Source organism: Burkholderia sp. 22PA0099 (assembly GCF_047497165.1).
GTDB lineage: Bacteria > Pseudomonadota > Gammaproteobacteria > Burkholderiales > Burkholderiaceae > Burkholderia.
The window spans coordinates 1,601,593-2,517,113 of the sequence record NZ_CP163164.1 but is presented as its reverse complement, the minus strand read 5'-3'; the positions used below and the strand labels follow the sequence as shown (position 1 = coordinate 2,517,113).

The 915,521-nt window shown below is 65.8% G+C and carries 818 protein-coding genes, 4 tRNA genes, 20 pseudogenes and 4 riboswitches (2 of these 846 only partly in view); of the genes and pseudogenes, 372 read left to right on the top strand and 470 right to left on the bottom strand.

Annotated features, from left to right (window positions below; genetic code table 11):
• Positions 1-826: the 3' portion of an alkene reductase gene (locus tag AB4851_RS11230; protein ID WP_414447260.1), read on the top strand. 236 nt of this gene lie to the left of the window's left edge; 826 of the gene's 1,062 nt are visible here — the last part of the coding sequence; its start codon lies off the left edge, out of view; its stop codon occupies positions 824-826.
• A 238-nt stretch (positions 827-1,064) separates the two neighbouring features.
• Positions 1,065-1,937 (top strand): DMT family transporter, encoded by an 873-nt coding sequence (locus AB4851_RS11225; RefSeq protein ID WP_414447259.1) that lies wholly within the window; start codon positions 1,065-1,067, stop codon positions 1,935-1,937.
• 26 nt (positions 1,938-1,963) lie between these two features.
• Here the strand turns inward: AB4851_RS11225 and AB4851_RS11220 are convergent, their stop codons facing one another.
• Together AB4851_RS11220 and AB4851_RS11215 are read right to left on the bottom strand one after the other, a co-directional pair.
• Positions 1,964-2,554 (bottom strand): hypothetical protein, encoded by a 591-nt coding sequence (locus AB4851_RS11220; RefSeq protein ID WP_414447258.1) that lies wholly within the window; start codon positions 2,552-2,554, stop codon positions 1,964-1,966.
• A gap of 15 nt (positions 2,555-2,569) precedes the next feature.
• Positions 2,570-3,481 carry a LysR substrate-binding domain-containing protein gene (locus AB4851_RS11215; protein WP_414447257.1) on the bottom strand — a complete coding sequence of 304 codons (912 nt, stop codon included), beginning with the start codon at positions 3,479-3,481 and terminating at the stop codon, positions 2,570-2,572.
• 197 nt (positions 3,482-3,678) lie between these two features.
• Between AB4851_RS11215 and AB4851_RS11210 the strand changes: the two genes are divergently transcribed.
• The gene (locus tag AB4851_RS11210) at positions 3,679-5,013 is read left to right on the top strand and encodes a carotenoid oxygenase family protein (RefSeq protein ID WP_414447256.1); all 1,335 of its coding nucleotides are present in this window, start codon (positions 3,679-3,681) and stop codon (positions 5,011-5,013) included.
• 81 nt (positions 5,014-5,094) lie between these two features.
• Here the strand turns inward: AB4851_RS11210 and AB4851_RS11205 are convergent, their stop codons facing one another.
• A complete protein-coding gene (locus AB4851_RS11205; RefSeq protein WP_414447255.1) occupies positions 5,095-7,380 on the bottom strand; it encodes an NADP-dependent malic enzyme in 2,286 nt (761 codons plus the stop codon).
• 139 nt (positions 7,381-7,519) lie between these two features.
• On the opposite strand from AB4851_RS11205, the gene AB4851_RS11200 reads away from it, so the two are divergent.
• Positions 7,520-8,518: a LysR family transcriptional regulator gene (locus AB4851_RS11200; RefSeq protein WP_414449170.1), complete on the top strand. Its 999-nt coding sequence runs from the start codon at positions 7,520-7,522 to the stop codon at positions 8,516-8,518.
• Between the two features lie 98 nt (positions 8,519-8,616).
• Here AB4851_RS11200 and AB4851_RS11195 read toward each other — a convergent pair whose 3' ends face one another.
• Positions 8,617-8,751, bottom strand: a complete 135-nt coding sequence (locus tag AB4851_RS11195; RefSeq protein WP_414447254.1) for an entericidin A/B family lipoprotein — start codon at positions 8,749-8,751, stop codon at positions 8,617-8,619.
• 265 nt (positions 8,752-9,016) lie between these two features.
• On the opposite strand from AB4851_RS11195, the gene AB4851_RS11190 reads away from it, so the two are divergent.
• Complete coding sequence (locus tag AB4851_RS11190) at positions 9,017-10,309, top strand: aspartate carbamoyltransferase (RefSeq protein WP_414439585.1); 1,293 nt, start codon at positions 9,017-9,019, stop codon at positions 10,307-10,309.
• A gap of 150 nt (positions 10,310-10,459) precedes the next feature.
• On the top strand, positions 10,460-12,271 hold the full coding sequence (locus AB4851_RS11185; protein ID WP_414447253.1) for a peptidoglycan D,D-transpeptidase FtsI family protein: 1,812 nt from the start codon (positions 10,460-10,462) through the stop codon (positions 12,269-12,271).
• A gap of 25 nt (positions 12,272-12,296) precedes the next feature.
• Here the strand turns inward: AB4851_RS11185 and AB4851_RS11180 are convergent, their stop codons facing one another.
• Positions 12,297-13,133: an AraC family transcriptional regulator gene (locus AB4851_RS11180; protein WP_414447252.1), complete on the bottom strand. Its 837-nt coding sequence runs from the start codon at positions 13,131-13,133 to the stop codon at positions 12,297-12,299.
• Positions 13,134-13,303: 170 nt separating this feature from the next.
• On the opposite strand from AB4851_RS11180, the gene AB4851_RS11175 reads away from it, so the two are divergent.
• Complete coding sequence (locus AB4851_RS11175; RefSeq protein WP_414447251.1) at positions 13,304-14,002, top strand: O-methyltransferase; 699 nt, start codon at positions 13,304-13,306, stop codon at positions 14,000-14,002.
• A gap of 18 nt (positions 14,003-14,020) precedes the next feature.
• Here the strand turns inward: AB4851_RS11175 and AB4851_RS11170 are convergent, their stop codons facing one another.
• Entirely contained in the window at positions 14,021-14,182 is a 162-nt protein-coding gene (locus AB4851_RS11170; RefSeq protein WP_414447250.1) for a hypothetical protein, read from the bottom strand.
• Between the two features lie 108 nt (positions 14,183-14,290).
• Positions 14,291-14,554, bottom strand: a complete 264-nt coding sequence (locus tag AB4851_RS11165; RefSeq protein WP_414447249.1) for a hypothetical protein — start codon at positions 14,552-14,554, stop codon at positions 14,291-14,293.
• A gap of 545 nt (positions 14,555-15,099) precedes the next feature.
• Between AB4851_RS11165 and AB4851_RS11160 the strand changes: the two genes are divergently transcribed.
• Genes AB4851_RS11160 through fliD form a run of 3 tightly spaced genes read left to right on the top strand, consistent with a single transcriptional unit; the run spans position 15,100 to position 18,519 of the window.
• Positions 15,100-15,678 (top strand): flagellar hook assembly protein FlgD, encoded by a 579-nt coding sequence (locus tag AB4851_RS11160; RefSeq protein ID WP_414447248.1) that lies wholly within the window; start codon positions 15,100-15,102, stop codon positions 15,676-15,678.
• Between the two features lie 56 nt (positions 15,679-15,734).
• Entirely contained in the window at positions 15,735-16,979 is a 1,245-nt protein-coding gene (flgE, locus tag AB4851_RS11155) for a flagellar hook protein FlgE (protein WP_414447247.1), read from the top strand.
• 16 nt (positions 16,980-16,995) lie between these two features.
• The gene (fliD, locus tag AB4851_RS11150; protein WP_414447246.1) at positions 16,996-18,519 is read left to right on the top strand and encodes a flagellar filament capping protein FliD; all 1,524 of its coding nucleotides are present in this window, start codon (positions 16,996-16,998) and stop codon (positions 18,517-18,519) included.
• Positions 18,520-18,705: 186 nt separating this feature from the next.
• Here the strand turns inward: fliD and AB4851_RS11145 are convergent, their stop codons facing one another.
• On the bottom strand, positions 18,706-20,439 hold the full coding sequence (locus AB4851_RS11145) for a cation:proton antiporter (protein WP_414447245.1): 1,734 nt from the start codon (positions 20,437-20,439) through the stop codon (positions 18,706-18,708).
• Between the two features lie 359 nt (positions 20,440-20,798).
• On the opposite strand from AB4851_RS11145, the gene AB4851_RS11140 reads away from it, so the two are divergent.
• The gene (locus AB4851_RS11140) at positions 20,799-24,530 is read left to right on the top strand and encodes a type III effector protein (protein WP_414447244.1); all 3,732 of its coding nucleotides are present in this window, start codon (positions 20,799-20,801) and stop codon (positions 24,528-24,530) included.
• An 83-nt stretch (positions 24,531-24,613) separates the two neighbouring features.
• Here the strand turns inward: AB4851_RS11140 and AB4851_RS11135 are convergent, their stop codons facing one another.
• From AB4851_RS11135 to AB4851_RS11115, 5 genes are read right to left on the bottom strand one after another with little or no spacing between them, the layout of a single operon-like run.
• Complete coding sequence (locus AB4851_RS11135; protein ID WP_414447243.1) at positions 24,614-24,865, bottom strand: PAAR domain-containing protein; 252 nt, start codon at positions 24,863-24,865, stop codon at positions 24,614-24,616.
• Positions 24,862-25,350: a hypothetical protein gene (locus tag AB4851_RS11130; RefSeq protein ID WP_414447242.1), complete on the bottom strand. Its 489-nt coding sequence runs from the start codon at positions 25,348-25,350 to the stop codon at positions 24,862-24,864. The genes AB4851_RS11135 and AB4851_RS11130 overlap by 4 nt, the downstream gene beginning before the upstream one ends.
• A complete protein-coding gene (locus tag AB4851_RS11125) occupies positions 25,347-27,239 on the bottom strand; it encodes a LysM peptidoglycan-binding domain-containing protein (protein WP_414447241.1) in 1,893 nt (630 codons plus the stop codon). The genes AB4851_RS11130 and AB4851_RS11125 overlap by 4 nt, the downstream gene beginning before the upstream one ends.
• 3 nt (positions 27,240-27,242) lie before the next feature.
• Positions 27,243-27,806 (bottom strand): hypothetical protein, encoded by a 564-nt coding sequence (locus tag AB4851_RS11120; protein ID WP_414447240.1) that lies wholly within the window; start codon positions 27,804-27,806, stop codon positions 27,243-27,245.
• Entirely contained in the window at positions 27,790-30,579 is a 2,790-nt protein-coding gene (locus tag AB4851_RS11115; protein WP_414449169.1) for a type VI secretion system Vgr family protein, read from the bottom strand. Before AB4851_RS11115 ends, AB4851_RS11120 begins: the two co-directional genes overlap by 17 nt.
• Before the next feature lie 453 nt (positions 30,580-31,032).
• Here AB4851_RS11115 and AB4851_RS11110 point away from each other — a divergent pair, with 453 nt between their 5' ends.
• Both AB4851_RS11110 and AB4851_RS11105 read left to right on the top strand, forming a co-directional pair.
• Positions 31,033-32,412, top strand: coding sequence for an aspartate aminotransferase family protein (locus AB4851_RS11110; protein ID WP_414447239.1), 1,380 nt, complete (start codon positions 31,033-31,035; stop codon positions 32,410-32,412).
• A 100-nt stretch (positions 32,413-32,512) separates the two neighbouring features.
• Positions 32,513-33,028, top strand: a complete 516-nt coding sequence (locus AB4851_RS11105; protein ID WP_414447238.1) for an Lrp/AsnC family transcriptional regulator — start codon at positions 32,513-32,515, stop codon at positions 33,026-33,028.
• Positions 33,029-33,071: 43 nt separating this feature from the next.
• On the opposite strand, the gene AB4851_RS11100 is transcribed toward AB4851_RS11105, so the two are convergent.
• The 11 genes from AB4851_RS11100 to AB4851_RS11050 form a co-directional block, all read right to left on the bottom strand.
• Entirely contained in the window at positions 33,072-33,533 is a 462-nt protein-coding gene (locus AB4851_RS11100) for a helix-turn-helix domain-containing protein (RefSeq protein WP_414447237.1), read from the bottom strand.
• Between the two features lie 13 nt (positions 33,534-33,546).
• Entirely contained in the window at positions 33,547-34,764 is a 1,218-nt protein-coding gene (locus tag AB4851_RS11095; RefSeq protein ID WP_414447236.1) for an NAD(P)/FAD-dependent oxidoreductase, read from the bottom strand.
• The gene (locus tag AB4851_RS11090; RefSeq protein ID WP_414447235.1) at positions 34,761-36,143 is read right to left on the bottom strand and encodes an FAD-dependent oxidoreductase; all 1,383 of its coding nucleotides are present in this window, start codon (positions 36,141-36,143) and stop codon (positions 34,761-34,763) included. Before AB4851_RS11090 ends, AB4851_RS11095 begins: the two co-directional genes overlap by 4 nt.
• Complete coding sequence (locus AB4851_RS11085; RefSeq protein ID WP_414447234.1) at positions 36,122-36,433, bottom strand: (2Fe-2S)-binding protein; 312 nt, start codon at positions 36,431-36,433, stop codon at positions 36,122-36,124. The genes AB4851_RS11090 and AB4851_RS11085 overlap by 22 nt, the downstream gene beginning before the upstream one ends.
• An 8-nt stretch (positions 36,434-36,441) precedes the next feature.
• Positions 36,442-37,230 carry an amino acid ABC transporter ATP-binding protein gene (locus tag AB4851_RS11080; protein WP_414447233.1) on the bottom strand — a complete coding sequence of 263 codons (789 nt, stop codon included), beginning with the start codon at positions 37,228-37,230 and terminating at the stop codon, positions 36,442-36,444.
• Positions 37,231-37,237: 7 nt separating this feature from the next.
• Positions 37,238-37,897 (bottom strand): amino acid ABC transporter permease, encoded by a 660-nt coding sequence (locus AB4851_RS11075; RefSeq protein ID WP_414439606.1) that lies wholly within the window; start codon positions 37,895-37,897, stop codon positions 37,238-37,240.
• Between the two features lie 131 nt (positions 37,898-38,028).
• Positions 38,029-38,784, bottom strand: coding sequence for an ABC transporter substrate-binding protein (locus AB4851_RS11070; RefSeq protein ID WP_414439607.1), 756 nt, complete (start codon positions 38,782-38,784; stop codon positions 38,029-38,031).
• Between the two features lie 73 nt (positions 38,785-38,857).
• A complete protein-coding gene (locus AB4851_RS11065) occupies positions 38,858-40,135 on the bottom strand; it encodes an NAD(P)/FAD-dependent oxidoreductase (RefSeq protein WP_414447232.1) in 1,278 nt (425 codons plus the stop codon).
• Positions 40,136-40,186: 51 nt separating this feature from the next.
• Positions 40,187-40,855 carry a haloacid dehalogenase type II gene (locus tag AB4851_RS11060; RefSeq protein WP_414441998.1) on the bottom strand — a complete coding sequence of 223 codons (669 nt, stop codon included), beginning with the start codon at positions 40,853-40,855 and terminating at the stop codon, positions 40,187-40,189.
• 180 nt (positions 40,856-41,035) lie between these two features.
• Positions 41,036-42,529, bottom strand: coding sequence for an aldehyde dehydrogenase family protein (locus AB4851_RS11055; RefSeq protein ID WP_414447231.1), 1,494 nt, complete (start codon positions 42,527-42,529; stop codon positions 41,036-41,038).
• 463 nt (positions 42,530-42,992) lie between these two features.
• Positions 42,993-43,604 (bottom strand): helix-turn-helix domain-containing protein, encoded by a 612-nt coding sequence (locus tag AB4851_RS11050; RefSeq protein ID WP_414439610.1) that lies wholly within the window; start codon positions 43,602-43,604, stop codon positions 42,993-42,995.
• 281 nt (positions 43,605-43,885) lie between these two features.
• Between AB4851_RS11050 and AB4851_RS11045 the strand changes: the two genes are divergently transcribed.
• The 4 genes from AB4851_RS11045 (at position 43,886) to AB4851_RS11030 (ending at position 47,104) form a co-directional block, all read left to right on the top strand.
• On the top strand, positions 43,886-44,770 hold the full coding sequence (locus tag AB4851_RS11045) for a GNAT family N-acetyltransferase (RefSeq protein WP_414447230.1): 885 nt from the start codon (positions 43,886-43,888) through the stop codon (positions 44,768-44,770).
• Positions 44,771-44,776: 6 nt separating this feature from the next.
• Complete coding sequence (locus AB4851_RS11040) at positions 44,777-45,700, top strand: 2-hydroxyacid dehydrogenase (RefSeq protein WP_414447229.1); 924 nt, start codon at positions 44,777-44,779, stop codon at positions 45,698-45,700.
• Between the two features lie 64 nt (positions 45,701-45,764).
• Complete coding sequence (locus tag AB4851_RS11035) at positions 45,765-46,763, top strand: M14 family metallopeptidase (RefSeq protein ID WP_414447228.1); 999 nt, start codon at positions 45,765-45,767, stop codon at positions 46,761-46,763.
• Complete coding sequence (locus tag AB4851_RS11030) at positions 46,760-47,104, top strand: cupin domain-containing protein (protein ID WP_414439614.1); 345 nt, start codon at positions 46,760-46,762, stop codon at positions 47,102-47,104. The genes AB4851_RS11035 and AB4851_RS11030 overlap by 4 nt, the downstream gene beginning before the upstream one ends.
• A gap of 89 nt (positions 47,105-47,193) precedes the next feature.
• On the opposite strand, the gene AB4851_RS11025 is transcribed toward AB4851_RS11030, so the two are convergent.
• The 10 genes and pseudogenes from AB4851_RS11025 to AB4851_RS10980 form a co-directional block, all read right to left on the bottom strand.
• Positions 47,194-48,327, bottom strand: a complete 1,134-nt coding sequence (locus AB4851_RS11025; protein WP_414447227.1) for a DUF484 family protein — start codon at positions 48,325-48,327, stop codon at positions 47,194-47,196.
• Positions 48,328-48,512: 185 nt separating this feature from the next.
• Positions 48,513-50,255: a ShlB/FhaC/HecB family hemolysin secretion/activation protein gene (locus AB4851_RS11020; RefSeq protein ID WP_414447226.1), complete on the bottom strand. Its 1,743-nt coding sequence runs from the start codon at positions 50,253-50,255 to the stop codon at positions 48,513-48,515.
• 32 nt (positions 50,256-50,287) lie between these two features.
• A complete protein-coding gene (locus AB4851_RS11015; RefSeq protein ID WP_414449168.1) occupies positions 50,288-50,779 on the bottom strand; it encodes a contact-dependent growth inhibition system immunity protein in 492 nt (163 codons plus the stop codon).
• Between the two features lie 173 nt (positions 50,780-50,952).
• A pseudogene (locus AB4851_RS11010) lies at positions 50,953-51,192 on the bottom strand (hemagglutinin repeat-containing protein); the annotation flags it as partial.
• A gap of 101 nt (positions 51,193-51,293) precedes the next feature.
• On the bottom strand, positions 51,294-51,551 hold the full coding sequence (locus AB4851_RS11005) for a hypothetical protein (RefSeq protein ID WP_414447225.1): 258 nt from the start codon (positions 51,549-51,551) through the stop codon (positions 51,294-51,296).
• 403 nt (positions 51,552-51,954) lie between these two features.
• Positions 51,955-52,773, bottom strand: coding sequence for a polymorphic toxin type 22 domain-containing protein (locus AB4851_RS11000; RefSeq protein ID WP_414447224.1), 819 nt, complete (start codon positions 52,771-52,773; stop codon positions 51,955-51,957).
• A 58-nt stretch (positions 52,774-52,831) separates the two neighbouring features.
• The gene (locus AB4851_RS10995) at positions 52,832-53,218 is read right to left on the bottom strand and encodes a hypothetical protein (protein WP_414447223.1); all 387 of its coding nucleotides are present in this window, start codon (positions 53,216-53,218) and stop codon (positions 52,832-52,834) included.
• 13 nt (positions 53,219-53,231) lie between these two features.
• Positions 53,232-53,375, bottom strand: coding sequence for a hypothetical protein (locus AB4851_RS10990; RefSeq protein ID WP_414447222.1), 144 nt, complete (start codon positions 53,373-53,375; stop codon positions 53,232-53,234).
• Positions 53,376-54,001: 626 nt separating this feature from the next.
• Positions 54,002-62,887 (bottom strand): hemagglutinin repeat-containing protein, encoded by an 8,886-nt coding sequence (locus AB4851_RS10985; RefSeq protein ID WP_414447221.1) that lies wholly within the window; start codon positions 62,885-62,887, stop codon positions 54,002-54,004.
• A gap of 195 nt (positions 62,888-63,082) precedes the next feature.
• Positions 63,083-64,003 carry a LysR family transcriptional regulator gene (locus AB4851_RS10980; protein WP_414447220.1) on the bottom strand — a complete coding sequence of 307 codons (921 nt, stop codon included), beginning with the start codon at positions 64,001-64,003 and terminating at the stop codon, positions 63,083-63,085.
• A 159-nt stretch (positions 64,004-64,162) separates the two neighbouring features.
• Between AB4851_RS10980 and AB4851_RS10975 the strand changes: the two genes are divergently transcribed.
• Positions 64,163-64,423, top strand: coding sequence for a DUF2798 domain-containing protein (locus AB4851_RS10975; protein ID WP_414439620.1), 261 nt, complete (start codon positions 64,163-64,165; stop codon positions 64,421-64,423).
• 111 nt (positions 64,424-64,534) lie between these two features.
• On the opposite strand, the gene uvrA is transcribed toward AB4851_RS10975, so the two are convergent.
• Together uvrA and AB4851_RS10965 are read right to left on the bottom strand one after the other, a co-directional pair.
• Entirely contained in the window at positions 64,535-70,507 is a 5,973-nt protein-coding gene (gene uvrA / locus AB4851_RS10970; protein WP_414447219.1) for an excinuclease ABC subunit UvrA, read from the bottom strand.
• 377 nt (positions 70,508-70,884) lie between these two features.
• Entirely contained in the window at positions 70,885-71,283 is a 399-nt protein-coding gene (locus tag AB4851_RS10965; protein WP_414439622.1) for an FKBP-type peptidyl-prolyl cis-trans isomerase, read from the bottom strand.
• 300 nt (positions 71,284-71,583) lie between these two features.
• Between AB4851_RS10965 and AB4851_RS10960 the strand changes: the two genes are divergently transcribed.
• Positions 71,584-73,317, top strand: a complete 1,734-nt coding sequence (locus AB4851_RS10960; RefSeq protein ID WP_414447218.1) for a diguanylate cyclase — start codon at positions 71,584-71,586, stop codon at positions 73,315-73,317.
• Between the two features lie 68 nt (positions 73,318-73,385).
• Positions 73,386-73,784 carry a PaaI family thioesterase gene (locus tag AB4851_RS10955; protein WP_414447217.1) on the top strand — a complete coding sequence of 133 codons (399 nt, stop codon included), beginning with the start codon at positions 73,386-73,388 and terminating at the stop codon, positions 73,782-73,784.
• Positions 73,785-73,827: 43 nt separating this feature from the next.
• Here the strand turns inward: AB4851_RS10955 and AB4851_RS10950 are convergent, their stop codons facing one another.
• Both AB4851_RS10950 and AB4851_RS10945 read right to left on the bottom strand, forming a co-directional pair.
• Positions 73,828-74,904, bottom strand: coding sequence for a hypothetical protein (locus tag AB4851_RS10950; protein ID WP_414447216.1), 1,077 nt, complete (start codon positions 74,902-74,904; stop codon positions 73,828-73,830).
• Between the two features lie 474 nt (positions 74,905-75,378).
• Positions 75,379-76,704, bottom strand: coding sequence for an LLM class flavin-dependent oxidoreductase (locus AB4851_RS10945; RefSeq protein WP_414447215.1), 1,326 nt, complete (start codon positions 76,702-76,704; stop codon positions 75,379-75,381).
• 203 nt (positions 76,705-76,907) lie between these two features.
• On the opposite strand from AB4851_RS10945, the gene AB4851_RS10940 reads away from it, so the two are divergent.
• Genes AB4851_RS10940 through AB4851_RS10930 form a run of 3 tightly spaced genes read left to right on the top strand, consistent with a single transcriptional unit; the run spans position 76,908 to position 79,581 of the window.
• Complete coding sequence (locus AB4851_RS10940; protein ID WP_414447214.1) at positions 76,908-77,945, top strand: aliphatic sulfonate ABC transporter substrate-binding protein; 1,038 nt, start codon at positions 76,908-76,910, stop codon at positions 77,943-77,945.
• A 2-nt stretch (positions 77,946-77,947) separates the two neighbouring features.
• Positions 77,948-78,826 carry an ABC transporter permease gene (locus tag AB4851_RS10935; RefSeq protein ID WP_414447213.1) on the top strand — a complete coding sequence of 293 codons (879 nt, stop codon included), beginning with the start codon at positions 77,948-77,950 and terminating at the stop codon, positions 78,824-78,826.
• Positions 78,823-79,581, top strand: coding sequence for an ABC transporter ATP-binding protein (locus tag AB4851_RS10930; RefSeq protein WP_414447212.1), 759 nt, complete (start codon positions 78,823-78,825; stop codon positions 79,579-79,581). The genes AB4851_RS10935 and AB4851_RS10930 overlap by 4 nt, the downstream gene beginning before the upstream one ends.
• A 160-nt stretch (positions 79,582-79,741) precedes the next feature.
• On the opposite strand, the gene AB4851_RS10925 is transcribed toward AB4851_RS10930, so the two are convergent.
• The 5 genes from AB4851_RS10925 to AB4851_RS10905 all read right to left on the bottom strand — a co-directional run bounded on the left by AB4851_RS10925 (position 79,742) and on the right by AB4851_RS10905 (position 83,885).
• Positions 79,742-79,981 (bottom strand): hypothetical protein, encoded by a 240-nt coding sequence (locus AB4851_RS10925; protein ID WP_414447211.1) that lies wholly within the window; start codon positions 79,979-79,981, stop codon positions 79,742-79,744.
• Between the two features lie 4 nt (positions 79,982-79,985).
• Complete coding sequence (locus AB4851_RS10920) at positions 79,986-80,720, bottom strand: ABC transporter substrate-binding protein (protein ID WP_414447210.1); 735 nt, start codon at positions 80,718-80,720, stop codon at positions 79,986-79,988.
• A gap of 283 nt (positions 80,721-81,003) precedes the next feature.
• On the bottom strand, positions 81,004-81,801 hold the full coding sequence (locus AB4851_RS10915) for an AraC family transcriptional regulator (RefSeq protein WP_414447209.1): 798 nt from the start codon (positions 81,799-81,801) through the stop codon (positions 81,004-81,006).
• Positions 81,802-81,831: 30 nt separating this feature from the next.
• The gene (locus AB4851_RS10910; protein ID WP_414447208.1) at positions 81,832-82,797 is read right to left on the bottom strand and encodes a LysR substrate-binding domain-containing protein; all 966 of its coding nucleotides are present in this window, start codon (positions 82,795-82,797) and stop codon (positions 81,832-81,834) included.
• Positions 82,798-82,985: 188 nt separating this feature from the next.
• On the bottom strand, positions 82,986-83,885 hold the full coding sequence (locus tag AB4851_RS10905; RefSeq protein WP_414447207.1) for a LysR substrate-binding domain-containing protein: 900 nt from the start codon (positions 83,883-83,885) through the stop codon (positions 82,986-82,988).
• A gap of 635 nt (positions 83,886-84,520) precedes the next feature.
• On the opposite strand from AB4851_RS10905, the gene AB4851_RS10900 reads away from it, so the two are divergent.
• From AB4851_RS10900 to AB4851_RS10870, 7 genes are all read left to right on the top strand, one after another.
• Positions 84,521-85,027: a MarR family winged helix-turn-helix transcriptional regulator gene (locus AB4851_RS10900; RefSeq protein WP_414439635.1), complete on the top strand. Its 507-nt coding sequence runs from the start codon at positions 84,521-84,523 to the stop codon at positions 85,025-85,027.
• Between the two features lie 206 nt (positions 85,028-85,233).
• Positions 85,234-86,064 (top strand): p-hydroxycinnamoyl CoA hydratase/lyase, encoded by an 831-nt coding sequence (locus AB4851_RS10895; protein ID WP_414447206.1) that lies wholly within the window; start codon positions 85,234-85,236, stop codon positions 86,062-86,064.
• 31 nt (positions 86,065-86,095) lie between these two features.
• Entirely contained in the window at positions 86,096-87,544 is a 1,449-nt protein-coding gene (locus tag AB4851_RS10890) for an aldehyde dehydrogenase (protein WP_414447205.1), read from the top strand.
• Positions 87,541-89,436, top strand: coding sequence for a feruloyl-CoA synthase (locus AB4851_RS10885; protein WP_414447204.1), 1,896 nt, complete (start codon positions 87,541-87,543; stop codon positions 89,434-89,436). The genes AB4851_RS10890 and AB4851_RS10885 overlap by 4 nt, the downstream gene beginning before the upstream one ends.
• Positions 89,437-89,643: 207 nt before the next feature.
• Positions 89,644-90,849 carry a 3-(3-hydroxy-phenyl)propionate transporter MhpT gene (gene mhpT, locus AB4851_RS10880; protein WP_414447203.1) on the top strand — a complete coding sequence of 402 codons (1,206 nt, stop codon included), beginning with the start codon at positions 89,644-89,646 and terminating at the stop codon, positions 90,847-90,849.
• A 67-nt stretch (positions 90,850-90,916) separates the two neighbouring features.
• Positions 90,917-92,065 (top strand): porin, encoded by a 1,149-nt coding sequence (locus AB4851_RS10875; RefSeq protein WP_414447202.1) that lies wholly within the window; start codon positions 90,917-90,919, stop codon positions 92,063-92,065.
• A gap of 28 nt (positions 92,066-92,093) precedes the next feature.
• Positions 92,094-93,815: a tannase/feruloyl esterase family alpha/beta hydrolase gene (locus AB4851_RS10870; RefSeq protein ID WP_414447201.1), complete on the top strand. Its 1,722-nt coding sequence runs from the start codon at positions 92,094-92,096 to the stop codon at positions 93,813-93,815.
• 103 nt (positions 93,816-93,918) lie between these two features.
• Here AB4851_RS10870 and AB4851_RS10865 read toward each other — a convergent pair whose 3' ends face one another.
• Positions 93,919-96,069 (bottom strand): glycoside hydrolase family 28 protein, encoded by a 2,151-nt coding sequence (locus AB4851_RS10865; RefSeq protein WP_414447200.1) that lies wholly within the window; start codon positions 96,067-96,069, stop codon positions 93,919-93,921.
• Positions 96,070-96,900: 831 nt separating this feature from the next.
• On the opposite strand from AB4851_RS10865, the gene AB4851_RS10860 reads away from it, so the two are divergent.
• From AB4851_RS10860 to AB4851_RS10830, 7 genes are all read left to right on the top strand, one after another.
• Positions 96,901-98,628 (top strand): pectate lyase, encoded by a 1,728-nt coding sequence (locus AB4851_RS10860; RefSeq protein ID WP_414447199.1) that lies wholly within the window; start codon positions 96,901-96,903, stop codon positions 98,626-98,628.
• A 415-nt stretch (positions 98,629-99,043) separates the two neighbouring features.
• Positions 99,044-100,378, top strand: a complete 1,335-nt coding sequence (locus AB4851_RS10855; RefSeq protein ID WP_414447198.1) for an NAD(P)/FAD-dependent oxidoreductase — start codon at positions 99,044-99,046, stop codon at positions 100,376-100,378.
• 34 nt (positions 100,379-100,412) lie between these two features.
• Positions 100,413-101,138, top strand: coding sequence for an amino acid ABC transporter ATP-binding protein (locus tag AB4851_RS10850; RefSeq protein WP_414447197.1), 726 nt, complete (start codon positions 100,413-100,415; stop codon positions 101,136-101,138).
• 80 nt (positions 101,139-101,218) lie between these two features.
• Complete coding sequence (locus AB4851_RS10845; RefSeq protein WP_414447196.1) at positions 101,219-102,037, top strand: substrate-binding periplasmic protein; 819 nt, start codon at positions 101,219-101,221, stop codon at positions 102,035-102,037.
• 53 nt (positions 102,038-102,090) lie between these two features.
• Complete coding sequence (locus AB4851_RS10840; RefSeq protein WP_414447195.1) at positions 102,091-102,870, top strand: amino acid ABC transporter permease; 780 nt, start codon at positions 102,091-102,093, stop codon at positions 102,868-102,870.
• A 41-nt stretch (positions 102,871-102,911) separates the two neighbouring features.
• Positions 102,912-104,249 carry an NAD(P)/FAD-dependent oxidoreductase gene (locus tag AB4851_RS10835; protein ID WP_414447194.1) on the top strand — a complete coding sequence of 446 codons (1,338 nt, stop codon included), beginning with the start codon at positions 102,912-102,914 and terminating at the stop codon, positions 104,247-104,249.
• A gap of 19 nt (positions 104,250-104,268) precedes the next feature.
• Positions 104,269-104,976, top strand: a complete 708-nt coding sequence (locus AB4851_RS10830; RefSeq protein WP_414439649.1) for an SDR family NAD(P)-dependent oxidoreductase — start codon at positions 104,269-104,271, stop codon at positions 104,974-104,976.
• A 156-nt stretch (positions 104,977-105,132) separates the two neighbouring features.
• Here AB4851_RS10830 and AB4851_RS10825 read toward each other — a convergent pair whose 3' ends face one another.
• From AB4851_RS10825 to AB4851_RS10815, 3 genes are read right to left on the bottom strand one after another with little or no spacing between them, the layout of a single operon-like run.
• Complete coding sequence (locus AB4851_RS10825; RefSeq protein WP_414447193.1) at positions 105,133-105,447, bottom strand: DUF6587 family protein; 315 nt, start codon at positions 105,445-105,447, stop codon at positions 105,133-105,135.
• Positions 105,444-107,312, bottom strand: a complete 1,869-nt coding sequence (gene feoB / locus AB4851_RS10820; protein WP_414447192.1) for a ferrous iron transporter B — start codon at positions 107,310-107,312, stop codon at positions 105,444-105,446. The genes AB4851_RS10825 and feoB overlap by 4 nt, the downstream gene beginning before the upstream one ends.
• Positions 107,312-107,551, bottom strand: a complete 240-nt coding sequence (locus AB4851_RS10815; protein WP_414439652.1) for a FeoA family protein — start codon at positions 107,549-107,551, stop codon at positions 107,312-107,314. Before AB4851_RS10815 ends, feoB begins: the two co-directional genes overlap by 1 nt.
• Positions 107,552-107,817: 266 nt before the next feature.
• Here AB4851_RS10815 and AB4851_RS10810 point away from each other — a divergent pair, with 266 nt between their 5' ends.
• The 3 genes and pseudogenes from AB4851_RS10810 (at position 107,818) to AB4851_RS10800 (ending at position 109,915) form a co-directional block, all read left to right on the top strand.
• Entirely contained in the window at positions 107,818-109,167 is a 1,350-nt protein-coding gene (locus tag AB4851_RS10810) for an MFS transporter (protein ID WP_414447191.1), read from the top strand.
• A gap of 14 nt (positions 109,168-109,181) precedes the next feature.
• Positions 109,182-109,283 (top strand): annotated as a pseudogene (locus AB4851_RS10805) (peptidase M19); the annotation flags it as partial.
• Between the two features lie 59 nt (positions 109,284-109,342).
• A complete protein-coding gene (locus AB4851_RS10800) occupies positions 109,343-109,915 on the top strand; it encodes a LuxR C-terminal-related transcriptional regulator (RefSeq protein WP_414447190.1) in 573 nt (190 codons plus the stop codon).
• Between the two features lie 30 nt (positions 109,916-109,945).
• On the opposite strand, the gene AB4851_RS10795 is transcribed toward AB4851_RS10800, so the two are convergent.
• Complete coding sequence (locus AB4851_RS10795; RefSeq protein WP_414447189.1) at positions 109,946-111,130, bottom strand: sugar transporter; 1,185 nt, start codon at positions 111,128-111,130, stop codon at positions 109,946-109,948.
• A gap of 168 nt (positions 111,131-111,298) precedes the next feature.
• Positions 111,299-112,330, bottom strand: coding sequence for an AraC family transcriptional regulator (locus AB4851_RS10790; RefSeq protein WP_414447188.1), 1,032 nt, complete (start codon positions 112,328-112,330; stop codon positions 111,299-111,301).
• Between the two features lie 357 nt (positions 112,331-112,687).
• On the opposite strand from AB4851_RS10790, the gene AB4851_RS10785 reads away from it, so the two are divergent.
• From AB4851_RS10785 to AB4851_RS10765, 5 genes are all read left to right on the top strand, one after another.
• Positions 112,688-113,626 carry a 3-keto-5-aminohexanoate cleavage protein gene (locus AB4851_RS10785; RefSeq protein ID WP_414439657.1) on the top strand — a complete coding sequence of 313 codons (939 nt, stop codon included), beginning with the start codon at positions 112,688-112,690 and terminating at the stop codon, positions 113,624-113,626.
• A gap of 101 nt (positions 113,627-113,727) precedes the next feature.
• Positions 113,728-115,095: an MFS transporter gene (locus AB4851_RS10780; RefSeq protein ID WP_414447187.1), complete on the top strand. Its 1,368-nt coding sequence runs from the start codon at positions 113,728-113,730 to the stop codon at positions 115,093-115,095.
• Between the two features lie 36 nt (positions 115,096-115,131).
• Positions 115,132-115,872: a 3-oxoacyl-[acyl-carrier-protein] reductase gene (gene fabG, locus AB4851_RS10775; protein WP_414439659.1), complete on the top strand. Its 741-nt coding sequence runs from the start codon at positions 115,132-115,134 to the stop codon at positions 115,870-115,872.
• A gap of 23 nt (positions 115,873-115,895) precedes the next feature.
• The gene (locus AB4851_RS10770; protein ID WP_414447186.1) at positions 115,896-116,894 is read left to right on the top strand and encodes an SMP-30/gluconolactonase/LRE family protein; all 999 of its coding nucleotides are present in this window, start codon (positions 115,896-115,898) and stop codon (positions 116,892-116,894) included.
• 44 nt (positions 116,895-116,938) lie between these two features.
• Positions 116,939-117,730, top strand: a complete 792-nt coding sequence (locus AB4851_RS10765) for an SDR family oxidoreductase (protein WP_414447185.1) — start codon at positions 116,939-116,941, stop codon at positions 117,728-117,730.
• Between the two features lie 36 nt (positions 117,731-117,766).
• Here the strand turns inward: AB4851_RS10765 and AB4851_RS10760 are convergent, their stop codons facing one another.
• Entirely contained in the window at positions 117,767-118,399 is a 633-nt protein-coding gene (locus AB4851_RS10760; RefSeq protein ID WP_414447184.1) for a TetR family transcriptional regulator, read from the bottom strand.
• 125 nt (positions 118,400-118,524) lie between these two features.
• On the opposite strand from AB4851_RS10760, the gene AB4851_RS10755 reads away from it, so the two are divergent.
• On the top strand, positions 118,525-119,181 hold the full coding sequence (locus tag AB4851_RS10755; protein WP_414447183.1) for an O-methyltransferase: 657 nt from the start codon (positions 118,525-118,527) through the stop codon (positions 119,179-119,181).
• 402 nt (positions 119,182-119,583) lie between these two features.
• On the opposite strand, the gene AB4851_RS10750 is transcribed toward AB4851_RS10755, so the two are convergent.
• The 3 genes from AB4851_RS10750 to AB4851_RS10740 form a co-directional block, all read right to left on the bottom strand.
• Positions 119,584-120,768 (bottom strand): arabinose transporter, encoded by a 1,185-nt coding sequence (locus AB4851_RS10750; RefSeq protein WP_414447182.1) that lies wholly within the window; start codon positions 120,766-120,768, stop codon positions 119,584-119,586.
• 272 nt (positions 120,769-121,040) lie between these two features.
• Positions 121,041-122,021, bottom strand: coding sequence for a 2-keto-3-deoxygluconate permease (locus AB4851_RS10745; protein WP_414447181.1), 981 nt, complete (start codon positions 122,019-122,021; stop codon positions 121,041-121,043).
• 198 nt (positions 122,022-122,219) lie between these two features.
• Positions 122,220-123,743 (bottom strand): UxaA family hydrolase, encoded by a 1,524-nt coding sequence (locus AB4851_RS10740; protein ID WP_414447180.1) that lies wholly within the window; start codon positions 123,741-123,743, stop codon positions 122,220-122,222.
• Between the two features lie 184 nt (positions 123,744-123,927).
• On the opposite strand from AB4851_RS10740, the gene AB4851_RS10735 reads away from it, so the two are divergent.
• Complete coding sequence (locus tag AB4851_RS10735) at positions 123,928-124,641, top strand: FadR/GntR family transcriptional regulator (protein ID WP_414447179.1); 714 nt, start codon at positions 123,928-123,930, stop codon at positions 124,639-124,641.
• A 51-nt stretch (positions 124,642-124,692) separates the two neighbouring features.
• Here AB4851_RS10735 and AB4851_RS10730 read toward each other — a convergent pair whose 3' ends face one another.
• The 3 genes from AB4851_RS10730 to AB4851_RS10720 form a co-directional block, all read right to left on the bottom strand.
• Positions 124,693-126,084, bottom strand: coding sequence for a GntP family permease (locus AB4851_RS10730; protein ID WP_414447178.1), 1,392 nt, complete (start codon positions 126,082-126,084; stop codon positions 124,693-124,695).
• Positions 126,085-126,203: 119 nt separating this feature from the next.
• Positions 126,204-127,511 (bottom strand): histidinol dehydrogenase, encoded by a 1,308-nt coding sequence (gene hisD / locus AB4851_RS10725; RefSeq protein WP_414447177.1) that lies wholly within the window; start codon positions 127,509-127,511, stop codon positions 126,204-126,206.
• A 166-nt stretch (positions 127,512-127,677) separates the two neighbouring features.
• Positions 127,678-128,751 (bottom strand): LacI family DNA-binding transcriptional regulator, encoded by a 1,074-nt coding sequence (locus AB4851_RS10720; RefSeq protein ID WP_414447176.1) that lies wholly within the window; start codon positions 128,749-128,751, stop codon positions 127,678-127,680.
• A 393-nt stretch (positions 128,752-129,144) separates the two neighbouring features.
• Between AB4851_RS10720 and AB4851_RS10715 the strand changes: the two genes are divergently transcribed.
• Positions 129,145-129,579: a response regulator gene (locus AB4851_RS10715; RefSeq protein ID WP_414447175.1), complete on the top strand. Its 435-nt coding sequence runs from the start codon at positions 129,145-129,147 to the stop codon at positions 129,577-129,579.
• A gap of 24 nt (positions 129,580-129,603) precedes the next feature.
• On the opposite strand, the gene AB4851_RS10710 is transcribed toward AB4851_RS10715, so the two are convergent.
• Positions 129,604-130,386, bottom strand: a complete 783-nt coding sequence (locus AB4851_RS10710) for an N-acyl homoserine lactonase family protein (RefSeq protein ID WP_414447174.1) — start codon at positions 130,384-130,386, stop codon at positions 129,604-129,606.
• Between the two features lie 44 nt (positions 130,387-130,430).
• Positions 130,431-131,363: a fumarylacetoacetate hydrolase family protein gene (locus AB4851_RS10705; protein WP_414447173.1), complete on the bottom strand. Its 933-nt coding sequence runs from the start codon at positions 131,361-131,363 to the stop codon at positions 130,431-130,433.
• Positions 131,364-131,532: 169 nt separating this feature from the next.
• Here AB4851_RS10705 and AB4851_RS10700 point away from each other — a divergent pair, with 169 nt between their 5' ends.
• Positions 131,533-132,129 carry a helix-turn-helix domain-containing protein gene (locus tag AB4851_RS10700; RefSeq protein WP_414447172.1) on the top strand — a complete coding sequence of 199 codons (597 nt, stop codon included), beginning with the start codon at positions 131,533-131,535 and terminating at the stop codon, positions 132,127-132,129.
• 40 nt (positions 132,130-132,169) lie between these two features.
• Here the strand turns inward: AB4851_RS10700 and AB4851_RS10695 are convergent, their stop codons facing one another.
• Positions 132,170-133,768, bottom strand: a complete 1,599-nt coding sequence (locus AB4851_RS10695) for a methyl-accepting chemotaxis protein (RefSeq protein WP_414447171.1) — start codon at positions 133,766-133,768, stop codon at positions 132,170-132,172.
• A 373-nt stretch (positions 133,769-134,141) separates the two neighbouring features.
• Between AB4851_RS10695 and AB4851_RS10690 the strand changes: the two genes are divergently transcribed.
• Positions 134,142-136,094 (top strand): thiamine pyrophosphate-binding protein, encoded by a 1,953-nt coding sequence (locus tag AB4851_RS10690; protein WP_414447170.1) that lies wholly within the window; start codon positions 134,142-134,144, stop codon positions 136,092-136,094.
• A 12-nt stretch (positions 136,095-136,106) separates the two neighbouring features.
• On the top strand, positions 136,107-136,745 hold the full coding sequence (locus AB4851_RS10685) for a c-type cytochrome (RefSeq protein ID WP_414447169.1): 639 nt from the start codon (positions 136,107-136,109) through the stop codon (positions 136,743-136,745).
• On the opposite strand, the gene AB4851_RS10680 is transcribed toward AB4851_RS10685, so the two are convergent.
• From AB4851_RS10680 to AB4851_RS10670, 3 genes are all read right to left on the bottom strand, one after another.
• The gene (locus tag AB4851_RS10680; protein ID WP_414447168.1) at positions 136,742-137,380 is read right to left on the bottom strand and encodes an isochorismatase family protein; all 639 of its coding nucleotides are present in this window, start codon (positions 137,378-137,380) and stop codon (positions 136,742-136,744) included. The genes AB4851_RS10685 and AB4851_RS10680 overlap by 4 nt on opposite strands.
• 75 nt (positions 137,381-137,455) lie before the next feature.
• Positions 137,456-138,505: an alpha/beta fold hydrolase gene (locus AB4851_RS10675; RefSeq protein WP_414447167.1), complete on the bottom strand. Its 1,050-nt coding sequence runs from the start codon at positions 138,503-138,505 to the stop codon at positions 137,456-137,458.
• Between the two features lie 8 nt (positions 138,506-138,513).
• Entirely contained in the window at positions 138,514-139,932 is a 1,419-nt protein-coding gene (locus AB4851_RS10670) for an amidase (protein WP_414447166.1), read from the bottom strand.
• 125 nt (positions 139,933-140,057) lie between these two features.
• On the opposite strand from AB4851_RS10670, the gene AB4851_RS10665 reads away from it, so the two are divergent.
• On the top strand, positions 140,058-140,636 hold the full coding sequence (locus tag AB4851_RS10665) for a TetR/AcrR family transcriptional regulator (RefSeq protein ID WP_414447165.1): 579 nt from the start codon (positions 140,058-140,060) through the stop codon (positions 140,634-140,636).
• On the opposite strand, the gene AB4851_RS10660 is transcribed toward AB4851_RS10665, so the two are convergent.
• Positions 140,606-141,232: a GNAT family N-acetyltransferase gene (locus AB4851_RS10660; RefSeq protein ID WP_414447164.1), complete on the bottom strand. Its 627-nt coding sequence runs from the start codon at positions 141,230-141,232 to the stop codon at positions 140,606-140,608. The two genes, AB4851_RS10665 and AB4851_RS10660, sit on opposite strands and share 31 nt — an antisense overlap.
• A 232-nt stretch (positions 141,233-141,464) precedes the next feature.
• Between AB4851_RS10660 and AB4851_RS10655 the strand changes: the two genes are divergently transcribed.
• On the top strand, positions 141,465-143,069 hold the full coding sequence (locus AB4851_RS10655; RefSeq protein ID WP_414447163.1) for an ABC transporter substrate-binding protein: 1,605 nt from the start codon (positions 141,465-141,467) through the stop codon (positions 143,067-143,069).
• 35 nt (positions 143,070-143,104) lie between these two features.
• Here the strand turns inward: AB4851_RS10655 and AB4851_RS10650 are convergent, their stop codons facing one another.
• The 7 genes from AB4851_RS10650 to AB4851_RS10620 all read right to left on the bottom strand — a co-directional run bounded on the left by AB4851_RS10650 (position 143,105) and on the right by AB4851_RS10620 (position 151,540).
• Positions 143,105-143,860 carry a lipoate--protein ligase family protein gene (locus AB4851_RS10650; RefSeq protein ID WP_414447162.1) on the bottom strand — a complete coding sequence of 252 codons (756 nt, stop codon included), beginning with the start codon at positions 143,858-143,860 and terminating at the stop codon, positions 143,105-143,107.
• Positions 143,861-143,893: 33 nt separating this feature from the next.
• Positions 143,894-144,961, bottom strand: coding sequence for a 2,3-butanediol dehydrogenase (locus AB4851_RS10645; RefSeq protein ID WP_414447161.1), 1,068 nt, complete (start codon positions 144,959-144,961; stop codon positions 143,894-143,896).
• A 69-nt stretch (positions 144,962-145,030) separates the two neighbouring features.
• Entirely contained in the window at positions 145,031-146,143 is a 1,113-nt protein-coding gene (locus tag AB4851_RS10640) for an acetoin dehydrogenase dihydrolipoyllysine-residue acetyltransferase subunit (protein WP_414447160.1), read from the bottom strand.
• Positions 146,143-147,159 carry an alpha-ketoacid dehydrogenase subunit beta gene (locus tag AB4851_RS10635; protein ID WP_414447159.1) on the bottom strand — a complete coding sequence of 339 codons (1,017 nt, stop codon included), beginning with the start codon at positions 147,157-147,159 and terminating at the stop codon, positions 146,143-146,145. The genes AB4851_RS10640 and AB4851_RS10635 overlap by 1 nt, the downstream gene beginning before the upstream one ends.
• A 66-nt stretch (positions 147,160-147,225) precedes the next feature.
• Complete coding sequence (locus AB4851_RS10630; RefSeq protein WP_414447158.1) at positions 147,226-148,227, bottom strand: thiamine pyrophosphate-dependent dehydrogenase E1 component subunit alpha; 1,002 nt, start codon at positions 148,225-148,227, stop codon at positions 147,226-147,228.
• A gap of 15 nt (positions 148,228-148,242) precedes the next feature.
• Entirely contained in the window at positions 148,243-149,289 is a 1,047-nt protein-coding gene (locus tag AB4851_RS10625; protein ID WP_414447157.1) for an ATP-NAD kinase family protein, read from the bottom strand.
• Between the two features lie 256 nt (positions 149,290-149,545).
• Positions 149,546-151,540, bottom strand: coding sequence for a sigma-54-dependent Fis family transcriptional regulator (locus AB4851_RS10620; protein ID WP_414447156.1), 1,995 nt, complete (start codon positions 151,538-151,540; stop codon positions 149,546-149,548).
• A gap of 299 nt (positions 151,541-151,839) precedes the next feature.
• Between AB4851_RS10620 and AB4851_RS10615 the strand changes: the two genes are divergently transcribed.
• From AB4851_RS10615 to AB4851_RS10605, 3 genes are all read left to right on the top strand, one after another.
• Positions 151,840-152,739 (top strand): hypothetical protein, encoded by a 900-nt coding sequence (locus AB4851_RS10615; protein ID WP_414447155.1) that lies wholly within the window; start codon positions 151,840-151,842, stop codon positions 152,737-152,739.
• A gap of 197 nt (positions 152,740-152,936) precedes the next feature.
• On the top strand, positions 152,937-154,580 hold the full coding sequence (locus tag AB4851_RS10610) for an HAL/PAL/TAL family ammonia-lyase (protein ID WP_414447154.1): 1,644 nt from the start codon (positions 152,937-152,939) through the stop codon (positions 154,578-154,580).
• A gap of 14 nt (positions 154,581-154,594) precedes the next feature.
• The gene (locus tag AB4851_RS10605; RefSeq protein ID WP_414447153.1) at positions 154,595-155,248 is read left to right on the top strand and encodes a GntR family transcriptional regulator; all 654 of its coding nucleotides are present in this window, start codon (positions 154,595-154,597) and stop codon (positions 155,246-155,248) included.
• A 233-nt stretch (positions 155,249-155,481) separates the two neighbouring features.
• Here the strand turns inward: AB4851_RS10605 and AB4851_RS10600 are convergent, their stop codons facing one another.
• From AB4851_RS10600 to AB4851_RS10585, 4 genes are all read right to left on the bottom strand, one after another.
• The gene (locus AB4851_RS10600) at positions 155,482-156,789 is read right to left on the bottom strand and encodes an MFS transporter (protein ID WP_414447152.1); all 1,308 of its coding nucleotides are present in this window, start codon (positions 156,787-156,789) and stop codon (positions 155,482-155,484) included.
• Positions 156,790-156,883: 94 nt separating this feature from the next.
• Positions 156,884-157,864 carry a 4-hydroxythreonine-4-phosphate dehydrogenase PdxA gene (locus AB4851_RS10595; RefSeq protein WP_414447151.1) on the bottom strand — a complete coding sequence of 327 codons (981 nt, stop codon included), beginning with the start codon at positions 157,862-157,864 and terminating at the stop codon, positions 156,884-156,886.
• Between the two features lie 100 nt (positions 157,865-157,964).
• Entirely contained in the window at positions 157,965-158,891 is a 927-nt protein-coding gene (locus tag AB4851_RS10590) for a LysR family transcriptional regulator (RefSeq protein WP_414439696.1), read from the bottom strand.
• A gap of 172 nt (positions 158,892-159,063) precedes the next feature.
• Complete coding sequence (locus AB4851_RS10585) at positions 159,064-159,720, bottom strand: MOSC domain-containing protein (protein ID WP_414447150.1); 657 nt, start codon at positions 159,718-159,720, stop codon at positions 159,064-159,066.
• 262 nt (positions 159,721-159,982) lie between these two features.
• Between AB4851_RS10585 and AB4851_RS10580 the strand changes: the two genes are divergently transcribed.
• Genes AB4851_RS10580 through AB4851_RS10565 form a run of 4 tightly spaced genes read left to right on the top strand, consistent with a single transcriptional unit; the run spans position 159,983 to position 162,504 of the window.
• The gene (locus AB4851_RS10580; protein ID WP_414447149.1) at positions 159,983-160,294 is read left to right on the top strand and encodes a DUF2282 domain-containing protein; all 312 of its coding nucleotides are present in this window, start codon (positions 159,983-159,985) and stop codon (positions 160,292-160,294) included.
• A 56-nt stretch (positions 160,295-160,350) separates the two neighbouring features.
• A complete protein-coding gene (locus AB4851_RS10575) occupies positions 160,351-161,208 on the top strand; it encodes a DUF692 domain-containing protein (protein ID WP_414447148.1) in 858 nt (285 codons plus the stop codon).
• Complete coding sequence (locus AB4851_RS10570) at positions 161,198-161,980, top strand: DNA-binding domain-containing protein (RefSeq protein ID WP_414447147.1); 783 nt, start codon at positions 161,198-161,200, stop codon at positions 161,978-161,980. The genes AB4851_RS10575 and AB4851_RS10570 overlap by 11 nt, the downstream gene beginning before the upstream one ends.
• A 32-nt stretch (positions 161,981-162,012) precedes the next feature.
• Positions 162,013-162,504 (top strand): DoxX family protein, encoded by a 492-nt coding sequence (locus AB4851_RS10565; RefSeq protein WP_414449167.1) that lies wholly within the window; start codon positions 162,013-162,015, stop codon positions 162,502-162,504.
• A 69-nt stretch (positions 162,505-162,573) separates the two neighbouring features.
• Here the strand turns inward: AB4851_RS10565 and AB4851_RS10560 are convergent, their stop codons facing one another.
• The 4 genes from AB4851_RS10560 to AB4851_RS10545 form a co-directional block, all read right to left on the bottom strand.
• Complete coding sequence (locus tag AB4851_RS10560; RefSeq protein WP_414447146.1) at positions 162,574-162,807, bottom strand: tautomerase family protein; 234 nt, start codon at positions 162,805-162,807, stop codon at positions 162,574-162,576.
• A gap of 176 nt (positions 162,808-162,983) precedes the next feature.
• Positions 162,984-163,148 (bottom strand): SDR family oxidoreductase, encoded by a 165-nt coding sequence (locus tag AB4851_RS10555; RefSeq protein ID WP_414447145.1) that lies wholly within the window; start codon positions 163,146-163,148, stop codon positions 162,984-162,986.
• Between the two features lie 140 nt (positions 163,149-163,288).
• Positions 163,289-163,711, bottom strand: coding sequence for a VOC family protein (locus tag AB4851_RS10550; protein WP_414447144.1), 423 nt, complete (start codon positions 163,709-163,711; stop codon positions 163,289-163,291).
• A 233-nt stretch (positions 163,712-163,944) separates the two neighbouring features.
• Positions 163,945-164,850 (bottom strand): LysR family transcriptional regulator, encoded by a 906-nt coding sequence (locus AB4851_RS10545; protein ID WP_414447143.1) that lies wholly within the window; start codon positions 164,848-164,850, stop codon positions 163,945-163,947.
• A gap of 133 nt (positions 164,851-164,983) precedes the next feature.
• Between AB4851_RS10545 and AB4851_RS10540 the strand changes: the two genes are divergently transcribed.
• Positions 164,984-166,363 (top strand): NAD(P)H-dependent oxidoreductase, encoded by a 1,380-nt coding sequence (locus tag AB4851_RS10540; RefSeq protein WP_414449166.1) that lies wholly within the window; start codon positions 164,984-164,986, stop codon positions 166,361-166,363.
• Between the two features lie 31 nt (positions 166,364-166,394).
• Positions 166,395-167,855 carry an MFS transporter gene (locus AB4851_RS10535; RefSeq protein ID WP_414447142.1) on the top strand — a complete coding sequence of 487 codons (1,461 nt, stop codon included), beginning with the start codon at positions 166,395-166,397 and terminating at the stop codon, positions 167,853-167,855.
• 57 nt (positions 167,856-167,912) lie between these two features.
• Here the strand turns inward: AB4851_RS10535 and AB4851_RS10530 are convergent, their stop codons facing one another.
• Complete coding sequence (locus tag AB4851_RS10530; protein ID WP_414447141.1) at positions 167,913-168,845, bottom strand: carbon-nitrogen hydrolase family protein; 933 nt, start codon at positions 168,843-168,845, stop codon at positions 167,913-167,915.
• A 55-nt stretch (positions 168,846-168,900) separates the two neighbouring features.
• Positions 168,901-170,217 carry an MFS transporter gene (locus tag AB4851_RS10525; protein ID WP_414447140.1) on the bottom strand — a complete coding sequence of 439 codons (1,317 nt, stop codon included), beginning with the start codon at positions 170,215-170,217 and terminating at the stop codon, positions 168,901-168,903.
• A 117-nt stretch (positions 170,218-170,334) separates the two neighbouring features.
• On the opposite strand from AB4851_RS10525, the gene AB4851_RS10520 reads away from it, so the two are divergent.
• Positions 170,335-171,330 (top strand): LysR family transcriptional regulator, encoded by a 996-nt coding sequence (locus AB4851_RS10520; protein ID WP_414447139.1) that lies wholly within the window; start codon positions 170,335-170,337, stop codon positions 171,328-171,330.
• A gap of 14 nt (positions 171,331-171,344) precedes the next feature.
• On the top strand, positions 171,345-171,485 hold the full coding sequence (locus AB4851_RS10515; protein WP_414447138.1) for a hypothetical protein: 141 nt from the start codon (positions 171,345-171,347) through the stop codon (positions 171,483-171,485).
• Between the two features lie 154 nt (positions 171,486-171,639).
• Here AB4851_RS10515 and AB4851_RS10510 read toward each other — a convergent pair whose 3' ends face one another.
• The 6 genes from AB4851_RS10510 to AB4851_RS10485 form a co-directional block, all read right to left on the bottom strand.
• The gene (locus tag AB4851_RS10510; protein WP_414447137.1) at positions 171,640-172,131 is read right to left on the bottom strand and encodes a MaoC/PaaZ C-terminal domain-containing protein; all 492 of its coding nucleotides are present in this window, start codon (positions 172,129-172,131) and stop codon (positions 171,640-171,642) included.
• The gene (locus AB4851_RS10505; RefSeq protein ID WP_414447136.1) at positions 172,124-172,981 is read right to left on the bottom strand and encodes a fumarylacetoacetate hydrolase family protein; all 858 of its coding nucleotides are present in this window, start codon (positions 172,979-172,981) and stop codon (positions 172,124-172,126) included. The genes AB4851_RS10510 and AB4851_RS10505 overlap by 8 nt, the downstream gene beginning before the upstream one ends.
• Before the next feature lie 34 nt (positions 172,982-173,015).
• Entirely contained in the window at positions 173,016-173,696 is a 681-nt protein-coding gene (locus AB4851_RS10500) for a hypothetical protein (RefSeq protein WP_414447135.1), read from the bottom strand.
• Positions 173,697-173,718: 22 nt separating this feature from the next.
• Positions 173,719-174,534 carry a shikimate dehydrogenase family protein gene (locus AB4851_RS10495; RefSeq protein WP_414447134.1) on the bottom strand — a complete coding sequence of 272 codons (816 nt, stop codon included), beginning with the start codon at positions 174,532-174,534 and terminating at the stop codon, positions 173,719-173,721.
• Positions 174,531-176,138, bottom strand: a complete 1,608-nt coding sequence (locus tag AB4851_RS10490; protein ID WP_414447133.1) for an acyl CoA:acetate/3-ketoacid CoA transferase — start codon at positions 176,136-176,138, stop codon at positions 174,531-174,533. Before AB4851_RS10490 ends, AB4851_RS10495 begins: the two co-directional genes overlap by 4 nt.
• A gap of 134 nt (positions 176,139-176,272) precedes the next feature.
• On the bottom strand, positions 176,273-176,587 hold the full coding sequence (locus AB4851_RS10485) for a hypothetical protein (protein WP_414447132.1): 315 nt from the start codon (positions 176,585-176,587) through the stop codon (positions 176,273-176,275).
• Between AB4851_RS10485 and AB4851_RS10480 the strand changes: the two genes are divergently transcribed.
• The 3 genes from AB4851_RS10480 (at position 176,586) to AB4851_RS10470 (ending at position 180,632) form a co-directional block, all read left to right on the top strand.
• Positions 176,586-177,542, top strand: a complete 957-nt coding sequence (locus AB4851_RS10480; protein WP_414447131.1) for a substrate-binding domain-containing protein — start codon at positions 176,586-176,588, stop codon at positions 177,540-177,542. The two genes, AB4851_RS10485 and AB4851_RS10480, sit on opposite strands and share 2 nt — an antisense overlap.
• Before the next feature lie 340 nt (positions 177,543-177,882).
• Positions 177,883-179,157, top strand: coding sequence for an MFS transporter (locus tag AB4851_RS10475; protein ID WP_414447130.1), 1,275 nt, complete (start codon positions 177,883-177,885; stop codon positions 179,155-179,157).
• A 434-nt stretch (positions 179,158-179,591) separates the two neighbouring features.
• Positions 179,592-180,632, top strand: a complete 1,041-nt coding sequence (locus AB4851_RS10470) for a LacI family DNA-binding transcriptional regulator (RefSeq protein ID WP_414447129.1) — start codon at positions 179,592-179,594, stop codon at positions 180,630-180,632.
• Between the two features lie 12 nt (positions 180,633-180,644).
• Here the strand turns inward: AB4851_RS10470 and AB4851_RS10465 are convergent, their stop codons facing one another.
• From AB4851_RS10465 to AB4851_RS10450, 4 genes are read right to left on the bottom strand one after another with little or no spacing between them, the layout of a single operon-like run.
• Positions 180,645-181,118: a MaoC family dehydratase gene (locus tag AB4851_RS10465; protein WP_414447128.1), complete on the bottom strand. Its 474-nt coding sequence runs from the start codon at positions 181,116-181,118 to the stop codon at positions 180,645-180,647.
• Positions 181,115-181,552, bottom strand: a complete 438-nt coding sequence (locus AB4851_RS10460) for a MaoC family dehydratase (protein WP_414447127.1) — start codon at positions 181,550-181,552, stop codon at positions 181,115-181,117. The genes AB4851_RS10465 and AB4851_RS10460 overlap by 4 nt, the downstream gene beginning before the upstream one ends.
• A gap of 17 nt (positions 181,553-181,569) precedes the next feature.
• Positions 181,570-182,772, bottom strand: a complete 1,203-nt coding sequence (locus AB4851_RS10455) for a CaiB/BaiF CoA transferase family protein (protein ID WP_414447126.1) — start codon at positions 182,770-182,772, stop codon at positions 181,570-181,572.
• Between the two features lie 46 nt (positions 182,773-182,818).
• Positions 182,819-184,102, bottom strand: coding sequence for an MFS transporter (locus tag AB4851_RS10450; RefSeq protein WP_414447125.1), 1,284 nt, complete (start codon positions 184,100-184,102; stop codon positions 182,819-182,821).
• 367 nt (positions 184,103-184,469) lie between these two features.
• Here AB4851_RS10450 and AB4851_RS10445 point away from each other — a divergent pair, with 367 nt between their 5' ends.
• Together AB4851_RS10445 and AB4851_RS10440 are read left to right on the top strand one after the other, a co-directional pair.
• Positions 184,470-185,558, top strand: a complete 1,089-nt coding sequence (locus AB4851_RS10445; protein WP_414447124.1) for a glycoside hydrolase family 88 protein — start codon at positions 184,470-184,472, stop codon at positions 185,556-185,558.
• Positions 185,555-186,373: an enoyl-CoA hydratase/isomerase family protein gene (locus tag AB4851_RS10440; RefSeq protein WP_414447123.1), complete on the top strand. Its 819-nt coding sequence runs from the start codon at positions 185,555-185,557 to the stop codon at positions 186,371-186,373. The genes AB4851_RS10445 and AB4851_RS10440 overlap by 4 nt, the downstream gene beginning before the upstream one ends.
• Positions 186,374-186,481: 108 nt before the next feature.
• Here the strand turns inward: AB4851_RS10440 and AB4851_RS10435 are convergent, their stop codons facing one another.
• On the bottom strand, positions 186,482-187,405 hold the full coding sequence (locus AB4851_RS10435) for a LysR family transcriptional regulator (RefSeq protein ID WP_414447122.1): 924 nt from the start codon (positions 187,403-187,405) through the stop codon (positions 186,482-186,484).
• A gap of 111 nt (positions 187,406-187,516) precedes the next feature.
• Here AB4851_RS10435 and AB4851_RS10430 point away from each other — a divergent pair, with 111 nt between their 5' ends.
• On the top strand, positions 187,517-188,500 hold the full coding sequence (locus tag AB4851_RS10430) for an SMP-30/gluconolactonase/LRE family protein (RefSeq protein ID WP_414447121.1): 984 nt from the start codon (positions 187,517-187,519) through the stop codon (positions 188,498-188,500).
• Positions 188,501-188,581: 81 nt separating this feature from the next.
• Here AB4851_RS10430 and AB4851_RS10425 read toward each other — a convergent pair whose 3' ends face one another.
• Entirely contained in the window at positions 188,582-189,577 is a 996-nt protein-coding gene (locus tag AB4851_RS10425; protein WP_414447120.1) for a LacI family DNA-binding transcriptional regulator, read from the bottom strand.
• 194 nt (positions 189,578-189,771) lie between these two features.
• On the opposite strand from AB4851_RS10425, the gene AB4851_RS10420 reads away from it, so the two are divergent.
• The 3 genes from AB4851_RS10420 to AB4851_RS10410 all read left to right on the top strand — a co-directional run bounded on the left by AB4851_RS10420 (position 189,772) and on the right by AB4851_RS10410 (position 193,637).
• A complete protein-coding gene (locus tag AB4851_RS10420) occupies positions 189,772-191,178 on the top strand; it encodes an amidase (RefSeq protein ID WP_414447119.1) in 1,407 nt (468 codons plus the stop codon).
• 14 nt (positions 191,179-191,192) lie between these two features.
• The gene (locus AB4851_RS10415; protein ID WP_414449165.1) at positions 191,193-192,605 is read left to right on the top strand and encodes a YfcC family protein; all 1,413 of its coding nucleotides are present in this window, start codon (positions 191,193-191,195) and stop codon (positions 192,603-192,605) included.
• A 105-nt stretch (positions 192,606-192,710) separates the two neighbouring features.
• A complete protein-coding gene (locus AB4851_RS10410; RefSeq protein ID WP_414447118.1) occupies positions 192,711-193,637 on the top strand; it encodes a LysR family transcriptional regulator in 927 nt (308 codons plus the stop codon).
• A 48-nt stretch (positions 193,638-193,685) separates the two neighbouring features.
• On the opposite strand, the gene AB4851_RS10405 is transcribed toward AB4851_RS10410, so the two are convergent.
• The 6 genes from AB4851_RS10405 to AB4851_RS10380 form a co-directional block, all read right to left on the bottom strand.
• Positions 193,686-194,666, bottom strand: coding sequence for a D-2-hydroxyacid dehydrogenase (locus AB4851_RS10405; RefSeq protein ID WP_414447117.1), 981 nt, complete (start codon positions 194,664-194,666; stop codon positions 193,686-193,688).
• 51 nt (positions 194,667-194,717) lie between these two features.
• Positions 194,718-195,494 carry an HpcH/HpaI aldolase family protein gene (locus AB4851_RS10400; protein WP_414447116.1) on the bottom strand — a complete coding sequence of 259 codons (777 nt, stop codon included), beginning with the start codon at positions 195,492-195,494 and terminating at the stop codon, positions 194,718-194,720.
• A 74-nt stretch (positions 195,495-195,568) separates the two neighbouring features.
• Positions 195,569-197,068 (bottom strand): M81 family metallopeptidase, encoded by a 1,500-nt coding sequence (locus AB4851_RS10395; RefSeq protein ID WP_414447115.1) that lies wholly within the window; start codon positions 197,066-197,068, stop codon positions 195,569-195,571.
• Positions 197,069-197,118: 50 nt separating this feature from the next.
• A complete protein-coding gene (locus tag AB4851_RS10390; RefSeq protein WP_414447114.1) occupies positions 197,119-197,955 on the bottom strand; it encodes an isocitrate lyase/PEP mutase family protein in 837 nt (278 codons plus the stop codon).
• 76 nt (positions 197,956-198,031) lie between these two features.
• The gene (locus tag AB4851_RS10385) at positions 198,032-199,366 is read right to left on the bottom strand and encodes an MFS transporter (RefSeq protein ID WP_414447113.1); all 1,335 of its coding nucleotides are present in this window, start codon (positions 199,364-199,366) and stop codon (positions 198,032-198,034) included.
• A gap of 281 nt (positions 199,367-199,647) precedes the next feature.
• Positions 199,648-200,565 carry a LysR substrate-binding domain-containing protein gene (locus AB4851_RS10380; protein WP_414439719.1) on the bottom strand — a complete coding sequence of 306 codons (918 nt, stop codon included), beginning with the start codon at positions 200,563-200,565 and terminating at the stop codon, positions 199,648-199,650.
• Positions 200,566-200,666: 101 nt separating this feature from the next.
• On the opposite strand from AB4851_RS10380, the gene AB4851_RS10375 reads away from it, so the two are divergent.
• Both AB4851_RS10375 and AB4851_RS10370 read left to right on the top strand, forming a co-directional pair.
• A complete protein-coding gene (locus tag AB4851_RS10375) occupies positions 200,667-201,452 on the top strand; it encodes a transporter substrate-binding domain-containing protein (protein ID WP_414447112.1) in 786 nt (261 codons plus the stop codon).
• 65 nt (positions 201,453-201,517) lie between these two features.
• Positions 201,518-202,642, top strand: a complete 1,125-nt coding sequence (locus AB4851_RS10370; protein ID WP_414447111.1) for a succinylglutamate desuccinylase/aspartoacylase family protein — start codon at positions 201,518-201,520, stop codon at positions 202,640-202,642.
• A gap of 176 nt (positions 202,643-202,818) precedes the next feature.
• Here AB4851_RS10370 and AB4851_RS10365 read toward each other — a convergent pair whose 3' ends face one another.
• Positions 202,819-203,574 (bottom strand): superoxide dismutase, encoded by a 756-nt coding sequence (locus AB4851_RS10365; RefSeq protein ID WP_414447110.1) that lies wholly within the window; start codon positions 203,572-203,574, stop codon positions 202,819-202,821.
• Between the two features lie 318 nt (positions 203,575-203,892).
• On the opposite strand from AB4851_RS10365, the gene AB4851_RS10360 reads away from it, so the two are divergent.
• The 3 genes from AB4851_RS10360 to AB4851_RS10350 all read left to right on the top strand — a co-directional run bounded on the left by AB4851_RS10360 (position 203,893) and on the right by AB4851_RS10350 (position 207,078).
• Positions 203,893-204,603: a DJ-1/PfpI family protein gene (locus tag AB4851_RS10360; protein ID WP_414447109.1), complete on the top strand. Its 711-nt coding sequence runs from the start codon at positions 203,893-203,895 to the stop codon at positions 204,601-204,603.
• A gap of 226 nt (positions 204,604-204,829) precedes the next feature.
• Positions 204,830-205,177 carry a DUF485 domain-containing protein gene (locus AB4851_RS10355; RefSeq protein ID WP_414447108.1) on the top strand — a complete coding sequence of 116 codons (348 nt, stop codon included), beginning with the start codon at positions 204,830-204,832 and terminating at the stop codon, positions 205,175-205,177.
• Positions 205,174-207,078 carry a cation acetate symporter gene (locus AB4851_RS10350; protein ID WP_414447107.1) on the top strand — a complete coding sequence of 635 codons (1,905 nt, stop codon included), beginning with the start codon at positions 205,174-205,176 and terminating at the stop codon, positions 207,076-207,078. Before AB4851_RS10355 ends, AB4851_RS10350 begins: the two co-directional genes overlap by 4 nt.
• A gap of 40 nt (positions 207,079-207,118) precedes the next feature.
• On the opposite strand, the gene AB4851_RS10345 is transcribed toward AB4851_RS10350, so the two are convergent.
• Positions 207,119-208,474, bottom strand: coding sequence for an aminotransferase class I/II-fold pyridoxal phosphate-dependent enzyme (locus tag AB4851_RS10345; RefSeq protein ID WP_414447106.1), 1,356 nt, complete (start codon positions 208,472-208,474; stop codon positions 207,119-207,121).
• Between the two features lie 49 nt (positions 208,475-208,523).
• Here AB4851_RS10345 and AB4851_RS10340 point away from each other — a divergent pair, with 49 nt between their 5' ends.
• The gene (locus AB4851_RS10340) at positions 208,524-209,792 is read left to right on the top strand and encodes a M20 family metallopeptidase (RefSeq protein ID WP_414447105.1); all 1,269 of its coding nucleotides are present in this window, start codon (positions 208,524-208,526) and stop codon (positions 209,790-209,792) included.
• A 241-nt stretch (positions 209,793-210,033) separates the two neighbouring features.
• Here the strand turns inward: AB4851_RS10340 and AB4851_RS10335 are convergent, their stop codons facing one another.
• Positions 210,034-210,579, bottom strand: coding sequence for a TIGR00645 family protein (locus AB4851_RS10335; protein ID WP_414447104.1), 546 nt, complete (start codon positions 210,577-210,579; stop codon positions 210,034-210,036).
• Positions 210,580-210,762: 183 nt separating this feature from the next.
• Positions 210,763-212,151 (bottom strand): phosphatidylinositol-specific phospholipase C domain-containing protein, encoded by a 1,389-nt coding sequence (locus AB4851_RS10330; protein ID WP_414447103.1) that lies wholly within the window; start codon positions 212,149-212,151, stop codon positions 210,763-210,765.
• A gap of 228 nt (positions 212,152-212,379) precedes the next feature.
• On the opposite strand from AB4851_RS10330, the gene AB4851_RS10325 reads away from it, so the two are divergent.
• From AB4851_RS10325 to AB4851_RS10315, 3 genes are read left to right on the top strand one after another with little or no spacing between them, the layout of a single operon-like run.
• Positions 212,380-213,228 (top strand): DUF1223 domain-containing protein, encoded by an 849-nt coding sequence (locus AB4851_RS10325; RefSeq protein ID WP_414447102.1) that lies wholly within the window; start codon positions 212,380-212,382, stop codon positions 213,226-213,228.
• Positions 213,229-213,253: 25 nt separating this feature from the next.
• Complete coding sequence (locus AB4851_RS10320) at positions 213,254-215,380, top strand: protein-disulfide reductase DsbD family protein (protein ID WP_414447101.1); 2,127 nt, start codon at positions 213,254-213,256, stop codon at positions 215,378-215,380.
• Positions 215,377-215,703, top strand: a complete 327-nt coding sequence (locus AB4851_RS10315) for a hypothetical protein (RefSeq protein WP_414447100.1) — start codon at positions 215,377-215,379, stop codon at positions 215,701-215,703. The genes AB4851_RS10320 and AB4851_RS10315 overlap by 4 nt, the downstream gene beginning before the upstream one ends.
• A 28-nt stretch (positions 215,704-215,731) precedes the next feature.
• On the opposite strand, the gene AB4851_RS10310 is transcribed toward AB4851_RS10315, so the two are convergent.
• Positions 215,732-217,168 carry an MFS transporter gene (locus AB4851_RS10310; protein ID WP_414447099.1) on the bottom strand — a complete coding sequence of 479 codons (1,437 nt, stop codon included), beginning with the start codon at positions 217,166-217,168 and terminating at the stop codon, positions 215,732-215,734.
• A 142-nt stretch (positions 217,169-217,310) separates the two neighbouring features.
• Here AB4851_RS10310 and AB4851_RS10305 point away from each other — a divergent pair, with 142 nt between their 5' ends.
• On the top strand, positions 217,311-218,168 hold the full coding sequence (locus AB4851_RS10305) for a LysR family transcriptional regulator (protein WP_414439775.1): 858 nt from the start codon (positions 217,311-217,313) through the stop codon (positions 218,166-218,168).
• A 206-nt stretch (positions 218,169-218,374) separates the two neighbouring features.
• Here the strand turns inward: AB4851_RS10305 and AB4851_RS10300 are convergent, their stop codons facing one another.
• Positions 218,375-218,539, bottom strand: a complete 165-nt coding sequence (locus AB4851_RS10300) for a UTRA domain-containing protein (RefSeq protein ID WP_414447098.1) — start codon at positions 218,537-218,539, stop codon at positions 218,375-218,377.
• 10 nt (positions 218,540-218,549) lie between these two features.
• A pseudogene (locus AB4851_RS10295) lies at positions 218,550-218,997 on the bottom strand (amidase family protein); the annotation flags it as partial.
• 209 nt (positions 218,998-219,206) lie between these two features.
• Here AB4851_RS10295 and fliE point away from each other — a divergent pair.
• Positions 219,207-219,545, top strand: a complete 339-nt coding sequence (gene fliE / locus AB4851_RS10290) for a flagellar hook-basal body complex protein FliE (RefSeq protein ID WP_414447097.1) — start codon at positions 219,207-219,209, stop codon at positions 219,543-219,545.
• Between the two features lie 59 nt (positions 219,546-219,604).
• A pseudogene (locus tag AB4851_RS10285) lies at positions 219,605-219,967 on the top strand (transposase); the annotation flags it as partial.
• 154 nt (positions 219,968-220,121) lie between these two features.
• On the opposite strand, the gene AB4851_RS10280 reads toward AB4851_RS10285, so the two are convergent.
• A complete protein-coding gene (locus AB4851_RS10280; RefSeq protein WP_414447096.1) occupies positions 220,122-220,970 on the bottom strand; it encodes a FadR/GntR family transcriptional regulator in 849 nt (282 codons plus the stop codon).
• 236 nt (positions 220,971-221,206) lie between these two features.
• On the opposite strand from AB4851_RS10280, the gene AB4851_RS10275 reads away from it, so the two are divergent.
• From AB4851_RS10275 to AB4851_RS10230, 10 genes are all read left to right on the top strand, one after another.
• Complete coding sequence (locus AB4851_RS10275; RefSeq protein WP_414439780.1) at positions 221,207-222,415, top strand: ABC transporter substrate-binding protein; 1,209 nt, start codon at positions 221,207-221,209, stop codon at positions 222,413-222,415.
• Between the two features lie 63 nt (positions 222,416-222,478).
• On the top strand, positions 222,479-223,339 hold the full coding sequence (locus AB4851_RS10270) for a branched-chain amino acid ABC transporter permease (protein WP_414439781.1): 861 nt from the start codon (positions 222,479-222,481) through the stop codon (positions 223,337-223,339).
• Positions 223,336-224,388 carry a branched-chain amino acid ABC transporter permease gene (locus AB4851_RS10265; protein WP_414447095.1) on the top strand — a complete coding sequence of 351 codons (1,053 nt, stop codon included), beginning with the start codon at positions 223,336-223,338 and terminating at the stop codon, positions 224,386-224,388. The genes AB4851_RS10270 and AB4851_RS10265 overlap by 4 nt, the downstream gene beginning before the upstream one ends.
• On the top strand, positions 224,385-225,152 hold the full coding sequence (locus tag AB4851_RS10260) for an ABC transporter ATP-binding protein (protein ID WP_414447094.1): 768 nt from the start codon (positions 224,385-224,387) through the stop codon (positions 225,150-225,152). The genes AB4851_RS10265 and AB4851_RS10260 overlap by 4 nt, the downstream gene beginning before the upstream one ends.
• Entirely contained in the window at positions 225,149-225,850 is a 702-nt protein-coding gene (locus AB4851_RS10255) for an ABC transporter ATP-binding protein (protein WP_414439784.1), read from the top strand. Before AB4851_RS10260 ends, AB4851_RS10255 begins: the two co-directional genes overlap by 4 nt.
• Positions 225,851-225,882: 32 nt before the next feature.
• Complete coding sequence (locus AB4851_RS10250; RefSeq protein WP_414447093.1) at positions 225,883-227,190, top strand: Zn-dependent hydrolase; 1,308 nt, start codon at positions 225,883-225,885, stop codon at positions 227,188-227,190.
• Positions 227,190-228,677, top strand: a complete 1,488-nt coding sequence (locus AB4851_RS10245; RefSeq protein ID WP_414447092.1) for a M81 family metallopeptidase — start codon at positions 227,190-227,192, stop codon at positions 228,675-228,677. Before AB4851_RS10250 ends, AB4851_RS10245 begins: the two co-directional genes overlap by 1 nt.
• Positions 228,678-229,039: 362 nt before the next feature.
• Complete coding sequence (locus AB4851_RS10240) at positions 229,040-230,227, top strand: thiolase family protein (protein ID WP_414449164.1); 1,188 nt, start codon at positions 229,040-229,042, stop codon at positions 230,225-230,227.
• 271 nt (positions 230,228-230,498) lie between these two features.
• Positions 230,499-231,278 (top strand): 2-keto-4-pentenoate hydratase, encoded by a 780-nt coding sequence (locus AB4851_RS10235; protein ID WP_414447091.1) that lies wholly within the window; start codon positions 230,499-230,501, stop codon positions 231,276-231,278.
• Positions 231,279-231,371: 93 nt separating this feature from the next.
• Positions 231,372-232,547, top strand: a complete 1,176-nt coding sequence (locus AB4851_RS10230) for an aminotransferase class I/II-fold pyridoxal phosphate-dependent enzyme (protein ID WP_414447090.1) — start codon at positions 231,372-231,374, stop codon at positions 232,545-232,547.
• A 20-nt stretch (positions 232,548-232,567) separates the two neighbouring features.
• Here the strand turns inward: AB4851_RS10230 and AB4851_RS10225 are convergent, their stop codons facing one another.
• From AB4851_RS10225 to AB4851_RS10205, 5 genes are read right to left on the bottom strand one after another with little or no spacing between them, the layout of a single operon-like run.
• A complete protein-coding gene (locus AB4851_RS10225; RefSeq protein WP_414447089.1) occupies positions 232,568-233,116 on the bottom strand; it encodes a nuclear transport factor 2 family protein in 549 nt (182 codons plus the stop codon).
• Between the two features lie 52 nt (positions 233,117-233,168).
• Positions 233,169-233,573: a winged helix-turn-helix transcriptional regulator gene (locus AB4851_RS10220; protein ID WP_414447088.1), complete on the bottom strand. Its 405-nt coding sequence runs from the start codon at positions 233,571-233,573 to the stop codon at positions 233,169-233,171.
• A gap of 32 nt (positions 233,574-233,605) precedes the next feature.
• The gene (locus tag AB4851_RS10215) at positions 233,606-234,589 is read right to left on the bottom strand and encodes a zinc-dependent alcohol dehydrogenase family protein (protein ID WP_414447087.1); all 984 of its coding nucleotides are present in this window, start codon (positions 234,587-234,589) and stop codon (positions 233,606-233,608) included.
• Positions 234,586-234,978: a hypothetical protein gene (locus AB4851_RS10210; protein WP_414447086.1), complete on the bottom strand. Its 393-nt coding sequence runs from the start codon at positions 234,976-234,978 to the stop codon at positions 234,586-234,588. Before AB4851_RS10210 ends, AB4851_RS10215 begins: the two co-directional genes overlap by 4 nt.
• Positions 234,979-235,006: 28 nt before the next feature.
• Complete coding sequence (locus AB4851_RS10205) at positions 235,007-236,071, bottom strand: 12-oxophytodienoate reductase (protein WP_414447085.1); 1,065 nt, start codon at positions 236,069-236,071, stop codon at positions 235,007-235,009.
• A 405-nt stretch (positions 236,072-236,476) separates the two neighbouring features.
• Here AB4851_RS10205 and AB4851_RS10200 point away from each other — a divergent pair, with 405 nt between their 5' ends.
• The 3 genes from AB4851_RS10200 (at position 236,477) to AB4851_RS10190 (ending at position 239,419) form a co-directional block, all read left to right on the top strand.
• Positions 236,477-236,821 (top strand): MarR family winged helix-turn-helix transcriptional regulator, encoded by a 345-nt coding sequence (locus AB4851_RS10200; protein ID WP_414447084.1) that lies wholly within the window; start codon positions 236,477-236,479, stop codon positions 236,819-236,821.
• A 138-nt stretch (positions 236,822-236,959) separates the two neighbouring features.
• A complete protein-coding gene (locus AB4851_RS10195; RefSeq protein ID WP_414447083.1) occupies positions 236,960-237,976 on the top strand; it encodes an aldo/keto reductase in 1,017 nt (338 codons plus the stop codon).
• 87 nt (positions 237,977-238,063) lie between these two features.
• Positions 238,064-239,419, top strand: a complete 1,356-nt coding sequence (locus AB4851_RS10190; protein ID WP_414447082.1) for a pyridoxal phosphate-dependent decarboxylase family protein — start codon at positions 238,064-238,066, stop codon at positions 239,417-239,419.
• A gap of 99 nt (positions 239,420-239,518) precedes the next feature.
• On the opposite strand, the gene AB4851_RS10185 is transcribed toward AB4851_RS10190, so the two are convergent.
• From AB4851_RS10185 to AB4851_RS10175, 3 genes are all read right to left on the bottom strand, one after another.
• On the bottom strand, positions 239,519-240,772 hold the full coding sequence (locus tag AB4851_RS10185) for a ketopantoate reductase family protein (protein ID WP_414447081.1): 1,254 nt from the start codon (positions 240,770-240,772) through the stop codon (positions 239,519-239,521).
• Between the two features lie 35 nt (positions 240,773-240,807).
• A riboswitch (glycine riboswitch) is annotated at positions 240,808-240,899 on the bottom strand.
• A 4-nt stretch (positions 240,900-240,903) separates the two neighbouring features.
• Positions 240,904-240,993, bottom strand: a riboswitch (glycine riboswitch).
• 140 nt (positions 240,994-241,133) lie between these two features.
• Positions 241,134-242,231, bottom strand: coding sequence for a threonine aldolase family protein (locus tag AB4851_RS10180; protein WP_414447080.1), 1,098 nt, complete (start codon positions 242,229-242,231; stop codon positions 241,134-241,136).
• Between the two features lie 78 nt (positions 242,232-242,309).
• On the bottom strand, positions 242,310-243,146 hold the full coding sequence (locus tag AB4851_RS10175) for an AraC family ligand binding domain-containing protein (protein WP_414447079.1): 837 nt from the start codon (positions 243,144-243,146) through the stop codon (positions 242,310-242,312).
• Positions 243,147-243,527: 381 nt separating this feature from the next.
• Here AB4851_RS10175 and adh point away from each other — a divergent pair, with 381 nt between their 5' ends.
• Positions 243,528-245,048: an aldehyde dehydrogenase gene (gene adh / locus AB4851_RS10170; RefSeq protein ID WP_414447078.1), complete on the top strand. Its 1,521-nt coding sequence runs from the start codon at positions 243,528-243,530 to the stop codon at positions 245,046-245,048.
• Positions 245,049-245,115: 67 nt separating this feature from the next.
• On the opposite strand, the gene AB4851_RS10165 is transcribed toward adh, so the two are convergent.
• Both AB4851_RS10165 and AB4851_RS10160 read right to left on the bottom strand, forming a co-directional pair.
• A complete protein-coding gene (locus AB4851_RS10165) occupies positions 245,116-245,556 on the bottom strand; it encodes a tautomerase family protein (RefSeq protein WP_414447077.1) in 441 nt (146 codons plus the stop codon).
• Positions 245,557-245,710: 154 nt separating this feature from the next.
• The gene (locus AB4851_RS10160) at positions 245,711-246,199 is read right to left on the bottom strand and encodes a MarR family winged helix-turn-helix transcriptional regulator (protein ID WP_414447076.1); all 489 of its coding nucleotides are present in this window, start codon (positions 246,197-246,199) and stop codon (positions 245,711-245,713) included.
• A gap of 192 nt (positions 246,200-246,391) precedes the next feature.
• On the opposite strand from AB4851_RS10160, the gene asd reads away from it, so the two are divergent.
• Positions 246,392-247,507, top strand: a complete 1,116-nt coding sequence (gene asd, locus AB4851_RS10155) for an aspartate-semialdehyde dehydrogenase (protein WP_414447075.1) — start codon at positions 246,392-246,394, stop codon at positions 247,505-247,507.
• A gap of 77 nt (positions 247,508-247,584) precedes the next feature.
• Here the strand turns inward: asd and AB4851_RS10150 are convergent, their stop codons facing one another.
• The 4 genes from AB4851_RS10150 to AB4851_RS10135 form a co-directional block, all read right to left on the bottom strand.
• Positions 247,585-248,070 carry a winged helix-turn-helix transcriptional regulator gene (locus AB4851_RS10150; RefSeq protein ID WP_414447074.1) on the bottom strand — a complete coding sequence of 162 codons (486 nt, stop codon included), beginning with the start codon at positions 248,068-248,070 and terminating at the stop codon, positions 247,585-247,587.
• 150 nt (positions 248,071-248,220) lie between these two features.
• Positions 248,221-248,742, bottom strand: a complete 522-nt coding sequence (locus AB4851_RS10145; protein WP_414447073.1) for a DUF302 domain-containing protein — start codon at positions 248,740-248,742, stop codon at positions 248,221-248,223.
• A 26-nt stretch (positions 248,743-248,768) separates the two neighbouring features.
• Positions 248,769-248,945, bottom strand: coding sequence for a hypothetical protein (locus AB4851_RS10140; RefSeq protein WP_414447072.1), 177 nt, complete (start codon positions 248,943-248,945; stop codon positions 248,769-248,771).
• A gap of 68 nt (positions 248,946-249,013) precedes the next feature.
• The gene (locus AB4851_RS10135) at positions 249,014-249,202 is read right to left on the bottom strand and encodes a hypothetical protein (RefSeq protein ID WP_414447071.1); all 189 of its coding nucleotides are present in this window, start codon (positions 249,200-249,202) and stop codon (positions 249,014-249,016) included.
• Between the two features lie 445 nt (positions 249,203-249,647).
• On the opposite strand from AB4851_RS10135, the gene AB4851_RS10130 reads away from it, so the two are divergent.
• From AB4851_RS10130 to AB4851_RS10120, 3 genes are all read left to right on the top strand, one after another.
• Positions 249,648-250,394, top strand: coding sequence for an SDR family oxidoreductase (locus AB4851_RS10130; protein ID WP_414449163.1), 747 nt, complete (start codon positions 249,648-249,650; stop codon positions 250,392-250,394).
• Positions 250,395-250,543: 149 nt separating this feature from the next.
• Positions 250,544-251,407 carry a DJ-1/PfpI family protein gene (locus AB4851_RS10125; protein WP_414447070.1) on the top strand — a complete coding sequence of 288 codons (864 nt, stop codon included), beginning with the start codon at positions 250,544-250,546 and terminating at the stop codon, positions 251,405-251,407.
• Between the two features lie 117 nt (positions 251,408-251,524).
• Entirely contained in the window at positions 251,525-252,031 is a 507-nt protein-coding gene (locus AB4851_RS10120; RefSeq protein WP_414447069.1) for a YybH family protein, read from the top strand.
• 31 nt (positions 252,032-252,062) lie between these two features.
• Here AB4851_RS10120 and AB4851_RS10115 read toward each other — a convergent pair whose 3' ends face one another.
• The 4 genes from AB4851_RS10115 to AB4851_RS10100 all read right to left on the bottom strand — a co-directional run bounded on the left by AB4851_RS10115 (position 252,063) and on the right by AB4851_RS10100 (position 257,576).
• Positions 252,063-253,010 carry a GlxA family transcriptional regulator gene (locus tag AB4851_RS10115; RefSeq protein ID WP_414447068.1) on the bottom strand — a complete coding sequence of 316 codons (948 nt, stop codon included), beginning with the start codon at positions 253,008-253,010 and terminating at the stop codon, positions 252,063-252,065.
• A 331-nt stretch (positions 253,011-253,341) separates the two neighbouring features.
• A complete protein-coding gene (locus AB4851_RS10110) occupies positions 253,342-254,388 on the bottom strand; it encodes a porin (protein ID WP_414447067.1) in 1,047 nt (348 codons plus the stop codon).
• A gap of 90 nt (positions 254,389-254,478) precedes the next feature.
• The gene (locus AB4851_RS10105) at positions 254,479-255,993 is read right to left on the bottom strand and encodes an OprD family outer membrane porin (protein WP_414447066.1); all 1,515 of its coding nucleotides are present in this window, start codon (positions 255,991-255,993) and stop codon (positions 254,479-254,481) included.
• Between the two features lie 425 nt (positions 255,994-256,418).
• On the bottom strand, positions 256,419-257,576 hold the full coding sequence (locus AB4851_RS10100; protein WP_414447065.1) for a LysR family transcriptional regulator: 1,158 nt from the start codon (positions 257,574-257,576) through the stop codon (positions 256,419-256,421).
• A gap of 60 nt (positions 257,577-257,636) precedes the next feature.
• Here AB4851_RS10100 and AB4851_RS10095 point away from each other — a divergent pair, with 60 nt between their 5' ends.
• The 9 genes from AB4851_RS10095 to AB4851_RS10055 all read left to right on the top strand — a co-directional run bounded on the left by AB4851_RS10095 (position 257,637) and on the right by AB4851_RS10055 (position 265,435).
• On the top strand, positions 257,637-258,470 hold the full coding sequence (locus AB4851_RS10095) for a cysteine hydrolase (RefSeq protein WP_414447064.1): 834 nt from the start codon (positions 257,637-257,639) through the stop codon (positions 258,468-258,470).
• A gap of 13 nt (positions 258,471-258,483) precedes the next feature.
• On the top strand, positions 258,484-259,533 hold the full coding sequence (locus AB4851_RS10090) for an ABC transporter substrate-binding protein (RefSeq protein WP_414447063.1): 1,050 nt from the start codon (positions 258,484-258,486) through the stop codon (positions 259,531-259,533).
• Between the two features lie 41 nt (positions 259,534-259,574).
• A complete protein-coding gene (locus tag AB4851_RS10085) occupies positions 259,575-260,366 on the top strand; it encodes an SDR family NAD(P)-dependent oxidoreductase (protein ID WP_414447062.1) in 792 nt (263 codons plus the stop codon).
• A gap of 11 nt (positions 260,367-260,377) precedes the next feature.
• Entirely contained in the window at positions 260,378-261,853 is a 1,476-nt protein-coding gene (locus tag AB4851_RS10080) for a dihydroorotase (protein ID WP_414439797.1), read from the top strand.
• Between the two features lie 47 nt (positions 261,854-261,900).
• Entirely contained in the window at positions 261,901-262,776 is an 876-nt protein-coding gene (locus AB4851_RS10075) for an ABC transporter ATP-binding protein (protein ID WP_414439798.1), read from the top strand.
• Positions 262,773-263,555, top strand: a complete 783-nt coding sequence (locus AB4851_RS10070; protein WP_414447061.1) for an ABC transporter permease — start codon at positions 262,773-262,775, stop codon at positions 263,553-263,555. Before AB4851_RS10075 ends, AB4851_RS10070 begins: the two co-directional genes overlap by 4 nt.
• Complete coding sequence (locus AB4851_RS10065) at positions 263,552-264,157, top strand: TIGR00730 family Rossman fold protein (RefSeq protein WP_414447060.1); 606 nt, start codon at positions 263,552-263,554, stop codon at positions 264,155-264,157. Before AB4851_RS10070 ends, AB4851_RS10065 begins: the two co-directional genes overlap by 4 nt.
• 45 nt (positions 264,158-264,202) lie before the next feature.
• Positions 264,203-264,628, top strand: a complete 426-nt coding sequence (locus AB4851_RS10060) for a DUF3830 family protein (RefSeq protein WP_414447059.1) — start codon at positions 264,203-264,205, stop codon at positions 264,626-264,628.
• 570 nt (positions 264,629-265,198) lie between these two features.
• Positions 265,199-265,435, top strand: a complete 237-nt coding sequence (locus tag AB4851_RS10055) for a hypothetical protein (protein WP_414439801.1) — start codon at positions 265,199-265,201, stop codon at positions 265,433-265,435.
• 242 nt (positions 265,436-265,677) lie between these two features.
• On the opposite strand, the gene AB4851_RS10050 is transcribed toward AB4851_RS10055, so the two are convergent.
• From AB4851_RS10050 to AB4851_RS10040, 3 genes and pseudogenes are all read right to left on the bottom strand, one after another.
• Positions 265,678-265,800, bottom strand: a complete 123-nt coding sequence (locus AB4851_RS10050; protein ID WP_414447058.1) for a hypothetical protein — start codon at positions 265,798-265,800, stop codon at positions 265,678-265,680.
• 82 nt (positions 265,801-265,882) lie between these two features.
• Positions 265,883-266,221 carry a hypothetical protein gene (locus AB4851_RS10045; protein WP_414447057.1) on the bottom strand — a complete coding sequence of 113 codons (339 nt, stop codon included), beginning with the start codon at positions 266,219-266,221 and terminating at the stop codon, positions 265,883-265,885.
• Positions 266,222-266,740: 519 nt separating this feature from the next.
• Positions 266,741-267,353, bottom strand: a pseudogene (locus AB4851_RS10040) (Crp/Fnr family transcriptional regulator).
• A 472-nt stretch (positions 267,354-267,825) separates the two neighbouring features.
• Between AB4851_RS10040 and AB4851_RS10035 the strand changes: the two are divergent.
• Both AB4851_RS10035 and AB4851_RS10030 read left to right on the top strand, forming a co-directional pair.
• Positions 267,826-268,146 carry a hypothetical protein gene (locus AB4851_RS10035; protein WP_414447056.1) on the top strand — a complete coding sequence of 107 codons (321 nt, stop codon included), beginning with the start codon at positions 267,826-267,828 and terminating at the stop codon, positions 268,144-268,146.
• A 249-nt stretch (positions 268,147-268,395) separates the two neighbouring features.
• Positions 268,396-269,733: a sigma-54-dependent transcriptional regulator gene (locus AB4851_RS10030; protein WP_414447055.1), complete on the top strand. Its 1,338-nt coding sequence runs from the start codon at positions 268,396-268,398 to the stop codon at positions 269,731-269,733.
• Between the two features lie 452 nt (positions 269,734-270,185).
• Here the strand turns inward: AB4851_RS10030 and AB4851_RS10025 are convergent, their stop codons facing one another.
• On the bottom strand, positions 270,186-270,491 hold the full coding sequence (locus AB4851_RS10025; RefSeq protein WP_414447054.1) for a hypothetical protein: 306 nt from the start codon (positions 270,489-270,491) through the stop codon (positions 270,186-270,188).
• Positions 270,492-270,707: 216 nt separating this feature from the next.
• On the opposite strand from AB4851_RS10025, the gene AB4851_RS10020 reads away from it, so the two are divergent.
• Positions 270,708-271,205 (top strand): ferritin-like domain-containing protein, encoded by a 498-nt coding sequence (locus tag AB4851_RS10020; RefSeq protein ID WP_414439806.1) that lies wholly within the window; start codon positions 270,708-270,710, stop codon positions 271,203-271,205.
• Positions 271,206-271,355: 150 nt separating this feature from the next.
• Positions 271,356-272,225 carry a manganese catalase family protein gene (locus AB4851_RS10015; protein ID WP_414439807.1) on the top strand — a complete coding sequence of 290 codons (870 nt, stop codon included), beginning with the start codon at positions 271,356-271,358 and terminating at the stop codon, positions 272,223-272,225.
• A 101-nt stretch (positions 272,226-272,326) separates the two neighbouring features.
• Here AB4851_RS10015 and AB4851_RS10010 read toward each other — a convergent pair whose 3' ends face one another.
• Complete coding sequence (locus AB4851_RS10010) at positions 272,327-272,704, bottom strand: response regulator (protein ID WP_414447053.1); 378 nt, start codon at positions 272,702-272,704, stop codon at positions 272,327-272,329.
• A gap of 398 nt (positions 272,705-273,102) precedes the next feature.
• Between AB4851_RS10010 and AB4851_RS10005 the strand changes: the two are divergent.
• The 7 genes and pseudogenes from AB4851_RS10005 to AB4851_RS09975 form a co-directional block, all read left to right on the top strand.
• A pseudogene (locus tag AB4851_RS10005) lies at positions 273,103-273,675 on the top strand (zinc-binding dehydrogenase); the annotation flags it as partial.
• Positions 273,652-274,188 carry a chemotaxis protein CheB gene (locus AB4851_RS10000; RefSeq protein WP_414449162.1) on the top strand — a complete coding sequence of 179 codons (537 nt, stop codon included), beginning with the start codon at positions 273,652-273,654 and terminating at the stop codon, positions 274,186-274,188. The pseudogene AB4851_RS10005 and the gene AB4851_RS10000, both read left to right, overlap by 24 nt.
• Positions 274,175-274,321, top strand: coding sequence for a hypothetical protein (locus tag AB4851_RS09995; RefSeq protein ID WP_414447052.1), 147 nt, complete (start codon positions 274,175-274,177; stop codon positions 274,319-274,321). Before AB4851_RS10000 ends, AB4851_RS09995 begins: the two co-directional genes overlap by 14 nt.
• Positions 274,308-274,481, top strand: a pseudogene (locus tag AB4851_RS09990) (chemotaxis protein CheB); the annotation flags it as partial. The gene AB4851_RS09995 and the pseudogene AB4851_RS09990, both read left to right, overlap by 14 nt.
• Positions 274,482-274,588: 107 nt before the next feature.
• Positions 274,589-275,020: a CheR family methyltransferase gene (locus AB4851_RS09985; protein ID WP_414447051.1), complete on the top strand. Its 432-nt coding sequence runs from the start codon at positions 274,589-274,591 to the stop codon at positions 275,018-275,020.
• Positions 275,021-275,361: 341 nt separating this feature from the next.
• Positions 275,362-275,618: pseudogene (locus AB4851_RS09980) on the top strand (integrase); the annotation flags it as partial.
• 62 nt (positions 275,619-275,680) lie between these two features.
• Positions 275,681-275,794, top strand: a pseudogene (locus tag AB4851_RS09975) (transposase); the annotation flags it as partial.
• A gap of 208 nt (positions 275,795-276,002) precedes the next feature.
• Here the strand turns inward: AB4851_RS09975 and AB4851_RS09970 are convergent.
• A complete protein-coding gene (locus tag AB4851_RS09970; protein ID WP_414449161.1) occupies positions 276,003-276,683 on the bottom strand; it encodes a LysR substrate-binding domain-containing protein in 681 nt (226 codons plus the stop codon).
• 105 nt (positions 276,684-276,788) lie between these two features.
• Positions 276,789-276,920: pseudogene (locus AB4851_RS09965) on the bottom strand (LysR family transcriptional regulator); the annotation flags it as partial.
• 138 nt (positions 276,921-277,058) lie between these two features.
• Here AB4851_RS09965 and AB4851_RS09960 point away from each other — a divergent pair.
• Positions 277,059-278,228 (top strand): CaiB/BaiF CoA transferase family protein, encoded by a 1,170-nt coding sequence (locus tag AB4851_RS09960; RefSeq protein WP_414447050.1) that lies wholly within the window; start codon positions 277,059-277,061, stop codon positions 278,226-278,228.
• 193 nt (positions 278,229-278,421) lie between these two features.
• On the opposite strand, the gene poxB is transcribed toward AB4851_RS09960, so the two are convergent.
• The 5 genes from poxB to AB4851_RS09935 form a co-directional block, all read right to left on the bottom strand.
• Positions 278,422-280,140 carry a ubiquinone-dependent pyruvate dehydrogenase gene (poxB, locus tag AB4851_RS09955; protein ID WP_414447049.1) on the bottom strand — a complete coding sequence of 573 codons (1,719 nt, stop codon included), beginning with the start codon at positions 280,138-280,140 and terminating at the stop codon, positions 278,422-278,424.
• A gap of 12 nt (positions 280,141-280,152) precedes the next feature.
• Positions 280,153-281,484: an acetyl-CoA hydrolase/transferase family protein gene (locus AB4851_RS09950; RefSeq protein WP_414447048.1), complete on the bottom strand. Its 1,332-nt coding sequence runs from the start codon at positions 281,482-281,484 to the stop codon at positions 280,153-280,155.
• 14 nt (positions 281,485-281,498) lie between these two features.
• Complete coding sequence (gene ripB, locus AB4851_RS09945; protein WP_414447047.1) at positions 281,499-282,026, bottom strand: (R)-specific enoyl-CoA hydratase RipB/Ich; 528 nt, start codon at positions 282,024-282,026, stop codon at positions 281,499-281,501.
• Between the two features lie 36 nt (positions 282,027-282,062).
• Complete coding sequence (locus AB4851_RS09940; RefSeq protein ID WP_414447046.1) at positions 282,063-282,917, bottom strand: HpcH/HpaI aldolase/citrate lyase family protein; 855 nt, start codon at positions 282,915-282,917, stop codon at positions 282,063-282,065.
• A gap of 156 nt (positions 282,918-283,073) precedes the next feature.
• A complete protein-coding gene (locus AB4851_RS09935) occupies positions 283,074-283,964 on the bottom strand; it encodes a LysR family transcriptional regulator (RefSeq protein ID WP_414439818.1) in 891 nt (296 codons plus the stop codon).
• A gap of 488 nt (positions 283,965-284,452) precedes the next feature.
• Between AB4851_RS09935 and AB4851_RS09930 the strand changes: the two genes are divergently transcribed.
• The 4 genes from AB4851_RS09930 (at position 284,453) to AB4851_RS09915 (ending at position 288,619) form a co-directional block, all read left to right on the top strand.
• Entirely contained in the window at positions 284,453-285,643 is a 1,191-nt protein-coding gene (locus AB4851_RS09930) for a CaiB/BaiF CoA transferase family protein (RefSeq protein WP_414442005.1), read from the top strand.
• Between the two features lie 27 nt (positions 285,644-285,670).
• The gene (locus tag AB4851_RS09925; protein WP_414439819.1) at positions 285,671-286,645 is read left to right on the top strand and encodes a hydroxymethylglutaryl-CoA lyase; all 975 of its coding nucleotides are present in this window, start codon (positions 285,671-285,673) and stop codon (positions 286,643-286,645) included.
• Between the two features lie 2 nt (positions 286,646-286,647).
• A complete protein-coding gene (locus tag AB4851_RS09920) occupies positions 286,648-287,031 on the top strand; it encodes a VOC family protein (protein WP_036033441.1) in 384 nt (127 codons plus the stop codon).
• Between the two features lie 142 nt (positions 287,032-287,173).
• Positions 287,174-288,619, top strand: a complete 1,446-nt coding sequence (locus AB4851_RS09915) for an MFS transporter (RefSeq protein ID WP_414439820.1) — start codon at positions 287,174-287,176, stop codon at positions 288,617-288,619.
• Here the strand turns inward: AB4851_RS09915 and AB4851_RS09910 are convergent.
• On the bottom strand, positions 288,614-289,519 hold the full coding sequence (locus tag AB4851_RS09910; protein WP_414447045.1) for a LysR family transcriptional regulator: 906 nt from the start codon (positions 289,517-289,519) through the stop codon (positions 288,614-288,616). The genes AB4851_RS09915 and AB4851_RS09910 overlap by 6 nt on opposite strands.
• Positions 289,520-289,741: 222 nt before the next feature.
• On the opposite strand from AB4851_RS09910, the gene AB4851_RS09905 reads away from it, so the two are divergent.
• Complete coding sequence (locus tag AB4851_RS09905) at positions 289,742-290,752, top strand: D-2-hydroxyacid dehydrogenase (RefSeq protein WP_414447044.1); 1,011 nt, start codon at positions 289,742-289,744, stop codon at positions 290,750-290,752.
• A 42-nt stretch (positions 290,753-290,794) separates the two neighbouring features.
• Positions 290,795-291,091 carry a GNAT family N-acetyltransferase gene (locus tag AB4851_RS09900; RefSeq protein ID WP_414447043.1) on the top strand — a complete coding sequence of 99 codons (297 nt, stop codon included), beginning with the start codon at positions 290,795-290,797 and terminating at the stop codon, positions 291,089-291,091.
• A gap of 106 nt (positions 291,092-291,197) precedes the next feature.
• Here the strand turns inward: AB4851_RS09900 and AB4851_RS09895 are convergent, their stop codons facing one another.
• A complete protein-coding gene (locus AB4851_RS09895) occupies positions 291,198-292,709 on the bottom strand; it encodes a sensor histidine kinase (RefSeq protein WP_414447042.1) in 1,512 nt (503 codons plus the stop codon).
• A 158-nt stretch (positions 292,710-292,867) separates the two neighbouring features.
• Between AB4851_RS09895 and AB4851_RS09890 the strand changes: the two genes are divergently transcribed.
• The 6 genes and pseudogenes from AB4851_RS09890 to AB4851_RS09865 all read left to right on the top strand — a co-directional run bounded on the left by AB4851_RS09890 (position 292,868) and on the right by AB4851_RS09865 (position 300,198).
• Positions 292,868-294,211, top strand: a complete 1,344-nt coding sequence (locus AB4851_RS09890) for an MFS transporter (RefSeq protein ID WP_414447041.1) — start codon at positions 292,868-292,870, stop codon at positions 294,209-294,211.
• 311 nt (positions 294,212-294,522) lie between these two features.
• Positions 294,523-294,936, top strand: a complete 414-nt coding sequence (locus AB4851_RS09885; protein WP_414447040.1) for a carboxymuconolactone decarboxylase family protein — start codon at positions 294,523-294,525, stop codon at positions 294,934-294,936.
• An 83-nt stretch (positions 294,937-295,019) separates the two neighbouring features.
• Entirely contained in the window at positions 295,020-295,991 is a 972-nt protein-coding gene (locus AB4851_RS09880; protein WP_414449160.1) for a D-2-hydroxyacid dehydrogenase family protein, read from the top strand.
• 72 nt (positions 295,992-296,063) lie between these two features.
• Complete coding sequence (locus tag AB4851_RS09875) at positions 296,064-296,735, top strand: GntR family transcriptional regulator (protein WP_414447039.1); 672 nt, start codon at positions 296,064-296,066, stop codon at positions 296,733-296,735.
• Between the two features lie 855 nt (positions 296,736-297,590).
• A pseudogene (locus tag AB4851_RS09870) lies at positions 297,591-298,152 on the top strand (DUF932 domain-containing protein); the annotation flags it as partial.
• Between the two features lie 879 nt (positions 298,153-299,031).
• Complete coding sequence (locus AB4851_RS09865; protein ID WP_414447038.1) at positions 299,032-300,198, top strand: porin; 1,167 nt, start codon at positions 299,032-299,034, stop codon at positions 300,196-300,198.
• Between the two features lie 243 nt (positions 300,199-300,441).
• Here AB4851_RS09865 and AB4851_RS09860 read toward each other — a convergent pair whose 3' ends face one another.
• The 14 genes from AB4851_RS09860 to AB4851_RS09795 all read right to left on the bottom strand — a co-directional run bounded on the left by AB4851_RS09860 (position 300,442) and on the right by AB4851_RS09795 (position 315,520).
• Positions 300,442-301,593, bottom strand: a complete 1,152-nt coding sequence (locus AB4851_RS09860) for a porin (protein WP_414447037.1) — start codon at positions 301,591-301,593, stop codon at positions 300,442-300,444.
• Positions 301,594-301,761: 168 nt separating this feature from the next.
• Positions 301,762-302,463 (bottom strand): dienelactone hydrolase family protein, encoded by a 702-nt coding sequence (locus AB4851_RS09855; RefSeq protein WP_414447036.1) that lies wholly within the window; start codon positions 302,461-302,463, stop codon positions 301,762-301,764.
• Positions 302,460-303,602: a branched-chain amino acid ABC transporter substrate-binding protein gene (locus tag AB4851_RS09850; RefSeq protein ID WP_414447035.1), complete on the bottom strand. Its 1,143-nt coding sequence runs from the start codon at positions 303,600-303,602 to the stop codon at positions 302,460-302,462. Before AB4851_RS09850 ends, AB4851_RS09855 begins: the two co-directional genes overlap by 4 nt.
• 135 nt (positions 303,603-303,737) lie before the next feature.
• Positions 303,738-304,388, bottom strand: coding sequence for a glutathione S-transferase family protein (locus AB4851_RS09845; protein ID WP_414447034.1), 651 nt, complete (start codon positions 304,386-304,388; stop codon positions 303,738-303,740).
• Complete coding sequence (locus AB4851_RS09840; protein WP_414447033.1) at positions 304,385-304,768, bottom strand: RidA family protein; 384 nt, start codon at positions 304,766-304,768, stop codon at positions 304,385-304,387. Before AB4851_RS09840 ends, AB4851_RS09845 begins: the two co-directional genes overlap by 4 nt.
• A 2-nt stretch (positions 304,769-304,770) precedes the next feature.
• On the bottom strand, positions 304,771-305,124 hold the full coding sequence (locus AB4851_RS09835) for a RidA family protein (RefSeq protein WP_414447032.1): 354 nt from the start codon (positions 305,122-305,124) through the stop codon (positions 304,771-304,773).
• A 23-nt stretch (positions 305,125-305,147) separates the two neighbouring features.
• Entirely contained in the window at positions 305,148-305,924 is a 777-nt protein-coding gene (locus tag AB4851_RS09830; RefSeq protein ID WP_414447031.1) for an amino acid ABC transporter ATP-binding protein, read from the bottom strand.
• Positions 305,925-305,936: 12 nt separating this feature from the next.
• Positions 305,937-307,025, bottom strand: coding sequence for an amino acid ABC transporter permease (locus AB4851_RS09825; protein WP_414447030.1), 1,089 nt, complete (start codon positions 307,023-307,025; stop codon positions 305,937-305,939).
• The gene (locus AB4851_RS09820) at positions 307,025-308,101 is read right to left on the bottom strand and encodes an ABC transporter permease subunit (RefSeq protein WP_414447029.1); all 1,077 of its coding nucleotides are present in this window, start codon (positions 308,099-308,101) and stop codon (positions 307,025-307,027) included. The genes AB4851_RS09825 and AB4851_RS09820 overlap by 1 nt, the downstream gene beginning before the upstream one ends.
• 104 nt (positions 308,102-308,205) lie before the next feature.
• Complete coding sequence (locus AB4851_RS09815; protein ID WP_414447028.1) at positions 308,206-309,516, bottom strand: NAD(P)/FAD-dependent oxidoreductase; 1,311 nt, start codon at positions 309,514-309,516, stop codon at positions 308,206-308,208.
• A gap of 56 nt (positions 309,517-309,572) precedes the next feature.
• Entirely contained in the window at positions 309,573-310,787 is a 1,215-nt protein-coding gene (locus AB4851_RS09810) for a pyridoxal phosphate-dependent aminotransferase (RefSeq protein WP_414447027.1), read from the bottom strand.
• A gap of 18 nt (positions 310,788-310,805) precedes the next feature.
• Positions 310,806-311,744, bottom strand: a complete 939-nt coding sequence (locus AB4851_RS09805; RefSeq protein WP_414447026.1) for a fumarylacetoacetate hydrolase family protein — start codon at positions 311,742-311,744, stop codon at positions 310,806-310,808.
• Positions 311,745-311,766: 22 nt separating this feature from the next.
• Positions 311,767-313,452 (bottom strand): hydantoinase B/oxoprolinase family protein, encoded by a 1,686-nt coding sequence (locus tag AB4851_RS09800; RefSeq protein ID WP_414447025.1) that lies wholly within the window; start codon positions 313,450-313,452, stop codon positions 311,767-311,769.
• Between the two features lies 1 nt (position 313,453).
• Entirely contained in the window at positions 313,454-315,520 is a 2,067-nt protein-coding gene (locus AB4851_RS09795; RefSeq protein ID WP_414447024.1) for a hydantoinase/oxoprolinase family protein, read from the bottom strand.
• A gap of 218 nt (positions 315,521-315,738) precedes the next feature.
• Here AB4851_RS09795 and AB4851_RS09790 point away from each other — a divergent pair, with 218 nt between their 5' ends.
• The 3 genes from AB4851_RS09790 (at position 315,739) to AB4851_RS09780 (ending at position 318,555) form a co-directional block, all read left to right on the top strand.
• Positions 315,739-316,509: an SDR family NAD(P)-dependent oxidoreductase gene (locus AB4851_RS09790; RefSeq protein WP_414447023.1), complete on the top strand. Its 771-nt coding sequence runs from the start codon at positions 315,739-315,741 to the stop codon at positions 316,507-316,509.
• Positions 316,510-316,568: 59 nt separating this feature from the next.
• The gene (locus tag AB4851_RS09785) at positions 316,569-317,624 is read left to right on the top strand and encodes a transporter substrate-binding domain-containing protein (protein ID WP_414447022.1); all 1,056 of its coding nucleotides are present in this window, start codon (positions 316,569-316,571) and stop codon (positions 317,622-317,624) included.
• Between the two features lie 175 nt (positions 317,625-317,799).
• Complete coding sequence (locus tag AB4851_RS09780) at positions 317,800-318,555, top strand: IclR family transcriptional regulator (RefSeq protein WP_414447021.1); 756 nt, start codon at positions 317,800-317,802, stop codon at positions 318,553-318,555.
• 198 nt (positions 318,556-318,753) lie between these two features.
• On the opposite strand, the gene AB4851_RS09775 is transcribed toward AB4851_RS09780, so the two are convergent.
• The 3 genes from AB4851_RS09775 to AB4851_RS09765 form a co-directional block, all read right to left on the bottom strand.
• Positions 318,754-319,776, bottom strand: coding sequence for a malate dehydrogenase (locus tag AB4851_RS09775; RefSeq protein ID WP_414447020.1), 1,023 nt, complete (start codon positions 319,774-319,776; stop codon positions 318,754-318,756).
• Between the two features lie 110 nt (positions 319,777-319,886).
• The gene (locus tag AB4851_RS09770; protein ID WP_414447019.1) at positions 319,887-320,900 is read right to left on the bottom strand and encodes a substrate-binding domain-containing protein; all 1,014 of its coding nucleotides are present in this window, start codon (positions 320,898-320,900) and stop codon (positions 319,887-319,889) included.
• 24 nt (positions 320,901-320,924) lie between these two features.
• Positions 320,925-321,488 carry a DsrE family protein gene (locus tag AB4851_RS09765; protein WP_414447018.1) on the bottom strand — a complete coding sequence of 188 codons (564 nt, stop codon included), beginning with the start codon at positions 321,486-321,488 and terminating at the stop codon, positions 320,925-320,927.
• Between the two features lie 300 nt (positions 321,489-321,788).
• Here AB4851_RS09765 and AB4851_RS09760 point away from each other — a divergent pair, with 300 nt between their 5' ends.
• Entirely contained in the window at positions 321,789-322,880 is a 1,092-nt protein-coding gene (locus tag AB4851_RS09760; RefSeq protein WP_414447017.1) for a TQO small subunit DoxD, read from the top strand.
• 51 nt (positions 322,881-322,931) lie between these two features.
• On the opposite strand, the gene AB4851_RS09755 is transcribed toward AB4851_RS09760, so the two are convergent.
• The 10 genes from AB4851_RS09755 to AB4851_RS09710 form a co-directional block, all read right to left on the bottom strand.
• Positions 322,932-323,600 carry an SDR family NAD(P)-dependent oxidoreductase gene (locus AB4851_RS09755; protein WP_414447016.1) on the bottom strand — a complete coding sequence of 223 codons (669 nt, stop codon included), beginning with the start codon at positions 323,598-323,600 and terminating at the stop codon, positions 322,932-322,934.
• Positions 323,601-323,785: 185 nt separating this feature from the next.
• Positions 323,786-325,234 carry an NAD-dependent succinate-semialdehyde dehydrogenase gene (locus AB4851_RS09750; protein ID WP_414447015.1) on the bottom strand — a complete coding sequence of 483 codons (1,449 nt, stop codon included), beginning with the start codon at positions 325,232-325,234 and terminating at the stop codon, positions 323,786-323,788.
• 30 nt (positions 325,235-325,264) lie between these two features.
• Positions 325,265-326,599, bottom strand: coding sequence for an MFS transporter (locus AB4851_RS09745; RefSeq protein ID WP_414447014.1), 1,335 nt, complete (start codon positions 326,597-326,599; stop codon positions 325,265-325,267).
• A gap of 63 nt (positions 326,600-326,662) precedes the next feature.
• A complete protein-coding gene (locus tag AB4851_RS09740) occupies positions 326,663-327,841 on the bottom strand; it encodes an acetyl-CoA C-acyltransferase (protein WP_414447013.1) in 1,179 nt (392 codons plus the stop codon).
• Positions 327,838-328,245: a hypothetical protein gene (locus AB4851_RS09735; RefSeq protein ID WP_414447012.1), complete on the bottom strand. Its 408-nt coding sequence runs from the start codon at positions 328,243-328,245 to the stop codon at positions 327,838-327,840. Before AB4851_RS09735 ends, AB4851_RS09740 begins: the two co-directional genes overlap by 4 nt.
• Positions 328,221-329,966, bottom strand: coding sequence for a 3-hydroxyacyl-CoA dehydrogenase NAD-binding domain-containing protein (locus AB4851_RS09730; protein WP_414447011.1), 1,746 nt, complete (start codon positions 329,964-329,966; stop codon positions 328,221-328,223). Before AB4851_RS09730 ends, AB4851_RS09735 begins: the two co-directional genes overlap by 25 nt.
• Before the next feature lie 46 nt (positions 329,967-330,012).
• On the bottom strand, positions 330,013-330,831 hold the full coding sequence (locus AB4851_RS09725) for a crotonase/enoyl-CoA hydratase family protein (protein WP_414447010.1): 819 nt from the start codon (positions 330,829-330,831) through the stop codon (positions 330,013-330,015).
• Positions 330,828-331,646 (bottom strand): enoyl-CoA hydratase-related protein, encoded by an 819-nt coding sequence (locus tag AB4851_RS09720; protein ID WP_414447009.1) that lies wholly within the window; start codon positions 331,644-331,646, stop codon positions 330,828-330,830. The genes AB4851_RS09725 and AB4851_RS09720 overlap by 4 nt, the downstream gene beginning before the upstream one ends.
• Positions 331,636-332,865, bottom strand: coding sequence for a CaiB/BaiF CoA transferase family protein (locus AB4851_RS09715; RefSeq protein WP_414447008.1), 1,230 nt, complete (start codon positions 332,863-332,865; stop codon positions 331,636-331,638). The genes AB4851_RS09720 and AB4851_RS09715 overlap by 11 nt, the downstream gene beginning before the upstream one ends.
• A gap of 151 nt (positions 332,866-333,016) precedes the next feature.
• Positions 333,017-333,856 carry an IclR family transcriptional regulator gene (locus AB4851_RS09710; protein WP_414447007.1) on the bottom strand — a complete coding sequence of 280 codons (840 nt, stop codon included), beginning with the start codon at positions 333,854-333,856 and terminating at the stop codon, positions 333,017-333,019.
• A 131-nt stretch (positions 333,857-333,987) separates the two neighbouring features.
• Here AB4851_RS09710 and AB4851_RS09705 point away from each other — a divergent pair, with 131 nt between their 5' ends.
• From AB4851_RS09705 to AB4851_RS09690, 4 genes are all read left to right on the top strand, one after another.
• Positions 333,988-335,154, top strand: a complete 1,167-nt coding sequence (locus AB4851_RS09705) for an iron-containing alcohol dehydrogenase (protein WP_414447006.1) — start codon at positions 333,988-333,990, stop codon at positions 335,152-335,154.
• Positions 335,151-335,597, top strand: coding sequence for an acyl-CoA thioesterase (locus AB4851_RS09700; RefSeq protein ID WP_414447005.1), 447 nt, complete (start codon positions 335,151-335,153; stop codon positions 335,595-335,597). The genes AB4851_RS09705 and AB4851_RS09700 overlap by 4 nt, the downstream gene beginning before the upstream one ends.
• A gap of 197 nt (positions 335,598-335,794) precedes the next feature.
• Positions 335,795-336,925 carry a porin gene (locus AB4851_RS09695; RefSeq protein WP_414447004.1) on the top strand — a complete coding sequence of 377 codons (1,131 nt, stop codon included), beginning with the start codon at positions 335,795-335,797 and terminating at the stop codon, positions 336,923-336,925.
• Between the two features lie 436 nt (positions 336,926-337,361).
• Entirely contained in the window at positions 337,362-338,210 is an 849-nt protein-coding gene (locus AB4851_RS09690) for an SDR family NAD(P)-dependent oxidoreductase (protein WP_414447003.1), read from the top strand.
• A gap of 414 nt (positions 338,211-338,624) precedes the next feature.
• Here the strand turns inward: AB4851_RS09690 and AB4851_RS09685 are convergent, their stop codons facing one another.
• The 10 genes from AB4851_RS09685 to AB4851_RS09640 form a co-directional block, all read right to left on the bottom strand.
• Positions 338,625-339,416, bottom strand: coding sequence for an amidohydrolase family protein (locus AB4851_RS09685; protein ID WP_414447002.1), 792 nt, complete (start codon positions 339,414-339,416; stop codon positions 338,625-338,627).
• The gene (locus tag AB4851_RS09680) at positions 339,406-340,242 is read right to left on the bottom strand and encodes an HpcH/HpaI aldolase family protein (RefSeq protein WP_414447001.1); all 837 of its coding nucleotides are present in this window, start codon (positions 340,240-340,242) and stop codon (positions 339,406-339,408) included. Before AB4851_RS09680 ends, AB4851_RS09685 begins: the two co-directional genes overlap by 11 nt.
• Positions 340,243-340,358: 116 nt before the next feature.
• Positions 340,359-341,192 (bottom strand): hypothetical protein, encoded by an 834-nt coding sequence (locus AB4851_RS09675; protein WP_414447000.1) that lies wholly within the window; start codon positions 341,190-341,192, stop codon positions 340,359-340,361.
• Positions 341,192-342,088, bottom strand: coding sequence for a hypothetical protein (locus AB4851_RS09670; RefSeq protein ID WP_414446999.1), 897 nt, complete (start codon positions 342,086-342,088; stop codon positions 341,192-341,194). Before AB4851_RS09670 ends, AB4851_RS09675 begins: the two co-directional genes overlap by 1 nt.
• Positions 342,078-343,154, bottom strand: a complete 1,077-nt coding sequence (locus tag AB4851_RS09665) for an alpha/beta fold hydrolase (RefSeq protein ID WP_414446998.1) — start codon at positions 343,152-343,154, stop codon at positions 342,078-342,080. The genes AB4851_RS09670 and AB4851_RS09665 overlap by 11 nt, the downstream gene beginning before the upstream one ends.
• Positions 343,151-343,975 (bottom strand): NAD-dependent epimerase/dehydratase family protein, encoded by an 825-nt coding sequence (locus AB4851_RS09660; RefSeq protein ID WP_414446997.1) that lies wholly within the window; start codon positions 343,973-343,975, stop codon positions 343,151-343,153. The genes AB4851_RS09665 and AB4851_RS09660 overlap by 4 nt, the downstream gene beginning before the upstream one ends.
• A 2-nt stretch (positions 343,976-343,977) precedes the next feature.
• A complete protein-coding gene (locus AB4851_RS09655) occupies positions 343,978-344,835 on the bottom strand; it encodes an ABC transporter permease (RefSeq protein WP_414446996.1) in 858 nt (285 codons plus the stop codon).
• Entirely contained in the window at positions 344,786-345,607 is an 822-nt protein-coding gene (locus tag AB4851_RS09650; protein ID WP_414446995.1) for an ABC transporter ATP-binding protein, read from the bottom strand. The genes AB4851_RS09655 and AB4851_RS09650 overlap by 50 nt, the downstream gene beginning before the upstream one ends.
• A complete protein-coding gene (locus AB4851_RS09645) occupies positions 345,604-346,698 on the bottom strand; it encodes an ABC transporter substrate-binding protein (RefSeq protein ID WP_414446994.1) in 1,095 nt (364 codons plus the stop codon). Before AB4851_RS09645 ends, AB4851_RS09650 begins: the two co-directional genes overlap by 4 nt.
• Before the next feature lie 120 nt (positions 346,699-346,818).
• Positions 346,819-347,985: a porin gene (locus AB4851_RS09640; RefSeq protein WP_414446993.1), complete on the bottom strand. Its 1,167-nt coding sequence runs from the start codon at positions 347,983-347,985 to the stop codon at positions 346,819-346,821.
• Positions 347,986-348,204: 219 nt separating this feature from the next.
• Here AB4851_RS09640 and AB4851_RS09635 point away from each other — a divergent pair, with 219 nt between their 5' ends.
• A complete protein-coding gene (locus AB4851_RS09635; RefSeq protein ID WP_414446992.1) occupies positions 348,205-349,014 on the top strand; it encodes an IclR family transcriptional regulator C-terminal domain-containing protein in 810 nt (269 codons plus the stop codon).
• 379 nt (positions 349,015-349,393) lie between these two features.
• Here AB4851_RS09635 and AB4851_RS09630 read toward each other — a convergent pair whose 3' ends face one another.
• From AB4851_RS09630 to AB4851_RS09600, 7 genes are all read right to left on the bottom strand, one after another.
• Entirely contained in the window at positions 349,394-350,245 is an 852-nt protein-coding gene (locus AB4851_RS09630; RefSeq protein WP_414446991.1) for a fumarylacetoacetate hydrolase family protein, read from the bottom strand.
• A gap of 83 nt (positions 350,246-350,328) precedes the next feature.
• Positions 350,329-351,933: an amino acid ABC transporter permease/ATP-binding protein gene (locus tag AB4851_RS09625; protein WP_414446990.1), complete on the bottom strand. Its 1,605-nt coding sequence runs from the start codon at positions 351,931-351,933 to the stop codon at positions 350,329-350,331.
• 49 nt (positions 351,934-351,982) lie between these two features.
• Positions 351,983-352,816, bottom strand: coding sequence for a transporter substrate-binding domain-containing protein (locus AB4851_RS09620; RefSeq protein WP_414446989.1), 834 nt, complete (start codon positions 352,814-352,816; stop codon positions 351,983-351,985).
• Between the two features lie 120 nt (positions 352,817-352,936).
• Complete coding sequence (locus tag AB4851_RS09615; protein WP_414446988.1) at positions 352,937-354,094, bottom strand: porin; 1,158 nt, start codon at positions 354,092-354,094, stop codon at positions 352,937-352,939.
• A 111-nt stretch (positions 354,095-354,205) separates the two neighbouring features.
• Positions 354,206-355,753: a gamma-glutamyltransferase family protein gene (locus AB4851_RS09610; protein ID WP_414446987.1), complete on the bottom strand. Its 1,548-nt coding sequence runs from the start codon at positions 355,751-355,753 to the stop codon at positions 354,206-354,208.
• 45 nt (positions 355,754-355,798) lie between these two features.
• Complete coding sequence (locus AB4851_RS09605; RefSeq protein ID WP_414446986.1) at positions 355,799-356,290, bottom strand: RidA family protein; 492 nt, start codon at positions 356,288-356,290, stop codon at positions 355,799-355,801.
• 44 nt (positions 356,291-356,334) lie between these two features.
• Positions 356,335-357,387: a hypothetical protein gene (locus AB4851_RS09600; RefSeq protein ID WP_414446985.1), complete on the bottom strand. Its 1,053-nt coding sequence runs from the start codon at positions 357,385-357,387 to the stop codon at positions 356,335-356,337.
• Positions 357,388-357,776: 389 nt separating this feature from the next.
• Between AB4851_RS09600 and AB4851_RS09595 the strand changes: the two genes are divergently transcribed.
• From AB4851_RS09595 to AB4851_RS09580, 4 genes are all read left to right on the top strand, one after another.
• On the top strand, positions 357,777-358,499 hold the full coding sequence (locus AB4851_RS09595) for a GntR family transcriptional regulator (protein WP_414446984.1): 723 nt from the start codon (positions 357,777-357,779) through the stop codon (positions 358,497-358,499).
• A 381-nt stretch (positions 358,500-358,880) separates the two neighbouring features.
• Positions 358,881-360,056 (top strand): Gfo/Idh/MocA family protein, encoded by a 1,176-nt coding sequence (locus AB4851_RS09590; RefSeq protein ID WP_414446983.1) that lies wholly within the window; start codon positions 358,881-358,883, stop codon positions 360,054-360,056.
• Positions 360,057-360,157: 101 nt separating this feature from the next.
• Positions 360,158-361,486, top strand: coding sequence for a Rieske 2Fe-2S domain-containing protein (locus AB4851_RS09585; RefSeq protein ID WP_414446982.1), 1,329 nt, complete (start codon positions 360,158-360,160; stop codon positions 361,484-361,486).
• Between the two features lie 119 nt (positions 361,487-361,605).
• The gene (locus tag AB4851_RS09580; RefSeq protein ID WP_414446981.1) at positions 361,606-362,598 is read left to right on the top strand and encodes a PDR/VanB family oxidoreductase; all 993 of its coding nucleotides are present in this window, start codon (positions 361,606-361,608) and stop codon (positions 362,596-362,598) included.
• A gap of 492 nt (positions 362,599-363,090) precedes the next feature.
• On the opposite strand, the pseudogene AB4851_RS09575 reads toward AB4851_RS09580, so the two are convergent.
• The 8 genes and pseudogenes from AB4851_RS09575 to AB4851_RS09540 all read right to left on the bottom strand — a co-directional run bounded on the left by AB4851_RS09575 (position 363,091) and on the right by AB4851_RS09540 (position 371,512).
• Positions 363,091-363,932: pseudogene (locus AB4851_RS09575) on the bottom strand (helix-turn-helix domain-containing protein).
• 118 nt (positions 363,933-364,050) lie between these two features.
• Positions 364,051-364,479: pseudogene (locus tag AB4851_RS09570) on the bottom strand (tyrosine-type recombinase/integrase); the annotation flags it as partial.
• A gap of 177 nt (positions 364,480-364,656) precedes the next feature.
• Positions 364,657-364,732, bottom strand: a tRNA-Ile gene (locus AB4851_RS09565).
• Between the two features lie 175 nt (positions 364,733-364,907).
• Positions 364,908-367,322, bottom strand: coding sequence for an RNA polymerase sigma factor RpoD (gene rpoD, locus AB4851_RS09560; RefSeq protein WP_414439828.1), 2,415 nt, complete (start codon positions 367,320-367,322; stop codon positions 364,908-364,910).
• Positions 367,323-367,418: 96 nt separating this feature from the next.
• On the bottom strand, positions 367,419-369,302 hold the full coding sequence (gene dnaG / locus AB4851_RS09555; RefSeq protein ID WP_414446980.1) for a DNA primase: 1,884 nt from the start codon (positions 369,300-369,302) through the stop codon (positions 367,419-367,421).
• A gap of 65 nt (positions 369,303-369,367) precedes the next feature.
• Positions 369,368-369,814: a GatB/YqeY domain-containing protein gene (locus AB4851_RS09550; protein WP_414446979.1), complete on the bottom strand. Its 447-nt coding sequence runs from the start codon at positions 369,812-369,814 to the stop codon at positions 369,368-369,370.
• A gap of 188 nt (positions 369,815-370,002) precedes the next feature.
• Entirely contained in the window at positions 370,003-370,215 is a 213-nt protein-coding gene (gene rpsU, locus AB4851_RS09545) for a 30S ribosomal protein S21 (protein ID WP_414439831.1), read from the bottom strand.
• A 79-nt stretch (positions 370,216-370,294) separates the two neighbouring features.
• Positions 370,295-371,512, bottom strand: coding sequence for an NAD(P)/FAD-dependent oxidoreductase (locus AB4851_RS09540; protein ID WP_414446978.1), 1,218 nt, complete (start codon positions 371,510-371,512; stop codon positions 370,295-370,297).
• 137 nt (positions 371,513-371,649) lie between these two features.
• On the opposite strand from AB4851_RS09540, the gene tsaD reads away from it, so the two are divergent.
• Positions 371,650-372,690 (top strand): tRNA (adenosine(37)-N6)-threonylcarbamoyltransferase complex transferase subunit TsaD, encoded by a 1,041-nt coding sequence (tsaD, locus tag AB4851_RS09535; RefSeq protein ID WP_414446977.1) that lies wholly within the window; start codon positions 371,650-371,652, stop codon positions 372,688-372,690.
• Positions 372,691-372,785: 95 nt separating this feature from the next.
• Here the strand turns inward: tsaD and folE2 are convergent, their stop codons facing one another.
• From folE2 to AB4851_RS09515, 4 genes are all read right to left on the bottom strand, one after another.
• Entirely contained in the window at positions 372,786-373,592 is an 807-nt protein-coding gene (gene folE2, locus AB4851_RS09530) for a GTP cyclohydrolase FolE2 (RefSeq protein WP_414446976.1), read from the bottom strand.
• A gap of 170 nt (positions 373,593-373,762) precedes the next feature.
• Positions 373,763-375,667: a 1-deoxy-D-xylulose-5-phosphate synthase gene (gene dxs / locus AB4851_RS09525; RefSeq protein ID WP_414439834.1), complete on the bottom strand. Its 1,905-nt coding sequence runs from the start codon at positions 375,665-375,667 to the stop codon at positions 373,763-373,765.
• A gap of 84 nt (positions 375,668-375,751) precedes the next feature.
• Positions 375,752-376,636 carry a polyprenyl synthetase family protein gene (locus tag AB4851_RS09520; protein ID WP_414446975.1) on the bottom strand — a complete coding sequence of 295 codons (885 nt, stop codon included), beginning with the start codon at positions 376,634-376,636 and terminating at the stop codon, positions 375,752-375,754.
• Entirely contained in the window at positions 376,633-376,926 is a 294-nt protein-coding gene (locus AB4851_RS09515; protein ID WP_414439836.1) for an exodeoxyribonuclease VII small subunit, read from the bottom strand. Before AB4851_RS09515 ends, AB4851_RS09520 begins: the two co-directional genes overlap by 4 nt.
• A gap of 277 nt (positions 376,927-377,203) precedes the next feature.
• On the opposite strand from AB4851_RS09515, the gene AB4851_RS09510 reads away from it, so the two are divergent.
• Both AB4851_RS09510 and AB4851_RS09505 read left to right on the top strand, forming a co-directional pair.
• Positions 377,204-378,310 (top strand): aromatic ring-hydroxylating oxygenase subunit alpha, encoded by a 1,107-nt coding sequence (locus AB4851_RS09510; protein ID WP_414439837.1) that lies wholly within the window; start codon positions 377,204-377,206, stop codon positions 378,308-378,310.
• Positions 378,311-378,412: 102 nt separating this feature from the next.
• Positions 378,413-379,282 (top strand): sulfurtransferase, encoded by an 870-nt coding sequence (locus AB4851_RS09505; protein ID WP_414446974.1) that lies wholly within the window; start codon positions 378,413-378,415, stop codon positions 379,280-379,282.
• 15 nt (positions 379,283-379,297) lie between these two features.
• Here the strand turns inward: AB4851_RS09505 and AB4851_RS09500 are convergent, their stop codons facing one another.
• The 3 genes from AB4851_RS09500 to polA form a co-directional block, all read right to left on the bottom strand.
• On the bottom strand, positions 379,298-380,170 hold the full coding sequence (locus tag AB4851_RS09500; RefSeq protein ID WP_414446973.1) for a dienelactone hydrolase family protein: 873 nt from the start codon (positions 380,168-380,170) through the stop codon (positions 379,298-379,300).
• A 326-nt stretch (positions 380,171-380,496) separates the two neighbouring features.
• Positions 380,497-381,822, bottom strand: coding sequence for an NAD(P)/FAD-dependent oxidoreductase (locus AB4851_RS09495; RefSeq protein WP_414446972.1), 1,326 nt, complete (start codon positions 381,820-381,822; stop codon positions 380,497-380,499).
• Positions 381,823-382,023: 201 nt separating this feature from the next.
• On the bottom strand, positions 382,024-384,786 hold the full coding sequence (gene polA, locus AB4851_RS09490; RefSeq protein WP_414446971.1) for a DNA polymerase I: 2,763 nt from the start codon (positions 384,784-384,786) through the stop codon (positions 382,024-382,026).
• Between the two features lies 1 nt (position 384,787).
• On the opposite strand from polA, the gene AB4851_RS09485 reads away from it, so the two are divergent.
• Entirely contained in the window at positions 384,788-385,555 is a 768-nt protein-coding gene (locus tag AB4851_RS09485) for a TIGR00730 family Rossman fold protein (RefSeq protein WP_414439842.1), read from the top strand.
• A gap of 120 nt (positions 385,556-385,675) precedes the next feature.
• On the opposite strand, the gene AB4851_RS09480 is transcribed toward AB4851_RS09485, so the two are convergent.
• Entirely contained in the window at positions 385,676-387,826 is a 2,151-nt protein-coding gene (locus AB4851_RS09480) for an FUSC family protein (RefSeq protein ID WP_414446970.1), read from the bottom strand.
• Positions 387,827-388,393: 567 nt separating this feature from the next.
• Here AB4851_RS09480 and AB4851_RS09475 point away from each other — a divergent pair.
• Entirely contained in the window at positions 388,394-388,630 is a 237-nt protein-coding gene (locus AB4851_RS09475) for a hypothetical protein (protein ID WP_414446969.1), read from the top strand.
• A 105-nt stretch (positions 388,631-388,735) separates the two neighbouring features.
• On the opposite strand, the gene AB4851_RS09470 is transcribed toward AB4851_RS09475, so the two are convergent.
• Complete coding sequence (locus AB4851_RS09470; protein ID WP_414446968.1) at positions 388,736-390,262, bottom strand: AMP nucleosidase; 1,527 nt, start codon at positions 390,260-390,262, stop codon at positions 388,736-388,738.
• A 160-nt stretch (positions 390,263-390,422) separates the two neighbouring features.
• Between AB4851_RS09470 and AB4851_RS09465 the strand changes: the two genes are divergently transcribed.
• The 3 genes from AB4851_RS09465 (at position 390,423) to AB4851_RS09455 (ending at position 392,705) form a co-directional block, all read left to right on the top strand.
• Positions 390,423-390,818, top strand: a complete 396-nt coding sequence (locus tag AB4851_RS09465) for a hypothetical protein (protein ID WP_414446967.1) — start codon at positions 390,423-390,425, stop codon at positions 390,816-390,818.
• 91 nt (positions 390,819-390,909) lie between these two features.
• Positions 390,910-391,908 (top strand): homoserine kinase, encoded by a 999-nt coding sequence (locus AB4851_RS09460; protein ID WP_414446966.1) that lies wholly within the window; start codon positions 390,910-390,912, stop codon positions 391,906-391,908.
• Positions 391,899-392,705 (top strand): BPSS1780 family membrane protein, encoded by an 807-nt coding sequence (locus AB4851_RS09455; RefSeq protein ID WP_414446965.1) that lies wholly within the window; start codon positions 391,899-391,901, stop codon positions 392,703-392,705. Before AB4851_RS09460 ends, AB4851_RS09455 begins: the two co-directional genes overlap by 10 nt.
• On the opposite strand, the gene AB4851_RS09450 is transcribed toward AB4851_RS09455, so the two are convergent.
• On the bottom strand, positions 392,666-392,815 hold the full coding sequence (locus tag AB4851_RS09450) for a hypothetical protein (RefSeq protein WP_414446964.1): 150 nt from the start codon (positions 392,813-392,815) through the stop codon (positions 392,666-392,668). The genes AB4851_RS09455 and AB4851_RS09450 overlap by 40 nt on opposite strands.
• Here AB4851_RS09450 and AB4851_RS09445 point away from each other — a divergent pair.
• The gene (locus AB4851_RS09445) at positions 392,814-393,266 is read left to right on the top strand and encodes a MarR family winged helix-turn-helix transcriptional regulator (RefSeq protein WP_414446963.1); all 453 of its coding nucleotides are present in this window, start codon (positions 392,814-392,816) and stop codon (positions 393,264-393,266) included. The two genes, AB4851_RS09450 and AB4851_RS09445, sit on opposite strands and share 2 nt — an antisense overlap.
• A 117-nt stretch (positions 393,267-393,383) precedes the next feature.
• Entirely contained in the window at positions 393,384-393,803 is a 420-nt protein-coding gene (locus AB4851_RS09440; RefSeq protein ID WP_206125439.1) for an organic hydroperoxide resistance protein, read from the top strand.
• A gap of 181 nt (positions 393,804-393,984) precedes the next feature.
• Here AB4851_RS09440 and AB4851_RS09435 read toward each other — a convergent pair whose 3' ends face one another.
• Positions 393,985-394,161: a DUF3563 family protein gene (locus AB4851_RS09435; protein ID WP_414439850.1), complete on the bottom strand. Its 177-nt coding sequence runs from the start codon at positions 394,159-394,161 to the stop codon at positions 393,985-393,987.
• Positions 394,162-394,256: 95 nt separating this feature from the next.
• A complete protein-coding gene (locus AB4851_RS09430; RefSeq protein WP_414446962.1) occupies positions 394,257-395,348 on the bottom strand; it encodes a PHB depolymerase family esterase in 1,092 nt (363 codons plus the stop codon).
• Between the two features lie 236 nt (positions 395,349-395,584).
• On the opposite strand from AB4851_RS09430, the gene AB4851_RS09425 reads away from it, so the two are divergent.
• Positions 395,585-396,277, top strand: a complete 693-nt coding sequence (locus AB4851_RS09425) for a phosphatase PAP2 family protein (protein WP_414439852.1) — start codon at positions 395,585-395,587, stop codon at positions 396,275-396,277.
• Between the two features lie 40 nt (positions 396,278-396,317).
• Here AB4851_RS09425 and AB4851_RS09420 read toward each other — a convergent pair whose 3' ends face one another.
• Positions 396,318-398,018 carry a CHAD domain-containing protein gene (locus AB4851_RS09420; protein WP_414446961.1) on the bottom strand — a complete coding sequence of 567 codons (1,701 nt, stop codon included), beginning with the start codon at positions 398,016-398,018 and terminating at the stop codon, positions 396,318-396,320.
• 126 nt (positions 398,019-398,144) lie between these two features.
• On the bottom strand, positions 398,145-398,528 hold the full coding sequence (locus AB4851_RS09415; RefSeq protein WP_414439854.1) for a tautomerase family protein: 384 nt from the start codon (positions 398,526-398,528) through the stop codon (positions 398,145-398,147).
• 112 nt (positions 398,529-398,640) lie between these two features.
• On the opposite strand from AB4851_RS09415, the gene AB4851_RS09410 reads away from it, so the two are divergent.
• The 4 genes from AB4851_RS09410 (at position 398,641) to AB4851_RS09395 (ending at position 402,786) form a co-directional block, all read left to right on the top strand.
• Positions 398,641-399,498, top strand: a complete 858-nt coding sequence (locus AB4851_RS09410; RefSeq protein ID WP_414446960.1) for a LysR family transcriptional regulator — start codon at positions 398,641-398,643, stop codon at positions 399,496-399,498.
• Positions 399,499-399,536: 38 nt separating this feature from the next.
• The gene (locus AB4851_RS09405; protein ID WP_414446959.1) at positions 399,537-400,457 is read left to right on the top strand and encodes a DMT family transporter; all 921 of its coding nucleotides are present in this window, start codon (positions 399,537-399,539) and stop codon (positions 400,455-400,457) included.
• A 120-nt stretch (positions 400,458-400,577) separates the two neighbouring features.
• Positions 400,578-401,366, top strand: coding sequence for a sensor histidine kinase (locus AB4851_RS09400; protein ID WP_414446958.1), 789 nt, complete (start codon positions 400,578-400,580; stop codon positions 401,364-401,366).
• 79 nt (positions 401,367-401,445) lie between these two features.
• On the top strand, positions 401,446-402,786 hold the full coding sequence (locus AB4851_RS09395; protein ID WP_414446957.1) for a hemolysin family protein: 1,341 nt from the start codon (positions 401,446-401,448) through the stop codon (positions 402,784-402,786).
• Between the two features lie 102 nt (positions 402,787-402,888).
• Here AB4851_RS09395 and AB4851_RS09390 read toward each other — a convergent pair whose 3' ends face one another.
• The gene (locus AB4851_RS09390) at positions 402,889-403,797 is read right to left on the bottom strand and encodes an NAD-dependent epimerase/dehydratase family protein (RefSeq protein ID WP_414446956.1); all 909 of its coding nucleotides are present in this window, start codon (positions 403,795-403,797) and stop codon (positions 402,889-402,891) included.
• A gap of 105 nt (positions 403,798-403,902) precedes the next feature.
• On the opposite strand from AB4851_RS09390, the gene AB4851_RS09385 reads away from it, so the two are divergent.
• On the top strand, positions 403,903-404,814 hold the full coding sequence (locus tag AB4851_RS09385) for a LysR substrate-binding domain-containing protein (RefSeq protein WP_414446955.1): 912 nt from the start codon (positions 403,903-403,905) through the stop codon (positions 404,812-404,814).
• Positions 404,801-405,415, top strand: coding sequence for a thiamine phosphate synthase (locus tag AB4851_RS09380; RefSeq protein WP_414446954.1), 615 nt, complete (start codon positions 404,801-404,803; stop codon positions 405,413-405,415). Before AB4851_RS09385 ends, AB4851_RS09380 begins: the two co-directional genes overlap by 14 nt.
• A 42-nt stretch (positions 405,416-405,457) precedes the next feature.
• On the opposite strand, the gene AB4851_RS09375 is transcribed toward AB4851_RS09380, so the two are convergent.
• Both AB4851_RS09375 and AB4851_RS09370 read right to left on the bottom strand, forming a co-directional pair.
• Positions 405,458-407,095, bottom strand: coding sequence for a DUF3459 domain-containing protein (locus AB4851_RS09375; protein WP_414446953.1), 1,638 nt, complete (start codon positions 407,093-407,095; stop codon positions 405,458-405,460).
• 215 nt (positions 407,096-407,310) lie between these two features.
• A complete protein-coding gene (locus AB4851_RS09370; RefSeq protein WP_414449159.1) occupies positions 407,311-407,718 on the bottom strand; it encodes a VOC family protein in 408 nt (135 codons plus the stop codon).
• Between the two features lie 150 nt (positions 407,719-407,868).
• Between AB4851_RS09370 and AB4851_RS09365 the strand changes: the two genes are divergently transcribed.
• Positions 407,869-408,540, top strand: coding sequence for a glutathione S-transferase family protein (locus tag AB4851_RS09365; RefSeq protein ID WP_414439864.1), 672 nt, complete (start codon positions 407,869-407,871; stop codon positions 408,538-408,540).
• Positions 408,541-408,587: 47 nt separating this feature from the next.
• Here the strand turns inward: AB4851_RS09365 and AB4851_RS09360 are convergent, their stop codons facing one another.
• The 5 genes from AB4851_RS09360 to AB4851_RS09340 all read right to left on the bottom strand — a co-directional run bounded on the left by AB4851_RS09360 (position 408,588) and on the right by AB4851_RS09340 (position 412,771).
• The gene (locus tag AB4851_RS09360; protein WP_414446952.1) at positions 408,588-409,244 is read right to left on the bottom strand and encodes a DUF1345 domain-containing protein; all 657 of its coding nucleotides are present in this window, start codon (positions 409,242-409,244) and stop codon (positions 408,588-408,590) included.
• A gap of 94 nt (positions 409,245-409,338) precedes the next feature.
• The gene (locus AB4851_RS09355; RefSeq protein WP_414449158.1) at positions 409,339-410,046 is read right to left on the bottom strand and encodes an RES family NAD+ phosphorylase; all 708 of its coding nucleotides are present in this window, start codon (positions 410,044-410,046) and stop codon (positions 409,339-409,341) included.
• A complete protein-coding gene (locus AB4851_RS09350; protein ID WP_414439866.1) occupies positions 410,037-410,462 on the bottom strand; it encodes an MbcA/ParS/Xre antitoxin family protein in 426 nt (141 codons plus the stop codon). Before AB4851_RS09350 ends, AB4851_RS09355 begins: the two co-directional genes overlap by 10 nt.
• A gap of 323 nt (positions 410,463-410,785) precedes the next feature.
• Positions 410,786-411,706 (bottom strand): metal-dependent hydrolase, encoded by a 921-nt coding sequence (locus AB4851_RS09345; RefSeq protein WP_414439867.1) that lies wholly within the window; start codon positions 411,704-411,706, stop codon positions 410,786-410,788.
• A gap of 327 nt (positions 411,707-412,033) precedes the next feature.
• Positions 412,034-412,771: a winged helix-turn-helix domain-containing protein gene (locus tag AB4851_RS09340; RefSeq protein WP_414446951.1), complete on the bottom strand. Its 738-nt coding sequence runs from the start codon at positions 412,769-412,771 to the stop codon at positions 412,034-412,036.
• A 324-nt stretch (positions 412,772-413,095) separates the two neighbouring features.
• On the opposite strand from AB4851_RS09340, the gene AB4851_RS09335 reads away from it, so the two are divergent.
• A complete protein-coding gene (locus tag AB4851_RS09335) occupies positions 413,096-414,877 on the top strand; it encodes an ATP-binding protein (protein ID WP_414446950.1) in 1,782 nt (593 codons plus the stop codon).
• Positions 414,867-415,631, top strand: coding sequence for a response regulator (locus AB4851_RS09330; RefSeq protein ID WP_414446949.1), 765 nt, complete (start codon positions 414,867-414,869; stop codon positions 415,629-415,631). The genes AB4851_RS09335 and AB4851_RS09330 overlap by 11 nt, the downstream gene beginning before the upstream one ends.
• On the opposite strand, the gene AB4851_RS09325 is transcribed toward AB4851_RS09330, so the two are convergent.
• From AB4851_RS09325 to AB4851_RS09300, 6 genes are all read right to left on the bottom strand, one after another.
• The gene (locus tag AB4851_RS09325) at positions 415,628-416,332 is read right to left on the bottom strand and encodes an AAA family ATPase (protein WP_414446948.1); all 705 of its coding nucleotides are present in this window, start codon (positions 416,330-416,332) and stop codon (positions 415,628-415,630) included. The two genes, AB4851_RS09330 and AB4851_RS09325, sit on opposite strands and share 4 nt — an antisense overlap.
• Positions 416,329-417,222: a sugar phosphate isomerase/epimerase family protein gene (locus AB4851_RS09320; RefSeq protein WP_414439872.1), complete on the bottom strand. Its 894-nt coding sequence runs from the start codon at positions 417,220-417,222 to the stop codon at positions 416,329-416,331. The genes AB4851_RS09325 and AB4851_RS09320 overlap by 4 nt, the downstream gene beginning before the upstream one ends.
• Complete coding sequence (locus tag AB4851_RS09315; protein ID WP_414446947.1) at positions 417,219-418,283, bottom strand: ABC transporter permease; 1,065 nt, start codon at positions 418,281-418,283, stop codon at positions 417,219-417,221. Before AB4851_RS09315 ends, AB4851_RS09320 begins: the two co-directional genes overlap by 4 nt.
• Entirely contained in the window at positions 418,280-419,296 is a 1,017-nt protein-coding gene (locus AB4851_RS09310; RefSeq protein WP_414446946.1) for an ABC transporter permease, read from the bottom strand. The genes AB4851_RS09315 and AB4851_RS09310 overlap by 4 nt, the downstream gene beginning before the upstream one ends.
• Positions 419,289-420,824 (bottom strand): sugar ABC transporter ATP-binding protein, encoded by a 1,536-nt coding sequence (locus AB4851_RS09305; protein ID WP_414446945.1) that lies wholly within the window; start codon positions 420,822-420,824, stop codon positions 419,289-419,291. Before AB4851_RS09305 ends, AB4851_RS09310 begins: the two co-directional genes overlap by 8 nt.
• A 68-nt stretch (positions 420,825-420,892) precedes the next feature.
• Positions 420,893-421,885 (bottom strand): substrate-binding domain-containing protein, encoded by a 993-nt coding sequence (locus AB4851_RS09300; RefSeq protein WP_414446944.1) that lies wholly within the window; start codon positions 421,883-421,885, stop codon positions 420,893-420,895.
• A 188-nt stretch (positions 421,886-422,073) separates the two neighbouring features.
• Here AB4851_RS09300 and AB4851_RS09295 point away from each other — a divergent pair, with 188 nt between their 5' ends.
• The 3 genes from AB4851_RS09295 to AB4851_RS09285 are packed head-to-tail and all read left to right on the top strand — an operon-like array spanning position 422,074 to position 424,355.
• Positions 422,074-423,156 (top strand): LacI family DNA-binding transcriptional regulator, encoded by a 1,083-nt coding sequence (locus AB4851_RS09295; RefSeq protein WP_414446943.1) that lies wholly within the window; start codon positions 422,074-422,076, stop codon positions 423,154-423,156.
• Between the two features lie 59 nt (positions 423,157-423,215).
• The gene (locus tag AB4851_RS09290) at positions 423,216-423,557 is read left to right on the top strand and encodes an FKBP-type peptidyl-prolyl cis-trans isomerase (protein WP_414439878.1); all 342 of its coding nucleotides are present in this window, start codon (positions 423,216-423,218) and stop codon (positions 423,555-423,557) included.
• Between the two features lie 45 nt (positions 423,558-423,602).
• Positions 423,603-424,355 carry a helix-turn-helix domain-containing protein gene (locus AB4851_RS09285; RefSeq protein WP_414446942.1) on the top strand — a complete coding sequence of 251 codons (753 nt, stop codon included), beginning with the start codon at positions 423,603-423,605 and terminating at the stop codon, positions 424,353-424,355.
• 19 nt (positions 424,356-424,374) lie between these two features.
• On the opposite strand, the gene AB4851_RS09280 is transcribed toward AB4851_RS09285, so the two are convergent.
• From AB4851_RS09280 to AB4851_RS09235, 10 genes are all read right to left on the bottom strand, one after another.
• Positions 424,375-425,544 (bottom strand): glycosyltransferase family 4 protein, encoded by a 1,170-nt coding sequence (locus AB4851_RS09280; protein ID WP_414446941.1) that lies wholly within the window; start codon positions 425,542-425,544, stop codon positions 424,375-424,377.
• The gene (locus AB4851_RS09275; RefSeq protein ID WP_414446940.1) at positions 425,544-426,782 is read right to left on the bottom strand and encodes a glycosyltransferase family 4 protein; all 1,239 of its coding nucleotides are present in this window, start codon (positions 426,780-426,782) and stop codon (positions 425,544-425,546) included. The genes AB4851_RS09280 and AB4851_RS09275 overlap by 1 nt, the downstream gene beginning before the upstream one ends.
• Entirely contained in the window at positions 426,779-428,230 is a 1,452-nt protein-coding gene (locus AB4851_RS09270; RefSeq protein ID WP_414442009.1) for an O-antigen ligase family protein, read from the bottom strand. Before AB4851_RS09270 ends, AB4851_RS09275 begins: the two co-directional genes overlap by 4 nt.
• An 85-nt stretch (positions 428,231-428,315) precedes the next feature.
• A complete protein-coding gene (locus AB4851_RS09265) occupies positions 428,316-429,455 on the bottom strand; it encodes a glycosyltransferase (RefSeq protein WP_414446939.1) in 1,140 nt (379 codons plus the stop codon).
• Between the two features lie 80 nt (positions 429,456-429,535).
• Complete coding sequence (locus AB4851_RS09260) at positions 429,536-430,483, bottom strand: glycosyltransferase family 2 protein (protein WP_414439883.1); 948 nt, start codon at positions 430,481-430,483, stop codon at positions 429,536-429,538.
• A gap of 40 nt (positions 430,484-430,523) precedes the next feature.
• Entirely contained in the window at positions 430,524-432,746 is a 2,223-nt protein-coding gene (locus AB4851_RS09255; RefSeq protein WP_414446938.1) for a polysaccharide biosynthesis tyrosine autokinase, read from the bottom strand.
• Between the two features lie 58 nt (positions 432,747-432,804).
• Complete coding sequence (locus AB4851_RS09250) at positions 432,805-433,983, bottom strand: polysaccharide biosynthesis/export family protein (protein WP_414442011.1); 1,179 nt, start codon at positions 433,981-433,983, stop codon at positions 432,805-432,807.
• Positions 433,984-433,988: 5 nt separating this feature from the next.
• Positions 433,989-434,429 carry a low molecular weight protein-tyrosine-phosphatase gene (locus AB4851_RS09245; protein ID WP_414446937.1) on the bottom strand — a complete coding sequence of 147 codons (441 nt, stop codon included), beginning with the start codon at positions 434,427-434,429 and terminating at the stop codon, positions 433,989-433,991.
• A gap of 40 nt (positions 434,430-434,469) precedes the next feature.
• The gene (locus AB4851_RS09240) at positions 434,470-435,906 is read right to left on the bottom strand and encodes a UDP-glucose dehydrogenase family protein (protein WP_414446936.1); all 1,437 of its coding nucleotides are present in this window, start codon (positions 435,904-435,906) and stop codon (positions 434,470-434,472) included.
• Positions 435,907-435,997: 91 nt separating this feature from the next.
• On the bottom strand, positions 435,998-437,374 hold the full coding sequence (locus AB4851_RS09235; protein ID WP_414446935.1) for an undecaprenyl-phosphate glucose phosphotransferase: 1,377 nt from the start codon (positions 437,372-437,374) through the stop codon (positions 435,998-436,000).
• 426 nt (positions 437,375-437,800) lie between these two features.
• Here AB4851_RS09235 and AB4851_RS09230 point away from each other — a divergent pair, with 426 nt between their 5' ends.
• The gene (locus AB4851_RS09230) at positions 437,801-439,354 is read left to right on the top strand and encodes a mannose-1-phosphate guanylyltransferase/mannose-6-phosphate isomerase (protein ID WP_414446934.1); all 1,554 of its coding nucleotides are present in this window, start codon (positions 437,801-437,803) and stop codon (positions 439,352-439,354) included.
• A gap of 405 nt (positions 439,355-439,759) precedes the next feature.
• Here the strand turns inward: AB4851_RS09230 and AB4851_RS09225 are convergent, their stop codons facing one another.
• Positions 439,760-440,920 (bottom strand): transposase, encoded by a 1,161-nt coding sequence (locus AB4851_RS09225; RefSeq protein WP_414446933.1) that lies wholly within the window; start codon positions 440,918-440,920, stop codon positions 439,760-439,762.
• 465 nt (positions 440,921-441,385) lie between these two features.
• Here AB4851_RS09225 and AB4851_RS09220 point away from each other — a divergent pair, with 465 nt between their 5' ends.
• Positions 441,386-441,556: a hypothetical protein gene (locus tag AB4851_RS09220; protein WP_414446932.1), complete on the top strand. Its 171-nt coding sequence runs from the start codon at positions 441,386-441,388 to the stop codon at positions 441,554-441,556.
• 81 nt (positions 441,557-441,637) lie between these two features.
• Here AB4851_RS09220 and AB4851_RS09215 read toward each other — a convergent pair whose 3' ends face one another.
• Positions 441,638-449,656, bottom strand: a complete 8,019-nt coding sequence (locus AB4851_RS09215) for an autotransporter-associated beta strand repeat-containing protein (RefSeq protein WP_414446931.1) — start codon at positions 449,654-449,656, stop codon at positions 441,638-441,640.
• Positions 449,657-449,727: 71 nt separating this feature from the next.
• Between AB4851_RS09215 and AB4851_RS09210 the strand changes: the two genes are divergently transcribed.
• Positions 449,728-450,069: a hypothetical protein gene (locus tag AB4851_RS09210; RefSeq protein ID WP_414446930.1), complete on the top strand. Its 342-nt coding sequence runs from the start codon at positions 449,728-449,730 to the stop codon at positions 450,067-450,069.
• Positions 450,070-450,177: 108 nt separating this feature from the next.
• Here the strand turns inward: AB4851_RS09210 and AB4851_RS09205 are convergent, their stop codons facing one another.
• From AB4851_RS09205 to rrtA, 5 genes are all read right to left on the bottom strand, one after another.
• On the bottom strand, positions 450,178-451,473 hold the full coding sequence (locus tag AB4851_RS09205; protein WP_414446929.1) for an RNA polymerase sigma factor: 1,296 nt from the start codon (positions 451,471-451,473) through the stop codon (positions 450,178-450,180).
• Positions 451,470-451,886: a VOC family protein gene (locus tag AB4851_RS09200; RefSeq protein WP_414446928.1), complete on the bottom strand. Its 417-nt coding sequence runs from the start codon at positions 451,884-451,886 to the stop codon at positions 451,470-451,472. The genes AB4851_RS09205 and AB4851_RS09200 overlap by 4 nt, the downstream gene beginning before the upstream one ends.
• A gap of 86 nt (positions 451,887-451,972) precedes the next feature.
• The gene (locus AB4851_RS09195; protein WP_414446927.1) at positions 451,973-452,380 is read right to left on the bottom strand and encodes a YciI family protein; all 408 of its coding nucleotides are present in this window, start codon (positions 452,378-452,380) and stop codon (positions 451,973-451,975) included.
• A 132-nt stretch (positions 452,381-452,512) separates the two neighbouring features.
• Positions 452,513-452,866: a YciI family protein gene (locus AB4851_RS09190; RefSeq protein ID WP_414446926.1), complete on the bottom strand. Its 354-nt coding sequence runs from the start codon at positions 452,864-452,866 to the stop codon at positions 452,513-452,515.
• Positions 452,867-452,936: 70 nt separating this feature from the next.
• Positions 452,937-453,578, bottom strand: a complete 642-nt coding sequence (gene rrtA, locus AB4851_RS09185) for a rhombosortase (RefSeq protein ID WP_414446925.1) — start codon at positions 453,576-453,578, stop codon at positions 452,937-452,939.
• A gap of 164 nt (positions 453,579-453,742) precedes the next feature.
• Here rrtA and AB4851_RS09180 point away from each other — a divergent pair, with 164 nt between their 5' ends.
• From AB4851_RS09180 to AB4851_RS09165, 4 genes are all read left to right on the top strand, one after another.
• Positions 453,743-455,692, top strand: a complete 1,950-nt coding sequence (locus tag AB4851_RS09180; protein ID WP_414446924.1) for an ExeM/NucH family extracellular endonuclease — start codon at positions 453,743-453,745, stop codon at positions 455,690-455,692.
• Between the two features lie 486 nt (positions 455,693-456,178).
• Positions 456,179-456,574 carry a DUF883 family protein gene (locus AB4851_RS09175; protein ID WP_414442012.1) on the top strand — a complete coding sequence of 132 codons (396 nt, stop codon included), beginning with the start codon at positions 456,179-456,181 and terminating at the stop codon, positions 456,572-456,574.
• Between the two features lie 57 nt (positions 456,575-456,631).
• On the top strand, positions 456,632-457,219 hold the full coding sequence (locus AB4851_RS09170; protein WP_414439897.1) for a YSC84-related protein: 588 nt from the start codon (positions 456,632-456,634) through the stop codon (positions 457,217-457,219).
• 204 nt (positions 457,220-457,423) lie between these two features.
• Positions 457,424-458,476, top strand: coding sequence for an AI-2E family transporter (locus AB4851_RS09165; RefSeq protein ID WP_414446923.1), 1,053 nt, complete (start codon positions 457,424-457,426; stop codon positions 458,474-458,476).
• Between the two features lie 92 nt (positions 458,477-458,568).
• On the opposite strand, the gene AB4851_RS09160 is transcribed toward AB4851_RS09165, so the two are convergent.
• From AB4851_RS09160 to AB4851_RS09125, 8 genes are all read right to left on the bottom strand, one after another.
• A complete protein-coding gene (locus tag AB4851_RS09160; protein ID WP_414439899.1) occupies positions 458,569-458,997 on the bottom strand; it encodes a hypothetical protein in 429 nt (142 codons plus the stop codon).
• A gap of 205 nt (positions 458,998-459,202) precedes the next feature.
• On the bottom strand, positions 459,203-461,302 hold the full coding sequence (locus tag AB4851_RS09155) for a TonB-dependent receptor (protein WP_414446922.1): 2,100 nt from the start codon (positions 461,300-461,302) through the stop codon (positions 459,203-459,205).
• 592 nt (positions 461,303-461,894) lie between these two features.
• Positions 461,895-462,911, bottom strand: coding sequence for an NADP-dependent oxidoreductase (locus tag AB4851_RS09150; protein WP_414446921.1), 1,017 nt, complete (start codon positions 462,909-462,911; stop codon positions 461,895-461,897).
• Positions 462,912-462,960: 49 nt separating this feature from the next.
• The gene (locus AB4851_RS09145; RefSeq protein ID WP_414446920.1) at positions 462,961-463,755 is read right to left on the bottom strand and encodes an SDR family oxidoreductase; all 795 of its coding nucleotides are present in this window, start codon (positions 463,753-463,755) and stop codon (positions 462,961-462,963) included.
• A 51-nt stretch (positions 463,756-463,806) separates the two neighbouring features.
• Positions 463,807-464,577, bottom strand: a complete 771-nt coding sequence (locus AB4851_RS09140; RefSeq protein ID WP_414446919.1) for an SDR family oxidoreductase — start codon at positions 464,575-464,577, stop codon at positions 463,807-463,809.
• Between the two features lie 54 nt (positions 464,578-464,631).
• Positions 464,632-465,345: a histidine phosphatase family protein gene (locus AB4851_RS09135; RefSeq protein ID WP_414446918.1), complete on the bottom strand. Its 714-nt coding sequence runs from the start codon at positions 465,343-465,345 to the stop codon at positions 464,632-464,634.
• Positions 465,342-466,418, bottom strand: coding sequence for a phosphotransferase family protein (locus AB4851_RS09130; protein WP_414446917.1), 1,077 nt, complete (start codon positions 466,416-466,418; stop codon positions 465,342-465,344). The genes AB4851_RS09135 and AB4851_RS09130 overlap by 4 nt, the downstream gene beginning before the upstream one ends.
• Positions 466,415-467,653: an acyl-CoA dehydrogenase family protein gene (locus tag AB4851_RS09125; RefSeq protein WP_414446916.1), complete on the bottom strand. Its 1,239-nt coding sequence runs from the start codon at positions 467,651-467,653 to the stop codon at positions 466,415-466,417. The genes AB4851_RS09130 and AB4851_RS09125 overlap by 4 nt, the downstream gene beginning before the upstream one ends.
• Before the next feature lie 133 nt (positions 467,654-467,786).
• Here AB4851_RS09125 and AB4851_RS09120 point away from each other — a divergent pair, with 133 nt between their 5' ends.
• Positions 467,787-468,731 (top strand): LysR family transcriptional regulator, encoded by a 945-nt coding sequence (locus AB4851_RS09120; RefSeq protein ID WP_414439907.1) that lies wholly within the window; start codon positions 467,787-467,789, stop codon positions 468,729-468,731.
• A gap of 92 nt (positions 468,732-468,823) precedes the next feature.
• Complete coding sequence (locus AB4851_RS09115) at positions 468,824-469,225, top strand: OsmC family protein (RefSeq protein WP_414446915.1); 402 nt, start codon at positions 468,824-468,826, stop codon at positions 469,223-469,225.
• A 105-nt stretch (positions 469,226-469,330) separates the two neighbouring features.
• Here the strand turns inward: AB4851_RS09115 and AB4851_RS09110 are convergent, their stop codons facing one another.
• Entirely contained in the window at positions 469,331-470,215 is an 885-nt protein-coding gene (locus tag AB4851_RS09110) for a Dyp-type peroxidase (RefSeq protein ID WP_414439909.1), read from the bottom strand.
• Between the two features lie 531 nt (positions 470,216-470,746).
• On the opposite strand from AB4851_RS09110, the gene AB4851_RS09105 reads away from it, so the two are divergent.
• Positions 470,747-472,675, top strand: coding sequence for an ABC transporter ATP-binding protein (locus AB4851_RS09105; RefSeq protein WP_414446914.1), 1,929 nt, complete (start codon positions 470,747-470,749; stop codon positions 472,673-472,675).
• A 516-nt stretch (positions 472,676-473,191) separates the two neighbouring features.
• Entirely contained in the window at positions 473,192-474,127 is a 936-nt protein-coding gene (locus tag AB4851_RS09100; protein WP_414446913.1) for a lysostaphin resistance A-like protein, read from the top strand.
• 41 nt (positions 474,128-474,168) lie between these two features.
• Here AB4851_RS09100 and AB4851_RS09095 read toward each other — a convergent pair whose 3' ends face one another.
• The 15 genes from AB4851_RS09095 to AB4851_RS09025 form a co-directional block, all read right to left on the bottom strand.
• Positions 474,169-475,473 (bottom strand): chloride channel protein, encoded by a 1,305-nt coding sequence (locus AB4851_RS09095; protein ID WP_414446912.1) that lies wholly within the window; start codon positions 475,471-475,473, stop codon positions 474,169-474,171.
• 83 nt (positions 475,474-475,556) lie between these two features.
• A riboswitch (Fluoride riboswitch) is annotated at positions 475,557-475,625 on the bottom strand.
• Positions 475,626-475,772: 147 nt separating this feature from the next.
• On the bottom strand, positions 475,773-475,958 hold the full coding sequence (locus AB4851_RS09090; protein ID WP_414439913.1) for a CsbD family protein: 186 nt from the start codon (positions 475,956-475,958) through the stop codon (positions 475,773-475,775).
• A gap of 182 nt (positions 475,959-476,140) precedes the next feature.
• Positions 476,141-477,757, bottom strand: coding sequence for a PAS domain S-box protein (locus AB4851_RS09085; protein ID WP_414446911.1), 1,617 nt, complete (start codon positions 477,755-477,757; stop codon positions 476,141-476,143).
• A 248-nt stretch (positions 477,758-478,005) separates the two neighbouring features.
• Positions 478,006-479,049 (bottom strand): chemotaxis response regulator protein-glutamate methylesterase, encoded by a 1,044-nt coding sequence (locus AB4851_RS09080; RefSeq protein WP_414446910.1) that lies wholly within the window; start codon positions 479,047-479,049, stop codon positions 478,006-478,008.
• A complete protein-coding gene (locus AB4851_RS09075) occupies positions 479,046-481,523 on the bottom strand; it encodes a hybrid sensor histidine kinase/response regulator (RefSeq protein ID WP_414446909.1) in 2,478 nt (825 codons plus the stop codon). The genes AB4851_RS09080 and AB4851_RS09075 overlap by 4 nt, the downstream gene beginning before the upstream one ends.
• The gene (locus AB4851_RS09070) at positions 481,520-482,227 is read right to left on the bottom strand and encodes a chemotaxis protein CheW (RefSeq protein WP_414446908.1); all 708 of its coding nucleotides are present in this window, start codon (positions 482,225-482,227) and stop codon (positions 481,520-481,522) included. Before AB4851_RS09070 ends, AB4851_RS09075 begins: the two co-directional genes overlap by 4 nt.
• Positions 482,211-483,809: a CheR family methyltransferase gene (locus AB4851_RS09065; RefSeq protein WP_414446907.1), complete on the bottom strand. Its 1,599-nt coding sequence runs from the start codon at positions 483,807-483,809 to the stop codon at positions 482,211-482,213. Before AB4851_RS09065 ends, AB4851_RS09070 begins: the two co-directional genes overlap by 17 nt.
• On the bottom strand, positions 483,806-484,336 hold the full coding sequence (locus AB4851_RS09060; RefSeq protein ID WP_414449157.1) for a chemotaxis protein CheW: 531 nt from the start codon (positions 484,334-484,336) through the stop codon (positions 483,806-483,808). Before AB4851_RS09060 ends, AB4851_RS09065 begins: the two co-directional genes overlap by 4 nt.
• A 20-nt stretch (positions 484,337-484,356) precedes the next feature.
• Positions 484,357-486,033 (bottom strand): methyl-accepting chemotaxis protein, encoded by a 1,677-nt coding sequence (locus AB4851_RS09055; RefSeq protein WP_414446906.1) that lies wholly within the window; start codon positions 486,031-486,033, stop codon positions 484,357-484,359.
• Positions 486,034-486,314: 281 nt separating this feature from the next.
• Positions 486,315-487,409, bottom strand: a complete 1,095-nt coding sequence (locus AB4851_RS09050) for a response regulator (RefSeq protein ID WP_414446905.1) — start codon at positions 487,407-487,409, stop codon at positions 486,315-486,317.
• Positions 487,410-487,735: 326 nt separating this feature from the next.
• Positions 487,736-489,172 carry an aldehyde dehydrogenase family protein gene (locus AB4851_RS09045; RefSeq protein WP_414439921.1) on the bottom strand — a complete coding sequence of 479 codons (1,437 nt, stop codon included), beginning with the start codon at positions 489,170-489,172 and terminating at the stop codon, positions 487,736-487,738.
• Between the two features lie 70 nt (positions 489,173-489,242).
• Entirely contained in the window at positions 489,243-490,883 is a 1,641-nt protein-coding gene (locus AB4851_RS09040) for an acetolactate synthase large subunit (RefSeq protein WP_414446904.1), read from the bottom strand.
• 262 nt (positions 490,884-491,145) lie between these two features.
• Positions 491,146-491,580 (bottom strand): hypothetical protein, encoded by a 435-nt coding sequence (locus tag AB4851_RS09035; protein ID WP_414446903.1) that lies wholly within the window; start codon positions 491,578-491,580, stop codon positions 491,146-491,148.
• 84 nt (positions 491,581-491,664) lie between these two features.
• Complete coding sequence (locus tag AB4851_RS09030) at positions 491,665-493,248, bottom strand: Na+/H+ antiporter (RefSeq protein ID WP_414446902.1); 1,584 nt, start codon at positions 493,246-493,248, stop codon at positions 491,665-491,667.
• Between the two features lie 275 nt (positions 493,249-493,523).
• Positions 493,524-494,813, bottom strand: coding sequence for a DUF445 domain-containing protein (locus AB4851_RS09025; protein WP_414446901.1), 1,290 nt, complete (start codon positions 494,811-494,813; stop codon positions 493,524-493,526).
• A gap of 417 nt (positions 494,814-495,230) precedes the next feature.
• Between AB4851_RS09025 and AB4851_RS09020 the strand changes: the two genes are divergently transcribed.
• Positions 495,231-496,934 carry a phospholipase D family protein gene (locus AB4851_RS09020; RefSeq protein ID WP_414446900.1) on the top strand — a complete coding sequence of 568 codons (1,704 nt, stop codon included), beginning with the start codon at positions 495,231-495,233 and terminating at the stop codon, positions 496,932-496,934.
• A gap of 22 nt (positions 496,935-496,956) precedes the next feature.
• On the opposite strand, the gene AB4851_RS09015 is transcribed toward AB4851_RS09020, so the two are convergent.
• The 9 genes from AB4851_RS09015 to AB4851_RS08975 form a co-directional block, all read right to left on the bottom strand.
• Positions 496,957-497,376, bottom strand: coding sequence for an HIT family protein (locus tag AB4851_RS09015; protein ID WP_414446899.1), 420 nt, complete (start codon positions 497,374-497,376; stop codon positions 496,957-496,959).
• Between the two features lie 207 nt (positions 497,377-497,583).
• Complete coding sequence (locus AB4851_RS09010; protein ID WP_414446898.1) at positions 497,584-498,840, bottom strand: ATP-binding protein; 1,257 nt, start codon at positions 498,838-498,840, stop codon at positions 497,584-497,586.
• Complete coding sequence (locus tag AB4851_RS09005; protein WP_414446897.1) at positions 498,824-499,561, bottom strand: response regulator; 738 nt, start codon at positions 499,559-499,561, stop codon at positions 498,824-498,826. The genes AB4851_RS09010 and AB4851_RS09005 overlap by 17 nt, the downstream gene beginning before the upstream one ends.
• 265 nt (positions 499,562-499,826) lie before the next feature.
• Entirely contained in the window at positions 499,827-500,168 is a 342-nt protein-coding gene (gene cyoD / locus AB4851_RS09000; RefSeq protein ID WP_414439929.1) for a cytochrome o ubiquinol oxidase subunit IV, read from the bottom strand.
• Positions 500,169-500,780, bottom strand: coding sequence for a cytochrome o ubiquinol oxidase subunit III (cyoC, locus tag AB4851_RS08995; RefSeq protein ID WP_414439930.1), 612 nt, complete (start codon positions 500,778-500,780; stop codon positions 500,169-500,171).
• Positions 500,780-502,795, bottom strand: coding sequence for a cytochrome o ubiquinol oxidase subunit I (cyoB, locus tag AB4851_RS08990; RefSeq protein ID WP_414446896.1), 2,016 nt, complete (start codon positions 502,793-502,795; stop codon positions 500,780-500,782). The genes cyoC and cyoB overlap by 1 nt, the downstream gene beginning before the upstream one ends.
• A gap of 2 nt (positions 502,796-502,797) precedes the next feature.
• Entirely contained in the window at positions 502,798-503,688 is an 891-nt protein-coding gene (gene cyoA, locus AB4851_RS08985) for a ubiquinol oxidase subunit II (protein ID WP_414446895.1), read from the bottom strand.
• Positions 503,689-503,926: 238 nt separating this feature from the next.
• Positions 503,927-505,480, bottom strand: coding sequence for a complex I subunit 4 family protein (locus AB4851_RS08980; protein ID WP_414439933.1), 1,554 nt, complete (start codon positions 505,478-505,480; stop codon positions 503,927-503,929).
• A 535-nt stretch (positions 505,481-506,015) separates the two neighbouring features.
• A complete protein-coding gene (locus AB4851_RS08975) occupies positions 506,016-508,049 on the bottom strand; it encodes an FAD-dependent oxidoreductase (protein WP_414446894.1) in 2,034 nt (677 codons plus the stop codon).
• Positions 508,050-508,153: 104 nt separating this feature from the next.
• On the opposite strand from AB4851_RS08975, the gene AB4851_RS08970 reads away from it, so the two are divergent.
• The gene (locus AB4851_RS08970; RefSeq protein ID WP_414446893.1) at positions 508,154-509,191 is read left to right on the top strand and encodes an AraC family transcriptional regulator; all 1,038 of its coding nucleotides are present in this window, start codon (positions 508,154-508,156) and stop codon (positions 509,189-509,191) included.
• Between the two features lie 378 nt (positions 509,192-509,569).
• A complete protein-coding gene (locus AB4851_RS08965) occupies positions 509,570-509,758 on the top strand; it encodes a hypothetical protein (RefSeq protein WP_414446892.1) in 189 nt (62 codons plus the stop codon).
• Between the two features lie 72 nt (positions 509,759-509,830).
• Here AB4851_RS08965 and AB4851_RS08960 read toward each other — a convergent pair whose 3' ends face one another.
• The 5 genes and pseudogenes from AB4851_RS08960 to AB4851_RS08940 form a co-directional block, all read right to left on the bottom strand.
• Entirely contained in the window at positions 509,831-510,979 is a 1,149-nt protein-coding gene (locus tag AB4851_RS08960; RefSeq protein WP_414446891.1) for a betaine/proline/choline family ABC transporter ATP-binding protein, read from the bottom strand.
• Entirely contained in the window at positions 510,976-511,629 is a 654-nt protein-coding gene (locus AB4851_RS08955) for an ABC transporter permease (protein ID WP_414446890.1), read from the bottom strand. The genes AB4851_RS08960 and AB4851_RS08955 overlap by 4 nt, the downstream gene beginning before the upstream one ends.
• 13 nt (positions 511,630-511,642) lie before the next feature.
• Complete coding sequence (locus AB4851_RS08950) at positions 511,643-512,512, bottom strand: glycine betaine ABC transporter substrate-binding protein (protein ID WP_414449156.1); 870 nt, start codon at positions 512,510-512,512, stop codon at positions 511,643-511,645.
• Between the two features lie 131 nt (positions 512,513-512,643).
• Positions 512,644-513,360, bottom strand: a complete 717-nt coding sequence (locus tag AB4851_RS08945) for an ABC transporter permease (protein ID WP_414446889.1) — start codon at positions 513,358-513,360, stop codon at positions 512,644-512,646.
• 763 nt (positions 513,361-514,123) lie between these two features.
• Positions 514,124-515,652, bottom strand: a pseudogene (locus AB4851_RS08940) (amino acid permease).
• A gap of 202 nt (positions 515,653-515,854) precedes the next feature.
• On the opposite strand from AB4851_RS08940, the gene AB4851_RS08935 reads away from it, so the two are divergent.
• From AB4851_RS08935 to fnr, 3 genes are all read left to right on the top strand, one after another.
• Positions 515,855-516,487, top strand: coding sequence for a transcriptional regulator (locus AB4851_RS08935; RefSeq protein ID WP_414446888.1), 633 nt, complete (start codon positions 515,855-515,857; stop codon positions 516,485-516,487).
• 138 nt (positions 516,488-516,625) lie between these two features.
• Positions 516,626-517,042 (top strand): response regulator transcription factor, encoded by a 417-nt coding sequence (locus AB4851_RS08930; protein ID WP_414446887.1) that lies wholly within the window; start codon positions 516,626-516,628, stop codon positions 517,040-517,042.
• A 4-nt stretch (positions 517,043-517,046) separates the two neighbouring features.
• Entirely contained in the window at positions 517,047-517,793 is a 747-nt protein-coding gene (gene fnr, locus AB4851_RS08925) for a fumarate/nitrate reduction transcriptional regulator Fnr (RefSeq protein WP_414449155.1), read from the top strand.
• 30 nt (positions 517,794-517,823) lie between these two features.
• On the opposite strand, the gene AB4851_RS08920 is transcribed toward fnr, so the two are convergent.
• The 3 genes from AB4851_RS08920 to AB4851_RS08910 all read right to left on the bottom strand — a co-directional run bounded on the left by AB4851_RS08920 (position 517,824) and on the right by AB4851_RS08910 (position 521,187).
• Entirely contained in the window at positions 517,824-518,213 is a 390-nt protein-coding gene (locus AB4851_RS08920; protein WP_414439945.1) for a cytidine deaminase, read from the bottom strand.
• A gap of 98 nt (positions 518,214-518,311) precedes the next feature.
• On the bottom strand, positions 518,312-520,510 hold the full coding sequence (locus AB4851_RS08915; RefSeq protein ID WP_414446886.1) for a pyridoxamine 5'-phosphate oxidase family protein: 2,199 nt from the start codon (positions 520,508-520,510) through the stop codon (positions 518,312-518,314).
• A 41-nt stretch (positions 520,511-520,551) separates the two neighbouring features.
• A complete protein-coding gene (locus AB4851_RS08910; protein WP_414446885.1) occupies positions 520,552-521,187 on the bottom strand; it encodes a glutathione S-transferase family protein in 636 nt (211 codons plus the stop codon).
• Positions 521,188-521,335: 148 nt separating this feature from the next.
• Here AB4851_RS08910 and AB4851_RS08905 point away from each other — a divergent pair, with 148 nt between their 5' ends.
• The gene (locus tag AB4851_RS08905; protein ID WP_414446884.1) at positions 521,336-522,235 is read left to right on the top strand and encodes a LysR family transcriptional regulator; all 900 of its coding nucleotides are present in this window, start codon (positions 521,336-521,338) and stop codon (positions 522,233-522,235) included.
• Positions 522,236-522,362: 127 nt separating this feature from the next.
• Here AB4851_RS08905 and AB4851_RS08900 read toward each other — a convergent pair.
• Positions 522,363-522,989 (bottom strand): annotated as a pseudogene (locus AB4851_RS08900) (TetR/AcrR family transcriptional regulator); the annotation flags it as partial.
• Positions 522,990-523,090: 101 nt separating this feature from the next.
• Here AB4851_RS08900 and AB4851_RS08895 point away from each other — a divergent pair.
• The 4 genes from AB4851_RS08895 (at position 523,091) to AB4851_RS08880 (ending at position 527,110) form a co-directional block, all read left to right on the top strand.
• Positions 523,091-523,999, top strand: a complete 909-nt coding sequence (locus AB4851_RS08895; protein ID WP_414446883.1) for an SDR family NAD(P)-dependent oxidoreductase — start codon at positions 523,091-523,093, stop codon at positions 523,997-523,999.
• The gene (locus AB4851_RS08890; RefSeq protein WP_414446882.1) at positions 523,996-525,597 is read left to right on the top strand and encodes a flavin-containing monooxygenase; all 1,602 of its coding nucleotides are present in this window, start codon (positions 523,996-523,998) and stop codon (positions 525,595-525,597) included. The genes AB4851_RS08895 and AB4851_RS08890 overlap by 4 nt, the downstream gene beginning before the upstream one ends.
• A gap of 15 nt (positions 525,598-525,612) precedes the next feature.
• Entirely contained in the window at positions 525,613-526,599 is a 987-nt protein-coding gene (locus AB4851_RS08885; RefSeq protein ID WP_414446881.1) for an alpha/beta fold hydrolase, read from the top strand.
• A 97-nt stretch (positions 526,600-526,696) separates the two neighbouring features.
• Positions 526,697-527,110 (top strand): hypothetical protein, encoded by a 414-nt coding sequence (locus tag AB4851_RS08880; RefSeq protein WP_414439953.1) that lies wholly within the window; start codon positions 526,697-526,699, stop codon positions 527,108-527,110.
• A gap of 34 nt (positions 527,111-527,144) precedes the next feature.
• Here the strand turns inward: AB4851_RS08880 and AB4851_RS08875 are convergent, their stop codons facing one another.
• A complete protein-coding gene (locus AB4851_RS08875; RefSeq protein ID WP_414446880.1) occupies positions 527,145-528,353 on the bottom strand; it encodes an aminotransferase class I/II-fold pyridoxal phosphate-dependent enzyme in 1,209 nt (402 codons plus the stop codon).
• A gap of 99 nt (positions 528,354-528,452) precedes the next feature.
• Here AB4851_RS08875 and AB4851_RS08870 point away from each other — a divergent pair, with 99 nt between their 5' ends.
• From AB4851_RS08870 to AB4851_RS08825, 10 genes and pseudogenes are all read left to right on the top strand, one after another.
• Positions 528,453-529,304: a LysR substrate-binding domain-containing protein gene (locus AB4851_RS08870; RefSeq protein WP_414442016.1), complete on the top strand. Its 852-nt coding sequence runs from the start codon at positions 528,453-528,455 to the stop codon at positions 529,302-529,304.
• 235 nt (positions 529,305-529,539) lie between these two features.
• Positions 529,540-531,072, top strand: coding sequence for a diguanylate cyclase (locus AB4851_RS08865; RefSeq protein WP_414446879.1), 1,533 nt, complete (start codon positions 529,540-529,542; stop codon positions 531,070-531,072).
• A 113-nt stretch (positions 531,073-531,185) separates the two neighbouring features.
• The gene (locus AB4851_RS08860) at positions 531,186-531,665 is read left to right on the top strand and encodes a zinc-finger-containing protein (RefSeq protein WP_414446878.1); all 480 of its coding nucleotides are present in this window, start codon (positions 531,186-531,188) and stop codon (positions 531,663-531,665) included.
• 319 nt (positions 531,666-531,984) lie between these two features.
• Positions 531,985-532,350, top strand: coding sequence for a hypothetical protein (locus AB4851_RS08855; protein WP_414446877.1), 366 nt, complete (start codon positions 531,985-531,987; stop codon positions 532,348-532,350).
• A 334-nt stretch (positions 532,351-532,684) separates the two neighbouring features.
• A complete protein-coding gene (gene otsA / locus AB4851_RS08850; RefSeq protein WP_414446876.1) occupies positions 532,685-534,091 on the top strand; it encodes an alpha,alpha-trehalose-phosphate synthase (UDP-forming) in 1,407 nt (468 codons plus the stop codon).
• Positions 534,092-534,368: 277 nt separating this feature from the next.
• On the top strand, positions 534,369-536,516 hold the full coding sequence (locus AB4851_RS08845) for a collagen-like triple helix repeat-containing protein (protein WP_414446875.1): 2,148 nt from the start codon (positions 534,369-534,371) through the stop codon (positions 536,514-536,516).
• A gap of 136 nt (positions 536,517-536,652) precedes the next feature.
• On the top strand, positions 536,653-537,921 hold the full coding sequence (locus AB4851_RS08840) for a methyltransferase family protein (RefSeq protein WP_414446874.1): 1,269 nt from the start codon (positions 536,653-536,655) through the stop codon (positions 537,919-537,921).
• Between the two features lie 548 nt (positions 537,922-538,469).
• Positions 538,470-539,795, top strand: a pseudogene (locus AB4851_RS08835) (molybdopterin-dependent oxidoreductase); the annotation flags it as partial.
• A 220-nt stretch (positions 539,796-540,015) separates the two neighbouring features.
• Positions 540,016-540,396 carry a hypothetical protein gene (locus tag AB4851_RS08830; RefSeq protein ID WP_414446873.1) on the top strand — a complete coding sequence of 127 codons (381 nt, stop codon included), beginning with the start codon at positions 540,016-540,018 and terminating at the stop codon, positions 540,394-540,396.
• An 80-nt stretch (positions 540,397-540,476) separates the two neighbouring features.
• Positions 540,477-540,857, top strand: a complete 381-nt coding sequence (locus AB4851_RS08825) for a hypothetical protein (RefSeq protein ID WP_414446872.1) — start codon at positions 540,477-540,479, stop codon at positions 540,855-540,857.
• 75 nt (positions 540,858-540,932) lie between these two features.
• Here the strand turns inward: AB4851_RS08825 and AB4851_RS08820 are convergent, their stop codons facing one another.
• The 32 genes from AB4851_RS08820 to AB4851_RS08665 all read right to left on the bottom strand — a co-directional run bounded on the left by AB4851_RS08820 (position 540,933) and on the right by AB4851_RS08665 (position 568,713).
• Entirely contained in the window at positions 540,933-541,727 is a 795-nt protein-coding gene (locus AB4851_RS08820) for a patatin-like phospholipase family protein (protein WP_414446871.1), read from the bottom strand.
• Entirely contained in the window at positions 541,724-542,188 is a 465-nt protein-coding gene (locus tag AB4851_RS08815; protein ID WP_414446870.1) for a hypothetical protein, read from the bottom strand. Before AB4851_RS08815 ends, AB4851_RS08820 begins: the two co-directional genes overlap by 4 nt.
• A 338-nt stretch (positions 542,189-542,526) precedes the next feature.
• Positions 542,527-542,982: a glycoside hydrolase family 73 protein gene (locus AB4851_RS08810; RefSeq protein ID WP_414446869.1), complete on the bottom strand. Its 456-nt coding sequence runs from the start codon at positions 542,980-542,982 to the stop codon at positions 542,527-542,529.
• Positions 542,979-543,464 (bottom strand): hypothetical protein, encoded by a 486-nt coding sequence (locus AB4851_RS08805; protein WP_414446868.1) that lies wholly within the window; start codon positions 543,462-543,464, stop codon positions 542,979-542,981. Before AB4851_RS08805 ends, AB4851_RS08810 begins: the two co-directional genes overlap by 4 nt.
• Before the next feature lie 70 nt (positions 543,465-543,534).
• On the bottom strand, positions 543,535-543,843 hold the full coding sequence (locus tag AB4851_RS08800; protein ID WP_414446867.1) for a hypothetical protein: 309 nt from the start codon (positions 543,841-543,843) through the stop codon (positions 543,535-543,537).
• A 9-nt stretch (positions 543,844-543,852) separates the two neighbouring features.
• Complete coding sequence (locus tag AB4851_RS08795) at positions 543,853-544,563, bottom strand: hypothetical protein (protein ID WP_414446866.1); 711 nt, start codon at positions 544,561-544,563, stop codon at positions 543,853-543,855.
• Positions 544,564-544,846: 283 nt separating this feature from the next.
• Positions 544,847-548,467: a host specificity protein J gene (locus tag AB4851_RS08790; protein WP_414446865.1), complete on the bottom strand. Its 3,621-nt coding sequence runs from the start codon at positions 548,465-548,467 to the stop codon at positions 544,847-544,849.
• The gene (locus AB4851_RS08785; protein ID WP_414446864.1) at positions 548,464-549,057 is read right to left on the bottom strand and encodes a tail assembly protein; all 594 of its coding nucleotides are present in this window, start codon (positions 549,055-549,057) and stop codon (positions 548,464-548,466) included. The genes AB4851_RS08790 and AB4851_RS08785 overlap by 4 nt, the downstream gene beginning before the upstream one ends.
• Positions 549,054-549,803 carry a C40 family peptidase gene (locus AB4851_RS08780; RefSeq protein WP_414446863.1) on the bottom strand — a complete coding sequence of 250 codons (750 nt, stop codon included), beginning with the start codon at positions 549,801-549,803 and terminating at the stop codon, positions 549,054-549,056. The genes AB4851_RS08785 and AB4851_RS08780 overlap by 4 nt, the downstream gene beginning before the upstream one ends.
• A gap of 1 nt (position 549,804) precedes the next feature.
• A complete protein-coding gene (locus AB4851_RS08775) occupies positions 549,805-550,488 on the bottom strand; it encodes a phage minor tail protein L (RefSeq protein WP_414446862.1) in 684 nt (227 codons plus the stop codon).
• A complete protein-coding gene (locus AB4851_RS08770; RefSeq protein WP_414446861.1) occupies positions 550,485-551,606 on the bottom strand; it encodes a tail fiber domain-containing protein in 1,122 nt (373 codons plus the stop codon). The genes AB4851_RS08775 and AB4851_RS08770 overlap by 4 nt, the downstream gene beginning before the upstream one ends.
• 2 nt (positions 551,607-551,608) lie before the next feature.
• Positions 551,609-551,950 carry a phage tail protein gene (locus AB4851_RS08765; protein ID WP_414446860.1) on the bottom strand — a complete coding sequence of 114 codons (342 nt, stop codon included), beginning with the start codon at positions 551,948-551,950 and terminating at the stop codon, positions 551,609-551,611.
• Positions 551,943-555,593: a phage tail tape measure C-terminal domain-containing protein gene (locus AB4851_RS08760; protein ID WP_414446859.1), complete on the bottom strand. Its 3,651-nt coding sequence runs from the start codon at positions 555,591-555,593 to the stop codon at positions 551,943-551,945. Before AB4851_RS08760 ends, AB4851_RS08765 begins: the two co-directional genes overlap by 8 nt.
• Complete coding sequence (locus tag AB4851_RS08755; protein ID WP_414446858.1) at positions 555,583-555,990, bottom strand: HK97-gp10 family putative phage morphogenesis protein; 408 nt, start codon at positions 555,988-555,990, stop codon at positions 555,583-555,585. The genes AB4851_RS08760 and AB4851_RS08755 overlap by 11 nt, the downstream gene beginning before the upstream one ends.
• A gap of 2 nt (positions 555,991-555,992) precedes the next feature.
• Positions 555,993-556,289, bottom strand: coding sequence for a DUF4035 domain-containing protein (locus AB4851_RS08750; RefSeq protein ID WP_414446857.1), 297 nt, complete (start codon positions 556,287-556,289; stop codon positions 555,993-555,995).
• Positions 556,290-556,303: 14 nt separating this feature from the next.
• Positions 556,304-556,675 carry a hypothetical protein gene (locus AB4851_RS08745; protein WP_414446856.1) on the bottom strand — a complete coding sequence of 124 codons (372 nt, stop codon included), beginning with the start codon at positions 556,673-556,675 and terminating at the stop codon, positions 556,304-556,306.
• 6 nt (positions 556,676-556,681) lie between these two features.
• Positions 556,682-557,110, bottom strand: a complete 429-nt coding sequence (locus AB4851_RS08740) for a phage tail tube protein (RefSeq protein ID WP_414446855.1) — start codon at positions 557,108-557,110, stop codon at positions 556,682-556,684.
• 63 nt (positions 557,111-557,173) lie between these two features.
• A complete protein-coding gene (locus AB4851_RS08735; protein ID WP_414446854.1) occupies positions 557,174-557,524 on the bottom strand; it encodes a DUF3168 domain-containing protein in 351 nt (116 codons plus the stop codon).
• Positions 557,511-557,735, bottom strand: coding sequence for a hypothetical protein (locus AB4851_RS08730; RefSeq protein WP_414446853.1), 225 nt, complete (start codon positions 557,733-557,735; stop codon positions 557,511-557,513). Before AB4851_RS08730 ends, AB4851_RS08735 begins: the two co-directional genes overlap by 14 nt.
• Before the next feature lie 10 nt (positions 557,736-557,745).
• Complete coding sequence (locus AB4851_RS08725) at positions 557,746-558,105, bottom strand: phage head closure protein (protein WP_414446852.1); 360 nt, start codon at positions 558,103-558,105, stop codon at positions 557,746-557,748.
• A gap of 2 nt (positions 558,106-558,107) precedes the next feature.
• Positions 558,108-558,647 (bottom strand): head-tail connector protein, encoded by a 540-nt coding sequence (locus AB4851_RS08720; protein ID WP_414446851.1) that lies wholly within the window; start codon positions 558,645-558,647, stop codon positions 558,108-558,110.
• Between the two features lie 12 nt (positions 558,648-558,659).
• Positions 558,660-559,028 (bottom strand): hypothetical protein, encoded by a 369-nt coding sequence (locus tag AB4851_RS08715; RefSeq protein WP_414446850.1) that lies wholly within the window; start codon positions 559,026-559,028, stop codon positions 558,660-558,662.
• Between the two features lie 54 nt (positions 559,029-559,082).
• Positions 559,083-560,366 carry a phage major capsid protein gene (locus AB4851_RS08710; protein WP_414446849.1) on the bottom strand — a complete coding sequence of 428 codons (1,284 nt, stop codon included), beginning with the start codon at positions 560,364-560,366 and terminating at the stop codon, positions 559,083-559,085.
• A 64-nt stretch (positions 560,367-560,430) separates the two neighbouring features.
• A complete protein-coding gene (locus AB4851_RS08705; protein ID WP_414446848.1) occupies positions 560,431-561,192 on the bottom strand; it encodes a head maturation protease, ClpP-related in 762 nt (253 codons plus the stop codon).
• Positions 561,161-562,435 (bottom strand): phage portal protein, encoded by a 1,275-nt coding sequence (locus AB4851_RS08700; protein WP_414446847.1) that lies wholly within the window; start codon positions 562,433-562,435, stop codon positions 561,161-561,163. The genes AB4851_RS08705 and AB4851_RS08700 overlap by 32 nt, the downstream gene beginning before the upstream one ends.
• Positions 562,432-564,075, bottom strand: coding sequence for a terminase large subunit (locus AB4851_RS08695; protein WP_414449154.1), 1,644 nt, complete (start codon positions 564,073-564,075; stop codon positions 562,432-562,434). Before AB4851_RS08695 ends, AB4851_RS08700 begins: the two co-directional genes overlap by 4 nt.
• Positions 564,076-564,119: 44 nt before the next feature.
• Positions 564,120-564,623, bottom strand: coding sequence for a hypothetical protein (locus AB4851_RS08690; protein ID WP_414446846.1), 504 nt, complete (start codon positions 564,621-564,623; stop codon positions 564,120-564,122).
• Between the two features lie 185 nt (positions 564,624-564,808).
• Positions 564,809-565,186: an HNH endonuclease gene (locus AB4851_RS08685; RefSeq protein ID WP_414446845.1), complete on the bottom strand. Its 378-nt coding sequence runs from the start codon at positions 565,184-565,186 to the stop codon at positions 564,809-564,811.
• Between the two features lie 136 nt (positions 565,187-565,322).
• Positions 565,323-565,733, bottom strand: a complete 411-nt coding sequence (locus AB4851_RS08680; protein ID WP_414446844.1) for a hypothetical protein — start codon at positions 565,731-565,733, stop codon at positions 565,323-565,325.
• Between the two features lie 12 nt (positions 565,734-565,745).
• Positions 565,746-566,819, bottom strand: coding sequence for a helix-turn-helix domain-containing protein (locus AB4851_RS08675; protein ID WP_414446843.1), 1,074 nt, complete (start codon positions 566,817-566,819; stop codon positions 565,746-565,748).
• A 3-nt stretch (positions 566,820-566,822) separates the two neighbouring features.
• The gene (gene dnaB / locus AB4851_RS08670; protein WP_414446842.1) at positions 566,823-568,184 is read right to left on the bottom strand and encodes a replicative DNA helicase; all 1,362 of its coding nucleotides are present in this window, start codon (positions 568,182-568,184) and stop codon (positions 566,823-566,825) included.
• A gap of 22 nt (positions 568,185-568,206) precedes the next feature.
• Complete coding sequence (locus AB4851_RS08665; protein ID WP_414446841.1) at positions 568,207-568,713, bottom strand: phage regulatory CII family protein; 507 nt, start codon at positions 568,711-568,713, stop codon at positions 568,207-568,209.
• A 92-nt stretch (positions 568,714-568,805) separates the two neighbouring features.
• On the opposite strand from AB4851_RS08665, the gene AB4851_RS08660 reads away from it, so the two are divergent.
• Positions 568,806-569,018 (top strand): hypothetical protein, encoded by a 213-nt coding sequence (locus tag AB4851_RS08660; protein ID WP_414446840.1) that lies wholly within the window; start codon positions 568,806-568,808, stop codon positions 569,016-569,018.
• Here AB4851_RS08660 and AB4851_RS08655 read toward each other — a convergent pair.
• Positions 568,991-569,260, bottom strand: a complete 270-nt coding sequence (locus AB4851_RS08655; protein ID WP_414446839.1) for a hypothetical protein — start codon at positions 569,258-569,260, stop codon at positions 568,991-568,993. The two genes, AB4851_RS08660 and AB4851_RS08655, sit on opposite strands and share 28 nt — an antisense overlap.
• A 74-nt stretch (positions 569,261-569,334) precedes the next feature.
• Between AB4851_RS08655 and AB4851_RS08650 the strand changes: the two genes are divergently transcribed.
• From AB4851_RS08650 to AB4851_RS08580, 15 genes are all read left to right on the top strand, one after another.
• Entirely contained in the window at positions 569,335-569,811 is a 477-nt protein-coding gene (locus AB4851_RS08650) for a helix-turn-helix domain-containing protein (protein ID WP_414446838.1), read from the top strand.
• 426 nt (positions 569,812-570,237) lie between these two features.
• Positions 570,238-570,561: a hypothetical protein gene (locus AB4851_RS08645; protein ID WP_414446837.1), complete on the top strand. Its 324-nt coding sequence runs from the start codon at positions 570,238-570,240 to the stop codon at positions 570,559-570,561.
• Between the two features lie 70 nt (positions 570,562-570,631).
• Positions 570,632-570,868, top strand: coding sequence for a hypothetical protein (locus tag AB4851_RS08640; protein WP_414446836.1), 237 nt, complete (start codon positions 570,632-570,634; stop codon positions 570,866-570,868).
• Between the two features lie 523 nt (positions 570,869-571,391).
• Positions 571,392-571,952, top strand: a complete 561-nt coding sequence (locus AB4851_RS08635; protein WP_414446835.1) for a PRTRC system protein E — start codon at positions 571,392-571,394, stop codon at positions 571,950-571,952.
• An 11-nt stretch (positions 571,953-571,963) separates the two neighbouring features.
• A complete protein-coding gene (locus AB4851_RS08630) occupies positions 571,964-572,350 on the top strand; it encodes a PRTRC system protein C (RefSeq protein WP_080757241.1) in 387 nt (128 codons plus the stop codon).
• Between the two features lie 4 nt (positions 572,351-572,354).
• The gene (locus AB4851_RS08625) at positions 572,355-572,540 is read left to right on the top strand and encodes a hypothetical protein (protein WP_186159308.1); all 186 of its coding nucleotides are present in this window, start codon (positions 572,355-572,357) and stop codon (positions 572,538-572,540) included.
• The gene (locus tag AB4851_RS08620) at positions 572,537-573,610 is read left to right on the top strand and encodes a PRTRC system protein F (protein WP_414446834.1); all 1,074 of its coding nucleotides are present in this window, start codon (positions 572,537-572,539) and stop codon (positions 573,608-573,610) included. Before AB4851_RS08625 ends, AB4851_RS08620 begins: the two co-directional genes overlap by 4 nt.
• Entirely contained in the window at positions 573,607-574,335 is a 729-nt protein-coding gene (locus AB4851_RS08615) for a PRTRC system protein B (protein ID WP_414446833.1), read from the top strand. The genes AB4851_RS08620 and AB4851_RS08615 overlap by 4 nt, the downstream gene beginning before the upstream one ends.
• 1 nt (position 574,336) lies before the next feature.
• Positions 574,337-575,149, top strand: coding sequence for a PRTRC system protein A (locus tag AB4851_RS08610; protein WP_414446832.1), 813 nt, complete (start codon positions 574,337-574,339; stop codon positions 575,147-575,149).
• Positions 575,146-575,526 (top strand): hypothetical protein, encoded by a 381-nt coding sequence (locus tag AB4851_RS08605; protein ID WP_414446831.1) that lies wholly within the window; start codon positions 575,146-575,148, stop codon positions 575,524-575,526. Before AB4851_RS08610 ends, AB4851_RS08605 begins: the two co-directional genes overlap by 4 nt.
• Positions 575,526-576,299, top strand: a complete 774-nt coding sequence (locus AB4851_RS08600; RefSeq protein WP_414446830.1) for a PRTRC system ThiF family protein — start codon at positions 575,526-575,528, stop codon at positions 576,297-576,299. The genes AB4851_RS08605 and AB4851_RS08600 overlap by 1 nt, the downstream gene beginning before the upstream one ends.
• A gap of 2 nt (positions 576,300-576,301) precedes the next feature.
• Positions 576,302-577,123 (top strand): ParB/RepB/Spo0J family partition protein, encoded by an 822-nt coding sequence (locus AB4851_RS08595; RefSeq protein ID WP_414446829.1) that lies wholly within the window; start codon positions 576,302-576,304, stop codon positions 577,121-577,123.
• Positions 577,116-578,744 carry a hypothetical protein gene (locus AB4851_RS08590; protein WP_414446828.1) on the top strand — a complete coding sequence of 543 codons (1,629 nt, stop codon included), beginning with the start codon at positions 577,116-577,118 and terminating at the stop codon, positions 578,742-578,744. The genes AB4851_RS08595 and AB4851_RS08590 overlap by 8 nt, the downstream gene beginning before the upstream one ends.
• Positions 578,741-578,995 (top strand): hypothetical protein, encoded by a 255-nt coding sequence (locus AB4851_RS08585; protein WP_414446827.1) that lies wholly within the window; start codon positions 578,741-578,743, stop codon positions 578,993-578,995. Before AB4851_RS08590 ends, AB4851_RS08585 begins: the two co-directional genes overlap by 4 nt.
• Positions 578,992-579,297 (top strand): hypothetical protein, encoded by a 306-nt coding sequence (locus AB4851_RS08580; RefSeq protein ID WP_414446826.1) that lies wholly within the window; start codon positions 578,992-578,994, stop codon positions 579,295-579,297. Before AB4851_RS08585 ends, AB4851_RS08580 begins: the two co-directional genes overlap by 4 nt.
• On the opposite strand, the gene AB4851_RS08575 is transcribed toward AB4851_RS08580, so the two are convergent.
• Positions 579,294-580,307: a tyrosine-type recombinase/integrase gene (locus AB4851_RS08575; RefSeq protein WP_414446825.1), complete on the bottom strand. Its 1,014-nt coding sequence runs from the start codon at positions 580,305-580,307 to the stop codon at positions 579,294-579,296. The two genes, AB4851_RS08580 and AB4851_RS08575, sit on opposite strands and share 4 nt — an antisense overlap.
• Positions 580,308-580,473: 166 nt before the next feature.
• Between AB4851_RS08575 and AB4851_RS08570 the strand changes: the two are divergent.
• The 6 genes and pseudogenes from AB4851_RS08570 to AB4851_RS08545 form a co-directional block, all read left to right on the top strand.
• Positions 580,474-582,912: pseudogene (locus AB4851_RS08570) on the top strand (nitrate reductase subunit alpha); the annotation flags it as partial.
• Positions 582,909-584,435, top strand: a complete 1,527-nt coding sequence (gene narH, locus AB4851_RS08565; RefSeq protein WP_414446824.1) for a nitrate reductase subunit beta — start codon at positions 582,909-582,911, stop codon at positions 584,433-584,435. The pseudogene AB4851_RS08570 and the gene narH, both read left to right, overlap by 4 nt.
• Positions 584,432-585,163, top strand: coding sequence for a nitrate reductase molybdenum cofactor assembly chaperone (gene narJ / locus AB4851_RS08560; protein WP_414446823.1), 732 nt, complete (start codon positions 584,432-584,434; stop codon positions 585,161-585,163). The genes narH and narJ overlap by 4 nt, the downstream gene beginning before the upstream one ends.
• Before the next feature lie 42 nt (positions 585,164-585,205).
• Positions 585,206-585,889, top strand: a complete 684-nt coding sequence (gene narI, locus AB4851_RS08555; protein ID WP_414446822.1) for a respiratory nitrate reductase subunit gamma — start codon at positions 585,206-585,208, stop codon at positions 585,887-585,889.
• A 9-nt stretch (positions 585,890-585,898) separates the two neighbouring features.
• Complete coding sequence (locus tag AB4851_RS08550; RefSeq protein WP_414446821.1) at positions 585,899-586,699, top strand: peptidylprolyl isomerase; 801 nt, start codon at positions 585,899-585,901, stop codon at positions 586,697-586,699.
• 19 nt (positions 586,700-586,718) lie between these two features.
• Positions 586,719-587,996 (top strand): MFS transporter, encoded by a 1,278-nt coding sequence (locus AB4851_RS08545; protein ID WP_414446820.1) that lies wholly within the window; start codon positions 586,719-586,721, stop codon positions 587,994-587,996.
• 78 nt (positions 587,997-588,074) lie between these two features.
• Here the strand turns inward: AB4851_RS08545 and AB4851_RS08540 are convergent, their stop codons facing one another.
• Entirely contained in the window at positions 588,075-588,488 is a 414-nt protein-coding gene (locus AB4851_RS08540; RefSeq protein WP_414446819.1) for a DoxX family protein, read from the bottom strand.
• A 173-nt stretch (positions 588,489-588,661) separates the two neighbouring features.
• Positions 588,662-589,387 carry a pirin family protein gene (locus AB4851_RS08535; RefSeq protein WP_414446818.1) on the bottom strand — a complete coding sequence of 242 codons (726 nt, stop codon included), beginning with the start codon at positions 589,385-589,387 and terminating at the stop codon, positions 588,662-588,664.
• A gap of 138 nt (positions 589,388-589,525) precedes the next feature.
• On the opposite strand from AB4851_RS08535, the gene AB4851_RS08530 reads away from it, so the two are divergent.
• From AB4851_RS08530 to AB4851_RS08500, 7 genes are all read left to right on the top strand, one after another.
• A complete protein-coding gene (locus AB4851_RS08530; RefSeq protein ID WP_414446817.1) occupies positions 589,526-590,434 on the top strand; it encodes a LysR substrate-binding domain-containing protein in 909 nt (302 codons plus the stop codon).
• Between the two features lie 137 nt (positions 590,435-590,571).
• Positions 590,572-590,648, top strand: a tRNA-Val gene (locus tag AB4851_RS08525).
• Between the two features lie 145 nt (positions 590,649-590,793).
• Positions 590,794-590,870: transfer RNA gene (locus tag AB4851_RS08520), tRNA-Val, on the top strand.
• Positions 590,871-590,911: 41 nt separating this feature from the next.
• Positions 590,912-590,988, top strand: a tRNA-Val gene (locus AB4851_RS08515).
• A 223-nt stretch (positions 590,989-591,211) separates the two neighbouring features.
• Entirely contained in the window at positions 591,212-592,450 is a 1,239-nt protein-coding gene (locus AB4851_RS08510) for an MFS transporter (protein ID WP_414446816.1), read from the top strand.
• Positions 592,451-592,579: 129 nt separating this feature from the next.
• Complete coding sequence (locus AB4851_RS08505) at positions 592,580-593,464, top strand: LysR substrate-binding domain-containing protein (RefSeq protein WP_414446815.1); 885 nt, start codon at positions 592,580-592,582, stop codon at positions 593,462-593,464.
• 136 nt (positions 593,465-593,600) lie between these two features.
• Positions 593,601-594,533, top strand: a complete 933-nt coding sequence (locus AB4851_RS08500) for an AEC family transporter (RefSeq protein ID WP_414446814.1) — start codon at positions 593,601-593,603, stop codon at positions 594,531-594,533.
• Between the two features lie 75 nt (positions 594,534-594,608).
• Here the strand turns inward: AB4851_RS08500 and AB4851_RS08495 are convergent, their stop codons facing one another.
• Positions 594,609-595,076 carry a YaiI/YqxD family protein gene (locus tag AB4851_RS08495; RefSeq protein ID WP_414446813.1) on the bottom strand — a complete coding sequence of 156 codons (468 nt, stop codon included), beginning with the start codon at positions 595,074-595,076 and terminating at the stop codon, positions 594,609-594,611.
• A gap of 69 nt (positions 595,077-595,145) precedes the next feature.
• The gene (locus AB4851_RS08490) at positions 595,146-596,174 is read right to left on the bottom strand and encodes a zinc-dependent alcohol dehydrogenase family protein (protein ID WP_414446812.1); all 1,029 of its coding nucleotides are present in this window, start codon (positions 596,172-596,174) and stop codon (positions 595,146-595,148) included.
• Positions 596,175-596,296: 122 nt separating this feature from the next.
• On the opposite strand from AB4851_RS08490, the gene AB4851_RS08485 reads away from it, so the two are divergent.
• On the top strand, positions 596,297-597,208 hold the full coding sequence (locus tag AB4851_RS08485) for a LysR family transcriptional regulator (protein ID WP_414446811.1): 912 nt from the start codon (positions 596,297-596,299) through the stop codon (positions 597,206-597,208).
• A 28-nt stretch (positions 597,209-597,236) separates the two neighbouring features.
• Here the strand turns inward: AB4851_RS08485 and AB4851_RS08480 are convergent, their stop codons facing one another.
• The 6 genes from AB4851_RS08480 to urtA form a co-directional block, all read right to left on the bottom strand.
• Positions 597,237-598,781, bottom strand: a complete 1,545-nt coding sequence (locus tag AB4851_RS08480) for an amidase (protein ID WP_414446810.1) — start codon at positions 598,779-598,781, stop codon at positions 597,237-597,239.
• 98 nt (positions 598,782-598,879) lie between these two features.
• On the bottom strand, positions 598,880-599,569 hold the full coding sequence (gene urtE, locus AB4851_RS08475; protein WP_414439976.1) for an urea ABC transporter ATP-binding subunit UrtE: 690 nt from the start codon (positions 599,567-599,569) through the stop codon (positions 598,880-598,882).
• Between the two features lie 2 nt (positions 599,570-599,571).
• On the bottom strand, positions 599,572-600,309 hold the full coding sequence (gene urtD / locus AB4851_RS08470; RefSeq protein WP_414446809.1) for an urea ABC transporter ATP-binding protein UrtD: 738 nt from the start codon (positions 600,307-600,309) through the stop codon (positions 599,572-599,574).
• Positions 600,306-601,448 (bottom strand): urea ABC transporter permease subunit UrtC, encoded by a 1,143-nt coding sequence (urtC, locus tag AB4851_RS08465; RefSeq protein ID WP_414446808.1) that lies wholly within the window; start codon positions 601,446-601,448, stop codon positions 600,306-600,308. Before urtC ends, urtD begins: the two co-directional genes overlap by 4 nt.
• Positions 601,449-601,451: 3 nt before the next feature.
• The gene (urtB, locus tag AB4851_RS08460; protein ID WP_414446807.1) at positions 601,452-602,351 is read right to left on the bottom strand and encodes an urea ABC transporter permease subunit UrtB; all 900 of its coding nucleotides are present in this window, start codon (positions 602,349-602,351) and stop codon (positions 601,452-601,454) included.
• A 62-nt stretch (positions 602,352-602,413) separates the two neighbouring features.
• Positions 602,414-603,607, bottom strand: coding sequence for an urea ABC transporter substrate-binding protein (gene urtA / locus AB4851_RS08455; protein ID WP_414446806.1), 1,194 nt, complete (start codon positions 603,605-603,607; stop codon positions 602,414-602,416).
• A 377-nt stretch (positions 603,608-603,984) separates the two neighbouring features.
• Here urtA and AB4851_RS08450 point away from each other — a divergent pair, with 377 nt between their 5' ends.
• On the top strand, positions 603,985-605,151 hold the full coding sequence (locus tag AB4851_RS08450; protein WP_414446805.1) for a transporter substrate-binding domain-containing protein: 1,167 nt from the start codon (positions 603,985-603,987) through the stop codon (positions 605,149-605,151).
• Positions 605,148-605,756: an ANTAR domain-containing response regulator gene (locus AB4851_RS08445; protein ID WP_206127918.1), complete on the top strand. Its 609-nt coding sequence runs from the start codon at positions 605,148-605,150 to the stop codon at positions 605,754-605,756. Before AB4851_RS08450 ends, AB4851_RS08445 begins: the two co-directional genes overlap by 4 nt.
• 18 nt (positions 605,757-605,774) lie before the next feature.
• On the opposite strand, the gene AB4851_RS08440 is transcribed toward AB4851_RS08445, so the two are convergent.
• On the bottom strand, positions 605,775-606,476 hold the full coding sequence (locus tag AB4851_RS08440; protein WP_414446804.1) for an SDR family NAD(P)-dependent oxidoreductase: 702 nt from the start codon (positions 606,474-606,476) through the stop codon (positions 605,775-605,777).
• A 148-nt stretch (positions 606,477-606,624) separates the two neighbouring features.
• Here AB4851_RS08440 and AB4851_RS08435 point away from each other — a divergent pair, with 148 nt between their 5' ends.
• A complete protein-coding gene (locus AB4851_RS08435) occupies positions 606,625-607,533 on the top strand; it encodes a LysR family transcriptional regulator (RefSeq protein ID WP_414446803.1) in 909 nt (302 codons plus the stop codon).
• 16 nt (positions 607,534-607,549) lie between these two features.
• Here the strand turns inward: AB4851_RS08435 and AB4851_RS08430 are convergent, their stop codons facing one another.
• Together AB4851_RS08430 and AB4851_RS08425 are read right to left on the bottom strand one after the other, a co-directional pair.
• Positions 607,550-607,954, bottom strand: coding sequence for an SDR family NAD(P)-dependent oxidoreductase (locus tag AB4851_RS08430; protein ID WP_414446802.1), 405 nt, complete (start codon positions 607,952-607,954; stop codon positions 607,550-607,552).
• Between the two features lie 867 nt (positions 607,955-608,821).
• A complete protein-coding gene (locus tag AB4851_RS08425) occupies positions 608,822-609,775 on the bottom strand; it encodes a hypothetical protein (protein ID WP_414446801.1) in 954 nt (317 codons plus the stop codon).
• Positions 609,776-610,664: 889 nt separating this feature from the next.
• Between AB4851_RS08425 and AB4851_RS08420 the strand changes: the two genes are divergently transcribed.
• From AB4851_RS08420 to AB4851_RS08410, 3 genes are all read left to right on the top strand, one after another.
• Positions 610,665-612,533 carry a S8 family serine peptidase gene (locus AB4851_RS08420; RefSeq protein WP_414446800.1) on the top strand — a complete coding sequence of 623 codons (1,869 nt, stop codon included), beginning with the start codon at positions 610,665-610,667 and terminating at the stop codon, positions 612,531-612,533.
• Between the two features lie 1,119 nt (positions 612,534-613,652).
• Positions 613,653-614,174 carry a gamma-glutamylcyclotransferase family protein gene (locus AB4851_RS08415; RefSeq protein ID WP_414446799.1) on the top strand — a complete coding sequence of 174 codons (522 nt, stop codon included), beginning with the start codon at positions 613,653-613,655 and terminating at the stop codon, positions 614,172-614,174.
• Complete coding sequence (locus AB4851_RS08410) at positions 614,171-615,595, top strand: competence protein CoiA family protein (RefSeq protein ID WP_414446798.1); 1,425 nt, start codon at positions 614,171-614,173, stop codon at positions 615,593-615,595. The genes AB4851_RS08415 and AB4851_RS08410 overlap by 4 nt, the downstream gene beginning before the upstream one ends.
• Before the next feature lie 182 nt (positions 615,596-615,777).
• On the opposite strand, the gene AB4851_RS08405 is transcribed toward AB4851_RS08410, so the two are convergent.
• Positions 615,778-616,239: a hypothetical protein gene (locus AB4851_RS08405; protein WP_414446797.1), complete on the bottom strand. Its 462-nt coding sequence runs from the start codon at positions 616,237-616,239 to the stop codon at positions 615,778-615,780.
• Positions 616,240-616,805: 566 nt separating this feature from the next.
• Here AB4851_RS08405 and AB4851_RS08400 point away from each other — a divergent pair.
• From AB4851_RS08400 to AB4851_RS08375, 6 genes are all read left to right on the top strand, one after another.
• A complete protein-coding gene (locus AB4851_RS08400) occupies positions 616,806-617,360 on the top strand; it encodes a hypothetical protein (RefSeq protein ID WP_414446796.1) in 555 nt (184 codons plus the stop codon).
• 444 nt (positions 617,361-617,804) lie between these two features.
• Positions 617,805-618,401, top strand: a complete 597-nt coding sequence (locus tag AB4851_RS08395) for a DUF1837 domain-containing protein (protein ID WP_414446795.1) — start codon at positions 617,805-617,807, stop codon at positions 618,399-618,401.
• Positions 618,376-619,517, top strand: a protein-coding gene (locus AB4851_RS08390) for an IS3 family transposase (protein WP_414446794.1) whose coding sequence is annotated in 2 segments (ribosomal slippage) — positions 618,376-618,622 and positions 618,622-619,517 — 1,143 coding nt in all. Because the reading frame shifts where the segments join, the coding sequence is not laid out codon by codon here. The genes AB4851_RS08395 and AB4851_RS08390 overlap by 26 nt, the downstream gene beginning before the upstream one ends.
• Before the next feature lie 49 nt (positions 619,518-619,566).
• Positions 619,567-619,896 (top strand): Hachiman antiphage defense system protein HamA, encoded by a 330-nt coding sequence (locus AB4851_RS08385; RefSeq protein WP_414446793.1) that lies wholly within the window; start codon positions 619,567-619,569, stop codon positions 619,894-619,896.
• Complete coding sequence (locus tag AB4851_RS08380) at positions 619,887-622,013, top strand: DEAD/DEAH box helicase (protein WP_414446792.1); 2,127 nt, start codon at positions 619,887-619,889, stop codon at positions 622,011-622,013. The genes AB4851_RS08385 and AB4851_RS08380 overlap by 10 nt, the downstream gene beginning before the upstream one ends.
• Before the next feature lie 288 nt (positions 622,014-622,301).
• A complete protein-coding gene (locus AB4851_RS08375) occupies positions 622,302-622,859 on the top strand; it encodes an exonuclease domain-containing protein (RefSeq protein ID WP_414446791.1) in 558 nt (185 codons plus the stop codon).
• A gap of 71 nt (positions 622,860-622,930) precedes the next feature.
• Here AB4851_RS08375 and AB4851_RS08370 read toward each other — a convergent pair whose 3' ends face one another.
• The 3 genes from AB4851_RS08370 to AB4851_RS08360 all read right to left on the bottom strand — a co-directional run bounded on the left by AB4851_RS08370 (position 622,931) and on the right by AB4851_RS08360 (position 625,647).
• Positions 622,931-623,341 (bottom strand): Mov34/MPN/PAD-1 family protein, encoded by a 411-nt coding sequence (locus tag AB4851_RS08370; RefSeq protein ID WP_414449153.1) that lies wholly within the window; start codon positions 623,339-623,341, stop codon positions 622,931-622,933.
• A 68-nt stretch (positions 623,342-623,409) separates the two neighbouring features.
• A complete protein-coding gene (locus AB4851_RS08365) occupies positions 623,410-625,092 on the bottom strand; it encodes a ThiF family adenylyltransferase (protein WP_414446790.1) in 1,683 nt (560 codons plus the stop codon).
• Between the two features lie 9 nt (positions 625,093-625,101).
• The gene (locus AB4851_RS08360; RefSeq protein WP_414446789.1) at positions 625,102-625,647 is read right to left on the bottom strand and encodes a hypothetical protein; all 546 of its coding nucleotides are present in this window, start codon (positions 625,645-625,647) and stop codon (positions 625,102-625,104) included.
• A gap of 201 nt (positions 625,648-625,848) precedes the next feature.
• Between AB4851_RS08360 and AB4851_RS08355 the strand changes: the two genes are divergently transcribed.
• Positions 625,849-626,805, top strand: coding sequence for an IS110 family transposase (locus AB4851_RS08355; protein WP_414446788.1), 957 nt, complete (start codon positions 625,849-625,851; stop codon positions 626,803-626,805).
• Between the two features lie 730 nt (positions 626,806-627,535).
• Here the strand turns inward: AB4851_RS08355 and AB4851_RS08350 are convergent.
• From AB4851_RS08350 to AB4851_RS08330, 5 genes are all read right to left on the bottom strand, one after another.
• Positions 627,536-629,068 (bottom strand): SAVED domain-containing protein, encoded by a 1,533-nt coding sequence (locus tag AB4851_RS08350; RefSeq protein WP_414446787.1) that lies wholly within the window; start codon positions 629,066-629,068, stop codon positions 627,536-627,538.
• A 120-nt stretch (positions 629,069-629,188) separates the two neighbouring features.
• Positions 629,189-630,691, bottom strand: coding sequence for a lysozyme inhibitor LprI family protein (locus AB4851_RS08345; protein ID WP_414446786.1), 1,503 nt, complete (start codon positions 630,689-630,691; stop codon positions 629,189-629,191).
• A 5-nt stretch (positions 630,692-630,696) separates the two neighbouring features.
• Positions 630,697-631,380: a hypothetical protein gene (locus AB4851_RS08340; RefSeq protein WP_414446785.1), complete on the bottom strand. Its 684-nt coding sequence runs from the start codon at positions 631,378-631,380 to the stop codon at positions 630,697-630,699.
• Positions 631,381-631,890: 510 nt separating this feature from the next.
• The gene (locus tag AB4851_RS08335; RefSeq protein ID WP_414446784.1) at positions 631,891-632,196 is read right to left on the bottom strand and encodes an H-NS histone family protein; all 306 of its coding nucleotides are present in this window, start codon (positions 632,194-632,196) and stop codon (positions 631,891-631,893) included.
• A 791-nt stretch (positions 632,197-632,987) separates the two neighbouring features.
• On the bottom strand, positions 632,988-633,455 hold the full coding sequence (locus AB4851_RS08330) for a hypothetical protein (protein WP_414446783.1): 468 nt from the start codon (positions 633,453-633,455) through the stop codon (positions 632,988-632,990).
• Between the two features lie 256 nt (positions 633,456-633,711).
• Here AB4851_RS08330 and AB4851_RS08325 point away from each other — a divergent pair, with 256 nt between their 5' ends.
• Genes AB4851_RS08325 through AB4851_RS08305 form a run of 5 tightly spaced genes read left to right on the top strand, consistent with a single transcriptional unit; the run spans position 633,712 to position 636,268 of the window.
• Complete coding sequence (locus tag AB4851_RS08325; RefSeq protein ID WP_414446782.1) at positions 633,712-634,110, top strand: PAAR domain-containing protein; 399 nt, start codon at positions 633,712-633,714, stop codon at positions 634,108-634,110.
• Positions 634,107-634,607 carry a DUF4123 domain-containing protein gene (locus AB4851_RS08320; RefSeq protein WP_414446781.1) on the top strand — a complete coding sequence of 167 codons (501 nt, stop codon included), beginning with the start codon at positions 634,107-634,109 and terminating at the stop codon, positions 634,605-634,607. Before AB4851_RS08325 ends, AB4851_RS08320 begins: the two co-directional genes overlap by 4 nt.
• On the top strand, positions 634,600-634,947 hold the full coding sequence (locus AB4851_RS08315) for a hypothetical protein (protein ID WP_414446780.1): 348 nt from the start codon (positions 634,600-634,602) through the stop codon (positions 634,945-634,947). Before AB4851_RS08320 ends, AB4851_RS08315 begins: the two co-directional genes overlap by 8 nt.
• A complete protein-coding gene (locus AB4851_RS08310; RefSeq protein WP_414446779.1) occupies positions 634,947-635,522 on the top strand; it encodes a restriction endonuclease fold toxin 5 domain-containing protein in 576 nt (191 codons plus the stop codon). The genes AB4851_RS08315 and AB4851_RS08310 overlap by 1 nt, the downstream gene beginning before the upstream one ends.
• Positions 635,523-635,524: 2 nt before the next feature.
• Positions 635,525-636,268: a hypothetical protein gene (locus AB4851_RS08305; protein ID WP_414446778.1), complete on the top strand. Its 744-nt coding sequence runs from the start codon at positions 635,525-635,527 to the stop codon at positions 636,266-636,268.
• A gap of 432 nt (positions 636,269-636,700) precedes the next feature.
• Here AB4851_RS08305 and AB4851_RS08300 read toward each other — a convergent pair whose 3' ends face one another.
• Both AB4851_RS08300 and AB4851_RS08295 read right to left on the bottom strand, forming a co-directional pair.
• Positions 636,701-636,904 carry an HNH endonuclease gene (locus tag AB4851_RS08300; protein WP_414449152.1) on the bottom strand — a complete coding sequence of 68 codons (204 nt, stop codon included), beginning with the start codon at positions 636,902-636,904 and terminating at the stop codon, positions 636,701-636,703.
• A 752-nt stretch (positions 636,905-637,656) separates the two neighbouring features.
• A complete protein-coding gene (locus AB4851_RS08295; protein WP_414446777.1) occupies positions 637,657-639,846 on the bottom strand; it encodes a P-loop NTPase fold protein in 2,190 nt (729 codons plus the stop codon).
• Between the two features lie 276 nt (positions 639,847-640,122).
• Between AB4851_RS08295 and AB4851_RS08290 the strand changes: the two genes are divergently transcribed.
• Positions 640,123-640,365 (top strand): excisionase family DNA-binding protein, encoded by a 243-nt coding sequence (locus AB4851_RS08290; protein WP_414446776.1) that lies wholly within the window; start codon positions 640,123-640,125, stop codon positions 640,363-640,365.
• Between the two features lie 234 nt (positions 640,366-640,599).
• Here the strand turns inward: AB4851_RS08290 and AB4851_RS08285 are convergent, their stop codons facing one another.
• The 4 genes from AB4851_RS08285 to AB4851_RS08270 form a co-directional block, all read right to left on the bottom strand.
• A complete protein-coding gene (locus AB4851_RS08285) occupies positions 640,600-641,157 on the bottom strand; it encodes an HAD domain-containing protein (RefSeq protein ID WP_414446775.1) in 558 nt (185 codons plus the stop codon).
• Positions 641,154-641,555, bottom strand: coding sequence for a hypothetical protein (locus tag AB4851_RS08280; protein WP_414446774.1), 402 nt, complete (start codon positions 641,553-641,555; stop codon positions 641,154-641,156). The genes AB4851_RS08285 and AB4851_RS08280 overlap by 4 nt, the downstream gene beginning before the upstream one ends.
• A gap of 166 nt (positions 641,556-641,721) precedes the next feature.
• Positions 641,722-642,042: a hypothetical protein gene (locus AB4851_RS08275; RefSeq protein WP_414446773.1), complete on the bottom strand. Its 321-nt coding sequence runs from the start codon at positions 642,040-642,042 to the stop codon at positions 641,722-641,724.
• Positions 642,043-642,215: 173 nt separating this feature from the next.
• Complete coding sequence (locus AB4851_RS08270; protein ID WP_414446772.1) at positions 642,216-642,734, bottom strand: DUF6471 domain-containing protein; 519 nt, start codon at positions 642,732-642,734, stop codon at positions 642,216-642,218.
• Positions 642,735-643,684: 950 nt separating this feature from the next.
• Here AB4851_RS08270 and AB4851_RS08265 point away from each other — a divergent pair.
• Genes AB4851_RS08265 through AB4851_RS08245 form a run of 5 tightly spaced genes read left to right on the top strand, consistent with a single transcriptional unit; the run spans position 643,685 to position 651,523 of the window.
• Entirely contained in the window at positions 643,685-645,079 is a 1,395-nt protein-coding gene (locus tag AB4851_RS08265; protein WP_414446771.1) for a hypothetical protein, read from the top strand.
• Entirely contained in the window at positions 645,076-646,503 is a 1,428-nt protein-coding gene (locus AB4851_RS08260; RefSeq protein ID WP_414446770.1) for a TnsD family Tn7-like transposition protein, read from the top strand. Before AB4851_RS08265 ends, AB4851_RS08260 begins: the two co-directional genes overlap by 4 nt.
• Positions 646,504-646,519: 16 nt before the next feature.
• Positions 646,520-648,070: a hypothetical protein gene (locus AB4851_RS08255; protein ID WP_414446769.1), complete on the top strand. Its 1,551-nt coding sequence runs from the start codon at positions 646,520-646,522 to the stop codon at positions 648,068-648,070.
• On the top strand, positions 648,070-649,077 hold the full coding sequence (locus AB4851_RS08250) for a hypothetical protein (RefSeq protein WP_414446768.1): 1,008 nt from the start codon (positions 648,070-648,072) through the stop codon (positions 649,075-649,077). The genes AB4851_RS08255 and AB4851_RS08250 overlap by 1 nt, the downstream gene beginning before the upstream one ends.
• Positions 649,078-649,123: 46 nt before the next feature.
• Positions 649,124-651,523: a hypothetical protein gene (locus AB4851_RS08245; RefSeq protein WP_414446767.1), complete on the top strand. Its 2,400-nt coding sequence runs from the start codon at positions 649,124-649,126 to the stop codon at positions 651,521-651,523.
• Positions 651,524-651,737: 214 nt separating this feature from the next.
• Here AB4851_RS08245 and AB4851_RS08240 read toward each other — a convergent pair whose 3' ends face one another.
• Together AB4851_RS08240 and AB4851_RS08235 are read right to left on the bottom strand one after the other, a co-directional pair.
• On the bottom strand, positions 651,738-652,070 hold the full coding sequence (locus AB4851_RS08240) for an SDR family NAD(P)-dependent oxidoreductase (protein ID WP_414446766.1): 333 nt from the start codon (positions 652,068-652,070) through the stop codon (positions 651,738-651,740).
• Positions 652,071-652,182: 112 nt separating this feature from the next.
• Positions 652,183-652,941 (bottom strand): SDR family oxidoreductase, encoded by a 759-nt coding sequence (locus AB4851_RS08235; RefSeq protein WP_414446765.1) that lies wholly within the window; start codon positions 652,939-652,941, stop codon positions 652,183-652,185.
• A 102-nt stretch (positions 652,942-653,043) separates the two neighbouring features.
• Here AB4851_RS08235 and AB4851_RS08230 point away from each other — a divergent pair, with 102 nt between their 5' ends.
• Together AB4851_RS08230 and AB4851_RS08225 are read left to right on the top strand one after the other, a co-directional pair.
• Positions 653,044-653,958 (top strand): AraC family transcriptional regulator, encoded by a 915-nt coding sequence (locus AB4851_RS08230; RefSeq protein ID WP_414446764.1) that lies wholly within the window; start codon positions 653,044-653,046, stop codon positions 653,956-653,958.
• A gap of 192 nt (positions 653,959-654,150) precedes the next feature.
• Positions 654,151-654,684 carry a flavin reductase gene (locus tag AB4851_RS08225; RefSeq protein WP_414439987.1) on the top strand — a complete coding sequence of 178 codons (534 nt, stop codon included), beginning with the start codon at positions 654,151-654,153 and terminating at the stop codon, positions 654,682-654,684.
• 103 nt (positions 654,685-654,787) lie between these two features.
• Here AB4851_RS08225 and AB4851_RS08220 read toward each other — a convergent pair whose 3' ends face one another.
• Positions 654,788-655,675 carry a LysR substrate-binding domain-containing protein gene (locus AB4851_RS08220; RefSeq protein WP_414446763.1) on the bottom strand — a complete coding sequence of 296 codons (888 nt, stop codon included), beginning with the start codon at positions 655,673-655,675 and terminating at the stop codon, positions 654,788-654,790.
• 135 nt (positions 655,676-655,810) lie between these two features.
• On the opposite strand from AB4851_RS08220, the gene AB4851_RS08215 reads away from it, so the two are divergent.
• Positions 655,811-656,569 (top strand): TerC family protein, encoded by a 759-nt coding sequence (locus AB4851_RS08215; RefSeq protein WP_414439989.1) that lies wholly within the window; start codon positions 655,811-655,813, stop codon positions 656,567-656,569.
• 94 nt (positions 656,570-656,663) lie between these two features.
• On the opposite strand, the gene AB4851_RS08210 is transcribed toward AB4851_RS08215, so the two are convergent.
• The gene (locus AB4851_RS08210; protein ID WP_414446762.1) at positions 656,664-657,353 is read right to left on the bottom strand and encodes a hypothetical protein; all 690 of its coding nucleotides are present in this window, start codon (positions 657,351-657,353) and stop codon (positions 656,664-656,666) included.
• 414 nt (positions 657,354-657,767) lie between these two features.
• Here AB4851_RS08210 and AB4851_RS08205 point away from each other — a divergent pair, with 414 nt between their 5' ends.
• Together AB4851_RS08205 and AB4851_RS08200 are read left to right on the top strand one after the other, a co-directional pair.
• Positions 657,768-658,025, top strand: coding sequence for a hypothetical protein (locus AB4851_RS08205; RefSeq protein ID WP_206127907.1), 258 nt, complete (start codon positions 657,768-657,770; stop codon positions 658,023-658,025).
• Positions 658,026-658,161: 136 nt separating this feature from the next.
• On the top strand, positions 658,162-659,310 hold the full coding sequence (locus AB4851_RS08200) for a hypothetical protein (RefSeq protein ID WP_414446761.1): 1,149 nt from the start codon (positions 658,162-658,164) through the stop codon (positions 659,308-659,310).
• Here AB4851_RS08200 and AB4851_RS08195 read toward each other — a convergent pair whose 3' ends face one another.
• Positions 659,311-659,988, bottom strand: a complete 678-nt coding sequence (locus AB4851_RS08195; RefSeq protein ID WP_414446760.1) for a pyridoxamine 5'-phosphate oxidase family protein — start codon at positions 659,986-659,988, stop codon at positions 659,311-659,313.
• 93 nt (positions 659,989-660,081) lie between these two features.
• Here AB4851_RS08195 and AB4851_RS08190 point away from each other — a divergent pair, with 93 nt between their 5' ends.
• The gene (locus tag AB4851_RS08190; protein WP_414446759.1) at positions 660,082-661,578 is read left to right on the top strand and encodes a PLP-dependent aminotransferase family protein; all 1,497 of its coding nucleotides are present in this window, start codon (positions 660,082-660,084) and stop codon (positions 661,576-661,578) included.
• Between the two features lie 159 nt (positions 661,579-661,737).
• Positions 661,738-662,604, top strand: a complete 867-nt coding sequence (locus AB4851_RS08185; protein WP_414446758.1) for an alpha/beta fold hydrolase — start codon at positions 661,738-661,740, stop codon at positions 662,602-662,604.
• Between the two features lie 74 nt (positions 662,605-662,678).
• On the opposite strand, the gene AB4851_RS08180 is transcribed toward AB4851_RS08185, so the two are convergent.
• On the bottom strand, positions 662,679-663,455 hold the full coding sequence (locus tag AB4851_RS08180; RefSeq protein ID WP_414439995.1) for an alpha/beta hydrolase: 777 nt from the start codon (positions 663,453-663,455) through the stop codon (positions 662,679-662,681).
• A gap of 79 nt (positions 663,456-663,534) precedes the next feature.
• On the opposite strand from AB4851_RS08180, the gene AB4851_RS08175 reads away from it, so the two are divergent.
• Both AB4851_RS08175 and AB4851_RS08170 read left to right on the top strand, forming a co-directional pair.
• The gene (locus tag AB4851_RS08175; RefSeq protein ID WP_414446757.1) at positions 663,535-663,669 is read left to right on the top strand and encodes a hypothetical protein; all 135 of its coding nucleotides are present in this window, start codon (positions 663,535-663,537) and stop codon (positions 663,667-663,669) included.
• A gap of 86 nt (positions 663,670-663,755) precedes the next feature.
• Positions 663,756-664,550 carry an SDR family NAD(P)-dependent oxidoreductase gene (locus AB4851_RS08170; protein ID WP_414446756.1) on the top strand — a complete coding sequence of 265 codons (795 nt, stop codon included), beginning with the start codon at positions 663,756-663,758 and terminating at the stop codon, positions 664,548-664,550.
• A 184-nt stretch (positions 664,551-664,734) separates the two neighbouring features.
• Here AB4851_RS08170 and AB4851_RS08165 read toward each other — a convergent pair whose 3' ends face one another.
• From AB4851_RS08165 to AB4851_RS08155, 3 genes are all read right to left on the bottom strand, one after another.
• The gene (locus AB4851_RS08165; protein ID WP_414442017.1) at positions 664,735-665,106 is read right to left on the bottom strand and encodes a hypothetical protein; all 372 of its coding nucleotides are present in this window, start codon (positions 665,104-665,106) and stop codon (positions 664,735-664,737) included.
• Positions 665,107-665,268: 162 nt separating this feature from the next.
• Entirely contained in the window at positions 665,269-666,339 is a 1,071-nt protein-coding gene (locus tag AB4851_RS08160) for an AI-2E family transporter (RefSeq protein WP_414446755.1), read from the bottom strand.
• Positions 666,340-666,605: 266 nt separating this feature from the next.
• Positions 666,606-667,049, bottom strand: coding sequence for a rubredoxin (locus AB4851_RS08155; protein ID WP_414446754.1), 444 nt, complete (start codon positions 667,047-667,049; stop codon positions 666,606-666,608).
• Between the two features lie 89 nt (positions 667,050-667,138).
• Here AB4851_RS08155 and AB4851_RS08150 point away from each other — a divergent pair, with 89 nt between their 5' ends.
• From AB4851_RS08150 to AB4851_RS08140, 3 genes are all read left to right on the top strand, one after another.
• Positions 667,139-667,717, top strand: coding sequence for a TetR/AcrR family transcriptional regulator (locus tag AB4851_RS08150; RefSeq protein ID WP_414446753.1), 579 nt, complete (start codon positions 667,139-667,141; stop codon positions 667,715-667,717).
• A 349-nt stretch (positions 667,718-668,066) separates the two neighbouring features.
• A complete protein-coding gene (locus AB4851_RS08145) occupies positions 668,067-669,071 on the top strand; it encodes a beta-propeller fold lactonase family protein (RefSeq protein WP_414446752.1) in 1,005 nt (334 codons plus the stop codon).
• 11 nt (positions 669,072-669,082) lie between these two features.
• Positions 669,083-670,093, top strand: coding sequence for a sterol desaturase family protein (locus tag AB4851_RS08140; protein ID WP_414446751.1), 1,011 nt, complete (start codon positions 669,083-669,085; stop codon positions 670,091-670,093).
• An 88-nt stretch (positions 670,094-670,181) separates the two neighbouring features.
• Here AB4851_RS08140 and AB4851_RS08135 read toward each other — a convergent pair whose 3' ends face one another.
• From AB4851_RS08135 to AB4851_RS08115, 5 genes are all read right to left on the bottom strand, one after another.
• Complete coding sequence (locus AB4851_RS08135; protein ID WP_414446750.1) at positions 670,182-671,636, bottom strand: nicotinate phosphoribosyltransferase; 1,455 nt, start codon at positions 671,634-671,636, stop codon at positions 670,182-670,184.
• 94 nt (positions 671,637-671,730) lie between these two features.
• On the bottom strand, positions 671,731-672,771 hold the full coding sequence (locus AB4851_RS08130; RefSeq protein WP_414446749.1) for a bifunctional nicotinamide-nucleotide adenylyltransferase/Nudix hydroxylase: 1,041 nt from the start codon (positions 672,769-672,771) through the stop codon (positions 671,731-671,733).
• 147 nt (positions 672,772-672,918) lie between these two features.
• Complete coding sequence (egtD, locus tag AB4851_RS08125; RefSeq protein ID WP_414446748.1) at positions 672,919-673,914, bottom strand: L-histidine N(alpha)-methyltransferase; 996 nt, start codon at positions 673,912-673,914, stop codon at positions 672,919-672,921.
• Entirely contained in the window at positions 673,898-675,163 is a 1,266-nt protein-coding gene (gene egtB / locus AB4851_RS08120; RefSeq protein WP_414446747.1) for an ergothioneine biosynthesis protein EgtB, read from the bottom strand. The genes egtD and egtB overlap by 17 nt, the downstream gene beginning before the upstream one ends.
• A gap of 146 nt (positions 675,164-675,309) precedes the next feature.
• Positions 675,310-675,693: a DUF427 domain-containing protein gene (locus AB4851_RS08115; protein WP_414446746.1), complete on the bottom strand. Its 384-nt coding sequence runs from the start codon at positions 675,691-675,693 to the stop codon at positions 675,310-675,312.
• Between the two features lie 469 nt (positions 675,694-676,162).
• Here AB4851_RS08115 and alr point away from each other — a divergent pair, with 469 nt between their 5' ends.
• The 3 genes from alr (at position 676,163) to AB4851_RS08100 (ending at position 678,317) form a co-directional block, all read left to right on the top strand.
• Entirely contained in the window at positions 676,163-677,293 is a 1,131-nt protein-coding gene (gene alr, locus AB4851_RS08110) for an alanine racemase (RefSeq protein ID WP_414446745.1), read from the top strand.
• A gap of 449 nt (positions 677,294-677,742) precedes the next feature.
• Positions 677,743-678,099 (top strand): hypothetical protein, encoded by a 357-nt coding sequence (locus AB4851_RS08105; RefSeq protein WP_414446744.1) that lies wholly within the window; start codon positions 677,743-677,745, stop codon positions 678,097-678,099.
• A complete protein-coding gene (locus AB4851_RS08100; protein ID WP_414440008.1) occupies positions 678,099-678,317 on the top strand; it encodes a hypothetical protein in 219 nt (72 codons plus the stop codon). The genes AB4851_RS08105 and AB4851_RS08100 overlap by 1 nt, the downstream gene beginning before the upstream one ends.
• Before the next feature lie 135 nt (positions 678,318-678,452).
• Here AB4851_RS08100 and AB4851_RS08095 read toward each other — a convergent pair whose 3' ends face one another.
• The 3 genes from AB4851_RS08095 to AB4851_RS08085 form a co-directional block, all read right to left on the bottom strand.
• Positions 678,453-679,658 (bottom strand): porin, encoded by a 1,206-nt coding sequence (locus AB4851_RS08095; protein WP_414446743.1) that lies wholly within the window; start codon positions 679,656-679,658, stop codon positions 678,453-678,455.
• A 627-nt stretch (positions 679,659-680,285) separates the two neighbouring features.
• Positions 680,286-681,947 carry a rhodanese-related sulfurtransferase gene (locus AB4851_RS08090; protein WP_414446742.1) on the bottom strand — a complete coding sequence of 554 codons (1,662 nt, stop codon included), beginning with the start codon at positions 681,945-681,947 and terminating at the stop codon, positions 680,286-680,288.
• Between the two features lie 41 nt (positions 681,948-681,988).
• Positions 681,989-682,594: a cysteine dioxygenase gene (locus tag AB4851_RS08085; protein ID WP_414446741.1), complete on the bottom strand. Its 606-nt coding sequence runs from the start codon at positions 682,592-682,594 to the stop codon at positions 681,989-681,991.
• 62 nt (positions 682,595-682,656) lie between these two features.
• Here AB4851_RS08085 and AB4851_RS08080 point away from each other — a divergent pair, with 62 nt between their 5' ends.
• Entirely contained in the window at positions 682,657-683,568 is a 912-nt protein-coding gene (locus tag AB4851_RS08080; RefSeq protein ID WP_414446740.1) for a LysR substrate-binding domain-containing protein, read from the top strand.
• Positions 683,569-683,612: 44 nt separating this feature from the next.
• On the opposite strand, the gene AB4851_RS08075 is transcribed toward AB4851_RS08080, so the two are convergent.
• Positions 683,613-683,819, bottom strand: a complete 207-nt coding sequence (locus tag AB4851_RS08075; RefSeq protein ID WP_414446739.1) for a hypothetical protein — start codon at positions 683,817-683,819, stop codon at positions 683,613-683,615.
• A gap of 265 nt (positions 683,820-684,084) precedes the next feature.
• On the opposite strand from AB4851_RS08075, the gene AB4851_RS08070 reads away from it, so the two are divergent.
• From AB4851_RS08070 to AB4851_RS08045, 6 genes are all read left to right on the top strand, one after another.
• Positions 684,085-685,170 carry an LLM class flavin-dependent oxidoreductase gene (locus AB4851_RS08070; RefSeq protein WP_414440014.1) on the top strand — a complete coding sequence of 362 codons (1,086 nt, stop codon included), beginning with the start codon at positions 684,085-684,087 and terminating at the stop codon, positions 685,168-685,170.
• A gap of 119 nt (positions 685,171-685,289) precedes the next feature.
• Positions 685,290-686,129, top strand: a complete 840-nt coding sequence (locus AB4851_RS08065; RefSeq protein WP_414446738.1) for a class II aldolase/adducin family protein — start codon at positions 685,290-685,292, stop codon at positions 686,127-686,129.
• 132 nt (positions 686,130-686,261) lie between these two features.
• The gene (locus AB4851_RS08060; protein ID WP_414446737.1) at positions 686,262-687,338 is read left to right on the top strand and encodes an ABC transporter substrate-binding protein; all 1,077 of its coding nucleotides are present in this window, start codon (positions 686,262-686,264) and stop codon (positions 687,336-687,338) included.
• Between the two features lie 4 nt (positions 687,339-687,342).
• On the top strand, positions 687,343-688,428 hold the full coding sequence (locus AB4851_RS08055) for an ABC transporter permease (protein WP_414446736.1): 1,086 nt from the start codon (positions 687,343-687,345) through the stop codon (positions 688,426-688,428).
• Positions 688,422-689,255: an ABC transporter ATP-binding protein gene (locus AB4851_RS08050; RefSeq protein WP_414446735.1), complete on the top strand. Its 834-nt coding sequence runs from the start codon at positions 688,422-688,424 to the stop codon at positions 689,253-689,255. Before AB4851_RS08055 ends, AB4851_RS08050 begins: the two co-directional genes overlap by 7 nt.
• 27 nt (positions 689,256-689,282) lie before the next feature.
• Positions 689,283-690,491 carry a c-type cytochrome gene (locus AB4851_RS08045; RefSeq protein WP_414446734.1) on the top strand — a complete coding sequence of 403 codons (1,209 nt, stop codon included), beginning with the start codon at positions 689,283-689,285 and terminating at the stop codon, positions 690,489-690,491.
• A 26-nt stretch (positions 690,492-690,517) separates the two neighbouring features.
• Here AB4851_RS08045 and AB4851_RS08040 read toward each other — a convergent pair whose 3' ends face one another.
• Together AB4851_RS08040 and AB4851_RS08035 are read right to left on the bottom strand one after the other, a co-directional pair.
• Positions 690,518-690,772 carry a hypothetical protein gene (locus tag AB4851_RS08040; protein ID WP_414446733.1) on the bottom strand — a complete coding sequence of 85 codons (255 nt, stop codon included), beginning with the start codon at positions 690,770-690,772 and terminating at the stop codon, positions 690,518-690,520.
• A pseudogene (locus tag AB4851_RS08035) lies at positions 690,753-691,031 on the bottom strand (tlde1 domain-containing protein); the annotation flags it as partial. The gene AB4851_RS08040 and the pseudogene AB4851_RS08035, both read right to left, overlap by 20 nt.
• A gap of 413 nt (positions 691,032-691,444) precedes the next feature.
• On the opposite strand from AB4851_RS08035, the gene AB4851_RS08030 reads away from it, so the two are divergent.
• A complete protein-coding gene (locus tag AB4851_RS08030) occupies positions 691,445-692,425 on the top strand; it encodes an ABC transporter substrate-binding protein (protein ID WP_414446732.1) in 981 nt (326 codons plus the stop codon).
• Positions 692,426-692,508: 83 nt separating this feature from the next.
• A complete protein-coding gene (locus AB4851_RS08025) occupies positions 692,509-693,378 on the top strand; it encodes an MOSC domain-containing protein (protein WP_414446731.1) in 870 nt (289 codons plus the stop codon).
• Between the two features lie 24 nt (positions 693,379-693,402).
• Here AB4851_RS08025 and AB4851_RS08020 read toward each other — a convergent pair whose 3' ends face one another.
• Positions 693,403-694,821 (bottom strand): sensor histidine kinase N-terminal domain-containing protein, encoded by a 1,419-nt coding sequence (locus tag AB4851_RS08020; RefSeq protein ID WP_414446730.1) that lies wholly within the window; start codon positions 694,819-694,821, stop codon positions 693,403-693,405.
• Positions 694,818-695,519 carry a response regulator gene (locus tag AB4851_RS08015; protein WP_414446729.1) on the bottom strand — a complete coding sequence of 234 codons (702 nt, stop codon included), beginning with the start codon at positions 695,517-695,519 and terminating at the stop codon, positions 694,818-694,820. The genes AB4851_RS08020 and AB4851_RS08015 overlap by 4 nt, the downstream gene beginning before the upstream one ends.
• A gap of 138 nt (positions 695,520-695,657) precedes the next feature.
• On the opposite strand from AB4851_RS08015, the gene AB4851_RS08010 reads away from it, so the two are divergent.
• From AB4851_RS08010 to AB4851_RS07980, 7 genes are all read left to right on the top strand, one after another.
• On the top strand, positions 695,658-696,776 hold the full coding sequence (locus tag AB4851_RS08010; protein ID WP_414446728.1) for an ABC transporter substrate-binding protein: 1,119 nt from the start codon (positions 695,658-695,660) through the stop codon (positions 696,774-696,776).
• A gap of 122 nt (positions 696,777-696,898) precedes the next feature.
• Positions 696,899-698,668 carry an ABC transporter permease gene (locus AB4851_RS08005; RefSeq protein WP_414446727.1) on the top strand — a complete coding sequence of 590 codons (1,770 nt, stop codon included), beginning with the start codon at positions 696,899-696,901 and terminating at the stop codon, positions 698,666-698,668.
• Entirely contained in the window at positions 698,661-699,728 is a 1,068-nt protein-coding gene (locus AB4851_RS08000) for an ABC transporter ATP-binding protein (protein ID WP_414440026.1), read from the top strand. Before AB4851_RS08005 ends, AB4851_RS08000 begins: the two co-directional genes overlap by 8 nt.
• A gap of 385 nt (positions 699,729-700,113) precedes the next feature.
• A complete protein-coding gene (locus AB4851_RS07995; RefSeq protein ID WP_414446726.1) occupies positions 700,114-701,208 on the top strand; it encodes a porin in 1,095 nt (364 codons plus the stop codon).
• Between the two features lie 263 nt (positions 701,209-701,471).
• Positions 701,472-701,912 carry a homoprotocatechuate degradation operon regulator HpaR gene (gene hpaR, locus AB4851_RS07990; protein ID WP_414446725.1) on the top strand — a complete coding sequence of 147 codons (441 nt, stop codon included), beginning with the start codon at positions 701,472-701,474 and terminating at the stop codon, positions 701,910-701,912.
• Between the two features lie 311 nt (positions 701,913-702,223).
• Positions 702,224-702,586: a DUF3564 family protein gene (locus tag AB4851_RS07985; protein ID WP_414446724.1), complete on the top strand. Its 363-nt coding sequence runs from the start codon at positions 702,224-702,226 to the stop codon at positions 702,584-702,586.
• Positions 702,587-703,100: 514 nt separating this feature from the next.
• Positions 703,101-703,505 carry a winged helix-turn-helix domain-containing protein gene (locus AB4851_RS07980; protein ID WP_414440030.1) on the top strand — a complete coding sequence of 135 codons (405 nt, stop codon included), beginning with the start codon at positions 703,101-703,103 and terminating at the stop codon, positions 703,503-703,505.
• 205 nt (positions 703,506-703,710) lie between these two features.
• Here the strand turns inward: AB4851_RS07980 and treA are convergent, their stop codons facing one another.
• Complete coding sequence (treA, locus tag AB4851_RS07975; RefSeq protein ID WP_414446723.1) at positions 703,711-705,405, bottom strand: alpha,alpha-trehalase TreA; 1,695 nt, start codon at positions 705,403-705,405, stop codon at positions 703,711-703,713.
• 366 nt (positions 705,406-705,771) lie between these two features.
• On the opposite strand from treA, the gene AB4851_RS07970 reads away from it, so the two are divergent.
• Entirely contained in the window at positions 705,772-707,169 is a 1,398-nt protein-coding gene (locus tag AB4851_RS07970) for an MFS transporter (protein WP_414446722.1), read from the top strand.
• Positions 707,170-707,403: 234 nt separating this feature from the next.
• Here the strand turns inward: AB4851_RS07970 and AB4851_RS07965 are convergent, their stop codons facing one another.
• Complete coding sequence (locus tag AB4851_RS07965; protein WP_414446721.1) at positions 707,404-708,204, bottom strand: Fic family protein; 801 nt, start codon at positions 708,202-708,204, stop codon at positions 707,404-707,406.
• 322 nt (positions 708,205-708,526) lie between these two features.
• On the opposite strand from AB4851_RS07965, the gene AB4851_RS07960 reads away from it, so the two are divergent.
• Together AB4851_RS07960 and AB4851_RS07955 are read left to right on the top strand one after the other, a co-directional pair.
• Positions 708,527-708,898, top strand: a complete 372-nt coding sequence (locus tag AB4851_RS07960; RefSeq protein ID WP_414446720.1) for a hypothetical protein — start codon at positions 708,527-708,529, stop codon at positions 708,896-708,898.
• A 179-nt stretch (positions 708,899-709,077) separates the two neighbouring features.
• Positions 709,078-710,292 carry a winged helix-turn-helix domain-containing protein gene (locus tag AB4851_RS07955; protein ID WP_414446719.1) on the top strand — a complete coding sequence of 405 codons (1,215 nt, stop codon included), beginning with the start codon at positions 709,078-709,080 and terminating at the stop codon, positions 710,290-710,292.
• A 45-nt stretch (positions 710,293-710,337) separates the two neighbouring features.
• Here AB4851_RS07955 and AB4851_RS07950 read toward each other — a convergent pair whose 3' ends face one another.
• The 3 genes from AB4851_RS07950 to ftrA form a co-directional block, all read right to left on the bottom strand.
• Complete coding sequence (locus tag AB4851_RS07950) at positions 710,338-710,559, bottom strand: DUF1653 domain-containing protein (RefSeq protein WP_414440036.1); 222 nt, start codon at positions 710,557-710,559, stop codon at positions 710,338-710,340.
• Between the two features lie 288 nt (positions 710,560-710,847).
• Positions 710,848-712,299, bottom strand: a complete 1,452-nt coding sequence (locus tag AB4851_RS07945) for a M20/M25/M40 family metallo-hydrolase (protein ID WP_414446718.1) — start codon at positions 712,297-712,299, stop codon at positions 710,848-710,850.
• A gap of 148 nt (positions 712,300-712,447) precedes the next feature.
• The gene (gene ftrA, locus AB4851_RS07940; protein WP_414446717.1) at positions 712,448-713,404 is read right to left on the bottom strand and encodes a transcriptional regulator FtrA; all 957 of its coding nucleotides are present in this window, start codon (positions 713,402-713,404) and stop codon (positions 712,448-712,450) included.
• A 105-nt stretch (positions 713,405-713,509) separates the two neighbouring features.
• Here ftrA and AB4851_RS07935 point away from each other — a divergent pair, with 105 nt between their 5' ends.
• Together AB4851_RS07935 and AB4851_RS07930 are read left to right on the top strand one after the other, a co-directional pair.
• Entirely contained in the window at positions 713,510-713,902 is a 393-nt protein-coding gene (locus AB4851_RS07935; RefSeq protein ID WP_414440039.1) for a rhodanese-like domain-containing protein, read from the top strand.
• A 135-nt stretch (positions 713,903-714,037) separates the two neighbouring features.
• Complete coding sequence (locus tag AB4851_RS07930; protein WP_414440040.1) at positions 714,038-714,364, top strand: superinfection immunity protein; 327 nt, start codon at positions 714,038-714,040, stop codon at positions 714,362-714,364.
• Between the two features lie 382 nt (positions 714,365-714,746).
• Here the strand turns inward: AB4851_RS07930 and AB4851_RS07925 are convergent, their stop codons facing one another.
• The 4 genes from AB4851_RS07925 to AB4851_RS07910 form a co-directional block, all read right to left on the bottom strand.
• Positions 714,747-715,010, bottom strand: coding sequence for a YodC family protein (locus AB4851_RS07925; RefSeq protein ID WP_414440041.1), 264 nt, complete (start codon positions 715,008-715,010; stop codon positions 714,747-714,749).
• A gap of 335 nt (positions 715,011-715,345) precedes the next feature.
• Entirely contained in the window at positions 715,346-716,206 is an 861-nt protein-coding gene (locus AB4851_RS07920; protein WP_414442019.1) for a MurR/RpiR family transcriptional regulator, read from the bottom strand.
• Positions 716,207-716,309: 103 nt separating this feature from the next.
• Complete coding sequence (locus AB4851_RS07915) at positions 716,310-716,618, bottom strand: hypothetical protein (RefSeq protein ID WP_414446716.1); 309 nt, start codon at positions 716,616-716,618, stop codon at positions 716,310-716,312.
• A 498-nt stretch (positions 716,619-717,116) separates the two neighbouring features.
• The gene (locus AB4851_RS07910; RefSeq protein WP_414446715.1) at positions 717,117-717,407 is read right to left on the bottom strand and encodes a hypothetical protein; all 291 of its coding nucleotides are present in this window, start codon (positions 717,405-717,407) and stop codon (positions 717,117-717,119) included.
• A 147-nt stretch (positions 717,408-717,554) separates the two neighbouring features.
• Here AB4851_RS07910 and AB4851_RS07905 point away from each other — a divergent pair, with 147 nt between their 5' ends.
• Positions 717,555-718,409 (top strand): alpha/beta hydrolase, encoded by an 855-nt coding sequence (locus AB4851_RS07905; RefSeq protein ID WP_414446714.1) that lies wholly within the window; start codon positions 717,555-717,557, stop codon positions 718,407-718,409.
• An 11-nt stretch (positions 718,410-718,420) separates the two neighbouring features.
• Here AB4851_RS07905 and AB4851_RS07900 read toward each other — a convergent pair whose 3' ends face one another.
• Positions 718,421-719,722: an MFS transporter gene (locus AB4851_RS07900; protein ID WP_414446713.1), complete on the bottom strand. Its 1,302-nt coding sequence runs from the start codon at positions 719,720-719,722 to the stop codon at positions 718,421-718,423.
• A gap of 70 nt (positions 719,723-719,792) precedes the next feature.
• Positions 719,793-721,268, bottom strand: coding sequence for a M20 family metallopeptidase (locus tag AB4851_RS07895; RefSeq protein WP_414446712.1), 1,476 nt, complete (start codon positions 721,266-721,268; stop codon positions 719,793-719,795).
• A gap of 121 nt (positions 721,269-721,389) precedes the next feature.
• On the opposite strand from AB4851_RS07895, the gene AB4851_RS07890 reads away from it, so the two are divergent.
• Positions 721,390-722,286: a LysR family transcriptional regulator gene (locus AB4851_RS07890; protein WP_414440046.1), complete on the top strand. Its 897-nt coding sequence runs from the start codon at positions 721,390-721,392 to the stop codon at positions 722,284-722,286.
• A gap of 59 nt (positions 722,287-722,345) precedes the next feature.
• Here the strand turns inward: AB4851_RS07890 and AB4851_RS07885 are convergent, their stop codons facing one another.
• From AB4851_RS07885 to AB4851_RS07870, 4 genes are all read right to left on the bottom strand, one after another.
• Positions 722,346-722,834: a VOC family protein gene (locus AB4851_RS07885; RefSeq protein ID WP_414446711.1), complete on the bottom strand. Its 489-nt coding sequence runs from the start codon at positions 722,832-722,834 to the stop codon at positions 722,346-722,348.
• Between the two features lie 451 nt (positions 722,835-723,285).
• The gene (locus AB4851_RS07880; RefSeq protein WP_414446710.1) at positions 723,286-723,540 is read right to left on the bottom strand and encodes a hypothetical protein; all 255 of its coding nucleotides are present in this window, start codon (positions 723,538-723,540) and stop codon (positions 723,286-723,288) included.
• Positions 723,541-723,688: 148 nt separating this feature from the next.
• Complete coding sequence (locus AB4851_RS07875) at positions 723,689-725,971, bottom strand: glycogen debranching N-terminal domain-containing protein (protein ID WP_414446709.1); 2,283 nt, start codon at positions 725,969-725,971, stop codon at positions 723,689-723,691.
• Between the two features lie 141 nt (positions 725,972-726,112).
• Positions 726,113-727,147 carry a rod shape-determining protein gene (locus tag AB4851_RS07870; protein ID WP_414446708.1) on the bottom strand — a complete coding sequence of 345 codons (1,035 nt, stop codon included), beginning with the start codon at positions 727,145-727,147 and terminating at the stop codon, positions 726,113-726,115.
• A 321-nt stretch (positions 727,148-727,468) separates the two neighbouring features.
• Here AB4851_RS07870 and AB4851_RS07865 point away from each other — a divergent pair, with 321 nt between their 5' ends.
• Positions 727,469-729,898, top strand: a complete 2,430-nt coding sequence (locus AB4851_RS07865; RefSeq protein WP_414446707.1) for a patatin-like phospholipase family protein — start codon at positions 727,469-727,471, stop codon at positions 729,896-729,898.
• A 19-nt stretch (positions 729,899-729,917) separates the two neighbouring features.
• On the opposite strand, the gene AB4851_RS07860 is transcribed toward AB4851_RS07865, so the two are convergent.
• Positions 729,918-731,072, bottom strand: coding sequence for an ATP-binding protein (locus AB4851_RS07860; RefSeq protein WP_414446706.1), 1,155 nt, complete (start codon positions 731,070-731,072; stop codon positions 729,918-729,920).
• The gene (locus tag AB4851_RS07855; protein ID WP_414446705.1) at positions 731,059-731,766 is read right to left on the bottom strand and encodes a winged helix-turn-helix domain-containing protein; all 708 of its coding nucleotides are present in this window, start codon (positions 731,764-731,766) and stop codon (positions 731,059-731,061) included. Before AB4851_RS07855 ends, AB4851_RS07860 begins: the two co-directional genes overlap by 14 nt.
• Positions 731,767-732,226: 460 nt before the next feature.
• On the opposite strand from AB4851_RS07855, the gene AB4851_RS07850 reads away from it, so the two are divergent.
• The 5 genes from AB4851_RS07850 (at position 732,227) to AB4851_RS07830 (ending at position 737,967) form a co-directional block, all read left to right on the top strand.
• Positions 732,227-733,141, top strand: coding sequence for a glutaminase (locus AB4851_RS07850; protein ID WP_414446704.1), 915 nt, complete (start codon positions 732,227-732,229; stop codon positions 733,139-733,141).
• Positions 733,142-733,424: 283 nt separating this feature from the next.
• Positions 733,425-734,582 carry a porin gene (locus AB4851_RS07845; RefSeq protein WP_414446703.1) on the top strand — a complete coding sequence of 386 codons (1,158 nt, stop codon included), beginning with the start codon at positions 733,425-733,427 and terminating at the stop codon, positions 734,580-734,582.
• A gap of 10 nt (positions 734,583-734,592) precedes the next feature.
• A complete protein-coding gene (locus tag AB4851_RS07840; protein WP_414446702.1) occupies positions 734,593-735,288 on the top strand; it encodes an ABC transporter ATP-binding protein in 696 nt (231 codons plus the stop codon).
• 64 nt (positions 735,289-735,352) lie between these two features.
• On the top strand, positions 735,353-736,255 hold the full coding sequence (locus tag AB4851_RS07835; protein ID WP_414440057.1) for an ABC transporter substrate-binding protein: 903 nt from the start codon (positions 735,353-735,355) through the stop codon (positions 736,253-736,255).
• Entirely contained in the window at positions 736,255-737,967 is a 1,713-nt protein-coding gene (locus AB4851_RS07830) for an ABC transporter permease (RefSeq protein WP_414446701.1), read from the top strand. The genes AB4851_RS07835 and AB4851_RS07830 overlap by 1 nt, the downstream gene beginning before the upstream one ends.
• A gap of 77 nt (positions 737,968-738,044) precedes the next feature.
• Here AB4851_RS07830 and AB4851_RS07825 read toward each other — a convergent pair whose 3' ends face one another.
• The 3 genes from AB4851_RS07825 to AB4851_RS07815 all read right to left on the bottom strand — a co-directional run bounded on the left by AB4851_RS07825 (position 738,045) and on the right by AB4851_RS07815 (position 740,157).
• On the bottom strand, positions 738,045-738,917 hold the full coding sequence (locus AB4851_RS07825; protein ID WP_414446700.1) for a hypothetical protein: 873 nt from the start codon (positions 738,915-738,917) through the stop codon (positions 738,045-738,047).
• A gap of 171 nt (positions 738,918-739,088) precedes the next feature.
• Positions 739,089-739,706: a glutathione S-transferase family protein gene (locus AB4851_RS07820; RefSeq protein ID WP_414440060.1), complete on the bottom strand. Its 618-nt coding sequence runs from the start codon at positions 739,704-739,706 to the stop codon at positions 739,089-739,091.
• A 22-nt stretch (positions 739,707-739,728) separates the two neighbouring features.
• Positions 739,729-740,157: an ACT domain-containing protein gene (locus tag AB4851_RS07815; protein ID WP_414446699.1), complete on the bottom strand. Its 429-nt coding sequence runs from the start codon at positions 740,155-740,157 to the stop codon at positions 739,729-739,731.
• A 169-nt stretch (positions 740,158-740,326) separates the two neighbouring features.
• On the opposite strand from AB4851_RS07815, the gene AB4851_RS07810 reads away from it, so the two are divergent.
• Positions 740,327-741,214, top strand: coding sequence for an FG-GAP repeat protein (locus AB4851_RS07810; RefSeq protein WP_414446698.1), 888 nt, complete (start codon positions 740,327-740,329; stop codon positions 741,212-741,214).
• 19 nt (positions 741,215-741,233) lie between these two features.
• Here AB4851_RS07810 and AB4851_RS07805 read toward each other — a convergent pair whose 3' ends face one another.
• A complete protein-coding gene (locus tag AB4851_RS07805; protein ID WP_414446697.1) occupies positions 741,234-741,551 on the bottom strand; it encodes a hypothetical protein in 318 nt (105 codons plus the stop codon).
• Positions 741,552-741,634: 83 nt separating this feature from the next.
• On the bottom strand, positions 741,635-742,288 hold the full coding sequence (locus AB4851_RS07800; protein WP_414446696.1) for a DUF2278 family protein: 654 nt from the start codon (positions 742,286-742,288) through the stop codon (positions 741,635-741,637).
• Positions 742,289-742,655: 367 nt separating this feature from the next.
• Here AB4851_RS07800 and AB4851_RS07795 point away from each other — a divergent pair, with 367 nt between their 5' ends.
• A complete protein-coding gene (locus AB4851_RS07795; protein ID WP_414446695.1) occupies positions 742,656-742,823 on the top strand; it encodes a hypothetical protein in 168 nt (55 codons plus the stop codon).
• Positions 742,824-742,854: 31 nt separating this feature from the next.
• A complete protein-coding gene (locus tag AB4851_RS07790; protein ID WP_414446694.1) occupies positions 742,855-745,122 on the top strand; it encodes a phosphocholine-specific phospholipase C in 2,268 nt (755 codons plus the stop codon).
• 84 nt (positions 745,123-745,206) lie between these two features.
• On the opposite strand, the gene soxR is transcribed toward AB4851_RS07790, so the two are convergent.
• The gene (gene soxR, locus AB4851_RS07785; protein ID WP_414446693.1) at positions 745,207-745,656 is read right to left on the bottom strand and encodes a redox-sensitive transcriptional activator SoxR; all 450 of its coding nucleotides are present in this window, start codon (positions 745,654-745,656) and stop codon (positions 745,207-745,209) included.
• Positions 745,657-745,760: 104 nt separating this feature from the next.
• Between soxR and AB4851_RS07780 the strand changes: the two genes are divergently transcribed.
• Positions 745,761-747,248, top strand: coding sequence for an MFS transporter (locus AB4851_RS07780; RefSeq protein ID WP_414446692.1), 1,488 nt, complete (start codon positions 745,761-745,763; stop codon positions 747,246-747,248).
• 109 nt (positions 747,249-747,357) lie between these two features.
• Here the strand turns inward: AB4851_RS07780 and AB4851_RS07775 are convergent, their stop codons facing one another.
• Entirely contained in the window at positions 747,358-747,963 is a 606-nt protein-coding gene (locus AB4851_RS07775; protein WP_414446691.1) for a GNAT family N-acetyltransferase, read from the bottom strand.
• Between the two features lie 172 nt (positions 747,964-748,135).
• Complete coding sequence (locus tag AB4851_RS07770; RefSeq protein WP_414446690.1) at positions 748,136-749,314, bottom strand: porin; 1,179 nt, start codon at positions 749,312-749,314, stop codon at positions 748,136-748,138.
• Between the two features lie 196 nt (positions 749,315-749,510).
• On the opposite strand from AB4851_RS07770, the gene AB4851_RS07765 reads away from it, so the two are divergent.
• The 4 genes from AB4851_RS07765 (at position 749,511) to AB4851_RS07750 (ending at position 752,267) form a co-directional block, all read left to right on the top strand.
• Complete coding sequence (locus AB4851_RS07765; RefSeq protein ID WP_414446689.1) at positions 749,511-750,044, top strand: GbsR/MarR family transcriptional regulator; 534 nt, start codon at positions 749,511-749,513, stop codon at positions 750,042-750,044.
• Positions 750,045-750,124: 80 nt separating this feature from the next.
• Positions 750,125-750,547 carry a hypothetical protein gene (locus AB4851_RS07760; RefSeq protein ID WP_414446688.1) on the top strand — a complete coding sequence of 141 codons (423 nt, stop codon included), beginning with the start codon at positions 750,125-750,127 and terminating at the stop codon, positions 750,545-750,547.
• Complete coding sequence (locus AB4851_RS07755) at positions 750,544-751,800, top strand: SDR family oxidoreductase (protein ID WP_414446687.1); 1,257 nt, start codon at positions 750,544-750,546, stop codon at positions 751,798-751,800. Before AB4851_RS07760 ends, AB4851_RS07755 begins: the two co-directional genes overlap by 4 nt.
• On the top strand, positions 751,797-752,267 hold the full coding sequence (locus AB4851_RS07750; protein WP_414446686.1) for a DUF2269 family protein: 471 nt from the start codon (positions 751,797-751,799) through the stop codon (positions 752,265-752,267). Before AB4851_RS07755 ends, AB4851_RS07750 begins: the two co-directional genes overlap by 4 nt.
• A gap of 191 nt (positions 752,268-752,458) precedes the next feature.
• Here the strand turns inward: AB4851_RS07750 and proP are convergent, their stop codons facing one another.
• Entirely contained in the window at positions 752,459-753,997 is a 1,539-nt protein-coding gene (gene proP / locus AB4851_RS07745) for a glycine betaine/L-proline transporter ProP (RefSeq protein ID WP_414446685.1), read from the bottom strand.
• Between the two features lie 578 nt (positions 753,998-754,575).
• Here proP and AB4851_RS07740 point away from each other — a divergent pair.
• The 3 genes from AB4851_RS07740 to AB4851_RS07730 all read left to right on the top strand — a co-directional run bounded on the left by AB4851_RS07740 (position 754,576) and on the right by AB4851_RS07730 (position 758,526).
• Entirely contained in the window at positions 754,576-755,667 is a 1,092-nt protein-coding gene (locus AB4851_RS07740) for a GlxA family transcriptional regulator (protein WP_414446684.1), read from the top strand.
• A gap of 384 nt (positions 755,668-756,051) precedes the next feature.
• Positions 756,052-756,981 (top strand): helix-turn-helix transcriptional regulator, encoded by a 930-nt coding sequence (locus AB4851_RS07735; RefSeq protein WP_414446683.1) that lies wholly within the window; start codon positions 756,052-756,054, stop codon positions 756,979-756,981.
• 390 nt (positions 756,982-757,371) lie between these two features.
• Positions 757,372-758,526, top strand: coding sequence for a porin (locus AB4851_RS07730; protein WP_414449151.1), 1,155 nt, complete (start codon positions 757,372-757,374; stop codon positions 758,524-758,526).
• Between the two features lie 60 nt (positions 758,527-758,586).
• Here the strand turns inward: AB4851_RS07730 and AB4851_RS07725 are convergent, their stop codons facing one another.
• Positions 758,587-759,747: an NAD-dependent formate dehydrogenase gene (locus tag AB4851_RS07725; RefSeq protein ID WP_414446682.1), complete on the bottom strand. Its 1,161-nt coding sequence runs from the start codon at positions 759,745-759,747 to the stop codon at positions 758,587-758,589.
• A 210-nt stretch (positions 759,748-759,957) separates the two neighbouring features.
• Positions 759,958-760,743: an SDR family NAD(P)-dependent oxidoreductase gene (locus tag AB4851_RS07720; RefSeq protein WP_414440078.1), complete on the bottom strand. Its 786-nt coding sequence runs from the start codon at positions 760,741-760,743 to the stop codon at positions 759,958-759,960.
• Between the two features lie 193 nt (positions 760,744-760,936).
• On the opposite strand from AB4851_RS07720, the gene AB4851_RS07715 reads away from it, so the two are divergent.
• Positions 760,937-761,860 carry an AraC family transcriptional regulator gene (locus AB4851_RS07715; protein ID WP_414446681.1) on the top strand — a complete coding sequence of 308 codons (924 nt, stop codon included), beginning with the start codon at positions 760,937-760,939 and terminating at the stop codon, positions 761,858-761,860.
• 119 nt (positions 761,861-761,979) lie between these two features.
• Here AB4851_RS07715 and AB4851_RS07710 read toward each other — a convergent pair whose 3' ends face one another.
• Entirely contained in the window at positions 761,980-762,732 is a 753-nt protein-coding gene (locus AB4851_RS07710) for an SDR family oxidoreductase (RefSeq protein ID WP_414446680.1), read from the bottom strand.
• 612 nt (positions 762,733-763,344) lie between these two features.
• Between AB4851_RS07710 and AB4851_RS07705 the strand changes: the two genes are divergently transcribed.
• Positions 763,345-764,931 carry an aldehyde dehydrogenase (NADP(+)) gene (locus AB4851_RS07705; protein WP_414446679.1) on the top strand — a complete coding sequence of 529 codons (1,587 nt, stop codon included), beginning with the start codon at positions 763,345-763,347 and terminating at the stop codon, positions 764,929-764,931.
• 109 nt (positions 764,932-765,040) lie between these two features.
• Here AB4851_RS07705 and AB4851_RS07700 read toward each other — a convergent pair whose 3' ends face one another.
• From AB4851_RS07700 to AB4851_RS07690, 3 genes are all read right to left on the bottom strand, one after another.
• Positions 765,041-765,442 carry a DUF3597 domain-containing protein gene (locus AB4851_RS07700; protein ID WP_414446678.1) on the bottom strand — a complete coding sequence of 134 codons (402 nt, stop codon included), beginning with the start codon at positions 765,440-765,442 and terminating at the stop codon, positions 765,041-765,043.
• Between the two features lie 157 nt (positions 765,443-765,599).
• Positions 765,600-766,028 (bottom strand): hypothetical protein, encoded by a 429-nt coding sequence (locus AB4851_RS07695; protein ID WP_414446677.1) that lies wholly within the window; start codon positions 766,026-766,028, stop codon positions 765,600-765,602.
• 31 nt (positions 766,029-766,059) lie between these two features.
• The gene (locus AB4851_RS07690; protein WP_414446676.1) at positions 766,060-767,082 is read right to left on the bottom strand and encodes a LysR substrate-binding domain-containing protein; all 1,023 of its coding nucleotides are present in this window, start codon (positions 767,080-767,082) and stop codon (positions 766,060-766,062) included.
• 108 nt (positions 767,083-767,190) lie between these two features.
• On the opposite strand from AB4851_RS07690, the gene AB4851_RS07685 reads away from it, so the two are divergent.
• The 3 genes from AB4851_RS07685 (at position 767,191) to AB4851_RS07675 (ending at position 771,757) form a co-directional block, all read left to right on the top strand.
• Positions 767,191-770,232: an FAD-binding and (Fe-S)-binding domain-containing protein gene (locus AB4851_RS07685; RefSeq protein ID WP_414449124.1), complete on the top strand. Its 3,042-nt coding sequence runs from the start codon at positions 767,191-767,193 to the stop codon at positions 770,230-770,232.
• A 77-nt stretch (positions 770,233-770,309) separates the two neighbouring features.
• Positions 770,310-770,900 (top strand): TetR family transcriptional regulator C-terminal domain-containing protein, encoded by a 591-nt coding sequence (locus tag AB4851_RS07680; protein WP_414449123.1) that lies wholly within the window; start codon positions 770,310-770,312, stop codon positions 770,898-770,900.
• 116 nt (positions 770,901-771,016) lie between these two features.
• Entirely contained in the window at positions 771,017-771,757 is a 741-nt protein-coding gene (locus AB4851_RS07675; protein ID WP_414449122.1) for a cysteine hydrolase family protein, read from the top strand.
• Between the two features lie 22 nt (positions 771,758-771,779).
• On the opposite strand, the gene AB4851_RS07670 is transcribed toward AB4851_RS07675, so the two are convergent.
• On the bottom strand, positions 771,780-772,943 hold the full coding sequence (locus tag AB4851_RS07670; RefSeq protein WP_414449121.1) for a M20 aminoacylase family protein: 1,164 nt from the start codon (positions 772,941-772,943) through the stop codon (positions 771,780-771,782).
• Between the two features lie 156 nt (positions 772,944-773,099).
• Here AB4851_RS07670 and AB4851_RS07665 point away from each other — a divergent pair, with 156 nt between their 5' ends.
• The gene (locus AB4851_RS07665) at positions 773,100-773,576 is read left to right on the top strand and encodes an Lrp/AsnC family transcriptional regulator (RefSeq protein WP_414449120.1); all 477 of its coding nucleotides are present in this window, start codon (positions 773,100-773,102) and stop codon (positions 773,574-773,576) included.
• A gap of 210 nt (positions 773,577-773,786) precedes the next feature.
• On the top strand, positions 773,787-774,218 hold the full coding sequence (locus AB4851_RS07660; protein WP_414440090.1) for an organic hydroperoxide resistance protein: 432 nt from the start codon (positions 773,787-773,789) through the stop codon (positions 774,216-774,218).
• Positions 774,219-774,475: 257 nt separating this feature from the next.
• On the opposite strand, the gene AB4851_RS07655 is transcribed toward AB4851_RS07660, so the two are convergent.
• Positions 774,476-775,777: an aspartate aminotransferase family protein gene (locus AB4851_RS07655; RefSeq protein WP_414449119.1), complete on the bottom strand. Its 1,302-nt coding sequence runs from the start codon at positions 775,775-775,777 to the stop codon at positions 774,476-774,478.
• Between the two features lie 127 nt (positions 775,778-775,904).
• Between AB4851_RS07655 and AB4851_RS07650 the strand changes: the two genes are divergently transcribed.
• Together AB4851_RS07650 and AB4851_RS07645 are read left to right on the top strand one after the other, a co-directional pair.
• Positions 775,905-776,801 (top strand): LysR substrate-binding domain-containing protein, encoded by an 897-nt coding sequence (locus AB4851_RS07650; protein WP_414449118.1) that lies wholly within the window; start codon positions 775,905-775,907, stop codon positions 776,799-776,801.
• Positions 776,802-777,036: 235 nt separating this feature from the next.
• The gene (locus tag AB4851_RS07645) at positions 777,037-777,405 is read left to right on the top strand and encodes a hypothetical protein (protein WP_414449117.1); all 369 of its coding nucleotides are present in this window, start codon (positions 777,037-777,039) and stop codon (positions 777,403-777,405) included.
• 28 nt (positions 777,406-777,433) lie between these two features.
• On the opposite strand, the gene AB4851_RS07640 is transcribed toward AB4851_RS07645, so the two are convergent.
• On the bottom strand, positions 777,434-778,969 hold the full coding sequence (locus tag AB4851_RS07640) for a PLP-dependent aminotransferase family protein (RefSeq protein ID WP_414449116.1): 1,536 nt from the start codon (positions 778,967-778,969) through the stop codon (positions 777,434-777,436).
• Positions 778,970-779,062: 93 nt separating this feature from the next.
• On the opposite strand from AB4851_RS07640, the gene AB4851_RS07635 reads away from it, so the two are divergent.
• From AB4851_RS07635 to AB4851_RS07620, 4 genes are all read left to right on the top strand, one after another.
• Entirely contained in the window at positions 779,063-780,334 is a 1,272-nt protein-coding gene (locus tag AB4851_RS07635; RefSeq protein ID WP_414449115.1) for a multidrug effflux MFS transporter, read from the top strand.
• Positions 780,335-780,515: 181 nt separating this feature from the next.
• A complete protein-coding gene (locus AB4851_RS07630; RefSeq protein ID WP_414449114.1) occupies positions 780,516-781,226 on the top strand; it encodes a response regulator in 711 nt (236 codons plus the stop codon).
• A 129-nt stretch (positions 781,227-781,355) separates the two neighbouring features.
• A complete protein-coding gene (locus AB4851_RS07625; RefSeq protein ID WP_414449150.1) occupies positions 781,356-783,545 on the top strand; it encodes a 7TM diverse intracellular signaling domain-containing protein in 2,190 nt (729 codons plus the stop codon).
• 110 nt (positions 783,546-783,655) lie between these two features.
• Positions 783,656-784,297, top strand: coding sequence for a DUF1109 domain-containing protein (locus AB4851_RS07620; protein WP_414449113.1), 642 nt, complete (start codon positions 783,656-783,658; stop codon positions 784,295-784,297).
• A gap of 51 nt (positions 784,298-784,348) precedes the next feature.
• On the opposite strand, the gene AB4851_RS07615 is transcribed toward AB4851_RS07620, so the two are convergent.
• From AB4851_RS07615 to AB4851_RS07555, 13 genes are all read right to left on the bottom strand, one after another.
• Positions 784,349-785,683 carry an MFS transporter gene (locus tag AB4851_RS07615; RefSeq protein WP_414449112.1) on the bottom strand — a complete coding sequence of 445 codons (1,335 nt, stop codon included), beginning with the start codon at positions 785,681-785,683 and terminating at the stop codon, positions 784,349-784,351.
• Positions 785,684-785,749: 66 nt separating this feature from the next.
• Positions 785,750-786,193: an acyl-CoA thioesterase gene (locus AB4851_RS07610; protein ID WP_414449111.1), complete on the bottom strand. Its 444-nt coding sequence runs from the start codon at positions 786,191-786,193 to the stop codon at positions 785,750-785,752.
• Between the two features lie 82 nt (positions 786,194-786,275).
• A complete protein-coding gene (locus AB4851_RS07605; RefSeq protein WP_414449110.1) occupies positions 786,276-787,097 on the bottom strand; it encodes an acetoacetate decarboxylase family protein in 822 nt (273 codons plus the stop codon).
• A gap of 63 nt (positions 787,098-787,160) precedes the next feature.
• Entirely contained in the window at positions 787,161-787,679 is a 519-nt protein-coding gene (locus tag AB4851_RS07600) for a cupin domain-containing protein (RefSeq protein ID WP_414449109.1), read from the bottom strand.
• A gap of 2 nt (positions 787,680-787,681) precedes the next feature.
• A complete protein-coding gene (gene maiA / locus AB4851_RS07595) occupies positions 787,682-788,338 on the bottom strand; it encodes a maleylacetoacetate isomerase (protein ID WP_414449108.1) in 657 nt (218 codons plus the stop codon).
• 2 nt (positions 788,339-788,340) lie between these two features.
• On the bottom strand, positions 788,341-790,242 hold the full coding sequence (locus AB4851_RS07590; RefSeq protein ID WP_414449107.1) for an FAD/NAD(P)-binding protein: 1,902 nt from the start codon (positions 790,240-790,242) through the stop codon (positions 788,341-788,343).
• Entirely contained in the window at positions 790,239-791,114 is an 876-nt protein-coding gene (locus tag AB4851_RS07585; protein WP_414449106.1) for an N-acyl homoserine lactonase family protein, read from the bottom strand. The genes AB4851_RS07590 and AB4851_RS07585 overlap by 4 nt, the downstream gene beginning before the upstream one ends.
• Positions 791,111-792,502 (bottom strand): KamA family radical SAM protein, encoded by a 1,392-nt coding sequence (locus tag AB4851_RS07580; RefSeq protein ID WP_414449105.1) that lies wholly within the window; start codon positions 792,500-792,502, stop codon positions 791,111-791,113. The genes AB4851_RS07585 and AB4851_RS07580 overlap by 4 nt, the downstream gene beginning before the upstream one ends.
• A gap of 138 nt (positions 792,503-792,640) precedes the next feature.
• Entirely contained in the window at positions 792,641-793,282 is a 642-nt protein-coding gene (locus AB4851_RS07575) for a CoA transferase subunit B (protein WP_414449104.1), read from the bottom strand.
• Between the two features lies 1 nt (position 793,283).
• Positions 793,284-793,988 (bottom strand): CoA transferase subunit A, encoded by a 705-nt coding sequence (locus tag AB4851_RS07570; protein WP_414449103.1) that lies wholly within the window; start codon positions 793,986-793,988, stop codon positions 793,284-793,286.
• Positions 793,989-794,065: 77 nt separating this feature from the next.
• Positions 794,066-795,739, bottom strand: a complete 1,674-nt coding sequence (locus AB4851_RS07565; protein WP_414449102.1) for a flavin-containing monooxygenase — start codon at positions 795,737-795,739, stop codon at positions 794,066-794,068.
• A 105-nt stretch (positions 795,740-795,844) separates the two neighbouring features.
• Positions 795,845-797,101, bottom strand: a complete 1,257-nt coding sequence (locus tag AB4851_RS07560) for an MFS transporter (protein ID WP_414449101.1) — start codon at positions 797,099-797,101, stop codon at positions 795,845-795,847.
• A gap of 348 nt (positions 797,102-797,449) precedes the next feature.
• A complete protein-coding gene (locus AB4851_RS07555; protein ID WP_414449100.1) occupies positions 797,450-798,376 on the bottom strand; it encodes a LysR family transcriptional regulator in 927 nt (308 codons plus the stop codon).
• Positions 798,377-799,174: 798 nt separating this feature from the next.
• Between AB4851_RS07555 and madL the strand changes: the two genes are divergently transcribed.
• The 4 genes from madL (at position 799,175) to AB4851_RS07535 (ending at position 802,371) form a co-directional block, all read left to right on the top strand.
• Positions 799,175-799,558, top strand: a complete 384-nt coding sequence (gene madL / locus AB4851_RS07550; RefSeq protein ID WP_414449099.1) for a malonate transporter subunit MadL — start codon at positions 799,175-799,177, stop codon at positions 799,556-799,558.
• A gap of 12 nt (positions 799,559-799,570) precedes the next feature.
• On the top strand, positions 799,571-800,338 hold the full coding sequence (madM, locus tag AB4851_RS07545; protein ID WP_414449098.1) for a malonate transporter subunit MadM: 768 nt from the start codon (positions 799,571-799,573) through the stop codon (positions 800,336-800,338).
• 66 nt (positions 800,339-800,404) lie between these two features.
• A complete protein-coding gene (locus AB4851_RS07540; RefSeq protein WP_414449097.1) occupies positions 800,405-800,842 on the top strand; it encodes a hypothetical protein in 438 nt (145 codons plus the stop codon).
• A gap of 470 nt (positions 800,843-801,312) precedes the next feature.
• A complete protein-coding gene (locus tag AB4851_RS07535) occupies positions 801,313-802,371 on the top strand; it encodes a helix-turn-helix domain-containing protein (protein ID WP_414449096.1) in 1,059 nt (352 codons plus the stop codon).
• A gap of 52 nt (positions 802,372-802,423) precedes the next feature.
• Here the strand turns inward: AB4851_RS07535 and AB4851_RS07530 are convergent, their stop codons facing one another.
• The 3 genes from AB4851_RS07530 to AB4851_RS07520 all read right to left on the bottom strand — a co-directional run bounded on the left by AB4851_RS07530 (position 802,424) and on the right by AB4851_RS07520 (position 805,086).
• Positions 802,424-803,446, bottom strand: a complete 1,023-nt coding sequence (locus AB4851_RS07530) for a hypothetical protein (protein WP_414449095.1) — start codon at positions 803,444-803,446, stop codon at positions 802,424-802,426.
• A gap of 112 nt (positions 803,447-803,558) precedes the next feature.
• Positions 803,559-804,374, bottom strand: a complete 816-nt coding sequence (locus AB4851_RS07525) for a hypothetical protein (protein WP_414440106.1) — start codon at positions 804,372-804,374, stop codon at positions 803,559-803,561.
• Positions 804,375-804,498: 124 nt separating this feature from the next.
• Positions 804,499-805,086, bottom strand: coding sequence for a tetratricopeptide repeat protein (locus tag AB4851_RS07520; protein WP_414449094.1), 588 nt, complete (start codon positions 805,084-805,086; stop codon positions 804,499-804,501).
• 667 nt (positions 805,087-805,753) lie between these two features.
• Between AB4851_RS07520 and AB4851_RS07515 the strand changes: the two genes are divergently transcribed.
• From AB4851_RS07515 to AB4851_RS07500, 4 genes are all read left to right on the top strand, one after another.
• Complete coding sequence (locus AB4851_RS07515) at positions 805,754-806,596, top strand: hypothetical protein (RefSeq protein WP_414449093.1); 843 nt, start codon at positions 805,754-805,756, stop codon at positions 806,594-806,596.
• A gap of 107 nt (positions 806,597-806,703) precedes the next feature.
• Complete coding sequence (locus tag AB4851_RS07510; RefSeq protein ID WP_414449092.1) at positions 806,704-808,077, top strand: DHA2 family efflux MFS transporter permease subunit; 1,374 nt, start codon at positions 806,704-806,706, stop codon at positions 808,075-808,077.
• Between the two features lie 200 nt (positions 808,078-808,277).
• The gene (locus tag AB4851_RS07505; protein WP_414449149.1) at positions 808,278-809,405 is read left to right on the top strand and encodes a branched-chain amino acid ABC transporter substrate-binding protein; all 1,128 of its coding nucleotides are present in this window, start codon (positions 808,278-808,280) and stop codon (positions 809,403-809,405) included.
• A gap of 95 nt (positions 809,406-809,500) precedes the next feature.
• A complete protein-coding gene (locus tag AB4851_RS07500) occupies positions 809,501-810,418 on the top strand; it encodes a LysR family transcriptional regulator (RefSeq protein WP_414449091.1) in 918 nt (305 codons plus the stop codon).
• Positions 810,419-810,470: 52 nt separating this feature from the next.
• On the opposite strand, the gene speB is transcribed toward AB4851_RS07500, so the two are convergent.
• From speB to AB4851_RS07485, 3 genes are all read right to left on the bottom strand, one after another.
• Entirely contained in the window at positions 810,471-811,466 is a 996-nt protein-coding gene (gene speB, locus AB4851_RS07495; RefSeq protein WP_414449090.1) for an agmatinase, read from the bottom strand.
• Positions 811,467-811,660: 194 nt separating this feature from the next.
• Entirely contained in the window at positions 811,661-812,896 is a 1,236-nt protein-coding gene (locus AB4851_RS07490) for an NAD(P)/FAD-dependent oxidoreductase (RefSeq protein WP_414449089.1), read from the bottom strand.
• Between the two features lie 157 nt (positions 812,897-813,053).
• Positions 813,054-813,770: an HAD family hydrolase gene (locus AB4851_RS07485; RefSeq protein WP_414449088.1), complete on the bottom strand. Its 717-nt coding sequence runs from the start codon at positions 813,768-813,770 to the stop codon at positions 813,054-813,056.
• 496 nt (positions 813,771-814,266) lie between these two features.
• Here AB4851_RS07485 and AB4851_RS07480 point away from each other — a divergent pair, with 496 nt between their 5' ends.
• The 3 genes from AB4851_RS07480 to AB4851_RS07470 all read left to right on the top strand — a co-directional run bounded on the left by AB4851_RS07480 (position 814,267) and on the right by AB4851_RS07470 (position 817,240).
• On the top strand, positions 814,267-815,118 hold the full coding sequence (locus AB4851_RS07480) for an alpha/beta fold hydrolase (RefSeq protein ID WP_414449087.1): 852 nt from the start codon (positions 814,267-814,269) through the stop codon (positions 815,116-815,118).
• Positions 815,119-815,271: 153 nt separating this feature from the next.
• Entirely contained in the window at positions 815,272-815,958 is a 687-nt protein-coding gene (locus AB4851_RS07475) for a response regulator transcription factor (RefSeq protein ID WP_206125961.1), read from the top strand.
• On the top strand, positions 815,945-817,240 hold the full coding sequence (locus AB4851_RS07470) for a sensor histidine kinase (RefSeq protein ID WP_414449086.1): 1,296 nt from the start codon (positions 815,945-815,947) through the stop codon (positions 817,238-817,240). Before AB4851_RS07475 ends, AB4851_RS07470 begins: the two co-directional genes overlap by 14 nt.
• A gap of 1 nt (position 817,241) precedes the next feature.
• On the opposite strand, the gene AB4851_RS07465 is transcribed toward AB4851_RS07470, so the two are convergent.
• Together AB4851_RS07465 and AB4851_RS07460 are read right to left on the bottom strand one after the other, a co-directional pair.
• The gene (locus tag AB4851_RS07465) at positions 817,242-817,922 is read right to left on the bottom strand and encodes a Fe2+-dependent dioxygenase (RefSeq protein WP_414449085.1); all 681 of its coding nucleotides are present in this window, start codon (positions 817,920-817,922) and stop codon (positions 817,242-817,244) included.
• A 37-nt stretch (positions 817,923-817,959) separates the two neighbouring features.
• A complete protein-coding gene (locus tag AB4851_RS07460; RefSeq protein WP_414449084.1) occupies positions 817,960-820,404 on the bottom strand; it encodes a TonB-dependent receptor in 2,445 nt (814 codons plus the stop codon).
• A 203-nt stretch (positions 820,405-820,607) separates the two neighbouring features.
• On the opposite strand from AB4851_RS07460, the gene AB4851_RS07455 reads away from it, so the two are divergent.
• The gene (locus tag AB4851_RS07455; protein WP_414440119.1) at positions 820,608-821,324 is read left to right on the top strand and encodes a flavin reductase family protein; all 717 of its coding nucleotides are present in this window, start codon (positions 820,608-820,610) and stop codon (positions 821,322-821,324) included.
• 107 nt (positions 821,325-821,431) lie between these two features.
• Complete coding sequence (locus AB4851_RS07450; RefSeq protein ID WP_414449083.1) at positions 821,432-822,529, top strand: alpha/beta hydrolase; 1,098 nt, start codon at positions 821,432-821,434, stop codon at positions 822,527-822,529.
• A gap of 85 nt (positions 822,530-822,614) precedes the next feature.
• On the opposite strand, the gene AB4851_RS07445 is transcribed toward AB4851_RS07450, so the two are convergent.
• From AB4851_RS07445 to AB4851_RS07410, 8 genes and pseudogenes are all read right to left on the bottom strand, one after another.
• Positions 822,615-823,607 (bottom strand): sodium:calcium antiporter, encoded by a 993-nt coding sequence (locus AB4851_RS07445; protein ID WP_414449082.1) that lies wholly within the window; start codon positions 823,605-823,607, stop codon positions 822,615-822,617.
• 141 nt (positions 823,608-823,748) lie between these two features.
• Positions 823,749-823,855: riboswitch (yybP-ykoY riboswitch) on the bottom strand.
• Positions 823,856-823,941: 86 nt separating this feature from the next.
• Entirely contained in the window at positions 823,942-824,712 is a 771-nt protein-coding gene (locus tag AB4851_RS07440; protein ID WP_414440123.1) for an SDR family NAD(P)-dependent oxidoreductase, read from the bottom strand.
• A gap of 62 nt (positions 824,713-824,774) precedes the next feature.
• On the bottom strand, positions 824,775-825,632 hold the full coding sequence (locus tag AB4851_RS07435) for an NmrA family NAD(P)-binding protein (protein ID WP_414449081.1): 858 nt from the start codon (positions 825,630-825,632) through the stop codon (positions 824,775-824,777).
• Between the two features lie 237 nt (positions 825,633-825,869).
• Positions 825,870-826,541, bottom strand: coding sequence for a maleylacetoacetate isomerase (gene maiA / locus AB4851_RS07430; protein WP_414449080.1), 672 nt, complete (start codon positions 826,539-826,541; stop codon positions 825,870-825,872).
• Positions 826,534-827,889, bottom strand: coding sequence for a fumarylacetoacetase (gene fahA / locus AB4851_RS07425; RefSeq protein ID WP_414449079.1), 1,356 nt, complete (start codon positions 827,887-827,889; stop codon positions 826,534-826,536). Before fahA ends, maiA (AB4851_RS07430) begins: the two co-directional genes overlap by 8 nt.
• Entirely contained in the window at positions 827,886-829,223 is a 1,338-nt protein-coding gene (gene hmgA, locus AB4851_RS07420) for a homogentisate 1,2-dioxygenase (protein ID WP_414449078.1), read from the bottom strand. Before hmgA ends, fahA begins: the two co-directional genes overlap by 4 nt.
• A gap of 290 nt (positions 829,224-829,513) precedes the next feature.
• A complete protein-coding gene (locus AB4851_RS07415; protein WP_414449077.1) occupies positions 829,514-830,314 on the bottom strand; it encodes a YkgJ family cysteine cluster protein in 801 nt (266 codons plus the stop codon).
• Between the two features lie 380 nt (positions 830,315-830,694).
• Positions 830,695-831,045 (bottom strand): annotated as a pseudogene (locus tag AB4851_RS07410) (transposase); the annotation flags it as partial.
• Between the two features lie 215 nt (positions 831,046-831,260).
• Between AB4851_RS07410 and AB4851_RS07405 the strand changes: the two are divergent.
• Together AB4851_RS07405 and AB4851_RS07400 are read left to right on the top strand one after the other, a co-directional pair.
• Positions 831,261-833,618: an ATP-binding protein gene (locus AB4851_RS07405; protein WP_414449076.1), complete on the top strand. Its 2,358-nt coding sequence runs from the start codon at positions 831,261-831,263 to the stop codon at positions 833,616-833,618.
• 67 nt (positions 833,619-833,685) lie between these two features.
• The gene (locus AB4851_RS07400; RefSeq protein ID WP_414440130.1) at positions 833,686-834,126 is read left to right on the top strand and encodes a response regulator; all 441 of its coding nucleotides are present in this window, start codon (positions 833,686-833,688) and stop codon (positions 834,124-834,126) included.
• Positions 834,127-834,193: 67 nt separating this feature from the next.
• On the opposite strand, the gene AB4851_RS07395 is transcribed toward AB4851_RS07400, so the two are convergent.
• The 8 genes from AB4851_RS07395 to AB4851_RS07360 form a co-directional block, all read right to left on the bottom strand.
• Positions 834,194-835,933 (bottom strand): PAS domain-containing sensor histidine kinase, encoded by a 1,740-nt coding sequence (locus AB4851_RS07395; protein WP_414449075.1) that lies wholly within the window; start codon positions 835,931-835,933, stop codon positions 834,194-834,196.
• Positions 835,872-836,456 (bottom strand): biliverdin-producing heme oxygenase, encoded by a 585-nt coding sequence (locus AB4851_RS07390; RefSeq protein WP_414449074.1) that lies wholly within the window; start codon positions 836,454-836,456, stop codon positions 835,872-835,874. Before AB4851_RS07390 ends, AB4851_RS07395 begins: the two co-directional genes overlap by 62 nt.
• Before the next feature lie 338 nt (positions 836,457-836,794).
• Positions 836,795-837,160: a response regulator gene (locus AB4851_RS07385; RefSeq protein ID WP_414449073.1), complete on the bottom strand. Its 366-nt coding sequence runs from the start codon at positions 837,158-837,160 to the stop codon at positions 836,795-836,797.
• A gap of 6 nt (positions 837,161-837,166) precedes the next feature.
• Complete coding sequence (locus AB4851_RS07380) at positions 837,167-838,708, bottom strand: RAD55 family ATPase (protein ID WP_414449072.1); 1,542 nt, start codon at positions 838,706-838,708, stop codon at positions 837,167-837,169.
• Positions 838,709-839,114: 406 nt separating this feature from the next.
• Complete coding sequence (locus AB4851_RS07375) at positions 839,115-839,456, bottom strand: hypothetical protein (RefSeq protein WP_414449071.1); 342 nt, start codon at positions 839,454-839,456, stop codon at positions 839,115-839,117.
• 31 nt (positions 839,457-839,487) lie between these two features.
• Positions 839,488-840,048 carry a hypothetical protein gene (locus AB4851_RS07370; protein ID WP_414449070.1) on the bottom strand — a complete coding sequence of 187 codons (561 nt, stop codon included), beginning with the start codon at positions 840,046-840,048 and terminating at the stop codon, positions 839,488-839,490.
• 14 nt (positions 840,049-840,062) lie between these two features.
• A complete protein-coding gene (locus AB4851_RS07365) occupies positions 840,063-840,413 on the bottom strand; it encodes a hypothetical protein (protein ID WP_414449069.1) in 351 nt (116 codons plus the stop codon).
• A gap of 105 nt (positions 840,414-840,518) precedes the next feature.
• Positions 840,519-840,833, bottom strand: a complete 315-nt coding sequence (locus tag AB4851_RS07360; protein ID WP_414440138.1) for a hypothetical protein — start codon at positions 840,831-840,833, stop codon at positions 840,519-840,521.
• 395 nt (positions 840,834-841,228) lie between these two features.
• On the opposite strand from AB4851_RS07360, the gene AB4851_RS07355 reads away from it, so the two are divergent.
• Both AB4851_RS07355 and AB4851_RS07350 read left to right on the top strand, forming a co-directional pair.
• Positions 841,229-841,816, top strand: a complete 588-nt coding sequence (locus AB4851_RS07355; protein ID WP_414440139.1) for a TetR/AcrR family transcriptional regulator — start codon at positions 841,229-841,231, stop codon at positions 841,814-841,816.
• Positions 841,817-841,926: 110 nt separating this feature from the next.
• Positions 841,927-842,631: an SDR family oxidoreductase gene (locus AB4851_RS07350; RefSeq protein ID WP_414449068.1), complete on the top strand. Its 705-nt coding sequence runs from the start codon at positions 841,927-841,929 to the stop codon at positions 842,629-842,631.
• Between the two features lie 120 nt (positions 842,632-842,751).
• Here AB4851_RS07350 and AB4851_RS07345 read toward each other — a convergent pair whose 3' ends face one another.
• Complete coding sequence (locus AB4851_RS07345) at positions 842,752-843,465, bottom strand: response regulator (RefSeq protein ID WP_414449067.1); 714 nt, start codon at positions 843,463-843,465, stop codon at positions 842,752-842,754.
• A 269-nt stretch (positions 843,466-843,734) separates the two neighbouring features.
• Here AB4851_RS07345 and AB4851_RS07340 point away from each other — a divergent pair, with 269 nt between their 5' ends.
• Positions 843,735-844,877, top strand: coding sequence for a porin (locus AB4851_RS07340; RefSeq protein ID WP_414449066.1), 1,143 nt, complete (start codon positions 843,735-843,737; stop codon positions 844,875-844,877).
• 201 nt (positions 844,878-845,078) lie between these two features.
• Here the strand turns inward: AB4851_RS07340 and AB4851_RS07335 are convergent, their stop codons facing one another.
• Both AB4851_RS07335 and AB4851_RS07330 read right to left on the bottom strand, forming a co-directional pair.
• Positions 845,079-846,644: a methyl-accepting chemotaxis protein gene (locus AB4851_RS07335; protein ID WP_414449065.1), complete on the bottom strand. Its 1,566-nt coding sequence runs from the start codon at positions 846,642-846,644 to the stop codon at positions 845,079-845,081.
• A gap of 428 nt (positions 846,645-847,072) precedes the next feature.
• Positions 847,073-848,080 carry a P63C domain-containing protein gene (locus AB4851_RS07330; RefSeq protein ID WP_414449064.1) on the bottom strand — a complete coding sequence of 336 codons (1,008 nt, stop codon included), beginning with the start codon at positions 848,078-848,080 and terminating at the stop codon, positions 847,073-847,075.
• A gap of 550 nt (positions 848,081-848,630) precedes the next feature.
• Between AB4851_RS07330 and AB4851_RS07325 the strand changes: the two genes are divergently transcribed.
• The 10 genes from AB4851_RS07325 to AB4851_RS07280 all read left to right on the top strand — a co-directional run bounded on the left by AB4851_RS07325 (position 848,631) and on the right by AB4851_RS07280 (position 857,752).
• Positions 848,631-849,356, top strand: coding sequence for a (2Fe-2S)-binding protein (locus AB4851_RS07325; RefSeq protein ID WP_414449063.1), 726 nt, complete (start codon positions 848,631-848,633; stop codon positions 849,354-849,356).
• Entirely contained in the window at positions 849,356-850,336 is a 981-nt protein-coding gene (locus AB4851_RS07320; RefSeq protein ID WP_414449062.1) for an FAD binding domain-containing protein, read from the top strand. The genes AB4851_RS07325 and AB4851_RS07320 overlap by 1 nt, the downstream gene beginning before the upstream one ends.
• 49 nt (positions 850,337-850,385) lie before the next feature.
• Entirely contained in the window at positions 850,386-852,617 is a 2,232-nt protein-coding gene (locus AB4851_RS07315) for a xanthine dehydrogenase family protein molybdopterin-binding subunit (protein WP_414449061.1), read from the top strand.
• 28 nt (positions 852,618-852,645) lie between these two features.
• Complete coding sequence (locus tag AB4851_RS07310) at positions 852,646-853,698, top strand: XdhC family protein (RefSeq protein ID WP_414449060.1); 1,053 nt, start codon at positions 852,646-852,648, stop codon at positions 853,696-853,698.
• A gap of 232 nt (positions 853,699-853,930) precedes the next feature.
• Positions 853,931-854,527, top strand: coding sequence for a TetR/AcrR family transcriptional regulator (locus AB4851_RS07305; protein ID WP_414449059.1), 597 nt, complete (start codon positions 853,931-853,933; stop codon positions 854,525-854,527).
• Between the two features lie 50 nt (positions 854,528-854,577).
• Complete coding sequence (locus AB4851_RS07300; RefSeq protein WP_414449058.1) at positions 854,578-856,032, top strand: MFS transporter; 1,455 nt, start codon at positions 854,578-854,580, stop codon at positions 856,030-856,032.
• 198 nt (positions 856,033-856,230) lie between these two features.
• Entirely contained in the window at positions 856,231-856,467 is a 237-nt protein-coding gene (locus AB4851_RS07295; RefSeq protein WP_414449057.1) for an antitoxin, read from the top strand.
• Entirely contained in the window at positions 856,467-856,919 is a 453-nt protein-coding gene (locus tag AB4851_RS07290) for a type II toxin-antitoxin system VapC family toxin (RefSeq protein ID WP_414449056.1), read from the top strand. Before AB4851_RS07295 ends, AB4851_RS07290 begins: the two co-directional genes overlap by 1 nt.
• A gap of 68 nt (positions 856,920-856,987) precedes the next feature.
• Positions 856,988-857,293, top strand: a complete 306-nt coding sequence (locus tag AB4851_RS07285) for a hypothetical protein (protein ID WP_414449055.1) — start codon at positions 856,988-856,990, stop codon at positions 857,291-857,293.
• Positions 857,294-857,299: 6 nt separating this feature from the next.
• Positions 857,300-857,752: a hypothetical protein gene (locus AB4851_RS07280; RefSeq protein ID WP_414449054.1), complete on the top strand. Its 453-nt coding sequence runs from the start codon at positions 857,300-857,302 to the stop codon at positions 857,750-857,752.
• An 18-nt stretch (positions 857,753-857,770) separates the two neighbouring features.
• Here the strand turns inward: AB4851_RS07280 and AB4851_RS07275 are convergent, their stop codons facing one another.
• On the bottom strand, positions 857,771-858,709 hold the full coding sequence (locus AB4851_RS07275; protein WP_414449053.1) for a LysR family transcriptional regulator: 939 nt from the start codon (positions 858,707-858,709) through the stop codon (positions 857,771-857,773).
• 255 nt (positions 858,710-858,964) lie between these two features.
• Between AB4851_RS07275 and AB4851_RS07270 the strand changes: the two genes are divergently transcribed.
• The 4 genes from AB4851_RS07270 (at position 858,965) to AB4851_RS07255 (ending at position 862,338) form a co-directional block, all read left to right on the top strand.
• Positions 858,965-860,077, top strand: coding sequence for an NADH:flavin oxidoreductase/NADH oxidase (locus AB4851_RS07270; protein WP_414449052.1), 1,113 nt, complete (start codon positions 858,965-858,967; stop codon positions 860,075-860,077).
• A gap of 212 nt (positions 860,078-860,289) precedes the next feature.
• The gene (locus AB4851_RS07265; protein ID WP_414449051.1) at positions 860,290-860,850 is read left to right on the top strand and encodes a carboxymuconolactone decarboxylase family protein; all 561 of its coding nucleotides are present in this window, start codon (positions 860,290-860,292) and stop codon (positions 860,848-860,850) included.
• Positions 860,851-860,878: 28 nt separating this feature from the next.
• Positions 860,879-861,550, top strand: coding sequence for a peroxiredoxin-like family protein (locus tag AB4851_RS07260; RefSeq protein WP_414449050.1), 672 nt, complete (start codon positions 860,879-860,881; stop codon positions 861,548-861,550).
• A gap of 71 nt (positions 861,551-861,621) precedes the next feature.
• Entirely contained in the window at positions 861,622-862,338 is a 717-nt protein-coding gene (locus tag AB4851_RS07255; RefSeq protein WP_414449049.1) for an SDR family oxidoreductase, read from the top strand.
• A gap of 138 nt (positions 862,339-862,476) precedes the next feature.
• On the opposite strand, the gene AB4851_RS07250 is transcribed toward AB4851_RS07255, so the two are convergent.
• Together AB4851_RS07250 and AB4851_RS07245 are read right to left on the bottom strand one after the other, a co-directional pair.
• Positions 862,477-863,379, bottom strand: a complete 903-nt coding sequence (locus AB4851_RS07250; RefSeq protein ID WP_414449048.1) for a LysR family transcriptional regulator — start codon at positions 863,377-863,379, stop codon at positions 862,477-862,479.
• Positions 863,380-864,032: 653 nt separating this feature from the next.
• Positions 864,033-864,944, bottom strand: a complete 912-nt coding sequence (locus tag AB4851_RS07245) for a LysR family transcriptional regulator (RefSeq protein ID WP_414449047.1) — start codon at positions 864,942-864,944, stop codon at positions 864,033-864,035.
• Between the two features lie 117 nt (positions 864,945-865,061).
• Here AB4851_RS07245 and AB4851_RS07240 point away from each other — a divergent pair, with 117 nt between their 5' ends.
• Entirely contained in the window at positions 865,062-866,015 is a 954-nt protein-coding gene (locus tag AB4851_RS07240) for an NAD-dependent epimerase/dehydratase family protein (protein ID WP_414449046.1), read from the top strand.
• Positions 866,016-866,030: 15 nt separating this feature from the next.
• Here the strand turns inward: AB4851_RS07240 and AB4851_RS07235 are convergent, their stop codons facing one another.
• From AB4851_RS07235 to mdh, 6 genes are all read right to left on the bottom strand, one after another.
• Positions 866,031-866,690 (bottom strand): HAD family hydrolase, encoded by a 660-nt coding sequence (locus tag AB4851_RS07235; RefSeq protein WP_414449045.1) that lies wholly within the window; start codon positions 866,688-866,690, stop codon positions 866,031-866,033.
• Positions 866,691-866,918: 228 nt separating this feature from the next.
• The gene (locus tag AB4851_RS07230) at positions 866,919-868,889 is read right to left on the bottom strand and encodes a sigma-54-dependent Fis family transcriptional regulator (RefSeq protein WP_414449044.1); all 1,971 of its coding nucleotides are present in this window, start codon (positions 868,887-868,889) and stop codon (positions 866,919-866,921) included.
• Between the two features lie 91 nt (positions 868,890-868,980).
• The gene (locus AB4851_RS07225; RefSeq protein ID WP_414449043.1) at positions 868,981-869,298 is read right to left on the bottom strand and encodes a toxin-antitoxin system YwqK family antitoxin; all 318 of its coding nucleotides are present in this window, start codon (positions 869,296-869,298) and stop codon (positions 868,981-868,983) included.
• A gap of 64 nt (positions 869,299-869,362) precedes the next feature.
• Complete coding sequence (locus AB4851_RS07220; protein ID WP_414449042.1) at positions 869,363-869,830, bottom strand: hypothetical protein; 468 nt, start codon at positions 869,828-869,830, stop codon at positions 869,363-869,365.
• Positions 869,831-870,268: 438 nt separating this feature from the next.
• Positions 870,269-871,795: an aldehyde dehydrogenase family protein gene (locus tag AB4851_RS07215; RefSeq protein WP_414449041.1), complete on the bottom strand. Its 1,527-nt coding sequence runs from the start codon at positions 871,793-871,795 to the stop codon at positions 870,269-870,271.
• 127 nt (positions 871,796-871,922) lie between these two features.
• A complete protein-coding gene (gene mdh, locus AB4851_RS07210; RefSeq protein WP_414449040.1) occupies positions 871,923-873,095 on the bottom strand; it encodes an iron-dependent methanol dehydrogenase in 1,173 nt (390 codons plus the stop codon).
• A gap of 724 nt (positions 873,096-873,819) precedes the next feature.
• On the opposite strand from mdh, the gene AB4851_RS07205 reads away from it, so the two are divergent.
• Positions 873,820-874,926, top strand: a complete 1,107-nt coding sequence (locus AB4851_RS07205) for an SAM-dependent methyltransferase (RefSeq protein ID WP_414449039.1) — start codon at positions 873,820-873,822, stop codon at positions 874,924-874,926.
• A gap of 111 nt (positions 874,927-875,037) precedes the next feature.
• Here the strand turns inward: AB4851_RS07205 and AB4851_RS07200 are convergent, their stop codons facing one another.
• The 8 genes from AB4851_RS07200 to AB4851_RS07165 all read right to left on the bottom strand — a co-directional run bounded on the left by AB4851_RS07200 (position 875,038) and on the right by AB4851_RS07165 (position 884,059).
• Positions 875,038-876,375: an aminotransferase class V-fold PLP-dependent enzyme gene (locus tag AB4851_RS07200; RefSeq protein WP_414440190.1), complete on the bottom strand. Its 1,338-nt coding sequence runs from the start codon at positions 876,373-876,375 to the stop codon at positions 875,038-875,040.
• Between the two features lie 58 nt (positions 876,376-876,433).
• Positions 876,434-877,321, bottom strand: a complete 888-nt coding sequence (locus AB4851_RS07195; protein ID WP_414449038.1) for an EamA family transporter — start codon at positions 877,319-877,321, stop codon at positions 876,434-876,436.
• 112 nt (positions 877,322-877,433) lie between these two features.
• Complete coding sequence (locus AB4851_RS07190; RefSeq protein WP_414449037.1) at positions 877,434-878,702, bottom strand: ATP-grasp domain-containing protein; 1,269 nt, start codon at positions 878,700-878,702, stop codon at positions 877,434-877,436.
• Positions 878,703-878,717: 15 nt separating this feature from the next.
• Positions 878,718-880,052 carry an ATP-grasp domain-containing protein gene (locus AB4851_RS07185; RefSeq protein ID WP_414449036.1) on the bottom strand — a complete coding sequence of 445 codons (1,335 nt, stop codon included), beginning with the start codon at positions 880,050-880,052 and terminating at the stop codon, positions 878,718-878,720.
• Between the two features lie 3 nt (positions 880,053-880,055).
• Entirely contained in the window at positions 880,056-881,402 is a 1,347-nt protein-coding gene (locus AB4851_RS07180) for an ATP-grasp domain-containing protein (RefSeq protein WP_414449035.1), read from the bottom strand.
• A 10-nt stretch (positions 881,403-881,412) separates the two neighbouring features.
• Positions 881,413-882,165, bottom strand: coding sequence for a hypothetical protein (locus AB4851_RS07175; protein WP_414449034.1), 753 nt, complete (start codon positions 882,163-882,165; stop codon positions 881,413-881,415).
• 29 nt (positions 882,166-882,194) lie between these two features.
• Positions 882,195-882,500 (bottom strand): 2Fe-2S iron-sulfur cluster-binding protein, encoded by a 306-nt coding sequence (locus AB4851_RS07170; protein WP_414440196.1) that lies wholly within the window; start codon positions 882,498-882,500, stop codon positions 882,195-882,197.
• Positions 882,501-882,805: 305 nt separating this feature from the next.
• A complete protein-coding gene (locus AB4851_RS07165) occupies positions 882,806-884,059 on the bottom strand; it encodes an MFS transporter (protein ID WP_414449033.1) in 1,254 nt (417 codons plus the stop codon).
• 122 nt (positions 884,060-884,181) lie between these two features.
• Between AB4851_RS07165 and AB4851_RS07160 the strand changes: the two genes are divergently transcribed.
• Positions 884,182-884,634 (top strand): winged helix-turn-helix transcriptional regulator, encoded by a 453-nt coding sequence (locus AB4851_RS07160; protein WP_414440198.1) that lies wholly within the window; start codon positions 884,182-884,184, stop codon positions 884,632-884,634.
• A 62-nt stretch (positions 884,635-884,696) separates the two neighbouring features.
• On the opposite strand, the gene AB4851_RS07155 is transcribed toward AB4851_RS07160, so the two are convergent.
• Entirely contained in the window at positions 884,697-886,112 is a 1,416-nt protein-coding gene (locus AB4851_RS07155) for a purine-cytosine permease family protein (protein ID WP_414449032.1), read from the bottom strand.
• 664 nt (positions 886,113-886,776) lie between these two features.
• Between AB4851_RS07155 and AB4851_RS07150 the strand changes: the two genes are divergently transcribed.
• Positions 886,777-887,700, top strand: coding sequence for a LysR family transcriptional regulator (locus tag AB4851_RS07150; RefSeq protein WP_414449031.1), 924 nt, complete (start codon positions 886,777-886,779; stop codon positions 887,698-887,700).
• A gap of 84 nt (positions 887,701-887,784) precedes the next feature.
• Here AB4851_RS07150 and argE read toward each other — a convergent pair whose 3' ends face one another.
• The 5 genes from argE to AB4851_RS07125 are packed head-to-tail and all read right to left on the bottom strand — an operon-like array spanning position 887,785 to position 891,910.
• On the bottom strand, positions 887,785-888,987 hold the full coding sequence (argE, locus tag AB4851_RS07145; protein WP_414449030.1) for an acetylornithine deacetylase: 1,203 nt from the start codon (positions 888,985-888,987) through the stop codon (positions 887,785-887,787).
• On the bottom strand, positions 888,980-889,657 hold the full coding sequence (locus AB4851_RS07140) for a DUF1028 domain-containing protein (RefSeq protein WP_414449029.1): 678 nt from the start codon (positions 889,655-889,657) through the stop codon (positions 888,980-888,982). The genes argE and AB4851_RS07140 overlap by 8 nt, the downstream gene beginning before the upstream one ends.
• 10 nt (positions 889,658-889,667) lie before the next feature.
• Positions 889,668-890,105, bottom strand: a complete 438-nt coding sequence (locus AB4851_RS07135; protein ID WP_414440203.1) for a RidA family protein — start codon at positions 890,103-890,105, stop codon at positions 889,668-889,670.
• A 33-nt stretch (positions 890,106-890,138) separates the two neighbouring features.
• The gene (locus tag AB4851_RS07130) at positions 890,139-890,573 is read right to left on the bottom strand and encodes a RidA family protein (protein ID WP_414449028.1); all 435 of its coding nucleotides are present in this window, start codon (positions 890,571-890,573) and stop codon (positions 890,139-890,141) included.
• Positions 890,573-891,910 (bottom strand): flavin-containing monooxygenase, encoded by a 1,338-nt coding sequence (locus tag AB4851_RS07125; protein ID WP_414449027.1) that lies wholly within the window; start codon positions 891,908-891,910, stop codon positions 890,573-890,575. Before AB4851_RS07125 ends, AB4851_RS07130 begins: the two co-directional genes overlap by 1 nt.
• Before the next feature lie 588 nt (positions 891,911-892,498).
• Here AB4851_RS07125 and AB4851_RS07120 point away from each other — a divergent pair.
• Positions 892,499-893,314: a hypothetical protein gene (locus tag AB4851_RS07120; protein ID WP_414449026.1), complete on the top strand. Its 816-nt coding sequence runs from the start codon at positions 892,499-892,501 to the stop codon at positions 893,312-893,314.
• A 62-nt stretch (positions 893,315-893,376) separates the two neighbouring features.
• On the opposite strand, the gene AB4851_RS07115 is transcribed toward AB4851_RS07120, so the two are convergent.
• The 4 genes from AB4851_RS07115 to AB4851_RS07100 all read right to left on the bottom strand — a co-directional run bounded on the left by AB4851_RS07115 (position 893,377) and on the right by AB4851_RS07100 (position 898,448).
• Positions 893,377-894,564 carry a M20 aminoacylase family protein gene (locus tag AB4851_RS07115; protein ID WP_414449025.1) on the bottom strand — a complete coding sequence of 396 codons (1,188 nt, stop codon included), beginning with the start codon at positions 894,562-894,564 and terminating at the stop codon, positions 893,377-893,379.
• Positions 894,565-894,631: 67 nt separating this feature from the next.
• Positions 894,632-895,966, bottom strand: coding sequence for a DUF3100 domain-containing protein (locus tag AB4851_RS07110; protein WP_414440223.1), 1,335 nt, complete (start codon positions 895,964-895,966; stop codon positions 894,632-894,634).
• Positions 895,967-896,013: 47 nt separating this feature from the next.
• Positions 896,014-897,522 (bottom strand): aldehyde dehydrogenase family protein, encoded by a 1,509-nt coding sequence (locus AB4851_RS07105; protein WP_414449024.1) that lies wholly within the window; start codon positions 897,520-897,522, stop codon positions 896,014-896,016.
• 53 nt (positions 897,523-897,575) lie between these two features.
• Positions 897,576-898,448, bottom strand: coding sequence for an NAD(P)-dependent oxidoreductase (locus tag AB4851_RS07100; RefSeq protein ID WP_414449023.1), 873 nt, complete (start codon positions 898,446-898,448; stop codon positions 897,576-897,578).
• A 157-nt stretch (positions 898,449-898,605) separates the two neighbouring features.
• Here AB4851_RS07100 and AB4851_RS07095 point away from each other — a divergent pair, with 157 nt between their 5' ends.
• Entirely contained in the window at positions 898,606-899,514 is a 909-nt protein-coding gene (locus AB4851_RS07095) for a LysR family transcriptional regulator (protein ID WP_414440226.1), read from the top strand.
• Positions 899,515-899,594: 80 nt separating this feature from the next.
• The gene (locus AB4851_RS07090) at positions 899,595-900,326 is read left to right on the top strand and encodes a YceH family protein (RefSeq protein WP_414449022.1); all 732 of its coding nucleotides are present in this window, start codon (positions 899,595-899,597) and stop codon (positions 900,324-900,326) included.
• Between the two features lie 21 nt (positions 900,327-900,347).
• Here the strand turns inward: AB4851_RS07090 and AB4851_RS07085 are convergent, their stop codons facing one another.
• Entirely contained in the window at positions 900,348-901,604 is a 1,257-nt protein-coding gene (locus tag AB4851_RS07085; RefSeq protein ID WP_414449021.1) for an MFS transporter, read from the bottom strand.
• A 443-nt stretch (positions 901,605-902,047) separates the two neighbouring features.
• Between AB4851_RS07085 and AB4851_RS07080 the strand changes: the two genes are divergently transcribed.
• Entirely contained in the window at positions 902,048-904,675 is a 2,628-nt protein-coding gene (locus AB4851_RS07080; RefSeq protein WP_414449020.1) for a GH92 family glycosyl hydrolase, read from the top strand.
• A 10-nt stretch (positions 904,676-904,685) separates the two neighbouring features.
• Here AB4851_RS07080 and AB4851_RS07075 read toward each other — a convergent pair whose 3' ends face one another.
• Both AB4851_RS07075 and AB4851_RS07070 read right to left on the bottom strand, forming a co-directional pair.
• A complete protein-coding gene (locus AB4851_RS07075; RefSeq protein ID WP_414449019.1) occupies positions 904,686-905,582 on the bottom strand; it encodes an amidohydrolase family protein in 897 nt (298 codons plus the stop codon).
• Between the two features lie 60 nt (positions 905,583-905,642).
• A complete protein-coding gene (locus tag AB4851_RS07070) occupies positions 905,643-906,908 on the bottom strand; it encodes an MFS transporter (protein WP_414440237.1) in 1,266 nt (421 codons plus the stop codon).
• Positions 906,909-907,053: 145 nt separating this feature from the next.
• On the opposite strand from AB4851_RS07070, the gene AB4851_RS07065 reads away from it, so the two are divergent.
• The 5 genes from AB4851_RS07065 (at position 907,054) to AB4851_RS07045 (ending at position 913,157) form a co-directional block, all read left to right on the top strand.
• Positions 907,054-907,995 (top strand): LysR family transcriptional regulator, encoded by a 942-nt coding sequence (locus tag AB4851_RS07065; RefSeq protein WP_414440238.1) that lies wholly within the window; start codon positions 907,054-907,056, stop codon positions 907,993-907,995.
• Positions 907,996-908,355: 360 nt separating this feature from the next.
• Positions 908,356-908,754, top strand: coding sequence for a hypothetical protein (locus AB4851_RS07060; RefSeq protein ID WP_414440239.1), 399 nt, complete (start codon positions 908,356-908,358; stop codon positions 908,752-908,754).
• A gap of 66 nt (positions 908,755-908,820) precedes the next feature.
• Positions 908,821-911,136 (top strand): outer membrane protein assembly factor BamA, encoded by a 2,316-nt coding sequence (bamA, locus tag AB4851_RS07055; protein WP_414440240.1) that lies wholly within the window; start codon positions 908,821-908,823, stop codon positions 911,134-911,136.
• A gap of 111 nt (positions 911,137-911,247) precedes the next feature.
• A complete protein-coding gene (locus AB4851_RS07050; RefSeq protein ID WP_414449018.1) occupies positions 911,248-912,300 on the top strand; it encodes a lysozyme inhibitor LprI family protein in 1,053 nt (350 codons plus the stop codon).
• A 593-nt stretch (positions 912,301-912,893) separates the two neighbouring features.
• Positions 912,894-913,157 (top strand): hypothetical protein, encoded by a 264-nt coding sequence (locus AB4851_RS07045; protein ID WP_414449017.1) that lies wholly within the window; start codon positions 912,894-912,896, stop codon positions 913,155-913,157.
• Here the strand turns inward: AB4851_RS07045 and AB4851_RS07040 are convergent.
• Both AB4851_RS07040 and AB4851_RS07035 read right to left on the bottom strand, forming a co-directional pair.
• Positions 913,134-913,286, bottom strand: a pseudogene (locus AB4851_RS07040) (integrase core domain-containing protein); the annotation flags it as partial. The gene AB4851_RS07045 and the pseudogene AB4851_RS07040 overlap by 24 nt on opposite strands.
• A gap of 16 nt (positions 913,287-913,302) precedes the next feature.
• Positions 913,303-914,079, bottom strand: a complete 777-nt coding sequence (locus tag AB4851_RS07035) for an SDR family oxidoreductase (RefSeq protein WP_414449016.1) — start codon at positions 914,077-914,079, stop codon at positions 913,303-913,305.
• 216 nt (positions 914,080-914,295) lie between these two features.
• Between AB4851_RS07035 and AB4851_RS07030 the strand changes: the two genes are divergently transcribed.
• The gene (locus tag AB4851_RS07030) at positions 914,296-914,502 is read left to right on the top strand and encodes a hypothetical protein (protein WP_414440244.1); all 207 of its coding nucleotides are present in this window, start codon (positions 914,296-914,298) and stop codon (positions 914,500-914,502) included.
• Between the two features lie 376 nt (positions 914,503-914,878).
• Here AB4851_RS07030 and AB4851_RS07025 read toward each other — a convergent pair whose 3' ends face one another.
• Positions 914,879-915,521, bottom strand: the 3' portion of a protein-coding gene (locus AB4851_RS07025) for a GGDEF domain-containing protein (protein WP_414449015.1). Its footprint extends 503 nt past the window's final position; 643 of the gene's 1,146 nt are visible here — the last part of the coding sequence; the start codon falls outside the window, past its right edge; its stop codon occupies positions 914,879-914,881.

The following is a 915,521-nucleotide window of genomic DNA, read 5'->3' as shown; positions in this document are numbered from 1 at the left end:
GGGCTGGAAGCTCGTGACGAAGGCCGTGCACGACGCGGGCGGACGCATCGTCATGCAGTTGTGGCACGTCGGCCGCGTGTCGGACCCGATCTTCCTGAACGGCGACCTGCCGGTGGCGCCCAGCGCGATCGCGGCCGGCGGCAACGTCAGCCTGGTGCGCCCGGAGCGCGCCTTCGTCACGCCGCGTGCGCTCGAACTCGACGAAATCCCAGGCGTCATCGCGGCCTATCGCAAGGGCGCCGAAAACGCCAAGCTGGCCGGCTTCGACGGCGTGGAAATCCACGGCGCGAACGGCTATCTGCCGGACCAGTTCCTGCAGGACAGCACCAACCATCGCACCGACGCCTACGGCGGCTCGATCGAAAACCGCGCGCGCCTGCTGCTCGAAGCCACCGACGCGGCGATCGACGTGTGGGGCGCATCGCGCGTCGGCGTGCACCTGTCGCCGCGCGGCGACGCTCACACGATGGGCGATTCGAACCCGGCCGCCACGTTCGGCTACGTCGCCCGCGAACTCGGCCGCCGCAAGATCGCGTTCATCTTCGCGCGCGAGAGCCTCGGCGAGAACCGCCTCGGCCCGCAACTGAAGCAGGCGTTCGGCGGCGCGTACATCGCCAACGAAGCGTTCACGCTCGACAGCGCGCAAGCCACGCTTGCGGCCGGCGAAGCCGACGCCGTGGCCTGGGGCAAGCTGTTCATCGCGAACCCGGATCTGCCGCGCCGCTTCGAGATCGGCGCCGAGCTGAACGCGCCGGTGCCGTCCACGTTCTATGCCGAAGGCGAAACGGGCTATACGGATTACCCGCCGCTGGCGAAGGTCGCCTGACGCCGACGGCCCACGGCACGGGGCGCCCGCCCCGTCTCGACGCGCCATGACAAAAACGGCCGCCGCTTCGCGCTCCGCTGCGCGGACGGCGGCCGTTTTGACTGTGGCGCGCCCCCTGTCAAATCAGATTTCCTGAACCGTACGTCAGCCAAACTCGTTTGCCGCCCCCCGCGCGTTCGCGTCCAATCGTGTCATCGACAACCATCGGCATGACGAAGCATCGCGGAGAACCACAACGATGAATACGATCCGGCTCGTGACGCTGGCCGCCATCTGGGGCGCCTCGTTCCTGTTCATGCGGATGGGCGCGCCGCATTTCGGCGTGGTGCCGCTGATCGCGTTGCGGGTGGCGATCGCGGCCGTGCTGCTCGCGCCGGTGTTGCGCGATGCGGGCGCGCGCCGCGAATTCCGCACGCACTGGCGGCCGCTCGCGGTGGTGGGCGTGATGAACTCCGCGCTGCCGTTCTGCCTGCTGACGTTCGCGGCGCTGTCGCTGACGGCCGGCGTCGATTCGATCCTCAACGCCACCACGCCGCTGTGGACGGCGATCGTCGCGTTCGTCTGGCTGCACGCGCCGATGAAGCGCCAGCAGGTGGCGGGCCTCGCGCTCGGCTTCGTGGGCGTGCTGATCCTCGCGGGCGGTGAGTTCGGTCACGGCGGCACGCTGCCGGCGGTGGCCGCCGCGCTGCTCGCCACGCTGTCGTACGGCTTCGCCGGCAATTACTCGAAGCGCACGCTCGGGCAGGTCCGGCCGTTCGTGTCGGCGTTCGGCAGCCAGGTGTTCGCGGCCGTGGTGCTGGTGCCGGCGGCGATCCCGTTATGGCCGGCCGGGCCGCTCGCGCCGCTCGACTGGCTGTCGGTCGCGCTGCTCGGCACGGTGTGCACGGCGCTCGCGTATCTGCTGTATTTCCGGCTGATTCAGGATGCCGGCGCGCAATACGCGGCGTCGGTCACGTTCCTGATTCCGGTGTTCGGCCTCGTGTGGGGCGCGATCTTCCTGCGCGAGGCGATTACGGCGCAAGCCGTGGCCGGCTGCGCGGTGATCCTGCTCGGCACGGCGCTGGCCTCGGGCAAGCTCGGCGGCCGGCTGCCGCTGGCCTCGCGGCGCTGAATCTCACGCTCGCGTTTGCATCCGCCTCACGCGCGCCGCACCAGCACCACCCGCTCGGCCTCCGCAACCTTGACGAAATCCGACGGCAGCTTCGGCAGCAACAGCGCGGGCGCGGCCAGCCATGAACACAGGGAGTTCCTGGAGAAGCAATCGCGCACGACATCCGAGATGCCGTCCTCGGATTCGCACTCCAGCTCCCACCCGCCCGCCACCACGAACGCACTGGCATAACGCGCCGCCAGATCGCGCGCACGCAGCACATGCGCCTCCAGTTGCGCATCCGGCGTATCGATCGGCAACGGGAACGACAGCGTGATCCGGCTGCCCGACTCGCTCTCCTCGATGCCCACGCAACTGCGCGCGCCGGCCGATTCGCCGAGCCATTCGCCGTACAGGAACAGCAGTTCGTGCTCGGGCTCCAGGTCCTGCAACAGCGCCTCGCCTTCGGGCCAGGCCAGGCTTTCCCATTCTTCCGTCTCGTAGCTGAACAGGCTCGCCTCCTTGAACTCGCCGAACAGCGGCAAATATGTGTCGCGCACGGCGAACGCGAGCGCCACGCGCTCCTCGTGGTTCAGCGCGCGGCTCAGGACGATGGGGATATTGAAACGTTCGGACATGATGTAAGGCTTCCTTCAAGGCATTCGGTTGGATGGCTCGCCCGCGGGCTCGCTGACCTGCTGGAGCCACTCGCGAAACGCGACGATCTTCCATTCGTCGCGTCGCGCCGCATCGCACACGGCGTAATAGGCAAAGCGCGTCGGCCACGGCCGCTCGATCACGCGCACGAGCCGCCCGGCGGCCACGTCGTCGCGCGCATACACGTCGCGCACCAGCGCGATCCCCTGCCCGGACAGCGCGGCGCGAATCAGCAGCGTGTCGTCGCTGTAGCGCGTGCCGCGCGAGGCGCGCGCATCCTCGGTGCCGAACGCGCGCAGCCACAAGGTCCAGTCGGCGCGGTCGGCGTCCTGCAACAGCGGATACGCAAGGCAATCGGCCGGCTCGTGCACCGGGCGCGACGAGTCGAGCAGCGCCGGGCTGCACACCGGCCACAGCTCGGGCGCCCACAACGGCCAGACCGCATGGCCGGGGTAATCGCCCAGGCCGTGGCGGATCGCGATGTCGGCATGGCCGCGCCGCAAATCCACCAGCGCCGCGCCGCTGTCGATCTCGATGTCGAGTTCGGGGTACGCGGCCTGGAACGCGGCCAGGCGCGGAATCAGCCAGTTGCCGGCGAACGACGCGGTGGTGGTCACGTTCAGGCGTGCGCCGCGGCCCGGTTCGCCGCGCAGCGCATCCCACGCGCCGCCGATCTCGAGAAACTGCGGTGCGATGCGCGCGTAGAAAGCGCGCGCGGCATCGGTCGGCGTCAGCTCGCGCGCGCCGCGCACGAACAGCGGCATCGCCAGCCGCTCCTCCAGGTTGCGGATCTGCTGGCTGACCGCACCCGGCGACACGCACAGCGCCTCGGCGGCCTGCTTCATGCTGCCCGCGCGCACCACCTCGACGAAGGTATGCAGCGCGGCAAGCGGCAGCGACGAACTCATGAAGGTGGAATCTCCGCAGGGAACAGGGATAACGAACCAGGCAGGGTGAGCGCGAATTATCCGTCAGCGCCGCGCCGGATGCGACAGCGACGCGCACGCGCCAGCCTCAATTTATACCCGGACAATATTGACAGGTAATTTACACCCGGATATAAATACGATCCTTCGCCGCCCGAGCGGCCCATGGAACCTGCCCGATGCCCTCCCCGTTCGATCTCAACGCCGGCGCGCTCGCGCCGGTTTCCCACGAATCCGATCTCGCCGAGCTGCGCGTGACCGGCACGATCCCGCCCGACCTGAACGGCCGGCTGGTCCGCAACGGGCCGAACCCGCTCGATGGCCGCTACACCGGCCAGGACCTGCTGTCGTGGTGGCCGGAGGCGGCGATGCTGCATTCGGTCGGCTTCGCGAACGGCCGCGCCACCGGCTACCGCAACCGCTGGCTGCGCACCCGCCGCTGGGCCGAACGCAACGCGCCCGAACGCGCCGCCGAGGCGTTCGACACCAATCCGAACGTCAACCTGATCCACCACGCGGGCGTCACGCTGGCGCTGGCCGAAGGCGGCATTCCACTCGAAATCGGGCCGACGCTCGACACGCTCGGCGGCCCGCGCCGCCACCCGGCATTTATCGACGGCACCAACGCGCATCCGAAACCCGATCCGCGCACGGGCGAATTGATCGGGTTCCGCGCACATTGGGCGCCGCCCTATCTGCGCTATCAGGTGGCCGGCCCGGACGGCGCGACGCGCGTCGATCAGCCGATCGACCTGCCGCGCGCGGCGATGATTCACGATCTGGCGATCACGGCGACGCACAGCCTGCTGCCCGATCTGAACGTGATCTACGATTTCTCGATGCTGCAACGCGGCCACCGCATGCCGCTGCGCTGGGACGACAGCCGCCCCGCGCGGATTGGCATCGTCGCGCGCGGCGGCGGCGCGCCACGCTGGTTCGAGATCGCGCCGTGCTTCATCCAGCACACGATCAACGCCTACGACGCCGATGCCTCGACGATCGTGCTCGACGCGATCCGCTACCCGTATTTCCTGCGCCTCGCGCCCGGCGGCGCTGCGTTCGACGCGAACCCACCCGGCGTGCCGTGGCGCTACACGTTCGATCTCGATAGCGGCGAGGTGGAGGAAGGGCCGCTGTCCGGGGTGGCGATGGAGCTGCCGCGCATCGACCCGCGCCTGACCGGCCGCCCGTACCGCTTCTGCTACGCGGCCGAGCAACCCAACGTGGACGAGATGCGCGGCATCGTGCGGCTCGACGTGAAGACCGGCGCGATCGTGCGCCACGCGGTGCCGCCCGGCGACCAGAACAGCGAGCCGGTGTTCGTGCCGCGCGCCGGCGGCCAGGGCGAGGCGCACGGCTGGGTGCTGGCCTGCGTCTATCGCGCGGCCAGCGCGACCAGCGACGTGGTGATCCTCGATGCCGAGCGGCTCGACGCGGGGCCGGTGGCCAGCGTGCATCTGCCGGTGCGGATTCCGGCCGGCTTCCATGGCGCATGGCTGCCGAACCACGCCTGAAACGACAACGCCCGGCGCTGTGCGCGCCGGGCGTTGTGTCATTGCATCGAAGCGGCCGAGTCAGCCGCTATTGCAAGCGGGTCAGTCGCGGTTGGCCTGCAGCACCGTCAGCGCGGCCATGTTGACGATCCGGCGCACCGTCGAGCTGGAGGTCAGCACGTTGACCGGCGCGTTGACGCCCAGCAGGAACGGCCCCACTGCCACGTTGCTGCCGGCGCTGGTCTTCAGCAGGTTGTAGGCGATGTTGCCGGCGTCCACGTTCGGGCACACCAGCAGGTTCGCCTCGCCCTTCAGGCGCGAGTGCGGCAGGATTCGCGAGCGCAGCGCCTCGTCGAGCGCGCAGTCGCCATGCATTTCGCCTTCGATTTCCAGATCCGGCGCCTGTTCGCGCACCCGCTCCAGCACCTCGCGCATCTTCGAGCCCGACGCCGAGCTGCCCGAGCCGAAGTTCGAGCGCGACAGCAGCGCCACCTTCGGTTGCAGGTTCAGCCAGGCCATCTGCGAGGCCGCGGCGATCGTGAATTCGGCGATCTGCTCGGCATCGGGGTTGTCGTTGACGTGCGTGTCGACCAGCGCCACGGTGCGCTTGTCGAGCAGCAGGATGTTCATCGCCGCGTAGGTGTTCGCGCCGGGCTGCTTGCCGATCACCTCGTCGACGAAGCGCAGGTGGTCGTGATACCGGCCCACCGTGCCGCACACCATGCCGTCCGCGTCGCCGAGCTTGACCATCATCGCGCCGATCAGCGTCAGGCGGCGGCGCATCTCGACGCGCGCCATTTCCTTGGTGATGCCGTCGCGGCAGCGCATGTCCCAGTAGGTCGTCCAGTACTGGTGGAAGCGTTCGTCGTATTCGGGGTTGGTGACCTCGACATCCTCGCCCAGGCGCAGGCGCAGGCCGAATTTCTCGATGCGCGCGAGCAGCACTTCGGGGCGGCCGATCAGGATCGGGCGCGCCAGCTTCTCGTCGACCACCACCTGCACGGCGCGCAGCACGCGCTCTTCCTCGCCCTCGGCGAACACGATGCGCGACTTGGCACCGTCGCGCACGAATTGCTTGGCCGACGAGAACAGCGGCTTCATGAACGCGCCGGAGTGATAGACGAACTGCTGGAGCTGGTCCGTGTAGGCGTCGAAATCGGCGATCGGGCGCGTGGCCACGCCGTCTTCGATCGCGGCCTTCGCGACGGCCGGTGCGATGCGCAGGATCAGGCGCGAATCGAACGGCTTCGGAATCAGGTATTGCGGCCCGAACGACAGGTCGTAGGCGCCGTAGGCGGCGGCCACGGCCTCGTTCGCTTCTTCCTCGGCCAGCCCGGCGATCGCGTTGACGGCGGCGATCTCCATGTTCCGCGTGATGGTGGTGGCGCCCACGTCGAGCGCGCCGCGGAAGATGTACGGGAAGCACAGCACGTTGTTGACCTGGTTCGGGAAGTCCGAACGGCCGGTGGCGATCACCACGTCGTCGCGCGTCGCATGGGCGAGTTCCGGGAAGATTTCCGGCGTCGGGTTCGCGAGCGCGAGGATCAGCGGCTTGGGCGCCATCTTCTTCAGCATCTCGGCGCTCAGCACGTTGCCGGCCGACAGGCCGAGGAACACGTCCGCGCCCTCGATCACGTCGCTCAGCGTGCGCGCCGAGGTGTCCTGCGCGAAGCGCGCCTTGTCCGGGTCCATCAGCGTGGTGCGGCCCTGGTAGACCACGCCTTCGATGTCGGTCGCCCAGATGTTTTCGAGCGGCAGGCCCAGGTCGACCATCAGGTCGAGGCAGGCCAGCGCGGCCGCGCCGGCGCCCGAGGTGACCACCTTGACCTGCTTGATGTCCTTGCCGACCACCTTCAGGCCGTTGATGAACGCGGCGCTGACGGTGATCGCGGTGCCGTGCTGGTCGTCGTGGAAGACCGGGATCTTCATCCGTTCGCGCAGCTTGCGCTCGACCGTGAAGCACTCGGGCGCCTTGATGTCCTCGAGGTTGATGCCGCCGAACGTGGCTTCCAGGCTGGCGATGATGTCGACCAGCTTGTCCGGATCGGTTTCGGTGATCTCGATGTCGAACACGTCGATCCCGGCGAACTTCTTGAACAGCACCGCCTTGCCTTCCATGACCGGCTTCGAGGCCAGCGCGCCGATGTTGCCGAGGCCGAGCACCGCCGTGCCGTTGGTGATCACGCCGACCAGGTTGCCGCGGCTCGTGTAGTTGAACGCGTTGGCGGGGTTCTCGACGATCTCCTCGCAGGCCACCGCCACGCCGGGCGTGTAGGCGAGCGCGAGGTCGCGCTGGGTTGCGAGCGGCTTGCTCGCGGTGACGGAAATCTTTCCGGGCGTCGGGAACTGGTGGTATTCCAGGGCGGCTTGGCGGTCGGTCTTGTTCATCGTCTCCACTCGGTCTAGGTGCGCCGGGCGAATCCCGGCGGGCAGTACGAGGAAACGATTCTAGGCAGCCGCAAACGGCGTCCTATTTTGAATTAGTATGGGCGCATCACATTTTCATGATGACCAGGAAGCCGGCAACGTGGCCTTCGATACGGAAGAAGTAATCCGGCGGCTCAGTACCCGCCTGAAGATCCGCCACCTGATCCTGCTGCTGCAGATCCGCCAGCACGGGTCGCTCACGCGCGTCGCCGAGCAGATGTCGAGCAGCCAGCCGGCCGTCACCAATGCGCTGTCCGAGCTGGAGAGCATGTTCGGCGGCCCGTTGTTCGACCGCACCCCGCGCGGTATGACGCCCACCCTGCTCGGCAAGGTGGTGCTGGCCCGTGCGCAGGCCATGCTGCACGATCTCGACCACCTGACGCGCGACATCGAGGCCGTGGTGGCCGGCCATGCCACGCGCATCCATGTCGGCGTGATCCCGTTCATTTCGGGCCGCACGCTGGCCGCCGCGATCCGCCAGACCCAGGCCGAGGTGCCGCAGCGGCTGACCATGACGATCCACGAAGGCACCAGCGAAACGCTGATCGCGCAGTTGCGCGAGCATCAGCTCGACGTGGTGATCGCGCGCGCCACCTCCACGGTCGATCTGTCGGAGCTGCATTTCGAGGTGGTCTATCAGCAGAAGCCCCGGCTGATCGCGAGCCGCCGGCTGGCCGCGCGGCTCGCACGCAGCAAGCTGGATTGGCAGAAGCTGGTGGAGCTCGACTGGATCCTCGGCGCGCCGCACACGCCGATCCGCGAGCAGATTTCCGACCTGTTCCTGCGCGCGGGCGCGTCGCCGCCCGTGCCGATCGTCGAAAGCTATTCGTCGCGGCTGATCGGCGAAATCATCGCCTCCAACGAGAACGCCGTGTCGATCGTGCCGGCCGACATCGCCGAGGAACTCGTGCATATCGCCGGCGTGGCGATCGTTCCGTACACGCTCGACTGGACCTTGCCGCCGGTGGCCATCCTGACGCGCGACGGCGCGCCGCGCGAGGTCGATACGCTGCTGGCCCGGGCGCTGCGCTCGCACTATCAGGAAACCGAGGCCAGCCGCGCCGCCGCGCCCGCGCGCGCGGACCACGACGAAACCTGACGGCCCGCTCCACTCGGCGCCGTAAACGACGACGGGCTGCCTGACCGGCAGCCCGTCGCACTTCTCGGCCCGCGCCCCGAAGGCGCGGCGCGTCAAACTTACTTGGCCTTTTCGGCCGTGTTCGAGATGGCGCTGCCGCCACTCGAAATGTCCTGCCCTGCACCGGCAATCGTATTGCAACCGGCAAGCGCAGCCGTCAGAACCAGCAGAACAGCAGCAATCGAACGCGTCATGGTGAGTCTCCTAGGAAGTCGAACCCGCACGGGGCGGGCACATCGTACCGTGTCGAATTGCCTCCACCCCTGACGAGGCGGGGGACGGTCCCGATTATACAAATGCCGCACGGCGCCGCCAGCAAATGATTGCGGGGACGTAGCGGGCGCGGTACAGCAGCGGCGGCACGCCGCGCGTCCATCCGCCCCTGCATCGATACGGCTTGACTTTGGCCAACGGCGAACTATTATACGCAACGCGTATATTTTCGACTCCGAGGCCGCCATGACCGTACCCCAGCAAGCCTTCCTGCGCGACGCCATGCGCCGCCTGAACATGACCCGCGAGGCATTCGCCAATCGCATCGGCGTGACGCGGCGCGCGCTCGACACCTGGCTGCTGCCCGACGATTCGCAGGAATCGCGCTCGATGCCCGAGATCGTCGAGCGCTACGTGACGGAAATCGTCTCGCGCGGCAGCGACGAGGCGGGCTATACGCAAAGCGTAGAATCGTCGCCGCTGTCGAGCCAGATCCTCTACGAAGGCCGCCCGCAGTTGCTGTCGGTCGACCAGTTCTCGCGCGACTCGGTCGAGGCGCTGTTTCGCGTGGCCGACGTCATGCAGCCGATCGCGCGCCGCCGCAAGATCTCGCGCGTGCTCGAGGGCGCGGTGCTCGGCAACCTGTTCTTCGAGGCCAGCACGCGCACCCGCGTGTCGTTCGGCGCGGCGTTCTGCCGGCTCGGCGGCTCGGTGTGCGACACCACCGGCTTCACGTTCTCGTCGATGGCCAAGGGCGAATCGATCCACGACACCAGCCGCGTGATGGCCGGCTACGTGGATGCGCTCGTGATCCGCCACCCCGAGCAAGGCTCGGTGGCCGAATTCGCGCGCGCCATCAACCTGCCCGTGATCAACGGCGGCGACGGCCCCGGCGAGCATCCGAGCCAGGCGCTGCTCGATCTCTACACGATCCAGCGCGAGTTCTCGCGGCTCGGCAAGATCGTCGACGGCTCGCACATCGCGTTCGTCGGCGACCTCAAATACGGCCGCACGGTGCACTCGCTGGTCAAGCTGCTGGCACTGTATCGCGGCATCCGCTTCACGCTGGTCGCGCCGCCCACGCTCGACATGCCGCGCTATATCGTTGAGCAGATCTCGAAGAACGGCCACGTGATCGAGGAGACCGCCGACCTGGCCACGGGGCTGGCCGGCGCGGACGTGGTGTACGCCACGCGCATCCAGAAGGAGCGCTTCACCGACGAATCGTTCGAGGGCTACACGCCCGATTTCCAGATCAACCAGGCGCTGATGGATGCCGTCTGCAAGCCCGACACGCTGATCATGCATCCGCTGCCGCGCGACAGCCGGCCCGGCGCGAACGACCTCTCGACCGACCTGAACCGCGACCCGCGGCTCGCGATCTTCCGCCAGACCGACAACGGGATTCCGGTGCGCATGGCGATCTTCGCGGTGCTGCTCGGCGTCGATCACCTGGTGCAGCACTCGATGCGCGACGCCACCTGGCGCGCGCCCGTGCATCTCGGGCCGGAGGATGCGGTGTTCCACGGGATCGACTGAGACGGCGGCGGCCGCGCTGCGCCCGCCGTCTCCCCGAAAACCCTGCCCCATGCGGCTTCTCGCGCTTTTTATCGCGACCTGCCCGGACTTTCATTACAATTTGCCTGTCATTTCTTTCAAATGTCATAGATAAACCCGTCACCACCGCCCATGTCATTGAAAAAGAAGACGAAATTCGACCCCTATGTCGCCGTCTCGCGCAGCCCGATGCTCGGGTCGCGGCTGCCGATGTGGCGCTCGAAATTCGTCCTCATCGTGATCTCTCTCGCATTCGCCGCGCTGATCGGCCGCGCGTTCTGGGTGCAGGTGGCAAATCAGGATTTCTATATCGGCCAGGGCGAGAAGCGCTACCAGCGCACCATCGAACTCAACGCGATGCGCGGCAAGATCGTCGACCGCAACGGCGCGATGCTCGCCGTCAGCCTGACCAGCTTCGAGATCTGGGCCGACCCGAAGCAGGTCGATCCGGTGGCCTACGGGCCGCTCGCCAGGCTGCTCGAGCTGCCCGAAGCCGACCTCCGGCGCCGGCTCGGCAGCGACAAGCAGTTCGTGCTGCTCAAGCGCCAGGTCGATCCGGACACCGCCGCGCGCATCGACAAGCTCAATCTCGCCGGCCTCACGCAGATCGCCGATTCGAAGCGCTTCTACCCCGAAGGCGAATCGGCCGCGCACGTGGTGGGCTTCACCAACGTGGAAGACAGCGGCCAGGAAGGCGTCGAGCTGGCGGCCAACGAGCAGTTGCTCGGCACGGCGGGCCAGCGCGAGGTGATCCGCGACCGGCTCGGCCGGATCATTTCCGATACGCATCCGCTGGTGCCCGCGCAGCATGGCGCCACCGTCGAACTGACGGTCGACCGCCGCGTGCAGCAACTGGCCTACTCGCAACTGAAGGCGGCGGTGGTCGCCAATCGCGCGCAGGCCGGCAGCGTGGTGGTGCTCGACGCGCAGAGCGGCGAGATTCTCGCGCTCGCCAACTACCCCACGTTCGACCCCAACGACCGCAGCCGCCTGACCGGCGCGCAGTTGCGCAACCGCGCCGTGATCGACACGTTCGAGCCGGGCTCGACCGTCAAGCCGCTGGTGGTCGCGCTGTCGATCGACGCCGGCAAGGTGCGCCCGCAAACCCTCATCGACACCTCGCCCGGCACCTGGAAGATCGGCCCCGCCGTGATCCACGACACCTCGAACCACGGCACGCTGACCGTCTCGCAGGCGTTGCAGAAATCGAGCAACGTCGCGCTCGCCAAGCTCGCGCTGAACCTGCCCGCGCAAACCATCTGGGACAAGTACCAGGAATACGGCATCGGCCATGCGCCGGAGCTGACGTTCCCCGGCGTGGCGTCGGGGCGGCTGCGCGCGTGGCAGCGCTGGCGGCCGATCGAGCAGGCCACCATGGCGTACGGCTATGGGCTGTCGATGTCGCTGTTGCAGATCGCGCAGATGTACACCGCCTACGCGGGCGACGGCACGATCCACCCGGTGCGGCTGCTGCGCGACGGCCAGTCCGCCGCGCAGCAGGGCCATCGCGTCACGCGCCCGGAAACCGCCGCCGCGATCCGCTCGATGCTGGAGATGGCCGTGGACGAAGGCGGCACCGGACGCGCCGCGCGCGTGGACGGCTACCGGATCGGCGGCAAGACCGGCACCGCGCGCAAGCAGGTCGGCGCCTCGTACGCGCAGGGCAAATACCGCGCGCTGTTCGCCGGCATGGCGCCGATGAGCCGGCCGCGCGTGATCGTCGCCGTGATGATCGACGAACCGGGCGGCAAGGGCTATTACGGCGGCACCGTGGCCGGGCCAGTGTTCTCGTCGGTGATGGGCGGGACGCTGCAACTGCTCGGCGTGCCGCCCGATGCGCCGGTGGCCGCCGATGCCGTCAAGCCCGGGGGTGCCGCGAAGCCGGCTATGAAGCAGGCTCTGAAGCAGGCTCCGAAGCCGGCCGCACCCGGCGCGCGCTCCTGAGCCGCTCGATCTTTCCCGCGTCGCGCTACGCCCGCTCCGCCATGTAACGCGCCGGCGGCGAACCGAGCTTGCGGCGGAACATCGACACGAAACTGCTGGCGCTCTCGTAGCCCAGTTCGTCGGCCACCTGCTGCACCGATTTCCCCGCCCCCAGCCACTGCACCGCCAGCATCAGATGAAGCTGCTGCCGCCAGCGGCCGAAGCTCATGCCGGTTTGCGCCGCGAGCGCGCGGGCCAGCGTGCGCTCGCTCATGCCGACGCGCCGCGCCCAGCTTTCCATCGTGCCGCGCTCGGCCGGATCGGCCGTGATCATGTCGACGATGCCGCGCAGCCGCGGGTCGGACGGCATCGGCAGATGCAGGTTGCCGAGCGGCGCGATCGCGATTTCATCGAGCAGCAGCGTGACCAGATGCGATGCCATGCCGCCTTCCGGATACAGCATCGGCAGGCTGGCCGAGCGGATCAGCAGCTCGCGCAGCAACGGCGTAGTCGACAGCGCGCAGCACGCCTGCGGCAGATCGGACGCCGCACCCGGCTCGACGAACGCCACATAGCATTCGAGCCGCCCCGCCGCCACGAACTTGTGCACCACGCCGCCCGGCACCCAGATCGCGCTGTGCGGCGGCACGATCCACAGGCCACCGTCCACCTCGCAGGTCAGCACGCCGCGCATCGTCAACAGCAGTTCGCCCTTGCGATGATGGTGGAAGCCCATTTCCTTGCGGTCGCGATAGACGGCGAGCGCCTTCTCATCGAGCTGCTTCATGTCGATGCCGGCCGCGCCCACCGTCACCAGCGGGCGCGGCACGTCGTCGGGATCGAGCCATTCGGCGGGATCGGAGGTGGGGCTGACAACCGGCATGACGTGGTTTCCAGGATTGGCAGGAATTCCACATATTCTGGCCATATTCCCCGATGCCGCCAAGCCGGCATTTACTTAGCATGCCTACGGGTGGTGACGGATGCGTGGCGCGGCAGCCCGGCCGCACCTGCCGTCTCCCCATCCCGAACCCTTTCAGCGCGGATCACATCATGAATTCATTGAGCAGCGGGCGCGTCGCCCAGACCTTGCAGCGGATGCTGGCGGAAGCCGAACAGGCCGACGCGGCCCTGATGGCGCAGTTCAGCGGCACGGACCACAGCGAGCAGTTGCTGGCCGACGCCGTGGCCGAGCATTTCGCCGAGGAAAGCCGCGACCTGCGCGGCTTCTATCGCGGCTACGCCGACAACTTCCTGAACGTCGCGCCCGAGTACGGGCGCTTCCTGTATCAATGCGCGCGCGCCGCCAAGGCGCAGCGGATCGTCGAATTCGGCACGTCGATGGGCGTCTCCACCGTCTATCTGGCCGCGGCGCTGCACGACATGGGCGGCGGCCACCTGATCGGCACCGAGCTGGAACCGAGCAAGGCCGCCCGTGCGCGCGCCAACCTGGAAGCGGCCGGCCTGGCCGAGCGGGTCGAGATTCGCGTGGGCGACGCGCGCGAGACGCTCGCCGACCTGCCGGACGACATCGACCTGGTGCTGCTCGACGGTGCGTTCAGCCTGTATCTGCCGGTGTTGAAACTGCTCGAACCCAGGCTGAAAAGCGGCGCGCTGATTCTCGCGGAGAATGCATTCGAGCATGGCAATGCGTATCTGGACTACGTGCGCGATCCGGCGAACGGGTATCTATCGCAGCCGATTCCGATCAGCCCGGGGCGCGGGAACGAGATGTCGGTGGTGACGCGGTGAAGCTTGCCATGGTTCGCGTCACGCCGATTGCCGTTCGATGCGCCGAATCCGCACCTGCCGGCTGATCGCCACCCCCAACCCGATCAGCACGAACATCGCCGTCTCGCCCCAGATCAGGATCGCCACGCCTACCGGTTGATCAGGAATCCTGCCCATCAGCGACGTGTCGCGCTTGAGCACCGCCGTCCACGGCCCGACGTCGTAGCCCTCGCGCTGGAACGCGGCGGCGATGTCGTCGCGCGGGCCGCCGCCGACGTGCCGACCCGCCGCGTGCGGTGACGCGGAGGTTTATCTCGCATGCGCATCTCCCGGCGATGCCTTCCATCGGTGGTCGGCCGGCTTGCCGTGCGTCGCGAACCAGGCCTCGACACGCCCGGCCTCGGGAAACAGGTTCGGGAAATGGATGACGTCGCCGCTCGTGACGTTGCACGACCCGGTGCGCATATCGCCCGATGCCCGCAGGGCCGACATCAAGCGCTCGACATGGTCCGCCTGGGACGGCGGTGTCGGCAAAGGCGAAAGCAGTTGGCGGAAGCGGTCGGGCAGGCCCATGGTCGGATTGGTTGTCGGATTCGTTTTTATCGGGTCGCCGGGTGGCGAGAGCGCGCGAATCGGCGCCGTCTCCCACGTTGGCCGGCCATTTTCCTCGATTCCGAAGGCTGGCGTCCACCTGCGACACCGCCATCGCGCCACGAGCCCGGAAGCCCCTGCCTCCGTCAGTCAGGAATGCGATCCTTTTCGTCGCCCGCCACGCCAACCGCCCCCGCCCCCGCCCGAAACACGGCGACAAGAAAACGCCACACTGCGTGACACGATGGCGTAATACGAGGGGAATACGTCCGTGCCGCGCACACGTTTCCCACGTCCATCGCCTCTCGTCAACCCCGGGCCTCACCGCCCGCCCCTATCCATCGCATACCTAACCACGCGACGCCACGGGCACTGACAAAACAACACATCCCGAAAACCGACCAGGCGCTACGCTCTCGGCACGCCATCGACAACAGATGGCGATCGATTACACAACGCGCTTCGACCATCGGGGACTGTCGACCGGACGGCGCGCGCCTGCCAGCCCGAGAAAGGACACCCGCCTCATGAGCGCCTCCAGCACGACGATCGGCAATAACGGAACCTCGGTCAACACGCTGCCGCCCGATACGATGGGCAGCAAGGGCACCTCGAAGCAATCGGCGGCCGACCTGCAGCAGACGTTCCTGAAGCTGCTCGTCACGCAATTGCAGAACCAGGACCCGACCAGCCCGGTCGACAGCGCGCAGATGACCTCGCAGCTCGCGCAGATCAACACGGTCAGCGGCATCGCGCAACTCAACGCCTCGCTCACGTCGCTGGCCTCGCAGGTCGCGGCCGGCCAGTCGACGCAGGCGGCGGCGCTGGTGGGCGCCAACGTGCTCGCGCCCGGCAGCACGCTGCCGGTGGCGAAGGGCGCGCCGGTGGGCTTCGGCGTGCAACTGACGAGCGCCGCCTCGAACCTGACGATCACCGTGAAGGACGCCACCGGCAAGGTCGTCAACACGCTCAACGAAGGCCCGCAAAAGGCCGGCACGATCCCGCTCACCTGGACGCCCGTCGATTCGAACGGCACGACGGTCGATCTGGCCCACCTCGGCGCGATTTTCCCGCGCACCTCGGGCGGCAACGGTTCGCATTCCTGATCACGCCAGCAACGAATAAACCAAACCAATCCGGCCACACACCAACGGGGATCACCATGGGCTATCAACAAGGCTTGAGCGGCCTGCAAGGCGCATCGAACCATCTGAACGTCATCGGCAACAACATCGCGAACGCGAACACGGTCGGCTTCAAGGCGGCCGTCGCGCAGTTCTCCGACGTCTACGCGAATTCGGTGTCCACCGCCGTCTCGAACGGCATCGGCGCGGGCACCCAGCTTGCCGAAGTCGTGCAGGTGTTCCGGCAAGGCTCGCTGACCAGTTCGCAGAACCCGCTCGATATCGCGATCTCGGGCAACGGCTTCTTCCAGGTATCGAACCACGGCACCACCACCTACACGCGCGACGGCCAATTCCACGCAGACGCGCGCGGCAACATCGTCAACAGCGCCGGCGCGAACCTGATGGGCTACGGCGTCAACGCCGACGGCTCGATCGACACGGCTTCGCTGCGCGCGCTCACCGCGCCGCAAGGCAACATCGCGCCGAAGGCCACCACCGCCATCACCGGCCAGTTCAACCTGAGCCAGACCGACAAGACCCAGACGCACACGCCGTTCAACACCACCGATTCGACCACGTATACGTTGCGCCAGCCGGTGCAGGCCCACGACTCGCTCGGCAACCAGCAGAACGTCAACCTGTACTTCGTGAAATCGGCGACGGCCGGTACCTGGAACGTGTATGCGGGCGCGGACGGCACGCCGCCCGCGAACCTCGGCACACTCACGTTCAACGCGTCGGGCAAGCTGACCGGCTCGACCGATGCCGGCGGCGCGGCCACTGGCTCGATCGGCAAGTTCTCGTTGAGCCTGACCAACACCACCGGCGCGGCCACGCCGCAGGCGATCGCGCTCGACCTGTCCAGTTCGACGCAGTTCTCGACCAGCAAGAGCGCGTCGTCGAACCTGGTGGCCGACGGCTATGCCACCGGCTCGCTGACTTCGTACTCGGTCGGCGTGGACGGCTCGGTCAGCGGCATCTATTCGAACGGCAAGACCATGACGCTGGGCCAGGTGGTGGTGGTCAACTTCAACAACCCGGGCGGGCTGACCAGCATCGGCGGCAACCAATACATCCAGACGGCCGCCTCGGGCGTGCCGCAGATCGGCGTGGCGGGCACCACCCGTCACGGCGCGCTCAAGGGCGGCACGACGGAGGCATCGACCACCGACCTGACCGGCGAACTCGTGAACCTGATCACCGCGCAACGCGATTACCAGGCCAACGCGCAGACGATCAAGACCCAGCGCACCGTCGATCAAACGCTGATCAACCTTTAATTCCGGGAGCCTCCGCATGTCGATCCCCTCGACCGCCAACAACGCCATCTCCAGCAATTCGGCCCTGCAAAAAGCCGCGCAATCGATCATCAGCGGTGCCACCGGCAATTCCACGATCGACGTCAACACGCTGGTCACGGCGCTGGTCAATTCAAAGACGGCCGGCCAGAACGCGATCCTGTCGACCGCCATGGCGCGCGACAACAACCGGGCCGCCGCCTACACGAGCCTGCAGACCGCACTCACCAACCTGCAAGGCGCGGTGGCCGCGCTGTCGGACGGTTCGTTCGGGCAGACCTTCACCGCCACCACGGTGGGCGGCACCGGCTTGAGCGCGACGGCCGGCAACGGCGCGGTGACCGGCTCGTATCAGGTGAGCGTCAACCAGATCGCGCAATCGCAATCGCTGACCTCGCCGCCGTTCGCCGCCGCCAAGGCGCTCGGCACCGGCTCGATCACGTTGAGCGGCAACGGCCACGCATCGACGATCGCGATCGATGCCGGCAACAACACGCTGTCGGGCATCGCCGCCGCGATCAACAAGCAGCGCGACAACCCGGGCGTGACGGCCAGCATCGTGACCGGCAGCGACGGCGCGCATCTGGTCCTGCGCAGCAACAACAGCGGCGCGGCCAACACGATCGACGTGCAGGTGGCCGCCACCGCCGACAACGGCCTGTCGGACCTCGCGGTCACCTCGACGCCGAGCACCACGGGCGGCCAATCGACGATCGGCGCCGGCGGCAAATGGGCGCAATCGTCGGCCGCGCAGGACGCCTCGGTCACGGTCAACGGCGTGACCAACCTCAACGCGACCAATGCCGTGAGCAACGTGATCGCCGGCGTCACGCTGAACCTCACGCAGGCGGCCGTCACCTCGCCCGCCACCACCCAAACGCTGGCGATCGCCACCGACACGGGCAAGCAGGCCACCGCGATCACGAAGTTCGTCGACAGCTACAACACGCTGGCGCAGACGATCGCCACGGTGGGCGCGTTCGATAACTCGCAGCCGGCCAAGCCGCTGGCCGGCCCGCTGTTCGGCGACTCGACGCTCAATACGATTCGGACTCAGATGCAATCGATCCTGGGCAGCGCCGTCAACCACAACGGCGTGGGCGCCACGCTGCAGCAGCTCGGCATCACGGTGGCCGACGGCACCAAGAGTACGCAGCCGGCCGGCACGCTGATCGTCGATCAGGCCGCGCTGACGCGCTCGCTGGCCAACCAACCGACCGTGGCCGCCACACTGTTCGACAAGACGGCCGGCCTCGGCGCGCAGATCAACCACGCGATCACGTCGTACACGGCAACGCACGGCATCCTGACCAGCAGCGCCAGCGGCGTGCAGACCGATATCAAGGGCCTGACGGCGCAGCAAGCCACGTTGCAGACCTATGCCGCCGCACTGAGCACGCGTTACAACGCGCAATTCACCGCGCTGAACAACGTGATGTCGCAGATGAACCGTCAACAGAACTATCTGACGGCGCTGTTCGGCGGCACCAAGAGCGCCGGCGCGCTCGCCACCAACAAGTAAGGCCGGATCGGCGCTGATTCCGGATTTCCGAGACACTGTCTCGGAAATTGCCCCCTTGGGGTATGCAACGAAGATCCGGCGACCCATCTGAAGCAAAAAAAACGGCGCCGCGATCCAGCCGGCGCCCCAAATACCCACCCCTCTCAGACAAGCTGCCGCGCGCCGCCAGGCGGCGCTTGACGCATTTCAATGCGACGCCGCCGCCGCGCGCGCCTTTTCCTTGCTCCCGCCGCCCATGCGCGTCAGCACATGCTCGGTCATGCCGCGCGCCAGCTCCGTCTCGCTGATGAACACGGTGCCGACGCCTTCGCTCGTCAGCAGCGCCGCCTCTTCACCGCTGTGCGTGCACAGCGCGATCTCGATCGACGGGTTCAGCGTGCGCGAAATCTCGACGATCTGGCGCACGTCGAACGTGTCGGGCAGCGTGACGACCAGCATGCCGGCGCGCGCGATATGCGCCTGCACCAGCACCACCGGCTCGATCGCGTCGCCGCTGACCGCCGCGATGCCCTGCTCGCGCAGCTTCTCGACCGTTTCGCGATTCTGTTCGACCACCACGCAGGCAATCCCGCGCTCGCCGAGCGCCTGCGCGATGCGCGCGCCGACACGCCCGTAGCCCACGATCACGACCTGGCCGGTCAAGTGCGTTTGCGGCGTGGACATCGGCAGCGCGGCCAGCGGATCGTCGCGCGATTCGAGGCGGCGCGCGAACGCCGAATGCTTGCGAATCCACACCAGCGCCGGCTCGATCGTCGCGAACAGCAGCGTGTTCATGGCGATGGAGATCAGCGCGACCGCCAGGATCAGGCTCTGCCCCTCGGCGGACAGCAGCCCGAGCGAGCGGCCGAGGCTGGCCAGAATGAAGGAGAACTCACCGATCTGCGCCAGGCCCGCGCCGACCGTCAGCGCGGTATTGAGCGGATAACGGAACGCCAGCACCAGCGCGACGGCGGCCAGCGTCTTGCCGATCACCACGATCAGCGCCACCTCGATCACGTGCAGCGGCTGCTCGACCAGGATCGTCGGGTCGAACAGCATGCCGACCGAGATGAAGAACAGCACCGAGAACGCGTCGCGCAACGGCAGGGTGTCTTCAGCCGCGCGCCGGGCGAATTCCGATTCGCGCATCATCATGCCGGCAAAGAATGCGCCGAGCGCGAACGACACGTCGAACAGCTTGGCCGCGCCGAACGCCACGCCCACGGCGGCCGCGATCATGCACAGCGTGAACAGCTCGCGCGAGCCGGTGCGTGCCACCAGCCACAGGATGCGCGGGAACACGCGCTTGCCGACCACCAGCATCAAGGCGATGAACGCGGCCACCTTCAGGAACGTGATGGCGAGCGTGCTCCACAGGCTGCCGCCCGCCTCGGCGGCGTGGCCGGGCGCGCCGCCAAGCAGCCCCGCCAGCGGCGGCAGCAGTACCAGCACGAGCACCATCACGAGATCCTCGACCACCAGCCAGCCCACCGCGATCCGGCCGTTGACCGTCTCGACCAGGCCGCGCCCTTCGAGCGCGCGCAGCAGCACCACCGTGCTGGCCACCGACAGCGCCAGCCCGAACACCAGCGCCGCGCCGATGCTCCAGCCCCAGGCCAGCGCCAGGCCGCCGCCGAGCGCGGTGGCCACCGCGATCTGCACGATCGCGCCGGGCAGCGCGATCTTGCGCACCGCGAGCAGGTCGCCCAACGAAAAATGCAGGCCGACGCCGAACATCAGCAACATCACGCCGATCTCGGCCAGTTGCTGCGCGAGCGCCAGATCGCCGACGAAGCCGGGCGTGCCGGGGCCGATCACGATGCCGGCCAGCAAATAGCCGACCAGCGGCGGCATCTTCAGCAGCGAGGCGAGATAACCGAACACCATCGCAAGCGCGAAACCGGCCGCGAGCAGTGCGATCAAGCTGACGTCATGCGGCATCCATCCCCCTTTTGAATGTAATGAATTCGAAAGGACACAAGGATACGGGATGTCGGCGATGCGAGGGGTGGATCGGGTAAAAAAAGCTGGGAAAAGACGTGGGGAAATCGACGGTGCGCGGCCCACTCGACCGGTCTTCGGCAAAGCCGCGCATCCACGCTGCCGGAATTTCCCGCAGCCGGCGCCCTTCGCGACTTCGTCTGCCCGTCCGCCGCTTCGCGCGTCGTCGGGGTGGCCCATTAACGGCTGCATAGCATCCTCGAACTCGGCACGCCGAAGCGCAGTCGTGGGAGCGACCGCCTGCTCGGGCGATTGACGTGCAGAAAATCAAGAAGATCAACATCGAGCCGGAGTCTGCCATGAAGCCGAATCACATCGCTCGCGGGCCCTTGCGGGCCGAGCCTCAAGACGAATCCGCGACGCCCGCGCCCTTGCAGACCCTCGAACGGCGCGCCGGCCAAAGCTCGGTCATGCCGGAGCGGCTGCGCAATCTGGCGGACAAGGTGAGCGCGCGCAAGCAGGCGAATGCCGCCAGCAGCCTCAGCGATCAGGAACTCCTGCTGGCGGCTCGCAACCCGAACCTGAACGGGCGGGGTGTGCGTGCGCTGCAACGCGAGGTCGCGCATCGGCGCAGCGCCGCGACCGTACCCGGCACCACCGCGCCGCCGCCGCCCGCCGCTGCGCCCCGGACCTCGGTCCTGCCGAACCCGATGCGCGAGATGCTCGATAAGGTCACCGGGCGCAAGCAGACCGCCAGGGCCGCGGCGCTCAGCGACGCGGAGCTGGCGCATCGGCTTGCCGGCCCCGCGCCGCAGGTGCAGCGCGACGCGCGCGCGTTGCAGCGCGAAGCGGCGAAGCGGCAGGTGCAGCGCCCCGATACCGTCGGCGAGGCAGCCGCTGGCGATGCCCGAGTGACGATCGACCCATCCAGCTCGATCACGGCGCCAGCGCCGAGCGCCATCACCTTGCCTGCCGGCCCCGTGATCGATATCGACTCCGGCGCCCTCGACCTGCGCCACCTGGAACAGACGGTCGCCGCGCTGGCCCGGGCGCTGCCCGAGCTTCCCGTGACGGGCTCGGCCACGCGTCTGCGCGCGCGGCTCGCGGACGAACTCGCCGGCATCGGCGCGACGGCGGCCAATATCAATCTCCGGCCGGACCAGCGTGGCCTCGCCGTTCGCGACGGCTTCGCTCGCGCGGCGCGCACCGCACGCGTGCTGGCGCGCTACCTCGATCGCGACCATGTCAACCACGGCGCCGGCTCGGGCGGGATGACGGCCCGCGAGTGCGCCACGTCGTATTTTCTGATCGCTGGCCTGATGACGGAGCTCAAGCGCACCCACCTGAGCGCGGCGGCGCCGGACCTGATGGCGCACTACGCCGAACGCGAGGTTGCCCGGCTCGAACGCGTCGCGCCCGGCATCGGCCAGGGCGTGTCGGGACCGAACGTCGCGACCAGCACCGGCGCGAGCCTCGAGTATTCGGTCGGCGTCGGCAACGTGGCCGGCAGCGCGTCGGCGGGCCGGACCTTCTTCTCCGACGACGATCGCGACATCGATTTCTGGACGTCCTGCGGCATCGCGCTGCAGGGTGGCGCGGGCACCACGCTCGCGAACTGGGCCGCCAAGCTGAACGGCCAGGCCGCGTACGCCGCGGGCGGCACCTACTTCGAGCATGACGACCTGCGCGAACTCGTGAAGCTGGTCGCCAACATGGATGCGAACCGCTCGTGGATCACCGCGTCCGGCCCGAAGACGCGCAAGCTCGTCCATGGCTGGGAACACCTCAAGGACAAGGTGTCGCTGGGCGTCAACCGCAACTATGCGCCGGCGCCGGAACGGCCGTATTTCCTGACCGACCGGAAGCTCGCCAAGGGCTTCAACGGCGTGAAGGTCGCGCTGCTGGCGATGATGCTCGACGAGGCGCAGCAAGCCCACGGCGGCCGGCCGGTATTCGATGCGATCGTCTCGCAGGCCTACCCCGCCGCTGGCGACGTGCTGCGCCAGCGCCTGGCGGCCCGGCAGCCGCTGCCGCCCTCGACGCGCCGGGACGTGCCCGACTCCGTCGCCTACGCCGATGGCCGCGTGGCGTTCAGCGAGGCGACGCTCGCCGTGGACGCCAGCCTCGGTCGCGCCACCCGCGACAACCCGAACCTTGGCGCCGGCGGCAACTTCGACCTGCTCGTGCGCGGCGACCTGCTGCAGTTCTTCACCGAGACGGCCAACGCCCCGCACCAGATCCTCGATCCGGCGCATCACAAGGATCTGAAGGCGACACTGGCGATCCACCGCCAGCTCGACGCCTCGTACACCGATGCGCCGCCGGCCGCCCTGCGCCTCTACCACCTGATGCGCAGCCGCCTGCAGGGCGCCGACGCCCCGCTGCCGCCGCTCGAAGCGGGCGTCGCCGCGCTGTATGGCGAGGCCGCGTCGATCCCGGCGCAGTTCCGCAACGCGATCGCTCGCCCCTCGGTCGAGCAGTTGGGCCAGGTTGCGGCCGAGGCCGATGGCCTCAAGCACCTGTACCTGAACTTCATCGAGGACGCCGCCACACTGCTGGCGCGCAGCGACCGCGCGCTGCCCAAGCCGGCGCGCGAGCAGTTGAACACGCTGCGCGCCGAGGCCTTCGAGCGGGTCAATGCGGAAGTCTGGCATGGCGGCTACTCGCGCGCCGACGCGCTCGCCGATCCGGAAAAGTTCGTCGCGGCCAGCCAGGCGAGCGTCAGTCTCGCGCTTGGCGCGGTCGGCACGCATCTCGGCGTCGTCAAGGAGCGCCTCTCGCACGGCGATACCGAGCACGCGCACGCGGCGCAGCAGGCCGACCGCGGCTACGCGGAGGTGCGCGAGCTGCTCGACCGCCTCTACCTGCCGATGAAGAAGCACGACGTACAGAAGAATGGGCCGCTCAAGGAGCGGGCGCTGTGGCAGCGCTGGGACGTGCTGGTGCGCGGCACCGCCTCGGGCGGCGCGCAAGTGAACGCGCTCGGCGCGCTGCTTGGCCATTGGCAGAAGTCGCTCGGGCCGGTCGGCATCGCCAGCGACACGGGCGGCCTGACGCTCAGCGCAGAGGCGAAATTCCTCTACGCCGACCATCAGATCAACCCGAGCCGGGTCGGCAAGTTCTGGCAGATCACGCTGACCGCGAACGCAGGCAAGCCGCTGGCGGGCGTTGCGTTGCAGGCGGCCGTGCGCGCCGCGGTGGGCCGGCTCAACGAGGCGCTCGCCACCGACCAGCCGAAGATCGACAGCGCCGAGATCGCACGGCAGATGCAGGGGCTCGTGTTCGACGCGTCCGAGGGCAGTTCGATCGTGATGAAGTTCAGGCAGCCGCCGGGGCTCGGCATCCAGTCGACGCACCTGCAATACGTGCGCGTGCTCAACAACCAGAACGCCGGCCTCAATCTGTCGGTGACGGTGCCGACGCACGTCGGCCTGTTCACGCCGGGTATCTCCCATACCGACTCCGCACAGGGTTTCGAGGGCGAGATCATGGGCTCGGACCTCAGCTACCTGATGCTGCAACATCCGAAGCTCGCCGCGCTGCTCGACCATCCGGACGCCGCCACGCCCGAGGGGCTGGCGGCGCTGTTCGACGCCAATCCGCGCGTGCGCAACGGCTACTTCGCCACCGCCTCGACGATCGTCGACACGGTGCAGCGCTACGCCGACTTCCTCGGCGCGAAGGCGCAGGCCGCGCAGGGCGGCACGCCGATCGCGGACGCGCCGAAAACCAACGAGTTCTTCCGGTATTACGCGTCGGCGCCCTTCCAGCGCGTGGCCGAAACGGCGCGCCAGGTGCAGCGGCACGCGCCCGGCTCGACGGCCGCCCCGGCGGCGCCGGCCGGGCCCGCGTCGCTGGCGGAGGAGGTGAGCCTGGCGGGCGTCGATCTGGCGGCCGCGAAGGCGCGGCTCGAGGGCGCGCGCTCGATCCGCGAGCGCACGGCCTACCTGTGCGGCGAGGGCCGGCCGCTGCTGGACGCCTTCGCGGCCATCGTCGGCAGGACGCGCGAGATCAATGCGAGCGCGATGTTTCATGCCGAGTCGCGCGACATCGGCTTCCAGACGGTGTTGCGCGATGCGTCGCGTGGCTGATGCAGGGACGAGAGGCCGCGGCGCGGCCTCGCTCAAGGGCGTCAACGCCCGATTCGGCGGTTCGGCAGGTAGTCGGAGCGCATTCAGGCGATGCTGGTGATCAGCCGGCAGCCGCAGCTCGCCTGATGGCCGTTGCGCGCGCACGGCACGCCGTGATCGGTGATCGCGGCGTCGCCCTGGGCAATTTCATTTGGATGAACGTCCGGATGACGCTGGCACTTGACCGCGTCGCCCAGGCGCGCCACCGGCCGGCCGCCGTAGCGCATGTCGGCCGAGGCGGCGAGCACCTCGCCGCCGTGTTCGAGCGTGTCGCCGAGCCGGATCAGGTCGATCACGATGCGTTGAAAACCTGGCTGCACGGCAGCTTGGGGCCGCCATCGATGCTCAGGTCGAAGTACGGCTTGCGGTCGAAATGCCGTGCGTCGGCATCGGGATCGGGGATCGCGCGGGTGCGCTGGAACACCAGCGTCTTGCCGCTTTGCAGGCGGATCGACATGAACGTGGCGGACGCGTCGAAGCTCGGCGCACCCCACGACGCCTCGATCTTGCCGCCCGTGCCATGCGACAGATAGATCGACAGCACCTGGTCCCACTGCGCGCGCGGCACGGCCTTCATCTGATCGTTGTCGGCCTGCGGCATGCCGACGTTGAGGTTCAGCGTCTTGCCACCGGGTTCCTTGCAGGCGAACGACTGGTTGCCGCCGAAGCGGCTCTGGAACGCGCCGAACGGGTCCGGCGCGCCCGGGGCCGCCATCGCGGCACCCGCCATGCAAGCGAGCAGCACCGCCAATGCGGCCGCTCCGCGTTTCATCGACTTCATTTGACCCACACTCCTATGACCTTTCTGCCCTTCCCGATCAGGGTGGGCGGTTCGTTCTTGCGCATCACGCGGCTGTTCGGGCTGATGTAGTCGCTCGCGAACTGGTGCCCCGGCAGCACGATCTCGGCGTGCCCATGGTGGGTGCCGTCGGTCGTGTCGTAGACGATCACCGAGCCTTCCGGCGCATCGTAGGGGCTGGCGATGTGATAGGCGGGATCGGACAGCACGTTCCGGAATCCTGCCTTTTTCAGATCGTTGCCGGCATCCTTGGCTTCGGCGCTGGCGGGGTAAGAATCCACCATGCCCGAGGCCAGCAGCGCAATCTTCACATACTTCCAGCACTCGCCGGTCGAGACGTTCGGCGCCTTGCTCACGTTGTAGATCGGCTGGCCGAGCTTGGCCTTGTGCGCGGCGGCCGGCCCGCTGAAGCTCGCCTGCTTCTTGCCGTACTTCGCGTCGGCGCGCGCGATCTCGTACATCTTCTGCTTCGGATCGCCGGACGGCGGCGCAACGTCGGCGGCCTGCGCCACGGCGACCGGGTGGCCGTTGTCGTTGCGGGCCATCGTGACGGGCGCCGGGGCCTGGGGCGCGGCCGGGGCAGCCGGGGCGGCGGCGGGCGCGGAAGCCGGGGCGGCGGGCGTGGCCGGTGCCGGCGCGGATGGCGCAGCCGAAGCCGGTGCGCTGGCCACGGCCCCGGCGGAGGAAGCCGGTGCCGGTGCAGACGCCACGGCAACCGGCGAGGCAGACGCGGGCGCCGATGCTGCCGCCGCCGAACCGACAGCCGCATGCGAAGACGCCGCCGGCGCAGCCGTGGGCGAGGCCTGCCCTGCCGACGGTGCCGCCGAAGTCGAACCACTGCCCGTGCCGCCGGCCGGCAATTTGATCTGCTGCCCCGGCGCGATCAGATTGCCGTCCAGCCCCGGGTTCGCGCGCCGCAGCTCGGCCACGCTGGTGCCGTGCTGGTGCGCGATCTTCCACAGCGAATCGCCGGGCTTGACCGTATAGGTGCCGAGCTTGCTGTTGCGGCGGTGGTCGCCGGGTGCGCCCGGGTGCGTGTCGGTCCTGGCGGCCACCTTGCTGTGCGGGCTGGTCAGCGTCAGCGTCGAATGCGAACTCGACAGCGCGCCGCTCCAGGCCATCGCCAGGTTCGCCTCGACTTCCTTCACCCACACCTCGAGCGTCTGCGTGAACGGCACGTTCTTCACCGGCGCGGCGATCTTGCCCGCCGCGTCGCTATGCCCCTCCTGCACCACCTTGCCGCCCGCCTTGACCTGATACTGCACGCCGGCCACCGGCTGCTTCTTCTTGTCGACGAACTGCACGCCGAGCCCGCCCGAGCAGCAGCCGAGGTCGTAGTCGTTGAACTTCGCGATGTAGTCGGACACCGACGTGCCGTTCGCATCCTCGGGATCGGTCGCGCCGTTCGAGCTCAGGAACTGCATGACGCCCGGGTGCTTCTCGGTGCCGAAGCCCTTCAGGTGGGCCGCGCCGATGATGCCCGAGTGCGTGATCGTGATGCCGCCGATCACCTTGCCTTCATATTGGTTCGCGCCGTAGTGCTTGGCGCGCGAGCACAGCAGCCGCACCCAGGCCACGGCCGCCACGTCCTGCTCGTCGGGCGAATTGCGGAAATCGTCGAGGCTCTTGATGCCGTCCTTGCCGGTCCAGGTGCCCTTCCACTGATAGAGGAATTTCTTGTGGCCGTCCGGCTGCTTGATCAACGGCGAGGTGCCGTCCGACACGTAATAGCCGAGGTCGCTCAGCGCCGATTCGCCGAACTGGTACTTGCCGACGTAGCCGTATTTGTTGATGACCTTGTACTGCGTCCCGCCGCCGCCCTCGCTCTTGAACAGCGCGCTCAGGAAATCGCGAATTCCGCCCTTGCTCATGGTTTATTTCTTCTTGCAAAAGATCGCGGCATCGTCGGCATCGATCGATACCGGATACTGCTTCTCGATCAGCGCCTTTTCCGTGTCGCCGGGGTTGCCGAGCCATTGCGTCGCGCAGCGGTACACGAGACGGCCGGCGGCGCGGTGCGATTGCTCGTCGTAGAACATCGCCACGTTCGTCACGTTGCACTGATTCGCCTGGCAGATCTGATAGAGCCATTCGTGCGACGCGCCGATCCGCCAGAGCGCGCCCTGCACGGCCGGGCCACTCAGCAGCCGCTTGCGGAGCAGCTTCGGGTCCTGCCCCGCTTGCCCGAGCAACTGGTCGAACGCGGCCGACACCTGACGCCCGGCCAGCGATCCGTACTGGTTGCCGTCCGGATCGACCAGATTGAAAAGCTCGGTCTTGTAGACGGAACTGGCCGGCGTGATGTCGGCCGGCGCGGCGGCCTGCCCCTGCGCCTCGGCCTTGCAACCGAACGCCGCCAGGCACAGCAGCAGCGCACCGGCACGGCGCGCGAGCGGGGCGCGGCCCGGACGCATGAACAAGTCAGGACTGCGCTTCATTGCTTTCTTCCTCGTCGCCATCGGCGAACAAATCATCGTTGACCGTATCCAGGTGGTGCGTCCAGTCGCCGTGGCTCACGCTGACCTGCACGTCTTCCGCCTGTTCCGTGAACACGCGCCCCGTCATGCCATCGTCGTCCAGCGTGCCGTAATAGCGCGGCTGATCGCCCACCTTGACGGTGTACGCGGCATTGTCGAGGATCTCGCCGTCCGCCAGCGCGCCCGACAGATCGAAGCGCAGGCTGTATTCGCCGGCGCTTTGCGGCACCGGCATCAGCGGCGCGGGCATGCGCGCCGAATCGGGGCCGGGCACGTCCCAGCTCGCGCCGCGCTCCAGGATCGGGCCGGGCGAACCGTTGACGATCCCGCTGCCGTCGATCCGGATATACGAGCCGCCCGCGCCAATCCAGATTTCCTTGGCGGCCGTGATCACGACCTTGCCGTCGGTACTGCTGATCGTCACGTCCTTGAGCGCGGCGAGCGCCATCTCGTCGCCCTGCGCCTGAATCTCGACCTTGCCCTTGGCCGCGAACAGCTTCATGCCGGCGTTCTGCACGAACAGGCTGATCTTCTCCGTCACGCTGGCGATCAGCGATTTGCCGCTGGCGAGGAACAGGTTGCGGCCGCTGACCAGATTGGTTTCGAGGTCGCTCGACACGTGCACCGACTGCTGCGTCGATACCGCCACGCCCGACGGGCTCGCAAGCAGCATCACCGGCGCGGTGAACGCATTCGCGCCACCGGTGCCGCCGCCCCCCGTGCGCCCGCCCGGCTGCGCGCCCTGCACGCTGCTCTGGGTCGCGTCGGTGAAACTCTTCAGCGCGGCGTGGCCGTCGGCGAGGCCTTCGGCCTGATGCTTCAGGCTTGCGTTCGACAGCGTCTCCAGCGTCGATTCGGCATTGATGAGCTGCTGCTGCGCCTCGCGCGCGTCGAGCTGCTGGCTGTTCGCCTGCTTCGGATGGGTGGTGACATACAGCCCGCGCGCGGCGCGCACCGCGCCGTACGAATCGGTCTTCAGGTCGAAGCCGGAGCCGAGGAACGCGCCACGCGCATTGCCCGTCTGGTCGATCAGGTAGCCGAGATGCAGCAGGCTGTTCGCCGTGCTGCTGAACAATCGCGCGCGGTTCTGCCCGGTCGCGTCGTCCAGCACCATTTCGTTGAAACCCGCGCCCGCGTACTCCTTCGAGCGATAGCCCGACAGGATGCCGTTGCTGTGCCACTGCGGCTGGACCTTGCCGTTGTATACGCGATGCAGCACGATCGGGCGGTCGCAATCGCCGCCCACATAGCCGATCAGCACTTCCTCGCCCACCCGCGGCACGTGCACGCTGCCGTAGCCGCCGCCGGTATCCGACTGCGCGACCCGCACCCAGCACGATGCGCTCGCGTCGCCGGGGTTCTGGCGATCCCAGACGAACAGCACCTTGACCCGGTTCAGTTCGTCCGTATACACCTCCTCGCCCGGCGGCCCGACCACGATCGCCGTCTCCAGATGCATCTCCGGCTTGGCGTGCTCGAACGGGCAGCGATACGGCACCGTGGTGCGTTGCGCCTCGACCTCGACGCGATAGAAGCCCGGCGAGCCGTCCGCATGCAGCAGGCCGGAGGCCGCGATCGCAGCCGACGCGGCGCCGGAACGCGCGGCCTTGGCTTGCGCCAGCACGTCCTGCAGGCTGTGCGGGAAACTCGCTTCGTGATCCGAAGCAGGCAGGTTGTTTTCGATGTAGCGGCTCACCTTGATCGCCGCGAACCTGCGCTGGCTGGCGGAATCGCGATCGTGCTCGGGATGGCCGTTCAGCTCGAAACTGCGCCCGGCGTCGATACCGCGCGCCCCGCCCGATGCATGGAAGCGCTTGGCGCGCGATTCCCATTCCTCCAGGTGCACGCGCGACAGCGATTCGCCGCGCGCCTGATCCTGATAGGTGTACGCGCCGGTGTACTCGTAGACCTCGGCCTGCTCGGGCAGGCTGCCCTGGTTGGCCATGGTCGGCAGCGCGGTGGCCTTCGGGTTCGCGATCGACGACGGCGCCTTGTAATCGAACGTGCGCGTGCTGTGCGAGGCGCTTTGCAGCGTGCGCGAGCCGGACCAGTGCGTGAAGCCGTCGGTCTCGCCGCCCGCGGCCGAGCGATGGAAGCGCAGCGGGCCGGACGGCACGGCGTCGAGCGCGTAGATGTCATCGGTCACGACGAACGTGTGTGACTTGCCGTCCGGCGCGTGCCGCCAGAAGCCGAACAGCCCCTCTTCCTCCATCAGCCGGTGCACGAAATTCCAGTCGGTTTCGCTTTGCCGGCAATACGAGCGCGGCGGCAGCGCGCGGCGCAGCGAAAACTGGAATTGGCCGCGCGCCTGCGGATGCGCATTGAATACATCGGCAATCACCGCATCGGCGCTGCAATCCTGCCAATACCGCAGGTCCTTGCGAAACTTCAGGAAATGCAACCAGGAGGCATAAGCGATTTGATAACTGGACAGGCTGCCGTCGGCGCCGAGCCGGCGCGCGGTATGGATATAACCGTTGATCGGCAGATACGATTGATCGGCCTGTTGAATCCACAGCGTAATCGGCTGGGCAATCAGCGTTTTCAGTTCGATATCGCCGGCGGTCGACACCATATCGAGCGTGACGCTGAAATCGCGGCCCAATTCGGCGTGCGTGACCGCCCGGCGCGGCACCAGCGCATCATCCGGCAACGCCGGAATATCCGTCTTGATCAAGCGGCTCTGCTGAACCACGCCCCCTCGGATTACCCGAGCCAGTTCGCTAGGATTCATTGTTTGCTGTTCGTGTTCTTGTGTATCGCCAACGGCCTGCCCATGCACGCTCGATGCCCCCGACAGCATGGCCCCCGATGCAGCGCGGCCAGATTTTAATTTTATGGAATGCGAATCGTCAATCTTGCGGATAGCGAAATACGTGGAATGGGGATTCGAATGCCGCATCGCTGAAAACCGTCAATTACATTTTTCAATCTTTTTAATTTCAATTGCATGACAATTCATTCTTAAAATCGCAGGATAATGCAATTATTTCCGATTTTTAATCAAGCCTCGATTATTCGAGGTAATAATTTCAGCCCCTCCCCGGCACAAGATTTCGGCATACCCCACCGAAACGGCATTTCCTGTCGTTTGCCCCGACGATTTCCGCACCCGCTCCGGCTATCGGCTGGCTACCATCGAGACATCGCCGTACCCGTCCCACCCACTTCCCATGAGGCCCCGACCATGTCCAGCTCGCCGCTCATCGACGCCGACCGCCGCCACCTGATCCACCCCGTCATCAACTACCGTGCCCACGAAGCGCGCGGCACCACCGTGCTCGAATCGGGCCACGGCGCCTACCTGCGCGACACCGACGGCAACGAGCTGCTCGACGCGTTCGCGGGCCTCTGGTGCGTGAACGTCGGCTACGGCCAGCAGAGCATCGTCGAGGCCGCGACGCGGCAGATGATGAAGCTGCCCTACGCGACCACGTATTTCCATTTTTCGTCGGAGCCCGCGATCGAACTGGCCGAGAAGCTCGTCTCGCTCGCGCCCGCCTCGCTGCAGCACGTGTACTTCACGCTCGGCGGCTCGGACGCGATCGATTCGGCCGTGCGCTTCATCACGCATTACTACAACGCCACCGGCCGGCCGTCGAAGAAGCAGATGATCGCGCTGGAGCGCGGCTATCACGGCTCGTCGTCGATGGGCGCGGGCCTGACCGCGCTGCCGGCGTTCCATCGCCACTTCGACCTGCCGCTGCCGACCCAGCATCACCTGCCCTCGCCGTACGCGTACCGCAGCGAGCACGGCGCCGATGACGCCGCGCTGATCGCCGCGTCGGTGGCCGCGCTGGAAGCGAAGGTGGCCGAACTCGGCGCCGACAACGTGGCCGCGTTCTTCTGCGAGCCGATCCAGGGCTCGGGCGGCGTGATCGTGCCGCCGCGCGGCTGGCTGAAGGCGATGCGCGACGCGTGCCGCCGCCTCGGCATCCTGTTCGTGGCAGACGAGGTGATCACCGGCTTCGGCCGCACCGGCCCGCTGTTCGCCTGTGCCGACGAACAGGTCGAGCCGGACCTGATGACGGTGGCCAAGGGCCTGACCTCGGGCTATGTGCCGATGGGCGCGGTGCTGATGTCGGACGAGGTGTACCAGGGCATCGCGGGCGACGCGGCCGATACGGCAATCGTCGGCCACGGCGCGACGTATTCGGCGCACCCGGTCAGCGCGGCGGTCGCGCTCGAAGTGCTGCGCCTCTATCACGAAGGCGGCCTGCTGGCGAACGCGCAGGCGCAGGCGCCGCGCTTCGCGGCCGGCCTCGACGGCCTGCTCGACCATCCGCTGGTGGGCGATTCGCGCCATCGCGGCCTGCTCGGCGCGCTGGAACTCGTGGCGAACAAAACCACGCGCGCGCGCTTCGATCCGGCGCTGAAGCTGTCCGAGCGCATCGCGGCGTCGGCGTACCGCAACAAGCTGATCTTCCGCGCGTTCGGCGACAACATCCTCGGTTTCGCGCCCGCGCTTTGCTACGGCGAGACCGAATTCGGGCAATTGTTCGAACGCCTGAAGAAGACGCTCGACGAGGTGCTGGAAGACCGCGAGGTGCGCGCCGCGCTCGGCTGACGCGGGGCCGCCCGGCGGGGTGGCGCGTGCTAACATCGGCCTGCTTGCGCATGCGGGGCGCCCTTTCGGCGCCCCGCCCGCATTTTCACGGCACACCGCGATGATCCTCCCCGCCCACAGCAAGCTGGACCGTATCGACCTGCGCATCCTCTCGCATCTGCAGAAGAAGGGGCGCATGACCAACGTCGAACTGGCCGAGGCCGTGGATCTCTCCCCCAGCCCGTGCCTCGCGCGCGTCAAGCGCCTGGAAAAAGCCGGCTACATCGCCGGCTACGGCGCGCAGGTTCAGGTCGAAAAGCTCGGCGACGTGCAGATCGTGTTCACCGAGGTCACGCTCGCCGATCACCGCCGCGAGGATTTCGCGAAGTTCGAGGCGGCCATCCGCCCGGTGGACGAGATCGTCGAATGCCACGTGGCGAGCGGCGGCTACGACTATCTGCTGAAGTTCGTCACGCGCAGCGTGCATCACTACCAGAGCGTGATCGAGGGGTTGCTCGACCGCGAGATCGGCATCGAGCGCTACTTCAGCTACGTGATCATCCGCACGCCGTTCGTCAAGCACGGCTGGCCGCTCGACGCGCTGTTCGGCGCGCGGCAGGACACGCCGCCGGGCTGAACCGCGCGGCGCACGGCGTGCGCATCGGCACGCAAACCATCCATCAGGAAACCGGAAGATTGCCGGCCGGCGCGCCGGCACTGAGCCATTCGCGCGGCGTATGGCCGAGCACGCGCTTGAAATGACGGCACAGGTGGCTCTGGTCGAAGAAGCCGACCTCGGCCGCCACCACCGACGGCGACACGCCGCGCCGCAGCAGCCGCTGCGCATGGCGCACGCGCACGATCCGCACGTATTGCTGGGGCGACACGCCGATCTCCATGCTGAAACGCGCCGCGAAACGCGACACGCTGAGGCCGGCGGCTTCGGCCAGATCGGTCAGGCTGATCGGCTCGGCGAAACAGGCATGGATGAAATCGAGCGCGCGCTGCACGGCGCGCGTCGCGCCGGCCTCGCCCTGCGAAGGCGAGGCGGCGGCCGAAGCAGTGGGAGAAGCGGCGGACGCGCCCGTGGACGACGCGCCGGGCGGCGCGTCGGGGCGATGACAAGCCGGGGCGGTCTGCATCGCGTGCACCGGCTCAGGCGGCCGGCGCCGATTGCGGGCCGGGCACCATGGGCACGGCAGGCACGACGGGCGACGTTGCGGCAACGGCCTGAGCGGCGGCGCCCTGGCCCGCGAAGCGGCGGATATCGAACGGCTCGATCGGCGTGACCGTGGCGCCGGTGGCGATCAGCTCGGCCATCGTGTCGCCCACGCCGGGCCCAAGCTGGAAGCCGTGCCCGCAGAACCCGAACGCATAGAACAGGCCGCTCGTGGTGCCGCTCGCGCCCATGATCGGCCGGTCGTCGGGCATGTAGCCCTCGACGCCGCTCCAGGTGCGGATGATGTTCAGGCGCTTGAGCGCCGGCGCGACGCGCTGCGCCTCGCGGAACTGCAGCAGCGGGCTGGTCGGCAGCACCTTGGCGCGGCGCGCGTCGAGAAACGCCGGGCCGCGCGCACAGCCGCCGATCACGATGTTGCCGCGCTTCACCTGCCGGAAATACACGATCTCCTCGAGGCGCGGCGACGACACGCCGATCGCCGGCCCGATCGCATACGGCACCGGCTCGCTCACCGACATCTGCGGGCCGTGCACCGCGATCGGCACCGGCTCGCCGAACTGCGCGCTCAACTGGCTGCCCCACGCGCCGGCCGTGATCAGCAAGGTGCCCGCATGGAAGCTGCGGCCGTCGGCGGCCGTCGCGCGAAAGCCGTTGCCTTCCTTCTCGACCGAAACGATATCGGTGTTCTCGTGGATCTGCGCGCCGAGCCTGGCCGCTGCGCGGCCGAACGCGGGGGCGGCGAGCCGCGGGTTCGCGTGGCCGTCGACCGGCGCGTACGAACCGGCCAGCACCTCGGGGCCGATGTACGGAAACCGGCGGCGCAGCGCATCGCCGTGCAGCATCTCCAGATCGAGGCCGTAATGCTTCGCGTCGCGCGCATAGGTTTCGAACATGTCGGCCTGCTCGCTGCGGTAGCACACGCGCAGATGGCCCGACATCAGGAATTCGGCGTCGTGCCCGATCAGCTCGGGCAGCCGCAGCCAGATTTCTCTCGACCGGTTCGCCAGCGGCAGTTGCGGCAGGAAGCGCCCCTGCCGGCGCACGTTGCCGAAGTTGGTGCCGCTCGCCTGCTGGCCGATCAACTGGCGTTCGAGCAGCGTCACGGACAGCCCGCGGCGGCGCAGGAAAAACGCGGAGGACGCGCCCATGAAGCCGCCTCCCACGATCAATACATCGGCATCTTCGCGCTTCACGTCGGTTCCTCCACGCTCACCGTCGCCATCGCGAGCGGCTTGACGGGCGCCTGCCCGCGCAGCCGGCCCACCTGTTCGAGCGGCACGCACGCGGCGGCCGCGATGATTTCGGCGGCCGCATGGCCGCAATAACGGCCCTGGCAGCGGCCCATGCCGACGCGCGACAGCGCCTTCGCACGGTTCGCTTCCTGCGCGCCTTCCTCGCGCGTCACACGGCGCAGCTCGCCGGCCGTGATGCCTTCGCAGCGGCACACGACGGTGTCGTCGGGCACGCTGGCGGCTTGCTTCGCAGGCCAGACGAAGGCCTCGGCCAGCCCCTGGCGGAAGCGGTCCATGCGTTGCTGATCGCGCTTGAGCGCGGCCAGCGCCGTGCTGTCCACCTCGCGGCCGAGGTCGAGCAGGGCTGCATAGGCCGCGAGCCGGCCCGCGTTTTCCGCGCCGTCGGCGCCGAGCACGCGCACGCCGTCGCCGGCCAGATACACGCCCGGCTCGCTGCTGCGGCCCAGTTCGTCGATCTGCGGCAGCCATTGGCGCGTGGGCGCGTCGAAGCGGAACGCGCAGCGCGCGAGATCGGCCAGTTGCGTTTCGGGGCGCAGGTGATAGCCGATCCCCACCGCATCGCAGTCGATCTGCTCGATCGCGCCGCGCGCCGTCCGGAACCGCACGGCCTGCACGCCATCCTCGGGTGTCCCGACGATCTCGACCGGCTCCACGCCGTTGCGCATCGTCACGCCGGCGCGCTTCAGCGCGCTCACCAGCACCCGGCCCTTGCGCAGCACGTCGAAGCGCGCCAGCAGCTTCGGCAGCGCGCGCAGCCGCGCGCCGGCCGGCGAGGTGTCGAGCACCGCCGCCACCTGCGCGCCGGCCTGCACGTACTGGCTCGCGACCAGATACAGCAGCGGCCCGGTGCCCATGAACACCACCCGCCGCCCGATCGCGCAAGCCTGCGATTTCAGCGCGATCTGCGCCGCGCCGAGCGTGTAGGTGCCCGCGTATTGCCAGCCCTTGACCGGAATCAGCCGGTCGGTCGCGCCGGGGCACAGGATCAGCGCGTCGTACGGCAACGCGCTCGCCTGGCCGTCGCGTACCACGTGCACATGGCGATCCCAGATGGTCCAGGCCAGCGTTTGCGGCCGGTAGTCGAGTTGCCCGCGCAGTTGCGAGAACGTGTCGTGCAGGTCCTGCGCGCGCGGCGCTTCGGTGCCGTACAGCTTCGCGTACGGCCGCGTGAAGCCTTCCGGCTGACGCCGGTAGATCTGGCCGCCGTCGCGGCGGCCTTCGTCGATCAGGGTGGGCCGAAGGCCCGCGGCCAACAGTGTTTGCGCGCAGCGCACGCCTGCCGGCCCGGCCCCGACGATCACGATGCGAGGTTCGCCCATTGCGCCTCCGGTTCGGCAGTCACGATCCGCATCCCCGCCTCGACGACGGTGGTGCACGCACGCAGGCGCTCGCCCGCATCGGTCCAGACCCAGCAATCCTGGCACGCGCCCATCAGGCAATGGCCCGCGCGCGCCTCGCCGCCGAATTCGGAATGGCGCACCTGGCGCACCGAACACAGCAGCGCGGTCAGCAGCGTGTCGCCTTCGAGCGCCGCCACCTCCTGCCCGTCGATCGCGATGCGCACGGTGTCGCGGCCAGTCTCGGCCAGCCGCACGAAACGTCCGGTCATGCTTGCGCTCATGCCGCGGCCCCTCCCGGATTGGCGTTCGCGCCTTCGCGCTCGCCCAGCACTTCGGCAGGATTGCCAAGCACATGGCGCAGGAATTCGCGGGTGCGCGCCTCGCGCGGCGAGCCGAGCACCTGTTTGGCGGTGCCCTGCTCGATGATGTGGCCGCCGTGCAGGAAGCACACGCGATCCGCCACCTCGCGCGCGAAGCCCATCTCGTGCGTGACGACCAGCATCGTCATGCCTTCCTTGGCCAGCGTGCGCATCACGTTCAGCACCTCGCCCACCAGTTCCGGATCGAGCGCCGAGGTCGGCTCGTCGAACAGGATCGCCTTGGGCTTCATCGCCAGCGAGCGCGCGATCGCCACGCGCTGCTGCTGGCCGCCCGACAACTGATGCGGGTAGTAATGCAGCTTGTGGCCAAGGCCCACCTTGGTCAGCAGTTCCTCCGCGTTGCGCTGCGCGTCGTGGCGCGGTTCCTTCTTCACATGCAGCGGCCCTTCCATCACGTTTTCGAGCGCCGTGCGGTGCGGGAACAGGTTGAAGCGCTGGAACACCATGCCCACTTGCGTGCGCAACTGGTTGATGTTGCGCGCGCGCTGCTCGACGCGCTCCCCGAGCAGCTTGATCTCGCCCGCATCGTACGATTCGAGCGCGTTGATACAGCGCAGCAGCGTGGATTTGCCGGAGCCGGACGCGCCGATCAGGCACACCACCTCGCCCTGCTCCACGTTCAGCGAGATGCCGTTGAGCACGGACACGCTGCCGAAGCTCTTCTGGACGTTGGAAATTTCGATCATCGCAACCTCACTTCTTGGCCTTGTGCTTGCCGAAACGGCGCTCGAGGTACTTCGTCATGCTCATCAACGGCAGGCTCATCAGCAGATAGCCGATCGCCACCAGCGTATACACGGTGATGTTCTGGAACGTCGAGGCGGCGATCAACTGCCCCTGGCGCGTCATCTCGGCCACCGTGATGGTGGAGGCCAGCGACGAATCCTTCAGCATCATCACCAGCGTGTTCGCGTACGGCGGCAGCGCCACCTTGATCGCCTGGGGCAGGATCACGCGCACCATGGTCTTCACGCGGCCCATGCCGATCGATTGCGCGGCTTCGTACTGGCCCGGGTCGACCGACTCGATGCCCGAGCGGATGATCTCGGCCACGTAGGTCGAATAGCCGAAACTGAGCCCGATGATGCTCGCCTGCAGCGCCGACACCTCGATATGGATGTCCGGCAGAACGAAATAAATATAGAACAGCAGGACGATCATCGGCAGGCCGCGCACCACGTTGATCAGCGCGCTGACCGCGGTGACCAGCGCCGGGTAGCGCGACATCTTGAGCAGCGCCCACACGAGGCCCAGGGCGGTGCTGAGCACCAGGCAGCCGATCGTGATGATGATGCTCATCGTGGCGCCCTGCAGCAGGATCGGAACAAAATCGACTATGTCGTGCCAACGCATGGGATACCTTGTACAGTCGTTCGCGATTGCTCGCTGTGATTGCGGCGCGCCGTGCGGGCGGGCCGGCTCGGCGCGCGGCGGCCGGGGCCGGGGAACGCCCGCCGTGCCGCGTCCGGTCGTTCAGTGGCGGATCAGCTCGCCAGGTGCCACTTCTTCAGGATCTTGTCGAGCGTGCCGTCGGCCTTCATCTTGGTCAGCGCGTCGTTCACCTTCGCCAGCAGCGCCGCGTTGCCCTTCTTCACGCCCACCGCGATGTCGAACTTCTGCATCGGCACGTAATCGTCGTCCACCCGCGTGCCGGCCATCGCGCCCGCGGCTTCCTGCGCCTTCAGGATCGGGTAATCGTTGAAACCGGCCACGATGCGGCCGATCGCAACGTCGCGCGTCATGTCGGCCGGGCTGTCGTACATCTTCACTTCCTTGAAGATGCCGAGCTTGACGAGCTGGTCGGCGTAATCGGTGCCGGTCGGCGCGCCCACCGTCATGCCCTTCAGATCCTGGATCGAGCGGTAGTTCGTTTTGTTGGAATCCTTGACGATGATGCCTTCGCCGAACGCCGTGACGGGCTGCGAGAAATCCACCACCTCGGCACGCTTCGGGGTGGGCGTCATGCCGGCCACGATGATGTCGATCTTGCCCGACACCACCGCCGGAATCAGCGCCGAAAACGGCACCGCCTGGTACGACACGTTGAAGCCCTCGCGCTTGCCGATCTCGCGCACGACTTCCGGCATGATCCCCTCGATCTTCTGTGTCTTGACGTCGAGGTAGGTGGTGGGCGCGCTCGACGGCGGCGAGCCGGCCGTCAGCGTGGGCTGGTCGGCACGGGCGGCGGTGGCGCCGAGCAGCAGCGACAGGGCAACGAAAGCAAGGGTGGTACGCGTCATGGTCTGATTTCCTTCTGGATGTCGAAATATCGGTGCGTCGTTGCCGTCTCGAACGACGGCGCACGGCATCGGTTCAGTGAAGCACGTCCTGCAACCGGTAATACGCGCCGACGAGCGGCAGGAACCACGCGCGCCCGAAATGTCCGGGAATCGCAGGCCAGTCGAGCGTTCGCCACGGGTTGCGCGTGGCGGCGCCGAACATCACGTCGGCCATCACGCGGCCCATGTGCACCGACATCTGCACACCGTGGCCGCTGTAGCCCATCGAATAGAACAAACCCTCATGCTCGCCGGCGCGCGGCAGCCGGTCGGCCGTCATGTCGACCAGGCCGCCCCAGCAGTAATCGATGCGCACGTCCGCGAGCTGCGGGAAATACGCGAGCATGCCGTCGCGCAGGATCTGGCCGCTCTTGGCGTCCGAGCGCGGATTCGACATCGCGAAGCGCGCCCGCCCGCCGAACAGCAGCCGGTCGTCCTGGGTCGGACGGAAGTAGTTGCCGATCTGGCGCGTGGTGACGTACGAGCGGCGCGTCGGCAGCAACGCGTCCATGCGCGCGCGGCCGAGCGGCTCGGTCACCACGATGAAGCTGCCGACCGGCGCGATGCGGCGGCGGAACCACTGCAGCGGGCCGGACTGCGACGCGCCGGTGGCGATCAGCACGCGGTCCGCGCGCAGCGTGCCGCGCGCGCACTGCAACTCATGGGCATGGCCGCCGAGCGGCTTGATGCCCGTCACCGGCGTGTCCTCGAAGATCGACGCGCCGTGCCGCATGGCCGCTTCGGCGAGCCCCGCGCCGAACTTGCCCATGTGCATCTGCACGCCGTTGTTCTGCACCAGGCCGCCGTAGAAGCCGTCCGAGGCGATCTCGTCGCGGATGCGCTCGCGGGAAATCAGCTCGACGTCGGCATCCACCGAGCGGCGCAGCGCGTCGTAGGTCTTTTCCAGCGACGCGAAGTGATGCGGCTTGGCGGCCAGCTTGATCTTGCCGCTGCGGCGCAGGTCGCACGCGATGCCTTCCTGCTCGACGATCTCGGCCACGCTCGCCACCGCATCGGCATAGGCGCGATAGAACTGCGTGGCGCGCTCCACGCCGAGTTTGGCCGACATGCCCGCGAAGTCCTGCGCGATGCCGGTGTTGCACTGGCCGCCGTTGCGCCCCGAGGCCTGCCCCGCCGCGCGCCCCGCTTCCAGCACCGCCACCGACACGCCACGCTTGGCCAGCGCCAGCGCCGCCGACAAGCCGGTGAAACCGCCGCCGACGATCGCCACGTCCACGCGGGCGGGCAGCGCCGCATCGGTGGGCTGCGTGAGGCGCGGCGCGGTATCGAGCCAGTACGAATCGAGCTTCATGGTGTTGCGTTCCGTGGGTATCGTGGGCAATCGGGGCGAACCGCTCGCGGCTTACAAGCCGAGCTGTTCGGCCAGATGCGGCAGGCTTTTGACTTCGTTGACCTGGTAATACGGCGTCAGCGGTTCGTGGCCGCGATTCACGAACGCCTTGTGCTTGATGCCCATGTCGTAGGCCGTCATCAGGTCGTAGCGGAAGCTCGACGACACGTGCAGCACGTCTTCCGGGTTGCAGTCGAGCTGGTCGAACATGTATTCGAACGCCTTGCGCAGCGGCTTGTACGCCTGCGCCTGCTGTGCCGTGTAGACCTGGTGGAACGGCGCGCCGAGCTTGGCGACGTTGCTGTCGATCTGCTCGTCGGCGGCGTTCGACAGGATCACCAGCTTGTATTTCGACGCGAGGCGCGACAGGCCTTCCGGCACGTCCGGATGCGGGCCCCAGGTCGGCACGGCTTCGTAGATCTTCAGCGCGGTGGCCTCGTCGAACGGCACGCCGGTACGCTCGCAGGTGCGGCGGATCGAGTTGATCACCACCTCGCGGTACGGCTTCCATGCACCGAGGATTTCGTCGAGCCGGTAGCCGCGGAAGAATTCGACGAACTCGTCCATCTTCGCCGGGGAAAGCTGCTCGCCGTAAAGCTGGCGGGCCGTCTCGCCCATCTGGAAACGGGTCAGCGTGCCGTAGCAGTCGAAAGTGATGTACTTCGGCTCGAAATCGATCATGGTCTGCATCCTGTCGTCGTGGCGAACCCGTGGCGGGTTCTGTTCAAAATGAGCGCGGCGGGCGGCGCACGTCGCGCGATCCATCAGGGATACTGATTAAATTCGCGCGGCCCGCGGTTACGGTGAAGCGTGCTGCGGCGCCCCGCGCCGCCGAGCCGGCGGCATGCGGGACACATCGGGTCAGACGGTGTCGAAATCGATCAGCACGCTCTTGTGACGCATGCTCGCTTCCAGCGCCTGCCGGCCCAGGTCCTTGCCGATGCCCGACTGCTTGAAGCCGCCGGTCGGGATGATCATGTCGCCGCTGCGGCCATACCGGTTGATCCACACCGTGCCGGCCGCGATGCGGCGCATCGCGCGCAGCGCCTGGCCGATGTCGCGCGTGTGCACGCCGGCCGCCAGGCCGTAGGTCGGGTGACCGGCCAGCGCGATGCCTTCGTCCTCGTCGTCGAAGGTCTGCACCGTCAGCACCGGGCCGAACAGTTCCTCGCGCACCGCTGCCGTCTCGGCCGTCACGTTGGCGAGCAGCGTCGGGCGATGGAACCAGCCATCTTCCGTGCCTTCGAAGAAGCCGCCGCCGCAGATCAGCTCCGCGCCCTGCCCGCGGCTCTCGTCCACCAGCGCCGCGATCCGGCGCGCCTGGCCGCCGCTGATGATCGGCGAATAACGCGTGGCGGCCGACCACATCGGCCCCGGCGCGATGCCGGCCAGTTCGCGCTGCACCGCCTCGATCAGCGGCTCGGCCAGCCGGCGATGCACGATCAGCCGCGTGCCGGCCACGCAGGCCTGCCCGCCGTTGGCCGTGAAGCCGCGCGCCACGCAGCGCGCCGTGTGCGCGAGGTCGTGCACGTGCTCGAACACCAGTTGCGGGCTCTTGCCGCCGAGTTCCAGCGTGACGGGCTTGGTGCCGTGAAACGCCGCCTCGCTCATGATCGCCGCGCCGGTGCGCGTCGAGCCGGTGAAGCTGATCTTGGCGATGCCGGGGTGGCGCGTGATGGCCGAACCGGTGGTCGCGCCGCGGCCGTTCACGACATTGAAGATGCCGGGCGGCATGCCCGCCTCGATCGCCAGTTCGGCGAGGCGCAGCGTGGAGAACGGCGTCATTTCCGAGGGTTTCAGCACCACCGCGTTGCCGGCCGCGAGCGCCGGGCCGCATTTCCACGAGCACATCGACAGCGGGAAATTCCACGGCGTGATCGCGCCGATCACGCCATAGGGCTCGGACGCCACGAAGCCGAGGCTGTCCTGCCGCGTGGCGGCGATGTCCCCGCCGAGCTTGTCGGCCAGTTCCGCGAAGAAGCGAATCGCCTCGGCCGTGAACGGCACGTCCGACGCATACGCCTCGGCCACCGGGCGCGTGGAGCTGACGGCCTCCAGTTGTGCGAGCGCCACCGCGTTCTCGTCGATCAGTTGCGCCCAGCGCGTCAGCACGCGGGCACGTTCGCGCGGCGAACGCGTCGCCCAGCCGCTCGTCTTCACTGCTTCGAGCGCGTTCGACACGGCCTCGTCGACGGTGGCCGCGCTCGCGTCCGGAACATGGCCGAGCAGGCGACCGTCGGACGGGCGATGCACCGCGATCGGTTCTTCATCGGTGTGACGATAGACGCCGCCGATGAAGTGCCCCTGCGGCAGCGCAATGGCGGACGGATCGAAATCCAGTGACGGTGTAGTCATGCTCGGCCTGTTCGAGAAACATGGGGTGGTTTCCGCCTCAGCGGCAGAATGAACAACCACGCGATGAAGTTCATTATAGTGAACGACCGATGTTTTCCTAGTGATCAAAAATAATTCTGCAAAAAACTTCCGGGCCTGGTTTGCCACGCGAGAAACGGGCCAGGCCGGTGCCGCGCCGCAGCCTTTTATAGGGGGTTGCGCGCGCCATGCAGCGTGCATGGATGCGCTTGAAGCACACGCCGCCGAGCTGCAAGCATGGCGCGCCACTGAACGCGGGCGCAGCAAAAATGAAACCGAAATGAACCGGACATCACGCGGAAATGAAGCGAACGCCACATAGCGTGCCGAAGCACGCCGAGCGCTCAGGGTAAAAACGGAGAGAAAAAAGGCAGGAGGACGAAGCGGTGAAGCGGCGCGGCGCGCGCGATACGCGCGCCGGCGACAGGGAACGGCAGGCGGAAAATCAGAGATGAATCACGGGCGGGCGCGTGTTCATCACCCACAACAACCTGGCGGGCTTGCTGCTTTCGTTGCGCACGCTGTGCGGCACGGTGCTCTTGAACTGGAAGCTGTCGCCCTCGTTGAGCAGGCAGCGCTGGTCGCCCACGTTGAGCACGACCGAACCTTCCATCACCATCCCGCACTTCTCGCCCACGCCCACCAGCACTTCTTCCGAGCCGGCGCCGGCCGGCAGCATGATGAACATCATCTGCAGATCGTGGTCGCCGTGCGGCGACAGCAACTCCTTCTGCATATGGTTCTTGCCGACCTCGAAATGCGGGCGGTCGGCCGCGCGGCGCACGAAATCGGCGGTGGCCGGATCGATCAGCGCGTTGTCTTCTTCCAGCAGCGCGCTGAGCGGCACGTCGAGCGCAATGCGCAGGCGCTCGAGAATCCGCACCGACGGGTTCGCCTTGTTGCGTTCGACCTGGCTCACGGTGCCGACCGATACGCCGGCGCGCAGCGCGAGTTCGTTGACGGACAGGCCGCGCGCATTACGCAGCGCGCGCAGCCGCGAGCCGACATCCGCCTGGCTCGCGGGCGCCTCGACCTTCTTCTTGGACTGGGTTCGCATGGGATTCCTGTTGAATTCGGTGCCGGGCGCTCGAAGCCGGTTCATGCTCCACCGGTTCGGCACGGTTTCGGTGCGGGACCGGCGGCTTCGCGCCCTGTGCGCCGCCCTGGTAGCGCGCACGACAGCCATCATTATATTGAAACTTTTTTGAATGCGATGAACAATCAAAAAAGCCGCGACGTCGCGCGCCACGCGTTCGCAAGTCAGGAAGATCGTCCTATGAAGCGTCCGGGGCGCGTGCGACAGTCGAATCTGAACATGTCGTCCATCAGGAGTCCGCTGTGTCCGAAACCGCCGTCAAGCCCGAACTTCACTACCGCCGCTTCACCGCCGAGGACGTCGCCGCCGCGCACGGCCTGTCGGTGGCCGTGCGCTGGCCGCATCGCCCCGAGGATTGGCGCTTCGCCGCCGAAGCGGGCGGCGGCTTCGTCGCCGTCGAAGGCGACGCCGTGATCGGCACCGCGCTGTGCTGGACGTTCGGCGCGGACCGCGCCTCGCTCGGCATGGTGATCGTCTCGCCCGATCAGCAAGGGCGCGGCATCGGCCGCAAGCTGATGGAACTCGTGCTGGACGCGCTCGGCGATCGCGTGACGTTTCTGCACGCCACGCCCGCCGGCCAGCCGCTCTATGAAAAGCTCGGTTTCGCCGCGTGCGGCGCGCTCACGCAACATCAGGGCACCGTGGCCGCCGCGCCGGCCGTCGAGCTGCCGGCCGGCGACACGCTGCGCGCGGCCACCCCGGCCGACCTGCCGGCGCTGATCGAACTGGCCTCGCGCGGCTGCGGGCTCGACCGCAGCGCTACGCTGCCCGCCCTGCTCGAAGTCGCGCAGGCGGTAGTGCTAGAACACGAAGGCACGATCGCCGGCTTCGCGATCGCGCGCCGCTTCGGCCGCGGCTTCGCGATCGGCCCGGTGGTGTGCGCGCCCTCGGACGATCACGCGCGCGCCAAGGCGCTGGTGGCCTACTGGCTCGCGCGGCATGTCGGCGATTTCGTGCGCATCGACGTGCCCGCCGGCGCCGGCATCGAGGCCTGGCTGCCGAGCGTCGGCCTGGTGCCGGTCGATACGGTCGTCAAGATGGTGCGCAACGCGCCGGCCGCCGAACACAGCGGCGAGCCCGATGCCGCGTGGCGCGCCTACGGCATCATCAACCAGGCGATGGCCTGAGCCGCGATGAGCGTTCTCTACAAGGCCGACCCGGTTCGCGGCGCGCAATGGGCCGAACTGTTCGCGCAACGCGCGCCCGAGGTGCCGTTCCGCGTCTGGCCCGACCTCGGCGATCCGGCCGCAATCCGCTACCTGGTGGCCTGGCAGCCCGGCGATCTCGCGCACACGCTGCCGAACCTCGAAGCGGTGTTCTCGGTGGGCGCCGGCGTCGATCAGCTCGATCTGGCGAGCCTGCCCGCGCATCTGCCGGTGGTGCGCATGATCGAGCCGGGCATCGTCGAGGGCATGGTCGAATACGTGAGCGAGGCGGTGCTCGCGATCCATCGCGACCTGTTCGACTACGCGCTCGCGCAGCAGGCCCGCGAGTGGAAGCCGCTGCCGCTCGTGCCGGCCCGCGAGCGCCGCGTCGGCGTGCTCGGGCTCGGCCAGCTCGGCACCGCAGCGCTCGAGCGGCTGCGCCTGTTCGGCTTCGATTGCGCCGGCTGGAGCCGCTCGCCGCGCACGCTCGACGGCGTCACGTGCTTTGCCGGCGAGGCCACGCTCGATGCGTTCCTGGCCCGCACCGACATCCTCGTCTGCCTGTTGCCGCTCACGCCCGACACGCGCGGGTTGCTGTCGCGCCGCGTGTTCGACGCGCTGCCGCGCGGCGCCTCGCTGGTGCACGTGGGGCGCGGCCCGCAACTCGACAGCGATGCGCTGCTCGCGGCGCTGGCCGATGGCCGCTTGCGCAACGCCGTGCTCGACGTGACCGACCCGGAGCCGCTGCCGCCCGAGCATCCGCTGTGGGCCACGCCGCGCGTGCGGATCACGCCGCACATCGCCAGCGCCACGCGGCCCGACACGGCCGTGAGCAGCCTGCTCGACAACTTGCGCCGCCATCGCGCGGGCGAGCCGATGATCGGCCTGATCGACCGCAGCCGCGGCTACTAGGCCGGCCACTTTCAGGCATCCTCGCCATGACGCATTCACCCGCCCCACCCTGGAACCCCGCCGCATGAGCCTCGACGCCTATCCGATCGAAGTCGCCTTCCCCGACCTCACCGCCCACGCCGAGGGCAATACCGGCATCGCCTACGTCCACAGCTTCGATTCCGGCGTGGCCGGCCCGCACGTGATGGTCAACGCGCTGACGCACGGCAACGAGGTGTGCGGCGCGATCGTCGTCGATGCACTGCTGCGCGCCGGGTTGCGCCCGCGCCGCGGCCGCCTGACGCTGGCGTTCGCGAACATCGACGCCTACGCGCGCTTCGACCCCGCGCAGCCCGACCGCGCGCGCTTCGTCGACCAGGATTTCAACCGCGTGTGGACCGCCGCCACGCTCGACGACACGGCCCGCCGCTCGGTCGAACTCGATCGCGCCCGCGCGATGCGGCCGGTGATCGACACCGTCGATCTGCTGCTCGACCTCCATTCGATGCACGAGAAAAGCGCCCCGCTGATCGTGGCGGGGCCGCTCGACAAGGGCATCGCGCTGTCGGCGCAAGTGGGCGCGCCGGCCACCGTGATCTGCGACGAGGGCCACCCCGAAGGCCGCCGCATGCGCGATTACGCCGGCTTCGGCGACCCGGCCAGCGCCCGCAACGCCCTGCTGATCGAATGCGGCCAGCACTGGGAAGCGCGCGCGGTGGATGTCGCGCAGGACAGCACCGCGCGCTTCCTGCTGAACGCCGGCACGATCGACGCCGCCGATCTGCCGGACGGCTGGCTGCTGCCGCTGCCCGCGCAGATGACGGTGGTGCGCGTGACCGAGCCGGTGGTGGCGAGCAGCATGGATTTCCGCTTCGCCGGCCCCTACACCGGGCTCGAAACCTTCGACACGGCCGGCGCCACGATCGGCTGGTCGAACGGCGAACCGGTTCGCACGCCTTACGACGACTGCATGCTGGTGATGCCGTCGCTGCGCCAGCTCCGGCCCGGCGTGACCGTGGTGCGGCTCGGCCGCATCGAACAACGCTTCGACCATTCGCAACGCCAACAGGAACATCTTTCGTGAAAGTCCAGCAGATCAAGCAGGCCGTGCAGGCCACCGGGTTCGAGGATTGGGGCACCGCCGGGCTGCCCGGCACCGAGCCGGTGCGCGTCAGCGGCCGTCAGGTGGTGATTCCCGGCGCGGAGCCGATCGACACCGGCGTGTTCGAGTGCACGCCCGGCACCTACCGCCGTTCCGTCAAGCAGGCCGAAGTGATGCACTTCCTGGCCGGCTCGGGCAGCTTCACGCCCGACGGCGAGGACACCATCCGCTTCGAGGGCGGCGACACGCTGTTCTTCGAGGCCAATACGGAAGGCTTGTGGCAGGTCGAGCAGACCATGCGCAAGATCTATGTGATTTTCTGAGTGGCGCGGGCCGCCTTGGCGTAGCCCTTCTTGCCCTTGCAGCACTCACGGCGGCTCGGCGGCCGCCCTGCCGCCGCCCGCCCGCGCGCTCAGGCGCCGGTCGGCCGGTGCAGCTTCACGCGGTTGCGGCCGCCGCGCTTGGCGGCATAGAGCGCCTGATCGGCGTGCGCCAGCAGCCGGCGCGCCGCGTCGGCCGCGCTGGCCGGATCGCTTTCCACTGCCTGCGCCGCATCCAGTTCCCCCACCGCCACGCCGATCGACACCGACAGCGTCAGTATCCGCTCCGGCGGTTCGGCCGCCTCCAGCGCTTCCGCCACCGACAGCACGGCCACCGCCGCGCGCACGCGCTCGGCCACCGTGGCCGCCAGCATCGCGTCGCCGCGCACCAGCACCACGAATTCCTCGCCGCCGTAACGGGCCACCGTATCGCTGTAGCGCACGGTGCTCCGGATGCACGCGCCGATCGCGGCCAGCACCCGGTCGCCGACGGCATGGCCGTAGGTGTCGTTGATCTGCTTGAAGTGGTCGACGTCGATGAACAGGCAGGCCATCGGCGAGCGCGATTCGGCCGAGTGCTGGATCTCGTCGTGGATGCGGCTGTCGAAATAGCGGCGGTTCGGCAGGTTGGTCAGCGTGTCGGTCATGCCGTAGCGCGCCACCTGCTCGCGGTGCGCGACGTTGACCACGCCGGCGCTCACGTACGACGCGAAACGCTCGATCAGGTCGGTCGCCTTGCCGGCCGTGAAGCGGGCCGGGTCGCGGCTGCCCAGGCACAGGTAACCGTTGATGCCGTGCTCCTGGTGCAGCGGCAGCACCGCGACGCTCGCCGGCACCTCGGCATCGTCGTAGAACGCCGTGAGCGCCGCCGCCCCGAGCGCCGCCCCGGCGCCGAGCCACGGCTGGCCGGCCTCGCCCGGAATCGCGTCGCCCAGCTCGACCAGGCGGCCGCGATGCAGCACGCGGCCGTCCGGCCGGGCGGCGCGCGACACCGATTCGAGCATCTCGTGGATCAGCGAGATGTCGTCGTTGAGCCACAGCGTGACGAACGGCAGGTCGAACGCCTGGGCCAGCTCGCGCACCAGCGTGTCGTAGAAGGCGGTGAAATCCGGGGCACTGACCAGACGCAATTCGATTTGCTGGAAGCGTTGCAGTACCCGCTCGTTATGGCGAACGGTGTCGAGCAGGGCATGCAGACGGCTTACGGTCGAAGGGTCTTCGGTCACAGGCAGGATCAAATCGAGTGGGCCTTCTCCATATCGGCAACTTTTCGATTTTCTTGATGGGGAAATGGTGGAGGACAACATCGGTGGCGCAACCCGGCATTGTGTGGGGCGGTTTTCGGTTGCACCGAAGCGGGGCACCGCGCTCGCGACGGCGCCGGCCCGAGCGCCCGATCACGCCCGCGTCATCAGAGCTGCGCCGTGACTTGAAAGCCCACCGTCACGCGTGCCGTGGGAAACCCGGAAGGCTTGTAGATCGGCGTGCCGGCGAACAGGTCGTAACCGCAGGCACCCAATCGCGTCGCAATGCTGCCCTTCACGCCGATCACCGCGCCTGCCAGTTGCGTGCCGACCAGCGCGATCGGCTGCGCGCCCCACACGCGGCCGTAGTCGATGCCCGCATAGATCGCCTGCCCGGTCCGGGCGATCGACGCCTGCAGTTCGTTGCGCCAGAAAAAGCCATGGGAAGCGGCCAGCATCGTCTCCCCGTCGAATCCGCGTACGGTATAGCGGCTGCCGATCGTCAGGTCGTCGATGTAGTACAGCGAACTGCCGGTGTACTGGCCATGGAACGTCGTCACGTAGCGCAACGGCTGCTGCGCGATCGCGAACGGCACCGACAGGTTCGCATCGAGCACCGCCATCTTGTAGCGATAGGTCGGGCCGCCGTCGGCTGCCAGGCTGTCGTCCTGCGCGCCGAACGCGCCGATGCCCTGCCGATACGCCAGCGTTCCGTCGAACTGCGCGTTGCCGAAATAGTGGCGATCGGTCAGGCCGAACTCGACGAACGTGTTGTTGCGGCGCTGCTGCGGAATTTCGGTGTCCTCGATGAAGCTTTGCCCGAAGCGGCGCGACAAGCGGAACTGTGCACCGAGCATGTTGTTCCGGCTGCGTAACAGCACGCGGTTCAGCTTGAGATCGATCGTCTTCGAATTGCCGCTCGCGACGAACGTCTGGTTCACGCCGGCGATCTGCTGGTAGTACGTGTTGGTGTACGCCGACAGCGTTGCCGTCCAGTAACCCCACGGGATCGAGTAGAAGCCGTTCCAGCCATGCGAGCCGAGGCGCTTGTCGCCGAATTCGAGATCCTGGCTCGCGCCGATATTGAAGATGTCGTTCAGGCCGAGCGGGTTGTCGATGCCGAGCGCAAGGTTGCCTTGCAGGCGCCCCGTCGCGCGCGTGCCGGCGTTATCGATCGAGGCGACGACCGTCCACGGTTTGCCGCGCTTCACGTCGAGCACGACGTCGCTTTCGCCCGGTACGTCGGCAGGTGCGATCTGCATCGATACCGCCTGGCTCGATACGCGCTTCATTTGTTCGACGCCCTGCTCGACGTCACGCAGGTTCAGCAGTTCGCCGTCGCCTGTCGGGAACGCGGTTTTCCAGGTGCCGCGCTGTTTGTCGTTGGTGAAGCGGATGTGGCGGATCACGCCGGGGATCAGCGAGAGCTTGAGCGTGCCGGTCGACAGATCCTGTGCGGGCAGCAGCACGCGTGTCGTGACGTAGCCGCGCGCGAGGATGGCTTGCGACAGGCCACTGACGAGCATGTCGAGGCCCTGCTTTCCGACGCATTGGCCGGTGTAGTGCTCAAGCCATTCGCGCACGAAGGCAAAGCGGTCCATCGGCAATACCGACGCGCCTTGCGCTTTCACGGCAGCGGGCAGCGCATCGGGGACGTCGAGCGTGAAGCGCTCGATGCGGAAACAGGGCGTTTCGGAAGGCAGCGTCGGATAGGCGGCGCTTGCCGTTACGCCCGAACGTACGCCGGGTGCGGAGACGGCCCGTTCGCGTTCGCGGGTTTCTTCCTGTTGTCGGGTTTGCTGGTCATTGCCCGGGATGATCGTGTTTTGCGGGGTTCTCTGTGCTGATACGTTCACTGCCACTGTCAGCAGCAGGGCCGCAATGCCCATCCCCCGTCGGTTGATACTCATGGATGTTGTTCTTAACGATTGGGTTGGTTGATTTATGGAATGCAGCGGTCCAGGGCGACTCGCAAAGCAACGCCGATTTCGGCTTCTGGCGAATTGGACGGCAGGACGACTTTTGTGTTGTCGCCCAACCCATCCCACGCTGCGAGCTTGTCGTGGCGGCTTGGATCGAGCGTCAGGACACCGTCAACGACTTTTGCGTGGCACAGGATCATTTTTTTGAACAGCACTTGCTTGGTTTTGTACCCGAACCGGGCAAGAAGGCTATCCGCCCATTTTTTATAGTTTTCTCCGACCAGTCGGAAATCGAAAAAGAGTGGATTTTCTTCACGATGCTGTGGGGTGATGAAACGGCTTGCCAGCAGCGCGTCGTTAAGACAACGGCCGAGCGCTTCGTCGTGGGCAGCCATGTCGAGAAAATGCACGCTGCCATCCGGATCTGCGATTGAAACGCGGTGTCCTGATTGCGTTTCAATGAGAATGAAATCTGGATTTCGATATATGGCCGCGCGTTGCCAAGGATTCACTTCGCTCAATTCGGTTCCTTTTTACTGTTGCTGCAAGAATCGTGACGACGGGGCTGTCAGCGTACTGGATAGTTCGATTGAGTTGTTACGGCTGCGGTGGGGTTTTTTGATCTAGTCTTGGGTTTGGTTTTTTTGTGACTGATAAACGTCTTCAGTTTCTTTTCTCTCCGTTGAGCACATTTCACATGGTTGTTGTTCTGTGTCGCCAAGTCGCTGTTGGCTTTCGACATCGCCGTAGAAACGCCGAACCCGCCCGTGCCGATCAATACGCCCACGCTCGCGCTCTTTGATTCGTTCGTAGTCCGTGTCGAATCGGTGTCGGTCGTGTTGACGATATCGATCTGGTTTTTTGCTGCCAAGATCACGTCGTTTGAGTTCACGTTCGAGCCGGCGATCGTCAGATTGGCGTTGCCTGATCAGACGACGAACATTTGTAGAGTCGCAAAAAATAGAGCACAACTTGGGCGACGGAAAATCTGCCTTCGGTCATGGCAGTATCAAATTTTTAATTAATTCATTCTTCCTCACCCTGATTTTTATTTTTTATTTCGTAGCTGTCGCGTGCCTTTTGGTAGCTACTGCCGAAGGGTTTGATACCTAATTGGTGAGCTTTGCTAGCATATCCACCGACGGCCGCGATTCCTAGCCCCACCGACATAAACAAAAGCGACCGATACCATACAAAACCAATAAAAACAATTCCGGCACCAAATACAATTAACAAAAATCTAACCAAAGAAGAAAAATTTCCATCATCAATAAATTTCATCATGATTACCTCATTTTTCCTGAGACGAATTCTTCAAATGCCCAGCCCACCCGGAGTTTTTTGCAGCTTCGCCCATTTCAGTAAAAAATGGCCCAATCAGCGGGTAGCGATCTGATCCATAAAAACAGGTTCTGTATGTCGGGGAGTTTGGCGACGGTGCCGTTCGTATCCGTCGTGTCGCGATTCAAGCTCGCCACATCCTGCTTCTGGTTCGCCGAATCCGTAATCGTGACCGTCCCCGCACTGACTATCTTCCAAATTAAGCTAATTAATTATAAATTTTTTAATCAGAAAAACAAAAAAAACGATCCAAAATACGACCACAGCACCTGTATATGTGACTTTTGAAGCCTTACTCATCTTTGCCCATGTCTTATCATCGGGCCCGCCTGGCGCGACCATATTATTACTCCTTTGATCCAGAGATCGGGATGGAATGACTGAAGGGCGAAATGCCGAACGAAGTAGACCCCGGATTACTAACGCCGATTTCAATTGCAGCATTTCCACCATATGCATGAGTAATCGCAAGAAACGCATTCACACTAAACGGCATTGGAATCGAAACAAACCCCTGCACCCCATCTCCATTCATGAATGAATTTGTTCCCAATGCGCTTCTATCTCGGAATATCCAACCAAACGAAGCCACCCCGCCAGGCCTTACCGATATTGACCTTGGATTACTCTGAGCAACCCCTCCGGCTACATACATTGTTCCGTCATGCAGATTCACACTTACCCCTGCACTTGCTGATAGCGATCCCGAGCCAACCACAGCATAGTCCGGCGCAATTCCACGCCCATACTCCCCAAACCCAGCCGAATAATCTCCCGTGTTATAGCCAAGATAGAAGGGTCCGTAAGAGTCAACATTTGGCGTTACCGCCGAAGTGCTTGGCTTGCCCCAACTATAAGGTGAACTTTCGCCACCTGTGCTCTCTGTGATTAGATTTTGTATTTCTATTGACGGAGTGGCCAGCATGGACAAATCTTGCACAAGGTAGTTTCCCGTACGGTCTATCGCCAGCTTCATGCCCGTCGTATCGTAGATCGCACTCTTAGGCGTATCCGCCTTCAACGGCACCACTATGCCCGTCGAAGCGTATTCATCGTACTGACTATTGTTCGCCGCACGCATCGCATTTTCGATTTGCGCTGCAGTGATTGGCGAACCATCGGCATTCGCCAACCCTTGAGCCTTCGATTTTTCCTCCAGATGCAACTGCCGATTAAACCGACCTAATGATCGCCACACCGCCGAATGGTCAAAGCGTTATAAGTCATGCTAATCCCGTACATCGCCTTACCATCACCATACTCGATGTCTCTATGTACTTTGGCACGAATGCCATCTTTACAAAAAAAATATCTCCTTCATAGCCTCGCTCTTTCCATCCAAGCGCCAACAAACCCTTGCTGTAACTATCAGCCAAAATTGGCGACCAAGACTTAGCGTCAATGCCTGCATAATAGTAGGCACTTCCATATTTACTGTTGCAGGAATCCGTTACCACAACACCCCCATTAATCAAAATCACACGCACATCGTGGCGCATTACATGAAGCTTCTTCGCCGTATCGGTCGGATTGTTTTTAATCGCAATAGCCATAAAAATCACTCCAGACATCGCAATAACTACACCCACTCGCCTATCTAATTTTTTCATGGATTTTAATTAGTCAATTTCTCTTAGGCTGCATTCCTGGAAGCGTGCCAACTGGAAAACTGAAGCCTGTCGAACCACTTCCACCAAGATTGATAGGACGGGTGAATCCACCAAAACCTACGCCAAATCCTTTAAAATTCATTTTCATCACTTGCATTTGAAAAATTTTAATTTTAAATATCTAATGACAATCAAAATCCAAAACACAAGCGCCATAAGCGAGCCACGAATTATCACGAATTGCGTGCCCCCTCCCAATGATAGCTCACCCCATAAAATGCGATCGCCATCAGCATGGAAGTTATCTTAATTGCCAGCAAACATAGCAAAGACGAGACATACACCAAAACAAACAAAATCGCGAGACGGATCATTTATTATCCCCCAACTGGTTTTTAACGCTATTTACTGTCGCAGCAGCAGCCTCCAATCCAAAGCAACCTGCAATACCGGACCCAATAGCGTGCTGTAGTTCATCACGCCATCACCGGTTGTCCCGCCTGCGCTGAATCCGCTCGATTTCGCGTCGCAGTACGACTGATTCCGCATGTCCGCGAAAGACAATGAACCCATCGTCAACGTGTTCTTTGACGCATTGGCATTTTTGGCGGCACAATAATTCAAAGTAGAATTTTTATTACCTCAATAATTTTTCAAATACAGCCTCCCCTATCACTAGCGCGACCACACCGACAAATATCCAGTAAATAATCTTTTGCCTTTTGCTCATGCGCGCCCACTGTTCGGGCGTTGGCCCTCCGCCAGCCGCCATACCAACCTCCCTTAATTTTTACCCACAGATTCAGAATGCCCCCAAGGCATTACTCCAATCGATTTTCCACCAAGTGAGCCGAATCCAACTTCAATCGCAGTACCCCCACCATAAGCATGAGAAATCGCAGCGAACGCACTAACACCAAAAGGTGTTGGCACTGAAACAAAGTATTGACTACCGTCACCATTCAAAAAAGAATTGGTTGCGCCTGCATTATTCGCACCAAATATCCATCCCAGCGTTGCAGTACTGCCTGGCATCCACGAAATTGCCGACGGATTGATCATCGATATCCCACCACCAACATACCGTTGCCCGTCATACAAATTAACTGAAAATGTTCCATTAACCGATAATACGCTTCCATTGACAGTCGCGTAATTTGGCTGAAGGCCGGCAGCAGCGGCGTCTCCATTTGCCATCTGGGCCTGGATCGCCGCCTGCAATACAGCATCGCTACACTGTGCCCCTGCAGGACACACCTGCGTGACAAAGTCTTTTTTCTTTGTAGCAAGATCATTTTGCTCATGATTCTGCCGATTAAACCGATCAACGTTGTACCCAGAGAACGCCCCCGACTCCCCACCTACAGCCGCACCCGCCCCCGTCGCCAACGCATTCGCCGCAATATTGCCCAACGCCTGATTCATATCGCTGTTACCCGTCGGATCGGATGAAGCAATCGCGCTACTCAATTCATTCAACTTGCCCGAAGCGATCGACGCAATCGCTGCACCGGCTGCCCCACCTACCGCATTTCCACCCGCTATTCCCGCCATCAACGCCGCGCCGGCACCCTGTATCAGCGCCCGGTTCGCGCCGCCTTCCTTCCACGCGTCGACGCCTGCTTGATCTCCGTTCGCCGCAGCATCCTTCTTCATCTTGTCCGCGTAGTCCCCGATTCGGCGCGACACCGCTTCGCCTGCCGCACTCGCAGCCGCCATCATGTCCGCCTGATTGCTCAACAGCTTCTGCGTGTCGGGGAGTTTGGCGACGGTGCCGTTCGTATCCGTCGTCTCGCGATTCAAGCTCTCCACGTCCTGCTTCTGCTTCGCCGAATCCGTAATCGTGACCGTGCCCGCACTGACGCCGCTTTTCGTCGTCGCGCTATCGCTGCCGGTTTCGCTCTGGCCAAGCATCGGCGACACACCGCCGGCATTCTTTCCCGACGTACTGCCGTGCGTGCTGTAGTTCATCCCGCCATCACCGGTTGTCCCACCCGCGCTGAAGCCGCTCGATTTCGCGTCGTAGTGCGACTGATTCTGCATGTCCGCGAAAGACAATGAACCCGTCGTCAACGTGTTCTTCGATGCATCCGCGTCGCTCGCAATCAGCCCGCCTTTCAGATCGGTATTGCCGCCGACGTTGATATTGAACCCGCCGTCTCCCGCCTGAATCCCGGCCTGCTCATTGACGCCAGCATAGCTGCCCGACGCCTTGCCCTTGCTGTGACTGAAGCTCGCACTGGCACCACCACTCTGGCTGACACTGAAGCCACCGCCCGTACTCGACTGATGCGCCGCGCTCGACAACGTGTCCTGCACGCTCGCGATGTTCAGGTTTCCGCTCACATCGGCGTTCACCTGATTGCCCTTCACGTTCGCGCCGATGAGGTTCGTATCACCGCTCGAGATGATCGTCACGCCGTTGGTCGCATTCACGTGGCTGTTGTTTTGCGTCGCCAGATCGCTGTTGCCGTCGCCGTTGGCTTTCGACATCGCCGCGGAAACGCCGAACCCGCCCGTGCCGACCGATACGCCCACGCTCGCGCTCTTCGATTCGTTCGTAGTCCGTGTCGAATCGGTATCCGTTGTATTGACGATATCGATCTGGTTTTTCGCCGCGAGAATCACATCGTTTGCGTTCACGTTCGAGCCGGCGATCGTCAGATTGCCGCTTCCTGGTTGGGTGGCCCCCGTTGCAGCAAACGCCGCCGTTCCACCTGCTGTGACGCTGGAACCGCGATTTGTCACGCTGTCTTCCGAAAACGCGCTCTTGCTGCGACTGCCGCCGACGCTGATCTCCACCTTGAACTGGGGCGCTTCGCCTGCGGCCAGTGACTTGACCAGATCACCCGCAACCATGTTCGCATCCCATGCCGCGCTGGCCGCCGCTATCCCGTGCAGCGCTGCTGCGCGGCCATCCTGGCTATTGCCGGACGCGCGCGATTGATCCACGGCGTTCGATATCGCGTCGATCACGGGTGCTTTCAATGCCAACGTCAGGCCGCTCTTCGAGACTTTCTGCGTTTCACCACGGTGGTTCGTGTCCTGCGCTGCATCGATCGTGACGTTCGCGCCTGTTCCGCTGAGATTCTTCGCTGCGATCAGTTCGCTGCCGGTCACGTGCAGATCGTTGCCGGCCGTCATGCCGACGTTGCCGTTCAGCGAACCGATCGTGCTGCCGGTGTTCGATACCTCGGTTGTCTGACTGGTCGTTTTCAGCGCGCTGCTGCCCACCGATAACGACAATCCACCGCCCGACGTCAGCCCCGATTCCTTCTTGTCGTAGTAGCTCGACGACTGCAAGGTGTCCTGCGACGTCGTCACCGTCACGTCGCGTGCGGCTGTCAGTGTCACGTCGTTCGTTCCGACGATAGTGCTGCCCTGAACATGGACGTCCTTTCCGCTAGCGATGTTCACGCCGTCTGCCGACACCAGACTGCCGCGATTGAGGGTCGCTGCTTGGTCGATCCCGCTCGCAATCTTCACGCCGCTCACGACATTGTTGTGGCTGTGCGTTTCGTGCGAATTCAGCTCGTGCGTTTCGGTTGCTGCACCGATATTCACATCGCCGGCTGCCAGCAGGTTCGCGTTGCCCTGGTCGAGGCTGATCACGCTGCCGCTGACGGTGACGTCCTTGCCCGACACGATATTGACCGTGTCGCCACCCTTGAGCGTCGTGCCGGTGAGCGCCTGATCCGACGTGTGAAGCGTTTCCGCGTAGCGGCCGTGGCTATCGCTGCCTGAACTATTGCTGTTCACGGTCGACGTCGCGCTCGCCGCGCCGAGCGTGACGTTGCCCTTGGCGGCGATCGTGCCGCCCTGGCCAAGATCGATTTGCGCGCCCTTGGCGGTAAGGTTTCCGCCGACGCCGATGCTCGATTGCCCACCGACCCTCACCGAGCTTCCGGTCACCTTGTTGATGTCGGTGTTCGACACACCGTGCGCGCGCTGCACGATCTTGTGCTCGCCGGTCTGTGCCGCGCCGAGATTCCAATCGCCGCCGACATTCATACCGAGGTTGCCGCCGACCACTAGATTGCCCGCGTTTTGCTGGAGGTTGCCACCGGTGACAATCGACGCGTCGCCTGCAACATCCAGTTTCGCGGTCGGCCCGAGCGTCGTCACCACGCTCGTCGCGCCGTCGCGGCTCACGTGTGTGTTCGTCTTCGTCGCCGCGTCGAGAATCAGGTTCTTTCCGGCGTTCAGTTGAAGGCTGCCAGCTTTCACGTTTGCCGACGTCAGATCGATGTTGTTCTCGGTCTTCAGCGACATCAATTCTCCGCTTTGCAGCGCGCCGAATGCGTTGTCGATCTGTTTGCCCTGGATCGCCAGCGTGTTGTCGGCCTTGATCGTGCCGCTGTTCGCGAATGACTCTGCGTTCTGCAAATCGATGTTCGTCGCGCCGATCAACGGGCCATCTATGTTCTGCTGACTGACCTTCGCGAGATACACGACCGGCACGAGCACCGACTGCCCGTCGACCACGCGCGTTTCCATCAAGATCACGTTGCTGGTCAGCTTCGATACCTGATCGGGCGACAGGCTCGCACCCACGGCCAGATCGAGCGACTTCGACAGATCGGCACCGGCAGCCATCAGCGCTTGGTACATCGTCTGCAGGTCCGCATACGGTCCAAGCACGGCCTTGCCGGTCAGCGATGTGATTTCATTGCGCACGAGTTGTTGTTCGTAGAAACCATCACCGAGACGCTTCGGGATATGCGTGAGATCGACGCCGAGCTGGCCGAAAAAGTAGTCGCTCGAAATGAATTGCTTCTGGCTCGTGAACGCAGGATTCGTTTCGATCACGTAGCTCGCGTTCGGCACGGTGGTCGGCTTGAACAGGCCGCCCTGTGGAATCGTGAGGTTGTTAAGCACGTTCAGCGCGGTTGCGCTGGCGATGATGGGATCAACCGGCGCGGGCGTTCCGCTTTGCACGGACGACGCTTCGGACTTCGCACCATTCGCATTCCCGCTCAAGTTCGTCGGCGTGAGGCACGGCACGGACTGCCCCGGCAGCAAGCCGAGCGACGGAATCGACGAATCAGCCGCCGTGTTGCTGACGCTGACGCCCGTGCCCGAGATCGTGCCGTTGGAACTCAACGTCGAGAAGTAACCCGGCAGCTTGTAATCCCTGACGTCAGCCGGCGCCGCCTGCGTGAAGCCGCCGGGATGGCCGCCAACGAACGGCGCATTGCCGAATGGCAACTGCCAGTCGTGTTTGCTGTTGTCGTAGTTGTTGTAGTGGTATTGCCCTGAATAGGAAACCGAAACACCCGGAAGCTTCTGGCCGGATGCGGCCCAGCCATCGGCGTCGTAATGCGCCGGCATCGTGATGTCGCCAACCGCTGCGATGTTGCTCCAGTAGTTCTGCAGCGTGTCAACCGACGACGCATCGATCTTGCCACCCGACACGATCTGCGCGGCCGGGCTAAAGCCGGTCACGGTCGTTGCCGTTGCGCTGTCGGCGTAGTAGGTCGTGAACTGATAGGTGCTGTTCCATTTACCGCCATGCGGTGGCTCGGTGTAGACGCCGCCAATGCTGTCCGGATTCTTCACGCCAACTTGGCCCGTGCGGCCGTTGATCGGGATGCCGAACTGTCCGAGCAGCGATGGATCGATTGCGCTGGTCGAGGTTGTCATCGCGCGGCGCGTGCTTGTCACCTTGTCGGCGCGCAATTCCATGTCGCCTGCGGACTGGATCAGGGCCGATACGTTATTGACCCGCGCCGCGTTCGTGTAGTTGCCGTTCGCGTCCTTGCCGCCTGCCAGCACGACTCTGCCCATGCCGAAGAAGGCGGTTGTCGCCATTGAATCGGTGGCGGTCGTGTCGTCGCGGTTCTCGATGTTGGGCGCGAGGACCTCGAGCGTGCCATTGCTGTCCGATGCACCCATCAGCGCGGTCGGGCCGAGATTCGAGATCGTGCTCGTTGCATTGAGCGAAGCGCTGGCGCCGACGAGCGCGCCTGTGTTGATCAAGGTGATCGATTGCGTGTGCAGCAAACCGCCAGCTGTCAAGGCGCCAACATTGATGATCGTGCCGGCGTTGACGCTCAGGTCATTGACAGATTGAAGGTCCGCGTTGTTCGTGAAGGTGCCGGGCAACGTAAACGCAAGATCGTGGCCGACGCTGAATTGCGTGTCGGATGCCGCCGTGTAATCGCCCAAGAGTCTTAAGTTGGCGTTATGCGTCGCGCTATAGGTGCCACCGCCTTGCAACGTAGCCGCCGCAACCGACAAGTCATGCGTCGAACCGATCTGGCCGTTCGTGTTCGTGATTGCGCCGGCTGTCGTGACGCTCACGTCGCCGTTCGAATGCGTGACGTTGCCAATTCGGCCACCGCTGTTGTCAACGGTATCTGCATTGACGTGCAGCGAGCCACCGCTGAGTTGGCCGCCCTGTGTGTTGTTGACCGACGCTGCCGTAATCGTTACGTCGCCATTGCCGGTCATCGCGCCCATGCCCGCTACACCATCGGCATGGCTGTTCGCGATCTGGCTGCCGCCTTGTACCGACATCCTGCCCGCACCGAGGTCGACAATAGCGCCGTCTGCGTTATCGATCGAGGCTGACTGAATATCGAGCGTGCTGGTGTCGTCGTTGGTCGATTGCCCCGCCTGGATGTGGCCGCCATGGTTCGACAGCGTTCCGCCGCTCTTCAATGACAACGACACATCCGATCGCAGCAGGCCCTGTGCATTGTTCACGTCGCCCGCAATCGTGGCGTTGACGCCGCGCTGTGCCGCAAGGACACCGCTCGCGTTGTTCAAGGAAGCCGCGATAACAACCGCTTGCCCCTTCGTCACGACGGTGCCCGACGCGTTGTTCAATGCGCTCGATCCATTGCCCGAGGCAATCGTCAGCATGCCCGTGCCGGCATGCGTAATCGTGCCGCCCGCGTTATTCAACTCGGCGGGCGCGAGCGTCAGGTCCGTGCTGTTGGTCTGGATCACGCCGGCTGCCGAGTTATCGAGCGTGCCGCCGACATTGAGGCCCATTGCCGACGAGCCGTATTGCGTGATCGTGCCGCCGTGATTGACGAGGTTGGCGGCCGTCAATGCAAGCTGATTGGCTTCGAGGTTGCCGCCGCTGTTGTCGAGTATCGAATTGGCGGTGAACGACAGATTCGGCGCGACAATCGAACCACCGTGATTCGTCATGGAGCCGGTGTGGATCGTCGCGTTCGCGCTGGAACCGATCTGGCCACCGTCGTTCGCCAATGTGCCGCTGGCGATACCCAAATCCGTGTTCGACAACAGCTTGCCGTTTGCGTTGTTCAACGCGCCGCCGATGCTTGCCGTCAATCCAGCCTGCGCGTTGATCGAGCCTGAGGTGTTGTCCAGCGCGCCGGCTTGCGCGACAACGCGCCCGTTACTCGCGATCGAACCACCTACGTTCGATACCGAACCAGATCCACCGCCAAGCGTCAGCGTGCCATTGCCTGCATGCGTGATCGTGCCGCCGTCGTTGACGAGCGATGCCGACTTGAGCGTGAGGTCGGCACTGTTGGTTTGCAGCGTGCCGCCGTTGGAATTGTCGAACGTGTGCGACACGTTCACATTCATCGCACCGGAGCCGGTCTGTGTGATCGTGCCGCCGTGATTCGTCAGGTCCGTCGCATTTAGCGAGACCTGATCGGCCTGCACGGCACCGGCGTTGTTATCGAGCGTCGTCGCGCTGACCGTTGCCGTCTGGCCGACAATCGAACCGCTGTTGTTCCTCAGGTGCGCACCGGCGTCCACCGCAACGTTCTGCTCGGCCTGCAGCGAGCCGCCGCTGTTATCGACCGATTGGCCCGCAACGTGGAGATTCTTATTGGATGTGATCGCGCCGCGATTGACGACGTTTGCGCCGCTGACCGAAACAGCACCATTGCCGCCGATAACACCGCCTTGCGCGCCGTTCGCCGCCGTACCGGCGGCATTGGTCAATTGACCGCTCGTCGTCACAGACAGGCCATCGCCATTGAGCGAGGTGAGTCGGCCTGCCGTGTTGTCCAGCGATGCACCGGCCACCTTCATGCCGCCCGCGCTTTGCAGCGTGCCCTGATTGTTCGCGATTGCGCCGCCGTGCATGTCCACCGTGCTCTCGGACACCATCTCGCCAGACTGGTTGTCGACCCGGCCAGCGACATTCACCGACAGCGGACCTTGCGACGACACCTTGCCGCCCTGATTCGAGAGCGCACCGCCAACCAGCATCGTGCCGCCGCCGCTCGACAGGCTGCCGTGATCGTTGATTACCGTCCCGGAAGCTTTCGCGTGAATGGTGCCTTGTGCGCTCGTCGTCGCGTTCGACAAGCTCACATCGCCAGCCGTCGCGTTCAGCGAGAGATCGCCGTTCGCCGCCGTCCGACTGCCGGCGAGATTCACATTCGCACCGGTCAACGACGCATCACCACCCGCCAAGTTCTGGCCGGTCGCACGCAGTTGACCCGAAGCCGTCAGGCTCAAATCGCCGCCATGCCCCACCGATCCATCGTCATTCACACCCGCGCCGAGCGTGCCGGTCGAATTGACGCTGCCGGCATTCACCGACGTATCCCGCTGCGCCGCGAGCGTCCCGCTGTTCGTAACATCGGCACTTGTGCTGGCCGACAGCGATTGCTTCGCGTACGTCGTGCCGCTGTTTTCAATGCCATCCGCAGCCGACAACGCAAGATTGCCGCTCGCGGTCGTCGTGCCCGTGAGCACGATCCGGCCATCCGCCTGCAGCGTGAAATCACCGGCCCCCGCTCCGATCGTGCCGGCGTTGGCCACCCCCACACCGTGCTCGTTCGAGACGAGAAAGATCTGATTGCTATACATGCCGCCCAACAGCGCCACGTCGATCGCAATCGACGGAGCGGGGCCATCGCCGGAAATTGGCGTTGCGGCAAGCGTGTCGTGGTTAACCTGGCTGGCACCGGCAATCACGTTCAGTTTCTTCGCGTAGATCGCCGCGTTCAGCTTCACCGCGCGTGAAATCAAATCGACCTGATCGATATTGTCGACATTCAAGCCGGAACCGGCGACAGTCACCAGCCCGCGATTGACGTTGTAACCGGCCAGCGACCCATCCGCGCCATAAAACGGCACGCCGGTTGTCAGGGTTGCGCGGCTGGTATTGAGGAAGCCACCACCATCGACAAAGATCCCCGACGGGTTGGCAATGACGAGTTCAGCGCGAGCGCCCGCGACTTCCAGCGCGCCTCGGATCGAAGAAGGATTCGGGCTATTGACCTGATTGACGATGATCCGCGCGGCCTGTCCGGCGTTGTAATTCGGGTTGCCGTTGATCCAGCCCGCCTGCTGGGTCTGAACCATCGCAGCCGAGTTATTCAGGATCGCGCCGGGCTTCTGGACATCGAACTGATGATAGGTGTTGACCGATACACCCGCGCCCGAAGGCCGCGCCACATTCACTTGCGGCAAACCATTCGGCGTCTGAATCACCTGCGTGCTGGTGCCTGGCGTCGGCACAATCTGCGCATCGGACAAAGCGGGCAGCATGCCGAGCACAGCGACGCCCGCCACAACCACGCGAACACAAACGCCCGACGCCAACGCGCACGGCCGCGCACGCGCCTCGCCCGTTGCCGATTTCCCTTGGGCCGTTGCTGTCTCCGCAACGGCCACCACCGTCTCCCGAAGCCTGGAATACACCAGGCGATGCGCATTCTTGTTCATTCTCGTCGGCGCGGCCTGCGCCCATGCAGTTATTGGGCGCGAGAATATCGAAACACCAGAAAATGACGATCAAAAATGATCAGGTAGTTGACGAGAATCCAAAAACCTAGGGTTCCAGATTCTTCTGATTGACATACACCGACAACATTTTGGGCCACATAGTTACCCGGCGAGTCTCACTAGATCGCCGGTGTTTCAGGCGACCGCTTCACCCCGCAACGCCTCCTCCACGAACTCGATAAACACCCTCGCCCTCGCATTCATCGCCGATCGCTCGGCCACGCAGGCATACAGCTCCATCGGCTCCGGCTCTGCCTGCACGACACCCCGATCGCGCGGCTCGAACAGCGTCACCAACTTGCCGCTGTCGATCAGCGGTTGCGCCACGAAACTCGCGAGCCGCGCGATGCCGCCACCGTTCGCGGCGATTTGCGCGAGCATGTCGATGTCGTCGCAGATGAACGCCGGGTTGACCGGCGCGTCGAAGCGCTGCCCGTCGCGCACGAATCCCCACGGTAAAAACCGGCCATCGGTCGGATATCGAAACACGATGCAGGCGTGATGTTTCAAGTCCTCGGGCGTGAGCGGCAGGCCCGCACGGTTCAGATACGCACGCGACGCGCAGAACAGAAACGGCCTCGACGCGATGCGCCGGGCGATCAGCCGCTCATCGAGTTGCGCGGCGATCCGGATGCTCACGTCCACCCCCTCCAGGCGGTGATCGACGGCCCGGTCGGTGCTGATCAGTTCGAGATCGATACGCGGGTAGGCATCCTTGAAGCCGGGCATCAACGGCGCCAGCACGTGGCGGCCGAACGCGGCCGTCGTGGCGACGCACAGCGGCCCATGCGGCGCCGCCTCGACGGTCGCGGCCTGCGAGGCCTGATCGATATCGCCGGGAATATGGCGCACCTTGGCGTAGTAACGCGCGCCGCTTTCAGTGAGCGCCATGCTGCGCGTGGTGCGCGACAGCACGCGCACGCCCAGATGCGTTTCGAGCCGCGCGATGCTCTGGCTCACGGCCGCGGCGCTGACGCCCTGCGCGCGTGCCGCGCCCGCAATGCTGCCGGTCTCCACGACGCGGATGAAGCAGTTGATCAACCCGAGAATATCCATCGTCCTTTGCCGTGCTCAGTGACGTTTATCGTCACGTTTATCGATCATTTCGTAAATTTTACTTAAAAATGAATCAAGCATCCGCCGGCTTCCGACGCGCACCCCGGCTTGTTACGCTGGCCGTCCCATCACGCAGCCCAAACCGGAGAGATTGAACCCATGACCGTCACCACGCCGCAAAACCGCCGAATCCGCTTCCCGACCTCGTCCACCCCGTATGTTTTCGCACTGTACATGGCCACCATCATGGCGTTTCTGATGTGCCTCGTGATCACAGTCGCCGAGTTCGGTGTCGACGGGCATTACTTCGGAAATGTGATGAATGCGTATCGGGTGGCGATGCCGTCGGCGTTTGTCTGCGTGCTGATCGTGCGCCCCGTGGTCGCCCGGCTGGTGGCGTTGACGGTGCACGCGCGTTGAGCCTGCCCTGAACGCAGCCCCGCGCGAAAATCCGAAAAAACGAACCCGAAAAAAAGCCCCGATGTCTCACGACACCGGGGCTTGGCTCGTTCACGCAACGGCAACGCCCGCTCAATCCACCGAAACGGCCTCCGCCTCCGCGCTCGCCGTGCGCGCCAGCACCGGCACCAACGCCTGCCCGGTATGACTGGCCCGCACGCGCGCCAGCGCTTCCGGGCTCGCCGCCGCCACGATCGTGCCGCCCGCCGTGCCGCCTTCCGGCCCGAGATCGATGATCCAGTCCGCCTCGGCGATCACGTCGAGGTCGTGCTCGATCACCACCACGCTATGGCCGCCGTTCACGAGCCGGTGCAGCACGCGAATCAGCTTCGCCACGTCGGCCATGTGCAGCCCGACGGTGGGCTCGTCGAGCACGTACAGCGTGTGCGGCGCCTTCTGGCCGCGGCGCGTGACGTCGTCGCGCACCTTGCTCAATTCGGTGACGAGCTTGATGCGCTGCGCCTCGCCGCCCGACAGCGTGGGCGACGGCTGGCCGAGCGTCAGATAACCGAGGCCGACATCCTTCATCAGTTGCAGCGGATGCGAGATGTTGGAGATGGCCGAGAAGAACTCCACGGCCTCGTCGATCTCCATGGTCAGCACGTCGCCGATGTTCTTGCCGCGCCACGTCACGGCCAGCGTTTCGGGGTTGAAGCGCTGCCCGTGGCAGACGTCGCAGGCCACCTTCACGTCGGGCAGGAAGCTCATGCCGATGGTGCGCACGCCCTGCCCCTCGCAGGCCGGGCAACGGCCGTCGCCGGTGTTGAACGAGAAGCGCGAGGCGGTGTAGCCGCGCGCACGGGCTTCGAGCGTATCGGCGAACAGCTTGCGGATGGTGTCCCACACGCCGATATAGGTGGCCGGGCACGAGCGCGGCGTCTTGCCGATCGGCGTCTGGTCGACTTCGAGCACGCGGTCGATCGGTTCCCAGCCGCTGATCGCTTGGCAGCCCTGCCAGGCATGCGTGACATCGAGCGCGGGCCGCGGCGCGCTGCGCGCCAGCACGCTGCTGCGGCTGCGGGTGGACGGCGCGGCGGCTTCGGCGGTCTTGCGCGCGCGGCGCGTGGCGGGCGAGGACAGCACCGAGCGCCCCACGGCGTCGAGCAGGTTGGTCATCAGCACGTCGCGCGCGAGCGTGGATTTGCCGGAACCGCTGACGCCCGTCACGGCAACCAGCCGCGCGAGCGGAATGCCGACCGTCACGTCGCGCAGGTTGTGCAGGTTCGCGCCGTGCACGGTGAGCCATTGCTCGGGCGTGGCGGTCTCGCGCCTGGCCGTGACGGGCAGCACCTCGCGGCGCGCCTGCAACGGATGCACGATCGGGTGCGCGAGGAAGCGCCCGGTCAGCGAATCGGGCTGCGCGGCCAGGTCGGCCACGCTGCCCTGCGCCACCAGCGCGCCGCCGCGCTTGCCGGCGCCGGGGCCGATGTCGATCACGTGATCGGCGCGGCGGATGGTGTCCTCGTCGTGCTCGACCACCACCAGCGTATTGCCCTTGTCGCCGAGCTTGCGCAGCGCGTTGAGCAGGATCTGGTTGTCGCGCGGATGCAGGCCGATGGTGGGCTCGTCGAGCACGTAGCACACGCCCTGCAGGTTGCTGCCCAGTTGCGCGGCCAGCCGGATGCGCTGCGCCTCGCCGCCCGACAGGCTCGGCGCGGCGCGATCGAGGCTCAGGTAGCCGAGGCCCACTTCCTCCAGGAACGCGAGGCGGCTGCCGATCTCGCTGACGATGTCGCGGGCGATCTGCGCGTCGCGGCCGTCGAGCTTCAGCCCGTCGATCCAGCGGCGCGTGTCGGTCACGGTCCATTGCGCGACGTCGGTGATCGACTTGCCGGCGAAGCCGACCGCGCGCGCCGCCGGGTTCAGCCGGGTGCCGTGGCAATCGGGACACGGCGTGTCGCCCATGCCGTCCGGTTCCTGCTCCTCGGACGGCAAGGTCTGCTCGCGGCCGCGGTTGTCGTCCGCCAGCACGGTGTCGTCGTAGGCGGCGCGCTGCTCGCGCGTGAGCGCAAGGCCGGTGCCGACGCAACTGGTGCACCAGCCGTGCTTGCTGTTGTACGAGAACATGCGCGGGTCCAGCTCGGGGTAGCTGGTGCCGCACACCGGGCAGGCGCGCTTGACCGACAGCACCTTGACGGTGCCGATGCGCGCCGTCGAACGCTCCTTGCTCATCGCGCCCACCAGGCCGTCGAGCGGCGCGAGCAGGTGCATCACGCCCTTGCCGAGTTCGAGCGTCTCGTTCAAGCGCTGACGCAGTTCGGCCTCGTGATCGGGCGACACCACCAGGTCCGCCACCGGCAGCTCGATGGTGTGCTCGCGGAAGCGGTCGAGCTTCGGCCACGGGTCCACCGGCACGAATTCGCCGTCCACGCGCAGATGCGTGCTGCCGCGCGCCTTGGCCCACTTCGCCAGGTCGGTGTACACGCCCTTGCGGTTGACGACCAGCGGCGCGAGCAGCCCCACGTGTTCGCCGCGATGATCGCGCAGCAGTTGCGCGACGATCGAATCGACGGTTTGCGAGGTGACCGGCGCGCCGTCGTGGATGCAGTGCTGCAGGCCGAGCTTCACGTACAGCAGGCGCAGGAAGTGCCACACCTCGGAGGTGGTGGCCACCGTGCTCTTGCGGCCGCCGCGCGACAGGCGCTGCTCGATCGCCACGGTAGGCGGAATGCCGTACACGGCGTCCACCTCGGGGCGGCCGGCGGGCTGCACGATCGAGCGCGCGTAGGCGTTCAGCGATTCGAGGTAACGGCGCTGGCCCTCGTGGAACAGGATGTCGAACGCCAGCGTGGATTTGCCGGAGCCGGACACGCCGGTGATCACGTTGAAGCGGCCGTGGGGGATATCGACGTCGAGCGCCTTCAGGTTGTGCTCGCGCGCGTTGACGATGCGCACCACGTCCTCGCCTTCCACCGCGCGGCGCTCGCGCATCGCCTTCAGGCGCGCCTGCAACGGCACGCCCTCGTCGGCCAGCGTGGCCGGCCGGCCCATGGTGCGATCGTATTCGAGCAGCGCCACGCCGGTATGCGAGCCGGCGCAGGCCTTGACGTCGTCGGGCGTGCCGGCGCACAGCACCAGGCCGCCGCCGTCGCCGCCTTCCGGGCCGAGATCGACCAGCCAGTCGGCCGCGCGGATCACGTCGAGGTTGTGCTCGATGACGATCAGCGAATGGCCGGCCGCGAGCAGCTTGCCGAACGCCTGCATGAGCTTGGCGATGTCGTCGAAGTGCAGGCCGGTGGTCGGTTCGTCGAACATGAACAGGCGGCCTGCCGTGGCCGCCTTGCCGGCCTTCTCGGCCTTGGACGACTTCGCCGCGCCGGCCTTGGCGGATTTCGCGGATTCCGCCGACTTGGCGGCCTTCTCGGCCGCGCTGATCGCCACCGCCGATTCGGCCAGGAAACCGGCCAGCTTCAGGCGCTGCGCCTCGCCGCCCGAGAGCGTCGGCACCGGCTGGCCGAGCTTCACGTATTCGAGGCCGACGTCGACGATCGGCTGCAACACGCGCAGCACCTCGGCATCGGCCGCGAAGAACCCGGCGGCCTCGCTGACGGTCAGCTCCAGCACGTCGGCCACGTTCAGCGCGCGGCCGTCGCGCTCGATCCGCACTTCGAGGATCTCGTCGCGGTAGCGCTTGCCGTCGCAATCGGGGCAGCGCAGGTACACGTCGCTCAGGAACTGCATCTCGACGTGCTCGAAGCCCGAGCCGCCGCAGGTCGGGCAGCGGCCGTCGCCGGTGTTGAAGCTGAACACGCCCGCGCCGTAGCCGCGTTGCAGCGCGAGCGGGGCCTTGGCGAACAGCTTGCGGATCTCGTCGAACGCGCCCACGTAGCTGGCCGGGTTCGAGCGCGTGGTCTTGCCGATCGGGGATTGATCGACGAACACCACGTCGCTGACCTGATCGGCGCCGCTCAGGCGGCGGAACGCGCCCGGTGCCTCGGTGGCCTTGCCGAAATGACGCGACATGGCCGGATACAGCACGTCCTGCAGCAGCGTGGATTTGCCCGAGCCGGACACGCCGGTCAGGCACACCAGCCGTTGCAGCGGAATCTCGACCGTGACGTCGCGCAGGTTGTGCTCGCTCGCGCCTTCCAGCACGATGCGCGGCGTGTTCGCGTCCACCGGGCGGCGCGCCCAGTTCGATGCATGCGCGACGTGGCGGCGGCCGCCCAGGTAGGCGCCGGTCAGCGTATCGGCGGAGCGGATGTCGGCCGGCGTGCCGTCGTAGACGATCGCGCCGCCGCGCTCGCCCGGCCCCGGCCCCATGTCGATCAGGCGGTCGGCGGCCAGCATCACGGACGGATCGTGCTCGACCACCACCAGCGTGTTGCCCGCGTCGCGCAGCCGCTGCATCGCCTCGACGATCCGGTTCAGGTCGCGCGGATGCAGGCCGATGCTCGGCTCGTCGAGCACGAACAGCGTCTTGGTCAGCGAGGTGCCGAGCGCGGTGGTCAGGTTGATGCGCTGCACCTCGCCGCCCGACAGCGTGCGGCTCTGGCGATCGAGTGTCAGGTAGCCGATGCCGACGTCGCACAGATACTTCAACCGCGTGCGCACCTCGGCCAGCAGCAGCTTCAGCGCGTCGTCGAGCAGCGTGCTGGGCAACGCGATCTCGTCGAAGAAGCGGCGAATGCGCTCGATCGGCAGCAGCATCAGGTCGTGCACGGTCAGGCCCGGCAGCGCTTCCAACTGCTCGCGGCGCCAGCCCACGCCGCGCGGCAGGAAGCGCGCCGACGGCGCGAGCACGGCGTCGGCATTCTCGCGCGAGCCGAGCCGCCACAGCAGCGATTCGGTCTTCAGGCGCGCGCCGCCGCAGGTTTCGCACGGCGTGTAGCTGCGATATTTCGACAGCAGCACGCGGATATGCATCTTGTAGGCTTTCGTTTCGAGATAGCCGAAGAAGCGTTTGACGCCGTACCAGTGCGTCTGCCATTTGCCGTTCCAGTCGGGCGAGCCGTTGATTACCCAGTCGCGCTCGGCGTCGGTCAGCTCGGCCCACGGCGTGCCGCGCCGAATGCCGGCCTTGGCCGCGTAGCGCATCAGGTCGTCCTGGCACTCCTTCCAGGCGGGCGTCTGCATCGGCTTGATCGCGCCTTCGCTGAGCGTCTTGCGCGCATCGGGGATCACCAGCCCGAGATCGACACCGATCACGCGGCCGAAGCCACGGCAGGCCTCGCACGCGCCGTAGGCCGAGTTGAACGAGAACATCGCCGCTTGCGGCTCGGCGTAGCGCAGGTCGCTGTCGGGGTTGTGCAGGCCGGTGGAGAAGCGCCAGAGCGTGGGTTCGGGTTGGGCGGTCGGTGCGGCCGGTGCGCCGTCGCCGGCGTCGCCGGCATCGTTCGGCAGCACGTACACGCTGAGGCGGCCGCCGCCGCGCTTGAGCGAGGCCTCGATCGCCTCGACCACGCGCGCCTTGTCGACGCGGCTCAGGCGAAAGCGGTCGGCCACCACGTCGAGCAGCTTGCGCGCGCCGGTGGGCGACGCCACCTCGCGCTGCGCCTGCACGCGCGTGTAGCCGCTGGCCGACAGCCACTGCTCGACTTCCTCGGGCGTGACCGTGTCGGGCAATTCCACCGGGAACGTCAGCACGAGGCGCGGATCGTCGGCCTCGGCACGCGCGGCCAGCTCGGCGTAGATGGTTTCGGGCGTGTCATGGCGCACCGGCTCCGCGTTCTCGCGGTCGAACAGTTGCGCCGCGCGCGCGTAGAGCAGCTTCAGGTGATCGTTCAGCTCGGTCATGGTGCCGACCGTCGAACGCGAGCTGCGCACCGGGTTGGTCTGGTCGATCGCGATGGCCGGCGGCACGCCGTCCACGCGGTCCACCTGCGGCCGGTCCATCCGGTCGAGGAACTGCCGCGCGTAGGCGCTGAAGGTTTCGACGTAGCGCCGCTGCCCTTCCGCATACAGCGTGTCGAACACCAGGCTCGATTTGCCGGAGCCGGACGGGCCGGTCACCACGGTCATCTCGCCGGTGCGCAGGTCGAGATCGACGTTCTTGAGATTGTGCTGGCGTGCTCCGCGAATGCGGATCAGATGGCTGGATGACAATTGGCCTGTCCGTATGAAGAAGTTGAGCGGCGGGTTGGGCGGCGGGGCTGGCGAGCTTCGCCGGGTCGACGCGCGAGGCAGACACTATACTGTATATTCATACAGCTTTCACGGCGCGGCTTCGGGCGTGTCCGGAAACGCTTCGATTCAAAGCGCGCGCCGTCGTTCCTGCGCGGCGATCCGGCAAACGGCCGCACCGGTCGTACCCGGCAAGCGGCAAAAACCGGTCCCGGCCCGGGCACGGCGGCCCCGGTGCGAAGGTGGCGACAGGGGCCAAAACGGAAAACGCGGCGCGAAACGCCACGCCGCGAAACTGCCGGCCGCCGCGTTGCACGGCGGCCCGCTTGCGCCAACGCCCGGCTCGCCGGGCGTCAGGCTTACTTGCTGATACTGAGCAGTTCGACTTCGAACGTCAGGTCGCTGTTCGGCGGGATCGAGCCGACGCTGCGGCTGCCGTAGGCGGTGGCCGCCGGGCAGGTCAGCTTGGCCTTGCCGCCCACCTTGATCTTCTGCACGCCTTGCGTCCAGCACGGGATCACCTGCCCGAGCGGGAACGTGGCCGGGCCGCCGTGCTTGGCCGACGCGTCGAACTCGGTGCCGTTCGCGAGCGTGCCGCGATAGTTGACCGTGACCACGTCGCTGGCCGTCGGTTGCGCGCCGGTGCCCGGCTTGAGCGTCTCGACCGTCACGCCGGACGGCAGCTTCTCGACGGGGTTGGCGGCGAACGCGGCCGTTGCGATGGTGGATGCGACAAGTACGGCGATCACTGATTTCATGCGATGTCCTCGTTGAATGGCGCGACGATTATATCGGCATCGCGTGACGCATCGCTGCGCATCGCGCCGCCGCCGGGAGCGCCCCGCTTCAGGCATCGCCGCTTACCACCGTCGCGGGCCTGCCGCATCCACCGCATTGCGCCGCATCGCACGGCAGCCACGACGGCGCACGGAAACCTCCCTGCGCCGTCGCCACATGGCCATCCCGTCATCAAACCGCTTTATGATTAGCGAGCCTAAACAAGTCGGCAGCGTGCGATGGGCGCTCGCGCCGGCCTGGTTGCATCAGGGGCTTTTCGTATGCCGATTTCCGAAACCGACGAGATCGCGGTCGCGCCCGCGGACGGCCCGCCGGTCAATACCGAATGTGCCGCGCTGCTGCGTCTGGCACGCGCGCATTTCGGGGCGGATGCGGCGTTGATCGTGGTATCGGCGGCCGAGGGCCCCTATCTGTTCGGCATCGAAGGCACGCTGCCGGCCCCGTTGCCGTCCGACCCGTTCGCCACCCGCGCGAGCCACGCACCCGATATCGAACGCTCCACCTCGCGCGCCGCCTGCGCGTTGCGCGCCGCCGACGGCACGCGCCTCGGCGCCCTGCTGCTGATCTCGCCCGCCCCGCACACGCCGAACACCCTCGCCGCCCTCGACGATTTCACCGCGCTCGCCAGCGCCGCGCTCGAACGCGCGCTGCGGGAACCCGCCTGCGCGCCCCCCGGCGCCGAACCGGTTGCATGCGCACCGTTCGCCCACGACCTCGTCGCGCTGGCGCTGAACGGCAGCGGCACCGGCATCTGGGATCGCGACATCGCCACCGGCGAGATCCGCTATTCGCCGGAATGGAAGGCGATCCTCGGCTACGCGCCGCACGAACTGAGCACGCGCATCGAGGACGCCGTGGACCGCCTGCATCCCGACGATCGCGCCTACGTGCAGGCGCAGATGCGCCAGCATTTCGAGGGCGGCTCCGACCGCTACGAGGTCGAGCACCGCATTCGCTGCAAGGACGGCCGCTACAAGTGGATCTGCAGCCGCGGCAAGGTGGTCAGCCGCGACGGCGCGGGCCGCGCGCTGCGCATGGTCGGCGCGACCACCGACATCACCGCGCTGCGCGAAACCGCCGCGCGGCTCCAGCAGAGCATCGACCTGATCACCAACCTGACCGACGAGGTCGACGGGCTGGTGTTCCAGTATCGCGAGCCGGCCGACGGCCACCCGCAGTTCAGCTACGTGAGCCGCGGCATCGAGCAGATCTACGAACTCGATCCGGCGCAAGCCGCGATCGACGCCGAGTCGGTCGACGCACGCATCGACCCGCGCGACCGGGCGATGTACCGGCAATCGCTGCGCGAATCGGCCGCGACGCTCGCGCCGTGGCGGCTCGAATACCGCGTGCTGCTGCCGCGCCAGGGGCTGCGCTGGCGGCACGGCGAGGCGCGTGCGCAGCGGCTGCCCGACGGCGGCACGCTATGGCACGGCTTCGTGTCCGACACCACCGAGCGCAAGCGGATCGAGGCCGAGCTGCACGAGCTGGCCACCATCGATCACCTGACCGAGCTGGCGAACCGGCGCGATTTCCTCGCGCAGAGCGCCGCGGAGCTGGAGCGCCTGCGGCGCGCGGGTCACGGCGAGGCCGCCGTGCTGATGCTCGACCTCGACCACTTCAAATCGCTGAACGACCGCTGGGGCCACGCGCTCGGCGATCACGCGCTGCGCCATTTCGCGCGCCTGATGCGCGACGCGGCGCGCAGCGCCGATATCGTCGGGCGAATCGGCGGCGAGGAATTCGCGATCGTGCTGCCGGGACTCGGCATCGAGGCGGCGATGGCGTTCGGGCTGCGGCTGCAACGCCACATCGGCGCGTCGCCGCTCGAATTCGCGGGACAGTGCGTCGGGCTGACCGTCAGCATCGGCGTGGACCGCATGACGGCGGCCGACCTCGGCGTCGATCAGGTGCTGTCGCGCTGCGACAAGGCGCTGTATCGGGCCAAGGCGCGCGGACGCAACCGGATCGAGCTGCACGGCGAGCCGGAGTAAGCGGCGCGGACGATCGCCTTACAATGGCCCACCGTCCGATTCACCCGCTCACCTCGCCGTCACCGCCCATGTCCCGACTCTTCGAAGACAACCCGTTCCTGGAATCCCTCTGCGCGCAACTCGACGCCTGGCGCGACGGCTATGCCGAAATCAGCATGCCGATCGACGGGCGCAAGCTCAACCGGCAAGGCGTGCTGCAAGGCGGCGCGATCGCGACGCTGCTCGACGCCGCCGCCGGCTATGCCGGGCTGTTCACGCCGCCGGACACGCCCATTCGGCACGGCTTCACGCTGTCGCTGACCATCAACTACCTCGACAAGGGGCTCGGCTCGCGGGTGGTCGGCAAGGGCATCCTGGAGCGCGCGGGCCGCTCGATTTTCTTCGCGCGAGCCGAGGCCTGGGTGGATGGCACGCTGTTGATCGCCAGCGCGCAGGGCACGTTCAAGTATGTGAACGCGCAGCGGTGAGGAGAGCGGAAACGTCGACGCCCGGAATCCCCTTCACGATGTGTCACGCATGCTGTTGCGCCACGGCGGCCCGCACGCGCGCCGGCACCACGAGCGCCGGGGCGAGCACGGCCGGCGCATCGAGATCGGGCGACGGCAATGCGTGATCGTCGCGCGTGACCACCGGGCCGCGAGACAGCCGATGGCGGCGCGCCTGACCGTGCAACCGGTGCGCGGTTTGCAGTGCGAGCGGGGCGGCGGCGGCATCGTCGCCGCTGTCGTTGCTGCTGTTGGCATTGCCGTTCGCGTTGCCGGAGAGGCTGCTGCAACTTCCGCAGCCGGCGCCCGGCGAGCACGACATCTCGGCGCCGATCCCGCTGGCGACCGGCGCGGGCGGCGCCACGCCCGCGCCGCCCGCCTCCAGCGCGGCGATGCCGGACGCCACCACCAGCACGTTCAGCGCGCGCCGCATCGACACGCGGTGGCTGTGACGCTGCAAATCGGCGTCGTAGCGTTCGAGCGCCTCGGCGCCGCGCGGCTGCACTTCGAAACCGCCCGCCTCCGTCTTGCGGATGAAGCCCGACGCCACCAGCACGGCGAGCGTGCGGTCGAGATAGCGATGCCGCTCGTCCACCGCCGCGTCGCGCGGCACCTGGGGCCAATCGGCCAGCGCCAGCAGCGCGCGCGGCGCCACCGCATCGGACAGCTCGGCCGACAGTGCCGCGATGCGCGCCAGCACTTCCATGCGCGCCGCCCGCAGCGGGTTGGCGAGCCAGAAGCCGCGCAGCCGCAGGTCGCCGAGCCAGGCGGCCAGACGGTAGGTCTGCAGCCGCGTGCCGAGCACCACGCGCCAGGCGCGGCGCTCGTGGAACATGTGGCGGCGCACGTGCACCACGTAGCGGATCTTGCGGCGCGCCGCCTCGGGCAGCGCCATCGACACCGGTTGCGCCGCCTCGCTCGGCTGCTCGCCGCCAAGCGCCGCCACCGTATCGCCGCTCAGGCCGGTCACCAGCATGCGCGGCCCGGCCGTGGCCCGTTCGGCCAGATAGGCGATCACCTGGGGGCGGCCGACGCGATCCGCCGTGCCGACCTGTCGCGTGCAGGCGATGGCCAGTGCGCGCCGCAAAAACCACTCGTTCATGAACATGGCGGATTCCGTTGACTGATGGGGTCGAGGGCCGGCGTCGGCCGCACGCGCGTAAAAAATACAAACGCGTCGCACGGCAGCGACATTCCTGCACACCGGCTCGGGCCGGCGCGCCCCGGCGCACCGCGGTTGGACGGTGCGGGCCGGTTTCGCGGAGCACTACCGTGCAAAAAGCGGGCCATGCGGTCGAGCCTTGCGCGCCGCCGCCACGGCGCGCGCTCGCGGGCCATTTCGGGGTGCGGATGTGCCGGATCGGCAACCCGTCGGCTGTCGGGCTGCCTGGCTACCGCTCACCCGCTGCCGGACCTCATCCCGTCGGCTATCAATCCGCTCGACACTCGCACGCCGACGGCCGGATCTCATCCGGCCGGCTATCAGTCCGCCAGATTCGCGCTCACCGGCGGCCGGACTTGCCACCACCGACAACCCGGCCGCAGGAATCCCCCCTCAACGTCAATCCGCCCAATTTCACCCCGGGAAAAACCGGTTCTCCGGCCTCGGCAAGCCCAGATGCTCGCGCAGCGTCGTGCCTTCATACTCGCGCCGGAAAATCCCGCGCCGCTGCAGCTCGGGCACCACCTTCAGCGCGAAATCGTCGAGCCCGCCGGGCAGGTACGGGAACATCACGTTGAAGCCGTCCGAGCCTTCCTCCTCCAGCCACTGCTGCATCGAATCGGCGATATCGGCCGGCGTGCCGACGAATTCCAGCCCCGAATAGCCGCCCACCCGCTGCGCCAGCTCGCGCACGCTCAAACCGCCAGCCGCCAGGTCGAGCACGCGCTGCCGCGACGTGTGGCTCGCATTGCTTTCGGGGATCTCGGGCAGCGGCGCGTCGGGATCGAAGCCCGACACGTCGTGGCCGAGCGCGATCGACAGCGAGGCGAAGCCGCTGTCGTCGTGCACGAGCGTGTCGAGAAACGCGCGCTTCTCGCGCGCCTCGTCGAGCGAATCGCCCACCACCACGAACGCGCCGGGCAGGATCTTCAGGTGATCGCGCGGCCGGCCGAGCCGGTCGAGGCGGCCCTTCACGTCGGCATAGAAGCGCTTGCCGGACGCCAGCGACGATTGCGCCGTGAACACGGCCTCGGCCGTCTCGGCCGCCAGTTGCTTGCCGGCCTCCGACGAGCCGGCCTGCACCACCACCGGCCAGCCCTGCACGGGCCGCGCGATGTTCAGCGGCCCGCGCACCGCGTAATGCTCGCCGCGATGGCCGAGCACGTGCAGTTTCTCCGGGTCGAAGTACAGGCCGCTGCCCACGTCGCGCACGAACGCGTCGTCGGCCCAGCTATCCCACAGGCCCGTGACGGCATCGAAGAATTCGCGCGCGCGGCGGTAGCGCGCGTCGTGCTCCAGGTGCTCGTCGAGGCCGAAGTTCAGCGCGGCGTCGGGGTTCGAGGTGGTCACGAGGTTCCAGCCCGCGCGCCCGTCGCTCAGATGGTCGAGCGAGGCGAAGCGGCGCGCGACGTGATACGGCGCCTCGAAGCTGGTCGAGGCGGTGGCCACCAGCCCGATCCGCTCGGTCACCATCGCCAGCGCCGACAGCAGCGTGAGCGGCTCGAACGAGGTCACGGTGTGGCTGCGCTTGAGCGCCTGCGTGGACATGTTCAGCACGGCGAGGTGATCGGCCATGAAGAACGCGTCGAACTTCGCGCGTTCGAGCGTCTGCACGCAATGCACCAGGTGCCTGAGGTTGAAGTTCGCGTCGGGCCAGGCATCGGGATGGCGCCATGCGCCGGTATGCAGGCTCACCGGGCGCATGAAGGCGCCCAGGTGCAGTTGTCGTTTGCGGGTCATCGTCGGTCGCCGCGCGCGCGGCGTCGGGTTGGCGGAGCGCTCACGATACCGTGCCGCCGGCGAATCTGCTGGCGGCCGCCCTTATCACGCGGTGCGCTTTCCTAGCGACGATTTCTTGGTTCGCGCAGCGCCCGCGCTTGCGTACATTGAAAGGTCATCCTGCTTGATCAGCGGCATCCCGCCGCCCGCCCGGAGACCATTCCATGAAGCTGTCCTGGACTCGCGCGCTGCGTCGCGCGGCCCTGACGATCGGCGCGTTCGCCGCCCTTGCCGCCCTCGGTTCGATCGCCGCCGCCCCGGCCGCGCAGGCCGCCGACGTGGCCGCGAAACCCGCCGCCGCGCCTGCCGAAATCCGCGTCGACTACGCCTACTATTCGCCCGAAAGCCTCGTGATCCGCCATTTCGGCTGGCTCGAAGACGCATTCAAGCCCGACCACACCGAGATCCGCTGGGTACTGAGCCTCGGCAGCAACCGCGCGCTCGAATACCTGAACAGCGGCGCGGTGGATTTCGGCTCGACGGCCGGCCTCGCGGCCGTGCTGGGCCGCGCCAACGGCAACCCGATCCACGCCGTCTACGTGTTCTCGCGGCCCGAGTGGACCGCGCTGGTGGTGCGCAAGGATTCGCCGATCAAGACGCTGGCCGACCTCAAGGGCAAGAAGATCGCGGCCACGCGCGGCACCGATCCGTTCCTGTTCACGCTGCGCGCGCTGCACACGGTGGGCCTGTCGCGCGACGACGTCGAACTCGTCAACCTCCAGCACCCGGACGGGCGCACCGCGCTCGCCAACGGCCAGGTGGACGCCTGGGCCGGCCTCGATCCGCACATGGCCGCCGCGCAGGTGGACGACGGCGCGCGCCTGCTGTATCGCAACGTCGGCTTCAATACCTACGGATTCCTGAACGTGCGCGAGGCGTTCGCGAGCCAGTATCCGCAGGCCGTCACGCGCGTGCTGAAGGTGTACGAGAAGGCGCGGCTGTGGATCGTCGCGCATCCGGACGACACCGCGAAGATCGTCGCCGACGAATCGAAGGTGTCGCTGCCGGTGGCGAAGCTGCAACTGCAGCGCAACGATTTCAGCGATCCGGTGCCGGGCGACGTGCAGCGCGTCGCGCTGAAGGCCGCCGCGCCGGTGCTGACCGACGAGCAACTGGTCAAGCCCGGTGTCGATCCGGCGAAGATCGTCGATGCGCTGATCGATCCGTCGTTCGCACGTCCGCTGGTCGCGGCCGCGCATTGACGATGCGCGACACCGCCGCTCGCCGCGACACGCTGGCGACCCGCGCGCCGGCCGAACCTGCACAGGCTGTTGTTCCCACCACTCCGGCAGCCCGGCGCGATCCGCTGCGCGCCTGGCGCTTCGCCGGCATCGCGCTGCCGTTCGCGGCGCTCGCGCTGGTGGAACTCGCGGTGCGCGCCGGCTGGCTGCCCGATCACTTGGTGCCCGCGCCCAGCGAGATCCTCGCCTCGCTCGAGCAGATGGGCCTGGCGCGCGTGCTGCGCCACGTGGGCGCGAGCAGCCTGCGCGTCGCGCTCGGCTTCGCGGCCGGCTCGGCGCTGGCGCTCGCGATCGGTGCGGCGATGGGCCTGAGCCGCCGCATCGACGCGCTGCTCGAACCGAGCTTCCAGGCGCTGCGGTCGATCCCGTCTTTGGCCTGGGTGCCGGTGCTGCTGCTCTGGCTCGGCATCGACGAAGCGCCGAAGATCGTGCTGATCGCGATCGGCGCGTTCTTTCCCGTGCATCTGGCGGTGGTGGCCGGCATTCGCGGCGTGGACCGCAAGCTGGTCGAACTCGGCGCGGTCTATCGGCTCGGCGGGTTCGCGCTGTTCCGCCGAATCCTGCTGCCGGCCGCGCTGCCGCAGATCGTCACCGGGCTGCGCACCGGCCTGAGCCTCGCGTGGATGTTCATGGTGGCGGCCGAGCTGATCGCCGCCACGCGCGGGCTGGGCTTCCTGCTCAGCGACGGCCGCGAAACCGGTCGGCCGGACCTGGTGTTCGGCGCGATCCTGTTGCTCGCACTGCTCGGCAAACTGACCGACGGCGCGATGCGCCGCATCGAGACACGCTGGCTGGCCTGGCGCGACAGTTTCGACGGCGCGCCGCGCCGGGAGGCGCGATGAGCGCCGCCCCGCTGCTCGACGCGCGCGTGGCGCGCAAGCATTACGGCGCGCGCGCCGTGCTGGCCGACGTGCCGTTGCAGGTGGCGCGCGGCGAGATCGTCTGCGTGGTCGGCCCGAGCGGCTGCGGCAAAAGCACCTTGCTGCGGATCCTGGCCGGCCTCGACGGCGATTATCGCGGCAGCGTGCGGCTCGACGGCGCACCGCTCGACGGGCCGTCGGCGCGAATCGGCGTGATCTTCCAGGAGCCTCGGCTGCTGCCGTGGCTGACGGTGGCCGACAACGTCGGCTTCGCGGCCGGCCTCCACGGCGGGCGGGCGCCCGAGGTGGCGCGCCTGCTCGCGGAGGTCGGGCTGGACGGTTCGGCGGCGGCCTTGCCGGCCGCGTTGTCGGGCGGCATGGCGCAGCGCGCGGCGATCGCGCGCGGGCTGTTCGGCGAGCCGGACCTGCTGCTGCTCGACGAGCCGTTCAGCGCCGTGGACGTGCTCACGCGCATGCGCCTGCAAACGCTGCTGCTCGACGTCGTGCAGCGGCACGGCATGGCGGCGGTACTGGTCACGCACGATCTCGACGAGGCGTTGTATCTGGGCGACCGCGTGGTGCTGCTGGCGGCCAATCCGGGACGGGTGGAGGATGCGTTCACGGTGGATCTGCCGCGCCCGCGTGACCGCCGAGGACCGGCGCTGGCTGCGTTGCGTGATCGGCTGCTCGGCGCGTTCGAGCGTTTTCAGGACAGTGGTGCGGTCGGCGCCGCATAACTCGGCTTGGCGGCTTGGCTTGGTTCGGCTTGGCCGCTTGGCCGCTTGGCAGTTCGGCAGTTCGGCAGTTCGGCAGTTCGGCAGTTCGGCAGTTCGGCAGTTCGGCAGTTCGGCAGTTCGGCAGTTCAGCGGTTCAGCGGTTCAGCGGTTCGCTACTCGTCTAAACAGCGCTGCCCGACGGCAACGGCCGCACCTCGCCACGCGCGGGCGTGGCGTTCTCGTGGAACAGGTCGCCGAGATACTGCGCCAGTTCGTCGGCCTCGATGAACGCCGGGACCTCGAAATCGGCGCGCCGCCGCTTGCCGTCCGCGCCCAGATCGAACGCACGCCACACGCCGTCCTGCCGGACGATCGCGACATGCCGGCCGAACACGTCGAAGCCGTAAGCCGAATCGCTCATGGCGTTACACCAACGGCGCAACCGACGCGCCCTGAATGCCGTGACGCGCCAGCGCCGCTTCGACGAAACCCGAGCGCTTGTGCGCCTCCACGAAGCGGCCCAACGCCTCGGCCGCCCGCTCGCCGCGTGCACGCGCCACGCCCATCGCCTGCCGGATCACCATGAAGCGCTCGTCGAGCAAACGCACGCCCGACAGATGCGCCGCATCGGCTTCCAGTTGCTGCTTCACGCCGGCCGCCACTTCCAGGTCGCGATCGAGGAAGGTCTGCACCACGGCCGGCGAGGTGGGCGCACGCACGATCTGCGCGGCCTTCAGCTCGCGCGTGAGGAACAGGTCGTAGGCGCTGCCCTGCCCCACGGCCACGCGATGCTGCGCCCGATCGACGTCGGCGTTGGTGCGGATCGGCGAGGCGTCGCGCACCAGATACCATCCTTCGATCAGCACGTAAGGCTCGGTGAACGCGATCGTCTCGCCGCGCTTCGGATCAACCGCGAAGAAGCCGAAATCGGCGCGCCCGTCGCTCACGGCCTCCACCGATTTGCCAGCCGCATCGAACACCACGAGTTCGAGCGGCACGCCCAGCTCCGCCGCGAACGCGCGCGCCAGATCGACGGACACGCCGACCGGTTCGCCGGTCGCCGCATCGCGGTTCGCAAGGATCGGGTTGCCGAGGTTGATGGAGGCGCGCACGGTGCCGGTGGGCGCGAAGGCGGTCACGAGATCGGGATCGAAGGGCATGGCGGTGTCGGGCGTCAAAGGGCTGGGGAAATCGAAGCGGCTTGCGCTGAGGTTTGCACGAGGCGGCGTTCAGGACCGGAGGGTCGCACCGCCCGGCCTCGGCAACGTGGACTCGAGCAGCGTTTCCACGGCCACGCGCGCTTCGACCGGGTCGATTCTGCCATCGGCGCGCATCGTGCGCACGGGGGATCGCGCGGTGCGCGGTACAGGGTACGGCGCGATGCCATCGTTCGCGAACCCGGCGTTCGAGATCGCACCGTCAAGCACGCCGTCAAGCGCCCCATCACTCACGCGTCTTGCGCGGCAAATAATGCCCCGGCGTACGCCCCAACGCATTCTTGAACATCGTGATGAACGCATTGACCGATTCATAGCCCAGCTCGGCCGCCACGCGCTGCACGGGCATGCCGGCCGACAGCTTCTGAATCGCCGTCACGATATGCAGCTGGCGGCGCCAGCGGCCGAACGTCATGCCGGTTTCGGCCAGCACCAGCCGCGCGAGCGTGCGCTCGCCGAGCGCCACCTGCCGCGCCCACTCGCCCACCGTCGCGCGGTTGGCCGGGTCCTTGACCAGCGCGGTGGCGATCTTGCGCAACTGCCGCTTCGGCGGCATCGGCACATGCAGGTGCTCGACCGGCATCGAGCCGAGCTGTTCGAGCAGCACGCCCGCCACGCGGCCGGTGGCGCTGTCGGGCTCGTAGTCGTGCGGACGCGCCGCCAGATAGGCGATCAACTCGCGGATCAGCGCCGGAATCGCGAACGTGCAGCAGGCATCCGGCATGCGCGCCGCGCCCGGCTCGACGAACAGCAAGGCGATCTCGCCGTCGGCCGCCACGCGGTTGCTGTGCGGCATGCCGCCCGGAATCCACACGCCGCAGCCATGCGGCACGACCCACACGCCGCGCTCGACCAGGCAGGTCACGAAGCCGCGCCGCGCGATCACGAGCTGGCCGCGCCGGTGGCGGTGGAACGGCTGCTCGATCTCGTTGTCGCGCACGTCCACTTGCATCGCCACCGCGCTCGCTGTGTAGTAGTCCGGATCGAATCCGGCCGGAAGCTGCGCGTAAGCGGGTTGCCTCATGACGGCCGACGTCCGGCCGCGCGGCGGCGCTCAGGCACGCGCGACGGCCTCCGGGCCGCCGGTGTCGCCGCGCAACGCGTCGGCATCCTGCGCCAGCCGCGCCGAGAGCCGCTCGGGCAGGAAATCGAGCCACGCGTTCAGCGGCGCATTGAGCAGCCGGTGCGGCGTGCTGGCGATATCCACGCTCATCGACGCCATCGTGTAGCCCGGCAGCAGGCGGCGCAGCGTGCCGTCGCGCAGGCCGTTCAGCGCGAACGAGGCCGGCAGCAGGCCGATGCCCATGCCCTCGCGGATCGCCACCGTCATCGAATCGGCCACGTTGATGACGAACGGATAGCGGTCGAACTGCACGCGCTCGACGCCGTCGGGGCCGTCGAAGCGCCAGTCGATCGCCGGAATGCCCGGCGCGCGCAGTTGCAGGCACGCGTGATCGCGCAGGTCGGAGGGCCGCTCGGGCGTGCCGTGCTCATCCAGATAGGACGGCGCGGCGCACACGATGCAGGCGATCTCGCCGAGCCGCTGGGTGCCCGGGCCGGGCTCGGGCAGCACGTTCGAGACGATGAACGCGCAGTCGTGCATCTCGTCGAGCGAATCCACCGGCTGCTGGGCCAGCGTCAGGTCGATCCGCACGCGCGGAAAGCTGCGCGAAAACTCGGCGATCAGCGGCACCAGGTAATGCGTGCCGAAGCTCGTCATCGAGTGAATCCGCAGCGGGCCGTCCGGGATCGGCGCGCGCTGCCCGGTCAGCAGCTCGGCCTCGGCGAATTCGAGGTCGGCCAGGATCTTCCGGCAATGCACCAGGTAGCGCTCGCCGGCCTCGGTCAGCGACATGCGCCGCGTATTGCGTTGCAGAAGCCGCGTGCTCAGGTGCTGCTCCAGATCGGAGATGGCGCGCGACACCTGCCCGGTGGAGGTGCGCAACATCGTGGCGGCCGCCGTGAAGCTGCCGGTTTCGGCCACCCGCACAAAGACGCCCATGTTCTGCGTCGTATTCATCCCCGTTCCCGATGCGAATGTGATGAGCGGCAGTATCGCATCGGGCGGCGCCGGCGGCACAAAGCTTGGCTGTTTTTAGGGATATGTTGGCCGACTATCCCTATCGACGCGCGGCGCACCGGTTCGAATAGGTATGCGCAGCATTTCGTCAGACGTTTTCGCGGGCGCTTCGATCGCCCGCCGCGCCGCTACCGCAGCCCCCGCACGATCTTTTCCATGCGCGCGTGCGCCATCGCCAGGAACGCGCGCACCACCGGCTTCTCCTGCTGCCACTGCGAGCACACCGTGAAGCCGCGAAACACGATGTCCTTCGAGAACGGCCGGAACACGATGCGCGCCGGGTTGGTGTCCTCCACCGCCAGCGGGTTGACGATGCCGATGCCCAGCCCGCGCGCGACCAGCGCGCAGATCGTCGCGCCGTAAGGTGTTTCGATCGCCGCCACCTGGTCGGCGCGCGCCCGGCGCAGCACGCGATCGACGGCCGCGCGCGTGTCGTCGGCATACGACGGCAGGATCAGCCGCTCGCCGCGCAGATCGGCAGCGGCAATCCGCTTGCGCGCTGCCAGCGCGTGCCCCGCCGGCAGCGCACACAGGCCGGGCAGCCGGTACAGGTCGGTGCTGGTCACGCCGACCACGTCGGGCAGGGTGGTGGAGAAACCGATATCGCAGTTCGACGACGAGGCCCAGCGCTGGATCGTGCTTTCGCTGCGCATTTCGAGCGACACCGCCACGCGCGGGTGCTCGGCCAGGAAATCCTCGATCACGCCCGGCAGGAACGACAGCGCCATGATCGGCGCCGCCACCAGCCGCAACCGCCCGCTGCCGAGCTGGTTGATCTCGCGGGCGGCCTGCACCAGCTTCTCCAGCCCGACGAAGCTGCGCTCGACCTCGTGATAGAACGCCGTGCCCGCATCGGTCGCGCGGATCCGCCCGCCCTGCCGCACGAACAGCGCGAGCCCGGTGGCCGCCTCCAGCTCCGCGATCAGCCGGCTCACGCTCGGCTGCGAGGTGCCCATCTCGTCGGCGGCAACCGTCATCGAGCCGCGCAGCATCACCAACCGGAACGCCTCGATCTGCCGTTGATTCATGTGCCGTTCTCGCCGTCCAAAAAAAGTCCCGACTTTTTGCCCCATGTTCTTCTGGGCACTCATCGCACTCTAGCATTCGCAAAAAAACTGAAAGTCACGACCTTTCTCAAACATCCAGACGTATCGGATCGTAAAGATCGGAGAGGCAGAGACCAGATGCTCGCGCCTCTTGCTCTTCATTTTTTTGCATCCCATTGCGCTTGCATGATCTGGGGATCGGCCTCGGCGCGCTGCGCGCTCTCGCAGGCAACAATTAACGCGGCGCCGGCCCTTGCCGGTTGTCTCCATGATGCGGCTCAGGTCGCACTGACATCGATTTCGCGTTAATCAGCGAGCGTCTATGCATCCAATCAATTGGACCGGTTCGTTACATGCTGTCCTGCGACGCACCCCGTTCGTCGAGCACCCCATGCGAGAGACGCTGGTCGCGTACTTGCGCGAGCAGGTGGCGATCTGAGTGTCGCGGCGTCCGCCGCCGCCCATCGCGACATGTTGATAGCGCTCAGGTCGTGCGGCTCAGGGCGCCGGCGCCGGCCAGCGAACCGCGCTCGACGCGTCATCGATGGCGAATCTGCGCCGCGAGCCCGGGCAATCCCTGCTGGTAAGATGGCTCGCAACCCCACCCTGCCCGCCCCATGAGCTCCACCTCGACCAAACCTGCGAACCCGAAGCGCACCGCGAAGACCGCCACTCAGGCAGCAGCCGGCGACAAGCCGAAGGCGCGTATCCCGCAGCGCCTGACCTACGCGATCGGCGCTCTCGACCGGCTGCTGCGCCGCCACATGACCGACGCGCTCGCGCCGCTCGGCATCACGCTTGCACAATACACGGCGCTATCCGTGCTCGAAGCACGTGGCGCATCGTCGAACGCACAGCTTGCGGAGCGCTCGTTCATCACGCCGCAATCGGCAAATGAGGTGATGAGCGTGATGGCGCGCCGCGGCTTCGTCACGCGCGAGGCCGATCCGTCGCACGGCCGCGTGATCCTGCTGACGCTGACCGACGCAGGCGCGGCCATGCTGCGCGAATGCGAAACCGTGCTGCGCCCGCTCGAAACGACCATGCTCGGCGATTTCTGCGCCGACGACGCCGTGCACGTGCAACGCGTGCTGGAAATCTTCGCGCGCAACCTGCGCGGCTGACCTTCCCGCCGGCAACGGCAGCCCCTCTCCCCTTCATCGCAACTGCCGGGCGCCTGTTCGCGCCCGCCTTCTCCATGACATCCCGATACGGGTTTACACCGCCGCGAATACCGCTTGATATATCAGGTAGCCTGATATTAAATGAAGCCGTCCGCAGCAGGAATGCTGCGTGCCGAATCGCACAGCAACGCAAACCAGGAAAACACATGAGCAAGTACGACAAGCGCTGGCAGACCGTCGAAGTGAAGGTGGAGGCCGGCATCGCGTGGGTCACGCTGAACCGCCCGGAAAAGCGCAATGCAATGAGCCCGACGCTCAATCAGGAGATGCTGCAGGTACTCGACGCGGTCGAGTTCGACGACGAGGCGAAAGTGCTCGTTCTCACCGGAGCCGGTGCCGCCTGGACGGCCGGCATGGACCTGAAGGAATACTTCCGCGAGATCGATGGCGGCCCGGAAGCGCTGCAGGAAAAGGTGCGGCGCGACGCGTCGGAATGGCAATGGCGCCGCCTGCGCATGTACGGCAAGCCCACCATTGCGATGGTGAACGGCTGGTGTTTCGGCGGCGGCTTCTCGCCGCTCGTCGCGTGCGATCTCGCGATTGCCGCCGACGAAGCCGTGTTCGGGCTGTCGGAGATCAACTGGGGCATCCCGCCCGGCAATCTTGTCAGCAAGGCGATGGCCGACACGGTCGGGCACCGCCGCGCGCTGCATTACATCATGACCGGCGACACGTTCACCGGCGTGGAGGCGGCCGACATGGGGCTCGTGAACAGCAGCGTGCCGCTCGCCGGGCTGCGCGACGCGACGATCGCGCTCGCCGCGCGGCTGATGGACAAGAATCCGGTCGTGCTGCGCGCGGCCAAGCACGGCTTCAAGCGTTCGCGCGAGCTGACGTGGGAGCAATGCGAAGATTATCTGTACGCGAAGCTGGACCAGGCGCAACTGCGCGATCCGGAACAGGGGCGCGAACAGGGGCTCAGGCAGTTCCTCGACGACAAGACGATCAAGCCCGGCCTGCAAGCGTACAAGCGCTGACCCGACCGGAAGAGACAGGGCAGGAGACGACATGACCGACAGATACATGCTGATCGCCGGCGAGCGGTGCGCCGCACGCGACGGCCGCACCTTCGACCGGCTCGATCCCGCGACGGGCGCGCTCGCATCGCGCGCCCCGGCGGCCGGCCTGGCCGACGCCGACGCGGCAGTCGACGCCGCGCATCGTGCCTTTCCCGCATGGGCGGCGCTCGCGCCGACAGCGCGCCGCCGGTTGCTGCTGAAGGCCGCCGACCTGATGGACGCGCGCATCGACGCCTTCGTCGCGGCCGGCGTTGCCGAAACGGGCGCGACGCCGGGCTGGATCGGCTTCAACGTCACGCTCGCGGCGAACATGCTGCGCGAGGCTGCGTCGATGACCACGCAAATCGCCGGCGACGTGATCCCGTCCGACGTGCCCGGCAATCTGGCGCTCGCGATGCGCGCGCCGTGCGGCGTGGTGCTCGGCATCGCGCCGTGGAACGCGCCGGTGATCCTCGGGACGCGCGCATTGGCGATGCCGCTCGCCTGCGGCAACACGGTCGTGCTGAAGGCGTCCGAAGCGTGCCCCGGCGTGCATGCGCTGATCGGCGCGGTGCTCGACGAGGCGGGACTCGGCGCGGGCGTCGTCAACGTGATCACGCATGCGGCGGCCGACGCGCCGGCGCTCGTCGAGCGGCTGATCGCGCATCCGCACGTGAAGCGCATCAATTTCACCGGATCGACCCACGTCGGGCGCATCATCGCGCGCCACGCCGCCGCGCACCTGAAGCCGGTGCTGCTCGAGCTGGGAGGCAAGGCGCCCGTCCTCGTGCTGGACGATGCCGATCTCGACGCGGCGGTCGATGCGATCGCGTTCGGCGCGTTTTTCAACCAAGGGCAGATCTGCATGTCGACCGAGCGCGTGATCGCCGCGCGGCCGATCGCCGATGCGCTCGTCGAGCGGCTTGCCGCGAAGGCGCGCCTGCTGGTCGCGGGCGATCCGCGGGCAGGCCATCCGCTCGGCACGATGGTCGATGCGTCGGCGGCCGAGCGCGCAGCGGCGCTGGTCGAGGACGCGCGTGCACACGGCGCGCGGCTGCCGCTAGGCTGTCGCGTCGAAGGCGCGACGATGCAGCCCGCGATCGTCGACGGCGTGACGCCCGAGATGCGTCTGTACCGCGAGGAGTCGTTCGCGCCGGTCGTCGCGATCCTGCGCGCGGACAGCGATGACGCAGCGGTCGAGCTTGCGAACGACAGCGAGTTCGGGCTGTCCGCGAGCGTGTTCAGCCGAGACGTCGCACGCGCCATGGCGGTGGCGCGACGGATCGAGTCGGGGATCTGCCACATCAACGGCCCGACCGTGCACGACGAAGCGCAGATGCCGTTCGGCGGCACGAAGGCGAGCGGCTATGGCCGCTTCGGCAGCCGCGCGTCGATCGCCGAGTTCACCGAGCTGCGCTGGATCACCGTGCAGACCACGCCGCGTCACTATCCGATATGAGCGACGCGACGATGAACGTATCCCAAGCTCCTCACGACGCCGCGCGCGGCGCGGCCGATGTGCGCTACCGCGCGGCGGCGGTGGCCGAAGGCGCCGCCGACATGCACCGCTCCGAGGACGGCACCTGGCACCTGCGTGCGCGCGAACCGCTCGGCGCCTACCCGGAGCGGCTGACCGACTGCCTGGTCAACGGCGCGCAGGCCTACCCCGACCGCGTGCTGGCCGCGCGACGCGACGACGGCGGCCGCTGGATCGAGATCACGTACGCGCAGATGCTCGAACGCGCACGCGCGCTCGGGCAGGGCCTCGTCGATCTCGGCCTGTCGGTCGAGCGTCCGCTCGCGGTGCTGTCCGGCAACGATCTCGAACACCTGCAGCTGATGTTCGCGGCGATGCTGGCCGGCGTGCCGTACGCGCCGATCTCTCCCGCCTACTCGCTGGTGTCCACCGACTACGGCAAGCTGCGCCACACGCTCGACGTGCTGCGGCCGGGCGCGGTGTTCGTCGCCGACCGCGCGGCGTTCGCCCGCGCACTCGACGCGGCGCGGCCGGCCGACGCGACGCTGATCGTCGGGCGCGATGCCGACGCGACGGACCACGCCGTGCCGCTGTCGCGTCTGCTGGCTACCGAACCGCGCACGATAGACGCGCGCCATGCGGCGATCGGCCCCGACCATCTTGCGAAGATTCTGTTCACGTCGGGGTCGACCAAGCGGCCGAAGGCCGTGCCGACCACGCACCGGATGCTGTGCAGCAACCAGCAGATGCTGCGCCAGACGATGCCCGAGCTGACGCGCGAGCCGCCGGTGCTGGTCGACTGGCTGCCATGGAATCACACGTTCGGCGGCAGTCACAACCTCGGCATCGCGCTCTATAACGGCGGCACGCTGTATATCGACGACGGGCGCCCGGTGCCCGGCCGCTTCGACGAAACGGTGCGCAACCTGCGCGAGATCGCGCCGACGATCTACTTCAACGTGCCGAAAGGCTGGGAAGAACTGACTGCCGCACTCGAGCGCGATGCCGTGCTGCGCGACACGTTCTTCTCGCGCGTGAAACTGTACTTCTTCGGCGGTGCGGGGCTGTCGCAGGCGGCCTGGGACCGGCTCGACCGTGTGACCGGCACGCATTGCGGCGAGCGGATCCGGATCATGGCCGGGCTCGGCATGACCGAAACGTCGCCGTCGTGCCTGTTTACGACGGGGCCGCTGATGCGCTCCGGCTATATCGGCCTGCCCGCGCCCGGTTGCGACGTGAAGCTCGCGCCGTCCGGCGGCAAGCTCGAGCTGCGCTTCAAGGGGCCGAACGTGATGCGCGGCTACTGGCACGCGGACGTCGATCCGCGCGATGTGTTCGACGACGAAGGCTATTACCGCAGCGGCGACGCGGCGGTGTTCGCCGATCCGGGACGGCCGGAATTCGGGCTGCAATTCGACGGGCGGCTGACGGAGGATTTCAAGCTCGGCAGCGGCACGTTCGTCAGCGTCGGGCCGTTGCGCGCGAACGCGGTGTCGAGCGGCGCCCCGTACGTGCAGGACGTCGTCGTGACGGGCATCAACCGCGACGACATCGGCCTGCTCGTGTTTCCGCGCCTGGACGCCTGCCGCGCGCTCGCGTCGCTCGGCGCCGATGCGGCCGCGGCCGACGTGCTGCGCGCGCCAGCCGTGCGCGCCGCATTCCGGACCTGGCTCGCGGCGCTGAACCGGCACGCGAGCGGCGGATCGACGTTCGTCGCGCGCATCCGGTTGATGGACACGCCGCCGTCGCTCGATCTCGGCGAAGTGACCGACAAGGGCTCGCTGAATCAGGCCGCCGTGCAGCAGCATCGCGCGGCGACGATCGACGCGTTGTACGACCCGGCGCGCAGCGATCCCGACGTGATCTACGCGTAGGCACGCGGTTGGCGGTACCCGCGGCAACCTGCCGGAGGCGATCGGCGGGATTTTTTACGATCAGTGAATCAGGCTGCCTGATAAAAAGGGCAGCCAATCGAGCGCCGGCCCGCCCCGGGGCAGGCGCTCGACGCGCACGACAAGCGGCCCGGCGAGGCTCGCCGACGACAAGACAACAAGGACAAGACAACAAGGATTGGAGACACGATGAACACCTACGTTGCCGAAAGGCAGACCGTTGCGACCACACTCGCGCTGTGTTTCGCGATCGCGCTGCTCGAAGGGCTCGACCTGCAGTCGGTCGGCGTTGCCGCGCCACGCATGGCGCGCGAATTCGGGCTGACCGTCTCGCAGATGGGCATTGCGTTCAGCGCGGGCACCTTCGGGCTGCTGCCGGGCGCGATGCTCGGCGGGTGGCTCGCCGACCGGATCGGGCGCAAGCGCGTGCTGATCGCATCGGTTGCGCTGTTCGGGCTGCTGTCGATCGCCACCGCGCAGGTATCGAGTTTCGCGATGCTCGTCGCGGTGCGCGTGCTGACCGGCATCGGCCTCGGCGGTGCAATGCCGAACCTGATCGCGCTGTCGTCGGAAGCGGTCGCGCCCCGCGCGCGCAGCGCCGCGGTGGCCGCGATGTATTGCGGAATCCCGTTCGGCGGCGTGATCGCGTCGCTGATCGGCGTGCTGCTGGCGGGCGACGCCGAGTGGCGGCACATCTTCTACGTCGGCGGCGCGGGGCCCCTGCTCCTGCTGCCGTTGCTGGCGTTGCGGCTGCCGGAATCGCGCGCGTATCTCGACGTCGCCGACACGCCGGCCGCGCGTGCCGGCATCGCTCGAACGCTGTTCGGCGACGGCCGCACGGTATCGACGCTCGCATTGTGGATCAGCTACTTCTGCACGCTGATCGTCCTGTATTTCCTGCTGAACTGGCTGCCGTCGCTGATGGCCGCGCGCGGGCTCGACCGCGAGCACGTCGGAATCGTGCAGATCGCGTTCAACGTGGGCGGCGGGCTCGGTGCGCTCGGCATCGGCGCGGCGCTCGACAGGATGCGCGCGTCGCACGTGGTCGGCGGCATGTACGTCGGAATCGTGCTGTCGCTCGCCGCCCTGGCGGCGGCGCCCGGCTTCGCATCGCTGGCGGCGGCCGCGTTCGCGGCCGGCATGTTCGTGATCGGCGGCCAATCGGTGCTGTATGCGCTCGCGGCGATCTACTACCCCACCGCGATGCGCGGCACGGGCGTCGGCGCGGCGGTGGCCGTAGGCCGGCTCGGCTCGGTCGTCGGGCCGCTCGCCGCCGCGACGCTGCTGGCCGCCGGCCGCAGCGCACCGGTCGTGATCGGCGCGAGCATCCCCGTCACGCTCGTCGCGGCCGGCGCCGCGCTGCTGCTGATCCGCCGTCCGCGTGCGCGCGACTGACATTTCCCGGTTTTTCAATGCGCGCCGTCAGAGCGTGCAATCACCTGAGGTCTGGAGACACAACGACATGAAGAAGAACACCAGGAATGGCCTGCTGGCCGCCGGCGCATGCTGTGCGCTCGTCGCGCCGGGCGCGCGCGCGCAGTCGAGCGTGACGCTGTACGGGATCATCGATACGGGCGTCGAGTTCGTGACGCATGCGAACGCGGCCGGCGATCACGTGGTGCGCATGCCGGCCGTGACGGGCGAACTGCCGTCGCGCTGGGGGCTGCGCGGCGTCGAAGAGCTCGGCGGCGGGTATCAGGCCGTCTTCACGCTCGAAAGCGGCTTCAACGTGCGTGGCGGCGATCTCGGCCAGGGCGGGCGGCTGTTCGGCCGGCAGGCCTTCGTCGGGCTGAAGGGCGGCTTCGGCACGCTCGCGTTCGGCCGCCAGTACACGATGACCTATCTCGCGCTGCAGGGTGCGGACATCATCGGCCCCGACATCTACGGGCTCGGCTCGCTCGATGCGTACGTGCCGAACGGCCGCGCCGACAACGCGGTCACCTACATCGGCGCCTATCGCGGCGTCACGCTCGGCGCCGCGTATTCGTTCGGCCGCGACGGCGCGGGCACCGGCAACTCGCCGGGGCAAGGTACGTGCGCCGGGCAGGTGCCGGGCAATGCGGTCGAATGCCGCGAATGGTCGGCGATGCTCAAGTACGACAGCGCGTATTTCGGCGCCGCCGCCTCCTACGAGGAGCAGCGCGGCGGCGTGGGTGCGGCCGCGAACTTCTTCGACGGCGTCGCGCCGGCCGCCTTCACGAGCAGCGCGGGCAAGGACGCGCGCGTGCACGTGAGCGCATACGCGCAGGCGGCGGGCGCGCGGATCGGCGCGGGCTGGATCGGCCGGCGCGTGTCGAGCGGTTCGCCGGCCGTGGCCGGCGCGCGTTCCGACCTGTTCTTCGTCGGCGCGTCGTATGCGATGAAGCCCGATTTCATCGTCGACGGCGAAGGCTACCGGATCGTCAACAGCGCACACGACACGCGCGCGACGATGGCAACGCTGCGCGCAACCTACCTGCTGACGAAGCGGACCTCGGTCTACGCGCAATCCTCCTACCTGTGGAACAGCGCGCATGCGCGCTACGCGGTCAGCGGCGGCGGGGCCGGCACGACGCCCGGCGAGGGAATGGGCCAGCTCGGTGCGATGGTCGGTATCAAGCACATGTTCTGACCCGGCAGATCGACGAACGGAGGTTATCTTGAACAGACATTCTGCATTCCTCTTCATTGCGCCGATTTCCGCAATCGTGCTCGCCGGTTGCGGCGGCGACGATTCGGTCAGTTCCGCGCCCACTCACCTGAGCGCGGCCACGCCGGCCGCGATGGCGCAGACCTGCGACGCGCTCGCCGCGAAGCTCGCGTATGCGAGCACGTCGTTCACGTCGGTGACGACCGCGGCCGCCGGCGCGCTGACGGTGGCCGGCCAGCCGATCGCCGAACACTGCGTGATCGAGGGAAAGATGAACGAGCGCGTGAGCGCGGTGGACGGCAACACCTATGCGATCGGCTTCGAGATGCGCCTGCCGAAAGCCTGGAACGGCCGCTTCTTCTACCAGGCGAACGGCGGGCTCGACGGCAACGTGGTGACCGCCACCGGCGAGATCGGCGGCGGCGGCCCGCTGAACGACGCGCTGAACATGGGCTTCGCGGTGATCAGCTCGGATTCCGGGCACAGCGCCGCGCAGAATCCGCTGTTCGGCATCGATCCGCAGGCGCGGATCGACTACGGCTACGGCGCCGTCGACGCGCTGACGCCGATGGCCAAGCAGGTGATCCGGCTCGCGTACGGCAAGGCGCCCGACCGCAGCTACTTCGACGGCTGCTCGAATGGCGGCCGTCACGCGATGGTCACGGCCGTGCGCAACCCGGCCGACTACGACGGGATCATCGTCGGCGATCCGGGCTTCCATTTGCCGAAGGCCGCGATCGGCGAGATGTACGGTGCGCAGCAGTTCGCGAAGATCGCGTCGGCGACCGGCACGAACGGGTTGCCGGACATCCGCAGCGGCCTCACCGACGCGGAGCGGCAGTTCGTCGGCGCGAAGATCCTCGAGAAATGCGATGCGCTCGACGGCGCGGCCGACGGCATGGTGCAGGACGTCGCCGCCTGCCAGGCGCACTTCGGCATCGATGCCGATATCCCCACCTGCGCGAACGGCACGCGCACGGGCGCCTGCCTGACGCCTGCGCAGAAAACCGCATTGGAGAACGTGTTCGCCGGTGCGCGCAACAGCGCGGGCACGGCGCTGTACGCGAGCTTTCCGTACGATCCGGGCGTGGCCGGCAGCGGCTGGGCCGCATGGAAGCAGTCGAATTCCGTCAGCCTGGATCCGGCCGCGATGGCGTTCACGTTCATGACGCCGCCGAAAACCGCCGCGACGCTCGCGAACCTGCCCGGTTTCGCGCTCGGCTTCGACATGGACAACGACGCGCCGGCAATCTTCGCGACGAACGGCGTGTACACGCAATCCGCCTGGTCGTTCATGACGCCGCCCGACGAGACCAACCTCTCCGCGCTGAAGTCGCGCGGCGCGAAGCTGATCGCCTATCACGGCTCGGGCGACCCGGTGTTCTCGTTCGACGACACGCGCGATTGGTACGTGAAGGTCGCGCAGGCGAACGGCGGCGACGCGTCGGATTTCGCCCGCTTCTATCCGGTGCCGGGGATGAACCACTGTTCGGGCGGGCCGGCGACCGATCAGTTCGACATGCTGACGCCGCTTGTCGCGTGGGTCGAGCAGGGGCAGCCGCCGGCCGCGATCGCGGCCGCCGCGCGCGATGCGACGAACGCCGTGCCGAACGCGGACGTGCCGACCTCGTGGGGGGCCGGCCGCACGCGGCCGCTATGCCCGTATCCCCAGGTTGCACGCTACAACGGTTCGGGCGACGTGAATTCGGCAGCGAGCTTCAGTTGCCGTTGAGATCGCGCCGTCACCAAAGGCGGCCAGCGCGCGCCTTGGCAACATCCGGGTGCGGACCGTCGATCAGCGCGCGAGCCGGATACGCTCCGTCTCGCGCGCTCGATTACAACGAAGGTGCCCAGGTCGTGCCGAACGGATTCGACTGATCGATGCCAGGGAAGTCGACGAACGCCTTACTGCAATCCAGCACGCCGCTGCTGGTCAGCGCGTGGTTGGCAACGCCATTCACCGTGACGCGGTTCGCGGTCGAGGCGAAGATCGGCAGGTTCACGTTCTGCAGTGTGAGGTTGGCGTCCGACGAGATCACCGAGATGTTGTCCGGCGAGTCCGCTACCACGTTGGTGAGCTTCATCACAAGCGGGAAGGCCGGCTCGCCGAAACCGCCCGTATTCGCCTCGAAGCCTTGCAGCTTGACACCGGCCGACCCGGTGATCACCACATTCGAGATCGAGATGTCGTGGAAATTCGGATACAGCGGACCGCCCGCCGGCAGCGCCTTCGTGCTGTAGTACGGCGTAAAGAGCAGCGCGTTGGTCGCGTCCCGGATACAAATGTTCGCGTAGTTGATATTGCTTACCTCGCCGCCGCGTGCGTAGTCGGACTTGATGCGCAGCCCCTCTTCCGAGTCCCAGAAGGCGTTGTCGTAGACCTGCACGTTCGTCACGCCTGCGTTCGTCTCGCTGCCGATGGAAATGCCGTGTCCCCAGTAGATGTGGTTGTGAGCGATCACGATGCCCCATTTACGGTCCGCGCGGACGTTGCGGTTGCCATCCACGCCAAACAGGCCCGAACCGGCTGGCGACGGGTTGTTGCTGCCCTTGAGCGCAATGTCGTCGTCGCCGGTGCTCACGTAGTTATAGGCAAACACGAAATTCTTCAGGTAGCCGTCGAACGAGATCGCGCCGGCGGCGGAGTTCGTCGTGCTACCCGTCGAGAGGGCGACCGAGGTGGCCTTCGAGGCCGAGCCCGGATCGAATGCGTCGGTGTTCTTGACGTTGTCCTCCCCGAAGGTCTGGCCCGTGTAAAGGGGATTGCCATTTCCTGCAGGATTCGCGAACGCGGCCAGCGTCGGGGTTTGCACCTTCACGCCCCAGATCGTCAAGCCGTCGACACCGCTCGGCACCACGTGGAAGTTCGGGCTGTTGTTGAGCGTGATGCGATACAGCGTCAGGTTCTTCGCGTAGTTGAACACCATCAGCCGGAAATTCGACTGCGAAGCCGTACCGGTGGTGCCGTTCTGCACCATGTTGCCGAGGTACGCCAGATCCCACCAGCTCATGTTGCGCACCGACGATTTCGAATCCACCATCGTGCCGCCGTCGTCGCAAGGCGTACCGTCGGGCGCCACGGTGCCGGTTTTGTACGCGGCATAGGTATTCGAGCAGGTAAGGTCCACCTTCATCAGCGGATATTTCGCATCCGAGGTGACGATTTCCGCGTAGCCGCGGCCGTCGATGCGACCATCGCCGACGACCGCCGAGTTGACCAGGTTGGTGCCTGTGATGAGCGCCAGGCAGTTCGACGAGCTCCCGCTCTTCGTGGCGCTGACGGCGGTATTGGCGCAGTACGGGCCGGCGAGTGCGGGCGCATAGGCCTTCACGTCACGCGAGGCATACAGCGTGACGCCTTTGTCTATCCACAGCGTCACGCCCGAAGGCAGCGTCAGCGGGCCGCTGATGAAGCTGTTGCCGCCGCCGCTGCTGTTGACCACCAGGCGCACGGCGAATTTGCTGGCGTGGTATGCGGGCTTGGCCAACGCCTCGCCGGATGCCCCCGCGATGTTGACATTCGCAATGGCCGCGGCCTTCTGCGCGGCAGTGGCCGAGGCGTCCGCCGCCGCGATGGTCGCCCCCACTTCCGCATCGACCGCGGCCCCGCAGGCGTCGAGCGCCGCCTGAATCCGCGCCTGGTCGGGGTTGGCCGTGGTCGGCGACACCGCCTTGCCCACGCCTGCCAGGGAGGGATCGGCCTCGGGCGGCAGGGAGCCATCCGGGCGGCTCACGAGCGTATTGCTGGCTTCGAGCGTGCTGCACACCTGAGCATCGGCGGGCAGGCTCGGCTCTGCCGGCAAGTTCGCGTCGGACGTCGTTGTCCCAACCTGGAACACGGCATTGGCAGTGGACGGGCTGCCGGTGCCGATGGAGGTGGGTGCGTCCGAATCGCCGCCGCACGCGCTCAGCGTGGCGGCCGTCGCGATCGAGGCTGCGAGCAGGCACAGCAAGCGTGCCCCACGCGTCCGTGAAGAAGCTCTCATGAAGGTGTCTCCTGTCTGGTCATCGTGCGTCGACGATGCCGGGTTGGTGTGTCGATGAATCGATTTTTTTGGTCAGTCATCCTATAACGGACAACGAAAAAGTGAAAGGTCGCACGGATGCTTGAGTCCGCGATTTCGTTTCACCCAAGATCGGACGAGCGACAAAAGCGGAAAATCGTTTCGTTAATCGAATCCGGCATGGCACGGGGTTTTCCAATATCCGATCCCCGGCCCCTCCATTCACTATGACTTACGGGTATATACCCATTCGATCAACTTTTTATTGAAATGTTTTGGAAAGGTATGTGATCTGATGTCCGATATTAAAATGCTGTCCCGTACTACGCGCCCGGACGGTAGGAGAACGGACATCATCCGTAAAAAATCGCCATGGCCAGGGTTTTTGAGCTGATCTACGGCTAGGGAAAGCCCGAGCTTGTTGCCTCGACTTCGCGACTTATACGATTTCCGTTGTCAGATGTTTTTCAGAAGACGGGTGATACATCGCGCCCTCCCTCTTGCAAAACTCACGACGGGCGACATGTCCACATCCGCGCATAGCGCACCTGCACTCGCACCTTTTTCACCCCATCGTTTTACTTTCGGCGTGTATTCCGAGTGAATCGCTCGCAATCAAGAGGAGCGGAACGGAAGAGCTCGAAGCGGCTATGTCGCGCCACTCCAATTTCACTCCATGTTGTATGACGTCGCAACACATAAGCGATGAAAAACCGCTGGAGCGCATGGATCGAGGCAGCGCTTATTGGGCCCAGTTAGTTGGCATGACGAACAATAAACCGGGCCGCGGCCCGCAGACGGGAGCAGAGATCCATGACGCAATTCTTGTCGACACACAAACGCTGCTGGCAACTGTGCGCGGGCATCGCACTGACAGCCGCGGCGACAGCATGCGGCGGCACGGATTCCGCGCCGACCTCGGCCATCGGCACCACGCCCGCCGTCGGGTCCGGCTCCGCGGCCGCCACGGCGACAGCCTCGTTCGTTCCGGCCAACGGCGAGACCGCCGCCTATGCGGACACGCGCCTGTCGATCACGTTCGACGCCCCTCCGACGCTCGGCGCCGCGGGACAGATCAAGGTGACGCGCGTTTCGGATGGCAGCCTGGTCGACATCATCGACATCAGCGGCGCGCCAGTCACCGCCGGCGGCGAAAGCCAGACCTACATGCCGGCCGCCAACACCGAAGTCGACAAGCTCGGCAACAACGTGGGCTCGCTCACGCAATGGCGCTATGTCTACTACACGCCGGTCACGATCTCGGGCAACACCGCGACGGTGCGCCTGCACGACGGTGTGCTCGCCTACGGCACGCGCTATTCCGTGAGCATCGACAACGGCGTGCTGAACGGCAAGATCGCCGGCCAAGCCTTCGGCGGCATCGGCACCCCGACCGCGTGGTCGTTCCAGACCAGACCCGCGCCGAGCTCCCCTACTGCCGTGACGGTCGGCGTCAGCGGCACGAGTGACTTCCGAAGCGTCCAGGGCGCGCTCGACTGGATCATGCAAAATGGCTGCGTAACGTGTATCAACGCGAATGACGCCAAAACCATCACGATCGAGAACGGCAGCTACCACGAGCAACTGTTCCTGCGCAACGTGAACAACCTGACCATCGCGGGCCAAAGCCGCACGGGCGTGGTCGTCTACGACGACAACTACGAGTCCTACAACCCGTCCACCGGCGGCAGCAAGACGGCCCCGCAAACCACGCTGACGACGGAGGGAAGCGGCACGCGGCGCAGCCTCGGCGGAGGCCGCTCGGTGCTGCTCGTGGAAGGCGCCGACCTGTTGAAGCTGACGAACTTCACGCTGCAGAATTCGCACGTGAAAAGCGCTGTCGACAACAATCAGGCCGAGGCGATCTATTACAACAGCGCGACGCTGAACGGCAGCCGTCTCATGGCAACGCAGATGACCTTCCTGAGCGCGCAGGACACGCTGCAGCTCAAGGGCTGGGCGTGGTTCTATCAGTCGCTGATCGCCGGCGACGTCGATTTCATCTGGGGCTCCCCCTACGCAGCCCTGTTCGAGCAGAGCGAATTGCACACGGTCGCCGATCCTGTCACGCCCACCTCCGGCGGCTATGTATTCCAGTCGCGCGCGGCCTACGGCTTCCCGGGTTTCGTCGTGCTCAACGGCACGCTGACTGCCGATGCAGCGGTGCCAGCCGGCGCCACCTATCTGGCGCGCTCGGGCGGCCTGAGCTCGCCGACCTACTGCACCACCGCGTACACAGGCAGCGGCAGCTTCGGGAACGCGAACCTCGGCTGCGACGACGTGGCCTACGTGGGTACGCAGATCGGCACGCACGTCGCGACGGCCGGCTGGTACACGAACCCGGCGCCCAACCCCGCGTCCCCCACTGCCGTGGCAGGGTGGCGCGAGATGGGCAGCCTCGATGCGTCGGGCAACGCGCTGCCCACGAACGGACGCACCGGGACATACGCGACGACAAGTGCCGACCTAAGCGGATTGAATACGCGTGCGAAGGTGTTCGCCTCATGGAACAACAACGCGGGCTGGGTACCTTCGCCGTGACGGCGCCATGAACCCTGGCGTGTCCACGGTTGCCATAAACCATGGCTTGAAGCGGCCAGCATGAACAGCAAGCGATACACGAATAAGTTCAAGATCGAAGCAGTCAAGCCAGCCGCTATGCCTGGCCGGCGAAATTCGGCGGGCCGGACGAGAACGGTCATCAGATCCGGTGATCACCGAATCAAAAAAGACTATTGGCGCGGCGACGTCCCCTCGCCTTGCCAGAAATCTCCAGTCTTCGCCGCTACGGTTTTTCGGGAGGAGCTCAACGTCTCCTGTCGGGCCGATGTCGATCGCTTCGGATTCCCGACCAGATTGCCATATCAAAAATGAATGGAAGGTGTTTTTGTCGCTATTTGACCGGATGCGCGCCGCAAACCTAGACTGGTTTCAACTTGAGCACCCGGGAAATCCGATGCGCCCCGACACCCTGCTGTTTCATGACGCGTTCCGCGTTGCACCGTACTGGTGGGATGCCGCGCCGCCCGAAACCGACCACTCGCCGTTGCCGGCCTCGGTCGACCTGCTGATCGTGGGCAGCGGCTACTGCGGCCTGTCGGCCGCCGCCGAAGCGGCGGGCCACGGCCTCTCGACGGCGGTGATCGATGCGGAAGAACTGGGCGCCGGCGGCAGCACGCGCAGCGGCGGCATGGTGTCGAGCGGCCAGAAGCTCGCGCTGACCAATGCGATTCGCGGCGTGTCGGCCGAGCGCCTGCAACGGCTGATGCGCGAATCGATCGCGAGCTTCGATTTCCTCAAGCACCTGGTGGCCAGCGAGCGGCTCGATGCGGACCTGCACATCAGCGGCCGCTTCTTCGGCGCCTACACCACGCAGCACTTCGACACGCTGCGCGCCCAGGGCGAACTGCTGCGCGAGAAAACCGGCGTGACCGTGCACGTGATTTCGCGCGACGAGCAGCGCGCGCTGGTCGGCACCGATTACTACTACGGCGGCATCCTGATCGACGAGTACGGCGGCCTGCATACCGCCAAGTACCACCGCGCGCTGCGCGAACTGGCGCGCCGCCGTGGCGCGACGCTGCACTCCCACGCCGCCGCGCAAAGGATCGAGCGCATCGGCAACGCCGGCGCGGCCCGCTTTCGCGTGCACACCGCGCGCGGCACGATCCTGGCCGGCCGCGTGCTGGTGGCGACCAACGGCTACACGGGCGACCTGCTGCCGTTCCTCGCGCGCCGCGTGCTGCCGGTGGCCAGCTACCAGATCGCCACCGAGCCGCTGCCGCCGGGCCTGATGGACGCGCTGAACCCGGGCCGCCGGATGGTCAGCGATTCCAAGCGCAACCTGTTCTACACGCGCCCGTCGCCCGACGGCACGCGCATCCTGTTCGGCTCGCGCCCGGCGATCCGCGAGCTCGACGAGCGCGACGCCGCGCGCCGGCTCTACGCGAAGCTGGTGACGCTGTGGCCCGCCCTGCGCGACGTGCGCCTCACGCATGCCTGGAAAGGCTTCGTGGCGATGACGAACGACCGCCTCGCGCATCTGGGCGAGGCCGACGGCATCCACTACGCGGTGGGTTGCAACGGCAACGGCGTGGCGCTGATGACCTGGCTCGGCCAGCGCATCGCGCGGCGCATCGTGGGCGCGGCGGCCGAGGCCGGCCCGTTCGCCGAGGGCGGCTTTCCGCTCGACCCGGCCTCGCTGGCGCGCCCGCTCGCGGTGCCGGTCGGGGCGGCGCTCTACGAATTCAACGATTATTGGAGCGGCCGCCAGCGCGCCGCACTCGCCTGATTCTCCTTTCCGTTCCCATTCGCAGGAGTCCGCAATGATCACGTTGCGCAAGGTATCGAAATGGTATGGCGAAAACCGCGTGCTCGACGACTGCTCGGCCAGCGTCGCGCGCGGCGAGGTGGTGGTGATCTGCGGCCCGTCCGGCTCCGGCAAATCCACGCTGATCAAGTCGATCAACGGGCTGGAATCGATCCAGCAGGGCGAGATCGAGATCGACGGCCGCCCGGTGGGCGGCAGCGCCGCGCAACTGAGCGCGCTGCGCGCCACCGTCGGCATGGTGTTTCAGCACTTCGAACTGTTTCCGCACCTGACGGTGCGCGAGAACCTCGAACTGGCGCAGGTCAAGGTGCTCAAGCGCCGCCGCGACGAAGCGGCCGAGCGGGCACGCACGCTGCTGCGCCGGGTGGGCCTGCATGCGCACGAGGATCGATTCCCGTCGCAACTCTCGGGCGGTCAGCAGCAGCGCGTTGCGATCGCACGCGCGCTGTCGATGGACCCGATCGCCATGCTGTTCGACGAGCCGACCTCCGCGCTCGACCCGGAGATGGTGCATGAAGTGCTCGACGTGATGACCGAACTGGCGCGCGACGGCATGACCATGCTGTGCGTGACCCACGAGATGGGCTTCGCGCGGCGCGTGGCCGACCGCATCCTGTTCATGGATCGCGGCGCGATCGTCGAGGACGACACCAGCGAACGCTTCTTCGCCCAGCCCCGTTCCGAGCGCGCCCGGGATTTCCTGTCGCGCATCCTGCATTGATCCGGGCCGTGCCCGGCCCGCCCCTGGTTTTGCCCTCACGTTTCATTGTTGCGTCCACCTCGAGAAGAAGGAGTTCCGTCATGCGCTTCCGCCAGTTCCTCCGCGCCATTGCCGTCGCCGTGCCGCTGTCCCTCGCCGCCGCTTCCGCCGCCCATGCCGACGACCTCGGCACGCTGACGCCGGGCCAATTGATCGCCGGTGTCGACGCCAACAACAAGCCGTATTCGTACGTCGACAACGGCCAGATGACCGGCTTCGACGTCGAGCTGCTGCGCGCGATCGGCGCCAAGCTCGGGCTGAAGGTGGAATTCCGCGCGCAGGACTTCGCCGGCATGTTGCCCGGCGTGGCGAACCGCCAGCTCGACGTGGCGGCCGGCTCGATCTCGATCACCACCGAACGCCTGAAGATGGTGGACTTCTCCGAGGGCTACCTCACCGGCCTGCTCAGCGTCGCCACGCTGCCGGGCAGCCCGATCACGTCGGACATCGCCTCGGTCAAGGGCAAGCGGATCGGCGTGATCCAGGGCACCATCGAGGACACCTATTCGGATACCTACATTCCGGGCGCGCAAGTGGTGCGCTTCCCGAACCTGAACGCGGGCTTCCTGCAACTGCGCTCGAAATACATCGACGGCTACTTCATCGACAAGACGCTGGCGGTGGGCCTGCAGGCCAAGTACCCGCAGATGAACCTGCAGGACAAGCTCGACATCTCGGCGGTCAACCTGCCGGCCGGCTTCCCGATGCGCAAGGGCAACGCCAAGCTGGAGGCGGCCGTGAACCAGGCGATCAATGCGCTGGTGGCCGACGGCACCTGGCTCAAGCTCTACAAGCAGTTCAACCCGACCTACCCGACGCCGACCAGCCTGCCGCCGTACGCCATGAAGACGGGCGGCTGATCGCCCTCGCCCGACCGTCCACCCGGCCCCGCCACTTTCACGAGGAGTCCATCATGCAGGCGTTCATCGAGAACTTTCTCGACTGGCAGTTGCTGACGTCGTCGCTGCCGTCGCTGCTTTATACCGGCCTCGTCAACACGCTGGTGTTGTCGGTGTTCTCGACGCTGCTCGGCATCGTCGCGGGGCTGTTTCTCGCGCTGCTGCTGGTGTCGCCGACGCGCTGGCTGACGGTGCCGGCGCGTGTTTACGTGGACGTGTTCCGCGGCCTGCCCGCCGCGCTCGTGATCCTGGTGGTCGGCCAGGGGCTGGCGCCGATCGGGCTGGCGCTGTTCGGGCCGAACCCCTACCCGCTCGCGATCGTCGCGCTGGCGCTGATCTCGTCGGCCTATATCGCCGAAATTTTCCGCTCGGGCATCCAGAGCGTCGGGCGCGGCCAGCTTTACGCGTGCCAGGCGCTCGGCATGACGTACTGGGCCTCGATGCGCTACGTGATCGTGCCGCAGGGCATCCGCCGCATTTTGCCGGCGCTCGCGAACCAGTTCATCTCGATCGTCAAGGATTCGAGCCTCGTGTATTTCCTCGGCCTGCTGACTTCGCAGCGCGACCTGTTCACGATCGGCCAGAACTCCGCCGTCAACACCGCGAACCTGTCGCCGCTGGTGGCGGCCGGCGCCGTCTATCTGCTGATCACGGTGCCGCTGACCCACGCGATCAACCATATCGACCGCTGGACCAACCGCCACGCCAACCCGGGCTCGCAACGCCCGGACCGCAAGGCCGGGATGCGGCGCGCGGTGCGCGCGGCCGTCTCGCGCCTCTCGACGCGTCACTGAACATACCGCCAACCCAACGCTCACCAGGAGACGTCTCCAACATGGGACCGACAGTCGACACCGTAGCCAGCGATACCCGAGTGCCCGCGCAAGCGGACGTGGTGGTGATCGGCGGCGGCATCATCGGCGTCAGCACGGCGCTCGCACTCGCGGACAAGGGCTTGTCCGTGGCGCTGTGCGAGAAAGGCCATATCGCCGGCGAGCAGTCGAGCCGCAACTGGGGCTGGGTGCGCGTCACGCGGCGCGACCCGCGCGAGCTGCGGCTGGCGATCGAGAGCCTGAAGATCTGGCGCACGCTCGACGCCGCCATCGGCGCCGATACCGGCTTCCGTCAATGCGGCATCCTCTACATGTCGGAGGACGAGGCGGCCATCGAGGATCACCGCGACTGGCTGCGCCGCGCGCGCGACGAGGCCGGCGACACGTTCGACACGCGCGAGGTGGGCGCGGCCGAGATCGCCCCGCTGCTGCCCGGCTCGACGGTGCGCTACAAGGGCGGCCTGTACACGCCGAGCGACGCGCGCGCCGAGCCGCAGAAGGCCGCGCCGGCCATCGCCAACGCGCTGCGGCGGCGCGGTGTGTCGATCCTCACGCCGTGCGCGGCGCGCGGCATCGAAACCAGCGGCGGGCGCGTCAGCGCGGTGGTAACCGAGCACGGCACGATCCGCTGTTCGGCCGTGGTGGTGGCGGGCGGCGCGTGGACCCGCTATTTCTGCGGCAGCCTCGACATCGAACTGCCGCAACTGCTGGTGCGCGCCTCCGTGCTGCGCACCGAGCCGCTCGCGGGCGGCCCCGAGGTCAGCGGCAGCAACAAGCATTTCGCGTTTCGCAAGCGCCACGACGGCGGCTACACGATCGCGGCCGGGTTTCGCACCTGGACCGACCTGACGCCCGACGCGTTCAAGCTGTTCTTTCAGTACCTCGAAGCATTGAAGAGCCAGGGCGGCGCGATGCGGCTCGGCATCGGCCGGCGCTTCCTCGACGAGCTGCGCCGCCCGCGCCGCTGGGCGCTCGACCGGCCGACCGAATTCGAGCGCGTGCGCACGCTCGACCCCGAGCCGATCGCGCGCTACGTCGATCCGGGGCTGGCCGAATTCATGCGGGTGTTTCCACACCTGAACGGCGCGCGCATCGCGCAGCGCTGGGCCGGCTACATGGACGTGACGCCCGACGCGATTCCGGTGATCGCGCCGGTCGAGCGGATTCCGGGCGTGTTCATCGGCACCGGCTTCTCGGGCCACGGCTTCGGCATCGGCCCCGGCGCGGGGCGGCTGATGGCCGACCTGGTGACCAACGACACGCCGCTCGTCGACCCGCGCGCGTTCCGGCTCACGCGCTTTTCCGATGGCACGAAGATCGTCATCGACGCTGGATTCTGAACCCCGGAGGCTCACGATCATGGACAAGGTGGCAATGATTTCCGGCGCGAACCGCGGCATCGGGTTCGCCATCGCCGACGAGTTGCGGCGGCGCGGCTACCGGCTGTCGCTCGGCGTGCGCGAGCCGTCGAGCGTGGCCGCGGCCTGGCCCGACGCGCGCGACGACGACCCGAACCTGCTCGCCGCGCGCTACGAGGCGCGCGACCCGGACGCCGCGCGCGGCTGGGTGGACGCCACGCTGGCGCGCTTCGGCCGCATCGACGTGCTGGTCAGCAACGCCGGCATCTGCCGCGCGATCAGCTTCGACGAGGGCACCGATGCGCTGCTCGACGAAACGCTCGACATCAACGTGAAGGCGCCGTTCCGGCTGGTGCAGGCGGCGCTGCCGCACCTGCGCCGCGCCGGCAACGCGCGTTTCGTGCAGATCGCCTCGCTGTCGGGCAAGCGGGTGCGCAACGACAACGTCGGCTACCAGATGTCGAAGCACGCCACCGTGGCGCTGACCCACGCGGTGCGCCGCGCCGGCTGGAACGACGGGCTGCGTGCGGTGGCGGTGTGCCCCGGCTTCGTCAACACCGAGATGGCGGCCGGCATCGCCGACCTGGCGGCCGAGGCGATGACGCAGCCCGAGGACATCGCGCGGCTCGTCGCCAATACCATCGAGCTGCCGAATTCGGCCAGCATCGCCGAGTTGCTGATCAACTGCCGGCACGAGGATTTGTTCTGAGGGAGGGGTGAACTCGAGCGTCTCGCGCCCTCCCGGGGCCGTACGCCGAGTGGCTCGTGGGCGAGGGATCGCTCAGGTGAGGTGCATTCGCCTCGCGTGAGTCGGAGCGATATCGATCGCAACACGCCGAGGGCGCCGATGCTGGACGCGATCCGATCAGTTCGAGTCGCGCCCCGCGCGCGGCTGAAACGTCAGCGGCGCTTCTTCGGGCGCTGACGCATCGGCGGCGGTGCCGCAACCGCCGCAAGTCGAACACCCCGACCCGCAGCCTTGCGCCGCGCCCGCCGAACGCGACAGGCGCCGGCCGAGCCAGCGCGCCCACGCCGCGCGCTGCGGCTCGACCAGATGCGCGGCCACCCGCTCGATGCCACGCGCCGACCATGCCGGCGCGAGCTTGCGCACCATCACGCCGCAACTGGCGGCCACCACCGCGCCGATCACGCAGTACTGCAGAACGAGGCCGGTACTCATGCCAGCCACCGTGCAAGCTGATACGTGACGAACGAAGCCGCGTAGGCCATCACGAACATGTAGCCGAACGAGATCGCGACGTTCTTCCACGAGCGCGTCTCGCGCCGGATCACGGCCAGCGTCGACATGCACTGCGGCGCGAATGCAAACCACACCAGCAGCGACAGCGCGCTCGCCAGCGAGAAGTTGGCCGTCAGCGCATGGGCGAGGCTGGTGATGTCGCTGTCGCCGCCGCCCACCGCGTACACGGTGGCGAGCGCGGCCACGGCGGTTTCGCGCGCGGCGAACGCCGGGATCAGCGACAAACTGATCTGCCAGTTGAAGCCTAGCGGCGCGAAGATCACTTCCAGCCCGCGGCCCAGATAGCCGGCGATGCTGTAGTCGATCGCGGGGCCGGTGGCGCCGGCCGGCGGCGACGGGAACGTCGAGACGAACCACATCAGCACCGTCAGCGCGAGGATCACGCCGGTCAGCCGCTTCAGGAAGATCGAGCCGCGCTCCCACAGGCCCAGGCCGATGTCGCGCGCACGCGGCACGCGATACGAGGGCAACTCCATCAGCAACGCCTGCTCGTCGCTGCCGCCGCGCAGCTTCTTCATGATCCAGCCCACCAGCATTGCGCCGCCGATGCCCGCCGCGTACAGCAGGAACAACACGATGCCCTGCAGGTTGAACACGTAGGCCACCTTGCGCATCGGGATGAACGCGCCGATCAGCAGCGCATACACCGGCAGCCGCGCCGAACAGGTCATCAGCGGCGCGACCAGGATGGTCGCGAGCCGGTCGCGCGGGTTGGTGATGCTGCGCGTGCCGAGCACGCCCGGAATCGCGCAGGCGAAGCTCGACAGCAGCGGAATGAACGAGCGCCCCGTCAGCCCCACCGACAGCATCATGCGATCCAGCAGGAACGCCGCGCGCGGCAGGTAGCCCGACTCTTCCAGCACCAGGATGAAGAAGAACAGCACCAGGATTTCGGGCAGGAAGCCGAGCACGGTGCCGAGGCCGGTCAGCAGGCCGTCGGTGACGAGGCTGTGCAGCGGGCCGTCCGGCAGCCACGCGCCGACGATCGTGCCGAGCCAGTCGAAGCCGTCGCCGATCGCGTCGGTGATCGGCTTGCCGACCGAGTACACCGCCTGGAACACCACGAACATCACCAGCGCCAGGATCAGCAGGCCGAACACGGGGTGCAGCGTCCAGCGGTCGAGCCGGTCGTCGCGCTCGTCGGTCGAGCGCGGCATCGTCACGGCCGCGGCGAGCAGCGCGCGCACCTGGGCGTGGACGTCGGCGCTTGAAGCGGCCGGGGGGGTGGCATGGTTGGCCTGCATCGCTTGCGCGGGTTCGGCCGCAACCGGCCGGTGCGCATCGATCGCCGCGATCAGCGCGCCCGCGCCCTGCTTCTTGATCGCCACCGTCTGGATCACCGGCACGCCCAGCTCGCGTTCGAGCGTCGGCACGTCGATCGCGATGCCGCGCCGCGCGGCCTCGTCCATCATGTTCAGCGCGACCAGCACCGGCTGCCCGAGCTGCCGCACCTCCAGCACGAAGCGCAGGTGCAGCCGCAGGTTGGTGGCGTCGACCACGCAGACGATCAGTTCGGGCCGCGCCTCGCCCGGATAGCGGCCGAGCAGCAGGTCGCGCGTGATGCGTTCGTCCGGGCTGGCCGAATCGAAGCTGTAGGCGCCGGGCAGGTCGAGCACCTGCACCGTGCGCCCCGACGGCGCCTGGAACTGCCCTTCCTTGCGCTCGACGGTCACGCCGGCATAGTTGGCGACCTTCTGTCGCGCACCCGTCAATTGATTGAACAGCGCGGTCTTGCCGCAGTTCGGGTTGCCGACCAGGGCGATGCGAAGCGACGGAGCCCTCATCAGCGAACGCCCTCGACCGTCACGCGCGCGGCTTCGGTGCGCCGCAGCGCGAAGCGCGTGGAACCAATCTGGATCAGCACCGGATCGGCGCGCCACGGGCCGTGCGCCACCACGCGCACGGCTTCGCCGGAGACGAAACCGAGATCGCGCAGGCGCTGGGCAATGGGATCGGGCTGGGTGACATCGGCGACGGCGACGACGGTCGCGGAGGCATTCTTGGGCAAATCGGAAAGGAGCATTGCGGCAGGGAACATAAATAATAATAATTCTCAATATCATGCCCGAACCGCCCCGCAGCGCCAACCCGGAACACGGGGTTACCCTGCGCCACCTTGTCGCACACAAACGGCTGACGGCCGGTTTCAACAGGCCGACCGGCCAGCTTGACCGCATCGATCTGCACCTGAATACCTAGGTAATTGACACGTATGGACCTAGGTATTTTGAGTCTCTACCCTCGTTTTTGATATCGGACCACACCGACATTTACAGGGGAAGAAGCACCATGTCAGCTCAGGCCACCCAGGACGTCGACACCCGGACGCTGCGCCGCGTCATCGCGGCCGCGTCGATCGGCAACTTCGTCGAATGGTTCGATTTCGCCGCCTACGGCTTTCTCGCCACCATCCTCACGCGCGAATTCTTCCCGAGCGGCGACCCGACCATCGGGCTGCTGAAAACCTTCGCGGTGTTCGCCGTGGCGTTCGCGTTCCGCCCGCTCGGCGGCCTGTTCTTCGGCGTGGTGGGCGACCGCATCGGCCGCAAGCGCACGCTGGCCTTCACGATCCTGCTGATGGCCGGCTCCACCACGCTGATCGGCCTGTTGCCGACCTACGCCGGCATCGGCTGGTGGGCACCGCTGCTGCTCACGGTGATCCGCTGCGTGCAGGGCTTTTCGGCCGGCGGCGAATACGCGGGCGCCTGCGCCTACGTGATGGAGCATGCGCCGCGCGACCGGCGCGCGTTCTTCGGCAGCTTCGTGCCGGTGTCCACCTTCTCGTCGTTCGCCTGCGCGGCCGTGGTGGCCTACCTGCTCGAAGCGTCGCTGTCGTCGCAGGCGATGATCGACTGGGGCTGGCGCGTGCCGTTCCTGATCGCAGCGCCCGTGGGCCTGATCGGCGTGTACCTGCGCGTGAACCTCAACGAAACGCCCGCGTTCCAGGCGCTCGAAGGCAAGCACGAGGTGGCGCACGCGCCGCTGGCCGAAACGCTGCGCTCGCAATCGTGGAACATCGTCAAGCTCGGCGCGTTCGTGTCGGTCACGGCGCTGTCGTTCTACACGTTCACCACCTACTTCGCGACCTACCTGCAAGTGGCTGGCCACCTGTCGCGCAGCACCGCGCTGCTGGTGACCGTGCTCGCGCTGCTGTTCGCCGCCGCGCTGTGCCCGCTGGCCGGCTGGTTCTCGGATCGCGTGGGCCGCCGCGCCACCATCGCCACCACCTGCGTGTTCATCATGGTGTCGGTGTATCCGGCGTTCTCGCTCGGCGGCTCGGGCGTGCTGGCGCAATCGCTGCTCGGCGTGGCGCTGCTGGCGATCGGCGCCGTGCTGTCGGGCGTGGTGACCGCGCCGCTGATGTCGGAAGTGTTCGCGACGAAAACCCGCTACACCGCCTCGGCCATCACCTACAACCTCGCGTACACGATTTTCGGCGGCACCGCGCCGCTGGTCGCCACCTGGCTGATCGCCACCACCGGCACCAACCTGTCGCCCGCGTATTACCTGATCGCGATCGCGATCCTCGCGATCGTGGGCGGCCTCGCGCTTCGGGAAACCTCGAAGAGCGCGCTGGAAGACGTCGGCGCCGCGAGCCCCGCCGCGTCGGCCCGGCATCCCCTCGGACGCACCCTTTGACGGAGGCACGGAACATGAGCACGCTTCACGATTCGAGCATCATCATCGATGGCCTGAACATTTCGAAGTTCGAACGATCGGTGTTCGAGGACATGCGCAAGGGCGGCGTGACCGCGCGTTAGAATCGCGCAGCGCCCGGCACCCTGCCGGGCCTCGCTCATCCCCCTTGCCCGCCATGCCGACTCCCGCCGACACGATGCCGAGCCTCGATTACGAGAGCGTGTTCCTGCATCTGCCGGTGGCCGTCATCGTGGCGCGCGAGCGCATCATGGTCGAATGCAATGCGCGCGCGCTGGAGCTGTTCAGGGCGACGCGCGCCGACATCGTCGGCCAGTCGTTTTCCAAGCTGTATCCGAAGCAGAAGGATTTCACCGCGACCGGCCAGCGCCTCGGCCCGCTGATCGCCAAGCGTGAAGGCTTCAGCGACGAGCGCATCATGCGCCGTGTGGACGGCAGCCACTTCTGGGTGACCGTGTGCGGCTTCGGCTACAACCCGAAGCGGCCGTTCGAGCTGGCGATCTGGACGTTCACCGATTTGTCGGACGGCGCCAAACGCGCCGATGCCGCCGGCACGCTGACCGACCGCGAACGCGACGTGGCCGCGCTGGTCGTGCACGGCCTGACCAGCAAGGAAATCGGCAAGGAGCTGAACATCAGCCCGCGCACCGTCGACATTCACCGCGCGAGCCTGCTGCGCAAATACGACGTGCGGGCCACCGCCGACCTGATCGACCGGCTGCTGGCCTGAAGCCTGCGCAGCCCGCGTTCGAACGCCCGATCACCCCGCCGCGCGGCGCTGGCTCAGCGTCATCGACAGCCAGCAGATCCCCACCGACAGCACCGCCAACGCGCCGCCGAACGTGCCGAGCCACTGCAGGCCGAACTGGTTCGCGATGTGGTTGCCGAACAGCGCGCCGGCGCCGATCCCCACGTTGTACAGCGCGGACAGCAGCGACACGGCCAGATCCGTGGAATCGGGCGCGAGTTCGAGCACCTGCGACTGGATCGCCAGGCCGAACGAAATGATGAAGCCGCCCCACAGCAGCACGTGCAGCGACAGCGTGCCGATCGACAGCGAGAACGGGAACAGCATGAACAGCGCCGCCGCCAGCATCGCGACCACGGCCAGCAGGTAGCGCTCCGGCTGGCGCGTGTAGAAGCGCACGAAGCACATCGCGGCCGGCAGGCCGGCGATGCCGAACAGCACCAGCAGATAGGTGATGCGGTCGTTGCTGGCGTGCACCACCTGCCGCACGAACGGTTCGAGATACGTATACACGGCGAAGTGCGCCGACACCGTGATCACCGTGATCGCGTACACCGCCATCAACTTGGGATTGCGAAGCAAGGTGGGCAGGCTGCGCAGCGAGCCGGCCCGTTCGCTCGGCAGCGGCGGCAGCGTCACCCACAACACGCCCATCACCACCGTCGCCGTCGCCGCGATCACCTGGAACGTCAGCCGCCAGCCGAGCGCCTCGCCGATCATCCGGCCGATCGGCACGCCCGCCACCAGCGCCACCGAGGTGCCGACCGACAGGAAGCCGAGCGCGCGGCTGCGATCGTCGGGCGGCACCAGCCGCGTGACCATCGCGGCCGAGATCGACCAGAAGATCGCATGGGCGAACGCGATGCCGACCCGCCCGATCATCAGGATCGTGAAGTTCGGCGCGATGCCCGTCACGACATGGCTGACGATGAACAGCGCGAACACGCGCATCAGGAGCTTGCGGCGCTCGATCCGGCTGACGATCAGGATCAGCGGCAGCGAGGTGAGCGAGACCGTCCACGCGTAGATCGTCAGCATCAGGCCGACGTCGGTCGGCTGCATGTGCAGGCTTTCGGCGATGTCGCTGAGCAGGCCGACCGGCGCGAACTCGGTGGTATTGAACACGAACGCGGCGGCCGCCAGCGCGAGCACGCCCCACCAGGGGCGCTTGAAATTCGAAAAGTCGTAGCTTGCCATCGATGGATCACGGGGAGCGGTTGCAGGGGCAGCAGCACGGTCCACGGAAGATGAAGAGGACTGCGTTTCCGGGGCACGCCGGAGAAAAACGGGCGCAAAACGCTGTCCATGATACTGCGGGTGGGGGTTGGGGGGCGTTGAAAACAGCCCGAAAGTCGGCCGCCCCCCTCACTCCCCGTTCCGAATCTCCCCCGGCCCCTTCCCCGTCCAGCGCTTCAGCGCCCGCCGGAAATTCGCCGTATCGCTGAAGCCGATCAGCATCGCCACGTCCTCGGTGCTCATCCTGGTCGTCTTCAGATATTCGATGGCGAGCGAGCAGCGCACGTCGTCGACGATCGCCAGATACGACGTGCCCTCGCCATCGAGCCGCCGCCGCAGCGTGCGGCTGGTCATTTTCAGCCCGGCCGCCACCGCCTCCATGCTCGGAAACTCGCCGGGCTTGCGCATCAGCAACTGGTAGACCTCGCCGGCCGCGCCCGACGAGGTCTTGGTCTGGCCGATCAGGCGGTCGCAGGTTTCCTGCAGCAGCGCGGCCGAATGCCGGTGCGCCAGTTGCGGGCGAAACTCGAGGATGGCGCTGTCGTAAATCAGTTCGCACTGCGTGGCATCGAATTCGCACGGGCAGCCGAGGTACTCGCGATAGAGCGCGGCGTGCGGCGGCGCCGGATAGGCGAAGCGCGCCAGCATGGGCGGGCAGCTTCGCCCGGCCACGTCCTGCAGATGCGTGACGTGCTGCGTGTACTGCTGTTCGAGCAGGAATTGCTGCACATCGTGCGGCAGATCGGTGGCAAACGCGTCGGGGAAGGTCCAGACGGCGCGGTCCGGATGCTCGGCCCATTCGATCGTCACGGTCGGCGTGGCGAGCCGGTGATATTTGACGCCGAGCCGGAAATAATCGCGCAGCGACAGGCACGACATCAGCGCATAGCCGTACATGCCGTAAGCGGCCAGATGCAGCCGCGAGCCGGTGCGAAACGGCGTGGCCGGATCGGCCGACAGCGCCACCGCGTTCCGGCACACGGCCGCGTACTGGCGCACCGAGGTCTGCACGGCGGCGTCGTAGATCTGGCCCGGCGCGATGCCGCTGCCCTTCAGGGCGGCCTCGGCCGCAATGCCCTGCTCGGCCAGCACCTCCACCAGCGCGGCGATCTTGTAAGGCGCGTAGATGCGCTCGTTCAGCAACGGCAATCGCGACGACATCGCCCCTCCTTTCGGATGTCCGCGAAAGACATCACTCTGTCCGAAATTGACCTTACGCGGCGCATCGTAGCTCACTATGATTCACAGAACAACAGAAGCCCCCGCCACCGGCCCGGTGCTTCGCCAACGTATCGGAGACACGCATGACCCGCCCCGTTCCCCCGCCGCCGCGGCCCCGCCGCCGCCTCGTGCGCGGCATCGCGCCGGCCGACGCCCGAGCGCCTGTTTAGCGCCCGCTTGGCACCCGCTCGGCGCCGGTTCACACGCCGGCCGCACCGAGATCATCCGGGCCGCCACGCCACGCCATCGCGCCGCCACCCTGCCCCGCTCCGCTTCATCAGCAAGGATTCCCAAATAATGAGCAAGCCCCAAGCCAAGGTCATCATCACCTGCGCCGTGACCGGCTCCGCGCATGTGCCGTCGATGTCCGAACACCTGCCGATCACGCCGGCGCAGATCCGCGACCAGGCCATCGAGGCCGCCGAGGCCGGCGCGGCGATCCTGCACCTGCACGCGCGCGACCCGGAGAACGGCCGCCCGACGCCGTCGCCCGAGGTGTTCCGGCAGTTCGTGCCGGCCATCGCCGAGCGCACCGACGCGGTGATCAACATCTCGACGGGCGGCAGCACGCGCATGACGCTCGACGAACGGCTCGCCTATGCACGGCTCGCGAAGCCCGAGATGTGCTCGCTGAACATGGGTTCGATGAATTTCTCGCTGCATCCGATCGCGGCCCGCATGAGCGACTGGCGCTTCGACTGGGAGAAGGATTACCTCGAAGGCATGGAAGACATGATCTTCCGGAACACGTTCCGCGACATCCGCAACATCCTCACGGAGTTCGGCGACTACGGCACGCGCTTCGAGTTCGAATGCTACGACGTCGGGCACCTGTACAGCCTCGCCCATTTCGTCGATCTCGGCCTCGTCAAGCCGCCGTTCTTCATTCAGGCGGTGGTGGGCATCCTCGGCGGCATCGGCCCCGACCCGGAAAACCTCCAGGTGATGCGCGCCACGGCCGACCGGCTGTTCGGTCGCGACCAGTACCACTTCTCGGTGCTCGGCGCGGGCCGGCACCAGATGTCGCTGGTCACGCTCGGCGCGATCCTCGGCGGCAACGTGCGCGTGGGGCTCGAAGACAGCGTCTACCTGTCGAAAGGCGTCAAGGCGAAGAGCAACGCCGAGCAGGTGCGCAAGATCCGCCGGATTCTCGAGGAACTCTCGTTCGAGATCGCCACGCCCGACGAGGCGCGCGCCATGCTCGGCCTGAAGGGCCGGGCCGGCATCACGCCCTGAACCCTGCCCCCCAACGCCATCCCCATGACCTGCCACCCGCACGCGGCCTCGCCGCATGCAGGACACCGAACAAAACCGGCAGGCCCACACCCGGAGACACGATGAAACCCGCAACCGTTGACGAACCCGCAGCCGGCCTCCTGCATCGCCTGGCCACCCGCAAGGCGATGGCAAGGCTGCTGCCCCTGATGTGCGCGATCTATTTCCTGTCGTTCATCGACCGCACCAATGTCGCGCTGGCCAAGGCCGCGCTGGCCGCCGACCTCGGCATCGGCGCGGCGGCCTACGGGCTCGGCGCCGGCATCTTCTTCATCGGCTACGCGCTGCTGGAAGTGCCGAGCAACCTGGCCGCGCACCGGATCGGGCCGCGCCGCTGGATCGCGCGCATCGCCGTGACCTGGGGCTTGCTGTCCACCGCCATGCTGTTCGTGCGCGGCGAGTGGTCGTTCTACGCGCTGCGCGTGCTGCTCGGCATCGCCGAGGCGGGGCTGTTCCCGGCGCTGATGTACATGATCACGCTGTGGTTCGCGCCGAAGGATCGCGCAGTGGCGGTCGGCTGGATCTACACCGCGCCGTCGATCGCGCTGATCGTCGGCAGCCCGCTCGGCGCGGCGCTCATGCAGCTCGGTGGCATCGGCGGCCTGCGCGGCTGGCAGTGGATGTTCCTGATCGAAGGCGTGCCGACCGTGATCGCGGGCATCGTGCTCTATTTCAAGCTGCCGGACCGGCCCGCCGACGTGCGATGGCTCACGCCGCAGGAGGCGCGCTCGCTCGAAGCGCACGCGGTGATCGACACGCACGGCCACGCCGAGCTGTTCTCGTCGGACTGGTTCGCGGCGATCAAGCGCCCCACCACGCTGCTGATCGCGCTGATCTACTTCCTGAACCAGGTGGCGTTCGTCGGCCTGTACTTCTTCACGCCCGCGATCGTCGCGCAGATGCATGTCACCTCGCCGCTGGTGGTGGGCCTGCTGTCGAGCAGTGTCGGCATCGGCTTCCTGCTCGGCGTGCTGATCCTGCCGCGCCTCCATCGCCGCGTCGAGGCCGATTGCACATTCCTGGGCATCCTGACGGCCGGGCTCGTGATCAGCGGCATCCTGTTCATCGCGGCGGGCAACCGCAGCCTGCAGATCACGCTGCTCGGCGCGACCGGCTTCTTCGCGGGCGGCGTGCTGCCCTCGTACTGGTCGGTCGCGATGAAGCGCCTGCAGGGCATCCAGGCCGCGGCCGGCCTGGCGTTCATCAATACCGTGGGCCTGCTCGGCGGCTTCGCCGGCCCCTACCTGTTCGGCCTCGCCGAAACAATCAGCGGCCGCAGCGACGCGGGCTTCAACGTGATCGTGGGCGCGTCGGCCATCGGCTTGTGCCTGGTGCCGCTGCTGGCCCGCGCGATCCGCGCCGAAACGCGGCCGGCCGCCGGCGCAGGCACGATCGCCGGCGCGCCGGCCGGCATCGATTATCCGGGCTGACAGCCCAAGCTTCGACGTTATCCAAAGAGGGCAAGCATGAGATTGAACCAGCAGGTCGCCATCGTCACGGGCGCGGGTCAGGGCATCGGTGCCGCCACCGCGCTGAAATTCGCGCGCGAGGGGGCCATCGTCGCGGTATGCGACATGAACGCGGAATCGGTGCGGGCCGTGGCCGGCGCGTGCCGCGAGGCCGGCGCGCGCGCCGTCGGGTACGAGCTGAACGTGACCGATCGCGGCGCGGCCGACGCGGTGGTCGAGCAGGTGCTGCAGCAATTCGGGCGCGTGGACGTACTCGTCAACAACGCCGGCATCACGCGCGACGCACGCCTGCAGAAGATGAGCCTGCAACAGTTCGACGATGTCATCGACGTGAACCTGCGCGGCGTGTTCCATCTGGCGCAGGCCGTGCTCGAACCGATGCTCGCGCAAGGCGCGGGCGTGATCCTCAACGCGAGTTCGGTGGTGGGCCTCTACGGCAACTACGGCCAGACCAACTACGCGGCCGCCAAGTTCGGCGTGATCGGCTTCACCAAGACCTGGAGCCGCGAGCTGGGGCCGAAGGGCATCCGCGTGAACGCCGTCGCGCCGGGCTTCATCGACACGCCGATCCTGTCCACCGTGCCGGACGACGTGCTGCGCAAGATGCGCGAGCAAGTGCCGCTGCGCCGGCTCGGCAAGCCCGAGGACGTGGCCAACGTCTACGCGTTCCTGGCCAGCGACGAGGCGGCCTATATCAACGGCGCGGTAATCGAGGTGTCGGGCGGCATGACGTTGTAGTCACAACCATCAGGAGGCGACCCATGAATCCCATCCACGGCTTACGCATCGATCCGGCGGCGGTGCGCAGCGTCGGGCACGATCTGCAACGCCCCGAATGCATCCTGGCCCGGCGCGACGGCACGCTGCTGGTGGCCGACGCACGCGGCGGCGTCATGCGGATCGACGCATCGGGCGCGCAGGCACTGATCCTGCCGAACGACGCCGCCGCCCCGGCCGCATCCGACGGCCTGACCAGCGGCTCGCTGCCGAACGGCCTCGCGCTCGATGCCGACGGCCATCTGCTGATCGCCAACATCGGCACCGACCGCCTCGAGCGGCTGACGCTGGCGGGCGAGCGGCAGGTGCTGCTGGACCGGCTCGACGGCAAGCCGCTCGGCAAGGTCAACTTCGTGCTGCGCGACAGCCGGGGCCGGCTGTGGATGACGGTCTCGACGCGCGTGACCCCCTGGCCGAACGCGGTGCGCTCGACGCTCGCCGACGGCTATATCGTGCTGATCGACGCGCGCGGCGCGCGCATCGTGGCGGACGGCCTCGCGTTCGCCAACGAGATCCGCTTCGATGCCGACGAAACCTTCCTGTACGTGGCCGAAACCACCGCGAAACGCGTCAGCCGTTTCCGCGTCGATGCCGACGGCGCGCTCGGGCCGCGCGAAACCTACGGCCCCGATTCGCTCGGAGCAGGCCTGATCGACGGCTTCGCGTTCGACGCGTTCGGCAACCTCTGGTGCGCGATGATCTTCTCCGACCGGCTGGTCGCCATCGATCCGTCGGGCGCGACGCACACGCTGCTGGACGACGGCGACGCGGCCGCCACGGCGCGCTTCGAGGCGGCCTTCGCCACCGGCGAAATCGTGCCGATGCCGGTGATCGAGCAGACGGGCGGCACGCTCGCGCCCTGGCTGACCAGCGTCACGTTCGGCGGCCCCGAGCTGCGCACCGTCTATCTGGGCAGCCTCAAGCGCACCTCCATCCCCTGCTTCACCGCCCCGGTCGCGGGTTTGCCGATGATCCATTGGTGAGCATTCCGAACCGACCTTCGCGACTCCCTTTCCTCAAGGCCAGCATGAACACCTACGAGCTTCTGAAACCCGTGCCCGGGTTGCGCGTCTTCATTTCCGGCGCGGCCTCGGGCATCGGCGCGGCGATCGCCGACGCCTTCCTGCAGGTGCAGGCCCGCGTGCATATTTGCGATGTCGATGCGGCGGCCGTCGAGCGCGCGCAGGCGCGCCACCCCGATCTGCACGCCGCCGTGGCCGACGTGTCGGATCGCGCGCAAGTGGACCGCGTGATCGACGAGGCCGCGAACCGGCTCGGCGGCCTCGACCTGCTGATCAACAACGCGGGCATCGCCGGCCCTACCGGCGCGATCGAAACGATGGCGCCCGACGACTGGGACCGCACCATCGCCACCAACCTGAACAGTCAGTACTACTTCCTGCGCCGTGCCGTGCCGGTGCTCAAGGCCAGCGGCGGGCAGGCGGGCATCATCGCGATGTCGTCGGTCGCCGGGCGGCTCGGCTATGCGTATCGCACGCCGTACGCATCGACCAAATGGGCCATCGTCGGGCTCGTGAAATCGCTCGCGATCGAACTCGGGCCGAGCAATATCCGTGTGAACGCGATCCTGCCCGGCGTGGTGGAGGGCGAGCGCATGGACCGCGTGATCGCCGCGCGCGCGGCGGCGGCCGGCGTCAGCACCGAGGCGATGAAGGACGAGTACCTGCGCAAGATCTCGCTGCGCCGGATGGTCAGCGTCGACGACATCGCCGCGATGGCGCTGTACCTCGCCTCGCCCGCGGGCCGCAACATCTCGGGGCAGGCGATCAGCGTCGACGGCAACGTCGAATACCTGTAAGCCCCGCTGCGGCCCGGCTCGCGCCGGGCGCGGGCGTCAGCGGTGCCCCAGCTCCCGCAAATACGCGCTCAACATGTCGGCCATCGCATCGGCGTACGTGCGAATCTCGGCCGCCGTGCGCGGCTTCTCCGAAAACTGCTTGCCGACCGTGGTCAGCGTCGCCACCACCAGTTCACCCGCCAGCGCGAGCCGGGCGGGCGGCGCGTCGGGCAGGGTTTCGCGCATGAACGCCTCGACCACGCCCTCGCCGGAAGCCCGCACTTCGCGCGCTTCCGGCGCATCGCGATAAAGCGGCTCGGCGTCGTTGAGCGCGATACGCATGTCGGCCTCTTCGCATTCCGAACGGATGAACGCATGCACCAGCTTGCGCAGCCGCACCAGCGGCGCATCGCGCACGTCCTCCAGGATCGCGCGCAGCATGTCGGCCGTGCGCCGCCATTCGTCGGACTGCAGACGAAACAGGATGGCCGCCTTGTTCGGGAAATATTGATAGACCGAGCCGACGCTCACGCCGGCCTTCTCCGCCACGCGCGCGGTGGTGAAGCGCGACGCGCCTTCCTTGGCCAAAACCTGAATAGCCGCCTCCAGGATGGCCGCGACCAGCTCGGTCGAACGGGCCTGCTGCGGCGCCTTGCGCGCGGAAATACGGGGGGAACGGGAGGTTGTCATGGCGTGCCTGGAGCGTCGAGACAATGCGAATAGAAAATGCGACGAAGCCGTCGTATTCTGAATGCGACAAATTCATCGCATTTTACCGATGCGCCATCCGGCGCTCAATCGTTCCCGGAGCCTTCATGACGACCCTGACCCAAGCCCCGCTCGCCCCGCTGCTCGACCGCATGTTCGAGCAGGCCGCGGCGGCCACCAGCCCGGCGCTGGCGCAAACGCCGAAAGCCGAACGCGATCGCCTGTTGCGCAGCAAGACCGAATACCGCGATCTCTACACGCGGCTGAAGGACCTGTGGCTGCCCGTCTCGCGCGAAACCGGCACGCTGCTCTACATGCTGGCGCGCAGTTGCCGCGCGACGGACATCGTCGAATTCGGCACCTCGTTCGGCATTTCGACGCTGCACCTGGCCGCCGCGCTGCGCGACAACGGCGGCGGCCGCCTGATCACCAGCGAATTCGAGCCGGCGAAAGTGCTGAAAGCCCGCGAGCATCTGCGCGCGGGCGGCCTGGACGATCTCGTGGAAGTGCGCGAGGGCGACGCGCTGGAAACGCTCGCCACCGGCCTGCCCGAGCGCATCGACCTGCTGCTGCTCGACGGCGCGAAGGCGCTCTACAACGACGTGCTCGATCGCGTGGAAAGCCGCCTGCGGCCCGGCGCGCTGATCGTCGCCGACAACGCCGATTTCAGCCCCGACTATCTGGCGCGCGTGCGTGCGCCGTCGAGCGGGTATTTGTCGACGCCGGTCGGTGAGGATGTCGAACTGTCGATTCGACTCGGTTGAGCCTCGCCCACTCGCTCGCTGCGCGATCCCCGCCCGGGGGTCGCGAATCCGCCGCCCTCCTTCAACCGGTTCAGCCGCGCATGCTCGCTTCGCCGGCGTCCGTCATCCGCTCTCCCACTCGACGCCCGTCGCCGCCAATGCATCGGCCATCGCATCTCGATGGTCAGGCTTGCCGACATCATCCGGCTCAACCACGCATGTTCGCTTCGCCGGCTTCCGCCATCTGTCAGCCGCTTCCCTATTCGAACCCGCTGCCAATGCATCGCAATGGCCGGGCTTGTCGACATCCGCGCCGACGATGACGGATCGATGCGCGCGCAACGAATCGGATTCGGGACGACGCTGCGGATGACCGGGCGCGGCGGCGCAAAGCATCGTCCGCCCACGCCCCGCCACGCTCGCTTACTGCATCACGCTCACGCGCACACGGCGCAGATACATCGCGATCAACAAGCCAATCAAGGCCGCCACGCCGCCCGTGAAGAACACCCCGCCGTAACCGCCGTGGTCCGCCAGCAAGCCGGCCAGCGGCCCGGTCAGGCCGTAGGCGAGATCCTGGAACGCCGCGTAGGCGCCCATCGCCGTGCCGCGCAGGTTCGGCGCAACCAGATGCACGACCTCGCGCCCCATCGACGGAAACACCATCGAGCAGCCCAGCCCGGTCAGGAACGCGCCGGCCAGCGCGAGCGCCGGTTCGTGCGCGCCCCAGATCAGGAACTGGCCGAGCGTCTCGACCGCCAGCGAGCCAATCGCCACCGGCAGGCCGCCGACGCGGTCGGGCAGATGCCCGAACAGCACGCGCACCAGCACGAAGCCGACGCCGAACGCGCTCAAGCCCAATCCTGCGTACTGCCAACCGTTGTGCAGGAAATCGAGCGCGAAGAACGCGCCGATCGCCGCGAAGCCGATGCCTTGCAGGCACACCACCAGGCCGTGCAGCCAGATCCGGCCGACCACGCTGAAGAAGCCGGGGCGCTTGCCGTGCGGATGCGGCGCGATGCCCGGCAGCGCGGCTATCACCGCCAGCCCGAGGCACGGCAGCAGCGCGCTGACGGCCATCGTGCCGGCAAAGCCGATCCGGCCGAACAACAGCAGGCCGAGCGGGCCGCCCACCGCGAACGCCCCGTAGATGGCCGCGCCGACCAGCGCCAGCACCTGGCCCGAGCGCGCCGGGCCGACCAGGCCGACGCCCCACGTGATGATGCCCACGCCGCCCAGGCTCTCGCCAAGGCCGAGCAGCAGCCGGCCCGCGACCAACACGCCGAACGCGGCCGGCGGCGCGTCGATCAGGCCCGCGATCAACGTGACGGCCGCGCCCGCCGCATACAACAGCAGGCCGCGCACCACGGCGGTTTTCGCGCCGCGCCGGTCGGTCAGGTTGCCCGCGTAGCCGCGCGTCAGGATGGTGGCCAGAAACGCCACGCCCACGCCGAGGCCGGCCCAGACGTTGTCGAGGCCGAGGCGATGCGTGACGAACACCGGAATCACCGGCAGCGGCATCGCCACGCACAAGTAGGAAACGAACAGGACTGCCGCGATCAGGTACAGCCGCCGTCGCGAGGTATCGGGTTGGGTCGAGGTGGACATGCGTTCAGCCGGTAACGTGAAGGTTGGAAAATGTGACGGATTCGTCGCAATAAAGAATACGATCGATTCGTCGCGTTTCCTATTCGCGTTGGGAGGGGCGGTTACCGGGAGTGAACGAGAGGGCCGGTGAGCCTTGCCGCGTAGGGGTGCGGCACGCGTTTCAGTGTGCTTTTGGTTGCGCCCGCAACGGCATGCCGGCCGGGGGCATTCGCATTGGCGACGGCAGCGGCCGTCACACCACACAGCGCGCCGTCATCCGGCGCGCCCTGTTTTCAGGCATCCACCGCCGCCCCTTCGGCCTGCCGTACTTCCCGCCGCGCCGCGCTGCGGCGCGTGTGCCAGCGCGCATAGGCGGCAGTCGCCAGCGGCGCCAGCAGCGACGTGACGATGGTCGAGGCCGCGATCTGCGGCGTGGCCACCGCCACCAGCGCGCCGAGCCGCGGGTCCACCGCCGCGATGGCGGTGGGCGTGGCCACGGCGTTGCCGGCGGTGGTCGCGGCCGCCATGCCGCCCACCCCGGTGCCGCCGGCCAGCCGCGAGGCCAGCACGTTGAACACCGCGCCGGCGGCCAGCGTGATCAGCCCGAGCACGATGCCCGACAGGCCCGCGCCGAGAATCGCATGCAGGTTGATCTGCGCGCCGAGGCCGAACGCGAAGAACGGAATCAGCAGGTCGCCGCCCGACTTGAGGAAGCGGCGCATGTCCGGGTCGAGGTTGCCGAGCACCATGCCGATCACGATCGGCAGCACGGTCGCCACCAGGTCGATCACGGGGATCTTCGCGAGCCCCGACAAGCCGAGCGCCACCATCGTCACGAACGGCCCTTCGAGGATCGACAGCACGGCCAGCGCGCCGCGATCCATGTCGTCGCCGAACTGGCGCGTCAGCGCCGCGTACAGGCCCATGTTGGCGTTGGTCACGGCGGCGATCACGGCCATGCCCGACAGCCCGAACAAGCCTTGCGGGCCGCACAGCTTGCTGACCGCCAGGCCGATCAACACGCCGCTGGCAAGCTTCGCCAGCGTGATGACGGCGCCGTTGCGCAAGGCGCGCGGCGCGGTGCGCAGTTGAATTTCCGCGCCCATGCACACGAAGAACACGGCGAGGATCGGCAAGGCGCCGTGCGCAAGCTGGGTGGAAAAGCTGCCGATCGACAGCACATGCGGGGCGAACGTGTTGAGCACGCTGCCCCAGAGCAGCGGAATCACCATCATGCCGCCGGGAAAGCGCTCGAGGGCCTGTTTGATCTTCATGCGGAGTCTCCGTCCGGATCGGGCGCGCAGCGTGGCGCCTCGCCGGAATCTGATTGGTATTGCCGATCGATTCAGCCGTGCAACGACAACGGCTGTCGTGCCTATCGTGTGTAGCCTGCGTATTCTGCGTGCCGGGCGACGGCGGCGTGAGCGGTGGTCACGCACAATGCTTGCGTGCGCGCCGCCGCCCTGCCGCGCTTACATCTGCGCGCCGATCATCCAGGGCACGAATTCCTCGTTGCCCACGCCGAGCGCCTCGCTCTTGCTCTTGCCGCCCGAGGCCACCTCCACGATCATCCGGAAGATTTCCTCGCCCTTCTGCTCGACCGTTGCCGCGCCGTCCATGATCTCGCCGCAGTTGATGTCCATGTCGTCCACCATGCGCCGGAACATCGCGGAGTTGGTCGCGACCTTGATCGACGGCGCGGGCTTCGCGCCGAAGCACGAGCCGCGCCCCGTCGTGAACACCACGAGGTTCGCGCCGCTGGCGATCTGGCCGGTCGCGCCCATCGGGTCGTAGCCCGGCGCATCCATGAACACCAGGCCATGCGTGTCGACCGGTTCGGCGTAGCGGTACACGCCCATCAGCGGCGACGAACCGCTCTTGGCCACCGCGCCCAGCGATTTCTCGAGGATGGTGGTCAGGCCGCCGGCCTTGTTGCCGGGCGTCGGGTTGTTGTCGATGCTGCCCTTCTCGCGCTCGGCATACGACTCCCACCAGTGAATGCGCTCGACGATCTTCTCGCCCACCTCGCGGCTCACGGCGCGGCGCGTCAGCAAATGCTCGGCGCCGTAGATCTCGGGCGTTTCGGTCAGGATCGCGGTGCCGCCGTGGCGCACCAGCAGATCCACCGCCGCGCCGAGCGCCGGGTTCGCGGTGATGCCGGAGTAACCGTCGGAGCCGCCGCATTGCAGCGCCACGCTGATGTGCGACACCGGCAGCGGCTCGCGCTGCGCCTGGTTCGCCACCGGCAGCATGCGCTCGACGGCGGCGATCGCGGCGTTCACCGTCTTCTGCGTGCCGCCCTCTTCCTGCATCACCAGCGGCACCAGCAGCGGCCCCGGCTCGACGCCCTCGGCCACGAACATCGCGCCCATCTGGTTGGCTTCGCAGCCCAGACCGATGATCACCACGCCGGCAAAGTTCGGATGCCTGACGTATCCGCCGATCGTGCGGCGCAGTTGCTGGATGCCTTCGCCGTTGTGATCGATGCAGCAGCCGAAGCTGTGCGTGATCGGCACGATGCCGTCCACGTTCGGGTAGGCGTCGAGCGCGCCCGGCGCGCTGAAGTGCTGGGTCACGAGCTTGGTGACGGTGGCCGAGCAATTGACGGTGCTGATCACGCCGATGTAGTTGCGCGTGGCCACCCGGCCGTCGGCGCGCCGAAAGCCTTGAAAGCTCAGGGGTGCGGCGGCGGGCGAGACGGGGTGCATGTCCTCGCCGAACGCGTAGTCGCGGTTGAACTCGCCGATCGACAGGTTGTGGACGTGCACGTGATCGCCGGCGCGAATCGGCTGCGTGGCGAAGCCGATGATCTGCCCGTAGCGGCGCACCGGCGCGCCTTGCTCGACATCGCGGCAGGCGATCTTGTGGGCGGGGGGAATCTCGGCGCTTGCGACAAGATCGTCGAATTCGGCGAGAATCGTTCCCGCGGCAAGCGCGCCGCGGGCGATCAGCACGTCGTCGTTGTCGTGCAGTTTGATGGCGAGCGTGGCGCTCATGTCATGCCTCCTGATTGTGGGGTCGGGCTGCCGGGCCGCGCTTGTCATGTCGAACGCCGCATGCGCTGGGCCGGGGTGCACGCATCATGCGGCGGGCCGCGCGGCCCGCGCAAATTGGTCAGGCCACTTTTTCGGCAGGCCGGCACATACGCAGAAACACACGCAGAACCAAGGTGGAAATCGCATGAAAAGCACGGGTGCGCTGAATCAGACCGTCCGGCAGATCGAGACAGGCATTGCGGAAGGACGCTGGCTGGCGGGCGGACGCCTGCCGGCCGAGCGCGCGTTGGCCGAGGCGTTCGGCGTGTCGCGCGCGACGGTGCGCGAGGCGATCGCGCGCCTGGTCAGCAAGGGGCTGCTGGAAACGCGGCACGGGAGCGGCGTGTATCTGCTCGGCAACAAGCCGGTGGGGATCGCCGCGCCATGGATGCAACTGATCGCGGAAACGCCGCCGCTGCGCTCGGAAACGCTTGAATTCCGGCTGGTGTTCGAATGCGCGGCCGCGCGCTTCGCGGCGCAGCGCGCATCGGCGCGGCAGATGGAGCAGTTCGAGGCGATTCTCGAACGGATGCACGGCGCCGTGCATCACGCCGACGTGGACGAGGAAGCGCGCACCGACGGCGAATTCCACGCCACGCTGACAGCCGCCTCGCACAACCGGCTGCTCGACCAGTTCTATGCGGGCGTCATCACGATGCTGCGCGAACACATCGCAAGCAATACTTACGATGCCACCGTCAACAACGCGAACGCGGCCGTGCAGGCGCGCGACCGCCTGTTGCAGCACGAAACCATCTATCGCGCGATTCGCGACCGCAACCCCGACGCGGCACAGGACGCGATGTTCGTGCACATCGATTACGTGGGCCGGCAGTTCAACGTCGAATCGGCCGGCTGAACGCCACGCGAGCGAGGGTCGGACGAGGCGCGATGCGCCCCGCCCCTGTCGTCACACCAGCCCGGTGGTATAGAACACCGCGATCGCCAGGAACGACGCCGCCACCTTGATACCCGTCATGAAGAAGATGTCGCGATACGACTCGCGATGCGTGAGCCCCGTGACGGCCAGCAGCGTGATCACCGCGCCGTTGTGCGGGAGCGTATCCATGCCGCCGGCCGCCATCGAGGCCACCCGATGCAGCACCTCCAGCGGAATGCCGGCCGCGTTGGCCGCATCGATGAAGCGGTCGGACATCGCCGCCAGCGCGATGCTCATGCCGCCCGACGATGAACCCGTGATGCCCGACAGCAGGTTGATCGTCACGGCCTCGTTGATCAGCGGGTTCGAGATCGATTGCAGCGCGTGGGCCACCGTCAGGAAGCCCGGCAACGCCGCGATCACCGCGCCGAAGCCGTATTCGGAGGCGGTGTTCATGGTCGCCAGCATCGCGCCCGCCACGGCCGCCTTCGAGCCGTCGGCGAACTTCTCCCGGATCGACGCGAAGCCGAACGCCAGCACCACCACGATGCCGCTGCACAGCGCGCCGAGCACGGCCCAGATCGCGACGATCTTGGCCGTCTCGACCTGAATCGGCGTGCTCATGCCGGGCAGGCTCACGTTGAAGGTGGGCGCGTACCAGTGCGGGATCAGGCGCGTCAGCAGCAGGTTCACCACGCCCACCACCACCAGCGGCGCGAGCGCCACGAGCGGATGCGGCAGGCGCATGTCGGCCGGCGTTTCCGGTTCGTTGCGCAGGTTCGTGCCGTAGCCCTCGCCGCGCCGCGCGGCGCGACGGCCCTGGTATTCGAGGTAGGCCACGCCCGCCACGAAGATGAACAGCGAGCCGATCAGGCCGAGCCACGGCGCGGCCCACGAGGTGGTCTTGAAGAACGTGGTGGGAATGATGTTCTGGATCTGCGGCGTGCCCGGCATCGCGTCCATCGTGAACGTGAACGCGCCGAGCGCGATGGTGGCAGGCATCAGCCGCTTCGGGATGTTGCTCTGGCGGAACATCTCGGCCGCGAACGGATAGACGGCGAACACCACCACGAACAGCGACACGCCGCCGTAGGTCAGCAGCGCGCACACGATCACGATCACCGGAATCGCGCGCTCGCGGCCGAGCACGCCGATCACCGCCGAGACGATCGAGCGCGACGCGCCCGACAGCTCGACCAGCTTGCCGAACAGCGCGCCGAGCAGGAACACCGGGAAATACAGCTTGATGAAGCCGACCATCTTGTCCATGAACAGGCCGGTGAAGATCGGCGCCGTCATCGACGGGTCGGTGAGCAGCACGGCGCCGAGCGCCGCGATGGGGGCGAACAGGATCACGCTGTAGCCGCGATAGGCGGCCAGCATCAGGAAGCACAGCGCGGCGAGAGCGATGACGACACTCATGAAGGTCTCTTCTGTTTTTCGTTGTGCGCCGGGTGGGGAAACCGGCGGCATGTAGCGGCGCAGCGCACTGCCGCACGATGCGGCGCGCGCTGCGCGATCTCCTCCTGCGGGCGGGGGCCTTACTCGGCCGCGCCGCCGTACGGCACGTCCTTGCGGCCGTAGCGGCGCACGCGCACGTTGGCCTGCTCGCCGTGGCCGGCGAAGCCTTCGAGCGCGCACAGGCGCGACGTGTATTCGCCGATCATCGCCGACGCCTCGTCGGTCAGCACCTTCTGGTACGTGCAGGTCTTGAGGAACTTGCCGACCCACAGGCCGCCCGTGTAGCGCGCCGCCTTCTTGGTCGGCAGCGTGTGGTTGGTGCCGATCGCCTTGTCGCCATAGGCCACGTTGGTGCGCGGGCCGAGGAACAGCGCGCCGTAATTCGTCATGTTGGCCAGGAAGTAATCCGGGTCCTTGGTCATGACCTGCACGTGCTCGAACGCGATCTGGTTGGCGATCCGAACCATTTCCTCGTCGCTCTCGGCCACGATCACCTCGCCGAATTTCTGCCACGACTGGCGCGCGATGTTGGCGGTGGGGAGAATTTCGAGCAGGCGCTCGACCTCGCGCATCGTGTCGCGCGCAAGTGCCTCGGAGGTGGTCAGCAGGATCGCCGGCGAATCGGGGCCGTGCTCGGCCTGGCCGAGCAGGTCGGTCGCGCAAATTTCGCCGTCCACGCTGTCGTCGGCGATCACCAGCGTTTCGGTGGGGCCGGCGAACAGGTCGATGCCGACCCGGCCGAACAACTGGCGCTTGGCTTCCGCCACGAACGCGTTGCCGGGGCCGACCAGGATATCGACCGGTGCGATGCGCTCGGTGCCGATCGCCATCGCGCCCACCGCCTGAATCCCGCCGAGGCAGTAGATCTCGCTCGCGCCGGCCATGTGCTGGGCCGCCACGATCGCCGGCGCGGGCTTGCCGTTGAACGGCGGCGCGCAGGTGATGATGCGCTTGACGCCCGCCACGCGCGCGGTGATCACCGACATGTGCGCCGACGCCAGCAGCGGATACTTGCCGCCCGGCACGTAGCAGCCGGCCGCGTTGACGGGGATGTTGCGGTGGCCGAGCACCACGCCCGGCAGCGTTTCCACCTCGATGTCGCGCATCGATTCGCGCTGATGGCGCGCGAAGTTCTCGACCTGCGTTTGGGCGAATTCGATGTCCGAAATATCGCGCTTCGACAGTTGCGACAGGCAATCGTCGATCTCGCGCTGCGTCAGCCGGTAATCCTCGCGATCGAGCTTGTCGAAGCGCACCGACAGGTCGCGCACGGCCGCGTCGCCGCGCGCCTCGATGTCGGCGAGCGTCGCCTCGACGGTTTCACGTACTTCCTTCGCGGCGGACTTGATCACTTCCGCTTCCGCGCCTTGCTTGAGCCAGACAGCCATGGGGCACCTTTAGAGTCAGTTCGAGGGGAATTTGCATACGTATGCAAATCAGGATGCATACGTATGCAATTGCCGCCAATGTACGAGAATCGGCTCGCGCAGGCGAGCTATCGTTAACCCGGAATCGTGGGAAAAACCGGCGCGCGGCCCGCGCCGGCGGGGGAGATCAACCGACTCGGCCGACCCAGACGCGCCGCCCGTCGCGCGCCTCCAGCCCCGAGGCCGGCAGCCGCGCGGAATCGCGCACGATCAGTTCGCCGGCCACCACTTCCTGCACCGTGGGAGCCTGCGCGTCGGCCAGTTGCTGGAGCACGAGGCGCGCGGCGCGCTCGACCATTTCGTCGAGCGGCTGGCTGTAGGTGGTCAGGCCGAACAGCGGCCAGCGGCCCATGTCGATATCGTCGAAACCGACGATCGACACGTCCTCGCCCACCGTCAGCCCGAACTCGGCGCGCGCGACGCTGATCGCGACCAGCGCCATGTGGTCGTTCGCGCAGAAGATCGCATCGGGCGGCCGCTTCGCGCCGAGCAGCGCGCGCGCGGCGCGCTCCGCGCCGTCGGCCGAGTAATCGCCGGCCTCCTGCTGGATGCGCTTCACGCCGTGGCGCGCGAGGCCGGCCTTGAAGCCCTCCTCGCGGTCGCGGTTGGTCGACGATTGCGCGAGGCCGGCCAGATAGGCGAAGCGCGCGTGGCCGCCCGCCACCAGGAATTCGGCGAGGCGTTCGGCGCCGTCGCGGTTCTGGCCCGTCACGCTCGACGCGGCCGTGCTGTCGGTCTTGCGGTTGAACATCACCACGGGCAGGCCGATCTGCAGGCATTCGTCGGCGAAGCGCGACGAGAAGCTGGTCGAGATCAGCACCAGCGCGTCCACGCGATAGCGCAGCACGTCTTCGAGAATGGGATCGGCGCCGGCCCGGGCGTCGGTGGGGAACAGCAGCGCGCGGTAGCCGGCCCGGGCGAACGCGGCGGACAGGCGTTCGAGCGCGCGCTGGTAGAACGGATTGCCGTTGGCGGGCACCACCACGCCGATCACGTTCGAGCGGCGCGTGATCAGCGAGCGCGCCACCAGGTTCGGGCGATAGCCGAGCTGCCCGGCGGCCGCGATCACGCGCTCGCGCGTGGCCGGCGCGACGCTCGCGCCCGGCGTGAACACCCGCGACACCGCCGATTGCGAGACGCCGGCCAGCCGCGCCACCTCGTGCGCGGTTGCCGGACGACGGGGCGAAGTTCCCTCGGCCATACCTGTTGTCACCTTCCGTTTGGCATCCCGCATGACGAATCGCGGACGCCGCGGGGCGCATCCGGTGCCGGCGACAATAATCGACGGCCAGTGAGGCTGTCAAATCGGCGCGCTGCGTCGGCCTCGGGCGCGCTGCCCTCCGTGCACCCGTACCGCCTCGCCGGCCGCGCGAACGCCGTGTTGCGCCGGTCGCGGGTCGCTCGATTATCCGGCGCGGCCGATCCCGCCGTGACAATCACGAATCAAACGTCCACACATTTGGCACAATTTTTCCGCGCGTTGACGTCACCATGAGCTGGTGCGAAATGGACAGCAAGCGAGGATGGAATGAGCCATCAAGTCTCCGTGATGTGCTCGGCGCGGAAAATCAACGGGTCGGGCGGACGGCGGCGGGTGTTGGTCGTCGACGATTACCTGGACGGCGCGGAAGCGATGGCGCTGTATCTCTCCGTGCTCGGCTTCGACACGCGCTTCGTGACCGATGCGCACGAGGTATATCGGGCCGCCGAAATCCACATGCCGCACATCGTGCTGCTCGATATCCGCATGCCGGGCATGGACGGCTTCGACGTGGCGCGCAACCTGCGCACCTCGCCGCACGCCAGGCCGACCATCATCGTTGCCTATACATCGATGGCCTGGTCCGAAATCGAGGCGCAGGCGCTCAGTGCGGGCTTCGACGGGTACTTTCGCAAGGCAGCCGACATTTCGGTGCTGCTGGCGTTGCTGGCCGGGTATGAAGAAACCGTCCAGGTCGAGGCCGAGCCCGCGCGGCCCGACACCCGAGCGACGGAGATCAGCGCGTTCGGCCGAAACCTTCAGGCGTAACGGCCGGCCCGGCCCGGCGCGGGATCACGTGATCCACGCCGGCGCATGCGGCAACGCCGCGTTCTGCTCGATATCGTGATTGATCCACAACGTCGCGTGCTCCTCGCGCAGCAACGTGTCGACCTTCTCGATCGAGGCGACCGTGGCGAGCTTGTCGGCATTGAACGACGGCACGCACCGGCAGCGGTAATTGGTGCGGTTGTGCGCGATATCGCCGCTCAACAGCACCGGCCCCGAATCGGGCAGGCGCACCAGCAGCGAACAATGGCCGGGCGTGTGGCCCGGTGTGGACACCATGCGCACCGCCCCGTCGCCGAAGATGTCGTGATCGCCATCGACGAGCTGGAGCGGGTTGTCGCGCAGCGACGCGTACAACTCCGGCAGGAAGCCGAAGCTGCCCGGATCGCTGCCGAACATCGCGTCGTACTCGGCCTTCTGCGCGACCCACCGCGCGCGGCGGAACAGCCCGCAATTGCCGACGTGATCGTAATGCGCGTGCGAGATCGCGAGCCAGCCGATCTCGTCGGGCGTCACGCCGAGCTCCGCCAGTTGCGACCCCAGCGTGCGGCGCAGCGAGCCGCGAATGCCGTGCGCGATGATGCGGCCGTCCGGTTCGCCGATCAGATCGTCCTGCGTGCCGGTGTCCCACAACAGCCATTCGCCGCGATGGCGGATCAGGTAGGCGTTGCAACTGAGCGCCATCGGCACGCCGACGTTGACGCCGGGCGAGTAGATTGAGGCATCGTCGACGCGGGCCAGCCCGCCGTCGAGGATGCAGAGCTTGTCCACGCTTGCTGGAAGGTTCATCGAGGATTCCTCAGGATTGCGGGGGTTGCAGGGGTGACAGCAGTTCAGGCCAGCGTCACGCGCAATTCGCCCAGCCCTTCGACCGACGACACCACCACGTCGCCCGGCTTCAGCCATTCGCGCGCGTCGAGCGGCGTCTTCTCGCCCCAGATCACGCCTTCGGGCGTGCCGGTAAACAGAATGTCGCCGGGCTTGATCGTCATGAAACTCGACACGTAGGCGATGATCTGACGGCAGTTGAAGATCATGTCGCGCGTGGTGCCGTCCTGCTTCTGCCGGCCGTTGACCCAGGTCTGCACGCGCAGCGCATTCGGATCGGGCACGCGCTCGCGCGTCGCGAGCCACGGGCCGACCGGCGCGAAACCGTCCGAGGTCTTGCCCGCCATGAATTGCGTCGTGAGGTTCTGGAGATGACGCGCGCTGATGTCGTTGCCGGTGGCATAGCCGGCCACCACGTCGAGCGCCTCGGCTTCGGGCACGTCGCGGCATTCGCGCCCGAACACGATCACCAGCTCGGTTTCATAGTCGAACTGACGATCGGCCCGGGTCGGCAGGCGCACGCTGCCCTCGTGATGATTGAGCGCGTTGTTGAACTTGCCGAACACGGGCGGCGCCTTCGGCACCGGCGTATTGGTTTCTGCCGCGTGCTGCCGGTAGTTGAAGCCCACGCAGATGATCTTCTCCGGGCGCGTGACCAGCGGCGCGAACGCCAGCGCGGCCGGCTCGACGATGCGGCGCGCATCACTGCGCTGCGCCACGGCGTCGAGCACCGCGCGCACCTCGCCGGCCCGCCCTTCCTGCAGCAGCGCATCCATGTCCTGCGGCACCGGCAGCCCGAGCGCGGCGGCGCTCGCCACCAGGTCGAGCACGCCGTGCTCGGTTTCCGCGCCCAGCGTGGGCCGTCCGCCCACCCGCAGGTTGGCGAGCCGAAGCCCCAATCGACCGACGTCCTGATCCCGTTGATCCGTTGTCTGCATGTTTTCTCCTGGCGGTGAGTGCGCGAAGCCGGTGTCGCCCCGCATCGATTTGAAGAATATATCTTCGATGGGAGAATTTATCAAGAAATTGGCTCCTTTGGTAGAATTCGCGCCAACGCCAACCATCGGCCCGCTGCACGTGGCCGGTTATCCACACAGGGAACGATTGATGCCGAAGCCGGACCTCGACAGCGCCGAACCGGGAGACGAGCTGGCGCTCGTCTTCGGCGCGGCCGTGCGCAAGCTGCGCGATGCGGCCGACATGACGCTGGAGCAGTTGTCGCGGCAATCGGGCGTGAGCCGCGCGATGCTGTCGAAGGTCGAACGCGGCGAGAAAAGCCCGACGATCGGCATCGCCACGCGCATCGCGCACGCGCTCAATACCTCGTTGTCCGAACTGGTCGGCGGCAGCGACGCGCGCGGCAAGGTGGTGATCTCGCGCCGGGCCGCGCGCCCGGTGTTTCGCGATCCGGCCAGCGGCTTCGAGCGGCATATCGTGTCGCCTGCGCCGGGCGGCACGCGGGTCGAGCTGCTGTATCACCATCTTCCGGCGGGCGTCTCGACCGGCGTGCTGCCGGCCTATCCGCTCGGCACCGAAAAGCACGTGACGGTGATCGAGGGCACGCTGGTGGTGGAGATCGACGGCATCGACCATACGCTCGAGCGCGGCGACGCGATGTTCTTCCAGGCCAACGTCGATCACACGTTCAGGAATGCGACGGATGCGCCTTGCGGGTATTTTCTGGTGGTTTCGCGGCAGGCCTGAGCGGCCGGCGATTCACGGGTAGCGCTTCCCTCTCGGCGCCTCAGCCTGTCAGCGCCAGCCTCGCACGCGGCGCGAACGACGCGGCAGCTTCGCGGCCGCCCGCCGGTTCCGTCCGGAAGCCGTTCACGATCTCGCGCAGCCGCTGGGTCTGATCTTCGAGCGACAGCGCAGCAGCCGCCGCCTGCTCGACGAGCGCCGCGTTCTGTTGCGTGACGCCGTCCATCTGCGAAATCGCCTGGTTCACCTGCTCGATGCCACGGCTCTGTTCGTGCGAAGCCTCGGCGATCTCGCCGACGATATCGTCCACGCGCACGATCGACTGGCGGATGTCCTCCATCGTTTCGCCGTTGCGCACCACGAGTTGGTTGCCCGCCTGCACGCGCTCGGCCGACACGCCGATCAGTTCCTTGATCTCCTTCGCGGCCGTGCTGGAGCGCTGCGCCAACGAACGCACCTCCGAGGCCACCACCGCGAAGCCGCGCCCGTTCTCGCCGGCGCGCGCCGCTTCCACCGCGGCGTTCAACGCCAGGATGTTGGTCTGGAACGCGATGCCCTCGATCACGCCGGTGATGTCCGCGATCCGCACGGCGCTCTCGCTGATGCCGTTCATGGTCCGCATCACCTCGTCCACCAGGCGGCCGCCGGCCAGCGTCACGTCGCGCGCCGTGGACGCCAGTTGCCGCGCCTGCTGCGCGTTGTCGGTGTTGTGCCGGACGGTGGACGTCAGTTCCTCCATGCTCGCGGCGGTTTCCTCCAGCGAGGCCGCCTGCTCCTCGGTGCGCGCCGACAAATCCTGATTGCCGGCCGCCACTTCGCTGGTGGCCAGCGCAATCGCCTCGCTGCTTTGCAGCAGGTCGCGCATGGTCTGGCGCAGGCGCGCCTGCATGTCGGCGATGCCCGTCAGCAAACGCCCCATTTCGTCGTGCGACGCCGCCGCGATCGGCCGCGTCAGGTCGCCTTGCGCGATGTGGTCGAAATGCGCGAGCGCTTCGCCGAGCGGTCCCGCGATCGCGCGGCGCAGGCTCAGGAAGCTGCCGACGGCGCACAGCAGGCCGAGCGCCAGCGCGGCGAACGTGACGGCGCGCAGCAGCCCGTAGCGGCGCTGCCCGGTTTCGAATTCGTCGCGCGCCTCGCTCACCTGCCACTCGCGCAGCTTCACGCTGCTGTCGTGATAGCGGGCGTACAGCGTGTTGTTGTCGAGCGCGGCGCGCATGATGCGCGGGGCGTCCTTCGACAGCAGCGCCTGCGCGAATGCGTCGAGGCCCGTATCCATGGCCGCGCGCTGCGCCAGCAGCTCGCGCGCCAGTTCGGCCTCGTGCGCCGATTGCGGCAGCAACATGTAAGCGTCGAGCGCCTTGCGCGCCATCGCGCGAAACGCCTTCTCGTGCGCGACGGTGTCGCCGATGTTCTGGTCCGACGAGGTATCGATCGCGCCGCGCAGCAGCGCCGTGCGTTCGCGTTGCAGGCTCAGTTCCGCCTCGCCGATGAGGTTCGCGCTCGGCAGCTTGTTCGTATAGGTATCGAGATTGCCGTCGTTGCTGTAGGTCATGCCGGCAATGCCGAACAGGCCGACCGCGAGCAGCAAGGCGGACAGCAGGCCCATCGTCAATGCGAGGCGTGCTTGGATGGAAAGACGCATCACGGTATTCCTTGAAGGCGAATGTCTCGAATCTGGTCACCGGCAGGTCGGGCCGGGTGCGCGAGCGCCGCTGTTCGGGCACGCGCGCTTGGGAATGAAGCCGGGCGTCAATGTAAGCGCTTTGTAGAGGAATGCCTAATATGTACTGCCGTGCACGCCATAAGTTTTCGTTAAGCTCAGGGTTTCCGCATAGGGCTCCTGAATACCCGGCAAGCGCGCCCCGAACGCCATATGCAAAAACCCGTAGCTTAACCAGAATTTATGGCCGGCGACGCAGTTCATATTGAGCCGCGCCAGCGGCGCTCGCTTACATTGACGCTCATTCGATGCGGTGTTCGCAAACATCGAACCATCCCGAAGAGGAGCGGAGACAATGGCAGGACGACGTAGGTTTCTGAAGGAAGCGCTGGCCACCGGCACGGCCGCCGTGTTGGCGAAACCGGGGGCCGGCATCGCGCAGGACAGCACCGCCGCCCGGCCCGGCCCGGCGATCGGCAAACCGTCCGCCGCGCTGGTCGCCGCCGAAACCGAAGCGTCCTCGCTCGACGAAGCGCCCGCCACCGACGCAGCGCATGTCGGCAACCCCGGCTCCGACTTCATGGTGGATCTGCTCAGGATCGCCGGCATCGATTACGTGGCCGCGATGCCGGGCTCGACGTTTCGCGGCATCCACGAATCGATCGTCAATTACGCGGGCGATCGGCAGCCGCAATTGATCGTGTGCACGCACGAGGAAGCGTCGGCGGCCATCGCGCACGGCTACGCGAAAGTGGCCGGCAAGCCGATGGCATGCCTCGTGCACAGCACGGTGGGCTTGCAGCATGCCTCGATGGCGATCTACAACGCGTGGTGCGACCGCGTGCCGGTGATGGTGCTGGCCGGCAACATCGCCGATGCGGCCAAGCGGCGGCCCGGCGTGGAGTGGTATCACACGGCGCAGGACCTCGGCGCGCTGGTGCGCGACTACACGAAATACGACGATTACCCGGTGTCGCTCCAGCATTACGCCGAATCGTTCATGCGCGCGCAGGCGATGTCGGTCACGCCGCCGATGGCGCCGGTGCTGATCGTGGCGGACGCCGAGTTGCAGGAGCAGGCGATCAGTCATCCTCATGATCTGCGTGTGCCTCCGCTGCGCGTCGTGTCGCCGCCCGTGGCCAGCCCCGAGGCGCTGGCCACGGCCGCCGCGATGCTGTGCAACGCGGCCTCGCCGGTGATCGTCGCGGATCGCGCGGTGCGCGACCAGGCGGCGATGGAGATGCTCGTGAAGCTGGCGGAAACGCTGAACGCGCCGGTCGTCGATCTGCTCGCGCGCATGAATTTCCCGACCAACCACTATCTGAATCATTCGTCGCGGCAGGCGCGGCTGCTCGCGCAGGCCGACGTGATTCTCGCGCTCGAAGTGGGCGACGTGTGGTCGCTCACGGGCACGGTGCCCGACACCATCGAACGCCCGGCAAAGCCGCGCGCGAAACCCGGCGCGGCGCCGGCGAACGTGATCAGCCTCTCCACCGCCTACCTGTACGGCAAGTCGAACCTGGGCGACGCGGAGCGCTTCTCCGCGCCCACGCTGCCGATCGGCGCCGATGCGCAGGCCTCGCTGCCGGGCCTGCTGCAAGCCGTGCAGGCCGCGCTCACGCCGGCGCAGCGCCAGGCCGCCGCCGCGCGCCGGCCCGCCATGCAGCAAGCGTTCGACACGATGCGCGCCAGCGCGCGCGACGCCGCGACGCGCGGCTGGGATGCCTCGCCGATCAGCACCGCGCGCCTGTCGGCCGAAGTCTGGCAGGCGATCCGTCACGAGGATTGGGCGCTCGTCTCGCCGACCGGCGCGATCAGCCAGTGGCCGCAGCGTCTGTGGGATTTCACCAGGACGTACCAGTTCATCGGTGCGGGCGGCGGCTACGGCGTGGGCTACGCCGCGCCGGCCGCCGTGGGCGCGGCCATCGCGCATCGCGACGCGGGGCGCATCGCCGTCAGCATCCAGACAGACGGCGACCTGATGGTGCTGCCCGGCGTGCTGTGGACGGCCGCGCATCACGGCGTGCCGCTGCTGTCGGTGATGCACAACAATCGCGCGTGGCATCAGGAGACCATGCATATCCAGCGCATGTCGAGCCGCCGCGACCGCCACCCCGAGCGCGGCACGATCGGCACCGTGTTGCAGGACCCGCCGATCGACTACGCGGCGATGGCGAGAAGCATGGGCGTCTGGGCCGAAGGCCCGATCGCGAACCCCGCCGATCTCGGCCCGGCCCTGGCGCGCGCGATGGCGGTCGTCAAGCTTGGCAAGCCCGCGTTGCTCGACGTGTTGACCCAACCCCGCTGACGAGGCCGCACGATGAACCGCTACACCCGCACCAACCTGCGTGCCGCGATGGCGCTTGCGATCCTGTTTGCCGCTGCACTCGCCTGCGTGATGCCGGGCGTATCGTCGGCGGCCGGCCGCGCGCTGTTCATGAAGAACGGTTGCTACGAATGCCACGGGATCGTCGGGCAAGGCAGCATCTCGACAGGGCCGGCGCTCGCGCCGCATCCGCTGCCGCTCGCGGCGATGCAGGCCTACGTGCACGCGCCGGCCGGGCAGATGCCGCCGTTCAGCGAGAAGATCCTCTCGAACGCCGACATCGCGCGCATTCACGCCTACCTCGCTTCGATTCCGGCAAGCCCGGCGGCGGCCGATATCGCGTTGCTGAACGACGGCGCGCCATCCACGCGTGTGGCGGCCAACGCGGCAACCAGCAGCGCGGGCGCCGGCCACGGCGCGTCGCTCTACGCCGCGAATTGCGCCGGCTGCCACGGCGGGCAAGGCCAGGGCGGCGTGGGGCCGAAGCTTGCCGGCATCGGCGCGCGGCTCTCGCTCGACGGCGTGGCCGCGCGCATTCGCGAGCCGTCGGGCATCATGCCGAAGCTGTATCCGAAGCCGCTCGATGCGAACGACGTGCGGGAGGTGGCGGGCTATGTGTTGTCGCTCGATTAGGGCAGCGCATGCACATCCAGCGCGCGGCGGTTGGAATCGTAGATGTTGTCGCCGGCCACGTGGTGTGGATTCCGAAGATTCTCCACCCACTCGCGCGTCGTCATGGTGGCCGCGTAAGCCGATTCCATGATGATGGTGACGATCCGATGCATCTCCTCGGCGCTCGCATGGCCCGCCTTGTTCCGGTACGGCAGCAAGCCGGCCGCGTCGGGCAGGAATTCCACGCGGTATCCCTTGTGCATCGCCTCGCGCATGGTGGCGTCGTTGCAGTTGTGCGTCATGTAGCCGACCACGGTCAGCGTATCGATCGCGTAGTCGGCCAGCCAGTCTTCAAACCCGGCCGCCGAAAACACGCTCGGCAGGGTCTTGTCGACGACCCAATCGTGCGGGCGCCGCGCCACCGTGGCGTGCAGTTCAACGCCCGCGCTACCCTCGGCGAAAATCGGCGCGCCGGCCGGCAGCACATGCCTGACAAGCACGACGGGCACGCCGTTCAGGTTGGCCGCATCGATCGCGGCGGCGATGTTCGACAACGACGATTCGACCGGTGGATAGGCGATCCGGAAATTGCCGTCGACATATTCGTTCTGCACGTCGATGACGATCAACGCGCGGCGGGGTGCGGCTTCGGACATGATGCGACCTTCGAAGAAAGCCGTCGGCGAGCGACGGCGGTTGAATGACGAGCCGGCCCATGGCCGGCCTGCCTGCTACAACGCGACAACCTGCAACACCGCCTCGGCGAACGCCTGCGGCGCTTCCTGTGGCAAGTTGTGGCCGATGCCGCCCTTGACCTCGCGATGCCGGTACTTGCCGGTGAACTGCCTCGCATAGGCCGCCGGCGGCTGATGCGGCGCGCCGTTCGCGTCGCCCTCCAGCGTGATGGCGGGCACGGCGATCGCCGGCGCGCGGGCAAGCTGCTGCTCCAGCGCGTCGTACCGCGGCTCGCCCTGCGCCAATCCCAATCGCCAGCGATAGTTGTGGATCACGATGGCAACGTGATCGGGATTGTCGAAAGCCTCGGCCGTGCGCAGGAACGTGGCGTCGTCGAACCGGAATTGCGGCGAGGCACGCTGCCACACCAGCTTGTTGAAGCCGTTGCGATCGCCGGCATAGCCGGCCGCGCCGCGTTCCGTTGCGAAGTAGTACTGAAACCACGCCTGCAGTTCGAGTTGCGGCGGCAGCGGCTTGCGGTTCGCGGCCTGGCTGGAGATCAGGTAGCCGCTGGCCGACACCAGCGCGCGGCAACGCTCGGGCCATAGCGCGGCGACGATGTTGGCCGCGCGGCCGCCCCAGTCGAACCCGGCCAGCACCGCGCGCTCGATCTTCAGCGCGTCCATCAGCGCGATCAGGTCCGCCGCGAACACCGCCTGCTGGCCGTTGCGCGGCGCATCGCCGGCCACGATGCGCGTCGAGCCGTAACCGCGCAGGTAAGGCACGATCACGCGGAAGCCGGCCGCGGCCAGGATCGGCGTCACCTCGGCGAAGCTGTGGATGTCGTGCGGCCAGCCGTGCAGCAGGATCGCGACCGGCCCGTCGGCCGGGCCAGCCTCGGCATAGCCGATGTTCAATCCGCCGGCCTCGACCTGGCGGATCGGGCCGAACGAAGCGGCGGCCACCGCCGCCCGGCCGGGCGGCCAGGCGTAGCGCGACGAGGCCTGCGCCGGGGCCGCGCCGGCCAGCCCCAGCAGCGGCAGCGCGGCCAGCGCCGAGCCGCCGCCCAACAACCGGCGGCGCCGGTGATCGAGTGAAGAGGTCATGGCCACGCTCAAAGCTTCGACAGATCCGGGTTCAGGCCGCGCACCGGGCTCACGCTTTCGAGCAGCGCGGCCAGATGCAGGAGCGTCGATTCGGCCAGCCACGGCCCCACCAGCTGCACGCCGATCGGCAGGCCGTCGCTGCTGGTGCCGAAGCGCATCGACAGACCCGGCAGCCCCGTCACGCTGAACGGCGCGGTGGTGTGCATCACGTGCAGCGACGACACGCTCTGGCCGTTGATGACGAACTCCGCCGCATCGTGGCCGTGCCCGGCCACCGGCGTCACCGGGCAGATCAATGCATCGTAGTACTGAAAATATTGGGCAAAACCATCGCGTAGCGCCTCGGCTTGCTGCTCGGCCGCGACGAAATCGGCGATCGGCGTGTCCGGCGTGTCGTACACGCCCTGCACGTGCTTGAAGATCTTGTCTTCGTGGCCGGCGGTTTCCTTGCGGAACGCGGGCTTGGTTTCCATCGCCTGCAGCTTCCAGAGCACATCGAGCGCATCGACCTGCTCCAGCACCGGAATGCCGACCGGCTCGACGATCGCGCCGGCCGCCTTCAGCGCCTCGGCCGCCGCCTGCACGGTCTTGCCGACCTCGTTGTCCACCGGGCCGAAATAGCCCTGATCCACCAGCCAGCCCACCCGGATCGGCCGGCCGAGGCCCGCGCCCACCCCGGCGTCGAGCGCCAGCGGGCTGGTCGAGAAGCCGTCCGCGCCGTCGGGCCCGGCCAGCAGCGAGTAGGCCAGCGCGACGTCGCGCACGGTGCGCGCCATCGGGCCGACGTGCCAGAAGCGGCGCGGCACGCGCGGCCACAGGCCGGTCATCGGAATCCGGCCGTGGCTGGCCTTGAGGCCGACGATGCCGGTCAGCGCCGCCGGGCCGCGCACCGAAATCGCCACGTCGCTGCCGATCCCGATCGGCGACATGCCCGCCGCGATCGCGGCCGATTCGCCGCCGCTGGAGCCGCCCGGCGTGCGATCGAGATTCCACGGATTGCGCGCGCGGCCCGTCAGCAGATTGTCGGTTTCGATCCAGTACGAGAACTCCGGCAGATTCGTTTTCGCCAGCAGGATGCCGCCGGCCTGCTTCATGCGCGCCACGGTGGTGGCATCCGCGTCGGGCACCCGGCCCGCGAAGATCGGCGAGCCGCGCTGGGTCTTCACGCCGGCCGTGTCGATCGAATCCTTGGCCGTGAACGGCACGCCGTGCAGCGGCCCGAGCGCATCGCCGCGCATCACGGCCGCCTCGGCCTGCCGCGCCGCGTCGAGCGCGTGATCCGCCAGCGTGACGATCGCGTTGAGCTTCGGATTCACCGCGTCGATGCGATCCAGGTGCGCCTGCACCACCTCCACGGGCGATACCGCCTTGGTGCGGATCAGTTCCGCGAGCGTGGTTGCATCCTGATAGAAGAGTTCGGATTTCATGGCCTGCCTTTCAAATGAGTCGATGGGGAGCAGACAAAGTCAGGACAGAAGGCTACCTAACGTTTGTTAGGTAGAATCCTAGAAGGTTATACTTCGGCTCGTCAACACTATTTTCGGGGCAAGCGATGAAGGACCAGACGGGCCAGAACTCCAGCGACAGGATCCTGGCGGCGGCCACGCGGATCGCGCAGGCGCATGGCTACGGCGGATTGAACGTGCGCCTGCTGGCGGAGGATGTCGGGATCAAGGCAGCGAGCCTCTATCACCATTTTCCGAGCAAGGCCGACCTGGCGGCGGCGGTGGCGAAGCGCTACTGGGAAGGCGCGGCCGCGATCCTCGACGACCTGTCGGCCGAGATCAACGATCCCGCTGAATGCCTGCGCCGCTATCCGGCCGTGACGTTTCGCCCCTCGCTGGAGAACGGCAACCGGATGTGCATGGCGAGCTTCATGAGCGCCGAGCACGACGATCTGCCCGAGATCGTGCGGCACGAAGTGCAGGCCTTCGCCGACGTCAATATCGAATGGCTGCGCAAGACCTTGCTGGCCGCGAAACTCGCCGGGCCGAAGGAGGCCAAGGCGCGCGCGCGCGCGATCTTTGCCGCGGTTTCCGGCGCGCAATTGATGGCGCGCGGCCGTGCGGATATCGCATTGTTCGATACGTTGATCGACAGTTATCGCGCCTGCGGGTTGTTGCCGAAGTGAGCGGGATGCGGTGATGCCCGGCGAGACAATATCCAATAAGACCGCCCCGTCACGGCCTCGAAGCAATCGGCCTCGTGCGCGAAGCCAAGCCGTTCGTAGAACGGAATGCTCAACGGATTGAACGTCTCCAGAAAGCAGGTTTCCCCGAGCCGATCCGCACGGGCCAGCGTCGGTTCGAGCATGGCCTGCGCAAGCCCGCGGCCCCGCGCGTCGGGCCGCACGCCGAGAATCGACAAATACCAGGTGTTCGCCAGATGTGCCGGCACGCGCGCCGCCATCGCCTCGCAAATCCGCGCGTAGTTGCCATGGCCGTCCGGCCCGAGCAGCGCCGCGAGCGCGCGGTTCCTCGCCGCGCCGTGCAGCGCGACATCGGCGCCGCTTGCTTCGTTCGTCATCCAGATGGCCGCGCCATCGTCTCCCGACAGTTGAATCTCGCCGACCGCACGCCCTTCCTCGATCGCCAGCGCGAAATACCGGGCCAGCGCCTGCTGCCGGCGCGCGGCGTCGGCCTCGAATGCCACCGTCACCGCGCGATAAAACGGATCGTCGACAAAGGCCTGCGCAAGCGAGCCGCAAACCGCGGGGAAGGAAGGCATCGGATGGGATGAAGCGGGAGAATGCATGAGCGTGGAATGGGCCGGTTCGTGGATGACGACGAAGCATGCCGATCATACCGCCGCCCTCCGCCGTTATTCCCGCACTACGTTTCGATATACGAATTCGTCGTTTCCCGATCCGTTCGTTTCACTCTATCGTGCACGCCGAGCCAGCCCGCCGCGCTCGGCGTGCCGGGCGCAGACACAGTGGTTTGACAAGGACCGGCACCCGATGACGCGCTTGAACCGACGCAATTTCCTGATTTCCACGGGCGCGACGCTCGCCTCCGCCGGCATGGCCGCGCCGGCCTTCGCGCAGGGCACGCCCGCGACCCGGCAACGCGGCGGCACGCTGAACATGCTGATCAACCCCGAGCCGCCGGTGCTCGTGTCGATCTTCCAGACCACCGGCCCCGCGCTCGTCGCCAGCTCGAAGGTGATCGAGGGGCTGCTCGCCTACGACTTCGACCTGCATCCGCGCCCGCAACTCGCGACCGCCTGGAACGTGTCGCCGGACGGGCTCAAGTACACGTTCACGCTGCGCCGCAACGTCAAATGGCACGACGGCCAGCCGTTCACGTCGGCCGACGTGGCGTTCTCGATCGAGCTGCTGAAATCGATCCACCCGCGCGGCAAGAGCACGTTCGCGAACGTGGTGCGCGTCTCGACGCCCGACCCGCTGACGGCCGTGATCGACCTGTCGAAGCCCGCGCCGTATCTGATCAAGGCGCTGTCGGCCGGCGAATCGCCGATCGTGCCGAAGCACCTGTACGCCTCGGGCGACCCGCTGACCAATCCGCACAACAACGCGCCGATCGGCACCGGGCCGTTCCGCTTCAAATCGTGGACGCGCGGCGCGAACATCGTCTACGAACGCAACCCCGACTACTGGGATGCGGGCAAGCCGTATATCGATTCGCTGGTGTTCAAGGTGATCCCCGACGCGGCCGCGCGCTCGGCGGCGTTCGAGACGGGTTCGCTGGACCTGGGCGGCGAGAACCCGGTGCCGCTGTCGGACCTGCCGCGCCTGATCCAGTTGCCGCAACTGACGCTCGAAACGCGCGGCTACCGGTTCCTGCAGCCGCAGGGCGAGATCGATTTCAACCTCGATCATCCGATCCTCAAGGACCTGCGCGTGCGTCAGGCGATCGCGCACGCGATCAACCCGGAGATCGTGCAGAAGACGATCGCCTACGGTTACGCCGATGTTTCCCCCACGCCGATCACGCCGGCCTCGCCGTATCACGACGCCACGCTCAAGCCGTACGCGTTCGATCTCGCGCTCGCCGAGCAACTGCTCGATGCGGCCGGCCATCCGCGCAAGAACGGCGGCGCGCGCTTCGCGCTCACGCACGACTATCTGCCGTACGGCGATACGCACCGGCGGCAGGCCGAGTACGTGAAATCGGCGCTCGCACGGATCGGCATCGAGGTGACGGTGCGCGCGCAGGATCTGCCGTCGTTCCTGAAGCGCGTCTATGCGGACCGGCAGTTCGATTTCACGAGCATCGGCGTGAACACGCTGTTCGATCCGAGCGTGGGCGTGCAGCGGCTGTACTGGTCGAAGAACTTCCGGCCCGGCGTGCCGTTCTCGAACGCGCCGCATTACAGCAATCCGCAAGTGGATACGCTGCTCGAAACGGCCTCGGTGGAAACCGACGACGCGAAGCGCACGGCATTGTTCCGGCAATTCCAGCAGATCGTCTATCGCGACCTGCCAATCCTGAACCTGGTCGCGCCGCGCATGGCCACGCTCGCGAACCGGCGCGTGCACGATCACACGGTGTCCGCGCAAGGGCTGGAAGGGAATCTGGCGGATGTGTGGGTGAGCGCTTGATGGCGGGATAGCGTTTCCGGACGACTACGTTTCGTTCAGTCATCCTCATCGGCGGGCGGCGGCGCGGCCATCACCCGCGTGCGCAGCGCCGACATCACGTCCGCCATCAGCCGGCCGCGCGGCGGTGTACCCGCCGCGTTCAGCGCCTGCCGCACGCTCACCACGCGTCGCGCATCGTAGCGCCGTCCGCTGTCGATCGCGCGCTCGAACGCATTGGCGCGCGCGTTGATCTCGTCGGGATCGGCGTCGACCAGCAGCACCGCGTGCGCCAGCACGGCATACAGCGGCGCGTCAGTACCACCAAGCGATTTCACGCCACGCCAGTATTGCGCGGTGCCCGCGATCTTGCGCGCATCATCGGGCGGCCCCCAGGCGAGGTTGAAGCGGCCGTCGCAAAACGAACCGTCCACGGCCTGCCAGTGCGTGTGCAGCCCGAACGTGCCCAGCGCATCGCGCAGGATGCCGCACAGGTGCCGGTACACCGCCTCGGACAGCGCGCCCACCGTGCCGCGCACCGGGTAGGCCAGGCTCAGGTTGAGAATGCCCGGCCCCTGCGGCACAAGCCCGCCGCCGGACAGGCGCAGATGCACCGGGCAGCCGCGCGCGGCGAACTCGGCGCGCGCACGTTCCAGCGCAGCGAAGCGCCGGTAGCTGCGCGGCACCACCAGCGAAGGCGGCGCCTGCCACATATGCGCGACGCAACCGCCCGCCTCGGCCCGCGGCAGCAACGCCGCCTCGGCCGCGAGCGGGTCGGTTGCGCCCGCATCGAGTTCTATCCACTCAAACGGCATCGGTCGGCCACGCTCCGATCGCGCCGCCCCGGTTCATGTCAGCCTCGGCTGGACGACGATCTTCACGGCCGACTCGTTGTTGTGGATCAGCGTGTCGAAGCCCTGCGAAACCAGGTCGTCCAGTTGAATGCGCTGGGTGATGAACGGCGCGAGATCGATCCTGCCCTCCTCGACCAGCCGGATCGTGGCCTGATGGTCGTTGCAATACGCAATCGTGCCGCGCACGTCCAGCTCCTTCATGACCACGCTGTGCACGTTGATCGTCGCCGGATGGCTCCAGATCGACACGATCACCACCACCGCACTCGCCGAGCAGGCCGCCACCAGCGTGTCCAGCACCTTGTTGACGCTCGAACATTCGAACGCCACATCCACGCCCTTGCCGCTCGTGAGCTTCATCACCTCGGCCACCACGTCCACCTCGCTCGGGTCGAGGATGTGATCGGCCACGCCCGATTCGCGCGCCTTCGCCTTGCGCGCCGCACTCAGTTCCGTGACGATGACGGTCAGCCCCGACGCCTTCAGGATCGCCGACAGCAGCAGGCCGATCGGGCCGACGCCGCCGACCAGCGCCACGTCGCCGGCCTTCGCGCCGCTGCGCGTGAACGCATGATGGCCCACCGACAGCGGCTCGATCAGCGCCGCCTGGTCGAGCGGAATCGCGTTCGAGATCGGATGCACCCAGCGGCGCTTGACGGCGATCTTTTCGGACAGGCCACCGCCCCGGCCGCCGAGGCCGATGAAGTTCATGTTCGGCGACAGGTGATACTTGTCGCCCGGCCCGGTCGGCACGTCGTCGGCCACGATGTACGGCTCCACCACCACATGCTGGCCGATCGCGAGATCGGTCACGCCCTCGCCCACCGCATACACCACGCCCGAAAACTCGTGGCCGAGCGTGACGGGCGCGGCTTCGCCGGAGATCGGATGCGGGTGCCCGCACGGCGGGATGAAGATCGGCCCTTCCATGAACTCGTGCAGATCGGTGCCGCAAATGCCGCACCACGCCACGTCGATGCCGACGGTGCCCGGCGCGACCACCGGCTCGGGGATGTCTTCGATGCGGATGTCGCCTCGGTCGTAAAAACGTGCTGCTTTCATCGTTCGCATTCCTTCAGGTGTTTCGAATGAGTCCCAGCGGGCGCGGCGGGAACGGCCGCGCCCACAGCGTCAACGGCCCAGGTGCTCGCGCAGCAGCGCGTTGACGTCGTTGGCCTTTTCCATCTGCGGCATGTGGCCCGCGCCGTCGAGCAGCGCCACCTTCGCGCCCTTCGGCGCGGCCTGGGCGTGGCCGCTCGGGATCACCCGATCCTCGCGGCCCCACACCACCAGCACCGGCTTGCCGAAGCCGCCGAGGTCCCGGCCCGGCAACTCGCGCTGCCGGCCGCCCGCGAACAACTGGCTGCCGAGCGCGTCGAGCGCCTCGGTCACGCCGTCGAGGCGCTTGTACTTGAGCAGATCGTCGAGCATCTGGCGGCTGACCAGCGCGGTGTCGGCGAACAGCAGCTCGGCCACCGGCTTCAGATCGCGGCGCGAATCGGCCTTCACGAAGCCTCCGGTGTAATCGGCATTGACCTCCTCGCCGAAGCCCGCGCTGTCGATCAGCGCCAGCGACGCCACCTTCTGCGGCTCGGCCACGGCCAGTTGCGCGGCGATCCCGCCGCCCATCGAGTGGCCGACCAGATGCGCCGACGGCACGCCGACCGCCTCCATGAAGCGGCCGACGAACGCGGCCTGCGCCTCCAGCGTGGCGCCGGCCAGCTTCACGGTGGATTGCCCGTGCGCCGGCAGGTCGAGCGCGATCACCGGGTGCCGCTCGGCCAGCGCGTCGAGGTTGAACAGCCAGTTGTTCAGGTCGCCGCCGAAGCCGTGGATGAACAGCACCGGCGTGCCCGCTTCCGGCCCGCGCCGCGCGTAGCGCACGCGAATGCCGTCCACCTCGACGAAATCGAACGCCGGGCCGGCGTCCTCGTCGTCGGCGCCGGCGGCCGGCACCTCGAACGCGGCGACATAGGCGTCGATCTCGGCGTCGCCGACTTCCAGCTCGGCCAGCACGCCGAGCAGCGCCTTGACCGGCAGCGTCTCGCCGCTTTGCGCGACGATGCGGCGCAACAGCCCCGCATCCGGCGCTTCCACGGCGTTCGAGATCTTGTCGGTTTCCACGTCGACCAGCGCGGTGCCGACCTCGATGCGCTCGCCTTCGCGCACCAGCCAGTCCTGCACCGTGCCCTCGCGCATCTCCAGCCCCCACTTGGGCATCACGACCGGGGTAATGGCGGCCATCAGTGCGTCCCTCCGTTCATGGTGCGTCGCGCGGCGTCGGCGATCTGCGCGGCGCTCGGGATATACAGGTCTTCCAGCGTCGGCGAGAACGGCACCGGCGTGTGCGGCGGGCAGACCATCTCGATGCCCGCCTTCAGCGCGCCGAACGCGCGCTGCGCGACCTGCGCGGAAATGTCGGTGGCGATGTTGCAGCGCGGGCTGGCCTCGTCCACCACCACCAGGCGGCCGGTGTGCTCGACCGTTTCGAGCACCGTATCGATATCGAGCGGCGACAGCGTGCGCAGGTCGACGATCTCGGCCTCGATGCCTTCCTTGGCCAAGGTTGCCGCGGCCTCCAACGCGCGGTGCACCATCAGGCCGTAGGTGACGATCGACACGTGCTTGCCGTCGCGCACGATGTTCGCCTCGCCGAACGGGATCGTGTACGACGCCTCCGGCACCTCGCCTTCGAAGCCGTACAGGTTCTTGTGCTCGCAGAAGATCACCGGATCGTTGTCGCGGATCGACTGGATCAGCAGCCCCTTGGTGTCGTAAGGCGTGGACGGGCACACCACCTTGAGGCCGGGGATGTGCGTAAACAACGGCGTGAGCATCTGGCTGTGCTGGGCCGCCGCGCGGAACCCCGCGCCCACCATCGCGCGGATCACCACCGGCGTTTCGGCCTTGCCGCCGAACATGTAGCGGAACTTCGCGGCCTGGTTGTAGATCTGGTCGAAGCACACGCCCATGAAGTCGATGAACATCAGCTCGGCGATCGGCCGCATGCCGCACGCGGCCGCGCCGATCGCCGCGCCCACGTAGGCCGATTCGGACAGCGGCGTGTCGAGCAGCCGGTCGCCGTGCTTGGCATACAGGCCCTTCGTCACGCCCAGCACGCCGCCCCAGGCATCCTTCTCGCCGTTGGCGCCGGAGCCGCCGACGATATCCTCGCCCAGCATGATCACGGTGGGGTCGCGGGTCATTTCCTGGTCGATCGCTTCGTTGATCGCCAGCTTCATGCTCAATTTGCGGGCCATATTCACGTCTCCTGATTGTTTGATCGCATCGGTTGCCTTGGTCGCATCGGTCGATAAGCGGCGGGGTCAATAACGGACATAGACATCCGCGAGCAGATCCTCCGGGCCGGGCAGCGGCGCGGCCTTGGCCTCCACCACCGAGCGCTCGATCAGCTCGGCCACCTCGCGATCGATCGCCGCCAGCGCGTCGCGCGCAATCACCTCGGCGCGCGTGACCGTCTGCACGAACTTCTTGATGCAATCCTTGTTGCTGCGGATGTCGTCGAGTTCGCCGGGCGCGCGGTAGGTTTGCGCATCGCCCTCGAAGTGGCCGTAGAAGCGCACCGTCTTGCATTCGAGCAGCGACGGCCCGCCGCCTTCGCGCGCACGCCGGATCACCTCGCCGGCCGCCTCGTGCACGGCGAAGAAATCGGTGCCGTCCACCGTCACGCCCGGGATGCCGAAGCCGGCCGCGCGGTCGACGTAACTATCCACGGCGGTGCCGTATTCGCGCGCGGTAGCCTCGGCGTAGCCGTTGTTCTCGATCACGAAGATCACCGGCAAATTCCAGACCGCCGCGAGGTTCAGGCTTTCGAGGAAAGTGCCCTGGTTCGACGCGCCATCGCCGCAGAACGTGATGCCGATCTCGCCCTTGCCACGAAACTTCGCCGCCAGCGCCGCGCCGCAAATCAGCGGTGCGCCCGCGCCCAGAATGCCGTTGGCGCCCATCATCCCCTTAGACAGATCGGCGATATGCATCGAGCCGCCCTTGCCGTTGCACGAGCCGCCCTTGCGCCCGTAGATCTCCTTCATCATCGCGACCGGATCGACGCCCTTCGCGATGCAGTGGCCGTGCCCGCGGTGCGTGCTCGCGATCCGGTCGCCGTCGCCGAGGTGATGCAGGATGCCGACGCCGGTCGCCTCCTCGCCTGCGTACAGGTGCACGAAGCCGGGAATGTCGCCGCGTCCGAAATCGACGTGCAGCCGTTCCTCGAACTCGCGGATCGTGCGCATCCTGCGATAGACCGAAAGCAGCGCCGCCTGGTCGAGCGGCAGCCGGCCCGGGCCTGCTGCGATGTCTGTTGCCATGCTTGTCTCCTTGTTTCAGGTGGGGGTGGGGTGGGTGCGGAACCCGGATGCGGGCGGGCATGCGCCCGCGCCGCCGCGCATCACCTGCGCGAGCGCCGCGTGACGCATGCAGGCGGCCACGTCGATGCTGCTGAAGGCGTTTTCCTTCAGGGTGACGAACACTTCGTCATGCGAATCGAAGGCCAGCTCGCGTTCGCCGTCGAGCGCGACCACGCCCGCGCGCTGCCGCACGCGATGCGGCACGCCGTGCGCGATGCGATGCCACGCCGCGATCGGCACCGGCTCCAGCAGCCCCGGCGCGATCGGCGCAAGCAGCTCGAACGCGCAGCGCCCGGGCTGGCCCAGCTCGATGGCCAGGCCGCCGCGCTCGTCGCGGCCGATCGGTTCGAGCAGGCCGCCGATGGCGGACAGGCCGATCGCCTGCGGGCTCGCGTACGACACGTACACCGCGCTCAACGTGTCGGCCTTCCACACGGCGCGCGCGCCGATATAGCGCTCGCGCGAGATCACGGCGTCCACCAGCGCGAGGTCGCGCCGCCACGCCCCGCCCGGCTCCCGAATCGTCACGTCGAGGCACTTGTTGCTCGCCAGCGCGCGCGAGGCGGGAATGCGCCCCGTCGCGAACAGGCCGGTGGCCAGCCCGGTGATGGTGGATTCGCGCATCTCGGGGAACGCGTTGTTGGTGCCGGTGGACAGGCCGACGATCGGCACCTCGCCGCATTCGCGCACCACGGCGCGATGGGTGCCGTCGCCGCCGAGCACAACGATCGCCGCCACGCCCGCCTCGCGCATGCGCCGCGCGGCGAGCAGCGTGTCGTCCACGCTGCCGGCCACCGGCATGTCGAGGTAGTCGATCTCCGCCATCGCCGCGCCCGACGCCTGCGCGCGAGCCAGATGGCGTTGCAGCATGACGCGCAGCCCCTCGCGGTCCGGCATCATCAGCACGCGCTCGATACCGCCGCCGGCCAGCCCGGCCAGCAGGCGCAGCACGATGTTCGCGCGGTCCGCCAGTTGCAGGCTGTTCGCGTTGGCGATGACGCGGCGAATGTCGCGCGCCGACACCGGGTTGGCGATGATGCCGACCCGGGGGAACGAACCGGAACGGGTTCGTGCATGCCTGTCTCCGATGTGCTTGTTCTGACAGCAGCGATAACGCAACTGCCATGCCAGTGCCGCATCGGCCCGCAGGCATGAAAAAACGCGAGAAATTTAGGGGAATACCCCGGCAAACCGGGCGGGAAATACGAGGCGGCGGCCCGCCGCCGTGACAGGTGTCACAGCGGCAGGTGCATCAGGTGGGACAGGCGTATCGGTGCGCTCAGTGCGTGTCGCGCGCGCCGGTATCGGTGCGGTTCGGCGACTGGATGCCGTAGCGCGCCATGCGGCGGTACAGCGTCATGCGGCTGATGCCGATCTGCCGCGCGACGGCGCTGAGGTTCCAGCCGGCCGCGCGCAGGTATTGCATCAGCAGCGCGGCTTCGGGCGGCAGCGTGTGACGGTCCTCGGTGTGATCGACGTGGTCGGCAAGTAATGGCCGCGACGCGGCTTCGCCGGCATGCGTGTCGCCAATCCCCTCGGGCAAGTCGCGCGCCTCGATATGACGGTGATCGCACACGGCGCGCGCATATTCGAGCGCGTTGCGCAGCTCGCGCAGGTTGCCCGGCCAGCGATGGCGATGCAGCCGCTCGCGCGCCGCCGCCGACATCGTGTAGCCCGGCTCGCCGTCCGGCACGGCGAGCAGCTTGCGCACCAGCCAGTCCAGATCGCCGCGCTCGCGCAGCGGCGGCAGCGCGAAGCGCGCGCCGTTGAGCCGGTAGTACAAATCCTCTCTGAACAGGCCGCTGCCGATCAGCCGGTCGAGCGCATGATGCGTCGCGGAAATCACGCGGATATCGACCGGCACCGGGCGCGACGCGCCGATCGCCAGCACCTCGCCTTCGGACAGCACGCGCAGCAGGCGCGATTGCAACTCGCGCGGCATGTCGCCGATCTCGTCGAGAAACAGCGTGCCGCCGTTCGCTTCCTCGATCAGCCCGCGCTTGGGCCGCGAACCGGCGCCCGAGAAGCTGTTCGGCAGGTGTCCGAACAGTTCGCTCTCGATCAGCGTGTCCGGAATCGCCGCGCAATTGACCGCGATGAACGGGCCGTGGCGGCGCGCGCTGGCGCGATGCAGCGCCTTCGCCAGAAACTCCTTGCCGCTGCCCGTCTCGCCGTTGATCAGCAGATTGATCGGCGAATCGATCAGCTTCGCGGCGCGCTGCAACTGCTGCTGCAACGCCGCATCGCCGCCGCACAGCGCGGCCAGTTCGGCCGGCAGCGGCGGCGGCGTGCCGTCGCGCATCGCGGGCGGCAGGCTCGGCGCCGGCGGCATGACGCTCAGGTAGAGCGCGCGCCCGCCGTGATTGAGCCGCACCACGCGCTGCTCGCTCGGCCGCGAATAGACGAAGCGCCCCAGTTCCTCGGTCCGGGCGTCGAACAGCGCCTCGAAGCGCTGGCCGAGCAGCGGCGGCACGTGCGGATCGTGCGGATCGGTGCCGGCCGCGAGCGCCTGTTGCGCGCGGCGGTTATGGCCGGCGATCCGGCCGTCGGCGTCGAGCGCGATCAGGTAGTCGGGGCTGACTTCGAGGAACTCGGGCGCGGGGCTCAGTTTAAGCACCCAGTCCTGGCGGTGACGGCGCAGGAAATAGGCGTCCTCGATCTGGCTGGCGTACATGCGCACCAGTTGCAGCGCGAGCATCTGGCTGTACCGGGCTTGCGGCGAACTGAGCGCGGAGATGTCGAGGATCGCCGTGAGCCGGCCGTACGAATCGAACAGTGGCGCGGCGGTGCAGGTCAGCGGAATGTGGGTGGCGTCGAAGTGATCGGCCTGATGCACCGTGAGCGCCTGCCCGGCCGCCAGCGCGGTGCCCACCGCGCAGGTGCCGGCGCCGTCCTCGCTCCATTCCGCGCCGAGATACAGGCCCGCGCGCCGCAGCGCGGCATCGGCATTGGCATCGCCGAGGTAATCGACGGTGACGCCGTCGGCATCGGTCAGCAGTACGACGTAACCCATGCCGGCCACCTGGCCATGCAGGGTTTCGAGGCCGTGACGGGCGATGCGCGTGAAATCGTCGATGCGTTGCTGGTGTTCGCGCAGGCGGATTGGCGGCAGGATGCGCGCCTCCTGCATGCGGGCCGGATCGAGCCCGTATTGATGGACGCAGCGCCGCCACGAACTCTGGATCAGCGCATCGTGTGTGCGCATGGCCGCCGGTAACTCGCCGGTGGTGGCCAGGACCACCGTTTCGATGTGATCGCGTTGCCGCACGTCCATCGTTGTCTCCTGTTTCCGCGCCGCCTGCTGTGGTGCGACGCGGGGCCGGCCCGCGTGCAACGCCGGCTGGCGATCAGGTGGCGCCCCTGCCATTTTCCAGACTGGGTGATTAATGTAGCCGACGGTACGGGATGCCGCAATACGATGGCGGCGGGGCGGCGTCGGGCGGTTTCGGGACGCGTCGGTAACCGAAACCAAACCGCTGCTTCGCGCACCGGCACCCTGCTTCGTACTCGTGAGCGGCAGACCTGCCGGCACGCGGAATGATGACGGCGTATCGCTCAATCAGGGTCAATTGCATGGACGTCCGCCGTACCGGCTCCCACACGCCAGCCACTCAATCCGATAACGATCACCAGCCTGAAAACGGGCATCGCGGGCATCGCGACCACCGCGCCGCGCCGAACACGGCGCAGGCGAGCCAGGTCGTCAGCGGGCCGTTGCAGGATCTGGCCCGCCGGCGCAGGCAGGCGAGCGCCGAATCGGGCCGTGGCGTGATCGAAACCGATTCCCGCCTGGCTGCCGCCCCAAGCCTGTTTCAAAGCCTCGATACCGCCGTGGCGAGCCTGTCGCGCAACGCCCCGCCGCCTGCGGCGCCGCGCGCGCCGGGCGGCGGCAACCGGCCCCCGCGCGCACCGTTGCCCCGTGCCGGCTTGCCGCGCGCGCCAGCCTCCCCGGCCCGCGCCGACCCACGGCAGCACCTGATCGAAGGCGCGGCTGCGCCAGGCTGGCGCGACCATGTCTTTCAGAGTTTCGACGCGATCATGAATGCATCGCCCGCGAGCCTGAACCTCGGGCCGACAGCACCGCCGTCTTCGGCGGTGCTGTCGCGCGGCGATCAGCGCTCGCCCGAGGAACTCGCTCACACGGCGAACATTCATCAAGCGCGGCCGAGCCTCGGGCTCGACGATCTGCAGGCAAACCGGCAAACACTGGGCCGGGGCACGCCCGATCAAATCGCGCGTGGCCGCACGTATATTCCGCGCCTCGCGCAAGCCGAAACGCTGATTCGCACCTACTTCGGCCAGGACGGCGAGCATCGCGACGAACGCGCGCTCCAGCCGTTTCGGGCGCTCGCTCAAGAAATCGGCGCGGACGCGGCCAGCGAACACGATGACGAACTGATTTCGGCCGGCGATTACCTGACGGTCATGGACCATCTGGGCGTGATGTTTCGGCGCGTGCCCGACGACAACTGAACTCGCCGCATCGCGATTTTTGCCGGCTGCCCAAGCATTCCTGAACGCCGCCGGCCCATGAGGATCGCCAGGGCGGCCTGCCGAACAGGCCTGGCCGCCGATCCCACTCTTCCCTAACCAGCCCCAAACATCCCGTCTTGTGCCGCCCAAATTTTTTATAGATAATAGATAAAATACACAAACGGAGTTCGCCCCCCATGTCCCAGCCCTCTCGCATCACCCTCACCGGCAACGACCTCACGCTCACCCAGATCGTCGACATCGCCCGCCACAACGCCCCCGTCTCCCTCGGCGACACCGCCCGCGCCAACCTCGCCGCCACCCGGCAATTCATCCACGACAACTGGCTCGTCGACGACGCCCCGCTGATGTACGCGTTCAACACCGGCGTCGGCGCACTGAAGAACCAGCGCATCGGCGCGCTCGACATCGCGCGCTTCCAGCGCAACCTGATCCATTCGCATTCGGCCAGCACCGGCGAGCCGATGCCGCCCGAAACGGTGCGCGCGATGATGGCGATCCGCGTCAACACGTTCGCGCGCAACCATTCGGGCATTCGGGTGGAGGTGGTGGAACGGCTCGTGGCGATGCTGAACCTGGGCATCACGCCGGTGATCGCGGCCAAGGGCAGCGTGGGCGCCAGCGGCGATCTCGCGCCGCTGGCCTTGATGAGCGGCGCGTTGCTGGGCCTCGATCAATCGGTGGTCACCTACCAGGGCAACACCATGAGCGCACGCGCCGCGTTCGAGCGCGCCGGCCTGCCGCCGACGTTCGATGTCGAGGCGAAGGACGCCACCGCGCTGATCAACGGCTCCACCGCGTCGCTGGCCTACGCGGTGCTCGCCGCGTTCGATGCGCGGCAACTGCTGTCGGGCGCGACGATCTCGCTGGCGATGTCGCTGGAAGCGATTCGCGGCGAACGCGCCTGCTTCGAGGATCGCGTGATGCTGGCGCGGCCGCATCCGGGCCAGCGCCGCGTGGCGCAGGCGGTGCGGCGCCTGCTGGAAGGCAGCGCGCGCTGCACGCACGAGGCCCGCGCATTCGCGCCGCCCGGCGCCACCGAAGCCGAAGCGCTGGCGGCCGCGCAACCGCGTATTCAGGATGTCTACTCGTTTCGCTGCTCGCCGCAGGTGTACGGCCCGGTGCTCGACGCGCTCGACTACATCGACGGCATCCTCACCACCGAAATGAACAGCGCCACCGACAACCCGCTGATCTTCGCCGCCGACCAGCGCTACGACATCGTGTCCTGCGGGCACTTCCACGGCCAGTACGTGGCGCAGGCGATGGACCTGCTCGCGCTGGTGACGACCGACCTCTCCGCGATCTGCGACCGCCGCAACAACCTGTTGATCGACCCCGCTTATAATTTCGGCCTGCCACGCAACCTGATCGCCCGCGAGCCCGGCATCAACACCGGCTTCGCCGTGGTGCAGAGCATGGGCACCGGCCTCGTGCTGGAGAACATGGGCCTGTGCGCGCCGGCCAGCGTGACGAGCCTGCCGGCCAAGGGCAATCAGGAAGACCACATCAGCAATGCCTGCTTCGCCGCGCGCCGCACGCGCACGGTGGTGGAGAACGCGCAGGCCGTGGTCGGCGCGGAAGTGCTGATCGCGGCGCAGGCGCTGTCGCTCACGCAGCAGGCTTACTCGGCGTTCCCGCTCGGACGCGGCGCGCAGGCCGCGCTCGAACGGGTGCGCGCCGAGGTGCCGGCGATGCTCGGCGACGATCGCTGGGTGCACGACGACGTCGAGGCGGTGCGAGCGCTGGTGCGCAGCGGCGCGCTCGCGCAAGCCGTGACGGCCGCCTGCGGCGACATGTGGGGCCCCGCAACACCCTAAAGGACAGATCGAACGTGGTTCTCGACAATTCGGATTCCCTGCCGGCACGGATTGCCGCCGGCCTGGCGCAACAGATCATTCGCGGCGAGCTGAAGCCCGGCGATCGGGTTCGCCAGGACACGGTCGCCGCCGACTTCAACACCAGCCACGTGCCGGTGCGCGAAGCGTTCCGGCGGCTCGAAGCGCGCGGGCTGCTGGTGTCGCGCGAACGCAAGGGCGTGTACGTGCCGGCGCTGGATCAGGCTTCGATCGTCGAGATCACCCGCATGCGCTCGGCGCTCGAAGTGCTGGCGCTGCGGCATGCCATTCCCAACCTGACCGAAGCCGACCTCGCCCTGGCCGAAGACGCCATCGCGCAGGCCGAGCAAAGCCGCGACATCGCGGCGTGGGAAGAAGCGAATCGCCACTTCCACGCGAGCCTGTACCGGCCGTGCGGCATGCCGCGCCTGCTGTCGGACATCGACAGCCTGCACGAGGCGCGCCTGCGCTACATGTACGCCACGGCGGCGATGATCGACTGGAATGCGAAATCGGAAGCCGAACACATCGCGCTCGTGGCGGCCGCGCGGCGTGGTGATGTGGCGCTCGCCTGCTCGCTGCTGGAACAGCACGTGAGCGACGCCGGGGACATTCTGGTGGCCGCCGTGGGGACATTGCCTGCGGCGTAAGTCGCGGGCGACCGGATGTTGGCACGATCGAACGAGCCGAGGCGGTTCGCGGCGGCTCGGATTCCGGTGGCGGCCGTGGGAACATCGAGCGCGGGGTGAGCCGCGGGCGACCGGACGTTGGCACGCTCGAACGAGCCGAGGCCGTTCGCGGCGGCTCGAAGCTTGAGCCTCCGCGCCACCGAGGCGGCAGCGTCAATGCCGCCCTCCACAGTCCCGGAACCCGCGCCGCCTGCCTACGACGGACGCAGCTTCCCCTCGCGCGCCGCATCGGGTTCCACGTCGATCGTGCGATCGGGATGGATCTTCAGCGTCATCAGCGTGCCGATCAGCAGGAACAGCAGCGAGCCGGCGAACGGCAGGTTCCAGTTGCCGGTGCGGTCGATCACCGCGCCGAACACCACCGGCGACACGATGGTGGCGAGCGCCGCGCCGGTGTTGAGCATGCCGCTCGCGGTGCCGGCATGTTGCGGCGCGACGTCCATCGGCACCGCCCAGATCGGGCCGATCGTCAGTTCGAGCATGAAGAACGCGCCGGACAAGCCCAGCGTGACGACCGTGAGGTCGTGGCTCAGCATCACCGGGATCATGCAGGCAAACGCGCCGAGCAGACTGAACGCGATCACGCCCTGCCGCGCCAGCCGGATGCTGCCGGTGCGCTTGAGCACCCGGTCGCTGATCACGCCGCCGAGCACGTCGCCCACCACGCCCGCCAGGAACACGCCCGAGGAAAAAATCGCGGACTCCTTGAGATTCAGCCCGTAGCCGTGCAGAAAATACAGCGGCACCCAACTGAAGAACAGCGTGTTGCTCCACACCTGGCAGAAGTACACGAAGATCGACGGCGACATGCGCCCGGCGATGCGCCGCCACGGCGTGGCCACGCGCGCCTGCGCGTCGGCGGCCACCCTCACCGGCAATTGGGCGAGTTCCGTTTCATTCACACGCGGATGCGCCCGCGGATCGTCGCGGTAATACAGCACCCAGACGACGATCCACAACGCCGTCATCACGCCCACGATGATGAACGACAGGCGCCATGAATACAGCGTCGCCAGCAAGGCCACAAGCGTCGGTGCGACGGCATTGCCGAGCCGCGACGAGGAATGCGTGATGCCCTGCACGAAGCCGCGATCCTTGGCCTGAAACCAGTTCGCGATCGCCCGCGCCTGGGCAGGCAGCGCGGCGCCCTCGCCCACCCCGAGCAGCAGGCGCGCGGCGCACAGCGACGCGAGCCCGCCGACCATGCCGGTGGCAATGGTCGCCACCACCCAGATCGAGCCGCACAACAGCAGCGTGCGGCGCGCGCCCATGCGGTCGGCGAGCCATCCGCCGATGATCTGGAAGATCGCGTAGGTATAGCCGAACGCGGAGAACGCGAGGCCCAGCGTGGTGTTGGACAGGCCCAGTTCGGCCTTGATCGGCCCGGCCGCGGCGGCCAGGTTGACGCGATCCAGATACAGGATGAACGACATCGCGCACAGCAGCGCCAGGATGGCCCGCTGTACGTGAGTGCGTCCCGAACGCCGCAATAGCGAATTCATGTCTCCTCCGACTGCGAGGTCCGCGGCGGCCTGCGCCACCGTCGGCCTCTGTTCGATTTCGGTTCGATTTCGGTTGGTTCGATGCCGGCGCCGCTCAGGCGAACGCGGCCGACTGCGAGCGCGCCATGCGGCAGGCCAGGTCGAAGGCATGCGCCATCGCCGTGGCGCTCGCGCGGCCCTGGCCGACGATGTCGTAGGCGGTGCCGTGAGCCGGGGTGGTCACCGGCATCGGCAGGCCGCCCTCGACGGTCACGCCCACCTCGAAGCCGAGCAGTTTGGTGGCGATCTGCCCCTGGTCGTGATACATGGTCACGATGCCGTCGAGTTCGCCGGCCCGCGCGCGCAGGAAGATCGTGTCGGCGGGATACGGCCCGGTGGTCGCGAAGCCGCGCTCGGCGGCCAGCGCCATGCCCGGCTCGATCACTTCGCTTTCCTCATTACCGTAGTTGCCGTGGTCGCCGTTGTGCGGATTCAGGCCGCACACGCCGATGCGCGGCACCGCCACGCCCGAGGCGCGCAGCGCGCCGGTCAGCATGCCGATCGCATCGGCCACCGCCTCGGGCGACAGGTGCGCGGACACCTCCCGCAGCGGAATATGCGAGGTCACGCGCGCCGTCCACAGCGGATCGAGCACGTTCAGCTCGCCGCACACGCCGCGATGGTCGAGCAGGCCGGCGAACCAGCGCATCTCGTCCTCTTCCTGCATGCCGCCGAGGCGCAGCGCGCTCTTGTTCAGTGGCCCGAAACATACCGCGTCGGCCAGGCCATCCTGCACACGGCGCACCGCGAGCCGCAGCGAATCGAGCATGAAGCGGCCGCTCGCTTCCGAAATGACGCTCGGCGCGAATACCGCGTCGCTGCCTTCCCAGTGCAGGATTTCCAGCCACGGCGCGGCTTGCGGGATCGGCACGCCTGCGGCCGCCGCGCCGCGCGCGAGCGCCTCGCGGTTGCCGATCAGGGTGATGTGGGCTTTCTCGGCCGTGGCGGGGTCCGCCAGCAGGCGCGCGATGATTTCTGCGCCGACGCCGGCGGGGTCGCCGATGCTGAGTGCAATTCGAACGGGTGACTGAGACATGGTGCTCCGAGCGCGATGATCATGGGGACCGCTGCGTTCGATGCGAGCGGTTCGGCCTCAAGATAAGGACGATCGCGCCGGCCGGCCATCGCTCATTGAGCTATTCAGGTTTCGTGTTTTGCGAAACCGGCCCGCAAAGCAGGTCGAGCACGGACAGCGTGGACGACGACAGCGCCTCGGTGGGCAGGTGGCAGAGCAGGAACTGGCGGGTGGCCCAGTTGCCCTCGATGGGCAGGATGCGGAACGGCGGGCCGCCGGCCAGCGCGCGCGCCACGCCCTCCGGCATCACCCCGATGCCGACGCCCGCGGCCACCATCGCCGTCATGCTGTCGAAGCTGCCGACGCGAATCCGCATGCGCAGCGTCTGATCCCGCGCGTTCGCCAGGCGCGCGAGCGCCACCGAAATGGCCGAGCCTTCCGTGAGGCCGATCACGTCGCAGGCCAGGATGTCGTCCGCGGTCGCGCGCTCGCATTCGGCCAGCGCGTGATCGGCGGCCGTCACCACCACCAGTCGATCCTCGCGATAAGGGCGCGTCGGGAAATCGAGCCGCCCGAGCGACGCTTCGTAGATGCCGATATCGACCACGCCGCGCGCCAGCGCCTGCATCACGCCGTGGCTGTTGAGTTCCTGCAGGTCGATATCGATGCCGGGGTGGGCGGCGTGGCTGCGCTGCACGTCCTGGGCGAGAAACTGCAACACCGCCGACGTGCAGGCGGCGATCTTCACGATGCCGCGATCGCCTTGCCGGAACGCGGAGGCATCGTCGGCCATGCGCGCCGCCGAGTGCAGCATGCTGCGCGCATGCGCGAGCAAGGCGCGGCCGGCATCGGTGAGCGTCATGCCGTGCGGCCGGCGCTCGAACAGCGCCACGCCGAACTGCGTTTCCAGTTCGCTGATGCGGCGCGACGCGGCGGCGGGCGCGAGCGCGACACGCTCGGCCGCCTTGGTGACCGCGCCGAGTTCGGCGGTGGCCTCGAACAGGCGCAGCGTCGTCAGATCGAAATGGATACGGTTGGCGCGACGCATCGGGTGGGGGAAATGGGGAGAATGCGCGAAATTCTATCCCGTTGGGGGTTCGTCGAGAAAAAGCCGTCGGTCTCGCCCGACGACGCATGCTGCTCGGCCACGGCGCGCGTAACGGACCAACGCCGCGCTCGTCATTGCGTCGGCCCGTTGCTCAAGCGATATCGACGATGCCTCAACCGGCGTGCGAGCGCAGCCACTCCGCGCGATGCTGCAAGCGCTGCACCCATTCCGGCGCCAACCCGTCGGCGGCGGCCAATGCCGACACCGCGTCGATGCGCGGCCGGTGCGCCATCTGGATTTCCCAGAAGCGCTCGATCGAAAACGCCGCATCGGGCCGCTCGATCAGGTCCATCGCATCGCCCACCGCGAGCTTGCCGGGGCGCAGCACGCGGTAGTACCAACCGGTGATGCCCGTTCGCGCAATGAAGGCCGCCACACCACTGGCGCCCAGGCGATGATCGATCTTCCAGCAGGGCCGGCGCGGTTGCGACACCTGCAGGATCGCCGTGCCGGCCTGATAGACATCCCCGATGCAGACGCTCGCTTCGGTCAGCCCCGGCGCGCAAATGTTCTCGCCCACGCAGCCGGCCAGCAGCAACGGCTCGCAATCGGGAAACTGCCGCCCGAGCGCCGGATAGTTTTCGAACGCGTATTGATGAACCGCCTTCTCCGGCCCGCCATGCACACGCCGGTCGGCCTGCTGGTCGCCGCGAATGCCGGACACCTCGATATCGGCATCGGCGATCCGCGTTTTGTAAATGCCCGTGAGATGCCCTTCCGGGCCCAGCTCGGTGATACCACCCGCAAACAGATGTTCGACTGTCGGCATCGCGCCCGTCCTGACGATTTGAACCTGCACACTGTGCCGCCGATGGCGCGCAACGTCCATTGATCATTGAAGATCGTACGCATCACTGAACGTGATTGCGACCGCCGCGCGAGCGAAAAACACATGCAGACACACCGGCATCTTGCTTCGGATGAAAACGCGGCGCAAAAAATTTCGCATCGGCTGTAACTCACGGCGTGGAGGCAGCGAATTGATGAGCGTACCCAATGTGGGTGCGCCCACTTCAAATCCGGAGAACCTCATGTCCACGAATACCAAGATCACGTCCGCCCTGCTCGCCGGTGCCGTCGCCAGCCTGCTCGCTTCGGTTGCGCATGCCGCCCCGCTGACCAAGGCCGAAGCCGGCGCAGCCGTCGCCGCTCACAAGGAGCAATGCTACGGCGTCGCGCTCAAAGGCCAGAACGATTGCGCGGCCGGCCCGGGCACGACGTGTCAAGGCACGTCGACGGTCGATTTCCAGGGCAATTCGTGGAAGTTCGTGCAAGGCGGCACCTGCGCCAACATCCAGGTGCCGGGCGGTGGCCACGGCTCGCTGACGCCGATGAAGTCCTGACCCACCCCCAGCCCATCAGAGGAGCGGGGATGGCGCCTGACCATCCCCGGTTAGCGATGACGGAATTCCCCCCGCTTGCCGGCGTCAGCTTCAAGCACGACCATCTCGCCGCGATAACCGAGCAACGGCCTGCAGGCCTGTTTTTCGAAGTGCACGCCGAGAACTACATGGGCGACGGCGGCCCCGCGCACCGCGCGCTCGGTGCGATACGCCGCAACCATTCGTTATCCGTGCACGGCGTCGGCATGTCGATCGGCGGCCCCGGGCCGCTCGATGCACGCCATCTCGCCCGGCTGCACGCGCTGGTCGCCCGCTATGAGCCGATGCTGGTGTCCGAGCATCTGGCGTGGTCGTCGCATGGAGGCACGTTCTTCAACGACCTGCTGCCGCTCCCCTATACGGAACAGACGCTCGCCACGGTCTGCGCGCATATCGATCAGGTTCAGGACACGCTGCAACGACGCATCCTGCTCGAAAACCCTTCGACGTACGTAGCATTTTCCTCTTCGACGATGCATGAGGTCGATTTCCTGCGCGCGGTAGCCGAACGCACCGGCTGCGGGCTGCTGCTCGACATCAACAACGTGTTCGTGTCCGCGTGCAACCAGCGCGGCTCGGCCGAGGCCTACCTCGCCGCGTTTCCGCTCGAACACGTCGGCCAGATTCACCTGGCCGGCCACAGCGAGCAACGCGACGACGAGGGCGAACCGCTGCTGATCGACAGCCACGACCGCTCGGTGGCCGACCCGGTCTGGGCGCTCTATGCGACCACCATCGCCCGCACCGCCGGCATCCCGACGCTCGTCGAATGGGACAGCGCGTTGCCGGCCTGGCCGATACTGCACGCCGAAGCGCGGCAGGCAGCCGAGGTCATGCGCGGCGCGTCCATCCAGGAGCACGCTCATGCGTCATGACGCACACGCCGCCGGCGCATCGATGCAAGATTTCGCGGCCGGGCTGCTCGACCCCGCCTGCGCGCCGCCCATCGACGCGATCGCGCCGGACCACAAGGGCGTCGAGCAGCGCTACAACGTCTACCGGAACAACGTGACGGTGAGCCTGATCGACGCGCTCGCGGCCATCTACCCGGCCGTGCAGCGCATCACGGGCGTCGATTTCTTCCGGGCGATGGCGCGCTTTCACGTGCGCGAAACGCCCCCGCAATCGCCGCTGCTGTTCGAATACGGCCACGCGTTCGCGCCGTTCATCGAGCGCTACGAATACGCGTCCGAGATGCCGTGGCTGGCCGATGTCGCGCGGATCGAGCGCGCCTGGCTCGACGCGTATCACGCCGAGGATCAGCCGCACCTGAGCGCCGCCGCGCTGGCGCAGGTCGCCCCCGACGCGCTGATGACGCTGCGCTTCGTGCCCCACGCCGCCGCGCGCATCGCCACCTCGCGGTTTCCCGCGGTATCGATCTTCGTCATGAATCGCGACGACGACGCCACCACCACGCTCGTATCGAGCACGCCGGAAGACGCGCTGATCACGCGCGTGGATGACGCGGTGACCGTCTCGCGCCTGCCGCCGGGCGGCGCCGCGTTCCTGCGCGCGCTGTTCGACGGCGAGCCGTTCGGCTCGGCCGCCGCCCATGCACTCGAAGCCGATCCGGCCTTCGACCTGCCCGCCAATCTTGCCGGCATGATCGCCGCCGGCGCCTTTACCTCGATTCGTACAGGAGCTTGACCATGATCTCGGATTCACGGAGCCAACCGCGCATGCCGCTCGCCACGCTTGCCCGAGGCGTCGGATGCGCTCGCCGGGTGGTCGAGCGCATCGCCCAGCCGTCGCTCGTGCAACTGGTGCTGCGCATTGCGCTGGCGGTGCCGTTCTGGAAATCGGGCATCCTCAAATGGAGCGGTTTCCTGCAACTCAACGACACGGCGGTCGACCTGTTCACGGATGTCTTCAAGCTGCATCTGCCGGGCGGCCCGTATCCGTTCCCGATGCCCGCCGTGTTCGCGTTCCTCTCGGGATGCGGCGAGGTGGGGTTTCCCGTGCTGCTGGTGCTCGGGCTCGGCACCCGCTTCGCCGGGCTCGGCCTGCTGCTGATGACCTGCGTGGTCGAACTGACGGTGCCGGACGGCTGGCCGATCCACCTGACCTGGGCGGCCATGGCGCTCGGCGTCGCCGCGTGGGGGCCGGGCAAGATCTCGATCGATTACCTGCTCGGCGACCGGCAAGCGCGTTCGTCAAGCATGCCGAAGTAAATCGCACGAGCCCGCGTCGCCTCTCCGTTTTCCGGGGTGGTGACACTCGAAAATGGTCAGCGCCGCGGCCTATTTCTTGCCGGCTTGCTGTTCGCGCCATTCCGGGGTTGTGACGCCGCCCACTCCCCAACTGTCGAGGTCGACTTCATCGATCACGACGAACGTCGTGTGATGCGGCTTGCCCATGACGTCGAACAGCAGATCGCTGACGCCCTTGATCAGCGCCTTCTTCTGCGCCGGCGTCGTCGCCGATTCGCCCGGCGCGGTGCCTTCGCGCGTTACCTTGATATTGACGTACGGCATACCACCCTCCCATGGTGAAAGGCATTGCGCCGCACGGTCTGCCAACCTGCGGCGCCAATCTTCGGGCCGAGGCACCGGTTCAGCCGAAGGTCAAACCGACATCGACGTGGCCACGCGTTGCATTCGCGTAAAGACACTTGGCGGAGGACGCCTCGCGACGCCCACCGTGCGTCGATTTACCAGCGGCCGGCGTGCTGACCGCCATCCACGTTCAGGGTTTCGCCCGTCACGAACTTGGCGTTTTCGAGGTACAGCGCGGCTTCCACGATTTCCGACACCTCGCCCATGCGGTCCATCGGGGGCATGCCGTTGAGCACGGCGTGCGTTGCTTTCGGGTGCATCGGGGTCTTGATATCGCAAGGATCTGCCGATTCGAACCGTGGCGGAGTATGTCGCGCGCGTTCGACGAAGCGCGTCCGCTATTCGAAGCGTGATGCGCGTGGCGTCATGGCGTTGCCGCCATGCCGCCACGTGCACCGAATTACTTCGCCGCCACACCCGTGTCGTAGTCGAACTCGATGCGGATACCGCCCGGCTCGTACACCATTGCATGGCGCTTGGTGCCCTTGCCAAGCGGCTCGGGAGCGAATTCGACGCGCGCGCCCGGCCATGCGGACACCCGCTCGAACACCGTATTCAACGCTTCTTCGCTGGCGACACGCAGCGCCAGATGGTGCAGCCCGACGTTGCGTTTGCGGTCGAATTCGACGAGCGCGTTCCGCTCCGTCACCTGCCACAGCGTCAGCGTGACGTGCCCGTCCGACACGAAGGCGGCCGGGTATTCCGGCCGCTCGCCGACGACGTTCCAGCCGAGGCATTGCTCGAAGAATTGCCGGGTCGAGGCGAGATCCCGAACCGCCAGGCCGAGATGGTCGATGCCGCAGGTAAGCGCTTGGTTGGACATGGTGGGGAGGTTCCTTCTGGTTGAATGAGGGCCGGCAGCGGCGGGTTCGCCTCGACGCCGCCGAACTTCCGGTTCACGGCATTCGGTGCATCGGGCATCGGGACCAACCCGGGCAACGCCTCGATCCGCGCCAGCCAGCGCCCAATGCTCGGGTAAGGATAGAACGAAACGGCGCAATCCTCCGAAGCCGATACCAGGCGGCAAGTCGAATCAACGGCCAGCCCACATCGCGCTCACGCCTGCCAGAAGGTCCGGCCATCCGGCGCATCGTCGATTTCGGCTCGCAGGAAATCGTGCATCAGACGCACGCGGGCGACGTCGCGGGTGTCGGCATGCGTGACCAGCCAATAGCTGCGCGTCAGCTCGATGTCGTCGGGCAAGACGCGCACGAGTTCGGGTTCCGAGCGCGCAATGAAGCACGGCAGCACGCCAAGCCCCACCCCGCCCCGGATGGCGCCCGCCTGGCTGATCACGTTCGAAATCCGCGTGCGGGCCGCAATGCCGGCCGACACCTGCGGCAGATAATCCAATTCGGAAGTCCACATCAAGTCGTCGATATAACCGACCCAAGGGCGGTCGACCATATCGCGCCGGCGTCGAATCGGCGGCGTGGCAGCGAGATAGCGGCGCGCGGCGTAAACGCCCAGCGTGTAGTCGACCAGCTTCTCGGCATAAACACGCCCCTGCGCCGGCCGCGACATCGTGATCGCGATATCCGCCTCGCGCTTCGACAGGCTGAACAACCGAGGATTGGCGACCAGCTCGATGTCGAGATTGGGATGGGTGGCCGTCAGGCGCGCGAGCCGTGGCGCCAGAAAATACGTGCCGAACCCCTCCGGGGTGCCGATTCGCACGGTGCCCGTCAAGCCGATCGAGCGGTCGTCGAAGCGCTCGCGCATCTTCAGCGTCAGGCTTTCCATCGCTTCGGCATCGTCGAGCAATTGCTCGCCTTCCGGCGTCAACACGAACCCCACGCTGCGCCGATCGAACAGCCGCGCGTTCAAGGCCCGCTCCAGCGCCGCGATACGGCGGCTAAGCGTCGAATGATCGACGCCCATTTGCTGCGCCGCAACGGTCAGCCTGCCCGCGCGGGCCACGGCGAGAAAGGCCTGAATGTCATCCCAGTCGAAACCGCGCATGTGATTTTGTGCACAGAGCATGTGTAGATTTGCGCATTCTATTGCAAAAAACGCGGTGCTATCTTGGTTGCGTCCGACGATGCACGGTTCATCGCATCGCCATCCGATCGCCCCAAAAACACAGGAGACAAGCATGTCCTTGATCGCAAAACTTTCCGCCCGCGCCGAAGCCGGCAACCCCGTACGGGTCGGTTTGATCGGCGCCGGGAAGTTCGGCTCGATGTATCTCTCGCAGGCACCGCGCACACCGGGCATTCATCTGATCGGCGTGGCCGATCTGTCGCCGGCACGCGCGCGCGCCTCGCTCGAGCGCGTGGGCTGGGACGCCGCGCGCTATGCCGCCACCTCGTGGGCCGACGCGCGCAAGCACGGCACCACCTTCATCACCGACGATGCCGACGCGATGATCAAGGGCGACGACGTCGACATCGTCATCGATGCGACGGGCAGCCCTGCGGCCGGCATCCACCATGCGTTGCTGTGCTGCGAATACAAGAAGCACATCGTGATGGTCAACGTCGAGGCGGACGTGCTGGCCGGGCCGCTGCTGGCGCGGCGCGCGCAGGAAGCCGGCATCATCTATTCGATGGCATCGGGCGATCAGCCCGCCTTGATCGCGGAAATGGTGGACTGGGCGCGCACGATCGGCTTCGAGGTGGTGTGCGCCGGCAAGGGCACGAAGTACCTGCCCGCCTACCATCAATCGACGCCCGATACGGTCTGGGGGCATTACGGGTTCACCGAGGAACAGGTCGGCTCGGGCGATTTCAACGCGCAGATGTTCAACTCCTTCCTCGACGGCACCAAGTCCGCCCTGGAGATGGCGGCCGTCTCGAACGGCTGCGATCTGCGCCCGCCGTCGGATGGCCTGAGCTTTCCGCCGTGCGGCGTCGACGATCTGCCGAGCATCCTGCGCCCCACGGGCGACGGCGGCATTCTTTCGCACAAGGGGAATGTCGAAGTCGTGTCGTCGCTGGAGCGCGATGGGCGGCCGGTGTTTCGCGATCTGCGCTGGGGCGTGTATGTCGTGTTCGAAGCGCCGTCGCAGTATGTCAAGGACTGCTTTGCACAATACGGCTTGAAAACCGATGCCAGCGGCCGCTACGCCGCCATGTACAAGCCGTATCACCTGATCGGGCTGGAATTGGGCGTATCGATCGCCAGCATTGCCGTGCGCGGCGAGGCGACGGGGGCCACCGGCATGCTGCATGGCGACGTGGCCGCCACCGCCAAGCGCGATCTGCGCGTTGGCGAACGGCTGGACGGCGAAGGCGGCTTTACCGTCTACGGCAAGCTGATGCCGGCCGAGGATTCGCTGATGCGCGGCGCCCTGCCGATCGGGCTTGCTCACAACATGGTGCTGCAGCGTCCGATCAAGGCAGGCCAGACCGTGTGCTGGAGCGATGTGAGTTTCGATGCGAACAAGGAAGCCGTGCGGGTACGCCGTGAAATGGAAACGATGTTCCGCCGCGAGATGAACATCGTGCTGCCCGCCGAGAAAATCGCATCCTGACGCATCACCCGGATCGCCGCGGCGATCCTGCTTGACCGATCGAACTCGTTCGTACCGTCGGCAACTCCGGTTGCCGACGGCAGCGCCGCATCGGCGCACGGGCCACCAGGCGCGAAGATACGCGCGGGCCCGTGGAGCGAGGGGAAAACATGACAAGGCGTATCCACAGGAGGCAGGAGACATGAGTTCCTACGACAGCACCGTCGACCCTCGCGCACGCGATCATTCGAAGGTCGATGTTTACCGAAAGATCAGTTGGCGCATCATGCCGTTCATCGTGTTTTGCTATCTCTGCGCGTATCTGGACCGCGTGAATGTGGGTTTCGCGAAATTGCAGATGTTGTCCGACCTGAAATTCAGCGATGCCGTTTACGGGTTTGGCGCCGGCATCTTCTTTATCGGCTACTTCTTCTTCGAAGTGCCAAGCAATCTCGCCTTGCACAAGATCGGCGCGCGCCGGTGGATCGCGCGCATCCTGATCACCTGGTCCATCATCTCGGCGTTGACGCTGCTGGTGAAAACGCCTGCGCAGTTCTATCTCGTGCGCTTCCTGCTCGGTGTCGCCGAAGCGGGCTTTTCGCCGGGCATCATGTTGTATCTCACCTACTGGTTTCCCGCGAAAAAACGCGGCTTCGCACTCGGCCTCTACTACATCGCCATTCCGTTGGCCGGAGTCGTGGGCGGCCCCGCGTCCGGCTGGATCCTGCATTCGTTCGCCCATTCGAGCACGATGGCGGGATGGCAATGGCTGTTCCTGCTGGAAGCCTTGCCCGCCTTCTTTGCCGGCTTCGCCGTGCTCGTGCTGATGGTCGACCGGCCGCACGATGCACGCTGGCTGACCGAGGCGCAAAAGCATGAAGTGACGACAGCTATCGCGCTCGAAGATGCGCAGAAAACCGAGCACGGCAATGCGAAGGCGTTTCTCAAGGATCGCAATATCTGGAAGTTGTGTGCCGTTTATTTCTGCCAGATCATCGGGCTCTACGGCATCAGCTTCTGGTTGCCGTCGATCATCAAGGACAGCGGCATACGCGACGTCGAGGTGATCGGCTGGCTGTCGGCGATTCCGTATCTCGTGTCGGTGCCCGTGATCGTCCTGACGGGCATGAGCGCGGATCGCTTCCGCTCGCGTCGCATGCACTTTTCCGTCGCGCTGGTGATCGGCGCCGCGGCGTTCGCGGCCAGCGGCGCCGTCACCGGGCAGCCGATGTGGACGGTCGTCGCGCTCAGCGTGGCCGCCTCGGGCATTCTCTCGGCGCTCTCGTTGTTCTGGGGGATTCCCTCGGCGTTTCTCGCCGGCACGTCGGCCGCGATCGGGATTGCCGCCATCAACTGCATCGGCAACCTGGCCGGCTTCGTCTCGCCCTATATGGTCGGCCTGTTGAACGTCTGGACGCACGACAATCGGTTTGGCCTCTATGCCGTGGCCGTCTCGATGGCGCTCGGCGCGGTATTCGTGCGTTCGATTTCCGGCAAGCTGGCGGACCGTTGATTCGCGTGGCGCGGGCGGGCCGTTGCGCGACGCGCGCAACGGCCCTCCCGGCTCGGCTTACTCCGCCGAGAACGTCACCGGCGCCATCGGTGCGGTATTCACGCTCAGTTTGAAAATGTCGGGGCGCGAGTAATGGCCGACCGCGTCGAAATCGAGGTTGCTGGCGCGGCCCACCGCGGTATCGATGTCGGCGTAGAGAATCGTTTCCGTATCGAACACCGGGCCGGCCAGCACCTTGCCCAGCGGATCGACGATCATGCTGCCGCCGTGCATGATGTAATCGGCTTCGCCCGCCTCCAGATGGAAATCGTCGCGGAAGAACGCCGGGTATTCGTCCAGACGAATCGCCTGGCAGGCGCTCAGGACGTGAACGCGCCCTTCGAGCGCGATATGGATCATCGACGGCGCCCAGCTCGCGCGATCGTCCGCGGTCGGCGCGCAATAGATCTCCGTGCCTTGCGAATACATGGCCTGGCGCAACGCCGGCATGTAGTTCTCCCAACAGATCACCGTGCCGATCGAGCCGATGTGCGTCTCCACCGGCGCGATGGTCGAGCCATCGCCGAAGCCCCAGATGATCCGCTCGGTTCCGGTCGGCATCAGCTTGCGGTGATAGCCGGCCACGCCCTTGCCCGGCGCGAGCGTCACGCCCGTGCAATACAGCGTGCGCCCCGAGCGCTCGATCACGCCGATCACCACGTGCACGCCCGTTTCGGTCGACACGTCGGCCAGCAAGGTCAATTCCGGGCCGTCGAGCGTCACCGCGCCTTCCAGATACTTCAGGAAGTGCGCGCGGCCGCCATCGGTGCGACGGCCGACCAGGGTGCCGAACGCCGCGCCTTTCGGATAGCCGCCGAGGAACGCCTCGGGAAACACGGCCAGCGTCGCACCTTCGCGAGCGGCGCTACGGATCAGGCCGGCGGCCTTCTCCGCGCTTTTCATCGGCTCGAACGGAACGGATGCGGCTTGTACGACAGCAGCTTTGAACATCGTGCAACTCCAATTTTTAAGGTTGGTGATAGGGACAAACATGCACGGCTTCAGATCAACCTTGCGCGATGTCCCGCTCCTTCGTCTCCGGCAACATGAAATAGAGGATGACGAAGCAAACGAATGAAATGCCGGCCAGGTACCACGCCGGGATGTTCGGGTTGCCGGACCAGCGAATCAGCGCGGCGGCCACGAACGGGCCGGGGCCGGCCAGCACGGCCAGCGCGAGGTTGTGGCCGACGGCGGCCCCGGTCGAGCGGATCGACGCCGGGAACACTTCCACCAGCAACACCACGTCCATCACCGCCGTCACCGCCACCAGCGCGGCCAGCACGATCAGGCCGGCCAGGATCGCGAGGTAGTTGCCGGTATTCATCAGCAGGAAGATCGGATAGGCGAGCACCGTCAGGCCGAGCGCCGAGGCCAGCACCAGCGGGCGCCGGCCGATCCTGTCGCTGAGGCGGCCCACCAGCGGCTGGAAGATCGTGTAGAGCACCAGGGCCACGCTGCAAAGCCACAGCGATGCCGTCTTCGACAGCCCGACCGTCTGCGTCAGATGGTTGTTCGCGTAGGCGATGAAGTAGTAGAGCGAAACACCGAACAGCGCCGAGAACGCGAACGTGATCACCATCGCGCGCCAGCGCTCGCCCTTCGGCACGGCTTCGACTTCGTTCATCGCGCGCTTGCGCTGCACTTCCTCGTACACGGGCGTGTCGCCCAGGCGGCGGCGGATATACATCGCCACCACGGTCATGAACACCGAGGCGACGAACGGCAGGCGCCAGCCCCACGACGCCAGATCGGCATCGCTCAACCACATCGACAACAGCGCGGCGATGAACGTGCCGATCAGGAACGCGGCGGCGGCCGTGCCCGTGATGACGCTCGCGGCGAGCGCGCGGCGCGCTCTCGGTGCGCTCTCGACGATGTAGATGCCCGCGCTCGACCACTCGCCGCCCACCATCATCCCTTGCAGGAAGCGCAGCACCACCAGCAAGGCCGGCGCGGCCAGGCCCAGCGTGGCATAGCCCGGCAGCAAGCCGATCAGCGTGGTCGACACGCCCATTCCGAACACGGTCGCGATCAATACCGCGCGGCGTCCGAGCCGATCGCCGATCGGCCCCAGCACCAGCGCCCCGAGCGGTCGCGAGATGAACCCCACCGCGAACACCGCCAGCGCGGAGAGCAGCGAGATGCCGGGCGCGCTCGACGGAAAGAAGGTCTTGCCGATGATCGACGCGAAATAGCCGTAGATCGCGAAGTCGAACCATTCCATGAAATTGCCGATACCCACGGCAAGCGAGCGTTTGCGCAAGTCGACGCGCTCGTCGTCGGCCACCTCGCCGTGCATCGCGACAGCAGTGTTCGTCATACGATTTCCCCTGTTGATCCGGGTTCCAGCCCCGATAGATTGGTTGCACGCGCAGTTGCATGACGTGCCGGCGCCAGTGTTAAATGAGCCCTTGCTTTAATCAAACGATTGATAAAAATGAGCGTCATTAACGTGGCTAATATCAGCCGCCTGGACCTGAACCTGCTGGTGGTGTTTCAGTGCGTGATGGGCGAGCGCAGCGTGACGCGTGCGGCCGAGATCCTGAATCTGACGCAGGGCGCGGTCAGCTCGTCGCTGCGGCGGCTGCGCGAGAATTTCGGCGACGAGTTGTTCGTGCGCGGCGAAGGCGGCATGATCCCGACCCGGCGCGCCCTCGAACTGGCGCCCAAGGTGACCGAAGCCTTGGCCGCGATCGCGGTCATGATCGACGGCAAGACGCCGTTCGCGGCGGAAACCTCGGCGCGCGTGTTCAACATCGCGCTGTCCGACGATATCGAAAGCTGCGTCTCGCCGATGCTCGTCAATGAAGGGGCCGCGCGCAATCTGTCGATCAGCCTCGCGTTCCTGCAAACCAACAGCACGCTGTGGAAATCGGCGCTGGCCGACGACGCGGTGGATCTGGCGCTGGTGTCCGAGCCGAAGGCGCTCAGTTCGCACTACTCATCGCAGATCCTGTTCTCGTCGTCGTACTCGTGCCTGTACGACGGCCCGCGTCTTCACATCAAGAGCCCGATCACGCGCGATGAGTATCTGGCGCATCCTCATGTGCGCGTGTCGCGCGACGGCCGGCGCGGCTTCGTCGACGACCTGCTGGAAAGCGAGGGCATTCCGCGCCGCGTCAGCGCGTCGTTCACGCACTTCTCGGGCGCGCTCGCTTCGCTGGTTTACTGCGACGCGATCGCCACACTGCCCACCTTCGCCGCGCACGCCTATGCACGCATCGCGCGGCTCACCGTCAGCCCCGTCCCCATCACCACACCGGCATTTCGGGTGTTCATGGTGTGGAAGGCCTCGCGCAACGACGATCCGCAAAACGCGTGGCTGCGGCGCTTCATTCTCGACACGACCCGAGAGTTGCAATACGAAGGCACGCGCACGGCCGCGGCGGCCGGCGCGCGCGCGCAGACACGCAGGAAACCGGCAACCGGGTGACCCGGAGCAGAAGCATGAAGCTCGTGGAGATGTGGCAGTTGGCGGGCAATGACGGGCACCAGGCCGATTTCTATCTCGCCTCGTTCGAACTTGGCGAAGCGACGCGGTTGCCGCGTTCGCCCGGAAAGCCGGCATGGGCCGCACGGGCTGATTAGATGTCCGAGACGCCCTGCACGTGGCCCGGCACCACGCCGGCGCTCGGCAGCGGCAGGCCGCAGTGGCTGCCGCGTTGAACGCGGATCGTACCGAATCGGGCGATTCGGTACGTGACGATGGGATGCCCTGTCAAAGCCGCAGCCGTGACAAGAATCAGGCAGACTGCTCGACCGCCGCGAGCGGCGCTTTCGAACAGAGCAGCGCCTTGGTGCCGCGCTGCACCACCTCGCCGCTCTGATTCACCACTTCGACGTCGAACAGCGCAACGGCCTGCGTCGGCTTCGATTTGCTGTCGCGCAATTCCCGGATCGTATAGTTGACGAACATCGTGTCGCCAACGAACAGCGGCGCGGCGAACTTCCAGTCGTTGATGCCGAGAAACGCAATGGCGGTTTCTCGAAGCTCGCCCGTGCGCGCCCACATCAGGCCATGCGCATAGGCGAGGCCCAGCATCCCGTGCGCCACGCGCCGCCCGAACTGGCTGTGCTTCGCATAGACGTCGCTCGTGTGCAGTTCCGAGAAATCGCCGGTCAAGCCCGCGAAGCCGACCAGATCGGCATCCGTGATGGTTCGGCCAGGACTGCGAAACGTCATGCCCACATAGAGATCGTCGAAGCGGTATCCGTTGCGTCTGGCCTCAGTCATGCTGGTCACCCCAACGGCCTACCGTCTGTTGCTGGACACCCAGCCCTTCCACACCGAGCTTCATCACGTCACCCGGCTTCAGGTATTTTTCCGGCTTCATGCCGAGGCCCACGCCCGGCGGCGTACCGGTCGTGATCACGTCACCCGGTTCGAGCATGACGAATTCGCTGATATACGAAACCAGCTTGCGGATCGGGAAGATCATGTCCGACGTCGAAGAGTTCTGAATGCGCTCGCCGTTCAGTTCAAGCCACAACGGCAGGTTCTGCACGTCGTCGATTTCGTCCGCGGTAACGAGCCACGGCCCGAGCGGGCCGAACGTCGGCGCCATTTTGCCCTTGACCCATTGGCCGCCCTGCTCGAGCTGGAACGCACGTTCCGACACATCGTTGCACACGCAATAACCGGCGACGTAATCCAGCGCATCGCTTTCGCCGACGTTGTGCGCGCGCTTGCCGATCACCAGCGCGATTTCCACTTCCCAATCCGCTTTGGTCGATTTCAGCGGCAGCAGCACCTTGTCGTTCGGCCCCACGATGCACGAGGGGGCCTTGTTGAACAGGATCGGCTCTTGCGGAATCGGCGCGTTGGTTTCGATGGCGTGCTGCACGTAGTTCAAACCCACCGCGATGAAATTCCCCGGGCGCGCGATGCACGAGCCGTGACGCGGCGTGCCGCCGACGATCGGCAGCGCGGTCAAATCCAGGCTGCGGAGCTTGGCGATGCCGCCGCCGGCAAAGAACGACGGATCAAAATCGCCGCAATGCTGCGACAGGTCGCGAATGTTGCCGTCGGCATCGAGCAGCCCCGGCTTTTCCTGGCCGACGGGACCAAACCGTACCAATTTCATGATGAAACTCCATTAGATTGAGGTTGACCAGCGATCAGAGCGACTTGCTCAGATGGCTGATTTCGAGCGTATAGACCTGCGGCGCGGCGCACGTCACGCCAATGCTCGACCAGTCGGCATCGCGCATTTCTTGCGCCGCCGCGCGCGCACCGTCCTCGGTCGTGCACTCCACCACGGCGACGCGAGCCGGCAGATCGCCCGCGCCGCCCCGCCGTTTCGCTTCGTGGGTTTCGACGTTGCTGGCATCGAGATCGGTCGCGAACACGTGGGCGGCGACCACGTCGGCCCGGTCGAGCACGGCGGGAAACACGCAGGTGGCGACGAAGCCCTTCAGATCGCCGCTGGCCGCGGCGTCCTGCTTGAGCCGCATGGTCACGGCGTAGGCGCCGCTGCTTTCGCCCACCGAGTATTCGATCCGGCAGAGCGATCGCGTGGTGTTCCGGAAATGCTCGACCGTGGCCAGCGTAGCCGGCGTCGGGTTGTTCAGGCGCGCAAGATAGGCCGCGCCGGTCAGCACGCCCAAATCGGCCGCTTCATACACGGTCAACCATTCCGGGGAAGCATCCGCGCCGCGATAGCGTCTGCCGCGCATGAAACCCTTGAGCGCAAGGCGCTCGGGAATGTGCTCCTTGTTGTGCCATTCATAAAACTGGCCGCGCGCACTATCGATGACGTCATTCCAGATCAGAACGACGGCCGAACCGAGAATCGACATGGTCGGGTTTTCCCAAGATGGATCAAGCGGCACGAATGCCGAAAAAATCGAGGATCGCGGCGATCTGACCGGTGTGCATGTCGGTGCCGGTCACGACGGGGCAGCCATATTGCTTTGCATGCCTGATCAAAGCGGTCGGATGATCCGCCGGACGCAGCACGACATCGCCCACCAGCACGTCGGCGGCCAGCGGCCCCAGCTCGGCGGGCAGGCCATCCGAATTGCGCATGCCGACCACCGATGCGTTGACGATCAGGTCCTTTCCGACGACATCGGCGCTTCCTGCCATGACTTCGCACACGCCGGCATCGTTCGACAAGCGTTGCGCGACGCTCCGCGCACGCTGTTCGTCGGGGTCGAACAGCGTGAGCGCGCCGACACCGGCGTCGATCAACGCCCCGGCGATGGCCGCGCCCGCCCCGCCGCATCCGAGCACCAGCGCACGCCGCCCCTTCACCGCATGGCCATGGGCGAAGATGCCGCGCACGAAGCCTTCGCCGTCGAACATGTCGCCGAACCACTGGCCATCCGCACCGCGCCGCAACGCGTTGACCGCGCCCACGCGCCGGGCGCGCGGATGCACATCGGCGGCGATCGCGTTCGCGTCGGCCTTGAACGGCGCGGTGACCAGCACGCCATCGAGATTCTTCAGCTTGAGCAAGGCAGGCAATACGTCGTGGATCTCGCCGGATGCGATATGCATGGGTACCAGCACCGCATCGACACCCGCGTTCGCGAACGCCTCGCAATACACCTGCGGCGAGCGCACCTGCTCGATCGGGTCGCCGACGATCGCGTACAAACGCGTGCGGCCGGTGATCGACGAGGCCGGGCTCATTCGTGGCTCCGATACCATTGCGCGACGCGCTCCGATCGATAGCGGCGTTCGCGGCGCAAGGTCTCACCGGCAATGCCCATCAGGTCGGCTGAAAACAGGCGCGCGTCCATCTCGCGAACGTCCCGGGCGATGGGCGTGCGGAAATCCATCTGAGCAAAGATGTCGCGTTCGATATCGATACCGGGCGCCACTTCGATCAATTCCAGGCCTTCGGCATTGACGCGGAACACCGCGCGCTCCGTGACGAACAACGCCGTATTGCCCTTGCCGTGCGCGAGCGCCGCGCTGTAGCAGATCTGCTCCAGCGAATTGACGAATTTCCGATGCTTGCCTTCCCGAACGATGTGCGTGCGGCCGCCTTCCCACTGCACATCGAGATCGCCCGCGGTCAACGTGCCGCTGAAAATCACGCGCTTTGCGTTCTGGCTGATATTGATGAAGCCGCCCACGCCGACGATCTTGTCGCCGAACCGGCTGACGTTCACGTTGCCCTTCGCATCGACTTCCGCGAACGACAGGAAGGCGAGATCGAGGCCGCCGCCGTCGTAGAAATCGAACTGCGAGGTCTGCTCGATCATCGCGGAGAAATTCTGCGCGCCGCCTGAATCGCGGCCCGTGATCGGTGCGCCGCCGATCAGGCCTTGCTCGTTGGTCAGGACTACCGAATCCAGCAGCCCCTCTTCCGCGGCGATGGTCGACAGCCCGGTGGAGACGCCCGCCCCCAGATTGCATACCGCCCCCGGATACAGTTCCATCGCCGCGCGACGCACGATCACCTTGCGCGCGCCGAACGGAAGCGCCTTGATTTCGTTGAGCGGCACGCGCAATTCTCCGGCGTAGCTCGGATCGTAGTCCGTCGCATAGGTCTGGCGCTGCGCGGGATCGACCACCACGAAATCCACCAGGATGCCGGGAATCTTGACCTGCTTCGGCGGCAGCGTGCCCCGGCAGGCCATGCGCTTGACCTGCACGATGACGACACCGCCTGCCCTGCGGGTGGCTTGCGCCATCGCGATCATCTCGCCGAGCACGGCCTCCTGCTCCATGGTGACGTTGCCGTCCTCGTCGGCGGTCGTGCCGCGCAGGAACGCGACATTGATCGGGAACGGCTTGAAGCGCAGCCATTCCTCGCCCTCGAGCTCGATCACCTCGACCAGCGGCTCCTCGGTCATCGGGCTTTGACGCGCACCTTGCTGGCGCGGGTCGACGAAGGTATGCAAGCCGGTTTTCGTGATCAGCCCGGGCCGGCCGCCCGCCATTTCCCGCATCAGTTGCGAGAGCACGCCTTGCGGCAGCGTGTAAGCCTCGATCCGATTTTCGGCGGCCATCTTCAGCAACCCCGGCGAATCGATCAAGGCCCCGGTGATGGCCCGCTTCAGCAGGCCATCGTGCGCGAGGTGGCAGGCGCCCAGCGAGACACGGTCGCCGATGCCCACGACGCTGATGGAGGTCAGGGCGCGCGGCTGCCGTTCGTTCTGGAAGCGTCGCTCGACCGCTGCCAGCAAGGCCTCGGGCACGGCATGGCCGCCGCCCGATCCGCTGATGAGAAGTGAATCGCCAGTGCGCAGCAGCGCTGCGGCTTCGTCAGGTGTAATTCGTTGCATAGGGCGTTGAATGGCTGATTGACCGGGACCGACGTGCGGCATGTCGGATGCAATGTAACCGGTCTCAAATACGTGTTCAAGTATTTATCTCCGAGCCGAGGGATAACCCTGAACATTCGAGCCATCAGTGCCTTTTAACGCTTCAAAGCCACCATCACGGAAAAAATCCCAAGTTGGACGGCTATTTTGTAACCGGTACCTTTTATTCTCGATTCACCTCCACACCGCTCCACCGGCAGCAGCAGCCCGCCACCGAAACCACCGCCCGAGCGCAGATTCGGCTCGTTATAATCGGGGCCAACCGCGAAATCGCCCGGGCCATGCATGACCAAAGAAAAATCGACGACTGAAGCCGCAACGGAATCGAGAAAGCCTCGATCCACCACCAGCGTCACCCTCCGCGACGTCGCGAGATTCGCCGGCGTCTCATCCGCGACGGTCTCGCGCATGATGAATCGCCCGGAAGCCGTCTCGAACGAGCTCAGGGAACGCATCGCGGCGGCCATCAATCATCTGGGCTGGGTGCCGCACGCCGCGGCGCGGGCGCTCGCCACGCAGCGGACCGGCACGATCGGCGCGGTCTTTCCGACCGTTTCCAACGAGCACTTCGCCACCGCCATTCAGGAACTGCAGGAAGCGCTCGAATCCGCCGGCTATACGCTGCTGCTCGGCTGCTCGCAATACGACACGCAACGCGAGTACAACCAGATCCGCAACATGCTCGAACGCGGCATCGATGCCGTCGTGCTCGTCGGCGAATCCCATCATCCCGATCTTTACGCCACGCTCGCCCAGCGCGGCGTGCCGTACGTCAATACGTTCACCTATCGAAAGGACAGCGAACATCTTTGCGTCGGCATCGACAATCGCCGGGCGTTCTTCGAATTCACGACCTATCTGCTGGGCCTGGGGCACCGCCGCTTCGCCATGCTGTCGCAAACCGCGGATTCCAACGACCGCGCGTGGGCGCGCCGCGAGGGCGTGCGCGATGCGCTTGCCGAGCACGGGCTCGGCATTTCCGCGGCGCACATGGCCGAGGGATTCTGGGGCGTCGGCGTCGGCCGCAAGCTGTTTTCGCAGATCATGAGCACGCCGCAGCCGCCCACCGCGATCATTTGCGGCAACGGCACGTTCGCGATCGGCGCGATGCTCGAAGCCGCGAAATCGGGCTACGACGTGCCGAACGAATTGACGATCGCCGGCTTCGACGATTTCGAAGTCATGTCGGAACTGCCGATTCCGATCACGACGGTCAGCGTGCCGAGCGCGGAAATCGGCCGCAAGGCCGCGCAGATGATCCTCGAATCGCTCTCGGGCGCAGGCACCCCCGCGAGCATCGAGTGCGATGCCGAAATCATCATCCGGGCCTCGTCGGCCCCGCCGGCGGCTCTCGCCAGCCGCTGACAGCGATGCACGAAGCGGCGACGTGAACGCCGCTTTTCCCCGCGACATCCGCACGGCCGCCCCGCCGACTGCGCTATCACATCGATCCGACCTGCCCCGGCGGCCGCCGTCCTGGGTATCGATCACGCAAAAAATCCTACGATTGAAATCGGTACCAATCGAGCATCACCCCGCCTCATCAGCAAATTTCAATTTTTTATCCAAATGATTCAATAGGATAGGTATCTACCCTAGGTCCCATGCATTTGGCTTGCAGACGCATTGATTCTCGATTTGAGACCGGTTACATTTCTCGCACACCAACATCGCACAGGGAGACACCATGCCTTCGGAAATCGCTTTGGATCGACGAACCAGGAGCAAGACGCGCTGGTATCGCGAGATCACCGGCGCGCAATGGCGCGTCCTGATCGCCGCGTGGGGAGTCTGGGTCAACGACGCCCTCGACTTCCTCGCCATCACGTTCGTCCTGAAGGATATTGCCCATGCGTTCAATGTGGCGCTGTCGACAGCGTCGCTGCTTCTGCTGGCGACCTACGGCGTGCGCTGGATCGGCGGCCTCGCGTTCGGCGGCCTGAGCGACCGAATCGGCCGCAAGATCCCGTTGCTGATTACGTTGGCCTGGTTCACCGCCGGCGCGGTCGCGACCGGGCTGTCGTGGAGCTTCGCTTCGCTCGCGGTGTTTCGCCTGTTGCTCGGTTTCGGCATGGCGCCGGGTTTTTCGCTCGGCGCCGCGATGGTGGCGGAGTCGTGGCCAGAGAAATACCGCGCGATCGGCATCGGCATTCTCGACACCGGCTGGGGGCTGGGCACCATCGGCGCGGCGCTCGCGTACGAGTTCGTCTACCCGACGTTCGGCTGGCGCGGCATGTTTTTCGTCGGGCTGCCTCCCGCGCTCATCCTCGGGCTGTTCATCATTTTCTGCGTACCCGAATCGGAAGCGTGGAAGCAGGCTCAAGCGACGGCCGCTCATCAAACCAGGAAGAACCCCATCGTCAAGCTGTTCACCGAATACCCCGGGCGCGTCTTTTACCTCGCAATCCTGATGTTCGTGCTCTGCTTCGGGAACTGGCCGTTTCAAGCCTTGCTGCCAACGTACCTGCGCAACATGAATCTTCCCGCCTCGTTCGTCAGCGGCGTGGCCATGGCGTCGGCGATCGGCCAGATTCTGGGCTTCATCGCGAGCGGCTTCATCGCGGAAAAGCTCGGCCGACGCTGGGCGATTTCCACGATGATCGGCATCGGCTCGGTGAGCGTTGCCGGGCTCGTGCTCACCACGGGCAATACGGCATTGGCCTATATTTTCGCGTTCCTGAGCGGGTTCTTCCTGGTTGGCGCATCGGGCATCTGGGGCACGATTCTCACCGAGAATCTGCCGCGCGACGTGCGGGCATCGGGCGTGGGGTTTCTGTACAACTTCGGCGTGATCGGCGGCGGCCTGGCGCCCTTCATTACGCTCACCACCATGAATTACCTGGCGATCTCGATGTCCACCTCGATCATCGTTTTCTCGATCGCGGCGGCATTGCTCGGCGGCATCCTGCTGTATTTCTCGCGCGAAACGAAGGGCATGAATCTGAGTGAAATCGACGAAGAATCGCTCAGGAATCCGTAAAGCCTTTCCTCGCTCGCCTGCCATGCTCGGCTCGTCGAGCAAGCCACCACGGCGCCGGCCGGCGAGCCATTCCCTCCGGCCGAAAATCGTCGCGCCCTGCGGCGATGGCAAGCACGCCATGAACCGTGAGGATGCCGACACATCGGCATCCCGATAGGTCGCGCAGCGCCGCCCTGTCCTCACGATGTTCCCCACCAGCAGGACGTCGATTTCCCCGATAACAAAGCGATCAGTCAGCCGAATTCGGTCTCAAAATCAATTGATAACGTTGCCACAAATGTCACTCAAACTCACTGCCAGCGGATGCACTCATGGTAATCTGCAAGCACTTTGGGGCGGCATTATCCTTTGCAGATACCTACATTGCCATGCAATGACCCGGGCAACCCATTCGATATGCGGCAACATCCATTCAGACAACGATTGCAAGCACCATGGCTTCCGTAAATCTACACGACGTCGCGCGCGCGGCAGGCTGCTCGCCCTCCACGGTGTCCCGCGTCCTGCGCACGCCCGATGTGGTGCGCGACGAAGTTGCGCAGCGCGTGCTGGCCGCCGTGCACAAGCTCGGCTACACGCCGAACAATGCCGCCCGTGCATTGCGTTCCCGTCGAACCCGCATGATCGGGGCGGTGCTCCCCACGCTTGAACATGCAATCTACGCGCGCCTGGCCAATACGTTGGAAACCGAACTCGCCCACGACAGTTATTCGCTGATCGTGACCACGTCGGGATTCGATACGCGCAAGGAGCTGGAGCAAACGCAGCTCATGATCGAACGCGGCGCCGAGGGCATCGTGCTGGTCGGCGACGCGCACGATCGCGCGCTTTACGAATTCCTGCAGTTGCGCAACGTTCCCTATATCAATACGTACGTCTACACGCCCCAAGCCACGCACCCGTGCGTGGGGTTCGATAACAAGAAGGCGGCGAAACAGGTCACCGAATATTTGCTGAGCCTCGGCCATACCCGCATGGCGATGCTGACCGGCGTGCGCAAGGATAACGACCGGGTGCGAGCCCGTATCGAAGGGGTCGAGGAAACCTTGAACGAGAACGGCCTGACAATTACGCCGGAACACGTCATAGAAGGCCCCTACGCCATCACGGCGGGACGTAACGGCATGCGCAAGCTGCTGAACCTCTCCCCGCGTCCCGAGGCGATCATCTGCACCAGCGACATTCTCGCGTTCGGCTGTCTCGCGGAATGCACTGCGGCCGGCATCGCGGTGCCGGGCGACATGTCGATCACCGGTTTCGACGATCTCGATTTCGCCGCGCATCTGAACCCGCCTCTCACCACCATGCAGGTTCCCGCCATCGAAATGGGCGCGCAGGCCGGGCGCTTTCTGATCGACATGCTGGAAGAAAAATCGCCGCTTGATCGGGTCGAACTCGAGGCGCGGCTGATCATTCGCGGCACCACAGCTCGGCCCGCTGCTTCACAACACCGCCCGGCCATCCATCAGCATTAACCGCGAACGATGCTACGGGCTGCTTCGACGCAGCATCATCGTGGTGGTTTTTCCCGACTGCACACATTCCCCGCGCTGATTGAAGACGTCGATGCCCAGAATCACGATGCCCCGATCCCGCCGCTTCGTCTCACGTTTCGATTCCACGCGCATGCTTGCCGTGATGCGGTCGCCGCTGACCACCGCCTGCTTGTAGTCCCATGTCAGGGACAGCGTGGCGACCGCCTGCAAACGCCACGCACAGCGCATTTTCATGGCGTCGACCAACGCCACGATCAACAAGCCATGCGCGATGCGACGTTCGAAGCCGAGTTGTCGCGCGGCTTCGTCGTCTGTGTGAACCTCGTAGAAATCCCCACCGACACCCGCGAACGCGACGATGCTCGCATCGGTGATGGAGATACCACCCAGATCGATCGCATCGCCGACATTCAGGTCGTCGAAATAACATCCCGTGAAGTTCGTCGCTTGATTCACTGTATTCATGACACCGCCACCCATTTCAAAATGTGCTCGGCCACGCACACCAATTCCCCAGCCTGATTGACGATACGAATCTCCGCCACGGTCCGGCGCCGTTTCGTGTCGACCTCGCGAACCGTGTATTCCAGCCGGATCGAATCCCCGGCGAACACGGGCTTCAGGAAACGGATGCGATCGTAGCCGAGCGACACCGGTGTTTCGCTATCGCGCACGCCTTCCACGCGTTCGACGATCGCCGTCGAACAGGCGGACATGTACGCCACCAACAACGCACCATGCGCAATCATGCGGCCATAGGGGCTGCCAGCCATCACCCGCTCGTCGACATGATTGGGCGAATGGTCGCCGCTGAGATCCGCGAAGGCGCGAATGTCGTTCGCGCCGACGTGCCGTTCGAGCGAGACGCTATCGCCTGCGCTCAGGTAGAAATCGCTCACTGCCGGGCGCGCGTCCATCAAGCCGGCACGGCCGCTTGCGCGAGACCACGCCCCGACACCACGCCGGCATCCACCAGCGCTTGGATCCGCTGCGGCGCGTAGCCGAGCTCCTCCAGGATCTGCCGCGTATCGTGACCGATCTCGATCGCCAGATGCCGCACCGCCGGCACCTCGCCGTCGTAACGCAGCGGATGATTGATCAGCGTGGCCTGGCCGTTGCGCACCTCGACGGTTTCGAACACGCGGTTGTGCTTCGCCTGCGGATTGTCACGCAGGTCGCTGTAGTCCTGAACCGGCGCCCACCACATCGCCTTGGCGTCGAGCGCCTCGGTCAACGCATCGAGACGGTAGCGTCCGACCGCGTTCGCCGTGGCGCGTGCATACGCGTCACGCTCTTCATAGGGATTGCAACCGGCGAGCGCGCGCAGGCCGTCGTCGTCGAGCGCTTCGGCGAACGTGGCCGGATCGTTCAGCGAGATCGCCACCGCCCGATCGTCCGCGGTTCGATAAATGCCGTAAGGCGCCTGGTGAAACCACGTCGAGAGATGGGCATCGCGCTCGAACACGGCCGGGTTCTTCTCGGCGGTCAGATAGTTGGTGATCGCTTCGGCCTGCAGATCAATACCGGCGTTGAACAGATTGCCTTCCACGCGCGTGCCCGCGCCCGTTTTCAAGCGCTTCACATAGGCGCCGAGAATGCCCATCGCCAGCAGGGCCCCGCCGTGCTGATCGCAGATCGCGGCACCCACCGCCGTCGCGCCGCCACCGGACGCCGCCACCAGCCCGGTGCGCGCCTGGATCATCAAATCCTGCCCCGGCATGTCGCGCATCGGCCCCGACCCGCCAAAACCGCTCGCCGACGCGTAAATGATCTCGGGCTTGCGCGCCTTCACGGCCTCATAGCCCAGGCCGAGGCGGTCGAGCACACCGGGCCGGAAATTCTCGACCACGGCATCCGCCTCGTCGATCAGCTTCATCGCGATCTCGATGCCTTCCGGCGACTTCAGGTTCAGCGCAACGACGCGCTTGTTGCGGTTGGCGCACAGAAAGAACGCGCTGACATCCTCGATGAACACGCCCGCGCCGGACCAATGCCGCTCGTAAGCACCGTCTCTCGCCTCGATCTTGATGACGTCCGCCCCCATGTCTGCGAGATATTGCGTGGATGCCGGACCTTGCAGATAGTGGCAAAAGCTGACGATGCGCATACCTTCGAGCATGACATTCTCCATTTGAAAATAGTTTGAAGCCGCGTTTAAAGCCGCGTTACCGGGCCGAGCCGGCGGCCATCGGAATCGAGGCAGCGCGCGGGCGGCGTCGCACGCTGCCAGCCAGCACCACGGCCACGATCAACGCGCACCCCATGAACAGATAGGACGAGGCGGGGTCGCCCGTCAGCCCGGTCAGATACCCCACCGCATACGAACCGAGGAACGAGCCGAGCGCACCCACGCTGTTGATCAAGGCCAACGCGCCGCCCGCCACCGTTCGCGGCAACACCTCGGGCGCGATCGAGAAGAACGGCGGGAACACCACGTACATCGAAACGCCCGCCAGCGTCAGGAGAACGAATGAAACCCAGAAGTTCGACGCGCCGACGAAATACAGCGCGAAGAACGACAAGGCGGCGATCGCGAGCGGCACGGCGACGAACAGCTTGCGGTTCTGCAGCCGGTCGGACATCCATGCGACCGGCAGCATGCACAACACCGCACCGAAGTACGGAACCGCGGACAGCCAGCCGGTATTGACCATGCTCAGTGTCGCGCCGTGCCTCAGGATCGACGGCAGCCACAGCAGGAACCCATAGAAGCCGAGGCTCTGGAAGAACAGCACGCCCGCGAGCTTCCACACCGTGGGCGTCACGAATGCCTCGCGATAGTTCTTCACCGGCGCGAGATCCTTCTGCTCGTCGGCCAGCGTGCTTTCGAGCGCGGCCTTTTCCTGGTCGGTCAGCCAACCGACCTGCGCAGGCTTGTCGCGCACCACCACGATCCAGACAAACGCCCACAGCACCGCCGGCAGACCTTGCGCAATGAACATGACGCGCCAGCCCCACGATTGCACCAGGTAGCCGGACACCACCGACATCCACAGGATGGTCGCGGGATTGCCGAGCAGGAATATCGTGTTGGCGCGCGAGCGTTCCCGCTTCACGAACCAGTTGGAGACGTACACCAGCATGCAGGGCATGACGGCCGCCTCGACGATCCCCAACGCGAAACGCACCGCCATCAGCATCGGCACGCTGCGCACCACCCCCGTCAGCGCCGCGAGCCCACCCCATGCAATCAGGCTGAAGAAGATCAGGCGGCGCACGCTGCGCCGTTCCGCGTACATCCCGCCGGGAATCTGGAAGAAGAAGTAGCCGAGAAAGAACAACGAGCCGAGCAATGACGAGGTCGAGCGGCTCATGCCGAGATCGTGATCGATGCCGGCGGCCGCCGCAAAGCCGTAGTTCGCCCGATCCAGATAGGCGAGGCTGTACGTGATGAACGCGACCGGCAGGATGATCCACCATCGCTTGATGGGAAGGGGGTGTGCGGCCATGTCATGTCTCCTTGTGTTTGTGTTTGCCGCCAAGGTGTCCACCCAAGGCAGCCAGCAGCCGATGTCCGGCACTTTTATGACAACGATTGCAAACAAGATATTTCCTATATGGCATCGTTGTCAACGAGAGACCTGATAATTTCTCGGGCTCGTAAACCCTGAATCCCGGCCGTTTTTCATCATATCAGTTCGACTTTTCCGCGCCTTCATGCCGACCATGCCGCTGCCATGGCACTTGCATTCGAGAAAAAATTGACGCAGAGTGACAACGTTGTCAAACAACTTTCCTCGGCGTGGTCATCATGCCGAGCGTATCTGCGGAGGAGAAAACATGAACGATTGGCTGACCGACGGCATCGAGACGGCCGTGCTCAAGGTCGAGGCACAGGCGCGTCGCGGCGGCGACTTTCCCCATATCACCGAGCACGGCGAATGGCGCACCACGCCCGACGGCGTATGGACGGGCGGATTCTGGGCCGGCCTGCTCTGGCTCGGTTACGAGGCGCGCAAGAGCCCCGCCCTCCTCGACGCCGCCACGTCACTGACCGATCGGCTGCTGCCCCGCGCCGCCGACGCCATCAACCATGATCTCGGTTTCATGTTCTACCCGAGCGCGATCAAGGGCTGGCGCATCACGGGGGACGAGCGCTATCTGAACGCGGCGCTCACCGCCGCCACGAGCCTTGCCGCGCAGTTCAACCCGCAGGGCGGCTTCATTCCCGGCTGGGGTTTCTTCGGCGCGGAGAATTGGTCGGGATCGGTGTTGATCGATACCTTGATGAACCTGCCGCTGCTCGTGTGGGCCACCCAGCATGGAGCGGACAAGCGCCTCCTCGACGTGGTGCACCGTCATGCCCGGACCGCGCTCGCCCACCATCAGCGCGCCGACGGCTCCGTCTTCCACGTCTACCGATTCGATACGACGAACGGCGCGCCGATTGCCGGCGATACCTACCAGGGCCTCGACGCATCGAGCGCGTGGTCGCGTGGGCAAGGCTGGGCGCTGGGCGGGTTTGCGATGCTGGCCGACATGACCGGCTCGCAGGACTATCTCGCCGCCGCGCGCCGCGTTGCGGACTACGTGGAACAACACCTGCCGGCCGACTTCGTCCCGCCGTGGGATTATTTGGCGAGCGCGCCGGCCGTCAAGGATTCGTCGGCCGGCGCCATCACCGCGTATGGCCTCATGCGGCTCTGGGATTTGACGGGCGACGCACGCCATCTCGAACTGGCCGAAACCATGCTCGAGGCGCTGTGCTCGCACTGCCTGATCCGCGACGAGCGTGCCGCGATCCTCGCGCATGCGACGGCCGACCTGCCTCATGGCCTGGGCATCGACGAGTCGACCATCTACGGCGATTATTATTTCCTCAAATCGCTGATGGCGCTGCGTGCCATCAAGGAACAGCCCGCACGCGATCGAGGCGGCTTGCTCATGCCGGCGTCCGCCGAGTGATCGTCGCGAAAACTTCGAGCATCAACCTGGAACGCATCATGGAAACGATCAGGACCGAACGGTTCGGGGCGGTCGCCCTGCTCACGCTCGAACGCCCGGAGCGCATGAACGCACTGAGCAAGCCGCTGCTGCAAAGCCTCGACGCCGCGTTCACCGCGCTCGGCCACGACGACGACACGCGCGTCGTCGTGCTGACGGGCGCGGGGGCGAAGGCGTTCTCGGCCGGGGCGGACATCAACGAGCAGCGCGACTTCTCCCCGGAGGACGCGTATGCCCACATGCGCTGGGGCCAGGCCATCTTCGACCGGATCGAGGCGTGCCCGAAGCCAACCATCGCCGCGATCAACGGCGTGGCGTTCGGCGGCGGCCTCGAACTGGCGCTGGCGTGCGACTTGCGAATCGTCGCGGACACGGCCCGCCTCGGTTTGCCGGAAATCACCCTGGCCAGCTTTCCCGGCTGGGGCGGCACGCAGCGCCTGCCGGCCATCATCGGCGTGCCTCGCGCCTTGCGGATGATGCTGGCGGGCGATCCGGTCTCACCAGAGTGGGCGCTGGCGGCGGGGCTGGTCAACGAGGTGGTCGAGGCCGATGCGCTGCTCGACCACGCCCTGGCGCTGGCCAGCCTGATCGCCCGGAATTCGGGCGAGGCGCTCGCCGCCGTGAAATCGGTCGTGCGAACGGGTGTGCATGAAGGCCGGGCGGCCGGGCTCGAGGCTGAAGCGCGAGGCGTGGGTGCGCTGTGGGGCACGCCAGCGCAGAAGGCGGCGCAGGATGCGTTTTTTGCTCGACGCAATCGGGGGCGTCGGATGCCTTGACGGGCAATCGTATAAGCCCCGCGAATGTCAGTGCCACGGCTGAAATGCAGGCTCGGTGCTACATCTCGTCCGCGGGCCGGCAAAGCCGGCCCATCCGACACGCTTTCTTCACGACTGCGACGATCGATCCCAATAAGGCGGGTTACCGATGTGCGCGCCGATATGCTCGACGAACAGCCGTGCCCGGGTCGCATGCGAGCGGCCAGGCAGGCGTACCGCGTAGATCGCCGGCGCGTCGCTCATCTTGCGGCCGTCATCGAGCGGGAACAGCGAGACGAGCTTGCCGTCCCGCAACGCGTCGTTGACCAGCCAACTGGCGAGATGAACGACCCCCAGCCCGGCGACGGCGGCATCGAGCAAGGTTTCGGTGTCGTCGCATTGAAACCGGCCCTGGACCGGCAATGGCGCGCCTCGATTCACCCCCGGAAAGGTCCAAACTCCTTGCGGCGTCGGCCGCGACGACACGCTCAGGCATTCGTGATCGAGCAAGGCCTTGAGCGTGTCGGGGCGTCCGGCCCTCACCAGATACGCGGGGGCCGCGCATACCAGCCGACGCAACGGTGCAAGCTTGGTGGCAACCAGGTCGCCATCGGCAGGGCGGCCGATCCGGATCGCAACATCCGCTCGCTCGACCGACAGGTCGATCACGGTTTCGCTCAACTGAAGCTGGATTTTGATTTGCGGGTATTTCAGCAGAAACGACCGCACCGCGGGCGCGATATGCCGGCGCCCGAATGTCGCCGGCGCGGCGACCGTCAATAAACCGCTCGGCTCGGCATCGGTGTTCGCCAGGGCGTCGCGCACCTCGGACAGCTCCAGCAGAACGTGGCGCGCGGTGCCGAGGAACCGCTCGCCGGCATCGGTCAGAACCAGCTTTCGCGTGCCGCGCCGAAACAGCGGCAGGCCCAACTCCGCTTCCAGCGCGTCGACCCGGCGTGTCACCGACGACACCGCGACGTTCAACTGCCATGCCGCCGCCGAGAAGTTTCCGGCTTCGACAACCGCGACGAATATCTCCAGGTCTTTCAGCATCTCGATATCTTAAGGATTGCGAAGATCGCAAGCCAGCTTTGCGACTTCGCGGATTGTTCGACACCTACCTCACACGCACAATCTCGCCACCCCATCGACGGCGTGATACCCATGAATGAATCGGCAATCAAACCCCGCAACCGCCTCTGCTACGCGCGCAAACTGACGATCGGCGCCGCGCTGCTGGCCGCCTCGCTGATCGCGGATATCGCAGCCGCCGCGGATCTTCGCTTTACCGCTCATCAGCTTTATCCGGAAAGCGTGACGTGGTCGGCCCGGCAGCAGGTTTTCATGGTGGGCTCGGTCCAGCATGGCACGGTCGGCAGGCTCACGCCGGACGGCCATTACACGGCCTTCATTCGGGACCCGCGCCTGATATCGACGCTCGGGCTGCTGGTCGACGATCGGCGCAACACGCTCTGGGTCACCAACTCGGACCCGGGTGTCGGCGAACACACGTCCGCCACCACCAACGGCAAGCTGGCCGCGGTGGCGACCTACGACGCCAGCACCGGCAAGCCGCGCGCCTATTTCGATCTCTCCCGCCTCGAACCCGGTGCGCACCTGGCGAACGATCTGGTGCTCGACGCGCACGGAAACGCCTATGTCACCGACAGCTTCGCGCCGGTGATCTTCCGTATCGACACCGAAGGCAAGGTTTCGGTATTCGCACGGGATGCACGCTTCTGGACCCGCGAAGGCTTCAACCTGAACGGAATCGCGATCCATCCCGACGGATATCTGCTGGTCGGAAACTCCAACTCGGGCGAACTGTTCCGAATCGACCTCGACGATCCATCGAAAATCTCGCCGGTCAAACTTCCGGAGACGCTCATCGGGGCTGACGGTTTCGATCTGATCGACGCGCACCATTTGATCGTGGTGCAGAACGCCGGCATCGACCGGACCGTCGAGCTCGTGTCGACCGACGGCTGGCAAAGCGCAACGATCCTGCGCACGCAAAAGAGCAAGGAATCGAAACCAACCGCAGCGGTGACCAAGGATGGCACGGTGTATGTGCTGAACTCTCGCCTCGATACGCTTCCCGATCCCAAGGCGCCGAAGGTCGATCGATATCTGCTGCAGCCGTTTTGACCATCGCATGCGCCAGCCGCAAACCACGCTACCGGCACCAATCGGCAAGCCTGACGATCCGGATGGTGCCGGCCGCCCCGTTCACGGCGAACTGCTCTCGCGCACCTGCAAGGCCGGCGCAAGCAGGACGGCACGTGGCGCCGCGCCCGCCAGTTGCTCGAGCAGCAGCTCCACCGCGAGCCCGCCCATCTCGAACATCGGCAGCCGCACACTGGTGAGGGGGATCGGCAATTCGGCGGCCAGCGGCGTGTCGTTGTAACCGACGATCGCCACGTCGCGGCCGATCCGCAGGCCGCAGTCGCGCGCGACGCCCATCGCGCCGATCGCCAGGAAATCGTTGACCGCGAAGATGGCTTCGGGCGCAACCCGCCCCCGCATCAATCGGGAACCGAGCTCGCGGCCTGCGTGCGTGTCGAAATGGCCATGCAGCACCGAACCCGCGTCCAACTCGATGCCCTGCTCGCGATAGAACGCCAGAAAACCGCGCGTACGATCCGCACCGGTCGACGCATGCTTCTCCCCGGCCAGGACCGCCACGCGGCGATGGCCACGCTCGAATAGATGACGCGCGACCATCCTGCCGCCCAGTTCGTCGTCGCAACTCACGCCCGGGTAGGACGCCTGCGCCCTGCTCACCAGCACGAACGGCACGTCGCGTCGGCGCAGTTCGTCGAGCAGCGGTTGATCCTCGCCGATGTGCGCATCGCCGATCACCAGGCCGGCCACACGCCGCCGCAACGCCTCGTCGGCGCGCGCGCGCTGACGTTCGGGATCGTCGAGCGTGTTGGCGACAAACGCGAGGTAGCCGGCTGTCGCGGCCGCATCATCGATGCCTTCATAGATCGTCGCCATCACGAGATCCGACAGGCGCGGCATCAGCACCGAGATTTCGCGCGTGCGACGTGTCTTCAACGCACTGGCCTGCACGTCGGCACGGTAATCGCGCTGCGCGGCGAACGCACGAATCCGCTCGACCACCTCGGGCGATGCGGCCTTGCCGGCCTCGCGCGGATCGCCGTTGAGCACGCGCGAGACGGTCGAGACATGCAAACCCAGCGCCTCGGCGATGGATTTCAAGGTAATGGGCCTCGGTCGAACAGACATGGGAGTACGGGGTAGGAGCGACGATGCCCGCGATTCTACCGCCCCGCCAGCGCTTGACAAGGGAAATTGGCACGATTAGATTTCGCAAAACCCAAACGTTTGGGTTTATTTTTTGACACGCAACCCAAACGTTTGGGTTACTTATTCAGCATCACGGCGGATTGAACATGGAAGCACGCATGAATGGTCGAGACGACAGCGCAGCGACACCGGCGCCGGCCCTCGAATCGGCCTCATCGCTGGCGGCGGATTTGAGCCGTGGCGTCATCACCAGCACGGCATTGGTCGAACGCTGTCTCACGGCCATCGAAAGCCTCAACCCTCGCGTCAACGCCTTCGTCCACCTCGACCCCGAGGCTTCGCTGCGCGCCGCGCACGCCGCCGATCGGCACCTCGCCAGCGGCCGGCCGACCGGGCCGCTGCATGGCCTGCCGGTCGCCGTGAAGGACAACATCGACACATTCGACATGCCCGCCACCTGCGGCTCCGCGCACTTTGCAGGCAGGCAGGCCGCGCAGGATGCCGATTGCGTGGCTCGTCTGCGCCGCGCCGGAGCCATCGTGATCGGCAAGACGCTCACGCACGAATTCGCCTACGGCCCCACCGGAGATCGCTCGCTGCAGGGCGCCGCCCGCCACCCGAAGGACCCGACCCGCATGACGGGCGGATCGAGCGCGGGCAGCGCCGCGGCGGTCGCGGCCGGCATGGTGCCGCTCGCGGTCGGCACCGACACCGGCGGCTCGGTGCGAATCCCGTCGGCGCTGTGCGGCACGGTCGGCTTCAAGCCGAGCGCGGGCGCGATCTCTACCGAGGGCGTGTTTCCGCTGTCGATCAGCCTCGATCACGTCGGACCGATCGCGCGCACGGTGGGCGACGCCCTGCTGATGTTCCAGGCGATGCGCCTGCCCGGCTTTCCGGCGCGTCCCGATCGTCCGATCCCGCAGCGGATATTGCGCGTCGGCTGGATCGAGAGCGATGCATTCGGCCCGGCGGACCCCCGCGTGGGCGAGCGCGTCCGGCATTTCGCCGACCAACGCTTCGAAGCCGCCGGCGCCGTGGTCGAGGCCTATCAGGGGATCGCCGCGCTGGTGCCGCGCCTGCATGCCGGCGTGATGGCGTTGCAACGCGCCGAGGCCTATGAGGTGCACGCGGAACGCATGCGCGACGCGCCGCAGGCGTTCGATACGGAGGTTCGCGAGCGGCTCGCCGTGTCCGCCCGGGTCAGCGGCTGGGAATACGTTCGGGCGCGACGCGAGCAACAGCAGTTGCGCGAATCGGTCGACCCCGCGTTCGAACGCTTCGATGTGCTGATCATGCCGACCACGGCGATCGTCGCACCGGTGCTGGATGTGCGTTCGGTGACCTTCGACGGGCGGCAGATGGAAGTGCGCGGCGCGCTGCTGGATCGCACGAGCCCGTGGAATCTGACCGGCTTGCCGGCGCTCAGCGTCCCCGCGGGCGAAGTGGACGGGTTGCCCGTCGGCCTGCAGATCATCGGCCGGGCGGGCACCGATATCGCCCTGCTGGAGGCGATGCAAGCCGTCTTCGATACGCCGTCGCTGCAACAGAACTGATTTCGGAGCCTTCCATGACCCTCATGCATTCCAGCCCCGATAACGCTGGTCCCGCTCGCCCAGACAAGCCGGCCACGAGCCCTTACGTGCTGCTGTTCTGTGTGCTGATGGTGGCCGCGCTCGCCACCTGGGTCCTGCCGGCGGGCGAATTCGATCGGGTGGTGCGAGACGGCGTCAAGTTCGTCGTGCCGCATTCGCTGCATGCGGTGCCGCAGCACGGTATCGGCCCCGCCGGCATGTTGATGGCCATCAGCAAGAGCGTGACCGACACGGCGGCCGTGATTTTCCTCATCATGTTCACCGGCGGCACGTTCTCCGTACTCGAGAAAACCGGTGCGGTTCAAACCGCGGTGGCACGGCTCGGGGCACGCTCGGGCGGCAACAACCTGGTGGGCGTCGGGGCCATCTGCATCGTGTTTTCCGTGCTCGGCACGATGGGCGCGGTCAGCAACGCGGTGGTGGCATTCGTGCCGCTCGGCATGCTGATCGCCCGCTCGATGCGGCTGCCCGCCGAGTTTGGCGTCGGCCTGATCTATCTCGGCACCTACGCGGGATTCAACGCGGCCGTGATGAATCCGACCACCACCGGGGTTTCGCAACGCCTAGCCGAACTGCCGATATTTTCGGGGCTCGCGTTTCGCGCCGCCGTGTTCGTGCTGTTCGTGGCGGCGGCGGTGCTTTTCCTGATTCGCGTGGCCGTGCGCCAACGCGACAGCGGCGAGGCGCCTCGGCCAGGCATCGCCTCGCCCGCGGATGAGTCGGCAACGCCCGACGCACCCACCCGCCGCCAATGGCTGGTGCTGGCGTTGACCGGCGGCGGGCTAGCCGTCTTCATCTACGGCGCGGCCCGGCTCGGCTGGGGCGAGAGCGAAATGATGGCGACCTTCGTGGCGATCGCGATCGGTGCGGGCTTCGCATGCCGGCTCGCGCCGTCGGCGCTCGCCAACGCCTTCATCGCGGGCTGCGGGCAACTCGCCAGCGGCGCATTGATCGTCGGCCTCGCACGCGCGATCTCGACCGTGCTGGCCAACGGCCACATCCTCGATCCGCTCGTGAATGCGCTCGCCGACCTGCTGGCCCCGCTCCACCCGATGGCCGCCGTGATCGGCATGTTCTTCAGCTCGGCGGCCATTCACGTCGCCATTTCCTCGGGATCGGGAGAGTCGGCCGCGCTGATTCCGATCTTCGCCCCGCTCGGCGATGCCCTGCATCTGACGCGCCAGGTGACGGTGCAGACCGTCTTGCTCGGCGAGGGCATCATGAACTGCATCAACCCGACGTCGGGCGTGCTGATGGCCGTGCTCGTCACCGCCCGGATTCCGTTCGGCCGCTGGGTGAAATTCGTCGCCCCGCTCACGCTCGCCTGGCTCGTCATCTCCATCGCGTCGTTGCTGGTCGCGGTCGCCATCCATCTGGGTCCGTTCTGAACCCGGCCTGATCCCGAGTTCGCCGCCCGCGTTCCCGACATGCCTCACCGCCACGCGGGCGCTCCCGGAATTCCCGCCGCGCGGCACACGTCATGGGGAAACACCTTGAATCCTTCCGCTCGCGCCATCAACGAAAACCGCCTGCGCTATTTCTTCGAAGTCGTGTCGTGCGGATCGATCCGTGGCGCGGCCGAACGGCTCGACGTCGCGGCATCGGTCGTCACGCGGCAGATCCAGCAGCTCGAGCGCGAGCTGGGTTGCCGGCTGCTCGAGCGGCGCGGGCGCAACGTCGCGCCGACCGAGGCCGCCGCGCTGGTGCTCGATCACTGCCGCGAGCGCTGGGCGAGCGAGGACATGCTGCTCGCTCGTCTCGACGAATTGCGCGGGCTGCAGCGTGGCGAAATCAGCGTGGTGGCGGGTGAAGGCTTCATCGACGAGGTCAGCCGCAACCTCAGCTTCGCGTTCTGCCGGCGTTATCCGGATATCAACCTGAAACTGGAGCAGGTCGGCAGCTATGACGTGATACCGATGGTATTGCGGGACGAAGCGCATATCGGGATTTCGTATTGCGCGCCGGCCGGCGGCGCGATTCGCGTACTCCGGGCACGGCGGCTTCCCGTCGGGCTGGTCGCGTGGCCCGATCATCCGCTGGTCAAGGCTGGCGGCCCGATCGCGTTGAGCGACGTCCTGCCCTACCGGGTCGCCCTGATGCGGGAGCAATTCGGCGTGCGCAAACTACTGACCGCCGCCGAATATGCCGATCGGATTCAGTTCACGCCGCATTTCACGTCCAATTCATTGGCCGTTCTGAAAAACCACGTCAAGGCGCGCATGGCGGTCACCTTCATGTCGGCGCGGGCAGTCGCCCGCGAAGTGGCGGCGGGCGAACTGGCCACGGTGCGCATCGAGAACGCGGTGATGGAATCGGCGGAAATCCAGTTGATCGTGCGCGCGGGACGCGTTCCGTCCGCCGCGCTGGTACAAGTGCAGCGCTGCCTCGGCGAATTGCCGTTGTTCGCCGCCGATGCGTGAGGTTCCGCGATCGGTCACGAAGCCGATCGCGGGATCGCCCGCAAGCCGCTACGCTGCCGCGACGAGATTCGTGGGTTTGCCCTGGACGAACGACGCGATGTTGTCGATCAGTTGATCGGCGAGCGCCTGAATGGCCTCGTTGCTGGCCCACGCCACATGCGGCGTGAGGATGAAGCCCGGATGCGTGAGGATCGCCTCGAACGGGTGGCCCGCCGGCAACGGCTCTTCGGTGACGACGTCGAACCCGGCACCGGCGATCTGCCCGTTCGACAGGGCACGGACCAGGGCGACCTCGTCCACCAGCCCGCCGCGCGCGGTGTTGATGATGATGGCGTGTCGCTTCATCACCGACAGTTCGGCTGCGCCGACCAGACCACGGGTTGCCGCGTTCAGCGGGCAATGCAGCGTAATGACGTCCGATTCCGCCAGGACCTGCTCGAACGGCGTGTAAAGCCCGCCCATGCCCGAGCGGCCCTTGAACGCGGACATCAGGACTCGCATCCCGAGGGCCTTGGCGATGTGGGCGGTTTCCCGGCCCAGCGCGCCGTCGCCGATGATCCCGAGGGTCGCGTCCTTCAGGTCGCGAATCGGATGATCGAAAAAACAGAACTGCCCGGCTTCCCGCCAACGGCCGGCCTGTACCGATTCACGATAGGCGACCAGATTTCTACGCAACGCGAAAATCAGTGCGAACGTGTGTTCCGGCACCGTGGTGAGCGCGTAATTCCGAATATTGCAAACCGAGATTCGACGATCGTGGCAAGCGCCGATATCGACGTTGTCGCTGCCGGTCGCCGCGATCGCCACCAGGCGCAACCGCTGCGCGTGATCGAGGTCCCGCGCGCTCAGTTTCGCCTTGTTCGTCACGACCACGTCGGCGTCGCGAATCCGCTCGCCGACCTGCTCGGGCGCCGTGCGGTCGAACACGTGAAGTTCATGCGGAAACGGCAACGGCTTCAGATCGATGTGAGGTGGAATGGTGCCGCGATCGAGAAATACGACCTTCAGCGGATGCGAGGTAGCAGACATGTTGTTCCGGCTTGATCTGTTTTGGAAAGGGCGAATCGGTTTCCGGCCGTCTTATTGCGAGTGCGGGTGGCTGGCGAAGCGCTTGACCAGATCCCGTGCGCCCCGCGTGATGAGCGCGGTATCGCTCGTGATGCCGAACACGTCGATCGCGTCGTGCAGGCGTCGTTCGCGCTCCACCTCGTTGACGGCGAGAAAGCCGCTCGGTTTGCCGAGCCTGCGCAAGGTGGCGAGTGCCTCGTCGATCGCGGCGACGACGGCGGGATGGCCGGGTTCGCCGAGATGCCCCATCGACGCGGCCAGATCGGCCGCGCCCAGGAAGATGCCGTCCACGCCGGGGATTTCGGCGATGCGTTCGAGATTGGCCAGCCCGTCGACGCTCTCGATTTGCAGCAGCAGGCAGACGTTCTCGTCGGCGCGTCGCAGGTAGCCGGCATCGAGGCCGAAGCGCGCCGCCCGCGAATTGCCCGACACGCCGCGCCGGCCGAACGGCGGGTAGCGCGTCGCGGCGACGATCTGGATCGCCTCGTCGACGAAACGCACGTCGGGAACCAGCAAGTTCTCGACGCCGATATCGAGCAGACGCTTGAGGTAGATCGGGTCGTGTGAAGGCGGTCTGACAATCGCGCTGGTCGGAGATGCGGCCAGGATCTGAAGCTGCGCCACGATGTCCGGGGTCTCGCTGGGCGAGTGCTCGGTATCGATCAGTATCCAGTCGAACCCGCAGGCGCCCAACAGCTCCAACAGCAGGCCGCCTCCCAGGGTTGAAAACATGCCGATCTGCGCGCGCTTGCCGAGTTGTTCCTTGAAGCGGTTGTGCGTGGCTTGCATGGCGGAGCACCTCTTTGAACAAAAAAGATGAAATGGGTGCCGACGACGACGTGCCGCCGCCGTTCGGCAGTGCGTCAACGCGTTGAAAACGCCGGCCCGTTCGGACCGGTGCGCATCGACGGCGCGAGCCGTTGCCAGGGTAGATCCGTGGGGTCAGCCGCCATCGGACCGGGCGCCTTGGCCACCAGCACCGCCTGCGCGATCGGTTCGAAATCGGCCCGAAAATGCACCGAGCTTTTCACCACGACGATGCGCATGCGCTCCGGCTCGATACCCACCGCGCGAAACAGATTCCGGTCGATCATCTGCGCTTTCAGCGATGACACGCCGATCCGCACGCCGTCGATCTCCAGCCCCACGGCCGGCCCGATGCGGGTCCACAGGCCGTGCTTCATGGGGCCGCCGTAACGCAGTCGGCCGTCGGAAAGATGCGTGACCTTGAACGTCGCCTCGAGCGGCGCGTCGCCCGGGATGCCCGAGCGGCCCCCGAGCGCAAGCGTGATGGATGCACCGACCCCGGCCTGATGCGCGCGGCGCGCGGCCTCCGGGTCCCAGATCAGGCCGACGGCCGCGTCGCGCGCACCGGCTGCGAGCAGCGCCCGCACCATGCCCATGGTGTTCGAGTCGGCGCCGGCGCCGGAATTGTCCTGGGTATCGGAGATCACGACCGGCCGCGTCGCGTCATGCGCCAGACGCAATGCCTCGGCGACGGCCTCGTCGGCGCTCGACAAGCTCACCGCCCAGGCGGGCTCGTTGCCGACCACCTGGTCATACAACGCGTCCACCGCGCCAGCGAGGCTGGCGGCATCCTCGCCGTATCCCCACACCACCCCGCCACACTCCGGAAAATCCGCCGCCGGGAACCCTGGCGCAAACGACAGGCTCGCCAGGCCGCCCGCCTCCTGCCGATCGAGCAGTGCGTATGTGCTCCGCGCCGGCTCATGCTGCGTGACCATCGCGTTGATTGGAATCAGGAACGGGATGCGACGCGAGTAACGTTGCAGCGGCGCCGCGTGCCCAGACAGAAGACGGTGCAGCAGATGCGCCGCGCGCGTACCGGTCGCGGCCATGTCGACGTGCGGATAAGTACGGTAGGCGATCAGGCCGTCGGCATGATCGAGCATGGCCCGGGTGACGTTCGCATGCAGGTCGAGCGACGCGACGATGGGCACGCCCGGGCCGACCACCTCGCGCAGACGGCGCAGCAGTTCGCCCTCGGCATCGTCGATCGATTCGCACACCGCCGCGCCGTGCAGATCGAGATAGATGCCGTCGGGCTTCAGTTCACGCGCCCCCTCGACCATCTCGCCCGCGATGCGCTCGAACGCATCGTCGGTCACGTGTGCCGACGGGCACGCGCCGGCCCAGATCACGGGCTGCAGTCGATACGCGAATGCTTCGATCCCCTGAAGAAAGCCACCGATCGGCAAATTGACGTCGCGCAGCTCGAACAGCGCCTCGCCACGCCGCATCGCCGGAAAGCTTTCGCCGTCGACGAAGTTTTGATAAGTGGCCCGGGTGGACGCGAAGGTATTGGTTTCGTGCTGGAAACCAGCAATCAGAATGCGTTTCAAGCGAAGGTCTCCCAGAGTCGTGCCTCGGCCGGCGAGGCCGTGCGGATTGCCTATGTCCGATCCGAAGGACACTGCCGCTGCGCCATGGCGCGGGCGCGCGCTTCATAGCGTCCGTAGCCGAGCGTCTCGAACAGCTCGGCACGCGCAAACGGCACCGGCCCGTCGATCCGGCCCGCGGCCAGCGCCTGCAATGCCTGGCGCATGCCTTCGATCACCGGCGTGAGGGTCGCGAACGGAAACGTGGCGAGCTTCACCCCCAGTTCCCGCGCCCGCTGCAACGAAACCGGCGCGCGCGCGTTCTCGCCCGTCATCGCGCAGAACAGCGGCCGGCCCTGCGCGGCTTCGACCGCAAGCCGCACTTGCGCGTCGTCGGCTGGCGAATCGAGCATCAGGATGTCCGCTCCTTCCTCGACGAACAGGGCGATCCGCGCGAGCGCCTCGTCGATGCCCAGCGAGGGCCGGGTATCGGTGCGCGCCAGCACCAGCATGCCGGATTCGCGCGCCGCACCGACCGCCGCGCGGACGCGGATGCGGGCCTCGTCGCGCGTCACACAGGGCTTGCCTTGCGCGAGCAGCGGGCGTGGCGAGAGCTTGTCCTCGATCATCACGGCCGCGGCTCCGGCGCGGCCATAGGCCTGCACCGTGCGCTCGACGTTCATGGCATTGCCGAAGCCATGATCACCGTCGGCAATCACCAGGGCTGTCGGCACGGCGTCGCGCACCATGCGCAACGCGTCGATCATCTCGGAGAACGTCAGCAGGTCGAGATCGGGACCGCCGAGCCGCGCGGCGGCCAGGCACAGGCCGGAGAGGAACAGCGTGTGGAAGCCCGCCTCGACACTCAAGCGGGCGCTCAGGCCATCCCATACGGACGGCGCGGCGATCAAGCCGGCGGCGGCGAGTTGCGCCCGCAGCGCTTGAGGCGGCGTGGGTTCGGCGCTCACCGGCCGGGATACGACAGCATCAGACATCATTCAAAGCCTCCACACGTTGCCCAACCGGCAACCGATTGAGCAGGATCGATACGCCACCCGCGAGCAGGATCGCGGCCATCACGAACAGGCCGCTTTGCATCGAGCCGGTGGTGCTCTTGAGCCAGCCGATCAGCGAGGGGCTGAGAAAGCCCCCGAGCAAGCCGATGCTGTTGATCAACGCGATCCCGCCCGCCGCCGCGGTGCCCTTCAGATAGCCGGTGGGAATCGACCAGAATACCGCGTAGCCGAGATAGATACAGACGGCTGCCGCACTCATCACGGCCAGCGTGCCCGCCACGCTGTGCTCGACAAGCGGCGCGAGCAGCACCAGGGCCGCACCCGCCAATACCGGCAACGCACTATGCAGACGACGCTCTCGCGTACGATCCGAGTGGCGCGCAAGCCACGGCACCAGCAGCAGCACCGCGAGATAGGGCACGGCGGCATACCAACCGAGCACCGTATTGCTCACGCCGGCCGCCTTCAGCATGGTCGGCAACCAGAAACTGACGGTGTAGATGCCGCAGATCAGGCAAAAATAGCTGAATGCCATGGCGTAGGCGCGCGGATCTTTCAGCGCCGCACTGAAAGCGTGATGGCGTGTGCCCGTTTCGGTCGCGCGAATATGCTCGGCAAGCACGGCCCGGTCGCCATCGGTGAGCCAGTTGGCGTGTTTCGGGGTGTCGTCGAGATAGGCCAGCGTCAACACGCCGAGCAGCACGCTGGGCACGCCTTCGCAGAGGAACAGCCACTGCCAGCCGGCCAGCCCGTGCGCACCGTTGAACGTATTCATCACCATCGAGGCCAGCGGGCCGCCGATCAGGCCGGCCAAGGGGCCGCCCATCAGCACGATCGCCATGACCCGCGCGCGGCGGGCGTCCGAATACCAGAACGTCAGGTACAGGATCATGCCGGGTGCGAACCCGGCTTCGAATACGCCGAGCAGAAAACGCAGGAAATAGAAGCTCCTCGCATCGTGCACGAACAACATGCACGACGAGGTAATGCCCCACAGGATCATGATCCGGCTGATCGTCTTGCGTGCGCCGACCCTGCCCAGCATCAGATTGCTTGGCACTTCGAACAACATGTAGCCGAGAAAGAACACCCCCGCGCCAAGCCCGTAGACGGCGTCGCTCATGCCCAGCGCCGGCTGCATCTGCAGCTTCGCGAAGCTGATGTTGATACGGTCGAGGGAGGCCATTACGTAGCACAGCAGCAGAAATGGCAGGAGCCTCCAGTTCACGCGCCGGTATAGTGCGTCGAGCGTGGAGCCGGGCTCGGCGAACACGGTGTCGCCGAGTGCGACGCGAGGCGATTTCATGGCGCTCTCCCTGAGTCTCGATGATTGTTTTCGAACACGATGGCGGCGGCGCGTTTTCCAACGAAACGCGGCCAGACGATCGAGTCATTGTGCAGGGAGGGATCGGCGGAAACAATATGACTCGCCACGCGTTTTCGTTGCCCGACGGGCAACGATGGATCGCGCCGTGCGGCGGTCCTGACGCGCATCTCGACGATTCGCCGGACCGGGAGGACGTGTCGCCCGATCGTCGAATCGACGCGTCCGGCTTCCGTGAAATGGCGGCCCGCTTCAGGCGCGCTTCAGGCCCGCGTCATCCGCGCATAGGACGCGATCATCGTCGCCAGCTCCTGCGCGGCGGGGGTCAGCGGAACACTGGCCCGCTGCAGCAGGCTGACGGTCGATGCGGCGGCCCGCTCGGCAATATCGATCGACGCAAGCTCACCGCCGAACAGCCGATGCCGCGTGACGATCGACGGCTCCAGCGACAGCCAGTCGGTTTCGACGATCAGATGCAGCGTGTCGAACAGCGCCTCGGTGGTGGCCACGATGCGCGGCGGCGCCAAACCCTGCGCGGCGAACATGTCGGTCAGCCGATTGACGGGCGGCGCCGTGGTCGCCCCTGGCTGACGCGTCGCGATCCAGTCGCACCGCGCCAGCTCGGCGAGCGTGCGGGCATGCCGGAGCGGATGCTCGCGCCGGCACACCACCACCGGGTCGGCCGGAAACAGCGCGGTGACCGCCAGGTCCGACGCGTCCGTCCTGGCGCCGACCAGCGCCACCGCGAAATCGAGCGTGCCGTCGCGCAACCACGAGATCATCTTGCGCGAGGTGCCATTGACCAGATGAATCGACACGCGCGGAAAGCGCTCGCAGTATTGCGTGAGCACCGGCGCGAGGGTCTGGATCATCGGCTCGGTGGTCATGCCGAACGTCACGCTGCCGGTGAATTCGCCCCGCAATTGCCGCATCTCGTCCTCGGTGCGCTCGCATTCGCCGAGGATCGCGCCGGCCCGCGCGAGCAGGCGCTCGCCGAATACGGTCAGGCCGATGCCGCGGTTGGTGCGCGTCAGCAGCGGCGCGCCGAGCTCGAGCTCCAGATTCTGCAATTGCTGGGTAATGCTGCTCTGGGCCAGATGCAGCGCGCGCGCCGCGCCGCGCAGGCTGCCCTGCTCGGCCACCGCCGAGAAGATGCGCAATTGCGCGAGCGTCATGGGCATGGTTCAGTGATCGGAAAAAACGATCATGATAGCGACATCCGCACTTTTCCCGGCATTTTGCACGCCATAGGATCGGGGCCTGTTCCAAGGAGAGCCCCACCATGAACCCGTTTCTTCGCGCCGCCCTGGGCGGCCTGTTCGCAATCAGCCTGCTCGGCGCGGCGGGCGTGGCGCAGGCGGCCGACCCGGGCGTGCTGCGCTTCGGCATCGATCCGACCTATCCGCCGATGGATTCGAAGGCGCCGGACGGCAGCGTGCAGGGCTTCGACGTGGATCTCGGCAACGAAATCTGCCGGCGCCTGAATGCGCGCTGCAAGTGGGTGGAGCTGGAATTCTCGGGGATGATCCCCGCGCTGGCCGCGCGCAAGATCGACGCGATCCTGTCTGCGATGGCGATCACCGACAAGCGCGCCCGGCAAATCGCGTTTTCGTCGAAGCTCTATCAGTTCAAGTCACGCCTCGTGGCGCGCAGCGGCTCGGCGCTCGGCACCGATACGGCCTCGCTGGCCGGCAAGCGGATCGGCGTGCAGTCGGGCACGCAGTTCGAAAGCTATGCGCTGGCCAACTGGGCGCCGCATGGCGTGAACGTCGTGCAATACAAGAGCCAGGACGACGTGTTCGCGGATCTCGTGGCCGGACGGATCGACGGCGCACTGCTGGGCATGGTCGAGGCCGATCAGGGCTTCCTGCGCACGCCGCAAGGCAAGGGCTTCCAGCTGGTCGGCCAGCCGCTGTCGATGGGCGACCACGGCGTGGGCATCGGCCTGCGCAAGGACGATGCGCCGCTCAAGGCGTCGATCGATGCCGCCATCGCGTCGATGCTGGCCGACGGCACCTACGCGCGCATCGCCCATCGCTATTTCTCGTTCGATCCGCGCGGCGACTGAGCACGCTGCATCACGTCACGTCACGCCATCGCCATCCCATTCGCTTATTTCGCATTCCTCACGCCATGTACACGCAATCGACCCCGTTGATCTCGCCCGCGATCGGCACGCGCCGCGAACTCGAGAGCCTGCATTTCGGCCCGCTCGAAGCCGCCGACGCCGGGCAGAAGATCTATATCCAGGCCGCGCTGCACGCCGACGAAACACCGGCGATGCTGGTGGCCGTGATGCTCCGGCGCCGCCTGATGGAACTGGATGCCGCCGGCGAAATCGCGGCGCAGATCGTGCTGGTGCCGGTGGCCAACCCGGTCGGCCTGGCCCAGCACGTGCTCGGCCAGTTCATCGGCCGTTTCGATCTGGCCAGCGGGCGCAACTTCAATCGCAGCTTCCCGGCGCTGGTCGACGACGCCTCGTCGCTCGACGGCAAGCTCGGGCCCGATGCGCAGGCCAATATCGCCGCCGTGCGGAAACTGATGCGCGAGACGCTGGCGCGGCAGACGCCGCGTACCGAGTTCGAATCGCTTCAGCATGCGTTGCTCGAACTGTCGCTCGACGCCGACGTGGTGATCGATCTTCATTGTTCACTCGAAGCCACCCTGCATCTCTATACGAGCGACGAGGCGTGGCCGCAGTTCGAGCCGCTGGCCCGCTACCTCGGCGCGCAGGCCTCGCTGATCGCGACGGATTCGGGCGGCCAGGCCTTCGACGAGGCGCACAGCCTGCCGTGGTGGACGCTGCGTCAGGAACTCGGCAGCGCCACGCCGCTGCCGCCCGGCACCGTCGCCACCACCATCGAATGTCGCGGCCAGCGCGACGTGAGCTACGAGACGGCCGCGGCCGACGCCGAAGCCATCATCGATTTCCTGCGTGCGCGCGGCGCGCTGCGCGGCGAGGCGAAGCCGCTGCCGCCGCTCGTGCAGGCGCCGACGCCGCTGGCCGGCAGCGAGCAGTTCTACGCACCGGTCAGCGGCATCCTGGTGCATCGCGCGGCCACCGGCGACCGGATTCGGGTGGGCGATCCGCTGTTCGACATCGTCGATCCGCTGAACGACGCAACGCACACCGTGCACAGCGGCACCGAAGGCGTTTTCTACATGCGCCGCGCGATCCGTTTCGTCACGGCCGGCGCGCCGCTCGGCCGCGTGACGGGCACCCGCCCGATCCGAACCGGGGTGCTGCTCGGCGCGTGACGATGACGCGGGACGCCGGGTGCGCCGGCATACGCCGGTGAGCTTGGCGGCGGCCTGCGGGCCGCCTGCACGATCGGCAACGGCATGCCGACGACGATCGCGCCGCCGTGCTCGTCGAAGCGAAGCTCGCGAACCTGCAACGGGTCTCGAAACCCCGCCGCGGTTACCGCCCTTCCTCAGATCCGCGCATAGTTCGCCGACGCGAAATTCCAGTTCAGATGCTGCCCGATCGTTGCCGCGAGATAGTCGGGGCGACGATTCTGGTAGTCGAGGTAGTAGGCGTGCTCCCACACGTCGATGGTGAGCAGCGGCAGTTGACCGCCACGGGTGTACGGCGTTTCGCCGTTGCTGGTCTTGACGATTTCCAGCTCGCCACGATCCGCCACGAGCCACCCCCAGCCACTGCCGAACTGCGATGCCGCCACCGTCATCAATTGCTTCGACATCGCCTCCACCGAGCCGAACTTGCTGACGATCGCAGCCTTGAGCTTGTCGTCCGGCTCGGTTTTCGTGGGGCTCAGCGATTTCCAGTAGAAGTTGTGATTCCACGCCTGCGCGGCGTTGTTGAATACGTCTTCGAGATCGCTGCGGCCGTGCGATTCGAGCACGATCTGCTCGAGCGACAGGCTGGCCAGCGGCGTGCCGTCGACGAGCTTGTGCAGGTTCTCGTAGTAGGCGCGATGATGCTTGCCGTAGTGAATGCTCAGGGTCTTCGCCGAGATCACCGGTTCGAGCGCGTTCTGGGCGAACGGCAGCTCGGGCAAGGCCAGCGGCGATGCGCCGAGATAGGCGAGGATCGAGGCATCGTCCAGTTTGGTCGCGCTCGCGCGTGGTGCGGTTGCCGCGACACCGAGACGGGACACGAAGAAGCCCGCGGCACCGATCGAACCCGTGGCGAGCAGTTGGCGGCGGGACAGTGTGGTTTGTGACATTGTTGACTCCGTAGTGTGGGGTAACGAGAGCGACGCGTGCACTCTCCCACCGAAAACGGCTGACCTCAACGTCTTATTCCATGCCGATCAAGATAAAAAACCGTTGATCCCGACCTGCCGCGAAGGGGGTGGCCCGGATCGGCGCAGCCCGTTTCATGACACCGGCTACCGGACCTTCCGTTCAGCACGACGCTTACGACCCATCCGAGCGGGCGCCCGCACCTCGATTCGAACCCGCCACGTCTTGACACCCCCGCAAGTTCAGCTATATTTGTACCTTCGTATTACAATTTTTGTACCAATACAAAGGACAAACATATGACGATCCCATCGGATATTCACCTCAAGATCGGCGGCATCATCTTTCCCGACATGGACCAATGCGATTTCACCGGCCCGTTCGAGGCGCTCGCCCGCGTACCCAATTCCAGCTTCTTCACCCTCTGGAAGGACAAGAACCCGGTACGCGACCTCGCCGGCATGCGGCTCCTGGCGGACACCACGTTCGACGAGGCGCCCCAGCTCGACGTGCTGCTGGTGCCCGGCGGATACGGCCAGGAAGCGCTGATGAACGACGAGACCCTGCTCGGCTTCATCCGCAAGCAGGCCGAAGGCGCCCGCTACGTCTACTCGGTGTGCACCGGCGCGCTGCTTTGCGGCGCGGCCGGCCTGCTGCAAGGACGCCGCGCCACCACCCACTGGACCGCGATGGACGTGCTGCCGCTGTTCGGCGCGACGCCCAGCGACGAGCGCGTCGTCATCGACGGCAAGTTCATCAGCGCCGGCGGCGTCACGTCCGGCATCGACGGCTCGCTGATCGTGGCGTCGCTGCTGCGCGGGGAAACGGTCGCCCAGGAACTGCAGTTGTACATGGCCTACGATCCGAAGCCGCCGTTTCAGGCAGGATCGCCCGCCACGGCGCCCGCCTCCGTGCTCGCCACGGTGACCGAACGCGCCCGGGCCATTACCGAAAAGCGCCTGGCGACCGGCCTGGCCTACCAGGCAGCCCATGCGGGCGTAGGCGCCTGATCTCCTCGCGTGCGAGCGCGCCCTGCGCTCGCACCGCCCCCCGCCTCGAAGGCCGATATCCGATTCAGCGATATCGCCCCCCCTTTGGAAGCGCCGTTCTCCACGCAGGTTTACCCCAATTTTTTTCCGATTGACCGATCGTTTCGACATGCTTACATTGACTAGGACATATATTTTTACGTACCAGTACAAATTGCATTCGATCCCTGTCGATCTGGAGAAATGAATGGCTGCGCGCATGAAATTTTCAAACCCCATCGCCCCGACGTCGCCGTCGAAGCGCCTGCCCGGTACGTTCGACGCTTGTGTCGCGTCGAAGCACCGCTTGCTGGTCTGCCTTACCGCCGCTTTTTTTGCCTGGTACTTCGCATTGCTGATCGGTGACGGCTGGTTTCGCTCGCTGTTCGCCATCCGCATCGCCGGCACGCTGAACGTCGGCATGCTGTTTACGTTGTCGCAGTACCTTTTCGGCGCGGGCCTCGCCATCGTCTACGCCCGTCGCATGCGCACCATCGACATGCAATTCGCAGCGATGGCGGCAGCGGCAGCCGACGCGCACGGAGCACAACGATGAAACGCCATGCACGCTCGAACCTGTTGCCGTGGATGGCCACGTGCACCGCTGCCCTGCTGTTCCCCGCCCTCGCACATGCGGCCGACGTGGTGCCGCGCACCTACCGGCCACACGCCTTTGCCATTTTCGCCGCCGTCATCGCGCTCACGCTGATCATCACCGGGTTCAGCGCGAGACGGCGCAAGAGCGCCACCGAGTTCTACACCGCCGGCGGCGGCATCTCGGGCTTGAAGAACGGCCTGGCGATCGCCGGCGACTATCTGTCCGCCGCCGCGTTTCTCGGCGTGTCCGGCCTGATCGCGCTGTACGGGTACGATGGCATGCTCTATCTGGTCGGCTTCTTCGCCGCGCTGATTCCGGTGCTGCTGCTGGTCGCGGAGCCGTGCCGCAACCTCGGGCGCTACACGTTCGGCGACATCCTGGCCTACCGCCACAGCTTCAGGACGTCCAAGGTGCTGGCCGCGTTCTCCAGCGTCATCGTCGCGATCTTCTACATGATTCCGCAGATCGTCGGCGGCGCCGTGCTGCTCTACGCCTTGCTCGGCGTGCCGTACGAAGTCTCCGTGCTGGCCGTCGGCGGCCTGATGCTGCTGTATGTGACGGTGGGCGGCATGCGCGCCACGACCTGGGTGCAGATCATCAAGGCGGGGCTGCTGCTCGGGATGTGCGGCCTGCTGGCGATGCTGGCCATCGCGCCGTTCGGCTTCAACGTATCGGCGCTGCTCGACGGCCTGTCGCATCAGGCCGCCTTGCACGACTGGCTGCTCGCGTCGCACCGCATGACGGCCGGCGACGGCACGCTGCTTGCCCGCACGTTTTTCGAACCCGGTCTTTACCTCAAGGACCCCGTCGAGCTGCTGTCGCTGGGCCTCGCGCTGACGCTCGGCACGGCCGCCATGCCGCACATCCTGATGCGCATGTTCTCGGTGAAGAACGCGCAAACCGCCCGCAAATCGGTGCTCTGGGCGATGTTGTGGATCGGCGGCTGCCATATGCTGATCATCGTGATCGGATTTGCAGCGGCCTATTACGTCGGCGCGGCCAACATCTCCGCGGCCGACAAGGGCGGCAACCTCGCCGCGTTGTTGCTCGCTCAACACCTCGGCGGCGGCGCCTCGACGGCCGGCGGGAACCTGTTGCTCGGCGTCATGGCCGCGATCGCGTTCGTGACCATCGTCGCGGTGGTGGCCGGGCTGACGCTGGCGGCGGCCTCGTCGCTGGCGCACGACGTGTATGTCGGCGCGCTGAAGGGCGGCCATGCCTCGGACCGCGAACAGGTGATGGCCGGCAAGGTGGCGTCGGTGCTGGTGGCGTTCATCGCCACGGGCGCGGGTTTGTTCGCCAAAGGCCAGAACGTCGCGCATCTCGTCGGGCTCGCCTTTGCCGTGGCGGCGTCCGCCAACCTGCCGGCGCTGCTCGCCACGCTCTACTGGAAGCGCTGCAATACCACCGGCGTGGTCGCCAGCGTGGTCGGCGGCGCGATCGTCACGATCTCGCTCGTGCTGGTGTCGCCCAACATGCAATATCCGCTCGCCGTTCGCACCGAGGCGAGCCGCGCACTCGCCGCCTCCAGCGCGAAGCTCGCGGCCCTCGAAGCCGAAGGCGCGGCCCGCTACCGCGGCATGGGGGAATTCAATGCGGCACGCGATGCCGCGCGCGCGAGCCGCGACGCGGCGCAAGCCACGCTCGATACGATCGGCTCGCGCACCACCAGCCTGGTCGGTTTGCGGGAACCGCTCGTATCGCTGCGCAACCCGGGGATCGTGTCGGTGCCGCTCGGCTTTCTATTCGTGGTGATCGGTTCGTTGCTCGGACGCCGGCGCGGGTCCGACGCCGGATGGAGATCGCTGGTGTTCCGACGGGACAGCGGAACCGATGTCGCCCATGCGATCGATCATTGACGCACGGCCGCCACGTCGTTCGATGCCCTGCCGCGCCGGCTCAGGCGGCCAGGGTGGACGACGCGGTGCTGCGTACCCTCACCAGTGTATCGACGAAGTCGAGCGTCTGGGCCGGCATCATCCGTGTCACCGTCACACGAATGCCGTGCTGCCCGCCCAGGGTGAACTCGCCGCCCGACCGCACGAGCCAGCCGGCCGCGAAAAGCCGCTGCGCGATCTCCTGTTCGTCCGGAATCGGCACCCAGACGTTCAGGCCGGCGCCGGGCAGCACGTCGAAGCCGCGCTTGCTCAACGCGGCCGTCAGCAACTGATGGCGCTCGCGGTACGCGGCGCCTGCCGCCACGATCTTTTTCTGCACCGAGGCCGTCGTCACGAGCCCGAACACGAGGCGCTGCACCAGCGTGCTGACCCACCCCATCCCCACGCTTTGACGCTGTTCCAGATGCCGAATGGTCTGTTCGTCGCCAGTGGAGAACGCAATGCGATAGTCCGGCCCGAGCGCCTTCGACAGCGATCGGACCGTCAGCCAGCGCTGCGCGCCGGTATGCCACGCATGGTAAGGCGCAATGCGCAGCATGTTCGTGTGGTCGTCGTCGATGAACAGCACGTTCTCATTGCCGGCGACGAGCTTTTTCAGCTCGGCCGCGCGTGCGCGCGAGGTCACGATACCGGTGGGATTATGGGCGCGCGTCGTCGTGATGACCGCCTTTACGCCGCTCCTGAGCGCCTTGCGCAGGCTTGCCGGCGTAATGCCCGCCGGGTCGATCGTGAGCGGTACCGCATCGAGGCCCATCGCGCGCACGAGGGCATGCACGCTGATATAACCCGGATCCTCGATCGCAATCTTGTCCCCTGCCCGGATGCCCGCGACCGTGAGCGCCCGTTCGATCAGATCGAGCGCGCCGGCCGACACGAAGATCCCGCCCGCCACCTCAATGCGATCCTCGACGAACTGCGTGCGAGCCCATTCGGCAAAAGCATCGTCGTTCCGGTGCTCGCCATAGAGCCGCGGTTCGACGCTCATGCGCGCCATCGCATCGCGAAGCTCGGCCTCGTCCGGAAGCAAGGCCATATCGGGATTGCCGTCCCTCACGAAGTGGGTCTGCACGGGGCGGCCCGCCGCGTCGCGTGCGCCCGTTGCCGAAGCGTGACGGTTGACCGTCGACCCCTTGCGGCCCTCCCCGGAAATCAGGCCGCCGTCCCGAAGCTGCCGGTAGGCAACCGCCACCGTGTTCTTGTTGATGCCGAGGCTGTCCGCCAGCGCGCGCACCGTCGGCAGCGTATCGCCGGGCTTCAGGCGATCTTCGAGTATCGCCCGCTCGATCGCGTGCCTGATCGCGTCGGCCTTGCCTTCGGACGGGCTGATGTTGTCCAGATCGATGACGAGCGTTTCCATGAGATCCCCTGTGCTTATTAAGACATAGTTTATCCGACAATGGGACAACTTGAATATCTCCGCCGCGCCGCTTGCCGATTCGTGTCGGCACGGCCGCCATGAGGTGTTTTTTCCCCGGACAGACTCCGGCTTCCGACCCACACGTAACCATCCACGATCCGACAACGCCGTCATGAACGAAACCCTTTTCGACCCGATCCTTCTGACCCAGCATATGGTGCAAACCCGGACGGTCAACCCGCCCGGCGATGAGCTGGCTCTCGCCACCGACCTGAAAGGCTTGCTGGAGCAATTAGGACTTCATACCGTGGTTCAGGACGTGGCGCCCGGCCGCGCGAACCTGATTGCATGGAACACCGGCACGGGCGGCCCGCGCCTGTGCTTTACCGGGCATCTCGATACCGTTCCGTTCGGCGTGGCCAGTTGGCGCGCTGCGCCGTTGAGCGGCCATATCGACGGCGACCGGCTTTATGGGCGCGGCGCATCCGACATGAAAAGCGGCATCGCGGCGTTCGTGTCCGCGCTCAAGCGTTACCGGGACCAGCATCAAACGCTGCCGTGCATCCTGGTGGTCCTGACCGCGGGCGAGGAGACCGGCTGCGAGGGCGCGAAACGCCTGAGCGAACTGGACGTGCCGCCGCTGAACGTGGGCGCGATGATCGTCGGCGAGCCGACCGCGAATCAATGCGCGGTCGGCCACAAGGGCGCGCTCTGGCTGCATGCGCATACGTCCGGCCGCTCGGCTCACGGCGCGATGCCCGAACTCGGCGACAACGCGATCTATCACGCGGTCGATGCGATCCGGCAGTTGCGGATCTTCGACTTCGAGGCGCCCGATGATCCGTTGCTCGGCCATCCATCGCTGAATGTCGGAACGGTCTCGGGTGGCGTGAATATCAATTCGGTGCCCGATGCCGCGACGTTCTCGATCGACATTCGCACGGTAGGCCGCACGCCGCACGATGCGCTGGTCGATCGCCTCGGCAACTATCTCGGGCAGAAGGTACGGTTATCCGCTTCGGTCGACGTGCCCGCGCTGACCAACCAACTGGAGAACCCGTGGCTCGGCTACGCGATTGAAACGACCCAGGCCGTGACCGGTGTCCGGACGGGGCACACGACGGTGGCCTACTTCAGTGACGGCCCGGTATTGAGAGCGTGGCTCGGCGAAGTCCCGACCGTGATCCTCGGGCCGGGCGAGCCCTCCCAGGCGCATCAAACCGACGAATGGTGCAGCGTGCAGCGCATTCTTGAATGCACCGAGATCTATTTCGAGTTGATATCGGGCTGGGGGAAATCGGGGGTGGCTGGTTGGTAAGTGCACTTTGCGACGGCGGCACGGATTTATTTCGGAGTATTGAAGATGTGTCGTCGCAGGAATTGATCAATACCCCGCCCCCGCGCGCGGCGAAACCGTTCCCGGGTCAGTACATGACTGGAGAGACACGATGAACGACGGTATATGTCATGCCGGACCTGACCGCAACACGCGGTCGGCTGTCCGCACCAACCATGGCGATGCCCGCAAGAGCCAAGGCACCCGAAATCAAACCCGCGCCTCACTTGAGTATCCGAGTTTTCGCCGTGATCCAGTCCATCCCCGCGAGCAAGACCGCGGACACGACAAACGTCATATGCACGGCGATCCCCCATACGATCGTTTGAAGGCCAACCCGATCGATCGACAAAAACCCTCGCAGTACCTCGATGGCCGATATCGCCACGATCGACGCCATCAACTTCAATTTGATGTCGGTGAACCCTACGTGCCCTATCCATTCCGGCGTATCTTCATGGCCACCCAGCTTCAGTCTCGACACGAAACTCTGATAGCCACCGAAGATAATCATGAGCAACAGGTTGGCCATCAGGGATAGATCAACCAGCGACAGCACGCCCAGGATGACGTCTTCCACCTCGCTATCGAGCAAGGTCATGGCGAGATGCCAGAATTCCTGGCAGAACTTGACCAGCAGCATGACCATGCCGAGCGCCAGGCCAGCGTAGATGGGAGCCAGCACCCAACGACTCGCAAACAGGCCGTGTTCAAACAGCCTCTCGACAACATTCGAAGCGTGGCCTTCAGTTTTTTCAGTGGGTCGCATGATCTTCCTCGATGCCGGGTGAGCCGGCGTTTTCCTGGGTGCCGGCAGTGCCGCGTCAGGGTCGAGCGACAATCCGCTCTGCTCTGCACGGCACCGCCGATTCATTACCGACTTCCCACTGGGCACTCGCACGAATCAGGCCGCGTCGAATGGCCGACAGGCAAATCGAGCGCCGCCCGCTCGTCAGAAGTTACTGTTGATCATCAGGTCGATCAAGATCTCCTCGGGCGGGTTGCCGACGTAATCCATGGGAATGGTGCCGTATCGGCCCTTGCCGTGGGTGATCAGATAGGTGACGAGCGCGGCATTGATGCCGTCCTCTCCCACCGCAAAGGCCCGGGGATCGTCCCACCCATGCCCCGACGCCGTGCAACTCGTGAAATTGACGAACCATGCGTCCGGCAGCTTGTTCCTGGCGTAATCCAGATACTTCACGATCAGTTCGACCTTGCTGGCCATCATCCGGGTTTGAAGGTCGTACCAATCCTGAATGGCAAAAGGCAGATTGCCCGGTTGCTGATGGACGACGTTGCCGTCACCGAACTGGTCGAACGTGTCCGAATTCTTCGGCCAGGGATGGATGTTGCCATTTGCATCCTTGAATTCCGTCAGCCCGACGCCGGAATTCGGATCGCCGACCTTGTTGTGATTGGTCGCCGGGTCGATCCAGTAGCGGCGCAGCAGCACGAGTTTGCCTCTCAAATCGCCCAGCGTGGGAGGAACCTGACTGGTGGAGACGTGCGACACCACATCCTGATAAGGTGCCTTGGCGAAAAAATCCAGGATGGCGTCGTGGAATCCGTCGGTGGAGCCGTGCTCGTCCTTCACGCACATCACGACCACTTCGTGCGAATTGGCCTGAAGAAATTCCACCACGGGGCGCACGCAATCGTTCCAGAACCACAGGGCCGTTGGCGTGGATTCGTGCATGATTTCGAACCGGAGGCTTTTATTGATCCGGATGTCGAGAAAACGAATGCCCGCGGCAAGCTGCTGCGAAATGCTCAGGCCCTGGCAGATTCTCGATCGCGCGACGGCGTCGTCTTCCCGGGAAGTAATGGCCGCCGTCCCGGTATCGTGCGACCCCGGCAGCGTCAGTTCGTGGAGCCGGACGCTATCGGGAAGCCGCGATATCCAGCTTCTCGTATCGGCTTTCGGCATGACGACCACCGTCAGGTGTCGCCAATTCCAGGAATAAGTGTCCCAAGGCTGTTTGTCGTATTGGGCTTCGATCATCCAGCACCGGCCGGCTGCCTGCCCGTACGCAGCCAGGCAGCCCTGCCGCTTGCCGCCGTCCACCACCTGTCGGGCGTCGACCCAGGCTTCCACCGCCTCGCCGTTATCGAAGCGAAACGTGACCAGAAATTTCGCACTGCTCTGGCCGTTCGCGATTTCGGCATGGACTTCATGCCGCCCGTTCCCCGCGAGCGCCAATCCGTTCAATTGCGTGGGCGCCGCCACCGGGTTGCCCTGGTTATCCAATTCCCAATCATTCTTGTTTTCCAGCGACACTTCGACTTTCACCGATTGCGTCCCCAGATTGACAACACCGATCTGACAGCCGTAACTCATTTTGATTTCCCCCGTCGCAGGTTCACGTTATCCGAATCCGGCCTCGGCCGTTACGGATGGGCTCGATTACTTTGAGATTTTCTACAAATCGATTCGTCGATACGGTTTCACCAGAAACGTGTCACCTGTCGAGTTGGAGCGCCGCTACGCGCCAGACAGCTCGTGAGTGCCTGTTAATCTCTGGTCGGGCCATTCTAGTTTTTTTAGTCATGTATCACACGCCCGAGCATGGCCGGATTCCGCCGCAGGTCACGATCTCTTCGCACCACCCAATATTTTCAAGCCCGCTGCGACGAAGCGGGTGTAACCGGCCGGCACCCGACGACGAACTACCCATCACGTTCGTCACTGGAGTCCGACATGCTGCCCCGTTTCCTTCTCGCCCTGTGCGCCGGTTCCGCCGTGCTCGCCAGTTCCCACGCGTTCGCCGCGGCGCCCCGCCCCGTGGTCGTCGAACTGTATACCTCGCAAGGTTGCTCGTCGTGCCCGCCGGCCGATCGCTTCCTCTCCGAGCTTGCCGATACGCGCGCCGACGTGCTGCCGCTCGCGTTTCACGTGACCTACTGGAACCAGCTCGGCTGGAAGGACCCCTATTCGCTCGACGTCGCCACGGACCGACAGGCGCGCTACGCCCAGCGCTTCGGCGACGGCTCGTACACGCCCGAGATGGTGATCGACGGCGCGGCCGGCGTGGTCGGCTCCGATCGCGACGCAGCCAATGCCGCCATCGCGAAAGCAAGGACATCGAGCGTGACTGCCGCCTCCGTCGACGCGAGCCGCAACGGCGGCACGGTCACGGTATCGGTGGGCGCAGGCGCCGGGCGGGCGCGTGTGCTGCTGGTCGGTTATGACACGCGCCATGCCACGTCGATCGGACGCGGCGAAAACTCCGGCCGCACACTGACCGAATCGAACATCGTGCGCGGCTTCATGCCGATCGGCGAATGGTCGGGCACCGCGCTGGCGCTCAAGACGGCTCCCGTGGCGGGCGAACGGCTGGCGGTGCTGCTGGAAGCGCCGGACGGCAGGATCGTCGGGGCCGCGCGCGTCGCGGACGCCGGCGCGAGCCCGCTCTGAGCGGCCTGCACACCGGGAGACGGCAATGCGAAAACTGGGCAAGCGGCTGGGCGGAATACTCACGGCGGCACTGTGCGCGGCGGCGCTCGGTCAGGCGAGCGCGGCCCACGCCGCCGCATCCGAATGGGTCGGCGACGCGCGTGCGCAGGTGCGCCTGGTCACCGCCGTCGACGCGGTGGCCGGCGCGTCGCTGCAGGCCGGCATCGAATTTCATTTCCCGCGCGGCTGGCATGGCTACTGGCGCACCCCCGGCGATGCCGGCGTCGCCCCGCATCCGGACTGGTCGCACGCGCCGGACGTGGCATCGGCCACGCTGCAGTGGCCGGCGCCGACGCGGCTCGTGATCGACGGACTGCAAAACGCGGTGTACCGCGACAACGTCGTGTTGCCCCTGACGATCGAGCTTCGCAAGGCCGGTGCGCCGGCGCATCTGAACCTGACGCTCGACTACGCGACCTGCTCGAATGTCTGTGTTCCCGAGCATGCGGATTTGGCGCTCACGCTGCCGGCCGCCACGGTGCCGCCGCCGGCCTCGGCAGAAGCCGCCGAACTCGACGCGGCACGACGCGCTGTGCCGGCTCCAGCCGCGCAGGCCGGTATCTCCGTGGTCTCTGGCGAAATTTCGATGCGCGCAGGCGTCCGCAACCTCGACATCCATCTACGCAGCAGCACGCAGCCGTTCACGGCTCCCGACCTGTTCGTCGAAGGCGCGGGTAGCGGGCTGCCTGCGGCGCCGGTGGTCCGGCTATCGAACGATCGGCACGACGCACAACTGGACGTTACGCTGCCCGACTCGGCCGGCAACGCACAATCACCGGCCCTGACGCTCGTCGATGGCGCCCGCGCCGTCGAAATCGGCCCGGTGAGCGCGAACAGCCGCTCGTCGTCTTCCCGGCCGATCCTGTCGCTGCTGTCGATCCTGCTCACCGCGTTCGCGGGCGGCCTGATCCTCAACCTGATGCCGTGCGTGCTGCCGGTCCTGTCGCTGAAGGCGTTCGCCCTGCTGAAAACTGCCGGCACCTCGCGCCGGTCCACGGCCCGGCTTGCCGCCGCGTCCGTGCTCGGCACCCTTGCCGCGTTCGCCTTGCTGGCCCTGGCGTTGAGCGCGCTGAAGCTCGGCGGCATCGCGATCGGCTGGGGCATCCAGTTCCAGCAACCGTGGTTTCTCGCGAGCATGGCCGTGGTGACCGCGCTCTTCGCGGCGAGCCTGTTCGACTGGCTGGCGATCGGCCTGCCACGGGCGCTCGCCGATCTGGCGGGCGCCTCCACCCCACGTGGCCCGCTTGCCGAGGCGTTTCTCTCGGGCGCGTTCTCGACCTTGCTGGCCACGCCCTGTTCCGCGCCGCTGGTCGGCACGGCGATCGGCTTTGCGCTCGGGCGCGGCCCCGTCGAGATCTTCGCCGTGCTGCTCGCGATGGGGCTGGGCATGGCATCGCCATTTCTAGCGATCGCGATCGCCCCATCGCTGGTCGCCTGGCTGCCGCGTCCGGGCCCGTGGATGAACCGTGTACGAACCCTGCTCGGGCTCTTGCTGCTGGCGACGACCGGATGGCTGCTGGTGTTGCTGGCGAGCGCCACCGGCGTGCGCATCGCGCTCGCGGTCGCGCTGGTGATTGCCGCGCTGCTCGGCATGCGCGCGCTGCTGTCCCGGGCCGGCACGGCACCGGCATCGCGCTGGACGACCCCGCTGCTTGGCGGGCTCGCGATCGGCGCGATCGTCGTCGCGGCGCTGCCGGGGAACGACGCGGCACCGGACGCGGCGGCTGCGGCGGCTGCGAGCCGCGATGCCGCTCCCCCTGCCGGCGACGGCTGGCAAGCATTCGATCCGGCCCGCATCGCAACGCTGGTGGCGAACGGCAAGACGGTGTTCGTCGACGTCGACGCCACCTGGTGCCTGACCTGCAAGGTCAACGAGCTGACCGTCCTGCGCCGCCCCGAAGTGCAGCGCGCGCTTGCGGCGCCGAACCTCGTGCGCATGCGCGCCGACTGGAGTCACGCCGATCCCGGCATCGCGCGCTACGTGGAAAGCTTCGGTCGCGCCGGCATTCCGCTCGACGTGGTGTACGGGCCAGGCGCGCCGAACGGGCGGGCCCTTCCCGAGTTGCTGAGTACCGCCGCGATCCTCGATGCGCTCGACCGGGCGCGCACGTGATGCGCCGACGCGCCCTGGAGCATGGCGATGTCGGGCTGGCCTCTTGGCTGCCTCGCCGCCTCGACGACGGCATTGCCCGTCACGGCAATGGGCATCCGCGCGCGAATCCGCTGCGGCTCGACGGCGTCATTTCCTGCGCGAACGAGGCGCTTCGACTGCTGTCGTCCCGACTCGAGCGCCCGACCATCAAGGCCCGGCACCTGAGCATTCCGGCCGTTTTTGTCGAACGCGCCTCGGCGCGCGTGGCCGATTCCGATCCGACCATGCAACGCCAGGCGACGGCGCGCGACATGGCCGCGAAGCACGGGAGCGACGTTCCCTGAGCGCATCGCCGTCCGGTTGCGGCCTGCCTCAGCGCGCTCGCCGCTGATCCGGCAGAAACAGTGAAAGCACGCCACCGACGGCCAGCAACCCCACATTGCAGCCGAGCGCAATGGCAAATGCATGGTCGTACGCCGCCGTTCCGTCTCCGGCGCCGAGCGCGGCATAGAACACGCCACCGATGACCGCGACACCCAGCGCCGAGGCGATCTGGAACGTCGACATGACGACCCCGGACGCCAGGCCCGCATGCTTGGGCGCGACTCCGCCAATGATCGCCTTGATGACGGAAGGCATGACCGTGCCGAATCCCAGCCCCGCGATTGCCAGGCCGATATCGCGTCCGTCCGGCAGCGCGTTCGCCACGGCGACGAGCGTGATACCGAAGCCGACGACCTGCAGGGCGAACCCGATCGTCAGCGCGAACTTGCCGAGCTTCCCCATGACATGAACCGAGGCAAGCGACGCCACGAAATAGGCGATCGCGTAGGGCAACGTCGCCAACCCGGCCTGCAACGGCGAGAGATGCAGCCCCGCTTGCAGGTACACGGAGAAGGTCAGATAGAACGACGAGAGCATGTACAACGCGAAGGCCATCGCCACGCCAACGGACAAGCCCGGCGCCTTGAAGAGCTCGAAGTCGACAAGCGGAGCACCGCCTCTCCTGGCCAGGCGCTGCTCGAAACGCACGAACAGCGCGAAGGCAAACGGCGCGGCAATCAGCATCGCAACGATCCACCTCGGCCAACCGGTTTCCCGCCCTTCCACCAGCGGATAAACGAGCAAGCCCAGCGCAGCGCAAAGCAGCACGACACCGCCGAAATCGAGACGTTGCGCGTGATCGGCCCGCGAGTCGCGCAAAAACATCCCGCCCCCGACGAAGGCAACCAGACCGATCGGCACGTTGATCAGGAAGATGGCCTGCCAGCCGAATCCCAATGGGTGGAACGACATCAGCACGCCGCCGAGGATCTGGCCGCAGATGTTCGCGAGGCCAAAGGTCGCGCCATAAAGGGCGAGCGCGCGGCCCTGCTCTTTCGGACCAAACAGGACGCGGATGCACGCCAGCACCTGCGGTGCCATGACGGTGGCGGTGAGACCTTGCAGCACGCGCGCCGCGATGAGTGCGGAGGCGGATGGCGCGAGCCCGCACATCGCCGAGGCCAGCGTGAAGCCGGCAACGCCGGTCACGAACATGCGCTTGCGCCCGAACAGGTCGCCAAGCCGTCCGCCGGTGATGAGGAACACGGCATAGGTGGCGGCATAGGCCGAAATGATGAATTCGATCTCGCCCGAGGTGGCGCCGAGGTCGAGGCGGATGGCAGGGAGCGCCAGGTTGACCACGTTGAAGTCGAGGATCGGCAGGAAGGCCCCCGTCAGGAGCACGAGGAGCGCCAACCAGCGCCGCGGGTCGGCTGTGTCCGTGTCGGGCGAAGCAAGCGGGTGCGCCTTGTCGAGTGTGTTCATGAAATGGCCATTCGTCGAATGCGTTCGGAAGCCGGAAGGCCCGTCCGAACCGGTGGTCGGTGATGGCGACTATGCGTTACCCTCTCTCATAACTCAATGTCATGCATGAACGTATCAGTGATAACAGATTAGGATGATTGATATGCCAACACTCGATGTCGACGCGGTGCGTGCCTTTACGCTCGTCGCGGATCTTCAGAGCTTCACGCGCGCCGCCGAGGCGATGGACACGACGCAGGCGGCGATCAGCATGAAGCTGAAGCGGCTGGAGGCGCGGCTGGGCGACAAGCTCATCGAACGCACGCCGCGCCTGGTTCGGCTTTCCGCGCGCGGCGCCGCGTTTCTGGACGTGGCGCGCGAGTTTGTCGCCGCGCACGAACGTGCGCTGGCGGGGCTATCGGGCGCCACGCGGCGCTTCGCGCTGGGCTTGAGCGACCATGTTGCGGGGCCCGACCTGCCGACGATGCTCGCGCGATTGAATGCTTACGATCCCGCGCTGGTGATCGAGGTTCAGATCGGCTCGTCGCGCGAGCTGCTCGACGGGTTCGAACGCGGCAAGCTCGACGCCGCGATCCTGCGTCGCGAGGACGATCGAAGAACCGGAGAAGTGCTCGCGCTGGAACCGCTGGGCTGGTTTGCATCGCCGGGCTTCGTGCATCGTGAAGGCGCGCCCTTGAGGCTCGCATCGCTTTCGGCGTCGTGCGGCATACGCGGCATGGCAACGCGCAAGCTGGACGCAAACGGCATTGCGTGGACGGAGGTATTCATCGGTGGAGGAACGGCGGCCGTCACGGCGGCCGTGTCGGCCGGCCTCGCGGTGGGCGCGTTCGCGCATCGGGTCGCGCCGCCGGCTATTGTCGAAGTCGGGGCAGCGCTCGGGTTGCCGGCACTGCCCGCGTCGGAAATCGTATTGCACTCGAGCCTGTCCGACCCGAAATCGCGCGAGGCGCTACGCGTGATCGCCGCGGCGTTCCGGGAGCATAGGCCTGCGATTCGATAAGCGGTTTCGGAGGAGGCATCCGCCAGAACAGCCCCGAGATCGACTGGCGGGAATGGCGCGAGCGCCTCGGTTTGCCGGCCGATTTTGAATCGAAGGTGGTCCGCTACGGCAGCTTCAACCCGATGCGGAAAACGCGGGTGGCGTACTTGCACGAGCAGGTAGCGGCCTGATTGTCGCGGCGGCCGACGCCGCCGGACACTGGCACGTCACCCCACCAGCTTGCCCTCGACGCCGCTCGTCACGACAAATTCATAGCGCTCCGGCCGGATGTGAAACACGGTGGCCTCGCACACCCGACCATCATCCAGCCGCGTCGTGCGCCGCACGACCAGAAGCGGCGAACCGATCGCCACGCCGAGATGCTCGGCCACACCGCTTTGCCACGGTCAGCGCAAACACCGGTGCAGCATCGAAACTGCGGTTGCAGTAGACGAACCCCGTCGTATCGATGCGCCCAGGCGTCGGCTTCAGGCCGACGATGTTGTTGCACGCCGCGGGCACGCGCCCCGACCCGCCGGTGTCACTGCCGATCGAGAAAGCCACCTGCCCTTTGGCAACCGCCACGGCCGAGCCGGAACTCGACCCGCCCGGTACGTGCGCCGCATTGAATGCGTTGCGGCAATGGCCCCCACGCTACGCGTGCCGACCAGACCGGTGGCGAACTGATCGAGGTTCTGCTTGCCGATGAAGATCGCGCCCGCGGGGTCGAGCCGCGCGACGAGCGCGGCACTTTCCGCCGGTGTGTAGGCGAAGGCCGGCAGCCGGCGGTGGTCGGAATGCCCGCCACGTCGATGTTGTCCTTCATGCCGTACGGCAAGCCGAATAAAGGAGGCAGCCCATCCTTCGATTTTCTTGTGATTGATTAGCGATCCTTGACGTCTCAACAGGACGTGCCGGAAATCTCCCGCTTTTGCTGCTACGGTTTTTCAGGGGAACATCGAGCTCCAAGCCGCATCGGACATTCGACCGATACCGCGACATCGAAAAATTTGCGATTTTAGCCAGTGTGTCTACACGCAAGCGAATCGAGAGGTCACGATGATCCCGGTAAATCCGCTCGCATCTGCGCTGCACCAGATGCAGGCGATGGCCAGCCAGGCTGCCAATGCAGAACCCCCTGATTCATCCACCGCGGCTTCAGCCGGCGCCGGCCCGACGAACTTCGCGCAAGCGCTCCAACAGTCGATCAAGGATCTCAACGTCAGGCAGGCGCAGGTAGGTGGCGAGGCGCAGGCATTCGAACTGGGCGCGCGCAACGTATCGCTTCATGCCGTGGCGATTGATGGTGCAAAAGCCAATATTCAACTTCAGTACGCCTTGCAGATTCGAAACAAGCTGGTAAGCGCTTATACCGACATCATGAAAACATCGTTGTAGCACCGAGATATCTGCCGTGCGTACGATGCCGCTTTTTTAACCATGCCAGGCATGAAGTGATGGACGTATCGATCGAACGAGAACGACGGCGGCGCTGGATGGCAGACCAAAAGATTGCCATGGTGCACGAGAGCTTCGAGCCAGGAAAATCGGTTTCGACGATCGCGCGCGAGCATGGCGTGAATCCCAACCAGCTCTTCCACTGGCGCAAGCAATACCTGGACGGGAGCCTGTCGACGGCCAGGACGCGCGAAGACAGGGTCATGGCCTCGAAGTTGGCCGACGCGCTCAAGCAGATTCACGAGTTGCAGCGAAAGCTGACCAAGAAAACCGTGGAGAACGAAATTCTTCGCGAAGCCGTGGAGTATGGCCGAGCCAATGAATGGATCGCGCACTTTCCCTGGCTACCCGGAGATGACCCGTGAAACGAGGGAGTGGCGTTCTCTCGGCGTATTGCGCGGCAGGGAGGTGTCGGAATGCACGACCGGCTACGATGCCATCGAAGCAGTCGATGATGGCCGACAGATACGCCTTCAGTGACACGCCCCGAAGATCCCTGCAACGGTACGACGAACATCAGCGTTCCTCATCGCCGTCCTCCACAGGCATGGCCATCCGCGCCCTCACGCGCTTGCGAATTTCCGAATCGAGGATCAGCCGCCCGCGCAGCTTGCCCTTCATGCGCTTCACATGCTTGGGCGCCTCGGTCATGTGCTCCACCATCAGCGCGCGTACCTTCTCCACGTCGCGTGCCCGCGCGGCCTCGGTGATGGCGCGGTGGATCGCCACGTTGGCCTCGCCGAAGCGCTTGTGCTCCACCAGCGGCGTGTCGTTCCGGAATTCGATCAACTGCCGGATCATCTCGTTGATCAGTTCGCAGGTGAAGCGCAGGAACGGGTTCGGGTTGGCCGCCGCGAGGATGTCGTGGAAGGTCACGTCCTCCTGCCGCTGGCGCACCAGGTTGCCGCGATCGTGCGGCCCGGCCGAACCGTCGCAGCAGGCGATGTTGGCCTCCAGCGCGGCGAGGTCGCGCTCGCTCAGGTGCGGCACCGCGCCGGCCGCCAGCTCCGGCTCCAGCAGCTTGCGCACCGTATAGATGTCGTCGATCGACACGTCCTTGAAGAACAGGTAGTTCTGCAACAGCTGCAAGGTGCGGTCGAGCGGCACCTCCACCACCATCCCGCCACCGCCCGGGCCGGTGGTCACCTTGATGAGCCCCTGCACCTCGAGCGACTTGAGCGCTTCGCGCATGGTGCTCTTGCTGACCGAATAGAGCTGCTGCAGCTCGGCTTCGCGCGGCAGTCGATCGCCCGGCTTCAAGTCCTTCTCGGTAATCAGCCGCTTGATTTCCTCGGCGACCAGATCCGCGCGCTTCTGCTGCTTGATCTCGACCGCGACAGCCGCTTTCGCTCGATCCATGCCCATCTTCCTGACTCCCTTCCTGTTCTGACGGCGCCTGCCGGCCGCGTTGCGCGCGATGGCGGTGGCCGGTTCGCGGTAGCGAATTTTGCCTGATTGACAGCGGATTCTGACATACCTAGGATCATGTTCATCCTATTTATCATGATAAATAGGATGAACCGGTGGCCGCCCGAGCGAGGCGGCCCGAGCGATCGGCAGCCGGCCGGCTCGCCAGCGTCCATCCCCGAAGGAGCATCCACTTGAATCGCCGTGAACTGTTGAAACTGGCCGCCGCGTCGGCCATGCCGGGTGCGCTCGGCGCCCTCGCCTCCCGCACCGCATTCGCCGCCGGCGCGCCGCTCGAGCTGGCCTGCCCGGTGCCGATGTCGGGCCCGTTCGCGGCGAACGGCAAGTACGCCGACCTGGGCATGAAGCTGGCCGTGCAGCAATACGGCCAGGTGCTCGGCTCGCCGCTGTCCTACGTCACGCTCGACACCGAAGGCAAGCCGGCCACGGCGGTGCGCCGGGTGCAGGAAGTCGCGCAGCAAAAAGGCGTGCGCTACTTCGCGGGCGGCATCCTGTCCTCCGAATCGCTGGCGATGGGCAAGGAGGTCGAGAAGGCGGGCGGGGTGTTCATCACCACCGCGGGCGCCGACGAGATCACCGGCAAGGACTGCAACAGCGCCACCTTCCGCTGGTCGGTGCCGACCTACGGCGCGATCGAGCAGACCGTGCGCCCGCTGATCAAGATGCTGCCCAACGCGAAGCGCTGGTACACCATCACGCCGCAATACGTGTTCGGCGAGGGGCTCCTGTCGGCCGCCAAGGCGATCTTCCAGGAAGCGGGCATCCAGCACGTCGGCAACAGCTATCACTCGCTGGCCGAGAAGGAATTCAGCGGCTACCTGACCAATGCCGTGGCGGCCAAGCCCGACGTGCTGCTGATCCTGAACTTTGGCTCGCAGTCCTCGGACACGCTGCGCCAGGCGATCAGCTTCGGCATGAAGCGCAACTGCACGATCCTGATGGCCTGGGCCTCGGGCCTGGAGCAGTTCGAGACGCTCGGCGCGGATCTCTGCGACGGCGTCTATTTCGGCGCGCAGTATTGGCACGGCATCGATTCGCCGCTGAACCGCGATCTCGTCAAGCGCGCCAACGCGGCCTTCCACGCCAACCCGAACTACAGCCTGGCCGGCTCCTATATCTGCACCAAGATCCTGCTCGACGGCATGCTCAAGGCCGGCACCACCGATCCGAAGAAGGTGATCGCCACGCTGGAGGGCATGAAGTACGACGGCCTGACCGGCCCCGAGGAAGTGCGCCGCGCCGATCATCAAGTGCTGAAGAACTACTACCTGCTCAAGGGCAAGGCCAAGAACCGCATGAAGAACGCCGACGACTATGCCGACATCGTCAGTTCCGGGCAGTCCTTCCTGGCCGCCGACAAGACCGGCTGCAAGCTCGGCTGACGCCGACCACGCGACGACGGAGGCGCCCGGCGCCTCCTTCCTCTTCTGCGGATTCTTCCTGCCATGAATGTCTATCTGCTGCAGATCGTCAACGGCATCGGCGTCGGGATGCTGTACTTCCTGCTCGCCGTCGGCCTGTCGATCGTGTTCGGCCTGCTGCGCTTCGTGAATTTCGCGCACGGCGCCTTCTACCTGCTGGGCGCCTATTTCTGCTATCAGGCGCTGCAATGGGAAGCGAACTTCTGGGTCGCGCTGCTGGTGGTGCCGCTTGCGGTGGGCGCCTTCGCCTGGCTGGTCGAGAAGCTGGTGCTGCGCCACGTCTATGCGCAGGCCCATGAATTCCACATCCTGGTTACGGTCGGCCTCGCGCTGGTGCTGCAGGAATGCGCGATCCTCATCTGGGGCCCGCTCGGCGACAACGTGCCGGTGCCGGCTTCGCTCGACGGCGTGGTGATCTGGGGCAGCTTCGTCTACCCGAAGTACCGGCTGTTCGTGATCGGCTTCACCGCCGTGCTGGCCGCCCTGCTCTGGTGGCTGCTGGACGGCACGCGGCTGGGCAGCACGGTGCGCGCGGGCAGCGAGGCGGCCGAGATGGTGTCCCTGCTCGGCATCAACGTGTCGCGCGTGTTCAGCCTGGTGTTCGCGCTGGGCGCCGCCACCGCCGCGCTGGCCGGCGTGCTGGCCGCGCCGATCCGCGGCGTCGATCCCTTCATGGGCATCGAGGCGCTCGGCGTCGCATTCGTGGTGGTGGTGGTCGGCGGCATGGGCAACTTCCTCGGCGCGCTGGTGGGCGGCCTGCTGGTCGGCATCGTGCAGAGCGTGATGAGCACGCTGTGGCCGGAAGGTGCGCGGCTGATGATCTACGTGGCGATGGCGGCCGTGCTGCTGCTGCGCCCCAACGGCTTGCTCGGGAGGGCCGCATGATCGAGGGTTCGAAACCGCTGGTCGCCGCGCCGCGCCCGGACGAGGCGGCCGGGATGGCCGTCGACGGCACGCCCCCGCGCGGCATCTGGCGCCGCCATTACGAGACCTGGCTGGCGATCGCGGTCGCCTGCGCGCTGCCGCTGGCGCTGAACTCCGGCTCGCTGGCCACCGAGGTGCTGGTCTATGCGCTGGCCGCCCTCGGCTGCAACCTGCTGCTCGGCTACACGGGGCTGCTCTCGTTCGGTCAGGGCATCTTCTTCGGCCTGGGCAGCTACACCGCGGGTATCGTGCTGACGCGCTTCGCGCTGCCCTTGCCGCTCGCGCTGGCCGCCGCGATCGCGGTCGGCGCGCTGGCCGCCGCCGTGGTGGGCTGGTTCTCGATCCGCCAGCGCGGCACCTATTTCGTGATGCTGACGCTGGCCTTCGGGCAGTTGTTCTACTTCCTCGCCTACACCACGCCCGACCTCACCGGCGGCGACAACGGCCTGCTCGACATCCCGCGCCCGGCACTGTCGATCGCCGGCCACACGCTGCTGCCGCTGGCCACGCCCTGGCAGTTCTACGGCTTCGTGGCGGTGCTGTTCGTGGCGGCGTTCTGGCTGCTGCGGCGCGTGACGCGGTCGGTGTTCGGCCGCACCTTGCTGGCGATTCGCGACAACGAGGCGCGCGCCGCCGCGGTCGGCTACGACGTGCCGCGCTTCAAGCTGCTGGCCTTCGTGCTGTCGGGTGCGGTAACCGGCCTGGCCGGCGCGCTGCATGCGCTGATGACAGGCATCGCGCCGCTGTCCAACATCGACTATCACACCAGCGAGATGATCCTGGTGACCACCGTGATCGGCGGCACCGGCAAGCTGTTCGCCTCGGTGCTCGGCGCGGTGTTCTACGTGTTGTTCTCGGACTGGCTCTCGACGCTGTGGCCGCGCTGGCTGCTGCTGCTCGGCCTGGTGCTGATCGCCGTGAGCCTGTTCATGCAGCGCGGCCTGTGGGGCCTGGGCGAGCGCATCGTGGCCGCGCTGCGCGGCCGCAAGGATCAAGGGAGGCAAGCATGAGCGAGGCGATTCTCGAGGCGAGCGGCATCGTCAAGCGCTACGGCAAGTTCACCGCGCTGGGCGGCGTGGACCTGCGCATCGCGCCACGCACCGTGCATTCGGTGATCGGCCCGAACGGCGCCGGCAAGACCACGCTGTTCCATGTGCTGACCGGCACCGTGCCGATCAGCGCCGGCCGCATCCTGTTCGACGGCGCCGACGTCACGCGCGAGCCCGATCACCGCCGCGTGCGGCGCGGCATCGCGCGCTCGTTCCAGGTCACCAGCCTGTTCCCGAACCTGTCGGTGCGCGAAAACCTGCGCATCGCAGCACAGGGCGTCGAGGCGCGTCGCGCCTTCAACGCCTGGACACCGCCGCACGGCGCGCTCGCGCAGCGCGAGACGATCGACGCGGTGATCGAGCGGCTGGCGCTGCAACGCTTCGCCGGCAGCGCCGCCAGCGCGCTCTCGCACGGCCAGCAACGGCGGCTCGAGGTCGGCATGGCGCTGGCCGCGAAGCCGCGCGCGATCTTTCTCGACGAACCCACCTCCGGCATGGGCATCGACGACCTGGAAGACATGAAGACGCTGATCCGCGGCCTGCGCGACGACTACACGGTGGTGCTGATCGAGCACAACATGGGGATCGTGATGGACATCTCGGACACCATCACGGTGATGCAGCAGGGCCGCGTGCTGGTGGAAGGCAAGCCCGACGCGATTCGCGCCGACGAGCGCGTGCGCCGGGCCTATCTCGGCAACATGATCACGGGAGGCCGCGCATGATGCTCGAACTCGACGCGGTGCACGGTTATTACGGCAAGAGCCATGTGCTGCAAGGCGTGTCGATGACGATCGGCGAAGGCGAGACGGTCACCCTGCTGGGCCGCAACGGCGCCGGCAAGTCCACCACGCTGAAGGCGATCGCCGGCGTGGTGGCGCCACGCGAGGGCCGCGTGAGCTTCGACGGCGCCGCGCTGGCCGGCCTCGCGCCGCACCGGATCGCCGCGCGCGGCGTGTGCTTCGTGCCGGAGCATCGCGGCATCTTCCGGCTGCTGACGGTCGAGGAGAACCTGCGGCTCGGCGCGCGGCGCGATTCGCCGTGGCAACTGGAGGACATCTACCGGATCTTCCCGCGCCTGAAGGAGCGGCGGCGCAATGGCGGCGCGCAGCTTTCGGGCGGCGAGCAGCAGATGCTGGCGATCGGCCGCGCGCTGATGAACCGGCCGCGCCTGCTGATGCTCGACGAGCCGGTCGAAGGGCTGGCGCCGGTGATCGTCGAGGAGATCGTGGCCCAGCTCAAGCTGATCAAGGCGGCCGGCGTGGCCATCCTGCTGGTCGAGCAGAACCTGGAAGTCTGCACCCAACTGGCCGATCGCCATTACGTGATCGAACAAGGCGCGATCGTCTACCAGGGCGACAACGCGGCCTTTCTCGCGGACCAGTCGGTGCGCGACCGTTACCTGGGCGTCGGCGTCGCCTGAGCGACGCCGCCCCGCCAACCGAGGACACATCGATGCAAGTTCTGGATACGACCCGCGGCGCGCGCGAAGGCGCCGCGCCGGCCCTGCGCGTGAACGGCGCGCGGCTGTGGGACAGCCTGATGCAGCTCGCGCAGATCGGCGCGACCGACAAGGGCGGCGTGTGCCGCCTCGCGCTGACCGAGCTCGACCGGCTCGCGCGCGACCGTTTCGCGGCCTGGGCCGCAGAGATCGGCTGCACGGTGCGCGTGGACGCGATCGGCAACGTGTTCGCGCGGCGCGCCGGCCTGCGCGAGGACCTGCCGCCCGTGATGACGGGCAGCCATATCGACACCCAGCCCACCGGCGGCAAGTTCGACGGCAATTACGGCGTGCTGGCCGGGCTGGAGGTGCTGCGCACGCTGGCGGAGGCGGGCCTGCGCACGCTCGCGCCGCTCGAGGTGGCGGTCTGGACCAACGAGGAGGGTTCGCGCTTCGTGCCGGTGATGATGGGCTCGGGCGTGTTCGCCGGCGCCTTCACGCTCGATCACGCGCTCGACCAGCGCGACCGCGAGGGCGTGTCGGTACGCGAGGCGCTGGCCGCGATCGGTTATGCCGGCGAGGCCGCCGGTCCGCATCCGGTGGGCGCGTATTTCGAGGCGCATATCGAACAGGGGCCGGTGCTGGAGGCCAACCGGACCACCATCGGCGTGGTGCGGGCCGCGCTCGGCCAGCGCTGGTACGACGTGACGATCCACGGCATGGAGGCGCATGCCGGCCCGACGCCGATGGAGCTGCGCCGCGACGCGCTGCTGCCGGCCGCCGCGCTGATCGCCGCGGTCAACCGCATCGCGCGATCGCACGCGCCGCATGCGCGCGGCACGGTGGGCTGGGTCGACGTGCATCCGAATTCGCGCAACGTGATTCCGGGCCGCGTGACCTTGACCGTCGACCTGCGCGCCCCCGACGACGCCACCCTGAGCGCGATGGACGCCGCGCTGCGCGAGGCGTGCGCGCAGGCCGGCGCCGAGGCGGCGCTGACGATCGACGTGGAGCAGGTGGTGTATTTCCCGCCACAGCCCTTCGACGCGAAGCTGGTGGGCGCGGTGCGCGAGGGCGCGGCGCGGCTCGGGCTGTCGGCGATGGACATCGTCAGCGGTGCCGGCCATGACGCGGTGTACCTGGCGCGTGTGGCGCCGGCCGCGATGATCTTCGTGCCCTGCAAGGACGGCATCAGCCACAACGAGATCGAGGACGCGAGCCCCGAGCACCTGGAAGCCGGCTGCAACGTGCTGCTGCACGCGATGCTCGAGGCCGCCGGCCTGGCTCCGGCCGAGGCGGCCGCCGGCGTGGAGGGCGCGTGATGCGAATCCTGATCGCGCGGATGAACCACGAGACCAATACCTTCTCGCCGGTGCCCACGCCGCTGGCCGCGTTCGGCGCGAACGGGCCGAGCTACGGCGCCGAGGCGTATCGCGACAACAAGGGCATGCGCACCGCGATGGCGGCCTTCATCGACGCCGCCGAGGCTGCCGGCGCCGAGGTGGTCACGCCGATCTCCGCCGGCGCGAACCCGAGCGGGCCGGTGGCGGCCGAGGCCTATGCCGCGATCTGCGAGGCGATCGTGGCCGCCGCGCCGGGCTGCGACGCGGTGATGCTCGACCTGCACGGCGCGATGGTGGCCGAGAGCACGCCCGACGGCGAGGGCGAACTGCTGGCGCGCGTGCGTGCCGCGCTGCCGGGCGTGCCGATCGCCGTCGCGCTGGACCTGCACGGTAACGTCACGCAGGCAATGATCGATCACGCCGACATCATCGTCAGCTTCAAGACTTATCCGCACGTCGACATGTACGAAACCGGCGAGCACGCGGCGCGGCTGCTGTTCGACTCGCTCGCCGGCCGCGCCCGGCCGGTGCTGGCCTGGCGGCGCCCGCCGCTGCTCAGCTCGACGCTGCGCAGCGCCACCGCCGAGGGCGCGATGCGGCGCGCGGTGGCGGCGGCGCGCGCGGCCGAGGCCGAAGGCATGCTGGTCGTGTCGATCCTGGCCGGCTTCTCGCTGGCCGACATCGCCGCGCCCTGCATCAGCGTGGTGGTGGTCGGCAACGGCGACGCGGCGCAGGCCGAGGCGGTGGCCGCGCGGATCGCCGCCGCGATCTGGGACGAGCGCGATGCCTTCGTCTACCGCAGCCCGCCGCTGGCCGAGTCGGTGGCCGAGGCGCTGGCGCTCGCGCAAGGCGCCGACAAGCCGGTGCTGCTGCTCGACCACGGCGACAACTGCATGTCGGGCGGCACCTGCGACACCATGGATCTGCTCGAGGCCGCGCTCGCGCAGGGGCTCGACGGCCTCGTCAGCGGGCCGCTCTGTGATCCCGAGGCGGTGGCACTACTCCGGGAGGCCGGCGTCGGCGCCAACGTCACGCTGCCGGTCGGCAACAAGCGGCCGGCGCGCGACGGCTCGCAACGCGCGCCCTTCATGGCCCGGGGCACGGTGCTCGCGCTGACCGACGGCGAATACACCATCACCGGGCCGACCTATACCGGCCAGCGCGCGCACATGGGCCGCGCGGCCGTGCTCGACACCGGCGCAGCGGTGCTGGTGATCACCGAGCGCACCCACGAGCCCTGGGATCTCGGCGTGTTCGAGAGCGTCGGCGTCGATCCGCGCCGCGCCCGCTTCCTGCTGCTGAAGTCGCGCATGTACTGCCGCCCGGTGTTCGTGCCGATCTCGGCGGGCCTGGTCGAATGCGACAGCCGCGGCGTGACCGGTTCGGACTACGGATTGTTCGACTATCGGCACCTCGATCGGCCTGTCTATCCGCTCGACGTGGAGACCGGCTGGGCGGCGCGCTGAGCGTCGTCCCGGGCCGGCGCGAATTCGCGGCCGGCCCGGGAAACCGTTCATCCGGGATGCACCGACTTGGCCCCGACGTCTCGCCGCCCCTCCTCCGACTGACCTGCTTCCTCCTCCCTCGACAATGACCGCTCGGCGCCCATAGCGTCCGGGCGCTGGCAGCGGCGTGGGCATGCGCAATGTTTCGCACGCCATTCTGCGATCCGCACGGGAATGCACGCGCGCCCGATTTTCGATACCATTATGATAGTAAATTATCGTCCGCTGCGGGCATGACGACGGTCGCAACGTGTCGCACCGTACGCGGCATTGCGGCCCGGGCATCCACGCGAACTGCCTGCACAATCAGGAGAGCCAACAGCATGAAAATCGCACGAGAAGTCGTTCTAGCCGCGCCGGTGCGCACCGCCATCGGTACGTTCAACGGGTCCTTGAAGGAAGTGCCGGCCACGGACCTCGGCGCGCATGCCATCCAGGCCAGCCTGTCGCGCTCACGAATCGAGCCGGCGCGGGTCGCCTCGGTCGTGATGGGCAACGTGGTGCAGGCGGGCAATCGCATGAACCCGGCGCGTCAGGCCGCGATGGGCGCGGGCGTCTCGCATGAAGTGCCGGCCTTGACGGTCAATCGCGTCTGCGGATCGGGCGCGCAGGCCATCGTCTCGGCCGCGCAGGAGGTCCTGCTCGGTTTGGCCGACGCCGCGATCGCCGGCGGCATGGAAAACATGGATCGGGCCCCGTACCTGTTGCCGGGCGCGCGCCACGGCTATCGGATGGGCGACGCCCAGGTTCTGGACAGCGTGCTGCTCGACGGTCTTTTGGATGCCTTTTCCGGTGAACACTCGGGCTGGCATACCGAAGACCTCGTCGCGCGCGAGGGAATTTCCCGTGACGCCCAGGACCGCTGGGCCGAGCGGTCGCAGCAGCGATTCGCGGCGGCGCAGCGTGCCGGCCATTTCGTGGCCGAGATCGAACCGATCGAGGTTCGCCTCGGCAAGCGCACCACCCGCTTCGACCAGGACGAGCACAATCGCCCCGACACGACGCTCGACAAGCTCGCGACCTTGCGTCCGGCATTTCGCGAAGGGGGCACCCTCACGGCCGGCAACGCGCCGGGCCTGAACAGCGGTGCGGCCGCCATGCTGGTCGTGGAGCGCGGCCTGGCCGACCGGCAGGGTATCGAGCCGTTCGCGCGGCTCGTCTCGTGGGGCGTGGCCGGCGTCGAGCCGGGGCTGTTCGGCCTGGGGCCGGTTCCGGCGATACGCCAGGCCCTGGATCGGGCCGGCTGGCGCCTCGGCGACATCGACGCGCTCGAAATCAACGAGGCATTCGCCGCAGTGCCGCTCGCCGTGATGGGCGCGCTCGGCCTGCCGGCCGATATCGTCAATATCGAGGGCGGCGCCGTCGCCCACGGGCATCCGATCGGCGCAACCGGCGCGATTCTGGCCACGCGTCTGATGCATGCGATGCGTCGCAACAACCAACGGCGCGGCGTGGTGTCGTTGTGCATCGGCGGCGGCCAGGGGATCGCGCTGGCGCTCGAACGAATCTGAACAGGCGGGTTTGAGGCAGGCAACAGCTTTTCCTGGGCGGGCAGGAAACGGGCGAAAGCAGATGTCGTTGAGGACAACGTAATTGGGCAAAGCCGATGTCCTTGACGACGAAGTGCCGGGCCAGTACCAGTTGTGTCACCAGGTGCAGCGATTGTTCCTCCTTGTCGTGTAATTAAATCGGCCCTAATCTGCTTTCCTGCGTGTTCCCTGGTAGAGCGCATTCGATGCGATCGTCGACCACACGATACGTCGATCACGAGATAACTTGTTGATGACTTCACGCCTTGAACTTGCAGCGTCAGCGCTGCGGCAAGCCCGACTGACCAGCACTCCTATCGATCCTGTTTCACGCACACATGGCATCGACGATATCGAGACGGCTTATGCAGTTGCCGCAATCAATGTTGACCATGCTATCGCGGCAGGACGGCGCATCGTGGGACGAAAGATCGGTTTGACTTCCTTTGCCGTCCAGCAACAGCTTGGGGTCGACCAACCTGATTTCGGCACGCTATTTTCCGACATGGAATATGGTTCCGGGCAGACGATTTCAATTGATCGGCTGATTCAGCCAAAGGTGGAAACCGAGATAGCACTGATCCTAGGCTCGGATTTGCAGCCGGAGAGCCTCACTCGGGAAATATTCGTCAGGAACATCGAGGCAGCGATTCCTGCCTTCGAAATCGTTGACAGCGCCATTGCGAACTGGGACATCACCATAGCCGACACGATCGCGGACAATGCATCTTCCGGGCTATATGTGCTCGGAAAAACGGCGCGTAGCTTCGACGAAACCGAGTTGGCGACATGCCGAATGCAGTGCACGATGGACGGAACTGTTGTGTCGACGGGGAGCGGCGCAGCATGCTTGGGGAATCCGTTAAACGCGGCCTGGTGGCTCGTGAAGACGCTGACCTCGCTCGGACAGACTTTGCACGCTGGCGACATCATTTTGACGGGCGCACTCGGACCCATGGTGCCGCTGGAAACCCACTCGGAATTCGCAGCCGAAATTGAGGGATTCGGCACCGTTCAATTCAGAACGTCTTAACGTCCCTTCTTATTCTATTGTCAACGTGTCTGACCAGACGGCCGGACGCGCGACTGTCTCATCCCGAGCTACAACGATACGGACCTATCAAACATGCAGGATTCCTTGCGATTTACCCGACGCGCCACCGAACTGCAGCCTTTTCGCACCTTGCACCTGTTGTCGCGGGCCAAGGAACTGATCGCGGCGGGCCGCGACATCATTCGACTCGACGTCGGCGAGCCCGATTTCGGTACGCCCGCGCCGGTCCTGGCCGCCGCCAGGCAGGCCATCGACGCCGGGACGGGCCGCTATACCGAGGCGGTCGGCAGGCCCTTGCTGCGTGCGGCGATCGCCGATTTCTACCGCAAGAAATACGGCGTGTCGATCGATGCCCGTCGCGTCATCGTCACCACCGGCTCGTCGGCCGGCCTGATGTTGATCATGGCGGGCTTCGTCGACGCCGGCGAATCGCTGCTGAGTGCGGTGCCCGGTTATCCGTCGCATCCCGTGTTCGCCAGCGTGGTGAACGGCGACATCGTCGGGGTGAAGGCCTCGCAGCCCGGCGCCCTGTGGGCGAGCGCGAGCGAATACGAGCAGGCCTGGTCGGAGCGGACCCGCGGGATTCTGGTCGGTTCGCCGTCCAATCCGACGGGAACCGTCATACCGTGGGATGCGGCGCGTTCGCTGATGGATCTGTCGGCGCGACGCGGCGGCCTGTATATCAGCGAGGAGCTGTATCACGGGCTGAACGACGGCAGCCGCGAACACTCGGCGCTGGAGCATTCCGACGACGCGTTCGTCGTCAACAGCTTTTCGAAGTATTTCGCGATGACGGGGTGGCGACTCGGATGGATCGTGGTGCCGGAACGCGTGGTCGATCGGTGCGAGATGCTGGCGCAGCACCTTTACCTCTCCCCGCCCGACATTTCCCAGGCGGCGGCGCTGGCCTGCTTCACCGACGAGGTGGACGAGATCGCCGCGCAACGCCGGACCGAACTCGAAGCGCGTCGCGACACGATGCTGACGATGCTCGCGGAGTGCGGCTTCGAGATCGCCTATCCGCCCGACGCCGGATTGTTCGTGTTCGCCGATGCCGGCCGATTCACCGACGACAGCTATCGGTTCTGCCAGCGCCTGCTCGAGGAAGCGGGTGTGTCGGTGGCGCCGGGCATCGATTTCGGCGACTTCCCGACGCATCTGCGATTCGGGCTGTGTACCTCGCGCGAGCAACTGATTCTCGCGATGCGGCGCATCCAGGCCTTCGTCAAGGATGCGCCACGCCGATAGCAGTGAGCCGGTCGCGCCGATCAACGCTCCCCGAGCGTTGGCATAAAGGGCGCGACGGCATCGGCGGCCTTGTCCTTCGGCGTCCAGACGCGATTGGTGGTCGAGCCGCCGATATAACGCTCGTGAATTTTCCAGCCGCTGGCGGTACGGCGCAGCCGATCCCGCATCGGCGAGTAGATCCACAGGCTCGGCAGCCCCGTGTCGCTCTCCATCACCTGCCCCGCGCCGAGGCTGCGCGCCTGCTCGGGCAGCGCGTGGCGCACCAGCAGGTTCTGATATCGGACCGACACGCCGTCTTCGTCGGCATCCACGATGTGATTGGTGGCGTGGCGGCTGACGCCGGGAATCAGATACGGATAGTCGTGCTCGAAGAAATGGCGCATGGCCTCGCGCCCGCGGATCGTGCCGTGGAAGTGATAGGCCACGCCCTCCGGCAGGAACGCATCGACCATCGCATCGACATCCCAGGTTTCGAACAGCCAGTTCAGGCGATTGACGAAATCGACGGCACTCGTCCAATCGGCGGCATCGACCGTGCCGAGCGCGGGGATGGGAGGAAAGGCAAACATGGGCATGCTCCAAAGGAATGAAACGAGCAATCGGTCCGGCCGATCTCACGGCTCAAACCGAACGCTCGCGATAGCGCTCGCGCGCCTGCTTGATTTCGCCGTGGCTTTGCTCGGCCCAGGCGATCAGCATGGCCAACGGCGCCAGCATCGATTCGCCGAGCGTCGACAGCCGATACTCGACGGATGGTGGCTTGGTGGGAAACACCTCGCGGATGACGATTCCGTCTTCCTCGAGATTGCGCAAGGCATGGGTCAGCGAGCGCTTCGAGATGTCGGGCACGGCCCGCATCAGCTCGGCGAAGCGGCGCGGCCGCTCGGCCAGCGCCATCACCAGCAGCGTGCTCCATTTCTCGCCGAGGCGATCGAGCACGTCGCGCACCGGACATTGAGAGGCGATCACCGGCATGGCAAGCCAGCGGCGGTAGCTGTCGACAACCACATCATGGGTATCCGGCATGGCTCATCCCGCGGGTAAAAACAGCACCGACATCACACGCCCACCTCGTTCGCGGCATCCAGCTCGATCAGGACTTTTCCGCCGCGCATCGCATGGGCCACCGCATCGCGGATTGCTGCAAGCGGATAGACCGCCGCGACGGGCTGACGTATACCGTCCTGGCCCAATGCATCGAGCACCGAGGCGAGCACGGCCGGGACGCGGGCCGCGTTGCCCGGGCGGCCTTCGAAGAACCCGTGAACCGCGATCCGCTTGAAGATCAGATGCTGCGCCGAAATGGCCATCGGCTGATGGCTCGCCGCGCCATAGGCCACCAGCGTGCCGTCGGGCGAGAGCATCTGCGCGAGCCGCCCCGACGAGGCGCCGCCCACGCCATCGAGCGCGAGCCTGACCCGCAAGCCGGCGGGCAGGCGATCCGCCGATACGCTGGCGTCCTCGTCGAGCAGCACCAGCTCGCAACCCGCTTGCCGCACGCGTTCGACGTCCTCCTGCCTGCGCACCAGCCCGATCGTACGAAGCCCGCGCCGCGACGCAAGGCCGGCCACGCAGCAACCCAGCCCGGAGTTCGCCGCGTTGTACACGATCGCATCGCCGGGGGCGAGATCCACGTACTCGTCGAGCAGCATCTTCACCGTCACGAGATTGATGGTGGCCATCGCCGCCTGCTGCAAATCTACGCCCGGCGGCACGGGGGTAAGTTGATCGGCACCGACAACGAGCCGTTCGCGCCAGCTCCGCGCCATGAACGGCACCACCACCGGCGTGCCCGGCGCCAAGCACGTGACGTTTGAACCGCAGGCGAGCACCACGCCAGCGCCCTCGTTGCCCAGTACCTCCGGCAACACGGGCTGCCAGTCGTAGATGCCAAGCGCCACCATCAGATCGCTGACATTGATCGGGGCGTAGCGCATCTGCACCAGCACGTCGTCAGGCCCTAGCTGCGGCGGCTCGGCGATCTCGTGCAGTTCGATCCCCGTGACCGGATCGCCATAGGAGATCAATCGCGCGGCTTTCATGCCTCGCCCCCCGGCGGCAGGAACCAGGCTGCGTCGCACTCGGCGCCGAGCCGATCGCGCATGCCGCTCGCCATCGACAGCACCGCATCGAGCGGGCTGAACGCGATATGCAACTGCGTCACGCGTCCGTGCGCGTCGCGCAGCATCGACACGAGGCCCGACGCCGCGACGCCGTCCACCAGCCGGGCGTCGTATTCGAAGTAGCTGCGCTCGCCCACGGCGCCGAGAAATCGCGGTGTCTGACTGGCATAGTGGGCCGCGCCGGCCTTGACGATCCGGGTGACCGTCTCGCGCCCCCGCACGGGGCAACGCAACACGGAACTGATCAGGACGACGTCCTCGTCGAGATCGTCGAGAAACGGATGGCGTTTGGGTGCGGTATCGGTCATCGTGGGCGTCTCCCTTGGCTGGTCCGCATCATGCATTGCCGGCGATCGCATCGGCGGCAACCGGCAATGCCGTGGCCGGATCGCTGATCACGAGGCTGCCCAGCGAGGCCAGGTCGAATCCGCGCAAGTCTGCCAAGCGCCCTTCCCGCACCTTGTTCGGCCACGCCGGATCGGTCAGCAACGCACGACCGACGGCAACCAGATCGAACTGGCCCTCGTCGATGCCCTTGCGCAGCGCGTCGAGGCCGGCCGGGCCGGCGTTGCCGCCATTGCCGGTCAGGAGATCGGTGATGTCCGGACCGTCCAGCCCCACCGAGCCGACCGTCATGGTCGGCTTACCGCTCAAGCGTCGTGCCCAGCCGGCGAGGTTCAGCGGTGACGGCTCGAACGCGGGCTCCCAGAAGCGACGCTGCGAGGCATGGAATGCGTCGACACCGGCGTCCGACAGCACGTTGAGAATGACGCCGAATTCGTAGGGGTCCTTGGCGATCCTGGCGTCGAAGGCGCGCTGCTTGAACTGAGAGATCCGGAACAGGATCGGGAACGACGGCCCCACCGCACGACGCACTGCGCGCACCACCTCTCCGGCAAATTTCGTGCGGGCGAGCACGCTGCCGCCCCAACTGTCGCTGCGGGTATTGCGCCCTTCCCAGAGAAACTGGTCGATCAAATTGCCGTTCGCGCCGTGGATTTCCACCGCATCGAATCCCAGCGCGCGCGCCGTGGCCGCCGCTTCGCCGAACGCCGCGATCGTGGCCTCGATATCCGCCACGCTCATGCTGTTCGGTTCGTCGTTCGGCACGTCCGGCGCCCCCATCTGCGCGGCATCGCGCAACGCACCCGCATGGTGCAACTGCGCCGCGATCCTGCCGCCTTCCGCGTGTACCGCCTTCACGACGGCGGACCATCCGGCGCGCGCCTCGACCGTGTGAAAGACGGGGATGCCAGGCACCTCCGCCGCCGCGGCGCGCTGCACCGCAACGGCCTCGGTGATGATGAGGCCGACTCCGCCCGCCGCGCGGGCCCGGTAATACGCGAGCACATCGTCGCCGGGCACGCCGCCGGTGCTGAAACCGCGCGTCATCGCCGACATCACGATGCGATTCGGAATCGTCAGCGCATGGATCGTGAACGGAGTGAAAAGAACGTCGCTCATGGAAATTTCCTTAGTCATACAAAATGAATGTCATCCGAAACCGGCTCGGCATCCGGCCCCCGCCGTGACGGCATCGCCGGTGAGATTGGTCAACGTGTCTTCGACGGAGACTCGGTCTCATGTCGATACCTGGGGAGCTTAGAGCGCCGGATGGCGAATGCCAAGGAGGCAGATTACTTGCACCTGGTAACGTTGTTTGCACCTTCAAATCCGCAACGGATCGCATGACGCGATTGCTTTTTCAAAAATTGCGGGTATATACTCGCATCCATGAATACGCCCTGCTTCTGCACCGACCTTCGTCGCGCCTCGCGAAAACTGACCGAGGCCTACGACGCCGCATTGGCGTCGTTCGACATCAACATCGCCCAATATTTTCTGCTGCGAACCATCGCCGATCACCAACCGGTCAGCCTGACTCAACTGGGCGTGCTCGTCGATCTCGACCGCTCCACGATCGGCCGAAACGTGAAGGTCCTCGAAAGCCGCGAGTTGACCCATATCGGCGTCGATACCGGCGATCAACGCGAACGCGTCGTGTCGCTGACTTCGGACGGCAAGGCCTTGCTGCGTCGTGCCACGCCGGCCTGGGATCGCTGCCAGGTTTCGGTGGTCGAGAAGATCGGAGCCAGGAAAATCGAAGCGCTGCGGACGATGCTGGCCGAGTTGGGCGAGGCAATCGGTTAAGCGGCACGGCCGAGGCGCATCCAAGGTTCGTTGGGGAAGGGGCGCGCAACATGCCGCCCGCCCCTCCGCGTCGACGGGGTATCGAATTTTTCACCAATACGGGCATATGCCCGTATTTTTCGCGAAAGGAAAGCGTTGATGAAATACCAGAATTTCGGGCGCACCGGCGTGTGCGTGTCGCAGATCGTCCTGGGTACGGCCAATTTCGGCACGCGCTGGGGCCACGGCGCCGACCAAGCGCAAAGCGCCGCCCTGTTCGAGACCTATGCCGAAGCCGGCGGTAATTTCATCGATACGGCCGATGTCTATCAATTCGGCCAGTCCGAGGAATTTCTCGGATCGTTGTTGCAGGGCCGGCGCGACTCTTTCTTCCTCGCCAGCAAATTCTCGAGCGGCGCCAGCCCGACCCCCGACCGTCTCGTGACCGGCAATAGCCGCAAGGCGATGATCGCGTCCGTGGAGGCGAGCCTCAAGCGCCTGAAGACGGACCGCATCGATCTGCTGTGGGTACATCAGCCGGACGCATTCACGCCGTCGGAGGAAATCGTGCGCGGGCTCGACGACCTCGCGCGCGCGGGCAAGATCGTCTATGCCGGCTTGTCCAACTTCCCGGCATGGCGCCTCGCCCGCGCCGTCACGCTCGCCGAGATCACGCGCGCGACGCCGATTGCCGCCGCGCAGTTCGAATACAGCCTCGTGCATCGCGAGCCCGAGGCCGACGTGTTCGTGGCCTGCCGCGCCCTGGGCCTCGCGACGCTCACCTGGTCGCCGCTCGGCGGCGGGATGTTGACCGGAAAATATCGGAACGGCGAAGCGGGTCGACGCGAAGCATTCGGCGGCGCCGTGTTCCAGGCCGAAGATTCGCGACAGCGCTCCGATGTGCTCGACACGGTGCTCGACATGGCTCGCGAACTGCAGGCCACGCCGGACCAGGTCGCCATCGCCTGGGTCGCCGCGCACGGCGGGCTGCCGCTGATCGGGCCGCGTTCGCTGCCGCAGCTCGTCAGCAACCTCGGTGCGGCGAATCTGACATTGAGCGCCGAGCAGCTCGCCCGACTCGATGCGGTCAGCGCCCCCGCGGTCAAGGCCGCCACGGTCGCCGCGGTATCCGACTCGAACACCGATACCGCGCTGCCGCTCCTCCCGGTTGCCTGACGCAGCGCGTTCGGCGCCCTCCCATCCTGCTTCGTTTTCCTGAACAATATGAACACTCACCTTCCGGCCCCGGGCAGCATCGCCGACATGAAAGCCGGCGAAATTGCCCTGCTCGCCGACGCCGATCAGCGCGCGGCTCACTATCTCGAGTCGGTCGAAACCCGGCGTGTCTTTCCCACGCCGGAGGCGCTCGCGGCCTTGGCCGCGTTCGACGAACCGCTCCCCGAACAGGGACGCTCCGCGCACGATACGCTGGCGCTGCTCGACGACATCGGCTCGCCCGCCACGGTGGCCTCGAACGGGCCGCGCTATTTCGGTTTCGTCGTGGGAGCGTCGTTGCCGGGCGCGGCCGCGGCCGAGCGGCTGATGATGGCGTGGGATCAGGGCGCGCCGCTGGCCATGGCATCGCCCGTCAGTGCGCGCATCGAGGCAGTGGCCGGCAACTGGCTGCTCGAGGCGCTCGATCTGCCGCGAGGCAGCGCCGTCGGCTTCGGCACGTCGGCCACGGCATGCGGGCTGAGTTGCCTGGCGGCCGCGCGGCGCGCCTTGCTCAAGCGGGCCGGATGGGATCTCGACACGAAGGGGCTGTACGGTGCGCCGCAAATCCGCGTGGTGGTATCGGCGCGGATTCACGTGGTGGTGCTCAAGGCGTTGCGGGTGCTCGGCTTCGGCACGGAGCAGGTCATTCCGGCGGCCACTGACGCGCACGGCCGCGTCGATCCCGAGCGCCTGCCCGAACTCGACGCCAACACCATCCTTTGCCTGCAGGCCGGCGAGGTCAACACCGGCGAATTCGATCCGTTCGCAGCGCTCATTCCGAAGGCAAAGGCGCAAGGCGCATGGGTACACGTGGATGGCGCGTTCGGCTTGTGGGCGCGGGCATCGCAGGCGTTGCGGCACCATACGGACGGTGTGGAACTCGCGGACAGCTGGACCACGGACGGGCACAAGTGGCTGAATACGCCCTACGACTGCGCGATGGCGATCTGCCGCGATCCCGACGCATTGGCGGAAACCTTGAGCAGCGATGCCGTCTACGCCACCGGCTCGCGCCTGGCCCAGAAGAACCTCACGCTCGAATTCTCCCGACGCCCTCGCGGCATCACGATTTGGGCCGCGCTGCGCACGCTCGGCCAGCAAGGCGTGGCCGCGATGGTGGAACGTCATTGCGCCCAGGCGACCAGATTGGCGCACGGGTTGCGCGATGCCGGTTTCGACGTGCTGAATCGCGTTGTCCTCAACCAGGTATTGGTTCGGGGAGAAAACGATGCGCAGACTGCTGCGATCCGGCAGGCCGTTGAAAGCTCGGGTGAAGCCTGGTTCGGGCCGGCGGTGTGGGACGGGCGCCCTGCATTCCGCCTCAGCGTATCGTCGTGGCGCACCGAAGATGCGGATATCGACAGGACCATCGCGCTGCTTCGGAGCGCACGCGACACGGCCTGATCACCGGCAAGTCATGCGGCGCTACCGCCCCTGCTCAATCACCGGGCGTATCGACGAGGCGACAATGCCGACCGCGACACGCCCGAATGACCGCACGCCTCAGTTCGTACCCTGAAGCGCATAAGTTTGCAGATGTGCAAAGGCGGTTCGCAAATACGGTGTCTCGATCCGATGGCGCGCCGCGCGGGCGATCATGTCGCCCACGATCGCGTCGGACTCGATGCGCGGCGCGCGCCGCGCGATGTCGCGCATCATCGACGCGGCCCAGGTCGAATCCGGGTCGAGCAGGAAACCGCGAACGCCGCTCACCGCCTGCTCGCCGAGGCCGAACCCCTCCGCCGCGGCCACGGCAAGCGATTCGTCGAGCAGCGCCTCGATCACGCCCTTGCCATCCGCCGTCCGCAAGATATCGCACAAGCGCCCGCGCATCAGGCAGGTCGCGGCGGCGCCCGAGCACAACATCACCCACTTCTGCCATAGGTCGGCTTCGACCCGCTCCGACGCCACGCGCAAACCCGGCGTGGATGCGATCGCCGCGTGGAAGCGGCGCACCAGATCGCGCTGCAGCGGATGGCGCGCACCGACAATCAGTTTGTCCTGACTGCCGGTGTGCACGACATGGCCGTCCTCTGCGAGCGACGCGGCGATATAGGACACGCCGCCCAGCACCCGTTCCCGCCCGACGCGACGGTCCAGCGTGTCGTACACCGCCATGCCGTTCAGCAATGCGAGCACACCGGTCGTGCCGGCGAGCGCGGGCGCCAGCGAATCCAGCGCGTCGTCGAGGTCGTAAGCCTTGCAGGTCAGCAAGACCAGGTCGTAGCCCGGCTCCACCGCATCCGCGGTCACGGCATTGACCGCCGCACCGAAATCCCCCAGCGCGCTCGACACGCGCAGGCCATCGCGAACCAAGGCGGCCGCGCGGTTCGGGCGCACGAGAAACGTCACGTTCGCGCCCGCCTGGATCAGACGCGAGCCATAGTAGCCGCCCAGCGCGCCAGCACCGAGGATCAGAACCCGAAGCCCTTCATGATGATTGCTCATATCTCCGCCATCGAATCGTTGTCCTGTACGCAGCCGGTATGCCGGACAGCGTGACATGCGGCTTGGCGCTCGCTGCACGGCTTCGAGCGCGATCATCGCCGCGGCTGGAATACTACTATTAAAGTAGTATTCCAGCCAGATATCGGAGACATGCCTAGCCGTCGATGTCTTCAACAACGACATGTGCGGTTCAATCAATCGGCGCCGATCACCGACGCGATAGCGGTGCCGCTCGAATCGTGACGCCGGTAATGCCGGCGCCGATGATGGCGATTCGTGACATGTGATGGTCCAGATCGAATTGAGCATCGCCGACGACAACCGCCGCCGGCGCCGATGCCCCATCTGTCCATTTACCTGAGAGTTTCGCCACCGCCCGGATTGCGCCACGGCGGTGGCTCCCCTTCGGTGGGCGGGCGAGGCGCCACTCTCCAGAGCGTTCTTGCATCACGGTCTTTTTGCTTGAGAGTTTCCGGGGCGGTTGCTCCGTCGGTGCCGCTCGCTCAAGCGGTCTCTCCCGTGATGCACGAATAGAACGATTGCCAATTTACCCTGAACGGCGTGCGCCATAATTCGGCAACGGGAAATCCATTACCGCGTGTCGGTTCCACCCCCAATCTCAAGTATTCCTATTCAAATAGTCGTTCAGTCGTGCCTCTCGACCGCCGGGTCAGTATCCGGCGCGTGACGATACGTTGTCGCGGGCGACGTTGCCGCCGGCCGTATGCGCATTGGCCTGCGCGACGGCCGAGATAATATCGATCGCCTCCTGCACCTGATCGCGGGTGATGTTCAGGTAAGGGATCGCGCGAACGCCGTCCGCACCGGACGGCAGGACATGCAGCCCCTTTTCGTAAAGCCGCTCGACGAATTCACCGGCCGGGAGCGACGATATGCCGAACCTCACGATGTTCGTTTCGACCGTGGACACATCGAGGGAAATGCCGGGTTGGCCCGCGATGCCGTTGGCCAGCATGCGCGCATGTTCGTGATCCTCATGAAGCCGCTCACGGTGATGGCGCAGTGCGTGCAACGCGCCGGCCGCGACGATCCCGGCCTGGCGGAACCCGCCACCGATCTGCTGCTTGAAACGACGCGCGCGCGCGATGAAATCACGAGAGCCAGCCAGCGCCGAACCCACGGGCGCGCCGAGCCCTTTCGAAAAGCACACGCTGACCGAGTCGAAATGGCGTGCGTATTCGCGCTCGGGAATCCCGGTGGCGGCTGTCGCATGCCAGAGCCTCGCGCCATCCAGGTGCAGTGCGAGGCCGCGCTGCCGGCCAAGCTCGCAAACGGCCTGCAGCTGCTCGATCGGCCACACCTTGCCGCCACCGATGTTGTGGGTGTTTTCCACACAGAGCAGCTTGATCGGGGCAGGAATCGTGGTGGGGAAAAATCGATGCGACACGCCGAGCGCATTCGCTACGTCGTCCGGCGTGAAGACGCCGCGCACACCGGGCAGCAGGCGCGGGAGTACCCCGGAGAACGCTGCCGGCGCGCCGCCTTCAAGAATATAGACGTGCGCATTCTGATCGAAGAGAACCGCGTCGCCCGGTTCCGTATGGGTGCGGATCGCGACCTGATTGGTCATCGTGCCGGTCACCATGTACACCGCGTCTTCCTTGCCCAGCAATTCCGCGACTTCTCGCTCAAGTGCCTTGACGGTCGGATCGTCGCCATACACGTCGTCGCCGACCGGCGCGTTGGCGATGGCCTGACGCATGGCCTGAGTCGGCTGGCTGCAGGTGTCACTTCGTAAATCGATCATGCTGTGCTCCCGGATAAGGTGGATGGTGAGCACAGCTTCGGCCACGCACCGGCCGGCGATTTGGACAAACTTGCTGATTTACTGCCGGGCGATACCGGGCGGCACGCCGAAAAAACGACTGAACTCCCGACTCAAGTGCCCTTGATCGCAGTAGCCGACATCGATGGCGACCTGTCGCAACGGTACGCCACGGAGCACGCGATGTTTGGCCAATGCAACACGACGCTGCACCAGATACGCATGAGGCGCGACCCCGACCGACTTCTTGAACTCGCGCAGCAGGTGATAAGCGCTCATACCCGCCACCTGGGCGATGGCATCGAGCGACGGGTTATCCACGAAATGGGCATCGATATAGTCGCGCGCCCGGCGCACTGCCCCGGGCATCGCGCCCCCGGCGGATGGCCGATGCGTCGCCGACGCGTGTCTCAGCACGAGTTGGGCCATCGCGGCGGTAAGCCGGGATGTTCTTTCAAGCTGGCTGGCGTCATCGGATTCGGAGCAAATGTGCGCAGCGCGAAACAACCGCATCGTGTCGGGGTCGTCCATTACGACGTCGGGAAAATGCACGGACCGCTGTGGCGCACCGTCCGCGTCCCGCAACAGTCCGAGCAGGCCCGACGTCGATACATACACCATGCGGTAATCCCAACCGCCTTCGACCGCTGGACGCCCCTCATGAAGCTGCCCCGGATTGATCACGCAGATCGCGCCCTGCGGCATGATCAGCCTTCGGCCACGGCCCTCGAGAAACGCCTGTGCACCGCGTTCGATCACGCCGATCGCAAACTCGTCGTGCGCATGCGGCGGGAACCGATGCGTGCGATAGCTGGCTGTCATCAGTTCGGCGTCGGCAAAGCCAGGCTCGCGCCAAAATTTTGCCTGGTTCGATCGGGATGGATGTGCTGTATCCATGGTCGTGACCCATAGTCGGTGGTGTCCGGGGATCATCCGGCAGGAACAGGTGCCGCGGTGCATTCGCGCCTTGCCCTGTCGAGCAAACCGGACGCATTGATTGTAGCTACATCTAAATAATCGTCAATGCTGCGAATCATGGGCTCATCACGCCCCTAACGGCGGCACGCGGCCCCGTTTTTTGTACAAAACCGCAATTTTGTCCATCTCCTATCACTTGGAAGCCGCGACGATACCTGGACGGCCGCGCTTCGATGCGCGTGCGCCGCTCCACGCAACCGTAACGGACGGCCCCCGACTACGACCTGGCACCGCTTTAAGCAGGCCGTGGCACGGACGGTTTCTGTCCAGCGTCCCTCTCATTCCAAGCGAGACACTTCCATGAATCATGCTGACCTCGAACACCTGACGACCTCGTTCCCATACCGGCGCAAGTATGACAATTTCATCGGTGGACAATGGGTTCCGCCCGTTGCCGGTGAATACTTCACCAATGTATCCCCAATTACCGGCCAGCCGCTTTGCGACGTACCACGCTCTCAGGCAGAAGATGTCGAACTGGCGTTGGACGCAGCGCACGGTGCCAAAGCGGCTTGGGCGGCGATCTCACCCGCCGAACGCGCACTGGTATTGCACCGGATCGCCGACCGGATGCAGGACAATCTCGAACGTCTCGCGGTTGCGGAAACGATCGACAACGGCAAGCCGATCCGTGAAACGCGCGCAGCCGACTTGCCGCTTGCGATTGACCACTTCCGTTATTTCGCCGGATGTGTGCGTGCGCAAGAAGGTACGCTCGCCGAAATCGATCAAGATACCGTTGCATACCATTTTCACGAGCCGCTCGGCGTCGTCGCGCAGATCATTCCTTGGAATTTCCCGCTGCTGATGGCCGTTTGGAAGCTCGCGCCTGCGCTCGCAGCCGGCAATTGCGTGGTACTGAAACCGGCCGAACAGACGCCCGCGTCGATCCTGGTGCTGATCGAGCTGATTGCCGATCTGCTTCCGCCAGGGGTCGTGAACATCATCAACGGCTTTGGCGTGGAGGCAGGCAAGCCGCTTGCGTCGAGTCCGCGCGTGGCGAAAGTGGCATTCACCGGCGAGACCTCGACCGGCCGTCTGATCATGCAATACGCGAGCAAGAATCTGATCCCCGTCACCCTCGAACTGGGCGGAAAAAGCCCGAACATCTTTTTCGACGATGTCGTCAACGCCGATGACAGCTTCTTCGACAAGGCGCTCGAGGGCTTTGCGATGTTTGCCCTGAATCAGGGCGAGGTCTGCACCAGCCCGTCGCGTGTACTGATCCAGGAATCTGCATACGACAAGTTCATGGAACGCGCAGTGAGTCGCGTGGCCGCGATCAAGCAAGGACACCCGCTCGATCCCGACACGATGATCGGTGCCCAGGCTTCATACGAGCAGTTGTCCAAGATCCTGTCATACCTGCAGATCGGCAAGGAGGAAGGCGCCACCTGCCTGATTGGCGGCGAGCAAAACCGGCTGGACGGCGACCTGCGGGACGGTTATTACGTGAAGCCGACCATCTTCAGCGGACACAATTCGATGCGAATTTTCCAGGAAGAGATTTTCGGCCCCGTCGTTTCCGTCACCACCTTCAAAAACGAGGAGGAAGCGCTGGCGATTGCGAACGACACGCTCTACGGCCTCGGGGCCGGCGTCTGGACGCGCGACGGCAATCGTGCCTATCGATTCGGCCGCGCGATCCAGGCGGGTCGCGTCTGGACCAACTGCTATCACCTGTACCCCGCGCATGCCGCGTTCGGTGGCTACAAGCAATCCGGTATCGGGCGCGAGAACCACAAGATGATGCTCGACCATTATCAGCAGACGAAGAATCTGCTCGTCAGCTACAGCGCGAAGCCGCTCGGCTTCTTCTGATCCCGGCAAGCTGGCGCGACCGAGGATCGCTCGTGCGCGCCAGGCTTCGCGCCTGACGGTGCGCCGATTAACGGCCCACGCCGGTCAGATAATCCCGGTCCTCCTGCGACATCGCCTCCAGCCACGCAGCCTCGCCGCCAGGCGCAGGCAGCAACTTGCCGTACTCCACCATCTGCGCGGCGGGCAGTTCGGCCAGGTAGACCCAAACATATCGGCTGTCGGTGTTCGCGGCACGCGCCACGACGCCCACGATGCTGTCGAGAAGGCCCCGTTTCTGCTCGTCGGTCCTCCCTGCCCGAATCTGCCCGTGCACGAAGATGTGATCAGCCTTCAGTGGGGCACCGCCGAGAAAGTGATCACCCGTGGCCACCGGGGTGAAGATGACCTGTGCAAAGAAACCCTGCGCACCGGTCGCACCGCTGTGGGCCTGCGTGATTCCCCTTGCGATCTCGCCTTTTTCCTCGGCGGTGAAACGGCCCTCTGCGGCCGTCACGACGTATGTCGGCATTGCACACTCCCTAAATAAATGTAGGTACAACTTTTTGGGGGAAAGAGCGGAACGACCGCCCGCTCTATCGAGTCAGCCACCGGCATCGCAAGTGGATGTAGGTACATCTTATTCGACGCCACTGTTCGTTGCCATGACGGATTAACCCTTGCAGCTAACCGACGTCGGCGCGCTGCAGCGATTCCAGCGCCTCGAGCAGGTGCTCCTTGGCTGCCCCCTTGATGAATTTCCGAACCTCCCCCTCGACACGCTTCTGGGCACGTCTCCAGTAGGGCTCCGCGCTGCGCAGTTTGGCGGCGCCTCGCTTGCTCAGGCGCGCAACCTTGACACGGGCGTCGGCCTCAGGCGTTACCTCAACCCATCCGGCATCGATCAAAAGCTTGAGGTTGCGAGAAATCGTCGTCTTGTCGAGCGCGACTTCGACTGCAACTTCCGTGTAGGTCGCGGCCTCGAGACGCTCCAATGCGCGCAGAAGCGAAAATTGCGTGATCTTCAAGCCGACGGGCCGCAGCGCGTCGTCGTAGATGCCGGTCAGTGCATTGGCCGAGCGCCGGAATTGCGTGCAGTAACAATCAGTGAACATGATGGAATCGATGAGCTCCGATGGACACACCAGCCCGCTGCCGCGAGGAGGATTGAGCAAGCGACAGTATATCGAAGCGCCGGTGGCCGGCGGCCCGTGTACGCCCCGCCTTCGCGAGATCGTCAGGAACCCATAACGTATGCCGATAAGCGCAATTTTGTCCAAAACCCGACAGCGATATGGGTGGAGAGTCATCCATTTACAGCCCTCATGGGCATGCATGCAGGCGATGCCTGTCGGGAAACCCGGAATATGAAAAAAGTGGGACTGGTCGGATGGCGGGGCATGGTTGGCTCTGTCCTGCTCAAGCGCATGCGCGAGGAAAACGATTTCGCGCGCCTCTCGCCGATCTATTTCAGCACCTCCGCAGCCGGTCGGCGTGTGCGCGATCATCGAGGCAATGAGCACACGTTGCGCGACGCGACGTCCGTCGAGCAACTCGCGGACATGGATATCATCGTTACATGTCAGGGCGGCAGCTATACGCAGCCGATCTATCCCGCGCTGCGGGCAAGCGGCTGGGATGGCTACTGGATCGACGCGGCATCGGCAAAGCGCATGGACAGCGACTCGCTGATCGTGCTCGACCCGGTCAATCGAGCGCAGATCGATACCGCGATCGCGTCGGGCGTGAAGAACTACATCGGCGGCAATTGCTCGATCACGTTGTCGCTGGTCGGCCTCGCCGGCCTGTTTCAAGCGGGACTCGTCGACTGGATGTCCGTGATGACCTATCAAGCCGCATCGGGCGCCGGCGCCGCCCATGTGACCGAGCTGCTCGGGCAGATGTCGGCGCTGTCGGAGCGCACACGAGCGGCGCTGGCCGACCCGGCGACGCCGACCCTCGACGTGCTGGAGCTCGCCCGCCGCGCCGCATCGGGCGACGATTATCCGATCAGCCGGTTCGGCGTGCCGCTGGCAGGCAGCATCATCCTGTGGATCGACTCGGATCTCGGCAACGGCATGAGTCGCGAAGAATGGAAAGGCGAGGTGGAGGCCAACAAGATACTCGGCCTCGCGCCCGGCACGATCCGCGTGGATGGATTGTGCATAAGGGTGGCGGCGTTGCAGAGTCACTCCGCGGCGATCACGCTCAAGCTGAAGGAGGAGCGCGATGCCAGCAGCCTGGCGACCCTCATCGGCAATGCACACGAATGGGTGGATTTCGTGCCGAATATCCGAGAGGAGTCCATACGGCGCCTGAGCCCGGCCGCCGTCAGCGGGTCGTTGAAGGTTGCGGTCGGCAGGCTGCGCAAGCTGAATCTCGGTAACGGCATCTACAGCGTGCTGACCACCGGGGATCAGTTGCTATGGGGCGCGGCCGAGCCGCTGCGTCGTGTGCTCGGCATCATCCTGAGCGCAGCCTGACTGGGGCGCCGGGCGGGCGCGCCGGCATCGGCAGTTCATGGCGCGACGTGACGTGACGTGATGACGTGACGCTGCGCTCAACGCTCGAGCGGTTTCAACCGCTTGAGCGTTGCCTCGGAAGGATATCGCCCGGGAACGAACGCGTGATCGTTGCGACTGATCGCCTTGCCCGTATTGCGATCGATCAGCATGGGATCGACCGCCTTGCCGGTTTCCCGATCAACGAAATCGATACCCCAGCGGTGGCCTTTGACGTGGCGTCTCCCCCATGCGAACAAGGCGATCAGCACCGGAGAAAGGTCCCGGCCCTTCGCTGTCACGCGGTACGCATCCCGCCCGGCTTCCGGCGAATCCCGATAACGCTCCAGCAGCCCTGCATCGACCAGGTCCGAGAGACGTTTCGACAGGACGGTGGGCGAAATGTCCAGGCTGTCGCGGAACTGTTCGAAGCGCGTCGAACCCTGTAATGCGTCGCGTATTATCAACAGGCTCCACCACTCGCCAACCTGCTCCAACGCCAGTGCAACCGCGCAGTCCATATCGGCAAAGCTCTTTCGCTTCATATCGGCTCCCGTCAAATAGGCCATCCACGACGGCGGACAGAATCCCGCACGGCGCGGCGAGTGCGCCGTCGGTATGCGAGCCGACAGCTACCGCCTGGCGGCCGGTATTGTAATGGATGTCGCCTATCGATCCGGGACGACCGGAAATCGCTATCCGTGGTTGATCAGCGCGATGCTCACAAGGTCGGCGAGTTTCTCGTCGAGTGCTTGCGCCGCCTGCTTCAGCAGTGGTTGATCGTCTATCGCGATGAGCGTCGATGGCTGCACATACGTGATTTGCGCCGTACCGTCGGCGCACTCCGACACCAACAGCTCGACCGGCGCGAACAGCCCCGCCGACATGTCGTGCTGCATCATCGTGATCGCAATGAGCGGATTGCCGAGAATCACGCGTGTCAGTGCCCGCCGATAGCCATACACACGCAACCAGCTCGCATGGTCGATTTCGGCGAAGATCATGAACCCGCTCGTGCCGACATGTTTCGCTTCGACGGCCTGCGCGAAATCGTCGGCGGTTGCGGCTCGGGACGCCAACTGCGCCAAGTCGGGTATTGTCGCGCGGCCGCAAGCGCTTCGTATGTTTTCCATTACGCGCTGGTGCGAGGCGCGGGTATTCCAGCTTATCCGTACACCTTCAAACGATTTCCGGGTTGCGAATCCATGTTCAGACATGAGGACCTCCTATTCACCTGAGACAATCAGGAATGCCGCTCGACGAACCGCCGCCGAGCGGCATCACACCAAAATACCGCGACGAACGCCAAGGTGCCGGCGGCCAGGAAGGCCAGCGCGAAGGACGGCGACGGCAACGCGATCGCCATGACCAATAGGCTCGTGCCGAGCGTCGTGCCGAAAAATCGGCTGACCGACAGCACGGCGCTACCGGTGGAGGCCTGATCGGGTGCAAGCCCCGACACCCCGACGGCAAACAGGTTCGGAAAGCTCAGGCCGACACGTCGAGCGGCACATTGCCCATTTGGCTGCCGATCGAGTTCAGCGCGACGTTGACGACAAACATGTCCAGTGTCGCCATGAACACGGCCAGACTGACCACGAACGTTACGGCAGTCGCGTTGAATTGCTCGGTGCCAGCCCGCTCTGTAGCCGGATTCGACGGAATAGGTTGTCTCATTGGCCGCCATTGGTTAGGTAAGCGAATTTCTTATTGATACTATCATGACAGTATCAATAAGAGCCCTTGCCAAGGGCAACCGGTTGGCCTGTTTCGACCCGCAGCCGACCGGCGCGACTACTCTCGACTCGATGAATGTGTAAGGAGATGAACCATCATCTCGGCTATCCGCCCGGCACTCCCTAGCCACCTGAAGCAGGCAACTCACGCAACGACAAGGGTGCAACGACGGTCCTGACCGAGGGCGGCCCGGACCGGGCATACGTGCGCCCGCCGACCTGACGACGCCGCCCGTTAGTGACTTTTTTTGAGGGTTATACGACCTTTTAGCCATTCCATCCAGGTTCCATAATTTGCGCAGGCATCAAGCCGGAACACCAGCACAAACGCGATGGCGTCCTGTGCTGCCGGTTCGATCAATTTCGAGCAAACAAAGGAAGCGAAGATGAGGCTTAAAAACAAGTCGGCTTTGATTACGGGCGGCACCAGCGGCATCGGTCTCGCGACCGCCAGGCTTTTCATCGCAGAAGGCGCTCGGGTCGCGGTGACGGGCCGCGATACTGCCGCACTGGAGCGCGCGAAGGCCGAGCTTGGCGAGAACGCGTTGGTTCTCAAGGGCGATGTCCGCTCGATCGAGGACATGCGGGCCATTGCCGCCGAAGTACAGGAAAGGTTCGACGGCCTGGATGTCGTGTTCGCCAACGCCGGCTGGGCCTTCCCCTCCGCACTCGGCGACATCGACGACGATCTCTACAGCGAGATCATGGATATCAACGTCAAGGGCGTCGTGTACACGCTCAAAGCGGTGCTGCCGAGCTTGCGAGAGGGCGCCTCGGTCATTCTCAATACATCGTTCGTCGCCCAGACCGGCAAACACGGCATATCGCTGACCGCGGCAGCGAAGGCCGCCGTACGCTCGCTTGCCCGTAGTTGGTCCTACGAGTTTCTCGATCGCAAGATCCGGTTCAACGCAATCGCGCCGGGTGGCATGGACACGCCTCTGCTCGGCAAGTGGGGGATGTCGAACGAGGACGTCCGCCACTTCAAGCGCGAATTCGCGAAGAGCATCCCGGTTGGGCACATGGGCAAGGCAGAAGACATCGCCTACGCGGCGCTCTATCTCGCGAGCGACGAATCGTCCTACGTCGTCGGCAGCGAACTGATTGTCGATGGTGGCGCCTCGCAGCTTTAAGCCTGCGCTTTTCGATTCAAGAGCCCTGTCCGTCCTCCCCAGGGTTCATCCATACCTTGATTCCCTGTCCACCACGCTTGTTCGTGGTGGTGACTTTCAATCCGGCCCAACCTGACTGCACGCACCGAGGGGCCGAAGCGCAAGGAGAAATGATTTTGACCAACCATAGCGAAAAAAATAAGGAATCCGGAAAATCGCTCACCGGATCAGGTCGTTCGCGCCGCGAGATGCTCAAGTTCGGCAGCATCGCCACGCTGGGCGCCGTGCTGGGTGGCACGGCCCTGCTTGGCCACACCGCGCCCGCTCTCGCGCAGGCAGCCGGCCGGGCGGAACTGGCTCCGAGCGACCCGCTCAACATTCTGATCGTCAATTACGACGGCGGAACGCTGCTCGACTTCGCCGGCCCCAGCGAGATTTTTCACCGCTTGCCCAATACCCACGTTCGCTATGCGAGCCTCGATGGCGGCAACGTCACGCTCGAATTCGGGGTGGTGTATGGCAAAACCGAGCGACTGGCCGATATCGAGAAGACCGACCTGATTCTGGTTCCCGGCGGCTCCGATTTGACGGCGCCGATGCGGCCCGCGTATCAGGCGCAAATCCGGCGTCTGGCGGAAAGCGCCAAACACGTGACGTCCGTGTGCAACGGCTCGCTGGTGCTCGCCGCGACGGGCATTCTCAAGGGCAAGCGAAGCGCCTGCCATTGGGCCTTCGTCAACAAGCTGTCCGAATATGGCGCGATCCCCGTGCCGGATCGATTCGTGGAAGACGACAACGGCCGCTTCATGAGCGGCGGTGGCGTGACGGCGGGCATCGATTTCGCACTGCGCGTCGCGGCGAAGCTGCGCGGCCAACAGGCTGCCGAATTCACGCAACTCGCGATCGAATACGACCCCGCCCCGCCGTTCCATTCCGGTCATCCCAGAGACGCACGGCCGGAAGTCGTCGCGATGGTCGACAAGGAACTGCCCGGTGCATCCAAAGGACTCGCGCGAATCCCGGGCGTTCGCTGAAATGCCCGCAAGCGATGCCGGAGGAGCCCTGCGCGAGTGTCGATCGCTCCACCTTCGGCATCGCTTGCCCAATCCCGCCCAGCCCCATCGATTTAAACCCTGAACGGAAATTCTCACATGCAACAGATTCGCCGCTTTGCTGCTGCTTCTGCAGCCTGCTTTTCATTTTTCGCGTTTGCCGCGCCAGCAATGGCGGATGGCCCGCAGCCTCGAACCGAAGCGGCCATCAAGGCCGAAAACGCGCGATGGGCGGATGCCTTTGCGCGAGGGGATTATCAGGCGATAGGCCGCCTGTACACCGCCGATGGTGCACTCATGCCGCCCGGCGGCGACAGGGTGACGGGGGGTAGCGCGATTACCGCGTACTTCGTCAAGGGGTATTCCGGGACAAAACCCGGCACCGTATCGTTCAGCCATGAGGAGTTCTACGGCAACGACCAGAGCGTAACGGAAGTCTCGGATGCGGAAGTCCGTGATCACGACGGAAAGCTCATCTATCGCGGCAAGCAGACCCTGCTCTTTCTGAAGCAAGGCGGCACGTGGAAATTGCATCGCGACATGTGGAATGACTCCCCCGCCCGGAAATCCGATGGCGGTCGAGCGGCCGGCGATACAGCGAGTTAAATGGCGCGAGCGCCACAAGGCTGGCGCTCGATCAACGCGCACCGTTCGATCGGCTCTCGCGCCGGATCGCCTGCGGAGGGTGGCCATGCAGTTTGATGAAAGCCCGCCGCATCCGCTCCGGATCCGTGAATCCCACGGCGAGCGCAATTTTTTCGATCGGTTCGCTACCATCCTGCAGGCGCAGCCGCGCGGCTTCCACGCGCAAGCGTTCGACCGCCTTGGCAGGTGTCTCGCCGGTTTCCCGGCGAAATGCTCGTCCGAACTGTCGCGGACTCAACCTGGCGACTTCGGCGAGCCGCTCCACCGGTAGCGCTTCAACCAGGTGTTCTCTCGCGAAGTTCAGGGCAATGCGAATGCGGTCCGACTCCGGTTCCATCTGCGACATGGCGGAGAACTGGGATTGGCCGCCCGGCCGACGATACGCCACCACCAGAAGCCGGGAAACACCGCGCGCCACTTCGGCACCCATATCTCGTTCAATCAAGCCGAGCGCCAGGTCGATTCCCGAAGCAATGCCCGCCGACGTCCAGATGCGGCCGTCGGCGATATAGATACTGTCGCTCTCGACCCGGGTGCGAGGAAAGCGCGACTGCAGCAGCGCAGCGTATCGCCAGTGGGTGGTTGCTTTCAACCCGTCCAGCAAGCCGGTTTCCGCCAGCAGAAACGCCCCCGTACAAACGCTCGCCACCCGCGAGGCCTTGGCGCTCAATTTCCTGGCGGCCGCGATGTTCTCCTGCGTCTGCATGGGATCGATATCACCGCCCACGAAAATGACGGTATCGAACGCGCGCCTTCCGGCCGGCTTGGTCTCGATCACAAGACCCGTATTGCCACGAACCGGGCCTCCGGCATGCGAGATGACATGAAGATCGTACGGAGTATGGCCAGCTGCCGTGGCTACCTGATTGAAAGCCGACAGTGGCCCGCCCAGATCGAGAGGGTCGTGGCCACCGCAAACAAAGAGTCCGATTCGATGCATGGCGAGAGAATGAGCCGACAATCCTGGAGTGGCTCATTCTACATAAAACCCTCAATTATCGTCAGATCGCTGTAACGGGGAAAACGAGGTATCGCTATCAAAAATATCGATGTTCATTGCGCAGTCACCCTCTCGCGCATGCCGACTACAAAAGGTCCACTCACCGCCATTCGAAAACAGCACCGTCCGGCACGGTTCGATGGCAGTCAGCCTTGAAGGCATGGCGATGCGACGCACAGGGTCGCGGTTGAGGGGCGCAATACCGGAAGTGATTTGCCAGACCAACGCCCCTACCCAGGCAGCAAGACCTCTCACGAAGACACGCGAAGCATCAAAACGAATGCACGATCCCGATCTGGGCGCCCGTTACGCCCCCGCCCGCGGCAGGCGAATTGGACGTGATCGGGCCGTTCGCCAGCAACGCATACGTTGCGCCATGCTTGTTGATCAGCCGCTCGACCGTGCCATAAAGCATCGTGCGCTTGCTGAGTGAGTAGAACGCGCCGAGGCTCGCTTCGCCGGCGTTGTCGTGCGCGCCGGAACTGTCCTGGGCCCAACCCACGCCTGCACTGATCTTCAGCGCCGGCGTGAAGTTGTAGGCGGCCGAGGCCGAGTACACGCTGTGGTATTTCCCGGCCACGTTCGTAGCGGTATTCGAACCAAGCACGTTGCCTCGGTAGTAGCCCAAATACCCGGTCAGCTTGCCGAACTGATAGCTGCCGCCCGCGAAGGTCGCCTTGGTGAGATTTCGTCCATCGGTGCTGTTCTGCTCTACGTGGTTCGCACCCAGATAAAGCGGGCCGCGCGAATATTCCAGCGACACGAGATAGGCATTGAGCCCGTCATGCGGGCTGGTCTGCCCACCGAGGCTCACACCTGCGCTCAGCTTGAAACCGTATATCGATGGCGACCAATACGTGATCATGTTGTCGAAGCGAAACGTGTAAGTCCCCGCGTTGTTCAGGAACGAACCGTACGTGCCGCCCGCAAAGGCGTCCATTTTCCCGAGCATGTACAGCTGAATCTGGTTCTGTCGTCCGAAGCGGATTTCGCCATACTGATTCGCGAGTCCTACCCATGCATTGCGATTGAATGCACGCGAGGCGTCGGCGGCCGCCCCCGAATTGGTTTGAATGCCGTTTTCCAGATTGAACGTCGCATGCAGGCCGCCGCCGAGGTCCTCGTCGCCGCGCAGGCCGATCCGGCTTGCCGCGAGACCTCCGCTCTGCATCGCGGTGGCGGCCCCCTTGCCATCGGCATTCGTGTAGCCGACATAGGTATCGAGGAGTCCGTACAACGTCACCGAGGCATGCGCGGGCAGCGAGCATGCACCGGTCAGCGGCAGCGAGAGATTCAACAGCTTGATTCGATTTTTCATGATTTTTCTTGTTGATTTTTTTCAATGGAGAGAAGGACCTCCCTCCATCAGGTGCGAGTGAATTCGAAATACGGTTTTCACCAGGTTCGACTAGATTTGCGGCCCCCACGCGTATTGAAGCTGCAGCCGGTTCTGCACGAACGTGCGGCCCTTGACGGGGGAGGTTTGCACGGCGAAAAAGTCGGCGGCACTGAACCCCTTCAGCTGTCCGCTGAAGTTGTAGATCGCATAGGCAAGGTATTCCGACCCGTCGAGGCTCGGGCCGTCGGCACTCGCCTTCAGATCCATGAACGAATAGCGGGCGCCGATGAACCAGTTGCCGGTCGGGGCGCCGCTGATGTCGATTGCATAGGCGTTGCCGGCACCGAGATCCTGCGTGCTGGTCAGGAACGGCTGCGCAAACAGCGGGCCGCCCGACACATCGTGGGCATACGGCGTGACCAGCGAGCCATTGAGATAGGCGTTGCGATGCGGGGCGATGAAGTCGTAGCCGAAGCTCAACGTCATCGAGTTGTGCTTGACGCCGAGCTGCATGCCGTACACCTGGCTGTCCACGGGACCGAGCAGTTCGCGCCCGTCGCCGGTTTCGTGGAAGTACTGCAGGCCTGCGAACGGCTTCCATGCCCCGCCGGTGCGGCTCACCTGCCCTTCCACGTAGGCCAGGTCGGCGTAGTCCTGATAGGTCTGATACCACCCCTGGGCACGCAGCGTGACGGCATCGAGATCGAACTTGTGCGCCGCGCCCACGCCCCAGAAACCGTTGGTCGTCGGATTGCCGATGCCGGCGTATGGGTCGAAGCTTTCGTCGTAATTGGTTTTCTGCGAGAACCCGTTGCCGGTGTACGACTTGAACCGGAACATCTTGAAGGCCGTGACGAAATTGTCGGCGTCGCCGTATTTCGCATCGATGCCCTGATACAACTGCGGAGCAATACGCCAATCGTACGTCGAGGCAAACGGCACGTTGAGCGCCTGATTGCCCACCGTGACCTGCACCTGGTCGTGCTCCCATTTGACGTAGGCCTCGCCCAAGGTCGCGAGGTTCGGGCCGAGGTAGCTGTCCACGCGGTTCGGGTTGTCGGAATGCCCGATGCCGCGCTGCAGATAGCCGCTCACGCCCACGGAGAACCCGTAGAGCGGCGCGCTCACGTAGCCAAGCTCGCCACCGTAGCTGACCGTGTTCTGGTTCGCGCCGGGCGAGAAAAAGGCGTTGCGCGACGCATAGTAGAAGGTGCGGATGTTGCCGAAGAACGTTCCCTTCGTGATCATCTCGCCGACGTTGTGTGCCTCCGTCCCATGGTCGGACACGCTTGCCGCTGCGGACGTTTCGGCCGCCGCGTCCGGCTGGGACGGGCTGAGCGTTGCGCCATGCGTATCGCCCTTGCTGGCAGCCTGAGTCTGCACCGCGGCAGCCGCGGCGGCATCCTTCTTCTTGCGCGCATCCTTCGCGGCGCTGGCTGCCGAGCTGTCGCCGGTTGCGGCGGTATCCTGACCGCTTGCGGTTGCGCTTTGCGCGAACGCGTAGTCAGGCGCGACGAGCGCCGCGGCAATCATCGCAATATGAATAAGGTGTACTGATTTAAATTCGAAGGGAATCTGATTCATGATTTTGTCGGGTCGCTGAGTCCGGGGCGGGCGGGAATTCGGTATGGGTTGCTGCGCCCGTGCATCGTTCAACTGGTCTGTATTGCGCGGACGGATGCCACGTTAAGTGATAAAAAATATCGCCTCAGGCACTTTTTCGGCACCTGCGCGTTGCCATCGCGGCAACGCAAAGCGCGTTCGACCCAATCGTGGTTCGCCCCGGCGCGGCGATGGCCGTGGTTGCCGTTTCGGCAACGGCTCGATGCCGAAACGGCCGCCTTTTCTTTTTTTGATTCGAATTATCGTTTTCGGTCGAATCGGCGCGGGAGCGCATACCGATCGCGGAGGCGTCGCCTGCGGGCGCCCTTCAGGCAGGGTGTGGCGGGAGAATGAATAAAGGCGCCGCTCATCGGCGGCGCCTTCATCGTAGTGAATAACGGAAATATCTAGAGGGCCAGCGCCGCGCTCTCCTCGAGCCCCTGCTTCAGGTGCTCGATGAACGAATAGGCGATCACGGGCAACTGGCGCCCGCGCAGGCTCGCCAGTGCCAGCGTGCCTTTCGGAAACCCGCGGTCCTCGATATCGCGCGACACGTATTCGCCGCTCTCGCTCCCGGCACCGATGTGGATCTGGAAGCTGAGCGCTTGTTCGTAATGCAGGTAGCCGCGCAGGAACTCGAAGCTGTTGCATTCGACCACCGGGTGAAGACGGAACGAGCGCCGCGACAAAAATCGATCAAGCAGCTGTCGGCCTCCGATTTCCCGATTCGGCATTACCAGCGGATAGTCGCCGCAATCACGCAGCCGGATCGGCCCGGCTTCGGATGCCAGCGGATGCGTGCGATGCATGATCACGCAAAGCCGCTGCTCGAATTCGGCGATCCGTTCGATATCGGGTTCGTCCGACAGGTTGAAGACCAGCGCGAGATCCGTATCGAACATCCGCAGCGCGTTGAGTGCCTGCACGTGATCCGTCACGCGAATCTGAAACCCGACCAGCGAGTGACGCTTGCGAAACGAGGCAACCATCTTCGGCAGAAACGCCGACGCCACGGCCTGGCTCACGGTCAATCGCACCAGCCCCCTGCGCAAGCCCTGGAGATCCTCGATCTCGGATCGCACACGCTCCAGCTCGGCCAGACGCGTACGCACGTACTGAATGAACAGCTCGCCTGCCGCGGTCAGCCGCATGCCGCGCGGCAACCGCTCGAAAATCGGCGTGCCGAGTTCGTCCTCGATATCCTGGATTCGCCTCAATACGGCGGACGGCGCCACATGCAGCCGCTCCGAGGCCTGCCTGACCGAGCCGGTACGTGCGACCTCGTCGACGTAGGAGAGAAAACGCAGATGATTCATGCAAGCGTGCTCCAGATGCGGAAGGTCAACTGCAGCGCACCGCGACGGGGCGCGGCACGCATCATTTCGGGAATGGGGCACCGTATGCGAGCGCGGCGTGGTTCGGTTCGCGCCCTGCGTCGAACCAACGCCTGAGCGGCACCGGCCGAAACTGCCGCAGCCCCGCCAAAACACACGACCGCCGCAGGGAATACTCCGCCCCGGTGCGACTGTGAGTGCCTCGAACCGTTGCCGTTTCGGCAACGCCATCGTGCCTAAATGGCTACTTTGGTGGACAAAGTATGGCATAGATGCTGCATTGAACGTGGCATGAAAAAGAAATCGCCCCCCTCCATGCCGCGCACGGATCATGCCTCCGACGCCGCGATATTCGGTCCCGCCGCGCACAACGCGTGGACCGTATCCGGCTCGGTGGCCAGCCTGGTGCGTCGCGTGATGAAACCGCGCCCGCTGACGATCGACGCCGCGCCCCAGAACCTCGAGATCGACGTCGCGCGCAGTGCAGTCGTCGTGATCGATATGCAGAACGACTTTTGCCACCCGGAAGGATGGTTCGCGCAGAAAGGCGTCAGCGTGAAGGCAGCCAGAAAGCCGATCCCGGTGATCGCTGAGCTGCTGCCCGCCTGGCGTGGTGCGGGGGGCCGCGTGGTGTGGCTGAACTGGGGGATTCGCGCGGATCTGGCCAACCTGAGCGCCACGATCCATTTCAAGGGCAAGCGCTCGGCCGACGGCGTCGGCTATGGGGAGCCGTCGCCGAACGATCGCGGACCGTCGCTCGTTCGTGGCGCCTGGGGCGCGCAAGTCGTCGACGAGTTGACGGTCGATGCGTCGGACATGTGCGTCGAAAAGCATCGACTCAGCGGCTTCTGGGACAACGAACTCGATTCGGTATTGCGCAATCTCGGCATCACCACGCTGCTGTTCGTCGGAATCAATACCGACCGGTGCGTGTTCTCCACGCTGCAGGACGCCGCCTTCATCGGCTACGACTGCATCCTGCTCGAGGACGCCTGCAACACGTCTTCGCCGGCCTATGTCACACGGGCCATCCATTTCATCGTTCAGCAACTGCATGGCTTCGTCGCCCGCGCCGACAGCCTGATCGCAGCCCTTTCCGGCCTGCCCGGCCGGACCCAACGCTAGGAGTCGCATCGTCATGTTGAGTCAAATTCGTCGCCTGAGCGCGGCAGGCATGCTCGCCGGTTTCGCCGCCTTCGGCATCGCCCTGGTCGCCGCGCCGGCGCAAGCCCGCGCGGACACGCCCATCAAGGTGGTCCTGAACTGGAAATACGAAGGCCCGCAAGCCTGGTTTTTCCTCGCGCAGGATCGCGGCTATTTCAAGGCCCAGGGGCTCGATGTCCAGTTCGACCAGGGCGAGGGTTCGAGCGCGTCGATCCCGAAGGTTGCCGCCGGCGCCTATCAGGCCGGTTTTGGCGATCTCAATGCGCTCGTGGAACTGGCGGCGAAAGAGCCGGCACAGGCGCCGATCGCCGTCGACGTGCTCTACAACACGCCGCCGTTTACGGTCGTGGTCAAGTCGGGCAGCCCGATCCACACGCCCAGGGATCTCGAAGGCAAGACGGTCGGCGCCCCCGCCAACGACGGCGCGCTGAAGCTGTTTCCCGCGTTCGCGAAGCTGGCAGGCATCGATGCCGCGAAGGTCCACATCACGAACATGGCGCCGAATCTGCGCGAGCAGATGCTGATGCGCGATCAGGTCGATGCGGTGTTCGGCTTCACGACCACGATCATGTTCAGCGCCAAGGCGATGGGCGTGAATCCGGCTCGCGACCTGCGCTTCATCCGTTACGGCGACTACGGCATGGACCTGTACTCGAATGCGGTGTTCTTCTCGCGCGCATTCGTCAAGTCGAACCCGCAGGCCGTGCGCGGATTCCTTGCCGCGTTGAATCATGGAATCCGCGACGTGATCGCCAATCCGGACGCAGGCGTGGACGCCGTGATGAAGCGCGAGCCGCTGCTCAATCGCGAAGTCGAGAAGGAAAAGCTGTTGGCCACGATGCATAACGACATGAGCGCACCCGAAATCGCCCGCATCGGTTTGGGTGCGGTCGACGAGGCACGCCTGAAGCGCGACATCTCGATCATCGTCGAGGCCGCCAGGCTGCCGCGCAGCCCGGCGCCCAACGAAGTGTTCGATGGCCAGTTCCTCCCGCCCCGAGCCGACCGTCCGTCGGCCATGTAAGGCGGCGCATTTTCTCCGATACCTATAAATCAGGATTGCGTATGAATTTGAATCTGAAAGACAAGGTCGTGGTGATCACCGGCCCGGCAAAAGGCATGGGGCGCGCGGTGACGCTGGCGTTCGCGGCCGAAGGCGCAAGACTGGTGCTGACCGGTCGAGACGTCGCGGCGATCGAACCGGTGGCGGCCGAAGCGCGTGCGATGGACGCGGAAGCGATCGTCGTGGCGTGCGACCTCACGGTTGCCGCCGACACCGATGCACTGGCTCGGCAGGCGCTCGCCGCCTATGGCCGGATCGACGTGCTGGTCAACGTGGCCGGCGGCTCCGGCCCGATCGGCAAGAAAGGCTGGGAAACCACCGAAACGGAATTCGACGATATCGTCCGCGTGAACATGACCGGCGCATTCAACGTGGTGCGCGCCGTGATGCCCGCCATGATCGAGCGTCGCTACGGCAAGGTGATCAACGTCGGCGGAACCTTCGGCATGCGCGGCCGCGCCGGACGCATGGCCTATTCCGCATCGAAGTGGGGCCTGCGCGGCATCACCAAGAGCTTCGCGCTCGAAGCCGGCCCGCACAACATCAACGTCAACTGCGTGGCGCCCGGCATGGTCGACGGGCCGCGGTTCCGCGAAAAGGTTTGCGCGGACATGGCGCGCGCTCACGGCATTTCGGTCGAGGAAGCCATGCTGCGGCATGCGGAGGACTACGCACTGAAGCGCGTGTCGACCGACGACGACGTGGCACACGCCTGCCTGTTTCTCGCAAGCGATGTATCCAGACAGATCACGGGTATCGACCTGCCGGTGGACGGCGGTTGGGCCATGCTTTAAGGGGAAGCAAAATGAGTCAAGTCGATTTGGTGATCCGCGGTGCCCGGATCGTTTCGCCTGAACAGATCATCGAGGCATCCGTCGCCATCGATGGCGAGCGCATCGTTGCGGTCGGACACGACGACGTCATGCCATCCGCGCGCGAGGAAATGCGCGCCGACGGGCTGTATCTCCTGCCCGGTGCGATCGACAGCCATGTGCATTTCCGAGACCCGGGGTATCCGCACAAGGAAACCTGGCAGACCGGTTCGGCGGCCGCCGCGTGCGGCGGCGTGACCACCGTGTTCGAAATGCCGAATACCAACCCGGCCACCGGCACGCTCGAGGCACTGCGCATCAAGCAACGTGCGGCGGAATCGTCGTATGTCGATTTCGGCATTCACGGCCTGCTCGGCGACGATACCGTGGAGCGTCTCGAGGAACTGCTCGACGGCGGCGTGACGAGCTTCAAGGCGTTCGTGGGCAATACCTTCGGCAACCTGCCGGCGCCGACCGACGGCGCCCTGCTCGAAGGGTTCGAGAAGCTCGCACCGCTCGGCATCCGGACCGTCGTGCATGCGGAAAACTCGTCGATCCTGTTTCGTCGGCAGAACCGCATGAGCGACGCCGGCCGAATCGACGCCATGGCGCATCTGGCCGCGCGCCCCGCGGTGGCCGAAATCGAGGCCATCACGCGCGTGCTGACGCTGGCCGAGTGGACCGGCGCCCGAGTGCACATCGCGCATCACAGCTCGGCCGATTCGCTGTTCGTGCTGCGCGATTTCAAGGCACGCGGCGTGGACGTGACGGCGGAAACCTGTCCGCAATACGTTCTGCTGAACACCGATCACATGAGCAAGCTCGGCGGCATCATGCGGCTGAACCCGCCGATTCGCGAAGCGCGCAACAACGATCCGCTCTGGAACGCGCTGCTGGATGGCACGCTCGACATGATCGCCACCGACCATGCCCCGCACTCGCCCGAAGAAAAAACGCGGCCGAATATCTGGGAATGCGACTGCGGTTTCCCGGGCGTCGAAACGCAGATGGCCCTGATGCTGACCGAGGTCAATCGCGAACGCGCCACCTTGATGGATTACGTCCGCTGGAGCGCGGTCAATCCGGCCAAGGCATGGGGCATCTATGGCCCGAAGGGCGTCATCGCGCCGGGCGCGCATGCCGACATCGCGATCGTCGACATGAATCGCACCGGCATCCTCTCGCAGAACCAGTTGCAAAGCATCAGCAAGATCTCGCCCTGGCACGGACGCGCCGTGAAGGGCTATCCGCTGCACACGCTGGTGCGCGGCCGCTTCGTGATGCGCGACGGCAAGCTGGTGAAGGACGCGGCCGGTTGGGGACGCTCCGTGAAAAGCGTGCAGGCGATGCCGGCTGCCAAGCCGCGCAACACCGAGCACTACCTGAGCGCGATCCTCGAGACGCCGGACGGCGTGCGTCCGACCGCCGAGCCGGTCGATATCGATAGCGTGTTCGGCAACGAACAGTAATCGCGTCCGCTCGCGTCGATGCGAGCGGTATATACGAAGGAGTCTTCATGAATCCCCCCCTGATCGACCTGTCGGATGTCGGCGTTCGCTACGGCGGCGACAGCGGAACGATCGCTCTCGATCGCACGCGCCTCGAAATCGAACAAGGCGATTTCGTTGCGCTGGTCGGACCGAGCGGCTGCGGCAAGTCCACCATCCTGAAGCTGGTGGCGGGCCTGATTCGCCCGACATCCGGCGCGGTGATCGTCGGAGGCCGCGAAGTCGGCGCCCCGGGCACCAAACCGATACGCATCGGGCTGGCGTTTCAGAATCCGACCATGCTGCCGTGGCTGACCATCCGCGAGAACGTGATGGTTCCGCTCAAGATCGTCGAACCATTCCGGTCGCAATTTCGCCAGAAGCGCAAGGGCGAGTTCGCGGATCGCGCCGACGCCCTGCTGGCCCAGGTCGGCCTGAAGGAGTTCGGCCACAAGCGCCCGTGGCAGTTGTCGGGCGGCATGCTGCAGCGCGCGTCGCTGTGCCGGGCGCTGATTCACGAGCCGGAGCTGTTGCTGCTCGACGAGCCGTTCGGCGCGCTCGACCAGTTCACCCGGGAAGAGCTGTGGGACATCATGCAGACGCTGTGGATGAAGCGCAGGCCCACCGTGCTGCTCGTCACCCACGACCTGCGCGAATCGGCTTATCTGGCCAACCGGATCTGCGTGATGAGCTCGCGCCCGGGACGCATCCTCGAGGATCGCCATGTGACGTTCGACCGGCCGCGCACGCTCGAAGCGAGCTATGCCCCCGAATTTGCGACGCTGGTCCAGCAACTGCGCATGCGCATCGCGCAAGCACGTTCATCCGGGGTCGTCGCGGCCCGCGGGGCGTCGCCGGCCATCCCGATCGACACGCCGACATTCGAAGCAACGGAGCAAGCATGAGCCTCGGAACCGTGCGGCTTCGCCGCAACCTGTTGTCGTTGAGCGCACTAATCGGCTTTTTCGCGGCGTGGGAGCTTGCCTGCATCGCTTTCCACGTTTCCGACCTGGTCTTGCCGCGGCCCAGTCAGATCCTCGTCGTCATGGTCACCAAAATGCCGCTGCTGTGGCCGCACGTCGTGCAGACCGTGACGACCACGCTGATCGGCTTCTTCCTGGCCGTCGTGTTCGGCGTGCTGATCGGTGTGGTCATCGGCTCGTCGCGGCTTGCCTACGACACGGCCTATCCGCTGCTCGTGGGCTTCTCCAGCATTCCCAAGGTTGCGCTGGTGCCGATTTTCGTGGTCTGGTTCGGTTCAGGCACGGTACCGGCGATCCTCACGGCGATGGTGATCAGCGTGTTCCCTGTCGTGGTCAACGTGGCGACCGGCCTGGCCACCACCGAACCGGAACTGGAAGACGTGTTCAGGGTGCTCGGCGCAAGCCGCTTCGATGTGCTCCGCAACGTGGGCCTGCCGCGTGCGATGCCGTATTTGTTCGCATCACTGAAGATTGCCATCACGCTCGCCTTCGTGGGCGCGGTGCTGTCCGAGACAGTCGCATCGAACAAGGGAATCGGCAACGTGATGATGATCGCGAGCGGCAATTTCGACGTGCCGCTGGTGTTTGCCGGCCTGTTCATTCTCGCGGTGCTGGGCGTCGTGCTGTATGCCATTTCGGCGCTCGTCGAGCGCCGGCTGACCGGCTGGACTCAGCGCAAGACCGACGGAGCCGTGTCGTGACCGGCCCCATATCGCCGACGATTTACAGCGTCGCCGTGTTCTGCGGTTCGAATTTCGGAACCCGTGCCGACTATGCCGAAGCCGCTCGCGAATTGGGCGATGCGCTCGGCCGGCGCGGTTGGCAACTCGTGTATGGCGGAACCGACAAGGGCCTGATGGGCATCGTCGCGCAGGCCGCGCTGGCGGCCGGCTCGCCCGTGCACGGCGTCATCACGCGGCGTCTGGCGGATCGGGGCCATCTCGCGCCCGGACTCACGCGGCACGAGATCGTCCCCGACATGTCGGCACGCAAACGGCGCATGGCCGCGCTGGCCGATGCGTTCATCGCATTGCCTGGCGGCCTCGGCACGTTCGAGGAATTATTCGAAGCCGCCACGCTCACTCAATTGGGCGAACATGCCAAGCCATGTGGCGTGCTCGATGTGTCGGGGTTTTTCGCGCCGATGCGCGCGTTGCTCGAACACGCAACGGCCGAGGGCTTTCTCAAACCCGAACATCGAGACATGATTGTCGCAACGTCCAATCCGGACGACCTGCTGAACCAACTCCAAACCTGGACGCCTCCTGTCGTGAGCAAATGGATCGATCAACCCGACGCCTGATCACGGCTGCCATCCTGCCACCCCAAACCTGACCCATCATTCACCATGACTCGACTTCGCATTACTGCTGCCGGCCATATTTTCGAGGCGGAAACGCATCCGGATGCCCCTGAAACGGTTCGTGCCTTTCTCAAGCTGCTGCCTTATCGCCAAAAACTGATCCACGTGCGTTGGAGCGGCGAAGGATGCTGGGTACCACTTGGCGATTTCAAGCTGGAAAACGACGCAAAAGCGGTCGGATTCGAGAATCATACGAGCCACCCTTCCGTGGGCGATGTCCTTTTTTATCCTGGTGGATACAGCGAGACCGAAATCATTCTCGCCTACGGATCATGCTCGTTCAGCAGCAAGATGGGCCAATTGGCCGGCAATCATTTTCTGACGATCACAAAGGGGCGGGAAAACCTGCGCACGCTGGGCGTGGAAGTCCTGTGGAAGGGCGCACAAGATATATTGATTGAAATGATATGAAATCGCGATACGAGCTTGTCTGGCTGGCGATGGCGATCGACGCCAATGTACCGCCCGACCGGGTGTGAATCGCGCGGGCCGTCAACGCCTTGTCGATACCTGACGCCGCAGCGGCATGTGCCGTTCATCGCGCCAAGGCAAAACCCTTCATGGTTGGCCGACGCCACCTCGTACCATGCCGTACTGCAGAAAGCACTGTCTCGTAGCGGACAGACACGCCACGCATTCGCAGGCAGCATCGTTGTCGGGCCACACTGGCAAGCCGCGCATTGATGCGCGTGATTCAGGCCATGCCAATACCGTTAAAAATAACAAGCCGGCGCCTCGCCGGCTTCGACATCCGCCTCGCCAGGGCGGCTCCGCGCGCTGTTTGAGCGTGGAGAGGTTGGACGGTATCGGGTATCGAGCAGGCAACCCGGACAGCATTTGAATCGCGGTTCATCGCCGCGCTTCCTTCGCGCGGCGTTTCTCCATTCAAGCAGCACCCGGATGCGATCGCATGACAGGCACCATGGCCCACGCCGTCCGACGCGGATGGTGTTAGGCTCCGCCAATGACAGAGAGGTGTTCATGCAGAGGACGATCGCGTATCGCGGCTTTGAGATTCATGTCCAATTGACGCCAGCCGATCGGGATACGTTCGATGTGAGCTTCCAGATCAAAGGCGGCACAAACCTCGAAGTGCTGGGCGCGCGAGGAGGCCTGATCCCGGTGCACAACGGCCCCTTCACTTCTCGATGGGCTTACCTGGTCGCCGAAATCGCGGGCCAGGCGGCCATCGACGTGATCCTTGGTCCAGCCGGATGAGTCCTACGTTTCGCCCCGCCCACCTCCGCGTTACCGTTTCGGTTCGTCATGCCGACCAAGCGCTGCCCGGTGTTCATCCGGTTCTGAAAGCTGTCGACGACATCCGGGCTTCCTGGCGGGCGCCCCCGGCCGAGGCATCGCGATGATGCATCGTCCGATCGCGGGGCAGGCCGACGAAAATGGGCGCGGTTGCCGCGCGCAACATCCGATACTCGACAACGACGATTCTGGACTCGACCGCATCAACATACCGTTGCCATCGCAGGATGCGTCACGGCCCACTCCATGAATTCCGCGCCTGATGGCGCTTTTTCAACATCGAACAGAAGACGTGGGGCTTCGACAATTCGCGTGAAATCATCCATTTGATTTCATGATCGGCAGGCTTGCTCCCGTAACGCCTCCCGATCGAGCCATACACGCGCCAAACCACGGTCTTGTGAACGATTATTCATCCATCGCGTGCATGCCGAGCCGCTTTCGAGATTCGCAAATATGCTGACCCGGACTGCGGGCGACGGGGACTTCCCACCATATCGGCTGCGCAACAGGCATACCATCATCGGTCGAACGCGCATCCGCCTCGATCTGTTGCATGATGTCGTCCTTCGTCGTACGGGCCAGCTCCTTTTCCATCCAAATACGCCTTATTAACAATAGCCGGCTCACGCCCGCGATATTCGGCCGTCCCGCTTGTGCAGGGGAAATACGGCCGCTGCCGTTGAACGTACTCGCCGTTCTCGCCAGAGAGCTCATGTCAAAGGGTGTCGTCGAATCGTATTTCATCGCGCTCTCGAAACAGGGAATGGGGGGAGATCTCGTGCCTACATGGCGTCACAAGCAGCATGAGTCAGATTGGCGCAGCAGTGTCTTGCCGTCGACAATGTCCGCGCCGAATTGCGCGGATGGAGTCGGGGCGGCGCGGAACCCTTGATACGTTGAACAGACCGGGCCAGCCTGCGCGCTTCGCTACCGATAAGCAAGAACAAATCCGGTCGGAAGCTGCGCACATGTTTTGCATCGAGATGCGAAGAGGGCCGAACGGCGCGACAGCCGGCATGCCCTCCGATCGTTCGGAGACCGTGGATACCCTTTCCGCGTCACGCGCCGGTACCTCCATCAATCCGAGGAATTCGTACGATGCCGTACCGATTCAACGACCGGGTGCGCGCACAGTCGTTACTGAGCCTGCATGCGCCCGCGTTCGACAAGAACCCATGGCCGTTGATGGTCGACCTCGAGTGGGGCCGCCAGGTGCACGCGTATTATCAGCGCCGCCCTTACTGGCTCGCTGCCACACTTGGATCACCATGGCGACAGCAGCCGATGGCTTTCCTCGCGCACCAACTGATAGCACTCGCACACATGATGCTCCAGCGCGGCGCGATCGAGCACTTCGATCTTGCCGCGCGACTGGCGGATCAGGCCCGCCTCCTGGAGCTTTCTCGCGGTTTCCGTCACGCTTGCACGGCGCACGCCGAGCATGCCGGCGATCAGTTCCTGGGTCATCTGCACATCGCTTGAATCGAGCCGGTCGAGGCTCGGCAGCAACCAGCGGCAGAACTGCTGCGAAATCGAATGGTGCCGGTTGCAGACGGCCGTTTGCGCCATTCGCGTGACGAGCGCCTGCGTGCAGCGCAGGAACAGGCGCTGCACCGCACCGCCACGTGCGAATTCATCCTTGACGACCTGCCCGCCGAGTTTGAACGCATCGCCCCCGCTCTGGACGATCGCGCGATTCGGCATCGTCTCGCCCCATGAACAGCGCCGCCCCCACGAGACCGTCGCGCCCCACCACCGCGATCTCGGCCGACGCGCCGTTCTCCACCACGTAGCGCATCGAGATGATCGCGGTGGTCGGCAGGGCGATATGGCTGAGATGGTCGCCCGATTCGTAGACGACATGCCCGAGCGGCATCGTGATGGGCGCCAGATGCGGCTCGGTGCGCCGACGCGCGTCGCCGGGCAGCACGGCCAGCAGATGATTGAGCTGCACCGACGGATCGCCGATTTCATACGGCGCCCGGCCTTCCTGTTCGTGGTAATCCCGGCTCGGCAGCAGGCTTTGCACCGACGTTCGCAACGTGTCATGGCCGAGTGCAGCCCGAGACTTTCCGCCACCTGTGCATCGCTTGCGAATCGCCCTCCGCGCTTCAATTCGTCGAACGTTTCAAACCAATCGAATTGCATGAGCCGATCATCAAAATGAAGTCAAATACATTTGACATCATTCTCTGAATCAAACGCAATCAAGGAGCGCTATCGGCGTGTCAAATGCGTGGGCCATAGGTAGTCCATGCGCCTTTGTTCGCCACGCCGCTTTTGCGCGCACGTCGCGTTCGTGCATATTTTGAGATTCATGCATGAGCGATCCTCTTTCGTATTTCCGTTTGCCCGCCTCGTTGTCTCGGCAAACCGTTGCAGCCGTTCCCGCACCGATCACCGACGACGAATTTTCCGCATCCCAGGTCGATTTCATCCATAACGTCTTCGCCTACGCGGAACATCTGCGCGAGCATGGACGGTCCACCCCGCTCTCCGATGCCTTCCTCGGCGCGTTCGTAGGCCTGCTCGAAGTCATCGACATGAATTCGCGCGAAGACGCGGTGCGCTGTACGTCCCAATTCCGCGAGATCGTCGCACTGCTCGTGCCGGATGCGACGCCCGATGCCGAGCCGGCGGGCGCACCGCCCGCTCCGCCGTCGAAATAACCCGCTCCCCCGCGCTGCTTGCCCGTTGACGTCACGATGCGGCGACTTCATCGGCACCGCCATCATTCACACATACCGTACAGAACTCGCGCGCACACCCGCACACACTCACGTCGTACTCCCCACCCGTGGCTGCCAACCGAAGCACGGCCGCATCGCGGTCGATGCATGTCGCGCCGTACGTGCATTTAATCGGGACCGAATTCCGCTTGGTCGAGGCAGCCAGCCCCTTCCCGAACGAGCTCCCGCATGCCCCATATCTTGGTGGTCGACGATGATGAATCCACACGCGCGGCGATGTTCACGCTGGCTCATGCCCAGAACCTTGGATGTGACACGGCCGCCACGCTAGCCGAAGCCCGACTGCGGATTGGCGAACGCCATCCGAGTCTGGTGCTGTGCGACCTGATGCTGCCCGACGGCAACGGCATGGCGCTGTTTAATGAATTAACCAAATTCGGCTGCGAGGTCGTGGTGACTACCGGCCATGCCTCGCTCGATTCGGCAATCCGCGCGCTGCGGCTGGGCGCCTCCGATTATCTGGTCAAGCCCGTCAACATGGAACGGCTGCAGGCCTTGCTCAACCGCGTGTCGCGCCACACGTCGCGCAACGACATCCTGGTCGGACTCGCCACCGAGGTGCGTGAGACATCGCGCTTCGGTTTGATGCTCGGCCGCTCCGAATCGATGCTCGCCGTGTACGACGCGATTACGCGCGTCACCTCGACCAGCGCGTCGGTATTGCTGACCGGCGAATCGGGCACGGGCAAGGAACTGGCGGCGCAGACCATCCACGCATTAAGCCCGCGGCGCGACGGACCGTTCATCGCGATCAACTGCGGTGCGCTGCCGGCGCGACTCATCGAGAGCGAGATGTTCGGTCATGAACGCGGTAGCTTTACCGGCGCCGATCGCGATCATCGCGGTTTTTTCGAACGCGCCGACGGCGGCACGCTGTTTCTAGACGAAATCGCGGAGATGCCGGTGGATCTGCAGGTGCGCTTGCTGCGCGTGCTGGAAACGCGTCGCGTGCGGCGGCTGGGTGGCTCGCACGAACGCGAGGTGGACGTGCGCATCGTGGCCGCCACCAACCGCGACCCGCTCGCGGCGGTCGACCTCGGCTTCCTGCGCGCCGATCTCTATCACCGCATCAACGTATTTCCGATCCTGCTGCCGCCATTGCGCGAACGCGGCTGCGACGTAGTGCTGCTCGCCGACGCGTTTCTCGCTCGGCTCAATGAGACGAGCGGCAGGTGCCTGCGCTTCTCGGAAGCGGCGCAGCGCGCGATGACGCAGCGCAACTGGCGCGGCAACGTCCGCGAGCTGCGCAACCTGGTGCAGCATGCAGCGATATTCTGCGAGGGCGACTGCATCGATGCGTTGCCGCTCCCCATTCTGGACGAGGCGTCGGATACATCGAGCGAGGTTGGCGAATCGGTGTGGGTGCCGTTGGCAACGCCGCTCGACGAAATGGATCGCCGCCTGGTAGCCGCCACGGTGGCGCATTGTGGCGGCGTCAAGTCATACGCAGCCGACATGCTCGGCATCAGCCTCAAGACGCTGTACAACCGGCTCGCCAATCCGTAACGAACGCAATGCAGTTGGCGGGCGACACATGGCCGTCAAGCGTGACATGCGCCTGCCGCATCTCGGTGACCATCGAGATACCGCAACATCGAGCACCGTGGCAATCGCCGCGTCCTGGTCCACAAGACCGTCGCGGCCAGGGCTGTGCCGCAACGACGAACGGTCTGCGCGCTGCAGACCTTCCGGTTCGGCCAGCAATCGTCATGAGCACGCCGATCGGCCTCTCGAACTCAATGAGCGGCGCTGCGGCACCGCTGGCCTCCCCGACATCTCTTGTTGCTGGTTCCGTGCGGTTTCGCAGCGCCTCGGAGCCCGATGCCTGTATGCCTTCCGATTCGATGCGACGTTCCGGAAAAGGAGAATTGACACAAGCAAGTAAAAACGCTCTGCCAAACAGGCCCGACAAACGGGGCCGGCCCCAGCCACATCGTCAAGCGTGAGCACGTTCCCGCTCAGGCAGCAGGTTTCTCCCGCGAGGCACATCCAGCGGGCGTCGCGAGCAGCACCGCGCAGCCGAATGCCGAATCGTCGAGATGCGGCGGGACCACGAACAGGGGCGAACGTCCACCGGGCTCCGGAGCCGCCGCAGCCGCAACGAGCGACAGTGGCGCGGCCAGCCAGTCCGGCGCGACACGGCTGTCGGCATCGGTGAAGGCCGGCCAGCGCGCGCCGAGCTGCAACAGGTGCTCCGCGCTGGCGGCGCGCGCCACGCCGACGTTGCGAGCCTCGACGCTCAAGGCCAGCACGTCGAACGCCACCGCGAGCCGCGCCGAGCCGTCACTGCAACCGACAACGCACCGGCACCCGATACGTACTGGCGCTGATACCGCACGACTCGTGGCCAACCTCCTGAAACAGCCTCTAGCCGAGGGACGACGGGTGCGTCAGTTCGCTATCGCACCAAGCCGCGAACCACGGCCGGGCATGCCCCGTGCGCCATTCATGGCGTCCCCATACGCCGAGAGGAGCTTGTCATGGCACACCGTAAAACCGTGGACGATCTGTTCATCCACATGCTGTCCGATATCTACAGCGCCGAGAAGCAACTGACACGCGCGCTGGCGAGACTGTCTCGCGCGGCAACCGAGCCGGAACTCGTCGAGGCCTTCAAGACGCACCTCGAGGAAACCCAGGGCCAGGTGCAACGTATCGACCAGGTGGTCGAGACTTGCGGCCTGCGCCTGAAGCGCATGAAATGCGTCGCGATGGAAGGCCTCATCGAGGAAGGCCAGGAATTGATCGACGAGATCGAGAAGGGCCCGGTGCTGGATATCGGCCTGGTGGCGGCCGCGCAAAAGGTCGAGCACTACGAGATCGCCGCCTACGGCAGCCTTTGCGCCCTGGCCCGGCAACTCGGGCTCGACTCGGCGGCCACGCTGCTGGCCGAGACGCTCGAGGAAGAGAAGGCGGCCGATCTCAAGCTCACGAAGTTCGCCCAAACCTCCGGCAACGCCAAGGCGGTCGGTACTTGAGCTCGACCGCGCCTGCCGGCACGCATCCTGCGCAGCCGGCCCAGGTACCCCGCGCGACATCGACGTTCCGCCCGGAGCGCCGCAATCCCCAACGTATCACCGCCGGTTGACGATGGCCGGCGCTCCCTACAGTACCTGCCCGGAGGGCATATGTTCAGCCATCACTCGAAGCTGCAATACACCGTGCGCGTCGCCACCCCGAACCCGGGGCTGGCCAACCTGCTGCTGGAGCAATTCGGCGGACCGCAAGGCGAACTCGCCGCGGCCATGCGTTATTTCACCCAGGCCATCACCGAGGAGGACCCGGGCCGCAAGGACCTGCTGCTCGACATCGCCACCGAGGAACTGAGTCACCTGGAGGTGATCGGCTCGATGGTCGCGATGTTGAACCGGGGGGCGAAGGGCGAACTCGCGGAAGCGGTGGACACCCAGGCCGAGGCATACCGCAAGCTTCACGGGGCCGGCAACGACAGCCATCTCACGCAGGTGCTCTACGGCGCCGGCGCCCCGCTGACGAACTCGGCGGGCGTGCCTTGGTCGGCGGCCTACCTCGACACCATCGGCGAACCTACCGCCGACCTGCGTTCGAACATCGCGGCGGAGGCGCGCGCCAAGATCATCTACGAACGCCTGATCAACGTCACCGACGACGCTGGAGTGCGCGATGCGCTTGGCTTCCTGATGACGCGCGAAGTCGCGCATCAAAAGTCGTTCGAGAAAGCGCTGTACGCGATTTCCGCGAACTTCCCGCCCGGCAAGCTGCCGCCGGTGCCGCCATACGACCGGCTCTATCTGCGCATGTCGATCGACAGCCCGCCGGATCCGGGGCCCTGGAATAGCGGAGAGGAACTCGAATGGCGCTTCGGGGAACCGGCCATCGACGGCGGCGACGGCAGTGCTTCCGTCGATCTCGATGCCGAACAGGCCGCAGCGCTCGAAGCCATGGCCGCCCGCCTCGAATCGGATCCCGACTCGGACCCGATGACGGGTGCCGACCTCGGCGAAGGCAAGACGGCGTAAGCCCGCGGCGGCGCAGGCGCCTCGTGCCTGTGCCGCCGCCTCCGTGGTGCCTGCACGGCACCCGTGGCGAGCATGGTGCGGCGCGTCCTGCCCATCTTTCCCTACCGCTCCGCCGCGCCGCGACCGCGATCCACCGTGCGTCGCAAGGCGACCAGGATTCGCGATGGCGCCAGCGGCTTCGCACAATGCGCATCGAATCCTGCTTCGCGGGCCGTCGCCATGGCGGCACGCGACGTGACCCCGGACCACGCGATCAGGATCGCCGACCGGGGATCGGCGCTGCCTCTCAGGCGACGCGCCACTTCGTAACCGTCGATGCCGGGCATCGCGACATCGAGCACCACCGCGAACGGCTGCCACTCGCGGACTGTCTCGCACACCTGGTGCGCATTCGTCACGACGCGGCATTCGAAACCCATCGCCTGTGCCAGGAATTGCCACGCCTCGGCCGCATCCCGATCGTCATCGACGACCAGCATGCGCGCGTGGGAAGCGTGAATCGTGTCGGGAGAACGCCACCAGACAAGGTCGTCCTCCGCATGCTCGAAAAACGATAGGCTCATCTCGCTCCTCATCAATGGATGTGCATCGCGTGGCCGCGCCCGGCACCGTCACGGGCCGCAATGCCTGAACAACGAGCACCGATCGCACCCGGGTAGGCACGGCGTCCGTGGCGTGCGCCGAAGCCACCCGCGTCGGCGTGGCGCGCCGCCGGACCTCCAAACTACAATCCAGCGTAAAAAAGCGCGCTTCGCCGCGTCCGGTATTAATCAGGTTTCCAAAATATTTCCGGTACACGCCTTGCGCAACAAAGGGAACGTCGCGTCCGCCCCCCGTTGCCGCAGTCGGGAGACACGCATGAGAACTTTCCGCTGGCACGGTCACGATCTGGGGCACCGGCCCGGTCGGACAAATGGCGACACGCAGCGCCGTGCTGCTAGGCGCCAAGCAGGTGGTGTAGATCGACCGCGTGGCGGAACGGCGCCCCATGGCGCATGAAGGCGGCGCGATCGCGATCGACTTCGACAACGAGGACGTGGTGGCTCGCCTGGCCGAGCTGACCGGAGGGCGCAGCCCCGAAAAGTGCCTCGATGCCGTCGGAATGGAATCGCACGCCACGCGCTCGGCCGATGCCCTTTACCACCACATCAAGCAGGCCTTCATGCTCGAAAGTGATCGCCCCCACGTGCTGCGCGAGATGATCTATGTATGCCGTCCGGCCGGCCTCCTGTCGATTCCGGGCGTATACGGCTGCCTGATCGACAAGATCCCGTTCAGAGCGGCGATGAACAAAGGCCTGACATTCCGCATGGGCCAGACGCATGTGAATCGCTGGACCGACGATCTGCTTACCCGCATCGAACGGGGCGAGATCGATCCGTCGTTCGTGATCACCCATTCGGTCTTGCTCGAAGATGGTCCGGACATGTACAAGACGTTTCGCGACAAGTTCCGTCGCGCCCTGCCGTCGGGCGCGACGGGTCGGCAAGGCGGAAACAGTGCGTGCACCCGCCGCACGATCGTTGCCCCGCCGGGGTTTGAGTGTCTCGCCGACCCGCTGCCCGGAGCCGGCTTCGGCCTCGCGCGGGTCCCGAGCGTTCGGGCAGGTGCGCAGATAGCGGTTGAAACCCGGCGCGCGGGCGAGCATGCTGTGCCGCGTGTCCTGCTCAGGATGCGAGCACGCTCGAGGCTGCCGTCGCGGTGGCGGATCGACTTCGAAGCGCCGCTCTCCCTCGACCAAGGACGATTCGTGACCCACTTTCCCGACACCGAGCACCGCACTCGCCGCTTTCCCATGGTAGGGATCGGCGCATCGGCGGGCGGCCTTGAGGCTATCTCCGAACTCATTTCGGCGCTGCCGTTCCCCAGCGGCATGGCGTTCCTCGTGGTTCAGCATCTGGACTTCGCGGCCGAGCCTGCTTGTCGAAATCCTGGGCAACCACACCGCGATGCCGGTGGTTGAAGCCACCGAAGGACTGGCGGTAGATCCCGATCGGCTTTATGTGATTCCGCCGAACACCCGCATGTCGATCGAACAGGGCCGCGTGAAGTTGCACCCGCGCGGCGAGCCGCTCGCCCCCCATGCCTGTCGATGACCTGCTCGAATCGCTGGCGTGCGATCGCGGCGTCGATGCCATTGGCGTGATTCTGTCGGGAAGCGGCTCGGACGGGGCGCTGGGCCTGCAGACCCTGCAGAACGAGGGAGGCATCACGTTCGCGCAGGATCTCGACTCGGCCCGCTTCACCGGCATGCCTCAGGCCGCGATCCACTTGGGCTGCGTCGATTTCGTGCTCGCTCCCGCCCGCATCGCGCGGAAGCGCTTGTCGGTATCGGGCGCCAGCAGCAATCCGATGCCGATACGGTGGAGAACAACCTGCGCCCGATCTTCCGGTTGCTGCAGAAAACCTGCGACATCGACTTCACGCACTACAAGCGCGGAACCATCGAGCGCCGGCTCGCGCGCCGCATGGCACTGCGGCAGGTGCAGTCGGTGGCCGACTACACGGCGGAACTCGATGGAGATCCCGCGGAAGTCCTGGCGCTGGGCCGGGACCTCCTGATTCGAGTCACGTCGTTCTTTCGCGACGCGGAGTCGTTCGATGCGCTCACGCAAACGGTGTTTCCGCGGATACTCGCCGACCGCGAGGCGGAAACCCCGATCCGGATCTGGGTGGCCGGCCGCTCGACCGGCGAGGAGGTCTACTCGATCGCGATCTGCCTCGTCGAGTATCTGGGCGAGCGTGCCAACGACATCCCAAAAACGAACAGTGCTTCGACAAGGCCAATCATTTAACGCCCTTCTTGCTGCAAAAATGCAAGTTACCCGAGTAGCGCACAGGACCAAACTGCTTCTCCGTCGAAGTAATACGCGGCTCACACAGCGCGTAGCTTGACAGTGCAAGCTCCTGACGGCGCCCCATGACGCACGCACGAGAATGAAAATCCGACGTGCATCAAGATGCACCCCTATCGCTAACAAATATTATCGATAGGGGTGCATTTTTTAATCAAACATCCAATTTGCGAAACGCGCCACGCCCGACCGTCACGCCGCTGTCATCCTGCGGTTCATAATTTTCGGATGCCTGATCTTCCGAGCTCGCTATCCTTTCCCGACCGTCCCCGTGCTGCATCAGCGCACGTCATATTGAAAGCTTCTTTGCCGCCCACCCGGGGCTCACCGAACGCGCCCGCGCGCTGATCGTGGGGGCGACGCCAGAGCCCGTGGTGCCGTGGGAAAACACCCGCATGACGTCGACGGTTCGAACGGCGGCTTGCGCGCGCCGAAGCCCATGTGTGCGCTTGAGGCCGATAACGACTATCAGGCGATCGGCGCCTGGCTCGAACGACACGAAGCCGCCGAAACTCAGCACGCCTATCGCCGGGAGGCGGTGACCTGCTCCCCGCGGTTGCTACGGTGACGGTGTAGAGTCCGTTCCAGAGAGGAACGACAATGAAGAAGCGATTCAACGAAGAACCAATCATCGGCCTCTTGAAGGAAGCCGAACCTGGCCTGAAGCCGGCAGAGCTGTGTCGCAAGTACGGCATTTCGGAAGCCACGTACTACATCCTCAACGCAGCGGGAATGACGAAGATCGTGGCGGAATAGGCCCTCCTTCATCGCCGACTTTGACCGGCGATTTGCCAAGCCGCCGGCGAACGCTCACGGCGCAGTACGACCGCGTGATGTACTTGTTGCAGGACTCGGCGGAGAAGCGTCGCCTGATCCATCAATACGTTGAAATCGTCGAGTATCCCGGCGTCACGATCGAGGTTCAGGTTGACAGCCCGGTATTGCCATACACGGAACTGGGTCCGCATAGGGTTGACAGTAAGCGGTCACGGAATGGATTGACCGCCTCCCCGTTTCGCAGGACACACACACGAAGATCCCGCCGTGCCCAAGTGTCGGAAAGCCGGACCACCGAAACGACGGAATTCGTGCCATCGTCCATTGCCGAGCGCGCCACGATTCCGATCCCGGCCCCCGAGGAGACCAGCTTCACGATAGCCCCGTAGCTGGACACCTGGACTCGCACGTCGAGCCTTCCCCCTAGCGCGTGAGCATGGTTCATCAGGAAAGTATGCAGCGCGGCTCCGGGCTGCAGGCTGATAAATGGACGACTGAGACAGTCGGCGAACGTGATCGTCTCTCGCCGGCCGACATCGCTTCCCCGTGGGGCCACCACCACCAATTCATCCTCACGATACGGGATGAAGTCCAGATCGGGATGCACGGCTTCCAGCGCGACGATCCCCAGGTCCGCGCGTCCCGAAGCAACGGCCGACACGATATCGTGGCTGAGCCTTTCCTCCAGCGAGATCCGCACCTGCGGGAATACCTCGAAAAACCGCGCAAGGTCGTCGGGCAGATGAGAGCTGATCGCGTTGTTGTTCGCGAACAGGGTCACGTGGCCGATCAGCCCGTTCGTAAATGGCAACAAGTCAGCGTTCATCTGTTCCATTCGGGCAACACAGTGCCGGGCGTGCTCCATTACGATGCGTCCCGCAGCAGTGGGTGCCACGCCGCGGGCGAACCGCTGGAGCAAAACAACTCCGACTGTCTCCTCCAAGCCCTTGACTCGCAGGCTGACTGACGATGGCGCGAGATGACAGCGTTGCGCACCGCGCGTAACGCTACCCTCTTCCGCCACTGCGAGAAATACCTCCAGATCTGTCAGATCAAAGCGCATTGCCCTTCCCCCGGTTCGACGTGAATTGTGCTGTCTGCATTCGCGTTTGGCAAACGCCGAGTTTGAATCTTCTCGATGGTCCATCCGGCGAGTAAAACGGATACTCGCCTCACATCGACCGATTGGATGAAAACGAACATGAACAGCGACACCCGCACCGGCCAGCCATTGCCGCTCGCCGGCCTCACCATCGTGACGATCGAACAGGCGCTTGCTGCACCGCTCTGCACGAGTCGACTGGCGGACATGGGCGCCAGAGTGATCAAGATCGAGCGAGCCGAAGGCGATTTCGCGCGAGGATACGACGACGCCGCCAACGGTGACTCTTCCTACTTCCTCTGGACCAATCACGGCAAGGAGTCGATGGTGCTCGACTTCAAAAGACCGGAGGATGCGGCCCTGCTCCGCCGCATGATCGAACGCGCCGACGTATTCGTGCAAAACCTCGCACCGGGTGCACTGACACGCGCGGGATTCGACAGCGCGGCACTTCGCCAACGACATCCCCACCTGATTACCTGCGATATCACCGGCTATGGCGACAGTGAGGCGGTGGGGGCACTCAAGGCATACGACTTTCTCGTGCAATGCGAAAGCGGCCTGGTGGGCATCAGCGGCGCGCCGGAGGCCATCGGGCGCATCGGCGTATCAATCTGCGACATTGGTGCCGGCATGAACGCGACCATTGCGGTACTGTCGGCGCTGGCGTTACGCGCCCGCACCGGCAAAGGCTCCGGCGTTTCGGTATCGCTGTTCGACGGTGCGGCCGATTGGATGACCGTGCCCTATGTACACGAACGCTACGGTCGAGGGGCGCCGTCACCGCAAGGACTCAAGCATCCTTCGATCGCGCCATACGGCGCTTACGGCACGAGCGACGGACGCCAGATCGTCATCAGCATCCAGAACGAGCGCGAATGGCGTCGATTCTGCACCGTGTTTTTGGGCGACGAGGCACTGGCAGACGACCCGCGCTTCGCCTCGAATAACGCACGGGTCAGCTATCGCGCGGAACTCGACGCACGGATCGGCGAGGCCTTCGCGCGCCGCTCGCTCAACGAGGCGCTCCAGCTCCTGGGCGAGGCAAACATTGCATATGGCCAGCTGCGCAATATAGCGGAACTGATCGAGCATCCGGCGCTGCGCACCTGGCCGATGCAGACCGACGGAGTGGAACTGCAGATGATCGCGCCACCCGTGCGTGCCCCCTGGGATGCGCAGCGCTTTGCTCGGGCGCCTCGCCTTGGAGAGCACACGGATCGGCTTCGCGCGGAATTCGCGAACACCAATAACGATATGCCTGTTTGAGCCGCACTGATTCTCGGCAAGCTGCGCGAATGGACCAGCAAGACCATCGTCGGCAAGTTTCGGGGTTCTTTTATCTGATATCCGGTATGGCGCGGTGGACCGAAAGCGCCGGACATCGTCGATCATCGTCCGCAGCGGCGTAAAGGCCGGCCCCGAATCGGCGCCGGCCTGGACCAAGTCGTGAGAGCCGGCCTCAGCGGAATAGGGTCGTCGCCAGTTCCACCACCTCGCTGCCCTTCGCGTTCAGCACGGCCTTCAGCATGTAGAGGCTGAAGCCCTTCGCCTGCGCCCATTCGATCTTCGGCGGCAGCGCGATCTCCTGGCGCGCGATGCGCACGTCCACCAGCACCGGATGCGGACGCGAGAACGCATCCTTCAGCGCCGCCTCCAGTTCCTCCGAACGCTCGACGCGAATCCCGTCGATGCCGGCGCCGCGCGCGATCGCGGCGTAGTCGGTATCGGCCAGGCGCGTATCGTTGTCGAGATAACCGCCGGCCTTCATCTCCATCGACACGAAACCCAGCGAGCTGTTGTTGAACACCACCAGCGTGAGCGGCAGCTTCAACTGGCGCGCCGTCAGCAGCTCGCCCATCAGCATCGAGAGGCCGCCGTCGCCGCACAGCGCGACCACCTGGCGCCCCGGAAGCGCCGCCTGCGCGCCGAGTGCCTGCGGCAATGCATTGGCCATCGAGCCGTGGTTGAAGGAGCCGAGCAGCCGGCGCTTGCCGTTCATCTCCAGGTAGCGCGCGGCCCATAGCGTCGGCGTGCCGACGTCGACGCTGAACACCGCGTCGTCGGCCGCCAGCTCGCTGACCAGCCGCGTCAGGTATTGCGGATGGATCGGCGCGTCGCCCGGCGAGGGCCGCGCGAGGCTGTCGAGCCCCTCGCGCGCGTCGGTATAGTGCTTGCGCGCGGCTTCCAGGAAGTGGCGGTCGGTCTTGCGCGCGAGGCGACCCTGCAAGGCCGCGAGCGTCGCCTTGACGTCACCGACCAGGCCCAGGTCGACCGGCACGCGCTTGCCGATCGCCGCGCCGTGATGGTCGATCTGCACCACCTTGGCGTCGGCCGGGTAGAAATTGCGATACGGGAAATCGGTGCCGAGCATCACCAGCGTGTCGCAGGACTTCAGCGCGTGATAGCCCGAGCTGAAGCCGATCAGGCCCGTCATGCCGACATCGAACGGGTTGTCCCATTCGACATGCTCCTTGCCGCGCAAAGCATGGACGATCGGCGCGCCGAGCGTGTCGGCCAGCGCCACCACCTCGTCGTGCGCGCCGGCACAGCCGCTGCCGCACAACAGCGCGACGCGCTCCGAGCCTTCGAGCAACGCCGCCAGCGCGTCGAGCCGGGCCGCCGGCGGCACGCTCGCCGTGACCTCGTAGCTGACCTGGCCCGGCGTGGCTTCGGGTACCGCCTCCAGCGCGATGTCGCCGGGCAGCACGATCACGGCCACGCCGCGTTCCTCGATCGCGGTGCGGATCGCCCGATCGAGCACGCGCGGGAACTGCTTCGGGTGGCTCACCAGCTCGACGAAGTGGCTGCATTCGCGAAACAACTCCTGCGGATGCGTTTCCTGGAAGTAGCCGAGCCCGATCTCCGAGGACGGGATGTGCGCCGCGATCGCGAGCACCGGCACATGGTTGCGCTGGCAGTCGAACAGGCCGTTGATCAGGTGCAGGTTGCCTGGGCCGCAACTGCCCGCGCAGACGGCGAGCTTGCCCGTCACCGCGGCTTCGGCGCCGGCCGCGAAGGCGGCGGTTTCCTCGTGACGCGTATGCGACCACGTGATCTTGCCGAGCCGGCGCAGGCTGTCGGAGAGTCCGTTCAGGCTGTCGCCCGTGACGCCCCAGATCCGTTCGACGCCAGCGTCGGATAGCGTTTTCGCCAAGTAATCGGCGATGGTTCGTACCATGGCAGCCTCCGCTCAGATAAGGTGAAGTTCTCGAGCCTGAGCCTGCAGCGCATCCCGGAAATCGGGGTGCGCTAGCCGGATCAAGGCCATCGCCCGCTGGGTGGACGACAACCCCTTCAGGTTCGCAACGCCATGCTCGGTGACCACGAGGTGAGTATCCGTACGTGGTGTCGTGACTGGGCCCGCCAGGCGACCGACGATCTTGGAGACGCGGCCGCCCGCCGCCGTCGAGGAAAATGCGATGATCGACTTGCCGCCGCGCGAGGCATAAGCCCCCCGAACAAAGTCGAGCTGGCCTCCGCTGGCACTGAATTGATGCCCATGGAGATGCTCGGAGTTGCAGGCACCAGTCAGGTCCATCTCGATGGTTGAATTCACGGAGATCATGTTGTCGTTGCGCGCGATATTGGCAGGGTCGTTGACGTAATCGACCGGATGACTCTCGATCGCGGGATTGTCGTCCATGAAGTCGTACATCGCGCGATCGCCCATGGCGAACGTGAACACCGATTTACCGCGATCCAACGCCTTGCGGCTGTTGTCGACCACCCCGCGCCGGACGAGTTCGACAAGCCCAGGGGTCAGCAACTCGGTATGGATCCCGAGGTGACGATGATCGGCGAGCGCGCCACATACCGCATTCGGCAAGGCTCCGATGCCCATTTGCAGGCACGCTCCATCCGAGACCAGCTCGGCAATGCGCTCGCCGATCGCCTGTTCCAGCACCCCGGCCGGTTTGGGGTGAAGTTCCGGCAGGGGATCATGCGACTCGACGATCGCGTCGACTTCCGATATATGCAACAGCGACCGGCCGAACACGCGAGGCATGTTGGGATTGACTTCCACGATCAAGCGACGCGCGGATCGCGCCACCGTGCTCGTATAATCGTTGTTGGTCCCGAACGTGAAATAGCCGTTGCGGTCCATCGGCGACACCATCACGAGCATCGTATCGACCGGAATGTGATCCGCGAACAGGCGTGGAGCCTGGCTGAAAGAATTCGGTACGAAGAACACCACCTTGCGGCCGCCGTCCTTCTCACCCAGCTCGATCAGTTCGCGTTCGGGTTCGCCCATGAACATGCAGTGCGGAACAATGCGACCCATCAGCGAATAGCGCAGCAGGGACGTCCTGAGAAAGGACTCGGCGTGAAAGTAATAAACGTCGAGGTCGTCCACATCGCCGGCTTCCGCCCGCGCAGCCAGGGCGGTGAGCAGCGCCGGCGGCTGGGCCATGGCCATGCCCAGCGCGACGGTCGAGCCACTGCGCAACGACGAAACGGCTTCGGTCGCTGACGTGAGCTTCGCCACATAGGCGCCTTGAATGGAATCATTGCGTTTCATGGTGCCGTCCTCCATCAGTAATTCGCCTCGGACTCGGGCGAATGATCACGCTTGTAGACCAGCATGGTGCGTTCGAACGTCATCACGCCGACGCCATCCTGATTCACCCCCTTGGTTTCGACAGTGACGATGCCCTGGGTCGGACGGCTGCGCGATTCGCGACGCGACAGGACCGTCGATTCGGCATACAGCGTGTCGCCGGCGAACACCGGAGCGGTAGCTCGCACCTTGTCCCAGCCCAGATTGGCGACCACTTTCGCGCTGACGGTTCGCACGCTCATGCCGGTGAGCAAGGCGAGCGTGAAGGTGCTGTCCACCAGCAGTTTCTTCCACTCGGTCTTGGCCGCATAAGCGGCATCGAAATGAACCTGCTGCGTGTTCATCGTCAGCAGCGTCATCCAAATATTGTCGACGTCGGTGATGGTCCGCCCCGGCCGATGTTCATAGATGTTCCCGGGCTCGAAATCCTCGAAGTACAAACCCGAGGTTTCGCGGTAGCGCTGCGCACCGATCCGACGATAGGCTGAAATGTTTTCACTCATGATCGACTCCTGTTTCATATAGGGTTCAACAAGTTCTTATCCGGCCGCGGCGAGCACCCGCCGCGCCTCTCGCGCGATCGCCTCGTCGACCATTCGACCGTCGACGATGGCGACCCCTTTCGCGGCCGCGTCAACGACTCGACGTGCCCAGTCAATGCGTTCGGGCAGGACCGAAAAAATCTCGTTGATGGCGGCCAGATGGGAGGGATGAATCGCCGCCTTGGCAAGAAAGCCGTTGTCGGCGGCAAATCGCAGGTCATTGCGCAAGGCCTCGGGATCGCCGAGCGCGAAGCACGGGGCGTCGATCGCGAGACGCGCATTCGTCACACAAGCCGCCGCCACGCGGCTGCGAGCAACTTGCAGCGCGAAGGCGCCCGGCTGGGCCCCGACATCGGATGCGAAATCGGCCGCACCGAACATCAGTGCCGACACCCTCGGCGCGGCAACCGCGATCGCGGCCGCGTTATCGACGCCCGCGGCGGACTCGATCATCGGCACAATGTTGGAAACGAGCCCGGCATCAGCGAACAAGGCCGCAATCTGTTTGACCATTTCCGCGGACTCGACCTTGGGCACCAACACGAAACGCGGCGCCGCGGGTGCCTTGACCAGCATCAGAAGGTCCGACAAGCCCTCCGTCGAGGACGGTGAGTTGATACGAACCGCCAGGCACCGCAAGGGCACCGTGTCCCGGCCGTCCTGCCGACTCAGCACGCTGCTCACGTTGTTTCTCGCTATCGCCTTGTCGCTGGCTGGAACCGCATCCTCGAGATCCGCAATCAACACGTCCGCGCCGGAGGCCAGCGCCTTGGGGAATCTGTCCGGACGCGTGGCGGGAGTAAACAGCCAGCTACGGGACTGAATCGTGGGGATGCCATTGGAAGAAGACATGACCGTTGTTCCTATTGGTGAAAGCAACGGGTTCATTGTCGGCACGGCGCAGTGGACGAACAATGCGGCATTGCCGATCGCCACCTTTGGCACATCCATAGGCTCGGGCTGTCGACGCCATCGAACCGCCGCGTGCGGCAGCGAACATCGGGCAAGTCAATGCGATGGCACCAGATGCTCCAGCAACAGGCGGGCATAAGCCGGCATTGCATCGCGGTCAGCCACGCAAACGCGCATTTCCCTGACGGCCCAGTCGTCGAGCAACGGCAACAACCGGATCGACATCGTGCGCTGACAGCGACGCGCGGCGGACTCCGGTACGACCGAAACGCCCACACCGTTTTCGACAAGCCGGCAAATCGCGTCGAAGCTGCTGAGCCTGATGCGCGGCTCGATACGACGATGTAGGGCGCGAGCGTGGTCCTCGAGGTAGGTCTGGAGCGCCGATGCGGCCGCGTAAGCGATGAAGTCGTGGTCGAGGATGGTATTGAATGCGATGCCGCGCAAGGATGCGAATGCCGGCTCGGCCGATGGAACCACCGCGCACAACCGGTCGTTGGCAAAGGCAAAGGTTTGCAGATCACCCGTGCTGGCGCCCGTGGCCACGACGCCGATGTCCGCCACGCCGTCGATCAACGCGGCGACGATATCGGCGCTGAGCCTTTCCTCGAGCGCGACATTCACGTTGCGATGCCTGGCGAGAAAATGAGCGATCGGATCGGGCAGGAACTCAGTCATCGCGTTGGTGTTGGCAAGCACGCGCACCGTGCCGCGCAGGCCCCTGGCGAACTGGCCAAGATCATCGGTAAGGCGCTGCATTGCCAGCAAGGTCGAACGCGCATGCTGCAGCAAGGTATGACCGACTTCCGTCGGCTTTACGCCCAGACGCTCGCGTGTGAGCAGCGGCACGCCTGCCGTCTCCTCCATCTGTCGCACACGAGCGCTGGCCGAGGGCAGCGAGAGATTCACGCGCGCAGCGCCGTGCGTGATGCTGCCGGCCTCCACCACGGCGACGAACAAACGCAAATCTGTCGTATCGAAGCGCACCGCTGTCTCCCCACGCGTTCGGGCTGCTGGTTTTCGCGATCGCCATGCCCGCCGAAACGACCCGCGCAAATCTCGCGAGCTGGAGCACGGCGAGTTCTCGATATTGCCGAGATCGTGCGTCGTTGGCTTTCCCTGGCGGGCTCGAGTCGCGATGTCGGGATGGACGGCGTCGGCGCCCCTGCCTCGTCGCGAAGCATTGCATTTGTCCAAGTATCGCTGCTCGACCGCTCGCCTACCATCGGGACGATGCAAATGAAGCATTCGCCAAATGCGAATGCTCGCGGGTCATACCCGGGCGCCGGCACCTCGCAGAAGCCAGCATCTTGCGATAGGGGCCAGATTTTTTCGACAAGGCCGGCCTGGGCGGCGGCCCAATATCGTTGCGCCTTTCTCGACAGGAAAGGGTGCTTGAACAAGCAAAGATTATCAACATGGCCGGAAAGCCGCACCATGTCGAGCAGACTTTGAACATGGATGGAGATACGCAAATGCAGCGACCGCTAGAAGGCATACGCGTCCTGGAATTGGGGCAGTTGATTGCCGGCCCGTTCGCAGGACGGCTGCTGGCCGAATTCGGTGCGGAGGTCATCAAGATCGAGCCGCCGTCGGCTGGAGATCCGTTGCGGAAGTGGCGAATGCTGCACCAGGGCACTTCCGTGTGGTGGGCTGTGCAGTCGCGCAACAAGCAGTCGATCACGCTGGATTTGCGTGCACCCGAGGGACAAGACGTGGTGAGGCGCCTGGTAGCCGATTGTGACGTGCTGATAGAAAATTTTCGGCCCGGCACGCTGGAGGGCTGGGGCCTCGGCTGGGAGGCCCTATCGTTGATCAATCCCGGCCTCGTGATGTTGCGGGTGTCCGGCTACGGCCAATCCGGGCCTTACCGCGATCGCCCCGGCTTCGGCGTGATTGCCGAGGCGATGGGCGGGCTGCGTCATCTCAGCGGCGAGCCCGGCCGCACGCCGGTGCGCGTCGGCGTCTCGATCGGCGATTCGCTGGCCGCGCTGCATGGCGTGATCGGCATTCTGCTGGCACTGCGACACCGGGAGCAACAAGGCGGCACGGGCCAGGTGGTCGATGTCGCGCTCTACGAAGCTGTTTTCAACATGATGGAAAGCCTGCTGCCGGAATATTCGGCGTTCGGCGCTGTGCGGCAGGCAGCCGGCAGCAGCTTGCCGGGCATCGCGCCCACCAATGCCTATCGCTGCGCCGACGGCCGCTATGCGCTCATCGCGGGCAATGGCGACGGGATCTTCCGGCGCCTGATGGACATCATCGGTCGAGCCGATCTTGGCGAGGATCCGGCGCTTGCGCGCAACGACGGGCGGGTGGCCCAGGTCGAGCGGATCGACGCGGCGATCGGCGACTGGACCGCTCGACACCCGCTCGACACGGTGCTCGCGGCCCTGCACGAAGGCCGGATCCCCGCCGGGCGCATCTATGACGTCGCCGATATCGCGACGGATCCACATTATCAGGCTCGCGACATGATTCTGGACACCGCGCTGCCAGACGGGACCCCCGTCCAGGTGCCCGGCATCGTGCCCAAGCTCGGTGCCACACCCGGTGCCGTCACCGCTCCCGCGCCCGAACTCGGGGCGGATACCGATACCGTGCTGGCCGGACTCGGCATCGACGCCGGCACGCGAGCCGACTGGCGAACGCGCGGCATCCTTTGATCCCGGATTCTCGAACAAGAGGCGAACATGCAAGCATCTCCCCGGCGTGTCTACATCCAGGAAGTCGCTACACGCGACGGCTTTCAGAACGAGGCACGCTTCGTCGACACCGACCAAAAGATCGCGCTCATTGATCGGCTGAGCCACTGTGGCTACGCCAAGATCGAAGTGACTTCGTTTACCTCACCGCGCGCCATTCCTGCACTGCGCGACGCCGAGGCCGTCATGCATGGGATCGCGCGCGCGCCCGGTGTCGTATACACAGTGCTGGTTCCCAACGTTCGCGGCGCGGAGCGCGCTTTGTCATGTCGTGTCGACGAGGTCAACCTGGTGATGTCGGTCAGCGAGACTCATAACCTCACGAACCTGCGTATGACGCGCGAGCAATCGTTCGCACAACTGGCCGACGTGATCCGGGTGGTCGCGCCGACCGGCACGGCAATCAATGTCTCGCTGTCGACCGTGTTCGGCTGTCCGATGGAAGGCGAGGTATCTGCCAATACAGTGCTGGCCTGGATGCAGCGCTTCGCTGAGCTGGGGGTACATGGCTTCACGCTCTGCGACACGACGGGAATGGCCTACCCTTCGCAGGTGGCCGCGCTGAGCCGACTGGCAGCCGACACCTTTGCGTCCCACGAGCTGACGCTCCATTTCCACAACACGCGCGGCATGGCGCTGGCCAATACGCTAGCCGCCCTGATTGAGGGTATCGACCGCTTCGACGCATCGCTGGGCGGCCTTGGTGGCTGTCCTTATGCCCCCGGCGCGACCGGCAACGTCTGCACCGAGGAGTTGGTGCATATGCTTGCCCTCGACGGCTACCAGACCGGCGTGGATCTCGCCGCCACGCTCGCGGCGGCCTCACTATTGCCGGACCTGGTTGGTCACGACGTACCGAGCCAGTTGCTCAAGGCCGGCCGCCGCCTCGATCTTCATCCGATACCGCGCAACGGAGCCGATGGTCGGCCCGAGCAGCGCGGTTGCATTGCCCAGGGAGCCTGACCATGCCTTTGATTGACCATCTTGACCATCTGGTGCTGACCTGCGTTGACCCCGACGCCACCCGGCATTTCTATACCGAGGTGCTGCAGATGCAGCTCGAAACCTTCGGTGCCGGGCGTCTGGCGTTCCGTTTCGGCAACCAAAAGATCAACCTTCACGTTCGCGGCGCCGAGTTCGAGCCGAAGGCTCACGTACCGGTTCCGGGCGCGCTCGACCTCTGCTTCATCGCCGCGGTGCCGCTGGCTCAGGTGATCGCACATCTGGAGCGCATGAACTGGCCGATTGTCGAGGGACCGGTGGAGCGCACCGGCGCGACTCAGAAGATCCGCTCGGTCTATGTACGCGATCCCGACCTGAATCTGATCGAGATTTCGGAACTGCTGTAAGCCCTAGCCGGCTGGCACCGACCTGGTGCCGCCGGCCATCGTCGTACCTCACGACATCGAGAAGACAAGCCGCCGGACCGGGCGTGAGCGGATGCACAGACATCCAGCCCGGCATACCGCGCGGTGATCCAGGAGACAAGACATGAACGGCAATCCGATCGGCATCGGCGGCCACGGCGCGGCGCCACCACACCTTTCAGCAAACCCACTTCCGGACACGGCCCGTGCGCCTGCAGCAAGCCTGGGCCAGGCAATGGACGACATGCCGGTCGGCAAGTTGCACCGTTTCGTGGTGCGCGTAATCGGTATCGGTCTGTTCTTCGACATGTTCGAGATCTTCCTGGTGAGTTCAATCGGGGTAGCCCTGCAAAACGAATACGGGCTCGATAGGCATAGCGTCGACTTCAAACTGCTACTGGCCTCTGCCTTCATCGGGATGTTCGTCGGCTCCTTGTGCCTGGGTAGCCTGGCCGACCGCATCGGGCGCCGACGCGCCTTCGTGCTGAACCTCGTCTGGTACAGCGCGTTCTCCCTGCTCGGCGCGTTCTCCGTCAATCCCGAGATGCTGGTCGCTTGCCGCTTCCTGACCGGCATCGGTGTCGGCGCGCTATATCCGGTGGCCGACACCTTTCTGTCGGAGATCCTGCCCAGGAATTACCGGGGGAGACTGGCGGCTTGGGCATATACGCTCTCCTATGTCGCGGTACCGGTGGTGGGTTTTCTCGCCGTATGGCTCAACCCGATCCATCTTGGCGCGGTCGCCGGCTGGCGCGTGATCCTCGCCCTCGGCAGCCTGGGCGGCTTGTTCATACTGCTGGTGCGGAACCGGCTGCCTGAAAGTCCACGCTGGCTACTCGCGCAAGGTCGGGTCGATGAGGCCATGGAGATGCTGCGCCGTTTCGCCGACGGCTCCGGCGTCGTCTTGCCGCCAATCACCCATGCCCTCGGGGGACGGGAGACCACGGCAACCGGCTTCCGGGAGCGGCTGGCAATCCTGCGTATGCCCTTGTATGGTCGCCGATTCGCGATGCTCGGCGTGTTTCACCTGTTGCAGGCCTTCGGGTATTACGGGTTCGGGACTTTGGCAAGCTTGGTGGTCAAGAGTCGCGGCTTCGACGTGACAGACAGCACGCTGTTCATGGCGCTGTCCTTTCTCGGTTATCCGGTCGGCTCGCTGCTGTCCATCCCGTTGCTGAACCGGATCGAGCGGCGCACCCTGGTGATCGCCGCGATCCTCTCGATCGCGGTATTCGGAATCGGCTTCGCCTATTCGAACCATACCGCGCTGATCATCGGGTTCGGCGTGTTGACCACCTGTGCCTCGAACGTTTTCAGCAATGCCTATCATGTCTACCAGGCCGAGATCTTTCCGGCGCGTGTGCGATCGACGGCGATCGGCAGCACCTATGCCCTGTCGCGTATCGTCAGCGGCGCGCTGCCGTTCATCCTGCTACCGGTACTCAATGACTATGGTGCAGGCGCCATGTTCGGCACCATCGCGGCCGCCCTGCTCACCGTGGCAATCGTGGTGCGCGCGCTGGGGCCGCTGACGACCCGGCGTAGCCAGGAAGAAATCAATCCGCTATGAGCGCGAGACTTCGGTAAGAAAGGCAACCAGCCTTGCCGCCTCCGGGGGCAAGGCATCAAACCTTCGGGCACCCAGCCACAGAGATCGGCGCGCCCATGAATCGGCCAGGCGCACCAAGGCCAGACCGGCAGCCACGCTTTCCTGCCTGACGGCCGCGCGAGGCAGGATGCCGATGCCCAGGCCTGCCTCGATCATGCGGCAGATGCCATCGAAGCTCGAGACCTGGATGCGAAGTTTCAAAGGCCGCCCCGCGTCGAGCGCGGCATGCGTCATCAGGTCAAGCAGCGAACTGCCGGCATTCAGGCCGACATAATCCTCGTCCAGGGTGGCCGCGAACGTGATGACGTCCAGCCCTGCCAGCCGGTGGCTGCGGGGCACCAGCAGCACCAGTTCGTCGTCGCGATAGTGGCGTCGCTCAATGCCCGGCGTGGCGACATTGCCGGCGAAAAGCCCGAGATCCGCATCAGCGTTGCGCAGCGCCTCGACGATCTCGCCGCTGAGCTTTTCCTCTAGGCTGATGCGAATGGTCGGATGAGCGGCCAGGAAAGATCCGAGATCCCATGGCAGGAACTGGACGATGGACGATGTATTCGCCCACAGGCGAACATGGCCCCGCACGCCGTTCGCGTAGTCGCCAAGCTCGCTGGCCATCGCATTCACCTGGTTCAATACCCGGCTCGCATGTTCATAGAGACCCCGGCCGGCCGGCGTCGGCATCACGCCGCGAGGATGGCGTATGAGCAGCCGGCAGGCTGCCACGTTTTCGAGTTCGGCGATGCGCTTGCTGATCGCCGACAACGTCAACTGCCCGGCCTCGGCGGCCTTTGTCAGGCTGCCGTGTTCAACCACGAGCAGGAACACCCGCAAGGATTGCAAATCGATATGGAGAGGATTGACCATGGGCGCAGTGGGTGGCTAGCGAGCTTCGCCACTCGGAAATCCAGCCGGTACCCGCGATGGGCGGTCCGGCGTGGGCTCGCAGGCAATCAGTCTAATCCACCGGCGCACGCCCGACTTTCCATTACGAAAAGCGGGCTTGAACAGAGGGCAAGCATGAGCCCAACGGATCTCGGCACAATGACCGGGAACGATTTCTCTTCCATGCCTCGATGACAGCGCCCAATGACCTCTCCTGACTCCCCGCTTCAGGTCGTCTTCCTCGATCGCGAGACGCTCCCCCCCAACGCGGTGCTCGCCGAGTTGCCCTTTCCTCATCGTCTGATCATTTATCCACGCAGCACCGCCGACGAAGCGGTATCACGGATCCGCGAGGCCGATATCGTGATCACCAACAAGGTCAGGATCGACGCCAAGGCCATCGCGGCCGCTGCGCGGCTGGCAATGATCGCGGTTGCAGCCACTGGAACGGACAACATCGACCTGGATGCCTGCGCGGCCCGCTCCATCGTGGTGAGCAATATCCGTGGCTACGCTGTCCACACGGTGCCTGAACACACGTTCGCCATGATCTTCGCGCTGCGCCGCAGCCTGCTTGCCTACCGCGACGCCGTGAGATCGGGGCGCTGGCAGGCTTCGGGGCAATTCTGCTTCTTCGATTTTCCAATCAAGGATCTGCACGGCGCAACGCTCGGTGTGATCGGCGACGGCGCGCTGGGACGCGCGGTTGCGGAAATCGGGCGCTCGCTGGGCATGCGCGTACGACTCGCCGCGCGCAAGCACCGGCCCTGCCCCGACGATGGGCTTCATGTGCCATTCGAGGAGGTGATTTCGCAATCGGACGTCATCACCCTGCATTGCCCGCTGAACGACGCCAATCACCACCTGATCGGCGCGGCCGAGTTCGCGGCCATGACGCGCCGGCCGTTGATCATCAACACGGCGCGAGGCGGACTGGTAGACGAAGCAGCCCTGGTACTCGCGCTCGCGAGCGGAATGATTTCCGGCGCCGGCTTCGACGTGGCGAGCGAGGAGCCGATGCCGGCCGGACATCCGTTCCATAGCCTGGCCAACCATCCCGGCTTCATTCTCACGCCTCATGTGGCCTGGGCCAGCGAAGAGGCCACCCAGACGCTGGCCGATCAACTCGTGTCCAACATCTGCGCCTTCGTGCGCGGCTCGCCGGTCAATGTGCAGACGCCGAATCGAGACTCGGCCACCCATTCCGGCGCTTGAGCCCGGCCATCGGCGCGGCAACACCACGAGGACCTCGATCGCATGTGCATCGTGGAATGCGCGGGCGAGTATGCGGGTTACAGCTTTGGGGAAATCCATGCAAAGACCGCGGTACTCGCCTCGATCGAGGTGATACCTGAATGCCGCCGAACTGGCTTGGGACAGTTGCCGCTCAAGAAGTTCGTCTCGGACGCGAGGGCCAGCGGCATAACCGAAATATCGCTCGGCGCGAAGGCCGGCGACCCCGCGCGATACTTGTACAAGCAATCAGGATTCCTCCATAACCACGACGAGCGTGGTTATTGTCACTACACGCTGCCAATCGAGCGCGAAACCTGAGGCATGCCAGGGCGGCGGGGGATTGCCGTCCTCGCTGCGTCGAGCCGGAAGCCGACGTGCCGGCGTACGCGACGGGAACGGCTTGGGTGACGCTCGACACGGGTGTTCATGCCCGGCATTCGATCCGCATGACGGTGCCGATGCCCCCCGGCCCCTCTTCGATCCGCAGCGAGAATGCATGCAGTTCCAGGATTGCCGCGACGAGGCAGAGCCCAAGTCCGGTTCCCGGAATGTGGCAGGTACGCTCGCCCCGATAGAATCGACTCAGCACCTTCTCGCGCTCATGTGCGGGGATGCCGGGCCCTTCGTCCGAGATCGACAGTATCGGGCCAGCCGTTCCTGCGCGGAGTGCTATGCCGACCGCGCCACCAGGCGGGGAATACTTCACGGCATTGTCAAGCAGGTTGCCCACCGCCTCGAACAGCAAGTCACTGTCGCCGTGCAGCGGCATGACGGCATCGATGGCGGTCTGCCATCCGATACCGCGGTCTTCGGCCAGCGGTTCATACAATTCGGCGACGCTGCGCAGAAGTTGGGCAAGGTCGACAGTTCCGAAACCGTCGCGACGACGCGCACCGATTTCCGACATTCGGAGAATGGCGTGGAATCGCTGCAGCAACATGTCGACGTCCGCCAGCGCCTCTCTTACCAAGACTCGCTCCCGGGCATCGATCCCCGTGCCCTGCTCCTCCTGATTCGCCACAACGCTCGCAAGCCGGATGCGCATGTGCGCCAACGGTGTACGCAAATCATGCGCGATGCCATCACACGCACCCTTTACCTCGCCCATCAGATTTTCGATCTGGTCGAGCATTCGGTTCACGAGATGCGCCAGCATGTCGAATTCGTCGTCGCCCCCCGTCGGTAAGCGTCGCGCGAGATTTCCTCTTGCGATCTCGAGCGTCGACTGGCGCATCGACAGAAATCGCCGCCACTGCCGATAGCTGAGCCCGGCTCCGAGAGCAAAAGTACCCAACAGATAAGCGCTGCCTCCGCCGATCAACGTATCCAGCATGGCGCGCCTGATCGACCTGAGTTGCGTCATGTTCCGGGCAATCACAAATGTGCTCCCGTCGGCGCGTCGCTCCGCACTGGCTCGAACAACCGGAGCGCCTGGATGCCTGTCGATGCGAAGTCCTTGCGTGAGCGTGCGCTTTTCCCCGTCCGCAGGCAGGGAGCCTGGCCACTCGGAAATGTTGCCGGCCAGCCGTCGCCCGTCCGCCGCGAAAAGTCCGTAGTAATTCTGCTCCGGTGCGTCACGAGCGATACGGTCGGCGATCGCCTCCGGCAGTTTTTCGTCCTGAATGGAATGGAAATACATCCGCTCCCAGTGAAGGGAGGAATCGCTGACATCGTCGAGACGATGCGCGACCGTCCCGCCGACCAGTTCCGCCAATGCAAGCATCGAGAACGCGAACATCCCGGCGTAGATCGAGAGCCAGCGAAAAGTCGTGAAATGCCACGCATGCTCGGGTGCGTCGCCACGGCGGGCAGGTCGCGCAGGCGCTGCGCATCCGGCGCGATGTTCGTCATTCAACCGTTTCCGCCGAGCGACGCGCAACCAGGGGCCCAGCATCACCAATGGACGAAGCGCAAGCGTATTGGGCAGAACAGGCATAGGAGATTCAGAAGAAGACATTCGACCAACGGTATGACTGACGCATATCGTCCCATTGACAGATTGTATGACAAACAGATAATGTACGCGACACGAAGACGTGGCAACGAACTCATGCCATGCGTTCCGGATCTCATCTTTTCAGAGAGGACAGGCAGATGGACAGAAGTTCGGCCGCCGCAAGCGGCAAGCTCCGATGGACTGACGGGCTCACCGCGATGCACTGGCGAACCTTATTCGGCAGCTTCCTCGGCTGGATTTTCGACGGCTACGAGGCCATGGCGCCGATCCTGGTGATGGCGCCGTTGCTGCACTCGGTGCTGACGCCGAGTCAAGCGGGAAACGCCGCCGTCTATGCGGGCGGTGTCCTCGGAATTGCCCTGGTTGGCTGGGGCGTCGGCGGATTGATCGGCGGCGTGGCCGCCGACTACTTCGGCAGGAAACGCGTCATGCTGGCCTCGGTTTTGCTATACGCCCTGTTTTCCGGCGCCACCGCGTTCGCGCACAGCTTCGAGATGCTCGGCGCGATGCGATTTCTGACGGGGATCGCGATGGGCGGGGAATGGAGCACGGGGATCGCGCTCGTGTCTGAAAGCTGGCCTGACCACGCACGCGCAAAGGGCTTGAGTTTCCTGCAATCCGGCTATGGTTGGGGCACCCTGCTCGCCGCAGCGATCTGGTATGCGCTATCGCGTTACGCCCCGTCCTCACAGGACAACTGGCGGATCATGTTTCTGATCGGCGCGCTGCCAGCCCTGTTCGTTCTTTACCTTCGACGCGGCGTCGACGAGTCCGAGAAATGGGCAGTCGCGATACGCAATCGTCAATGGTCGCAAACGGGCCCCGCAGGCACGCTCACGACAACCACGTCGCGACCGTTCCCGCTCAGGCAGTTGCTGGCATCCAGCGATACGCGCTCCCGCATGCTGCTGTCCCTGCTGCTCTCGATGGTCACGTCCACAGGGCTGTGGGCCGTGTCTTCCTGGTTGCCGGCACAGACCACCGCATTGGCAAAAGCCGCGGGGCTTCAGGATCCTGCCTTGTGGGGAACCAAGGTCTCGCTCGCATTCACGCTCGGCGCGATCGTTGCATACCTGATCGCAGGCTTCATCATCGACAGGATCGGCCGTCGCGCCTTCGTGTGCATGACGTTCACCGGTTCCTTGATCATGACGATCGTCTCGTATCGGATCGCGAGCAATGCGCTGCAGCTCATGTGGCTCGCCCCGATCGACGGCTTCTTCACCCTGGGTTGCGCTTATGTGTGGATGGCAATCTATCCCGCGGAGCTATTCGTGTCTTCGGTACGGGCGAGTGCGATCAGCTTCATCTTCAACGGCGCCCGGTTGATCATCTGGGTATTCCCGATCGCGGCCGGTGCATTGGTACACCGACTCGGAGGTATTCCTCATGCCGCGTTGGCAATGAGCAGCATCTACCTGCTTGGTGTGATAGCCCCCTGGTTCCTGCCTGAAACCCGCGATCTGCCGTTTCCTGACTGACCCCGGAGAAATCAATGACGCAGCCAATCGGCTTCGCCGGTCTTGGTGCCACGGGCTGGCCCATGCCGGCGGCGCCGGCGATACCGAAGACTCGGTCATCACCGTGCCGCAATACCGGGCTGCCATCGAGGTTCACTTCGGCGTTTCGGCGCCATCATCGAAATAGAACACGTTCGACAAGGCTATGCGACGAAATTTCCGGCGGCGGTCAGGCGCACCAGCGATCGTGCAAACCACTTTCATCATGGCGGCAGGCATACGGCCTCAAAACCCGGTGCACCGCTTCATTTCGTTGTTGAGGAAAACGCAACATGCCAATGCCTTCTGAATTTGATACTCCGCAGTTCGCAAAGGGACTTGCCGTGCGCCGTGAGGTACTGGGCGCCGCGTACGTCGACAGGTCGGTCAATCAAGTCGAGGACTTCATGAAGCCGATGCAGAAGATCGCCACGGAGTGGTGCTGGGGCGAAATCTGGACGCGCGAAGGGCTGGAGCGCCGGGTACGCAGCATGATCAACCTCGCAATGCTCACGGCACTCAATCGTCCACACGAAATCGCGCTGCACGTGCGCGGCGCATTGAACAATGGCGTCACCGTCGAAGAGATTCAGGAGGTGTTGCTGCAAGCATGCATTTACTGCGGCGTGCCGGCCGCGCTGGATGCATTCAAGGTTGCCGCTGACGTGGTTCGACAGTACCGCCACGATCCCGTGGATGGGCAATGAAACCGGGGCATTCAATGCGCTTCCATACAAACCGGATCGATAACCGAAACAATATGAACATACAAGACCAGGCGCCCACCGCTTTGCGAATCGCGATTCTCGACGATACGCAGGATGCGGTCAGACATCTCGATGCCTTCCGAAAACTCGCGGGGCATACCGTAAGCATCCACACCCGATCGGAGAGAGACCCCGCTGCACTGGCCGCTCAGATCGGCAATGTCGACGTGCTGATTCCGATCCGGGAGCGAACCGTGATCAATGAAGCCCTGCTGAGTGCGCTGCCTTCGCTGCGCCTGATCAGCCAGACGGGAAAAGGCGTCTCGCATATCGATACAGTCGCCTGCACGCGCCGGGGTATCGCCGTCGCGGCGAGCGGCGGCAATCCATATGCCCCGGCTGAATTGACATGGGCGCTGGTGCTCGCCTCCATGCGGCGACTGCCGTGCGAAGTCGAGAACGCGCAACGCGGAAAATGGCAGGCGGGCTCACTTGGCACGCAGTTGCGCGGTCGCGTTCTCGGCATTCTCGGCTATGGCACGATTGGCGCCATCGTCGCGCGTTACGGCGCGGCGTTCGGGATGCGCGTGATCGTATGGGGCCGCGACGGCTCGCTCGCTCGCGCGACAAGCGATGGCTTCGAAGTGGCGGCGAGCCGCGAGGCGTTCTTCAGCCAAAGCGATGTGTTGAGCGTGCATCTGCGGCTGACCGCGGACACCCGCGGCTGCATTCGTGCAGAGGATTTCGCGCTGATGAAATCCTCATCTGTTTTCGTGAACAGCAGCCGGGCGGAACTGGTTGAACCGGGCGCGTTGCTCGCCCAATTGCGCAGGGGCAATCCGGGCTTCGCGGCACTCGACGCCTACGAGGTCGAACCTGCTTACGCGGATCCATTGTTCGCTCTGCCGAACACCATTTGCAGCCCTCATCTGGGATATGTGGAGAAAGACACCTATGAGATTTTTTTCGGTGGAGCTTTCGACAATGTGCTGGCGTTTTCCGCAGGCCAACCAACCAATCTCGTCAATCCCGACGTGATTACGTCGCGAACGTAGGGCTTTTACATGGTCGGGCATGGCGGTTTATCATGTCGCTTTATCTGATTGTCAGACAGGGAGACATTCGACATGTCCGACAAAGTAGGCTTGCTCCGGCCAGAGACATTGCGACAGCAGGTCGAAAATGCGTTGCGCCAAGCGATCGTGTCCGGCCAGTTTGCGCCAGGAGCGCGACTGGTCGAAAGAGAACTCTGTGATTTGCTCGGAGTCAGCAGAACCTCGATCCGCGAAGCTTTGCGCAAGCTCGAAGGCGAGAAACTGATCAAGATCTTCCCGCACAAAGGACCAGTCGTCTCCGTCATGTCAAGACAAGAGGCGGCCGACATATATGCGATTCGTGCTTTGCTGGAAGGTCATGCCGCTGCAGGGTTTGCCCGTTTTGCCAGCGACGACCAGCTGAATCGCTTTAGCGAACTCATGCGCGTCTTGAAGGCCGCGGCGAAGGCCAACGACACCTCCGCCATACTGAAGGCCAAGACGGATCTATACGATACGCTGCTAGAGCATTGTGGCAACGCACTAGCCAAGGAGATGTTGCTGAGCCTGTACTCGCGTATCACCCTGCTACGTGCAACGTCGCTGATGCGGATCGAGCGCCTTCCAGCTAGCCTGCGCGAGCTCGATAAATTGCATAAGGCACTGAAGGAACGCGATACTGAGGCTGCCGAGCTGGCCGCACGTCGGCATGTAGAGGCGGCGCAGAAAGCCGCCATGCAGATGTTGCCCGCGAATTCCGAATAACGAGATACTCGCGACGGCATACCGCTCGCCCGAGTATTGAGTTGCCCGCCGCTCTCTGGAGGCATGTCGGGCTGTAGTGGTTACAAAATTCCAGCGCAGGTAAGGGCCTCTATTGGTTAACCAAAAACAATCGCCGGCCTGCTCAATCGGCCTCAGCTGCATCGTTCCCTTCTGATGAACATGGCGACGTGAACGAGCAAGCAGCAGAAGCTGCGTATGCGCGGCACGCTTTCGATACGGCATACGACGAGTTCGACGAAGCTGACGATGTCAGTTTCCACTTCGAGCGGCACAAGACAATGTCGCCGTCGTTTCGATCCGACAATAGCGCTCGCGACAACCCCTTCGACTCCACCCCGGATCTCCGGTCTTCGGACCGGCAACGCAAGAGTCATCGGCTTCCAATGTGGCACCTCGCGCGCCGGCGACATCGGTGCTCCGCTGCCCACGCTGTTTGTCATCGCGTATCGACACGCGGAATCGAGCTCGCAAAGCAGGCAGCACGATCGGCAGCGTCGCAGGAGCAACCGGCGGCATGGCAGCGGCCCTGGCAGGGGCCGAAACCGGCGCGATCGTCGGGTCGGTGGCAGGCCCCATCGGGACCGTATTCGGCGGCCTGGCCGGCGGCTGTCCTTGCCGGACTCGTCGGCAACGCAGCAGGCTGTGCGGCGGGCTCAGCAGTGGGCGGCGCCATCGACGACAACGTGCTCGACAACCACCTCTGCCTCGCCTGCGGTCACGCCTTCAGCGCCACGTCCAACTAGACGCCGCCCACCTTCGCTTTTCCCCGACCATCATTTTCGTCCGGCGATAGCCGGGCTGTATGCCCTCGCCTATTTCCCATCAGCAGCACAGATGCATCTCGTTCACACCATGACCTACACCGACCAAGAACCTTGGCACGGCCTCGGCAATCGCCTCGCCCCCAACCAACCGATCGAAGTCTGAGCCGACAGCGCCGGCATGGAACTGGACCATCGAATCATCCGAAGTTCGCTTCGTAACGAGTGCCGCCGGCATCGGAGCGATTCACGCGTTTCCTGATCAAAAGGTGCTCTACCGCTCCGACAACAAAGCGCCGCTGTCGGTTGTCTCTGCGCGATACCTGGTCGTGCAACCCCGAGAGATCCTCGAGTTTTATCGAGACCTCACCGAGATCGGCGGCTTCAAGCGCGAAATGCGACGTATGCTCACCTATCCCACGACCAACGTGGTCGATCGCGACGCACTTGCCGTGAACGAGCGGGCGATCAAGGCCGTCGCTCAGTTGTACGCTGGCCGAGGCAAAGGTTCCGATCTCGTATCGGCATCGAACACCGCCTGGGGCTTGGTAAATGCAGTGATCGAGTTTGTGGACCGTCACCGGCGCGCACGCAGCGGTAACCATCGTCGCGACGCGGCCTGGTTCGGCGCCGGTTCGCCTGCCGGGCCTTTCTCTTTTGGAGACTCCATGAGTGCGACTCCAACCAATCATGGCGGATCGCGGCGTGGCGCAAATATCGAAGGCTTACGTCCGCGGCGAGCAGCTCGACCGCACCAAGACCAACGTGGGGCACGCTTGGTCCGCCTGTCCTGACCACCTACTCGAAATGGATCGATGGAAGCCAGAACGACGTCGAGATGGATCGTCTCGAATCGTCGCTATCTTCCCGCCAATCTCCCCAGAAGGAAAGCGGATCGATGTAACCGATTGAGCTAAAAGGGAAAGGTATGGTGGGCCCGGCGGCAATCGAATTTGGCCGTCAATCCTTTACATGACAAGGAGCATTGGTGGAGACAATGAAAAGTTGCCCCCAATGTTGCCCCCACATTTTTTTGCTCGTACTGAGCTGTCAGGTCGACTTCGACCGGACGAATTCACCGCTCTCGAAAACACAAATCCGGCCAGAGATTGTCGCATTTCGACAACGATCTTCTAAGAACGCGAGCGGGCCAAGTCTAAACAGACAGCCGTCACGTTGGGGGCAACCAGGAATCGACAACTGACTCATTGCTTGAGTGGCTACAAAATATCCCTGCATGTCACATCCCTCGCGCATTTCTTCCTGTTCATGCGTGTTCAAAACCGGCCCATCGGGTCGGCACATTCCTATCCGAAAAAGAGCACGAAAAAATTAAATATCCTTAATGTTCGCATTGGAATACACGTCATCCGGCTCGCGTCTTACGCAGACGATCGTATCCAACAATGCTTGCCGATATGGCCACAGCGTTGCGATCGTACATAGGTATGCCTCGGCAAGAACTTGCCGGACAGACCAGACTAATAAACAAGAGCCTTATGGAGACACGAAACGTGAAGAAAAAGATGCTGTTGCTGACGGTACTATCCCCCTTCGTTCATACCGCCTACGCTCAGAGCAGTGTCACGCTCTACGGTCTGATCGACGAAGGCCTGGAGGCCGTGAGCAATGTACAAAACGGCGCGCAATCGGGTGGGCGCGCATATCGTCTTGACGGGACATTTGGTTTAAATAGCTCTCGATGGGGATTGCGCGGCACGGAAGATCTCGGTGGTGGTCTTAGTACGGTGTTTGATCTGGAGAACGGCTTCGAGCTCAACAATGGTCGCCTCGGGCAAGGCGGCGCGGAATTCGGGAGGCAGGCGTTTATAGGCTTGAAGAGCAAGGATCTCGGCACCATCGTCCTTGGTCGACAGTACGACAGCGTGGTGGATTACGTGGGCAAGTTCGAGTTCGGCGATTCGAACGTCGGCACGGCACATTCGGCCCATCCGTCGGACGTAGATAACTTCAATAATGGCCGCCGCACCAACAATGCGATCAAATATCGCAGCCCGGATTATCGAGGCTTCAGCGTCGGGGGCCTATACAGCTTGGGCGGCGTACCTGGATCATTTTCAAAAAATCAGGTTTACTCGGTGGGGGCCGGCTATGCTGACGGAGCAGTTGCGCTCGGCATCGCGTATCTCAACGTCCGAAATCCAGCCTCATCTCTGTTCGGAAGCAATCCGAATGAAACCGCGACATCGAATGGACTCAGCTCGTCCCCTGTATTTAGCGGATACGCCAGCGCAAACACGTATTCGGTACTGGGCGCGGGCGGCAGCTATTCGATAGGCCCTGTCGTTCTGGGCGCAACCTATTCGAATATCCGCTTCGACAAAATCAGCGCTCTGGGCGGCATGTCGGAACAATTCAACGATTTGGAAGCAAGCCTGCAGTACCACGTCTCGCCCCAACTTCTGACAGGTGTCGCATTCAACTACTTGCATGGCAGTCAAGCCAACAGCCTCGTTGGCGGCGCACACTACAACCAGGTCGCGGCGGGTGCGACCTATACGCTTTCCAGTCGAACCGATGTCTACTTGGCAGGCGTCTACCAGGTTGCAAGCGGACGCGATTCCACGGGTGCTACTGCCGTCGCTTCCCTGAGCGGTGAAACAGCATCCTCGAACGGACACCAGATGGTCGCTCGACTCGGCATTCGCCACCGATTCTGACTTCCGCATTGTCCCAACGTACGGAAAATCGGCGAGCACTGAATCCGCAACGGAAAGTGAACATCGCATCGTCTTCGGTCTGAGCATCGACGACTGGCAATACACGTTCGATACGATCTGCCGGTTCGGATTTCCACAAGGAAGAGACATGGGGCCTCGTGCAGCAGCACGAGGCCCCATGCCATGATTTCCTTCATGCTTCGAAGTGGTATGCCTTACTCCGACTGGTTCACCATATTCAACTCAGAACTTATGACGAATACCGAGACTGACAACCGCTTGCGAGCGTGACGCCGAATTGAAGCCGTAATCGGCCACCGCCGCGAATACACCATCTCCGCCAGCGTGCTGATAGGCGCCTACCAGGTAGAGTTCGGTACGCTTCGAGAGGGAGTAATCGGCGCCGGCGGAGATCTGGTGATACGTCTGCGACCGGTTGCCACTACCATGCATATACACATAACCGATGCCAAGTATCACGGCCGGGGCGACGCGGTAATCTAGAACGCCTGCACCAATGTCGTAACGCTGCGTCGAGGAGAACGACGAGAACGCGTCGGGCGTGTACTGGACGTTACTGTAACGCAGCCCCGCCGTCACGGGGCCTGCTGCATATTGGGCCGCAAACGATGCGATCTTGCGCGCCTTGGCTGACGCGAATTGCGAGTTGATCTGCGACCCGAAATTGCCATCCGACGTGGCAGTCGAACCCCAGGCATTTGCACGCGCCGCCGCCGAATTCGCATTGTTGTACACCACGTAGCCGGCAGCCAGGCTGAAGGGGCCTGTTGCATAGCTTGCCGCAAGCGACCAAGTCTGCCCTGAGCCGGCTGCACCCGGCACGCCACCAAGCCCATAGAATGCCTCGAAACGCAAACCCGACGTGACGGGCGACACGTACTTGACGGAATTGTTGGTCCGCGTGCTGTTGTCGTTGTTGTCCAGATCGCCGGGTGTCGTGAACGGGCTGCCCCACAGGTAGTCGGATGTCAGGGGCTGAATCATGTCGACGAGCGGATCGTACTGGCGACCCAGCGTCAGCGTGCCGAGATGCTCGTCGGCAAGGCCCACGTATGCTTGGCGACCGAACATACGCCCGCCCTGACCCAGGCTCCCATTGCTGGGACTGAAACCGCTTTCGAGCCGAAAAACCGCCGAACGGCCGCCACCCAGATCCTCGATGCCTCGCAGTCCCCACCGGTTGCCGGAAAGATTTCCGCCGCCCAGGCCGATGAAATTCTTATTATTGGCGTTCGCGTGACTGGCGTACTGAATCGATTGATCGATCACTCCATAGAGCGTCACACTGCTCTGTGCATTGGCGTTGGCGCCGAATGCACATAGGAATCCTAAGCTAACAATCGATTTCTCAGCGTGTGATTTAATCTTCACCATTTCCCCCTTCTTTTGCGTGTAAAGACTGCGGTTGCCTACGAAACTATGAGTCGCCCATTGGATGGGATCGCTGTTGCGAGTGTGCCGAACAAAGTCCTAACCGAAGCGCGGCGCGGCCTGAGAAGCGGACCCCGCGACGAAGCAAGCGTGGCGAGGTCCTGCTGATTTTCAACGATGCTGCCGCAGAAACCTCAACGCACGTTCATGCGCAAGCGCCGCCGCACCTTGATCGTACGTCTCACGTTCCCAACAGTTGAACCCGTGGTCAGCACCCGCGTAGGTATGCACCTCGGCATCGCGTCCTGCAAATCGCTCCTTCAGGGCTCCAGCGAGCGCAATCGGCACATGTGGGTCGCTCTCACCAAAATGGAACTGCATGGGTGCGACGATCCGCTCGCAGTCGTCGAGTTGATTCTGGATGCCGCCTCCGTAATAGGAGATGCCGATGTCGATCGTTTTCTCGGCGGCGGCCGCGAAAGTCAGCCATCCGCCGAAGCAGAAGCCGACCGCACCGACCTTGCCGATCACTTCGGGCATCGCTCGCAGGCGATCGGCCGCTGCGCCCACATCGCTGACGGCGAGCGGCTTGTCGAGTTGCTCGTCGTACAGGCGATTCGCGCGTATCCGATCTTCCCCGTGATAACCGATTTCCATGCGCGGCGCGATCCGCCAGAACATGTCCGGCGCGAGCACGACGAAACCTTGTGCTGCATATTGTTCGGCAATCCCGCGAATATGCTCGTTCACACCGAAAATCTCCTGCAGCACGAGCAATCCCGGACCGCGCCTAGCTGGCGGCAATGCGAGATACCCTTGAAAGCGGCCGCCATCGCGCGCTTCAATTTCAATCCACGAGTTGGAAGTGGTCATAACGTCACCATGTCGAGAATCATTTTCTTACCGGACTTATAGGTGTAAAGCGTGATGACGCCATGCGATAGATCTCCATGCGCATCGAAACTGATTTGTCCAGTGATGCCACTGAAGTTCGTATTCGGCATTGCCGCCAGAATCTTTGCCGGGTCGGTTGAACCTGCGCGTTTCATCGCATCGACGACGATGTAGACGGCGTCGTACGAGAACGGTGCGTATATCTGGATCGGCTCGCCAAACCGTTTCTGGTACTTCGCTGCGAAAACCGCACCCTGCGGCATTTTTTCGAGCGCCTTGCCTGCCTCCGAACACACGACATTGTCAGCGGCGTCGCCAGCGAGAGACGGCATTTTTTCGGTGCACATGCCGTCGCCGCCGAGAATTTTGGCACGCAGCCCGAGCTGCTTCGCCTGCCTGGCAAAAGGGCCGCCGGTCGGATCCATCCCGCCGACCATGATCGCATCGGGATTTTCGCCTTTTATCTTCGTAAGAATCGCGCGGAAGTCGACCGCCTTGTCGTTGGTAGCGTCATGTGACAGCACTTTCATGCCCAGCGCCGCCGCTGCCTTCTGAAACTGATCTGCAAGGCCTTGGCCGTACGCCGTCGAATCGTCGACGATCGCGATCGTCTTCACATTCAGCGGCCCCGCCGCATATTTCGCGAGCGCCGGCCCCTGCTGCGCGTCGGTGCCGACCATCCGGTATGTTGTCTTGAAGCCTTGCTGCGTGTAGGCCGGGTTGGTTGCCGACGGCGAAATTTGCACGATGCCGGCATCGCTGTATATCTTCGAGGCAGGAATCGTTGTGCCGGAATTCAAGTGGCCAACTACTGCCACAACCTTGTCGTCGACGAGTTTCTGCGCGACCTGGGTTGCCTGCCGCGGATCGCCCGCATCGTCCTGTGCGTCGAGTTGCAGCGATATCTTCTGTCCGCCGATCACCAGCCCCTGCGCATTGATTTCCTCGACAGCGAGCCGAGCCCCATTCTCATTGTCCTTGCCGACATGCGCCATCCCCCCCGTCAGCGGCGCGACGTTGCCAATCTTGACGACCGTCTGTGCCTGCGCGCTGATCGATGCCGCACTCAAAAGAAGCGTCAGCGAAGTCCAGCCCTTCGGAATCCGTGTGATTTTCATCCTCATCTCCTATCGTTTTCTTGAATTGCAGGTAATACAGGCCGAGTCACAACCGACATCCGTGCGGATCCATCGTCCACGGCACCGCCACCAGGCATACGCGCTACGCTGGGCCGCCAATCTCGACGCTCGGGTTCAGGGGAGCGGCAATGCCTCCCGCTCGAGCGCGCGTCGTACCGCGTCGCGTTGTGCGATGCGCTTCGCGAGCGCAGTCCACACCGGAAAATCGCGTGGCATGTCGTATTGCAGCGTCTTCGCGCGTCCCCAGATCCAGAACGTCAACAAGCACGCGTCGGCAACCGAATACTCCGTACCGGCCGCCCAGGGATCGTGCGACGACGCGAGCTTGCGCTCCACGCCCTCCCATACGACGCGCGACGACGCCCGGCCCTTGTCCGCCACTTCGCGGCGCGCCGCATCGCTATCGGCGAAGCGCTCCGGCCGGCGCAGATGGCCGAACGTCTCGTGCAAGCCGGACGCGCACCACGCGATCCACTCGGCACAGCGCGCCTGATCCTGCACATCCTCGGGCCATAGCCGCGCGTGCGGAAACCGCCGTGCGATATACAGCAGAATCGCCGGCAACTCCGTCACGACGAAACCGTTGTCGACCAGCACCGGCACGCGCCCCTTCGGATTGATCGCAAGATACGCAGCCGAACGTTGCTCGCCGTCGGCGAGCGCGACGCGCACCGGCTCGAACGCCTCGCCTGTCTCTTCCAGCGCGATATGCGCGGCAAGAGAGCACGCTTCAGGCGAGTAATAAAGGCGCGGAATCGGCATCATTCGTCGTCGAGCACGGCGATTCCGTCGATCTCGATCAGCACGCCCGGTGCGAGCCGTGCGACCTCGACCGCGGTGCTGGCCGGCATCGGCGGTTTCAAATAGCGGGCACGCACTTCGCGAACGCTGGCCATCGCATCGATATCCGTTACGTGCACGGTCAGCTTGACGATATCGGCAAGCGTCGCACCCGAGGCTTCAAGCGTACGCGTCAGGTTCTCGAATGCCTGCGCGGTTTGCGCCTCGATCCCGCCATCGACGACCGCGCCTTGCGCATCGCGCCCGACGTGGCCCGCAAGATAAATCGTGTTGCCCGCCTTCACCGCATACGAATACGTAGGCGCCGCGTGCGTGCCCTGCGGCACGATGAACTGCTTTTTCATCGTCATGCTCCCGTCGCGGCAATCACGATCAGCTCCACCAGCAAGCCCTTCGCTGCGAGCTGCGCCTGCAGCGTCGATCGCGACGGCGCGTTGTCCTTGTCAACCCAGGCATCCCATACTTCGTTGACGGCCTCGTAATCGGCAACGTCGGCGAGGATCAGCGTCGTATTGAGAATGCGCGATTTGCTGCTGCCGGACTGCGCAAGCAGTGCTTCGACCTTTGCGAGAATCTCGGTCATTTGCTCGGCGGCGGATTTCCCGGCGGTACCGACCTGTCCCGTCAGATACACGGTTCCGCCGTGCACGACGCTCATGTGAATACGCTTGCGGAAGTCGAATCGCTGAATATCGCTCATGGTAAATATCCTTTTTAAAAAAATCAGTGCATCAATTGACCGAGAAAATCACGGGTCCGCTCGTGAAGCGGGTTCGAGAAAAACAGTTCGGGCGCTTGGTCCTCGACGATCGATCCTGAGTCCATGAAGATGATCCGGTCGGCAACGCGGCGCGCGAAACTCATCTCGTGGGTAACGCACAGCATCGTCATGCCCTCCTCCGCGAGCTCGACCATGGTATCGAGCACTTCCTTGATCATTTCCGGATCGAGCGCCGAGGTCGGTTCGTCGAACAGCATCACCTTCGGGTTCATGCACAGCGCCCGTGCGATCGCGACGCGCTGCTGCTGGCCGCCAGACAGTTGGCCAGGAAACTTGTCGGCTTGATGAGGAATCCTCACGCGTTCCAGGTAATACATGGCGCGTTCGCGCGCCTGTTCCTTCGACAGCCGCCTCGTGCGAACCGGTGCGAGCATGCAGTTTTCAAGCACCGTCATGTGCGGAAAGAGATTGAAACTCTGGAACACCATGCCGACTTCACGCCGCACTTTCTCGATGCTTTTCGTCGCGCCGGACAGCTCGACGCCGTTCACGACGATCGTGCCTTGCTGGTGTTCCTCGAGCGCATTGATACAGCGGATCATCGTCGACTTTCCGGAACCGGAAGGCCCGCAGATCACGATGCGCTCGCCGCAACGCACGGAAAGATTCACGTTCTGCAATACGTGAAAACGGCCATACCACTTGTTGACACCGTGCAGTTGAACAGCCGTCTGCGTGCCGTCCGGACAAGCCGGCGGCAATGCATTGAGTTGGGACATGAAAGCGCCTTTCTAGCGAGGAGTTTGAAAACGCCGCTCGACGTACTTGCCGTATTTCGACAGGCTGAACGATCCGATGAAATAGATCATCGCGACGAACACGTATACTTCCGTGTGATAGGCCGTCCACTGACCGCTGTGGTACGCGGCTTGCGCCGATGCCATCAGATCGAACAGCCCCACGATGATCACCAGCGAGGTTTCCTTGAACGTGATGACGAACTGGTTGATCGTCGCGGGCATCGCGATACGAAATGCCTGCGGCAAGGTGATCAATGCGGTCGTCGACCAGTAGCTCATGCCCAGCGCTTGCGAGGCCTCCACCTGCCCGCGTCCCACGGCCTGCAAACCGCCGCGCACGATTTCGGACTGGTAACACGCGAAGAAGAAAGTGAAGCCGACCAGCGACCGTACGAGTTTGTCACCTTGCAACACATGCGGCAGCATCAACGGAATGATCACGGTCGCCGAAAACAGAATCGTCAACAGCGGCAGCGAGCGTGTGACGTCGACGACGAACGCGGTCAGGCCACGAAACACCGGATAGCGGCTCTGGCGCAGAAGCGCAAGCCCGATCGCGATCGGCAGACCGAAGGCGATCACCGTGATGTAGATGAAAAGCGTCAGCGTCAAGCCGCCCCAACGCGACGACGACACGACATCGAGGCCGAACACACCGCCGTGAATGAACATCAGGAACAGCAAATAGCCGCCGAGAAGAATCGGCATCATCCGGGAAGCGCTCCACATGCGCGGCACGCACGCCAGTGCGAGCGTGCCGATTGCGATGACCGAAGCCATTGCGGAACGCCACTGCTCGTCGATCGGGTAGAGACCGAACAGGATCACGCGCCAGCGCACGCGAATCACCGACCAGCATGCGCCGGCCGCATCCTCGCAACTCTGCGGCGTCGTGCCGAATACGCCGTGCACGACGGCCCAGGACAGCACACGCCAGAGAACGAACGCGAACAACAACGTGCCAAGCGTCGAAAGCAGGAGGTCGCCGGGTTTGATCGGCGTCCGCCCGGCCGATGGCGGGCCATCGTTCGTGGGCGGCGCCGTGTTTCCGGACAGTGAAAGACGATGGGCCTTGTTCATCACCGGTTCCCCTTGAAAGCGATCGTGCGGTTCAGCACGTTCATCGCGAGCGTCAACGAATAGTTCAGCACGAAGTAAATGAGCATCATCGCGATCAGGAATTCGACGGCCTGGCCGGTCTGGCTGATACTGATCACGGAAATGGAATACACATCCGCGTAGCCGATCGCGCTGCCGATCGCCGTCGCCTTCACGATGAATAGAAAGATGTTGCCGAGCGCTGGCACCATTGACCGCAACGCGATCGGGAAGCGCACCGCCCCAAAGACCGACCCCGCCGGAAGGCCAAGTGCCTGAGCCGCTTCGATCAACCCGCGTGGCACGGACTGCAATCCGCCCCGTACGATCTCGCCGATATACGCCGCGGAAAACAGCACCGTGGCCAGCACCAGCGCGATCAACTCCAGCGGCACATCCCAGCCGCCTTGAAAACTGAAGCCCGTCATGCGAGGCGCGTCGATGACGATCGGGCCGACGCGCAGCACGATGACCGTCAGCACCACGAACGCCACCGCACTCGCCGCCAGCGCCGCATTGATCCTCAGCCGCGACGAAGCGGAGTGCCGCCGCATGACACACACGCAGAGCGCGACGAGCGCGGCGATCCAGAGCCATCCCAAGCCTCGCACGCCGAGTTGAATCGATGGCAGAAACAGCCCTTGATTCGTGACGTAGATCGAGTCGAACAGCGACGGAGGATTGGCACGCGGCGCCGGCAACGTCGTTAGATTCGCGTACCAGAACAGCGCCTGCAGCACGAGCGGAACATTGCGAAAGATCTCGACGTAAGCGCGAAACACCTGCGCCACGACTCGATTCGGCGCGATCAGACCGATGCCGATCACGACACCCAGCCCGCAGGCAAGCACGATGCTCATCGCGCTCGCACCCAGCGTATTGACGAACGCAACGACAAGCGTCCACCAGTACGGATCGTCGGCGGTCTGATCGAGGAACGGCGAGTTGATTTGCCAACCGGTCGCGCGATCGAGCACGCCGAATCCGTGCGCGATGCCTTGCGCCTGCATGCGGTGCCACGCCGTGTCCATCGACCAGCCGATCAGCGCGGCCAGCACGGCCACCACACCGATCTGTAGCGCCCAGGCGGCGACCTGGTTCCGCCGATAAGCATTAGTACGATTCATTGCGATACCTCTCAAACGTATCAACGTCGATCAGGCTAGATCGCGCGAGCCAGTCCCTTCGGACGATCCGCCCACGCGTAGTAGTTCAATAGCAGCGGCATCGTCCATCGATTTCGAGCCGGCAGCGGCAGCGCCGGAAAGTCCGCGTTATCGAACAACGTGTGGGCTTCGTCATCACGGCCGAGCATGCGCGCGGCGGCCTTGCGCGCGAGATACGGCCCCATCGCGTTTCCGGAAAAGCAGTAACCGAGTGCGTAGTGCATACCCTGTGGAGTGATGCCGACGCGCGGAAACAGGTCGCGCGTGCCCGCGCATCGGCCCGTCCATCCATGAGTGATTCGCACGTCGGCAAGCTTCGGGAAGATGAAGCGCAGGTCGCTCGCGAGCGCAGCGAGCGTGCGGCGCATCGTCAAGGGGTCGTTGCCGGTTCTGCCGCCAAACAGAAGTCGCGTACCGTCCGGCGAGAACGTCATGAAATGCGAGCGGCGTCGATTGTCGTGATAGGTTCGACGATGCGGCAGAACTTCACGCCATGTCGCCGCATCCAGCGATTCGGTTGCGAGCATGTACGAGTTGATCGGTGCAAGACGATGCCGGAACCAGCCGAGCGCATCACCCGCGCACATATCCGTATATCCGTTCGTCGCGATCAGCACGTCACGGCACGTCGTCGCGCTGCGCCCGGCATGCACCTCGAAGCCGTCGCGCGTGCGCTCGATCCGCGTGACAGGCGTGTGACCGATAACGCGCGCGCCGGCACGAAGCGCCCGTTGCAGCATGAACTCCGTATACAGGCCTGGATGGATTGCGCCGTTCTCGATCACCCGCACGCCGCCGACATAAAGCGACGAGCCGATTTCATCGGCGACGCGCGCGCGATCGAGCACGTCGATCTCCTCGCCGAGCAACCGCGCGCGCCGCTCGTATTCGCGTACGAGACACGCGAAGTGGGACTCGCTCATCGCGCCGATCACGCGGCCGCATTTTCGCCAGCCGATTGCATCGCCGGCTTGCTCGCCGAGTGCCGCGAGTGCGTCGTATGCCGCACGCAGTTCACCAAAATAGCGGATCGCGACAGATTCGCCGAGCGTCTCGCACAACTCACCGAATGCGTGCTTGAAATTTCGCCCGACCTGGCCGCCGTTGCGCGAACTCGCGCCAGCGCCAGGACGGCCCGCATCGAGTACAAGCACATCGCGGCCGGCCTCGGCAAGCACGCGCGCGGCTTCGGTCCCCGTCAATCCGGCACCGACGATCACCACGTCACATTGTCTCGGCAACGGCGCATGTGCATCGACGGCCGCTTCGTTCGGGCGGGCGTCGGCCCAGTAGGGACGCAATTGCATGACATCGGCGCCGCCCCCGGACGAAGCCGCGTTGCAAAGCGGATCGGATGGGCGTGTCATTGGAGATCTTCGCAAAACTGTTGCAGCCGGCGACACGCTTCGTCGAGCACATCCTGCGACGCGGCGTACGAGACTCGGAACTGCCCTGGACTCCCAAACGCCGAACCGTGTACCGCGGCAACTCCCGCCGTTTCCAGCAGTTCGCGCACGAAATCCTCGTCGGTATGAAGAACCGCGCCGTTCGCTGTCGAGCGACCCAAAAATGCGCTGCACGACGGAAACGCGTAGAACGCGCCATCCGGCGTCGCGCACTCCACGCCAGGAATCGCTCGCAGCGCAGCGATCAGGCGGTCACGCCGCATGCGAAACGACGCGCGGCATTCGGTGACGAAATCTTGCGCCCCCGTGAGCGCGGCCGCCGCCGCGAACTGCGCGATCGACGAGGCGCCGCCGGTCAGTTGGCTTTGCACCAACTCCATCGCCTTGATCAGCGGCGCCGGGCCGCCCGCGAAACCGATCCGCCAGCCGGTCATCGCATAAGCCTTCGATACGCCGTTGACCGTCAGCGTGCGATCGGCGAGATCGGGACACACCTGCGCCAGCGTCGAATACGGTTGATCGGTGTAGATCAGATGCTCGTAGATGTCGTCGGTCAGGATCCAGACGTTCGGATGGCGGCGCAGGACCTCGCCAAGCGCTTCGATCGAACGGCGATCGAGCACTGCGCCGGACGGATTGCTCGGCGAGTTCAAGATCAGCCAGCGCGTTTTTGGCGTGATCGCGGCGTCGAGCGCTTCGGGACGCGGCAGGAAGCCGTCCGCCGCGGAAGTCGGCACGAACACCGGGGTCGCGCCGCACAACTGCGTGAGCTGCGGATACGACACCCAGTAAGGCGCCGGAATCAGCACTTCGTCGCCGGCGTTCAGCGTCGCCAGCATCGCGTTGGCGATGACCTGCTTGGCGCCCGAGCTGACGATGACCTGATTGAGCGTGTAACGCAGGCCATTGTCGCGCGCGAATTTCTCGGCGACCGCTTCCTTCAGCGCGGGCACGCCGGACACCGGCGGGTAGCGCGTGCTGCCCGCCGCGATGGCCCTGCGTGCAGCCTCGCACACATGCTCGGGCGTATCGAAGTCCGGCTCGCCGATCGACAGAGACAGAATATCCTTGCGCCCTGCCGCGCGCAGATCGCGCGCTTTCTGCGTGATCGCGATGGTCGCCGACGGGCTGATGCGCGAGAGCGCCGCGGAGCGTGTAAATACGTTCGACATGTTTGCTGTGCCTCCGTCTCAGATCGCGCGAATCGGATTGCTCATGCGTCCGATGCCTTCGATGCTCACATCGATCGTGCCGCCGTATTTGCGCAGATCGATGGTCGCCATCTTCCACGGCTCGACCGCGGGCACCGTGCCGATCGACACGATGTCGCCCGCTTCCAGCGTATGCGCCGCCGACAGATATTCGATCAGCTCCGGAATGCGGTACACGACATCCGACGAATGCCCTTGCTGGACGAGGTCGCCGTTCAGATGCGCGTCCATCGCAAGCGCATGCGGATCGGCCACTTCGTCGGGCGTGACGAGAAACGGCCCCATCGGCGAAAACGTGTCGTAGTTTTTCCAGCGGCCCGGATACGTGAGCTGCTCCTCGCTGCCGTCCTTGCGGCGAAGGCGGATCCATTCCGACGTCGCGCGCAGGTGGTGCGCGGTCAGATCGTTGTGAACCGTGTAGCCGAAGATATGGCGACGCGCATCGGCGGCGGCGATGTGCTTGCCGCCCTTTCCGATGATCAGCGCGAGCTCCACTTCCGGCCCGACACAGCCGATGTCGGGCAGCTCGATCGGATCGAACGGACCGGTGATGCAGGTCCGCAGTTTGATGAAGTACTGCGGACGCGGGTTTTCCGGCTTGATCGAACGCTCCCAGTTCGCGCGACCGTTGATGGCGATCGCGAAGAACTTCGGCGGCTCGGTGACGGGCGCCCGCAGATGCACCTGATCCAGCGCGAGAGCACCGAGTTCGTGGGCCTGCTTCTCGTCGAGACCGGCGAGTCGGGATTGCAGCGCGACAAGATCGATGTCGCCGCTGCCGACGAGTTCGATGAATTCCACCATCGATTTCAGCGGCCTTGCGAGCAGCTTCGACACATCGATGACGAAGCCGCTCGGCAGATACGCGCCGACACGGCAGCGCGGCGAATCCGGCGTGTCATATTGACAGAAACGCATGACGTTGAATTCCTTTGAAAGATCAGGCTGCGCGCACAAGCTTGCCGTTCGCGTCACGAGCGACGCCGTAGGCGGCGACCGCTGCGTCCCAACTGATCAGGTAGCGCTGCAAATCCGCTTCGATCAGCTCAAGCGGCCGCTCTTCGGGCTTGCCGAAACCACCACCACCCGGCATGTCGAGCACGACGCGCTCGCCCGCCGGAATCACCTGACGCCCCTTCGGCTTCAGCAGTTCGCCCGATTCGAGCCTCAGCACGCCATTCGCGCCGTCGCTCCCGCCCGCGCGTCCGCGCGGCGCGTTGTGGACACGATCGAAGGTGGCGAGAATCGCGAATGGTGCGTCTTCGCGGCTGCCGACCACCATCGTCTGGCCGAGGCCACCGCGGAACTTGCCGACACCGCCGGAATCCTGGCGCAGCTCTTTCTTCCAGATCACGAGCGGCGTGATGGCTTCCGTCACTTCGACCGGAATGTTTTTCACGCCACTCGGAAACGGCGTCGCCGACAAGCCGTCGCAACTCGATCTCGCGCCCATGCCGCCGCTATGCAGGCTCATCATCATGAAGCTCGTCTGCTTGCCGCCGCTCGCTGGCGTGAGACCCATGCCCGCACCCGCTTTCACGCCCCACAGCGAACCCGCACCTTCGGCGGGCGCACGGCCGGGCAGCAGTTCGTTGATGGCGCCGAACACGACATCGGGAACCAGATGGCCGATCACGCTGCGCACTGCGACCGCCGACGGGAACAGCGCATTGACGATGGTGTTTTCCGGCGCCGTCACGACGATCAGATCGAGCGACGCGGAATTGTTCGGCACTTTCGGTGCGACCACGCATTTCACTGCGAACGATGCGTAGGCCGCCGTGTAGCACAGCGGGCAATTGATGCCGAAATCCGATACCGGCGAGCTGCCGGAGAAATCGACGACGATGCGCTCATCCTCGAACGCCACCGTGCATGCGAGATCAACAGGCTTGTCGTAGCCGTCGGTGCGCATCGCGTTGCTCGCCGTCCTCTTCGGCAGCGCCTTGAACGCGTCCAGCATCGCCTGGCGCGTGTTTTCGAAAATATGGTTGCGCACCGCGTCGAGCGAATCGATGCCGTACTCGCGCATCAAACCCTTCAGCGATTTCACCGCGTTGTCATTGCACGCGGCGAGCGCGTACATGTCGCCGACCACCTGCGTCGCTTCGCGCACGTTGTTGCGCACGATCTCGATGAGCCATTCGTTGGTCACGCCCTGATCGGCAAAACGCATGATCGGTACGCGCAAGCCTTCGTGGTAGACCGTGCGCCCTTCCGGCGAAAATCCGACGCCGCCGATATCGACGACGTGCGACGTGCAGGCGAAGAACGCGACGACTGTGTCGTTCACGAACACCGGCGTGACGAACGTGAAATCGTGCAAATGGCCGGTACCCTGCCACGGGTCATTGGTCAGGAATACGTCGCCCTCTTTCATTTGCGAGGGCGGAAATGCCCTGACGAAATGCGGCACGGCCATTGCCATCGAGTTGATGTGGCCCGGCGTACCCGTCACGGCCTGTGCGAGCATGCGGCCCTCGGCATCGAACACACCGGCGGATACGTCGCCGCCTTCGCGCGTTGACACGCTGAAAGCAGTGCGGATCAGCGTCTGAGCCTGTTCCTCGACGATCGCGAGCAGGCGACTCCACATCACCTGAAGCTGGATCAGATCGGAATTCATATCAGTGCTTCCTTTCAAGCTGGATGTAACCGGATTGCAGGATCAACGCATCGAAATTGCGGCCGACGAGCGTCGATGTTTCGTCTTCGACGATCACCGCCGGGCCCTCGACCACCATGCCGGGCGCGAGTTCGCGACGCACATGGATGCCGTGTTCGAGCACGTCCATCAACTCGGGATCGAAGATCGCACGTCGCGACGATGGCTCCGCCTTGCCCACGCGCGGCGTCGCCGGCAGCGTGCGCGGAGCGGGAACCGGAATGTTGGCGGCGAGACTCCACGTCATCACCTCGACGCCGAGGTTCGGGATCGTGCGGCCGAACAGCGCTTCATAGCGTTCGGCGAAAAGCCGTTCCATCAGCGGCTTGTCGTCCGCAGTCAAGGCGCGCGACGGCAACGCGACATCGATTTCGTGGCCTTGCCCGCGATACCGCATGTAGGCAACGCGTGTTTCCTCGACCACGCCCTTCGCGCTCGCCTTGCGAATCGCGGCGACGGCTTCGGCGCTCATCGATGCAAAGAGATCGTTGACCGCATGCGGATCGAATTCGTCGAGACTCACATAGCGCGAGCGCGTCACGTGATAGCCGATGGGCGCCTGCAGGAAGCCGATCGCCGAACCGACGCCCGCGCCGGTCGGAATGACCACCTTGCGAATCCCGCACTTGTCGGCCAAGCGCGCGGCGTGCAGCGGCGCCGCGCCGCCGAACGCAATCATCGTGCGCTCCTGCAGGTTCTTGCCCCACTCGATCGCGTGCACGCGCGCCGCGTTCGCCATGTTCTCGTCGACGATCTCGCTGATGCCGGCCGCCGCCGCACGTTCATCGATACCCAATGGCTGACCGATCACCGCGTCCAGCACGCTTGCCGCCGCGTCGGTCGACAGGCGGATTTGACCGCCGGCGAAGCGATCGGGATCGAGTCGGCCAAGCACCAGATCGGCGTCGGTAACGGCCGGACGCTTGCCACCGCGGCCATAACACGCCGGCCCAGGCACCGACGATGCGCTTTCGGGACCGACCGTGATGCGCCGCAGTTCGTCAAGGCCAGCCAGCGAGCCTCCACCCGCGCCGATCTCGACCATCTCGATGACGGGAATGCGCAGCGGATAACCGCTGCCTTTCAGGAAGCGATACGCGCGCGCGACTTCGAAGGTGCGCGACTGGAGCGCGCGGTAATCGTCCACGAGGCAGATCTTCGCGGTCGTGCCGCCCATGTCGAACGACACGACACTGGTTTCGCCGAGTTCCTGAGCCAGATTGCTGGCGAGCACCGCGCCGCCCGCCGGGCCTGATTCAACCAGGCGAATCGGAAATTCACAGGCGGTCTGCAACGTCGTCATCGAGCCGCTCGACGTGATCATCAGCAGGCCACAAGCGAAGCCGCGCTCGGCGAGCTGCGTTTCCAGGCGCTGCAGGTAGCCCTGCATCTGCGGACGCACATAGGCATTCGCCACGGTGGTCGACACGCGATCGTATTCGCGGATTTCCGGGCTGACCTCGCAGGAGAGCGAGATCGGCACGCCCGGCAGCAGGCGCGCAAGCGCGGCGCCGGCCCGGCGTTCGTGATCGTCGTTCGCGTAGCTGTGCAGGAAACAGACGGCGACGGCTTCGATGCCGGCCTCCTTCATCTGCTGCGCAACGGTTTCGAGCGCGGCTTCGTCGAGGGCAATGAGTTCGCTGCCATCCGAAGCCAGACGCCCCTCGACACCCCAGCGATGCTCGCGCGGCACCAGCGGTTCGGGCCGGACCATATACAGATCCGATTGCTCGAAACGATGTTCGTAGGCGATTTCCAGCGAATCGCGGAAGCCTTCGGTCGTAACGAGCCCGACCTTCGCGCCCTTGCGTTCGATGATGGCGTTGGTCGCGAGCGTCGTGCCGTGCACGATCGCACCGACATCGGCGGCCGCGACGCCAGCCTTGGCAAGCGCGGCCTGCGCGCCTTCGAGGAAACCCTGCTCCGGGTCGCTCGGCGTGGTCAGTACTTTCGCCGTGTGGCGCGTACCGTTCACGTCGAGTACGACGTCGGTGAACGTACCGCCTATGTCTACAGCCAGTCGAATCACAACGTTCTCCTTCGGTCTGGCAGCCGCACGACGTCATATCGTGCTGCCTGCTGCCGTGTTTCGATATACAAACGATTGGATCAAATAATAGGACAACAAAATTCGCGATGTCACATGGGGTAAATACCGACACGCTGTCCTGATATTTGGAACATAAATTTGTATAATGATCCCAATCCGGCGCTTTCGAGCCGGCAATCCATCTCAAGGACTTTCAAATGGAACGCTTCAAGGACAAGGTCGCACTCGTTACGGGTGCGGCTCAGGGGATCGGTCTCGCGTGCGCGCAACGGCTTGCGGCGGAAGGCGCGCTGGTCGTCGGCGCCGATCTGCAGGACACCGTGATTGAGGAAATGAAAGCGCTCGGTGGGATCGGCATCCAGGCCGACATGTCGTCGCAGGACGACATCACCCGCCTGTTCGACACGGCGCTCAAGGAAGCGGGCAAGCTCGACGTGCTGGTGAACAACGCCGCGGTCACAAGCCCGGCCGAATTCCTCGACTACAAGCTGGAAGATTTCGAGCGCGTGCTGCGCATCAACCTGACGTCGGCGTTTTCCGCCTCACAGCGCTTCTCGCGCGAACTCGTCGCACGCGACGCGCCCGGCGCAATTGTCAATATGTCGTCGATCAACGGCCAGGTTGCACTGCCCAACCAGACTGCCTATGTGACGTCCAAAGGTGGACTGAATCAGTTGACGAAGGTGATTGCGATCTCGCTCGCGAAGTACGGCATTCGCGCCAATGCGATCGGACCGGGCACGATCCTCACCGAGATGTCGAAAGCGCGCGTGCTCGCGACCGAGGAGTCGCGCCGCCGCATCCTTTCGCGCACGCCGCTCGGCCGACCGGGTGAAGTCTCGGAAATCGCGTCGGTGGCGGCGTTTCTCGCCAGCGACGACGCCTCGTACATGACCGGCCAGATCGTCTATGTCGAAGGCGGCCGGCTCGCGCTGAACTACACCTGCGACGTGCCGTCGGCAGCCTGATTTCACTTTCGGACGTACCGGCGCGTCGGCGCCTCAACCTGGCTACGGGAATCTTCGCCATGAAACGCATCCTCAAACAGGCGCTTTCGATCGCGGGCGCGGCTGTTGCGCTGGCTGTCTTCGCCACGCCGCCCGCCTCCGCGGCCGGTCCGAGTTCGCCCACGCTCGATCGCATCCGCGCGCGCGGCAACCTCATCTGCCCAGTGCCGACGTCGCCGTATCTCGGCTTCTCGGAGGTCGGAAACAACGGCAGTTGGCATGGCCTCGACATCGACATCTGCAAGTCGATCGCGACCGCAATCCTCGGACCGAACCCCAAGGTGAGTTTCTCGGCGGTGAGCTGGGCAGACCGCTTCCCGGCGTTGCAATCCGGCTCGCTGGATCTGATCGCAATGTTCACCAGTTGGACGCGCAGCCGCGACGCGAAACTCGGCCTGCAGTTCAGCAACCCGTACCTGTTCTCCGGCGTGCGGCTGATGGTGCCGGCTTCGCTGAAGATCAAATCGGCGAAGGAACTCGATGGCGCGACGATCTGCGCGGTCGCGGGTTCGACGGGCGACAAGCAGCTCGTGAACTACTTGCGCTCGCTGAATGTGAAGTACAAGATGCTGACCTTCGAGAACTTCACGGATGTCGTATCGGCGTACAAAAACCGGCGCTGTGACGCGCTGTCGGCAGCGGGGCCCGGACTGGCGGTATTGCGCGCAGGCGAGCTCAAGACGCCCGAACAGGTTATCCTGCCCGACATCGTGTCGATGGAGCCGATCAGCGTCGCGGTACGGCAAGGTGACGACGCGTTCCTCGACGTGATCAACTGGACGTTCGGCGCGCTGATCGAAGCCGAGCGTCTCGGCATCACGCAGCAAAACGTGGAAGCGAAGCGCGCGGATAAGAATAGTTCGGCAGAAGTGAAGTACCTTCTCGGCGTAACGCCCGGAGTCGGGGAAGGGCTCGGTCTGCCGGACAACTGGGCATACAACGTGATCAAGCAGATGGGCAATTACAACGAGATCTATGCACGGAATCTCGGCGATAAAAGCCCGTACAAATTGCCGCCCGGCCAGAACGCGCCGTGGTCGCAAGGCGGATTGCTGTTCTCGCCGACGTTCGATTGACCGCTGACAGAACCTCATGGGGCCGGCTGTGGCCTCATGAGGGATTGACTATAATTTCCAAGCTGCCGCCATCGCTGGCGGCATGTTCTTTTGGCAGCCGCCAATGATGACGGAAAGACGCGAGGCCGCGCGTCTTGTTTCGTCGGCGGCCTAGTTTCACATCCTATCCGTACCTATGGACACAACGATTCTAAAGGGACTGACCGTGCTGGAACGGCTTGCTGAAAGCGAGCAGCCACGCGGCGTCACCGAACTGAGCCGCCAGATCAATCTGACCAAGAGCAACGTCCAGCGTGTGCTGAGTACGCTGGTGGAACTCGGCTACGCCCAGAAAGACCCGGTCACCGGCCGCTACGGCCCCACGCTGCGGATGTGGGAGTTCGGCTACAAGACCTTGTCGCGCGATCGCGTGCGGCTCGCGGCCGCCTCGCAATTGCGCCGCCTGCACGAGCAATCGGACGAAACCGTGTTTCTCTGCATGGGCGACGGGCTCGATATCATCTATGTCGACAAGATCGAGAACAACGACGCCAACCGTGTTTTCTGCATGATCGGCATGCGGCTTCCCGCGCTGCGGACGGCGGCGGGCCGGGCGATCCTGGCCTTTCATGATGAATCGATGTGGGAACAAGCCATCGCGACATCAAAGAGTGCGGATCCTCAGTGGATGACCGATGAAACGGCTGCGGAAATGCGGCGGCGCCTGACACAGGTGCGCACCGACGGTTACGCGACTTCGATCGGCGAATTTCGCACGGGGACAAATAGCCTGGCCGCTCCGGTCTGGAATGCAGACGGCAAGCCGATTGCTTCAGTCGTGCTAAACGGAACCAGCGACCGGCTGGACGCCGAGCGCGTGGCTTTGCTGGCCTCCGACGTAGTCGGCACCGCAACACGGATCTCGGAGACGCTCGGTTATCGTGGCAACTGACATGTATGGGTAACCATACCGGCTGCCCGCCCACCCGTCTTCCGGCGGAGCAGCCATGCCGGACGCCGTGCCAAGGCGTCGCCGGCAGCCGGTACGAACAGCGCGGCATTCCGCAACATCGATGCGATCGCTCCGAGCGGTATGTCCAATGCTTGCCATGGTCTTGCCCATCGCATCGGGCCGGAGCACGGGCCTCAATCAGATCCCGAGGATGGCCGACACGGCCTCTCGCTCCTCGAGCAGTTCCGCAGCAGACGCGTCAATCTGTGCGCGCGCGAAATCGTCGATATGTAACCCCTCGACGACAGCATACCCCCCATCGCGACACGTGACGGGAACGCCGAACACCAAACCCGGCGGCACCCCGTATTCACCGCGCGATACGATGCTCATCGACACCCACCGCTCCCCCGCGCCGAGCGCCCAGTCGCGCATTTGGTCGATAGCCGCGTTCGCAGCCGATGCGGCCGACGACGCGCCGCGCGCTTCGATGATCGCGGTGCCGCGGCGCGCAACCTCGGGCATGAACACTTCGCGATTCCAGCCTTCATCGGACAACACGGCCCTCGCCGAGTCTCGTCCGACGAGCGCGTAACGGTAATCCGGATACATCGTCGGCGAGTGATTGCCCCAGACGACCATCCGGCTCACTGCGTCGACCGAGACCCGGCAGCGCGCCGCCAACTGGGATACTGCTCGGTTGTGATCGAGCCGGATCATCGCAGTGATTGCATCGTCGGGTAAATTCGGCGCGAATTGTCGAGCAACCCACGCGTTCGTGTTCGCCGGGTTGCCGACCACGAGGGCTTTCACCTGACGGCTTGCGACATCGTTCAACGCTTGTCCTTGAGTGCGAAAGATCGCCGCGTTGGCCGCCAGCAAATCCCGACGCTCCATTCCCTTGCCACGCGGCCTCGATCCGACGAGTAAAGCGTAATCGGCGTCACGAAACGCAACGCGCGGATCGTCACTAATCTCGACCGACTCCAGCAACGGGAACGCGCAGTCCTCAAGCTCCATGACAACACCGCGCAGTGCGTCTATCGCAATGGGCAATTCGAGCAGTTGCAGCCGGATCTTCTGATCAGGACCGAGCAGGTCGCCTCTAGCGATACGAAAAAGCAGCGAGTATGCAATCTGCCCGGCCGCACCAGTTACGGCAACGCGGCGCGAAGCAGTGTCCGCACGCGTGGAACGGGAGATTTGCGATGTTACCGACATGATGTGCTCCAGTAAGTTATGAAGTCAGGAATCAGCGACTGCGCCACGAAAAACGATCCGGGGTTCAGGCCGTCCGCGCCGGCGCCCTGTTCAATCGGCCATGCCGATGCTCAGCTCGCCGCGCCCGTGTAAGGTTTGAAACCGTAGTGCGCGAAGATGCCCAGCGCCTGCGGCGACCGAATGAAATCCAGCCAGCGCCGAGCGGCTTGCGGATGGGGGGCGTGCGTAACCATGCCCGCGGCATAAACGGCAGTGGTATTGTCGGCGGCGGGTATCTCGACCTGAGCGATCGGATGACCGGCCTGCTCCTGAAACACCGCTTCGGACTGCCAGGTCACGCCGGCCTGCACCTTTCCCTGCATGATCCAGAGTGGCGTCTGGCGGTGATGAATATGCGTCAGCAATGTCGTGCCGTCGATCACCTTGGCGTCGTACACCTCGCGCACCAGGGCATCGCCGCCGACCTTCGCGAGCGACGCCTTCACCTGCCGCGCGATTCCTTCGAACGCCGGATTCGGCATCGCAAGCGTCAGCTTGCTCCGACCAAGGTCGGCGAGCCCACCGATATGGGCGGGATTGCCCTCGGGCACCATGATCGTCAGCGTATTCGTGACGTAAGGCACGGCGGGAGCCAGCAGACTTCCAGCGTCAATTTGCTTCTGAACGGTCTTCAGGCCGGCCAGATAGACATCGGGTTTCACCGTCCAGGTCATATTGCCGACCGTCACGGTGCCCCCCGCCTCCATCTGCTTGATCAGCAGTCCTGGAGGAAGCGTCTCCCAGTAGACATGCCCTCGATACTCCGGATACATGCTCTCGAACGCCTGGACCAGCGGCGCCATCGCAAAAAAATAATTCCCGCCCACGTATAGCGACAACAAGGGCGCTTCCGGATCGCCATGGAAGTCGGCGAGATTGTCCGCGTCCGGTTCGGTGAATGGAAGACCGCGGCGAGCCGTGTCGATATCGTCGTTCGCACCGTGCTGCCATGGCGGCGGCACGCTGAACGACGCAGCAGCGGGACTTGCCGGCCGTGCCTCGGTCGAGGCCTGCGCGAGCGACATCGCCAGCGTACTAAGAACGCCTGCCAGAGAGGCGCCGAAAATCTTGCCGATACGTATCATGGTCGAGGTCCGTTGGATCGAGAATCAGAGAGGCATGAGCGCATAGCCTTGCGTTTCCAGGGTGGTAACCGTTGTCAGTCCCGACAGCGCGAGCGTCACCTCCGGCGAGATCCAGTCGTAGGCGTAGTGATGCTCGGCCACCGCCTGCCCACAGACAGCGATCGTGAGGCCGGCGCGCTTCAGTAACGCAATCAGCGGCAGATTGGGGTTCGCGACGCCATAAACGCTGCGGTAGTGCGTATCGTCGAGCATGCTCGGCGTAGCCTCCCCATAAGCCACGGCGACGAATTTCAGGTGCGAGAGCGGCACCCCCGCAGCGGCATACAGGTTCACCGTCCGCGCCACGTGGTCAAGCGCCGGGTTCACCTTGTCGGGCGACTTCGCGCCTTGGGTAAGCGCGAACACGATGCGATACGACTGGTTCGGATCCGGCTTGAAAGCAGCATCCGGCAAGTCATGGATCGGGCCGTAGCCCGAAATTGCGGGCGTCGTCCAGAAGTCCCGCGTGTCGTTCGGCTGCTGCGCGCCTGCGGCCGACGAGAGACCGGAGGCCAAAGCTGCCACGGCGAGTGCGTTGATGATCTTCATGTCGGTTTTTTCAGCGATGCAAGTTGGCTCATGATGATTCCGAGGAGGTCGGCCAGTGCCTTGCAGTGTACGAAGCGGGGAGCTCGGGGAAAAATACCGGCTTGATATCGCTGCCATGCCTTGAACATATGGCTTGGCGGCCGGAACGAATCCGATAAGAAAAAAGCATAGATCGAATGCCAGCAAGATATTTTTCCCGGCGCGCGATGATCGATACGCTGCGTTTATCCCGTCGTTCGCACCGGTGCCGCCAAGCATCGTGCGATCGGGCCCATCCCCCTCGACCTGACCGACACAGCGATGACTTCAACAACGTTCCCCAGCTCCCAATACCAGCCGCACTCGCCGGACGCCGTCGCGAGCAGGACGGCCGTCCGGGCAAGTGCTCTATCGATGGTCGCAGTGCGCGTCATTCAGGGCTTCATCTACTGGGGCGGCGGATCACGACGCTTCATCTACGCACCCAGCAAGCTCGATCCCAACGCCACGCACTGGATGGCGAACAAATTCCAAACGGCGCTGCCCGGTGCGCTGCTCGGCATGGACCATGTGATCGGCTACATGCTCCATCACTTTGTCGTCCTGTATGCGGGCGTGATCGTGTTCAGCGCGGCCGAACTCATCGTCGGTTTGATGTTGATGGCCGGGCTCTATACGCGTGCGGCCGCGCTGGCTTCGATGGGATTTTCTGTGCTGCTGATGCTGATGTTCGGCTGGCAAGGGGCGACCTGCATCGACGAATGGACCATGGCTGCCTGCAATCTCGCCATGGGGGCAACGCTGCTGCTGGGTGGTGGGGGCGCCTATGCACTGGACAACATACTGTTGCGCCGCCGGCCGTCACGCGCCCAGAGCGCGCCTTTTCGCTGGGCTTCGGGTGCCCTGCCGCTGCCGATCGGCGATCGTGGCATGCGAAAGCTCGCACTGGCCGTGCTCGCTTTTGTCGTCGTGTTCGATGTGAGTACCTACAGCTACTATCGCGGCTCCGTCGTGACGCCGTTCCACAGCGGTCCGGTAAGCCCCACTGCGCACCATGTCACGCTGAGCCAGGTCTCGCTGACGCCGAGCGGGTTGCGATTCCATGCAACGCTCGACGCCGGCACGCCGGAAGCGCCGGTGCATATCGTTCAGGCCATCGTGCTCGACGCCAGTGGCCAGGTACTCGTTCGATGGGACGCGGACGCACTCTCGCACGTTCCCAAGTCGGCCTTCACGAACGACTATGCGTACAACCAGTTTGGGCCAGGCCCCTTCGGGCTGCGTGCTCCGATGGGCGCAGCGGCATCCATCACACTGCCCTTGCCCGCCGGACATGCCGCCGATCTCGCAAGCGCAGCCACGCTGCGCCTAGTCGATGTCGATGGGCGCAAGTTCGAGCGTGCAATCGGGTAAAGCAGGTTAGCCGGCAGCCATGCACGGACTGCCTGCTGCACTCTCGAATCATCAAGACAAGGAGCGACCACCATCAATCGTGATGGTTTGACCGGTCATGAATTTCGGTGCCTCGCTCGCAACCCAGACGATCGCATCGGCAATCTCCCCGGGCTCCCCCAGGCGATTCAGCGGGATTTGCGGCAAATAGCGTGACATCGCGTCATCCCAACTCTCCCCGGGCCGCAGGAACTTCTGGAACATCGGTGTTTTGAGCGACCCCGGCGCAATCGCATTGACCAGGATACCGTCGGCGGCCAACTCCAGTGCAAGCGTCTGCGTCAGCGAGGTCGCGGCGGCCTTTGCTGCGCAATAGGCGCTCATGCCCGGCCGTGCACGCAGACCCGAGACCGATGTCACGTTCACGATTCGACCATCGCGACGCCGCCGCATCACGGGTGCCACGGCCGCACATAAATTCGCGATGCCACCCACGTTGACGTCGAGGATGTCCCCCCACATCGTGGTATCGACCTGCTCGAACGGCAGGTTGGTTTGGGGCAGCCCGGCGTTATTGACCAGCACGTCGATACGTCCATAACGCGAATCGATCGCCTCGATCACCTGAACGGCTGCCTCGCGATCGCGAACGTCGAGTTCCCAGGCCACGGCGGTTCGACCGGCGGAATCCAGTTGATGCGCCAGTTCGTCCGCCGTGGGGAAGGCGATATCAAGCAACATCACGGCAAATCCCTTGCCATGCAATCGCCGCACGGTCTCCGCGCCCACCCCGCTTCCCCCCCGGTGACAACCGCGACCCGGTCCTTGCATGCCGCATCGGCTGCACCGAGCGATTTTGCTACGTTCATCTATGACACCTCGTCGAATTATTTTCCGTCACCTTGGTCGCCCCAGCGGGCACGTCCCTATGCGCTCCGCAGCGGAGCATGCTGAAGGATTGCCTTACGGCGCAGATAAGCCTCGAGTCCCTCGACGCCCGATTCGTAACCGTGGCCCGACGCCTTGATACCGCCGAACGGCGTTTCGGTGCGCGACAGCACGACGGTATTGACGCCGACCATCCCGGCCTCCAGCGCATCCGCAACGCGCGTCGCGCGATCGAGCGACTCCGTGAAAACAAACGAGCCGAGTCCGTAGGTCGTGTCGTTCGCCCGGCGAATCACGTCCTCCGTGTTGGAAAATCGCGCGATAGGCACGATGGGGCCGAAGACCTCGTCGGTCATCACGCGCGCATCGTCGGGAACATCGGATATCACTGTCGGCGCGAAGAAAAATCCATCGCCTGCCGGGCAAGTTCCTCCCTCATGGACGGTTGCGCCGCGTGAGCGCGAGTCGTCGATGAAAGCCTGCATGACATCGAGTCGTCGACGATTGGCAAGTGCGCCCATGCGTGTTTCCGGGTCGATGCCGGGGCCCACGCGAAGCGCAGCGGCGAACGCCACGACGCGCGCCACGAAACGGTCGGCGACGCGCTCGTGCACGTAGAAGCGGCTGGGGACATTGCAGACTTGCCCCGCGTTACGGAACTTCGCGGTGGCGCAAGCCTCGGCGACCGCGTCGATATCCACGTCATCGAACACGATGACCGGCGCATTGCCCCCCAACTCCATGGTCGTGACCAGATCGTGGTCGACCGCCAGATGGCCGAGGACACGACCGACACCGATCGAACCCGTCAGCGAAACCTTCCGAATGACGGGGCTCGACAGTAGTTGCTCGGATATCTGCGCGGGAACGCCGAGTACCAGATTCGCCACCCCGGCCGGCACACCGGCCTGCGCAAAACATTCGAACATGACGCGCGCGGACGCCGGCGTCTCCTCGGACGCCTTGATCACAATCGTGCAACCGGCCGCGAGCGCACCGCCGACTTTTCGAGCAATGGTCGTGGCGGGGAAATTCCAGGGCGTGAACGCCGCTACCGGACCGATCGGCTCGGCCGTCACCATGAGCCGCGTGCCGGGCGAGCCGGGCACGATCCTGCCATAGGCACGTCGTCCTTCCTCGGCGTACCAGTCGAGAATATCGGCGCTACCCGCGAACTCCGCGCGGGCCTCCGCGATCGGCTTGCCCTGCTCGAGACTCAGCAAGGGCGCGGCCGTCTCGATTCGTGCGCGCAGCAAGTCGGCGGCACGCCGCAGGATCCGATAGCGCTCGTCGGGTGGGGTGTTCCGCCAGCGCATGGCGCTGCGCTCGGCGGCATCCAGTGCAGCGTCGATATCGGCCGGACTCGCATGGGCATATTCGCCCAGCACGCCGGCCGTGGCGGGATTCAGCACGGCTTCGATGCTGGCGCCGCCACCGTGGCGCCATTGACCATCAATGAATTGACAAATTTCTGGATAGATTGACATCTGTAGCTTCGCTCTCTGAGATTCTCGGATTTACATCACCGGCAACGGACGATTGGCGGTTTCCTTCAGCCACAAAGCGGCGCACAGCGAGACGGCCGCCGCCACGATCAACATCCAGGCGGGTGCCTTTGCGTTGCCGGTCTCGGCGATCAGCGCAGTGGCCAGATAGGGCGCCGTGCCACCCGCAAGAATCGAGGCGAGGTTATAGCCGAGGTTGAAGCCGCTCGCGCGCACACGAGCCGGAAACTGTTCGCAATAAGTCGACAGGATCACGCTCATGTAGAGCGCCTCGAGTTGACCGAGCAGAATCTGGGCGACCACCGCGAAAGCCGTTGAATACGACATCACCAGGAACGCCGGATAGGCCAGCAGCAGGTCCGCCAGACAAACGGCGATCAAGAGCGGACGCCGCCCGACCCGATCGGACATTCGTCCCCAGAACGGAATCACGAGCATCGCGAGCACCAGCGTGACGGTGGTCGACCAGGCGGCAGCCGTGCTCGACATCACCCCCTGTCTCTGAAAATAAGTCGACATGTAGGTGAACGTCAGGTAATACGACATGAACGAGACCAGCGAGAGACCGCAAACGATCAGCACGCCGCGCGGACTGGAGCGCAACGCGTCGAATGCAGGCACCTTCGAGACGGCTCCGCTCTGTTCAAGCCGCTCGAACTGGCGCGACTCCTCCATTCGCGAGCGCAGCATCAAGGTAATGACGCCGAGCGGCAGCGAGATCAGGAACGGCAATCGCCAGCCCCAGGCAAGCAAGGCCTCGTGGGACAGCGTGATATGCAGCACGGCGACGCATGCGGAGCCAAGCATGGTGCCGATCATCGTGCCCAGGTTCATGGTGCTGGTCATTCGCCCACGCTGCGAATCCGGCGCGACCTCGGCGACGTATGATGCCGCGCTGCCCAACTCCCCTCCGGCGGACAGCCCCTGCACGCAACGCAGCACGAACAGCAGCACCGGCGCCGCGACGCCGATCGATGCATAGCTCGGCAGCAGACCTATCGCGGTGCTTGCGAACGCCATGCCCGCCACCGAGATCGTCAAGGCCGGTCGTCGACCATAACGATCGCCGAGATGGCCAATCAAAATGCCGCCGAGCGGGCGCAGCACAAAGGAAGCGCCGAACACGCCGAGCGTATAGAGCAAAGCGGCCGTCGGGTCCCCCTTGGCGAAAAACACATCGGCAATGGTCGTGGCGAGGAACGCGTAGACGCTGAAGTCGAAATACTCGACGATCGTGCCGAACGCGCCCGCGGAAATGATCCGACGAAACCGCCGGACAGCGTCGCGTTCGGTCAGCGGGCTTGACGCGGCGCCATCGGGCGTCGCGAGTGATCGAGTCTCGCTCATTTGCTTGTCTCCTGTTTCCGTCATGGTTATAAGTTGTCGACGGTGCCTGCAAGACACCACTCGTCAAAGCACTTCGAACAACCCCGCGGCCCCCATCCCGCCGCCCACACACATCGACACCACCACGAAGCGCACGCCGCGCCTGCGCCCTTCCAACAGCGCGTGGCCCGCCAGTCGAGCCCCCGACATGCCATAGGGGTGGCCGAGCGCGACCGCGCCGCCATTGACGTTCAGTCGTTCATCGGGAATACCGAGTCGATCGCGGCAATGGATCACCTGCACCGCGAATGCCTCGTTGATTTCCCAGAGGCCGATGTCGTCAATGGACAGGCCATGCCGGGTCAACAGCCTCGGGATCGCGTGGACAGGACCCACCCCCATCTCATCGGGCTCGCAACCGATCACCGTAAAGCCGCGAAACAGCCCGAGCGGCTCGATTCCGCGCTGTTGGGCGAGCCTCCCATCCATCAACACGCAGGCGGCGGCGCCATCGGAAAGCTGGCTGGCATTGCCTGCCGTCACGCTACCGCCTTCGAGCACCGGACGCAGCCTCGACAGCCCGTCGGCGGTGGAGGCGCGAATGCCCTCGTCGGCGTCGAACCGATGCGGCTCCCGGCGTGTCGTGCCGGTTTCGCGATCGGTCACCCATCGCTCGACCTCGATGGGAACGATCTCATCGGCGAAACGCCCCGTCTCCTGCGCGTCACGCGCTCGCTGCTGGCTGCGCAAGCCGAATGCATCCTGGCGGTCCCGATCGATACCGTAGCGACGCGCCACGACTTCCGCGGTGTCCAGCATGGTCAGGTAGATCGACGGGCAATGCGTCGCCAGCCACGGGTCCTGATCCATGTGTCGGTTCATGAACTCGTTTTGCACGCACGAGATGGAGTCGAGCCCCCCGGCGACCACGATCGAGGCGTCGCCGGTCTGGATCGTGCGAGCACCCATCGCGATCGTCTGCAAGCCCGAGGAACAAAGACGATTTATCGTCACGCCGGGCACCGAGATCGGCAGGCCGGCACGCAGGGCCACCTGCCGGGCGACGTTTTCGCCGGCGGTGCCTTCAGGGCGACCGCAGCCGATCAGCACGTCGTCGATCTCGCAAGGCTCGATGCCGGCACGCTCGATCGCGTGCCGTACCACGTGAGCACCCAGCGTGGGCGCATGCGTGGCGTTCAGTGACCCGCGATACGCCTTGCCAATCGGCGTCCGTGCGGTAGATACGATCACGGCTTCGTTCATCGGCCCGTTCCTTGACAATGACGTTCGGTGGCCGGGGCGGCCGGAGCAAACCCCGAAATGCGTTGGCCAGAGTCGGCCAAATCGAGCAGCAGCGCGGGCGGCTGCCAAAAAGTCGGCTCGTCGAGGCCAGCCTGCGCCTGCATGGTCGCGATCACGCGATGCAGTCCGAGCGCGTCGGCATGGAACAACGGACCGCCACGGTGGCGAGGAAATCCATATCCGTTGAGCAGCACGGCGTCGATATCGGAGCCACGCTGGGCGATCCGTTCGACGAGCAGGCGGGTGCTCTCGACGATCATCGCGTGGGTGCACCATCGAACGATTTCATCGTCATCGAATTCACGCGGCACAATCCCCGCCTCGACTCGCGTGGCGGCAATCAATGCGTCGACATCGAGGTCCACCGCGCCGCCACGGGTGCCCGTGTCGTAGCGATAAATGCCGCTCCCCCCTTCTGGCCGACACGCCCCGTTTCACTGACGCGATCGAGCCAGACTGGCCATCGTCGCTCCGGCATATCGCGTTGCTGCCGCTGACGAATCGCATAGCCGACGTCCAAACCGGCCAGGTCCGCAACACGGAATGGCCCCATCGCAAACCCCCATTGTTCAAGGGCTCGATCAACTTGATGCGGCGACGCGCCGAGCTCCACGATGCGCGCGGCCTGGCGCAAATACTGATGCCATACGCGGTTTCCAATGAAGCCGTCACAGACGCCCGAGACGACACCCACCTTGCCGAGCCGGCGCGCTAGCGCCTGGGCGCCGACGATCACGTCGGGTGCGGTAGCTTCGCCCCGGACGATCTCCAGCAACTTCATGACGGGCGCCGGACTGAAGAAATGCAGACCGAGTACATCACGCGGCCGGCTCGTGAACCCTGCGATGACGTCGACATCGAGCGTCGAAGTATTGGTGGCGAGAATCGCCCCCGGACGCAACACCTTGTCGAGAACCGCGAACACTTCGCGCTTGACTGCCAGGTCTTCAAATACGGCCTCGATCGCGAGATCGACCGCGGCCAGTTCATCGGCTTGCGTAGCAGCCTTTACGCGGGCCACGCAACGCTCGGCTTCATCAGGTGCGAGCCGGCCCTTCGCCGCCTGCTGCTCGAAATGATGTCGAATCGACGCGATTCCGCGGTCCAGCGAGGCGGCATTCGAATCGAATAGCAAAACCGGAAACTTGGCGCTCGCCAAGCAGATCGCGATTCCCGCGCCCATCGTGCCGGCACCAACCACTCCGACCGTCGCAATGGCTCTCGGAGAAGCAGAGCGCAGCGTGGGATCGTCGAGCGTCGCCGTTCGTCGCTCGCCAAGGAATGCGTAGCGCAGCGCGACGGATTCCGGCCGGTCCACCAGCATCGAGAACAATGTCTGCTCAAGCGCCAGACCCTGCTCGAACGGCAACGCGCCGGCCGCCTCGATCGCGCGGTCGATGGTGTCCAACGGCAACACGTAAGCGCCGGACCGCCGCATTGGCTGGCTCACTGGCGTATCGCTCGAAGCCGGCAAGAGCCGTTCGTCGGTTCTCGGCAAGACATCGCCGCCCTTGATGCGCTCGACGAGCCAATCCACCGCGCGCTCGACAAGATCGCCGTCGAACACCGCGTCGACGATGCCGGCCGTCAGCGCCGCCTCGGCGCGTACCGGCTTGCCTCCTGCAATCAAAGCTCGCGCCGCGTCGCGGCCGATCAAGCGCGGCAGTCGCTGAGTCCCTCCCGCACCGGGCATCAGGCCCAGACCGATTTCCGGAAGGCCGAGACTGGCTCCCGTCGACACAAGGCGCGCATGGCAACCGAGCGCCAGCTCCAGTCCGCCCCCCAATGCGAAGCCCGCGATCGCCGCGACCACCGGCACGCGAGCGCGCTCGATTCGCTCGATCAGTTCCCCGAGAGACGGAAACGCAACGCTTGCAGCCGCACCGAATTCGGCAATGTCGGCGCCGGCCGAGAAGGCGCGCGTACCGGCCCCCGCCAGCACCATGCCGCGCACTCGGGAATCGTCCAGTGCGACGCCGATCCGTTCATACAGCGCGGTGCGCAAGGTGTGACCGAGCGCGTTCACTGGCGGAGCATCGATCGTGATGATCGCGATTCCGCGCTTCAATTTAAACGAGGCATTCATGATAGGGATTCTTTTTCCGTTAGATGCTCAAGCGGCACCCGGCAGCTCAACCGAGACGCGAAACGATTTTCGCCACACGCTCGCGATGCTCGGCCGTAGCGTGCGCGAGCGCCTGAAACGCGGCCGACATCTCCAGCACGGTTTCAAGCCGAGCGTTGGCCGACTCGCGCATCAGGCGCTTCGACATCCTCAGTACGTGCGAAGGATTCACCGCGATCCGTGCCGCCAGCGCACGAGCCTCGTCAAGCAACTGGTCGTGCGGTACGACTTTCGAGACCAGACCGTAGGCCAGCGCAGTAGCCGCATCGATGGTGTCGCCAGTAAAGGTCATCTCGGCGGCGCGCGCGGGACCGATTGCACGCTGCAGCAACCACGCCCCTCCGTCCCCGGGGATGATGCCGACCTTCACAAAACTCTCCGCAAAACTCGCCTGCTCGCTTGCGATCCGGATATCGCACATGCACGCCAGGTCAAGTCCAGCGCCGATTGCCGCGCCGTTGACTGCCGCGATCAACGGCACTTCGAAACGGTGCAGCGCAAGCGTGACGCGATGAATACCTTCCAGATAGCGGTAGCGATCGTCGATCGGTTCGATGGACGTGTCCTGGGCGCGGCGATGCATGAGCTTGACATCGCCCCCCGCGCTGAACGCCTTGCCGGCGCCGGTGAGGATGGCCGCCCGGATCTCGCGGTTGCGATGCACCCGGTCAAACAGAGTCTCGATATCGCTGAAGTCGGCATCCCCACTCATCGCGTTGCGTGTATCCGGCGAATTCAGCGTGATCAGCGCGATGCCGTCGTGCACCTCGCAGACAACGAAGGGCTGGCGCGACGTCGCCTGGGCGTTGTGATCGATGAGGCTCAAGACGGATCTCCTTCCATGCGCTCCGCGAGACGTGAGAAGTGCGGAGGACGTTTTTCCAAAAATGCGGATTTGCCTTCGATGAAATCGTCACCGGAGCGCGCGAGTTGCAAGGCGCGGTGACTGGATCCGATAGCCTTGAGCAAGGACTCCTCGGGTGCCGCGTTCAATTGCGCCTTGATGGTCGCCATCGAGCGTGGTGCGCAACGCTCGACAATCGCGGCCAGGTAGGCGTCGACATGCGAGACGAACGCCGCCTCGTCGGCCACCTGATCGACGAGCCCGATGCGCAGGGCCTCGGGCGCATTGACGAGGCGTCCCGACAGCAACAAGTCGCGGCTCGCCCCTTCGCCAATCAAACGCGGCAACCACCAAGCCAGGCCGTATTCGGCCACGAGTCCCACTCGAGTGTAGGTAAAGCCGAGCCTTGCACCGCTCGCGCAGATCCGCACGTCACAAAATGAAGAGAGCACGAGACCGACACCGATGGCCGCACCATTGATCGCGGCAACCACCGGCTTGCGCGCCGTGCGCAGATATGCAAAGCGGAACGCTTCAAGCGTCGTGGGATCCGGTTCGTAAGCGGCCGTCCGATTCATCTGGGTCGGCACGCCGAGGTCGGCGCCCGAACAGAAACCCCGGCCGGCTCCGGTCACGCAAATCACGACGCAGTCACGGTCGCGGTCCGCTCGGCGCACACTGTCTCGCAGCGCGTCGTCCATGGACGATGTCATCGCATTGAGTTGGTCGGGCCTGTTCAGCGTGATCCAGGCCACGCCGCGCTCGATCCGGTACAAGACCTCCGGTTCATTCGCCATGGCGCTTCCTCGTGCGACGCACCACGCCGCTTTCCTCGAGCGCCGCAATATCACCGGGCGTCAACTGCAGCTCGGCCAGGATCTCGTGCGCATGCTGATTGTATTCAGGGGGCGGCGTGCGCACACTGCCCGGTGTACGCGACAACTTCACCGGAATCCCGGTGCTGCGATACTCGCCGAGTTGCACGACCATCTTGCGATGCAGCGTGTGCGGGTGGGTAAGCACGCTGTCGACGCTCTGCACCGGCCCCCCGCCCACCCCGACGTCCATCAATTGCTTGCAGAGCGTCTCGCCATCGAACTCTCGCAACCTGGCCTGGATCGCTTCGGCCAGTACCTCTCGATTCTCGACGCGCAGCGCATTGCTGCGAAAGCGCGGGTCGCTCGCAAGCTCGGGAGCGCCGATGGTTTCGCAGAAACGCTCGTACTGGCGATCATTGCCCACCGTCACCAGCACGGGTGCGCCCGCCGTCTCGAACAGGCTGTAAGGAGAAATGGTCGGGTGATCGTTGCCCGTCAGGCCCGGGACTTTTCCGGACAGAAACCAATTCGGTGCATGCGGATGCAGCAGGCTCACACCGGTGTCGTAGAGCGTCAGGTCCACGTGCTGACCACGTCCCGAACGCTCTCGCTCGTATAACGACATCGTGATGCCGATCACCGCGTTGGCGCCGGTCATCATGTCGATGATCGGCATGCCGATTCGCAGCGGCCCACTCGCCTGCGAACCATTGATCGATACCAGGCCGGTCCAGGCTTGCGCCATCAGGTCATAACCAGGATAACCGCCGAACGGGCCATCCTTGCCGAATCCGGTCACGCTCGCGTAGACGAGGCGCGGGAACCGTTCGGCCAGTTGCTCGTAGCCGAGCCCCCACTTTTCCATGGTGCCGGGCTTGAAGTTCTCGATGATCACGTCCGCCGTCTCGAGCAGACGCAGCAATACCGCACGGCCCTCATCGCGCGACAGGTCGAGCGACAATGCGCGCTTGTTCCGGTTGACGTTGAGAAAATACGCCGAGGCGTCGCCCTGGAACGGCGGCCCCCATTCACGTGTTTCATCACCCTGCGGGGGTTCGACCTTGACCACGTCGGCGCCATGGTCGGACAGAATCTGGCCGGCCAATGGGCCGCCAAGCACGCGCGACACGTCGATGACGCGAACGCCTTTGAGTGCGCCGGTCACGCCGCTCGCGGCGGCGGCATTGAAACTACTCATTGTTGCGTCTCCATAATGACTTTGCCGCAGGCGGGGCAATGCTCGAATGCCTGCGTTCGGAAATCATTATGGTTGCGACACGGTAGATTCTCGAGACATCAATTCCATTCTATGGAATTGATGTCGATAACGGGCGTGGCCGCCGTGGCCGCTACGCGGATGCCCGCGTGGCCTCGAACGCGTTCCTCACGCGCTCCACCAGTTCGCACAGCAAGGGCGCCAGCGCGGTACGCATCGCCTCGCGCGTGAAATCCTCGGTCGCGTAGCTGATGTTGAAGACGCAAGGCGGCAGATGTGACAGACCGAGCGGCATCGCGATCGAGGTGATGCCCGTCTGCCACGACACGACGCAATAACCATTGGCGCGGAGATCGGCAAGCGAGCGCTCAATGTCGGCAAGTACGGTCGGCCAGTCCTGGGGATGTCGTCCGCGCGCCATTGCCAACCAGGACGTCCGCTTCTTCGCTTGAAGCGTCGACAGATAGGCACGCCCCAGCGAGGTCAGCTCGATCGGCACACGCGAGCCGCTGGTCACATGCCGAAACAGTTCACGCCGGTTCCGCCGCACCGATTCCAGATAGACCATCTCGCCCTGGTCCGCGACTGCAAGGCCCACATTGATACGGTGGTTCTCGGCGGTCTCACGCATCACGGGCAGCGCGAAATTCAGTACTACCGATTCAAGACGCAAGGCGTGCGCAAGACTCAGCACCGGCGCACCGAGTCGGTAGCCGCCACTCTCCTCGTCGTAGTCCAGAAAGCCGTTTTCGGCCAGCGTTTGCGTGAGCCGACTGACTGTCGAGCGCGCGAGGCCAGTACGTTCAGCCAGTTCCATATTTCCGAGCAGGCCGACTCCTGGACGAAATGCACGCAGGATCTGCAATGCGCGCTCGACTGAACGATTAGATGGGGACAGGCGGTCATCGAGAGGATGGACGGGCATCGCGGCTCCGATGTGATCAGAAAGGAATTGGACTTTCGCGGCATGCATCTACGTCACCGACTCCGTCAATTCTACACAGTGGAATTGACGGATAGCCGACGTGGATGCGTTTTCGCACAATTCAGCCACCCCACCTCCGCGCGCCGTTCGCGACGCCGGCTGCCTTCGTAAGGAGACCGATGAATCCGTTTCAATTCCATGCACCCTCGACGCTCGTCGTCGAAACGGGTGCCGCAGCACGTCTCACCGAGATCCTGCAAGCGCTTCGCTCGCTGCGCGGGCCATTGCGCCGCCTGTTCGTCGTGTCCGATGCCGGAGTCGAACGCGCAGGTCTGCTCGATGCACCGCTTGCTGCGCTGCGCGAGCATGGCATCACGGTCACGATATTTTCCGACGTGGAAGCGGACCCCTCCTCAACGACCGTCGAAACGGCCTCGCGTGCTGCGATCGAGGCCCAGGCGGACGCGGTGATGGGCTTTGGCGGTGGTAGTCCGATGGACGTCGCGAAGCTCGTTGCGCTGCTGGCAGGAAGCGGCGAGACGCTCGACGCCGTGTATGGCGTCGGTCTCGCAAAAGGGCCACGCCTGCCGCTCGTGCTGGTGCCCACCACCGCCGGAACAGGATCGGAAGCAACCGCGGTAGCCATCGTCACGACCGGCGAGGGGCAGAAGAAAGGCGTCGTGTCTCCGTTGTTGGTGCCCGACTGCGCCGTGCTCGATGCCGCGCTCACAATCGGCCTGCCACGCGCGGCCACCGCGGCGACCGGCATCGACGCGATGGTCCACGCGATTGAATCCTATACCAGCAAGCGATTGAAAAATCCGCTGTCGGATAGCCTTGCGCGAGACGCAATGCGGTTGCTGTCGCGACATATCGAGCCAGCCTGCCATGACGGAACGCATTTACCCGCACGTGAGGCCATGCTGCTCGGTGCATCGCTCGCCGGCTTGGCATTCGCCAACGCGCCGGTGGCGGCAGTGCATGCACTTGCTTACCCGGTAGGTGCGCGTTTCCATGTCCCCCATGGCTTATCGAACTCGCTGGTACTGCCGGCGGTGATGCGCTTCAATCTGCGCGAAGCAGTCGCGCCTTACGCCGAACTCGCCGCGATCGCCGTGCCCCAGGCTCGTGGTACGGATCGAGAACGGGCACAAGCGCTGATCGACTGGCTGAGCATGCTGCCAGGCGAACTCGGTCTGCCTACTCGACTGTCCGAGGTCGGCATCAAGGCTAGCGATTTGCCGACTCTCGCGTCCGATGCCATGCAGCAGACGCGGTTGCTTGTGAACAATCCGCGTGCCGTTGCATTCGATGACGCCCTTGCGCTTTATGCGGAGATGTTATGACAGTCCGCGAGCAACCGTTGCCGCGAGATGCGTTCCCGGTGCTGAAACCGATGGAGACGCGCTGGATGGACAACGACATGTATGGCCACGTCAACAATGTCGTCTATTACGCGTTTTTCGACACGGCCGTGAACGCCTGGCTGATTGAACAGGGCGTGCTTGGACCCGCCGCTACGCACAATGCAATCGGCTTGGTGGTCGAAACGAATTGCCAGTATTTCAGCGCAGTCAGTTTTCCGGATCGCGTGACCGTCGGCATACGAGTGGAACGCATTGGCACCAGCAGTGTTCGTTACCTGCTCGCCGTGTTTCGCAACAACGAGCTGCAGGCATCGGCTCAGGGGCGCTTCATCCACGTCTACGTCGATCGAGAAACTCGTCGCCCTGTAGATGCCCTGCCTGACGGACTCAACGAACGTCTACGTTCGATCTTCAGCAAATAAGTACCTGGACGCCCATAAGTACATCGATCAAGGGCGAATCCAAAAAATCCTTTCATTCGATCGATTGAGCTAATCGATTAACGGTAGATCCATGCATATCGATTGAGGATCGATATGCCGCTTCGTGCCATAGCAAGCCGCAACGACAACAGCATCACACGCCGAAATTAAAACAGACAATATCAGGAGACGATCTCATGAACATCACTACGACTTTACTGTCTGCAACCCTGCTCGCAGCGGCGTCGACGAGCGCATTCGCGCAGGGCAGCGTCACGCTCTATGGAATTCTTTCCGAAGGCGTCGCATGGGTCAACAACGATGGCGGCCATGCCAGCGCGAAGACAGTGACCGGCCCAAACCAGAACAACCGGGTAGGCTTTCGTATCAGCGAGGATCTTGGCAGTGGCAATCGTGTGGTGGCGACGCTGGAGAATGGCTTCGACATCACAAGCGGCAAGCTTCAGCAAGGCGGCCGGATGTTCGGCAGACAGGCCTACGTCGGTCTATCGAACGATCACTGGGGTACGCTCACACTGGGACGTCAATACGACATGTTCTGGGACTACTTCACGCAGATATCCTCGGCAGCCGCAACCAGCGGCCTGGCAGACCATCCGGGTGACTCGGATAATTTGATCGGTAGTTGGCGCTACAGCAATACGGTCAAATACGTCTCGCCCACGGTGAACGGCATGAATGCCGAAGCGATGTATTCATTCAGCAACGCAGCAGGCGCGTTTACCCAGAATCGGGCGTTCGGCGGTGGTATCGGCTACAGCCGTGGCCCTGTGATGCTTGCGGCCGCCTATGTCGAACTCGATCAGCCTGGCACGCTGAACGCAAACGGTGCCGTAAGCGACGACTTTCAAGGTGCGTCGTTCTTGATGTTCCGCTCCAGCCCGCTCAACAGTGCGATCGGCACGCTCAAGCAACGTAACGCGGGAGTTGGCGGCTATTACGATTTCAGTGCTCATCTGCGTCTTAACGCGATGATCGATACCATCCGGTACGCCTATCGCGACGGCACGAACTTCAGGCTGGATAACTACGACGTGTCGATCGATTACAAGCTGGCGCGGAGTCTCGTACTAGGTGCCGCCTACGTCTTTTCAGCGGGCAAGTATGGCGGCATTTCGGCAAACCCACATTGGCATACGGCTGCGGTCAGCCTTGATTATTTTTTGTCGAAACGAACCGACGTGTTCATCTTCGACGATTTTCAACGTGTATCGGGCCCGCACGCAGTGGCCGCGCTCTACCTCGATTCGCCATCCTCGACAGGTTCTCAGAACATGGTGGTGATCGGCATGCGCCACAAATTCTAGCGTGCGATCGCGCTTCCGGCTGACGTTATGGCGTTTGAACCGGGGCGCCTCGTTGCCGGCGATGCGTCTGCGCTGCGCCACGCACGAACGGCCATTGAAGTCCTGCCGCATCTTTGGCCGAAATGCGTGCAAGCAAGTGCCTCGTCGGGTGGCCAGTTCTCCAAGTCTGCAAGCAGCCGATGTCGGTCAATCATGCGTACACCGAATGTCGGGAACCCTACCAATCTGACCAATAATCGGGAGGCCCAATTGTCCGCCATGCGGACCAATGTCCGCATAGTTGACGTTTTTGACACCGGAGCCTACCATTTCCTCCTCAACGTCCGTTGACGCGAGTCGAGGCGTTCGCTCTTTCCAGCCAGAAACAGGGTTTCTGTCTTGTGAAACGATTTTTATTAGTTGTCTTGAATTTTGTGGGTACCGTTCGGAGAAAGCTATGAGTAAAGATCTTGGTGTTTGGTTCGTGACCGGCTCGGGGCGCGGCCTTGGTCTGGAAATCGCGAAAGAGGTCCTGCAACGGGGAGGCTGCGTCGTAGCCGCGGCGCGTAATCCCGACATGGTGGTTGAAGCCTTCCGGCAACACCCGGACTATGCCGGCCGACTTCTTCCGCTCCAGATCGATCTCTCGTCGGAATCGAGCGTAACGCTGGCGATTCAAACCGCAATCGCACGATTCGGCCGAATCGACACGCTCGTCAACAACGCCGGCTACGGCTTGCTGGGCGCCATCGAAGAAGCGTCCGACGAGGAAGTCGAGGCCATTTTCCACGTGAATGTCTTTGGCACACTGAGGCTTACCCGCGCCGCGCTGCCCGAGCTCCGCGGGCATGGCGGACACGTCATCAATGTCTCGTCGCTGGGTGGATTTGCTGCCAGCGCAGGCTGGGGCATCTATAACGCGACGAAATTCGCTGTCGAGGGTCTGTCCGAAGCGTTGGCGCTTGAAGGAGCCGCCATGGGCGTCAAAGTCATGATCGTCGAGCCGGGATCATTTCGCACAGGTTTTCTTTCCAATGGTTCCATGCAGTCCACCCGGCGTGTGCTTGCGGAGTACGAAACCAGCGCGGGAAAAACACGATCGGTTGCGCAACAACGTGCCGGCAATCAAGCGGGAGACCCTGCAGCGGCAGCACGATTGATCGTTGACGCTACCTGCTCGGCCGCCCCCCCGCTGCGACTAGTTATCGGCGAAGATGCCATCCACCGCATCGAAGGCAAGCTTCGCCAGGTGCAAGCCGATATCGATGCGTGGAGACAGCAATCCGTCCAGACCGCATTTGAATGAAATCGGCGCGGCCTTCACAGCGCAAGCGCACCAGAAACCGGTGTGAACCCTGGCTCGGGGTTGATGGTTGCACTTGAGGATGTGCACATTCCTCTGACCGAAAAAATCTCTCGACGGCGCTGTCCTGACGATTTCCACGCCGGCTCGTCGAAAAGTCGAGCCGGCGTGTTTCGAGGATGCGCCGCCTCTTGCCAGCGTCGCCAAGCAGGATTGATTCGACACGCTTCAAAGGCCCTTTCATGGCCGGAAATGAGACGGAATCGCTCAGAACAGGTTTCGACCATAAAGGAGCGCCGAGGCAACGTGGTATCGCCAAAATAATGAGAGACGCCAGCCCACATCATCGGCAAAATAAAACACGTTGCGATCACATTGATGTGCTCAGATCGATGCCGCACCTGTTCCCACCACATGCTATCTGTATAGCCTCGATGGATTTTCGGTCAGTATTTTATTTTTTTCGATCCGATTGAAGCCCCACACATCCAAGGCGCGAAGCAAGGACCTTTCGTCTACCGCAGCGGAAACATTCGGGTGAGGCCAGTCAGTTCCCCAAAGAATCATTTCCGGATTCTTATCGAAAAACGATCGAGCCACGCCCCTCATATTTCGATAGCCATCATCCATTTCCGAAAAATGATAGGGAGCGGAAAATTTAATCCAGGCAACACCAGACTCCAGCAAATCGAATACAACTCTCAATGACGGATGATTTTCCGACAAACCCGGATCGACCCTGGAAAAATGGTCAAACACAATGGGCACGCCGGTACGAACCAGACGTTTTGCAATACCTGGCAACGCCTCAATATCGGCATAAACTTGAATATGCCAATCGAATTCCCTCAAAACGGGTGCCAACTCGATAAGCTGTTCCAATTCACCACCCTGCTTTAATCGTGGCGCATATCTCAAACCACGCACCCCGCGATCATGCCACTCTGCCGGGTCGAACTCCTTGCCGTCCTGCGGGAGGACAGCCACGCCGCGCGCGCGTCCTTCCATGGCGTTCAGCGCATCGAACAAAACCGAGTGATCAGTCGCCAAACGACTGGGTTGAACCAAGACAAGTCGATTGATTTCCAACGGCTTCGCGACTGTTGACAGGTAATCCCGCAAGGCATGCCCGGAAACGCCCCCCTCATTGGCAACAGATGCAGGAAAAGCATGCAAATGACAGTCCCAGATTTCGTCGTCACCGCTCACCACGTACGCCCTCCTCAGTGGAAATCGCCACACTTTTCTTCTCACTTCCGAATTCGGGATTTTTCAGATTTTTAATTGTTTCCCTCGCGGCATCACGAAGATATGCCTGATCGGATCCGACCACCGCGACTGTCGCGCCAAGGTCCAAAAGTGCTCTTGCGTCTTTCGCCGATGCAGCAAAAATCAATGCTGATTTATTTAAATTCGCGCAAACTCGGCAAATGTCCTTTACGACTTCCATGACACGCTGACTTGATGCTGACGCCTCTCCCAAGGACACTGCCAGGTCGGCACGCCCGATCAGAACGCCATCGACGTCGTCACAAGCAAGTATGCCTTGAAGGTCGTGCAACGCCTCCTCATCTTCGATCTGGACAATAAGGCTGGTCGCCAGATTTGACTGATCGATCGCCTCCGTCATGGTCCGACTTCCGTACCCCGCGCTGCGCGTGGCAGCAGAGAAACCCCGGCCACCAGGGCGATACTTGCACGAAACCGCGATCTGCCGAGCCATCTCGCCAGAAACAACATGCGGCACGACCACCCCCGCAGCTCCGCTATCAAGTGGCGACAACAGGGTAGCCGCAGAAGCATCATTGACACGAACCAGCGCAGGAATACCTGCGGCCTTCGCGGCAAGGCAAAGTTGATCTACTTCCCGGCGCCCCAGCGGGGCGTGCTCCGCATCAATGATGACAAAATCGAATCCCAGTGCAGCAACAATTTCTACATTTTCCGACGTCGGGGATTTTACAAATGTCCCATACAAACGATCTCCGGAACGGATTCGATTTCTAAAATTGATTAGCTTATTTTCATATTCCATAGAATTCCCCACCGAACAAAAAATTCCACCTCACCCAGAAATTCAACTCGGAATGCACTCAAGCGGCCTGCTGGAGACCCCAACATGCCATCATCCATGACGAGGAAGACCAGGCTTTAAGATTTCAGATCCAAATAATCGGATGAATTCAGAATCTGATTTTTTGCAATGAAATCGCGCCGAGGCGGCGAAAAAATATCAATCAAGACATGCTTCACATCACCAATTCCTTCCGTGGTGTGAACAATTCCAGGCGGGATGACGGCAATCGATCCGGCGCTGCATTGTTCATGCATATCGTCGCGCCACGCGTTGGCATCCTTGACCCATGGAGTTCGAAGATGATGGATAAAATCACCTTCCAAAGCGAGCGAACCCTGCTCGATATCGTCGTGCAAATGCGGAGACAATTGGGTTCTGTCTCTCGGCCCTTGGTATTCAACCCAATTTATGCTGATCACCGCCGATTGAAATAGTTTTGCCCTTGGCATTCCCGGAGAGTTCGGATAGTCATCCAAAGGATATACAGATGGAGACAGACCGCCATTCTTGCGAAAAAATCCGGCCACATTACTTTTCAAAGCCGGCCCATCAGCGTCTGTATCAAGCCCGAGATGCTGCAATTTCTCTGGAATTGAGGCATGGAGTCGAATGACGCGCCCGGCTCTCGGAATATCGATCTCGTACCGCCCCCGAGGCAAGACAACGATGGACCTGGAGGTAGCGGAAATAACGCCACCATCCCATCGGACGTCGACCCCAGTATCAGGAAGAAGCATCATGACTTCTTCATCGCAATCTTCGTACACCGAACATGCATCGAATGCGTGAGTCATCGCCACCAGGAATGAGCGTGCTCGAACATAGCTTGTCGTGCTCACGGCATCGTTTTCATTCGATCGCGCTGTATCGAACAATACGACGTTCGGCGCTGGCTGATTACTTTTCATTACTTGAACCTCACTTGTAACGTGACTGACTTCTCTCCAAGTCCTTTCCACTCGGTGTCCATCACCGTGCCTTTCTTAGGGCGCACCCGTGACATCGCACCCAGGCCCAATTTATCGCCTGCATGAAGCATTACTCCGCGTGAATTTTGATCGTGAATGATCCAAAGCACTGCTTTTAGAGGATCGCCCATAATCGAACTTCCCGGCTCGGTTTCTATGATCTTTCCATCGCCATCCCGAGTGGTGACGATCATGCCTCTAAGCGATTTTTTCAACTCTTCGGTGGAATTGAACTGAATGGCCGGTCCATTAAGCACCGCGCGAGTGCCTACGTTGTATACAGTCAAAATAGGGCCGGTCAGTTTCTGATCCGGCCTGACAAGACTGTCGCCCAATTCGATCGAAGGAACCACATACGCAATGTGCTCGGCAACGTCATCAACGGTTTTGGCCAAATTGATTCCGTCATCTTTCACCGTGACCATCAATTTCGCCTCGACAATCGGACGCGAAGCGTAATTCAATGGAATAACGACGTCGCTATCGGAATCCAGCATCCGGAACATGCCGGCGAGATAAGTCGCGCTCAAGGGATCCCGCACGCCGAGATCGCGCTGTGCGGGTGGCGTAACCGCTGCGACCTTGTAGCCAACCGGCGGTCCGAGCAACGGCTGCAATTGCTTGAGGAATTCGGTTCGAGCACACTCCGCCTGTGCCATCGTCAATGTCGTGTCGATCAATGGCAGCGAGGTACGTGCCATCCAATGCTGTGCGGTGCTTCGCCCCAGGCTTTGGCAGTTCTCCAGTTCTGAAGCCATGATGTTGCAATTCCACAATGACGTCATCATCAGGGTCGCCACGAGCGTTACCGATTTCTTCTGGAATTTAATTTTCATGTTGCACTCCTTTTTTACGTATCCCACACGCAGGAAAATCTGATGACAAATAGTCGTCAAGCGCCGCATAGACCTGATGGCGTGATTTTTCGAAAATCATGTAATGCGTGCCATCGCCGACAATCAGCTCTCGTCGGCCGCAGCTCTGAGAGAAATGCGTGACCATTCCGATATCGGAGAAATTATCGGCATCGCCATGAATGACGAATGTAGGTGCGATGACCTTCGACGCATCGTAAATAGGGCGGCCACTGAAGATCTCGAACAGATCGACGATTGGCCCGAGCGGACGACGTATCGCTGTCGCTGACGGCCGCCCGGCGTCCGACTCCAGAAATACCTTTGAAACTGCCTCGGCTACTTCGGGCTGGCGTAACGCATCGGCCGACAGGCCAGTCGTGCTCAGCATCCCGTTCCATTGATCAGCGATAGCCTGCACCGGCACGATATTGTAGGAAGGCAGGTTCGGATTCACTTTGTCGGGATTCGTTGGATCCGCAAAGAGTTTAGTGATGGACGGCACATGCAACGAGTACATGCTGTCAACCAGAATCAAGCGTCTGAGAGCGGTGGGTTGAGTCGATGCCCACATGGCCGCCACAACACCACCCCACGACCAGCCGATAACATCGACTTGGGTGCCGGGACAAACGGATTGAACGTAGTCGACAGCCCTGGTGACATCGCTCAGGACGTCGGCGGCCCGGATGAGCGGCTTGCCTGCAATCGGTGCGCCATTCATTTCCGGCGGACGTTGTGACTTTCCGAAACCAGGCAAATCGACAGCAAAGCTCGTGCGCCCGGTCTGCGCCAGATGCTCCATCAAGGAGGCACCTTGGACATCAAATGCCATCGCCGTCGGCACGCCATATCCATGCAACAGCAGAACCGGCGGCTTGCCGCACAAATTGGATGCGTGACGTTCGTGGACGTGCAATCGATAATCGCCGGGTTGTCCAGGCTCAATCCAACGTTCGACGGCGGCGGGCACCTTGGGAGCGGCGTCGGCGCCACCCGCGACAATAGTCGTCATCACCATAGCAGCTACACTCAAGAATGCCTTCATGTACTTACCTTGCCTTGATCTGCCGAATAACCATCTGCTGCCCACGGTCCACCCTGGAACTGAGCGCTGACGGACTCATCGCCTTGTGGATGAAGAACGGACTCCAGAGCCACGAGTTCATCGGCAAAGTCATCGGCTCGTGAAAGCGGCTCATAGCCAAGATGGTTCGCCCCGCTGTTGTCCCACCACGCCTGGCTGTTATTGGAGATCCCGTAGACGACGCGATACTGAACACGCTCTGCGGTAATGGATGCCCAGATCAATCTATTGAGATCCTCGTAGCTAATCCAGGTGCTGAGCTGACGCTGGTTCAAAGGACGCTCAAGCGCAGAACCAATCCTCAAGCAGACGCTCTCGATGGCGTGCTTATCCCAATGCAGCCTGGCTACCGCCTCGCCGAACACCTTGCTTGCACCGTAAAGCGTATCGGGACGAGCAAGCGAATCGGCATCAAGACGTTCCCCAACTCGGTAGAATCCAACTACATGGTTAGTACTACCGAAAATAACCCGCTTTACCCCTGCCTCTCGTGCTGCCTGATACACGTTCCATGTCGCGACGAGATTGGCAGCAGCAATGTCCTCGATTGGCGCCTCGCGAGGGATGCCGGCGAGATGAACCACGACTGACGCTCCAGCAAAAAGCTTTCGAGTGGCGTCGAGATCGGTCAAATCACAAACGACAACCTCCTCATCTCCTTCTGGAGAGTCCATCGCAACAATGTCGGCGCTGCGAAGCAAGCATTTCCCCTTCAAATACTGCCTGACACGTTTTCCGATCTTCCCGGACGCCCCCGTCAGTACAACTAAATGCTTTTCCACAATTAGACCTCCTTGGCATCGCTCGCGCTCAGAATCCCGGGACGGCGCTCCCAAAATACGACCTTCCGCTGAATTTCCTGAATCACCTTGGTTGATACCAGGCCGATCACTGCGAGAATCACCAGCGCCGCGAACATCCCCGGTGTGTCGAGATTCGATCGGGTCGCCTCAATGACAATTCCCATGCCGGAATCTGATCCGATGAATTCGGCCACCAATGCACCGATCAGTGCCAACACCACGGACACCTGAAGACCGGCAAAGATCGAACTAGCCGCGGATGGCAATTTGACGTGAATGAAGATCTGCGAGCGCGATGCCGCCATCGCGTGAAGCAAAGTCACTCGATCGGGGTCGGCCGCCGCGATCCCTGTCATTGCATTGACAAGCAAAGGAAAGAAACACAACAACGCCACCGTCACCGTCTTCGACAACATACCGAATCCGAACCACATTACAAAAAGTGGCGCGAGCGCAATCTTCGGCAGCGATTGCAACGCAACGATGAGCGGATAGAACAAACGCTCTAGCACCCTGTATTCGGCAAGGATTGCCCCGAGTGCAATGCCGGCTACACATCCGACCACATAACCAAGCGCTGTCGCGCTCAGCGTAGAGGCAAGGTCACGCCCATACAAACCGTCTCGAATGCCATCGACGAGCGCAACGAAGATTTGGCTCGGCGCAGGCAGGATGAGCGTAGGCGTGTTGGTTGCACGAACAGCACACTCCCAAATGATCAGCAATGCAATGAAGGCTTGGAATGGCTGCGTAGCACGGTTAATTTTCTGAAAGTTCATCATCACCTCGTCAATCGATAGCACCGGACACTTGAAACAAGCTCCGGAGATGGGCTGCATACTCACCGAACTCTTTCGTTGCCATGATGGAAAGCGACCGTGGACGCGGCAGCTTGTTCTCGATGACCTCGACAACTTTCCCCGGCCGCGACGACAACACGACAATCCGATCCGACAATAGAACCGCCTCCGGAATGCTGTGAGTAATGAACAAGATGGAAGTGCCGCTTTCCGCCCAGATACGGGCAATTTCTTCATTCATCCGTTCACGCGTCATTGCATCGAGAGCGCCAAACGGTTCATCCATCAACAGCACATTCGGATCGTTGAGCAGCCCCCGCGCAATGCCGGCACGTTGCCTCATGCCTCCCGACAACTCAAACGGAAAGCGCTTCGCGAAGTCTTGCAGTCCGACCATCTGCAGCAAGTTGTCGGCGCGCGCCTCTATCTCGCGCCCTTTCAACTTCGCAACCGTCGCTGGAAGCATGACGTTTTGTCGTATTGTTTTCCAAGGAAGCAGCGTAGGGTCTTGAAAAACAATACCGACATCAGGACGAGGTCCAACCACCTCTTTACCACCGACCTTCACGGTTCCGCGTGAAGGAGGCATAAGCCCGCCAAGGACACGCAGCAACGTGCTCTTCCCACAGCCGGATGGCCCCAAAACCGCGACAAATTCACCTCGTTTTACTTCGAGGGAAATATTGTCCAATGCACGAACACGTCCCTGACCACCGTTTGAGGCATATTCCACAGTAACGCCATCCAGCGACACTACCGTGGCGGGGCCTCGATCCTGAACAGCTGAAACCTCGCGCATCACTGCATTCATTTTGCACTCCTATTTTTTGCGAGTGCGACAACACGCGCATGATCAAAATTGTTTGCGTCGTTGATCAAGTCGTTCGTGTAAAGACTATTGACATCAACGGGCGCACTGATCTCTCCCCCGTCACGAAGCAGCTTGACATAGGCATTCCAGCCCGACGGCAGATATCGACCATACTGTCCGTTCTGTTCAGGTCGAAGTGTCATATCTGCCAACACCGCCTTTAATACAGCCATCGACGTCGCCATTGCCTTAGCGGGATCACCCGATGGGCGAAGCGTGGGAACGGCCTTCCATGACAAGCGAACACACTCCTCGGGATTCGTCTGGCAGAAAAGCGTCCCCATGGCCATCGCACGAGCAACCGCTACCATGATTGCCCTACGTTTTGGATCGCGTAGATTGTCTTCATGCGTCAAAAAACCGGGCCCATGCAACTGATCAACGAGTTGACTCGTCGGTAGCAACCTGAGATTTTCGCCCATCGCCTCGAACGCGGCATGCTGGACTTCGGCTTGCGCAGAGACATCCGTTTGCCCGCTTCGCAATGCCTGCAAAGCTCCCGCCCCCACACCAACGACGCGAATCTGCATATCCGTCGCTGGATTCACTCCCGCGCTTCTTGCCAGGGCGCGAAGTTGTGGCAAGTACGCAGCTTGGCTGGAAAACACGCCGACTTTCTTTCCGCGAAGATCTGCAAAAGATTTGATAGGGCTATTCTCAGGTACTGCGTACTGCCAAATATTCCTGGGAAAACCTAGATAGAAGAACCGCAGCGGAAGCGGTTGCCGCCCTTGCTGCTTTCCCACGATGAGCAGTTCGTTTGCAGATGGATACGTGATGTCGATGCTCTTGTTGAGAGTCTGCTGGATGGCATTTGCTCCACCATTCAGCACGACCCACCGAAGATCGATGCCCTGTTCCTTAAAGAAGCCAAGTTCACTCGCCGCCAGCCATGGCGCAGTCACCAGCGACATCGCGCTTGATGCGTACCCTAGCTTGACCTGGACTAGATCCGCGTGGGCATTCGAACTGAAAAGCGCTATTCCGGCGATGCTCGAACATGCGTAGCGCCACCATTTTTTGACCACCATGTAAATCTCCTTAGCTTATTGCTCGTCTCCCTAGTTGCGAATGTTAGACGCCGACATAGAAAACGTCAACTATGCGGACATACGTCCGCATTACGGACAAACCCGAAGGGAATTTGTAGGCTAAAACCTCTGTCGCAGCCCGATTCGAACGAGCGCTGCATCGGCGGAACTGGACGGGCTCAAGCCATTGATCGCCGCCACTGCGGAACGCCCCGTCGAATCGCGCCCTGCGGCGTGCTGGTACACGCAAGCGATGTAGACATCGGTGCGTTTGGAAAACAGAAAATGAATGTCAGCCGCAACCTGCCGATAGCGTGCGCCGACTGCCCCGCTTGATGAGCCGCCATCGGTGAACAGATAGGCAGCACCCAACAACCAAGATGGCGAGGGGCGGTACTGCAAGTTCACTTCATACGTATCAAACGTTGCGCTTCCCGTGAGATGCGCGGGATTTGGCCCAGATGTCAGATCGCCTAGCCCGAGAAAGCGAGTATGTGAGTAAAGTGCACTGAGCGTAACGTCTCCAAGTGCATAGGCAGCACCCGCGGCCAGCCCTTTGTAGGCGCTTGCCGACATAAGACCACTAATCACGGGGGACGTGACGTTGGCTGATGACGATGCCTGTGGAGTAGCCGATGCGCTTCCCAACAAACCTATGTTCGGGTTCTTTGCATCCAGGTAACCGACACCCGCCGACGTTGCGCCATTCGAATAGCTCAGCGCCAGTGACCAGATCTGCGCGCCCGTGAAGTTTCCAGGTTGCCCACCCACCGAGTACTGTGCACTCGCAGTGATGTCCTGCAAGGGGTTGCTCGTGAACTTGATCGAGTTGTTGCTTCTATACGTGTAGTTCGTATTGTCCAGATCAGCCGGATGAGCGGCCGCGATCGAGGCTCCCTGATTCGCTGCAGCAAATTTTAGAACCGCATCAAGATGCGAGTCGTATTGGCGCCCAAATGTCAGTACTCCGAATCGATTTGACAAACCGACGAACGCTTGCCTGCCAAACAGCAGGCCGCCTTGCCCCGCCCTGCCGCTCGTGATATCGAAACCGTTCTCCAACTGGAAGATCGCCTTCATTCCGCCGCCCAGGTCTTCCGATCCCAAAAAACCCAACCGGCTTCCTTGCATCATGCCGCTGTTCTGAGCGTAGGCAGCATGACCTTGAACGTTACTCTGAATATTGATACCCACATCGGCAACGCCATACAACACCACGGAACTCTGAGCGTATGCCACCGATGAGCACGCGCCGAAAGTGGCACCTGCCAGAAGTAACTTTTTCATTTGTCTCCTTTATTTAGTTCGTTCTACTAATATTTTTTCCCAACGCTATTAGGATTTTTTCCTATCGATCTAGCTCTGCCGGGCAAACCAATGGTAAGGTGCAAACGGTCGATGGTCAACATGCGGACAATTGTCCACAATGCGGACAATCAATGTATTGACAATTCTCCCCCTGGATCCTCAAAATGTCCGCAATGCGGACATTTTTGGAAATAAGTTATGACGAAAGTAGAATCAGTGCCGGATGATGGCCCTACTCAACGCAACCGCCCTGCTTACTTCGTTCAGAGTTTGGAGCGCGGATTCGAGATCCTGCGAGCTTTTGGAAAGGAGCACGCGTCGATGACCGTCAGCGAGGTAGCAAGAGAGACCGGCCTCACTCGAGGAACGGCTCAGCGCTTCCTGCTGACAATGATTGACCTCGGGTATGCCGAAACGGATGGAAAGCGCTTCAGCCTCCGCCCGCGCGTACTAGATTTGGGCTACTCGTACCTGGCGTCGCATGACGCGTGGGACATTGTCGAACCGTACGTTGAACAAGTTGTCGCCGAGTTAAACGAGTCCTGCACCGTAGGCGTTCTCGATTGGCCAGACGTTGTCTATGTGTGCCGCGTGCAGGCTCGCCGCGTGGTGAATGCAACACTCAACGTCGGCTCGAGAATTCCCGCCAACGCTTCGTCTCTCGGTCACGTCCTGTTGGCGAGCCTCGACCAGGAAACACTCGACACGTACCTCGACAGCACGCCATTGAAAGCAAGAACGCGCAACACGATTACGGACCGCGCAAGGCTTTTACAGGTTCTCGATCAAGTACGCACCAATGGTTGGGCTCTTGGAGACCAAGAATATGAAGAGGGGGTGAGGTCGGTGTCGGTACCGTTGTTTGATCGACATCGCAAAGTGATTGCGGCGATCAAGATCGTGGCGCCCGCCAACCGTGCGAGTAAAGAAGACATGGTCGAGCGGTTTCTTCCGGTGCTCCAGAACGCCGCCGATCAAGCAAATTTGGCACTGAAGTCGCGCAAGTGAAGTAAATGCGAGAACGGCCGGTGTCGACTGGTGCCGTGACCAACGCGAGCGCGCCCGCGCTTGGGGAGTTCTCGGTTTGCGACTGGGCACCGACTCGAAGAAGCTTGAGCTGATGGCGCTGCCAGCCGATGCGGCAAAGACTCGCGGCGAGACATCTACGGCGTTCATTGACGAGGTGGCGCTCCGCCAGCAGTTGTCGAGACAACCGAGGCCACCGAGGCCACATCCCTTTGGAGGGCTGATGCGACCGTGACTTCCGGAATCAAACCGGACGTTATAAGTCTCCGATCAGTAAAGAAGCTCTGCTGCGAATAAAGCGCGGACTGGCCTATCCGACCAATCCGCCACTTTGCGCTTCAAAGATACCGGTCACGCATCTCTATGCCTCATCGACCACCACATTTCGCAACGTTCCAATCCGCGAAATCTCTACTTCAACTACATCGCCGGCTTTCATCCATAGAGGCGGTTCACGGAACGCGCCCACCCCTCCTGTCGTGCCCGTGATAATGACGTCACCTGGCTGCAGCGTGCAGAAGGTCGAGCAGTATTCGATCAGTTTAGGTATCGGGAAAATCAAGTCGTCGGTAGTAGCCTGTTGCATAACCTCGCCATTCAGACGCGTGATCAGAGAAAGCTGAGCGGGATCGCCGACTTCATCGCGCGTGACGAGCCACGGACCGAATCCGCCCGTTTGCGGAAAGTTCTTTCCAGGCGTGAACTGAGATGTATGGCGCTGCCAGTCGCGCACGCTGCCGTCGTTATAGCAGGCGTAACCGGCGACCACATCGAACGCGTCCTCCGCCTTCACGTGACGCGCGCGCTTGCCGATGACGACAGCAAGCTCGCCCTCGAAGTCGAGTCGTTCCGATACCAACGGACGAATGATCGGTGCTTCGTGCGCCGTCTGCGAATCAGCAAAGCGCACAAAAAGCATCGGCTTGTCCGGCACCTCGCGCCCGGTTTCCTTGACGTGCGACAGGTAGTTGATGCCGACACACAGGATTTTCTGAGGATCGGGAATCACAGGCAGCAGTTCGATGTCGTTGAACGCAAGCTTGGCGCTCTGGCCCGCTGCATAGTCGGCAAGCGCGCCGACCGAATCGCGCTCCAGCGCCTCTTTCAGAGTGGCACCCAGGGCCGAAGCACGCGGTGCGGCGTCGACGATGCCACCGTCAACGACTACACCGTACGACGCGCGCCCCAAATGTCGGAAGCTGACGAGTTTCATAAGAACAATCTCCTTCTCCAGCGCTTGATCCACCAGCCGCAACGCTGGCGATGGCAATCTACCTGGTGGGATGAGGTTAAAGGTCAGGCGCTGCCGAGCGCCCCTTGATTGACGACGGAATCGGGATTGGCGACATCCAGCCGAGGCACCGATCGCGCCGATTGCTGCGACTCGTGCGCGTCGCCCGCACCGATGAAGCGCCGGACACGCTCGGCATCCGGGCGCAGGCGGATCTCGTCGGGCGAGGCTGCCATCTTCACCACGCCGTCTTCCATGAACACGATGCGATCGGAAATCGACATTGCGAAATCCATTTCGTGCGTGACGATCAGCATCGTCATCCCCTCGTCGGCCAGCGTGGAAATCACTTTCAACACTTCGCCGACGAGCTCCGGATCGAGTGCGGAGGTCGGCTCGTCGAACAGCATGACAGCCGGCTCCATCGCTAGCGCCCGGGCGATGGCCACACGCTGCTGCTGGCCCCCCGACAACTGGTGCGGGTATTTGTCCGAGTGTGCAAGCAGTCCAACCTTGTCCAGCAGGCGAAGCGCCTGCGCACGCGCCTCGGCCTGATTGCGGCGGCCGTGATAGCACGGGGCGAGCATCACGTTCTCGGCGATGGTTCGATGCGGAAACAGATTGAAGTTCTGGAACACCATCCCGACGTTGAGCAGCCCGGCCCGCCGGACCACAGCGTTGCCGCGCTTGCCCGCCGCGAGGAACGGCTCGCCGAACAGTGCAACTTCGCCTTCGTCGAGCCCTTCGAGCGCGTTGATCGTGCGAATCAGCGAGGTCTTGCCCGAGCCGGACGGACCAATGATCGAGACGACTTCGCCCTGCCGCACCTGCAAGTCGATGCCTTTGAGTACGTGATGATTGCCATAACGCTTGTGCAGCCCTTTCAGGACGAGCGCCGCCGTCGCATCGTTACGCGGGACGACCGGCGCCGCCGGCAACGGCGCGAGTCCGTCGCGCAACAGGTTGGTCTGCGCCACGTCCAGCGCGACGGGCTTGCGCATGGACAGGTCGACGCGCTTTTCCACGTAGTGGATGATCCAGCCGAACACCGTCACGATGCCGACGTAGTAGACGGTGATTGCGAACAGCGTCTCCATCACCAGCAGGTTTTGCGCATATAGCTGCTGTCCGACCAACAGCAATTCGCTCAGCGAGATCACCGAGATCAGCGACGTCAGCTTCACGCACGCGATGTACTGGTTCGCGAGCGTCGGCAGCGCGATACGCAGCGCCTGCGGAATCACCACGAGCCGCTGGATGCCGACCGGCCCAAGGCCGAGCGCCACGGCTGCCTCGGACTGCCCTCGCGCAACGGCGCCCAGGCCGCTGCGATGAATTTCGGCCATGTACGCCGTTTCGGTCACCACGAGCGCCACCGCTCCAGAGAAAAACGGATGCGAGAACCACGCCCCCGTCGCCGGAAACATCTGCGGCAGGTTGTAGATCACGATAGTTGCAACCAGCAGCGGCACGCTCCGGAAGAACCAGATGTAAAGGCGCGCCGGCGTTGACAACCAGGCATGACGCGACAGCCTCGCGCAGGCGAGAGGAAAACCCAGCACCACGGCAAGAAACCACGACAGCGCGCTGAGTTCGATCACCGTCAGTGCCGCGCGCCAAAGCTCCGGCATCGCAAACAGCGACAGCATGTAGGGCAGGTCAAATTTCATAAGCTTCTCTCATCACGCGAAAACCACACATGCAAACCGACCACTGCATTCAACCGCCGCTCGGCGGAGCCATGAACAGATGGTTCGCCTTGAGCCACTTGTCCAGCTCACCGCTTTTCTTCATCCCTTCGATGCCTTTGCTGATCGCCGCGATCAATGAGGCGTTGTCCTTGCGTATGTAGATGCCGATTACCTGCGGGTAGATCAGATCGGTCGATGAAACGACGATGCGCCCGTTCGACTTGGCAGCCAGCGTATAAGCCGTGTTCGCGACCTGCATGCCTGCCTGCACATTGCCGGACAGCATCGCCTGGATCGCTTCCGCCGTCGTCGGATATTCGCTGATCTGCATGGCGCCCTTGCCCGAGCTCGTACAGTAGCCAGCCGACAACGCGCGCAGTTTCGGCAGATAAATCGTGCCCGAGACAATGCCGACATGCAGGCCGCACAGATCCTCGGGCTGCTTCGGCTTGAGGCCGCTAGCCGCCGATACGAGGATGGCGCTCGAGGTCTGCGCATAAGGAACTGCGGCCGCCTGGGCGGTGCGCTCCGGCGTGATGTACATGCCGGAGATGATCGCGTCGTAACGGCGCGCGGTGAGCCCGAGAATCAGCGTCGCGAACTTCGCATCCTCGAAGGACACCGTCGTACCGAGCTGCTTCGCGAGAAGCGTGCCGAAGTCCGGGTCCGAACCCACAATCGTGCCGTTCTGTATGGATTCAAACGGCGGATAAGTGGCCGCCATCGCCACTTTCAAATGACCGGGCGCGATTGTGCCAATGTCGGATGTCTGAGCTTGCACCGGGACGGCCGACGCGAGCGAGACGCCCGAACACAGCAGGCCCGCGACAAAGCGGCGACGCCAGGCGTTAAGGAATGACATGGTTATTCTCCAAATGCGGTGATGTGAGCCATTGATCGAGCGTATCGCATATCTTTTTTTTAAAGCAGGCGGGACGGACCCGGATGAACATTTCCGCGTCCGTCCTCTGCGGCCGACGGGTTAGAACCGATGAATCATTCCTACGCGTGCCACCACTTGGTTCTCGCTGGAGGATCGGCCTGCGCCAGGCGTGGTCTGCGCGAAATCGAACGCCGTACCGGTCTTCGCGCTGATGAGATGTTGCAGGGTGCCCTGTACATAAACCGACGTGCGCTTCGACAGGTCGTAGTCGAGCATCAGCGCAATCTGATGCCACTTCGGCGAGAAGTTGCCCACCGTCGAATCCAAATGACCACGGGTGAACGTATACGCCGCGCCGATCCACCAATCCGGCCGAACGTAGTACTTGCCGTTCAGTTCGAAGTTGTCGAACTTCCAGGAATTCCAGCTACCGCCGGGCGGCTGTGTGACGTTCGCGGCAAAGCCGGTCAACGCCGTGGGATCGTAGGCCTCGGTCCGCGAATACGCGACGCCTACCTGCCCCTTGGCGAATTTGTATGCCACGCCTGCATCGATGTTCTGCTGGTGCGACGCAACGAACAACGAGTCCGTGCCGATCGCGCCGTTGCTGTTCGACGAGCCCGCATGGTTCGCGCGCAGATAGGCGACGGCCGCAAGGATCGGGCCGTTCGCATACGACGCGGCAAGGCTGTACGCGCGGTTGTCGGCGAATGCCCCGGCTTCGTTCGAAAACCCGTACAGCCCTTCGAACGTGAAGCCCGAAATAGTCGGGCTCGTGTACTTGACCGAGTTCTGAATACGGTAGTTGTAGTCGGAATTGTCGTTGTCGTACGGATGATTGGCGATGTCGCCGGCCCAGTTTCCGGTTGCCGTCAGCGGGCTCCACAAATCGATGGTCGGATCGTACTGGCGCCCCATCGTGACCGAGCCATAATCACGCGATGCAATGCCGACCGACGCTACTCGGCCGAACAGCCGACCACCCTGGTTGATTCCGCCGGTGTTCACATTGAAGCCATTCTCCAGCCGAAATACGGCCGAGAGCCCGCCGCCGAGATCCTCGACACCGCGCAGCCCCCAGCGGCTGCCGTACGTGCTGCCGCTCACTGCCTGCCAGGCCTTGTGACCACCGGCATTACTGGTGAAATTGATCCCTTCGTCGATAAGACCGTAAAGCGTGACGCTGCTTTGAGCCTGAACATGAATCGACCAGCAAGCCGAACATAGCGTGGCTATCGCAATCTGATAAGGGCGCATCTGCTTTCCTGAGAGTGGGTTTCCGAAGACAGCTATCGTTATCGAATGAAGCTAAAGACCAAACCTGTGTTGCCTTTTAATTTTCCTGCAGGTACTGCGAGCTGCAGCTCTTTACTCGACCATTGCGCTCGCTTCGCGGCGCTGATCAGCAGATGCTTCCAGAACACCGCCTTGGTGCAAACGAACAGCCTTCAGTGATCCGAAATAAAATGGGTGAAGCGAATCGCGCGTCACGGCGATACCCTGCGACTCGAGCCTGGCAATGACGTTCGCCGGAAAGCCGGGTTCGCAAAGAATGTTGCCATCGCGAGACAGGCTCCAGCGAGGTGCATCGATCGCGTCGGACAACGTCATGCCGCGATCGAGCACGTTGCTTAAAAACTGCACGCCGGTCGTCGTCTGACTGACACCACCCGGAGAAACCGCGCACCATGCGGGTCGACCTTCACGCATCACGATGTACGGATTGAGCGTATGAACCGGCCGCTTACCGGGGGCCAGCACGTTGTGCTTTGACGGGTCGAGACTGAACTCGTGAAGACGGTTGTTCATGAGAATGCCGGTCGACGGATCAACGCAACCGCTGCCGAACGGCTGAAATACACTTTGCAGCATCGTGAGCGCGTTGCCTTCAGCATCGGCAAGTACGATGCCCGCGGTATCGCCCGGTTCGTGCCCCCCCGCCGCCGGCGCCCGCTTCTCGTCGGCACGGTCAGCATCCAGTGGCCACTGCTCGGTCGGGTTGGCGACCCGGTCATGCAAGCGCCCGAGCCTCTCGCGTGCAATGAGGATCTGCGCCAGCGTCGCATCGTCGGACGTCGCGTATCGTGACGTGTACGAGTGCGAAAGCTGCGCGAGCATCAGCACCCCGACTGAATTCGGCGGCATCACGTTCACTTCATGCTCGCCGAAAACCTGCCGAACGGGTTCGCTCCAATCAGCATCGAAACCGCAAAAATCTTCGTATGCGAGGAGTCCGCCATGGGCCCGGGAGAAATCGGCCAGTGCATGCGCGATCGGTCCGCGATAGAAGGCACTCGCACCCTGCTCCGCGATCTGTCGCAACGTTCCGGCCAGCGCGGACTGCCGATAACGTTCGCCCGCCGCGCGATCTCGCCCGTCAATCTGAAATGCTTGTGCGAAACCCGGTTGCTCACGGACCTCGGGCTTGGCGAGCACGAGATTGCGTGCAATCTCGCTTGAGAAGCCGATGCCATCGTCAGCCTCGGCAATCGCATCGGCAAACAGCGTGTGCCATGCCAGGCGACCAAAGCGCTCGTGCGCTCTGGCCCATAGCGCAACGAGTCCCGGTACGACCCAACTGCGCGGCCCCCGTGCGTCGATCGCCGTCTGCGCCGCGAAACGCGACGGGATCGCAGCAGCCGGTGCGGTCCCCGACCCGTTCAGCGCGAAAGTCTGCTTCGACGTTGTATCGTGAAAAAGCATCATTGCGCAGCCGCCGAGCGACGTCGCATGAGGCAGCGCGACGGTCAGCACCGCCGACGCGGCGATCATTGCGTCGACGAGCGAGCCTCCGCGCGCGAGCGTCGCCATTGCGGTGCGGCTCGCGAGGTGATGGCCGGTCGCCGCCGCGCGGCGCGTGCCGAAGCTGCGCGCGCGCGAGCGCTGTTGCGACGTGACGTTCGAGGTAGCGCTCACGACGCCACCTCACCGGCGATTTCGACGGTCGGGGTCATGTCGTCCTCAGTCGATCTCGACGACCATTTCCAGTTCGATCGGCATATCGAACGGCAGCGCGGCAAAGCCCACCGCACAGCGCGCATGCACGCCGGCCTGGCCGAACACGGACGTCAGCACGTCGGACGCGCCGTCGATCACTTCCGGCTGTCGATGGAAATTCGGCGCCGATGCGACCATGCCGAACAGGCGCACGACGCGCTTCACACGCGACAGCTCGCCGATCTCGGCCTTCAGCGACGCAAGCGCGCTGACCACCGCATTGCGTGCGCCCACGTAACCGTCCTCGACCGATACCTCGGCGCCAAGCTTGCCTTTGTGCGTCTGCGTCGCTCCGATGAAGGTGCCGTGACCGGCGACGAACACGAGCTTTCCGGTCGTCACCGCGCCGCAATAGTTGCCGACAGGCTTGCGGGTTTCCGGCAGCGTGTGGCCCAGTTCAGCGAGGCGAGCTTCCGGCGTCGTGCCCTTGAGCGTTTCGAATACAGCGATCGTCATTTGAACTCCGTGATTGAAGGGATGAAGTTGAAACTCGTGGAAAATCAGCGGCTGTTGCCGCGCTGGATACGCAGTTGCGTCTGCGCACCGGCAGTCAGCAATGCATGGATTCCAAAGCGGTCCCGCAACGCATCGAAGTCGGACGCGGCCAGCGCCGCGCGCTCGTCGTCAGTGAGTGAGAAGTCGTCGCAGTAGGCAGCGGGATCGTTAAGGAAGCGGGACGCGGCGGCGCCGTCGACACGCAAGGTCTGCACTGCACGCACCAGTCCGACGCGCTCCTGCGGCAACGCGGGATAAATGAACGGGACCCGCTCAGGCACCGAGCTCAGGTCCCAGCCGAGCACCGCGTAGGTGTGATGCCACGACGGCTCGAATTCGGCGATGAACGGCTCGCGCTGACCCGTTGCCGGGATCGCGCCGGCGGCGACGAGCGTCATCCGCAGCTCGACGTTGCCGGTCGCATCAAGCGCATCTTCGTCGTAGGCGAGCAAATGCGCGAGATGGCCGGCTTTCATATGCTCGAACATCACTCGGTCGGTCTCGACGTCGGGTTTCGGGTAATGCACGGTGCCGGGATAATGCGAAAGCCCGCCGCTCGCGATCAGCACCGCTCGCCGCCCCATTCGTTTGACTGCGCGCGCAAGCGCCTGACCGAATGCATGGCAGCGCAGCGGCGACGGCTGCGGTGGCACATAGGCGTTGACGAAAATCGCCGTCATCGGCGTATCGCGTCCGAACCCCATGAACTCGTAGGGAATCGTGAACGAAGTGGGAATCTTCGCGTCGAGCGTGAACGCAAGATCAAAGCCTTCCTCGTCCATCGCGCGCACCAGCGGATACGCGAGCGGAGCATCAAGCGTCCAGTCGCCACGATGCTTGTGCATGCCATCGGCGCTCGCGGCGGCGTGCACGCAGAACGGAGCGATCGAATGCGTGACGAAGTGATCGCCGTGATCGTTCGACAGCACGATCACGCAATCCGGTTCGAGCGCGCGCAGCCGCTCACCGAGGGCGGCCATCGCAACGCGCACACGCTCGACCTGCGCGTGATCCTCGGTCTCCGGCATCGACAGAAATTGCGGCGCGTGCGGCACCACGGCGACGCCGACGATGCCCGCGCGGCCGCTCGAATCGCCGCGATGTTGCTGCTGGGTCATGACGCTTCCTTATTCATCGTTTCCAGAACGGCCCCGCCTTCACCACGCGCCCGAAGCTTGATTTAGGTCAAGTAGCGAGGCCCCAAAAAGTAGCCTTAAATCAAATTTGGTATACTTTATTGAAGCCCAGAATACCAAAGACAAAAACCTCGTCAAGCGGAAATTCTGCCGAGATCTGGTTTTTGTGAGGTATTTACGGGTAAACCCATTCTCTTTTCGTGTTCTGTAAGGAAGTCGACGGACAACGAAGATTGTCGTCAGATATACTTCTACTTCCTTGCAGATACTATGAGAGTGCGGTCCTCAAAGACCGACATACCAGGAGAGATATGGCAGCGCTGCAATCCCACGCCGGCGATGCGGGCGTCGCAAACCCGCTCGACACGCCACCGGAAGGTGTGTACGACGCGCTCTTCCGCGAAATCGTCACTGGCAAGCTGGCCGGCGGCGAGCGGCTGATGATCGACGAACTCGCCGAACGCTTCGGCGTCAGCAAGATTCCCGTACGCGAGGCGCTCAAGGCGCTCGAAGCGAAGGGGTGGGTCGAATCCGCACCGCGCCGCGGCACCTATGTGCGGGCGCTATCGCTCAGCGAGTTGCACGAGCTGTTCGAACTGCGGATGATCGTCGAGCCAGAAACCACTGCGCTGGCCGCGCACCGGCGCCGCACCGTCCATCTGCAGCAGCTCGCGGCGCTGATCGAGGAAAGCGAGACCGCGATCAAGGTCAACGACTTCGTCACCAGTTCGCGCGTGAATCTGGAATTCCATTCGCTGATTGCGCAGGCGGCCGGCAACCGGCTAGCCTACGACGTGATTCGTGATATCGAGCTCCGCTTGGCACGCTACTTCTTCGAATCGGAGTGGAACGAGCGTTCCGAGACCGCGCATGAACACCTCGCAATTTACGAGGCGATCCGCGACCAGCGCGCCGACGACGCCGCTACGATTACGCGCAACCACCTGCGCCACACCGAGGCAATGGCGGCACGCTCGATCAAGGACGGCAAGTCCAATCTGAAAATCGAAACGCTCGCGCGCCCCGTGCGATAAATAAAGCGCGGCGGCCCGACGCGCCGCCGCCGCAGCCATCTGCGGCCGCCCCCCTGCTTGTCGCCACGATCGAAACCTCAAAGATCGCACCCGCGGCGACGCTTCAGCTGTTCACCCCTGCCCCCAGCCTTTTCCGAGCCTCCCCGCACATATCCGTGTGGGGCCCAGGTGCGTGCACTCCATTTTTTTGACTTTGAGGTTGACGATTTCCTCAAATTTAGTATCCTAGCAACACGTTAAGTATACTTAACTGGAAAAACACCTACCTTTCTGGCGAACAAGATACGAGCGACCAGCAAGCTTTCTCATGGGAAACGCCTCGCTCGCATCGCCGTGGTGTCCCTTCAACGCACGCTGACGCAGCGTGGGAGCACACAAGTCATGCAACGATTGCGCTTTGGTATTTGTGGATTGGGTTTTGCGGGTTCGGTACTCATGGCGCCCGTGATGAAACAGCATCCGAACGCGGAAATCGTGGCGGCGTGCGACCCGAATCCTGAAACCCGTGAGGCGTTTGGCAAGGACTACGGAATCGCGACCTATGGCGACCTGCCCGCGATGCTGGACGGAGCTGAGCTAGACGCCGTCTACATCGCGTCGCCTCATCAATACCACTGCGAACAGGTCGTGCTTGCAGCGTCTCGTGGCAAGCACATCATCGTCGAGAAGCCGCTCACGCTGACCGACGATGAAGCTCAACGCATGGTGGAAGCCGTGCAGCGTCACAACGTGCAGATGGTCGTAGGTACATCGCGCAGTCACGACCCCGTCGTCAAGACCATGCGGGACATCATCGGCAGCGGCAAAATGGGCCGCCTCGCAATGATCAACGCGTGGAATTACACCGACTATTTGTATCGGCCGCGTCGCCCTGAAGAACTGGATACGGCGCAAGGCGGCGGCATTCTATTCAGCCAGTTGCCACATCAGCTCGACGTCATCAAGACGATCGCCGGCGCAACCGTCGTCTCGGTGCGAGCCGTGGCCGGACAGCTCGATGCGCAGCGACCAACGGAAGGCCATTGTGCCGCCTTCATCACGCTCTCGAACGGCGTATTCGCCACACTGGTGTACAGCGGATACGACCACTTCGACAGCGACGAGCTTCAGTTCTGGATCGCAGAAAGCGGCCGCGAAAAAAAACCAAATCATGGCGGTGGCCGCAGGCTGCTGGCAGCACTCGCGCCCGGCGAGGAAGCCGCGTTCAAGACACAGCGCCTCGGTTATGGCGGTCCAGTCGCGAAGCACTACGCAGCGACCGAAGCCGATCGCAAACAACCGCACTTCGGCATATTCATCGCGACTTGTGAGCGCGGCGACCTCCGCCCCTCCCCGGACGGGGTACTGGTCTACGGCGACGACGGCCCGCACACCGTGCCCGCACACGTCGGTCGAGGCGCATACGGCCAGGGCGACACGATCGACGAACTCTACGACGCGGTAACCGGCGCCCATCCACCAGTGCGCACCGCCGCGTTCGGACGAAACACGGTGCTGGCCTGTCTCGCCATTCTCAAATCGTCGAAAACCGGCCGCGAAGTCGCGGTGCGTTCCTGACCGCTGGCGCGACTACCGCGCCCTCGATCGACCGCTCGACACAACGACACCTGCAACCCAACACGACTTATCCAGCCCCGATATAGACCCAGGAAAACATCATGACCGAACGCGAAGACCCGTACCGTATCCTGACGGCAGTCGGCCCCGGCACGCCGATGGGCAATCTGTTCCGCCGCTTCTGGCTGCCGGCCTTGCTAACCGAAGAATTGCCGAAGGCCGATTGCCCGCCCGTCCGGATCCGGCTGCTTTGCGAAGACCTCGTCGCGTTTCGCGACAGCAAGGGCCGCGTCGGCATCGTCGATGCCTATTGTCCGCACCGCAGAGCACCGCTGTTCTTCGGGCGTAACGAGGACTGCGGCCTGCGCTGCGTTTATCACGGCTGGAAATTCGACGTCAATGGCGAATGCGTCGACATTCCGAATATCGTCCCGCCGGACAACTTCGCGGCACTCAAGCAGAAGGCGAGCATCAAGAGTTATGCCGTGCGGGAAAGCGGTGGCATCGTCTGGGTCTACATGGGCCCGAAGGAACTGATGCCCGAACTGCCCGCCATGGAATGGCTCGGCCTGCCCGACAATCAGGTCAAGTGCTCGCGGTGGCTCCACCGCAGCAACTGGCTGCAAGCCGCCGAAGGCGAAATCGATACGTCTCACATCAGTTTCCTGCACAGCCGGGTCAACGTCACACGAGATTCGCCCGACTGGCAGAGACTCGCCCAGGATGGCGCGCCGCAAATCACGCTGCGAGAGACCGATTACGGCTTTGTCTACGGATCGCGTCGCGAATTCGAAGGCCAATACTTCTGGCGCGTTACGCAATGGATGCTGCCGATGTGGAGCGCGGTGCCTCGCTCGATTGGCGACCCGATCCTCGCCGGCCGTGCATGGGTACCGATCGACGACTACACGACGACCGGTTTCGGCTACATCTATGCGGCGGAGCGCCCCCTTTCCGCCAAGGATCACGATGAAGTCGCGTCGGGCGAGCGCTTTCCTCCGCGCATGAAAAAAGGAACGTTCCAGCTTCCGCACGGTTATGTAATCGACACCTATCTGCCTGACGCGAACATCGGCAACGACTTCCTGATCGACCGCGAACTGCAGGCCACCACCAACTTCACCGGCATCCTCGGCGTCAACGAGCAAGATCGCGCACTGCAGGAATCGATGTTGAACATTCCTGGCCATGTAGGCATCGTCGATCGCTCCCAGGAGCGTCTCGTCAAGTCGGACCTGCCCATCATGACCGCGCGGCGCATGCTCACGAAGCTCGTCAAGGACCTTGCCCAAGGCATTGAGCCGAAGGCAGCCTCCAGCGCAGATCAGTACGGCGTGCGAGGCATCGCTACGTTATCCCCGATTGGCGATTTTGATGAGTTCATGACGGTGCACGGACAATCGATGAAGCCCATCGAACCCTCCCTGTAAGCGCTGTCACTTTGCAGGGCTGCCGGTGCCTTCGGGTCAACGGCGGCCCGGTTCGCTGTAAAGGCATCATCGGTAGTAATGCGTAACCAACGCTTCGGAGAGGCGTGAACGAGGCACACATGAAAGATCAAACCGCGACGATCAACTCAACGCCGCAAAGCAAGTCCGTCCATCTCGACGCCGTCCTTCATTCAATCACCTGGGCAGCGAAGCACATCTGCCTGTTTGATCTTCGGCCAGAGCGCGGTCAGCATTTTCCTGCGGTGCAAGCCGGTGCACACGTCGACATACATCTCGCAAACGGGCTGATCCGAAGCTATTCGATCGTCAATTCGCAGGATGAAGGTGATCGCTACCTTATTGCGGTAAAAAATGAGGTGACGGGCCGGGGCGGCTCCCGCTTCATTCATACGGAGTTGCGTGTAGGGCAGCACCTCAGGATCGGGGCGCCACGTAATAATTTTCGCTTGTGCGAAGACGCGAGCCACTCTGTTTTTATCGCCGGCGGCATCGGAATCACCCCGCTCTACAGCATGATTCAACGTCTCCAGAAACTGGGGCGGTCGTGGGAGCTGCACTATGCAGCCGCGAATCGTGAATACGCAGCGTTTGTCGAGCAGTTGGCGAAATTGGGATCAGGCGTTCACTTCTATTTTGGGAGCGATGAGCCCAATGCAGGTGTGCTGAACATCCGGGAGACAATCGATGCCAGCAACAGCGACTCCGATTTTTACTGTTGCGGCCCGGCGGGCATGCTGGCCGATTTCGAAGCTGCTACGGCTTCGATCCCCTCCAGCCGTGTGCACGTCGAGTACTTCAACGCACGCGACGAGCCTGCGATCGAAGGCGGCTTCGAAGTGGTGCTGCAGCGTTCGGGCGAACGGTTTACCGTCGACTCCGGCGAAACCATTCTGGATGCACTGATCAAGCGCGGCGTTGACGTGCCCTACTCATGCATGGAAGGCGTATGCGGCAGTTGCCAGGTCGGCGTTATCGAAGGAACGCCCGATCATCGCGATCTGATCCTTAGCAAGGAAGAGCGTGAAGCGAATGACCGCATGTTGATCTGCTGCTCAGGCTCGAAGTCGGCAAAGCTCGTGCTTGATTTGTAACGCACCGGCGTCTGGAGGGTGGTCGGGAATGTAGGCGAGCAATCTGCCGCCCCCGCTCGGACACCAAGAGGCGCTTGGAACCTGAGAGAAGTGTCGGGAATTTCATATGCCATAGGTATGACCCGACGGTCCCGGTGCATGTCGGTTCCCCCAAGCCAGCCGAGAAACGCAATCAGGAACGCTGCGCGGGACTGGCTTGAAGCCGCCGACATCACTTCAATCTGCTCGGCGAGCAGATTGAAGTGCGCTTGCAGTGCACGATTCCATTACCCGCAGCTGCCCCTGCGTCACCCCACGAGTGTCGAGATGTCAACACCCCTAGTCGACGCCAGGCGTGACGTTATCGATTGCGGCGATGAGCGTCTCAACGTCGTCGACCGATGACACATGACCGATATAACCGTCCGGCCTGATGAGGAATATGGTGTCGGTCGTAATTTGTAGAAGTCGCGACCCGATCTGACAGTTACCCGTTCCGACGGTGCGTGACTGTCAGATCAGATTCAGGTGGCTCACTTTCTCCTTCCACACCTCCTTGCCCGCGATGAGCGTTTGCAGAGGCGTGCGACCACAACACATCTTACCTTGATGGGTCCGCTCGCCGTTGTAGTACATCAGCCAGGCATCGAGATCGACCTGCAGCTCCGCCAGCGTCAGATAGAGCTTGCGGCGGAACGCGACCTGATAAAACTCCTGCAGGATGGTTTTGTGGAACCGCTCGCAGATGCCATTCGTCTGCGGATGTCGCGTCTTGGTTTTGGTGTGCTCGATGTCGTTCAGCGCCAGGTACAGCTGATAATCGTGCGATTCCGGCTTGCCGCAATACTCCGTGCCTCGATCGGTCAGCATGCGGATCACACCCATGTTGTGCTCCTCGAAGAACGGCAGCACCCGGTCATTGAGCAGATCGGCCGCCGTGATCGGCGTCTTGGTGGTGTACAGCTTGGCCATGGCCACTTTGCTGTACGTGTCGACGAAGGTCTGCTGGTAGATCCGGCCTACGCCCTTGATCGTGCCCACGTAGAACGTGTCCTGCGAGCCCAGATAGCCGATTCGTTGCTGACCCGAACCTGCCCGTGGGCGGGCTGCTCCATGGCATAGGCCAGCACGGCGATTTCCGTCGATTCATCGACGCGATTCTTGGGATTCGGTTTGCGCCGATTGCTGTCGAACAGGGCATCGACGCCGCCCTCGGCCACGGCGTTTTGATAACGGTAGAACGTATCGCGCGACAGCTCCATCACCTTGCAGGCTTTCGACACGTTGCCCAGCTCGGCGGCCAGATTCAGCAGACCGATCTTGTGGCGGATGACATTTTGGTTGAGACTACTCACGGGGTTACTCCTTGGCGCTTGCGCGCTGTTTTGATGAAGATTCGCACCTCTATCAAAACGGGTAACCCCACCTCTTGGCAAGGCCTTACTGTCAGATCAAGTCTGAACTTCTACACATTAGCGTCGCGACAGATGTTCTACCAACCCACGGGAAAACGTCTGCCTCAAGTCGCGCAAGGTTTCTGGTTGCGTGACTTCGAGACCACGTTGGCAAGTATTTCGCGTACCACTCAAGCGCTATCGCTTCGAAGGAATTGCCAGCATCCAACCGGCCAGTGAGCTTTTCCGCTTTCCTCGCAACGCCAGGGTCAACCCCATCAGCCAACTGAGTGCGGGCACTGTCTCTCTTGGCTCTAGCGTCTTTGAGGCTTACCTCAGGATACACACCGAGTGAGAGGCGCTTCTCTTTCCCTGCGCTTCGATATTTCAATCGCCACCACTTCCCTCCAGCGGGAGAAATTTCGAGGTATAGACCACCGCCGTCAAACATGCGGATGGTTTTGTCGGCAGGCTTAGCATTCTTGATTGCGACTTCGGTCAGGGGCACGTCATAGCTCCATTGGGGGCAACAGCTGAATCAGTAGCAGCTGTTGCCCCCAATGTTGCCCCCACTTGCACTTGGCTGTCTATAAACAACACCGGATCGAAATGGACGATCAAAATCCGCAAACCCTTGTGGAACAAGGGTCAGCGAGACATCACTGGACATCTTCGGAAGGGAATTTGGTGGGCCCGGCGGGGTTTGAACCCGCGACCAATCGATTATGAGTCGACTGCTCTAACCGCTGAGCTACAGGCCCGGAGGTGCTGCTGACTGAACTGCCTGGATGGACGGCGACGCAGTGCAAACACTGAACCGAGACGCGCGCCTCGAATGCCGCTGAGGGCACCGGGGACGGCATTGTACCGAACAATTGGGGAGACAAGAACCGCCGCCGGTCATGCAACCGGCGGCGGCCGGGACAGCGCCTTCGATCAGTTCCCTTCGAGGAACGACTTCAGCTTGTCCGAGCGGCTCGGATGACGCAGCTTGCGCAGCGCCTTGGCCTCGATCTGGCGGATCCGCTCACGCGTGACGTCGAACTGCTTGCCGACTTCTTCCAGCGTGTGATCGGTGCTCATCTCGATACCGAAACGCATGCGCAGCACCTTCGCTTCGCGCGGCGTCAGCGAATCGAGCACGTCCTTCACGACATCGCGCATGCTGGCGTGCAGCGCGGCATCGGCCGGCGCGACCGTGTTCGAATCCTCGATGAAGTCGCCCAGATGGGAATCGTCGTCGTCACCGATCGGCGTTTCCATCGAGATCGGCTCCTTCGCGATCTTCATGATCTTGCGGATCTTGTCTTCCGGCATTTCCATCTTCTCGGCCAGCGTTGCCGGATCCGGCTCGAGGCCGGTTTCCTGCAGGATCTGACGCGAGATGCGGTTCATCTTGTTGATCGTTTCGATCATGTGAACCGGAATCCGGATGGTACGTGCCTGGTCCGCGATCGAACGCGTGATGGCCTGACGAATCCACCACGTCGCGTAGGTCGAGAACTTGTAGCCGCGACGGTATTCGAACTTGTCCACCGCCTTCATCAGGCCGATGTTGCCTTCCTGAATCAGATCGAGGAACTGCAGGCCGCGGTTCGTGTACTTCTTGGCGATCGAGATCACGAGACGCAGGTTGGCCTCGGTCATTTCACGCTTGGCCTGACGCGCCTTCAGTTCGCCGGCCGCCATCTGGCGGTTGGTTTCCTTCAGGTCCTTCAGCGGCAACACCACGCGCGCCTGCAGATCCAGCAGGCGCTGCTGCTGCTCGTGGATCGCCGGCACGTTGCGTTCGAGGATCGCACCGTACGAATGGTTTTCGCTCGCGAGCTTTTCGGCCCACGTCAGATCCGTTTCGTTGCCCGGGAAGCGCGTGATGAATTCCGAACGCTGCATGCCGCACTTGTCGACCACGATGTGCAGGATCTGACGCTCGACCTGACGCACTTCGTCGACCTGCGCACGCAACGTGTCGCACAGACGCTCGACCGTACGCGCCGTGAAGCGGATCGACATCAGTTCGTTCTGGATCGTTTCCTGCGCCTTCAGGTAGGACTTCGACTTGTAGCCTTCCTTCTCGAACGCGCGGCGCATCTTGTCGAACCATTCGCTGATGAGCGCGAACTTCTCGAGCGAGGTGCGCTTGAGGGCTTCGAGCTGCGCCGCGTTGGCCGTAGCCTGGGCCGCGCCGTCGTCGTCCTCTTCTTCCTCGCTCTCGCCCGATTCCTCTTCCTCGGCATCCGCGGCTTCGGCTTCTTCCGCTTCCTTCGCGTTGAAACCGTCGGAATCCTCGGCGTTCGGATCGTTCAGGCCGTCGACGAGCTCGTCGACGCGGATTTCCTCGTTCGCCACGCGCTCGGCCATCGCGAGGATGTCGGCGATGGTGGTCGGGCACGCGGAAATCGCCATCACCATGTGGCGCAGGCCGTCTTCGATACGCTTCGCGATTTCGATTTCGCCTTCGCGCGTCAGCAGCTCGACCGTGCCCATTTCACGCATGTACATCCGGACCGGATCGGTCGTGCGACCGAATTCCGAATCGACGGTGGACAGCGCGACTTCCGCTTCTTCCTCGACTTCGTCGTCCGACGAAGCCGCCGGCGCGTTGTCGTTCAGCAGCAGCGTTTCGGCATCGGGCGCCTGCTCGTAGACAGCCACGCCCATGTCGTTGAACGTGCCGATGATCCCTTCCAGGGCTTCCGTTTCCGTGAAGTTGTCCGGCAGGTGATCGTTGATTTCGGCGTAGGTCAGGAAGCCACGTTCCTTACCCAGCTTGATCAGCGCGCGCAGCTTGACGCGTCGCTCCTCGAGTTCCTCGGCGGTGCCGGGCTGGCTCGTGGCGAACGCTTCCTTCAGCAGCATCTTTTCTTTTGCGCGGCGATCACGCGCCTTGGTCTTCTCCTTACCCGTTGCAGCGGTCGGCTGCTGCTCGTCGCTCTGCGTTGCGTCGTCATCGACGGATACTTCGTTCAACTTTTTCGTCATGGAGTTCGCCGTACCGGCTAAATCGACTCGCGGCTGCTGGACAACAGCCTCTTGAACCGTGGATGCATGAGTAGTGCGCACTGCCGTTTCGTCCGCGGCGGCAGCCGCTGCCCTTGCGCTATTCGCACTCGCCCGCCTCACCGACGGCTTGGGCGCCGTGCGGGATGCGGATTTCGCGACGGCTCTTGATGCGCGAACCGTCGGTGCCGGCGCAGCCTTCGCGGTGCCGGCGGCGGTGCGTTTTCCGCCAGTGGGCGATGCGCCGGCAGACAACCGGGCGGAAGATAGAGTCTTGGCTTTCGTGACCTTGTTGGTCGGCTCGTCGGAGCCCTTGCCCACTGCTCTTTTCCCGCCTGTCGTCTTTGCCATTGCGAATTTCGCCTCTGTGCTTAGAAAACAAACCGCTGAAAACCTTGTATTATAGCACGTCGGGGAAAGCCTCTAGCTGCCCCCGTTGTTCCTCGTTTACAGCCCGAGTTTTGCCTTCATTTCCGTGCGTGCCCGGTTGAGGGCCATCAGCTCGCTCAACTCTTCAGGGGTATGCGTGGATTGCCGCGACAACTGGTTCATCCGGTCGTTGCAGGCGTCGTAGCGCATCTTGAGCACCGCCGCCTTGAATTCCGCGCCGGCGATCCGCTCGCGCTCCTGCATCGCTTCCTGTCCTGCGTCGTCTTCCGGGCTCTGCATCAGCAGGTCACGGACGTTTTCATCATAGTCGAGAATTTCGCGGAAGATTTCGTCATACGTTTCCGCGTTGGTCGAATTGCGCAGAACGTCGGACAACATCCGGAATTCGGCCGTATCGCCCAATTCGCGCGCGATCGTGAAGATCTCGTCGAACAGTTCCCCATTTCTCGGCAACGCGCGCAACGTGTCGATCTCGTCGGCATCGAGCAGCGCCACGATGCGCGGGTGCATGACCAGGTTGCGCAGCGCACGCTTCTCGTTGTCGGTCACGCGGCGGCGGTCGGCGCGCGCGGGCGCCTGGCGCACCGGCGCGGCGATCCGGGCATCCACGTCACTGAGCCCCGCCACTTCCTCGAACGGGATCTTCAGCCGGTCGGCGAACATGTGCATGATCTGCGCACGCAACGCGTTGGCCGGCAGCGCCTGCAACAGCGGCTTGGCCTCGAACAGCGCCTTCGCGCGCCCTTCCGGCTGGTCCAGCTCCTTGCCCGCGATCGCCTCGTTCAGCAGGAACTGCGACAGCGGCATGGCCCGTCGCACCTGATCGGAAAAGCCGTCCGCGCCGAATTCGCGCACGTAGCTGTCCGGATCGTGCTCGGCCGGCAGGAACAGGAAGCGGATCGTGCGATTGTCGGCCGCATGCGGCAAGCAGGCCTCCAGCGCGCGACGCGCCGCGCGGCGGCCGGCCGAATCGCCGTCGAAGCTGAACACCACCGTATCGGTCTGCCGCAGCAGCTTCTGCACATGGACCGGCGTGCAAGCCGTGCCGAGCGTGGCCACCGCGTTCGGGAAGCCGAGCTGCGCCAGCGCCACCACGTCCATATAGCCTTCCACCACCAACGCGTACTTGTGCTCGCGGATCGCCAGGCGCGCCTCGAACAAGCCGTACAACTCGCTACCCTTGTTGAATAGTGGCGTTTCCGGCGAATTCAAGTACTTCGGCTCGCCCGAATCGAGCACGCGGCCGCCGAAGCCGATCACATTGCCCTTCACGTTGCGGATCGGGAACATGATCCGCTCGCGGAAGCGGTCGTAGCGGCGCGACGTGCCGGCCGCATCGGTTTTTTCGCTGACGATCACGAGCCCGGCCTCGACCAGCGTATCGGCCTTGTAATCCTCGTAGGCGGATTCAAGGTTCTGCCAGCCATCGGGGGCGTAACCGAGCCCGAAGCGCATCGCGATCTCGCCGGTCAACCCGCGCCGCTTCAGGTACTCGATCGCGTTGGGCGCGCCGCGCAACTGCTTGCGGTAGTACTCGTTGGCGGTATGCATGACGTCGGTCAGCGCGGTGGTGACCGATTTCGACGCGGCCGGCACCCCACCGCCCTCGCCCGAATAGCTGCCGCCACCGCCGCCACGCAGTGGCGAAGGCTCGTGCGGCACCGTCATGCCGACCGATTGCGCCAGATCCTGCACCGCCTCGGGAAAACTCAACCCGGCGTGCTCCATCAGGAAGCCGATCGCGGTGCCGTGCGCGCCGCAACCGAAGCAGTGATAGAACTGCTTGGTCGGGCTGACCGTAAACGACGGGCTCTTTTCGTTGTGAAACGGGCAGAGCCCCATGAAATTGGCGCCGCCCTTCTTCAACTGGACGAAGCGGCCCACCACGTCGACGATATCGACGCGGTTCAGCAAATCCTGCAGGAACGAACTCGGGATCACGTAATGGCGGCTTGGGCAGCGTGGAGCAAAGCCGGCGGCGCACACGGCGCCGGGCGGCAGGCGGCTTACTTCGTGAGCGCGGCCTTGACCAGCGCGGACACGGCGGTCATGTCGGCCTTGCCGGCCAGCTTGCCCTTCAGCACGGCCATCAACTTGCCCATGTCCTGCGGGCCGCTGGCGCCGGTGGCCACCACGGCTTCCTGCACGGCATCGGCCACTTCGGCTGCCGACAGCTGCGCGGGCATGTAGGCGACCAGCACGTCGATCTCGGTCTGCTCCTGCGCGACCAGATCGTCGCGGCCGGCGGCCTGGAATTGCGAGATCGAATCCTTGCGCTGCTTGAGCATCTTGTCGATGACGCCCGTGATGGCCGCGTCGTCGAGCGTGATGCGCTCGTCGACTTCGCGCTGCTTGATCGCGGAGAGCAACAGGCGGATCGGGCCGAGCCGCGCGGTATCCTTCGCGCGCATCGCGGCCTTCATGTCTTCGCTGATCTGGTCTTTCAAACTCATCGCTTCACCCGGAAAGAAAAAAACGTCGATGCCCGGAAGCCGGACATCAATACAAAAACCCGCTTGAGGGCTTGCTCAAGCGGGTTTGCTCGAATCCGGCATCGACAGCCCGCTGGATGGGACCACCGCTGCGCCGCCCGACAAACCTTGCGGCGCCTCTAAAGAGGGTTGAGACAGAAACAGGATGCTCAGTAGAGCTTCTTCGGCAGCGTCTGGCCACGGATGCGCTTGTAGTGGCGCTTCACCGCGGCAGCCTTCTTGCGCTTGCGTTCGGCCGTGGGCTTCTCGAAGAACTCGCGTGCCCGAAGTTCGGTCAGCAGACCGTTCTTCTCGATCGTCCGCTTGAAGCGGCGCATGGCGACTTCGAAAGGCTCGTTTTCTTTTAAGCGAATGATCGTCATGACCCGTCACTGAAAAAGTAAAAACCGCGAAGAAAGGGTTCCGAGTATAGCAGACAGGCTGCACAAACGCACTACCGAGTCAAGCACTTCCGGCCTGCGCGGCCGCGGCCTGCCCGGCGGCCACGCCCGAGGCCCACGCCCACTGGAAGTTGTAGCCGCCCAGCCAGCCGGTCACGTCGACCGATTCGCCGACGAAATAGAGGCCCGGCACGCGCGCGCTCATCATCGTCGACGACGACAGCTCGCGCGTATCCACGCCGCCCTTGGTGACTTCGGCCTTCTTGTAGCCCTCGGTGCCGTCGGGCACCAGGCTCCAGCGCGACAGTGCGCCGCCCACCTGGCGCAGCGCCTTGTCGGGCAGATCGGCGAGCCGTGCGTCGTGGGCCAGCTTCTGCCCGTCGAGCCAGGCCTGCGCGAGCCGCGACGGCACCCACTCCGACAACAACGCGCCAATCTGGCGCTTCGAGCCCGATTTGGCGGCCAGCAGCGCTTCGGTGGCGTCCTCGCGCGGCAGCAGGTCGAGGTGGATCGGCTCGCCCGGCTTCCAGTAGCTCGAAATCTGCAAAATGCCCGGCCCGGACAGCCCGCGATGGGTCAGCAGCAGATCCTCGACGAATTCGCCGCCGTCCTTCTTGCCGCCGGTCGAGACGCGCACCTCGAGCGACAGGCCCGACAGCGCCGAGAACGGCGCCCAATCGGCCGCGGCGAAGGTCAGCGGCACCAGCGCCGGGCGCGTATCGATCAGCTTGTGGCCGAACTGCTTGGCGAGCCGGTAGGCAAAATCGGTCGCACCGATCTTCGGGATCGACAGCCCGCCGGTCGCAATGATCAGCGCCTTCGCACCGATCGCGCCGGCACTCGTGTCGAGCGTGAAACCCACGCCGTCGGCATGCCGCACCGCCTCCACCGATACCGGCCGCCGCCAGGCGATGCGCCCTGCATCGCACTCGGCCTTCAGCACGTCGATGATCCCTTCGCTCTGCTGGTCGCAGAACAACTGGCCCTTGTGCTTCTCGTGCCAACTGATGCGGTGGCGCTTCAGCAGATCGAGGAAATCGCGTGGCGTGTAGCGCGCCAGCGCCGAGCGGCAAAAGCGCGGGTTCTGCGACAGATAGTTGTCCGGCCCCGCCTGCAAGTTCGTGAAGTTGCAGCGCCCGCCGCCCGAGATGCGGATCTTCTCGGCGAGCCGCGGCGCATGATCGATCAGCACGACGCGGCGCCCGAGCTGCCCGGCGACGGCCGCGCTCATCATGCCGGCCGCGCCGGCGCCGATCACGGCGATATCGAAATTTTCCATGGCGCGGATTGTAACCGCGGAATGGCGCGGTATCGGCCGGATGGCGGCGGCCCTGGCCGTCAGGCCGAGGGGCGGCCCCGCTGGTATACTGTCCGGTTGCCATTGCTTATCCGGCCGCACGGCCGCCCCACCGAACCATGCTTGTCCTCGGCATCGAAAGTTCGTGCGACGAAACCGGCCTCGCGCTGTACGACACGCAGCGCGGCCTCGTCTCCCACGCACTCCACTCGCAGATCGCGATGCACCGCGAATACGGCGGCGTCGTGCCCGAGCTCGCCTCGCGCGACCATATCCGCCGCGCGCTGCCGCTGCTCGAACAGGTGTTCGCCGAGGGCGGCGTCGAGCGCGAGCAGATCGACGCGATCGCCTTCACGCAAGGCCCCGGCCTGGCCGGCGCGCTGCTGGTGGGCGCGAGCATCGCCAATGCACTCGCGATGGCCTGGGACAAGCCCACCGTCGGCATTCACCACCTCGAAGGGCACCTGCTGTCGCCGCTGCTGGTCGATGCGCCGCCGCCGTTTCCGTTCGTCGCGCTGCTGGTGTCGGGCGGCCACACGCAATTGATGCGCGTGACCGACGTGGGCGTGTACGAAACGCTCGGCGAAACGCTCGACGACGCGGCCGGCGAGGCGTTCGACAAAACCGCCAAGCTGATCGGCCTGGGCTACCCGGGCGGCCCTGAAGTGTCGAAGCTGGCCGAACTCGGCACGCCGGGCGCGGTGGCGCTGCCGCGGCCGATGCTGCATTCGGGCGATCTCGATTTCAGCTTCAGCGGCCTGAAAACGGCGGTGCTCACGCAGATGAAGAAGATCGAGGCCGGCGGCGCGACGGGCGCGGCGCTCGATGCGGCCAAGGCGGACCTGGCACGTGGCTTCGTCGATGCGGCGGTCGACGTGCTGGTGGCGAAATCGATCGCGGCGCTCAAGCAAACCAAGCTCAATCGGCTGGTGGTGGCCGGCGGCGTGGGCGCAAACCGCCAACTGCGCGCGGCGCTGTCGGCCGCCGCGAAGAAGCGCGGCTTCGACGTCCACTACCCCGATCTGGCGCTCTGTACCGACAACGGCGCGATGATCGCGCTGGCCGGCGCGCTGCGCCTCGAACGCTGGCCCGATCAGGCCAATCGCGATTACGCGTTCACGGTCAAGCCGCGCTGGGATCTGACCTCGCTCTCGCGCTGAACGCAGGCGGCCCTCGCGCGCCAAGCCCGAAAAAATGAAACCCCGCGTCGCTTTCTGCGACGCGGGGTTTTTTATCGACCCGACTCGAACGCGGCTCAGGCCGCGCGCTTGTCGCGCTCGATCAGCGCATAGGCGCTGTGATTGTGGATCGATTCGAAGTTCTCGGCTTCCAGCACGTAGGCGACGATCCGCGCATCGGCGTCGAGCCGCTGCGCCACATCGCGCACGAGATCCTCGACGAACTTCGGGTTCTCGTAGGCGCGCTCGGTCACGAACTTCTCGTCGGGCCGCTTGAGCAGGCCCCACAGCTCACACGAGGCTTCTTCCTCGGCGATCCGGATCAGTTCCTCGACCGGCACGTCGCCGTTCAGCTCGGCGTCGATCGTCACGTGCGAGCGCTGGTTGTGCGCGCCGTATTGCGAGATCTTCTTCGAGCACGGGCACAGGCTCGTGACCGGCACCAGCACCTTCAGGAACAGCCGCGTCGCACCGTTGCGCACGTCTCCGGCCAGCGTGACCTGGTAGTCGAGCAGGCTCTTCACGCCCGACACCGGCGCGGTCTTGCTGACGAAATACGGAAACGACACCTCGATCCGGCCGGCTTCGGCCTCCAGCTTGCCGAGCATCGACGCGAGCAGGCCACGGAACGTCTCGGCCGTCAGCGGCTCGCGGTTGTCTTCGAGCAGCGCCACGAAGCGCGACATGTGCGTGCCCTTCTGCTCGGCGGGCAGATGCACATCGAGGTTCCACGTGCCGACCGTCGGCTGGATCTCGCCGGCTGCGGTGCGCACGGTCAGCGGATGCCGGACCGCGCGCACGCCTACGCGCTGGATCGGGATCTGCCGCGTGTCGACCGTGCTCTGCACGTCGGGCATCACGAGGCCGGAGTTCATCTGGTTCATCTGTTCGGTCCTTGTCTTCACGCGCCGCGCCGTCGCCGGCTCGCGCGCCACCGCTCGAAGCGGGTGCCCGGAAACGCAACATGGGCCCGCAGGCCCATGTTTTCCGTTCCGGATAATCGGGAAAGCCGCCCGGTTGCAAGCTACGCAATCGGGCGGCGCGCGACGTTCGGTCAGGCCACGCGCTTCGCCTGATCGGCGACGCTGTCGGGCTGGCTCAGGAAACGCTCGCGGATCGACTTCGCGATGCCGGCGGCATCGAGGCCGCACTGCGACAGCAGCTTGGCCGGATCGCCGTGATCGACGAAGCGATCGGGGAGGCCCAATTGTAGTACGGGCCGGATAACCCCACTTTCCATCAGGGATTCGACGCAAGCCGAACCGGCGCCGCCTTGCAGGCAGCCCTCTTCGACCGTGACCAGATAGTCGTGCGTCTGTGCGAGTTCGCGGATCAGATCGGCATCGATCGGCTTCACGAAGCGCATGTTCGCCACGGTGGCGTCGAGTTCCTCGGCAGCCGCAAGCGACGGCGCGACCATCGTGCCGAACGCGAGGATCGCGACGCGCTTGCCTTCCGGCTGGGCCGAACGGCGGCGCACTTCGCCCTTGCCGAGCGGGATCGCCGTCATCGCCTTGACGGTCGGCACGCCGCCGCCCGCGCCGCGCGGATAGCGCACGGCCGTCGGGTTCGGCTGCTGCACGGCCGTGTAGAGCATCTGGCGGCATTCGTCTTCGTCGGACGCGGCCATCACCGTCATGTTCGGGATGCAGCGCATGAACGCCAGATCGTAGGCGCCCGCGTGCGTTGCACCGTCGGCGCCGACCAGGCCCGAACGGTCGATCGCGAACACCACCGGCAGGTTCTGCAGCGCGACGTCGTGGATCAATTGATCGTAGGCGCGTTGCAGGAACGTCGAGTAGATCGCGACGACCGGCTTCAGCCCTTCGGTGGCCATGCCGCCGGCGAAGGTCACCGCGTGCTGTTCGGCGATACCGACGTCGTAGTAGCGATCCGGGAAGCGCTTTTCGAATTCGACCATGCCCGACCCTTCGCGCATCGCCGGCGTGATGCCGACCACGCGCGCGTCGAGTTCGGCCATGTCGCACAGCCACTCGCCGAACACTTGGGTGTAGGTCTTCTTGGCGGGCGTCGCGGCCGGCTTGATGCCTTCGGCGGGATTGAACTTGCCCGGGCCGTGGTAGAGCACCGGATCGGCTTCGGCGAGCTTGTAGCCCTGGCCCTTCTTGGTGACCACGTGCAGGAATTGCGGGCCGCGCAGTTCCTTGATGTTCTGCAGCGTCGGGATCAGCGAATCGAGATCGTGACCGTCGATCGGGCCGATGTAGTTGAAGCCGAATTCCTCGAACAGCGTGGCCGGCACGACCATGCCCTTCGCGTGCTCTTCGAGCTTGCGCGCCAGTTCGAGCACCGGCGGCGCGACGCTCAACACCTTCTCGACGCCGGCGCGGGCAGCCGCGTAGAAGCGGCCCGACATCAGGCGTGCGAGGTGGCGGTTCAGCGCGCCGACCGGCGGCGAAATCGACATGTCGTTGTCGTTGAGGATCACGAGCAGCTTCGCGTCCTCGGACACACCGGCGTTGTTCATCGCCTCGAAGGCCATGCCGGCCGTCATCGCGCCATCGCCGATCACGGCGATCGAGAAGCGGTCGTCGCCGTTGAGCTGGCTGCCGATCGCCATGCCGAGCGCGGCCGAGATCGAGGTGCTCGAGTGCGCCGTGCCGAACGTGTCGTAGTTCGACTCCGAGCGGCGCGGGAAGCCCGAAATGCCGTCCTGCTGACGCAGCGTCGCCATCTGGTCGCGGCGGCCGGTCAGGATCTTGTGCGGATACGTCTGGTGGCCGACGTCCCACACGATGCGGTCGTTCGGCGTATTGAAGACGTAATGCAGCGCGATCGTCAGTTCGACCGTGCCGAGATTGGACGACAAGTGGCCGCCCGTCTTCGACACGCTGTCGATCACGAACGAGCGCAGCTCATCGGCGAGCGGATGCAGTTGGCGACGATCGAGGCGGCGCAGGTCCGCCGGGTCGTCGATGGTTTTCAGCAAGTCGTACATCGTCGTTCCATTGTAGGAAATCAAACGCGCCCGCACTCTTGGTGCACGCTCCCGGGAGCCGAAGCGCGGCGGCGGGCTTTCGCGTCAGCTGACCCGGTTCACTACCAGGTCGGCGAGTTCGGCAAGGCGCTGCGCGCGCACGCCGAACGGTTGCAACGCCGCATGCGCATCCGCACGCAGTTGCGCGGCCAGTTCGCGCGACGCATCGAGACCGATGATCGACACGTACGTGGGCTTGTTGGCCGCCGCATCCTTGCCCGCCGTCTTGCCGAGCGTTGCGGAATCGGTCGTTACGTCGAGAATGTCGTCCACCACCTGGAAGGCGAGGCCGACCGCGTCGGCGTATGCATCGAGCGCGCGCATCGTCTCTTCCGACGGCGTTTCGCCGGCCAGCGCGCCCATGCGCACCGCCGCGCGCAGCAACGCACCGGTTTTCTTGCGGTGCATGGTTTCGAGCTGCTCGCGCGTGAGCATCAGGCCCACGCTGTCGAGGTCGATCGCCTGGCCGCCGGCCATGCCCACCGAGCCGCTCGCCAGCGCGAGCTCGCGCACCAGCGCCGCCTGTTGGACGGCGGTGAGCGCAGCAGCATCGGTCAGGGCGACGAACGCCTGCGATTGCAGCGCGTCGCCGACCAGCAGCGCGGTCGGTTCGTCGTACTGAACGTGAACCGTGGGCTTGCCGCGGCGCAGCGCGTCGTCATCCATGCAGGGCATGTCGTCATGCACCAGCGAATAGACGTGGATCATCTCCAGCGCGGCCGATGCGGCGTTGCGCGCAGCCTCCGTGGCGCCCGTCAGTTCGCCCGCGGCATGGCACAGCAGCGGGCGAACCCGCTTGCCGCCGCCCATCACCGCATAGCGCATCGCTTCGTGCAGCTTGCCGGGCACCACCGTCTCGGCCGGCAGATAGTGGCCGAGTGCGTCTTCGACGCGCGCCAGCACCGCGCGCATCCATTGTTCGAATGTCATAGATCGTCGTCTTCGCCGTCCGTGGCGGCCGCTCCTGTGGAGTGCGGTTTCAGCGTGGCCCCGTCGAGCACTCGCACCTGCTGCTCCACCTTATCGAGTTGCTGTTGGCAAAACGCAACAAGGGCCGCGCCGCGCCGATAGGCCGACAGCGAGTCCTCGAGGCTCAACGTTCCGCCCTCCATTCTCGCGACCAGCGTCTCGAGCTCCTCGAGCGCCGTTTCGTAGGAAGCCGGCAGCGATTCGGAGCCGGCACCCGACGCCGCAGCGCCCGGAGTTGCGTTTTTCGCCATGGAACGAGGGGAAATTTAAAAACAAGTCGGACATTCTACGGCAAAAGCGGATTCCAGCACCTGTCGACGTAATGGCCCCACCACCGCGGACGGTGCCAAGCACGCCGCGAACATGCCGACACGAGGCGGAATGCCGCACATCACGCATGGAAATTTGACACAAATCAGGCACTTATCCACCCCCATCGCTACAGTTTCAGGTATAGTAGAAGGTTCCCCTAAATCGATTTTTCGATGGTTGGGTTGTTCACTGCTTTCACGATTTCCGGGAGTGGGAATGTCCAATCTGAGCGACGCTCTGCAATTGAAGTCGGCATCGAGCCAACTTCCTGTCACCGCTTACTTCGATGAGGCGCTTCTCGCGCGCGAAGTCGAAACCCTGTTCAAGAAAGGTCCTCGCTACGTCGGGCACGAATTGATGGTGCCCGAGGCGGGAGATTATTTCGCCCTGCCTTCCGAAAAGGAAGGCCGTGTGCTCGTGCGCAACCAGCAGTCGCGCATCGAGCTGCTGTCGAACGTCTGCCGCCACCGGCAGGCGATCATGCTGAACGGCCGCGGGCACACGAACAACATCGTGTGCCCGCTGCACCGCTGGACCTACGATCTCGACGGGCAACTGCTCGGGGCGCCGCACTTCCCCGACAATCCGTGCCTGAACCTCGACAAGGCGCCGCTGCAGAACTGGCAGGGCCTGCTGTTCGAGGCCGAGGGCCGCAACGTCGCGCAGGATCTCGCGAACCTCGGCACGCGCCATCACTTCAACTTTTCGGACTACCTGTTCGATCACGTCGAAGTGCACGAATGCGACTACAACTGGAAGACGTTCATCGAGGTCTACCTCGAGGATTACCACGTCGTCCCGTTCCATCCGGGCCTCGGCAGTTTCGTGTCCTGCGACGATCTCAATTGGGAGTTCGGCGACTGGTACAGCGTGCAGACGGTCGGCGTGCACAATGCGCTCGCCAAGCCGGGCAGCCCCACGTACCAGAAATGGCACGAGCAGGTGCTGCGCTTCCGCGATGGTGTACCGCCCGAGTTCGGCGCGATCTGGATGGTCTACTACCCGGGCCTGATGATCGAGTGGTATCCGCACGTGCTGGTGGTGTCGTGGCTGATCCCGCGCGGCCCGCAGAAAACCACCAACATCGTCGAGTTCTATTACCCCGAGGAAATCGCGCTGTTCGAGCGCGAATTCGTCGAGGCCGAACGCGCCGCCTATATGGAAACGGCCGTCGAGGACGACGAGATCGCCCTGCGCATGGACGCCGGCCGCCGCGCGCTGATGGAACGCGGCGAATCCCAGGTCGGGCCGTACCAAAGCCCGATGGAAGACGGCATGCAGCACTTCCACGAATTCCTGCGCCGCAAGCTCGGCAGCATCTGATGCGGGCCGGCGCCTGCCGGCGGCACCCTCAAAAGACGAGCTGCGGCTCGTCTTTTTTTGTTTAGACTGGATGATTCGGCCGTTTCCTCAGCAGGAGCCATCATGCCCCACACTCACTACACGACGCTCATCTCGGCCGGCAACCTGGCCGAGCGCCTGGCTGCCGCGCCGGACAGCGTACTCGTCTTCGATTGCCGTTTCGACCTCGCCGCGCCCGACGCCGGCACGCAAGCCCACGCGGCCGGCCATCTGCCGGGCGCCGTCTACCTGCATCTCGATCGTGATCTGTCCGGCCCCAAGAGCGGCACCAACGGGCGCCATCCGCTGCCCGCGCGCGACACGCTCGTCGCTGCCCTGGCCGCGAAGGGCCTGCGCGCGGGCCAGCAAGTGGTGGCGTACGACGCGCAAGGCGGCATGTATGCCGCGCGTCTGTGGTGGCTGCTGCGCTGGCTCGGCCACGATTCGGTGGCGGTGCTCGACGGCGGCCTGGCCGCCTGGCAGGCCGCCGGCCAACCGCTGACGCCCGACGTCCCGGCGCCGAAAGCCGGCGATTTCCGCGCGCAGGCGCCGCTCGCGACCGTGGTGGACGCCGCCGCCGTGGTGGCGAATCTCGCGTCGAAATCGCGTCTGGTGGTCGATGCCCGTTCGCCCGACCGCTATCGCGGCGAAAACGAAACGCTCGACCCGGTCGGTGGCCATATCCCCGGCGCGGCCAACCGTTTCTTCAAGGACAACCTGAACGCGGAAGGCCGCTTCAAGAGCGGCCATGAACTGCGCGAGGAATGGACGGGCGTGATCGGCCAGCAGCCGGCGAACAACGTGATCCTGCAATGCGGCTCGGGCGTGACCGCCTGCCACAACGCACTGGCGATGGAGATCGCCGGGCTCCACAATCCGCTGCTGTATGCAGGCTCGTGGAGCGAATGGAGCGCGGATCCGTCGCGGCCGGTGGCGACCGGCCCGAACCCCTGAGCCGCGCGGGCAGCGTTACAGCACGCCGTATTTGCGGAACCACGCGAGCGCGCGTTTCCAGCCGTCGTCGGCGTCGGGCTTGATGTAGCTCGGCCGATAGTCGGCGAAGAACGCGTGCCCCGCATCCGGATACGCGAGGATTTCCGATTCGCGCGCGGCCTTGTCCGGGCTGGCCAGCAGCTTGCCGCGCATCTCCGACAGCGTCGCCTGCGGAATGCTGTCGTCCTTCGCGCCATACAGGCCCAGCACCGGTGCCTTCAGTTCGGCCACGTGATCGATCGGGTTCGACGGCGTCATCTCGTTGCGATCGCCCACCACCTTGCCGTACCACGCCACCGCCGCACGCACATGCGGATTGTGCTCGGCGAACAGCCACGCCTGGCGGCCGCCCCAGCAGAAGCCCGTCACGCCCAGGCGCGTCAGATCCCCGCCGTTCTTGCCGGCCCACATGACCGTGGCGTCGAGATCCTCGCTGACCTGACGGTCCGGCACCTTGCTAACGACGGCGGCGTACAGCTCGTTGATGGTCGGGTACTTCGACGGATCGCCCTGACGCGAATAAAGGTTCGGCGCGATCGCCAGATAGCCGAGCTTGGCGAAGCGGCGGCAGACGTCCGCGATATGCGCGTGCACGCCGAACACTTCATGGATCACGATGATCACGGGCAGGTTGCTCTTGCCTTCCGGCTGCGCGCGGTAGGCCGGCACGCTGGCGTCGCCCGAGCGGATCTCGACCGTATCGCAATCGAGGCCGGCGCTGTCGGTGGTAATCGTCTGCGCGGAAACGGGCAGCACGGCGGCGGCGAACGAACCGCCGAGCGCCTGCACGAAGCGACGGCGATTGAACGGGACGTGCGGGACGAGGCTGTCCACTTCGGGTTTCAACATGCAAGGCTCCTTGAGATTCGACACGGCGACGCCAAGGCACGAGGCGACACCGGCAATACGGACGACGGGAGCGGACCGCCGCGCGGCAATCGGCTCGCAGCGGGCTCGACACACCGGCCCGGGCGCGGAATCCGCCGCCTCCAGCGACCCGGAACCCGCACACGATGCCGAAACTTACAGGTCGCCGTCAACTGTTTCGCACGCGACACCGGCGACTCGCCGCAATCGGCCAGCCCGATGTCAGCGGCGCGTCAGGCAGCCGTCATTCCTGAGCCACGTTCGGCACGCCGGCCTGCTTGCCGCTGAGATGCGACCTCGCCACGCCCTCAATGCAGCTTCACGCGCGGCAGCGTCGAGCGCCGCAACCAGTGCGCCACCGTGTCGAGCATCATGCGCGGATAGCCGTGCAGCGCCGCGATATGCAGGCGATACAGCGACATGTACATGAAGCGTGCGAACAGCCCCTCGATCAGCATGTTGCGGCCGATCAAGCCGCCCATCAGGCTGCCGACCGCACTGAAATGCCCGAGCGAGACCAGCGAGCCGAAATCGCGATAGGCAAACGACGGCAGCGGCCGGCCATCGAGCCGGCAAGCCAGCGCGCGCAGCAGGAAGCTGGCCTGCTGGTGCGCGGCCTGGGCACGCGGCGGCACGTTGCGATCGGTGCCGGCCCACGCGCAGGCGGCGCAATCGCCGAGCGCGAAGATATCGTCGTCGAGCGTGGTCTGCAGCGTCGGGCGCACGGCGAGCTGGCCGAGCCGGCTCACCTCCAGGCCGTCGAGTTGCGACAGCACGGCCGGCGCCTTGATGCCGGCGGCCCACACCGTCAGGTCGGCGCGCACCGCCGCGCCGCTCGCGGTATGCACGACGCCGGGCGCCACCTCGGTCACGCGCTCGCCCAGCATCAGCCGCACACCGAGCTTGTCGAGCAGTTCGGCGGTGGCCGTCGAGACGCGCTCGGGCAGCGCCGGCAAGATGCGCGGCCCCGATTCGATCAGCACGATGCCCACGTCGTGCTTCGGATCGAGCTTGTGCAGCCCATACGCCGACAGCACCTGCGCGGTGTTGCGCAATTCCGCCGATAACTCCACACCGGTTGCGCCGGCGCCGACGATCGCCACCTGGATCGGCGGCTCGCTCGACACCGTGGCGGCAGGCGGACGATGCTCGGCGCGAATGCAGGCAGCGATCAGGCGCTTGCGGAACCGCTCCGCCTCGCCCACCGTGTCGAGCGCGATCGCATGCTGTTGCGCGCCCTCGGTGCCGAAGAAATGCGTGGTGCTGCCGATCGCGATCACGAGCGTGTCGTAGTCGAGCGTGCGCTCGGGCATCAGTTCGAGGCCATCGCTGTCGAGCACCGACGCCACCACCAGGCGCTTCGCGCCGCGATCGACCGACGTCAGCGCGCCCTGCTGGAATTCGAAACCATGCCAGCGCGCCTGCGCCGCATATTCGAGCTCCTGCGTGAACGGGTCCATGCTGCCGGCCGCCACCTCGTGCAGCAGCGGTTTCCAGATGTGAGTGGGGTAACGATCGACCAGCGTGATCAGTGCACGGGCTTCGCGCTTGCCGCGCGCGCCGTAACGATCGCCGAGCCGGGTCGCAAGTTCGAGCCCGCCGGCACCGCCGCCTACGATGATGAAACGATGCATTCGATCCCCCGCGTTGATTTCAGGAGTGCATACGATTGTGCGCGCGGCGATGTCAGAATTCGAGATAAATCCGAGAAAAGACATCGCAAGACGACTTCACCGCTGCGGCATGCTTGTGCATGCATGCCCGACACGGCGGGTGGCTGCGCGCGCGAGCCGCCAAGCTGACCGCGCGGCGCGCAGCACGCGCCGCGCATCGGGTCAGTGCGCTTCCTCCCAATTGCTGCCGGCGCCCACTTCGGCCACCAGCGGCACCTTCAGCTTGGCCACACCGGCCATCATCTCGGGCAGCTTCTTGCGCACCGTCGAGAGTTCTTCCTCGGGCACTTCGAGCACCAGTTCATCGTGTACCTGCATGATCATGCGCGAGCGCAGGCCATCGCGATCGAGCCAGCCGTCGACGGCGATCATCGAGAGCTTGATCAGGTCGGCCGCGGTGCCCTGCATCGGCGCGTTGATGGCCGCGCGTTCGGCAGCCTGACGGCGCGGGCCGTTGCCGCCGTTGATCTCGGGCAGCCAGAGCCGGCGGCCGAACACGGTTTCGACGTAGCCGTTTTCCTTGGCCGATAAACGCGTGGTGTCCATGTAGTTCGCCACGCCTGGATAGCGTGCGAAATAGCGGTCGATGTAGAGCTTGGCCGCATCGCGCGTGATGCCGAGGTTCGCGGCGAGGCCGAACGCGCTCATGCCGTAGATCAAGCCGAAGTTGATGACCTTGGCGATGCGGCGCTGATCGTTGCCGACTTCGAGCGGCGTCACGCCGAACACTTCGGCAGCCGTCGCGCGGTGGATGTCCTCGCCCTGCGAGAACGCGCGCAACAGCGATTCGTCGCCCGAGATGTGCGCCATGATGCGCAGTTCGATCTGCGAATAGTCGGCGGACACGATCTTGCAGCCCGGCGACGCGATGAACGCCTCGCGAATGCGTCGGCCCTCGGCCGTGCGCACCGGGATGTTCTGCAGGTTCGGATCGTTCGACGCGAGGCGGCCCGTGACGGCCACGGCCTGCGCGTAGTTGGTGTGCACGCGCCCGGTGCTCGCGTTGATCATGCGCGGCAGCTTGTCCGTGTAGGTGGACTTCAGCTTCGACAGGCCGCGATGTTCGAGCAGCAGCTTCGGCAGCGGGTAATCCTCCGCGAGCTTCTGCAGCACTTCCTCATCGGTGGACGGCGCGCCGCTCGGTGTTTTCTTGACGACCGGCAAGCCGAGCTTCTCGAAGAAGATCTGGCCGATCTGCTTCGGCGAGCCGAGGTTGAATTCGCCACCGGCCAGTTCGTAGGCCTCGCCCTCGAGCTGGATCAGACGCGTCGCGATCTCGCCGCTCTGCTTGGCGAGGCGCTCGCTGTCGATCAGCACGCCGGTGCGCTCCATCTTGCGCAGCACCATCGCCACCGGCAGTTCGATCTCGGCGTACACCCGCTTGAGCCCCGCGTCGCGCGCCACCTGCGGATACATTGCGCGATGCAGTTGCAGCGTGATGTCGGCATCCTCGGCCGCATAGGCGGCGGCCGCGTCGAGCGCCACTTCGTCGAAGCCGATCTGCTGCGCGCCCTTGCCCGCCACCTCCTCGTACTTGATCGTCTTCACGCCGAGATGGCGCAGCGCGAGGCTGTCCATGTCGTGCGTGCGATGCGATTCGAGCACGTAGGATTCGAGCAGCGTGTCGTGCTCGATGCCGTTCAGCGCAATGTCGTAGTTCGCCAGCACCTGCGCGTCGTACTTCAGATGCTGACCGACCTTCTTGCGCTCGGCGCTTTCGAGCCACGGCTTGAGCTTCGCCAGCACTGCGTCGCGCGGCAGTTGCTCGGGCATGTCCGGGCCGCGATGTGCGACCGGGATATAGGCCGCGCTGCCCGGCTCGGTCGACAGCGAAATGCCGACGACCTGCGCGACCATCGGATCGAGCGAGGTGGTTTCGGTATCGAACGAGGTCAGTTCGGCGGCCTCGATCTTCGCGAGCCAGGCGTCGAACTGCGGCCAGGTCTGCACGGTTTCGTAGTTGCGTTCGAGGGCTGCCGCGGCCGGCACCGGATCGGCGCTGCCGTCGGACGGCTCGCCGCCGTTGGCGTCGCTCCCTGCGGGCGCGGCTTCCAGCTCGCGCCGCCAGGTCTTGAAGCCGTTCGCCTCGAAGATCGGCAACAGCGCATCGCGCGCCTCGGCGCCGGTCGCGAGCGACGCTTCGATCGTTTCCACTTGCGGCTTCAGCTCGCAGGCCGTCTCGACCGTCACGAGCTTGCGCGCGAGCGGCAGGAAATCGAGCGCGCGGCGCAGGTTGTCGCCCACCACGCCCTTGATCTCGGCCGCGTGCTCGACGATGCCGTCGAGCGTTTCGTATTGCGCCAGCCATTTCACGGCCGTTTTCGGGCCGCACTTCTCGACGCCCGGCACGTTGTCCACCGTGTCACCGATCAGCGACAGGTAATCGACGATGCGCTCCGGCGGCACGCCGAACTTGCCGATCACGCCGTCGCGATCGAGCACTTCGTTGGTCATGGTGTTGACGAGCGACACGTGGCCCGTCACCAGTTGCGCGAGATCCTTGTCGCCGGTGGAGATCACGACCTTCATGCCGCGCGCTTCGGCGGCATGCGCGAGGGTGCCGATCACATCGTCGGCCTCGACGCCTTCGATCATCAGCAGGGGCCAGCCGAGCGCGCGCACGGCTTCGTGAATCGGCTCGATCTGCAGCGCGAGATCGGGCGGCATCGACGGGCGGTTCGCCTTGTATTCGGTATAGAGATCGTCGCGGAAGGTTTTGCCCTTCGCATCGAACACGCACGCGCTATACTCCGCTGTAACTTCCTTGCGCATGCGGCGCAGCATGTTGATGATGCCGTAGAGCGCACCGGTCGGTTGACCGTCCGGCCCGCGCAAATCGGGCATTGCGTGGTAAGCCCGATAGAGATAGCTCGAACCATCAACCAACAGCAGGGTCTTACCTTCCAGGTTCTGTTCTTCAGGCATTATGAATAAGAGAAAAGTGATTCCGAGCTTGCGTTCGCTGGCAGATCAAGAACGCGCGACAGCAAAGAAAGCCCGCGCTTCGTGGCAGATGTTCACGATTATGGCAGAGTTTATCGAGGCGACCGAGTACCTCTCGGAGATCCGCCCGGCCGTCAGCATCTATGGTTCAGCGCGTCTGAAAGCCGAGTCGCCGCACTATCAGTTGGCCGCGCAAATCGCGCGCAAGCTGTCGGACGCGGGCTTCGCCGTGATCTCCGGCGGCGGCCCCGGCATCATGGAAGCCGCCAACAAGGGCGCCCATGCGGGCAAGGCCCCGTCGGTCGGTCTGAACATCGAATTGCCGCACGAACAATCGGGCAACAACTACCAGGACATCTCGCTGCGCTTCCGCCATTTCTTCACGCGCAAGGTCACGTTCGTGAAGAACTCCGACGCGGTGGTGGTGATGCCGGGCGGCTTCGGCACGCTCGACGAACTGTCCGAAGTGCTCACGTTGATCCAGACCAAGAAATCGCGCCTCGTGCCGATCATCCTGGTCGGCAGCGAGTTCTGGCAGGGCCTGCTGCAATGGTTCCGCGACCAGTTGATCCCGATGGGCCTGATCAATCCGGACGACATGGATCTGATGCAGGTGATCGACGATCCCGACCAGGTGCTCGAAGCCGTGCTCGCGTTCTATGAAGATACCGGCGAGGAAGGCGAAGCGCAGGAAGCGCCGCAGCAGGAACGCGACGATCGCCGCGACGACGACCGCATGTTCTATCTGTAAGCCGTCGCGCCGCGCGGCGCGGCAATGCAAAACGGGCGACGCCGAAAGCGTCGCCCGTTTCGTTTGATGCGCAATGTTTCGCAGTGCTTGTGATGTGGCGAGTGGATTCCGCCCGCGCGTTCAGCTCGCGCGGCGCACCGCAGCGACATTACGCCGCGCGAGCGGGCCGTCGTCGCCCTGCAGGTCGCCGATCAGGCGTTGCAGCAGCGCGATCTGGCCGACCGCATCCATTTCGAGTTGCGCGAGCTTCTCGCGCGGCGGCAGCGGATGGCGCGCCGGCACGCGGCCGGTCGCCAGCATCACATCGATGTCGTCGCTGGCCGACTCCACCCACTCCACAAGATCCACTTCCATGCGCGGACCGTGCACGCTGAGCCGCAAATGCGCCGCCGTGCCGGCCATGCGGCGCAGCAGGCCGAGCACGGTCGAGGCGGCGGTATCGAAACGCGTGTCGTCGAGCCGTTCGAGGCGGATTCGGTTGAACGCTTCCTCCGCGTTGTTGCTGGCCAGCCCGGCCTCGCGGCGCAGCCGCTCCGCCTCGCGGTTCGTGCGCCCCGGCGCCTCGATCGCATCGACCAGATAGCGCAGGTTCGCCGAGATCGCCGACGCCAGTTGGCCGCGAATGTCGATCTGCTCGCGCGTCGGCCACAGCAGGAAGGTTGCGACCAGCGCGATCACGCAGCCGAGCACGTTGTTGCCGAGCCGCGTCAGCGCGTAGGTGAGTTCGCTCGCGGCCGGCGTGGCGAAGTCGGCCACCAGCACGAAGGTGGGCGTGAGGAACAGCACGAACAGGCTGTAGCTGACCGGGCGCAGCGCCATCGTCGCGCACACCAGCGGGAACACCGCGAGCGAAATGCCGATCGGCGAATGCACGGCCAACCCGATCGCGGCCGCCAGCAGGCCGCCGATGATGCTGCCCGCCGCGCGCTCCACGCTGCGCGGCCAACTGCCCGCGATCGACGGTTGCAGGATCAGCAGCGTCGCCATCGTCGTCCAATAGCCGAACGGCACGCCGAGCAGCCGCACCACCAGGAAGCCGAGCGTGGTGGCCACCGCGACGCGCGCCGCGTGGCGCAGCCCGATCGATTTCCACGACAGGTTCGCGCGCAACGTCACCCAGGCGCGCGCCAGCACCGTGCGCAGCGCGCGCGTCCAGCGCAATTGCTGGCGCGGCGCCTGCGTCACGTCGGCCGGATCGGGTTCGAGCTGCAGGGCCATCGTCATCGATTCGCCGAGCGCCGCATCGAGGCCCCGCGCGAAACGGCGCAGCCGGCGTTGCAGCACGTCGGGGCGCTCCCACGGCGCCGCATCGATCGCGTCGCCGACACGCCGCAACAACTCGGCAATGCCGGCCAGCACGCGCGCCGCCCGCGCCGGATCGCGCAAGGTCTGACGGCCGCGCTGGCAAACGCCCGCCACCGCGATCAGATGCGCGAACCAACGCTCGCCCTCGGCCACCGCGATCAGCAGGTTCGCATACGACTCGCGGCGGTCGGTCTTGGCCACCGGCATGCGCGCCAGCGTGCGGCGCGCGGCTTCGAGCGCGGCGCGCGCGTCGGAGCGGTATTTCGAGGCATGCATTTCCCAGGCACGCTGGGTCTGCGCCGGTTCCGACAGCAGCCGCGAGGCGTCGTGCGCGATATCGGCGAGCCGCACGTACACGCCGCGCACGGCCGCGCGCCCCTGCGCGAACGGATGGATACGCCACACGGTCAGGCTCAACACGATCGCGAACACGCAACCGCCGAAATACACGCCGAGGAACATCAGGCCCGCGCGCCAGTCGTGCATCGGGCGATCGGCCATCACCACGCAGGCGGTGGCCGCGAGGATCGTGACCTGCGCCGTGGCCGCCCCCCAGATGCGGCCGAGCGCGCCGAGCGAAGTGAACACCAGCACGGCGAGCAGCGCGATCAGCGTGCCGGAACCCGAGGCGAACGCGGTCGCCCCGCCGCACACGGCCGACAACACCGCGAAACTCGCCATCGATGCGAAACGCGTGCGGTTCGAGCCGGCCGCATCGGCCAGGCAGGTCCAGAACGCGCCGATTGCGGCCCAGGCGAACTCGGGTTCGTGCAGCAGGTTGCCGATCACCAGCATCGCCGTGGAGGCGCAGGCCGCGCGCAACCCTTCGGACAGGCTTGCGTCGTTGACCGCGAACGACACCATCCACAACGGCCGCCGGCGAGACCACGAGCCCGCGAGCACATTGAGATTGTTCAGGCGGGCCGCGACGACGTGCCTGAGGCGATGGTGAAGGTGGCGAAGCATTGCGAATTCGATGATGAGACGGGTGGAAACCAGGAAACAGCGGGGAGCCGCATGACTAAACAACGTCCGACCGGCCGAAACGATGATAAGGGAAAACCCTTGCTTTACATAAATAAGTGTCGGATTGAAGGCGAAATGTCGGGAAAAACCGGTGCCGAGCGCCGACATCGACGCGCCAGCAGCGCGTTCAACGCCGTTCGCCCCCCGAAGGCTGCCCATCGTAGCGGAGGTCCAAGGCGTTTTCATGAGCCGGCCGCTGCAACACTTGCCGCGATTCGTAACGATCGGTATCAGCGCCGGCCGACGCCAGACCAACGTTTCCGCCATCGAAACGGCCCGAATCGCGCCATCAAAAAGGAGATTCGGGCCAGATCACGGTGCCCTGCCCGGCGGCCCGGCGCCCGCACCGCTGCCGAATCTAAGGTTACAAATCCATACGCCAATTAATCTTCCCGATCGCCAGACTGCAGTCATGCCGTGACCGACGCGGCACCGCACGGCCGGTTCGCCGACGTCGATGCGAAACGTGACGGACACCCTGATTCACCCTTTCGAGGAGAAGACCACATGAAACGCCTTCTGATCGCTACGCTGCTCGCCGGTTTTGGTGTTGCCCTGTCGGGCGCCGCAAACGCCCAGGTTATCGTCGCCGGCGGCGGCGGCCCGGCCATCGTCATCGGCTGGCACGGCGACCGCTATTACGACGGCCACCGTTACTGGCAGCGCGACGAGTGGATGCAACATCACCGCCACGACCGCCCGCACTGCCCGCCGGGGCATTGGGGCCACAATGAGTGCCGTTAAGGCATGACGGCCGGCCCGCGAGTCGGGCCGGCGCCGTCAAGCAGAAAGGGCCGCCTGGTTCACGGGCGGCCCTTTCTTGCGTTGGCGTCGATGCGCGGCGCGTTCTTACTGGAACGCCACCTCCGCAAACCCCCGCAGCTTCCGGCTGTGCAGCTTCGCCAGCCCGTTGGTGCGCAGGATCTCCATCGCCAGCACGCCGATCTGCAGATGCTGATCGACCTGCGCGCGGTAGAACTGATCGGCCATGCCCGGCAGCTTCAATTCGCCGTGCAGCGGCTTGTCCGACACGCACAGCAGCGTGCCGTACGGCACCCGGAACCGGAAGCCGTTCGCGGCGATCGTCGCGCTTTCCATGTCGAGCGCCACCGCGCGGCTCTGCGACAGGCGCTTGACCGGCTCGCGGTGATCGAGCAATTCCCAGTTGCGGTTGTCCACGCTGGCCACCGTGCCGGTGCGCATCACGCGCTTCAGGTCCGTGCCGTCGAGCTCCGTGACCTGCGCCACGGCGCGTTCCAGCGCCACCTGCACCTCGGCCAGCGCCGGGATCGGCACCCACAGCGGCAAGTCGTCGTCGAGCACGTGATCCTCGCGCACATAGCCGTGCGCCAGCACGTAGTCGCCCAGGCGCTGCGTGTTGCGCAGCCCCGCGCAGTGGCCAAGCATGACCCACGCGTGCGGGCGCAGCACGGCGATGTGATCGGTGATGGTTTTCGCGTTCGACGGGCCGACGCCGATGTTGACCATCGAGATGCCGCTGCCGTCGGCGCGCTTCAGGTGGTACGCCGGCATCTGCGGCAGGCGCGGCGACGGCGCGCCTTCGACGGGCTCGTTACCGAGGTTGGCGTTGTAGGTGACCATGTCGCCCGGCTCGACGAACGCGATGTACTGGCTGCGATATTCGCGCACGGCCGGATCGTCGCTGGCCGACATCAGCGTGCGGCCGAGTTTCACGAATTCGTCGATATAGAACTGGTAGTTCGTGTACAGCACGTAGTTCTGGAAGTGCGCCGGCAGCGTGGCCGTGTAGTGGCGCAGCCGGTGCAGCGAGAAATCGACGCGCGCGCCGGTAAACAACGCCAGCGGCTGCGGCGCGTCGGGCGGTACCTCGTGGGTGCCGTTGGCGATCCGGTCGTCGAGATTTGCCAGGTTCGGCACGTCGAACACGTCGCGCATCGCGAGCAGCCGGTCGCGATCGAGATCGCCCTCCAGGTGGATGCCCTCCGAGAACGCGAAATGAATCGGAATCGGCTGGTCCGACACCCCCACCTCGATCGCCACGCTGTGATTCTTCGACAGCAGGCGCAATTGCTCGCGGTAATAGCTCGCGAACAGGTCCGGCCGCGTCACGCTGGTTTCGAACACGCCGGGGCCGGCCACGAAGCCGTACGAGCGGCGCGAATCGATGTTGGTATTGACGTCGGTGCTGACCCGCACGAACGGGTAGAACGCACGCACGCGGCCGCCGATCGGCTCGTTGCGGCGATAGCGTGCAAACGCATCGCGCAGGAACGCGGTGTGGGTTTCGTAGATCGAGGACAGGCGCGCGACCGCCGCGACGGGGTCGTCGAAGGATTCGACGGGCGGGCACTCGGGCGTGAGCGGACGATGCTGGCGATGGATGTCGTTGTTCATTGTCGGTTGCCTCCAGAATTGCGTCCGACATTATCACGGGCGCACCACCGTGGCGCGTCGGCCACGCCGCCCCGCCGACGCTGCGCCGCCACAGCGCAGAGAACGCCGTATCGGCCGGCCCCGGTTTTGCTAGAATCGTGCGGTTAATTCGGAGAAACCCATGAAGCCGCTCTTTTTCGCCGCCGCGCTTGCGACGGTCGTCCTCGCCGGACCTGTGTTCGCCGAGGGCTCGCCGCCGAGCGACGACGCACGAGCGCGCGCCGCGCAGGACGAAGCCGCAGGTCTGCCCGACCTCACCAAGATCAACCGCCCCGGTGCGGAAGTCAGCTCGAAGGTCGAGTTCGACGACATCACGCGCACCCCGAGCTTCCACAACAAAAGCGTCAGCGGCACCGAAGTGACCGAATACCGCGATCGCGGCAAGCCCGTCGAGATCGACGTGCGCTCGAACTTCGGCACCCGCTACCAGATGAGCTCGACCCCCGATATCTCGCCGCGCCCGCATCAAGGCAACGTGCCCGTCACGCGCGTGCCGTCGATCAACCTGCATTATTGATCCATCCCCCTCGGCGGGGCGGCCCCGCCGCCCTCCCGCAGCAAGCCGCCGGTCCCGCCCGGCCCGCCCACCCCGTTCGACGCTTTCCCGCATGGCCGTTTTCACCGCAATCTCCGATTCCGATCTCGCGCAATGGATGCGCTACTACGATCTTGGCGAAGTCGTCGCGTTTCGCGGCATTCCGTCCGGCATCGAGAACAGCAATTTCTTCCTGACGACGACCCACGGCGAATACGTCCTGACGATCTTCGAAAAGCTGACGGCCGAGCAGTTGCCGTTCTACCTCGAACTGATGCGCCACCTGGCGCATCACGGCGTGCCGGTGCCCGACCCGGTGGTACGCGCCGACGGCACGCTGTTCGGGGAGCTGCACGGCAAGCCGGCCTCGATCGTCACCAAGCTCGACGGTTCGGCCGAACTCGCGCCGGGCGTCGAGCATTGCGTGGAAGTGGGCCAGATGCTCGCGCGCATGCACCTCGCGGGCCGCGATTACGCGAATCACCAGCCGAACCTGCGCAGCCTGCCGTGGTGGCAGGAGAACGTGCCGGCCATCGTGCCCTTCATCGACGGCGAGCAGCGCGCGCTGCTGGAAAACGAGCTGGCGCATCAGGCCGCGTTCTTCGGCTCGGCCGAGTACGCCGCCATGCCGGAAGGCCCGTGCCACTGCGACCTGTTCCGCGACAACGTGCTGTTCGCGCACGCGTCGCCCGACACCGGCCACACGGTGCGCCTCGGCGGTTTCTTCGATTTCTACTTCGCCGGCTGCGACAAATGGCTGTTCGACGTGGCCGTCACCGTCAACGATTGGTGCTCGGACCTCGCCACCGGTGCGCTCGACGCCGAACGCGCCGATTCACTGCTGCGCGCCTATCAAACGGTGCGCCCGTTCAGCGACGCCGAACGCCGCCACTGGCCCGACATGCTGCGCGCCGGCGCGTACCGGTTCTGGGTGTCGCGCCTGTATGATTTCCACCTGCCCCGCGCCGCGGAGATGTTGAAGCCGCACGACCCGGGCCATTTCGAGCGCATCCTGCGCGAGCGCATCGCACACGCGCTGCCGCTCTCCGAACGACACGAACCATGCAACTGATCGAAGTCCCCGCCAAGACCGGCTACGTCTGGTTTCGCCAGGGCGTCTGGCTGTTCCGGCGCAATCCGCTGGCTTTCATCACGCTGTTCTTCACGTACCTGCTGGCGATGATGATCGTCTCGCTGGTGCCCGTGATCGGCGCGGCCCTGCCGCTGCTGTTCATCCCGGGCATCTCGGTCGGCTTCATGGCCGCCTGCCGCGACGCCGTGGCAGGCAAGCCCGTCATGCCGACCATCCTGCTCGACGGCTTTCGCAGCTACGGCAACGTCACGACGCAGCGGCTGTTTACGCTCGGCGGCATCTACATCGTGTCGATCGCGGTGGTGTTCGCCTGCTCCGCCTTCGGCGACGGCGGCACGCTGCTGCGGATCATGTTCGGCCTGAGCCCCGAATCCATCGACCCGAACGTGATCATCTCGACCGACACGCTGGTCGCGCTGCTGATCTCGGCCGTGCTCTACGTGCCGGTCTCGATGATGTTCTGGTTCGCGCCCGTGCTGACGGCCTGGCACGACATCCCGCCCGTCAAGGCGCTGTTCTTCAGCATCGTGAGCTGCTGGCGCAACCGCTGGGCCTTCACGCTGTACGGGCTGCTGTGGATCACGGTCGTGATGGGCATTACGTTCGGGCTGGCCGCGCTGCTGCACGCGATCGGCGTCGGGGCCTATGCGATGACGCTGATGATGCCGGTGTCGGTGGTGATCACCGCCGCGCTGTACTGCTCGTTCTACGCGACGTATCGCGGCTGTTTCGGCATTCAGGAGCCGGGCAGCACGCCCGCGCCGCCCGCGCGCTGATACCCGGCGAGCGGTGGCCGCCAAGCGCCGCCGCTCGCCAGCCCGGCCAGATCGGCGCACAATCGTTCACGTACGAATTTTTTGTGCCCGACAGACAGGCCGACGATCATGTCCGATCTCCCCCCCTTCCCCGCCACACTCGACGAACAGCTCTGCTTCGCGCTGTATTCCACCTCGCTGGCAATGACCAAGGCGTACAAGCCGCTGCTCGAACGGCTGTCGCTGACCTATCCGCAATACCTGACGATGCTGGTGCTGTGGGAAACCGACGGTATCGCCGTCAAGGACATCGCCGCGCGGCTGCATCTCGATTCGGCCACCGTCACGCCGCTGCTGAAACGGCTCGAGGCGCTCGGCTACCTCGAACGCACGCGCAGCACCACCGACGAGCGTGTGGTCTACATCAAGCTGACCGACACCGGACGCGCGCTGCGCGAGCAGGCGCGCTCGGTGCCGGCCGATCTTTTTTGCGCAATGCAGCAAACGCCGGACTTTCTCGTGCAACTCCGCGAAGAACTTCGGCAACTTCGCGACGCCCTCGCCGATCACAACGACGATTGACCACGCCGATGGCCCCGGCTTCCGCTTCGTACAAAATATAATTTGCACACTAATCATTAGTTCGATATATTTAACCCAGCTTCTCCTTCCCCCTCACCGACACGAACAGGAGTCATCATGAACATTCTCTACAAGACGAGCGCGACCAGCACCGGCGGCCGCGACGGCCGGGCGGTTTCGGAAGACAACAAGCTGGACGTGAAGCTGGCGGCGCCGCGCGAACTCGGCGGCACGGGCGCGGAAGGCACGAACCCGGAACAATTGTTCGCGGCCGGCTATTCGGCGTGTTTCCTGAGCGCGATGAAATTCGTCGCGGGCCAGGCCAAGCAGGCGCTGCCGGCGGACACGACGGTGACGGGGCAAGTGGGCATCGGCCCGAACGACAAGGGCGGCTTCGCGCTCGACGTGGAACTGCGCGTGTCCTTGCCCGGCCTGGAACCGGAAGCGGCGAAGGCGCTGGTGGACAAGGCGCATGAAGTCTGCCCGTATTCGAACGCAACCCGCAACAACGTGCCGGTGCGTATCGTCATCGCCTGATGGCCAGGCGATCGGGCCGTTGACCGAGTCATGGGCCGCGCGCCCGGCAATCCGGGCGCGGGAAATGAAATGATGCAAGACAGCAGGAAGCAGAGACAGCAAGGCGTGGCGACCGAGAGGCCGTCACGCCTTTGTCGTTGCGCGCGAACGATGCGGCAACGATGAACGACTCAGGCAGCGTTTAGCGTGCGGCCATCCAGGCCGGCGTACGCTGCACGGCGTCGTGGTCGAGCTTGCGGATGCGGAATTCGAGGTCGTACAGATCGGTTGCGTCGGCAAGATACGCATCGGAGCGTTCTTTCGAGATCTGTTCGGAGGATTTCGTCAGGAACAGGAACAGGCGGCTCAACAGGTACATGGTCGTATTCTCCAAATCCAAGGGTTATCGCTTAAGTGTTAACCCGAATTATAGGGAAAACCCTAGCACCCGCCAAGCGTTTCAAAAATACTGATTCACCTTGTCGCACCCTGCCGACACTGCTCGGCAAAAAAGCCCCAGATCATCGCGCTGGCGTCGGGGCCGGTGGCCGCGTGGTACGGCACGGTATCGTCGCCGCCGGCCCAGGCGTGGCCGAGCTGCGCGACGTGGCAGACGCGCACCACCGGCTCGCCGCCGCGCCGATACTCGATCAACCGCGCATCGCCGATATCGGTCTCGCTGTGTTCGACGCCTTCCGGCACGCCCGCCGCGTCGGCCAGGCCGTTGAGCCGCAGGAACTCCACCGCCAGTTGGTCCGCATTGGCCGACGCCACCACCGGGTCGTCGTCGCCGTGCACGATCAGCACCGGCATGCCCGGATAGCTGCCGGGCGCCGCGTAGCTGTCGGCGATCTCGGCCGGATTGCGGTGCACGCCGCGCCGCATCACGTCCATCGCGGTGATGCCCGAATGCGCGTCGCCGAACGCCGGCCCCGAATGCAGCGCGATCGCCGCGAAGCGTTCCGGGAAGTGCAGCGCCAGCAACGTCGCCAAGCCCGCCCCGGCCGACAGACCGGCAGCATAGACGCGCGACGCATCGAAACGACGCGCCTCGACGAGCGTATCCACCAGGTCGACGACGGCCTGCGCCTCGCCGCGCCCGCCGCGCTCGGTATCGTCATACCAATGCCAGCAACCGTGCGAATGCGCCTGCGTCGACTGCTCCGGATACAGCACCGCGAAACCGTGGCGATCGGCCAGCAGGTTCATGCGGGTGCCCTGCGCGAATTGATCGGCGTCCTGCTGGCAGCCGTGCAGCATCACCACCAGCGGCGCGCCGTCCGGCAGGCCGTTCGGCACGTAGAGCGCGTAGCCGAGATGGCTGACGAAACGCCCGATCACGAGCGGCAGCGGATGATCGCCGCGAGTCCATTCGCCACCGGCCCAGGCCGCCGCGCGCGGCCGCACGCGCGATTCGCGCGGCGTGGCGGCGGGCATGGCTTCCGGCGCTTCGGCAACCGGCGCAGGGAAGGCGGGCAGCGGCGTGCTCACCACGCCGTGCGGCAACGACGTGCCCATCATCTTCTTCATACCGCCCAGCCAAAGCTTCGTCAGACTTTTGGTCATCGATCAGGCTCGCAGTGGAAATCGGGCACCTGAATAGGTGCCACGAGGTTAATTTGTGCATTGCACAATAGCATTGTTTCCACGGTTTGACCGGGGGCCGGATCGTGCCGAGGTCATGCCGAGGCGCGAATTGCCCCGTTATACTGCTGAACGATCGCCGTCCGTCGCGCGGCGTCGCCCACCCCGGGCGTCGCGCGGCCGGATCTGTCTCCCCGCCTCACTCAGCCGCCGTTTCGATGTACGACCTGCCTCTTCAACTCTGGAACTGGATCACCTACTTCGGCAGCGCGGGCATCACGCTGCCGCTGGCGGCGACGCTCGCGATCTGGCTCGCGCTCGGTTATTCGCCGCGCCTCGCGATCGCTTGGCTCGCCGTGCTCGGCGTGGGCATTGCCGCCGTCGCGTTGACCAAGGTGGCGTTCCTCGGCTGGGGCATCGGCATCCGGGCCTGGGATTTCACCGGCTTCAGCGGCCATTCGATGCTGTCCACCTCGGTCTACCCGGTCGTGATGATGATCGCGATGACGCGCGCGCACCCGGCGCTGCGCATGGCCGGCGTGGCGTTCGGCATCGCGCTCGGCGTGGCGGTGTCGCTGTCGCGCGTGGTGCTGTCCGCGCACTCGCCGTCCGAGGCGATCACCGGCTGCGTGGTCGGCGCGCTCACCGCGCTGTCGTTCGTGGCGATCGCCTGGCGCGCGCAGCCGCACCGGTGGTCGGTGCCGGCCGTGGTCGCAAGCCTGGCGGTGGTGACCGTGGCGCTGCATGGCGTGCCGGTGCCGTCGCAGCGCTGGGTGACCGAAGTCGCGCTGAAGATGTCGGGCCACCAGCACCCCTACGTGCGGGCGCGCTGGAAGGCCAATCCGAACTATCGGCCGGCCTCGCGGCCGGCGGCGGCCGTGTTCCAGCCCGCCGAGATGCGCCGCATCTGAACGCCGCCAGCGCACCTTCGCGGCGGCAGAACGCCGCCCCTCAACCTCGAATTCTAGGACGCCGCAGCTTGCGCAGCTCCGCTTCGGCCGCCACCGCCGCATAGCGCTGCGCGGCGGCTCCATAGCCGCGCGCGAACCCGAGCTGCTCGGGCGGCGCCGACAGGCGTTCGAGATGGCGCAAGCCCACCTCGGCATCGTTCGCGTCGCCCAGCGTGCCCTGCACGCGCGACAGCGTCTTGACCAGCTTGCCGCGCGTGCTGCGCGCCGCGATCGACGTGAAGAACTCGAGCGCGTAGCGCAGCCGTTTCGCGTCGATGCGTACGCGATGGCGCCTGTCGGGATCGAGCGTGGTCAGCTTCGGCACCGTGTAGAGCCGCGCGAACAGCTTGTCGACGCGCTTCACGACATGCCGCTTCAGCGAGCGCCGCTGGCGACGCGATTCGCCCTCGCCGCCGCGCAGCGACAGCAGGCACAGCCACTCGATCCAGCCCAGCACCAGCCGCGCATAACGCGCCGACGCCACCGCCTGCCGCAGATCGCCGCGCGCGATGTCGCGCTGACCGGCGGCGGCGTCAAGCGTCGCGGCCCAACCCGGTTCGCCGGCCGGGTCGGGATCGGCGTCGCGCAAGCCCGGCAGCGTTTCGCTGACGCACACATCCCAGTCGCGCACCACGCCGAGCTGCGCGCCGAACCAGGACAGGTCGGCGGCGAATGCATCGCGATAGGCGTCGTCGGCGAAATCGTGGAACAGACGCATCAGCGTGCGCAGCCGGCGCAGCGCCACGCGCATCTGATGGACGAATTCGGGGTCGTTGCTGTCGCGCACGCCGGCATCGTTGCCGAGCCATTGTGCTGCCACGTTCGCGCCAAGCACGAACAAGGCCTCGCGCTGCGAACGAATGCCATGCAGTTCGGACAGCTCGGCGCGCGCCGGGCCGGTGGCCGCATCGGGCAGCAGGCCGGCGCAGGCCTGATCGACCAGCGAGGCCGGCTTCAGGAACGCGGGCCACGCGCCGCTCAGTTCGCGCGCGGCGTCGAACAGCGCACGGAGCGCCAGCGCCCGGCCCTCGGCGTCACCCGGATCGGCCACGGCGAGGCGCAGCTCGCAGGTGCGGCCGGTGCCGGTCGAGGTGGTCCAGCTCAGATCGTCGAGCGTCAGGTCGACGGGCACGCCGTCGTCGCGCTGCCAACGGCCCCGACGGCGCTCGCAATCGAAGCCGAACGGCAAGGCTGCACGCGTCGCGTCGACGGACGGCTCGCCCGCTTCGGGCAGCGCCGCTTCGAGCACGGGCGTGGCCGCGGCGTGCCCGGCTTCGATCTCGAACAGCGGCACCGCGTCCGTATCGAGCGCGCGGCGCACGGCGGCAGTCAATGCATCGTCACCATCGGCCGCCGCGCTCTCGGCGTCGGCAACCGTGGCCGGCGCATCGAGCCACTCGCGGATCGCCACGCCCGGCGCGAACGCCTGCACCCGCGCCGCCGCCACGCGGCCGCCCGACGGCCCCGCCTCGCGCCACGCGCACCAGCCGGCCGCCTTCGGCACCGCCTCGGCCAGCGCGAGCGGCCGGATCGCGAGCCGCTCGTGACCGCGCTTCATGCGCACCGGCGGGCAGATCCGCCACGCGCGCACCAGCTCCATGCCGAAGTCGCGCACGGCCCGTGCGGTGCCGCGCCTTCGCGGGGCAGTCGCGTCGCCCGAGGGCAACGGCAGGGCAAGCACGATTTCGAGGACACGCGTCATGACACCTCCGCTCCAGCCTGTCCGCCGCGCCGCTGCGGCCGTCGACGGCTGTCGATGCCGAACATGGTACATGGCGCGGCACACGGCGAGCAGGGGCGGCGCACGGCCGGTTCGGCCGCGCGGGGCTCAGGTCGCGTACTGCGCAATACCCATGCCGAACGACCAGTTGTCGACCGACACTTCGACCAGATTGACGAGCACGTCTTCGGGCCGCACGCCCGGCGACGCGCCCAGCTCCTCGACGATCAGCCGGTACAGCTCGCGCTTCTGTTCGAGCGTGCGCGTGTTGTTCGCGGTGATCTGGATCATCACCAGATCGTCGCTGCGCTCGATGCCGAGGTAGTGGCGGCCGTAGACGAAATCGTCGGCGCCGTGCTGCGTGAGGGTCATGAAGATGTCGTCCTCGGGCACGTTGAACGCGCGCTGCAAGGCACGGTGGATGCCGGTGAACAAGGCGCGGCGATCTTCGGCGGAACGACCTTCGCGGATGGCGATGCGGGTGATGGGCATGACAGGCTCCTGAGGGGTGGATACGCGGTTGAAAACACCGACACCCCCAGCGTAGGGCGGCTCATCTATAATGAACAGATATCACTCCATATATCATTCATTTTCATCTGAAATGAAACCCCTCGATCTCGACGCCGTTCGCGCGTTCGTGCTGGTGTCCGACCTGGCCAGTTTCACGCGCGCCGCCGACGCGCTCGGCACCACCCAATCGGCCGTCAGCCTGAAGATCAAGCGCCTGGAGGCCCACTTGGGCCGCGCGCTGCTGGAGCGCACGCCGCGCGTGGTGCGGCTCGCCGCCGACGGCGACGCGTTCCTGCCCGCCGCGCGCGAGTTGCTCGACGCCCATGCGCGCGCGCTCGGCGCGGTGGCGGCCGAGCCGCGCCGGCTCGTGCTCGGCATCAGCGAGCACGTCGCGGTGCCGGATCTGCCCGCGCTGCTGGCCAGCCTGAACCGGCACGACCCGGCGCTGGCGCTCGACCTGCACCTCGGCTCGTCGAACACCCTGCTCGGGTTGTACGACGAGCGGCAGCTCGATGCGGTCCTGATCCGCCACGAGCCGGGCGAGGACGCCCCGCGCGAGGGCGGCCAATTGCTGTTCACCGAGCCGCTGGCCTGGCTCGCCGCGCCCGATTGGGCGCCGCGCGCGGGCGAGCCGCTGCCGCTGGCGGTGCTGTCCGGTTCGTGCGGCGTGCGGGCGGCCGCGCGGCGTGCGCTGGAACGCGCCGGCCTCAGTTACCACGAGCGCTTCACGAGCGGCGGCGTTGCGGCGGTGGCCGCCGCCGCGGAGGCCGGCCTGGCCGTGTGCCCGCTCGCGCGTCGCGTGGGGCCACGCACGCTGGTCGAGGTCGGGGCGCGCTTCGGCCTGCCCGCGCTGCCGGTGTCGGAAGTGATCCTCTATTCACGGGTGCGCGACACGCGCTCGGCCGACACGCTGCGCCGATTGACGGCGAGCCTGTCCGCTTCGGCATAAACTGTCCGGCTGCCCACCTTCCCCTCGATGCCCGACCGATGACGCCCGCCGCCCGCCAACACCTCCGCGCGAACCTGCTGATGCTGGGCGCCGCCGCGATCTGGGGCTCGGCCTTCGTCGCGCAGCGCCTCAGCCTGTCGGTGATCGGTCCGTTCCTCTATACCGGCCTGCGCTTCCTGTTGGGTGCACTGGTGCTGGTGCCGCTGCTGCTCGCGCGCCGTTCGGCGCGCGCCGAATTCGCCGCGCTCGCGCAACGGCCCGCCGGGCTCGTGCCGGGCCTGGTGCTCGGCACGCTGCTGGCCGTCTCGATCTCGCTGCAGCAGGTGGGCCTGCAATACACGAAGGTCGCCAACGCCGGCTTCATCAGCTCGCTCTACGTGGTGCTGGTGCCGCTGATCGGCGTGGCGCTGCGCCATCGCGCGGGCCTCGGCACCTGGCTCGGCGCGACGCTGGCCGCGATCGGCCTGTATTTCCTCAGCGTCGACGAGCATTTCTCGGTGATGTACGGCGACGGTTTCCAGTTGGCCGGCGCGGTCATCATCGCCGTGCATGTGATCGCGGTCGGCCATTTCGTGCGACGACGCGACCCGCTGGTGCTGGCGTTCCAGCAGTTCGTCGTGTGCGGGCTGCTGTGCGGCGCGGTCGGGCTCGCCGTCGACACGCTCGACACAGCCACGCTGCTGCGTGCGCTGCCGACGCTGCTGTACGGCGGCGTGCTGTCGGTCGGGGTGGCCTACACGCTGCAGGTAGTCGCGCAACGCGACGCCGCGCCCGCGCACGCGGCCGTGATCTTCAGCATGGAAGGCGTGTTCGCGGCCATCGCGGGCTGGGCCGCGCTCGGCGAGACGCTGAGCGTGCGCGCGCTCGTCGGCTGCGCGCTGATGCTGGCCGGGCTGCTGGTCTGCCAGTTGTTGCCGGGCCGCGCCGCCGCGCGCGAGGATGGCGGCCTGCCCGCTTGAGCATGCGCCGACAACGGCGAAAAAATAGGACCCGATCGATTGACAACGGTGCGCCGCGTGTGCGACGCCGGCGAATTCGATCCCTATAATGTCGGTTCCCTTCCTTTCCGCACACGCCTCGTGAGCCTTTCCGCCGCCGACCTTTCCGCCGCCCTGCTGCGCGAGCGCGCCGCCCGTTATGCGGCCGAAGCCGCGCTGTTCGCGCGCGATCAGGCGCTGTCCGTCGCATCGCACGATCTGCGCAGCCCGCTCAATGCGATGCACAGCTGGGCCTACGTGCTCGAACGCCAGTTGCCGCCCGGCGACGTCTCGCTGCAGCGCGCGCTGGGCGGCATCCGCACCGGCATCGAACAACAGACCAGGCTGATCGAAACGGCGCTCGACGCGCCGCGCGCCGATACGCGCGCGCTGGTGGTGGTGCCCGCCGGCTTCGCGCTCGCACCGTTCCTCGACGATTGCGCCGCGCTCGCCCGCGCCGCGCTCGGCGACGCGCGCGGCACGACGCTCGTGCTCGAAGCCGGCTCGGCGCGCGACACCTCGCTGTTCGCCGATGCCGAACGGCTCTCGCAGGCGCTGTGGGCGCTGACGGTGTTCGCCATCGAGGCCAGCGCCCCCGGCGCGACCGTCACGCTGCGCTGCGACGCGCTCGGCTCGGCCGACAGCGTCACGTTCGAGGCGGCGTTCACGGCCGATCCGGCCGCCATCGTCGACCCGGCGCTGCCGCACGCGCTCGACGCCGGCGCGCGCCGCGAGGCGCTGCTCGAACGCGACGGCCGCCGCCCGCCGTGGGCGATCGCACTGTGCCACCGCGTCGCCCTCGCGCACGGTGGCAGCTTCACGCCGCCCGTGCTCGAAACCGGCGCGCCGGCACGCTGCGCGCTGACGCTGCCGCGCAAGGCCACCACATGAGTTTTTTTCCGGAACGCCAACTTTACGTCCGGCTTTCCGCCCCTATACTGGCGTTTCCTTCACTTCCGGAGTTGTTTCGTTGATACAGATCATCGCGCTGATCGGCGCGTTGTTGCTGGTGGCGCTCAATGGCTTTTTCGTCGCCGCCGAATTCGGTCTCGTCAAACTGCGCGCCACGCGCGTCAAGACGCTGGCCCGCCAGCACGGCCTTCGCGGCCGCATCCTGCGTGTCGTCCACGCCCGCCTCGACGCGTATCTTTCCGCCTGCCAGCTCGGCATCACGCTGGCCTCGCTCGGCCTCGGCTGGATCGGCGAGCCGGCCTTCGCCGAACTGCTCGCGCCGTTGCTCGGCGCACTCGGCGTCGATTCCCCGCAACTGGTGCATGCGATCTCGCTGGTGTTCGCGTTCACGGTGATCTCGTTCCTGCACATCGTGGTCGGCGAACTCGCGCCGAAATCGATGGCGATCCGCCAGCCCGAGCAGGTCGGCCTGTGGCTCGCGCTGCCGCTCTACGCGTTCTACTGGGCGATGTATCCGGCGATCTGGGTGCTCAACAACAGCGCCAACGCGGTGCTGCGCATCGTCGGGCTGACGGCCGAGCACGGCGGCGATTCGCACTACTCGACCGACGAACTGAAGCTGATCCTGCGCAGCCGCCGCAACGCCGTCGGCGCGAGCAAGGCGCCCGTCGCCACCTACAGCAACGACGAGTGGAACACGCTCGCGCACTCGCTCGATTTCTCGTCGATGACGGTGTCGGACCTGATGCGGCCGGCCAACGAAATGATCGGCCTGCGCCGCGACCTGCCGCTGCTCGACAACATGGGGGTGGTGGCACGCCACCGCTTCAGCCGCTACCCGCTGTTCAGCGACGCCGCGCGCGAGCAGGTGATCGGGCTGATCCACCTGAAGGACCTGCTGCTCGCGCGTCACGCCGGCGCGGCGCTGGAGGATCTGTCCGACTACGTGCGCCCGGTGCAGTACGTGCGCCCCGATACGCCCGCGCTCGAACTGTTCCGGCGCTTCCGCAAGGGCGCGCCGCACTTCGCGCTGGTCGGCAACAAGCATGAGAAGCCGATCGGCTTCCTGACGCTCGACAATCTGCTCGGCGCGCTGGTGGGCCAGATCCACGACGAATTCCGCCAGGGCGACGCCGATTGGGCGCGCCTCGACGACGGCACGCTGATGGGCAAGGGCAGCCTGCCCGTGGTGTCGCTCGAACAGGCGCTCGGCATCGATATCGACGAAGGCCGCGCCGAATCGGTCGGCGGCCTCGTGATCCAGGCGCTCAGCGATCTGCCGAGCGAAGGCCAGCGCGTCTCGTTCGACAACTTCGACGTGGTGGTCAAGAAGATGAACGGCCCGCGCATCGTGCTGGTGCGCGTGTATCCGAAGGACGTCAAGGAAGCGGACGAGTAAGCGCCGCGCCCCGGCATTCGCTTCACGATCCGCAGCAAAAAAAGCCCGCGCGCGCACCTTGCGGTGTCGCGCGCGGGCTGCCCTGCGCCGCCGCTGCTGTTATCAGGCGCGCTCGGGCTGCATGTCGTTGGCAATCCATTCGATCACCGAGCGATGCTTCGGCTGCCAGCCGAGCAGGCGCCGGGCGCGCTCGCCGCGCACGCGGCTGTTCGAGCCGAGCCCGTAGTTCGCCATCTCGTAGCCCCACTCCGCCTCGGCATCCTCGAGCGGCCAAGCCTGCGCCGCGCCCAGGCCCATCGCCTTCGCGATCGCGGCCGACATCTCGCCGAACGCCGCCTCGCCGCTTTCGACGAAGTAGAACGTGCCCTCGGCCGGCGTGCGTTCCAGCGCAAGCTTGTAGAGCGCGACCACGTCGTCGATATGCACGTTCGACCAGATGTTGCGGCCCGGGCCGACGTGGCGCACCACGCCGCTCTTTTGCGCCTGGCGAATCAGGCGCGGCAACTGCACGCTCTCGCGCGGCAGGCCCAGCCCGTGGCCGTAGATCAGCGTGTTGCAGAGCACGGCAGCGCGAATACCGTGCTGCGCCGCGCTCAACACCAGCGTGTCGATCGCCACGCGCGCCGCCTTGTCGGCGGTCGGCTCGGGGAGCTTGTCTTCCTCGTAGATCCGGTCACTGCCCTCGCCGCCCGACGCGTCGCCGACGATGCTCGATCCGCTCGTATGCAGCAGCACCTTGCCCGAATCGCGCAGGCCGTCGATCAGTGCCTCGACCGCGCCGCGATGGTCGCTGTCGGCCGCGTTGATCACGGCGTCGGCCGCCTGCGCCTCGCGAATCAGCAGCGCGCGATCGTCGAGCGAACCGATGCGCGGCTCGACGCCGATCGCGCGCAATTCCTCGGCCTGCGCCTCGCGCCGCACCAGCCCGACCACCTGATGCCCGTCGGCGGCGAGGCCTGCCGCGATCGACCCGCCGATGAAACCGCCCGCACCCGTGATGAACACCTTCATGTCGTACTCCTTTCAAACGATTCGTGGAATGACAGCGAGTGTGGCCGCAATCGAAGCCCGCAAAAACCGTGTTAGCCTCAAGTCATTCTTGAATCCGGATCAACAATGAAAACCTCGACCGAAGAGTTGCAGACCTTCGTCGCGATCATCGACAGCGGCTCGATCACGGCCGCGGCCGAGCAACTGGGGCAGACGGTATCGGGCGTGAGCCGCGCGCTGAACCGGCTCGAACGCAAGCTCGGCGTGACGCTGCTGCGCCGGACCACGCGCAGCTCGCAACTGACCGACGAGGGCGAACTGCTGCTGGCCCGCGCGCGCGACATCCTGCAATCGGTGGAGGAAGCGGAAACCGCTGTTTCGCTGGGCCGCGTGAAGCCGGCCGGTCGCCTGCGCGTGGATGCGGCCACGCCGTTCGTACTGCATGCGATGGTGCCGCACCTGCCGGCCTTCACGGCGCGCTACCCCGATATCCAGCTCGAACTGACCAACAACGAACGTTTCGTCGACCTGATCGAACAGCGCATCGACATCGCGATCCGGATCGGCACGCTGCCCGATTCGACGCTGCACGCGCGCCCGCTCGGCTCGGCGCCGCTGCATATTCTCGCGAGCCCGGCCTATCTGGCCGAACACGGCACGCCGCGCAGCGTGGCCGATCTCGCGCGGCACCGCACGCTTGGCTTCAGCGACATCGAAACACTGAACCGCTGGCCGCTGCGGCGCGGCGCCCGCAATGGCAACGGCGCGGACAACCACGACGGCGTGACGATCCAGCCCGCGCACACCGCCTCGAGCGGCGAGACGATCCGGCACCTCGCGCTCGCGGGGCTCGGCATCGCGTGCCTGTCGGATTTCATGAGCGCCGACGACATCGCGACCGGCCGGCTGGTGCCGGTGCTGACCGAACACATGACGGGCTACCGCCAGCCGATCAGCGCCGTCTACTATCGCCACGCGGCGCTGACCGGACGCGTGCAGGGCTTCCTCGATTTCCTGAGCCAGCATGTCAAGTTCTGACGCCGCGCTGCCGCCCATCTACCTGATCACGCCCGAGCCGGCATCAGCCTCGACGGTCGATCTCGATGCGTTCGTCGCGCGGCTCGATGCGGCATTGGCCAGCGGCATCGCGCTCGTGCAACTGCGCGTGAAATCGATCGATACGGAATCCTTCGCATTGTTGGCGGCGCGCGTGATCGAGCACGCCCATCGCGCGAACGCGCGCGTGATCTGCAACGGCCCGCTCGCGCCAAGCGACGCGCTCACGCTGGGTGCCGACGGCGTGCATCTGAGCCAGGCCGCGCTATTGGCCACGCAAGCGCGGCCGGTGCCGGCGGCAGCGCTGCTGTCTGCCGCCTGCCACGACCGCGCCTCGCTGCTGCATGCGCAGCGGATCGGCGCGGACCTCGTCACGCTGTCGCCAGTCAAGCCGACGCTCACGCACCCGGGCGCGCCCGCGATGGGCTGGACGCATTTCGCCGCGTGCGTGGCGGCCCTTCCTCACGGTGACGCGATGGTGGCCATCTACGCGCTAGGCGGCATGACGCGCGCCGACCTGCCGCAAGCGCGCGCGCATGGCGCGCACGGCGTGGCGGGCATTCGGGGTTTCGGAGGGGATTGAACGAGCCGGCGCCTGCATCGAGCAAGCGCCGGCTCGCGACGCTCAGGCCTCGCAGGCCTGCTCGTCGACCGGATAGACGCGCGTGTCGTGCGTCAGCGCATAGCCGTTGACGTCGCCCGTCAGCCAGGCCATCAGCGAGTACGGCGGCAACTGCCCGAGCAGCACGGTGTCGCGCGCGCGCGGCGGTGTCTCGAACACCACGGTGCCGCCAGGCACATGCTCGAACGGCAGCGGCTCGGGCGACAGGTTCAGCGCGAGGCTCAATACCTCGCCGTCGCCGAGCGACCAGACGGCCAGCAACGCATCGGCCTCGCTGCCATCGCCCAATTGCAGCAGATCGGCCGATTGCGGCCGCGAGTCGGCCAACCGCGGCGCGATCAGCTTGGCGCGCACGGCCAGCGCGGAGCGGATGAAACGCTCGCTGGCCTCGTCGGGCGCAGCCTCGGCGAAGATCAACGGAATTTGCGGCGTGAGCAGCGACAGCGCCAACGCGGCCAGCCCGGCCTGGCGCGTGGCCGGCGACGGGCGGCTCGCGCCGTCGGACAGCACCAGCGACGTCATCGCCAACGCGCCATCGGCCGCACCGCGCTCGTCGCCGCGTTGATAGGCCGAGCCGCCGGCCGTCAGCGCGCGCGCCAACGTGTGGATGGTCTGGCGCGTCGAGATCGCCTCGCGATACGGATGCGCGGCGCGCCCCGTCAGACGATGCAGCGCGCGTTCGCCCGATTCGTTCCATTGCGCATCGAAATGCGTATCGCCCAGATGCGACGGATGACGCTGGCTGCCGAGCACGAAATGCACGAGCCGGTCGTTCGATACGGCCGCGCGTGCGCGATCGGCGATCTCGCGCAGGCCGGCATTGTCGATGCGGTCCGCGTCGCGCAGGCGCACGCCGTCGCAGCGATATTCCTCGATCCAGTAGAGCGCGTTGTCGCAGAAGAAATCGCACACCTCGGGGTGTTCGAGCGCGAGCGGCGCGTGCTGCGGATCGTCGCGCAACTGGTAGAACGGCGCGGCGTAGCGCTGCAGGTCATCGTGGCCATTGCCGAAGCGCGCGTAGTCGAGATCGAGCAGCACCGCGAGGCCGAGACCGTGCGCATCGTCGATCAGCGCCTTCAATGCGTTCGGGCCGCCGTAGGCGGCCACCGGCGCGAACGGCAACGCGTCGTGCAGCGCATCGGGCGAGGCCAGCAATTCAAGCGCGGTCACGCCGAGCCGCGCGAGTTGCGGCAAGCGTTGCCGCACCGCTTCGTAGCCGCCCACCGCGCCGGGCTGGATCGCGTAGAACGCCATCTCCTCCCACGGGCGCCCGCGCCAGAACGTATTGCGCCACACGAATTCGCGCGGATCGATCACCTCGCTCGCGCCGCCGATGCCGTCGGGCTGCGAGCGCGACGCGGGATCGGGAATCAGCAGCGTGTCGTCGAGCCGATAGCGATAGCGCGTGCCGGGGCCGCATTGCGCGAAGGCCTCGAACCAGCCCTGGCCGGCATGTTCCATGTCGATGGCGGGCTCGGCCGAGCCGTCGATGCCGAATTCGAGGCGCACTTCGGCGCTGACGGGGGCCCAGAGGCGGAAGTGGGTGCGGAGCGTGGCGGCGCTCTCGCTGCAGGGCTGCGCGCCGAACGCCAGGCAGTGCGTGTAGCGGTGCGCGTGAGGGTCGTGCGGACAATCGGACATGTGATGCGCTCCTCGCGATTGCGGAAGGCATCCGGCACCTGCAAACTACGTGCCGGGGCGGTGGAGTGGCTCAGTATGCGCTGAATCGTCCGATGAAGCGAGCATCGGGGTCCGTAATTTTTAAATGCGAATCGACCCCGGCAGAGCGGGTCGAGGCATGAATTTCGCTACCGCGATTCGATAGGAGAGCCAAAGGATTGGCGCCACCGCCAGCCTCAATCGGCCGCCGTTTCGGCGGCGTCGGCCTGCATCAACTGGAACACGTTGCCTTCGGGATCGACGCCATCGCAGAGGCGATACGGAAAGCCCGCATGGCGCTTGACGCCGCGCATCGGCACACCGGCGCGCACGAGCGCGTCGTGCGAGGCCTCGATGTCGTGCGTCACGCGAAACACGAACTTCGCGTTCGAAGCGTGAGTGCGCATCGCCGCGCCCCCTTCCCCATCGACGCGATATGCCTCGCCGACGCGATGCAGCGCCATCTCCACGCCGCCCGCATCGAGCACCACCCATTCGCCGTCGATCTCCTCGCGCAGCGGCAAGCCAAAATGCGTTTGGTAGAAAACCTTCAACTGGCGCACGTCGTGCGTGTATAGAATCACCCGGGTCATCGGAAGCGGCATCGGCATGGTTTTTTTGATTTCTCGGTCGGATCGGCGCAATGGACGGGCGCCCCCGCGAGAATAACCCGGCCGCCGCGCTCCGGTCCGCTCGTCCGGTGCCGCCGCGAGCGGCGCGCGCCGCGCGGAAGGCGGCCTCCACTCCCCAGGCCCATGCTGACCGTCCATCATCTGAACAACTCGCGCTCGCAGCGCGTGCTCTGGCTGCTCGAAGAACTCGGCGTGCCCTACGAACTGAAGCGCTACCAGCGCGACCCGCGCACCATGCTCGCGCCGCCCGAACTGCGCGCCGTGCACCCGCTCGGCAAATCGCCCGTGATCACCGACGACGGCCTGACGCTGGCCGAATCGGGCGCCATCATCGAATACCTGATCGATCGCTACGGCGAGGGCCGTTTCGCGCCCGCGCCCGGCACGCCGGAGCGGCTGCGCTACCGGTACTGGCTGCATTACGCGGAAGGCTCGGCGATGCCGCCGCTGCTGCTGAAGCTGGTCGCGCAGCGGATCGCGCAGGCGCCGATGCCGTTCTTCGCCAAGCCGATCGCGCGCAAGATCGCGGCCACGCTGCAATCGAGCTTCGTCGATCCGCAACTGAAGCTGCATCTCGGTTATATCGAGGCGGAACTCGGCGCGACCGGCTGGTTCGTCGGCGATGCGTTCAGCGCCGCCGACGTGCAGATGAGCTTCCCGCTCGAAGCCGCCGCCTCGCGCGCCGACACGGTGGCGCAACTGCCGGCGATCCGCGCGTTCCTGGAGCGAATCCACGCGCGGCCGGCTTACCAGCGCGCGCTCGAACGCGGCGGCCCGTACGGCATGGTGAGCTGACGCCGCCCTCCGCACCATGCCGCGCAATACGGACCACAAACGGGCCGCTAACTGCCGAGCAGCCCCGCCGCGACGTTGATCGACAGCCCGAGCACCGCCATGTTGAAGTAGAATGACAGGATCGATTGCGCAAGCCCCGCGCGGCGGATCGATCGATTGTTCAGCATCACGTCGGAGGTTTGCGAGGCCACCGCGATCGTGAACGAGAAATACAGGAAATCCCAGTAATCGGGCTCGACGTCGCGATCGGGAAACTGCAGCGCGCGCGCCTTCTCGGGCGACTGGTAGTAGAGCCGCGCGTAATGCAGCGTGAAGATGGTCGGGATCAGAAACCACGCGCCGAACAGCGTCGCGCCCGTCACCGCGTAGTGCTCGATGCCGGCGCGCAGGCCCACGCTCTTGGCGCTGGCCAGCTCCACCGCAATGGCGGCCACGCTCGCCACCGTCGCGACGCAGATGATGGTCAGCACCGTCGTGGCGCTCTCGTCCTCGCGCCTCGCGATCTCCTGCACCTTGTCGTGATGCGCGCGCGTCATCTGCCACCACATCATCGCCAGATACAGCCAGACGGTGATGTCCCAGCCCACCAGCACGCGCGGGAAGCGGCCGTGCACCATCGGCAGGCACGCCGCGCCCAGCACGCCGAGCAGCAGCGCCACCCACATGCGGGGCCGGTTGCGCACCAGCATCGGAACGTTCGTCATCGACACCTCTTCAGAGGAAAACGGACGGCGCGACCGCGCCGGGCAAAGGGATCAAGCAGGATCAAGCGGAATCATGCGGGATCGGATGGCAAGCTCAACCGACCTGGTTCAGTTCGAACACGACGTCGACCGCCGAGCCGTTCCAGTTGTATTCGAGATACGCCGCGTGATGACAATCGCGCAGCATCGTGGTGCGGAACGCGGCCAGGCATTCGCCGCCGCGATCGCGCACCGACGGATAGGCCAGGCCCGCGAAACCGGCGCCGCGCACCATGCGGCCAAACGCGCGGCCCGCCGAGTAATCGGTGCGGTCGAGCAGGGCCGGATCGCGCGCATCCCAGGCGCGGATGTCGGCCACTTCGCCGTGCGCGGCCACCGTGTAGAGCCGCATCTGCTGGCGCAGCGGCTTTTGCCGGGTGGCGGCGAGAAACAGGCTGGTGTGATGGCGCGTTTCGGCGATCGCCGTCTGCCGCGAGCGCGCGCAGTAGAACACGCCGTAGCTGCCGTCCGAGAAGCGGCTGCCCTGCGGGTTCAGGTGCGTGAACGCGGCCATGATCGGCCCGTAGCCGGGGCCGAAACGGCGCTCCGAGAACGGCACCAGATCGAGCTGGCCGACCTCGGCGCGCACGCGGTCGTTGGTCATCGCCTCGAGCGCGTAGAGCGCGTCGAAATCCTCGGGCGAGGCCACGCGGTCGAACAGGTTGATGGCGGGAAAACGGGTGGGAATGATGCGGTAGGCAGGCGCCCAATCGAGCGTGGAAACGGGCCAGCGGGTCGATCGTTCGGCTGATGTCACGCCCAGCCCCCCCGCACGGCGTCGAGATACTGGCGCACCGCCACCAGGTCGCTGACGTTGCCGGCCAGCATCCGGTCGAGCGCGCGGCGGCCGTTGAACGGCGCGGCGTCGTTCTTGCGCTTGACCCAGCCGTCGGCCGCCTCGGGCGGCAGCAGGATCTGCAAGGCCTTGTAGATGCCGAGCATCAGCGACAGGCGTTCGAGCGTGTCGCGCGCGAGCCGCGCCGTTTGCGGCGAGGCCTTCCATTTGAAGAACGTCGAGCGGCCCGGCGAACCGAGCAGCACGATCTGCTCGTCGGTCGACAGGTCCCAGTCGTTCGCGATGTTGAAGAACGCGCGCAGGCCGGCGGCGGACATCTGCGCGGTGGTGGCTTCGGGAATGGCCGGCGAGGCCGGAAGCGGGGTCGAAGCGGGTAGAGACATGGCCGTTAGTCTCAAAGTGAATTGACTAACAAGATTAGTCTATTTCGGGATGAATGCAAGGGTCCGATACCGAACGGCGTCTGTCCAGGCCGCCGGCACCGTCGCCGGACGCGGGCTGGCGGGGCATCGCGGGCGATTGTCGCAGCGCATCGATGACGGCCGTCCCCGCGCGCATCGTGCGCCGATCCGATCAGGGCCGCGCGGCGAAATGTCGGACGAATCGCCAAGGCAATAAAAAACGGTGGCGACGCTTGCACGTCGCCACCGCCGCTTTTCCGCCCCCGCCGATTACGCGCGGTTCGGCCTGCTTTTCAGGCCGCCTTTCACGCCACCGCGCCCAAGCGCCGCCGCACCGCCGACACCTGCGGCTCGCCGCGTACGGCCTGTCGTGCATCATTTTCGGCGACGATCTGCGCCACCCGCGCCAGATGGCGGCGATTGTCGTGATCCCACGGATGGAAGCCCGGCCGGAAGAAACTCAGCCATTCGCGCGCGATGCGCGGAAACACGCCGTGACGCGGGCCGTACAGGAACTGGATCACGCGCAACATGCCGCGCACGCGCTGGCCGGAGGTGCGATCCGAGCGGATCAGCCGCGTATGGAGCAGGAACACGGTGGGCCAGAACGTCAGCGTGGTCATCAGGTACGTGCCGACGCGCATCAGGTAGCGCTTCGCGCCCGGCTCCATGACGGCGTTCCACACGTCGAACGACACTGCCTTGTGCTCGGTTTCCTCCAGCGCATGCCAGATCCACATCTGCTTGTAGCCGGCCTCGGCGCCATCCATGCGCGACGCATCGTCGAGCAGCAGGCCGGCCAGCATCGCCGTGTAGTGCTCGGCGGCCACCGTGTGCGCGAGCTGCATCGAATGCGGCATGACGCGCTTCATCCAGCCCAGCACCTTCCAGATGCGCTGGTCGAGCTTGCGGGCCGGCAGCCGGTTGGCCTGCAGCGCCTCGTTGTACTCGATGTGCTCGCGCGTGTGCATCGCTTCCTGGCCGATGAAGCCGATCACCTGCTGCTTGAGCACCGGATCGTCGATGCGGTCGCGATAGTTGCGCACCGAATCCATGAAGAAACGCTCGCCGGCCGGAAACAGCAGCGACAGCGCGTTGAAGAAATGCGTGACGGCCGGCCCCTGGCCGTGCCAATCCTTGGCGCGCTCGACCGGCAGCGTGAAGTGCAGATCCCGGCGCACGGGCATGATGTCGGCCGCGACGGCGGCTGCGGACGGATGGGACATCGCTGATGCTCCTTGACGGATCGTGCGGCGCAGAATGCGTCGCACCCCGAATGATTACATTGAACGATGTAACGATACGGGAAGGTGTCGCGGCCGCGCAAGCCCCGCGCTAGTGGCGCGCTTCCAAACACCGGACGCGCGCGGCGCGGTCCGCCGGGCCGGCAACGCACGCCCGGCTTGAAACCGGGCATGTCTGAGGAATGACGAAGGAAGGCGATGCGGCACGCCCCGCGGCGTCGAAAAAACTTTGAAAAATCCTCGGATGAGGACAAAAAACGACGGCGATGCGCGGGTTGTCGATGGGGTCGAAGCGGAAACGGCGAACGTTCAGGCGGCCACGGCGCCAGCCATCGCGCCGTGTTCCTCGGGCGGCGGCACGAAGATATAGCCGCGCCCGCGCATGGTCTGGATATGGCGCGGCTGGTCGCGGTTGTCCTCGATCAGCGCGCGCAACCGGAACACCAGCACGTCGAGGCCACGCTCCGAGCGCGATTCGTCGCCGACCTGCAACAGTTGCAGCAGCGTGGCGCGCGACAGCACCTGCAGCGGATGGTTGACGAAGGCCTTGAGCAGCGCGAACTCGCTGGGCCGCAGGCCGAGATCGCGGCCGCGCTTGCTGGCGCGCCGCGCGGCGAAATCGATCTCGATATGGCCGATCACACGCGGGCGCGGCACCTGGATCACGTTCGCGGCCGCCCCGACCGGGCGATGCACGATGGTGCGGATGCGGGTGGACAGTTCGAGCAGGTTCAGCGGCTCGGACAGGAAATCGTCGGCGCCGAATTCGAGCGCGAGCACCTTGTCGCTGACGTCGGGCTCCTCGCCGATCAGCACCACCGGCATGTCATAGCCGGCCGCACGCAACTGACGAAGCGATGCGTAGGTATCCGAATAGCCGGGGCCGGCGCGCATCACGATCGCCGACGGGCGCTCGCGTTCGACGCGCTCCACCAGCGTGGCGGCCGAATACCAGACGGACATCTCCATCCGGTGCTTGCTGAAATGCGTGCGCATCGCGTCGCGCACGGTTTCGTTCGGTTCGATGACTAGGACGTTGAGGCTCATGGACAATCCGCAAGATGGGCGTCGATCCGGAGGCTGGGCGGCATTGGCCTGCGCCGCGGCCGCGCGCCGCCGTCCGGGACGATGCGCGATGCCCCGAGACTAAGCACAGAATGCGCATCAAAAATGGGGGAATTAAGGAGAAAATGTGGAACCGCCCCGCGCACCGGCACGCAGCGCGCGCAAAGGACGGACAATCCGCCGCTGGCGTCGGGCGAGCCGGCCACCGCGCGGCACCGCTCCGCCCTTTAAGCCCTTTAAGCCCTTTAAGCCCTTTACGTTCCATTACGCCCTGCGCGGCATCTCCCCTGGCCATCCTGTCCCGGTATGAAAGTCGGCATCACCTCGAAACTGTTCCTCGCGATCCTCGTCACCTGCGTCGCCGTTGCCGTCGCGATGGGGGCAGCGATGCGCTACAGCTTCGAGAACGGCTTCGTGCGCTATCTGGTGGGCCGCGACGACGAGGAAGTCGCACGCGTGACGAAGGCGCTCGAAAGCCGCTACGCGACGCACGGCAACTGGGATTTCATCACCGCCACGCCCGAAGCGTGGCCCGCATTCGTGCGCTCGGTCGCGCCGATCTTCCCGCACGACGGCATGGGGCCGGACGGCTGGGCGCACGGCAATCCGCCCGGCGCGGGGCCGCGCGGCGACGGCGATCCGTTCTGGCGCGACGGCGGCTTCGGCGGCCCGCCACGCGGCAGCGACGGGCGCTGGCGCGGCCGTGGGTCGTGGGACGGCGCGGCATCGGATGCCGAGGGCGGCGAGCGCGGCATGCAGGGCGACCGCGACGCACGCTGGCGCCACGAGCGCGCGCAGCGCGACGCCGAGGCCTCGGCCGGCTCAAATGCAGGCTCAAGCGCTGTACCAAGCGCCAACTCAAACGCCGCCCCGGACAACATCCCCCGCCATCGCGCCCCCTGGGACGACCACGCCGGCAGCGCCGCCGACGCCGCTCGCCACGACGGCTACGGCATGCCGTACGACGGCTGGCGCGACCGTCCGCCCGGCTTCCGTCACCTGCCGCCGATCGCGCTGTTCGACGCCGCGCGGCATCGCCTCGCCGGCTACCCGCCGCCGCCCGACACGCCGCTGCATGCGCTGCGCGCGGGCGGCAAGGTGGTCGGCTGGCTGTCGATCGCCAAGCCCGGCGGGCTGTTCTACGCGGCCGACCAGCGCTTCCAGATGCAGCAGTCGCGCGCCACCTGGGTCATCGTGGTGGCGGCGGCCGTGCTGTCGGCACTGGTGGCGATGGTGCTGGCGCGGCTGATCCTCGCACCGGTGCGCCGCATCGTGCGCGCCACCCATCGGCTTGCCGAGGGCCAGTACGCGGTGCGCGTGCCCGAGCGCGGCAGCGACGAACTGAGCCAGCTCGCGGTGGACTTCAACAAGCTCGCCGCCTCGCTGGCCGCCGCCGAGCGCGCGCGGCGCGACTTCTTCGCGGATATCTCTCACGAGTTGCGCACGCCGCTCGCGGTGCTGCGCGGCGAAGTGGAAGCGCTGGAGGACGGCGTGCGCCGCCCCGACGCCGCCACCTTCGCCTCGCTCCAATCGGAGATCGCCCTCCTCAGCAAGCTGATCGACGACCTGCACGAGCTGTCGCTGGCCGACATCGGCGCGCTGTCGTTCGAGATGATTCCGGTGGATGTGGCGCGCGTGGTGGAGATCACCGCCGAATCGTTCGTCGAGCGGCTCGGCGCGAAGCGCATCGCGCTCGACACGAAGGTGCCGGCCGAGCCGGCGCTGATGTCGGGCGACCCGCACCGGCTCGCGCAACTGCTGCAGAACCTGCTGGAAAATTCGCTGCGCTATACCGATCCGGGCGGCGCCGTGCAGGTGGCCGTCACGGCGCGCGGCGAGCAATGGCAGATCGACGTGCTCGATTCGCACCCGGCGGTGCCCGACGCGATGCTCGCGAACGTGTTCGACCGGCTGTTCCGCGTTGACGTCTCGCGCAGCCGCCAGAGCGGCGGCTCGGGCCTCGGCCTGGCGCTGTGCAAGCATATCGTCGAGGCGCACGGCGGCACGATCGCGGCGCGCCGCTCGCCGCTCGGCGGCCTCTGGATCATGATGCTGTTCCCCTCGTTGAAGCCGGACCATGAACACTGACCGCCCCGGGCCGACCATCCTGATCGTCGAGGACGAGCCGAAGCTCTCCGCCCTGCTCGCCGATTATCTGCATGCCGAAGGATTCGGCACGGCGATCGTGGCCGACGGCCGCGAGGTGGTGCCTTACGTGCAGGCGCACGAGCCGGCGCTGGTGCTGCTCGACCTGATGCTGCCGGGGCGCGGCGGCCTGGACATCTGCCGCGACCTGCGCGGCTTCTCGATCATTCCGGTGATCATCCTGACCGCGCGCGTCGACGAGATCGACCGCCTGCTCGGCCTCGAACTGGGCGCCGACGACTACGTCTGCAAGCCGTTCAGCCCGCGCGAGGTGGTGGCGCGCGTGAAGGCGATCCTGCGCCGCATCGACCAGGCCGCCCGGCCGAAACCGGCCGGCGAAGAAGCCGGTGCAAGCCCGGGCGGCCCGGGCGGCCCGGGCGGCCCGTTCGCGATCGATCCCGAGCATCACCTCGCGCAACTGCACGGCCGCAACCTGCACCTGACGCCGGTGGAGCTGCGCCTGCTCGCGCTGCTGGTGGCGAACCCGGGCCGTATCTATTCACGCGATTTCCTGCTGCGGCGGCTCTACGACGACCATCGGGTCGTGACCGACCGCACCGTCGACAGCCATGTGAAGAACCTGCGCCGCAAGCTGCAGGCGGTGCAGCCCGAGCACGACTACATCCGCTCGATCTACGGCGTCGGGTATCAGTTCGAGCCCGACGCGAACGCGACGGGCGGCGGCGCACTGCGCTAGACGTTCTTCACGCGGAAATCGGCGCGCACGCAACCGGTCAGCACGCGATCGACGTTCGGCAGGTCGTTGCCGTCGAGCTTGGCGAGGATCGCGTCGGCATCCATGCCGTAGCCGTGCCAGCGCGCCGACAGGCGCTCCACCAGCACCGCGCGCGGCACCTCGAGCATCACGGTCGCATCGAAGAAGCGGCGCAGCGGCGCCCACGCCGGGTCGTCGAGCAGCAGGTAATTGCCCTCCACCACGATCGTGCGCGCGGCCGGCGCGATGATCTCCGCGCCGGCGCGGGCGATCTCGACCGAACGATCGAAGACCGGCACGGCGATCTCGCGGCCGTCGTCGGCCGCCAGCCGCGCGAGCATCGCGGCCAGCCCGTCGATGTCGAACGTATGCGGCGCGCCCTTGCGCGGGCGATCGCCACGCGCGTTCAGCACGCGGTCGTCGTAGTGGTAGCCGTCCATCGCGAGCAAGGCCGCGCGGCCCGGCCGGCCGTCGCACAACGCCGCGCACAAGCGCGCGGCGAACGTGCTCTTGCCCGCGCCGGGCGGCCCGGCCACGGCGACGATGCGGCGCGCGCCGCGCCCGGCCGCATCGTTCATTGCGTGCGCCGCATCCATCGCGCGCAACGCGGCGGCCAGCGCCTCGAACGTCACCTCGCGCGCCGCGACCTCGCCCTGACCGTGAAGCTGGCCTGCCACGCTCATGGCAGGCGGCTCCGCTCGGCCTGCTTGAGCGCTTCCTGCGCCGATTTCAACTGCGCACGCGTGTACAGCAGCGCATGCGAGGCCAGGTCGCGACTGTCTTCCCAGAGATTGCGCCACACCGCGAGGATGCCTTCGAGCGGCTGCCCGACCACGCGCGACGAAAAACTCTCGAACGTGATCGGCCCCGTGTAGCCCGAAAACACCAGCGCGCGGAACACCTCGGAAAAATCGATGCTGCCCGAGCCCAGATAGCCGCGATGCGAATCGCCGGTATGGAAATAGCCGAGATGCGCGCCGGTCTCGCGTATCGCCGTCATCACGTCGGATTCCTCGATATTCATGTGGTAGGTGTCCAGATGGACCTTCACGTTCGGCAGGCCGATCCGCTCGCACATCTCGACGCCTTGCGACGCCGTGTTCAGCACGTTCGATTCGTAGCGGTTGACCACTTCGAGGCCGAGCATGATGCCGCTTTGCGCGGCGGTTTCGGCCACCTGCCCGATGATCTCGGCCGACATCGCCACGCCGGCCGGCGTGGTCGGCACGAAGTTCTTCTGGAAGGCGGAATAGAGAATACCGCAGACATGCCGCGCGCCGCAGTCGCGCGCCACGCGCAGCGCGTCCTCCAGCTTGCGCTTGCCGCGCGCGGCCTTTTCCGGGTCGCCGCTCGAGATATCCGAATCGGCGTCGAGGCCCAGCGAGAAACTGCAACCGATGCCGGCGCGCTCCAGTTCGCGCCGCGTGAACGCGGTATCGATCGAGGCCGGGTCCAGCGCCGGAATCTCGATGAAGTCGAAACCCACTTCGGCCGTGTTCGCGATCGCGCGCGCGGCTTCCTCGTGGCTCCACCCGGCCTCCCAGACCAGTGCATGTACGCCCAGCTTGTTCATTCGCTCTCCTTGTGTCGACGGGGTGCGGGCGCGGCCACCGGCGGCCGGGGCGCGCGCTCGCGGAACAGGTGCTGCAGGACGCCGTGCGCCCAGATCCAGCGGGCCAGCATCACGGCGAGCAGGAACGCGCCCCACAACGCCGTGGCCAGATGCTGGTTCGCGCCGAGCAGGTTCAGGCCGGAGGCGATCACCTGCAGGATCACCAGGGCGATCACCACCGGCACCACGCGGCCGAACCCGCCGAACGGATCGACGCGGCCCAGGAAGCAGGCCAGCACCGAGATCAGCAGGAACGCCTCGCCGTGGCCGACGCGCACGGAATTGAAACTGCACAGCATCACCACCCCGGCGACGCCGCACATCAGGCCCGACAGCATGTAGATGCGCGTGATCGCGCGTGCCGTGGCGATGCCCGAATAGCGCGTGGCCTCCAGGTTCGAGCCGACCATCCGGGTGGCGAAGCCGAGCCGCGAGCGCGTCATCACGACATGCCAGATCAGCGCGCAGCCGATGAAGATCCACAGCGGCACCGGCACGCCGAGCCACAGCCCGTTGCCGAGATAGCGCACCGAAGCCGGGAAGCCGGAAATATCGCCGCCGCGCGTGAGGAATTCGCCGAGCCCGCGCAGGAAGATCATCGCGGACAGCGACACCAGGATCGGGCTCGCGCCGGTGTAGGCGATGATCGCGCCGATCATCGCGCCGGCCGCCGCGCCGGTGGCCAGCGCCGCGACGATGCCGAGCAGCACGATGCCGAGGCTCGCGTCGGCGCCGCCGTGAGACTGGATCACCCAGGCCATCGCCAGGCCGGCCATGTTGGCCGTGAACGTGACGGCCAGGTTGAAGCCGCCGGAAATCAGCGGCATCAGCATCGCCAGCGTGAACAGGCCCAGCTCGGGCAACTGGAACGCGATCGATTCGAACGTGCCGAACGTCATGAAGCGGTCGGAAGCCACGCTCAACGCGATCACCACCACGGCCAGGAAGCCGAGCAGCCCGGCGACGTCGGCCGGCACCGCGAACGCGGCGCGCCAGCCGGATGAACGGGATGACGTGTTCATGAGCCCACCTTTGCGCCGCGCGCGGCCCAGCGCGTGCCCACCAGCCGCGCGACGCCGTCGCTCGACAGCGTGATGGCCGCGAGGATCACCGCGCCCACGATCATCTTGTAGGCGTACGAGGAAATGCCGAGCAGGTTCAGGCCGTTGGCCGTGACCGACACCAGCAGGATGCCGAGGATCGCGCCGAGCACCGTGCCGCGCCCGCCGCCCAGCCGCGCGCCGCCGAGCACCACGGCGGCCAGCACGTCCAGCTCGCGGCCGTACATCGCGTTCGGCACCACCTCCTGCACGTAGTGCGCCTGCATCAGCCCGGCGATGCCGCTCATCATGCCGAGCCAGCCATACGCGAGGTAGTGCATGCGGCCGAGCCGGATGCCCACCCGCCGCGCCGCTTCCGGGTTGTCGCCGGTCGCGTAGAGCTGGCGGCCGGCGGTCGTGCGGCGCAACAGGAACCAGGTGGCCGCCACGCACACCGCCATCACCGCCACCGGCAGCGCGAGCGTGGCCACGCCGCTCGCCGTCTGCCATTGCAGCAGCGCGACGCGGTTCATCCACCAGTCGGGCAGGTCGTAGATCGACACGCCGCCCGTCACGAACATCAGCCCGCCGAAGAACAGGTTGAAGGTGGCGATCGTCACCACGATCGAGACGATCCGGAAGCGGTAGATGATGGTCGCGTTCAGCGCGCCGAGCAGGAAGCCGAAGCCCATCGCCGCCGCGAAGCCGAGCGCCCAGTTGCCGCCACCGAGCCGAGCCACGGCGAGCGCGGTCAGGTACTGCGTGACCGACGCGCCCACCGCGAACGAGATGTCGATGCCGCCCGCGATCAGCACCACCAGCAGGCCGACCGCGAAGATGATGTTGACCGCGCTCTGGTTCAGCAGGTCGAACAGGTTGGACAGCGTCAGGAACGTCGAGGTGGTGAGGCCGAGGCCGGCCGCCATCACGGCGAGCACGGCGATCAGCAGCGCCTCGATCGAGCCGATGCCGGTCTTGCGGAGCAGGTCATGCATGGACGTCTCGCTCGATGGTGTCGATCGGAATCTCGCCCGGCACGTATTCGGCCACCAGGCGGCCGCCGCGCATGTGCAGGATCCGGTCGGCGTTGAAATAGACCTCGGGAATCTCGTCCGAGATCAGCAGGATCGCCATCCCCGCCTGCGCCAGCTCGCGGATGATCGCGAAGATGCCGGCGCGCGCGCCCACGTCCACGCCCACCGTCGGCGAATCGAGGATCAGCACCTTCGGTTGCGTGGCGAGCCACTTGGCCAGCACCACGCGTTGCTGGTTGCCGCCCGACAGCGTCGAGACGGCATCGTCGGGATGGCCGATCTTGACGGCGAGCTTCGCGACCCAGTCGCGCACCAGCGCCTCGCGGCGGCGCGTGGAAATCAGCCGGGTGGCGTCGAGCAGGCCGTCGAGCACGGAGATGGCGGTGTTGTCGGCGATCGATTGCGGCTGCACCAGGCCCAGTTGCAGGCGGTCTTCCGACACGTAGGCGATGCCGGCGCGGATCGCGTCGCGGTTCGAGCGCAGCGCGAGCCGCCGGCCGTCGAGTTCCACCGTGCCCGCGTCGGGCCGCGTCATGCCGAACAGCGACAGCGCCAGCTCGGTGCGGCCCGCGCCGAGGCGGCCGGTCAGCCCGAGAATTTCACCGCGCCGGATCGTGAAATCGAGCCCGGCGTATTCGCGCCCGCGCGACAGCCCGGCCACCCGCAGCACCACCGGCGCGGCCGACAGATCGGTGCTGCGCACCGCGTAATCGAAGGTGCGGCCCGTCATCAGTTCGGTCAGGCGAGTTTGCGTCATGCCGGCGGTCGGATAGGTGCCGACGTAGCGCCCGTCGCGCATCACCGTCACGCGCGTGCAGACATCGAGCACCTCGGCCAGCCGGTGGCTGACGAACACCACGGCGATGCCGTCGGCCGACAGCCGCCGCACGATCGCCAGCAGCGCCTCGGTTTCGGCGTGGCTCAACGAGGCGGTGGGCTCGTCCATGAACACCAGCCGCGCCTCGGCCACCAGCGCCCGCGCGATCGCCACGATCTGGCGCTGCGCGATGGACAGCTTGCGCACCGGGCGATCGAGATCGAGCGCCACGCCGAGCCGTTCGAGAATCCGGCGCGCGGCGGCCTGCATGCGGCCGTAATCGACCCAGCGCAGCCGCTCGCCGAGGTTCTGTTCGAACGCGATGTTCTCGGCCACCGTCATCTCGGGAAACAGCGCGAGGTCCTGCCAGATCACCTGCACGCCGAGCCGGCGCGCGGCGGCCGGATCGAGCGCGGCGAGCGGCTCGCCGTCGAAGCGCATCTGCGCGCCCGGCTCGGGTTGATAGACGCCGCTGACGATCTTGATCAGCGTGCTCTTGCCGCAGCCGTTCTCGCCGGCCAGGCACAGCACCTCGCCCGGCATCACGTCGAAACGCACCTGCTGCAAGGCCTTCACGCCGCCGAACGTCTTCGAGATGTTCTCGAGATGCAGCAGCGCGGGGGCCTGCGCCGGCGCCCGGTCGGCGGCCGGCGCGGAGGAAGCGGGAATCATGGAAGACATCTCCCTTGCGTGAGCTTGAGGCAGCGCGCGAGTGCCGCGCGCTGCCTCTCGGGGAACGGTCAGAGGCCGAGCTTGGCGAGATCGTCGACGGTCTTGTCGTTCAGGTCGACGAGCTGGTCGACGATCAGGTTGTGGCCGCTCGGATGCACCACGCCAAGGCCGGGGATCGTCATGCCGTCCTTGACCGGCTGGCCCTTCGCGACCATCGTGCCGAGCGTCACGAACACCTCGCCCGCCTGCTCCGGGTTCCACATGTAGCCGCCCGTCAGCACGCCGTCATGCACGAGGCGGCGGCCCTGGCCCGGCGAGAACGGCCCGAGCACGATCACCTTGCCCTTCAACTGGCGCTCGGCCACCGCGCGCGCCGCGCCGATCGGCCCCTGGCTGCCGAATGCCAGGATCGCGCGCAGGTTCGGATGGGCGCGCATCAGGTCGAGCGCCGTCTGCCGCGAGGCGTCGACGTTCTCGGCCACGCCGTAGCGGTCGCCCACCAGCGTCATGCCCGGGTCGTGCGCCTTCAGGTAGGCGATCGCCGCATCGGCCCAGGCGTTGTGCAGCGGCACCGTCAGCGAGCCGACGAACACCGCGTATTCGCCCTTGCCGCCGGTCAGGTCGGCCAGCCGCTTCGCATAGGCCTCGCCGAAGCCCTTGGCCGAGGCCAGCTCGAAATCCCAGTCGGCGTTCTTCTGCTGCGGCGATTCGTGCGTGATCACCTTGATGCCGGCCGCGCGCGCCCGCTGCAGCACCGGCTCCAGCACCTGCGCGTCGTTCGGCACCACGCCGATCACGTCCACGTGCTGCGCGATCAGATCCTCGATCGCGCGCACCTGCAGCGCCGGGTCGGCGCTGGTCGGGCCGACCATGAAGGCCTTCACGCCGAGCTGATCGGCGCGCTTCTTGATGCCCGCCTCCATCGCGTTGAACCACGGAATCCCGCCGACCTTCACCACCACGCCGATCACCGGCTTGTCGGGCGACGCGAGCGCGAGGCCCGTCGTCAGCGCCAGGGCAACCGCACCCGCGCAAAGCGTGCGCATCCAGTTCCTTGCCATGTCTCCTCCATCGAGTGAAGTGAAGGCCGCGCTTGCCCGACGCGGGCGGCGGCGTGAATTACATTTTGTTTTCTCTGCTAAATCCATTCAGCAAAGAAAGTTCGTGTATGCTGAATCCATTCAGCGAAGACGGGAAGCACAGGAAAACCCTGATAAGCGCCGCCGAGTCGCGCAGCGGGACCTCACTCATGACATCCACGCCCAGCAGCAAGAAATCCACCATCTACGACATCGCCAAGGCCACCGGCGCGTCCACCTCCACCGTCAGCATGGTGCTGAACGGCACCTGGGCGCGTTACCGGATCAAGGAGGACACCGCGCGGCGCATCCTCGATTGCGCGCAGGCGCTCGGCTACCACGTCAACCAGAGCGCGCGCGGCCTGCGGCTGTCGCGCTCGGGCCTGGCCGGGATGATCATTCCGCACTACCGCAACCGCTTCTTCGCGGGGCTGGCCGAAACCTTCGAGGAACGCGCCAAGGGCCGCGCGCTGTGCCCGATCGTGGTAGGCACCAAGCGCGATCCGGCGGTCGAACTGAGCGTGACGAAAACCCTGCTGTCGCAGCGCGTAGAGTTGCTGTTCATCGCCGGGGTACGCGATCCGGGGCCGCTCAACGCGCTGTGCACCGATGCCGGCGTGCCGTCGGTGAACCTCGACCTGCCCGGCGACGGCGCGCCGTCGGTGGTGTCCGACAACCGCAGCGGCGCATGCACGCTGACCGACATGCTGCTCGACAAGATGCTGGCGCGCGGCGCGGCGCCGGATGAGCTGCTGCTGCTCGGCGGCATCGCCCACGAATACGCCACCGAGATGCGGATCGCCGGCTTTCGCGACGCGTTCGCCGCGCGCGGCCTGCCGCCGCCCGCGCCCGAAGCGATCGATTGCTGCGGTTACGGCCCGGCCGCCACGCGTGAAGCGCTCGCGCGTCGCGTCGCGCAACTCGGCCGCCTGCCGGCCGGCATGCTGATGAATTCGATCACCGCGTTCGAGGGGCTGGTGCAATACGCGGCCGATCTGCCGCTGCCCGAATGGCAGCGCGCCGTGGTGGGCTGTTTCGACTGGGACCCGTTCGCCGTGCATCTGCCGTTCGACGTGACGATGCTGCGGCAGGACGTGCAGACCATGATGGGCGAGGCGTTCGCGCTGGTGGACGCGGCCGCGGCCGGTGGCGGCAGCGTGCATCCGCATCCGAGGATCGTCGTGCCGACGCGCTTCGGCGAGCGGTTCGACACCCACGACGCGGAGCCGTCCGTCGTCGCGCAGGAGCGCTGAGAAAGGCCGCGCGGGGCAGACTACAATAGCGTTTTTCCCGTTCCTTTCAGGAGTAGCAGATGACTGTCGTGACCACCGATTCCGGTCTCAAGTATGAAGAACTGACCGAAGGCACCGGCGACGAAGCCAAGGCCGGCCAATCCGTCACGGTGCACTACACCGGCTGGCTGACCGACGGCCAGAAGTTCGATTCGAGCAAGGATCGCAACGATCCGTTCGTGTTCGTGCTCGGCGGCGGCATGGTCATCAAGGGCTGGGACGAAGGCGTCCAGGGCATGAAGGTCGGCGGTGCGCGCCGCCTGACGATCCCGCCGCAACTCGGCTACGGCGTGCGCGGCGCGGGCGGCGTGATTCCGCCGAACGCCACGCTCGTGTTCGAAGTGGAACTGCTGAAGGTCTGAGGCGGTTTTCGCCGCTTGGCCCGCTGAAGCCCCCACCGCTCTCTCATGACCGCCCGCCCTATCGCCCCCTCGCTGTCGCTGCGCCGTTACGGCGTGGACGAAGCCTCGGACGTGCACGACTTCCATCAGGTCGTGCTCGGCGTCGCGGGCGAAATGGTGATGTCGGTGGACGGCGTGGCCGAGCGGGTCGATGGCCGTCACGCCTGGCTGATTCCGGCCGGCGCACGGCACGATTACGCGGGCCTCGGCCCGAATCGCCAGTTGGTGCTCGATCTGCCGGTGGCCTCGCTGGCGGTGCCCGAGCGGTTGTTCGCGCGCGGCCGGCCGATCGCGGTGGCGCCGGCGCTCGACGCGCTGGTGCACGAACTGGCCGCGCTCGATACGCTGGGCACCTCGCGCACGGCGCAATGGCAGGCTGCCGCACGGCTTTGCGACGCGCTGGTCGGTGCGCCCGGCGATACGGCAGGCGGCAGCCCCGCCGGCCTCGATTTCGCTCGCATCGACCGCTGGTTGCGCGCGCGCCTCGCCGAACCGCTGCGCGTGGCCGACCTGGCCGCGCATTGCGGCTTCGGCCTGCGGCGCTTCCATCAGGTGTTCGTCGAAGCGTTCGGCGAAACACCGCATCGCTACCTGCTGAAGCTGCGGCTCGATACGGCCGTGCTGCTGCTCGCCGATCCACGGCGCGCGCTGGCCGACATCGCGGCCGACGTCGGCTTCGCCGATCAGAGCGCGCTCACGCACGCGTTCACGCGCCGCTTCGGCATCGCGCCGGGGCAATGGCGGGCCGGGCGGCATTGAAGCCCTGGGGCCTCCCCCCTCACCCCAACCGAATCGCCTCGTCATACACCCGCGCCACGCGCCGCGCGATCACCGCGTTGTCGAAATGCTCGCGCGCATAGCGGCGGCATTCATCCGAATCGGGCAGCTTGCGCTGGCCCGACAGCGCCTCCGACACGCCCTCGGCGATCGCCTCCACGCCCGTGCCGCGCAGCACCAGCTCCTGCGACAGCCCCGACACGGCTTCCGGCAAGCCACCCACCGGCGTGACCAGCACCGGCGTGCCCGAGGCCAGCGATTCCACCGTGATCAACCCGAAGCCTTCCAGCGCGACGGTCGGCACCACGCTGAGCGTGGCCGCGCGATACAGCGCGGCCAGATGCGCGTCGGGCACGAAGCCGAGCAGCTTCACGTGATCCTCCAGGCCGGCATCGTCGATACGCTGCTGCAGTTCCTCCGCGAGCCGCCCCTTGCCGGCGATCAGCAGCAGCACGTCGGGATGACGGCGGCGCACCACGTCCACGGCGGCGATCAGATCCTCCAGCCCCATGCGCCGCACCAGCCGCCGCACCGCCAGGATGATCGGCCGGCCCTGCGGCAGTTGCAGCTTCTGGCGCGCCTCGGCCTGCGTGATCGGCAGGTCGAACTGCGCGGTGTCCACGCAGCCCGGCACGATCCGCACCTTGTCCTGGGCAATGCCGTAGCGCGAAGTCAGGATCTCGGCGAACGCGCTGGACAGCACGATCAGCCGCGACGAGCGCGCGTACACCGTCTGTTCGAGATAGCGCTTGGCGCGCTGGCCGAGCGAATCGGCGCCCTCCACCTGGCTCTCGTCGGCCCACGGCCCCTGGAAATGCGAGACCTGCGGAATGCCGCGCATGACGTCGAGCCCCGGGAACGTATAGAGCGCGAAGTGCGACGACACCACGTCGGGCCGCTCGCGGCTCACCACCTCGCGCAGCGCGCGGCGCGCGGCCATCATGCGGCGCGGCAGCGATTGCGAGGCCGGGCCGAAGCCGCGGATCGCGCCGTCGGTATCGGCCGCGACGCGGCCCGAGCCGGCCACCACGCCGCGCACCGCGACGCCCGCGCCCGGCAGCGCGCCCACCAGCGAGTAGTACATGCGGTCGAGGCCGCCGGCGCGTTCGGGGAACCAGTGCATGCCGATCTGCAGCGACTTGATGCCGGTCGATTGGGGAAGTGTGCTCATTACAAAGGCTCCTGCGTGGGGACGGGTCCCGGTCCGGGCCGGGGAGCGGGCCGCGGGCTGGCCGCCGGCACGGCGGCCGTGGCCGGCCCGCCGAGCGCGGACGGTTGGGACAGGGAATTCAGTTGGCGGTACAGCGCCAGGTATTGCGCGCCCATCTGCGACCAGCCGAAGTCGTTCATCAGCGTGCGCGCGGCGGCACCCATCTCGCGGCAGCGCTCGCGCGAGCGCGCCAGTTCGCCGATCGCGCCGGCCAGCGCGGCCGGATCGTCGGGGTCGTCGAGCACGATGCCGCAGTCGGCATGGATGATCTCGGCACCGCCCGCCGTGCGCGCCGTGACCACCGGCAGGCCGGCCGCCATCGCCTCCAGCAGCGACAGGCTCATCGCCTCGTAGCGCGACGGAAACACATAGGCATCCACCGACGACATCAACTGCGGCATGGTCTTCACCAGGCCGAGGAAATGCACGCGCGAGGCAATGCCGAGCGCGCGCGCCTCGTCGGGATACGGGCTGCCCGGCAGGAAGCCCGCCACCGCCAGATGCACATGCTCGGGCAACTGCGTGAGCGCCTTCAACACGGTGCCGAGGTTCTTGCGCGGCGTGCGCAGGTCGCCCACGAACAGCAGCATGAACGCGCCCTCGGGCAGCCCGTAGGCCACCCGGTCGGGCCGCGCGCCGCTGAACGCCTGCGCATCCACGCCGTTGTAGATCACGCCGATGCGCGACCCGTCGATGCCGATCCGGCGGATCTCGTCGGCCACCTTGCCCGACACCGCGACGATCGCGCGCGAGCGCCGGTAGGCCCAGCGTTCCAGCACGGTATTGGCGCGCGTGTAGATGTACTGATAGGCCGACCACAGCCCCTTGGTCAGCGAGAACGGGTAATAGCGGCTCGCGAACCAGCCGCCGTGCACGAAGTGCGCGGTGTTGACGTCGGCGCGCACCCACGAAATGAAGCCGTTCACGTGCAGCACGTCGAATTCGTTGCGATGGCGGTTGATCCACAGCGCGCTCTTGAGCGCGAACACCTGCTGGCGCAGCAGGTTGCTCGGCCAGAACCGCGCCGGCTGCACCGGAATCCAGCGCACCCGCGGATGGTCGAGCAATTCCTGCGCGACGTGCGATGCGATCAGCGTCACCTCGCATTGCTCGGCAAGCGCCGCCCGGGCAATTTCGTAGTTGACGCGCCCTTGTCCGTCGTTGTGACGAACCGTATGCGTGACGATGGCTATTCTCACAGTCCTGCTCCCCGTATGCGTTTGGCGGCCGCGCGCTGGATTTTTTGCCAATGTGACGCGGCCAGGATCGAAAACAAACTCATGAACAGCAACAAGCCTCCCGTGCCGATCAGGGAATTCGTGAACACCAGCATCGCGAAGATCGAGATCGCGAGGCTCACGCAGGCCGCTACATATTTATCGTCGCGCATCCGGAACGACACGCGCAGCGCACGTGCGAGCAGCCACAACGTGCCGGCCAGATAGAGCAGCGAGCCGGGCCAGCCGAGCACGAACGGCACGTTCATCACGCCGCTGTCGAAGCTGCCGTACTTGCCGAGTTCGCCGCTGTCGCTCGACAGCTTGGTGGACGCACCGGTGGCGCCCATGCCCTCGCCCGACACGTCGGTGAACGCGGTCTGCGCGAAGCTGGCGTAGAACTTGTTGCGGTCGTCGTAGCTGCGGTCGTCCTTCAGATTCGTGATCGACTGGAGCCGCTGGCCGAGGCGGTCGGCCACCGGCCCCACCGTCAACAGCGGCACCGACAGCCCGGCCAGCACCATCGCGCCCACCAGCATGCGCACCCGCACGCGGTTCGACGATTTGGCGAGCTGCACGATCAGCGCGATCACCCAGCCGCCCCAGGTGGAACGCACCAGGCACAACATGAACGCGATGAAGCCGGCCGCACCGGCCAGCCAGCGCACCCGCTGGGTGGCGGCCAGCATGAACACCAGCGCGCCCATCATCGCGAACGCGAACGGCCCCGACGAATTCATCGTGCTGAACACGCGCACGCCGTACGGCACCGGCTCGCCCTGCGAGGCCATCTGCGAGCCGACCATCCACAGCACGTCCCAGGCCGGCATGATGAAGAACTGCACCATCCCGTAACCGCCCATCACCAGCATCCCCCAGACGAAGGTGGAGACGATGGTGTCGCGGTATTCGGGGTAATCGCGCGCGTTCACGGCGATGTGGAAACCGATCAGGATCGGGTAGACCCAGTTGGCCAGATCGTAGGTGGCGGCCAGCAGCCCCGACGACACCAGCCCGACGAAATACGCATAGGCCAGGCCGAGCAGCATCATCAGCATCGGCAGGCCGCGCCGCTGCGCGAGCACGCGGTAATGGCGGATCAGGCCGAGCCCGCAGATCATCGTCACGGCCAGCGGCGCGATTTGAATCAGGCTGGTGGGCGTGTACGCCCCGCGCGACCAGTCGGCGAGCCGCCGCACCTCGGGCGCGAGGAACCACAGCCACCAGACGAAGCCCACGTAGCGCGCCGGGCTGCGGAAATACAGCCACAGCCCGGTGGCGATCGACAGCGCCGGAAACGCGAGCGTCAGGATCGAGCCCTGGTGCGCGAGGATCAGCAAACCGGTCAATGTCCACAGGCCGGCCTGCGCGGCCCAGTGCTTCGGCTCGGCCCCGAACCGGCGCTTGCGGCGCTTGGCCGGCCGGCGCATGCCGATCGGCGGCGGCTGCGGCGGGGCCGGCGGCCCGACGGGCGGTTGGGACGGAAAGGCGGGCGTACTCATGATCCGGCGCGCCTCAGTTCGACGTGGTGCGCGAATCGGCGAGCGGCAGCGCCGCCGCGCCGTCGGCCGTCGCGGCGCGCCCGCGTTGCAGCAGCTCGCGCGTGATGCGCACATGCTGCGCAGCGAACGCCTCGGTGCTCAGGTCGCGCTCGACGAGCCGGGCGGAGGCCGCCTGCGCCTGCGCCAGCGCACGGGCCGGCTGCGCCAGCATGCGATCGGCCGCGCCGCGCATCGCGCCGGCATCGAACGCCGGCACGTAGGCCGCGCAATCGGTCGGGAAATAGTCGCGCAGGCCGCCCACGTCGCTGACGATCATCGGCTTGCCGACCGCCGCCGCCTCCAGCATCACGGTAATGCCCGACGCATGATGGTTCGGCCGCAGCGGCACCACGATCACGTCGGCCCAGTCGTAGAACGCGCGCTGCTGGGCCATGCCCGACACCGAGGCGATCTCGACGTTGTCGCGATGCAGCGCCGGGGGAATCCGGCGCCGCGTGGCGAGCTTGACCTGGTAGCGCGGCAGGCCGCCGAACGCCTCGATCAGCGTGGTCCAGTCGCGGTCGCGATCGTTGCCGATCGCGGCGATCCGCAGCGGCCGGTTCGGCGTCCAGCTTTCGGGCCGGCGCACCGGGAAATCCTGCAGGTTGAGGCCGTAATAGACCTGCACGGCGTCGCGTTGCAGGTAGTCACGGCACAGCACGGCGTTGTCGCGCGCGAGCGTGGTCAGCACGTCGGCGCGCGCGAGCAGCTTGCGGTAGACCCAGCGGCGCAGCGCGCCGAACTGCGGCCAGCGGTCGAGCAGCCACACGCTCTGCGCGAGCAGGCGCGGATGCGTGCCGCGCTCGCCGGCCAGCTTGAGAATCAGCGCGGCGGCCAGGTGCTCCTGCTCGGTGTGCGTCCAGATCACGTCGGCGGCCAGCAGCGCCTCGCGGTTGCGCCAGGCGTGGATCGCGTCGAAGCCGAGCGCGGCCTTCAGCGCGCGGCGCGCGAGGCTGACCGGGCGTGATTCGCGACCGTCGCGCGAATAGCTCATCGCGAACTCGTCGGAGGCCGCGTGGTGATAGCCATACAGGCAGCCGATGTTGTCGCCGGCGCGGTAGGTACGCGGGTCGGCGCCATGAAACAGATGAACGTGGACCTGGGTGGCGGTCATGCAAAGCTCCGGGTTCGTGATTCGGGATGCGTGCGCGAGGCGAGTGGTTCGGTTGGTTCGGGCGGCTTGGGCACCGTGCCTCAGGCCGCCGCCAGCGGGCCGCCGGACGGCGCGGCGCGGCGGGCCGCCTGCGCGCCCTCGCGCACCGCGCGCCAGCGTTCGCGCACACGCTCGCCGCGCGACGAGCCGATCGACAGCAGCACGTGCGCGAAACCCGGATACACGCGCGTGCCGACCAGCGCATACCACCACCAGGCGATCTCGCGCTTGGGCGCCGGCAGGTGATCGCGCAACGTCAGGTGCAGGTTGTAGGCGGCGTTGACGATCGCGCTGCGCGAGGCGGCGTCGCGCCGGTCCTCGTCGAAGCGCTCGGCCGGGTAGTGATCCACCGCCACGGCCGGGTCGTACACCAGCTTCCAGCCGCGCCGCTTGACGGCCATGCTGAACGCCATGTCGTTGTGGGTCTGCGCGCCGGCGCCGCGCAGGCGCGTGTCGAAGCGCAGCCCGGCGATCGCGGCGCGCCGGTAGATCATGTTGGCGCCCTTGAGCATGTCCACCTCGCGCGCGTCGCCCGCGCCGAGATGGTGGTTGCCGATCAGCTTGCCCGACAGCGTCACGCGGCCCACCACGGGCTGCTCGCCGTCCACCACCCGGCCCTTCTCGTGCACCCAGTCGCGGCCGCCGAGCGCGCCGAGCTTCGCGTCGCCCGCGAACGCGGCGTCGATCCGTTCGAGCCAGTCGGGATGCGGCGCGGCGTCGTCGTCGGTGATCGCGACCACGTCGCCCGATGCCGTGTCGAGCCCCAGGTTCAGCGCGGCCACCTGCCCGCCCACCTCCACCGGCGCGATCACCAGCGGCAGCGCGCCGCGCACGCGCGGGTCGGCCAGGCATTCGTGGGTCGCGTCGTCCTCGGGGCGCGCCACCACGATCACCTGATCGGGGGCGCGGCGCTGACGCTGCAACGCGTTCAGGCAGCGGGCGAGATCGGCGGGACGCCGGTAGGTCGGAACCAGTACGGAAAGTTTCATCGGTGCTTCACCTCGTCTTGGGCCGGGGCGCTCGCGCGCCTCAGGCATTCAGATATTCGTGGACCGACGCGTAGCCGCGCCCGTAGCCCCGCGCGCGCGCCGGCACGCCGTTGAAGATGCCGCCCTGCAGATGCACGCCGGCCGTGCGCAGGCGCTTGATCGAATCGCTGATCTCGCCCTCGGTATGCATGCCCGAGCGCAGCACCAGGAAGGTCGCGCCGGCCAGCACGCCGAACAGCGTGGCGTCGGTCACGGCCAGGATCGGCGGCGAATCGACGATCACGGCGTCGTAGCGCTTGCCGAGGCCGTCCAGATACAGCGCGAGGCGCGGCGACATCAGCAGCTCCGACGGGTTCGGCGGGCGCTGGCCGGTCGGGATGAACGACAGCCCCGGCACCTGCGTCTCGCGGATCGCATCCTCCAGCGCCACCTGCCCGCTCAACAGCTCCGACAGCCCGTTGCGGCGCGACACGCCGAAGTAGCGGTCGAGCGCGCCGCGACGCATGTCGGCGTCGATCAGCAGCACGCGCTTGCCCGAATGGGCCAGCAGCGCGGCCAGGTTGACAGTCAGGAAGCTCTTGCCGATGCCGGGCGTCGGGCCGGTCAGCACCATCACGCGGTTCTTCGCGTCCATCAGCGCGAACTGCATGGCGGTACGCAGGCTGCGCAGGCTCTCGACGCTGAGATCCTTGGGCCGCGCGACGGCCAGGATCGGCCGCATGTCGCTGCCGCTCTTCTGCGCGGCGGCGTCGAGCTTCTCGAGTTCGACGCTCCGCGGCACGAGGCCGTACATCGGCAGGTTGAACATGCGCTCGACGCGCTCCGGATCCTCGATGCCCTTGAACAGGCTGCGGCGCAGGAACACCACGCCGGTGCCGACGATCAGGCCCAGGATCACGGCCGCCGACAGGATCAGCGCCTTCTTCGGCTTGACCGGCACGCCGGGGCGCAGCGCGGCGTCGACCAGGCGGATGTTGCCGCCCGTGCCGGCGCGCTGCACCGACAGCTCCTGCACGCGGTTCAGCAGCAGCACGTAAATGTCCTCGGCCACCTTGGCGTTGCGTTGCAGCGCCACGGCCTTGACCTCGGTGGCCGGCAGGCTGCGGAACTTGTCGGCGTACTTGTCGCGTTCCTTTTCAAGCTGCGAGAGCTGCTGGTTGGCCGCGATCACCATCGGGTGCTCGGGCGTGAAGCGCTGGCTCAGGGAGGCGATCTGCAGGCGCTGCGCGGCGATCTGCTGCTCGTACTGCACGCTGCCTTCCAGGTAGACCTTCGCCTCGTCGCTCGCGTTGATCGAGCCCGACGTGCTCTGGTATTCGGTCAGCGCGGCCTCGGCGCGTTCCAGGTCCGATTTCAGGCGCGGCTCCTCGCTCTTGAGGAAGTCGAGCATCTTGTTGGCTTCGGCCTGCTTGCTGACCACGTGCTGGTTCAGGTACGACTGCGCGAGCGCGTTGGCGATCATCGCCGTCTGGTCCGGGTCCTTGCCTTCGAGCGAGATCTGGATCACGCCCGTCTGCTTGCCCTGCTCGGCGACCTGGATGCCCGCCTGGAACGCCGTGATCGCGTCCAGGTCGTTCTGGCGCACCACCGTGAATTGCGTGCCCGGACGCGCCACCAGCTTCGACACCGTCAGCGCTACGCCGTTGCCCTCGGCGCGCTCGCCCACGCGGCCGCGCAGCAGCAGGCCGCCGTTCGGATCGGTCAGCGAATACGCGCCGCCCTCGCCGGCCGTCAGCGTCAGTTGCTTGCCTTCGAGCGACTGGGTCACGTCGATCGAATCGACCGCGGCCGCCTCGCCGCCCCAGGCGTACGACTTCATGCCGAACCACGGCGCGGCGAGCTTGCCCGGCGTGGCCACGCGCGCGGCGATCGCGCCGAAAAACGGCAGCGTCTTCGGCGAGACCGAGAAGTTCAGCTTGCACTGCTCCACCACCGGGCCGACCACGCCGCGGCTCTTGATGATCTCGATCTCGGCGTCGGTGGCGGGCGAACTCGGGCCGCTGTTGATCACCGCGCCGGTCTGCGTCTGCGTGAGCGCCTGCGTGGTGTTGTCGGAGGCCTCGACACGCACGTGCGCATCGGCCGAATACACCGGCTTCGCGAGGTAGCAATAGACGCCCGCGAGCGCTATCACCACCGCGGCGATACCGAGCAGCAGCCAGATGTCGTCGAGCACGACCTGGATCAACTGGCCGAGGACGACGTCTTCCTCGTCCGGCTTCGCGGCCAGATCCGCGTAGGGATGTTTGACTTGCGTATTCACGGTGGCTATCCGCCTCAGGTTCGGTGGGCCGGCGTCGGGCGACGCCGGCCACGCCAGATCAGTGCGTGATCTGCTTCATGTAGTAGACCGACTGGATGGTCGGGAAAATCTGCTGCAGCAGGCGGTTGAACTGCACCGAACCGGCCGTGCCCACGTAGACGACATCGAGCGGCTTCAACTGGAACCGGCTCGACAGCATCAGCGCCTCGGGCTGGGTCATGTCCAGGCGGTAGATGTCGGGGGCGGTCGGGTTGTTCATCATGTCGCGCAGCACGTAGATCTGACGCGGGTTGGCGTCGGTATCGAGCAGCCCGCCGCCGGCCGTCAGCGCATCGGCGATGGTCAGCCGGCCCTTGAGCATCGGCACCGTGACCGGCTGCTTGACCTCGCCCATGATGAACACGCGGCTGTCGGTGCGATCCGGCACGTTGACCACGTCGCCCGGCTGCAGCATCACGTCCTGCGAGGTGTTGCCCTTGTCGAGCATCGCGTTCGCATCGAGCACGTAGTACTGGCCGTGGCGGGTCAGGCGCACGCGCTGCAGGTCGGCCTCGCTGGTGGTGCCGCCCGAGCGCGTGATCGCGTCGACCAGGCGCAGCGGCACGTCGGTGATCGCCAGCGGGCCGGGCGTCTTGACCTCGCCCGTCACCTGCACCTTCTGGCTGCGGTACGACAGCACGCGCAGGTCCACCTGCGGGTTCTTGACGTAGCGCGACAGCTTGGCGGCCAGCTCCTCGCGCACCGATTGCGCGGTGCGGCCGGCCACCAGCAGGCGGCCCACGAACGGGAAGTAGATCGTGCCGTCCGGGCCGACCGTCTGGCCGTAAGGGTCGGCCTGGCCCGGCAGCGCGTTGGTGTAGGGCTGCTGCAGCGCGCCGGCGATGGTTTGCGTGGTGTTGCCGCCGGCCGAGAACGACTGCCCTTGCGGCGTGGTCAGTTCCGGGTGATCCCAGACGGTCACGCCGAGGATGTCCTGCGACTCGATCTTGTACACGTACTGGGTCGGGTCCGGGAACAGGTCGGGCGGCAACGGCCGCTGCACCTGCGAGGCGGCCAGCGCCTGCTCGGCCACCAGTTGCGGCGTGATCATGTGGACGTCGTAGTGCGTGTCGGGCATCGCGCCCTTCTCGTCGAGCCGCGACGTGTTCAGGTAGTTGCCGGGCGCGGTCGAGCAGGCCGACAGCAGCGCGGCGATCAGCAGCGGCGCGCAACGCGCCGCGAGGGAGCGCGGAAACAGGCGTGTCAGCATAGTTTGTGCAGCCATCCTTGAACCAGACGTTCGATCAATTCGCAGCTTTCGCGGTAGGCCGCTTCGCTGTGCCCGTGCGGATCGGCGATCTCCGCGTCTTCCCACTTGCCGAGCAGGAACACCTTGCCGCGCGCGCACGGGTCGACCGCCTCGATCGCGTCGATCTGGCGGCGCTCGGTGGTCAGCACCAGGTCGGCGTCGCGCACGATGGCCTGGCTCAGGCGGCGCGAGCGGTGCGTCGAGGCATCCAGGCCGCGCTCGGCGAGCAGCGCCTGCATCACGGGATCGATGTTGTCGCCGTCGTTCGCGTGGATGCCGGCCGAATGGAAGGCGCAGCTTTCCAGCGCCTCCTGGCCATGCGAGCGAAACAGCATCTCGGCGGTCGGGCTGCGGCACACGTTGGCGTGGCAGACGATCAGCACATTGCGGAACATCGCGTTTTCCTCCTCTGCGTCGGTTGCGCGGCGGCGGCGCTCAGGCGCGCGCCTTGTCGGTGGACTTGCCCACGCGCGCGGCCGGCTTGGCGGCAGCGGCCGGCCGGGCCTGCACCGCGTGCGCGCGGCCGATCGCGTGGTATTCGATGCCAAGCTCGCGCATCGCGAGCGGCTCGTAGAGATTGCGGCCGTCGAAGATCACGGCCGACTTCCAGCGCGCGGCCAGCGCCGCGAAATCGGGGCTCTTGAACGCCTTCCATTCGGTGACGATCACCAGCGCGTCGGCGTCCTGCGCCACCTCGCCGGCCTCGTCGACGAACGTCAGCCGTTCGAGATCGTGCTGGCGCCCGGCCAGGTCGAGCGCCAGCACGCGCTGCGCTTCCCGGGTGGCGACCGGGTCGTAGGCGCGCACACTGGCGCCGCGCGCCAGCAGGTCGGCGATCAGCGCGCGGCTCGGCGCCTCGCGCATGTCGTCGGTGTTCGGCTTGAACGCCAGGCCCCAGACGCCGAACGTGCGGCCCGTCAGGTCCTCGCCGAAGCGCGTCGTGATCTTGCGCGCCAGCACCTGCTTCTGCGCGGCGTTGACGTCCGACACGGCGCGCAGGATCTGCAGCGACTGGCCGCTCGCGTCGGCGGTGCGGATCAGCGCCTCGACGTCCTTCGGGAAGCACGAGCCGCCGTAGCCCGCGCCGGCGTACAGGAAGTGATAGCCGATGCGCGGATCGGAGCCGATGCCGCGGCGCACCGCCTCGATGTCGGCGCCCACGCGGTCGGCGAAGTTCGCCAGTTCGTTCATAAACGAGATGCGCGTGGCCAGCATCGCGTTGGCCGCGTACTTGGTGAATTCGGCCGAGCGCACGTCCATGTAGAGCGTGCGGTCGTGATTGCGGTTGAACGGCGCGTACAGCTTCTTCATCAGCTCGCGGGCCTTCTCGCCCGGCACGTCGTCGTCGCAGCCGATCACGATGCGGTCGGGGCGCGCGAAATCGTCCACGGCAGCGCCTTCCTTGAGGAACTCCGGGTTCGACACCACCGAGAACATGGTGTCCACGCCGCGCGCGGCCAGCTCGGCGGCCACCGCCTCGCGCACGCGCTCGGCCGTGCCGACCGGCACCGTCGATTTGTCGACGATCACCTTGAAGCCGGTCATGAACTTGCCGATGTTGCGCGCGGCGGCCAGCACGTATTGCAGGTCGGCCGAGCCGTCCTCGTCGGGCGGCGTGCCCACCGCGATGAACTGCACGTCGCCGTGCGCGACCGCCGACGCCACGTCGGTCGAGAAGCGCAGGCGGCCCGCGGCGCGGTTGCGCGCGATGATTTCCTTGAGGCCCGGCTCGTGGATCGGCACGCCGCCGTCGTTCAGGACGGCGATCTTCGCGGCGTCCACGTCGAGGCAGAACACGTCGTGGCCGATGTCGGCGAGGCACGCGCCCGTGACGAGTCCCACATAACCGCTGCCGATGATAGTCAGGTTCATTTTTTCAGCCCTTGCGACCGGTGAAGGTCGTTCGCGTTGATCGGAAAAGTGCGGCGGCGCCGGGTGCGGCGCGCCACGGTAAGCGTCAAGCTCAGTACGCGTTGCTGCCGGTGAAGCCCTTCCAGAGCGTCAGCACGACGATCTTGATGTCGAGCCAGAACGACCAGTTCTGCATGTAGTACAGGTCGAGCTTCACGCGGCCGGACATCTTCTCGACGCGGTCGGTTTCGCCGCGAAAGCCGTTGATCTGCGCCCAGCCGGTGATGCCCGGCTTGATGCGGTAGCGGAACATGTAGCCGCGCACCAGATCCTTGTAGATGTCGTCGTGTTCGAGCGCGTGCGGACGCGGCCCGACCACCGACATCTCGCCCTTCAGCACGTTGATGAACTGCGGCAGCTCGTCGAGGCTGGTGCGGCGCAGGAAGCGGCCCACCGGGGTGATCCGCGCGTCGCCCTTGCGCGCCTGCGTGACCTGCCCCTTCACCTCGTTGTGCATCTTCATCGAGCGGAACTTGTAGATGCGGAACTCGTTGCCGTCGATGCCCTTGCGCGTCTGGCGGAAGAACACCGGGCCGGGCGAGGTCAGCTTCACCATCGCCGCGATCATCAGCATGATCGGCGCCAGCATGGTCAGCGCCGCCAGCGCGAACATCCGGTCGAACACGAACTTCGGCAGAATGCGCACGTCGGTGATCGGCGAGGCCGCCAGGTTGATGGCCGGCACGCCGAGCAGCTCCACCACCTCCTGGTTGAAATACGACAGGCTGCGCACGTCCGGAATCAGCCGGATGTTGACGAAGTCGTGCTGGAACTCGGTCACGATGCGGTGGATCTGCTGCTCCTCGGTGATCGGCAGCGCCAGCCACAGCTCGCGCAGCGCGCGGCCGCGCACCAGCCGCACCAGCTCGGAGAAACGCCGCTCGACCGGCACGCCCTCGCATTCGCGCGTCTCCACCTGGCCGGTCACGTCGAACACGCACGACGGCGTGAAGCCCGCCTCGGGCCGCGCCCGCATCTGCGCGATCAGCCGGCGCGTCACGCCGGTGTCGCCCACGATGCCGACCGCCTTGTGGTTGTAGCCCTCGCGGCGCAGGCTGCGCAGCACCCAGTGCACGCTGGCCTTCGACGCCACCAGCAGCGCGGCGGTGATCACGCCCCAGTAGCCGAGCCACAGCCGCGACAGCTCGCCCGAATGGTGGAAGCTGAAGCTCATCAGGATGCCGGCGCCCTCCACCACGCACCAGGCGCTGGCCACGCGCCACAACAGCGCGCGCACCGGCTTGCCGCGCCAGGATTGGTAGATCCCGAACGCGGGGAAAAACGCGACGATCAGCATGCCGTTGAACAGCACCATCGAACGCTGCAGATCGTCGAGCGCGACGAAGCCGCCGCGATGCAGCGCGGCCGCGATCAGCGCACCCAGCAACGCCATCGCGATATCGATCACTCTCGCCAACACGCTCAACATGGTCGCTCCTTCAGCCTGGACAAATGATCGGGTCGCAGCGCGATACGACACCGTGTCGCTGGCTGCAGGCGCTATTGAAGCGGCAAGAAAATTGTTGCTGCAAGCGCGCAAGTATTTCTAAAAATATTCGGAAAGTTTTGCATTTTTCTGTCGATTTTTTCTGAGCAAATTTTTCCGAATTTAAAGATCATTTGCAGGCACCTGAAATCAGTAAAACGTCGTGACTTGTTTAAAATCAATGACATATCGTTCATTTCATCCTATTCTTTACACTTTTTACGCAGACGAATTTTGATGACGTCACTGACATAATTTTTTATATTTTTACGCCGGGCGGCGATCGTGCGGCGCAGCAAAACGCTTTTATCGATTAATTATGTCGTGCTAAAAATATTCGGACCGATCCACCGTCTCGAGGAGTGCCCAATGAACCCTCCGTCCGTCGTCGGCGCCACGCCGAACGTCGTCTCCCCCGCCACGCCCGCTCCCGCAGCCAGCCGCGATGCCGCCACGCCGGCCGCCACCCGCGTGGCCGTGCAGCCGGTCGTGCTGGCGGGTGGTTCCGGCACGCGCCTCTGGCCGATGTCTCGCGAACAGTTCCCCAAGCAGTTGATCGGCTTGCTCGGCAGCGAATCGCTGCTGCAATCGACCACGCGCCGCCTCGAAGGCTATGAAGGCGATCTTCCGGTCTCCGAACGAATCATGGTGGTGTGCGGCGACGATCACCGCTTCACCACGGCCGAGCAGCTGCGGCTGGTGGGCAAGGACGCGTCGATCGTGCTCGAACCGTTCGGCCGCGATACCGCCCCGGCACTGACGATCGCCGCGCTGCGCACGATCGCCGAAGGGGGCGACGCGGTGCTGACGGTCATGCCGGCCGATCACGCGGTGGCCGACCTCACGCGCTTCCAGGCCGCCATCGACGCCGCGATCCGCCACGCCGCCCAGGGCCGCATCGCCACCATGGGGATCCTGCCGACCCATGCCGAAACCGGCTACGGCTACATCCGCGTCGGTCAGACAGTCGACGACGGCGGCAAGCTGGCGGTGCGCAAGCTCGAACGCTTCGTCGAGAAGCCGCACCTCGAACTGGCGCAGCAATATGTCTCGTCGGGCGATTACCTCTGGAACAGCGGCATTTTCGTGGTGCGCGCATCGGTGTGGCTGAAGGCGATCAAGCACTTCCAGCCGCTGATCCATGCGGCCTGCGAACGCGCGGTGGCCAACGGCACCGACGACGGCACGTTCTTCCGCCTGCACCGCGAGAGCTTCGGCGAATCGCCGTCGAATTCGATCGATTACTCGGTCATGGAGCCGCTCGTCAACGCGCCGGAGCTGTGCGAAAGCGTGGTGGTGCCGCTCGATGCGGGCTGGTCGGATGTGGGCTCGTGGGATGCGATCTGGCAGATCTCGGAGAAGGACGACGGCGGCAACGTCGCGCGCGGGCGCGTGATGTTCGAGGGCGCGTCGAACACGTTCGCGCATTCGGAAGGCCGGCTGATCGCCTGCGTCGGCACGCGCGACATGATCGTGGTGGAAACGCCCGACGCGGTGCTGGTGGCCGACAAGGCGAACGTGCAGGACGTCAAGAAGATCGTCAAGCAACTGAAGGCCGAAGCCGGCGCCGAAGCCACCAACCATCGCAAGGTGCATCGCCCGTGGGGCCATTACGATTCGGTCGACATGGGCGAGCGCTTCCAGGTCAAGCGGATCGTCGTGAAGCCGGGCGCGCAGCTTTCGCTGCAGATGCACCACCATCGCGCCGAGCACTGGATCGTGGTGAGCGGCACGGCGCGCATCACGCGCGGCGACGAAACCTTCCTGCTGTCGGAAAACGAATCGACCTATATCCCGCTCGGCACCACGCACCGGCTCGACAACCCGGGCAAGATGCCGCTCGAACTGATCGAGGTGCAATCGGGTTCGTATCTGGGCGAGGACGATATCGTCCGCTTCGACGATACCTACGGCCGAGGCTGATGCGCGGCGGCTCGATGCCGCGTTGAATCGAACACGAAGGTCCGCCTCGCGGCGGCCTGTTGCGTACCGGCAAGGTGCGTGGCAGGCCGCCGCGTTTTTGTTTGGGTGTGCGTAGTGTTGGCGGTGGCGCTTCGGCGGTGGCGCTTCGGCGTTGGCGCTTCGGCGGTAGCGCTTCGGCGTTGGCGCTTCGGCGTTGGCGCTTCGGCGTTGGCGCTTCGGCGGTGGCGCTTCGGCGGTAGCGCTTCGGCGTTGGCGCTTCGGCGTTGGCGCTTCAGCACTTCGTCATCCTGACGGATAACGAAGCGCCGGCTGCATGAAAAACGCCGACGGCCCGAAGGCGCCGGCGTGTGGCCCATCATGCTCCGCAACAGAGCCGCCTGAGAAAGCGCGGCAGCCCGGTGCGATTTATCCGATCTGGTAAGCGAATTCGCGGTGCGGCAGGTCCAGCGAACGCGCCGCAGCCTCACCCAATTCGTCTTCGGTGGGATTCAGGCGTTCGCTGCCGAAGTGACGAATGTTGTTGCGGTCGTTCGGCACGAGCGTCGACAGCGTGGCGAGCGCGGCCGACACCGGGTGCACGGTGCGCAGCTTCGGCAGCGACACCGGCTCGTGATTCGCGAGCGGCACCGAGGCCGGTGCGGCCACCGTCGCGGTCGGCAGTTCGGCATCCGCCTCGAGCACGCGGTGCTGGTCGACCCAGTCGCGCGCCCAGGCGATCGCGAAACGCTCGGCCGCCTCGGGATCGGAGAAGCGCGGGCCGATCAGGCCCGAGCGTTCGACGCGGCGGCCGTCCTGCGCGATCTCGGCCCAGGCGCGATACATCATGTTCTGCACCGGCTGCGCGGTGCCGTACAGCGTGAAGCCACAGTACGGCTCCGATTGCGGCGCGACGGTCGCGAAACGCACCGACACGGGCCGCGGATGGTCACCCTCCGCATTCGCTTCGGATTCCGCAGGATTGGCGGCACGCGCGGCCGGCTCGGCGTGCAGCGCCACGGCGGCGGCCTGCACGGGCGGCAGCAGTTGCGCGAGTTGCCGCGCTGCGGGTTGCGGCTGCACGGCCAGCGGCGTGGGCGGCTCGATCGACGCGGCCACCGGTGCTTCGCGCACCGTCTGGCGCATGCCGGCTTCGTCTTCCTCGTCGCACCAGGTGTCGGCCTCGGCCACCGGCAGGCGCCACGATTCGGGGTTCTGCCAGAACACGCCGCGCAGCCGATCGTTATTGACGACCGGCTCGTCGCTCGCGGCAGGCACCACGAGTTCGGGCGGCGGTGGCGGCACGTAGGCGAACGTGCGGCGGCTCATGTCGGTCAGCATCGCGACCATCTCGCCGAGCGTGCCGCTTGCCAGCCATTCCTCGAAACGGCGGCGGCAGGTGGGGCCGGACGGATAGCGGCCCGGCAGCTTGGACCAGGGTTCGCCGGTGGTCAGAATCCACAGGATCGCGTTCGCCACCACGCGCGTTTCCGCGCGCGGGCGCCCGCGACGATTCAGCCGGATCGGCTCGTCCGCGATCAGCGTCGATACGCGTGTCCATTCTTCATCGTTCAGCTCATCGAAGAACATAGATATCTCCACACGCAGCCGGGCCGGGGCTGCGATCGGGGCGACATGACCGTGTGGCATGCACGATCATGGCCGGGTTGCACATTGGACGATTACCGGGTGTGCCGTACCGATGCATTGCGCACTGAAGCGGTGCTGCAATTCACGGCATCGATGCACGAAACCCCTTTCGCTATGGGATGCGGAATTTAATGTGCATGAAGCATACCACCATCAGGGTTTGCCTCAATATGACAATCTCGTATTGTTACCCGCTGAAACAAGGAATGGATTCAGCCACAAAATGGTAATCCATGCCGCCTCTAAACACGCCGCCCCATCGCGCTAAAACCCTTTGCCAGCATGGATTTCGTGGATTGTCATATTTGCTTACGATTTGTTTCAGGTCGCGATAACGAATTAGAAAAGGAATGATTTTCCGACTGTGATCTGAAATCGGTAAATTAGCCGGAAATTGATCGACAAATGTCGCAATTCAATTGCAAACCGTGCAATCAATTGATGGAGTGGTTCGCCGTTTCGATCGCAATAACCCCGCTCGCCGGAATACCGCGCATCAAACGGCGATGCCCGCTGGCCGCGGGCGGCAACCCTGACCGGGAACACGAACTGCTCGCGAAGGCCGCAGCCCCCTGATACGCGACGATTGCATCGTCGGCAAACTTCGGGATGCGAACGGATGCGCGGGCATCCGTTCGCGTAGGGCCCTGCTGGCGCTTAGAACTTCCAGAGCAGGTTGCCGAGCACCGCGTTGTCGCGCACGCCGCTGCCGTATTGGCCGCTGTACGTCAGGCCCAGCTTCAGGCGCTGCGTCAGGTTCGCATCGATGCCCAGCTCCACCACCGCCGCGTCGCGCGCGATCGGCACGCCGGCCACCTGGAACGCGCCACCGCCGCTGACGAACGAGAACGTCGAATTCGGCGTGGTCGAGCCGAACGCGTGACGCCAGCCCGCCATCGCGCGCGCCGTGAAGCCGCCGTTCGACATCACGCTGAACTTGGTCGCCGCGCGCAGGCCCGCCGTCGAGAAGCCGATGTTGTTCGACGCGCTGTTGCCGCGCAGCGCCGAGGCCCCACCCGTCTCGCTCAAGGCGTCGGTATGCAGATTCACGTAAGCGAGGTTCAGGAACGGCTCGAGCGCGATCGGGCCGGCCGGCAGCGCGTAGCCGACTTCGCCGAACACCTGCGCCGTCTGCGCGTCGAGGCTGCTTTGCGCGTGATCCGAGAAGCCCGCGAACGACGGATAGCGATCGCCGTCGATGCGGTGCCACGTGTAGGCCGCACCGCCGCGCACGCCGAGCGCGCCGAACTGGCCGCCGCCGTACAGCGACACCGAGTAGCTGTCGGCGCTGGCCGACGATTGCGTGTCGTTGTCGAAGCTGCTGTGCGTGACGCTGCCGGCCAGACCCGCGCGCCAGTGGTCGCCGAGGCCCATGTCGGCGCCGGCGATGAAGCCCGTCATGCTGCGCGAGAGGGAGGACGCGTTGCCGTCGCCATCGAGCCGGCTGCGGCCGCCGAACGCCTGCCCCCACACCACCGGTTGATACGGCGCGGCCTGGCAGCGCTGCTGCGCGGCCGCGGCGCCGGCCGGGCCGGACAGCACCGAATTCGCGTCGCCGCACACCGATGCGCCGCCCGAGGCGAGCGCCGCCAGCGGCCCGCTGGCGGCGCCGAGGCCCTGGCGCACGCGATCCGTTACCGCATCGCGCACGTAACGGCTGTCGGTCAGCAGCACGCTCTTGATGCTCGCGTACAGCTCGCCGTCGAGCGCGTTGAACGCCGCGCGCGCGTTGTTCGCGTCGCTCGACAGCACCACGCTGTAGATCGGATTGCCGACACCGAGCGTGCCGATCGCGTTGGCGACCTGACGCTGGTTGCCGGTTTGCGCGATATCGGCAAACGAGGTGCCGTTGGTCACCAGGCTCAACACGACACGGTTGGCGTCGTAGCCGAGCAGCGGCTTCAGGAACGCGAGGTTGCTGTTGACGCCGCTGAACGTGCCGTTCACGCCGCCGCCCGCGTTGACGATGGTGTAGCGCGTGAGCGGCGCATACGTGCCCGTGTTCGCCAGCACCTGCACCGTGCCGCCGTCGAGCTGCGCGCTGCCGGTGGCCGCGACCGAACCGCTTTGCTGCGGCGTGGCGGCGACCTGCAGCGTCGAGCCGGGCTGGAACGTCACGTTGCCCGCCACGTTCAGCGCCGAGCCGGGCTGGTTCGCGGCCGCCGTCGCGCCGCTGTTGACCACCAGCCCGCCGAGGGTGCCCGAGCCGGTGACGGTCGCGCCGTTGTTGACGGTCACGGTCGATTGCGCCAGCGAGCCGGCCACGTTCAGCGTGCCGGCCGCCACCGTGGTGGGGCCGCTCAACGTGCTCGTGCCGGTCAGCGTCAACTGGCCGTTGCCGGCCTGCGTCAGCGAGCCGGTGCCGCTGATCGCGCCGTCGTACGTGATGTTGTCGCCACGCGCGAACAGCAGGCGGCCGAAGTTGACGACATTGCCTTGGATCGAACCGGCGCTGCCACCGTCGCCGATCTGCAGCGTGCCGCCACCGATCGTGGTGCCGCCCGTGTAGGTGTTCTCGCCGGTCAGCGTGAGCGTGCCCGCGCCATTCTTGGTCAACGAGCCCGCGCCCGTCAGCAAACCGCCGTAGGTGCCGCTGCTGGCCGTGAGGCCGCCCGTGCCGGTGTCGATGGTGCTGCCGGCCGCGCCGTTCAGCGCGTCGAGCGTCAGCGCGGTGGTGCCGAGCAGCAGGCTGCCGCCGTTGACCGTGAGCGAGCCGACGCCGAGCGCCTGCGCGTTGCCGAGCGAGAGCGTGCCCGCGTTCAGCGTGGTGCCGCCGCTGAAGGTATTCGCGCCGGTGAGCGTGAGCGCCGCGTTGCCGTTCTTGACGAGGCCGCCGGTGCCCGACACCGTGCCGGCCAGCGTCAGATCCTGAGTGCCGGCGATGGTCGCCGTGCTGCCCAGGCTGACGGCGTTGTTTAGCGTGACCGCCGTGGACGCATCGAGCGTGGCCGGGGCCGTCACGTTCAACGCGCCGGTGCCGAGCGCGCCGTTCGATCCCACCACCAGCGTGCCGCCCGTCACGGTCGTGCCGCCGCTGTAGGTGCTGTCGGACGCCAGCGTCTGGGTGCCTGCACCGGCCTTGAAGAGGCCGCCCGTGCCGCCGATCGCACCGCCGAAGCTGGCGTTGCCCGCGCCGCCGAGCGTCAGCGTGTTGCCGCCCAGCGCCACCGACGAACCGGCCGCGCCGTTCAGGCCGCCGATGGTTTGCGGCGTGGTCGCGCCGCTCAGGTCGAACGTCGTGCCCGCGTTCGCGAGGTTGACATCGCCCGCGGGGGCCAGCGAACCGCCCGCGCCGATCGCCAGCGTGCCCGCGTTGACGGTTGCGCCGCCGGTGAAGGTGTTGGTGCCGGTCAGCGTCTGCGTGCCGGCGCCTTGCTTGACGAGGCCCCCGGTGCCGCCGATCGCGCCGCCGAACGTGGCGTTGCCCGCATCGCCGAGGTTCAGGGTGTTGGCGCCCAGCGACACGCTCGTGCCGGCCACGCCGTTCAGGCCGCCGATGGTTTGCGGCGTGGTCGCGCCGCTCAGGTCGAACGTCGTGCCCGCGTTCGCGAGGTTGAGGCCGCCGCTTGCGGCGAGCGACCCACCCGCGCCGATCGCCAGCGTGCCCGCGTTGACGGTGGTGCCGCCGGTGTAGGTGTTCGCGCCGGTCAGCGTTTCCGTGCCGGCGCCTTGCTTGACGAGGCCGCCCGTGCCGGCGATCGTGCCGCCAAAGGCTGCGTTGCCGGCGTCGCCGAAGCTCAGTGTGTTGGCGCCGAGCGCGACCGTCGTGCCGGTCGCGCCCGTCAGGCCAGCGATCGTCTGCGGTGTGGTCGCGCCGCTCAGATCGAACGCCGCGCCCGAGTTCGCGAGGTTGAGGCTGTTGCCCGCTGCGAGCGAACCGCCTGCGCCGATCGCCAGCGTGCCGGCATTGACGGTCGCGCCACCCGTGAAGGTGTTGGCACCCGTCAGCGTTTCGGTGCCGGTGCCTTGTTTCGTGATGCCGCCCGTGCCGGTGATCGAACCGCCGAACGTGGCGTTGCCGGCATCGCCGAGGCTCAAGTTGTTGCCGCCCAGCGCAACCGTGGAACCGGCCGCGCCGCTCAGGCCGCCGACGGCCTGCGGCGTAGTCGCGCCGCTCACGTCGAACGTCGTGCCCGCGTTCGCAAGGTCGAGGCCGCCGCCTGCCGCCAGCGAGCCGCCTGCGCCAATGGCCAGCGTGCCGGCGTTGACGGTCGTGCCGCCCGTGTAGGTGTTGGCACCCGTCAGCGTTTCCGTACCCGTACCGATCTTCGTGATGCCGCCCGTGCCCGAGATCGTGCCGCCGAACGTTTCGCTGCCCGCGTCGCCGAAGCTCAGGCCGTTGCTGCCCAGCGACACGCTCGTGCCGGCCGCGCCGCTCAGGCCACCGATCGTCTGTGCTGCGCTCGCACCGCTGATATCGAAGCCCGCGCCCGAATTCGCGAGATTGACGCGGCTGCCGGCCGCGAGCGAACCGCCCGTGCCGATCGCCAGCGTGCCGGCATTGACGGTCGCGCCGCCGGTGAAGGTGTTGGCACCCGTCAGCGTCTCGGTGCCGGTGCCTTGTTTCGTGATGCCGGCCGTGCCCGTGATCGCGCCGCCGAACGTTGCGTTGCCCGAATCGCCGAGGCTCAGGCCGTTGCTGCCCAACGACACCGTCGTGCCGGCCGCGCCGCTCAAACCACCGATCGTCTGCGGCGTGGTTGCGCCGCTCAGGTCGAGCGCCGCGCCCGCATTCGCGAGGTTGACGCCGCCCGTCGCGGCCAGCGAACCGCCTGCGCCAATCGCCAGCGTGCCCGCGTTGACGGTCGTGCCGCCCGTGTAGGTGTTGGCACCCGTCAGCGTTTCGATGCCCGCGCCAAGCTTGGTGACGCCGCCCGTGCCCGCGATCGTGCCGCCAAAGGTTTCGCTGCCCGCGTCGCCGAAACTCAGGTTGTTGGTGCCCAGGGTCACGTTCGTACCGGCCGCACCGCTGAGGCCACCGATCGCCTGCGGCGTGGTCGCACCGCTCAGGTCGAGCGCCGTGTCGGCATTCGCCAGGTTGACGCTGCCGCCGGCCGCGAGCGAACCGCCCGCGCCGATCGCCAGCGTGCCTGCGTTGATGGTGGTGCCCCCCGTGAAGGTGTTCGCGCCCGTCAGCGTTTCGGTGCCGGTGCCTTGTTTCGTGATGCCGCCCGTGCCGACGATCGCGCCGCCGAACGTTTCGTCGCCCGTATCGCCGAAGCCCAGGTTGTTCGCGCCGAGATTGACCGTGGAACCAGTCGCGCCGCTCAGGCCGCCGAGGCTTTGCGGCGTGGTTGCAGCGCTCAGGTCGAACGTCGTGCCGGTATTGGCGAGGTCGAGGTTGCTGCCGGCCGCAAGCGAACCGCCTGCGCCGATCGCCAGCGTGCCCGCGTTGACGGTCGCGCCACCGGTAAAGGTGTTCGCGCCCGTCAGCGTTTCCGTGCCGGCGCCTTGTTTCGTGATGCCACCCGTGCCGGTGATCGAACCGCCGAACGTGGCGTTGCCTGCATCGCCGAGGCTCAAGTTGTTGCCGCCCAGCGCAACCGTGGAGCCGGCCGCGCCGCTCAGGCCGCCGATCGTCTGCGGCGTGGTCGCGCCGCTCAGATCGAGCGCCGCCCCCGTATTCGCGAGGTTGACACCGCCCGTCGCGGCCAGCGAACCGCCCGCACCGATCGCCAGCGTGCCCGCGTTGATGGTCGTGCCGCCCGTGTAGGTGTTGGCACCCGTCAGCGTTTCCGTGCCCGTACCGATCTTCGTGATGCCGCCCGTGCCCGAGATCGTGCCGCCGAACGTTTCGCTGCCCGCGTCGCCGAAGCTCAGGCCGTTGCCGCCCAGCGACACGCTCGTGCCGGCCGCGCCGCTCAGGCCGCCGATCGTCTGCGACGTGCTCGCGCCGCTGATATCAAACCCCGTTCCCGCATTCGCGAGGTTGACACTGCTGCCGGCTGCGAGCGAACCACCCGCGCCGATCGCCAGTGTGCCCGCGTTGATGGTCGCGCCGCCGGTGAAGGTGTTGGCGCCCGTCAGCGTTTCCGTGCCGGTGCCTTGTTTCGTGATGCCGGCCGTGCCCGTGATTGCGCCGCCGAACGTGGCATTGCCCGCATCGCCGAAGCTCAGGCCGTTGCCGCCCAGCGCCACCGTCGTGCCGGCCGCGCCCGACAGGCTGCCGATCGTCTGCGCCGCCCCCGCAGCACTGATATCGAAACGCGCCCCCGTGACGCCGAGGTTGACCGTGCCTGTCGCCGCCAGCGACCCGCCCGCGCCGAGCGCCAGCGTGCCGGCGTTGATGGCGGTGCCGCCCGTGTAGGTGTTCGCGCCCGTCAGCGTTTCCGTGCCGCTGCCTTTCTTCGTGACGCCGCCCGTGCCGCCGATCGTGCCGGCGAAGGTGGCGTTGCCTGCACCGCCGAGGCTCAGGCTGTTGCCGCCCAGCGCCACGGCCGAACCGGCCGCGCCGCTCAGGCTGCCGATCGACTGCGGCGTGCTCGCGCCGCTCAGGTCGAGCGCCGTGCCGGCATTCGCCAGGTTGACGCTACCCGTGGCCGCGAGGGAGCCGCCCGCGCCGATCGCCAGCGTGCCCGCGTTGACCGTGGTGCCGCCCGTGTAGGTATTCGCGCCCGTCAGCGTTTCCGTGCCGGTGCCCTGCTTGACCAGGCCACCGGTGCCAATGACCGCGCTGCCGAGCGTCTGGTTGGTGGCGTTGCCGAATGTCAGCGCGTTCGCGCCGAGATTGACCGTGGTGCCGGCCACGCCCGACAGCGCACCGACCGTCTGGTTCGCACCCGCGCCGCTGATATCGAAGCTCGCGCCGGCCGAGCCGAGATTGACGCTGCCGCCGGCCGCGAGCGAACCGCCCGCGCCCAGTGCCAACGTGCCGCCGTTGATGGTGGTGCCACCCGTGTAGGTGTTCGCGCCCGTCAGCGTTTCCGTGCCGGCGCCCTGCTTGACGACCGCGCCCGTGCCGCCGATCGTGCCGCCGAACGCCTGATTGGTCGCGTCGCCGAACGTCAGCGCGTTCGCCCCGAGCGCGACGGTGGTGCCGGCCGCGCCCGACAGCGCACCGATCGTCTGGTTCGCGCCGGAGGCGCTGATGTCGAAGCCGGCGCCCGCGCCGCTCAGGTTGACCGCGCCTGTCGCCGCCAGCGAACCGCCCGCGCCGAGCGCCAGCGTGCCCGCGTTGATGGTGGTGCCGCCCGTGTAGGTGTTCGCGCCCGTCAACGTGACGGTGGCCGCACCGTCCTTGGCCACACCGCCCGCACCGGAGATCGCGCCGCCCAGGTTCATCGCGTTGCTGCCGCCCAGATCGAGCGTGGCACCGGCGTTTACCGCGATCTGGTTCGACAGCGAAACGGCCTGGCTGCTGTCGAGCGTCGCGTTGCCGCCCACCGTCACCGTGCCGGTGCCGAGCGCCGCGTTGTTGCCGACCACCACCTTGCCCGCATTCAGCTTGGTACCGCCCGTGTAGGTATTCACGCCGGTCAGCGTCAGCGTGCCGGAACCCGCCTGGGTCAACGCGCCGCCGCCCGAGATCGTGCCGCTCAAGCCGAGCCCCGACGCGCCGCTCACGGTCAGGCCGTTGCCGCTCAGGCCGATCGCGTTCGAGAGCGTCAAGCCCGGCGTGGCCGCCTGGATCGCGCCGCCGTTCGAGCTGATCGTGCCGGTGCCGAGCGAGGCCGCATTGTCGACCACGGCCGTCGCGCCGTTGCCGAGCGAGGCATCGGCCACGCTCGACGCGCCGCTCAAGGTCCAGGTGCCGCTCTGCACGTCGAGATGGTTGAAGTTGACGTAGCCGCTGTTGCTGATGCTGCCCGTGGCCGAGGTGCCCTGCTGCAGCGACAGCGTGTTGTTGCCGCCCGCGCCGCCATCCACCGTGCCGGTTGCCGCGAAGCCGATCGTGACCGCGCCGATCCCGAGATTGACCGCCAGGCCCGTGCCGCCCGCCGCGTTGACCGACGAATCGGTGGTGGCAATGAACTGGTTCGTGCTGTTCTGGCCCATCGACACGCTGCCGTTCACGGTGCCGGAATTCGTGAACGTATTGCCGCCCGCCGAACTGCCCAGCGCGACCCGGCCCGTGATCGTGCCCGAGTTGTTGACGTTGACCTGCCCGCCACCGTAGGCCGCGATCACGCCCGCATCCGGCCCGAGCAACGTGGCGCCGATGATGCCGCTGGTGGCCATCGTGCCGGTATTCGTGATGTTGGTGGTGCCGCCCGCACCGTTCTGCACCGCGAGCGCCATGCCGGTCAGGCCGATCGACAACCCGGTGGTGCCGTTCATGGAGCCGTTGTTGGTGACCGTCTGCGTGCTGGCCGACGTATTGCCCATCACCACGCCCGAGGACAGCACGCCGAGCCCGGTGCCGAGCAGCGTGGGATCGATCCGGCCGTTGTTGGTCAGCGTGTCGTTGCTGCCGGTCAGCGTCATCGCGTTGCCGCCCACACCCAGCAGCACGCCCACGCTGCCGCCCGGGTTCACCGTCACGTTCAGGTTGTTCGCACCGTTCGAAAAACTGGGGGCAAGCGGGTTGGCCGCGCCGCTGCACGTGACGTTGCTGCCCGCGGTCGTACAGGCCGCGTGAGCCGGAATGATCCCGGCCCCGACCAATGCGAGGAATACGCCCATCGCGGGCAGGATTTTCGGCACATCAGATTCATGCGGATCGCGAGCGCGGACCATTCTTTATTCCCCAATCATGTTTGAGCGGATACGGATTTTTTGGGTTTCTGATCGATCATCGGAAAAAACCAATGGCACCGATCTATATCGCCATATTCGATCGCCGCCCGGCTGCCGGAAAACGGCGCGCACGCGCCGTCACGCGGCGACACGGCGTAACGAATATTCACCACGGCAACACGACAACGGGAAAACGCAACGCCAGCGTGGCAAACCACGCCAACGCCACCGCCCGCCTTGTCAGGCAAGCACCATCCGAACCGACGATCCACGCCCGGCGTTTCTCGATACGCGAACCGCTATATCGAGTGCCTCAAACGGGAAATTTGCCTCCCGCCTATGTTTGTTATTTTTCAGGTCGAGTCAGATTCTATCTATTTATTGATCGAATTATCCTTACCCTGAAACCCTAATTTCGAATTTTTATTAGGCGATCGTTTCGACTTGAGATTCAGTGAAACTGAAATGAACGCATGAGTAACCAATCGGCAATACCGGGATCAATCAACGCACACGCAATATCAGTCGCGAGGGAAATCGGGGCCGAGCGGCAACGCGCCGGCGCGTTCGAGCAGCAAGGCGCGTTCGCGGGCGTTGTGGGTGAGCGCGGCCGCGTGCATGAACGCCGCACGCGCCGCTTCGTGGCGCCCGAGCCGGGCCAGCAGATCGGCCCGCACGCCCGGCAGCCACGGGTAATGCGCGAGCGCCGGATCGTCCGCCAGCGCATCGACGAGCGCCAAGCCAGCGGCCGGCCCCGCCATCATCGACACCGCCACGGCGCGATTGAGCGCGACCACCGGCGACGGCGCAGCCTCGGCCAACGCATCGTAGAGCGCGACGATCTGCGCCCAGTCGGTATCGGCCGCCGTGCGCGCCCGTGCATGGCAGGCCGCCAGTGCGGCTTGCAAGGCGTACGGGCGGCGCCCCCCGCCCAACGCCTGCGCGCGTTCGAGCGCGGCCAGCCCGCGCCGGATCAGCAATGAATCCCAGCGGCCGCGATCCTGTTCGGGCAGCAGCACCGGCCGCCCCTGCGCATCGGTACGCGCATGCATGCGCGAGGCCTGCAGTTCCATCAATGCAAGCAGGCCGTGCACCTCGCTGTCGCCGGGCGCCAGCTCGGCCAGCACGCGGCCGACGCGGATCGCCTCGTCGGTCAGCGCCGGCCGCATCCAGTCGTCGCCGGCCGTGGCCGAATAGCCTTCGTTGAAGATCAGGTAGATCACTTCGAGCACCGAGCCGAGCCGCGCCGCACGCTCGCGCTCGTGCGGCACCTCGAACGGCACGCGCGCCGCCGCCAGCGTGCGTTTGGCGCGCACGATCCGCTGCGCGACGGTCGGCTCGGGAGCAAGGAACGCGCGGGCGATCTCGCCGGTCGACAGCCCGCCGAGCAGCTTCAGCGTGAGCGCCACGCGCGCATCCTTCGAAAGCACCGGATGACAGGCGATGAACACGAGCCGCAGCAGGTCGTCGCCGATCACATCCTCGCGCGCGGCCTCCAGCGTGTCGGCGACGTCCGGCACCGCCCACGCGTCGAGCGCATCGAGTTCCTGGCCGATCTGCGTGTGCTTGCGCGCGTGCCGCGCTTCCTGCCGCAGCCGGTCGAGCGCGCGCCGTTTGGCGGCCGTCATGAGCCATGCACCGGGGTTGTCGGGCACGCCCTCGCCGGGCCAGTGTTCGAGCGCGGCCACCAGCGCATCCTGGGCGACCTCCTCGGCCGCGCCGACGTCGCGCAGGATGCGCACGAGGTACGCGACGATCTTCGCGGCCTCGATGCGCCACACCGCCTCGATCGCGCGCTGTGCGGCCGTGCCGCTCACGCGGCGGCTCCCGCGCCCTCCCCGGCCACCGGCATGTACACCAGCTCCCACACATGCCCGTCCGGATCGGCGAAGGCCGCGCCGTACATCGGCCCCTGCTGCTGCGCGGGGCGCGTGGCCGCACCACCCGACTGCGCCGCCACCGCAACCAGGTGATCCACTTCCTCGCGACCGTCGCACGACAGGCACAGCAGCGTTTGCAGACGCTCGGCCGGGTCGCAGATCGCCTTGTCGGTAAAGCTCGAAAAGAACGGATGCGACAGCAGCATCGCGAAGATCGTTTCGCCGATCCGCACGCACGCGGCATCGTCATTGCTGAATTCGGGCACCGGCATGAAACCGAGCGCGGTATAAAACGCCCGGGAGCGCGCCACATCGCGCACGGGAAGATTGACGTAGATCTGGCGATGCATCGTGAGCCTCCTGATTCGATCGGCGGGGCCGCACGGCCCCTTGGGAAACGGTGTGGAACGCGCAGCAAAAAACGGCAGGCGCCCCCTCAAGCCCGGTGCGCAAGCTTCTCGGGGCCGAGCAGGCCGCCCGGTTCGAAATCCTCCGGCTCGTACAGTTGCCGGACCTCGATCGTGCCGTGTTCCAGCGCGCCGAACGGCGACGGAAAGCGCCGCGTCCATTCGAGCGCCTCGTCACGCGAGCGCACCTGGATCAGCGTGTAGCCCGCCACCAGCTCCTTGGTTTCGGCGAACGGCCCGTCGATCACGCGGCGCTTGCCGCCCTCGTGCTCGATGCGCCAGCCGTGCGAGGTCGGCCGCAGCCCGGCCGCATCGAGCAACACGCCGGCCTTCGCCAGCTCGTCGTGAAAGGCGCCCATCGCCTCCATCAGGGCATCGTCGGGCCGGCAACCGGCCTCGCTGGCGGGCGTGGCCCGCACCAGGATCATGAATCGCATGGCGTTCTCCGTCGGTTCGGTGGCGGAGCCGCGGTTCGCCGGCTCCTGACACGACGACGTTCGACACGCGGCGATTTCGACATCGATCTGGCGATCGACGGGTCAAGCCCTCGATTTACAGCGCCGGGGCGATCAAAGAAAGCACGGCCCGACCTCGCGAACCTCGACCGTGCACCACTCGGCGGCCGGGCACGCCTTGGCGATCGCCACGGCCTCGCCCTCGGTCGCGACATCGAGCAGGAAGAAGCCGCCGATCATTTCCTTGGCCTCGGCATACGGCCCGTCGACGACGCGCGACTCGCCGTTGCGGATCTGCACGCGCGTGGCCTTCTCCTCGGACACCAGCGATTCGGCCACGCGCAGCACACCGCGCGATTGCAGATCGCCGGCGAAGCGCAGCATCCGCTCGTACAGCGCGCGGCCCTCGTCCTGCGTGCGTTGGGCGCGCTGGCCCACGGGTTCGGCAATCAGAAGCACAAAAGCCATATTCCTCTCCGGTAATCGAACAACGGTGACGACGAAACAGCGTCGAAGACAACGGCAAGAACAATGCCACTCATTCTGAGCGCGCGGCGGATGAGCGTCCATCGACGCCCGGCAGCGGCTCGAACGGCTCCAACGGTCCACCTTGCCCCGGCCCGCCACCGCGCCGGCTTGCCACGACCGCCGCCCCGCCGAGCCACAGCAGGCCCGCCGCGAGGCCGGCCAGATGCCCTTCGGCGGCCACCGGGCCGCCGAGCCAGACGGCCTCGGCCGGCGGCGCACCGGCCACGAGCTGCCAGCCGACGCGCACGAACAGCGCGGCCAGCAGCCCGCGCCCGAGCCAACCGCGCCGCGCCAGCGGCGCGAGCCCGAGCACCGCGAGCGCGTAGATCACGCCCGACAGCCCGACGTAACGCTCGACACCGGGCGCAAAGGCCCACAACAGGCCGCCCGTGAGCGCCGCCAGCCCGACCAGCACCGGGCCGGCGCGGTGCCGCCGCGCCACGAGCGGCGCGCATACCGTCAGGCACGCCAGGTTCAGCGCCGCGTGCCGCCAACCCAGATGCACGCAATGCGCGCTGACGAGCCGCCAGAGCTGCCCGTCGCGCAGCGCGGCGCGATCGAATGCCAGCGCGTCGCGCCACGCGGCCGGCAACGCCTGCACGGCCACCAGCGCCAGCGCCGCCACGCACCAGCCGGCCCGGTGCGCCGTCATGCCGTTGTTCCTTGCATCGATAGCTCCCCGACCCATGACGCCAGCGTACCCGCGCGCGGCAGCCGGCACACCCTGGCCGGATGGCCAGGTTTCGTCTGTTCATTACATTTCACTGTCAATATTCGTCCGTAATCTTACTAATTCCTTCAACGACGAAAACTGCCATGAACCTAGCCATTCCGCGTTTCGTTCTCGTGTCGCTGGCCGCTGCGGTGGCGGCGCTTCCCGCGCACGCCGCCGCCGTCAGCGCCGGTTGCGGCGGTGCCGCCACGCCGATTGCCGAAATCCAGGGCAACGTCGCGCCGTCGCCGTTGAACCTGCAAACCGTCTCGATCGAGGCCGTGGTCACGGCCGATTACGGCGGCACGGATGGCTTCGGCGGCTTCTTCGTCCAGCAAGCCGATGCGCAGCGCGTCAACCAGCCCGGCGTGTCGGAAGGCCTGTTCGTCTACGCGCCGAAGCTGCGCGCCACCGCGGGCGATCTGGTTCACCTGACCGGCAAGGTCGAGGAAAAATATGGGCAGACGCAACTGACGCTGTCGGGCGCGATCGCCGTGTGCGCGAGCGGCCAGCACGTCACGCCGGCCACGCTCACGCTGCCGGTGGCGAACGCCTCCGCGTTCGCGGCGGTGGAAGGCATGCTGGTGCGCGTGCCGCAAAAGCTGACGGTCAGCGAAGTCTACGAACTGGGCCGCTACGGCAGCGTGCTCCTCAGCAACGGCCGCCTGTCGGTGCCCACCAACGCGGTCGCGCCGGCCGAGGCGAAGGCGCGCGCCGCCGCCAATGCGCTGAACCGCCTGATCCTCGACGACGGCTCGAACCGGCAGAACCCGGCCAGCGTGCCGTATCCGGCGCCGGGCCTGTCGGCCGCGAACCCGATACGGGTCGGCTACACGGTCGAGAACGTCGAGGGCGTGATGGAGATGCGCTACAGCGCGTGGCGCCTGCAACCGGTGCCCGGCGCGGCCGTGCCGGCCTTCGACGCGTCGGCCAACCCACGCGGCCCGGCACCCGCGCGCCATGCGCAGGCCGACGTGCGTGTGGCCTCGTTCAACGTGCTCAACTATTTCAACGGCAACGGCCAGGGTGCCGGCTTCGACGCGCCCGACAACCGCGGCGCGCCCACCTACGCGGAATTCCAGCGCCAGGAAGCGAAGATCGTCAGCGCGATCACGGCACTGCAGCCGGACGTGATCGGCCTGATGGAAATCGCCAACAACGGCTACGGCGACCTGAGCGCGGTGCGCCAGCTCGCGGCACGGCTCGGCGACCAATGGCGCGTGGTCGATCCCGGCGGCGACAAGCTCGGCGGCGACGCGATCAAGGTCGCGCTGCTCTACAACAGCCGCTCGGTCGAGCCGATCGGCAAGGCCGCCACGCTCGCGATCGACAACAAGAACCGCCAGCCGCTCGCGCAGACCTTCCGCCGCATCGGCGGCACACGCCCCGTGACGGTGGTGGTCAACCACCTGAAGTCGAAGGGCTGCACCGACGCCACCGGCCTCGATGCGGACCAGGGCGACGGCCAGAGCTGCTGGAATCCCACCCGCTTGCGCGCGGCCGGCCTGCTGGCCGACTGGCTGGCCGGCAACCCCACCGGCGTGGAAGGCGCGGGCGTGCTGCTGATCGGCGACATGAACAGCTACGCGAAGGAAGACCCGATCGCGCTGTTCGAGGCGCGCGGCTATACAAACCTCGCGGCGCGCTTCATCGGCGAGAACGCGTACAGCTATGTGTACAGCGGCGAAACGGGCTATCTCGATCACGCACTCGCGTCGGCCGCGCTGCTGCCGCGCGTGAAGGCCGTGCACGAATGGCACATCAACGCGGACGAGCCGATCGCGCTCGAATACACCTACGCCTACAAGAGCACCGCGCAGCGCACGAGCTTCTACGCGCCCGATGCGTATCGTTCGTCCGATCACGATCCGGTGGTGGTCGATCTGGCGCTCGCCGACTCTGCGGTGCCGGTGGACGACAGCAGCAGCGGCAACCCGGGCGGCTCACCCGCGACGGGCGGCGGTGCGAGCGATGCCTGGTTGTTGCTCGCGCTCGGTGGCGGCGCGGCGTTGGCGGCATGGCGCGCAAAACGCAAAACATGCACGCCGGGCTGACGCCACGGCGGCGGCCGGCTGGCCGGCTGCTAACGGCAAAAACTACAAGCCGCCCCGCCGCTTCGTGCAAAAAAGCATCAATCGCACGGCATTTCGGTGCCATCGCAAAATCGGGAGAAAAAGCGCCCTGCGGTGCACGGAATCGCCGGTTTTCGCGGCCTTGAACGCCTCGCGGCCGATTTCCGCCGAGCGCAAGCCCCGCAACGCTTTGCGGGGTGTCGCAAGGGTCGCTCCCGGGTCGCTCATGCCATTTTTACCGACACGCACATCGCGAGAATCGGCAAATTTCACCGCATTCCGAAGCCGTTACGAACGCAGCAAGAGATTTTGTTTCAATTGCGCAACCCCCTGTCCCGAAAGGACTTTTTAGAGATAGGGACCGACCTGGCACGCGAGTTGCGAAACTTGGGCCGAGAATGCGAATCTGATTCGGGCATGTCTCGTATCACCGACCCTTTTTTCTCGATCTCAAGGAGAACGACCACCATGGCACTCACGAACAGCATCGAAGACAAAATCGACCGAGGCATCACGGAACTGCGCCGCACCGGCCGCCGTGTTGCACGCGATACGCGCCACAACGCACACAACCTCAACTCGGACGTGAAAGACGACGTCCGCTCGCTCGTCGGCGAACTCGAGGACCTGCTGAAGAAGGAAGACGCGGACGTCGAATCGCTGCGCAAGCGCCTGAACAGCCGTCTCGAGGAAGTGCGCGGCACCCTCGACGACGCCACCGAAGACGCCCTGTACCGCCTGCGCTCGCATGCCCGCGAGCAGGCCGACCGCGTCTCGCAAGTGGTTCACGAAAACCCGTGGCAGACGGCTGGCGTGGTCGCCGGCGTCGCCTTCATCGCCGGCCTGCTGCTCGCACGCCGTTGATCCGAATCTGATTTACCCGCACGCACATAATCCAACTTGCAACGAGGAGAAAAAACCATGCGTCAAGCACTCATGATGAAAGCCGCAGCAGCCGTCGTCGTCGGCAGTTTCGCCCTGGCAGGCTGCACGACCACGCCGCCGAACGAGCCGCAAAGCGCAGCGGCCAATTCGTCGAAGCGTCAGGCGATCAATTCGAGCGTCGACGCGACGCTCTCGCGCCTGTATTCGACGGTGCCGGGCTCGCGTGAGCTGGTGGCGAAGTCGCGCGGCGTGCTCGTGTTCCCGAGCGTGCTGCAAGCCGGCTTCATCGTTGGCGCACAGACCGGCAACGGCGCCCTGCGCGTGGGCGGCAGCACGGTCGGCTACTACAACACCTCGTCGCTGTCGTTCGGCCTGCAGGCCGGCGCGCAATCGAAGGCCGTGGTGTTCCTGTTCATGACGCAGGACGCGCTCGACAAGTTCCGCAGCACCGACGGCTGGTCGGCCGGTGCCGACGCCTCGGTCGCCGTCGTGAAAATCGGTGCGAACGGTGCGGTCGATTCGAACACGGTCACGTCGCCGGTCGAAGCCATCGTGCTGACCAATGCGGGCCTGATGGGCGACCTGTCGGTCAACGGCACCAAGGTCTCGCGCATCAACCCGTAAGCGCGCCCGGCCCTTCGGGGCCGCCACGCCGGGAAGCGCCGCGGCTCGCGCCGCGGCGTTTTTTTGTCTGCGCGCAGGATAAGCCCCGGCGCCACGCTACCCGCCCTCGCGAGTTGCAGGCATACTCGCGGCATTCCGGGCACCACTGGATGTCGGCGCCGCCGGCGCGCGTCCACCCTAATTACAAGCCGTTCGAGCGACCTCATGGAAAGCGGGAAAGACCACCAAAAATTCTTCCACCTGTTGCTGGCCATCGTCACGATCGGCTTCTGCTGGATCCTCGTGCCGTTCTTCGGCGCGATCTTCTGGGGCACGATTCTGGCGATCCTGTTCCAGCCGGTACAGCGCTGGTTCGCCGCGCATTTCGGCAAGCGCCGCAATCTCGCCGCGCTCGTCACGCTGTCACTGATCGTGCTGATCGTGATCATCCCGCTGACCTTCGTGGCCGGCACGCTGGTGCAGGAAATCGGGCTCGCCTATCAGCAGATCAAGGCCGCGCAGCCGAACATGACGGGCTGGTTCCAGGAGATCGTGCACGCGCTGCCCGCGTCCATTCAGCGCATCCTGCGCAGCTACGGCCTGACCGACATCGGGAGCGTGCAGAAGAAGCTGACCGATGGCGCGGCGGCAATCAGCCAGTTCGTCGCGACGCAGGCCTTCAGCATCGGCCAGAACGCGTTCCAGTTCGTGGTCAGCTTCGGCATCATGCTGTACCTCGTGTTCTTCCTGCTGCGCGACGGCGGCGAGATCGGCCGCCGCGTGCGGCGCGCGCTGCCGCTCGACGAAGATCACAAGCAACTGCTGCTGACCAAGTTCACCACGGTCGTGCGCGCCACCGTGAAGGGCAACATCGCCGTGGCGCTCGTGCAGGGCGCGCTCGGCGGCTTGATCTTCTGGATTCTCGGCATCGACGGCGTGTTGCTGTGGGGCGCGCTGATGGCGTTCCTGTCGCTGCTGCCGGCAATCGGCGCGGGCCTCGTGTGGGCGCCGGCCGCGATCTATTTCGGCGTGACCGGGCAGATCTGGAAATGCGTGATCCTGGTGGTGTTCTGCGTGGGCGTGATCGGCCTGGTGGACAACCTGCTGCGCCCGATCCTGGTCGGCAAGGACACCAAGATGCCCGACTGGGTGGTGCTGATCTCGACGCTCGGCGGCATGGCGCTGTTCGGCATCAACGGCTTCGTGATCGGCCCGCTCGTCGCGGCGCTGTTCATGGCCACCTGGGACATCTTCGCGCGCGCCGATCAGAACCCCTGATTCACGCGCCCGCGACTCACCCAAACGAAAACGGCGCGAGCATCCTCGCGCCGTTTTCATATCGGCCGGCATCGCGCCGGCGGCAATCCAGCTCAGTCGAACTTGAAGCGCATGTCCTTCACGACCGTCTGCTGGCCCCAGAGGAACGTGCAGGTGCGGCCCGTTTCGGCGACCACCGCATCGTTGCCGCTGCCCTGCGTTTCGTCCACCGGACGGCAACCGCCCGTGATCGACACGGTGCGCGTGCCCTGCTTCGACAGCGGGAATTCGTTGCTGTCGTCGTCGGGCACCGCGTGCGTGAGCGTGACGCTCTCGACGTAATCGTCGGGCAGCATGAACACCGGCGCGTCGTCCACCCACAACGTGTAGTAGTCGTGCTTGAACGGCGTCTGCTCGATGCAGAGCTTCGATTTGTGCGTGCCTTGCGTCTGGGTCTGGCAAAGCGGCGCGGCGTGGGCCGCGGCGGCAGCGCACAGCAGCGCCGCCGCCAGGCCCGCGCGCAACGCGAGTCGTGTCGTCATGTCTGTTTCTTCCCGGAATATGAGGCGGAGTGGAATAGTCTGGCGCGGCGCCGATGCACGAGATTGCGCATCGATGCCGGCCGCTGCCGTGATCCGCTTTCGGCGCGTGCCATCTTACTAAACTCCGGACACCTGATGAAAAAAGCCCGGCCGGGCTCGTGCTCGGCCGGGCCTGATTTCCCGGTGTGAACGACTCGGCAGCGCGTCAGAACGTCGTGCGCAGCCCCACCATCACGCTGCGGCCGCCTTCGGGCGCGATGTCGCGCACCACCGAGCTGGCGTAGCGGATGTCCTGGTTCGTCAGGTTGTCGCCGCGCACGTAGGCCAGCCAGTGCGTCGCGCCCATCCGGAAGCGGTAGGTCAGCACCAGGCCGAGCGACGTGTAGCCGTCGGTCTGCAGGTCGTTCTCGGGCACGCGATGCTGCGCCCAGGCATGCGTGAGCTGCGCACGCGCGCCGAACGGGCCATAGCCGTAATCGGCGGCCAGCGTGGCGCGCAGCGGCGAAATGCGCGGCAGCGGCTCGCCCGTCTCGGCGTTGCGCGCGTGCGTGTAGTCGCCGCTCAGTTCGAAATCCAGACGATGCGCGCCCTTCTGGAACGCGCGCCACTTGCTGTCCCATTCGATGCCGTAGAACTCGGCGCGCACGCCACGGTAATTGGCCTCGCTGAGCGCGTCGGCGGTGCCGGGGGCGACCGGTTCGCCGTCGTCGTCGACCAGGCGGCCGGTGTTGAACTCGGTCAGGTAGTTCGTGAAGCGCGTGTAGAACACGCCGATGCTGCCTTTGTTCGGGCCGCTCGCGTAGCGCAGCGAGAGGTCGGTCGAGATCGCCTTCTCCTTCTGCGCGGCGGGGTTGCCGATCAGGTACTGGCCGGTGGCGTCGTGCGGGCCGTTCGCGTACAGCTCGTAGAAGGTCGGCGCGCGCTCGGTGTACGACACGCTGCCGGCCACCGACCACACCGGGTTCAGCTTCAGCAGCGAGCCGAACGACACGCTGCCCGCGTTGAAGGTGCGCGCGCTCGCGCCGGCGAAGCGTTCGTTGCCGGCCGGCGTCGGATCGACCTTGATGTGCTCGATGCGCCCGCCCAGGCTGAACCTCAGCGCCTCGGTGGCCTGCCACTCCTCCAGGCCGAACAGCGCGACGTTGGTGGTTTGCGTGGTGGGCACCAGCGCTTCCTCGCCGAGCGCCGAAAACGTGTTCTGCGAGGCCTGCACGCCCAACGCGCCCTCGAACGGGCCGATCTTGCGATGACGCGCCTCGATGCGCATTTCGTAGCCGTGGTTGCGGAACGTGGTACCGGTCTCGCCGTTGTCGATTTCCTTGTGTTCGTAGTCCGTATAACCGAAGTCGAACTTCAGTTGCGAGATCGGGCCGGCGATGTTGCGGATCTCGGACGATGCGGCCAGGTGCTGCTGACGCATGCGCAGGCGCACGTCGCTCTTGGCCACCGAGCCGTAGTTCGATTCGAAGCCGCTGTACGACAGGCCCGCGTAGCCGTCGGCCCAGGTGTAGGCGCCGCCCACCGCGCCGCCATGCTGGCGGCCATCGCTGTTGGGGATGTTGCCGGAGGTCTGCTCGGCGTCGGGGCCGTCGAGCGCGCGTTGGCGATCCGAATGCGCGTAGCCGGGAATCCGCAGCTTGCTGGTTTCGCGATCGAACGCATCCACGTGAAACGCGAAGCGGCCGTTGCCGCCCTCCACCATCGCGGCCCCGGCGCGTGCGTCGTTCGCGCCGCCATAGCTGGCGTCGACCGCGCCCGACACGCCCTTGATCACCTCGCGCGGAATCCGGTTGTCGATGCTGTTGACCACGCCGCCGACCGCGTTGCCGCCGTACAGCAGCGCGGCCGGCCCGCGCACGATCTCGACGCGCTCGACCGTCAGCGGGTCCTGCGGCACCGCGTGGTCGTACGACAGCGACGACGCGTCGAACGCGGCCACGCCGTTGCGCAGCAGGCGAATGCGGTCGCCGTCCATGCCGCGGATGATCGGGCGGCCGACCAGCGGCCCGTAGGTGGTGGTCGACACGCCGGGCAGGCCGTCGAGCGAGCCGCCGAGCGAATCGGCGCGACGCAGCGCGAGTGCGTCGCCACCGATCGAGGCGGTCGGCGAGATCAGCTCGGTGTCGCCGGTCGGGTTCGCGGTGACGAACACGGGGTTCAACGAGAGCGCCGGCGTAGGCGTGGCAACGGCTGGGGCGGAGGTGGCCGCCGACTGCGCATAGGCCAGGCTGGCGACGAACATCAGGGTCAGGGGCGGCAGCCCGCGCGCGGCGGACAGGGAACGGGAACGGACGGAGTCGCGCATGGTGAACGGTGGTGGTGTCGTGAAATGAAGGCCGAACCCGAGCCGACACCGCGGTATCACCCATCAATACGTCACGTTATAACGTATCATTTCGGCCGCGCAATGAGCCGTCACGAATCGACGACCTCCACGCGACCCGGCCGGGCGGCACGCGCGGGGTCGAAATCAAGTTGAAAACAAACTGATTGGGATATGTTATATCATTTCAGTTTGTAACAACAAGCACGGCAGCCGAAAGAATCTGCGGAGAGGTTTTGTCAGGCAGGGAAATGGCACGTGGCGCTTCGTTGCGAAGCGCCACGTGCCGGTCATGGCCGGCGACGGCAGACGCCTTGGGGCACCGCGCACGCGCCCAAGCAGGATGAAAGCCGGTGAAAGCGGATGATGGGCAAGACTTCGTAAGCGTCTTTAATCGCGCTTAATCGCCCGAAATTGACTCTGCGGCACCGCACCAGAACAATGGGAACTGTCTCGCGATCGCCTTCCGGCAACCCCGGTTCCAGGTGGTCAGAGGCGGCCAGACTCCAGTCGGACTCCCCCTCTAGACTGGAACATTGCGAGCCACGGAGCGATCCGTGGCTTTTTTTTGCGCTCAGGCGTCGGCCGCCACGCGCAGCACGAGCTTGCCGCGATGGCTGCCGTCGAACAGGCGGTTCAGCACGTCCGGCGCGTTCTCCAGCCCGTCGGCCACGGTTTCCTCGGCCTTGATGCGCCCGTCGCGCAACCAGCCGGCCAGTTGCTGCACGGCTTCGCGGTTCTTGCGGTAATCGAGGATCAGGAAGCCGCGCATCGTCAGCCGCTTCGAGATCACCACGCCGAAATCGTCGCCGGCGCGGCCCTGGCTGTTGTAGTTCGAGATCACCCCGCACATCGCCACGCGCCCGCCGATCACCATCCGCGACAGCACCGCGCGCATCACCTCGCCGCCCACGTTCTCGAAGTCGACGTGCACGCCGTCGGGCGTGGCCGCCTTCAGCGCCTGCTTCCAGTCGGGCGCCTTGTAGTCGACGGCCGCGTCGAAGCCGAGCGTGTCGGTCAGGTAGCGGCACTTGTCGGGGCCGCCCGCGATGCCGACCACGCGCGCGCCGTGGATCTTGCCGATCTGCCCCGCGATCGAGCCGACCGAGCCGGCCGCCGCCGACACCACCAGCGTCTCGCCCGGCTGCACCGGCGCGATGTCGGTCAGCCCGTAATAGGCCGTCAGCCCGCTCATGCCGCAAGCGCCGAGCAGCGTCGGCAGCGGCAGCCCGAGCTCGGGCAGCTTGAGCAGCTTCGGCGCGTCCTCGGCCGTCACATGCGCATAGTCCTGCCAGCCCACCAGGCCCTGCACCAGATCGCCCACGGCGAACTTCCCGGCGCGCGAGGCCACCACGCGGCCGATGCCGAGCGCGCGCATGGTTTCGCCGATCGCCACCGGCGGCAGGTATTGCGGGATGTCGCTCATCCACACGCGGTTGGTCGGGTCCATCGACAGATACAGCACGCGCACCAACAGTTCGCCATCGTGAAGATCAGGCAGCGGCGTCTCGACGAGCGAGAAATGTTCGGCGCCGACGCGCGCTTCGGGGCGCGCCTTCAGGCGCAACTGGCGGTTGACGGTATCAGGCATGGTGTCTCCTCGATAAGGGGAAAAGCGGCGGATCGGGCCGGCCGCGCGCTCACATCGCGCACAGCCCGCCGTCGATCACGAGTTCGGCGCCGGTCACGTAGCGGCTCTCGTCGGACGCGAGATAGATCGCGGCCCAGGCCACGTCGTCCGGTTCGCCGAGCCGGCCCATCGGCACGCCGCGCGCGAGCTTGCGGGTGGCCGCGTTCTCGCCGAGCTGCTGAAAGAACGGCTCGACGATGCCGGTGCGGATGAACGACGGATGCAGCGAATTGCAGCGCACGCCGGTTTGCTTGCGCGCGCAATCGACGGCGATCGATTTGGTCAACGAAGCCACCGCCGCCTTCGACGCGTTGTAGGCCGTGTATTCCGGTTCGTGCTTGAAGGCCGCGACCGACGACACGTTGATGATCGACGCCGGCTGGCTGTCGCGCAGGAACGGCAGCGCATGGCGCACGCCGAGCACGATGCTTTCGACGTTGATGTCCATCACGCGCCGCCATTCCTTCTGCTCGATCTGCTCGACGGTGCCGAGCGACCCCACGCCCGCGTTGTTGACCAGCACCGACAGGCCGCCCATCGCCGTGTTCGCTTCGGCGGCCAGCGCCTGCCAGCGCGCGTCGTCGCGCACGTCCTGCTCGGCGAACCACGCCATGCGGCTACCGGCCGCCGCGTTCAGCTCGGCCACCAGCGCTTCGAGCGCGGGCTGCTGCGCGGCCACGTCGGTCAGGAACAGCTTCGCGCCATGTTCGGCCATGCGCGCCGCCATCGAGCGGCCCAGCCCGCCCGTCGCGCCCGTGATGAAGGCATGTTTGCCCGCGAGCCGCGGCGTTCCGATCGTCGTCATGCTTGCTCCTCGAATTCGTTGCACACGGCGCCGCTGCGCCGCGCGTCGCCACTATACCGACAGATATCCACCGTCGACGTTGAGCACCGCGCCCGTGGTGTAGCTCGCCGCCGGCGAGGCGAGAAACAGGATCGCGCCGGCCATTTCCGACGGCGCGGCCACGCGGCGCATCGGCACATGCGCGAGCACCTGTTCGAGCACGGCCGGATTCTTCGTCAGCGCCGACGCGAATTTGGTGTCGGTCAGGCCCGGCAGCAGCGCGTTGCAGCGCACGCCGCCGGCCGCGCATTCGACCGCGAACGCCTTGGTCATCGAGATCACCGCCGCTTTCGTGATCGAGTAGATGCCCTGCTTGTCGCCCGGAATCACGCCGTTCACCGACGCGACGTTGACGATCGCGCCGCCGCCGTTCGCGGCCATCCGGCGCGCGCCGTGCGTCGACATGAAGAAGTAGCCGCGAATGTTGACGTCGACGGTCTTCTGGAACGCGTCGAGCCCGGTGTCGACGATCGGGCCGTAATACGGGTTCGCGGCGGCGTTGTTGACGAGGATGTCGAGCCGGCCATGCCTCGCGTCGAGCGCGGCGTAGAGCGCCTCGATCTGCTCGGGCTCGCCGATATGGCAGGCGGCCGGCTCGGCCGAGCCGCCGTCGGCGACGATCGCGTCGGCCACCCGGCGGCAATCGTCGATGCGCCGGCTCGACACGATCACATGCGCGCCGCAGGCGGCGAGCAGGCGCGCGGCCTCCTCGCCGATGCCGCGGCTCGCACCGCTGACGAGGGCGATCCTGCCGGACAAATCGAACAGATCGGGTGCGGTCATCGTGATGGATTCCTCTGGATAATAACGAAGGGATGCGGCCTGGCTCGGCGGCACTCAGCGATGCGTGACGAGCGCGGCGTCGGCCGCTGCGTCGAGATGTGGCCAGGCGTTGTAGGTAATGAGCCGCGCGCCGCTGCGGCCCGCATGGATGCGCGACACGCTGGTGTTGACGAGCGGCCAGGCGAAATCGAAGCCGCGCTGCGGCGGCGCGCCGGCCAGATGCGCGACGATCGCGCCGATCGGCCCGCCCGACGACACCACCCAGGTTTCGCCGTCGCGCGCGGCCCCGGCCTCGGCCCCGGCCTCGCGCAGCAGCGTGTCCCACGCGTCGAGCACCGCCGCGCGGAACGCCGGCCACGGTTGCGCGTAATCGGCGTCGGCCTCGCCCGAAGTCCAGCGCGCGACGGCGCCCGAGAACAGCGCCTGGAACGCGCGGCGCGGGTCGGCGGCGCGCGCCAGCTCGGCCAGCAGCGCGTCGCGCGAGGCGAGCGCGGGCCGGTAGCGCGCGATCAGTTCGTCGGAATCGAGTTCGTCGAGGCCGGGCAGCACGCGCAGCGGCGGTGCGACGCCGGCCGCCTGCGCGCAATGCAGGGCGGTTTGCGCGTGCCGGCGCAGCGTGCCGGTCACGATCGCGGCGGGCTGCGCGCCGCGCGCGGCCATCCATGCACCAAGCCGCGCCGCCTGCGTCTCGCCGCGCGCCGACAGGCAATCGTAGTCGGCCGCCTCGAAGCTGGCCTGCGCATGGCGGATCAGGACGATCTCGCTCATCGCGCGGCGCCCCCGGCGGCGATGCGCGCGCGGCAGCGCTGCGTCAGGTAGCGCACCGCGTCGCCGAAGCCGGCGAACGCCGGGTTGGTGGTCTGCCCGAGCACGTAGCGGCGGTAGATCTGCTGGATGATGCCCATCAGCCGGAACAGCCCGAACACCTCGTAGAACGCGAAGCCGCTCACGTCGGTGCCGGTGCGCGCGCCGTAATAGGCCACCACCTCGTCGCGCGTCATCATGCCGGGTGCGTGGGTGGGCTGGCGGCGCATCGCGCGGAACGGCGCGTCGTCGTCGGCCTGCACCCAGTAGGCGAGCGAGCCGCCGAGATCCATCAGCGGGTCGCCGAGCGTCGCCATCTCCCAGTCGAGCACGCCGACGATGCGCAACGGATCGTCGGGGTCGAGCACCACGTTGTCGAAACGGTAATCGTTGTGGATCACGCAGAGCCGGCCGTCGTGCGCGGGCTGGTGCGCGTCGAGCCAGCCGGTCACGTCGGCGGCCGGATCGGTGCCGTCGGTCAGCGCGCGCTGCCAGCGCTCGCGCCAGCCGCTCAGTTGCCGCGCGACATAGCCCTCGCCGCGGCCGAACGCGGCTATTGCCGGCGCGGTGGCATCCACCGCATGCAGCTCGATCAGCCGGTCGACGAAGCGCTCGCAGAGCCGGCGCGTGCCGGCCGCGTCGAGGCCCAACTCGGGCGGCAGATCGCGGCGCAGGATCACGCCGGCCAGCCGCTCCATCACATAGCATTCCGAACCGGTCACGGCCGGGTCGTCGCAGCGCGCGACGATCGCCGGCACCCACGGGTAGGCGGGCTTCAGCGCGGCCATCACGGCCGCCTCGCGCAGCATGTCGTGCGCCGAGCCGGCCTTCGCGCCGGCCGGCGGGCGGCGCAGCACCAGCTCGCGGCCCGGGTAGGCGATCAGGTAGGTCAGGTTCGACGCGCCGCCGTGGAACTGGCGGATCGTCGGCTCGCCGGCCAGGCCCGGCACCTGCGCCTTGAGAAACGCGTCCACCTTGACGGCGTCGAGCCGGTCCTCGTCGCGCACTTCGCGGGCGGCATCGATCGGCGCGCTCATGCCGCCGCTCCCGCCAGCGCCTGGGCCTGACGCTTGAATTCGAGCCGCGCCACCACGCCGCGATGCACCTCGTCCGGCCCGTCGGCCAGCCGCAGCACGCGCGCATAGGCATACAGCGCGGCGAGCGGCACGTCGTCGGACACACCCGCGCCGCCGTGGATCTGGATCGCCGCGTCGGCCGCCTGTTGCGCGACGGCCGGCACCGCCACCTTGATCTGCGAGATCAGGCTCAAGGCGGCCTTCACGCCGTGCGTGTCGATGGTCCAGGCGGCCTTCAGCGTCAGCAGACGCGCCTGCTCGATGGCGATGCGCAGGTTCGCGACGATGTCGGCGTTGCCGCCAAGCGCCGCCAGCGGCTTGCCGAACGCGCTGCGCGCCTCGGCGCGGCGGCACAGCAAAGTCAGTGCGCGTTCAGCCGCGCCTAGCGCGCGCATGCAGTGATGGATGCGGCCCGGCCCGAGCCGGCCCTGCGCGATCTCGAAGCCGCGCCCCGGCCCGAGGATCACGTTCGAGGCCGGCACGCGCACCTGGTCGAAACGCACCTCGCCGTGGCCCGACGGCTCGTCGAAATGATGGAACGCCGGCAGCATCCGCTCGATCGTCACGCCGGGCGCGTCGAGCGGGCACAGCACCATCGTGTGGCGGCGATGCGGCTCGGCATCCGGGTAGGTCAGGCCCATGAAGATCACGACGCGCGCATGCGGATGGCCGATGCCGGTGGACCACCACTTGCGGCCGTTCAGCACGAACGCATCGCCGTCTTGCACGGCGGTGGCCTGCATGTTGGTGGCGTCCGACGAGGCCACCTCGGGCTCGGTCATGCAGAACGCCGAGCGGATCTCGCCGGCCAGCAACGGCGCGAGCCAGGCGCGCTGCTGCTCGGGCGTGCCGTAGCGCGCCAGCACTTCCATGTTGCCGGTGTCGGGCGCGTTGCAGTTGAACGCCTCGGGCGCGATGAACGAGTGGCCCATGATCTCGGCGAGCGGCGCGTATTCGGCGTTGCTCAGGCCCGCGCCGCCCAGTTCGGTTTCGGGCAGGAACAGGTTCCACAGGCCCGCCTCGCGCGCCTTGCGCTTGAGCGCCTCCATGGTGGCCGGCTGCCGCCAGCGCCGCCAATCCGCGCCACCGGCCAGCTCGGCCGCATAGCGGGCCTCGGCGGGCGCGATCTCGTCGTGCATGAAGCGCGTCAGCCGTTCGGCGAGAGCCTGGCTGCGAGCGGTCGGCGTGAAATCCATGAGATCGTCCCCCGTTTGAAGTGACGCCCAGCCTACGCCGATCGCACCGATCGATGAAATGAATGTTCTTCATGGCAGGTCATCAGCCAAAGTAATATGCTGGCTTCCCGCCTTTCGCCGCGCCGCCCCGCCCGTGACTTCCGACCTGCGACTCGACCTGAACCTGTTCCGCGTGCTCGACGCGATCTACGTGCACGGCGGCATCAGCGCGGCGGCCCGCGCGTTGCATCTGACCCAGCCGGCCGTCACGCACGCGCTGAACCGGCTGCGCGCGCATTTCGGCGATCCGCTGTTCGTGCGCCAGGGCAATCGCGTGACGCCCACCGAGCGCACCCGCGCCGTGATCGCCGACGTGCAGCGCCACCTGAAGGGCCTGCAGGCCGCCGCGCACGTGCAGGCGCATTTCGATCCGGCCAGCGTCGAGCAGCGTTTCGTGGTGGGGATTCGCGACGTGCTCGAATCGATCGCGCTGCCGCAACTGGTCGAACGGCTCGCGCGCGAGGCGCCGCGCATCACGCTGGTGAGCCGCCGCGTGGCGCTGGCCGAGGTGGGGCGCGAGATCGCCAGCGGCCAACTCGATCTGGCGATCGAGCGGCGCGTGCCGGCCGGGCCGCAGGTGGTGCGCGAGACGCTGGCCGACGACGCGCTGTGCGTGGTGCTGCGCCGCGATCATCCGCTCGCCGCGGGGCCGCTGCGCCGCGCCGATTACTTCGCCGCGCGCCACGTGACCGTCTCGCCGCTCGGCGAGCCGAATTCGCTCGATGTGCTGCTGGCCGCCGATGGCCGCTATCGCCAGATCCAGCTCGTCTGCCAGCACTATTTCGCGGCCTGCCAGATCGCGGCGGCCGGCGACCTGCTGCTGACGCTGCCGCGCTCCTACGCACTGCGAATGACCGGGCTGCTGCCGGTGGTGGCGATGCCGCTGCCGCTGCGCGTGAAGCCGTATGCGATCCACGCGTACTGGCACGAATCGCGCGATGCCGATGGCGCGCACCGCTGGTTTCGCGAACGGGTCGCGACGATCGTGCGCGCCGCCGCGCTGGGCGGCGGCGAGGAGCCGGCGATCGCCAACGCCTGAGCGCGCGGCACTCAGGTTCGACAACTCGCTTAACAACGAGCGGCACGCAACCCGTTTATGCTGTCGACACGCCCCACCCGCCGAGGAACCTCATGCCCCTGATCCACGCCGCAGCCGAACTGGCTGCCGATGCCCCGAACTACGTCGTCGACATCCAGGCCGGCGCCCATCGCTTCCAGGGCGACGAAGCCGAACGCGAAGGCGGCCGCGGCGTCGGCCCCGCGCCGTTCGAACTGCTGCTCGCGAGCCTCTGCCAATGCACCGCGGCCACGCTGCGCATGTACATGCAGCGCAAGGAATGGCCGGCGGTCAAGCTGCACGTCCACGCCGAGCTGCACGCGGACCACGACGGCACGCAATACGTGCGCCGCACCATCACGCTCGACGGCGAACTCGACGACGCGCAACGCACGCGGCTCGGCGAAATCGCCGAGAAAACGCCGGTCACGCTGTTCATCAAGCGCGGCACGCGCATCGACACCACGGTGCGCTGAAGCCGCCGCAACCGTCACGCACAACGCCGCGCCCATAAAAAAACCGCGCCCCGGCCGTCACTGGCCGGGGCGCGGTTTTTGCTGGCGCGCTTGAATCGGTTCCGCTCAGATCCCGAGCGCCGACAGGTCGAGCCGGTCGTCGGCCGAGGCCGGCGGGCACCAGAAGAACGCGCCCGTCACCGGCTGCGTGAAGCGGAACAGGCCGTCGAGCACGCCGTCGGTCGCACCGACCATGCGGCGCATCTGCACCTCGAACGCGCGGAACGAATGGCCGAACGCCACGAAATACAGGCCCGCGCGGCGCTCGTCGGCCCACGGCGCGGAGCGGCGCAGCACCTTGGCCTCGGGCGTGAAGCTCTCCTGCTCGGTGCGCTTCACGTGCGCATAGGCCGGCGCATCCTCCAGCTCCTCGTTGTCCGACTTGCGGCGGCCGACGATGCGATCCATCTCGTCGCCCTCGATCGCGTTCATCGCGGGGAAATCGTGCACCCATTGCTGCACCGCGACGAAGCTCGCGCCGTCGAGGCCCGCGCCCTTGCCGGTCACGAACGCGGTCTCCACCGCCTCGTCGCCCTTGGGGTTTTCGGTGCCGTCCTCGTAACCGGACAGGTCGCGGTCGTCGGCGTAGCGGAACGCGTTGGCGGCGCTGTCGAGCACGAAGGCCGGCGCCAGCAGCGTCTCGATCGCGCGCGAGCGCAGCGTGATCTCGCCGTGATCGTCGCCGCGCAGCCACACCCACAGCGCGACCTGCGTGGACGGCACCGGCGCGCCCGGCTTCGACAGGTCGGGGAACGGCTTCAGGCCGTCGATCTTGCGGTCGAGCGCCTGCACAAGCGACGGGCCGACGCCCACCACCGTGCGCGCCGCGTCGGTGGCGTCGCGCAGCGCGGCCAGCGCGCGCGGCACGTCGGCGGGGTCGGCGATCTGGAGCGACAGGTAACGGTTGGCCGGCGGCAGCGGCGACAGGATGCCTTGCTGGATGGTGCTCATCGTGATGTGCGTCAGTGGCGGTTGCGGTGGGGACGGGAATCGAGGGCCGGATTGTCCCATACGCGACGAGCGGGCCATGCGACATGGCGACCGTCGCCGTGTCGATTCGGCAACAGCTTGGCATTACCTCCCGGGCGCGATTACAATCCCGTAATCGGGCGGGTTTTCGCCCGACGGTGATGCGGCGCCCGCCGCCTCGCCCTCATCCACGCTCCATCGCTTACGTTCAAGGGAGGTCAAACGATGCGTCACAAGCCATCACACTGCGGCTTCCCGGACGTCATGCCGCAAGGCGCGAACTAGCTTCGTGCCCCCCGCGGCGGGCTTCCGAGGCCCTTCCGCCCGCTGTACTTCCCGGCCGTCTTCCGTCATTGATCTGCTTCACCGGCGCGCTCCGCTCGTTGCGGTTGTCGCGCCACCGCCACGCATGCATCGTCACGATGCCGCAGTGGCACCGACGGCCCGTCGTTTCGCCGATTCATCGACCACCGACAAGTCCTGGCGCACACCATGCCCACCAGGCCAAGACCCATGATCCAACACACCGATCGTCACGGTAGCCGTCCGTTCAACGACGTGCTCGGCTTCACCTTCCGTCACTGGCGCCGCCAACCGGCGCGCACCCTCGCCGTCGTCGGCTGCGCGATGCTGTCCGCGCTCGGCGACGTGCTCACCCCGATGTTCGCCGGCCACCTGGTGGACGCGGTCACGCTCGGCCTGCACGACCGCGCCGCGGCCTGGAACGCGGCGCTGCACGCGTTCGGCGTGCTGCTGGCGCTCGGCGTGACCGTCACGGTGCTGCACCAGGCGATGTACATGAACGTCATCACGCTGACGCTGCGCATGATGAGCGAGATCTCGGCCGGCGCGTTCCATCGCGTGCAGCGCTTCTCGACCGACTGGCATGCGAACAGCTTCGCCGGCTCGACCGTGCGCAAGATCACGCGCGGCATGTGGGCGCTCGACATGCTCAACGACACGCTGCTGCTGGCATTGCTGCCGTCGGTCATGATGCTCGGCGGCGCGACGCTGCTGCTCGGCTGGCATTGGCCCGTGATGGGGCTGGTGGTGGGCACGGGCTCGGTGCTGTACATCGCGGTCACGGTGGCGCTGTCGCTCGGCCTGATCGCGCCGGCCGCGCGGCTCGGCAACTTCTGGGACACGCGGCTGGGCGGCGCGCTGGCCGATTCGATCAGTTGCAACCCGGTGGTCAAGGCGTTCGGCGCGGAAACGCGCGAGGAAGCGCGGATCGGCCGCGTGATCGGCAAATGGCGGCAGCGCACGCGCCGCACCTGGGTGCGCGGCACGCTCAGCGGCGGCGTGCAGGGCGCGATGCTGGTGCTGATGCAGGCGGCGATCCTCGGCGCGGCGCTGTGGCTGTGGTCGCAAAATCGCGCGAGCGTCGGCGACATCGTGTTCGCGCTGACCATGTTCTTCATGCTGCAGGGCTACCTGCGCGACATCGGCATGCATATCCGCAACCTGCAGCGCTCGGTCAACGACATGGAAGAACTGGTCGCGCTCGAGCGCCAGCCGCTCGGCATCGAGGATGCGCCCGGCGCGCGGCCGATCGCGATCGGCAAGGGCGAGATCCGCTTCGATCATGTGACGTTCCGCTACGGGCCGCGCCAGGCGCCGCTCTACTCGGATTTTTCGCTGCGCATCGCGCCGGGCGAGCGGATCGGCCTGGTCGGCCATTCGGGCTCGGGCAAGACCTCGTTCATCAAGCTGATCCAGCGGCTCTACGACATCGAGGGCGGCCGCATCCTGATCGACGGGCAGGACATCGCGCAGGTCACGCAGCAATCGCTGCGCAGCCATATCGCGATCGTGCAGCAGGAGCCGGTGCTGTTCCACCGCTCGCTGGCCGACAACATCGCCTATGCGCGGCCCGGCGCGAGCCGCGAGGAGATCGTGCGCGCGGCCATGCAGGCCAGCGCGCACGGCTTCATCAGCGAGCTGCCGGAAGGCTATGACACGCTGGTGGGCGAGCGCGGCGTGAAGCTCTCGGGCGGCGAACGGCAGCGCGTGGCGATCGCGCGCGCGTTCCTGGCCGACGCGCCGATCCTGATCCTCGACGAGGCCACCTCGAGCCTCGACAGCGAAAGCGAGCTGCTGATCCAGCAGGCGATGGAACGGCTGATGGTGGGCCGCACCACGCTGGTGGTGGCGCATCGGTTGTCCACGGTGCGCGCGCTCGACCGCCTGCTGGTGCTCGAACGCGGCCGGGTGATCGAGGAAGGCGATCACGACGCGCTGATCCGGCTCGAAGGCGGGGTTTACCGGCGGCTGTTCGAGCGGCAGGCGCTGGAACTCGCGAAGGGGCTGATCGAGCAGACGGGCGGTTACGGCATCGAGGCGCTCGATTCGCTCGATGCGGCCGATTCCGCCGGCAAGGCCGACGCGCAGCGGGCCGACGACACGAGCCGACTGCAAGGCACGGCGTTCGGCACGTCGTAAGCATCGGGGCGGCGGACGCGATCCGCCGCCCCGCTTTTTCTGGCGCGGGAGCGCCGTCGTGCACATGGCCGATATTTCGCGATTCGGCTTTCAATTGTCTTGCCGTAACGAGGCGGCAATGCATCGGTCAAAACAATAATCAAATTTGCACATTTCAACGACAATAATGCACGCATTTTACGCAAGGCTTTGCCATTAGCTTGCCATTCAGTTTCATCTCGCTTTCGACTTTATAAATATCCCGAAAATAATGCCAAACCCTTGCCCGGGTTCGACAGCGCATTGGCTATCGGGCGCCGGATCTCCTAAAATTTTATCGATGCGCGCGCAAGTCATGCGTCGCAAGGACGATACGATGCCACGTAAATCCAATTTGATTTGCGCTGCGCTATACCCAGCGGCGCAGATAATCCACATAATCACGGAACTCGCCGATTCGCAATCAAATGCCTTCAAAATGCCTACACGCGAATCGATTGCCGTTAACACTGCATTCAAAAGACAAGGTCATTACCGGTGAAAGACGTGATGCACGCCGACCGACCCAGCGCCATCCCGCCGTTCCGCTTCCGACACCTGTGGTTCGGCCCGCAGGGGCTGCGTGCGGGCTGGGCCGCGCTGCTGTATGCCGCGATCGTCGCCGTGCTGATGCTCGGCGTGGATGGCGCCGCGCGCGGCCTCGACCTGCCGTTCCGGATGGAAGGCGAGCTGACCGCCGGCCAGCAATTCGCGTTCGAGCTGGCGATGTGCGCGGCCGTGCTGATCGCCACCCGCGTGATGAGCCGCATCGACCGCCGCTCGTGGCTCGATGTCGGCCTGCGCGCACCCCAGCGGCTGCGGCACCTGTTGCTCGGCGGCGCCTGCGGGCTGGTCGCCGTGGCCATCATCATGACGCTGCTGGCCTCGACCGGTGGCGCCACGCTCGTCTATTCGGGCATGAGCCCGCTGGCCGCGCTCGAAGCCGGGCTGGTGTGGGCGCTGGCGTTCGCCGTGGTGGCCGTGGCCGAGGAACTGGCGTTCCGCGGTTATCTGTTCTTCCGTCTCGCGCGCGGCCTGCATCCGTCGGCCGCCGCCGTGCTGACCTCGGTCGCGTTCGGGCTGTCGCACATGTTCAATCACGGCGAGAACATGGCCGGGATCGTGCCGGTGGTGATCTACGGGTTCGTGGCCTGCCTCGCGATCTGGCGCACCGGCTCGCTGTGGTGGGCGTTCGGCATGCACGCCGGCTGGGATTGGTCCGAATCGTTCCTGTTCGGCGCGCCCACCAGCGGCCTGCTCCCGAACGTCAGCCTGTTCGAGAGCCATGCGATCGGCCCGGTGTGGTGGAGCGGCGGCACGGTCGGGCCGGAAGGCAGCGTGCTGGTGTTTCCGGCGCTCGGCGCGCTCGCGTGGGTGGCGTGGCGCGTGCTGCCGGGCACGGGTGAAGAGGCGGCGGCTCGGCGCGTGGGGTGATTCGTTGATGAACATCGGCCGCCCCGCCTCCCCCCGCCCGCTCACCCCTTCCCGCCCGCCTCGGGCTTCGCGCTCGCGCGCTGCAACGCCAGATCGGCCAACCGCCCGCCCGCACTGAGCCACGGATGCTTGGCGTGGCCGATCCGCTGCGCGCGATAGATACCCGTGTGCCCCGAGAACAGATACGCCACCACGCAGGCTAGCGCCGCGAACACGCCGATCGGCGCGCCGAACAATTCGACCGCCATGATCGTCGAGGCGATCGGCGTATTGGCCGCGCCCGCGAACACCGCGACGAAGCCGAGCCCCGCCAGCACCGGCAACGGCAGGGCCAGCAGATGCGACAGCGCGTTGCCGAGCGTCGCGCCGATATAGAACAGTGGCGTGACCTCGCCGCCCTTGAAGCCCGACGCCAGCGTCACCACCGTGAACGCGAACTTGCCGGCGAAATCCTGCACCGGCAGCGGCCCGCGAAACGCGGCCTCGATGGTCGGGATGCCGAGGCCGAGATACTGCGGCACGGCCAGCCCCACGCCGGCCAGCGCGACGATCGCGCCGCCCAGCACCGGCCGCAGCGGGCCGTACGGAATCCAGCGCTTGAAGCGCGCGCCGAGCGCGTGCGTCGCATCGGCGAACAGCATGCCGACCACGCCGAACGCGATGCCGGCGACGATCGCCGAAGCCGCCGTCGCGATGCCGACGGCCGGCACGAACGGCACCGGATACACCGGATGACGAATCCCCCACAGATGGCACACGGCATCGGCCACCACCGCCGCCGCGAGGCACGGGAACAGCGCGTCGTAGCGCAAGCGGCCGATCGCCAGCACCTCCAGCCCGAACACCGCGCCCGCCAGCGGCGTGCCGAACACCGACGAGAAGCCCGCCGCGATCCCCGCCATCAGCAGGATGCGCCGCGTGTCGGCGTCCACCCGCAGCACGCGCGCGACGCGATCGGCCAGCGCGCCGCCCATCTGCACGGCGGTGCCTTCGCGCCCCGCCGAGCCGCCGAACAGATGCGTGACGACGGTGGCGAGCATCACCAGCGGCGCCATGCGGGTGGGCACCGCGCGGGCCGGATCGTGGATCTCGTCGATCAACAGGTTATTGCCGGCCTCGACGCTGCTGCCGATGCGCAGGTAGATCCAGCCGGTCACGAAGCCGGCGGCCGGCAGCAGCCAGATGAGCCAGGGATGCGCGAGCCGGGTGCCGGTGGCGAGATCGAGCAGGGCGAGGAACAACGCGGATGCGCTGCCCGCGAGCCCGCCAACGAGGGCCGACAGCGCGATCCAGCGGCCGAGCGCGCGCAACATGGCGAACTGCTCGACGGATTCGAATGCTTTCATGGGGTTCAGGTTCGACAGGACATCAAACCCGGGCGACAGGACGCCGCTTGTGCTCAAGACGGCCTACGACCTCCTGTACCCAGGAATCCGCAGGCATCATCAGCCGGCTGACCGGCGGTTGGGAACGGAGGCATGCCATCTCCGGCAAGCGCAGATTCTACGCGAGCCGACTTTCGGAATGCTTACCTTCGCGACCCGATTCGGCATGCATGGCCACCTCCGCGCCAATCAAAACGGCCCCGCCTCGCAAACCATCGCGAGGCGGGGCCGTTTCGTTACTGCGGAACGACGCGGATGCGTCAGTGCAGATTCGTGTGCTTGCGGATCGCGTCGGCGGTTTGACCCGCCTTTTCCTGCAACTTGCCTTCGGTCTTTTCGGCGACGCCTTCCGCTTCGGTCCTGCGATCGCCCGTCACCTTGCCGAGCGCTTCCTTCACCGAGCCCTTGACCTGCTTGAGCTTGCCGTCGATGCGATTCTTGTCCATGGTTGCCTCCTTGAGGGAATCATCGGAACCGGCGCGCTGCCGTGGCCGCGCGCCGGGAACCCCCATCTTCGCGGCTGCCGCGCCGCCCCGGCAGGTGCAGATGGGCCAGGGCCGCTAGTGCATTCGTACCGGCCCGGCCGAGACGAATCGTCAGCCGAAACCCGGCCGAAACGGCCCCACACTCAGGCCGCAGGCCGCTTGCGGGCCGCGCGGCCGGCCCGGGCCGAAGCCACCGAACCGCCCGGCGTCGCCGCCCCCGACGCATCGAGCGCACCGGCTGCCGGAGCCGGCTCGGCCGCGCCGACGATGCCGCGCTCGCGCGCCCACACGATCGCCTCGCCGCGACTGTGCACATCGAGCTTGTTGTAGATGGTCGAGACGTGATTGCGCACCGTGTTCGGCGCGAGCCCGAGCCGGTTCGCGATCTCCTTGTCGGGCAGCCCGTGGCACAGCAGGTCGAACACGTCGCGCTCGCGCGAGGTCAGATCGGACAACTGCCCGCCCGCGTCGGGCGCCTTGGCGCGGCGCACGTTGGCGAGCTTTTCGATCAGCGTGCGGCTGAACCACGACGCATCCTGCATGGCCGTCTCGATCGCCTGGATCAGCTCCATCTCGGTACGCTTGCGATCGCTGATGTCGAGCAGCGCGAGCAGCAGGCAATCCTGCGCGTGGATCGCCACGGCGTCGGCCGACACCACGCAGTCGCGCACGTCGCCGTCCTGGGTCGACACGCGCACGTCGTGCATGCGCACCATGCCGTCGCGCGCCAGCGCATCGGCGATCTCGCGCTGCGCGCCCGGCTCGGCCCACAGGCCCAGCTCGTCGGCCGAACGGCCCAGCAGGTCGGCCTGCGCGTGGCCCGTCATCGCCACGAACGCGTCGTTGCAGTCGAGCAGCTCGAAGCGCCCGGCGGTCAGCATCGCCATCGCCACCGGCGCCATCCGGAACGCCTTGGCGAAGCGCTCCTCGCTCTCGCGCAGCGCGATCTCGGCCAGCTTGCGCGGCTGCAGATCGGTGAACGTGAACAGCATGCAGGCGTCCTCGCCCATGTCGATCGGCTGGCCCGCCACGATCACCGCGTGGTCGCCGCCGTCGGCGCGCCGCAGCAGCGCCTCCATCGGCGGGATCGTCATGCCGTCGCCGAGCCGCTCGATCGCCAGCTCGCGGCGCTCGGCGCGGTCGAACACGTCGAGTTCGTAGACCGAGCGGCCGATCACGTCGTCGAGCGGGTGGCCGATCATGTCGAGAAAGCCCTGGTTGACCTTCACGTAGCGGAAATCGCTGAGGCGGCAGATCGCGGCGGGCGCGGGATTGGCGTTGAAGGTGCGCTCGAAACGCTGCTCGGCGCTGGCCCATTCGGTCGCGTCGTGCAGCACCAGCGCGAGGCAATCGGGCTCGCCGGCCGCGTTGGTCAGCACCAGGCTGCGGATTCGATGCACCCAGCGCAGCGAATCGTCGGCGGCCGATTCGACCTCGACCGTCACGTCGCTGAACTGCTCGCCGCTGATCACGCGATCGATCGGATACTGGCCCTGGCGCACCGGATCGTGATTGGTGTCGCGCAGCCGGAAGCGCTCGCGGTACTCGGTCACGTCCGCGCCCAGCTCGGCCAGCGTGGCCACGCCGTGCATCGCGAGCGCGGCCTCGTTGGCCCACACGATGCGTTGATCCGGCTCGACCAGGATCACGCCCTCGGTCAGGCCGGCGATGATCTGGTGCAACTGGCGGCGGTCGGTGTGCGTCTTCAGCGCCTGCTCGTCGGCAGGCGCGGGGCGCGGCTCGTTGGCGGCTTCGTTCATCGGGTCGGGTTCCGTTCGTGCGCCGCGGCGGCCGGCTGCGCCGACCCGATCGGCGGCGCGCGGCGGCTTCCGTGCGGCTGAAAAAGGCGGGGCGATGCGGATCTGCTCCGCATCGCCCCGTTCGTGCTTTCTGACCATCGCGCGGCGGCCCGGTTCGCGAAATCCGGTTCGAATTCGTAACCGAATCTGTTGCCGGCCGCCGCGCGGTTGTTGCGTGGCGCTGTTGCCTCGCTCCGACGTTCGCCGCGTCAGCGGTCCTGCCGGGCGCCCGTCAAGGCGCGCGCGCCGCGCGGCAACTGCATCGCGATCCGCTCGGCAATCCGATCGAGCGGCAGGATCGCGGTGGCCGCGTCGATCGCGGCCGCCGCCTTCGGCATGCCGTAGACAGCGCTGGTGGCCGCGTCCTGCGCGATCGTGTAGAAGCCCTTGCTGCGCATCGCCTTGAGGCCGAGCGCGCCGTCGCGGCCCATGCCGGTCAGCAGCACGCCGATCGCATCGGCGCGCCAGTGGTCCACCACGCTCTGGAAGAACACGTCGACCGACGGCCGGTAAGGCGTTTCGGCCGGATGCGGCGTGTAATCGAGCAGGCCGCGCGCGGTCAGGTGCAGGTGATCGTTGGTGGCGGCCAGCAGCACCTCGCCGCGCTGCGGTGCGCAGCCCTGCCGGGCGATCCGCACCGGCAGCGCCGTGTAGCCGTCGAGCCATTCGGCCATGCCGATCGCGAACGCCTGGTCGACGTGCTGGACGATCACCACCGCGGCCGGGAAATCGACCGGCAACGGCTTGAGCAGCGCGGCCAGCGCGGTCGGCCCGCCCGCCGAGGCGCCGATCGCCACCAGCGGCGTGGCCCCCGACGCTGGCGCCATCACGCCCACCGGCGCCGGCACCGGCCCGCGCGTGGCGAGCAGCCGGCCGATCTGGTCGATCTTGGCCAGCAACGGCTGCGACGCGTCGGCCAGCATGCCCTGCGCGAGCGTGGGCGTATCGACCGCGTCGAGCGCACCCGCGCCCATCGCCTCGTAGATGCTGGCCTTGTTGGCGTCCACGCTGGCCGTCACGATCAGGATCGCGCACGGCGAGCGCGCCATGATCTGGCGCGTCGCCTCCACACCATCGAGACGCGGCATCACCAGATCCATCAGGATCAGATCGGGCGGGTTCGCCCCGCAGAAATCGACCGCCTGCTCGCCATCGGCGGCCACCCACAGCACGCGGTGGTCGGGCCGGTGCGAGACGGCGCGGCGCAGCGCCGCCACCGCGAGGGGCAGATCATTGACGATTCCGATTTTCATGAGGCGGCGTCTCCAATCAGATCGTGCACGGCATCGAGCAGCACCTCGTCGTGGAAGCTGCCTTTCGCCAGATAATAATCCGCGCCGGCATCGAGGCCGCGCCGGCGGTCCTCGTCGCGATCCTTGTACGACACGATCATGACCGGCACCCCCTTCAACGCCGGGTCGCGCTTGATCAGCGTGACCAGCTCGATGCCGTCCATGCGCGGCATGTCGATGTCGGTCACCACCAGGTCGAAGCTCTCGCCGCGGATCGCGTTCCAGCCGTCCATGCCGTCCACCGCGATGGTCACGGCGTAGCCGCGCTTCTCCAGCAGCTTGCGTTCGAGTTCGCGCACCGTCAGCGAATCGTCCACCACCAGCACGTGCTTGCGGCGCTGCGCGAGCGTGTGCGCGGCATCGCGGCGGATCTTGGTGAGCTGGCCGCCGCGAATCAGCTTGTCGATCGAGCGCACCAGGTCTTCCACGTCGACGATCAGCACCGGATCGCCGTTCTCCAGCAGCGCGCCGGCCGCGATGTTGCGGATCTTCTGCAGGCGCGGATCGAGCGGCTGCACCACCAGCATGCGTTCGCCGAGGAAGCGGTCGACCGCCACGCCGTAGGTTTCCGGCTCGTTGCCGATCACCACCACCGCCGTGCGCGAACTCGCCGCGTCGGGCTCGCCGGCATCGAACAACTGATGCGCGGTGACCAGCCCCACGCGCCGCCCGTCGAGCGCGAAATGCTGCTGCCCTTCGAGCACGTCGATGCCGTTGCGTTCGAGTTCGAGCGCGCGCCGCACGTGCACCAGCGGGAACGCATACGGCTCGCCGCCGACCTCGACCAGCAGGCTGCGGATCACCGACAGCGTCAGCGGCAGTTGCAGCACCATCCGCATGCCCTGCCCCGGCTCGTTGAAGATCCGCACCGCGCCGCGCACGCGCTTGACCATCTCGTGCACGGCGTCGAGGCCCACGCCGCGCCCCGACACGTCGGTCACCTGCTCGCGCATCGAGAAGCCGGGCAGCAACAGGAATTCGAGCACCTCGGCGTCCGACAGGCGCGCGGCGGTGGCCTCGTCGGTCAGCCGCTGCCGCACGATCGCGGCGCGCACAGCGGTCAGATCGGCGCCGGGGCCGTCGTCGGACACGCTGACCAGCAGCGAGCCGGCGCTGTGGCGCGCCTCCAGCGTGACGCTGGCCTCGGCCGGCTTGCCGCGCGCGAGGCGCACCTCGGGGGTTTCCACGCCGTGGTCGAGCGCGTTGCGCAGCAGGTGGCCGAGCGGCGCGTCGAGCATGTCGAGGATGTCGCGGTCCACCTGGGTCGATTCGCCGACGATCGAAAAGCGCACGCGCTTGCCGAGCGAGCGCGCCAGATCGCGCACCACGCGCGGGTAGGCGCGCGTGGCATCGCCGAACGGCCGCATCCGGCATTGCAGCGCCTCGTCGTAGAGCTGCTCGGCGATATGCGAGCTGCGCCGCTCGAAGCGGTCGAGATCGTCGATGCGCGCGGCGAACGCGCGTTGCAGATCGTTCAGCATCTGCCGGACTTCGTTGATCGCGGCCTCGTGGTTCGGGTCGAGATCGTCCGCCAGTTTGTCGTAGAGCGAATCGAGCGCGCGCGCCGCGTCGTGTTGCGAGCGACGGATGCGCAGCATCGAATCGGCGAACGGCTTGAGCCAGCGCGATTCCACCAGCGATTCGCCCGACAGGCTCAACAGCCGGTTCAGGCTGTCGGCACGCACGCGCCGCATCTGGCCGGCGTCACCGGTGTCGTACGGCTCGGGCGTGGACGGCTCGGGGAGCGGCTCGGACGGTGCGATGGAGGCCGCAGCCGGCACCGGTTCGCTCAAGCGCAACTGCGCGGCGAGATCGGGCGGCACCGACGATTCGAACGGCGGCTCCGAGGCATACAGGCCGCCGTGCTCGCCGAGGCCGCGCGGCGCATCGGGCACGAGCGGCGCGTCGAGCCGCAATTGCGCGGCCAGGTCGGGCGGCACCGACGAGGTGTACGGATCGAGCGGTTCGCTGAAATCGAACGGCCCGCCCGGCAGCACGGACGGCACCGGCGGCGGCGCCGGCGCAAACGACGCACCACCCGCCTCATCGGCATTGGCCAGCGCCACGGCGAACGTATCGATCTCGGCCGGCGTGACCGATGCCGCCGTGCGCGGATCGCCGACCCGCACCAGCAGATCGACGCCCATCAGCAGCGCATCGATATGGCTCGCGCCGAGCACGCGCTCGCCGCGCTGCGCGCCGACGAAGCAATCCTCCATGCGCCCGGCGATCTCCACGCCCTGCGGCACGCCGACGATACGCGCCGCGCCCTTCAGCGAATGCGCGGCGCGCATGCAGGCCTCGAACGCGGCCGCGTCCTGCGCACCGTGTTCGAGCGCGAGCAACTGGCGCGACAGCGCCTCGGTCTGGTTCTCGCTTTCCTCGCGATAGAGGTCGAGCAGCGATTGCCGGCTCAGATCGTCGTCTTGACTCATCGCAGGCTCCGCAACAGCGTATCGAACAGGCGGTCTTCGTCGAGCAGACCGATCATGCTGCCGCGCCAGGCGAACATCGCGCTGGTGAGCGCGACGCCCGCCCGCGAAACGGTGGCCGGCGGCGGCGTGCGCTCGGCCGCGCTGAAACGCAGCACGCCCTCCACTTCGTCGACCGGGAACACCACCGGCTCGCCGCGATGCGCCACCACCAGCATCCGCGTGAACGTGGAGCGCACGGTGTCGACGGCACGCGGTGCGGCGGAGGCATCGAGTTCGAGCAGCCGGGCCAGCGAGACGGCAATGCGCAGCGTGCCGCGCACGTTGACGATGCCGAGCACGGCGCGGCTGCGCCGGTCGGGCAGCGAATGCACCGGGCGGTCGTCGACGATCTGCCGGACCACCGGCGTGGGCAACGCCAGCCATTCGTCGCCAACCCGGAACGCCAGCACCGACTGCTGGGCGTCGCCCTCGGGCCGGGCCTGCCGCGACGGCGCGGCGGCATCGCGCCGCGCGGCCTGGGCCAGCTCGTCGCGAGACAGCGGGCGATCGAGCAGACGCGCGGCGTTGCGCGCGTAGACGGGGCAATTCAGGCAGCGCCCGACTTCGGCCAATCGTTCGCAGGACTGATCACCGCGCACGCCGATGCGGTTCCAGCAATCGTCGAACGCCCCCGCCGGGTGCGTCGAATCAACGGCGTCGTGCATGCGCGCGTCCTCCCGGTTGGGCGTGGCCGGCCGCTTGCGCGTCGGCACGGCGTGCGCGTTCCTTCAGCCAGCGCGCGCCGTCGTGATCGCCGGCGATGTCGAGCAGCGTCGCGAGATGCGTGAGCGCCTCGCGGTGGGTGGGCGCCAGATAGAGCGCCTTGCGGTAATGCTCGGCGGCGCTCGGCCGCCCCTGCGCGTCGTCGATCAGGCCGAGCAGGTAATAGGCGTCCGCGCTCGGGCCGGCGGCGCGCAACACGTCGAGCACGGCGCGTTCGGCGGCGGCGAAATTGCCGGCATCGGCCAGGGCGCGCGCGGCGTCGAGCGGGTCGGCGGCGGGGGTGGTAACCGCACGGGAAGCGGTGGCGGCAAAAGCGGGCGCGGCAGGGACGGCCGGGCGCGGCGCAGAGGTTGCGCCGGCCGGCGTGGGCCGGTTGGCGGCACCGAGGCCTGCGCTCGCACCGCCAGCGGGCGCCAGCCCCGGCCGGCCGATCACACCGGCGGCACCCGACGCGAACGCCGTGCCGATCGCGGTGCCCGATTGACCCGATGGGCTCGATGGGCTCGATTGGCCCGTCTGACTCGCCGCGCGCTCTGGCTGCGCGCGCCGCCAGAGCGCGGTCGCGTCGCCGGCCGGCTTGCCGGCCACGCCGATGCGCCCGGCGCCGGCAACCGGCGCGGACGGCGACGGCCGGTCAACCAAACCGCCCGACAGCAACGACAAACCCTCGCTCTCCCGCGCACGCCGAAACGCGAACGCGAGCGGAATCCGGGCCGAACTCATGGCCTGGCGCATCACCACGCCGGTTTCGGCCGGGCCGACGAACAGCAGGCCGTCGTCGGCCAGGCGCGCGTCGAGCGCACGCATCGCGCGCTCCTGCGAACTGCGGTCGAAATAGATCAGCACGTTGCGGCAAAAAATGAAGTCGTAGCACGTGTCGCCAAGGCTGCCCGGTTCGAGCAGGTTGGCGCGGCGGAACTGCACGCAGGCGCGAATCCGCTCGTCGAGCCGCCAGCCGTCGGCGATCGACTCGAAATGGCGTGCGCGGAATTCGAGCGCGTGGCCGCGAAACGAGTTGCGGCCATATTCGCCACGCCGCGCATGGGCGATCGCGCGGGCGCTGATGTCGAGCGCGTCGATCCGCAGCCGGGCCGGCTCGATGCCGGCATCGATCAGCGCCATCGCCGCCGAATACGGCTCCTCGCCGGTCGAGCACGGCGCGCTCAACACGCGCACCGGCTGAAGCGGCTCGGCGCGCAAGCGTTCGAGCGCCTGCGCGGCCAGCGTCACGAACGCCTCGCGCTCACGGAAGAACCAGGTTTCGGGCACCACGCACTGCTCGATCAGCGCGCGCTGCTCCTCGGCCGAGCCGATCAGCAGGCTCCAGTAGGCGTCGAGATCGGCGTCCGACAGGTTGCGCGCGCGCTGCGCCACCAGCAACGCATCGGTTTGCGCGCCGCCGAGCATCACGCCGATCCGTTCGGCCAGCGCGCGCGCGACGAAATCGGCGCCGAGCGAATCGGGATCGATGCCCGTCTCGCGCAGCAGCCACGCGTGGAAACGCAATTCGAGTTCGTTGATCATGCGCGTTCTCCGGGCACGCCATGCCACGGCGCATCCTCGCCGGCGTGCGCGGCAGCCGCGAACAGCAGCGCGCGCGCCTCGGCGCCGAGCAGGTGCCGCACCGCGACCCACTGCACCACGCCGTCGGCATGGTCGATCACCGGGCCGAGCCAGCGCGCGTGCGGGGTATCGATGCCGCCGTCGCGGAACGCCGCCCGCTCGAAGCGCAGGGTTTGCGTGGCGTGCTCGACGAGCAGCCCGAGCAGGCGCTCGCCCTCGGCCGCAGCGGGCTCGGCATCGCCGTCGAGCGGCATGCGCACGCGCACCACCACCAGCCGCGTCGAGCGCAGTTGCGCGGCCGGCCGGCCGAGCGCGAGCTGCGACACGTCGATCACCGGCAGCGGCTCGCCACGATGGATCAGCACCCCGGCCACCCAGGCCGGCGCGCCCGGAATCGCCTTGGTTTCGGCGAGCGGCAGCACTTCGGCGACGTCGTTGACGTCGAGCGCGTAGCGCGCGCCATCGAGTTCGAACAGCAGGAACAGCATCGCGTGGCGGGCCTCGGCGCTCACGCCTCGACCTTGAAGCGCGACACGCTGGTGCGCAGGCCGCTGGCCACGAGCGTCAGGTCGTCGATCGCCTGCGACGACTGGCGCAGCGATTCGGCCGTCTGCTGCGCGGCCTCGGACAGTTGCGACAGCGCCTGCGTGATCTGCTCGGCGCCGCTCGCCTGGGTCTGCATGCCCTCGTTGACGAGCACGAAGCGCGGCGCGAGCGTCTGCACCTCGTTGATGATCTGCGAGAGCTGCGAGCCGACCTGCTGCACGTCGAGCATGCCGCGCCGCACTTCCTCGGAGAATTTGTCCATGCCCATCACGCCGGCCGACACCGCCGACTGGATTTCCTTGACGGTCTGCTCGATGTCGTAGGTGGCCACGGCGGTCTGATCGGCGAGGCGGCGGATTTCGGTGGCGACCACCGCGAAGCCGCGGCCGTATTCGCCGGCCTTCTCGGCCTCGATCGCCGCGTTCAGCGACAGCAGGTTGGTCTGATCGGCGACCTTGGTGATGGTGGCCACCACCTGGTTGATGTTGAGCGCCTTCTCGTTGAGGATCGCCAGCTTGGCGTTCACCGAACCGGCCGCGTCCATCACGCTGCGCATGGTTTCGCCCATCTGCGTGAGGCCGGCCTGGCTCATGCCCGCCAGCGAGGCCGATTGCTCGGCAACCGACGACACTTCGTTCATCGTGTGCAGCAGATCGCGCGAAGTGGCGAAGATCTCGCGCGAGGTCGCGCCGATCTCGGTGGTGGTGGCCGCCGTTTCGTTGGCGGTGGCCTGCTGTTCGCGCGAAGTGGCGGCGATCTCGGCCACCGAGGTGGTGACCTGCAGCGACGATTTCTGCGCCTGCGAGACCAGCGTGGTCAGTTCGTCGGCCATCCGGTTGAAGCCCGTCTCGATCATGCCGAACTCGTCGCCGCGGCGCAGGTTCAGGCGCTGGGTCAGGTCGCCCGTGCGCATCACGTCGTGCACGCCCACCAGTTCGAACATCGGCCGCATCACGGCGCGGTACAGCAGCCAGCCGAGCAGCAGCGAGGTGAGCAGCACGATCGTCACCACCGTCGCCAGCGTGACCTGGGTGCTGAACACCGATTCGCGAATCAGTTGCGCCGAGCGGTCGGCGAACGAGCGGTTCTCGGTCACCAGCACGTTGGCGCTGCGAATCACGTCCTCCCACACCGGCGTGACGCGCCCGTAGGCGGCCACCGCGTCGGCGTGCGAGCCGCCGCGCGCCTTCTGCACGGAATCGGCCAGCAACGGCAGGTAGCGCTCGTACACCGCGCGGAACGCGCCGAAGCGGGCGCGGTCGTCCTCGCGGTAGGTCGATTTCTGGTATTCCAGCGACAGCTTCTCGAACGATTCCAGCATGCCCGGAATGCGGTCGAGATCGCGATAGGCGGTTGCCGTATCGGGATCGACGAAGATCGCACGCTGCATCGCCGTGTACGACTCGTTCGCGGCGGCGCGCAGCGAGGTGGCCAGGTACACGCCCGGCAGCGAATCGCGTTCGATGTTGATCGTCTCTTCGTCGATCAGACGCAGCTTCGTATAGGAGAAGCCCGCCATGATCAGCATCAGCACGAACAGCACGCCGAAACTGAGCAGGATCCGATTGCCGAGCGTGATCCGCGAGCCGGCGGACGGGGAGGAAGTCTCGGTGCTTGCGCGGGGCGACACGTTGGCCATGTTTTCGATGTGGGTTGTCAGCAGATACGTTCAGGAGCCGGCGCGGCGCGGGCGGCCCGATGGCGGCCGCCGCGCCGGGGCGGCGCGAGCCAGCACGAGTGTACTGTCTTTATCGCCCGTGAAACAGCCCGGACCGGCCCGCCGTGGTGGCGGCGCAGCGCCTGACGGGGCGGGCGGTTCGAAGAAGGGGGCAGATGATTGCGGGGGACAACGAAGGATGGGCGACGGCCCGGAAGGCGACGCCCGAACGCGGCCCGGGTCGGGCGGGTCGGGCCGCCACGTCAGGACGCCGGGCGCACCTTCGGCAACGCCAGCCCGGTCATGAAACCGCGCGGCGTGTAGCGCATCAGGATCTCGCCGCGATGCTTGGTGGCGGTGGCGCGCACGAACGCCAGGCCGAGCCCGAAGCCGCCGCGCTGGGTGCCCGGCCCGCGCGTGAGCCGCACGAACGATTCGGTCGCGCTCGCGCGCAACTCGGGCGCGATGCCCTCGCCTTCGTCTTCCACGCCCACCAGCCAGGCGTCGCCGTCATCGGCGATCAGGCAGCGCACTTCCGCGCCGGGCGGGCCGTACTTGAGCGCGTTGTCGATCAGGTTGGCCACGGCGCGCGTCAGCATCATCCGGTCGCCGATGCACAGGCATTCGATCTCGGGCACGTTGGCGCTGATCCGGCTGCCGGTGTTGCCGGCCTTTTCCCAGAGCTGGTCGGCCGCATCGAGCAGCACCTCGTTGAGGCTGACGATTTCGGTCAGCAACTTGCCCGACTGCGCGCGGGTGAGCTGGATGAAGCCGTCGGCCAGCGCCAGCGCGCGGCGTGCGTGCATCTCGATGCGCTCGAACAGCAGCGGCACCTCGCCATGCGTGGCACGGTAGGTGTCGAGCAGCGAGAGGATCGAGCTTTGCGGCGCGCGCATGTCGTGCGACAGGAAATCGAGCACCTCGTCGCGCTGGCGCAGCATGCGGTAGGAATTCGAGTGGTAGCGAATGCGCGCGATCAGTTCGATCGGGTCGGGCAGCTTGACGAGGTAATCGTTGGCGCCGGCGAGGAACGATTCGCGCTTGGCCACCGGATCGTCGTTGATCGACAGCACGATGATCGGCACCTGCGCCGTGGCCGTATCGGAGCGCCAGGCCCGCACCAGGTCCAGCCCGTCGGTATCGGGCATCACCAGATCCTGCAGGATTACGGTCGGCCGCACCGCGCGGGCCACCTCGAGCGCCGCGTGCGCGTCGACGCAGACATGCAGCGCGATGTCCGTTTCGGCAGCCAGCAGGCGGCGCATCACCTCGCCGACGAACGCCTGATCGTCGACGAGCAGCACCGAAATACCCGGCTCCTGCGACTCGTCGTGGTGCGTATCTGTTGTTCCGTTCATTGCATCCCGTGTGCCGTCACATCCCGCCCGGAGAAACCACTACGGCGCGACGCCGGGCAGCCGTCCGTTCTTCCCTGAACCACTCCTGAGAGTGAATCATCGAAATTAGACGACATTGTTTCTTATTGGGAAATATAAGCTAATGATTTTAAATGATTTTTATGAATTTAGCTTGCTTGGGAGATGAATCGGGCACGCGATATGCAAAGCGCGGTTGCCGCCGGGCGGCCCGCCCGGGCGAAAAAAACCGCGCCGGGCATTCGCCACGGCGCGGCTGCGGGTGCGCGCTCCCCGGTGCGGCCGGAGCGTCAGGACCGTCAGCACCGTCAGGACGGCTTGCGGATCACCATCAGGCGCAGTTCGGTCATGTCCTCGATCGCGTAGCGCACGCCCTCGCGGCCCAGGCCCGAATCCTTGACACCGCCATACGGCATGTTGTCGACCCGGAACGACGGGATGTCGTTGATCACCACGCCGCCCACGTCGAGCTCGTCCCAGGCGCGATGCGCGTGCGACAGCGAATCGGTGAACACGCCGGCCTGCAGGCCGAAATCGCTGTCGTTGACGCGCGCCAGTGCCTCGTCGAAATGCTCGAACGGTTCGAGCAGCGCCACCGGGCCGAACGCTTCCTTGCGATACAGGTCCTGATCGCGGCCGACCTGTTCGAGCAGCGTGGCCTCGAACATCGCGCCGTCCACCTTGCCGCCCGCGATGATCTTCGCGCCGGCCTTGACCGCCGCGTCCATCCAGCCGGCCAGCCGGCGCGATTCCGATTCGGAGATCATCGGCCCGACGAAGGTGTCGGGCTGCTTCGGGTCGCCCATCTTCAGCGCGCGCGTTTTCGCCACGAGCTTCTCGCGCAGCGCGTCGTAAAGGCTCGCGTGCACCAGGATGCGCTGCACGCCGATGCAGCTTTGCCCCGACTGGTAGAACGCGCCGAAGATCAACCGATCCACCACGTAGTCGAGCCGCTCGCCCTGGTCGGCATCGACGATCGCCGCCGCGTTGCCGCCCAGCTCCAGCACCACCTTCTTCTTGCCCGCCTTCTTCTTCAGATCCCAGCCCACCGCCGGCGAACCGGTAAACGACAGCAGCTTGAAGCGTTCGTCGGTGGTGAACAGGTCCGCGCCGTCGCGATGCGCGGGCAGGATCGAGAATGCGCCCTTCGGCAGATCGGTTTCGGCCAGCACCTCGCCGATGATCAGCGCGCCGATCGGCGTGCGGCTGGCCGGCTTCAGCACGAACGGGCAGCCGGCCGCGATGGCCGGCGCGACCTTGTGGGCCGCCAGGTTGAGCGGGAAGTTGAACGGCGAGATGAACGAGCACGGCCCGATCGGCACGCGCTTCGAATAGCCGGAATAGCCTTGCGCGCGCTTCGCGATCTCAAGCTCGATGATCTCGCCGCCGATCCGCACCGATTCCTCGGCCGCGACGCGGAACGTGTCGATCAGGCGCGTGACCTCGCCCTTCGAATCGTTGATCGGCTTGCCGGCCTCGATGCAGAGCGCATCGGCCAGCTCGTCGAAGCGCTCGCGAAAGCGCGCGACGCAGTGATCGAGCACGGCCTGGCGGCGAAACGCGGGCCACGCCGCGAACGGCTTGTGCGCCTCGACGGCGGCCGCGATGGCCGCGTCGATCGTTTTCGCGTCGGCCAGCGCGACGCGCGTGGCGACCTTGCCGCTGTATTTGTCGGTGACTTCGAGATCCGTGTTGGCATGCACGGCCTCGTTCGCGAGGTAATACGGATAGGATTCCTTCAGCATGGCGACGCCTCCGGTGGGTTCTGACGGGGTTCGGTACAAGGGATGCGGCGCGCCGCAGCGCGCCGTGGGATCACAGTTGCGCGGACAGGCGCGGGATCTCGCGATTCAGAATGCGCTCGTTGTCCGAATAGTCGATCGGCACGTCGACCAGATGCACGCCCGGCGTGGCGAAGCAGTGTTCGAGCAGCGGCGCGAGCGCCTCGGCCGATTCGGCGCGATGGCCCTGCGCGCCATAGCTTTTCGCGTAGGCGACGAAATCGGGGTTGTCGAGCGTCATCGCGTAGTCGGGGAAGTTCATGTTCTCCTGCTTCCAGCGGATCATCCCGAATGCGTCGTCGCGCAGCACCAGCACCACCAGGTCGAGCTTCATGCGCACGGCCGTTTCCAGCTCCTGCGAATTCATCATGAAGCCGCCGTCGCCGCAGATCGCCACCACCTTGCGCTCCGGGTGCACGATCTTGGTGGCGATCGCCGACGGCAGGCCCGCGCCCATCGAGGCCAGCGCGTTGTCGAGCAGCATCGAGTTCGGCTCGTGCGCGCGCCAGTAGCGCGCGAACCAGATCTTGTACATGCCGTTGTCGAGGCAGGCGATGCCGTCGTGGGGCAGCGTGCGGTACAGGTCGTTGACCACCCGCACCGGGTGCAGCGGAAAGCGCGGGTCGTCCTCGCCCTTCTTCAGGTGCGCGTCGAAGCGCTCCTTGATCAGCATGAAGCGCGAGAAATCCCAGTGCGGCTGCTGCGCCAGCGCCTGCTTCATCTGCCACACCGCGTTGGCGATGTCGCCCACCACTTCGATCTGCGGGAAATACACGGGATCGACCTGCGCGCCGAGGAAGTTCACGTGGATCACGGTTTTATCGCCGCTGCGCATGAAGAACGGCGGCTTCTCGATCACGTCGTGGCCGACGTTGATGATGCAGTCGGCATGATCGATCGCGCGGTGCACGAAATCGCCGTCGGACAGCGTGGCGTTGCCGAGCCAGAGCGGGTGCGTCTCGTCGATCACGCCCTTGCCCATCTGGGTGGTGAAGAACGGGATGCCGGTGGCATCCACGAATTCGCGCAGCATCCGCGCGCTGGTCTTGCGATTGCCGCCCGCGCCGATCATCAGCAGCGGATGACGCGCCTGGTGAATCGCCTGCACGGCGCGCGCCACCGCCTTTTCCTCGGCCACCGGACGGCGGCTGTAGCTGGCCGGGATCGGCTTGCCGTCGCCTTCCTCGTGCGCGATGTCCTCCGGCAGTTCGAGGTGGGTGGCGCCGGGGCGCTCGTCCTCGGCGCGCCGGAACGCCTCGCGCACCGCCGACGGGATGTGGCCGATCGAGACGATCTGGCGGGTCAGCTTGGTCAGCGGCTGCATCATGTCGACCACGTCGACGATCTGGAAATGGCCCTGCTTGCTGCTCTTGATCGGCTTCTGGCCGGTGATCATCAGCATCGGCATGCCGCCGAGCTGTGCGTAGGCGGCGGCCGTCACGAGGTTGGTCGCGCCGGGGCCGAGCGTGGACAGGCACACGCCGGCCTTGCCGGTCAGCCGGCCATAGGTGGCGGCCATGAACCCGGCGGCCTGCTCGTGACGCGTGAGCACCAGCTTGATTCGCGAATGGCGGATCGACTCGAGCAAATCGAGGTTTTCTTCGCCGGGGATGCCGAACACATATTCGACGCCTTCCGCTTCCAGCGCCTTGACGAATAAATCGGATGCTTTCATGGGGACTCTCGGTGGATGCCGCGTGGCCGGCTTCCGGCGCGTGCGGCGTGGCAAACGCCCGCGACGGCCTACGGCGCGAACGGCTCAAACCCTTCAGATGACCAATGCAAAAGCATGCCGCCGAGCCTGCGAAGGCGGGCATGGCGGCCAGCGATGGAAACGATTGTAGGAGATCGAACGCGACGCTGCAGTGAACGCGGCTGACGCTATGGAAGGGATTTCGTCAGGATGACGGCGCCGCGGCGCGATGCGCGGCCCGGCATCACCACTTGCAGGGGCCGCCGCCGTCCGGAAACGCGGAGAGATCGTCGGCGAACGCAAACGTGCGGCGCGGCGAGAATTTCGTGTAGGTCATCGAGTTGACGATCGCGCCCTGGCTGTCCATGACGTACTCGCCCGTCACCTTGCCGTCGACGATCTCCACCCAGGTGCTCACCACGTCGTCGGGCCGGCCCGGCGCCATTTCAGTGGCCTGCTCCGATTTCAGCACGATCGGGATCACCTGTTTCGCGCCCTTGTAGCGCACGTAACCGCCGGACCAGTTGGAATCCGAATCGGAGAAGATTCGGAATTCGAAGCGAATCGGCGACGCGCCGTCGCCGCTCGTGAAGCAGCGCAGGTCCTGGTCGATCCTGGCGTGCGCGGTGCCGGCGCAGAAGGCGGCCAGCAGGCCGGCAATGAAGGCGGTTCGTTTCATGGTGGTCGTGGTTGGGGGTACCCGCAGGCGGCCGTGAAGAGCACGCCGCATACCTGCCGGCGCCGCGCCACGCCCGCATGTGTTTCATTCGATCGCGTAGCGCGCCGCCACTTCCTGCTGGTCGAGTTCGCGTTCGAGCAGGTGCAGCAGCTCGTCGTGAATCTCACCGGCTCGATGCATGCGCAACATTTCGGCGCGGCCGGCCGACACGGCCGCCAGCACCACGTCGTAGTGCGCGTGGATGTCCTGCACCGGGAACGCCGGCTCGTGCTCGAAGCGCTCGGCCATCGACACGCGGTACGCATATTGTTCGAGCAGGCGCGGGTGGATCACCTGGCCGTCGGCGTCGTGCGCGAGCGGCTCGACCGCCTTCAGTTGCGCGCGGCTCACGCGCGCCCAGGCCTGCGGCTCGGTCAGATGCCGCGCGTCCGGCGTATGGCCGTCGTGCGGCGCGACCAGCCGGATCAGCGGCCCGATCGTGGTGCCCTGCAGCAGCACCGTCACGAGGATCACGGCGAACGCCGCCACCAGGATCATGTCGCGGCCGGGCATCGCCTCGGGCAGCGACAGCGCGATCGCCAGCGTGACCACGCCGCGCATGCCGGCCCAGCTCATCACGGTGGCCGCGCGCCAGTCGGCGTGCAGGCTGCCGCGGCCGAGCCAGCGGCGCGGCAGCTTGAGAAATTCCACCGCGAAGATCCAGATGAAGCGCGAGCCGATCACGGCCGCCAGCACGGCCAGCATCATCGGCATCATCGTCGAGAACACCTGTTCGAAGCCGCCGAGGCGCACCATCACGCCGCGCAGCGACAGGCCGATCAGCACGAACACCAGCGCCTCCAGCAGGAACACCATCACCTGCCAGAACGCGGTGGCGCGCACCCGCACGGTGGCCGTGAACACTTCGTGCTGGTGCCAGCCGAGCATCATGCCCATCGTGACGGTGGCGATCACGCCCGACACCTCCAGCGTTTCACCGGCGATATAGCTGACCCAGCCGCCGAGCACCACCGAGGTCACGATCAGGTAATCGTCGGACAACAGCTTGATGAAGCGCGTCAGCGCCCAGCCGATGATGAAGCCCACCGCCACGCCGCCCAGGCCGAGTTCCGCGAAGCGCACCGCGGCGCTCTCGAAGCTGAACGCGCCGGTCAGCGCGGCGGCCACCGCGAAGCGGAACAGCACGAGGCCGGCCGCGTCGTTGAGCAGGCTTTCGCCTTCGAGCAGCACCATCAGCCGGCGCGGCAGCGCCACGCGTTCGAGCACGGCCTTGGCCGCCACCGCGTCGGGCGGCGAAACGATCGCGCCGAGCGTGAAGCAGGCCGCCCACGGCAGCGACGGCACCGCCCAGTGCACCGCCAGCCCCACCGCCAGCGTGGTGAACACCACCGCGCCGATCGCCAGCATCATGATCCCGCCGAGGTTGCGCTTGAACTCCTCCCACACCGAGAAGTAGGCGCCATCCACCAGCAGCGGCGGCAGGAACACGATCAGCACCAGGTCGGGATCGAGGTTGATCGGCGGCAGGCCCGGCACGAACGCGATGCCGGCGCCGCCCACCAGCAGCGCGGCGGCAGGCGGCAGCTTCAGCCGCTTGGCGGCCAGCTCCAGCACGACGATCGCGGCGAAGGACAGCAGGATCAGCTTGAAAACCGATACGGGAGACATGAAATCGCCTTCTCGTTGGAGGAAATAACGGGTGATGAACGGGCTCGCGCACCGGGTTCGAACGGTCGCGCGATTAGACCACGAGCGTTTGCGCGGCGTCGAGCCTGCGGCCCGGCCGCGGCGGAATTGCTGTGCAGTGCCAAGGATAGGCGACGGCGCGAATCGATGCGCTTAGTGGCGAGCGGCCTGCCGAATCAACCCGACAAGGCCGCTCGGCGGGATGGTTCGGTTCAGCCGCTGGCCGAGGCTGCCGGGGCGTCGCCCGACGCGGCAGTTCAGTGCGGCAGCGTCCACGCGCCGGCCCAGCGCGCGAGGCAGGTCACGAGGTAAAGCGCCAGCCCGATCATGCCGCCCACCACGGTGCCGTTGATGCGGATGCTTTGCAGATCCTTGCCGATGTTCAGTTCGACCTGACGCGACATCTCCCCGCTGTCCCAGTTCTTGACCGTGTCGCTGATATGACGCGTCAGGAACGCCGCGAACTCGGGCGCCATCTCGGCGGCGGCCTTCTCGACGTGCTCGTTCATCGAGTCGCGCAGCGCCGGGCTTTCGGCCAGTTGCTCGCCGAGCCAGCCGCCGAGCGAGGCCGCCTGGCGGTGCAGCAGCGAATCCTCGTGCGCCAGATCGGCCTTGAGCCAGTCGCGCAATTGCGTCCAGAGGTCGACCACGTAGCCGTTGAAGGCTTCGCCGTCGCGCAGGTAGCGTTTCAGTTCCTCGCCCTTCTCGATGAAGACGGGATCGTGCTTGAGGCGCTCGACGAGTCGCTCGGCGGTGTCGTCGAAGCTGCGGCGCAGTCGGTGGTCGGGATCCTCGCCGATCTGCACGAGCAGCCGCGTGACCGCGTTGGCGATCAGCTCCGCGCCGTGCTCGCTGATCCAGACGGTCGGCATCACGCGCTCCATCTTCGGGTATTCGCCCTTGAGCCAGTCGACGATGTAGGAGGCGATCGCGGCACGGTGGTCCGGCTCGCGCAGCAGCGCGACGAACTGCGCGATGCCGTCGTCGAGCAGTTGCTGGTGGCGGCCGTCGCGTGTCAGCGTGTCGAGGATCGCGCCCGTGGCACGCGACAGGTCCACCTTGTCGAACACGGCGCGCAGCGCGTCCTTGATGAAGCGCTGGATGCGCGCGTCGTCGGTCATGTCGAGCGCGAAGCCGATCAGCCTGACCGCGTAGCCGCCCAGCACGGCCGTATTGGCCGGCACCACCAGCCATTGCGCGAGCCGCGCGGCCGGATCGTGACGCCGGATCAGCGCGATGATCGAGGCCGGATCGAGAAAGCGCTCGTGCACGAACAGCGCGAGATTGTCGGCGATGCGGGCCTGGTTGCGCGGCACGATTTCGGTGTGGCGCGAGACGATCGGGATCGGCACGCGCCGAAACAGCGCCGCCACCGCGAACCAGTCGGCCAGCGCGCCGACCATCGCGGCCTCGGCCACGGCCTTCACGCCGTCGATCCAGATGCCGCCGGGAAAGAACAGCGTGACGACGAACACGGTCGTCACGCCGATCAGCAGCGCCAGCGCGCGCCGCTTGCTGGCCTTCAGTTCGGCTGCCTTGTCGCGCATCGGATCGGTATGCCTCGTCGGGTCGGGTGCCTCCGGAGCGGGGCACGGGATGGAGGATGGCCGGGCGGACCGCTCGGCGCGGCGGATTCTGGTGTTGCGGTGTTGCCGTGTTGCCGTGTTGCCGTGTTGCCGTGTTGCCGTGTTGCCGTGTTGCCGTGTTGCCGTGCTGCCGTGCTGCCGTGCTGCCGTGCTGCCGCCGTGCTGCCGTGCTGCCGGCCATGGTGCAGCAGCGCGGCGGCGTGGTGGCCATGGCGAGCCGCACGATGGTACACCGGCTCGATGACACGGGCGCCTCATACTCCCGCAGCGCCAACGGCCCGGAGCGCCCCCAACCCGGCCGATCCCGCCGCGGCCGCTCGTGCCCGCGCAAGCCGGTTGCCGCATCGGAGGCGCCCCCGTAGAATCGTTGCGCACACGATGCCCGGCACGTCACCCGCCGGCTCGCCCGTCGTTCCCCCCGATTACGAAGGAGTCCGCAGCGTGCCGGCCTTATCCGTCCGATACCAGCCCGGCGTTCCGCGCCCGGCGCGTGCCGCGCTCCCGCTGCTCCGCTTCGCCCTGGCCGGCCTCGCCGCGCTCTGGCTGGCCGGCTGTGCCACTCACCCGCCCGCCACCTCGCTGCCGCGCAACGTCACGCACGCGCTGCCGCAAACCACGCCCACGCCGCTCGGCGCAGCACTTGCCGCGCCCGAACTCGCGCACCCGGGCGAATCCGGCTTCCGCCTGTTGCCGGTGGGCACCGACGCGCTGCAGATGCGCATCGCGCTCGCGCGCGCCGCCACCAAGACGCTCGACATGCAGTACTACATCGCCACCGAGGACACCACCGGCAAGCTGCTGCTGGCGGCCGCCCTGTCGGCGGCGGATCGCGGCGTGCGCGTGCGGATGCTGGTGGACGACCTGAACTTCAAGGACATCGATCAGGTGATGGCCTCGCTGAACGCGCACCCGAACATCGAGATTCGCGTGTTCAACCCGTTCGGCGCGGCGCAGCGCGGTGTGTTCGCGCGCACCGCCGACCTCGTCACCAAGATCGATCGCTTCACGCGCCGCATGCACAACAAGGCGATGATCGCGGACAACCAGCTCGCGATCGTCGGCGGACGCAACCTCGGCGACGAGTATTTCAGCGCCAGCCCCACGCTGCAGTTCCGCGACATCGACGTGCTCGCGGCCGGCCCCGTGACGGCCGACATCTCGTCGAGCTTCGACGCCTATTGGGCCAGCGTCAGCGCTTACCCGCTGCGCGTGCTCAACCATCAGCGCTTCGATCCGCAGGATCTCGACCGCACGCGCGACGCGCTGCGCCAGCACTGGCGTGACAACGCCGGGCAATACGACGCCAAGCCGCTGAACGCGACGCCGCTGGCCGCGCAGATCGCCGGCGATCAATTGGGACTGGTGTGGGCCAAGGCGGAATTCGCGGCCGATGCGCCCGAGAAGATCTCGATGGCGCGCGGCACCTACCAAAGCCCGCCGATGCAGCGGCTCGCCGAACTGAGCAAGGAAGCGCAGCGCGAATTCCTGGTGTTCTCGCCGTATTTCGTGCCGCACGATGCGGGCGTCGCGGCGCTCGGCGCGCTGACCGCACGCGGCGTGCGCGTCGCGATCCTCACCAATTCGCTGGCGGCCACCGACGCCGTGGCGGTGCAGGCCGGCTATGCACCGTACCGTGTGCCGTTGCTCGAACGCGGCGTGGAACTCTACGAATTCCGGCCGCAGCAGCCGCCCACCGCGCGCGTGCGGATGTTCGGCTCGCGCTCGCGCGCCAGCCTTCACGCGAAGGCCTACGTGATCGACCGGCGCACGCTGGTGATCGGCTCGCTCAATCTCGACCCGCGCTCGGCCTACCTCAACACCGAACTCGCGCTCGTGATCCGCAGCCCGCAACTGGCCGGCGAGGTGGCGACGCTGTTCGACCACGTCACGCAGCCGACCGAAAGCTATCGCGTGACGCTCGCCGACCCGTCGCCGTCGGCAGCCGGCTGGCATTCGCCGCTGGTCTGGACCGACGAGGAGAACGGCCAGACGCGCACTTACGGCGTGGACCCGGGCGCGGGCCTGCTGCGCAACGTGCTGACCGGGGTGTTCCGGATGCTGCCCGTGGACGGGCAGCTATAACGGCGGGGGCTTGCGGCGCGGCTTACTTCAGCGCCGCGCGAATGCGCTCGGCCATCGTCTCGAGTTCCTTCGGATCGGCCACGTCGCGCGAGTGCGCGCCAAGCGGCTGGGTCGCCCAGCGCGGAATCAGGTGGAAGTGCAGATGCGGCACGGTCTGGCCGGCCGCCGAGCCGTTGAACTGGCCGACGAACAGGCCATCCGGCTGCAGCGCGTCGCGAATCGCCAGCGCCACGCGCTTGGTCATGCGGATGGTTTCGGCCGCGGCCTCGTCCGACAGATCGTAGAGCATCTCGGCCGGCTCCTTCGGCAGCACCAGCGTGTGGCCCGGCGATTGCGGCATGATGTCCATGAACGCAATCGTCGTGTCCGTCTCGCACACCTTGGTGCAAGGCAGTTCGCCGCGCAGGATCTTCGCGAAAATGTTGGTGTCGTCGTAAGCCATGGTGTCGGTCGTCGTCAGGGGTAAACGGAACGACGATTCTCGACGCTCGCGTGCGAACGCGCAAGCCGCAGGCGCGACGTTCGGGCGGACAGGCGGCTCGCACGGGCCGCGAATCCGGTTGGCCGATCCGGCCCGCATGCTCCGCCAGCGCCCGCAGCCGGCCCGATCGGGCCGCCATCGAGCCCGCTTATTCGGCCGCATCCCTCATCAGGCCGCCGGTTCCGCCGGGAACGTCATCGTCACCATGAAGCCGCCATCCGCCGCGTTCGAGGCGACGAACGTGCCGCGCTGCTGGCGCACCAGCCGCTTGACGATCGCGAGGCCCAGCCCGCAATGCGCATCGCCGCCGCGCGCCGCGTCGAGCCGCACGAACGGCCGCAGCGCGCGCTCGAGTTCCGCCTCGGGAATACCCGGCCCGTGGTCGTACACCGTCAGGCGATAGCCCTGCGGCACCGCCTGCGTGACGATCGCCACCGGCGGCTCGCCGTAGGTCATCGCGTTCTCGATCAGGTTCGACAGAATCCGGTCGAGCATCACGAGCGGCAGCCGGAAGCCCTCGCCCGCGCGCAGATCGACGCTGACGAGCGTGTCGTCGAGTTCACCGCCGTAGTGTTGCCAGCAGTGCGCGTCCACGCCCGCCACCGGCGACGGCTCGCCGCCCTCCCCCGCGAAATCGAGAAACTGCGTGACGATTCGCGACAACGCCTCGGCGTCGCGCAGGAAGCCCCTGCGCGTGGCCGCGTCGGGCAGCAGATCGGCGCGCACCTGCATGCGCGTGATCGGCGCGCGCAGATCGTGCGCGAGCCCGGCCAGCATCACGGCGCGTTCCTGCTCGCCCTGCGCCAGCTCGCTGACCATCTCGTTGAAGTTCGCAATCACGTCCTTGACTTCGCGCGGCCCGCCGACCGGCACCGCGGTCGGCCGGTTGCCGAGCCGGAAATCGCGCGCGGCCTGCGCGAGCCGCCGCAGCGGCCGCTGGATTCGCCACGCGCCGAAGATCGCGAGCACCACCCCCACCACCATCGTCAACGACGACGCGCCGATAAAGCGCTTCACCGACGGCATGGTGGACGGCAGCGTGATCCAGTATTTCGCGCCGGCGTAGCGCGCCCACAGCGTGCGCGTGTGGCTGTCGGCCACCACGTGCGTGCCGGGCGGCATCACCGAGCGCAGATGCTGCTCGAACGGACCAAACGTATCGGTGCAGGGCTTCGGGCAGCCGAACGACACCGCGTCGTTCGCCTCGACGAACGAGGTGCCGAGCATCGCACTGACGGCCAGCCCCAGCGCGCTGCCGCTCGCCTGCGCCTGGGTGGACAGCGCGATCACGCGGCGGGTCTGCTCGACCTCGAGCCGCAGCCGTTCGCGATCGAGCAGCACCAGGCCGATCGCATGCACGACCAGCACGAGACCGATCGACATCAGCGCCAGGCGCGCGAACAGCGTGTCAAAGCGGAGCTTCATCACCCTCGCCGGGCACGAACATGTAGCCGACGCCGCGCATGGTCTGCACGTAGCGTGGTTGGGCAGGATCGTCTTCCAGCAGCCGGCGCAGGCGCCAGACCGGCACGTCGATGCCGCGCTCGGTCAGGTTCGAATACGGCCCGTGCAGCATGTCGAGCAGTCGCGTGCGCGACAGCGTCTCCATCGGATGCGCGGCGAACACCTCGAGCAGCGCGTATTCGCCGCCCGTCAGCTTGAGCGCCTCGGTGTCGCGGTACAGCGTGCGCGTCGCGAAATCGAGCCGGAACGGCCCGAAACGCAGTGCCTCGCGCCGGTCGGACGCGGACCGCACCCCGACGCTGGCCGGCATCTGGCGGCGCAGCACCGCGTGGATGCGCGCCAGCAGCTCCTGCGGCATGAACGGCTTGCCGAGGTAATCGTCGGCGCCGAGTTCGAGGCCGATCACGCGATCGACCCCGTCGGCGCGCGCCGTGAGCATGATCACCGGGATCGGGTCGCCGTTTGCGCGCAATTGCTTGAGCACCGTCAGGCCGTCCACGCCGGGCAGCATCAGGTCGAGCACGATGACCGACGGCCGCTCGCGTTCGAGGCGCCGCTCCAGCGTGGTGGCGTCGTGAAGCACGGAAATTTCGAGGCCGCGTTGCTGGAAAAAAGTCCGGAGGAGATCGCGCAGCGCGGCATCGTCATCGATCAGCAGGACCTGAATGGGCGTGTCGGACATGGTCTGGCGAATCGGTACGGTAAGGGAGGAAAACGAGGGACAGGTCGGGCGGGCATGACCCGGCAACGATCCGACGACTATAAGCGAAGCCGGCACGGCGTGGCTTGCACGATCTTGATTTGCCTTACCGATTCTTACTTGTCGGCCGGCGCCTGCGAGAACCCGGCGAAGCGCACTCTCAAAATGAGCAGGCAAAGAAAAAGCCGCCTTGCGGCGGCTTTTTCGGTACTTCGTCGAGCCGGGCCTGCCGGAGCAGGCCGAAGCATCAACGCGACATCATGTTCACGGCGACGTTGTGCATGATCCACACCGAGCCGACGATCAGGATGATCACCGTCAGCACCGTGTAGGCAAATGCCGTCACGTTCCAGCGCTGGCTGGACGACGCATTCATGTGCAGGAAGAAAATCAGGTGCACGACGATCTGCACGGCGGCCAGAGCGGCCAGCGTCAGGATCATCGTTTCGTTCGACGAGAACCAGCCGCCGAGCACCACGCCGAACGATGCGCCCGTCAGGATCACCGACAGCACGAAACCGACCAGGTAGCTGCTTACGGTGCCGTGCGATGCGTCATCGTGGCTGTCATGGGTATGCGAATGGGCCATTTAGATCACACTCACCAGGTAGACAAAGGTAAACACGCAGATCCAGACGATGTCCAAGAAGTGCCAGAACAGCGACAGGCACGTCAGGCGACGGATGTCTTGCTCCGACAGCGTCGGGTTACGCGCGATCTGGCAAATCAACACAACCATCCAGATCAGGCCCATCGTCACGTGCAGACCGTGGGTGGCCACCAGCGTGAAGAACGACGACAGGAAGCCGCTGCGATCCGGGCCTGCGCCTTCGGCGATCAGGTGCGCGAACTCGTTGATTTCCATGTACAGGAACGACGCGCCCAGCAGGAACGTCACGATCAACCAGCCGAACACGGCAGCGCGATTCTGGCGGTGCGCGCCGATCATCGCGAAGCCGTACGTGATCGAGCTCAGCAGCAGCGCTGCCGTTTCGTACATCACGCCCTTGATTTCGAACAGATCCTTCGCCGTCGGGCCGCCTGCGAACTCGTGCTGCATCACTGCGAACACGGCGAACAGCGTGCCGAACAGAATACAGTCGGTCATCAGGTACAGCCAGAAACCGAACACCGAATGCGACGGCGGATGGTGATGCTCTGCCGCGTGATGGTGATCGGCAGTCAGGGTGCTTTGTGCCATCAGTTGGCCTCCAGTTCCACTTGTGCCGGACGCGGCGACTTCGTCAGTGCGCCGGTACGCTGCGATTCGATCTTCCGGACCGTTTCGGCCGGAATGTAGTAGCCCTCGTTCTTCTGCGAGCTATAGATGATCGCAGTCGCGACGATGCCGACGAAGCCGACGATGGCCATCCACCAGATGTGCCACACGCCTGCAAAACCGAGCACCAGGGCAAACATGCCGACGAAGAAGCCTGCGCTCGTGTTCGAGGGCATGTGGATATCTTCGTATTGCTGGCCTTCGTCCAGGCCGAAGCCCATGCCGCGTTCCTTGCGATACGACACTTCGTCCAGTTCGTGGATCGTCGGGATGATCGCGAAGTTGTACGACGCCGGCGGCGATGCCGTCGACCATTCGAGCGTATGACCACCCCACGGGTCGCCCGTGACGTCACGGTTGCCCGGCAGGTTGCGATCGCGGATCGACACGTACAGTTGCAGCAGTTGGTGGACGATGCCGATCAGCACCAGCACGGCGCCAACCCAGGCAATCTGCATCCACGGGTGCCATGCGGCATTGTCGTAGTGGTTCAGACGACGCGTGGCGCCCATGAAGCCGAGCACGTACAGCGGCGTGAAGGCAACGATGAAGCCGATCTGCCAGAACCAGAATGCACGCTTGCCGAGCTTCTCGTTCAGCTTGAAGCCGAACACCTTCGGGAACCAGTAGTTGAAACCGGCCAGATAACCGAACAGCACGCCACCGATGATCACGTTATGGAAGTGAGCGATCAGGAACAGGCTGTTGTGCAGCACGAAGTCCGCACCCGGGATCGCCATCATCACGCCGGTCATGCCGCCGACCGTGAACGTGACCATGAAGCCGAGGGTCCAGAGGATCGGTGCCGTGAATTCAAGACGGCCACGATAGATCGTGAACAGCCAGTTGAAGATCTTCACGCCGGTCGGAATCGCGATGATCATCGTCGCAATGCCGAAGAACGCGTTGACGTCGGCGCCCGAACCCATCGTGAAGAAGTGGTGCAGCCACACGAGGAACGACAGGACCATGATCGCGCAGGTTGCGTAGACCATCGTCTTGTAGCCGAACAGCGGCTTCTTCGCGTACGTTGCCACGACTTCCGAGAACACGCCGAACGCCGGCAGGATCAGGATGTACACCTCGGGGTGACCCCAGGCCCAGATCAGGTTCAGGTACATCATGACGTTGCCGCCACCGTCATTCGTGAAGAAGTGCATCCCCAGATAACGGTCGAAGCCGAGCAGCGCGAGCGTGACGGTCAGGATCGGGAACGCCGCCATGATCAGCACGTTCGTGCACAGGGCCGTCCAGGTGAACACCGGCATCTTCATCAGCGTCATGCCGGGCGCGCGCATCTTGATGATGGTCACGAAGAAGTTCACGCCGGTCAGCAACGTACCCACACCGGAAATCTGCAGCGCCCACAGGTAGTAGTCGACCCCGACCCCCGGGCTGTATTGCAGCTCCGACAGCGGCGGGTAAGCCAACCAGCCCGTTTTCGCGAATTCACCGACGAACAGCGAGATCATCAGCAGGATCGCGCCGACGGCCGTCATCCAGAACGACAGCGAGTTCAGCATCGGGAACGCCACGTCGCGCGCGCCGATCTGCAGCGGCACCACGATGTTCATCAGGCCCACCATGAACGTCATCGCCATGAAGAAAATCATGATGACGCCGTGCGCGGTGAAAATCTGGTCGTAATGGTGCGGCGGAAGGAAACCCGGCGCGTTGTACGCCATCGCGAGCTGGGTACGCATCATGATTGCGTCGGCGAAGCCGCGCAGCAGCATGACCAGCGCAACGACGATGTACATCACGCCCAGGCGCTTGTGGTCGACGCTCGTCAGCCACTCGGACCAGAGATATTTCCACTTACCGAAATAAGTGACGAGGCCCAGCACGAGTGCCCCGAAGATACCGACGCCGAGCGCCGTGATCACGAGGATTGGCTCGTGATACGGAATCGCGTCGAGTGTAAGTTTTCCGAACATGCTTACCCCTTCGTCGTACTACACGCCGCGTCATTGAACTGCATGACGTGACCGTTGTTGTACTTGCCAACGATGTTATTGAACAGGCGCGGATCGATGGTCGAGAAGAACCGGACCGGATCCTTTTCGCTCGGCTTCGCGACCGTCGCGTACTCGGTCATGTCGAGGCTTTGCTGCGAGGCACGGACCTTCTGGACCCATGCATCGAAGTCACCCTGCGATTGAGCGAGCGTGCGGAACTTCATGTCGGAGAAACCCTGGCCGCTGTAATTGGCGGACAAGCCGGCGTAGTCACCCGCTTCGTCGGCGATCAGGTGCAGACGGGTCTGCATGCCGGCCATCGCGTAGATCTGCGTGCCAAGCTGCGGGATGAAGAACGAGTTCATCACCGAATCCGACGTGATGCGGAAATTGACCGGCGTCCCGACCGGGATCGCAAGCTGGTTCACCGTTGCAATACCCAGATCCGGGTAAATGAACAGCCATTTCCAGTCGAGCGCGACGACTTCGACGTTGATCGGCTTCACATTCGACTCGAGCGGCTTGTACGGATCCAGCTCGTGCGAAGTATTCCAGGTGAGGATGCCGAGATACAGAATGATCAGCGTCGGAATCGTCCAGATCACGACTTCGATCGCGGTCGAGTGCGACCATTTCGGCGCGTAGGTTGCGCTGCGGTTCGACGCGCGATACCGCCACGCAAAGAACAGCGTGAGCAGGATCACCGGGATCACGACGATGAGCATCACCCAGGTCGAGGTCCAGATCAGTGCCTTCTCGGCGACGCCGACGCTACCCTTCGGGTCGAGAACGTCCATGTTGCAACCGGATAGACAGACAAGCAATCCGGCGCCCAATAAAAGCAATAAGCTTCTAAATGCCTTTCTATTCATCACATTTGCCTGATTTATGCGTGGTCGATTGAAACGAACCGGCTAGCCCCGATTCGTGCAAGCGCACGCATCATAAGTCCAACGAAGTGGGAAAAAGCGGTGAATCTTAGCAAATCATCGTTACTAAAACCCACCGTGCGACACGTTGCCACATTTGGCAACCTGTCGACCACCGCCCGAAAACCCGGAGCGGTGGCTCGCCACGCCCGCCCGGCAAGGGCTGGCGTGGCATCGGCGCTCAGGCCGGCGTGCGCGGAGTACGCGCATCCGACTGTGCACTGACGTTGGCCGCCGACGGTGCGGCGTTTGCGCCATCGTCCGCCGGTTTGGTGCGTTCGAGCTGCGCGACGATATTCGCCGCCGCCGGATCGATCACATCGGTAAAGGGCTTAGGGTAAATCCCGATCGCGAGGACGATCGCCGCCAACACCGTGAATACCACCGACTCGCGGCGGCTCAGGTCGATCAGCTTGCCGACGCGATCGTGCTTGATCGCGCCGAAGATCACCCGCTTGAGCATCCAGAGCGTGTAGGCGGCACCGAGAATCAGCGTCAGCGCGGCAATCGCGCCGATCCAGAAATTCACGCGCACGGCGCCCATGATCACCAGGAATTCACCGACGAAGCCCGAGGTGCCCGGCAAACCGACGTTCGCCATCGCGAACAGCACGGCGAACAGCGCCAGGCGCGGCATGGTGTTCGCCACGCCGCTGTAGTCGGCGATGGCGCGCGTGCGGGTGCGATCGTAGAGCGCGCCCACGCAGAGGAACATCGCGCCGGCCACGAAGCCGTACGAGATCATCTGGACGATCGCGCCCGTGATGCTCATCTGGTTGAACAGGAACACGCCGAGCGTGACGAGACCCATGTGCGCGACCGACGAGTAGGCCAGCATCTTGGCCATGTCCTTCTGGGCCAGCGCCAGCAGGCTCGCGTAGATCACCGCGATCAGCGACAGGCCGATCATGACCGGCGCCAGATAGTGGGCCGCGTCGGGCGTGATCGGCAGCGCGAAGCGCAGGAAGCCGTAGCCGCCGATCTTGATCATGCCGAGCGACACCGCGGCGCCCGTCGGGCCGTCGGTATAGACATCCTGCAGCCAGGTGTGCACCGGCCACATCGGCACCTTCACCGCGAACGCCGCGAAGAAGCCGAGGAACACCAGCAACTGCGGCGCGAAGCCGAGGTGGGTTTTCTGCCAGACGGCCATGTCGAACGTGTGGGTCACGCCGAACAGGTAGAGCATCGCCGCCAGCATCAACAGCGAGCCGGCGAACGAAATGAAGAAGAACTTGATGGCCGCGTAGGCGCGGTTCGCGTGGCCCCAGGTGCCGATCAGCACGAACAACGGGATCAGCGTCGCTTCGAAGAACACGAAGAACAGCATGCCGTCGAGCGAGGTGAACACGCCGATCATCAGCCCCGACAGGATCAGGAACGAGCCGTGATACTGCGCGACGCGGGTCGTGATCGATTCCCACGATGCGATCACGATCACCAGCGTCGTGAAGGCCGACAACACCACCAGCCAGAGCGACAGCCCGTCGACGCCGAGGCGCCATGCCGAACCGAATGCGGCAAGCCAGGGCTTGTATTCGGTGAACTGAGCCGCGGTATTGTGGGCGTCGAAACCGGCCACCAGCGGCACGGTAAGGAGCAGGCCCACGATCGCGCCGATCAGGGCGAGCCACCGTGCACGATGCGGATAACGATCCGATCCGATGCGCAGGACGGCCACGCCGAACACGATCGGGGTCCAGATCGCGAGGCTCAGGAATGGTACAGATTGCATGGCGGCAACACCCTATGAAAACCCGGTCAGAGAGTCGGTCGACTGAGACGAAAGAAACGTAAGTTTTGTAATTTTGACCATCGAAATTCGATGATCCGCCCGCGGCGTAATGTTATTGAAATCTATGTAACAAAAGACATCGCACCGCGCCGGGTTAACGAGGATAAAGGTAAGTGCGGCGTTTTGCATCGCAACATTCTGTTGCATTTTTTCCGTCGAATCGGAGCGTTGATTTTATTGATTTTTTTTGAGCATACCCGACGACGTACGATCGGCCAACCTGCATCAAAGAGGGGCTTGACAAATTGAAATTTGCTTCAATTTGGTGATTCAAGCACAAAAATGAATCGCTGCAGCGCCCCGCCAAACCTTTCAAATATCTTTCATTTTTACTTACCAATTGCTTTCATTTTTGAGAAAACGGCGGGCATGCACCCCTGATTGATCGAAATGAAAATGAAAGCTTTTCGGCCTGATTTGTCAGCGGCTCGGGCAGCATAACGCCGTTCTCGCGGCACGGTCCACCCCCGGCACATCACAGCCGGGCGGCCAACCGTGCGCCCTGATCGATCGCGCGTTTCGCATCGAGTTCGGCGGCCACGTCCGCCCCGCCGATCAGGTGCACCGTCACCCCGGCTTCCGTCAGTGCGGCTTGCAGGTCGCGGCGCGGCTCCTGCCCGGCGCACAGCACGATGGTGTCGGCTTCGATCAGCGTCGGGCGCTCGCGCTTTTCGCCAAACGTGACGTGAAGGCCCCGCGCGTCGATCCGCTCGTAGTTGACGCCGCCGATCATTTCGACCGCCTTCATCTTCAACGTGGCGCGGTGAATCCAGCCGGTGGTCTTGCCCAGGCCCTTGCCGAGCGGTGCGGGCTTGCGCTGCAGCAGCGTCACGCGGCGCGCGGCCGGCGCCACGGTGGCCGGCCCTACCCCGCCGCGCGCCACGGCCGGGTCGGTCACGCCCCACTCGGCTCGCCAGGCGGCCGGGGCGAGCGCCGTCGACACGCCCTCGTGCACCAGGAACTCGGCGACGTCGAAGCCGATCCCGCCCGCCCCGACCACCGCCACGCGCTCCCCCACCGGCTTGCCGCCGGCCAGCACGTCCACGTAACTCAGCACGTTCGGGCCGTCGCCGCCGGGAATGCGCGGGTCGCGCGGGCTCACGCCGGTTGCCAGCACCACCTCGTCGTAGCCGCCCGCAATCAGGTCGGCCGCCCCGACGCGCCGCGACAGATGCAGTTCCACGCCGGTCAGCTCGATCTGCCGCCCGAAATAGCGCAGCGCCTCGTGGAACTCCTCCTTGCCCGGCACCCGCTTGGCCAGATTGAACTGGCCACCGATCTCCGCCGCCGCCTCGAACAGCGCCACCCGATGGCCACGCTGCGCCAGCAAGGTGGCGCAGGCCAGCCCGGCCGGCCCCGCGCCCACCACCGCGATGCGCTTCGGGCGAACCGTCGGGCGATAGTCGAGCAGAGTTTCGTGGCATGCGCGCGGATTGACGAGGCAGGACGCGATCCGGTTCTTGAACGCGTGATCGAGGCAGGCCTGATTGCAGCCGATGCAGACGTTGATCTCGTCGGCGCGGCCGCTCGCGGCTTTCGCGACGAACTCGGGGTCGGCCAGGAAAGGGCGCGCCATCGACACCATGTCGGCACAGCCGTCGGCCAGCAGTTGCTCGGCAACGTCGGGCCGGTTGATGCGGTTGGTCGTCACCAGCGGAATGCCGACCTCCCCTTTCATCTTCTGCGTGACCCAGCCGAACGCGCCGCGCGGCACCGAGGTGGCGATGGTCGGCACGCGCGCCTCGTGCCAGCCGATGCCGGTGTTGATCAGCGTCGCGCCGGCCCGCTCGACGGCCTTCGCCAGTTGCACCGTTTCGGCCCAGTCGCTGCCGTCGGGGATCAGATCGAGCATCGACAACCGGTAGATCAGGATAAAGTCGGGGCCGACCGCCTCGCGCGTGCGCTCGACGATTTCGACCGGAAAGCGCATGCGGTTCTCGTAACTGCCGCCCCAGGCATCGTCGCGGTGGTTCGTATGGCGCGAGATGAATTGATTGATCAGGTAGCCCTCGGAACCCATGATCTCCACGCCGTCGTAGCCGGCCTCGCGCGCGAGCATCGCGCAACGCACGAACGCGCGGATCTGCCGCTCGACGCCGGCCGCCGACAGCGCGCGCGGCGTGAACGGCGAAATCGGCGATTTGATCCGCGAGGGCGCGACGACCAGCGGGTGATAGCCATAGCGGCCGGTATGGAGGATCTGCAACGCGATCTTGCCGCCTTCGGCCTGCACCGCGCGCGGAATCGCGCGATGCCGCCGCGCCGCGCCCGTACTGGCCAGCGTGCCGCCGAACGGCTTGGTCCAGCCGGCCAGGTTGGGCGCAAAGCCGCCCGTCACGATCAGGCCCACGCCACCGCGCGCGCGTTCGGCGAAATAGTCGGCCAGGCGCGGCAGCGTCTTGCCGCTGTCCTCCAGGCCGGTGTGCATCGAGCCCATCAGGACGCGGTTGCGCAAGGTGGTGAAGCCGAGATCGAGCGGGGCGAGCAGGTGCGGGAACGGAGTCGTCATGATGGCGGGGGCGCTTGGAATGCCCTCGATCCTAGGCGGCATGCGGCTTGAGCGTGAGGGGTCAAACAGCCATAATGCTTGTCATTTGTGGCCAAATCGACTCAATGACACGCGCTCCGTCCAAGGACAGCCTGGGCTTGCGGCGGCCGACCATCCCGGTCGCCTACCCGCGCCTGCTGCTGCAGGTATTCGCCGAGCGCGGCCTCGAAGCCGACGCGGTACGGGCCGGCACCGGCCTGCGCGACGCCGTGCTGGCGCAGCCCGATGCACGCGTCGCGCCGTCGCAATGGGCGCGGCTCGTGCTGAACGCGATCCGGCTGACCGGCGACGAAGGGCTGGGCTTCGAGCTTGGCGCGCGGCTGCGCCCGTCGGCGCACGGCTTTCTCGGCTACGCGACGATGACGGCGCCCGACCTGCGCACCGCGTTCGCGGTCAACGCGCGCTACTTCCGCACCCGCAACCGGCAATACACGCTCGCCTATGCCGAACAGGGCGACGGCGCGACGCTGACGCTGTCCGGCGTACAGGCCAGCCCGGTGCTGCGCCATCACACGATGTTCGAATTCGTGCTGACCGGCCTCGCCCAGAGCCTGCCGCTGCTGACGGGCCGCGGTGCGGCGCCGCTCGAATTGCGCTTCGCGTGGCCCGAACCACCGTGGTTCGCCCGCTATCGCGACCGGCTGCCGCCGGTGCGCTTCGATTGCGACGCCTGCGCGCTGTGGGTCGCCCGCGAGGCGCTCGATTGGCCGCTCGCGATCGCCGACGAGGTCGCGCACCGGCAAGCGCTCGCGCAGGTCGAGCGCGAATACGCGGCGGTGCGGCAGGACGAAGGGGATTGGCTGGAGCGCGTGCGCGCTGAGCTGGTGGCCGATGCCGATGGCTACCCCGGCCCGGATGCGCTCGCACGGCGGCTGCTGGTTTCCACGCGCACGCTGCGCCGACGGTTGGACGAAGCCGGCGCCGGCTACCGCGAGCTGCTCGACGAAGCGCGCTACCGCGACGCGCGGCAACTGCTGCACGCCTCCGACCTCGATTTGAAGACGATCGCCGAGCGCCTGCAATTCAGCGACCCGGCCAACTTCACGCGGGCGTTTCGCAAGTGGGCCGGCATCACGCCGAGCGCGTACCGGCGCGAGCGCTGACCCGCCTCGCGCGCTTACTCCGGCGGCATAAAAAACGCCGCCCGAAGGCGGCGCCAATACGATGCACTACGGGGATAGTGCGTCGTCATGTCAACAACACGGAGATGCCAAGCGCAACAAAAAGCCGTCACGTGACAGGCGTTAGTGTCCGGGATCGCACGCGTGCGCGCCATGCGAAAAATCCGATTTTTAGATGAGGAGCTTTCGCGATGCTTCGAGCGCGACGCTCGCCGCCCCCAACAAAAAGCCAACGCCAGGCACAGATTCGGAATCGTCCAATTGCCTGGCACCCGGCGCTTGCCGAAAATCTGACGCTGTCTGTATTCCACTGCGCCCCTCGGCGTGCCCCTCCCCTCGCATTTCCAAGGCCCGAAACCGATGCCCAGCTCTCACGACCGCCCGCCCCGGGACAGCGCCCGCCGCACCTGGAATCAGGCACCTGGCTGGGTCGACTGGAATCCCTCGCGCGACGTGCCGAACTGGACCGGCGGCCGCGTCACGCTCGACGGCCGCTTCAGCGCCGACGAACTGCTCGCGATCCTCGCGCTGGCCCGCCACGCACAATAAACAACCCGCATGAAAAACGCCCCGCTCGACAGCGGGGCGTTTTTCGTTGCTTGCCGCCGCGCCAGGCAAGCGTCAAGCGCGCGCAGTCGCCGGCTGGCCCGTTTGCTGACGCGAGCGGCCAGAGCTCAGATAATCGGCGATCGAATCCTGCGTGACCTCGCCCACGTACGCGCCGTCCGGGTCGAGCACCGGCATCCACGACGACCGGAACTGATACATCTTCGACAGCACGATCCGCAGGTTTTCCTCACCCGACACGGTCGCCGGAAATGCCACGAGGCGCTCGCCGCACGTACCGGCTGCGCCGCGCGCCGTGCGCCGCGCCACGAAGCCGAGCGCGCGCTGCGCATCGTCGACCACGGTCAGATAGCGGCTGTCGTTCTCGTCCATGATCGTGAACGCGTCGGCCAGCAAGGTATCCGGGCGCGCGGTGGGTGGCTGCGTGGCCGCATCGCCGGCCTTCACCAGCAGCAGGCGTTTGAGCGTGCTGTCGGCGCCGACGAACTGGCCCACGAACTCGTCCTTCGGATGCGCGAGCAGCGTGTCCGGGTGCGCGTACTGCACGAGCTGGCCGCGCCGGAACACGGCCACCCGATCGCCGAGCTTGATGGCCTCGTCGATATCGTGGCTGACCATGATCACGGTCTTCTTCAGTTGCCGCTGCATCTGGAAGAACTCGTTCTGGATCGATTCGCGGTTGATCGGATCGACTGCACCGAACGGCTCGTCCATCAGCAGCACCGGCGGATCGGCGGCCAGCGCGCGCACCACGCCGATCCGTTGTTGCTGGCCGCCCGACAGCTCGCGCGGATAGCGCTTCAGGTAAAGCTTCGGATCGAGCGCGACCATCGACATCAATTCGGTCGCGCGCTCGCGGCAGCGCTTCTTGTCCCAGCCGAGCAGGCGCGGCACGACCGTGATGTTCTCCTCGATCGTCATGTTCGGGAACAGCCCGATCTGCTGGATCACGTAGCCGATCTGGCGGCGCAGATCCACTTCGTTGAGCCCGGTGGTGTCCTCGCCGTTGATCAGCACGCGGCCCGAGGTGGGCGCGATCAGGCGGTTGATCATCTTCAGCGTGGTGGTCTTGCCGCAACCGGACGGCCCGAGGAACACGCAGATTTCGCCTTCCGGCACGGTCAGGCTCACGGAATCGACGGCACGCACCGGCTGGCCGCCCTTCTGCGAGAAGGTCTTCGTCAGTTGGTCGAGTTCGATCATGTTTTCTGCACTCCCTTCGGTGTCAATGCGCGCTGCAGCCATTGCAGCAGCAAGTCCGCGACGATCGCGAGCACGCTGACCAGCACCGCGCCCACCAGCAGCTTCATCATGCTGCTCTGTCCGATCGCCCGGACGATCAAGGTTCCCAGGCCGCCCGCGCCGATCACGGCGGCAATCGTCATCACGCCGATGTTCATCACCACGGCGGTTCGCACGCCGCCGAGAATCACCGGCACGGCCAGCGGCAAATCCACCAGCCGCAGCCGCTGCCACGAGGTCATCCCGATGCCGATGCCGGCCTCCTTGATGCCCGCGTCGACGTTCTTCAGCGCAAGGTAGGTATTGCGCATGATCGGCAGCAGCGAATAAAGAAACACGGCGGTGATCGCCGGCACCGCGCCGATGCCCTGGCCGAAGCGCGAGAACACCGGAATCATCAGCCCGAACAGCGCGATCGACGGCAGCGTCAGGATCACGGTGGCCACGCCCAGCAGCGGCGCGGCCAGCCATTCGTGGCGGTTGATCACGATGCCGAGCGGCACGCCGGCCAGGATCGCGCAGCCCACCGCGATGCCAACCAGGTAGATATGCTGCAAGGTCAGTTGAATCAGCTCCGGCCAGTTGGCAGCCAGATAAGCTTGAAGCGTCATGGTCGCCTCCGGATCACGGTAAGGGATGCGTGTGCAGGAAGTCGGTCGCGACCTGTTGCACCGACACCCCATCGATATCGACACGCTTGTTCATTTCCAGCATCACGTCGCTGTCGAGCGCCGCCGACAGCGCGTTCAACTGCGCGGCCAGCTTCGGATTGCGCTGGAGCACGGACTCGCGCACCACCGGGGTGGCGTTGTACGGCGGGAAGAAATGCAGATCGTCTTCCAGCGGCACGATGCCGAAGCCCTTCACGCGGCCGTCGGTGGTGTAGACGAGGCCGATCGTCAACTGGTTGTTGTGGAGCGCCGTGTACACGAGGCCCGAATCCATCTGCTTGGTTTCGGAGCGGCTGAAATGCAGGTGGTAGGCGGCTTCCAGCGGCACCAGGCCGTCCGGGCGGTTGGCGAACTCGGCATCCATTCCGAACGTGTGGCGCGTGCCCTTCGGGTCGCCGGCCAGCTTCGCGGCGAGTTGCGAGATGGTTCGGATACCGGTCTTTTTCGCGGTCTCGGCCGACAGCGCCAGCGCGTAGGTATTGTTCAACGGCGACGCGTTGAGCCACACCAGGCCGCGCGGCGCATCCAGCGCCTTGACGCGTCGATAGGTTTCATCGGGCGAGAGCTTCTCCTTGATCTTGTCGTAGACCGCGGCGGCCGTGCCCGTGTAATCCCACATCACGTCGATCTGGCCGTTCTCGAGCGCGCTGCGCAGCAGCACCGAGCCGAGGCCGGTGCGCGTCTCGATCGTGTAGCCACGCGAGCGCAGATACTGCGTGGTGATCTCGGCCAGCACGTATTGCTCGGTGAAGTTCTTGCCGCCGACGTTCAGCGTCTGCGCATGGGCCGGCGTGCCGACCAGCGCGCCGAGCGGCGCCAGCATGGCGATCGCCGCGAACTTGCGAGCCGAGGCGAAACGCGCGGCGGTGCCCGCGCGTCGCGCCGGGAGAATCGATGCGGACTGCGTAGCAAGCGCGAGCCTGCGCAACAGCGTGCGAATGCGTATCAGAAAGCTCATGCCGCACCTCCGTTACGCGCGATCACATGCCGGCTGCCGGCCGCGACGATGCCATCGAGCAGCAGCGCGAGCACGGCGGTGGACGCCGCCCCGAGCAGCAGCATCTGCTGGTTGTCGAGATAAATGCCCGGGAAGATCAGCGTGCCGAGGCTGTCGGCGCCGATCAGGTAGGCGAGCGGCGCGGTGCCGACGTTGATCGCGAGCGCCGTGCGCACGCCGCCGACGATGATCGGCAGCGCGTTCGGCAGCTCGACGCGCATCAGCGATTGCCACGGCGTCATGCCGAGGCCGCGCGCCGCCTCGCGCAACGAGGCCGGCACGTTGCGCATGCCTTCGTAGGCGTTGCGCGTGATCGGCAGCAGCGACGCGAAGAACAGCGCGATGATCGCGGGCACGTCGCCGATGCCGAAGATGCCGAGCGCGATCGCCAGCACCGCCAGCGACGGCACGGTATTGCCGATGTTGAACACCTGCATGAAGCGTTCGGCCTGGCGCGCCAGCGCCGGGCGGCTCAACGTCACGCCGGCGGGAATGCCGACGAGAATCGCGAGCGCCATCGAGTAGCCCACGAGCATCAAATGCCGGCCCGTGTAGTACACGAGATCGCCCGAGTGCTGCCGCCAGGTATCGATGCCGATCGCGTTGGCGATCCAGCCGATCAAGGCGACGGCGATTAACAGGCTGCCCGCCAAACGGACAGTGCGTCGAGTCATGAGATACGCCTCCTTTTCGAAACGGCGCACGCGAATGGCCGCGCGCCGCGAGCACGCCAAAAGGCGTCGCGAATGGAAGGTACGGATCCCGGTCATGCCGGGATCGAACCGACAAAAACGGCATCGGAGCCGAACGGCGCAAACCGTTAGGCATCCTGCGTGAACGCAACCGCGTTCGTTAGATTGTCATGTTCAGCACGGATAGCGCGCGTGCGCTGCCCAGGCCAAAGGCACCATCTTGCGATGGCAGGGATGCGGCCGCACGAACGTGCCGGCACCGCAGGAGCAGGACGCTCCGATCGATGGGAAGGATGAACCGACTTTCACACTTGCTGCGATCGTGCACTTATCGGTGTGCAACGCGCTGTGAAAGTCGAAAACCTGGACCGCAGTATAAGGGCAATTTCGAGAAAGCGTCTACCCTTCGGGGTCCGATCCCGTAGGATCGGCACCGTCGCGAAGCGGCGTGCGCAACGGCCTTGCGGTGCTCGATCGCGCCGAAATATATAATGAGGATAGCCAACCAAATTGCCTGAAATGCCTTCAGTGGCAAGGCATTCGGGATTGTCCCTGGTGCTCGGGAGGGGCGGGCCTCGCAGCAGGCACGCCGCCGTACGTTACGCGCGAAAACAGCGGCAAACGATGAGGAAAAAATTTCGCGATGCGAAGCGGCAACACGCGAAAAAATCGCCAAAACCACGGCTTGGCCGCATGCTGCAAGGCTGCGACCCAGCCGGGAACGCGCATTGCTTGTGCATCGGATTCAGATATTTTCGGCCGGATCGTTGCGCAGCGCTTCGCGACGCGCGCCGCCATCGAGCCAGGGCGCGATCTCCATGTCCTCGTAGCGCACCAGGCGGCTCTTGCGCAGCAGCCGGTAGCCGAGCCAGATCGCCAGGAACAGTGGAATGCCGACATAGGTGGCGATCACGCCGACCCAGTCGATCCGGCTCGACAGGAAGGCCTGATAGTCCTGGCCGAGCGCGATCACGATGCAGAGCACGAACGCGAAGATCGGCCCGTAGGGGAACAGCTTCGAACGATACGGCAACTGCCCGGGCGCGAAGCCCTGCTTCTCGAAGCCCTTGCGGAAGCGATAGTGGCTGACCGCGATGCCGAGCCACGCGATGAAACCCGTCATGCCCGAGGTGTTGAGCAGCCACAGGTACACGGTCTTGTCGCCGAACAGCGAAGAGAGAAACACAGCGCGCCCACCGCCGTGGTGGCATACAGCGCGTTGCGCGGCACCCCGCCCTTCGACAGCTTCGCGAACACGCGCGGCGCGCGGCCCTCGGTGGCGAGGTTGTAGAGCATCCGCGTCGACGCATACATGCCCGAGTTGCCGGCCGACAGCACGGCGGTCAGGATCACCGCGTTCATCACACCGGCCGCGAACGCCAGGCCCGCGTGACGGAACACCAGCGTGAACGGGCTCACGCCCACGTCGGTCACGTCGCTCTTGAGCAGGCTCGGGTCGGTGTACGGCACCAGCATGCCGATCACGAAGATCGCGAACACGTAGAACAGCAGGATGCGCCAGAACACCTGACGCACCGCGCGCGGAATGGTGGTGCGCGGGTTCTCCGATTCGCCGGCCGCGATGCCGATCAACTCGGTGCCCTGAAACGAGAAGCCGGCGATCATCGCCACCCCCATCATCGCCGGCAAGCCGCCCGCGAACGGCGCGTCGCCGATCGCGAAATTGGCCCAGGCCGGCGACGGGCCGCCCGTCAGGATGCCGAAGATCATCAGCAGGCCGGTGGCGATGAACGCCAGCACCGTGACCACCTTGATCAGCGCGAACCAGTATTCGGCCTCGCCGAAGCCGCGCACGGTCATCACGTTGAGCAGGAACATCAGGCCGAGGAACAGCGCGCTCCACCAGATGCCGGGCACCTGCGGGAACCAGTAATGCATGACGAGCTGCGCGGCCACCAGTTCCACCGCGATGGTCACCGCCCAGTTGTACCAATAGTTCCAGCCGAGCGCGAAACCGAAACCCTCGTCCACGTATTTCGCGCCGTAGGTGGCGAACGAACCCGACACCGGCATGAACGCGGCCATCTCGCCGAGGCTCATCATCAGGCAGTAAACCATCACGCCGATCAGCAGATAGGCGAGCATCGCGCCGCCGGGGCCGGCCTGCGAGATCGACGCACCGGACGCGACGAACAGGCCGGTGCCGATCGAGCCGCCGATCGCGATCATCGTGAGGTGGCGCGCCTTGAGGCTGCGCTTGAGCTGGGGGGTGGACGCGGAGGGAGACGTGGAGTGCGGTGCGGGTAATGACATATCGAACTGGCAAGGGGCAGGCGGGCGGCGCCCCGCTTGGCCGGCCGCAACCGCCCGGATGGGGCGGCCGGGCCGCCGGCAGGCGCCGGCGCGGCTCGCGCGCGGCTCGGATTCTACCCGAATCGGGATGCTTGCCGCCCTGCCTTGCCGCCGCGCCCCGCGTGGTTACAATACTCGTCAAATCCCGGATAAAACGTCCAATATGACCCAGAAGTCCTCCCCGTCCGAACAGGCGTCGCTGATCGAGCAGATCAACACGATCGCGCAGGGGCTTGGCGAGATGTTCGCGCCGTTCACCGAAGTGGTCGTCCATGACCTGCGCACGCCCGAGAATTCGATCGTCGCGATCCACAACAATCTGTCGGGGCGCGCGGTCGGCGATCCGACCACCGAGCTGGGCCTCGCGCGCATCGCCGACGACGATTACCCGTCGGTGCTGGCGAACTACGCGAACCGGTTCGCCGACGGCCGCACGGCCAAGAGCACCTCGATCGGCATCAAGGACACCCAAGGCCATTACGTCGCCGCGCTGTGCCTGAACGTCGACGTCACGCTGTTCCGCGGCATCCAGGGCGTGCTGAACCAGTTCTGCCAGACCGGCGCCGACCCGGTTGGCGAAACGCTCGACCCGGCCAATGCCGACGCGATCCGCGAGCGGATCGACCGTTTCGCGATGACGCTCGCCACCACGCCGCGCTCGCTGAAGACCGAGCAGCGTCGCGCGCTGATGCAGGTGCTGAAGGAAGACGGCTACCTGGAAGTGCGGCGCGCGATGGAGATCATCGCGCAGCACCTGGGCGTGTCGCGGGCGACCGTCTATAACGACGCAAAATGAGCCTCGGCCGGGCGCGTCGCCGCATCGTTATGATTTTGTAAGACTGTAGGAATCTGCCTACATCTTTAAGCGAATCACCTACCCCACTTTCGTCTGACGCCGATTTCACCGGCTCCCCCGGCTCGGCATACTCGTCAGATGGATTCCAATCTCCTCCGCGTATATGTCGTCGAGCCGGCCGTTGCGATCCGCAAGCGGATCGCCGCCCTGCTCGAACCGTTGGCCGGCGTCGCCGTCGTCGGCGAATCGGAAGATCACGCGGTGGCGTTTGCCGGGATCGTCTCGAGCCATGCTCACGTCGCCGTCATCGAGCTGCGCCTGCCGTCCGGCAGCGGGCTCGAACTGCTCGGCACGCTCGCGCGTTTCGCGCCGCACGTCGTCACGGTCATCCTCACCAATCTGTCCGGCCCCGCCTTTCGGGCCGCGAGCCAGAAAGCCGGCGCCCATTACTTCTTCGACAAAACCACCGAGTTCGAGCTGGCCTGTCGCACCATCGACACGCTCGCCCACGCGCGCCGCCGCCAACCTCTTCGCCGAGCCAACTATGCTGACTGATACGATGCCCGCTACGAACGCTCATGAGCCGCCCACGGCGTCCGTCCAGTTCGATGCGCCGAAGCAGCCGGGCGCACGGTGCTCGAGTTGCGCGACCCGCAACGTCTGCATGCCTGCGACGTTCACGAATGCCGAATACCGGCGGCTCGACGCCATGATCTGCACCACGCGCCACGTCAAGCGCGGCGATGCGCTGTTCCGCGCACACGATCCGTTCACGAGCCTCTATGCGGTGCGCACCGGTTCGTTCAAAACCCTCGTCGTGCATCGCGATGGCCGCGAGCAGGTCACCGGCTTCCAGATCACCGGCGATACGCTCGGCCTCGACGGCGTCAGCGAAAGCGAGCATCACTGCAACGCGATCGCGCTCGAAGACAGCACCGTCTGCGTGATTCCATTTGCCCAGCTGGAAGCCGCCTGCCGCGAAATGCGGCTGCTTCAGCAGCATGTGTATCAGATGATGAGCGGCGAGATCGTCCGCGAATCGCGCGTCATGATGCTGCTCGGCACGATGACGGCCGAACAGCGTGTGGCGTCGTTCCTGCTCAATCTGTCGGCACGCTTCAAGGCACGCGGCTATTCGGCGGCCGAATTCAATCTGCGCATGACACGTGAGGAAATCGGCTGCTATCTCGGCATGACGCTCGAAACGGTCAGCCGCATGTTGTCGAAGTTTCAGCGCAACGGCCTGATCGATTCGCGCGGCCGGCAAATCACGATTCACGACGCGCAAGGGCTGGTGCAGGTCTGACGTCCGCCTCGGTGCGTTGCGCGGCGCCTCTCAAAGCGAGAACGCCCCGGGCAACAGCGCCTGCGCCGTCGTCTGCCGCACATCGCCGCGCAAGTTCGCCAGCACCACCGGCAACGCCGGCCCACCCAGCTCCATCATCACCTGCCGACAGGCGCCGCACGGCGCGATCGGCCCTTCCGTCTCCCCCACTACCGCCAGCGCCGTGAAATCGCCGGGCCGACAACCGGCCGCGATCGCCGCGAACAACGCCGTGCGTTCGGCACAATTGCACAGCCCATACGCGGCGTTCTCCACATTGCAGCCATGAAAGATCCGGCCGTCGTGCGTGGCCAGCGCCGCGCCGACGCGGAACCGCGAGTAAGGCGCGTAGGCGTGCTCGCGCGCCTGCGTGGCCGCGTCGATCAAGGTTTGGGGGTCCATCATCTCGATTGCCTCTCGTGTCGGGCACGGCGGGGCTTGCCGTGCCCCGCATCGTAACGGCTGCGATACGCGAACGCACGTCGTCCGGCAACGGCACGCTAGAGGTCGAGCACCACGCGCACCGGCGCATCGCCGGCCGCGCAGGCCGGCCGGGCCACGCAGGCGAGCGCTTCGCCCGGCCCGACGTCGGCGTCGGGCGGCTGCGGGTAGCACACGCCGCCTTCGAGCACGCGCACCGTGCAGGTGCCACACGCGCCGACCCGGCAACTCGACAACGCGTCGATGCCGCGCGCCTCGGCCAGTTCGAGCAGGGAACCGTCCGACGGCGACCAGTCCGCCGTCACACCGCTGCGGCGGAATTCGACGACAGCCGACGAGGCCGATGCCGCTTCGGCTGCCGGCACGTCAGCCGCGACCGCAGCATCCGGCGTGCGGGCGCGCCGCGGCACGCTCGACGGCCCGAACGCCTCGTAATGAATTCGCGCCTCGGGCACTTCGAGCGCGCGCAGGCCTTCGACCATCTCGGTCATGAACGCCGACGGGCCGCAAATATGGAAATCGTAGGTATCGAACGGCAGCAAGCGGCGCAGCGCATCAATGCCGAGGCGGCCGGCATGATGGCCATCGCCACCGGCCGGCGCGGGCTGGCTGTCGAACAGATGCACGGTCAAGGTCGGATCGCGGCGCGCACAATCGGCCAGTTCGTCGACGAACGGCCGGTCCGCCGCATGGCGCGCGCCGTGAAAGAACACCACGCGCGGCGCAACGGGCCCTTGCGACGCCGCCGCGCGTTCGCGCAGCATCGCGAGCATCGGCGTGATGCCGATCCCGGCCGACAGCATCACAACCGGCCGCGCGCCGGCGCGATCGAGCCGGAAAGTGCCGCCCGGCCCGCGCGCCTCGATCCGGCTGCCCATCTGCAACATCTCGTGAAGCCGCGACGAGCCGGCGCCATCGCGTTTCACGCTGATGCGCCAGGTCGGGCCGCCTGCCGCGTCGGACAGCGTGTAGCTGCGCACCAGCGGCGCAGCCTCGCCCGGCATCGGAATACGCAGCGTCAGGTGCTGGCCGCCGTCGTGGCGCGGCAGCGGCGCGCCGTCGGCGCGTTCGAAATGGAACGAGCGGATACCGGGGGCCTCGTCGCGCGTCGCGACGACGCGCAGGGTGAACCAGGCGGTTGCCTGGGTCGCCTGGGTCGCCTGGGTTGCAGCGGCCGCTTGTGTCGCGGCGGTCGCCCGCGTCGACACATCGACCGCACCCGCTTCCGCCTTGGCCGGCGCGGCAACCCGCGCCACCGCAGCGCTCGCGAACTGCGGCGCCAACTCCGCCTCCGACCACCGGAACGGCAACGCCGCCTCGCTGCGCCGCACCTCGCGCAACCGGTAGCGCACGAGCCGCTGCGCGCCCTCGAACGCGGCCAGATCCGGCCCATCCCAGACGATCTCCGCCTCCGCCGCCACATAGAGCAAGTCGCCGCGCGCGAAATCGACGAACAGCAACCCGGCGCGCGGATTCGACACGAAATTGCCGAGCGTGTTGAAGAATCGGTTGCCCGCGTAATCGGGCACGGTCAGCGTGCGTTCGTCGTCGACGCGCACGAAGCCCGGTGGCCCGCCGCGATGCGAGACATCGACGCCGCGCGCCACCCGCGCATCGGCGTCGAGATTGGCGCTGGCCACGAAGAACGTATCGGCCCGCGCGATCAGCTCGCGCTCGGCCTCGCCGAGCCCCTCGGCACGGCGCAGCGGCGGCGCGCGATGCGGCAGCTCGACCGGTTCGGGTGTGCGGCGCTGGATGTACTTCGGGCAATTGCCGAAACTTTGCGTGACGGCAATCGACATGGCAGTGCCGTCGATCGAGGCGACCGTGCCGTTGACGCGATTGCGCCGCCGCGTCGGCAGCTCGATGCCGAGCCCGCCGAACGGCGCGCCCGGCTGCCACGCGTCGGCTAGCGGGTCGTCGCGCAACGCGCCGCCCTGCAGGCGCAGCGTCCGCGCATCGGGCGAATCGACGAAACCCGGCTCGCCCGCGCGCAATGTGGCCCAAGGCTGACCGTCGCGATCGATGCCGCCCACCACGAACCACGGCAATTGCGCGTAGAAGGTCCGGTGTTGATCGGGCATGAACGCACGAATGCCGACCCGTCCCGCCGCATCGGCGAACTCGTCCACCCCGGCCTGCCGCTGCACGGCCAGCTCGCCGGCATGAAACGGCGAGCCGTCCGGTGAACCGGCGGCCTCGCGTCGCGCGTCGGCGGCAGCCGGCGTACGTTCGATCGTGCTGGTGGCATCGCTCATCGCACTGGCTCCCGGTCAATGAACTCGACGCGCGGCGCGGCTCAGGCCAGCGCCGGCGACTTGCGCATGCCGACGAAGCCCGGCAGCGCCTCGACGCGTTCGAGCCAGGCACGCACGTTCGGATACGGCGCGAGCGACACGCCGCCTTCCGGTGCGTGGGCGATATACGAATAGCCGGCCACGTCCGCGATAGTGCGCGTCTCGCCGAACGCGAAGCGCCGGCCGGCCAGTTCCTTGTCGAGCGTGACCAGCAGCTTCTCGGCGGTCCCGACGGCTTTGGCGTGATCGAACGGCGCGTTGAACAGTGTCGCCAGCCGCGCGGCGCACGGGCCGTACATGATCGGCCCCGACGCGAGCGCGAGCCAGTGCTGCACGGCAGCCGCGCCGGCCGGGTCGTCCGGCAGCCACGACGCGTCGCCGTAGCGCTTGGCCAGATAGACGAGGATCGCGGTGGAATCGGCCAGCACGACATCGCCATCGACGATCACCGGCACCTGCGCGAACGGGTTCAGCGCGAGAAACGCGGCCGAATGCTGTTCGCCCTCGGCCAGATTGACGTCGATCAGCTCGTGCGGCAGGTCGAGCAGCGACAGCATCAACTGGGCGCGATGGGCGTGGCCCGAAAGCGGTGCGCGGTACAGGCGGATCGGGGCGGCGGGGCGAGCGGCGGACGACATGACAACTCCATGGGATAGACGATTCGGTTCGTGGGTCGCGGTGGGCTGAACCTCCCCTGCGACGTGTAGCGACAGACTAAGCCGGCTGCGTCGTTCATGAAAGATGGATAATCAGCGAAATACAATCCATCAAGACTGGACAATCACCGTGATCGACATCCGCAACGTGAATCTGAACCGGCTGGCGGTGTTCGCGGCCGTGGTCGAAACCGGCTCGCTGACGGCCGCCGCCACGCGGCTCGGCATCGCCAAGACGATGGTCAGCACGCACATGCAGCGGCTGGAGGCCGAAACCGGGGCGAACCTGCTGGTGCGCACCACGCGGCGGCTCAGCGTGACCGAGGCCGGGCGCACGCTCTACGAGGCGACGCGCGAGATCCTCGGCACGGCCGAAGCCGCGTTCAGCGCGATCGCGGGCGACGCCGGGCCGCTGCGCGGCGGCCTGCGCGTCAGCGCGCCGATCGATTACGGCGCGCTGGTGGTGGCGCCGGCGCTGGTCGCGCTGAACCACACGCATCCCGAGCTCGATATCGAATTGATTTGTGAAGACCGGCTCGTCGATCTGGTGGCGGAGCGCATCGACCTGGCCGTGCGGCTAGGCAAGCTGTCCGATTCGAACCATCGCGCGGTGCGGATCGGTGGCTTCGAGCGCTGGATGGTGGCGAGCCCCGCCGCGATCGCCCGCTTCGGGCTGCCCCGGGAACCGGCCGCGCTGCTCGACTGGCCATATGCGACGCTATCCTCGATGCAGCGGCTCGAACTGCCGCTGCAGCACGACGACGGCACGCGCATGCGGCTGCGCTGCCGGCGGCGCTTCGCCTCGAACTCGACGCCGGCCGTGCGCGCCGCGCTGCTGGCCGGCTGCGGCTTCGGCACCGCCACCAGCTTCGCGGTGGAACACGACGTGGCGACCGGCGCGCTGGTGCGGCTGCTGCCCGACTGGTCGCTGCCGAAGGCCGATATTCATGCGATCTACCCGTCCACGCATCATCCGTCGGCGAAGGTGCGCGCGGTGATCGAGGTGCTGAAGACACGGCTCGGCGGTTGAAGCGGCGCGCCTCAGTTGCCGGCCGGTTCCGCCTCCTTGCCCGCGCCGCCATCCGCGCCATCAATCGGGCCGCCAACCTGGCCGCCCTGCGTTCCCCCTCCGCTCCGCGATCCGCATCGAACATCGCCAGCGTGCCGAGCAGCACGCGGCGGCAGTTGCGCACCATCCGCTCCTCGGGATCGCGATAGCCGGTCAGCAGCCACGACGCACCGGCGTTGGTCATCGCGCCCACCAGCGCGAGGCCGGTCAGCCGTGCATCGGCGCGCTGCTCGGGGTCGTCGGGATCGGTCACGCGCGCGACCGCGACGATCTGCCGGCCGAATTCAAGCAGGTTGCGCTGGTACGTGATGTCGGTTTCGGCGCTGACGCCCATCACTTCGAGCAGCAGCACGCGCGCCGCGCAGGTGTCGCGCAGGAACGCGAAGAACGCGCGCAAGCCGGCGTCGACGCGCACCTCCAGCCCGTCACCGGCCGCGTCGAGCGCCGCCGCCACCGCCTCGCGCAAGCGCACCGCGTGATGCTGATAGGTGGCCTGCAACAAGGCGTCGGTGCCGTCGAAGGCCGCGTAGAAGTAGCGGTCGTTGAGCTTCGCCTCCTGGCAGATCGCGCGCACCGTGGTCTTGCGAAAGCCGAGCGTGCCGAACAGGCGCGTGCCGGCCCCGATCAGCGCGTCGCGCCGCTCGGCGGCTCGCGCCTCGGGCGCCACGCCGCCATACGGGCGGCCCTTCCGGCCGGTTTCGAGGGGTTTCTCCATTCCGTTATTTGACATCATTCACTGTCATCATTAAATTGGTGACGCTCAACACCACATTTAAGCCGCGATTCGGCAGGGCGGCAAGCCCCGGGAGGCAAGCGATGAAGGATTTTTCGAACAAGGTTGCCGCGATCACCGGGGCCGGCTCGGGCATGGGGCGCAGCCTCGCCGTGGAGCTTGCCCGACGCGGCTGCCATCTCGCCCTGAGCGATATCAATGAAATCGGCCTCGCGCAGACGGTGGCGCTGTGCAATGCGCACGGCGTGCGCGTGACCTCGCAACGGCTCGACGTGGCCTCGCGCGAGGCCGTGTTCGCCTGGGCCAAGGCGACGCGCGAGGCGCATGGCCGCGTCAACCTGGTGTTCAACAATGCGGGCGTGTCGTTGGCCGCGCCGGCCGAAAGCGTGTCGATCCAGGATTTCGAATGGATCATGGGCATCAATTTCTGGGGCGTGGTGCACGGCACCCAGGCCTTCCTGCCGTACCTGCACGAATCGGGCGACGGCCACGTGATCAACACCTCCAGCCTGTTCGGGCTGATCGCGATGCCGACGCAAAGCACCTACAACGCCAGCAAGTTCGCGGTGCGCGGTTTCACCGAGGCGCTGCGCATGGAACTGGAGCTGGAGCGCGCGCCGGTCAGCGCGACCTGCGTGCATCCGGGCGGCGTGGCCACCAATATCGTCAACGCGTCGCGCGTCGATGAACGCATCCACGCGCTGACCGGGCAGGACCCCGACACGCACCGCCGCGCCTCCAACAAGCTGATTACCGCCACCACGGCCGACGCGGCCGCGCAGCAGATCCTGGCCGGCGTGGAGCGCAACGCGCGGCGCGTGCTGGTGGGCGCCGACGCGCGCCGCCTCGACCGCCTGTCACGGCTGTTCGGCTCGGCCTATCAGGGCTTCGTGCTGCGTTTCGTGCGTAAATCGCGGGATCGCAATCTGCAGCGCCACGGCGCGGGCCGCACCGGCGCCGCCTCGTCCAACACCACCAGGGATGCCGCATGAACACCACCACCGGCTGGCAGCCGTCCGCGACGGCCCACGAGAACGCGCCCCCCGCGTCGCGCACCGCGAGCGGCGGCGAAGCACCGGCGTCGCAGCGCACCGATTTCGATGTGCTGATCATCGGCGCCGGGTTGTCCGGCGTGGGCGCGGCGTGGCACCTGCGCGAGCGCTGCCCGTGGGCCAGCTACGCGATCCTCGAAAGCCGCGACGCGATCGGCGGCACCTGGGACCTGTTTCGCTACCCCGGCGTGCGCTCGGATTCCGACATGTTCACGCTCGGCTACAGCTTCCGCCCGTGGCACAGCGACAACGCCATCTCCGACGGCGCGACCATCCTCGACTACATCCGCGACACGGCGCGCGAATCGGGCATCGACCGCTCGATCCGCTACCGCCACCGCGTGACGGGTGCGAACTGGAATTCGGCGGCGGCGCGCTGGCTGGTGGACGTGACACGCACCGACGGCGACCACACCGAAACGCTGCGCTTCACCTGCCGCTTCCTCTACATGTGCAGCGGCTATTACGACTACGAGAACGGCCACGCGCCGAGCTGGCCCGAGATGGACAGCTATCGCGGCCGCATCGTCCATCCGCAGCACTGGCCGCAGGATCTCGATTACGCCGGCAAGCGCGTGGTGGTGATCGGCAGCGGCGCGACCGCCGTGACGCTGGTGCCGTCGATGGCGCAGCAGGCCGCGCACGTGACGATGCTGCAGCGCTCGCCGACCTACATCGTGTCGATGCCGGCGCGCGACAAGCTCGCGATGCGCCTGCGCCGCTGGCTGCCGGCCGGCCTCGCGCACCGGCTGGTGCGCGCCAAGAACGTGATGCTCGCGATGTACGTGTATCGCGTGGCGCGCAAGCGCCCGGACGCCGCCAAGCGCTTCATCCTGCGCGCGGCCCAGCGCCAGTTGAACCCCGGCTTCGATATCGGCAAGCACCTGACGCCGCGCTACAACCCGTGGGACCAGCGCCTCTGCCTGGTGCCCAACGGCGATCTGTTCAAGGCGCTGCGCGGCGGCAGCGCGTCGATCGTCACCGACGAGATCGACCGCTTCACGCCGGGCGGCCTGCAACTGAAAAGCGGCGAGACGCTCGACGCCGACGTGATCGTCACGGCCACCGGCCTCAAGGTGCGCATGCTCGGCGGCGCGACCGTGAGCGTGGACGGCCGCCCGGTCGAGTTCGGCGAGGCCGTCTCGTACAAGGGCATGATGGCCAGCGGCGTGCCGAACCTCGCAACCTCGTTCGGCTACACCAACGCATCGTGGACGCTGAAGGCCGAGCTGATCGCGCTGTACGTGTGCCGGCTGCTCAACCACATGCGCGAGAAAGGCTACGACAGTTGCACGCCGACGCTCGACGCCGCCGCGATGTCGCTCGGCCCGGCGGTCGACCTCAGTTCCGGCTATATTCAGCGGGCCGCCGCGCTGCTGCCGCGCCAGGGCGCGCGCAACCCGTGGAAATCGCATCAGAATTACGCCCGCGACCTCGCGCTGCTGCGCTTCGGTTCGCTGACCGACAGCGCGATGCATTTCTCGCGCCGGCCGGCCGAGCCGGCCACCGGCCGCACCGCTTCCGAATCCGTCCGATAAGAAAAGGGGATTGCCGTGATTGCCGAACTGATTGCCATCGTCGTCGCCGTGTTCGCGGTGCTCTGCGTGTTCACGCTGTTCACCGCGAGCCAGGTGCGGCGCCGCTTCCCGCCCGAAGGCCAATTCATCGATATCGACGGCGACCGCCTGCATTACGTCGATTACGGCAGCGGCCCGCCGATCGTGCTGGTGCACGGCCTGTGCGGCCAGTTGCGCAACTTCGCCTACCTCGACCTGCCGCGTATGGCCCAGTCGAACCGCGTGATCCTCGTCGATCGCGCCGGCTCGGGCCGCTCGACGCGCGGGCCGGCCTCGCAGGCCAACGTGTATGCGCAGGCGCGCACCGTCGCGCGCTTCATCGAGACGCTCGGCCTCGACAAGCCGCTGCTGGTCGGCCATTCGCTCGGCGGCGCGATCTCGCTGGCGGTGGCGCTCGATCACCCCGATGCGATCAGCCGCATCGCGCTGATCGCCCCGCTCACGCACACCGAAACCACGCCGCCGCCCGCGTTCAAGGGCCTGGCGCTGCGCCCGGCCCCGCTGCGCCGCTTCGTGTCGCTGACGATGGGCATCCCGGTGATGATCCTGCAAAGCCGCAAGGCGATCGACGCAATCTTCACGCCGGAGCCGGTGCCGCGCGACTTCCCGATCAAGGGCGGCGGGCTGATGGGCCTGCGCCCGGACGCGTTCTACGCCGCGTCGTCCGACCTGGTGGCCGCGCCCGAGGATCTGCCCGACATGGAGCGCCGCTATCCGACGCTCGGCGTGCCGGTCAGCGTGCTGTACGGCCGCAACGACGGCATCCTCAACTACCGCAAGCACGGCGAAGGCCTCAAGCAGAAGCTCGACAGCGTCGCGCTGACGCTGGTGGACGGCGGCCACATGCTGCCCGTCACGCAAGCGGCGGCCACCACCGACTGGATCCTCGGCGAAGCCGCGCAAGCCGCGACTGACGCGCCGGACCTGTCGCAGCCCGCGGTGCGCGCCGCCACCGGGCGCTAGCCGCTCCCGCGCGGCACCGGCCGGCCCCGGCCCGGCCACGCCGCGCGCGCGATCCGATTACAATCGCGCACTTCGATCCAGAACCGGGACCCGCACCATGAAGCATCTGATCGCATCGGCCCTTGCATCAGCCCTTGTATCGGCCTGCGCCTTGTTCGGCACGGCCGCGCTGGCCGACACCGCCGCAAGCGGCGCCGCGGCCGAACCCTGCGCGATCGGCACCGCCAACGGCGTGGCCGGCACGCCGGCCAGCCTGCGCGAATACCTGAAGCTGCCCCAGAGCGACCAGTTCCGCTACCTGATGACGAACCAGATCACCTGCAAGATTTCCGACGAAGGCCGCGCCTCGGGCTGCGCCGGCCTGACCAGCCTGCGGCACGACCGCGTCAGCGTCTACGACGACAGCGACAGCGCCGTCACCACCGTGGTGGCGCGCGTCGATCTCGATCAGGGCACCTATCCGATCATGATCGACGTGCCGAAGGCCAACCTGAAGTGCGAAACACACTGAGGCACTGATCGGCGGACGGGCGCTGCCCGCCCGTTCAACCCATCTCCAGCGCCCGCCGCACCGACACGGCAATCCCGTGCGCCGCCGCGCGCACCGCGTCCGGCGACGGGAACGACGGCGCGATCCGCAAATGCCGGTCGAGCGGATCGTCGCCGAGCGGAAACGCCGCGCCGGCCGGCGTCAACACCAGCCCGGCCTCGCCCGCCAGCGCCACCGCGCGCTTCGCATGCCCGGGCGGCAAGTCGAGGCTGATGAAATAGCCGCCCTCGGGCCGCGTCCAGTTCAGCTCCGCAATCCCGCCGAGCCGCTCGGCGAACACCGCCTCCACCGTCTCGAACTTCGGCCGCAGCAGCGCCCGATGGCCTGCCATCAACGCTTCCAGCCCGGCACGGTCGCGCAGCGCGTGCACGTGCCGCAACTGGTTCAGCTTGTCCGGCCCGATCGAGCGCACACCCGCGTGGCGCAACCACCAGCCGACATTGCGCACCGAGCCGGCCAGGAACGCCACGCCCGCGCCGCCGAACGTGGCCTTCGACAGCGACGCGAACACGAGCGCGCGATCGGGATGGCCCGCCGCCTCGCAGGCCGGCAGGATGTCCGGCACGGCGCGCGGCGCGTCGGTCAGATGGTGGAAACGGTAGGCGTCGTCCCACATCAGCCGGAAATCGGCGGCGGCGGCCGGCAGCGCTGCAAGCCGTCGCACGGTGTCGGCCGAGTAGACCGCGCCGGTCGGGTTGCTGTAGCGCGGCACGCACCAGATGCCGCGGATCGAGGCGTCGTTGCGCACCAGCGCCTCGACCACATCCATGTCGGGGCCGTCGTCGCGCATCGGCACGGCGATCATGCGGATGCCGAGCGCCTCGCAGATCGCGAAATGCCGGTCGTAGCCCGGCACCGGGCACAGCATCGCCACCTCGCCGCCGCGCCACGGGCTGCCGCCCGGCAGGCCGTGCAGCACGGCGAACGCGAGCACGTCGTGCATCAGTTCGAGGCTCGAATTGCCGGCCGCGACCACCTGCTCCGGGGCCGCGTCGAGCAGCGCCGCGCCGAATTCGCGCGCTTCGGGCAGGCCCGCGCCGAGGCCGTAATTGCGGCAATCCGCGCCGTCGCGCGCCAGCCAGCCGGGGTCGCCGGCCTCGGCGAACAGCCGCGTCGCGAGGTCCAGCTGCTCGGGCGCGGGCTTGCCGCGCGACATGTCGAGGCGCATTCCCTGGCGCCGGAATTCGTCGTAATCCGCAAACATCCTTGCATCTCCGCTGTGAAGGCGAAGCCAGTATGCGCAGCGCCTTCCAATCAGACAAACGCGTTATATTGATCACTTTGATCAGCTTTTCTGATGGCGATGAAATCCTTCGATCTCGATGTGCTGGCGATGGCGGTGGCCGTGGCCGATGCGGGCAGCTTCGTGCGCGGCGCGGCGCGCGTGCACCGTTCGCAGTCGGCGTTGAGCATGCAGATTCGCGCGCTGGAGCAATCGCTCGGCAAGCAGTTGTTCGTGCGCGGCGCGCGCAACGTGACCGTCACGCCCGACGGGGAAACCCTGATCGCCTACGCGCGCCGCCTGCTCGCGCTGCGCGAGGAGGCCTGGGCGGCGATCGTCCACCCCGAGGTCAAGGGCCGCGTGACGATCGGCGTGCCCGACGATTACGCCTCGTCGCTGCTGCCGCCGGTGCTGCGCAAATTCTCGGCGCGCTACCCGAAGGTCGAGATCCAGGTGGTCGGGCTGCCGAGCCGCGCGCTCGCGCCGCTGCTCAAGGACAACAAGATCGACCTGGCCTGCGTGACGCGCATGCGCGGCCTGAACGGCGCGTTCGTGCGCGCCGAGCCGATGGTCTGGGCCGGGCCGCCGTCGGGCGGCGCGGTGTGGGACGAGCGGCCGCTGCCGGTCGCGCTGTTCGGCGCGGGCAGCGTGGCGCGCGCCAACGCGATCCGTTCGCTCGAAGCGGCCGGCATCGCGTTTCGCACCTCGTACGAAAGCCCGAGCCTGATGGGCCTGTTCAGCATGGTGGAGGCCGGGCTGGCGATCGCGCCGCTGGCGCGCTGCGCGGTGCCGGCGCATTTCTCCCAGCAGGGGCCGGCGCACGGGCTGCCGGCGCTGCCCGATCTCGACATCGTGCTGGCCCGCAGCGCGCGCTCGAACCGGCCGCCGTGCGATTTCCTGGCCGATCAGTTGCTGTCCGATCTCAGTATCTGAACGGAATCGGCAGACGGACGCGGCGGCGATCCGTGCCCGCGCAACCATGCTGCGTCGCATCACGGCCCGTGCTGTTTCGCGCGCGCCACTGATTCGGGACGAGGTCGACACTGTCACGCACGAAGCACCGATTTCCTCCGATAATCTCGTTACATGCCGCCGCGCGCCCGTCGCCGGCTGCTGCGAAGCGTCACCCCGTCCGCCCTGCCCAGATATCGTTCCGCCCGACATCCTGATGCCCGCCGACCGACTGCCCGATCCGACGCCCCGCTCGTGGAAGCTTGCCGCCTCACGCCTGCTGACCCCGGCCGGCGTTTTGCTGGCGGGCGGCGTGCTGCTGGTGTTCTTCTGGGCGCTCAGCGCGCTGGTGCTGTTCCAGTCGCGCTCGGACGCCTACCAGCGCGCAGCCGGCAATGCCCGCAACCTGGTGCTCGTGCTCGAACGCGACATCGCCCGCAGCGTCGAACAATACGATCTGTCGTTGCAGGCCGTGGTGGATGGCATGCGCCAGCCGCAGGTGATGGCGCTGCCGCCGAAGCTGCGCAACCTCGTGCTGTTCGACCGCGCCACCACCGGGCGCTACCTCGGCACGATCTACGTGGTCGACCCCGGCGGCAACATCGTGCTCGATTCGCGCTCCGACACGCCGCCGGTGGCCAACCTGCTGGATCGCGAAGACATCGCGATCCACCGCAGCCATCCCGAGATCGGCCTTTACATCAGCAAGCCCTACGCGTCGCCGCTGCACGGCGGGCAGGCGATGCTGACGCTGTCGCGCCGCATCGACAACGCCGACGGTTCATTCGGCGGCGTGGTGGTGGGCGCGCTCAGCGTCGACTATTTCCGCTCGCTGCTCGACGGCCTGTCGGTCGGCCCGCACGGCTCGGCGGCCGTGCTCGGCACCAACGGCGCGCTGATCACCCGGCTGCCGTTCGACACCAGCATGGTGGGCCGCGACGTGAGCCGCTCCACCGTGTATCTCGATGCGATGCGCCAGCCCGAAGGCGCCGTGTCCGGCCTGGCCTCGCTCGACGGCACGCGGCGGCTGTATGTGTACAAGCGGCTGCCGGCGCTGCCGATCATCGTCGACGTGGCGCCGGCGGAGAGCGACATCTATCTCGAATGGCGGCATCGCGCGGAACGGCTCGGCGCGATCGTGGCGGTGTTCTCGCTGGTGGTGGCGGCCGGCTCGATGCTGCTCGCGCACGAGCTGCGGCTGCGCCAGCAGGTCGAGCAGCAGCTTTACCGGCTGACCCGCACCGATGCGCTGACGGGCCTCGGCAACCGGCGCGCGTTCGACGCCACGCTGCATGGCGAGTGGTTGCGTGCGCAACGAACTGGCCGGCCGCTGGCGCTACTGTTCGTCGATATCGATCAATTCAAGGCTTATAACGATCACTACGGGCACCCGGCCGGCGACGAGGTGCTGCGCGAGGTCGGCCGCGTGCTGGCCCTGTGTGCGCGCCGCGCGACCGACAGCATGGCGCGCTACGGCGGCGAGGAGTTCGTCGTGACGCTGCCCGACACCGATGCACAGGGCGCGGCCCGGTTCGGCGAACAGGTGCGGCGCTCGATCTACGATCTGGCGCTGCCGCATGCGACCAGCGCCTATGGGCGCGTGACGGTCAGCATCGGCATCGTCACCACGCGCGAGGCGTCCGCCGCCAGCGACGCCGCGTTCGTCAACCTGGCCGACACCGCGCTTTATCACGCGAAAACGGCCGGCCGCAACCGGATCTGCGACCCGCAGGGCGTGGTGCTGGCCTGACGCGGCGGGCGCGGCGCGCTGCCGCGCCGGCACGCCGGGATGGCAGGCGGCGCGGCGAGATCCTTATACTGTGCGCTGATTCCACTTCGATCCCGTTCGCCGATCTTTCCGTCATGCGCGTTGGCCGCCCCGTTCCCGCCCTGCCTCAACCCGTCTGCGACTATTGCGGCGAGAAGGCGCAGCTTGCGCGTTTCGGCGATGCCGCCTACCCGTATCGCGACGAGCACGGCGAGCTGTGGGTCTGCCCGCCGTGCGATGCCTGGATCGGCGTGTTTCCGCGCAGCCGCCGCCACGTGCCGCTCGGCCGGCTCGCCAACGCCGAGTTGCGGCAGGCGAAATCGGATCTGCACGCGGCGCTCGAACCGCTGGTGGCCGCCAAGATGCGCCGCGACGGCTGCAACGCGTTCGAGGCGCGCGCCAAGGGCATCCGCTGGCTCGCCACCCAACTCGGCCTCGATCCGGCCAACACGATCCACGCCCTCGATCTCGACGCCTGCCGCGCGGCGATCGTGCTGGTCAACGATTTCGTGGCGAACCGCCAGCGCGGCGACGCGGCCGGCGCCACGGCGGCCGAACCGGGCTACGACGCATGATGCCGCGCGCCCGGGCCTGATCCCCGGCGGAACCGGCCCTTTTTGGTTTTATTTCAGGCACGCGGATTGCTGCACCGCATCGAATTCGCAGGCCGGCAGCGCGGTGGTTCTCGCCGATTCCGCCGCCCGCCGCGCTCCGACCACTTCCGCCATTTGCTCCGTCATCGCACCCGGGCGCACCGGCCACATCGGCCCGCGCGCACCACCCGGCCGGCCGCTTGCCGCTTCTTTGCCGCGCGCGCCGATATTTTTGCGAGACGTTTACGCGCCCCGGCGTAACGTGAAGCCATGTTCGTTACCGCGGCTCGCCGCCGACATCATGCCCGTCTCCCGCAGTGCAACGTCCGTCACGCCGATCTCCCGCCAGCTTCGCCCGGTCGCCTCGATCGGCCCGGTGCGCGCGGCACGCCAGCTCGCCCGCCGCACCACGCCGGCCGACCGCGAGGACAGCCCTCGTGTGCTGCTGCCGATCACGCTCGAAGGCGCCGCCGATTATCTGTGCGCGCAGCGCCGCGCGCTGCTGCGCTCGCCGCTCGGCGTCTATGTATCGCATATCGACGCGCATCGCGAACGGATGGCGGTGTGGTTCGACCTCGCGCGCGCGGATGTCGGCTTCGCGATTCATACGCTGCTGTCGACCGTGCCGAATGCAACATTAGGCAGCTTGCGCCAACGCGCATCCTGAACACACGCCTTATTGATGGTGTACGCTGGGCTCGTTCGTCGTCCGGCCCAGCGCCACGCACGACGCCCGGCAGCGCCGCCGTGCGGCCTTGCCTCGGCGTGCTTCACGCCGTGCCCGGTATCCCGTCTCGCCGCGTGCCCGCGCGAGATGCGGCCCACGCCGAACCGCGTCACCGTCCTGTCCGATCCTCCTGCGCCGGGTTCGTATCGGCCAGCGCCCCCCTTGCTCCTTCAGGCGCGCTGACCGATGCCTGCCCGACCGTTGCCCGGCCCGCCGGCGCAGCGGCGTCGCGAGGCGGATCGCGCCTTCCATCACCGTTCATCAGGAGAGTTTCGTGAGCCGTCTCATCGTCGTATCGAACCGGACAGCCGATCCGGACAACGAAGCACCCGGCGGCCTGGCCGTCGCGCTCAACGAAAGCCTGCAGCAGCGTGGCGGCATCTGGTTCGGCTGGAGCGGCAAGCTCACCGAAGCCGACCCGTCCACCCAGGACGTGCAGATCCGCGACGCCGGCAACATGAAGCTCGCGACCATCGATCTGTCGCAGCGCGACTACGACAACTACTACCTCGGCTACGCGAACAACGTGCTGTGGCCGGTGTTCCACTACCGGCTCGATCTGGCCAACTTCGACGTGCAGTTCGGCGACGCCTACCGCCGCGTGAACCGCCTGTTCGCGCAGAAGCTGATGCCGCTGCTCCAGCCCGACGACGTGATCTGGGTGCACGACTATCACCTGATCCCGCTCGCCACCGAGCTGCGCGCGCAAGGCTGCCGCAATCGGATCGGCTTCTTCCTGCATATCCCCGTGCCGCCGCCGCTCGTAATGGCCGCGATCCCCGAACACGAATGGCTGATGCGCTCGCTGTGCGCGTACGACCTGGTGGGCTTCCAGGCGCATACCGACGTCACGCATTTCGTGCGCTACGCCGAAGCGGAGGCCAACGCCGAGTTCGTGGACGGCGAATACCTGCGCGCGTTCGGCCGCAACGTCCGGGTGGGCGCGTTCCCGATCGGCATCGACGTGGACGGCTTCTCGCAGATGGCCACCGACGACGACGGCCTGAACGTCTACGAACAGATGCGCGACGAATACTCGCGCCGCAAGCTGTTGCTCGGCGTGGACCGGCTCGACTATTCGAAGGGGTTGCCGCAACGCGTGCAGGCGTTCCGCGAGATGCTCGACCGCTACCCCGAGATGCGCAAGAGCGCGACGCTGATCCAGATCGCCGCGCCAAGCCGCGAGGACGTGGACGCCTACGATCATCTGCGCCAGGAAATGGATTCGCTGTGCGGCTCGGTCAACGGCGACTACGGCGAGCTCGACTGGATGCCGGTGCGCTACATCCACCGCAGCCTCGATCGCACCTCGCTGCCGGGCCTCTACCGCGCGAGCCGGGTGGCGCTCGTCACGCCGCTGCGCGACGGCATGAACCTGGTCGCCAAGGAGTTCATCGCGGCGCAGGACGCCAGAGATCCGGGCGTGCTCGTGCTGTCGCGTTTCGCGGGCGCGGCCGAGCAGTTGACCGACGCGCTGCTGGTGAACCCGTACGACATCCAGGGCACGGCGCGCGCGATCCACACCGCGCTGACGATGCCGCTGGAAGAACGCGTGGAGCGGCACACGGCGCTGCTCGCCGAGATCCGCAAGTACGACGTGCACTGGTGGACGGCCGGTTTCCTGGGTGCGCTCGACGATGCGCCGATTCCGCCGACGCGACGGCCGGCCGGGCTGGTCTGACGGTTGCGCGGGCGGGCGTCGGTGCCCCCTTCCTTGTGCCCCTTGTGCCCCCTGCGCCCCGCGTGCCGTTACGCGGTCGTGCGGGGGGCGTAACGTAGCACGCCGGAACATTCGGATTTTGGCGTTGAGGATTTTCCGGAATCGTCGCGTTTAAATCGAATTAATTACCTTACTTCGATCGATTTCTCTCCAATTTCACGATTTTCGTGAATCCGCCCGCGTGGCCCGGAATTTGCAGCCTGCCCTTACAGAACATTACTTTTTCTGTGAGGACATCATGCGCACGCTATTCAAGAAGACCGCGATCGCCATCGGCGCTTCGTCGCTGCTCGCGTTGCAGGGCTGCGGCGGTTCGGACGGGTTGTATACGCCTGCGGGTGGCGGCCTCGGGATTCAGAGCACGTCGGGGACGTCGGGCGGGTCGTCTGGTGGGTCGTCGGGGAGTTCGGGTACTTCTGGGACGTCGGGAAGTTCTGGGACGTCGGGGACTTCTGGGACGTCGGGGACTTCTGGGACGTCGGGTACTTCCGGCACGTCGGGTACTTCCGGCACGTCGGGCACTTCCGGTACCTCGGGCACTTCCGGCACCTCGGGGACTTCCGGCACCTCGGGGACTTCCGGCACCTCGGGCACTTCCGGTACCTCGGGTACTTCCGGCACCTCGGGTACCTCCGGCACGTCGGGTACTTCCGGCACCTCGGGTACTTCCGGCACGTCGGGTACTTCCGGCACCTCGGGCACATCCGGTACCTCGGGTACTTCCGGTACCTCGGGCACTTCCGGTACCTCGGGCACATCCGGCACGTCGGGCACCTCGGGCACCTCGGGCACATCCGGCACGTCGGGCACCTCGGGCACCTCGGGCACGTCGGGCACTTCCGGCACCTCGGGTACTTCCGGTACGTCAGGCACTTCCGGCACATCGGGTACCTCCGGTACGTCGGGTACTTCCGGCACATCGGGTACTTCGGGTACTTCGGGTACTTCGGGTACTTCGGGTACTTCGGGTACTTCGGGTACTTCGGGTACTTCGGGTACTTCGGGTACGTCCGGCACTTCCGGTACGTCAGGCACCTCCGGCACGTCAGGCACCTCAGGCACCAGCTCCAGCCCCCTCGGCACGATCATCCAGCAGCTCGGCAACGTCGTCACCGCCACCGGCACGACCGTCGCCGACACCGGCACCCAGGTCGCCGTGGTCAACCCCGCACTGGCCGGCGGCACCACGGCCGGCGTAGGCGTCGCGGTCAACAGCCTCGGCAACGGCATCGTCTCGGTCGGTCAGGGCCTCGCCAACGGCCTCGGCCAGATCGGCACCTCGGCCAACCCGCTCGGACCGACGCTCGCCTCGACCGCCACGCTCGTCTCGAACGCGTCGAACGCCGTCCAGTCGCTCGGCAGCGCGGTGAGCGCCCTCGGCGGCGGCCCGCTCGCGCCGCTGGCTCCGGTCACGCAGGCGCTCGGCTCGACGGTCGGCACGCTCGGCGGCGTGGTGGGCAACGTCGGCACGGGCCTCGGCACCGTGCTCGGCAGCGCACCGGTCCAGCAGATCGAAACGCAGGTCGCCACGCTGATCAACCCGATCACCAACGGCCTGACCAACGCCACGCAGACGATCGGCGCGGCCACCGGCCTCGGCGCCCCCGTCAACACGCTGCTCGGCACGCTCGGCTCCGGCCTCGGCAGCGCCGGCTCGGCGATCTCCAACGCGACGGGCAACCAGATCGGCAAGGACCTCGGCAACGTCGTCACCACGCTCGGCAACACGGTGACGGCCACCGGCGGCCTGCTCAACGGAACGAGCGGATCCAGCGGCACCGGCACCACCAACCCGCTCGGCCCGCTGCTGAACCTGACCGGCTCGCTCGGCCTCAACCTCGGCCTGGGCGCTTCGATCGGCGGCAGCTCGGGCAGCAGTTCGTCCGGCTCGACGTCGTCGGGCACGTCCGGCACCTCGGGCGCGACGCCGGTGGCCGGCCTCTCCGCGCTGCTCACGCCGGTCACCAACCTGCTCGGCGGCCTGTCGGGCAGCGCGACCGGCACGGCGGGCGGCGCCGCGTCGGCCGGCGGCCTGCTCTCGCCGGTCACGAACCTGGTCGGCTCGCTGACGGGCGGCCTGCAAGGCTCGGTCGGCAGCGGCGGCGCGACGGCCGGCCTGAGCGGTACCGTGTCCGGCGCGGCCGGCTCGCTCGGCAACGTCACCGGCGCCGTAACCGGCGCGCTGTCCGGCACCACGACGGGCGCCGCGGCCGGCACGACCGGCTCGGTGGTCAGCTCGGTCGGCTCGGTCGGCACCGCCGCCAACGGCGCGGTCAACGGCGCCACCGGCGCGCTGACCGGTTCGAGCACCGCCTCGGGCAGCACGGCGGGCCTGCTGGCGCCGGTCACCAACCTGGTGGGCGGCCTGCTCGGCGGCAAGAAGTAAGCAACAAGCAGGACGAAGCAAACATGCTGCACCGGCCGCCGTTCACGCGGCAACCGGTGCGACATGAACGGCAGCCGGGCACCGATAATTCGACAGCCCGGCGCCGAATCGCCAGATGTCTTTTACGAGGCATGACATGAATTCGACTTTCGACACCGTCTCCACGGCCCGGGCCCGGCCGCCCCGCTCCGCCACGCCCTTCAGCGTCGGTCTCGCCGGCATCGCCGCCGCGCTCGCCACGCTCTGGTTCTCGCGCGACGGCACGCTGCTGAGCGGCGCCGAGCGCGGCTTCGCCGCCTGCCTCGCGATCATCGTAGTGGTCGGCGCCTACGAACTGTTCGTCGCGCGCGCCTACCTGCGCCCGAGCGCCGGCCTGATGCCCAACGCGGTGCGCCCCCTCAGCTTCGCGCGCGTGGCGATGCGGCTCGCGGCGCTCGGCGCGATCTACGCCGGCATCGCGCTGATCTACTGGCTGCTGCCCGAATATCACGGCGATTTCTACCAGCCGTTCTGGAGCCTGTGCGCGCTGCTCGCGCCGTATTTCGCGGTGGGCGCGCCGCTCTATTTCGCGTGGATGGATACCCGCCAGCGCGACGAGAACGACGCCTACCTGAGCCTCGCGCACCTGCTGCTGCGCGGCCAGCGGCCCGCGCAATGGGCACCGCTGCGCGAGATGCTCGGCGGCTGGGCCGTGAAGGCTTTCTTCCTGCCGCTGATGTTCGTCTACGTGTCGACCAACGCCGACCACCTGACCGCGTCGCTGGCCGCGATGTCCGGCGCCCCCTACTCGCTCGCCACGTTCCGCTTCTTCTACGAGCTGGCGTTCACGATGGACCTGCTGTTCGGCTCGGTCGGCTACCTGTGCACGTTCCGCGTGCTCGACAGCCACGTGCGCACGGTCGAGCCGACCGCGCTCGGCTGGATCGCCGCGCTGATCTGCTACCAGCCGTTCTGGTCGCTGATCTCGGAGCGCTACATCCGCTACGAAGGCACGCTGTTCTGGGACAACTGGCTCACGCACGTGCCGGCGATCCAGTTCGTGTGGGGCCTGGCGATCATCGCGCTGGTGATCGGCTATGCGCTGTCGACGATCTCGTTCGGGCTGCGTTTCTCGAACCTCACGAACCGCGGCATCATCACGTCCGGCCCGTACCGCTTCACCAAGCACCCGGCCTACCTGACCAAGAACCTGTCGTACTGGCTCGTGTCCGTGCCGTTCGTACCGGCGCTCGGCTGGCAGGTCGCGATCGCGCATTGCGCGGGGCTGCTCGCGGTGAACGGCATCTACTTCCTGCGCGCGAAGACCGAGGAGCGGCATCTGATGCGCGATCCGGACTATCGGGCCTATGCGGAATGGATCGCGCAGCACGGGATGTTCGCGCGGGTGCGGAAGTGGTTCGGGTGAGACCGAAGCCGCACGTATCGCGCGGAATCGATCGCGACAGTTCGTCGCGCAATCACGCCGCCGGCGCATAAAACATTCGCAGTTCGGAGTTTTGCCTTCGGACGCCGCATCCCACTCGATCGGCCGAAGCCCATTGCCGCGTTGCCATGCGCAAGGCAACGCGGCATCTCGCACGTCCACCTCGTCAGCCTTCCGCACCAAGCCTCTGCGCGCGGCACCTGCCCGTCTGTCGTTCGGCCCCAATCGAAATATCCATCGAAATACGGCGAACACGTCCGGCTTCGCGAAACGCACTCCGGCGCGCCTCGGGCGCATTTGAAAATTGTCGGAAACTCCGGAAGCCGCGTTCCCGCTCGATGGATACAAGCCGTTGAACACTTGATGCAGGTCGCATCGCACCACGAAGGCCGTCGCTAAGATGGCCTCGCTCGATCGCCCGGCCTCCGGCGCGATCGAGCCGCGGGCGCGCCAAGCGTTCCGCCGCAATCCCGACATGTCAGAACGACAAGCACGACAGTTCGGCCAAACGCCCCCAACGCGAGGTTTCGATGAGTCACTTCCTCGACCGGCTACGGTATTTCACCGCGGCCCGGCAATCCTTTTCCGACGGTCACGGCACCGTCACCGACGAAGACCGCAAATGGGAGGACGGCTACCGGCAACGCTGGCAGCACGACAAGATCGTCCGCTCCACGCACGGCGTGAACTGCACCGGTTCCTGCTCCTGGAAGGTCTATGTGAAGGGCGGCATCGTCACCTGGGAAACCCAGCAGACCGACTACCCGCGCACCCGCCCCGACATGCCGAACCACGAGCCACGCGGCTGCGCACGCGGCGCGTCGTACTCCTGGTATCTGTACAGCGCGAACCGCCTCAAGCATCCAATGGTGCGCAGCGCACTCGTGCGCCTGTGGCGCGACAAGCGCCGCACGCTGGCGCCGGTCGAGGCCTGGCGCGCGATCGTCGACGACGACAAGGCGCGCCGCAGCTACCAGAGCCGCCGCGGCCTCGGCGGCTTCGTGCGGTCGAGCTGGGACGAAGTCAACGAAATCATCGCCGCCGCGAATGTCCACACCATCAGCCGGCATGGGCCGGATCGCGTGGCGGGCTTCTCGCCCATTCCCGCGATGTCGATGGTGTCCTATGCGGCGGGCTCGCGTTACCTGGCGCTGATCGGCGGCGTCAGCCTGAGCTTCTACGACTGGTACTGCGACCTGCCGCCCGCCTCGCCGCAAACCTGGGGCGAGCAGACCGACGTGCCGGAATCGGCCGACTGGTACAACTCCACGTTCATCATGATGTGGGGCTCCAACGTCCCGCAAACACGCACGCCCGACGCGCACTTCCTGGTGGAAGCGCGCTATCGCGGCACCAAGGTCGTCTCGGTGTTTCCCGATTACGCCGAGGGCGCGAAGTTCGGCGACCTCTGGCTGCACCCGAAGCAGGGCACCGATGCCGCGCTCGCGCTGGCGATGGGCCACGTGATCCTCAAGGAATTCCATCTGGCCGGCCGCGCCGATTACTTCATCGACTACTGCCGGCGCTACACCGACATGCCCTGCCTCGTGCGGCTCGTGCCGCATCGCGACGGCGGCTACGTGCCCGAGCGCGTGGTGCGCGCCTCCGATTTCGACGACGCGCTCGGCGAAACCGACCGCACCGAATGGAAGAGCGTGATGATCGACGACGCGAGCGGCGCCTGCGTCGTGCCGGTCGGTTCGATCGGCTTCCGCTGGGCCGAATCGGGCGCAGCCGACCGCGGCAAATGGAACCTGCGCGACCAGGCCGCCGACGGCACGCAGTTCACGCCGCGCCTGTCGCTGGTGGCCGATCACGACACGGCCGTCGACGTGCTGTTCCCGTATTTCGGCAACAATACACCCTATCAATCCCTTACTGAATAAAGCTTCTTTCGTAATTTGGCGTAAATTTGGCGTATCCCGCCGAGGAAAATCTCGCCAGATCGGAACGACCATGATGCGAATATACTGTTCGTCCATACAGTACACGAGCAGCGCCATGAAACCTCTATGGGCTTTCGTCTGGGAATTTACTTGCCCGATCTCGGACACGCGGACCCGGACCTACACGGCCATGACGGTCGACGAGTTCGTCCGAGACACAGGGTTTCCGCCGGCCGACTTGGATGCGGTGAAGATCGTTGAGACGAGGGTAGACCGAAACGAGGTGCCGTTGGATCAGGCTGTCGCGGCAGCGGCCGGCCGGAAACAGCTTCCCGACTACCTGTACCCGACCATGAAGGAAATGCGCGCAGCATGGCGCCAGTACCCTGAGGACCACCTGATCCGCAGACTGATATTGGAATGCGTCCGCACTCGCCGTATGTTCAAGGACGCCGAGGATCATCGGCGATGCATCGATAAGGTCTGGAGGGAGGACGTAGGCGGAGAAATAGTCGCGATGTACCAGCTTCGCATACTACTGAATGACGGATGCAGATTATCCGACTGGTAGCCGGTTATTTGATAATGATTTTTATTCTGTCGCCCCGGCCGTAATCTTGTAGAAAACTACTTGATTGAATGCGAGTCCCCGTGGAGAATTATCACCACAATAAACAGCTTTCCGGGGAACCCACAATGCCGCGCAAACTCTTGCTGGTTGCGATCGCCGTGTTCGCAGCCGCAACCGCTCATGCCCATCGGCCTCAGATTATCGACTGCGGCATTTATTCAAACGTCGCTGCGCACGCGACAGCTGACCGCGACGGCGGCACTACGCTTGACGCCTCGCTGGGCCGAACGAAGGCCGCATATCGCTACGATCCGTACCTGCCGACCTATATCGAGCTGACGCGGGACGTGTTCGCGCAGCAAAGCCTCCAAGGCGCGTCGTCAAACGTGGTAGAAAAAGCCGCCGAAAGAGCCTGCCTGAAACATAACCAGGAAGAGCGGCGCACGCGAGAACTCGATTAATACGCCTCGATTAACTACCGGCCGCAGCAAACGCAAAAAAGCCGGGTAGCGCATTATTCAGCGCTACCCGGCTTTTTATTTCAATGCGGCCTCGACAGCCACATACCCATCATTGAACAGCCGCAGGCGCGTATCGACCGACATGCGGCGATCGAACGAGCTGGCATATCCGGTCGGGACGTCAACGATCGTTGCGCCGGCTGCTCGATCGGCTGCCATGCGCGCCGTTTCGTTCGACGCAAGCATCAGATCGATGATCCGCGGAGCCAGGGTCCGCAAACCGTAACTGCCCGGCGCGAGCGCCGTGTCGTCAGATCGCAAAAACACCCCGAGCCTGGGAACGTCGTCGACGATCAAATCGCTGACGGGCATGTTGTCCATCGTGCCGCCATCGACCATTAGGCCGCCGGCCACGGCCACCGGCGAGAAAACCACCGGGATCGACGCACTCGCACGGGCAGCGATCGCGACAGGAAGGTCGGGCGTGGCCACCCGCGAAAACTGAAATTCTTTTTCGGTCAACAGGTCTGCCGCGATGATCTTCAGTTCCATGCCCAGATCTGCAAACCGCTTTCCATGCGTCACGTCGAGCAGGAATTTTTGCAAGGCATCACCGCTGCATAACGCCTGCCGGCGGATGAATGACCAGGCGGAAAATTCCATCAGCCCTGCCCAGTCGGTCTCCAGCGCCAACTTACGCATGTCGACCAGCGACATTCCGCACGCACGCAACGCTGCGACGATCGAGCCGCCCGACGTGCCGGCCAGCTCGACGACTTCGTACCCGGCATCCGCAATCGCCTGAAGCGCCCCGAGATGGGCGCTCAAGCGAAAGCCCGAGCCGCTGAGTGCAACTCGGATCGGCTTCATTGCGCGACCGCCGTGCTGGCCGTCGTTGCGTCGCTCGCGGCCGCGGCGGCCGACATGGTCGACGTCAACGGCACGATGACGAGATTGTCGATCAGTTGCTGAACGATCGGGCCGAAACTCTGGAGCGCGAGCAGAATGATTCCCTGGTTCGGCAGCGGCACCGCTTGGACGATTGCCACGGCCAGCGGCAGCAAACTGTCGTGCACCGCCTTCAGATCGCTGACGTCGACGTTCACCCCTGCGGCGCAGATTTTCTGGTTCGCCGGCAGGATGGTTTGAATGACGACATCGCGCTGCGCCTGGTTGAGCAGCGGAGATGCGCCAATGAGCGCGAGGTCGGCGTTTACCACCGGGCAGGACTGAGCGAATACCGAGGCCGGCGTCGGCAGGGATTTGCAGGCGCCGAGCGCCAGGGCAGCGAACGCGACGGAACCTGCCGCAAGCAGCATCATCTTTTTCATAAATTACCTTTTAATTCGAAGCGGATTAGAACTACGGAAACAACGAGGCAACGACCTACCGGATCGGCTCGCCGGGATTCGTCTCAGCCGCCGAAGCAGGACTGGCGATGGACGCAGAGTCAGAAGCCGCGCTCTTCGTCGTCGCATGCGACGCGAGCCACGCCAGGCCTGCGCCGATACCCGCCACGTACTCATGCGCATCAGCTTTCCCGAGCAGGACGAGCGCACCCCACGCCGCGTACAGCAGAGCGGCGCCTACGAAAAACAAGACATTCACGACACCCCCAAATAAAAAAGGCCGCACAAGGCGGCCGACACGAACCCCGCAACAAACCGCGTCAGACATCGAGCGCAGTCAACTTGTAGGAAGTGATGATCGAAACGATTTTCTTTGCGTAGTCCGGATCGGTGGCATAGCCAGCCGCCGCAACGGCTCGCGCGAAATCAGGCCCGTTGGCCGACGAGAACGCGCCGGCATAGCGCTTGTTCACGAGCAGGAATTGCGCTCGGTCCCGGATGCTCGAAAGCCAGTCCGGATAAACGCGCCAGCGCGCCTGTATGGTCACCGGCTTGCCCGAGACGTATTCCTTGGTCGGCAACCACACCACCGCGCCCTTCCACGAGCCATCCGCCTTCACGCCAAACAAATTGAAATACTTCTGAGCAAGATCCGATGTTGCCCATCCCGATTCGAGCGCGGCTTGCGCGACCGTGAAGCTCGCCGGAATTTTGGTAGCGGCCGCCAGTTCGCGCGCAGCCGGCCCGATTGCTTTCACGAAATCATTCGGCGTCATTTATCGCTCCGGTGATCGACGTTGTTAGCCCTGAATTCCAAAACCGTGAGACGCCGGTCGTGCGCCTGCAAATCGTGCCCCACGTCCTGCGAATACTTGGTGATCTGTGCGTCCCGCGCCTCCTTTGCGGCCTGCAGGTCGGCCTGCCACGGTCGCCATTGCGAATACAACAAGCCGGATGCCGCGACGATCAACGAACCGACTCCACTCAGGACCTTGATCGCCCGCTTGTTGCCGATCATGTCGTCACGCAAAGGAGTGATCTCTTTTTCCTTCAGCAGCGCGATCTCTTTCTCAACCTCGTCGGATTTCTTGAAGAGCCTCGACTGGTTGTTTTGAATCGTCTCGATCTGCGTTCCCTGCTGCGCGAGCGTCAGTTGCATCTGGACAAGGATCTGCAACTGCCCTTCCATGCGCGCCTGCCGATCCAGATAGTTGTTCATCCGCTCGACAAGCACGCCGACTTTTCCATCGTCGATCATTGCTTCCTCCATCCATCCCCCGAAATAAAAAAAGCCGCCCTAGGGCGGCCCGGATACAGCTTGTTGTGGACTAGCTCTCGATCGTCGCGCCGACGAAGTACGCGCGCGCCGGACTCGGCGATGTCTTATCGTCCGCCGGCGCCACAATCATTTTTTCCGCATATTCGAGCGGCGACGTACCGTCCGTCGGCAGTGCGTTGAACTCGATCGATTGGGTGAACACAGGCTGCTTGCCGTCAGCACGCGTTTGCTTGCTGACATACGACGCGAGCTGCGCAGCACTTCGAGAATTTTGATAGTCAATCGTGACTTGCTGCACGATATGAAACCCCGCCACGGCGCCAGTGCCGGGCGTGGTGTAATCGATAACAATGGGCATACATTTTCCTCACATAGAAGAGACGTCGATTACGAGATAGTCGTAGGCAAGATGGCTGATCGAGGGATCAATATTTTGCTGACGATTGAAGGTCACAGAGGCAGGATTCTCTTGCCGCCATGTCACACTCAGCCCCGGGAAAGAAACGGCTACCGCCAGCAGGTTTTGAACTGTTGTCGCGTTCGGAGGCTGTCCGCCCACGAGCGTGTTAATCACCTGATAGCGCAACTGCCCCTGCACAACTGCGGGCACCCCCGAATAGCTACCAGTGAATCCTGCATCGATCGGATCACTCCCCGGCGCGCCAGCCCCACTGACAGCGCCGATCACGCGCATATAGTTAGTCCTGGAATCGAACACAACCGCGCCAGAGCCATCGCTCACGCTGAGACCATAGTTTCCAGAGAGCGTAGCAAGCACTGGATCATCAAAAACCCAGTACCACACCTGCATCCCGGCACCTTGGCAGTGAAAGTAGTACGTGATCGTTCCGCCGCTCGCGGTCGAATACCGCAAATAACACTTGCCGCTCGACCGGAACGCAATGACCGGACTTGCTCCCGCCGTAATGGTGACCGTTGCGTAATACCAGCCAACGCCACCAATCGGCGCGCCCCCGGAAGTGACAACCCCCTTCGCCCGCAGCCCAAGATTTTTGTAGGTGCTATCGATCTGGACGAACCCCGATGAATTGATCACCTCCAGCCCGAAATCGGCCATCAATACACTCCGTACAAAACTCGCACTGATCGAAATGGATAAGTGGACGCCTCAAAATTCCACGAAATCACATTCCCGCTTTTGATTACCCGGGGCGCTACAGACGAACTTACAGGGTCGCTATCTCGTACGTGGATCCACGGATCGCCCGTGGACAGCATCGGAATGGTGAACGACCCATTCGACGTGCCCGTATCAAACTGGCCGCCGTACCGCGTTAACCGATCACTGATATCGAGCACTACATTCCCGCTTGCATCGAACAGTTGCAGGCCGTATGTCGTCACGACAGCCTCCCGAGCTTCACACGATTAACGCCGTTCGTGTCGAACACATAGTAGCCATCGCTGGTCGACGTCGATCGGCCACCGCCACCCGTCCCATTCATCTCGAACGTGCCGGCCTTATCGATTCGCCAGCCTTGCTGACCGGAAACAAAATTGTTGCTTTGAATCGTGTCGCCAATCATCGCATTCGTAATCCGGCCAGTGCCGATAAGCGCTTGGGCAATAAACACCTGACCGCCCTGCACAACAAACGGCGACGTCACAACACTGCCGCTGTTATCGAGCACCGCGAACCGCTGAGCAGCAACCAGTACCGACGACTCCACGACACCGCTGCTGTTATCCGTGCCAATGCCGATCGAGGCAATGTATGTTCGACCGCCGGAAGTGACTTGCGTTTTGACCGTATACGAAGCCGACACCTGCCCACTCAGGTCCGCATACGACTGCGCTACCGTTTGAACCGCTGCTGCGTTGGCATTGGCCTGGGCCTGAATCGTGCCAATTTGAGTCGCCTGGGCACTCACCGCATCGCTGCGCGCCCGGATCTCCGTTTGAACAGCCGCAGACAGCGACGAAGCAGCGCGATCCAATTGAACCGCGACGGTATCGATGCGCGCCGACTGAGCGAGATCGGCCTCGGCGCGAGCCGACTGCTCAGACCAGACGCCCGCATAGACTGTCGTCGACCCAGCGTAGCCGCCGCCGTCACCGGCCATCGGTACGTTGATCTGGGCCGTCAGCGAACCGATGGCGCTGGCATTGGCCGCGTCGCCTGACGCGCGCGCCGTCGACTCCTGACTGATGGCGGCAGCATTGGCACCGGCAGCAGCCGCGACAGTATCAATCCGCGTACCGAGCGCGATATCCTGGTCCGTCCTCGCTCTCGCCTCGCTCTGTATGGCCGATGCATTTGACCCAGTTGCCGCCGACACGGTGTCGATTCGAGAGCCGAGCGCCATGTCGGCATCCTGACGGGCCTGCTGTTCCGACGTAACAGCCGCGCCACGAGCCTGGGCCTCGGCAGTGATCGCCAATGCGTTGCTCGAAACGCCCTGCTGAATCCCCGGAATCGCGTTGATCGGCGCAAGCACGTCCTGGCCCAACTGCGTTTTGGTGATCTCGCCTGCGAGCATTGCCAGCAATGCCGTGGCGTCACTACTGCTTTGACCCAACACGCCCTTGGACGCATCCGCCGGATACCACGGGCCGATATTGCCGGAGGTGTCGACAAGCCTTGCCCAAAAGAAAAATTCCTGGCCAGCCGCGAGACCCATTAAGGACGCCCGTGCCTGCGGATACGGATATGTCGACAATCGCGCAGCAGCGGACAGATCGTTCGTCCTGCTGTACCAGACATCGATATACGACGTGTCGTTTGCCGAGCCATCGGCGGGAAAGCCCCAGTCCAACTGAATCGCGAATATCTGCGAGGTCGTCGCGAGCGACGTAAGCGCAGGCGGCGGACTAGTTTTTCCCGTCAAAACCGTATCGATTCCGTAGGCCGGGATCGAGGTCACGCCCAGAGCATTTTGCGCGCTCACACGAGCCAGATACGTACCCTGATAGATGCCCGATACCTCAATCGTCAGGCCGCCCGTCTGGTTCGCCCGCACCCACTCACCCGAGTCTTTACGCCACTCGGGAATGTAGTTCACCGCCTTATCGGCTGAATCCCACGCGATTACCATATTGGTTTTCGCGATGCCCTGATCGATCACCGAGTACGTCGACACGCGAACGTTAGACGGCGGCGGCTGCACTGAAGGGGGCGTAACGGTAACAGGACGCTTTTGAATTTTCGTGCCGCTATCGATAGCCGCGTACTTTCCCGGCTCGTACTGCACGCCGGTAATCGTGTAACCGATCTGACTATCGTCGTCGCCCTCCTCCACGGCCACGACCCGAAACAACTGCGAGGCGAGCTCGGTACTTTCGAGCATCCAAACCGCCCCCGAAACGGCATTCGCGTCGAATGCCGGAGTCACCTTGATCGTATCGCCATCAACCTCGGCAACAGAACGCTTTTGCGCAACGCCACTGGGCATGATGACCGTAAGCTCATCCCCGCCAACGACAGCCGGCATCTTATCCAGCACGACAGAATTTCCGTCCATCGATCGGATCCGCCCGCCAATGCGCCGCCCAGCCTTGTTAGCGTCCGCCACGGCAATCACATCGCCAGGCGCGCAGAGCATGCCATCAAGGCCGACGTCAAACGAAACGGTGTTCGTCTCGTAGCGGCTCGTCAGCAACGTCCAAAGCCCGAGCCGATGCGCCTGACCCTGCGACGTCGTTCCGAACGACGTGATCGATGCCTTAACAACGCCGTATCGCGACAGCCCGTCGTCGTCGGATACGTATTCGACAGCCTGCTGATACTGGTTCGCCGGATCATTCCAGCTCACCTGCGCAACGGTATAACGCGATTTGCGCTCAGTTCCCGCGTACTGAAACTTCCCTTCGACCACATTGGCCTGCGTATACACGTAAATTGCATCCGCAGGCATATCGCACGTTGCGACAACGTTGCCAGCGCCCCAATAGGCCTGACCACGGAAAATTCCGGCGATGTCCTGAAGAACCTTGAAAGCATCCGACTGAGACTGGATAACGCAGTTGCACGTGAAGCGCGGTTCCTGGCCGCCGGCGCCGTCCGGCACCATGACGTCGCAGTACTGCGCGATCTCATACAGCGACCACTTATCAATCGATGACGCATCGATGTACTTTCCGCCACCGTATCGCGTGTTGAGAACCAAGTCGTAGAAAATCCACGCCGGATTGTCCGTCCAAGCCTGCTTGAACGTTCCGTCCCACACGCCTGAATATGTGCGCAGATCGGGATCGTAGTTCGACGGCACGGCGATGATTCGGCCCTTCACGTCGTATGAGATCGTGGGCACCGAGCTAAAAGACTGCGCGTCGAATGACATGCCGACCAAGGCACTCATCGGGTACCGCAGCTTCCGATCGATGATCTCGGTGATCGCCTCGATATTGATCGTGTCTTGGATGTAATTGGTATGCTGGTTCGGCGTAAGCCTGCGCACACGGACCAACCAACCCGACGTCGCGCGCGGCAATTCAACGCGCTCGCTGCGCTCATAAAGCGAAGTCGTCTTACCGTCGAATGCACCGGCCAGAACTTGCGAGTACGAACCCCCGTCCGCCGCCACGTCGATTGCATACTCGACACGATATCCCGTCACGTCACCTGTAGACGTGTTCGTCTGCTGAAGCGCCGGCACGCCGAATCTGATGCGAACTGCCGTCAGTTGCGTATTCTGCAACTGACGGCTCCATGGCGCGTCACTCGACAGAGCTACGCCGACAGAGATTTCATTTTCTACAGCCGGAAAACCGGTCAGATAATCCTGATCCTGCGTGCCTACGCGCGAGTCGACGGAATAGTTCGAGAAGTTGGTGGAACCGTCCGAGTTCGCGATCGGCGTGCCGTCGAGAAAGATCGATTTCAGACCATCTACGAGGCCGATAATCGGCCCTTCCGAGATCACGTCAAGCACGCGGGCAGTAGCAGTGGAATGCAGGCTGTCGGGAGACTCACTAGAAGAACTCCCGGCATCCCCCTTTGCACCTAAAATCCGATTTCTCATTTCTGATCCTGAGCAAAAATTCCAGAGCTAACCCGCTTTGATCCGACGGTCATCCTTCCGTAGACAATCGGAGCAGGCTCACCTTGTGCCGAGCTATTTACCGGACCATTGAAGTAATACGACGTGCCGTTGTCCACCGTGCTGCCGAGGCCGCCGGCCTGCGGGCTCAGCATCTGTATCACGCCACCAAGCGACATCGACGCACCCATGGCGATCATCGATATGCCATAGTTCGTCACCGCCGCCCCGCCATATGCATAGGTGATCGCACCAACGACAATCAAAACGGCGCCGATGATCGTCTGAAGCAAGCCAGCTTTTTTACTGCCGACCAAGACAGGTGCGATACGAATATCATTCCCGCTGGTTGGATACGCGAGTTCATCTTGCGAGACGTTCCTCTTGCCGACAAACACGGCGAACGTCAGACCACGCTCACGCGCCCCGACGAGAAAGCCTTTGAACCCGGGAACCACAACAGACAAGGCGCGAATGGCCTCCGCAGTGGAGCGGACCGCCAGGCGATGCACGCGGCCAAATCGGTTTCCGAGCACGCCATACAGACGGATCGTGCGAAGCGATTCATTCATTCGGCACCCCCATATCGCAAGACTTCCCGCAGGCAATCGAGCCACATGCCGCCCCACACGGTACGGCCCGATAGACGCCCGTGCATGTGGTGCAGGAAATGGCCCCCGCCGATGTATATGCCAGCGTGATTCGGAACCCCGTTTTTGCTGCGGATCTGCATGAGCATCACGTCGCCAAGTTCCAACACTGCATCGACGCCGACAGCAACGAAACCCGCAGTGCGGTAGTTGTCGACATATAGCGACGTACTGCCGTCATTCCACCAGTCGTCTCGCCGTTCGAAATCGGGGATTACGACTCCACGCTCGATGCGATACCAGTCTCGAATAATCGAGAAGCAATCGTGCACTCCATGCACGAACTGACGCCCCACGAGCGGCGCGATGAAACCCGTTGGCCCGAACTCGCACCAGTCATCGACCGCTATCGAACCGTCCTCTTGGACACCCACCGACACAATTACCCAGCGCGCAATCTCACTCGCCTCACACACCGCTCGATCGGCAGCGCTGGGTTGCGCACGAGCGCCTGGATGCGAATGCACCAGAGCTACAACCTCGCCCGCATCCTCGCAGCGCGCGAACTCTTCAGCGGAAAGCATGAACTGCTCCGTCGGCTCGGTGGCCGAGTTCGTGCACGGCATGTACTGCTCCGCACCACCCACTTGCACCACCAGGCCAACGCACTCGTGCGGGTACGCCGCGATCGCATGAGCGGCGATCGCGGCCTTTGTGATTTCGTTCATTTTAGGAAAGGATGTCGCTCAGAAATCCGCCGATGGGCAGCGGATTATTTACGCCAAAGCGGCACTCGCAGCCGCTTATTTTCATGCTGCACCGATCCAACGCAGGGTCATCAATCGGCTGGTCTTTTGCGTCGTAATAGGATGTTCCCGCGTAGCCGCAATTCGCATCCCGATATATCCACTGGCAAACGCTCACAATCTGCCGGCCGGGCAGCTGCTGCCCGCCGAAGTCAAGCGGCGACGCCATCGTAAATTCGACCTGCAGGCCGGGCTCCTCGCTGCTTTTTTGCTCGACACGCCAAATTTCAGCGGCCATTTCGGCCGTCGGATCCGCGGCCGGATTTCCATCTGCGAAATTGACTGCGTCAAGGTACTGAGCGAGTGTTCGACGGCGGCGCACGGTCGCCCCCACAAGGTCATCAAGGTAGACACACAGCGCCGAGATCGTGCCGCTGATGTCGGCGACCACGAGTTTGGGAGTTGGCTGAGATGCATCCGATGTACGCTTGAAGCCCGTCGCCTGTATCGGCCACGGCTTGTACTCGTTACCCTGCCACCAAATCGATCCAGACTGTAGGTGACCGTGAAAACGCATCATGTCGCCACCGATGCGTGTGCAGTCGACGTCGAACAGTTCGATAAGCCGGCCTGGCTCAAGCTGCTGAACATCTGCGGTGATCGTCATTGCTTGGCCGCCTCAAGCGCCTCGATCCGCGCCAACGCCTCTTGAAGCGCCTTGGTCAGCATGGCGACAATCGGAGGCCACTTCAGCGACTGGATCATGATTTTCCCCTCGGCATCGACAGCATCTTTCTCGCCATCGACTGCACTCGGGATCACACCCTTCAACTCGTGCGCGATAAATCCCAACTCCACCGCGCCCGTGCCCTTGAACGGCCCAACGTCCGCAATCTGATATGTAACCGGCCTGAGCGCTTTGATTGCATCGGACGCAGCGCCCTCAAAGGTCTCGACCGATTTCTTGATCCGATAGTCCGACGCGAATGCGAGGCCGCCAACCGGCGAGCCATCCACATAAGCGTAGATATTGGAGCCATTCCAGGAAAACCCGTAAGCATGGCTATCCGCAGAAGTCACGGGATGCGGGAGATTTCCTGCGTCCCATGCAAGATTTCCCGCATAAGTCGGACGTGCGCCGGCGGTCAGGGCGCCGTCGACAGAGAGGTTAGGCACCGAGAAAGTTTTGTTTTCCAGCGCGTAGTAAAAACCGCCCTTTGTCGATGAAAACCAGCCGACTGCAATCGACGTCCCGTAGAAATATCCCTCGTTCGGGCCAAGCCGGATGGTGCCTTGCCCGCCAGCGCCAGGCACCGACATGACACCATCAACCGAGAAATTTCCCTGAACTTCAAGCGAGCCGCCAACTATTTCATTCCAAGTGTTCCGCCCACGCTGCTGAACGTGCCAATACCCACTTCCATCGGAAACATACAGCGCCCAGTCGCCAGCATTCAGCATCGTCACTTCGGTGCCATCTTGTCCCTGCAAGCCTATCGCAACGACGAGGCCGATATTCCAAAGCAGAATGCAGCCGTCTGCTGGAACCGTTGCGGCTGCGGGAAAAGTGACTTTGCCGCCGGCCGCCCCGAAATTCAAGCAGACCCGCTTGCCCACATAGCTTGCATCCAGCGCCTTAGTGTCGGAGACATATGCCGTGACAAGCGGTACTTGAGCCGACAGCGCCGCCGTATTCGCGTTGACTTTGGAAAATCCGACCCGAACGGTATCGCCATCCGAGCCAGTCGGCGGCGTACCCTGGTTGATTTGTACGAGAGCAGTCATGATCAGGGCGCGAACGTCTGGGTAAAGGTTGCAGTCATGGTGTAAATAGCCCCGTCTACGGTCGGCCTACTCCACGTCTCACACACAAACAGCAATGGCGCCGCCTCAAGAGGCGGTTTCCAGGAAAACGACGTTGCGCCACCACGCTCCGCGAGGAAGGCACGGATCGCGGTGATCTTCGCCGCATCCCCAATGAACTGAAGATCAAACACCGCCGCGACGTTGTTCAACCCATCAGCGGCGCGTTGCGCATATCCATCACCAAATTGGGCCTTACGAACCGTTGCCGTGTCGGTCCCCGACATGTTTGCGACAGTCGGGGACCACTGGAATGCATCAGCCATTTACACTCCCATACTTCATTTGATAGGCATAGCCGCCCTGCCCCTTCATTTTCTGGGCGAGCCGGCTGTCGACAAGCTTCTGCACTTGCGACTGAAGCCATTTCGCGTCAGCCTGATCGAATGACGATCCGTTTCCACCGTTGGCGTTCACGGAAACTTGGACATTGGTATTGCCCTGGCTCACGGGAGAAACGCCGGCAGACGAGCCGACGGTGCCCCCGTTCGCAAACCGCGCAAGCCCATTGATGCTTGCACCGTTGTTCAGCGCGTCGAGCGTGGCCGCACCACCGATCCGGCGCATCGTCGCCGCAGTAAGGATCCCCTCCCCATTCGACACCCACGACAAAATGCTGTCGCTCGTACCGGTGCCTGGCCCGCGAATCTCGCCGCCGTCGGCATGAAACATGATCGGACTGCTCGGCGTGTAGTAGCTGCCGCTCGATACCGCAAGGCTGCTTGAACTACCCATGCCGAGCCCTCCGGCCAGAGACGTACCGACCGAGAACAGGCTCGACAGCCACGATGAGGCACCCGTTGCGGCTTGCGCGACGAGCGCGCGAGCCTGGATGCGAACGATGTCGGCGATGATGCTGGTTGCTAAGCTCGAGAACGACAGCTTTCCTGTCGTCACGAACGTGGTGAACGCATCCTCCATACCCTTCGTCAGATCACCAACGAGCGAGCCAACCTGCTGGAACTTGTTCGCAGCCGTGTCCGCGTAATCGTTCAACGACTTTACGGCACCGCCTGACCAGTCCGCATTCATGGCTTTGATCTTGTCGGTCGCATCCTGCTCCAGAGCAATGCGCTGCGCTTGATAGTGCTGAAGCGCGCTCACCTCCGCGTCGAATTGATTCGTACTGATCTTGTTCTCGGTCAGCGACTTCACCAGATCGGTGTATTTCTGAGCACCTTCCTTACCAACAGCCGTGATTCGGGAAAGCTCATCCTGCGCAATCGAACCGAGCGAACGGCCAGCGCTGGCCGCCTGGATTGCATCGGCACGCTGCTGCAACTCGTTATCGAGCGCAAGCGTGTACGCTTGCGCCGCCTTGAGTTCCTTCTGCTGCAACTCGGCCTGCGCATCGGCAGCCTGCCTGTCGTTGGCGAGAATCGCCTGCTGAATCGCCGCACGCTTGCTCTGATACTCGATCAGCGCAGCTTTTTGCTTCTTGCGGCTGGCGAGGTCGATTTCTTGACCAACAAGCTTCAACTCATCGGCATATGCAGCCGCGCGCGCGTCATGCTCTTGCTGAATCGCCGACTGAGCATCGATCACCCCTTGCTGCTGGAGCGACTTGATATGGTCGATGCTGTCCTTCAGAAGCTTTTCTCTCGCATCGAGCTGTCCCTTCAAGCCCTTCAAGGCATTGTCCGTCGCGCTCTCGTCGGGCTTTTTTGAGTTCTGGCCAGAAGCGAAATTGATCGATTTCTTCCCCCAACCGCTGCTATGGCCAAGGTCGAAACCGTCGCTGCTCTCACTGCCCTTCGTCGTGTCGGACCACAACCGCGACATGAAATCCTTATAGCCCGCTCCCTGCTTCATGAGATTGCTGAAGCCCACCTCGGCGATACCTGCGGCCAACTTAAACTCGCCGGTCATGCCGTAGCCTACGACCGTCAGCGCCGTGGCAATCACCTCCGAGAGCTGCTCGAAGCCGATCACCACCGTCGCAACCGTACTTGCCGCCAACTTCATGATCACGCCGACGCTACTGTAAAAATCGATCAGCAGCGGCTTCATAGCCACGTTACCGGTCAGCGCGTCATTCAAATTGAGGATCGTCGGTATCAGCACCGTTTTCGCGCTGAGACTGACCGCAGCCATCTTTTCGTGGCTCTCGTTCAACTGCTCCTTGAATGCAGCGAGCTGAGCGACCGTATCCGATCCAAGAACCGCACCGGCATCCTGCGCATCTTGCGATAGCTTGGCGAGGCCGTCGCTCCCGCGATCCAGCAGCGGAATCAGCTCGGCACCGCTCGCGCCAAACAGTTGGTTTGCGACGGCCGCCTTACCAGCGCCATCTTTTGCCGATGCGAATGCGTCGGCAACTTTCAGCAGAATTTCATCAGGGGACGATGATTTAAGCTCGGCCTGCGAGATGCCCAGCGCCTTGAACGCGGCGGCAGCATCGTGGTTTCCGTGAATTGCTTCGTTTTGCGCCTTTTCGAGATCCTTCAGCGCGCTCGACGCATCCTTGGTCGACACACCAACCACGCCTGCCGCGAATCCGAATTGCTGAATGGAACTCGTCGACAGCCCGGTGGTTTTGGCGATCTTCTCGATCGTTTCTCCATACTCGGCCAACGCTTCCGCTGCGGCATAGGTAGCGTGCGCAGCGATAGCCAGAATGCCGATAAATGCACCGATCGACAGCGCTGTTTTATTGAAAATCAGCGCCGTCGCGTTCGATTGTTCGGCTAGAACAAGCATCGATCCGCCGAACTGCTTGAAATTTCCCTGCGACATCTCGTGCGCCAGCACCAGCAGCTCGCGACGGGAAGCATTCGATTCCAGGCTGAATTTATGCGTGTGCTTCGAGGCCTCTTCCGTCGCCTTGGCGTGATCCTCGATCTTCTGGATCGCCGTGGCGGTCTCGGCCGATACCCCACGCTGCGCAGCCTCCAACGCCAGCAATTCGGCCCGGGTCTTGCCCAGAGACGCAGCCTCTTTCGTTACAGCGTCAACAAAGCGTTGCGTGTCGGCAGCCGCCTTCTCACTCGCAGCGGCAATGCGGGCTGCCTCGGCTGCTGCATCGCGCTCCGCAGCAGCCTGCGTACGAGCAGCGGCAGCCGCGTCCGCCGAAGCCTTCGCGTGCTCTTCAATTTTCGAGATTGCCGCCGACGTCTCGGCAGTAACGCCATGTTGGGCCGCTTCGAGCTGGAGCAGCTCGGTACGCGTCATCCCGAGCGTCGCAGCTTCCTTCGACACCGCATTGATGAACCGCTGCGCGTCGGCCGCCGCTCGGTCATTCGCGGCGGCGAGATTGGCAGCCTCCGCAGCAGCTTCGCGATCAGCCACCGCCTTCGCCTTGGCCGCGGTGGCCGCGTCCGCCATCGCCGTCGCGTGCGCCTGGATCTTTGCAATGGCATCGGCCGTGGCCGTCGTGACACCACGCTGCGCCGCTTCGATTTGAAGCAGCTCGGTACGGCTCATGCCCAGCGTCGCCGCCTCTTTGACCACCGAGTCGATGAAGCGCTGCGTTTCCGCAGCCGCACGCTCATTCGCCGCAGCAACGCTGGCAGCCTGCGCTGCGGCGTCGCGATCCGAGGCCACTTTGGCCTTCACGGCCGCAGCCGCATCGAGATTCGCCCGCGCGACGCTCTCGATATGCTGAATCATCGATTCGGCAGCATCAGAAACGCCGAGCGCCGCAGCACGTTGCCGCAACAATTCCGTGGTGGATTTTCCGGCCGCATCAGCCTGACGACTCAGGCTGTTGATAAACGAGGTGACCGACCTCGCACTGGCCTCGCTCCCGTTCGCAGCAGCTTCAGCGACGGCGTTCTGCGCTGCCTCGACACGCTTCGCCGCGGCCTCGTTGCTCTCGGCAAATGCCTGCGCCGATCGTGCTGCGCGCTCCAACTCCGACGTATAGCCCGTCGCATCAGCGGTAACGCGAGTGATATTTTCATTTGCCACCCGGCACCCCCTGGATTATTGAATTCAGAACGTCATCGACTGCCTTCGCGGCTACCTGCTTTTTTGCCTCGTATGCAGGCCGCTTGAACGGGTTCGCGGCAGCGCGCGACGTCCCGAACTCGACGAAGCGCAGATAGAACGCTTTTTTCGACCACGTCACGATGTACGAAGCAATCACCCCCTCGGTCGACACTTCCTTGTCGTAGGCAATGATCAGACTGTCGCGCCCCTGACCAGACTTCACCGGGATACGCAACCGCTCTTCCTCCAGAAAAACACGGGCGCCAGCGACGGCGGCACGTCGCAATGCTTCCTCCGACATCGCCGCCGACAGCGCTCGAATTCCTTCCGTCAAGGAATCAGGGTTCGTCATGACCATCGTCGCGCGCTTGGCCATAGCTACCTCCGATAAAGCGCTGCTCGAATCAGCGCGGCCTGCTCTTTCGGATCCTCCAGCAGAATTTCCGCCGTCGAATCGTTACCCGCCTTCCGCTGATCCGCCCAAGGGAAGAAATCAAGCGGCCCGAATGGCTCGGGCCGTTTTTTCACGTCGCGGTTGATATTGGCCAACATCGACACACCAGCGCCGGCCCGCAAATCTTCGATTTCGCTGCCCCACGGTTCGAGCCGATAGAACGCGAGCCAGTGAGCGAATTCCGCGCTGTCGATTTCAACCTGGGCACGCTTTACCGACATGCCCAACTGAAGGGCTAGGCGGTGCCAGAAGAGCCGCTCGGGGCGGCTTCGGAGTTTTTTTCAGCTTCGTCCGTCGCGGCCGCGCCGATGCCGCTGAGCTTCATGGCCGCAGCTGCAACGCGCGACACCACCGCTGCGTTCTTCGCGCACAGCGCGTCGACGTCGGCAGCGGTGAAGATCGGCACGTTGTTTTCGTCGACGGCCGCCGCCGCAACCAGCGCCGATTCGAATTTCGACACCTGCTTGTTGTCGACGATCGCAGCTTGCAACGCGTCGCGCGCAGTGCCCGACAGCGCCGCCACGAGCACCGAGCCACCCCATTCCGGCACTTCCACGACCGTGGTCTTGATGTCCTGGGCGGACAGAATCTGATCTCTGGTGAGCATGTTGGTTTAGGCTCCGGGAGCGATCGGCGTCACGGGACCCGTGATTTCCATCGCGATGGTGGATTCGAGCAGCGCATCGGTACCGCCCACGAGCGGGAACGTCTTGACGAGCACGTCGAACGTATCCCCGGTGTTGTCGGGCAGCTCGACTTTCATGCCGAGCTTCGCGCCGCTGTTCTTCGCAGCCATGAGCGCCTTCTGGCCGGGATCCGACAGGTCGCGATTCACAACGATCGACCACGTGCCGCTATCCGTCAGCCCGAGCACCTTCTCTTTCGCCTCGCTGTCGAGGTCGGTCGAATCGAGCACGGTCGGCGTACCATCCATGCCGGTGAACGATTTCACGTTTTTCACCTTCGTCCAGACGGGCACGTCGGTCGTGCCGGTATTCACCGACACTTTGCTACCCTGCGCACTGATTGCGGAGCTGGTCATATATCACCTCGCATATAAAAAAGGCCCGCTGAAAAGCGGGCCTACGTTTGGCTGGAACGGCTTTCACCGATACCAGATCGAAAAATCCTGCCGACTGCCGCGTAATTTGGTGTCGGTGTCGTACGTACTGACGGCCGAACCGATCGGCGTCGCGCTAATCGGTTCGGCCGTCAGGAGATCGCGCACCTGGCCGATGAGCCCCACCGCTTCGCTGCGCGTCGTCGACCACACCGCGACCTGCATGCGCGAGTTCTGCGTATCGGCCGCGCCATCGAGCGTCGCCCCGTCCTCGCCACCGACACTCTGGTAGACGATGTACGGCCGGCCAATGTTGTCCGGCGCCTGATCGGGATATACGCGGCCGTCGGCCAGCGACTCAAGGGCGCGATAGACAATTGCTTCAGGCGTCGCCATCGAACACCTCCACCAACTGAAAACGCGATTCGACTGCCTCGATCACACTCCCGTCGAATGCCTGATCGTCGTCCGTGGCGTAGGTTCGAATCGTGACTTCGATAGGTTCGCCAACCTCGAAATGCAGGTCGAAACCCTTGCAGTTTTTTGGAATGCCGAGCTGCTCGACGAGCAAATCGACCAGCGCCTTTCCTTTCCCGGCAGTCGGCATGCAAATCTTCTTAACCATCATTCGCTCCCGTAACGCAGGGCAAATCGACATACCGTCGGCCGGCAAAATCTGGCAACGGCTCGCCGATGTTGAAAATCACGTCATCCACGGCCACGCCATCGATGTACTTGAGAAGAACAGCCCGCATGCCGTTATCGACGTCGACTCGATATCGAATTCGGATACTCGCGACGGCTTGCCCCACTTCGGAATTCGCGGCGATAGCCTCTTTGCCGGTTTGCATCAGCAGATCCGCCCAGACCGGAGGCCCGATCGCGACCCAGCCATCGATCTCCTGCCCCGTATCCGGATCACGACCAGGTCCGCGCTTTTCGATACGGATCTGCCTTTTTAATTTTCCGATTCGCATGGCTAGATCGACCAGATCCGGGCGCCGTCGAGCAAACCGTCGACAAAGCGGCCGGGGATTTCGTAGGTCTGGACGCTATCGACTGCCGACCGGTTCTCGTAGATCGCACCGATCTGCAACAACATCCACGTGACAACGTCCTCCGGTACAGCGTCAGCCTCGAACGCGCCGCACTTGAACTGCACCACCACCTCACGGGCAGCAGGCAGTTCCCCGACGACGCGCAGATCGCTCTGGCCAACGACGTAGTACGACATCGGATCCATCTGCTGCGCAACGCCCAGCTCGTCGTCGTACGCCACCGAAATGATCTGCGTTACATCCCGCCATAAGTGCATGCTGCGCTCGAATTTCTCGAATCGCTTCTCGCACGTCTGCGGCAGCAACGGCCGGCCGGTTTCGTTTTCCGCCCGCCGGCGCGCCGAACGAATGGCGCGCTGGATCAGCGGATCCTCCGGACCCTGATCGGCTCGCAAATGCAGGCAGGCATCCACCACCGAAATTGCCTCCTGGTCGGGAGGCGAAATCACACGTGCCGACATCGCACACCTCGCTTAGCGCTTCAGGCTCTTGACGAACTCGACCGATGCTTTGTGCGAGCACACCAGGCCATTGCGCTCGGCCACCTTGACCAGCGTTTCGTCGATTTCGGCGATGTCGTTCGGCATCCCGTGCACACAGCGCACGAGCACGCGCACCGGGACCAACTTCCCCGTCGGCTCGACGCGCTGCGGCTTTTCGGGCAACTGCGGGTCACTCGCACCCGTCTTCGCACCGGCGCCCGCGGACGCTGCATCCTTCGAGCTCGCGGGTTCCGGCGGCTTTTCCGCCACGCTGCTCTGCGTCGGCGGAGTGGTCGCCTTTTCCTTCGCGCTTCCGGTCGACGAGTCGTCGCCCAACAGACCGTTCGGATCGTTGCTCATAAAACCTCCGATGTTTTTTTGCGTTCGGGGGCGCGAGCCACCCGAACCCGAGAGTTAAGCCGCAGCGCCGTTCTGGTAGGACTTCACGGCGCCGCCAACGTCGATCATCTCGCCGCCTTGACGGTTGAACGCGATGAAGCCGATCTGGCCGTTCTGGATGAAATACGAATCGGCCATGCGGAACAGCGTCAGATCCATCACGCGACGCACCAGGTACTTCGAATAGTCGCCGAACAGCACCGACTTCGCGCCGGCAGCCATGGTCGGCATTTCCTGCGAAATCGTGACCGGACGATTGAGAATGCGATCCGGTGCGCCGCCGGGATTGCCCTGCTCGTAACCCGGCACGAAGATCGGACGCCCTTGTTCGTCCTTGATCTTGCGGGCGATCTTGAGCGAATCGTCGTGCAGCATCCAGCCCACCTTGGGTCCACCGCGGTATGCCGGGTCGACGCTGTGCTCGAGGTCGACGAAATCGTCATAGCCGATCGTCAGCGCCGAGCCAGCTGCGCCGACCTTACCCACCGCCGCAGCCGTGACGGCACCGCGCGGTTGCCCGTTGCCGGAGCCGACGGTGAAGTGCTGCGCCGTGATCCGGCCGATTCGAAGGGCCAGCAGGCCATTGATGTAACCCTCGATATCGAACATGCTGTCCTGCAGCAGCTCGAACGGCACCGCGATCTTCTTCGAGGAATACTTGAAGACGTTCATCACGATGTTGCCGAACGTCGTATCCAACGCGCCGACGGCCGCGTTTTGGCCCACGATCTCGCCGACTTCCGAGCGGGCGTCAGCGGTCGGGAAGTTCATCGTTGCACCGGTGCCGCTGGTGAATTGCGACGCGACGTCGAGGATGCCGCCGAATTGCTGCAGCGCCTGCGTCAGCTGATCGTAGTATTCCGTCGCAACCGTGTAGCCCCCCTCGACACCGGTGGTGGTCGACATGGCGTTTTGCGGCATCATGCCGTGCATCACATTCGCGACGTCACCATTGACCCGCGAGCGCATGCGTTGCACGTCCTCCTGAGCCATCGCCGAGATGCCCCCCGACAGGTAGGCACGCATCGCCCGCGATTCCTCGCTTTGGCCGCCATTGCGCACGTGCTGCCCCGCGTACTCGCGCGTATCGCCGTTCAGCGCATTGGCCGCCACCTGCGAGATCAGCCCTTCGTGGCGCTTGATCTCGGCAGTGATGCGCTCGATCTCGGCCATGCCGTTGTCGTAGATCGTTTGCTGCTCCGCGCCCCATTTGTCGCCCGAATTATTTTCGAGCAGAGCGTTGAGGTTCTTCGAGGTAGCGTCGCGACGCTCCCGCAATTCCTTGAGATTTACCGGCATATCGTTTCCTTTTGGAAATAAAAAAGGCCGCCCAAAGGCGGCCCCTCAATCGACGCGGGAAGCGTCAGTGACAGGTGCTCAGTGCGAGCCTGCGGCGCATGCCGTCGAGGTCGACCTTGTTTTGCAGTGCCGCCGGTCCCGGCGGCGGCTCCGGCGTCGGCGGTTGCTGCTCCGGCGACTTCCGGGAATTAGGCTCCGGCGGATTCTTGTAAGCGGAGAGGTTCCAGGATGCCGAATTGCTCGGCGCACTGCCGGCCAGCTCGTCGGCGAACCCGTTGGCGACGGCCTCTTCGGCAGTGAACCAGGTTTCAGCATCCATCCACGCGATGATGTCGTCATTGCTTTGCCCCGTTTTTTCCGCGTACATATCGACGATCGAAGCATCCACTTTGTCGAGCAGGCCGGCCGTCGCCCGCAGATCATCACCCGTCCCCCATGCAAGCGCGGAGCTTCGATGAATCATGAACATGGAACCTTCGGCCATGATCACTTTGCTGCATGCGATCGCGACATCGGTAGCAGCGCTTGCTGCATAGCCGTCGACGTGGCCGATAATCGTCGACGGATGCTCGCGAATAGCCTGCGACATCGCGCGGGCCTCGAAGACATCGCCGCCTGGCGAATTAATACGGAGGTGAATCGTCGGCGCCGAGATCGATGCCAACTGCTGAACAAACGATGCGGCGGAAATTCCGCCGAACCAGTCGTCCGATGCAATCACGTCGTAGAGGTAAATGGTAGCGTCGCCATTCGCGTCATTTCTGACCTCGAAGCGGCGGGGCGCCGCCCTGTTGTCATTCAGCAGGCGGAGGATCTGATTTCGCATCACCGGTCCCTTTAAAAATCGAATTGCCATCGGCATTGGGCGGAAGATTTTCCACCGCTCGCACTTCGTTCACCGTCATCCATCCCGGCTCGCCAGCCCGCCCGAGTGCAGACCGGTAAGCGTCATAGCGCGACTTCGTATCGCCACGCAGCAACGCAGCAGGGTCATACGCAAATTTCGACTTCCCTCGGACAGCCGCTTTCCGATTGAATTCCTGCTCGATCTTCGTCATGTGCCGGCCAAGCGTGTACCGCACGAATCCCGTACCGAGCTGCTCGAGCCCGTTGCCGAAACTGGTTTGCTTTTCAAGTTGGCCGATCATGTACGGCGGTACGCCGAATATTCTGGCGATTGCTTCGACCGACAGTTTTTCGCGGTCAAGCAATTGCGCGTCGGCTGCCGACATGCTGATCTGCTGCACCTTCAGCCCGCCACCGACCGCAACCGGTGCGTTCATATTCGCAAGCCCGCTGTATCTGTCGACCCACTGCTTACGCAGCAAATCGATTTGCCCTTGATCCAGCTTGGACTCGGTCGCAAGCACGATGTCGGGCCTCAATCCTTCGGTCAACATGTGCTCACCGACAGCAGCTGCAGCGGCAGCCGTATTCACCGGGCGGCGCAGCACATGCTGTATCTGCGACATCCCACGCAGCCCATCGAATCCAGGACCAGGCACATGAATCATGTCGGCCTGATCAAGGGTCTCGGTAGTGCCGTCGATATTAACGATGTCGTAGATCAACCGATCGTCGTACAGCCGCGGCGATACGCTCAACGGATGCAATGGCTCAAGCGATTCGATCTGCGAAGAAAATTGTGATGGCCGATGAATTCGGAGGTACATATTCCCGCGCAACAGCAGCGCCTGAGCGCAATAGTCCCATCCGAGCGCGGCGGTCCAACGAGGGTGCATCTCCTCGTTCAGCATGTACCACAGATCATTTTTCACCTCGGTCGGCAACTCGTTTGCAATCGCGTACGTCTGCAAAATCAGCTGGCCCAGTGCGCCCCCGATCAGCGCCACACTCGCGTAGACAGCGTCAATCGCCATCGCAGAGCGCTCACTGACCGCACCGGAACCTGGCCCGCCACCGGTCATGAGCCGATAGCCCTCCGATCCACCCACCATTTCCGAGATCGGATAAGCTGCCGAAGCATTCGCCTCGACAGCCCGTTGAGCCTCTCGGCCGGCTCGCCACTTGTTGAGGATCGAGGATCCAGCATTATTCGGTGTGCTCATATCGCGATAATTTCCGGCGTCGGATCCGGCTGGTGAACAAGCGCACGCGTCATCGCCATGCACGTCGCCACAATTGGGTCAATTCGACCCTCGGACGTTTTCTTGTTCGGCCGGATGTTTTCATTCGTGTCCAGCAGCAGCGACACGTTGCTCGCGCACCAGCGATAGACCGGGTTCGCGTTGTGCCGGAAGCGGTTGCTGTACACAAGCCGTTCCAGCAATTTCGAGCCGGGCGAGAGGCCGCCGAAATTCTGCGGCAGCTGCACCATGGGCACGCCATCCTCCATCAGCTCATTGGCCAGGTGCGTCGCGTTCCAAACATCGAACGCGACCTCTTCAACATCGAATGCTTTGCACGCGGCCTTGACGGTCCGGCGCACCACGGCGTAATCCAGCACGTTGCCTTCGGTAACGGTCAGCCAGCCCGCCTCTTTCCATTTCGCGTAAGGCGCAGCGTCACTATGTGACTGCTCGTCGACCTTCGCTTGCGGACAGAAGATCCAGGCCAGCACAAACCAATCGCCGGTGTCGAGATCATCCGGCGGGAATACCAAAACGAACGAGGTCAAGTCACGCGTGCTCGAAAGGTCGAGGCCACCGAAGCAACGCCGGCAGCGCAGCTCGCGAGCGTCGAAAGGCACACCACCGAGATCCCACACTCGAATATCGAACCAGCTCATTGCCCCGTTGACCCAGACATTCAGGTCTTTCGTGAGGTAATTCGCCTTCGCGCTGGGCAGCGTCGCCGCCTTTGTCGCCTGCCCCTCCATGTAATCCATCGTTTTCGCACTACCGAGGCTCGGATTTGCCTTCCGCCAGACATACGGATCGAATGGATCGTCGCCGTCGTCGAGCGTAAAAATCACGCCGAAGAACTTATCGTCGACTACATCGCCGCGCAGGATCTGCACGAGGTAGCCGCGAATTTCAGTGCAGATCCCATCGAGGATGTAGCCGGCCGTCGTGATCGCCGATATCAGCGGCTGCTCGCGCGCACCCAGCGCCGATTCCATCACGTCCCAGACGTCGCGCGTCCGATGAGCATGCAACTCGTCAACCATGATTACGCTCGGATTCAGCCCGTCAAGCGATTCCGCATTCGCCGGCAACGGCTTGAACACACCACCGCCAGCGACAATGCGCTCTTGATTCGTGCCGTCGTAAATCTTGATCGCGCGCGACAACCGAGGCGAGCGCTTAACTCGCCGCTTATAGTTTTCGAGCGCGGGCCTGAACACGCTCATAGCCTGCTCGCGCGTCGTCGCGATCGTGTACACCTCGGCACCGATCTCGCGGTCCATCAAAAATAGATAGTCGGCGACGCCCGCTTTCCAAGTGGACTTCCCGTTCTTCCGCGCCACTTCTTCGTAGCTGGTTCGGAACCGGCGCAGGCCCGACGCCTTGCGGCGCCAGCCGAGCAGCACCGCCGTATGGAACAGTTGCCAGCTATCGAGCTTGAGCGGCGTGCGCGCAAGCTTGCCCTTGATGTGATTGACCTGCTGTTCGATCCAGTTGATGCAGTGCCACGCATGCGAGGGACTGAAGACTAGACCACGCTCCGGGCCGCTGATCAAATCCTCGTAATGGCGCAGCACTGCGAGGAACTCGAACTCACCGGCGACCACCTCGCCGCGCAGCATCGGCAAGCCATACTCGATATCCCAGCGCTCCGGCTTGGCCGGCGTCAGGCATGCGAGACGCTCGGGTGCGACTGCGCGTGATCCAGAATCTGATCGAACAAATCGTCCTGCGGATCGTCCGGCTCCATCTTCGACTTCGCGATCAGCATCGACGGCAACGTCAGACACGCTTCCGGCAGACATTTCAGCAACCCGTCCTTTAGCGCCTTGGCCGCGTAGTACAACTGATGCGGCTGAGAATGCCCGTTCGGCGTCACCGTCATGAACGAGCCATTGTTGATCCGCTCGAAATCACGGAGCTGCAATTCCACCTTCACCCAGCGGACGAAATCAACGCACACGATCGCGAGCACGACGCCCGCAGTCTTGTGCGGCACGCCTTCTTCACGCAGCGCCAGGCAGAGGTAATCCCACACCTTGCGATGCGACGACTCGAAGTGGACACCCGGCGGCGTCGACGGCGATTCGATTCGCTTTCCAGCACGCGCGGAGCCGCCTGGCGGCATATCGCCACCGGACGGCGGCGCAGTCGTATCGTTCGGCTCCATACGCCGCCTCCCGTTGAAAATTTGACTTGAAAGCAGTCCTAACGTCTTTCAGCGTCTCACTGGGGCGATCTCTTTAACCCCCCCCTCTCTGAAAACTGCTCCCCGAAAATTTGGCCTTGAACGGGCGGTCCCGGCCAAAAGGCCCCAAGGAAATGACACCCCCCCTTGGTCAAAACCCTCGCCGATCACGCATCGCCCGGCTTGCGCCTGGCCGCGTGCGATTCGCCGCCGGTCTTGAGCTTGTGGCACGGACGGCAGATCGCCTCAAGGTTCGATGGATTGTCGGTTCCGCCCTGCGCCTTGTTCACGATGTGATCGACCATACTCGCCGGACGGAGCCGGCCAGCCCGCTTGCACGGCTGGCACATGCCGAAGTCGCGAGCAAGGATCGTCTTGCGCAGCTTGTCCCATCGTGTGCCGTAGCCTCGCTGATGACGGTTGCCACGCTGCCGGTCATCGAGCCAACCGACCGACTCACGCTGGTGCGCGTCGCAGTAGCCGGGCTCATCGAGCAGTTGATTGCAGCCGTGGTGCCGACACGGCGTAGGCGGTTTCTTCGGCATCACGAGCCCCAATGCAAAAAGCCTCGACGCTTTCGCTATCGAGGCTTCAGATTCTCCAGGCGTGGCGCGACCCGACCAATGTCGCGCGCACTCGGTAAGAATCACCGGATCAAATTGTGGAGCGAGTGTAATCGACCTATTTCGAATCTGCAAGCGTCTGTTTCGCCATGGCCTCGATCACGCTCTGCATCGACACGAACTCACGCTGATGCGCAGCAAGCCGATCAGCCAGCGCCCGCTTCGCATGGGCCATCGCCAGATCGAACACCGTCGACGGCCGAACCTTCAGGCCAAGCCTACGGCAGATGACGAACACCGGCTTACGCCAGATGTAATGCATCACGAGGATCTGTCGGTCCTGCGGCATGAGCCTGCGCATCTCGACCTCGACGCGGCCAGCATCAGCCAGATCCAACGACGAGTTGACCGACTGCCCGCGCACCGTGGGAAAGTAGATGCTCGACACCAGGCCACTGCCACCGGTATCGCTGTTGCAAACGCTCGACTGCACACGCGCCCAATTTTCCAAACGAATTTCGATCGACATGATTTTCCCCGGTTAATCCGAATATTTCCCAACGTGCGCACGGCAGTAGCCGCGCCGCATGGAGCCGGCACCGATGATGGTTCCAGCGAGATTCGTGCAACGGCAGCCGTTCTCGTCGACATGCGCGCACTGGCGATCGTCCGCAGCGGGCGCCGACGCACCGGCAGCGCGGGGCGGCTTTGCGCTCGCCTCGATATCCGCATTGCGTCGACGGCGCAGCTCGTCCCAGTTCTTCCGCAGCCTTGCCGGCGAAGTGATGACGCGAGGCCAGAATTTATCGCGCAGCGCATAGCCGACCAGTGTCGCCATTTGCCCGGGCGTCCGACGATCGACCGCGACCATCGCATCGGCATCACACGCCCAGGCGTCGATATCGGGCCGCTGAAAATGCGGATCTCGGGCGAGCAACTGCTCGAACATCCAGACCGCGAACGCTCGCCCCGAATTTTCAGATTTCCCTCTCTGATCGCCGCTGCCTGTCCTAACCACAGTCGCTTGAGAGAGAGTTGGTTTATTCGTACTTCCGTTTACTGGGTAGTTAGTTGGAACGTGGTGCCAGTAACTTTTTACCGATTCAACGTTTTCGAGCGCTTCGGCCCAGTTGCTGGCATCAGGTTCCGGGCCTTCGCCCGAGTTACTGGCACCTGGTGCCGAAATGCCCCCGGAGTTACTGGCACCTGGTTCCAAAGTGACTATTTCTTGAGCAGATTCGGCACCAGGTTCCGAGGATTGGATGTCCGCATGGGCGTCGCTGGCAGCAAGGTCTAGGTCGATAAGGTCACGCTGATGCAGCGCAGCCGCCTCGGGTATCGACAGCCGGTAGTGCGCATGCGCCCATTTCCGATCAGGCCTGCGAGACTTCCATCGCGTCAGCCAACCAAGCTCGGATGCGAGCTTCAGGTGTTTCGTGACGGCACGGATCGACAGCGTTGCCTTCTCTGCGATCGTTTCGAGCGCAGGCCAACACGTTTCATCCATGCCGTTCGTGTATTCGGCAACGACGAAAAGAACGAGCTTCGTCGTCGGGGGCAGGCCGCTGCACATCATTGCGCGGCGCCAGGTGTAGAACGGAGATACGGTTGCCATTGGTTATTCCGAGCCCGATCCGGCGAAATTCTCGAACCGGGTGATTGCGTTTTGGAACGCGAGCCGCACGGTCCCGATCGGGCCGTTTCGCTGCTTCGCGATAATGATTTCTGCCGTGCCGCGGTCTGCGCTGTCGGGGTTGTAAACCTCGTCCCGATAGATGAAGAGGATCACGTCGGCGTCCTGCTCGATCGCGCCAGATTCCCGCAAATCCGACATGACCGGCCGCTTGTTCGGCCGCTGCTCCAGGCCGCGATTGAGCTGCGAGAGCGCGATGATCGGCACGTTCAGTTCTTTGGCGATTTGTTTGAGCGCGCGCGAAATTTCAGCCACTTCACCGGCACGCATTTCGTTATTCCCGTCGCCTGACATGAGTTGCAGGTAATCGACAACGACAACGCCAAGCTGGCCGCGCTCACGGTGCAGGCGGCGCAGCTCGGCCTTGAATTTCGACGGAGTGATTGCGGAGCTGTCGAGGATCTCGATCGGGGCATCCGCCATAAGCTCGACGCCACGCGTTAGGCGCGGCCAATCGTCGTCATCGAGTCGACCAGTACGGAGGCGGTTTTGCGAGATCCGAGATGCCGAGGCGAGCATACGAAGCGTCAGCTGATCGGCCGGCATTTCTAGAGACAGCACGCCAACAGGTAGCCCAAGATCAATCGCCACGGCCTCGGCGATATTCATGGCAAACGAGGTCTTGCCCATCGACGGCCGCCCACCGACAACGATCAGCTCGCCACCATGCATACCGTCGAGCCGATCGTCGAGATCAACGAATCCGGTCGACGTACCGGTGATACCCCCTCGGACCGGACGATGAAACAGCTCGTCGATCCGCTCGACGACGCGCGTTAGGGATGGCTGCATCGGCTGGAAACCAACCGTCGATCGCGAACCCGCATCGGAGAGGCGCAGAAACGCCGCCTGCGCCATATCAATAATTTCCGACGCCTCTTTTCCGTTGGTGTTGTGGCATTGGTCGATCACACCACGAGCAGCCCGCACTGCACCGCGCAGCTGAGCACGCGCGCGCACAATGCCGGCGTAACGCTTGAGGTTCGCTGCACTCGGCGTCGAGCCGACTAAGTCATTGAGGTAACTGAGCGGTTCGGAGATAGTCGAATTTATCGACTTCAGTCGCTCGAAGACGGTAACAACATCAGCCGGCCGCTGGCTGATGATCAGTTGAGTTATTGCCGAGAAAATCGCACGATGATCGCCGACAGTGAAATCCTCTGCGGTCAATTCCGCAGCGATCACGTCGTATGCGCCGTTGTCGAGCATGAGCGCGCCAAGCACGGCCTGCTCAGATTCAACGGACGCAATTACCCCGCGCGCTTCAGCGTTTTTGCTGGCGCCCATTGCAACTCCAGATCAGGACGCGTTAGCGCGATTTGACGACGAGAGCGCGAGCGGTATGCACGGCATCCTCGATTTGCCGTTGGCTCTCGCGAGCAGCACGCTCGATCGCATCGACCTCGTGCTGCTCGATAATTCCATCCTCTACCGCCCGTTGAATTTCCTCGGCAAAGCGGCCCGCATACGTGCACACCACCAATGCGGCAGATACAAGCGCGGAAATATCCGCCGTATTTTTCCCGGCGATCGGTGCGCCGGCCACGAGACCGAATCGCGCATTCAGCGCGTGCAACGCATCGAGCGCGTGCGGCTGGTTTTTTTCTTGCATCCACTCGATCAACATCTCGAACATCTCGGCCGTAATGCGCGCGCCCTCGACCTCACGCAATTTGAGCCGCAGCGACTCCCCCGTAATCCGCACACCCCGCCGCTCGCTCAAGTAGCGAGCGGCGTCTCCGACTTTTCCCGGCGTCTTGCGGACCGACTGATACAAAACATCAGTCCACTCACTGTCGCTATATTGGTGAGCCATTTTCTACCCTTGAATTTCAGAGTTTTTCATGCTGTTAACGTTGGCTGGGTTCACATAGGATTGCGTCACGACACCACTCGGAACGCAAACAAATGGAAACGAGCCACCCCTACGATTTTCGCTGCGGCTTTTGCGGATTTATCCGCAAGGAATCTATCGAGCGAGCACTGAGCGGGCGACTGGATCCGCCCGTTTGGTGCCCGGAATGCCGCAATCCGATGGACCTGGATGAATTCGACGTCGAAAAGCAGGCGAAGAAAGCTGGCCTGCTACCGCTCTACGACGAAGAAATCACGGCGCCCTGATGAACATCCGCGGCGGCAGGCAGTTCGAGCAACGCGGCGCGCGCGACCTTTCCTCGCGTCATAGCCTCTATTGCGCCGGCATAGTTCGTTTCGCCAGTCCAATCAGTACGCGGCAGCCGACCTTTTGCAACCCACTTTCGTACGGCCTGGTACGTCACAGGCCGAGGGATGCGCGCGTTTAATGCCTTCGTGAAGGCGGTGATGCCGCCAGCGTCGGCGACGGCAGATTCGATTAGGTTCATGCCGCGATTCTAGAACCAATAGTTACCTACAGCAAGAACTGATTGTTCCGGCCCAGACAACGACAATAGAACCCATGGTTACCATCGACGAACGACAGGCTTTTTCGGACCGGCTGAATTTGGTGCTGGACGATGCGGGCTATCCGCCCAAGGGGAGTGGACGCCAAAATCAGCTCGCCAAAGATTGGGGGCTGAGTCAGAAGGGCGTACGGAAATGGCTCGAAGGCGAAGGTGTGCCCGAGACTACACGCTTGGTCGAAATGTCCAAGCGATATGGCGTCAGCTTCGAATGGCTGGCGACAGGCCGCCACCCCGTGTCGCTTGCACCCAGCTCGGAAGTGGTCAAAGCCACGTCAGTCGTACCCGGCCCTAGCCCGGCAAGTGAGGATGCGGCTCAGCTCGTGAATGCAATCAATGTCGCCGACACGACGGGCATGCCGGCCGAGGTATTTCAATCTATGTCTTTGATGCTAAAGACAATCCAGAATCTACGGCCCCAGTCTGAGCCTCGCCGTTTGGACATAAACGCTCCAGACCTCGGAGCGGAGTAAGGTTCCAGTCGTACACGGCCGCGTGCCGAAACACCCCCCTTTCGCCGGTGCGGATCTCACGCCCTGAAACCGGCCCTCCTAGTATCTCTACGTTCCAATCAAATTCGGGGCTTTCATGCGGCCCCGTGATCTTTACGATCAGGCCGACGTACGCCTCATTCAGAGGACATCGGCTAATTATCGCCGTATCCCCACTCCTACACCGGTTTGCGCCCCGCGCCACACCTTCGCCTTGCATCGCCGCCCCCACGCGTCAAGTTCCTTAACTACTGTATATAAACACAGTATCAAACTCCGATTGCATTCGCCAGACCTACGTCACCTTTCACACACATTGCCGAAAAGGTCACTTTTAGTTCTTGTAAAAGGTAACCTATAGTTCTATGATTCGTTCCGTATCACCCACCTACCAACCGGGACGAAGCCATGAAAATCGAAGCGCGCAACACCATCGATCAATCACGCGGCATCGCGAATTTCGCCGGGCGGATCCACGTCCTCGTTACGCGGGCCGCGAAGAAGAATGCACCGGCACGCCAACCGATGAGCGATGACGTCGTCTCGTGGAATTTCAAAACTGTTTCGCAAAAGCGCGGCATGCGCGTGGCCGGACGCGTTTTCCACATCGCTCGCAACGTGTCCGCGATCGCGGGCCTGTTTTTCTTCTACCTGTTGATCCACGGCTACAACCAGTACGCCGAACTGGACAAGGCATCGACGCAGCCCTGCGTCGTTAGTCGCTGCTCGTAACCGAGGCCGCGCAGCAGTTCATGCAGGAATTTCTTTTTTAATTTGGTGTCCTTATTTTTCGTCGCGAAGAATGAACAAGCCCACTCGCACCGCCGCTCAACTAAGGGAATTGATTCTGGATGCCGTGGCTGCAACGGCTTACGAGTCTTTTTTGCGAGACAAGCGCCCGCAGGAGGAGCTCTCCGACGACGCGTGTCTGCGCTTGGCGGCGATCGTAGGGCAGCTTTGGCGTGCCGAGCCGGAAATTGCACATGCACTCGCCACGGCGGCTGGCCTGGGCGAAATGTTCCGGCCCGGCGAACTGTAATCGCCATGCATAGCCAACCCCTTCCTCGTCATTTGCTTCGCGCTGAGTGGCAACTGCTACGGATGCGCGGCGATTTCGATGCCGCGATTCAGCGCGAGGCGACGGTACGCATGCTGGAATCGTCGGCTCGTGCGCGCGCAGCACGTGACGCTCGGCGCGTCGACGTAAAGCGCATGCAGGCGGGCGACGAGGATTGATCGATGGCACGTTTCCATGTTCGCTGCGTGAAGTGCGCCGCTCGCCGATGCCTGAAACGCCACCCCGATAAATACCTCCGCCTGCCCGCATGCCGGACCTGCGGCCGTCGCAAATATCGCATCGATCGCTGGATGAATCGGCGCGACACGACGCGTATGCGCTGCGTTGGCTGCTCTGGCTACTGGTTCCCCCATCGACGCGGATCTCTGTACTGCTGGCATCGAGCCGACGGCACGGACCGCTACCCCGGCGATCCCGATTTCAGGGATCGCAATTACGACGGCCTCGCGGCCGCTTGACCATCCCTCCCCGGAGAAATAGCGCCATGTCCTTATTTACGGCGCTGCACGACATCGCTCGCGCAGCCAACATTTCCGTCCTGATTTCCGCCGAAGGTGACGATCGCATCCGCGTTCATGTTACGCCGGTCCAGTCGGCGAAGGCAGAGAAAAAGCTTTGGCCCCTGTCGCTCGTCGGTACGCCTGCCGAGCTCGACGAGCAGTTCGCAGCGGCTGTCGCAGCATATCAACCGGGCGCGCTGTCGGTACTCGACCAAGCGCTCGCGTGCGCTGCCGCGAATTCGACCGGCAAGGCGGCGCCCGCTGCACTTCCGGCGCCGGCATCCGCCGCCGCAGCATCGGATAAACCCCGCCGCGGGCGACCGCCGAAAAACAAGACCGCTGACGACACGCCGGCGGGAGGGGCGCCCGAGCCGCAAGCGGACCCCCGCCAATTGTCCATCACGGACGACACCCCGCCCAATCCGAACGACGAAGTTCGCGAAGAACGGGATGGAGAGCCCGAGACGACGAGCAATGGCGAAGAACCCTCGAGCGATGGCGTCGCGGCCGCTACGGCCGAGGGTGCCGGCCTCGACGTGTGGTGAGCGAGGACGCCATGCAAATCGAAAACCTGCAACGCGAGTTCTCGTACAACGGGGCCAAGCTGGCCGACCCGGCGCCGAACATGACGCCGAACCAGATCCGCGAATTCTATTCGCAGACCTACCCGGAGTTGACCAACGCCGAGGTGGAAGGGCCAGTCATCAACGGCAATCGCAGCGTGTACACGTTCCGTCGCGCCGTCGGCACGAAGGGCACCGGCGGCGCCACTGAAGAACTCGACACGCCGCAGAAGATCAGCGCCGTGCTGGCGGTCGTCGCGCCCGGCGCCATTCGAACCTACCTTGTCGAGCTGGATCGCTTCGCGAGCGCGCATGTCTGCCCGTTGCTCGACGAAGAGGTCGCGTTTATTGACGCGCTGCACGCGCGTTACGCGAAGTAACGCCATGACGCTGAGCGAACTGAGAAAGCGTCTCCGCGAAGATTCGCTTTCTCCCCAAACCATCGAAACGACCGTTGCCTCGCACGTCAACTCGCCGCTCGCATGCGCGGTCAACGCCATCGTGACGAGCCGCGATACCGACGGCGAAATGCTTCGCCTGCCCTCGGAATTGATGCCGATATTGCCATGACGCCTCTACCTCTCGTCCTCCCGACAATTTCGCCGAAGGTGCCGACACGCTATGTCACCGGCTCCGACCGGCATTTCATACGCGGCCTCGCGCTCGCCTTGGTTAATGGCCGAGTCGTGACCAAGGCGGACGCCGAGCAGCTAGGCGGGTCGACCGACGAGCGGACAGTCGCCGAGGGGACTATCTACCGTGAGTGGCAAGAGATCACGAGCGGCCTTCGCTGGTTCGACTGGAATCTGCGCGTAGTCAACGAAGGGAACCCGGCAAAGTCGGCATGGTTCCTGATCCACAGCAGAGACGGCATAGGAAATGCCCCCGTTCGATTCATCGGCGCTGGCATTCAACGACTGGAGCGCGCTGTCCCTGGCCTCGGGCAAACCGTGCTGGCGGTCTTGTACGAGACGTGCGCGCATTACTTGCCGTCGGTCCTCACGCCGCAGGAAACGCTCGGGCTTGCCGAATACATGTACTGGCATGGCGAGGCTGACGAGTTTGCCGCCATGGACGAGCTTGCGCTCATGTACGACCTAAAGATTCCTAAAGAGCGCACGGACGAAGCAATCGACGAATTCTTTGCCCAATGCGACACCCCCCGCCGTCGCGAGTTTTTCCCCACTGCACCCGAGTGGGCATGCTACCCGCAACGGGTGCTTACCGCCGATGAGGTGGCGTGCGCCCACACCAGAACCAACGACATCATTTTCGTTGATGCCGTCGTGCATGCATGCGACGCGATCCATGCAATCGTCAACAGCGGCAGGAAGTTTGCACGCGTGAATTGCTCGGATGCCGGCGAGCACGGCATCGACTATGCAACGTTCCTGCTCTGGGAGCAGGAAGACGGCACCGGCCGCGTGCTGGATGATTTCTGGAATAACGAGTTGCAGGGCGATTACCTTGAGGCATCGGCCGCTATCGCACTTCCCTTTGCCGGCAAAGCGATAGGCAACTGGTTCGAGCGGATGCATAACACCGCCGCACTCGCGCGCGCCACCGAAGAACTGATTTCGTTCCTAAGCGTTGATGCCGAAGAGGACGCGCCTGCACAACGAGTCGAGGTGCGCGTATGAGTTCGGTCGACATCAACAATGGCGACGAAGCGACGCTGCTGCTTGATTCCGCGCTTCTGCTCTACCGCGGGCGGACGGGATCGAATGGCCTCGAAAAAGTCTACGTCACACGCCACGCTGCACGCGTCATCGACGGCGTGCCGACGCTGCTCGCGGGCCAGCCGGCAACGAAACAGCAACTCGCCAGCTTCGCTCGCGCGGCATCAAAGCACATGGGTAATTTCGGCTTCGTTCATGAGCGCGTGATCTTCACCGCGCCGAATACGGTCGCATGGTGGGCACCGGCCTTGCCTCGCTCCACTTGGTTTGCCGCCGATAAGCCAATCGGGAATCGCCACGGCGAAGCCCAGCATCCGGCGCTCATCTTCGTCGCGTACGGTGACAAGCGCTACGCGTTTGCCCTTGAGCATAGCTGCCGGCCCGATGCAGACACCGCGATATTCCAGGCGCCGCACTTCAACGTTTCTGACAACGGCTGGATCTGCACGGGCAACGTTGATTGCTCAGATCGCCCCAACACCGTCGACGTCGAGAAATACGAGAACGACGACTTTTTCCGCAGCCGCTTCACGCATGCAAATGCCAAGCGGCTCATCGCTGGCGGTAGCGCCGTCCGCCTCTGGATGGATTTGCTTGACGGCGCACCCTTCCCAACCGATCGCCTCATTCCGCTCGACACGACGGTCGGCGCGGTCATTCAACGCATTACCAACCGGAGCAACTGACATGTCCACCAACTTCGCCGCCATTCAGTCGGAATTCGATGCGTCGACCGGCGCGGCTCTGAAAGACCTTGGCGCCATCCTGACCAAATTCGGCTTCGACGTCGCAGCTGCCGTTGCCGCCGCCCAAGCGCGCCCGATCGCGGCAGCGGCCGACGACGAGAAGATCGCCCTCGACAATGCCCTGTTCGATAGCGCCCCGGTCGCAACCGTTCCGGCCCATGCCGAATTCGCACCGCTTCAGGACATCGGCCACCGCTTCCTGATCGCAGCCGAAGGCATATTCATCGAGATCCGGCGTCCCTGGCTTCACCTCATTCAGCAGATCAGCACCATCGAGGGCGCCACGCGACCACCCTACGGGAAAATCGCACCGAAGATGGAGTTCGCGTTCGGGCGCCTGGGCGCAGCTCAGCATCTGTTCCGCCGCTTCGGCGAAGAAGCCAACAGCGCATCGCCCAACGAGCACGCGGCCTGGATCATCTGGAACGACCGTGATCGGCAACTCGAATACAAGCCTGTCTCGATCAAAAGCGCCACGCCCGACTCGCTCGATATCGACCGCCCGGCCCTCGCCGCGCACGAGAGTCTCGTCGTCGATCTGCACAGCCACGGCATCGACCCGGCATTCTTCAGCCCGACCGATGACGCAGACGATATCGGCGAAGTCAAAATTTCGGGCGTTATCGGCGGGCTCGCTGCCGGCACTGAAAAGACCGTCGTATTCCGTCTGTGCGCCCTCGGCCGTGCCGTTCACCTCAAGGTGCCGGTAACCGCGTTTTTCCCGGCCACCGAACCCGCTGAGGCCACGGCGTGAACCAGCTCGACATTCTCGAACTCGCCGCAAAAGCGGCCGGCTGGGAATCCCGGCGCTATACCGTCCGCGACTTGACCGTGCCGCACGTGCGCGCCCATCCGGACAACGCGTGGCGTCATTTCGATTCCCTCACGTCAGCCAGCGACGCACTCGAACTCGCCGCAGCCGCACGGATCGACATGCTTCACAGCGGCGACTTCGCAGCAGCGTATGCCGGCACCGGCGCATTTCGGCAATTCGCACATGACGATATCAGCGAGTCGGCCGACAGCCATAACCCGCACGACGAGCGCACGCGGGCGATCTGCCGAGCGCTGACCGAGTGCGCGGCGAAGATCGGCCGCGACATCGGTGAACCATGGTGGAGGACTTTGTAATGCACCGCACACCGGCTCGATTTATCGGTGACCGCCGCGTCCGAACCATTGTCGTCGGTTGTGGCGGCACCGGTTCGCAAATGTTGACCGGCCTCGGACGCCTCAACCACGCATTGCTCGCACTAGGCCATCCGGGCCTAGACGTGACGGCGCTCGACTCTGACACCGTCAGCAATGCAAACGTCGGCCGGCAAATGTTCAGCCCGGCCGACGTCGGCCGGCACAAAAGCGTGGTGCTGGTGCATCGGCTCAACGCATTTTTCGGCACGAACTGGACTGCCCGGCCCGTGCATGCCGGCGCCGACGAGCTCGTTCGCGGCGCCCCGGATCTGGTGATTATGTGCGTCGACAGTGCAGCTGCACGCGCGAAGCTTGCCCCGATCTTGTGGAAGTCGAATTGCTACGTGATGGACCTCGGCAACCGGGCCAGCGACGGCCAGGTCATTTTCGGCGCGTCGCGCGACGCCGAGGGCAACCGAGCCGCGGATCAGAAAGACGGATCGCCGCTGCCCTGGCCTTACGCAATGCTGCCCGAACTCGTCGACGAGTGGGCACCCGAGGACGACACGCCGAGTTGCAGCCTCGCCGAAGCGCTCGAGCGACAAGAGCTATTTATCAATCAGGCCGTCGTCACCCAGGGCCTAGCCATCCTCTTCGAATTTTTCCGACACGCGCGCCTCACCTGGTGCGGCGCGTTCGTCAACCTGAAAACCGGCAATGTCCGGCCGATTAATGTGCCGGCGGCGCCGGCAACCGCCACGGAAGAAAAATAACTATGGCAAAGAATTCTGTTGAAGCTTACGGGGCCGAGGGCAAAACGAATTTGCTCTATTTCGATCCGGAAAAGCTTGTGCTGGTGACCGACAAAAACTCGCCGCTTTACGACGATCGCGTTCACCTGCCAGTCGACGAGGTAATGGCGCATAGCATCGACTATCAGGGCGTCCAGCAGGCTATCTCCATTTCGAAAAACCCCGAGACGGGCGAGACGGAAGTCGCGCTCGGCCGACAGCGAGTTAAAGCCGCGCGCCTCGCAAATGTCTGGCGCGCAAAACGCGGCGAGCCGCTGCGCCAGATCCCCGCCGTCGTGTTCCAAGGCAAGCGCGAGAACGCGATCGAATCGATCGTTGCCGAGAACGAGCAACGTCAAGCCGACACACCCCTCGGCCGTGCCGAGAAGATGCGCCAGGTGCTCTCGCTGGGCCGCAGTGAAGGGCACGTTGCGATGGTCTTTCATTGCTCGGTCGCGACAGTGCGCTCCACGCTCGCGCTGCTCGAGTGCTGCAACGACGTACAGAAGGCCGTCGACAGCGGAAAGGTGCCGCTCACCCATGCGAACAAGCTCGCCAAGATGAAGCCGGATCAGCAGCGCGAGAAGGTGCGCGAACTCGTTAAGGCAGCGGACACACAGAAGCCGCATGAGCGAGCGCGCACCCAGCGCGCCGTGATGGGAGAGGCCGCCGCACGCATGAAGACGCGCAAGCAGGTCGAGGCCGAAATCAACGTCAGCACTGGCGAGCGCGCATCCGCGCTTCGCTGGGTTCTCGGCATCGAAGCCGAGGCAATTGCCAAAGCCACCGGAGGCAACAATGAGTAACCAACAGACCACCGCAGTACGCCACGCGAATCTCGAAGGCCTGCGCGAGAGTTTGCTGGCACCCCGCGAGATCAAGCGCGATGCCCAAGGCTGGCTCACGCACCCCGCCATGCCATGTTGCGACGAAGACGTGCGTGCCGACGAGTTTCTTGCGGCGTTCCGCATCGAAGCCGCATTCGTGGGCATGGAGTCGGACCCGGCGAGCGAAGCCTACGATACCTATTTCGAACGCGGTGACGCGGACTGTTCGGCCTGGACGCCTACACCGCCGACCGGTGACGGCTGGATGCTGCTGGAGATCTACGATACCGAGGATGGGCCGTATGCCCTGTTCGGTCGCGATCGATACGAGGTCAAGCGAGCGGAGAAGCGAGCGAACCTGCGCCACATGCGCCAGCGCCTCGGGCTTGACGCCGCTCCCGCCGCCCCGGTCGCCGAGCCGATGGCTGCGATGCCGGGCGAGCGCGCCGTGATCGACATGCTGATCGCGTTGGCGCGCGCCACGTCCATTGCGCTGGACGACAGCGAGGAAATGACCGGAGACGATGGCCGCCAGCACGTCATCGACAGCGCCAATTTCGACGCCGTGTCGAATGCGCTCGATGTGCTCGACGAGTTGCCTGACGACAAGCCTGGCTACACGCTCAGCGCCGCCGGCAAAGCAGAATGGGCGCTGCGCAACCTCGGCACCGCTCAGGCTGTCGCCGCCGATGTCCCGCACGCGTGGGCACCCTCGCGCATCTGGCTGCAACGCGGCCAAGGCCCTGCCGACTCACACACCTGGCACTCCGACTCGATCGGCGACGTGCAGGAAGCTGAGTACGTGCGCGTCGGGGATCAGGCTGTCGCCGCTGATGGGGCGGCCACGCCAAGCGAACGCGCCGTGATCGATATGCTTATCGCGCTGACGTGCGCGACATTCCGTGCGCTGGACGACAGCGAGGAAGTGGTCGGCGCCGATGGTCGCCAGCACATCATCGACAGCGTGAATTTCGATGCGGTTTCGGATGCGCTCGATGCGCTCGACGGGCTTCCGGACGACAAGCCCGACTACACCCTCGACGCCGGCGGTAAGGCCGAATGGGCGCTCCGGAATCTGCGCGCAGTAGTATCGCCGGCCACGGCCGACGAGCGGGCGGCGTTCGAGCGCGACAAGGAGCGAGTGGATTTTGACGCATGGTACGAGTCGGTGGGTCGCCCCTGCTTCGGCAACATGAAGTCAGCAATGTGGCTTGCTTGGCAAGTTCGCGCATCGCAGGCCGCCGCACCGGCCGAGGCGCGCGATCCGGTCGCGTGGATGACGCTAGATTGCGTGAACCTGAAGCCGTCCAGCGTCTACCTAGATCGATCGGAAGTGTCCGACATGCGCCCCGAGCACGTCGTGCCGCTCTACCGTGGTGTCGCCCCTGCCGATGCGAGAGAGGCGGTGGCGAGCGAGAAGCGCATCGCCGAGTTGACCGAGCAGGTGGCGCACCTTCGGGCAGTCGCCACCGAATACAACGACCTCATCTGTCACATGTGCGCTGCCGGCGATTTTCACGAGTTCATGGCCGATCGGAAACAGAAACGCGAGGATGCCGCCGCTGCTCAGGGCGCTCAGAGCGAAGGGGGTGATCGATGAATCTCTTCCACAAATGGCGCGAGCGCCGCCGGGCCATCCAGCGCGACCGTGAGACGCTGCACCGCTACCGGATCCGCATCCGCGAGTACGACCGCTGGCTGGCCGAGTTCCCCGACATCTGCCGCGTGCTGGAGAACCTGACCGGCGAGAGCGAGTACGAGGGTCGCCCCGACACCGTGGGCGTGTCGCAGCTCCGCGACGAGCTTCGAGCAATGCGTCAACCGCGCATCACCACGGAGTGCGGCAAATGAACATGAACGAACCCGAACAATTCATCGCCGAGCTGCGCCGCCTGGTGGACGCTCTCGCCCAACCCAGAAAGCTCGAAGAAACTTTGTGGAGCACCGAGCAAATCGCGAAGTGGTTCGGCCTGTCAAAACAGACCGTTGAGCTTCGGGTCGTCACACGTCCTGATTTTCCGCCGGGCGTGCGGCCCGTCGACACGGTCCAGGCCCAACGTCGCTGGTTCGCGAGCGACATCGTAGAGTGGGCACGCCGGAACCGCGGCCACCTCCCCACGCCCCGCAAGGGACGTCCCCGCAAAGCGGCCTAATCGAGACGTGCCGCCAGCTCGGCGGCCGTCTCGTCGTAGTAAATCATCAACGATTTCAGGTCGCGATGACCGATCATTTTCGCCAATGCTAGGACGTGGAGGCGCTTCGCCAAACGCGTTGTGGCCTCGTGGCGAGAATCGTGGAAATTCAACGTCTTGATGCTTGGCATTGTCTTCGCCAGATCGTTTCGATGCTTCCGCCATGTTGCCTCGGCACTCCGGGGATTCACTGGGATGCACCTAGATTCACCACCCATCCTCGGCAAGCGCCGAAGCAGCAGTACTGCGCGCGTGGATAACGGAACATCTCTCATATCCCCATTCTTTGTTTTGGGCAACCGAACGTATCTTTCCTCCAGGTGCACATTTCCCCAATCTAGACTAAAAATCTCGCCATGACGCATGGCCGTCTCTATCGCCAAAAGGAAAGCGAGCGCAGTGTATTGTTGCAATGTTTCGACCGGCCCGGCCTCCTGCAACCCGAGAACGCGGCACATGGCATCTGCATCCGAATCTGGAACGCGCCTGCTCCGAGACGGCGGGTTTCTCGGGCGCCTCATCTCGTGTAGCGGATTCGTGTGAATCCATTTCCATTCGTCCTTTGCTGCGGAAAATACCGCCGATAGCAAATTCAAATCTCGGTTCACAGTCGAGGCTTGCACTGACTTGAGGCGTTCGTCACGCCACCTGGCAATCTGTTCGGGCTTGATGGATCTTATTTGATCGCCCACGAACGCGCCCATCGACAAACGAAACGCTTCAAGCCGGCTTTCGTTCCATGCGTGCCTGGACATGCCTGGGGATACCTTAGCCAAGTACTCATCAAACCCATCAGAAAGTGTTTTTGGGATTTTCGAGTACGATCGTCTCTTGCCAGCATCAATCTCCGCCTCGAGCTTGGTCGCCCAGGCCACCGCCATCGCCTTGGTGTCGAATGAGCCTGACTCACGAATGCCACCGCGCGCGACCTCCGCACGCCACGTCTTCCCTCGCTTCCTGTAACTAGCCATCACTCCGCCCGGGCGTAAATTTGGCGTAAATCATATCCCGAACTTGATGGAATTTGATCTGCATTGCAGGAATTTTGCTACCCGCCGCCCGCCCAAACTCCAAGCCTACAAAGGCTTTGGTGGAGTTTGATAGAAATTTACAGACTCTGAAATTCGGGGGCGGTTACCGTATTTCGGCAACCAGCCGCACGCGCATTTCGCGTCCACGAAGCACGGCTCGACGCTGACGCGCAAGATCGGCGCACGCCGCATCGCCACGCGCGACGGCGAGATGCTGGTGGCGACCGTCTACGATCTGTTCATCGCCAACTACGGCCTCGATCAAGGCCTCGGCGGCCAGGACGTGGCCGCATCCTACGACGACGACCTGCCCTACACGCCGGCGTGGCAGGAAGCGATCACGGGCGTCAAGCGCGCCGACGCGATCGCCGTGGCCCGGCAGTTCGCCGACAACGCGCTGAAAACGCGCGGCAAATCGATGGTGATCATCGGCGCGGGGATCAACCACTGGTTCCATATGGACATGTCGTACCGCGCGATCATCAACATGCTGGTCATGTGCGGCTGCGTGGGCCAATCGGGCGGCGGCTGGTCGCATTACGTCGGCCAGGAAAAGCTGCGGCCGCAAACCGGCTGGCAACCGCTGGCCTTCGGGCTGGATTGGCAGCGCCCGCCACGCCAGATGAACGCCACGTCGTTCTTCTACGCGCACACCGATCAATGGCGCTACGACGCGATGGACCCGCGCACGCTGCTCTCGCCGCTCGCCGATCCGGCCGGCTTCGCCGGCACGGCGATCGACTACAACGTGCGCGCCGAGCGCATGGGCTGGCTGCCGTCGGCACCGCAACTCGGCGAGAACCCGCTGCGCGTCGGCGCAAGCCTGGCCGGTGAAACCGGCGCGGAAGCGGCCCGGCAGGTCGCGCAGCGGCTCGCCGCCGGCTCGCTCACGATGGCCAGCGAGGACCCCGACGCGCCCGCCAACTTTCCGCGCAACCTGTTCGTCTGGCGCTCGAACCTGCTCGGCTCGTCGGGCAAGGGCCACGAATATTTCCTCAAGCATCTGCTCGGCACCACCCACGGCGTGCAAGGCGAGGATATCGGCGCGAGCGGCGCGGCCCGCCCCGAGGAAGTGCGCTGGCATGAGGAAGCACCGCGCGGCAAGCTCGACCTGCTCGTCACGCTCGATTTCCGGATGTCGACCACCTGCATGTATTCCGACATCGTGCTGCCCACGGCCACGTGGTACGAGAAGGACGACATGAACACGTCGGACATGCATCCGTTCATCCATCCGCTGTCGGCCGCCGTCGATCCCGCCTGGGAATCGCGCAGCGACTGGGAAATCTTCAAGGGCATCGCGCGGCGCTTCTCCGAGCTGTGCGACGGCCATCTCGGCATCGAGCACGACGTGGTGCTCGCGCCGATCGCCCACGACACACCCGGCGAACTGGCCCAGCCGTTCGACGTGCAGGACTGGAAGCGCGGCGAATGCGAGCCGGTGCCGGGCCGCACGATGCCGGCCGTCAGCGTGGTCGAGCGGCATTACCCCGATACCTACCGCCGCTTCACCTCGCTCGGGCCCTTGCTCGACACGCTCGGCAACGGCGGCAAGGGCATCGCGTGGGACACCCGCGAGGAAGTCGAACTGCTCGGCGCGCTGAACCGCCTGACCGAGCCCGACGGCCGCCCGCGCCTCGACACCGCGCTCGACGCGGCCGAAACCATCCTCGCGCTCGCACCCGAAACCAACGGCGCGGTGGCGGTGAAGGCCTGGCATGCGCTGTCGTCGATCACCGGCCTCGAACACGCGCATCTGGCCGCCTCACGCGAGGACGAAAAAATCCGCTTCCGCGATCTGCAATCGCAGCCGCGCAAGATCATCTCGTCGCCCACCTGGAGCGGCATCGAATCGGAACACGTGTCGTACAACGCCGGCTATACGAACGTGCATGAGCTGATCCCCTGGCGCACGCTCACCGGCCGCCAGCAGCTCTATCAGGATCATCCGTGGATGCGCGCGTTCGGCGAGGCGCTGTGCGCCTACAAGCCGCCGATCGATACCGGCAGCTACGCGCACATGCTCGGCACGCGCTCGAACGGCAACCCCGAACGCGTGCTGAATTTCCTGACGCCGCACCAGAAATGGGGCATCCACAGCACCTACACCGACAACCTGCTGATGCTGACGCTGTCGCGCGGCGGCCCGATCGTCTGGATGTCGGAAGACGACGCGCGCGCGATCGGCGTGGCCGACAACGACTGGATCGAGTGCTACAACGCCAACGGCGCGCTGTGCGCCCGCGCCGTGGTCAGCCAGCGTGTGCCGCTCGGGATGGTGATGATGTACCACGCGCAGGAAAAGCTCACGAACGTGCCCGGCTCGGAAATCACCGGCACGCGCGGCGGCATCCACAACTCGGTCACGCGCATCGCGCTGAAGCCCACCCACATGATCGGCGGCTATGCGCAACTGTCGTATGGCTTCAACTACTACGGCACGGTCGGTTCGAATCGCGACGAATTCCTGATCGTGCGCAAGATGAACCGGATCGACTGGCTCGATGGCGAAGCCACGGGCGCCAACGTGGGAGAACCCGAATGAAAGTACGCGCACAGATCGCGATGATCCTGAACCTCGACAAATGCATCGGTTGCCACACCTGTTCGGTGACCTGCAAGAACGTCTGGACCAGCCGCGAGGGCATGGAATACGCCTGGTTCAACAACGTCGAGAGCAAGCCGGGCATCGGCTACCCGAAGGATTGGGAGAACCAGCAGCGCTGGCGCGGCGGCTGGAAACGGCGCGGCGACGGCAAGCTCGAACCGCGCCAGGGCGGCAAGTGGCGGCTGCTCGCGCAGCTTTTCGCGAACCCGCACCTGCCCGAGATCGACGATTACTACGAGCCGTTCACGTTCGACTACGCGCACCTGCATCAGGCCGGCAACATGCAGGCGATGCCGGTGGCACGGCCGCGCTCGCTGATCAGCGGGCAGCGCATGGAGAAGATCGAATGGGGGCCGAACTGGGAGGAAATCCTCGGCGGCGAATTCGAGAAGCGCTCGCAGGACGCCAACTTCGAGGCCGTGCAGAAGGATATCTACGGGCAGTTCGAGAACACCTTCATGATGTATCTGCCGCGCCTGTGCGAGCACTGCCTGAACCCGGCCTGCGTGGCCTCGTGCCCGTCCGGCTCGATCTACAAGCGCGAAGAGGACGGCATCGTGCTGATCGATCAGGACAAGTGCCGCGGTTGGCGCATGTGCGTGTCGGGTTGCCCGTACAAGAAGATCTACTACAACTGGCAGAGCGGCAAGGCCGAGAAGTGCATCTTCTGCTACCCGCGCATCGAGTCGGGCGAGCCGACCGTCTGCTCGGAAACCTGCGTGGGCCGCATCCGCTATCTCGGCGTGCTGCTGTACGACGCCGACCGCATCGCCGAGGCCGCGACCGTTGAAAACGAAACCGATCTGTACGAGGCGCAGTTGTCGGTGTTCCTCGATCCGCACGATCCCGAGGTGCTGGCGCAGGCCGCGCGCGACGGCGTGCCGGCCGCCTGGCTCGACGCGGCACGGCGCTCGCCGGCCTACAAGATGGCGATCGACTGGAAGATCGCGTTCCCGCTGCATCCCGAATACCGCACGCTGCCGATGGTCTGGTACGTGCCGCCGCTCTCGCCGATCAACGCCGCCGCGAACAGCGGCGCGCTCGGCATGAACGGCTACCTGCCCGACGTCGATTCGCTGCGCATTCCGCTGCGCTACCTCGCGAACCTGCTGACGGCCGGCGACGAAGCCCCCGTGAAGCTCGCGCTCGAACGGCTGCTGGCGATGCGCGGCTTCATGCGCGCGCGCCACGTGGACGGTGTCGAGGCGCTCGGCGTGCTCGATCAGGTCGGGCTGTCGCTCGCGCAGGTCGAGGAGATGTATCGCTATCTGGCGATCGCCAACTACGAAGACCGCTTCGTGATCCCCACCACGCACCGCGAATACGCCGAGGACACCTTCGGCCTGCGCGCCGCCTGCGGCTTCTCGTTCGGCAACGGCTGCTCCGACGGCCGCACCGACGGCAGCCTGTTCGGCATGAAGCGCGGCGCGAAAACCATTCCGATCCGGGAGACCTCATGACCACCGCTCACGATGCAGCGCACCCCGGCGACGCCGTGTACGCCGCGCTGTCGATCCTGCTCGACTATCCCGAGGCCGCGCTGCTCGATTCGCTGGCCTCGATCGAGGCGACCCTCGATGCGCACCCGCGTGTGCCGAAAGCCGCGCGCGCTGGGCTGGCGCGCTTCTATGCCTACCTGCGCGAACGCGACCTGCTGACGCTGCAGGAAAACTACGTGGCGCTGTTCGACCGAGGCCGCGAGACCTCGCTGCATCTGTTCGAGCACGTGCACGGCGAATCGCGCGACCGCGGCCAGGCAATGGTCGACCTGATGCAGATGTATGCGCAGAAGGGCCTGCAACTGAAGCCCGGCGAGCTGCCCGACTACCTGCCGGTGTTCCTCGAATACCTGTCGCGCCTGCCGGCCGACGAGGCGCGCTCACTGCTGGCCGAAACCGGCGAAATCCTCGGCGCGCTGGCCGAACGGCTGGCCGCGCGCAACAGCCACTACGGCTTCGTGTTCGGCGCGCTGCTGCCGCTCGCGGGCCTGGGCCGCGCCGAGCCGCGCCATGCGCCCGATGCCACCGGCCAGCCCGACGACGACGATGCGCACCGCCGCCCCGCCGCCGCCGATTACCGCGCGCTGGACATGAGCTATGGCGAGCCGGCCGTGCGCTTCGTCGGCGCGAGCCTGCCGAGCGAGCAACCGGTGCAGTTCCATGCGCGGCGCCCCGCGCGCCACGGCTGAGGCCTCATCCCTCATGCCCAATCGATTCGACGGGAAAAAGTCATGAACGCTTACCTGCATCCCTTTCTGTTCGGCGTCTATCCGTATATCTGTCTCGCGGTGCTGCTGGTCGGCAGCCTGATCCGCTTCGACCGCGAGCAGTACTCGTGGAAAAGCGATTCGTCGCAACTGCTGCATCGCGGCGCGCTGCGGCTCGGCAGCAACCTGTTCCATTGGGGCGTGCTCGTCGTGGTGCTCGGTCACTTCGGCGGCTTCCTCGTGCCGCACTGGCTCGTCTCGTCGTTCATGTCGGCCTCGGCGCACCAGCTCGTGGCGATGGTGGCGGGCGGCGCGGCCGGTGCTGCAGCGATCCTCGGCCTGACGATCCTGATCGCGCGCCGCCTCGGCAGCACGCGCATTCGCCGCCACAGCCGGCGCTCCGACATCCTGATCGTGGTGATGCTGTGGGTGCAGCTCGCGCTCGGGCTGGGCACCGTGGTGCTGTCGACGCGGCACATGGACGGCGCGATGTTCGAGCAACTGACCGATTACGTGAAGGGCATCGTCACGTTCCAGCCCGGCGTGGCGGCGCTGCTCGCGGGCGTGCCGCTGACCTACCGCCTGCACATCCTGCTCGGCTTCACGATCTTCCTGGTGTCGCCGTTCACGAGGATGGTGCATATCTGGAGCGGCATCGCCTCGCTGGCCTACCTGATCCGCCCGTATCAACTGGTTCGCAAGCGCTGAGGAGCCGCCATGTCACAACACGAGGCCCTCCTGTCGGCCGCCCCGTTGACGGTCAACGGCATCGAGATCGGCAGTGCGGCGATCGCCGCCGAATTCGAAGCCGAAGCGGCGCTGCACGACGATGCGGCCGCCGCGCTCGATGCCGCCCGGCGCACGCTCGCGATCGGCGAATTGCTGCGTCAGCGCGCCGTGGCGCTCGCGCTGATCGGCACCGATGCCGCACTCGACGACGCCGCGCTCGATGCCCTGCTCGCGCGCGAACTGACCCACCTGCCGGTGCCGACCGATGCCGATTGCGAGCGCTTCCATGCGCAGCATCCGGCGCAGTTCCGGCATGGCGACATCGTCCACGCCAGCCACATCCTGTTCGCCGTCACGTCGCGCGTGCCGATCGCGCCGCTGCGTGCCCGCGCCGAGGACACGCTCGCGGCCTTGCTGGCCGCGCCGGCCGGCTTCGAAGCCGCCGCGCGCGAATCGTCGAACTGCCCGTCGGCCGAGATCGGCGGCAACCTCGGGCAACTGCTGCGCGGCGACACCGTGCCCGAGTTCGAGGCGGCCCTGTTCGACGGCGACACGTTCGGCGTGCTGCCGCGCATCGTCAACACGCGCTATGGCTTCCACATCGTACGGATCGATCGGCGCGTGGTGGGCGACACCCTCCCGTTCGCGCTGGCGCGCGAGCAGATCGCCAGCTATCTGACCGAACGCGTGCGCCGCGACGCGATGCGCCAGTACGTGGCGATCCTCGCCGGTGGCGCGCGCATCGCGGGCGTGACGCTCGACGGCGCGAACGGCTCGCTCGTTCAATGAACCCAGCAAAGGATTTTCCATGACTCCCATTCATGACGCCACGGCGTCCCCCTCCCCGCCCGAAGTCGGCCTGCGCGCCTGGTCGGTGCTGGCCGCGAGTACGCTCGCCTTTCTGGTCTGCTTCGTGGTCTGGATGATGTTCGGCGTGCTCGGCGTGCAGTTGCGCGCCGACCTCGGCCTGAACAGCACCGAGTTCGGCCTGCTGACCGCCACGCCGGTGCTGACCGGCGCGATCATGCGGCTACCGCTCGGCATCTGGACCGACCGCTTCGGCGGCCGCATCGTCATGACGGTGTTGCTGGTGCTGTGCGCGGTGCCGGTTTATATCGTCAGTTATGCGACGCAGCTCTGGCAGTTCCTGCTGATCGGCCTGTTCCTCGGTTGCGTGGGCGCGTCGTTCGCGGTGGGCACGCCCTATGTCGCGCGCTTCTTTCCGCCGAAGCGGCGCGGCTTCGCGATGGGCGTGTTCGGGGCCGGCACCTGCGGCGCGGCCGTCAACCTGTTCGTCACGCCGTCGCTGCAAGTGGCCTACGGCTGGCGCGCGGTGCCGCGCATTTACGCGGTCGCCCTGCTCGTCACGGCGCTGATCTTCTGGCTCGCCTCGGCACCCGATCCCGGTGCGGGAAAACGCGGCGGCTCGCTGCTCGATTCGTTCCGCGTGCTGCGCGACCGGCGCGTCTGGCGGCTGTGCCAGTACTACTCGATCACGTTCGGCGGCTTTACCGCGCTGTCGCTCTGGATTCCGCAATACCTGACCCACGAATACGGCATGACGCTGGTGGTGGCCGCGGCGTTCGCGGCCGGCTTCTCGCTGCCCGGCTCGCTGCTGCGCGCATTGGGCGGCGCGCTGTCGGACCGCTTCGGCGCGCATTCCGTGACCTGGTGGGGGCTGTGGGTCGCGTGGATCTGCCTGTTCGTGCTGTCGTATCCGGCCACCGATTTCGTGATCCACACGATCGACGGCACCGCCGCGCTGAAGGTCGCCATGCCGCTGGCCGGCTTCGTCGTGCTGACGTTCGCGCTGGGCGCCGTGTTCGCGCTCGGCATGGCCTCGACGTTCAAGTATGTCGCCGACGATTTCCCCGACAACATGGGCGTCGTGACCGGCATCGTCGGCCTCGCAGGCGGGCTCGGCGGCTTCCTGCTGCCGATCCTGTTCGGTATGCTGCTGGACCTGCTGCGCGTGCGCACCACCTGCTTCATGCTGCTGTACGGGATCGTCTGGGTGTCGCTGATCCTCATCTACGTGTCCGAGGTCCGCAAGGCGCCGGTGACGGGGCAGGCCGCCACGCGCTAGTTACGCCGCGCAGGCTCGCAACGCAAAACGCCCGCTCGATTCGAGCGGGCGTTTTGCATGGGGCGCGGCGATGCCGCCTCAGCGGCGGTCGATCGAGAACCGCCCCGGGCCGGCGACGGCCAGCACCAGCAGGCCGCCGACGATGCTGACGTTCTTGTAGAAGTTGATCAGGTTGGCGTAGTGCTCCATGCCGCTCATGGTCCAGTAATGGTGGCCGATGAACGCGGTGCCGAGCGTGTAGAGCGCCAGCAACAGCGCCACCGGGCGGGTCCAGAAGCCGAGCACGATCAGCACCCCGGCCACGAACTCCATCACCACCGCCACGGCCGCCGCCAGCATCGGCGCGGGCACGCCGGTCGAGCCCATGTAGGCGACGGTGCCCGAGAAGCCGGTCAGCTTCTGCCAGCCGAACATCACGAACAGCACCATCATCAACACGCGCGCCACCAGCAACACGCCGTCCTTTTGACCGTCGAGAGAGAGATAACGCATGGTCGAATCCTTTTCAAACCTGATGTTCCGGTATCGATGAAGGCCGCGCCGGCCCCGTGTTTCCGGCGCTCGGAGCCATCATCGAATGATTAGTCTTGCAAAGCAATAGCGGTGAACGCTGCCCCATCGAAAGCAGCCGCGCGCCGCAAGCGCGCGGTTGCCGCTGACGCCGCTCAGGCCCAGTCGGCCGTCACTTCGACCGGACGCAGGTCGAACACCAGCACTTCGGCATCCTGACCATTTCTGAAGTTCAGCACGTCCTCGCCGCGAATCCGCGCGCCGTCGCCTTCGCCGAGCGCGACGCCGTTGACCGCCAGGCTGCCGCGCGCCACATGCACATACACGAAGCGGCCGGCCGGCACCGCCAGGCTCGCGGCTTCGTCGCCGTCGAACAGGCCGGCGTAGATCCGCGTGTCCTGGCGAATCGCCAGCGCGCCGTTCGCGCCGTCCGGCGACACCACCAGCCGCAGTTGGCCGCGCTTGTCGGCGGCCGGCACGTTGGCCTGCTGATAGCGCGGTTGCGCGCCCTTTTCCGACGGCCCCACCCAGATCTGCAGGAAGTGCACCGGCTGGTCCTTCGAGTGGTTGAACTCGCTGTGGGCCACGCCGGTGCCGGCGCTCATCAGTTGCACGTCGCCGGGCACGATCACCGAGCCGGTGCCCATCGAATCCTTGTGTTCGAGCGCGCCTTCGAGCACGTACGACAGGATTTCCATGTCGCGGTGCGGGTGGGTGCCGAAGCCGCGGGCCGGGGCGACGCGATCGTCGTTGATCACCAGCAGATCCGAGAAGCCGACTTGCTGCGGATCGTAGTAGTTCGCGAACGAAAAGGTGTGGCGGGAGTTGAGCCAGCCATGTTCGGCACGGCCGCGGGCGTTGGCGTTACGGACTTCGATCATGTTGATTCTCCGGTGGATCGCGCTGCGCCCCTGTGGTGCGGCGTCGATCGGATGAGATGAATCTTAAGTCAACCGAAGTGATAGATAAATCGCATGTGAGATAATCATCGTCCCATTTTGGTGGACAATCAGCCGCCCATGCAACTCGACGATCTGCGCATCTTCATCTCGACCGTGGAGGCCGGCAGCTTCACGGCCGCCGCCGACAAGCTCTTGCTGTCCAAGCAGTTCGTCAGCCGGCGCATGGCGGCGCTGGAGGCGGCGCTGCACGTGCGCCTGCTGAACCGCAACACGCGCAAGCTGGCCGTGACCGAATCGGGGCAGGCGTTCTATCGCCATGCGCAGCGGATTCTGGCCGAGGTCGCGCAGGCCGAGGAAGCGATGTCGACGCGCCGCACCGAGCTGCACGGCTCGCTGAAGATCAGCGCGCCGATGTCGTTCGGCATGAGCCACCTGTCGCCGCTGCTCGCCGAATTCCTGGCCGCGCATCCGGCCGTGCGGCTCGATGTGGAATTGAGCGACCGGCGCGTGGACCTGATCGGCGAGGGCTTCGACCTTGCGCTGCGGATCGGCGCGCTGGCCGATTCGACGCTGGTCGCGCGCACGCTCGGCACGCTGCGCATGATCGCGTGCTGCAGCCCGCACTATCGCGCGCAACACGGCGAGCCGGCCACGCCGGCCGAACTGCATCGGCATGCCTGCCTGCTCTACGGGCAGGAAGGCCGCGACGGCTGGGAATTCGAAACCGAGCACGGGCGACGCGCCTACGACGTGCAGGGGCCGCTGATCGCGAACAACGGCGACGTGGTGCGCGACGCGGCCATCGCCGGGCTGGGCGTTGCGCTGCTGCCGCAGTTCATCGTCGGGCCGGCGATCGCGAGCGGCGCGCTGGTGCCGATCCTCGCCACGCATGCCACACCGTCGTTGCGCCTGAGCGCCGTGTATCCGCAGCATCGGCAAGGGTCGACGGCGATCCGCGCGCTGCTCGCGTTTCTGGAGGAGCGGCTCGTCACGGCGCTCGACGCCGCGCCGTCGCCCGCTGCGTAGCGACCGCTGCGGCAAGGCATCGAACGCACCTGCTTGCACGCACATCGATGCGCATATCGCCACGCACACGAAATCGTCATGAAACGCGCGGGGGTGCTTGCAACATCGAGCGAGCCTCTCTATAATTCGCGCCTCGCAGGCTCGTAGCTCAGTTGGTTAGAGCACCACCTTGACATGGTGGGGGTCGTTGGTTCGAATCCAATCGAGCCTACCAACGAATTCGGAATGGACGGCAGGCGCCGCGCTCCTCTCGAACGCGGAACACGCTTCCCGTCCATTGTCTTTTTCGGCGGCTGGTTTTTGCGGCACTTGCAGCATGGTTTCAGGCAGCACCGCCCGCGCATCGCGCAAGGCACCTCAGGCTCGTAGCTCAGTTGGTTAGAGCACCACCTTGACATGGTGGGGGTCGTTGGTTCGAATCCAATCGAGCCTACCAACGCATTCGCAGTACCGCCCGCGCATCGCGCCAGGCACCCTAGGCTCGTAGCTCAGTTGGTTAGAGCACCACCTTGACATGGTGGGGGTCGTTGGTTCGAATCCAATCGAGCCTACCAACGCATCCGACATGGACGGCAAGCGCCGCGCTTCTCTCGAACGCGGTTCCGCTTCGCCGTCCATTGTCATTTCTGCCGCCGCATCGCACCCGGCGCGATCCCGCCGGCCCGCGCGGGACATTCCGCAAGCACGCGCGAACTCATCTACACTTGCCGTTTTCTCGATTTTGCGACATGCGGCCGCACCGGCCGCGGCCCGTCCCACGACCATCGCCTACCGCTCATGCCCGCGCCTTCCGACTTGCCCGGCCGCCCGGCCAACCTGCTTGGCCTCACCACGTTCCAGCGTTTCTGGAGCGCGCGTGTGCTGTCCTCGATCTCGTTTCAGATGCTGTCGGTCGCGATCGGCTGGCATATCTATGCGCTGACCAAGAGCGCCTATGCGCTCGGGCTCGTCGGCCTCGCGCAGTTCCTGCCGATGTTCGTGCTGACGCTGGTGGTGGGGCACGTGGCGGACCGCTACGACCGGCGCCGCATCGTCGCCGTGTGCCAGAGCCTGCTGGCGGTGGCCTCGGTGGTGTTCCTGGCCGGCACGCTCGGCGGCTGGCTCAATGCGCCGGCCATCTACGCACTCGCGGCCTGCCTCGGCGCGGCGCGCGCCTTCGAGAACCCCACCGTGGCCTCGCTGCTGCCGGCCGTGGTGCCGCGCGCCGAGCTGCCGCGCGCGACCGCGCTGTCCACCTCGGCCACGCAAACCGCGATGATCATCGGCCCGGCCGCGGGCGGCGTGCTGTACGGCCTGGGACCCAGCGTGGTGTACGTGCTCGGCGTGGCGATGTTCGGCTGCGCGGCCTGCCTGATGGGCTCGCTGCAACTGACCAGCAAACCGGTTGCGCGCGCACCCGTCACGCTCGAATCGGTGTTCTCGGGCATCGCCTTCATCCGCCGCGAGCCGGCGATCCTCGGCGCGCTGTCGCTCGACCTGTTCGCGGTGCTGTTCGGCGGCGCGGTTTCGCTGCTGCCGATCTACGCGCACGACTACCTGCAAACCGGCCCGTGGGGCCTCGGCCTGCTGCGCTCGGCGCCCGCCATCGGCGCGCTGGCCGGCACGCTGTGGTTCGCGCGCTTTCCGATGCGCAAGCGGCCCGGCATGGCGATGTTCGGCGGCGTGATCGTGTTCGGCGTCGCCACGCTGGTGTTCGGCGTATCGACCTGGCTGCCGCTGTCGCTGCTGTCGCTCGCCACGCTCGGCGCGGCCGACGTGATCAGCGTGGTGGTGCGCTCCTCGCTCGTGCAGCTTCGCACACCTGACGACATGCTCGGCCGCGTGAGCGCCGTCAACGCGCTGTTCATCGGCACCTCGAACCAGCTCGGAGAATTCGAATCGGGGATCACGGCCGGCTGGTGGGGCGCGCGCCCGGCCGTGCTGGTCGGCGGGCTCGGCACGATCGCCATCGCGCTGCTGTGGATGCGACTGTTCCCGGCGCTGCGCACCATGCGCTCGCTCGAAGCCGAGAAGTAAGGCTCGAGCCGCCTCACGGTGGCGGCCAGGTTGCCGCCGCCGTCGCGCGCAGGCATCATCGGTCGAAGCCGGCGCGGCCCCGTCTTGCAGGCCGCGCCCCTCGAACCCGCCTCGCGCCCCTTCCCGCCCATGTCGATACGTGCCTTCCGCACCCTCGTCGCGATCGCCCGTCACGGCACGTTCGCACGCGCCGGCGATGCGATCGGCCTCACGCAATCGGCCGTCAGCCTGCACGTCAAATCGCTCGAAGCCGAATTCAACGTGCTGCTGTTCGACCGCTCGCGCCGCCAGCCCGCATTCACCGAGGCCGGCCGCATCGTGCTCGCGCAGGCCGAGCAGATCCTCGCGATGGTCGATGCGATTCCCGATGCACTGAGCGACGAGAAACAACTGGTCGGCCGGCTGCGCGTGGGCGCGATCCAGACGGCGCTGGCCGGGCCGATGCCGGACGCCTTGCTGGCGCTGCGCCTCGCGCACCCGGGCCTGCGCGTGCATGTGGCGGCCGGCTTGTCGTCGGCGCTCGCGCAGCGCGTGGCGGGCGGCGAACTCGACGCGGCCGTCACCACCCACCCGGTGCGCCCGCACCCGGCCGGGCTGGTCTGGCGCACGCTCTACGAGCATCGCTACTGGCTGGTCGCGCCGCCGCGCTACGAGGGCTGGAGCGTGCGTGCGCTGCTGGAGGAACTGCCGTTCATCCGCTTCGACGCGCAGGCCTGGGCCGGCCGCGAGATTGCCGCCGAACTGCGGCGCATGAGCATTCGCGTGCGCGAGGAGATGGTGCTCGACAGCACCGAAACCATCGTGCACATGGCCTCGCGCGGCCTCGGCGCGGGCGTGGTGGCGCTGCACGATTCGGTGCTGGCGCGCCTGCCGCCGGTGGTGCGGCTGCCGTTCGGGCAGCCGCAGTTGCGCAGCGCGGTGGTGCTGATCGAGCATCGCTCGCGGCCCGCGCAACGTTTCGCCGAGGCGCTGGCCGCCGAACTGATCGCGTCATCAATGAGGTTTTCTCATTGATCACCCGATAAATCACCATCATTTCTCGTGGGTCTGCGTGCTACTTTGACGACATCGTCAACCCTGCGCAGGCCCTCATGTCTTGCTTCGTTTCCCTGAATGATTCGCGCCGACGCGCGCGCCGGGCGGCCCGCCCATGAGCGGCGCGATCGTCCTGGCGCTGGTGCCCGTGGCGCTGCTGGTGGCGCTGGGCTATCTGCTCAAGCGCACCGGCTTCATCGCCGACGCGTTCTGGCCGCCCGCCGAACGGCTCTGCTACTACGTGCTGCTGCCGGCGCTGTTCGCGCACGGCCTGGCCACCGCGCGGCTCGACACGCTGCCGGTCGGGCCGCTCGCGGGGGCGCTGGTCGGCTCGACGCTGATCGTCGCGCTGGCGGTGCTGCTGGTGCGGCGCTGGGTGCGCGTGGACGGCGCCGGCTTCACCTCGGTGTTCCAGGGCGCGGTGCGCTTCAACAACTACGTGGGCACCTCGGTGGCGGCCGGCCTGCTCGGCCAGCAGGGCATCGCGCTGTCGGCCGTATGCGTGGCGGCCATCGTGCCGACCGTCAACCTGTTCTGCGTGCTGGTGTTCGCGCGCTACGGCGCGGTGAAGCTCGGGCCGGCCGCGGCGCTGCGCCAGATCGTGACCAACCCGCTGGTGGTGGGCTGCGCGATCGGCGGCGTCATGCAGGCGGGCGGGATCGCCGTGCCCGCGCCGATCGAGCCGGCCGTGCGGGCGCTCGGCGCGGCGTCGATGCCGCTCGGGCTGCTGTGCGTGGGCGCGGCGCTGCGCTTCGGCGGCACGCGCGTGTGGCTGCATCCGATGCTGGTCGCGTCGTCGTTCAAGTTCCTGGCGATGCCGCTCGCCACCGTGGCGGCCGGGCGCGCGCTCGGCCTCGGCGATGCAGTGATGACGGTGGCGCTGCTGTTCCAGGCGCTGCCGACCTCGTCCTCGTCGTACATCATGGCACGGCAGTTGGGCGGCGATGCGCCGTTGATGGCCGGCATCACGGCCGTGCAGACGCTGGTGGCGATGGTGGCCATGCCCGTGATGATGGTGGCGCTGGCGGGGCTGGCGCACACGGGTTGAACGCGGCGCGGCTGAGGCGCGGCAGAATGGAAATGCTTCGGAGTGCGAGCGTTTGCCGTGAACCGCGCGCTTCGGTCAAACCGCCGGATCGCGCGGCGCGGCATGGCGCGCGAGAAAGCGATCGAGTTGCGAGGCGAACGCCTTGCCGTCCTGCGGCGAATACGGTGCCGGGCCGCCGGTATCGACACCCGAGCCGCGCAACTGGTCGAGCATCTCGCGCATCGCCAGCCGCTCGCGAATGTTCTCGCAGCTGAACCAGCCGCCGCGCGTATCGAGCACGAACGCGCCCTTGTCGAGCGCGGCGGCGGCCAGCGGAATGTCGGACGTGATCACCAGGTCGCCCGCCTCGGCCAGCTCGACGATGCGCTGATCGGCGGCGTCGGGCGTGGCCGGCACCTGTACGGATTTCACGAAGCGCGACGGCGGCACGCGCAGGTACTGATTCGCGACCAGCGTGACGCACACTTCGACGCGTCGCGCCGCGCGAAACAGCATGTCCTTGACGACGACCGGGCAGGCGTCTGCGTCGACCAGCACTTGCATGGGGGAATCCGGGAAACAGGAAACCGGCATCTTACCGCTGTGGCGGGCCGGCGCCGGAATCGGGCTGCGTCAGGCCGCGTCGGCCACCTTGATCACCACCTTGCCGAACGGCCCGCGCGCCAGATGCTCGAACGCCTGCACGGCCTCGTCGAAGCCGTAGACGCGATCGATGACGGGCGCCACCCGGTGCGCTTCCAGGAACGGATTCATGCGCTCGAACGCGCTGCGCGGCGCCACCGCGATGCCGCGCAGCGTGGTCTGGCGGAAGATCAGCGGCATCAGGTTCAGCGCCGCGACCTGCCCGGTCAGGAAGCCGACCTGCGCGATCGTGCCCTGCACGCGGGTGGCGGCCACCGAGCGGTTGATGCCGTCGCCGCCGGCCACGTCGAGCGTGACATCGGCGCCCCGGCCGGCAGTCAGGTCCAGCACCGCGCGGTCCCAGTCGGGCTGCGTGCGGTAGTTGATGCCGTGCAGGTCCGCCCCCGGCATCAGCGCCTTGAGCCGGGCGAGGTTGCCGTCGCGGCTCGACGTGACGATCACGCGCGCGCCGTGCGCCGCCGCGATCTGCGCGGCGAAGATCGACACGCCGCCGGTGCCTTGCGCCAGCATCGTCTGGCCGGGTTGCAGGCAGCCGACGTCCATCAGCGCATACCAGGCCGTCAGCGCGGCGATCGGCAGCGTGGCGGCCTGCTCGTCGCTCATCGAGGCCGGCGCGGCCACGGCCGCATTCTCGTGAAGAATCAGGTATTCGGCCAGCGCGCCGGGCAGCGGCATGCCGAGGCAGTGATCGGGCTCGTCGGGGCCGGGCGCACCGTCGAGCCAGTGCGTGTAGAGCGTCGAATTCACGCGCGCGCCCGGCTGGAAACGCGTCACGCCGGGGCCGACGGCCACCACCGTGCCCACCGCGTCCGACACCGGAATCAGCCTGGGCGGCACGCGCTCCGGCAGGTAGATGCCGTCGACGATTGCCTTGTCGCGATAGTTCAGCGACACCGCGCCCACCTTGACGAGCAGTTCGCCGGACTTCGGCACCGGCGTGGCGACCTCGCCGCGTTGCAGATTGTTCAGGCCAAAACCATCGAGCAGCCATGCTTTCATTTCCGATCTCCTGTGGTGCCGGATGACGCCTGTCATCCCGGGAAATCAGTGTAATTTCAGCCTTTCCGTTCGGTTAGCCGATAAAATTCCCGACATTCGATCCCCTCATTCCAGAATTCATCATGATTGACCGTTTCGCGGGCGTCCGCGAGTTTGTCGCGGCAGTCGACCGGGGCAGCCTGACGGCCGCGGCGGACACGCTCGGCGTGACCGGCTCCGCGATCGGCAAAAGCATCTCGCGGCTGGAGGCGCGGCTCGGCGTGCAACTGCTGCACCGGACCACGCGACGCATCGACCTGACCACGGCCGGCGAAACCTTTCTGCAGACCTGCCGCCGCATCCTCGACGATCTCGACCAGACCGAAGCGTTTCTCGCCACCGGCCACCAGGAGCCGGTCGGGCGGCTGCGCATCGACCTGCCGACCACGTTCGGCCGCAACTATGTCGCGCCCGCGCTGCTGAACCTGACGCGCCGCTATCCGCGTCTCGACCTGGCGATTGCGTTCCAGGATCGCGCCGTGGACCTGATCGGCGAGGGCATCGATCTGGCCGTGCGCATCGGCGCGCTCGACGCCTACCCCGACCTGGTCGCGCGGCGGCTCGGCGCGCAGCGGCTCGTGATTTGCGGCTCAAACGAGTATCTGGCGCGGCGCGGCGTGCCGGACAGCGTCGACGCGCTGGCCGGGCACGATTGCCTGACCGGCTGGCAGCGCACCGGCCGCAGCAGTTGGTTGCTGGCCGACGGCAAGGGCGAGGCGTCGTATGTGGACGTGCGCGCGCGCCACGAACTGACCGACGGAGACACGCTGCTGGCCGCTTGCCTCGCCGGTTGCGGGCTCGCGCAGTTGCCGGGCTGGCTGGCGCGCGACGCCCTGCGCGCGGGCGGGCTGCGGGAGGTGCTGCCCGAGCGGGCCAGCACCATGCCGATTCATGCGATCCGGCAGAAAACGCGCCATCTGCAACCGAAGGTGCAGGTGACGATCGAGGCCATCGTCGCGCTGGCCGAGGCGGACGGCTCGGTGTTCGTGCCTTGACGACGCCGGCCGCCCTGTTCCCCGCCGCTTACCCCAGCTTCGGCGTCTTGCGATGCTGCGTGGCCTGCTCGAACGCGTAGGCGATCGCGATCAGCCCCGCCTCGCTCCACTGCCGCCCGACGAAGATGATCCCGAACGGCGAACCCGACGCGTAATACCCGGCCGGCACCGTCACGCCCGGCAGCCCGGCGATGTTCAGTTCGCCCACCGTGGTTTCCTGGATCGTCTCCTCGCCCATGAACGGCGGCAGTTCGCTGCGCATTTGCGGGAACGCCAGCGCATCGAGCCGGTGCTCGCGCATCACCGCGTCGAAGATCTTCAGATACGCGGCCTTCAGCGCGATGAACTCGGGCATCTCGGGCGGGCGCGACGGATTCGCCAGCGCGGCCCGGAAATCGGCGAGGCTGTTCAGGTAGCCGAGAATCCCGTCCGCCGCGAACACGTCCTGCTTCGCGGTGGCCGCGGCGAACTCGGCGAACGTCTTCAGCGCGGCGTCCGGCCCGAGACGCTTCAGATACTGTTCGAGATCGTACGGAATCGACTCCATCCCGCGCGCGTCGAAATTGGCGAGCGGCCCCGTCGGCTCGCGCAGCGCGGCGAAGCCGCTGCCCGCGAACGGATCGTCGATCAGCGTCGCGCCCGCCTCGCGCAGTTCCTGCTTGGCGCGCTCGTACAGGCGCGCGGCCTCGTCCGACAGCGGCTGGGTGCGCCAGCCCGCGCCATACAGGCCGATCCGCTTGCCCTTCAGCGCGTCGGCGCTCAGGCCCGCCGCGTAGCCGCCCTCGGGCTGGTGGCCAACCGAGGCCAGCGTCTTCGGGTCCTCGGCCGTGTAGCCGGCCAGCACGTCGAGGCACAGCGCGGCGTCGCGCACGGTGCGCGCGATCGGCCCGACCACGTCGCGGTTGCCCGACAGCGGCACCACGCCCGCGTTCGGCACCAGGCCGATGGTCGGCTTGATGCCGACCAGATCCTGCGACGACGCCGGGTTCTGGATCGAGCCGCCGGTTTCTTCCGCGAGACCGAGCACGGCCATCGCCGACGCCACGGCCGCTGCCGTGCCCGCGCTGCTCGCACCCGGCACGCGGTCCGGCATCACGACGTTGCGCGTGGGGCCAGCCCAGCTATCGTCGGCGTGCGTGCCCGAATGGCTCAACACCGGCACGTTGGTCTTGCCGAGCAGGATCGCGCCGGCCGCGCGCATCCGCGCCACCACCGGCGAATCGGTGGCGGGCATCAGGTCGACGCCGCCCGTCTTGCCGTACAGCAGCGACCAGCCGGCGGTGGTCGGAAAGCCGACCATGTCCATCGGGTCCTTGATCACCACCGGCACGCCGGCCAGCGGCCCGAGCGCCTCGCCGGCCGCGCGGCGGCGGTCGATCTCGCGCGCGTCGTCGAGCGCGGCAGGGTTCAGGAAGATCATTGCGTTGTACTGAGCATTGAGCGCATCGATGCGGGCGAAGCAGGCGCGCGCCAGCGATTCGGCGGTGAACGTGCCGGCGGCGAAGCCTGCCTGCACGCGCTCGACGCTCAGCGTATCGAGATCGATCGGCGTGATGTCTTGGGTCTGCGTCATGGTGTCTTCCGGATTCAGGGGTCAAACATCGCCCGCGCGCGCGGCGCGGGCGTCTCGTAGCCTGGGCCTGGCCGGGCGCAACACGCGCCCGAACCCGCTCAGACCGTCAGGAACGTCATGATCTTGTCGGCGTCGATGCCGTCGCGCGCCGCGTCGTGCACGAAGCGGCCGCGTTCGATGATCAGGAAGCGGTCGGCGATCTCCAGCGTGAACGACAGCACCTGCTCGGACACCAGCAGCGCAAAGCCGCGCTCCGCCTTCAGCCGGTTCAGCGTGCGCGCGATGTCCTTGATGATCGACGGCTGGATGCCCTCGGTCGGCTCGTCGAGGATCAGCACCTTCGGGTCCGACACCAGCGCCCGCGCGATCGCCAGCTGTTGCTGCTGGCCGCCGGAAAGATTGCCGCCGCGCCGCCGCCGCATTTCCCACAACACCGGGAATGCTTCGTAGATGTACTCGGGAATGCTCGGGCGGCGCACCCGGTCCATGCCGCTCAGGATGTTTTCCTCGACCGACACGTTCGGGAAGATCATCCGCCCCTGCGGCACGAAACCGAAGCCGGCGGCCACACGGCGATCGCTGCGCGCCTGCGCGAGATCGCAACCGTTCAGCGCGATCCGGCCGCCGCGCGACGGGATCATGCCGATCATCGCCTTCAGCAGCGTGGTCTTGCCCATGCCGTTGCGGCCCATCACCGCGAGCGTCTCGCCGGCCGCGAGCGTGAAATTCAGGTCGTGCAGCACATGGCTTTCGCCGTAATACACGTTCAGGTTCTCGACATTCAGCATGTTCAGTGTCCCAGGTAGACCTCGACCACGCGCGGGTCCTGCTGCACCGCGCTCATCGGCCCTTCGACGAGCTTCCTGCCCTGATGCAGCACCGTGACCTTGTGCGCGATCGACTTGACGAATTCCATGTCGTGCTCGATCACGATCACCGAGCGGCCGCGCGCGATCTCGCGCAGCAAATCGGCAGTCAATTCGCGCTCCTTCGCGCTCATGCCGGCCACCGGCTCGTCGAGCATCAGCAGCGCGGGCTCCTGCATCAGCAGCATGCCGATCTCCAGCCACTGCTTCTGGCCGTGCGACAGCAGCCCCGCGCGGCGGCCGAGCTGATCGGCGAGGAACACCTTCGCGGCGGTCTCGTCGATCGCCTCGCGCAGCGCCGCGTCGCGCCGGAAGAACAGCGAGCCGAACACGTCGCGCTTGCGCGGGTAGGAAATTTCCAGGTTTTCTTCGACCGTCAATTCCTCGTACACCATCGGGTTCTGAAACTTGCGGCCGACGCCGGCGCGCGTGATCTGGTATTCGAGCATCCGCTCGAGATGGTGGCCGTTGAAGCGAATGGTGCCCGCGGTGGGCCTGGTCTTGCCGCAGATCATGTCGAGCAGCGTGGTCTTGCCCGCGCCGTTCGGGCCGATCACGACATGCAGCTCGTTCGCGTCCACGTAGAAGTTCAGATCGTCGATCGCCTTGAAGCCGTCGAACGACACGGTCAGGTTCTCGACCGACAACACGACGTCGTTCATTGCGCGCCCTCCCGATCCGACGTGAACGATTGCAGCAACCCGGCCAGCCCCTTCGGCAGGTACATCGGCACCACGATGAACAGCGCGCCGATCAGGTACATCCAGAAGCCGACGAAATGTTCGGACAGGTAACTTTTTGCCGCGCCCACCACCAGCGCGCCGTACACCGCGCCGACCAGCGACAGCCGCCCGCCCACCGCCGCGTAGATCACCATCTCGACCGACGGCACGATCCCGCAGATCGACGGCGACGCGAACCCCACCTGCAGCGTGAACAGCGCGCCGCCGATCGCCGAGCACATCGCGGCGGCCGCGAACACGAACGCCTTGAACATGGCCGGGTCGTAGCCCGAGAAGCGAATCCGGTCCTCGCGATCGCGGATCGCCACCAGCACCTTGCCGAGCCGGCTGCGCACGATGAAACGGCCGAGCAGCACGACGGCGAGCAGCAGCACCGCGCCGACGTAATACAGCACGCGCACCGCGCCGTTGCTCTGCACGTTGTAGCCCATGAAGGTCGGCAGGTTGGTGATGCCGTTCACGCCGCCCGTGTAGCCCTGCTGGCCGATGATCACGATCGACAGGATCGAGGCCAGCGCAAGCGTGACGATCGAGAAGTACACGCCGCCCACGCGCTTGCGGAAGTTCGCGTACGCCAGCAGGAACGCGAGCGCGGCCGGAATCAGCAGGATCGCCGGAATCACGAAGCCGACGTGCGCGAACGGCTTCCACCAGAATGGCAGCTCGGTGATGCCGTTCCAGGTCATGAAATCGGGCACCGGCGGGCCGCCGTCGCTGGCGCCGAACACGGCGGCGGCAGGGTCGGCCGCCGTGGCCTCCAGCTTCATGTTCATCGCCATGAAATAGCTGCCCAGCCCGAAGAAGATGCCCTGGCCCAGGCTCAGGATGCCGCCGTAGCCCCACGCGAGCACCAGGCCGGCCGCGCAGAACGCGAACGTCAGGTACTTCGCGAACAGGCCCAGGCGGAACGTGTCGCACAACAAGGGAATGGCCACGAGCAGCACGATCGCGAGGCCCACCACGCTGTAGCGGTTCGCGAACGCGGCGAGGCTGCCGCCGGCCGGCGTGCCGACGGGGCGCGCGCCGGGCGCGACGGATGCGGACGAAAGATCTTTCATGGTTTACCGCCGAAGTTTGAGCGCGAACAGGCCGTTGGGCCGGAAATACAGCGCGACGATCACGAGCAGCAGGATCACGGCCTTCGCCATCGAGCCGCTCAGCACCATCTCGAACAGCGACTGCATCTGCCCGATCGAGAAGGCCGACAGGAACGTGCCGACCAGGCTGTCCACGCCGCCGAACACCACCACCACGAACGTGTCGACGATGTATTGCTGGCCGGTGACCGGGCCGGTGGAGGCGAGCAGCGTCAGCGCGCTGCCGGCGATGCCGGCCAGCCCGCAGCCGAGCCCGAACGTGACCGCATCCACCCGCTGCGCGTCGATGCCGGCCGCGCTGGCCATCGCGCGGTTCTGCATCACGCAGCGAATCCGCAAGCCCCAGCGGCTGCGAAACAGGAACAGGAACACCGCGAGCGCGACGCAGCCGGTCAGGCCGATGATGAACAGCCGGCTCAACGGGATGGTGGTGTTGCCGAGCGTCCACGCGCCCTGCAGCCAGCTCACGGTCGGCACGCTCACGTCCACCGGCCCGAACAACTGGCGGAACACCTGTTGCAGCACCAGCGACAGGCCCCAGGTGGCGAGCATGGTGTCGAGCGGGCGCTTGTAGAGGCGCCGGATCATCACGCGCTCCAGCAGCACGCCCACCGCGAACGTGGTGGCGAACGCCACCAGAATGCCCACGAGAAAGTACGCGCCCATCAGCGACGGCAGCCAGCGCTGGAAGATCTGCGCGCACAGGTAGGTCATGTACGCGCCGAGCGCCATCAGCTCGCCGTGCGCCATGTTGATCACGCCCATCAGGCCGAACACGATCGCGAGGCCGAGCGCCATCAGCGCGAGCACGGTGAACATCGACAGGCCGTTGAAGACCTGCGTAAGCAACATATCGAGAGTCATGGTCGATCACCGGGAAAGCGCGTGGCCGGGGGCGGCCACGCCGGAAGCGGAAGCCCGCTCGCTTACAGCTTCGGGAACGGGTTCGGCTCGATCAGCGGCGATTCGTACAGGATGTCGACCTGGCCGTCGGCGCGGAACGCGCCGATCCGCGCGTGCTTCCACAGGTGATGGTTGGTCGCGTGGAAGCGCACCTTGCCTTCCGGCGCGTCCCATTCCAGGCCGGACGAGGCGGCCACCACCTTCTCGACCTGCAGCGATTTCGCCTTCTCGGCCGCGAGCTTCCACAGATGCACCGAGGTGTAGCTCGCCTCCATGGTGTCGCCGAGCACGCGGTTCTGGCCGTAGCGCTTCTTGAACGCGCCGACGAACGCCTGGTTCGCGGGCGTCTTGATGCTCTGGAAGTAGCCCATGCAGCTCAACACGCCGACCAGGTTGTCGTTGCCGATGCCGTAGGCCTCTTCCTCGCTGACGGCCAGCGCCATGATGGCCTGGTTGCGGCCGTTGATGCCGGCGGAATTGAGCTGCTTGAACAGCGCGACGTTCGAGCCGCCCACGATGGTCGACAGGATCACGTCGGGCTTGGCGGCCTTGATCTTGGCGATCACCGACGAGAACTCCACCGCGCCGAGCGGAAAGTAGTCCTCACCGACCACCGTGCCGCCCGCCTTCGCCACCACCGGATGCGCGATCCGGTTGATGGTGCGCGGCCACACGTAGTCCGATCCGATCAGGAAGAACTTCTTGCCCTTGTTCTTCGCGAGCCAGTCGATCGCCGGAATCACCGACTGCGTGGCTTCCTGCCCCGTGTACATGATGTTCTTCGACATCTCGAGGCCTTCGTAGTAGCACGGGTAGTACAGCAGCCCGTTGTAGCGCTCCATCACGGGCAGCACCGCCTTGCGCGAGGCCGACGTATGGCAGCCGAAGATCACCGACACCTTGTCGCTTTCGAGCAGCTTCTGGGCCTTCTCGGCGAAGGTCGGCCAATCGCTCGCGCCATCCTCCACGATCGTCTGGACCGGCCGGCCGAGCACCCCGCCGTTGGCGTTCAGCTCGTCGATCGCTATCTTCTCGGCATCGACGATGTGCGCTTCGGCAATCGCCATCGTGCCGGTCAGCGAGTGCAGGATGCCGACCTTGATCGGGTCCGCCGCGGCCAGGGCAGAACGGCTCGCCAGCGTCGCGACCGCGGGAAATGCACCCGCCGCGACGGACGCGAGGGCACTCTTGATGAACGTACGTCGATTGGCTGTCATCGCTACCTTCGAAAAAATGAAGAAAAAAAAGCCCGACGACCAGCGTGTGCTGGACGTCGGGCTTCCGTGGCCGTTGCAGTGTCGGACGCCTTTGTCCGACACCGCGCAATCAGTGAGTACTCCGTGGCAAGGCGTAATGTCTCCTTGGCATGGGCGAAACATATCGCAGTGAAAAATCCGTGGCAAGCGGAAATTTTCGAGGCCGCGCGCGCCGCCCCGCGCCCGCCATGCGGGCCGATCCCGGTTTGTTTTCCTGCCCGCGAATCGGTTATGGTCACGACGACACGCCGCGAAGCGTGCCGCGCCGCACCCGCTCGGGTGCGCCCCGCGCGGCGCTTCGCGGCCTCGATTCCTCTTACCGTTGCTTCGTCCTTCTCATGACTTCATCGCACCGCGACCCGATCCGGATCGGCGTCCTGCTTTCCGAAACCGGCGTGACCGCCCCGATCGAACGGTCCCAGCAGCGCGCCACGCGCTTCGCGACCGAGGAGATCAACGATGCCGGCGGCATCGACGGCCGCGAGGTCGAACTGGTGCTGTGCGACCCCGCCTCGCGCCCCGCGCGCTACGCCGAGCTGCTGACCGGCATGATCGCCAACGAGCGGATTCGCGTGGTGGTGGGCTGCTACATGTCGAGCACGCGCAAGGCGGTGCTGCCGGTGCTCGAACGCCACAACGCGCTGCTGCTGTATCCGACGCTGTACGAAGGCTTCGAATGCAGCCGCAACGTGATCTACACCGGCGCGGCGCCGAACCAGAACAGCTTCCCGCTGGCCGACTACATGCTGCGCAATCACGGCAAGCGCGTGTTCATGATCGGCTCCGATTACATCTATCCGTACGAAGCGAATCGCGTGATGAGCGATCTCGTGTTCGAGAACGGCGGCGAGAAGGCGGGCGAGATCTACCTGCCGCTCAACGCCGGCTACGACGCTTATCGCGACGCGATGAAGAAGATCGTTGCGGCCGCACCCGATTTCATCTATTCGACGGTGGTGGGCATCGGCATGGCGCATATCTACCGCGCGTATGCCGAAGCCGGCCTCGATCCGGCGCGCTGCCCGATCGCCACGCTGTCCACCACCGAAACCGAATTCACGGCGATGGGCGCGGAGATCGGCGAAGGCCACATCACGTCGTCGCCGTATTTCCAGTCGGTCGACACGCCGGCCAACCGCGACGTGCTCGCACGCTTTCGCCGCCGCTTTGGCGAGGATATGGTGACCGACATGTGCTGGGAGGCGGCCTATTTCCAGATGCATCTGCTGGCCGACGCGATGCGGCGCACCGGCGGCGACGAGCCCGATGCGCTGCTGCGCACGCTGCCCGGCCTGGAATTCGATGCGCCGCAGGGGCGCGTCAAGATCGACGAGCAGAATCACCACACCTACCTGCGCCCGCGCATCGGCCGGCTCAATGCGCACGCGCAGTTCGACATCCTGCACGAAGCGCCCGACTGGGTGCGCCCCGATCCGTTCGTGATCGCGTTCGGCGACGACACCGGCGCCGCCGCACTCGAAATGGCCGACGGGGGGCGCGAATGAAACCGTTTCATACCGCCCGCACGCCGGAAGTCCTGCGTGCGATCCGTTCGCTGCATGTCGCCGTGATCCATCCCGACGACGACGATCGCGCCGAACTGATCGCGCAACTGAGCCGGATCGGCTGCCGCGTCTGCACGTTCTGGCCGCACGCCGCCGAGCTGCCCGACAACGTCGACCTGGTGTTCCTGGCGGTGCGCCCCGAGTCGCTCGCGGTCGAACTGACCTGGCGCGACCGGCGCGACGCGCCGCCAGTGATTCCGGTGGTGACCTACGAGAACCCGATCATCATCGAGGCCGTCATGCAGCTCGATGCGCATTGCGTGATTCCGTCGCCGGTGCGTTCGTTTGGCGTCCTGACGGCGATTTCGGTGACGATGTTCCAGCACCGCAATCGCCAGCAACTGGAGCGGCGCGTCAAGCGCAACGACGAGAAGGCCACCGAGCGCCGCCAGATCCAGCGCGCCACCGCGATCCTCAGCGAAAGCAACGGCATTTCGGAAGACAAGGCCTACGAACTGTTGCGCACGAAATCGATGACCGACCGCACGCCGATCGAACAGATCGCCAACGCGATCATCAACGCGAGCCAGATGTTGCGGATGTGAATGTGCGGCGGCCCGGGCTCACCACGGCACCGTCAGCCCCTGGTAGTCGAGATACTGCAGCCCCGCGCGGCCGGCCTGCGCCGCCATGGTGTCGAGCAGCTTCGGGATGCTGTCGTCGATGCCGAGCCGCGCCTGCGGGCCGCCCATCTCGGTGCGCACCCAGCCCGGCGCCATCAGCAGCAGCGTGCGCGGGTCGTCGGCGTGGCGCGCCGCGAAGCTGCGCATGAACATGTTCAGCGCGGCCTTGCTGGCGCGATACACCTCGTAACGGCCGTTCAGGTTGTTGGTCACGCTGCCCTGCCCCGACGACATCACGCCGATCGTGCCGCCCGGCGGCACCAGTGCTTCAAGTGCTTCAATCACCCGCATCGGGCTCAGTGCGTTGGTGACCATCACGCGCACGAATTCGTCGGTCGACACGTCGGCCACCGTTTCGCGATCGTCGTTCTTGACGCCCGCGTTGACGAACAGCACGTCGAGCCAGCGGCCCGCCAGGCGCTCGCGCAACGCGGCCAGTTCGTCGGGCATGGTGATATCGAGCGTTTCGACTTCGAGCGCGCCGCCCGCGTCGCGCGAGCGCTGTTCGAGCGGCGCGGTGGAATGGCGGCGGCCGGTGGCGATCACGCGCCAGCCGCGTTTCAGGTAGCCGTCGACCATCGCGAGGCCGAGGCCGCGCGATGCGCCGACAATCAATACGGTGTGCTGATGGTTTGCTGTCATGTGGCGTGCCCTCATCGAGTGGCCGGCGCGATCGCCAGCCGATGAACGCACTGTAGCGGCGCGCCGCACATGGCGGAAGACGCATGGCTTGCAGCAATAACCTGCACGTGACGCCATGTCTCGAACGCGTGCGTGCTAGCATCCGCGCATGCCCGATTCCGACCTCAACCTGCTCGTCGCGCTCGATGCCCTGCTCGCCGAAGGCAGCGTGGCCGGCGCCGCGCGGCGGCTCGGCCTCAGCGATTCGGCGATGAGCCGCACGCTGGCGCGGCTGCGCGCGGCCACCGGCGATCCACTGCTGGTGCGCGCCGGGCGCGGCATGGTGCCGACCCCGCATGCGCAGGCGATCCGCGAGCGCACGCGCGCGGCGCTGCACGAGACGCTGGCGGTGCTGCGGCCGGCCGGCGCCGATCTCGATCTGGCCACGCTGCGCCAGACCTTGACGATCCGCGCCAACGAGGGCTTCGTGGAAGCGTTCGGCGCGCAGTTGATCGCGGCCGTCACCGCCGACGCGCCGCACGTGTTCCTGCGCTTCGCCGCCAAGCCGGCCAAGAGCGCGGCGCCGCTGCGCGAAGGCACGGTGGATCTCGAAATCGGCGTGCTCGGCGAGATGGGGCCGGAGGTGCGCATCCAGGCGCTGTTCCGCGACCGCTTCGTCGGCGTGGTGCGGCGCGGCCATCCGCTCGAACGCGAGCGACGCGTCAGCGCCCGGCGCTACGTGGCGTTCGGCCATGTGGTGGCCGCGCGCAAGGACAACCCGCGCGGCCCGGTGGACACCGCGCTGGCCGCACTCGGGCTGGAGCGCACCATCGCCGCGGCCGTGCCGGGCTTTCCGGCCGCGCTGGCCGTGGCCCGCCACTCGGACCTGATCGCGCTGGTGCCGGCCTCGTTCTTCGACGCGCAGGCCGGCGACAGCGCCCACGCGTTCGCATTGCCGATGGACACTGGCGTGATCACCGTCTCGCAGATGTGGCACCCGCGCCTGGACACCGATCCCGTCCACCGCTGGCTGCGGCAGCGCGTGCTCGCCGTGTGCCGCAGCCGATCGGCGGACTGATGCCCCGAAGTACCGCTTACCAGGGAATCGTCTGGTTTTCCCAGCGCGTGAACGTGCCGGTCGGCGCATCCGGCCCCTGCAGGGCCACCCGCACCGCCTCGCGCGCGCCTTCCTCCAACGTTTCGGTACCCGAATAATTGTTGAGATTGGTGCGCGTATAACCCGGCGACACCGCGTTGACCTTGATCCCTTCCGGCTCCAGTTCGAGCGCCATCGCCAGCGTGATGGCGTTGAGCGCCGTCTTCGAGGCCGGATACACGGGGCCGAAGATCGCGCGATACGGGAACGCCGGATCGGAGTTGGTGGTCAGCGAGCCGACGCCGCTCGACACGTTGACGATGCGCGCCGCCGGAGCCAGCCGCAGCAGCGGCAGCATCGCCTGATACACGGCCAGCACGCCGAACACGTTGGTGTCCCACACCGCGCGCATCTCGTCGATCGAGACGTTGTGGCATCTTCGATTAGTTTCACTTAAAGGGGGCTAAAAAGTTTCACTTAAGCCTGGACCTACTTCCCGCAAACCCAACGTGGGCGCGGCTTAAGTGAAACTAATCGAAATTTCCCGGAGAGGTTTTTCCCGAGCGGCGGCGCTGGGAAATAGCCTTCCTCATGCGCAGACTTTCGATGTTCACTCGGAGCAGTCAATCAAGCTCACTTCGCAGGCCAACCGATTGGCGGCCATCGGCTGTTGAAAGGGGAATCAGACAAAGAGCATGACGGACGCGTCGGCAGTACGTTGGCTCGAGGAGCTGCATCGCGTCATGTAGCGACTAGGACAGCGGTGGTACGCCGTACGCACGGTACTCCGCAGGCACAATCAAATACACCATCGGCCGCTTGAGAACAGCCGTCACCATCCCCTGCGCCTCAAGCCTCTTCGAGGTCACGCGAATCCCATGCGTGTGGTCCTTGCGCCCCGTTATGCTCGTGAACACATCCACGTCGAATATGTACCGCGCGCGCCCCTACAGCTCGACCAAGGCTTCTTCAGCTGTTTTCCGAGAGGCAACTTCGGTCACTTCTTTCCTCCCAGAGCACGTATCGGATTGAGTTTAGAGAGAAAAAAATCCTGCAGGCAGGCCAGTCAAAAGCCTTGGAAGTCGGACCCAGCGCGACATTTTTCTTCGTAAACTGATGTTTATCATCATTTAGCAAGGAAAAAAGTTTCAATGTTGCCGGCTGGATGGGCCCCCCGTCGAAGTCATCCTGATAGAGTGAAACTACAAGCTCATCCCGCACCCGCAGCGCCCACCTATCCGTGGGGTGGTGCCCCAGGCGACATCGCCTTCTAAACGGCGATGTGGTTCGGCTGAGTGATAGTCATCTCGCAAATTCCTGCTGCGTCGTTGAATACAAATTGTCCGTATGCCGACCACGAGACCGAGCGAGGCGCGGCACCGGCGACCGCACCTGCAGCCTCATCTAGCGTTGCAATCATGCGGCCTTGCATCCGATTGACTGGGTTTGCTCTATCGCACAGGACAAGCACTTGAGAGACGACGGGAGGCAGAGCTGCATCTGGGTTGGGGAACGTGTCGTGAGATGTCAACACGAACCCATGCGGCACGATTGCAACGTCAGCCCGCCCGTAGTAGATGAAGCTCCCTTTCCAAGGGAGCTTCGTCGTTTTATGGAAGGCGCTGTTGTAGTTCAGCGCTGTCCCGTAGAGATTCAGCGGCACGCCTTTGAGCACGTCGAACATAGCTTTCATCTGCGGCCCCGGTGGGAGAGGTGCGATTTTCGGGAGCTTTTTTATCGCTCTCATCGCCTCTTTCCGGGCATCCATCAACGTCGTAAGCAGGCTGGTTGTGTATTGGTTCGGGATAGTCGCTGTGGCACTGAGACCATTGACTCGCCGCTTTATCTCCGTGCTACTGGCGACACCGGCCGGTTGCGCCTGTGTTGCCGCGTTCGCTTGCTTCGGAGGCTTAGGGTCGACCAACTTTTCGGGGAGGTCTACCTTAAAGATATGGGCCTGGGGCTGCGCTGCTGTTATTCCATATCGGGAGAAACCTGTTCCTCCATATGGACAGTCGGGAGCGTGAGCGGAAGTTTGTGACGCGAGGGTAAAGTACGCACGCTTTACGAATTTATCGCCATACACGGCAGCAGGGGTCACCGCAACGTCACAGAACGCACAGACCCACCAAGCGAATTTCGGCGTCGCGTTCCGGACAAAGTCATCTCTCAGCGCATGGGCAGTCCACTCGTCGCCCAAGTTGTTTCTTGCAAGTTCGCTCATTTAGTCGCGTCCATGGTCTCATCGCCGAATCGAAAGCACACAAGACATCTTTCGTCTGACCATTTATCACAGCGACAAATGGTCTCTTTTTGATATACCAATGGTCACGCGGTCCGCCCTGTGCACCAAGGTCTCAGACGCGCAGTTAGCTCGGTTGTCCTGGGTACGGATTGCGGACTTCGAGGTAGTCCGCGGCTGCAATCCTTACTTGGGATGGACATTCAGCCAAGCATTGTCGATGGCACTCGCCTCGACCTGGATACCGCATTTCTGCCCCTCGTTCGTCTTGTTTCGCTGGAAAAGTACCCCTTGCGTTGCGGGGCAGCGGTCATTCCGCGCTGGAGGGGTCTGATGTTGTTCCTGGGGGCTGCGCAGGCGGGACACCGCTCGCTGCGCCCTCGAGGCTGCCTTGCTCGACTCTGCACGCGAGACACGCTGCGGGGTTGAGCCAACGGATATCCGCGGGTGTAGCGCCGCGTTCAGACGGATTTGCCTCGCTGGGAAGGGATGCTCGAGGGAGGGATGTAGCGCGGGGCGGCCTTCGACCTGGATACTGCTTTTCGGTTGGTAGCCGCTCGTCCTGGTTGCCGCTTTTCGTCCCGCGGAGCGTTCCACCTGGTTGCCGCTTTTCAGCCGGCTGAGCATACCCCCGTTGCATCTTCTGCCAAGTCAAGGCTGGTACGCGAATCATCCATTAAAATGTATGCGATGTATTATCTAGGTTTGCTGGAAGTCAAGTAGGCAAGCGGCGAGGTAGGTGACAGCGCTCTGGGCCGACCGCGGGGAGAAAGCTGAGATTTCGATAGAGGAAAGCATCGGAAGTTCACGCTCGCCCGGCTGCGCTACTGCCAAGCTATCGCTAGCCCTAATCAACGAAATCAGGCCAAAAATGACCAAAGTATCAAAAAGTGTTCGTGCGGCAATCAATAAAAAAAACTCTTTTCAAGAGAAAACCAAAAAGATAGCGCATTCCAAAATTTTGCACTATGGATATCCCCGCGAAAAACGTCGCGTGAAATTACTTGACACATTCGGAATTGAAATAGGTCTCAATTTACCAAACATCATCTATCCCCACTCAACAACTGCCTCGCCAGAATCAAACCCACCACTGATACTGAAACAAGGAGACCTCCTTAAAACAATCAATCACAGCACCATCACACAACCACTACCTCAAATCAAAAACATCGCAATTATAGAGCATCCCGAGCGCCGCAACACAGTACATAACAAAACAAAATACGAAATCAAAATTACTCCATCGCCGGGAATTTACAGGATTCCCCGCGAAATTCAATACGCTCCCGGGTTAGATTTATTTGTAGAAAATTCAATCACCCTATCCGAAAGAGCTCGTGAGCTTAGCCAAAATTTAATTGTGAGCATAACCACTCAGACCACGAGTGGGCGGTTACTATCAGATGCTGTGGGCCCGGACGAGCTGAATACAAGCAACGTTGACCAATACCGACTCGCTCCGGATATGGCAGAAAAAACCGCCGAGCTTCTCCGACAAAAGGGCTTCGATGTCATCGCGATGACTGAGTTCGCGTTGTTCGTCCAGGCGTCACCTGCCAAGGTTGCCTCGCTTATCGCTAAACCACTTTTTCTTCACGCCAGCTCCGACTCCAGCTGGGCTCGTGGATTTAACGGAGGTTCGTCGAACTTTGCTCCTCCTAAGCCAGACCAGCTATTCATTGCACCAGAGGATGGTCCTGTCGTCAGAATTTCGGATTCGGATTTGAACATCCAAGAAGTCTTTTTCCACTTCCCGACAGAATATTTTCATACCTCGACACCATCAGCATCACCTCCCGCCGTAAGTTATTTTAACATTGGCGAGAATGAAATTCGGAATGCCTTAAATGTTCCAACCACCTTCGCAGGAAATGGAATAAAGGTTGCCGTGGTTGACAGCGGCTTCCATAAACACCCATTCTACAAAAATCTGAAATATTATCCTACAGCGACGAGTCTCGAAAAAAAACCCACGGAGGACCTCGATGGGCACGGCACTGCAATCACGTCAAATGTTTTCGCAGTCGCTCCCAAGGTTGAGGTTTACGGTTTCCCGAGGCGAAACCCGCCCTCCCTATCTTTCTCGGAAGCAGCAACGTCGGGCGCAGACATAATCAGCTGTTCTTGGGGAATGAAGGGCAATTTAATCGATACTTTGCTGATGGCATCGATTTTATCCGCAATAAACAATGGGAAAATCGTCCTATTTGCAGCAGGCAACGGCCATCGCGGATGGCCCGGCTCCATGGATGAGGTTCTGTCAATCGGCGGCGTCTACCAAGACGCAAACGGAAACCTTACCGCAAGCGATTTTGCAAGCGGATACGCGGCGACTTCCACTCGCACTGTCCCAGACTTCTGTGGCTTGTGCGGAATGAAGCCGAAAGGAATCTACATCATGATGCCGACCCAGCCTCTGAGTGCCATGGACATCGCAAATCAGAATCTGAAATTCCCAGATGGCGACGAAACGGGAGCTGGGTCTGGATGGGTAGGTGCAAGCGGCACCAGCAGTGCCACCCCAATGATAGCTGGCGTCGTTGCTTTATTGCTTGAAAAAGCGAAATCTTTGAATAAAACGCTGACACAGAACGATGTGAGAAAGATTTTGTCACAGTCTGCACAACCGGTTTCTGTCGGAAAAAGTGCAATGGGACATCAGGCAACATCAGCTGTTCCGAACTTGGCTGTCGGATACGGCCTTGTGGATGCCACGGCTGCCTTAGCTCTCGTTTGACAATCGCAGACTGGCGGCAAGGAGTCTATACTTACACAACGTACTGCACCGTAGGAGTGCATAAATGCGAGTTATAGCGACAGTTACACCGCCTTATCCGTCAGACCAATTGCCGCCATCGCAAAGCGAGAGCAAGTTGAGCATTCTTGCCGTCGCTTTGCGCGACGCTGGATTTGAGGTTATTGCGACTAGCGAGTTTGGTGTCGTTGTGCGAGCGAAGCAAGAGATATTTCAAAAGGTTTTTGGAGTTCGTCCACGCGCATCGGAATCATTTTCTTGCGAGGTCCGCTCTAACATACCATCGTTGAAAAACAAGGCAGGCAGAGTTGAGGTCTCGGGCGGAGCAATTGATTTTATGTAATTTCCGAAAACAACAACTCTCTCATCGCGGAGTGGTGGGAGAGTTGTTTGAAAATTTGCCTACAACGACTCTCAGATGCCTGGAGTAGTGCTAAAGTCGAAAAGTAGTCGACCAGAGGACTTTTGACTTTCGTATAAATTGCCGACCTTCCATTCGATTGACCGGCTCTCCGATGGTCCTTTTTAGGACTTCTTTCGGTTGCCGAACAGTCTACGATTCGAACCTCATTAGGATAGTGACGGCACTGCCGCCCTAGGAGGCGCCATGCACGATTCGGTTGGAAGCGGACTACTGGATAGTGTGCAGTGCCTCACCTTCCGCGGTGAAGCTACCGGAAGACGCTGGATGCTGTTTCTCGTGAGTTCCTGCGCTTGACCGCTGAGGACTAAGAAAAGCCCCATCAGTAGACCCGGCGCGGTGTTGACACGCATTGTCGCCACATCCCGGCCCACATTGCGGTCGTCATGGCCTCCTCCAGCGGCTATACAGTTGCTCTGGCGCCGTTGGATATTAGAGTAGAGGCAAAGCCCGGCATAATAATAGCTCCGAATTCAGGGTAAGGCGCGCCGCTCGCCAAGCTGGGGAAAGCGCATTTCAACAGGTGCCCATCACCCAACTAGATGTACGCGGCTAAGCAGCGCGAGCCCTCTTGCCGCGTCGATAGTGCGCAGGCGAGTCAGAAATCTAAGGAGTTTCGCGTCTCTCTGCTAGGATGATTCAATCGCTATCCATGGGTACAAACAACAAGGAGAGAGGCCGTGCCCGAACAAAATGAATTCCTCTACTTCGCATACGGCTCCAACATGAGCGCGAGACGCTTGGCTACACGCACGCCGAGCGCTCGTATGCAGACCATCGGCTCGTTGTCGGGCCACCGGCTCACGTTCGACAAAGTCAGCAGGGACACTTCTGGGAAATGCGATTGCGAATACACAGGGAACGACGAGGACCGGGTTTTTGGCGTTCTCTACACCATCGCCTACGCAGACCGACCTGCGCTCGATAAGGCTGAAGGGCTGGGCAACGGATACGACGCCTGTGAGGTCACGGTGGAAACCCAAGCCGGCCGCATTCTGGCGTGCTCCTATCGAGCGACCGACAAAGACGCCGCCTTGAAGCCATTTGAGTGGTACAAGCATCACGTTCTCGCCGGCGCTCGAGAAGCCGGGCTGCCGGATGATTATGTGGCGACGCTCGATATGGTCGAGGCAATCGTTGACCCTAACCCTGCTCAAACGGAAAAGGAGATGCTCGTTTATCGTCAGGTTCCCGCGACGTGAAGATACCGTTCGCAGTCGATAGCAGCGGGCGAATCATTGACATCCAAGACGTGCCACCGCCGGCGCCGGGCTCCTTCAAATGTGCCGTATGCAAAAGGGAAGTCATTCGAAAGCAAGGCGAGAAGCGCATCTGGCATTTCGCTCACAAAGTCGCCACTGACTGCACTGGAACCTCAGAGACCGCGTTGCATAAGCTCGCGAAGCAGACACTCGTAGAAAGCAGCCTGCTCCACGTGCCAGCCGCGATTTGCACACTCGATGACGAACCGGGCCTAGGAAGCATCACTCTCCGTGATGCGAAAACCCTGCGCTGGGACGAGCCCGGCGAGGCCGAGGTCACCGTTGCCACCATCCGTCCTGACTTCCGGGGCGTCTGCAACGGTGAGACTATCTTTGTTGAGGTGACGGTCACACACAAGCCTGAAAAACCGAAGCTCGAAGTGCTTCGCCGCCTGCAGGTTCCCACCTTGGAAATTGACTTGTCCTCGGCCGCTCGCGATGCGACTGCACACGAAATTCGTAATCTGGTCCTCGGCGCTTCCGAGCGAAAACGCTGGGTGTTCTACCCTGGGCAGGTCGAAGCCATCGAGGAACTCAATAGGATGCAACGCCAACGCGATTTGGAAGCCTATGACGAGCTAGTGCGGGAAGAACAGGAAGAGCGAAGGCTCAACTTTGCGAGAACAGAGGCACACGCGGACGAACTGGCCGAAATCTTCAAGCGGACCGAGCGAATCCATGCGACGTTTCGAGCGCTGCCTCCCCGTCAAAAACTGGAATTCCTTGAGGACGAGCTTGGAAAGCCAGCCATATTCTGGCCAGCAATCCTTGGGCAGTCCGTGCGCGGCGCCGATGCAATCCGGGTCCCGTCTTGCATCTGGCAAGCTGATGTGTTTGGGGAATACATCCTCGGGCGTAAATCCAGGGGGGCGCTCGCGTTGGTCAAACTCGAAGAAATCGCTGATTGGTTGCACGAGCGATACGAGATTCCCGCGGCTAAATCACGGTCGGTGCGCGTCGCGCTCTGGCACTTCCTTTCCGGACTTGAGCGCGCAGACTATTTGAGCAAACTCAATGGACAGCAATTCAAAGTCCTTCGAGACCGCTTGGGTGACGAATCGAGCATCCCTACACTGGAGGAAAAAGCGCGCATCCAAGAGGAGGCTTTGCGTGGCTGCCAATGGTCTTCCAGAAAACCTGATATAGGGAAATTCAGGCAAACCGTAAGAGACATGGGAATCTTCATCAGTCCAGGCGTGGAGAGAGACATTCTGCTCGAGCTTCAAGAGCAAGCCACCTGTTGGAGATATATCCCAGAAAGCTACGCGAAGCTTACCGCGTGGAGAATAGAATTGCCGGTTGAACTGGCAGTTGACCTACTCACTAGCGCTGGCGTCTTCGTGAGGCACCCGGTTCAGTAGCCGGAGCGTGCTAGAGAGGCATCCAGCACGCCCCTTCTACGTTCGCTTCCACTCTTTTCCAGCGACGAACTCATCCCGCATATCGATGCCACTGCCGGCGAGGCCAACTCCGAAGGAGGTCACGCCACAGATGACACCATCAGACGAACAGCAGTCGCCACCTGCACGGCAGGCGCCCCGCCTCAATCGGCAGCCTGTCCCAACGTCTCATTGATACGGTCAATCTCCGCGTCGATGGCCAGTTCGCACGAGTCGTCATCCCCTGGAATATAGCGTTCACGAGCAACTGCGAGCGGCAATACGACCACACTCGGCCAGCCGAACTGGTCTGCCGTGATGTCGGCGAGAAACGGAACGCCCATCGCCGTGACGCCCTCGACCCAATAGTGCCCGTGCCACGCGCCCGTGACATCACGGGCACCACCATCATTTAGGCCGTCTCCGCCTCGAATAACCGTTTCGCTGTCGGCGAATTTGTCTAGCGCGCGTTGAAGCAAGATTGAAGCGTGCAAGCACGTCCCTGTCGTACCCGGGATGCGGCTGGCGGACAGCACCGTCTCGAAGCTTCTCCGTATGCGCATCGATACTGCCTTGACGGTCTCAAGTTCAGTTGACGCATTCGATACATCAGTGGCTCCGCTCATCGCTTTTCGGCCATGCACTGTCTACGCTCTATTTTGAGACGGAATGCGCGACCAGCTTCCCGTATTCGCTTAGCTGCTCCACGCGGTGTGTCAGAGACTTGAGTCCAGTCATGGTGCCACCACGCAATGACCATCGCAGCGTCACTCAACGAGCGGGCAGCGACCGCGCTCCACCACTCATGGCCCTCTCCGTCACATGCACGTGGGTCAATCGCATTCCGATAGATGGCCTTAGCGTTCTCGAGCTCAATTTCCATCTAATCCTCTCTCTCGTCGAGGTTTCGTCCCGAAAAATTCGACGCGCTGCGCGACGGGCACATGTCATTGATGCTTCAGATTCTACAAGGCGCAGAAGTCCTAGGGCTGCAACGGACGGCTTCGCCTCCCGACCTTCATCACTGTCCCCCACGCGCGATGACTTGTTCTTGCCGCCTGTGTGCACATCGCAAGATGTGCGCTACGTATACTCGTCGAGGCACCCAAGGCTCATATTGATATGACTGGATGCCTAAAGTTTGCGCAAGGGAGGTCGAAGTAACGCTTATCACCATCCCACGGAGCTGGTCATGGCCAAACGTAGCATCCTCGCTCGAGTGCGCAGCATCTTCAGTCATCTTCAGGTGAGGCCGCTAGTGGTAGGCCACTTCCTCGGTGGAATTGGACTTGGTATCGCCGTGATGACGCTCCCACCAACGATTCTCGACTTTTCTTGGCAAGCTCGCGCGTTGAGCCTGGTTGTGAAGTTCTCAACAATCTTGGAATTCGCCGGCATCGCCGTCTTGGCCGGCGCCGCTGCGAAGTGGGCTCCGTGGGCACGAAGAAACTTGCCAGTCCAGCAATTCGCTCTATCTGCCGCGCAAGGTGTCTGCACACTATCTATGAACGCGGCTTCTTTTCTACTTGGCCTCAGCTGCGTCATCGCCTTCTCTCATGACGGTCACGCACTGTCGGTGATGCTCAACGCAGCTATCTGGTTCGTGGCTCTCAGACAGTTTGTACTCGAGCAAGCATCCGGAAAACCTCGTACACGGGTTGTGGCAGCGTGCGTCGGCTGGATGGCGGGCGTCACGTTTCAAGCGAACATCGCACATGCTGTCGCAGTCGCGGCCCATCACATTTGACTCTATGTGATGCCTCGGTAGCTACCGGTCTCGGCCCTTCTTTATCGTGAAAATTGGTACATCGCCAAGCCTGCAGTGTGAACTAGTGCCAGTGAGGCTGGCGACGGGCTGGCACTTGCTTAGCTAGCCAAGCTAAGCAAAGCCATCGCTGAACGTTATACGAGTCTGTCCGACTCGCTGTTCAATCTCAGGCACCACACAAGGTGATGGCCGACCGACTCTGTCTGGTCGGCCACCGCTAGATAGCATCCTATTACAACTTCACTCTGACAATTCCTGCAAAAACGCGAATCACATATGGGATACTATTTCCCAGTAAACATGAGCGCTCAGTCCTTAGGGCTGGTCAAACTTTCCTACAGCGAGGCACTTCGCTAACGCTGCCGGCAGCCCTGAGACATTCGACTTCGATGTTTCCCACGTGCCAGCGGTTGTCGGTGCTTCTTGAAGAAGAACCGCAACATGCCGGGCCAATTCTTTCATGTAATCGTAGACGACGTAACGCGCGAACCGAGTCTTACCGGAATCTGCGCGGGTTACGAGGAAGGCAAGTGGCGGTTGACGCAGCTTGTTAAGCTTGTCTTTCGAGCACTCCCTGAGTTCTGCTTGCGTTACTCCGAGCTACAGGGGCTCAACGGTGACAACGCGATGGAACTGATAGCGACTGCTGCCAAGCGTGTCTATCAGACCGAGAAGTTTCAGAGCCGTGGCGAATTTGGAGAACTATTCCTCCACGTCATTTTGAAAGAGCTGTTCCGAACGCTCCCGGCAATCTCGAAAATCTACTTCAAGGACTCCGTCAACAATACGGTTAAGGGCTTTGACGCCGTGCACGTCATCCCGACGGAAACCGGTTTGCAGCTGTGGCTCGGCGAGGTGAAGTTCTACGAAAGTATTGCACCTGCAATCACAGATGTTTGCGGCGAGTTGGACCGACATTTTAAACGGGAGTTGGACTGGCCAGCCTTTCGTAGACATCTTCGAGCCATAATTTATGGCAACCGAGGAGGTCAGCATGAGCGGCAAGCGGTACACGGATGAGTTCAAGATCGAAGCAGTCAAGCAAGTTACCGAGCGCGGTCACTCGGTGGCGGATGTCGCCCAGCGGCTGGGCATTACGACGCACAGCCTCTATGCTTGGCGGGCGAAATTCGATAAGCCGGATGTTGTGCGGCAGGCGGAATTGGACCAGAACACCGAGGTGCGTAGGCTGAAGGCCGAACTCAAGCGGGTAACCGAGGAGCGCGACATTCTAAAAAAGGCCGCCGCGTACTTTGCAAAGGGATAACGGCAAAGTACGCATTCATTCGGGCCCATATCAACGAGCATTGCCTGCGTACGATGTGCGGTGTTCTCAACGTTCATCGCAGCGGTTATTACGCCTGGCGGCGTCAGTCGGGTAGTGAGCGCCAGCGCGAGGACGACCGGCTCCTCGGTCTGATCAAGCATCATTGGCTGACCAGCGGCGGCGTCTACGGTTACCGCAAAATCACGGTGGATTTGCGAGAATCGGGCGAGACGTGTAGTCGTCATCGCGTGTTTCGGTTAATGCGCGAAGAAGGGTTGCGCGCCGAAGTCGGCTACGGCAGCAAGCCTCGTTATCGTGGGGGCCCGGTTGGTGTGGTGGACAATGTATTGAATCGGGAGTTTGCCCCCGACGCGCCGAACAGAGTCTGGGTAACCGACATCACGTACATCCGAACTTACGAAGGCTGGCTGTATTTGGCGGCGGTCATGGATCTGTACTCGCGTCAGATCGTTGGCTGGGCCACGCGATCAACGATGGCCACTGATCTGGTGTTGCAAGCCCTGTTGGCCGCAGTCTGGAAGCGCAAACCGGGGCCCGGTGTCATGGTGCATTCGGATCAGGGCAGTCAGTTCACCAGCGATGACTGGCAGTCATTCTTGAGGGCTCACCATATGGTCCCGAGCATGAGTCGTCGCGGAAATTGCCACGATAACGCCGTTGCCGAAAGCTTTTTCAGCGCATTGAAGAAGGAGCGGGTCAAGCGGCGCATCTACCCGAACAGGACAGCAGCTTTCTCGGACGTGTTCGATTACATTGAGATGTTCTACAACCCGATTCGCCGGCATGGTTCCGCCGGCGACCTGTCACCTGTAGAGTTTGAGCGGCGCTACGCGCTAAACGGCTTGTGAGTGTCTATGAAACTCTGGCCAGTCCAAGTATCTCCGCAACGAGTTCATCATGATTGACTCTAAGGTAGACTCATCGTGGCCACATGCAGAGAAGCTACGAAGCCTCATCCACGAGTCGACATCCATGGACGATGTCTTCGAGAGCATTGTCGTTCCAGTGCTGCTCACATACGATAGTCCGACAACGAAAGCTCACGTGAAGCGCACCCAAGAATATGTTCAGGCGCTCACGACCGAGCTAGAGCGGCACTACCAAAACTTCCACTCGAAAAATCCTCTAACGGACGTTATGGTCAGACTGATTCTCTTTCCGCTTCAGGAGAAGAAGCAGTTGGTGAAGGCAATGGACGAATATCTTAAGGGGTTGCAATGTCTCTGAGCCTCGACCAGCTCCGTGAAGGAATCTCTGCGGTCACCGCCGGCCGCGCCGAACCGTTCGACGTGCTCCGCGAGGTGTCGAAATTTGTACACGTGACTCAAGGAACTTCGTCGGAAGCTGAGGGCCAAGAGCTAGTCATCCGACTTCTCGACGCACAACCTTGGCTCGAGCCGTTTCGAGAAATCGTCGACTCTCTTGCGCGTGAGGCCGGTCTATTTCCCTACCTGTCAGAAGACTCACTGACACTTGCCGATGCAATCGCATATGAAATGCATCGCCCGATGGACGGGTTTGGGAAGGTATTTCACCGCGTCCAAGCTCAGGTGTTCAGAACGTTGATGAAAGGCCGGAGCGTCGTGCTGAGTGCACCTACTAGCTTCGGGAAGAGCTTAATCATAGATGCTGTCGTAGCCTCTCATCGGCACGAGAACATTGCTATCGTCGTCCCTACGCTGTCCTTGCTCGATGAAACACGCCGTCGCCTGATGCGGTACAGCGACCACTATAAAATCATCACTCACTCATCGCAGCTACCCGGACCTCGCAACATTTTCGTCCATACGCAAGAACGCGTAGTAGACAACCAGCACATCGAAAATATCGACTTCTTCGTTATCGACGAATTCTACAAACTGGACCCGTCCGAAGATGCCGATAGAGCACAGACACTCAACCTGGCATTCCACAAGCTCGCCCGGCAGGCCAAGCAGTTCTATATGCTTGGTCCGAACATCCAAAATATCCCGTCAGCTTTCGTCCAGCGCTTCAAGTGTGACTTCGTCAGAACCGACTTCAATACTGTCGTCACAGAGGTAATTAGGCGTGACGTGAGTGATGAGGCCGAAGACGCAATCTCCCTCGCGTCGACCCTGGATGAGCCTACGCTCATCTATGTCAGGTCACCGAATCGCGCACATGCAATTGCGACTCGACTCGCGAAAGAGCTCTCGATATCCAGTAACGCAGAGGTCGCAGCCGCGGCAGACTGGGTAAGGGCCAACTACCACCCAAAGTGGTCGTTTGCTAAGGCTCTTGCCTCTGGAGTCGGCATCCATCACGGCAAGCTCCCTCGCTCGCTGACTCAACTGACGGTCCGCCTATTCAACGAAGGAGCAATCCCTTACCTCGTCTGCACGTCAACGTTGATTGAAGGCGTCAACACACGTGCGAAGAACGTCATCGTACTGGACAACAAAATCGCGCTGAAAAAGCTCGACTACTTTACCTACTCCAATATCAAGGGGCGCTCCGGGAGGATGTTCCAGCACTTCATCGGACGAGTGTATATCTACAAGGAACCACCGCAGCCCGAGCTACCATTGATAGACATCCCTGTTGTGACGCAGTCAGAAGACGCCAGTGAGTCGCTACTGATACAACTTGAGCCGGGAGAGCTATCACCCAAGTCGTCCGCGCGCGTGAATCGCTTCTTCAACAACGACATCTTGAATCTTGACGTACTTCGTCAAAATGCAGGCATAGAACCCGAAGCGCAAATCGCTCTTGCTCAGCAGATTCGGGATGAGCTCCCCTTTTCACGGCAAATGCTGACGTGGGACGGCTACCCTACCTATGACGAACTGGAGTACGCATGCGAGCTCATTTGGAGGCACTTCACTGACGGCCGCCGTAGGTCGGAGGTCTCGTCCGGACGCCAACTAGCATTTCTACTCAATCGATTGATGATGGCAAAATCCTTTGCAGAGGCCGTCAAAGATTTTCAAAAAGACGAGGATGATGTCGATGATGCAATCGAGAAGCTTTTTGATTTTCAGAGGCAATGGGCCGAATTTCGAGCTCCCCGTCTGCTTGGTGCGTTGAATCGAATCCAGAAGTACATTTTTCAGCAGCAGGGGCACATAAAAACGGGCTCTTACGACGTCTACATCTTCCGTTTAGAAAATGTGGGACGGAATCCAATCGTCAATGCTCTTGACGAATACGGCTTGCCTGTTTCCATTGGCCGCAAGGTGTGGATTGAACTAGGGCGCCCCGATACGCTTGACGCGATGCTCGACAAACTCCGTGTTTCCAGAGCATTCATGTCGAGCCTATCAGCTTTCGAGAGAAAGCTAGTTCATGAAGTGCAGGCAAGCCTCCGCCCGACTTACAGCTGACGCTGAGCGAACGTCCTCACGCGACGTATCGGACCACGCCCTGTCGACCTGCTGCACGCAATCTGAACATCGCGCTCGAGCATTCCAACGAGAAGCATCCCCACGGCGCGCTGAAATACCGCTCGCCTCGCGAGTTCCGGCGTTCGACGGATTCAACAACCTAAGTGTGATGGCGTGTTCGGTTGGACGGGGGCAACTACAATGACGGCCGGGACACACATGTTGGTCAGATGCCACCAGTCCTGACGAACGGGCCTTTTAAACCCACCGAACATTGGAAGATAGCGAATGACCAAGGGTAATGAAATATTCATCTCTGTCGATATAGAAGCATCGGGGCCGATTCCTGGAGAGTTCAGTATGCTCTCCATTGGCGCATGTTTGGTCGACGACCCCGTGAATACGTTCCATGTGGAACTCAAGCCCATAACAGCGAACTTTGTAGCAGAGGCGCTAGCAGTGACCGGGCTTTCCTTGGAAGAGTTGGAGACCCGCGGGAAATCCCCGGTAGATGCGATGCGGGAATTTTCTGCTTGGGTCTCAACATGCACGGCCGGAGACAGCGTGCCTGTGTTTGTCGGGTTGAACGCTGCTTTCGATTGGTCCTTCGTTAACTACTATTTCCATCGATTTCTGGGCGACAACCCATTCGGATTTTCTGCACTCGACATCAAAGCATATTTCATGGGAGTGACCGGCTGCGCATGGCGAGACACCCGGTCTAGTGCAATTGCCAAGTTTGTCAACCCGACGCTATCCGGCAACCACAATGCACTGCAGGACTCCCTGTATCAAGCAGAACTGTTCCGCCTCCTTCGCGGGCAGGCGGATGGTGCAGATAGATGAAGTCCTGAATGATGGCGGGCGGGAGCATCACCTGGATGCCTGAGAATTGTGCGCAAACGACGGCTGCCTATCTATTCTCCCGCCTCCACCCATGGAGTCCATCCTCGATTACTTACCGACAAAACTGTCATAACTGGGTGAGCTCCGCGATTCCCCAGAATGACCGAGAAATAGCGAGCACGCTCCCCATCAAAGGCCCTTAGGTACTGTTCAGTAGTGCGCCTATCAGGACCGGATGGTGTCGGAACGCACTCCGGATGGGTGTGCCACAAGCCGACCGCATGCAATCCCTGCTCCCATTGGAGAAGACGCTCTTTGGCACCAGCATCGACGTTCGGAAGGAAGGAATAGCGGCTTCGTTTATCGCTGAGATGGGGACCCGATGCACTATCGATGACTACACAGCTAGCATCGAATACCCGCGCGAATAGCTCGCCGCCCGCCTCCTTAGCACATCGACTGCGTTGTACGTGCAAGTACATGTGCTCGAGCGCAGCCCTCGTAAACATCACGTACTCACCATAGCCAGGCGAGAAGAAAGTCCGGCAGGTCATTGGAACCGTCTCTTGATTATCAGACCATCGTGTGGCGCTGCGCTCGCTGCCCATGGCTTAAATTCCAGTCCATGGCCATGTGCGTCGAGAAACTCTTGGCCTCGCAACCAACTATAAATTTGCGGCTCCTGTACCTTTCCATCGACTAAGTCAATCGCATGCTCAGACACAAGCGCGACGGCGTACGCAGCCTGTGCAGCCGTATAGGCCTGAAAGCGGCTGCTGCAACCAGGTTCCTGACGGATTACCTCCGCGGGCCATTTGACCGCTTCCAGCTCCGTGAGTTTATCGTTGGGCTTATCGATATCATCAATCCAGTACACGTTCGCAGGTAAGAGACAAGCGTGCGCTGCAGCGACAAATGGCTCCATCCAACCAATCAGGAGCGGCCGGGATTGAGCGCGACGACTCTTGTCTACTGCCCACCTAACGTCCGGCTCTCCAGTCAAATCGATAACCAAATCGAATTTCTCGAGCGTATTCGCTCTAAGCCAAGTCTCCGCAGAGACCGTAACCGGATAAACAGAACATGACGGATGGCTGCACATCACACGTTGAGCGACTGCCTCTGATTTTTTATGGTCAATTGCATCAACACCTAACAGGTGTCTCCCCACATTTGCCGATTCGAAGCTATCGTTGTCAATGACCGTGACGCGCCCGATGCCTGCCTTCGCGAGATGCTCAATTACCGGACTGCCCAAAGCACCGGCACCGAGAACGAGGACATGTTTTCGCTGACGCGACGCCACTTCCGAGTGCTGGTCCCGCCCCACGGTCCATGACGGGTCAAAGCGCTCGACTTCTAACGGTAACGACGTCAGGCGAGAAGGACGAGCCCGAGCACGTTTTCCCTCCTGCACGACAGTGGGTGGTCCCCCGGGCAACAGATAAGCAAAATTCCCCTGTGGACTTCGAAAAAGAGCTATGCGATGAACCCGTGGCTGACGACGTCGAATAGGACTAAAGAAGCTGTCCTGCTGATGCTGCGTCAACCGGACCTGAAGGAGTCGATTGAGAGATGCCTCATCGTTCGGCCACGTTGACGGCACAAGTCCATAAGAGACTGAAATGTCAGCCACTAAGACGCGAATCTGTTGCGTGGCACGAGGACCCAGAGAATCAACAAGGCGTCGAACAACGTTTGTTCCAATCCCAGCGACAACTACGATTCGGCCGGGCAGCAGAAGGACCCCTTCAAGCACGTCTTCTCTTTTTTCCGGTAGGGCAACAGTCCACACGCTCAATACCGGGTCATCTTTGCTCCGGGAGCGCGTGACGTTTAAGCCCCAGTAGTTCTGCGCCTCCTTCAGAAAATCTCCATCTAGGTCACCGCTCTGCCATCGCGCAAGGAAATCTTCACGATAAGCGAAGAGCAACGCGCGAAGCCGGTCGAGAGCCTGCCAACCTACGCCAGGCCCCGGGTCACCACCGATGCAAAGAAGCCCACCATTTTCAACATGCGGAATACGCAGAATTGCGTCGCTGGAAAGCCGAATCCGCGCTTTCGACCACTCCGGAAAGCCATTGGGTAGCCAGACCTCCGCCGATTCAAAGCTTCGTCCCGGCGGCATCGCCGGAACGTGGAGCTTGAATGTTATACCGGAGCCGTCTGCTCTCCGGCTCTCTAAAATCAGCTCCGGAAACTCGGCCCGTAGCGTCGATTCATCAAAGTTCATAGGGCTGGCTTATGCGAGCCCTTCGCCTCGAGGAGGCGGCGGCGGCGGGCGATTTGCGGGCGTTGCAGGAACGCCACCTCCACCGCCTCCCCCAGCCGGCCCGCTTTCGCCAGTGCAGCCAAACACCTCGCGCGCTTTCTTCTCGATAGCATCTCTGTCAGTTATGGCGAGAATAGACAGAAGGTCCGAGTGGAGGATGCCACACCACTTCGCAAACGTGTTTGCTCGTTCCCCCTTATCGTCGTTCCAACGCTCCGCGAAGTTCTCACCCTCGATAGTCGGATTGCCCACAACATAGCCGAGTTCCGGCAGTTTCAGCGCCATGTGTGGCAACAACGTCGCGAGCTCAACCAGCAAAAGCACATAGTGTTCAAACGTCCGATTAAGTTCCGCTAGCCCGTAGTACATGCGCGTCACTAACGTCACCAAGATGACAGAAATAGGCTGAAACTCGCGCTCGATGTGACCACGGCGAACGTACATGTCGCGATGACGCTTGAAGAGGCGAATCGCTATGCGCAGTGAGTCGTCGATACCAATTTGCTGTTCCGGCACCCTTTCAATGCTTGCTTCAACACTATCGAATGCCTTGTATCTTTAAGCCTCGGACCAACTCGGGTAGCCCGAGCGGCCTCTGGGTTGAAACACGAAGCCCGTGACTGAGCACTGGGCGCCCGGGTTGGACCGTCCTTTCTTGCAGCCCGAACGGTTGTAGGAATGTAGAGTTCGCATAAACAAGGATGGGAGCGAAGGGACGTGTCCGATACTGTTTTCGTGGGAATCGATGTGTCGAGCCGGACGCTGGAGGTGGCCACCAGCACGCAAACTGCGACGTGGCAGGCAACCAACGACGCGGCCGGCATCGAACAACTGGTCAGTCAATTGCGTGAACTTCAGCCGGCGCTGATCGTGCTGGAGGCCACCGGCGGCTACGAGTTCGAGGCTGCGTGCGCACTTCAAGCCGTGGGCCTGGCCGTCGCCGTGGTCAACCCTCGCATGGCGCGCGACTTTGCGCGAGCCATGGGCGTGCTGGCCAAGACCGATGCGCTCGACGCCAGGATGCTGGCCGCCTTCGCTCGCGTGCTGCACCAGCATCCCGAGCGCGAGCGTTTCGTCAAACCGCTTGCCGATGCCGAACTCCAGCGGCTTCAAGCCCTGGTGCTGCGGCGTCGGCAACTGGTCCAGATGATCACCGGCGAGCGACAACGCTTGCGGCTTGCCCATGCTGCAGCCCGGGCCAGCCTCGAACGCGTCATCGATTTCCTCAAAAAGGAGCTCGACGACAGCGATACCGAGGTCGCCGCGCACGTTGCGCATCATCATGCCGAACTGGCGCGCACGTTGCGCAGCGTGCCTGGCATCGGCTCGACCAGCGTCGCCGTGCTGCTCGCCGAGCTGCCCGAACTGGGCAAGCTCGATCGCAGACGCATCGCAGCACTGGTCGGCGTGGCGCCGCTGAATCGCGATTCGGGGCTCATGCGCGGTCAGCGCAGCATCTGGGGCGGACGCGCCGACGTGCGTCGCACCCTGTACATGGCCACGCTCACTGGCGTGCGCTACAACCCTGTGCTGCGCGAGTACTACCAACGTCTCGTCCTCGCAGGCAAGCGAAAGAAAGTCGCTTTGGTCGCCGCCATGCGCAAGCTGCTGACGATCATCAATGCCGTCGCAAAACATCGCGTCGACTGGAATCCCGACTTTCATATCGCTTGACTCACAAGACGGTTGCTCAGTTGCGATGATGCGACGTACGAGCTGGAACTTCGACGCGTCTTCGACCCATTGGACGAGGCCTTGTGGGTTCGACGGCTTCCATTGCTGGGTTTTGCGGTCGACAACGGCCAATGCCGTGTCCCGATACTGTGGCGCTAGCAACCGCCGTCGGTCCATGCCTTTACCATCGATTGCAACGCTATCAATAGGAACTGATGGAGTGAACTCGATGTAGAACGGCTTGTGCGGCGCATCAATCTTCCAGCATCGATTTTTCGCTTCAATAACCAAACCGTCGAGCCCTTTGCCGACGTCCTCAAAAAATTTCATCGGACTTTCTTTGTAATTCTCGCCCACCGAAACTCCGCAAACAGCATCGATGTCGAACTTAGTACGGTCCGGTGAACGAATCAAAGTTTTCGTGCTCGCTGAACCCTGCGGGAAAATCTTGATGTCGTCAGTCGACCAATGAAGCTTGTCGGCCAGGCGCTCTGCGATTTCGAAATAGGCATCAGATGCTCCTTTGATGTCTTCAGGGCGCACCGTAATGTGCTTGTTCACAATATCGAGAGCGTTCGCATACGGCTCCAGTCGCGGCAACGATTCAGCGCGCTTCTCCAGCGCCGCTTCCAAGCTACCAAGACTCCCTTTAGCGAGCTTCGCTTGGGCACGATGCTGCAGGGCTGCTTCGACCAGTTGGGCGTTTATCGATTTCGTCATCTCAGGTCTCTTAGCGAATTTGTAGTGAACTTTGGGTGCTGCCCATCGGCGGATGAACGTGATGGCCGTCGATGCTAAACGCTTCGATAAATCGGTCCTGCCCGCTCGGACGGTCGTACAGTGTGTACAGCGGATGGTGACCAGCTTGGAGCAGTTGACCGAAGGAAAACACACTGCTCGCCGGGGCCATCACGATAAGATGAACGCGCCGCGGACGAATAGTGTCGTGAATATGAGCAACAGCTCGACGCGCCATGCCAACGAACTGTTTCAAGTCGTCAGGATGCTTGATACACCCGTTATTCGGGTTGGCGGTCAACAGTCGTACCCAGGGCAACGTGTTCGCCTCGACCTGTTCTGCAATACTCACCGGCAAAGAGGTCGACGCTACCTTAGCGGTGAGTTCGACTGACAGCAGCACGTCCTCGCATCCATCTGAATGAGCAGGAAGCTCGCAGGTAAACGTTCCCGGCACATGCGCAGTCGCGGTGGAATCCCACTGCCAGGTCCCACGATGCCGGTCGAATTGATAAACTTTTATCGGCTGTGCTTCTCCAATAATGCGACCGGCGAGTACCATGGTTGGTGTGTGATGGACCGGGAAAATCGCGAGTTCGGTGCCAACATGTTCTGTCTCGCCTCGGAATGCATTTACGAGACGCGAAATATGCAGTTCTTGTTGGTGTAGATAGTTCGCCCAAAATCCAGGAACATGCCGGTCATCACGGGCAACGTAACGAATATGATGCAAAACGCCCGGAAGCAAGTTGCCCCCCATAGCAAGGACAGCTTCTGTCGCATCTGCTTCGTTGAAGTTCATCGCCGCGTTACCCAGGTCGGCTAAAAATGTCAACCCTTGAACCTTCGGCAACGCCAAAGCATCCAGATGCCGACGCACGAACCCAACGTGGTCCGCACGCATACCCTGCAGTCTGGTTGCCGGATAGTCGGAAGCGGCAAACGAGTCGATGAGACGATGGTGAGCATCGCACATAAGCATGATATTGCTGGGCTCATCGGCAAACCGCCGCGACTCTCGCTCATTGCCGCGTGGACCACGAGGGTCTGAGGCGACGATATGCGCAAGATAGCCAATCTTTGCTGCTTTCATGTGCAGCGGAATGCGGCTAAGGTCATCGCCACAGCCGGCAAACATACATCTAGCAGCTGACTCGGCCCAGACTCGATATGCCGTAGCATCCGAGATTGGCGCGCCTCGCCCGGCACGACCGAGCAATTCGAGACGGGTCTTGACCATCGTATCAACGACGTCCTGCGTCACCGGCAGCGGGTGCCAGTCAGCATGAGGACGATGAATTCCCGCTAGCAACTCCCTATCTCGAGGAAAGACCTGAAGCAATCCCTTGCGCGCGAGCATCTTCAGCTTTCGTTTTGATTCAGAATCCGCATCTACTGCAATGAGTTCGGCATCGATTTCCGCAGGAATGTAGACCTTCCAAAGAAAATCACCGTGAACCAGGACCACTACTTCATTCGCGCGATTTCGGTCTTCAAGCCAAGCCGCGAAGAGCTCGTCGCTCAAATCGCCTCGATGGGTAGTCTCGGGCGTATCGTGTGTTGCTTCGGAGGTAGTGTGAGAGGTTTCCAAGTTCGACCCAGTGATAACCAACATCTTTTGTCAACGGATTGCCGCCGCTCGCCTTCAGTCGAGCTGACCGGTCTGTGCAATCTGGGAGAGCGTGGTCAGCTGAGCGTCGTACCATCGCACCAGGCATTCACGGTCGTGGCAAGCGCTCTCTCGATAGTTCCACTGCTGGCGCGTCCGCTCGCGGAAAGCTGATTTGTCGACAACAGCGGCCCGTGCTCGAGCGAACAGCGACGCCAGCTCGACATCCTTCGCGGACAATTCCGCATCGGCGCAGATGAGGTGCTCCGCGTCAGACCTGGCCTTCGAGCAATCGAAGCTCGGCGCAAAGGCACCTGAGCCGGCAGATGCGAGTGCGGGGTTCGACATCGCCGGCGTGGCTGGCACCGATGGCTGAGCACCGGAATCATCGCTGGCAGCGGCAAGGTCCACCGACTTGGGCGGGTCATCCTTCTTGGTCAGCACGTACTTGCCGCCCGAATACTGATAGATGTGGTCGGCGACATACACCGACTTGCCAGGCATCGTGTACGAAATCGCGACCTTCACGTCGTAGTGCGCGGCATCTTTGCCCTTGATGAAGGTCGTTGATGCCGACAGCATCTGTTGGTCAGAGCTTCCGGTATCCCCGTCGTCGACGATGTTGACGAACTTCCCATCCTTCTGCAGCAGGAATGCCGCTGTGGACGCTGTCTCGTATCCTTGGTGCATGTCGCCACCGCCAACCACGAGCGCATAGGTATCGTCGCCAGCGGCCACCCATTCGAAATTGTTGCCCACCGAGCCAGACGCACCCATCGAAGCGATGTACGGCTGATTCGATTCAATCTTCCACTTGCCGCTATCCTGGACGAACACCGCGACACCAAGCAGCCCTGTGCATGCGTGGCATCCACCGCCCACTGGCATCGCGTTCGTAACGAGCACCTTCTTCGATTTGCCGCCTTCGGCGAAACTGAAGATGGCAACGCTTTTCACATCGAGCGCTCCACCGTCGGTCAAGCCAAGGTTGTCGCGCCAAGGAAGCCCAGCCGGAACAGATGCATCCGTCCAGCTAGCGGTTGCGGTCGCCTGGGTATACGGGCCATACAGGAGCTCGAGCGCGGCCTGCGCGTTGAACTCACCGGTAATCGCTCGCGAGGCCATTGCGACGCTGCACGCTGTCTGCATCAGCTCACCCATGCCCGGCTCTGACTTCGCAGCAACGAAGGTGTCGTTGCCTGGATAGTCCTTCTCTGCAGTGCCGTTATCACGGAATTGGGTGCCGGACATCCGCTGTGTCAAATCGCGACAGTTCGTTGCGACGTCGAATCGCGCGTAGCCGTGAGGAAACGACTTCAGTGCGTGGATAAGGTAGCCGCTGCCGTTCCGAGTGATATCGGTCGGGTTGAACCAAAGCTGCGCAGCGTCACCGGAGGCACCGACCTGCTGGTAGCCCGGATACCGGCTGCTCGTGGCGCCGGCGGCCGGCTTGCTGTCGTCTTTACCGCAACCGGTTACGACGAGGACAGCGGCAAGAAGGCCCGCAGTCAGCAGGCCGCGGTTGTAGTAGCTCTTCAAGCGAATCATGCCGGCGAGACCTCGCTCTGAGCATCGACACGAGCGGGGCTCACCACTTTGCCTTGACGCAGCGACCGGGTGTTTCTTTCGATTGCTAGCAGAACCAAGACGAGGCTGAACAGGGCAACCAGGAGAAGGCCGCCCGCCGTGACTTCGAGCACGAGCTTGAGCGTCGCGCGCTTTTCAACTTCCTTCTCGGCCGCGTCCTTGTACCGCTTGCTCTTCACTTCCATGTAGGAGTTGATAGCCTCGACCGGCTCGACCTTCTGCGCTTCTGCGGCCGCGACTACGGCACCGAGCTCGTCGATATAGGCTTGGCGCTCCCTTTCCGGAACGGCATCGAGATGGCTGCGGAGAATCTTGCCGTTTTCGCCGGAGACGTACTTCTGCAGGGCGAACGGAATCTTGTAGCCAGCAAGCGGACTGTCTTCAGGGCCCTGCTGAACAGGCGGACGAGTGCCGGTCGCGTTCGCGGAATCGGCAGGTTTGTCCATGTTGTCCTGCACGAACTTTATCGGGTCGACGATTTCGTGCGCAGGTACCTTCGTATCGACGTGCTCTTCCCACACGGAGATGCCGTAAAACACACCGCCAACGATTGCGAGAAGAAACGCCGTCACACAGACTAAGGCCACTGCGCGCGTGATGTTGAAGAGCGCTTTGCGCTCGAAGCCCTCGATAATACTCATGGTCTAACCCCGGTTTGATTTGTTGTTTCTGACTCTGTACTTGGTCAGGTGGTCGATAATATATGTAAGGCAGTGGGCTGGCTATCCCGTCCCGGTGACCTTTTTCCCACACCATTTCGGCTAGTTTCCGCACGTCATCTGCGTGGCACAAAAAGACCGTCTTAGAAATTGCGGCACAGCAGCAAGATTGCTTCGCGGTCGTTGAGAGCGAGCGAGATTAATTCAGAGGTTGTGGGTAACTATGCGCGCCACTTCGTGTTTAAACAAAGAAGCGAAGTATGCATCGATATCCGGTGCAAACGTTTAAACCCGTTGCAGAATACAGGCGAGTCAATCGGTCAGGCGGACGGGCAAGCTACATAGATGAGCCGGAGAGCCGGCAGGATGGAATAATAAAGAGGTAGCTATGCGAGTACGCCAAGGTAGAGTGCTACACCTCCCCGGCGCCCAACCGAGCGCAAGTTACTTAGTCAGCACAGTACGCTCGACGATATCGGGTCTGTTCGGACGTTACTTCGCGATGAGGAACCGGTCGCGGTTCTTCGCATCGCGAATCCACTGCGGAGCACGACCGCGGCCGGACCAGGTCTCGCCGGTCTTCGGATTCTGATACTTCGCCTCTACCGGAGCCGCTGACTCCTTGGTTGCTCGCGGCGCGCGTTTGCGGCCGTAAATCTGGTCTGCAGCGATGCCATACTCGGCGACGAGCTCGCGGACCTGCGCGACCACCGCTTCGAGCTCCGCAACACGTGCCGCTTCGGTGCGTTCGTGAAGCTCGTCGAGCTGCGCTTTCAGTGCTTTGTAGTTTTCTGCCATTTTCATCTCCCGTTCTGGTTTATCGGCGAGCCGTAGCTTCGACGATTGCCACAGTGTAGTTGTCTTCCGAGAGAACACGCATCTCGAGCCGGCGGTCACGGGACATTGGGCCACTGTTGAGGCGGGCGTGCCTCGCAAATCTATTCATTAGGGTTCTTGTTGAATAGTTCGGCGTCCGCAATCTGCCTGGATTTCTCCAGCACACCTCACAGTTACACTTTTTATGACCCTCTGAATGCGGGCTGATTTCGACCTGCACTGCACATTCCCAGATTTATCAGCCTCCCGGCGTGGTATACACACAGCTGCCCGTTCCGCGGAGCAGCCGCGTGACTGGTCGGATATCAACGGCAGCGGTCGCGGGATAACCGGTACTGTGGGAAAGCCTTGAGACACCGGACAGGGTGGCGAAGTTAGCGCCCTGAGACGAACGGCTGACGGGCGACGCTGGCTCCGAGGGGCATCTCATGATGCTTGGGAACGTGTCTGAAGGCCTCCTCTAGGATGGGGCGAGGCTCTACTCCACCAAGGGGCACTCTCGGAAAGCAGAGTGAGCGCTAGGAGGAAGTGCTGGAACGCGGGAAGGTGAACGATGGTTTCAGGGGGAAAACTGAAGAGACGAGAGGGTTACGGATTGCGCAAACGACGCGTCTTCTCCGATAGCGTTTAGTTCTCCGCATCCAGGAAGCCATCCATGCGCATAACGCCTTCAGGCACACGCGTGGGCACCGTCCTAGAATCGTTGCCTCCTCGCCGTAGAGGGAGGTCTTGCAACGATTCTGCTGGTAGGTCTACGCCAGCGGATGCAGTGCAGTTGTGCAGGGCTCTTTCAGTTCGGCGTAGAGGAGAGCGTTCAGAGGCTCGCCAGCGCGAACGCAGCGGTCCGCGAACTCGTTGACCTTCTCGATGGTCCATTCGTCGCCATTTCGGAACAGACGTTGGTCTCCGTTTTCAGCTGTGCCCGGCTTGCCGTGCATGAGCCCATTCCGCTCGCGCGTGACGGCGCCGAACTCCAGTGCCAAAGGGACTGATTTCTCCTTCAACGCATCGTCAACGATACGTGCGAAATAGTTTTCAAGGTCGCCTGCGATACGTCCGGCAGTCTTTCGGTCGGGCTCAATTCGATTGATGTATCCGGGGTCCAGCCTTTCGCAGCACCACACGGCGTCCCATTCGAGACGCGCGAATGCAATGGTCGCCAAGCCGACAGCTTGAAAATACTCTGCATTCTGCGGAACGCGTTTTCGGTCATCTGACATATTCGCCTTCCTCTCTTAAAAGCAGCGCCCGGGCAGCGAACGGTTCGAACTGCTGAGTACGAACGCTGACGACCTCTCACAACAGCTCTTCCGCCTCAACCGCGCGACCGTGGCAACTCCGGAGCTCGCTGGACATTCGTCGCCCATTCTCGCACTTCATCGCTCACCATCGACTGGCGGCCACCCCGGCTCCATAACAAAAAGGGGCGCACGAAATCCTCTACAATCGCCGCACAAAAAATGAGAGGGCCAGGCCATGAGCCAAGCATTCGCGTGCGTCGGAGACATGACCGACCACGGCGGGAGAGTCATCTCCGGAAACTCCACGTTCATCATTGCCGGACGTCAGCTCGCGCAGGTCGGCGACCTCACGGTATGCCCTAAATGTAAGGGTACGTTTCCCATCACGACGGGGACGAGCAACTTCAGTGTGGGCGACAAGCAGGCCGCGATTCACGGCAGTAAAACCGCGTGCGGCGCCACCATCATCGCGCAACAGAACAACACCGGATGGCTCCCACCGGCCGGTGAGAGCTCTACGAGCAACATCACGGCGGCGGCATCGGCCCTGGTTGCTGCCGTTGCACCAAGTATCTGCCTGGAATGCCTGATTCATGCAGCCGAGACAGGCGCTTCTACTGTAGTGCGGTCATGATGCCGTTGGAGATTTCGCAGCGCTTCGACCATGTGCGTGAACACTTCCCGCATATGGCCGCGTACGCTCTCGTTGACGGCGTCCAATACACCCGGCTCACTGGGGCGAGAGTCACGCCCTCAGTTCGGGAAAACCGTGCGCTGTTCGCCGGCACTGAAGACGCCGCGCTCGCGCATGCAGGTCCCTGGTTGGTCAGCGTCGCGACTGCCGGGGCGTCGACGCTCCAAACCATCTCGCGTCTCGAGCAAGCCTACCCGAGCGTCCTCTGGCTGTTCTCGCAGCTAGACATGGAGTCGCTAGCCCAGGTGCTGCAGGTGAAGCTCGACGCCCGCCTACCGGACGGTCAGATAGCGCTCATGCGCTTCTGGGACCCGCGAACGCTCGTCGCGCTGTACAACGCCTTGGACGCGACCGCACGACGCGAATACTTCAGCCACGTTGACGAATGGCACGGGCAATTCGAAGGCAACCGCTTCCACATCACCTTCTATGCTTGAACTCACGGAACAGCAATGGGCAGCGCTTTGCGCTGTCGACGAACAGAACTTCGTGTCGACCGTCCGGGATGACATCGTCGAAGCCAACCCGAAATTGCGAGACGACTCGACGCTATTGAGCCGGCTCAACCACGCGTACACGTCCGCGCGAGCAATCGGAATTCGGGACGATAGGCCTCTGGTCAACTTCCTCTACATGGAAGCTGACGCGCCCGGGTTCTACAGCATCCCGGCTGTCGCAGATTGGCTTGCCAAGCCGGTTGGCACACCAGAGCAACGCTTCGATGATTTGCTTGATGTGGTCCGGAAGACGGTACGAGATAGACAGGAGATGAACTGATGGTGCTCCCACTGATATTGCCACTGCTTGGGGCCGCAGGTGCCGCCGTCTCAGAAGCGCTACCCGCGGCGGCCGGCATTGCAGCGGCCGGTGCGCTCACCAGCTCGGGCGACACCACGAAAGACCAAACGAAGACGAAGGCACGTGCAGTACCTCAGGCCAACAAACCCTGCAAGAAGTGCCCGCCTGATTCCGGTAAGTTGGTAACTCGGAACTGGAACATGTCCGAGAGGTCGCGTGAGTACCAAGCCAGGATAACGGGCTTCGCACCGCGCACGGAGTGGAACTTCTCGGGGACCGACTTCGATGGATTCCGCTCGCAATACTGCTCGCTCGAAGAGGCCAAGGCGGCATACGACCAGTTTTTCGACCGCGAAGATGGCAACCCGAAATTCTTCTTCAACACGTTCGGTGTCGGGAAAATCATCAAGCAAGCGGCCAAACATAGCAACGTAGCGACAGCCAATCCGCCTGCCACCGTAAACTGGTACTTCATGCAGCCGCTCTCGTATCGCTACTTCACCAGACGCTTCATGGACGCCGCGCCGGAAGTCGAAACCTTCTACCAGCCCTGAACATGAACATATCGCTTCGCTTCCGTCTGAACCAAGACACGCTGCCGCCAGCGCACGAGCAGTTGACGGATATGTGGAAAGTGGCATGCCTACTCGAGCCACTGGGTTTCCCTATCGACCAATGGTTTCCCCCGGCCGACACGCCCGAGAATTCCAAACGCAATCCGGCCTTCGACGCAAACGGCCCTACGCCAGCGGCGGTCGCCGTCTTTGGCACGGAGAACGTCGAGGAGGAGCACCCGGGTCTCAGCATGTTCGCGGTATGGAACGGCAAAGAGGGGCCTGGCGGCGCTTCGTTCGACCTCAAGCTATCGGTGCTTGCCGGCAACCCAGTGTGCAACTTCTCTTTGATTGAGAAGAAGAACCCTGGCTTCGACAGCTACGCTCTGGTTCGCGACCTGGTCGTCGGGCTGCTCGACATCTGGCCGGCGGCATCAATCGAAGTCGGGCCGAACAAATACTTCATGACGCAGCAGGTCTTCCCCAAGAAGCCTGGCGCCGGCTGGATGCTGTATCTGCCGCTCGAGATTACGAAGACGAAGCTGCCGGAGGCTGCGGAGCTCGTTCCCGTCATGAGAGGGAGAAAGCGGCGGGGAACCATCATCGTCAGCGTGGCGAGTGAGGTGTTTTCGTCGGAAAACCGAGACCACGTCGAGACGGCGAATGCCATCGAAATCCGACTGTCTGACCAAGGCCTGCTGCCGCTCTTCAAGGACACGCAACTTCTTACTCAACCCGAGCTCTAAAGCTATCGTGTTGAGCTTGCGCATCTCCGTTTCGATAAGCAGATTCTTATGAAATGCATTTTTTGGCTGGCCCGGAAGCCGCGTCCGGCCGTCAGCCCTTAAACAAAGTACAGGGGTCCCTGTACAGCTGGCGGCCTGATGCTCTTCGGAGCAAGTATGGCCAAACCTATGACCCGCGCCCTTCGGCGCCACCATGTCGCGCGCCTCAAACGCGTTCGCAAGCTGTATCGTGTTCTTGAGGGATGTCGTGATAACCCTGTCGCGGTAGGACGTCTCGTTACAACACCGACGCTCTGCTCATGTTGGATGTGCGGAAATGCACGCAGGCACCTTGGCGAACTGACCGTGCAAGAGCGTCGCCTGTTTCAAGACGTGGTCGAGTAACCGCACAGCACATCAATGCGCTCAAAAGAGTACGGCACCGCGAGGCTCTCATCGCTTCGCTTTCCGCGTCCTCTGTGGTGTCGGCGCTGAATTGAACGCTGCGCCGAAGTGATGCTCCCGATGGCAGTTCGGGCATAGCGCGATTGCGTTTTCTACAGTGTCATCTCCGCCATCCGCCAACCGAACTCGATGATGGACCTCAAGGTACGGGCTTCCGTTCGGACGACGAAACGGCGCTGGCCTCTCGCACATCTCACAAACCCCGTCAGCACGGAGCTCCACCGCCGCAATGACATCAGCGTTCCGAACAAACACACGCTGTATCACGAGCTTTTGAGGAGGCTTAGCGTCAGCCCGCGCCAAACGAGCAGCCCGCGCGTCCGCTCCCTCCTTCAATGACCTAGCGACGCGGGCCTCTAACGAATGCCCATCGTCATCGAAGACCACAAACGGTAGAAGCTTCGCAGCAAATTCGGCATGGACCCTGCGCAAGCCAGGCTCATTGCTCTTGCTCTTGGGTCGTGTCGTCAGGTAGACGATATGCTCCATCAGTGTGTTCAGGCCGACCATCAGGGCCCCTGGGCTGACCTCTGCGACCCGCGCAAGGTTGAACTTCCATGCTGCGGCAGCCACGGTGTTTCGCAATTTTTCGCCAGTGACGACGAACACTGGGCACTGCCAATAACCCTCAGCAGTACGTGTAGGCAAGCCAAAGCGACTCACAAGTGAAGATTGCGCTTCCGACCTTGCCATCCGCCCGGCAAGCACCTCCTGCCCTACCCTGTATCCAGCCTCAATCAACTCTGCAGTCGCTTTGTTTGACATTGGAATACCTCAACGCCCGTATCGGAACACGTCGAAACTCGATAGCTTCGAGAAATTGCACGTAGCAGCATGTATCCCCGTCGTTCTGCACAGTTATGAGCCAGGAACCTAAAAGGTCTACAAAAAATTCACGCATCCGTTTTTAGCATTATCAATGCAGTCTTGCACATCTCAAAAAATTATACCTCTTTGGGATTCATTTTTGAAATATAGCCTCTTATCTGCACATTCGTTCTCAATTGATTAACATACCAATCAAATGATTCAGACATATTTGCCTCAGCCACGCTGTCCGCCATCTCATCCGCATCCCACACGTACACATAGAAAACTTCTGACTGGAGCTCTTTGAGCCTATTCGCTGACTCCAAAAAGAATGCAAGGCCTCCAAGCACACTATTGCAAAGGGTTCGAAGTGACTCCGCCGCATCGCTAATTTTCGAATTCTTGCCAAAATGGGATATTCCGTAAAGGAGCGCGAAGATATGACCACTTTTCACTACGGCACCCGACCTTATCTCCCTTTTTGCCTTACTCAACCACAAATCGATTGCACCAACCACCACACTCTTGTTTGAAATTAGATTCTTTGCATCGTCGATATTGCGCTGAGATAATTCTCTTATTTCGCCGTGATATGCGCCAATTGCAACAATGAAATCTACGCCATAGGTCACAGGGACTTCTTCGACAAAATTTTCGACCCGGTGACGTGGCTCCAACCAATAACCTGATATGCAGTTGGCCGCAAGAAGGCCGACCGCTCGACTAAATTTTCGATTCCCATCGGCCGGGAGTTTTTCTAAACTACAGACATTGATAAGCTGCTTGATAAGCTCTTCGGCAGCGACAGAGGGAGCTGTCTCAAGGTATGCGACCATATGCTCTACCATCTCAACAGCCTTCGAAAGTTCAAGGCTATTTACGAGGTCTGCGACTCCCGCTGGATTGGCAAGCAGTGCATGAATGTGCGCAACCTCATGTACACCTGAAACGGATGTGCGAGCGAGGAATCGGATTAGGCGCGAGAGGTCCGACAACCTCAGATGATTTAGCGGGTACGAATTCGGATTTACCCCGGAAGTGAGAGGAAAGAGGAATTTCAGCGCTGCAGACGCAATCGCGCGTTCGGCTTTTTCTTCAGGGAGGCAGGCCTCCCAAGCGACCCTGCGCTCATCCCTCGTGACTGACATAAACATAGACCAGTCCGTATCGATGGACTCGTCTTCGACTGACCAGTACGTTCCAGTAAATTGCTCAGGATGCCGTAATACAGCATCGCGAATTTTCGGAAACCTTTGAAACAAAGCTTCTGCAACAAGCACATCTGCGGCGTTGACCTCATGGTGAGTGCCGGCAAAGCTAAGTGTGAGCCGATTCACCAACCTGATGATATCCCGCGGATAGCGACATAGATTGCAAGCCAGTCCCCGCGCTCGCCCCATCAGCTCTGTCTCGAACGGCTCCAGGTCACGTCCTAGCCGCAGCAAAACAGCATCTACATCATTCTTGATGTGCTCAAGAAGCTGCCATGGAAAGGCGGGAGAGATGGGATACGCAACTTGTACGATTTTCTCAATGTAGGCATCACCACCAGCAATCAGCCCACCACCCAAGCTCTCACTGACGATTTCTCGGTCGTAAGCGAGCAGATATGCCACTCTGGGAAAGTCAGCGACCGCCTTGATGGTACGAAACACGGCCTTTATCTCGTCCGGTGTCAATCTATCGAGGTCGTCGACGACCACCAAGATGCTTTGGTCAAGGTCCTCTAACGCCTTCACAACCTCCTGCTTTCGCTCCGTCAGCCCGGATTTGACTGATACTAACTTTTCGGCCTCCTCAATAACCTTCTTCGCATCGTCGGCCGCTGTCGCAGCCTTACTTGCTACTTTCCCGGCGTCGTGTAAAGCGGTTCCAACAGCCTCCGCAGCGACGCCCGCCAAACTGATACCAGGAACGTATTTGAGGTACTTCAGATGGCGTAGTAAGCCAACGTATCCCAAGATTTTCCCTGTCACCTCCAGCGCCGTTTTCGCCTTCTTCTTTCCCGCGCCAGCCCCGATACCAGTAGCGAGCTCCGTCAACAACGCCTCTACGAGAGCGTCCGCCCCCGCAAGCATCCACGGATTGAATTCGACGATAATCGGCGCCTCGTTAGGGCTCCCTTTGAGGGCGTCAACGATGTACCTGACAACAGTCGACTTGCCGGAACCCCATGCCCCCTCAATGCCGACAACGATGCCGGGGCTCGACGGCGGCAGTGTCAACAAAACGCTCAGTTGCTCCGCAAAATTCTTGCGCCCATATAGGTCGACTTCCACCTGTGGTCGGTCATGTTGGAAGGTGACAGTAGGCTGGTCGGTCATCACACACAGTCTCAAGGATGGACAGAGACGATGATGCTACCTTGACTTCGAGGTGACCGCGTTCGCGGGCATAATCTCCCCGCCTCAGGACGCCTACTTCGCTCCAACAAGGCTGCCCCTGACGGGAATCACGCGCCAGACCGAGCTCGCCGGCTCAGCGCCGCGCTAGGGGCGCCTGGCCAGACAGAACGGCAGCCCGCTCTCGTCAACGCGTCTCCGCCCCGCTCTCCGGCCATAGGTCTACACTCAAGCGTCGGTTGCCGCGGGAGAGCAAAGATGACCAGTGCAGACGAAGCTCCATCGTCGTCAGATGACAACGAGTTCATGACCGTCGCCGAAGCCGCGACTCTGCTATTCGTGTCTCGGCCGCATGTGATGAAGCTGCTCGAGCAGGGAACGTTGAAACGCCACCTTCGACCTGGCAACGAACTGTTTGTGGACAGGAAGTCGGCACTGCAATATCAGGCAGCGTGCGAATCAGCTCAGCGAGCCTACAACGCATCGACCGACGATGATTGAGCCAGTGCTCTGCGCCAGTCCTCTGGACAGACTCGCATCCAGAACGGCCCACACCATAATGCTTGGTCCGCGGTAAGCCGCGTTGCTCAGCCCCCGTAGGGCGATTTGCTCGTCGCTCGAGAGGGCTTATCTGTCTGCTCCCCCTCAGGGCGCAACCAAGGTTGGCGCATGGACGAGGTCATTGCCCCGCGATTTGAAGCCCTGCGGCCGTGGCAATGCCCAGTCCGCGGACACTCAAGCCACCGAGCCGTCGAGACCGCGCAGCCAATCCTGGACACGCTGTTGAGCGGCCGCATCCCCGAGACCTTGCTGAGCATCGAGTAGAACGAGGTGAGGCTCAATCGGCAGGACGTCTGAAGTCAGATTCGTTGCACCGTAGACTGCGTCATCGATGGCGAGCCAGTCACGGAGGCGCCGCTCGAGGACGTACGAGCGAATCACGTAAGTCCTCGCTGAGCCGTTCTGGATGTAACCGAACGGAACCTTGTAGCCGTGTGTCGAGCCAACGACGCGCGCCGCGAGCGAAGCCGGCATGTACGCCGCGGCCCGCTCGAGAGGAATGCTGGTAAGCCAGGATGTGGTGAGCACAATCTCCACGCGAGGATACGGCGCCAGCAGTTGCTCGAGGATAGGCGCGAATTCGAACGGCTCGTTCCCTGTATCGAGAGAGATTTCGCCACTTGAGGTATCGACGTACCCCTGCCCCCGATGCAGCGTGTGGTCGTAGTCGACAAACAGCGTGGGCGTCAGGTTGTCGAATTCGATTTGAGGATGCTTCGGTATGCCGGTCATGCGGAATCACTCGCCTCCGTTCCATGCTCTCCATCGCCCTCTCGGTCGTTGCTTTTCTCCGCAACCAGGACGTGGGTGCGCGCCGCGACCCACGCGACTTCATCTGATGAAAAGTCCCACTGACCGGAGTCCACTTTTTGCCTCACCCCCTTCTCTGCGCGAGCTAGAGCATCGGCCAGCGAGAAACCGGACGCCGTAACTTTCCGCAGTACGTAATCACGAAGCTGGCAAGCCAGGTCTTCGCAGCCGCGATATCGGGCCAAGACATCCTCATTGTCGAGCTCATTGGAATATCGCTCCCCGACCTGGCGCAGCAGCATTTTCGGCTGCACGCCGGGTACGCTGCCCGGCGCCAACTTGCGAGGGAAGCTGTCCGGAACCTCGTCCTGGTTGCTCATCGATGCCTCCAGATGTGACCTTGCTCCAACGCTCAACGTAGGTCAGCGCTCGACGATAACCTCGGTAGACCACAGGACCACTGCGATATCACCATCGGTGGCCCTCACCTTCTATCAATCAGCAATCCAAACTGTTTTCGTCGCGAAACAGCCGAATCGTCCGACGTCAAAGCCTTTTACTGGTTCGGCTCGCGGTGAGCATATGTTCCGTCACATCTTCAAAAGCGCGAATGCCGTTCTGCACGCACCACGTGTCCCAGACATAGTCTGCCTGCTCAGAGTCACCTGGCGCTCCGACCAAACTGTAGACACGGCCCGAGCTCGTTTCTCCGACCATTGCCGCGGCGTCGAACCTCACGATGGCGGTGCTGACCCGTCCCGTGTAATCGCGGGTATCCGCACCAACAAAATGCTGGGTGCCGGCATCAACTCTGAGAATTTTCCACAATGCGAGCATCACGCTCGGCTGCTGTTCAACCGTATCCATCAACCATATCGGCATGGCCGCCTCCACAAACCTTCAGTCCGATGAAGGCGCTTGTCGAGCTGGTAACAGGACGACCTTGCCGCGCACTTCAACCCTAAATTTCGGATTCAAATACTTCCGATTTCAAGTTTAGGAAAGTCAATCGAAATGGCAAGAAGATAGTTGAAGGCGGCTCACAACGAGCGTTCAGCGACCGCCGCGCGAGCGACAGCAGCGAGGTCGTCATAGTCGACGTAGAGGTCGAGACTGGAACTGCCGAGGGCGACGATAAATTGGAGAAATTCGGGGAGCGAGACAGTCCCCTGGTCGAGGTGGGAAGCGAGCGTTTTCTCGCTCAGTGTCGAGCCGAGCTGGACCATCCGCTGAGCTAGGTAGTCGTTAGAAACAGCAGGATGACGAGCCCGCTCGACCTCAAGAACCCCCATGGCACGGCCCTCCCAGCTTGTATCGAGCGACATTGCGTCTAGCCAGGCACGGGGTGCTAAGGAGTTCGTAACATGCAAAATTTGAAGCAGCATCGGAAACTTCACGCGACCACGCATCACGCGAAGGGCGAGCGATTTTTCGTTTTCCTCAACGCCCACAGATTCCAATGCGGTCGCGAGTTCTGCGTACCCCATGCCCTTGCGAGCGAGGATGACCCTTATCACGCGCGCCGACATGTCCGCCCACGATGTGTCGAACTGGCTCACATAGCTCCTTGCATAAGCGCAACAACGAACTACACTAAAGCGAAGTAAAAGCAACCAAAACGCTTACAGAAATCGCGAGGTCTGCTCTACCCGAGAACATGGGAAGAAGGGGCGCCATCACAGGATTGTACTGTGCAGTCGAATGCCAGGGTTGTTGCGTTGCTCTGGAGAGGGCAGATATCGCCACCGTAGTTTGCCCAACAGAGCACGCGACGGCAGACATGGTCACAGTGGAGATGACCTACAAGACCACGAGAGAGGAGAACAAGAATGTACAGACGAGCGGAAACACGCACAAAAGTTGCTGTGCGTAATAACTCAATATAGAATATCACTTGTAATATCAGAATCGTATCATGAAAATGCCACTTTTGTCAAGTGCCGCCAGCTAGCAGTTTGACGGCACACGAAACTGCACAGATATCAGGGAATGACCCGTTTTCCTGTACGGGTTCCAACTGAGCGCCAAGAAGGTCGCAAGCAAGGAGGTCGTAGCGCGGAACGAAGCTTACAAATGAAAAACGGAGCAGAGGGATGGCAGTCCCAAAGCTCCGTCTAGTGGCGAACCCGAGAAGGGCCCTCCGTATACTACATACGCGCGAAGGGTCTCACATCGGGGTAGCTCCGTCAACCCCTGCCTGCAATTCAGCCGGCACAAGGGGCGGGAACACTCGCCCCTTGATTTGGTGAGAACCTATGACCACGCTCCGTGGCAACAGCGTCGTAAAAGGCGCTCGCATCGCTTTTTCAGACGATTGTGCGCTCCCGCGTACCAACGACGCTCATGACGTCCGGGCGCTCGGACCAAACCTGCCGATGAGGCCCATGGAGGCAGTTTTCCGCCCATCCGGCGCGAAGCCTGCTGCTCTCATGAATATGAGACGGGTCGCTCTCCGGCCAGCAGTCAGTTGGCTGCAGATTGTGTGTGAGCACATGCACGGGGAACCTGCATGAGCACGCAAATCATCCCGACCGAGGTGTCCGACGAAGCTCCGGTTCAAATTCGAGCCTACTACGCTGCTCCTGGCGAGAACCCCGCGCTGGCCAACGCTCCGAAATTTGCAAATCCCAAACAAGCCGCAATGGCAATGGAATGGCTCCCAGACTTGGGGCCGGGCAATGACATATCTGCGGACGACCGAATCCTGCTTCCGACCAGCTCGCACACGCGCCTGGTACTCGCCGTGGCTCGTGCGGTCCGAGCAAGCGCGCAAGAGCGCAATCTCGCCGATTCGGCATTCCAAGCCAAGATTATCCAAGCCCATCGATTCGTCAACCATCGGAGAGATGCGCGCAATCACCCTACATCAAGGACGGCTGCAACGTTATCGAACGTAGCTGCAAAGGTGCACTTTGCAGTGGTGCCTGACGGTGCCGGCCAGCATGCACTGGTGCACGCACTTGACCGAGTCTTCAACGCTGGTCATGGCATCTATGAGGTTCCGCTTCAGGGGCGCCAGCAAGGGATGCGCTTTGCCCGTATGGACACCATCGTTGCTCAGTTTCCTCCGAATGGTCGGCCAGTGACCTTTGCCCGTGCGCTCGTAAAGCAAATCAACCCTATCTTCGAGACACGTATTGGAAGGTTATCGTTTAGCGACGATGAGGTTACGACCACGGTGCAGTCGCTACTGCTCTCGCTCAACGTTGGCTTACTCATCATTGGGCCGGTTAGCGGGCGCATATCCGCGCCAGAAAAAGCAGGCGAAATGTGGTCGATGTTGGCGCAAGTGGCGGCATCGACCGGCATCCCTATCGTCATCGTCGGAGCGCCAGGTGCTGCTGTAAATATGGTCACGCACGGCGATGGTGTTGCCGCGCTGACGTCCCGAGGCAGCTACATCATCCAGCCGGTGGCGCCTGGCTCCCGGGAGTCCATCAATGCATCCACACTCATCTGGCTCAAATACTTCCGCCGGGCCGGAACGGAAGCGCCGGAATGGTTCCATCCGGCGCTCACATCGCTGACGCAAGGCAACATCGAGTATGCGGTGGCGTTGGGAGCATACGTCGCGTCGGTCTGGGAGGCCGGTGGCGAAGTCCGGCTTTCTCCGAAAATCCTCGAGGCTCACGCGGCCCGCGCGCTGGTGTTGCATAAGTCCACGCTTGATTCGAATCAGGCGGCAAAAGCTGGGAAGAGCTTCACACTCTATCGGCTGAAGCAACTTGCCGACGGACTTCCGCTCGAGATTGCCATCGAGGCACGCTCGAAGCTCGAAGACGAAGACGACTACACCCAGAAGAGGGAAATCAAACCTGCGCCGGCCATCATCGAAGGAAATTTCGAAGTCCCTGCGACAGAGGCCGCGAGCAAGTACGACACGAACACCGGCGCCCCGAAATGAGCGCCCATACGTTCTTTGCCGCCGCAGACGACGAGAGCGCCTGCTCGATATTGAAGATGGTCTCCCAGACCACCGATATTGCCGACGCAAGAAGCACATACGTCAGGTTCGCACAGAGGGGCGGCCCTATTGCAGGCTCGCTGCCTTGCCGCGCAGCGCGTTTCTGTGCCATCACTGAGAACGCATACGGCGCGCCCAGCGACGTCTTGACCAACCACAGCCTCGCCCGCTGGAACGCAATCGGCATGACCGCGGTCGAGCGCGAGGAGTTCATGCAATCGCTTGTCGAAGGACGCTCGTGGACTCAGTGCCCTCGATTCGACTCGCTGTGCCAATGCGGCAACAGGACCGAACTTCATTGCCCCGATTGCGCCGCTCTCGACAAAATCAACTTCGGTCGCGAAGTCAACCACCTCGCACACTGCATCGGCTACGTCTCAAGATGCAGGCATCACGATGCGCCGCTCGTAAGCCTGGAAAGCGCCAGCCGGCTCGAAGCCCTTCTCATCAAGCCTGATTCCGGAGCCGCATACAAGAACTCAAGGTCATACATGGTCGCGGCGGCCGCACTGGCACAACGCGCGCCAGAGCACCTTGAGGTCTGGGATGAGGTCACGCAGCTTCTCAAAGAGCGTCGCTACATCAGCGAATCCGGAAAGTGGCAGCTGTCGAGTCTCCAGCGCGATTTCCAGAGCTTCTTCCAGCTCGGGTTCGAAGACCCGCGCCTCTCACATATCACGCAGGCTGGCAACTACCTGCTGGCAGGTATCCGCAGCGGAACGCATGGTCGACCGGTGCACCCCACTTTGGTCACATTGCTGTTCGTGTTCGGCTCCGAAGCCGACGCCCTTCCTCTTCGCACATCAAGAGCAAGGTCGGCCACCGTTGCTCCCAAGGAGCAATCCGAAATCGAAGCTCATCGCGCCGCTTGGTTGCAGTTCTCTCACGAGCATCCAGAGATGACCCGCACTGAGATGCGTATGCAAGCATCAGCCCAGTGGTCATGGTTGCGTCGCAATGACTACAAATGGCTCACTGAGCATCAGGCGCCAAAGACCGTTGGCTTCCGACTCCATGGCCCCCCGAAAGCGAAGCCCGCACCCAAAGCGGTAAAGCAAGCTGTCGCTGCGGTCACAGAGGACCTTCGCTGCTCGTTTCGCGGTCGCCAACCCTTGCCGTCCGTCTACCAGATTCGCCTTGCCTATGGGATGCGCGCATCCGCATTCGAGCGGCTCGCAAAGGAGTTCGGCGGGGTTGGTGCCGATGCTCAAGTTCCTGGCTCGAAGCACATCTTCGTCGCCCGTCGAGCCGGACACCTTGAAAGCGACTCGGCGCCCCCCGACGACGGCGCATCGGAATATGCCGTCTCGCGCCATGCGGGACTCATGAAATCTACCCTGCGCAAGTATCTGCGCCGCACCTAAAGGCACCGAACTGGTCATGACCAATTTTTACCTGCCAACTGTAACCCTACCGATTGAAAAGGGAGAGCTGCTCGCCAAATATTTTTCTCGTACCAGCGCTGTCGCCACCCATCGCATTCTCACGGCATCTTGGTTTGCCCCGAGTGGCCTTGAGCGAGTCATCGAGCCCTTCCGTGACGTCATCGGAACGTTCGATGACCTTGTGGACCACAACACCTTTCTGCCACTTCAGCTCAGAACATCAACTTCTGAGCAAGCCGAAGCAATTATCAAGCACCACCGGCACCGCGCAGTCGAAGGAATCATGGCTCCGCTCGGAATGAATGGACGCAACGGCGGCAGATTCCAAGTTATACAGTCCATGTGCCCGGAGTGTGCTCAATCCGACATCGCCGTCTGTCAAACGCCCTTCTGGAATAGGGCCAACATGGTCCCTGGCTTGCTGTTTTGTTCTAAGCACAAGCGCCCTCTCGAGGCGGGATGCCCAAATTGCTCTACTCACAAGAACCACAATCTCTTGGCCTGGCCGGGGAGCCATTGCGGATGTGGATTGAGACCGCTTGCCCAAGTTCATGAAATGTCTACGGCACAGCAAGAGCACGAGATAGAGCTGCACCGGGTCTCAACGCTTCTTCTGGATTCCAAGTACATGCAGGCCTTGGACCGCGAAGCTATCGCGAAGGTATTGAAGACTCGCAGCGTCGAACTTGGCCTAATCAAAGCCGAAACGAGTCGAGCACAAAGCATCCGAGAGTTCTTTGCAGCTCATCCCATGCGGCCACTACTCGAGCGAGTGGGCGTAGTGTCCGAGTCCGGCGCATCCGCGAAGCACCTTGCCGGAAAGATTGTCTACCCGAATCCGCTGCAGAGCTCCGCCCTCCTCCTAGCGATGTTCGATAACTGGAATGCTGTCGAATCAGCCGTGAATGCAATCGATAAGCATGACCCCACCGTTGCTATGCTCCATCGCGAAGATGGAGGCAAGAGTCGGTCAACGAGGACGCGTAACCGCTACGATGCACGAAATCGCGCTCGGCTGGAGAAGAAGTACATCCAGGGATACATCGAGGCTCAGAATGCCCACCCCCACCTCAATCACACCGCGCTTATGCTCATGGCCGGTTCGCATGCCACCCACGTACTTAACAAAATCGTTCTTCGAGAAGCTGGCGTAGATGTGCCACTTGGCCAGGACGCGCCAAAGAATCTAGCAGAAATTGACCGGCGCATTTCGTGTCATGTCATTGATGCCGCTAAGCGCCTTCAACTCGATTCTTCGCAACCTCAACTCACAAAACGTCGCCTTCTTGATGGCAGTGGCTACTACCGGCACCAGCGGCTAAAGCCTCGTCTCACGCGTACTCAAGAGGCTCTCGACAACCACGTTGAGAGCCTATCGGAATGGCGCCAACGAACAGGCCTGAAAGGAACGGCGGCGCCCCGTAACGCTCGCGCGAAGAGCGGCCATGTTCCGCTGGCAAATCCGTCCGCCATTCCGCTCATGGAGTTGGTTTCTAGCGACGGCGCGCCGGCAGAGACGAACGCACTCGTCCTCGAGAAGTCGTGATGGTGACAAAGATGCCGAAGGCGCTTCTCAACGAGTCGACGGTCGAGCCGACCAGTTCCTCAACTCAAAGCAGGAAGCCCCGCAACTCTGGCTACAAACGTCAGCCTTACATCAAGGAGGCCGTCACTATCGCACCGACCCCTCCCGTGGAGAAGGTCTCTACGCTGACGCCGGAAGACGAAGCACTTATCCAGCGAACGGATTTTCGCATCCTTGAGCTGTCGCGACCGTTCGTACGTCCTTCGGCCCTCTCAATACCCAAACATGACGTCTACGGGTGGCCGATGGACAGCGCGTACACGTCAATTCTTGAAGCTCGTACCTCATCGTTTGCGACGCGCGGAACGCTACCGAGCATCACAGACGAACGTGTGTTCGAAGCGCTCTCGATGGGTGAGTTCGTTATCCAACTGTCGCTGATGTTCAATCCATACGTGCTCGGCTTCCGGGAACAATATCCTGTCGTGAACGACGCCGCGTATCAGCGCGCCGCCGAGCAAGGAAAACGCTTGCCGCGCTCTAAGCTGACAACGATTGACCTCCTGGTCACGCACCTGATACCCGGTAGCTTGGACATTCACTTTCACATGGTGAACGTCAAGCATGCTTCGTTCGAGCCGACGGGAAAGAAACTGGAGGCGGATACGAGGCGCCAGCTCAAGGAGCGCAGAGTCGCAGACCAATCCTCGTGGACGTGGGAGCGGCTTCGCTCAGATTCCATTCCACGGCAAGAGGTCGTGAACTATGCCTTCCTGTGGTCGCTCACCAGGACGTCGAAGATTCGCCATCTCTACGACGCGTCGTCGGTACTCGCCAGCCAGTTTCGCACACACAGCGTGGCAGGTTCCCTCGATGAGACGCTGAAGCGCCGAGCCCGTAGCTTGAACATTAGCCTCCATGAGGCATACCGTCTGTTCGCCTCGTGCGTGGCCTACGGATTCGTGACGCTCGACCACACCAAGCCCCTCGACAAACATCTCCCGATTCCTTTCCTTCCGACCGTCTAAGTCGCCGACCACGCGCCCTGCGACCACGCTCAACTTGGAGAATCAAATGAGCAAAGAATTCGCCAAACCTCCGCCGCCTCGCCTCATCACAGATACTGCGGCCATCGAAAGGTATCTCGCCTACACTAGCCAAGGTACCTGGCCCCTCGCGATGACTCGATTCAAGCTATTCGCACGTGCACGGGACGAGAAGCAATGCTGCTATCGAGCCGTGACGTGGGACAAAGAAAGTAGGTTGCTGTACGTGCTCCGTCTGGTCGCTGACGGGAACACCCCGCTTGGCACAGGGCACTGGGAACGATGGCACGTCGATGCACCCGACAAGCCATTGGATGACGCATACGTGCTGGCCACGGACAGTTTCACTCCGCCTGAGATACGTGACACGACGCAACCCATTTCCAACTCAAGCACTAATGGCATGGACCGTAGGCGCGCCATCGTCAAAGCGTACTGCTACGTTGACCTAGAGCACGAGACAAAAACGCTGCAGCTCTTCAATCCGCTTGTCTTGACCGACCCCGCCGAACGAGCTGCCGCACTCAGGTACGTGTACGAGAGCATGGGCCAGCAGGCCGGCTTCCAGACCACTGTCTTGCATCTTTTCCATCGGTACTGCGCATACGGTGGCAGCCCACGTGCACTCGCAAAACGTACTGCTCAACAAGGCGCTCCGAATGTGAGTCGTGTCGGCATAAACAAACAAAGGCCTGGAGCAAAGTCCGACAAAGAAGCTTACGAGAAAGCATGCGCGGTAGCTTTCGGCAGTGAACCAACCGAGCGCGTCGGCCCATGCCGCCCCCTCGACATTCGGAAGTTCATCTCCGCAGTCATCGAATTCCATATCGATGGCAAGCTCTCGCTCGCGGCGACATACGCACATATGGTAAAAAAGCACTATGCGAAGTACGCGAAGCGGCTCGTCCCCGGGCTAAACAGGTTCTATCACCATGTCAGGGAGTACATCCTCGAGAAGACTGACGCCAAATCAAAGCGACTCGGTCCGGTACTGCAAAGGCAGCATGAGGATGCACGAACAGGTGACTCGAGCCACATGACTTTCGACAACGCTCTCGAGATTGTTGATGTTGACGGGTTCACCTGCAAGATGCCCGTCGCGGCAGAAATCGACGGGAAGATTGTAAAAATTCCCATCACTGTCATCTTCGCCGTCTCTCGTAGAACCGGTGCAGTTGTTGGCTATGAAATCGCTCTGAAGCACGAACGCAGCGAATCGTTCCGCCGTTGTATCGCCAACATCTACGTCGACAAGAAGAAGCGCGCCAAAGAGCTTGGCCTCACCGATATGCGAGGCTTCGCCCATGGCTCTATCGACGGCATATTCGTTGACAACGGTGCAGGCAAAGCGGAGGACGTCGCTATCGCCTGTGACGAGATGAGGCTCATCAAGTATTTCGCGCCGCCACGACGAGGCGACCTCAAGGCGGTCGGGGAAAGTCTCAACAACATGATGATGCTGTTGATGCTGGAATTAGTCGGGGCGTACACCCGCCGGCACGACGCATTCTCTCAAGAACTTCGCAAAATCAAGCGCAAGGACGACCCCATCACCGTCGAGCAATTCGAGACCTTCCTCCTGATGGCAATCCAACACATCAACCGGTTCTCGAATAAACGCCATCTTCGGACCGCAGCAATGCGAGAAGGCAACGACTCTGCCTCAATCCACCCGATATCAATGTGGCGTTGGTATCAGCGCCGTCGCCGAGCAGACCAATATGTCGAACTCACCGAAGAAGAAGCCTGGGAGCGCTTCATCCCCTGGAAGCCCGCATCCGTCTTCAGAGGCAAAGTGCGGCGCTACAACCTCTCATGGTGGTCCACTGAACTCACCATGCAGTACAACCAACACCGCAGGAGACACGCGAACCCCAGAGCAGGAATGCAGATTGAGGTCAAGCGAGTCGGATGTCACGCCACAAAAATTAAATGGCGCATCCCCGGCACCAACATCCATGGCGACTTGGCCTTGACCCCGCGCGACGCCCTGCGCGTAGGTACTCGCACATGGAAAACCTGGGAGGATTGGAATAAAGACGACGACGCCCAAGAAGACGACTCAATGATTCCCGCAGCAATCAGCCGGAGCAATCTCGCCACGCCTCGCCCCCAGAAACAGGTAACAGCCAAACAGCAGGCGATGCTCGACGAGAACCGTAGGCAGCGCGGCTTGCCCGTCTCAACCATCCTTAAGGGGAAGTCCGTTGCCGATGCGCGACGCAATGCGGCCATCAGCCAGGATGCGCATCGCTTCGCAACGGCCACCAACAACTCCATGCCAGTCTCCGAGCTCGATATGGCAACCGCGTCCGTTATCGACACCGGCGCCGACGTCATCATTGTCCCCTCCGAAGGGCAAATCGGCTACGAAGACGACCTCGCCGCTCGCCTCCGAGCCGCCGCGAACGAGCGGGACACTGACTGAAAAGAGCAGCCCAGCGGCCGCCATGAGACCTCGCGGCCCGGCTTAAGTGAAACTAATCGAAATTTTCGGGAAACAGATGACCGAAGGCGCGATGGCTAATTCCCAGCAAGGGAATATTCACCCCGCGACGCCCCCGCTACAGAGCCATGTTTTATAAGAATTTTTTTCGGCCTTAAGTGAAACTTCGGCGTTTAAGTGAAACTAATCGAAGTTACTAGTTGCTCGGGCGCGTGGTTTTCGAGTATTCCTCGATGGTCTGGCCGGCTCGCAAGCCGGTGTTGGAGATCGCCGCGTTGTTGATCAGCAGATCGAGCCGGCCATACGATTCGCGGATCAGCCGCGCCGCCGCGTCGATCGAGGCTTGGTCGGTCACGTCGAGCTGCAGCGCACGCGAGCCTTCGCCCACTTCCTGCGCAGCCGCTTCGCCGCGGTCGAGCCGGCGCGAGCCGATCAGCACGAAACAGCCACGCGCCACCAGGTCCTTGGCGATCTGAAGGCCGATGCCCTGATTGGCGCCGGTCACGAGTGCAATGCGTTGGTCGTGCATGAGTTCTCCTGAATATCGGTTTTGGCGGGATCGGCAGGGGTGCTAAACAGCGTGCCGATCCCGCTGCCCTTAATCGGGCTGGAATCACCGCGCCGGAATCAGCGGGCCGGAATCACCGCGCCGCGGCCACCTCGGCGGCCCATGCCTCGGCATCCTTGCCGGCCGGAATCTTCAGGGGCGTGGCCGGATCGGTGGCGGCGCGCCACACGGCCTCGGCCACGTCGATCGAATACGTCAGCGGCCCCGAGGTGTCGGCCATCATGGCCAGCACCTTCTGCACCAGCTCGGCATACGCCGGATGATCGAAGCCGGTGATGTTCGCGCGCGCGTTATCGCCGAAGCGCGTTTCGGGCGAGCGCCCCGGCAGCACCAGCCGCACACGCACGCCGAGCGGCTCGACTTCGAGCGCCAGCGATTCGGTGTACGCGTTCACGGCCGCCTTGCTCGCGCGATAGGCGCTGATCAGCGGCAGCGGCTTGATCGTCACGCTCGACGTGACGTTCACCACCACGCCGGCCCGGCGCGCGCGGAACTGCGGCAACACCGCCTGCGTCAGCGCGATGGTGCCCACGGCGTTGGTCTCGAACACGCTGCGCACCGTGTCGAGCGGCACCAGTTCGGCCGGCGAGGCCGCGCCGAAACCGGCGTTGTTGACCAGCACGTCGATCGGGCCGGCCGCCTCCACGGCCGCGCGGATGCTGTCCGGGCGGGTCACGTCGAGCGCCAGCACGCGCAGGTTCTCGGAAGCCGGCAACAAGTCCTCGCGCGGTGTGCGCATGGTGGCGACCACACGCCAGCCGCGCTCCAGGAACAGCCGCGCGGTTTCGAGGCCGAAGCCCGACGAACAGCCGGTGATCAATACGGTTTGCATGCATGACTCCTGTCGAACAAAGAAAAGGTGCCTCTACGATAGGGGCTCGCCGCCGTACTTGCTACAATCAGCAATCCGAATTTCATTTGCGAGAGTCCGGCCATGATCGATCCCTTAGCCGAGGTCGTGGGCTTGTTGCAGCCGAGCGCGCGCTTTTCCAAGTTCGTCTACGGCGCGAGCCCGTGGCGCGTCAGCCGCACCGATTCGGGCCAGCCGTTCTATTGCGTGGTGCTCGACGGCGGCTGCCATCTGATGGTGGACGGCCACGAGCCGACCGAGCTGCGCACCGGCGATTTCGTGCTGATTCCGGCTGCCTACGGCGTGGGGATGTCGAGCCTGACCGCGCCGCCGCCCGAGGCGGACAACTCGATGCCCACCCCGCTGCGCCCCGGCGAGTTCCGGATCGGCGCGGCCGAGCGGCCGATCGATTCGCGCATCGTGGTCGGCCATTGCAGCTTCGGTTCGCCCGACGCGGCGCTGCTGGTGTCGCTGCTGCCGAGGCGCGTGCATGTGCGCGGCGAGGCGCGGCTGGCCACGCTCGTGCATCTGATGCGGGAGGAATGGAGCGAACAGCGGCCCGCGCGCGAGGAAGTGCTGACGCGGCTGCTGGAGGTGCTGCTGATCGAGGCGCTGCGCTCGACGGCCGGCACCCAGGCCTCGCCGGGCCTCGTGCGCGGCCTCGCCGACAGCCGGCTGGCCGCTGCGATTCGCGGCATGCACGAGCGCCCCACCCACGCGTGGACCGTCGCCGCGCTCGCCAAGCAGGCCGCGATGTCGCGCTCGACGTTCTTCGAGCGCTTCAGCCACGCGGTCGGCGTCGCGCCGATGGAATACCTGCTGACCTGGCGCATGGCGCTGGCCAAGGATCTGCTGCGCCGCAATCAGGGGCGCATCGCCGAGATCGCGCAACGCGTGGGCTACAGCTCCGCCAGCACGTTCAGCGTGGCGTTCACGCGGCACGTCGGGCAGCCGCCGTCGCACTATGCGCGCGAACAGACAGTCGCCGACCCGGCCTGAGGCAACACTGCCCGACGACTGGATGCCTGCAGCCCGACAAGCCGCGCCCCGCCTCGAAAACCCCGGCAAGCCAGGGGTTTCCCTGACTTTTCCGGCGAGACGGGCGACACTGCCGGACTGTTCGACGAAATCGGCGGCCCCGGCGCGTCCCGGGCACGACGTTTCGTCATGCTTTCCGATTCAGGAGTTTTCATGACCGACCCGATGCGCGCGCCTGCCGACGACGAAGCGCGCCAACTGTTCCGCCACGCGATGGCGCACCTCGGCGCCGCCGTCAACGTGATCACGACCGACGGCCCGCTCGGCCGCTGCGGCGTGACGGCCAGCGCCGTGTGCTCCGTGACCGATGCCCCGCCCACGCTGCTGATATGCCTGAACCGGTCGAGCAGCACGCACGCGGCGTTCACGAGCCACGGCACGCTGTGCGTCAACGTGCTGCCGGGCGAACACGAATCGCTGGCGCGTCATTTCGCAGGCCTGACCAAGCTGCCGATGGACGAGCGCTTCGGCCAGACCGACTGGGACCTCGGCCGCGACGGCGTGCCGGTGCTGCGCGACGCGCTGGCCAGCGTGCAGGGCACCATCGTCGAGATGAAGGAAGTGGGCTCGCACACGGTGCTGTTCGTGGAGGCGACCACGATTCGCGTGCGCACCGATGCGGACGGGCTGATCTATTTCGGCCGCGCGTTTCATCGCGTGGGGCGGACGGTGGAAGTGACGGTGTGATGCCGCGCAGCAAAGGCCGCGCTCCGGCAACGACATGCGACAACGGCGCCTTCAAGGCGCCGTTGTCGTTTTTGCATCGCAGTCGTGGCAATGCACGCCTGCCTCACGCCCCCTCTCGCACCGCCCCAACCACCAACTCCGCGAGCGGATGATGCTCACCGCGCCGCGACCGGATCGCGTAGATCTCCTCGACCGCGCCCTCGGCGCGCCCGAGCCGCCGCAGCCCGCGCAGCAACGCCGCATCGCTCGCCCCCGATTCGCTCAACGGAAACACCCCCAGCCCGCGCGCGCCGAACACGGCCATCAGCGCGCTGTCCTCGAACTCGCCGACGATGCGGGGCCGGATGCCGAGCGTTTCGAACAGGCGCTCCAGTTGCGCGCGCAGCGGCGAATGCGGGGTGGGCAACAGCACCGGCAACGTGGCCAGGCACTCGGGAAACCGTGCACGCGCGGCCGCCGTGACGAGCGAGGCCGGCCCATACCAGTCGACCGGCGAGGCCGCCAGCCGCTCGCTGGTGAGCCGCAGCGCGGGATGCGGCGGCGCGGGCTGGCTGGCCAGCACCATGTCGAGCCGATGCAGCGCCAGCTCGGCCAGCAGCTCGTCCAGCTCGCCCTCGTGGCACAGCAGGCGCAGTTGCGGCGTGTCGAGCGCGGGCGCCAGCACGGCATGCGCGGCCAGCTTCGACACGCCGTCGGTCAGCCCCACCGCGAGCCGCGCGGTCTCGCCGCTCGCGGCGGCGCGCACGTCGTCGGCGATCCGCGCGCCGATCCGGAACATCTCGTCGGCGCGCGCGAACGCCGCCTGGCCCGCGTCGGTCATGGTCACGCCGCGCCCGGCCGGCTTCAGCAGCGGATGGCCGAGCGCGCGCTCCAGCTCGCGCACCTGCGCGCTGATGGTCTGCACGGCCATGTCGAGCCGGTCGGCCGCACGCGCGAACCCGCCCTCCTTGACGACGACCCAGTAGTAGTAGAGATGGCGGAAATTGAGCATGATGACCCTGGCGGCAACGTCACGATTCGCAAAAACCGAAGTATGAATCAGCTTCACGCTGGTTTTTTCGAACCTGGCAAGCGCCGATCATAGCAAGCCTCGACCACGCGTTCTCATCGGATTCCGGAACTCCCCATGGACCACCTGTTGACCCTCGCCGCCGATCCCGCCATCTGGGCCGCCCTCCTGACGCTGGTGGCCATGGAGATCGTGCTCGGCATCGACAACCTGATCTTCATCTCGATCCTCAGCAACAAGCTGCCGGAAGCGCAGCGCGCCCGCACCCAGCGGATCGGCATCGGCCTCGCGCTGATCCTGCGCCTGGCGCTGCTCGGCACGGTGGCCTGGATCGCGCGGCTCACCCAGCCGGCCTTCACGCTGTTCGATCACGCGTTCTCGTGGCGCGACATGATCCTGATCTCGGGCGGCCTGTTCCTGGTGTGGAAGGCGACGCGCGAAATGCATCACCACGTGGCGCCCGGCGGCGGCGACAGCGCGGGCGGCGGCGTGGCCGCCGCGGTGCTGACGCCGGTGGCCGCGATCGGCCAGATCCTGGTGCTCGACATCGTGTTCTCGATCGACAGCATCGTGACGGCGATCGGCATGACCGAGCACGTCGCGATCATGTTCATCGCGGTGATCTCGGCCGTCACGGTGATGCTGTTCGCGGCCGGCCCGCTGTCGCGCTTCATCGATCGCAACCCGACCATCGTCATGCTGGCGCTGAGTTTCCTGGTCGTGATCGGCATGACGCTGATCGCCGAAGGGTTCGGGACGCACGTGCCGAAGGGCTATATCTACGCGGCGATGGCGTTCTCGGCCTTCGTCGAGGGCATGAACATGCTGTCGCGGCGCGCCAAGGACAAACGCACGGAGGCGGGCGGCGGGCACTGAAGCCGCCCTGCGGTGGTGGATTCGGGAAGGAAAGCGAAGTAACGCGGAACGCAACCGGACAGCAGGCGGCAAGCGGGCAGACAGCGCCCGCCGCTCACTCCGCCGGTTGCAGGCCGCGGACGCGGCCCCGGCGCGGGGCGGCCAGGCGCTTGGTTTCGCGGCGTGCGCCGGCGGCCTGCATGGCGCGCTCGATCGCGAGTGCCGCATGCGTGCCGGTGGGTTCGCCGATCGACAGTTCGGCATAGTTGCGCGCATCGGCGGCCCATTGCGTGGCCAGCGTCGCGTAACGCCGAGCGCGCTGCGCGCGATCCTGCAGGCCCAGCGCCAACGCTTCGGAGCCCGACGCATCGGGCCGCGCGTTGCGCACGGCCTGGGCGGCACGGTGTTCGAGTTCGACGGCATCCGCATCGGCATCGTGCGCATCGCGCACGGCCGCCTTGGCGGCAGCCTGCGCCTCGCGCTCGGCGACATCGGCGGAACGGGAGCGCGACGACGGCCGGCGCACGCCGGCGGAGGCGGCCGCGATCATCGCGCCGTCGGCCGACGAACGGGCGGCGGCATCGGCGTTGGCCATTGCCAGCGCGACGGACGGCATGATGCGGGAAGCGGGGGACGTATCGGCACGGCGCGCGCGGCGCGGCGGTTGCGGCGCCGCCTGGCGCACGAACGCTTGTTGCGAATACGGATTCCGTCTTGCCTGACGGCCGGCGAACCAGACGCCGGCGGCGATCGCGACGATCGCGAAGCCGATCGAGGCAGCGATGAGCAGCAGAATATCTTGCATCGTCTGAGGTGAGATCACGGTTGGCGGCGCAGCCCGCCGGGATATCGGCCGGCGCTGGGGAGGGCGCCGGCAAGCGCGCCTACTATACCGCTATCGGCGTTTTTATGTAGGTATTCGCCCGGATGTCTCCGACATTTTTTTCGTAGCAGGAGATCCTTTGGATGCGCACGCAAACAAGGTTCGCGATAACCGCCGGGCAGTGTTTCGCGGCGCAACAATCACCGCGATTAGCACGCCGAATGGTTCTTTCGAATGGCCCGGCCGGCGTTTTGCTGCATTGCACGCAGCCCGCTTCAGGCATCGCCCCCGAATTTGCACGTCGGCCTCGAACCACATCGGTGCGCGTCACGGTCGACGTTTTCGCGCACCGGGCCGGGCTCGAAATCAAAATTTGATTCCGGGTAAACTTGCCGGATGGAAAAGTGCCGCTACTGCGAAAGAATCCGCGACGAATGGGAGTGCCACGGTCCGGCCTGCCGGGACGCGATCGCCCGCGCGCTGAAACGGCAGCGGGCGGGCTTGCCGCTCGTGGCGAAGGTCATCCGCAATGAAATCCCGGCCGGCGCGAGCACTGGCGAAGTGATCTCGGTGCTGTCGCGTCAGCGCCTGCGCGCGCGGCGCGGCAACGAGGAGCGCCGCGAGCGCAAGGAAATCGACGACGATCTCGGTTGAGCGGCCTGGCTCCGCCCTCGTACGCCGCACGCTTTACGCATTCCGACCCCGCTTACAAGTCGTCACAACCCCGGCCGAACGAAATCGGGCGAGCTTTGCCTCACCGGTATCGACTCTTCCTTGCCGAGGCCATGTGATGCGAGATTTCGACGCCCCGTCGCCCCGACTCTCCACCGCCGCCGTACACCGCGCGCGCGGCGCCGCCCTGCTCGTCTGGCTGTGCGCGAGCGCGGCCGCTGGCGTCGCCCCGCCAGCACTCGCCCAGGATGCCGCCAGCAGCGCGACTGCCGCGAGCGCTTCCGCGCATGCCGCCGCCAAACCGGCCCATGCCTCTTCCGGCACGTCATCCGCCGCGAGTGCCGCAACCGCCGCGTCGGGCGCACCGGCTTCAAGCGCGGCATCGGCATCGACACCGGCCTCCGCCACGGAAGCCCCCGAAGTCCCCGCCGAATTGCCGCCGCCCGTGTTCCACCCGGCGCCGGCCAATGCCGACGACGCCATCGCGATCACGAAGCGCGCCGTCGCGATGCGCAACGCCTATGCGAGCGAAGTCACGCGCCGGCTCGACGTGCCCGCCGATGTTCAGCATGCCTATGCACTGCGCCTGCAACAGGCGCTGGCCGCGAAGGGCCACGCCGATCTGGCAGGCGAATACGTGGTGCTGGTCGATCGCGCGCGCAACGTGCAGGCGCTGATGGTCTACTTCCGCACGACGCCGGCCAACCAGTGGGAATGGATCGGCGCGTCGCCGGTCGGCACCGGCATGCCGGGCCAGTACGACCACTTCGTGTCGCCGACCGGCGTGTTCGAGCACTCGCCCGTCAACATGGATTTCCGCGCGGAAGGCACCGAGAACGAGAACGGCATCCGCGGCTACGGCGCGCGCGGCCGCCGCATCTTCGATTTCGGCTGGGTGGACGGCCAGCGCGGCTGGGGCAAGGGCGGCATGTCGCCGATGCGCTTCCAGATGCACTCCACCGACCCCGACAAGCTGGAGCCACTGCTCGGCATCCGTCACTCGAAGGGCTGCGTGCGGATTCCCGGCTCGCTCAATGCGTTTCTCGACCGGCATGGCATTCTCGATGCCGACTACGAAACGCGCGCCGCCGAAGGCGAGGTGCCGCGCGTGCTGCACGACGGCGATGCGCCGCGCGAGGCCACGCCCGACGCGGGCCGCTACCTCGTGGTGGTCGATACCGCCGCGGCGAAACGCCCGGCGTGGTCGCCGCTGCCGGGCCGCGCGGCCTGGCGCAAGGTGCCGAAGGGCGGCGACACGGCCGACTGATCAGGCCACGATGGCCGCTTCCCATTCCCGCACGTAGCCGGGCACGGCATCGGGCATCGCGCCCGGCCCCGCATCGGGCACCGGCGCGACGCGCGCCACGCCGAACGGCAGCACGCCGGCCCACACCGGCAGGCCGAGGTCCGCCTCGTCGTCGTTCGGGCCGCCGGTACGGACCTTCGTCACGGCTTCGTCGAAGCCGATCCGCAGCACCGTGGTGGCCGCCAGCTCCTTCGCGTTGCCCGGCCGCGCCTCGCGGCTGCGCCCCGGCGCGAGCTGGTCGAGGAACACGTCGAGCACGTGCGCCTTGTCGGCATCGGGCACCACCTCGAAGCAGCCGTAGATCATCGCCGATCGATAGTTCATCGAATGATTGAACGCCGAGCGCGCGAGCACGAGGCCGTCGAGGTGCGTGATCGTCACGCAGGCCTGCGCGCCGGACGCGGCCAGCTTCAGCATCCGGCTGCCGTTCGAGCCGTGGATATAGAGGTGCGCGCCATCGCGCCAGCATGCGGTGGGAATGCAATGCACGCCGTTCGCATCGGCGAACGCGACGTGGCAGACATGCGCCGCATCGACGATCGCCTCGAGCGTCGCGCGTTCGTAGCCGGCGCGCTGCGCCACGCGGCGGATGCGGGTGCGATCGGTGGGCGCAGCGGCGGGCGCGACGGCGTCGGTCATGGCGGAACTCCATAAAACAAGGGGAAGATTCCGGACGATACGGAAATCATGGCACCATGCGTAGATCCAGCTTCCCCTCTTTTTGGAACCACGATGGATTTCCGCGTTCTGCTGTCGACGGCCACGGCTCCCGCCTCGCTTCACGGCGACAGCCGCCCGACGCGCCAGCACAGCCTCTACGCCAGCCTGCGCGAGGCGATCCTGCAACGCCGCCTCGACGCCGACACGGCACTGCCCTCCTCCCGCACGCTGGCCGAGGCGCTCGGCATCGCACGCAACACGGTGCTGCACGCCTACGAGCGGCTCGGTGCGGAAGGCTTCGTGATCGCCGACCGGCAAGGCACGCGCGTGGCCCGCACCGGGCTGCCGCCGGCGCGCGCCGATCAGGCCACGCCGCTGGCCCTGCCACCGCTGTCGCACCGCGCCGCCGGCCTGAGCCGCCAGGCCGATCGCCCGTATGCCACCGGCGCATTCGTGCCCGGCGTGCCGGCGCTCGACGCGTTTCCGCTGGCGGCCTGGCGACGCGCGGTGGAACGCGCGTGGCGGCGCGTCGGCCCGGCCCAGCTCGACTATCAGCCGGGCGCCGGCAACCTGCGGCTGCGCCAGGCCATCGCCACCTACCTGCGCGTGTCGCGCGGCGTGGCCTGCGAGGCCGAGCAGGTCCTGATCACCGATGGTTCGCAACACGGGCTCGACTTGTGCGCGCGTGCGCTCGCCGACGCGGGCGACATCGCCTGGATCGAGAACCCCGGCTACGGCGGCGCACGCGTGGCCCTGCAGGCGGCCGGGCTGCGGCTCGTGCCGGTGCCGGTCGACGCGCACGGCCTCGCGCCCGACCCGGCGCAATGGCGCGAGGCGCCGCCGCGGCTCATCTACATCACGCCCTCGCATCAGTACCCGCTCGGCGCGGTGATGTCGCAGGAGCGGCGCGTCGCGCTCGTGCAGGCTGCGCGCGAGGCCGGCGCGTGGATCGTCGAGGACGACTACGACAGCGAATTCCGCCATCACGGCACGCCGCTGGCCGCGTTGCAAAGCGCGGTGCGCGACGCGCCGGTGATCTACCTCGGCACCTTCAGCAAGGTGATGTTCCCGGCGCTGCGGATCGGCTTCGTGGTGGCGCCCGACGCGATCGCACCGGCGCTCGAACACGTATCGTCGGCACTGTCGCCGCGCGGCCGGCTCGCCGATCACCTGGCGCTCGCCGAATTCATCGAGGCCGGTCATTTCAGCCGCCATCTGCGCCGCATGCGGCGCGTCTACGCGGAGCGCCGCGACGTGCTGCACGACACGCTCACGCGCCGCCTCGGCGGCCTGCTCACGGTCTCGGCCGGCGACGGCGGCATGCATCTGTCGGCCCGGCTCGACGCGCCGGTGTCCGACCTCGAGGTGACGCGCACGGCCGCCGCGCACGATCTCGTGCTGCGCCCGCTCTCGCCGTTCTGCCTGCCCGGCACCGATACGGCGCCTTACAACGGCCTGGTGCTCGGTTACGGCAACGTGCCGGTCGAATCGATCGAGGCCGGCGTGACGCGGCTCGAACGCGCGATCGACGACGCGTGCCGCGAGGCCCGCCCGCGACACGCCGCCTGATCGCGAGCCGGCGCCGCTGGCACGCTGGCGCACTGGCATACGCCGTCGATATTGCTGCGTACGCCAAAACATATTGGTCAGACCGCCCGCTCGTGGCGTAGGCTTGTCGCCCAGTCGTCACGTCCCTGTCAGGGCTCCAGCACACTCGGTGGTCAAGAAATGAATCGTCGGTTCCGGTTGTCGGTCGTTGCGGGCGCGCTGTTCGCGCTCGGTCTTGCGGGCAGCGCCAGCGCGCACCGCGTCACACGCGACGGCGACACGCCGCCGCCCGCCACGGCGGCCGCCAGCGCCGCCGACTTCGCCACGCGCAGCGCCGTGCAGGATCTGCCGCTGCCCGGCGGCGAACATCAGCGCGTGCTGTTCTATGGCCCGGCCGGCCCGATGCGCGGCGTGATCGTGATGTTTCCGGGCGGCGCGGGCGACGTCGGCATCGAGCGCGACGGCACGCTGCGCCACGACAACAACTTCGTGGTGCGGACCCGCGAGCTGTGGGCGCGGCTCGGCTACGGCGTCGTGATCGTCGATGCGATCGGCACTAAATCGCTGCGCGGCGAGCGCAGCACCGAGGCCTACCGGCAAGTGCTGCGCGAGATTCTCGAATACGCGCATACGCTGACCGACCAGCCGCTGTGGGCGATGGGCACCAGCCAGGGCTCGATCGCGGCGATGGCGGCCGGCTCGACCGCGCGCGACGGCGAACTGGCCGGCATCGTGCTGACCGAATCGGTATCGGTGGTGGGGCATTCGGGTGAGACGGTGTTCGACGCGCGGCCCGAGCGCGTGCGCGCGCCGGCGCTGGTGGTGGCGAACCGCGACGATGCCTGCACCGTCGCGCCGCCCGCGCGCGCCGACGAAATCGCCCGGTCGATGTCGCACACCACGGCCACCGTGCTGCGCGTGGAAGGCGGCGTGGCCCAGTCGTCGAACCCGTGCAGCTCGTTGTCGCCGCACGGCTATTTCGGCATCGAGAAACAGGTGGTGAGCGGCATCGCTCACTGGATGCGCAGCGTCGCGCCGCCCGCCTGATACTTCGGAGTGCGAAAGCAAGGATCGACGCACCCGCGCCGATCCTCGCCTCCGTTTCCCGCTTACCGCAACGCTTACTTCGCTTCGCCGGTCGCTTCGATGATCAGGTTCGCCACGGCGGCCGGATGCGAGAGCAGCGACACGTGGCTCGACTGGATCTCGATCGTGTGCGCGTGCATGCGCTGCGCCATGAAGCGTTCGAGATCGGGGTTGATCGTGCGGTCTTCGGTCGACACCGCGTACCAGGTCGGCTTGTCGTGCCACGCGGCAACGGTGGTCTTCGCCATCGTGATCGGCTTGCCCATCGGCTGCTGCACCGCGTAATAGACACGCGCTTCCGACGCCGGCAGGTCGCCCGCGAAGTCATGCACGAAGGCCTGTTCCGACAGCTTGCCGAAACCGTCCTGCGACCATTGCAGGCCCGCCGACGCCTGGGCGGCCGGGAATTTCTTGGTCAGCGCCGGGTAATCCTCGCCGGCATCGGGCGCGCGCGCCGCGATATACACCAGGCCCTTGACCTTCGGATCGTCGCCGGCCTGGCTGATCACCATGCCGCCGTACGAGTGCGCGACCAGCAGCGTCGGGCCGTCCTGTTGCGCGAGCGCGCGCTTGACCGCGTCCACGTCGGCGTCGAACGAGGTGGTCGGGTTCTGCACCGCCGTGACGTGCAGGCCCTTGGCCTGCAGCAGCGGAATCACCTTGGCCCAGCTCGAACCGTCGGCGTACAGGCCGTGCACCAGCACCACGTTCTTGATCGGCGCGGCGGCCGTGTTGTCCTGCGCGAAGGCCGTGGCGGCGCCCGTCAGGGCGGTGCAGGCGAGGGTGGCGGCGATCAAGGATTTCAGCTTCATCTGACTTCTCCGGAAACACTTCATTGAGGGGAGTGGAACGCTTCGTTTGCCTGAGAGGCCAGGAAACGCTGCGGTACAAATGGGCGAACACAAGCACCTCGCGTTTTATTCCCACGTCATCCAAAATATTTTTGCGGCCGCGCCGAAGCACCGGATCGGGTGGCTCGGCAGGCAGCGGATCGGCGTGCGTACGGGCATGCGCCGATTCGTCTAACCTGACACACGGTTCGTCGTCCACCCGCAGGCCGCCAGCGGCTCGCCGCCTGCATTCGTTACAACGCCCTTTCCGGAGTCTTTCTCATGCAGATCAACCTGACTGGCAAGACCGCGCTGGTAACCGCCTCGACGGGCGGCATCGGCTACGCCATCGCCGACGGCCTGGCCCGCGCCGGCGCGACGCTGATCGTCAACGGCCGCAGCGAGCGCTCGGTGGAAGCCGCGCTCGCGGCGCTGCGCGCGTCGGTGCCCGGCGTCGCCGCCTCGGGCGTGGCCGCCGACCTGTCGCACGCGGCCGGCGTCAAGCAACTGACCGAGGCCGCGCCGCACGTCGATATCCTCGTCAACAACGCCGGCATCTACGGCCCGAAGCCGTTCTTCGATATCGACGACGACGAATGGGAGCACTACTTCCAGATGAACGTGATGTCGGGCGTGCGGCTCTCGCGCCACTACCTGCCGGCAATGCTCGACCGCGACTGGGGGCGTGTGGTGTTCATCTCGTCGGAATCGGCGCTGAATATCCCGGCCGACATGATCCAGTACGGGTTTTCGAAAACGGCGCAGTTGTCGATCGCGCGCGGCCTCGCCAAGCTCGCGGCCGGCAGCGGCGTGACGGTCAATTCAGTGCTGCCGGGGCCGACGCTGTCGGAAGGCGTGAAGGCGATGCTCAAGGACAGCGCCGATCAGCAAGGCAAGACGGTCGACGAAGTGGCGGTGGAATTCGTGCGCACGCAGCGCCCCAGCTCGATCCTGCAGCGCCCGGCCACCACCGAGGAGGTGGCGAACCTGGTGGTGTACGTGTGCTCGCAGCAGGCGTCGGCCACCACGGGCGCGGCGTTGCGCGTGGATGGCGGGGTGGTGGATACGCTGGCTTGAGTTCGGGGAGGCGGCGGGCCGGGTTGCGCTGCCGGCAGCGGCGTGGGAAGCAGCCTCGGCCGCCTGGAAACCCGGCAAGGCCTGACAGCACGGCGCAAGCGGCATGGCCCGCGCCGGCTGCGGCGCCCTTTCCGCTCGAAAGCGCGAAAGCTCGGTGGCTTAAACGCTCAACAGCCCGGAAAGCTCAGGCGGCGGGCGCCGCGCGACGCAGCAAACCCTTGCGATCGGCTTCCATGCAGGTGGCGAAGCCATGATGCGTGACGAAGCCGTGGCGGTCGAACACCACGTAGTACGGCTGGTGCTCGTTGCCGTGCTGGAGCATGTAGTTGTAGCAAACGCCGGTCCCGCTGCGCACCATCCAGACGCTGGACGGATTGCCGCCGGCGCCCACCACGCGCTGCTGGGTCGCGCCGTGTTGCGACGCCGCCTTCGGCACCGGCAGGCGCGCGTAGGAGAACGAGGGATGCAGCCAGCCGAACCACGAGCAGCCGGACAACAGCAGGCTCGCGGCGACCGGCAGCACGGCGATGGAGGAACGCGGGGGCGTGGGCAGCATGCCGGATAGAACCCGGGCGGCGCGATCGGTTGTCATCCACGCATCCTAAAGCACCTTGCGGTCCTTTATGTTGAATTCTGTTGAGAACGGCGCGCGGCGCCAAGTGGTTGCGCGCACAAGAATAGCGCGTCAGAAAACCGCCCGCGCGTGGCGGGCGCGTGCTCAATCGATCCATTCGGTCCACAGCACGGTCAGCACCGTCATCAGCGCGGGACCGATGAACAGGCCGAGCAGGCCGAAAGTTTCCGCGCCGCCGAGGATGCCGAACAGCACCAGCAGGAACGGCAGCCGCGCCGAGCCGCCGATCAGCACCGGGCGGATGAAGTGCTCGGCGATGAACACCACCACGAAGCCGAACACCGCCAGCCCGATCGCCCAGGCCGCCGCGCCCTTGACGATGAACAGCCAGATCGCCGCGCCGCTGAACACCACCGGCGCGCAGAACGGCAGCATCGCGGCCACCGCCGTGACCAGCCCGAGCAGCGCCGCATGCGGCACGCCGGCGAACGCGTAGGCCACGCCGAGCAACGCGCCCTCGCCCAGCCCCACCACCACGAGGCCCGTCACCGTGCCGTAGATGGCCGAAGCCATGCGCTGGATCAGCGACGCGCCGTTCTCGCCGAACGCGCGCCGCACGCCGCGCAGCAGCGAATCGGACACGCGCGGGCCGCCCTGGAAGATCACGAACAGCGTGACGAGCATGAAGCCGAACAGCACGGCCGCATGCACGATGTGCGAGCCGAACGCCCTGCCGTAGCTGACGAAGGCCTCGCCGTTCATGCCCTTCACGCCGGTCGGCGCGTGCAGCGGCTGCGCCAGATGCGCCTGCCACCACGCGCTGACCTGCTGCGCGCCGAACGGCAGGTGACTGACCGCGTCAGGCAGCGGAATGCCGTTGGTGCGCGCGTCGCGCACCCAGGCGAACACGTCGTGGAACTGGGCCGCGGCCTGCACCACGGCCACCGCCACCGGCACCACCAGCAGCAGGCCGACCGCCGAGGTCAGCAGCACCGCCACCAGCGTCTTGCGCCCGGTCAGCCAGCGCACCCCGTTGATCCGCCGCAGCGCCGGCCACAGCGCGATGGCGATCACGCCGGCCCAGACGACGGCGGGCAGGAAAGCGCGGATTACCCACAGGGCCAGCGCGACGAGCACTGTGTAGAGCGCGGCGAGCGCGATCGCCTGCGCCTTGGGACGCGCGGCATCCGGCGTCGGACGGGGGACTTGACTCATCGGGACACTCTCATCGAAAAAGGGGCGGCAAAACAAGGCTGTGCCGCCATCTTAAAGGACGATCGCGGGCGGCTTGCAAAACGCCAAAGGAAGGTGGCGATGGGTGAGGTCATTGCAAGGCGCGCGGCGGGTGGCGGCGGGTGGGCAGGAGAGGCGCGTTGCACGCCTCGTCATCGGTGCTTGAGCCCGCCGCCGCCTGTCGCGAGGCAGGCGCGGCAGGCGCGCGCTGCACGCCCCGCCTCGTGCATGTTCGGGTTCGGGTTCGATCAGAACGCCATCAACGCGAAATCTTCCTTGCCGACGTCGCACAGCGGGCAGCGCCAGTCGTCGGGCACCTGCTCCCAGCGCGTGCCGGGCGCGAGGCCGTGCTCGGGGTCGCCGGTCGCCTCGTCGTAAATCCAGCCGCAGATCAGGCAAACGAACTGTTGAAAATCGGTGGCCGGCGCGGCGCCTTCGCTGGCGTTGGCGGGTACGGCGGTTGCATCGTCATTGCCGTTGGCGTCGCCGGTGGAAGGCGGAGCGGCGTCATCGAAACTCAGCACGAGCGGCTCCATGCCCTGCACCGGATTGCCGGCCAGATAGGCGTCGAGCGCGTGGTAGAGCCGGTCGGCCTCGTCGGCGGCCAGTTCGATCTGCAACGGTTGGCCGGCCTCGCCGGCCAGCCGGCGCGGCGAAAACTGCAATTCCAGGGCAGTTCCTTTCTTGTACATAAGACAAACCAGTCGATTCAAATACCAAATGGTATCTGTATACTGACGGGCATTCAACCAACCCCTACTCATTCCACAGGGAGACAGGCATGGCGAGGCTGACCCGCGAGGCAAGTCAGGCGCAAACGCGCATCAAGCTGCTCGAAGTCGCGGTCGCGATGTTCGCGCGCGACGGCTACGCGGCCACCTCGCTCGACCGTATCGCGGAAGTGGCCGGCTTCAGCAAGGGCGCGGTGTACTCGAACTTCCAGGGCAAGGAAGCGCTGTTTCTCGAAGTGCTGGAGGCGCACGGCCAGCGCAGCCTCGCCGATCTGCACACGGCGATCGACGGCGCGGCCGCCTTGCCCGAGGCAATCGACCGGATCGCCGCATGGGCCGACCAGCATTCGCGCGAAGGCAACTGGCCGCTGTTGATCCTCGAATACGCGCGCCACGCCAAACCCGCCGATACGTTCCGCGAATCGCAGGAAGCCGTGTTGCGCTCGCACTGGCGCACGCTCGGCGAGCAGCTGCTCGCGCTCGACCCGGCGTTGCGGATCGACGCGGAAACGGTGGGCGCGCTGATCTTCGAACTGACTTACGCGCCGGCCATGAGCTTCGTGAGCCGGCCGACCTCGGGCGACCTGCTGCGCACCGCGCTCGGTGGCGTGTTCGGCACGCTGCGCTGAAGCCCTGCATCGGGCGCCCATTGTTGCGCAGGCAACCGGTTGCACGCACAACCATCTACGCTCGATTCTTCCCGGCGACTTTCAACCACGCTTCCACCGAACCTGCGTCGCGCCGTCGATCCGCTTGCACGCGGCCTTCGATTTCCCCTGCATTGCTGCGCGCCGTAACGCGCTGGGGCGCAAGCCCGCCGTGATTGTTCCACTCATACGCGCAGCGCATCGTCTCATCCGCACAATGCATTGGACGCCTGAATACGCAGCCGGTAACTTGCGCGTCTGCCGTGCGCGCGCTCGCCCGAGCCGCGCCGCATGGCTCCGCTTACCTCACGCCCGCCTCAGGAAGTCCAAGATGTTCCGTTCCCCCGCCGCGCGCCTGCGCGTGCTGTTGCTGTCCGTATGCTGCGCCGCCGGCGCACCGCTCGCCGCCCACGCCGACAACGTCATCGTGCTCGATTCGGGCGAAGCCAGGATCAATCTGATCGACGAAGCCACCCGCAAGGTGGTCGACACCCTGCCGGCCGGCAAGGAACCGCATCACCTGATGATCACGCCCGACGGCAAAACGCTGATCGTGGCGAACTCCGTGTCCGACAGCCTGATGTTCGTCGACCCGCCGACCGGCCGCGTGGTCGGCACGCTGCAGGACATCGAGGATCCGTATCAGCTCGGCTTCTCGCCCGACAGCCACTGGTTCGTCACGAACGCGCTGCGGCTCGATCGCGTGGATATCTACCACTACGATGCGCCGCTGCACTTCACGCTCGCCAAGCGCCTGCCGCTCGCGAAAATGCCGAGCCACATGACGTTCTCGACGGACAACCGCACCGTGTACGTCACGCTGCAGGAGTCGGGCGAGGTGGTGGCGATCGACCTGCCGACGCAAACGGTGGACTGGCGCATGCACGTCGGGCAGGACCCGGCCGGCCTGTGGATGACGCCGGGCAATCGCTACCTGCTGGTCGGCATGACCGGCGAGGACGACGTGGCGGTGGTCGATTGCGTCACGCATCAGGTAGTGAAGAAGATCCACACCGGGCGCGGCGCGCACAACTTCCGCTCGCTCGACGATGGCCGCCACGTGGCCGTGACGAACCGCGTGGACAGCACCATCAGCGTGCTCGACTACACCGCGCTGACCAACACCGGCGACATCACCGGCCTGATGCCCGGCCCCGACGACATGGAACTGTCGGCCGACAAGCGCTTCCTGTGGGTCACGTTCCGCTTCTCGCGTCATGTGGGCGTGATCGACCTGAGCACGCGCAAGCTGGTCACCACGATCGCCGTGGGCCGCTCGCCGCACGGCCTGTTCTTCGCCGATCGCGCGCCCGTCTACGCGCCGAACCCCGACTGACGGAGGCCGTCATGCTCGATACGCTGCTGGCTTCGGCCGACAACCTGATCGGCGCCGTGCAAACCGGCGTGTTCGTCGATCTGGTGCAGCCGCTGCTGTTCCATGTGCATCTGATGGACTACGACGAGGACATCTACGATGCGCTGTACTGGGTGATCGTGGCCGTGTGCGAGATCGCGCTGACCTGGGCGGTGCTGCGCCCGCTCGAAGCCTGGCGGCCGCTCGAACGCTGGCCCGACCGCCGGCCGGTGCGCGCCGACATCTGGTACACCTGGATCGCCAAGCTCGGCGTGGTGAACGGGCTGTTCTTCGTCTATCTGCAACCGCTGTTCAATCACGCCGAAACCTGGATGCAGGTGCACCGCGTCTGGAACGTCAACCTCGACGAGTTCTGGCCCGGCGTGTCCGATCAGCCGCTCGTGTCGTTCGCGATCTACGTGGTCGCGCTCGATTTCGCCGGCTACTGGTATCACCGCTGGCAGCATCGCTTCGGCGTGTGGTGGGAGCTGCATGCCGTGCATCACAGCCAGCAGCGCATGTCGTTCTGGAACGACGATCGCAATCACTTCGTCGACGTGGTCGTGCAGGGCGCGTTCTTCGCACTGCTGGCGCTGCTGATCGGCGTGCAGCCGGGGCAATACGTGGTGCTGGTGGCGGTCAGCAATACCTTGCAGAGCATTCAACACGTCAATGCGCGAATCGCCTACGGGCCGCTGCTGGAGCGTTTGATCGTCAGCCCGGCGTTTCATCGCCGTCATCATGCGGTCGAATACGGCCACACCGGCGTGGCCTATGGCTGCAATTTCGGCGTGCTGTTCCCGTGGTGGGACATGCTGTTTCGCACGGCCGACTGGACCCGCAAGCTCGAACCGACCGGGATCTCGGATCAGCTCGCGAGCACGGCCGGGCCGGGGCGCGACTATGGCATGGGCGTGTGGGCGCAGAACGGGCTGGCGCTGGTGAGGATCGCGGCGCGCGTGCGTCTTGCGTGCCGCCGTGCGTTCATGGCGCGTTCGGCCTGAGGCGGCGCTCGTCTCGCAGCACGCTGCGACACGATAAAAAACGCCGGACGCATCGCTGCGCCGGCGTTTTTTCACGCTTGTCGATAGATCAGGCCGCTGCCGCCGCCAGCGTTTCCCCCGCATGCGCGCGAGCACGCACCTCGGCCAGCGTCGTTTCCTCAAGCAGCCGCCCCGTATCGAACACGGTGTGCAGCGCATCCTCCCATTCGCCTTCGACGGTGCAGTCGCTCCACTGCGCCGGCAGCGCGACGGTGCGATAGTCGCCCGTCGCGCGGTGACGCTGCAGCGTCAGCCGCCCCTGCTTCGAGCGCTTGCCCGGATCGGTGACCGGGTCCTTGCCGACCGGCTGCCACGTCTCGCCGCGCCGGATCGCCGAGCACTTCATCGCGAAGCGCTGCGTGTCGCGATCGACCTGCTGCAACAGCGCGCCGCCCATGCCGAACACCACGTTGCCGGCCGAATAACCAGCCGCGTCGAGCGCCGCCAGGATCGCCTCGATCGAGGCCTCGTTGACGCCGTCGCCCTGAATCACGCGCACATGGTTCAGCACGCGGCGGCCCTTGCCGTTGACCGTCGAGCCGAACGACGCGTCGAGCGCGCGCACGGTGCGCAGCACGATGGTTTGCGGATCGCCCGAATCGGGCCGCACCACCAGCGTCGCGCCCGAATCGATCACGGCCTGCCGCAACGGGCCGCCCCACAGGTCGAGCGCGGCGAACAGATCGTAGGAGTCCGACACGACCGAGACGAGGCCGCCGGGCTTGCCGCAACGCGCCAGCACGCTGCGATACGCGTCGGCCTCGCCGTCGCGGCCCCACGCGGTGATGGTGCTGTGCTCGGCGGCCGGCACCGAATAGGCGGCCATCGGCTCGCGGTAGCAGCGGTTCGCGGCCAGCACGCCGAGCACCGTGTCCGAACCCATGAAGCTGACCAGGTGCGCCGCGCCGCCGATCGCGGCCGATTCCGCGCTCGACACGCCGCGCGAGCCGAAATCGTGCAGCTTGAACGGCAGTTGCGAGAGATCGTCGTCGCTGCGCTCCAGATAGCCGCGAATCGTCTGCCGCAGGTGCCAGCTGCGCGTGGCCACCGTGACCGGGTACCAGATCCGCAGCAAAATCGTTTCGACATACGAAGCCAGCCAGAACAGCTCGGGATCGTCGCACTCGACCGTCATCAGCACGTTGCCAACCGGCACCACCGAGCCTTCCGGCACCGCGCGGATGCGCAGCGGCAGGTAGCCGTCGTAGCGCTCCACCACGCGCCGCCAGCCGGCCTCGTTGAACGGCTCGCCGTGCAGCGCGAAGAACTCGCGCGCCTCGTCGATCATCGCGTGCGTGACGGGCCGGCTCAGGTGCGTCTCGAGCAGCATCTGCAGCCCGAAGAACAGCGTGCGCGCATAGCGGCCGCCGCGCGATTCGATGTAGGAAAACATCGCCGTGGCGTCGGGCGGATATTGCAGGAAGTGGGAAGCCTTGTAGGAATCCGTATCGAGAATCGGATTGGCGAGAATCGCGGCGAGGCCGCCGGCGTCTGCGGTTTGCATGGTCAGAGCTCCTCTGGACCGGGGGAAGCCGCCGGGTCTGTCCCGGCGGACCAAACGCGCCCGGCTCGCGCCGGGCGGGGGATGCGGAGAAACGTTACAGCTTGCCGAGGAAGTGATATGCGATGTCGAAGTGATCCTCGAACATGCGGTCGCGCATCGTCTCGAACTCGTTGAGCGGCACCCAGCGCGCCTTGTCGGCGTCGTCGCTGCCCTTCACGCGCGGCAGGTCGCCGGTCGGGAAGTGGAACAGCGACGCGTGCGTGATGGTGCGCCCGCGCAGCGAGCGCGTGGGATGGTCGAACACCTGGCGATCCTTCAGCGAACCGCGCAGCACCGGCTCGGGCAGCTTGAGGCCGGTTTCCTCGCGCAGCTCGCGGATGCAGGCCGCGTCGAGCCGTTCGTCCTGTTCGACGAAGCCGCCCGGCAGCGCCCACAGCCCCTGCCCCGGCGCGCTGCGGCGGCGCACCAGCAGGATGTGGCCGGAGTGCACCACCACCGCATCGACGGTCACGAACGTGACCGCATACGGCGCGGCCGCCCACTTCCTGCGATACGCGGCGATGAATTCGGCTTCGGATTTGAGCTGCGCGAACTCGGGACGCGTGTGGAACGCCTCCAGCCACGCGAACACCGGCGCGGGCACGGCCCACGACACGAAGCTGTTCGGCCGCTCGGCGAAATACTGCTCGCGAATTTCGGTGGCCGAAATATCCTCGCTCGGCTCGACCTCGACGAACGGCCATTGCGGGAACATGCGCAGGTAGTACGACGAGGCATCTTTCTCGTGGCCGATCAGGCCGATGTTCGCCTGCGCCGCATCGCCGCCGAGCGCGCCGGCCACCGACTGCTGAACCCAGCGCACCCAATCGGTGTCGTTGTAGGTGGAATCCTGCACCGGCACGATCTTCACGCGGGCGCGCTCGCCGTCGTCGAGCAGCGATTCGAGCATCTGGCGGCGCTCGTCGAACGAGAACGGATCCTTGATGGTGCGCGGGCGGTCGGTCGAGCCGATCAGCACGCAAACGCGCGGCGCCTGCGCCAAGGCGGCTTTCAGGACATCGAGGTGACCACGGTGGGGCGGCTGGAAACGGCCGATGAAAACGAGCGCATCGAAGCGCCTGGACTGCGTGCTCATGAGGCTCCCTCAAGAGTGTGAAGTGCTCCGGGTCTATCCCGGAAACTGGCTGCCATCGTAATTCGATCGCACACCGAACGTCAATTCGAATTTCCCGGCGCGCCCGACGCAGGCCGGGCGCGCTTCGTTACTTCGGATCTCGAACCGTTACTTCGCCGGGCTGGCCAGCCAGTGCAGGCTGAACAGGCCGGCCGGATCGGTCCACACCGCGCCCGGCACGAAGCCCGCGCGCTCGGCCATCGCGCGGAAGCCGTCCACCGTGAACTTGCGCGAATTCTCGGTATGGATCGTCTCGCCCTCGACGAACTCGAACGCGCGGCCGTTCACATGCACCGTCTGATCGCGGCGGCTGACCAGATGCATCTCGATGCGTTGCAGGTGCGTGTCGTAGAACGCGCGGTGCGCCCAGTCGGCGAGTTCGAAATCGGCGCCCAGTTCGGCGTTCGCGCGCGCCAACAGGTTCAGGTTGAACGCCGCCGTCACGCCGGCCGCATCGTTGTAGGCGCGGTTCAGGATTTCGGTGTCCTTCACCAGATCGACGCCGATCAGCAGCCCGCCGCCCGCCAGCAGCGAGGCCGTGCGGCGCAGGAACGTATCGGCCTCGTCGTTCGAGAAATTGCCGATCGTCGAGCCGAAGAAGATGCCCACGCGCCGGTCCGGCACGCGCGCCAGTTCCTGCATCGATTCGGCCTGCAGATAATCGGCCGCGACCGGCTCCACCGCGAGCTCGGGGTAATGGCGGCGCAGCGCGAGCGCCGCGTCGCGCAGGTAGGCGGCGGAGATGTCCACCGGCACGTAGCTCGCGGGCGGCTCGCCGGCCAGGCACGCATCGAGCACGAAGCGGATCTTCGACAGCGAGCCGGCGCCGAACTCGATCAGGTTCGCATCGGCGCCGATCGCCGCCGCGATGTCGGCCGCGTGCCGTTCGAGGATCGCGTGCTCGGTGCGCGTGGGGTAGTACTCGGGCAGCTCGCAGATCCGGTCGAACAGCGCGGAGCCGGCGGCATCGTAGAAATATTTGGGCGAGATGCTGCGCGGCCGGGTGGCCAGCGCATCGATCAGATCGCGCCCGAACGGGTTGGAGGTGCGGGTGCGGGGGGCCGCTCCCGGATTCGCGCGGAACAGGTCAGAGGTCTCGTACAAGGCGCACTCCTGTGAATTGCCAGCGCGCGGCCGGCGGGAAGAAATTGCGGTAGGTCGGGCGCGCGTGGCCGCGCGGCGTGGCGATGCTGCTGCCGCGCAGCACCTGCTGGCCGACCATGAACTTGCCGTTGTATTCGGACGCGATGCCGGGCAGCGGGCGGAAGCCCGGATACGGGTCGTAGGACGAGCGCGTCCACTGCCACACGTGGCCGAGCATCTGCGCGATGCCGGGCAGGCCGAACGCGGCCTCCCATTCGAATTCGGTCGGCAGGCGCGCGCCGGCCCATTCGGCATAGGCCGCCGCCTCGAAGAAGCTCAGGTGCGCGACCGGCGCATCGGGGTCGAGCGGCTGCGTGCCGTCGAGGCCGAAGCCGAGCCAGCCGGCCAGCGGATCGCCGCCCGCCTGCACGCCGTCCTCGCTGCCCGGCTGCGCCTGCCAGTAAGCGGGCGCACACCAGCCCTCGCGCTGCACCGCGGCCCAGCCGTCGGACAGCCACAGCGCGGACGTGCGATACCCGCCATCGGCCATGAACGCCGCGTAGTCGCGATTCGTGACGAGCCGGTCGGCGATCTCGAACGGCCGCACCAGCGCCTGATGGCGCGGGCCTTCATTGTCGAACGCGAAGCCGTTGCCGTCGTGGCCGATCTCGACGATGCCGCCCGGATGCGCGAGCCAGCGCGCGTCGGCGGGCAGCTCGGGCGCGCCCGTGAGACGCGGCGCGCCGCCGTCGTCGCGATAGGCCGGCCGCAGCGGGTTGACCGAGAACGCATGCAGGATGTCGGTCAGCAACAGCTCCTGATGCTGCTGCTCGTGATTGAGCCCGAGCACGATCTCGGGCGCGATCTCGACCAGCAGCGGCAGGTCCGCGCCGCGCACCAGTTCGAGCAGATGCGCATCGACATGGCGGCGGTAGGCGTGCACCTCGTCGAGCGTGGGGCGCGACAGCATCCCGCGCTGCGGCCGCGCATGACGCGGCCCGAGCGCTTCGTAGTACGAGTTGAACAGGAAGGCATAGCGCGCATCGAACGGCGTATAGCCCGGCAGGCGGCGTTCGAGAATCACGGTCTCGAAGAACCAGGTGGTGTGCGCGAGGTGCCATTTGGTCGGGCTGGCGTCGGGCATCGATTGCAGCACCTGATCCTCGGCGCTCAGTGGCGCGGCCAGCGCAACGCTGGCGCGACGGACTTCGCTGAGGTCCTGCTCCAGCGTCGACGCGAGCGTTTGCGCCGTCAGTTCGTTCTTGGTCATCGTGGCGTTCCGGAGAGGGAGAAGTGCCCGGTCGCGCGGGCGAGCGGGCGGGTCGGTCAGGCGGAGGACGCGCGGTCCGTCGGCGCGCCGGTGCACGTCAGTTCGTGCAAGCGGCGGCAACGGTTACGCAATCGTTGAAAAACGGCTCAAGGCGCGATCTCGATCGCGTCGACGCGCTCGGGGTAGAACGCGAAGTGGCCGGAAATGGGGGCCACCGCGTCATAAGGCGCTTCGTACGACCAGATCGCGTTTTCGCCGCGCGGGCCGAGGCCGACGATCGAGTAATACGTGGCTTCGCCCTTGTACGGGCAGTAGCTGGTGTGCGTGCTGCGCACCACCCGCGTGATGTCCACGTCGGCGCGCGGCACGTATTGCACGGGTGGATAGTTCGCCTCGCGCAGCGTCAGCGCGCCGTGCGAATCGGCAAGCGGCGCGCCGCCGGCCAGCACGCGCACCTGCGCGCCGGTGGGCGAAACGGTAATCGGATGATCGGGGCCGGGAACCCGGACGGGGCGGTCTGACGAGGACATGGGTCGCTCCTTCAGGGGCATCGCAATGGGATTAATCTCACACTTTACGTCGATTCCGTGAACGTCGTGTGAGGCTGCCGCGGACGCGCCATGGTAGCGATGGATGGCCCATCCGCACCGACGCCGATCCGGCTGCTTCAACGAACTCATTCATGAATCCGCTCGCGAGCCAGCATGCCGCGCGGCGGCCTGCTTGCCCATCGGTCGAGCAACCGATGCCACGCGCTCGATCCGTCCGGAAAATCTCGCAGTTTCCGTTCCTGCCACGGCGCCGGAGAAGGCCGTGCCAAGCCCGCCAAACCGGCGCTCTTTACCAAAAAATCCACAAATACATTAAATAAAACTGCCTCAAAGCCAATAAGATGGCGCTCGTCACTGCCAATTCAACGTTACGCGCGATCCAGCGCCGGTCGAAGCCCGATCGAGGCCGCCGCGCCGCGCGTTCAAGCCGAATCCGCCCGAGAACACCATGCCCCGTCCGATCCTGGCCCAGATCCGCCCCGCCGCCGTCCGTCACAACCTCGAAGTCATCCGCCAGCGCGCCGGCGCGGCCCGCGTGTGGGCCGTGGTGAAGGCCAACGCGTACGGCCACGGCATCGAACGCATCTACCCGGCGCTGGCCAGTGCGGACGGCATCGCCCTGCTCGATCTCGACGAGGCCGTGCGCGTGCGCGAACTGGGCTGGACCAAGCCGGTGCTGCTGCTCGAAGGCGTGTTCGACGCGGCCGACGTGGCCACCGCCGATCGCTACCGTTTGACCGTCTCCGTGCATGGCGACGAACAGCTCGCGCTGCTCGAAGCGGCGCGCCCGTCGCAGCCGATCGACATCCAGTTGAAGATGAATTCCGGCATGAACCGGCTGGGCTTCCGGCCCGAGGCCTACCGCGCGGCCTGGGCGCGCGCGGCGGCCGCGCCGTCGATCGGCCGGATCGCGTTGATGATGCATTTCGCCAATGCCGACGAAGGCCAGGCCGACTGGCAGATGCAGGTGTTCGACGCCGCCACCGAGGGCCTGCCCGGCGAGCGCTCGCTGTCGAATTCCGCCGCGGTGCTCTGGCATCCGGCCGCGCATCGCGACTGGGTGCGCCCCGGCACGATCCTGTACGGCGCGTCGCCCACCGGCATCGCGCGCGACATCGCCGATACCGGCTTGCAGCCGGCCATGTCGTTGAGCAGCAAGCTGATCGGCGTGCAGACCCTCGCGGCCGACGAAACCGTCGGCTACGGCCGCCGCTTCGCCGCCCCGCAAACCATGCGCATCGGCGTGGTGGCCTGCGGTTACGCGGATGGCTACCCGCGCCACGCGCCGACCGGCACGCCGATCGCCGTCGACGGCGTGCGCACGCGCGTGGTGGGCCGCGTGTCGATGGACATGCTGACCGTCGATCTCACGCCCTGCCCCGACGCCAAGGTCGGCTCGCATGTCGAGCTGTGGGGGCAGCAAGTGCACGTGGACGAAGTGGCGGAAGCGTCCGGCACGATCGGCTACGAGCTGATGTGCGCGATCGCGCAGCGCGTGCCGGTGGTGGTCGAGCCGATGGCCGATGCGGTGGCGCACGACGACGCGCAGCCGCTGCGCACCGGCAGCTACGGGCGCTGAGGTTCGGTTGAATGCGCGGCTGAATTCCGATTGAATTCCGGCTGCATGCTTGGCGCAATCCCCGTTGCGCCGCTGCGCATCATTGCCCCGTCGGCCCTATCACGGGCCGGCCGCATTGTCCCCCGGCGTCGCGCGCACACGACGGTCTTGCGGCCTGCGCCTCACGGCTCATCGGGCATCGGGAGAACACCCGCCGCGCCCCGCGCCCGCCGAACCCGCGCCCCGTCTGGGCCGGCAGCCAGCCGTCGGTTCTTCGATCGCCACGCCTTCCGAAATACTGTATATTCATCCAGTCTTTCGGCGCCCGGCCCGCGGTAAAAATCGCCTGTTCGTCCGTACGTCCGTGAGACAATCACGCGCTGGCCGACACCCGCCGCGCGAGGTCACCGCGCAGCGCGCGGGCCAGCCCGGAATCGGGCCTTGCCCATTCCGGCGAACACGGAGAACACATGAAACTGGTTGGATGCGGGTTGCTGTTGCTGGCGGTTGCGTCGCCGGCATTCGCAGGCGACCGCTATGTCGAAATCTGGAACCCGCCCGAATCGCGCGGCGGCGCCCATCGCGATACGCAGGCAGGCCTGCCGAAAGCGACGAAGCACAAGCGCGTCGCGCCGCGCCTGGTGGATGCCGGCGTGCGCCCGCCCGCGCTCGACACCGCGAAGGCCGCCACGAAGCCGCGCGTCGGCGAAGCCGTGGCGCCGCATGCCGCGCCGGGCACCCCCGAAATTCCCCGCCTGTTCACGCCGGACGGCAACGTGCTGCGCGTCGGCGCGCCGGGCGGCGTGCGCGCCCAGGTGCTGCGCTGATGGAAGCCGAAAGCTACCAGGGCTATCAGATCTGGGGGCACGCCATCCTCCAGCAGGAAGAAATCATGCAGCCCGACCGCTACGCGGCCAGCGGCACCATCACGCGCAACAACCGCCTCGTCGAAGCATCGAGCGTGCTCGGCGTGTTCGATACCGAAGACGAAGCGCGCCACGCCGGCCTCGATTGGGCTCGCGCCTGGGTCGACAGCCACGGCTGAACGCCCACTGCATCGCCCCGCGCCCAAAGCGGCGCACGTTCCCGCCTCCCCAATGCAGAACGGGCAGCCCCGCCAACGCGGATGCTGCCCGTTTCGTCATGTGCGCGACGCCAGGCGCCGCGCACCGGCGGATGCTTAGAAGCGGTGGATGATACCCACGCCCAAACCGACCATGTTCTTGTTGGTGGCCGGCGTGGAATTGAAGCCGTCGCCGATCGATGCCGTGGCGGCAATCACGCGGCCGTTCAACACCGTGTTGCCCGACGCGTGCTGGTAAGCCTCGACCGCGTACAGGCCCGTGCGCTTCGACAGGCTGTAGTACTGCGATGCCGTGACCTGGTGGTAACGCGCCGCGCTGGCGACGCCGTTGGCGAGCGTGGCGGCCGTGTAGCTGTAGCCCACCGCCAGATCCCACACGGCAACCGGCCTGAAATGCAGCACGGCGCCGGCCGTGTTGAAGATCGCCGTGTTGCGGAACGTCGAGTTCGAGCCCGGGATGTACTGCACGTTCGAGTAGGACACCGATACGTCCCACTGCTGCGTGAACTGGTAGCCCGCCGTGACAGCCACGCGCTGCTGCGCCTGCGCCGTGATGTAGCCGTTGTTGATCGCCGAGACGGCTGCCTGCGCGCCGCCGTTCGAGGTGGTGGAGTTCGCGCTCCATGCGCCGCCGCCCGACGCCGCGTTGTTCACGCGCTGGAATGCCGCCGCCACGCCGAGCGGGCCGTTCATGTACTGCACGCCCGCGCTCCAGGTCGAGCCGGCGTTGACGCTGCCCGGCTGGCCGCCGAACGAATACGAACCGCCGAACGTGAAGCCGTAGAACTTCGGCGACATGTAGACGAGCGAGTTGTTCGCGCGGTAGCTGGTGTCGAGCGAATCGATATCGCCCGGGTGCGCGCCGAAATAGCCGGTCAGCCAGGTGGTCGGGCTATACGGCGACAGCAGCGTGTAGTAGGCCGTGTACTGACGGCCGGCCGTCAACGTACCGTACTTCGAATCCGACAGGCCGACGAAGGCCTGACGCGTGAAGATGCCGCCCGAGAATTGCGACGTGCCGTTCGCCGTGTTCACGCCCGCTTCCAACGTGAAGACCGCCTTCGTGCCGCCGCCCAGATCTTCCGCACCCTTCAAGCCGAAGCGGCTGCCTGCCCAGACGCCCGTGGACATCTTCACCGACGAATGGCCGCCCGAGGTCTGACCCAGCGCACCGCTGCTGTTCTGGTAAGCCAGGCCGTTATCGACGATCCCGTACAGCGTGACGCTGCTCTGCGCTTGCGCGGCCGTAGCCAGCACTGCAAGACCGATGGCCGTCATGGCAACCGCTACATTCTTTTTCATTGCTTCTCCATCCTCAAGATTCTTTGGTCTTTTCCCACGGCATGGGCGAGTTCCATGCGGGAGCCATTCTGACCGAGAAGCTGACGATTCAATAACAATCAAATGTACGTCGTAGGCTGTTTGCAACGAGGGAATTCACTAAACGGTTAGCGCTAAGGCGCGCTGCACAAAGCGTTTTTTATTTGAAAGGGCCAGCCTCGAAACCTTTCCCGGCATAAACCCTGATTTACTTTTGGCTTGCTATCGGCCGTAACCCAATTGTCATATTGTGTCGGAGATGCTGCGATGCAATATCCATTGGGATTACGCAAACGCTTAATTTTCAGTACAGGTCGAAAGCGCCAGACATTACATAGCCTTTTCAAAACTCCTCAGATGGAACGGAATTCGTAAGACAGCAATGTCGTCATCAGGCGACGGGCGCACGAGGCATCGCCCGGCAGCGCGTCAGACGCGTGCCGGGACGATCGGATGGCGTGAAAAGGTACGCCGGGCAAGCCGGAGGTCGAGACGCAAAGCTTGGAACATGCCGCACGGGCAGGCGCGTCATCGGGAACAGCGACAAGCAGGTCATGCCTGCTTGTGGGCCTGGAACGCGGGCGGTCGCTCGAAAGCGCCGCCCGTTGCTCAGATCACGTTGAAATGATGCGTGCCGTCGCGGCCCAGTTGCTCGACCAGGCCGAACTCCCAATCGAGATAGGCCTGCATCGCGGCCGCCGCGCTCTGGGTGCCTTCGTACGGGCGGCGGTAGCGGTCGGTGCGCGGCGTGGCCAGCCGCGTCTCGCCGGTTTCGAGCGGCAGGCCCGCGTCGATCCAGGCCAGCGTGCCGCCGTCGAGTCGATACACGCCCACATCGGCGGGCAGCAGCGCGCGCAGGTCGGCCGCCGCGAACGCCGCCAGTTGGCCGGTGCCGCAGGTCACCACGTAGCGGCGCGCGGCGGGAATCGCGGCCAGCGCCTCGCGCAACTGCGCGCGGATCGCGAACCACGCGCCCGGCACGTGACGCTTCACGTAGTTCGCGCTGGCCGTCACGTCGAGCACGGCCACCTCGGCATCCGCATCGGCGCCGGCTTCGGCGCGCCAGGCGGCCAGCGTGGCCGGCGCGATACGCTCGACCGGCACGGCCTCGGGCGCGGCTGCGCGCCAGGCGCCGGTGGCCGAGCGTTCGCTGGCGGCCACCGGCTCCACCACGCGCACGTCCCAGCCCATCTGCGCAAGCCACGATGCGCTCATGTCGGCGCGCACGCCGTCGTCGTCGGCCAGCACGATGCGCGCGCCGCGCACCGACGCGTGATGATCGGTTTCCTGCACGAGCTGGCCGCCCGGCGCGTTCGCGAAGCCGGGCAGGTGCCCCGCCGCGTATTCCTCGGGCGTGCGCACGTCGAGCCGGTACACGGTGCGGCGGCCATCCTCCGCAAGCGCGTCCACCTCGGCGGCCGCGATGCGCGTCACGCCGGCCTTCGCGGCCACCTCGCGCGCGTTGCGGCGGGCCGCCTCGCGGTTCGCTTCGGACACCTCGTCGGGAAAGCGCCGGGCCGCGCCATGGTCGAGCGTCTGCCCGGCCAGCAGCCAGCCGATCGTGCCGTTGCGCAGCGCCGCCACCGGGTTCGGCAGCCCCGCGTTGACCAGCGATTGCGTGCCGATGATGCTGCGCGTGCGGCCCGCGCAATTGACGATCACGCGCGTGGCCGGGTCCGGCGCGAGTTCGCGCACGCGCAGCACCAGTTCGGCGCCGGGCACGCTGGTGGCGGTCGGGATGCTCATGGTCTGGTATTCGTCGAAACGGCGCGCATCGACGATCACCACGTCGGCCTGCGTGTCGATCAGCGCCTGCACTTCCTGCGCCGACAGCGACGGCGTGTGCCGCTTCGCTTCCACGTATTCGCCGAACGATTTGCTCGGCACGTTCACGTCGATGAACAGTTCGCCGCCCGCCGCGCGCCACGCGTCGAGGCCGCCTTCGAGCAGATGCACATGCGTGTAGCCGAGCGCGGCCAGCACGCGCGCCGCACGCGGCGCGAGATCCACACCGCCCGCCTCGCCGTACAGCACCACGCGCGTGTCGCGGCGCGGAATGCGCGTCCAGGCCTCGAGTTCGAGCTTCGACAGCGGCAGGTTGGCGGCCCACAGCGGGTGGCCTTGCGCGTAGGGATCTTCCTCGCGCAGATCGACGAACGCGAGTTCGTCACGCGCGAGCAGCGCGGCGCGCACCTCGGCGACGGTCAACACGGGAAACGCGGCGGCGGCGGAATCGGCAAGCGCGAAGGAAGGCACGACGGAATCGGACATGGTGACTGGGAATCGATGAAGAAGAAAAAGTGATGCCGCGCTCAGGCCGCGGCGGGCAACGTATAGCCTGACACGAAGCGCTTGCGCGTGCCGTCCTCGCGATACACGGCGCGTTCGACCGCGCCGATGTCGGCGCCGTACACATGGATGCTGATCGAGACGCGATCGTCGTACACGTTGCTGACGCGATGGATGTCGCCCAGCGTCGGCGACACCGCCTCGACCTGCCCCGGCGAGAGCCGCACCGGCTCGCCGTGCGGCGCGGGTGCACCGTCGGCGGCCAATGCATAGGGCTGCGAATATTCCGCACCCCTCAGCATGCCGATCAGCCCCCACACGGTGTGATCGTGGATCGGCGTGGTCTGCCCCGGCCCCCACACGAAGCTGACCACCGAGAAGCGCCCGGCCGGATCGCGATGCAGCAGGAACTGCTGGTAGCGCTCGGGATCGGGCTGCGCGAACGCCTCGGGCAGCCAGTCGTCGCGCGCCACCAGGTCGGCCAGCAGCGCGCCGCCGGCCTGCACCACGCGCGCCTCGTCGGGACGCGTGTCAAGCAGCCGCGAGAACGCGGCGACGAATTCGGCCAGCGGCGGCGCGGCGTGCTGCGCCTGCTCCGCGGCGGTTTGATGCAAGGAAAACGCACTCATCGGGGACCTCTTGGAATATGATTCATGCTCATAACCCTGAACACATTGCATGCAAAAATAACATGAAAATCGGCGATATCGATGCTTTCGCGGCGGTGGTGCGCTGCCAGTCGCTGAGTCACGCGGCGCACGAACTCGGCATCACCCAGCCGGCCATCACGCGGCGCGTGCAGAACCTCGAGGAAGCGCTCGGCGTCGAGCTGCTCGACCGCAACACCAAGCCGCCGCGGCCGACCGACCTGGGCCGCCGCGTGCACGACCAGTGCCGCGCGGTGCTGCGCGAAGTGGATGCGCTGCGCGAGATGGTGCGCGCCACCCAGCCGCCGGCCGGCACGTTCCGGCTGGGCCTCACCCACGGCATCGGCGAGCTGCTGCTGCCGGGGCTGGTGGCGATGCTGCGTGCGCGCTGGCCGTCGCTCGCGCCGCGCGTCGAAACCGGCTGGGCCGGCCCGCTGCTCGACCGGCTCGCGCTCGGCGAACTCGACGCCGCGCTGGTGTTCGCGGCACGCGACACGGCGCTGCCGCCGCGCGTCACGGCCGAACGGCTGTGCGCCACGCGGCTGGTGGTGGTGGCCGCACGCGGCGCGTGCCCGAAACGCTGCCGGCTTGCCGATCTGCATGCGCGCGGCTGGATCCTGAACCCCGATGGCTGCGGCTTTCGCGCGAGCCTCAAGCGTGCGCTCGATGCGCAGCGCCTGCCGGTCAACATCGCGCTCGACGCGTTCAGCCGCGACGTGCAACTGCAAGCCGTGGTGGACGGTTTCGGGCTCGGCCTCGTGCCGCTGCCGCTGCTCGATACCAGCCCGCTGCGCGACGCGCTGGAAGTCGTCAACGTCAGCGATTTCCGGCCGTCGATCGATCTGTGGCTCGCGCAGCGCGAGGGCGTCGAGCGGCTGGCCGCGCCGGCGCAGGCCGTGGCCGGTGCGGCGCGCGAACGCTTCGCGGCGCTCGGCGTGGAGGATGCGGCGGCCTGATGCCGTCCGATGCCTGCCGATACCGATACGCCGCTGCATCTGCCTCAACCCCGCTTTCCCTTCATCCTTCCCACCGGCTCGCGCGGCGCGATGTACGCGAGCGCGAAGCGGCTGCATTCGGCCAGCGCCAGCGTCGCCACATCACCCCGATCCGACGAACCAACGCGATCGGCACGATCGATGAAACCATCCAACGCGCCAGCGCAAACGGGCCGGACGCGCACGCGCCCGGCCGCGAAAGGCTCGGTCAATCAACTCGCCATCAGCTCGCCGTTCCTGATCACGCGTGCGTCCGCGAGCCATTCTCCAGCAACCAATCGACCCACAGCCTAAGCCCCCCGCACGCCCGCGCAAACCATGCAAATTTGATATTCATTGCGCAAATAATTATTTACGTCTTGCATGATCCCGACGCTAATCTGGCCGCCATGTTCCGGCTGGGGCCGCCGTTCGCGCCGCCGCCGGCCTCGTCATCCCGCCCGCACCCCACCGGGCCGTCCGCATCGGAGCACCGCGATGAGCGTCGAATTCATCGGCATGATCACCAGCCAGAAGCAATCCGAGATCCACCCGCCGTCGGGCAACGCGGTCGATCGCGACTACGTGCGCGCCTTCGCGCAGGCCCACGAGCAGGCCGGCTTCGACCGGATCCTGGTGCCGCATCATTCGACCGGCCCGTCGGCCACGCTGACGGTGTCGTACGCGGCGGCCGTGACCGAGCGCGTGAACTTCATGCTCGCGCACCGCCCCGGCTTCACCGCGCCGACGCTGGCCGCGCGCCAGATCGCCACGCTCGATCAGTTCAGCGGCGGCCGGCTCGGCGTGCACTTCATCTCGGGCGGCTCGGACAGCGAGCAGCAGCGCGACGGCGATTTCCTCGAACACGACGAACGCTACGCACGCACCGACGAATACCTGGGCATCCTGCGCCGCATCTGGACGGAAGACCGCCCGTTCGATCACGACGGCAAGTTCTATCAGTTCCGCCAGGGCTTCTCGGAAGTGAAGCCGGCGCAGAAGCCGCACGTGCCGATCTATTTCGGCGGCGCGTCGCCTGCGGCGCTGGAGGTGGCGGCCAAGCATGCGGACGTCTACGCGCTGTGGGGCGAATCGCTCGACCAGGTGCGCGACCTGACCGGCCGCGTGCGCGCCGCCGCGGCCGCGCAAGGCCGCTCGGTGCGCTTCTCGGTGTCGTTCCGGCCGATCCTGGCCGCCACCGAGGACGCCGCCTGGGCGCGCGCAAGCCGCATCCTCGACGAAACGCGCCGGCTGCGCGAGGCCGCCGGCCTCGGCGTGGGCGGCCCGCAGCAGAGCGAAGGCGCGCGGCGCCTGCTGGCCGCCGCCGAACGCGGCCCGCGCGTCGACAAGCGGCTCTGGACCGAGATCGCGCAACTGAGCGGCGGCCGCTCGAACTCGACCGCGCTGGTCGGCACGCCCGAACAGGTGGCCGATGCGCTGGCCGACTACTACGACATCGGCGTCACGACCTTCCTGATTCGCGGCTTCGACCCGCTCGACGACGCCATCGATTACGGCCGCGAGCTGCTGCCGCGCACGCGCGCGCTGATCGCCGAACGCCAGCAACGCCGCGCCGCGGCCTGAGCCCGGCCCCGCTTCGAACGCACGCGCCCCCAAGCCCGACGCCCGTAGTCAAACCCTCGCAACGCCGGCTGCCGCCGCGCTTTCCCGCGCGCGGCGGCGGCCCCACACGAAGACCGACCATGTCCACCGTCCTGCCCCTGCAGTCCCGCACGCCCTCCGGCCTCGCGCTCAAAGCGCAGCCGCAGCAGAAATTCTGGTTCGATCCGCCCGCGCAGCGCGTGGGCGTGGCCGCCGAACGCCGCCACCGCCAGGAACGGCTGGCCGGCGCATTCCGCCTGTTCGCGCGCTTCGGTTTCGCGCAGGGGCTGGCCGGGCACATCACTGCGCGCGACCCCGAGCTGCACGACCACTTCTGGGTCAATCCGCTCGGCGTGCATTTCTCGCGCATCAAGGTGTCCGACCTGCTGCTCGTCAACGGCCGCGGCGAAACGGTGATCGGCGATCGTCCGCTCAACAAGGCGGCGTTCGCGATCCATGCGGCGATCCACGAGGCGCATCCCGAACTGGTGGCCGCCGCGCACACGCACTCGACCTACGGCAAGGCGTGGTCCACGCTCGGCCGCCCGCTCGAACCGCTGACGCAGGACGCCTGCGTGTTCTACGAGGATCACGCGCTGTTCGACGACTTCACCGGCATGGTGGTCGACACCAGCGAGGGCGACCGCATCGCGCAGGCGCTCGTGAAGCCGGATGGCGGCGTGCACAAGGGCGTGATCCTGAAGAACCACGGCATCCTGACCGGCGGCCCGACCGTCGAGGCCGCCGCCTGGTGGTACATCGCGCTCGACAACGTCGCGCACACCGCGCTGCTGGCCGAGGCGGCCGGCACGCCCAAGCCGATCGACGCCGACACCGCGCGCCACACCCACGGCCAGATCGGCAAGCCCGACGGCGCGCTGCAATCGTTCGAGAGCCTGTACGCGGGCCTCGTCGAAGCCGAACCGGAACTGCTCGACTGACGCTCGCGCGCGGCCCCGCCCGCGCGCCTCGTTCACGTCGTTCGCATCACATTCACATACCGGGCCGGCAACGTATCGGCCCGTCACACGCGCTCCTTTCGCTACCGCTCGCTACGTTAAGGAATCCGTCATATGTCCGCTTCGCTCGATCACGACTCGCAACCGGCCGCCGCCGTTCAGGACGGTGCGCCCGCCGCGCCGCCTGCACCGGCCCGCCCGGACCGCCGCCGCGCGCTGCGCACCGCCGGCGCCGCCGCGCTGGCCGGCGCATCGCTCGCGCTCGGCCGCAACGCGTGGTCCGCGCCGCCGCTGCACAAACTGAAGTTCGCCTGGAACCAGGGCGCGTTCTGCCTGACGCCGATCGTCATCGCGCAGGAGCGCGGCATCTTCGAGAAGAACGGCCTGTCGGTCGAACTGGTCAACTACAGCGGCTCGACCGATCAGTTGCTCGAATCGATCGCCACCGGCAAGGCCGATGCGGCGGTGGGCATGATCCACCGCTGGCTGAAGCCGCTCGAATCGGGCTTCGACGTGAAGATCATCGGCAGCTCGCACGGCGGCTGCGTGCGCATGCTCGGCGCGAACCACGCCGGCGTGACCTCGCTCGCGGCGCTCAAGGGCAAGACCATCGGCGTGAGCGACCTGGCCTCGCCGGGCAAGAACTTCTTCTCGATCCTGCTGGCCAAGCACGGCATCGACGCCGAGCGCGACGTGAGCTGGCGTCAGTATCCGGCCGACCTGCTCAGCGTGGCCGTGGACAAGGGCGAGATCCACGCGATCGCCGACGGCGACCCGAACCTCTACCTGCTCGAAAAGCGCGAGCCGGGCAAGTACACGCAACTGGCGAGCAACCTCTCGGACGAATACGGCCACAAGGTCTGCTGCGTGATCGGCGCGCGCGGCGAACTGGTGCGCAACGACCGGCCGGCCGCCGCCGCGCTGGCGCGCTCGATCGTCGAGGCCACCGACTACACGCGCGAGAACCCGAACGAATCGGCCAAGCTGTTCGCGAAGTACACGCCGAAGGTCAGCCCGGACGACCTGCGCAAGCTCTATTCGACGCTGACCTATGAACACCATCCGACCAACGTCGATCTGCAGCAGGAAATCGCGTTCTATACCGACGATTTCCGCCGCATCGGCGTGATCAAGAAGACCACCGACCCGCAGCGCTTCGCGCAGGCGGTGTACGCGAACGTGCTGGGGTAACGCCATGGCCACGCCCGATTCCGCCGCCCTCGACACGCGCCGCCGCCCGGCGGAGCGCGTGCCGTCTCCTTCGCCTTCCGCCTCGGCCGCCTGCTCGGCGTGCGCCGCACCGGCTTCGGCCGCCTCGCGCATCTGGGGCGCGGGCCTCGTTGCCGCGCTCGCCTGGGCCGGCTTCGGTGCGATCGCCCGGCTCTGGCCGAACCGCATCGTGGGCTTCGCCGACTGGGCCTACACCGAGCAGATCGGCACGGCGGGCTGGGCGATCGCCGTGTTGATCGCACTGCTCGCGCTGGGCGGCCCGTTCGTCGCGCCGGGCCGCGCGGTGCTGGCGCGGCTGCGCCCGGCCGGCCCGTGGCTCGCCGCGATCGCGCTGGGCCTGGCCGCCTGGGAAATCGCCACGGCCAAGACCGGCTGGCTGCCGACGCCGTTCTTCGCGCCGCCGCAGGCGCTGATCGAGGTCTACCTGGAAGATTGGCCGCGGCTCGGCGGCAGCGTGCTCAATTCGCTGAAGCTGCTGGCCGTGGGCGTGGGGGCCGGCGCGACGGTGGGCTTCGTGGTGGGCGTGGCGGTGGGCTGGTCGCGCGCGATCGGCTACTGGGTGCATCCGGTGCTGCGCGTGGTCGGCCCGCTGCCGGCCACCGCGCTGCTGCCGCTGGCGTTCTACTTCTTCCCGTCGAGCTGGTCGGCGGCCGTGTTCCTGATCGCGCTGGCTACCGGTTTTCCGGTGGCGGTGCTCACGTGGTCGGGCGTGGCGAGCGTCGGGAAGGCCTATTACGACGTGGCCCGCACGCTCGGCGCGAACGCGCGCTTCCTGGTGCTGCGCGTGGCGATTCCGGCCGCGCTGCCGCAGGTGTTCGTCGGCCTGTTCATGGGCCTGGGCGCATCGTTCACGGTGCTGGTGGTGGCCGAGATGATGGGCGTGAAATCGGGCCTCGGCTGGTATCTGAGCTGGGCGCAGGGCTGGGCCTCGTACACCAACATGTATGCGGCGCTGATCGTCATGGCGCTGCTGTTCTCCGGCCTCATCACGCTGCTGTTCGTGCTGCGCGACCGCGCGCTGGCCTGGCAGAAAGGAACCGTCAAATGGTGATCGCCACCGCAGGCACGGCCGCACCGCGTGCCGCCGCCGCTGCTGCCGCTGCTCCATCGCCCGCGCCCGCTGCCGGCGCGCGCATCGATATCCGCCGCGCGAGCCATTGGTTCGACACGCCGAAAGGCCCGCTGCAGGTGCTCGACAACGTCTCGCTGTCGGTTGCGCCCGGCGAATTCGTCGCGCTGCTCGGCCCGAGCGGCTGCGGGAAATCCACGCTGCTGCGGCTGGTGGCCGGGCTGGAGCCGGCCTCGCAAGGCAGCATCCATCAGGATGGCGAAGCGATCGATCGGCCGGACCCGTCGCGCATCGTGGTGTTTCAGGACCCGACGCTGTACCCGTGGCGGCGCGTGCGCGCCAATGTCGCGCTCGGCCTCGATGCGCGCGGCGTGCCGAAGCGCGAACGGCATCGCGTGGACGAGGCGCTGGCGCGCGTCGGCCTCGACGATTTCGCCGATGCGTTCCCGCATCAGCTTTCGGGCGGCATGGCGCAGCGCGTCGCGCTGGCCCGCGCGCTGGTCAACGATCCGCGCCTGCTGATCCTCGACGAGCCGCTCGGCAAGCTCGATTCGCTGACGCGCCTCTCGATGCAGAGCGAACTGGTGGCGCTGTGGCAGCGCGCGCGTTTCTCGGCGCTGCTGGTCACGCACGATGTGGAGGAAGCGCTGTTTCTCGCGCAGCGCGTGGTGGTGTTCGGCCCGCGCCCGGCCAGCATCGTGGCCGAACTCGCGGTCGACCTGCCCTACCCGCGCCATCGCGGCGATCCGCGCCTCGCGGAATTGCGCCGCACCGCGCTTGCCCACCTCGGCCTCGATGCGAGCTGGTAGCGCACGGAGCCGCGAGGGCGCATCGCGATGAGCGCCGCGCCCGAACTCTGGCTGAACCCGCTGCTGGCGGCGCTGCATGACGGCCAGGTCGCGCTCGGCGGGCTGGCCGACGCGCTCGGCCTGGCCGGCCGCAGCCACGGCCAGGCCGCCTGGCCGTGGAGCCGGCGCGTCGCCACCGAAACGCTGGCGATCGATCGCGGGCTCGCGCGCGAGGTGGGCTTCGCGCTGATCGCGAGCACGCTGGCCCTGCTGCTCGCGCTGGCCGCGCTGCTGTGGCGCCGCGCGCGCTGGCCGCTGGCCGCCTGCGCGCTGGCCGCCGCGTGGTTCGCGCCGTGGCCGCCCGCCGCGCTGTGGCTCACGCCGGCCGCGCCCACCAGTTTCCAGGCCTCGCCGGCCGAATTCTCGGTCGCCACCACGCTGCACGGCGCGCAGGTCTATGCGCAGCACTGCATCGCCTGCCACGGCGCGAGCGGGCGCGGCGACGGCCCGCAAGCCGATGCGCTGCCGGTGTGGCCGCCCACCGTGGCCGGGCCGTTGCTCGCGCGCCGGCTCGACGGCGAACTGTTCTGGCACGTCGCGGCCGGCATGCACGACCGCGACGGCCACACCACCATGCCGGCGTTCGCGGGCCGGCTCGACGATCGCGACATCTGGGCCGCGCTCGATTACCTGCGCGTGCTGTCCGCCGCCGGCGGCAGCGAAAGCGGCGCGGGCTGGCCGGTGCCGCTGCCGATCCCCGCGCTCGATGTGCGATGCGCCGACGGCGCCACGCAAACGCTCTCGCATTGGCGCAGCGGCCAGCGCGTGCGGATCGTCGCGCTCGATGCCGGCGCCGTGCCGCCGTTCGAGGATGCCCGCTGGCAAACGCTGCTGCTCACGCGCGACAGCCGCCCGCCCACGCAGGTTCCGGCCGACGGCCCGCGCGCCACCTGCACGGCCGTCACACCCGGCGCGTGGACGATCTTCTCGACCATCGCCGACCGGCCCGCCGCCGCGTTCGCGGGTGCGGAGCTGATCGCCGATCGCGACGGCTGGCTGCGCGCGGCGGCCGCGCCCGGCGCGCGCTGGTCCGACGCGAACCTGATGTGCGGCGTCGAGGCCGATCGCGAACGCGCGGCGGCGGCACGCAATGGGGCATCGGGCAACCCGGCCAATGCACCGGGCGGTATCGACACGCTGCTCGCGCGCATAGATGCGGAACCCGTGTCGAACATTCAGGGTGGCTATCCGCATTGATTGAATTACGCCTGCCAATGCCCAAGCTAACGCCGAACGTAGCGCCACAGCTTCATGATCGTCACGTAGGCAAGCGTCGCCACGATCAGATTGGCCAGCAGTACGAACGGGATATACAAATCGTCCGGATCGCGAATGCCAACCCGATTCGCGATGTGCAACCAGGCGAGCGCCTGGCTTTCCGGCATGGGTATGGGGTAGGTGTGAACGTAGGGCACGGAAATCCAGAACAGGCCGACAAACAATGCCACCTTGAACAGCCTACGGACAAGTGTTGCCATACGTGATGACCTCGATCGTTCCATAGGCACGAAGCCCCGAAGTTCGCGCGGAAATTTGCACGGTATGCCGCAGGGCGGTACGAATTCTCTGGAAGTCGACACGGCTCGGCAGGGTGATGCAGCCAAGCGAAATACCTCGGCCCCCTGCCGGATGCAACCGGAATTGGCCGCGCCGTACGCCGTTGATCCAGGTGAAATCATCGATGAGACCGTCATCCCTATACAGCGCGAACCATTCGCCGTGATCTACCGCACTTCCCTCTCGACCCTGGACGATCGATGATCCCTTTATGACTGCGCCGCCATCGTCTTTGAGCCACATATGCGCTGGAATTGGCATACCGGTTTTCTTCTTCAATGGATTGAGCGAACTGTTGATAAGCAGAGCTTCGAGACAATGAACGAAAAACGCAGCGCGACGCCATGACCTGAAACAATGAATCCGTTTTCTCGATCTTCATTACCTTATATCGATGGTCCGCCCTTGCATCGCGATTCACCGATTAACTCTTCTTTCTGTCGTCACCTTGCGGCAATTCCGCGTCTTGAAGGCGCTGCTGACGTTTTCCGTTGTGTTGGGAGAGCGCCGCCGTCAGCGCAACCTTCTGAAGTGGCGTCATGGCCACTTTCCCCGTTTTCCGATATCCCATTCATCGACAAGGACTCCAACCCATGACCCAGGCCCACTCGCGCAGCCGACGACGCTTCCTGCAATCCACCGGCGCGGCCGCCGGGCTGGCCGCCCTGCCCGCGTTCGGCACGCTGGCCTTCGCGCAAGGCGGCCCGCGCGTCACGCTGAAGGCCGGCGACCAGAAGGGCGGCCTGCGCGCGCTGCTCGAAGCGGCCGGCGCGCTGAACGGCCTGCCCTACGACATCGAATGGACCGAATTCCCGGCCGCCGCGCCGCTCGGCGAGGCGCTGAATGCCGGCGCCGTCGACCTCGGCCCGATCGGCGACGCGCCGTTGATCTTCGCGCTGTCGGGCGGCGCACGCGTGAAGGCGATCGCGGCCAACCGTTCGGACCCCTACGGAACCGCCGTGATGGTCGCGCCGGACTCGACGCTGCACACGGCCGCCGATCTGAAGGGCAAGCGGATCGGCACCACGCGCGGCTCGATCGGCCATTACGTGGCGCTGAAGGCGCTCGATGCGGCCGGCCTGCCGCCCACGGCCGTCGATTTCCGCTTCCTGCAGCCGGCCGACACGATGCTGGCGTTGAGCACCGGCTCGATCGACGCCTGGGCAACGTGGGAACCGTACACGGCGCTGGCCGAAACCAGTCATCGCGCGCGTGTGCTGGTCAATGGGCGCGGGCTGTCGTCGGGCCTCAGCTACGTGGCCGCGACCGATGCGGCGATCGCCGCGAAGCGCCCGGTACTGCACGACTTCGTGCAGCGCGTGGCGCGCGCGCAGGTGTGGTCGTACCAGCACGCCGACGCGTTCTCGGCCACGCTCGCGCGCATCATCGGCATTTCGGAGGCGGCGGCAAGGCTCCAGTTCGAGCGCCGCAAGACGCAGTGGTTGCCGATCGAAGCGCCGCTAATCGCCGAGCAGCAGGCCACCGCCGATTTCTATCGCAAGGTCGGCCTGCTGCGGCAGCCGCTGGACGTCATGCCCACGTTCGACCGCAGCTTCCCGCTCGGCGCGGCCTGAGCACCGCGCACGGCAAGGCAAGGCGCGGGCGATCTGGCAAAATCCCGCTTTACGATCCGCCCTGCGCGCCGCGCGCCACCGCCATGCCGACCCTCAGCGAACTGTTCATCTATCCGATCAAATCCTGCGCGGGCATCTCGCTCGTGCGCGCTCGCCTGCTCGAAAGCGGCCTCGAACATGATCGCGGCTGGATGGTGGTCGAGCCGTCGGGCGCGATGATCACGCAGCGCGAGCACGCCAAACTGGCGCTGGTGCGCGTGACGATCGGCGAGGATACGCTCGCGATCGACGCGCCCGGCATGCCGACGCTGCACACGCCGCTCGACGCGCACGCGCTCGATGGCGCACCCACGCTGGCCGTCACGATCTGGCGCAACACCGTGCAGGCGCTCGATACGGGCGAGGCCACGGCGCAATGGTTCGGCGCGTATCTGGGCGTGCCGGCGCGGCTCGTGCGCTTCTCGCCCGACGTGCGCCGCGAGGTCAACCGCCAGTGGACCGGCGAAATCGTCACGCACACGCAGTTCGCCGACGGCTTCCCGGTGATGGTGGTCGGCCAGTCTTCGCTCGACGACCTCAACGCGCGGCTCGGCCAGCGCGGCGTGCCGTCGGTCGGCATGGATCGTTTCCGTCCGAACCTCGTGATCTCGGGGCTGGAGGCTTACGAGGAAGACTACGTCGAGCATCTCGACATCGAGGCCGAGGCCGGCACGATCCGGCTGCGGCTCGTGAAGCTGTGCACGCGCTGCCCGATTCCGGCCATCGATCAACAGCTCGGCGGCCCGAACCCGGCGCATCCGTACGAACCGCTCGACACCATGAGCACCTACCGAGGCAGCGCGCAATTCGACGGCGAACTGACGTTCGGCAAGCACGCGGTGCTGGCCGGCGCGGGCGTGGGCGTGCTCGAAGTGGGCCAGACGCTTGATGCGGAGATCGGCTTCGACGCCTGACGCACGCCGCGCGTTCGGCAGCGTTCAGCCGCGCGCGGCCTCCGTGTCCTCCGGCGCGCCGGGCAGCCTGACCGTCACCGTCAGGCCGCCGCCCGGCGTATCGCCCAACTCGATCGCGCCATCGTGCACGCGCACGATCTCGCGCACGATCGACAGTCCCAAACCCGAGCCTTCCACCGATTCGGTGGCCGAGCTGCGATAGAAGCGCTCGAACACCGCGTCGCGCTCGTGCGCGGCGATGCCCGGCCCGTCGTCGATCACGGCAAGCCGCGCGCCGTGCCCACCCTCCGCATCGCGCCCCACCCGCACCGTCACCACCGCGCCGTCGCCCGCATAGCGGATCGCGTTGTCGACCAGGTTGCCGATCAGGTCGGTCAGCAGGTCCGCGCGCGCGATCACGTCGACGTCGGCCTCGTGCTCGAAGCCCAGGTCGATGCCACGCGCACGCGCCACCGGCGACCAGTCGAGCGTGGCGCTGCGCGCGAGCCGGTGCAAGGGCACGCGCCGCCGCTCGATGGCGGCGGCCCCGTCCGATTCGAGCCGCGACAGCGACAGCAACTGCTGGACGATCTTCGCCGCCTGCCGCACCGCGCCGTTCGCGCGCCGCAGATGATCGGCGGCACGCGCCGCTTCGGCGGGCCGCTGCGCGAGTTCGACACCGGCCTGCACGGCCGCGAGCGGCGTCTTCAATTGATGCGCGGCATCGGTGAAGAACCGCCGCCGCGCACCCTGCATGCGCTGGGTGCGCGCGATGTACTGGTTGATCGATTCGACGAGCGGCGCGATTTCGGCCGGCATGCCGTCGGCCGGCAGCGGCGACGGGTCGTCGTCGGCACGCGCCGCCACCGTGGCCGACAGCCGCGACAGCGGCCGCAACCCGCGCGACACGCCGAACCATACGATGCCGAGCGCCAGCACGATCAGCAGCGCTTCCTGCTTCAGCGAGCCGGTCAGGATCTCGCGCGCGAGCGCCTGACGCGCCTCGATCGTCTCGCCCACCATCACCAGCACCATGCGCGTCTGCGCGGTGGGCACGTCGTGCACCGGCAGGCGCAGCGCGGCCATCCGCAACTGCTCGCCGCGATACACCGCGTCGTAGAACGTCGCGCGAAACGGCTCGGCCGAAAGCGGCGGCTGCGGCAGGTCGGCATAGCCGGTCACGGTGCGCCCGCCATCCTCGCGGATCTGGTAGTAGATCTTGCCGCCGTCGTTCGATTCGAACATCTCCAGGGCCAGATAGGGCAGGTCGACGATCACGTCGCCCTGATCGAGCCGCACGCCTTCGCGAATCGATTTCAGCGACGAGGCCAGCGTGCGGTCGAACGCGATATGCGCCGCACTCATCGCGCGCTGGTAGGTCAGCCAGGAATCGAGCACCAGCAGGCCGAGCAACGGCACGAGCAGCCACAGCGCCACCTGCATGCGCAGGTTCAGGCGCCTCACGATGCGCCGCCCGCGTCCGGGCTGGCTTCGTCGTCCTTCGCTTCGAGCAGATAGCCGAGCCCGCGCAGCGTGACGATCGCCACCCCGCGCCCTTCGAGCTTCCTGCGCAGCCGATACACGTAGATCTCGATCGCATCGGCGTTGACCGATTCGTCGATGCCGAAGATCTTCTCGGACAGCGCTTCCTTGTTGATCGCGCGGCCGTTGCGCAGGATCAGTACCTCCAGCACGGCGCGCTCGCGCGGCGTCAGCGCGAGCGGTTCGCCGGCCAGCCGGAAGCCGCCGCCGACGCCATCGAATTCGAGCGGCCCGCATGCGATGCGCGCCTGCTCGTGGCCGGCGCTGCGCCGGATCAGCGCCCGCACCCGCGCTTCCAGCTCGGTGAGATCGAACGGCTTGGCGAGGTAGTCGTCGGCGCCGAGGTTCAGCCCGCGCACGCGATCCTCGACCGAGCCGTGCGCGGTCAGGATCAGCACCGGCGCCGCGTTGCGCCGCGCCCGCATGCGCCGCAGCACCTCCAGCCCGTCGAGCTTCGGCAGCCCGAGATCGAGGATCACGAGCGCGTAATCCTGGGTGCGCAGCACGTGGTCGGCGGCCTCGCCGTCGGCCATCCGATCGACCGTGTAGCGCGCGGCCGACAGCGCGTCGGACAGCGACTGCGCGAGGGAGGGATTGTCTTCGACCAGCAGCACGCGCATGACGACCTCGGGAAATCCATGACGAAACGGACGCTATTGTGGCCCGAAACGAAAGCAGACTGAAAGTACCTGACGCTTACGATCCGCTCCACACAAACAAACATCGTCCCGCCCGTCGGCGGGCATCTGGAGGAAGACATGCTGCATGCAAAGTCCGGCGTCACGGCCGCGCTCACCGCTTTCACCGCGCTCGCCCTGGCGTCGGCGCTCGCCGCCAGCAACGCCGCCGCGCAAGCGCCGGCCGGTTATCCGGGTAACTACCAGGGCGTGATCGATGCGGCCAGACAGGAAGGCAAGCTGATCGTCTACTCGACCACCGACACCAGCCTGGTGCGCCCGCTGATCAAGGATTTCGAAAGCCTGTACGGCGTCAAGGTCGAATACAACGACATGAACAGCACCGAGCTGTACAACCGCTACATCAGCGAGAACGCGGCGAAGAGCACCAGCGCCGACGTGCTGTGGAGCTCGGCCATGGATCTCCAGGTCAAGCTCGTCAACGACGGCCTGATGGCCGCCTACGATTCGCCGGAAGCGGCCAACATCCCCGCCTGGGCGCACTACCAGCGCCAGGCCTACGGCACCACGTTCGAGCCGCTCGCGATCGTCTACAACAAGCGCCTGATCGCCGAGAACGAAGTGCCGAAGACGCGCGCCGAACTGATCAAGCTGCTGCAATCGCAGCCCGAGCGCTTCAAGGGCAAGGTCACGACCTACGACATCGAGAAATCGGGCGTGGGCTTCAACTACCTGACGCAGGACGCACACGTCAACGAAACCGTCACCTGGGACCTGGTGCGCGCGATCGGCGCGACCGGGCCGAAGCTGCAATCGAGCACCGGCGCGATGATGGAGCGGATCTCGTCGGGCGAGAACCTGATCGGCTACAACATCATCGGTTCGTATGCCTACGCAAAGGCGAAGAAGGACAAATCGATCGGCTATGTGCTTCCGCGCGACTACACGCAGGTCGTGAGCCGGCTCGCCACCATCTCGAAGCAGGCGAAGAACCCGAACGCGGCGCGGCTGTGGGTGGATTACCTGCTCTCGCAGCGCGGCCAGACGCTGATCGCGAACCAGGCCAACCTGTATTCGATCCGCTCAGACGTGACCGGCGAAACCTCGATGACGGCGCTGACCCAGACGCTCGGCGCCTCGCTCAAGCCGATCCAGATCGGCGCGGGCCTGCTGGTCTATCTCGACCAGGCCAAGCGCCTCGCGTTCCTCAAGCAATGGCAGGCCGCGATCAAGCGCTGATTCAAGTGCTCAAGCCGCGTCGGGCCTGACGCAGCGGCCCGGCCGCCCTGCCCGGTGCGCGTTCGCGCGCACGCTCCCCTTCCCACTCTCGATGCGGCCCGCGCGGCCGCAGGGGCGAACTCATGCTCACCACCAGTCCTCCCGGCGCCGCGAAGGCCGCGCCGCCCCCGCGCCCCGGCGCGGGCACGCCCGCCCCGCACGGCGGCGGCCTGAAGCCGCTGGCCGGCGTGCTGCGCTGGATCGTCGTCGCGGTGCTAACCGTGGCGGTGGCGCTGCCGCTCGGCTTCATCCTGTTCCAGAGCCTGCTGTCGGCGCCGTTCTTCGATGCGAACCGCACGCTCGGCATCGACGGCTTCCGCTTCATCTTCAGTGATCCTGATTTCTGGTCGGCCACCCGCAATTCGTTCGTGATCGCGGGCGGCATGCTGTTCATCTCGATCCCGCTCGGCGGCATCCTCGCGTTCCTGATGGTGCGCACCGATCTGCCCGGCCGCCGCTGGCTCGAACCGCTGCTGCTCACGCCGGTGTTCGTCTCGCCGATGGTGCTGGCGTTCGGCTACGTGGTGGCGGCTGGCCCGGTGGGCTTCTACTCGGTGTGGTTCAAGCAACTGACCGGCTTCGACACGGTGCCGTGGCACATCTATTCGATCGCGGCCATCACGCTGATCGTGGGCCTCACGCACGTGCCGCACGTGTATCTGTACGCGTCGGCGGCGCTGCGCAACCTCGGCTCGGACGTCGAGGAAGCGGCCCGCGTGGCGGGCGCGCGGCCGTTCCGCGTGGCGCTCGACGTGAGCCTGCCGATGACGCTGCCGGCGCTGCTGTTCGCGGGCGTGCTGGTGTTCTTCCTCGGCTTCGAGGTGTTCGGCCTGCCGCTCGTGCTCGGCGACCCGGAAGGGCACCTGGTGCTGGCCACCTACCTCTACAAGCTGACCAACAAGCTCGGCGTGCCGTCATATCACCTGATGGCGGCGGTGGCAATCTGCATCGTCGCGATCACGTTCCCGCTCGTGCTGCTGCAACGCCGGCTGCTGAAGAGCGCGAACCGCTTCGTCACGGTGAAGGGCAAGGCCGGCCGCTCGACGGTGCTGCCGCTCGGCGGCTGGCGCTGGCTCGCGCTCGCGATCGTGATGCTGTGGCTCGCGCTGACGGTGGTGGTGCCGATCTCGGGCATCGTGCTGCGCGCGTTCGTGACGAACTGGGGCGAGGGCGTGGCGCTGGCCGAGGTGCTGACGCTCGGCAACTTCGTCGAGCTGTTCGATCAGGACAACCTGGTGCGCGCGATCCTCAACACGCTCGGCATCGGCGTGATCGGCGGTGCGCTGGCGGTGGGCTTCTACACGCTGGTCGCATTTGCCGGCCACCGACGCAACGACTGGGCCACGCGCCTGCTCGACTACATGGTGCTGCTGCCGCGCGCGGTGCCGGGGCTGCTGGCCGGCCTCGCGTTCCTGTGGATCTTCCTGTTCGTGCCGGGGCTGCGCGAGTTGAAGAACTCGATGTGGAGCATCTGGATCGCCTACACGGTGGTATGGCTCGCGTACGGCATGCGGCTGATTCAGAGCGCGCTGATGCAGGTCGGCCCCGAACTGGAGGAAGCCGGCCGCAGCGTGGGCGCGAGCCGCGCGCGCGTCTCGCTCGACGTGACGCTGCCGCTGGTGCGCTTCGGCCTGCTGGCCGCGTGGCTGCTGATCTTCATGATCTTCGAGCGCGAATATTCCACGGCCGTTTATCTGCTGTCGCCCGGCACCGAGGTGATCGGCGCGCTGCTCGTCTCGCTGTGGGCCACGGGCGCGGTCGATCAGGTGGCCGCCCTGTCCGTCATCAACATCGCCATGGTCGGCGCCGGTCTCGGCGTGGCCCTGCGTTTCGGAGTCAAACTTCATGGATAAGCTCTGCGTCGACAACCTGTTTCTCAGCTACGGCGCCAATCCGATTCTCAAGGGCGTGTCGTTCGAACTGAAGGCCGGCGAGGTGGTGTGCCTGCTCGGCGCGTCGGGCAGCGGCAAGACCACGCTGCTGCGCGCGGTGGCCGGCCTCGAACAGCCGCACGACGGCCGCATCGCGCTCGATGCGCGCACCTTCTTCGACGGCGCGCGCGGCGTCAACCTGCCGGTGGAGGAACGCTCGCTCGGGCTGGTGTTCCAGTCCTACGCGCTGTGGCCGCACCGCACGGTGGCGGATAACGTCGGCTACGGGCTGAAGCTGCGCCGCGTGGCGGGCGCGGAGATCAGGCAACGCGTGCAGGCCGCGCTCGATCAGCTCGGCCTCGGCCATCTCGCCGCGCGCTATCCGCATCAGTTGTCGGGTGGTCAGCAGCAGCGCGTCGCGATCGCCCGCGCGCTGGTCTACAACCCGCCCGTGATCCTGCTCGACGAGCCGCTCTCGAACCTCGACGCGAAACTGCGCGAAGAGGCGCGCGCCTGGCTGCGCGAGCTGATCGTCTCGCTCGGGCTGTCGGCGCTTTGCGTCACGCACGATCAGGCCGAGGCGATGGCGATGTCGGACCGCATCCTGCTGCTGCGCAACGGCCGCATCGAACAGGAAGGCACGCCGGCCGAGCTGTACGGCGCGCCGCGCTCGCTCTACACCGCCGAATTCATGGGCAGCAACAACCGCATCGAGGCGCGCGTCGATGCGGTGGCCGGCGACACCGTCACCCTGGCCGGCGACGGCTGGCAACTGCAGGCGCTCGCGCGCGACACGCTCACGCCGGGCCAGCAGGCCCAGGCGGTGATCCGCCTCGAACGCGTGCAGGTGGCCGACGCGCCCGGCGCGAACCGGCTGCGTGCGGAACTGGTGACGTCGATGTACCTGGGCGACCGCTGGGAATACCTGTTCCATTGCGGCGAGCTGCGCCTGCGCGCGTTCGGCCAGGTGCCGCGCGCGGCCGGCCCGCACTGGCTGGAATTCCCGGCCAACGATTGCTGGGCATTTTCAGCGGCGGGCTGAGTCAGGGCGGATTGCGCTGGTTGCGGTTGGTTGCTGCCGGTCGCTGCCGGTCGCTGCCGGTCGCTGTCGGTCGCTGTCGGTTGCTGTCGGGCGCTGCCGGTCGCTGTCGGTCGCTGTCGGGCGCTGCCGGGCGCTGTCGGGCGCTGTCGGGCGCTGTCGGGCGCTGCCGGTCATGGTCGATCGCAGCCTGCTGCAGCCGGTCGCAGTCGATGGCAATCGATTGCGGTCAGTCACCGTTGATCGATTCGATCACGGCAGCCGCCCAGTCGCCCTTCTCCCGCACCTTCGCGCCCGCCACTGCTGCACACCCGGCAGCGGCGAGCGCTCCAATTTAATCGCAGTCCTTATCAAACCCATAACACCACAACACTGGAGACACGCCGTCATGAAACCGATTCACCGCCCCGCCCTGACGCGCCCGGCGCTGGCCGCCTCGCTCGCCGCCACGTTGGCTGTGCTGGCCCCCGCCGCGCAGGCCGTTTCGTCCGTCACGCTCTACGGCATCATGGACGCGGGCCTCGAATACACCAGCCACGCCGGGCCGCAAGGCGGCGACGCGTTCAAGCTGCGTTCGGGCACGAAGAACACTTCGCGCTGGGGCCTGCGCGGCAGCGAGGATCTCGGCGGCGGGCTGCAGGCCGTGTTCCGGCTCGAAAGCGGCATCGACATCGCCAACGGCAGCTTCGACGACGGCCCCGACGGCATCTTCGCGCGCCGCGCCACGGTGGGCCTGAAGGGCAAGTGGGGCGAGCTGACGCTCGGCCGCAACTTCACCGTGACCTACGACTATCTGCTGCCGTTCGACCCGATGGGCTATGCGCAGAACTATTCGTGGGCCACCAGCTCGACCGCCACCGGCAACCGCAAGGACGGCCTGTTCACACGCGCCTCGAACGCGGTGCGCTACGACGGCGAACTGGGCGACTTCCGCTTCGGCGCGATGGTGGGCCTCGGCAACACGCCGGGCAGCGTGAAATCCAGCTCGAAATACGGCGTGGCCGGCGGCTACGAGCACGGCCCGTTCGCGGCGGTGGTCACGTTCGACCGCCAGAACGGCGCGAACGACAGCGTGAGCCCGGCCGATCCGGTCAACTACGCACAGCAGATCCACGCGGGCCTCAGCTACGACTTCGGCAAGCTCAAGACCATGGCCGGCTACCGCAACTATCGCCGCACCCTGCACGCCGCGGGCGCCACGCAATTGAGCGACACCTACTGGATCGGCGGTGCGTATCAGTTCACGCCGACCTTCTCGCTGATCGGCGCGGTCTATCACCAGGACCTCAAGGGCGGCACCGACGCCGACCCCACGCTGGTTTCGCTGCGCGCCAACTACGCGCTGTCGAAGCGCACGGTGCTGTACGCATCGGGCGGCTTCGCGATCGCGAAACATGGGCAGAACACCAGCGTCTCGCGCGACCTGGTGGGCTACGCGGGCAACCAGGTCGGCGCGACGGTGGGTATCCAGCAGCGCTTCTGACGCATCACGCGCGTGCGGGCCTGCGCCCGCACGAACGTTCGCACACTCGACGGCGGCCTTCACGGCCGCCGCTTTTTTTCCAAATCCGTAAAACCGATATCGCAAGTACATCTAATGAAATTTAACAATGTCGCGTGCAAAATGCTTAATTCATTCATGTTTTCGCTTGCAACGACTGCCAAATTTCCACAAATCAGATTGCATAGGACACATTTCGTCCTGTTAAGATTGTTACCTCGCTTGCAACACCAGAATCGATTTACATGACTCGCACGATTGACCATCGCAATCTGACGATGCTGCTGCTCGAAGCCCGCGAAACGCTGATGGGCCGCTTCCGACCCATCCTCAAGGAAGTGTCGCTGACCGAGCAGCAATGGCGGATCATCCGCCTTCTCGATGGCGAGCCGAAGGGCGAGCTCGAAGCCGGGCAGATCGCCAAGCGCTGCTGCATTCTCAGCCCCAGCCTGACCGGCGTGCTCGAACGGCTCGAACGCGACGGTTTGATCACACGAATGCGCTCGACCGAAGATCAGCGCCGCCTGCTGGTCGCGCTGACCGAACGCAGCCGCCAACTCGTGCGCAAGATCGCGCCGCGCATCGACGACCAATACCGCCAACTCGAACAGCAACTCGGCACCGACACCCTGCGCGATGTGTATACCGCGCTCGACCGCCTGCTGACGATCGCCACGCCGAACTGAGCGGCATCCTTACCCCCGCCTTGCCGTCTTGCCGTTTTCCATCCGCCGCGCACTGCCCGCCGATTCGTCAGGAGAGCCGAGCATTCCCCTCGGTATCGCGGCGTACTGAGCAGACATCGCACCTCTTGATCGGTTCGTTCTCCCCATCATTTGCACGCAACCGCCGCGCAACGCACGCGACGATGCAGGCAACCTATGGCGGCAGCCTTCCCGGTGCGGCAATTTCATCGAGCGCGTACCTTGCGTTTAGCTGAATGAATCCTAGACTGTTTACTCCAATCCCAAAGCACGCGATCCAGGAGACGACCCTCATGCGCCTCACGATTCGAATCAACGGAAGCAGTCAAACCACGCACCAGTCATCGTTCGCGGTTCTCTGGGTCGACACGGACGAGCAGCTTTGGTCGCGCGAGGCGCATCAGGGCATCGATCTGCCGCGCTGGGGGAAGGTCAGGCATGTGGAAGGCGCGGTCGCGCTGTGTGCGGCCGATGGTGGCGAGGCACTGTGCCAGTTGCAGGGGCTGTCGATCGATCAGGTGATCGGCAGCACGTCGGCCGACGGGCGCGGCGACGCGCAGCTCGGCGGGCAGTCGGCACGCGGCGCCTGGCACCTGCAGGCGGTCGAACGCTGCGCCACGCAAGCCGAAAATCGCGGCTTCACGACCGTCGTCTGATCGCTTCGCGCATCGTCTCGCACGCCCGGCTTCGCGTCGGGCGTCGTCAAATCGCCTCGCACGATCGCCTTCCCTCAAGCTCTCACGCCATGCAAACCTGAGCGCATCGCGCCCGGTTTCGACCCCTGCTTCGCCACCCTCCGCCAGCCCGGGCTTACCCTCGGTCATCGCACGTCCGGCAAGGCTCGCGCCCCGGCTCCACATCGCACGCCGCCGTTGCAGCATCGCGCGCAAATCCCGCAAACGTTTCGCCGCACGCAACCTCGACGTTACGTCTGACGTTACGCGCCCGTAACGCCCGGGGGCTTGCTACGTAACAAACCTTCAGTGCGTAACGACGTGACACGCCGGCCCACCCGGCCGCCCCCCTCGACGCATCAAAATTCCTCTTTCAAATCAGTCGCTTACTAAAATTTGTCGAGCATCGCTGCTAAACACGGCGGCGCTGGCCTGGATTTTGCAGAGTAAGGGGTGTTCCGCTCCGGGGCCTATCAGACGAATTGCGAGGACCATCATGGATTGCAAATATCTGTACATCGACAACATAAAAATCAACTTCATCCGCCGTGCGATCGAGATCGACGGCCAGACGCTCGACATGACGCCGCGCGAGTTCGACGTGGTCGAATTCCTGCTCGACAACATGAACAAGATCGTGCCGCGCCAGGCGATTCAGGAAGCGGTGTGGGGCCGCGAACTGGGCGTGTCGTCGCGTACGCTCGACACGCATATCTCGCGCATCCGCTCGAAGCTCAAGCTCGACTGCGACAAGAACATGCGCATCATCCCGATCTACTCGATCGGCTATCGCATGGTGCTGTTCGGTGCAGCAATGACGCACGTGGAGCCGCACGACGAACCGACGCTGCGCCGCAGCCCGCAACCGGGCGTGCCCGCCACGTCGCACGCTTTCGCGTAAGCGAACGCGAGGCGGCGTACCCGGCGCGAGCCGGGCGCGCCGCCGGCTCGCGCCGCATGAGAGAGCGGTTCCCGCGCGTCACCGCGGGCGAGACGAAATCGACGGCGAATTCCGCCGTTTCGCAACGGTGGTTGCGCTCGCAACCACCTTCCCCCACGCTGCGCCGCCGCGCAAACGTTACGCTGCCGCCAGACACGTCGATCGGCTACTGGCCGTAACGGTCGAGCAGCTTTTCCGTCACGCCGTTGGTCCAGCCGAAGCCGTCCTGCAGCGGATATTCGCCGCCACCGCCGCCGCCCACACCGGTTCCCTCGACCACGTATTTCTCGACGAGCTTGCCCTCGCCGCCATACACGCCCTTCACACCTTTCAGGAAGCGCTGGCCAATGTCGTCGGCGAGATCGCGTTCGCCGTAGCGCGACAGCCCTTCCACCGCGATCCACTGCAGCGGCGCCCAGCCGTTCGGCGCGTCCCATTGCTGGCCGGTGTTGTGGGTGGTGGTGGCCAGCCCACCCGGCTGCACGAGCGTGTCGCGCACGTGCTGCGACGTCTCGATCGCGTGCTCGGGCGTGGCCACGCCGGCATACAGCGGATACAACGCGGCGGCGGTCAGGTCGTCGCGCGGCTTGCCGAGCTGCCAGTCGTAGTCGCCGTAATAGCCGTTGGCGTTCCAGAGCCAGTGGTTGATCGCGGCGTCGCGGCGCGCGGCGCGCGCGGAAAAATCGGCCACGCAGGCCGCGTCGTGCGTGACCGTGCAGCCCGTCACGATGGTTTTTTCGAGGTGATACATGAGGCTGTTCAGATCGACCGGCACGATCGCGGTGGTACGGATCGTCGACAGCGTCTTGCCGTCGCCGAGCCAGCGCGAGCTGAAATCCCAGCCGCTTTCGGCGCCCGCGCGCAGGTCGCGCCAGACCTCGGGCGCCGGGCGGCCGGCCGCTTCGTGCGCGGTCTGCACGTCTTCCAGATACGACTCGTCGCGCGGCGTGGCGCTCGCGTCCCAGTAGCGGTTCAGGATCGCGCCGTCGGGCATCGCCACCACGTGCGCGTTCGCGCTGCCGCGCGCGGTGCCGTTCTCGCCGCGCATCCAGTACGCGTATTCCTTGCGCAGTTCGGGCAGGTACTTCTGGTAGACACCTTTACCTTCCTTGTTCGCGGCCAGCTCGACCATGTACGCGAAGAACGGCGGCTGCGAGCGGCTTGCATAGTAGGTGCGGTTGCCGTTCGGCACGTGCCCTACCGTATCGATCAGGTGAGCGAAATTGTCGAGCATGTCGTCGACCAGATCCTCGTGGCCGGCTTCCTGCAGGCCCAGCATCGTGAAATAGCTGTCCCAGTAGTAGCCCTCGCGGAAGCGCCCGCCCGGCACCACGTACGGCTTCGGCAGCGGGATCATCGAGCCGTAGCGCGGCGCGGTGTCGGTGGTGCGTGTCAGGCGCGGCCACAGCCAGTCGATGTGCGCACGCAGCGTCTGATGCGCGGGCGGCGTGACGACCTGATCGACGGGCGGCTTGAAGTGCTGCGTGACGAACGCCCGCAGCGAGAAGCCCGGGCTGTCCTTCTGCTGCGTGTAGAGCCGCATGATGGTGGCCGGATCGGCATCGGGCGTCGAATCGACGAAGGTTTTCTGATCGGGGTAGATCTGCTGGCTCTGCACGGCCGTGAACAGCTCGCCGTAGAGCTGGCTCGGCGGCTGCAGTTCGGGCGCGACGGCCTCGGGCGGGTTGGCGGCGGCCGTCGACGACGCGCCGCCGGCGGGCGCCGCCGCGCCCTGCGAGGTTTGCATGTCGGTACACGCGGGCAGCGCGAGGCACGCAGCGGCCATCACGCAAACGGCGCCGGCGCGATGGCGCCAGTCCAGCGAGGGGAGCGACTCGTGTCGCGATGGGGTATCTGCCATCGTCGTTCCTTTTTCTTGTCTGTCCGGACTCCCGATGATGCCCGAGCCGTTCCGCGCGTGCGGCGGCCGCACCTGGCATGCCGCCCCCGTTTTGCGCGTCGTGCCCTTCCGGCAGGTGATGCAGTGCAGCACGATTAGCACATCGCGTGCCGCGCCTGCATGGGCTGCCGCGTTCACGCCCCTCGCTTCGTTTCGCATGCAACGATGCCGACGGCCGCCCGCACTGCCGCCGCACGCCGCGACGTAAGCGGCCCGATCGGCGGCGATGCGCGCCAATGCGTCCAGTTGGCCGCGCGGAAGCGGTTCCACTAACGCCGGCGCCGGGTTCGATGCAATAATGGCCGCTTTACCGCGCGCCGATTCCCCATGCCGCTCGCAGTCCATCCCTTCATCGCACCGCTGATCGTCGCTTGCGCGTTGTTCATGGAAACGGTGGACGCCAACATCATCGTCACCGCCTTGCCGGCGATGGCGCACGCCTTCGGTCACAGCCCCGTCACGCTCAATATCGCGATCACCGCCTACGTGGTGGGCCTCGGCGTGTTCATTCCGATCTGCGGCTGGCTGGCCGACCGCTACGGCGCACGCACGGTGTTTCGCACTGCGATCGGCATCTTCGTGGTGGGCTCGCTGATGTGCGCGGCCTCCACCAACCTCGAACTGCTCACGTTCGCGCGCTTCGTGCAGGGCGTGGGCGGCGCGATGATGGTGCCGGTGGGCCGCATCATCATCTTCCGTGCCGTGCCGCGCTCGGACCTGATCCGCGCGATGAACTACCTGACCGTGCCCGCACTGTTCGGCCCGGCATTGGGTCCGCTGCTCGGCGGCTTCCTGACCACCTACCTGCACTGGCGCCTGATCTTCTTCATCAATGTGCCGGTCGGCATCTACGGCATCTACCTCGCCAACAAGTACATCGCGAACACGCACGAGGCGAACCCCGGCCCGCTCGACTGGCTCGGCTTCCTGCTGTCGGCGGCCGGTGCGGCGCTGCTGCTGATGGGGCTGACGATGCTCGACGGCTCGCTGCTCAGCCCACGCGACGCGTTCCTGATGAGCGTGGCCGGCGCGCTGCTGCTCGGCATCTACGTGCTCCACGCGCGGCGCGCCACGCTGCCGGTGCTGGAGCTGCGCTTCCTCAAGATTCCCACCTATCACGCGAGCGTGGTGGGTGGCTCGCTGTTCCGCATCGGGCTCGGCGCGGTGCCGTTCCTGCTGCCGCTGACGCTGCAGGAAGGGCTCGGCATGAGCGCGTTCGAATCGGGGCTGATCACCTGCGCGTCGGCCGTGGGCGGCACCGTTTCGCGGCTGCTGTCGCAACGGCTGCTGCGCCGCTACGGGTTCCGTCGGGTGTTGATGGTGAACGCCGCGCTGGCCGGCCTCGCGATCATCATGTACGGCACGTTCCATCCGGGCATGGCCGTGTGGGTGATCTGGGTGATCGTGCTGATCGGCGGGATCTTCCCGGCGCTGCAGTTCACCAGCCTGAACTCGGTGATCTACGCCGAAATGTCGCCGCGCGATATCGGCCGCGCCACCAGCCTCGGCAGCGTGGTCCAGCAGATGTCGCTGGGCCTCGGCGTAACGGTGGCCGGCCTCGTGCTGCACATGTCGGCGGCGCTGCGCGGCCACCCCACGGTGCAGTGGTCGGATTTCTGGCCCGCGTTCCTGGTGGTGGGGCTGTGCTCGTTCGCGTCGATTCCGATCACGCGGCGCCTCGCGCCGAATGCCGGCGACGAGATCGCGCGCGGCAAGCGCGGGTGATCGGGCGGGCCACGATGCGCGTCAGGCGGCATTAACGACAGGAATGTGGCGCGTGTTCAGGGTCTCGGCGACTGAGCCGGTCGCGGTATCGGTCGGGTGGAAGGATTACGATGCCGCGCTTTTCATTCGGTGTGCCGACGAGCGAGACGTGCTGGTGAATTGTCGCAGGAACCGGTGGCCGCCCTCAGCCGCGCGCTGCACCCGGACAAAGGACATCACCCCTGTTTTCTTCCGTTACATCCGAAAACCCGGCGACGGCGGAGCCGCATCCGGTGACGGGACATGACGCAACCCAAGCACATCGAGATACGTGTCGAGCGAGCGCTGCACTGATTCCGCGACCAAGCGCGTGATGTCGCCGTAATCGCCGCTGACGCAAGCTTTGTCGAGCGAATCGTAGTAAGCGAGCCGATCTTCTTTGCGGATGATCCCGGGCGGATAGCCCGCCTTCATCAACTCGAAGTTGAGCAACAGCCGTCCGGTCCGCCCATTGCCGTCGACAAACGGATGGATCTTCACAAATCGCGTGTGCAGCTCCGCCGCCCGTTCGACCGGATGAATGATGCCGGTCGCCTCGTACCAGTCGATCAGTGCGGCCATTTCGGCAGGCAAATGCATGAAGTCAGGCGGGGTCGTGCTCGCGCCCGCGATCACGACGTTCTCGCGGCGATACCGGCCCGCCTCTTCGGCGTCGATACCTTTCAGCACCAGACTGTGGATGTTGCGGATCTGCCATTCCGACAGGGTTTCCGCCTTTGACACGATGTCCTCGACATAGACAATCGCGTCGCGGTGGTTCGTCGCCTCGAAGTGCTCGCGAAGGGACTTGCCGCCGACCGTGATGCCTTCGAGCACCACCTTGGTTTCCCGCAGCGTCAGCGTGTTGCCTTCGATCGCGTTCGAGTGATAGGTCCATTCCAGGAACAACTTTTCGCGCAGCGAGGCAACCGTGTGCTGCGGTAGCGGGCGGGCAGCGTCGAGCGTTGCCTTGTCGGCGTCGATCGTGTTCAGGAGCGCTGCAGTTTGATTCGGCATGTGCTTCTCGAAGCGATATTCATTGGGCTTCAATATATACCGCCACCGGGTGGCATATCGCGATTTACCTGCATCCCACATCAAAATCTCGATGACGTAGGATCAGGCTACTTCGAGCAACGGTCGAAAATCGCGAGTGCCAGCCGGTGCGAGCCGATCCAGGTCGCTGAATCGCGTCCCTCAAAATTCCTGCTGCGAGTGGATTGGCAGTGGTGTCGTGGCCATCAGATCACCCCACTTTCGATCAACGACAGGCGAACCGGGTCGCCATCGATGATGGTTCTTGGCGGTAGACGGGCTCGAAACGCCAATCAGCATCTGAATGAGTTTCAACGAGCGGCCGTCCCGACGCAGGCTTCAGCGCATGGCGCAATTGATGGGGTTCGGCAACCGCCGAGCCCGAATGGCCAGCCGTCCTCGGAAAATCGGAGAAGGCCAGGCAGCACACGCCGCGCACACCGCGCATCATTCGCAAGCCCAAAAGAAATCGGCGGACATCCACATCGGCCCGAAGGCCGGGCAGATGCCCGCGCGAATTAATTCTCCGGGTTCGGCGACGAATCGCGTCGCCCGGATTCGCTCCCTGCGTGCCATGGACATATGTGCGTCGGGAGCAAAACCTGTGACGATCAGTTGTCACGGCGTGGAAGCAACTATAGGGAAACTCGCCGCGCCGATGTGTCAACGATTGTGATAAGTGTGGCCGAATCGTGTCATGACCAGCGCAGGCCGCGCGGAACATGGGTGTTTCGTCGATCTCGCGAGTCCGCTGCCTGACCCGATACCCGATGCGCCGCACCATCGCGCATGCCCGGCGAAGCGCCGAGAATCGCGCTAGAGTGGCCTTCCGTTCGCTCCCTGCCCCGCTCGCCCGTGTCGCCCACCCTCTCCCTCAACGCCGCCCGTTCGCTGCATCTCGCCGCGCAGGGCCTGCTCGCGCCGCCGCGCTGCAAGGCCGTGAAGGCCGACGTGCTCGACGCCATTCGCCGCATGGCGCAACTGCAGATCGACACGATCCACGTGGTCGCGCGCAGCCCCTATCTCGTGCTGTTCAGCCGGCTCGGGCCTTACGAGCAGCGCTGGCTCGACGAGCATCTGGCCGAGGCGAGCCTGTTCGAATACTGGTCGCACGAGGCCTGCTTCCTGCCGATCGAGAGCTTCGGGCTGATGCGTCACAAGATGCTGAACCCGGTCGGCATGGGCTGGAAATACGCGTCGGCATGGCACGACACGCATCGCGACGCGATCGACACGCTGCTCGCGCAAGTGCGCATGGGCGGGCCGGTGCGCTCGTCCGATTTCGTGCGCGAGGACGGCGCGAAGGGCGCAGGCTGGTGGGACTGGAAGCCGGAGAAGCGCCACCTGGAGGTGCTGTTCTCGACCGGCCAGTTGATGGTAGCGGCGCGCCAGAATTTCCAGCGCGTCTACGACGTGCTCGAACGCGTGCTGCCGCATTGGGACGACGCGCGCGACCTGCCCTCGCGCGAACAGGTGCTGCCGCAACTGCTGGACCAGACCTGCCGCGCGCTCGGCATCGTGCGCGCCGACTGGGTGGCCGATTACTATCGGCTGCCGAAGCGCGCCTATCGCGACGAGCTGCACGCGCTGGCCGATGCCGGCGAACTGCTGCCGGTAACGGTCGAAGGCTGGAAGGAGCAGGCGTTCGTGCATCGCGAGCTGGCCGACCTGCTGGCGCGCGCCGACGACGGCACGCTGCGCCCCTCGGTCACCACACTGCTTTCGCCGTTCGATCCGGTGGTGTGGGACCGCCGGCGCGCGTCGGCGCTATTCGGCTTCGACTACACGATCGAGTGCTACACGCCCGCCGCGAAGCGCCGCTACGGCTACTTCTGCCTGCCGATCCTGCATCGCGGCAGGCTGATCGGGCGCGTCGACGCCAAGGCGCATCGCGCGCAGGGCGTGTTCGAACTGAAGGCGGTGCATCTGGAGCCGGACGTGCGGCTCGGCGCGGGGATGATCGGCGACGTGGTGCGCGCGGTGCGCAAGCTCGCCGACTGGCACGGCACGCCGGAATTGGCGGTGGGTGTTGCGCCGCGCGAATTGAAAGCGGCGTTGCTGGCGCGCTGAACGCCGCCGCCGCGACCGAGACGATCGACGCGGCGGCGTCGTGCGTCAGCCCTGCTTCAGCGCGCGAAAGCGCGGCGTGCCATCGGCCAGCGATTCGTTGAACATCGTCTCGGGCCGCACCCACAGGCCGCGCGCATGCGGCCACAGGTGTTCGTAGACGACCACCGATTCCTCGGTTTCGGAATGGCGCGCGACGCCGACCACACGATAGAGGCCGCCCTTGTAATGGCGGTGGGTCGCAAGTTGTTCGGCTTCCTGCTCGGTCATGACGGTGCTCCGCAAAATCGAAAGCGCGTATTGTAGGCGCGCCGCGCTGCCGGAGCGATTTCGGGATCGCGGCGCACCGCCATGCACAGGGGCATAGCGCAATGCACGGCGGCGTACATCAGCGCGCCTCAACTCACGGCGGCCTGCCTTGACGCACGGCAGCGCGCCTCGGCGTACGGCGGCACGCCTCAATGCTCGACGGCACACCTCAACGCACCGCAGCCTGCCTGAACACACGGCAGCGCGCCTCAGCATACGGCGGCGTGCCTCAACTCACGGCAGCGCGCCTCAACGCACTGCGGCAATAATATCGGCCGCCGCCGCGGTCAACTTCTTCGCGTACGGCACATGAAGAAATTCATTCGGCCCATGCGCGTTCGACTTCGGCCCGAGCACGCCGCACACCATGAATTGCGCCTTCGGGAAGCCGGCCTGCAACACGTTCATCAGCGGAATCGTGCCGCCGAGGCCCATGTACGCGCAATCGGCGCCGAAGTGGCGACGCGACGCGGCATCGAGCGAATCGGCCAGCCACGGCGCGAGATCGGGCGCGTTCCAGCCGGTAGCTGCGCCCGGGTCCGGGCGGAACGTGACCTTGGCGTTGTAGGGCGCGTCGAGTTCGAGCAGACGCTTCAATTCCTGCACGGCCTGTGCCGCATCGACCAGCGGCGGCAGCCGCAGCGACAGCTTGAACACCGTCTTCGGACGCAGCACGTTGCCCGCGTTCTCCAGCGGCGGCAGGCCGGCCGCGCCGGTCACGGCCAGCGACGGCCGCCACGTCGAATTGAGCAGTGCCTCGCGCGGATCGGTGGTGGTCGGCAGCACCGGGCGGCCGTCCTGGCCGCAGGCCCAGGGCAGGCCCTTCCACACCAGGTCACCGAGAATGCCGGCCGCCGCATCGGTCTCGCGCAGCCGGCTCACCGGCACTTCGCAATGGAACACCTGCGGCAGCAGGTTGCCGGTGGCCGCATCCTCGAGCCGCTCGAACAGTTGCCGCATGATGCGAAAGCTCGACGGCGCGATACCGCCGAACACGCCCGAATGCAGGCCTTCGTCGAGCACTTCCACCTGCAGGTCGCCCGACACCAGCCCGCGCAACGAGGTGGTCAGCCAGAGCTGATCGTAATTGCCCGCGCCCGAATCGAGACACACCACCAGGCCGACCTGCCCGAGCCGCTCGCGCAGCACATCCACGTAGGGCAGCAAATCGTAGCTGCCCGATTCCTCGCAGGTTTCGATCAGGCCGACGCAGCGCGGCCGCTCGATGCCCTGCGCGTCGAGCGCGGCCAGCGCGGTCAGGCTCGCGTAGATCGCGTAGCCGTCATCGGCGCCGCCACGGCCGTAGAGCTTGCCGCCCTCGTACTTCGGCGTCCACGGGCCGAGGTCGGCACGCCAGCCGTCGAATTCGGGTTGCTTGTCGAGATGGCCGTAGAGCAGGATCGTGTCGCGGGTACCCGAGCGCGTGGCCGGTGCGTCGAAGAAGATCACCGGCGTGCGGCCCGGCAGGCGCACGATCTCCACCGTCAGCCCGCGCACCGGTTGCCGCTCGGCCCAGCGCGCGGCGTCCACCACCACGCGTTCGAGCAGGCCGTGCGCGTCCCAGGCGGGATCGAACGCAGGGCTCTTGGCGGGAATCGCGATGTAGTCGGTCAGTTGATGAATGATCTCGTCATTCCATTTGCGCTCGATGAAATCGTCGAGGCGATCGTGATCGATGGCGGTATCGGCGGCAGTCGTCATGGTCGTGAGGGAAACCGGTGGGGACGAAAGTGTCGATGATAGCGCCGATGGGGTGGTGCGCGGCGGGGGCGGACGCCACGAAAGCCGGCGAGCGCGGCCGCGCAGGGATCGGCCCGAATTGCGTGCTGCCCGCGTCGGCCGCCGCCCGCTAACTCGCGTCGAAACCGCGCCGGTAAGCCGCCGGGCTGACGGCCGCGATGCGCCGGAAATGGCGGCGCAGCGATTCCTCCGAGCCGAAGCCGGCCAGCGCGGCGAGCTGCGCGAGCGGCAGCGCCGGGTTCGCCTCCAGCATTTCCTTCGCAACGCCCACCCGCTCGCGGATCAGCCACGCATACGGCGCCAGCCCCGTGGTGTCGCGAAACTGCCGCTGCAGCGTGCGCGGGCTCATGGCCACACGCTCGGCCAGCGACGCGAGCGTGTGCGGCTCGGCGGCGTGCTCGCGCATCCAGTCGATCAGGCGTGCGAGGCGATCCTGGCCGTCGGGCGCGACCGGCCGCGGCACGAACTGCGCCTGCCCGCCGTCGCGATGCGGCGGCAGCACGAGCCGCTGCGCAACGCGGTTGGCGATCGCGCTGCCATGGTCGCGCCGCACCAGGTGCATCAGCATGTCGAGGCCCGCCGCCGAGCCGGCCGACGTGACGATCGCGCCTTCGTCCACGTACAACGCATCGGGATTCACGTTCAGCGACGGATAGCGCGCGCGCAGCCGTTCGACATAGCGCCAATGGGTCGTCACGGTCAGCCCGTCGAGCACGCCGGCCGCCGCCAGCACGAACACCCCCGAACAGATCGAGCAAAGCCGCGCACCGCGCCGGTGGGCCGCGCGCAGCTTGCGCAGCAACGGCTCGGGCGGAAGCTCGTCGGGATCGCGCCAGCCGGGGATCACGATCGTGTCGGCACGATCGAGCATCGCGAGCCGGTACGGCGCGGCGATCGTGATGCCGCCCGCCGCGCGGATCGGCCCCGACTCGGCCGCGCACACGGCGAAGCGATACCAGTCCACCTCCAGCTCCGGGCGCTGCAACGCGAACAGCTCGACGACGCAGCCGAATTCGAAGGTACAGAGGCGGTCGTAAGCGAGCGCGACGACGAGATGATTGTGCATGGCGAGATGTTACCGGAACTTGTCGATCCGGCCACTGTTGGCAAAACCGCCGCACCGCGATACTGATGGCTCCGACACCGTTTTTTCCCAGGAGACCGAACCCTCATGTCCTACGTCACCGAAATCCCCGCCGCCGACAGCGCCACCGCGCTCGAACGCTTTTCCGCGTCGCTGCGCTTCGAAACCGATTGCTGGGACGTGCATCACGCGATCGAATCGGGCCAGACCGATTTCGTCCTGCTCGACGTTCGCAGTCCGGAACAATTCGCCGCCGGGCATATCCGGGGCGCCATCAATCTTCCGCACCGCAAGATCATCGAAGGGAAGCTATCGGATTTTCCAATCGGATCGATATTCGTTACCTATTGCGCTGGCCCCCATTGCAACGGCGCGACCCGCGCGGCGATCCGTCTGGCTCGCCTCGAACGGCCTGTCAAGCTTATGCCTGGCGGGATTACGGGATGGTACGACGAAGGTTTCGAATTGGTGACGGATTAATGCCGGATGAGGGGTCGACAGGCACCGTGACGGGAAACGCAACAATCAGTTTCCTGCACAACATCTGAAAAAGCGCGACAATCCGTCCCACTGCAGTTGCCTTCGTCGCACTGCAACACGGAAGGAGTTGCTCCCATGCAGATGAAAATCCTGTTTCAGATTGTCGGGGCCGTAATCGCGATCGCGTTCTACTTTCTGCCGGCGATCATCGCCGACCGTCGCGGCCGTCACGACAAGCTGACCCTCGCGCTGTTCAACGCCCTGTTCGGTTGGACCGGTATCGGCTGGCTGATGACGCTCTACTGGGCGCGGCTGCCGAACCCGGCAAAGAATCTGGCCGTCAAAATCGTCCAGACCCGCCACTCGATCAGCATGAACACGTTCCAGTCCGGCCTGGTCGACCGCGTGCAACGCCGCGTCGCGCTCCAGCAAGCCTGGGTCGAAAAGCAGGAATCGCGCTGAGCCGGTCGAACGGCTGGCCGACGCAGCGATCAGCCCGCGTCCGCCTTCCCGCCGCCGCACGTCTCACCCGCAGTCGCAGTCGCTTGTTGCCGCTCCCGGATCACCCCGCGTTCCCGACCGCGTAGCATTCGCCCCGCGTCACCTGTCCGCGTATTCCGCCTGGCATCACCCGAACGATCCGGCCTGCCCGGCCGAGCCGCCGCATTACGCGTGCGGCCCGGCCGGCGGTGCCTGCCTTCGTCGATGCTCACCCCGCATCCGTTGCCTCGATCGACCGCGTAAACGACAACGCGCCCGTTTCCGGGCGCGTGGCGTATCGGTGCGTGACGTGGCGAGGCCGATGCCGGCCTCGATACCGCATGTTCAGTTCAGCGGAACCGCCTCAAAACGCAAAGCCGGCGTGCATGCCGAAGCTGCGCAGGCTCGCGCGGCCGGCCGAGATGGTGGTCGGCTCGCGCACCACCTCGTCGAACGCAAAGCGCTGCTGGCAGAAATCGCCGCCGATATCGAACCACTGGCACGTCAGCCAGGCTTCGCCGCCGGCCGCGCCGACGAACGTGACGGTCATGCGCGGACCGCCGGTTTTGAGCGTCACGACGTCGCCGATGCGCGGCGACGCGACGCGAATATCGTGTGCTGTTGTCATGACCCGGCCTCTCGAAAGTCGCTTTCCGGTTAGCCGACGGCTTACCGGTTTGCAGCAGACTATCAACGAAAATAAACCGAGACAAGAAATCTTTTTTGCTTTCTTCTGCGCGATTTCAGAAAAGCGTTCGCCTACCTGTCAGCCTTGCCAGTAAAGCCTTTCGAAGCTGTCGACACGATCATTTACCGTGCGTTCGATTGAGCCGATTTTGAAACTTTTATTTAAACGGATCGCGAATTTTTTGATCCGATTATTGCGCCGCAATCGGGCTGAAAACCGCCGATACGAATATCTGCACATTATTGTGGCCGGTTACCGGTATCGAATTCCCGGTTTCAGACCGAATAGGCACCACGCGCGTGCAGATCCGCTTCGGCGCGCGCCAGCGCAGCCACCGCCTCGCCACCTTCGAGTGCCAGCAGTTGCGCGACCAGCGCCTCGGCCAGCGCATGCGCGCCCACCAGCGACGGGAAGAACGACGGGCTCTCGTGCGCGAACAGCAGCGACTGGTCGGCCAGCAGCGCAATCGGCGACACGGCGCTGTCGGTGATCGCCACCACCTTGCTGCCGCGATCGCGCGCGGTGGTCGCCACGCGCGTCGCCTCGGCCGAATACGGCGCGAAGCTGACCACCACCGTCACGCTCTGCTTCGAGATCGCGCGCAGTTCCATGTCGAGCGAGCCGGCCACGCCGGCCAGCAGCGCGACGGTCGGGCGAAACAGGCGATACGCGTAGACAAAACCGAACGCGACCGGATAGCACGAGCGAAAGCCGGCCACATGCACCTGCTGCGCCCGGCGGATCAGCTTCGCCGCGTCCGCCAGCGCGCGCGCGTTCTGTGCGGCCGTGCCGCTCAGGTTCTGCTGCTGGGCCGCCAGCAGATCGTGCGCGAGCGCCGCCTTGCCGCCCGGCTTGACGAGCGAACGCGCGCGCTGCGTCATCGGCGCGGGGCGCGTGCGCACGCGCGCCACGAACAGGTCGCGCATCTCGTTCCAGCCGGGAAAGCCGAACTGCTGCGCGAGCCGCACGAGCGAGGCCGGCTGCACCTCGGCGCGCTGCGCGACCTTGCGCATCGACGACACCGCCACCTCGTCCGGATGGTCGATCAGGAACGCCGCGCCCACCTGGAACTGCGGACTCAGCTCGGAGAATTGCGCGCGAATCAGGGCGGCGAGTTCGTCGAAATCGGCAGGCATCGTGGCGAGGGGCGGAAAACGGGCGCCCATGGTACACCGGGCCGGGCGCGGCTGCCGACGCGCTGCCGGCCGCCAGATGGCGGCGATCCCGGCGTCGGCCGCGTCACCCGGCGCGCATCGCCGAATTTGCCACCGGCCCGGCGCGCACGTGGTGCTGCGTGGTGCCATTTCCCGGCGGCGGACACGTGCCGCATCGCGAGGTGAAGGCCAAGGTGCTGGAAACGATTTCGACGTTCCTCGGCGTGTCCGACACAGCCAGCCTGAAAGTTATCCACAGAAAATGTTGGCAAGCTTGTGGATGACCTGCGCATGGTTTTTCCAATTCCTTGAATAACATCAGATTTTTCTCTTGAAAGACGGTTTCGACAGGCGCCGCGCCGCAGGCCATCTTGTCCACAGATTTTGTTGGCAAGCTTGTGGATATCCTTTATGGCTTCTCGCCAATACCTTGATTCGATAGGGGTATTTTCAAAAATGCCGGCTTTGGGCAGCGGCTTTCGCACCGGTCCGGCGACCGGTTTCGACAGCCGCGTCGAGAAAAAAGCGTTTCCAATCAACAGTCCGCCGGCCTGCTGGTTGCGCAGGCAACCGGTTGCCGCCCGGCTTGCCAGGCCTGCCGGGCGATCCCGACACCCCCATCCATCCCGCGAACCAGCCGCTGCATCGCTTGAAACCGGCCCGATCCTTCGCGCCGCCGGCCGCCCAGGTTGTCCACAATTTTTGTTGGCAACGTTGTGGATTTCTTTGGGCAATACGCCCCAAGCCTTTGATCCCGCTATCTTTTTCCTCATGCGTCACGAATGTGGCAGTGCCTGCCTCGCCAAGGTGCAACCAGGTTGTCCACAGTTTCTGTTGGCAAACTTGTGGATTACCTGCGCGTCTGCGGCGCAAGGCATTGATCCGACACGGTTTACCACGCGACGTCGCGGAAACAGCAGGTGTCGGCCCCGGCAGCGAAACCGGCGGGGGTCGAACGCACCGGGGGCCGGGGCCGGGCAGCGGTGCGCCGGCCGCGAACGGATAGCGCCGAAACGGCGCGCGCGGTGGCGTCGGTCACGTCGCGACGATCCAGCGGCCGATGCAGCGGTTCGACCCGGCGCGGGCGCAATGCCTGGAACAGCAGTTCGACAGCCAGGCCATCACGGCCCTCGTCGTGGTAGTCCACCGGCATCCTGACCACCAACACGATCAGCTCGCGCAACAGTGTTTTCGCGCCTGCAGAACAGGGCATCGCCTCATCGAGATGGTTATTTGCGCTCGCACAGACCATCGCACGTCGCCGATGAATTGCGACGTGAAGCACGCCACATACTCACTGCTCCACAAACCGTTTCCAATGAGGTTGAATATGCTGGTTTACCGCAACTTCGATCAAGCCGCACTCGACAAGCAATACAACATGCGCTTGCGCATTCCCGATCATCCGGCGATCTTCGATCGTTGGGCCAAGACGAGCGCCACGTTTCGCCGCGAGCACGCGGTGCATGAAGAAGTGCGTTACGGCACGGCGGACATGCAGGCGCTCGATTTCTTCCCCGCGCGCGATCGCGGGCGCCCCGTGCTGGTGTTCATCCACGGCGGCTACTGGCAGTCGCTCGACAAATCGGATTTCAGCTTTGTCGCACGGCCGTATCTGGCGGCGAACTTCAACGTGGCGGTGGTGGGCTACCGGCTCGCGCCGTCGGTGCGAATGGGCGACATCGTGCGCGACAACGCGCTCGCCGTCGCGCATCTGTACCGCCATGCCGACGCGCTCGGTTTCGATCGCAACGCGATCTTCGTATCAGGCAGCTCGGCCGGCGGCCACATGACGGGCGCGCTGGCCGGCCTCGATTGGGCGCCGTACGAAGTACCGGGCGATATCGTCAAGGGCGCGTGCGCGCTCAGCGGGCTTTACGATCTGGAGCCGATCCGGCTGTCCTATCTGAACGAAGCGGTGCGGCTCGATGCGCGCGAGGTAGCCCAATACAGCCCGAAATTTCATCTGCCGGCCGCGTCGCTGCCGTTCATCCTGACGGTGGGCGGCGACGAGACGGACGAGTTCCACCGCCTGCAGGCCGAATACCAGACGCGGTTGAACGCGCACGGCCTCGACGTGCGGATCGTGCGCCAGCGCGACGGCCATCACTTCGGCGCGATCGACCGGCTCGGCGAGGAAGGCCATCCGCTGTCGCAAGCTGTGATCGCAATGATGCAAGGCTGACGGCAGGCCGCTCAGGCCGCCACCGCTCGATCGAGCTTCGGCCGCCGCAGGCGGCTGACCGACGCGAGCGCGGCGAGGCTGATCATGGCGGTGGCCATCAGGTAGAAGCTCGGCGCGCTGCGGTTCGCCGTGGCGCTGACGAGCCACGTGACGATGGCCGGCGTGAAACCGCCGAACACCGTCACGCCCACGTTGTAGCCGACCGACATGCCGGTCGAACGGGTGGCGGCCGGGAAGATCTCCGACATCAGCGCGGGCAGCGCGCCGAAGTAGATCGACTTCAGCAGCGCGAGCCAACCCACCAGCGCGAACAACGCCGGCACCGACCCGTGCGACACGGCATACGAAAACGCCGGATACGCGCTCAACAGAAACAGCACCGCCACCACGGTCATCTGCTTGAGACGGCCGATGCGATCGGACAGATGGCCGGCGAACGGCGTGACGACAGTGAGGATCACGCCACCGGCCATGGTGGCCGCGAAGCTGGCCGAGGCCGGCAGATGCAGCTCGCGGATCGCGAACGTCGGCAGGTATTGCAGCATGTAGTTGACGGCCGTGGATACCGTCAGCGCGCCGATCGAAATCAACACCATCTTCTTCTGCTTCGAGAACACGTCGCGCACCGGCGTTTCGGTTCGCACGCCTTCGGTGAACGCGGGCGCGTCCTCCAGGAAACGGCGCAGGTACAGCCCGAGCGGCCCGATCAGCAAGCCGAAGAAAAACGGCACACGCCACCCCCACTCGGCCAGATCGGCCGGCGACAACAGCTTCGCCAATCCGAAACCGAACGATGCGGCCAGCAGCGTCGCGAGGCCCTGCGTGGCGAACTGCCAGCTCGCGAGAAAGCCGCGCCGATGCGGCGCATGCTCGATCAGCATCGCGGTGGACGCGCCGAATTCGCCGCCGGCCGAGAAGCCCTGGATCAACCGCGCGGCGAACACGCCGAGCGGCGCGGCCAGCCCGATGCTCGCGTAGGTGGGAATCAACGCGATGATGCCGGTGCCGATCATCATCAACATGACCGACACCATCAGCGCCGCCTTGCGGCCGCGCCGGTCGGCATAGGCACCGAGCACCACGCCGCCGATCGGGCGCACCAGGTACGACGCGCCGAACGAGCCGAACGTCAGCAGCATCGAAGCCGTTTCGTTGGTCGCCGGGAAGAAGTGCTTGCCGATATAGATCGCGAAGAACGCGTAGATCGCGATGTCGAACCATTCGAGCGCATTGCCGGCGGAGGTCGCGACGACGATCTGCGTGAGGCTCAACGGTTTGCGCGCGGGCGGAGTGGAAAGCGGAGTCGGGTTCATGAGGCGCTCGATCGGTTGACGGGAACGGAGGCCGCGGCGGTGGGCGCCGCGTGACGTGGCGCGGCGCGCATCACGCGAGCGGCACGCTGGCGGATGACGCGGCAAGCCCGTCGGCAGCGGCAGCCCGGCGCGCGGCGACGATGCGCGGCGCGTCGTCGCCGAGGTCCCACCAGAGGCCCGCCATCACGCCGAGCGCTTCGCGCGCGACCGAGCCGAGCAGATGCTCGTTCGGCGCGTGCTGCGCGCAGGCCGGATACGAATGCGGCACCCACAAGGTGGGCAGGCCGAGCGTGTCGGCGAACACGTCGTTCGGCACGGTGCCGCCGAGGTTCGGCAACAGCGCGGGCCGCTTGCCGGTGGAAGCGCGCAGCGAGGCCAGCGCCCAGTCCACCCAGGGATCTTCGGGATCGAGCCGGGTAGCGGTGGCGCTCTGCGTGACGCGCACCTGCACGTCGTCGAAACCGTGCTTCGCGAAATGTGCGTCGAGGTGCGCGGCGGCGTGTTCGGCGTCGGTGCCGACCACGTAGCGCAACTGGCAGGTGGCCTTCGCCATGGCCGGGATCGCGTTGACCGGCGCGTCGGGGTTGCCGGTGCGGAACGCGAGCACTTCGAGCGTGTTCCAGGCGATCACGCGCTCGGTCGGCGTCAGGCCCGGCTCGCCCCAGTCGGGGTCGATGGCCGGCGCGTTGTCGTCGCCGCCGAGTTCGATATCGGCCAGCGCGCGGCGCACCGCGTCGGAGACGGGCGGCGGGCGCAGCCCCTCGACTGCGATCGCGCCACGCCGGTCGATCATGCTGGCGATGGCGTGCGCGAGCACCGTGCCGGGGTTGCGCAGCACGCCGCCCCAATTGCCCGAGTGATGGCCGCCGTCGCGCAGCGCCACCGTCAGCTCGATCGTCACGCCGCCGCGCGAGCCGAGGAACAGCGTCGGTCGCTCGGCCGACACGCGCGGGCCGTCGGAGGCGATGAACAGGTCGGCCGCGAGCGCGCCGCGTTCGGCCGCGCACACTGCGTCCAGCCCCGGCGAGCTGATTTCCTCGCCGGTCTCGAAGATCACCTTCACGTTGAAGCCGAGCTTGCCGCCGCGCGCGTCGAGCACGGCCGCGAGCGCGGCGAAATTGATCGAGTGCTGGCCCTTGTTGTCGGCCGTGCCCCGGCCGTACCAGCGATCGCCGTCGACCGTGACCGTCCACGGCGCGAGGCCCGCGCGCCACTGGTCGTCGTGGCCGCGCACGACATCGCCGTGGCCGTAGGTCAGCACGGTCGGCAGCGCGGCATCCTCGATGCGCTCGGCGATCAGGAACGGCGCGCGCGCCGTGGCCGGGTTGGCCGCCAGCCGCGACGTGAAGCCGAGTGCGGCCAGCGCGGGCGCGATTTCGTCGCTCAGGTAGGCCTGCAGCGCATCGGCCTGCGCGGCGTTCTGGCTTTCGGTGCGAAATGCGACGCGACGCGTCAGGTCGGTGAGCAGACGGCCCGAATCGTAATGTTCGAGTGCGCGCTCGATCGCTTGCTGGCGGGGGCTGGAGGGGATCTGGCCGGCTGTCATGGGGTCTCCTTGTAATCCTGACTTGAGAGGAAGTTCGGCCAGTCTAGAAACGCCATTAATTCTCAACAATTTCAAAAAATGCGCTTAGACTTGCCGAAATGGCAACGCAAGGAGGGCAACGATGCTGCACGGGATCGCGCTGAAGTATTTCGTCGAGGTCGCGCGCACCGGTTCGCTGGCCGCGGCATCGGAAACGCTGCATGTGGCGGTATCGGCGATCAGCCGCCAGATCAGCAAGTTGGAGCAGGATTTGGGCGTGTCGCTGTTCGAGCGGATGCCGCGTGGCATGGTGCTCACCCGCTCCGGCGAATTGCTCGCCGACCACGCGCGACGGGTGCTGCTCGAAGCCGACGCCGTGATGGGTGAAATCTCGGCCGGCGCGACAAAAGGCAGCGGCCTGGTACGCATCGCGTGCACCGAGGGCTTCACGCGCTCGTTCCTGCCCGGCGTGCTCGCGCGCCACCATGTGGGCGCACCGAACGCGCGCTACGTGCTGCGCGCGGGCACGCCGGCGCAGGTCGAGCACTGGGTGGCGACCGGCGAGGTGGACATCGGCATCGCGTTCTCCAGCGGCAGCGCTTCGCCGTCGCATGTCGAGTACGCGGTCAACATGCCGGTGCGCGCGCTGCTCGGGCCGTCGCACCCGCTCGCCTCGCACGACAGCCTCACGCTCGCGGATCTGCAGGCCTACCCGATCGCGCTGCTGGAGCGCAGCACCACGGTGCGCCAGTTGTTCGACCTGTGCTGCTCGGCGCGCGGCGTGCGGATCGAGCCGCTGCTGTCGAGCAACAATTCGGCGGCACTCCACGCGTTCGCGGCGCTGACCGGCGCGATCACGCTGGGCAGCGAGGTGTCGCTCAAGGGGCGGGGCGGCGGCAAGGCGCTGATCGCGCGGCCGATCGACGAGCCGCTGCTGAACCAGCGCATGCTCGAAGTCACGACGATGCGCGAACGGCGTTTGCCGGTGGTGGTCAAGGCGCTGCTGGCAGTGCTGAAGCGCGAATTGGGCGAGGTGTAACGGGCGGCGGCCACGCACCGCGGCCACGATGTGCCTCGCCCGGTGCCTCGCTCAGGGCGTCAGGCCGATTGCGGCGGCATGCACTGCGCCATCCCCTCGCGGATCTGCTCGGGCGTCAGATCGCGCTGATGCGTGGCCACCGACCAGCGATGACCGAACGGGTCCGTCAACTGGCCGTAGCGGTCGCCCCAGAACATATTGGTGACGGGCATCGTGAGCGTACCGCCGGCCGCGACGGCACGCGCCACCACCGCATCGACGTCCTCCACGTACAAATGCAGCGTGACCGGCGTGCCGTTCAGCCGCTGCGGGCCGAGCGCGCCGCAGCCTTCCATTTCGTCGGTCAGCATCAGCGCCGAATCGCCAATCCGCAGCGAGGCGTGCATCAGCTTGCCGTCCGGGCCGGGCAGCCGGCTGATTTCGAGCGCGCCGAACGCGGCCTGGTAGAACGCGATCGCATCGGCCGCGCCCCGGCAGATCAGGTGCGGCGTGAGCGTGTGCATGCCTTCGGGGATCGGCTTGACGGCGGACTGGGCTTGGGCGGACATGATGCGGCTCCTTGGGTGGAAAGGACTGCGGCCGGCGGCCGGCGGCGCGGCGGAAGGCGCGAACTCGCGCTCATGCCTCCACGACGCGCGACGGCGGCCGGAATCGACATCGCCGTGAAAGAATTTTCCGCTATCGTGGAGGCCCGCCAGTGGATAGCCATCGCACCACCCAAAGTTATCCACAGTTTTTGTTGGCAACTCTGTGGATATCCATTCCCTGCTCCCGCCAAGATATTGATCGAAAAAAGAATTTTTTCGGGCCTCTCGGCGCGCTCACCAATGCGTCACACCGCACATACGCGGGATCGGACCCCACCCCTCTCCGATCGCCAAGCGGGGAAACCGCCGCCACAGTAGAAAAGCCCCGGCAGCCGGGGCTTGTCGACAGATCGGGTTCGACACGCGCGGATGCGCCCCGAATTCGGGCCACATCCGGCGCGGCGTTATCCGCTCAAGGCCGTTCAAGCCCGCCCATCAGCTCGGTGGCCTTGTCGCGCAGCGCTTCGTAGCCGGCGCGCGCATGCTCGGGCAGATCGGGATCGCCGATCAACGTGCCGAGCGTCTCGACCAGGCTGAACGCCAGCCCCCTCGCCGCGCCGGCCGCGATCGACTGCGATTCGACCGAGGCATGCAGATGATCAACGGCCGCTTCCATCTGTTCCAGTTGCGCCTCGCGCGTGTCGCCGGGCTGGGATTCCTGGGTCATGATTGCCACCTCCTCGTTGTGATCTGGCGCGCCACGAACCGCGGCGCGCGACGGACCTATCGTGCCTTACGAAATGCCTTCGCGCCATCGGTGCATCCCGCAGCGGGCGCGGGCGCGTTGATCCCGCGCAGGCACCCGCCGCGAGCGCCTACAGCGCGGCCACGACCTTCACGCGACCGTTGCCGCCCTGCGCCGACGCGATCACCTGCCCGTTGACGCGGCGGAACGTCAGCGACACCGTTTCCGTACCCACCCTCAGGTTGTCGAGTTCGAGCCAGTCGATGCCGTCGGGCAGCGTGGGTTGCTCGATCCGCACCTCGCCGCGCGCCGCATCGATGCTCACGCCGAGGCAGGCCTGCAACATCATGAACGGCGAGCCGGCCGCCCAGGCCTGCGGCAGGCAGGCGACCGGGTAGGCGGTCGGCGATTCACCGCGCCGGCGCGGGAAGCCGCAGAACAGCTCGGGCAGCCGCATGTCGAAGCTGACCGCCGCCTCGAACAGCGCGCGCAGCAGCTCGGTGGCCGCCGTCTTGTTGCCGTAGCGCGCGAAGCCGCGCGCGGCCAGCGCGTTGTCGTGCGGCCAGACCGAACCGTTGTGATAGGCCATCGGATTGAAGCGCGGCTGGCCGGCCGCGAGCGTGCGCACGCCCCAGCCGGTGCGGAACAGCGAGGAATCGAGCGTGCGCGCCACCGATTCGCCGCGGCTCGCCTCGGGCAGGCCGAATGCGAGCAGGTGGCCGGCGTTCGACGCCAGCACGCGGCACAGCTCGCCGTGCCCGTCTAGCGCGATCCCGTAGAAGCCGGCTTCCGGCATCCAGTAATGCGTCTCGACCGCCTCGCGCAGCTTGCGGGCGCGTGTCGCGTATTCGGCCGCGCGCTCGGCCTCGCCGCGATGCGTCGAGAACGTCGACATCGCGTCGAACGCCGCGCACGCATAGGCCTGCACTTCGACCAGCGCGATCGGGCCTTCGGGGAAGCGGCCGTCGGCGTGGAACACCGAATCGTGGCTGTCCTTCCAGCCCTGGTTGGCCAGGCCGCGCTCGGACGTCTTCTGGTAGTCGAGCAGGCCGAGCCGGTTGCGGTCGCAGGCGCGCGCCACCCAGCCCGCCGCGCGTTCGAGCGCGGGCCAGAGTTCGTCGATCAGCGCAGTGTCGCCGGTCTGTTCGAGATAGGCGCCGGCCAGCACGACGAACAGCGGCGTGGTGTCCACCCCGCCGTAATACAGCGCGAACGGCACCTCGCCGGTGGCCGCCATTTCGCTGCGGCGGAACTCGTGCATGATCTTGCCCGGCTCGGCGTCGCGAAACGCCGACGTCTCCAGCGCCTGGTGCTTGGCGAGAAAACGCAGCACGCCGCGCGCCAGCGACGGCTGCAGCCACAGCATCTGCAACGAGGTGATCACCGCGTCGCGGCCGAACGGCGTGGAAAACCACGGGATGCCGGCATACGGATAGGGGCCGGTGTCGAGCTGGGTGGTCAGCAGGCCGAGATCGGCCTGCGAACGGTCCAGCCAGGCGTTGAACAGCGGATTGCCGGTGCGCACCCGCGCGATGGTGCGGCGGCGCTCGCGCATCTTGCGGTGCACGCCCACCAGCGCGCGGCGCAGGCCGGGCCGGCCGGCCTTGGCCGGCGGCTGCTGCGGCTCGGCCGGCGCGCCATCGCGCTCGATGCGCGCCTCGACGGTCAGGTAGATCGACACGCAGGCCTGCGCAGCGATCGTCAGCGTGTAATCGGCGCGGTCGGGCATCAGTCGCACCGGGGCCGGCGAGAAGCCGATCCGCACCGAGCGCGTCACGTCGTCGAGGCCGTGGTAGCGCAGCTTGACCTGGCCCGCGTCCACCGCCGGTTCGGACACCGTGCCGCGCTGCTCGCGCGGCGTGCCGCGCACCTCGAACATGTCGAGGAAATCGGACGCGAACGAGATCGACAGCGGCACTTCGGCGTCGGTCGTGCCGTAGTTGGTCAAGGTCAGCGCTTCGTAAAGCACGTCGTCGGCCAGCACCCGCGTGCGTTCGATGTGGATCACGCCCTCGGGCGTTTCGTGGCCGCCCAGCGGCGGCAGCGGCCGGTTGGTCAGGTGGGCGGTAAACGAGGCGTTGTCGGCGCTGGTCGCGCCCGACAGCAGCGACGGCGCGCGGCCGCCGAAGGTCAGGCGCCAACCCGACAGCACGCGCATGTCGTCGACGAACAGGCCGTCGTCGAAGCCGGAAATATCGCCGAGCGCGTCGCTGACGACGAACGCATCGCCGGATTTCAGCACATGCTGGCTGCCGCGCACGGGCTTCTGCGAGACGGGTTCGGGCGTGATGAACGGCGGCACGCCGGCCGGATCGGCGGGCGACGCGCCTTGTAGGGCGGAGGAAACGGAGGATGTTGCGACGACGGCCTCGTCGGCCGACGGGGAAGCGGGATGAGCTTGCGTTCCGGGCATTGCGACTCCTGGCTGCTGCGGTCCACGGGGAAACGGGTGCTGGCGACTGCTCGCACCCCGATTCGCCACAGCATAGGCCAGAACGGCCCCGGTTCGCAGTTTCGCGCCAACCCGGTCAGGCGGCGCGAAACGCGTGCCGGATCAGTGATCGAGATCCATCACGAGGCGGCCCATCGCCAGGCCCGCGCCGCGCACCGCGCAACTGAGCGGCTGGTCGGCCACCCGCACGGCCAGGCCGGTTTCCTCGGACAAACGGCGATCGAGGTGAGCAAGCAGCGCGCCGCCCCCGGTCAGCACGATGCCGCGATGCGCGACGTCGGTGACCAACTCGGGCGGGGCATTTTCGAGCACGTCCTTCACGGCGCTGACAACCTGGTTGAGCGACACGGCGAGCGCCTCGGCCACGTCGTGATTGGACAGCTCGATGGTGCGCGGCAGGCCGTCTTCCACGCCGCGCCCGACCGCGCGCATCGATTCGCGCGGCACCGAGCCGCTTGCCGAACCGATGTGCTTCTTGACGTGCTCGGCCGTCTGCTCGCCGAGCATGACGTTGTAGATGCCGCGCACGTGATTGATGATGTCGTCGTCGAATTGATCGCCGCCGACGCGAATCGAGTGCTGATACACGGTGCCGCCCAGCGACACCACGCCGACTTCGGTGGTGCCGCCGCCGATGTCGACCACCATCGAGCCGACCGCCTCGGTCACGGGCAGGCCCGCGCCGAGCGCGGCCGCGAGCGACTTGTCGATCAGGTTCACGCGCGACGCGCCGGCCGCGCCGGCCGCCTCGCGCAGGGCGCGGCGCTCCACGGCGGTGGCGTTGTACGGCACGCAGACGGTGAATTCCACGCGACGCCCGAACAGCGAGCGCGCATGCGACATGCCGACGAACTGGCGGATCATCTGCTCGGCGGCCGGATAGTGGGCGATCACGCCATGCCGCAACGGCCGCACCGCATGCAGATGCTCGGGCACGCGGCCGATCAGCGCCTTGGCGAGATCGCCCACGGCTTCGACGCGTGCTTTATCGAGATGAGTATCCGATTTACGGAAACACACGACCGACGGCTGATTCAGCACGATGCCGCGTTCCTGCGTGTAAATCAGCGTGCTCGCGGTGCCTGGATCGACCGCGACGTTATTAGAGAAAAGCCTGCCCAGAATGGGTGTCGACATGGATGAGCCTTTACTTGCAGACGTGCCGAAGCTCGTGAATCGCGGCCATACCCGGCATTTCCCCGCGCCGGTGCTGCTCCGATGGCAGCCTGCGCGCATCGAATGGCGATGCGTCAGCGAGAGGCAGTTTCTACTGTAGGCAATTCGCGGTCAATGGAGAATATTCCGATAATGCAATTATCAATCTGACGCATCGCTTGGGAGTCCGTCCTATTTCGGAATCGATTGCCGATTGACGCACACCGCAATGCCTGTACCCTCTCGTCTCGCCATTGCGCGTCACGCCGCGCCGGGCCTGGCCAATCCGCTATTCGAACCACGATGAAACACGTCGCCCGATTCCCGTTCCACGGGGCCGTCACCGCCGCCATGCCGATTCGCGCCGTTGCGCCGGCGCGTCAATCCGCCGCTCAAGTTTGGCCGACCACACTCGGTTCGCGCCTTGCATTCGGTTCGACCGTACTGGCGCTGCTCGCCGCCCTCGCCCTGCTGGCGGCCCGGCCCGCCTTGGCCGTCGAGCCGGCCGGCGCCCCGGCGCCGGCCGAAGCGCCCGTTTCCCACACCTGCGTCGCCACCGGCGGCGCGGCCGGCCGGCCCGCGATCGGCCTGGTGCTGTCGGGCGGCGGCGCGCGCGGCTACGCACACCTCGGCGTGCTGAAGGTGCTGGCGGCACATCGCATTCCAGTCGACTGCATCGCCGCCACCAGCATGGGCGCGGTGGTCGGCGGGCTGTATGCGAGCGGGATGAGCGCGGATGAGATGTCGCGCCGGCTCGCCGACGTCAACCTGGCCGACATCGCGTTCGACGTGACCGAGCGCGCCGAACTGCCGCAAAAACGCCGCGAGGACGAGGAGCGCTATATCGGCGGCCTGACGCTCGGCTTCGGGCCGAAGGGCTTCAAGGCCCCGGCCGGGCTGGTGCAGGGCAACCGGCTGCAGGCGCTGCTGGCCGACTGGACGTCGTCCGTGCCGACCAACCAGCCGTTCGACCGGCTGCCGATCCCGTTCCGCGCCGTGGCCACCAACCTGCGCACCGGCCAGATGGTGGTGCTCGACCGCGGCTCGCTGCCGCTCGCGATTCGCGCCAGCATGGCGATGCCGGGCCTGTTCTCGCCCACCGAGATCGACGGCCAGACGCTGGTGGACGGCGGCCTGGTCAGCAACCTGCCGGTCAGCACGGTGCGCCGGATGGGCGCCGACGTGGTGATCGCGATCGACATCGGCTCGCAATTGCGACCGCTCGACGCGCTGGCCTCGCCAGCCGACGTGTTCCAGCAGATGCTCGGCATCCTGATCCGCCAGAACGTCTCGCAGCAACGCGGCGAACTCGGGCCGCGCGACGTGCTGCTGGAGCCCTCGCTCGGCGCGATGAGCTTCACCGATTTCCAGAACGTCAAACAGGCGATCGCGGCCGGCGAGGCGGCCGCCGAGGCCGCGCTGCCGAGGCTCGAACCGTACGCGCTGTCGCCGCAGGCCTATGCGGCCTATCTCGCGCAACATCGCGCGCCGCCCGAGCAGGCGCTGCGCATCACGAAGATCGAAATCCGCACCAACGGGCCGGTGCCCAAGCGCGTGGTGGCCGATGCGCTGCACGTCAAACCGGGCGATTTCTACGATCCGCAGGCGGTGAGCCGCGACCTGCTGGCGCTGACCACCGGCGGCAATTTCGACACGGCCACCCAGCAGGTGGTCAGCGACGGCGACGTCAACACGCTCGTGGTCGACGCGCGCGGCAAGGATTGGGGCCCGAACTTCCTGCTGTTCGGGCTGGGCATGTCGAGCAGTTCGAGCGACGAGGGCGGCTTCCGCTTCCACGTGGGCTACCGCCGCCCCTGGCTGACCGATTCGGGGCTGGAATTCCGTGTCGATTCCACGCTCGGCAGCGATCTGCAATCGGTGCATACCGAGCTGCGCCAGCCGCTGTCGAGCCGGTACGGCTTCTACCTGGCGCCCTACGTGGAGTTCGAGCGCCGTTTCGCGAACCTGTATCTCGACAACTACAAGATCACGCAATATCGGCTGCAGACCGAGCGGCTCGGCATGGATTTCGGCGTGCCGATCGGCCGGCTCGGCGATTTCCGGATCGGCCTGGCCTATGCGCACGGCAATGCGTCGGCCACCTACAACCTGCCGGACGACGTCGACGACGCCGGCCGACTGACGGGCCAAACCTTCCCGTCCCAAAACGGCCACGAACTGACGGCGCGCGCACGCCTGCTGATCGACCAGCTCGACGACCCGATGCTGCCGCGCAAGGGTTACTACGTCGAGCTGCGCGCCGACCACGCGCTGGTCGCGAGCGATCAGGCGCGCTATACGGAAATCTTCGGCAAGGCGATGATCGCGCAACAGTTCGGACGCCATAGCTTCAGCGCCAGCGTCGAGGGCGGCAACAACTTCGGCACCCCAAGCCCGGTGAACCTGCTGGCGTTCACGCTCGGCGGCTTCCAGCATCTGTCGGCCTACGCCGTCGATCAATTGAGCGGCAACGCGCTGGCCTATGGTCAGGTGACCTACATGAACCGCCTGATGACGTTCAACGCGTCGCCGATCAAGGCGTTCTACGTGGGCGCGAGCGCGGAAATCGGCAACGTGTGGGCCAACGAGGACGGCGGCCGCAGCGGGTCGATGAAGCAGAGCTATTCGCTGTTCGGCAGCTTCGTGACCTCGTTCGGGCCGATCTACGTGGGTATCGCGCTGGCGCCGGGCGGGCTGCGCAACCTGTATTTCCAGCTCGGCCGCACCTACTGAGGCGGCACGCCGGGCGAACTCAGCCCGGCCAGCGGATCTCGAAGCGCGCGCCGCCCAGCACGCGCGCGTCGGCCACCACGATGCGGCCGCGATGCGCCTCCAGCACCAGGCGCGTGATGGCCAGGCCGAGGCCGTAGCCGGCCGTGTGGCGGTCGAGCCGCACGAACGCGTCGAAGATCCGCGCGCGCTCGCTGTCCGGCACGCCGTGGCCGTCGTCCTCCACGTAGATCACGATCTCGCCCGGGCCGGCGCCGAGCTTCACGCCGATCAGGATGCACGACTGCGCGTACTTGCCGGCATTGCGCAGCAGGTTGCGGATCGCGTACGACATCAGCCGCGTATCCATGTTCACGCGCAGCTCGCGCGGCACGCCGATGCGCATCTCGATCGTCTTGTCGGGGTCGAGCTGGGCGAGATCGTGCACCTCGGTTTCGAGCCAGCTCGCGAGCAGCGTCGGCTCGGGGATCGATTGCAGCGAACTGTATTCGAGCCGCGCGTAGGTCAGGCTCATGTCGATCAGTTCGTCGAGCTCGGTGACATCCTGGGCGATGCCGTCGAGCGCATCCTGGCGCTCGGCCTCGCTGCCCGGATCGCGCAGGATCTCGAGCGCGAACCGCACGCGTGCGAGCGGCGTGCGCAATTCGTGGGAGATGCCGTTGGTCAGGTCGCGCTGCGCCGCGATCAGCCGCTCCATGCGCATCGCCAGCGAGTTCAGCATGCGCGCGAGCGGCCCGAGCAGCACGCTGTGCGATTCGCGGGCGCGCGTGTGGAAGCGCCCGCCGCTGAAATCGATGGCGCGCTCGCGCACCATCACGAGATCGACCCAGGTGGGCCGCGCCCAGCGCCACGCGGCCAGCGCGGGCACCACGATCACGAACAGCGCCACCCCGAAGCAGCCGCCCGGCAGCGCGTCGAAGCCGGCCAGCACGCGCGCCGGCGTCAGCGTGCACGCCAGCGCCAGCAACGGCACGCCCACCATCAGCAGCACCAGGCTCATCAGATGCAGGTAGGCGCGCAGATAGAGCCGCGACCAGCTCGGCATGCGGTCGGCGCGCGTGTCGGTCCAGGTGCGGCGAAACCGCAGCCAGCGCCAGCGCAGGTAGCGCAGCGCGGGCAGCCGCGGCTGGCAGGTGGCGCTCGGCGCGGGCGCGTCGTCGGGATTATTCCCAGGCATGCGTGCTGAACTGATAACCCTTGCTGCGGATCGTCTTGATCCGGCGCGGGTGGCTCGCATCGTCCTGCAGCTTGCGGCGCAGCTTGGAGATGCGGCCGTCGATGGTACGGTCGAGGCCGTCGAATTCCATGCCGCGCAATTCGCGCATCAGGTCGTCGCGGCTCACCACCTCGCCCGCGCGGCTGGCCAGCACCCACAGCAGATCGAATTCGGCCGAGGTCAGGTCCGGCGACGAGCCGTCCGGCAGGCGCACCGAGCGGTTGCCGCGATCGATCGAGAAGCCGCCGAACGCGAAGCGGTCCGAACCGTGGGCGGCCTCGGCCGGGCGCTGCGGCGAGCGGCGCAGTTGCGCCTTGATCCGCGCGAGCAGGATGCGCGGCTCGACCGGCTTGCGCACGTAATCGTCGGCGCCGAATTCGAGGCCGAGCAGCTCGTCGTAGGGCTCGTCGCGCGCCGTGACCATCACGATCACGCCGTCGAACTGCTTGCGTGCCTCGCGGCAGATCTCGAAGCCGTCCTTGCCGGGCAGATTGACGTCGAGGATCACCAGGTCCGGCCGCTTCGAGAGGATCGCGGACACGGCCACCTGGCCGTCGAGCACGGTCTCGACCTCGTAGTCGTGCTTGCTCAGATAGCCGCCGATCAGGGTGGACAGGCGAGGGTCGTCTTCGACCAGAAGAATGCGGTGGGGCATGGAGAATCGGCTCGATCGAGGCTGCTGGCAAACCGGCGTGCCGGTTCGTTTTGCAAGGTTCCGGTAAGTACCGGTAATTTCATGAAATATTTCGCATGATACTGCCCTCCGTGACCGCTGATGCATGTTGCCACGCATTTGTACGGAAAATCTCGGCACGTGCGCCGACGGCGTCGCAAAACCGTCGGTTTCACGTCAATCTTCACGCCGATTCTCGCGGCTGATGGTCAGCAAACGCTTAACAGGCGCACCACCGCGCGAAGGACGACGCAGGTTCGCGAGCGGCACATCATGTCGCGTTATGGCCCGCTTCACATCCCGCTTCACATCCCGCCTCGCATCGTCGGCGGCCGCTTCGCCTGCACGGCCAGCGCACCGCATTGGTGCTTGACGAATCGCCGCGCAAGCGCTTCCATACGGGCTCGCTGAATTTCGCGCGCGAGCGCCGCCAAACGCCGTCATGGATTACCAACCGATACTCGACCGCATCCATTCCGAAATCGCACCGTGGATCGGCGCGGGACGCGTGGCCGACTACATCCCCGAGCTGGCCAAGGTGCCGGCCGAGCGCTTCGGCATCGCGATCGTCACGCTCGACGGGCGCACCTACACGGTGGGCGACGCCAACGAGCGCTTCTCGATCCAGAGCATCTCGAAGCTGTTCGCCTGCACGCTGGCGTTCCAGATGCTCGGCGACGAACTCTGGCAACGCGTGGGCCGCGAGCCGTCGGGCAACGCGTTCAACTCGCTGGTGCAGCTCGAAAGCGAACGCGGCAAGCCGCGCAACCCGTTCATCAATGCAGGCGCGCTGGTGGTGACCGACGTATTGAGCCGCCGCTTCGTGCGCGCCGAAACCGCGCTGGTGGAATTCATCCGCCGCCTGATCGGCTCGACCGAGATCGACTACGATTCGCGCGTCGCGCAATCGGAATGGCAGCACGCCGAGCGCAATCGCGCGATGGCCTATTTCATGGCGAGCTTCGGCAACATGTGGATGCCGCCCGAAACCGTGGTGGACGCCTATTGCCGCCAATGCGCGATCTCGATGAGCTGCGTGGAGCTGGCGCAGGCCGCGCTGTTCCTGGCCAACGGCGGCGTCGCGCCGGCTACCGGCGAGCGCATCGTCGACGCCAGCTCGGCCAAGCGGCTCTCCGCGCTGATGCTGACCTGCGGCACCTACGACGCGGCCGGCGATTTCGTCTATCGCGTGGGGCTGCCGGCCAAGAGCGGCGTGGGCGGCGGCATCGTCGCGGTGCTGCCGGGCGAGATGGCGGTGTGCGTGTGGTCGCCGGGGCTCGATCCGAACGGCAATTCGCTGGCCGGCGTGCTCGCGCTCGAATGGCTGACGACCTACACCGAACGCTCGATTTTCTGATTCCGGGCCATCGGCCCCGCGGCGAATCCTGACGATTCGCCAACGCCTTCCAGCGTGTTCGGCGCCGCGGCGCTTGCCGCATCGCCGTTTTTTTAACGGCGACAAGCGCGCAGATGACGGCGCTTGAACGCCGGTTCCAAACCGTTCGCACCCCTCACGTTTTCACGCGCGTCGCGCCGAGCCGCCCGCCACGGGCGAAACAACACGCTCGCGCCTGTCACGAACCTGACTTGCGTGCCACTTAGAGTGGCGGCTCGATTGAATCCCAAAGAGGACATAACTCGTGAACCACTCCTATCGCATCGCGGCGGTAGGCGCGTGCCTGGCCGCCTGTACCGGCCTGCCCGCCTACGCCTACGCAGACGAAACACCCACCGCCGCCGGCTCCTCGGTGACGCTCTACGGCATTCTCGATACCGGTATCGAGTACCTGAACCAGGCCGCCGCTTCCACCACCAACAAAGGTCAGACCAACAGCGTCACGCGCATGACGTCCGGCAACATGTCGGGCTCGCGCTGGGGCATCACCGGCCGCGAGGATCTGGGCGGCGGCTCGCGCGCCTTCTTCCTGCTCGAAAGCGGCATCAACGTGGGCACCGGCACGTCGCTGCAAGGCGGCCGCGAATTCGGCCGGCTCGCCTACGTGGGCATCGCCAACGACACCTATGGCACCGTCGCGCTGGGCCGCCAGGGCGGCCTGTTCCTCGACTGGGTCAGCGAATACAACCCGCTCAAGAACGCGGTGTACGCGATCAAGATGCAGGACCCGGCGTTCTCCGACCGGCTCGACAACACGCTGCGCTACGAGAAGCACTTCGGCGGCCTCTCGGCGATCGCCCAGTACAGCTTCGGCTACGACAACGTCAACTTCGGCTCGCAACCGGCCGGCGACAACCGCTACGCGCGCGTGATCGAGGCCGGCCTGCGCTACAAGCACGGCCCGTTCAGCGCCACGCTGGTGTACGACCAGAAGAACGGCGGCAGCACCAGCCCGACGGCCGCGCACACCGCCAAGGTGGGCGGCAACGAAGGCGACATCGACCGCCGCATCGGCGTGGGCGCGAGCTACAAGATCGCCACCGTGACCACCTACGTCGGCTACCGCTACCTGGATTCGCACGCCGTGCACCTGAGCACGCTGTCGACCTCGCCGGTGGAGGCCAGCAGCCTCTACTGGTTCGGCTCGACCTGGTACGCGCGGCCGAACCTGGCGTTCTCGGGCACCGCGATGTATCAGAACTTCTACGGCAATTCGCGCGACCCGTGGTCGTTCCAGATCGATGCGGACTACTTCCTTTCGAAGCGCACCGACCTGTACCTGAACCTCGGCTACGTGCTGAACCGCAACGGCTCGAACCTCGGCCTGAACGGCTTCGGCACCGACGTGGTGGCGGGCAAGAACCAGTTCGGCCTGATGGCCGGCATCCGCCACAAGTTCTGAAGGAGTGCGCATGAACCCCGGCACGAGCATCTCGATCCACCTGCGCGGATTGCGGCAGCGCTTCGGCGGGCACACCGTTCTGGACGGCATCGATCTGGACGTGCCGGCGGGCACCACGCTGGCGCTGCTCGGCCCGTCGGGCTGCGGCAAGAGCACCTTGCTGAAGCTGCTGGCCGGGCTGCTGCGGCCGGACGAGGGCCGCGTGATGTTCGGCGGCGAGACCGTCGCCGACCCCGCCACTTGCGCGCCGCCCGAGGCGCGCGACCTCGGCATGGTGTTCCAGGATTACGCGCTGTGGCCGCACCTGACGGTGGCCGGCAACGTGGCGTTCCCGCTCGAAATGCGCGGCGTGCCGCGCGCCGAGCGCAGCGAGCGCGTGGCGCTGGCGCTCGAACGCGTCGGCCTCGGCGCGTTCGGCGCACGCCGCCCGTCGGCGCTGTCCGGCGGCCAGCAGCAGCGCGTCGCGCTCGCGCGCGCGATCGTGGCGCGCCCGCGCGTGCTGCTGTTCGACGAGCCGCTTTCCAACCTCGATCCGCAACTGCGCGCCTCGCTGTGCGGCGAGATCCGCGACCTGCTCGCGCAACTCGGCACCACCGCTGTCTACGTCACGCACGATCGCGCCGAAGCCGAAGCGCTGGCGCACACGATCGTCACGCTGGCGCACGGCCGGGTTGCGCAGATCGCCCAAAATTCAAGGAGCCGGTAGTATGCTCACCACGCTTTCCAAGACCGTTCTTACCTTATCGCTGGCCTTCGGGCTGACTCAATCCGTGCACGCTCTCACCGTATATACCGCCGGCCCCGGCAACCTCGCCAAGAAACTCGCGCAGGGCTTCGAACACAAGACCGGCGTCAAGGTCGATCTGTTCCAGGCCACCACCGGCAAGCTGATGGCCCGCGTCGAAGCCGAAGCTGGCAACCCGCATGCCGACGTGCTGATCTCCGCCTCGTGGGATACCGCGCAGGATCTCGACCGCCGCGGCTGGCTGCTGCCCTACACCAGTCCGAACGCGGCGCACGTCTCGCCGATGTTCAAGACCCCGAACTATGTCGCGCAGGGCATCTCGGCGCTCGGCATCGTCTGGAACACCAAGACCGGCAAGCCCGAACCGCACGACTGGAAGGATCTGGCCGCGCCGGCCTACCGCGACCAGGTGAGCACGCCGAACCCGGCACTGTCGGGCGCCTCGCTCGACCTGCTGCTGGGCCTGCAGGACCGTCTCGGCGAAGCCGCCTGGACGCTGTTCGACAGCCTGCACAAGAACGGCATGGTGGTGCTCGGCCCGAACGCGCAGGCGATCAACCCGGTGCTGCAAGGCGCGAAATCGGCCGTGTTCGGCGCGGTGGATTACGTGGCCTACGGCTCGGCCGCCACCGGCGAATCGGTCAAGGTGATCTTCCCGAGCAGCGGCACCGTGATCGCGCCGCGCCCGATGATGATCTTCAAGACCTCGAAGGCGCAGGCCGATGCGCGCGCGTTCGTCGATTACGTGCTGTCCGACGAAGGCCAGCAGATCGTCGCCGCCGCGTACCTGATCCCGGCGCGCGACGACGTCAAATCCACCCGCCCCGGCCTGAAAGACCTCAAGCTGCTGCCGATCGACGACGGCAGCAACAAGACCTCGCGCGCCGAGGTGCTCAAGCGCTTCAACAGCCTGTTCGGCGAACACTGATGGCGACCGTGCTCGCGCGGCGTTCCTCCACGCGGCGCGCACGGCTGTCCGGCCGGGCCGGCCGCGTGACCGGCTTCGGCGCCCTGCTCGGGGCGCTGCTGTTGCTGGTGGGCCTGCCGGTCGCGTTCGTCGGCCTGCAGGCGATCTTTCCCGCGCTCGGCCAGGGCTCGTTCGCGCATCCGTTCTCGGCCGTCTACGCCACGCTCGACGAATCGAACACCTGGCCGCTGCTCGGCAACACGCTGCGCTTCGGCCTGGCGGTGGCGGGCGGTGCGCTCGCGCTCGGCGTGCCGCTCGGTGCGCTGCGCGGCCTGGTGCGCGTGCCGGGCGCGAAGCTGTGGGATCTGCTGTTCCTCGCGCCGTTCCTGATTCCGCCGTATCTCGGCGCGCTCGGCTGGATGCTGCTGCTGCAACCGCACGGCTATCTTCAACAGTTGGCCGGCTTCGATCTCGGCGGCTTCCTGTTCTCGTTTCCCGGCATCGTCACGGCGATGACGCTGAGCGTGTTCCCGGTGGTCTATTTCTCGGTGTCGCGCGCGATGATGCAGACCGGCGGCCGGCTCGCGCAGGTGGCGCGCGTGTGCGGCGCGAGCCCGTGGCGCGCGTTCGTGCGCGTGACGCTGCCGCTGGCCGCACCCGCCATCGCCGCGAGCGCGCTGCTGGCGTTCACGATGGCGATCGAGGAATTCGGCATTCCGTCGGCGCTCGGCGCGCGTGCGAACTTCAGCCTGCTGGTCACGTCGATCGAGGCGCGCTTCTCCGACTGGCCGATCGACCTGCCCGGCGCGGCCGTGCTGTCGGCGCTGCTGGCGGTCACGGCGATGGCGGCGTTCGTCGCGCAGCGTCGCCTGCTCGCGGGCCGCGATTTCGACACGCAAACCGGCAAGCCGGTTGCCGTCGAGCCGGCCGAGGCGGGCCGCTGGCGCGCGCCGATCGTGCTGCTGTTCGCGCTCGTGGCACTCGGCACCACGGTCGCGCCGATCGCCACCATCATCGCCACAGCGTTCCTGCGCACGCTGTCGGGCGGCCTCAGCGTCGCCAACCTGACGCTCGCGCACTTCGGCGCGCTCGCCTCGGGCGGCGACGGCGCGAGCGCGCTGGGCACCAGCCTCGCGCTGGCGGCCGGCACCGCGCTCGTCACCGGCGTGCTCGGCTTCCTCGCGGCGTGGGTGGTGGTCAAGACCCGCACGCCGGGCCGCGCGGCGCTCGACGGCTTGACGCTGCTGCCGCACGCGATGCCCGGCATCGTGATCGGCGTGGGCCTGATCCTCGCCTGGAACCTGCCGTTCTGGCCGGTCACCCCGTACAACACCTGGGTGATCCTGCTGCTCTCGTATGCGTGCCTGCTGTTGCCCTACCCGGTGCGCTACGCGAGCGCGGCGTTGCGGCAGATCGGCGGCAGCCTGGAGGCGGCCGCGCGCGTGCATGGCGCGTCGCAGGGGCGCGTGCTGTTGCGCATCGTGCTGCCGCTGGTCGCGCCGCCGCTGGCCGCCTCGATGATGATCGTGTTCGCGGTGGCCTCGCGCGAGTTGGTGACCTCGCTGCTGCTCGCGCCGAGCGGCGTGCAAACCGCCTCGGTGTTCATCTGGCAGCAGTTCGAGCAAGGCTCGATCGGCGACGGCATGGCGATGGGCACCTTGATGCTCGCGATCAGCGGCGTGCTGCTCGGGCTCGCTTCGCGCTGGACCAGGAAGCTCGATACGCTGCACTGACGTAAAAAAACCGCGCCTGGCATGCTGCATCTGCAACACGCCAGGCGCGGAAGTCGGAGTCTTGCTTCGGCTACGCCTTATTGGCCGCTACAGAACGACGGCTGGTATTGATACACCCAGGTGGTCTTGGTCGAGCTGGGCGACTGCACCCAGTTCGTCATGCCCTGGATCGTGTTGAAGATCAGTTGCGAGCGCGACGTGACCTTGTCGGTGAACACGCCGTTGTCGTTGACGTCGACCTCGAACGAAATCTCGGCCAATGCCGGCGTGCTCGAACCGTTCGCATACCACACCGTCATCGTGAAATCGGCGTCTTCCTGGCCGAGATCGCTGGTCGGGCCGTCGAACGTCAGCTCGTGGATCGACAGGCCGCCGACCGGCACCAGCGCCGTGCTGGCGATGCTGTCGAAGGTCTTGGTGGTGGGGAACAGATCCTTGATGTCGCTGACCTTGTTGATGTTCTTCGAGCTGGACAGCGGCTCGCTGGTCGAGTGCGAGAAGGTTTCCTTCGCGGGCGGCGTGATGTCGTCCTCGAGCTTCGAGCTGGCCTTCGACGAGCTGCCGGTCACGTCGGTGTTGGCCGAGGTGCTCTGATTGGCCGAGCCGAACTTCAGCTCGATATCGAGGCTGCCGCTTTCGTTGCGCTCGCGCATCGAGTAGCCGGCCGTGCGCACGGCGCAACTGTTCGCCGTGTCGAAATACTGCACGGTGCGGTTGTGGTCCGCGGCAAACGACTTCTTCACGGTGCTGTCGAAGCCGTTGGCGGCCAGCGAGGCCTCGAGGTCGGTAAGGAAGCGGTTCGCCGCGTCGGCCGGCGCGCTTTGGAACGCAACCGGGTTCAGCAGGACCTTGTATTCGCGGCTGCCGACGCTCGGCGTGCCGGCATGGGCGAACTGCGACGCGGCAAACAACGCCAGCGCCGCCGCATGATGCAATCTGATCTTTGTCATTTCGGTGCTCATGAGTGGATGGATACGACGCTTCGCCGTGTGACGAAGCCCCACCAAGTTAGCTATCCGAAATGACGTGGCGGTGAAGCGGATGTGTCGGTTGATCGCGCGGCGCGCGCGCGATCCCGACGCATGAACGAATCGCGTCAGGACCTTGCGCGCGGCGGCATGTCAGGCGCTGACGAACGGCTCGCGCGCACCGGGCGCCGTGGCCGCCATCGCAGGGCGCGCCGCCCACGGTTCGAGCCATGCGCCGAGCGCGGCGCGCGTGTCGCGCCATTGGCGGCCATAGCGGAAATCCACGTAATCGAGCGCCACCGCCACGGCGATCTGCGTGCCGGAAGGAATGCCGCCCGGGTCGGGCGTCAGTTCGCCGAGCCGCGCCGCCAGCACGTCGAGCGCGCGCTCGATTCGCGCTTCGAGCCTGGCGAGGTAGGCCGGCTCCTGGCGCGGCAGGTCGCGTACCGATTCCACGCGGCGCGCAAGCACCGCTTCCATGAGGCCGTCGGCCAGGCCCAGCATCGACAGCGCGGCCGCATCGCCGGTCCGCACCAGCGGTGCTTGCGCATGCAACGAATCGAGGTGGATCAGGATCGCCATGCTGTCGTACAGCCCGGCGGTTTCCGACAGCACCAGCGCCGGAATCTGCCAGAGCGGATTAAACGGCGCGAGCACCTCGGGCGACTTCATGTCGACGAACACCTCGCGCACCGCGAGATGGCGCTCGCAGGCGGCCACCACCACCTTGCGGCCGAACGGCGAGGTGGCATCGGTCATGATCTTCAGCATCTGGTTTTCTCCTGGCAGGGGGTCATGCCGCGCCGGCTTCGAGCGCCACGCGGCGGATCGCGTCGATCGCATCGTGACGCCGGGCCCAACGCACGAACACGTGGTCGTGGTAATAGCCCGACATCACGTTGGCGCTGATGCCGTCGTGCGCGAGCGCGGTGGCGATGGTCGCGATGAAACCGACCGCTTCGAGCGACGAATGAATCTGCAGCGTGATCTTCGCCCATTCGCCGAGGTGGACGAGCCCATCGCGGCGCGCGCTGTCGAGCGGCAGGATCAGCGTGCGCCCTTCGCGCTCGTCGAACGTGCAGATGCAATCGGCCGGCGTGTCGTGCCCACCACGCGCGTCGCGCGCCACCGTGCAGAACGTGTAGATGTCCTCGTCGAGCGCCGGATCGATGCCGGTCAGCAGTTGTTGCAGGTCGGTCTGGCCAGTGCGGGGGGCAGGCATGTCGAAAGGCTCCATCCAGGGTGGCGCTCGCCGGCGCGGCCCGACATGATGCATCGAAATGCAAAGGATTGCCGAAGGCGGCGGCGTTGCGGCGAGGCGCGCGCCGTGCCATGCTGGCCGCCGCGATCACGCCGCCCACACCACACCGATCATTCCGGGGATCACACCCATGAGCCGATTCGAATCGCGCCCGGCCGCGCTGGCCGCGCTGGCTGTATTGCTGGCCGGCAGCCTCGCCGCCACGGCGGCGCAGGCCGCGCCCCCCGTCATGAGCTACCGCGTGGACGCCAACACCACGGCCACGCTCACGCGCATCGACAGCACCCATGTACGCGTGCGGCTCTCGCCCGGCAACGTCTCGCAAACTCTTGCGCTCGATGGCGATCTGGGCGACGGCGACGGGACATTCGACTACGCGCTCGGCGATTACAACTTCGACGGCCATCGCGATGTGGCCGTCACCGTCATGCAAGGCATGGTGAACGAGGCGTATCAGGTCTATCTGTACGATCCGGCCGCCCACCGCTTCACGCCGTTGCACGCGCCATCGGGCAATGCACGGCAAGGCAGTTGCGGCGACCTGACGAATCTCGAGGCGAAGCCGGCCGAGCGCACGCTCTACAGCTCCTGCCGCAGCGGCCCGGTGTGGTACAGCGATGCCTATCGCTATCGCGCCGACGGCACGCTGTACCTCTATCAGAGCAGCCAGGATTTGCCGATCGGCCTGCAGACGTCGATCGTGGAGGGCGCGGCGGCGGACGGCGGCCCCGCGTCGGTACGCCTGACCTACGACGAGCACGGCAAGGTGGTCGGCAGCCAGCCCCAGGCGTATGGCGGCGGCGAAGTGGGCATCAAGGTGGCCGTGCCGAAGCTGCCGCTGCACGACAGCCCGCACGATGGCCCGACGCGCCGCTACGTGGTGCAGGACGACACGCTCGACCTGATCGGCGCCAGCGCCGACGTGGCGTGGTTGCAGGTTCGCTTCCACAACCCGCGCGCGGGCCGCATCGAAGGCTGGATCAAGAGCGACGACGCGATTCCGGCCGATCAGAAATAAGGCATGAACGCGGCGCGCCCTAGCGCGCCGCCGCCACCCGATACGGCGTGGGCCGCCCGGCCGCCTGCCACAGCGCGATGGCGCGCGCCACGCTGGCATCGATCTCGTCGAGCGAGATGGGCTGGTAATCGCGGTTGAGCAGGTAGCAATGCCAAACGCCGTCGGCATCGCGCACCGAAAGGGGCAGAATGGCCGAGCCGCGCATCAGCGGGCTGACCGCTTCGTGCAGATCGCGGAAATTCGGCCGGGTGGTGTCGATCACGGTGACTTCGCCGTTCTCGAGATCGCGGCAGATCGCGTCCACATCTACCGGGTCCGCATGGAAATCGATTTTCATGGCTCCGCCCGGCTACACAGGTCAATCTACCAGTGTAGGCGCTGAATCGCGCCAGGCAAGCCCGACGCGATACGAACGCGCGATCAGTGGCCGCCGTTCACCGGGTTGCCGTGATCGTCGGTGTCGAAGGTCTGCGACTGGAACGCCAGGAACACGGCGAGCCAGGTGCCGTCGGGATAGCGCAGCATCAGGCAGCCATCCTGGTAAACACCGTTGTCCTTACGATAGGAACCCGAATTGCCCTGGTTCATGTGGATATCGTGAATGCCCTGGCCCGGCACGAACTTGAAATACTGGTCGGGCTTGGTTTCCGGCCCCCACTTCGAACCGAACGCGAACACTTCCGAGCCGGCCTGATCCATCGCCTTGACCACCGCGCTTTCGAGGCGGTCCTTCAGGTCGTTGCTCTGGCCCGGCTGGTCGGGCGGCACCGGCACCATCGCCGAGGTATCCACCAGAGCGCCGCGCACGAAGTCGATCGCGAGGCCGCCCGGCTGGCTGGCCAGCTTCGTGAAGCCGGTGGCGGCGGCCGTCAGTTGCGAGGTCAGCGCATCGGGCAGCGTGGTGCGCGACTCGAACAGCACGGTGGACGGCGCATGCGGCGCCGACGATTTCACGTTCACGGCGATACGGAACACTTCGTCGCCGGCGTGTACGAGGATCTGGTAGTGATCGTCGTCCGCGTCGCGAAGATGTCCGGCAACGGTGCCTTTCAGCAAACCATAGTTCAGTGACATGGGGGGTCCTGTCGTCAGTGGTCGGTGGGTTAACGGATTCTGCCGCTTGCGACTGACAGTTTTGCGACACCCGAGTTGCATGCCGGACGATGCTTGCGCGCGCATCGATTCGCTTTTCTCGGGAAATCGGTAAGCACTACCTCGCATCGAATAAATATCGGAAATTATCGGCATTCCCCATCGATCGCTGCGCGCGGCAACGTTCTCGACCGCACACTTGATCGCCAAGCTTGCAATCCGCTTCACATTCCTGCCAAAAACAAAGCCTACAGTCGGCAACGGATTCAGGCCCTGTCCTCGCAAAGCGGAACCGTCCGGCCGGCGCGTTCCCTCCGTTTCCATCGCTGTCCCTGGGATCACAACAACAATGGCTCGCCTTTCGATCATCGGCACTTCATGGCTCGGCGCCGCGCTGCTGTGTGCGACGCTGCTGCTCGCCGCCTGCGGCGGCAACGACGATGCACCGCACACCACGCCGTCCAGCGGCGCGGGCGCCGCCGCCTGCTCGACCCGTCACTGCGCGCCGGCTCCCTGAGCCGCCCCGCCCTCACCCGGAAGCCCTCCGCATGACATTCAGTTCTTCGAAACGCCGGTTCCTGAAAACCTCGCTCGGCAGCGCCGCGGCCGCCGCCACGCTGTCGGCATTTCCGCCGGCGATCCGGCGCGCGCTCGCGATCGACGCCAACAACGTCACCGGCACGCTCAACGACGTGCAGCACGTGGTGCTGCTGATGCTGGAAAACCGCTCGTTCGACAGCTATTTCGGCACGTTCCGCGGCGTGCGCGGCTACGGCGACCGCTTCGCGATTCCGGCGCCGGGCGCGACCAACATCTTCCACCAGAGCTATACGAAAGCGGGCGTGACCAGCGTGCTCGCGCCGTATCACCTCGACGAGACGCAAGGCAACGCGCTGCGCGCGGGCGGCACGCCGCACACCTGGAACGACGCGCAGGCGGCCTGGGACAACGGCCGCATGTCGGCATGGCCCACCGCCAAGACGCCGCTTTCGCTCGGCTACTACGAGACGGTCGAAGTGCCGTTCCATCGCGCGCTGGCCGACGCGTTCACGATGTGCGACGCATATCACTGCGGCATGCACACCGGCACCATCGCGAACCGCCTGTTCTACTGGAGCGGCACCAACGGCCCGAACGGCAAGAGCCCCGCCGACGGCAGCAACGTGGGCGTGGCCGCGCTGAACAACGAGTTCAACGGCGGCAACGACATCGGCCCGTCCACCTCGGGCTGGACCTGGACCACCTACGCCGACCGCCTGCAATCGGCCGGCGTGAGCTGGAAGGTCTATCAGAGCCTGGTCGACAATTTCGGCTGCAACGAGATGATGGGCTTTCGCCACTGGCGCGCCGCGATCGAGCAGATGCCGGCCGCGCGCCGCCCGGTATACGTCTCGACGGTCGACATCAATCAATCGGTGACGGCCGCCGGCCCGTTCTACGACCCGGCCATCGACGATCCGTTGAGCCCGCTCGCCAAGGGCTTCGGCAACACCATGCCGCAAGGCTTCCTCGAAACGTTCCGCGACGACATCCAGAACGGCACGCTGCCGTCGGTTTCGTGGATCATTCCGCCGTCGTACTACAGCGAGCACCCGGGGCCGTCGAGCCCGACGCAGGGCGGCTGGTACGTGCAGGAAGTGCTCGACGCGCTGACCGCGAACCCGGACGTGTGGAGCAAGACGGTGCTGCTCGTGAACTACGACGAGAACGACGGCTTCTTCGATCACCTGCCGCCGCCGAGCGCGCCGTCGCACAATGCCGACGGCACGCTGGCCGGCGGCAGCACGCTGGCCGATGCGGACATGGCGCCCGAATATCACAACTTCACGCCGGCCACCAGCAACCAGCCCGCGATCGACGGCCGCCCGTACGGCCCGGGGCCGCGCGTGCCGATGTGGGTGATCTCGCCGTGGAGCCGCGGCGGCTTCGTCAATTCGCAGGTGTTCGATCACACCTCCACGCTGATGTTTCTCGAGAAGCGCTTCGGCGTGGCCGAGCCGCAGATCAGCGCCTACCGCCGCGCGATCTGCGGCGACCTCAGCTCGTGCTTCAACTTCGTGTCGCCGAACGACGGCGCGCTGCCCACGCTGTCGGGCCGCACCACCAAGGTCGGCGCCGATTCGCTGGCGTCGTCGCAGGCCGCGGCCAGCGCGATTCCGGTGCCGGCCGCCACCGCCACCTCGGCGCTGCCCGCGCAGGCCACCGGCACGCGGCCGTCGCGCGCGCTGCCCTACGAGCTGCACACCACGGCGCACCCGGCCACCGCCGGCCTCACGCTCGAATTCACGAACGCCAGCGGCAACGCCACCGGCGCGGTGTTCCATGTGTACGACCGGCTGCATCTGGATCGCGTGCCGCGCCGCTACGCGGTGCAGGCCGGCAAGTCGCTGAGCGGCGTGTGGGTGCCCGATGCGGCCGACAACGGCAGCTACGACCTGTGGGTGCTCGGGCCGAACGGCTATCACCGTGAATATGTGGGCAACCTCGGCGAACTCGGCGCGGGCGTCAACCCTGAAATTCAGGTGTGCTACCAGCCTTGCGACGCGTCGAGCGTGATCGTCAAGCTGTTCAACCGCGGCAGCCAGCCGGCTACCTTCACGGTGGCCGCCAACGCGTATCGCAGCGACGGCCCGTGGACGCTGACCGTGGCCGCCAACGCCTCGGGCGAACTGAGCTGGGCCGTGGCCGACAGCGGCAACTGGTACGACTTCACGGTCGGCAGCAGCACCTCCACGACGTTCCGCCGCCGCTTCGCGGGGCGCATCGAAACCGGCAAGGATTCGGTCTCCGATCCGGCGATGGGCACCGCCAGCTAAACGAACCGAACGCCGGAAAAAAGACGGGCCGGCATGACATCGCCGGCCCGTCTCGTTTTGTTTCGCAGTACTGGTTTCGCAGTCTTACCGGCCTTCGAGCAGCGCCGCGCCCTGCGCGGCCTCGCCGAGCCGGTCGCCCGGGTTGCGCAGCGGGCAGTCGCGCATCGACAGGCACCCGCAGCCGATGCAGCCGCCCAATTGATCGCGCAGTTTGGTGAGCTGATCGATCCGCTCGCTCAATTCGTCGCGCCACGCGGTGGAGAGCCGCCGCCAGTCGCGCACCGTCAGCTTGCGCCCGGCCGGCAAGGCATCGAGCGCCGACTTGATCGCCGCGAGCGGCATGCCGGCGCGCTGCGCGATCCGCACGATCGCGATGCGGCGCAGCACGTCGCGCGCATAGCGGCGCTGGTTGCCATCGCTGCGCCAGCCGTGAATCAATCCCTTCGCTTCGTAGAAATGAATCGTCGCCACGCTCACGCCGCTGCGACGGGCCACCTCGCCCACCGACAACGCCTGCTTTACGTCAATACTCATGCGCGCTCCCTTGACCTCAACCAAACATGAGGTTTTATAAACGATGCCGTTGGCCGGAGCAAGCACGCTTGCCGGCCTTGATCGAACCAGCAACGGGAGAACCCATGGGCAAGCGAGAGGAATTCACGGCGGCAGCAGCGCCTTCGACGAACGCGGCGACACCGGCAACACCGGCGATATCGGCAAGCACCGGCTGGGCCGCGCTGTGCTCGGGCGCGAACGGCCTGCGCTCGCTCGCGCTGGCCGGCGGCGTGGCGTTGCATGCGATGAGCGTCTACGTGGTCGCCACCGTGCTGCCGAGCGTGGTGCGCGACATCGGCGGGCTGGACTTGTATTCGTGGAGCACGGCGATCTTCATCGTCGCGTCGATCGCCGGCTCGGCGCTCGCGGCCGGCCTGTTGAAGCGGCTCGGGCCGCGGCGCGCCTATGCGCTGTCGGCGCTGGTGTTCGCCACGGGCGCGGCGCTATGCGCGCTCGCGCCGGCCATGCCGGTGCTGCTGGCCGGCCGGCTCGTGCAGGGCTTCGGCGGCGGGGTGCTGTGCGCACTGGCCTATTCGATGATCCGCGTCGTGTTCGACGAGGCGCTGTGGCCGCGCGCGATGGCGCTCGTGTCGGGCATGTGGGGCGTGGCGACGCTGATCGGGCCGGCGGTGGGCGGCGTGTTCGCCGAATGGGGCATGTGGCGCGCGTCGTTCTGGTCGGTGGCGGGCGCGGCCACGGCGTTCGCGCTGCTGGCGGCGGCGGTGTTGCCGCGCAACGCGGCCTCGACCTCGGCCTCGGCCTCCGCTGCCGCGCCAGGCAACACCGCCACGCCGAAGCCGCAACTGGGCCTGCTGATCGCGGTGGTGCTGGCCGTGTCGGCCGGCAGCGCGTCCACCGACCCGGCCTGGAACCTGGCCGGCATCGTGCTGGCGATCGGCTGCGGGGCGCTGCTGGTGCGCATCGAGCGGCGCGCGTCGAACCGGCTGCTGCCGTCCGGCGCGTTCCGCCCCGGCTCGCCGGTCGCGAAGTGCTACGCGATCCTCGCGCTGCTGTCGCTCACGGTCACCAGCGCCGAAATCTTCGCGCCGCTGTTCCTGCAGGTGCTGCATCGCCAGCCGCCGCTCGCGGCCGGCTATCTGGCCGCGTTGATGGGCGCGGGCTGGACGCTCGGCGCGCTGGCCTGCTCGGGCGCGAGCGGCCCGAACCTGCGCCGCCTGATCGTGGCCGGGCCGCTGCTCGAACTGGCCGGCATGCTCGGCCTGTTCGCGCTGCTGCCGAGGGAGAGCGGCGGCGAATGGCTCGCACTCCTGCCGATCTGCACGGCGATGGTGGCGCTCGGGTTGGGCGTCGGCGTGGCCTGGCCGCACTTGCTGACGCGCGCGCTGAAGGCCGTGCCCGATGCGGAGAACGCGCTCGCGGGCGCGTCGATCACCACCGTGCAGTTGTTCGCGACGGCGGCCGGTGCGGCGCTGGTGGGGATGCTCGCCAACGCGGGCGGGCTGGTGGAGCCGGGCGGCGTGGCCGGCACGGCGCAAGCCGCGCGCTGGGTATTCGGTGCGTTGCTGCTCGCGCCGCTCGGCGCGGCGCTGATCGCGCGGCGCGCGGCCTGAGCGCGGCCCGCGTGTTGTGGGCTACTTCGCCAGAAGGCCCTCAAGATGTGCTCGGGTGGCGGCCCATTCGTCGTCGACGATGCCTGAGCGTGCCCCGCGTGCCGAAGGCCTACTTCGCCAGCAGTCCTTCGAGATGCGCGCGCGTGGCGGCCCATTCGTCGTCGATGATGCTGAAGCGCACCGAGTTGCGCTTGCGGCCGTCTGGCATGATGCGCTCGTGGCGCACGACGCCCTCCTCGTGCGCGCCGATCCACAGGATCGCGGCGCGCGAGCGTTCGTTCAGCACGTCGGTGGTGAACTGCACGCGCACGCAAGCGAGCGTTTCGAACGCGTAGCGCAGCAGCAGGTATTTGCATTCGGTGTTCGCGCCCGAGCGCTGCATCGACGCCGACAGCCACGTATGGCCGATTTCGAGCCGGCGATTGACGCGGTCGATCTTCCAGAAGCGCGTGCTGCCGACCACCTTGCCGCTGTCGCGCCGCACGATCGCGAACGGCATCACGGTGCCGGCGCGCTCGCCCTCGAACGCCTTCGCCAGATAAGCCTCGATGCCGGCCGGGCCGGGCACCACGGTCACCGTCAGGTTCCAGAGTTCGCCATCGGCGGCGGCGGCCAGCAACTCGGCCGGCGCGACCTCGCTCAACGGGCGCAGCGTCACGAGCCGGCCGTCGAGGGTAGGCGTGGCAAGGGAAGTGGAATTCGGTTCGGCGGACATGGCGGGCAGCGGGATCGGAAGGGAATGCGGCCCGACAGTATCGGCCATCCCGGCCCGAACGGGGAAGCGTCTGAAAGCCCGAAACGCAACACGGCCGGCGTCGCATTGCGCGAAGCCGGCCGTGCCGAAACGGATGAAGGCAAGCGGAGCGGACGCACCGCGCCGCGCGCGATCAGAACTTGTGGCGGATGCCCACCAGCGCCAGTTCCTGGCTGTTGGTGCCCGAGTTCACGCCGAAGCTGCCGATCGATGCCTGGGCGGAGACCACCGCGCCGGCCGCGTTCAGCGAGTTGCCGCTGGCCTTCTGGTAGCCGGCCACCGCGTAGAGATCGGTGCGCTTCGACAGCGAGTACAGCGCGCCGATGTTGACCTGGTTGTAGTGGGCCGACACCGGGCCGGTCAGCGACGTGTAGCTGTAGCCGATACCCGTGTTCAGCGACGGCGAGAAGCGGTAGTTGAAGAAGCCCGAGCCGCTGTTGAACTTGGCCGTCGACTTGAACACCGACAGCGAATCGCCCACGTATTGCGTGTTCGAGTAGGCGATACCGAAGGTGGCCGCGCCCAGCACGTACTGGCCGGCGGCACGCACGATCTGGATCGACTTGGCGCTGGAGAAGCCCGTGTTGATGACGGTGTTGAACAGCGAATCCGAGGTGCTCGTCCAGGTGCGCGTGCCGTTCGTCACGGTGTTGCCGCCATTGGCGAAGAAGTAGCCGGCGCCGAGCGACAGCGGGCCGTGCGCGTACGACGCGCCGAAGCTGTAGGTCTGGCCGTTGCCGGTCTGGCCCGCCACGCCGCCGAGCGCGTACAGCGCTTCCACCTGGATGCCGGCGATCAGCGGGCTGGTGTACTTCACCGAGTTGCTGACGCGCAGGCTGTTGTCGTAGTTGTCGAGGTCGCCCGGCGTGGCGAAGGTGCCCCCGAACGGGCCGTCTTCGGTCAAGCCTTGCACCAGATCAACGATCGGGTCGTACTGGCGGCCGATCGTCAGCGTACCCCAACGCTGATCGGCCAGGCCCACGATCGACTTGCGGCCGAATTCGCGGCTGCCCTGGCCGAGCGCGCCCGTGCCGACGTTGAAGCCGTTTTCGAGTTGGAAGATCGCGGCGAGGCCACCGCCCAGATCTTCCGTGCCACGCAGGCCCCAACGGCTGCCCGACAGGCCGCCGCTGTTGAATTTCACCAGCGACGACTGGTTCGCGCCGTTGGCGCCCTGCGCATTGTGGACATACGCGATGCCGGCATCGACGATGCCGTACAGCGTGACGCTGCTTTGCGCTTGTGCGGCCGGCGACAGGCTGGCGGCAAGGGCGGTAACGGTGGGCAGTGCGAAGTAGGAAAGGCGCTTCATTCTTTTATGGCTCGGTCTGTTATTGGAAGAATCCGCACGTTAGCGAATTCCGTCCGGGCCGGAAACAAACCAATTCTGCGATGAATATAAAAACAACAGGACGTTGTGTCGCATGGCGCCGTCGTGCTTTCGGCCCGAATCGGCCGCTTTATTTCTGTCTTGACAGAAATAACTGAAGGCTCGTACATTACGCCGCATGGAACTGACACCGCTTGCCGAACGATTCATTCTCCACTGGGGCGAAATGGGCTCCCGCTGGGGCGTCAACCGCACCGTCGCGCAGATTCACGCGCTGCTCTATCTCCACGGCAAGCCGATCGCCGCCGACGAGATCGCCGGCGCGCTCGGCGTGGCGCGCTCGAACGTCAGCACCAGCCTGAAGGAGCTGCAATCGTGGAAGCTCGCGCGCATCGTGCATGTGATGGGCGACCGGCGCGACCACTTCGAAACGTCGACGGATATCTGGGAGCTGTTCAAGCTGATCGTCGAAGGCCGCCGCCAGCGCGAGATCGACCCGACGCTGACGGTGCTGCGCGATACGCTCACCAGCCCCGAGATGGCCAACGAAACGAAGGAAACCGAACAAAGGATTCGCGACACGCTGCAGTTCATGGAGACGCTGACCACCTGGTCCGACGAAATGCTGCGCATGAAGCCCGATACGCTGATGAAGACGCTGGGGATCGGCGCGAAGATCAGCCAGGTGGTCCGGCGCAAGCCGAGCAAGTAAGCACGCGCGGGTGGCGACACCCGCTTTTTTTGGGCTCTATATTTCTGTTTATACAGAAACAACAGTAAGGACAATCAATCATGAACACCTCGCTCGCCCTCGCCATCCAGTTCCTGTTGCCCGTGCCGATCGGCTATGCCATCGCCCGTTACCTGCGCGCGGTCACGCGCAACCTGCTGATCGACCTGTGCGGCACCGAGGGGCGTGCCGATTTCTGGACGCGCATCACCCTGGTCATGCTGGTGCTCGGCCCGCTCGTGCTGGTGCTGGCGTTCGCGCGCAGCCCCGCCGCGTGCTCGGCCGACAACGCGTTGTGCGTGATCGGGGCGTTGCGCGCGACGGTGGTGTGGTCGCTGCTCGGCGCGATCGTGCCGCTGATCGCGATCGCGTCGCGGATCGCGCGGCAGATTCCGGTCGATGCGAACCCGGCCGCCGCCGTGCCTCGGGCAGTCGCGCCGGCGCAAGCCGCGATCGCCGCTGAAACCACTGGAGCCTCGGCATGAAAGTGCTGGTCTGCGGCGCGAACGGCACGATCGGCCGCGCGATCTGCGAAAGGCTCGCGGCGCACGGGCACGACGTGATTGCCGGCGTGCGCGCACCGCGCCGGGCCGGCGACATCGCTATCGACTACCGAAGCGATCACGACGTCGCCGCCTGGCTGCCGCGCATCGCGGAAGTGGACGCGGTGGTCAACGCCGTCGGCATCCTGACCGAACGCGGCGGCCAACGTTTCGACGCCGTTCACCGCGCGGCCCCGGTCGCGCTGTTCGAGGCATGCCGCGCCGCCGGCGGCCGGCGCATCGTGCAAATTTCCGCGCTCGGCGCTGAAGCCGGCGCCACGCCGTTCCTGCGCAGCAAGCGCGACGCCGACCATCATCTGCTGGCGATGCCCGGCGACGCGCTGGTCGCGCGCCCGGCGCTGGTGTTCGATCCGGCCGGCCACTCGACGCGCCTGTTCGCGGCGCTCGCGAGCCTGCCGCTGCATCTGCTGCCCGACGGCGGACGGCAGCGGCTGCGCCCCGTGCATCGCGACGATCTCGCCGAACTGGTGGTGCGCTGGCTCGAACGCGGCACGCCGGGCCGCGAGAGCGCGGATGTGGTGGGCGGCCGCGAAGTGAGCTACGGCGAGATGCTGGCGATCTACCGCGCCGCGCTCGGCGGGCGGCCGGCGCGGAGCATCTCGGTGCCGGGGGCGCTGGTGGGCGCGGCCGCCGCCGCGATCGGCCGCCTGCCCGGCGCGATGCTCGATCGCGACACCTGGACGATGCTCGCGAACGGCAACACCGCCAGTGCCGGCGGCACCACGCGCCTGCTCGGCCGCCGCCCGCTCGGCCTGCCGCAAGGCGTGGCCGGGGCCGATGTGCAGCGCTTGCGCGCCGGCGCGCTCGCCGCGATCCGCCAGCCGCTGCTGCGTGGCGCGCTCGCGTTCGTGTGGCTCTGGACCGCCTGGGTCAGCGCGTTCGTGTTTCCGCGCGAGGCCAGCCTCGCGCGGCTCGGCGCGATGCATCTGCATGGTATCGCCGCCACCGCCGCGCTGTACGGCGCCTGCGCGCTCGACGCCGGGCTCGGCCTGCTGACGCTGGCGCGGCCCGGCCGCCGCCTCTGGCTCGCCCAATTCGCGCTGGTGGCCGGCTATACCGCCGCCATCGCGCTGGCGCTGCCGGCTCAGTTCGCCGAACCGTTCGGCCCCCTGATCAAGAACGTGCCGATCCTCGCCATCCTGTTTCTGCTGATCCACGAATCGGACTTCTCATGAACGCCTATCTGATCGTCAAGACGCTGCATATCCTGTCCTCGGTGCTGATGGTCGGCACCGGCTTCGGTTCGGCGTTCTATCTGTTCTTCGCGAACCGCACGCGCTCGGTGCCGGCGATCGCGGCCGTCTCGCGGCTGGTGGTGCGCGCCGACTGGTGGTTCACCACGCCGGCCGTGCTGTTCCAGCCGGCCTCGGGCTTATGGCTCGCGCATCAGGCCGGCTGGCCGTGGCAGACGCCGTGGATCGTCGCCACGCTCGTGCTGTATGCGGTGGCCGCCGTGTGCTGGCTGCCGGTGGTCGGGATCCAGATCGAGATGGCGAAGCTCGCCACCACCGCGCACGCGGGCGGCGCGGCGATCCTGCCCGACGCCTACTGGCGCCACGCGAAGACCTGGGAGCGCCTCGGCTACCCGGCCTTCATCGCAATGCTGGCGGTGTATTTCCTGATGGTGGTGAAGCCGGGTTGAACCGGGGTTTGATCGGCGGGCCTCATCCGTCCTTCTCATCGGCCGGCCTGATTTGCCGACCTGATTTGCCGACCTCACCCGCCCGCCTCATCTCCCGGCCCCAATCCGCCAAATGCATCCGACGGCATGATCTGCCGGCTTATCGACCGGCGTCATGCACCGGACTGATTCGCGAACATCAGTCACCGGATTCACTTGCCCGCCAACCCGCGCACCGGCCGCCCACCGTCCATCGCCCCCGCCGCGCGCCGAATCCTTACCGCCTCGGCCTGCGTCGCCACGCACGGCGCGGAGCCGGGCAGCGGCTGGCCGGCGCTCTCGCGCGCGGCGAGCACCGAGATCGCACCGATCACCGCCGCGCCGATCAGGTAGTAGGCCGGCATCATCAGGTCGCCGGTGCGGCCGACCAGCCAGGCCGTGACCAGCGGCGTGGTGCCGCCGAACAGCGACACCGACACGTTGAAGCCGATCGCCAGCGCGCTGTAGCGCACCCGCGTCGGGAACAGCGCCGGCAGCGCCGACGGCATCACCCCGCAGAAGCACGACAGCATCACGCCGAGCAGCATCATGCCGGCGAAGATCAGCGCGCCATGCCCGCTGCGCACCAGCAGCAGCGCGGGGATCGCCAGCACCGCCAGGCCGATGCAGCCGGCCAGCATCACCGGCCGCCGTCCGACGCGATCGGACAGCCAGCCCGCCGCCAGCGTCATCGGCATCATCAGCACCATCACCGCGAGCACCACCACCAGCCCGCGCGTCTCGTCGTAGTGCAGCGTGGCCGACAGGTAGTTCGGCAGATACGCGAGCGCCATGTAGTCGGTCACGTTGAAGATCAGCACCAGCCCCACGCACACCAGCAGCGCGCGCCACTGCCCGGCCAGCAGCGTGACCAGCGATTCGCGCGGGCGCGCACGTTCGAGCCGCTCGCGATGCTCGGCCTCCTTGCGGAACGCCGGCGTTTCCTCCAGCCGGGTGCGGATGTACAGGCCGATCAGGCCGAGCGGCCCGGCCACGAAGAACGGCACGCGCCAGCCCCAGTCGAGCATCTGCGCGGGGCTCAACAGCGAGGTCAGCGCCGTAACCGTGCCCGCGCCGAGCAGATAGCCGGCCAGCGTGCCGAACTCCAGGAAGCTGCCCATGAAGCCGCGATGGCGGTCGGCCGAAAACTCGGCGATGAAGGTGGCCGCCCCGCCGTATTCGCCGCCGGTCGAGAAGCCCTGCACGAGCCGCGCGAGCAGCAGCAGCACCGGCGCGTAGATGCCGATCGACGCATACGACGGGATCAGGCCGATCGCGAACGTGCCGCAGGCCATCATGATCATGGTGGCGGCCAGCACGCGCTGACGGCCAATGCGGTCGCCGAGCGGGCCGAACACCATGCCGCCGATCGGCCGCACCAGGAACGCGGCCGCGAACGTGCCGAAGGTGGCGATCAATTGCGCCGAGCCGCTCGTCGACGGGAAGAACACCTTGCCCAGCGTCACCGCGATATAGCTGTAGACGCCGAAATCGAACCACTCCATCGCGTTGCCGAGCGCCATCGCGCCCACCGCACGCTTGAGCAGCGCGCGGTCGACCACGGTCACGTCGTCATCGGCGAAGCCCGCCTCGCGCGGCGGCCGGCTTCGTGCGGCGGTGCGGTTGCCGGCGGCGGGCCGCCGGGGTGGGCCCGAAGGCGGGCTTGGGTGCTTGCCTGACGGCTTGCGGGTCGAGTGGGTCGAGTGGCTCAAGGGCTCGCTCCTGGGAGGAATGGCGATGTGCGCCGCGCGGCACGCGGCCTTGTCTCTCGTGCGGCGGCCGCACCGTGTCGCCCCGAAGCCGCGAGCAAGACCTCACCTCGCCTCCCTTCGCCTCGGCGCGACACGGGCCGGCCGGCCGCCATCGCCTGTTATCGGATACCGCATCGTGTCCGCCCGAGTGTGCGGGACACGGCCCGCGCGATCCTGCCCCGATGCGCCCCGAAGCCGACAGGAAACGACAGCGTTCTCGCCCCGCTTCCGCGCGCCGGCCGCGCGCGACGCCCCGGCCGCGAAGGCGCCAGGCAACGGGCGAGGGAATGTGTCGGGAAATGGCAAGCGCCCGTCGAATTTCCTTGATCGCGGGCGCGCGTTTATCGCAATGATTCGGGGGTGACGCCGCGAACGAATACCGCGGCAACGCCAGCCCGAAGCCGCCACGGCGCAAACCTGCCGCGCCGGCCGCCGGCTGCCCTTGCGCGCCATGACAGGGCCAGGTCGAACCGGCCTTCGGGCAGGCGTCGTCACGCACGACCCAACCTCTGGCATCGGCCCGCGCCGATGTTGATTTCATGCCCGCACCCACGCTTCGCCACTTCGGTTTCCTGACGCTGCCGTCGTTTTCGATGATCGCGTTCTCCAGTGCAATCGAAGCGCTGCGCATGGCGAACTACGCCGATCGCAGCGAGCACTACAGCTGGACCGTCTACTCCACCGACGGCAACGCCGTGCCGGCCAGCAACGGCATGATCGCGCGGCCCACGCGGCAGCTCGATTTCACCGAGCCGCTGCCCGACCTGATGATCGTCTGCGGCGGCACCCAGGTGCGCGACGCCGTGGACGCCACCGTGATCCACGCGCTGCGCGAACTGGCGCGGCGCGGCGTGCCGCTCGGCGGCATCTGCACCGGCGCCTACGCGTTGATGGCGAGCGGCCTGCTCGACGGCTATCGCGGCACCGTGCACTGGGAAAACCTGTCGGCGCTGCATGCCGAATTCCCGGCCGTGCAGATCGTCGACGAGCTGTTCGTGATCGACCGCGACCGCGTGACCTGCACCGGCGGCACCGCGCCGCTCGACCTGATGATCGGCATCATCGCGGCCGAGCGCAGCCAGGACCTGGCCACGCGCGTGTCCGAGCAGTTCGTGCTGCAGAGGATTCGCGGCGCGAGCGATCCGCAGCCGATTCCGGTCGACGCGCGGGTGGGCTTCTCGCGCGCCGAGCTGGTGGAAGCGGTGCGGCTCATGGAAGCGAACATCGAGGAGCCGCTGCCGCTGGCCGATCTCGCGCGGCTGATCGCGCTTTCGGAGCGGCAGATGCAGCGCATGTTCAAGCATTACCTGACCACCTCGCCCACCCATTACTACCTGTCGGTGCGACTCAAGCACGCGCGCGAGATCCTGCGCAACAGCGACGTGTCGATCTCGCAGGTCACGTCCTTGTCGGGCTTCCGGTCGGCCTGCCATTTCAGCAAGGCCTATCGCGCGCAGTTCGGCCACGCGCCGAGCCAGGAGCGGCGCGCGCCGAAAGCGGGGGCGGGGAGGGATGGCGCGCCGGCTGCGGCGAAAACCACGGCGAAGGGCCGCAAGCGCGCGGGCGGGCGCGATGGCGATGTTGCGGACGGCAATGGCAACGCGGCGGATGTTTGTGTGCCGCATGCGTGAGCACTCGCACGCCTGAACGCCGAATGCCTGCCGCCGCGCTCGGCTCTCCGCACGCCTGACAAGTTGGGCGTTGGGCGTTGGGCGGCGGGCATCGGGCGGCGAGCACCGAGCACCGAGCGCTGAACGTTGAGCGTCGCGTCCTTGACGCCTCGCCATCCGAGCCCCAGCCCTCAGCCCCAGACCACTTGCCACCCGCCCCGCGCCAGAACCACGCTCGGCCGCGATGACAGTTCCCCACGACACGCCAAGCGCCGCACAACTGTGCTGTTTTTTGCGCTCACAAGCTGACGCCGCCCTCGCCCGCGATCCGCTTCTATCCTGCATGTCGATGCGCTGCCGAGCCGCCGGCCCGGTTCACGGCCGCGCGCGACCCAGGAGACGACGATGCCGACCGCCCCCCGCGACGCGCTTGCCCCATCGCACACCCAGCACGCACCGCCCGGACTACCCACCGACGAACAGCGCTGGCGCGAGATGCCCCTCCCGCCTGCCACCGTCCTGCCCGCGATCGCGCCCCGGCCGCCGGCCGGCATCGTGATCGGCCACTGGCTCGACCGCCGGATTCGCTGGCGCGAGCTGGTCGCACCGGTGCTCGCGCGCCATTACACGATCAGCCTGCTGCTCGGCGCGGCCACCGTCGATTGCTACAAGAACGGCCGCCTGCTCGAACGCGGCACGGGCGGCCCCGGCGGCGTGCAACTGACCATGCCCGGCGAATCGGTGCAATGCCGGTTTCGCGGCGAGAACGAGGCCTTGCACGTGTTCGTGCCGGCCGCACTGATCGATGCCGAATACAGCGCGGCCAGCGGCTCGGCCGCGCCGCCGCGCCTGGAAGATCCGGGCTTTCGCGTCGATCCGGTGCTGGCGCCGCTCGCGCGCCAACTGGCCGGCTACGACCGCGCCACGGCCGGAAAGCATGACCAATTGCTGGCCGGTATCCTGCGCCATGTGCTGACGCGCTACGCGCGTGAACCGGGCAGCGCGTGCGCGGGCTTGTCGGCGCCGCGCCTGCGGCGCGTGTTCGATTACGTCGAGGCGAACCTGGCCGAGCCGATCACGCTGCACGACATCGCGCGCCACGCCGGCCTGAGCCGCATGCACTTCGCGGCGCAGTTCCGGCTGGCGACCGGGCTGTCGCCGCATGCGTTCCTCACGCAGCGCCGCATCGAGCAGGCCAAGCGGCTGTTGCGCGACGGGCTGCCGATCGTCGAGGCCGCGCTCGCCAGCGGCTTCCCCGGGCAGGCGCATTTCACGACGGTGTTTCGCGAGTTGACCGGCACCACGCCAGGCCGCTGGCGCACGCAGATGGCATGACCGGCTGACGCGCATCGGGCGCGGTTAGCACACGGCGGCAGCGGCGCGTTGCCGCTTGTTGCGAGGCCGCCTCAAAAATTCGGAAAGCGTGAATTCCGGCGCATTGAATAATGGCGTCGCGGTACGTTCCGCATGGGGATGCGTCGACTTCACGGCGCGCCTGAAATTTTAAAATACCCCTTGTTTTACAGGCTTCCCCTCGATTCCAAGACGAATCCTCCGGAATCCGAACCGTTCCCGCACCCTCCTGCATCGCATCGAATCGCCTGCCTCAGCGCCGTTCGTGCGCTCGCTGATTTGCATATCGCCAAGCATCGCTTAGGTACGCGAATCGTCCCGCCTAGCATGGCGATCCCGTTGATCTTTCGTGCCCTGCACGCCCACGCCGCCATGCTGAACCGCTTCCTTCCCGCCACCCTCGCGCTCGCCGGCCTCGCGCTGCTGAGTCCCACGGCGCATGCGCAATCGAGCGTCGCGCTGTACGGCATCATCGATACCGGCATCACCTACACCAACAACCAGCACGGCAACGCGGCCTTCCAGTCCACCGCCAGCAACATCAACGGCACGCGCTGGGGCATCCAGGGGCAGGAGGATCTGGGCGGCGGCTGGCAGGCGATCTTCAAGCTCGAAAACGGCTTCAGCATCGATAGCGGCGCGCTCGGCCAGAACGGCCGGCTGTTCGGCCGGCAATCGTTCGTCGGGCTGTCGCGCAAGGGGGTCGGCGCGCTCACGGCGGGCCGGCAATACGACGTGGTGGTGGATTACCTCGGGCCGCTCGCGCTGACCGGCACCTCGTACGGCGGCATCCATTTCACGCACCCGTACGACAACGACAACCTCGACAGTTCGTTTCGGATTGCCAACTCCGTGAAGTTCGAGACGGCCAGCCTCGGCGGCTGGCGTTTCGGCGCGCTGTACGGCTTCTCGAACGAGGCGGGCCAGTTCGCCGACAATCGTGCGGCCAGCTTCGGCACGCAATACACCTATGGCGACTTCACGTTCGCGGCGGCCTACCTCGAACTCGACAACGCCGGCTCGAACGCGCTCGACAACGCCTCGGGCGCGGTAGCCAGCGACGCCACCTTCACCGCCGGCCGCCAGCGCACCTGGGGCGCGGGCGCGCACTACGGGTTCGGACGCGGCGCGATCGGCGCGCTGTTCACGCAAACGCGCCTGCGCGACGCCAGCGGCATCGGCGCCTACGCGTCGGGCACCACCAGCGGCATCGCGCTGACCAACGGCGCGGCGCATTTCACCAATCTCGAACTGAACGCGCGCTACGCGCTGACGGGCGCCGTCACGCTGGTGGCCGCCTACACGTTCACCGACGGCCAGCTCGACGGCCGCAGCCCGAAATGGCAGCAGGCGAACCTGCTGGCCGTCTACAGCTTCTCGAAGCGCACCAACGTGTATCTGCAGGCCGTGTATCAGCACGTGAGCGGCATGGACGGCACCAACATCGGCGCGGGCATCACCGGCCTCGCGCAGTCCGGCGCGAAGGAACAGGTGGCGACCACCCTCGGCATTCGCCATTTTTTCTGACCAGCCGCACGCGCAGCGCGGCCGGTGGCGTCACATGTCCGGATCGAGCACGGATCAGACTCAGTCGAGCTTGTACGACCCCGCGCCGGTGCCGGCCAGCGCACCGCCGTCGACGATCAGGTATTCCGGGCGGATCGCCTGCTTGCCGAAGAAGCATTGCAGGATCTCCAGGGTGCCCGCCGCGTAGCGATGCTGCGCCGACAGCGAGCTGCCCGAGATATGCGGCGTCATCCCTTCGTACGGCATGCGCCGCCACGGATGATCGACCGGCACGGGCTGCGGATACCACACGTCGCCCGCATAACCGGCCAGCTTGCCCGATTCGACGGCGCGCACCACGGCGTCGCGGTCGCACAGCTTGCCGCGCGCGGTGTTGATCAGGTAAGCGCCGCGCTTGACGCGCTCGAACATCCGGTCGTCGAACATGTGCTCGGTGGACGGATAGAGCGGGCTTTGCAGGTTGATCACGTCGCACACCTCGACCAGCGATTGCGGCGTCTCGTGATACGTCAGGCCCAGTTCGCGCTCGATCTCGTTCGACAGGCGATGCGGGTCGTAGTAATGCAGCTTCACGTCGAACGGCTTCAGGCGGCGCAGTACCGCCAGCCCGATGCGGCCCGCGCCGATCGTGCCGAACTGCATGCCTTCGAGGTCATAGCTGCGGCTCACGCAATCGGCGATGTTCCAGCCGCCGTTGACCGCGTACTGGTGCGACGGCAGGTAATTGCGCACCAGCGACAGCGTCATCATCACCACATGCTCGGCCACGCTGATGCTGTTCGAGAACGTCACTTCGGCCACCGTCACGCCGTGCTCGGCCGCGGCCTTCAGGTCGACGTGATCCGAGCCGATGCCGGCCGTCACCGCGAGCTTGAGCTTTTTGGCGCGGGCGAGGCGCTCGGGCGTCAGGTACGCGGGCCAGAACGGTTGCGAGATCACGATGTCGGCGTCGGCCAGATGGCGGTCGAAGTTCGAATCGGCGCCGTCCTTGTCGCTCGTCACGATCAGTTCGTGGCCCTGACTTTCGAGCCAGGCGCGCAGGCCCAGTTCGCCCGACACGCAGCCGAGCAACTCGCCCGGACGAAAGCCCAGCTCGCCCTTCGGCGACGGCACCGTCTGCCCGTTCGGGTAGCGCTCGATCTTCGGAATGTCGTCGCGTGCGTAGGCCGGCGGGTAGCCGGTGACGGGATCGGGATAGAGAACGCAAAGTACCTTGGCCATCTGAATCTCTCCTGGTTTATGGGCCGTTGCAGTGCCTGTCTGCAAGGTGAAACCAGTCTGCCAAGTTCGGATGCCTGAAAATTCCGGAATCGCACGGTTTCTGCCGTGCGTTCGCCGCGCGTCGAAACGGCATCGCCCGCCGTGGCCGGTCGTGCTGCACCGGTCGCGGCGGGCGACGCAAGTTCCGTACTACGAACCGATCCGAATCGATCAGAGCAGCATGCCGCCCGACGCCTCGATGCGCTGCGCGTTGACCCAGCGGTTGTCGTCGGCCAGCAGCGACGCGATCAGCGGGCCGATGTCGCCGGCCTGACCGACGCGGCCGAGCGGCGTCATCTCCGAGATGCGGCGGTTCAGTTCGGGGTTGTCGCGCACCATGCCGCCGCTGAAATCGGTGGCGATCGCACCGGGCGCGACCGTGTTCACGACAATGCCGCGCTCGCCGAGTTCGCGCGCCAGGTAGCGCGTCAGCACTTCCACCGCGCCCTTCATCGACGCATACGCGCTGCTGCCCGGGAACGAGAAGCGCGTCAGGCCCGACGAGATGTTGACGATGCGCCCGCCGTCGTTGAGCAGCGGCAACAGCGTTTGCGTCAGGAAGAACACGCCCTTGAAATGGACGTTGTAGAGCGCGTCGAGATCGGCCTCGGTCACGCTCGCGAACGGCGCGTGATGCGAGGTGCCCGCGTTGTTGACCAGATAATCGAAGCGCGGCTGGCCGAGTTGCGCGAGCGCCTCGCTCACCTTGCCGGCGAATGCCGCGAACGCGCCGGTGTTGCCGGTGTCGAGTTGCAGCGCGATCGCGCGGCGGCCGAGCGCGGCCACTTCGGCCACGACCTTGTCGGCTTCGGCCGAGTTCGAATGCCAGGTGAAGATCGAATCGACGCCGCGCCGCGCCAGGTTGACGACCGTGTCGCGGCCGAGGCCACGGCTGCCGCCCGTGACGATGGCGATCTTGCCGGCTTGCGCGGCGACGGGGGATGTTTGCTGGGACATGAGGACCTCGAATCGAGTGAAGGGAACACGAGATCCATCGTACGGCCGGCCCCGGGCCGCGGTGAATGTCGGAAATCGACAAATTCTTGCCTGATCCTGCTCGATCGCGCAGCGTCGGCCGGCTTGCCGTTATGCTGGCGTGACGCGCTGCCCGCGCCGCCCGACCGACTCCCCTGCCCGCCAAGGACGCACGATGAAAACCCAAGCCCTGCTCGAGGTGGTCCGTCACCATATCGACCGCCAACCCGCCGCCCACGTATATCGCACCGCGATCGACAGCATGCTGATCACGCGCGCCACCGAGGATCGCCCGCAAAGCCACCTGCTGTTCCGGCCGGCGCTGTGCATCGCGTTGCAGGGCGCGAAGCGCACCACGTTCGGCACGCGCGATTACCTGTATCGCGCCGGCGAGGCGCTGGTGGTCAGCGTGGAGATGCCGGCCGTCGGCCAGATCGTTCAGGGAACCGAAGCAAAGCCCGCGATCGCGCTCGTGATCGGGCTGGACATGACGGTGATGCGCGGCGTGCTCGACAGCTTCGAGGCGCCGCCGCCCGCGCGCGATCACGCGGGGCCGGGGGTGTTCGTCGAATCGCTGCGGCCCGAGCTGGCCGAATGCGCCGCGCGCGCGGTGCGCATGCTCGACACGCCGCATGCGATTCCGGTGCTGTATCCCGGCATCATGCGCGAGCTGTGCTACTGGCTGCTGGCCGGGCCGAACGGCGGCGAGATCGTCGGCATGCTGCTCGCCAACGGGCAGGCCGGGCGCGTGGTGCGCGCGGTGCATGCGCTGCGCGACCGCTTCGACAGCGCGATCAGCATCGACGAACTGGCGCAACTGGCGCGCATGAGCCCGTCGGCGTTTCATCGGCAGTTCAAGGCGCTGACGTCGATGACGCCGCTGCAGTATCAGAAGCAGCTACGGCTGCTCGAAGCGCGGCGCATGATCGCCAGCGACGCGGTCAAGGTCGAGGAAGCGGCGTTCAAGGTGGGCTATGAAAGCGCCTCGCAGTTCAGCCGGGAATATTCGCGGATGTTCGGCACGCCGCCCAAGCGCGATGCGGCGGTGTTGATGGCGGCGCGGCGCGAGGGGCGCGGCGTGGAGGCGGGGGTGGTGTGAGGCGGCGCGGAACGCGGCGGCCGGGGCGTTCGGCCACCGGGCCGCGTTCTCCGCTCGGCGCGGTTCGCTCGACGCGGCGAGTTCAACGCCGTCGGTTCATTGCGTCGCGCCCACCGCCCTCACAGCTCCCGCACGTCCGTCACCGCCTCCGCTCCGAATCCCTCTCCCAAGGCGTAATCGAGCAACTTGCGCGCCGCATCGTCGGGCGTCGTCAACGCACCGCTGGCCTTCAGTTGTTCGAAGCGTTCGAGTTGCGGGAAGCGCGCGGCGTCGGTGCCGCGAATGGTCGCCTGCATGTCGGTATCCACCACGCCCGGCGCGACGCTCGCGATGCGCAGCGGCCCGTTCGCGTCGAGCGCCACGGCGCGCGCATGGTGATCGAGCGCGGCCTTGGTCGCGCAATACACGCTCCAGCCGGCATAGGCATTGCGCGCCGCGCCGCTCGACACATGCACGATGCGCCGCTCCAGCGCGCCGCCGCCGAGCTTCGCCACGGCGCTCGCGAACATCAGCGGCGCGGTCACGTTCAGGCCGACGGCCAGCGCGATCGCCTCGGGCGTTTGCGTCGCGAGCGGGCCGATCGGCTCGACGGCGCCCGCGTTGTTGATCAGCAGCACGCAGCGCGCGCCTTGCGCGAAGCGTTCGAGCGCGCCGCTCGCGAGCCACGCGGCGAGCTTCGCGGGATCGGACAGGTCGAGCGCCACTTGCGCGAAGCGCTCGCCGAATTGCGCCGCCAGGTGCGGATGCTCGCCGCGCGACACGCCGAGCACGGCCGCGCCGCGTTCCAGCAGTTGCGTGGCGAGCGCGGCGCCGAGGCCCCGCGTGTGGCCGGTGACAATGGCGCGAATCGGGGGCAGGGAGGAATCGGTCATGGGGATCTCGGTCGGGATTGGGGAAAGTGCGCTGGCTTGCGGAAAACGCGCCGGGCGGCACGCGGGCAGGCCGTTATCGTAACGACGCGCCGCGCGAGCGGCAATCGCGCGCAGCGGCGCAAGCTTTCTGAAAACCAGTGCCGCCTCGCGTCACGGCTGGGCGACGACCGCACCGCGACCGCTCTATCGCCGCCTCACCGCCGCTCTACCGCCGATTCACTGCCGCCCCACCGCCGCATCACCGCCGCCTCACCGCCGTCTCACTTTCCGTCTCACTTTCCGTCTCACCTGCCGTCTCATCTGCCATCTCACTCGCTGCCTCACCCGCCGCCTCACCCGCCCCCTCCCCCGCCGCCTCACCCGCCCCCTCCCCCGCCGCCTCACCGCCGCCTCACCGCCGCCTCACCCACCGCTCCACCTTCGGCGCGCTTTTCCCACCGCGAGTAAGATGCCGCTTGCCGCCGATCACCCGCCCCGCCGCCTTTCCTGGCCGGCTCGCGATCGCCCGGCACGCGCCGGCGTCCGCCGGCCCGGCGCGGCTCCGATCCCGCGCACGGCGCCCGTTCGCCGCGCCGCGCGCCCCGAATCACCGACTCGCAGGAGATTGACGCAATGACGCAAGACATCACCGGAAACATGTTGATCGGCGCCGCCTCGGTGCGCGGCACGCAGGGCACGCTGCGCGCCTTCGTGCCGGCCACCGGCCAGGAGATCGAGCCCGAATTCGGCGCCGGCGGCGCGGACGACGTCGATCGCGCCTGCCGCCTGGCCGACGCCGCGTTCGACACGTTCCGCAACGCCCCGCTCGACACGCGCGCCGCGCTGCTGGAAAAGATCGCCGAACGCATCGAGGCGCTCGGCCCGACGCTGATCGAACGCCTGCATCTGGAAACGGCGCTGCCGGTGGCGCGTCTCGAAGGCGAGCGCGCCCGCACCTGCGGCCAGTTGCGTCTGTTCGCGACGGTGGTGCGCGCCGGCCGCTGGCTCGACGCCACGCTCGATTCCGCGCTGCCCGAGCGCAAGCCGCTGCCGCGCTCGGACCTGCGCGCACGCAAGATCGCGATCGGCCCGGTGGCGGTGTTCGGCGCCAGCAACTTCCCGCTCGCGTTCTCGGTGGCGGGCGGCGACACGGCGTCGGCGCTGGCGGCCGGCTGCCCGGTGGTGGCCAAGGCGCACGAGGCGCACCTCGGCGGCTCGGAACTGGTGGGCCGCGCGATCCAGCAGGCGGTGGCCGAGGTGGGCCTGCCCGAAGGCGTGTTCTCCCTCGTGATCGGCAAGGGCAACACGGTGGGCGAGGCGCTGGTCGCGCATCCGGCGATCAAGTCGGTGGGCTTCACCGGCTCGCGCCGCGGCGGCCTCGCGCTGACCGCGATCGCGGCCAAGCGCGCCGAACCGATCCCCGTGCACGCGGAAATGAGCAGCATCAACCCGGTGCTCCTGATGCCGGCCGCGCTCAAGCAACGCGGCGCGCAGATCGCGCAGGGCTTCGTCGATTCGCTGGCGCTCGGCGCGGGCCAGTTCTGCACCAATCCGGGCCTGATCCTCGCGATCGCCGGCCCCGAACTCGACGCGTTCGTGGCCGACGCCTCGGCCGCCATCGCGGCCAAGCAGGCCCAGCCGATGCTGTCGGCCGGCATCGCCGCCACCTATCGCCGCCAGATCGACGAGCGCGCGCAGCAACCGGATGTGGCGCAAGTGGCGAGCGGCATCGCCGACGCCAATGTCTGCACGGCGCTGCCGGTGCTATATCGCACCACCGCCGCCGCGTTCGCCGCGAATCACGGCCTGGCCGACGAAATCTTCGGGCCGACCTCGATCGTGGTGGCCTGCCGCGACGAGGCCGAACTGCTCGGCATCCTCGACGGCATCGAAGGCCAGTTGACGGCCACGCTGCTGCTCGATCCGGCCGACTACCCGGCCGCCAGGCGCCTGCTGCCGGTGCTGGAGCGCAAGGTCGGGCGGATTCTCGCGAACGGCTATCCGACCGGCGTCGAGGTGTGCCATGCGATGGTGCACGGCGGCCCGTTCCCGGCTACCTCCGATTCGCGCACCACCTCGGTCGGCACGCTGGCGATCGATCGCTTCCTGCGCCCGGTCTGCTATCAGGACCTGCCGCCCGAACTGCTGCCCGAAGCGCTGCAGGACGCCAACCCGCTCGGCCTCTGGCGCCTGCGCGACGGCGAACTCGTGAAGCAGTGATGCCGGCCCGCTCGCGGGCGCGCTTGTCATGAAAAAAGGGCCGACGCGCTACCGCGTCGGCCCTTACTCATTCGTGCGGTGCTGCCGGTGAAAATCGGCAGCGCGCCGCTCAGTTCGCCAGATCGTCCGGCAGCTTGCCGCCGTTGGCCGCGAGCGCCTGCATCAGCTTCCTGTGCAGCCAGATGTTCATGCTGGCCGAATCGTTGGTGTCGCCGTCGTATTTCAGTTCCGCCGCGAGCTGCTTGCGGTGGTCGAGGCTGCTGTCCACGCCGAGCGCCTTCATGGTGTCGACGATCGACACGCGCCAGTTCAGCGTCTGCCCGCTTTCGCCGACGAGCTGGTCGAGCACGGCCGCCACGTCCACGTCGGACAGCGGGGCCGGCGCCGGGGCGGCGTCGGGTGCGGCGGCCTGGGCCGCTGCGGGATCGGGTTGCGGTGCCGCGGCGGGCGGCGCCTGATCCGGCTTGGCCTTGCCGAACAGCTTGTTCACGATATCGCCAAAGATGCTCATGGTCGTGCTCCGATTGGTTCGTGAAAACAGAACACGCGCGACCGGACCGGCCGCGCGTTCCCGCGCCATGGTAACCGCAATGCCATGACGAAACTGTCAAAAGTCGTAAGCGTGCGGCGTTGCATACCGCTGTATCGCGCGTTGTGTGCGCTACCGCTCAAAAGTGGATTCGGCACGAATCGGCCGGCATCGCCAACCAGGCGAGCGTCGCGGCCACGAGGTAGATCAGCAGCGCGGCGATCCAGACCTGCGTGCCGCTCACGCGCCACGCCACCCGGCGGCGCAGCACGGCCACCAGGCCGACCCACGCCGCGAGGCCGAGCAGCGCGACCGGTGCGTTTTCGAGCGCGCCGCCCACGCCGATCACGGCGAACATGACGGTCCAGCCGGCCGCGAGGCCGAGATCGCGGCACTGCCCCGTCATCACGCCGAAGCCGCCGGCCAGCGCCACGGCGATCAACGCCAGCAACAGCAGCAGGCTCGACAGCAGCAGGTGGCGGCGGCGCGGCGGCTGCGTTTCCATCGTCGCCGGTTCGCCCAGGGCCACCGGAGAAAGCGGTGCATCGGATTCGGTCGGTTCGGTCATCGAGGCTCCTTCAGCCGGATCGGGATGTCGCTCAATGGACGGCCAGATCGGCCAGCAGCCAGTCGCGAAACGCCACGAGCACCGTATGCTGCGCCACGCGCGGCGGATAGACAAGAAAGTAGGCGCGCGAACTCGGCACCGGCGCGAACGGGCTGACGAGCCGCCCGTCGCGCAACTCCTCCTCCACCAGCATGCGCGGCACCAGCGCCACGCCGACCCCGGCGATCACGGCCTGGATCAGATGCGAGGTCAGCTCGAAGCTGGGGCCGGAGCGCAGCGCGTCGTGCGGCACGCCCTGCGCCTCGCACCAGACCCGCCCCGCATCGGGAAAGCTGCGCACGCGCAGCAGCGCGAGTTTGGTCAACTGCGTGGCCAACTGCGTGGTCAACTGCGTGGCCAACTGGGTAGCCAACTTCCCGGCCAACGGCACAGCCAACGGGGCCGCCGACCGCGCGGCAAGCCGGTCGGCGCCCGACGCGGCGCGGCGTTTCGCTCGGCCGCCGCGCGCTTGCCACGCCGCCGGCAACGCGGCCGGGCTGCCGACCAGCACCAGTTCCTCGTCGTGCAGCCGATGCGCGATCAGTTCGGGCCAGCGGCCGTCGCCCACGGCGATCGCCGCGTCGAGGTCCATCGCCGTGAAATCCACCGGGCCGATCCGCGAATGCAGGTCGATCTGCCAGGACGGATGCGCCTGATAGAAGCGCGGCAGGCGCGGCATCAGCCATTTCGCGCCGAAGGTCGGCAGCGTGGCCACGCGCAGTTGCGTGGCCGGCGCGGTGGAAGCCAGCACGCGCAGCGTCGCGTCGCGGATGCGCGCGAGCGCGTCGCCCAGCTCAGCCATGTAGGCGCGCCCGGCGTCGGTCGGTGCGATCCGCTTGCCCTCGCGCACGAACAGCGTCACGTCGAGCATCGCCTCCAGCGCCTGCACCTGCCGGCTGACGGCGCTTTGCGTCAGCGCCAGCTCCTCGGCCGCGCGCGTGAAGCTCTGGTGCCGCGCCGAGGCCTCGAACGCCAGCAGCAGCGACATCGACGGCGTGAGTTTCCGGTAATTCATTCATAAACCTCATGATCTGCCCGACGAACATACGTTTGCCGAGGCGCGCCGCGACCGCGACAATGAGGCTCCACGATACCGAAATCGCGCCGTTCCGGCGACGCCCTCATGACCATCGCCCGGCTCCCCACCGCTACCGCCTCCGCGTTCGCCATCGATCCGTTCCTGCATGCACTGCATGCGGCCGGCTTCGCGGGCGAGATCGACCGCAGCGACGCCACGCGCACCGTGCTCGCCACCGACAACTCGATCTACCAGCGCCGCCCCGCGGCCGCGCTGTTCCCGCGCCATGCCGAAGACGTGGCGCGCATCGCGCGGCTGCTCGGCGAGCCGCGCTTTCGCACGGTGGCCGTCGCGCCGCGCGGCGGCGGCACCGGCACCAACGGGCAATCGCTGACCGAAGGCATCGTGGTGGACCTGTCGCGCCACATGAACCGGATTCTCGCGATCGATCCGGTCGCGCGCACCGCGCGGGTCGAGGCGGGCGTGGTCAAGGATCAGCTCAACGCCGAACTGAAGCGGCACGGCCTGTTCTTCGCGCCGGAGCTGTCCACGTCGAACCGCGCCACCCTCGGCGGCATGATCAGCACCGACGCGAGCGGCCAGGGCAGTTGCACCTACGGCAAGACGCGCGACCACGTGCTCGCGCTCGACACCGTGCTGATCGGCGGCGAGCGGCTGTCGAGCGCGCCCGTGGACGACGCCGCGCTCGACGCGCTGTGCCGCCGCGACGACGCGATCGGCCGGGTTCATCGCACCGCGCACGGCATCCACACACGCGAGGCAGAACGAATCCGCACGCAATTCCCGGCGCTGAACCGCTGCCTGACCGGCTATGACCTCGCCCATCTGCGCGACGCGCAAGGCCGCTTCGACCTGAACAGCGTGCTGTGCGGCTCGGAAGGCACGCTCGGCTTCGTGGTGGAGGCCACGCTGAACGTGCTGCCGGAGCCGAAGCACGCGATGCTCGTCAACATTCGCTACCCGGCGTTCATGGATGCGCTGCGCGATGCGCGCGCGCTGCTCGAACATCGCCCGCTGTCGATCGAAACCGTCGATTCGACGGTGCTGGCGCTGGCGCGCGAGGACATCGTCTGGCAGAGCGTGGCCGAATTCTTCCCGGCCGCCGACGCTTCGCAGGACGAAGCGAACGGCATCAACCTGGTCGAATTCAGCGGCGACGACGCCGCCGAGGTGCGCGCCCGGGTAGCCGCGTTCGTCGCGCATCTCCAGGCCGACCGGCAGGTCAAGCGGCTCGGCCACACGATCGCCGACGGCGAGGCAGCCGTGCGGCGCGTGTACGCGATGCGCAAGCGCGCGGTGGGCCTGCTCGGCAACGCGCGCGGAGAGGCGCGCCCGCAACCGTTCGTCGAGGATACGGCCGTGCCGCCCGAGCATCTGGCCGATTACATCGCCGAATTCCGCGCGCTGCTCGACGGCCATGGCCTGCGCTACGGCATGTTCGGCCACGTGGATGCGGGCGTGCTGCACGTGCGCCCCGCGCTCGACATGCGCGACCCGGCACAGGCCGCGCTGGTGCGGCCAATCTCCGACGCGGTGGCCGCGCTGACGCGCCGCTACGGCGGCCTGCTGTGGGGCGAACACGGCAAGGGCGTGCGCTCCGAATACGTGCCCGAGTATTTCGGCCCGCTCTACCCGGCCTTGCAGCAACTGAAGACCGCGTTCGATCCGCACAACCAACTGAACCCCGGCAAGATCGCCACGCCGGCCGGCAGCGAGGCCGCGCTGCTGCGCATCGACACCACCACGCTGCGCGGCGAACTCGACCGGCGCATCGACGAACGCGTCTGGCAGGCCAACTCGGACGCCGTGCATTGCAACGGCAACGGCGCCTGCTACAACTTCGATCCCGACGACGCGATGTGCCCGTCGTGGAAGGCGACGCGCGAGCGCGTGCAGTCGCCCAAGGGCCGCGCCTCGCTGATGCGCGAATGGCTGCGCCGGCAGACCGAGGCCGGCGTGGATCTCGCCGCCGAGCCGCGCGCCGCCGCGCTGCCGGTGCGCGCGCTCAACAGCCTGCGCCGGCGCGGCGGCGAAACCGATTTCTCGCACGAGGTGTACGACGCGATGGCAGGCTGCCTCGCCTGCAAGTCGTGCGCGGGGCAATGCCCGGTGAAGGTCGGCGTGCCCGAATTCCGCTCGCGCTTCCTGGCGCGCTATCACACGCGCTACCTGCGGCCGCTGCGCGATCACCTGATCGGCTCGCTCGAATTCACGCTGCCGCGCGTGGCCGCCGTGCCGGGCCTGCCGCGCCTGTACAACGCCGTGCTGCGCACCGCGCCCGTGGCGGCGCTGATCGAGCGCGCCGCGGGCATCGTCGATGCGCCCGCGCTGCACGACGCCGCGTGGCCCGAAGCGCTGCGTGCGGCGCGCGCCGAAACGGCCACGCCGCAGCGGCTGGCCGCGCTGTCCGAGGCCGAACGCGCGCGCAGCGTGATCGTCGTGCAGGACGCGTTCACGCGCTATTTCGAAACGCCGGTAGCGGCGGCCTGGCTCGCGCTTGTGCACACGCTCGGCTATCGCGTGTTCGTCGCGCCGTTCCTGCCGAACGGCAAGCCGCTGCATGTGCAGGGGTTCCTGCCGCGCTTCGCGCGCACCGCCCGGCGCAACGCGGCCCACTTGACCGCGCTGGCCGGCAGCGGCATCGCGCTGGTCGGCCTCGATCCGGCCATGACGCTCGTCTATCGTCAGGAATACCAAAAGATCGACGGCATCGGCGCGGTGCCCGAGGTGCTGCTGCCGCAGGAATGGCTGATTCACGCGTTGCGCGCGCAACCGCCGCGCGCGGCGCCCGCGCAGGCGTTCCGGTTGCTGCCGCATTGCACCGAGCGCACCAACGCGAGCGCCGCCGCCGCGCTGTGGCAACCGGTGTTCGAGGCGGCCGGCCTCGCGCTGCGGATGCCGGCCAGCGGCTGCTGCGGGATGTCGGGCACCTACGGCCACGAGGCGCGCAACCGCGCCACCTCGGCCACGATCTTCTCGCAATCGTGGGCCCGGCACGTGGCCGCCGAAGCCGAGGGCGAATTGCTCGCCACCGGCTATTCGTGCCGCTGCCAGACCGAGCGGCTGACCGGGCAGCGCCTACGTCACCCGGTAGAAGTGCTGCTGGCGCTTTATCGCCAGGCGTGATGGCGTGCGATTGACAGCGAATAGATGACCGGTTATCTTGCTACGCATTCCACCGCCACCGGTCATCGCCGTTCATCATGCCGCGCCCGCCCAATCCCGAAGTCCGTCTCCGCCTGATCTCCACGGGCCAGCGCGTCGTGCACGAGCTGGGCTTCAACGGCTGCGCGGTGCAGGACATCGCCGAGGCGGCCAGCGTGCCGAAAGGCTCGTTCTACAACTACTTCGACAGCAAGGAAGCGTTCGCGGGCGAGATCCTCGACGCCTACTGGCAGTCGATCGAAACGCGCCACGCCGCCGTGCTGCGCGAAGGCCGCGGCAAGCCGCTGGCCCGCGTGCGCCGCTTCTTCCGGCAACTGACCGACGATCACCGCGCCTCGGGCTTCACGCTCGGCTGCCTGATCGGCAACCTCTCGCTCGAACTGTCCGCCTCGAACGACGACGCGCGCCGCACCGCGCTGCGCCTGCTCGAACGCTGGCAGGCGCTGCTGGCCGATTGCCTGCGCGAAGCGCAGGCGCAGGGCGAGATCGATGCCGGCAGCGATCCGGACGAACTGGCCGCGATCCTGGTCGAAAGCTATGAAGGCGCCGTCATGCGCAGCAAGGTCGAGCGCAATGGCAAGGCCTGCGAACGATTCGAGAAGGTGGTGCTCGCCCGCTTGTTGGGGTGAGCTTTTTTTGGCCCAATAATAAGGTGACTGGTCATTTATTTTCATGACGCACGACCGGCCACCGTTGCTCGTTGTCCCCTGTCCGTTCAGAACCTTTCCTTGCCCTGGAGCTTCGCATGAGTCACGCAACGCAACCGTCCCGCAACCCCGCCTACGACGATCCCGCCGAGCCGGGCCTGCCCGCCACTGGCTTCCGGTTCGACCGCAGCAAGGCCGCGCTCGTGGTGGTCGATCCGCAGAACGATTTCCTGAGCCCGTCGGGCGTGACCTGGCCGCTGGTGGGCGAGAGCATCGTCGAGAACGGCACGGTGGGCCACCTCGAAACCTTGTTCAGGACGGCGAAGCAGGCCGGCATCGTGGTGGCCGTCTCGCCGCACTATTACTACCCGTGCGACCACGGCTGGCATTTCGGCGGCCCGCTCGAAGAGGCCATGCACGCGATCGGCATGTTCGCGCGCAAGGGGCCGACCACGCTCGAAGGCTTCGAGAATTCGGGCGCCGATTTCCTCGACGCCTACAAGCCGTACATCCTCGACGGCGAAACCATCATCACCTCGCCGCACAAGGTGTACGGCCCTGAAACCAACGATCTGGTGCTGCAATTGCGCAAGCGCGGCGTCTCGCAGGTGCTGCTCGCGGGCATGGCCGCGAACCTGTGCATCGAATCGCATCTGCGCGAATTGATCGAACAGGGTTTCGAGGTGGTGGTGGTGCGCGATGCGACGGCCGGCCCGCGTGTGCCCGAAGGCGACGGCTATCTGGCCGCCATGATCAACTACCGCTTCCTCGCGCATGCGCTGTGGACCACGGCGCAGACGGTCGAGGCGCTGGGCGCGACCGAGGCCGCGCCGCGCTGACCGTTCGGCACGAGGTTGCGATTCAAGCGCGCGGCAAGGCCAGCCGCGCGATTTCTGCGAAGTAGCGCGCGCCCACCGGCAGGATCGCGTCGTTGAAATCGTAGGACGCGTTGTGCAGCGGCGTGCCGCCCTCGCCGGCGGCCTCGCCGTTGCCGATGAACACGAAGTTGCCCGGCACCGCCTGCAGGAACGCGCCGAAATCCTCGGAGATCATCATCGGCTGCACGTTCGGATCGACGGCCGCCGCACCGGCCACACGCGTGGCCGCCTCGACGGCGAGCGCCACATAGGCATCCGAATTGACGGTGGGCGCGAACTCGTGGGTGTAGTCGAATTCGCACTGCGCGCCGTGCGCATGGCAAATCCCCTCGCTGATCTCGCGCATGCGGGTGGCCAGCATCGCCTGCACGTCGTTCGCATAACTACGCGTATCGCCCTTGATCGTGACGGTCGACGGGATCACGTTGCGCAGCCCGTCGGTGATGAATTCGGTGCAGGAGATCACCGCCTGCAGGCCCGGATCGAGGTTGCGCGACACGATCGTCTGGAGCGCCAGCACGATCTGCGAGGCGATCACGATCGGATCGACGCCCATCTGCGGGCGCGCCGCGTGCGTGCCACGCCCGCGCACGCGAATCACGAAGTTGTCCTCGCTCGCCATGATGCCGCCCGCGCGCGTCGCGAACGAACCGGCCGGCATGCCCGGCATGTTGTGCGCGCCGAACATCGCCTCCACCGGAAAGCGCTCGAACAGGCCGTCGGCCATCATCGCCTTGGCGCCGCGCCCGTGCTCCTCGGCGGGCTGGAACACGAAGCGCACGATGCCGTCGAAATCGCGCCGCTCGGCCAGCAGTTGCGCCGCGCCGAGCACCATCGACATGTGGCCGTCGTGGCCGCACGCATGCATCTTGCCCGGCACGCACGACGCGTAGGCGCGGCCCGGCGCCTGCTCGGCAATGTTCAGCGCGTCCATCTCGGCGCGGATGCCGATCGCGCGCGTGCCGCTGCCCGCGCGCAGGTTCGCCACCAGCCCGGTGCCGCCGATGCCGCGATGCACCTCCATGCCGAGCGCGCCGAGGATCGCGGCCACGCGATCCGAGGTCTGCACTTCCTCGAAGCCGGTTTCCGGATAGCGATGGAATTGCCGGCGCCAGCCGGCCAGCGTGTCTTGCAGTGAACGGTCCATGGGGTGGGTCCTCGATGCGTCGGGCGGATTGATGGCTTGTGAGTCCTGCACAGGTTGAGCACAATAATATTTCTGCGCACGGCGAATTCCGTCGCTTTATCGTGCGCGCCCACGCAATTTTTTATCGATTCCGGGCGATCCCGCCCCGCTCTCCCGATGACCTCGCCCCTCGACACCTACGACCGCAAGCTGCTGGCCGAGATCCAGCGCGACGCGCAAACACCGCAGAACGAACTCGGCACGCGCGTCAATCTCTCCACCGCGGCCGTCAACCGCCGCCTGCGCCGCCTGGCCGACGACGGCGTGATCGAGCGCTACACGGCCATCGTTTCGCCCGAGAAAACCGGGCATCCGCTGACGATCGTGGTCAACGTGGAAGTGGAGAGCGAACAGATCGACCAGCTCGACGCGATGAAGCGCAGCTTCGCGCGCTGCCCGCAGATCCAGCAGTGCTATTACGTGGCCGGCGAATGGGATTTCGTGCTGATCCTCTCGGTCAGGCACATGGAGCAGTACAACGAACTGACGCGCCAGTTGTTCTTCTCGAACAACAACGTCAAGCGCTTCAAGACGCTGGTCAGCATGGATCGCGTGAAGGTGGGGCTCGATGTGCCGGTGGGCGAGGAGACATGAAGGCGGCGGCATGCGGCGGGTCCGGGCCTTGCTGTCCGGCGCGGTCGACAAGACCGGGCGGTCTTGTCGGCGCTGGCGGGCGCCTCCGGACACCGGCAAGCCGCGCCGCCCACGGCGCTGGACGAAACCGCGGGCGCCGCCTACCATGGGCGGCGCTTGAATGAACACCGCTTTCCCACTCGTTTTGCCAACCCGAGACAGGAGCAGCCCATGTCAGTCGATGCAAAGTACAAAACCACCGCCACCGCGAGCGGTGGTGGCCGTGACGGCAAGACCGAACTCGCCGACGGCACGATGGCCCTGCAGCTCACGGTGCCGAAGGAACTCGGCGGCCCCGGCGGCGACGGCGCCAACCCCGAGAAGCTGTTCGCGCTCGGTTATTCGGCCTGCTACCTCGGCGCGATGCGCGTCGCGTCCCAGCAAACCAAGATCAAGGTGCCCGATGGCACGACCGTCACCGCGACGATCGGCATCGGCCCGCGCTCGGAAGGCGGCTTCGGCATCACGGCCGAACTCGACGTGTTCCTGCCCGGCCTGCCCGAAGCCGACGCGGCAAAGCTGACCGAAGTCACCCACACGATCTGCCCGTACTCGAACGCGATCAAGGCCAGCGTCGACGTGAAGACGACCACGCACGGCTGATCGCCCGCGCCCTCTTCGGGCGCAACGCACACGGGGCGGCAAGCTTCGCGGGTTGCCGCCCCGTTTCGTTTTGGAGCCGGGCGTTTGCGAGCGGGCCGCTTTCCGAGCCGTTCACTTGTGAGCCGTCCGTTTTGCGCCTCGTTCGTTTCCGCCCCGCTCAAGCCGGTTCAGCTTGCGATCCAGTGGTTTGCTAACCGGTCACTCGTAAGCCGCTCGCTTCCGCCCCGCTCAACACGGCTCAAACCCCCACCTCGACTTCAAATCGCCTTTTCGATCGCCTTGCCGAGCAGATCGATGCCGAGATCGATTTCCGCCTCGCTGACCGTCAGCGGCGGCGCGATCCGGAACACCCCGCCCATGCCCGGCAACTGCACGATGTTCATGCTGAGGCCGAGGTTCATGCATTCGCGCGTGATCTTCGCGCCGAGCCCGTCGGCCGGCTCCTTGCTGCGGCGATCCTTGACCACTTCCATGCCGAGCAGCAGCCCGCGCCCGCGCACGTCGCCGATGCAGTCGAAGCGCTCCATCAGGCCCAGCAGGCCGTTGCGCAGCCGCTCGCCCATCCGGTTGGCGCGCTCGACCAACCCGTCGCGCGCCACCACGTCGAGCACGCGCAGGCCCACCGCGGCCGGCAGCGGATCGGACACGTGCGTCGTGTAGAACAGATAGCCGCGTTCGTGCGCGCGTTCCTCGATCTCGGCCGACGTGACCACGGCGGCCAGCGGCAGGCCCGCGCCGAGTGTCTTCGACAGCGTCAGGATGTCGGGCGTCACGCCGTCGCGCTCGAACGCGAACATCGTGCCGGTACGGCCGACGCCGGTTTGCGCCTCGTCGAGAATCAGCAACATGCCGCGCTCCTCGCACTTGCGCTTGAGCGCCGCCAGATAGCCGGGCGGCAGATCGATGATGCCGCCCGAGCTGAGGATCGGCTCGGCGATGAACGCCGCCAGGTTGCCGCTCGACTGGCGGTCGATCAGGTCGAACGCGTAATCGAGTTCGGCCAGATAGTCGTACTGGCCGTTGCGCTCGAAGCGCGGGCGATACGTGAACGGCGCCGGAATCGCGAACGAGCCCACCGCCGCCGGCCCCACGCCCTTGCGCCCCGCGCTGTAGGTGGCCGAGGCGGCATGGCCGGTCATGCCGTGCCACGACTGCGCGAAACCGACCACCTCGTACTTGCCGGTCACGAGCTTGGCCATGCGGATTGCCGCCTCGTTCGATTCGGCGCCGGTGCTCAACAGCAGCGCGCGGTCGAGGCCGGGCGGCGTGATGTCGGCAAGCCGCGTCGCCAGGTCCACCACCGGCCGCGACAGCATCCCGCTGAACAGGTGGTCGAGATTGCCTGCGTATTCGTTGATCACCGAGACGATCTCGGGATGGCTGTGGCCCAGCACCGCGCTCATCTGGCCCGACGTGAAATCGAGGATCGCGCGGCCGTCCGCGTCGTACACGAAGCTGCCCTGCGCGCGCTCGATGATCATCGGTTCGAACGTGCCGCCGTAGCGGATCAGATGCTGCTTCGCCTGTTGCCAGAATTTCTCGTCTTGATTGCGGGACACGGTGGCGCTCCTGACTGGGTTCATCGATGAATCGGATGACTTGCAGTCTAGAGGCCGATCTGGTTTTATAGAATCTAATAGTTTTAATGCCAGATAGAAGGATGGCTAATATCTTGGAGCACTGCACTTGAGCCGGACGCTCGATATCGATCTGTTGCGCAGCTTCGTCGCGATCGCCGAGGTTCGCACGCTGAGTCGCGCGGCCGAACGCGTGGGCCGCACGCAATCGGCGCTGAGTCAGCAATTGCGCCGGCTCGAGGACACCGTCGATCAACCGCTGTTCCAGCGCACCGGGCGCGGCGTGGTGCTGACCCACCCCGGCGAACGACTGCTGGCGCACGCGCAGCGAATCCTGCGGCTGCACGACGAGGCGCTGGCCGACCTGTCGGGCAAGGGGCTGTCGGGCACGATCCGCTTCGGCTGCCCCGACGATTACGCCACCGTGTTCCTGCCGCCGTTGCTGCGGCAGTTCTCGGTCCTGCATCCGCACGCGCAGGTCGAGGTGTTCTGCGCGCCCACGCCGCGCCTGCGCGAGCGGCTCGGCAAGCGTGTGCTCGATCTCGCGCTGGTATCGGTGCCGGATGCGGGCGCGGCTCGGGCCGACGCTGGCGCCGATCGCGCGGATCCGGACGGCGACGCGATCATCCGCCGCGAGCCGTTGGTCTGGATCGGCTATCCGGGCCTCGCGCCGGCCGATTTCGATCCGCTGCCGCTGGCGCTGTCCGACCCCGACACGCTCGACCACCTCGCCGCCCGCGACGCGCTGCAACGCGCCGGCCGCGCGTACCGGATCGCCTACGCGAGCAGCAGCCTGGCCGGGCTGACGGCGCTGGTGCGCTCGGGGCAGGCGTTCGCCGTGATCACCCAGACTGCCGTGCCGCCCGACCTGGCGATCCTCGGCGGCGACCCGGGCCTGCCCGCGCTGCCGGCCGTGGCGATCACGCTGAAGCTGGCGAAGGCCGCGCCCTCGCCGCTGGTGGCGGCGTTCGCCGAGCATATCCGGGGGATGTTGCCGGGGTTGTGAGCGGGTGCTGTGGATGCGGTGCTGGCCTGGCGGTTCGGACAAATCGACCAACCCGCCAACATGCGGCATTGCGCCGCATTTATGCCGAATCCGGCCGCACGGCGTCTGCCGACGCAGCCAACCGGCCTTCCGCGCAGGCGCTTTTCGATAGACTGTGCGGATTCGCGCGCGGCGACTTCGGCCCAGAGCATCGCCAGCCGGGCCGCCGCGCGCTCCCGATCCACAGGAATGTCAGATGAAGCAAGCCGTCTTGTCCCTGGCCGTCGCGTGCTGTGTCGCGCTGCCGGCCCTTCCGTCCCATGCCCAGGCGTTCGACGACCATTGTTTCGCGGTCGGCGACGTGGCCGCGCAGATCTCCGGTTGGCGCAAGCGTCACAAGACCAAGGCGCAAGCGCTCGCGCAATCGCACAAGTACTACGGCAACGGCCCCGACGCGCAGGCGGTGGACGACGCGATCGAGACGATCTACAGCGCGCCCACGCTGCCGAACCCCGATCAGGCGACCATGATGGTCACGCAAAATTGCCTGAAGAAGAAGCGCCAGGCGCAGAACGACGCAGCAGCACCGGCACCCGCCCCGGCCGCCTCCGCCCCCCGTCCCTGACCTCCCCTGACGGCGGTACGCCCCGCCCTCACCCCGCCTCGTCGTCACCGGCCAGCACACGCGCCAGCGTGCGCCCCGCGTAGCGCGCCTGCGCCAGCGTCAGCGCCGTGTAGCCGACCAGCACGGCCGGCGGCAGCCGCGCCTCGCGGCAATAGTCGCCGAGCGCCTGCAACGCGATGCCGTTCGCTGCCGCCGCGCGCACGAAGCCCCGCTCGTCACGCGCCGGATCGAGCCACAGCACGAAATGGAACCCGGCCTGTTCGCCCGACACGACGTAGCGCCCGGCCGCGCCCGGCTCGGCCGACAGCCGGGCCAGCACGGCGTCGCGGCGCTGCTGGTAGGCCTGCCGGCTCGCGCGCAGGTGCCGCGCGAAGCCGCCGCTGCCGATGAAGCCCGCCAGCGCACGCTGCTCGATCGCGCCCACCGGCCGGCCGGTCGCCGCCAGCAACGCGGCGAGCCGCTCGCGCAGCGCCGCCGGCGCCACCACGAAACCGATCCGCAAGCCGGCGAACAAGGTCTTGTTGAACGAGCCGCAGTAGATCGCGCGCGCGTGGCGGTCGAGCGCCTTGAGCGCCGGCAGCGGCGCGGCCTGATAGCTGAACTCGCCGTCGTAGTCGTCCTCGACGACCCAGGCCTCGTGCCGCTGCGCCCAGTCGAGCAATTCGAGGCGGCGCGACACCGACATCGTCACGCCCAGCGGCGACTGGTGCGCGGGCGTCACGCACACCGCCGCGACATCCCGCGCCCCGGCCAGCCGCGCCGCCACCAGCCCCTGCGGATCGACCTCCACGGCCAGCGCCCGCGCGCCGTTCAACTCGACGAGTTGCGCGGTCATCGGGTAACCCGGGTCCTCGATCGCCACGCGCCGCCCGCGCACGTCGATCGCACGCATCACGAGGTCGAGCGAATGGCGGATGCCGGTGGTGATGAACACGTCGTCGGGCTCGCAGGCGATGCCGCGATATTCGCCGAGCCAGGCCGCGATCCGCGCGCGCAGCGCCGGTTCGCCGTGCGGCGAGGCCGCGCCGAGATCGGCCGGTTCGAGCCCCGCGAGCGCGCCGGCAAGCTGGCGCTTCCACTCGCTCAGGCGCAGCAGCGAAGGATCGGCCAGCCGCGCGACGAACGGCACGCCGATGCGGTTGCCGCTCGGCGAATCGGCGCTTGCCGGAGCGGCGGGTATCGGCGGCGGCAAAGCTGACGGCAGAGCTGACGGCAGAGGCGACGGCCGAGGCGGTGAAGCAGCGGACGCCATCGCCTCACCCGGCGCCATCAGGTAGGTATCGGGCACCACCGCGCTGACGCGCGTGCCCGAACCGCGCACACGCGACAGATAACCCTCGGCGACGAGCCGCTCGAACGCGGCCTCGACAGTGCCGCGCGCGATGCGCCAGCGCTCGGCCAGCGTGCGCGTGGAGGGCAGCGCGGCCCCGGCCGGCAGGCGGCGCTGCAGGATCGCCTCGCGCAGCGCATCGGCGATCCGGTCCTGCTTCGACGCCCCGCCCTGCGCCGCGAGGCCCGGCGGCCTCGGCAGATCGAGCGGAATCGCGGCCTTGCCTCGCACCATAGTGGTCCACTCCTGAATTGGTCAAATGGATCTTCGGCTTATACCACATGGCCCGTACAGTCCGAACTCCCCCTTCCTTCGCCGATTCGTCCGATGCCTGCTTCGTCCCGCCCGCTCTCCGAACGCGCCTGGTTGATCCTGTTGCTGCTGATCGTCTGCCTGCCGCGCGCGGCGATCGACGCCTACCTGCCCGCGCTCCCCGCGATGGCCGACGCGCTGCACGCCACCGATGCGCAGATGCAATCCACCCTGACCACCTACATGGCCGGCTACGCCGCCTCGATGCTGATCATGGGGCCGCTGTCGGACCGTTACGGGCGGCGCCCGGTGCTGCTCGCGGGGCTGGCCGTCTACGTGGCGGCGACGCTGGCATGCGCGCTCGCCACCAGCGTGCCGGCGTTGGTGGCCGCGCGCGTGATCCAGGCGCTCGGCGGCTGCGGCGGCGCGGTGATCGGCCGCGTGATCGTGCGCGAGCGCTTCGACGCCAAACGCCAGGTGGCGTTGTTGAGCGCGCTGTCGGCCGGCATGGCGCTGTCGCCGGTGATCGCGCCGCTGGCCGGCAGCGCCGTGGCGGCGGTCGGCGGCTGGCGCGCGGTGTTCGGGATGCTGGCGATCGGCGGCGTGGCCGGTGCGTGGTTCACCTGGCGCCTGCTGCCCGAAACGCGTGGCGAGGCGATCGCCCGGGCAGCCGGCGCGCATCCGTTGCGCGGGCTGGGCGCGACCTACGCACGGCTGCTGCGCAATCGCCACTTCCTGCGCTACTCGCTGTCGATCAGCTTCGTCTACTGCACGTATTTCCCGTTCATCGCCGGTTCGTCGGCGCTGTTCCAGCGGCGCCTGCACCTGTCCGACGCAGCGTATGCGGCCGTGTTCGGCATCACGGTGTCGGGCTACCTGGCCGGCTCGGCGCTGTATCGCCGGATGCACGCGCGGATGGATGCCGACGCCGTGCTGGCGCGCGCGGTGCGCCTGAACCTCGCCGCCGCCGCCGCGCTGTGCGCCCTGAACCTCGGCCACGCGCCGAGCGCGCTCACCCTCGTCGCGCCGATGTTCGTGGCGATGGTGGCGGTAGGCATCGCGATTCCGGCCTGCCAGTTCGCGGTGCTGCAACCGTTCCCCGAGATCGCCGGGGCTGCCTCGGGGCTGTTCTTCTTCATCCAGATGGCGATCACGGCGCTGTGCGGCGCCCTGCTCGACCGGCTGACGGCCGCGGCCGACGGCAGCGCCGTGCCGCTGATCGCCATGACCGCCGCGGCCAGCCTCGCGTTCGCGGGCGGCTTCACCGTGCTTCGCACGCGCGACGGCAAGGCGTCGGCGCGCATCGGTGGCCCGGCTCAAGGCGCCGCCGGAGGCCGCGCCGACTGACGCGGGCCGGCATCGCGTTCCGGTTCCCGGCCGAATGTGTAGATACACGCGAAACGTCAAAATCCGTAAGGAAGCTGACCAGACCCTCGCGTATCATGCGATGACATCGCCTCGCGACCCGCGAGCGCAGCTCCGCCGCCCACCCGGCGCGGACGCCCGATTTCGTCACCGATACGCACCCATGACGCTTTTGCCACCGGAACCCCTGGTACCCGGCCCGCTCCTGATCGTCGATGACGAGCCGCTGATGCAGCGGCGCCTCACCGCGATCCTGACCTCGCTCGGCTACACGGACGACGCGCTGCTGTACGCCGGCAGCCTCTCGGAAGCCCGCGCCATGCGCGCCGCGCAGCCCTGCGCGATCGCGCTGGTCGACATCGGCCTGCCCGACGGCTCCGGCATCGAACTGATCCGCGAATGGCACGAGGCCGATCCGGCGTTGCCGATCGTCGTGATCTCCACCTGGAGCACCGGCCCGACCATCGTCGGCGCGCTGCAGGCCGGCGCCACCGGCTATCTGCTCAAGGAACGCGACGATCTCGAGATCGCCCTGTCGATCCGCAGCGTGCTGCGCGGCGGCGCGCCGATCGACCCGTTCGTCGCGCGCCATATCCTCGATACCACCGTGAACGCCGCGCCCGCCCCCGGCAGCCCGGCCGCCACCGGCCTGCTGCCGTCGCGCAACGGCGCGCCGCCGGTGCGCCTGAGCCGCCGCGAGATCGAGATCCTCGGCATCGTCAGCAAGGGCCTGACCAACCGCGAGATTTCCGAGCTGCTGTCGCTGTCGCGGCTGACCGTGGAATGCCACATCAAGAACATCTACAAGAAGCTGGCCGTCCGATCGCGCACCCAGGCCGTGTTCGAGGCGCGCGCGCACGGCTTGCTGCCCTAGCCCATGCACGGCAGCTCCGACAGATGGCGCATCTGCGATCGCAGATCGAAACCGGGCGTGCAGCGGATTGAGCGCGGCACCGCGTCAGGCGGGAATTCGCCATGGGGTGCCGCAGCCGATTCGGTGACGATGATGCTCGGCGCGTTTGGGCTTGGGCTTGGGCTTGGGCTTGGGCTCGGGCTCGGGCTCGGGCTGGCGGCGCTCGATGGCCTCCGCGCGCAACGCGCGACGCGGTTCGCCCGCGCGCTGCTCGCGGCCGGCGTCATGGCCGTGGCCGCAACCGTTGCCGCGCCGGCCACCGTGCTGGCCGCGCAAGCCGATCCGGCCTCGGCCATACCGGCCATCGCCACCGGTTCGGATTCGGCCACTGCGGCCGCCCAGCCCGCGTCGCGCCGCTTCAACCCGTCGCCGCATCTCACGTCGCCGAGCTTCGCGCTGTCGTCCACGCCATCGCCGTCGCGCGCGATCCCGTCGGCGTTCGCCGCGCCGCGCGCCGAGGGCTGCCCGTTGCGGATCGACGCCGCGCGCGCCGCCGGCTGGACCGACACCACCCCGCCCGCCACCGGCTGGGTGCCCGTCACGCTGCCCGACGTCTGGACCACGCGCTGGCCGCGCTTCGACGGCGTGGTCTGGTATCGCATCAACTGGGCCGCCGGCTGCCTGGCCGGCCAGCCCGCCGCCGCCTTCGTCGACTACCTGAACATGGCGGGCGCGGTGTATCTGAACGACACGCTGATCGCCAACGATCCGCAACTCGTCGAACCGTTGAGCCGCGCCTGGAACTCGCCGCGCCGCTGGCTGCTGCCCGCGCCGCTGCTGCGCGCCGACGCCGATACGCTGCTGATCCGCGTGTCGGGCCTGTCCGCCTACGCGCCGGGCCTCGGCGCGGTGGTGGTGGGGCCGCCGGGCGTGGTCGAGCATCGCTACGGCCATGCCCACGAAATCCGCCGCGACCTCCAGCTCTACAGCCTGGCCGTGACCTCGACGCTCGGCTGCTTCTTCGTGGTGCTGTGGCTGATGCGCCGCCGCCAGAGCGTGTACGGCTGGTTCGGACTCCAATCGATCGCCTGGTGGTGCTTCCAGTTGAACCAGGCAGCCACCTCGCCGTGGCCGTTCCCGAGCACCGACGGCTGGGAAGCCGCCATGTCGATCGCGGTGGTGGTGTTCAGCACCGGCTTCGCGATGTTCACGCTGCGCTTCGCCGGCCGCCGCTACCCCCGCCTCGAATGGGGCCTGTGGCTGCTGTCGGCCGCGCAGGTGGCGGCCATGCTGGCCGCGCCGCGCGAGGCGATCGAGACGGTGCGCGCGGCCATCGCGCTGATCCCGGCGCTGGTGTTCATCGCCTGCTGCAGCGGCTTCGTGGTGTTCGCGGTGCGCTGGCCGCGCGGCGACCGGCTGGCGCTGTCGGCCTGCATGCTGATCTTCATCGCGGCCTGCGTGCACGACATCCTGACGTTCCTCGGCGTGCTGTCCGACAACATCTATTACTCGTCGATCGCCGCGCAATTCGAGATGATCGGCATGGCGCTGGTGCTTGCCTGGCGCTTCGTCACCAACCTGCGCCGCATCGAGCAGTTCAACGACGAGCTGACCGGCGCGGTGGCCGACGCCCAGCGCGAGCTGCGCGCCACGCTCGACCGCGAGCACGCGCTGCAAGTCACCAACGCGCGACTGAGCGAACGCCTGAGCCTCGCGCAGGACCTGCACGACGGCCTCGGCGGCACGCTGGTGTCGAGCATCACGACGCTCGAGCACGCGCCGCAGGACATGCCGCCCGCGCGCTTCCTCGGCATCCTGAAGGAATTGCGCGACGACCTGCGCATCATCATCGACGCCGCCTCGCTCGACCACGCCGGCACGCGCACGCTCGACGGCTTCATCGCGCCGATGCGCCACCGGTTCGCGCGCGCGTTCGAGGCGCAGGACATCGATTGCCGCTGGCAACTGAGCGGCATCGACGCGCTGCACCTGCCGAACGCCGTCTGCCTCGACGTGATGCGGGTGCTGCAGGAAGCCGTGACCAACGCGCTGCGCCACAGCGGCGCGACGCGCGTGGACATCGCCGTGACCGACGATCCGGCCGCCGGCCTGAGCCTGAGCGTGACCGACAACGGGCGCGGGTTCGACCCCGAAGCGCCCAGCCCGCACGGCGGCATCGGCATGGGCAGCCTGCGCGCGCGCGTCGAGCGGCTCGGCGGCGTGCTGCGGATCGCCTCGGGCGCGACGGGCACCACGCTGGCGGTGACGGTGGCCGGAATCCGCGCCGGTGCTGGCGTCGGTGCCGGCGCCCCCGCCCCGGGCGGCGGCGCATCATCGTAGAATTTCGGGAATTTCTCGTTTTCGCTGTAACCATCCGCGCCACCGAAGCGAACTCATGACATCGCCGCACGGCACGGGATTCGCCCGGCCGCCACGATGCGGGACACACCATGAAAACCGATGACCTGATTTCCATGCTGGCGACCGGCGCCCCGCGCGTCGACCGCCATGCCGCCACCAAGCGCTTCGCCATCGCCATCGCGGCCGGCGTGGCGGGCGCGTTCGTGCTGATGCTGGCCGTGCTCGGGCTGCGCCACGATCTCGCCGAGATCGTGCGCACGCCGCTGTTCTGGGCCAAGGTCGCGCTGCCGCTCGCGCTGGCCGCCGGCGCGCTCGCCACCGTCGCCAAGCTCGCGCGCCCCGGCGCCCGCGCCGCGCGGCCCGGGCTGCTGATCGCCTGGCCGGTGCTGGCGGTCTGGCTGTGCGCCGCCGTGATGCTGGCCGGCACGCCGTCCGGCGAACGCCTGGCGCTCGTGCTCGGCACGACCTGGCGCGTCTGCCCGTTCGCGATCGCGATGCTGTCCGCGCCCGGTTTCGTCGCGATCATGGCCGCGCTGCGCGGCCTCGCGCCCACCCGCCTGGCGCTGACCGGCGCGGTGGGCGGCCTGCTGGCCGGCGCGCTGGCCACGCTCGTCTACTGCCTGCACTGCCCCGAGATGGGCGTGCCGTTCTGGGGCGTGTGGTATCTGCTCGGCATGCTGGTGCCGACTTTGGTGGGCGCGCTGCTCGGGCCGAGGGTGTTGCGCTGGTGATGGCGGCGGCTTGAGCGCCCGCGCGGCTACGCAACGGCCGGCGCCGCCCGCTCAGGGTTCCACCGTCTCGGCCACGAGGATCGCATGCGGCTCGCGCCTGGCCGAGGATTGCCGGATCGCCGCCAGCAATACCGCGCCCACGGCCATCACGCCCACCATCAGGCCGAGCCCGGCACGGAAATCGCCGCTTGCCGTACGCAGCCAGCCGATCGCGATCGGACTCATGAAGCCGCCCAGCACACCGATCGTATTGATCAGCGCAATGCCGCCCGCCGCCGACGTGCCCTTCAGGTAGGCCGGTGGTATCGCCCAGAACACGGTATAGGCCATCCACATCGACGCGGTCGCCACCGTGATCGATGCCAGCACCGACACCAGGCCGCTAGCCATCCAGGCCGCGACCGCCAGCGCCAACGCGCTGACCAGCGCCGGCACCGCGCTATGCCAGCGCCGCTCGTTGCGGCGGTCGGAGCGCTTCCCGATCACGAACATGCCGAGCGCGGCGAACGCGAACGGAATGGCGGAATACGCGCCGAGCCGGGCAGGGTCCGTCACGCCGTTCGATTTCAGCAACGCGGGCAACCAGAAGTTGATCAGGTAGATGCCGCAGATGATGCAAAAGTAAGCCGCCGCCATCAGGTAGATGCGCGGATCGGTCAGCATGCGTGCGAAGCCGTGCCGCACCGGCCCCGTCGAGGGCGGCGGCACGTCGGCGGCGAGGCGCCGTTGCTGGTCGGCCGTCAGCCAGTGCGCCTCGGCCGGCGTATCCGCCAGCAGCTTGCGCGCGGCAAGGCCCAGCAACACGCAGGGCAGCCCCTCGATCAGGAACATCCACTGCCACCCCGCCAGCCCCATTCGCCCGGAGAACGCCGTCATGGCCCACATCGAGACGGGGCCCGCCACCACCCCCGCGAGCGGGCCGCCGATCATGACGACGGCAATCGCATTGGCCATTCTCGACGGCGGATACCAGAACGTCAGGTAGAACAGGATGCCGGGCGTGAAGCCTGCCTCGAACACGCCGAGCAGGAAACGCAGCGCGTAGAACGTGCCGACGTCGCGCGTCAGCGCCATCGCCGCGGACGTCAGCCCCCAGAGCACGAGAATCCGGCTGATCGCCTTGCGCGCGCCGGTGCGTGCGAGCAGCAGGTTCGACGGCACTTCGCACAGGGCATAGCCGATGAAGAAAATGCCGGCGCCGATGCCGTACTGCACCTCGGAAAAACCCAGATCGCCCTGCATGTGCAGCTTCGCAAGACCGACATTGAGCCGATCCAGGCAGGCAAACAGATAACACACGAGCAAAAAGGGCAGCAGGCGGCGATCGATGCGTCGATACAGATGCGACGCGGCTTCGCCGGCCCGGGCCGATGCGACAGTGGACATGCCGGTTCCCCTTGGACAGATGGCAAAGCGGCCCGGCGCACCGGGCCGCACGGACGACCTCGCCGCTCAGGCCAGCGCCTCGGTTTCGCGCGCCGGTTCCTGGTAGGCCTGCACGCGCTCGCGGAACGCATCCGACAGCGGCACGGTCCGTTCGGTCGCGTAGTCGTACGCGACGTGCGTCGAGCCGCCGGTGGCGATCACCTGGTCGGGATGGCCCGCGATCGTGATGCGGTACGCGATGTCGAAGCTCTTGGTTCCGAGCCGCACCACTTCCGCACTGACTTCGAGCCGGTCGCCCCACTTCGCGGGATGCACGTATTCGCACGAGGTCTTCAGCATGATCTGCGGAATGCCTTCGGTAAGCGGCACGTCGAGCAGTTCATGCGCATAGGCCATGTAGGCGTTGAGCATGTAGACGTAATACATCGTCGCGCTGACGTGGCCGGCAGGGTCCTGATCGCGATAGGCGACGTCGAATTGCTGGGTGAAGGCGCGGGTGGCTTCGGTCATGGCATTACCTCTTTCTCGGTTGACGCCGGGCGCTGCGCACCCGGCGGAAGATGAAAATGGCTGGCGCAGGCGCGCCGCCGGGTCAGCGCAACACGCGCTGGTCGCGATAGGATTTGCCGCCGTGCGCATGCACCACGGCGCCCCCGCGCATTTCGTGCACCGGCAGGTCGGCCAGTGCGTTGACGACGTGCGCCATGGTCGGCAGGTCGGACCAGCTCGCGCGATGAAACTGCAATCGCGGCGCGCCGGTGAACCGTCGCTCGACCGTGACATGCGGATCGAGGCTCGGCGTGAGCGTGACCTCGCAGAGGTCCGCCTCGCCCCAGTCGCCCGTGCGCGGCTTGTACTTCAACATCAGCGTGCCGTCGGAGGCGCTTGCCGGTGCACGCGTGGGCGCCTCCTGCAGATCGCCGAGCGCCAGCTCGAGAAAGCGAAAACCCATCCAGCCGGCCTCGCACAGTTGCTGCCCACCGAAGGCACGCGGCGCGGGCACCTCGGCGAACAGCTTCGGATGACCGATCTCGTCGCGGCCGGTGATGATCGGATCGGCGAGGTTCTCCCACACGGCCGCGAGAAACTTGCCGCTGGCACGATCGCGCAAGCCCTTGAAGGTGGCGGGCCAGCTCACATGGACCATCGTGTAGCCACGTCCGGCAAGCCAGTCGATCTCGCTCAGGTAATGAAACTCGACCGTCACGACCGGCTCGCCGGCCAGCACGAAATGCTCGGGCAGATGCCGCTCCAGACTTGCGGCGTCGGTCAGGAACGAAGCGGACACGCTCATCCGCTTCGGCTTGCTGTTCGGATCGGCCACCAGCCCATCGGGCAATTGCCGCGGCCCCGGCGCCGGCCCGAAATGCGTCGGCATCCGGTAGATGCGGCCTGTTTCGAAGGTGTAGCTCACTCGTTTCTCCGTTGCGGCTAGGAATGCCGAAGCGCGGCAAGCGGCGCCGCGCTTCGGCGTGGATCATCGATGCGAGGCCAAGCCCGCGTCGGCGTAGATCACCTGCAACTTGCCGCCGATCTCGCGCATCAGGTTGCCGTTGCTGGCGTTCTGCGGCAGGTTCTGCAGCCGGTACAGCACGAATGGTTCGCTCCCCGAACGATTGCCGATCGCGTGGAAACACCAGGCGGGCACGAACACGGTATCGCCCGGCTCGATGTGCTCGGTCACGCCGTCTTCGCCGAAGGCGATCTCGCCGGAGCCCGAGCGCGCGATGTACAGATGCCAGAACGAATGGCGATGGCGCTCCGTGGTTTCGCCCGGCTTCAACACCTGAATGACGAGCGAGAGATCGGGCGCCACGGTGCCGTGCTCGTCCACGTTGCCGCCGGACAGCGCCAGCGTGCCTTGCGTGTTATGAATGCGCGCGCTGGATTCGGATTCGATCGACTGCCAGCGCCAGACCACCGGGTCGGCAATCGGCTTGGACGTCAGTTGGAGATATTCGGAGAACGGAAGAATGTCTCCTTCGATGGGCTGCATGGTCACTCCTTGGTCAGTGCAGGTTGTGGTGAGCAAGCGTCGGGATGGGCATCCCGGAACGCCTGTAATTGCATGCAGCGGCCGACAATGCGCTCGACGGTCGGAAACCGGTCGATGGCAATGCCGGCTTTCTGCGCGGATACCGCCTGCGGCACCAGCGCGATATCGGCGAACGACACGCGCCCGCCGTGGCAGTAGTCACCGGTTGCCGGATCGGCCGCGAGCATGGTTTCGACCGCGTTCAGGCCGTCGATCATCCAGTGCTGCTTCCAGCGCTTGACGGCCGCGTCGTCGGCGCCGAGCACGTTCGACAGGTAACGGCCGGCGCGCATCGTGGTCAGCGGGTGGGTGTCGGCGGCGATCGCCTGGAACAGCGCGCGCACGCGCGCCTGATCGATCGGCGAGGGCGGCAACAGCGGCGGCTCGGGATACACCACCTCGAGATACTCGAGCATCGCCGACGACTGGGTCAGCACCCGGCGCTCCACGACCAGTGCGGGCAACAGCCCTTGCGGGTTGAGCGCCAGATAGGCGCTGCCGCGGTGTGCGCCGGCATCGAGATCCTGCTCGACCTGCTCGCAGGCCAGGCCCTTCAGGTTCAGCGCGATGCGGATTCGGAACGAAGCCGAGGAACGGTGAAAATCGTGCAGCGTCATCATGATCAGTCCTCCTCTGCAATGGCCAGAGCGGCATCACCACAGGTGGGGGCGCGTGCCGGGTTCGGCGCCGACAGCGCGTGTTCCACTGCGATCACGTCGAGCAATTCCTCCACGCAACACGCCGCATCGCGCGTCTGTCGCGACGCGATGCCCGGGCGCGGCAGCGCATGCGTATAGAAATGCGCGCCCTCCACCGGGAAGCCGATCGCCCAGAGCCGCGTGCGGCTCTCCCCGTCGGCGCCGACCGGGTGCAAGCCCGTATCGATATCGAGGCCGCCCGGGTGGTAATCGCCGTTCATGAACGGGCGGACGATGCCGCGCGCGAGCAATGCGGCCGACAGCGGCGACGCATCGGTCAGCGGGCTGTAGCTGTCGAGCCGCGCCGCAATCAGCACGTCGGCGTACCAGCGTTCAAGGCGTTCGCCGTAGCGGGCCTCGATCCGAAAGCGCGCGCTCGCATCGCAGTCGATCACTTGCGTGCCCGGGCCACCGGCGATGTCGATCAGGCCGGCGGCGTGCAGCGCGATGAATTCACGGTTGCGGCGCAGCGGCGGGCCGAACGCCACGCGATTCGTGATCGCGTTGAAATCCTCGACGAAATAGCGATGGGAATCCGGCGTCAGTCCGCCGTATTCCACGGCCACGCGCAACGCCTCGCGGGTGTCGCGCAGCACATCGGTGGCCGCCTTCACGGGGCTGTCCAGATTGCCGCGCAGCGCCTGCGCCAGGTCATCGCCGAACAGGCGGTGGAAGAACGCATGGAAATCGGCAAACGAGCGGAACTCCTGGTCGTACAGCGGCCAGAGAATCCGGCGCACCGCCTGCAACTCGTCGGCCGACGGCTCGAAACACGCGGCATCGACCTCGCCGCGCTGCGCGGCGATTCGGTATGCATAGGCCATTTCCTTGATGAGAAGCGGCAAGACCTGATCGCGAAAATCGATACGTGGGTCGCCGCTCGCCTCGAAGGCCGCCTCGTGCAGCCGCGCCACCGCCGCAGGTGTGAAGAAGCGCGCCTCGTGACGCCCGGTCAGCCCCTTCTGATTGATGCCCCGCGCCGCGAACGGCAGGCACTGGCGCGACACCAGCAGCATCTGCGGTTCCAGGCCCGACTTCTCGTACACCAGTTGGCCGTCTCGTTCGACATAACGGCCGCCGCGCCCCAGCGTCAGCGCCGAGATCACGTCGTGCGCGGTCAGTCCGAAGCCCTGGATCGCAACCGTCGCGCGCGCCGATATCGGGTTGAGCGTCTCGATCGGATACGGTGTCGCCAGATACGCGAGCTCGGGGTTATTGAAGAAGTGCCGTTTCGCGAACTGCGAGAAACGCCGATCCGTGTCGGTCTGGCGGCGCCGGCCATGGCCGGTCGTCAGAAAAACGAACTGCGCGGGTTGCGAGGCGCCATCTTCCAGGATCACCTGGTAGCCGTCGTGAAGCGGCAGCAGGTCCACCACGCTGGCGCGGCGGCGCGTGATCCTGACGTTGTCGGGCAGCGCCGCGACGATACGCGCGTAGATCCAGCCCAGGTATTCGCCGAGCAGGCTGCGCGGAAGGTGATCGGTATCGTCGATCGCACGCCCCTCGCTCTCCGGTGCGCGCCGGAACGTGCCGTTCACCACGCGGTAGCCGTCGCGCTGCGCCCACTCGACCAGCGAGAGCATGCCGTCGCGGCCGAGCCGGCTCTGCGGCGCGAACATGGTGACTTGCGACGCGACGGTGTTGATCAGCAGATGGTCCGGCTGGGAAGCGCGATGCACGCCCTGCCCGCACTCGTTCGGGTCGAACACGGTGATGTCGAGCGTGACGCTTGCCGGAATGCGCTGCGCCTGCTCGAGCAGCCGTTCCAGCACGGTCACGCCGCGCGGCCCCATGCCGATAATGGCGATCGGTATCGTCGAGCTCATCGCACACCTCCCGCTTCGAGCTCGACGTCGTCGCGCAGGGCATCGGCCGGCTCCGGCTCGGCCAGCGGCGGCAGGTGCAACGCAACGATATCGGGATGGCCGTTCCAGCGCGGAAAACGCGTCCGCACCAACGGATCGTGGCCGGGAATGACGTGGTCGGGCCCGTCGGCGAGCCGCTTCAGCGTGTGATGGCCATCGAGCATGCCGGCGACGTGATGGACGATCGGGAACAGCCGGCCGGCGCGCACATGATCCCAGTAGTGGGCGGCGTCGCTCGTCAGCACCACCTGGCCGCGCGCCGTACGCACCCGCACGGCCTGCAAGCCGGCCGTATGACCGCCGATCAGATGCACCTCGATTCCGGGCGCGATCGTCTCGTCGCCGTTCGTGAACACCACGCGGCCCGCATGCAGTTGCTCGATCGCGGCACACACGTCGCGTGCCTCGAACGGCTTGCGCACCACGTCGTGGCACATGCAACGACCGGTGCAATAGGCCATCTCGGCCTCCTGCAGGCGCAGCGTCGCATCGGGGAACGCGCGGATGTTGCCCGCGTGATCGTAATGCATGTGGCTGATGACGACCGTATCCACGTCGCCCGCCGCGATGCCCAGCTCGCCCAGCAACGCCAGCGGCGAATGCAGGTAGCGACGCCCCCGGCGGGCCGCCGTCGCTGCATCGAAGCCGGTATCGACGAGCACCACGCGGCCGTTGCCGCGGATCACCCAGACGTAGAAATCGAGCGGCATCGAAATATCGTCGTGCGGATCGTGACCCAGGTAGTTCTCGCCGCTGCGGCGCGTATCGTGCGTGGCGTAACGCAGCGCAAACACTTCGTAGACCGGATCGTCGGCAGGTTTGGCGAAGCTCATTCGACCACCTCCAGCAGGTTCGCATCCACCGCCCCGGCAGGGTGGATCGGGATATGTCGCGCGCCGGGCTTGTGCTCCATCTCGGACAGCGCCTTCTGGAAGAAGAACTGCTTCTCGCCGAACGCCGGCACCAGTTCGTCGAACCAGGTCGCCTCGGGATCGAACTTCGCATAGAACGGCCGGCGCACCCAGGACGGATCGCGGCCCTGCAGCAGTTGCAACGCGAACACCTTTTCGCCGCCCAGCTCGACAATGCCGTCCACCATGACCTTGCCGGGGAACGCGCTCATCGACGGGCCGCGCACCGTGCGCGCAAGCCCCGACACGCGGCTGTAGGCCGCCTGGAAAATCTCGTAGGCACGGGCGAGCGGCAGCTTGAAGTAATCGCTCGGCCCGGTGTCGCGCTCCACGAACATGTAATACGGAATCGCACCCAGCCGCACACCGGTCGTCCAGAGATCGGCCCAGTTGGCCGGGTCCTCGTTGATGTGGCGAATCAGCGGCGCCTGGATGCGCAGGCTGGCGCCCGTGCCGATGATGCGACGCACCGCCTGCTCGGCGATCGGATGCTGGATCTCGCGCGGATGGTTGTAGTGGCCCATCAGCGCCAGGTTGCGTCCCGAGGCAACCACCTTCTCGAACACGCGCAGCAGGTCGTCCGAATCCTTGTCGGTGACGAAGCGATGCGGCCAATAGGCGACCGACTTGGTACCGATCCGGATGTTCTGAACGTGGGCGAATTCCGGCGTCAGCAGCGGTTCGAGATACTCGTTCAACGAGCGCGCATTCATCACCAACGGATCGCCGCCAGTCACGAGGATGTCGGTGACTTCCGGGTGACGACGCAGGTATGCCACCAGGTCGCCGGACGTGCGCGCGTCGAACTTGAGTTCGTCCATGCCGACGAACTGGGGCCAGCGGAAGCAGAACGTGCAATACGCATGGCACGACTGGCCCGCGCTCGGGAAGAACAGCACCGTCTCGCGGTACTTGTGCTGGAGGCCGGCAAGCGGCGCACCGTCGAGGTAGGGCACGTTGTGCGTCAGCTGGCCAGCCGGATGCGGATTCATGCGCATCCGGATGGTCGTCACGGCGGCCTCGATTTCCATCTCGCTCGCACCGGCCTGCACAAGCTTGCGCAGCGATGCATATTCGTCTTCGCGCAGCATGTCGCGGTGCGGGAACGTGAGCCGATAGATCGGATCGTCGGGGATATTGTTCCAGTCGATCAGTTCGTTCAACACATAGGCATTGACGCGGAACGGCAGCACACGCGACACGATATCGACCGCCTCCTGCTGCTCGGCGGACATCGACGCCCATTGCGGCGTCTGCGTGATGGTATGTCGCGTCAACGGTTTGAACTTCGGGATTTGAGGTTCATTCATGATGGATATCTCTCTCAGGTTCACGACGGTTCGTATGGAAAAACTACGATGCCCTTGTCACTTCTTGTTTATTATTCGCAGTGCGAAATTTATTGTTGAAACGCATTTGCAACATGCTCTCCGGCCTTTCGCGCGCCGTCAGGCCACCCGGCTCAGGTCCAGTCGTGCGCCCGTCTTGCCGCGGATTTCATCGATGCCGACGCCGTCGGCCAGTTCCGTGACCACCAGGCCGTCCGGCGTCACCTCGATCACGCCGAGATCGGTAATGATGAGGTCGACCACGCCCACGCCCGTCAGCGGCAGATTGCATTCGTCGAGGATCTTGTGCTGATCGCCCTTCGCGACGTGCTCCATCAGCACCACCACGCGCTTGACGCCCGCCACCAGGTCCATCGCACCACCCATGCCCTTGATCATCTTGCCGGGGATCATCCAGTTCGCCAGGTCGCCCTGCCTGCTGACCTGCATCGCGCCGAGGATCGCCAGGTTGATATGGCCGCCGCGAATCATCGCGAACGCATCGGCCGACGAGAAGATCGACGAACCGGGCAGCGTGGTCACCGTCTGCTTGCCCGCGTTGATCAAATCGGCGTCGACTTCCGCTTCGGTCGGCGACGGCCCGATGCCGAGCAGCCCGTTTTCCGATTGCAGCCACACCTCGACGCCCGCCGGCACATGGTTGGCCACCAGCGTCGGCATGCCGATGCCGAGGTTCACGTAAAAGCCGTCGTGCAGTTCCTTGGCCGCGCGCGCAGCCATCTGGTCACGATTCCAGGCCATGTCAGTCTCCTTTCGCGCGCACGACGCGTTGTTCGATACGTTTTTCCGGCGTCGCGTTCAGCACGAGACGCTGCACGAAGATGCCCGGCGTATGGATGTGATCGGGATCGAGCTCGCCGTTCTCGACGATTTCCTCGACTTCCACCACCGTGATGCGGCCGGCCATCGCGCAGATCGGGTTGAAGTTGCGCGCGGTGCGGCGATAGATCAGGTTGCCCGACTTGTCTGCCTTCCACGCCTTCACGAGCGCGACATCGGCCGTCAGCGACGGCTCCAGCACGTAGTGGTTCTCGCCGAACTGGCGGGTTTCCTTGCCTTCCGCGATCACGGTGCCGTAGCCGGTGTTGGTGAAGAACGCCGGGATGCCCGCGCCGCCGGCGCGCAGCTTCTCGGCCAGCGTGCCCTGCGGCGTGAATTCGAGTTCGAGTTCGCCCGACAGGTACTGGCGCTCGAATTCCTTGTTCTCGCCGACATACGACGAGATCATCTTCCTGATCTGCCGCGTTTCGAGCAGCAGGCCGAGGCCGAAGCCATCCACGCCCGCGTTGTTGCTGATACAGGTGATGTTCCTGACGGCGGTGTCGCGCAGCGCGGCGATCAGCGCCTCGGGAATCCCGCACAGGCCGAAGCCGCCCACGGCAACCGTCTGACCGTCCGCGACGATGCCTTCGAGCGCGGCAGCCGCGCTTGAATAAAGCTTGCTCATTGAGGTTTCCTTCGTGAAGGCCATCGCGCACCGGCGCAACGCCGGTGCATGTCAGGCGAAAAACGGACGTGGCCGGCTCAGGCCACCGCGACGCTGTCGGCGAGCGCGGCAGCCGCCCCGACGCGGCCCAATGCGAAGCCGGCGTAATCGCGCGCGATCACGTCGTCGCAAAACGCCATGTAGGCATCGAAACCTTCGAGATCGAGCATCACGACTCGCGGCTTGCCGGGAATGTTGGCGCCGAGATACCAGGAATTGGTGCGATGAAGCAGCGAATTCTCGGCAATCCCGACAATTCGCTCGGTCCAGGCGCGTTGGGCGTCGTCGGTCGGTTCGATCGTCGTCGCCTCGGCTTGGCGGGTGTGTTCGACGAGCTTCATGACGAGATCGACCTGGTGTTCGTCGCAGGGCACCGCGCTGCTCAACGAGGCCGTACTGCCGGGGCCGGCGATATTGAACAGGTTCGGGAAATCGGCACACATCAGGCCGAGATAGGTCTGCGGGCCGTCTTGCCAGGCTTCGCGCAGCGCCAGCTCGCGGCGGCCGCGAATATCGACGTTCAGCAGCGCACCGGTCACCGCATCGAAACCGGTCGCGAACACGATGATGTCGAATACCTGTTCGATGCCGCCGGCAACGATACCGCGCGGCGTGATCGATTCGATCGGCGTCTCGCGCAAGTCGACGAGCGAGACATTGTCGCGATTGAATGCCTCGAAGTAGCCACTGTCCGCACACAGGCGCTTGGTCAGGATCGGATGGTCGCGCGGCACGAGCTTGTCGGCCAGCACCGGATCGTCGATCTTGGCCCGCAGCCGTGCACGCACGAACTCGGAAAGCTCGGCATTGGCCGTTTCGTTGGTCAGCAAGTCGTTGAACGAGGTGTAGAGGCAAAGGCCGCCCGCGTCCCAACGCGCTTCGAATTCACGCTGGCGCGCTTCGGCCGACACCGACATCGCGGAGACGCGCAGCGGTTGCCGCGGCTCACCGCCCACGCAGACGAAGCCGCCCGGCGACTGCCACTCCATGCGGCGCAACTCCGCGTAGTTCGCCTTCATGCGCGCCTCGTAGGCGGCGTCCATCGGCTGATTTCGCAGCGGAATGCTGTAGTTCGGCGTGCGTTGGAACACGGTCAGATGGCGGGCGGAGCGCGCGACGACGGGCGTCAACTGAATCGACGACGACCCCGTGCCGATCACCGCGACGCGCTTGCCGGCAAACTCGACCGGCTCGTGCGGCCAGCGCGACGTGAAGTAGGTTTCCCCGCCGAAGCTGGCGTAACCGGGAATATCGGGCACCTTGGGGGCCGACAGGCATCCGGTTGCCATCACGCAGAAGCGCGCTTCAATTGATTCGTTGTCCCGAGTTTTTATCTGCCAAAGATCGCGCGTTTCGTCGAACACGGCGGAATCGATCCACGTATCGAGCTGGATATCTTCGTAAAGCCCGAATCGCGTCGCGACGTGATCGAAGTAGCGCAGCAGCTCGGGCTGCGAAGCATAGCGCTCCGTCCAGTGCCACGCTTGCTCCAGCTCGCGGGAAAACGAGTACGAATATTCGAAGCTCTCGATGTCGACACGCGCGCCCGGATAGCGATTCCAGTACCAGGTACCGCCGATTCCGCCTGCCGCATCGTAAAGACGCACTCGCATGCCGGCCTGACGCGCGCGGTGCAGCATGTAGAGGCCGGCAACGCCCGCGCCGACGATGACCATATCGAAAGATTGCTTCTGCGAAGTGTGAGTCAACATGTTGATCCTTTGCTGTCGATGAAATGCTGGGTTGGAGACGGTCGGGCGGAAGGCCCGGATCAGCTCGCGCGGACGGCGCCGCCGCCCGCTCGCAAAACCTCAGTCTTAGGCGCGCGCCCCCGATCCGGCCGCAACCGGCGACCACTTTCTGCCGTATGCCACCATCATCAGGAAGCTCAGGATGAAGCTCAGGCCACCCACCATCAGGAGTCCCAACTCACCCAGCACCGGCAACAGGTTGGTCAGGAAGCCGGTCACCACCCAGGCGATCGCCATCACCGAACCGGCCACGCCGAGCGCCCAGCCTTGCCGCTCGACCGCGACGGCATCGGAATAGGCGGTGTACATCGTCGTGTAGGCCACCATGTCGAAACAGCCCACCACGGTGCCGAGCAGCCAGAGCGTGTTTTCGTGAGGGAACAGTGCGGACAGCACCTGGCCGACGCCGGCAACCAGCAAGCCGAGCTTGGCGATGTCCACCACGTTCCAGATCTTCAGCATCAGGCGCACGATCACCATCAAGCCGAACACGAAACAGATGCCGATCAGCCCGCTGAACAGGCCGAGCTGCGAGCTGGTATAGCCGAAGCGCGTTTGCAGCACGAGCATGATCGTCTGCAGATAGAGGCCGTAGCCGACCTGCATCAGGAAGAACACGATCGAGAGGAAGGCCACGCGATGATGACGCCCGGCCTGGTAGATGATGCGCAGCGGAAGCAGCAGGTCCACGCGCGTCGAGCCCTTCGGCGGATTCGCATCGCGGTAGTACCAGAAGGTCCAGAGCCCGCACACCACCGACAGCGCGGCGACCAGCAGGAACGGCGTGCCGTAGTTGAAGATCGGCAGGATGGTGCGATCCGACGTCACGCCGCCCAGCACCGGGCCGACAATCACCCCCGCGCTGAACGCCATCGACATGATGCTCATGTTGTACGCCTTGGTTTCGGGCGTACTGACATCGGCGATCGCGGCCTGCGCGATCCCCTGGCAGCCGGCCATCAGGCCGCTCAGTCCGCGCCCGACCAACAACAGCGCGATGCTCGGCAACAACGCGCCGAGCGCCATCAGCAGGTAGCTGACCGCCAGGCCGAAGATACAGAGCAGCATGATCTTGCGACGTCCGTAGCCGTCCGACAGCTCGCCCATCAGCGACGAGCCGAAGAACATGAAGAACGGATAGACGCCGTAGCCGAGCCCCAGATAGAAGTTGCGCAATTGCGGGCTCGTGCCCGCGCCGATGATGCCCGAATGCGGATCGGAAAAAATCGCCGCCATGATCGGATACACCAGGCCGAAGCCCATGGCATCGATCGCAATCGCGAGCAAGCATGGGCCCAGCAACTTGAGATTCAGTTTCGACATGAAATGGCCTTGATCAAAGTGAAGTTGCCGCTCAAGTTAATGGAGCAGCCTCATCCGGGGTAGGCCCGTTCGTTCAATTTCAGCTATCAGAGATTCTGATTAGTGACCTCGGCGAAACGCCAGATCCCTTGGTGGTCGTACGATTTCGCCGGCCGAGGCAAGGCCGCCGACGGGTGTGCAAAGCGAGATTCCGGGGAAATATCGAAGCAGAACGGCGCCAATCGCGAGCACGATGAGCGTGTTGGGGCACCGGATGGCGCACGTTGGCGCATCCCGGCTCGGGAAGGAAATGAATCGGAGTACGAGGCGAAATCGATGGACGCGACGCCGGGCGGCGCCGCGCGAGGGTCAAGCCTCGATCGATTGGGCGAGGGTGCGGATTCGGACCGAATCCGGCAAATGTTCTTCAAGCAGGTTGACCACGACCTGGGTCTTGGTCGGAACCGGCCGGGTCACGGGCAGCAAGGCGTGCAGATCGAAACCCGGCACCGTGTAGCTCGGCAGCAGCCTGACGAGCCGGCCCGAGTTCAGCGCTTCGGTACAGACGATTTCCTGCAGAACGCCGATGCCGCAACCGTTGAGCAGCAACTGATACACCGGCCCCCAATGGCTGACCGTCGTCACGATGTTGATCGGCATGGTACGCGCCGCCTTGGGGGCATTGACCAGCCGAAGCTGCCCATCCGAGAACAGGCCCGCGACACGGATGAACGGGTGCCGCACCAGATCGGTCGGATCGTCGGGGCGGCCATGGGCTTCGATATAGTCTGGCGATGCCACCAGCACGCGGCGAATGTGACCGAGCCGGCGCGCGACAAAATTGCCGTCGCCGATCTGGCCAAGCCGCAACGAAATATCCACGCCTTCCGTGACCGGGTCCGTCAACTCGTCGTTGAGGATCATGTCGACATAGAGCTGGGGGTTCTGCTCGCGAATCACCGCCAGCACTTTCGGCAGCACGACATCCCCCAGGCCATGCGGCGCGGCGATACGAATCCGCCCGCGCACGATCTTGTTGCCGAGCGTCACCACGGCACGCGCCTCGTCGGCGGCATCGAGCACAACCTTGCTTTTTTGATAGAACAGGGAGCCCTCGTCCGTGCACGACACGGCACGGGTGCTTCGCAACAGCAAGCGCACGCCCAGATGCTGCTCGAGACGCTCGATCCGATCGCTGACCGCCGGTTGCCCGACGCCCAGATCTTTCGCGGCGCGCGACAGATTTCCTCGTTCGACGACCCGCACAAAAATACGCATTGCTGCCAGTAAATCCATGAATACCTCAATGTCGCGGGGCTTGAATCCATTATGTTATGCAGCCAACTCCAACTGACCAGCCAGGGCGTTGCCGCGATACTCAGCAGGTGATTCAAAAATCCTGAATCCTGAATATCGAAACGTCAGGTTCACGTCAGCCTCGATGCGACAAAATCAACAGAAACATTGAAACAGATTGATTCATTTTCGTAAATTCAGAGTCGGAAATATCTCCACCCAGGTTTCCTTCCATTTTCACGGCGACAATTCAGTCACTCGCCGGCCTTTCCTGTCATGCGATTTCAGCATTCCAGGGTGCGATTGCACGACAAAACATCTCGTTTGTCAACAAACACGCCGTTCGCTTCTTTTTTATGATTCTCAATATGTGATATTCGAACCCGAACAGATCATAAAATCACCTCTCAAACTGACCGGGGGCTCTGAAATCGGCATTGGCTTCTCGCACATCGGGCCAGCTTGAAATCGGACAAATTACCGAATACCCCGCGTGATATTCGAAAACATTGCAAGCCGCTGATTTTTTCTTCAAAAATCATCAGACAAATAAATCGTTCAAAAATTCGACCTCCACTTCGAATCGAATATTACAAACAGAAAGCTTTTTCGATTTCGCAGTGTCATTCCCACTGAATCCTACGGACAACTTCATAAATGCGAGATTCCGGCCGGACTAGACTGTCTCGGCCGGTACGCCCGTCGTCCGGCACCACGAGGCCCGAGAACGCGTTCGCAGCGACGAACCGCCGGGCGGCGGCCCCGCCGCCGACACATCCAACAGACATGGAGACAATCATGATCATCTACGGCACCGCGCTGCTCGCGTTCTGCCATCTTGCCGGCCTGTTCCTCGGCGATCTGCTCGGCGCCGCCATCGGCGTGAAAACCAATGTCGGCGGCGTCGGCATCGCGATGCTGCTGCTCATCGTGCTGCGCATCTGGCTGCACCGGCGCGGCTGGCTTCCGAAGGAATCCGAAGCGGGCGTGACGTTCTGGGGTGCGATGTATATCCCCGTGGTGGTGGCGATGGCCGCCAACCAGAACGTGGTGGCCGCGCTCAAGGGCGGCCCCGTCGCGTTGCTCGCGGCGCTCGGCGCGGTGGCCGTGTGCGCCTGCTGCATCGCCGTGCTCTCGCGCGTCGGCAACGACGATTCGGCGTTCGCGCCGGCCCAGCCCTGAGCGGAGGCCCGGATGATTTCCATGCTCGAGAAAATCGTTGCGCACAACGGCCTGGTGGCGGCGTTCGCGCTGGTCGGCATCGTCATGTGGGTGTCGATGATGCTGTCGAAAACCCTGACGCGCGGCCGGGTGCACGGCTCCGCGTTCGCGATCCTGATCGGCCTCGCGCTGGCCTGGGTCGGCGGCGTGGTCACGCACGGCGAGAAAGGCATTGCCGACGTGCCGCTGTTTGCCGGCGTCGGCCTGATGGGCGGCGCGATGCTGCGCGACTTCGCGATCGTCGCCACCGCGTTCGAGGTGCAGGCCAGCGAGGCCAAGCGCGCCGGGTTGATCGGCGTGGTGTCGCTGCTGCTCGGCACGGTGCTGCCGTTCATCGTCGGCGCGCTGGTGGCGCGCGCGTTCGGCTATACCGATGCCGTCAGCATGACCACCATCGGCGCGGGCGCCGTGACCTACATCGTCGGCCCGGTCACGGGCGCGGCGATCGGCGCCAGTTCCGACGTGATCGCATTGAGCATCGCCACCGGGCTGGTAAAGGCCATCATCGTGATGATCGGCACGCCGCTCGCGGCCGGCTTCCTCGGCCTGCGCACGCCGCGTTCGGCGATGATCTTCGGCGGCCTGGCCGGCACCGTCAGCGGCGTGACCGCCGGGCTGGCCGCCACCGACCGCCGGCTGGTGCCGTACGGCGCGCTGATCTCGACGTTCCACACCGGCGTCGGCTGCCTGCTCGGGCCGTCGGTGCTGTTCTTCGCGACGCGCGCGATCGTCGGCAGCTGATCAGGCGATGCGGGGCGGCTGCCGGCCGCCCCTTTTGCCACGCTGCCACGCCTGTTTCTTTCGCTCATGCCTACCCCCGCCCCCCATCCGCTCGACGGGCCGCTGCCGGCCCACGAGCAACGCGATCTCCAGCTCAAGCATCACCTCGCGTTCGCGCGCCTGCTCGGCGACGGCTGCGATCCGTCGCCGCTTGCCGTGCTCGCGAACGTCGTGCGTCTGGCCGTGGCGCTGGGTGCCGATGCCGATGCGTCCGGCCTCGCCGCCGAAGCCGAAACCGCACTCGAACGCATGTATCTGCGTGGCGCGCCGTACCGGCTCGACGATGCCGGCCGCGACGCACTCGCCTCGCTCATCGCGCTGCACGACGCGCAACTCGACACCACCACGGTCGGCCGTTATCTCGACGCCTGGCGCACCGTTCGCCGAACCAATGCGGAGCGCGCCCGCGCCGCCGCAATCGTTGCGCCCGCAACGTTGAAACGAAAAGCCCTCGCGACAGCCTGACGATTTACGGCAGTCGAAACGCCATTGCGCAATGGATGACGGCGATACCACGCGGCATTGCCTTTCATTCGAATTCGATTGGAAACAGCGCGATACCCGATTAGAAAAATTCGGAAAGGCGGATCGCAACATCTTCAGGAGATCCGGCCCGGTTTTCCGACAATGCCCTTCCCCATTCAACGCCGATCGGGCTGTCACGCCCGCCAGCCGTGGCCTCGGTGTGATCTCAGATAGCTTTCATTTTCCATTCATCAGAAAAATGTCACCTATCCAAATTACGATATGTGTAATATCCGGAAAGACACAACGAAAGCTTGTCGCGAAACCGTTTACATCTCGCGACAGGCTTAGGCCAACACCGGAATCGGTATTTTTCGGCATGACGCTCCGTTAGAAAAACATATATCGGGCGATTTTTCCGAAAGCGGATTGACCGCCGGTATTTTAAAAATAACGGGCAATAACAATAGATGAGTGCGACTTCCGAGGGGTTGAGTTACCGTTTTTCGACGGCCTATGCGCCCGAACGCGAACGTTTCGATGCCTGGCGTGCCGACACCGGTGCGCTGTTCGACATCGGCATGCTGGAAGACGACCACGTGCCGTACGATTCGCAGTTCGATTTCACGCTGCTCGATCAGCTCATGTTCGGCGGCCGTCAATGGCTGCGCCCCGATCACCAGGTCGAACACGCGATGAGCCGCTCGCCGCAGCGAATCCGTTCCGACGGCCTCGACGGCTATTACCTGCAATTGCAGATCAGCGAAACGCTGTACGGCACGGCCGGCCGCAACACCACGATGAACATCGGCCCGGGCGACATGTGCCTGCTCGATCTGGCCACGCCGTTCGACCTGAAGGTGACGACCGGCGACACCATCTGCATGGTGCTTCCGCGCGACCTGCTGCCGGCCGGCGCGGCCTCGCTGCACGGTCGTTCGCTGTCGCACGGCATGGGCGCGCTGCTCGCGGACTATCTGCGATCACTGCGCCGGAACATCCCGCAGATCAGCGCCGACGAGATGCCCTACGCGATCCAGGCCACCAAGAACATGCTGGTGGCCTGCCTCGCACCGACGCTCGACACGCTCAAGCAGGCCGAAACCGAACTCGACGCGATGTTCGTGAACCGCGTGAAGGACTATATCGAGCAGCACCTGCTGTCGTCGGATCTGACGCCGGACAGCATCTGCAAGGCGATGGGCATCTCGCGCTCGAAGCTCTACCGCCTGTTCGAGCCGACCGGCGGCGTGGCGCGGCTGATCCAGCACAAGCGCCTGCATCGCGCGCGCAACGTGCTGATCGATCCGACCGCCAAGCGCATGCGGATATCCGAAGTGGCGTGGCGGCACGGCTTCGTCAACGAGAAGCACTTCAGCCGGCTGTTCAAGGAAAAATTCGGTGCGACGCCGAGCGAGATTTCGGCGCGCGAGTTCCGGCGCGACTCGGTGTGGACGCAAGCATCGGCCGAGCAGGCAGCCGCGGCGACCAATTTCAGCGAGTGGATGCGGGCGTTCGTGTCGCTGTAAGCGATGCGCGGCGCGTATCGGCATCGACACGCGCCGCCGGCTCAACGCCTGCTCAATTCTGAATCAGCGGATTCAGCGTGGTGCACAGGAACCCCGTGCAATTCTTCGGCGCGAAGTACACCGAAGCAATCGCCGGCGGCGAGGTGCCGAACGCCATGTCGCTGAAATACGCGTTGCCCTGCGCGCCGAGCGTGTTCGATTGCGTGATGAACGCGGCGCTGGTGGTTTGCGGCGTGGCCGTCTGATACGTGAAGGTCGGCGATTGCGTCTGATCCTTGACATAGACCGTGGCCGAGCTGCTGCCGAAAACCTGCGTGCCCTTGGCGCGGAAACCGCGCGCGCCCTCGGCGTTGGCCTGCGTGAGGAAATCGCTCGAACTGGCCGGCGCGGCCGGCGCCTCGTAGGTGTAGGTCGCGCTCGACGCGCCGTTCTTCGCGTACAGGTTCAGGAACGCGCCGCCGATCGAGGTCGGCCCGACGAACCAGTAACCCGATTGCCCTTGCGTGTTCGCTTGCGTGAGGAAATCGGCCGGGCTCGAATTGTTCGACAGGAACTGGTAGCTGTAGGTGGCCGACGAGCCGTCGTTGCGATACAGCGTGCCGTAGGTCAGGTCGCTGTCGTAGCGGAAGCCGCGCCCGCCTTCCGAATTCAGTTGGGCGAGATACGCGCTCTGCGTGGTCTGCGTACTCGGCAACTCGTAGGTATAGGTGCCGGCCGAGCCGTCGTTCACGTAGATCGAATGCGTCGTGGTGCCGTCGCCCGAGAAAAACTCGTCGCCGACATAGCGAAAGCCCTTCGCGCCTTCGGCGTTGAGCTGCGCCAGGAAACTCGTGGCATCGGCGGCGGACGTCAGCGCCTCGAAACGCGACGTGAACGTGCTGCCGCCACTGCCCGAGCCCGACGAGCCGCTTCCCGACGAACCGCTGCCCGAACCCGACGAACCGCCGCTCGTGCCGCCCGATGAGCCCGACGAGCCAGACGATGAGGAACCTGATGCTACGGATAACGAATCGTCCCCGCCACAAGCGGACAGGGTCAGACAGGCGAGCGCGATCAGCGCGGCGGCTTTTTTCATGGCGACCTCGAAACAATGAAGCGATGGAAAAACGACGCGGAGATAACGGCCCGCAAGCAGCGAGGCAGGCCGCGCGGCAGCCTCGGGGCCGCCGCGCGTCGCGGAGCAATGCTTAGTTGACCTTCAGTGCGCCGCCGCGGCCCAGGCCGCCGCGCACGTCCTGCGCCTTGTAGCTGCGCAGTGCCACGACCATCTTGTTCCAGGCGTCGATGAACGCCACGACCGTCGCCTTGCCTTCCGGCGTCGACGAGAAGCCGCCGAGCGCACCACCCGCGCCGCCGCCGAAGCCGGCCAGCGCCGCGCCCCAGTTGGTGGCCGTCGAGCTGCCTTCGGCTGCCGCGATCTGCACGGCCGAGCGCACGTCGAACAGCGTCAGCGTCACGACCGACGCCTTGCTCTTCAGCGTGCCGGCCAATGCGCCGATCCCGCCGCCGAAGATGCTGCCCACCGCGCCGCCCAGGCCGCCGATGGCCGAATCGTTGATGACGATGTTCGGTTCCATGTAGTAGTCGGCCGCGACGCGCTGGCCCTTCTGCTGCTTGGAACCGGCACGGTATTCGCCGGAATTGCGCTGCAGTGCGGTGATGCGTTGCAGGCGGGCATCGGTCTTCTGGTTGCCGACCGAGGTGATCACGAAGCAGTTCGACTGCTGCACGGCCAGGCGCAGCAGCGGATCGATGGTGGTGATCTTGGTGGCGCTGCCGAACGGACCGAACCAATCCGCGTTGCGGCCGTCGTCGACTGCGATCGTACCGAGCGGAGACGCACAGTGCTCGAGCGTCGTATCGGCGCCCGCGCTGGTCGCGCCGCCGGCCGCGCCGGTCACGCCGACGTTCTGGCCGCCGGGCGTCACCATGCCGCCGCACGCGGCGAGGGAAACGGCGAGCGCGGCGGCTGCCGTGATCCTGAGGGTGGAAGTGATGTTCATGTCGTTGTCGAATAATGTGAAACGATGTCCGGCTTACGCTTCGGTGCGAACCTCGATAAGCCCCCCGGCATGGTTCGCGAAAGGCAGGGTCTCCCCGTCGCGGCCCCCCATGCTTAGGAATCCGTCAATACCAGTACCAGGTCGTCTGTTGCCAGACGCCGTAGTAGGTGTAGCCGGAATTCCAATAGCCGTAATAGACGTCGCGCCATTGCGAACGCCATTTGAAATCGTCCTCGTCGGCCTTCTTGGCCTCGCGCGCCTGCTTCAGCAGTTTTTCGGATTCCTTGTCGCCACGGCCCGCGGCAATCGACAGCCACTTGTCCGCCTCGCGCGGATCGGAGCCCATCTCTTCGAGGCCGAACAGGTAGAACACGCCGAGCGCCTTCTGCGCGCGCAGGTCGCCGTGCTCGGCGGCTTCGCGCATCCAGTTGAGCGCTTGATAGCTGTCCTGACGAACGCCGTCGCCACGGAAGTAGCGCAGGCCGAGATCGTAGGCGGCCTTCGGCTGGGTTTTCGCGCTCTGCTTGAGGGCGGCGAAGCGTGGGTCTTCCCGATCCTGGGCATCGTCCTTCAGCTCGGTGGTGACGACGTTCTTCGGGCGATCGGCGCAACCTTGATCGTCGCAGATGCGAACCATGTTGCTCGGCTGCGGCTGCACGCAGGCGGCAAGCGCGAGCAGCAACGACGGCACCATTAACAGGCGGAAATTCATGACGGCCCCAGCTCGAATCGAGTCGCTTCGACTGCCGGTTCGGACGCCCGCTACGTGCGGTGAATTGCCCGGCGCCGGGAAGGCGCGCAAGCCAAACGTTTCAAAAGTCGGCAGGCGCGCGGCCCGCGGTTTCTCTCTGCCGGAACTGTCTGGCGGTCGAACTGTCTCTCATGAGCGCAAGCGCTCGCCTGCGCCGGCCTGGCACCCGCGGCAACGAGCCATCGATCGACGATCCCTGCGGGACCCCACGCGGTTCGTCATCCTGAAGATGACGATATCAATTTGAGAATTCAGCGCGAGCCGTGTGTTTCCGGCTTTTCGTGAAGCTGAATCCTAAATTCTCCAGTCGAAAACGCGAGTGCCTTTCCGTCCACGATTCGTTTCCATGCGTCTCAATCGTATGGAATCCGGAACTTTGCATCCGGACGCACGGACGGCGATTTCGGGCATCATGGCGGCGCCCGCGTTGCTCGGCGGGCGCCGGTTGGCGCAGGCCGCCGGTTCGTACGAAACCCGACGGCGCGGCCGGCATGGCCGCCCGCACGCGCGCATCACGCCATATCCATCACGCCACCTCCCGCAGAGAGTCAGCATGCTCCGTTCCCCTATCGCATTCGGCGCGAACCGGACGTGGCGCCGGCCGCGCCACGCATCGGCCACGTCCCTCATGGTTGCGTGCGCAGGCATCCTGTTCGCAATCGCGCCGCCCGTTTCCGCCCAATCGGTTCGAACCCATTCCGAGGTCGCCGGCACCTCGCTGGTGGCGCTGTCCGTGCTGCCCCGCTCGCCCGAACGCGCACCGGTGCCCGAGTTCTGCGCGCACTATCGCCTCGACGCCAAAGCGCTGTCGCCGGCCGGCCGCGCGGTCGAGGCGATGGGCTGGTTCGCGATGTCGGAGGCCTCGCTCGGCCGCTATCGCGTGGTGTCGTTCGCCAGCGGGTTCGATCCGGGCACGAGCGCGATCTGCACGCCGCACAACACCAACCTCGGCGTGTTCGACGGCGCGAAACTGGTTGCGCTCGCCTATCTCTCCCGCACCGCGCCCTGGCAGTTCGGCACGCTCGATTCGCTCGAAACCGGCGGCCTGCTGATCGGCGAGGGCGAGCACGTAGGCGGCCCGGTGGCCGAATTGCATCAGCAGGACGAAGGATTGGCGTTGACCGGCGTGGCCGCCTCGCGCTCGTTCTGCGGCGGGCGCGCGATGGTGCCGAACGTGTTCGGCAAATCGATCGCCGTGGCCCGCACCATCCTGATCGCGGCCGGCTGGCAACCGGTGCGCCCGGCGGAAAAGCCCGGCCCCGACGACGCGGCGGCCGACCTGGCGAAACACGGCGTGATCGAGGCGGACACCTGCTCGGGCACCGGCGTCGGCTATTGCAGCTACCGCTACCGCAACGCGAGCGCCGCGCTGTCGGTAGTGACCGTCGGCGGCGACCCGGACCCGCGCAACAACAACGTGGTCGGGGCCAACGCGCAATGCGGCCCGGCCGGCACGCAGCCACCCCATTGAGCCGGCAACGATTGATCGCGCAATAATCGAGGAACCGGCGTATGGTCACGCTCTGACTGAACGCCGCCCGGCTTTCAGTTTCGTTACTTGCCGTTCCTCCCCGACTCATGACGCGATCTCTTTCTCAATCGGCGCTGCTCTGGATCGTAGCCGCCGGCTTCTTCATGCAAGCCCTCGACACCACCATCGTCAACACGGCGCTGCCGTCGATCGCGCACGCGTTCGGCGAGGCCACGCTGTCGATGCGCTCGGTGGTGGTGGCCTACACGCTGACCATGGCGATGCTCACGCCCGCCTCGGGCTGGCTCGCCGACCGCTACGGCACGCGCTCGGTCTACTTCGCCGCGATCCTGGTGTTCTCGATCGGCTCGCTCGCCTGCGCGGCCTCGCACACCACCTCGCAACTGGTGATCGCGCGCATCGTGCAGGGCATCGGCGGCTCGATGCTGCTGCCGGTCGGGCGGCTCGCGGTGTTGCGCAGCGTGCCCGGCGAGGCCTATGTGGGCGCGCTCGCGTTCGTCTCGGTGGCGGCCCAGGTCGGCCCGATCATCGGCCCGACGCTCGGCGGCTGGTTCGCGCAGGCGCTGTCGTGGCGCTGGATCTTCTTCGTCAACGTGCCGATCGGCGCGGTCGGCCTGCTCGCCGTGTTGCGCTACCTGCCGGCGGACGGCCTCGCCGAACGCGAGCCGTTCGACCTGATCGGTTGCGTGCTGCTGTCGCTGGCGATGCTGGCCTGCTCGCTCGCGCTCGACATGCCGGCGATGCCCGCGCGCGGCATGTGGATCGCCGCCGCCACGCTCGGCGGCGCGCTGGCCGTGCTCGGCTACGTGGCGCACGCGCGCCGCCGCGAGCGCCCGCTGTTCCGGCTCGGCCTGTTCGCCGATCGCAAGTTCAGCACCGGCCTGATCGGCAACCTGGTGTGCCGGATCGGCACCAGCGCCGTGCCGTTCCTGCTGCCGCTGCAAATGCAGCTCGGTTTCGGCTATTCGCCGCTGCATGCGGGCCTCGTGCTGCTGCCGGCCGCGATCGCCGGCGTGATCACCAAGCGCTGGATCGCACCGCTCGTGAAGCGCTTCGGCTACGTGCCGTTCCTCAAGGTGAACACGTTGATCGTGGGCGCGTCGATTCTCGGCTTCGCGGCGATCGCCCCGCATACGCCGCTGCTGGTCGATCTGGCGTTGCTGGCCGCGTTCGGCGGCGCGAACTCGATGCAGTTCGCGGCCATGAACAGCGTCACGCTGAAGGATCTCTCGCACCGCGACGCGAGCAGCGGCAATGGCCTGTTCTCGATGGTGCAGATGCTCGCGATGGGCCTGGGCGTATCGATCGGCGGCGGCTTCGCGAGCCTGCTGGCCGGCCCCGACGGCAGCGAATTGTTCGGTATCCGGATGAGTTTCCTGCTGGTCGGCGCGATCACGGTGGCCTCGACGTTCGTGTTCGGCTCCCTCGGCAGCCGCCCCTCCGTCGCCGGCACGCGCTGAAGAAAAAGCGCGAGCGGCCGGCCGCCGCCCCCGCTTTTTTGGCGACCTATACTTCGGACTTCGCCGAAGTGTAGTTCTGAAATCGCAAATACTTTCGACAAATTTGGCTCTCCAGAATGCTTCTCGACGCGGCGCCGACGGTGGGTCGGCAGGGCGGCACACCGATTCAGCACGAGGAGAGAACGATGAAACAGCACTGGATGGCAATGGGGTTCGCGGCGCTTGCCGGCGGGATGATCGCGACGGGCGCGCATGCGGCCGACGAGCAGGTCGTGAAGTTCGGGCTGACCGGCCCGCTCACGGGTTCGCAGGCGGCCACCGGCAAGGATGACGAGAACGGCGTGCGGCTCGCGATCGAGCGCCTGAACGCGCAGGGGCTGGTGATCGGCGGGCGCAAGACGCGCTTCGAGCTGATCTCGCAGGACGACGCCGGCGACCCGCGCACCGGCATGACGGTCGCGCAGAACCTGATCGACGCGAAGGTCAACGCGATCTTCGGCCCGTTCAATTCCGGCGTGGCGCTGCCGATCTCGGCCCCCGTCAACAACGCGAACATCGTGCTGGCCACGGTGGCGTCGAACCCGTCGATCACGCAGCACGGCTATCCGTTCGTATTCCGAATTTCCGCGAGCGACACGCAGCTCGGCGCGCGGATGGGCACGTTCGCGGCCAAGCAACTGAAGGTGACGCGCATCGCCGTGGTGGACGATCGCACCGCCTACGGCCAGGGCCTCGCCGAGCAGTTCATCGCGGCCGCGAAGGCGAACGGCATCGAGGTGGTGGACCGTCAATACACCTCGGACAAGGCCACCGATTTCCTCGCGATCCTCACGCATATCAAGGGTGCCAACGCGCAAGGCGTGTTCTATGGCGGCTATTACGCGCAGGCCGGCTCGATGCGCAAGCAGATGCAGCGCCTCGGCATGAAGGGCTACCTGCTCGGCGGCGACGCGATGTGCAACGAGGAACTCGCGAAGCTCGGCGGCGATGCGGTGGACGGCAACGTGTATTGCCCGCAAGGCGGCCCGGTGTTGAGCCAGACGCCGGCCGGCCGGCAGTTCTCGGCCGACTACGCGAAGCGCTTCAACACGCCGCCGCTGACCTACAGCGCGGCGCTGTACGACGGCGTGAACATCGTGGCGCAGGCGATGCTCAAGGCCGGTTCGACCGATCCGGCCAAGTACCGCGCGGCGCTGCAGGCGATCGACGCCGACGGCATCTCGGGCCACTACCGCTTCAACCAGGACCGCGACCTGACCGATTCGCCGATCACGATCTACACCTACAGCAACGGCACCCAGGTGGCGTTGGCGCCGGGCGAGAAGTAAGCGCTCCGCACGCTGCCCTCGCGCCACGCATTTTTACGAAGCCCGGCCGCGCCGTTGCGCGGCCGGGCTTCGATCATCGTGCAGGAGGGACCCACGTGCAAATTCAGGATACCGACCTCAAGCTGCTGCGCATCTTCGCGACCATCGCGCAGTGCGGCGGCTTTTCCGCGGCGCAATCGGCGCTGAACATCGGCGCCTCGGGCATCAGCGAATACATGGCGCAGTTGGAAACGCGCCTCGGCCTGCGGCTGTGCGAGCGCGGCCGCAGCGGCTTCCGGCTGACCGACGACGGCGCGCGGCTTTACGATGCCGCGCAACGGCTGCTCGGCGCGGTCGAAATCTTTCACATGGAAGCGGGCGCGGTGCGCAACCGCCTGCAGGGCGTGCTGCGCTTCGGCCTGATCGAGGCCACGCTGACCGACCTGCATTCGCCGCTGCTGCCGGCGATTCGCGAGTTCGGCCAAAGCGCGCCCGAAGTGCGGCTCGACCTGCAGATCGCCGCGCCGGCCAGCCTCGTCCAGCACGTGCTCGACGGGCAATTGCATCTGGCCGTGGGGCCGTTCCCCACCCGCACGCCGGGCATCACCTACACGCCGCTCTATCGCGAGGAACAGGGCCTGTATTGCGCGGCCACCCACCCGCTCGCCGCGCGCGCCGACGGGCAGGTACCCGCCTCCGAACTGGCCGGGTGCCGGCTCGCGGCGCGCTCGTATCTGGCCGAGCAGGAACTGGCGCTGCTGGGGCTGCCACAGGCCGCCGCCACCGTCGACAACGTCGAGGGCCGCGCGATGCTGATCCTGTCGGGCAACACCCTCGGCTTCCTGCCGCCGCACTACGCGAAGCCGTGGGTGGATGGCGGGCTGATGCGCCGCATCGATCCGGCGCGCTACGCCACGCATCTCGATTTCGACATCGTCACGCGCAAGAACGCCGAGCCGACCCGCGTGGTGCAGGCGTTCCGCGAATGCCTGATCGCGGCGGCGGACGTGCTGGCGGGGCCGGCCGCGCGGTAAGCGCGAACCCGGCCCCGCCGGTTTGCCGCCTGATTTTTTTACTTCGGGCGCCTTACTTTATGGCCTCGGCGTTGGCCGCCTCGGCGCGCCGCAGCTTGCGCTGGTGCATCACGCGGCCGAGCGTGTTGAGCAGCAGTTGCGCGGCCAGAATCGACGTGCTGCCCGAGTGATCGTAGTCGGGTGCCACTTCCACCAGATCGATGCCGATCACGTCGCCCTGCGCGGCCAGCCCGGCGAACAGCTCCAGCCCTTCGTAATAGAGCAGGCCGCCGTGGCTCGGCGTGCCGGTGCCCGGCGCGATCGACGGATCGAAGCCGTCGATGTCGATCGTCAGGTAGTAGCGCACACCCTTCGGAATCCTGTCGAGTACGCCCTGGATGCCGAGGCGGCGCAGGTCGCGCACCGAGATGATGTCGGAGCCCATCTCGCGCGCCTGCGCATAACCTTCGCGCGCCGTGGACGACACGTTGCGGATGCCGATCTGCGTCATGCCCGTCACCACGCTCTTTTCGGCCGCGCGGCGCAGCGGGTTGCCATGGCCGTAGCGCACGCCGTGACGCTCGTCGACAAAATCGAGGTGCGCGTCGATATGGACGATATGGAACGGCTCCTGGCCCGCGAACGCGTTGATGCAGGGGATGTTGATCGAGTGATCGCCGCCCATCACCACCGGCAGCGCCCCCGCTTCGAGAATCTTTCGCACACCGAACTCGATGTTGTCGTGGCTGCGCTCGGTATTGGTGTGGACGATGTCGGCGTCGCCGATATCGACGATCTTCACGTCCTCGGCCGGCAGATAGGTGACGTCGTCCTCGAAATCGTAGGCGCCGCCGTGGCCGAACGAGAACAGCGTGGACGCTTCGCGGATCGAGCGCGGGCCGAAGCGCGCGCCGGCGCGCCATTGCGTGCCGCAATCGAACGGCGCGCCCATCACGGCGATATCGGCGTCGATGTGATCCCAATCGAGACACAGCGGCGATTTGGCGAACGTGCAGATGCCGACGAACGGCAGGTTCAGGCGGCCGCTGTCGTAGGCGTTGGTGGACATGGTGGCTCCGTATCTAGGGGATCGGGCCAGTGTAGAAGTGCGACGGTACGGGAAAAATACCGGAATCGCGAAGCTCGTTTCGGCGATTGCCGAAGTGAACGGTTCGGAAGGCGGGTTCGGAGGCGGGTTCGGAAGGCGGGAAGCGGTTCGACGCGGCACGGCGGGCGCGCTGCGTCGAACCGGAGGCGGCAGGCTCAGGCCGCCGGCATGCGCGCCTGCAACGGCACGCCGAGGTCTTCCAGCTGTTCGCGCGTGAGCGTCACGTCGGCCGCGATCAGCGCGCGGCCCTGCACGTAGTCCTTGGTGGCGTTGACGGCGTCGAGCGCGATCACGCGGCCGCCGCGCAGGTACAACACGGCGAACGCGCGGGCCGCCACGTCGCCGCGCACGGCGACCTCGTCGTAACCGTCGGGAATCCCGGCCATCTGGATGCGCAGGTCGTACTGGGTCGACCAGAACCACGGCACGCCCGGCTTCGGCTGCGGCTTGCCGACGATCGAGGCGGCCACGATCTGCGCGTGTTCGAGCGCATTCGGCACGCTCTCGATGCGCAGCGCGCTGCCGGTCACGAGCGGATGCACGCGCAGCGCGCAATCGCCGATCGCGTACACATCGGGCAGGCTGGTGCGGCACTGCTCGTCCACCACCACGCCGTTGCCGCCCTGCGCACCCGCATCGAGCAGGCCCTGCACGGTCGGCACGATGCCGATGCCGGCGATCACCACGTCGGCGGCGATCGAGCGGCCATCGGCCAGCTCGACGGCCGTGACGCGCCCGTCCTGCCCCTTCAGCGCCGTGACCTGCGCGCCCGTGACGATCTCCACGCCGCGCCCGCGGTGCTCGCCCTCGATGAACGCGGACAGCGCCGCGCCCGCGACGCGCGCAAGCAAGCGGTCCTGCGCCTCGATCACCGTGACGCGCACGCCGCCGAGCTTGGTCAGCGACGCGGCCGCTTCGAGGCCGACGTAGCCGCCGCCCACGATCACGACATGCTCGCGCCCGGCCAGATCGGCCTTCAGCCCGTCGATATCGTGCTTGCCGCGAATCACGTGCACGCCGGCCAGCGTCGCGCCTTCGCAGGCCAGACGGCGCGGCGCGCCGCCCGCGGCCCACACCAGCTTGCGATAGCCGAGCGTGGTGCCGTCGGCCAGACGCACGCGGTGCGCCTCCGGCTCGATGGCCTCGACACGCTGCGACAGGCGCACGTCGATATTGCGTTCGAGCCAGGCTTCGGCGGTGCGGAAGCGGATCTGCTCGCCGCCGCGTTCGCCCGTGAAGTAATCCTTGGTCAGCGGCGGCCGCTCGTAGGGCAGCTCGGCCTCGTCGGACAGCAGCACAACGCTGCCATCGAAACCGGCCTTGCGCAATTCGGCCGCGCAATTCGCGCCCGCATGCCCGGCCCCGACGATCACCACATCCAATACGTCCATGCTTGTTCCTCTGTTCTGTTATTGCTTCGATCCGGCCGGCGCGGCGTTTCGAACGCCTCGGCCTGGCAGCGGGTGAATCGGCGAACGAGAGTATCGCCGTTCGTTGCACCAGCGGCAACGGGTCGGACGTTCGGTTTCGGGCCGCCGGGCCGGGCGCTCAGGCCGCGTCGTCGATCGACAGGCCCAGCGCCGCCGCCAGTTGTTTCGAAGTCCGCACGATCTGCGCGGCTTCCGGGTAGAGGCTCGCCTCGCTGCCCGCTTCGAGCCAGGCCAGCACGCGCATGCCGGCCGCCACCCCGGCCTGCGCGCCGAGCGGGCTGTCTTCCACCACCACGGCCTGCGCCGGCATCACGCCGAGCCGCTCGGCCGCCAGCAGATAACCGTCCGGCGCGGGCTTGCCGGTCGCAACATCGTGCGCGCACACCGCCACCGTCAGGTATTCGCCGAGCGCCAGCGCGGCGATGCCCGATTCGAGCGTGTTGCGCCCGGCGTTCGACACCACCGCCTGATACAGGCCCGCGTGCTGCGCCGCGCGGCACAGTTCAAGCGCGCCCTCGCGCGCACGCAGTCCCCCGAGGCTCGCGATGAACGTCTCGAAACGCACCTGCGACCACGTCGCGAAATCGAACGCACGGCCGTAACGCTCGACGCAGAAGTCATACGAGGCGCGGCCGGTCATGCCGAATGTCTGCGCGTGCAGCGCATCGTCGGGCTCCTCGCCGAAGTGGCGCAGCGCGGCCACCAGCGAGGCGTAATGCAGCGGCTCGCTGTCGGACAGCGTGCCGTCCATGTCCCACAGAATCGCGCGATACGGCAGCGGTGCGCCGGTGGAGCGGACGGGATTGCCGGTGTCGGGCAGGTCTGAATTGGGCATGGCGGTAGGGCGGCAGGCGGATGAGGAGGTGACGAGGATGCGGGCAAAGCGATTGCGTGCGCAACGTGTGCAGCGGCCCCGATTGTAGAACGTGGCGCGAACCGGCGCGGCCGTGCAGCGTGTCGCCGCACCTCGCACCAAACATTACGTTTTCCTATCGATTCATCGTTGCGCCGTCGAGGCGCGCCCGGTTCGGCGGCGTAAAAGCAAGCCTTGATCCTGCCCCGTTTCACCTTCCAGACCGTCCCTCAACCGCCATCCGCGACAAACCGCCCCTTGCAAACGCTTATTACTACAAAATCTTAGAACAATCCGGGCGATCATTCCCGCACCGAAGCGAGCCCGAGAAATTCAAATAAATACAATAAATTCAAATACTTGAGAGAAATACGAGCGCGCCGGCCACGGACATTCCCACGTTGTGGTTTTTTGGCACCGGGTGGGCATATCAGGGAAATCCATTATCATTGCGCCCGGAACTATTCAAAAACTGATCGTGAACCCCGTCGCTTCTCTCGCCGCACCCGTATCGCTGGACCTTCCCGGTCCCGGTCCCATCATCAAGATGCCCTACGTCCAGACGGGCGAAGGCGATGTCGTCGTGTTCGTGCACGGCTCGCTGTGCGACTTCCGATTCTGGCAACCGCAGCTCGCCGGCCTCGCGACGCAATTCACCTGCATCGCGCCGAGCCTGACGCATTACTGGCCGGCCGAGCCGTCGGACGACCTGCCCGCCTTCAGCGTCAGCAACCACGCCGATCAAGTGGGCAAGTTCCTGCGCGGGCTCGACGCCGGCGCCGTGCACCTGGTCGGCCACTCGCGCGGCGGCAGCGTCGCGTTCCAGGTGGCGCTGCGCTTCCCGGATCTGGTGCGCTCGCTCACGCTGTGCGACCCGGGCGGCACGCTGACGGGCATCGAAGCCTCCACGCCCACCACGCTCTCGCTCGAAACCAAGCGCCTGCGCACGCGTGCGGTGTCGCTGATCGCCAATGGCGAAGTGGATGCGGGCCTCGAACTGTTCGTCGATTCCGTCAGCCGCGCCGGCTCCTGGCAAAAGAGCCCGCAAGGCTTCCGCACCATGACCACCGACAACGCCCGCACGTTGTCGATGCAACTGCGCGACCCGCTGCCGGCGTTCTCGGCCGAGGTGGCCAGCCGCATCGCCTGCCCGGCGCTGATGATCGACGGCGAGAACAGCCCGAAGCCGTATCGCGAGAACGCCGCCGCGCTGGCCGGCTGGATCGACGGCGCGTCGCGCGTCACGATCGAAGGCGCCTCGCACGGCATGAACATGGCGCGCCCGAGCGCGTTCAACCGCCACCTGGCGGCGTTTCTTCAGAACGTCTAAGCAGCACTGCATCGCAGTCCTGCCTAAAACGGCCGGCCCCGAATAGATCGGGCCGGCCGTTTTGCCTTGATGCCGCCGGATCGACGCGCGCAAGGCCGCCCGGCACGGTAGAATCGCCAACGATTCTTATTTGCATCCTTCCGCGGCACCGCCATGCGTATCCTCGTCGTCGAAGACGATCCCGACATCCTCGCCAATATCTCCGGCCATCTGGGCAACCGCGGCCATATCGTCGATTGCGCGTTCGACGGCTTGCAGGGCTACGCGCTCGCCACCGCGCACGAATTCGACCTGATCGTGCTCGACCTGATGCTGCCGCGGCTCGACGGCTACAGCCTGTGCCGCAAGCTGCGCGAGGAAGCGCGGCTGGAAACGCCGGTGATCATGGTGACGGCGCGCGATACGCTCGACGACCGCCTCGAAGGGTTCGACGCGGGCGCCGACGATTACCTCGTCAAGCCGTTCGCGCTGGCCGAGCTGGCCGCGCGCGTGAAGGCGCTGCTGCATCGCACGCGCCGCCCGGCAGCACGCACGCTGCAGGTGGCCGATCTCGCCTACGACGTCGAGACGCGCACGCTGACGCGCGCCGGCGACACGCTGCGGCTGCCGCCCGCCCCGCTCAAGCTGCTGCAGATCCTCATGCAGGCCAGCCCGGCCGTGGTGCACCGCGCACGGCTGGAAGAAGCGCTGTGGCTCGATTCGCCGCCCGACAGCGACAGCCTGCGCACGCACATCCACCTGATCCGCCAGGTGATCGACAAGCCGTACGGCGCGCCGCTGCTGCGCACCGTGCACGGCATCGGCTACCAGCTTCAGGACCCGCAGCGTGTGGAACCCTAGGCGCACGCTCGCGCGCCAGTTGATCCTCACCTACCTGCTGGTGGCGGTCGTGGTGGCGGCGCTGCTGTCGCTCGCCTCGCTGTGGGCCATCGATACGCTCGAAGTGCATTTGCAGCGCATCGACATGGGCATGGCCGTCAACCGGATTCGCGACGAATACCTGAACGGGCGTGACGTGGGTCGCGAGGATCGCTTCTTCCACGGCGCACCGGGCAGCAGCGCGTTTCCGCCATGGCTGCGCGCGCTGCCGCCCGGCTTCAGCAAGATCGAACACGACGGCCGCCAGTGGCACGCGATGGTCGACGATCAGGACGCCACACGATATCTGCTGCTGCGCGACTACACCGAGTTCGAACACCGGCAGCAGCGCTCGCACTGGATCGCCGTGGGCACCATGGCCGGCGCGCTGATCCTGGCCTTCATGCTCGGCGGCACCATCACGCGGCGCTTCGTGCGGCCGCTGCTGCGGCTCGCCGCGCAGGTGGGCGAGCGGCCCGCGCTGCCGCCGCAAACGCGCTTCGCCCACGAATATCCCGACAACGAGATCGGCCGGCTGGCCGCCGCGTTCGACGAAACCTACAACCAGCTCGAAGCGGCGTTGCAGCGCGAACGGCTGTTTACGGCCGACGTGGGCCATGAACTGCGCACGCCGTTGATGGTGATTTCGAGTTCGGCCGAGCTGCTGCTCGACGGGCCGGGCTTGAGCGACGCGCAACGCAGCCGGCTGCAGCGCATGCACACGGCCACCAAGGAGATCGACCAGCAACTGGCCGCCTACCTGATGCTGTCGCGCGGCGCGGGCGACACGCACGGTTTCCTGATGGCCGGCGCGGTGGAAACCGCCCGCGACGAAACCGGCCGCTGGCGCGCGCTGGCCGCGCAGCGCGGCTTCGCGCTCGAACTGGAAACCGATGACGACACGGGCGACGAGGCTACCGTGCCGCGCTATCCGTCGGCACTGCTGCGCATCGTGCTGTCGAACCTGATCCGCAACGCGTTGCAACATGCCGACGGCGGCACGCGCATCCTGGTGCGCGCCGCGCCCGGCTCGCTCGAGGTGAGCGACGACGGCAAGGGCATCGCGTTCGAGGCGCAGGCGGGCGTGTTCGCGCCGTTCGTGCATGGCGAGCACGCCGACGCCGGCAACCTCGGGCTCGGGCTGTCGCTGGTGCAGCGGATCTGCCAGCATCAACGCTGGCGCGTCACGCTCGATTCCGCGCCGGGGCGCGGCTGCCGCTTCGCGATCGACCTGCGAACCGACGAGCCGAAGCGGCGCTTCTGACTCAGACGTCGGCCCACATCCGCAGCAGGTTGTGATAACTGCCCGTCAGTTGCAGCAGCGAGGCTTCGTCGGCGCCTTGCTGCGTGAGCCGCTGAATCGCCACGTCCATCTCCAGCAGCAGGCTGCGCTGCGCATCCTCGCGCACCAGGCTTTCGATCCAGAAGAACGACGCCAGCCGTTCGCCACGCGTGACCGGCGCGACGCGATGCACGCTCGACCCCGGATACAGGATCATGTCGCCGGCCTTGAGCTTGACGCGCTGTTCGCCGAACGTGTCGCGCACGACCAGTTCGCCGCCGTCATACGTATCCGGCTCGCAAAGGAACAGCGTCGCCGACAGGTCGGTGCGCACGCGCTCGCGCGATTCGCGGATGCCGCGCACGGCGTTATCGATATGGAATCCGAACGCTTCGCCGCCCGCATAGCGGTTGAACAACGGCGGGTAGATCTTCTTCGGCAGCGCGGCCGACATGAATACCGCGTGCTGCGCGAGCCGCCGGATGATCTCGTCGCCCACTTCGCGCGCGAGCGGATCGTCGCCGGACAACTGGCGGTTGTCCTTCACGCGCTGCGATTGCACGCCGGCCGTGACGCGCCCGTCCACCCAATCGGCCGCGCGCAGCCGCGCCGCGATCGCCGCCGCTTCTTCCGGGCTGAATACGCCCGGCACTTCCACCATCATGATTGCTCTCCCGTATGCGGCTGCATGGCGCCCATGCCTAGAACTTCACGTCGGCCGTCATCAGCACCGTGCGGCCCGCGCCGGGCACGCCGTAGATCTGATAACCGTCGAGCGACGCGCCGATCGCCGAATAGTAGAACTTATTGAATAAATTCTGCACGTTGAGGCTGACCGTCAGATGCTTGTTCACGTCGTAGCGCGCGGCCAGCGAGTGCAGCCAGAACGCCGGGGCCTTCTCGTTGTCGGCCACGTACACCGGATGCTTGCCGTTCGCGCCGTTCACCGTGCTGCTGGTGTTGTTCTGGCCGCCAACATAGGCGTTGTCGGTGTAGCGGCGCGTGCCGACATACTGCACGCCGTAGCTCACGCCGAACTTCGGCGTGAGCTGGTACGACGTCCATAGATTGAACGTGGCGTTCGGCACGTTGCCGGGCCGCGCGCCCTCGTTCGCGCCCTTCGTGATGCGCCCGCGCATGCCGGCGAAGCCCGCGAACGCCGACCATTTGTCGGTGATGTTGCCGGACATGCCCAGCTCGATGCCGTCCACGCGCTTCGGCGGCAACTGGCGCACCACGGTGGTGGTGCTGTCGCCGTAGTCCCACGAATCGCTCAGTTCGGTGCGAAACAGCGCGCCCGTGAGCGACAGGCGGCGATCGAACAGGTCCCACTTGGTGCCCACTTCCCAGGTCTTGGCCGTGGCCGGCTTGACGCTCTGGCTGGTGGTGTCGCCGTAGATCACGTTGTTGGTGGTGCCGCCCACCGCCGACGGCTGCGTGGCCTGGCTGTACGACGCATACAGGCTGCCGAACGGCACCGGCTTGTAGGTGACGCCGGCGCGGCCGCTCCAGGCGCCGTCGTTGCTGCGCGCGACGGTATGCGCGTTGGCCGCGCCATTCACCTGCTTGACCGAGAAGCGGTCGTAGCGAATCGCGCCGTCGACGATCCATTTCGGCGTCAGCGTGACCGTGTCGCGCAGGTACACGCCGCCATCCGTCACCGCCGAGTAATCGCCCGCGCCGCTTTCCACGGTCGGCACCGCGCCCATGCTGGTGCCGTACGAATTGCTCAACGACATCACCGGGTTGGTCGCCGGCCCGAGCACGGTGCGTGTGAGGTCGCCATAGCGCTCGTGATAGAACTCCGCGCCCGCCACCACGTCGTGATGGATATGGCCCGTGTCGAACGACAGGTTCAGGTTGGTTTCGTTCGCAACGATGTCGTAGCGCTTCGAGGTGCCGTAGTTGTTGCCGCGCATCACGGCCAGCCCGTTCATGTTCGGATCGAGCGCGTAGCCGCTGTACGACTGCACGCCCGCGCCGCTCGTGATCAGCGGCCCGGTGCCCACGTAGCCGAGCGAGGTGCCGGCCGTGCTGTTGAAGCGGGCCGGCGCGAGCACCGTTACACGGTCGGTCTGCTCCCAGCGCGTGATGTTGGAGATGCGCACGTTGTCGTTGACGTTGTGCGCCGCCTTCACCGTCACGCGGTTGGTTTCGGTGCGGTCCGTGTACAGGTTCGGGTCGCCGTACCAGGCGTTGCGCGCGACGCCCGGCATCGGCGCGCCGCCCGTGCCGCGCTGGATCGGGATGCCGCCGTCGGGCACGTTGTCGTCGTGCTGGTGCAGGTAGTCGATCGTGACCGTGGTGGGCGTGCCCAGCCCCATCGCCAGCGAGCCCGCCACGCCCCAGCGGTCGTAGTTCGTGACCGCCCGGCCGTCCACGTCGTTGCTGTGGCGCATCAGGTTCAGCCGCAGCGCCGTGGTGTCATTGAGCTGCTTGTTGAGGTCGGCCGTCATGCGCCGATAGCTCGCACTGCCAAGCGATCCCTGCAAATGGTAGGCGTCGCCCAGGTGCGCTTCCTTGGTGATCAGGTTGACGCTGCCGCCCGGCGCCGCCACGCCCGATTCGATCGAGCCGGTGCCCTTGAACACCTCGACGCTCTCGGTGTTGAAGGTGTCCATGCGGCTCGCCAGGCCCGCATCGCGAATGCCGTCCGCCGTGAAGCTCTGTTCGGACGAAAAGCCCCGGATCGTGAACATGTCGCCCCAGCCGAGATTGCCCTCGCCCGACGTGAACGTGATGCCCGGCACGTTGCGCAGGACTTCCTGCAGGCTCTGCGCCTGCTGCTCGTCGAGCACCTTCTTCGGGATCACGGCCACGCTCTGCGCCATGTCGAGGATCGGTTGCGTGAACTGTTCGGAACGGACGAATTCGGTCTGGTAGGACGAACGCGATTCGTGCACGGAAACGGCCGGCAGCGCGGCGGTGGGTGAGGTGGCGGGTTGGGCCGCTTGAGTCGCTTGGGCCGCGTGGGCAGATTGCGCGGCTTTGGCCGTGGGCGCCGCCGTGTTGGCCACACCGCCCGGCTCCGCAACCGCCTGCGCCTGGGCCTGCGCGCCCGAGATCATCGCGATGCCGAGCGTCGCGCCCAGCATGCCCGTCAGCAGCCCCGACGGACGCTTCCCCCTTCCCCGATACGACAACATGCTTATCCCTTCGCTGTAAATACAAATGATTGTTGTTTGCGATACGGATTCTAGGGAGGGGAATGTCAACGATTCGTTAAGACTAACGAAATGAACATGAAAGGATTTCGAGGGCGTAGTGCGAGCGCAAGAATCGGGGCGTCGGGCGCATTCGTGTCGGTCACGATGGGGGCACTGTTCTTCTCCACCCCAAAGGAATCGCCATGCACTCTCCCCGTGAACCGATCGCCCCGCACGTCGCGAGCGAGCCGTCCATCCTCTATCTCGGCACGCCCGTGGTATTGATCAGCACCTCGAACGAAGACGGCTCGGCGAACCTCGCGCCGATGTCGTCGTGCTTCTGGCTCGGCTGGCGCGCCGTGCTCGGCCTCGCCGCCTCATCAAAAACGCCCGAGAACCTGATCCGCACCGGCGAATGCGTGCTGAACCTGCCGTCGCCGGCCGAAGTGGGCGCCGTCGACGCGATCGCCCGCACCACCGGCTCCAACCCGATGCCCGAATTCAGGCGCGCGATGGGCTACGAGCACGAGGCCGACAAGTTCGGGCGGGCCGGCATGACGCCGATTGCCTCGGAAACCGTCAAGCCGCCGCGCGCGCTCGAATGTCCGATCCAGCTCGAAGCCGTGCTCGCGGCCACGCATGGCATCGGCGACGACAACCCCGAAACGCGCGGCTTCATCAGCTTGTTCGAAGTCCGAATTACCCGCGTGCATGTGCATCCCGACCTGCTGGTCGACGGCGACCCGAATCGCATCGATCCCGACCGCTGGTCGCCGCTCATCATGAACTTTCAGAAGTTCTATGGATTGCAGCAGCGGCAGGTGCATGGGTCGCGGCTCGGGGAGATTCCGGAACGCATGTATCGCAGCGCGGATGTCGATCGGGCGCGGGGGGAGAAGCGGGTGGCGCGGCGTGTGTAATACGCCGTAAATCGCCATTGAGGTTCGGGAGCCGCGCCCGGTCAACGCAACCGTCTCCCGCTTCGTTTCCTGATGAACAAGATCAACGAAAACCGAGGAGATGGCGCGTGCGTCTGCAACGAACACTCATCTATGCATGGCCTCTGATGTTGGCCGCGATGTCGGCGGTGGCGGCGCAGGCCGATACGCCGGCCGCGGCGCCGGTCATGCGCGAACGCGATGTCGTGTATAGCCCCGTGCCGATCGTGCAGCCCGAGCGGCTGGAACTCGCCACGCCGTCCGGCACGGTGCAGGTGCCGATCGCGGTGTCGCGCGACTGGACGCGGCCGCAGCCCGACGTCACGCGCGCGGTCATCGTGATACCGGGATGGCCACGCCGCGATCTGACCTCGGGCGAGCACGCGGCCCGACTCGCCGGCCCCGCCGCACGCGACGCGATGCTGATCACCCCACAATTTCTAACCGCGAAGGATATCGCCGCGCATCACCTGCCGGACACGATGCTCCGCTGGCGCGAAAGCGGCTGGCCGCACGCCCGGCTGTCCACCGGCCCGGTCGCGATCAGTTCATTCGAGGTCGTCGACGAGATTTTCAAGCGGCTCGCCAACCGGGCGCTGTTCCCGAACCTGCGCTTGATCGTGCTGGCCGGGCACTCGGCGGGCGGGCAGTATGTGCAGCGCTATGCGGCACTCGGGCGGGGCGAGGCCGATCTCGGCGGCGAACCGATCGCGATCCGCTACGTGGTCGCCAACCCCGCCACCTACCTGTATTTCACCGATGTACGGCCCGATCGCAACGGTGCCTTTGCGCCGTTCGACGCAAAGCGATGCCCGACGTTCGAGCGCTGGAACTACGGGCTGCGCACCGGCGTGCCGCCCTACGCGGGCGCGCCGGCCACGGCCGAGGCGGCGCAAGCCCGCTATTTGCAGCGCGACGTCGTGTACCTGCTCGGCACCGCCGACAACTCGCCGGACGAGGACTCGGTCGGACACAGCTGCGAGGCCGACGCGCAAGGCCTCACGCGCTTCGATCGCGGGCGGGCGTACGACGCCTATATCCACATGCTCGATCCGCAAACGCGCCAGCATGTGATCGAAGCACGCGGCGTCGCGCATTCGAGCTGGCGGATATATGCGTCGGCCTGCGGGATGGCCGCGTTGTTCGACAAGCCCGGATGTAGTGATGCGGTTTTGGAACGGCGGTGAGGGGATGGGGGCGTAATGCCATGCCCCCTACCGCCAGGCCCCCGCCCGCCCCCCTCGGCGCGCGGCGACCCGGCGTCACGACCCATCACATCACGATCAACAAGCCCGCAAACACCGCATACAACGCCCCGACCCAGGTCAGCCGGCGGCTATTGATGTGCGTGGCACGAAACACGAACTGCAGATAGATGATCGCGATGGCCGTCATCACCGCGGCCAGGACCGACGGCGTCGCCAGATGCCACGGCGTGAAGAACACGCCGAACGCGGTGGGGATCGTCGCCTGGATCATCATCGCGCCGCTGATGTTGGCCAGCGCGAGCCGCTCCTTGCCCTGCCGCACCCAGATCACCGCGTTCATGATTTCAGGCAACTCGGTGGCGATCGGGCTGAACAGCAGCGCCGTCAATTGCGGGCTCATGCCGAGCCACGGCCCCACCGCCTCGATCTGATTGACGAACAGATGCGACGCGGCAAAGATCACCACCAGCGCGCCGAGCGTCTGCAGCAGCACCCAACCGAGCGCCGGATTGTCCGAGCGCGGACGCAGCATCAGCGGTTCGAGTTCGCCATGGTCCCCACCATCGCCGTCGGCCGTCAGTTCGCGCCAGCAATACACCGCGTAGGCCGCGAGAAAGCCGATGCCGAGCAGCGGCTTGTACTGGAACACCACGAGGCCCACGCCGATCTTCACGACGAAGATCGCCAGGAACCACAGCTGGTCGCGGCGCAATTGCGCGGTATTGGCCTGCACCTCGCTCGCGCGGCCCAGGCGTTTCGCCACCGCGAGCAGCGAGACGCCGACCACGGCATAGGCCACGGTACTCAGCGCGAGCGGCCCGCCGATCGCGGCGCCCACGCCGATCTCCTTGGTGGCCGGCGAATCGCCGAACGCCACGGCCACCAGCGTGACGACGCTCTCGGGCAAGGCGGTGCCGAACGCGGCCAGAATCGTGCCGGTGGCGGTCTGCGTCAGGTTCAGCTTCTGGCCGAGCCATTCCACGCCGTTGACAAAGGTTTCGCAGGAAAAGTAGATGATGCCGGCCGCGGCCAGCAACAGGACGAACGTCAGGATCATCGCGGGTACCCCGCAACGAAGACGACACCACGGCAGGAGGGATTGAGGGACATCTGTTGTTATCTCCACGGGCCAGGCGACGCAACCATGACGCTGCCTTCCAGCCCGGCCCGGGAGGAAGGAACGTCATAGGTCTCGTCAGGCCGTGGGACACACGGCTGCCGACGCCATGACCGGTTCAGGTCAATTATGTTGACGTCGGCGCTTTGCCGGGGCGGCAAAGCAGACTACTCCCCTAAGACAGGCCGCTATTCTAGCCGATGATTGTGACAGTCCAAATTTTTTAGGCGGCAGGACTAAACAATCGCCCCGCCGCCCTCACAAAACACGGCAATCAATCGGGCAATGCAATGCCCGACAAACGCTCGCACGCGTCGAGCAGCGCGGCCTGCAAAGCGGTATCGTGCGTGGCCGGATCGGGCCGGCGCAGCTTGCGATGGAAAAAATACTGCCCGCTGACGCGCGCGTTCGCGTCGTCGCCGGCAGCCAGCCACGCCTGCGTGCGATGCGCCTGATCGAGATCGTCGGGCGCGCCGGCGCCGCCCATGCGCGTCGGCACCCAGCCCGGCTCCAGCGCGTTCGACAGCACCTCGGGCCAACGGCGCGCCACCGCGAAGGCGAGCAGCGCGTCGTAGAGCTTGCTCTCCGCGTAGGCCTGCGCGCCGGCCCAGCGCCGCCGCGTCCAGTCCAGATCGTCGAGCGCGGCGCGCGTGCCGTGATGCATGCCCGAACTCAGATACACGAGCCGCTGCGGGCGCTGCATCAGCGCGGTGAGCACATACGGCGCCAGCACGTTGACGGCGAACACATGCGGCAAGCCGTCGGCGGTCTCCACGCGCGGCTCGCGATAGCCGACGGCCACGTTGTGGATCACCGCGTCGAAGCGGCCCAGCGCATTGGCCTGCGCGGCCACCTCGCGCATCGCGTCGAGCGTGGCGACATCGCCCGTCACCACGGCCTCGGCGGCCGGGCATTGGCGGCGCGCCTCGTCGGCCCGCACGGCGTTGCGGGCATGCAGCACGACGCGATGCCCCTGCTCGGCCAGCAATTGCGCGGCCATCAGGCCGAGCCCGTCGGCCGACCCGGTGATGAAGATGCGTTTCATGGCGGCTCCTTGAGCGAAAGCGTTCAACATAACGGATTCCGGGCGATGCCGTGCCGCGCGGTTCAGCGCGCCACCAGGCCCGCCAGCACGGTGTCGAGTTCGATTTCGCCCACGCGATGCTCGCAGCCCGCGCCCTCGAAATCGATCCAGCCTTCGTTGAAGCCGTCCACCATCCGCATGCGCGGCAGCGGATGCTGCATGCCCTGCGAGCGGAACAGCGCGTCCCACGTATCGCGCGGCACCGGCTCCATCCGCACGGCATGCCCGAGCGCGGCCGCGAAGCCGGCGCCGATGTCGTCGGCGCTGTAGCGGCGCGGGCCTTCGAGTTCGACGATGCGCACGCCGTCCCAATGCTCGCGCAGCATGCTCGCGGCATGGCGGCCGATGTCGGCCGTCGCCACCATCGGAATCGGGTGATCGAGCGGCTGCAGGAACGACGGCACCACGCCCGCGCGCGCGGCCTCCACATCCCAGGACGCGTTTTCCATGAACCATCCCGCGCGCAACATGCCGACCGGCACGCTCAGCGTGCGCAGCATCGCTTCGGTCAGCTTCGAATTGTTGAGCAGGTTCGGCTCCTCGACATGCGCGCCGACCGTCGAAAGAAACACCACCTTGCCGGGCCGCGTCGCTTCGATCGCCTCGCGCACCGCCACGCTGTTCGCCACCGTATCCGGAAAGCCCGGCGCGGGATCGAAGTTCGACGGCGTCATCAGGAACACGCCCGTGGCGCCGCTGAACGCGCGCGTCATCGAGGCCGCGTCGCCGATCTCGGCGATCGCGATCTCGCAACCGAGCGCCGCCCAGCGCGCCGCCTTGGACGCGTCGCGCAGCACGGCGCGCACCGGTTGCCCCGCCGCCAGCAGCGTACGCGCCACTTCGCCACCCACCTTGCCGCTGATGCCAGTCACTGCATACATGGTTCAACCCTCCGGATCACTGAACGTTTTTGCCTGGGAGCGCATGGCACGCGAGGCGTGCTGCATGCGACCGACCGAAGCGTACGCCGCGCCCGCGCGCCGACGAATGGCCGCGCGGTCAGGACATCGATGACTCGGCGTCACGAGTGGAGGAGAACGGCACCCGTAACTGTCGAATGCAAAAACGGCGCGAGCCGAAGCATCGCGCCGCGTGGCAAGGCTGCCGCGAATCGCCCGTCAACGCGCGGGCGGCGGCTCCGCATCGGGCTGCACTGCCGGCTCGGCCGCGGCGAACGCGGGCAAGGCCGACGCGTGCGCGTACAAGCGCATCAGCGTGGGATACGCATCGAGCGGCACGGCAAAACGTTTCGCATTCCAGATTTGCGGCACGAGGCACAGGTCGGCCAGCCCCGGCGTGTCGCCGAACACGCATCGGCCCACGCGCGAATCGGCCGCCAGCCGCCGTTCGAGCGACGCGAAACCCGTCTCGATCCAATGCGCGTACCACGCGCTTTTCTGCGCATCGCTCACGCCGAGCGTGCCCTTCAGATAAGCAAGCACGCGCAGGTTGTTGACGGGATGGATCTCGCAGGCCACCTGCAACGCCACCGAGCGCACGAACGCGCGATCGGCCGGCGCGGCGGGCAGCAGCGGCGGCTCGGGCCAGCACTCGTCGAGATACTCGACGATGGCGAGCGACTGCACGAGCGGCGGCGCATCGCCGTCGATCAGCGCGGGCACGAGGCCGTCGGGATGGATCGCACGATAGGCCTCGCCCAGTTGCTCGCCGCCGCCGCGCAACAGATGCACAGGCGCCTGCGCGGCGTCCAGCCCCTTCAGGTTCAGCGCGATGCGCACGCGATACGACGCCGAGCTGCGGAAATACGTATGCAGCGTGAGATCAGCCATCGCGGCGCTCCCCGCCGGCCAGTTCGATACCGCCCGGAATGCCCGCGAGCGCCGGCAGGATCGTGCCGACGCACGGCCCGAAGCCGATCCGGTAGCCGTCGCCCTGGCAGTGGCCGGCCAGCGTCAGCGTATCGCCGTCCTCGATGAAGCTGCGCGTGCCGCCGCCGTTCAGCGCGAGCGGTTCCTTGCCGCCCCAGGTCAGCTCCAGCAGGCTGCCGAACGCATCCTTCTGCGGCCCGCTAATGGTGCCCGAGCCCATCAGGTCGCCCACGCGCGTGTTGCAGCCCGACACGGTGTGATGCGCGAGCTGCTGCGCCATCGTCCAGTACATGTGCCGGAAGTTGGTACGGCTGATGACGGTGGCCTCGCTCGCGCCTTCCGGTTGCAGCAGCACGTCGAGGCGGATGTCGAAGCCGTGCTCGCCCGCGTGGCGCAGATACGGCAGCGGCTGGGGCTCCTGCTTCGGCTGCGCGACACGGAACGGCTCCAGTGCGTCGAGCGTGACGATCCACGGCGAGATGGTGGTGGCGAACGTCTTCGAATTGAACGGCCCGAGCGGCACGTATTCCCATTGCTGGATGTCGCGCGCGCTCCAGTCGTTGAGCAGCACCATGCCGAAGATGTGCGACTCGGCCTGCTCGCAGGCCACCGGCTCGCCGAGCGCCGTGGCCTGGCCGATCACAAAGCCCGTTTCGAGTTCGATGTCGAGCCGGCGGCATGCGCCGAACACCGGACGCGCCTGGTCGGGCAGCTTCAACTGGCCGAGCGGGCGCCGCACCGGCGTGCCGCTGACCACCACCGACGAGGCGCGGCCGTTGTAGCCGATCGGCATTTCCGACCAGTTCGGCAGCAGCGCATTCTTCGGATCACGAAACATCGAGCCGATGTTGGTGGCGTGTTCCTTCGACGAATAGAAATCGGTGTAGCCCGGAATCTCGACCGGCAGATGCAGCGTCGCGTCATCCATCCGCGCCAGCACGCGCTCGCGCAGCGCAGCGTCGTCGCGCAGTCGCGGGTTGTCGCGCTCGAACAGCGCGCTCAATTGCACGCGCACCGCGCGCCATGCCTCGCGGCCGAGCGCGATGAAGGCGTTCAGCGTGGGCGCGTCGAACACCGTGTGCGCATCCGCGCCGGGCACCGCGAGCAGGCCGGCCTGCGCCAGCGCGCTCAGGTCGACGATCGCGTCGCCGAGCGCCACGCCCGCGCGGGGCTGCGCCGATTTCGCGTCGCTGAAAATGCCGAACGGCAGGTTCTGGATCGGGAAATCGCAACCGGCGGCGTTCGCCGAATCGAGCCAACTGCGCAGCGAAGGCGCGAGCGTGTCGTTGAGGTCGGTTACGGCGGTCATCGTTGCTCCGGGTTGAAGTGTTTCGTGAGGTCTTGCCAGCAGCGGTAGTAGTTCGCCTGCAATTGCGAGGTGTCGAGCGCGAAGCGCGTCGGGCGGATCAGCGTGCGCGTCTCGAACATGAAGGCCATCGTGTCGCCCACCTTGTGCGGCGTCGATGTATCGGACGCCGAAGCTTTCTCGAACGTGCCCGCATCCGGCCCATGCCCCGACATGCAGTTGTGCAGGCTCGCGCCGCCCGGCACGAAGCCGTCGGCCTTGGCGTCGTACGCGCCGTGCACCAGGCCCATGAACTCGCTCGCGACGTTGCGGTGGAACCAGGGCGGGCGGAACGTGTCCTCGGCCGCCAGCCAGCGCGGCGGGAAGATCACGAAATCGAGAGTGTCGACGCCCGGCGTGTCGCTCGGCGCCTGCAGCACCAGGAAGATCGACGGATCGGGGTGATCGAAGCTGATCGAGCCGATCGTGTTGAAGCGGCGCAGGTCGTAGCGGCACGGCGCGTAGTTGCCGTGCCAGGCCACCACGTCGAGCGGCGAATGGCCGATCTTCGCGCGCCAGAGCCGGCCGTTGAGCTTGGCCACCAGTTCGAATGCGCCCTCGCGATCCTCGTAGGCGGCGTGCGGCGTTTCGAAATCGCGCGGGTTGGCCAGGCCGTTCGAGCCGATCGGGCCGAGGTCGGGCAATTGCAGCGCCTGCCCGAAGTTCTCGCAGATATAACCGCGCGCCTCGCCGTCCGGCAGCGCCACGGTGAAGCGCACGCCGCGCGGAATCAGCGCGACCTGCTGCGGCTCGACATCGATCCGGCCCAGCTCGGTGGCGATGAACAGGCGGCCCTGCTGCGGCACGATCAGCAGCTCGCCGTCGGCGCTGTAGAAGAAGCGGTCCTGCATCGAGCGGTTCGCGGCGTACACGTGGATCGCGCAGCCGTTCATCGCGGCGGCCGAGCCGTTGCCGGCCATCGTCACCCAGCCGTCGATGAAATCGGTCGGCTCGGCCGGCATCGGCAGCGGGTCCCAGCGCAACTGGTTCGGCGGCGTGGGCGGCACGTCGGCCGAATCGGCCGCGAACTCCGAGACGAGCGCGCGCGCACGCTCCAGCGGCTCGAACGGCAGATGCACGGCGGCCGGGCGAATCCGGTACAGCCAGCTACGGCGATTGTGGGCGCGCGGCGCGGTGAACGCCGTGCCGGACAACTGCTCGGCATACAGGCCGTACGGCGCGCGCTGCGGCGAGTTGCGCCCTTCGGGCAGCGCGCCCGGCAGCGCCTCGGTCGCGAAGTGGTTCGCGAAGCCGGGCTGGTAACCGGTTTCGCCCGGTCGGCTCAAGTCCAAGGTCATGTTCGATCTCCGGTCCGGCGACACGCGACATGCGCCCGCCTCAGCAAATTTTTACGCATTGTATAACTCATTACGCATAAATTAATCTGCGTTTACCCGTAGGCGGTGGGCGGGCACGCGGCGGGATCGCCTCACGAACGGGGAGCAATGGGCGTGCGCGGGCCGTGGCGCGAGGCGCACCGGGAGAACGGGAAGACGAGCAGAAAACCGAAAAGCGTGGCAGCGAAGCGAACGCCCCGCCGGCAGGGAATCAAGGGAGCCAGGCCGCCACGACGGCGGCCCGGCGACGCTCAGGACGCGTCGAACATCCCGAAGTAGAGAAACGCGCCGGGCGGCTGCGCGCGGTCGAGCGCACCGCTCGCGCCGACCTGCGCGAGCGCGTCGACGGTCTGCTGGCGGTTGGTCACGAGCGTCCAGTCGGTGGACGACAGCGTGTCGGCGGCGGCCTCGTTCGGCTCGCCCGGCTCGATCATGTCGGCCGGCAGCGCGTGCAGCACGTCGAGCAAGCGCGCCGGCTCCGGCGACAGGATCAGGAAGCCCTCGTTCGACACCGACGCCTGGCCGATGCCGAGCGCCTCGCAAATCGCCCGCTTGGCCGGCGCGGCGCGCGCCTGCTCGACACGGCTGCGCTCGGCGGCCTCGCGCGCGGAGGCCTCGACGATCACGCCGCCGGCGATCAGCGGCTGCGTCGATGCCCACGCCTCGGGCGGGCAGCCCTTGTTGGCGGGCACCAGCGGAATGAACGGATTCATCTCGGCCGGATACACGCGGCACACCATCGGCCGGATCTCGTAGGCCGTGCAGCGCATGGCGTCGTCGAGGTTCGGGCAAGGGCCGGAGAACGAGGCGGCCAGCGTCATGTCCACGCGAATCGGCAGCGAACCGCTCGCGGCGGCAAAGCTGCGGTCGCGCTTGTAATGGCCGAAGGCGTTGTCGGGTTCGGGTTCGGCGAGCCAGGGCACGGCTTCGCAGAGGATGTCGACGCGGCCGCCGCGTTCGAGCCAGGTGCGGGCTTCGGCGGGCGTGACGGGCAGGCGCAGGTCGTGGCAGCAATTGCCGCACGACGTGCAGTGAAACGGGATATCGCTCAACGGGGACCTCGTTCGTCGCGTCGGCCGCTGTCGTGTCGAATGCGGCCTGATTCTGGCGACGAACTATAGCGAGTTTCGGGCGGCCGCGTGTGGCCCTTGATTGGCCCTTGAATGGCCCCTGAACGGCCGCCGAAACTACGCGCCTCGCGCTGCGGCGCTCAACCGGCCTCGGGGGCGCCGCGTTGCGGCTGGACCACGCGCGGCGCGGGCTGGACGGCCAGCACGGGCGCCGGCACCGGAGCGGGCGCGGAGATCGGAGCCGAGACCGGCGCCAGCGCCGAGATCGGCGGCGGCGGGCAGGCCGCGCCGGCCGGCTGCACGCCGAAACCGATCTGCGGGGCACCCGCTTCGGCCGCCGCGATCACGGCGGCGCGCACCTCGGCCCCGGCCGCGCGCTTCGGCCGCGATTCGATCTGCACGCGCGACCAATCCACACGCGCCGCCGAGCGCATCTGGCCCATCAGCACGGCGTGGATCTGGGCCCACACGCCGGCCTGCTGCCAGTCGCGCAAGCGCCGCCAGCAGCTCATGCCCGAGCCGAAACCCATCTCCTGCGGCAGTTGCCCCCACGGAATGCCGGTTTCGAGCACGTACAGGATGCCGGCCATCACGGCACGATCCCCCAGCGGCTTGCGGCCCGGGTAGCGCGTGCGACGCGCCTTGGCCGGGGGAATCAGAGGCTGGATCATCGACCACAGCGCGTCGTCAAGCGTCGGCATCGCTTCGTTCATGGCTCTCTCGGATTGGGATTCTCGGTGCTCATTAAAGCGAGCCACCCTGCCCTTGTCTGTCCTGTAAATCCGGTCCACGCGCAAGATCGGCAGGCCCGTGCGGCGGGCATTCTGTGATCGCACGCGACGCCTCGCCCGCCCCGCCCGGCGCGGCTCCCAGCCGCAGCGCACCCGCCCGCTGTGCGAAAATGCCGACACCCCAGCCCGGAGAGCCCATGGCAGCCCCGATCCCGTCTGTTTTCGATGCGAACGACGCCGACTGCGCACGCGAACCCATTCACATCCCCGGCGGCATCCAGCCGCACGGTTTCCTCCTGTCGATCGACGACGATGGCCGCGTCCTGCAGGCCAGCGAAAACGCCGTCGAACTGGTGGGCGGCACGCCCGACGCGCTGCCCGGCCGCCCGCTGGCGAGCTTCGTCGGCGCAACCTGGGCGGCCGCCATCCTCGCCGCGCTGCACGAGCACGATCCGAACGGCCTGCCGCTCTACGTCGGCTCGATGGACGACCCGCGCACCGGCCGCCCCCGCCCGTCGCCGTTCGCGATCATCGTGCACCGCCACGATGGCCTCGCGATCGTCGAACTGGAGCCCGCGCGCGGCACCACCGAGGTGTTCTCGTCGATGTATCCGCTGGTGCGCACGTTCATCAACCAGTTGCAGGACGTGCAGACCACCGCCGGCCTGGCCGATCTGGCCGCCAGCGAAGTGCAGCGCATCACGGGCTTCGGCCGCACGCTGGTCTACAACTTCGACGAGCAGGGCAACGGCCACGTGCTGGCCGAGCGCATCGAGCCGGGCTACGCGTCGTACGCCGATCAGCACTTCCCGGCCTCCGACATCCCCTCGCAGGCGCGCGCGCTGTACGTGCGCAACCGCATCCGCCTGATCGCCGACGCCGATTACCGGCCGGTGCCGCTGGTGCCGCCGCTTCATCCGTCGACGGGCCGCCCCACCGACCTGACCTACGCGTCGCTGCGCAGCGTCTCGCCGGTGCACGTGCAGTACATGAAGAACATGCGCACGTATTCGTCGATGTCGATGTCGATCGTCGTGCGCGGCAAGCTGTGGGGGCTGATCTCGTGCCACCACGAAACCGCGCGCGTGCCGCCGTTCGAGGTGCGCACGGCCTGCGAGCACATCGCGCAGGTGCTGTCGCTGCAGATCGAGGCCAAGGAGGATCACGCCGAGGCCGAACTGCGGCTCGACCTGCGGCACATGCTGGCGCGGCTGCTGGCCTCGATGGCCGATACGGAAAGCTTCGTCGACGCGCTGGCCGCCGACCCGAGCGACCTGCTCAAGCTCACGCATGCGGCGGGCGTGGCGATCGTGTTCGAGGGCCGCGTGGTGCTGGCCGGCGTCACGCCGCCGGAGGCGCAGGTGGGCGAGCTGGTCAAATGGCTCGACACCCAGATCGAGGAAGTGTTCTGGACCGACAACCTCGCCCGCGACGTGCCGGTGATCGAGGCCAGCCCCGATTACGCGGGCGCGCTGGCCGTGTCGATCTCGCGCCTGTTCCGCAACTACATCGTGTGGTTCCGGCCCGAGGTGGTGAAGACCATCAAATGGGCCGGCGACCCGCGCGAGAAGCTCGCGCCGATGGCCGATTCGCTGTCGCCGCGCAAGAGCTTCGACGTGTGGACCGACACCGTGCGCGGCTTCTCCCCGCCGTGGCGGCCGGCCGAACGCGAGATCGCGCTCGATTTCCGCGCCGCGCTGCTCGGCATCGTGCTGCGCCGCGCCGAGGAACTGGCCGAGCTGGCGCTCGAACTGGGCCGCGCCAACCAGGAACTCGAAGGCTTCTCGTACACCGTCTCGCACGACCTGCGCGCGCCGCTGCGTCATATCGTCGGGTTCGCCGATCTCCTGCAGGAAATGGAGATGGCGAACCTGTCGGAGCGCGGCCGGCACTTCGTCGATCGGATCGTCAATTCGGCGCGGGTGGGCGGCAAGCTGGTGGACGACCTGCTGTCGTTCTCGCGCATGGGCCGCTCGGCGCTGCGCCCGCAGCGCGTGGATCTCGACGCGATGCTGGCCACGCTGATGGCCGACGCCGACAAGGACGCCGCCCCGCGCAGCATCGTCTGGCAGGCCGGCGCGCTCGGCGCGGTGATGGCCGACCCGGTGCTGATCCACCTGGTACTGCGTAATTTGGTGGAGAACGCTGTAAAATTCTCCGCCTCTCGCACCCCCGCGCGCATCGAAATCGGACGCTACGCGGGCCAACACGAACTGGCCGGGCAGGACGTGTTCTTCGTCAGCGACAACGGCGTGGGCTTTGACATGCGCTATGTCGACAAGCTGTTCGGCGTGTTCCAGCGGCTGCACCATGTCGACGAATTCGACGGCACTGGCATCGGTCTTGCTTCGGTGAAACGGATCGTCGAGCGACACGGCGGCCAGGTATGGGCGCACGGCGAGCTCGAACAGGGCGCGACGATCTCGTTTTCGCTGCCGCGGGTGTTTGCCGGCTCGGAGACGGAATTCGAGGAAAGCGCGAACAGCGCCGCCGCCCGGCTCGAAGCGCTGGCACCGGCGCGACGTTCGAAACCGGTGCCGAAAGATCAGAAATAACGCGTATCGCACGACAGCCCGATGCGGGCCTCATCCCGGCATCGGCAATTCAAGTAACGGAGCAAGTGTGTTAAGACCGATTCTTCTGGTGGAAGACAACCCTGACGACATCGAACTGACGATGATCGCGCTCGAAAAGACGCGGCTCGCGAACCCCGTGGTTTCGGTGCGGGACGGCGAGCAAGCGCTGCAGTTCCTGCGCCGCGAAGGCAAGTGGGCCGACCGGCCCGACCAGAGTCCGGCCGTGATCCTGCTCGACAAGAAGCTGCCGAAGATCGACGGGCACGAAGTGCTCAAGAGCGTGCGCGGCGACGCCAGTCTGCGCCACATTCCGGTGGTGATGCTCACGTCGTCGCGGGAAGAGCAGGATCTGCTACGCAGCTACGATCTCGGCGTGAATGCCTATGTCGTCAAGCCGGTGGCGTTCGACGATTTCATGGCCGCGATCAACGATCTCGGCATGTTCTGGGCGGTGCTGAACGAACCGCCGCCCTACCAGCAACGCTGACGCCGCCGCGCGAGGCCTGCCGCGCCTCGCGTCGCCGCTTTGCGGCAGCCCTTGCCGGCCCCCCCGGTCAGACGAACTTCGGCAAGCGCACGCGGAACGTCGCGCCCTGCGCCGGCCCGTCGCTCTCGGCGACGATCTCGCCGCCCTGCCGGTCCATCAGATTGCGCGCCAGCCACAGGCCGAGGCCCAGCCCGGCAACGCGGCCGCCGCCGTCGACGGTGGATTGCTGAAAGCGCTCGAACACGCGCTCGTGCATGCCGGCCTCGATACCGCGGCCGGTGTCGCTCACCACCAGCTCCACCTGATCGCCCACGTACGCGATCGACACCTCGATGGTGCCTTCCTGCGTGAACTTCACGGCATTGGTCAGCAGGTTCCAGACGATCTGCTTCATGCGGTGTTCGTCGGCCATCACGGTGGCCGGCATCAGGCGGTCGGCGAGCAGCGTCAGCCCCTTCGCCTCGATCATCACCCGCATGTCCTCGATCACGATGCCGGCCAGCGCGCCCAGATCGACCGGGCGCGGGAACACCGACAGCTTGCCGGTCACGATCGCGCCGCTGTCGAGCAGGTCGTCCACCATGTGCGCGAGCTGGCGGCCGTTGCGGTTGATCACCTCGCCCGCGCGCGCCACCAGCGACGGCTCGGGCGAGCGCCGCATCAGTTCGCACCAGGTCAGGATCGCATTGAGCGGCGAGCGCAGCTCGTGGCTGACCGTCGTGATGAAGTGATCCATCGCGGTGGCCATGCGTTCGCTTTCCTCGCGCGCGCGCTTCTCGGCCGCCGCCGTGGCCTGGCTTTCGAGTTCGGCCTGCTTGCGGTCGGTGATATCGAGCGTGAAACCGAGCACCGAACTGAGCACGCCGTTGCCGTGATAACGGGCCACGCCGCGCACGAGAATCCAGCGCGGCGCGCCGACCCGCCAGCCCACCCGGAAATCCACCTCGAACTGGCCGTGCGCGTCGAACGCCTGCGTCATCGCCGCGTGCAGGCGGGCGCGGTCGTCGGGATGGACGATCTCGTCGAACCAGCGATCGCGCGTGAGCGCCTCGTCCAGCGCCACTCCGAGATTGGTGCGGCACTGGTCCGTGCATTCGATGCGGCCGGTCAGCGGCTCCAGCTCCCACGCGCCGACCTGCGAGAACGCCATCGCGATCTCGAGCCGTTCCTGGTGCTCGCGCAACTGGGCGCGCGCCTCGTCGGCCACCACCTGGCGCAACTGCGCCTGCGAGCGCAGCTTGGCGCGCTCGCGCTGATCGCGTTCGTACTCGGCCACGTGATCGGTGGCCTCGCTGACGAGCACCGCCATCGCGCCGGTCAGCACCGGATCGGCCGATACCAGCGGCGTGGTCTTGATGCGCCAGTAGCGCGGCACCTGCGCCGGCTCGCCGCCGTCGGACGGCATCGGCATCGGCATCTCGTAGCGGAACACCGGCGACCATGACGATTCGCGACCCGGCGGCGCCTGCAGGGCGTCGTCGAGCCATTCGCGACGCGCCTCGCGCTGCGCGGCCGTGCCGAACTGGTTGATATCGTGGATATGCAGGCCAACCACCGCGTCGAGCGACACGCCGAGCAACTCCAGATAGCGGCGGTTCGCCAGCACCACCTCGTGCCGCGCGTTGACGATCAGATAGGCTTCGGGCAGGCAATCGAAGGCGGCGGCCGCCGCGCTCAGGGCGGCGATGCCATGTGAAGGGCCGAGGGCGTCGGCGCGGAAATCGTTCATGGTCGTGCAGCCCGCCTCACGCCGCCACGGTGGCTGCGCGATGCGCACCGGCCAGGCCCACCAGGCGATCGAACGCATCGCTCGCGCCACGGCACGCATCGGCGATCTGGGCCGGCGTCGCGACTTCCGCGGCCAGGCTGCGCACGAACGCCTTCCAGCGCGCCGACAAGCCGTGGCGGCCGGTCGCGAGGAAGCCGAGCGGATGCGGCGCGAGCCGCTCGTGCAGGCGCTGGTACAGCACCGCGCCGCCCATCTGCGAACCCTCGATCACATAGCTGACGCCCCAGCGGTAGGCGCTGCTCGCGCCGGCCGGCCACCACGGCGCAACCGCGGCCGGGCCGGGTGGTACGACGTGGTGCGGCGCGGCGGCCAGATCGGCGTCGATCAGCGCGACGCGGCTCACGGGCGGCAAGGCCGCCGGATGCGCGGCGGCGCCGTCGCCGCACGCGGCGAGCCACGGTTCGAGCGGCGCGAGCCAGGCGCGCAACACCAGCAGATGCGCGAGGTAGTCGCGCAGGTCGGCCGATTGCGCCGACAGCGGCATCAGGTGGTGGAGTTGTTCGTGCTGCTCGCCGGTCGCGTCGCGCAGGCCGGCCAGCACGGGGGGGATGGCGGAAGCGGCGGAAGCGGCGGGTACAGCGGACGATGCGGAAGCACGACCGGCGGCTGACAGCGCGCGAGCGGTATCGGCGGCAGGCGCTGCCGCGCTCCCGGCCATGGCGGGGGACGGCGATGTCGCGGCGGCATCGGCCAATCGGGATTCGTCCGGCATCGGAATCGGTTCCTCGGTTGAACTCCGCCGCGAGCGGCATGAAACGCGGCGGATGAATCGGTCAGCGCACCTGGCGCGGCGCGCCGCCGACACCAGCGCGACTATCTCACGCTCATGCCGGCGGCGCACGTTTTAATCACCTGCGAAGCTCGCCCTTTGGCGGCGGCTCAACCTGCCCCATCCTCGCCGAGACGCCGCTTGATCATCGCGTGCAGCGTGTCGAACGCCAACGGCTTGCGCGCGTAGTCGATCGTCGGATTGTGGGCCATCGGGAAATCGAGCGCCGCGCTGCAGAAGATCACCGGGATCGCCTGCCAGCGCGGATCGCCCGCCAGCGCCGCGCACAGTTCGACGCCCGACATCACCGGCATCATGTAATCGGTGACGATCAGATCCGGCACGGTTTCGCGGATGCGGTCGAGCGCGATCGCACCGTTCGACGCCGTGACGACCGCGTAGCCGCATTGCTCCAGCAGCAGACGCCACACGGTCAGCATGTCGAACTCGTCGTCCACGACCAGGATGGTTTTCATCGCCGGCTAGCCATCCGTCATCGGCCGGTGCAGCATGGTCGTCAACCCTTGCGACGACAGCAGGCCCGACGCGCCGATCGCGTTCGGCGTGACGTCGAGGCCATCGGAGGTAATGATCAGTTCGCGCAGCGAGGTGTCGTGCGCGCTCTCGCGCTGCTTGACCACCGACACCATGCGGCGCAGGCGGCCGTCGGCCTCCACGTAGCGCAGCAGGATCAGGTTCTCGGTCAGCGCCGACAGCCGCATGCCCTTGCCGTGCGCCGGGTCCGCATAGAGCGGCAGTTCCTCGGTCAGCAGCGTGGTGATGCCCGAATCGCGCAGCGCGTGCGTGAACGCGTTCAGGAACAACCCGAAGCGCGCGGGCCGCAGCGCCGAATCGCGGAAACCTTCCATGCCGTCGATCACGAGCCGATCCGCGCCCGAGCTGCGGATCAGATCGAGCGTGGTGGCGGCCAGTTCGTCCACTTCGAGTTCGACGGCCGGCTGCCACTGCATGATCAGCCGCCCGTCCGCGAAGCCCTCGCGCAGCCGGATGCCGACCGTTTCGGCCTTGCCCACCAGCCGCTGCGGCGATTCGTAGAAGCCCAGGTACACCACCTTCTCCCCGCGTTCGACGCCGGCCTGCAGGAACTGCAGCGCGAGCAGCGTCTTGCCGACGCCGGCCGGGCCGATCAGCGTGGTGGTCGAGCCGCGCACGAAGCCGCCGCCGAGCAGGTGATCGAGGTGCGGCAGGCCGGTGCCGAGCCGTTGGCTCAGGTCGCGTTCGTCCTCGAGATTCGCGTAGCGCGCCTCCAGGCGCGGATACATCGCGTGGCCACGGCCGGTGATGCGGAAGAAATGCTTGCCGAGCATGTGATTGCGCGCGCGCATCTTGTGCACTTCGATCTCGCGCGCGCGGCGCATGCCGTCGCTGTAGCGGTTCAGTTCGATCAGGCCGTCCACCAGCGTGTGTTCGGGGTGCGGCTCGTTGCCGGACAGCGGCGCGAGCAGCAGCGTGGTGCAGCCCATGGCCGCCACCAGCGCGTTGAGCTCGTGGATGAACTTCGACAGCGACAGCTCGGTTTCGCTGAATTCGCGCGCGCTGCGGAAGCCGTCGATGATCAGCAGGCCCGGGCGGTAATGCGTGAGGCTGGACGCGATCAGCTTCAGGAAGCCGTCGAGGCCGTCCTTCATCAGCTCGTGATAGCCCGACACGAACATCATCTGTTGGGCGACGGCGGCCGGATCGAAGAACTCGAGCCCGTTCAGGTGGCCGAGCAGCTTGTCGTGCGATTCGGCGATCAGCGTCATGTAGAGCACCCGCTCGCCGCGCTTGACGCGGTGGAAACCGATCTGGCTCGACAGGATGGTCTTGCCCGCGCCGGCCATGCCTTCGATCAGGTAAAGGCCGCCACGCACCAGGCCGCCGCCGAGGATCTCGTCGAGCCCCGGCACGCCCGTCTCCACGTTCTCGGGCAGCCCCATGCCGCGCGGTGCGAGCGCCCCGGACGGCGTGCTCGATTGTGGGTCGGGCGCCGGATGTTGCGGCTCGGATTCGTCCTGGATCATGTTCAGTCGTTCAGATGTCGATGGCAGTCCCGGCGGGCCGGGCACATGCGCGCCCGATGATGGCGGCGGCGTTTGAGTCCCGCGATTCTAACGTGCGCGGTGCGGGCTGCTCGTCTTTAATCGCAGCAAAAGCCGCGCCCGGCGGCAACCGGGCGGGGGGACGGCGGGGTGGACGCAGGCGCTGGGCGGGTTGGCGGTGGGCAGTTCGGCGCTGGTGCTCGGTGCTCGGTGCTCGGTGCTCGGTGCTCGGTGCTCGGTACTCGGCTTTCGGTGCTCGGCTTTCGGTGCTCGGCTTTCGGTGCTCGGCTTTCGGCTTTCGGTGCTCAGTGCTTAACCCTCGACGGTTCGCCGCTCGACCACCCGCCACCACGCCCAGCCAAAGCCGGCACGATGGCCGGCACAACGCTCAGGCCGCCAGGCCCGTCATCAGGACGGATGCGACGGGCCGGTGGCTGACCATCTTGTTCCAGACCGGCGACGGCATCGCGTCGATCACCGTGGTGGCCACCACGCGCGCGGCGTCGATCGTCGGTTCGAGCACGCGGCGCAGGCCGCGGCCCGTTTCGATATCGGACACGGTGTAGCGCGGATGGCCGTCCGGCGCGAACAGCGGCGAGCGGTGGACCGCCCAGGTGCGGCCGCGGCATTCGAACGGCATGCCCACCGTTTCCAGCCAGCCGCCGTTCAGCGCGATATGGAATACCACGCCCTCGATCCGGCGCGGGGCGTCCGGTCGGGGGTACATCATCGATTTTGCGTTCATGGGGAACCTCGATTCGTCAAACCTGGATGTCTCGTCCACCGCTCGGCGGCGCGATTTTTTTCAATGCAATTGCAGAATTCGGTCTGTCACACGGGCCCGCGGGGATCGGCGAGCGCCCGGTGAACACGTAGTGGTGCAGCTCGGCCTGCGCATCGAGATAGCGCTGCGACGGCAGCGTGGCGAGCCGCGCGTCGAACGCCGTCATCAGGCGCTCCAGCTCGCGGCGCTCGTCGTCGCGCAGCAGCTCGGCCGCGCCGCCGCGCAGGCGGAGGTAGCACTGTTCGAGCGCGCGTTCCGCGCGGCGGTACGGCGCGGCTTCGTCGTCGATCTCGCACGCATCCCACCCATCGCCCGCCTCGTCGGCCTGCCGCGCGGCGGCCCGCGCCGCGCGCCCTGCTGCCGGCGAACGCAGCAGATAGGCGATCTGCACCGTGCTCAACAGCAGCGCCAGTTGCTCGGGCGCGGCTTGCGCGCCGCGCAGCAAGGCCAGCGCGAGGTGATGGCGCAGGCGCACGCGGCGCAAGGCTTCGGCCGGCAACGGCAGCAATTGCGAGCGGTTCAGCGGGCGTCGCTTCATGGCGGCTTCCGTGCTCAGGCCGCCGCGCGCAGAGCCGGCGTCACCGCCAGCGCCGCGATGCGCTCGGCAAGCGCGATCACCTCGTTGGCCGCGCCGGTCTCGAACGGCGTCAGGTGCAGCTTGTCGGCCTGCAACTCGCGGATCGCCACCAGCCCGTGCACGTTCACGTAGGCCGCCACCACCGCCCATATCTCGGTGTCCACCCAGGCGCTGGCCGGCAGGTTCAGGCCGATCCGGCCCGCCGCCACCAGCGCGCGGTAATCGCGGTCCTCGCGCAGCGGCGCGACCGACAGCGGCAGGTTCAATTCGAAGCCGGCGCGCGTAAGCGCCGTGAGGACGTCGTGGGCGGACTGCGTGGCGATCATCGGGAATCCTGTGAAGGGGCAGGCTCTGGGTGCGCGCTTCGGGCGCGCCAACCATTCGGGAAGCGGCACGCGGGCACCCGGCCCACCGTGCCGCCGCATTCACGCTCAGGCCGGCGGCCGCACGGTCAGGAAGCACCAGCCGAAGTAGCAACCGGTTACCCCGCCCGTCACCAGCAGCGTGGCCAGCGTCCACGACACCACCGACGACGCGAACCAGGCCTCGTAAGCGCCCCACGCAGACAGCACGTACAGCAGCGCCGCATACACCACCGCCCGCATCAGGCGGAACACCGTCTGGGTGCGACGCAGCGCGCCTTCCAGCGGGCTGCGCACAGCCACCCGGAGGGCATCCCACATCGACCAGCACACCATCGCGAACAGCCCGACGGCAATCAACCTCACTAACAGTGCTTCGTTCATTGGTCTCTTCCTTTTTGTAGAAATTACACCTCGGCTCGGTGCCGTAGTAATTCGGCACGCCGCCTAGCGACGACAAACGCCCGGCCCACAAGGTTTAGCGGGCGATTGGAGCTCGATGGGCGATACCTAAGGGCAAGAAACGGGCCAGCTTGAAACAGGGCGGGAGGACGGCAGAATGTCGAGGTGATTTCGGACAGACGTGCTTTTTTACGAACCGCGCAAACAAGGGAAAAGCGAGCCAGGGAATCGCACTCAAACGCGAGCCGAAATCGACCCGGGCCGGCCACACGCGCCATCGCCCCCAATCGTTCGCGCCCCATGAAAAACTGCTTGCGCCGCCCCGGCCGCATCTCATATGATGCACATCATATTACGATCATCATATGAACCCAGCGATGAAACCGTCCGCCGCCCGTACCCGCAAGGAAGCCACCCGCGAACGCATCCTCGATGTCGGCAGCCGCGCTGTGCGGCGCGCCGGGTTCCACGGCGTGGGCATTGCCGACGTGATGAAGGAAGCCGGCCTCACGCACGGCGGCTTCTATGCGCACTTCGCCTCGCGCGACGCGCTGCTGTGCGCCGCGCTCGACCAGGCGGCCGGCGACAGCATCGCCGTCATGGAGGCGCAGGCGGCGCGGCTGGTGGCGGCGGGCGTCGATCCGTTCCGCGCAATGATCGAAACCTATTTGTACGACGGCGTGATCGCCGACCGCGAGCAAGGCTGCGCGGTGGCGGCGCTGTCCTCGGAGATGCCGATCCAGTCCGAGGCCGTGGTCGGCGCCTCGCGGCAGGTCGTGCAATATCTCCACCGCCACGTGCAACGGGCGCTGCCGGACGGCCTCGCCGCCGACGCCGCCTGGGCGATCGTCAGCACGCTGCTCGGCGCGCTGCAACTGGCTCGCACGCTCGGCGACAACGACGCCGGCCGTGCCGTGCTGAGCGCCGCCAAGCAGGAACTGCTGCACCGCTACGCCCCCGCCTGATTCCGTTTTCCGCGCCGGCCGACGACGATCACGGCCGGCGCCCGGGTTCGCCCAAAAATATGATGATCGTCATATCAACACGACGCGCTCGGCGCGAAAGGATGCTTCTCATGAAACTCGAAGGTGCGGTGGTTTTCATCACGGGCGCGAATCGCGGCCTCGGCCTCGAACTCGCGAAACAGGCGCTGGCGCGCGGCGCGAAGAAGGTCTACGCGGCGGCGCGCGACCCGTCGACGGTGACGCTGCCCGGCGTGACGCCGATCCGGCTCGACGTGACCGATGCCGCGCAGGCCGAGGCGGCCGCGCGCGAGTGCGGCGACGTCACGGTGCTGATCAACAACGCGGGGATCGGCCGGATCGGCAGCCTGCTGTCGGACGAAGGCCCGGCGGTGCTGCACGAGCAACTGAATACCAACCTGATCGGCATGCTGAACGTGACGCGCGCGTTCGCCGGCATTCTCGGGCGCAACGGCGGCGGCGCGCTGCTGAACATGCTGTCGATCCTGAGCTGGGCCAACACGCCGATGATCGCGGGCTACGGCGTCAGCAAGGCGGCCGCGTGGGCGCTGACCAACGGCCTGCGCCACGAGCTGCGCGCGCAGGGCACGCTGGTGACGGGCTTCCACGCCGGCTATATCGATACCGACATGATTCGCGCGTTCGACGTGCCGAAGGCGCGCCCGGAGGACGTGATCCGCGTGGCGCTCGATGCGGTGGAAGCGGGCGAAGAGGAAGTGCTGGTGGACGAGCCGACGCGGCAGGTCAAGGCCGCGCTGTCGGGCGGGGTCTACCTGAAGGACGTGCTCGCCGGCTGAAGCTTGGCGATGGCGGGCGGCGCCACCCGATTGCCGCCCCGCCCACCACGCATTGGCGTTTCATTGACGTTTTCTTCACACCGGCCGCGCCATCATGCGCGCCGGGTCATCGAACCCCGCTCACGCCTCGTAGCCCACCTCGGCCACCAGCATGTAGCCCGCGTTGCGCACGGTGCGGATCAGCGTGGCCTGGCGGGCGTTGTCGTTGAGGGTCTGGCGCAGCCGGCTCACGCACACGTCGATCGAGCGGTCGAGCGGCGTGAGGCCCTTGTCGAACACGCGGTCGAGCAGGAATTCGCGCGACAGCGGCCGGTTCGGATGGTCGAGCAGCGTGCGCAGCGTGCGGTAGTCGGAGCCGCCCAGCGACACCACCAGGCCGTCCGGCGCGAGCAGTTGCTTCATGCGCGTATCGAGCCGCCAGCCGGCGAAGCGAATCCAGGCGCTGGCGTCGGCCGTACGCTCGCCGGGCATGGCGCGCGTGCGGCGCAGCACCACCTTGATCTTGGCGACCAGCTCGCGCGGATCGAACGGCTTGGGCAGGTAGTCGTCGGCGCCCATTTCGAGGCCGAGAATCCGGTCGAGCAGGCCGCCCCGCGCGGACAGGATGATGATCGGCACGCCGTGTTCGCGGCGCAGGTCGCGCGTGATGTCGAGGCCGTCCTCGCCGTCGAGCATCAGGTCGAGCACGATCAGGTCGATCGCGGTGCGCCGCAGGATTTGCTTCATCTGCGTGCCGTCGCTGGCTACCTGCACCTGGTAGCCCATTTCGCGCAGGTAATCCTGCAGCAATTGCCGGATATGGGGGTCGTCGTCAACGACCAGGATGTGATCCATCGTCATGTCTGGGGAAAGCGCGAGGGTCGCGCCAACGCAATCCATTACAAAAAGGCATGGCGCCAACACATCGCCATTACAAGCCGCCCTTAGAGTCTCGCGCTGTAAATAGAAATCGTTCGTGTTTCGGAATATAGCACGCCGTTTTGGCCGGTTTCACTGCTTGCAGCGAAACCGGCCAGGCCATTCCACGACACCGGACTTCTTGCGCCGCGACCCGCACCGGCCGGCGCCCGACCCTCGCTGTTCCTTTCCGACGACAGACATTCATGAAGCAGACGACCCTCGCCGTCGCCGCCTGTGCGGCCCTGATCACTTGCACGGCGCACGCCCAGAGCAGCGTGTCGCTGTACGGCATCATCGACGCCGGGCTCGTGTATACGAGCAACGCGGGCGGCAACAAGCAGTTCCAGGCGGCCAGCGGCTCGGTGACGGGCAGCCACTGGGGCTTCGCCGGGCGCGAGGACCTGGGCGGGGGCACCTCGGCGGTGTTCACGCTGGAGAACGGCTTCAGCGTGATGAACGGCTCGCTGCGCCAGGGCGGGCGGCTGTTCGGCTTTCAATCGTGGGCGGGCCTGGCGAACCGCGATCTCGGCACGCTGACGTTCGGCCGCCAGTACGACGCGCTGGTCGACTACCTCGCGCCGCTGAGCTTCACGGGCCATCACCCGGGCGGCAACAACCTGTCGGCGCACCCGTACGACAACGACAACCTGAACAACTCGTTCCGCGTGAACAACGCCGTCAAGTACGCCAGCCCCGATTTCCACGGCCTGACGTTCGGCACGCTCTACGCGTTCTCGAACGAGGCCGGCGGCTTCAGCGACAACCGCGTCTACAGCGCGGGCGCCGCGTATCACACCGGCCCGCTGACGGTGGCGGCCGGCTATCTGCAGGCCAACAACGGCGGCAGCGCCAACACCAATGGCGCGATCACGCTGACCGAGCGCACCTTCGTGGCGGCGCTGCAGCGCACCTACGGCGCGGGCGTCAATTATCGGCTCGGCCAGGCGCTGCTCGGCTTCGTCTGGACCCGCACGCAACTGGGCGGCCTCGCCACCATCAACGGCGCGAACGGCCTGAGCCTCGCGCAGAACGGCCAGGGCGCGAGCTTCAGCAACTACGAAGTCAATGCGCGCTACCTGCTGACGCCCGCGTTCAGCCTGAATGGTGAGTACACCTACACGCAGGGCGCGATCTCGAACACGACGGGCGGGCATCGCCCGCACTGGCACGAGGTGTCGATGCAGGCCGATTACCTGCTGTCGAAGACCACCGATCTGTATGCGCAGGTCAGTTACGAGCGCATCGCGCCGGATGGTTCGGGGCTTGGGGCCGATGTCAGCGGGCAGACGCCGTCTACTACCAATCAGCAGACGGTGGTGGGGATCGGGATGCGTCATAAGTTCTGACGGGGGTGTGCGGGGGGGGTGTGGTTGCGCCTCGCTGGGTTGTTTGCGGTTTGCGGTTGGCGGTTGGCGGTTGGCGGTTGGCGGTTGGCGGTTGGCGGTTGGCGGTTGGCGGTTGGCGCTGGGCGCTGGGCGCTGGGCGCTGGGCGCTGGGCGCTGGGCGCTGGGCCGCTCAAGCACTCAGGTGCTTGAGCGTTCAATCCTTCAAACCGCCGCGCCTTCGGCCACACGGAACCACGACACGGCCGCGTGCAGGCTCTCGCTCTGCCGCTCCAGCGAGGCCGAGGTGGCCGACGCCGTCTCCACCAACGCTGCGTTGTGGGCGGTGCTGGCCTCCATCTGCACCACCGACGCGTTGACCAGCTCGATGCCGGACGACTGCTCGCGCGACGCCAGGCTGATGTCGGCCATGATCGCGTTGACGCTGCGCACCGCCTGCAGGATTTCGTCCATGGTCGCGCCGGCGCGCATCACCAGCGCGCTGCCCTCGTCGACATTGGTGGAGGACGCCACGATCAATTCCTTGATCTCCTTGGCCGCCGACGCCGAGCGCTGCGCCAGCATGCGCACTTCCGACGCCACCACCGCGAAGCCGCGCCCCTGATCGCCCGCGCGCGCCGCCTCGACGGCCGCGTTCAGCGCCAGGATATTGGTCTGGAAGGCGATGGACTCGATCACGCCGACGATGCCGACGATGCGCGTCGAGCTGTCCGAGATCGAATCCATGGTGCGGATCACCTGCTTCACCACCTCGCCGCCGCGCGACGCGATGTCGGATGCGCGCGTCGCCAGTTCGCTGGCGTCGTGGGCGTTGTCGGCGTTCTGGCGGACCGTCGCCGTCAGTTGCTCCATGCTGGCCGCCGCCTGCTGCAACGACGAGGCCTGCTCGCCCGCGCGCGACGACAAATCGCGGTTGCCGCCTGCGATGTCGCGCGCGTCGAGCCGGATCGCATCGGTGCCCGCGCGCACCTCGCCCACCACCCCGGCCACGCGCTGGCGCATCGCGTCGAGCGCGGTCAGCAGGCGATCCATCTCGTTGCCACGGCCGGTGTCGATGCGCCCGGTCAGGTCGCCCGCCGCGATCTTCGCGAAATGCCCGACCGCCGCATCGATCGGTCGCACGATCGCGCGCGTCAGCCCGCGATGCGCGACGAATCCCGCCACCAGCGCCACCACCCCGGCGATGCCGAACGCCGTCAGCGCCATGCCGAAGCGGCTTGCCGCCTGCTCGTAGCGCGCGCGCTGGCGGTCGACCTGGAGCGCCTCCAGCGCCGTCAGCGCCTGCTGGTATTCGTCGAACCATGCCGCCGGCATGTCGCGCTGGGTGCCGAGGAAATCGACCAGGTTGTCGCTGTCGAGCTGCTTCAGCCCCTTCTCGAACGCTTGCGACAACAGCCGCTCGCGCTTGGCGAGCAGCGTGTCGAGCAGGGTCTTTTCGGCCGCGTCGGGCTGGTGCAGCGCGCGGTAGGCGGCCAGTTCGCGGTTGCTGTCGTCGAGCAGCGCATGCAGGCGGTGGATGTCGGCGGCGGCCGGCTTGCCCGCACTGATGATCTGTTCGACGTTGCCGAGGCCGACGCGCATCATCAGCATCCGTTCCGAGCTGGTCTTCAGATGCACCACCGAGGCGGTGTCGTCGCGGTACATCGCGTCGAGCGCGCCGTTGCTCTTGACGAGCGAGAACGCCGCCGCCGCGATCACCAGCATCAGCAGCGTCGTACAGCCGGCAATCGTGGCGGCGAGCCCGCCGCGGATCGTGAGGGTTCGAAACATGGTCGGCCAGGAAAGGCGCAGGCGCGGCGTGGCACGCACCGCCTGCGGGAATCGAAGGAATACGACCCGGGCGTCGCGCGCGGGAGCCGGCATGCGGACGCCGCATGCCTCATTGCGTGCTAACGGATGCGGGGATTTTTGACTTTTGCCGGGATGCGACGGCAAACCGTCGAATTGCGCCATGGGGCTTGGGGATCGACGTTTTCTTGATTCGCCGGTTTCTGGAATCGCCAGCGTATCGACTGAGTGGTGTCCTGATGGCGTGCTGTTGTTTGATGTGACTAGATAATCCAGCAGTTGGAATTTTGAAAGAAATTCGTCCTGGTAGCGAATTTTCAATTTATTTTCGGATTCGGGAGGCTGACCTGAGGGTGATTTCGGTGTGGCACAAACAAAAAGCCCCGCTTGAAGCGGGGCTTTAAATCGACCTATTGGCCTCGGTCGTCCTCTTCAAGTTCGAGCGGAACCGTATCTCCGAATCGAGGGTGAATACGGTTGAGCTTCGAGATGAAATCTGCGTAGTTCGACGACAGCTTCATGATGGTTGTCACGGACGCCAAATGCTCCCTCAATTTTGGGTGGCCGATATCCTGCGTCAGCCGACGATGTAGGTGAGCCTTGCGCTCACCTTTCTTAGCTAACGCTTTCAATTCGCTAAGAAGTCCCGGGGCGAGGCGCCCATACACCACATCATTTGTCAAAACGCCGAAATATTGGGGGCGGAAATTCGGATTCTCAGGGGGATAGTTCAATCCTCGAAGACGAAACATCTCTTCGTAATATTCGGGAGAAAAGGTACGCACATATGGTTGAAGCTCCTTAGCGACGAATTTCTCTAGGATTTGAGCAAGCGCGTCGCGCGCCCGATCCTTTTGGTAGCCGGTGGCTTCGTCGACCAGCGCGATAATTCCAACCCTAGCGAAACCTCGCACCAAAATCTCACATTGCGCCGCGATATGTTCTTGCTGTTTTTGCAGTGAGCCAGCGGCACGAGCCGCAAGCACGGCGTCGCAGATATCAGCCAACAAAGTGGCAGGGTACCCATTTGCGACGCCTCCGCCACCACTATGAGCGAATCTGATCGGGTGCTGGATCAGCGCCATCATTTCATTGTTTATAAAGGGAGAGATGGCTTTCCCGCCTGCAAATCCGGTCAGTCGATCAGCCCCGCCTTGCCCTGATCCATAGGTCATTCCCAGACCTGCCACCATGCCGCGCTGGGACAAAACGCGCGTCCCATCTTCCAGCACGTAGCAAGGGATTTCGACGTCCCCGATTTTCAGCGGATGATCTGCCGATCCATGCGTGGCCTTCGGGAGTGCCTTATTAGCCTCTCGCACTGCGACAGCATTCTTGGCACGTTCTGTCCGCTGTTCATCAGTCAGCTTTGCTGCCGCCGCCTTACCACCCTTCGCCTTTCCTTTTGCTTCAGTCATCTCAGGTTCTCTTCTTTTGGAAAGCCTGAATCTTATCTATCAATTATCAGTTTTGCAAGATTCATCTATCATTTTTACGAAAATTTAGATGTTTTTCGCCTCGCCCCTCTAACGCCCCAATGCCTCTCCACCCCGTCGCCGATACCGTGATTGCACATGCGCCGTCGATTTCCTCCGCACCTCGTCGCAAGAACTCCCGCACCTAACGCCATGATCGGCACCGCCCGATGACGCCCACCTGACACCACCGCCATCCCACATCCCCAATCGCCAACGCTCCACTCACCCCCCCAGGCACACCACTTGCCCTCCCCCACCCAATAAATCGCACCCCGAAATATCCCCCCACATATAGCGCCACCTCCCCCACCCCCATCTGGTTGTACACGAAACCATTTCCCCCGCGATTGATGAGTTTTCCTTCACACCTCTTGCAAAAAAACACGACTAGTCCCACCTCGCGCGAAGCGGTTTAATCAACATCGCGCGCGCACTGCCGCACTGCGACGCGCCTCCCCACCGATACCGCACAAACACCGGAAGCCCGCCGATGACCCTCGATCCGAAACCGCTCGCCCCCGAGGCTGGAGGCGGCAGCGGCGCCACCGCATCCGCCCACCAGGACCATCCCACCGCGTCCCGCCCCGCGCTGTCGCGCCGCCGCTTCCTGCAGGCAGGCGCCTCGGGCGTGGCCGCCGCCGGCACCGGCGGCTGGCTGCCCGGCGCGGCCGCCGCCGAACTCGACGCACCACCCGCCCCCGCCGCACCGCCCCCCGTCGCCGATGCCACCGATCCGAACCTGCACGTCACCGTCAACGGCGTCACGCATCAACTGCGCGTCGCGCCGAACGTGATCCTGCTCGACCTGCTGCGCGACACGCTGCAACTGACCGGCACCAAGAAAGGCTGCGACCACGGCCAATGCGGCGCGTGCACCGTGCACGTCAACGGCGTGGCCGTGAACTCGTGCCTGTCGCTCGCGCTGATGCACGACGGCGACGAAGTCACCACCGTCGAAGGGCTGGCCCGCAACGGTCACCTGCACCCGGTGCAGCAGGCGTTCTGGGATCACGACGCCTACCAGTGCGGCTACTGCACGGCCGGCCAGATGATGAGCGCGGTGGCCGTGCTGCGCGACGCACGCATCCCCGCCGACGACCACTCGGTGCGCGAAGCGATGAGCGGCAACATCTGCCGCTGCGGCGCGTATCGCAACATCGTCGCGGCGATCCAGGATGCGCGCGGCAAACTCGGCAACGGCGGGAGGGACGCCTGATGCGCAACTTCGATTACGTGCGCGCCGACAGCGTCGCCAACGCCCTGGCCGCCCGCGCGCAGGATCACACCGTATTCCTGGCGGGTGGCACCACGCTGCTCGATCTGATGAAGCTCGACGTGATGCGTCCGGCACGCGTGGTGGACATCCACAAGCTCAAGCTCGACGCCATCGAGCCGCTGCCCGACGGCCGCGTGCGGATCGGCGCGATGGTCAGCAACACCACGCTCGCGCGCGACGAGCGCATCCGCCGCGATTACCCGGTGCTGTCGCAAGCGCTGCTGTCGGGCGCGAGCACGCAACTGCGCAACAAGGCCACCACCGCCGGCAACCTGATGCAGCGCGTGCGCTGCGGCTATTTCCGCGATGGCGTCTCGCCGTGCAACAAGCGCGAACCGGGCTCGGGCTGCGCCGCGATCGGCGGCCTGAACCGCAACGTGCACGCGGTGCTCGGCGGCAGCGAGCATTGCATCGCCGCGCACCCATCCGACATGTGCGTGGCGATGGCGGCGATCGGCGCGCGCGTGCAGGTGCAAGGCCCGCACGGCGAGCGCGAGATCGATTTCCTCGATTTCCATCTGCTGCCGGGCAGCACGCCGTGGCGCGAGCACGCGCTCGACGAAGGCGAGATGGTCACGCACCTCGTGCTCGACGCGCCGCTGGCGGGCAGCCGCTCGGCCTACCTGAAACTGCGCGACCGCGCGTCCTACCAGTTCGCGCTGGCATCGAGCGCGGCCATCGTGGTGGTGCGCGGCGGCACGATCGAAACGGCGCGGCTCGCGCTCGGCGGCGTGGGCACCAAGCCGTGGCGCGCGCTGGCGGCCGAACGCGCGCTGACCGGTCAGCCCGCCACGCTCGACAGCTTCGCGCACGCCGCGGCGCTGGCGATGCAGGGCGCACACGACTACGGCCAGAACGGCTTCAAGATCGCACTCGGCCAGCAGGCCGTGGTGCGCAACCTGCAAACGATCACCGCCTGAGGCCCACGCCGATGACCCCTCTTTCCCCTACGACACCGCGGAGCCAAGCATGAGCGATACGATCGTCGGACAGCCGGTGAAACGCGTCGACGGCCGCCTGAAGGTGACGGGCGCCGCGCGCTACACGGCCGATCAGCATCCCGCCGGGATGGTCTACGCCTACGGCGTGTTCAGCACCATCGCAAGCGGCCGCATTACCCGGATCGACACGCGCGACGCGATGCGCGTGCCGGGCGTGATCGACATCCTTCATCACGAACACGTGCCGCGCCTGTACCGCCCCACCAAGAGCCCGATCTCGCTGCCCACCGTGCTGCGCGCGAGCATCACCGACGAGTCGCGCGTGCCGTTCGAGGACGCCACGGTCAACTACGCCGGGCAGTTCGTGGCGCTCGTGATCGCCGATACCTTCGAGCACGCGCGCGAGGCCGCCTGCCGGGTGGCCGTCAGCTACGCGTCGAACCCGGCGATCGCCACGCTCGACCAGGGCCTGGAAAAAAGCGGCACGCGCGACGGCGGCCGCGGCCACACGCGCGGCGAGCCCGAGCCGGCCTTCGACGGCGCGCCGTATCGCATCGACGTCACCTATCGCACGCCCGTCGAAACCCACAACCCGATGGAACTGCACGCCACCATGGCGAGCTGGGAGAACGGCCGGCTGCATGTCTATGAAGCGTCGCAGGGCGTGACCGTGCATCGCAACACGCTGGCCGGCGTGTTCGGCCTGACGCCCGAGCAGGTCACGGTGGAAGCGCCGTTCATCGGCTCGGGCTTCGGCAGCAAGCTGTTCATGTGGCCGCATTCGGTGGCGGCCAGCGCGGCGTCGCTGGCGGTCGGGCGGCCGGTTCAACTGCTGGTGCCGCGCGCGCAGATGTTCACCACCACCGGCCATCGCCCCGAAACCAAGCAGCGGCTGCGGCTGGCGGCCGACGCGAGCGGCAAGCTCACCTCGCTGCGGCACGAGTCGATCAACACCACGGCGATGACCGATTCGTTCACCGAGAATTGCGGCGGCGTCTCGCGCGTGCTGTATTCCTGCCCGAACGTGCTGGTCAGCCACCACACCACGCGCGTGAATCGCGGCTGCTCGACCTCGATGCGCGCGCCGGGCGCGGCGCCCGGCCTGTTCGCGCTGGAATCGGCGATCGACGAACTCGCGCTGGCCGCCGGGCAGGACCCGCTCGCGTTCCGCCTGAACAACCTCTCCACGCGCGACGAAACCGTCAACCTGCCGTGGTCGAGCAACCATCTGCCCGAGGCGATCCGCACCGCCGCCGAACGCTTCGGCTGGGCCGCGCGCAATCCGGCCACCGGCGCGATGCGCGACGGCCGCGAGCTGATCGGCTACGGCATGGCCGCCTGCAACTGGGACGCCTATCGCGCCCCGGCCGAAGCGCGCGTGCAACTGGGCAGCGATGGCGGCGCGCAGGTCAATTGCGCGATTCAGGACATCGGCACCGGCACGTACACGATCGCGGCGCAGATCGTCGCGAGCCTGACCGGCCTGCCGGTCGAGAAGATCAAGGTGAAGCTCGGCAGCTCGGATTACCCGCCCGCGCCGATGTCGGGCGGCTCGTGGGCCACCTCGAGCGTGTCGCCGGCGATCGCCGAGGCCACCCGCAACGCCATCACGCAACTGAAGACGCAGGCCACCGCCGACGGCGCGCCGTTCGCCGGCGCGAAGCCCGACGACCTGCGCGTCGACAACGGCCGCCTGACCGACGGCAAGCGCAGCGCCACGTTCGACGCGATCCTGAAGTCGCGCCGCATCGCCAACGCCGAAGGCTTCGCCAGCAGCCCGGCCGCGCCCACCGGCAAGGTCTCGTTCCGCTCGTTCGGCGTGCATTTCGTGGAGGTGCGCTGGGACCCGGGCATTTCGCATCTGCGCGTGGCGCGGGTGGTCAGCGCGATCGACGTGGGCCGCGTGATGAACCCGCTGACCGCCCGCAACCAGGTGGAAGGCGCGATCGTGATGGGCGTGGGCATGGCGCTGTTCGAGGCCACCGAGTACGATCCGCGCACCGGCCTGCCCGGCAACAACAACTACGCCGAGTACCCGGTGCCGGTGCACGCCGATCAGCCCGAGATCGAGGTGATCTTTCTCGATCATCCGGATTACGAACTGAACGAGTTCGGCGCGCGCGGCGTGGGCGAGATCGGCATCACGGGGCTGGCGGCGGCGGTGGCGAACGCCGTGCATCACGCCACCGGGCAGCGCATCCGCGAGCTGCCGATCACGCTCGACAAGCTGCTCGACCCGGCCGCGCCGGTGTTCGTCTGAGCGGCGTACCTTCGAACCGGGAGCCGATGTGGACAATCTCGATCTCGACGTACTCGCCACCCTCGCCGGCTGGCTGCACGACGGCCGCGGCGCGCTGCTCGCCACCGTGGTGCGAACCTGGGGCTCGGCGCCGCGCCAGGCTGGCTCGATGCTGGCCGTGCGCGACGACGGGCTGGCGGTGGGCTCGGTGTCGGGCGGCTGCATCGACGATGCGCTGATCGCCGACGTGCAGCGCGACGGCCTGCCGGCCGGCACGCCGTTCGCCACCACCTACGGGCTGGCCGCCGACGACGCGCACCGCTTCGGCCTGCCATGCGGCGGCACGCTCGAACTGGTGCTGGAGCCGCTGCCGGCCGGGCGGCACGCGGCGCAGTTCGCGGCGCTCGCGGCGCGGCTGCGCGACGGCGAACTGGTGGCGCGCACGCTCGATCTGGCCAGCGGCGCGGCCACGCTCGCGGCCGGCCACGCCGACCGCGGGCTGCGCTTCGACGGCCGGCGCCTCGTCACGCTGCACGGCCCGCGCTACCGGCTGCTGCTGATCGGCGCGGGGCAACTGGGGCGTTACGTGGCGAGCGGCGCGATGGGGCTCGGCTACGAGGTCAGCGTCTGCGACCCGCGCGTGGAGCACACCGGGCAGTGGGACGTGCCCGGCGCGCGGCTCGTCAGCGGCATGCCCGACGACGCGGTGATCGCGCTGCGGCCCGACGCGCGCACCGCCGTGATCGCGCTTACGCACGACCCGAAGCTCGACGACCTCGCGCTGCTGGAGGCGCTGACCACGCCCGCGTTCTACGTCGGCGCGATCGGCTCGCGGCGCAACAACGCGGCGCGGCGCGAGCGGCTCGCGCTGTTCGATCTCGATGCGGCGGCGATTGCGCGGCTGCGCGGGCCGATCGGGCTGTATATCGGCAGCCGCACGCCGCCCGAGATCGCGATCTCGATCCTGGCCGAGCTGACGGCGTGCCGCAACGGCGTGCCGATCGGCCGGCAGCCCAGCGACGTGGCGACGGGCAAGCAGGCCGAGCAGGAGGACGAGGCCGCAGATGCGATTGCGCGGGCGTGTGGGGTGGTGACGGCTTAGGGCGGGTTCACACGATCGGCGGCCCCGTCGACGAACGGCCGGCCGCTGGGGCTGCCTCCCGCGATCAAGCGGAAAATCCCACGCCGCGACCACGACCACGCCCTCGATGGAAGATCGCGGCCTTTCCCCGCCGCCCCCTCCGTGGCACATGGCGCTGCCCGTGTCCGCCACCTCGGTTGACATAGAAACCGATCAGTCCATATAATCCGCGCATCTTCCACGAGGTTCATCCATGGCAAACCCCGCTGGTCTTGGCCGTCCTCGCGAGTTCGAACTGGAGGACGCCGCGCGCGACGCGATGAACGTCTTCTGGGACCGAGGTTATGAAGGCGCATCCCTGCCCGATCTGATCGCGGGCACCGGGCTGTCGCGCGGCAGTCTCTACAAGGCGTTCGGCGACAAGAAGGGCTTGCTGCTGGCGGCGCTCGATCTGTATATGTCCAGTGGGCTCAAGGCGTCCGCCGACATCCTCTCGCAGCCCGGCGCCGTGAAGCCCGCCATTCGCGATTCGCTGCTGCGCTACGCCCGCCTTTCGATCGGCGATGCCGGGCGACGCGGGTGCCTCGTGGTGGCCATGGCCACGGAAATGGCGGCACACGATGCCGAGGTCGCGGAACGCACCGGCCGCATGTTCCGCCGCCTGCAGCAGCTTTATGCCGGCGCGATCGTGCGAGGCCAGGCAAGCGGCGAGATTGCAGAACGCGACGAACAGGTCCTGGCACGCTTCCTGGTCTGTCAGATCGAGGGAATGCGCGTGCTGGGCAAAACCGGCGTGCTCGAAGCGGACATGCTCGCGCTGGTCGACAGCGCAATGCGCATCCTCGATTGAAATTTTTTTGTCCATTTTGGAACCGAATGGTTCCGTATAAAGGCGCATTGATGCCACTGAACACGCTCTCTTCACCCGATCCGCGCCGCTGGGCCATGTTCCTGGTCCTGCTCGTCGGCGCTTTCCTGCCGCCTCTGGATTTCTTCATCGTCAATGTCGCGCTGCCTTCGATTCAGGGAGAGTTGGGCACCACGTCCTCGGCCGAACAGTTGGTCATTTCCTCGTACGCCACGTGCTACGCCGTGACGCTGATTACCGGCGGCCGACTGGGAGACCTGTTCGGCCGCGGCCGCATATTTTTCCTCGGCCTGATCGGCTTCGCGGCGGCATCCTTGCTGTGCGGCGTCGCCGGGTCGCCCTGGGCGCTCATCATCGGACGCGCCTTGCAGGGCGTGACGGCCGCCATCATGGCGCCGCAGGCACTCGCCTCGATCCAGGCGATCTTCCCGGAAGCGGAAAAGCCGCTCGCGTTGAGCCTCTATGGCGCCGTCTTCGGCCTGGCCTCGGTGATCGGGCAGGCGCTGGGCGGCATCCTGATTTCGCTGAACCTGTTCGGCATGGCATGGCGCACGATCTTCCTCGTCAACCTGCCGGTGGCGACACTGGTCGTGCTGTTCGGCATCCCCCTGTTGAAGGAAACGCGCGCGGAGCACGCCCGCAAGCTGGACCTGGTCGGCATGGCCCTGTCGATGGCGACGCTGGGCACGCTGATCCTGCCGCTGATCGAGGGGCGTGAAGCCGGTTGGCCGCTGTGGTCATGCCTCTGCCTGGGCGCGGCGCCGGTATCGGCATGGATCTTCTGGCGCTACGAAAGCCGGCTCGCCGGCCAGGGCGGCGCCCCGCTGCTCGATCCCGCCACCCTCCGGGCGCCGGGCCTGGGCCGCGCGTTGCTGGTCGCCCTGCTGTTCTATTCGATCGCCGCCTTCTTCCTGCTGTTCTCCGTCTACCTGCAAAATGCCCTGCATGTCGACGCCTTGAGCGCGGGCCTCGTGTTCCTGCCGTTCGGCGCGGGCTTCCTGCTGGGGCCGTTGTCGACGCCGCTCGCTGGGCGCCTGCTCGGCACCTATGTCAATGCGTTCGGCATGGGCCTGGAAGTGGTCGGCTTCGGCGGCCTGGCCTGCTTGATCGAGGCATCGCCGGCCGGCATGCCGCCCGCCTTCGCGCCGCTTGCCATCGCGCTGTTCACGATCGGCTTCGGACAAGGGCTCGCGCTGCCGACGCTGATGCGGATGGTGACCGGCCGCGTTGCGCCGGCCATGTCGGGCATGATCGCCGGCATCGCCAGTTCGACCTTGCAGGTCAGCACCGCGCTCAGCGTCGCGGTCATCGGCGGGATTTTCTACACCGTGCTCGGTTCGCGCCACGACCCGGCCTCCATTGCGCACGCCTTCGTGGTGGCGGCGCTCTGTATCGCCGCCTGCCTCGCCGTCGGCGCAACGCTGAGCCTCACCCTCGCCCGGAAACCCGCGATACGGCGTTCGGCGGTGGAGCGCTCCCGGATCTGAGGGCGCAGGGGCTTGATTGAAATAGGGGGGCGTCTTGTGCCTATCGGTCGGCCTGGTCATGACGTGGAAAGCATCGGTACCAGCCGTGGCACGTCGGCACGGCGACCTGATTTCGCTCATGCCGATGTACATACGCGTATTTACATCAAGCGTGACGCAGCCTACAGTACATCCACTGTACACACGCCAGGCGCCGCCATGCATACCACTCGCGTTTTCAAGAACGGCAATTCGCAAGCCGTTCGCATTCCTGCCGACCTGGCCTACGATCGCAGCGATGTCGAAGTCGAAATCGAGCGTATCGGCGATGAGATTCGTATCCGCCCGGCGCGTCGTCCGCTCGCGGGCGTGCTCAAGAAGTTCGCGAAATTCGGGCCGGATTTTATGGCCGACGGCCGCGGCGAACATGAGCAGGCCGAGCGCGAGTGGCTGTAATGCCGCGCTTCATGCTCGACACGAACATGTGTCTCTACCTGATGAAAAATCAGCCCGAAGAAGTCGCGAGGCGATTTGCGCAATGCTACGTCGGGGACGTCGTGATGTCGGCCATCACCTACGCCGAACTTGCCTACGGCGTTGCCGTTTCCACGAACCCCACTCGTGAGCGACGGAATCTTGCGGCGCTGATCGAAGATATTCCGGTTGCCCCATTCGACACGGCCGCAGCCACGGCATATGGGCCGGTTCGAAAAGCGACGCGCGAGCGCAAGCAGGATTCGCTCGACAAGCTGATCGCCGCGCATGCGATTGCGCTCGACGTGATTCTGGTGACCAACAACGAGCGCGACTTCACCAGTTATCCTGGCATCCGGCTCGAAAACTGGATCGAAACGCAGGAAAGTCAGGATCAATGCAACGATCTGCGCCGAGCGGTTCTTCTCAAATAGTCGTTGTTGATCGCCGGCCAAGCCGACGACCAACAACAATCACCCTGACATGAGATTTGGAGGGATTTGTGATTAGTTTCGAAAAGGCAATTCAAATCGCAACCGACAATGCAAAGTTGTTGGTGAAAAATGCGAGAAATATCGAACTTGAAGGGGTTGTTCTGTCCAGCGACAACAAGCTATACGAAGTATCGCTTAGCTATGACATGCAAGGAAAAGATCCTCTAAGTATCGACGACGGCATCGGCGGAGCTGGAGAGAGCAATATTCGCCGGCTTGCGAGAATAATGAGCTACCGAAGAGAATATAAAATTTTCTTGGTAGAAGTTAAAACCGGCATATTCAAAGGATTTAAAAACCAGAAGGATAGGTGATCTGGCATGGCGAAGAGATTAATCATCGACACCAATCTCCTTTTGCTTCTGGTCATCGGCGCGGTAGAGGAAGGAAGACACATTCGCAACTCCAAGAGATTGGGTGCATTTGGCTTAAGAGATTATGACAATGTACTGAAAATCATGCAGGAATACGATATGGTTTTCATAACACCCTATATAGCGACCGAAGTTTCAAATTTAATTGATCTGGACGATTCTGCGGGAAGGTTGGCGTATGACATCGCCAAAAATTTGTTTTCTATTTTTTCGAAAATAGAAGTCGACATAGACGAGGACTGCGGGTCAAATTTTTTCTCGACGTTTGGAATAACGGACAGCTCGTTGATCAAACTTTCCACGGACTATTTTGTGCTGACCAATGATCACCGGATGCTGAGTGTCTTATATCAAGCGAGCCCGGAAAAAATCCTACCTTACGTTGTTGTTGGAAAATGATGTAGTTTCATCGATCCGTTACACGCCCGCCCCCTTCCCCTGCGCCACCTCCGCCAACCCGATCACGAAATCGAGAAACACCCGCGTGCGCGCCGGCAGGTGCTGGCGCGACGGGTAATAGGCATAAAGCGGAAAACGCTCGTCCGACCAATCCGGGAACAGGTTCACGAGCTGCCCGGCGGCGATCATCGGCTCGGCCGCGATCGCCAGCATCTGCGCGACACCCAGGCCCGCGAGGCATGCATTCACCTGCGCCGACGGATCGTTGAGCGTGAGCCGCCCGCGCGTGGCCACCTGGAGATGGCGGCGCTTGCGATGAAACTCCCAGCGAAACGGCCGCCCCGTCATCGGATCGCGGAACTCCAGCACGCGATGCGCGCCGCCGCCGGCCAGATCCTCGGGCTTGACCGGGCGGCCATGACGCGCCAGATAAGCCGGCGCGGCCACCGTCACCACGGCCGTATCGAGCAGCTTGCGGGCGATCAGCGTCGAGGCCTTCGGCTCGCCGAACTGGATCGCCAGATCGAAGCCGTCGAGCACCAGATCGCCCACCGTGTCACGCGCGATGCATTCGAGATCGAGCTCGGGATGCGCATCCAGGAAGCGGCCGAGCGGCGCGCCGAGCACCAGCGCGTAACACACCGGATCGAGATTGACGCGCAGCCGGCCGCGCACCCCGGCCGCATCGCCCGCCGCGGTTGCGGCCGCTTCCTCCAGCCCCGCCAGATGCGGCAGCACGCGCTCGTGAAAGCGCCGCCCCTCGTCGGTCAGCGACACCGAACGCGTGGTGCGGTTGAACAGGCGAATGCCAAGGCGCTTTTCGAGCCGCGCGATCGCGCGGCTGACGCCGGGCGGCGTCATGCCGATCGCCTCCGAGGCGGCGGCGAAGGTGCCCGTCTCGACGACGGCCACGAACACGCCGATTCCACTGGACAGATTGTCGTGACGCGAGCGCATGGTAGGGGGCCGGACGGGGCGGCCAAGGCTGGAACAGTGGCGCACGGTATCACGCCCGGTGGCCGGCGCGGCAGTCCGGCGCGCGCACGATGCGCCGCGCCGCCCTGCCGTAATAAGCCACGTTTATCAAAATGATAATCGGCAGATAGTTTTCATTATGGCAAGGCTCCACTAGACTCAGTGAAAACCCTGATTCGTGCACCCGCCCTGGGCGGCCTCATGCACGAACCGCCATCTGACCGAGAGGCATACCGCATGACTGCTCTGTTTACCCCCTTCACCCTGAAAGACGCCAAGCTCCACAACCGCATCGCCGTGCCGCCGATGTGCCAGTACAGCGCCGTCGACGGCTTCGTTACCGATTGGCACCTGGCCCACTACATCGGCCTGGCGCGCGGCGGCGCGGGCCTCGTGATCGTCGAGGCCACCGCCGTGGCGCCGGAAGGCCGCATCACGCCGGGCTGCACCGGCCTGTGGGACGACGCGCAGATCGAAGGCCTCGCGCGCATCGCCGCCGCCATCAAGGCCGCCGGCGCCGTACCCGGCATCCAGATCGCGCACGCCGGCCGCAAGGCCAGCGCGAACCGCCCGTGGGAAGGCGACGACCACATCGCCAACGACGCCCCCGGCGGCTGGCAAACCATTTCGCCGTCGGCAAGCGCGTTCGGCAGGCATCTGCCGAAGGTGCCGCAGGCCATGACGCTCGACGACATCGCCCGCGTGCGCGGCGATTTCGCCGCCACCGCGCGCCGCGCGCTGGCCGCCGGCTTCGAATGGCTCGAACTGCACTTCGCGCACGGCTATCTGGCGCAGAGCTTCTTCTCGCGGCACGCCAACCAGCGCACCGACGAATACGGCGGCGACTGGGTCAAGCGCGGCCGCTTCCTCAACGAGACGCTGGCGGCCGTGCGCGAAGTCTGGCCCGAACGCCTGCCGCTGACGGCGCGTTTCGGCGTGCTCGAATACGACGACAACGATGCGGCCACGCTCGACGCGTCGATCCGCCTGGTCGGCGATTTCAAGCGCGGCGGCCTCGACATGTTGAGCGTGAGCATGGCCTTCTCGACGCCCGACACGCACATTCCCTGGGGGCCGGGCTTCCTCGCGCCGATCGCCGAGCGCGTCAGGCGCGAGACCGGCCTGCCCGTGTCGTCGGCCTGGGGCATCGACGATCCGGTGGTCGCGAACCGCGCCGTGGAGAACGGCCAGCTCGACCTGGTGATGGTGGGCCGCGCGCACCTGGCCGATCCGCACTACCCGTACTACGCGGCCAAGAAGCTCGGCGTCGAACGGCCGTCGTGGGTGCTGCCCCCGCCGTATGCGCACTGGCTGGAGCGGTATGCGCCGGCGATCCAGGCGGATGCTTGAGGCAGTGCGCAATGAACGGCCGCGAGCGTCATAACCGGCCGTAACCCGCAGCAAACGCCAGACGGCGGCACGACACGTGCCGCCGTTTTTTTTCGCTCGTTCTTCCACGTCCCATTCCTGCCGGGAATGGCTGTTATCGCCCCGCCCCGCCTTCTTCGCGCGCCGCCCGCCACGCATCATTCGCTCACCCCAACCCGTAACAGGAGCGAATCATGAACCCCTTCCAAGCCCACACGATCGACACCGCCCCGGCCGCCTCGAAGCCCCTGCTCGAAGGCGCCAAGCAGGCCTTCGGCTTCGTGCCGAACCTGCAATCGCACATGGCCGAATCGCCGGAACTGCTGGCCGGCTACTCGGCGCTCTGGGATTTGTTCGGCAAGAGCACGCTGACGCCGCACGAGCAGCAGGTGGTCTACCTCACCGCGAACTTCGAGAACGACTGCCACTACTGCATGGCGGGCCACAGCACGCTGGCGAAGATGATCGGCATGGCCCCGGAGACGATCGCCGCGTTGCGCGCCGGCACGCCGCTGCCCGAGCCGAAGCTCGAAGCGCTGCACCGCCTGACGACGATCGTGGTGCGCGAGCGCGGTTTCGTGCCGGAGGCCGATGTCGCGGCCTTCCTCGCCGCCGGCTACACGCGCCGCAACGTGCTCGAAGTGGTGCTCGGCGTCGCCACCAAGGTGATGAGCAACTACACGAACCACCTCGTTCATACGGAGTACGACGCGTTCATGAAGGGCAACGAGTGGACCAAGCCGGCCACTGCCTGACGACCTGACCCAGCGACCGGAGAACCTCATGTCACTGCAACAAGCCCTCGACGCCTTCAAGGCCGATTTCCGCGCCGGCAAGCCACCCTATCGCGCACCCGCCGAGATCCATCCGATCATGGAGCGCGCCACCGCCGAACTGGTCGCCAGCGGCCAGGCCGGCCGCGCCGTGAAGGCCGGCGATCGCGCGCCGTCGTTCACGCTGCCCGACCCGAACGGCAAGCCGGTGTCGTCGGCCGACCTGCTCGCGCAGGGGTCGCTCGTCGTCACGTTCTATCGCGGCGTGTGGTGCCCGTACTGCAACCTCGAATTGCAGGCGCTGAACGCGGCGCTGCCCCGGCTGCGGGAATACGGCGCGAACCTGGTGGCGATCTCGCCGCAAACGGCCGCGAACAGCCGCAAGTCGGTGCGCGAGAACCACCTCGATTTCCCCGTGCTCAGCGACACGCTCGGCGCGACGGCCGAGGCGTTCGGCCTGCGCTTCGCGTTGCCCGACTATCTGGTGGCGCTCTATCGGCAGTTGAAGAACGACCTGCCGGCGTTCAACGACGATCCGTCGTGGACGCTGCCGATGCCGGCCCGCTACGTGATCGGCAGCGACGGCACGGTGCTGTACTCGGAGGTTCATCCCGATTACACGCATCGCCCGGAGCCGGAGGACATGTTCCCGGTGCTGGCGCGCGCGGCCGCCTCGCGCTGAGGCATCGCACGCATCACACGCGAGGCACGCGGCGTGAGCCGCCGCGTGCCTCGAATCGACAAGGAGAACCCATGCAGCAACGTACGTTTCTCATCACCGGCGCGTCGAAAGGCATCGGCCTCGCGCTCGGTCAACGCCTCGCGCGCGCCGGCCATCGCGTGGTCGGGCTGGCGCGCGGCCCCGGTGATTTTCCGGGCGAACTGGTGAGTGTCGATCTGGCCGATCCGGCCGCCACCGATGCGGCACTGCGCGCGCTGGCCGCTCGCCACGCCTTCGACGGCGTGATCAACAACGTCGGCCTGGTGCGGCCGCAGAAGCTCGGCGAGGTCGATCTCGCCACCCTCGACGACGTGCTCGCCGTCAACCTGCATCCCGCCGTGCAGGCGGTGCAGACGCTGTTGCCCGGCATGCGCGAGCGCGGCTGGGGCCGGGTCGTCAACGTCTCCAGCCTGACGATCCTCGGCATCGCCGAGCGCACCGCGTACGCGGCGGCCAAGGCGGCGCTCGTCAGCTTCGCGCGCTCGTGGGCGCTCGAACTGGCCCGCACCGGCATCACCGTCAACGCGGTGGCGCCGGGGCCGACCGAAACCGAACTGTTCCGCGCCAACAACCCGCCCGGCAGCGAAGGCGAGCGCCGCTATCTGTCGGGCGTGCCGATGGGCCGCTTCGGCACGCCCGACGAGATCGCCGCGGCGATCGCGTTCCTGCTGTCGGACGACGCGGGTTTCATTACGGGACAGACGCTGTTCGTCGATGGCGGGGCTTCGATCGGCAGGCAGGCGTTTTAGGTCGTGGATGGCGCGCTTTGAGCGGCGGGCCGACGTTCTAGTTCGCCTGTGTCGCTCCTCGATCAGCAGGCAGCCGTTCGAGTCGGCCAATCACGCGCCCGGCTCGACCCGCGCGCACTCCAACCCGGCATCCAACACTCAGGCCAATTTCACTTGCGCCTCCGCCATCACCTCCTCGACAAAATCGACAAACGCGCGCGCCTTCGACGTCACCATCCGCCCGGCCGGAAACACCGCCCACAAATCGACGCCCGGCAGCGTCCAGTCGTTCAGCACCGCGCGCACCTCGCCGCGCGCCAGCTCGGGGCCGAACATCCATTCCGACGCGATCGCCAGCCCCATGTGCCCGAGCACCGCGGTGCGCATGCCCTCGGCGGCGCTGACCCGCACCCGGCCCGACACGGCAACGGCCACCTCCGCACCGTCGCGGCTGAACGACCAGGCTTCTCCGCCGCCGCGCTGCGAATAGACGATCACCTGGTGGCGGCTCAATTCGGCGGGCGTCGTCGGCGTGCCGGCCTCGGCCAGATAGGCCGGGGTGGCCACCACCCGCCGGCGGCTGCTGGCGATATGGCGCGCCGTCATCGACGAATCGTCGAGCGTCCCCATCCGCAGCGCCACGTCCACGCCTTCTTCCAACAGGTCGATCGAGCGATCGTCGAGGATGATGTCGAGCTGCAGGTCGGGATGGCGATCGACGAAGCGCTTGAGCATCGGCAGCACATGCAGGCGCGAAAAGGTGACGGCCGCACAGATCCGCAGCCGGCCCGACAAACCCCTCGACGAATCGCGCACCGCCTGCTCGGCCTGATCGGCTTCCGCGATCGACAGCCGCGCGTGTTCGTAGAAGCGCCGGCCCGCGTCGGTCGGCGTGAGGCCGCGCGTCGAGCGCAGCAGCAGCCGCGCGCCGAGATGCGCCTCCAGTTGGGCGATCGATTTCGATACGGCCGGCTGGCCCAGTTCCAGGCGGCGCGCGGCGGCCGAGAACGAGCCGGCGTCCACCACCGCGACAAAGGTTTCCATCGCTGCCATTCGGTCCATCGGATCGTCTCTCCCTGAGTCGGACGGGTTGCGGGTGCGCGCGAGCGTGCAGTCTAGCCCGCAACGGGCGAACCGACGAACGTACCAACGGACCAACGGAGACGGACGCAAGAAAAGAAACGCCCCGAGGCGCGGCGTCATGACGGGCGAAACCGCGTTCGCCAGGACGCCGCGCCTCGGGGCACGGTGGTGCTCTCAGGTTCGGAGGCTTTTTCAGCCTCTCGGATTATCGGCTCCGGAACGCAGGTTCCTCGGCTCGCTCGGAATGCGGGAGGACATGGCTCCCTGGCTATTGTTCGGTGATGAAATTCGGGGAAATCGGTTATGCGGAAATCGTCATCGCACACAATTCGGAATGCAGATTAACAATCCGACGCCCGATGAACAAGAAGAATTTCTCGAGTGTGTTCAGCATTTTTCAGGCAACTGACTATTCGGACAGGAAGCGCCGCAGCGCCATGCGTACCCGGCAAGACGCTCGCCCTTGCGGCACAAGGCCCGCCACGCAGCGAAGCCGCACCGCACTATCAAATCGCCAGCATCAATCGATTCGATTCACAACGAATCTCGTATGACGTTTCACCAACAATCATTAGTTTCGATATTAATCTGCGATCGCACGCCACTCGCCGCGATAATCGCCGTCACGATTTTTATTTCCCCCGGGCATTATCGGAACGCGCATACGCCGCCAGGCCTTCCGCGAGCGCCGTGAACGCGGCCATGCAACGCGCGCTGCGCCGCAAATCCTCGTGCATCGCCACCCATGTCTGCAGCGGCATCGACACCGCGCGGCGCAGCACCCGGCGCAACGCCGGGTCGCGCGCCGCCAAGCCCGCCTGACAGAAGCCGATGCCGAAGCCCGCACGAATCGCGGCCAGTTGTGCGAGATCGCTGTCAGCGCTGAACGCGAAATCGTCGCGGCCGAGCGGCGCGAAAATGCCGCCGACGGCGCGCGTGAAGGCCGTCTCGCGGTCGTAACCGATCACCGTGTGCCGCTTCAGCTCGGCCAGCGTGCGCGGCGTGCCGCAGCGCGCCAGGTAGCGCTCGTGCGCATGCAGGCCGATCTCGATGGTGCCCGCGCGGCGCGCCACCAGCGCCGCCTGCTCCGGCCGAAACATCCGCACGGCGATGTCGGCCTCGCGGTGCAGCAGGTCGTCCACGCGGTTCGACAGCACCAGCTCGATCGACAGCGCCGGATGCGCCTCGCGCAGCGCCACCAGGATCGGCGGCAGCACCTCCACGCCGATCACCTCGCTGGCGGTCAGCCGCACCGTGCCGCGCACGCCGTCGCCCTGCCCGCTCGCGGCGCGCCGCAGCGCCGCCGCCGAAGCGGCCACGCCGGCCGCGTGCGGGGCCAGCTCGCGTGCGGCATCGGTGGGCGCGTAGCCGTCCACCGAGCGCGTGAACAGCGTCAGCCCGAGCGCCGCCTCCAGCCCCTCGATATGCCGCCCGACAGTGGGCTGCGCGATGCCCATCGCGCGCCCCGCCGCCGACAGCGAGCCGGTGTCGAGCACCTGAAGGAAGGTCCGGTACCACTCCCAGTTCGGTTCCGCGTCGCGCATGGTATGCATTTCCGTATGGATGACCCACGATATTAGCCAATTTCCATGGGCCTCCCGCCTGCGCATACTGCCTGACATCGAACGCGGCAACCGGCCGCGTGTCTTCAGGAGTCCGCCATGTCGACCCTTGCCCTGTTCGGCGCCGCCGGCGCGATCGGCCGCAGCATCGCCCAAGCCCTGCGCGCCGAGCACCGCGCCTACCGCGTGGTGGGCCGCCGCGCCGACGTGCTGCGCGCCACCTTCGGCGACGATCCGCTCGCCGAGATCGCCACCTGGAACCCCGATTCGCCCGAGTCGATCCGCGCCGCGATGGCGGGCATCGATACGCTGGTCTATCTGGTCGGCGTCAATTATTGGCAGTTCGAACTGCATCCGCAGATCATGCAGCGCACGCTCGACGCGGCGATCGCGGCCGGCGTGCGCCGCATCGTGCTGATCGGCACCGTCTATCCGTACGGCCGCTCGCGCGGCAACCCGGTGCGCGAGGATCATCCGCGCGAGCCGCACACGTTCAAGGGCAAGATGCGCAAGGCGCAGGAAGACCTGCTGATGCAGGCGCACGCCGACGGCCGGATCGAGGCCACGGTGCTGCGGCTGCCCGATTTCTACGGGCCGGGCGTGGAGGCCAGCATGCTGCACGGCGCGATCCGCGCGGCCGTGCTGGGCGGCCCGGCCGATATGCTCGGCCCGCTCGAACGCGAGCACGAATTCGTATTCGTGCCCGACGTCGGGCCGGTGGTCGCACGACTGCTCGATACGCCGGCCGCCTACGGGCGAATCTGGCATCTGGCCGGCGCGGGCATCACGACGCAGCGCGCGCTGGTGGACGAGATCGAACGGCAGAGCGGGCGCACGCTGAAACTGCGGGTAGCCGGCAAGACGCTGCTGCGCGTCCTCGGCCTGTTCAAGCCGATGATGCGCGAGCTGGTGGAGATGAACTATCTGATCACGGAGCCGCTGATCATGGACGACAGCGCGTTGCAGCGCCTGCTCGGGCCGATCCGCAAGACACCCTACGCGGAGGGCATCCGGCAATCGCTGGCGGCCGTGCGGGAGCCGGTGCGGGCCTGAAATACAGGCCCAAGTTCAGCCCGCCGTATCGAAGCGCATCAGCTCGGCCAGGTCGCGCTCGACCGACAGGCAACCGCGCTCGCGCCACTGCGCCGCGCCGATCTCGCCCGTGACCGCGCCGACGAAGCGCGTGCCGGCCGCGGCCGCCGCCTGGGCATCCATCTCGTGATCGCCGACATAGGTGGCGTCGGCCGCCGCCACGCCGAGCAGGTCGAGCGCCTTGCGCAGCCCCTCCGGATGCGGCTTGTGCTGCGTCACGTCCTCGCCGCCGACGATCGCCGTCACGTAATGGCCGAGGTTGGCCTGCGCGAGGATCTGCTCGATCCGGTAGCGGAACTTGGTGGAGACGATCGCCACCGGGATGCCCTGCGCATGCAGCGTGAACAGCAGCGACGCCGCCTCGGGGTAGATGCGCGTCATGCGCACCATCGCTTCGTCGGCATGCGCGACGAAGCGCTTGGCATACACGGCCGCTTGCCCGGCATCGTCGAGGCCGGTCAGGAATGCGAAGGTTTGCGCGAGCGTCAGGCCGATCGAGGCGACGATACGCTCGCGCGGCGGCACCGGCAGGCCCATGTCGGCCAGCGCGCCGCCGGCGCAGAACACGATGGCGTCGCGCGAATCGGCGAGCGTCAGGTCGAAGTCGAACAGGTAGGCGCGGCTGGCTGGAAACATGGCGGGCGGAGAGGGAAAAGGCGGGAGCAAGGGGCGAAGCGACGATCATAACGGATGCGGCAGGCCGGCCGAAGTGCGTCGTAACGGAACACGGCTGCTCCGAATCGGAACAGCGGTGCAACACTCGCGGCGGGGGCTTGATCGACTTGATCGACTCAACCGGCTCCGTCAGCGCAATCGCCTCAACCGGATCAACCGCCCCAATCGACCCAATCAGCCCCAACCCGCTCAACCGCCCTCACCACCCCCGCCCTGCATCTTCCGATAGACCGTATTGCGCGAAACGCCCAACTCCCGCGCCGCCGCCGACACGTTGCCGCCATGCCGCGCCAGCGTGGCCACCACCACCGACGCCGTCACGTCCTGAAGCCGCCCGCCCTCCGCGCCAAAGCCGTCGCCGCGCCGGGCCGCCAGCCCCGCATCAACCGGTGAGCCCTTGCCCGGCAGGCTCGCCCGGCGCAGTTCGTCGAAGAAATCGTCGGGCAGGTGCGCGTGGCGAATCTCGCCATCGTCATCCACCATCGCGGCGGCGGTGCGCAGCAGGTTGCCGAGCTGGCGGAAGTTGCCGGGCCAGTCGCAGCGCTCGAACAGCGTCATGACGTCAGGCGCGACGCGCAGCGCCCGCGCGCGGCCGCTGGCCTGCGCTTCCTGCTCCAGCATCCGCGCCACCACCACGCGCAGGTCGCTGCGCTCGCGCAGCGCCGGCAGGCGCACCGTCAGCCCGTTCAGGCGGTAATACAGATCCTCGCGGAAGCGTTGCTGCGCCAGCATCTCGCGCAGGTCGCGGTGGGTCGCGCAGATGATCGTCACGTCGATCGGGATCGACTTCGACGAGCCGAGCGGGTTCACGTGCCGCTCCTGCAACACGCGCAGCAGCCGGGCCTGCAGCGGATACGGCATGTCGCCGATCTCGTCGAGAAACAGCGTGCCGCCGTTGGCCTGCAGCAGCTTGCCCGCCGCGCCGCGCCGCCTGGCGCCGGTGAACGCGCCTTCCTCATAGCCGAACAGCTCGGATTCGATCAGCGTCTCGGGGATCGACGCGCAGTTGACCGCCACGAACGGCGCATGGCCGCGCGGCGAATCGCCGTGGATCGCTTGCGCGAGCAGGTCCTTGCCCGCACCGGTCGGGCCGGTGATCAGCACCGGAATATCCTTGCCGATCACCTTGCGCACCTTCGCGATCACCGAGGCCACTTGCGCGTCGCCGGTGTCGAGCGCGGCCAGCAGCGAGCCGCGCGACGCGGCGGGCACCGCCGGGGCCGGCGTCATGGTCCGGACGGGCCGCGTCGCGTCGGCGCGCGGGCCGAGCCGCGTCTGCACGCGCGCGCAGGCCACGGTGCCGTTGCTGAGGTTCAGCATCAAGTGCGCGTCGTGGCTGGTGCGCTGCCAGTCGACGAGCTGCGCCCAGGTGGTCTGGAACAACGACGACAGCGTTTGCGCGCGCAGCGCCGGCAATTGCAGGCCGAGCTGGAATTGCGCGCTGCGATTCGCCGAGACGATCCGCCCGTCCTCGGTGAACGCCACGATGCCCTCCATCAGCGTGCCGAGGAATTCCGGCCGGCCGTGGAACGACACCTGCAGCATGTCCTGGAACGTGGTGGCGAACAGGTAGTTCTCGATCATCTGCACCGACATCTTCGCCAGCGCCATGGTGTGCTGGTGATAGCTGCGGTGGTCGCCCGTCACGTCGAGCACGCCGGCCATCTCGCCGTACGGATCGAGGATCGGCACGCTGGAGCAGGTCAGGAAGCGGTTCACCGACAGGTAGTGCTGCTCGCCGTGCACGACCACCGCACAGCGCTCGGCCAGCGCCGTGCCGATGCCGTTGGTGCCCTGGCGGTTCTCGGCCCAGTTCGCGCCGGGCATCAGCGCGACGCGTTCGGCGCGCTGCAGGAAATCGTCGTCGCCGACCGAATGCAGGATCAGGCCGTCCGCATTGGTCAGCACGATCATGCTGTGGGTGTTGGCGATCTGGTCGTGCAGCGTTTCCATCACCGGCATCGCGTGCGCGCACAGGATGCGGTTCTGCTCGCGCTTGAGCGCGAGTGCCGAGTCGGACAGGATTTCGTAGTCCGGCTGCACCGAGGCGTGCAGCCCGAACATCTCGGAGCGCTCGTGCGCCTTGCGGATCGCCGTGACCGGCCAGTTGCCGGATTGGCCCGCCTCGCGCAGGGCGGCGTGATCAAACCTGTCGTGCATCGTCTCCTCCAGAGCGGCCCGGTCGTGGGCCGGGCGATCGCCGGATGGAACGCAAGCTCCGTGCCACGAGGAGAGTCAGCCGACGCTGCGGTTAATCGCCGAAGCGCTCGGTCCGCTCCTCGGCGCCATCCGCGCTCCAATATCGCCAGAGCCCGGATTGCTCGCCACCGAGATACGCGCCTTCGGCCGCCAATTGGCCGTTTTCGTGAAAATCCCGCCACACGCCCTCTTCCTTGCCGTGGGCATAGTGCCCCTCGGAGGCGAGCGCGCCGTTTTCATGAAAGGCCGAGAAGAGTCCGTGCCGAACCCAGCGGGTTTTATCGGCAGACAACATCCGCGAGTAACGGAACTTGATGCCGCCGGATTCGAAGGGAATTTCGGCGATATGCAGATCGGCTTCGATGGACATGGTGTTCCTTTGATTTTGATGCGCCGGCATCCACGGCTCGTCGCGCGTCGCCGGTGACGTTTTCTTATTCGGGCAGGCCGTTTTCCACGGTTTTGGCGAGCCGTTCGTAATAGGCCGCCGAACGTGCATTGCCCGCTGCCTTGAAGCGCTTGGCCGTGGCATGCGCGGCGTGCCCCCCCAGTTGAAAGATCGGGTACATATCTCGACCTTCGGGTTCGCTCTGCGCTTTCAAGGCTTTGTCGAAATGGCTTGCCGTCATCCAGCCACCGCTGAGTTTCAGCAAGCCGCGCACGGGAAGCCCCGCCTTCATTTCGCCGAGAAAGAACTGATACGGCTCCGCGGTACCGATGCGCATCACGCCGAGCCCATCGGCCACGCCGCCAGGACAAGGCCCCTGCCAACGCGAAGGCCCTGCGTCGAAATCCGCCGGCGTCGCGGCACGACACGCAGCGCCATCGGCCTCCGCGGCGAAGCTGGTTGCGGCGCCCAGCGACATCGCCAAACCCGTGACGGTGATCCAGAAACGGCTCATATCAAGCTTCCCTTTATTGATGAGCTTGGTTGTTTCAGCTTTGAAATGACGAAGATTGCCTTGCGGCGCGAGTGCCCGCTTTAGCGGCGGGTATCGAATCGATCGGAACGCGGGACTTCCGGGGGCAGATGGTAATGCTTAATTCGATATTTCTCCAGATTATCGAACGGTATTCGCGCGCTCATCAGAAGCAGGTAATGGCGACCGATTATCCCAGCCGAACCACCACGATATTCCAGTAAATTTTTCTTTATCGAGCATTGGATAGCTGCGGGCGAACCTCCCTTATTGCCGGCGCTGCCCATTCAAAATACGGCTGCTTGATCCACTCGCCCCCCTCAATGCAACAACGGCCTGCCGGCAGGTCGCCGAACAGGCCGTCGTCACCGACGCAGCGCTACGCATGCGTCGTCCAACCAGGAACGGGATCGCCGTTCTTCAGAAGAAGCCGAGCGCGTCCGGCTGGTAATTGACCAACAAGCACTTCGTCTGCTGGTAATTCGACAACGCCATCTTGTGCGTCTCGCGGCCGATGCCCGATTGCTTGTAGCCGCCAAACGCCGCATGCGCCGGGTACAGGTGATAGCAGTTGGTCCACACGCGGCCGGCCTCGATCTCGCGGCCCATGCGATAGGCGCGCGTGCCGTCGCGCGTCCACACGCCGGCGCCGAGCCCGTAATACGTGTCGTTGGCGATCTCGATGGCTTCCTGCTCGTTCCTGAACGTCATCACCGAGGCCACCGGCCCGAAGATTTCCTCCTGGAACACGCGCATCTTGTTGTGGCCGAACAGCATCGTCGGCTTCACGTAGAAGCCGTCGCCGAGGCTCGCATCGAGGCTCGCGCGGCTGCCGCCCGTCAGGCACTGCGCGCCTTCCTCGCGGCCGATGTCGATGTACGACAGGATCTTGTCGAGCTGTTGTTGCGAGGCCTGCGCGCCGATCATCGTTTCGAGATCGAGCGGGTTGCCGCTCTTGATGCGCTCGACGCGCGCCACCGCCTTCTCGATGAAACGCTCGTAGATCGATTCCTGGATCAGCACGCGCGACGGGCAGGTGCAGATCTCGCCCTGGTTCAGCGCGAACATCGCGAGGCCTTCGAGCGCCTTGTCGAGGAACGCGTCGTCCTGGTCGAGCACGTCGGCGAAGAACACGTTCGGGCTCTTGCCGCCCAGCTCCACCGTGGACGGAATCAGGTTCTCGGCGGCGGCGTGCAGGATGCGCTTGCCGACCGGCGTCGAGCCGGTGAACGCGATCTTGGCGATGCGCGTGCTGGTGGCGAGCGCCTCGCCCGCTTCGCGGCCGAAGCCGCTGACCACGTTGATGGTGCCCGGCGGGAACAGGTCGCCGATCAGTTCCATCAGCACCAGGATCGACGCGGGCGTCTGCTCGGCCGGCTTCATCACCACGCAGCAGCCGGCGGCCAGCGCCGGCGCGAGCTTCCACGCCGCCATCAGCAGCGGGAAATTCCACGGGATGATCTGCCCGACCACGCCGAGCGGCTCGTGGAAGTGATACGCGACGGTGTTGTCGTCGATCTCGGAGATCCCGCCTTCCTGCGCGCGGATGCAGCCAGCGAAATAGCGGAAATGGTCGATCGCGAGCGGCAGGTCGGCCAGCATCGTTTCGCGCAGCGGCTTGCCGTTGTCGATGGTTTCGGCCACGGCCAGCACGCGCAGGTTCTTTTCCATGCGGTCGGCGGCGGCCAGCAGCAGGTTCGCGCGGTCGGCGGCCGAGGTCTTGCCCCACTTGCGGCGCGCGGCGTGCGCGGCGTCGATCGCCAGCTCGATGTCGGCGCCGGTCGAGCGCGGCACGCTGCAGAAGGTCTGGCCGTTGATCGGCGAGACGTTGTCGAAATAGTCGCCACCGACGGGCGCGACCCACTTGCCGCCGATGTAGTTCTCGTAACGCGCGCGATACGGATACTCGATGTCGATGCCGTGGCGCTTGAGGTCAAACGGATTCATGGTGCATTCCTGTTCTGCATGAGGATCGGGAGGCCCGCGCGTCACCTGTGTCACCTGTGTCACCTGTGTCACGTGTGCGACGCGGGCCCTTGCCCCCTCGCGGGCCAGGCCGGCGAGGGGCTGCGGCTTACATGGCCGCTTCGAAAATCGCGATGACCTGCGCCAGCGTGGCCCGGCGCGGGTTGGTCAGCATGCAGGCGTCCTTCTGCGCATTGACGCCCATCACTTCGTGATCCTCGGCTTTCACGCCGAGCCCGGCGAGGCCCGACGGAATGCCGACCGAGGCCGACAGGCGGCGGATCGCCGTCACCGCCGAGGCGGCTGCATCCACCGTGGAGAGGCCCGCCGTGTTCACGCCGAGCAGCGCGGCGATCTGCGCGAAGCGCTCCGGCGCGGCGATCAGGTTGAACTCCGAGACATGCGGCAGCAAGATCGCGTTGCACACGCCGTGCGGCAGGTTGTAGAAGCCGCCGAGCTGGTGGGCCATCGCGTGCACGTAGCCGAGCGATGCGTTGTTGAACGCCATGCCGGCCAGGTACTGCGCGTAGCACATGGCCGCGCGCGCTTCCATCGATTCGCCGTTGGCCACCGCCTTCGGCAGCCATTCGCCGATCAGCGCGATCGCCTTCTCGGCGCAGGCGTCGGTGATCGGCGTGGCGGCGGTCGAGACGAACGCCTCGACCGCGTGCGTCAGCGCATCCATGCCGGTGGCGGCCGTCAGCGCCGGCGGCATCGCCACCATCAGGCGCGGATCGTCGATCGCGATCAGCGGCGTGCAGCGCCAGTCGACGATCGCCATCTTCACGTGGTTGCTGGAGTTCGTGATGATGCAGAAGCGCGTCATTTCCGCGGCCGTGCCGGCCGTGGTGTTGATCGAGATGAGCGGGGTCATCGGCACGCTCGACTTGTCGACGCCTTCGTAATCGCGGATATGCCCGCCGCCCGCCGTGACCAGGCCGATGCCCTTCGCGCAGTCGTGCGAGGAACCGCCGCCCAGCGACACGATGAAATCGCAGCCTTCCTGCTGATACAGATTCACGCCGTCGTGCACGTTGACGTCGGTGGGGTTCGGCTCGGCGCCCGCGAAGATCACGGCCTGCAGGCCCGCCTCGCGGAGGGTGCTCGCGATCTGCTCCGACAGCCCCATCTTGTGCAGCCCGGCATCCGTCACGATCAGCGCTTTCTTCGCGCCCAGCGATTTGGCGCGCGTGCCGGTTTCCCGGGCGCAGCCGGGGCCGATCAGGGTGACGCAGGGGATGAAGAAGCTGTCGGTGCGATCTGCGATGCTGAGGTAGCTCATGTCGTCTCCAAAGTTTTGTGGGGGCATCCGGGTACCCACAGCGCTTTTCGCAGGAACCGTACCAATCGTGAAAAGCCTTGCCGAACAAGGGTTTCGCGAAATCGGCCGGGTGCCCGCGCTGTTGACGATCGCCACAGGTGTTGCGTTTCGAAGCAACGCCGCAACAGTGTTGCGAGCGGGCCGAACCGCGTCCGGCCCCGTTTTTATGGCGGTCGCACCGTTTCGATACGGTCAATTCCGGCCCCGAATCCTGCCGTTTGCGGGTGGGCGTTCCCCCGTATTGACCTGCCGCGCCAGTTAATGAAAATGGAAGCATTCATCCGCCGGGAGAGGCGATGCGTAGCGTATTCAGGTCCGATCACGCGAATCGCGCAGCAGGCACGCCGCCGGCGTCGAATGCGTCCGTGCGCGACCGCTCTCCCGCCGCACCGCAACAGCCCCGCTTCGGGGCGTCTGTCGCGCTGGTGCGCCGCAACCTCGGTTGTCCTGATCATTCCCGCGAGCCGCGCGCAGCCGGGTTCGCGCGCGATGCTGCAGCCGCACGCTGCACGGTTCCCGGTTCCCCTTCCCGCTTCTCGTTCCGGCACCTTGCCCGGAACGCGCACCCGGCCTCGTCGAATCGGGGCCGGCCATCCGGCGTGCCGCGCGGCGCGCCATCCGAGCTTCTCTCACGGCCGTTCCGAGCGGCCGACCATAACGATCCCTACTCACGGAGCCACCGACCATGACCGCGACCACCTTCGATTCGAAATCCGTCATTGACCAGGACGGCTGGCTGATCCGCTATTGCGAGCGCGGCCGCGTGTCCGACTCGGTGATTCGGGGCGGCATCAGCGCGCTGCTGTGGCAGAAGCTGCGCACCGAGCACGTCGACGACGACGTGGCCCGCATCGACGCGCTCAATACCTTCGTCGACGACCTGAACCGCAGCCCGATCGCCACCGATTCGCAAACCACCAGCCGCGAACTGCACGACATGCCGGCCGCGTTCTTCGAGGCGCATCTGGGGCCGCGCGTGAAGCAGTCGTGCTGCTATTTCCCGCAGGGCGAGGACACGCTCGCGCACGCCGAGGACGCCATGCTGGCGCTCTACGCCGAGCGCGCGGAGCTGGCCGACGGCCAGCGCGTGCTCGACCTCGGCTGCGGCTGGGGCGCGCAATCGCTGTGGCTGGCCGAGCGTTATCGGCAATCGCATATCGTGGGCCTGACCGTTTCGCAGCGGCAGCGCGAATTCGTCGAGCAACGCGCCAAGGCGCGCGGGCTGACCAACCTGACGATCGTGACCGGCGACATCGCCACCTACGAGTTCGCGCCCGGCGATGCCCACTTCGACCGCGTGCTGTCGATCGAGAACTTCGAGCACATGAAGAACTACCGCGCGCTGCTCGCCAAGCTCTCGCACTGGATGAGCGACGACGGCAAGCTGTTCGTGCATCTGTTCGCCCACCGGCTGGTGGCGTATCACTTCACGGCGCAGGACGGCAACGACTGGATGTCGCGCCATTTCTTCGGCGGCGGCACGATGCCGTCGGCGGACCTGCTGCTGCGGTTCCAGGATCATCTACGCGTGGAAAAGCAATGGTGGCTCGACGGCACGCATTACCAGCGCACGGCCAACCACTGGCTCGCGTCGCTCGACGCCGCGCACGAGCAGATCCTGCCGATGCTGCGCGAGACCTTTGGCGAAGACAACGCACCGATCGTGTTCCAGCGCTGGCGCATGTTCTACATGGCGGTGGCGGGGCTGTTCGGGTATCGCCACGGCAAGGAATGGGGCGTGGCGCATTATCTGTTCGACAAGCGCTCGGCGGCGGCGGTGGGGAACGCCTGAGCGGCGAGATTCGGGCCGGCGGTTCTCCACCGGCTCGATAGCGAAAAAGGCGCGTGCCGTCGAGGGCACGCGCCTTTTTTGTTGCGGGTTCCGCCGAGCGGCGCCGCTGCGTCAGGCGAGCTTGCGCACCTCGCTCAGTGCGCGTTCGATATCGGCCGGCGAATTGACGATGCCGGCCGAAAAACGCGCATACGACACGGCGTACGGGGTCGTGCTTGCGACCACGCCGCGTTCGCGAAGCCGGTCCACCGCGGCGGCCGGCGTCCAGCCCTTGACCTCGAAACAGACGAACCCGGCCGACAGATCGCGCCGACGCGGCGTGTGCAGCGTCACGTGCCGCATGCCGGCCAGCCCTTCCTTCAATTGCCCGTTGAGATCGAGAATCCGGTTGGCGATGCGCGTGCGCCCGATGCGCTGGTGAAACTGGAAGGCCTCCACCGTGGCCCATTGATTCTCGTACGCGAAGAAGCCGCCCGGGCTGACCCAGGCCGCCTGCGTCGGGCCGCGCGGGTCGCGGCCCTCGCGCCAGGCCGCGCTGGTCTCCGGCGACATCAGCGACGGAATCGTCGGCTGCACCAGCGCCCAACTCGCGGGGCGGCCCCAGACGATGCCGTTGCCGTGCGGCCCGAGAATCCACTTGTGCGTGCCGGCCGAGAAGAAATCGCTGCCTTGCCGCGCGACGTCCTCGTCGAGCACGCCGAAGCCGTGCACCCCGTCGACCACCAGCAACACGCGATCCGCCTCGGCACGCTGGGCGTTGATGGGCGCCAGCGCGGCCGACACCTCGCGGATCGGCAGTACCACGCCCGTGCCCGAATGCACCCAGGTCACGCCGAGCACGCGCGTATTCGGACGAATCGCGGCGATCAGCCGCCCGACCATCTGATCGGCGGAGGCCGTCGCGCTCTGTTCGTACAGCGCGATCTTGCGCATGCTGCCGCCCCATTTGTTGACGGCAAGGCGGATCGATTCGTGATGCGGATAGAAATCGTGCGTGGTGGTCAGGATTTCCTGGCCCGGCTTCAGCGACAGGCCGTTGTAGATCAGCGCGAGCCCGACCGTGGTGCTGCTGGTCAGCGCGATCTCGTCGGGTTGCCCGCCCACGTATTGCGCGGCGGCGGCGGCCACGTTGCGCCAGAGCATGTCCTCGGGCTTCGCGAACATGTGATCGTCGAGATAGGCATACGGGTTCTCGTCGAGCGCGCGGCGATGGCGATCGATCGCGGCGCGCACCGGCGCCGGATACGAGGCGAGGAAGAAGTTCGACAGATGCGCGAGGCGCGGGTCCAGATTGAACTGCGCGCGCACCGACGCCCAGTCGTACGGATCGAACGCAAGCGCGGGCGCATCGGCGGCGCGCGCGAGCGGCGCGACGCCGGCCCCCAGCGCCAGGCCGGCGGCGGCAGCACGAGAGCCGTGAGTCAGAAACTGGCGGCGATTGGTAGTCAACGAATGCTCCAGTAAAAGGTCGATTGCGCGGCGACGCGGCGCGCCCCGCGCGCCCTGCTCATGCGCTGGCGCGTCCCGCGAACAGCGCGCCGATCCGCTTCCCGTACAGGCCGATCGCCAGCCCCAGCACGATGAACAGCGTGGCGAGGATCTTCGGCAGGCCCACGTGCTCGCCGAAGATCGCCACCGAGCCCAGCATCCCGAAGATCGGCACCAACAGCGACAGCGGCGCGACCGTCGACACCGGGTATTTCTTCAGCAGCACGTTCCAGATCCAGTAGCCGAACAGCGTGGTGGGATAGGCCTGGAACAGGATCGAGAAGATCGCCTTGCCGTCGAAGTGGGCGAACGTCGCGGCGTAGCCGGCCGCGCCGTGCTGCAGCCAGGCGATCGCGAACAGCGGGATCGGCGCGAACAGGCTCGACCACACGAGGAACGCCAGCACGTCCTTGGTGCCCGATTTCTTGATGATGATGTTCGCCGTGCTCCAGGCGATCGCGCCGATGATCACCAGCGCCACGCCGAGCGGCGCCACGCTGCCGTCGGTGATCGTGATGATGCAGGCCAGCCCCAGCAGCGCGATGACGATGCCGGCGACCTGGTAGCGCGACAGGCTTTCCTTGAACACCACCGCGCCGAGCAGGATCGTGAAGAACGCGCTGAACTGCAGCACCAGCGATGCGATCCCGGCCGACAGGCCGGCCTGGATGCCGAGGTTGACGATGCCCCACAGGCCGATGCCGAAGATCAGGCCGTACGCGGCGAGATAGCGGAATTCGACCTTCGGCCGGCGGATCAGCAACACCGCCGGGAACGCGCTGAGCGTGAAGCGGATGCCCGCCAGGATGAACGGGTCGACCGATTGCAGCCCGAGCTTGATGACCGAGAAATTCAGGCCCCAGATGGCCGTGATGAACACGGCGAGCAGGATGTCGCGAAGCTTCATGATGATGTCCGATGGTGACGGAAGTGACGGAAGTGGCGGAAAGGGGAATGCGGCGCGCGTGGTTCGCACGCGCGCCGCGTTTCGGAATGGGCAGGATGGGCGAGCACGACGCTCAGGCCGCGTGCGCGACGGAGGCGGCGACCGAAGCGGCGACGGCCGGCGCGGTGCGGGCCGCGTCGAACAGCCCGCGCAGCCAGGCGTCGGTCTCGACCGCGTCGACGCACGCGACGATCCCCGCGAGCGGCGCCTCGTGCGCCGAGTAGGTGATCCGTTGCTGCAACGTCGTGCCGGGCGTCAGTTCGGCCCAGCGGCGCACCACCGGATCGCGCCGGAACGCGTCGATGCCGTCGATGCCGCGATAGGTGCCCGGGCCGCCGGCATGGCCGGGGAACACGAACCAGCCGTGCCATGCCGCTTGCGTCTGGGTATCGGGCAACGCGTGCGAGGGCGGTTCGCCGGTCAGGATTCGCAGTTCCTCGGACGGCAGATGCACGCCGGTCGCCAGCTCGAAAGTGGCCACCACGTCGGCGCCCCCCACCCGATTGCCGACTTCGAGGAACACCGGGCCGGCCGGCGTCTCGATCGCTTCCAGGTGGAAGCTGCCGTGGCGGATGCCCACCGCCGCGAGCGCGCGGCTCGTCCACTCGCGCAATGCGGGCGTGAGCGGGAAATGGCAGGAACCGAGCGGCTTGCCCTGGGCGAACCCGAGGCAGGTGCCGACATAGCGGCTGGCGGTGACGGTGGCGAGACGGCCATCGGCGATCAAGCCGTCGAAATGCAGCACGTCGCCGTCCACGAATTCCTCGACCTGATAGGCCTGCGCGTCGAGTTCGCCACGGTCGAGCCGCACCGCGCCCGAAGCGCGGGCCTGCACCGCGCGCAAGGCCGCCTGCGGGTCGGCGAACACCACCACGTCCTCGCTCGATGCGCCGCTGTGCGGCTTCAGCACGGTCCGGCCCGACCAGCGCGCGGCGCCCGGGTTGTCGAGCCACTCGGGAAGCCGCAGGTAGCGCGGCACACGCAGCCCGGCCTGCTCGGCCTTGTGCTTCATGCGGACCTTGTCGCGCACGCATTGCACCGCGTCCACCGACGGCCCCTCGACGCCGAGCCATTCCCGCAGGCGAGCGGCATCGAGCAGTTCGTACTCGGACAGCGACAGGATGCGGTCGAAGCGGCGCGGCTGCGCGCCGAGCCAGGCGCGCGCCTCGTCGTAGGCGCTGTGCTCGCCGGGCCGCACCACCGCTTCGTGGCGCAGGTCGGGCGGCAACGTATCGATGATCGGCTGGGTGCCGAAATACGTCACGTCGTGACGCGTGTGATCGATGCCGCGCGCGTAATCGATGCGGGCGTACGGCACCCGATGCAGGATCAGAATCTTCATGATCGGAATCTCCTCTCAGGCCGCGAGCGTAACCGATTGCGGAACATGGAAGCCAGCGCTGGCGAGCTGCGCGACCCAGGCCGCGCGCACCGCCTGCACCACCTCGCGGATGTCGGCGCGCGCGCCGTCCACGGCGAGGCAGGCCTGCGCCGCGAAGTCGCCGTTTTCACGCGCGACGGCGGGAATGAAACGCGTGTGCGGCGACAGCCAGCCCCACTCGATCAGGTGCAGCGCCGAAGCCGGCAGCCCGCAGCGCTCGGCCGCCTGCGCGAGCGTCGCGGCGAGCAGCGCCTCGCCCTGCGCCGTGGCCGGCGGCGTGAACTCGCCGTCCTCGGGCACGCCGAGCATCACGGTGGCGGCATGGGTGCTGCCCGCTTCGAGCCGGACGTCGCGCGGATGGCCGAACGCCGCATCCACCCAGAGCGCATAGAAATCGACCGCGTACACCGCCTGCGCGATGGTCCAGATCTTCATGCCGGCGGGGCGACGGTTGGGCTCCACCACGGCGGCGCGCGTGCCGTCGTCGCTCAGTTTGATTTCGTTGTGGAACGGGCCGTCGCGCTGCCCCACCAGCAGGTTCGCGATGCGGCCGGCCCGGCTCAGCGAAGCGCGCTCGGCCACGCTCAGGCGCGCCGGGAGAATTTGCGCCACCTCCACGGGGTACTGGCCGTCGGCGCTGACCTTCTCCGTGATGAAGGCCGTGTCGCCCACGCCGTCGAACGAGTATTCGCGACGGTACGGAATCAGCGCCTCGCAGATCGCGCCGTTCGCCAGATACGGCTCGACCAGCGCGAACGCCGCATCGAGCCGGTCGCCGGCACGCACCACCGCCACGCCGCGGTTGTTGCCCTCGCACGACGGCTTGATCACGAAGCCTGCCGGATGCGCCTGCGCAAACGCCTGCACGTCGGCCAGCGAGGCGATCGCCGCGCTGCGCGGCGCCATGATCCGCTGCGCATCGAGCAGCGTGCGCACCGCGTCCTCGGCCAGCCGGTAATCGCGCTTGCTGAACGCGCCGGCCGCCAGCGCGGCCGAATCGACCGGCAGGCCGAGCCGTTCGAGCAGGGCTGCGCCGCGCTGCACGGCGTTGTCGGAGAACACCAGGCCCGCGCGCAGGCGCGCCCGGTAGGGTGCCAGCGCGGCCTCGGCCGCCTCGACGAAATCGTCGGCCAGCGGATCGAGATCGATCACGTAGCGGCAGATTTCGCGATCGCGCGGGCCGGGCGCGGCGCGAATCAGCAGCGTGTCGACACGGTGATGCGCGTGGGCGACACGCACGAGATGCGCGACGTCGGCGATGCGCGTCAGGTTGTAATCGACGATCAGCAACAGCGGGCTCGTTTCGCTCATCACTCAGGCTCCTGCGGTGGTTTCGCTGGTTTGGTAGCGCACCGCGAGCGTATCGGCCGTGACGGCCAGCAAGCGCGGCAGTTCGGCGTCGCGCCGCTCGCGCGGCAGATGCCAGAGGATCTGCCCGAGAAACACCTCGCGCGCGGCCGGCTCGATCTCGTCGCCGGGTTTGAGCAGGATCTGGGTCAGCAGCGGCGGCGGATCGGTCGGCTCGACGTCGATGCGCTCGATGCGGCCCGGCTCGGCGAAGTAGACGCGGAAGAACGTGGCGCTGGTGCCCGGCGGCACGCCGTCAGCGCGATAGGACACGCTCGCCAGGGTGTCGAGATAGGCGGGCGACGGCACTTCGTCGGCCTGCGAGACGAGCAGGTCGAGCCAAAGCTCCAGCACGCTGGCCTGGCCGTTGAGCGCCTTCACGCTGCGCGAGATCAACGCGCCGCCCACCCGGGGGTTCACCTCGATCAAATCCCAGCGCGCACCGTCGAAGCGCGCCTCGATGTGAAAGCAGCCCCAATCGAGCGCCAGTTCGGCCAGCACCTCGCCGATCCAGGCGATGCCGGCCGCGTTCTGCGCATCCGACAGCGAATGCGGCGGGCTGGTGCAGCTATCCTCGAGCACCGTGCCGTCGCGCTCGGTCAGTTGGCACTTCTCATGAATGCCGACCACGTAGGGGCGGCCGTCGGCCACCAGCACCTCGAAGCTGAACTCCTTGCCGCTCACATAACCTTCGGCCAGGAACTCGATGGTTTCGCCAAGCACGGACGTATAGACCGTGTCGGCGCGCGCCTTGGCGGCGATCGCGTCGAGCGCTGCCCAGGTCGTGTCGCGCGCGAGCCGGAACGCACCGTAGGATGCGATGCCGCGCACCGGCTTGACGAAATACGGGTGGCCGCTGCGCTGCAGCTCGGCCAGCGTGGCGGGCGTCAGCTTGTGCGCACGCACCCGCGACAGCCCCGCATCGTGCAACTGCGTGCGCACCTTCAGCTTGTCGCGCAGTTGATCGGCACGCTGCCAGGGCAGGTCGCCCACGCCCTGCAACGCGTTGCCGTAGGCCATCAGCGCGCGATACCCTTCCCACACGCTGATGCAGCCCTTGATCGTATGGCCCTGCTCATGCAGGGCCGCGAGGGCGTTCTCGAGGTCACGGGTACCCAGTTCGTGAGCATCCGTGGCGAACACCGTCTCCGCCAGTTCGCGCAGCGAGGCGAGCCGGGCGTCGCCGTGCTCGGGAAGCGGCCGCGACGACAGCACCCATGCGGCGAGGCCGCGTGCATGACACGCCGCGATCAGATCCTCGGCGAAAGAGAAACCGCAGTGACTCAGAATGAGAACGCCATCGGTTTTCATCATCGCTCCCCGATCAGGCCGCGGCTTTCAGCGTGGCGGCGATCTTGTCTTCGTAGAGTTCCTTGAAGTAGAGCGCGAGCACCGTCTGATGTTCGTCGAGATAGCGCTTGAGCGCCTGGATGTCGTCGTCGCTGCGCAGCAGGTGACGGATCGCGGCCCACACTTCGCCCGGGTGGTCGTCGTTGATATCCGTATGCGAGTGCGAGATCTGGCCGCCGATGTTGCCTTCGCCCACCGAGCCCTTCAGCGCTTCGATCTTGCGCGGTTCGAGCTTCACGTTCACGTATTCGACCAGGTACGAATAGGCGACCACGCCCAGCGGCCCTTCGTGATCGAGCAGGTAGGAGAAATAGCCGGTCAGCAGCTTGGTCGACAGGTACGGCTCGGTGGCGAGGAATTGCTCGCGGCTCACGCCCGCCCGTTCGAGATCCTGAATGAACAGTTCGTCGTGCAGCATTTCCTCGCGCTCGTAGTTCGCCCAGATCTGCGCCGCTTCCGGGCTGCGCTTGGCGATTTCGACGAGCGCCTTCGATTCCGACACGCGCAGCAGGCGAATGCGCCATGCGGTTTCGATCAGGTGACGCTGGTAATAAGTCGAATCGATCGTCTTGCCTTCGAGGTGCGCGGCATACGGCACGGTTTCATACCATTTATCGATTTGACCGTCGATGATGGCATCGATTTCTGCGCGCAATTCAACCGATCGTGCAGCATTGATGAACGGAATGCGATTCTCGAAGCCGACGTTTTTAACGCGATTGCTCATGATTACCCTCGTCAATAGAAGTGGAGTTTTCAATAATCACGTGCGAGAGAAGCCGCACGAATTCGTACTTCGCCATTCAGCCGGCATTGGCACGCCAGCCTGAATTCATCGCCCGGATAACCGAGCGCGTCGAGGAATTCCGCTTCCGGGGCATCTCGGGTGCCCAGATGCGGCAAGCCTTCGACGACCTCGATCACGCACGCGCCGCACGCGCCGGATTTGCAACCGAACGGGATCGATTCCTGGTCGTACAGCTCGAATTCCAGTTCGGTCAGGCTGCTGCCCGGAGGCAGCCAGGCCTCGGCGTTCTGCGGCAGGATCACGATCTTGTGCACACGCATCCCTCCCGGCCTGCGCAGGGCAAGCCGCGATAACAGTTGATCAGTATTGCGAAACGTGAGTACCGAAGCGGATACCGCTTCAGTCGGGCGAACGGAACATACCGCCGTGGCAATTGCAGGGGTTCATTTATTTATCGGAATCAGGTGTTTTTTTCACGCGCCCCGATAATTATGTTTTCATCGGTGAGCGCGCGCTCTCAGGTGCGAAGCCATGCTCACATATCCGGTTGCTACTTGCAATCAGATTTTTTGCATATCCATTTCGCTCTACGGACTTTCAGGCTGTCATCATGACTACATCAAACATGATCCACATCCCGCCGCATCGCGCCACGAGTCGCCGCCCAAAACACCAGCGCGACGAAACTGATGCCCGCGCCCAGCGCGCACACGCCGAGCCACCCCGCGCGCGCATACACGGCCGTCGATGAAATCGCCCCCAGGCCGCTGCCCACCGAATAGAACAGCATGTAGCAACCCACCAGCCGCGCATGCGCCTCCGGCCGCGTGCTGAAGATCATGCTCTGATTGACCACGTGGATCGCCTGGCCGCCGATGTCGAGCAGGATGATGCCGGCGATCAGCAGCCAGATCGAGGTGGTCATGAACGTGATAGGCAGCCACGAAACCAGCAGCAGCGCCAGCGCGATGCCGGTCGTCACCTGGCCGAGGCCGCGATCGGTCAATTGCCCGGCCCGCGCGGCGGCCAGTGCGCCCAGTGCGCCCACCAGGCCGAACGCGCCGATCGTCGTGTGCGACATCGAGAACGGCGGAGCGCTGAGGGGCAGCACCAGCGCACTCCAGAACACGCTGAACGCGGCGAACATCAACAGGCCGAGCATGCCGCGCACCTGCAACACGCGCTCATGCCACAGCAGCGCCCCCATGGAGCGCAGCAGCGCGCCGTAGCTCAGTTGCGCACGCGGCGTGCGCGGCGCGGGCAACAGACGCGACAGCACGATCAACATCACCACCGCGAACAGGCCCGACACCAGATACACCGCGCGCCAGCCCGCGATGTCGGTCACCACCCCGGCCAGCGAACGCGCCATCAGCAAGCCGATCACCACCCCGCCCTGCGCCGCGCCCACCACCCGGCCGCGCTCGCCGTCACCCGCCAGCGTGGCCGAATAGGCGATCAGCCCTTGCGTCATCGCGGTGCCGAGCAGGCCGACGCCGACCATGCCGGCGAGCAGCGCCAGCGGCGAGGCCGAAATCGCGACGCCGACGCAAGCGAGGATCAGCAGCACCAGTTGCACGGCGATCAATCGCTTGCGGTTCAGCAGGTCGCCCAAGGGCACCACGAACAGCAGCGCCAGCGCGCAGCCGAGCTGGGTGGCGGTGATCACGCCGCCCACGTCGGCGTGCGAGATCTGGAAATCGTGCGCGATCGAATCGAGCAGCGGCTGCGCGTAATACACGTTCGCAACACTGGCCGCGCAGCACACGGCCAGCAGCGTGACGATGGCCGTGGGCAGCCGGCCAACCGCACCGCCCTTATTTTCTGCATCGCCAAGCCGGCCTTCCCTGGCGGAATTCGCGGGTGAATTCATCAGTACTCCCCTGGTAAAGTGGTTGCAATTTGAAACTGGATGCAGTGTAGGGAAGGATGTTTTAAAATGCAACGAGTTGTGCGCGGCACCCAAGCCCGCGCAGGCGCGTCGAGGAGGTCAGAATGGTCAAGCAGAAGAGCGCGGCGGATTCGCCGTGCCCGGTGGCGCGGGCAACCGATATCGTCGGCGACCGGTGGGCATTGCTGATCGTGCGCGATGCGTTCGACGGCGTGCGCCGCTTCGGCGATTTCCGCAGCAGCCTGGGGGTCGCCAGCAACATCCTGTCGGCGCGTTTGAAAATGCTGGTGGATGCCGGCATCTTCGAGATCGTGCCGGCGTCGGACGGCACCGCTTATCAGGAGTACGTGCTGACGAGCCGCGGCGAGGCGCTGTTCCCGGTGATCGTGATGCTGCGCCAGTGGGGCGAGGCGAACCTGTTCGAGCGCGGCGAGAAGCACTCGGTCATGGTCGAGCGCAAGAGCGGCCGCGCCGTCCGCAAGCAGGTGCTGCGCGACGCCGACGACAAGCCGCTGAAGGCCGCGCACACGATCGTCAGGAAAATCGAGGCGTCCTGAGCGCCCATGAAAAAACCGCGCACGAGGCGCGGTTTTTTTTGGTCCATCGGTGATCGGCGGCTTCAGCGCACCACGGCTGCCCGTGCGCTGTCCTGACGACGGCGATAGGCCGTGTCGCGCGTCGCCAGCCAGTAATACAGCGGCGAAGTCAGCAGCAACCCGACGATCCACGACAAATCCGCGCCATCCAGGTAGCCCGGCACCGGGCCGGCATACATCGGCGTGTTCATGAACGGGATCTGCACCGCGATGCCCACCGCGTAAGCAATCAGCGCCTGCGGGTTGAAGCGGCCGTAGATACCGCCATCCACGCGGAAGATCGACTCGATGTCGTAGTCGCCCTTGTGGATCACGTAGAAGTCGATCAGATTGATCGCCGTCCACGGCACCAGCACCACCAGCAGCGCCAGCACCAAGTCCACCAGGTGGCCGATGAAGTTGGTCGACACGCCGATCGCGCCGTAGCACGACGCCAGCAGGATCACGATCGAGAACACGGCACGGGCGCGCGCCGTCGGAATCCAGCGCCACACGAAGGTCTGGATCGAGGTGATGGCCGACAGCACGGCGCCATACAGGTTCAGCGCGTTGTGGCTGATCACGCTCAACAGGAACAGCACCAGCATCAGCGGACCGAACGGGCCGGTGGCCTGCTTGACGGCATCCATCGTATCGGCGCCCGGCGCAACCGCCAGCACGGCCACCGCACCGAACGAAAACGCCAGCGTCGAGCCGATCGCGCAGCCGAGGTAGGTGGCCCAGAACGTCGAGGACACCTTGACATTGGCCGGCAGGTAACGCGAGTAGTCCGATACATACGGGGCGAACGCGATCTGCCAGAGCGCCGACAGCGACACCGTGGCGAGCCAGCCGGCGAAGCTGAAGCCGCCGCGTGTCAGGAAGTCGGCCGTTTGCACGTGCGTGAAGATATAGCCGAAGCCCACCACGATGCCGAGGCCGAGCACCCAGGTGCCGATGCGGTTCAGGATGTGGATGAAGCGGTAGCCGATGATGCCGATCAGGCCCGAGCCCACCGCGCCGACCACGATGCCCACCGGCACCGGCACGGCCGAGGTAATGCCATGCAGCGACTTGCCGGCCAGCACGATGTTCGAGGCGAAGAACGCCACGTACATCACGCCCGCAATCAGCGTGACGAGCAGCGCGCCGAGCGAGCCGAACTGCGCGCGGCTCTGGATCATCTGCGGGATGCCCATCTGCGGGCCTTGCGCCGAGTGCAGCGCCATCAGCACGCCGCCGACCGCCTGGCCGACGATGATCGCGATGATGCCCCACACCAGGTTCAGGTGAAACACCTGCACGCCGAGCGCGCCGGTCACGATCGGCAGCGGCGCGATATTGCCGCCGAACCACAACGTAAACAGGTCGCGCACCTTGCCGTGGCGATCCTCGGGCGGCACATAGCCGATCGTATGCTTTTCAATCAATGGGGACGCGGTGCGCTCCGGGGTGGTCACGATGATGTCTCCTTGCGTGCGCGGCGGGCCGCGCTGAAGCGGTTGGGGCCAACCGGCGCCCCTCGTCAGGCATCAGCAGGCGCCCGGGCGAATCGCTCCCGCCCCGAATCCGTTCATATTTCGAAATCCGAACCAATTGCGAATGCGCGGCGAGCGTTGCGCCCGGTGCCACGGCCTGCCGATGAAAACCTGCTGGTCCGGCCGCGAAACCCCTGTTTCGCAACCGCCCGGCATACGCGCTTTCATCGGTAAACCGTTGATGTGAGCCAAAATTTAGCGAAGCCGATAACATTTGAGAATTATCGTTTTAGTGTGTCTTGCAAAGCTTTTTGCTATGTCCAGAGATGAACCATGTGGAGCACAAAATCGGTGCCAAAACGCACCAGAACGCACCAGAACGGGCCTCGGGCGGGCATCCTCGGCCGATCGCCGACAAGCTTTCACGTTGCAAGGCGGCCGCCCTTGCGCACGTGGCGAGGCACATTCGCGCGCCGGACCAAAAATAAAATTTATGCTCGCGTCATAAGATAAAAGTCGGCAGCAGGCCGCGCGCGGGTGCGCGGCCTGCGGTAAGGTGCTAGCCGATCCGACCGACACCCACGCGCGCGCGGGGCCGCCAGCCCCCTGCCTGCCCCACTCCGGCGCGCGAGCAGCAGAGGTTTCCGTGGCTTTCTATACATTGCGACAACTGAAGTATTTCGTGACGACGGTCGAGGCCGGCAGCGTGGCCGAGGCCTCGCGCCAGCTGTTCATCGCGCAGCCCTCCATTTCGAACGCGATCAAGGGGCTGGAGGAAAGCTTCGGCGTGAAGCTGTTCATCCGCCATCACGCGCAGGGCGTCTCGCTGACGCCGAGCGGCACGCGCTTCTACCGCAAGGCGCAGGAACTGCTGCGCATGGCGCACGAATTCGAGCAGAACGCGCTGGCCGACAACGACGTGGTAACCGGCCAGATCGATATCGGCTGCTTCGAGACGGTCGCCCCGCTCTATCTGCCGCAACTGATCGCGGGCTTTCGCGAGCTGTATCCGGGCGTCAACATCCGGATTCGCGACGGCGACCAGCAGGAACTCGTGCAGGGCCTGACGGCCGGCACGTTCGACGTGGCGTTCGTCTACGAGCACGAACTCGACGGCACCATCGAAACCGAACCGCTGATGCCGCCCCAGAAGCCCTACGTGCTGCTGCCCGAAAACCACCGCTTCGCCAGCCAGGCGCAGGTGTCGCTGCGCGACCTGTGCGTCGAACCGATGATCCTGCTCGACGTGCAGCCGAGCCGCACCTATTTCGTCAGCCTGTTCCATGCGCTCGGCCTCACGCCGAACATCGTGTTCGGCTCGCCGTCGATCGAGATGGTGCGCGGCATGGTCGGCCAGGGCTTCGGCTTTTCGCTGCTGGTCACGCGCCCGCACTCCGAATGCACCTACGACGGGAAGAAGGTCGTGACGATCGACATCGCCGAGCCGGTGGCGCGCTCGGGCCTCGTCAGCGCGCGCCTGAAGCGCGGCCAGTTGACCAAGCCCGCGCAACTGTTCGTGGATTTCTGCCGCGAGCGGCTCACGGCGTTGAGCGCCGCGCCGCGCGGCTGACGCCTCGCGCCAATGAAAAACGGCCCGCTCGAAAGCGGGCCGCCTACGTCAGTACGTCAGGATGACTGAGCAAGCCTCGATGGCTCAGGCCTCGCGTGACGTGAGATGCGTCACCAGCCGCGCCAGCATCGCATCGCAGCCGGCCAGTTGCTCGACGCTGACGAATTCGTCGGGCTTGTGCCCCTGATCCATGCTGCCGGGGCCGCACACCACGGTGGGCATGCCGGCCTGCTCGAACAGGCCGCCTTCGGTGCCGAACGCCACGGTGCCGAACTCGGTCGAGCCGGACAGCAGCGCCAGCAGTTGCGCGGCTTCGCTGTCGGGCGGCGTGGCCAGGCCCGGGTAGGCACTGAGCGGCTGGAAGCGGATGCCGGTGTCGGGCTTGACGGCCTGCATCTTCGGCAGCAGCTCGGCGTCGGCGTAGCGGTGCAGGTCGTCGGCCACTTCCTGCGCGTCGTAGCCGGGCAGCGCGCGCACCTCGAAATCGAATTCGCACTCGGCCGGCACGATGTTCAGCGCGCGGCCGCCGTGGATCACGCCCGTCTGCACGGTGGAGAACGGCGGGTCGAAACGTTCGTCGTGATGCTCGGGCGCCGCGAGCCGCGTGCCGATCTCGCCGAGATGGCCGATCAGCTTGGCCGCGTATTCGATCGCGTTGACGCCGTACGGCGCGTAGGCCGAGTGGCAGGCCGCGCCCTTCACGTGGCAACGCATCGCCAGCTTGCCCTTGTGGCCGAGCACCGGCTTCAGTTCGGTCGGCTCGCCGATCAGGCACAGGCGCGGGCGCACCGCGCGCCGCTCCAGTTCGGCCAGCATCGGCCGCACGCCGAGACAACCCACTTCCTCGTCGTACGAGAACGCCAGGTGCACGGGCAGCGCCAGCTCGCGCTCGCGCGCGACGAAGGCCGGCACGGCGGCCAGCACCGAGGCCAGGAAGCCCTTCATGTCGGCGGTGCCGCGCCCGTACAGCTTGCCGTCGCGCTCGGTCAGGCGGAACGGCTCGACCGTCCACGCCTGGCCATCCACCGGCACCACGTCGGTGTGGCCGGACAACACCACGCCGCCGCGATCGCGCGGGCCGATCGTCGCGAACAGGTTGGCCTTGGTGCGCGCGTCGTTGTAGAACAGCTCGCACTCGACGCCGTGCCCGGCCAGATAATCGCGGATGAACTCGATCAGCGCGAGGTTCGAATCGCGGCTGACGGTGGCAAAGCCGATCAGCCGTTCGAGCAGATCGCGGCTGGACAGCGCCACGCCCGCCTGGGTGAGGTGGGCGGACTCACTCATCGCCGGGCACCCCGTAGCTCGGCGCGGCGGTCGGGTTGATCGCGCGCGTCAGGTAATCGGCCATTTGCGGCTTGTAGGCATGCCACAGGCCGGCAAGCTGGCCGATCGGATCTTCGTCGGCCCAATCCACGCGCAGGTCGACGATCGGCCAGACCACGTCGCCGGCAATCTTCAGCGCGGCCGAGTGCACCGGGCCGGCCTCGCCGCCCGCTGCCAGCGCCGCCTGCATGGCGGCCAGCAGCCGGTCGGCCAGCGCGCCAGGCGCGTTCTCGAAGGCCGGCACCATCGCTTCGATCACGTTCAGGCCGGACAGCATGTTGCCGGCCGCGATGCACTGCTCGCCCGCCACCGCGTGATAAAGCCCGAGCGCTTCCTTGCCGCTGAAGAACGCCGAGCGGCCCTGGCCGTCGATCACCGTGACCTGCCGGTACTGGCTCCAGCCGTTCGCCGACAGCGCGCGGTCGAGCGCGGCGGCCGGATCGAGCTGGCCGGCCTCCAGCAGATCGAGGATCTCCGGGCCGAGCGCGGGCAGCGTGACGTTCTGCGTGGCCACCACGCCGACACCGGCGCGGACCCACGGGCAGCGCGCGCCCACAGCGATGCTCGACGAGCTGATCGCGATGCCGAGCTGGCCGGTTTCCTGACACCGGCCGACGATCGAGAAAGTCATGCGTGCCTCCTTAGGCCTGTTGCGGCGTCCAATTGTCCGGGATCACGGCGATCACGTCGATCTCCATCAGCCATTGCGGCTGGCCCAGCGCGGCGATCACCAGGCCGGTCGAGATCGGATACACGCCCTTCAGCCACTTGCCGACCACCTGATACACCGGCTCGCGATAGCGCGGATCGATGATGTAGGTGGTGGTCTTGACGATATGCGAGAGATCGCTGCCGGCTTCTTCCAGCAGTTGCTTGACGTTCTTCATCGCCTGCTCGGCTTGCGCGGCCGGGTCGCCGAGGCCCACCAGGTTGCCGTCGAAATCGGTGCCGATCTGGCCGCGCACGTACACGGTATTGCCGGCCTTCACGGCCTGGCACAGGTCGTTGTCGAGCGTCTGGTTCGGGTAGGTATCCTTCGTGTTGAACATCCGGATACGGGTATGCGTGGTCTGGCTCATGGGTTCAGTTCACCTAAAAATGGGGGATGGCGCTCAGGCGGCGGCGGGCGACGTCCAGCCGTCCGGCACCACCGCGATCACGTCGATCTCCATCAGCCATTGCGGCTGGCCCAGCGCCACCACCACGATCCCGGTCGAGATCGGATGCACGCCCTTGAGCCACTTGCCCACTTCCTGATACACCGGCTCGCGATAGCGCGGATCGATCAGGTAGGTGGTGGTCTTGACGACGTGCGAGAGGTCGCTGCCGGCTTCCTCCAGCAGTTGCTTGAGGTTCTTCATGGCCTGCTCGGCCTGCGCGCGCGGGTCGCCGAGGCCCACCAGGTTGCCGTCGAAATCGGTGCCGACCTGGCCGCGCACGTACACGGTATTGCCCGCCCGCACGGCCTGGCACAGGTCGTTGTCGAGCGTCTGGTTCGGATAGGTGTCCTTGGTGTTGAACATCCGGATACGGGTATGGGTGGGCATCAATTCACTCCGATTTCGCTGGTTTGGGCCGCTTGCGGCGCGGCTGCCACTGCGGCTGCGGCTGCGGCGGCTTCGCGCTGCGTGCTGTCGCGGTAGGTCTGGTACTGGCGCTGGATCGCGATGTGGTCGGCCACGTGCTTGGCGTCGTGCCAGACGCCCCAGATGAAGCTCGAACCGCGGCGCGACTGCCACGGCAGGCCCAGGAAATAGATGCCCGGTTCGACCGACACGCCGCGCTGGTGCTTCGGCTTGCCCTTGGCGTCGAACGCGTCCACCTGCAGCCAGCGGTAATCGGTGGCGTAGCCGGTCGCCCAGATGATCGACGTGACGCCGGCCTGGGCCAGATCCAGTTCCAGCAGCGGCTGCGTGAGGCAGGCCGGATCGGCCGGGATCTCGCGCGCCTGCGGCTCTTCCGGCAGGTCGAGGCCGTTGCGGGCGATGTAGGCGTCGGCTTCGTCGAGCAGCGACAGGTAGTTCTCGTCGCCGCGCGCGATGTTGGCGGCCAGGTCTTGCTGGAAGCGCACCACGTTGCCGTCGAACGATTCGGTCAGGCCGACCAGGTTCACGCCCTGATGCGCGAGGCGGCGGAAATCGACGGTATGGCCGCCGCGCGCGCCGCTGACGGCGATCGTCACGTGCTCGCGGCCCGGCATCGCCGCTTCGGCGTCCCACTTGCCGAGCACGCCGAGCCACCAGCAGAAATCGCGGTTGCGATAGGCGCGCGGCGGGCGGTCGTGCGGGCCGACCGACAGATAGACGTCGCGGCCCGCGCGCTGCAGTTCGTCGGCGATCTGCACGCCCGACGAGCCGGCGCCCACCACCAGCACGCCACCGGCCGGCAGTTGCTGCGGGTTGTAGTAGCTGGCCGAATGCAATTGCGTCAGCGCCGACGAGGACGGCGCGATCGGCGGGATCACCGGCGTCTGGAACGGGCCGGTGGCCACCACCACGCGGGTCGTCTCGATCGTGCCGTCGCTGGTTTCGACCGTGAAGCCGGGGCGGCCGACGTTGCGCACCACCTTGGTGACGTCCACGCCGGTGCGGATCGGTGCGTCGTACTTCTTGGCGTAGGCCTCGAAGTAATCGGCCACGCTGTCTTTCGAGGCGAACGCATCCGGGTCGAGCCCTTCGAATTCGAGGCCGGGGAAGCGGTCGTGCCAGGCCGGGCCGTTGGCGACCAGCGAATCCCAGCGGCCGGTGCGCCAGCGCTCGGCGATCCGGTCGCGTTCGAGCACCAGATGCGGCACGCCGAGGCGGCTCAGGTGTTCGCTCATCGCCACGCCGGCCTGGCCGGCGCCGACCACCAGCGTGTCTACGACTGTGTTCCCGACTGTCATCGCGCGTTCCTCTGAAAAGCGGTTCAACCCGGCGCGCCAACCGCGGCCGGGTTCGGTTTCTGGTTCGCGGCTTGGCGCGCCGCGAATGGCATGCCTGGAATTCTGTTCAGAGGTGGGGGTTAAGGAAATGATGTTTTTTGTGGTCGCTGGTTAGGAAAAAGTTGCGAGAGGGCGGGAAGCGTTACGGGGCGGGGGGTTGCGGGCTGGAACGGCCGCTGGGAAAGGGGTACGGGGGGGCGCGTGGGGAGCGGATTCGGCGGTTTTTTGGCGGGGGGAAATGGGAATTTTGGCGAGATTTTTGTGGGTAGCGGGTGGCTGGGCCGACCAAAAAGACGGGGAAGGACGCATGGGGCGCGGTGCGTACACCATACGGAGACTGCGTGAAGATCAAGCCCTTATACCCACGCCGGCTGCCAACCACTGCAACTCATTACTTAATGCAAATCACGAAATACAGGCCACAAATTAGATTATTCTCAAATCCAATTTTATTGATTATCAATTAAAATTCATCCAGCCATTACCAACCAACACCAGCAATTCAAGCGAGAATTTTATAAAATCAATCTTGCCCACCGAAATTCACCAATGATTAAAAAACACATTGCCTCGACATTATTTCTCATTGCAAGCGGTTCGACATACGCGCAAACCACGTGCGCCGACATTCATGGCACACCGATCCACCCGCCACTCAATATACAAAGCGGCACGATTTGTTTCGTTCAGGAAGCCTTATCGGACACCAAGACCGGCGCCCCCATCGGCGCCGATTCGATTGCCTTGTACTACATTGCCCTTGGCGGGGCCCCAACCAAGGCAACCGGACGAGGGATGCTCTACGACGACACCCCCGGCCAAATCGTCGACGCCTTTTCAATGAAAACTGGCGACGAAAAAATCGAAAGAATTTTCGTTATCCATGCGTTCGAAGTTCGGGCATCCCTGGCAGAACCGAATTCGTCAGGGAAATTCTACTCCGTCGATGTTTTTTATTTAAACCACACCACCCTGACACGCGACGATCGCGCGTCCAATTGGTTTGGATCGGACTACAGCTACTTGTCGGATCGCGCCCAAATAACCTACGAATTTCCCTTTCAATCGCGCGGCGACGTTCAACGGGCCATCGCCTCGCCGCTCTCCGTATTGATGGATCACAGTGGCAACGTGCCTGTCACGGTCAAATACAAAGCCCGTCTTTTCGACGGGCCGGATATCAAGAGCAAGACGAGAAAGTATTTGATCGCTGGCGACCAGGCTACCGTCGGGGATGTGACGGCCGGCTGGTGCCAGGTCAACTACGTCGGCGGCGCGAAGCCTTTGACGATGTGGATGCCATGCTCGGCGCTCAATCCCGGAATCCAACCAACCGACCAGAGGATTACCCGCTCCGGCCACTAACACCTCGAGCAATGCCGTCTCGGCAAAGCGCCGATTCGGCACACCACCACAGGCCGCCCCCCTCACCCCAAAAACCGCTCCACCAGCCGAACAAAATAACTCGCCCCCACCGGCAGCAACGCATCGTTGAAGTCATAACTCGCGTTATGCAGCAGGCAAGGCCCACCGCCATGCCCATGCACGCGATGGTCGCCGCTGCCATTGCCCAGGAATGCGTAACACCCCGGCTTCTCGCGCAGCATGAACGAGAAATCCTCGGCGGCCATGGTCGGGTCGGCCACCGCGTTCACGTGCGCGTCGCCCACCAGTTCGCGCATCACCTCGACGGCCAGCGCCGTCTGCGCCGCATCGTTGATGGTGGCCGGATACTGCCGCTCGAACCACACCTCGCACTCGCATTCGAACGCCGACGCGGTCGCCGCGGCCACGGCGCGCATGCGCGTCTCGATCAGGTCGAGCGTGGCGTCGGAGAACGTGCGCACGGTGCCGCCGAGCCACGCATCGGTCGGCACCACGTTGAGCGCCTCGCCGGCGTGGATCTGCGTGACCGACAGCACCGCGCCGTCGATCGGATTGCGGTTGCGCGTGACGATGCCCTGCAACGCGTTCAGCACCTGCCCGGCGGCGAACACCGGGTCGCGGCCCAGATGCGGCATGGCCGCGTGGCAGCCGGCACCGCGCAGCGTGATCTTGAACAGGCTGGTGGACGCCATCAGCGGCCCCGGGCGCACGGCGAAATCGCCGGCCGGAATGCCGGGCCAGTTGTGCAGGCCGAACACGGCATCCACCGGAAAACGCTCGAACAGGCCGTCCTCGATCATCGCGCGCGCGCCGCCGCCCGCTTCCTCGGCCGGCTGGAAGAACAACTGCACGGTGCCGTCGAAGCCGCCATGCAGCGCCAGATGGCGCGCCGCGCCGAGCAGCATCGCCGTGTGGCCGTCGTGGCCGCAGGCGTGCATCGCGCCGGGCACGGTCGAGCGGTGCGCGAAGGTGTTGACCTCCTGCACCGGCAGCGCGTCCATGTCGGCGCGCAGCCCGATCGCACGCGTGCCGCTGCCGCGCTTGAGCGTGCCGACCACGCCGGTCTGGCCCACGTTGCGCGTGACGGCGTAGCCCCAGGCTTCGAGCCGCTCGGCCACCAGCGCGGCGGTGCGGTTCACCTCGAAGCCGACTTCGGGATGCGCGTGGATATCGCGGCGAATCGTCTGCAGTTCGTCGGCGTGGGCGAGGATGGAATCGATCAGTGTCATGCGGGGAACGGTGGAAGCGATCGCCGGAGCCACGCTGGCGCGGCTCCGGCGATGCGGGTGAACGAGATCAGATATGGAACAGTTGCGCCACCAGCGTCGCGCCGATGAACGTGCCGGCATTGGCCACGAACGACACCAGCACGATGCGCCAGCCGAGGCGGCGGAACGCGGGGATGTCCTTGGCGATCGACAGCCCCGCGAACACCAGCATCGGGGTGGTCACGCCGAGAAAATCGTTGTGCGAACCGAAGGCGGCGATCTGCGTGGCCCACGGGCACCATGGCGAGGTCAGGAACATCGCCACCACCGACACCCAGCACACGGCCGGAATGCGCCGCCCGGTGACGCGCGCCAGCGCATCGCCCACGATGGTCGCGCCCACCATGATCGCGATGCCCGGCAGCCCGACCAGCGGCGCGGTGCCGTGTGCGATCCAATCGCACACCAGCGCCATCGCGGCCGTCACGATCCAGGCCGTGAGCTTGCCGCCGTAGCCGAGCGAGGGCGCTTCGGTCTGCACCTCGCCGAGCGCCGGGCTGGCGGTTTCGGGTTGCGCCGAGGCCTTGGTGGTGCGGCCGATGATCGGCTCCAGCACGCGGTAGCCGAACACCGCCAGCGGCAGCGAGATGAACAGCGTGAAGTAGGTGCCGATGGTGGTGGTGATCAGGTTGCTGGCCGCCGCGAACGCGAGCACCGATTTCGCGGTTTCCGGGTCCTGCTGCGCGGCGATCGCGCCGGAGGCGGCCGCCATCATGCTGCCCGAGCCAACGCCCGAGCCCATCGCCAGCGCGAGCGGATCGAAGATGCCGAGGCTCGACACGAAGCCGGCGAACACGGCGATGAACACCGCGCCGAACACGGTGCCGGTCAGGTACTCGGCCAGCACGCCGCGCCCTTCGGCGGAATCCATGCCGTACTTCTCGCCGATGATCGCGAGGCTCGGCTCGCGGCCCACCGAGAACGTCGCGCCGATCGCCTCGCGCTTGATGCCGAGCAGCAGCGCGAGCGGCAGGCCCAGCAGGATGGTGCCGACGAAGTGGCCGAACTCCTGGAACGCAAGCGCCCAGCCGGCCGCCGCGAGCTTGGGCAGCGCGCTGCCCACCATCAGCCCGAGCTTCGCGACGAACAGCAGCAGCGCGGGCTGCAGCACGGCCGCCGCGAAGAACTGGTTCGACACGTCGAGCCGCGCGCTGCTTTTCCAGCGCGCGCTGGCCAGGCCGAGCGCCGCGCCGAGCAGCAGCGCCCAGATCATCGGCAGCAGCACCACCTTGCCCGGCCCGATCTTGAACGTGAACGAGCCGATCCACTGCGCGATCAGCAGAATGCCGGCGGCATACAGCATGACCTTCGCCGCGCCCGCGCCGCCGAATTCGCGGCGTTCGATTCCCAGTGCGTGTTCCATCGCGACCTCCCCTTTTGAGTCCGGCTTCCGTCGTGCGCGGGCCGGTATTACAGATAACCGAAGGCGGTCGGCGGCGCTTCGGCCGTCTCGACCCACACGCTCTTGGTCTGCGTGTATTCGTACAGCGCCTCGACGCCGCTGGAGCGCCCGTAGCCGCTCATGCCGTAGCCGCCGAACGGCGACGCGACGTTGATGGTCTTGTAGCCGTTGACCCAGAACGTGCCGGCGTCGACCTGCGCGGCCACGCGGTGCGCGCGCGCCACGTCGGTGGTCCACACCGCGCCGGCCAGGCCGAAATCGGTGTCGTTGGCGATCGCGATCGCTTCGTCTTCCGAATCGAACGGAATCGCCGCCACCACCGGCCCGAAGATTTCGGTGCGGGCGACGTCCATCGCATTGGTCACGCCGGTCAGCACGGTGGGCGCCACGAAATAGCCGCCGTTGCCGAGTTCGGCCGAACCGGCCGCCAGCGTCGCGCCGGCCTCCACGCCGCTCGCGATCATCCGCACCACATGTTCGTACTGCTTGCGATTGTTGATCGGGCCGACTTCGGTGGCGTCGTCGAGCGGCGCGCCCACGCGGATCTTCTTCGCGCCGGCCGCCACCATCGCGACGAATTCGTCGTACACCGAACGTTGCACCAGCAGGCGCGAGCCGGCCACGCAGCTCTGGCCCGCGCCGGCGAAGATCGCGGCCTGGGCGGTGAGCGCGGCACGCTTGAGATCGGCGTCGGCGAACACGATGTTGGCCGACTTGCCGCCCAACTCCAGCACGCACGGCACCACGCGGCGCGCGGCGGCCTCGGCGATGCGCGCGCCGGTGGCCGGCGAGCCGACGAACACCACCTTGCTCACCACGCGATGCGCGATCGCAGCCTGCCCGACCGTGTGACCGAAGCCGGCCAGCACGTTGACGAGGCCGCGCGGCAGCCCGGCGCGCTCGCCGAGCCGGCCCACCACGATCGAGGTGAACGGCGTCAGTTCCGACGGCTTGAGCAGCACGCCGTTGCCCATCGCCACGGCCGGCGCGACCTGCCAGCCGCAGGTGAACACCGGCGCGTTCCAGGGGGTGATCTGCAGCACCACGCCGGCCGGCTCGCGGCGCGTGTAGTTCAGGTGCGAGGTGGGCACCGGGATCACGTTGCCGTAGAACTTGTCGGTCCAGCCGGCGTAGTACTCGAACATCTCGGCGACCTTCGCCACCTCGCCGCGACAATCGCGGATCGGCTTGCCCGAGCCGAGCGATTCGAGCCGCGCGATCGCCTCGGCCTCGCCGCGGATGGTGCGCGCCACCTCGTTCATCACGCGGCCGCGAGCGGCGTGCGTCAGCGCCCACCATTCGCGCTGCGCGCGGCGCGCGCTTTCGGCGGCGTGGGCCACCACGTCGGCGCCGGCGTCGCGGTAGGCGAGCGTCGCCTCGCCGGTGGCGGCGTCGTGGAGCTGGACCGTGTCGCCCTGGCCCGCGACGAGTTCGCCGTCGATATACGAGCCGATGGTGGTCGCGCCGGGGAAGAAGTGCGCGAAGGCGGCGAGCAACTGGTCTGCGTGCTGTGTCATGTCGGTATTCCGTGTCGGATTCGTCAGGCGAAAACTGAAAAGGCGCAGGAGACTCAGGCCGGATCGAGGAAATCGACGATGCGGTTGAAATCCTCGGCGTCGCCGAGGTGCTCCTCGCTGGCCGCCCACAACCGCGCGGCCTCGCGCGCCACCGGCGCGACGCTGTCGAACTGGTCGAGCAGGCCCAGCGCGAGACGCACGTCCTTGCGCATCAGCTTCATCGTGAAGCCCGAATCGAACTTGCCGTTGAAGATCCAGGTGGGGTAGTTGGTCAGCGTCGCGCTGTTGCGGCCCGAGCCGCCGTTCAGCGCCTCGACCAGCTTCTCGGGATCGACGCCGGCCGCGCGCGCGGTGCGCACCGCTTCGCTCGCCGCCAGCAGATGCACGCCCGTCAGCAGGTTGTTGAGCAGCTTGGTGACATGGCCCGCGCCCACCGGGCCGACGTGCACGCGCTTCGCGCTGATCACGGCGAGGATCGGCTCGACCGCCGCGATGTCGGCGTCGGCGCCGCCCAGCACCATCGTCATGGTCGCGGTGGCCGCGCCCTTCGGGCCGCCGCTGACGGGGCCGTCGACGAAACCGATGCCGCGCTCGGCCAGCGCCGCCGCCACCCGGCGCGTGCTGTCCGGGTCGGCCGTGGTGGTGTCCACCACGATCGTGCCGGGCTTGGCGTGCTCCAGCACGCCACCCGCGCCGAGCACCACCGCTTCCACCACCGCCGAGGTCGGCAGCGACAGCAGCAGCACGTCGGCGTCGCGGGCGATCTCCGCCACCGACGCGCGCGCCGCCACCACGTCCTGCGCCGCGAGGCCGTCCGCCACGCCCGGCGCGGCGTCGTAACCGAGCACGGCATAGTCGCCGCGCCGCAGCGAACCCGCCATGCCGCGCCCCATGTTGCCCAGACCGATCACGCCTACCGTTTTCATCCGACGAACTCCCGATTGCTGTTGGTGAAGGGCGGAACGCCGGCTTGCGGCCGCCCTGCAGTGACTCGATGGTGGTCCGGGCGAGCCGTATAATCAATCACCGCCAATATTGCTATTGTTCTAATTTTTAGAACGCTCGAATCGAGAGCCCCTAGCCATGACCGACACCCTGACCGACAGCCGGATCGTCTATTTCTACGAAGCGGTGCGCTGCGGCACGATCCGCGCGGCGGCCGACTGGCTCGACGTGGCGCCGTCGGCGGTGAGCCGCCAGATCGGCCTGCTGGAAAAGGAACTGGATGCCACCCTGGTCGAGCGGCACGCGCGCGGCGTCACGCCCACCGAGGCGGGGCGTTGCGTGATCGAGTATTTCCGCGAGCAACTGGCGCACCGCGACGACCTGATCTCGCGCCTGCAGGAGTTGCGCGGCCTGAAGACGGGCGAGGTCAGCCTGGTGCTGGGCGAGGGCTTCGTGTCGGACCTGCTGGCCGGGCCGATGCAGCAGTTCTGCCGGCAATACCCGGGCATCCACGTCAATCTCGACGTGGGCAGCACCAACGACGTGATCCGCAAGATCTCGAACGACGAGGGCGAGATCGGCCTCGTCTACAACCCGCCCGCCGAGCACAAGCTGGTGTCGCGCGCCTCGAAGCGGCAGCCGATGATGGCGATCGTCGGGCCGGATTTCCCGCGCCGTGCGCACAAGGTGCTGTCGGTCCAGCAACTGGCGACGTATCCGCTGGCGGCCACCCATCCGTCGTACGGCACGCGGCAGATGATGGAGGCCGTCGAATACGCCGAGCGCGTGCGGCTCGGGCCGATCGTCACCACCAATTCGTTCGCGATCCTCAAGGAATTCGTCAAGTCGGGGCTGGGCATCGCGGTGATGCCCGCGTTCGCCGTGGCGGCGGAACTGCAGGCGAAGGACCTGTTCGCGATCGACATCGCCCATCCGATCCTCGAAAACGCCGAAGCCCACATGGTCACGCGCGTGGGCCGCAAGCTGTCGGTGGCCGCCAACAAGATGCTGCAGATGATGACGGGGCAGATGCGCGCGTTCCGTTGAACGCCACGCCCCCCGCCACGACCGTATATCATCCGGTGCAGACAGCCGTCGATTCCGCGACCTCCTTTTTTCGCCAGCCGATGAACACACCCAACGAAGCCCCCGCCCCCCGCGCGCTACGCGCCCTGACCGCCCTCGAAGCCCGCATCGTCGGCGTGCTCAACGAGAAGCAGCACACCGTGCCCGATACCTACCCGCTCTCGCTCAACGCGCTGACGGCCGGCTGCAACCAGAAGACGGCGCGCGCCCCCGTGATGAACGTGAGCGAGGCCGAGGTGCTCAACGCCATCGAGGAATTGAAGGGCGTGAGCCTGGTGTTCGAGGGCAGCAGCAGCCGCGTGCCGCGCTTCGAGCACAACCTGAACCGCGTGCTCGGCATCCCGAGCCAGGCCGTCGCGCTGCTGACCGTGCTGCTGCTGCGCGGCGCGCAGACGGCCGCCGAGCTGCGCCTGAATTCGGCGCGGCTGCACGGCTTCGCCGATGTCTCGTCGGTCGAGAGCTTCCTGGAGGAACTGGCCGAGCGCTCGACGCCGCTGGTGGTCAAGCTGCCGCGCGCGCCGGGCGCGCGTGAAAACCGCTGGATGCATCTGCTGTGCGGCGAGGTCAACCTGGCCGCCTACGCGGTATCGAGCACCGACGAAGGCGGTGCGACTGGTGGAGCAAGCCCGGCCGAATTCGAGGCGCTGCGCGAGGATCACGACCGCCTGGCCGAGGAAGTCGCGCGGCTGCGGGCGCTGGTCGAGCGGATGGCCGGCGAACTCGGCATCGATGCCGGTTCCGGCAACGATTCGGATGCCGGTTCGGCCTCCTGACGAAACCGCGCGGGGTGCGCCTCAGTCGAGCGCGCCCCCCTTCATCTCCGGAATCAGCCACAGCGTCGCGACGATGTCGAGCACGTAGAGCGCGGCCAGCGCCGCGATCGCCACGGTGAACGAATAGCGCGCCGCCAGCGCACCCACCACCATCGGCCCGAAGCCGCCGATCGCGCGGCCGAGATTCCACAACACGTTCTGCGCGGTGGCGCGCGCGGCGGTCGGATAGGCTTCCGACATCAGCGTGCCGTAGCCGCCCACCATCCCGTTCACGAACATCCCCATCAGCGCGCCGGCCCACAGCAGCGCCGCCGGGTCGCTCAGTTGCGCGTAGACGATCACCATCGCCACCGCGCCCGCCTGATAGACGAGAAACGTCGGCTTGCGGCCGATGCGGTCGGCGAGCTGGCCGAACAACCAGACGCCGGCCATCATGCCGAGCACCGTCACCGCGGTCCACATGCCCGATTTCGTCAGTGAGAAGCCGAGCCGCTTCGCGAGGAAGGTCGGCAGCCAGATCATGATTCCGTAGTAGCCGAAGTTCTGCACCGCGCAGAGGATCACGATGCCGGTGCTGGTGCGGGCCGTGCGCGCGTCGGCGAACAGCATCCGGAAGCGCGCGCCGAGGCTCGGCATGGCCGCCTCGGGGTGGCGCGCAAGGACGAACGGCTCCGGTTCGTGCAGGCGGTTGCGCAATTGCCAGGCCACCAGCGCGGGCAGCATGCCGACCGCGAACATGCCGCGCCAGCCGATCCATTGCAGCAGCGTGGGCGTCAGCAGCGCGGCCAGCAACACGCCGCATTGCCAGCCGAGCGCCACGTAGGACGACACGCGCGCGCGTTTGGCCGCCGGCCACGCCTCGGCCGCCAGCGCCATGCCGATGCCGAACTCGCCACCCAGGCCGATGCCGGCCACGGTGCGATAGACGAGCAGGTCGGTGAAGCCCTGCGCGAGCGCGCACAGGCCGGTGAACACGGCGAACAGCGCGATCGTCCAGGTCAGCACGCGCACGCGGCCGTAGCGGTCGCTCAGTGCGCCGAAGATCAGGCCGCCGGCCACCGCGCCGATCAGCGTCCAGGTCACCAGCGCGCCGGCCTGCCCCGCATCGAGCTTCAGCGACACCGAGATGGCCGGCAGCATGAAGCCGAGGATCAGCAGATCGAAGCCGTCCATCGCATAGCCGATCGCGGCGCCGGCGAGCGCCTTCCAGGCGTAGCGCGTGACGGGTTCGGCGGCTGGGGAGGCGGCCTCGGCGGCGGCGGGAAACTTCGATGACATGGCGGTTCGGCGGTGGGTTCGGATCGGGTGCGCGGAGGCCAGGTGGCCGGTGCGCGACCGAAGGATACCGCGACAGAATCGAATCCACCGGCGACGCACGCTTCACGACGATTCGCGCCGATTCACATCGATTCGCATTCCCGAATTTTCATTCGGCAATTTTGAATCGAATTAAAAACATCGAGGCAATGATTACCGCCCGCGCGCTCCGCGCAAAAGCGCCAGCCCGCCTCGATTCCGGGAAACCGTCGATTCACCGCCCGGCATCATTTCGGAATCCATAAACATTCGATTTGTTTAGCTAAATCACCAAAAAATCAGGGATTTTTCCAAATAGCGGACCCGGCATTCCCCAGCGCACACTCGGGCTGACAACAAGCTTCCAGCCGTGGCCGCGCAGCGCGCCGCACCGGCATCGCGTTCGACAACACCTGGAGACAAGGATGCGGATGACCCTGAAGTGGGCCCTGGCGGGCGCGTGCCTCGCCGCCGTCGCCGCGCTCGGCGGCTGCAACGACGATGGCGGCGGCGCATCGCCGGCCTCGATCGCAAGCCAGATCGCCGGCGGCCTCGACAACACCCCGAACGCGGCGAACCGGCCCGGCCACGCGCCCGGCGGCCGCGTGGACATCGCGGGCCTGACGCAGCGCGTCAACGTATTCATCGGCACTGGCGCGCCCGACGCGGGCGGCCTGTTCCCCGGCAACCTGAACCCCGGCGCGCAAACGCCGTTCGGCATGGTCAGCTTCGGCCCCGACACGCCGGGCAGCGGCCAGCCCTGGGGCAATGGCTCGGGCGGCTATTACTACTCGGACAGCAGCATCGATTTCTTCAGCCTCACGCACCTGAGCGGCCCCGGCTGCCGAGGCCAGGGTGCGGTGGCGCTGATCCCCGGCGGCGGCGCGCTGACGTTCTCGCACGCCGACGAAAGCGCCTCGCCCGGCTACTATCGCGTGAAAACAGGCAACGGCGTGCTCAACGAATTCACCGCCACCACGCGCACCGGCATGGCTCGCCTCAGCTATCCGTCCGGCACCGCCTCGCCCGAACTGACGCTCGACGCCACGCGCAGCAACGGCATGAAAAGCGGCGTCGCGCCGGGCCTCGTGAACGTGTCGGTCGATACCGCCCGCAACGTGGTGACCGGCCAGACCGTGGTGGGTGCGTTCTGCGGCGGCACCTGGTACAAGCCGGTGTACTTCTCGATCGCGTTCGACACGCCGCTCGACGCGGCCAAGACAACGCTCGCCAACGGCGTGGCGAAGCTCGTGTTCCGCGCGAGCGCGCATCGCGGCGCGGTGGTGCAGATGAAGGCCGGGATGTCCTCGGTCAGCGTGGCCAACGCGCAACTGAACCTCGCGACGGAAAACCCGGGCTGGTCGTTCGAGCGGGTCAAGGCCGAACAGCAGGCGGTGTGGAACCACCGGCTCAACACGATCCAGCTCGACCTCGCGAAACCCGGCGCGCTCGCGCGCCTCGACGGCGCCACCGCGCAACGCGCGCGCAGCTACGTCACGCAGTTCTACACGGCGCTCTATCACGCGATGGCCGGCCCGACGGTGTACAGCGACGTGAACGGCGACTATCGCAGCATGCAGCAGACCGACCTCAACGCGGCGGCCAACACGGCCCCGGCGCGCGCCGTCGCCAATGTTTCGCAGTACGCAGTACCGGGCAACCCGCGCGCCTATCGCACGCATTACGCGGGGTTCTCGCTGTGGGATACCTACCGTTCGGAAACGCAGTTGCAGGCCCTGCTGTTCCCGTCCGAAACGAGCGACATGATGCAATCGCTGGTGGCCGATGCGCGGCAATGCGGCGCGTTCCCGCACTGGGTGGACGGCAGCGACGACACCAAGCCGATGGAAGGCGACCACGCGCCGAACGTGATCGCGGCGGCCTATGCGTTCGGCGCGCGCGGCTTCGATACCGGCGCGGCGCGCGGCGTCATGCTGCAATCGGCGTTCGGCACCGGCGGCCCCGGCAGCGCGTTCGTGGAAGGCGCCTGCAACAACATGCCGAGCGTGGACGACAGCGTGGGCGCCAGCCCGATCGCCGACGCCTATTTGAAATACGGCTACGTGACCACGGATTCGACCTCGAACCATCACCCCGGCTCGATGACGCTCGAACTCGGAACCACCGACGAATCGATCGGCAACTTCCTCGCCGCGCTCGGCCAGCCCGGCGATGTGCAGAGCGTCGCCACGCTGCACCAGCGCGCGCGGGCCTGGGCGCACCTGTTCAACGCGAATATCCCGGCCGCCCTGAACTACAACGGCGGCGAAACGAGCGGCCTGGTGCCGAAGGGCGCGAGCGGCCAATGGGTGTTCAGCGGCCCCGACAACGGCGGCTTCCACGAATCGAAGGAACCGAACTATCTGTGGACGATCGGCCATGACTACGCGTCGGTGATCGCCGCGCTGGGCGGCAACGCGGCGGCCGTCGCGCGCCTGAACACGCTGTTCGGGCTGAACCCGGGCGACCCGTTCGGCGGCCCGCTGCCGAGCGCGGCCACGCTCGACAGCGGCGAGAACGGCAACACGCTCTACATCGGCAACGAGCCGTCGCTGCAAACGCCGTGGGCCTACAACTGGGCCGGCAAGCCGCAGCTCGCGCAGCGCGTGATCCCGATCGTCATGAAGCAGACGTTCTTCGATACGCCGGGCGGGCTGCCGGGCAACGACGATGTCGGCGCGACCTCCACGTTCTATCTGTGGGCGAGCCTCGGGCTGTATCCGGTGGTGCCGTCGGCGCCGGGCCTGGCGATGTCCACGCCGCAGTTCAAGGGCATGACGGTGTGGCTCGACGACGGCCGCAAGAAGCTGCGCATCGAGGCCGACGACGAGGCGCTGCTCAACGACAAGCCCTATATCAAGTCGGTACAACTGAACGGTACGACGTACCGCGGCTCGTGGCTGCCGGTGGCCGCGATCGCCGGCGGCGGCACGCTGCGCTACACGCTGTCGGCCACGCCGACCGATTGGGCGACCGATCCGTCGCTCGCGCCGCCGTCGGGGCCGGCCGCCGACTATACGAAGGCGACCGCGCCGCCGTCGCCCTCGCCGTGAAGCCGAGGCGTTACAGGCGGAACAGCGCGCGCGGCGATTCCACAAGGATCGTGCGGCGCTGCGCGTCATCGGGCACCCAGCGCTGCAACGCGCGGGAGGCTGCTGCGTAATCAACGCGGTCGCGGTGCTCGGTGTGCGGCCAGTCGCTGCCCCACATCAGGCGCTGCGGCCCGAACGCGGCCAGCAGGTCGGCGGCCAGCGTCGCGCCGAGCGCCTCGCCGCCGCCTTCGCGCACGCTGCGATAGGCCGCCGACAGCTTGACCCACACGCGCCCGCTGTCCGCCCGCGTCAGCAGATCGCGAAAGCCCGGATCGGCCGCACCGGCCGCCAGGTCGGGCCGGCCGAAATGGTCGATCACGATCGCCCGGCACTGCGGCAGCAGCGCGTCGATCAATATGGGTAAGTCGGCCGCGCCGCGATGGATCTCGAGATGCCAGCCGAGCGCGTCGATGCGCGCGAGAAAGTGCGGCCAGGGCCCACTGCGCAGGTCGGGCAGCGGCAGGCCGATCAGGTTCAGCCGCGCACCGACGATGCCGCTCGCGGCCAGCGCCGCCAACTCCGCGTCGCCGATCTGCGGATCGACCACGGCCACACCGCGAAAGCGCTGCGGATAGCGGCATGTGACGCTCGCGAGCCAGCGGTTGTCGGTGCCGAGAAAGCTTGGCTGCACCAGCACGCCGTGCGACAGGCCGTGGCTGGCCAGATGCGCCACGTAGGCGTCCAGCGTCGCGTCGTAGTCGGGCGCGTGGCGGCGTTGCGCGGCCAGCGGCAGGCCGCGCACGAACAGGTGCGCGTGCGTATCGACACCGGCCAGCGGCGGCGCGGCGGCGGCGAGCCATGCGGCGCCGGCAGCCGACAGGCCGGCCTCGGCGCGCACGGCGAAATCGTCAGGCAGGGAAAGACTCATCGTCGACATGATCGGGAATGCGAAGGAAATCGAAACGGCACGCGATGCAATGGTGCAAACTCAGCGACGCGCCTCGGCCACCGCGCGCGCCGGCTCGGCGATGCGCCGGCCGCGCGTCTCGGGCAGCATCAGCGCGGCGATCACCACCAGCCCGTAGGCCACGCCGGCATCGATGCCGAGCGCCGAGCCAAGCGACATCGAGCTGCTCATGTGGCCGATCAGCACCGGAAAGCCGGCCGACACGATGCGGCCGAAGTTGTAGCAAAAGCCCACGCCGGTGCCGCGCACGCCTTGCGGATACAGCTCGTTGAACAGCGCGCCGAGCGTGGCCGGAATGCCGGCCGAGAACAGCCCGAGCGGGAAGCTCAACAACAGCATGGCGGTGTCGCCGATCGGCAGGAACACATAGATGTTGACCATCACGCCGCAGCACACCGCGAACAGGATCACGTTCCAGCGGCGGCCGATGCGATCCTGCAACCACGCGCTGACGAAGCAGCCGACGATGAACGCCACGATCACCACCGCCAGGTAGCCTCCCGTGCCGAGCACCGACAGATGACGCTCGGTCTTCAGGTAGGTGGGCAGCCAGGTGGTGATCGCGTAGTAGCCACCGTGCGCGCCGAGGCCGATCAGGGCGCCGACGGCCGTGGTGCGCAGCACCGCCGGCGAGAAGATGCCGGCCGCCGTCGCCAGCACGCCTTGGCGCTGGCCGTTCGCGTCGATCGGCAGCGGCTCGCGCGGCGGCTCCACCACGTTGCGGCGCAGGTAGAGCACCAGCATCGCGGGCACCAGGCCGATCGCGAACAGCAGCCGCCACGCCCACTCCTGCGAGACGAACGAGAAGATCGCGGTGTAGAGCAGCACCGCGCCGCCCCAGCCGAAACCCCAGGCGCTCTGCACGATGCCCATCGCCTTGCCGCGATGTTTGGCGTTGACGGTTTCGCTGAGGAGCACCGCGCCGGCCGTCCATTCGCCGCCGAAGCCGATGCCCTGCAGCGCCTTCAACGCCAGCAACTGGTCGAAGTTCTGCGCGAACGCGCTGAGGAACGTGAAGAAGGAAAACCAGATCACGGTGATCTGCAACGCGCGCACGCGCCCGACCCGGTCGGACAGCACGCCGGCCAGCAGCCCGCCGAGCGCGCCCGCCACCAGCGTCGCGCCGCCGATCAGGCCCGCCTGGCCCTTGCTGATGCCCCAGACGGTCAGCAGCGTCGGAATCACCAGCGAAAAGATCTGGGTATCGGCGGCGTCCACCGCCCAGCCGGCAAAGCAGCCCCACAAGGTTCGTTTCTCGGCGGGGGTGATGTCCCGATACCAGCGCATGACCGTCTCCTCGATGCGGGCGGCGCGGCGCGCCGGCCCGGCGGCCCGGTGGTTCCGGCGCCGCAATTGATTGATAGCCGGCATTCTGGCGCGCCTTGCATGCGTCGTACACTATGGAATCGTTGATCTTTCATTGCATGAGCGTATGGAATCGGCTCGCATCCTCAAATACTTCCTGGCCGTGGCCGACGCCGGCAGCGTGACCGGCGCGGCCGACCGGCTCGGCCTCGCGCAGCCCGCGCTGAGTCAGGCCATCACGCGGCTCGAACGCGAGCTGGGCGTGAAGCTGTTCTCGCGCACGCGCCGTGGCGCAACGCTGACGCCGGCCGGCGAGGCGATCGTCGACGACATCCGGCTCAGCGTCGCGCGCATCGAAGCCGCCGAGCGGCGCGTGCGCGATATCGGCGCGCAGCGCGGCGGGCGGCTCACGGTCGGCTTCGTGTCGGCAGCGCTGTTCGAGGTGCTGCCCAAGGCGATCGCCGCGCTGCGCGCCGCCGTGCCGAACGTCGAGCTGACGCTGCGCGAGATGAGCAACGCCGAGCAGGCCAGCGCGCTCGAATCGGGCGAGATCGACATCGGCCTGCTGCATACGCCGGTGGTGGTGCGCGGCCGCATGCACGAGCAACTGATCGCGCGCGAACGCCTGCAGGCCGTGGTGCACGACACGCATCCGCTCGGGCCGGACGGCCGCCTCGCGCTGGCCGACCTCGCGCGCATCGGGCTGGTGTGGTTTCCGCAAGGGCAGTTGCCGGTGGTGCGCGCGGGCATCCTCAGCGCGTTCCGCAAGGCCGGTTGCGAGGCCGAGATCGTGCAGGACGCGAACCGCTCGCTGACGGTGCTGGCCTGCGTGGCGGCCGGCTGCGGGGCGTCGTTGCTGCCCGCCTCGGTCAAGGCGTTGCAGTTCAGCGGCGTGCGCGTGTGCGAGATTCGCGACGGCGACGCGCTGCCGTTCTTCGAGCTGAGCGCCGTGTGGCCGAACCGCTCGCGCCCCACGCTGGCCGACCGCTTCGCCGCGCTGCTCGAACGCGATGCGGCCAGCGACGCAACGCATGATGCGCCGGCCGCCTCGCGCAAGAAGCCCCGTTAGCCGCGCCGCCATCGGCCCTGTCGGCACGCGCTTCGCGCCCGCCTGACGCCGGCGTCATTTCCGTAACACCCGTAATCGTCGTAACGCCGCGAAAAAATCCGGCAACACGGCCGCTGCCGTTCGACGGGATTTCTTTCGGCTTCCGAACGAATGGCCTTCGCCCCGCACCCACGTTCGACACGAAAGCGCGCATCGCCCTCATCGCGACACCGCCGCACGCCTTGTTGCGCCTTGTTGCGCCTCGTTCGCGCGCACCCCGCTCCGTCAGCCGCCGGAAAGAAACATGCAGTAAACACGAGGTAACCCGTCGCCGCGCGCCCGACGCGATACTCGCTTCCGTTTTCCCACCGGAGCGCGAACATGGCGCCGCCTCAGGCTTATTCGATCGATGCGCTGCACGGCTTCGAGCTGACCGAAGACGGCCAGTACCTGATGCTCAACAGCAACCAGCCCGATCGCCTCGCCCTGCATTGCTCGGTGATGCACGAGCTGCTCGCGGCGTTGTCGAATGCGATCGGCTCGTCGGAGCGCATCCGCCACAAGCAGCGCAGCGTCAAGTTCGTGATGCCGTGCGAGGCGTGGACCGTCGGCCGCGATGCGGGCGGCGCGCCGGATTTGATCCTGTCGTTCCGCCTGCCGGGCGGCGCCGAGCTGTCGTTCCAGGTCGAGCGCGCACTCGCGGGCCAGATGGCCGACGTGCTCGCGCTCGCCAGCGGCCCCGCTTCCGCCCTGCCCCGCGCGGCCGGCGCACTGCAATAAGCGCGCGCCGTCGTGCGCGTCCGCCTTCCCTCTCGCCCGCGGGTTCCCCGCCTTTCCGCCATCCGCATGAATGCATCTTCCCTGTCGTCCCGCCGCCTGCGGTTCCTGACGGTCGCCGGCCTCGGCGCGACCTCCGTGTCCGCCTGGGCCATCGATCCGTTTACCGTCTCGGACATCCGCGTCGAGGGCCTGCAGCGGATCGAGCCCAGTTCGGTGTTCGCCTATCTGCCGATCAAGCGGGGCGACACGTTCACGGATGATCTGGCATCCGAAACGATTCGCAAGCTCTACGCGACCGGCTTCTTCAACGACGTGCGGGTGGCGACGCAAGGCAGCGTGGTGGTGGTGCAGGTGCAGGAGCGCCCGGCGATCTCGGCGATCGATTTCGCGGGCATCAAGGAATTCGACAAGGACAACCTGACCAAGGCGCTGCGCGCCGTGGGCCTGTCGCAGGGCCGCTACTACGACAAATCGCTGGTGGACAAGGCCGAACAGGAACTGAAGCGCCAGTACCTGACGCGCGGCTATTACGCCGCCGAGGTCACCACCACCATCACGCCGGTCGATGCGAACCGCGTGTCGATCCTGTTCTCGGTGGCCGAAGGCCCGAGCGCGAAAATCCGCCAGATCAACTTCATCGGCAACAACACGTTCTCGTCGAGCACGCTGCTCGACGAGATGCAGCTTTCCACGCCGAACTGGTTCTCCTGGTACACGCGCAACGATCTCTATTCGAAGGACAAGCTGACGGGCGACCTCGAGAACGTGCGCTCGTACTACCTCGATCGCGGCTACCTCGAATTCAATGTCGATTCGACCCAGGTGTCGATCTCGCCCGACCGCAAGGACATGTACCTGACGGTCACGCTGCACGAGGGCCAGCCCTACACGCTGTCGAGCGTGAAGCTGGCCGGCAACCTGCTCGACCGCCAGGCCGAACTGCAGAAGCTGGTGAACATCAAGGCCGGCCAGCGCTTCTCGGCCTCGAAGCTGCAGGCCACCACCAAGGCGATCGTCGACAAGCTCGGCGAATACGGCTACGCGTTCGCCACCGTCAACGCGCAGCCCGAGATCGACCAGGCCACGCACAAGGTGGGCATCACGCTGATGGTCGATCCGAGCCATCGCGTATATGTTCGCCACATCAACATCTCGGGCAACGCGCGCACGCGCGACGAGGTGATCCGCCGCGAAATGCGCCAGATGGAAAGCGCGTGGTTCGATTCGAACCGGCTCGCGCTGTCGAAGGATCGCGTCAACCGGCTCGGCTATTTCACCGACGTGGACGTCTCGACCGAGCCGGTGGAAGGCACCACCGATCAGGTGGACGTCAACGTGAAGGTGACCGAGAAGCCCACCGGCTCGATCACGCTCGGCCTCGGCTACGGCTCGGGCGAAGGGCCGATCATCTCGGCCGGCATCTCGCAGGACAACGTGTTCGGCTCCGGCACCAGCCTGTCGGTCACGGTGAACACCGCCACCACCTATCGCACGCTGGCCGTCGAGCAGGTGGACCCGTATTTCACGATCGACGGCATCCGCCGCATCACCGACGTGTATTACCGCACCAGCCAGCCGCTCTATTACTCGAGCACGACCGACACCAGCTTCCGCGTGATCACCTACGGCGCGTCGACGAAGTTCGGCATCCCGTTCTCGGAAACGGACACGGTGTTCTTCGGCGCGGGCCTCGAACAGAACCGGCTCGACGTGGATTCGACCACGCCGCAAAGCTATATCGACTACGTGAATTCGTTCGGGCGGGTATCGAACAACGTGCCGGTCACGGTGGGCTGGTCGCGCGACAACCGCGACAGCACGCTGATCCCGAGCAAGGGCTACATGCTGCAGGCCAATGCCGAATACGGCACGCCGCTCGCCGCCACCACCTACGTCAAGAGCGACCTGCAAGCGCAGTACTACTACTCGTTCGCGCGCGGCTTCATTCTCGGCGTGAACTTTCAGGGCGGTTACGGCAAGGGCCTCGAAAACAAGCCCTATCCGATCTTCAAGAACTACTACGCGGGCGGCATCGGCTCGGTGCGCGGCTATGAATCGAGCTCGCTCGGCCCGCGCGACGCCACCACCGGCGACCCGATCGGCGGCTCGAAGATGCTGGTCGGCAACATCGAGCTGACCGTGCCGCTGCCCGGCACCGGCTACGACCGCACGCTGCGCGTGTTCACGTTCGTGGACGGCGGCAACGTGTGGGGCTCGGAAGGCAACAGCGTGGGCGCGAACGGGCTGCGCTACAGCTTCGGCGCGGGCCTGGAATGGATCTCGCCGATCGGGCCGCTCAAGCTCGACCTCGGCTTCCCGATCGTCAAGCACACGGGCGACCAGTACCAGAAGTTCCAATTCCAGATCGGCACGTCGTTCTGACGCGGCGGCCCCACATCCGTCTCCCGCAGCCGGGCGGCTTCGCGTAGGATAGCCGGCGGTCCGCGAGCGGACCCGCGGCGCCGGCCTGCGCCGCCTACCCCACGGAGACGTATGAACACTTCGACCAACCGGGCGTCGTGGCTCGGCGCCCTGCTGATCGCCGCCCTTTTCACCGCCGCCGCCCTGCCTTGCACCGCGCGGGCGGCCAGCTTCGATTGCGCCCAGGCGGCCACGCCGACCGAGAAGCGCATCTGCGCCGATCCGCAACTCTCCAGGCAGGACGAAACGCTGCGCGACCTCTACGCCCGCGCGCCGGCCACCCCCGACTGGCGCGCCGACCAGCGCGCCTGGCTCGCCACCCGCGACGCCTGCGCCGACGACGCCTGCCTGCGCAACGCCTACGCCGACCGCCTGGTCGTGCTGCGCCACGCCAACACGCCGTTCCACTGGGGCACGCGCTGGCAGCGCGTCGATTCGAGCGGCCAGCACGGCGCGTCGATCGACATCACGCACGTGAACGACCAGCATTTCCTGTTCAGCTTCGACGCGGCGGCCGGCGCGAACTCGGGCGCGCTGTCCGAAACCGCCACGTTCTCCGCGCCGGGCACGGCCCAGTACGTCGGCAACCAGAAGATGGATACCCAGGGCTGCGTGCTGACGTTCCGGCGCGTGCTGAACCGCCTGAGCGTGGACCAGAAGGGCGACCCGTTCGCCTGCGGCGCGGGCGTCGGGGTCTATTACAACGGCGATTACGTCGCCGCCGCGAAGGACCCGAACGCCGCGCCGAGCCTGCTGTCGCTCGGCATCGCGCGCAGCGTGGCCGAAGATGCCGCGCTGCACCAGTTGCTCGGCCACGACTACCAGACCATGGTCGGCACCGCCGGCGTGGTGGATACCAGCGCCGACAACCTCGACCACAACGGCGCGCGCGTGGCCGCGATGTTCGTGCAGGGCGTGGCATGCGACACGAAATCGGTGCTGATGAGCGACGACCGCGGCCACCTGTGGGCCGCCGTGTGGGATGCCGGCATGCCGCCCGCGCCCACATCGATGCGCTATTACACCAACGTGCCGGCCGATCGCGGCCGCTTGCCCAAGACCATCGCCGAAGCGAACACGCAAACCTGCCCCGGCGAAACCGTGGTGGTGAAGATGATGCCGTGAGGGTGTCGAGCGGCCCGGCGCGGGGTGATTGCGTCGGGTGCGTTCTTATTGCTTCATTTTGTTATTGCGGAATATCGACTAAACAAAAACCAGTCATTCAAACCCGTCAATTCCGACAGCATCCGACTGGAATAAAAATTCGATTCGATTATCCCGTTTGCTTATTGCATTGACCGGTTATTAGGCCGCCGCATCTCGCACTCGACCCGCAATCGTTTGCGCATAACCGGCCGCGTAAAATTTTAAACTTTCGTGGTTTTTTTCATTGCGTCGTGCGATTATCGCCGTCGCGATGCTACCTATGTGTCGCAAGGAAGTTTCGTCGGCCCGTATTCCGCCGAAATTATCCAGTGCCTTGACGATCCGCGCCGCCGGCGGCGCGGATCTTTTTACCGAGGCATTTTTTCTGAATTAGTGCCAATTCAAATTTCAGATATCTCGATCATGGCCGCCAATCGGCGCGATTCTTTGGAATAGGCGCTCGCCATTTGCCAGGGAAGCTGCAATCAAACACCGCCTTGTTCAGCGTCATGGTGCTGCGTCACGTTTTCCCTCATTGTTTCGAAGCCCCCTAGAACTTCGTTCAATGATGCATGGCCACATCACACGGCACCATCCGTAGGGCGCTTAAAGCCCTGCTGTTTATCGTTCTGTTTCTTTTGTCGTTCCGTTTTGTCCGCCCATACGACGATGAATGGACACAGTCCGAAATGCGCGCATGGATGCACGCGTCGGAAGTGCTGGGCATCCGTGACCCGGAAGACCTGTATATCGGTCTATGGATCACCGTTGAATTGATCGTGGCAGCGATTGCCTATGTGGCGATCATCAGGCTATGGCGGCGCTTTTCGGCATGACTGGCTGCGTAGGCACTGTTCGTTGTAAAACCCATGCCACGGCCCAATCGGCACCTCGGCCTCCGCGCGGCTGCGAAACCATTCCCGGTTCAGCAACGCGTCGCGAAGTTTTCCGTTAAAGCTTTCCAGCTTGTGTCAGCCACACTCAGCCGCGCCCCACAAACGGCATATTGCTCGCCATCACCGTCATGTTCAGCACATTGGCCGACAACGGCAGGTTCGCCATATAGCCCACCGCATCGGCCACATGCGCCACGTCGAACATCGGCTCGGTCGCCATCGTGCCGTTCGCCTGCAAAACCCCGCGCTGCATGCGCTCCGACAATTCCGTCAACGCATTGCCGATATCGATCTGGCTGCAGACGATGTCGAACGCGCGGCCGTCGAGCGCGATGCTGCGGGTCAGGCCGAGCACCGCGTGCTTGCTGGCCGTGTACGGCGAGGTGAACGGCCGAGGCGTGTGCGCCGAGATCGAGCCGTTGTTGATGATGCGCCCGCCGCGCGGCGACTGGCGGCGCATCAGCGCGAACGCGCCGCGCGCGCACAGGAACACGCCCGTCAGGTTGGTGTCGATCACGTCGCGCCAGCGCTCCACGCTCAGTTCGTCGATCGGCACGGCCGGCGCGTTGATGCCGGCGTTGTTGAACAGCAGATCGAGCCGGCCGTAGGTGCGCTCGATCTCGGCGTAGAGCGCATCGACGCTGCCCGCGTCGCGCACGTCCACGCTGACGGCCAGCGCCTCGCAGCCACGCGCCTTCGCCGCCTCGACGAATTCGGCCAGCGGCTCGGGCCGGCGGCCGGCCGCCACCACCGTGAAGCCGTCGTCCAGCAGGCGGTTGGCCGTGGCGCGCCCGATGCCGCTGCCGGCGCCGGTCACGAGTGCGATGCGCGGCGTGGCCGCGTGATTGGCGGTGGATTCCATCTGCGAGTCTCCTGGTCGTGGCGAAGGGAACGGGGTGCCGGCATGGCCGCGCCCGGGGGGAGCCGCCCGGCGCGCCGCATGCACGGCGAAGGTGCTAGCATGGCGCAACCCGAGGCATCGCGCTGCAGGGCGAGCACGTCGCCACGGGCTTTCGATACGCTTGCATACCGTAGGGAACCAGGAGGAGCTATGTCTTTCGAGCATCGTGGATTTCGCGTGACCACGGATACCTTGCCGGACGATACCGGCACGCAGTGGCAATGCATCGCGAAGATCCACGGCATCGACGACGCGCATCGCGACGTCGAACTGCCGAACGTCGAACTGACGATCTCGCGCCTGAAAATCGACGTGCTGATGGTCATCAGCATGATCGAGCAGCGCGCCAAGGATTCGATCGACGAGTGGCTCGCGGCCCACTGAGCCACGGCACGGCGACCGCACGTCACGGGCGCCAGCCCGGCGGCATGCGGTGGCCGTTTCACGGCGCGGCGGAAGTTCGTCGCGCCTGAGCGCTCGACCGGCTTCGGTCCCAATCCACCGCCTTCCGGCTTGCCCGCTTCAGCCTTCCCCGCCTTCCCGCTTCGTTACTCGCTCACCCGCTTGATCCGCTCAACCGCTTCGGCCTGCCGTCCCGATGGATCGCCTGCCCGGCCTCGCTCGCCTGGCAATGTGTCCCGCGCCTGCGGTCCCCAACAGCTTCGCGGCAATTACGGCATCCCGCGGATACGCTGCCCCGGCGCGCTGAAGATCCGCGCCGCGCACACGCCTGCCCCGCTCGTACACGCCACCGCTCATTTCACGCGCCCGGCGCGCTGCCGGCCAGCGCCGAATGCGCCACGCGGATCACGTCGCGGCCCGTTTGCCGGGCCTCGTACAGCGCGAGATCGGCGCGCACGTAAAGGCGCTCGAAGGTATCGCCATCCTCGGCCGCGGCAATGCCGCCGCTGACGGTGTAGACGCAATCGCCGCCCGGCGTCACGACGGTGCGTGACGCGGCGGCCGCGCGCAGCCGCTCGCCGGCCTGCCAGGCCGCGCGCGCCGCGGTGCCGGGCAACAGCACGCCGAACGTTTCACTGCCGATCCGGCCGACCAGCGTATCGGCACGCAGTTGCGCCCCGGCCAGTTGCGCGAAATCGCGCAGCACCGCATCGCCGCCGGCGCTGCCGACGGTGTCGTTGATGCGATCGAAGCGGTCGAGTTCGAGCACCAGCAACGCGACCGGGTGCACCGTGCGCGGGTCCGCCAGGCAGTCGCGCACCGCCGCCTCGAACTGCTTGCGCGACGGCAGGCCGGTCAGCGCGTCGCCGTCGGTGCTGTCGCTGGCGCGGCGCAGCAGCGTGTCGTGCACCAGCATCAGCGCCGCGAGCGGCAGCATCGCGGCCGCCACCTCGGCGATACAAAACAACATCGGCACCCTGACGTGCGCGGTGCACGCCGCT

What these genes read in the sequence shown, in the direction of transcription:
- AB4851_RS11225 (WP_414447259.1), top strand. Translation starts at nt 1,065, where the DNA reads ATGAATACGATCCGGCTCGTGACGCTGGCCGCCATCTGGGGCGCCTCG.
- AB4851_RS11220 (WP_414447258.1), bottom strand. Translation starts at nt 2,554, where the DNA reads ATGTCCGAACGTTTCAATATCCCCATCGTCCTGAGCCGCGCGCTGAAC.
- AB4851_RS11215 (WP_414447257.1), bottom strand. Translation starts at nt 3,481, where the DNA reads ATGAGTTCGTCGCTGCCGCTTGCCGCGCTGCATACCTTCGTCGAGGTG.
- AB4851_RS11210 (WP_414447256.1), top strand. Translation starts at nt 3,679, where the DNA reads ATGCCCTCCCCGTTCGATCTCAACGCCGGCGCGCTCGCGCCGGTTTCC.
- AB4851_RS11205 (WP_414447255.1), bottom strand. Translation starts at nt 7,380, where the DNA reads ATGAACAAGACCGACCGCCAAGCCGCCCTGGAATACCACCAGTTCCCG.
- AB4851_RS11195 (WP_414447254.1), bottom strand. Translation starts at nt 8,751, where the DNA reads ATGACGCGTTCGATTGCTGCTGTTCTGCTGGTTCTGACGGCTGCGCTT.
- AB4851_RS11190 (WP_414439585.1), top strand. Translation starts at nt 9,017, where the DNA reads ATGACCGTACCCCAGCAAGCCTTCCTGCGCGACGCCATGCGCCGCCTG.
- AB4851_RS11185 (WP_414447253.1), top strand. Translation starts at nt 10,460, where the DNA reads ATGTCATTGAAAAAGAAGACGAAATTCGACCCCTATGTCGCCGTCTCG.
- AB4851_RS11180 (WP_414447252.1), bottom strand. Translation starts at nt 13,133, where the DNA reads ATGCCGGTTGTCAGCCCCACCTCCGATCCCGCCGAATGGCTCGATCCC.
- AB4851_RS11175 (WP_414447251.1), top strand. Translation starts at nt 13,304, where the DNA reads ATGAATTCATTGAGCAGCGGGCGCGTCGCCCAGACCTTGCAGCGGATG.
- AB4851_RS11165 (WP_414447249.1), bottom strand. Translation starts at nt 14,554, where the DNA reads ATGGGCCTGCCCGACCGCTTCCGCCAACTGCTTTCGCCTTTGCCGACA.
- AB4851_RS11160 (WP_414447248.1), top strand. Translation starts at nt 15,100, where the DNA reads ATGAGCGCCTCCAGCACGACGATCGGCAATAACGGAACCTCGGTCAAC.
- flgE (WP_414447247.1), top strand. Translation starts at nt 15,735, where the DNA reads ATGGGCTATCAACAAGGCTTGAGCGGCCTGCAAGGCGCATCGAACCAT.
- fliD (WP_414447246.1), top strand. Translation starts at nt 16,996, where the DNA reads ATGTCGATCCCCTCGACCGCCAACAACGCCATCTCCAGCAATTCGGCC.
- AB4851_RS11145 (WP_414447245.1), bottom strand. Translation starts at nt 20,439, where the DNA reads ATGCCGCATGACGTCAGCTTGATCGCACTGCTCGCGGCCGGTTTCGCG.
- AB4851_RS11140 (WP_414447244.1), top strand. Translation starts at nt 20,799, where the DNA reads ATGAAGCCGAATCACATCGCTCGCGGGCCCTTGCGGGCCGAGCCTCAA.
- AB4851_RS11130 (WP_414447242.1), bottom strand. Translation starts at nt 25,350, where the DNA reads ATGAAGTCGATGAAACGCGGAGCGGCCGCATTGGCGGTGCTGCTCGCT.
- AB4851_RS11125 (WP_414447241.1), bottom strand. Translation starts at nt 27,239, where the DNA reads ATGAGCAAGGGCGGAATTCGCGATTTCCTGAGCGCGCTGTTCAAGAGC.
- AB4851_RS11120 (WP_414447240.1), bottom strand. Translation starts at nt 27,806, where the DNA reads ATGAAGCGCAGTCCTGACTTGTTCATGCGTCCGGGCCGCGCCCCGCTC.
- AB4851_RS11115 (WP_414449169.1), bottom strand. Translation starts at nt 30,579, where the DNA reads ATGAATCCTAGCGAACTGGCTCGGGTAATCCGAGGGGGCGTGGTTCAG.
- AB4851_RS11110 (WP_414447239.1), top strand. Translation starts at nt 31,033, where the DNA reads ATGTCCAGCTCGCCGCTCATCGACGCCGACCGCCGCCACCTGATCCAC.
- AB4851_RS11105 (WP_414447238.1), top strand. Translation starts at nt 32,513, where the DNA reads ATGATCCTCCCCGCCCACAGCAAGCTGGACCGTATCGACCTGCGCATC.
- AB4851_RS11100 (WP_414447237.1), bottom strand. Translation starts at nt 33,533, where the DNA reads ATGCAGACCGCCCCGGCTTGTCATCGCCCCGACGCGCCGCCCGGCGCG.
- AB4851_RS11090 (WP_414447235.1), bottom strand. Translation starts at nt 36,143, where the DNA reads ATGGGCGAACCTCGCATCGTGATCGTCGGGGCCGGGCCGGCAGGCGTG.
- AB4851_RS11085 (WP_414447234.1), bottom strand. Translation starts at nt 36,433, where the DNA reads ATGACCGGACGTTTCGTGCGGCTGGCCGAGACTGGCCGCGACACCGTG.
- AB4851_RS11080 (WP_414447233.1), bottom strand. Translation starts at nt 37,230, where the DNA reads ATGATCGAAATTTCCAACGTCCAGAAGAGCTTCGGCAGCGTGTCCGTG.
- AB4851_RS11075 (WP_414439606.1), bottom strand. Translation starts at nt 37,897, where the DNA reads ATGCGTTGGCACGACATAGTCGATTTTGTTCCGATCCTGCTGCAGGGC.
- AB4851_RS11070 (WP_414439607.1), bottom strand. Translation starts at nt 38,784, where the DNA reads ATGACGCGTACCACCCTTGCTTTCGTTGCCCTGTCGCTGCTGCTCGGC.
- AB4851_RS11065 (WP_414447232.1), bottom strand. Translation starts at nt 40,135, where the DNA reads ATGAAGCTCGATTCGTACTGGCTCGATACCGCGCCGCGCCTCACGCAG.
- AB4851_RS11060 (WP_414441998.1), bottom strand. Translation starts at nt 40,855, where the DNA reads ATGATCGATTTCGAGCCGAAGTACATCACTTTCGACTGCTACGGCACG.
- AB4851_RS11055 (WP_414447231.1), bottom strand. Translation starts at nt 42,529, where the DNA reads ATGACTACACCGTCACTGGATTTCGATCCGTCCGCCATTGCGCTGCCG.
- AB4851_RS11050 (WP_414439610.1), bottom strand. Translation starts at nt 43,604, where the DNA reads ATGCGAACCCAGTCCAAGAAGAAGGTCGAGGCGCCCGCGAGCCAGGCG.
- AB4851_RS11040 (WP_414447229.1), top strand. Translation starts at nt 44,777, where the DNA reads ATGAGCGTTCTCTACAAGGCCGACCCGGTTCGCGGCGCGCAATGGGCC.
- AB4851_RS11035 (WP_414447228.1), top strand. Translation starts at nt 45,765, where the DNA reads ATGAGCCTCGACGCCTATCCGATCGAAGTCGCCTTCCCCGACCTCACC.
- AB4851_RS11020 (WP_414447226.1), bottom strand. Translation starts at nt 50,255, where the DNA reads ATGAGTATCAACCGACGGGGGATGGGCATTGCGGCCCTGCTGCTGACA.
- AB4851_RS11005 (WP_414447225.1), bottom strand. Translation starts at nt 51,551, where the DNA reads ATGATGAAATTTATTGATGATGGAAATTTTTCTTCTTTGGTTAGATTT.
- AB4851_RS10995 (WP_414447223.1), bottom strand. Translation starts at nt 53,218, where the DNA reads ATGAAAAAATTAGATAGGCGAGTGGGTGTAGTTATTGCGATGTCTGGA.
- AB4851_RS10990 (WP_414447222.1), bottom strand. Translation starts at nt 53,375, where the DNA reads ATGCAAGTGATGAAAATGAATTTTAAAGGATTTGGCGTAGGTTTTGGT.
- AB4851_RS10985 (WP_414447221.1), bottom strand. Translation starts at nt 62,887, where the DNA reads ATGAACAAGAATGCGCATCGCCTGGTGTATTCCAGGCTTCGGGAGACG.
- AB4851_RS10980 (WP_414447220.1), bottom strand. Translation starts at nt 64,003, where the DNA reads ATGGATATTCTCGGGTTGATCAACTGCTTCATCCGCGTCGTGGAGACC.
- AB4851_RS10975 (WP_414439620.1), top strand. Translation starts at nt 64,163, where the DNA reads ATGACCGTCACCACGCCGCAAAACCGCCGAATCCGCTTCCCGACCTCG.
- AB4851_RS10965 (WP_414439622.1), bottom strand. Translation starts at nt 71,283, where the DNA reads ATGAAATCAGTGATCGCCGTACTTGTCGCATCCACCATCGCAACGGCC.
- AB4851_RS10960 (WP_414447218.1), top strand. Translation starts at nt 71,584, where the DNA reads ATGCCGATTTCCGAAACCGACGAGATCGCGGTCGCGCCCGCGGACGGC.
- AB4851_RS10955 (WP_414447217.1), top strand. Translation starts at nt 73,386, where the DNA reads ATGTCCCGACTCTTCGAAGACAACCCGTTCCTGGAATCCCTCTGCGCG.
- AB4851_RS10950 (WP_414447216.1), bottom strand. Translation starts at nt 74,904, where the DNA reads ATGAACGAGTGGTTTTTGCGGCGCGCACTGGCCATCGCCTGCACGCGA.
- AB4851_RS10945 (WP_414447215.1), bottom strand. Translation starts at nt 76,704, where the DNA reads ATGACCCGCAAACGACAACTGCACCTGGGCGCCTTCATGCGCCCGGTG.
- AB4851_RS10940 (WP_414447214.1), top strand. Translation starts at nt 76,908, where the DNA reads ATGAAGCTGTCCTGGACTCGCGCGCTGCGTCGCGCGGCCCTGACGATC.
- AB4851_RS10935 (WP_414447213.1), top strand. Translation starts at nt 77,948, where the DNA reads ATGCGCGACACCGCCGCTCGCCGCGACACGCTGGCGACCCGCGCGCCG.
- AB4851_RS10930 (WP_414447212.1), top strand. Translation starts at nt 78,823, where the DNA reads ATGAGCGCCGCCCCGCTGCTCGACGCGCGCGTGGCGCGCAAGCATTAC.
- AB4851_RS10925 (WP_414447211.1), bottom strand. Translation starts at nt 79,981, where the DNA reads ATGAGCGATTCGGCTTACGGCTTCGACGTGTTCGGCCGGCATGTCGCG.
- AB4851_RS10920 (WP_414447210.1), bottom strand. Translation starts at nt 80,720, where the DNA reads ATGCCCTTCGATCCCGATCTCGTGACCGCCTTCGCGCCCACCGGCACC.
- AB4851_RS10915 (WP_414447209.1), bottom strand. Translation starts at nt 81,801, where the DNA reads ATGAGGCAACCCGCTTACGCGCAGCTTCCGGCCGGATTCGATCCGGAC.
- AB4851_RS10910 (WP_414447208.1), bottom strand. Translation starts at nt 82,797, where the DNA reads ATGAATACGACGCAGAACATGGGCGTCTTTGTGCGGGTGGCCGAAACC.
- AB4851_RS10905 (WP_414447207.1), bottom strand. Translation starts at nt 83,885, where the DNA reads ATGAATCAACGGCAGATCGAGGCGTTCCGGTTGGTGATGCTGCGCGGC.
- AB4851_RS10900 (WP_414439635.1), top strand. Translation starts at nt 84,521, where the DNA reads ATGAGCTCCACCTCGACCAAACCTGCGAACCCGAAGCGCACCGCGAAG.
- AB4851_RS10895 (WP_414447206.1), top strand. Translation starts at nt 85,234, where the DNA reads ATGAGCAAGTACGACAAGCGCTGGCAGACCGTCGAAGTGAAGGTGGAG.
- AB4851_RS10890 (WP_414447205.1), top strand. Translation starts at nt 86,096, where the DNA reads ATGACCGACAGATACATGCTGATCGCCGGCGAGCGGTGCGCCGCACGC.
- AB4851_RS10885 (WP_414447204.1), top strand. Translation starts at nt 87,541, where the DNA reads ATGAGCGACGCGACGATGAACGTATCCCAAGCTCCTCACGACGCCGCG.
- mhpT (WP_414447203.1), top strand. Translation starts at nt 89,644, where the DNA reads ATGAACACCTACGTTGCCGAAAGGCAGACCGTTGCGACCACACTCGCG.
- AB4851_RS10875 (WP_414447202.1), top strand. Translation starts at nt 90,917, where the DNA reads ATGAAGAAGAACACCAGGAATGGCCTGCTGGCCGCCGGCGCATGCTGT.
- AB4851_RS10865 (WP_414447200.1), bottom strand. Translation starts at nt 96,069, where the DNA reads ATGAGAGCTTCTTCACGGACGCGTGGGGCACGCTTGCTGTGCCTGCTC.
- AB4851_RS10860 (WP_414447199.1), top strand. Translation starts at nt 96,901, where the DNA reads ATGACGCAATTCTTGTCGACACACAAACGCTGCTGGCAACTGTGCGCG.
- AB4851_RS10855 (WP_414447198.1), top strand. Translation starts at nt 99,044, where the DNA reads ATGCGCCCCGACACCCTGCTGTTTCATGACGCGTTCCGCGTTGCACCG.
- AB4851_RS10850 (WP_414447197.1), top strand. Translation starts at nt 100,413, where the DNA reads ATGATCACGTTGCGCAAGGTATCGAAATGGTATGGCGAAAACCGCGTG.
- AB4851_RS10845 (WP_414447196.1), top strand. Translation starts at nt 101,219, where the DNA reads ATGCGCTTCCGCCAGTTCCTCCGCGCCATTGCCGTCGCCGTGCCGCTG.
- AB4851_RS10840 (WP_414447195.1), top strand. Translation starts at nt 102,091, where the DNA reads ATGCAGGCGTTCATCGAGAACTTTCTCGACTGGCAGTTGCTGACGTCG.
- AB4851_RS10835 (WP_414447194.1), top strand. Translation starts at nt 102,912, where the DNA reads ATGGGACCGACAGTCGACACCGTAGCCAGCGATACCCGAGTGCCCGCG.
- AB4851_RS10830 (WP_414439649.1), top strand. Translation starts at nt 104,269, where the DNA reads ATGGACAAGGTGGCAATGATTTCCGGCGCGAACCGCGGCATCGGGTTC.
- AB4851_RS10825 (WP_414447193.1), bottom strand. Translation starts at nt 105,447, where the DNA reads ATGAGTACCGGCCTCGTTCTGCAGTACTGCGTGATCGGCGCGGTGGTG.
- feoB (WP_414447192.1), bottom strand. Translation starts at nt 107,312, where the DNA reads ATGAGGGCTCCGTCGCTTCGCATCGCCCTGGTCGGCAACCCGAACTGC.
- AB4851_RS10815 (WP_414439652.1), bottom strand. Translation starts at nt 107,551, where the DNA reads ATGCTCCTTTCCGATTTGCCCAAGAATGCCTCCGCGACCGTCGTCGCC.
- AB4851_RS10810 (WP_414447191.1), top strand. Translation starts at nt 107,818, where the DNA reads ATGTCAGCTCAGGCCACCCAGGACGTCGACACCCGGACGCTGCGCCGC.
- AB4851_RS10800 (WP_414447190.1), top strand. Translation starts at nt 109,343, where the DNA reads ATGCCGACTCCCGCCGACACGATGCCGAGCCTCGATTACGAGAGCGTG.
- AB4851_RS10795 (WP_414447189.1), bottom strand. Translation starts at nt 111,130, where the DNA reads ATGGCAAGCTACGACTTTTCGAATTTCAAGCGCCCCTGGTGGGGCGTG.
- AB4851_RS10790 (WP_414447188.1), bottom strand. Translation starts at nt 112,330, where the DNA reads ATGTCGTCGCGATTGCCGTTGCTGAACGAGCGCATCTACGCGCCTTAC.
- AB4851_RS10785 (WP_414439657.1), top strand. Translation starts at nt 112,688, where the DNA reads ATGAGCAAGCCCCAAGCCAAGGTCATCATCACCTGCGCCGTGACCGGC.
- AB4851_RS10780 (WP_414447187.1), top strand. Translation starts at nt 113,728, where the DNA reads ATGAAACCCGCAACCGTTGACGAACCCGCAGCCGGCCTCCTGCATCGC.
- fabG (WP_414439659.1), top strand. Translation starts at nt 115,132, where the DNA reads ATGAGATTGAACCAGCAGGTCGCCATCGTCACGGGCGCGGGTCAGGGC.
- AB4851_RS10770 (WP_414447186.1), top strand. Translation starts at nt 115,896, where the DNA reads ATGAATCCCATCCACGGCTTACGCATCGATCCGGCGGCGGTGCGCAGC.
- AB4851_RS10765 (WP_414447185.1), top strand. Translation starts at nt 116,939, where the DNA reads ATGAACACCTACGAGCTTCTGAAACCCGTGCCCGGGTTGCGCGTCTTC.
- AB4851_RS10760 (WP_414447184.1), bottom strand. Translation starts at nt 118,399, where the DNA reads ATGACAACCTCCCGTTCCCCCCGTATTTCCGCGCGCAAGGCGCCGCAG.
- AB4851_RS10755 (WP_414447183.1), top strand. Translation starts at nt 118,525, where the DNA reads ATGACGACCCTGACCCAAGCCCCGCTCGCCCCGCTGCTCGACCGCATG.
- AB4851_RS10750 (WP_414447182.1), bottom strand. Translation starts at nt 120,768, where the DNA reads ATGTCCACCTCGACCCAACCCGATACCTCGCGACGGCGGCTGTACCTG.
- AB4851_RS10745 (WP_414447181.1), bottom strand. Translation starts at nt 122,021, where the DNA reads ATGAAGATCAAACAGGCCCTCGAGCGCTTTCCCGGCGGCATGATGGTG.
- AB4851_RS10740 (WP_414447180.1), bottom strand. Translation starts at nt 123,743, where the DNA reads ATGAGCGCCACGCTCGCCATCAAACTGCACGACAACGACGACGTGCTG.
- AB4851_RS10735 (WP_414447179.1), top strand. Translation starts at nt 123,928, where the DNA reads ATGAAAAGCACGGGTGCGCTGAATCAGACCGTCCGGCAGATCGAGACA.
- AB4851_RS10730 (WP_414447178.1), bottom strand. Translation starts at nt 126,084, where the DNA reads ATGAGTGTCGTCATCGCTCTCGCCGCGCTGTGCTTCCTGATGCTGGCC.
- hisD (WP_414447177.1), bottom strand. Translation starts at nt 127,511, where the DNA reads ATGGCTGTCTGGCTCAAGCAAGGCGCGGAAGCGGAAGTGATCAAGTCC.
- AB4851_RS10720 (WP_414447176.1), bottom strand. Translation starts at nt 128,751, where the DNA reads ATGGCCGAGGGAACTTCGCCCCGTCGTCCGGCAACCGCGCACGAGGTG.
- AB4851_RS10710 (WP_414447174.1), bottom strand. Translation starts at nt 130,386, where the DNA reads ATGAACCTTCCAGCAAGCGTGGACAAGCTCTGCATCCTCGACGGCGGG.
- AB4851_RS10705 (WP_414447173.1), bottom strand. Translation starts at nt 131,363, where the DNA reads ATGCAGACAACGGATCAACGGGATCAGGACGTCGGTCGATTGGGGCTT.
- AB4851_RS10700 (WP_414447172.1), top strand. Translation starts at nt 131,533, where the DNA reads ATGCCGAAGCCGGACCTCGACAGCGCCGAACCGGGAGACGAGCTGGCG.
- AB4851_RS10695 (WP_414447171.1), bottom strand. Translation starts at nt 133,768, where the DNA reads ATGCGTCTTTCCATCCAAGCACGCCTCGCATTGACGATGGGCCTGCTG.
- AB4851_RS10690 (WP_414447170.1), top strand. Translation starts at nt 134,142, where the DNA reads ATGGCAGGACGACGTAGGTTTCTGAAGGAAGCGCTGGCCACCGGCACG.
- AB4851_RS10685 (WP_414447169.1), top strand. Translation starts at nt 136,107, where the DNA reads ATGAACCGCTACACCCGCACCAACCTGCGTGCCGCGATGGCGCTTGCG.
- AB4851_RS10680 (WP_414447168.1), bottom strand. Translation starts at nt 137,380, where the DNA reads ATGTCCGAAGCCGCACCCCGCCGCGCGTTGATCGTCATCGACGTGCAG.
- AB4851_RS10675 (WP_414447167.1), bottom strand. Translation starts at nt 138,505, where the DNA reads ATGACCTCTTCACTCGATCACCGGCGCCGCCGGTTGTTGGGCGGCGGC.
- AB4851_RS10670 (WP_414447166.1), bottom strand. Translation starts at nt 139,932, where the DNA reads ATGAAATCCGAACTCTTCTATCAGGATGCAACCACGCTCGCGGAACTG.
- AB4851_RS10665 (WP_414447165.1), top strand. Translation starts at nt 140,058, where the DNA reads ATGAAGGACCAGACGGGCCAGAACTCCAGCGACAGGATCCTGGCGGCG.
- AB4851_RS10660 (WP_414447164.1), bottom strand. Translation starts at nt 141,232, where the DNA reads ATGCCTTCCTTCCCCGCGGTTTGCGGCTCGCTTGCGCAGGCCTTTGTC.
- AB4851_RS10655 (WP_414447163.1), top strand. Translation starts at nt 141,465, where the DNA reads ATGACGCGCTTGAACCGACGCAATTTCCTGATTTCCACGGGCGCGACG.
- AB4851_RS10650 (WP_414447162.1), bottom strand. Translation starts at nt 143,860, where the DNA reads ATGCCGTTTGAGTGGATAGAACTCGATGCGGGCGCAACCGACCCGCTC.
- AB4851_RS10645 (WP_414447161.1), bottom strand. Translation starts at nt 144,961, where the DNA reads ATGAAAGCAGCACGTTTTTACGACCGAGGCGACATCCGCATCGAAGAC.
- AB4851_RS10640 (WP_414447160.1), bottom strand. Translation starts at nt 146,143, where the DNA reads ATGGCCGCCATTACCCCGGTCGTGATGCCCAAGTGGGGGCTGGAGATG.
- AB4851_RS10635 (WP_414447159.1), bottom strand. Translation starts at nt 147,159, where the DNA reads ATGGCCCGCAAATTGAGCATGAAGCTGGCGATCAACGAAGCGATCGAC.
- AB4851_RS10630 (WP_414447158.1), bottom strand. Translation starts at nt 148,227, where the DNA reads ATGGCAACAGACATCGCAGCAGGCCCGGGCCGGCTGCCGCTCGACCAG.
- AB4851_RS10620 (WP_414447156.1), bottom strand. Translation starts at nt 151,540, where the DNA reads ATGGACGTGCGGCAACGCGATCACATCGAAACGGTGGTCCTGGCCACC.
- AB4851_RS10615 (WP_414447155.1), top strand. Translation starts at nt 151,840, where the DNA reads ATGGACGTCCGCCGTACCGGCTCCCACACGCCAGCCACTCAATCCGAT.
- AB4851_RS10610 (WP_414447154.1), top strand. Translation starts at nt 152,937, where the DNA reads ATGTCCCAGCCCTCTCGCATCACCCTCACCGGCAACGACCTCACGCTC.
- AB4851_RS10600 (WP_414447152.1), bottom strand. Translation starts at nt 156,789, where the DNA reads ATGAATTCGCTATTGCGGCGTTCGGGACGCACTCACGTACAGCGGGCC.
- AB4851_RS10595 (WP_414447151.1), bottom strand. Translation starts at nt 157,864, where the DNA reads ATGTCTCAGTCACCCGTTCGAATTGCACTCAGCATCGGCGACCCCGCC.
- AB4851_RS10590 (WP_414439696.1), bottom strand. Translation starts at nt 158,891, where the DNA reads ATGCGTCGCGCCAACCGTATCCATTTCGATCTGACGACGCTGCGCCTG.
- AB4851_RS10585 (WP_414447150.1), bottom strand. Translation starts at nt 159,720, where the DNA reads ATGCCGACAGTCGAACATCTGTTTGCGGGTGGTATCACCGAGCTGGGC.
- AB4851_RS10580 (WP_414447149.1), top strand. Translation starts at nt 159,983, where the DNA reads ATGTCCACGAATACCAAGATCACGTCCGCCCTGCTCGCCGGTGCCGTC.
- AB4851_RS10575 (WP_414447148.1), top strand. Translation starts at nt 160,351, where the DNA reads ATGACGGAATTCCCCCCGCTTGCCGGCGTCAGCTTCAAGCACGACCAT.
- AB4851_RS10570 (WP_414447147.1), top strand. Translation starts at nt 161,198, where the DNA reads ATGCGTCATGACGCACACGCCGCCGGCGCATCGATGCAAGATTTCGCG.
- AB4851_RS10565 (WP_414449167.1), top strand. Translation starts at nt 162,013, where the DNA reads ATGCCGCTCGCCACGCTTGCCCGAGGCGTCGGATGCGCTCGCCGGGTG.
- AB4851_RS10560 (WP_414447146.1), bottom strand. Translation starts at nt 162,807, where the DNA reads ATGCCGTACGTCAATATCAAGGTAACGCGCGAAGGCACCGCGCCGGGC.
- AB4851_RS10555 (WP_414447145.1), bottom strand. Translation starts at nt 163,148, where the DNA reads ATGCACCCGAAAGCAACGCACGCCGTGCTCAACGGCATGCCCCCGATG.
- AB4851_RS10550 (WP_414447144.1), bottom strand. Translation starts at nt 163,711, where the DNA reads ATGTCCAACCAAGCGCTTACCTGCGGCATCGACCATCTCGGCCTGGCG.
- AB4851_RS10545 (WP_414447143.1), bottom strand. Translation starts at nt 164,850, where the DNA reads ATGCGCGGTTTCGACTGGGATGACATTCAGGCCTTTCTCGCCGTGGCC.
- AB4851_RS10540 (WP_414449166.1), top strand. Translation starts at nt 164,984, where the DNA reads ATGTCCTTGATCGCAAAACTTTCCGCCCGCGCCGAAGCCGGCAACCCC.
- AB4851_RS10530 (WP_414447141.1), bottom strand. Translation starts at nt 168,845, where the DNA reads ATGTTCAAAGCTGCTGTCGTACAAGCCGCATCCGTTCCGTTCGAGCCG.
- AB4851_RS10525 (WP_414447140.1), bottom strand. Translation starts at nt 170,217, where the DNA reads ATGACGAACACTGCTGTCGCGATGCACGGCGAGGTGGCCGACGACGAG.
- AB4851_RS10520 (WP_414447139.1), top strand. Translation starts at nt 170,335, where the DNA reads ATGAGCGTCATTAACGTGGCTAATATCAGCCGCCTGGACCTGAACCTG.
- AB4851_RS10515 (WP_414447138.1), top strand. Translation starts at nt 171,345, where the DNA reads ATGAAGCTCGTGGAGATGTGGCAGTTGGCGGGCAATGACGGGCACCAG.
- AB4851_RS10510 (WP_414447137.1), bottom strand. Translation starts at nt 172,131, where the DNA reads ATGACTGAGGCCAGACGCAACGGATACCGCTTCGACGATCTCTATGTG.
- AB4851_RS10505 (WP_414447136.1), bottom strand. Translation starts at nt 172,981, where the DNA reads ATGAAATTGGTACGGTTTGGTCCCGTCGGCCAGGAAAAGCCGGGGCTG.
- AB4851_RS10500 (WP_414447135.1), bottom strand. Translation starts at nt 173,696, where the DNA reads ATGTCGATTCTCGGTTCGGCCGTCGTTCTGATCTGGAATGACGTCATC.
- AB4851_RS10495 (WP_414447134.1), bottom strand. Translation starts at nt 174,534, where the DNA reads ATGAGCCCGGCCTCGTCGATCACCGGCCGCACGCGTTTGTACGCGATC.
- AB4851_RS10490 (WP_414447133.1), bottom strand. Translation starts at nt 176,138, where the DNA reads ATGCAACGAATTACACCTGACGAAGCCGCAGCGCTGCTGCGCACTGGC.
- AB4851_RS10480 (WP_414447131.1), top strand. Translation starts at nt 176,586, where the DNA reads ATGATGAATCGCCCGGAAGCCGTCTCGAACGAGCTCAGGGAACGCATC.
- AB4851_RS10485 (WP_414447132.1), bottom strand. Translation starts at nt 176,587, where the DNA reads ATGCGCGAGACCGTCGCGGATGAGACGCCGGCGAATCTCGCGACGTCG.
- AB4851_RS10470 (WP_414447129.1), top strand. Translation starts at nt 179,592, where the DNA reads ATGGCTTCCGTAAATCTACACGACGTCGCGCGCGCGGCAGGCTGCTCG.
- AB4851_RS10465 (WP_414447128.1), bottom strand. Translation starts at nt 181,118, where the DNA reads ATGAATACAGTGAATCAAGCGACGAACTTCACGGGATGTTATTTCGAC.
- AB4851_RS10455 (WP_414447126.1), bottom strand. Translation starts at nt 182,772, where the DNA reads ATGCTCGAAGGTATGCGCATCGTCAGCTTTTGCCACTATCTGCAAGGT.
- AB4851_RS10450 (WP_414447125.1), bottom strand. Translation starts at nt 184,102, where the DNA reads ATGGCCGCACACCCCCTTCCCATCAAGCGATGGTGGATCATCCTGCCG.
- AB4851_RS10435 (WP_414447122.1), bottom strand. Translation starts at nt 187,405, where the DNA reads ATGCTGAAAGACCTGGAGATATTCGTCGCGGTTGTCGAAGCCGGAAAC.
- AB4851_RS10430 (WP_414447121.1), top strand. Translation starts at nt 187,517, where the DNA reads ATGAATGAATCGGCAATCAAACCCCGCAACCGCCTCTGCTACGCGCGC.
- AB4851_RS10420 (WP_414447119.1), top strand. Translation starts at nt 189,772, where the DNA reads ATGGAAGCACGCATGAATGGTCGAGACGACAGCGCAGCGACACCGGCG.
- AB4851_RS10415 (WP_414449165.1), top strand. Translation starts at nt 191,193, where the DNA reads ATGACCCTCATGCATTCCAGCCCCGATAACGCTGGTCCCGCTCGCCCA.
- AB4851_RS10405 (WP_414447117.1), bottom strand. Translation starts at nt 194,666, where the DNA reads ATGTCTGCTACCTCGCATCCGCTGAAGGTCGTATTTCTCGATCGCGGC.
- AB4851_RS10400 (WP_414447116.1), bottom strand. Translation starts at nt 195,494, where the DNA reads ATGCAAGCCACGCACAACCGCTTCAAGGAACAACTCGGCAAGCGCGCG.
- AB4851_RS10385 (WP_414447113.1), bottom strand. Translation starts at nt 199,366, where the DNA reads ATGAAATCGCCTCGCGTCGCACTCGGCGACACCGTGTTCGCCGAGCCC.
- AB4851_RS10380 (WP_414439719.1), bottom strand. Translation starts at nt 200,565, where the DNA reads ATGCCCATGACGCTCGCGCAATTGCGCATCTTCTCGGCGGTGGCCGAG.
- AB4851_RS10375 (WP_414447112.1), top strand. Translation starts at nt 200,667, where the DNA reads ATGAACCCGTTTCTTCGCGCCGCCCTGGGCGGCCTGTTCGCAATCAGC.
- AB4851_RS10370 (WP_414447111.1), top strand. Translation starts at nt 201,518, where the DNA reads ATGTACACGCAATCGACCCCGTTGATCTCGCCCGCGATCGGCACGCGC.
- AB4851_RS10365 (WP_414447110.1), bottom strand. Translation starts at nt 203,574, where the DNA reads ATGTCACAAACCACACTGTCCCGCCGCCAACTGCTCGCCACGGGTTCG.
- AB4851_RS10360 (WP_414447109.1), top strand. Translation starts at nt 203,893, where the DNA reads ATGACGATCCCATCGGATATTCACCTCAAGATCGGCGGCATCATCTTT.
- AB4851_RS10355 (WP_414447108.1), top strand. Translation starts at nt 204,830, where the DNA reads ATGGCTGCGCGCATGAAATTTTCAAACCCCATCGCCCCGACGTCGCCG.
- AB4851_RS10350 (WP_414447107.1), top strand. Translation starts at nt 205,174, where the DNA reads ATGAAACGCCATGCACGCTCGAACCTGTTGCCGTGGATGGCCACGTGC.
- AB4851_RS10345 (WP_414447106.1), bottom strand. Translation starts at nt 208,474, where the DNA reads ATGGAAACGCTCGTCATCGATCTGGACAACATCAGCCCGTCCGAAGGC.
- AB4851_RS10335 (WP_414447104.1), bottom strand. Translation starts at nt 210,579, where the DNA reads ATGCGACCCACTGAAAAAACTGAAGGCCACGCTTCGAATGTTGTCGAG.
- AB4851_RS10330 (WP_414447103.1), bottom strand. Translation starts at nt 212,151, where the DNA reads ATGAGTTACGGCTGTCAGATCGGTGTTGTCAATCTGGGGACGCAATCG.
- AB4851_RS10325 (WP_414447102.1), top strand. Translation starts at nt 212,380, where the DNA reads ATGGCCGGATTCCGCCGCAGGTCACGATCTCTTCGCACCACCCAATAT.
- AB4851_RS10320 (WP_414447101.1), top strand. Translation starts at nt 213,254, where the DNA reads ATGCGAAAACTGGGCAAGCGGCTGGGCGGAATACTCACGGCGGCACTG.
- AB4851_RS10310 (WP_414447099.1), bottom strand. Translation starts at nt 217,168, where the DNA reads ATGAACACACTCGACAAGGCGCACCCGCTTGCTTCGCCCGACACGGAC.
- AB4851_RS10305 (WP_414439775.1), top strand. Translation starts at nt 217,311, where the DNA reads ATGCCAACACTCGATGTCGACGCGGTGCGTGCCTTTACGCTCGTCGCG.
- fliE (WP_414447097.1), top strand. Translation starts at nt 219,207, where the DNA reads ATGATCCCGGTAAATCCGCTCGCATCTGCGCTGCACCAGATGCAGGCG.
- AB4851_RS10280 (WP_414447096.1), bottom strand. Translation starts at nt 220,970, where the DNA reads ATGGGCATGGATCGAGCGAAAGCGGCTGTCGCGGTCGAGATCAAGCAG.
- AB4851_RS10270 (WP_414439781.1), top strand. Translation starts at nt 222,479, where the DNA reads ATGAATGTCTATCTGCTGCAGATCGTCAACGGCATCGGCGTCGGGATG.
- AB4851_RS10265 (WP_414447095.1), top strand. Translation starts at nt 223,336, where the DNA reads ATGATCGAGGGTTCGAAACCGCTGGTCGCCGCGCCGCGCCCGGACGAG.
- AB4851_RS10260 (WP_414447094.1), top strand. Translation starts at nt 224,385, where the DNA reads ATGAGCGAGGCGATTCTCGAGGCGAGCGGCATCGTCAAGCGCTACGGC.
- AB4851_RS10255 (WP_414439784.1), top strand. Translation starts at nt 225,149, where the DNA reads ATGATGCTCGAACTCGACGCGGTGCACGGTTATTACGGCAAGAGCCAT.
- AB4851_RS10250 (WP_414447093.1), top strand. Translation starts at nt 225,883, where the DNA reads ATGCAAGTTCTGGATACGACCCGCGGCGCGCGCGAAGGCGCCGCGCCG.
- AB4851_RS10245 (WP_414447092.1), top strand. Translation starts at nt 227,190, where the DNA reads ATGCGAATCCTGATCGCGCGGATGAACCACGAGACCAATACCTTCTCG.
- AB4851_RS10240 (WP_414449164.1), top strand. Translation starts at nt 229,040, where the DNA reads ATGAAAATCGCACGAGAAGTCGTTCTAGCCGCGCCGGTGCGCACCGCC.
- AB4851_RS10235 (WP_414447091.1), top strand. Translation starts at nt 230,499, where the DNA reads ATGACTTCACGCCTTGAACTTGCAGCGTCAGCGCTGCGGCAAGCCCGA.
- AB4851_RS10230 (WP_414447090.1), top strand. Translation starts at nt 231,372, where the DNA reads ATGCAGGATTCCTTGCGATTTACCCGACGCGCCACCGAACTGCAGCCT.
- AB4851_RS10225 (WP_414447089.1), bottom strand. Translation starts at nt 233,116, where the DNA reads ATGTTTGCCTTTCCTCCCATCCCCGCGCTCGGCACGGTCGATGCCGCC.
- AB4851_RS10220 (WP_414447088.1), bottom strand. Translation starts at nt 233,573, where the DNA reads ATGCCGGATACCCATGATGTGGTTGTCGACAGCTACCGCCGCTGGCTT.
- AB4851_RS10215 (WP_414447087.1), bottom strand. Translation starts at nt 234,589, where the DNA reads ATGAAAGCCGCGCGATTGATCTCCTATGGCGATCCGGTCACGGGGATC.
- AB4851_RS10210 (WP_414447086.1), bottom strand. Translation starts at nt 234,978, where the DNA reads ATGACCGATACCGCACCCAAACGCCATCCGTTTCTCGACGATCTCGAC.
- AB4851_RS10205 (WP_414447085.1), bottom strand. Translation starts at nt 236,071, where the DNA reads ATGTCGGCGATGACGCGCGGTTTCAGCACCGGCGGCGTGCCCGGCGAC.
- AB4851_RS10195 (WP_414447083.1), top strand. Translation starts at nt 236,960, where the DNA reads ATGAAATACCAGAATTTCGGGCGCACCGGCGTGTGCGTGTCGCAGATC.
- AB4851_RS10190 (WP_414447082.1), top strand. Translation starts at nt 238,064, where the DNA reads ATGAAAGCCGGCGAAATTGCCCTGCTCGCCGACGCCGATCAGCGCGCG.
- AB4851_RS10185 (WP_414447081.1), bottom strand. Translation starts at nt 240,772, where the DNA reads ATGCTCAATTCGATCTGGACCATCACATGTCACGAATCGCCATCATCG.
- AB4851_RS10180 (WP_414447080.1), bottom strand. Translation starts at nt 242,231, where the DNA reads ATGATCGATTTACGAAGTGACACCTGCAGCCAGCCGACTCAGGCCATG.
- AB4851_RS10175 (WP_414447079.1), bottom strand. Translation starts at nt 243,146, where the DNA reads ATGGATACAGCACATCCATCCCGATCGAACCAGGCAAAATTTTGGCGC.
- adh (WP_414447078.1), top strand. Translation starts at nt 243,528, where the DNA reads ATGAATCATGCTGACCTCGAACACCTGACGACCTCGTTCCCATACCGG.
- AB4851_RS10165 (WP_414447077.1), bottom strand. Translation starts at nt 245,556, where the DNA reads ATGCCGACATACGTCGTGACGGCCGCAGAGGGCCGTTTCACCGCCGAG.
- asd (WP_414447075.1), top strand. Translation starts at nt 246,392, where the DNA reads ATGAAAAAAGTGGGACTGGTCGGATGGCGGGGCATGGTTGGCTCTGTC.
- AB4851_RS10150 (WP_414447074.1), bottom strand. Translation starts at nt 248,070, where the DNA reads ATGAAGCGAAAGAGCTTTGCCGATATGGACTGCGCGGTTGCACTGGCG.
- AB4851_RS10145 (WP_414447073.1), bottom strand. Translation starts at nt 248,742, where the DNA reads ATGTCTGAACATGGATTCGCAACCCGGAAATCGTTTGAAGGTGTACGG.
- AB4851_RS10135 (WP_414447071.1), bottom strand. Translation starts at nt 249,202, where the DNA reads ATGAGACAACCTATTCCGTCGAATCCGGCTACAGAGCGGGCTGGCACC.
- AB4851_RS10130 (WP_414449163.1), top strand. Translation starts at nt 249,648, where the DNA reads ATGAGGCTTAAAAACAAGTCGGCTTTGATTACGGGCGGCACCAGCGGC.
- AB4851_RS10125 (WP_414447070.1), top strand. Translation starts at nt 250,544, where the DNA reads ATGATTTTGACCAACCATAGCGAAAAAAATAAGGAATCCGGAAAATCG.
- AB4851_RS10120 (WP_414447069.1), top strand. Translation starts at nt 251,525, where the DNA reads ATGCAACAGATTCGCCGCTTTGCTGCTGCTTCTGCAGCCTGCTTTTCA.
- AB4851_RS10115 (WP_414447068.1), bottom strand. Translation starts at nt 253,010, where the DNA reads ATGCATCGAATCGGACTCTTTGTTTGCGGTGGCCACGACCCTCTCGAT.
- AB4851_RS10110 (WP_414447067.1), bottom strand. Translation starts at nt 254,388, where the DNA reads ATGAAAAATCGAATCAAGCTGTTGAATCTCTCGCTGCCGCTGACCGGT.
- AB4851_RS10105 (WP_414447066.1), bottom strand. Translation starts at nt 255,993, where the DNA reads ATGAATCAGATTCCCTTCGAATTTAAATCAGTACACCTTATTCATATT.
- AB4851_RS10100 (WP_414447065.1), bottom strand. Translation starts at nt 257,576, where the DNA reads ATGGCGTTGCCGAAACGGCAACGGTTCGAGGCACTCACAGTCGCACCG.
- AB4851_RS10095 (WP_414447064.1), top strand. Translation starts at nt 257,637, where the DNA reads ATGAAAAAGAAATCGCCCCCCTCCATGCCGCGCACGGATCATGCCTCC.
- AB4851_RS10090 (WP_414447063.1), top strand. Translation starts at nt 258,484, where the DNA reads ATGTTGAGTCAAATTCGTCGCCTGAGCGCGGCAGGCATGCTCGCCGGT.
- AB4851_RS10085 (WP_414447062.1), top strand. Translation starts at nt 259,575, where the DNA reads ATGAATTTGAATCTGAAAGACAAGGTCGTGGTGATCACCGGCCCGGCA.
- AB4851_RS10080 (WP_414439797.1), top strand. Translation starts at nt 260,378, where the DNA reads ATGAGTCAAGTCGATTTGGTGATCCGCGGTGCCCGGATCGTTTCGCCT.
- AB4851_RS10075 (WP_414439798.1), top strand. Translation starts at nt 261,901, where the DNA reads ATGAATCCCCCCCTGATCGACCTGTCGGATGTCGGCGTTCGCTACGGC.
- AB4851_RS10070 (WP_414447061.1), top strand. Translation starts at nt 262,773, where the DNA reads ATGAGCCTCGGAACCGTGCGGCTTCGCCGCAACCTGTTGTCGTTGAGC.
- AB4851_RS10060 (WP_414447059.1), top strand. Translation starts at nt 264,203, where the DNA reads ATGACTCGACTTCGCATTACTGCTGCCGGCCATATTTTCGAGGCGGAA.
- AB4851_RS10055 (WP_414439801.1), top strand. Translation starts at nt 265,199, where the DNA reads ATGCAGAGGACGATCGCGTATCGCGGCTTTGAGATTCATGTCCAATTG.
- AB4851_RS10050 (WP_414447058.1), bottom strand. Translation starts at nt 265,800, where the DNA reads ATGGATGATTTCACGCGAATTGTCGAAGCCCCACGTCTTCTGTTCGAT.
- AB4851_RS10045 (WP_414447057.1), bottom strand. Translation starts at nt 266,221, where the DNA reads ATGAAATACGATTCGACGACACCCTTTGACATGAGCTCTCTGGCGAGA.
- AB4851_RS10030 (WP_414447055.1), top strand. Translation starts at nt 268,396, where the DNA reads ATGCCCCATATCTTGGTGGTCGACGATGATGAATCCACACGCGCGGCG.
- AB4851_RS10020 (WP_414439806.1), top strand. Translation starts at nt 270,708, where the DNA reads ATGGCACACCGTAAAACCGTGGACGATCTGTTCATCCACATGCTGTCC.
- AB4851_RS10015 (WP_414439807.1), top strand. Translation starts at nt 271,356, where the DNA reads ATGTTCAGCCATCACTCGAAGCTGCAATACACCGTGCGCGTCGCCACC.
- AB4851_RS10010 (WP_414447053.1), bottom strand. Translation starts at nt 272,704, where the DNA reads ATGCTGGTCGTCGATGACGATCGGGATGCGGCCGAGGCGTGGCAATTC.
- AB4851_RS10000 (WP_414449162.1), top strand. Translation starts at nt 273,652, where the DNA reads ATGTACAAGACGTTTCGCGACAAGTTCCGTCGCGCCCTGCCGTCGGGC.
- AB4851_RS09995 (WP_414447052.1), top strand. Translation starts at nt 274,175, where the DNA reads ATGCCGGTGGTTGAAGCCACCGAAGGACTGGCGGTAGATCCCGATCGG.
- AB4851_RS09970 (WP_414449161.1), bottom strand. Translation starts at nt 276,683, where the DNA reads ATGAACGCTGACTTGTTGCCATTTACGAACGGGCTGATCGGCCACGTG.
- AB4851_RS09960 (WP_414447050.1), top strand. Translation starts at nt 277,059, where the DNA reads ATGAACAGCGACACCCGCACCGGCCAGCCATTGCCGCTCGCCGGCCTC.
- poxB (WP_414447049.1), bottom strand. Translation starts at nt 280,140, where the DNA reads ATGGTACGAACCATCGCCGATTACTTGGCGAAAACGCTATCCGACGCT.
- AB4851_RS09950 (WP_414447048.1), bottom strand. Translation starts at nt 281,484, where the DNA reads ATGAAACGCAATGATTCCATTCAAGGCGCCTATGTGGCGAAGCTCACG.
- ripB (WP_414447047.1), bottom strand. Translation starts at nt 282,026, where the DNA reads ATGAGTGAAAACATTTCAGCCTATCGTCGGATCGGTGCGCAGCGCTAC.
- AB4851_RS09940 (WP_414447046.1), bottom strand. Translation starts at nt 282,917, where the DNA reads ATGTCTTCTTCCAATGGCATCCCCACGATTCAGTCCCGTAGCTGGCTG.
- AB4851_RS09930 (WP_414442005.1), top strand. Translation starts at nt 284,453, where the DNA reads ATGCAGCGACCGCTAGAAGGCATACGCGTCCTGGAATTGGGGCAGTTG.
- AB4851_RS09925 (WP_414439819.1), top strand. Translation starts at nt 285,671, where the DNA reads ATGCAAGCATCTCCCCGGCGTGTCTACATCCAGGAAGTCGCTACACGC.
- AB4851_RS09920 (WP_036033441.1), top strand. Translation starts at nt 286,648, where the DNA reads ATGCCTTTGATTGACCATCTTGACCATCTGGTGCTGACCTGCGTTGAC.
- AB4851_RS09915 (WP_414439820.1), top strand. Translation starts at nt 287,174, where the DNA reads ATGAACGGCAATCCGATCGGCATCGGCGGCCACGGCGCGGCGCCACCA.
- AB4851_RS09910 (WP_414447045.1), bottom strand. Translation starts at nt 289,519, where the DNA reads ATGGTCAATCCTCTCCATATCGATTTGCAATCCTTGCGGGTGTTCCTG.
- AB4851_RS09905 (WP_414447044.1), top strand. Translation starts at nt 289,742, where the DNA reads ATGACCTCTCCTGACTCCCCGCTTCAGGTCGTCTTCCTCGATCGCGAG.
- AB4851_RS09900 (WP_414447043.1), top strand. Translation starts at nt 290,795, where the DNA reads ATGTGCATCGTGGAATGCGCGGGCGAGTATGCGGGTTACAGCTTTGGG.
- AB4851_RS09895 (WP_414447042.1), bottom strand. Translation starts at nt 292,709, where the DNA reads ATGCCTGTTCTGCCCAATACGCTTGCGCTTCGTCCATTGGTGATGCTG.
- AB4851_RS09890 (WP_414447041.1), top strand. Translation starts at nt 292,868, where the DNA reads ATGGACAGAAGTTCGGCCGCCGCAAGCGGCAAGCTCCGATGGACTGAC.
- AB4851_RS09885 (WP_414447040.1), top strand. Translation starts at nt 294,523, where the DNA reads ATGCCAATGCCTTCTGAATTTGATACTCCGCAGTTCGCAAAGGGACTT.
- AB4851_RS09875 (WP_414447039.1), top strand. Translation starts at nt 296,064, where the DNA reads ATGTCCGACAAAGTAGGCTTGCTCCGGCCAGAGACATTGCGACAGCAG.
- AB4851_RS09860 (WP_414447037.1), bottom strand. Translation starts at nt 301,593, where the DNA reads ATGGTGAAGATTAAATCACACGCTGAGAAATCGATTGTTAGCTTAGGA.
- AB4851_RS09855 (WP_414447036.1), bottom strand. Translation starts at nt 302,463, where the DNA reads ATGACCACTTCCAACTCGTGGATTGAAATTGAAGCGCGCGATGGCGGC.
- AB4851_RS09850 (WP_414447035.1), bottom strand. Translation starts at nt 303,602, where the DNA reads ATGAAAATCACACGGATTCCGAAGGGCTGGACTTCGCTGACGCTTCTT.
- AB4851_RS09845 (WP_414447034.1), bottom strand. Translation starts at nt 304,388, where the DNA reads ATGATGCCGATTCCGCGCCTTTATTACTCGCCTGAAGCGTGCTCTCTT.
- AB4851_RS09840 (WP_414447033.1), bottom strand. Translation starts at nt 304,768, where the DNA reads ATGAAAAAGCAGTTCATCGTGCCGCAGGGCACGCACGCGGCGCCTACG.
- AB4851_RS09835 (WP_414447032.1), bottom strand. Translation starts at nt 305,124, where the DNA reads ATGAGCGATATTCAGCGATTCGACTTCCGCAAGCGTATTCACATGAGC.
- AB4851_RS09830 (WP_414447031.1), bottom strand. Translation starts at nt 305,924, where the DNA reads ATGTCCCAACTCAATGCATTGCCGCCGGCTTGTCCGGACGGCACGCAG.
- AB4851_RS09825 (WP_414447030.1), bottom strand. Translation starts at nt 307,025, where the DNA reads ATGAACAAGGCCCATCGTCTTTCACTGTCCGGAAACACGGCGCCGCCC.
- AB4851_RS09815 (WP_414447028.1), bottom strand. Translation starts at nt 309,516, where the DNA reads ATGCAATTGCGTCCCTACTGGGCCGACGCCCGCCCGAACGAAGCGGCC.
- AB4851_RS09810 (WP_414447027.1), bottom strand. Translation starts at nt 310,787, where the DNA reads ATGTCGAACGTATTTACACGCTCCGCGGCGCTCTCGCGCATCAGCCCG.
- AB4851_RS09805 (WP_414447026.1), bottom strand. Translation starts at nt 311,744, where the DNA reads ATGCGTTTCTGTCAATATGACACGCCGGATTCGCCGCGCTGCCGTGTC.
- AB4851_RS09800 (WP_414447025.1), bottom strand. Translation starts at nt 313,452, where the DNA reads ATGAATTCCGATCTGATCCAGCTTCAGGTGATGTGGAGTCGCCTGCTC.
- AB4851_RS09790 (WP_414447023.1), top strand. Translation starts at nt 315,739, where the DNA reads ATGGAACGCTTCAAGGACAAGGTCGCACTCGTTACGGGTGCGGCTCAG.
- AB4851_RS09785 (WP_414447022.1), top strand. Translation starts at nt 316,569, where the DNA reads ATGAAACGCATCCTCAAACAGGCGCTTTCGATCGCGGGCGCGGCTGTT.
- AB4851_RS09780 (WP_414447021.1), top strand. Translation starts at nt 317,800, where the DNA reads ATGGACACAACGATTCTAAAGGGACTGACCGTGCTGGAACGGCTTGCT.
- AB4851_RS09775 (WP_414447020.1), bottom strand. Translation starts at nt 319,776, where the DNA reads ATGTCGGTAACATCGCAAATCTCCCGTTCCACGCGTGCGGACACTGCT.
- AB4851_RS09770 (WP_414447019.1), bottom strand. Translation starts at nt 320,900, where the DNA reads ATGATACGTATCGGCAAGATTTTCGGCGCCTCTCTGGCAGGCGTTCTT.
- AB4851_RS09765 (WP_414447018.1), bottom strand. Translation starts at nt 321,488, where the DNA reads ATGAAGATCATCAACGCACTCGCCGTGGCAGCTTTGGCCTCCGGTCTC.
- AB4851_RS09760 (WP_414447017.1), top strand. Translation starts at nt 321,789, where the DNA reads ATGACTTCAACAACGTTCCCCAGCTCCCAATACCAGCCGCACTCGCCG.
- AB4851_RS09755 (WP_414447016.1), bottom strand. Translation starts at nt 323,600, where the DNA reads ATGTTGCTTGATATCGCCTTCCCCACGGCGGACGAACTGGCGCATCAA.
- AB4851_RS09750 (WP_414447015.1), bottom strand. Translation starts at nt 325,234, where the DNA reads ATGTCAATCTATCCAGAAATTTGTCAATTCATTGATGGTCAATGGCGC.
- AB4851_RS09745 (WP_414447014.1), bottom strand. Translation starts at nt 326,599, where the DNA reads ATGAGCGAGACTCGATCACTCGCGACGCCCGATGGCGCCGCGTCAAGC.
- AB4851_RS09740 (WP_414447013.1), bottom strand. Translation starts at nt 327,841, where the DNA reads ATGAACGAAGCCGTGATCGTATCTACCGCACGGACGCCGATTGGCAAG.
- AB4851_RS09730 (WP_414447011.1), bottom strand. Translation starts at nt 329,966, where the DNA reads ATGAATGCCTCGTTTAAATTGAAGCGCGGAATCGCGATCATCACGATC.
- AB4851_RS09720 (WP_414447009.1), bottom strand. Translation starts at nt 331,646, where the DNA reads ATGGCGAATGAACCGGAGGTCTTGTACCGGATCGAGCGCGGCGTGGCC.
- AB4851_RS09715 (WP_414447008.1), bottom strand. Translation starts at nt 332,865, where the DNA reads ATGAGTAGTTTCAATGCCGCCGCCGCGAGCGGCGTGACCGGCGCACTC.
- AB4851_RS09710 (WP_414447007.1), bottom strand. Translation starts at nt 333,856, where the DNA reads ATGCATGCCGCGAAAGTCCAATTCCTTTCTGATCACATCGGAGCCGCG.
- AB4851_RS09705 (WP_414447006.1), top strand. Translation starts at nt 333,988, where the DNA reads ATGAATCCGTTTCAATTCCATGCACCCTCGACGCTCGTCGTCGAAACG.
- AB4851_RS09700 (WP_414447005.1), top strand. Translation starts at nt 335,151, where the DNA reads ATGACAGTCCGCGAGCAACCGTTGCCGCGAGATGCGTTCCCGGTGCTG.
- AB4851_RS09695 (WP_414447004.1), top strand. Translation starts at nt 335,795, where the DNA reads ATGAACATCACTACGACTTTACTGTCTGCAACCCTGCTCGCAGCGGCG.
- AB4851_RS09690 (WP_414447003.1), top strand. Translation starts at nt 337,362, where the DNA reads ATGAGTAAAGATCTTGGTGTTTGGTTCGTGACCGGCTCGGGGCGCGGC.
- AB4851_RS09680 (WP_414447001.1), bottom strand. Translation starts at nt 340,242, where the DNA reads ATGGAATATGAAAATAAGCTAATCAATTTTAGAAATCGAATCCGTTCC.
- AB4851_RS09675 (WP_414447000.1), bottom strand. Translation starts at nt 341,192, where the DNA reads ATGAAAAGTAATCAGCCAGCGCCGAACGTCGTATTGTTCGATACAGCG.
- AB4851_RS09670 (WP_414446999.1), bottom strand. Translation starts at nt 342,088, where the DNA reads ATGAAAATTAAATTCCAGAAGAAATCGGTAACGCTCGTGGCGACCCTG.
- AB4851_RS09665 (WP_414446998.1), bottom strand. Translation starts at nt 343,154, where the DNA reads ATGAAGGCATTCTTGAGTGTAGCTGCTATGGTGATGACGACTATTGTC.
- AB4851_RS09655 (WP_414446996.1), bottom strand. Translation starts at nt 344,835, where the DNA reads ATGCAGCCCATCTCCGGAGCTTGTTTCAAGTGTCCGGTGCTATCGATT.
- AB4851_RS09650 (WP_414446995.1), bottom strand. Translation starts at nt 345,607, where the DNA reads ATGAATGCAGTGATGCGCGAGGTTTCAGCTGTTCAGGATCGAGGCCCC.
- AB4851_RS09645 (WP_414446994.1), bottom strand. Translation starts at nt 346,698, where the DNA reads ATGGTGGTCAAAAAATGGTGGCGCTACGCATGTTCGAGCATCGCCGGA.
- AB4851_RS09640 (WP_414446993.1), bottom strand. Translation starts at nt 347,985, where the DNA reads ATGAAAAAGTTACTTCTGGCAGGTGCCACTTTCGGCGCGTGCTCATCG.
- AB4851_RS09635 (WP_414446992.1), top strand. Translation starts at nt 348,205, where the DNA reads ATGACGAAAGTAGAATCAGTGCCGGATGATGGCCCTACTCAACGCAAC.
- AB4851_RS09630 (WP_414446991.1), bottom strand. Translation starts at nt 350,245, where the DNA reads ATGAAACTCGTCAGCTTCCGACATTTGGGGCGCGCGTCGTACGGTGTA.
- AB4851_RS09625 (WP_414446990.1), bottom strand. Translation starts at nt 351,933, where the DNA reads ATGAAATTTGACCTGCCCTACATGCTGTCGCTGTTTGCGATGCCGGAG.
- AB4851_RS09620 (WP_414446989.1), bottom strand. Translation starts at nt 352,816, where the DNA reads ATGTCATTCCTTAACGCCTGGCGTCGCCGCTTTGTCGCGGGCCTGCTG.
- AB4851_RS09615 (WP_414446988.1), bottom strand. Translation starts at nt 354,094, where the DNA reads ATGCGCCCTTATCAGATTGCGATAGCCACGCTATGTTCGGCTTGCTGG.
- AB4851_RS09605 (WP_414446986.1), bottom strand. Translation starts at nt 356,290, where the DNA reads ATGACGATCGCTGTATTCGAAACGCTCAAGGGCACGACGCCGGAAGCT.
- AB4851_RS09595 (WP_414446984.1), top strand. Translation starts at nt 357,777, where the DNA reads ATGGCAGCGCTGCAATCCCACGCCGGCGATGCGGGCGTCGCAAACCCG.
- AB4851_RS09590 (WP_414446983.1), top strand. Translation starts at nt 358,881, where the DNA reads ATGCAACGATTGCGCTTTGGTATTTGTGGATTGGGTTTTGCGGGTTCG.
- AB4851_RS09585 (WP_414446982.1), top strand. Translation starts at nt 360,158, where the DNA reads ATGACCGAACGCGAAGACCCGTACCGTATCCTGACGGCAGTCGGCCCC.
- AB4851_RS09580 (WP_414446981.1), top strand. Translation starts at nt 361,606, where the DNA reads ATGAAAGATCAAACCGCGACGATCAACTCAACGCCGCAAAGCAAGTCC.
- rpoD (WP_414439828.1), bottom strand. Translation starts at nt 367,322, where the DNA reads ATGGCAAAGACGACAGGCGGGAAAAGAGCAGTGGGCAAGGGCTCCGAC.
- AB4851_RS09550 (WP_414446979.1), bottom strand. Translation starts at nt 369,814, where the DNA reads ATGAGTTTGAAAGACCAGATCAGCGAAGACATGAAGGCCGCGATGCGC.
- rpsU (WP_414439831.1), bottom strand. Translation starts at nt 370,215, where the DNA reads ATGACGATCATTCGCTTAAAAGAAAACGAGCCTTTCGAAGTCGCCATG.
- AB4851_RS09540 (WP_414446978.1), bottom strand. Translation starts at nt 371,512, where the DNA reads ATGGAAAATTTCGATATCGCCGTGATCGGCGCCGGCGCGGCCGGCATG.
- tsaD (WP_414446977.1), top strand. Translation starts at nt 371,650, where the DNA reads ATGCTTGTCCTCGGCATCGAAAGTTCGTGCGACGAAACCGGCCTCGCG.
- folE2 (WP_414446976.1), bottom strand. Translation starts at nt 373,592, where the DNA reads ATGAACCAGATGAACTCCGGCCTCGTGATGCCCGACGTGCAGAGCACG.
- dxs (WP_414439834.1), bottom strand. Translation starts at nt 375,667, where the DNA reads ATGTACGACTTGCTGAAAACCATCGACGACCCGGCGGACCTGCGCCGC.
- AB4851_RS09520 (WP_414446975.1), bottom strand. Translation starts at nt 376,636, where the DNA reads ATGACATTCGAACAATGGATGCGCGCGGTGCTGGCGCGCGTCGAAGAC.
- AB4851_RS09515 (WP_414439836.1), bottom strand. Translation starts at nt 376,926, where the DNA reads ATGGCGAAAAACGCAACTCCGGGCGCTGCGGCGTCGGGTGCCGGCTCC.
- AB4851_RS09510 (WP_414439837.1), top strand. Translation starts at nt 377,204, where the DNA reads ATGTCCAATCTGAGCGACGCTCTGCAATTGAAGTCGGCATCGAGCCAA.
- AB4851_RS09505 (WP_414446974.1), top strand. Translation starts at nt 378,413, where the DNA reads ATGCCCCACACTCACTACACGACGCTCATCTCGGCCGGCAACCTGGCC.
- AB4851_RS09500 (WP_414446973.1), bottom strand. Translation starts at nt 380,170, where the DNA reads ATGTTGAAACCCGAAGTGGACAGCCTCGTCCCGCACGTCCCGTTCAAT.
- AB4851_RS09495 (WP_414446972.1), bottom strand. Translation starts at nt 381,822, where the DNA reads ATGCATCGTTTCATCATCGTAGGCGGCGGTGCCGGCGGGCTCGAACTT.
- polA (WP_414446971.1), bottom strand. Translation starts at nt 384,786, where the DNA reads ATGCCTGAAGAACAGAACCTGGAAGGTAAGACCCTGCTGTTGGTTGAT.
- AB4851_RS09485 (WP_414439842.1), top strand. Translation starts at nt 384,788, where the DNA reads ATGAATAAGAGAAAAGTGATTCCGAGCTTGCGTTCGCTGGCAGATCAA.
- AB4851_RS09480 (WP_414446970.1), bottom strand. Translation starts at nt 387,826, where the DNA reads ATGCTTCGCCACCTTCACCATCGCCTCAGGCACGTCGTCGCGGCCCGC.
- AB4851_RS09475 (WP_414446969.1), top strand. Translation starts at nt 388,394, where the DNA reads ATGAAACGCCTTCTGATCGCTACGCTGCTCGCCGGTTTTGGTGTTGCC.
- AB4851_RS09470 (WP_414446968.1), bottom strand. Translation starts at nt 390,262, where the DNA reads ATGAACAACGACATCCATCGCCAGCATCGTCCGCTCACGCCCGAGTGC.
- AB4851_RS09465 (WP_414446967.1), top strand. Translation starts at nt 390,423, where the DNA reads ATGAAGCCGCTCTTTTTCGCCGCCGCGCTTGCGACGGTCGTCCTCGCC.
- AB4851_RS09460 (WP_414446966.1), top strand. Translation starts at nt 390,910, where the DNA reads ATGGCCGTTTTCACCGCAATCTCCGATTCCGATCTCGCGCAATGGATG.
- AB4851_RS09455 (WP_414446965.1), top strand. Translation starts at nt 391,899, where the DNA reads ATGCAACTGATCGAAGTCCCCGCCAAGACCGGCTACGTCTGGTTTCGC.
- AB4851_RS09445 (WP_414446963.1), top strand. Translation starts at nt 392,814, where the DNA reads ATGTCCGATCTCCCCCCCTTCCCCGCCACACTCGACGAACAGCTCTGC.
- AB4851_RS09450 (WP_414446964.1), bottom strand. Translation starts at nt 392,815, where the DNA reads ATGATCGTCGGCCTGTCTGTCGGGCACAAAAAATTCGTACGTGAACGA.
- AB4851_RS09440 (WP_206125439.1), top strand. Translation starts at nt 393,384, where the DNA reads ATGAACATTCTCTACAAGACGAGCGCGACCAGCACCGGCGGCCGCGAC.
- AB4851_RS09435 (WP_414439850.1), bottom strand. Translation starts at nt 394,161, where the DNA reads ATGTACCTGTTGAGCCGCCTGTTCCTGTTCCTGACGAAATCCTCCGAA.
- AB4851_RS09430 (WP_414446962.1), bottom strand. Translation starts at nt 395,348, where the DNA reads ATGACCAAAAGTCTGACGAAGCTTTGGCTGGGCGGTATGAAGAAGATG.
- AB4851_RS09425 (WP_414439852.1), top strand. Translation starts at nt 395,585, where the DNA reads ATGTACGACCTGCCTCTTCAACTCTGGAACTGGATCACCTACTTCGGC.
- AB4851_RS09420 (WP_414446961.1), bottom strand. Translation starts at nt 398,018, where the DNA reads ATGACGCGTGTCCTCGAAATCGTGCTTGCCCTGCCGTTGCCCTCGGGC.
- AB4851_RS09415 (WP_414439854.1), bottom strand. Translation starts at nt 398,528, where the DNA reads ATGCCCATCACCCGCATCGCCATCCGCGAAGGTCGTTCCGCCGAAGAT.
- AB4851_RS09410 (WP_414446960.1), top strand. Translation starts at nt 398,641, where the DNA reads ATGAAACCCCTCGATCTCGACGCCGTTCGCGCGTTCGTGCTGGTGTCC.
- AB4851_RS09405 (WP_414446959.1), top strand. Translation starts at nt 399,537, where the DNA reads ATGACGCCCGCCGCCCGCCAACACCTCCGCGCGAACCTGCTGATGCTG.
- AB4851_RS09390 (WP_414446956.1), bottom strand. Translation starts at nt 403,797, where the DNA reads ATGAAGGTGTTCATCACGGGTGCGGGCGGTTTCATCGGCGGGTCGATC.
- AB4851_RS09385 (WP_414446955.1), top strand. Translation starts at nt 403,903, where the DNA reads ATGAAAACCTCGACCGAAGAGTTGCAGACCTTCGTCGCGATCATCGAC.
- AB4851_RS09380 (WP_414446954.1), top strand. Translation starts at nt 404,801, where the DNA reads ATGTCAAGTTCTGACGCCGCGCTGCCGCCCATCTACCTGATCACGCCC.
- AB4851_RS09375 (WP_414446953.1), bottom strand. Translation starts at nt 407,095, where the DNA reads ATGTCCGATTGTCCGCACGACCCTCACGCGCACCGCTACACGCACTGC.
- AB4851_RS09370 (WP_414449159.1), bottom strand. Translation starts at nt 407,718, where the DNA reads ATGCCGCTTCCGATGACCCGGGTGATTCTATACACGCACGACGTGCGC.
- AB4851_RS09365 (WP_414439864.1), top strand. Translation starts at nt 407,869, where the DNA reads ATGCTGACCGTCCATCATCTGAACAACTCGCGCTCGCAGCGCGTGCTC.
- AB4851_RS09360 (WP_414446952.1), bottom strand. Translation starts at nt 409,244, where the DNA reads ATGACGAACGTTCCGATGCTGGTGCGCAACCGGCCCCGCATGTGGGTG.
- AB4851_RS09350 (WP_414439866.1), bottom strand. Translation starts at nt 410,462, where the DNA reads ATGTCTCTACCCGCTTCGACCCCGCTTCCGGCCTCGCCGGCCATTCCC.
- AB4851_RS09345 (WP_414439867.1), bottom strand. Translation starts at nt 411,706, where the DNA reads ATGTCCCATCCGTCCGCAGCCGCCGTCGCGGCCGACATCATGCCCGTG.
- AB4851_RS09340 (WP_414446951.1), bottom strand. Translation starts at nt 412,771, where the DNA reads ATGAGCCTCAACGTCCTAGTCATCGAACCGAACGAAACCGTGCGCGAC.
- AB4851_RS09335 (WP_414446950.1), top strand. Translation starts at nt 413,096, where the DNA reads ATGAAAGTCGGCATCACCTCGAAACTGTTCCTCGCGATCCTCGTCACC.
- AB4851_RS09330 (WP_414446949.1), top strand. Translation starts at nt 414,867, where the DNA reads ATGAACACTGACCGCCCCGGGCCGACCATCCTGATCGTCGAGGACGAG.
- AB4851_RS09325 (WP_414446948.1), bottom strand. Translation starts at nt 416,332, where the DNA reads ATGAGCGTGGCAGGCCAGCTTCACGGTCAGGGCGAGGTCGCGGCGCGC.
- AB4851_RS09320 (WP_414439872.1), bottom strand. Translation starts at nt 417,222, where the DNA reads ATGAACAAGCTGGGCGTACATGCACTGGTCTGGGAGGCCGGGTGGAGC.
- AB4851_RS09315 (WP_414446947.1), bottom strand. Translation starts at nt 418,283, where the DNA reads ATGAACACGTCATCCCGTTCATCCGGCTGGCGCGCCGCGTTCGCGGTG.
- AB4851_RS09310 (WP_414446946.1), bottom strand. Translation starts at nt 419,296, where the DNA reads ATGCATGACCTGCTCCGCAAGACCGGCATCGGCTCGATCGAGGCGCTG.
- AB4851_RS09305 (WP_414446945.1), bottom strand. Translation starts at nt 420,824, where the DNA reads ATGATTCCCGCTTCCTCCGCGCCGGCCGCCGACCGGGCGCCGGCGCAG.
- AB4851_RS09300 (WP_414446944.1), bottom strand. Translation starts at nt 421,885, where the DNA reads ATGGCAAGGAACTGGATGCGCACGCTTTGCGCGGGTGCGGTTGCCCTG.
- AB4851_RS09295 (WP_414446943.1), top strand. Translation starts at nt 422,074, where the DNA reads ATGACATCCACGCCCAGCAGCAAGAAATCCACCATCTACGACATCGCC.
- AB4851_RS09290 (WP_414439878.1), top strand. Translation starts at nt 423,216, where the DNA reads ATGACTGTCGTGACCACCGATTCCGGTCTCAAGTATGAAGAACTGACC.
- AB4851_RS09285 (WP_414446942.1), top strand. Translation starts at nt 423,603, where the DNA reads ATGACCGCCCGCCCTATCGCCCCCTCGCTGTCGCTGCGCCGTTACGGC.
- AB4851_RS09280 (WP_414446941.1), bottom strand. Translation starts at nt 425,544, where the DNA reads ATGAGCACACTTCCCCAATCGACCGGCATCAAGTCGCTGCAGATCGGC.
- AB4851_RS09270 (WP_414442009.1), bottom strand. Translation starts at nt 428,230, where the DNA reads ATGCGCCGGCCGGCCAAGCGCCGCAAGCGCCGGTTCGGGGCCGAGCCG.
- AB4851_RS09265 (WP_414446939.1), bottom strand. Translation starts at nt 429,455, where the DNA reads ATGACCGCCACCCAGGTCCACGTTCATCTGTTTCATGGCGCCGACCCG.
- AB4851_RS09260 (WP_414439883.1), bottom strand. Translation starts at nt 430,483, where the DNA reads ATGAAACTTTCCGTACTGGTTCCGACCTACCGGCGTCCCGCCGATCTC.
- AB4851_RS09245 (WP_414446937.1), bottom strand. Translation starts at nt 434,429, where the DNA reads ATGTTCCGCAATGTGCTGATCGTCTGCCACGCCAACGTGTGCCGCAGC.
- AB4851_RS09240 (WP_414446936.1), bottom strand. Translation starts at nt 435,906, where the DNA reads ATGAACCTGACTATCATCGGCAGCGGTTATGTGGGACTCGTCACGGGC.
- AB4851_RS09235 (WP_414446935.1), bottom strand. Translation starts at nt 437,374, where the DNA reads ATGTTGAGCGTGTTGGCGAGAGTGATCGATATCGCGATGGCGTTGCTG.
- AB4851_RS09230 (WP_414446934.1), top strand. Translation starts at nt 437,801, where the DNA reads ATGAACCCTCCGTCCGTCGTCGGCGCCACGCCGAACGTCGTCTCCCCC.
- AB4851_RS09225 (WP_414446933.1), bottom strand. Translation starts at nt 440,920, where the DNA reads ATGTTCTTCGATGAGCTGAACGATGAAGAATGGACACGCGTATCGACG.
- AB4851_RS09220 (WP_414446932.1), top strand. Translation starts at nt 441,386, where the DNA reads ATGTCGCAATTCAATTGCAAACCGTGCAATCAATTGATGGAGTGGTTC.
- AB4851_RS09215 (WP_414446931.1), bottom strand. Translation starts at nt 449,656, where the DNA reads ATGGTCCGCGCTCGCGATCCGCATGAATCTGATGTGCCGAAAATCCTG.
- AB4851_RS09210 (WP_414446930.1), top strand. Translation starts at nt 449,728, where the DNA reads ATGGCACCGATCTATATCGCCATATTCGATCGCCGCCCGGCTGCCGGA.
- AB4851_RS09200 (WP_414446928.1), bottom strand. Translation starts at nt 451,886, where the DNA reads ATGCATCGCCAGATCTACGTCAATCTTCCCGTGCGCGATGTGGCGCGC.
- AB4851_RS09195 (WP_414446927.1), bottom strand. Translation starts at nt 452,380, where the DNA reads ATGCGATTCATGATCCTGGTGCGGGCCACGCCCGCCAGCGAGGCCGGT.
- AB4851_RS09190 (WP_414446926.1), bottom strand. Translation starts at nt 452,866, where the DNA reads ATGGCTTTTGTGCTTCTGATTGCCGAACCCGTGGGCCAGCGCGCCCAA.
- rrtA (WP_414446925.1), bottom strand. Translation starts at nt 453,578, where the DNA reads ATGACGGCGCACCGGGCCGGCTGGTGCGTGGCGGCGCTGGCGCTGGTG.
- AB4851_RS09180 (WP_414446924.1), top strand. Translation starts at nt 453,743, where the DNA reads ATGAACCTAGCCATTCCGCGTTTCGTTCTCGTGTCGCTGGCCGCTGCG.
- AB4851_RS09175 (WP_414442012.1), top strand. Translation starts at nt 456,179, where the DNA reads ATGGCACTCACGAACAGCATCGAAGACAAAATCGACCGAGGCATCACG.
- AB4851_RS09170 (WP_414439897.1), top strand. Translation starts at nt 456,632, where the DNA reads ATGCGTCAAGCACTCATGATGAAAGCCGCAGCAGCCGTCGTCGTCGGC.
- AB4851_RS09165 (WP_414446923.1), top strand. Translation starts at nt 457,424, where the DNA reads ATGGAAAGCGGGAAAGACCACCAAAAATTCTTCCACCTGTTGCTGGCC.
- AB4851_RS09160 (WP_414439899.1), bottom strand. Translation starts at nt 458,997, where the DNA reads ATGACGACACGACTCGCGTTGCGCGCGGGCCTGGCGGCGGCGCTGCTG.
- AB4851_RS09155 (WP_414446922.1), bottom strand. Translation starts at nt 461,302, where the DNA reads ATGCGCGACTCCGTCCGTTCCCGTTCCCTGTCCGCCGCGCGCGGGCTG.
- AB4851_RS09150 (WP_414446921.1), bottom strand. Translation starts at nt 462,911, where the DNA reads ATGCCTGATACCGTCAACCGCCAGTTGCGCCTGAAGGCGCGCCCCGAA.
- AB4851_RS09145 (WP_414446920.1), bottom strand. Translation starts at nt 463,755, where the DNA reads ATGACGACGATCGGAACGCCGCGGCTCGCGGGCAAACATGCCTTCATC.
- AB4851_RS09140 (WP_414446919.1), bottom strand. Translation starts at nt 464,577, where the DNA reads ATGACCGCACCCGATCTGTTCGATTTGTCCGGCAGGATCGCCCTCGTC.
- AB4851_RS09135 (WP_414446918.1), bottom strand. Translation starts at nt 465,345, where the DNA reads ATGAGCGAGATCGTCCTGATCCGCCATGCGCAGGCCAGCTTCGAGGCG.
- AB4851_RS09130 (WP_414446917.1), bottom strand. Translation starts at nt 466,418, where the DNA reads ATGAGCGCGCCGATCGATGCCGCCCGCGAAGTGCGCGACGAGGACCGG.
- AB4851_RS09125 (WP_414446916.1), bottom strand. Translation starts at nt 467,653, where the DNA reads ATGGATTTCACGCCGACCGCTCGCAGCCAGGCTCTCGCCGAACGGCTG.
- AB4851_RS09115 (WP_414446915.1), top strand. Translation starts at nt 468,824, where the DNA reads ATGCCCCTGATCCACGCCGCAGCCGAACTGGCTGCCGATGCCCCGAAC.
- AB4851_RS09110 (WP_414439909.1), bottom strand. Translation starts at nt 470,215, where the DNA reads ATGAGCACCATCCAGCAAGGCATCCTGTCGCCGCTGCCGCCGGCCAAC.
- AB4851_RS09105 (WP_414446914.1), top strand. Translation starts at nt 470,747, where the DNA reads ATGATCCAACACACCGATCGTCACGGTAGCCGTCCGTTCAACGACGTG.
- AB4851_RS09095 (WP_414446912.1), bottom strand. Translation starts at nt 475,473, where the DNA reads ATGAAAGCATTCGAATCCGTCGAGCAGTTCGCCATGTTGCGCGCGCTC.
- AB4851_RS09090 (WP_414439913.1), bottom strand. Translation starts at nt 475,958, where the DNA reads ATGGACAAGAATCGCATCGACGGCAAGCTCAAGCAGGTCAAGGGCTCG.
- AB4851_RS09085 (WP_414446911.1), bottom strand. Translation starts at nt 477,757, where the DNA reads ATGAACGAAGCCGCCAACGAGCCGCGCCCCGCGCCTGCCGACGAGCAG.
- AB4851_RS09080 (WP_414446910.1), bottom strand. Translation starts at nt 479,049, where the DNA reads ATGAAAATCGGAATCGTCAATGATCTGCCCCTCGCGGTGGCGGCGCTG.
- AB4851_RS09075 (WP_414446909.1), bottom strand. Translation starts at nt 481,523, where the DNA reads ATGAGTCAAGACGACGATCTGAGCCGGCAATCGCTGCTCGACCTCTAT.
- AB4851_RS09070 (WP_414446908.1), bottom strand. Translation starts at nt 482,227, where the DNA reads ATGCACGACGCCGTTGATTCGACGCACCCGGCGGGGGCGTTCGACGAT.
- AB4851_RS09065 (WP_414446907.1), bottom strand. Translation starts at nt 483,809, where the DNA reads ATGATCAACGAACTCGAATTGCGTTTCCACGCGTGGCTGCTGCGCGAG.
- AB4851_RS09060 (WP_414449157.1), bottom strand. Translation starts at nt 484,336, where the DNA reads ATGCTGTTCCTGCTGTTCGAACTCGATGGCGCGCGCTACGCGCTCGAC.
- AB4851_RS09055 (WP_414446906.1), bottom strand. Translation starts at nt 486,033, where the DNA reads ATGGCCAACGTGTCGCCCCGCGCAAGCACCGAGACTTCCTCCCCGTCC.
- AB4851_RS09050 (WP_414446905.1), bottom strand. Translation starts at nt 487,409, where the DNA reads ATGAACGGAACAACAGATACGCACCACGACGAGTCGCAGGAGCCGGGT.
- AB4851_RS09045 (WP_414439921.1), bottom strand. Translation starts at nt 489,172, where the DNA reads ATGCTGAAGGAATCCTATCCGTATTACCTCGCGAACGAGGCCGTGCAT.
- AB4851_RS09040 (WP_414446904.1), bottom strand. Translation starts at nt 490,883, where the DNA reads ATGAAAGCATCCGATTTATTCGTCAAGGCGCTGGAAGCGGAAGGCGTC.
- AB4851_RS09035 (WP_414446903.1), bottom strand. Translation starts at nt 491,580, where the DNA reads ATGAAACGAACCGCCTTCATTGCCGGCCTGCTGGCCGCCTTCTGCGCC.
- AB4851_RS09030 (WP_414446902.1), bottom strand. Translation starts at nt 493,248, where the DNA reads ATGTCTCCCGTATCGGTTTTCAAGCTGATCCTGCTGTCCTTCGCCGCG.
- AB4851_RS09025 (WP_414446901.1), bottom strand. Translation starts at nt 494,813, where the DNA reads ATGCGCGACAAGGCAGCCGAACTGAAGGCCAGCAAGCGGCGCGCGCTG.
- AB4851_RS09020 (WP_414446900.1), top strand. Translation starts at nt 495,231, where the DNA reads ATGCCCGGCACGTCACCCGCCGGCTCGCCCGTCGTTCCCCCCGATTAC.
- AB4851_RS09015 (WP_414446899.1), bottom strand. Translation starts at nt 497,376, where the DNA reads ATGGCTTACGACGACACCAACATTTTCGCGAAGATCCTGCGCGGCGAA.
- AB4851_RS09010 (WP_414446898.1), bottom strand. Translation starts at nt 498,840, where the DNA reads ATGAAGCTCCGCTTTGACACGCTGTTCGCGCGCCTGGCGCTGATGTCG.
- AB4851_RS09005 (WP_414446897.1), bottom strand. Translation starts at nt 499,561, where the DNA reads ATGTCCGACACGCCCATTCAGGTCCTGCTGATCGATGACGATGCCGCG.
- cyoD (WP_414439929.1), bottom strand. Translation starts at nt 500,168, where the DNA reads ATGGCCCATTCGCATACCCATGACAGCCACGATGACGCATCGCACGGC.
- cyoC (WP_414439930.1), bottom strand. Translation starts at nt 500,780, where the DNA reads ATGGCACAAAGCACCCTGACTGCCGATCACCATCACGCGGCAGAGCAT.
- cyoB (WP_414446896.1), bottom strand. Translation starts at nt 502,795, where the DNA reads ATGTTCGGAAAACTTACACTCGACGCGATTCCGTATCACGAGCCAATC.
- cyoA (WP_414446895.1), bottom strand. Translation starts at nt 503,688, where the DNA reads ATGAATAGAAAGGCATTTAGAAGCTTATTGCTTTTATTGGGCGCCGGA.
- AB4851_RS08980 (WP_414439933.1), bottom strand. Translation starts at nt 505,480, where the DNA reads ATGCAATCTGTACCATTCCTGAGCCTCGCGATCTGGACCCCGATCGTG.
- AB4851_RS08975 (WP_414446894.1), bottom strand. Translation starts at nt 508,049, where the DNA reads ATGACGACTCCGTTCCCGCACCTGCTCGCCCCGCTCGATCTCGGCTTC.
- AB4851_RS08970 (WP_414446893.1), top strand. Translation starts at nt 508,154, where the DNA reads ATGACACGCGCTCCGTCCAAGGACAGCCTGGGCTTGCGGCGGCCGACC.
- AB4851_RS08965 (WP_414446892.1), top strand. Translation starts at nt 509,570, where the DNA reads ATGCCCAGCTCTCACGACCGCCCGCCCCGGGACAGCGCCCGCCGCACC.
- AB4851_RS08960 (WP_414446891.1), bottom strand. Translation starts at nt 510,979, where the DNA reads ATGATCGAACTCGACCAACTGACGAAGACCTTCTCGCAGAAGGGCGGC.
- AB4851_RS08955 (WP_414446890.1), bottom strand. Translation starts at nt 511,629, where the DNA reads ATGACGCTTCAAGCTTATCTGGCTGCCAACTGGCCGGAGCTGATTCAA.
- AB4851_RS08950 (WP_414449156.1), bottom strand. Translation starts at nt 512,512, where the DNA reads ATGCTGGCGCCGCTCGGCGCGCTGGTCGGCACGCCGGCCCATGCGCAG.
- AB4851_RS08945 (WP_414446889.1), bottom strand. Translation starts at nt 513,360, where the DNA reads ATGACTCGACGCACTGTCCGTTTGGCGGGCAGCCTGTTAATCGCCGTC.
- AB4851_RS08935 (WP_414446888.1), top strand. Translation starts at nt 515,855, where the DNA reads ATGACCCAGAAGTCCTCCCCGTCCGAACAGGCGTCGCTGATCGAGCAG.
- AB4851_RS08930 (WP_414446887.1), top strand. Translation starts at nt 516,626, where the DNA reads ATGGATTCCAATCTCCTCCGCGTATATGTCGTCGAGCCGGCCGTTGCG.
- fnr (WP_414449155.1), top strand. Translation starts at nt 517,047, where the DNA reads ATGCCCGCTACGAACGCTCATGAGCCGCCCACGGCGTCCGTCCAGTTC.
- AB4851_RS08920 (WP_414439945.1), bottom strand. Translation starts at nt 518,213, where the DNA reads ATGGACCCCCAAACCTTGATCGACGCGGCCACGCAGGCGCGCGAGCAC.
- AB4851_RS08915 (WP_414446886.1), bottom strand. Translation starts at nt 520,510, where the DNA reads ATGAGCGATGCCACCAGCACGATCGAACGTACGCCGGCTGCCGCCGAC.
- AB4851_RS08910 (WP_414446885.1), bottom strand. Translation starts at nt 521,187, where the DNA reads ATGTCGTCCGCCGCTCGCCCCGCCGCCCCGATCCGCCTGTACCGCGCA.
- AB4851_RS08895 (WP_414446883.1), top strand. Translation starts at nt 523,091, where the DNA reads ATGAAGGATTTTTCGAACAAGGTTGCCGCGATCACCGGGGCCGGCTCG.
- AB4851_RS08890 (WP_414446882.1), top strand. Translation starts at nt 523,996, where the DNA reads ATGAACACCACCACCGGCTGGCAGCCGTCCGCGACGGCCCACGAGAAC.
- AB4851_RS08880 (WP_414439953.1), top strand. Translation starts at nt 526,697, where the DNA reads ATGAAGCATCTGATCGCATCGGCCCTTGCATCAGCCCTTGTATCGGCC.
- AB4851_RS08875 (WP_414446880.1), bottom strand. Translation starts at nt 528,353, where the DNA reads ATGTTTGCGGATTACGACGAATTCCGGCGCCAGGGAATGCGCCTCGAC.
- AB4851_RS08870 (WP_414442016.1), top strand. Translation starts at nt 528,453, where the DNA reads ATGAAATCCTTCGATCTCGATGTGCTGGCGATGGCGGTGGCCGTGGCC.
- AB4851_RS08865 (WP_414446879.1), top strand. Translation starts at nt 529,540, where the DNA reads ATGCCCGCCGACCGACTGCCCGATCCGACGCCCCGCTCGTGGAAGCTT.
- AB4851_RS08860 (WP_414446878.1), top strand. Translation starts at nt 531,186, where the DNA reads ATGCGCGTTGGCCGCCCCGTTCCCGCCCTGCCTCAACCCGTCTGCGAC.
- AB4851_RS08855 (WP_414446877.1), top strand. Translation starts at nt 531,985, where the DNA reads ATGCCCGTCTCCCGCAGTGCAACGTCCGTCACGCCGATCTCCCGCCAG.
- AB4851_RS08845 (WP_414446875.1), top strand. Translation starts at nt 534,369, where the DNA reads ATGCGCACGCTATTCAAGAAGACCGCGATCGCCATCGGCGCTTCGTCG.
- AB4851_RS08840 (WP_414446874.1), top strand. Translation starts at nt 536,653, where the DNA reads ATGAATTCGACTTTCGACACCGTCTCCACGGCCCGGGCCCGGCCGCCC.
- AB4851_RS08830 (WP_414446873.1), top strand. Translation starts at nt 540,016, where the DNA reads ATGACGGTCGACGAGTTCGTCCGAGACACAGGGTTTCCGCCGGCCGAC.
- AB4851_RS08820 (WP_414446871.1), bottom strand. Translation starts at nt 541,727, where the DNA reads ATGAAGCCGATCCGAGTTGCACTCAGCGGCTCGGGCTTTCGCTTGAGC.
- AB4851_RS08815 (WP_414446870.1), bottom strand. Translation starts at nt 542,188, where the DNA reads ATGAAAAAGATGATGCTGCTTGCGGCAGGTTCCGTCGCGTTCGCTGCC.
- AB4851_RS08810 (WP_414446869.1), bottom strand. Translation starts at nt 542,982, where the DNA reads ATGACGCCGAATGATTTCGTGAAAGCAATCGGGCCGGCTGCGCGCGAA.
- AB4851_RS08805 (WP_414446868.1), bottom strand. Translation starts at nt 543,464, where the DNA reads ATGATCGACGATGGAAAAGTCGGCGTGCTTGTCGAGCGGATGAACAAC.
- AB4851_RS08800 (WP_414446867.1), bottom strand. Translation starts at nt 543,843, where the DNA reads ATGCCCATTGTTATCGATTACACCACGCCCGGCACTGGCGCCGTGGCG.
- AB4851_RS08795 (WP_414446866.1), bottom strand. Translation starts at nt 544,563, where the DNA reads ATGGCCGATTTCGGGCTGGAGGTGATCAATTCATCGGGGTTCGTCCAG.
- AB4851_RS08790 (WP_414446865.1), bottom strand. Translation starts at nt 548,467, where the DNA reads ATGAGAAATCGGATTTTAGGTGCAAAGGGGGATGCCGGGAGTTCTTCT.
- AB4851_RS08785 (WP_414446864.1), bottom strand. Translation starts at nt 549,057, where the DNA reads ATGAATGAATCGCTTCGCACGATCCGTCTGTATGGCGTGCTCGGAAAC.
- AB4851_RS08780 (WP_414446863.1), bottom strand. Translation starts at nt 549,803, where the DNA reads ATGAACGAAATCACAAAGGCCGCGATCGCCGCTCATGCGATCGCGGCG.
- AB4851_RS08775 (WP_414446862.1), bottom strand. Translation starts at nt 550,488, where the DNA reads ATGACGATCACCGCAGATGTTCAGCAGCTTGAGCCAGGCCGGCTTATC.
- AB4851_RS08770 (WP_414446861.1), bottom strand. Translation starts at nt 551,606, where the DNA reads ATGACTGCTCTCGTACAAATCAACCAGGGTACGCCGCCGACTGGCTCG.
- AB4851_RS08765 (WP_414446860.1), bottom strand. Translation starts at nt 551,950, where the DNA reads ATGGCTGATGCATTCCAGTGGTCCCCGACTGTCGCAAACATGTCGGGG.
- AB4851_RS08755 (WP_414446858.1), bottom strand. Translation starts at nt 555,990, where the DNA reads ATGGCCAAGCGCGCGACGATGGTCATGACGAACCCTGATTCCTTGACG.
- AB4851_RS08750 (WP_414446857.1), bottom strand. Translation starts at nt 556,289, where the DNA reads ATGTCGGTAAAGCGTGCCCAGGTTGAAATCGACAGCGCGGAATTCGCT.
- AB4851_RS08745 (WP_414446856.1), bottom strand. Translation starts at nt 556,675, where the DNA reads ATGCTCACCAGAGATCAGATTCTGTCCGCCCAGGACATCAAGACCACG.
- AB4851_RS08740 (WP_414446855.1), bottom strand. Translation starts at nt 557,110, where the DNA reads ATGACCAGCTCCGCAATCAGTGCGCAGGGTAGCAAAGTGTCGGTGAAT.
- AB4851_RS08735 (WP_414446854.1), bottom strand. Translation starts at nt 557,524, where the DNA reads ATGGCGACGCCTGAAGCAATTGTCTATCGCGCCCTTGAGTCGCTGGCC.
- AB4851_RS08730 (WP_414446853.1), bottom strand. Translation starts at nt 557,735, where the DNA reads ATGCCGACTGCCGGGAAAGGAAAGGCGCTGGTCGATTTGCTCGTCGAG.
- AB4851_RS08725 (WP_414446852.1), bottom strand. Translation starts at nt 558,105, where the DNA reads ATGCGAATCGGAAAATTAAAAAGGCAGATCCGTATCGAAAAGCGCGGA.
- AB4851_RS08720 (WP_414446851.1), bottom strand. Translation starts at nt 558,647, where the DNA reads ATGTCGGCACGTGTGATTTCGCCTCCCGACCAGGAGGCAATTTCGGTG.
- AB4851_RS08715 (WP_414446850.1), bottom strand. Translation starts at nt 559,028, where the DNA reads ATGAGCAACGATCCGAACGGTCTGTTGGGCGACGACTCGTCGACCGGA.
- AB4851_RS08710 (WP_414446849.1), bottom strand. Translation starts at nt 560,366, where the DNA reads ATGCCGGTAAATCTCAAGGAATTGCGGGAGCGTCGCGACGCTACCTCG.
- AB4851_RS08705 (WP_414446848.1), bottom strand. Translation starts at nt 561,192, where the DNA reads ATGCGAAATCAGATCCTCCGCCTGCTGAATGACAACAGGGCGGCGCCC.
- AB4851_RS08700 (WP_414446847.1), bottom strand. Translation starts at nt 562,435, where the DNA reads ATGAGCACACCGAATAATGCTGGATCCTCGATCCTCAACAAGTGGCGA.
- AB4851_RS08695 (WP_414449154.1), bottom strand. Translation starts at nt 564,075, where the DNA reads ATGCTGCGCGGCGAGGTGGTCGCCGGTGAGTTCGAGTTCCTCGCAGTG.
- AB4851_RS08690 (WP_414446846.1), bottom strand. Translation starts at nt 564,623, where the DNA reads ATGGAGCCGAACGATACGACTGCGCCGCCGTCCGGTGGCGATATGCCG.
- AB4851_RS08685 (WP_414446845.1), bottom strand. Translation starts at nt 565,186, where the DNA reads ATGCCGAAGAAACCGCCTACGCCGTGTCGGCACCACGGCTGCAATCAA.
- AB4851_RS08680 (WP_414446844.1), bottom strand. Translation starts at nt 565,733, where the DNA reads ATGTCGATCGAAATTCGTTTGGAAAATTGGGCGCGTGTGCAGTCGAGC.
- AB4851_RS08675 (WP_414446843.1), bottom strand. Translation starts at nt 566,819, where the DNA reads ATGGCAACCGTATCTCCGTTCTACACCTGGCGCCGCGCAATGATGTGC.
- dnaB (WP_414446842.1), bottom strand. Translation starts at nt 568,184, where the DNA reads ATGGGCGCCAGCAAAAACGCTGAAGCGCGCGGGGTAATTGCGTCCGTT.
- AB4851_RS08665 (WP_414446841.1), bottom strand. Translation starts at nt 568,713, where the DNA reads ATGGCTCACCAATATAGCGACAGTGAGTGGACTGATGTTTTGTATCAG.
- AB4851_RS08660 (WP_414446840.1), top strand. Translation starts at nt 568,806, where the DNA reads ATGGAAACGAGCCACCCCTACGATTTTCGCTGCGGCTTTTGCGGATTT.
- AB4851_RS08655 (WP_414446839.1), bottom strand. Translation starts at nt 569,260, where the DNA reads ATGAACCTAATCGAATCTGCCGTCGCCGACGCTGGCGGCATCACCGCC.
- AB4851_RS08650 (WP_414446838.1), top strand. Translation starts at nt 569,335, where the DNA reads ATGGTTACCATCGACGAACGACAGGCTTTTTCGGACCGGCTGAATTTG.
- AB4851_RS08645 (WP_414446837.1), top strand. Translation starts at nt 570,238, where the DNA reads ATGAAAATCGAAGCGCGCAACACCATCGATCAATCACGCGGCATCGCG.
- AB4851_RS08640 (WP_414446836.1), top strand. Translation starts at nt 570,632, where the DNA reads ATGAACAAGCCCACTCGCACCGCCGCTCAACTAAGGGAATTGATTCTG.
- AB4851_RS08635 (WP_414446835.1), top strand. Translation starts at nt 571,392, where the DNA reads ATGTCCTTATTTACGGCGCTGCACGACATCGCTCGCGCAGCCAACATT.
- AB4851_RS08630 (WP_080757241.1), top strand. Translation starts at nt 571,964, where the DNA reads ATGCAAATCGAAAACCTGCAACGCGAGTTCTCGTACAACGGGGCCAAG.
- AB4851_RS08625 (WP_186159308.1), top strand. Translation starts at nt 572,355, where the DNA reads ATGACGCTGAGCGAACTGAGAAAGCGTCTCCGCGAAGATTCGCTTTCT.
- AB4851_RS08620 (WP_414446834.1), top strand. Translation starts at nt 572,537, where the DNA reads ATGACGCCTCTACCTCTCGTCCTCCCGACAATTTCGCCGAAGGTGCCG.
- AB4851_RS08615 (WP_414446833.1), top strand. Translation starts at nt 573,607, where the DNA reads ATGAGTTCGGTCGACATCAACAATGGCGACGAAGCGACGCTGCTGCTT.
- AB4851_RS08610 (WP_414446832.1), top strand. Translation starts at nt 574,337, where the DNA reads ATGTCCACCAACTTCGCCGCCATTCAGTCGGAATTCGATGCGTCGACC.
- AB4851_RS08600 (WP_414446830.1), top strand. Translation starts at nt 575,526, where the DNA reads ATGCACCGCACACCGGCTCGATTTATCGGTGACCGCCGCGTCCGAACC.
- AB4851_RS08595 (WP_414446829.1), top strand. Translation starts at nt 576,302, where the DNA reads ATGGCAAAGAATTCTGTTGAAGCTTACGGGGCCGAGGGCAAAACGAAT.
- AB4851_RS08590 (WP_414446828.1), top strand. Translation starts at nt 577,116, where the DNA reads ATGAGTAACCAACAGACCACCGCAGTACGCCACGCGAATCTCGAAGGC.
- AB4851_RS08585 (WP_414446827.1), top strand. Translation starts at nt 578,741, where the DNA reads ATGAATCTCTTCCACAAATGGCGCGAGCGCCGCCGGGCCATCCAGCGC.
- AB4851_RS08580 (WP_414446826.1), top strand. Translation starts at nt 578,992, where the DNA reads ATGAACATGAACGAACCCGAACAATTCATCGCCGAGCTGCGCCGCCTG.
- AB4851_RS08575 (WP_414446825.1), bottom strand. Translation starts at nt 580,307, where the DNA reads ATGGCTAGTTACAGGAAGCGAGGGAAGACGTGGCGTGCGGAGGTCGCG.
- narH (WP_414446824.1), top strand. Translation starts at nt 582,909, where the DNA reads ATGAAAGTACGCGCACAGATCGCGATGATCCTGAACCTCGACAAATGC.
- narJ (WP_414446823.1), top strand. Translation starts at nt 584,432, where the DNA reads ATGACCACCGCTCACGATGCAGCGCACCCCGGCGACGCCGTGTACGCC.
- narI (WP_414446822.1), top strand. Translation starts at nt 585,206, where the DNA reads ATGAACGCTTACCTGCATCCCTTTCTGTTCGGCGTCTATCCGTATATC.
- AB4851_RS08550 (WP_414446821.1), top strand. Translation starts at nt 585,899, where the DNA reads ATGTCACAACACGAGGCCCTCCTGTCGGCCGCCCCGTTGACGGTCAAC.
- AB4851_RS08545 (WP_414446820.1), top strand. Translation starts at nt 586,719, where the DNA reads ATGACTCCCATTCATGACGCCACGGCGTCCCCCTCCCCGCCCGAAGTC.
- AB4851_RS08540 (WP_414446819.1), bottom strand. Translation starts at nt 588,488, where the DNA reads ATGCGTTATCTCTCTCTCGACGGTCAAAAGGACGGCGTGTTGCTGGTG.
- AB4851_RS08535 (WP_414446818.1), bottom strand. Translation starts at nt 589,387, where the DNA reads ATGATCGAAGTCCGTAACGCCAACGCCCGCGGCCGTGCCGAACATGGC.
- AB4851_RS08530 (WP_414446817.1), top strand. Translation starts at nt 589,526, where the DNA reads ATGCAACTCGACGATCTGCGCATCTTCATCTCGACCGTGGAGGCCGGC.
- AB4851_RS08510 (WP_414446816.1), top strand. Translation starts at nt 591,212, where the DNA reads ATGCCCGCGCCTTCCGACTTGCCCGGCCGCCCGGCCAACCTGCTTGGC.
- AB4851_RS08505 (WP_414446815.1), top strand. Translation starts at nt 592,580, where the DNA reads ATGTCGATACGTGCCTTCCGCACCCTCGTCGCGATCGCCCGTCACGGC.
- AB4851_RS08500 (WP_414446814.1), top strand. Translation starts at nt 593,601, where the DNA reads ATGAGCGGCGCGATCGTCCTGGCGCTGGTGCCCGTGGCGCTGCTGGTG.
- AB4851_RS08495 (WP_414446813.1), bottom strand. Translation starts at nt 595,076, where the DNA reads ATGCAAGTGCTGGTCGACGCAGACGCCTGCCCGGTCGTCGTCAAGGAC.
- AB4851_RS08490 (WP_414446812.1), bottom strand. Translation starts at nt 596,174, where the DNA reads ATGAAAGCATGGCTGCTCGATGGTTTTGGCCTGAACAATCTGCAACGC.
- AB4851_RS08485 (WP_414446811.1), top strand. Translation starts at nt 596,297, where the DNA reads ATGATTGACCGTTTCGCGGGCGTCCGCGAGTTTGTCGCGGCAGTCGAC.
- AB4851_RS08480 (WP_414446810.1), bottom strand. Translation starts at nt 598,781, where the DNA reads ATGACGCAGACCCAAGACATCACGCCGATCGATCTCGATACGCTGAGC.
- urtE (WP_414439976.1), bottom strand. Translation starts at nt 599,569, where the DNA reads ATGCTGAATGTCGAGAACCTGAACGTGTATTACGGCGAAAGCCATGTG.
- urtD (WP_414446809.1), bottom strand. Translation starts at nt 600,309, where the DNA reads ATGAACGACGTCGTGTTGTCGGTCGAGAACCTGACCGTGTCGTTCGAC.
- urtC (WP_414446808.1), bottom strand. Translation starts at nt 601,448, where the DNA reads ATGAAAGATCTTTCGTCCGCATCCGTCGCGCCCGGCGCGCGCCCCGTC.
- urtB (WP_414446807.1), bottom strand. Translation starts at nt 602,351, where the DNA reads ATGACTCTCGATATGTTGCTTACGCAGGTCTTCAACGGCCTGTCGATG.
- urtA (WP_414446806.1), bottom strand. Translation starts at nt 603,607, where the DNA reads ATGACAGCCAATCGACGTACGTTCATCAAGAGTGCCCTCGCGTCCGTC.
- AB4851_RS08450 (WP_414446805.1), top strand. Translation starts at nt 603,985, where the DNA reads ATGACTTCATCGCACCGCGACCCGATCCGGATCGGCGTCCTGCTTTCC.
- AB4851_RS08445 (WP_206127918.1), top strand. Translation starts at nt 605,148, where the DNA reads ATGAAACCGTTTCATACCGCCCGCACGCCGGAAGTCCTGCGTGCGATC.
- AB4851_RS08440 (WP_414446804.1), bottom strand. Translation starts at nt 606,476, where the DNA reads ATGACAGCAAACCATCAGCACACCGTATTGATTGTCGGCGCATCGCGC.
- AB4851_RS08435 (WP_414446803.1), top strand. Translation starts at nt 606,625, where the DNA reads ATGCCCGATTCCGACCTCAACCTGCTCGTCGCGCTCGATGCCCTGCTC.
- AB4851_RS08425 (WP_414446801.1), bottom strand. Translation starts at nt 609,775, where the DNA reads ATGAGCGAACTTGCAAGAAACAACTTGGGCGACGAGTGGACTGCCCAT.
- AB4851_RS08420 (WP_414446800.1), top strand. Translation starts at nt 610,665, where the DNA reads ATGACCAAAGTATCAAAAAGTGTTCGTGCGGCAATCAATAAAAAAAAC.
- AB4851_RS08405 (WP_414446797.1), bottom strand. Translation starts at nt 616,239, where the DNA reads ATGAGCGGAGCCACTGATGTATCGAATGCGTCAACTGAACTTGAGACC.
- AB4851_RS08400 (WP_414446796.1), top strand. Translation starts at nt 616,806, where the DNA reads ATGGCCAAACGTAGCATCCTCGCTCGAGTGCGCAGCATCTTCAGTCAT.
- AB4851_RS08385 (WP_414446793.1), top strand. Translation starts at nt 619,567, where the DNA reads ATGATTGACTCTAAGGTAGACTCATCGTGGCCACATGCAGAGAAGCTA.
- AB4851_RS08380 (WP_414446792.1), top strand. Translation starts at nt 619,887, where the DNA reads ATGTCTCTGAGCCTCGACCAGCTCCGTGAAGGAATCTCTGCGGTCACC.
- AB4851_RS08375 (WP_414446791.1), top strand. Translation starts at nt 622,302, where the DNA reads ATGACCAAGGGTAATGAAATATTCATCTCTGTCGATATAGAAGCATCG.
- AB4851_RS08370 (WP_414449153.1), bottom strand. Translation starts at nt 623,341, where the DNA reads ATGTACTTGCACGTACAACGCAGTCGATGTGCTAAGGAGGCGGGCGGC.
- AB4851_RS08365 (WP_414446790.1), bottom strand. Translation starts at nt 625,092, where the DNA reads ATGAACTTTGATGAATCGACGCTACGGGCCGAGTTTCCGGAGCTGATT.
- AB4851_RS08340 (WP_414446785.1), bottom strand. Translation starts at nt 631,380, where the DNA reads ATGAGTATTATCGAGGGCTTCGAGCGCAAAGCGCTCTTCAACATCACG.
- AB4851_RS08335 (WP_414446784.1), bottom strand. Translation starts at nt 632,196, where the DNA reads ATGGCAGAAAACTACAAAGCACTGAAAGCGCAGCTCGACGAGCTTCAC.
- AB4851_RS08330 (WP_414446783.1), bottom strand. Translation starts at nt 633,455, where the DNA reads ATGTCAGATGACCGAAAACGCGTTCCGCAGAATGCAGAGTATTTTCAA.
- AB4851_RS08325 (WP_414446782.1), top strand. Translation starts at nt 633,712, where the DNA reads ATGAGCCAAGCATTCGCGTGCGTCGGAGACATGACCGACCACGGCGGG.
- AB4851_RS08320 (WP_414446781.1), top strand. Translation starts at nt 634,107, where the DNA reads ATGATGCCGTTGGAGATTTCGCAGCGCTTCGACCATGTGCGTGAACAC.
- AB4851_RS08315 (WP_414446780.1), top strand. Translation starts at nt 634,600, where the DNA reads ATGCTTGAACTCACGGAACAGCAATGGGCAGCGCTTTGCGCTGTCGAC.
- AB4851_RS08310 (WP_414446779.1), top strand. Translation starts at nt 634,947, where the DNA reads ATGGTGCTCCCACTGATATTGCCACTGCTTGGGGCCGCAGGTGCCGCC.
- AB4851_RS08305 (WP_414446778.1), top strand. Translation starts at nt 635,525, where the DNA reads ATGAACATATCGCTTCGCTTCCGTCTGAACCAAGACACGCTGCCGCCA.
- AB4851_RS08300 (WP_414449152.1), bottom strand. Translation starts at nt 636,904, where the DNA reads ATGTGCGAGAGGCCAGCGCCGTTTCGTCGTCCGAACGGAAGCCCGTAC.
- AB4851_RS08295 (WP_414446777.1), bottom strand. Translation starts at nt 639,846, where the DNA reads ATGACCGACCAGCCTACTGTCACCTTCCAACATGACCGACCACAGGTG.
- AB4851_RS08290 (WP_414446776.1), top strand. Translation starts at nt 640,123, where the DNA reads ATGACCAGTGCAGACGAAGCTCCATCGTCGTCAGATGACAACGAGTTC.
- AB4851_RS08285 (WP_414446775.1), bottom strand. Translation starts at nt 641,157, where the DNA reads ATGACCGGCATACCGAAGCATCCTCAAATCGAATTCGACAACCTGACG.
- AB4851_RS08280 (WP_414446774.1), bottom strand. Translation starts at nt 641,555, where the DNA reads ATGAGCAACCAGGACGAGGTTCCGGACAGCTTCCCTCGCAAGTTGGCG.
- AB4851_RS08275 (WP_414446773.1), bottom strand. Translation starts at nt 642,042, where the DNA reads ATGGATACGGTTGAACAGCAGCCGAGCGTGATGCTCGCATTGTGGAAA.
- AB4851_RS08265 (WP_414446771.1), top strand. Translation starts at nt 643,685, where the DNA reads ATGAGCACGCAAATCATCCCGACCGAGGTGTCCGACGAAGCTCCGGTT.
- AB4851_RS08260 (WP_414446770.1), top strand. Translation starts at nt 645,076, where the DNA reads ATGAGCGCCCATACGTTCTTTGCCGCCGCAGACGACGAGAGCGCCTGC.
- AB4851_RS08255 (WP_414446769.1), top strand. Translation starts at nt 646,520, where the DNA reads ATGACCAATTTTTACCTGCCAACTGTAACCCTACCGATTGAAAAGGGA.
- AB4851_RS08250 (WP_414446768.1), top strand. Translation starts at nt 648,070, where the DNA reads ATGGTGACAAAGATGCCGAAGGCGCTTCTCAACGAGTCGACGGTCGAG.
- AB4851_RS08245 (WP_414446767.1), top strand. Translation starts at nt 649,124, where the DNA reads ATGAGCAAAGAATTCGCCAAACCTCCGCCGCCTCGCCTCATCACAGAT.
- AB4851_RS08240 (WP_414446766.1), bottom strand. Translation starts at nt 652,070, where the DNA reads ATGCACGACCAACGCATTGCACTCGTGACCGGCGCCAATCAGGGCATC.
- AB4851_RS08235 (WP_414446765.1), bottom strand. Translation starts at nt 652,941, where the DNA reads ATGCAAACCGTATTGATCACCGGCTGTTCGTCGGGCTTCGGCCTCGAA.
- AB4851_RS08230 (WP_414446764.1), top strand. Translation starts at nt 653,044, where the DNA reads ATGATCGATCCCTTAGCCGAGGTCGTGGGCTTGTTGCAGCCGAGCGCG.
- AB4851_RS08225 (WP_414439987.1), top strand. Translation starts at nt 654,151, where the DNA reads ATGACCGACCCGATGCGCGCGCCTGCCGACGACGAAGCGCGCCAACTG.
- AB4851_RS08220 (WP_414446763.1), bottom strand. Translation starts at nt 655,675, where the DNA reads ATGCTCAATTTCCGCCATCTCTACTACTACTGGGTCGTCGTCAAGGAG.
- AB4851_RS08215 (WP_414439989.1), top strand. Translation starts at nt 655,811, where the DNA reads ATGGACCACCTGTTGACCCTCGCCGCCGATCCCGCCATCTGGGCCGCC.
- AB4851_RS08210 (WP_414446762.1), bottom strand. Translation starts at nt 657,353, where the DNA reads ATGCAAGATATTCTGCTGCTCATCGCTGCCTCGATCGGCTTCGCGATC.
- AB4851_RS08205 (WP_206127907.1), top strand. Translation starts at nt 657,768, where the DNA reads ATGGAAAAGTGCCGCTACTGCGAAAGAATCCGCGACGAATGGGAGTGC.
- AB4851_RS08200 (WP_414446761.1), top strand. Translation starts at nt 658,162, where the DNA reads ATGCGAGATTTCGACGCCCCGTCGCCCCGACTCTCCACCGCCGCCGTA.
- AB4851_RS08195 (WP_414446760.1), bottom strand. Translation starts at nt 659,988, where the DNA reads ATGACCGACGCCGTCGCGCCCGCCGCTGCGCCCACCGATCGCACCCGC.
- AB4851_RS08190 (WP_414446759.1), top strand. Translation starts at nt 660,082, where the DNA reads ATGGATTTCCGCGTTCTGCTGTCGACGGCCACGGCTCCCGCCTCGCTT.
- AB4851_RS08185 (WP_414446758.1), top strand. Translation starts at nt 661,738, where the DNA reads ATGAATCGTCGGTTCCGGTTGTCGGTCGTTGCGGGCGCGCTGTTCGCG.
- AB4851_RS08180 (WP_414439995.1), bottom strand. Translation starts at nt 663,455, where the DNA reads ATGAAGCTGAAATCCTTGATCGCCGCCACCCTCGCCTGCACCGCCCTG.
- AB4851_RS08175 (WP_414446757.1), top strand. Translation starts at nt 663,535, where the DNA reads ATGGGCGAACACAAGCACCTCGCGTTTTATTCCCACGTCATCCAAAAT.
- AB4851_RS08170 (WP_414446756.1), top strand. Translation starts at nt 663,756, where the DNA reads ATGCAGATCAACCTGACTGGCAAGACCGCGCTGGTAACCGCCTCGACG.
- AB4851_RS08165 (WP_414442017.1), bottom strand. Translation starts at nt 665,106, where the DNA reads ATGCTGCCCACGCCCCCGCGTTCCTCCATCGCCGTGCTGCCGGTCGCC.
- AB4851_RS08160 (WP_414446755.1), bottom strand. Translation starts at nt 666,339, where the DNA reads ATGAGTCAAGTCCCCCGTCCGACGCCGGATGCCGCGCGTCCCAAGGCG.
- AB4851_RS08155 (WP_414446754.1), bottom strand. Translation starts at nt 667,049, where the DNA reads ATGTACAAGAAAGGAACTGCCCTGGAATTGCAGTTTTCGCCGCGCCGG.
- AB4851_RS08150 (WP_414446753.1), top strand. Translation starts at nt 667,139, where the DNA reads ATGGCGAGGCTGACCCGCGAGGCAAGTCAGGCGCAAACGCGCATCAAG.
- AB4851_RS08145 (WP_414446752.1), top strand. Translation starts at nt 668,067, where the DNA reads ATGTTCCGTTCCCCCGCCGCGCGCCTGCGCGTGCTGTTGCTGTCCGTA.
- AB4851_RS08140 (WP_414446751.1), top strand. Translation starts at nt 669,083, where the DNA reads ATGCTCGATACGCTGCTGGCTTCGGCCGACAACCTGATCGGCGCCGTG.
- AB4851_RS08135 (WP_414446750.1), bottom strand. Translation starts at nt 671,636, where the DNA reads ATGCAAACCGCAGACGCCGGCGGCCTCGCCGCGATTCTCGCCAATCCG.
- AB4851_RS08130 (WP_414446749.1), bottom strand. Translation starts at nt 672,771, where the DNA reads ATGAGCACGCAGTCCAGGCGCTTCGATGCGCTCGTTTTCATCGGCCGT.
- egtB (WP_414446747.1), bottom strand. Translation starts at nt 675,163, where the DNA reads ATGACCAAGAACGAACTGACGGCGCAAACGCTCGCGTCGACGCTGGAG.
- AB4851_RS08115 (WP_414446746.1), bottom strand. Translation starts at nt 675,693, where the DNA reads ATGTCCTCGTCAGACCGCCCCGTCCGGGTTCCCGGCCCCGATCATCCG.
- alr (WP_414446745.1), top strand. Translation starts at nt 676,163, where the DNA reads ATGCCCCGTCCGATCCTGGCCCAGATCCGCCCCGCCGCCGTCCGTCAC.
- AB4851_RS08105 (WP_414446744.1), top strand. Translation starts at nt 677,743, where the DNA reads ATGAAACTGGTTGGATGCGGGTTGCTGTTGCTGGCGGTTGCGTCGCCG.
- AB4851_RS08100 (WP_414440008.1), top strand. Translation starts at nt 678,099, where the DNA reads ATGGAAGCCGAAAGCTACCAGGGCTATCAGATCTGGGGGCACGCCATC.
- AB4851_RS08095 (WP_414446743.1), bottom strand. Translation starts at nt 679,658, where the DNA reads ATGAAAAAGAATGTAGCGGTTGCCATGACGGCCATCGGTCTTGCAGTG.
- AB4851_RS08090 (WP_414446742.1), bottom strand. Translation starts at nt 681,947, where the DNA reads ATGTCCGATTCCGTCGTGCCTTCCTTCGCGCTTGCCGATTCCGCCGCC.
- AB4851_RS08085 (WP_414446741.1), bottom strand. Translation starts at nt 682,594, where the DNA reads ATGAGTGCGTTTTCCTTGCATCAAACCGCCGCGGAGCAGGCGCAGCAC.
- AB4851_RS08080 (WP_414446740.1), top strand. Translation starts at nt 682,657, where the DNA reads ATGAAAATCGGCGATATCGATGCTTTCGCGGCGGTGGTGCGCTGCCAG.
- AB4851_RS08070 (WP_414440014.1), top strand. Translation starts at nt 684,085, where the DNA reads ATGAGCGTCGAATTCATCGGCATGATCACCAGCCAGAAGCAATCCGAG.
- AB4851_RS08065 (WP_414446738.1), top strand. Translation starts at nt 685,290, where the DNA reads ATGTCCACCGTCCTGCCCCTGCAGTCCCGCACGCCCTCCGGCCTCGCG.
- AB4851_RS08060 (WP_414446737.1), top strand. Translation starts at nt 686,262, where the DNA reads ATGTCCGCTTCGCTCGATCACGACTCGCAACCGGCCGCCGCCGTTCAG.
- AB4851_RS08055 (WP_414446736.1), top strand. Translation starts at nt 687,343, where the DNA reads ATGGCCACGCCCGATTCCGCCGCCCTCGACACGCGCCGCCGCCCGGCG.
- AB4851_RS08050 (WP_414446735.1), top strand. Translation starts at nt 688,422, where the DNA reads ATGGTGATCGCCACCGCAGGCACGGCCGCACCGCGTGCCGCCGCCGCT.
- AB4851_RS08045 (WP_414446734.1), top strand. Translation starts at nt 689,283, where the DNA reads ATGAGCGCCGCGCCCGAACTCTGGCTGAACCCGCTGCTGGCGGCGCTG.
- AB4851_RS08040 (WP_414446733.1), bottom strand. Translation starts at nt 690,772, where the DNA reads ATGGCAACACTTGTCCGTAGGCTGTTCAAGGTGGCATTGTTTGTCGGC.
- AB4851_RS08030 (WP_414446732.1), top strand. Translation starts at nt 691,445, where the DNA reads ATGACCCAGGCCCACTCGCGCAGCCGACGACGCTTCCTGCAATCCACC.
- AB4851_RS08025 (WP_414446731.1), top strand. Translation starts at nt 692,509, where the DNA reads ATGCCGACCCTCAGCGAACTGTTCATCTATCCGATCAAATCCTGCGCG.
- AB4851_RS08015 (WP_414446729.1), bottom strand. Translation starts at nt 695,519, where the DNA reads ATGCGCGTGCTGCTGGTCGAAGACAATCCCTCCCTCGCGCAGTCGCTG.
- AB4851_RS08010 (WP_414446728.1), top strand. Translation starts at nt 695,658, where the DNA reads ATGCTGCATGCAAAGTCCGGCGTCACGGCCGCGCTCACCGCTTTCACC.
- AB4851_RS08005 (WP_414446727.1), top strand. Translation starts at nt 696,899, where the DNA reads ATGCTCACCACCAGTCCTCCCGGCGCCGCGAAGGCCGCGCCGCCCCCG.
- AB4851_RS08000 (WP_414440026.1), top strand. Translation starts at nt 698,661, where the DNA reads ATGGATAAGCTCTGCGTCGACAACCTGTTTCTCAGCTACGGCGCCAAT.
- AB4851_RS07995 (WP_414446726.1), top strand. Translation starts at nt 700,114, where the DNA reads ATGAAACCGATTCACCGCCCCGCCCTGACGCGCCCGGCGCTGGCCGCC.
- hpaR (WP_414446725.1), top strand. Translation starts at nt 701,472, where the DNA reads ATGACTCGCACGATTGACCATCGCAATCTGACGATGCTGCTGCTCGAA.
- AB4851_RS07985 (WP_414446724.1), top strand. Translation starts at nt 702,224, where the DNA reads ATGCGCCTCACGATTCGAATCAACGGAAGCAGTCAAACCACGCACCAG.
- AB4851_RS07980 (WP_414440030.1), top strand. Translation starts at nt 703,101, where the DNA reads ATGGATTGCAAATATCTGTACATCGACAACATAAAAATCAACTTCATC.
- treA (WP_414446723.1), bottom strand. Translation starts at nt 705,405, where the DNA reads ATGGCAGATACCCCATCGCGACACGAGTCGCTCCCCTCGCTGGACTGG.
- AB4851_RS07970 (WP_414446722.1), top strand. Translation starts at nt 705,772, where the DNA reads ATGCCGCTCGCAGTCCATCCCTTCATCGCACCGCTGATCGTCGCTTGC.
- AB4851_RS07965 (WP_414446721.1), bottom strand. Translation starts at nt 708,204, where the DNA reads ATGCCGAATCAAACTGCAGCGCTCCTGAACACGATCGACGCCGACAAG.
- AB4851_RS07960 (WP_414446720.1), top strand. Translation starts at nt 708,527, where the DNA reads ATGAGTTTCAACGAGCGGCCGTCCCGACGCAGGCTTCAGCGCATGGCG.
- AB4851_RS07950 (WP_414440036.1), bottom strand. Translation starts at nt 710,559, where the DNA reads ATGACCGAGCAGGAAGCCGAACAACTTGCGACCCACCGCCATTACAAG.
- AB4851_RS07945 (WP_414446718.1), bottom strand. Translation starts at nt 712,299, where the DNA reads ATGACGACTGCCGCCGATACCGCCATCGATCACGATCGCCTCGACGAT.
- ftrA (WP_414446717.1), bottom strand. Translation starts at nt 713,404, where the DNA reads ATGCACAATCATCTCGTCGTCGCGCTCGCTTACGACCGCCTCTGTACC.
- AB4851_RS07935 (WP_414440039.1), top strand. Translation starts at nt 713,510, where the DNA reads ATGTCCTACGTCACCGAAATCCCCGCCGCCGACAGCGCCACCGCGCTC.
- AB4851_RS07930 (WP_414440040.1), top strand. Translation starts at nt 714,038, where the DNA reads ATGCAGATGAAAATCCTGTTTCAGATTGTCGGGGCCGTAATCGCGATC.
- AB4851_RS07925 (WP_414440041.1), bottom strand. Translation starts at nt 715,010, where the DNA reads ATGACAACAGCACACGATATTCGCGTCGCGTCGCCGCGCATCGGCGAC.
- AB4851_RS07920 (WP_414442019.1), bottom strand. Translation starts at nt 716,206, where the DNA reads ATGCCTGCCGATTTCGACGAACTCGCCGCCCTGATTCGCGCGCAATTC.
- AB4851_RS07905 (WP_414446714.1), top strand. Translation starts at nt 717,555, where the DNA reads ATGCTGGTTTACCGCAACTTCGATCAAGCCGCACTCGACAAGCAATAC.
- AB4851_RS07900 (WP_414446713.1), bottom strand. Translation starts at nt 719,722, where the DNA reads ATGAACCCGACTCCGCTTTCCACTCCGCCCGCGCGCAAACCGTTGAGC.
- AB4851_RS07895 (WP_414446712.1), bottom strand. Translation starts at nt 721,268, where the DNA reads ATGACAGCCGGCCAGATCCCCTCCAGCCCCCGCCAGCAAGCGATCGAG.
- AB4851_RS07890 (WP_414440046.1), top strand. Translation starts at nt 721,390, where the DNA reads ATGCTGCACGGGATCGCGCTGAAGTATTTCGTCGAGGTCGCGCGCACC.
- AB4851_RS07885 (WP_414446711.1), bottom strand. Translation starts at nt 722,834, where the DNA reads ATGTCCGCCCAAGCCCAGTCCGCCGTCAAGCCGATCCCCGAAGGCATG.
- AB4851_RS07880 (WP_414446710.1), bottom strand. Translation starts at nt 723,540, where the DNA reads ATGACCCAGGAATCCCAGCCCGGCGACACGCGCGAGGCGCAACTGGAA.
- AB4851_RS07875 (WP_414446709.1), bottom strand. Translation starts at nt 725,971, where the DNA reads ATGCCCGGAACGCAAGCTCATCCCGCTTCCCCGTCGGCCGACGAGGCC.
- AB4851_RS07870 (WP_414446708.1), bottom strand. Translation starts at nt 727,147, where the DNA reads ATGTCGACACCCATTCTGGGCAGGCTTTTCTCTAATAACGTCGCGGTC.
- AB4851_RS07865 (WP_414446707.1), top strand. Translation starts at nt 727,469, where the DNA reads ATGAAACACGTCGCCCGATTCCCGTTCCACGGGGCCGTCACCGCCGCC.
- AB4851_RS07860 (WP_414446706.1), bottom strand. Translation starts at nt 731,072, where the DNA reads ATGCCTGGGAATAATCCCGACGACGCGCCCGCGCCGAGCGCCACCTGC.
- AB4851_RS07855 (WP_414446705.1), bottom strand. Translation starts at nt 731,766, where the DNA reads ATGCCCCACCGCATTCTTCTGGTCGAAGACGACCCTCGCCTGTCCACC.
- AB4851_RS07850 (WP_414446704.1), top strand. Translation starts at nt 732,227, where the DNA reads ATGGATTACCAACCGATACTCGACCGCATCCATTCCGAAATCGCACCG.
- AB4851_RS07840 (WP_414446702.1), top strand. Translation starts at nt 734,593, where the DNA reads ATGAACCCCGGCACGAGCATCTCGATCCACCTGCGCGGATTGCGGCAG.
- AB4851_RS07830 (WP_414446701.1), top strand. Translation starts at nt 736,255, where the DNA reads ATGGCGACCGTGCTCGCGCGGCGTTCCTCCACGCGGCGCGCACGGCTG.
- AB4851_RS07825 (WP_414446700.1), bottom strand. Translation starts at nt 738,917, where the DNA reads ATGACAAAGATCAGATTGCATCATGCGGCGGCGCTGGCGTTGTTTGCC.
- AB4851_RS07820 (WP_414440060.1), bottom strand. Translation starts at nt 739,706, where the DNA reads ATGCTGAAGATCATGACCGATGCCACCTCGCCGTTCGGCCGCAAGGTG.
- AB4851_RS07815 (WP_414446699.1), bottom strand. Translation starts at nt 740,157, where the DNA reads ATGCCTGCCCCCCGCACTGGCCAGACCGACCTGCAACAACTGCTGACC.
- AB4851_RS07810 (WP_414446698.1), top strand. Translation starts at nt 740,327, where the DNA reads ATGAGCCGATTCGAATCGCGCCCGGCCGCGCTGGCCGCGCTGGCTGTA.
- AB4851_RS07805 (WP_414446697.1), bottom strand. Translation starts at nt 741,551, where the DNA reads ATGAAAATCGATTTCCATGCGGACCCGGTAGATGTGGACGCGATCTGC.
- AB4851_RS07800 (WP_414446696.1), bottom strand. Translation starts at nt 742,288, where the DNA reads ATGTCACTGAACTATGGTTTGCTGAAAGGCACCGTTGCCGGACATCTT.
- AB4851_RS07795 (WP_414446695.1), top strand. Translation starts at nt 742,656, where the DNA reads ATGGCTCGCCTTTCGATCATCGGCACTTCATGGCTCGGCGCCGCGCTG.
- AB4851_RS07790 (WP_414446694.1), top strand. Translation starts at nt 742,855, where the DNA reads ATGACATTCAGTTCTTCGAAACGCCGGTTCCTGAAAACCTCGCTCGGC.
- soxR (WP_414446693.1), bottom strand. Translation starts at nt 745,656, where the DNA reads ATGAGTATTGACGTAAAGCAGGCGTTGTCGGTGGGCGAGGTGGCCCGT.
- AB4851_RS07780 (WP_414446692.1), top strand. Translation starts at nt 745,761, where the DNA reads ATGGGCAAGCGAGAGGAATTCACGGCGGCAGCAGCGCCTTCGACGAAC.
- AB4851_RS07775 (WP_414446691.1), bottom strand. Translation starts at nt 747,963, where the DNA reads ATGTCCGCCGAACCGAATTCCACTTCCCTTGCCACGCCTACCCTCGAC.
- AB4851_RS07770 (WP_414446690.1), bottom strand. Translation starts at nt 749,314, where the DNA reads ATGAAGCGCCTTTCCTACTTCGCACTGCCCACCGTTACCGCCCTTGCC.
- AB4851_RS07765 (WP_414446689.1), top strand. Translation starts at nt 749,511, where the DNA reads ATGGAACTGACACCGCTTGCCGAACGATTCATTCTCCACTGGGGCGAA.
- AB4851_RS07760 (WP_414446688.1), top strand. Translation starts at nt 750,125, where the DNA reads ATGAACACCTCGCTCGCCCTCGCCATCCAGTTCCTGTTGCCCGTGCCG.
- AB4851_RS07755 (WP_414446687.1), top strand. Translation starts at nt 750,544, where the DNA reads ATGAAAGTGCTGGTCTGCGGCGCGAACGGCACGATCGGCCGCGCGATC.
- AB4851_RS07750 (WP_414446686.1), top strand. Translation starts at nt 751,797, where the DNA reads ATGAACGCCTATCTGATCGTCAAGACGCTGCATATCCTGTCCTCGGTG.
- AB4851_RS07740 (WP_414446684.1), top strand. Translation starts at nt 754,576, where the DNA reads ATGCCCGCACCCACGCTTCGCCACTTCGGTTTCCTGACGCTGCCGTCG.
- AB4851_RS07735 (WP_414446683.1), top strand. Translation starts at nt 756,052, where the DNA reads ATGCCGACCGCCCCCCGCGACGCGCTTGCCCCATCGCACACCCAGCAC.
- AB4851_RS07730 (WP_414449151.1), top strand. Translation starts at nt 757,372, where the DNA reads ATGCTGAACCGCTTCCTTCCCGCCACCCTCGCGCTCGCCGGCCTCGCG.
- AB4851_RS07725 (WP_414446682.1), bottom strand. Translation starts at nt 759,747, where the DNA reads ATGGCCAAGGTACTTTGCGTTCTCTATCCCGATCCCGTCACCGGCTAC.
- AB4851_RS07720 (WP_414440078.1), bottom strand. Translation starts at nt 760,743, where the DNA reads ATGTCCCAGCAAACATCCCCCGTCGCCGCGCAAGCCGGCAAGATCGCC.
- AB4851_RS07715 (WP_414446681.1), top strand. Translation starts at nt 760,937, where the DNA reads ATGAAAACCCAAGCCCTGCTCGAGGTGGTCCGTCACCATATCGACCGC.
- AB4851_RS07710 (WP_414446680.1), bottom strand. Translation starts at nt 762,732, where the DNA reads ATGACCGATTCCTCCCTGCCCCCGATTCGCGCCATTGTCACCGGCCAC.
- AB4851_RS07705 (WP_414446679.1), top strand. Translation starts at nt 763,345, where the DNA reads ATGACGCAAGACATCACCGGAAACATGTTGATCGGCGCCGCCTCGGTG.
- AB4851_RS07700 (WP_414446678.1), bottom strand. Translation starts at nt 765,442, where the DNA reads ATGAGCATCTTTGGCGATATCGTGAACAAGCTGTTCGGCAAGGCCAAG.
- AB4851_RS07695 (WP_414446677.1), bottom strand. Translation starts at nt 766,028, where the DNA reads ATGACCGAACCGACCGAATCCGATGCACCGCTTTCTCCGGTGGCCCTG.
- AB4851_RS07690 (WP_414446676.1), bottom strand. Translation starts at nt 767,082, where the DNA reads ATGAATTACCGGAAACTCACGCCGTCGATGTCGCTGCTGCTGGCGTTC.
- AB4851_RS07685 (WP_414449124.1), top strand. Translation starts at nt 767,191, where the DNA reads ATGACCATCGCCCGGCTCCCCACCGCTACCGCCTCCGCGTTCGCCATC.
- AB4851_RS07680 (WP_414449123.1), top strand. Translation starts at nt 770,310, where the DNA reads ATGCCGCGCCCGCCCAATCCCGAAGTCCGTCTCCGCCTGATCTCCACG.
- AB4851_RS07675 (WP_414449122.1), top strand. Translation starts at nt 771,017, where the DNA reads ATGAGTCACGCAACGCAACCGTCCCGCAACCCCGCCTACGACGATCCC.
- AB4851_RS07670 (WP_414449121.1), bottom strand. Translation starts at nt 772,943, where the DNA reads ATGGACCGTTCACTGCAAGACACGCTGGCCGGCTGGCGCCGGCAATTC.
- AB4851_RS07665 (WP_414449120.1), top strand. Translation starts at nt 773,100, where the DNA reads ATGACCTCGCCCCTCGACACCTACGACCGCAAGCTGCTGGCCGAGATC.
- AB4851_RS07660 (WP_414440090.1), top strand. Translation starts at nt 773,787, where the DNA reads ATGTCAGTCGATGCAAAGTACAAAACCACCGCCACCGCGAGCGGTGGT.
- AB4851_RS07645 (WP_414449117.1), top strand. Translation starts at nt 777,037, where the DNA reads ATGAAGCAAGCCGTCTTGTCCCTGGCCGTCGCGTGCTGTGTCGCGCTG.
- AB4851_RS07640 (WP_414449116.1), bottom strand. Translation starts at nt 778,969, where the DNA reads ATGGTGCGAGGCAAGGCCGCGATTCCGCTCGATCTGCCGAGGCCGCCG.
- AB4851_RS07635 (WP_414449115.1), top strand. Translation starts at nt 779,063, where the DNA reads ATGCCTGCTTCGTCCCGCCCGCTCTCCGAACGCGCCTGGTTGATCCTG.
- AB4851_RS07630 (WP_414449114.1), top strand. Translation starts at nt 780,516, where the DNA reads ATGACGCTTTTGCCACCGGAACCCCTGGTACCCGGCCCGCTCCTGATC.
- AB4851_RS07625 (WP_414449150.1), top strand. Translation starts at nt 781,356, where the DNA reads ATGATGCTCGGCGCGTTTGGGCTTGGGCTTGGGCTTGGGCTTGGGCTC.
- AB4851_RS07620 (WP_414449113.1), top strand. Translation starts at nt 783,656, where the DNA reads ATGAAAACCGATGACCTGATTTCCATGCTGGCGACCGGCGCCCCGCGC.
- AB4851_RS07615 (WP_414449112.1), bottom strand. Translation starts at nt 785,683, where the DNA reads ATGTCCACTGTCGCATCGGCCCGGGCCGGCGAAGCCGCGTCGCATCTG.
- AB4851_RS07610 (WP_414449111.1), bottom strand. Translation starts at nt 786,193, where the DNA reads ATGACCGAAGCCACCCGCGCCTTCACCCAGCAATTCGACGTCGCCTAT.
- AB4851_RS07600 (WP_414449109.1), bottom strand. Translation starts at nt 787,679, where the DNA reads ATGCAGCCCATCGAAGGAGACATTCTTCCGTTCTCCGAATATCTCCAA.
- maiA (WP_414449108.1), bottom strand. Translation starts at nt 788,338, where the DNA reads ATGATGACGCTGCACGATTTTCACCGTTCCTCGGCTTCGTTCCGAATC.
- AB4851_RS07590 (WP_414449107.1), bottom strand. Translation starts at nt 790,242, where the DNA reads ATGAGCTCGACGATACCGATCGCCATTATCGGCATGGGGCCGCGCGGC.
- AB4851_RS07585 (WP_414449106.1), bottom strand. Translation starts at nt 791,114, where the DNA reads ATGAGCTTCGCCAAACCTGCCGACGATCCGGTCTACGAAGTGTTTGCG.
- AB4851_RS07580 (WP_414449105.1), bottom strand. Translation starts at nt 792,502, where the DNA reads ATGAATGAACCTCAAATCCCGAAGTTCAAACCGTTGACGCGACATACC.
- AB4851_RS07575 (WP_414449104.1), bottom strand. Translation starts at nt 793,282, where the DNA reads ATGGCCTGGAATCGTGACCAGATGGCTGCGCGCGCGGCCAAGGAACTG.
- AB4851_RS07570 (WP_414449103.1), bottom strand. Translation starts at nt 793,988, where the DNA reads ATGAGCAAGCTTTATTCAAGCGCGGCTGCCGCGCTCGAAGGCATCGTC.
- AB4851_RS07565 (WP_414449102.1), bottom strand. Translation starts at nt 795,739, where the DNA reads ATGTTGACTCACACTTCGCAGAAGCAATCTTTCGATATGGTCATCGTC.
- AB4851_RS07560 (WP_414449101.1), bottom strand. Translation starts at nt 797,101, where the DNA reads ATGTCGAAACTGAATCTCAAGTTGCTGGGCCCATGCTTGCTCGCGATT.
- AB4851_RS07555 (WP_414449100.1), bottom strand. Translation starts at nt 798,376, where the DNA reads ATGGATTTACTGGCAGCAATGCGTATTTTTGTGCGGGTCGTCGAACGA.
- madL (WP_414449099.1), top strand. Translation starts at nt 799,175, where the DNA reads ATGATCATCTACGGCACCGCGCTGCTCGCGTTCTGCCATCTTGCCGGC.
- madM (WP_414449098.1), top strand. Translation starts at nt 799,571, where the DNA reads ATGATTTCCATGCTCGAGAAAATCGTTGCGCACAACGGCCTGGTGGCG.
- AB4851_RS07540 (WP_414449097.1), top strand. Translation starts at nt 800,405, where the DNA reads ATGCCTACCCCCGCCCCCCATCCGCTCGACGGGCCGCTGCCGGCCCAC.
- AB4851_RS07535 (WP_414449096.1), top strand. Translation starts at nt 801,313, where the DNA reads ATGAGTGCGACTTCCGAGGGGTTGAGTTACCGTTTTTCGACGGCCTAT.
- AB4851_RS07530 (WP_414449095.1), bottom strand. Translation starts at nt 803,446, where the DNA reads ATGAAAAAAGCCGCCGCGCTGATCGCGCTCGCCTGTCTGACCCTGTCC.
- AB4851_RS07525 (WP_414440106.1), bottom strand. Translation starts at nt 804,374, where the DNA reads ATGAACATCACTTCCACCCTCAGGATCACGGCAGCCGCCGCGCTCGCC.
- AB4851_RS07520 (WP_414449094.1), bottom strand. Translation starts at nt 805,086, where the DNA reads ATGAATTTCCGCCTGTTAATGGTGCCGTCGTTGCTGCTCGCGCTTGCC.
- AB4851_RS07515 (WP_414449093.1), top strand. Translation starts at nt 805,754, where the DNA reads ATGGTTGCGTGCGCAGGCATCCTGTTCGCAATCGCGCCGCCCGTTTCC.
- AB4851_RS07510 (WP_414449092.1), top strand. Translation starts at nt 806,704, where the DNA reads ATGACGCGATCTCTTTCTCAATCGGCGCTGCTCTGGATCGTAGCCGCC.
- AB4851_RS07505 (WP_414449149.1), top strand. Translation starts at nt 808,278, where the DNA reads ATGGCAATGGGGTTCGCGGCGCTTGCCGGCGGGATGATCGCGACGGGC.
- speB (WP_414449090.1), bottom strand. Translation starts at nt 811,466, where the DNA reads ATGTCCACCAACGCCTACGACAGCGGCCGCCTGAACCTGCCGTTCGTC.
- AB4851_RS07490 (WP_414449089.1), bottom strand. Translation starts at nt 812,896, where the DNA reads ATGGACGTATTGGATGTGGTGATCGTCGGGGCCGGGCATGCGGGCGCG.
- AB4851_RS07485 (WP_414449088.1), bottom strand. Translation starts at nt 813,770, where the DNA reads ATGCCCAATTCAGACCTGCCCGACACCGGCAATCCCGTCCGCTCCACC.
- AB4851_RS07475 (WP_206125961.1), top strand. Translation starts at nt 815,272, where the DNA reads ATGCGTATCCTCGTCGTCGAAGACGATCCCGACATCCTCGCCAATATC.
- AB4851_RS07465 (WP_414449085.1), bottom strand. Translation starts at nt 817,922, where the DNA reads ATGATGGTGGAAGTGCCGGGCGTATTCAGCCCGGAAGAAGCGGCGGCG.
- AB4851_RS07460 (WP_414449084.1), bottom strand. Translation starts at nt 820,404, where the DNA reads ATGTTGTCGTATCGGGGAAGGGGGAAGCGTCCGTCGGGGCTGCTGACG.
- AB4851_RS07455 (WP_414440119.1), top strand. Translation starts at nt 820,608, where the DNA reads ATGCACTCTCCCCGTGAACCGATCGCCCCGCACGTCGCGAGCGAGCCG.
- AB4851_RS07445 (WP_414449082.1), bottom strand. Translation starts at nt 823,607, where the DNA reads ATGATCCTGACGTTCGTCCTGTTGCTGGCCGCGGCCGGCATCATCTAC.
- AB4851_RS07440 (WP_414440123.1), bottom strand. Translation starts at nt 824,712, where the DNA reads ATGAAACGCATCTTCATCACCGGGTCGGCCGACGGGCTCGGCCTGATG.
- AB4851_RS07435 (WP_414449081.1), bottom strand. Translation starts at nt 825,632, where the DNA reads ATGTATGCAGTGACTGGCATCAGCGGCAAGGTGGGTGGCGAAGTGGCG.
- maiA (WP_414449080.1), bottom strand. Translation starts at nt 826,541, where the DNA reads ATGGCTGATCTCACGCTGCATACGTATTTCCGCAGCTCGGCGTCGTAT.
- fahA (WP_414449079.1), bottom strand. Translation starts at nt 827,889, where the DNA reads ATGACCGCCGTAACCGACCTCAACGACACGCTCGCGCCTTCGCTGCGC.
- hmgA (WP_414449078.1), bottom strand. Translation starts at nt 829,223, where the DNA reads ATGACCTTGGACTTGAGCCGACCGGGCGAAACCGGTTACCAGCCCGGC.
- AB4851_RS07405 (WP_414449076.1), top strand. Translation starts at nt 831,261, where the DNA reads ATGGCAGCCCCGATCCCGTCTGTTTTCGATGCGAACGACGCCGACTGC.
- AB4851_RS07395 (WP_414449075.1), bottom strand. Translation starts at nt 835,933, where the DNA reads ATGCGTTCGATCGCCTGGTGGGCCTGGCCGGTGCGCATCGCGCAGCCA.
- AB4851_RS07385 (WP_414449073.1), bottom strand. Translation starts at nt 837,160, where the DNA reads ATGAAAACCATCCTGGTCGTGGACGACGAGTTCGACATGCTGACCGTG.
- AB4851_RS07380 (WP_414449072.1), bottom strand. Translation starts at nt 838,708, where the DNA reads ATGATCCAGGACGAATCCGAGCCGCAACATCCGGCGCCCGACCCACAA.
- AB4851_RS07375 (WP_414449071.1), bottom strand. Translation starts at nt 839,456, where the DNA reads ATGATGTACCCCCGACCGGACGCCCCGCGCCGGATCGAGGGCGTGGTA.
- AB4851_RS07370 (WP_414449070.1), bottom strand. Translation starts at nt 840,048, where the DNA reads ATGAAGCGACGCCCGCTGAACCGCTCGCAATTGCTGCCGTTGCCGGCC.
- AB4851_RS07365 (WP_414449069.1), bottom strand. Translation starts at nt 840,413, where the DNA reads ATGATCGCCACGCAGTCCGCCCACGACGTCCTCACGGCGCTTACGCGC.
- AB4851_RS07360 (WP_414440138.1), bottom strand. Translation starts at nt 840,833, where the DNA reads ATGAACGAAGCACTGTTAGTGAGGTTGATTGCCGTCGGGCTGTTCGCG.
- AB4851_RS07355 (WP_414440139.1), top strand. Translation starts at nt 841,229, where the DNA reads ATGAAACCGTCCGCCGCCCGTACCCGCAAGGAAGCCACCCGCGAACGC.
- AB4851_RS07350 (WP_414449068.1), top strand. Translation starts at nt 841,927, where the DNA reads ATGAAACTCGAAGGTGCGGTGGTTTTCATCACGGGCGCGAATCGCGGC.
- AB4851_RS07345 (WP_414449067.1), bottom strand. Translation starts at nt 843,465, where the DNA reads ATGGATCACATCCTGGTCGTTGACGACGACCCCCATATCCGGCAATTG.
- AB4851_RS07340 (WP_414449066.1), top strand. Translation starts at nt 843,735, where the DNA reads ATGAAGCAGACGACCCTCGCCGTCGCCGCCTGTGCGGCCCTGATCACT.
- AB4851_RS07335 (WP_414449065.1), bottom strand. Translation starts at nt 846,644, where the DNA reads ATGTTTCGAACCCTCACGATCCGCGGCGGGCTCGCCGCCACGATTGCC.
- AB4851_RS07330 (WP_414449064.1), bottom strand. Translation starts at nt 848,080, where the DNA reads ATGACTGAAGCAAAAGGAAAGGCGAAGGGTGGTAAGGCGGCGGCAGCA.
- AB4851_RS07325 (WP_414449063.1), top strand. Translation starts at nt 848,631, where the DNA reads ATGACCCTCGATCCGAAACCGCTCGCCCCCGAGGCTGGAGGCGGCAGC.
- AB4851_RS07320 (WP_414449062.1), top strand. Translation starts at nt 849,356, where the DNA reads ATGCGCAACTTCGATTACGTGCGCGCCGACAGCGTCGCCAACGCCCTG.
- AB4851_RS07315 (WP_414449061.1), top strand. Translation starts at nt 850,386, where the DNA reads ATGAGCGATACGATCGTCGGACAGCCGGTGAAACGCGTCGACGGCCGC.
- AB4851_RS07305 (WP_414449059.1), top strand. Translation starts at nt 853,931, where the DNA reads ATGGCAAACCCCGCTGGTCTTGGCCGTCCTCGCGAGTTCGAACTGGAG.
- AB4851_RS07300 (WP_414449058.1), top strand. Translation starts at nt 854,578, where the DNA reads ATGCCACTGAACACGCTCTCTTCACCCGATCCGCGCCGCTGGGCCATG.
- AB4851_RS07295 (WP_414449057.1), top strand. Translation starts at nt 856,231, where the DNA reads ATGCATACCACTCGCGTTTTCAAGAACGGCAATTCGCAAGCCGTTCGC.
- AB4851_RS07290 (WP_414449056.1), top strand. Translation starts at nt 856,467, where the DNA reads ATGCCGCGCTTCATGCTCGACACGAACATGTGTCTCTACCTGATGAAA.
- AB4851_RS07280 (WP_414449054.1), top strand. Translation starts at nt 857,300, where the DNA reads ATGGCGAAGAGATTAATCATCGACACCAATCTCCTTTTGCTTCTGGTC.
- AB4851_RS07275 (WP_414449053.1), bottom strand. Translation starts at nt 858,709, where the DNA reads ATGCGCTCGCGTCACGACAATCTGTCCAGTGGAATCGGCGTGTTCGTG.
- AB4851_RS07270 (WP_414449052.1), top strand. Translation starts at nt 858,965, where the DNA reads ATGACTGCTCTGTTTACCCCCTTCACCCTGAAAGACGCCAAGCTCCAC.
- AB4851_RS07265 (WP_414449051.1), top strand. Translation starts at nt 860,290, where the DNA reads ATGAACCCCTTCCAAGCCCACACGATCGACACCGCCCCGGCCGCCTCG.
- AB4851_RS07260 (WP_414449050.1), top strand. Translation starts at nt 860,879, where the DNA reads ATGTCACTGCAACAAGCCCTCGACGCCTTCAAGGCCGATTTCCGCGCC.
- AB4851_RS07255 (WP_414449049.1), top strand. Translation starts at nt 861,622, where the DNA reads ATGCAGCAACGTACGTTTCTCATCACCGGCGCGTCGAAAGGCATCGGC.
- AB4851_RS07250 (WP_414449048.1), bottom strand. Translation starts at nt 863,379, where the DNA reads ATGGACCGAATGGCAGCGATGGAAACCTTTGTCGCGGTGGTGGACGCC.
- AB4851_RS07245 (WP_414449047.1), bottom strand. Translation starts at nt 864,944, where the DNA reads ATGCGCGACGCGGAACCGAACTGGGAGTGGTACCGGACCTTCCTTCAG.
- AB4851_RS07240 (WP_414449046.1), top strand. Translation starts at nt 865,062, where the DNA reads ATGTCGACCCTTGCCCTGTTCGGCGCCGCCGGCGCGATCGGCCGCAGC.
- AB4851_RS07235 (WP_414449045.1), bottom strand. Translation starts at nt 866,690, where the DNA reads ATGTTTCCAGCCAGCCGCGCCTACCTGTTCGACTTCGACCTGACGCTC.
- AB4851_RS07230 (WP_414449044.1), bottom strand. Translation starts at nt 868,889, where the DNA reads ATGCACGACAGGTTTGATCACGCCGCCCTGCGCGAGGCGGGCCAATCC.
- AB4851_RS07225 (WP_414449043.1), bottom strand. Translation starts at nt 869,298, where the DNA reads ATGTCCATCGAAGCCGATCTGCATATCGCCGAAATTCCCTTCGAATCC.
- AB4851_RS07220 (WP_414449042.1), bottom strand. Translation starts at nt 869,830, where the DNA reads ATGAGCCGTTTCTGGATCACCGTCACGGGTTTGGCGATGTCGCTGGGC.
- AB4851_RS07215 (WP_414449041.1), bottom strand. Translation starts at nt 871,795, where the DNA reads ATGAATCCGTTTGACCTCAAGCGCCACGGCATCGACATCGAGTATCCG.
- mdh (WP_414449040.1), bottom strand. Translation starts at nt 873,095, where the DNA reads ATGAGCTACCTCAGCATCGCAGATCGCACCGACAGCTTCTTCATCCCC.
- AB4851_RS07205 (WP_414449039.1), top strand. Translation starts at nt 873,820, where the DNA reads ATGACCGCGACCACCTTCGATTCGAAATCCGTCATTGACCAGGACGGC.
- AB4851_RS07195 (WP_414449038.1), bottom strand. Translation starts at nt 877,321, where the DNA reads ATGAAGCTTCGCGACATCCTGCTCGCCGTGTTCATCACGGCCATCTGG.
- AB4851_RS07190 (WP_414449037.1), bottom strand. Translation starts at nt 878,702, where the DNA reads ATGAAGATTCTGATCCTGCATCGGGTGCCGTACGCCCGCATCGATTAC.
- AB4851_RS07185 (WP_414449036.1), bottom strand. Translation starts at nt 880,052, where the DNA reads ATGAGCGAAACGAGCCCGCTGTTGCTGATCGTCGATTACAACCTGACG.
- AB4851_RS07180 (WP_414449035.1), bottom strand. Translation starts at nt 881,402, where the DNA reads ATGATGAAAACCGATGGCGTTCTCATTCTGAGTCACTGCGGTTTCTCT.
- AB4851_RS07175 (WP_414449034.1), bottom strand. Translation starts at nt 882,165, where the DNA reads ATGAGCAATCGCGTTAAAAACGTCGGCTTCGAGAATCGCATTCCGTTC.
- AB4851_RS07165 (WP_414449033.1), bottom strand. Translation starts at nt 884,059, where the DNA reads ATGAATTCACCCGCGAATTCCGCCAGGGAAGGCCGGCTTGGCGATGCA.
- AB4851_RS07160 (WP_414440198.1), top strand. Translation starts at nt 884,182, where the DNA reads ATGGTCAAGCAGAAGAGCGCGGCGGATTCGCCGTGCCCGGTGGCGCGG.
- argE (WP_414449030.1), bottom strand. Translation starts at nt 888,987, where the DNA reads ATGAGTGAGTCCGCCCACCTCACCCAGGCGGGCGTGGCGCTGTCCAGC.
- AB4851_RS07140 (WP_414449029.1), bottom strand. Translation starts at nt 889,657, where the DNA reads ATGACTTTCTCGATCGTCGGCCGGTGTCAGGAAACCGGCCAGCTCGGC.
- AB4851_RS07135 (WP_414440203.1), bottom strand. Translation starts at nt 890,105, where the DNA reads ATGAGCCAGACCACGCATACCCGTATCCGGATGTTCAACACGAAGGAT.
- AB4851_RS07130 (WP_414449028.1), bottom strand. Translation starts at nt 890,573, where the DNA reads ATGCCCACCCATACCCGTATCCGGATGTTCAACACCAAGGACACCTAT.
- AB4851_RS07125 (WP_414449027.1), bottom strand. Translation starts at nt 891,910, where the DNA reads ATGACAGTCGGGAACACAGTCGTAGACACGCTGGTGGTCGGCGCCGGC.
- AB4851_RS07120 (WP_414449026.1), top strand. Translation starts at nt 892,499, where the DNA reads ATGATTAAAAAACACATTGCCTCGACATTATTTCTCATTGCAAGCGGT.
- AB4851_RS07115 (WP_414449025.1), bottom strand. Translation starts at nt 894,564, where the DNA reads ATGACACTGATCGATTCCATCCTCGCCCACGCCGACGAACTGCAGACG.
- AB4851_RS07110 (WP_414440223.1), bottom strand. Translation starts at nt 895,966, where the DNA reads ATGGAACACGCACTGGGAATCGAACGCCGCGAATTCGGCGGCGCGGGC.
- AB4851_RS07105 (WP_414449024.1), bottom strand. Translation starts at nt 897,522, where the DNA reads ATGACACAGCACGCAGACCAGTTGCTCGCCGCCTTCGCGCACTTCTTC.
- AB4851_RS07100 (WP_414449023.1), bottom strand. Translation starts at nt 898,448, where the DNA reads ATGAAAACGGTAGGCGTGATCGGTCTGGGCAACATGGGGCGCGGCATG.
- AB4851_RS07095 (WP_414440226.1), top strand. Translation starts at nt 898,606, where the DNA reads ATGACCGACACCCTGACCGACAGCCGGATCGTCTATTTCTACGAAGCG.
- AB4851_RS07090 (WP_414449022.1), top strand. Translation starts at nt 899,595, where the DNA reads ATGAACACACCCAACGAAGCCCCCGCCCCCCGCGCGCTACGCGCCCTG.
- AB4851_RS07085 (WP_414449021.1), bottom strand. Translation starts at nt 901,604, where the DNA reads ATGTCATCGAAGTTTCCCGCCGCCGCCGAGGCCGCCTCCCCAGCCGCC.
- AB4851_RS07080 (WP_414449020.1), top strand. Translation starts at nt 902,048, where the DNA reads ATGCGGATGACCCTGAAGTGGGCCCTGGCGGGCGCGTGCCTCGCCGCC.
- AB4851_RS07075 (WP_414449019.1), bottom strand. Translation starts at nt 905,582, where the DNA reads ATGAGTCTTTCCCTGCCTGACGATTTCGCCGTGCGCGCCGAGGCCGGC.
- AB4851_RS07070 (WP_414440237.1), bottom strand. Translation starts at nt 906,908, where the DNA reads ATGCGCTGGTATCGGGACATCACCCCCGCCGAGAAACGAACCTTGTGG.
- AB4851_RS07065 (WP_414440238.1), top strand. Translation starts at nt 907,054, where the DNA reads ATGGAATCGGCTCGCATCCTCAAATACTTCCTGGCCGTGGCCGACGCC.
- AB4851_RS07060 (WP_414440239.1), top strand. Translation starts at nt 908,356, where the DNA reads ATGGCGCCGCCTCAGGCTTATTCGATCGATGCGCTGCACGGCTTCGAG.
- bamA (WP_414440240.1), top strand. Translation starts at nt 908,821, where the DNA reads ATGAATGCATCTTCCCTGTCGTCCCGCCGCCTGCGGTTCCTGACGGTC.
- AB4851_RS07050 (WP_414449018.1), top strand. Translation starts at nt 911,248, where the DNA reads ATGAACACTTCGACCAACCGGGCGTCGTGGCTCGGCGCCCTGCTGATC.
- AB4851_RS07045 (WP_414449017.1), top strand. Translation starts at nt 912,894, where the DNA reads ATGGCCACATCACACGGCACCATCCGTAGGGCGCTTAAAGCCCTGCTG.
- AB4851_RS07035 (WP_414449016.1), bottom strand. Translation starts at nt 914,079, where the DNA reads ATGGAATCCACCGCCAATCACGCGGCCACGCCGCGCATCGCACTCGTG.